This window comes from Proteus sp. Marseille-Q3619, from assembly GCF_965283115.1.
The window spans coordinates 1-922,746 of the sequence record NZ_CBDIMP010000001.1 but is presented as its reverse complement, the minus strand read 5'-3'; the positions used below and the strand labels follow the sequence as shown (position 1 = coordinate 922,746).

Annotated in this window: 826 protein-coding genes, 26 tRNA genes, 14 pseudogenes and 2 riboswitches (1 of these 868 only partly in view); of the genes and pseudogenes, 511 read left to right on the top strand and 355 right to left on the bottom strand. The window is 37.3% G+C overall.

Features of this window, described 5'->3' with window-relative positions:
• The 3 genes from ACWPWK_RS04330 to mltF form a co-directional block, all read right to left on the bottom strand.
• Positions 1–1,439, bottom strand: partial view of a fimbria/pilus outer membrane usher protein gene (locus ACWPWK_RS04330; RefSeq protein WP_109370974.1) — the 5' portion only. The gene continues 1,048 nt to the left of window position 1, outside the view; 1,439 of the gene's 2,487 nt are visible here — the first part of the coding sequence; it begins with the start codon at positions 1,437–1,439; the stop codon falls past the left edge of the window.
• Positions 1,440–1,617: 178 nt separating this feature from the next.
• Complete coding sequence (locus tag ACWPWK_RS04325; RefSeq protein WP_109370973.1) at positions 1,618–2,166, bottom strand: fimbrial protein; 549 nt, start codon at positions 2,164–2,166, stop codon at positions 1,618–1,620.
• An 810-nt stretch (positions 2,167–2,976) separates the two neighbouring features.
• A complete protein-coding gene (gene mltF, locus ACWPWK_RS04320) occupies positions 2,977–4,449 on the bottom strand; it encodes a membrane-bound lytic murein transglycosylase MltF (RefSeq protein ID WP_109370972.1) in 1,473 nt (490 codons plus the stop codon).
• Positions 4,450–4,713: 264 nt separating this feature from the next.
• Between mltF and purL the strand changes: the two genes are divergently transcribed.
• The 7 genes from purL (at position 4,714) to ACWPWK_RS04285 (ending at position 16,092) form a co-directional block, all read left to right on the top strand.
• Entirely contained in the window at positions 4,714–8,604 is a 3,891-nt protein-coding gene (purL, locus tag ACWPWK_RS04315) for a phosphoribosylformylglycinamidine synthase (protein WP_109370971.1), read from the top strand.
• Between the two features lie 690 nt (positions 8,605–9,294).
• A complete protein-coding gene (locus tag ACWPWK_RS04310) occupies positions 9,295–10,743 on the top strand; it encodes a sensor histidine kinase (protein WP_162558354.1) in 1,449 nt (482 codons plus the stop codon).
• Positions 10,743–11,786 (top strand): two-component system QseEF-associated lipoprotein QseG, encoded by a 1,044-nt coding sequence (qseG, locus tag ACWPWK_RS04305; RefSeq protein ID WP_244184988.1) that lies wholly within the window; start codon positions 10,743–10,745, stop codon positions 11,784–11,786. Before ACWPWK_RS04310 ends, qseG begins: the two co-directional genes overlap by 1 nt.
• A gap of 11 nt (positions 11,787–11,797) precedes the next feature.
• On the top strand, positions 11,798–13,135 hold the full coding sequence (gene glrR, locus ACWPWK_RS04300; protein WP_072063249.1) for a two-component system response regulator GlrR: 1,338 nt from the start codon (positions 11,798–11,800) through the stop codon (positions 13,133–13,135).
• Positions 13,136–13,208: 73 nt separating this feature from the next.
• On the top strand, positions 13,209–14,825 hold the full coding sequence (locus ACWPWK_RS04295) for an NAD+ synthase (RefSeq protein WP_109370970.1): 1,617 nt from the start codon (positions 13,209–13,211) through the stop codon (positions 14,823–14,825).
• 15 nt (positions 14,826–14,840) lie between these two features.
• Positions 14,841–15,179 (top strand): nitrogen regulatory protein P-II, encoded by a 339-nt coding sequence (gene glnB, locus ACWPWK_RS04290; protein ID WP_023581614.1) that lies wholly within the window; start codon positions 14,841–14,843, stop codon positions 15,177–15,179.
• 265 nt (positions 15,180–15,444) lie between these two features.
• Entirely contained in the window at positions 15,445–16,092 is a 648-nt protein-coding gene (locus tag ACWPWK_RS04285) for a hypothetical protein (protein ID WP_109370969.1), read from the top strand.
• 95 nt (positions 16,093–16,187) lie between these two features.
• On the opposite strand, the gene hmpA is transcribed toward ACWPWK_RS04285, so the two are convergent.
• Positions 16,188–17,387 carry an NO-inducible flavohemoprotein gene (gene hmpA / locus ACWPWK_RS04280; RefSeq protein ID WP_109370968.1) on the bottom strand — a complete coding sequence of 400 codons (1,200 nt, stop codon included), beginning with the start codon at positions 17,385–17,387 and terminating at the stop codon, positions 16,188–16,190.
• A 366-nt stretch (positions 17,388–17,753) separates the two neighbouring features.
• On the opposite strand from hmpA, the gene glyA reads away from it, so the two are divergent.
• Together glyA and ACWPWK_RS04270 are read left to right on the top strand one after the other, a co-directional pair.
• Positions 17,754–19,007: a serine hydroxymethyltransferase gene (gene glyA / locus ACWPWK_RS04275; protein ID WP_088495048.1), complete on the top strand. Its 1,254-nt coding sequence runs from the start codon at positions 17,754–17,756 to the stop codon at positions 19,005–19,007.
• Between the two features lie 92 nt (positions 19,008–19,099).
• Positions 19,100–20,254, top strand: coding sequence for a 3-phenylpropionate MFS transporter (locus ACWPWK_RS04270; protein ID WP_109370967.1), 1,155 nt, complete (start codon positions 19,100–19,102; stop codon positions 20,252–20,254).
• Positions 20,255–20,338: 84 nt separating this feature from the next.
• Here the strand turns inward: ACWPWK_RS04270 and suhB are convergent, their stop codons facing one another.
• Entirely contained in the window at positions 20,339–21,142 is an 804-nt protein-coding gene (suhB, locus tag ACWPWK_RS04265) for an inositol-1-monophosphatase (RefSeq protein WP_023581619.1), read from the bottom strand.
• A 124-nt stretch (positions 21,143–21,266) separates the two neighbouring features.
• Here suhB and trmJ point away from each other — a divergent pair, with 124 nt between their 5' ends.
• From trmJ to der, 22 genes are all read left to right on the top strand, one after another.
• Positions 21,267–21,995 carry a tRNA (cytosine(32)/uridine(32)-2'-O)-methyltransferase TrmJ gene (gene trmJ / locus ACWPWK_RS04260; RefSeq protein WP_109370966.1) on the top strand — a complete coding sequence of 243 codons (729 nt, stop codon included), beginning with the start codon at positions 21,267–21,269 and terminating at the stop codon, positions 21,993–21,995.
• Positions 21,996–22,126: 131 nt separating this feature from the next.
• Entirely contained in the window at positions 22,127–22,621 is a 495-nt protein-coding gene (iscR, locus tag ACWPWK_RS04255; RefSeq protein ID WP_006533450.1) for a Fe-S cluster assembly transcriptional regulator IscR, read from the top strand.
• 68 nt (positions 22,622–22,689) lie between these two features.
• Complete coding sequence (locus ACWPWK_RS04250) at positions 22,690–23,904, top strand: IscS subfamily cysteine desulfurase (RefSeq protein WP_100158398.1); 1,215 nt, start codon at positions 22,690–22,692, stop codon at positions 23,902–23,904.
• Between the two features lie 24 nt (positions 23,905–23,928).
• Positions 23,929–24,315, top strand: a complete 387-nt coding sequence (iscU, locus tag ACWPWK_RS04245; protein WP_006533447.1) for a Fe-S cluster assembly scaffold IscU — start codon at positions 23,929–23,931, stop codon at positions 24,313–24,315.
• Between the two features lie 89 nt (positions 24,316–24,404).
• Positions 24,405–24,728: an iron-sulfur cluster assembly protein IscA gene (iscA, locus tag ACWPWK_RS04240; RefSeq protein ID WP_006533446.1), complete on the top strand. Its 324-nt coding sequence runs from the start codon at positions 24,405–24,407 to the stop codon at positions 24,726–24,728.
• A 48-nt stretch (positions 24,729–24,776) separates the two neighbouring features.
• Entirely contained in the window at positions 24,777–25,298 is a 522-nt protein-coding gene (gene hscB, locus ACWPWK_RS04235) for a co-chaperone HscB (RefSeq protein ID WP_100158400.1), read from the top strand.
• A gap of 11 nt (positions 25,299–25,309) precedes the next feature.
• Entirely contained in the window at positions 25,310–27,160 is a 1,851-nt protein-coding gene (gene hscA, locus ACWPWK_RS04230) for a Fe-S protein assembly chaperone HscA (protein ID WP_109370965.1), read from the top strand.
• Between the two features lie 2 nt (positions 27,161–27,162).
• Positions 27,163–27,498: an ISC system 2Fe-2S type ferredoxin gene (fdx, locus tag ACWPWK_RS04225; protein WP_006533442.1), complete on the top strand. Its 336-nt coding sequence runs from the start codon at positions 27,163–27,165 to the stop codon at positions 27,496–27,498.
• Positions 27,499–27,513: 15 nt separating this feature from the next.
• Positions 27,514–27,708 (top strand): Fe-S cluster assembly protein IscX, encoded by a 195-nt coding sequence (iscX, locus tag ACWPWK_RS04220; protein WP_006533441.1) that lies wholly within the window; start codon positions 27,514–27,516, stop codon positions 27,706–27,708.
• Between the two features lie 280 nt (positions 27,709–27,988).
• Positions 27,989–29,284 (top strand): aminopeptidase PepB, encoded by a 1,296-nt coding sequence (gene pepB / locus ACWPWK_RS04215; RefSeq protein ID WP_109370964.1) that lies wholly within the window; start codon positions 27,989–27,991, stop codon positions 29,282–29,284.
• Positions 29,285–29,311: 27 nt separating this feature from the next.
• Positions 29,312–29,737 carry an enhanced serine sensitivity protein SseB C-terminal domain-containing protein gene (locus tag ACWPWK_RS04210; RefSeq protein WP_109370963.1) on the top strand — a complete coding sequence of 142 codons (426 nt, stop codon included), beginning with the start codon at positions 29,312–29,314 and terminating at the stop codon, positions 29,735–29,737.
• A gap of 294 nt (positions 29,738–30,031) precedes the next feature.
• Complete coding sequence (locus tag ACWPWK_RS04205) at positions 30,032–35,119, top strand: alpha-2-macroglobulin family protein (protein ID WP_454208383.1); 5,088 nt, start codon at positions 30,032–30,034, stop codon at positions 35,117–35,119.
• Positions 35,120–35,167: 48 nt separating this feature from the next.
• The gene (gene pbpC, locus ACWPWK_RS04200; protein ID WP_109370961.1) at positions 35,168–37,489 is read left to right on the top strand and encodes a peptidoglycan glycosyltransferase PbpC; all 2,322 of its coding nucleotides are present in this window, start codon (positions 35,168–35,170) and stop codon (positions 37,487–37,489) included.
• Positions 37,490–37,832: 343 nt separating this feature from the next.
• Positions 37,833–38,258: a nucleoside-diphosphate kinase gene (gene ndk, locus ACWPWK_RS04195; protein ID WP_023581630.1), complete on the top strand. Its 426-nt coding sequence runs from the start codon at positions 37,833–37,835 to the stop codon at positions 38,256–38,258.
• 155 nt (positions 38,259–38,413) lie between these two features.
• The gene (locus ACWPWK_RS04190) at positions 38,414–39,595 is read left to right on the top strand and encodes a bifunctional tRNA (adenosine(37)-C2)-methyltransferase TrmG/ribosomal RNA large subunit methyltransferase RlmN (protein ID WP_109370960.1); all 1,182 of its coding nucleotides are present in this window, start codon (positions 38,414–38,416) and stop codon (positions 39,593–39,595) included.
• 88 nt (positions 39,596–39,683) lie between these two features.
• Positions 39,684–40,118: a hypothetical protein gene (locus tag ACWPWK_RS04185; protein ID WP_109370959.1), complete on the top strand. Its 435-nt coding sequence runs from the start codon at positions 39,684–39,686 to the stop codon at positions 40,116–40,118.
• Positions 40,119–40,194: 76 nt separating this feature from the next.
• Positions 40,195–41,163 carry a cytoskeleton protein RodZ gene (gene rodZ, locus ACWPWK_RS04180; RefSeq protein WP_109370958.1) on the top strand — a complete coding sequence of 323 codons (969 nt, stop codon included), beginning with the start codon at positions 40,195–40,197 and terminating at the stop codon, positions 41,161–41,163.
• Between the two features lie 47 nt (positions 41,164–41,210).
• Positions 41,211–42,332 (top strand): flavodoxin-dependent (E)-4-hydroxy-3-methylbut-2-enyl-diphosphate synthase, encoded by a 1,122-nt coding sequence (gene ispG, locus ACWPWK_RS04175; protein ID WP_109370957.1) that lies wholly within the window; start codon positions 41,211–41,213, stop codon positions 42,330–42,332.
• 122 nt (positions 42,333–42,454) lie between these two features.
• Positions 42,455–43,738: a histidine--tRNA ligase gene (hisS, locus tag ACWPWK_RS04170; protein WP_036912557.1), complete on the top strand. Its 1,284-nt coding sequence runs from the start codon at positions 42,455–42,457 to the stop codon at positions 43,736–43,738.
• A gap of 10 nt (positions 43,739–43,748) precedes the next feature.
• Positions 43,749–44,369: a YfgM family protein gene (locus ACWPWK_RS04165; protein ID WP_109370956.1), complete on the top strand. Its 621-nt coding sequence runs from the start codon at positions 43,749–43,751 to the stop codon at positions 44,367–44,369.
• A gap of 14 nt (positions 44,370–44,383) precedes the next feature.
• Positions 44,384–45,556, top strand: a complete 1,173-nt coding sequence (gene bamB / locus ACWPWK_RS04160) for an outer membrane protein assembly factor BamB (RefSeq protein WP_109370955.1) — start codon at positions 44,384–44,386, stop codon at positions 45,554–45,556.
• 119 nt (positions 45,557–45,675) lie between these two features.
• Entirely contained in the window at positions 45,676–47,166 is a 1,491-nt protein-coding gene (gene der, locus ACWPWK_RS04155; protein WP_098942308.1) for a ribosome biogenesis GTPase Der, read from the top strand.
• A gap of 71 nt (positions 47,167–47,237) precedes the next feature.
• On the opposite strand, the gene ACWPWK_RS04150 is transcribed toward der, so the two are convergent.
• Positions 47,238–48,152 carry a Gfo/Idh/MocA family protein gene (locus ACWPWK_RS04150; protein ID WP_109370954.1) on the bottom strand — a complete coding sequence of 305 codons (915 nt, stop codon included), beginning with the start codon at positions 48,150–48,152 and terminating at the stop codon, positions 47,238–47,240.
• Positions 48,153–48,471: 319 nt separating this feature from the next.
• On the opposite strand from ACWPWK_RS04150, the gene ACWPWK_RS04145 reads away from it, so the two are divergent.
• Entirely contained in the window at positions 48,472–49,041 is a 570-nt protein-coding gene (locus tag ACWPWK_RS04145; protein WP_109370953.1) for a hypothetical protein, read from the top strand.
• Positions 49,042–49,147: 106 nt separating this feature from the next.
• Positions 49,148–49,495, top strand: coding sequence for a hypothetical protein (locus ACWPWK_RS04140; RefSeq protein WP_244184987.1), 348 nt, complete (start codon positions 49,148–49,150; stop codon positions 49,493–49,495).
• An 89-nt stretch (positions 49,496–49,584) separates the two neighbouring features.
• Here ACWPWK_RS04140 and hemF read toward each other — a convergent pair whose 3' ends face one another.
• The gene (gene hemF / locus ACWPWK_RS04135; RefSeq protein ID WP_109370952.1) at positions 49,585–50,493 is read right to left on the bottom strand and encodes an oxygen-dependent coproporphyrinogen oxidase; all 909 of its coding nucleotides are present in this window, start codon (positions 50,491–50,493) and stop codon (positions 49,585–49,587) included.
• Positions 50,494–50,626: 133 nt separating this feature from the next.
• Here hemF and ACWPWK_RS04130 point away from each other — a divergent pair, with 133 nt between their 5' ends.
• The 8 genes from ACWPWK_RS04130 (at position 50,627) to cysM (ending at position 58,158) form a co-directional block, all read left to right on the top strand.
• Positions 50,627–51,064 (top strand): GNAT family acetyltransferase, encoded by a 438-nt coding sequence (locus ACWPWK_RS04130; RefSeq protein WP_109371471.1) that lies wholly within the window; start codon positions 50,627–50,629, stop codon positions 51,062–51,064.
• Between the two features lie 337 nt (positions 51,065–51,401).
• Positions 51,402–51,998 (top strand): RpoE-regulated lipoprotein, encoded by a 597-nt coding sequence (locus ACWPWK_RS04125; RefSeq protein WP_244184986.1) that lies wholly within the window; start codon positions 51,402–51,404, stop codon positions 51,996–51,998.
• Positions 51,999–52,151: 153 nt separating this feature from the next.
• Positions 52,152–53,048 carry a Dyp-type peroxidase gene (locus tag ACWPWK_RS04120; RefSeq protein WP_109370951.1) on the top strand — a complete coding sequence of 299 codons (897 nt, stop codon included), beginning with the start codon at positions 52,152–52,154 and terminating at the stop codon, positions 53,046–53,048.
• Between the two features lie 236 nt (positions 53,049–53,284).
• On the top strand, positions 53,285–54,304 hold the full coding sequence (cysP, locus tag ACWPWK_RS04115; RefSeq protein WP_109370950.1) for a thiosulfate ABC transporter substrate-binding protein CysP: 1,020 nt from the start codon (positions 53,285–53,287) through the stop codon (positions 54,302–54,304).
• A complete protein-coding gene (gene cysT, locus ACWPWK_RS04110) occupies positions 54,304–55,137 on the top strand; it encodes a sulfate/thiosulfate ABC transporter permease CysT (RefSeq protein ID WP_072068681.1) in 834 nt (277 codons plus the stop codon). Before cysP ends, cysT begins: the two co-directional genes overlap by 1 nt.
• Complete coding sequence (gene cysW / locus ACWPWK_RS04105; protein ID WP_109370949.1) at positions 55,137–55,979, top strand: sulfate/thiosulfate ABC transporter permease CysW; 843 nt, start codon at positions 55,137–55,139, stop codon at positions 55,977–55,979. The genes cysT and cysW overlap by 1 nt, the downstream gene beginning before the upstream one ends.
• Before the next feature lie 32 nt (positions 55,980–56,011).
• Positions 56,012–57,100 (top strand): sulfate/thiosulfate ABC transporter ATP-binding protein CysA, encoded by a 1,089-nt coding sequence (gene cysA / locus ACWPWK_RS04100; protein WP_109370948.1) that lies wholly within the window; start codon positions 56,012–56,014, stop codon positions 57,098–57,100.
• Positions 57,101–57,273: 173 nt separating this feature from the next.
• Complete coding sequence (gene cysM, locus ACWPWK_RS04095) at positions 57,274–58,158, top strand: cysteine synthase CysM (protein WP_109370947.1); 885 nt, start codon at positions 57,274–57,276, stop codon at positions 58,156–58,158.
• 347 nt (positions 58,159–58,505) lie between these two features.
• On the opposite strand, the gene crr is transcribed toward cysM, so the two are convergent.
• The 4 genes from crr to cysK form a co-directional block, all read right to left on the bottom strand.
• The gene (gene crr / locus ACWPWK_RS04090; protein WP_036935451.1) at positions 58,506–59,015 is read right to left on the bottom strand and encodes a PTS glucose transporter subunit IIA; all 510 of its coding nucleotides are present in this window, start codon (positions 59,013–59,015) and stop codon (positions 58,506–58,508) included.
• 49 nt (positions 59,016–59,064) lie between these two features.
• The gene (gene ptsI, locus ACWPWK_RS04085; protein WP_109370946.1) at positions 59,065–60,792 is read right to left on the bottom strand and encodes a phosphoenolpyruvate-protein phosphotransferase PtsI; all 1,728 of its coding nucleotides are present in this window, start codon (positions 60,790–60,792) and stop codon (positions 59,065–59,067) included.
• A 137-nt stretch (positions 60,793–60,929) separates the two neighbouring features.
• The gene (gene ptsH, locus ACWPWK_RS04080; protein ID WP_006533407.1) at positions 60,930–61,187 is read right to left on the bottom strand and encodes a phosphocarrier protein Hpr; all 258 of its coding nucleotides are present in this window, start codon (positions 61,185–61,187) and stop codon (positions 60,930–60,932) included.
• Between the two features lie 330 nt (positions 61,188–61,517).
• Positions 61,518–62,471 carry a cysteine synthase A gene (cysK, locus tag ACWPWK_RS04075; protein ID WP_109370945.1) on the bottom strand — a complete coding sequence of 318 codons (954 nt, stop codon included), beginning with the start codon at positions 62,469–62,471 and terminating at the stop codon, positions 61,518–61,520.
• Positions 62,472–62,706: 235 nt separating this feature from the next.
• On the opposite strand from cysK, the gene ACWPWK_RS04070 reads away from it, so the two are divergent.
• Positions 62,707–63,237, top strand: a complete 531-nt coding sequence (locus ACWPWK_RS04070) for a hypothetical protein (protein ID WP_109371467.1) — start codon at positions 62,707–62,709, stop codon at positions 63,235–63,237.
• A 113-nt stretch (positions 63,238–63,350) separates the two neighbouring features.
• Here the strand turns inward: ACWPWK_RS04070 and cysZ are convergent, their stop codons facing one another.
• Complete coding sequence (cysZ, locus tag ACWPWK_RS04065) at positions 63,351–64,121, bottom strand: sulfate transporter CysZ (protein WP_109370944.1); 771 nt, start codon at positions 64,119–64,121, stop codon at positions 63,351–63,353.
• A 223-nt stretch (positions 64,122–64,344) separates the two neighbouring features.
• Between cysZ and zipA the strand changes: the two genes are divergently transcribed.
• The 4 genes from zipA (at position 64,345) to ACWPWK_RS04045 (ending at position 69,253) form a co-directional block, all read left to right on the top strand.
• Positions 64,345–65,373 carry a cell division protein ZipA gene (zipA, locus tag ACWPWK_RS04060; protein ID WP_109370943.1) on the top strand — a complete coding sequence of 343 codons (1,029 nt, stop codon included), beginning with the start codon at positions 64,345–64,347 and terminating at the stop codon, positions 65,371–65,373.
• A gap of 58 nt (positions 65,374–65,431) precedes the next feature.
• Positions 65,432–67,459 carry an NAD-dependent DNA ligase LigA gene (gene ligA / locus ACWPWK_RS04055; RefSeq protein ID WP_109370942.1) on the top strand — a complete coding sequence of 676 codons (2,028 nt, stop codon included), beginning with the start codon at positions 65,432–65,434 and terminating at the stop codon, positions 67,457–67,459.
• Positions 67,460–67,686: 227 nt separating this feature from the next.
• Positions 67,687–68,871 carry a NupC/NupG family nucleoside CNT transporter gene (locus tag ACWPWK_RS04050; protein WP_099073755.1) on the top strand — a complete coding sequence of 395 codons (1,185 nt, stop codon included), beginning with the start codon at positions 67,687–67,689 and terminating at the stop codon, positions 68,869–68,871.
• A gap of 166 nt (positions 68,872–69,037) precedes the next feature.
• On the top strand, positions 69,038–69,253 hold the full coding sequence (locus tag ACWPWK_RS04045) for a DUF3820 family protein (RefSeq protein WP_023581656.1): 216 nt from the start codon (positions 69,038–69,040) through the stop codon (positions 69,251–69,253).
• Positions 69,254–69,512: 259 nt separating this feature from the next.
• Here the strand turns inward: ACWPWK_RS04045 and ACWPWK_RS04040 are convergent.
• The 3 genes from ACWPWK_RS04040 to gltX all read right to left on the bottom strand — a co-directional run bounded on the left by ACWPWK_RS04040 (position 69,513) and on the right by gltX (position 71,267).
• Positions 69,513–69,588, bottom strand: a tRNA-Ala gene (locus tag ACWPWK_RS04040).
• 27 nt (positions 69,589–69,615) lie between these two features.
• Positions 69,616–69,691: transfer RNA gene (locus ACWPWK_RS04035), tRNA-Ala, on the bottom strand.
• A gap of 157 nt (positions 69,692–69,848) precedes the next feature.
• The gene (gene gltX / locus ACWPWK_RS04030; RefSeq protein ID WP_109370941.1) at positions 69,849–71,267 is read right to left on the bottom strand and encodes a glutamate--tRNA ligase; all 1,419 of its coding nucleotides are present in this window, start codon (positions 71,265–71,267) and stop codon (positions 69,849–69,851) included.
• Between the two features lie 321 nt (positions 71,268–71,588).
• Between gltX and ACWPWK_RS04025 the strand changes: the two genes are divergently transcribed.
• The 8 genes from ACWPWK_RS04025 to ACWPWK_RS03990 all read left to right on the top strand — a co-directional run bounded on the left by ACWPWK_RS04025 (position 71,589) and on the right by ACWPWK_RS03990 (position 74,782).
• Positions 71,589–71,664 (top strand) — tRNA-Val (locus tag ACWPWK_RS04025).
• Between the two features lie 39 nt (positions 71,665–71,703).
• A tRNA-Val gene (locus tag ACWPWK_RS04020) sits at positions 71,704–71,779 on the top strand.
• 43 nt (positions 71,780–71,822) lie between these two features.
• Positions 71,823–71,898, top strand: a tRNA-Val gene (locus tag ACWPWK_RS04015).
• 41 nt (positions 71,899–71,939) lie between these two features.
• Positions 71,940–72,015 (top strand) — tRNA-Lys (locus tag ACWPWK_RS04010).
• A 38-nt stretch (positions 72,016–72,053) separates the two neighbouring features.
• Positions 72,054–72,129, top strand: a tRNA-Lys gene (locus ACWPWK_RS04005).
• A 40-nt stretch (positions 72,130–72,169) separates the two neighbouring features.
• Positions 72,170–72,245: transfer RNA gene (locus tag ACWPWK_RS04000), tRNA-Lys, on the top strand.
• A gap of 14 nt (positions 72,246–72,259) precedes the next feature.
• A tRNA-Val gene (locus ACWPWK_RS03995) sits at positions 72,260–72,335 on the top strand.
• 2,144 nt (positions 72,336–74,479) lie between these two features.
• Complete coding sequence (locus ACWPWK_RS03990; RefSeq protein ID WP_109370940.1) at positions 74,480–74,782, top strand: helix-turn-helix domain-containing protein; 303 nt, start codon at positions 74,480–74,482, stop codon at positions 74,780–74,782.
• Between the two features lie 870 nt (positions 74,783–75,652).
• On the opposite strand, the gene phsC is transcribed toward ACWPWK_RS03990, so the two are convergent.
• The 4 genes and pseudogenes from phsC to ACWPWK_RS03970 all read right to left on the bottom strand — a co-directional run bounded on the left by phsC (position 75,653) and on the right by ACWPWK_RS03970 (position 80,994).
• Positions 75,653–76,432 (bottom strand): thiosulfate reductase cytochrome B subunit, encoded by a 780-nt coding sequence (gene phsC / locus ACWPWK_RS03985; RefSeq protein ID WP_109370939.1) that lies wholly within the window; start codon positions 76,430–76,432, stop codon positions 75,653–75,655.
• Positions 76,429–77,007: a 4Fe-4S dicluster domain-containing protein gene (locus ACWPWK_RS03980; RefSeq protein ID WP_023581663.1), complete on the bottom strand. Its 579-nt coding sequence runs from the start codon at positions 77,005–77,007 to the stop codon at positions 76,429–76,431. The genes phsC and ACWPWK_RS03980 overlap by 4 nt, the downstream gene beginning before the upstream one ends.
• Positions 77,008–77,021: 14 nt before the next feature.
• Positions 77,022–79,302 (bottom strand): annotated as a pseudogene (gene phsA, locus ACWPWK_RS03975) (thiosulfate reductase PhsA).
• A gap of 888 nt (positions 79,303–80,190) precedes the next feature.
• Positions 80,191–80,994, bottom strand: a complete 804-nt coding sequence (locus ACWPWK_RS03970; protein ID WP_109370938.1) for a sulfite exporter TauE/SafE family protein — start codon at positions 80,992–80,994, stop codon at positions 80,191–80,193.
• Positions 80,995–81,098: 104 nt separating this feature from the next.
• Here ACWPWK_RS03970 and ACWPWK_RS03965 point away from each other — a divergent pair, with 104 nt between their 5' ends.
• The 5 genes from ACWPWK_RS03965 to mlaA all read left to right on the top strand — a co-directional run bounded on the left by ACWPWK_RS03965 (position 81,099) and on the right by mlaA (position 83,990).
• Positions 81,099–81,875 carry an AraC family transcriptional regulator gene (locus tag ACWPWK_RS03965; RefSeq protein WP_109370937.1) on the top strand — a complete coding sequence of 259 codons (777 nt, stop codon included), beginning with the start codon at positions 81,099–81,101 and terminating at the stop codon, positions 81,873–81,875.
• Positions 81,876–82,071: 196 nt separating this feature from the next.
• Positions 82,072–82,146 (top strand) — tRNA-Arg (locus tag ACWPWK_RS03960).
• A 119-nt stretch (positions 82,147–82,265) separates the two neighbouring features.
• Positions 82,266–82,625 (top strand): fused DSP-PTPase phosphatase/NAD kinase-like protein, encoded by a 360-nt coding sequence (locus ACWPWK_RS03955; RefSeq protein ID WP_109370936.1) that lies wholly within the window; start codon positions 82,266–82,268, stop codon positions 82,623–82,625.
• Positions 82,626–82,813: 188 nt separating this feature from the next.
• Positions 82,814–83,044: a hypothetical protein gene (locus tag ACWPWK_RS03950; RefSeq protein WP_109370935.1), complete on the top strand. Its 231-nt coding sequence runs from the start codon at positions 82,814–82,816 to the stop codon at positions 83,042–83,044.
• A gap of 208 nt (positions 83,045–83,252) precedes the next feature.
• Positions 83,253–83,990, top strand: coding sequence for a phospholipid-binding lipoprotein MlaA (gene mlaA, locus ACWPWK_RS03945; protein ID WP_109370934.1), 738 nt, complete (start codon positions 83,253–83,255; stop codon positions 83,988–83,990).
• 78 nt (positions 83,991–84,068) lie between these two features.
• Here mlaA and fadL read toward each other — a convergent pair whose 3' ends face one another.
• A complete protein-coding gene (fadL, locus tag ACWPWK_RS03940) occupies positions 84,069–85,424 on the bottom strand; it encodes a long-chain fatty acid transporter FadL (protein ID WP_109370933.1) in 1,356 nt (451 codons plus the stop codon).
• Positions 85,425–85,769: 345 nt separating this feature from the next.
• Between fadL and ACWPWK_RS03935 the strand changes: the two genes are divergently transcribed.
• The 4 genes from ACWPWK_RS03935 to sixA all read left to right on the top strand — a co-directional run bounded on the left by ACWPWK_RS03935 (position 85,770) and on the right by sixA (position 90,622).
• A complete protein-coding gene (locus tag ACWPWK_RS03935) occupies positions 85,770–86,066 on the top strand; it encodes a YfcZ/YiiS family protein (protein WP_006533378.1) in 297 nt (98 codons plus the stop codon).
• Positions 86,067–86,300: 234 nt separating this feature from the next.
• Entirely contained in the window at positions 86,301–87,605 is a 1,305-nt protein-coding gene (gene fadI, locus ACWPWK_RS03930) for an acetyl-CoA C-acyltransferase FadI (RefSeq protein ID WP_109370932.1), read from the top strand.
• Complete coding sequence (gene fadJ, locus ACWPWK_RS03925) at positions 87,605–89,761, top strand: fatty acid oxidation complex subunit alpha FadJ (RefSeq protein ID WP_454208367.1); 2,157 nt, start codon at positions 87,605–87,607, stop codon at positions 89,759–89,761. The genes fadI and fadJ overlap by 1 nt, the downstream gene beginning before the upstream one ends.
• Positions 89,762–90,148: 387 nt before the next feature.
• Entirely contained in the window at positions 90,149–90,622 is a 474-nt protein-coding gene (gene sixA / locus ACWPWK_RS03920; protein ID WP_109370929.1) for a phosphohistidine phosphatase SixA, read from the top strand.
• 88 nt (positions 90,623–90,710) lie between these two features.
• Here sixA and smrB read toward each other — a convergent pair whose 3' ends face one another.
• Complete coding sequence (smrB, locus tag ACWPWK_RS03915; protein ID WP_109370928.1) at positions 90,711–91,253, bottom strand: endonuclease SmrB; 543 nt, start codon at positions 91,251–91,253, stop codon at positions 90,711–90,713.
• A 589-nt stretch (positions 91,254–91,842) separates the two neighbouring features.
• Between smrB and prmB the strand changes: the two genes are divergently transcribed.
• From prmB to ACWPWK_RS03880, 7 genes are all read left to right on the top strand, one after another.
• Positions 91,843–92,772, top strand: a complete 930-nt coding sequence (gene prmB, locus ACWPWK_RS03910) for a 50S ribosomal protein L3 N(5)-glutamine methyltransferase (protein ID WP_109370927.1) — start codon at positions 91,843–91,845, stop codon at positions 92,770–92,772.
• Positions 92,773–92,904: 132 nt separating this feature from the next.
• On the top strand, positions 92,905–93,990 hold the full coding sequence (gene aroC, locus ACWPWK_RS03905) for a chorismate synthase (RefSeq protein WP_109370926.1): 1,086 nt from the start codon (positions 92,905–92,907) through the stop codon (positions 93,988–93,990).
• 168 nt (positions 93,991–94,158) lie between these two features.
• Positions 94,159–94,959, top strand: coding sequence for a sulfite exporter TauE/SafE family protein (locus tag ACWPWK_RS03900; RefSeq protein ID WP_109370925.1), 801 nt, complete (start codon positions 94,159–94,161; stop codon positions 94,957–94,959).
• A 17-nt stretch (positions 94,960–94,976) separates the two neighbouring features.
• Positions 94,977–95,531, top strand: coding sequence for an elongation factor P hydroxylase (locus ACWPWK_RS03895; protein WP_088495095.1), 555 nt, complete (start codon positions 94,977–94,979; stop codon positions 95,529–95,531).
• Between the two features lie 154 nt (positions 95,532–95,685).
• Positions 95,686–95,958: a YfcL family protein gene (locus tag ACWPWK_RS03890; RefSeq protein ID WP_109370924.1), complete on the top strand. Its 273-nt coding sequence runs from the start codon at positions 95,686–95,688 to the stop codon at positions 95,956–95,958.
• Between the two features lie 328 nt (positions 95,959–96,286).
• Positions 96,287–97,183 (top strand): hypothetical protein, encoded by an 897-nt coding sequence (locus ACWPWK_RS03885; RefSeq protein ID WP_109370923.1) that lies wholly within the window; start codon positions 96,287–96,289, stop codon positions 97,181–97,183.
• A 109-nt stretch (positions 97,184–97,292) separates the two neighbouring features.
• Positions 97,293–97,841, top strand: a complete 549-nt coding sequence (locus tag ACWPWK_RS03880) for a GNAT family N-acetyltransferase (protein ID WP_109370922.1) — start codon at positions 97,293–97,295, stop codon at positions 97,839–97,841.
• A gap of 196 nt (positions 97,842–98,037) precedes the next feature.
• Here the strand turns inward: ACWPWK_RS03880 and mnmC are convergent, their stop codons facing one another.
• On the bottom strand, positions 98,038–100,086 hold the full coding sequence (mnmC, locus tag ACWPWK_RS03875) for a bifunctional tRNA (5-methylaminomethyl-2-thiouridine)(34)-methyltransferase MnmD/FAD-dependent 5-carboxymethylaminomethyl-2-thiouridine(34) oxidoreductase MnmC (RefSeq protein WP_109370921.1): 2,049 nt from the start codon (positions 100,084–100,086) through the stop codon (positions 98,038–98,040).
• 205 nt (positions 100,087–100,291) lie between these two features.
• On the opposite strand from mnmC, the gene fabB reads away from it, so the two are divergent.
• Entirely contained in the window at positions 100,292–101,503 is a 1,212-nt protein-coding gene (gene fabB / locus ACWPWK_RS03870) for a beta-ketoacyl-ACP synthase I (protein ID WP_109370920.1), read from the top strand.
• 564 nt (positions 101,504–102,067) lie between these two features.
• Here the strand turns inward: fabB and ACWPWK_RS03865 are convergent.
• The gene (locus ACWPWK_RS03865) at positions 102,068–102,988 is read right to left on the bottom strand and encodes a DMT family transporter (RefSeq protein ID WP_109370919.1); all 921 of its coding nucleotides are present in this window, start codon (positions 102,986–102,988) and stop codon (positions 102,068–102,070) included.
• A gap of 121 nt (positions 102,989–103,109) precedes the next feature.
• On the opposite strand from ACWPWK_RS03865, the gene ACWPWK_RS03860 reads away from it, so the two are divergent.
• The 11 genes from ACWPWK_RS03860 (at position 103,110) to ACWPWK_RS03810 (ending at position 113,842) form a co-directional block, all read left to right on the top strand.
• The gene (locus tag ACWPWK_RS03860) at positions 103,110–103,892 is read left to right on the top strand and encodes an AraC family transcriptional regulator (RefSeq protein ID WP_109370918.1); all 783 of its coding nucleotides are present in this window, start codon (positions 103,110–103,112) and stop codon (positions 103,890–103,892) included.
• A gap of 149 nt (positions 103,893–104,041) precedes the next feature.
• A complete protein-coding gene (pdxB, locus tag ACWPWK_RS03855; protein WP_109370917.1) occupies positions 104,042–105,184 on the top strand; it encodes a 4-phosphoerythronate dehydrogenase PdxB in 1,143 nt (380 codons plus the stop codon).
• 45 nt (positions 105,185–105,229) lie between these two features.
• Positions 105,230–106,240, top strand: a complete 1,011-nt coding sequence (locus ACWPWK_RS03850) for an aspartate-semialdehyde dehydrogenase (RefSeq protein ID WP_109370916.1) — start codon at positions 105,230–105,232, stop codon at positions 106,238–106,240.
• On the top strand, positions 106,240–107,124 hold the full coding sequence (gene truA, locus ACWPWK_RS03845; RefSeq protein ID WP_244184985.1) for a tRNA pseudouridine(38-40) synthase TruA: 885 nt from the start codon (positions 106,240–106,242) through the stop codon (positions 107,122–107,124). Before ACWPWK_RS03850 ends, truA begins: the two co-directional genes overlap by 1 nt.
• Before the next feature lie 24 nt (positions 107,125–107,148).
• A complete protein-coding gene (locus ACWPWK_RS03840) occupies positions 107,149–107,850 on the top strand; it encodes a DedA family protein (RefSeq protein WP_109370915.1) in 702 nt (233 codons plus the stop codon).
• Positions 107,851–108,019: 169 nt separating this feature from the next.
• On the top strand, positions 108,020–108,982 hold the full coding sequence (gene accD / locus ACWPWK_RS03835) for an acetyl-CoA carboxylase, carboxyltransferase subunit beta (protein ID WP_109370914.1): 963 nt from the start codon (positions 108,020–108,022) through the stop codon (positions 108,980–108,982).
• Positions 108,975–110,273 (top strand): bifunctional tetrahydrofolate synthase/dihydrofolate synthase, encoded by a 1,299-nt coding sequence (folC, locus tag ACWPWK_RS03830; RefSeq protein WP_109370913.1) that lies wholly within the window; start codon positions 108,975–108,977, stop codon positions 110,271–110,273. The genes accD and folC overlap by 8 nt, the downstream gene beginning before the upstream one ends.
• Positions 110,263–110,916 (top strand): cell division protein DedD, encoded by a 654-nt coding sequence (gene dedD, locus ACWPWK_RS03825; RefSeq protein ID WP_109370912.1) that lies wholly within the window; start codon positions 110,263–110,265, stop codon positions 110,914–110,916. Before folC ends, dedD begins: the two co-directional genes overlap by 11 nt.
• Positions 110,917–111,101: 185 nt before the next feature.
• Positions 111,102–111,593 carry a colicin V production protein gene (cvpA, locus tag ACWPWK_RS03820; protein ID WP_109370911.1) on the top strand — a complete coding sequence of 164 codons (492 nt, stop codon included), beginning with the start codon at positions 111,102–111,104 and terminating at the stop codon, positions 111,591–111,593.
• Positions 111,594–111,623: 30 nt separating this feature from the next.
• Positions 111,624–113,141, top strand: coding sequence for an amidophosphoribosyltransferase (gene purF / locus ACWPWK_RS03815; RefSeq protein ID WP_075670606.1), 1,518 nt, complete (start codon positions 111,624–111,626; stop codon positions 113,139–113,141).
• A gap of 119 nt (positions 113,142–113,260) precedes the next feature.
• Positions 113,261–113,842, top strand: coding sequence for a UbiX family flavin prenyltransferase (locus tag ACWPWK_RS03810; protein ID WP_109370910.1), 582 nt, complete (start codon positions 113,261–113,263; stop codon positions 113,840–113,842).
• Between the two features lie 631 nt (positions 113,843–114,473).
• Here ACWPWK_RS03810 and ACWPWK_RS03805 read toward each other — a convergent pair.
• Both ACWPWK_RS03805 and ACWPWK_RS03800 read right to left on the bottom strand, forming a co-directional pair.
• Positions 114,474–115,379, bottom strand: a complete 906-nt coding sequence (locus ACWPWK_RS03805) for a TIGR01777 family oxidoreductase (RefSeq protein WP_109374108.1) — start codon at positions 115,377–115,379, stop codon at positions 114,474–114,476.
• A 66-nt stretch (positions 115,380–115,445) separates the two neighbouring features.
• Entirely contained in the window at positions 115,446–116,060 is a 615-nt protein-coding gene (locus ACWPWK_RS03800; protein ID WP_109374109.1) for a glutathione binding-like protein, read from the bottom strand.
• A 198-nt stretch (positions 116,061–116,258) separates the two neighbouring features.
• On the opposite strand from ACWPWK_RS03800, the gene yfcD reads away from it, so the two are divergent.
• A complete protein-coding gene (gene yfcD / locus ACWPWK_RS03795; protein ID WP_099073791.1) occupies positions 116,259–116,801 on the top strand; it encodes an NUDIX hydrolase YfcD in 543 nt (180 codons plus the stop codon).
• Here the strand turns inward: yfcD and ACWPWK_RS03790 are convergent.
• The gene (locus ACWPWK_RS03790) at positions 116,798–117,844 is read right to left on the bottom strand and encodes a LacI family DNA-binding transcriptional regulator (RefSeq protein WP_109374110.1); all 1,047 of its coding nucleotides are present in this window, start codon (positions 117,842–117,844) and stop codon (positions 116,798–116,800) included. The two genes, yfcD and ACWPWK_RS03790, sit on opposite strands and share 4 nt — an antisense overlap.
• 227 nt (positions 117,845–118,071) lie before the next feature.
• On the opposite strand from ACWPWK_RS03790, the gene ACWPWK_RS03785 reads away from it, so the two are divergent.
• The 4 genes from ACWPWK_RS03785 (at position 118,072) to alr (ACWPWK_RS03770) (ending at position 121,515) form a co-directional block, all read left to right on the top strand.
• Entirely contained in the window at positions 118,072–118,515 is a 444-nt protein-coding gene (locus tag ACWPWK_RS03785; protein WP_109374111.1) for a PTS sugar transporter subunit IIA, read from the top strand.
• A 29-nt stretch (positions 118,516–118,544) separates the two neighbouring features.
• Positions 118,545–118,832 (top strand): PTS sugar transporter subunit IIB, encoded by a 288-nt coding sequence (locus tag ACWPWK_RS03780; RefSeq protein ID WP_069367973.1) that lies wholly within the window; start codon positions 118,545–118,547, stop codon positions 118,830–118,832.
• Between the two features lie 10 nt (positions 118,833–118,842).
• Positions 118,843–120,099 (top strand): PTS ascorbate transporter subunit IIC, encoded by a 1,257-nt coding sequence (locus ACWPWK_RS03775; RefSeq protein ID WP_109374112.1) that lies wholly within the window; start codon positions 118,843–118,845, stop codon positions 120,097–120,099.
• Positions 120,100–120,291: 192 nt separating this feature from the next.
• A complete protein-coding gene (gene alr / locus ACWPWK_RS03770; protein WP_109374113.1) occupies positions 120,292–121,515 on the top strand; it encodes an alanine racemase in 1,224 nt (407 codons plus the stop codon).
• A 72-nt stretch (positions 121,516–121,587) separates the two neighbouring features.
• Here alr (ACWPWK_RS03770) and ACWPWK_RS03765 read toward each other — a convergent pair whose 3' ends face one another.
• The 3 genes from ACWPWK_RS03765 to ackA form a co-directional block, all read right to left on the bottom strand.
• Positions 121,588–121,731, bottom strand: coding sequence for a Hok/Gef family protein (locus tag ACWPWK_RS03765; RefSeq protein ID WP_109374114.1), 144 nt, complete (start codon positions 121,729–121,731; stop codon positions 121,588–121,590).
• 399 nt (positions 121,732–122,130) lie between these two features.
• Positions 122,131–124,275, bottom strand: coding sequence for a phosphate acetyltransferase (pta, locus tag ACWPWK_RS03760; protein ID WP_109374115.1), 2,145 nt, complete (start codon positions 124,273–124,275; stop codon positions 122,131–122,133).
• Positions 124,276–124,352: 77 nt separating this feature from the next.
• Positions 124,353–125,555: an acetate kinase gene (ackA, locus tag ACWPWK_RS03755; protein WP_109374116.1), complete on the bottom strand. Its 1,203-nt coding sequence runs from the start codon at positions 125,553–125,555 to the stop codon at positions 124,353–124,355.
• A 392-nt stretch (positions 125,556–125,947) separates the two neighbouring features.
• Here ackA and yfbV point away from each other — a divergent pair, with 392 nt between their 5' ends.
• From yfbV to ACWPWK_RS03730, 5 genes are all read left to right on the top strand, one after another.
• The gene (yfbV, locus tag ACWPWK_RS03750; RefSeq protein ID WP_069367978.1) at positions 125,948–126,403 is read left to right on the top strand and encodes a terminus macrodomain insulation protein YfbV; all 456 of its coding nucleotides are present in this window, start codon (positions 125,948–125,950) and stop codon (positions 126,401–126,403) included.
• 139 nt (positions 126,404–126,542) lie between these two features.
• Entirely contained in the window at positions 126,543–127,037 is a 495-nt protein-coding gene (locus ACWPWK_RS03745) for a YfbU family protein (RefSeq protein WP_088495118.1), read from the top strand.
• Positions 127,038–127,090: 53 nt separating this feature from the next.
• Positions 127,091–127,753, top strand: a complete 663-nt coding sequence (locus tag ACWPWK_RS03740) for a sugar phosphatase (RefSeq protein ID WP_109374117.1) — start codon at positions 127,091–127,093, stop codon at positions 127,751–127,753.
• A 109-nt stretch (positions 127,754–127,862) separates the two neighbouring features.
• A complete protein-coding gene (locus tag ACWPWK_RS03735; RefSeq protein ID WP_109374118.1) occupies positions 127,863–129,692 on the top strand; it encodes an SLC13 family permease in 1,830 nt (609 codons plus the stop codon).
• A gap of 194 nt (positions 129,693–129,886) precedes the next feature.
• Positions 129,887–131,236: a hypothetical protein gene (locus ACWPWK_RS03730; RefSeq protein ID WP_109374119.1), complete on the top strand. Its 1,350-nt coding sequence runs from the start codon at positions 129,887–129,889 to the stop codon at positions 131,234–131,236.
• 103 nt (positions 131,237–131,339) lie between these two features.
• On the opposite strand, the gene yfbR is transcribed toward ACWPWK_RS03730, so the two are convergent.
• Both yfbR and ACWPWK_RS03720 read right to left on the bottom strand, forming a co-directional pair.
• Positions 131,340–131,921, bottom strand: coding sequence for a 5'-deoxynucleotidase (gene yfbR, locus ACWPWK_RS03725; protein WP_109374120.1), 582 nt, complete (start codon positions 131,919–131,921; stop codon positions 131,340–131,342).
• Positions 131,922–132,056: 135 nt separating this feature from the next.
• Complete coding sequence (locus tag ACWPWK_RS03720; RefSeq protein ID WP_109374121.1) at positions 132,057–133,271, bottom strand: pyridoxal phosphate-dependent aminotransferase; 1,215 nt, start codon at positions 133,269–133,271, stop codon at positions 132,057–132,059.
• Between the two features lie 860 nt (positions 133,272–134,131).
• On the opposite strand from ACWPWK_RS03720, the gene hexA reads away from it, so the two are divergent.
• From hexA to nuoN, 14 genes are all read left to right on the top strand, one after another.
• On the top strand, positions 134,132–135,049 hold the full coding sequence (gene hexA / locus ACWPWK_RS03715; protein WP_109374122.1) for a transcriptional regulator HexA: 918 nt from the start codon (positions 134,132–134,134) through the stop codon (positions 135,047–135,049).
• Between the two features lie 799 nt (positions 135,050–135,848).
• On the top strand, positions 135,849–136,301 hold the full coding sequence (locus tag ACWPWK_RS03710; RefSeq protein ID WP_036912633.1) for an NADH-quinone oxidoreductase subunit A: 453 nt from the start codon (positions 135,849–135,851) through the stop codon (positions 136,299–136,301).
• Positions 136,302–136,318: 17 nt separating this feature from the next.
• On the top strand, positions 136,319–136,993 hold the full coding sequence (locus ACWPWK_RS03705) for a NuoB/complex I 20 kDa subunit family protein (RefSeq protein WP_004243697.1): 675 nt from the start codon (positions 136,319–136,321) through the stop codon (positions 136,991–136,993).
• Between the two features lie 76 nt (positions 136,994–137,069).
• On the top strand, positions 137,070–138,866 hold the full coding sequence (nuoC, locus tag ACWPWK_RS03700; RefSeq protein ID WP_100158480.1) for an NADH-quinone oxidoreductase subunit C/D: 1,797 nt from the start codon (positions 137,070–137,072) through the stop codon (positions 138,864–138,866).
• A gap of 2 nt (positions 138,867–138,868) precedes the next feature.
• Positions 138,869–139,414 (top strand): NADH-quinone oxidoreductase subunit NuoE, encoded by a 546-nt coding sequence (gene nuoE / locus ACWPWK_RS03695; protein WP_006533305.1) that lies wholly within the window; start codon positions 138,869–138,871, stop codon positions 139,412–139,414.
• A complete protein-coding gene (nuoF, locus tag ACWPWK_RS03690) occupies positions 139,411–140,775 on the top strand; it encodes an NADH-quinone oxidoreductase subunit NuoF (RefSeq protein ID WP_023581728.1) in 1,365 nt (454 codons plus the stop codon). Before nuoE ends, nuoF begins: the two co-directional genes overlap by 4 nt.
• A 53-nt stretch (positions 140,776–140,828) precedes the next feature.
• Positions 140,829–143,561: an NADH-quinone oxidoreductase subunit NuoG gene (gene nuoG, locus ACWPWK_RS03685; RefSeq protein ID WP_109374123.1), complete on the top strand. Its 2,733-nt coding sequence runs from the start codon at positions 140,829–140,831 to the stop codon at positions 143,559–143,561.
• Positions 143,561–144,538, top strand: coding sequence for an NADH-quinone oxidoreductase subunit NuoH (gene nuoH, locus ACWPWK_RS03680; RefSeq protein ID WP_006533300.1), 978 nt, complete (start codon positions 143,561–143,563; stop codon positions 144,536–144,538). Before nuoG ends, nuoH begins: the two co-directional genes overlap by 1 nt.
• Positions 144,539–144,552: 14 nt before the next feature.
• Positions 144,553–145,095 (top strand): NADH-quinone oxidoreductase subunit NuoI, encoded by a 543-nt coding sequence (nuoI, locus tag ACWPWK_RS03675; protein ID WP_006533299.1) that lies wholly within the window; start codon positions 144,553–144,555, stop codon positions 145,093–145,095.
• 12 nt (positions 145,096–145,107) lie between these two features.
• Positions 145,108–145,641 (top strand): NADH-quinone oxidoreductase subunit J, encoded by a 534-nt coding sequence (nuoJ, locus tag ACWPWK_RS03670; RefSeq protein ID WP_109374124.1) that lies wholly within the window; start codon positions 145,108–145,110, stop codon positions 145,639–145,641.
• A complete protein-coding gene (nuoK, locus tag ACWPWK_RS03665; protein ID WP_023581731.1) occupies positions 145,638–145,940 on the top strand; it encodes an NADH-quinone oxidoreductase subunit NuoK in 303 nt (100 codons plus the stop codon). Before nuoJ ends, nuoK begins: the two co-directional genes overlap by 4 nt.
• Complete coding sequence (gene nuoL / locus ACWPWK_RS03660) at positions 145,937–147,772, top strand: NADH-quinone oxidoreductase subunit L (protein ID WP_109374125.1); 1,836 nt, start codon at positions 145,937–145,939, stop codon at positions 147,770–147,772. Before nuoK ends, nuoL begins: the two co-directional genes overlap by 4 nt.
• A gap of 19 nt (positions 147,773–147,791) precedes the next feature.
• Entirely contained in the window at positions 147,792–149,321 is a 1,530-nt protein-coding gene (nuoM, locus tag ACWPWK_RS03655; RefSeq protein WP_109374126.1) for an NADH-quinone oxidoreductase subunit M, read from the top strand.
• A gap of 6 nt (positions 149,322–149,327) precedes the next feature.
• Complete coding sequence (nuoN, locus tag ACWPWK_RS03650; RefSeq protein ID WP_109374127.1) at positions 149,328–150,797, top strand: NADH-quinone oxidoreductase subunit NuoN; 1,470 nt, start codon at positions 149,328–149,330, stop codon at positions 150,795–150,797.
• A 59-nt stretch (positions 150,798–150,856) separates the two neighbouring features.
• On the opposite strand, the gene ACWPWK_RS03645 is transcribed toward nuoN, so the two are convergent.
• From ACWPWK_RS03645 to ACWPWK_RS03635, 3 genes are all read right to left on the bottom strand, one after another.
• Positions 150,857–151,501: an alpha-xenorhabdolysin family binary toxin subunit B gene (locus ACWPWK_RS03645; protein ID WP_454209234.1), complete on the bottom strand. Its 645-nt coding sequence runs from the start codon at positions 151,499–151,501 to the stop codon at positions 150,857–150,859.
• Positions 151,502–151,577: 76 nt separating this feature from the next.
• Complete coding sequence (locus ACWPWK_RS03640; protein ID WP_454208348.1) at positions 151,578–151,901, bottom strand: hypothetical protein; 324 nt, start codon at positions 151,899–151,901, stop codon at positions 151,578–151,580.
• Positions 151,902–151,953: 52 nt separating this feature from the next.
• Complete coding sequence (locus ACWPWK_RS03635) at positions 151,954–153,129, bottom strand: alpha-xenorhabdolysin family binary toxin subunit A (RefSeq protein ID WP_454208346.1); 1,176 nt, start codon at positions 153,127–153,129, stop codon at positions 151,954–151,956.
• A gap of 210 nt (positions 153,130–153,339) precedes the next feature.
• On the opposite strand from ACWPWK_RS03635, the gene ACWPWK_RS03630 reads away from it, so the two are divergent.
• The 6 genes from ACWPWK_RS03630 to menE all read left to right on the top strand — a co-directional run bounded on the left by ACWPWK_RS03630 (position 153,340) and on the right by menE (position 160,706).
• The gene (locus tag ACWPWK_RS03630; RefSeq protein WP_109374130.1) at positions 153,340–154,671 is read left to right on the top strand and encodes an isochorismate synthase; all 1,332 of its coding nucleotides are present in this window, start codon (positions 153,340–153,342) and stop codon (positions 154,669–154,671) included.
• Between the two features lie 333 nt (positions 154,672–155,004).
• The gene (gene menD, locus ACWPWK_RS03625; protein ID WP_109374131.1) at positions 155,005–156,699 is read left to right on the top strand and encodes a 2-succinyl-5-enolpyruvyl-6-hydroxy-3-cyclohexene-1-carboxylic-acid synthase; all 1,695 of its coding nucleotides are present in this window, start codon (positions 155,005–155,007) and stop codon (positions 156,697–156,699) included.
• A complete protein-coding gene (menH, locus tag ACWPWK_RS03620) occupies positions 156,674–157,441 on the top strand; it encodes a 2-succinyl-6-hydroxy-2,4-cyclohexadiene-1-carboxylate synthase (RefSeq protein ID WP_109374132.1) in 768 nt (255 codons plus the stop codon). Before menD ends, menH begins: the two co-directional genes overlap by 26 nt.
• 12 nt (positions 157,442–157,453) lie before the next feature.
• Positions 157,454–158,311, top strand: a complete 858-nt coding sequence (menB, locus tag ACWPWK_RS03615; protein WP_109374133.1) for a 1,4-dihydroxy-2-naphthoyl-CoA synthase — start codon at positions 157,454–157,456, stop codon at positions 158,309–158,311.
• A complete protein-coding gene (gene menC, locus ACWPWK_RS03610; protein WP_109374134.1) occupies positions 158,311–159,282 on the top strand; it encodes an o-succinylbenzoate synthase in 972 nt (323 codons plus the stop codon). Before menB ends, menC begins: the two co-directional genes overlap by 1 nt.
• Complete coding sequence (gene menE, locus ACWPWK_RS03605) at positions 159,270–160,706, top strand: o-succinylbenzoate--CoA ligase (RefSeq protein ID WP_109374135.1); 1,437 nt, start codon at positions 159,270–159,272, stop codon at positions 160,704–160,706. Before menC ends, menE begins: the two co-directional genes overlap by 13 nt.
• 133 nt (positions 160,707–160,839) lie before the next feature.
• On the opposite strand, the gene ACWPWK_RS03600 is transcribed toward menE, so the two are convergent.
• A complete protein-coding gene (locus ACWPWK_RS03600) occupies positions 160,840–162,294 on the bottom strand; it encodes a catalase (RefSeq protein ID WP_109374136.1) in 1,455 nt (484 codons plus the stop codon).
• 283 nt (positions 162,295–162,577) lie between these two features.
• Here ACWPWK_RS03600 and ACWPWK_RS03595 point away from each other — a divergent pair, with 283 nt between their 5' ends.
• On the top strand, positions 162,578–163,120 hold the full coding sequence (locus ACWPWK_RS03595) for a YfaZ family outer membrane protein (protein ID WP_100158496.1): 543 nt from the start codon (positions 162,578–162,580) through the stop codon (positions 163,118–163,120).
• 85 nt (positions 163,121–163,205) lie between these two features.
• Here ACWPWK_RS03595 and tyrP read toward each other — a convergent pair whose 3' ends face one another.
• From tyrP to ubiG, 6 genes are all read right to left on the bottom strand, one after another.
• Positions 163,206–164,357: a tyrosine transporter TyrP gene (tyrP, locus tag ACWPWK_RS03590; protein WP_244185081.1), complete on the bottom strand. Its 1,152-nt coding sequence runs from the start codon at positions 164,355–164,357 to the stop codon at positions 163,206–163,208.
• 241 nt (positions 164,358–164,598) lie between these two features.
• The gene (locus ACWPWK_RS03585; RefSeq protein WP_109374138.1) at positions 164,599–164,832 is read right to left on the bottom strand and encodes a YgdI/YgdR family lipoprotein; all 234 of its coding nucleotides are present in this window, start codon (positions 164,830–164,832) and stop codon (positions 164,599–164,601) included.
• Between the two features lie 91 nt (positions 164,833–164,923).
• Positions 164,924–165,202: a class I ribonucleotide reductase maintenance protein YfaE gene (yfaE, locus tag ACWPWK_RS03580; protein WP_109374139.1), complete on the bottom strand. Its 279-nt coding sequence runs from the start codon at positions 165,200–165,202 to the stop codon at positions 164,924–164,926.
• 25 nt (positions 165,203–165,227) lie between these two features.
• Complete coding sequence (gene nrdB, locus ACWPWK_RS03575) at positions 165,228–166,358, bottom strand: class Ia ribonucleoside-diphosphate reductase subunit beta (RefSeq protein WP_109374140.1); 1,131 nt, start codon at positions 166,356–166,358, stop codon at positions 165,228–165,230.
• 11 nt (positions 166,359–166,369) lie between these two features.
• Positions 166,370–168,661: a class 1a ribonucleoside-diphosphate reductase subunit alpha gene (gene nrdA, locus ACWPWK_RS03570; RefSeq protein WP_109374141.1), complete on the bottom strand. Its 2,292-nt coding sequence runs from the start codon at positions 168,659–168,661 to the stop codon at positions 166,370–166,372.
• 348 nt (positions 168,662–169,009) lie between these two features.
• On the bottom strand, positions 169,010–169,747 hold the full coding sequence (gene ubiG, locus ACWPWK_RS03565; protein WP_109374142.1) for a bifunctional 2-polyprenyl-6-hydroxyphenol methylase/3-demethylubiquinol 3-O-methyltransferase UbiG: 738 nt from the start codon (positions 169,745–169,747) through the stop codon (positions 169,010–169,012).
• Positions 169,748–169,919: 172 nt separating this feature from the next.
• On the opposite strand from ubiG, the gene gyrA reads away from it, so the two are divergent.
• Both gyrA and rcsC read left to right on the top strand, forming a co-directional pair.
• Complete coding sequence (gene gyrA / locus ACWPWK_RS03560) at positions 169,920–172,547, top strand: DNA topoisomerase (ATP-hydrolyzing) subunit A (RefSeq protein ID WP_109374143.1); 2,628 nt, start codon at positions 169,920–169,922, stop codon at positions 172,545–172,547.
• Positions 172,548–172,740: 193 nt separating this feature from the next.
• Positions 172,741–175,575: a two-component system sensor histidine kinase RcsC gene (gene rcsC, locus ACWPWK_RS03555; RefSeq protein ID WP_109374144.1), complete on the top strand. Its 2,835-nt coding sequence runs from the start codon at positions 172,741–172,743 to the stop codon at positions 175,573–175,575.
• Positions 175,576–175,962: 387 nt separating this feature from the next.
• Here rcsC and rcsB read toward each other — a convergent pair whose 3' ends face one another.
• Both rcsB and rcsD read right to left on the bottom strand, forming a co-directional pair.
• Entirely contained in the window at positions 175,963–176,619 is a 657-nt protein-coding gene (rcsB, locus tag ACWPWK_RS03550; RefSeq protein WP_006533269.1) for a response regulator transcription factor RcsB, read from the bottom strand.
• A gap of 2 nt (positions 176,620–176,621) precedes the next feature.
• Entirely contained in the window at positions 176,622–179,330 is a 2,709-nt protein-coding gene (rcsD, locus tag ACWPWK_RS03545) for a phosphotransferase RcsD (RefSeq protein WP_109374145.1), read from the bottom strand.
• 202 nt (positions 179,331–179,532) lie between these two features.
• Between rcsD and ACWPWK_RS03540 the strand changes: the two genes are divergently transcribed.
• The 4 genes from ACWPWK_RS03540 to ACWPWK_RS03525 all read left to right on the top strand — a co-directional run bounded on the left by ACWPWK_RS03540 (position 179,533) and on the right by ACWPWK_RS03525 (position 180,163).
• Positions 179,533–179,620: transfer RNA gene (locus ACWPWK_RS03540), tRNA-Ser, on the top strand.
• Between the two features lie 6 nt (positions 179,621–179,626).
• A tRNA-Thr gene (locus tag ACWPWK_RS03535) sits at positions 179,627–179,702 on the top strand.
• Positions 179,703–179,993: 291 nt separating this feature from the next.
• Positions 179,994–180,081, top strand: a tRNA-Ser gene (locus tag ACWPWK_RS03530).
• A gap of 6 nt (positions 180,082–180,087) precedes the next feature.
• Positions 180,088–180,163: transfer RNA gene (locus ACWPWK_RS03525), tRNA-Thr, on the top strand.
• Positions 180,164–180,285: 122 nt separating this feature from the next.
• Here ACWPWK_RS03525 and ACWPWK_RS03520 read toward each other — a convergent pair.
• Entirely contained in the window at positions 180,286–181,023 is a 738-nt protein-coding gene (locus ACWPWK_RS03520) for a LexA family transcriptional regulator (protein ID WP_109374146.1), read from the bottom strand.
• A 238-nt stretch (positions 181,024–181,261) separates the two neighbouring features.
• Between ACWPWK_RS03520 and ACWPWK_RS03515 the strand changes: the two genes are divergently transcribed.
• The 18 genes and pseudogenes from ACWPWK_RS03515 (at position 181,262) to ACWPWK_RS03430 (ending at position 195,113) form a co-directional block, all read left to right on the top strand.
• Positions 181,262–182,077, top strand: a complete 816-nt coding sequence (locus ACWPWK_RS03515) for an antitermination protein Q (RefSeq protein ID WP_109374147.1) — start codon at positions 181,262–181,264, stop codon at positions 182,075–182,077.
• Between the two features lie 366 nt (positions 182,078–182,443).
• A complete protein-coding gene (locus ACWPWK_RS03510) occupies positions 182,444–182,752 on the top strand; it encodes a phage holin, lambda family (RefSeq protein WP_109373856.1) in 309 nt (102 codons plus the stop codon).
• Complete coding sequence (locus tag ACWPWK_RS03505; protein ID WP_109373855.1) at positions 182,745–183,149, top strand: structural protein; 405 nt, start codon at positions 182,745–182,747, stop codon at positions 183,147–183,149. Before ACWPWK_RS03510 ends, ACWPWK_RS03505 begins: the two co-directional genes overlap by 8 nt.
• Entirely contained in the window at positions 183,146–183,595 is a 450-nt protein-coding gene (locus ACWPWK_RS03500) for a lysis protein (RefSeq protein ID WP_109373854.1), read from the top strand. The genes ACWPWK_RS03505 and ACWPWK_RS03500 overlap by 4 nt, the downstream gene beginning before the upstream one ends.
• Positions 183,596–183,688: 93 nt before the next feature.
• Entirely contained in the window at positions 183,689–184,201 is a 513-nt protein-coding gene (locus ACWPWK_RS03495) for a phage gateway protein (RefSeq protein ID WP_109373853.1), read from the top strand.
• An 8-nt stretch (positions 184,202–184,209) separates the two neighbouring features.
• The gene (locus tag ACWPWK_RS03490) at positions 184,210–185,697 is read left to right on the top strand and encodes a DUF3383 domain-containing protein (RefSeq protein WP_109373852.1); all 1,488 of its coding nucleotides are present in this window, start codon (positions 184,210–184,212) and stop codon (positions 185,695–185,697) included.
• Between the two features lie 10 nt (positions 185,698–185,707).
• A complete protein-coding gene (locus tag ACWPWK_RS03485) occupies positions 185,708–186,160 on the top strand; it encodes a phage tail fiber protein (protein ID WP_109373851.1) in 453 nt (150 codons plus the stop codon).
• A gap of 63 nt (positions 186,161–186,223) precedes the next feature.
• Positions 186,224–186,682: a hypothetical protein gene (locus tag ACWPWK_RS03480; RefSeq protein ID WP_109373850.1), complete on the top strand. Its 459-nt coding sequence runs from the start codon at positions 186,224–186,226 to the stop codon at positions 186,680–186,682.
• 82 nt (positions 186,683–186,764) lie between these two features.
• Positions 186,765–189,068: a phage tail tape measure protein gene (locus ACWPWK_RS03475; RefSeq protein ID WP_109373849.1), complete on the top strand. Its 2,304-nt coding sequence runs from the start codon at positions 186,765–186,767 to the stop codon at positions 189,066–189,068.
• 2 nt (positions 189,069–189,070) lie between these two features.
• Entirely contained in the window at positions 189,071–189,559 is a 489-nt protein-coding gene (locus ACWPWK_RS03470) for a phage baseplate protein (protein ID WP_454208335.1), read from the top strand.
• 12 nt (positions 189,560–189,571) lie between these two features.
• Positions 189,572–189,892, top strand: a complete 321-nt coding sequence (locus ACWPWK_RS03465) for a phage baseplate plug family protein (RefSeq protein ID WP_109373847.1) — start codon at positions 189,572–189,574, stop codon at positions 189,890–189,892.
• On the top strand, positions 189,861–190,673 hold the full coding sequence (locus tag ACWPWK_RS03460; protein WP_109373846.1) for a baseplate hub protein: 813 nt from the start codon (positions 189,861–189,863) through the stop codon (positions 190,671–190,673). Before ACWPWK_RS03465 ends, ACWPWK_RS03460 begins: the two co-directional genes overlap by 32 nt.
• A 2-nt stretch (positions 190,674–190,675) precedes the next feature.
• Positions 190,676–191,368, top strand: coding sequence for a Gp138 family membrane-puncturing spike protein (locus tag ACWPWK_RS03455; protein WP_109373845.1), 693 nt, complete (start codon positions 190,676–190,678; stop codon positions 191,366–191,368).
• Positions 191,365–191,709, top strand: coding sequence for a hypothetical protein (locus ACWPWK_RS03450; protein ID WP_109373844.1), 345 nt, complete (start codon positions 191,365–191,367; stop codon positions 191,707–191,709). Before ACWPWK_RS03455 ends, ACWPWK_RS03450 begins: the two co-directional genes overlap by 4 nt.
• Positions 191,702–192,889 carry a baseplate J/gp47 family protein gene (locus ACWPWK_RS03445; protein ID WP_109373843.1) on the top strand — a complete coding sequence of 396 codons (1,188 nt, stop codon included), beginning with the start codon at positions 191,702–191,704 and terminating at the stop codon, positions 192,887–192,889. Before ACWPWK_RS03450 ends, ACWPWK_RS03445 begins: the two co-directional genes overlap by 8 nt.
• A complete protein-coding gene (locus ACWPWK_RS03440) occupies positions 192,886–193,542 on the top strand; it encodes a DUF2612 domain-containing protein (protein WP_109373842.1) in 657 nt (218 codons plus the stop codon). The genes ACWPWK_RS03445 and ACWPWK_RS03440 overlap by 4 nt, the downstream gene beginning before the upstream one ends.
• A gap of 5 nt (positions 193,543–193,547) precedes the next feature.
• Positions 193,548–193,919 (top strand): annotated as a pseudogene (locus tag ACWPWK_RS03435) (hypothetical protein); the annotation flags it as partial.
• Entirely contained in the window at positions 193,893–195,113 is a 1,221-nt protein-coding gene (locus tag ACWPWK_RS03430; protein WP_348271748.1) for a pyocin knob domain-containing protein, read from the top strand. The pseudogene ACWPWK_RS03435 and the gene ACWPWK_RS03430, both read left to right, overlap by 27 nt.
• Positions 195,114–195,437: 324 nt before the next feature.
• On the opposite strand, the gene ACWPWK_RS03425 is transcribed toward ACWPWK_RS03430, so the two are convergent.
• Positions 195,438–196,355 carry a helix-turn-helix domain-containing protein gene (locus ACWPWK_RS03425; RefSeq protein WP_109373841.1) on the bottom strand — a complete coding sequence of 306 codons (918 nt, stop codon included), beginning with the start codon at positions 196,353–196,355 and terminating at the stop codon, positions 195,438–195,440.
• 372 nt (positions 196,356–196,727) lie between these two features.
• On the bottom strand, positions 196,728–196,907 hold the full coding sequence (locus ACWPWK_RS03420; protein ID WP_036912664.1) for a GhoT/OrtT family toxin: 180 nt from the start codon (positions 196,905–196,907) through the stop codon (positions 196,728–196,730).
• Between the two features lie 699 nt (positions 196,908–197,606).
• On the opposite strand from ACWPWK_RS03420, the gene ACWPWK_RS03415 reads away from it, so the two are divergent.
• Complete coding sequence (locus tag ACWPWK_RS03415) at positions 197,607–198,149, top strand: DUF924 family protein (protein ID WP_109373840.1); 543 nt, start codon at positions 197,607–197,609, stop codon at positions 198,147–198,149.
• 72 nt (positions 198,150–198,221) lie between these two features.
• Here ACWPWK_RS03415 and ACWPWK_RS03410 read toward each other — a convergent pair whose 3' ends face one another.
• The 4 genes and pseudogenes from ACWPWK_RS03410 to ACWPWK_RS03395 all read right to left on the bottom strand — a co-directional run bounded on the left by ACWPWK_RS03410 (position 198,222) and on the right by ACWPWK_RS03395 (position 203,678).
• Positions 198,222–198,998 carry a dimethyl sulfoxide reductase anchor subunit family protein gene (locus ACWPWK_RS03410; RefSeq protein WP_109373839.1) on the bottom strand — a complete coding sequence of 259 codons (777 nt, stop codon included), beginning with the start codon at positions 198,996–198,998 and terminating at the stop codon, positions 198,222–198,224.
• 3 nt (positions 198,999–199,001) lie between these two features.
• Entirely contained in the window at positions 199,002–199,619 is a 618-nt protein-coding gene (locus ACWPWK_RS03405) for a DMSO/selenate family reductase complex B subunit (RefSeq protein WP_023581764.1), read from the bottom strand.
• An 11-nt stretch (positions 199,620–199,630) separates the two neighbouring features.
• Positions 199,631–202,063, bottom strand: a pseudogene (locus ACWPWK_RS03400) (DMSO/selenate family reductase complex A subunit).
• Positions 202,064–202,424: 361 nt separating this feature from the next.
• Positions 202,425–203,678 carry a mechanosensitive ion channel family protein gene (locus ACWPWK_RS03395; protein ID WP_109373838.1) on the bottom strand — a complete coding sequence of 418 codons (1,254 nt, stop codon included), beginning with the start codon at positions 203,676–203,678 and terminating at the stop codon, positions 202,425–202,427.
• A gap of 599 nt (positions 203,679–204,277) precedes the next feature.
• On the opposite strand from ACWPWK_RS03395, the gene ACWPWK_RS03390 reads away from it, so the two are divergent.
• Positions 204,278–205,900 carry a hypothetical protein gene (locus ACWPWK_RS03390; RefSeq protein WP_109373837.1) on the top strand — a complete coding sequence of 541 codons (1,623 nt, stop codon included), beginning with the start codon at positions 204,278–204,280 and terminating at the stop codon, positions 205,898–205,900.
• A 91-nt stretch (positions 205,901–205,991) separates the two neighbouring features.
• Here the strand turns inward: ACWPWK_RS03390 and ACWPWK_RS03385 are convergent, their stop codons facing one another.
• On the bottom strand, positions 205,992–206,570 hold the full coding sequence (locus ACWPWK_RS03385) for an HdeD family acid-resistance protein (RefSeq protein WP_109373836.1): 579 nt from the start codon (positions 206,568–206,570) through the stop codon (positions 205,992–205,994).
• Between the two features lie 192 nt (positions 206,571–206,762).
• Here ACWPWK_RS03385 and ACWPWK_RS03380 point away from each other — a divergent pair, with 192 nt between their 5' ends.
• A complete protein-coding gene (locus tag ACWPWK_RS03380; protein WP_109373835.1) occupies positions 206,763–207,617 on the top strand; it encodes a D-amino-acid transaminase in 855 nt (284 codons plus the stop codon).
• Positions 207,618–207,727: 110 nt separating this feature from the next.
• On the opposite strand, the gene ACWPWK_RS03375 is transcribed toward ACWPWK_RS03380, so the two are convergent.
• Positions 207,728–208,288 carry a helix-turn-helix domain-containing protein gene (locus ACWPWK_RS03375; RefSeq protein WP_109373834.1) on the bottom strand — a complete coding sequence of 187 codons (561 nt, stop codon included), beginning with the start codon at positions 208,286–208,288 and terminating at the stop codon, positions 207,728–207,730.
• Between the two features lie 85 nt (positions 208,289–208,373).
• On the opposite strand from ACWPWK_RS03375, the gene ACWPWK_RS03370 reads away from it, so the two are divergent.
• Together ACWPWK_RS03370 and ACWPWK_RS03365 are read left to right on the top strand one after the other, a co-directional pair.
• Complete coding sequence (locus tag ACWPWK_RS03370) at positions 208,374–209,036, top strand: AzlC family ABC transporter permease (RefSeq protein ID WP_109373833.1); 663 nt, start codon at positions 208,374–208,376, stop codon at positions 209,034–209,036.
• Complete coding sequence (locus ACWPWK_RS03365; protein WP_109373832.1) at positions 209,033–209,362, top strand: AzlD domain-containing protein; 330 nt, start codon at positions 209,033–209,035, stop codon at positions 209,360–209,362. The genes ACWPWK_RS03370 and ACWPWK_RS03365 overlap by 4 nt, the downstream gene beginning before the upstream one ends.
• Positions 209,363–209,447: 85 nt before the next feature.
• On the opposite strand, the gene ACWPWK_RS03360 is transcribed toward ACWPWK_RS03365, so the two are convergent.
• From ACWPWK_RS03360 to ACWPWK_RS03350, 3 genes are all read right to left on the bottom strand, one after another.
• Positions 209,448–210,851 carry an ATP-binding protein gene (locus ACWPWK_RS03360; RefSeq protein ID WP_109373831.1) on the bottom strand — a complete coding sequence of 468 codons (1,404 nt, stop codon included), beginning with the start codon at positions 210,849–210,851 and terminating at the stop codon, positions 209,448–209,450.
• Entirely contained in the window at positions 210,852–211,517 is a 666-nt protein-coding gene (locus ACWPWK_RS03355) for a response regulator (protein WP_109373830.1), read from the bottom strand.
• Positions 211,518–212,205: 688 nt separating this feature from the next.
• Complete coding sequence (locus ACWPWK_RS03350; RefSeq protein WP_109373829.1) at positions 212,206–212,937, bottom strand: hypothetical protein; 732 nt, start codon at positions 212,935–212,937, stop codon at positions 212,206–212,208.
• A 162-nt stretch (positions 212,938–213,099) separates the two neighbouring features.
• Here ACWPWK_RS03350 and ACWPWK_RS03345 point away from each other — a divergent pair, with 162 nt between their 5' ends.
• The 6 genes from ACWPWK_RS03345 (at position 213,100) to ACWPWK_RS03320 (ending at position 218,711) form a co-directional block, all read left to right on the top strand.
• Entirely contained in the window at positions 213,100–213,438 is a 339-nt protein-coding gene (locus ACWPWK_RS03345; RefSeq protein ID WP_109373828.1) for a DUF5713 family protein, read from the top strand.
• Between the two features lie 242 nt (positions 213,439–213,680).
• Positions 213,681–213,959 (top strand): DUF2798 domain-containing protein, encoded by a 279-nt coding sequence (locus tag ACWPWK_RS03340; RefSeq protein WP_109373827.1) that lies wholly within the window; start codon positions 213,681–213,683, stop codon positions 213,957–213,959.
• Positions 213,960–214,132: 173 nt separating this feature from the next.
• Positions 214,133–215,224 carry an NADH:flavin oxidoreductase/NADH oxidase gene (locus ACWPWK_RS03335; protein ID WP_109373826.1) on the top strand — a complete coding sequence of 364 codons (1,092 nt, stop codon included), beginning with the start codon at positions 214,133–214,135 and terminating at the stop codon, positions 215,222–215,224.
• Between the two features lie 255 nt (positions 215,225–215,479).
• Positions 215,480–216,109 carry a CatB-related O-acetyltransferase gene (locus tag ACWPWK_RS03330; protein WP_109373825.1) on the top strand — a complete coding sequence of 210 codons (630 nt, stop codon included), beginning with the start codon at positions 215,480–215,482 and terminating at the stop codon, positions 216,107–216,109.
• Between the two features lie 407 nt (positions 216,110–216,516).
• A complete protein-coding gene (locus ACWPWK_RS03325) occupies positions 216,517–218,259 on the top strand; it encodes a YadA-like family protein (protein ID WP_109373824.1) in 1,743 nt (580 codons plus the stop codon).
• A 134-nt stretch (positions 218,260–218,393) separates the two neighbouring features.
• Entirely contained in the window at positions 218,394–218,711 is a 318-nt protein-coding gene (locus ACWPWK_RS03320; RefSeq protein WP_109373823.1) for a hypothetical protein, read from the top strand.
• Positions 218,712–218,940: 229 nt separating this feature from the next.
• On the opposite strand, the gene ACWPWK_RS03315 is transcribed toward ACWPWK_RS03320, so the two are convergent.
• From ACWPWK_RS03315 to ttrS, 7 genes and pseudogenes are all read right to left on the bottom strand, one after another.
• Positions 218,941–219,351, bottom strand: coding sequence for an acyl-CoA thioesterase (locus ACWPWK_RS03315; RefSeq protein ID WP_023581781.1), 411 nt, complete (start codon positions 219,349–219,351; stop codon positions 218,941–218,943).
• A gap of 106 nt (positions 219,352–219,457) precedes the next feature.
• Positions 219,458–220,237, bottom strand: coding sequence for a PhzF family phenazine biosynthesis protein (locus ACWPWK_RS03310; protein WP_109373822.1), 780 nt, complete (start codon positions 220,235–220,237; stop codon positions 219,458–219,460).
• A gap of 163 nt (positions 220,238–220,400) precedes the next feature.
• Positions 220,401–221,936, bottom strand: coding sequence for a peptide MFS transporter (locus ACWPWK_RS03305; RefSeq protein WP_099075795.1), 1,536 nt, complete (start codon positions 221,934–221,936; stop codon positions 220,401–220,403).
• Between the two features lie 420 nt (positions 221,937–222,356).
• Positions 222,357–223,565: pseudogene (mdtG, locus tag ACWPWK_RS03300) on the bottom strand (multidrug efflux MFS transporter MdtG).
• A gap of 281 nt (positions 223,566–223,846) precedes the next feature.
• Positions 223,847–224,788: a Kdo(2)-lipid IV(A) acyltransferase gene (locus ACWPWK_RS03295; protein WP_109373820.1), complete on the bottom strand. Its 942-nt coding sequence runs from the start codon at positions 224,786–224,788 to the stop codon at positions 223,847–223,849.
• A 74-nt stretch (positions 224,789–224,862) separates the two neighbouring features.
• Positions 224,863–225,465 carry a tetrathionate respiration response regulator TtrR gene (gene ttrR / locus ACWPWK_RS03290; RefSeq protein ID WP_109373819.1) on the bottom strand — a complete coding sequence of 201 codons (603 nt, stop codon included), beginning with the start codon at positions 225,463–225,465 and terminating at the stop codon, positions 224,863–224,865.
• Positions 225,466–225,475: 10 nt separating this feature from the next.
• Positions 225,476–227,239 (bottom strand): tetrathionate respiration histidine kinase TtrS, encoded by a 1,764-nt coding sequence (gene ttrS, locus ACWPWK_RS03285; RefSeq protein ID WP_109373818.1) that lies wholly within the window; start codon positions 227,237–227,239, stop codon positions 225,476–225,478.
• Between the two features lie 177 nt (positions 227,240–227,416).
• Here ttrS and ttrB point away from each other — a divergent pair, with 177 nt between their 5' ends.
• The 3 genes from ttrB to ttrA are packed head-to-tail and all read left to right on the top strand — an operon-like array spanning position 227,417 to position 232,258.
• On the top strand, positions 227,417–228,160 hold the full coding sequence (ttrB, locus tag ACWPWK_RS03280; protein WP_072068548.1) for a tetrathionate reductase subunit TtrB: 744 nt from the start codon (positions 227,417–227,419) through the stop codon (positions 228,158–228,160).
• Positions 228,157–229,185, top strand: coding sequence for a tetrathionate reductase subunit TtrC (ttrC, locus tag ACWPWK_RS03275; protein WP_109373817.1), 1,029 nt, complete (start codon positions 228,157–228,159; stop codon positions 229,183–229,185). Before ttrB ends, ttrC begins: the two co-directional genes overlap by 4 nt.
• Positions 229,178–232,258 carry a tetrathionate reductase subunit TtrA gene (ttrA, locus tag ACWPWK_RS03270; protein WP_109373816.1) on the top strand — a complete coding sequence of 1,027 codons (3,081 nt, stop codon included), beginning with the start codon at positions 229,178–229,180 and terminating at the stop codon, positions 232,256–232,258. The genes ttrC and ttrA overlap by 8 nt, the downstream gene beginning before the upstream one ends.
• Before the next feature lie 268 nt (positions 232,259–232,526).
• Here the strand turns inward: ttrA and ACWPWK_RS03265 are convergent, their stop codons facing one another.
• The 6 genes from ACWPWK_RS03265 to ACWPWK_RS03240 all read right to left on the bottom strand — a co-directional run bounded on the left by ACWPWK_RS03265 (position 232,527) and on the right by ACWPWK_RS03240 (position 236,044).
• A complete protein-coding gene (locus tag ACWPWK_RS03265) occupies positions 232,527–233,129 on the bottom strand; it encodes a response regulator transcription factor (RefSeq protein ID WP_454208322.1) in 603 nt (200 codons plus the stop codon).
• Between the two features lie 294 nt (positions 233,130–233,423).
• Positions 233,424–233,678, bottom strand: coding sequence for a biofilm formation regulator BssS (bssS, locus tag ACWPWK_RS03260; RefSeq protein WP_064720401.1), 255 nt, complete (start codon positions 233,676–233,678; stop codon positions 233,424–233,426).
• Positions 233,679–233,889: 211 nt separating this feature from the next.
• Entirely contained in the window at positions 233,890–234,942 is a 1,053-nt protein-coding gene (gene pyrC / locus ACWPWK_RS03255) for a dihydroorotase (protein WP_109373814.1), read from the bottom strand.
• 198 nt (positions 234,943–235,140) lie between these two features.
• A tRNA-Asn gene (locus tag ACWPWK_RS03250) sits at positions 235,141–235,216 on the bottom strand.
• Between the two features lie 323 nt (positions 235,217–235,539).
• Positions 235,540–235,615: transfer RNA gene (locus ACWPWK_RS03245), tRNA-Asn, on the bottom strand.
• Positions 235,616–235,968: 353 nt separating this feature from the next.
• A tRNA-Asn gene (locus ACWPWK_RS03240) sits at positions 235,969–236,044 on the bottom strand.
• Between the two features lie 296 nt (positions 236,045–236,340).
• On the opposite strand from ACWPWK_RS03240, the gene ACWPWK_RS03235 reads away from it, so the two are divergent.
• Together ACWPWK_RS03235 and ACWPWK_RS03230 are read left to right on the top strand one after the other, a co-directional pair.
• A complete protein-coding gene (locus ACWPWK_RS03235; protein WP_232805435.1) occupies positions 236,341–237,282 on the top strand; it encodes an AraC family transcriptional regulator in 942 nt (313 codons plus the stop codon).
• Between the two features lie 89 nt (positions 237,283–237,371).
• The gene (locus tag ACWPWK_RS03230; RefSeq protein ID WP_072063129.1) at positions 237,372–237,965 is read left to right on the top strand and encodes an NAD(P)H-dependent oxidoreductase; all 594 of its coding nucleotides are present in this window, start codon (positions 237,372–237,374) and stop codon (positions 237,963–237,965) included.
• Between the two features lie 142 nt (positions 237,966–238,107).
• Here the strand turns inward: ACWPWK_RS03230 and ACWPWK_RS03225 are convergent.
• Together ACWPWK_RS03225 and ACWPWK_RS03220 are read right to left on the bottom strand one after the other, a co-directional pair.
• Positions 238,108–238,183: transfer RNA gene (locus ACWPWK_RS03225), tRNA-Asn, on the bottom strand.
• A 156-nt stretch (positions 238,184–238,339) separates the two neighbouring features.
• Complete coding sequence (locus ACWPWK_RS03220) at positions 238,340–238,846, bottom strand: YlaC family protein (protein WP_109373813.1); 507 nt, start codon at positions 238,844–238,846, stop codon at positions 238,340–238,342.
• A gap of 455 nt (positions 238,847–239,301) precedes the next feature.
• On the opposite strand from ACWPWK_RS03220, the gene cspE reads away from it, so the two are divergent.
• The 17 genes from cspE (at position 239,302) to flhA (ending at position 260,891) form a co-directional block, all read left to right on the top strand.
• Complete coding sequence (gene cspE / locus ACWPWK_RS03215; RefSeq protein ID WP_004243573.1) at positions 239,302–239,514, top strand: transcription antiterminator/RNA stability regulator CspE; 213 nt, start codon at positions 239,302–239,304, stop codon at positions 239,512–239,514.
• Positions 239,515–239,624: 110 nt separating this feature from the next.
• Positions 239,625–239,819 (top strand): protein DsrB, encoded by a 195-nt coding sequence (gene dsrB, locus ACWPWK_RS03210; RefSeq protein ID WP_099075784.1) that lies wholly within the window; start codon positions 239,625–239,627, stop codon positions 239,817–239,819.
• Positions 239,820–240,222: 403 nt separating this feature from the next.
• Positions 240,223–240,921, top strand: a complete 699-nt coding sequence (locus tag ACWPWK_RS03205) for an MgtC family protein (protein ID WP_109373812.1) — start codon at positions 240,223–240,225, stop codon at positions 240,919–240,921.
• A gap of 3,719 nt (positions 240,922–244,640) precedes the next feature.
• Positions 244,641–244,991 carry a flagellar transcriptional regulator FlhD gene (gene flhD, locus ACWPWK_RS03200; protein ID WP_072063484.1) on the top strand — a complete coding sequence of 117 codons (351 nt, stop codon included), beginning with the start codon at positions 244,641–244,643 and terminating at the stop codon, positions 244,989–244,991.
• A 2-nt stretch (positions 244,992–244,993) separates the two neighbouring features.
• Positions 244,994–245,575, top strand: coding sequence for a flagellar transcriptional regulator FlhC (flhC, locus tag ACWPWK_RS03195; RefSeq protein ID WP_006533207.1), 582 nt, complete (start codon positions 244,994–244,996; stop codon positions 245,573–245,575).
• Positions 245,576–245,709: 134 nt separating this feature from the next.
• The gene (gene motA, locus ACWPWK_RS03190; protein ID WP_036912690.1) at positions 245,710–246,603 is read left to right on the top strand and encodes a flagellar motor stator protein MotA; all 894 of its coding nucleotides are present in this window, start codon (positions 245,710–245,712) and stop codon (positions 246,601–246,603) included.
• Positions 246,604–246,605: 2 nt separating this feature from the next.
• The gene (gene motB, locus ACWPWK_RS03185) at positions 246,606–247,652 is read left to right on the top strand and encodes a flagellar motor protein MotB (RefSeq protein ID WP_109373811.1); all 1,047 of its coding nucleotides are present in this window, start codon (positions 246,606–246,608) and stop codon (positions 247,650–247,652) included.
• 35 nt (positions 247,653–247,687) lie between these two features.
• A complete protein-coding gene (cheA, locus tag ACWPWK_RS03180; protein ID WP_109373810.1) occupies positions 247,688–249,862 on the top strand; it encodes a chemotaxis protein CheA in 2,175 nt (724 codons plus the stop codon).
• Positions 249,863–249,883: 21 nt separating this feature from the next.
• The gene (gene cheW / locus ACWPWK_RS03175) at positions 249,884–250,384 is read left to right on the top strand and encodes a chemotaxis protein CheW (RefSeq protein ID WP_109373809.1); all 501 of its coding nucleotides are present in this window, start codon (positions 249,884–249,886) and stop codon (positions 250,382–250,384) included.
• 383 nt (positions 250,385–250,767) lie between these two features.
• The gene (locus ACWPWK_RS03170) at positions 250,768–252,474 is read left to right on the top strand and encodes a methyl-accepting chemotaxis protein (RefSeq protein WP_109373808.1); all 1,707 of its coding nucleotides are present in this window, start codon (positions 250,768–250,770) and stop codon (positions 252,472–252,474) included.
• Between the two features lie 59 nt (positions 252,475–252,533).
• Positions 252,534–254,180 carry a methyl-accepting chemotaxis protein gene (locus tag ACWPWK_RS03165; protein ID WP_109373807.1) on the top strand — a complete coding sequence of 549 codons (1,647 nt, stop codon included), beginning with the start codon at positions 252,534–252,536 and terminating at the stop codon, positions 254,178–254,180.
• A 6-nt stretch (positions 254,181–254,186) separates the two neighbouring features.
• Positions 254,187–255,077: a protein-glutamate O-methyltransferase CheR gene (gene cheR / locus ACWPWK_RS03160; RefSeq protein ID WP_109373806.1), complete on the top strand. Its 891-nt coding sequence runs from the start codon at positions 254,187–254,189 to the stop codon at positions 255,075–255,077.
• Positions 255,070–256,122 (top strand): protein-glutamate methylesterase/protein-glutamine glutaminase, encoded by a 1,053-nt coding sequence (locus ACWPWK_RS03155; protein WP_109373805.1) that lies wholly within the window; start codon positions 255,070–255,072, stop codon positions 256,120–256,122. The genes cheR and ACWPWK_RS03155 overlap by 8 nt, the downstream gene beginning before the upstream one ends.
• Before the next feature lie 59 nt (positions 256,123–256,181).
• Positions 256,182–256,571, top strand: coding sequence for a chemotaxis response regulator CheY (gene cheY / locus ACWPWK_RS03150; RefSeq protein WP_023581807.1), 390 nt, complete (start codon positions 256,182–256,184; stop codon positions 256,569–256,571).
• 9 nt (positions 256,572–256,580) lie between these two features.
• Positions 256,581–257,237: a protein phosphatase CheZ gene (gene cheZ, locus ACWPWK_RS03145; protein ID WP_109373804.1), complete on the top strand. Its 657-nt coding sequence runs from the start codon at positions 256,581–256,583 to the stop codon at positions 257,235–257,237.
• A gap of 422 nt (positions 257,238–257,659) precedes the next feature.
• The gene (flhB, locus tag ACWPWK_RS03140) at positions 257,660–258,808 is read left to right on the top strand and encodes a flagellar biosynthesis protein FlhB (RefSeq protein WP_109373803.1); all 1,149 of its coding nucleotides are present in this window, start codon (positions 257,660–257,662) and stop codon (positions 258,806–258,808) included.
• On the top strand, positions 258,801–260,891 hold the full coding sequence (gene flhA / locus ACWPWK_RS03135) for a flagellar biosynthesis protein FlhA (RefSeq protein WP_109373802.1): 2,091 nt from the start codon (positions 258,801–258,803) through the stop codon (positions 260,889–260,891). The genes flhB and flhA overlap by 8 nt, the downstream gene beginning before the upstream one ends.
• 322 nt (positions 260,892–261,213) lie before the next feature.
• Here flhA and ACWPWK_RS03130 read toward each other — a convergent pair whose 3' ends face one another.
• From ACWPWK_RS03130 to flgA, 3 genes are all read right to left on the bottom strand, one after another.
• A complete protein-coding gene (locus tag ACWPWK_RS03130; protein WP_109373857.1) occupies positions 261,214–261,654 on the bottom strand; it encodes a flagella synthesis protein FlgN in 441 nt (146 codons plus the stop codon).
• Between the two features lie 13 nt (positions 261,655–261,667).
• Positions 261,668–261,967, bottom strand: coding sequence for a flagellar biosynthesis anti-sigma factor FlgM (gene flgM / locus ACWPWK_RS03125; RefSeq protein WP_109373801.1), 300 nt, complete (start codon positions 261,965–261,967; stop codon positions 261,668–261,670).
• Between the two features lie 454 nt (positions 261,968–262,421).
• On the bottom strand, positions 262,422–263,078 hold the full coding sequence (gene flgA, locus ACWPWK_RS03120; protein WP_109373800.1) for a flagellar basal body P-ring formation chaperone FlgA: 657 nt from the start codon (positions 263,076–263,078) through the stop codon (positions 262,422–262,424).
• 209 nt (positions 263,079–263,287) lie between these two features.
• Here flgA and flgB point away from each other — a divergent pair, with 209 nt between their 5' ends.
• The 11 genes from flgB to flgL all read left to right on the top strand — a co-directional run bounded on the left by flgB (position 263,288) and on the right by flgL (position 273,436).
• Positions 263,288–263,698, top strand: a complete 411-nt coding sequence (flgB, locus tag ACWPWK_RS03115; protein WP_072068529.1) for a flagellar basal body rod protein FlgB — start codon at positions 263,288–263,290, stop codon at positions 263,696–263,698.
• 10 nt (positions 263,699–263,708) lie between these two features.
• Positions 263,709–264,113, top strand: coding sequence for a flagellar basal body rod protein FlgC (gene flgC, locus ACWPWK_RS03110; RefSeq protein WP_006533173.1), 405 nt, complete (start codon positions 263,709–263,711; stop codon positions 264,111–264,113).
• 12 nt (positions 264,114–264,125) lie between these two features.
• On the top strand, positions 264,126–264,956 hold the full coding sequence (locus ACWPWK_RS03105; protein WP_109373799.1) for a flagellar hook assembly protein FlgD: 831 nt from the start codon (positions 264,126–264,128) through the stop codon (positions 264,954–264,956).
• A 27-nt stretch (positions 264,957–264,983) separates the two neighbouring features.
• The gene (flgE, locus tag ACWPWK_RS03100; protein ID WP_109373798.1) at positions 264,984–266,210 is read left to right on the top strand and encodes a flagellar hook protein FlgE; all 1,227 of its coding nucleotides are present in this window, start codon (positions 264,984–264,986) and stop codon (positions 266,208–266,210) included.
• Positions 266,211–266,231: 21 nt separating this feature from the next.
• Positions 266,232–266,987 (top strand): flagellar basal body rod protein FlgF, encoded by a 756-nt coding sequence (locus ACWPWK_RS03095; RefSeq protein WP_109373797.1) that lies wholly within the window; start codon positions 266,232–266,234, stop codon positions 266,985–266,987.
• Between the two features lie 19 nt (positions 266,988–267,006).
• Positions 267,007–267,789 (top strand): flagellar basal-body rod protein FlgG, encoded by a 783-nt coding sequence (gene flgG / locus ACWPWK_RS03090; RefSeq protein ID WP_109373796.1) that lies wholly within the window; start codon positions 267,007–267,009, stop codon positions 267,787–267,789.
• A gap of 63 nt (positions 267,790–267,852) precedes the next feature.
• A complete protein-coding gene (locus ACWPWK_RS03085) occupies positions 267,853–268,596 on the top strand; it encodes a flagellar basal body L-ring protein FlgH (protein WP_023581820.1) in 744 nt (247 codons plus the stop codon).
• Between the two features lie 14 nt (positions 268,597–268,610).
• On the top strand, positions 268,611–269,717 hold the full coding sequence (locus ACWPWK_RS03080; RefSeq protein WP_099075765.1) for a flagellar basal body P-ring protein FlgI: 1,107 nt from the start codon (positions 268,611–268,613) through the stop codon (positions 269,715–269,717).
• Positions 269,717–270,703: a flagellar assembly peptidoglycan hydrolase FlgJ gene (gene flgJ, locus ACWPWK_RS03075; RefSeq protein ID WP_109373795.1), complete on the top strand. Its 987-nt coding sequence runs from the start codon at positions 269,717–269,719 to the stop codon at positions 270,701–270,703. Before ACWPWK_RS03080 ends, flgJ begins: the two co-directional genes overlap by 1 nt.
• Positions 270,704–270,820: 117 nt before the next feature.
• The gene (gene flgK / locus ACWPWK_RS03070) at positions 270,821–272,464 is read left to right on the top strand and encodes a flagellar hook-associated protein FlgK (RefSeq protein WP_109373794.1); all 1,644 of its coding nucleotides are present in this window, start codon (positions 270,821–270,823) and stop codon (positions 272,462–272,464) included.
• A gap of 27 nt (positions 272,465–272,491) precedes the next feature.
• Complete coding sequence (gene flgL / locus ACWPWK_RS03065) at positions 272,492–273,436, top strand: flagellar hook-associated protein FlgL (protein ID WP_109373793.1); 945 nt, start codon at positions 272,492–272,494, stop codon at positions 273,434–273,436.
• Positions 273,437–273,522: 86 nt separating this feature from the next.
• Here the strand turns inward: flgL and ACWPWK_RS03060 are convergent.
• The 15 genes and pseudogenes from ACWPWK_RS03060 to fliF all read right to left on the bottom strand — a co-directional run bounded on the left by ACWPWK_RS03060 (position 273,523) and on the right by fliF (position 285,316).
• Positions 273,523–273,848: pseudogene (locus ACWPWK_RS03060) on the bottom strand (hypothetical protein).
• Positions 273,836–274,102, bottom strand: a complete 267-nt coding sequence (locus ACWPWK_RS03055; protein ID WP_109373792.1) for a type II toxin-antitoxin system TacA family antitoxin — start codon at positions 274,100–274,102, stop codon at positions 273,836–273,838. The pseudogene ACWPWK_RS03060 and the gene ACWPWK_RS03055 overlap by 13 nt, the downstream one beginning before the upstream one ends.
• A 133-nt stretch (positions 274,103–274,235) precedes the next feature.
• Positions 274,236–275,018 carry a flagellar biosynthetic protein FliR gene (gene fliR / locus ACWPWK_RS03050; protein WP_098942426.1) on the bottom strand — a complete coding sequence of 261 codons (783 nt, stop codon included), beginning with the start codon at positions 275,016–275,018 and terminating at the stop codon, positions 274,236–274,238.
• A 5-nt stretch (positions 275,019–275,023) separates the two neighbouring features.
• Complete coding sequence (gene fliQ / locus ACWPWK_RS03045) at positions 275,024–275,293, bottom strand: flagellar biosynthesis protein FliQ (protein WP_069367481.1); 270 nt, start codon at positions 275,291–275,293, stop codon at positions 275,024–275,026.
• Between the two features lie 15 nt (positions 275,294–275,308).
• Positions 275,309–276,079: a flagellar type III secretion system pore protein FliP gene (fliP, locus tag ACWPWK_RS03040; protein WP_109373791.1), complete on the bottom strand. Its 771-nt coding sequence runs from the start codon at positions 276,077–276,079 to the stop codon at positions 275,309–275,311.
• A complete protein-coding gene (gene fliO, locus ACWPWK_RS03035) occupies positions 276,079–276,525 on the bottom strand; it encodes a flagellar biosynthetic protein FliO (RefSeq protein ID WP_109373790.1) in 447 nt (148 codons plus the stop codon). Before fliO ends, fliP begins: the two co-directional genes overlap by 1 nt.
• A 3-nt stretch (positions 276,526–276,528) precedes the next feature.
• Positions 276,529–276,939: a flagellar motor switch protein FliN gene (gene fliN / locus ACWPWK_RS03030; protein ID WP_006533153.1), complete on the bottom strand. Its 411-nt coding sequence runs from the start codon at positions 276,937–276,939 to the stop codon at positions 276,529–276,531.
• Positions 276,932–277,963: a flagellar motor switch protein FliM gene (gene fliM, locus ACWPWK_RS03025; RefSeq protein WP_109373789.1), complete on the bottom strand. Its 1,032-nt coding sequence runs from the start codon at positions 277,961–277,963 to the stop codon at positions 276,932–276,934. Before fliM ends, fliN begins: the two co-directional genes overlap by 8 nt.
• A gap of 5 nt (positions 277,964–277,968) precedes the next feature.
• Entirely contained in the window at positions 277,969–278,451 is a 483-nt protein-coding gene (gene fliL, locus ACWPWK_RS03020) for a flagellar basal body-associated protein FliL (RefSeq protein WP_109373788.1), read from the bottom strand.
• Positions 278,452–278,628: 177 nt separating this feature from the next.
• A complete protein-coding gene (locus tag ACWPWK_RS03015; protein ID WP_109373787.1) occupies positions 278,629–280,032 on the bottom strand; it encodes a flagellar hook-length control protein FliK in 1,404 nt (467 codons plus the stop codon).
• Positions 280,032–280,478, bottom strand: coding sequence for a flagellar export protein FliJ (fliJ, locus tag ACWPWK_RS03010; RefSeq protein WP_109373786.1), 447 nt, complete (start codon positions 280,476–280,478; stop codon positions 280,032–280,034). The genes ACWPWK_RS03015 and fliJ overlap by 1 nt, the downstream gene beginning before the upstream one ends.
• Before the next feature lie 36 nt (positions 280,479–280,514).
• Positions 280,515–281,882, bottom strand: a complete 1,368-nt coding sequence (gene fliI, locus ACWPWK_RS03005; RefSeq protein WP_088495230.1) for a flagellar protein export ATPase FliI — start codon at positions 281,880–281,882, stop codon at positions 280,515–280,517.
• Positions 281,882–282,601 carry a flagellar assembly protein FliH gene (fliH, locus tag ACWPWK_RS03000; protein WP_109373785.1) on the bottom strand — a complete coding sequence of 240 codons (720 nt, stop codon included), beginning with the start codon at positions 282,599–282,601 and terminating at the stop codon, positions 281,882–281,884. Before fliH ends, fliI begins: the two co-directional genes overlap by 1 nt.
• On the bottom strand, positions 282,594–283,592 hold the full coding sequence (fliG, locus tag ACWPWK_RS02995) for a flagellar motor switch protein FliG (RefSeq protein ID WP_109373784.1): 999 nt from the start codon (positions 283,590–283,592) through the stop codon (positions 282,594–282,596). Before fliG ends, fliH begins: the two co-directional genes overlap by 8 nt.
• Positions 283,589–285,316: a flagellar basal-body MS-ring/collar protein FliF gene (gene fliF, locus ACWPWK_RS02990; protein WP_109373783.1), complete on the bottom strand. Its 1,728-nt coding sequence runs from the start codon at positions 285,314–285,316 to the stop codon at positions 283,589–283,591. The genes fliG and fliF overlap by 4 nt, the downstream gene beginning before the upstream one ends.
• 276 nt (positions 285,317–285,592) lie before the next feature.
• On the opposite strand from fliF, the gene fliE reads away from it, so the two are divergent.
• The 7 genes from fliE to ACWPWK_RS02955 all read left to right on the top strand — a co-directional run bounded on the left by fliE (position 285,593) and on the right by ACWPWK_RS02955 (position 289,955).
• Complete coding sequence (gene fliE, locus ACWPWK_RS02985) at positions 285,593–285,904, top strand: flagellar hook-basal body complex protein FliE (protein ID WP_162558386.1); 312 nt, start codon at positions 285,593–285,595, stop codon at positions 285,902–285,904.
• Positions 285,905–286,265: 361 nt separating this feature from the next.
• A complete protein-coding gene (locus ACWPWK_RS02980; RefSeq protein WP_109373781.1) occupies positions 286,266–286,517 on the top strand; it encodes a hypothetical protein in 252 nt (83 codons plus the stop codon).
• 567 nt (positions 286,518–287,084) lie between these two features.
• Positions 287,085–287,357, top strand: a complete 273-nt coding sequence (locus ACWPWK_RS02975; RefSeq protein ID WP_109373780.1) for a hypothetical protein — start codon at positions 287,085–287,087, stop codon at positions 287,355–287,357.
• 169 nt (positions 287,358–287,526) lie between these two features.
• Entirely contained in the window at positions 287,527–287,865 is a 339-nt protein-coding gene (locus ACWPWK_RS02970) for a GlpM family protein (RefSeq protein ID WP_196564485.1), read from the top strand.
• A 54-nt stretch (positions 287,866–287,919) separates the two neighbouring features.
• A complete protein-coding gene (locus ACWPWK_RS02965; protein WP_109373778.1) occupies positions 287,920–288,150 on the top strand; it encodes a DUF6500 family protein in 231 nt (76 codons plus the stop codon).
• Between the two features lie 104 nt (positions 288,151–288,254).
• Positions 288,255–288,470 carry a hypothetical protein gene (locus ACWPWK_RS02960; RefSeq protein WP_023581839.1) on the top strand — a complete coding sequence of 72 codons (216 nt, stop codon included), beginning with the start codon at positions 288,255–288,257 and terminating at the stop codon, positions 288,468–288,470.
• Positions 288,471–288,821: 351 nt separating this feature from the next.
• Positions 288,822–289,955: a hypothetical protein gene (locus tag ACWPWK_RS02955; RefSeq protein WP_109373777.1), complete on the top strand. Its 1,134-nt coding sequence runs from the start codon at positions 288,822–288,824 to the stop codon at positions 289,953–289,955.
• Positions 289,956–290,094: 139 nt separating this feature from the next.
• On the opposite strand, the gene tnpA (ACWPWK_RS02950) is transcribed toward ACWPWK_RS02955, so the two are convergent.
• The gene (gene tnpA, locus ACWPWK_RS02950; RefSeq protein WP_109373776.1) at positions 290,095–290,553 is read right to left on the bottom strand and encodes an IS200/IS605 family transposase; all 459 of its coding nucleotides are present in this window, start codon (positions 290,551–290,553) and stop codon (positions 290,095–290,097) included.
• Positions 290,554–290,852: 299 nt separating this feature from the next.
• On the opposite strand from tnpA (ACWPWK_RS02950), the gene ACWPWK_RS02945 reads away from it, so the two are divergent.
• A complete protein-coding gene (locus ACWPWK_RS02945) occupies positions 290,853–291,134 on the top strand; it encodes a hypothetical protein (protein WP_109373775.1) in 282 nt (93 codons plus the stop codon).
• Positions 291,135–291,376: 242 nt separating this feature from the next.
• Complete coding sequence (locus ACWPWK_RS02940; protein ID WP_109373774.1) at positions 291,377–291,847, top strand: GNAT family N-acetyltransferase; 471 nt, start codon at positions 291,377–291,379, stop codon at positions 291,845–291,847.
• 136 nt (positions 291,848–291,983) lie between these two features.
• Here ACWPWK_RS02940 and fliT read toward each other — a convergent pair whose 3' ends face one another.
• The 3 genes from fliT to fliD are packed head-to-tail and all read right to left on the bottom strand — an operon-like array spanning position 291,984 to position 294,204.
• The gene (fliT, locus tag ACWPWK_RS02935) at positions 291,984–292,337 is read right to left on the bottom strand and encodes a flagellar protein FliT (protein WP_023581843.1); all 354 of its coding nucleotides are present in this window, start codon (positions 292,335–292,337) and stop codon (positions 291,984–291,986) included.
• Positions 292,338–292,355: 18 nt separating this feature from the next.
• Positions 292,356–292,754, bottom strand: coding sequence for a flagellar export chaperone FliS (fliS, locus tag ACWPWK_RS02930; protein WP_109373773.1), 399 nt, complete (start codon positions 292,752–292,754; stop codon positions 292,356–292,358).
• A 19-nt stretch (positions 292,755–292,773) separates the two neighbouring features.
• A complete protein-coding gene (gene fliD, locus ACWPWK_RS02925) occupies positions 292,774–294,204 on the bottom strand; it encodes a flagellar filament capping protein FliD (protein ID WP_109373772.1) in 1,431 nt (476 codons plus the stop codon).
• A gap of 387 nt (positions 294,205–294,591) precedes the next feature.
• On the opposite strand from fliD, the gene ACWPWK_RS02920 reads away from it, so the two are divergent.
• From ACWPWK_RS02920 to fliZ, 4 genes are all read left to right on the top strand, one after another.
• On the top strand, positions 294,592–295,737 hold the full coding sequence (locus ACWPWK_RS02920) for a FliC/FljB family flagellin (protein WP_454208298.1): 1,146 nt from the start codon (positions 294,592–294,594) through the stop codon (positions 295,735–295,737).
• A gap of 445 nt (positions 295,738–296,182) precedes the next feature.
• Positions 296,183–297,298, top strand: coding sequence for a FliC/FljB family flagellin (locus tag ACWPWK_RS02915; protein WP_109373770.1), 1,116 nt, complete (start codon positions 296,183–296,185; stop codon positions 297,296–297,298).
• Between the two features lie 439 nt (positions 297,299–297,737).
• Entirely contained in the window at positions 297,738–298,460 is a 723-nt protein-coding gene (locus ACWPWK_RS02910; RefSeq protein ID WP_036912728.1) for an RNA polymerase sigma factor FliA, read from the top strand.
• A 58-nt stretch (positions 298,461–298,518) separates the two neighbouring features.
• Positions 298,519–299,049 carry a flagella biosynthesis regulatory protein FliZ gene (gene fliZ, locus ACWPWK_RS02905; protein ID WP_196573827.1) on the top strand — a complete coding sequence of 177 codons (531 nt, stop codon included), beginning with the start codon at positions 298,519–298,521 and terminating at the stop codon, positions 299,047–299,049.
• A 435-nt stretch (positions 299,050–299,484) separates the two neighbouring features.
• On the opposite strand, the gene putA is transcribed toward fliZ, so the two are convergent.
• Entirely contained in the window at positions 299,485–303,453 is a 3,969-nt protein-coding gene (gene putA, locus ACWPWK_RS02900) for a trifunctional transcriptional regulator/proline dehydrogenase/L-glutamate gamma-semialdehyde dehydrogenase (RefSeq protein ID WP_109374191.1), read from the bottom strand.
• A 469-nt stretch (positions 303,454–303,922) separates the two neighbouring features.
• On the opposite strand from putA, the gene putP reads away from it, so the two are divergent.
• A complete protein-coding gene (gene putP / locus ACWPWK_RS02895; RefSeq protein WP_109374192.1) occupies positions 303,923–305,407 on the top strand; it encodes a sodium/proline symporter PutP in 1,485 nt (494 codons plus the stop codon).
• A 111-nt stretch (positions 305,408–305,518) separates the two neighbouring features.
• Here putP and ACWPWK_RS02890 read toward each other — a convergent pair whose 3' ends face one another.
• Positions 305,519–306,349 carry a hypothetical protein gene (locus tag ACWPWK_RS02890; RefSeq protein WP_109374193.1) on the bottom strand — a complete coding sequence of 277 codons (831 nt, stop codon included), beginning with the start codon at positions 306,347–306,349 and terminating at the stop codon, positions 305,519–305,521.
• A 226-nt stretch (positions 306,350–306,575) separates the two neighbouring features.
• A complete protein-coding gene (locus tag ACWPWK_RS02885) occupies positions 306,576–307,412 on the bottom strand; it encodes a hypothetical protein (protein ID WP_162558390.1) in 837 nt (278 codons plus the stop codon).
• Between the two features lie 259 nt (positions 307,413–307,671).
• Between ACWPWK_RS02885 and ACWPWK_RS02880 the strand changes: the two genes are divergently transcribed.
• The 6 genes from ACWPWK_RS02880 to ACWPWK_RS02855 all read left to right on the top strand — a co-directional run bounded on the left by ACWPWK_RS02880 (position 307,672) and on the right by ACWPWK_RS02855 (position 314,675).
• Positions 307,672–308,118 carry a DUF6386 family protein gene (locus ACWPWK_RS02880; protein ID WP_109374195.1) on the top strand — a complete coding sequence of 149 codons (447 nt, stop codon included), beginning with the start codon at positions 307,672–307,674 and terminating at the stop codon, positions 308,116–308,118.
• A gap of 624 nt (positions 308,119–308,742) precedes the next feature.
• Complete coding sequence (locus tag ACWPWK_RS02875) at positions 308,743–309,273, top strand: fimbrial protein (RefSeq protein WP_109374196.1); 531 nt, start codon at positions 308,743–308,745, stop codon at positions 309,271–309,273.
• Between the two features lie 63 nt (positions 309,274–309,336).
• Positions 309,337–310,062 carry a fimbrial biogenesis chaperone gene (locus ACWPWK_RS02870; protein ID WP_109374197.1) on the top strand — a complete coding sequence of 242 codons (726 nt, stop codon included), beginning with the start codon at positions 309,337–309,339 and terminating at the stop codon, positions 310,060–310,062.
• A 16-nt stretch (positions 310,063–310,078) separates the two neighbouring features.
• Complete coding sequence (locus tag ACWPWK_RS02865; RefSeq protein ID WP_109374198.1) at positions 310,079–312,607, top strand: fimbria/pilus outer membrane usher protein; 2,529 nt, start codon at positions 310,079–310,081, stop codon at positions 312,605–312,607.
• Positions 312,604–313,983 carry a fimbrial protein gene (locus ACWPWK_RS02860; RefSeq protein WP_244185082.1) on the top strand — a complete coding sequence of 460 codons (1,380 nt, stop codon included), beginning with the start codon at positions 312,604–312,606 and terminating at the stop codon, positions 313,981–313,983. The genes ACWPWK_RS02865 and ACWPWK_RS02860 overlap by 4 nt, the downstream gene beginning before the upstream one ends.
• Positions 313,984–313,985: 2 nt before the next feature.
• Positions 313,986–314,675 (top strand): fimbrial biogenesis chaperone, encoded by a 690-nt coding sequence (locus tag ACWPWK_RS02855; protein WP_109374199.1) that lies wholly within the window; start codon positions 313,986–313,988, stop codon positions 314,673–314,675.
• A 237-nt stretch (positions 314,676–314,912) separates the two neighbouring features.
• Here ACWPWK_RS02855 and ACWPWK_RS02850 read toward each other — a convergent pair.
• A tRNA-Lys gene (locus tag ACWPWK_RS02850) sits at positions 314,913–314,988 on the bottom strand.
• A 261-nt stretch (positions 314,989–315,249) separates the two neighbouring features.
• Between ACWPWK_RS02850 and cycA the strand changes: the two genes are divergently transcribed.
• From cycA to ACWPWK_RS02835, 3 genes are all read left to right on the top strand, one after another.
• Complete coding sequence (gene cycA / locus ACWPWK_RS02845; RefSeq protein ID WP_109374200.1) at positions 315,250–316,653, top strand: D-serine/D-alanine/glycine transporter; 1,404 nt, start codon at positions 315,250–315,252, stop codon at positions 316,651–316,653.
• A gap of 183 nt (positions 316,654–316,836) precedes the next feature.
• Positions 316,837–317,271, top strand: a complete 435-nt coding sequence (locus ACWPWK_RS02840) for a universal stress protein (protein ID WP_100160390.1) — start codon at positions 316,837–316,839, stop codon at positions 317,269–317,271.
• Positions 317,272–317,485: 214 nt separating this feature from the next.
• Positions 317,486–318,304: an MBL fold metallo-hydrolase gene (locus tag ACWPWK_RS02835; protein WP_109374201.1), complete on the top strand. Its 819-nt coding sequence runs from the start codon at positions 317,486–317,488 to the stop codon at positions 318,302–318,304.
• A 191-nt stretch (positions 318,305–318,495) separates the two neighbouring features.
• Here the strand turns inward: ACWPWK_RS02835 and ACWPWK_RS02830 are convergent, their stop codons facing one another.
• Positions 318,496–318,942 (bottom strand): universal stress protein, encoded by a 447-nt coding sequence (locus ACWPWK_RS02830; RefSeq protein ID WP_109374202.1) that lies wholly within the window; start codon positions 318,940–318,942, stop codon positions 318,496–318,498.
• Between the two features lie 235 nt (positions 318,943–319,177).
• Here ACWPWK_RS02830 and psiE point away from each other — a divergent pair, with 235 nt between their 5' ends.
• Complete coding sequence (psiE, locus tag ACWPWK_RS02825; RefSeq protein WP_023581865.1) at positions 319,178–319,591, top strand: phosphate-starvation-inducible protein PsiE; 414 nt, start codon at positions 319,178–319,180, stop codon at positions 319,589–319,591.
• Positions 319,592–319,737: 146 nt separating this feature from the next.
• Positions 319,738–320,553 (top strand): 23S rRNA (guanine(745)-N(1))-methyltransferase, encoded by an 816-nt coding sequence (gene rlmA / locus ACWPWK_RS02820; protein WP_109374203.1) that lies wholly within the window; start codon positions 319,738–319,740, stop codon positions 320,551–320,553.
• Positions 320,554–320,644: 91 nt separating this feature from the next.
• Here the strand turns inward: rlmA and mntP are convergent, their stop codons facing one another.
• From mntP to pabB, 4 genes are all read right to left on the bottom strand, one after another.
• Positions 320,645–321,232 (bottom strand): manganese efflux pump MntP, encoded by a 588-nt coding sequence (gene mntP / locus ACWPWK_RS02815; protein ID WP_109374204.1) that lies wholly within the window; start codon positions 321,230–321,232, stop codon positions 320,645–320,647.
• Between the two features lie 59 nt (positions 321,233–321,291).
• Positions 321,292–321,430: riboswitch (yybP-ykoY riboswitch) on the bottom strand.
• Positions 321,431–321,921: 491 nt separating this feature from the next.
• On the bottom strand, positions 321,922–323,283 hold the full coding sequence (locus ACWPWK_RS02810) for an L-serine ammonia-lyase (protein WP_109374205.1): 1,362 nt from the start codon (positions 323,281–323,283) through the stop codon (positions 321,922–321,924).
• Between the two features lie 184 nt (positions 323,284–323,467).
• The gene (locus ACWPWK_RS02805) at positions 323,468–324,031 is read right to left on the bottom strand and encodes a CoA pyrophosphatase (protein WP_109374206.1); all 564 of its coding nucleotides are present in this window, start codon (positions 324,029–324,031) and stop codon (positions 323,468–323,470) included.
• Positions 324,018–325,403, bottom strand: coding sequence for an aminodeoxychorismate synthase component 1 (gene pabB / locus ACWPWK_RS02800; RefSeq protein ID WP_109374207.1), 1,386 nt, complete (start codon positions 325,401–325,403; stop codon positions 324,018–324,020). The genes ACWPWK_RS02805 and pabB overlap by 14 nt, the downstream gene beginning before the upstream one ends.
• A 112-nt stretch (positions 325,404–325,515) precedes the next feature.
• On the opposite strand from pabB, the gene ACWPWK_RS02795 reads away from it, so the two are divergent.
• Together ACWPWK_RS02795 and yebF are read left to right on the top strand one after the other, a co-directional pair.
• A complete protein-coding gene (locus ACWPWK_RS02795) occupies positions 325,516–325,698 on the top strand; it encodes a YoaH family protein (RefSeq protein ID WP_109374208.1) in 183 nt (60 codons plus the stop codon).
• 96 nt (positions 325,699–325,794) lie between these two features.
• Positions 325,795–326,184: a protein YebF gene (gene yebF, locus ACWPWK_RS02790; protein ID WP_109374209.1), complete on the top strand. Its 390-nt coding sequence runs from the start codon at positions 325,795–325,797 to the stop codon at positions 326,182–326,184.
• A gap of 105 nt (positions 326,185–326,289) precedes the next feature.
• Here the strand turns inward: yebF and ACWPWK_RS02785 are convergent, their stop codons facing one another.
• Entirely contained in the window at positions 326,290–326,523 is a 234-nt protein-coding gene (locus tag ACWPWK_RS02785) for a DNA polymerase III subunit theta (RefSeq protein WP_100160381.1), read from the bottom strand.
• Between the two features lie 1,333 nt (positions 326,524–327,856).
• Here ACWPWK_RS02785 and ACWPWK_RS02780 point away from each other — a divergent pair.
• Entirely contained in the window at positions 327,857–329,329 is a 1,473-nt protein-coding gene (locus ACWPWK_RS02780) for an alanine/glycine:cation symporter family protein (protein WP_109374210.1), read from the top strand.
• Positions 329,330–329,428: 99 nt separating this feature from the next.
• Positions 329,429–330,268 (top strand): N-acetylmuramoyl-L-alanine amidase, encoded by an 840-nt coding sequence (locus ACWPWK_RS02775; RefSeq protein WP_109374211.1) that lies wholly within the window; start codon positions 329,429–329,431, stop codon positions 330,266–330,268.
• Between the two features lie 140 nt (positions 330,269–330,408).
• Here the strand turns inward: ACWPWK_RS02775 and brnQ are convergent, their stop codons facing one another.
• From brnQ to ACWPWK_RS02760, 3 genes are all read right to left on the bottom strand, one after another.
• Entirely contained in the window at positions 330,409–331,755 is a 1,347-nt protein-coding gene (brnQ, locus tag ACWPWK_RS02770) for a branched-chain amino acid transport system II carrier protein (RefSeq protein WP_109374212.1), read from the bottom strand.
• 302 nt (positions 331,756–332,057) lie between these two features.
• Positions 332,058–332,864, bottom strand: a complete 807-nt coding sequence (yidA, locus tag ACWPWK_RS02765) for a sugar-phosphatase (RefSeq protein WP_109374213.1) — start codon at positions 332,862–332,864, stop codon at positions 332,058–332,060.
• A 127-nt stretch (positions 332,865–332,991) separates the two neighbouring features.
• Positions 332,992–333,378 carry a helix-turn-helix domain-containing protein gene (locus tag ACWPWK_RS02760; protein ID WP_006533085.1) on the bottom strand — a complete coding sequence of 129 codons (387 nt, stop codon included), beginning with the start codon at positions 333,376–333,378 and terminating at the stop codon, positions 332,992–332,994.
• A 338-nt stretch (positions 333,379–333,716) separates the two neighbouring features.
• On the opposite strand from ACWPWK_RS02760, the gene mgrB reads away from it, so the two are divergent.
• Together mgrB and ACWPWK_RS02750 are read left to right on the top strand one after the other, a co-directional pair.
• Complete coding sequence (gene mgrB / locus ACWPWK_RS02755) at positions 333,717–333,893, top strand: PhoP/PhoQ regulator MgrB (protein ID WP_229096604.1); 177 nt, start codon at positions 333,717–333,719, stop codon at positions 333,891–333,893.
• A 149-nt stretch (positions 333,894–334,042) separates the two neighbouring features.
• Complete coding sequence (locus tag ACWPWK_RS02750; protein WP_109374214.1) at positions 334,043–335,425, top strand: amino acid permease; 1,383 nt, start codon at positions 334,043–334,045, stop codon at positions 335,423–335,425.
• A gap of 104 nt (positions 335,426–335,529) precedes the next feature.
• Here the strand turns inward: ACWPWK_RS02750 and pagP are convergent, their stop codons facing one another.
• Positions 335,530–336,165 carry a lipid IV(A) palmitoyltransferase PagP gene (pagP, locus tag ACWPWK_RS02745; protein WP_109374215.1) on the bottom strand — a complete coding sequence of 212 codons (636 nt, stop codon included), beginning with the start codon at positions 336,163–336,165 and terminating at the stop codon, positions 335,530–335,532.
• Between the two features lie 613 nt (positions 336,166–336,778).
• On the bottom strand, positions 336,779–337,423 hold the full coding sequence (locus tag ACWPWK_RS02740) for a hypothetical protein (RefSeq protein WP_109374216.1): 645 nt from the start codon (positions 337,421–337,423) through the stop codon (positions 336,779–336,781).
• A 316-nt stretch (positions 337,424–337,739) separates the two neighbouring features.
• Positions 337,740–337,828, top strand: a riboswitch (TPP riboswitch).
• Positions 337,829–337,879: 51 nt separating this feature from the next.
• On the opposite strand from ACWPWK_RS02740, the gene thiD reads away from it, so the two are divergent.
• Entirely contained in the window at positions 337,880–338,677 is a 798-nt protein-coding gene (gene thiD, locus ACWPWK_RS02735; RefSeq protein ID WP_109374217.1) for a bifunctional hydroxymethylpyrimidine kinase/phosphomethylpyrimidine kinase, read from the top strand.
• A gap of 51 nt (positions 338,678–338,728) precedes the next feature.
• Here thiD and fbaB read toward each other — a convergent pair whose 3' ends face one another.
• The 8 genes from fbaB to ACWPWK_RS02695 all read right to left on the bottom strand — a co-directional run bounded on the left by fbaB (position 338,729) and on the right by ACWPWK_RS02695 (position 352,084).
• Positions 338,729–339,778: a class I fructose-bisphosphate aldolase gene (gene fbaB, locus ACWPWK_RS02730; RefSeq protein WP_006533078.1), complete on the bottom strand. Its 1,050-nt coding sequence runs from the start codon at positions 339,776–339,778 to the stop codon at positions 338,729–338,731.
• Positions 339,779–339,827: 49 nt separating this feature from the next.
• Entirely contained in the window at positions 339,828–340,721 is an 894-nt protein-coding gene (gene yegS / locus ACWPWK_RS02725; protein WP_109374218.1) for a lipid kinase YegS, read from the bottom strand.
• Between the two features lie 298 nt (positions 340,722–341,019).
• Positions 341,020–342,399, bottom strand: a complete 1,380-nt coding sequence (gene trhP, locus ACWPWK_RS02720; protein WP_109374219.1) for a prephenate-dependent tRNA uridine(34) hydroxylase TrhP — start codon at positions 342,397–342,399, stop codon at positions 341,020–341,022.
• 119 nt (positions 342,400–342,518) lie between these two features.
• Entirely contained in the window at positions 342,519–343,226 is a 708-nt protein-coding gene (gene baeR, locus ACWPWK_RS02715; RefSeq protein WP_109374220.1) for an envelope stress response regulator BaeR, read from the bottom strand.
• 38 nt (positions 343,227–343,264) lie between these two features.
• A complete protein-coding gene (baeS, locus tag ACWPWK_RS02710; RefSeq protein WP_109374221.1) occupies positions 343,265–344,641 on the bottom strand; it encodes an envelope stress sensor histidine kinase BaeS in 1,377 nt (458 codons plus the stop codon).
• Positions 344,638–347,721, bottom strand: a complete 3,084-nt coding sequence (gene mdtC / locus ACWPWK_RS02705; RefSeq protein ID WP_109374222.1) for a multidrug efflux RND transporter permease subunit MdtC — start codon at positions 347,719–347,721, stop codon at positions 344,638–344,640. Before mdtC ends, baeS begins: the two co-directional genes overlap by 4 nt.
• The gene (locus ACWPWK_RS02700; protein ID WP_109374223.1) at positions 347,718–350,849 is read right to left on the bottom strand and encodes an MdtB/MuxB family multidrug efflux RND transporter permease subunit; all 3,132 of its coding nucleotides are present in this window, start codon (positions 350,847–350,849) and stop codon (positions 347,718–347,720) included. The genes mdtC and ACWPWK_RS02700 overlap by 4 nt, the downstream gene beginning before the upstream one ends.
• Positions 350,849–352,084 (bottom strand): MdtA/MuxA family multidrug efflux RND transporter periplasmic adaptor subunit, encoded by a 1,236-nt coding sequence (locus tag ACWPWK_RS02695; RefSeq protein ID WP_109374224.1) that lies wholly within the window; start codon positions 352,082–352,084, stop codon positions 350,849–350,851. Before ACWPWK_RS02695 ends, ACWPWK_RS02700 begins: the two co-directional genes overlap by 1 nt.
• 562 nt (positions 352,085–352,646) lie before the next feature.
• On the opposite strand from ACWPWK_RS02695, the gene dtpA reads away from it, so the two are divergent.
• Together dtpA and ACWPWK_RS02685 are read left to right on the top strand one after the other, a co-directional pair.
• Positions 352,647–354,113, top strand: coding sequence for a dipeptide/tripeptide permease DtpA (gene dtpA / locus ACWPWK_RS02690; RefSeq protein WP_109374225.1), 1,467 nt, complete (start codon positions 352,647–352,649; stop codon positions 354,111–354,113).
• Between the two features lie 172 nt (positions 354,114–354,285).
• Positions 354,286–354,918 (top strand): helix-turn-helix domain-containing protein, encoded by a 633-nt coding sequence (locus tag ACWPWK_RS02685; protein WP_109373668.1) that lies wholly within the window; start codon positions 354,286–354,288, stop codon positions 354,916–354,918.
• Positions 354,919–354,940: 22 nt separating this feature from the next.
• On the opposite strand, the gene ACWPWK_RS02680 is transcribed toward ACWPWK_RS02685, so the two are convergent.
• The gene (locus tag ACWPWK_RS02680) at positions 354,941–355,231 is read right to left on the bottom strand and encodes a hypothetical protein (RefSeq protein WP_244185070.1); all 291 of its coding nucleotides are present in this window, start codon (positions 355,229–355,231) and stop codon (positions 354,941–354,943) included.
• Positions 355,232–355,377: 146 nt separating this feature from the next.
• Positions 355,378–356,751, bottom strand: coding sequence for an MFS transporter (locus tag ACWPWK_RS02675; RefSeq protein WP_109373667.1), 1,374 nt, complete (start codon positions 356,749–356,751; stop codon positions 355,378–355,380).
• A gap of 772 nt (positions 356,752–357,523) precedes the next feature.
• Here ACWPWK_RS02675 and ACWPWK_RS02670 point away from each other — a divergent pair.
• A complete protein-coding gene (locus ACWPWK_RS02670) occupies positions 357,524–357,745 on the top strand; it encodes a hypothetical protein (RefSeq protein ID WP_109373666.1) in 222 nt (73 codons plus the stop codon).
• A gap of 73 nt (positions 357,746–357,818) precedes the next feature.
• Here ACWPWK_RS02670 and mgtE read toward each other — a convergent pair whose 3' ends face one another.
• From mgtE to purM, 6 genes are all read right to left on the bottom strand, one after another.
• Positions 357,819–359,282 carry a magnesium transporter gene (gene mgtE / locus ACWPWK_RS02665; protein WP_109373665.1) on the bottom strand — a complete coding sequence of 488 codons (1,464 nt, stop codon included), beginning with the start codon at positions 359,280–359,282 and terminating at the stop codon, positions 357,819–357,821.
• 232 nt (positions 359,283–359,514) lie between these two features.
• Positions 359,515–361,047: an exopolyphosphatase gene (gene ppx / locus ACWPWK_RS02660; RefSeq protein ID WP_109373664.1), complete on the bottom strand. Its 1,533-nt coding sequence runs from the start codon at positions 361,045–361,047 to the stop codon at positions 359,515–359,517.
• Positions 361,048–361,051: 4 nt separating this feature from the next.
• Positions 361,052–363,133 carry a polyphosphate kinase 1 gene (gene ppk1, locus ACWPWK_RS02655; protein ID WP_109373663.1) on the bottom strand — a complete coding sequence of 694 codons (2,082 nt, stop codon included), beginning with the start codon at positions 363,131–363,133 and terminating at the stop codon, positions 361,052–361,054.
• Between the two features lie 46 nt (positions 363,134–363,179).
• Complete coding sequence (gene speG, locus ACWPWK_RS02650) at positions 363,180–363,770, bottom strand: spermidine N1-acetyltransferase (protein WP_088495291.1); 591 nt, start codon at positions 363,768–363,770, stop codon at positions 363,180–363,182.
• Between the two features lie 106 nt (positions 363,771–363,876).
• Positions 363,877–364,506 (bottom strand): phosphoribosylglycinamide formyltransferase, encoded by a 630-nt coding sequence (gene purN, locus ACWPWK_RS02645; protein ID WP_109373662.1) that lies wholly within the window; start codon positions 364,504–364,506, stop codon positions 363,877–363,879.
• A gap of 13 nt (positions 364,507–364,519) precedes the next feature.
• Positions 364,520–365,560: a phosphoribosylformylglycinamidine cyclo-ligase gene (purM, locus tag ACWPWK_RS02640; RefSeq protein WP_109373661.1), complete on the bottom strand. Its 1,041-nt coding sequence runs from the start codon at positions 365,558–365,560 to the stop codon at positions 364,520–364,522.
• Between the two features lie 231 nt (positions 365,561–365,791).
• On the opposite strand from purM, the gene upp reads away from it, so the two are divergent.
• The 4 genes from upp to hda all read left to right on the top strand — a co-directional run bounded on the left by upp (position 365,792) and on the right by hda (position 370,250).
• Positions 365,792–366,418: a uracil phosphoribosyltransferase gene (upp, locus tag ACWPWK_RS02635; protein WP_023581896.1), complete on the top strand. Its 627-nt coding sequence runs from the start codon at positions 365,792–365,794 to the stop codon at positions 366,416–366,418.
• Positions 366,419–366,527: 109 nt separating this feature from the next.
• Positions 366,528–367,829 (top strand): uracil permease, encoded by a 1,302-nt coding sequence (gene uraA, locus ACWPWK_RS02630; RefSeq protein WP_109373660.1) that lies wholly within the window; start codon positions 366,528–366,530, stop codon positions 367,827–367,829.
• Positions 367,830–368,114: 285 nt separating this feature from the next.
• Complete coding sequence (locus ACWPWK_RS02625; protein WP_109373659.1) at positions 368,115–369,320, top strand: mechanosensitive ion channel family protein; 1,206 nt, start codon at positions 368,115–368,117, stop codon at positions 369,318–369,320.
• Positions 369,321–369,542: 222 nt separating this feature from the next.
• Positions 369,543–370,250, top strand: coding sequence for a DnaA inactivator Hda (gene hda, locus ACWPWK_RS02620; protein WP_006533048.1), 708 nt, complete (start codon positions 369,543–369,545; stop codon positions 370,248–370,250).
• A 218-nt stretch (positions 370,251–370,468) separates the two neighbouring features.
• Here hda and ACWPWK_RS02615 read toward each other — a convergent pair whose 3' ends face one another.
• The 3 genes from ACWPWK_RS02615 to bepA all read right to left on the bottom strand — a co-directional run bounded on the left by ACWPWK_RS02615 (position 370,469) and on the right by bepA (position 374,252).
• A complete protein-coding gene (locus ACWPWK_RS02615) occupies positions 370,469–371,719 on the bottom strand; it encodes an MFS transporter (protein ID WP_109373658.1) in 1,251 nt (416 codons plus the stop codon).
• A gap of 694 nt (positions 371,720–372,413) precedes the next feature.
• A complete protein-coding gene (gene arsC, locus ACWPWK_RS02610) occupies positions 372,414–372,770 on the bottom strand; it encodes an arsenate reductase (glutaredoxin) (protein WP_109373657.1) in 357 nt (118 codons plus the stop codon).
• Between the two features lie 9 nt (positions 372,771–372,779).
• Positions 372,780–374,252 carry a beta-barrel assembly-enhancing protease gene (gene bepA / locus ACWPWK_RS02605; protein WP_109373656.1) on the bottom strand — a complete coding sequence of 491 codons (1,473 nt, stop codon included), beginning with the start codon at positions 374,250–374,252 and terminating at the stop codon, positions 372,780–372,782.
• A 154-nt stretch (positions 374,253–374,406) separates the two neighbouring features.
• Here bepA and ACWPWK_RS02600 point away from each other — a divergent pair, with 154 nt between their 5' ends.
• Complete coding sequence (locus ACWPWK_RS02600) at positions 374,407–375,483, top strand: AI-2E family transporter (protein ID WP_109373655.1); 1,077 nt, start codon at positions 374,407–374,409, stop codon at positions 375,481–375,483.
• Between the two features lie 85 nt (positions 375,484–375,568).
• Here the strand turns inward: ACWPWK_RS02600 and bcp are convergent, their stop codons facing one another.
• Positions 375,569–376,039: a thioredoxin-dependent thiol peroxidase gene (bcp, locus tag ACWPWK_RS02595; RefSeq protein WP_088495299.1), complete on the bottom strand. Its 471-nt coding sequence runs from the start codon at positions 376,037–376,039 to the stop codon at positions 375,569–375,571.
• 18 nt (positions 376,040–376,057) lie between these two features.
• Positions 376,058–376,615: a glycine cleavage system transcriptional repressor gene (locus ACWPWK_RS02590; RefSeq protein WP_088495300.1), complete on the bottom strand. Its 558-nt coding sequence runs from the start codon at positions 376,613–376,615 to the stop codon at positions 376,058–376,060.
• Positions 376,616–376,830: 215 nt separating this feature from the next.
• Here ACWPWK_RS02590 and dapA point away from each other — a divergent pair, with 215 nt between their 5' ends.
• The 4 genes from dapA to purC all read left to right on the top strand — a co-directional run bounded on the left by dapA (position 376,831) and on the right by purC (position 380,864).
• Entirely contained in the window at positions 376,831–377,730 is a 900-nt protein-coding gene (dapA, locus tag ACWPWK_RS02585) for a 4-hydroxy-tetrahydrodipicolinate synthase (protein ID WP_109373654.1), read from the top strand.
• Positions 377,731–377,746: 16 nt separating this feature from the next.
• Positions 377,747–378,793, top strand: a complete 1,047-nt coding sequence (gene bamC / locus ACWPWK_RS02580) for an outer membrane protein assembly factor BamC (protein ID WP_109373653.1) — start codon at positions 377,747–377,749, stop codon at positions 378,791–378,793.
• Positions 378,794–379,041: 248 nt separating this feature from the next.
• The gene (locus tag ACWPWK_RS02575; protein WP_023581905.1) at positions 379,042–379,632 is read left to right on the top strand and encodes a phosphatase PAP2 family protein; all 591 of its coding nucleotides are present in this window, start codon (positions 379,042–379,044) and stop codon (positions 379,630–379,632) included.
• 518 nt (positions 379,633–380,150) lie between these two features.
• On the top strand, positions 380,151–380,864 hold the full coding sequence (gene purC / locus ACWPWK_RS02570; protein ID WP_088495303.1) for a phosphoribosylaminoimidazolesuccinocarboxamide synthase: 714 nt from the start codon (positions 380,151–380,153) through the stop codon (positions 380,862–380,864).
• Between the two features lie 165 nt (positions 380,865–381,029).
• Here purC and ACWPWK_RS02565 read toward each other — a convergent pair whose 3' ends face one another.
• Positions 381,030–381,641 carry a glutathione S-transferase family protein gene (locus ACWPWK_RS02565; protein WP_109373652.1) on the bottom strand — a complete coding sequence of 204 codons (612 nt, stop codon included), beginning with the start codon at positions 381,639–381,641 and terminating at the stop codon, positions 381,030–381,032.
• Positions 381,642–381,754: 113 nt separating this feature from the next.
• Complete coding sequence (locus tag ACWPWK_RS02560) at positions 381,755–382,453, bottom strand: helix-turn-helix transcriptional regulator (protein WP_109373651.1); 699 nt, start codon at positions 382,451–382,453, stop codon at positions 381,755–381,757.
• Positions 382,454–382,720: 267 nt separating this feature from the next.
• On the opposite strand from ACWPWK_RS02560, the gene ypfJ reads away from it, so the two are divergent.
• The 3 genes from ypfJ (at position 382,721) to ACWPWK_RS02545 (ending at position 386,170) form a co-directional block, all read left to right on the top strand.
• On the top strand, positions 382,721–383,605 hold the full coding sequence (gene ypfJ / locus ACWPWK_RS02555) for a KPN_02809 family neutral zinc metallopeptidase (RefSeq protein WP_109373650.1): 885 nt from the start codon (positions 382,721–382,723) through the stop codon (positions 383,603–383,605).
• Between the two features lie 61 nt (positions 383,606–383,666).
• Complete coding sequence (locus tag ACWPWK_RS02550) at positions 383,667–384,119, top strand: DUF441 domain-containing protein (protein ID WP_006533030.1); 453 nt, start codon at positions 383,667–383,669, stop codon at positions 384,117–384,119.
• Between the two features lie 2 nt (positions 384,120–384,121).
• Complete coding sequence (locus ACWPWK_RS02545; RefSeq protein WP_109373649.1) at positions 384,122–386,170, top strand: tRNA(Met) cytidine acetyltransferase TmcA; 2,049 nt, start codon at positions 384,122–384,124, stop codon at positions 386,168–386,170.
• Here the strand turns inward: ACWPWK_RS02545 and ACWPWK_RS02540 are convergent.
• Positions 386,133–386,342: a YpfN family protein gene (locus ACWPWK_RS02540; RefSeq protein ID WP_109373648.1), complete on the bottom strand. Its 210-nt coding sequence runs from the start codon at positions 386,340–386,342 to the stop codon at positions 386,133–386,135. The genes ACWPWK_RS02545 and ACWPWK_RS02540 overlap by 38 nt on opposite strands.
• A gap of 98 nt (positions 386,343–386,440) precedes the next feature.
• Between ACWPWK_RS02540 and ACWPWK_RS02535 the strand changes: the two genes are divergently transcribed.
• Positions 386,441–386,824, top strand: a complete 384-nt coding sequence (locus tag ACWPWK_RS02535; protein WP_109373647.1) for a DUF454 family protein — start codon at positions 386,441–386,443, stop codon at positions 386,822–386,824.
• Positions 386,825–386,826: 2 nt separating this feature from the next.
• Here ACWPWK_RS02535 and ACWPWK_RS02530 read toward each other — a convergent pair whose 3' ends face one another.
• From ACWPWK_RS02530 to ACWPWK_RS02520, 3 genes are read right to left on the bottom strand one after another with little or no spacing between them, the layout of a single operon-like run.
• Positions 386,827–387,495: a M15 family metallopeptidase gene (locus ACWPWK_RS02530; protein ID WP_109373646.1), complete on the bottom strand. Its 669-nt coding sequence runs from the start codon at positions 387,493–387,495 to the stop codon at positions 386,827–386,829.
• Positions 387,492–388,622 carry a succinyl-diaminopimelate desuccinylase gene (dapE, locus tag ACWPWK_RS02525; RefSeq protein WP_109373645.1) on the bottom strand — a complete coding sequence of 377 codons (1,131 nt, stop codon included), beginning with the start codon at positions 388,620–388,622 and terminating at the stop codon, positions 387,492–387,494. The genes ACWPWK_RS02530 and dapE overlap by 4 nt, the downstream gene beginning before the upstream one ends.
• 5 nt (positions 388,623–388,627) lie before the next feature.
• Complete coding sequence (locus ACWPWK_RS02520; protein WP_109373644.1) at positions 388,628–388,999, bottom strand: ArsC family reductase; 372 nt, start codon at positions 388,997–388,999, stop codon at positions 388,628–388,630.
• A 206-nt stretch (positions 389,000–389,205) separates the two neighbouring features.
• Here ACWPWK_RS02520 and ACWPWK_RS02515 point away from each other — a divergent pair, with 206 nt between their 5' ends.
• Positions 389,206–389,766, top strand: coding sequence for a hypothetical protein (locus tag ACWPWK_RS02515; protein ID WP_100160343.1), 561 nt, complete (start codon positions 389,206–389,208; stop codon positions 389,764–389,766).
• A 77-nt stretch (positions 389,767–389,843) separates the two neighbouring features.
• Here ACWPWK_RS02515 and ACWPWK_RS02510 read toward each other — a convergent pair whose 3' ends face one another.
• The gene (locus ACWPWK_RS02510) at positions 389,844–390,467 is read right to left on the bottom strand and encodes a response regulator (RefSeq protein WP_069368881.1); all 624 of its coding nucleotides are present in this window, start codon (positions 390,465–390,467) and stop codon (positions 389,844–389,846) included.
• 556 nt (positions 390,468–391,023) lie between these two features.
• Here ACWPWK_RS02510 and maeB point away from each other — a divergent pair.
• The 5 genes from maeB (at position 391,024) to ACWPWK_RS02485 (ending at position 399,825) form a co-directional block, all read left to right on the top strand.
• Entirely contained in the window at positions 391,024–393,306 is a 2,283-nt protein-coding gene (gene maeB / locus ACWPWK_RS02505) for an NADP-dependent oxaloacetate-decarboxylating malate dehydrogenase (protein ID WP_109373643.1), read from the top strand.
• A gap of 215 nt (positions 393,307–393,521) precedes the next feature.
• The gene (locus ACWPWK_RS02500) at positions 393,522–394,391 is read left to right on the top strand and encodes a ChaN family lipoprotein (RefSeq protein ID WP_109373642.1); all 870 of its coding nucleotides are present in this window, start codon (positions 393,522–393,524) and stop codon (positions 394,389–394,391) included.
• A gap of 45 nt (positions 394,392–394,436) precedes the next feature.
• Positions 394,437–395,219, top strand: coding sequence for an energy transducer TonB family protein (locus tag ACWPWK_RS02495; protein WP_232797462.1), 783 nt, complete (start codon positions 394,437–394,439; stop codon positions 395,217–395,219).
• A gap of 28 nt (positions 395,220–395,247) precedes the next feature.
• Complete coding sequence (locus ACWPWK_RS02490) at positions 395,248–397,416, top strand: S9 family peptidase (RefSeq protein WP_109373640.1); 2,169 nt, start codon at positions 395,248–395,250, stop codon at positions 397,414–397,416.
• 165 nt (positions 397,417–397,581) lie between these two features.
• A complete protein-coding gene (locus ACWPWK_RS02485; protein ID WP_109373639.1) occupies positions 397,582–399,825 on the top strand; it encodes a TonB-dependent receptor in 2,244 nt (747 codons plus the stop codon).
• A 105-nt stretch (positions 399,826–399,930) separates the two neighbouring features.
• On the opposite strand, the gene xseA is transcribed toward ACWPWK_RS02485, so the two are convergent.
• Positions 399,931–401,313: an exodeoxyribonuclease VII large subunit gene (gene xseA / locus ACWPWK_RS02480; protein ID WP_109373638.1), complete on the bottom strand. Its 1,383-nt coding sequence runs from the start codon at positions 401,311–401,313 to the stop codon at positions 399,931–399,933.
• Positions 401,314–401,482: 169 nt separating this feature from the next.
• Between xseA and guaB the strand changes: the two genes are divergently transcribed.
• The 3 genes from guaB to ACWPWK_RS02465 all read left to right on the top strand — a co-directional run bounded on the left by guaB (position 401,483) and on the right by ACWPWK_RS02465 (position 406,026).
• Complete coding sequence (gene guaB, locus ACWPWK_RS02475; RefSeq protein ID WP_109373637.1) at positions 401,483–402,949, top strand: IMP dehydrogenase; 1,467 nt, start codon at positions 401,483–401,485, stop codon at positions 402,947–402,949.
• An 84-nt stretch (positions 402,950–403,033) separates the two neighbouring features.
• Complete coding sequence (gene guaA / locus ACWPWK_RS02470; protein ID WP_100160335.1) at positions 403,034–404,611, top strand: glutamine-hydrolyzing GMP synthase; 1,578 nt, start codon at positions 403,034–403,036, stop codon at positions 404,609–404,611.
• 218 nt (positions 404,612–404,829) lie between these two features.
• Positions 404,830–406,026 carry a tyrosine-type recombinase/integrase gene (locus tag ACWPWK_RS02465; RefSeq protein ID WP_109373636.1) on the top strand — a complete coding sequence of 399 codons (1,197 nt, stop codon included), beginning with the start codon at positions 404,830–404,832 and terminating at the stop codon, positions 406,024–406,026.
• Positions 406,027–406,212: 186 nt separating this feature from the next.
• Here ACWPWK_RS02465 and ACWPWK_RS02460 read toward each other — a convergent pair whose 3' ends face one another.
• The 14 genes from ACWPWK_RS02460 to ACWPWK_RS02395 form a co-directional block, all read right to left on the bottom strand.
• Positions 406,213–406,410 (bottom strand): hypothetical protein, encoded by a 198-nt coding sequence (locus ACWPWK_RS02460; protein WP_036936127.1) that lies wholly within the window; start codon positions 406,408–406,410, stop codon positions 406,213–406,215.
• 2 nt (positions 406,411–406,412) lie between these two features.
• On the bottom strand, positions 406,413–407,054 hold the full coding sequence (locus ACWPWK_RS02455) for an MT-A70 family methyltransferase (protein ID WP_109373634.1): 642 nt from the start codon (positions 407,052–407,054) through the stop codon (positions 406,413–406,415).
• Positions 407,029–407,418, bottom strand: coding sequence for a phage protein NinX family protein (locus tag ACWPWK_RS02450; RefSeq protein WP_109373633.1), 390 nt, complete (start codon positions 407,416–407,418; stop codon positions 407,029–407,031). The genes ACWPWK_RS02455 and ACWPWK_RS02450 overlap by 26 nt, the downstream gene beginning before the upstream one ends.
• Positions 407,411–407,641, bottom strand: a complete 231-nt coding sequence (locus tag ACWPWK_RS02445; protein WP_109373632.1) for a hypothetical protein — start codon at positions 407,639–407,641, stop codon at positions 407,411–407,413. Before ACWPWK_RS02445 ends, ACWPWK_RS02450 begins: the two co-directional genes overlap by 8 nt.
• Before the next feature lie 164 nt (positions 407,642–407,805).
• Positions 407,806–408,201 carry a hypothetical protein gene (locus ACWPWK_RS02440; RefSeq protein WP_454208268.1) on the bottom strand — a complete coding sequence of 132 codons (396 nt, stop codon included), beginning with the start codon at positions 408,199–408,201 and terminating at the stop codon, positions 407,806–407,808.
• Positions 408,198–408,572, bottom strand: a complete 375-nt coding sequence (locus ACWPWK_RS02435) for a hypothetical protein (protein ID WP_454208266.1) — start codon at positions 408,570–408,572, stop codon at positions 408,198–408,200. The genes ACWPWK_RS02440 and ACWPWK_RS02435 overlap by 4 nt, the downstream gene beginning before the upstream one ends.
• 69 nt (positions 408,573–408,641) lie before the next feature.
• Complete coding sequence (locus ACWPWK_RS02430) at positions 408,642–408,899, bottom strand: helix-turn-helix transcriptional regulator (RefSeq protein ID WP_109373630.1); 258 nt, start codon at positions 408,897–408,899, stop codon at positions 408,642–408,644.
• 2 nt (positions 408,900–408,901) lie between these two features.
• The gene (locus ACWPWK_RS02425) at positions 408,902–409,984 is read right to left on the bottom strand and encodes a RecT family recombinase (protein WP_109373629.1); all 1,083 of its coding nucleotides are present in this window, start codon (positions 409,982–409,984) and stop codon (positions 408,902–408,904) included.
• A 45-nt stretch (positions 409,985–410,029) separates the two neighbouring features.
• Positions 410,030–411,754, bottom strand: coding sequence for a PD-(D/E)XK nuclease-like domain-containing protein (locus tag ACWPWK_RS02420; RefSeq protein ID WP_109373628.1), 1,725 nt, complete (start codon positions 411,752–411,754; stop codon positions 410,030–410,032).
• Positions 411,741–411,902, bottom strand: coding sequence for a hypothetical protein (locus ACWPWK_RS02415; RefSeq protein ID WP_004243375.1), 162 nt, complete (start codon positions 411,900–411,902; stop codon positions 411,741–411,743). Before ACWPWK_RS02415 ends, ACWPWK_RS02420 begins: the two co-directional genes overlap by 14 nt.
• A 220-nt stretch (positions 411,903–412,122) precedes the next feature.
• Positions 412,123–412,845 (bottom strand): ORF6N domain-containing protein, encoded by a 723-nt coding sequence (locus tag ACWPWK_RS02410; RefSeq protein WP_109373627.1) that lies wholly within the window; start codon positions 412,843–412,845, stop codon positions 412,123–412,125.
• Between the two features lie 22 nt (positions 412,846–412,867).
• Positions 412,868–412,978 carry an ash family protein gene (locus tag ACWPWK_RS02405; protein WP_109373626.1) on the bottom strand — a complete coding sequence of 37 codons (111 nt, stop codon included), beginning with the start codon at positions 412,976–412,978 and terminating at the stop codon, positions 412,868–412,870.
• Between the two features lie 239 nt (positions 412,979–413,217).
• A complete protein-coding gene (locus ACWPWK_RS02400) occupies positions 413,218–413,742 on the bottom strand; it encodes a hypothetical protein (RefSeq protein WP_109373625.1) in 525 nt (174 codons plus the stop codon).
• Positions 413,743–413,906: 164 nt separating this feature from the next.
• Positions 413,907–414,527: a helix-turn-helix domain-containing protein gene (locus ACWPWK_RS02395; protein ID WP_109373624.1), complete on the bottom strand. Its 621-nt coding sequence runs from the start codon at positions 414,525–414,527 to the stop codon at positions 413,907–413,909.
• A gap of 132 nt (positions 414,528–414,659) precedes the next feature.
• Between ACWPWK_RS02395 and ACWPWK_RS02390 the strand changes: the two genes are divergently transcribed.
• The 26 genes from ACWPWK_RS02390 to ACWPWK_RS02265 all read left to right on the top strand — a co-directional run bounded on the left by ACWPWK_RS02390 (position 414,660) and on the right by ACWPWK_RS02265 (position 436,567).
• The gene (locus tag ACWPWK_RS02390) at positions 414,660–414,881 is read left to right on the top strand and encodes a hypothetical protein (protein ID WP_244185069.1); all 222 of its coding nucleotides are present in this window, start codon (positions 414,660–414,662) and stop codon (positions 414,879–414,881) included.
• Positions 414,882–415,023: 142 nt separating this feature from the next.
• Entirely contained in the window at positions 415,024–415,227 is a 204-nt protein-coding gene (locus ACWPWK_RS02385; RefSeq protein WP_109373622.1) for a hypothetical protein, read from the top strand.
• A complete protein-coding gene (locus ACWPWK_RS02380; RefSeq protein WP_109373621.1) occupies positions 415,224–415,415 on the top strand; it encodes a hypothetical protein in 192 nt (63 codons plus the stop codon). The genes ACWPWK_RS02385 and ACWPWK_RS02380 overlap by 4 nt, the downstream gene beginning before the upstream one ends.
• 180 nt (positions 415,416–415,595) lie before the next feature.
• Positions 415,596–416,444 carry a DnaT-like ssDNA-binding domain-containing protein gene (locus tag ACWPWK_RS02375; RefSeq protein WP_244185068.1) on the top strand — a complete coding sequence of 283 codons (849 nt, stop codon included), beginning with the start codon at positions 415,596–415,598 and terminating at the stop codon, positions 416,442–416,444.
• The gene (locus tag ACWPWK_RS02370) at positions 416,413–416,895 is read left to right on the top strand and encodes a replication protein P (RefSeq protein WP_109373619.1); all 483 of its coding nucleotides are present in this window, start codon (positions 416,413–416,415) and stop codon (positions 416,893–416,895) included. The genes ACWPWK_RS02375 and ACWPWK_RS02370 overlap by 32 nt, the downstream gene beginning before the upstream one ends.
• Before the next feature lie 222 nt (positions 416,896–417,117).
• On the top strand, positions 417,118–417,531 hold the full coding sequence (locus ACWPWK_RS02365) for a hypothetical protein (RefSeq protein ID WP_109373618.1): 414 nt from the start codon (positions 417,118–417,120) through the stop codon (positions 417,529–417,531).
• Complete coding sequence (locus ACWPWK_RS02360) at positions 417,528–417,923, top strand: RusA family crossover junction endodeoxyribonuclease (protein WP_109373617.1); 396 nt, start codon at positions 417,528–417,530, stop codon at positions 417,921–417,923. The genes ACWPWK_RS02365 and ACWPWK_RS02360 overlap by 4 nt, the downstream gene beginning before the upstream one ends.
• A gap of 120 nt (positions 417,924–418,043) precedes the next feature.
• Positions 418,044–418,223, top strand: coding sequence for a hypothetical protein (locus tag ACWPWK_RS02355; protein ID WP_004250871.1), 180 nt, complete (start codon positions 418,044–418,046; stop codon positions 418,221–418,223).
• A 63-nt stretch (positions 418,224–418,286) separates the two neighbouring features.
• Positions 418,287–418,628, top strand: coding sequence for a hypothetical protein (locus tag ACWPWK_RS02350; RefSeq protein WP_109373615.1), 342 nt, complete (start codon positions 418,287–418,289; stop codon positions 418,626–418,628).
• 27 nt (positions 418,629–418,655) lie between these two features.
• On the top strand, positions 418,656–419,261 hold the full coding sequence (locus ACWPWK_RS02345; protein WP_109373614.1) for a hypothetical protein: 606 nt from the start codon (positions 418,656–418,658) through the stop codon (positions 419,259–419,261).
• Positions 419,262–419,319: 58 nt separating this feature from the next.
• Positions 419,320–419,889: a terminase small subunit gene (locus ACWPWK_RS02340; protein ID WP_036900160.1), complete on the top strand. Its 570-nt coding sequence runs from the start codon at positions 419,320–419,322 to the stop codon at positions 419,887–419,889.
• Positions 419,889–421,373 (top strand): terminase, encoded by a 1,485-nt coding sequence (locus tag ACWPWK_RS02335; protein ID WP_109373613.1) that lies wholly within the window; start codon positions 419,889–419,891, stop codon positions 421,371–421,373. Before ACWPWK_RS02340 ends, ACWPWK_RS02335 begins: the two co-directional genes overlap by 1 nt.
• Before the next feature lie 184 nt (positions 421,374–421,557).
• Positions 421,558–421,770 carry a hypothetical protein gene (locus tag ACWPWK_RS02330; protein ID WP_004243356.1) on the top strand — a complete coding sequence of 71 codons (213 nt, stop codon included), beginning with the start codon at positions 421,558–421,560 and terminating at the stop codon, positions 421,768–421,770.
• 9 nt (positions 421,771–421,779) lie between these two features.
• Entirely contained in the window at positions 421,780–423,444 is a 1,665-nt protein-coding gene (locus ACWPWK_RS02325; protein ID WP_109373612.1) for a portal protein, read from the top strand.
• The gene (locus tag ACWPWK_RS02320) at positions 423,441–423,755 is read left to right on the top strand and encodes a Bbp19 family protein (protein WP_071425339.1); all 315 of its coding nucleotides are present in this window, start codon (positions 423,441–423,443) and stop codon (positions 423,753–423,755) included. The genes ACWPWK_RS02325 and ACWPWK_RS02320 overlap by 4 nt, the downstream gene beginning before the upstream one ends.
• A gap of 29 nt (positions 423,756–423,784) precedes the next feature.
• Positions 423,785–424,462 (top strand): peptidase, encoded by a 678-nt coding sequence (locus tag ACWPWK_RS02315; protein WP_109373672.1) that lies wholly within the window; start codon positions 423,785–423,787, stop codon positions 424,460–424,462.
• 15 nt (positions 424,463–424,477) lie between these two features.
• Complete coding sequence (locus tag ACWPWK_RS02310) at positions 424,478–425,458, top strand: major capsid protein (RefSeq protein WP_109373611.1); 981 nt, start codon at positions 424,478–424,480, stop codon at positions 425,456–425,458.
• Positions 425,459–425,516: 58 nt separating this feature from the next.
• Complete coding sequence (locus ACWPWK_RS02305; protein ID WP_060555916.1) at positions 425,517–425,948, top strand: Bbp16 family capsid cement protein; 432 nt, start codon at positions 425,517–425,519, stop codon at positions 425,946–425,948.
• 8 nt (positions 425,949–425,956) lie between these two features.
• Positions 425,957–426,298 (top strand): hypothetical protein, encoded by a 342-nt coding sequence (locus tag ACWPWK_RS02300; RefSeq protein WP_020945807.1) that lies wholly within the window; start codon positions 425,957–425,959, stop codon positions 426,296–426,298.
• Positions 426,299–426,362: 64 nt separating this feature from the next.
• The gene (gene gp10 / locus ACWPWK_RS02295; protein ID WP_109373610.1) at positions 426,363–426,674 is read left to right on the top strand and encodes a capsid staple protein; all 312 of its coding nucleotides are present in this window, start codon (positions 426,363–426,365) and stop codon (positions 426,672–426,674) included.
• Positions 426,674–427,279 (top strand): hypothetical protein, encoded by a 606-nt coding sequence (locus ACWPWK_RS02290; RefSeq protein ID WP_109373609.1) that lies wholly within the window; start codon positions 426,674–426,676, stop codon positions 427,277–427,279. The genes gp10 and ACWPWK_RS02290 overlap by 1 nt, the downstream gene beginning before the upstream one ends.
• Positions 427,279–429,741, top strand: coding sequence for a hypothetical protein (locus ACWPWK_RS02285; RefSeq protein ID WP_109373608.1), 2,463 nt, complete (start codon positions 427,279–427,281; stop codon positions 429,739–429,741). Before ACWPWK_RS02290 ends, ACWPWK_RS02285 begins: the two co-directional genes overlap by 1 nt.
• A gap of 1 nt (position 429,742) precedes the next feature.
• The gene (locus ACWPWK_RS02280; RefSeq protein WP_244185067.1) at positions 429,743–430,213 is read left to right on the top strand and encodes a hypothetical protein; all 471 of its coding nucleotides are present in this window, start codon (positions 429,743–429,745) and stop codon (positions 430,211–430,213) included.
• Entirely contained in the window at positions 430,213–430,761 is a 549-nt protein-coding gene (locus ACWPWK_RS02275) for a hypothetical protein (protein ID WP_004243338.1), read from the top strand. The genes ACWPWK_RS02280 and ACWPWK_RS02275 overlap by 1 nt, the downstream gene beginning before the upstream one ends.
• Before the next feature lie 2 nt (positions 430,762–430,763).
• The gene (locus ACWPWK_RS02270; protein ID WP_109373606.1) at positions 430,764–433,619 is read left to right on the top strand and encodes a hypothetical protein; all 2,856 of its coding nucleotides are present in this window, start codon (positions 430,764–430,766) and stop codon (positions 433,617–433,619) included.
• Entirely contained in the window at positions 433,619–436,567 is a 2,949-nt protein-coding gene (locus ACWPWK_RS02265; RefSeq protein WP_109373605.1) for a hypothetical protein, read from the top strand. The genes ACWPWK_RS02270 and ACWPWK_RS02265 overlap by 1 nt, the downstream gene beginning before the upstream one ends.
• A gap of 30 nt (positions 436,568–436,597) precedes the next feature.
• Here ACWPWK_RS02265 and ACWPWK_RS02260 read toward each other — a convergent pair whose 3' ends face one another.
• Positions 436,598–437,089, bottom strand: coding sequence for a hypothetical protein (locus tag ACWPWK_RS02260; RefSeq protein WP_109373604.1), 492 nt, complete (start codon positions 437,087–437,089; stop codon positions 436,598–436,600).
• Between the two features lie 152 nt (positions 437,090–437,241).
• Positions 437,242–437,493 (bottom strand): hypothetical protein, encoded by a 252-nt coding sequence (locus ACWPWK_RS02255; protein WP_072068358.1) that lies wholly within the window; start codon positions 437,491–437,493, stop codon positions 437,242–437,244.
• Positions 437,494–437,666: 173 nt separating this feature from the next.
• Here ACWPWK_RS02255 and ACWPWK_RS02250 point away from each other — a divergent pair, with 173 nt between their 5' ends.
• Positions 437,667–440,174, top strand: a complete 2,508-nt coding sequence (locus ACWPWK_RS02250; protein ID WP_109373603.1) for a hypothetical protein — start codon at positions 437,667–437,669, stop codon at positions 440,172–440,174.
• A 26-nt stretch (positions 440,175–440,200) separates the two neighbouring features.
• Here ACWPWK_RS02250 and ACWPWK_RS02245 read toward each other — a convergent pair whose 3' ends face one another.
• Positions 440,201–441,283, bottom strand: coding sequence for an acyltransferase family protein (locus tag ACWPWK_RS02245; protein ID WP_109373602.1), 1,083 nt, complete (start codon positions 441,281–441,283; stop codon positions 440,201–440,203).
• Between the two features lie 184 nt (positions 441,284–441,467).
• On the opposite strand from ACWPWK_RS02245, the gene ACWPWK_RS02240 reads away from it, so the two are divergent.
• The 4 genes from ACWPWK_RS02240 to ACWPWK_RS02225 are packed head-to-tail and all read left to right on the top strand — an operon-like array spanning position 441,468 to position 442,949.
• Positions 441,468–441,839 (top strand): putative holin, encoded by a 372-nt coding sequence (locus ACWPWK_RS02240; RefSeq protein ID WP_020945795.1) that lies wholly within the window; start codon positions 441,468–441,470, stop codon positions 441,837–441,839.
• Positions 441,836–442,108: a phage holin family protein gene (locus ACWPWK_RS02235; RefSeq protein ID WP_004243326.1), complete on the top strand. Its 273-nt coding sequence runs from the start codon at positions 441,836–441,838 to the stop codon at positions 442,106–442,108. Before ACWPWK_RS02240 ends, ACWPWK_RS02235 begins: the two co-directional genes overlap by 4 nt.
• A 2-nt stretch (positions 442,109–442,110) precedes the next feature.
• The gene (locus ACWPWK_RS02230; RefSeq protein ID WP_036936219.1) at positions 442,111–442,455 is read left to right on the top strand and encodes a M15 family metallopeptidase; all 345 of its coding nucleotides are present in this window, start codon (positions 442,111–442,113) and stop codon (positions 442,453–442,455) included.
• The gene (locus tag ACWPWK_RS02225; RefSeq protein WP_109373601.1) at positions 442,455–442,949 is read left to right on the top strand and encodes a hypothetical protein; all 495 of its coding nucleotides are present in this window, start codon (positions 442,455–442,457) and stop codon (positions 442,947–442,949) included. The genes ACWPWK_RS02230 and ACWPWK_RS02225 overlap by 1 nt, the downstream gene beginning before the upstream one ends.
• Before the next feature lie 199 nt (positions 442,950–443,148).
• Here ACWPWK_RS02225 and ACWPWK_RS02220 read toward each other — a convergent pair whose 3' ends face one another.
• Positions 443,149–443,772, bottom strand: coding sequence for a DNA-binding protein (locus tag ACWPWK_RS02220; protein WP_109373600.1), 624 nt, complete (start codon positions 443,770–443,772; stop codon positions 443,149–443,151).
• A gap of 132 nt (positions 443,773–443,904) precedes the next feature.
• Between ACWPWK_RS02220 and ACWPWK_RS02215 the strand changes: the two genes are divergently transcribed.
• Positions 443,905–444,684, top strand: coding sequence for a nucleotidyltransferase domain-containing protein (locus tag ACWPWK_RS02215; RefSeq protein WP_109373599.1), 780 nt, complete (start codon positions 443,905–443,907; stop codon positions 444,682–444,684).
• Positions 444,668–445,720, top strand: coding sequence for a DNA polymerase beta superfamily protein (locus ACWPWK_RS02210; RefSeq protein ID WP_109373598.1), 1,053 nt, complete (start codon positions 444,668–444,670; stop codon positions 445,718–445,720). Before ACWPWK_RS02215 ends, ACWPWK_RS02210 begins: the two co-directional genes overlap by 17 nt.
• 128 nt (positions 445,721–445,848) lie before the next feature.
• Here the strand turns inward: ACWPWK_RS02210 and sra are convergent, their stop codons facing one another.
• On the bottom strand, positions 445,849–446,082 hold the full coding sequence (gene sra / locus ACWPWK_RS02205; RefSeq protein ID WP_109373597.1) for a stationary-phase-induced ribosome-associated protein: 234 nt from the start codon (positions 446,080–446,082) through the stop codon (positions 445,849–445,851).
• Positions 446,083–446,481: 399 nt separating this feature from the next.
• Positions 446,482–446,790 carry a divalent-cation tolerance protein CutA gene (gene cutA, locus ACWPWK_RS02200; RefSeq protein ID WP_109373596.1) on the bottom strand — a complete coding sequence of 103 codons (309 nt, stop codon included), beginning with the start codon at positions 446,788–446,790 and terminating at the stop codon, positions 446,482–446,484.
• Between the two features lie 370 nt (positions 446,791–447,160).
• Here cutA and ACWPWK_RS02195 point away from each other — a divergent pair, with 370 nt between their 5' ends.
• The 4 genes from ACWPWK_RS02195 (at position 447,161) to ACWPWK_RS02180 (ending at position 450,649) form a co-directional block, all read left to right on the top strand.
• Entirely contained in the window at positions 447,161–448,144 is a 984-nt protein-coding gene (locus ACWPWK_RS02195; RefSeq protein ID WP_099075600.1) for a sugar-binding transcriptional regulator, read from the top strand.
• A 252-nt stretch (positions 448,145–448,396) separates the two neighbouring features.
• The gene (gene modA, locus ACWPWK_RS02190) at positions 448,397–449,152 is read left to right on the top strand and encodes a molybdate ABC transporter substrate-binding protein (protein WP_109373595.1); all 756 of its coding nucleotides are present in this window, start codon (positions 448,397–448,399) and stop codon (positions 449,150–449,152) included.
• Positions 449,153–449,252: 100 nt separating this feature from the next.
• Positions 449,253–450,029 (top strand): ABC transporter permease, encoded by a 777-nt coding sequence (locus tag ACWPWK_RS02185; RefSeq protein ID WP_109373594.1) that lies wholly within the window; start codon positions 449,253–449,255, stop codon positions 450,027–450,029.
• A complete protein-coding gene (locus tag ACWPWK_RS02180; RefSeq protein WP_109373593.1) occupies positions 450,023–450,649 on the top strand; it encodes an ABC transporter ATP-binding protein in 627 nt (208 codons plus the stop codon). Before ACWPWK_RS02185 ends, ACWPWK_RS02180 begins: the two co-directional genes overlap by 7 nt.
• A 21-nt stretch (positions 450,650–450,670) precedes the next feature.
• On the opposite strand, the gene ACWPWK_RS02175 is transcribed toward ACWPWK_RS02180, so the two are convergent.
• Positions 450,671–451,363, bottom strand: a complete 693-nt coding sequence (locus ACWPWK_RS02175) for an XRE family transcriptional regulator (RefSeq protein WP_109373592.1) — start codon at positions 451,361–451,363, stop codon at positions 450,671–450,673.
• Positions 451,364–451,473: 110 nt separating this feature from the next.
• Positions 451,474–451,731, bottom strand: a complete 258-nt coding sequence (locus tag ACWPWK_RS02170; RefSeq protein ID WP_006532995.1) for a hypothetical protein — start codon at positions 451,729–451,731, stop codon at positions 451,474–451,476.
• Between the two features lie 643 nt (positions 451,732–452,374).
• Here ACWPWK_RS02170 and ACWPWK_RS02165 point away from each other — a divergent pair.
• From ACWPWK_RS02165 to ACWPWK_RS02155, 3 genes are all read left to right on the top strand, one after another.
• Positions 452,375–452,950: a YiiX/YebB-like N1pC/P60 family cysteine hydrolase gene (locus ACWPWK_RS02165; protein WP_244185065.1), complete on the top strand. Its 576-nt coding sequence runs from the start codon at positions 452,375–452,377 to the stop codon at positions 452,948–452,950.
• A 257-nt stretch (positions 452,951–453,207) separates the two neighbouring features.
• Complete coding sequence (locus ACWPWK_RS02160) at positions 453,208–453,912, top strand: RNA ligase family protein (protein ID WP_109373591.1); 705 nt, start codon at positions 453,208–453,210, stop codon at positions 453,910–453,912.
• Positions 453,909–455,045, top strand: a complete 1,137-nt coding sequence (locus ACWPWK_RS02155) for an AAA family ATPase (protein ID WP_109373590.1) — start codon at positions 453,909–453,911, stop codon at positions 455,043–455,045. The genes ACWPWK_RS02160 and ACWPWK_RS02155 overlap by 4 nt, the downstream gene beginning before the upstream one ends.
• Positions 455,046–455,171: 126 nt before the next feature.
• On the opposite strand, the gene ACWPWK_RS02150 is transcribed toward ACWPWK_RS02155, so the two are convergent.
• Positions 455,172–455,663: a DUF4822 domain-containing protein gene (locus tag ACWPWK_RS02150; protein ID WP_109373589.1), complete on the bottom strand. Its 492-nt coding sequence runs from the start codon at positions 455,661–455,663 to the stop codon at positions 455,172–455,174.
• Positions 455,664–456,692: 1,029 nt separating this feature from the next.
• On the opposite strand from ACWPWK_RS02150, the gene ACWPWK_RS02145 reads away from it, so the two are divergent.
• From ACWPWK_RS02145 to ACWPWK_RS02130, 4 genes are all read left to right on the top strand, one after another.
• Positions 456,693–457,913, top strand: coding sequence for a PfkB family carbohydrate kinase (locus ACWPWK_RS02145; RefSeq protein WP_109373588.1), 1,221 nt, complete (start codon positions 456,693–456,695; stop codon positions 457,911–457,913).
• 27 nt (positions 457,914–457,940) lie between these two features.
• Complete coding sequence (locus ACWPWK_RS02140; RefSeq protein ID WP_006532984.1) at positions 457,941–458,678, top strand: glutamine amidotransferase; 738 nt, start codon at positions 457,941–457,943, stop codon at positions 458,676–458,678.
• A 130-nt stretch (positions 458,679–458,808) separates the two neighbouring features.
• The gene (locus ACWPWK_RS02135) at positions 458,809–459,765 is read left to right on the top strand and encodes a DMT family transporter (protein ID WP_109373587.1); all 957 of its coding nucleotides are present in this window, start codon (positions 458,809–458,811) and stop codon (positions 459,763–459,765) included.
• Between the two features lie 10 nt (positions 459,766–459,775).
• Positions 459,776–460,807 (top strand): methylphosphonate esterase, encoded by a 1,032-nt coding sequence (locus ACWPWK_RS02130; protein WP_109373586.1) that lies wholly within the window; start codon positions 459,776–459,778, stop codon positions 460,805–460,807.
• Between the two features lie 109 nt (positions 460,808–460,916).
• Here the strand turns inward: ACWPWK_RS02130 and glpX are convergent, their stop codons facing one another.
• Entirely contained in the window at positions 460,917–461,897 is a 981-nt protein-coding gene (gene glpX, locus ACWPWK_RS02125) for a class II fructose-bisphosphatase (RefSeq protein WP_100160316.1), read from the bottom strand.
• A 206-nt stretch (positions 461,898–462,103) separates the two neighbouring features.
• Here glpX and ACWPWK_RS02120 point away from each other — a divergent pair, with 206 nt between their 5' ends.
• The 10 genes from ACWPWK_RS02120 (at position 462,104) to ACWPWK_RS02075 (ending at position 469,854) form a co-directional block, all read left to right on the top strand.
• On the top strand, positions 462,104–465,163 hold the full coding sequence (locus ACWPWK_RS02120; RefSeq protein WP_109373585.1) for a DUF2339 domain-containing protein: 3,060 nt from the start codon (positions 462,104–462,106) through the stop codon (positions 465,161–465,163).
• A 104-nt stretch (positions 465,164–465,267) separates the two neighbouring features.
• On the top strand, positions 465,268–465,672 hold the full coding sequence (locus ACWPWK_RS02115) for a GFA family protein (protein WP_109373584.1): 405 nt from the start codon (positions 465,268–465,270) through the stop codon (positions 465,670–465,672).
• A 216-nt stretch (positions 465,673–465,888) separates the two neighbouring features.
• Positions 465,889–466,548 carry a LuxR C-terminal-related transcriptional regulator gene (locus ACWPWK_RS02110; protein ID WP_109373583.1) on the top strand — a complete coding sequence of 220 codons (660 nt, stop codon included), beginning with the start codon at positions 465,889–465,891 and terminating at the stop codon, positions 466,546–466,548.
• On the top strand, positions 466,532–468,364 hold the full coding sequence (uvrC, locus tag ACWPWK_RS02105; protein ID WP_109373582.1) for an excinuclease ABC subunit UvrC: 1,833 nt from the start codon (positions 466,532–466,534) through the stop codon (positions 468,362–468,364). Before ACWPWK_RS02110 ends, uvrC begins: the two co-directional genes overlap by 17 nt.
• Before the next feature lie 55 nt (positions 468,365–468,419).
• The gene (pgsA, locus tag ACWPWK_RS02100; protein WP_075674025.1) at positions 468,420–468,968 is read left to right on the top strand and encodes a CDP-diacylglycerol--glycerol-3-phosphate 3-phosphatidyltransferase; all 549 of its coding nucleotides are present in this window, start codon (positions 468,420–468,422) and stop codon (positions 468,966–468,968) included.
• A 141-nt stretch (positions 468,969–469,109) separates the two neighbouring features.
• Positions 469,110–469,185 (top strand) — tRNA-Gly (locus ACWPWK_RS02095).
• Positions 469,186–469,210: 25 nt separating this feature from the next.
• Positions 469,211–469,284: transfer RNA gene (locus ACWPWK_RS02090), tRNA-Cys, on the top strand.
• A gap of 5 nt (positions 469,285–469,289) precedes the next feature.
• Positions 469,290–469,376: transfer RNA gene (locus ACWPWK_RS02085), tRNA-Leu, on the top strand.
• Between the two features lie 133 nt (positions 469,377–469,509).
• Positions 469,510–469,596 (top strand) — tRNA-Leu (locus tag ACWPWK_RS02080).
• Between the two features lie 171 nt (positions 469,597–469,767).
• Positions 469,768–469,854, top strand: a tRNA-Leu gene (locus ACWPWK_RS02075).
• 193 nt (positions 469,855–470,047) lie between these two features.
• On the opposite strand, the gene ACWPWK_RS02070 is transcribed toward ACWPWK_RS02075, so the two are convergent.
• From ACWPWK_RS02070 to copM, 4 genes are all read right to left on the bottom strand, one after another.
• The gene (locus tag ACWPWK_RS02070) at positions 470,048–471,079 is read right to left on the bottom strand and encodes a glycosyltransferase family 9 protein (RefSeq protein WP_167392497.1); all 1,032 of its coding nucleotides are present in this window, start codon (positions 471,077–471,079) and stop codon (positions 470,048–470,050) included.
• Positions 471,080–471,368: 289 nt separating this feature from the next.
• Positions 471,369–472,538, bottom strand: a complete 1,170-nt coding sequence (locus tag ACWPWK_RS02065) for an iron-containing alcohol dehydrogenase (RefSeq protein ID WP_109373581.1) — start codon at positions 472,536–472,538, stop codon at positions 471,369–471,371.
• 228 nt (positions 472,539–472,766) lie between these two features.
• Positions 472,767–473,678, bottom strand: a complete 912-nt coding sequence (locus ACWPWK_RS02060; protein WP_109373580.1) for an AraC family transcriptional regulator — start codon at positions 473,676–473,678, stop codon at positions 472,767–472,769.
• A 167-nt stretch (positions 473,679–473,845) separates the two neighbouring features.
• Positions 473,846–474,217 carry a CopM family metallochaperone gene (gene copM, locus ACWPWK_RS02055; protein WP_109373579.1) on the bottom strand — a complete coding sequence of 124 codons (372 nt, stop codon included), beginning with the start codon at positions 474,215–474,217 and terminating at the stop codon, positions 473,846–473,848.
• Between the two features lie 289 nt (positions 474,218–474,506).
• Here copM and ACWPWK_RS02050 point away from each other — a divergent pair, with 289 nt between their 5' ends.
• The 5 genes from ACWPWK_RS02050 (at position 474,507) to ACWPWK_RS02030 (ending at position 478,437) form a co-directional block, all read left to right on the top strand.
• On the top strand, positions 474,507–475,292 hold the full coding sequence (locus ACWPWK_RS02050; protein ID WP_244185064.1) for a class I SAM-dependent methyltransferase: 786 nt from the start codon (positions 474,507–474,509) through the stop codon (positions 475,290–475,292).
• A gap of 226 nt (positions 475,293–475,518) precedes the next feature.
• Positions 475,519–475,938: a hypothetical protein gene (locus tag ACWPWK_RS02045; protein ID WP_109373578.1), complete on the top strand. Its 420-nt coding sequence runs from the start codon at positions 475,519–475,521 to the stop codon at positions 475,936–475,938.
• Between the two features lie 460 nt (positions 475,939–476,398).
• Positions 476,399–477,628 (top strand): sugar transporter, encoded by a 1,230-nt coding sequence (locus ACWPWK_RS02040; RefSeq protein ID WP_109373577.1) that lies wholly within the window; start codon positions 476,399–476,401, stop codon positions 477,626–477,628.
• A 134-nt stretch (positions 477,629–477,762) separates the two neighbouring features.
• Complete coding sequence (locus ACWPWK_RS02035; RefSeq protein WP_109373576.1) at positions 477,763–478,095, top strand: SMR family transporter; 333 nt, start codon at positions 477,763–477,765, stop codon at positions 478,093–478,095.
• 33 nt (positions 478,096–478,128) lie between these two features.
• The gene (locus tag ACWPWK_RS02030; protein WP_109373575.1) at positions 478,129–478,437 is read left to right on the top strand and encodes a putative hemolysin; all 309 of its coding nucleotides are present in this window, start codon (positions 478,129–478,131) and stop codon (positions 478,435–478,437) included.
• An 85-nt stretch (positions 478,438–478,522) separates the two neighbouring features.
• Here the strand turns inward: ACWPWK_RS02030 and dsbB are convergent, their stop codons facing one another.
• Both dsbB and nhaB read right to left on the bottom strand, forming a co-directional pair.
• The gene (gene dsbB, locus ACWPWK_RS02025) at positions 478,523–479,047 is read right to left on the bottom strand and encodes a disulfide bond formation protein DsbB (protein WP_109373574.1); all 525 of its coding nucleotides are present in this window, start codon (positions 479,045–479,047) and stop codon (positions 478,523–478,525) included.
• A gap of 178 nt (positions 479,048–479,225) precedes the next feature.
• Complete coding sequence (gene nhaB, locus ACWPWK_RS02020) at positions 479,226–480,770, bottom strand: sodium/proton antiporter NhaB (protein ID WP_109373573.1); 1,545 nt, start codon at positions 480,768–480,770, stop codon at positions 479,226–479,228.
• 233 nt (positions 480,771–481,003) lie between these two features.
• Between nhaB and fadR the strand changes: the two genes are divergently transcribed.
• The 6 genes from fadR (at position 481,004) to ACWPWK_RS01990 (ending at position 489,190) form a co-directional block, all read left to right on the top strand.
• The gene (gene fadR, locus ACWPWK_RS02015) at positions 481,004–481,723 is read left to right on the top strand and encodes a fatty acid metabolism transcriptional regulator FadR (protein ID WP_109373572.1); all 720 of its coding nucleotides are present in this window, start codon (positions 481,004–481,006) and stop codon (positions 481,721–481,723) included.
• Positions 481,724–482,197: 474 nt separating this feature from the next.
• Positions 482,198–483,502 carry a D-amino acid dehydrogenase gene (locus tag ACWPWK_RS02010; RefSeq protein WP_109373571.1) on the top strand — a complete coding sequence of 435 codons (1,305 nt, stop codon included), beginning with the start codon at positions 482,198–482,200 and terminating at the stop codon, positions 483,500–483,502.
• Between the two features lie 13 nt (positions 483,503–483,515).
• Positions 483,516–484,628 carry an alanine racemase gene (gene alr, locus ACWPWK_RS02005; protein ID WP_109373570.1) on the top strand — a complete coding sequence of 371 codons (1,113 nt, stop codon included), beginning with the start codon at positions 483,516–483,518 and terminating at the stop codon, positions 484,626–484,628.
• 49 nt (positions 484,629–484,677) lie between these two features.
• Positions 484,678–486,981, top strand: a complete 2,304-nt coding sequence (gene hypF / locus ACWPWK_RS02000) for a carbamoyltransferase HypF (protein ID WP_109373569.1) — start codon at positions 484,678–484,680, stop codon at positions 486,979–486,981.
• 108 nt (positions 486,982–487,089) lie between these two features.
• Entirely contained in the window at positions 487,090–487,842 is a 753-nt protein-coding gene (locus ACWPWK_RS01995) for a MipA/OmpV family protein (RefSeq protein WP_109373568.1), read from the top strand.
• A 137-nt stretch (positions 487,843–487,979) separates the two neighbouring features.
• Positions 487,980–489,190 (top strand): IS3 family transposase gene (locus ACWPWK_RS01990; protein ID WP_454208151.1). Its coding sequence is split into 2 segments (ribosomal slippage): positions 487,980–488,322 and positions 488,322–489,190, totalling 1,212 coding nucleotides; the frame shifts between segments, so codons are not numbered across the junction.
• Positions 489,191–489,240: 50 nt separating this feature from the next.
• Here ACWPWK_RS01990 and ACWPWK_RS01985 read toward each other — a convergent pair.
• Both ACWPWK_RS01985 and gapA read right to left on the bottom strand, forming a co-directional pair.
• Complete coding sequence (locus ACWPWK_RS01985) at positions 489,241–490,125, bottom strand: D-hexose-6-phosphate mutarotase (RefSeq protein WP_109372086.1); 885 nt, start codon at positions 490,123–490,125, stop codon at positions 489,241–489,243.
• 140 nt (positions 490,126–490,265) lie between these two features.
• A complete protein-coding gene (gene gapA, locus ACWPWK_RS01980; RefSeq protein ID WP_109372088.1) occupies positions 490,266–491,261 on the bottom strand; it encodes a glyceraldehyde-3-phosphate dehydrogenase in 996 nt (331 codons plus the stop codon).
• 343 nt (positions 491,262–491,604) lie between these two features.
• Here gapA and msrB point away from each other — a divergent pair, with 343 nt between their 5' ends.
• Together msrB and ACWPWK_RS01970 are read left to right on the top strand one after the other, a co-directional pair.
• Complete coding sequence (gene msrB, locus ACWPWK_RS01975; protein WP_109372090.1) at positions 491,605–492,042, top strand: peptide-methionine (R)-S-oxide reductase MsrB; 438 nt, start codon at positions 491,605–491,607, stop codon at positions 492,040–492,042.
• Between the two features lie 81 nt (positions 492,043–492,123).
• A complete protein-coding gene (locus tag ACWPWK_RS01970; RefSeq protein ID WP_036912841.1) occupies positions 492,124–492,405 on the top strand; it encodes a YeaC family protein in 282 nt (93 codons plus the stop codon).
• A 106-nt stretch (positions 492,406–492,511) separates the two neighbouring features.
• On the opposite strand, the gene pncA is transcribed toward ACWPWK_RS01970, so the two are convergent.
• The 3 genes from pncA to sppA all read right to left on the bottom strand — a co-directional run bounded on the left by pncA (position 492,512) and on the right by sppA (position 496,302).
• Positions 492,512–493,156, bottom strand: a complete 645-nt coding sequence (pncA, locus tag ACWPWK_RS01965; protein WP_109372092.1) for a bifunctional nicotinamidase/pyrazinamidase — start codon at positions 493,154–493,156, stop codon at positions 492,512–492,514.
• Positions 493,157–493,178: 22 nt separating this feature from the next.
• The gene (ansA, locus tag ACWPWK_RS01960) at positions 493,179–494,201 is read right to left on the bottom strand and encodes an asparaginase (protein WP_109372094.1); all 1,023 of its coding nucleotides are present in this window, start codon (positions 494,199–494,201) and stop codon (positions 493,179–493,181) included.
• Between the two features lie 244 nt (positions 494,202–494,445).
• The gene (gene sppA / locus ACWPWK_RS01955; RefSeq protein WP_109372096.1) at positions 494,446–496,302 is read right to left on the bottom strand and encodes a signal peptide peptidase SppA; all 1,857 of its coding nucleotides are present in this window, start codon (positions 496,300–496,302) and stop codon (positions 494,446–494,448) included.
• A gap of 545 nt (positions 496,303–496,847) precedes the next feature.
• On the opposite strand from sppA, the gene ACWPWK_RS01950 reads away from it, so the two are divergent.
• The 3 genes from ACWPWK_RS01950 to ACWPWK_RS01940 are packed head-to-tail and all read left to right on the top strand — an operon-like array spanning position 496,848 to position 500,424.
• Positions 496,848–497,399, top strand: a complete 552-nt coding sequence (locus tag ACWPWK_RS01950; protein WP_088495359.1) for an NAD(P)H nitroreductase — start codon at positions 496,848–496,850, stop codon at positions 497,397–497,399.
• Positions 497,400–497,414: 15 nt separating this feature from the next.
• On the top strand, positions 497,415–498,458 hold the full coding sequence (gene selD / locus ACWPWK_RS01945) for a selenide, water dikinase SelD (RefSeq protein ID WP_109372098.1): 1,044 nt from the start codon (positions 497,415–497,417) through the stop codon (positions 498,456–498,458).
• A 4-nt stretch (positions 498,459–498,462) separates the two neighbouring features.
• Positions 498,463–500,424: a DNA topoisomerase III gene (locus tag ACWPWK_RS01940; protein WP_109372100.1), complete on the top strand. Its 1,962-nt coding sequence runs from the start codon at positions 498,463–498,465 to the stop codon at positions 500,422–500,424.
• 68 nt (positions 500,425–500,492) lie between these two features.
• On the opposite strand, the gene xthA is transcribed toward ACWPWK_RS01940, so the two are convergent.
• Positions 500,493–501,299: an exodeoxyribonuclease III gene (gene xthA / locus ACWPWK_RS01935; RefSeq protein WP_109372102.1), complete on the bottom strand. Its 807-nt coding sequence runs from the start codon at positions 501,297–501,299 to the stop codon at positions 500,493–500,495.
• A 448-nt stretch (positions 501,300–501,747) separates the two neighbouring features.
• On the opposite strand from xthA, the gene ACWPWK_RS01930 reads away from it, so the two are divergent.
• The gene (locus ACWPWK_RS01930) at positions 501,748–502,611 is read left to right on the top strand and encodes a helix-turn-helix domain-containing protein (protein ID WP_109372104.1); all 864 of its coding nucleotides are present in this window, start codon (positions 501,748–501,750) and stop codon (positions 502,609–502,611) included.
• Between the two features lie 32 nt (positions 502,612–502,643).
• On the opposite strand, the gene ACWPWK_RS01925 is transcribed toward ACWPWK_RS01930, so the two are convergent.
• The 3 genes from ACWPWK_RS01925 to ACWPWK_RS01915 all read right to left on the bottom strand — a co-directional run bounded on the left by ACWPWK_RS01925 (position 502,644) and on the right by ACWPWK_RS01915 (position 504,344).
• Positions 502,644–502,728, bottom strand: a tRNA-Tyr gene (locus tag ACWPWK_RS01925).
• A gap of 255 nt (positions 502,729–502,983) precedes the next feature.
• Positions 502,984–503,832: a formyltetrahydrofolate deformylase gene (gene purU, locus ACWPWK_RS01920; protein WP_069368973.1), complete on the bottom strand. Its 849-nt coding sequence runs from the start codon at positions 503,830–503,832 to the stop codon at positions 502,984–502,986.
• A 38-nt stretch (positions 503,833–503,870) separates the two neighbouring features.
• A complete protein-coding gene (locus ACWPWK_RS01915; RefSeq protein ID WP_109372106.1) occupies positions 503,871–504,344 on the bottom strand; it encodes a YchJ family protein in 474 nt (157 codons plus the stop codon).
• A gap of 149 nt (positions 504,345–504,493) precedes the next feature.
• Between ACWPWK_RS01915 and rssB the strand changes: the two genes are divergently transcribed.
• The 3 genes from rssB to ACWPWK_RS01900 all read left to right on the top strand — a co-directional run bounded on the left by rssB (position 504,494) and on the right by ACWPWK_RS01900 (position 507,875).
• Positions 504,494–505,513 (top strand): two-component system response regulator RssB, encoded by a 1,020-nt coding sequence (rssB, locus tag ACWPWK_RS01910; protein ID WP_109372108.1) that lies wholly within the window; start codon positions 504,494–504,496, stop codon positions 505,511–505,513.
• A gap of 179 nt (positions 505,514–505,692) precedes the next feature.
• Entirely contained in the window at positions 505,693–506,598 is a 906-nt protein-coding gene (gene galU / locus ACWPWK_RS01905; protein ID WP_109372110.1) for a UTP--glucose-1-phosphate uridylyltransferase GalU, read from the top strand.
• A 269-nt stretch (positions 506,599–506,867) separates the two neighbouring features.
• The gene (locus ACWPWK_RS01900; protein ID WP_109372112.1) at positions 506,868–507,875 is read left to right on the top strand and encodes an NAD-dependent epimerase; all 1,008 of its coding nucleotides are present in this window, start codon (positions 506,868–506,870) and stop codon (positions 507,873–507,875) included.
• A 231-nt stretch (positions 507,876–508,106) separates the two neighbouring features.
• Here the strand turns inward: ACWPWK_RS01900 and hns are convergent, their stop codons facing one another.
• Positions 508,107–508,511, bottom strand: coding sequence for a histone-like nucleoid-structuring protein H-NS (gene hns / locus ACWPWK_RS01895; protein ID WP_088495367.1), 405 nt, complete (start codon positions 508,509–508,511; stop codon positions 508,107–508,109).
• A gap of 508 nt (positions 508,512–509,019) precedes the next feature.
• Between hns and ACWPWK_RS01890 the strand changes: the two genes are divergently transcribed.
• Positions 509,020–509,616 carry a thymidine kinase gene (locus ACWPWK_RS01890; RefSeq protein ID WP_109372114.1) on the top strand — a complete coding sequence of 199 codons (597 nt, stop codon included), beginning with the start codon at positions 509,020–509,022 and terminating at the stop codon, positions 509,614–509,616.
• A 1,208-nt stretch (positions 509,617–510,824) separates the two neighbouring features.
• On the opposite strand, the gene adhE is transcribed toward ACWPWK_RS01890, so the two are convergent.
• Positions 510,825–513,491: a bifunctional acetaldehyde-CoA/alcohol dehydrogenase gene (adhE, locus tag ACWPWK_RS01885; RefSeq protein ID WP_109372116.1), complete on the bottom strand. Its 2,667-nt coding sequence runs from the start codon at positions 513,489–513,491 to the stop codon at positions 510,825–510,827.
• Positions 513,492–514,005: 514 nt separating this feature from the next.
• Here adhE and ACWPWK_RS01880 point away from each other — a divergent pair.
• Entirely contained in the window at positions 514,006–514,650 is a 645-nt protein-coding gene (locus ACWPWK_RS01880) for a YchE family NAAT transporter (protein ID WP_109372118.1), read from the top strand.
• A gap of 84 nt (positions 514,651–514,734) precedes the next feature.
• Here the strand turns inward: ACWPWK_RS01880 and ACWPWK_RS01875 are convergent, their stop codons facing one another.
• From ACWPWK_RS01875 to ACWPWK_RS01855, 5 genes are all read right to left on the bottom strand, one after another.
• On the bottom strand, positions 514,735–515,448 hold the full coding sequence (locus ACWPWK_RS01875; protein ID WP_109372120.1) for an ABC transporter ATP-binding protein: 714 nt from the start codon (positions 515,446–515,448) through the stop codon (positions 514,735–514,737).
• Positions 515,438–516,274 (bottom strand): ABC transporter ATP-binding protein, encoded by an 837-nt coding sequence (locus ACWPWK_RS01870; RefSeq protein ID WP_109372122.1) that lies wholly within the window; start codon positions 516,272–516,274, stop codon positions 515,438–515,440. Before ACWPWK_RS01870 ends, ACWPWK_RS01875 begins: the two co-directional genes overlap by 11 nt.
• Positions 516,267–517,097, bottom strand: a complete 831-nt coding sequence (locus ACWPWK_RS01865) for an ABC transporter permease (RefSeq protein ID WP_100160281.1) — start codon at positions 517,095–517,097, stop codon at positions 516,267–516,269. The genes ACWPWK_RS01870 and ACWPWK_RS01865 overlap by 8 nt, the downstream gene beginning before the upstream one ends.
• Positions 517,097–518,140 carry an ABC transporter permease gene (locus tag ACWPWK_RS01860; protein ID WP_109372124.1) on the bottom strand — a complete coding sequence of 348 codons (1,044 nt, stop codon included), beginning with the start codon at positions 518,138–518,140 and terminating at the stop codon, positions 517,097–517,099. Before ACWPWK_RS01860 ends, ACWPWK_RS01865 begins: the two co-directional genes overlap by 1 nt.
• 76 nt (positions 518,141–518,216) lie before the next feature.
• Positions 518,217–519,782 carry an ABC transporter substrate-binding protein gene (locus ACWPWK_RS01855; protein WP_109372126.1) on the bottom strand — a complete coding sequence of 522 codons (1,566 nt, stop codon included), beginning with the start codon at positions 519,780–519,782 and terminating at the stop codon, positions 518,217–518,219.
• Between the two features lie 328 nt (positions 519,783–520,110).
• On the opposite strand from ACWPWK_RS01855, the gene nirB reads away from it, so the two are divergent.
• The 9 genes from nirB (at position 520,111) to oppF (ending at position 532,522) form a co-directional block, all read left to right on the top strand.
• A complete protein-coding gene (nirB, locus tag ACWPWK_RS01850; RefSeq protein WP_109372128.1) occupies positions 520,111–522,657 on the top strand; it encodes a nitrite reductase large subunit NirB in 2,547 nt (848 codons plus the stop codon).
• Complete coding sequence (gene nirD / locus ACWPWK_RS01845) at positions 522,654–522,998, top strand: nitrite reductase small subunit NirD (RefSeq protein WP_109372130.1); 345 nt, start codon at positions 522,654–522,656, stop codon at positions 522,996–522,998. The genes nirB and nirD overlap by 4 nt, the downstream gene beginning before the upstream one ends.
• A 14-nt stretch (positions 522,999–523,012) precedes the next feature.
• On the top strand, positions 523,013–524,395 hold the full coding sequence (gene cysG, locus ACWPWK_RS01840) for a siroheme synthase CysG (RefSeq protein WP_109372132.1): 1,383 nt from the start codon (positions 523,013–523,015) through the stop codon (positions 524,393–524,395).
• Positions 524,396–525,047: 652 nt separating this feature from the next.
• On the top strand, positions 525,048–526,685 hold the full coding sequence (locus ACWPWK_RS01835) for an ABC transporter substrate-binding protein (RefSeq protein WP_109372135.1): 1,638 nt from the start codon (positions 525,048–525,050) through the stop codon (positions 526,683–526,685).
• 271 nt (positions 526,686–526,956) lie between these two features.
• Complete coding sequence (gene oppA, locus ACWPWK_RS01830; RefSeq protein ID WP_109372137.1) at positions 526,957–528,594, top strand: oligopeptide ABC transporter substrate-binding protein OppA; 1,638 nt, start codon at positions 526,957–526,959, stop codon at positions 528,592–528,594.
• Between the two features lie 79 nt (positions 528,595–528,673).
• Positions 528,674–529,594, top strand: coding sequence for an oligopeptide ABC transporter permease OppB (oppB, locus tag ACWPWK_RS01825; RefSeq protein WP_023581988.1), 921 nt, complete (start codon positions 528,674–528,676; stop codon positions 529,592–529,594).
• Positions 529,595–529,612: 18 nt separating this feature from the next.
• Positions 529,613–530,521: an oligopeptide ABC transporter permease OppC gene (gene oppC / locus ACWPWK_RS01820; RefSeq protein ID WP_100160272.1), complete on the top strand. Its 909-nt coding sequence runs from the start codon at positions 529,613–529,615 to the stop codon at positions 530,519–530,521.
• Positions 530,522–530,531: 10 nt separating this feature from the next.
• The gene (oppD, locus tag ACWPWK_RS01815; protein WP_109372139.1) at positions 530,532–531,518 is read left to right on the top strand and encodes an ABC transporter ATP-binding protein; all 987 of its coding nucleotides are present in this window, start codon (positions 530,532–530,534) and stop codon (positions 531,516–531,518) included.
• Positions 531,515–532,522, top strand: a complete 1,008-nt coding sequence (oppF, locus tag ACWPWK_RS01810; RefSeq protein ID WP_109372141.1) for a murein tripeptide/oligopeptide ABC transporter ATP binding protein OppF — start codon at positions 531,515–531,517, stop codon at positions 532,520–532,522. Before oppD ends, oppF begins: the two co-directional genes overlap by 4 nt.
• A gap of 98 nt (positions 532,523–532,620) precedes the next feature.
• Here oppF and ACWPWK_RS01805 read toward each other — a convergent pair whose 3' ends face one another.
• The gene (locus ACWPWK_RS01805; RefSeq protein WP_109372143.1) at positions 532,621–533,778 is read right to left on the bottom strand and encodes a pyridoxal phosphate-dependent aminotransferase; all 1,158 of its coding nucleotides are present in this window, start codon (positions 533,776–533,778) and stop codon (positions 532,621–532,623) included.
• Positions 533,779–534,049: 271 nt separating this feature from the next.
• On the opposite strand from ACWPWK_RS01805, the gene ACWPWK_RS01800 reads away from it, so the two are divergent.
• From ACWPWK_RS01800 to ACWPWK_RS01780, 5 genes are all read left to right on the top strand, one after another.
• Complete coding sequence (locus tag ACWPWK_RS01800) at positions 534,050–535,510, top strand: TrkH family potassium uptake protein (protein WP_109372145.1); 1,461 nt, start codon at positions 534,050–534,052, stop codon at positions 535,508–535,510.
• Between the two features lie 292 nt (positions 535,511–535,802).
• Complete coding sequence (codB, locus tag ACWPWK_RS01795) at positions 535,803–537,053, top strand: cytosine permease (protein WP_109372147.1); 1,251 nt, start codon at positions 535,803–535,805, stop codon at positions 537,051–537,053.
• Entirely contained in the window at positions 537,043–538,320 is a 1,278-nt protein-coding gene (locus ACWPWK_RS01790) for a cytosine deaminase (RefSeq protein WP_109372149.1), read from the top strand. Before codB ends, ACWPWK_RS01790 begins: the two co-directional genes overlap by 11 nt.
• 257 nt (positions 538,321–538,577) lie before the next feature.
• Positions 538,578–538,796 carry a hypothetical protein gene (locus tag ACWPWK_RS01785; protein WP_109372151.1) on the top strand — a complete coding sequence of 73 codons (219 nt, stop codon included), beginning with the start codon at positions 538,578–538,580 and terminating at the stop codon, positions 538,794–538,796.
• 2 nt (positions 538,797–538,798) lie between these two features.
• Positions 538,799–539,143, top strand: a complete 345-nt coding sequence (locus ACWPWK_RS01780; protein WP_109372153.1) for a low molecular weight protein tyrosine phosphatase family protein — start codon at positions 538,799–538,801, stop codon at positions 539,141–539,143.
• 117 nt (positions 539,144–539,260) lie between these two features.
• Here the strand turns inward: ACWPWK_RS01780 and ACWPWK_RS01775 are convergent, their stop codons facing one another.
• The 4 genes from ACWPWK_RS01775 to ACWPWK_RS01760 all read right to left on the bottom strand — a co-directional run bounded on the left by ACWPWK_RS01775 (position 539,261) and on the right by ACWPWK_RS01760 (position 542,454).
• A complete protein-coding gene (locus ACWPWK_RS01775; RefSeq protein WP_109372155.1) occupies positions 539,261–539,722 on the bottom strand; it encodes an HIT family protein in 462 nt (153 codons plus the stop codon).
• 65 nt (positions 539,723–539,787) lie between these two features.
• Positions 539,788–540,765 (bottom strand): porphobilinogen synthase, encoded by a 978-nt coding sequence (gene hemB, locus ACWPWK_RS01770; RefSeq protein ID WP_072064069.1) that lies wholly within the window; start codon positions 540,763–540,765, stop codon positions 539,788–539,790.
• 360 nt (positions 540,766–541,125) lie between these two features.
• Positions 541,126–541,488, bottom strand: a complete 363-nt coding sequence (locus ACWPWK_RS01765; RefSeq protein ID WP_023582004.1) for a hypothetical protein — start codon at positions 541,486–541,488, stop codon at positions 541,126–541,128.
• Positions 541,489–542,232: 744 nt separating this feature from the next.
• Positions 542,233–542,454 carry a DUF2594 family protein gene (locus tag ACWPWK_RS01760; protein WP_006536484.1) on the bottom strand — a complete coding sequence of 74 codons (222 nt, stop codon included), beginning with the start codon at positions 542,452–542,454 and terminating at the stop codon, positions 542,233–542,235.
• 271 nt (positions 542,455–542,725) lie between these two features.
• Here ACWPWK_RS01760 and ACWPWK_RS01755 point away from each other — a divergent pair, with 271 nt between their 5' ends.
• From ACWPWK_RS01755 to ACWPWK_RS01725, 7 genes are all read left to right on the top strand, one after another.
• On the top strand, positions 542,726–543,610 hold the full coding sequence (locus tag ACWPWK_RS01755; RefSeq protein WP_109372157.1) for an NAD(P)H-hydrate dehydratase: 885 nt from the start codon (positions 542,726–542,728) through the stop codon (positions 543,608–543,610).
• A gap of 142 nt (positions 543,611–543,752) precedes the next feature.
• On the top strand, positions 543,753–544,181 hold the full coding sequence (locus ACWPWK_RS01750; RefSeq protein ID WP_036912874.1) for a universal stress protein: 429 nt from the start codon (positions 543,753–543,755) through the stop codon (positions 544,179–544,181).
• A gap of 118 nt (positions 544,182–544,299) precedes the next feature.
• The gene (locus ACWPWK_RS01745; protein WP_072064066.1) at positions 544,300–544,638 is read left to right on the top strand and encodes a hypothetical protein; all 339 of its coding nucleotides are present in this window, start codon (positions 544,300–544,302) and stop codon (positions 544,636–544,638) included.
• 66 nt (positions 544,639–544,704) lie between these two features.
• The gene (locus ACWPWK_RS01740) at positions 544,705–545,142 is read left to right on the top strand and encodes a universal stress protein (protein WP_023582008.1); all 438 of its coding nucleotides are present in this window, start codon (positions 544,705–544,707) and stop codon (positions 545,140–545,142) included.
• A gap of 210 nt (positions 545,143–545,352) precedes the next feature.
• On the top strand, positions 545,353–545,766 hold the full coding sequence (locus tag ACWPWK_RS01735) for a hypothetical protein (RefSeq protein ID WP_109372159.1): 414 nt from the start codon (positions 545,353–545,355) through the stop codon (positions 545,764–545,766).
• A gap of 301 nt (positions 545,767–546,067) precedes the next feature.
• Positions 546,068–546,871, top strand: a complete 804-nt coding sequence (locus ACWPWK_RS01730; protein WP_109372161.1) for a threonine/serine exporter family protein — start codon at positions 546,068–546,070, stop codon at positions 546,869–546,871.
• Entirely contained in the window at positions 546,862–547,335 is a 474-nt protein-coding gene (locus ACWPWK_RS01725; protein ID WP_208623300.1) for a threonine/serine exporter, read from the top strand. The genes ACWPWK_RS01730 and ACWPWK_RS01725 overlap by 10 nt, the downstream gene beginning before the upstream one ends.
• Before the next feature lie 4 nt (positions 547,336–547,339).
• On the opposite strand, the gene ACWPWK_RS01720 is transcribed toward ACWPWK_RS01725, so the two are convergent.
• The gene (locus ACWPWK_RS01720; protein WP_064720096.1) at positions 547,340–547,522 is read right to left on the bottom strand and encodes a hypothetical protein; all 183 of its coding nucleotides are present in this window, start codon (positions 547,520–547,522) and stop codon (positions 547,340–547,342) included.
• A gap of 253 nt (positions 547,523–547,775) precedes the next feature.
• On the opposite strand from ACWPWK_RS01720, the gene ACWPWK_RS01715 reads away from it, so the two are divergent.
• Positions 547,776–548,759: an endonuclease gene (locus ACWPWK_RS01715; RefSeq protein WP_109372165.1), complete on the top strand. Its 984-nt coding sequence runs from the start codon at positions 547,776–547,778 to the stop codon at positions 548,757–548,759.
• Between the two features lie 15 nt (positions 548,760–548,774).
• Here ACWPWK_RS01715 and ACWPWK_RS01710 read toward each other — a convergent pair whose 3' ends face one another.
• Positions 548,775–549,218, bottom strand: coding sequence for a methyltransferase family protein (locus ACWPWK_RS01710; protein ID WP_109372167.1), 444 nt, complete (start codon positions 549,216–549,218; stop codon positions 548,775–548,777).
• A 352-nt stretch (positions 549,219–549,570) separates the two neighbouring features.
• Here ACWPWK_RS01710 and phoH point away from each other — a divergent pair, with 352 nt between their 5' ends.
• The 6 genes from phoH to ACWPWK_RS01680 all read left to right on the top strand — a co-directional run bounded on the left by phoH (position 549,571) and on the right by ACWPWK_RS01680 (position 556,474).
• Positions 549,571–550,356: a phosphate starvation-inducible protein PhoH gene (phoH, locus tag ACWPWK_RS01705; protein WP_109372169.1), complete on the top strand. Its 786-nt coding sequence runs from the start codon at positions 549,571–549,573 to the stop codon at positions 550,354–550,356.
• A 448-nt stretch (positions 550,357–550,804) separates the two neighbouring features.
• Positions 550,805–551,395 (top strand): fimbrial protein, encoded by a 591-nt coding sequence (locus ACWPWK_RS01700; protein ID WP_100160253.1) that lies wholly within the window; start codon positions 550,805–550,807, stop codon positions 551,393–551,395.
• Between the two features lie 50 nt (positions 551,396–551,445).
• A complete protein-coding gene (locus tag ACWPWK_RS01695) occupies positions 551,446–552,138 on the top strand; it encodes a fimbrial biogenesis chaperone (RefSeq protein WP_109372171.1) in 693 nt (230 codons plus the stop codon).
• A gap of 13 nt (positions 552,139–552,151) precedes the next feature.
• A complete protein-coding gene (locus ACWPWK_RS01690) occupies positions 552,152–554,665 on the top strand; it encodes a fimbria/pilus outer membrane usher protein (protein WP_244185008.1) in 2,514 nt (837 codons plus the stop codon).
• A gap of 11 nt (positions 554,666–554,676) precedes the next feature.
• Complete coding sequence (locus ACWPWK_RS01685; RefSeq protein ID WP_109372173.1) at positions 554,677–555,756, top strand: fimbrial protein; 1,080 nt, start codon at positions 554,677–554,679, stop codon at positions 555,754–555,756.
• A gap of 25 nt (positions 555,757–555,781) precedes the next feature.
• Entirely contained in the window at positions 555,782–556,474 is a 693-nt protein-coding gene (locus ACWPWK_RS01680; protein ID WP_109372175.1) for a fimbrial biogenesis chaperone, read from the top strand.
• 88 nt (positions 556,475–556,562) lie between these two features.
• On the opposite strand, the gene ACWPWK_RS01675 is transcribed toward ACWPWK_RS01680, so the two are convergent.
• The 5 genes from ACWPWK_RS01675 to ACWPWK_RS01655 form a co-directional block, all read right to left on the bottom strand.
• Positions 556,563–557,408 carry a siderophore-interacting protein gene (locus tag ACWPWK_RS01675; RefSeq protein WP_109372177.1) on the bottom strand — a complete coding sequence of 282 codons (846 nt, stop codon included), beginning with the start codon at positions 557,406–557,408 and terminating at the stop codon, positions 556,563–556,565.
• A gap of 391 nt (positions 557,409–557,799) precedes the next feature.
• Positions 557,800–558,183 (bottom strand): DUF805 domain-containing protein, encoded by a 384-nt coding sequence (locus ACWPWK_RS01670; RefSeq protein ID WP_109372178.1) that lies wholly within the window; start codon positions 558,181–558,183, stop codon positions 557,800–557,802.
• Positions 558,184–558,855: 672 nt separating this feature from the next.
• Positions 558,856–559,017: a DUF2474 domain-containing protein gene (locus ACWPWK_RS01665; RefSeq protein ID WP_109372179.1), complete on the bottom strand. Its 162-nt coding sequence runs from the start codon at positions 559,015–559,017 to the stop codon at positions 558,856–558,858.
• Positions 558,998–560,005, bottom strand: a complete 1,008-nt coding sequence (cydB, locus tag ACWPWK_RS01660; RefSeq protein WP_109372180.1) for a cytochrome d ubiquinol oxidase subunit II — start codon at positions 560,003–560,005, stop codon at positions 558,998–559,000. Before cydB ends, ACWPWK_RS01665 begins: the two co-directional genes overlap by 20 nt.
• The gene (locus ACWPWK_RS01655) at positions 559,995–561,329 is read right to left on the bottom strand and encodes a cytochrome ubiquinol oxidase subunit I (RefSeq protein WP_109372181.1); all 1,335 of its coding nucleotides are present in this window, start codon (positions 561,327–561,329) and stop codon (positions 559,995–559,997) included. The genes cydB and ACWPWK_RS01655 overlap by 11 nt, the downstream gene beginning before the upstream one ends.
• Before the next feature lie 136 nt (positions 561,330–561,465).
• On the opposite strand from ACWPWK_RS01655, the gene ACWPWK_RS01650 reads away from it, so the two are divergent.
• Together ACWPWK_RS01650 and ACWPWK_RS01645 are read left to right on the top strand one after the other, a co-directional pair.
• Positions 561,466–562,881: an aminotransferase-like domain-containing protein gene (locus ACWPWK_RS01650; protein ID WP_109372182.1), complete on the top strand. Its 1,416-nt coding sequence runs from the start codon at positions 561,466–561,468 to the stop codon at positions 562,879–562,881.
• Between the two features lie 114 nt (positions 562,882–562,995).
• Positions 562,996–563,565 carry a HutD/Ves family protein gene (locus ACWPWK_RS01645; protein WP_109372183.1) on the top strand — a complete coding sequence of 190 codons (570 nt, stop codon included), beginning with the start codon at positions 562,996–562,998 and terminating at the stop codon, positions 563,563–563,565.
• 56 nt (positions 563,566–563,621) lie between these two features.
• On the opposite strand, the gene ACWPWK_RS01640 is transcribed toward ACWPWK_RS01645, so the two are convergent.
• Positions 563,622–564,233, bottom strand: a complete 612-nt coding sequence (locus ACWPWK_RS01640; protein WP_109372185.1) for a LysE family translocator — start codon at positions 564,231–564,233, stop codon at positions 563,622–563,624.
• Positions 564,234–564,394: 161 nt separating this feature from the next.
• Between ACWPWK_RS01640 and ACWPWK_RS01635 the strand changes: the two genes are divergently transcribed.
• Complete coding sequence (locus tag ACWPWK_RS01635; protein WP_023582027.1) at positions 564,395–564,859, top strand: Lrp/AsnC family transcriptional regulator; 465 nt, start codon at positions 564,395–564,397, stop codon at positions 564,857–564,859.
• A 506-nt stretch (positions 564,860–565,365) separates the two neighbouring features.
• On the opposite strand, the gene bla is transcribed toward ACWPWK_RS01635, so the two are convergent.
• Positions 565,366–566,262, bottom strand: coding sequence for a class A beta-lactamase (gene bla / locus ACWPWK_RS01630; RefSeq protein WP_109372340.1), 897 nt, complete (start codon positions 566,260–566,262; stop codon positions 565,366–565,368).
• A 172-nt stretch (positions 566,263–566,434) separates the two neighbouring features.
• Here bla and ACWPWK_RS01625 point away from each other — a divergent pair, with 172 nt between their 5' ends.
• Positions 566,435–567,313: a LysR substrate-binding domain-containing protein gene (locus tag ACWPWK_RS01625; protein ID WP_109372187.1), complete on the top strand. Its 879-nt coding sequence runs from the start codon at positions 566,435–566,437 to the stop codon at positions 567,311–567,313.
• A gap of 69 nt (positions 567,314–567,382) precedes the next feature.
• On the opposite strand, the gene lhgO is transcribed toward ACWPWK_RS01625, so the two are convergent.
• The 10 genes from lhgO to ACWPWK_RS01575 all read right to left on the bottom strand — a co-directional run bounded on the left by lhgO (position 567,383) and on the right by ACWPWK_RS01575 (position 576,722).
• Positions 567,383–568,585, bottom strand: coding sequence for an L-2-hydroxyglutarate oxidase (gene lhgO / locus ACWPWK_RS01620; RefSeq protein ID WP_109372189.1), 1,203 nt, complete (start codon positions 568,583–568,585; stop codon positions 567,383–567,385).
• A gap of 15 nt (positions 568,586–568,600) precedes the next feature.
• Complete coding sequence (locus ACWPWK_RS01615; protein ID WP_109372191.1) at positions 568,601–569,314, bottom strand: FadR/GntR family transcriptional regulator; 714 nt, start codon at positions 569,312–569,314, stop codon at positions 568,601–568,603.
• Positions 569,315–571,282, bottom strand: coding sequence for a TRAP transporter permease (locus ACWPWK_RS01610; RefSeq protein ID WP_109372193.1), 1,968 nt, complete (start codon positions 571,280–571,282; stop codon positions 569,315–569,317). It abuts the gene before it with no gap.
• Between the two features lie 12 nt (positions 571,283–571,294).
• Positions 571,295–572,329 (bottom strand): TAXI family TRAP transporter solute-binding subunit, encoded by a 1,035-nt coding sequence (locus ACWPWK_RS01605; RefSeq protein ID WP_109372195.1) that lies wholly within the window; start codon positions 572,327–572,329, stop codon positions 571,295–571,297.
• Between the two features lie 387 nt (positions 572,330–572,716).
• Positions 572,717–573,229 carry a DedA family protein gene (locus ACWPWK_RS01600; RefSeq protein ID WP_109372197.1) on the bottom strand — a complete coding sequence of 171 codons (513 nt, stop codon included), beginning with the start codon at positions 573,227–573,229 and terminating at the stop codon, positions 572,717–572,719.
• Between the two features lie 78 nt (positions 573,230–573,307).
• Positions 573,308–574,108, bottom strand: coding sequence for an energy-coupling factor ABC transporter ATP-binding protein (locus ACWPWK_RS01595; protein WP_109372199.1), 801 nt, complete (start codon positions 574,106–574,108; stop codon positions 573,308–573,310).
• Positions 574,095–574,937: an energy-coupling factor ABC transporter ATP-binding protein gene (locus ACWPWK_RS01590; protein WP_109372200.1), complete on the bottom strand. Its 843-nt coding sequence runs from the start codon at positions 574,935–574,937 to the stop codon at positions 574,095–574,097. The genes ACWPWK_RS01595 and ACWPWK_RS01590 overlap by 14 nt, the downstream gene beginning before the upstream one ends.
• Positions 574,931–575,632, bottom strand: a complete 702-nt coding sequence (locus ACWPWK_RS01585) for an energy-coupling factor transporter transmembrane component T (protein ID WP_167392470.1) — start codon at positions 575,630–575,632, stop codon at positions 574,931–574,933. Before ACWPWK_RS01585 ends, ACWPWK_RS01590 begins: the two co-directional genes overlap by 7 nt.
• A 2-nt stretch (positions 575,633–575,634) precedes the next feature.
• Entirely contained in the window at positions 575,635–576,216 is a 582-nt protein-coding gene (locus ACWPWK_RS01580) for an ECF transporter S component (protein WP_109372201.1), read from the bottom strand.
• A 77-nt stretch (positions 576,217–576,293) separates the two neighbouring features.
• Positions 576,294–576,722, bottom strand: coding sequence for a PPC domain-containing DNA-binding protein (locus ACWPWK_RS01575; protein ID WP_109372202.1), 429 nt, complete (start codon positions 576,720–576,722; stop codon positions 576,294–576,296).
• A 558-nt stretch (positions 576,723–577,280) separates the two neighbouring features.
• Here ACWPWK_RS01575 and ACWPWK_RS01570 point away from each other — a divergent pair.
• Complete coding sequence (locus tag ACWPWK_RS01570; protein WP_109372203.1) at positions 577,281–578,354, top strand: hypothetical protein; 1,074 nt, start codon at positions 577,281–577,283, stop codon at positions 578,352–578,354.
• 225 nt (positions 578,355–578,579) lie between these two features.
• Here ACWPWK_RS01570 and alsS read toward each other — a convergent pair whose 3' ends face one another.
• Complete coding sequence (gene alsS, locus ACWPWK_RS01565) at positions 578,580–580,259, bottom strand: acetolactate synthase AlsS (RefSeq protein WP_109372204.1); 1,680 nt, start codon at positions 580,257–580,259, stop codon at positions 578,580–578,582.
• 68 nt (positions 580,260–580,327) lie between these two features.
• Positions 580,328–581,131: an acetolactate decarboxylase gene (gene budA, locus ACWPWK_RS01560; protein WP_416303203.1), complete on the bottom strand. Its 804-nt coding sequence runs from the start codon at positions 581,129–581,131 to the stop codon at positions 580,328–580,330.
• Between the two features lie 295 nt (positions 581,132–581,426).
• Between budA and ACWPWK_RS01555 the strand changes: the two genes are divergently transcribed.
• Positions 581,427–583,400, top strand: a complete 1,974-nt coding sequence (locus ACWPWK_RS01555; protein WP_109372206.1) for a pentapeptide repeat-containing protein — start codon at positions 581,427–581,429, stop codon at positions 583,398–583,400.
• Between the two features lie 91 nt (positions 583,401–583,491).
• On the opposite strand, the gene ychF is transcribed toward ACWPWK_RS01555, so the two are convergent.
• Entirely contained in the window at positions 583,492–584,583 is a 1,092-nt protein-coding gene (ychF, locus tag ACWPWK_RS01550) for a redox-regulated ATPase YchF (RefSeq protein ID WP_023582042.1), read from the bottom strand.
• 183 nt (positions 584,584–584,766) lie between these two features.
• A complete protein-coding gene (gene pth, locus ACWPWK_RS01545; protein WP_109372207.1) occupies positions 584,767–585,351 on the bottom strand; it encodes an aminoacyl-tRNA hydrolase in 585 nt (194 codons plus the stop codon).
• A 344-nt stretch (positions 585,352–585,695) separates the two neighbouring features.
• Here pth and ychH point away from each other — a divergent pair, with 344 nt between their 5' ends.
• Complete coding sequence (gene ychH / locus ACWPWK_RS01540; protein ID WP_072068239.1) at positions 585,696–585,974, top strand: stress-induced protein YchH; 279 nt, start codon at positions 585,696–585,698, stop codon at positions 585,972–585,974.
• Positions 585,975–586,212: 238 nt separating this feature from the next.
• Here ychH and prs read toward each other — a convergent pair whose 3' ends face one another.
• From prs to lolB, 3 genes are all read right to left on the bottom strand, one after another.
• Positions 586,213–587,160: a ribose-phosphate diphosphokinase gene (gene prs / locus ACWPWK_RS01535; RefSeq protein WP_036912921.1), complete on the bottom strand. Its 948-nt coding sequence runs from the start codon at positions 587,158–587,160 to the stop codon at positions 586,213–586,215.
• A gap of 87 nt (positions 587,161–587,247) precedes the next feature.
• Positions 587,248–588,123, bottom strand: a complete 876-nt coding sequence (gene ispE / locus ACWPWK_RS01530) for a 4-(cytidine 5'-diphospho)-2-C-methyl-D-erythritol kinase (RefSeq protein ID WP_109372208.1) — start codon at positions 588,121–588,123, stop codon at positions 587,248–587,250.
• On the bottom strand, positions 588,120–588,758 hold the full coding sequence (gene lolB, locus ACWPWK_RS01525; RefSeq protein WP_109372209.1) for a lipoprotein insertase outer membrane protein LolB: 639 nt from the start codon (positions 588,756–588,758) through the stop codon (positions 588,120–588,122). The genes ispE and lolB overlap by 4 nt, the downstream gene beginning before the upstream one ends.
• 240 nt (positions 588,759–588,998) lie before the next feature.
• Here lolB and hemA point away from each other — a divergent pair, with 240 nt between their 5' ends.
• The 6 genes from hemA to ACWPWK_RS01495 are packed head-to-tail and all read left to right on the top strand — an operon-like array spanning position 588,999 to position 594,857.
• Positions 588,999–590,261 carry a glutamyl-tRNA reductase gene (gene hemA / locus ACWPWK_RS01520; RefSeq protein ID WP_109372210.1) on the top strand — a complete coding sequence of 421 codons (1,263 nt, stop codon included), beginning with the start codon at positions 588,999–589,001 and terminating at the stop codon, positions 590,259–590,261.
• 28 nt (positions 590,262–590,289) lie between these two features.
• Entirely contained in the window at positions 590,290–591,372 is a 1,083-nt protein-coding gene (gene prfA, locus ACWPWK_RS01515) for a peptide chain release factor 1 (protein WP_109372211.1), read from the top strand.
• A complete protein-coding gene (prmC, locus tag ACWPWK_RS01510) occupies positions 591,372–592,220 on the top strand; it encodes a peptide chain release factor N(5)-glutamine methyltransferase (RefSeq protein ID WP_109372212.1) in 849 nt (282 codons plus the stop codon). The genes prfA and prmC overlap by 1 nt, the downstream gene beginning before the upstream one ends.
• Positions 592,204–593,013, top strand: coding sequence for an invasion regulator SirB1 (sirB1, locus tag ACWPWK_RS01505; protein WP_167392472.1), 810 nt, complete (start codon positions 592,204–592,206; stop codon positions 593,011–593,013). Before prmC ends, sirB1 begins: the two co-directional genes overlap by 17 nt.
• A gap of 57 nt (positions 593,014–593,070) precedes the next feature.
• The gene (gene kdsA, locus ACWPWK_RS01500; protein WP_109372214.1) at positions 593,071–593,925 is read left to right on the top strand and encodes a 3-deoxy-8-phosphooctulonate synthase; all 855 of its coding nucleotides are present in this window, start codon (positions 593,071–593,073) and stop codon (positions 593,923–593,925) included.
• Positions 593,926–593,933: 8 nt separating this feature from the next.
• Positions 593,934–594,857, top strand: coding sequence for a TIGR01212 family radical SAM protein (locus tag ACWPWK_RS01495; RefSeq protein WP_109372215.1), 924 nt, complete (start codon positions 593,934–593,936; stop codon positions 594,855–594,857).
• Between the two features lie 133 nt (positions 594,858–594,990).
• On the opposite strand, the gene dauA is transcribed toward ACWPWK_RS01495, so the two are convergent.
• Both dauA and ACWPWK_RS01485 read right to left on the bottom strand, forming a co-directional pair.
• The gene (dauA, locus tag ACWPWK_RS01490) at positions 594,991–596,691 is read right to left on the bottom strand and encodes a C4-dicarboxylic acid transporter DauA (protein ID WP_109372216.1); all 1,701 of its coding nucleotides are present in this window, start codon (positions 596,689–596,691) and stop codon (positions 594,991–594,993) included.
• 578 nt (positions 596,692–597,269) lie between these two features.
• Positions 597,270–597,357: transfer RNA gene (locus ACWPWK_RS01485), tRNA-Ser, on the bottom strand.
• Positions 597,358–597,674: 317 nt separating this feature from the next.
• Between ACWPWK_RS01485 and ghrA the strand changes: the two genes are divergently transcribed.
• From ghrA to ACWPWK_RS01465, 4 genes are all read left to right on the top strand, one after another.
• Positions 597,675–598,616, top strand: coding sequence for a glyoxylate/hydroxypyruvate reductase GhrA (ghrA, locus tag ACWPWK_RS01480; protein WP_109372217.1), 942 nt, complete (start codon positions 597,675–597,677; stop codon positions 598,614–598,616).
• A 197-nt stretch (positions 598,617–598,813) separates the two neighbouring features.
• Complete coding sequence (locus ACWPWK_RS01475) at positions 598,814–601,717, top strand: hypothetical protein (RefSeq protein ID WP_109372218.1); 2,904 nt, start codon at positions 598,814–598,816, stop codon at positions 601,715–601,717.
• A gap of 237 nt (positions 601,718–601,954) precedes the next feature.
• Positions 601,955–602,563 carry a 2OG-Fe(II) oxygenase gene (locus tag ACWPWK_RS01470; protein WP_109372219.1) on the top strand — a complete coding sequence of 203 codons (609 nt, stop codon included), beginning with the start codon at positions 601,955–601,957 and terminating at the stop codon, positions 602,561–602,563.
• 215 nt (positions 602,564–602,778) lie between these two features.
• Positions 602,779–603,351, top strand: coding sequence for a TorD/DmsD family molecular chaperone (locus ACWPWK_RS01465; protein WP_109372220.1), 573 nt, complete (start codon positions 602,779–602,781; stop codon positions 603,349–603,351).
• A 109-nt stretch (positions 603,352–603,460) separates the two neighbouring features.
• Here the strand turns inward: ACWPWK_RS01465 and ACWPWK_RS01460 are convergent, their stop codons facing one another.
• Together ACWPWK_RS01460 and mdtH are read right to left on the bottom strand one after the other, a co-directional pair.
• On the bottom strand, positions 603,461–604,015 hold the full coding sequence (locus ACWPWK_RS01460) for a lipoprotein (RefSeq protein ID WP_100160210.1): 555 nt from the start codon (positions 604,013–604,015) through the stop codon (positions 603,461–603,463).
• A gap of 42 nt (positions 604,016–604,057) precedes the next feature.
• Positions 604,058–605,260: a multidrug efflux MFS transporter MdtH gene (mdtH, locus tag ACWPWK_RS01455; RefSeq protein WP_109372221.1), complete on the bottom strand. Its 1,203-nt coding sequence runs from the start codon at positions 605,258–605,260 to the stop codon at positions 604,058–604,060.
• A 197-nt stretch (positions 605,261–605,457) separates the two neighbouring features.
• Between mdtH and rimJ the strand changes: the two genes are divergently transcribed.
• Complete coding sequence (rimJ, locus tag ACWPWK_RS01450; protein WP_109372222.1) at positions 605,458–606,039, top strand: ribosomal protein S5-alanine N-acetyltransferase; 582 nt, start codon at positions 605,458–605,460, stop codon at positions 606,037–606,039.
• A 95-nt stretch (positions 606,040–606,134) separates the two neighbouring features.
• Here the strand turns inward: rimJ and ACWPWK_RS01445 are convergent, their stop codons facing one another.
• Positions 606,135–606,782, bottom strand: a complete 648-nt coding sequence (locus ACWPWK_RS01445; RefSeq protein WP_109372223.1) for a GNAT family N-acetyltransferase — start codon at positions 606,780–606,782, stop codon at positions 606,135–606,137.
• Between the two features lie 104 nt (positions 606,783–606,886).
• Between ACWPWK_RS01445 and ACWPWK_RS01440 the strand changes: the two genes are divergently transcribed.
• The 3 genes from ACWPWK_RS01440 (at position 606,887) to ACWPWK_RS01430 (ending at position 610,459) form a co-directional block, all read left to right on the top strand.
• The gene (locus ACWPWK_RS01440) at positions 606,887–607,483 is read left to right on the top strand and encodes a TetR/AcrR family transcriptional regulator (protein ID WP_109372224.1); all 597 of its coding nucleotides are present in this window, start codon (positions 606,887–606,889) and stop codon (positions 607,481–607,483) included.
• 144 nt (positions 607,484–607,627) lie between these two features.
• Entirely contained in the window at positions 607,628–609,163 is a 1,536-nt protein-coding gene (gene murJ, locus ACWPWK_RS01435) for a murein biosynthesis integral membrane protein MurJ (protein ID WP_109372225.1), read from the top strand.
• Positions 609,164–610,186: 1,023 nt separating this feature from the next.
• Positions 610,187–610,459 (top strand): hypothetical protein, encoded by a 273-nt coding sequence (locus tag ACWPWK_RS01430; RefSeq protein ID WP_109372226.1) that lies wholly within the window; start codon positions 610,187–610,189, stop codon positions 610,457–610,459.
• A 143-nt stretch (positions 610,460–610,602) separates the two neighbouring features.
• On the opposite strand, the gene argS is transcribed toward ACWPWK_RS01430, so the two are convergent.
• Positions 610,603–612,333, bottom strand: a complete 1,731-nt coding sequence (gene argS / locus ACWPWK_RS01425) for an arginine--tRNA ligase (RefSeq protein WP_109372227.1) — start codon at positions 612,331–612,333, stop codon at positions 610,603–610,605.
• A gap of 172 nt (positions 612,334–612,505) precedes the next feature.
• On the opposite strand from argS, the gene ACWPWK_RS01420 reads away from it, so the two are divergent.
• Together ACWPWK_RS01420 and cutC are read left to right on the top strand one after the other, a co-directional pair.
• Positions 612,506–613,060, top strand: coding sequence for a VOC family protein (locus ACWPWK_RS01420; RefSeq protein WP_109372228.1), 555 nt, complete (start codon positions 612,506–612,508; stop codon positions 613,058–613,060).
• 154 nt (positions 613,061–613,214) lie between these two features.
• Entirely contained in the window at positions 613,215–613,967 is a 753-nt protein-coding gene (gene cutC / locus ACWPWK_RS01415; RefSeq protein WP_109372229.1) for a copper homeostasis protein CutC, read from the top strand.
• A gap of 50 nt (positions 613,968–614,017) precedes the next feature.
• Here the strand turns inward: cutC and ACWPWK_RS01410 are convergent, their stop codons facing one another.
• The 5 genes from ACWPWK_RS01410 to ACWPWK_RS01390 form a co-directional block, all read right to left on the bottom strand.
• On the bottom strand, positions 614,018–615,592 hold the full coding sequence (locus ACWPWK_RS01410; RefSeq protein WP_109372230.1) for an ATP-binding cassette domain-containing protein: 1,575 nt from the start codon (positions 615,590–615,592) through the stop codon (positions 614,018–614,020).
• 235 nt (positions 615,593–615,827) lie between these two features.
• On the bottom strand, positions 615,828–616,643 hold the full coding sequence (locus ACWPWK_RS01405; RefSeq protein WP_109372231.1) for a hypothetical protein: 816 nt from the start codon (positions 616,641–616,643) through the stop codon (positions 615,828–615,830).
• Between the two features lie 126 nt (positions 616,644–616,769).
• A complete protein-coding gene (gene cmoB / locus ACWPWK_RS01400; protein ID WP_109372232.1) occupies positions 616,770–617,744 on the bottom strand; it encodes a tRNA 5-methoxyuridine(34)/uridine 5-oxyacetic acid(34) synthase CmoB in 975 nt (324 codons plus the stop codon).
• Positions 617,744–618,496, bottom strand: a complete 753-nt coding sequence (cmoA, locus tag ACWPWK_RS01395) for a carboxy-S-adenosyl-L-methionine synthase CmoA (protein ID WP_109372342.1) — start codon at positions 618,494–618,496, stop codon at positions 617,744–617,746. Before cmoA ends, cmoB begins: the two co-directional genes overlap by 1 nt.
• Before the next feature lie 187 nt (positions 618,497–618,683).
• The gene (locus tag ACWPWK_RS01390) at positions 618,684–619,082 is read right to left on the bottom strand and encodes an MAPEG family protein (RefSeq protein WP_109372233.1); all 399 of its coding nucleotides are present in this window, start codon (positions 619,080–619,082) and stop codon (positions 618,684–618,686) included.
• Between the two features lie 266 nt (positions 619,083–619,348).
• On the opposite strand from ACWPWK_RS01390, the gene aspS reads away from it, so the two are divergent.
• From aspS to ruvB, 6 genes are all read left to right on the top strand, one after another.
• Positions 619,349–621,133 (top strand): aspartate--tRNA ligase, encoded by a 1,785-nt coding sequence (gene aspS, locus ACWPWK_RS01385; RefSeq protein ID WP_109372234.1) that lies wholly within the window; start codon positions 619,349–619,351, stop codon positions 621,131–621,133.
• 3 nt (positions 621,134–621,136) lie between these two features.
• Positions 621,137–621,571, top strand: coding sequence for a dihydroneopterin triphosphate diphosphatase (gene nudB / locus ACWPWK_RS01380; protein ID WP_162558360.1), 435 nt, complete (start codon positions 621,137–621,139; stop codon positions 621,569–621,571).
• Positions 621,572–621,598: 27 nt separating this feature from the next.
• Positions 621,599–622,354 carry a YebC/PmpR family DNA-binding transcriptional regulator gene (locus ACWPWK_RS01375; protein WP_023582074.1) on the top strand — a complete coding sequence of 252 codons (756 nt, stop codon included), beginning with the start codon at positions 621,599–621,601 and terminating at the stop codon, positions 622,352–622,354.
• Positions 622,355–622,478: 124 nt separating this feature from the next.
• Positions 622,479–623,000, top strand: a complete 522-nt coding sequence (gene ruvC / locus ACWPWK_RS01370; RefSeq protein WP_109372236.1) for a crossover junction endodeoxyribonuclease RuvC — start codon at positions 622,479–622,481, stop codon at positions 622,998–623,000.
• Between the two features lie 103 nt (positions 623,001–623,103).
• Entirely contained in the window at positions 623,104–623,724 is a 621-nt protein-coding gene (gene ruvA / locus ACWPWK_RS01365; protein WP_075671063.1) for a Holliday junction branch migration protein RuvA, read from the top strand.
• A gap of 12 nt (positions 623,725–623,736) precedes the next feature.
• A complete protein-coding gene (ruvB, locus tag ACWPWK_RS01360; RefSeq protein ID WP_099075472.1) occupies positions 623,737–624,744 on the top strand; it encodes a Holliday junction branch migration DNA helicase RuvB in 1,008 nt (335 codons plus the stop codon).
• 94 nt (positions 624,745–624,838) lie between these two features.
• On the opposite strand, the gene znuB is transcribed toward ruvB, so the two are convergent.
• Both znuB and znuC read right to left on the bottom strand, forming a co-directional pair.
• Positions 624,839–625,624 carry a zinc ABC transporter permease subunit ZnuB gene (znuB, locus tag ACWPWK_RS01355; protein WP_075671069.1) on the bottom strand — a complete coding sequence of 262 codons (786 nt, stop codon included), beginning with the start codon at positions 625,622–625,624 and terminating at the stop codon, positions 624,839–624,841.
• Positions 625,617–626,342, bottom strand: coding sequence for a zinc ABC transporter ATP-binding protein ZnuC (gene znuC, locus ACWPWK_RS01350; protein WP_109372237.1), 726 nt, complete (start codon positions 626,340–626,342; stop codon positions 625,617–625,619). The genes znuB and znuC overlap by 8 nt, the downstream gene beginning before the upstream one ends.
• A 74-nt stretch (positions 626,343–626,416) precedes the next feature.
• On the opposite strand from znuC, the gene znuA reads away from it, so the two are divergent.
• The 3 genes from znuA to lpxM all read left to right on the top strand — a co-directional run bounded on the left by znuA (position 626,417) and on the right by lpxM (position 629,779).
• Entirely contained in the window at positions 626,417–627,361 is a 945-nt protein-coding gene (gene znuA / locus ACWPWK_RS01345; RefSeq protein WP_109372238.1) for a zinc ABC transporter substrate-binding protein ZnuA, read from the top strand.
• A gap of 12 nt (positions 627,362–627,373) precedes the next feature.
• Complete coding sequence (gene mepM, locus ACWPWK_RS01340; RefSeq protein ID WP_109372239.1) at positions 627,374–628,699, top strand: murein DD-endopeptidase MepM; 1,326 nt, start codon at positions 627,374–627,376, stop codon at positions 628,697–628,699.
• A gap of 105 nt (positions 628,700–628,804) precedes the next feature.
• Positions 628,805–629,779, top strand: coding sequence for a lauroyl-Kdo(2)-lipid IV(A) myristoyltransferase (lpxM, locus tag ACWPWK_RS01335; protein WP_109372240.1), 975 nt, complete (start codon positions 628,805–628,807; stop codon positions 629,777–629,779).
• Positions 629,780–629,859: 80 nt separating this feature from the next.
• Here lpxM and pyk read toward each other — a convergent pair whose 3' ends face one another.
• A complete protein-coding gene (pyk, locus tag ACWPWK_RS01330; protein ID WP_109372241.1) occupies positions 629,860–631,302 on the bottom strand; it encodes a pyruvate kinase in 1,443 nt (480 codons plus the stop codon).
• A 231-nt stretch (positions 631,303–631,533) separates the two neighbouring features.
• Positions 631,534–632,376 carry a MurR/RpiR family transcriptional regulator gene (locus tag ACWPWK_RS01325; protein WP_099075468.1) on the bottom strand — a complete coding sequence of 281 codons (843 nt, stop codon included), beginning with the start codon at positions 632,374–632,376 and terminating at the stop codon, positions 631,534–631,536.
• A gap of 351 nt (positions 632,377–632,727) precedes the next feature.
• On the opposite strand from ACWPWK_RS01325, the gene zwf reads away from it, so the two are divergent.
• The 3 genes from zwf to mdtI all read left to right on the top strand — a co-directional run bounded on the left by zwf (position 632,728) and on the right by mdtI (position 635,546).
• Complete coding sequence (zwf, locus tag ACWPWK_RS01320; protein WP_088495462.1) at positions 632,728–634,203, top strand: glucose-6-phosphate dehydrogenase; 1,476 nt, start codon at positions 632,728–632,730, stop codon at positions 634,201–634,203.
• Positions 634,204–634,770: 567 nt separating this feature from the next.
• Positions 634,771–635,211: a multidrug/spermidine efflux SMR transporter subunit MdtJ gene (mdtJ, locus tag ACWPWK_RS01315; protein ID WP_075671146.1), complete on the top strand. Its 441-nt coding sequence runs from the start codon at positions 634,771–634,773 to the stop codon at positions 635,209–635,211.
• Positions 635,212–635,213: 2 nt separating this feature from the next.
• A complete protein-coding gene (gene mdtI / locus ACWPWK_RS01310; protein WP_109372242.1) occupies positions 635,214–635,546 on the top strand; it encodes a multidrug/spermidine efflux SMR transporter subunit MdtI in 333 nt (110 codons plus the stop codon).
• A 138-nt stretch (positions 635,547–635,684) separates the two neighbouring features.
• Here the strand turns inward: mdtI and ACWPWK_RS01305 are convergent, their stop codons facing one another.
• Positions 635,685–636,029 (bottom strand): RidA family protein, encoded by a 345-nt coding sequence (locus ACWPWK_RS01305; protein ID WP_109372243.1) that lies wholly within the window; start codon positions 636,027–636,029, stop codon positions 635,685–635,687.
• Positions 636,030–636,114: 85 nt separating this feature from the next.
• Here ACWPWK_RS01305 and ACWPWK_RS01300 point away from each other — a divergent pair, with 85 nt between their 5' ends.
• From ACWPWK_RS01300 to rnd, 5 genes are all read left to right on the top strand, one after another.
• Positions 636,115–638,058: an ATP-dependent DNA helicase gene (locus ACWPWK_RS01300; protein ID WP_109372244.1), complete on the top strand. Its 1,944-nt coding sequence runs from the start codon at positions 636,115–636,117 to the stop codon at positions 638,056–638,058.
• A gap of 92 nt (positions 638,059–638,150) precedes the next feature.
• The gene (gene tsaB / locus ACWPWK_RS01295; protein WP_109372245.1) at positions 638,151–638,852 is read left to right on the top strand and encodes a tRNA (adenosine(37)-N6)-threonylcarbamoyltransferase complex dimerization subunit type 1 TsaB; all 702 of its coding nucleotides are present in this window, start codon (positions 638,151–638,153) and stop codon (positions 638,850–638,852) included.
• 87 nt (positions 638,853–638,939) lie between these two features.
• A complete protein-coding gene (locus ACWPWK_RS01290; protein WP_109372246.1) occupies positions 638,940–639,536 on the top strand; it encodes a Slp family lipoprotein in 597 nt (198 codons plus the stop codon).
• Between the two features lie 301 nt (positions 639,537–639,837).
• On the top strand, positions 639,838–641,526 hold the full coding sequence (gene fadD / locus ACWPWK_RS01285; RefSeq protein WP_109372247.1) for a long-chain-fatty-acid--CoA ligase FadD: 1,689 nt from the start codon (positions 639,838–639,840) through the stop codon (positions 641,524–641,526).
• 98 nt (positions 641,527–641,624) lie between these two features.
• Positions 641,625–642,743, top strand: coding sequence for a ribonuclease D (gene rnd, locus ACWPWK_RS01280; RefSeq protein ID WP_109372248.1), 1,119 nt, complete (start codon positions 641,625–641,627; stop codon positions 642,741–642,743).
• Positions 642,744–643,099: 356 nt separating this feature from the next.
• Here rnd and minE read toward each other — a convergent pair whose 3' ends face one another.
• From minE to minC, 3 genes are read right to left on the bottom strand one after another with little or no spacing between them, the layout of a single operon-like run.
• A complete protein-coding gene (gene minE / locus ACWPWK_RS01275; protein WP_023582089.1) occupies positions 643,100–643,369 on the bottom strand; it encodes a cell division topological specificity factor MinE in 270 nt (89 codons plus the stop codon).
• A gap of 3 nt (positions 643,370–643,372) precedes the next feature.
• The gene (gene minD, locus ACWPWK_RS01270) at positions 643,373–644,185 is read right to left on the bottom strand and encodes a septum site-determining protein MinD (RefSeq protein WP_109372249.1); all 813 of its coding nucleotides are present in this window, start codon (positions 644,183–644,185) and stop codon (positions 643,373–643,375) included.
• Between the two features lie 22 nt (positions 644,186–644,207).
• Positions 644,208–644,909 (bottom strand): septum site-determining protein MinC, encoded by a 702-nt coding sequence (gene minC / locus ACWPWK_RS01265; protein ID WP_109372250.1) that lies wholly within the window; start codon positions 644,907–644,909, stop codon positions 644,208–644,210.
• A gap of 133 nt (positions 644,910–645,042) precedes the next feature.
• On the opposite strand from minC, the gene ACWPWK_RS01260 reads away from it, so the two are divergent.
• The 5 genes from ACWPWK_RS01260 (at position 645,043) to ACWPWK_RS01240 (ending at position 649,024) form a co-directional block, all read left to right on the top strand.
• Positions 645,043–645,330: a YcgL domain-containing protein gene (locus ACWPWK_RS01260; RefSeq protein WP_109372343.1), complete on the top strand. Its 288-nt coding sequence runs from the start codon at positions 645,043–645,045 to the stop codon at positions 645,328–645,330.
• A 24-nt stretch (positions 645,331–645,354) separates the two neighbouring features.
• Complete coding sequence (locus ACWPWK_RS01255) at positions 645,355–646,482, top strand: lytic murein transglycosylase (RefSeq protein ID WP_109372251.1); 1,128 nt, start codon at positions 645,355–645,357, stop codon at positions 646,480–646,482.
• 53 nt (positions 646,483–646,535) lie between these two features.
• Positions 646,536–647,192, top strand: a complete 657-nt coding sequence (locus ACWPWK_RS01250) for a fumarylacetoacetate hydrolase family protein (protein WP_100159367.1) — start codon at positions 646,536–646,538, stop codon at positions 647,190–647,192.
• Positions 647,193–647,228: 36 nt separating this feature from the next.
• The gene (locus tag ACWPWK_RS01245) at positions 647,229–647,672 is read left to right on the top strand and encodes a YcgN family cysteine cluster protein (protein WP_088495473.1); all 444 of its coding nucleotides are present in this window, start codon (positions 647,229–647,231) and stop codon (positions 647,670–647,672) included.
• A 620-nt stretch (positions 647,673–648,292) separates the two neighbouring features.
• Positions 648,293–649,024: a DNA/RNA non-specific endonuclease gene (locus ACWPWK_RS01240; protein WP_232797488.1), complete on the top strand. Its 732-nt coding sequence runs from the start codon at positions 648,293–648,295 to the stop codon at positions 649,022–649,024.
• Positions 649,025–649,107: 83 nt separating this feature from the next.
• Here the strand turns inward: ACWPWK_RS01240 and fetB are convergent, their stop codons facing one another.
• The 4 genes from fetB to ACWPWK_RS01220 form a co-directional block, all read right to left on the bottom strand.
• A complete protein-coding gene (fetB, locus tag ACWPWK_RS01235) occupies positions 649,108–649,881 on the bottom strand; it encodes an iron efflux ABC transporter permease subunit FetB (RefSeq protein WP_109372253.1) in 774 nt (257 codons plus the stop codon).
• 50 nt (positions 649,882–649,931) lie between these two features.
• On the bottom strand, positions 649,932–650,582 hold the full coding sequence (gene fetA / locus ACWPWK_RS01230; protein WP_109372254.1) for an iron efflux ABC transporter ATP-binding subunit FetA: 651 nt from the start codon (positions 650,580–650,582) through the stop codon (positions 649,932–649,934).
• A gap of 144 nt (positions 650,583–650,726) precedes the next feature.
• A complete protein-coding gene (locus ACWPWK_RS01225) occupies positions 650,727–651,647 on the bottom strand; it encodes an alpha/beta hydrolase family protein (RefSeq protein ID WP_109372255.1) in 921 nt (306 codons plus the stop codon).
• A gap of 182 nt (positions 651,648–651,829) precedes the next feature.
• A complete protein-coding gene (locus ACWPWK_RS01220; protein ID WP_109372256.1) occupies positions 651,830–652,744 on the bottom strand; it encodes a helix-turn-helix domain-containing protein in 915 nt (304 codons plus the stop codon).
• Between the two features lie 90 nt (positions 652,745–652,834).
• On the opposite strand from ACWPWK_RS01220, the gene ACWPWK_RS01215 reads away from it, so the two are divergent.
• The 3 genes from ACWPWK_RS01215 to ACWPWK_RS01205 all read left to right on the top strand — a co-directional run bounded on the left by ACWPWK_RS01215 (position 652,835) and on the right by ACWPWK_RS01205 (position 656,121).
• Positions 652,835–653,455: a TetR family transcriptional regulator gene (locus ACWPWK_RS01215; RefSeq protein ID WP_109372257.1), complete on the top strand. Its 621-nt coding sequence runs from the start codon at positions 652,835–652,837 to the stop codon at positions 653,453–653,455.
• Between the two features lie 66 nt (positions 653,456–653,521).
• A complete protein-coding gene (locus tag ACWPWK_RS01210; RefSeq protein WP_109372258.1) occupies positions 653,522–653,998 on the top strand; it encodes an NUDIX hydrolase in 477 nt (158 codons plus the stop codon).
• Between the two features lie 524 nt (positions 653,999–654,522).
• On the top strand, positions 654,523–656,121 hold the full coding sequence (locus ACWPWK_RS01205; RefSeq protein ID WP_109372259.1) for a methyl-accepting chemotaxis protein: 1,599 nt from the start codon (positions 654,523–654,525) through the stop codon (positions 656,119–656,121).
• An 89-nt stretch (positions 656,122–656,210) separates the two neighbouring features.
• On the opposite strand, the gene ACWPWK_RS01200 is transcribed toward ACWPWK_RS01205, so the two are convergent.
• Positions 656,211–657,209 (bottom strand): 2-hydroxyacid dehydrogenase, encoded by a 999-nt coding sequence (locus ACWPWK_RS01200; protein WP_109372260.1) that lies wholly within the window; start codon positions 657,207–657,209, stop codon positions 656,211–656,213.
• A gap of 149 nt (positions 657,210–657,358) precedes the next feature.
• On the opposite strand from ACWPWK_RS01200, the gene ACWPWK_RS01195 reads away from it, so the two are divergent.
• The 3 genes from ACWPWK_RS01195 to ACWPWK_RS01185 are packed head-to-tail and all read left to right on the top strand — an operon-like array spanning position 657,359 to position 660,541.
• The gene (locus ACWPWK_RS01195; RefSeq protein WP_109372261.1) at positions 657,359–659,995 is read left to right on the top strand and encodes a YdbH family protein; all 2,637 of its coding nucleotides are present in this window, start codon (positions 657,359–657,361) and stop codon (positions 659,993–659,995) included.
• On the top strand, positions 659,992–660,198 hold the full coding sequence (locus tag ACWPWK_RS01190; protein WP_100159376.1) for a YnbE family lipoprotein: 207 nt from the start codon (positions 659,992–659,994) through the stop codon (positions 660,196–660,198). Before ACWPWK_RS01195 ends, ACWPWK_RS01190 begins: the two co-directional genes overlap by 4 nt.
• A 10-nt stretch (positions 660,199–660,208) precedes the next feature.
• Positions 660,209–660,541 carry a YdbL family protein gene (locus ACWPWK_RS01185; protein WP_109372262.1) on the top strand — a complete coding sequence of 111 codons (333 nt, stop codon included), beginning with the start codon at positions 660,209–660,211 and terminating at the stop codon, positions 660,539–660,541.
• A gap of 99 nt (positions 660,542–660,640) precedes the next feature.
• Here ACWPWK_RS01185 and ACWPWK_RS01180 read toward each other — a convergent pair whose 3' ends face one another.
• The 9 genes and pseudogenes from ACWPWK_RS01180 to ACWPWK_RS01140 form a co-directional block, all read right to left on the bottom strand.
• Complete coding sequence (locus ACWPWK_RS01180) at positions 660,641–660,838, bottom strand: hypothetical protein (protein WP_454208189.1); 198 nt, start codon at positions 660,836–660,838, stop codon at positions 660,641–660,643.
• A gap of 101 nt (positions 660,839–660,939) precedes the next feature.
• Positions 660,940–661,203 (bottom strand): hypothetical protein, encoded by a 264-nt coding sequence (locus tag ACWPWK_RS01175; protein ID WP_454208187.1) that lies wholly within the window; start codon positions 661,201–661,203, stop codon positions 660,940–660,942.
• 32 nt (positions 661,204–661,235) lie between these two features.
• Positions 661,236–661,418, bottom strand: a complete 183-nt coding sequence (locus ACWPWK_RS01170) for a FimD/PapC C-terminal domain-containing protein (protein WP_454209233.1) — start codon at positions 661,416–661,418, stop codon at positions 661,236–661,238.
• 129 nt (positions 661,419–661,547) lie between these two features.
• Positions 661,548–663,381: pseudogene (locus ACWPWK_RS01165) on the bottom strand (fimbria/pilus outer membrane usher protein); the annotation flags it as partial.
• A gap of 264 nt (positions 663,382–663,645) precedes the next feature.
• Positions 663,646–663,786 carry a fimbrial biogenesis chaperone gene (locus ACWPWK_RS01160; protein WP_454209232.1) on the bottom strand — a complete coding sequence of 47 codons (141 nt, stop codon included), beginning with the start codon at positions 663,784–663,786 and terminating at the stop codon, positions 663,646–663,648.
• 75 nt (positions 663,787–663,861) lie between these two features.
• Positions 663,862–663,972, bottom strand: a pseudogene (locus ACWPWK_RS01155) (fimbrial biogenesis chaperone); the annotation flags it as partial.
• A complete protein-coding gene (locus ACWPWK_RS01150; protein ID WP_454208185.1) occupies positions 663,954–664,274 on the bottom strand; it encodes a fimbrial biogenesis chaperone in 321 nt (106 codons plus the stop codon). The gene ACWPWK_RS01150 and the pseudogene ACWPWK_RS01155, both read right to left, overlap by 19 nt.
• 93 nt (positions 664,275–664,367) lie before the next feature.
• Positions 664,368–664,913, bottom strand: coding sequence for a fimbrial protein (locus tag ACWPWK_RS01145; protein ID WP_454208183.1), 546 nt, complete (start codon positions 664,911–664,913; stop codon positions 664,368–664,370).
• A 350-nt stretch (positions 664,914–665,263) separates the two neighbouring features.
• Positions 665,264–665,887, bottom strand: coding sequence for an FMN-dependent NADH-azoreductase (locus tag ACWPWK_RS01140; RefSeq protein WP_109372267.1), 624 nt, complete (start codon positions 665,885–665,887; stop codon positions 665,264–665,266).
• 233 nt (positions 665,888–666,120) lie between these two features.
• Here ACWPWK_RS01140 and hrpA point away from each other — a divergent pair, with 233 nt between their 5' ends.
• Complete coding sequence (gene hrpA / locus ACWPWK_RS01135; RefSeq protein ID WP_109372268.1) at positions 666,121–670,017, top strand: ATP-dependent RNA helicase HrpA; 3,897 nt, start codon at positions 666,121–666,123, stop codon at positions 670,015–670,017.
• Positions 670,018–670,269: 252 nt separating this feature from the next.
• Here hrpA and ACWPWK_RS01130 read toward each other — a convergent pair whose 3' ends face one another.
• Both ACWPWK_RS01130 and ydgH read right to left on the bottom strand, forming a co-directional pair.
• Positions 670,270–671,664: a basic amino acid/polyamine antiporter gene (locus ACWPWK_RS01130; RefSeq protein ID WP_109372269.1), complete on the bottom strand. Its 1,395-nt coding sequence runs from the start codon at positions 671,662–671,664 to the stop codon at positions 670,270–670,272.
• A 263-nt stretch (positions 671,665–671,927) separates the two neighbouring features.
• Positions 671,928–672,881 (bottom strand): DUF1471 family protein YdgH, encoded by a 954-nt coding sequence (gene ydgH / locus ACWPWK_RS01125; RefSeq protein ID WP_100158325.1) that lies wholly within the window; start codon positions 672,879–672,881, stop codon positions 671,928–671,930.
• A gap of 386 nt (positions 672,882–673,267) precedes the next feature.
• Between ydgH and pntA the strand changes: the two genes are divergently transcribed.
• The gene (pntA, locus tag ACWPWK_RS01120; RefSeq protein ID WP_109372270.1) at positions 673,268–674,797 is read left to right on the top strand and encodes a Re/Si-specific NAD(P)(+) transhydrogenase subunit alpha; all 1,530 of its coding nucleotides are present in this window, start codon (positions 673,268–673,270) and stop codon (positions 674,795–674,797) included.
• Between the two features lie 11 nt (positions 674,798–674,808).
• Complete coding sequence (pntB, locus tag ACWPWK_RS01115) at positions 674,809–676,197, top strand: Re/Si-specific NAD(P)(+) transhydrogenase subunit beta (protein WP_109372271.1); 1,389 nt, start codon at positions 674,809–674,811, stop codon at positions 676,195–676,197.
• A gap of 72 nt (positions 676,198–676,269) precedes the next feature.
• Here the strand turns inward: pntB and uspE are convergent, their stop codons facing one another.
• The gene (uspE, locus tag ACWPWK_RS01110; protein ID WP_109372272.1) at positions 676,270–677,220 is read right to left on the bottom strand and encodes a universal stress protein UspE; all 951 of its coding nucleotides are present in this window, start codon (positions 677,218–677,220) and stop codon (positions 676,270–676,272) included.
• Positions 677,221–677,361: 141 nt separating this feature from the next.
• The gene (locus tag ACWPWK_RS01105) at positions 677,362–678,120 is read right to left on the bottom strand and encodes an FNR family transcription factor (RefSeq protein ID WP_036912995.1); all 759 of its coding nucleotides are present in this window, start codon (positions 678,118–678,120) and stop codon (positions 677,362–677,364) included.
• Between the two features lie 462 nt (positions 678,121–678,582).
• Here ACWPWK_RS01105 and ACWPWK_RS01100 point away from each other — a divergent pair, with 462 nt between their 5' ends.
• The 7 genes from ACWPWK_RS01100 (at position 678,583) to ACWPWK_RS01070 (ending at position 687,233) form a co-directional block, all read left to right on the top strand.
• A complete protein-coding gene (locus ACWPWK_RS01100) occupies positions 678,583–679,239 on the top strand; it encodes a hypothetical protein (RefSeq protein ID WP_244185010.1) in 657 nt (218 codons plus the stop codon).
• A gap of 14 nt (positions 679,240–679,253) precedes the next feature.
• Positions 679,254–680,138 (top strand): 4Fe-4S binding protein, encoded by an 885-nt coding sequence (locus ACWPWK_RS01095; RefSeq protein ID WP_109372273.1) that lies wholly within the window; start codon positions 679,254–679,256, stop codon positions 680,136–680,138.
• A 128-nt stretch (positions 680,139–680,266) separates the two neighbouring features.
• Complete coding sequence (locus ACWPWK_RS01090; RefSeq protein ID WP_109372274.1) at positions 680,267–681,292, top strand: NAD(P)H-quinone oxidoreductase; 1,026 nt, start codon at positions 680,267–680,269, stop codon at positions 681,290–681,292.
• Positions 681,293–681,807: 515 nt separating this feature from the next.
• A complete protein-coding gene (locus tag ACWPWK_RS01085) occupies positions 681,808–683,643 on the top strand; it encodes a tyrosine decarboxylase (protein WP_109372275.1) in 1,836 nt (611 codons plus the stop codon).
• A 420-nt stretch (positions 683,644–684,063) separates the two neighbouring features.
• Positions 684,064–684,915, top strand: a complete 852-nt coding sequence (locus ACWPWK_RS01080; RefSeq protein ID WP_109372276.1) for a PadR family transcriptional regulator — start codon at positions 684,064–684,066, stop codon at positions 684,913–684,915.
• Positions 684,908–685,063: a hypothetical protein gene (locus ACWPWK_RS01075; RefSeq protein WP_164996164.1), complete on the top strand. Its 156-nt coding sequence runs from the start codon at positions 684,908–684,910 to the stop codon at positions 685,061–685,063. The genes ACWPWK_RS01080 and ACWPWK_RS01075 overlap by 8 nt, the downstream gene beginning before the upstream one ends.
• Before the next feature lie 658 nt (positions 685,064–685,721).
• The gene (locus ACWPWK_RS01070) at positions 685,722–687,233 is read left to right on the top strand and encodes a carbohydrate porin (protein ID WP_109372277.1); all 1,512 of its coding nucleotides are present in this window, start codon (positions 685,722–685,724) and stop codon (positions 687,231–687,233) included.
• A gap of 124 nt (positions 687,234–687,357) precedes the next feature.
• Here ACWPWK_RS01070 and ACWPWK_RS01065 read toward each other — a convergent pair whose 3' ends face one another.
• Complete coding sequence (locus ACWPWK_RS01065) at positions 687,358–687,438, bottom strand: hypothetical protein (RefSeq protein WP_348272622.1); 81 nt, start codon at positions 687,436–687,438, stop codon at positions 687,358–687,360.
• A gap of 49 nt (positions 687,439–687,487) precedes the next feature.
• A complete protein-coding gene (locus ACWPWK_RS01060; RefSeq protein ID WP_244185011.1) occupies positions 687,488–687,709 on the bottom strand; it encodes a hypothetical protein in 222 nt (73 codons plus the stop codon).
• A 251-nt stretch (positions 687,710–687,960) separates the two neighbouring features.
• Here ACWPWK_RS01060 and ACWPWK_RS01055 point away from each other — a divergent pair, with 251 nt between their 5' ends.
• The 5 genes from ACWPWK_RS01055 to ACWPWK_RS01035 all read left to right on the top strand — a co-directional run bounded on the left by ACWPWK_RS01055 (position 687,961) and on the right by ACWPWK_RS01035 (position 692,928).
• Positions 687,961–688,617: a hypothetical protein gene (locus ACWPWK_RS01055; RefSeq protein ID WP_244185012.1), complete on the top strand. Its 657-nt coding sequence runs from the start codon at positions 687,961–687,963 to the stop codon at positions 688,615–688,617.
• Positions 688,618–688,911: 294 nt separating this feature from the next.
• Positions 688,912–689,475, top strand: a complete 564-nt coding sequence (ahpC, locus tag ACWPWK_RS01050) for an alkyl hydroperoxide reductase subunit C (RefSeq protein WP_006536680.1) — start codon at positions 688,912–688,914, stop codon at positions 689,473–689,475.
• 69 nt (positions 689,476–689,544) lie between these two features.
• Positions 689,545–691,110: an alkyl hydroperoxide reductase subunit F gene (gene ahpF, locus ACWPWK_RS01045; protein ID WP_109372278.1), complete on the top strand. Its 1,566-nt coding sequence runs from the start codon at positions 689,545–689,547 to the stop codon at positions 691,108–691,110.
• A gap of 164 nt (positions 691,111–691,274) precedes the next feature.
• Positions 691,275–692,267: an alpha/beta hydrolase family protein gene (locus ACWPWK_RS01040; protein WP_109372279.1), complete on the top strand. Its 993-nt coding sequence runs from the start codon at positions 691,275–691,277 to the stop codon at positions 692,265–692,267.
• Between the two features lie 181 nt (positions 692,268–692,448).
• Complete coding sequence (locus ACWPWK_RS01035; RefSeq protein WP_109372280.1) at positions 692,449–692,928, top strand: hypothetical protein; 480 nt, start codon at positions 692,449–692,451, stop codon at positions 692,926–692,928.
• A gap of 76 nt (positions 692,929–693,004) precedes the next feature.
• Here ACWPWK_RS01035 and ACWPWK_RS01030 read toward each other — a convergent pair whose 3' ends face one another.
• The 3 genes from ACWPWK_RS01030 to ACWPWK_RS01020 are packed head-to-tail and all read right to left on the bottom strand — an operon-like array spanning position 693,005 to position 697,477.
• A complete protein-coding gene (locus tag ACWPWK_RS01030) occupies positions 693,005–695,518 on the bottom strand; it encodes a PEP/pyruvate-binding domain-containing protein (protein WP_109372281.1) in 2,514 nt (837 codons plus the stop codon).
• Entirely contained in the window at positions 695,502–696,383 is an 882-nt protein-coding gene (locus ACWPWK_RS01025) for a phosphatase PAP2 family protein (protein WP_109372282.1), read from the bottom strand. The genes ACWPWK_RS01030 and ACWPWK_RS01025 overlap by 17 nt, the downstream gene beginning before the upstream one ends.
• The gene (locus tag ACWPWK_RS01020; protein ID WP_109372283.1) at positions 696,377–697,477 is read right to left on the bottom strand and encodes a lysophospholipid acyltransferase family protein; all 1,101 of its coding nucleotides are present in this window, start codon (positions 697,475–697,477) and stop codon (positions 696,377–696,379) included. The genes ACWPWK_RS01025 and ACWPWK_RS01020 overlap by 7 nt, the downstream gene beginning before the upstream one ends.
• A gap of 143 nt (positions 697,478–697,620) precedes the next feature.
• On the opposite strand from ACWPWK_RS01020, the gene ACWPWK_RS01015 reads away from it, so the two are divergent.
• The 4 genes from ACWPWK_RS01015 to ACWPWK_RS01000 all read left to right on the top strand — a co-directional run bounded on the left by ACWPWK_RS01015 (position 697,621) and on the right by ACWPWK_RS01000 (position 702,142).
• Complete coding sequence (locus ACWPWK_RS01015) at positions 697,621–698,106, top strand: GNAT family N-acetyltransferase (RefSeq protein ID WP_109372345.1); 486 nt, start codon at positions 697,621–697,623, stop codon at positions 698,104–698,106.
• A gap of 191 nt (positions 698,107–698,297) precedes the next feature.
• Complete coding sequence (locus ACWPWK_RS01010) at positions 698,298–699,206, top strand: AEC family transporter (protein WP_109372284.1); 909 nt, start codon at positions 698,298–698,300, stop codon at positions 699,204–699,206.
• Between the two features lie 577 nt (positions 699,207–699,783).
• The gene (locus ACWPWK_RS01005) at positions 699,784–700,626 is read left to right on the top strand and encodes a hypothetical protein (protein ID WP_454208174.1); all 843 of its coding nucleotides are present in this window, start codon (positions 699,784–699,786) and stop codon (positions 700,624–700,626) included.
• Positions 700,627–700,690: 64 nt separating this feature from the next.
• Complete coding sequence (locus ACWPWK_RS01000) at positions 700,691–702,142, top strand: AMP nucleosidase (RefSeq protein WP_109372286.1); 1,452 nt, start codon at positions 700,691–700,693, stop codon at positions 702,140–702,142.
• A gap of 87 nt (positions 702,143–702,229) precedes the next feature.
• On the opposite strand, the gene ACWPWK_RS00995 is transcribed toward ACWPWK_RS01000, so the two are convergent.
• Both ACWPWK_RS00995 and ACWPWK_RS00990 read right to left on the bottom strand, forming a co-directional pair.
• On the bottom strand, positions 702,230–703,222 hold the full coding sequence (locus tag ACWPWK_RS00995) for a tyrosine-type recombinase/integrase (RefSeq protein WP_109372287.1): 993 nt from the start codon (positions 703,220–703,222) through the stop codon (positions 702,230–702,232).
• A 343-nt stretch (positions 703,223–703,565) separates the two neighbouring features.
• The gene (locus ACWPWK_RS00990; protein WP_109372288.1) at positions 703,566–704,600 is read right to left on the bottom strand and encodes an isoaspartyl peptidase/L-asparaginase family protein; all 1,035 of its coding nucleotides are present in this window, start codon (positions 704,598–704,600) and stop codon (positions 703,566–703,568) included.
• A gap of 853 nt (positions 704,601–705,453) precedes the next feature.
• On the opposite strand from ACWPWK_RS00990, the gene ACWPWK_RS00985 reads away from it, so the two are divergent.
• From ACWPWK_RS00985 to ACWPWK_RS00965, 5 genes are all read left to right on the top strand, one after another.
• Positions 705,454–706,527, top strand: a complete 1,074-nt coding sequence (locus tag ACWPWK_RS00985; protein ID WP_109372289.1) for an HlyD family secretion protein — start codon at positions 705,454–705,456, stop codon at positions 706,525–706,527.
• A gap of 8 nt (positions 706,528–706,535) precedes the next feature.
• Positions 706,536–709,292, top strand: coding sequence for a ribosome-associated ATPase/putative transporter RbbA (gene rbbA, locus ACWPWK_RS00980; protein WP_196564148.1), 2,757 nt, complete (start codon positions 706,536–706,538; stop codon positions 709,290–709,292).
• Positions 709,293–710,420, top strand: coding sequence for an ABC transporter permease (locus ACWPWK_RS00975; protein ID WP_109372291.1), 1,128 nt, complete (start codon positions 709,293–709,295; stop codon positions 710,418–710,420).
• Between the two features lie 894 nt (positions 710,421–711,314).
• A complete protein-coding gene (locus tag ACWPWK_RS00970) occupies positions 711,315–712,619 on the top strand; it encodes an insecticidal delta-endotoxin Cry8Ea1 family protein (RefSeq protein WP_109372292.1) in 1,305 nt (434 codons plus the stop codon).
• Positions 712,620–712,630: 11 nt separating this feature from the next.
• A complete protein-coding gene (locus ACWPWK_RS00965) occupies positions 712,631–712,933 on the top strand; it encodes a hypothetical protein (RefSeq protein WP_100158295.1) in 303 nt (100 codons plus the stop codon).
• Between the two features lie 113 nt (positions 712,934–713,046).
• Here the strand turns inward: ACWPWK_RS00965 and kdpE are convergent, their stop codons facing one another.
• The 5 genes from kdpE to kdpA are packed head-to-tail and all read right to left on the bottom strand — an operon-like array spanning position 713,047 to position 720,828.
• Positions 713,047–713,730 carry a two-component system response regulator KdpE gene (gene kdpE / locus ACWPWK_RS00960; RefSeq protein WP_109372293.1) on the bottom strand — a complete coding sequence of 228 codons (684 nt, stop codon included), beginning with the start codon at positions 713,728–713,730 and terminating at the stop codon, positions 713,047–713,049.
• A complete protein-coding gene (gene kdpD, locus ACWPWK_RS00955; protein ID WP_109372294.1) occupies positions 713,727–716,447 on the bottom strand; it encodes a two-component system sensor histidine kinase KdpD in 2,721 nt (906 codons plus the stop codon). The genes kdpE and kdpD overlap by 4 nt, the downstream gene beginning before the upstream one ends.
• Position 716,448: 1 nt before the next feature.
• Positions 716,449–717,045 (bottom strand): potassium-transporting ATPase subunit KdpC, encoded by a 597-nt coding sequence (gene kdpC, locus ACWPWK_RS00950; protein ID WP_109372295.1) that lies wholly within the window; start codon positions 717,043–717,045, stop codon positions 716,449–716,451.
• 10 nt (positions 717,046–717,055) lie between these two features.
• Positions 717,056–719,113, bottom strand: a complete 2,058-nt coding sequence (gene kdpB, locus ACWPWK_RS00945; protein WP_109372296.1) for a potassium-transporting ATPase subunit KdpB — start codon at positions 719,111–719,113, stop codon at positions 717,056–717,058.
• 11 nt (positions 719,114–719,124) lie between these two features.
• Positions 719,125–720,828 carry a potassium-transporting ATPase subunit KdpA gene (gene kdpA / locus ACWPWK_RS00940; protein ID WP_109372297.1) on the bottom strand — a complete coding sequence of 568 codons (1,704 nt, stop codon included), beginning with the start codon at positions 720,826–720,828 and terminating at the stop codon, positions 719,125–719,127.
• A 410-nt stretch (positions 720,829–721,238) separates the two neighbouring features.
• On the opposite strand from kdpA, the gene ACWPWK_RS00935 reads away from it, so the two are divergent.
• Together ACWPWK_RS00935 and ACWPWK_RS00930 are read left to right on the top strand one after the other, a co-directional pair.
• The gene (locus ACWPWK_RS00935) at positions 721,239–721,826 is read left to right on the top strand and encodes a DarT ssDNA thymidine ADP-ribosyltransferase family protein (RefSeq protein WP_109372298.1); all 588 of its coding nucleotides are present in this window, start codon (positions 721,239–721,241) and stop codon (positions 721,824–721,826) included.
• Entirely contained in the window at positions 721,823–722,803 is a 981-nt protein-coding gene (locus tag ACWPWK_RS00930; protein WP_109372299.1) for a macro domain-containing protein, read from the top strand. Before ACWPWK_RS00935 ends, ACWPWK_RS00930 begins: the two co-directional genes overlap by 4 nt.
• A 54-nt stretch (positions 722,804–722,857) precedes the next feature.
• Here ACWPWK_RS00930 and dmsD read toward each other — a convergent pair whose 3' ends face one another.
• The 4 genes and pseudogenes from dmsD to dmsA all read right to left on the bottom strand — a co-directional run bounded on the left by dmsD (position 722,858) and on the right by dmsA (position 727,571).
• Positions 722,858–723,469: a Tat proofreading chaperone DmsD gene (gene dmsD, locus ACWPWK_RS00925; RefSeq protein ID WP_109372300.1), complete on the bottom strand. Its 612-nt coding sequence runs from the start codon at positions 723,467–723,469 to the stop codon at positions 722,858–722,860.
• Between the two features lie 175 nt (positions 723,470–723,644).
• Positions 723,645–724,502: a DmsC/YnfH family molybdoenzyme membrane anchor subunit gene (locus tag ACWPWK_RS00920; RefSeq protein ID WP_109372301.1), complete on the bottom strand. Its 858-nt coding sequence runs from the start codon at positions 724,500–724,502 to the stop codon at positions 723,645–723,647.
• 1 nt (position 724,503) lies between these two features.
• Positions 724,504–725,121: a DMSO/selenate family reductase complex B subunit gene (locus ACWPWK_RS00915; protein WP_023582154.1), complete on the bottom strand. Its 618-nt coding sequence runs from the start codon at positions 725,119–725,121 to the stop codon at positions 724,504–724,506.
• 11 nt (positions 725,122–725,132) lie between these two features.
• A pseudogene (dmsA, locus tag ACWPWK_RS00910) lies at positions 725,133–727,571 on the bottom strand (dimethylsulfoxide reductase subunit A).
• Positions 727,572–728,226: 655 nt separating this feature from the next.
• Between dmsA and ACWPWK_RS00905 the strand changes: the two are divergent.
• The 13 genes from ACWPWK_RS00905 (at position 728,227) to ACWPWK_RS00845 (ending at position 741,283) form a co-directional block, all read left to right on the top strand.
• Entirely contained in the window at positions 728,227–729,597 is a 1,371-nt protein-coding gene (locus ACWPWK_RS00905; RefSeq protein WP_102086687.1) for a sucrose-specific PTS transporter subunit IIBC, read from the top strand.
• Entirely contained in the window at positions 729,598–731,004 is a 1,407-nt protein-coding gene (locus ACWPWK_RS00900; RefSeq protein ID WP_109372302.1) for a sucrose-6-phosphate hydrolase, read from the top strand.
• A 63-nt stretch (positions 731,005–731,067) separates the two neighbouring features.
• Positions 731,068–732,078, top strand: coding sequence for a substrate-binding domain-containing protein (locus tag ACWPWK_RS00895; RefSeq protein WP_109372303.1), 1,011 nt, complete (start codon positions 731,068–731,070; stop codon positions 732,076–732,078).
• An 82-nt stretch (positions 732,079–732,160) separates the two neighbouring features.
• Positions 732,161–733,015 carry an AraC family transcriptional regulator gene (locus tag ACWPWK_RS00890; RefSeq protein WP_109372304.1) on the top strand — a complete coding sequence of 285 codons (855 nt, stop codon included), beginning with the start codon at positions 732,161–732,163 and terminating at the stop codon, positions 733,013–733,015.
• 98 nt (positions 733,016–733,113) lie between these two features.
• A complete protein-coding gene (locus ACWPWK_RS00885; protein ID WP_244185013.1) occupies positions 733,114–733,827 on the top strand; it encodes an AzlC family ABC transporter permease in 714 nt (237 codons plus the stop codon).
• Positions 733,824–734,138, top strand: a complete 315-nt coding sequence (locus ACWPWK_RS00880) for an AzlD domain-containing protein (RefSeq protein ID WP_075673103.1) — start codon at positions 733,824–733,826, stop codon at positions 734,136–734,138. Before ACWPWK_RS00885 ends, ACWPWK_RS00880 begins: the two co-directional genes overlap by 4 nt.
• A 313-nt stretch (positions 734,139–734,451) precedes the next feature.
• A complete protein-coding gene (locus tag ACWPWK_RS00875) occupies positions 734,452–735,696 on the top strand; it encodes a PfkB family carbohydrate kinase (protein ID WP_109372305.1) in 1,245 nt (414 codons plus the stop codon).
• On the top strand, positions 735,696–736,640 hold the full coding sequence (locus ACWPWK_RS00870; RefSeq protein ID WP_102086691.1) for a tripartite tricarboxylate transporter substrate binding protein: 945 nt from the start codon (positions 735,696–735,698) through the stop codon (positions 736,638–736,640). Before ACWPWK_RS00875 ends, ACWPWK_RS00870 begins: the two co-directional genes overlap by 1 nt.
• Positions 736,641–736,671: 31 nt before the next feature.
• Entirely contained in the window at positions 736,672–737,106 is a 435-nt protein-coding gene (locus ACWPWK_RS00865; RefSeq protein ID WP_109372306.1) for a tripartite tricarboxylate transporter TctB family protein, read from the top strand.
• 18 nt (positions 737,107–737,124) lie between these two features.
• Positions 737,125–738,615: a tripartite tricarboxylate transporter permease gene (locus ACWPWK_RS00860; RefSeq protein ID WP_109372307.1), complete on the top strand. Its 1,491-nt coding sequence runs from the start codon at positions 737,125–737,127 to the stop codon at positions 738,613–738,615.
• Between the two features lie 134 nt (positions 738,616–738,749).
• Positions 738,750–739,745, top strand: a complete 996-nt coding sequence (locus tag ACWPWK_RS00855; protein ID WP_109372308.1) for a dihydroxyacetone kinase subunit DhaK — start codon at positions 738,750–738,752, stop codon at positions 739,743–739,745.
• Between the two features lie 2 nt (positions 739,746–739,747).
• Positions 739,748–740,353, top strand: coding sequence for a dihydroxyacetone kinase subunit L (locus tag ACWPWK_RS00850; RefSeq protein ID WP_244185014.1), 606 nt, complete (start codon positions 739,748–739,750; stop codon positions 740,351–740,353).
• An 18-nt stretch (positions 740,354–740,371) separates the two neighbouring features.
• Positions 740,372–741,283: a dihydrodipicolinate synthase family protein gene (locus tag ACWPWK_RS00845; protein ID WP_109372309.1), complete on the top strand. Its 912-nt coding sequence runs from the start codon at positions 740,372–740,374 to the stop codon at positions 741,281–741,283.
• Positions 741,284–741,393: 110 nt separating this feature from the next.
• Here ACWPWK_RS00845 and ACWPWK_RS00840 read toward each other — a convergent pair whose 3' ends face one another.
• From ACWPWK_RS00840 to ACWPWK_RS00795, 10 genes and pseudogenes are all read right to left on the bottom strand, one after another.
• Entirely contained in the window at positions 741,394–742,362 is a 969-nt protein-coding gene (locus tag ACWPWK_RS00840; protein WP_109372310.1) for a threo-3-hydroxy-L-aspartate ammonia-lyase, read from the bottom strand.
• A gap of 4 nt (positions 742,363–742,366) precedes the next feature.
• A complete protein-coding gene (locus tag ACWPWK_RS00835) occupies positions 742,367–742,756 on the bottom strand; it encodes a RidA family protein (protein ID WP_109372311.1) in 390 nt (129 codons plus the stop codon).
• Positions 742,757–742,840: 84 nt separating this feature from the next.
• Positions 742,841–743,611, bottom strand: a complete 771-nt coding sequence (locus ACWPWK_RS00830; protein ID WP_162558361.1) for a hypothetical protein — start codon at positions 743,609–743,611, stop codon at positions 742,841–742,843.
• 195 nt (positions 743,612–743,806) lie between these two features.
• Positions 743,807–744,172, bottom strand: a pseudogene (gene tnpA / locus ACWPWK_RS00825) (IS200/IS605 family transposase); the annotation flags it as partial.
• Positions 744,173–744,221: 49 nt separating this feature from the next.
• Positions 744,222–746,672 (bottom strand): glycogen/starch/alpha-glucan family phosphorylase, encoded by a 2,451-nt coding sequence (gene glgP / locus ACWPWK_RS00820; RefSeq protein WP_109372313.1) that lies wholly within the window; start codon positions 746,670–746,672, stop codon positions 744,222–744,224.
• Positions 746,673–746,717: 45 nt separating this feature from the next.
• Positions 746,718–748,151 (bottom strand): glycogen synthase GlgA, encoded by a 1,434-nt coding sequence (gene glgA / locus ACWPWK_RS00815; protein ID WP_109372314.1) that lies wholly within the window; start codon positions 748,149–748,151, stop codon positions 746,718–746,720.
• A complete protein-coding gene (glgC, locus tag ACWPWK_RS00810) occupies positions 748,148–749,497 on the bottom strand; it encodes a glucose-1-phosphate adenylyltransferase (protein WP_109372315.1) in 1,350 nt (449 codons plus the stop codon). Before glgC ends, glgA begins: the two co-directional genes overlap by 4 nt.
• A gap of 21 nt (positions 749,498–749,518) precedes the next feature.
• The gene (glgX, locus tag ACWPWK_RS00805) at positions 749,519–751,588 is read right to left on the bottom strand and encodes a glycogen debranching protein GlgX (RefSeq protein ID WP_109372316.1); all 2,070 of its coding nucleotides are present in this window, start codon (positions 751,586–751,588) and stop codon (positions 749,519–749,521) included.
• 1 nt (position 751,589) lies between these two features.
• Positions 751,590–753,773 (bottom strand): 1,4-alpha-glucan branching protein GlgB, encoded by a 2,184-nt coding sequence (gene glgB, locus ACWPWK_RS00800; protein WP_109372317.1) that lies wholly within the window; start codon positions 753,771–753,773, stop codon positions 751,590–751,592.
• A gap of 364 nt (positions 753,774–754,137) precedes the next feature.
• Positions 754,138–755,019 (bottom strand): LysR substrate-binding domain-containing protein, encoded by an 882-nt coding sequence (locus tag ACWPWK_RS00795; protein ID WP_102086704.1) that lies wholly within the window; start codon positions 755,017–755,019, stop codon positions 754,138–754,140.
• A gap of 143 nt (positions 755,020–755,162) precedes the next feature.
• Between ACWPWK_RS00795 and ACWPWK_RS00790 the strand changes: the two genes are divergently transcribed.
• Both ACWPWK_RS00790 and ACWPWK_RS00785 read left to right on the top strand, forming a co-directional pair.
• On the top strand, positions 755,163–755,888 hold the full coding sequence (locus ACWPWK_RS00790; RefSeq protein WP_167392471.1) for a sulfite exporter TauE/SafE family protein: 726 nt from the start codon (positions 755,163–755,165) through the stop codon (positions 755,886–755,888).
• 124 nt (positions 755,889–756,012) lie between these two features.
• A complete protein-coding gene (locus ACWPWK_RS00785) occupies positions 756,013–756,612 on the top strand; it encodes a sugar O-acetyltransferase (RefSeq protein ID WP_109372319.1) in 600 nt (199 codons plus the stop codon).
• Between the two features lie 53 nt (positions 756,613–756,665).
• Here the strand turns inward: ACWPWK_RS00785 and ACWPWK_RS00780 are convergent, their stop codons facing one another.
• The gene (locus tag ACWPWK_RS00780) at positions 756,666–757,433 is read right to left on the bottom strand and encodes a GNAT family N-acetyltransferase (protein ID WP_109372320.1); all 768 of its coding nucleotides are present in this window, start codon (positions 757,431–757,433) and stop codon (positions 756,666–756,668) included.
• A gap of 896 nt (positions 757,434–758,329) precedes the next feature.
• Between ACWPWK_RS00780 and leuE (ACWPWK_RS00775) the strand changes: the two genes are divergently transcribed.
• Positions 758,330–758,977 carry a leucine efflux protein LeuE gene (gene leuE / locus ACWPWK_RS00775; RefSeq protein ID WP_109372321.1) on the top strand — a complete coding sequence of 216 codons (648 nt, stop codon included), beginning with the start codon at positions 758,330–758,332 and terminating at the stop codon, positions 758,975–758,977.
• Between the two features lie 67 nt (positions 758,978–759,044).
• Here the strand turns inward: leuE (ACWPWK_RS00775) and ACWPWK_RS00770 are convergent, their stop codons facing one another.
• Positions 759,045–760,064 carry a methyltransferase gene (locus ACWPWK_RS00770; protein WP_244185015.1) on the bottom strand — a complete coding sequence of 340 codons (1,020 nt, stop codon included), beginning with the start codon at positions 760,062–760,064 and terminating at the stop codon, positions 759,045–759,047.
• A 243-nt stretch (positions 760,065–760,307) separates the two neighbouring features.
• Between ACWPWK_RS00770 and ACWPWK_RS00765 the strand changes: the two genes are divergently transcribed.
• From ACWPWK_RS00765 to yqfB, 3 genes are all read left to right on the top strand, one after another.
• Entirely contained in the window at positions 760,308–760,916 is a 609-nt protein-coding gene (locus tag ACWPWK_RS00765; protein ID WP_109372322.1) for a DNA-3-methyladenine glycosylase family protein, read from the top strand.
• A gap of 77 nt (positions 760,917–760,993) precedes the next feature.
• Complete coding sequence (ada, locus tag ACWPWK_RS00760) at positions 760,994–761,842, top strand: bifunctional DNA-binding transcriptional regulator/O6-methylguanine-DNA methyltransferase Ada (protein WP_109372323.1); 849 nt, start codon at positions 760,994–760,996, stop codon at positions 761,840–761,842.
• A 61-nt stretch (positions 761,843–761,903) separates the two neighbouring features.
• The gene (gene yqfB / locus ACWPWK_RS00755; protein WP_109372324.1) at positions 761,904–762,224 is read left to right on the top strand and encodes a N(4)-acetylcytidine aminohydrolase; all 321 of its coding nucleotides are present in this window, start codon (positions 761,904–761,906) and stop codon (positions 762,222–762,224) included.
• Positions 762,225–762,283: 59 nt separating this feature from the next.
• On the opposite strand, the gene ACWPWK_RS00750 is transcribed toward yqfB, so the two are convergent.
• Positions 762,284–764,032: an ABC-F family ATP-binding cassette domain-containing protein gene (locus ACWPWK_RS00750; protein ID WP_109372325.1), complete on the bottom strand. Its 1,749-nt coding sequence runs from the start codon at positions 764,030–764,032 to the stop codon at positions 762,284–762,286.
• Between the two features lie 464 nt (positions 764,033–764,496).
• Here ACWPWK_RS00750 and ddlA point away from each other — a divergent pair, with 464 nt between their 5' ends.
• Positions 764,497–765,597 (top strand): D-alanine--D-alanine ligase, encoded by a 1,101-nt coding sequence (gene ddlA / locus ACWPWK_RS00745; RefSeq protein ID WP_109372326.1) that lies wholly within the window; start codon positions 764,497–764,499, stop codon positions 765,595–765,597.
• A 25-nt stretch (positions 765,598–765,622) separates the two neighbouring features.
• Positions 765,623–766,009, top strand: coding sequence for a VOC family protein (locus ACWPWK_RS00740; RefSeq protein ID WP_102086718.1), 387 nt, complete (start codon positions 765,623–765,625; stop codon positions 766,007–766,009).
• Positions 766,010–766,066: 57 nt separating this feature from the next.
• On the opposite strand, the pseudogene ACWPWK_RS00735 reads toward ACWPWK_RS00740, so the two are convergent.
• A pseudogene (locus ACWPWK_RS00735) lies at positions 766,067–766,633 on the bottom strand (DMT family transporter); the annotation flags it as partial.
• A gap of 62 nt (positions 766,634–766,695) precedes the next feature.
• Between ACWPWK_RS00735 and ACWPWK_RS00730 the strand changes: the two are divergent.
• Positions 766,696–766,962, top strand: coding sequence for a hypothetical protein (locus ACWPWK_RS00730; protein WP_162558358.1), 267 nt, complete (start codon positions 766,696–766,698; stop codon positions 766,960–766,962).
• Positions 766,963–767,019: 57 nt separating this feature from the next.
• Here ACWPWK_RS00730 and ACWPWK_RS00725 read toward each other — a convergent pair whose 3' ends face one another.
• A complete protein-coding gene (locus ACWPWK_RS00725; protein WP_109372329.1) occupies positions 767,020–768,108 on the bottom strand; it encodes an alpha/beta hydrolase family protein in 1,089 nt (362 codons plus the stop codon).
• A 551-nt stretch (positions 768,109–768,659) separates the two neighbouring features.
• Between ACWPWK_RS00725 and ACWPWK_RS00720 the strand changes: the two genes are divergently transcribed.
• The 4 genes from ACWPWK_RS00720 to ACWPWK_RS00705 all read left to right on the top strand — a co-directional run bounded on the left by ACWPWK_RS00720 (position 768,660) and on the right by ACWPWK_RS00705 (position 772,364).
• Entirely contained in the window at positions 768,660–769,037 is a 378-nt protein-coding gene (locus tag ACWPWK_RS00720) for a lysozyme inhibitor LprI family protein (protein WP_244185016.1), read from the top strand.
• Between the two features lie 208 nt (positions 769,038–769,245).
• Complete coding sequence (locus tag ACWPWK_RS00715) at positions 769,246–769,779, top strand: carbapenem self-resistance protein CarG family protein (protein ID WP_109372331.1); 534 nt, start codon at positions 769,246–769,248, stop codon at positions 769,777–769,779.
• A 217-nt stretch (positions 769,780–769,996) separates the two neighbouring features.
• Positions 769,997–770,797: a MetQ/NlpA family lipoprotein gene (locus tag ACWPWK_RS00710; RefSeq protein WP_109372332.1), complete on the top strand. Its 801-nt coding sequence runs from the start codon at positions 769,997–769,999 to the stop codon at positions 770,795–770,797.
• Positions 770,798–771,080: 283 nt separating this feature from the next.
• Complete coding sequence (locus ACWPWK_RS00705; RefSeq protein WP_109372333.1) at positions 771,081–772,364, top strand: cystathionine gamma-synthase family protein; 1,284 nt, start codon at positions 771,081–771,083, stop codon at positions 772,362–772,364.
• Positions 772,365–772,429: 65 nt separating this feature from the next.
• Here the strand turns inward: ACWPWK_RS00705 and ACWPWK_RS00700 are convergent, their stop codons facing one another.
• Positions 772,430–772,987 carry a GNAT family N-acetyltransferase gene (locus ACWPWK_RS00700; protein WP_109372334.1) on the bottom strand — a complete coding sequence of 186 codons (558 nt, stop codon included), beginning with the start codon at positions 772,985–772,987 and terminating at the stop codon, positions 772,430–772,432.
• 221 nt (positions 772,988–773,208) lie between these two features.
• Between ACWPWK_RS00700 and ACWPWK_RS00695 the strand changes: the two genes are divergently transcribed.
• The 3 genes from ACWPWK_RS00695 to nifJ all read left to right on the top strand — a co-directional run bounded on the left by ACWPWK_RS00695 (position 773,209) and on the right by nifJ (position 778,465).
• Positions 773,209–774,054 carry a helix-turn-helix domain-containing protein gene (locus tag ACWPWK_RS00695; RefSeq protein ID WP_109372335.1) on the top strand — a complete coding sequence of 282 codons (846 nt, stop codon included), beginning with the start codon at positions 773,209–773,211 and terminating at the stop codon, positions 774,052–774,054.
• Between the two features lie 131 nt (positions 774,055–774,185).
• On the top strand, positions 774,186–774,722 hold the full coding sequence (locus tag ACWPWK_RS00690) for a metallophosphoesterase (protein ID WP_109372336.1): 537 nt from the start codon (positions 774,186–774,188) through the stop codon (positions 774,720–774,722).
• Positions 774,723–774,910: 188 nt separating this feature from the next.
• Entirely contained in the window at positions 774,911–778,465 is a 3,555-nt protein-coding gene (gene nifJ, locus ACWPWK_RS00685) for a pyruvate:ferredoxin (flavodoxin) oxidoreductase (protein ID WP_109372337.1), read from the top strand.
• 76 nt (positions 778,466–778,541) lie between these two features.
• Here the strand turns inward: nifJ and ydeE are convergent, their stop codons facing one another.
• A complete protein-coding gene (gene ydeE, locus ACWPWK_RS00680; protein ID WP_109372338.1) occupies positions 778,542–779,729 on the bottom strand; it encodes an efflux MFS transporter YdeE in 1,188 nt (395 codons plus the stop codon).
• Positions 779,730–780,034: 305 nt separating this feature from the next.
• Between ydeE and accA the strand changes: the two genes are divergently transcribed.
• A complete protein-coding gene (accA, locus tag ACWPWK_RS00675; protein ID WP_100158242.1) occupies positions 780,035–780,997 on the top strand; it encodes an acetyl-CoA carboxylase carboxyl transferase subunit alpha in 963 nt (320 codons plus the stop codon).
• 78 nt (positions 780,998–781,075) lie between these two features.
• A pseudogene (locus tag ACWPWK_RS00670) lies at positions 781,076–781,696 on the top strand (LysR family transcriptional regulator); the annotation flags it as partial.
• Positions 781,697–781,725: 29 nt separating this feature from the next.
• Here ACWPWK_RS00670 and ACWPWK_RS00665 read toward each other — a convergent pair.
• A protein-coding gene (locus tag ACWPWK_RS00665; protein ID WP_454208151.1) for an IS3 family transposase occupies positions 781,726–782,936 on the bottom strand; the annotation gives its coding sequence in 2 pieces (ribosomal slippage) (positions 781,726–782,594 and positions 782,594–782,936; 1,212 coding nt in all).
• A 27-nt stretch (positions 782,937–782,963) separates the two neighbouring features.
• Between ACWPWK_RS00665 and ACWPWK_RS00660 the strand changes: the two genes are divergently transcribed.
• Positions 782,964–783,260: a substrate-binding domain-containing protein gene (locus ACWPWK_RS00660; protein WP_244185079.1), complete on the top strand. Its 297-nt coding sequence runs from the start codon at positions 782,964–782,966 to the stop codon at positions 783,258–783,260.
• Positions 783,261–783,263: 3 nt separating this feature from the next.
• Here the strand turns inward: ACWPWK_RS00660 and ACWPWK_RS00655 are convergent, their stop codons facing one another.
• Complete coding sequence (locus tag ACWPWK_RS00655; RefSeq protein ID WP_109374053.1) at positions 783,264–784,766, bottom strand: MFS transporter; 1,503 nt, start codon at positions 784,764–784,766, stop codon at positions 783,264–783,266.
• A 152-nt stretch (positions 784,767–784,918) separates the two neighbouring features.
• Between ACWPWK_RS00655 and ACWPWK_RS00650 the strand changes: the two genes are divergently transcribed.
• On the top strand, positions 784,919–785,515 hold the full coding sequence (locus tag ACWPWK_RS00650; protein ID WP_109374052.1) for a TetR/AcrR family transcriptional regulator: 597 nt from the start codon (positions 784,919–784,921) through the stop codon (positions 785,513–785,515).
• 46 nt (positions 785,516–785,561) lie between these two features.
• Here ACWPWK_RS00650 and ACWPWK_RS00645 read toward each other — a convergent pair whose 3' ends face one another.
• The 6 genes from ACWPWK_RS00645 to ACWPWK_RS00620 form a co-directional block, all read right to left on the bottom strand.
• On the bottom strand, positions 785,562–785,789 hold the full coding sequence (locus ACWPWK_RS00645; protein ID WP_109374051.1) for a hypothetical protein: 228 nt from the start codon (positions 785,787–785,789) through the stop codon (positions 785,562–785,564).
• 240 nt (positions 785,790–786,029) lie between these two features.
• On the bottom strand, positions 786,030–787,997 hold the full coding sequence (gene fhuB / locus ACWPWK_RS00640) for a Fe(3+)-hydroxamate ABC transporter permease FhuB (RefSeq protein WP_109374050.1): 1,968 nt from the start codon (positions 787,995–787,997) through the stop codon (positions 786,030–786,032).
• Positions 787,987–788,907 carry an iron-siderophore ABC transporter substrate-binding protein gene (locus ACWPWK_RS00635; protein ID WP_109374049.1) on the bottom strand — a complete coding sequence of 307 codons (921 nt, stop codon included), beginning with the start codon at positions 788,905–788,907 and terminating at the stop codon, positions 787,987–787,989. Before ACWPWK_RS00635 ends, fhuB begins: the two co-directional genes overlap by 11 nt.
• On the bottom strand, positions 788,898–789,680 hold the full coding sequence (locus ACWPWK_RS00630) for an ABC transporter ATP-binding protein (RefSeq protein ID WP_109374048.1): 783 nt from the start codon (positions 789,678–789,680) through the stop codon (positions 788,898–788,900). The genes ACWPWK_RS00635 and ACWPWK_RS00630 overlap by 10 nt, the downstream gene beginning before the upstream one ends.
• 74 nt (positions 789,681–789,754) lie before the next feature.
• Positions 789,755–791,839 (bottom strand): TonB-dependent siderophore receptor, encoded by a 2,085-nt coding sequence (locus ACWPWK_RS00625; protein ID WP_109374047.1) that lies wholly within the window; start codon positions 791,837–791,839, stop codon positions 789,755–789,757.
• A 111-nt stretch (positions 791,840–791,950) separates the two neighbouring features.
• Positions 791,951–792,217, bottom strand: coding sequence for a hypothetical protein (locus tag ACWPWK_RS00620; RefSeq protein ID WP_109374046.1), 267 nt, complete (start codon positions 792,215–792,217; stop codon positions 791,951–791,953).
• A 469-nt stretch (positions 792,218–792,686) separates the two neighbouring features.
• Between ACWPWK_RS00620 and ACWPWK_RS00615 the strand changes: the two genes are divergently transcribed.
• Both ACWPWK_RS00615 and ACWPWK_RS00610 read left to right on the top strand, forming a co-directional pair.
• Positions 792,687–793,532, top strand: coding sequence for a hypothetical protein (locus ACWPWK_RS00615; RefSeq protein ID WP_454208146.1), 846 nt, complete (start codon positions 792,687–792,689; stop codon positions 793,530–793,532).
• 221 nt (positions 793,533–793,753) lie between these two features.
• Entirely contained in the window at positions 793,754–795,325 is a 1,572-nt protein-coding gene (locus ACWPWK_RS00610; protein WP_454208144.1) for a hypothetical protein, read from the top strand.
• A gap of 88 nt (positions 795,326–795,413) precedes the next feature.
• Here the strand turns inward: ACWPWK_RS00610 and ACWPWK_RS00605 are convergent, their stop codons facing one another.
• The 7 genes from ACWPWK_RS00605 to ACWPWK_RS00575 all read right to left on the bottom strand — a co-directional run bounded on the left by ACWPWK_RS00605 (position 795,414) and on the right by ACWPWK_RS00575 (position 803,493).
• Positions 795,414–797,012: an ABC-F family ATPase gene (locus ACWPWK_RS00605; protein WP_151435120.1), complete on the bottom strand. Its 1,599-nt coding sequence runs from the start codon at positions 797,010–797,012 to the stop codon at positions 795,414–795,416.
• A 227-nt stretch (positions 797,013–797,239) separates the two neighbouring features.
• A complete protein-coding gene (locus ACWPWK_RS00600; protein ID WP_109374043.1) occupies positions 797,240–797,866 on the bottom strand; it encodes an NAD(P)H-binding protein in 627 nt (208 codons plus the stop codon).
• Positions 797,867–797,872: 6 nt separating this feature from the next.
• Positions 797,873–798,361: a heme utilization cystosolic carrier protein HutX gene (gene hutX / locus ACWPWK_RS00595; RefSeq protein ID WP_406588706.1), complete on the bottom strand. Its 489-nt coding sequence runs from the start codon at positions 798,359–798,361 to the stop codon at positions 797,873–797,875.
• A 42-nt stretch (positions 798,362–798,403) separates the two neighbouring features.
• Entirely contained in the window at positions 798,404–799,750 is a 1,347-nt protein-coding gene (gene hutW / locus ACWPWK_RS00590) for a heme anaerobic degradation radical SAM methyltransferase ChuW/HutW (RefSeq protein WP_109374041.1), read from the bottom strand.
• A 13-nt stretch (positions 799,751–799,763) separates the two neighbouring features.
• On the bottom strand, positions 799,764–800,642 hold the full coding sequence (locus tag ACWPWK_RS00585; RefSeq protein WP_196574343.1) for a heme/hemin ABC transporter substrate-binding protein: 879 nt from the start codon (positions 800,640–800,642) through the stop codon (positions 799,764–799,766).
• A gap of 2 nt (positions 800,643–800,644) precedes the next feature.
• Positions 800,645–802,783 (bottom strand): TonB-dependent receptor plug domain-containing protein, encoded by a 2,139-nt coding sequence (locus tag ACWPWK_RS00580; protein ID WP_109374039.1) that lies wholly within the window; start codon positions 802,781–802,783, stop codon positions 800,645–800,647.
• A 227-nt stretch (positions 802,784–803,010) separates the two neighbouring features.
• Entirely contained in the window at positions 803,011–803,493 is a 483-nt protein-coding gene (locus ACWPWK_RS00575) for a MarR family winged helix-turn-helix transcriptional regulator (protein WP_109374038.1), read from the bottom strand.
• A 99-nt stretch (positions 803,494–803,592) separates the two neighbouring features.
• Here ACWPWK_RS00575 and ACWPWK_RS00570 point away from each other — a divergent pair, with 99 nt between their 5' ends.
• The 4 genes from ACWPWK_RS00570 to ACWPWK_RS00555 all read left to right on the top strand — a co-directional run bounded on the left by ACWPWK_RS00570 (position 803,593) and on the right by ACWPWK_RS00555 (position 808,534).
• Positions 803,593–804,468: an EamA family transporter gene (locus ACWPWK_RS00570; RefSeq protein WP_109374037.1), complete on the top strand. Its 876-nt coding sequence runs from the start codon at positions 803,593–803,595 to the stop codon at positions 804,466–804,468.
• Positions 804,469–804,539: 71 nt separating this feature from the next.
• On the top strand, positions 804,540–804,995 hold the full coding sequence (locus ACWPWK_RS00565; RefSeq protein ID WP_109374036.1) for a YaiI/YqxD family protein: 456 nt from the start codon (positions 804,540–804,542) through the stop codon (positions 804,993–804,995).
• A 139-nt stretch (positions 804,996–805,134) separates the two neighbouring features.
• Positions 805,135–806,535, top strand: a complete 1,401-nt coding sequence (locus tag ACWPWK_RS00560; RefSeq protein ID WP_109374035.1) for an amidohydrolase — start codon at positions 805,135–805,137, stop codon at positions 806,533–806,535.
• Positions 806,536–806,887: 352 nt separating this feature from the next.
• On the top strand, positions 806,888–808,534 hold the full coding sequence (locus tag ACWPWK_RS00555) for a DUF4139 domain-containing protein (protein WP_162558389.1): 1,647 nt from the start codon (positions 806,888–806,890) through the stop codon (positions 808,532–808,534).
• 107 nt (positions 808,535–808,641) lie between these two features.
• Here the strand turns inward: ACWPWK_RS00555 and yidZ are convergent, their stop codons facing one another.
• Both yidZ and ACWPWK_RS00545 read right to left on the bottom strand, forming a co-directional pair.
• Positions 808,642–809,616 carry an HTH-type transcriptional regulator YidZ gene (gene yidZ / locus ACWPWK_RS00550; protein WP_167392499.1) on the bottom strand — a complete coding sequence of 325 codons (975 nt, stop codon included), beginning with the start codon at positions 809,614–809,616 and terminating at the stop codon, positions 808,642–808,644.
• Positions 809,609–810,781 carry an MFS transporter gene (locus ACWPWK_RS00545; RefSeq protein WP_109374032.1) on the bottom strand — a complete coding sequence of 391 codons (1,173 nt, stop codon included), beginning with the start codon at positions 810,779–810,781 and terminating at the stop codon, positions 809,609–809,611. The genes yidZ and ACWPWK_RS00545 overlap by 8 nt, the downstream gene beginning before the upstream one ends.
• 294 nt (positions 810,782–811,075) lie before the next feature.
• On the opposite strand from ACWPWK_RS00545, the gene ACWPWK_RS00540 reads away from it, so the two are divergent.
• Positions 811,076–811,819 (top strand): DUF4184 family protein, encoded by a 744-nt coding sequence (locus ACWPWK_RS00540; protein WP_109374031.1) that lies wholly within the window; start codon positions 811,076–811,078, stop codon positions 811,817–811,819.
• Positions 811,820–811,917: 98 nt separating this feature from the next.
• Here the strand turns inward: ACWPWK_RS00540 and mnmH are convergent, their stop codons facing one another.
• Positions 811,918–813,003 carry a tRNA 2-selenouridine(34) synthase MnmH gene (mnmH, locus tag ACWPWK_RS00535; RefSeq protein WP_109374030.1) on the bottom strand — a complete coding sequence of 362 codons (1,086 nt, stop codon included), beginning with the start codon at positions 813,001–813,003 and terminating at the stop codon, positions 811,918–811,920.
• Between the two features lie 85 nt (positions 813,004–813,088).
• Between mnmH and ACWPWK_RS00530 the strand changes: the two genes are divergently transcribed.
• From ACWPWK_RS00530 to ACWPWK_RS00515, 4 genes are all read left to right on the top strand, one after another.
• Positions 813,089–813,496, top strand: a complete 408-nt coding sequence (locus tag ACWPWK_RS00530) for a DUF6122 family protein (RefSeq protein WP_109374029.1) — start codon at positions 813,089–813,091, stop codon at positions 813,494–813,496.
• A gap of 126 nt (positions 813,497–813,622) precedes the next feature.
• Positions 813,623–814,975 (top strand): molecular chaperone, encoded by a 1,353-nt coding sequence (yegD, locus tag ACWPWK_RS00525; RefSeq protein ID WP_109374028.1) that lies wholly within the window; start codon positions 813,623–813,625, stop codon positions 814,973–814,975.
• Positions 814,976–815,115: 140 nt separating this feature from the next.
• The gene (locus ACWPWK_RS00520; protein WP_109374027.1) at positions 815,116–816,141 is read left to right on the top strand and encodes a threonine aldolase family protein; all 1,026 of its coding nucleotides are present in this window, start codon (positions 815,116–815,118) and stop codon (positions 816,139–816,141) included.
• A 160-nt stretch (positions 816,142–816,301) separates the two neighbouring features.
• Positions 816,302–816,565, top strand: a complete 264-nt coding sequence (locus tag ACWPWK_RS00515; RefSeq protein ID WP_040133167.1) for a DUF3811 domain-containing protein — start codon at positions 816,302–816,304, stop codon at positions 816,563–816,565.
• 126 nt (positions 816,566–816,691) lie between these two features.
• On the opposite strand, the gene xylB is transcribed toward ACWPWK_RS00515, so the two are convergent.
• The 4 genes from xylB to ACWPWK_RS00495 all read right to left on the bottom strand — a co-directional run bounded on the left by xylB (position 816,692) and on the right by ACWPWK_RS00495 (position 822,197).
• Entirely contained in the window at positions 816,692–818,146 is a 1,455-nt protein-coding gene (gene xylB, locus ACWPWK_RS00510; RefSeq protein WP_109374026.1) for a xylulokinase, read from the bottom strand.
• A 72-nt stretch (positions 818,147–818,218) separates the two neighbouring features.
• Positions 818,219–819,535, bottom strand: a complete 1,317-nt coding sequence (gene xylA, locus ACWPWK_RS00505; protein ID WP_109374025.1) for a xylose isomerase — start codon at positions 819,533–819,535, stop codon at positions 818,219–818,221.
• 10 nt (positions 819,536–819,545) lie between these two features.
• Positions 819,546–821,021: a Na+/H+ antiporter NhaC gene (gene nhaC / locus ACWPWK_RS00500; RefSeq protein WP_109374024.1), complete on the bottom strand. Its 1,476-nt coding sequence runs from the start codon at positions 821,019–821,021 to the stop codon at positions 819,546–819,548.
• A 6-nt stretch (positions 821,022–821,027) separates the two neighbouring features.
• On the bottom strand, positions 821,028–822,197 hold the full coding sequence (locus ACWPWK_RS00495; RefSeq protein WP_109374023.1) for a MalY/PatB family protein: 1,170 nt from the start codon (positions 822,195–822,197) through the stop codon (positions 821,028–821,030).
• A gap of 188 nt (positions 822,198–822,385) precedes the next feature.
• Here ACWPWK_RS00495 and ACWPWK_RS00490 point away from each other — a divergent pair, with 188 nt between their 5' ends.
• On the top strand, positions 822,386–823,552 hold the full coding sequence (locus ACWPWK_RS00490; RefSeq protein WP_040133172.1) for a XylR family transcriptional regulator: 1,167 nt from the start codon (positions 822,386–822,388) through the stop codon (positions 823,550–823,552).
• A 31-nt stretch (positions 823,553–823,583) separates the two neighbouring features.
• Here ACWPWK_RS00490 and ACWPWK_RS00485 read toward each other — a convergent pair whose 3' ends face one another.
• The 4 genes from ACWPWK_RS00485 to ACWPWK_RS00470 form a co-directional block, all read right to left on the bottom strand.
• Entirely contained in the window at positions 823,584–823,874 is a 291-nt protein-coding gene (locus ACWPWK_RS00485) for a VF530 family protein (RefSeq protein WP_040133173.1), read from the bottom strand.
• 159 nt (positions 823,875–824,033) lie between these two features.
• Positions 824,034–825,632, bottom strand: coding sequence for an MFS transporter (locus ACWPWK_RS00480; RefSeq protein WP_109374022.1), 1,599 nt, complete (start codon positions 825,630–825,632; stop codon positions 824,034–824,036).
• Positions 825,633–825,696: 64 nt separating this feature from the next.
• A complete protein-coding gene (locus tag ACWPWK_RS00475) occupies positions 825,697–827,565 on the bottom strand; it encodes an amidohydrolase (RefSeq protein WP_109374021.1) in 1,869 nt (622 codons plus the stop codon).
• A 277-nt stretch (positions 827,566–827,842) separates the two neighbouring features.
• Positions 827,843–828,523: a Crp/Fnr family transcriptional regulator gene (locus ACWPWK_RS00470; protein WP_109374020.1), complete on the bottom strand. Its 681-nt coding sequence runs from the start codon at positions 828,521–828,523 to the stop codon at positions 827,843–827,845.
• 136 nt (positions 828,524–828,659) lie between these two features.
• On the opposite strand from ACWPWK_RS00470, the gene add (ACWPWK_RS00465) reads away from it, so the two are divergent.
• Together add (ACWPWK_RS00465) and ACWPWK_RS00460 are read left to right on the top strand one after the other, a co-directional pair.
• Complete coding sequence (add, locus tag ACWPWK_RS00465) at positions 828,660–829,655, top strand: adenosine deaminase (protein WP_109374019.1); 996 nt, start codon at positions 828,660–828,662, stop codon at positions 829,653–829,655.
• A 514-nt stretch (positions 829,656–830,169) separates the two neighbouring features.
• Positions 830,170–831,291 carry a ribosomal protein uL16 3-hydroxylase gene (locus ACWPWK_RS00460; protein ID WP_109374018.1) on the top strand — a complete coding sequence of 374 codons (1,122 nt, stop codon included), beginning with the start codon at positions 830,170–830,172 and terminating at the stop codon, positions 831,289–831,291.
• Positions 831,292–831,472: 181 nt separating this feature from the next.
• Here the strand turns inward: ACWPWK_RS00460 and arsC (ACWPWK_RS00455) are convergent, their stop codons facing one another.
• From arsC (ACWPWK_RS00455) to ACWPWK_RS00445, 3 genes are all read right to left on the bottom strand, one after another.
• Positions 831,473–831,898 carry a glutaredoxin-dependent arsenate reductase gene (gene arsC, locus ACWPWK_RS00455; RefSeq protein ID WP_109374017.1) on the bottom strand — a complete coding sequence of 142 codons (426 nt, stop codon included), beginning with the start codon at positions 831,896–831,898 and terminating at the stop codon, positions 831,473–831,475.
• A 10-nt stretch (positions 831,899–831,908) separates the two neighbouring features.
• On the bottom strand, positions 831,909–833,198 hold the full coding sequence (locus tag ACWPWK_RS00450) for an arsenic transporter (protein ID WP_109374016.1): 1,290 nt from the start codon (positions 833,196–833,198) through the stop codon (positions 831,909–831,911).
• Positions 833,199–833,272: 74 nt separating this feature from the next.
• Positions 833,273–833,608, bottom strand: coding sequence for a metalloregulator ArsR/SmtB family transcription factor (locus tag ACWPWK_RS00445; protein ID WP_109374015.1), 336 nt, complete (start codon positions 833,606–833,608; stop codon positions 833,273–833,275).
• Between the two features lie 711 nt (positions 833,609–834,319).
• Here ACWPWK_RS00445 and ACWPWK_RS00440 point away from each other — a divergent pair.
• On the top strand, positions 834,320–834,613 hold the full coding sequence (locus tag ACWPWK_RS00440) for a hypothetical protein (RefSeq protein WP_109374013.1): 294 nt from the start codon (positions 834,320–834,322) through the stop codon (positions 834,611–834,613).
• Between the two features lie 101 nt (positions 834,614–834,714).
• On the opposite strand, the gene tehA is transcribed toward ACWPWK_RS00440, so the two are convergent.
• A complete protein-coding gene (gene tehA, locus ACWPWK_RS00435) occupies positions 834,715–835,692 on the bottom strand; it encodes a dicarboxylate transporter/tellurite-resistance protein TehA (RefSeq protein ID WP_244185077.1) in 978 nt (325 codons plus the stop codon).
• A 239-nt stretch (positions 835,693–835,931) separates the two neighbouring features.
• Here tehA and osmB point away from each other — a divergent pair, with 239 nt between their 5' ends.
• The 4 genes from osmB (at position 835,932) to ACWPWK_RS00415 (ending at position 837,906) form a co-directional block, all read left to right on the top strand.
• On the top strand, positions 835,932–836,153 hold the full coding sequence (osmB, locus tag ACWPWK_RS00430) for an osmotically-inducible lipoprotein OsmB (protein ID WP_109374011.1): 222 nt from the start codon (positions 835,932–835,934) through the stop codon (positions 836,151–836,153).
• A gap of 256 nt (positions 836,154–836,409) precedes the next feature.
• Entirely contained in the window at positions 836,410–837,159 is a 750-nt protein-coding gene (ydfG, locus tag ACWPWK_RS00425) for a bifunctional NADP-dependent 3-hydroxy acid dehydrogenase/3-hydroxypropionate dehydrogenase YdfG (RefSeq protein WP_109374010.1), read from the top strand.
• A 100-nt stretch (positions 837,160–837,259) separates the two neighbouring features.
• Positions 837,260–837,616, top strand: a complete 357-nt coding sequence (locus ACWPWK_RS00420) for a DUF1283 family protein (RefSeq protein ID WP_109374009.1) — start codon at positions 837,260–837,262, stop codon at positions 837,614–837,616.
• Positions 837,617–837,669: 53 nt separating this feature from the next.
• Positions 837,670–837,906 carry a DUF1161 domain-containing protein gene (locus ACWPWK_RS00415; protein ID WP_099075341.1) on the top strand — a complete coding sequence of 79 codons (237 nt, stop codon included), beginning with the start codon at positions 837,670–837,672 and terminating at the stop codon, positions 837,904–837,906.
• Between the two features lie 280 nt (positions 837,907–838,186).
• Here the strand turns inward: ACWPWK_RS00415 and bioD are convergent, their stop codons facing one another.
• The 3 genes from bioD to ACWPWK_RS00400 form a co-directional block, all read right to left on the bottom strand.
• A complete protein-coding gene (gene bioD, locus ACWPWK_RS00410; protein WP_072068031.1) occupies positions 838,187–838,858 on the bottom strand; it encodes a dethiobiotin synthase in 672 nt (223 codons plus the stop codon).
• A gap of 196 nt (positions 838,859–839,054) precedes the next feature.
• The gene (gene mlc / locus ACWPWK_RS00405; protein WP_109374008.1) at positions 839,055–840,266 is read right to left on the bottom strand and encodes a sugar metabolism global transcriptional regulator Mlc; all 1,212 of its coding nucleotides are present in this window, start codon (positions 840,264–840,266) and stop codon (positions 839,055–839,057) included.
• Between the two features lie 128 nt (positions 840,267–840,394).
• A complete protein-coding gene (locus tag ACWPWK_RS00400) occupies positions 840,395–841,309 on the bottom strand; it encodes a LysR family transcriptional regulator (protein ID WP_109374007.1) in 915 nt (304 codons plus the stop codon).
• A gap of 125 nt (positions 841,310–841,434) precedes the next feature.
• Between ACWPWK_RS00400 and ACWPWK_RS00395 the strand changes: the two genes are divergently transcribed.
• From ACWPWK_RS00395 to tus, 3 genes are all read left to right on the top strand, one after another.
• Entirely contained in the window at positions 841,435–842,718 is a 1,284-nt protein-coding gene (locus tag ACWPWK_RS00395) for an MFS transporter (RefSeq protein ID WP_109374006.1), read from the top strand.
• Positions 842,719–842,827: 109 nt separating this feature from the next.
• Entirely contained in the window at positions 842,828–842,998 is a 171-nt protein-coding gene (locus tag ACWPWK_RS00390) for a hypothetical protein (RefSeq protein WP_160230338.1), read from the top strand.
• 176 nt (positions 842,999–843,174) lie between these two features.
• Complete coding sequence (gene tus, locus ACWPWK_RS00385; protein ID WP_109374005.1) at positions 843,175–844,104, top strand: DNA replication terminus site-binding protein; 930 nt, start codon at positions 843,175–843,177, stop codon at positions 844,102–844,104.
• An 8-nt stretch (positions 844,105–844,112) separates the two neighbouring features.
• On the opposite strand, the gene ACWPWK_RS00380 is transcribed toward tus, so the two are convergent.
• Together ACWPWK_RS00380 and fumC are read right to left on the bottom strand one after the other, a co-directional pair.
• A complete protein-coding gene (locus tag ACWPWK_RS00380; protein WP_109374004.1) occupies positions 844,113–844,472 on the bottom strand; it encodes a hypothetical protein in 360 nt (119 codons plus the stop codon).
• 75 nt (positions 844,473–844,547) lie between these two features.
• Positions 844,548–845,945, bottom strand: coding sequence for a class II fumarate hydratase (fumC, locus tag ACWPWK_RS00375; protein ID WP_075673810.1), 1,398 nt, complete (start codon positions 845,943–845,945; stop codon positions 844,548–844,550).
• Positions 845,946–846,525: 580 nt separating this feature from the next.
• Here fumC and ACWPWK_RS00370 point away from each other — a divergent pair.
• The gene (locus ACWPWK_RS00370; protein WP_109374003.1) at positions 846,526–848,211 is read left to right on the top strand and encodes a YdgA family protein; all 1,686 of its coding nucleotides are present in this window, start codon (positions 846,526–846,528) and stop codon (positions 848,209–848,211) included.
• Between the two features lie 127 nt (positions 848,212–848,338).
• Here the strand turns inward: ACWPWK_RS00370 and ACWPWK_RS00365 are convergent, their stop codons facing one another.
• The gene (locus tag ACWPWK_RS00365) at positions 848,339–849,307 is read right to left on the bottom strand and encodes a vWA domain-containing protein (RefSeq protein ID WP_109374002.1); all 969 of its coding nucleotides are present in this window, start codon (positions 849,305–849,307) and stop codon (positions 848,339–848,341) included.
• A gap of 669 nt (positions 849,308–849,976) precedes the next feature.
• Between ACWPWK_RS00365 and add (ACWPWK_RS00360) the strand changes: the two genes are divergently transcribed.
• Together add (ACWPWK_RS00360) and ACWPWK_RS00355 are read left to right on the top strand one after the other, a co-directional pair.
• Entirely contained in the window at positions 849,977–850,978 is a 1,002-nt protein-coding gene (add, locus tag ACWPWK_RS00360) for an adenosine deaminase (RefSeq protein ID WP_109374001.1), read from the top strand.
• Positions 850,979–851,112: 134 nt separating this feature from the next.
• Positions 851,113–851,544 (top strand): hypothetical protein, encoded by a 432-nt coding sequence (locus tag ACWPWK_RS00355; RefSeq protein WP_109374000.1) that lies wholly within the window; start codon positions 851,113–851,115, stop codon positions 851,542–851,544.
• Positions 851,545–851,646: 102 nt separating this feature from the next.
• Here the strand turns inward: ACWPWK_RS00355 and ACWPWK_RS00350 are convergent, their stop codons facing one another.
• On the bottom strand, positions 851,647–852,636 hold the full coding sequence (locus ACWPWK_RS00350; protein ID WP_109373999.1) for a bile acid:sodium symporter family protein: 990 nt from the start codon (positions 852,634–852,636) through the stop codon (positions 851,647–851,649).
• A 22-nt stretch (positions 852,637–852,658) separates the two neighbouring features.
• On the bottom strand, positions 852,659–853,702 hold the full coding sequence (locus ACWPWK_RS00345) for an oxidoreductase (RefSeq protein WP_109373998.1): 1,044 nt from the start codon (positions 853,700–853,702) through the stop codon (positions 852,659–852,661).
• A gap of 131 nt (positions 853,703–853,833) precedes the next feature.
• Here ACWPWK_RS00345 and ACWPWK_RS00340 point away from each other — a divergent pair, with 131 nt between their 5' ends.
• From ACWPWK_RS00340 to ACWPWK_RS00295, 10 genes are all read left to right on the top strand, one after another.
• Entirely contained in the window at positions 853,834–854,301 is a 468-nt protein-coding gene (locus ACWPWK_RS00340; RefSeq protein ID WP_109373997.1) for a DUF2569 domain-containing protein, read from the top strand.
• A gap of 94 nt (positions 854,302–854,395) precedes the next feature.
• Positions 854,396–854,977, top strand: coding sequence for an electron transport complex subunit RsxA (gene rsxA / locus ACWPWK_RS00335; protein WP_006536930.1), 582 nt, complete (start codon positions 854,396–854,398; stop codon positions 854,975–854,977).
• On the top strand, positions 854,977–855,603 hold the full coding sequence (gene rsxB, locus ACWPWK_RS00330; RefSeq protein WP_109373996.1) for an electron transport complex subunit RsxB: 627 nt from the start codon (positions 854,977–854,979) through the stop codon (positions 855,601–855,603). The genes rsxA and rsxB overlap by 1 nt, the downstream gene beginning before the upstream one ends.
• The gene (rsxC, locus tag ACWPWK_RS00325; RefSeq protein WP_454208126.1) at positions 855,596–857,881 is read left to right on the top strand and encodes an electron transport complex subunit RsxC; all 2,286 of its coding nucleotides are present in this window, start codon (positions 855,596–855,598) and stop codon (positions 857,879–857,881) included. Before rsxB ends, rsxC begins: the two co-directional genes overlap by 8 nt.
• 6 nt (positions 857,882–857,887) lie before the next feature.
• The gene (gene rsxD, locus ACWPWK_RS00320) at positions 857,888–858,964 is read left to right on the top strand and encodes an electron transport complex subunit RsxD (protein ID WP_109372349.1); all 1,077 of its coding nucleotides are present in this window, start codon (positions 857,888–857,890) and stop codon (positions 858,962–858,964) included.
• A 15-nt stretch (positions 858,965–858,979) separates the two neighbouring features.
• A complete protein-coding gene (gene rsxG / locus ACWPWK_RS00315) occupies positions 858,980–859,606 on the top strand; it encodes an electron transport complex subunit RsxG (RefSeq protein WP_109372350.1) in 627 nt (208 codons plus the stop codon).
• 1 nt (position 859,607) lies between these two features.
• Complete coding sequence (locus ACWPWK_RS00310) at positions 859,608–860,312, top strand: electron transport complex subunit E (protein WP_109372351.1); 705 nt, start codon at positions 859,608–859,610, stop codon at positions 860,310–860,312.
• A gap of 12 nt (positions 860,313–860,324) precedes the next feature.
• Positions 860,325–860,963 (top strand): endonuclease III, encoded by a 639-nt coding sequence (gene nth, locus ACWPWK_RS00305; RefSeq protein ID WP_109372352.1) that lies wholly within the window; start codon positions 860,325–860,327, stop codon positions 860,961–860,963.
• 113 nt (positions 860,964–861,076) lie between these two features.
• Positions 861,077–863,023 (top strand): exoribonuclease II, encoded by a 1,947-nt coding sequence (locus ACWPWK_RS00300; protein WP_109372353.1) that lies wholly within the window; start codon positions 861,077–861,079, stop codon positions 863,021–863,023.
• A gap of 186 nt (positions 863,024–863,209) precedes the next feature.
• Positions 863,210–863,758: an RNA 2'-phosphotransferase gene (locus ACWPWK_RS00295; RefSeq protein WP_109372354.1), complete on the top strand. Its 549-nt coding sequence runs from the start codon at positions 863,210–863,212 to the stop codon at positions 863,756–863,758.
• Between the two features lie 72 nt (positions 863,759–863,830).
• On the opposite strand, the gene ACWPWK_RS00290 is transcribed toward ACWPWK_RS00295, so the two are convergent.
• From ACWPWK_RS00290 to pgpB, 6 genes are all read right to left on the bottom strand, one after another.
• Positions 863,831–864,241, bottom strand: coding sequence for a hypothetical protein (locus ACWPWK_RS00290; protein ID WP_160230333.1), 411 nt, complete (start codon positions 864,239–864,241; stop codon positions 863,831–863,833).
• A gap of 105 nt (positions 864,242–864,346) precedes the next feature.
• The gene (gene yciH, locus ACWPWK_RS00285) at positions 864,347–864,670 is read right to left on the bottom strand and encodes a stress response translation initiation inhibitor YciH (protein ID WP_006536941.1); all 324 of its coding nucleotides are present in this window, start codon (positions 864,668–864,670) and stop codon (positions 864,347–864,349) included.
• Complete coding sequence (gene pyrF / locus ACWPWK_RS00280; protein WP_109372356.1) at positions 864,671–865,405, bottom strand: orotidine-5'-phosphate decarboxylase; 735 nt, start codon at positions 865,403–865,405, stop codon at positions 864,671–864,673.
• A 45-nt stretch (positions 865,406–865,450) separates the two neighbouring features.
• On the bottom strand, positions 865,451–866,623 hold the full coding sequence (lapB, locus tag ACWPWK_RS00275) for a lipopolysaccharide assembly protein LapB (RefSeq protein WP_109372357.1): 1,173 nt from the start codon (positions 866,621–866,623) through the stop codon (positions 865,451–865,453).
• Between the two features lie 12 nt (positions 866,624–866,635).
• On the bottom strand, positions 866,636–866,893 hold the full coding sequence (locus ACWPWK_RS00270) for a LapA family protein (RefSeq protein ID WP_232797478.1): 258 nt from the start codon (positions 866,891–866,893) through the stop codon (positions 866,636–866,638).
• A 219-nt stretch (positions 866,894–867,112) separates the two neighbouring features.
• Entirely contained in the window at positions 867,113–867,832 is a 720-nt protein-coding gene (gene pgpB, locus ACWPWK_RS00265) for a phosphatidylglycerophosphatase B (RefSeq protein WP_109372359.1), read from the bottom strand.
• 265 nt (positions 867,833–868,097) lie between these two features.
• Between pgpB and ribA the strand changes: the two genes are divergently transcribed.
• Positions 868,098–868,697: a GTP cyclohydrolase II gene (gene ribA / locus ACWPWK_RS00260; RefSeq protein ID WP_109372360.1), complete on the top strand. Its 600-nt coding sequence runs from the start codon at positions 868,098–868,100 to the stop codon at positions 868,695–868,697.
• A 247-nt stretch (positions 868,698–868,944) separates the two neighbouring features.
• Positions 868,945–869,760 (top strand): MetQ/NlpA family lipoprotein, encoded by an 816-nt coding sequence (locus tag ACWPWK_RS00255; RefSeq protein ID WP_109372361.1) that lies wholly within the window; start codon positions 868,945–868,947, stop codon positions 869,758–869,760.
• Between the two features lie 83 nt (positions 869,761–869,843).
• Here ACWPWK_RS00255 and acnA read toward each other — a convergent pair whose 3' ends face one another.
• Positions 869,844–872,516: an aconitate hydratase AcnA gene (acnA, locus tag ACWPWK_RS00250; protein WP_109372362.1), complete on the bottom strand. Its 2,673-nt coding sequence runs from the start codon at positions 872,514–872,516 to the stop codon at positions 869,844–869,846.
• Between the two features lie 218 nt (positions 872,517–872,734).
• On the opposite strand from acnA, the gene ACWPWK_RS00245 reads away from it, so the two are divergent.
• Entirely contained in the window at positions 872,735–873,565 is an 831-nt protein-coding gene (locus ACWPWK_RS00245; RefSeq protein WP_109372363.1) for a hypothetical protein, read from the top strand.
• A 61-nt stretch (positions 873,566–873,626) separates the two neighbouring features.
• Here ACWPWK_RS00245 and cysB read toward each other — a convergent pair whose 3' ends face one another.
• Together cysB and topA are read right to left on the bottom strand one after the other, a co-directional pair.
• On the bottom strand, positions 873,627–874,601 hold the full coding sequence (cysB, locus tag ACWPWK_RS00240) for an HTH-type transcriptional regulator CysB (protein WP_109372364.1): 975 nt from the start codon (positions 874,599–874,601) through the stop codon (positions 873,627–873,629).
• 364 nt (positions 874,602–874,965) lie between these two features.
• Positions 874,966–877,563: a type I DNA topoisomerase gene (gene topA, locus ACWPWK_RS00235; protein ID WP_109372365.1), complete on the bottom strand. Its 2,598-nt coding sequence runs from the start codon at positions 877,561–877,563 to the stop codon at positions 874,966–874,968.
• A 307-nt stretch (positions 877,564–877,870) separates the two neighbouring features.
• Here topA and ACWPWK_RS00230 point away from each other — a divergent pair, with 307 nt between their 5' ends.
• On the top strand, positions 877,871–878,119 hold the full coding sequence (locus tag ACWPWK_RS00230; protein ID WP_069369238.1) for a YciN family protein: 249 nt from the start codon (positions 877,871–877,873) through the stop codon (positions 878,117–878,119).
• Positions 878,120–878,614: 495 nt separating this feature from the next.
• Here ACWPWK_RS00230 and sohB read toward each other — a convergent pair whose 3' ends face one another.
• A complete protein-coding gene (gene sohB / locus ACWPWK_RS00225) occupies positions 878,615–879,661 on the bottom strand; it encodes a protease SohB (RefSeq protein ID WP_109372366.1) in 1,047 nt (348 codons plus the stop codon).
• 213 nt (positions 879,662–879,874) lie between these two features.
• On the opposite strand from sohB, the gene ACWPWK_RS00220 reads away from it, so the two are divergent.
• Complete coding sequence (locus ACWPWK_RS00220) at positions 879,875–880,636, top strand: YciK family oxidoreductase (RefSeq protein WP_196573637.1); 762 nt, start codon at positions 879,875–879,877, stop codon at positions 880,634–880,636.
• Between the two features lie 25 nt (positions 880,637–880,661).
• Entirely contained in the window at positions 880,662–881,252 is a 591-nt protein-coding gene (gene cobO / locus ACWPWK_RS00215) for a cob(I)yrinic acid a,c-diamide adenosyltransferase (protein ID WP_109372368.1), read from the top strand.
• Positions 881,253–881,284: 32 nt separating this feature from the next.
• Here cobO and ACWPWK_RS00210 read toward each other — a convergent pair whose 3' ends face one another.
• From ACWPWK_RS00210 to rnm, 4 genes are all read right to left on the bottom strand, one after another.
• A complete protein-coding gene (locus ACWPWK_RS00210) occupies positions 881,285–882,196 on the bottom strand; it encodes a hypothetical protein (protein WP_244185017.1) in 912 nt (303 codons plus the stop codon).
• Positions 882,197–882,415: 219 nt separating this feature from the next.
• The gene (gene rluB, locus ACWPWK_RS00205) at positions 882,416–883,339 is read right to left on the bottom strand and encodes a 23S rRNA pseudouridine(2605) synthase RluB (protein WP_088495702.1); all 924 of its coding nucleotides are present in this window, start codon (positions 883,337–883,339) and stop codon (positions 882,416–882,418) included.
• Between the two features lie 420 nt (positions 883,340–883,759).
• On the bottom strand, positions 883,760–884,380 hold the full coding sequence (locus ACWPWK_RS00200) for an L-threonylcarbamoyladenylate synthase (RefSeq protein ID WP_023582284.1): 621 nt from the start codon (positions 884,378–884,380) through the stop codon (positions 883,760–883,762).
• Between the two features lie 24 nt (positions 884,381–884,404).
• A complete protein-coding gene (gene rnm, locus ACWPWK_RS00195) occupies positions 884,405–885,265 on the bottom strand; it encodes an RNase RNM (protein WP_160230331.1) in 861 nt (286 codons plus the stop codon).
• A 306-nt stretch (positions 885,266–885,571) separates the two neighbouring features.
• Here rnm and ACWPWK_RS00190 point away from each other — a divergent pair, with 306 nt between their 5' ends.
• The 6 genes and pseudogenes from ACWPWK_RS00190 to ACWPWK_RS00165 all read left to right on the top strand — a co-directional run bounded on the left by ACWPWK_RS00190 (position 885,572) and on the right by ACWPWK_RS00165 (position 892,725).
• Positions 885,572–887,149, top strand: a complete 1,578-nt coding sequence (locus ACWPWK_RS00190; protein ID WP_109372371.1) for an anthranilate synthase component 1 — start codon at positions 885,572–885,574, stop codon at positions 887,147–887,149.
• Positions 887,149–888,742 (top strand): annotated as a pseudogene (trpD, locus tag ACWPWK_RS00185) (bifunctional anthranilate synthase glutamate amidotransferase component TrpG/anthranilate phosphoribosyltransferase TrpD). Before ACWPWK_RS00190 ends, trpD begins: the two are co-directional and overlap by 1 nt.
• Positions 888,743–888,746: 4 nt before the next feature.
• The gene (gene trpCF, locus ACWPWK_RS00180) at positions 888,747–890,102 is read left to right on the top strand and encodes a bifunctional indole-3-glycerol-phosphate synthase TrpC/phosphoribosylanthranilate isomerase TrpF (protein ID WP_109372374.1); all 1,356 of its coding nucleotides are present in this window, start codon (positions 888,747–888,749) and stop codon (positions 890,100–890,102) included.
• A gap of 39 nt (positions 890,103–890,141) precedes the next feature.
• The gene (gene trpB / locus ACWPWK_RS00175) at positions 890,142–891,332 is read left to right on the top strand and encodes a tryptophan synthase subunit beta (protein WP_036937130.1); all 1,191 of its coding nucleotides are present in this window, start codon (positions 890,142–890,144) and stop codon (positions 891,330–891,332) included.
• A complete protein-coding gene (trpA, locus tag ACWPWK_RS00170) occupies positions 891,332–892,138 on the top strand; it encodes a tryptophan synthase subunit alpha (RefSeq protein ID WP_454208116.1) in 807 nt (268 codons plus the stop codon). Before trpB ends, trpA begins: the two co-directional genes overlap by 1 nt.
• A 274-nt stretch (positions 892,139–892,412) precedes the next feature.
• Positions 892,413–892,725 (top strand): annotated as a pseudogene (locus ACWPWK_RS00165) (BON domain-containing protein).
• Positions 892,726–893,397: 672 nt separating this feature from the next.
• Here ACWPWK_RS00165 and ompW read toward each other — a convergent pair.
• Positions 893,398–894,045: an outer membrane protein OmpW gene (ompW, locus tag ACWPWK_RS00160; RefSeq protein ID WP_109372377.1), complete on the bottom strand. Its 648-nt coding sequence runs from the start codon at positions 894,043–894,045 to the stop codon at positions 893,398–893,400.
• Between the two features lie 433 nt (positions 894,046–894,478).
• Here ompW and ACWPWK_RS00155 point away from each other — a divergent pair, with 433 nt between their 5' ends.
• Positions 894,479–895,249, top strand: a complete 771-nt coding sequence (locus tag ACWPWK_RS00155) for a YciC family protein (RefSeq protein ID WP_109372378.1) — start codon at positions 894,479–894,481, stop codon at positions 895,247–895,249.
• Positions 895,250–895,356: 107 nt separating this feature from the next.
• Here the strand turns inward: ACWPWK_RS00155 and ACWPWK_RS00150 are convergent, their stop codons facing one another.
• Positions 895,357–897,162 carry a SulP family inorganic anion transporter gene (locus ACWPWK_RS00150; protein ID WP_167392474.1) on the bottom strand — a complete coding sequence of 602 codons (1,806 nt, stop codon included), beginning with the start codon at positions 897,160–897,162 and terminating at the stop codon, positions 895,357–895,359.
• A gap of 309 nt (positions 897,163–897,471) precedes the next feature.
• On the opposite strand from ACWPWK_RS00150, the pseudogene ACWPWK_RS00145 reads away from it, so the two are divergent.
• Positions 897,472–898,020: pseudogene (locus ACWPWK_RS00145) on the top strand (septation protein A); the annotation flags it as partial.
• A 424-nt stretch (positions 898,021–898,444) separates the two neighbouring features.
• Positions 898,445–898,876, top strand: coding sequence for an acyl-CoA thioester hydrolase YciA (gene yciA / locus ACWPWK_RS00140; protein WP_006536988.1), 432 nt, complete (start codon positions 898,445–898,447; stop codon positions 898,874–898,876).
• A gap of 146 nt (positions 898,877–899,022) precedes the next feature.
• Here the strand turns inward: yciA and tonB are convergent, their stop codons facing one another.
• The gene (gene tonB, locus ACWPWK_RS00135; RefSeq protein WP_109372381.1) at positions 899,023–899,730 is read right to left on the bottom strand and encodes a TonB system transport protein TonB; all 708 of its coding nucleotides are present in this window, start codon (positions 899,728–899,730) and stop codon (positions 899,023–899,025) included.
• A gap of 112 nt (positions 899,731–899,842) precedes the next feature.
• A complete protein-coding gene (locus ACWPWK_RS00130; protein ID WP_036913581.1) occupies positions 899,843–900,025 on the bottom strand; it encodes a YciY family protein in 183 nt (60 codons plus the stop codon).
• A 305-nt stretch (positions 900,026–900,330) separates the two neighbouring features.
• On the opposite strand from ACWPWK_RS00130, the gene cls reads away from it, so the two are divergent.
• Positions 900,331–901,791, top strand: coding sequence for a cardiolipin synthase (cls, locus tag ACWPWK_RS00125; protein ID WP_109372382.1), 1,461 nt, complete (start codon positions 900,331–900,333; stop codon positions 901,789–901,791).
• Positions 901,792–901,886: 95 nt separating this feature from the next.
• Positions 901,887–902,216, top strand: coding sequence for an HI1450 family dsDNA-mimic protein (locus ACWPWK_RS00120; RefSeq protein ID WP_375165166.1), 330 nt, complete (start codon positions 901,887–901,889; stop codon positions 902,214–902,216).
• 347 nt (positions 902,217–902,563) lie between these two features.
• On the opposite strand, the gene ACWPWK_RS00115 is transcribed toward ACWPWK_RS00120, so the two are convergent.
• The 6 genes from ACWPWK_RS00115 to ACWPWK_RS00090 form a co-directional block, all read right to left on the bottom strand.
• On the bottom strand, positions 902,564–902,995 hold the full coding sequence (locus tag ACWPWK_RS00115; RefSeq protein WP_109372384.1) for a carboxymuconolactone decarboxylase family protein: 432 nt from the start codon (positions 902,993–902,995) through the stop codon (positions 902,564–902,566).
• Positions 902,996–903,181: 186 nt separating this feature from the next.
• Entirely contained in the window at positions 903,182–903,463 is a 282-nt protein-coding gene (locus ACWPWK_RS00110) for a putative periplasmic lipoprotein (protein ID WP_109372385.1), read from the bottom strand.
• A 169-nt stretch (positions 903,464–903,632) separates the two neighbouring features.
• Positions 903,633–904,088 carry a GNAT family N-acetyltransferase gene (locus tag ACWPWK_RS00105; RefSeq protein WP_109372386.1) on the bottom strand — a complete coding sequence of 152 codons (456 nt, stop codon included), beginning with the start codon at positions 904,086–904,088 and terminating at the stop codon, positions 903,633–903,635.
• A gap of 197 nt (positions 904,089–904,285) precedes the next feature.
• Positions 904,286–904,822 carry an Ail/Lom family outer membrane beta-barrel protein gene (locus ACWPWK_RS00100; protein ID WP_109372387.1) on the bottom strand — a complete coding sequence of 179 codons (537 nt, stop codon included), beginning with the start codon at positions 904,820–904,822 and terminating at the stop codon, positions 904,286–904,288.
• 483 nt (positions 904,823–905,305) lie between these two features.
• Positions 905,306–905,623, bottom strand: coding sequence for a hypothetical protein (locus ACWPWK_RS00095; protein WP_109372388.1), 318 nt, complete (start codon positions 905,621–905,623; stop codon positions 905,306–905,308).
• A 68-nt stretch (positions 905,624–905,691) separates the two neighbouring features.
• Positions 905,692–905,988 carry a putative quinol monooxygenase gene (locus ACWPWK_RS00090; protein ID WP_109372389.1) on the bottom strand — a complete coding sequence of 99 codons (297 nt, stop codon included), beginning with the start codon at positions 905,986–905,988 and terminating at the stop codon, positions 905,692–905,694.
• A 298-nt stretch (positions 905,989–906,286) separates the two neighbouring features.
• Here ACWPWK_RS00090 and leuE (ACWPWK_RS00085) point away from each other — a divergent pair, with 298 nt between their 5' ends.
• The 3 genes from leuE (ACWPWK_RS00085) to ttcA all read left to right on the top strand — a co-directional run bounded on the left by leuE (ACWPWK_RS00085) (position 906,287) and on the right by ttcA (position 908,995).
• On the top strand, positions 906,287–906,928 hold the full coding sequence (gene leuE, locus ACWPWK_RS00085; RefSeq protein WP_109372390.1) for a leucine efflux protein LeuE: 642 nt from the start codon (positions 906,287–906,289) through the stop codon (positions 906,926–906,928).
• A gap of 271 nt (positions 906,929–907,199) precedes the next feature.
• Positions 907,200–907,748, top strand: coding sequence for a 4Fe-4S dicluster domain-containing protein (locus tag ACWPWK_RS00080; RefSeq protein WP_109372391.1), 549 nt, complete (start codon positions 907,200–907,202; stop codon positions 907,746–907,748).
• Between the two features lie 323 nt (positions 907,749–908,071).
• Positions 908,072–908,995, top strand: a complete 924-nt coding sequence (gene ttcA, locus ACWPWK_RS00075) for a tRNA 2-thiocytidine(32) synthetase TtcA (protein WP_109372392.1) — start codon at positions 908,072–908,074, stop codon at positions 908,993–908,995.
• A 307-nt stretch (positions 908,996–909,302) separates the two neighbouring features.
• Here the strand turns inward: ttcA and zntB are convergent, their stop codons facing one another.
• The gene (gene zntB, locus ACWPWK_RS00070) at positions 909,303–910,286 is read right to left on the bottom strand and encodes a zinc transporter ZntB (protein WP_109372393.1); all 984 of its coding nucleotides are present in this window, start codon (positions 910,284–910,286) and stop codon (positions 909,303–909,305) included.
• A gap of 378 nt (positions 910,287–910,664) precedes the next feature.
• Between zntB and ACWPWK_RS00065 the strand changes: the two genes are divergently transcribed.
• The gene (locus ACWPWK_RS00065; protein ID WP_109372394.1) at positions 910,665–911,006 is read left to right on the top strand and encodes a DUF4377 domain-containing protein; all 342 of its coding nucleotides are present in this window, start codon (positions 910,665–910,667) and stop codon (positions 911,004–911,006) included.
• Between the two features lie 304 nt (positions 911,007–911,310).
• Positions 911,311–911,871 carry an Ail/Lom family outer membrane beta-barrel protein gene (locus ACWPWK_RS00060; protein ID WP_109372395.1) on the top strand — a complete coding sequence of 187 codons (561 nt, stop codon included), beginning with the start codon at positions 911,311–911,313 and terminating at the stop codon, positions 911,869–911,871.
• A gap of 565 nt (positions 911,872–912,436) precedes the next feature.
• Here the strand turns inward: ACWPWK_RS00060 and ACWPWK_RS00055 are convergent.
• Positions 912,437–914,056 (bottom strand): peptide ABC transporter substrate-binding protein, encoded by a 1,620-nt coding sequence (locus tag ACWPWK_RS00055; protein ID WP_109372396.1) that lies wholly within the window; start codon positions 914,054–914,056, stop codon positions 912,437–912,439.
• Between the two features lie 223 nt (positions 914,057–914,279).
• Here ACWPWK_RS00055 and tpx point away from each other — a divergent pair, with 223 nt between their 5' ends.
• Positions 914,280–914,783, top strand: a complete 504-nt coding sequence (tpx, locus tag ACWPWK_RS00050; protein WP_109372397.1) for a thiol peroxidase — start codon at positions 914,280–914,282, stop codon at positions 914,781–914,783.
• A 68-nt stretch (positions 914,784–914,851) separates the two neighbouring features.
• Here the strand turns inward: tpx and tyrR are convergent, their stop codons facing one another.
• The 8 genes from tyrR to pspA all read right to left on the bottom strand — a co-directional run bounded on the left by tyrR (position 914,852) and on the right by pspA (position 921,606).
• Positions 914,852–916,417, bottom strand: a complete 1,566-nt coding sequence (gene tyrR / locus ACWPWK_RS00045) for a transcriptional regulator TyrR (protein ID WP_109372398.1) — start codon at positions 916,415–916,417, stop codon at positions 914,852–914,854.
• Positions 916,418–916,570: 153 nt separating this feature from the next.
• Positions 916,571–916,990: a hypothetical protein gene (locus tag ACWPWK_RS00040; protein ID WP_244313560.1), complete on the bottom strand. Its 420-nt coding sequence runs from the start codon at positions 916,988–916,990 to the stop codon at positions 916,571–916,573.
• Between the two features lie 535 nt (positions 916,991–917,525).
• Positions 917,526–918,569 (bottom strand): YcjF family protein, encoded by a 1,044-nt coding sequence (locus tag ACWPWK_RS00035; protein WP_109372399.1) that lies wholly within the window; start codon positions 918,567–918,569, stop codon positions 917,526–917,528.
• On the bottom strand, positions 918,566–919,960 hold the full coding sequence (locus ACWPWK_RS00030; protein ID WP_109372400.1) for a YcjX family GTP-binding protein: 1,395 nt from the start codon (positions 919,958–919,960) through the stop codon (positions 918,566–918,568). Before ACWPWK_RS00030 ends, ACWPWK_RS00035 begins: the two co-directional genes overlap by 4 nt.
• Positions 919,941–920,195, bottom strand: coding sequence for a phage shock protein PspD (locus tag ACWPWK_RS00025; protein ID WP_109372401.1), 255 nt, complete (start codon positions 920,193–920,195; stop codon positions 919,941–919,943). Before ACWPWK_RS00025 ends, ACWPWK_RS00030 begins: the two co-directional genes overlap by 20 nt.
• 119 nt (positions 920,196–920,314) lie before the next feature.
• Positions 920,315–920,671 carry an envelope stress response membrane protein PspC gene (gene pspC / locus ACWPWK_RS00020; protein ID WP_109372402.1) on the bottom strand — a complete coding sequence of 119 codons (357 nt, stop codon included), beginning with the start codon at positions 920,669–920,671 and terminating at the stop codon, positions 920,315–920,317.
• Positions 920,668–920,901, bottom strand: a complete 234-nt coding sequence (pspB, locus tag ACWPWK_RS00015) for an envelope stress response membrane protein PspB (protein ID WP_023582319.1) — start codon at positions 920,899–920,901, stop codon at positions 920,668–920,670. The genes pspC and pspB overlap by 4 nt, the downstream gene beginning before the upstream one ends.
• A 36-nt stretch (positions 920,902–920,937) precedes the next feature.
• Complete coding sequence (gene pspA, locus ACWPWK_RS00010) at positions 920,938–921,606, bottom strand: phage shock protein PspA (RefSeq protein ID WP_109372403.1); 669 nt, start codon at positions 921,604–921,606, stop codon at positions 920,938–920,940.
• 214 nt (positions 921,607–921,820) lie between these two features.
• Here pspA and pspF point away from each other — a divergent pair.
• Positions 921,821–922,746 (top strand): phage shock protein operon transcriptional activator (gene pspF, locus ACWPWK_RS00005; protein ID WP_454208105.1); only part of this gene is annotated, 926 nt, incomplete at its 3' end.

Below are 922,746 nucleotides of genomic sequence, written 5' to 3'. Positions count from 1 at the left end.
TTAATATCGTTGTAACGCTCATCCATATATTGAGAGAAAGATCGGAATGTTTTCTCTGAAAAGCGATAACCCGCAAAAGTAATCGTACTATGGTACTCATCAAAGGTTTTAGCGTAGTTCAGTTTGAATGACATCCCATTGATATTTTCATTATCATAAGTTTTGCTATAAGACTGAGTAATATCACCTGAAAGCGTACCTAAACGCCCCATATCGTGACCTAAACCTAATGACCACGCATTGTAATCTTTAGCCGTCAACAAAACCCCACCATACAGCGACCATGTGTTGTTCATACCCCATGAAAAATCGCCTTGATAAAAAACAGGACCTTGCATTTTATGGTTGTTGAGCGATGACTGACCCATTGATGTGTTATAACGCACTGAGCCTGGGCGAGTCATATAAGGTAGATTGGCTGTTTGTACTTGGAATTCGCTTACTTTACCGTTTTGCTCTTCGACTCTGACATTTAATTGGCCTTGTACTGTATCTTGTAAATGTTTAATAGCAAAAGGGCCCGCAGGTACCGTAGTTTCATAAATTAGGCGACCGTTTTGCGTTACAGTCACTTTGGCATTAGTGTTTGCGATGCCATGAATTTCAGGTGCATAACCTTGCAAAGAAGGGGGTAACATTCTTTCATCACTTTGTATATTGGCACCTGTAAAACGAAAACTATCAAAAACTTGAGAGTTTAAATAAGTTTCACCAAGCGTTAATTTTGCAGCTAGGTTAGGTAATGGTTTATAGGCGTATATCTGATTCCAATCAAAGCTATTATTTGATGAATATTCAGATGAGTAGTTTCCTTGATATTCAGCACGTAGTCGCCATTCACCAAGGTTAATTCCAGCTTGCCCATATCCTGTTAATGAGTTGTTGTTATTGCCTTGATTTGGGCGAGTTGATGTACCTGTTAAGGTATAGTCAACTAATAACCCAGATACACCTGGGTCCCACAATTCAGGTGGTGTCCAATCCGCATCTTCATATTTCATTAGTGAGCGAGGCATAACAATATCGAGAATACCGCCATCATTTTTGATAGAGATACCTGGTAATTGACTAATATTGAAACAATCTGGTGAGATTTCTTCGATAAATTTTTGATTTTCTTCGTTAACTGTTAACTTTTTTAGAAGAGTAGGATCAATACAAGCGATGGAGTAATTGGGTTTCACTTCAACATAATTAATGTTTTGGCGAGGGAAGTCACGACCATTTATACGGATATCTAAGTAGTACATACCCGGAATAATGTAATTAGAGGTTGCAAAACGAGATAAATCGACATTATCTCTGTCTTCGGCATCTAGCATATGAATGTTAAATTCCACAGAATCATCAGGCTCGGCTTGAGCGAAAAACGCTAAGCACAATAGCAAAATGGCACAAATGTTTTTCCATATTGTGCTGTGAAAAAAAGAAATTAACATGAATAAACGCCTAATTATTAATAAAATAAAAAGTAATTAAATAATGAATATTTATTTTATTACTTTTTATTTTATTCTTATTAAATTGAAGTGTTTTATCAAATTTAACGCAGAGGAAGTCCCCTGCGTTAATGCAGTAATTAATTTATTATTTAATTAATTTAAATAAATAAAACGATTACTGATAATCAACTTGGAAGTTGATAACGGCTTGGAATTCACCTGGAGTTACAGTTGCGTCTGCTGATTCAGCTTGAACGTAAGCAACGAATGGGATCTTAGAAACACCATTAACTAATTGTACTGGTGTTGTTGCTGTGTTCCATTTTACTGATTTGCTGCCAGCATCCATTAAGCCGATACCTGCACCAGAAGCTGAGCCAGATACGAAAGATGCTAAGTCTTTATTTGTTGCATTAACAACACTTGGTGTATAGCTAACAGTAGCTGTTTTTGCTACGGTAGTATCACAGTCTTGTAATTCGATATCTTTTTTAACGTTACCTGCTTTCTGCATATTTGCTAATGCAGAAGTTGGGATTTCACTGAAATCAACAATAACAGGACTTGAAGAAGCTGCTAATCCACAAGCTGAATTAACAATTTCACCTTTTAATTGAATTTCGCCTTTAGTTGCGCCAACTTTTGGTGCAGAAGTTTCAGCAGTTGCAACAGAATTAATACCAAATACTAAAGCAGCAGCTAAAGCAATTTTACTCAGTTTCATTATAGATAATCCCTTGAAGATCGTGCGTATTATTATTTATAGAAAAATAATATTAGTGTCGGAATATAAAAATTGATTTGCATTATATTTCGAGTTGTTTCGAATAATGACTGGTTTATATGATATCAACAAAGGCATTCTATTTGATATAACATTTTGTTGATTTACTCAATTTTCATATTTAATCTTGCCTATTCCATATTAATAGAGTTTTATGTAGGTTTATTCTTTTTATTACTCAATTTATGGGTGAAAAAGTTTATCAGGCAGATAAATTTAATAGACAATGCAATTAACATTATTTTAACTTTACAAAAAGTAATGTTATTAACATTAGGTTAGAAAAATTAATAAAATCAATTATAGATTATCGCAATATATATAATTCAATAAGTTAGATGTTAATAATGACGCGTTTAGGTTAATTTTTATCGTGAAAAAAGTTTCTCCCAAAATAATAATCATAAAATGAATAATAACGTATGAGATAATTCCTACGTATTTAAGTTAATTTTTTCTTATATTTCACTTATTCTGATAGTCCTAAAATGACTAATTGGATCATTTTAAATACAATTTACTCATTAGGCGAGTGTTTTGGCTAATGAGTGTTACATTTTTTAACACATGAATTTTCCCTATTTTGGGTAAAAAATAGCATGACAAAATGTAACAATTTTTAATATTAAGAAAATATTAATTTAGGGATTGCTTTAATGGTTGGAGTGATTTTTGAATAGTAGAAATGAAATAAATAAGCCTCTATAAAAGAGGCTATGTTGTTTAATAGGCTGTTTTTAAGTACAAAAATTATTGATAAGCCATATCTTGAGTCAATGATAATGATGAGCTTTCTTGCTCTTCATCGTTATCATTCTCTTTATCTTTAGATAATATTTTATTTTTGCTCTCTTTGGCTTGAAGGTAACCGACAAGGCTAAGTTGATATCGTCGAATGTTTTCAACATAGCGATAAGCCTCATGGCCTCTGGCATAGCCATAAGGGAGGTCTGCATAATATTTCTTTTGGCTAAGTAGAGGTAATCTTGATTTTACATCTAGCCAACTATCAGGATCGGCATTTTGTTGCTCCGTAAGCCTTCTGGCATCAAGCATATGACCAAATCCCATATTATATGCTGCCAATGCAAACCAAATTTTTTCATCTTCTGGAATAGAATCCGGCAAGCGCGAAAGGAGATGTTTAAGATATTGTGCTCCTCCTCGAACACTCTCTTCGGGATCAAGCCTGTCAGTAACGCCCATACTTGATGCAGTAGGGCGAGTTAACATCATCAATCCTCTAACTCCAGTTGGTGATGTAGCATGAGGATCCCAATGTGATTCTTGCCATGCCATAGCTGCCAATAACCGCCAATCGAAAGTATCTGCATACTTTTCAAAAAGAGGCTGATAGTTTGGCAAAATAGAATCTATCGCTGTAATAAAAGAGATAGTATCGAAGTAATCAAATGTACCTACATGGCCAAAATATTTTTCTTCTAGTCTTGCTAACACATCTTCTTGAGATAATTGATTAAAGTAATCGAGCATCGCTGCATATAAGCTATTATCTTCACCATCAGGCAAATACCACGTTAGTGGACGGCTTTCAGTGACTTCAAACCCTACGGCAACATTAGGATGAATGCGTTGTTGTACTGCAACACTGATGGAATCTGCTAGAACATAGGTTATTTTACCTTCTGATAATGCTTCTAGCAGTTGCGAGGTCGTCTGATTATCTGATTCTTCCCATTCAAGCTCGGGGTATTGCGTCTCTTTTAATGTTCGCAATAAACTTGCATGAGCTGAGCCAGCAGTGACAACAAGTCGCCCATCTAACGAATCAAAACTACGTGGTCTTAATGTCCCTTTACGGTAAATAAGCTGTTGAGAAACTGAAAAATAAGCAGGGCCACTGCGTGTCGTATCTAATCTCTCTTTATTATAAAGTAATCCGGCGGCGATAAAGTCAGCTTTATTATTCTCCAGATCATCAAACATTTGGTTGATATTTGTCCGCATATTAACGACAAGTTTCACGCCTAGGTAATCTGCAAAGCGTTTCACTAATTCATAATCGAAACCTACGGGGTCCTTTTTATCGTTCATCGTTATCAATGGTGAAGGTATCGTACTAATTCTTAACTCACCACGAGATAAAATCTTATTTATCTGCGCTTTTTGCCTATCTGGCCATGTAATATTCAACGCGATAATAGCCGCTGAAAAGAGCGCTATGATAACGATAACGAAATAGTTTATCCTTATATTATTCAATAGGTTGGTTCTCGTTAACGTTGTTTATTGTTGTGTGTAAAATCGTCATTTTAACATGGATAAATTTCCAGTAATCGAGCATTTTGCTTAACATATTGGCAAGACGCAACTTGATTACACCAATTAATCATTAAAACACTCTAAGTTAAATGCCGTTATTTTGTTCACGCAAACGGTTTCGTCTGAGCGGTTATTCTATTATACTAGGCGCGTTTCCCCTGAATGATTGGTCAGGTTAGCTGCTAAAAGAGAGAACTCAATACTATGGAAATCCTGCGTGGCTCCCCCGCTTTATCCGCGTTTCGTATTAATAAATTACTCACTCTATGTCAGGAAAATGATCTTCCTGTACAAGGTATATACGCGGAATTTGTCCATTTCGCGAAAGTGGAAGGGCAGTTATCTGAAGATGATCAAACTAAATTACGTCAACTACTGCATTATGGACCTTCATTAACAGAACATGAGCCTGTTGGGGAAATGCGAGTTGTTACACCTCGCCCGGGAACAATTTCACCTTGGTCTTCTAAAGCGACAGATATTGCACATAACTGTGGTTTAGCCAAGGTTGTCCGAATTGAACGTGGTATCGCCTACTTTATTGAGTGCGGTACGATGACAGACAATCAGTGGCAACAGCTTTATGGTTTTATTCATGATCGAATGATGGAAACCATCTTCTTAAATTATCAAGATGTAAATGCACTTTTTGCCGAGCAAACGCCAGCACCACTAAAAACGATTGATGTGCTTGCAAAAGGCAAAGATGCACTAATAAAAGCGAATATCGAAATGGGATTAGCGCTGGCAGACGATGAAGTTGATTACTTAGTCGATGCTTTTAACCGCTTACAGCGTAATCCAACAGATGTTGAGCTTTATATGTTTGCACAAGCTAACTCTGAACACTGTCGCCACAAAATATTTAATGCTGATTGGATAATTGATGGTAAAGCTCAAGATAAATCATTATTTAAAATGATTAAAAATACGTTTGAGCAAACGCCTGATTATGTCATGTCAGCTTATAAAGATAATGCGGCAGTAATGGAAGGCTCTGTGGCGGGGCGTTTTTATCCTGATACAGAAAAAGGGCATTATCACTATCATCAAGAGCCTGTACATATCTTGATGAAAGTAGAAACACATAACCACCCAACAGCAATTTCACCATGGCCGGGGGCTGCAACGGGTTCAGGCGGTGAAATTCGAGATGAAGGCGCAACGGGACGCGGTGCAAAACCTAAAGCTGGTCTAGTTGGATTTTCGGTTTCTAACTTACGTATTCCGGGATTTGAACAGCCTTGGGAAGAAGATTTTGGCAAACCAGAGCGTATTGTTAATGCATTAGACATTATGACTGAAGGTCCACTAGGTGGTGCGGCATTTAATAATGAATTCGGTCGTCCGGCATTATTAGGTTATTTCAGAACCTATGAAGAACAAGTAAATAGCCACAATGGTGTTGAAATTCGCGGCTACCATAAACCCATCATGTTAGCAGGGGGTATTGGTAATATTCGTGAAGATCACGTACAAAAAGGCGAAATCACAGTTGGTGCTAAGTTAATTGTACTTGGTGGACCCTCTATGAACATCGGTCTTGGTGGTGGTGCCGCTTCTTCTATGACATCAGGTCAATCAGATGCTGATTTAGATTTCGCCTCTGTTCAGCGTGATAACCCAGAAATGGAACGCCGTTGCCAAGAAGTTATCGACCGTTGCTGGCAATTAGGTGACGATAACCCGATCTTATTTATTCATGACGTTGGTGCTGGTGGTCTTTCTAATGCAATGCCTGAATTAGTTAATGATGGCGGTCGTGGTGGTCGTTTTGAATTACGTGATGTTCTTAATGATGAACCGGGTATGAGCCCACTTGAGATCTGGTGTAATGAATCTCAAGAGCGTTATGTATTAGCGGTATCGCCTGAAAAAATGCCTCTTTTTGATGCGTTATGTCAGCGTGAAAGAGCACCTTATACTGTGATTGGTGAAGCAACGCAAGAGCGTGAATTAGTGCTCAATGATACACACTTTGATAATAAGCCGATTGATATGCCATTAGACATATTATTAGGTAAAGCACCTAAAATGTTGCGTGATGTAAAATCACTTAAAACAGAAGGTGAGTATCTCTCCCGTAAAGATATCGATTTAAAAGATGCCGTCTATCGTGTTCTTCATTTACCAGCCGTTGCTGAAAAAACCTTCTTAATTACCATTGGTGACCGTACCGTAACAGGAATGGTTGCGCGTGATCAAATGGTCGGGCCTTGGCAAATTCCGGTTGCCAATTGTGCTGTTACCACAGCAACATTAGATAGCTATTATGGCGAAGCTATGTCTATTGGTGAACGAGCACCTATCGCACTGTTAGATTTTGCTGCCTCTGCACGTATGGCTGTCGGTGAAGCACTAACAAATATGGCGGGTTGTGATGTAGAAGCGCTTAATCGCATTAAGCTTTCGGCTAACTGGATGTCAGCAGCAGGTCATCCGGGTGAAGATGCAGGTTTGTATGACGCAGTGAAAGCCATTGGTGAAGAGTTATGTCCAAAGCTAGGTATTACTATTCCTGTGGGCAAAGATTCGATGTCAATGAAGACGCGCTGGCAAGATAAAGATGGGAAAACCAAAGAGGTTACTTCTCCACTATCTTTAGTTATTACAGCATTCTCTCGTGTTGAAGATGTGCGTAAAACAGTGACGCCTGAATTATCAACACAAGCTGGAAACCGCTTGTATTTAATTGATTTGGGCAATGGTCATAATGCATTAGGTGCAACGGCACTAGCTCAAGTTTATCGCCAATTAGGTCAGAAAGCGGCTGATCTTCGTGATGTTGAACAGTTGAAACAGTTCTTCAATGTGATGCAACAATTGGTCAATGAAGGCAAATTGTTGGCCTATCACGATCGCTCTGATGGTGGGTTATTTGTCACTCTTGTAGAAATGGCATTTACAGGCCATTGTGGCTTACACGTTGATATCAGTGCTTATGATGAAGATATTTTAGCTGGACTCTTTAATGAAGAGCTCGGTGGTGTGATCCAAATTCGTGCTGAACATCAAGAAGTCGTCGAAGCATTATTTGCTGAATATGGTTTATCGGATTGTTTACATTATTTAGGTCAAGCAACAGAAAATGATGCCATTATTATCCAAAGTCGTGAAACGGAAGTTTACAACGAAAAACGCAGTACATTGCGTCTTTGGTGGGCAGAAACAACATGGCAAATGCAACGCTTACGTGATAATCCAGAGTGTGCGGATGAAGAGCATCAAGCAAAACAAGATCTCAACGATCCTGGGTTAAATGTGAAGTTAACCTTTGATCCAAATGAAGATATTGCTGCACCTTATATTGCAACAGGGAGCCGCCCTCGTATTGCGGTTTTAAGAGAGCAAGGTGTTAACTCTCATGTTGAAATGGCGGCTGCTTTTGACAGGGCTGGTTTTGATGCTATCGACGTTCATATGAGTGACTTACATTCATCACGACGTTCACTCAGTGATTTTGATGTGCTGGTGGCTTGTGGTGGATTCTCTTACGGTGACGTATTAGGTGCGGGGGAAGGCTGGGCGAAGTCCATCTTATTTAATTCTCGCTTACGTGATGAGTTTGCCCAATTCTTTGAACGCCAAGATACCTTATCCCTAGGGGTCTGTAATGGTTGCCAAATGATGTCGACATTATCAGAACTTATTCCAGGTGCAGATTTGTGGCCTCGTTTTGTTCGCAATCGTTCTGAGCGTTTTGAAGCGCGCTTTAGTTTAGTGAAAGTGACAGAAAGCCCATCATTATTACTACAAGGTATGGTGGGTTCACAAATGCCTATCGCAGTTTCTCATGGTGAGGGTTTTGCTGAATTCCGTAATGCTGAGCAACTAGCACAACTAGAAGCACAAAATTTAGTGGGATTACGTTTTGTGGATCACTACGGTAATCCTACAGAACAATATCCATTAAATCCTAATGGCTCTGTAAAAGGGATCACTGCTGTCACTACAAAAGATGGTCGCTCAACCATTATGATGCCTCACCCAGAACGAGTGTTTAGAACAGTCAGTAATTCTTGGCATCCAGATAATTGGGGTGAAGACAGCCCTTGGATGCGTTTATTCCGCAATGCAAGAAAACAATTTGATTAATCAAATGTAATATTATCTTAGAGATAAATACATAAGGCCTCTACATTGTTAGAGGCTTTATTTTATTGATAATAAAAGAATTATTTTTTGTTGTGTAAAAACGGAGACACTTACCAGTTTACTTGTCTCTTTTTAGCGACATTTAATTTATTGAAATATAAGTAATTATTAAATTTAGGGTAACTCTGTCTGGATATGGAGACAGCTTGGTTGTTTTATAACTAGATAAAAAAGAGTTATAAATAAAATATCAGAGAGGTATTTTTATTTTTTGTTTATTTTCAGTTTGTTAAAAGATTTCTTTAAAAGTTGGCACGCCTTGTGCATTATATAAATCAGTTGCTCATTCAACTTTTTATGTCGGTCCACAATATGGGTGGGAACATACCACATAAGCCAGGAATGACGCCAGAGTAAGGTGCCTACCGTCCAACATCATGATACTCGTCTTCGGACCTTATCAAACACAGGGCGACACGTGGAGTGAGGCACCACCTTCATTCTCTTTTAGAGAAAAAAGAGATGAAATATTGACGAGCGGAATATCTCAATAAGATATTCCGCTCTCCCACTTCTAGAGCCTGTCGCATTTCCTCGTTTGTGTTTGTTCTCTTACCTAATTTTCCCAATGTCGGACTTTTTTCTTGTTATCAAGTCATGTAGCATCGCATTACTCTAATAGGTGTTGAGATGATTTCATTGAAAAAGTGGCGTGTTTTCCCCCGTTCTTTAAGACAGCTCGTGATAATGGCATTTTGGATGGTGCTATTACCTTTACTTGTGCTTGCTTATCAGGCTTATCAAAGTCTCGATCAATTAAGTAATCAGGCGGCTATTACTAATAAAAATGCACTCGCAGATACTGAACGAAGTGAAGTAATGCGAAATCTTGCGATTGAAATGGAAGGAAACTATCGTCGATATTGTGTTTTAAGAGATAAAACTGATGATGATATGTATCAGCAACGCTACCAGCAATACACCAAACTCTTCTCAACATTACAGCAAACCATTATTCCTCTTTCGGCATCTAAAGAAGCCGATGTACTTAATACTTCACTTGAAAAACTAAAATCGATTCAATGTGAAAGTAGTGAACCCACAAAAGAGATGCAACAAGCTTTAGAGCAATTTTCTTATGCCAATAACCGTATAGTTGTATTAACTAAAGAGATTATTTTTAGCCGTGGTGAACAACTTCAAATGGCAATCGCTGAAAAAGGGCGCTATTTCGGTTGGCAAAGTCTTATCGTTTTTGTGTTCAGCTTGATCCTCATTGCGCTATTTACTCGAATGATTATTGGCCCTGTTAAAGGGATTGAGAAGATGATCAATCGATTAGGTGAAGGTCGAACACTGAGTAATAATCTAGATACTTTTCAAGGGCCACGAGAACTGCGTTCATTAGCACAACGTATTATTTGGTTAAGTGAGCGTTTAGCATGGCTTGAGTCACAACGACATGAATTTTTGCGTCATATCTCTCATGAGTTAAAAACACCGTTAGCCAGTATGCGAGAAGGTACGGAATTATTAGCTGATGAAGTTGCGGGTCCTTTAACTCTTGATCAAAAAGAAGTCGTTTCAATTCTCGATAATAGCAGTAAGCAGTTACAGTTATTAATTGAACAACTACTTGATTACAATCGCAAACTTTCTGAAGTTCCTCAACAAATCGAAGAAATTAACTTGACTGATTTAGTAAATGATGTGGTATTAGCCCACAGTTTACCCGCGAGAGCAAAAGATATTAAAACGATAATTTCACTTAATCTAACCACATGTCGAGCAGAAGCGACGTTATTATCGCGAGTTATCGACAATCTCTACTCGAATGCGGTGCACTATGGTGCTGAATCAGGTAATATCTGGATCTCTAGTTATCAAGTTGAACAGAAAATAGTTATTGATATAGCCAATAAAGGAACACCTATTCCTGAATCTGAACAAAAAATGATTTTTGAACCCTTTTTCCAAGGATCTTTGCTACGCAAAGGGGCTGTCAAAGGAAGTGGTTTAGGTTTAAGTATTGCTCATGACTGTATCAAAAGAATGGAAGGTGAACTAAGAGTTGTTCCTTCTGACTATGCCGATGTCTGTTTTCGTATTGAATTACCGCTACTTTCTGAGATTAAATAATGCAAATCAGGTCACAAAAACAAGCATCTCCTCATCATGAGTATAAAAAAATAAATAAGAAGATGCTTGGTATTGAATTGTTATCTATGGCCCCTGCATCAACTAGAAAAATTGCATTAAATTGGAAGCAGTGTTTCTTGTTTATTCTGTTTCCACTGGTTCTTTCAGGGTGTACACCAAAGTTGCTCACTGAGACACAAGAGCCTGAGCCAGAAATCCCCGTTGTTAAACAAAAAACGATTGATTATCGTTGGGCTGAATGTAAAACATTAAGCTCATTTTATGATGAAGGCATCAATAACGCGCTTTATTGGTTACGTGCCATTGAATGTACAAACCGCATAATGACGACCGAAGCACAACGCCAAGCCAGCAGTGTTGTCGTCACTGGTTGGGATGATGCATTTTATAAAAGTATTCTATTAGAGCGTGCTGGAATGACGATTGCCGATCGTCGAACACAATTAGTATTATTAGAAAGCTATCAATTACAATTTCCAAGTTCTATGCGAGTTCTATTATCGACATGGATTGAGAACCAAACGCTTATTCTCTCTTTAGCAGAAGAGAAGAGTCGTTATCGTCGTTTAATCACAGATACAGATAATAGAATTGATGCACTAAGAAAAGAGAATAATGCGTTACAGCATGAACTGAGTGTCACCCTGAAAAAGCTTGAAAGCCTTACCCAAATTGAACGGCAGTTATCGAATAGAAAACAGAGTGGCTCTGTTGATTCGCTATCGCAAAATGAAGATTTAGCTGAGAGCGTAACGGAAACAGAAAAAGTGAATGCAGAGAAACCTGCTGCTGAAAAACCAGCCGTTGAAAAAACGAATGAAAAACCCGTTTCGACGCAATCGATAACAGAGAAGTCAAAAGGTGAGGAAAAACAACCGTCTGCAACAGTGGTTAAACCAGAGCCTTCCAAACCAGAATCTACAAAAACCGAATCTACGAAAACTGAGGCGGTAAAACCAGAACCTGTCAAAACAGATACTGACACACAAGGCTCAAAACCGACTGAAGCAGGTTCTAAATAAGGAGAATGTGCATGGCTGGCCATAAATCAGCAAATCTTTTACTTGTCGATGACGATCCTGGGTTATTAAAGTTACTTGGTATGCGATTAACAAGTGAGGGTTTTCATATCTTCACCGCTGAAAGTGGACAAGAAGCACTAAAACTTCTCTTAAAAGAAAAAATAGACCTTGTTATTAGTGATCTCCGAATGGATGAAATGGATGGTATGGCGTTGTTTGCTGAAATACAACGTCAGCAGCCGGGCATGCCCGTTATCATTCTTACGGCTCATGGCTCTATTCCTGATGCAGTGGCCGCAACACAGCAAGGCGTATTTAGCTTTTTAACTAAACCCGTTGATAGAGACGCACTTTATAAAGCGATTGATGAAGCACTTGAGCTTGTGACTATTGTTTCAGATGAAGAGTGGTCAAAAGATATCGTGACACGTAGCCCGCAAATGCTACGTTTATTAGAGCAAGCAAAGCTAGTCGCCCAATCTGATGTCAGTGTACTTATCAATGGCCAAAGTGGTACGGGTAAAGAAGTCCTTGCTCAAGCTATCCATCGTGCAAGCCCTAGAGCGAAAAAACCTTTTATTGCCATTAACTGTGGTGCTTTACCTGAGCAACTTCTAGAGTCTGAATTATTTGGCCATGCGAAAGGCGCTTTTACAGGCGCGGTGAGTAGCCGTGAAGGTCTATTTCAGGCAGCTGAAGGCGGCACATTATTTTTAGATGAAATTGGCGATATGCCAATGGCATTGCAAGTTAAGTTATTACGTGTTTTACAAGAGCGAAAAGTTCGCCCATTAGGCAGTAATCGCGATATTGATATTGATGTACGAATTCTTTCTGCAACGCATCGTGATTTACCTAAAGCGATGGAACGTAATGAATTTCGAGAAGATCTGTTCTATCGTTTAAATGTGGTTAACTTACGTATTCCGACATTAAGTGAGAGAGCAGAAGATATTCCTGTTCTTGCTAATCACCTATTGAGAGAGTCTGCTAAACGCCATAAACCTTTTGTTCGAAGCTTTTCAACCGATGCGATGAAATGCTTAATGACAGCAAGTTGGCCAGGTAATGTGCGTCAATTGGTTAACGTTATTGAGCAATGTGTTGCGTTAACAACAGCACCCGTGATCAGTGAAGCGCTTGTAACACAGGCATTACAAGGTGAAAATACGGCATTGCCCACATTTGCAGAAGCGAGAGGGCATTTTGAAATGACCTATTTGAGAAAGCTTTTGCAAATGACAAAAGGCAATGTGACCCAAGCCGCACGTATGGCTGGGCGCAATCGAACTGAGTTTTATAAATTGTTATCTCGTCATGAGCTAGATGCGAATGATTTTAAAGAATAACCTTTTCAGATAACGAATATATTTTTAAACTAACTTTCCTTTTATGCGGAAGATAGCGGAGAGACTAATTTTTATGAGTCGTAAACTAAAACTCACCATGGCTCAACTTAATTGGGTTGTTGGCGATATTGAAGGTAACTGCGAACGCATGTTATCTACCGTAAAAGCACAAGAAGATACCGATTTGGTCATGTTTTCTGAGTTGGCTTTATGCGGTTACTCTCCTGAAGATCTGCTATTTCGTCCTGATTTCCAACAGCGTTGTGAAACACAACTTACACGTTTAGAACAAGCAAGTAAAAAAACGGCGATTGTTGTTGGACATCCTTGGTGGCAAAACGGCAAAATTTACAACGCACTTTCATTTTTCTATAAAGGTGAATTACAAGCGCGTTATTTCAAACAACAATTACCTAATTATGGTGTGTTTGATGAAAAGCGTTATTTCCAACAAGGAAATGAGCGCTGTGTAGTGCCATTTAAAGGTTATCACCTAGGTTTGTTAATTTGTGAAGATATCTGGATCAATGAACCTATCGATGCATTAAAACAAGCGGGTGCTGATCTTGTTCTATCTATTAATGCATCACCTTATAACCGTGAAAAACCCCATGTTCGTACACAGCTTATTAAAGAACATTGCCAAAGAACACACCTTCCCGTGATTTATCTTAACCAAATTGGTGGTCAAGATGAGTTGGTATTTGATGGTTGTTCAAAAGTATTTGATGAACGCGGTACTATTACGCATCGTTTAGCTGCATTTGATGAACAAACTACCATCGTTGAATTTGACGAATTGAATATTGTTCCGATGGCAGATCCTGCTCCGGAACTTTCACCTTTAGCGCAAGTTTATCAAGCGTTAGTGCTTGCAACGCGTGATTATGTGATTAAAAACGGCTTTAAAGGGGCAATTCTAGGATTATCTGGTGGTATTGACTCTGGATTAACGGTTGCTATCGCAGCTGATGCCTTAGGCAAAGAGAGTGTTCAGGCTGTTATGATGCCATTTCGTTATACATCAGAAATGAGTATTCATGATGCAAAAGAACAAGCGGATTTATTAGGTGTTGAGTTTGATACGGTTTCTATTGAACCCATGTTTGATGCTTTTATGGCTCAACTTGCGCCTATGTTTAAAGATACTGTTGCAGATACCACAGAAGAAAATCTACAAGCTCGTTGTCGTGCGGTTATTTTGATGGCAATGTCGAATAAACGTCGTCGTTTAGTGTTAACCACAAGTAATAAAAGTGAATCAGCAGTGGGATATTCTACATTGTATGGTGATATGGCGGGTGGTTTTGATGTACTAAAAGATGTACCTAAAACATTAGTTTTCGAGCTTTCTAAATATCGTAATACACTTTCACCTGCTATTCCTCAGCGTGTTATTGATAGACCACCATCAGCAGAACTTGCACCAGGGCAAACAGACCAAGATAATTTACCTCCTTATGACATTCTGGATGCTATTCTTGAAGGTTATGTTGAGCAAGATAAATCTGTATCTGATTTAGTTGCAGCAGGATTTGATGAAGCGACAGTCCGTAAAGTGATAAAATTAGTCGATATTAATGAATACAAGCGACGTCAAGCCCCTGTTGGGCCACGTATTACAAGTCGTAATTTTGGTAAAGATCGCAGATACCCAATTACAAGCGGTTTTGGTCGCCACAACTGGTAATAGCAGGATAATACGATGAAAAAAATTGAAGCGATAATTAAGCCGTTTAAATTAGATGATGTAAGAGAAGCGCTCGGCGAAGTGGGTATCACTGGAATGACTGTAACAGAAGTGAAAGGCTTTGGTCGCCAAAAAGGGCATACTGAGCTTTACCGCGGTGCTGAATACATGGTCGATTTTTTACCTAAAGTGAAGATTGAAATTGTTGTCTCTGATGAAATTGTTGAAACCTGTGTAGATACAATTATGACAACGGCACAAACAGGTAAAATTGGTGATGGTAAGATTTTTGTCTTTGATGTGAGTCGCGTTATTCGTATTCGTACTGGTGAACAAGACGAAGAGGCTATTTAGTTATTAATTAATTTAAGCCAAATAATTATATTTTTCATTTTTATTAAAACCCGATATTTTTTAATCAAGATATCGGGTTTTTTCTTTTTTTGTGCATAATTAATTTTTTAATGTTTTGCCTATAATGCTATTTATATCTTATACAAGTCTATTGATGCTCCTGAGCAATTTATTTTACTATTTTTTATAAACTTTAAGGCACAAAATGTTATTCAATAACTTTTAAGGAAAGTTATTATCATCAATATTAAAAAATCATTAAGGTATGGGCAAAATAGTGTTTAATTATTTATTAAAGCGTCTCGCTTTATTTTTATGTGCAGCAGTGTTAATCGCTATCACTACGGGATTTATTTTTCTTGATATTTTGGTTCTTGATAATGGTATTTCTGAAACGTCGGTAACTGAATTAGGTCAAGAAATTATCGTTGCCATTATCTGTTTATTCTTTTTTGTTAAAGCGTGCCAAGGAAGTGAACAACAGGGAGCATTCACGCTTATTCTGGGCTTTTTTCTATGTATTTTAATTCGTGAGTTAGATGGTGTATTTGATCAGATTGCACACGGCTCTTGGGTTTGGTTCGCTCTAACGGTAACGTTTATTTGTATTGCTATTGCAATTAGAGAAGGCAAGAGAACGTTAAAAGGCTTAATTCACTTTATTACTCATCCAAGCCATGGAATGTTAGTTGCTGGTCTATTATGTGTTTTACTGTTCTCTCGTTTATTTGGAATGGGAATACTTTGGCATAAATTATTGGGTGAGGATTATAACCGTGCTGTTAAAAACATGGTGGAAGAGGGCAGTGAATTATTTGGTTATACGCTCTGCTTAATTAGTGTTATTTGGTACGGTCTTTCTGCTAAAGATCATGTTATTCCTGCGGCGATTGAAAAAAAATATCGATCATAAAAAGGCAGTGAAATAGCTAATAAAAACGCCGATAAATATAACTCTATCAGCGTTTTTTTTATTCAATTTAAAATCGAACTTTAATGAAAGTATTTTTACTGTAAATCTTGTGTAATAACAGCATGAGGACCAAAACATTCATAATGAAGTTTTTCACTATTAATACCTAATTCAATAAGTTGCTTAGCAACAGATTGCATAAAAGGTAATGGACCACAAAAATAGAAATGCATATCAGGAATAGTTAACCAATCTTCAACTTGTTTTAATGTCATTAAGCCTTCGAATTGATAATCTTTATTTTGCACGTCTTCCGCTCGTGGCGTGCGATACCATATCGCTTGTTGATAATGTGAAAGTTGATTGCCGACTTGATTAACTTCATCTTTAAAAGCATGAACACCACCATGTTCAGCTGCATGTAACCAATTGATATTAGCTTTATGAGCTGAAAGTGTGTGTAACATAGATAGCATTGGCGTTAAACCCACACCTGCTGAAATTAAGGTTACAGGTGTTGTTGGTGACACATCTAAATAGAAATCGCCCCCTGGTGCGGCGACTTGTAAAGTATCACCTTCTTGAATATGGTCATGCAGAAAATTCGATAAAATACCTTTATCTTCGCGTTTTACTGCGATGCGATAGGTTTTATTATTTGAAGAGTGAGTTAATGAATATTGACGTATTTCTTGGTTTTCAAGATGTTCATCACGGATATAAATGCTTAAATATTGCCCTGCTTGATAAGGAGTAACCGCAAGTCCATCTTCAGGCTCTAATTCAAAACTGGTAATTACATCACTTTGTTTTACTTTATGTTTAACTTTAAAGTTTCGTAATCCTCTCCAACTTCCATTTGTTTGTTCTTTTTGTTGATAAATTTGTTCTTCGCGATTGATAAAGACATCAGCCAATATTTGATAAGCCGCCCCCCAAGCATCTAGCACTTCTTGCCCTGGATTAAACATCTCATCAATTGTTGCTAATAAATTTTCACCGACGATGGGATAGTGTTCAGGAAGAATATTTAAACTGGTGTGTTTTTGTGCAATTTTTTCAACGGCAGGCAAAATGGTGGCTAAATTTTCAATATTCGTTGCATAAGCGCATATCGCATTAAATAAAGCTTCACGTTGTGCACCACTGCTTTGATGGCTCATGGTGAAAATATCTTTTAATTCTGGGTGGCGAGAAAACATTCGATCATAAAAATGGGCAGTTAACGCAGGGCCTGTTTTAGCAATGAGGGGAATTGTTGATTTAATTGTCGCGATAGTTTGTGCATCTAACATAATTGCTCCTGAAAAATTTTCAGTTTATTGTGAATTTTTATAAATTGTATTTTATATGCAACTTATCTCTTTTTGAGTATTTTGTAAATCTCTGTTTTTATTTTTTAACAAAAAATCTCAATTCTTAGAGAATGATGCGGGGTGTTTGCAAAATAAGGCGAGATGCACCTCAAAAAGAGGAATAAGTACAGGATAAAATGAGGTTGTTAAAAAGTAATAATATGCTGTTATAGTTGGATGGCAAACGATTGCGTATTTTTTCATTAGGGGCTATCTCAATGAAGAAAAAGAGTTTACACTGTATGCCATTCTTTCTCCCGCATGGGAGTTTGTCTTTAGTGAAGTTAGCTGAGTCAGGAGATGTGAATGTTAAAACGTGAAATGAATATTGCTGATTACGATCCAGAATTATGGAATGCAATGGAAGGTGAAGTGACTCGTCAAGAAGAGCACATCGAACTTATTGCTTCTGAAAACTATACCAGCCCTCGTGTTATGCAGGCGCAGGGATCTCAGCTGACAAATAAATATGCTGAAGGCTATCCGGGTAAACGTTACTACGGTGGTTGTGAGTATGTGGATGTTGTAGAGCAACTGGCTATCGATCGTGCAAAAGCATTATTTGGTGCAGATTACGCTAACGTACAGCCTCACTCAGGCTCTCAAGCGAATGCCGCAGTCTATATGGCATTATTAAAACCAGGCGATACCGTTTTAGGTATGAACCTAGCGCAAGGTGGTCACTTAACTCATGGTTCACCAGTTAACTTTTCTGGTAAACTGTATAACATAGTACCTTATGGTATTGATGAATCAGGTAAAATTGATTACGAAGATATTGCTATTCAGGCTAAAAAACATCAACCAAAAATGATCATCGGTGGTTTCTCTGCTTATTCTGGTCTGGTTGATTGGGCTAAAATGCGTGAAATTGCAGATAGCATTGGTGCATTCTTATTTGTTGATATGGCACACGTAGCAGGTATGGTTGCTGCTGGTGTTTATCCTAACCCAGTCCCTCATGCACATGTTGTTACAACAACAACTCACAAAACCTTAGCAGGCCCACGCGGTGGTCTTATCCTTGCTAAAGGTGGCGACGAAGAGTTTTATAAAAAACTGAACTCTGCTGTATTCCCTGGCTCTCAAGGTGGCCCTTTAATGCATGTTATTGCAGGTAAAGCGGTAGCATTAAAAGAAGCTATGGAACCAGAATTTAAAGTTTATCAGCAACAAGTTGCTAAAAACTCGAAAGCAATGGTAGAAGTTTTCTTAGATCGCGGTTATAAAGTAGTGTCTGGCGGAACTGAAAACCACCTGTTTTTATTAGATTTAGTCGACAAAGATATTACAGGTAAAGATGCAGATGCTGCACTGGGTCGTGCAAATATCACTGTTAACAAAAACAGCGTACCAAATGATCCACGTAGTCCATTTGTAACTTCTGGTGTTCGTATCGGTTCTCCTGCGATTACGCGTCGTGGTTTTAAAGAGGCGGAAGCTCGTGAATTAGCCGGTTGGATGTGTGATGTCCTTGATAATATCAATGATGAAGCGAACATTGAGAAAGTGAAACAAAAAGTCTTGGATATCTGCGCTAAATTTCCAGTTTACGCATAAGTTTGTAACGATATAATAAAACCCGTTGTACAAGCCCGCTTCGAGAACTTGTTCTTGGCGGGTTTTTTTGCATCTTAAAAATGGGGGATTGGATGGTTATTCCATCAACATTGTGGCTTGCCTTAGATTATTTTACCTATTTCTTTTCATACGGCATCTTTTTACCTTTTTGGTCCATATGGCTAAAAGGAGAGGGTGTCGATCCGGCAATGATAGGTCTGTTATTAGGTGTAGGTTTAACCGCACGTTTTGTTGGTAGCCTAATTTTAACGCCTGCGGTAAAAGATCCGTCAAAACTTATCACTGCATTGAGATTATTTGCTTTTCTCTCATTACTTTTTACTGTTGCATTTATGATGGGTAGCCATTGGGCATGGTTATTCTTTGTGATGACAGGATTTAACGTTTTCTTTTCACCTATGGTGCCTTTAGGAGATTCTCTAGCAGGAACGTGGCAAAAACAGTTTCCTTTTGATTATGGAAAAATTCGCGTTTGGGGTTCAATCGCTTTTATTATTAGCTCATCATTGCTAGGTGTTTTAATTGATGCTTTTGGGCATCCCATTATTCTTTATGGATTGATTGCCAGTACTTTTGCACTATTCCTGACATCTATGCTCCGCCCTAAAGTTATGCCACAGGGTAAAGTGAAAAAAGCAGAACACAGCAATGTGTCCTTTATGAAACTCATTTCAGATGGGCCAGTTTGGCGTTTTCTGTTATGTGTCTCTTTACTGCAAGGCGCACACGCAGCGTATTATGGTTTTAGCGCGCTTTATTGGGAAAAAGCAGGGTATGACACCGCAACAATCGGCTATCTTTGGTCATTAGGTGTGGTTTCAGAGGTGGTTGTTTTTATGCTGAGCCATCGTTTATTCCGTCGTTGGAGCGCAAGAAATCTACTTTTACTTTCTGCTTTTGCTGGGCTTTTACGTTGGGGATTAATGGGGAGTTTCACCGCATTACCCGCGCTTATTGTTGTGCAAATCTTACATAGTGGTACGTTTACAGTATGCCATTTAGCCGCTATGCGCTTTATTAGTGCGCGTCAAGAGCATGAAATTATTCGCTTGCAAGCCGTTTATTCTGCTTTAGCAATGGGAGGAAGTATTGCGATTATGACGATAGTTTCAGGTTGGCTATATGAGAAACTGCCAAATCAAGAATCATTAATTTTCTGGTTAATGGCCGCATTAACTATTCCTGCGATGTTTATAAGACCTCAAGTTAAACCTCAAAATAGTTAACTTGTTCTACATAAGAAAAAGTGCAATAAAAAAGACCATAATATTATGGTCTTTTTCTTTTATATTTTATTCGTATCAACGAGATTAACGTTTTAATGCATCTGTTAATTCGCTACGAATTTCAGCTAATAATGCTCTGACAACACGAGGGTTACCTGCAACAATATTACCTGTTTGTAGGTAGCCATGGTTACCTGTAAAGTCAGAAACAATAGCACCTGCTTCACGAGCGATTAATTCGCCACCTAAGAAATCCCAAGGTTTTAAGCCAATCTCAAAGAAACCATCAACACGACCTGCGGCAACATAAGCTAAATCTAATGCTGCTGAACCTGTGCGACGGAAATCAGCACAAGGTACAAACAGTTTGCCTAACATGTTCATGTAAGCAGCTGAATGTTGCTTGCTTTTGAATGGAAAACCAGTCGCAAGAACAGCACCATCTAAATCGCGAGCATTAGATCCACGCAGACGATAACCATTTAATTGTGCGCCTTGACCACGAACGGCTGAGAATAATTCGTTACGCATAGGATCGTAAACAACAGCCACTTCAGTACGGCCTTTAATGCGTACAGCAATAGAAACAGAGAAGTGTGGAAGACGTTTAATGAAGTTAGTCGTGCCATCAAGTGGATCAATAACCCATTGTATGTCGTGATCTTCACCGAGTAACTCGCCACTTTCTTCCGTAATAATGGTGTGTTTTGGATAAGATTTACGGATGATTTCAATGATTGCTTGTTCTGCGTCACGGTCAACGTTAGTGACAAAATCATTGGTACCTTTCTGATTAGTCTCTACAGATTCAGGATTTTCGTAATTTTTGGCGATTAAATTACCAGCCTTACGTGCGGCACGTATGGCAATATTCAGCATCGGATGCATGGTTATCTTCCACAAGATGTTAAAGAACGGGGATAAAAAACGTGCCAGAGTATAACAGGCATTCGTGTTTCTGGCTACAATTGTGATAAAATAGATAGATCACAAAGCAATTAACAAGAAATCAATGTTAGAAAATATTCGCATCATCCTTGTAGAAACCTCGCATACAGGCAATATGGGCTCTACAGCTCGAGCTATGAAAACTATGGGATTAACCAATCTTTATTTTGTTAATCCAAAAGAAAAACCAGATTCGCATTCTATTGCCCTATCAGCGGGTGCAAGTGATGTTATTGGCAATGCACATATTGTTAATAGTATCGATGAAGCGATTGAAGGCTGTGGTTTAGTCATAGGAACAAGTGCCCGTAGCCGTACACTTTCTTGGCCAATGCTTGCACCGCGTGAATGTGGTGAGCGCTGTGTCATGGAAGCTAAAAATAAGCCTGTTGCTATTATTTTTGGCCGTGAACGCACAGGTTTAACCAATGAAGAATTACAAAAATGTGATTTTCATCTGTATGTTCCGACTAATCCAGAATATGGTTCTTTAAATTTAGCGATGGCTGTTCAGCTTGTTAGTTATGAAATTCGTATGGCAGCACTTGCCCAAGAAGAAAAACAAGAGGAAAATAACCCATCAGAGATTGATTATCCACCAGCTGATGATATAGAACGTTTTTACGTTCACTTAGAACAGGTGCTTAATGAATCTGGCTTTATTCGCCCTAAACATCCGGGACAAGTGATGAGCCGTTTACGTCGTCTATTTACGCGTGCGCGCCCAGAAACACAAGAGCTTCATATCTTACGTGGTATTCTGACGTCAGTTGAGAAATGGGCTAAGAAATAGAGGACAAAGTTGATTAACTTAAGTCAACTTTTGGCTGAGTATAATACTTGACTAAAACACTCGGATAAATAGTTGACTAAATTACTCGGGAATGACACAATTTGATTATTGTTCACCACGGAGTATTTGTTATGAGACTGACATCAAAAGGGCGTTACGCAGTTACTGCAATGCTTGATGTTGCATTGCATTCACAGCAAGGCCCTGTCCCCCTCGCTGATATTTCAGAGCGTCAAGGGATTTCCCTTTCTTATCTTGAGCAGCTTTTCTCACGTTTGCGCAAAAATGAATTAGTCGCAAGTGTTCGTGGTCCTGGTGGCGGCTATTTATTAGGCCGTGATGCAGGGCAAATTTTTGTTGCTCAAGTTATTTCTGCGGTTGATGAATCTGTCGATGCTACCCGTTGTCAGGGTAACAAAGAAGGTTGTCAAGGTGGCGATCGTTGCCTGACTCATACTTTGTGGCGTGATTTAAGTGATCGTATAACCAGTTTCCTAAGTAGTATCAGCCTTGAAGAGTTAGTCAATAACGAAGAGGTTATGGATGTCGCCGATCGTCAAGACAATGAAAAACGCCATGCTATCAATGGTCGTTTACAAGAAACCATTGTTAATATGCGAGTTTAACGGCGATCTCTAGGTAGGCAAAAACAAAATTATTAAAGAAGATCCGTCGTCTTTGGAGTTAGTGAGCAATGAAATTACCCATTTATCTAGATTATTCAGCAACCACTCCTGTTGATCCACGAGTTGCTGAAAAAATGATGCAATGCCTGACTATTGATGGCATTTTTGGTAACCCAGCCTCTCGTTCACACCGTTTTGGTTGGCAAGCAGAAGAAGCTATCGATATTGCACGTAATCAGATTGCTGATTTAATCGGTGCAGATCCTCGTGAAATCGTATTCACATCAGGCGCAACTGAAGCTGATAACCTCGCACTAAAAGGTGTTGCTAACTTTTACCAGAAAAAAGGTAAGCACATCATCACTTCAAAAACTGAACATAAAGCCATTTTAGACACTTGTCGTCAACTTGAGCGTGAAGGTTTTGAAGTTACTTATTTAGCACCAAAAAGTGATGGTCTGATTGACCTGAAAGAGCTTGAAGAAGCGATGCGTGAAGACACTATTTTAGTTTCTATCATGCATGTAAATAACGAAATTGGTGTTGTTCAAGATATTGCTGCTATCGGTGAATTATGCCGTAGCAAAGGTATTGTTTACCACGTAGATGCGACACAAAGCGTGGGTAAACTACCGATTGATCTCTCTAAGTTAAAAGTTGATTTACTTTCTCTTTCTGCGCATAAAGTTTACGGCCCTATGGGTATTGGTGCGCTTTATGTCCGTCGTAAACCACGCATTCGTTTAGAAGCTCAAATGCATGGTGGCGGACATGAGCGTGGTATGCGTTCAGGTACATTAGCCGTTCACCAAATTGTAGGTATGGGCGAAGCTTACCGTATTTTGAAAGAAGAAATGGCTGATGAAACTAAACGCTTAAACGAATTACGTTTACGTTTATGGAATGGCATTAAAGATATCGAAGAAGTTTATATCAACGGTTCTTTAGAACATACTGCGCCAAATATTCTTAATGTGAGCTTCAACTATGTTGAAGGCGAATCATTAATGATGGCACTGAAAGATCTTGCTGTATCTTCAGGCTCTGCCTGTACTTCAGCTAGTTTAGAACCTTCTTATGTACTGCGTGCTTTAGGTTTAACTGATGAACTTGCACACAGTTCTATTCGCTTCTCTCTGGGGCGTTTCACCACTGAAGAAGAAATAGATTATGCAATTGAACAAATCCACAGTGCTATTGGTCGCTTACGTGATCTTTCGCCACTTTGGGATATGCATAAACAAGGTGTTGATATCAACAGCATCGAATGGTCTCACCATTAATCAGACGTTTTCAGGAGTTAAATCATGGCTTACAGCGAAAAAGTAATTGATCATTATGAAAACCCTCGTAATGTGGGATCATTTGATAATAATGACCCTACTGTAGGGAGTGGTATGGTTGGCGCACCTGCTTGTGGTGACGTTATGAAACTGCAAATCAAAGTTGACGATAATGGCGTAATTGAAGATGCGCGTTTTAAAACTTATGGTTGTGGTTCAGCAATTGCATCAAGTTCACTGGTAACAGAATGGATGAAAGGCAAAACATTAGATGAAGCCGAATCTATTAAGAACACAGCAATTGCAGAAGAATTAGAATTACCACCAGTGAAAATTCACTGTTCAATTCTCGCAGAAGATGCAATAAAAGCAGCGATTGCAGACTATAAAAGCAAACGCCAAGGCAAGTAATTGTCTTTTATAATAAAAAAATAAAATATTGGCGGATGCTGAAACTTTTTTTCAGTATCCGCTTTCGTTCTTTATGAGTGAGGTGTGCCATGTCAATTTCCCTTACAGAATCCGCCGCTAATCGTGTTCGCTCTTTCCTATCTAATCGTGGAAAAGGTGAAGGTTTGCGTTTAGGCGTAAGAACATCCGGTTGTTCTGGAATGGCTTATGTTCTTGAGTTTGCTGATGTCATCAATGACGAAGATACTGTTTTTGAAGACAAAGGTGTGAAAGTTATCGTTGATGGTAAAAGCATGGTCTATTTAGATGGAACAGAGCTTGATTTCGTCAAAGAAGGATTAAACGAAGGCTTTAAATTTAACAACCCAAATGTATCGAATGAGTGTGGTTGTGGTGAGAGCTTCACTGTGTAATTTGTGTTAAAACACAGTATTAACGTTAATTAATCCAAGAGTAGATGTATGGACTATTTCACACTATTAGGCATGCCTAATCGTTTTGATATTGATAAACAGCAACTTGCTACACGTTATCAAGATATGCAGCGTCAATATCACCCAGATCGTTTTGCAGGTCAGTCTGAAAAAGAACAGGCTCAAGCAATCTCGCTTGCTTCAACCATCAATCAGGCTTATCAGACCTTAAAAAATCCACTTTCAAGAGCTGAATACATGCTCTCATTACACGGTATCGATATTGCTAATGAGCAACAAACGATGCACGATACTGCATTTTTAATGGAGCAACTCACATTACGTGAAGAGCTGGATAACATCGAACACAGTGCTGAAGCCGAAAGTTTGTTAGCCGATTTTTCTGCACGTTTAGAAAAAATGTACACAGTACGCCATGATGAAATGGTCAAAACGTTAGATAATCAAACTTGGGATATTGCTGCAGATAATGTGAGAAAATTGCGTTTTCTCGCAAAATTAAAAGAGCAAGTAGAGCAACTTGAAGAACGCTTGTTTGATGGTTTTTAAGGGAAACTGTTATGTCATTATTACAAATTAGTGAACCGGGTCAAACTCCTGCACCGCACCAGCGCCGGCTTGCAGCGGGTATTGATTTAGGTACGACACACTCATTAGTTGCCACTGTACGTAGTGGGCAAGCCGAAGCGCTTTCAGACAGCGAAGGTCGCTATTTATTGCCATCTGTTGTGCAGTATCAAGTTGATAATATCAATGTTGGTTGGAATGCTAAAAAAGAAGCAGAAAAAGATCCTGCTAACACGATAAGCTCAATAAAAAGAATGGTGGGTCGCTCACTGAGTGATGTGACAAGCCGTTATCCAAACCTTCCTTATCATTTTCATGAAAATGACAACGGTCTGCCATTAATTAAAACCGCAGCAGGTATTGTCGATCCTATCCAAGTCTCCTCTGACATCTTAAAAACATTATCAGAGCGCGCGATACAATCATTAGGTGGCGAACTTGATGGTGTTGTTGTTACTGTGCCTGCTTATTTTGATGATGCTCAACGTCAAGGCACAAAAGAAGCGGCTCGTCGTGCGGGTTTACATGTTCTACGTTTATTAAACGAACCAACAGCGGCAGCTATTGCTTATGGTCTAGATTCAGGAAAAGAAGGCACCATCGTTGTTTATGATTTAGGTGGTGGTACTTTTGATATCTCTGTTCTGCGTTTAACTAAAGGCGTTTTTGAAGTCTTAGCGACTGGCGGTGATACTGCGTTAGGTGGCGATGATTTTGATATGATGCTGGCAGACTGGATAAGAGAACGTGCTGGTTTTGGACATCAAAAAGATGCTGTATTACAACGTCAATTACTCGATGTTGCATCAGAAACCAAAATTGCATTGAGTGATAACGATGTTGCAGATATCAACATTAATGGATGGAAAGGTGAGATCACTCGTGCTGAGTTTGAATCATTAATTCAATCATTAGTGAAACGTACATTATTATCTGTTCGCCGCGCATTAAAAGACGCGGATGTTGAAATAGATGAAGTTCTAGAAGTGGTTATGGTTGGCGGTTCAACACGAGTGCCATTAGTTCGTCAAATGGTGGGTGATTATTTTAAACGAGAACCGTTAACCTCTATCGATCCAGATAAAGTGGTTGCCATTGGTGCTTCAATCCAAGCTGATATTTTGGTGGGTAATAAACCGGATAGCGAAATGCTATTGTTAGATGTTATTCCACTTTCTCTTGGTCTTGAAACAATGGGCGGATTAGTTGAAAAAGTGATCCCTCGCAATACCACTATTCCTGTTGCCCGAGCGCAAGAATTTACGACATTTAAAGATGGTCAAACGGCAATGAGTGTTCACGTTGTTCAAGGTGAACGTGAAATGGTGAGTGATTGTCGTTCTTTAGCTCGTTTCACATTACGTGGAATTCCTCCAATGGCTGCGGGTGGCGCACATATTCGTGTCACTTTCCAAGTTGATGCTGATGGTTTACTCAGTGTCAGTGCAATGGAAAAATCAACGGGTGTTGAAGCCTCAGTACAAGTCAAACCATCTTATGGTCTTAGTGATACTGAAATCGCTAAGATGATCCAATCTTCGATGGAAAATGCCCAAGAAGATTTACAAGCTCGTCGTCTAGCCGAGCAAAAAGTCGAAGCAGCTCGCGTGTTAGAAAGTTTAACTGCAGCATTAGAAGAAGATGCTCATCTGTTAAATGAAGATGAGAAAATGGCTATCGACAAAGTTGTAGATACCTTAATAGAGAGCGTTGAAGGAACAGATCCTGTTGCTATTGAAAACGCGATTAAACTACTGGATAAGCAAACTCAGGATTTTGCAGCGCGTCGTATGGATTCATCTATTCGACAAGCGTTGGCAGGTCATTCTGTGGATGAGATATAACTATGCCTAAAATTGTATTTTTACCCCATAGCACACTGTGCCCTGAAGGTGCTGTTGTTGACGCAACAGAAGGTGAGTCTATTCTAGATGTTGCATTACGCAACGGCATTGAGATTGAACATGCTTGTGAAATGTCTTGTGCATGTACAACTTGTCACTGTGTAGTGCGTGAAGGTTTTGATTCACTAGAAGAGAGCTCTGAGCTTGAAGACGACATGTTAGATAAAGCATGGGGTTTAGAGCCAGAAAGCCGCTTAAGTTGCCAAGCAAAAGTGACTGACGAAGATTTAGTTGTTGAGATCCCTAAATATTCGATTAATCACGCAAGAGAGCATTAATTTTAGGAGCCGAGCATGAAATGGAGTGACACGCGTGAAATAGGGGAAGCATTATTTGATCTTTACCCTGACACTGATCCTAAAACGGTACGCTTTACTGATATGCATCAGTGGATTTGTGATTTAGAAGATTTTGATGATGATCCACAGAAATCCAATGAAAAAATTCTTGAGGCTATTTTACTTGTTTGGCTTGATGAATTTGAATAATTGCTGACATCGTAAATTTAAAAGACTAGCTTATTGCTGGTCTTTTTGCATTATGGCCTTTTTCACTTTGCTTTATCAGTGATTTAAAAATAACCATAAAGAGGGAAGTATGGGGATTTTATTGTGCGATCTTCTTCGAGGAATATCATGTAAATACGTAAGATCACTGAATGATAATGGTGACCTCTTTGTTTTTGCAGTAAATTGATCACGCTAAACGGTAAATATCTGGTAGTCTGAATAGGTTAACTGCCACCAGTAATAATAAGTGAGACAATAAATGAATAAACAAATTATGCCTATCATGCTGTCAAATGAACCTGCTGCTGCATGTTGGGGTGAAAAAGCACTAATTAGCACTAGCGAAACCGGCATGACAATCCACTTAACGGAAGAAAACCGTTTAGGCGCTATTCAGCGTGGTGGACGTAAAGTTGATGGCCAAGGTATTCGTAATGTTGCACTTGTTGGCGAAGGCTGGGATTTAGAACGTAGTTGGGCTTTCTGGTTAGGTTTTAGAGCACCTAAAGGCGCTCGTTCAATCGAATGGCCACAATTAAAGGATGCAGATAAACACGAACTAGAATCACGTATTCGCATCGTTGATTGGGTTAGAGATACCATCAATACACCAGCTGAAGAATTAGGGCCTGAACAACTAGCACAACGCACAGTTGATCTGTTCTGTGGTCTTGATAAAGAAGATATTAGCTATAAGATCACCAAAGGTGTTGATCTGCGCGATCAAAACTATGCCGGTATTTATACAGTAGGACGAGGCTCTTCTCGTGATCCTGTCTATTTAGCATTAGATTTCAATCCAACAAAAGATAGCAATGCCCCTGTATTTGCTTGTTTAGTCGGTAAAGGTATTACTTTTGACTCAGGTGGTTATAGCATCAAACCTTCATCATCCATGAATTCAATGAAAGCCGATATGGGTGGTGCAGCAACCTTAGCAGGTGCTTTAGCATTAGCGGTTACTCGTGGTTTAAATAAACGCGTAAAACTACTGCTGTGTATCGCAGATAATATGGTCAGCGGTAATGCCTTTAAATTAGGTGATATTATTCGTTACCGTAATGGCAAATCAGTTGAAATCATGAATACAGATGCTGAAGGCCGTTTAGTTTTAGCTGATGGTTTAATTGATGCAAGTAATATTGCACCAGAGCTGATTATCGATGCAGCAACATTAACTGGTGCAGCTAAAGTTGCAGTAGGTAATGACTATCACTCTGTATTAAGTTTTGATGATAAATTAGCAGCAGAGCTACTGACTAGCGCTGAACAAGAAAATGAATTGTTCTGGCGTCTACCATTAGCGGATTTCCATCGTAGTCAATTACCTTCTAGCTTCGCTGATTTAAATAATATCGCAGCACCTTCCCATACTGCAGGTGCAAGTACTGCGGCTGCATTCTTATCGCACTTTGTCACTAACTACAAAAAAGGTTGGGTACATATCGACTGTTCAGCAACGTACAGAAAATCTTCTGTAGAGCAATGGGCGGCAGGTGCTACGGGCTACGGTGTACGTTCTATCGCGAATCTGTTATTAGCAAAAGCAAAATAATAAACGTTATTTGATTTGGAGTTTGTAATGGGTGTATCTGAACAATTTGAGGCACAAGAAATTGTTTCTGTTGAAGGTTCTTCTTTAAAGTTGAGTGTTCTAGAGCCACAACCTGAAAAATTAACAACCGCACTTAGCGAGTTTTTTGGTGAACATAAACCGATCCGCCGCGCCTTTATTGTTAATGCTCAGGAGCAAGATGATGAAGAGTCATTTTATCTTATTGGTTTAGAAATAACGGGTGAAGAAGATGTGATCATGCAGATACTCCCACAAGCGGCTGAATCGGCTTTTGAATATTTAGAAGAAGGACAATCTCTAGATTTTTGCTTTGTGAATAAAGATGAAAAAGGCGTGAGTCATTTTATGATCCACCATGTATCACCTTTTTATCAACGCAAACTAGGGGGATTCTTAAGAAAAGGCATCCCAATAGTTAATTTAGATAGTTAATACAGCCCGCTAAATTTAGGCGATATCTCATCAGGTATCGCTTTTTTTTATCTTATAATAGAAAATTGACTAAATTAGCAAATTGTTTGCATTTTTATATAACGCTTTGTTTTAGCTAGGCTTTATTTTTAAAGTAAAAATAAGACGACTTTGTGTTGTAATTTATTTCGTCTTACGCGGTAAAAGATAGCTTATTAAGTTATTCTTTATCTTATTAGTATAAAAAAATACATATATTATCTCTGCCTGCATAGAACATCGCATTATTCAGGGGTTGAATTAAAGGAAATGGATATGAACCAAAACCAATTTAGACAATATACAGAAAAGAGAGGCTATCGCTGGAGCTCTCTTGCTGTTGTATTGGCATCAGCATTGGCTCTTATAGGTTGTGATGATCAAACGGATGAAAACACATCATCTGCTGATAAGACGCAAAATACACAAGTGACAGAGCAAAAAGATACCGCTCAGAGCACATCAGGTATTGCAACTCAAACAAGCGAAAAACCAGCAGTTACAACAAAAACGAATAACGAAACTGCATTAAAAAGCAAAGAAGTCCGTGATGAGTTGGCAATGCGTTTTGCTGGAAAAGAAGTCACCGTATTAGATGCATCAGAATTACAGCGTGATGGTGCGAGCACAATGGTTGTGACTTTCTCTGTACCGCTTGATCCTGATCAAAAGTTTGATGATGTTATTCACCTTGTTGATACCAAAAAAGGGAAATTAGAAGGTGCGTGGGAGCTATCTGATAACCTAATGGAACTACGTTTCCGTCATTTACCACCATCAACAGAATTAAATTTAACCATTGATGAAAAAATAAAAGGTATTAATGAACGTACATTAACGACACCTTTTAGCCAGAAACTAACAACAGAAGAAATTTTCCCATCTGTTGGCTTTACCAGTAAAGGATCGTTACTGCCACTTGAAGCGGCTGAAGGTCTACCCATCATTGCGTTAAATGTGGGGCAAGTTGACGTAAACTTTTTCCGTGTTAAAGATGAGCAATTAGCCCAATTCTTAACGCAATGGGAAAGCCGTTCTAATATTAACTATTGGGAATCAGATGAGTTTTTATCTCAAGCTGATCTGGTTTATACCGGTCGCTTTGAATTAAACACAGAAACAAATACCCGTGAAAACGTGTTGTTACCGCTAAAATCAATAGATGCCCTGAAAAAAGAGGGGGCCTACATTGCGGTTATGCAACAAGCGGGTAAGTATTCTTATACGGTGCCAGCAACGGTATTCACATTTAGTGATATCGGACTGTCGATGCACAGTTATCTTGATACATTAGATATCTTTACCCAATCACTTAAAAATGGTTCTGCATTAGATAAAGTAGAAATTCGCCTATTAGATGAAAAAGGTGGATTGATTTCTAAAGCACAGACAGATAGCCAAGGGCATGCCACACTTGAGAAAAGTGATAAAGCACGTTTATTAATGGCTATTCGTGATGGGCAAACCAGTATGATTGACTTGCGTAAACCTGCGCTTGATCTGTCTGAATTTGATATTGGCGGCCCACAAGGTTATAGCAAACAGTTTTTTGCTTTCGGCCCACGTGATCTCTATCGTCCCGGTGAAACATTGATCGTTAACGCATTGCTACGTGACGGTGATGGTAATCCTATTAAAGAGCAACCTGTTAAAGTTGATCTGCTTAAAACAGACGGGCAAGTGTCTCGTAGTTTTGTTTGGCAACCTGAAAAGGGGCTTTATCAATTAAAATTAGTTATTCCTGCGGATGAAAATACTGGTACACGTACCTTACGTTTTGATGTAGGCGATGGTACACCTCGTTTCTATGAGTTTCAGGTCGAAGATTTTATGCCAGAACGTATGGCATTAGAAATCACTGGTAAGAAAGGTATTTTATTGAGTGGTAATGACGCTTATTTTGACATTAAGGGTCGCTATCTTTATGGCGCACCAGCTGCCGATAATCGCTTACAAGGGCAAGTCTTCTTAAAAGCCTCTCGTGAAGCTGTCAGTAAATTACCTGGATATGAATTTGGTACTGTAAAAGATGAAAACTTCAGCCGTCTACTGGATGAGTTTGAACTTAATTTAGACTCTGATGGTGAAGGTGAGTTAAGTGTTGATAGTGAACGCTACGCTGAGTTGAAATCACCTATCAATATCATTCTACAAGCAAGCTTACTTGAAGCGGGTGGACGTCCTGTTACTCGTCGTTATCAACAAGCAGTTTGGCCTGCCACTCATCTTGCGGGTATTCGTCCTGTCTTTCCTAAAAAAGAAGTCTACGATTATCGTACAGACAAATATAAATCAGGTTATAGCGTTGATGAAAACTCAATGGCTGAATTTGAAATTGTCTATACAGACCAAGACGGCAAAAAACTACCTGCTAATGATCTGAAAGTGAAGTTTATCTATGAACGCCATGATTATTACTGGCGTTGGTCTAGTTCGAATGGCTGGGAATCTGGCTATAACGAAAAAGATCTGCAAATGGATGAGCAAACAATTAAGATTGCGAAAGATGGCACCGCAAAAGTGGCATTCCCTGTTGAGTGGGGCTCTTATCGTATTGAAGTTGTTGATCCTAAAACAGAATTAGTTAGTAGCCTACGTTTCTGGGCAGGTTATTCTTGGATGGATAACTCTGGTGGAACAGGCGCGGTAAGACCAGACCAAGTTAAATTGAAACTGGATAAAGATGGTTATTTACCGGGCGAAAAAGTTAAGTTAAACATTGTTGCACCTCATCCGGGTAAAGGTTATGTGTTACTTGAATCAAGTAATGGACCTTTATGGTGGCAGGAAATTGATGTACCAGAAAAAGGGCTTGATGTTGAAGTGCCTATTAATAAAGAGTGGGCAAGACACGATCTCTATCTGACTTCTGTTGTTGTAAGACCAGGAGATACTTCAAAACAAGCGACAGTAAAACGTGCTGTGGGTATTTTGCATTTACCATTACAGGATAAAAACCGTCGGATTGATATTTCACTTGATGCACCTGAAAAAATTCGCCCTAACCAAGATTTAAAAATTCGTATTAAAGCGAATCCAGTTGCTGGTCAGCCATTACCTGAAAATATTAATGTATTAGTTTCTGCGGTTGATACTGGTGTATTGAATATCACAGAGTATAAAACCCCTGATCCTTACGATGCCTTCTTTGGTCGTAAACGTTATAGCATTGACCAATATGATGTTTACGGTCAATTAATTGAAGGGCAAGGTCGTTTAGCTAACTTGCGTTTTGGTGGTGATGGTGGTGAAGCCGCCGCATTATCTCGTGGTGGCAAAAAGCCATTAACTGATGTGCAAATCATTGCTCAACAAACAGCTCCTGTAAAATTAAATGCTCAAGGTGAGGGCGAAGTTTCTTTGCCTATTCCAGAGTTTAATGGTGAAGTTCGTTTAATGGCGCAAGCTTGGACTGCGGATAAATTTGGTAGTCAGGAAGGTAAAGTTGTTATTGCTGCACCTTTAGTGACTCAGCTTTCATTACCTCGCTTTATGGCTGGTGGTGATAATGCACTTTTATCGTTAGATTTAACCAATCTGACAGATGATGCACAATCTATTACCTTAAATTATACCGCTTCAGGTTTGGTGGGGTTAGGTGGCGCTGAAAGCAAAACTGTCTCGCTAACGAAAGGTGAACGTACTCAAATTCAAATCCCTGTAAAAGCGAAACATGGCTTTGGTCAGGGGGAATTTTCACTGTCTATTTATGGTATTAAAGTACCAGGTGAAGAGATTAAACCTTATCACAATACATGGAATATTGGTGTTCGCCCTGCATTCCCAGCAGAAACTATTCATTATGCAAGCACATTGCAAGATGGTGATACTTGGCGCTTACCATCAGAAATTTTAAGTCGTTTTAATAGCTCAACGCTTGAAGGTGAGTTATTACTAACAAGTCGTCCTCCGTTACAAGTGGCGCGTTATGTTAGAGAGCTATTTGCTTATCCTTATGGTTGCTTAGAACAAACAGTCAGCGGGCTTTATCCTTCACTGTATTCAACAGAAAAAGAGTTGAAACAGTTGGGAATTAAAACGCAAACTGATGCTGATAGAAAAGCGGCTATTGATAAAGGTATTGCTCATCTGCTGACGATGCAAAAGTCAGAAGGTGGATTCTCTTTATGGGATAAGGGAGGACGTGAAGAATATTGGTTAACCGCTTATGCGACTGACTTCTTATTCCGTGCGTCACAACAAGGTTATTCAGTTCCAGCTGATTCATTAAAACGTGCGAATGATCGTTTATTACGTTATTTACAAGATAAAAGCTTAGTTAACTATGAATATGCGGTTAATCAAGATGCAGCACGTTTCTCAGCAAGGGCTTATGCCGCGTTAGTATTAGCTAATCAGCAAAAAGCACCTTTAGGTGAATTACGTCGTCTCTATCTTGAGCGTAATCAAGCAGGAAGTGGTTTAGCCTTAGTTCAGTTAGGCATCGCATTAAAACTGATGGGGGATGGCAGCCGCGCTGAAAGCTTGATTGCTGAAGGTGTGACAACAACGCGTAAATATAATTATGGATTGGGCGACTACGGTAGCACCATTCGTGACCAAGCATTAATTATTGCATTGTTAAGTGAAAATAACCTTGAAACACAATCTCGTGATGCAAGTGTGATGACACTATCTGATAACTTAACAAGCCGTGAATGGTTCTCAACCCAAGAAAGTAACTCGTTATACCTTGCTGGGCGCTTCTTTATTAATATGGCAGAACAGCCTTGGGAAGTTGCTGTTAATCGTCAAGTTCCTGCAATCAGTAGCGATCGTGCAGTCAATGAGACATTAACATCAGCACAATTACAAGAAGGCTTAGAGCTAAATAATCGTGGTGGTGCTGCGATTTATTCTCGTATGAATATCGTGGGCTATCCTAAAGTGGCTCCTGCTCCTTATAGTAATATATTAAATATCCATCGCAGTTATTATGATTTGAAAGGAAATCGCGTTCATCCTAATCGCTTACAAAGTGGTGAAATGCTGGTGGTTAAACTGGAAGTTTCTGCTGATAGAGATGTACCTGATGCATTAGTTGTTGATTTATTACCAGCTGGTCTTGAAATCGAAAACCAAAACTTAGCATCAAGTAGTGCAAGCTTAAGTGATAGTGCTGCAGACTTGCAGGAATTTATCGATGATATGGGACAAGCGAATATCAAACATCTTGAGTATCGAGATGATCGCTTTGTTGCCGCTATCTCTGTTGATAAATATCGCCCAACGACATTGCTCTATTTAGCAAGAGCTGTAACACCAGGTAACTATCAAGTACCACCACCACAAGTTGAATCCATGTATGTGCCTTATTGGCGTGCAATAGGATCAACAGAAACCAAGATTGACGTTGTTCCTTAAATCTTGTAGCCCTTTCTTCGGAAAGGGCTTTTTCCTTTGAGTGATTGAATGAAACTAGGATATAAACGGCTTATTGCTGTTATCATTATTTTTTTGCTAACAACGCCAATTTTAGTCTGGATCGCAGATAAAATTTGGCCTCTCCCTGATCCTGAACCTCAAATTGCGACGATTGTTACAGCGCAAGATGGTACTCCTCTTTGGCGCTTTGCCGATAAAGAAGGGGTATGGCGTTATCATGTCAAACTCGCTGATGTCTCTCCTGAATATTTAGAAGCTTTAATCACTTATGAAGATCGCTGGTTTTATCAGCATCCTGGTGTTAACCCGATGGCGATATTACGTGCGGCGTGGCAAGACCTAAGTTCAGGAAGAATTGTGTCAGGTGGAAGCACGTTATCAATGCAAGTAGCTCGCCTTATTGATCCTCACTCCCGTACTTTAGGGGGGAAAATCAAACAGCTTTGGCGCACCTTGCAATTAGAGTGGTATTACTCAAAAGATGAAATTCTGGAAATTTACCTCAATAGAGCACCCTTTGGCGGTACGTTAGAGGGCATTGGAGCTGCAAGTTGGGCTTATTTAGGCAAATCACCCGCTGATTTATCTGCGGGAGAGGCGACATTAATGGCTGTATTGCCACAAGCACCAAGTCGTTTACGACCAGATAGATATCCTGAACGTGCTCAAGCTGCCAGAGATAAAGTATTAGATAGATTGGCTGAGTATCAAATATGGCCACAAGAAAAAGTTGATGAAATCAAAGAAGAGCAGGTTTTATTAGCGCCAAGGCAAACACCACAATTAGCACCACTGCTGGCTCGTCGTATGTATAACGAAAAGCGAGAGCCTGTTATTACCACCACGATTGATATCAATATTCAACGACAACTCGAAGATATTGCGAATCAATGGAAGTATCAATTAGCGGATAAAACATCCTTAGCCATTCTAGTTGTTGATCATACGGATATGAGTGTGAAAGGGTATGTTGGTTCTGCTGATTTTAATGACAATTCGCGCTTTGGCCACGTCGATATGATTAGCGCATGGCGTTCGCCAGGTTCAACATTAAAGCCATTTATTTATGCACTCGCATTAGATGAAGGGCTTATTCATGCAGAATCACTCTTACAAGATGTTCCTCGTCGATTTGATAATTATCGCCCTGGTAATTTTGACTCTGATTTTAATGGTGCGGTCAGTGCCAGTGAAGCACTAAGTCGTTCTTTGAATTTGCCAGCAGTACAACTTATCGAAGTGTATGGTGCAAAGAAATTTGCAGCGAAATTGCGTCATAACCATCTTGAAATGCGCTTTCCTTATGGTTCAGAGCCAAATTTAGCGCTGATCTTAGGAGGAACTGCAACACGAATGGATGAGCTTGTTTCCGCCTTCAGTGCATTAGCAAGGCAAGGAAAAACAGCACCGTTGCGTTTTAAGCCGGAACAAATAATAGAAAACCGAGTGTTGATGTCACAAGGTTCGGCATGGATTGTCAGACGCATATTAGCCGGAGAAGCCAGACCTCGCCCAGATAGTGCAATTTCACCCGTTGTTCCTTTAGCTTGGAAAACAGGGACAAGTTATGGCTATCGGGATGCGTGGTCTATCGGTGTGAATGCTCGCTACACCATTGGTGTTTGGGTGGGCAGACCTGATGGAACACCTGTTGCAGGGCAATTCGGCTTTGCAACGGCTGTCCCTATTATGAATCAGGTCAATAACTTATTAACTGGCTATTTCTATCAAAATAAACAAAGACCACCTACTGATTTACGTCCTAATAGTGTAACAGCAGCAACAATCTGTTGGCCGACAGGTAAGGCATTACCTAAAGAAGATAGTAACTGTCGAGTTAGTCGTCGAAGCTGGATCTTAGATAACACTATTCCGCCAACTTTATTGAATGATAGCCAAGAAGGTATTTTGGGGATCAACGAAAAAATTTGGTTAGATGATGAAGGTAAACGCACTGGGCCTAATTGTCCTAACGCAGAGTTAAAAGATATTGCTTTATGGCCGATAGCATTAGAAGCATGGTTACCTGAAAAAGAGCGCAGAGCAAAACGACTGCCACCGATTTCTGAAACTTGCCCACCAATTAAAGAAGATATTATTCCCTTGTTTATCTCGGGTATTCGTGCGGGTGATTTATTAAGGCCATTACCTGGTGAAACTAATCTCGAAATAACAGTTTCTACACAAGGAGGAAGTGGTATGCAATGGTGGTTTTTAAATGGTGAGCAAATAGGTAAAACAGAAAACGGAGAAACATTCTCTTATTTATTAGAGAAACGAGGTAAATATCAACTTTCTGTGCTTGATCTAAGTGGTCAAACGGATATGGTTAATTTTATATTTCGTTAAACTAAATCAATGGAATAAACGAGAACTGAGGGATTTTTCACTAAAATAGGTTTTTTAATAAAGATAATTAAACTATTTATCGAGTGTCATTTCGGTTCTTTTTTATTCTTATTTTCAAGTTTGAACATGGAATACGTCAAAAATGTGATTAGAACGATAATTTATAACTTTTTTGCCACAGTTTCTTAAAAAAAAGGATATTCAATCTGTGCAATTTATTTTTATCCTCCTATAATCGAGCCCTATTTTTTGCAGGGAATGCGGTTTTTGATTCGTTTTTCCATGATCTGCGATAAAAGAGATAACAAAAGTTATCATTAATAAAATAATTTAGAGGTAAGACATGGCTATTCAGCGCACATTTTCTATTATCAAACCAAACGCAGTGAAAAAAAATGTTATCGGCGCTATCTATCACCGTTTTGAAAGTGCAGGTTTTAGCATCATTGGCGCTAAAATGTTGCATTTAACGCGCGAACAAGCTGAAGGCTTTTATGAAGAACACAAAGGCCGCCCTTTCTTTGACGGTTTAGTTGAATTTATGACTTCTGGTCCAATCATGGTTCAAGTGTTAGAAGGTGAAAATGCGATTCAACGTCATCGTGATCTGATGGGCGCAACTAACCCAGACAACGCATTAGCGGGTACATTACGTGCTGATTACGCTGATAGCTTTACTGAAAATGCGGTACACGGTTCAGATTCAGAAGCTTCTGCTGCTCGTGAAATCGCATACTTCTTCACTGAAAACGAAGTTTGCGCGCGCTAATTTATTAGCATCTCTACGCGAAAAACAGTACAATGCGACGCCCTGTTTGATAATTAACAGGGCGTTTTTTATTATTGTTTATTATACAAATATATAAGTATCCCATTAGCATCAATGCTAATGCAGGCCGCATAGTGTAACAACGAGGCAATGTCATGACCCAATCTACCACTCCAGCGCCAAGCGCTTCTGTCGCTGTTTCTAAAGAAAATACTGTGAATCAAAAAACTAAAATTAATCTGTTAGATTTAAATCGTAAACAGATGCGTGAGCTTTTTGTCTCTATGGGCGAAAAACCTTTCCGTGCTGACCAAATTATGAAGTGGATGTACCACTACTGTTATGACGATTTCGATCAAATGACCGATATCAACAAGGTGTTACGCAATAAATTAAAAGAAATTGCTGAAATTAAAGCACCTGAAGTTTCTGAAGAACAACGTTCAACAGATGGCACGATTAAGTGGGCAATTAAAGTTGGCGATCAACAAGTAGAAACTGTGTACATTCCAGAAGATGATCGCGCAACATTATGTGTTTCTTCACAAGTGGGTTGTGCTTTAGAGTGCAAGTTCTGTTCAACTGCACAGCAAGGTTTTAACCGTAACTTGAAAGTGTCTGAAATTATTGGGCAAGTTTGGCGTGCAGCTAAAATTATTGGCTCATTAAAAGAGACAGGCCGTCGCCCTATTACTAATGTCGTGATGATGGGAATGGGTGAGCCATTACTAAATTTAAATAATGTTATTCCAGCGCTTGAAATCATGATGGATGATTTTGGTTTTGGTCTATCTAAACGTCGTGTTACTGTCTCTACATCAGGTGTTGTACCTGCATTAGATAAATTAGGTGATGCTGTGGACGTGGCTTTAGCTATTTCATTGCATGCACCAACTGATGAAATTCGTGATGAAATCGTTCCAATTAACAAGAAATACAATATTGAAATGTTTCTTGAAGGTGTTCGCCGTTATATTGCTAAATCAAACGCGAACCAAGGGCGAGTGACTATTGAATATGTCATGCTTGATCATATTAATGACAGCACCGAACAAGCTCACCAATTAGCTGAGCTTTTAAAAGACACGCCGTGTAAAATTAACTTAATTCCATGGAACCCGTTCCCAGGTGCACCATATGGACGTAGTTCTAATAGCCGTATTGACCGTTTCTCTAAAGTATTAATGGAATATGGCTTTACGACGATTGTACGTAAAACCCGTGGCGATGATATTGATGCGGCTTGTGGACAATTAGCTGGTGATGTTATTGACCGTACAAAGCGTACACTGAAAAAACGCCAACAAGGTGAACTAATTTCAGTAAAAGCAGTCTAATACAGTTGGATATCTCTTTCTTTGTGAAGTGTATTACATAATTACAATGTAGAGAGAACAAGGATGAATATATTTGAGGAATAAAACGATGATAAGGATATCATCAGTAGTTATAACTATTGGCTTGATGCTATTGACACTCGGTTGTCAATCATCAGCCAATCAAGAACGTGTTGCAGTGTCTACACGTTTACAATTAGGTGATGCTTATTTAGCTGAAAGACAATATCAAATAGCGCAATATCATTTCCAAAAAGTGTTATCAGTGATGCCAAATCATCCTGATGCGAATTTAGGAATGGCATTAACATCGCAGTTATTGGGAAATTCTATTCAAGCGTTAGATTATTACAAATTAGCGATGAACTCGAAGCCAGTAAATGTTAATGTATTAAGGCTTTATGGTAATTTCCTTTGTGAACAAAAACTATTAAACAATAATAGTGTGTTAATTGAGGATATACCGCCAGATTATTTGGTCTGCCAGCAAAGTGATAATAAAATATCAAAAAAATCGCGGTGATATACGTTAAGGTACTTTGTGCTTTTGCGAGTTCATCAATGTTAAACATCCAATAGCCACAGTGCCTAGATTGCTAATGAATACTGAAAACAAAACCGAAGAAGTGAAATTAACAGCAGGTCAACTTTTACGTCAGGCACGAGAAAAAGTAGGGCTAACACAACAAACTGTTGCTGATCGACTTTGTTTGAAGTTATCAACAGTGCGCGACATTGAAACAGATTCTGTTTCTTCTGATATTGCACCCACATTTTTACGCGGATATATGCGTTCTTATGCCAAGCTCGTTGGTGTTCCTGAAAAAGACATCCTTGGTTTTATCGACCAACAAGCGCCTGTTAAACAAATTAGAATGACAACCACACAAAATTACTCATTAGGCAAACGTCATAAAAAACGTGAAGGTTGGCTGATGAAAATCACTTGGGTGATTTTGATTGTTATGATTGCATTAGTAGGTGTTTGGTGGTGGCAAGGTCATCAGGCGGATCAACAAGAATTAGTCTCTATGGCATCTCAAGACGTAGGGCAAAATAGTACACAAGAAAACACCAACACGATAGATTCTCCTTTGGCAACCTTAGATAATATGTCAACATCTGAAGGTGATAATTTACAAGTATCTGCGCCGCCATTAGTTGATAATCAGGCTAATAATGTCGCTACATCACCAACGACTGAAACGACATCACCAGCACCAACAGAAGTGAGAACGGTTCCATTACCCGTCTCACCACTAACAACATCAACAACTTCTCGAGCAAATTCAACGCAAGAATCTACTTCATCGGAAGCACCTGCTATTGCGAATCAATTGGTTCTTATGTTTGATGGTGAATGTTGGTTAGAAGTTCGTAATGCTCAAAATAAAGTCTTATTTAATGGTATTAAGAAAGCGGGTGATCGTTTGGAATTTGATGGTGAGCAACCTTATAAACTAAAAATAGGCGCACCTTCTGTTACTCGCTTACAGTTTAATGGTGAATCTGTTGATTTAAGCCGTTTTACTGGAAAAATAGCGAAAATAACAGTACCGAGCGCTTAATCTGACTACACATTTGAGCAAGCATGGAAGCATGGGAGAATTAATCAATGCATAAAGAATCACCTATTATTCGTCGAAAATCGACACGAATTTATGTGGGCAATGTACCTGTTGGTGATGGCGCTCCTATCACGGTACAGTCGATGACAAATACACGAACAACAGACGTAGAAGCGACTGTTCGCCAGATAAAATCTCTGGAACGTGTAGGGGTGGATATTGTTCGTGTTTCTGTACCCACAATGGATGCTGCGGAAGCATTCAAATTAATTAAGCAACAAGTTAATGTGCCTTTAGTCGCTGATATTCATTTTGACTACCGTATCGCATTAAAAGTCGCTGAATATGGTGTTGATTGTTTACGTATCAATCCGGGTAATATTGGTAGTGAAGAACGCATTCGCCAAGTTGTTGATTGCGCCCGTCACAACAATATTCCTATTCGTATTGGCGTAAACGGCGGTTCACTTGAGAAAGATATTCAAGAGAAATACGGAGAGCCAACACCTGAAGCGTTAGTTGAATCGGCAATGCGCCATGTGGATATCCTTGATAAACTGAATTTTGAACAATTTAAAATCAGTGTAAAAGCTTCTGATGTTTTCCTTGCAGTTGATTCTTACCGTTTATTAGCGAAAAAAATTGATCAACCACTGCATCTTGGGATCACCGAAGCCGGTGGCGCAAGAGCGGGATCGGTTAAATCTGCGATTGGTCTTGGGATCTTATTATCAGAAGGTATCGGCGATACATTAAGGATCTCATTAGCTGCAGATCCAGTTGAAGAAGTTAAAGTCGGTTTTGATATTCTTAAATCCTTACGTATTCGTTCTCGTGGAATTAACTTTATCGCTTGCCCAACGTGTTCTCGTCAAGAATTTGATGTTATCGGAACAGTCAACGAATTAGAGCAACGTTTGGAAGATATCATCACACCTATGGATGTTTCTATTATTGGTTGTGTTGTTAATGGACCGGGTGAAGCTGAAGTTTCAACGTTAGGTGTAACTGGCGCTAAAACACGAAGTGGTTTTTATGAAGATGGCGTGAGACAAAAAGAGCGTCTTGATAACGTTAATATGATTGATTTATTAGAAGCAAAAATTCGTGCTAAAGCATCAATGCTTGATGACAGTATGCGCATAAACATAAATCAATTGGACAAATAATACTCAAAAAACTGGCTCATTAATCAATGAGCCAGTTTTACTATAGATTTCACATTGAATACTGATTGATTTCGCTTCTATAATCAGCCTAACAATCAATTAATAACTATTAGAGAAGAAAAGTGGCACAAAAAATCCAAGCCATTCGTGGTATGAACGACTATCTACCTGCTGACACTCGCGTATGGCAGAAAATTGAAAATACGCTAAAACAAATTTTAGCGGGTTACGGCTTTAGTGAAATCAGAACACCTATCGTAGAGCATACCCCTCTATTTCAGCGAGCAATTGGTGAAGTGACCGATGTTGTTGAAAAAGAAATGTATACTTTTACCGATCGTGGCGAAGATGCCCAAAGTCTGACATTACGCCCAGAAAACACAGCAGGTTGTGTTCGTGCGGGTATCGAGCATGGTTTGCTTTATAACCAAGAACAACGTTTATGGTATTTAGGACCAATGTTCCGTTATGAGCGCCCTCAAAAAGGTCGTTATCGTCAATTCCACCAGTTAGGTGCAGAGGTCTTTGGTCTACAAGGCCCAGATATTGATGCGGAATTAATTATGCTAACTGCGCGTTGGTGGAAAGCGTTAGGTATTGCAGAACACGTAACATTAGAACTTAACTCTATTGGTTCATTAGAAGCGCGTGCTAAATATCGTGAAGCGTTAGTTGCTTTCTTAGAGCAGCACGTAGATAAGTTAGATGAAGACTGCAAGCGTCGTATGTATTCTAACCCATTACGTGTTTTAGACTCAAAAAATCCAGAAATTCAGACTTTATTGAATGATGCGCCTGAACTTTTCGATTATCTTGATGACGAATCAAGAGCGCACTTTGATGGTCTTTGTGCTTTATTGGATGCTGTCGGTATTACATATCGTGTTAATCAGCGTTTAGTTCGTGGTTTAGACTATTATAACCGTACTGTTTTTGAGTGGGTAACTAGCGCATTAGGTTCACAGGGAACCGTGTGTGCGGGTGGCCGTTACGATGGCTTAGTGAAGCAACTTGGTGGGCACCCAACACCAGCAGTTGGTTTTGCTATGGGGATGGAGCGCATGATCTTATTAGTTCAAGCGGTTAACCCTGAATTTGTTGCAGATACTAATGTCGCTGATGTTTACCTTGCTTCATTTGGCGAAAAGAGTCAAAGCGCAGCATTAATGCTGGCTGAAGAAATTCGTGATCAATTACCAACATTACGTTTAATGACGAATCATGGTAATGGTAACTTTAAAAAGCAGCTAGGGCGTGCTGATAAACAAGGCGCTAAAATTGCTCTGATTTTAGGCGAAGATGAAATTAATGCCGGCACTGTTGCAGTGAAAGATTTGCGTTCAGGGGAACAAACAATCGTTGCTCGCAATGAGCTCGCTCAGCAATTGACTCTGTTATTAGGTTAAGGAGAGACTTGTGGAAGTTTATAGCACCGAAAACGAACAAGTTGATGCAATTAAACAGTTCTTTAAAAACTACGGTTTAACTATTGTTTTAGCCGCTGTTATTGGTTTTGGTGGTGTTTTTGGTTGGAAATATTGGCAATCACATCAAACAAATCGTCTGCAAGAAAGTGCAGGTGCTTTTGCAACAGTCAGCGAGGCACTTGCTAAGCCTACGCCTGAAAATATTGCATTAGCTGAAAAATTTGTTACTGAAACGAATGATATTTATGGCGCTTTAGCTTCATTAGAGCTAGCCCAAATCGCTATTGATGCTAATGATTTAGTCAGTGGTGAACGTCATCTAACGAATGCTGTGGCAAAAGTAAAAAATGACGCATTTGCAGATATGCTTAATCTTCGTTTAGCTCGTGTACAATTAGCATTAGATAAAACAGATGCTGCTTTAGTTTCGTTAGAGCAAGTGAAAGGCAAAGCATGGAATGGAATGAAAAATTATATCCGTGGTGATGTCTTAGCGAAAAAAGGCGATAACACAGGTGCTACAACCGCTTATCGTAGCGCATTAACTGATGAAAATGCGGGTGCTATTCGCTCACTGGTTGAACTTAAACTCAATAATTTATCCAATTAAAGGGATCTTCAGACATGCAACTGCGTAAAACTCTCCTGGTTGGTCTACTAGCATCTGCTTTGTTGGCAGGATGTTCTAGTGAACAGGATAATGTGACAATGTCTCCATTGCCTGAGGTGCAAAGCCAATTTACACCTAGAGCTGTTTGGGACAAATCAGTTGGAAATGGTATTGGTAAATACTATTCTCACTTGTCACCAACATGGGATGGCGCAGTTGTTTATGTCGCTGATCGCCATGGTTTAGTGAAAGCATTAGATGTAGAAACAGGTAAAGAGCTTTGGTCGCAAGATCTCTCTATTAAAACAGGTTTTCTTTCATCCAATGAGTCCGCATTACTTTCTGGTGGGCTAACAGTTTCAGGCACTCGCGTTTTTGTGGGAACTGAAAAAGCGAAAGTATACGCACTGAACACTGAAGATGGCTCCATTGATTGGGAAGCAGATGTCGCTGGCGAAGCCATTTCAAAACCTGTTGTTAGTGATGGTTTAGTACTTATTCATACCAGTAATGGTATGTTGCAAGGACTCGACTTGTTAAGTGGTGAGATTTCTTGGACTATTAACTTAGATACTCCATCATTATCTCTTCGTGGCGAGTCTGCACCTGCTGTTGCTTATGGCGCAGCTATTATTGGTGCAGATAATGGCCGTGTCAGTGCAGTTGTTCTTTCTCAAGGGCAGTTGATTTGGCAACAAAATATTTCACAAATTAAAGGCTCTACTGAAATTAGCCGATTAAATGATGTGGATATCACACCGATTATTGATGAAAATACTGTTTATGCAATGGCGTATAACGGTAATTTAGTTAGCCTTGATATGCGTTCTGGACAAATTCTTTGGAAACGTGAGTTAGGCTCAGTCAATGATATGGTGCTGTTGGGTGATAATCTTTACCTTGTTGACCAAAATGACAGAGTTTTATCTGTTCGTAAATCTGATGGTGTGACATTATGGACACAAGAAGATTTATTGCATCGCAATTTAACTGCTCCGGCTATTTTTGATGGTTATTTAGTGGTTGGTGATGCAGAAGGTTATCTCCATTGGATTGATACCAACACAGGTAAATTTATTGCGCAAAACCAAGTGAACAGTTCAGGCTTATTAAGTCGTCCTCAAGCGGTACAAGATAAACTGATGATCCAAGCTCGCGACGGTAAGCTTTATCTTTATAGTCGGTAATTAATTGCTGACAAATCTATTTATTTTACGGCTCCTTTAAAGGAGCCGTTTCGTCTTTTTAGTAATTACATGTAAAATACAATCAGGTTTGTGATTGTATTTTTATGAGGCATCAAAAAATGATACCCGTTATTGCCTTAGTAGGGCGCCCTAACGTGGGTAAATCCACGTTATTTAATCGACTAACACGCACAAGAGACGCATTAGTTGCCGATTTTCCAGGCCTCACCCGTGACCGTAAATATGGTCGAGCAGAGTTAGAAGGCGAAGAATTTATTATTATTGATACCGGTGGTATTGATGGTGCTGAAGAGGGTGTTGAAACCCATATGGCATCACAATCGCTACAGGCTATTCAAGAAGCCGATATCGTACTGTTTTTAGTTGATGCTCGTGCGGGCTTGATGCCAGCAGACCAAGGTATTGCAAAACACCTTCGTGGTGTTGAGAAAAAAACGTATTTAGTTGCGAATAAAACTGACGGTATCGATATTGATACTGCATTAGCTGATTTTTACTCTTTAGGATTAGGCGAAATCTTCCCAATTGCTGCATCTCATGGCCGTGGTGTTGCTCAATTGATTGAACAAGCACTCTTACCAATTACGGGTAAAGTGGTGGAAGAAGAGCTAGAGCTGACTGAAGAAGAAGAAAATGCGGCTTATTGGGCTGCATTAGAAGCAGAACAAGAAGCACAAGCGTTAGAAGAGGAAGAAGACGACTTTGACCCTTCTACATTACCGGTAAAATTAGCGATTGTTGGTCGTCCTAATGTCGGTAAATCAACATTGACAAACCGTATGCTTGGTGAAGATCGTGTGGTTGTTTACGATATGCCAGGTACAACCCGTGACAGTATCTATATCCCAATGGAACGTGATGAGAAAGAATATATCATCATCGATACAGCGGGTGTTCGTAAACGCGGTAAAGTAAAAGAAACAGTAGAAAAATTCTCTGTTATCAAAACATTACAAGCTATTGAAGACTCTAACGTTGCATTGTTGGTTATTGATGCTCGTGAAGGTATTTCTGACCAAGATCTTTCATTATTAGGTTATATCCTGAATGCAGGTCGTTCATTAGTCATTGCTGTTAATAAATGGGATGGCATGACACAAGACGATCGCGAGCAAGTAAAAGCCATGCTTGATCTTAAACTGGGCTTTGTTGACTTTGCGCGTGTTCACTTTATTTCTGCATTACATGGTAGTGGCGTGGGTAATCTTTTTGAATCAATTCAAGAGGCCTATGTCTGTGCAACGCGTCGCGTAGGAACTTCTATGCTAACTCGCATCATGAAGATGGCAGAAGATGATCATCAGCCACCAATTGTTCGTGGACGTCGTGTAAAAATGAAATATGCACATGCCGGTGGTTATAATCCACCTGTTGTAGTTATTCATGGTAATCAGGTCACTGATTTACCAGATAGCTATAAGCGCTATTTGATGAACTATTTCCGCCGTACTCTGCAAGTGATGGGTACGCCAATCCGTATTCAATTTAAAGAGGGTGAAAACCCTTATGCGGATAAGAAAAATAAATTAACACAATCTCAGTTGCGTAAACGTAAGCGTTTAATGTCACATTTGAAGAAATCGAAATAAGTTAATTTAACGTCAAAAAAATAAAAACTGAGTTCAATTTATAATGAACTCAGTTTTTTTATACCTAGAATTTATTGATTAGCTAGCATTTTTTCTATCATGAGTTGAGCAACAATGGCTTGCTCTCCACTTGTCGATGGCTCTGTATTATTCGTAACACATTCAATAAAGTGTTCCACCGCCCCAATAAAACCTCGTTGTAATAAAATGGGATCCCAATTTTCTGGATGTTTTTCAGTGAGCCTACTTCTGCTTTCACTGCGCCATAAATTCATATTTGTAATTTGATGGATTGCATCTTCATCAACAGCAATAATCTGCTCTTGCTGGCTTCCTGCTTTTCTGTGCATTGATGTTGTTATCCAGCAATCGTCGATTTTTAAATGGTGTTCAGCATAAAAAAGTGCATTTTCTTTTGTTTGGATAATACTACCACTTAATAATTTAGCGTTTGAACCTGCTAACCAAAGCGCCGTATCAACAACATGTAAATAGTCATCAAACAAGGTAAAACGTGTCTCTTTAGGGCCGACACTATCACATCGATGTTTATCAATTCTTAAAGAAGAAAGGTGGGTAATATTTTGTTTCAACTGATGATAAAAGGGGGCAAAGCGGCGATTAAAACCCACCATGAGTTTTTTATTTTTCTTGGCAGCAAGCTTAATAAGTGCCTCAGATTGGTGAATATGTTCTGTTAAGGGTTTATCAACATAAACATGTACACCTGCGTTTAATAAATAGTCTATAACTTCAAAATGACTTGAAGTTGCACTATGTACAAATATCGCATCACACTGTTGGGCTAAAGCACTTAAGCTAGTGAATAAAGGGATACGATAAGTGGCACAAATTATATTCCCTTTTTCCTGATTAGGTGAAAATGCGCCTATAAATTCCCACTTAGAAGCTTTACTTAAAATAGGTAGATAAACTTTTTGTGCAATTGATCCTAAACCGACCATACCAATACGCAGTTTTCCCATTATTCACCTTCTCATTTTTTCAATGTGTTATCAGTTTAAGACAATTAAAAAGTAGGTATGTTACTCATATTATCGTGCCATTCCACAAACAATAATTCAAAGCCAGCAATATGCTGAGAAAAAATTGACTATGTCTGTTCTAGCAATTGGTGCTGACCATACTATCCGTGATGCGCCTCAACTGACACTAGAAGGAAGAGCTTTACACTTATAAAGTGCTATCTTTGTTAATGTATTTCGGTAGTGTAATTTCTTAGAAATACTGATAAATTTCATCCACAATGTATTTGCGTCTTTCTTTTATTTTTAGGAAATTAATATGCTTAGAGTATTTGTTCTCTTTGTTCTTCTTGGGTATCAAAACATTGCATTAAGTAGTGATACATCAAATAATTTTTCTCTTGGACTCGTTTCTAATAAAGAAGAGGGGCTTTTTTTATACACCGATAAAGCCACACTTGCAGCTCAATCTGTTTATACATGTTTTAATGATGCTACTGATAAAAATAACAATCGTTGTTTATCATTAAAAGGTGATGACTTTATCCTTTCAGATAAACACAATGTGGTTTATGACTCTGTTGACGATAAAACAACTTACACATTTTTTTATAATAAAAAACTGACTCAACTTGCACATTTTATGGATGAGTTATCAATATCTGTTATTTATCCTAATAATCCTAAGCAAGAAAATATGGTTAAAATCACTGGTGCATTAAATCAAGCTGAAATTATCTTTAATACTAATAAAGTGAATATAACGAACTGCTACAGCTCTGAAGGGATCCATATTTTTAATAAAGACGATATAAATAAATATCACTTATATTATTATTTGGGATTTGATGTTATTTCAGATTGTCCCGATGCATTATTTGAAGAGTAAAAGCGCTCTCACTTCAATAAGATTAAACTTCATAAAAAATTAATTATTTCTTTAAAAAAATAGCTAAAATGCAATTGATTCCCATTCGTCTTAATGAGCTATTACTTTGAAAAAAACGATCATCATTGCATCAATTTTTACGCTTTCTGCTTGTGCAACACCTGAAAAATGGGAAGCAAAAACTACAAATCCATCACCGTTAGATATTGCTAAGAATATGTGTATGCAAGAAGCTAAAGCGCGATATCCCGCGAGATATGTGGCTTCAAGCCAGCCTTCTTTTGCTCCTATGAGTATAAATGGTAAAGATATTCCTAATTCAGGCGCAGGAGCATCTCTTCCTTCCGATGCTAATGAATGGGAACGTAAAGACTATTTCAATACCTGTATGAGAGCAGAAGGGTGGGAACACAAAAATAAAGTGACAGGTTTACTGGCTTTTTTGTTTAATTGATTTTAGGAAATATTTGTTATTAAACTTCTCGTTTGATTCGAGTAAAGCCACATTTTTAATGTGGCTTTACTCTCAATAAATTAAGTATTTTATACCCACTCTTTTTGGATCAAAAAGTCACTGTATAACTTTGCTTCTGGGGTATTCGGTTCGGGTGAGTAATTGTACTCAAAACGGACTAAGGGAGGCATCGACATTAAAATGGACTCTGTTCTTCCGCCGCTTTGCAAGCCAAATAATGTACCTCTATCCCACACTAAATTGAATTCAACATAGCGGCCACGGCGATAGAGTTGGAACTGGCGTTCACGCTCTCCCCAAGGCATTGATTTGCGCTTTTCAACAATAGGCAAATAGGCATCAAGATAACCAAGCCCAACCTGTTGGACAAATTCGAAACAATGGTCAAAATCTGGAGTATTTAAATCATCAAAGAAAAGGCCACCTACACCACGAGGTTCATTGCGGTGTTTAATATAAAAATAATCATCACACCATTTTTTATAACGAGAGTAATAATCTCCACTAAAAGGAGTACAAACCGATTTAGCTACTTTATGCCAATGAATAACATCTTCTTCAAACCCATAATAAGGTGTTAAGTCAAAGCCACCACCAAACCACCAAACAGGATCTTCTCCCTCTTTTTCAGCAATAAAAAAACGCACGTTAGCATGAGAAGTTGGAATATAAGGATTAAGAGGATGAATAACTAATGAAACACCCATGGCTTGAAAACGACGTCCTGCTAATTCAGGGCGATGTGCAGTGGCAGATTTCGGTAATGTGTCGCCATAAACATGCGAGAAATTGACGCCAGCTTGTTCAAAAAGAGCGCCATTGGTTAAAACGCGAGTACGACCACCACCTCCTTCTTTTCTTTCCCAGTTATCTTGCTGAAAAGTGGCTTTTTGGTCTATGTTTTCAAGAGAGCGACAAATCGTATCTTGTAGTGATAAGAAAAATTCTTTAACGCGATGAATATCAGGTAAATTCATAATAACCTACAATTTTTATCATATTTATTAAAAATAGAACTCCATATTGTCTATGTTCTCATTTTCAAGTTGATTCATAAACTAAACAAGCGATAATAAATTCAGATTTATGTGACCGATAATGGGCAAAACCATGGAAATACGTGTATTTCGCCAAGATGATTTTGAGGCAATTATTACACTTTGGGAGCGTTGCGATTTGATATCGCCTGATAACGATCCTGAAATTGATATTGAAAGAAAAATAAACCACTCACCAGATTTGTTTCTGATCGCCGAAGTCGCGGGTGAACTCGTGGGTAGTGTGATGGGGGGCTATGATGGTCATCGTGGTTCTTTATACTATTTAGGCGTTCATCCAGATTTTAGAGGAAGAGGCATTGCGAATGCATTGATCTCTCGGTTAGAGAAAAAGCTGATCGCGAAAGGGTGTCCTCAAATTACATTAGTTGTACCAGAAGAAAATGATGCAACAATTTGTATGTTTGAGAAGTTATTGTATGAAGATCAAAACCAAGAAAGCACAACTTATACTAAACGATTAATTGTTGATCAGGATTTTGATCTTTAATTGTGTTTAAAACCCCTGATATTTTTAGGGGTTATTTCTCTTCCCTTTCTATTTTATCTCTTTTTTCTTTGTTTCTATTCTTACATTTGTACTTCTTATTTTATGCGTAAAATCTGATATTGCCTTTTCTGTGGAACAAAATGTTATGTTGATGGTCGTAACTAGGCTTTCTTTTCATGTGGTTATCTAAGATCAAATCAGTAAATATTTTGTTATTCTGACTTATTGCGACAGTTTTAGCCTGATGATTGAGACGATACAAAGAGTAAGATAAGGTGTACTTAATAACCTCAATATCTATTTTAATGTGTGACGAAAAAGTTTAACGGAGAAATAAATGATGCCTAAGTTTTGGTTACCCTTGTGTTTGAGCACAAGTGTTTTGCTATTAAGTGGCTGTTCATCCATGGGAGGAATGTCTTTTTCTGCACTAAATCCGATGAATTGGTTTTCAAATGATACGTTAACAGTTTCTGCTAATGGATTAGGTAATATCACCAGCTCAACAAAAATAACAGAAAGTGAAATAAAAAATGCGCTAGGCGGTAGCTTCAATTATCGTGAAGGTATGGAGATGCAAGGTAGCGATATTACTGTTGTAGTCCAAGCACTTGAAGATAATAAAATCCAAGTGGCTTTCTATGGCAAAGAAAAAGGCACCGTTGAGAAAATAGAAGTCTTTGATGCTAAGGCAACAACAGATTGGGGAATAACGATAGGTACACCATTTAAAGATATCTATAAAAAAGCATTTGGTGTGTGCAGCAAAGGCCCTAAAGATGAAAAACAGAGAACTATTTTATGTCAATCCACAGAAGCTAAATCGGTGAGTTATGTCTTTAGTGGTCAATGGGATGGTCCTGATGGATTAATGCCACCTGATGAAGTTCTATCTAACTGGACATTAACGCAGATTATTTGGCAGAACAAATAGCCTTCACGCTATTCCTTATGCTATTCCTTATAAAACAAGGAAGATTTTATAATCAGACTGTCCGATTTTTGTTAAAAGGCAAATCTTCAGGAAAAAATATTCGATATAATTAACATCATTCTAGGTGTTTTGATTATTGATTAGGAAAGCAATATGTCTCATGCACAAAGTGGCATTTTAGTCGCACATAGTAAATTTGGTCTTTTTATCGAAGCAATGGTTGTCGGTGAATTAGAGGCTCTGCGTGAAGGATGTCAGAAATTCATGCAATCATTATCTGATTTACAAAAGCAATTTCCTGATGCATCACTAGGCGCAGTTGTTGCATTTGGTTCTGATCTCTGGAAAAAACTTTCCGATGAAAATAGCGCACCAGAGCTCAAACCTTTTCGCCCTCTAGGTAAAGGTTTAGCGCCTGCAACACAGCGTGATCTTCTTATTCATATCCAATCTATGCGTCATGATGTGAATTTCTCACTGGCACAAGCCGCAATTGCTGCTTTTGGTGACGCAATCAAAGTTGAAGAAGAAATTCATGGTTTCCGTTGGATAGAAGAGCGCGATTTAAGTGGTTTCATTGATGGCACAGAAAATCCACAGGATGATGAACGTTATGGTGTTGCACTAATTAATGACGGCATTGATGCTGGTGGTAGTTATGTTTTAGTGCAACGTTATGAGCATAACCTGAAAAAATGGGCTCGTTTTAGTGAATCAGACCAAGAAAAAATGATCGGTCGCACTAAAAAAGACAGTGTTGAACTTGATGAATCTGAGCGTAATGTGACATCTCACGTTTCTCGTGTTGTGATTGAAGAAGATGGTGAAGAGCTAGCGATTTTACGTCACAGCCTGCCTTACGGTACTGCAAGCGGTAAACATGGTTTATATTTCTTAGCTTACTGTGGTCGTTTATATAACATCGAGCAGCAACTATTGAGCATGTTTGGTGAATTAGACGGCAAACATGATGACCTATTACGTATGAGTAAACCTGTAACGGGAAGTTATTACTTCGCACCTTCTTATGAAGTATTAAAATCACTGTGATTATTATCTAGTGTTAAATACGCTTTATTAATGAAATGCCTGCTTTAAAAGCGGGCATTTTTGTCTGAATTTTTTTCATATAAAGAGTAATTGATGCAAATTTAATTAATTAGCCTGAGTTTTATTCATTTTTAATAGCTTATAGTTATATCAAATAACAAAAGCTAACTACACTGTTATAAATAAAGTCGATAGAGTAACCATTAGAATAAAACTTACAATGATGGGTACTTTTAATGAAGAAAAACACGATCAGAACCTTTGCATTACAAGCAACCGTAGCATTGTCTTTGGTGGTTAGTAGTTATGCAGGGGCGGCTCAATTACTTAATAGCTCTTACGATATCGCCAGAGAGTTATTCACACAGCTAAACAGCGATTTTAAAACACAATGGGATGCACAACATCCTGACGATAAAGTCACCATCAAACAATCACATGCAGGCTCTTCTAAGCAAGCACTTGCAATATTGCAAGGTTTACCTGCGGATGTAGTGACCTATAACCAAGTTACTGATGTGCAAATTTTGCATGATAAAGGCAAATTAATTCCTGCTAATTGGCAACAACGTCTTCCTAATAATAGTTCACCTTATTATTCGACCATGGCGTATTTAGTACGCAAAGGAAATCCAAAGAACATTACTTCATGGGAAGATTTAACGCGTGAAGATGTCAAAGTGGTTTTCCCTAATCCTAAAACATCGGGTAATGGCCGCTATACCTATTTAGCCGCGTGGGGAGCTTTTGAAAAAGCTTATGGTAACGATGAGAAAACACAAGAAGCGATGAAGAAATTCCTCAAGAATGTTGAGGTGTTTGATACAGGAGGCCGTGGTGCAACGACTTCTTTTATTGAACGTGGACTCGGAGATGTATTAATAAGCTTTGAATCTGAAGTTAATAATATTCGTCAACAATATGGTGAAGATGAATATCAAGTCATTGTACCACCTGTTGATATTTTAGCTGAATTTCCAGTCGCTTGGATTGATAAAAATGTTCAACGTAATGACAACGAAGCACTGGCAAAAGCCTATCTAAACTATTTATACAGCCCTAGAGCACAAGAGATCATCACGCAATTTAATTATCGCGTAAATGATAAAGCGGTCATGGCTGAAAAAACAGCACAGTTCCCCGCAACGTCACTATTTACGGTTGAAGAAGTATTTGGTGACTGGAATAACGTGATGAAAACACATTTCACGACAGATGGCATGCTTGACAAGTTATTAGCGCAAGGACGTCAATAATGTTTACCACAACCAGCAAACGGGTTTTACCGGGATTTGGATTAAGTTTAGGTGGAACACTGTTTTATACCTGCTTGATCTTGCTGTTACCAATGAGTGCGCTGGTTGTGCAACTTTCTGATATGAGTTGGGCCCAATATTGGGCAGTAATCACGCATCCACAAATTGTGGCCGCTTATAAAGTCACGCTATTAGCGGCGGCAGTTGCCAGCATTTTTAATGCTATTTTCGGTATGTTGCTTGCGTGGATCATTACTCGTTACCGTTTTCCAGGTAGACAACTACTTGATGGTTTAATGGATTTACCTTTCGCTTTACCTACGGCTGTTGCGGGCTTGACACTCGCAACGCTTTTTTCAACACAAGGCTGGTACGGTTTTGTATTGGATAAATTTGATATAAAAGTCATTAATACATGGATTGGTATTGCCGTTGCTATGGCTTTTACCAGTTTACCTTTTGTTGTAAGAACGGTTCAGCCAGTTCTTGAAGAGTTAGGCCCTGAGTATGAAGAAGCGGCTGAGACGCTAGGAGCGAGTCGTTGGCAGACTTTTCGTAAGGTTGTATTACCTGAATTATCACCGGCACTAATAGCGGGAACCGCGCTCTCTTTTACGCGCAGTTTAGGTGAGTTTGGCGCCGTTATTTTTATTGCTGGCAATATTGCATGGCAAACAGAAGTCGTTTCTTTGATGATTTTTATTCGATTGCAAGAGTTTGATTATCCTGCGGCAAGTGCCGTTGCTTCTGTAATTTTACTTGTTTCATTAGTCTTACTGTTTTCAATTAATGGATTACAAAGCCGATTTGGTCAACGGTTAAGGGGGCATTGATGTCAGATATTATGCAACAACGCTCGGTATATCGTCGCCAAATTGATTGGGTAAAGTGGGGGTTAATCTTTACTGGCGTTGTGTTATCCATTTTATTTTTAGTTGTGCCTATTGCGTGGATCTTTATGACCGCGTTTTCAAAAGGCGTTGAAATATTTACTGAGAATTTATTAGACAGCGATATGTTACATGCTGTCTGGTTAACGGTTCTCATCGCGATAATCACTGTACCTGTCAATATGTTGTTCGGTGTCAGTATGGCATGGCTTGTCACGCGCTTTCGTTTTCCGGGGCGCCAACTGTTAATGACGTTGATAGATATTCCATTTGCAGTATCTCCAGTGGTTGCTGGATTACTTTATCTGCTTTTTTACGGTAGCAATGGCTGGGCTGGGCAGTGGTTATCGCAATTTGATATCCAACTTATGTTCTCATGGCCGGGAATGGTATTAGTTACGGTGTTTGTCACTTGCCCTTTTGTAGTCAGAGAACTGGTACCAGTGATGATGAGCCAAGGTAGCCAAGAAGATGAAGCTGCCGTGTTATTAGGAGCGAGTGGGTGGAAGATGTTTTGGCGAGTGACGTTGCCTAATATTCGTTGGGCATTGCTCTATGGTGTTGTTTTAACGAATGCTAGAGCAATTGGTGAGTTTGGTGCGGTTTCTGTGGTGTCTGGTGCTATTCGTGGCGAAACCTATTCACTACCGTTACAAGTGGAATTACTTCATCAAGATTACAATACCGTTGGCGCATTTACGGCGGCTGCATTACTCGCCATGATGGCAATATTCACTTTAATGTTTAAAAGTGCATTGCAATGGCACTTAGCTCGTCAGCAATGACATCATTATTTACACAAAAGTAGAGGCAAAATATGAGTATTGAAATTAATAGTGTCACAAAATATTTTGATCGCACTGAAGTGTTGCATGATGTCAGTCTTGATGTGGCTTCAGGTGAAATGGTGGCGCTGTTAGGGCCTTCAGGATCGGGAAAAACGACACTTTTACGTATTATTGCAGGTCTTGAGCATCAAACCCAAGGAAGTATTCGTTTCGAAGGGCAGGATGTTAGCCGATTACATGCGAGAGATCGCAAAGTCGGTTTTGTTTTTCAGCATTATGCATTGTTTCGCCATATGACCGTATTTGAGAATATCGCTTTTGGTTTAACCGTATTGCCCCGCCGCGAGCGCCCTAGCAAAGACGCAATTCATAAAAAAGTTGAGCAGTTATTAGAGATGATCCAATTGCCTCATTTAGCTCAACGTTATCCAGCACAATTGTCAGGCGGACAGAAACAGCGTGTAGCCTTAGCAAGAGCATTGGCCGTTGAACCTCAAATTTTGTTATTAGATGAGCCTTTTGGTGCTTTAGATGCCAAGGTGAGAACCGAATTACGCCGTTGGTTACGTGAATTGCATGAAGAGCTTAAATTTACCAGTGTCTTCGTCACTCATGATCAACAAGAAGCGATGGAAGTGGCTGATCGCATTGTGATTATGGGAAATGGCAAAATAGAGCAAGTAGGGACACCACAAGAAGTGTGGCAATCACCAAAAAGTCGCTTTGTTTTAGAATTTTTAGGTGATGTGAACCACCTAAAAGGTAAAATTAATGGCGCTCAATTACAGATTGGGGGATATCACTTGCCATTATCTGTGACACCGCTTTATCAAGGTTCGGTAGATGTGTTCTTACGTCCGTGGGAAATTGCATTAAGTGTACATGCCAATAGTGTTTGCAGATTACCCGTTAAGGTTATTGAGGTATCACCCAAAGGGCATTATTGGCAGTTAATTTTACAGCCATTAGGTTGGAGTGAAACACCTATTACTGCAGTTTGGAATGATATTTCTTCGGCGCCAACAAAAGGAAATACCTATTATATGGGAGGTGCTCAAGCCCGTTTATATACGGGAGATACTCCCTTAAATACAGTATCGTTAGCTTATACCGCTTAATTTTATTAATAGCATAGCCTTTTATTATTTCTCACCCATGCTTATTTTTAGCGTGGGTGTTTTGGTTTTTACGAAAGTGTAGAGACTTATCGAATTACGTTAATGTTATTGCGTTAATAAGTTAAATGTGATTTCTTCATTAATACAGACAAACAAATGAGCAGGGACTTATTGTGGCAGGGTTAGAACAATTTATTGGTAATACACCATTAGTAAAACTACAACGACTTACACAAGAGGTAGACGCTGAAATCTGGGTTAAGCTTGAAGGCAATAATCCCGCAGGTTCAGTAAAAGACAGAGCTGCATTATCGATGATTGAACAAGCGGAATTACGCGGTGAAATAAAGCCGGGTGATACGTTGATTGAAGCAACCAGTGGTAATACGGGGATTGCCTTAGCGATGATTGCGGCGGTAAAAGGTTACCGTTTAAAGCTGCTAATGCCTGAGAATATGAGTAAAGAGCGTCAAGCATCAATGCAAGCTTATGGCGCAGAATTGATTTTAGTGAGTCGTGAAATCGGTATGGAAGGTGCACGAGATCTCGCACAACAAATGGAACAACAGGGTGAAGGTAAGGTATTAGACCAATTTAATAACCCCGATAATCCAAGAGCACATTTTATTTCAACAGGCCCTGAAATTTGGCAACAAACACAAGGTCGTATTACGCATTTTGTTTCAAGTATGGGAACAACGGGCACAATCACTGGTGTGGGAAGTTACTTAAAAACACAATCTAATAGTGTGCAAGTGATAGGCCTTCAGCCTGAAGAGAAAAGTCAAATTCCTGGTATTCGTCGTTGGTCACCTGCTTACTTACCGGGTATCTTTAAAAAAGAGTTGGTGGATAGTGTGATAGATATGTCACAAAAAGAAGCAGAATCAACGATGCGCCTTTTAGCTAGCCAAGAGGGTATCTTCTGTGGCGTAAGTTCTGGAGGGGCTGTTGCTGGCGCTCTGCGCGTTGCAAAAGAGAATCCTGGTGCGGTGATTGTTGCGATTGTGTGTGATAGAGGCGATCGTTATTTATCTACGGGCGTTTTCTCGTCATAATTCAAGTTGTAGCGTTGTTGACTGCGTTCACTCACCCTAGTCACATACTAATGTATACTCCTAGGGGCTTATTCACTTGTCGCCTAGCTACACCTTGAATTATTTAGAGCATTTTACTCGTTATACTTCAAGTTGTAGCGTTGTTGACTGCGTTCACTCACCCTAGTCACATACTAATGTATGCTCCTAGGGACTTATTCACTTGTCGCCTAGCTACACCTTGAATTATTTAGAGTAAGAACATCGTCGAATGAGTTAGCGTATTTTTGATCTTCGCTCTTGGATTTTTGAATATAAAAAACCGCCACATTATTGGTGGCGGTTTAAATAGAGAACATCACAGAAGATTATTTTTTAATCTGAATAATAACGGTTTCACCAACAGTAACTGGGCCTGTCATTTTGGTTAAACCTTGAATTTCATCCATATTAGAGATAACAACCGGAGTTAGAACTGATTTTGCTTTTTCTTCTAATACAGCTAAGTCAAATTCTAAAATCGTATCACCTACTTTTACTTGCTGACCTTCTTCAGCGATACGTTTAAACCCTTCACCTTTCAGTTCAACAGTGTCGATACCGAAGTGGACAAACAACTCGATACCGTTGTCAGACTCAATAGAGAAAGCATGGTTAGTCTCGAAAATTTTACCGATAGTACCATCGACTGGCGCAACAATTTTATTACCAGCAGGTTTGATAGCAATACCGTCACCTACGATTTTTTCAGCGAAAACAACATCAGGAACATCTTCGATATTGACGATTTCACCAGAAAGTGGTGCAACAATATCAATCGTGCCACTGCCTTTCTTTTCCTCTGAAACCAGTGATTTTAATTTATCAAACAGACCCATGAATCTTCTCCTAATTATTGTAGTTGGGACCGGGCTCTGGCTAATGCGATTAGCATAGTGTCTTTTCTTTAGTAAAAGTTTCTACTAAGTCCATCAATTCTTTTGCAGTTGGCTGAGCAAGTGCTTGCTCTGCTAGTGCTCTTGCATCATCGTAATTCGCATTACGGATCACTTTTTTGATGCGAGGAATTGAAATCGCACTCATACTAAACTCATCTAATCCCATGCCGAGAAGGAGCAATGTTGCTCGTTCATCTCCAGCAAGTTCACCACACATTCCAGTCCATTTACCTTCAGCATGTGATGCATCAATCACCTGTTTTATCAGGTTAAGTACTGCAGGTGACATTGGATTATATAGATGAGATATCAGCTCATTTCCACGGTCTACAGCCAGAGTATATTGTGTTAGATCGTTAGTCCCAATACTAAAAAAGTCAACTTCTTTTGCCATATGACGAGCCATCACTGCTGCGGCTGGGGTTTCTACCATCACACCGACTTCAATAGATTCATCAAAAGCTTTCTTTTCTTCACGAAGCTGGCTTTTCAGTATTTCAAGTTCTGCTTTCAATGCACGGATCTCTTCAACAGAGATAATCATTGGAAACATAATGCGTAGTTTACCAAAAGCAGATGCTCTTAAGATAGCACGTAATTGTGGATGAAGGATCTCTTTACGGTCAAGACAAATACGAATTGCACGCCAGCCTAAGAATGGGTTTTCTTCTTTTGGTAGGTTCATGTAAGGTAAGTCTTTATCGCCACCAATATCCATAGTACGAATAATGACCGCTGGGCTTCCTACAGCTTCGGCTACTGCTTTATAGGCTTGGAATTGCTCATCTTCTGTTGGTAAAGAGTCTCTATCCATAAATAAGAACTCTGTACGATACAGACCAACACCTTCAGCACCGTTACGTTCAGCACCAGCAACATCTCGAACTGTACCAATATTAGCGCAAACTTCGACTTGATGCCCATCAAGTGTAATAGCAGGTAAGTCTTTGAGTTTTGCTAATTCTTCTTTTTCGTGTAGATACTCTTCTTTGATGGCTTTTAATGCTTCGAGTTCCTCATCTGATGGGTTAATAATGATTTTGTTATTAATCGCATCAAGAACAAGATAATCGTCTTTTTTAATAGTTTGTGTCGCAGTAGATGTTCCCACGATAGCTGGAATTTCTAATGAACGAGCCATGATAGATGTGTGAGATGTTCTGCCACCTAAGTCAGTGATAAAGCCTAATACGTTGTCTAAGCTTAATTGTGCAGTTTCAGAAGGGGTAAGGTCAGTTGCAACTAAAATAACTTTTTCTGAGATAGCACTTAAATCGATAATTGGCATCTCTAAGATATTGCGCATTAAGCGTTTACCAATATCACGAACGTCAGCTGCACGTTCTTTTAGATATTCGTCATCTAACGCTTCTAATGCGGTTGCTTGATCTTCAATAACAGATTGAACCGCAGCTTCAGCGGTTTTTTTGTCACTTTTGATGAGAGTAACAATTTCTTGTTCTAACTCTTCATCTTCTAGCAACATGATATGGCCTTCAAAGATTTCGGCTTTATCCGCACCAAGGTTCTTTTCAGCACGCTCTTTAATAATTTCTAGTTGTTGTGCAGATTTGTTACGACCGTCTTTAAAGCGTTCGATTTGATTTTCAATTTCATCACTTTGGATCTTACGTTGGCTAATGATGATGGGTTCTTCTTTGAGGAGAAGGGTTTGACCAAATGCGATACCGGGTGACGCTAAAATTCCTGAAATCATAATTTATCCTACGACTTGCTGGTGATAATCTTAAAAGAATAGGATTGCAAAATACTGTTGTTTTAAAATCATCATTGAAATTAACTCCCCTGAATGGTTTCAGGGGAATAAATAGTGCGTTAATGCTTAATTGCGAATTACTCTAATTCCGCCATTAATTTTACCAATGCTTCAACAGCTTGTTTTTCATCTTCGCCTTCAGCAGAGATAGTTACAACAGTACCTTGGGTTAAGCCTAAAGTTTGTAATTTGAAAAGGCTCTTAGCGCTGGCAGATTTACCGCTAGAGATAAGCGTGATATCAGAAGAAAATGTTTTGGCTTCTTTTACAAATTGTGCCGCAGGACGAGTATGTAAGCCGTTTGGTGCTGTAATAGTAACTTCTTGCTGGTACATAGGATTTTTTCCTTTTATAACTCAATTGTTCACATTAAGTCAGGACTTAGTAAGTGTAGATGAATTTGTCCTGCTTTGCGTAGCAATATCAGATAATATTAAGCCGTAAAGCGTCATCTGATAAAAATAGTGTTCAGAAAGATAAAAGAGTTCGTTTTGTCATCTCGGTTATTTTCTGATTAATTTCGACCTTCGAAATAATTAATTGATTAAATACTAAACTCGAAGAAATAAATCACCTGTCTGGATAACAAACTTTGATCTCTACCACAAAAAAAGCACCATTGAGGTGCTTTTTTAATAAATATTTTACAATTGAGATGACGCGATTTAGCTGTCAGAAATGTCAGCAAAAAGTGGGGTGCTTAAATAACGTTCACCTGAAGAAGGTAAAATAACCACAATTTCTTTATTTGCAAATTCTGGTTCTTTTGCGAGTTTTACTGCTGCTGCAATAGCTGCACCTGAAGAAATGCCCGCAAGAATACCTTCTTTAGTCATCAGTTCACGAGCAGTATCAAAGGCTTCTTCGTTAGTGATTTGAATAACACGATCCAGTAACGATAAATCTAGGTTTTCAGGAATAAAGCCAGCTCCGATACCTTGGATTTTATGTGGACCTGGTTTTATTTCTTCACCTGCGAGAGCTTGAGTTATAACAGGGGAGCCTACTGGTTCAACAGCAACCATTGTTACCGCTTTACCTTGTGTCTTTTTCAAATAGCGACCAATACCCGTAATAGTACCACCAGTGCCGACGCCAGCAATAACAGCACCTACTTCACCATCAGTATCATTCCAGATTTCAGGGCCTGTGGTTTTTTCATGAATTTCAGGGTTAGCTGGATTACTAAATTGTTGTAGTAAAAGGTAACGCTTAGGATCGCTATCACGAATTTCATTGGCTTTATCAATGGCACCTTTCATGCCTTTTGCGCCTTCAGTCAGCACTAAATTAGCACCTAATGCTTTGAGTAATTTACGGCGTTCTACACTCATGGTATCTGGCATCGTCAGTGTTAATTTGTAGCCACGAGCTGCTGCAACATAAGCCAGAGCAATCCCAGTATTACCACTGGTAGGTTCTACAAGCTCAACACCTTCTTTAAGAATGCCTTTTTTTTCTGCATCCCAAATCATGTTGGCACCGATACGGCATTTTACACTGAAGCTTGGGTTACGAGATTCCACTTTAGCCAGAATGTTGCCATTTCCGAAATGTTTTAAGCGAATTAAGGGAGTGTGCCCAATAGTTTGCGAGTTGTCTTCGAAAATCTTGCTCATTTTTATCCTCGGTACATAATTTTTATAAGGTCAGATGAAATTACCATACGCCATCAAGCTAAAGATGGAAATAAGCTTTATGAATATACTTATAACTTTTTTCTCTTTTTATTCCAAAAGGTTCTAATCAAGAGTCAGTGAGACGATTCACAAATTAATAAATCAAGAGATGTACAGTATATTGATGGCTGATAATCTATTTTTAACCACATTTACTGCAAATACAGGGGTCATAATGGAAACCATTGAAGAGTTGATTAGTGCGCTTGAACTCGCCGTACCTGAATTAGATGCGCAAGCTTTGCGTGAAAATTTACCCGAGTCAGATGCTCAAGAAGATGTCCTTAATTGGCTATATGAATCACTCTCAGCTCAAGGATTAATGGACTATGTGGAGTGGACAGAATATTTCGGTGATATTCCTGATCTAAAATCGTTAGAGCACATCTCTTTGCCTGAATCGCCGAGTGCGTTGATTTTATCTCAAGTTGAAAATATTGACTGGGATGAGGTGAGTGTAGATCCTTATATGTTGCCTTATGAACTACCTTATTTGGAATATATTAACCACTTTTTGACAGAAAAAGGGTTACGATTGGTCGATATCACACCGTTTGAAAATGCTTATATTCTCTGTATTCGAGATGATGAAGAGATTATTGAAAAACTAGATGGCGCATTAAATATCTTTGAAATGGGTATTAATGAGCGTGAGCCGATGGATAGAGAAGAAACGAAAGATTATATTCGTTCATTAATTGAGTAGTCTGGTTAATAACAAAATAAGCCAAATCACATTTTAGAAAAACCATAAAATAAGACCCCGTCTAAGAATAAAACGGGGTCTTTTATATTTATCGATACGTCGCTAAATTAGGTTTACCACTGTCCATCTTGCACATGTTGTTTACGATAACGATCGCACCACATTGCTGTTGCACCACAGATCGCAACTGGCATGATGACTAAATTTAGAATAGGGATCATGGTAAAAATATTAATAATCATACCAAATTGAAGATTATTCCATTTATCCTGTTTAAGCGAAGATTTCATCTCTGCAAATGAAATTTTATGGTTATCAAATGGAAAGTCATTATATTGAATTGCCATCATCCAAGCACCAAAAGCAAACCATAAAACAGGCGCAACGGTTTGTCCGATAGCAGGAATAAAATAGAGCAATAACAAAACAATAGCGCGAGGTAAATAATAAGCTATTTTAGTTAACTCACGCTTTAAAATACGTGGAACATCTTTCAATATACCTGCAACACCCGTATCTGGTGGGGCAATACCAGTTATTTGGCCTTCTAATTTTTCAGCCAATAATCCATTAAACGGAGAAGCAATAATGTTGGCTAAGGTGCTAAAGAAATAAGTGAACACTAATAAGATAAAAATAACGGATAATGGCCAGATCAAATAACTCAACCACTGTAACCAATCAGGAATTTTTTCCATCATCCAATTGACCATGCCACCAATTTGACCATATAACCACCAAAAAGCGCTTCCGAGAATAATAATGTTGGCAAGTAAGGGTAAGATAACAAAACGCTTCAGCCCTTTGCGTGTAATTAAACGCCAACCAAGAGCAAAATAATGAAATCCATTTAAATTTTTATTCGTTTCTGTCAAATTTGTCATACTTCCTATTCTCTCCAGTGAGGGCAAGCTAGTATCATATAGGGAGATAATCAGCCTTACTAGTCATGAATTGTCTAAAAAACGCGCATAAGAGATTGATGTGTGTATCTTTGTGACAAGAAAATTAAGTATTGGCTTGCACTTATGAGCATTGGCAAATACTCTTAGTAAAAAGTAATATTTGCCAACGTGGCTATTAAACCTCAAGACAACAGAGATAGAAATGATGCAGCAAAATTTGCGTCTGATATTAATCGTTGTTGGTGCGATTTTAATCATAGCTTTGTTATTACACGGCTTATGGATTGGTCGAAAAGAGCGTTCTAAGCTTTTCCGTAATCGCCCAGTAAAACGTCAGAAACAGAATTATCAGTCAGATGAGAACGATGACGAACCACAATATGCTGAGGTTAGTCATCAGACATCAACTTTATCCTCTACTGAAAAGCGGGAGAGTGAGCCACCGATAAAATCGGAGCCTCTACATGAACCTGAAATTTCAGTGGTAGATAGAGATCCATTAATGTCTGAAAACCAAACAAAAGGGAATTCTCACGACACATCATTACAGCAAGAGCCAAGTCTTGGTGTTTTTGATGTTATTGAAAATGAGCCTGTACCGATTGTTAGGGATGAGCCAAAACAAGCTCCTATGGTTAATGTTGCGAGTGAAATAAAATCACACGTTAATACAGTAAGCCCATCAACGAGTTTTGAGCCTTCAATTTCAGAGACAACGGCTCATGTGACTCCTGTTGAAACTGAGGCTTCGCATCATGCTCCGGCTGAAGAGCCAAAAGTTGAATCTGCTCCGCAAGCAACAGAAGCAGAGAAAGAGCTGGTTATTGTTCTAAACGTAAGTGCACATCATGGTCAAATGCTGGATGGTGAAGTGTTGATGCAAAGTATCATTCAAGCTGGATTCCAGTTTGGTGAAATGAATATTTTCCATCGTCATCTCAATCCAACAGCCAATGGGCCTGTGTTGTTTAGTTTAGCGAATATGGTGAAACCAGGAACATTTAACATTGATACGATGGCTGAATTAACGACACCAGGTGTATCGATGTTTATGATGGTGCCATCTTATGGTGATGCTAATCAAAACTTTAAATTGATGTTACTTACGGCTCAACGTATAGCATCTGATGTAGGTGGTGTTGTGCTGGATGATGAACGCAAACTCTTAACACCACAAAAAATCGAGCTTTATAAATCTAGAATTCGTAGGACGCTGGATTTAAATCAATAGCTTTATATCTGTAAAAAAAGCCCCCGCTTGCGGGGGTTTTTCTTCTTTGGTGATAATCATGAATAAAAACACTCAACAAAAAATTGATAAACTTCGCGTTACTCTACGTCACCATGAATATCTCTATCATGTCATGGACGCACCTGAAATACCTGATGCTGAATACGATCGCTTAATGAATGAGCTAAAAGCATTAGAAGCTGAACACCCTGAATTAATTACCTCTGATTCGCCTACACAGCGAGTTGGTGCTTTACCTCTAACGGCATTTGAGCAAGTGAGACATGAAATTCCGATGCTCTCCTTAGATAATGCTTTTGATGAAACAAGCTATCTGGCTTTTGATAAGCGTTTACGTGATCGTTTAAAAAATAGTGAAGAGATCACTTTCTGTTGTGAATTAAAATTAGATGGATTGGCAGTGAGTTTACTTTATGAAAATGGAGTATTAGTACAAGCTGCAACGCGTGGTGATGGCACAACAGGGGAAAATATCACTGAGAATGTGAGAACAATCAAAGCCATTCCACTGCGTTTATATGGTGAAGATATTCCTGCTCGTATTGAAATTCGTGGCGAAGTCTTTATGAATGAAAAAGGCTTTGAATATTTAAACGAAGAAGCGCGCCGCACAGGCGGAAAAGTTTTTGCTAATCCTCGCAATGCCGCAGCTGGCTCATTAAGACAGCTTGATCCTCGTATTACAGCAAAACGTCCATTAACCTTTTTCTGTTATGGTGTCGGTGTACTTGAAGGTGGCGAATTACCTACAAGCCACTATGAGCGCCTACAACAATTTAAAAAGTGGGGATTGCCCGTTAGCGATGCTGTAAAACTTTGCACCGGCAGCAAAGCAGTACTTGATTTTTATCACCATGTAGAAGAAGTTCGCCCCAATTTAGGTTTTGATATTGATGGTGTTGTTATCAAAGTTGATGATATTGCATTGCAAGAGGAACTGGGTTTCGTATCAAGAGCACCACGTTGGGCTATTGCTTATAAATTCCAAGCTCAAGAGCAAATGACGATTATCAAAGATGTCGAATTCCAAGTAGGACGCACTGGAGCGATTACACCTGTTGCACGTTTAGAACCTGTTCAAGTTGCAGGTGTTGTTGTGAGTAATGCAACGTTACACAATGCTGATGAAATTGAACGCTTAGGAATACGCATTGGCGATACGGTCGTTATTCGTCGAGCTGGTGATGTTATTCCTCAGGTTGTCAGTGTGATTGAAGAAAAGCGCCCTGATGATGCTCAAGAGATTGTCTTTCCGACACATTGTCCTATTTGTGATTCTGATGTTGAGCGCATTGAAGGCGAAGCGGTTGCTCGTTGTACTGGCGGCTTAATTTGTGGAGCGCAACGTAAAGAAGCACTTAAACATTTTGTTTCACGTCGAGCTATGGATGTGGATGGAATGGGCGATAAAATTATCGACCAACTGGTTGAGAAAGAATATGTCAAGACACCAGCAGATCTCTTCCGTTTAGATGAAAAAATTCTATCTGGTTTAGAGAGAATGGGTGAAAAATCAGCTAAAAAATTGATCACTGCTTTAGATAAGGCTAAATCAACGACATTTGCACGTTTTATTTATGCACTTGGTATTCGAGAAGTTGGTGAAGCAACAGCAAGTGGATTGACAACACATTTCTCAACCCTTGATGAATTACGAAATGCAGATGTAGAAGCGCTAAAATTAGTCCCTGATGTGGGTGATGTCGTCGCTAAACATGTCGTTAATTTCTTCCAAGAGGAACACAATAAAACGGTTATAGATCAATTGATCAATGATGCCGGTATTACATGGCAAGCGCCTGTTATTGTGACTCATGAAGCGGGTGATAATCCTTTTGCTGGTAAAACCGTTGTGTTAACTGGGTCACTTTCACAGTTAACGCGTGATGAAGCAAAAGACAGATTAGTGGCGTTAGGCGCAAAAGTAAGCGGAAGTGTTTCTAAAAAAACTGACATGGTCATTGCGGGTGAAGCAGCAGGCTCTAAGTTAGTGAAAGCTAACGAATTAGGGATAACTGTTATCGATGAAGATGAAATGATACGATTACTTGATCAATCGAAATAATCATCCTAATATTTAATAAATGCTACTGGGAAACCTTCTCAGTGGCATTTTCACTTAAGCTAAATTTACATTTAATGTTTCTTAAGTAACTTTCAAAGTGTGATCAACCTATCTTATTTAATAAATAGTGTGTATGCGGTTTCATGAGATTGTGACAGTAGTCACATCGTAATGTTACGCGTTACATAAAATGCTCTACAAGATTTATTTTTATTTTTGGAGCATGCATGTCCTCTATCATTCACTTCGTTTTAGCACTCGCCGTTATTGGCGCATTAGCATTCGTTGCGAGTAACAACCGCAAAGGGATCCGTCTGCGTTATATCGTGCAGTTATTAGTTATTGAAATCGCATTAGCATGGTTCTTCCTCAACTCTGATGTTGGTGAAGGTTTTGTTCGTGGCTTCGCTGGATTATTTGATCACTTATTAGGCTATGCCGCACAGGGTACTGAGTTTGTATTCGGTGGCATGATGAAAGGTGGTTTAGCATTCTTCTTCTTGAATGTTTTATGTCCAATTATCTTTATTTCTGCATTAATTGGTATTCTTCAACATATCAAAGTATTACCTTTCGTGATCCGCATTATCGGTACTGTGCTTTCTAAAGTGAACGGTATGGGGAAACTGGAATCATTCAACGCGGTGAGCTCACTGGTTCTTGGTCAATCAGAGAACTTTATTGCCTATAAAGATGTATTAGGCAAAATGTCTCAGCGTCGTATGTACACTATGGCTGCAACAGCAATGTCGACAGTATCTATGTCAATTGTTGGTGCATACATGACAATGTTAGATCCAAAATACGTTGTTGCTGCACTGGTACTGAATATGTTCAGTACATTTATCGTTCTTTCTGTGATTAACCCATATTCTGTTGAAAATGAAGAAGATATTCAAATGGGTAGTCTGCATGAAGGCCAAAGCTTCTTTGAAATGTTAGGTGAATACATCTTAGCGGGTTTCAAAGTTGCATTAATCGTTGCTGCAATGTTGATTGGTTTCATTGCATTAATCGCTGCTGTGAATGCGATTTTCAGCATGATTTTTGGTATCAGCTTCCAAGATTGTTTAGGTTACGTTTTCTATCCATTAGCATGGGTAATTGGTGTGCCAGAACAAGATGCATTACGTGTTGGTAGTGTGATGGCAACAAAATTAGTGTCTAATGAATTCGTTGCAATGGGTAGCTTACAAGATATCGCTTCTGAGTTAACACCACGCTCTGTGGGGATCTTATCTGTATTCTTGGTCTCATTTGCTAACTTCTCTTCAATCGGGATTGTAGCAGGTGCGATTAAAGGTCTGAACGAAGTACAAGGCAACGTTGTTTCTCGTTTCGGTCTGAAATTACTGTTCGGCTCTACATTAGTAAGCTTCTTATCAGCAGCTATCGCAGGTCTGTTTGTTTAATCTCTGAAGATAAAACAGATAGCATGTGAATAAAATAACAATGTAAACAGCGTCACTTGTTAATCAAGTAACAGAAAATAAAGCAGTACCTTTGGGTACTGCTTTTTTTATCTTTAAATTGCCCTATAATCGGTTCTATTCCTTCAATGACAACGTGGTAGAAAACATGTTAGAGAAACAGCACCTTATCGATATAGCAAACACTCAAATGCCATTTGGTAAGTACAAAGGGCGTATGTTGGTTGATTTACCTGAAGAATATTTATTGTGGTTTGCAAAGAAAGGCGAGTTTCCTGAAGGTAAGCTTGGTCAACTTATGGAGATGACCTTAGCAATTAAAATTGAAGGTCTAGAAGGGTTATTAAAGCCATTAAAGCGGTGATGCTAATTATTGTTCATACCTGGTTTTTCAGGTGGTAATGCATTAATAATTTTTTGGCTTAATTCAATAAATAATGACAATACATTTTCTAATTCACTCTTTTTCATAAATATGCCACTCATGCATTATGTTAACTAAAGTTAATATGATCAGGCCATTCATTTTTTATGTTTGAATATGGGCATATCTGCGATATTAAAAAGTGGAGGGAGTAGAAAACAAAAAATCCCGAAGATTTCTCTTCAGGATCTTAAAATTCTGGTGGAGCTAAACGGGATCGAACCGTTGACCTCTTGCATGCCATGCAAGCGCTCTCCCAACTGAGCTATAACCCCACATATTGGATTGTTCTAGAAGTATATTGGTGGAGCTAAGCGGGATCGAACCGCTGACCTCTTGCATGCCATGCAAGCGCTCTCCCAACTGAGCTATAGCCCCAACATACTGGAACGGGCTTGATAATAGGCAACAAGCACAATACTGTCAATCAGTTAATCTCACATTATTTATTGATTGCTGAAAAAGAGTACAAAAAAAAGATACATTCCCCATTTTAGGAATGTATCTTTCTTAATAAGCAAGATTAACGTGGTAATTAAGCTTGGTTTTCTCTTTCAGTAATAAAGTCTAATGCTTTATTAATACGTGCAATGCTACGCGTTTTACCAATAGCGTGAACGGTAACATCTAAGCCAGGAGATTGGCCTGCACCTGTTACAGCAACTCGTAATGGCATACCCACTTTACCCATACCCACTTCTAATTCATCAGCAGTATCTTGAATGGCTTGGTGAACATTTTCAGCCGTCCACTCTGTAATTGCTGATAATTTATCGCGAACAACTTCTAGTGGTTGACGAGCTACTGGGCGTAAATGTTTTTTCGCGGCAGCTTCTTCAAAGGTTTCGAAATCAACATAGAAGTAATGGCAACTTTCAGCCATCTCTTTTAATGTTTTGCAACGTTCGCCTAATAATTTGATCAGCTCGACTAATGATGGACCATTGCTGGTATCAATATTTTGCTGTTTGATATGCCAATCTAAATGAACCGCAACTTTCTCTGCTGGCAATGTATTGATGTAGTGATGGTTTAACCAAAGTAGTTTATCAGTATTAAATGCGCTTGCTGATTTACTGATAGCTTCTAAAGTGAAGTGTTCAATCATTTCATCAATCGTAAAGATCTCTTGGTCACCGTGGGACCAGCCTAAACGTACTAAGTAGTTTAATAGTGCTTCTGGTAAATAACCGTCATCACGATATTGCATTACGCTGACTGCGTTATAACGTTTAGATAGTTTTTTACCATCATCACCTAAAATCATTGATACGTGAGCATATTCAGGTACAGGCGCACCTAATGCTTTGAGAATATTGATTTGGCGAGGTGTGTTATTGATATGATCTTCACCACGAATAACGTGAGTGATTTCCATATCCCAGTCATCAATAACAACACAGAAGTTATAAGTTGGAGAACCATCAGTACGACGAATAATCAGATCGTCAAGTTCTTGGTTACTAAATTCAATCGGGCCACGAATTTTGTCATCAAAAATAACAGAACCTTCTTGTGGGTTTAAGAAACGCACAACATGAGGCTCATCAGCGCTGTGATTATGGTTACCGCCACGGCAACAACCATCGTAACGAGGTTTTTCACCTTTCGCCATTTGATCTTCGCGTAGTTGTTCTAAACGCTCTTTAGAACAATAGCAACGGTATGCAGTACCCGCAGATAACATTTGATCAATCACTTGGTTATAGCGATCGAAGCGTTTAGTCTGATAATAAGGACCTTCATCCCAATTCAGATTTAACCAATTCATACCGTCCATGATTGCATCGATGGCTGGCTGTGTAGAGCGTTCTAAGTCGGTGTCTTCTATACGCAGTACAAATTCGCCCTTATTGTGACGGCTATATAACCAGGAATAAAGTGCGGTACGCGCACCACCAACATGTAGATAGCCAGTAGGACTTGGTGCAAAACGGGTTTTTATTTTACTCATTGGGATTGCCTTTGTACGTCTTACTTATATATAGATAAGTAATCGTGATTATCAAAAAAACGAAATGGTTGCCTTATTTTATCACTGGATGCTAATTCCTCAATGGCATTAAGCTTTTAACAGAGATAAATTTTTCAAATTGATGATTTTTTGTTTGACGAAGAGTATCCGTAGGATTACTTTGGTTAATTGCTGTGTCACTTATGGTGCTAAAAAAAGCATCTTGACTAAAAATAAAACGAACGATCATTTTCACGATAAAAAACTGATAAAAATCGTTGACTCATAGCGCAGTATCCCTATAATGCACCCCATCACGACGGGCGGTTAGCTCAGTTGGTAGAGCATCTCCCTTACAAGGAGGAGGTCGTTGGTTCGAGCCCAATACCGCCCACCATTATTTTCGTTGTGATAAGTTGTATGATTTAGTGTAGTTGGGCGGTTAGCTCAGTTGGTAGAGCATCTCCCTTACAAGGAGGAGGTCGTTGGTTCGAGCCCAATACCGCCCACCAATTACATTAAAGCGTGGTAGTGAGAATTTAGTCATCATGAAGTGGGCGGTTAGCTCAGTTGGTAGAGCATCTCCCTTACAAGGAGGAGGTCGTTGGTTCGAGCCCAATACCGCCCACCACTTCATCCGGTTATTTCGCGCAATATCACACATTTAGGTATGGGTCGTTAGCTCAGTCGGTAGAGCAGTTGACTTTTAATCAATTGGTCGGGCGTTCGAATCGCCCACGACCCACCATTCCTAAAAATACAACATAAAGTAGTGAACATTGTGACGGGTCGTTAGCTCAGTCGGTAGAGCAGTTGACTTTTAATCAATTGGTCGGGCGTTCGAATCGCCCACGACCCACCATTCACAAAGCTACTTACAGATTTACGCAAAATTATTAAATGGGTCGTTAGCTCAGTCGGTAGAGCAGTTGACTTTTAATCAATTGGTCGGGCGTTCGAATCGCCCACGACCCACCATTTAATAATAAAGCGGGCGGTTAGCTCAGTTGGTAGAGCATCTCCCTTACAAGGAGGAGGTCGTTGGTTCGAGCCCAATACCGCCCACCACTTCTTTATTCCTTCGTTATAATTTCTTCTTTGTCCTCCCTAGTACTTATCAAAAACAAGCAACAATAGTTATTTTGTTTTTAATACCTGTGTTATTGCAGTTTAGTTGTATTCTTTTAAGCCTTAATTGTTTTTTCTATATCTGCTGTTTTATCACCTTGCTCATGCATGCCCCGTTCATGGCTGCATATCCTTACCCACATGCTTTCCTAATCCTTGTATTGGCATATACCCTATACCCAAGGCAATACTTAGCGAAAAACGCCGTAAACCCTCGGCCAATACGGGCGGGGAGCAGTCACTCAGTTTCTTTATTACGCTTTTTTACATTCTGTCATGTCTTTATCATTTAAAGTGTAGGCGCTTAAAAAGAAAATCACTCTTCTATTGTTAAGTTAATCACTTTGGATGAGGGGGTGCTCAGTAGAAAGTATGTATTTATTTTTGAGCTGAAAATATTAAAAAAATTACTCTAACTGAAAAAGAAAGATCTACTCTATTTAGACGTAGATATAGGCATTTCCAGTTTATTAATAAAATTAAATAACCTTAGATGCGCTGTTATAAATTTTTTGAGCACTTTTTATGAGCGATATCTCTCATAAAATGAGTAAGTTAAAACATTTTAAATCAGCATTGAAAAATATGTGGTGCGCATTTTTTAAGAAAAAATTCAGAAGATTAAAAGATAAGAATAGGGTTTTATAGTTAATACTTCTTACTTTTTATAAATCATAGGATACTGCTAACAAGAAGAAAGATAAAATATAATGATGTTTTATCTTCTTTATTCTTCTTTTTTAAAGATATGATAGAGCGGGATATCTTGCTTAATTCTATGATTTAAAATAAATTAATTTCAAAATTTGATATCTATCAATTTTTTCATCATAATGAACTAGATAGTAAATGATATAAAGCAAAAAGCACTTGTTTCATCATTAATTGATTTGTCCTGAAGTGGTTAATTTCATTTTTTAAGAAAAATGGAGAAAATTGTGCATTTAGCAGGAATATAAATTATATAAAAATATTAATGTTTATTTTGCCCTAAGAATAACTCTTATATGGAATGAGTATAGTTACTTAGGACGTAAAAAGATTAATTTTTGTTTTTTTTAACAAAATTAGATCATGCTAAAGGCGATAATTAATAGTTCATTCCCTCGTTAATTTGGCTTAAGATGCGATGATTACATTATTTTTGTAATGTATCAAATACGCGTATTTGAGTGAAAAAGAAAGAATAGTATTTTATGCTCATAAAAAGAATAGTTTTTATGGTAATAAGTGTAGTATTCTAATAACTTACTGATAAAACAAAATATATTTATATTAACATTCACCTTTTTTCTATTTCATAAAGAAGGTTTTTAATCTAATTGAAAATTAAAATAAGTTATTCATTAATAAAAATTCAAAAAAAATGAGTAATTAAATCTATAATTTTTTATTCTAGAGTAATAAAGAATTGTAGGTTTTGTAATATATTTAGTTGAAAGAGTAAGGGTTTATGCTTATATAAATTAATTAACAAATGTTTAAAATGAGATTTATATCTATATTTCAATGCAATGCATGTAATTTATTGAAATTAAACTATAATATTGATTTTTTTGTAAACTCATCAGATTTCATTGATATTGCTTAAGTTATTTAATAAAAATAAGAAAATCGTTACCTTTATGAGGTTAATTTATTATTTTAAATAAATTAGACTGATATAAGTTGATTTATTTTTACACAATTCAAACAATCACACTTTAAATTAAGCTTGTAGTAGATAATAATTCTAATTAATGAGTAAAGTTTAAGGAAAAAAAAGCGTAATTTTATAAATAAAATATTTTAACTGCATGAAAATAAAGGGAATGTACCATTATCCTAGGTATTGTTTACTACTATGAGTAAATCATTGTACTTGTACTGTCTTTTTTTGACTAGTTGAAAGTGTTTAAATGCGTAGTATATTATTTACATATGATAAGTCATGTTATGAATTGTAATATTTCTTATCTACTAAAAATAATATTTTATTAAAACAAAAAGGTGTCCTCGATAGTATATATTTTTACATATTATTGCGCAGGAACACACCATTATAAAATTAGATATCAATCAAAGTGAAAAGCGAGAACAATATTATGAGTAGCAAGTATCCAGTCGCTTATGCAGTTGGACAAAAAATTAAGTCATTAAGAAAATCTCAAGGTTATACTGTATTTCAGTTAGCAAAAGAGATTGATATTAGTGAACAACAGTTATTTCGTTATGAGCGTGGTGTAAACCGTATTGATATTGATTGCTTAGTTAGAGTTCTTGAAGTACTAGGCGTTAATATTGGTAGCTTCTTTGAAGAAGTAACAGGTGGAATAGCTCAAGAAACTGAGCGTCATGAACAACATATTCCAGCTCATTTCGATAGCAAGGCTCTTTCTATCTTCTAATAATATTCTTAAATTAGAAAGTAACTCATTTTAGAATAACTAAATTGAGTAAGATAATTCTTATATGTAAGTGTTTCTCTCTGGTTAGTTAATAATAAGAATTTTCTTAATAGATGAAATAAAGCCTCTATATGAAACCAATGCCCTTATTAGGGCATTTTACGTATATAGAGAATGAGAATTTTTAATTTTCAAGAAAAAAGAATAATTTTATTACAAATGAACTGAGAGTTTCATACTTAGAGAAATATATTCTCGTATTTATTTGTATGAGAAAAAAACAGCTAATTAATACTTGTTTAGAATAAGCTTCCCATAAAATTACCTCTTATATTATCCACCACGATTTCACCTCCTGATAACATTTTTGAAGCTATTAAACGTATAACTTATGCCTTTTATACCAATAAATTTAAAAAGAATGAATTTTAATATGATAAAGACAAAATGTGTGCATTGGAGGGAATACGTTATTAGATCAAAATTTAAGTATTTATCATTAAATGACTATCTATGGATAATAGTAGTTAATATCACATTGGGATGGACTATTGTTGCCTCTTCGCTGTGAATATGAAGAGGCGGTAACAGTTAGTCTTTGAGAGGTTTAAGAATGTGTTTGAGTTGCTGATCGGTGAGGGTGATATTAAAAAATATATATAACGATACCCATCGCAAATGCAATGTATATCATTATATAAATATTTATATATCGAAAGGGGCGCCGACTATACACCGAATAACATGTAAATAAAATGATATATTTGCTAATAATAAAACTATAAAATTATTTCTGAATTAAGATCAAAAAAATGCCCGTTCAAACGGGCATTTTAGGAAATGAAACGTAACAGAAGGAATATTGAGAAATTAATGCTCTGTTTTTTCTGCTATGGAACCATGATCATCATGTTTCTGGTGACGGTGATGACCATCGATCATGCTACGGAATGTTTGAGTGAAAGTATCACCCAGTGTACATAAGTAGAAGTGTGCACAAATAAACATTAATGCCACTATTCCTAATACTAAGTGTGCTTTTAGCATCCAATAGCCATAACCGAGGACTTCAGGATATAAACATAATAAACCAGTAACAAGTAACAGTGGCACTAAGCCAAACATCACACCTAGGTAAGCGAGTTGCTGAAGTGGGTTAAATTTATCAGTTTCAGTTGCTGCGAAAGGATGTGGTTCGCCTTTCATTATACCGTAAAGATAAAAGCGAGCTTGTTTGATACAACGACCAATTAATCCGCTAAATCTTACTTTGTAATGCACACCGTTACTGGTTGTTAGATTGATAAAAATAAAACCAATCCAGAATGCGATAAGTACAAAACCACAGATCTTATGTAATAGCACCATTGAAGTGACATTTCCGATAGAGAAATGCCCTAAAAATCCGCTTAATAGTAATAGGATAAACAGTAAAGCATTACCCCAGTGCCAAAAACGAATTGCTTTAGAATATAAATAAACTCGCTCTTCTTCATAATGACCAGAGTGTTTTGGCGCAAGGGCATAGCGTAGTAAGCCATGAATAACTAATACTGCTATCATAGCAACGATTAATAAACCAGCTGCCATTAACCATACAGGCCAATAATCTGGCGTATAATGGAGTTCTGCTCCCCAGATACTAGTCATGCTTTATCTCCCTGATGGATTTCTTTACGACGGAATAAACTTGGTTTTCCGACATTATCTAATTGGTATTGATAAACGGATTTTTGTTTGATCCAAGCCTGAATTTCAGGTGAGTCGATGCGACCAAAAGCAAGTGCATCTGTTGGGCATACCGATACACATGCAGGTAATTCACCCTCAGCTAATCGAGTATCAGAACAGAAGTTGCATTTGTCTGCGATATGCGTCATTGGATTGATATAACGAACATGGTAAGGACAAGCACCAACACAGTAATCACAGCCGATACACAGCTCTTTTTTCACCTGAACGATACCATTCTCATCAATAAAAGAGGCACCAGTAGGACAAACAGAAACACAAGGTGCATCCTCACAATGCTGGCAAGAAACACGGAAAAATTGGTAATGTGGGTTACCTGCTTCGTCGTCATGAGGACCTTGAATTTGGACTTGAAGTCGGCTAAATCCTTCTGGAATGTCATTGATGACTTTACACGCAACAGTACAAGCTTGGCAGCCAATACAACGTTTCTCATCATGTAACATGACAAATTGTTTATCATTATTGTTCATCGTTATTTTTTTCCTTAAGCCCGACTAATTCTGACACCTGATGTATGCACATCAGTACCTGATACAGGACTAATTTCATGAGGTAATAAGTTGCCACAGTGAACGCCTGTTGTAGTCGCTGCTGTTTTCGCACCTGCTTTTGCACCTGATCCCATATAAACAAATACGGTGTCAGGGCGAATGCCTTCAGTGATCAAAGCATGTGCTTTTTCTTTGCCTATACTGTTTTCCAGAATGATTTCATCACCATGTTTAATTCCATGATTTTTAGCTGTTTCAGGGTGTAGCCAAACTGGGTTTTCCCACATTAATTCAGCTAATAATGGTACGTATTGTGTTGCACCATTAGTATGAACGGCGACTTTACCTTGGATAAAATAAAGCTCGTCTTTTTCTTTTAATGGGAAGTTGTGGAAGCGTGGAATACCATAGTTTTCTAAACGGCTTTCTAATTCTTCAGAGTAAATTTCAATTAAGCCACTTGGTGATTTAAATGAGAGGGATTTTTCCATCATATCATTGTCATCAACATGCTTAATCGCATCAGGATATTGTTCTACGAACGCTTTAACATAGGTAGGTTCACGTAATAGCAATGGAATACCATAAGATAAATAGCCTTTTTTATGGATTTCTTTATACAGTGCTTCATCGCCATTAACTTGATACAACTGACGAACGCCCATATTTTCCCAAGGAAAATATTGGCTTAGACCTAATTTTTTACCTAGTTCCATCCAAATTAACCAGCTTGGTTTTGTATCGCCAATAGGTTCAACAACTTGCTGGCGTAAGGGCATAAGCAGGATTTAGCCCTGAAACATCAGAAATCTCTTCATCACGCTCTAAATAAGTGGTTTCAGGTAACAGATAATCTGCATAAGCAGCACTTTCACTTAAATACACATCACAGCTAACAATTAAATCTAATTTCTGTGCTGCTTTTTCCAACTCTGGACGACAACTGACCGTTTGGAATGGATTATGACGAGACATAATCCATGCTCTTGTTTGATACGGCACACCTTCTAAAGTTGAATCAATAATGGACTGAACAATACCACCACCTTTATTGATGTATTTGAACTGAGGTGCTGTTGCATCAATGCGTTTTGCGGTAATTTCAGGCATACCTTTAACGCTTGGTTTCGCTAATTCAGGAGCAACATTAATGCCTGCTAATTTATTATATTTTGAAGCTGCTTTTTTCTGATACATACCGCCTTCACGTTCAATATTGCCGAGTAAGGCATTGAGGGTGAAGATCATTCTGCGCATATTGATTTCTTCTTTATTAAAGGTTGCGCGGTGACCAGGCATAATCAGTGCATGAGGTGCTTTTGCTGCTATTTCGCGTGTGATACGAACAATATCTTCAGCGGGAACATCAGAATGTGCTTGAGCCCATTCAGGTGTTGTATCTTGTAAAACGTCTTTTAATTGTGGAAAGCCAACGGTAAATTTCTCAATAAAATCTTTATCGTAAAGATCTTCTTTAATAAGAATATGGCTCATTGCCATTAAAACAGGTAAATCCCCGCCTGGGCGGATTGCGAACCACTCATCAGCTTTACTTGAAACGACAGATAAACGAGGATCAAAACTGACTAGTTTTGCACCACGCTCTTGGGCGCTCATTAGTTCGTGCGTTTCAGAGACTTCAATACCTTCATAAAGGTTATGACCGAAAGAGATAATATACTTAGAATTTGCTAAATCCATCGCAAGATCGCCACCCATCATCACTGATGCTGCAATGGCTTTACCCGCAGGGCAAGTCGATGCGTGTGTAAACGTGTTCGGTGAACCAAATGCGGCTGCCAAATGGAAAAGGTGAGAAGAGAGTGAACCTGATTTAGATGAAAAAGAGATACTTTCTGCACCATAATTTTGTTTTATGGTATTCATTTTTTCTGCAATTTCTTGATAAGCTTGTTCCCAGCTTATTACTTCCCATTCACCAGCACCTCTAGGGCCTTTGTGTTTCATGGGTTTGACAATCCGGTTTGGATCATTAACTAGGCTAACGCCACTTCCACCTCTTGCACAAACTCGGCTACTCTGGTGTTCCGCATTTCTATTTCCTTGGATAAAAACGGTCTTGTTGTTAACAACCTGAGCTTCTATTGGACAACGATAAGAACACATTTCACACAGGCTAGGTGTTAATTTTGACTGACCCTTAAGAGAATCTACTGGATTAAATGCAAGTGCACCCGGTGGCAAACTACTCACGGTACAACCCACACATCCTATTCCCATCCCCTTAATAAAAGAACGACGACTAATACTCATATAACCTCCAGTTTCTTCTTATAGCTAAATATTATATACAGACGGTTAAATAAATATTTGAAGGCGTCTCCATTTTATTAATCCATAAGTGATGACTTGGTTGTAAATAATAAATAATAGAGAATAAGACGTTAATAAATGTCACTAAATAATTTAACTAAAATAGACAAAATCAAATGATAATTATTTTCTTTCATTGGATACTATTATAAAAGTTTGGAGAAGAAATAGGAGATTTTAAGGGATATAACAGTTACAGATTGTTCTTTTAAATTCACTGGTTTATGGTATCAATCTATTTTATTAAAGTGTATTTAAAATATATGATTAATAATAATTAAAATTTGACAAAAAAGTCTATCGATATATAATAATTTATATATCGATGATTCGTTATATTGTAATTAATTTGTTATTTAAAAATGAGAATAAATAATATTTTTTATGTTGTTTAAATCCAGTTTCTTCTTAAATTATCTTCTTTTGAAAAACAGCTAACTTATTATTTTGATGATAAATACAAATAAAAAAGAAAAATAAATTGGTGATTAATGGTACAAAAAAGGCTCAGTAAAACGTGAACAGACTGGTGCTAAATACGAGACAATTTATAAATTATTGTTCATTATGTTTAAATATTAATTAATGATATTAATAGTTATGGAACTGTATCGTGATTGTCAAAAAGAGATATTTTTTGTTTTATGTGTCTTAATATCATTAATGCTAAGTGAAGGTGCGTAGGAAAAAGATAGGGTGAAATGTTAAAAAAATGGCGATTTTTTGAACGTTCAAAACCACCATTTGCCACTATTTTATGTGTAGCCATTATTGTTTTTTCGTTGTTTATTGCCTTCGTCTCTTCTATATAGAAATAGAAGAAAGGATTTAAAACAGCATGACAATTAAAACAAGACTCAGTAACAGAGGATAAACTCTTGCATGCCATTTGTCGGGAATACGAGATAAAAAGCGTTCAGAGATCTTCAAGCCAACCCAAGTGCTACAAATCAGAATAAGTGCAGCTTTTAGCCAAATATAACCAATAAAACCAGATTCACTATTTAAAGGTGACGTAAAAGAGAGGGCGACATAAGTGAATGTTGCAGTGAGTGCTAAAGGTAAGGTTAATGCATTGGCGATTGCTGCGGATTGTGCCATTGGTGTTCCTCTACGGCGCAATAAAGGTACTGTCATCACACTTCCACCAACCCCTAGAAAAGCGGCAATAATACCAATTACTGTGCCATTAATGCTTTCTTTTGCTTTGGTCACTTTTTTTGAGTTGTGAGTAGGAGCCATAAAACCAGGGCGAAAATAGCAGTCTAATATAGTGACAAAAAGATAACCAATAAAGATCCATTTGATCCACACACCTTTAACCGTTAAGGCGAGAAGAGCACCTAAGATCCCACCAAAAGCAATACCAATAAACAGAATGGACATGATATTCCAATCAAGCCTTTTTGCCTTATGGTGTTTAATGGTTGTGACTGTTGCAGAAAACAACATAATTAATGCAGAGGTAGCAACCGCGATTTGCATAGCATGTTCAGCAGGTAAACTGTCTATTCCCCAGAGTGTAAGAATCAGTGTATAGAGTAAGGGAACAGTGACAAAGCCACCGCCAAAGCCAAATAACCATGTTGTGATGCCTGAAATTAAACCAAAAGAAATCAGCCAGAGTGTCATTTCAAATCTCCTGTTGAGTCAGGAGATTAACAATATAGAATAAAATGATGGCTTACCCACGCGATAATGACAAGTTTATACGAATTTAGGACAATTTAAATATTATGCGTAATATCGATATCAACAGTGTGGATAACCTTCCTCGTGATATTTTAGCATTAGGCTCTGATTATCCTTATGACACATTACTTGAAGCTCACCATCATCGACGAGCTCAATTTTTATATGCCCCTAATGGGGTAATGAAAGTTAAAACAGAAGATGGTCAATGGATTGTATTACCTTACAGTGGCGTGTGGATCCCAGCAGAAAAGGTACATCAAGTGCTGATGTTGGGGAGTAGTACTTATAGTCTCTATATTGAGCCTAATAAAATTCCCCGTCACTCAGAATATTGTGAGGTTTTACAAGTTTCCCCTCTGCTTCATCAGCTATTACTTTCGGCCAATGAACTTCCTTTACTTTATGATTTAGGTGGACGAGATAGCGCATTATTGACTTTGCTTTGTCATGAATTAGCTCATGCTAAGCCATTGCCTTATTTTACACCATTACCGCAACATGCTTTATTAGATGAATTGTGTACTGAATTTATGTCACAACCTAATATTCGCACGACACCAGAAATGTGGGCTGAAAAATTAAATAAGAGCCTACGTACTTTTACCCGTCTTTTTCATAAAGAAACGGGTCTTTCTTTTCGAGACTGGCGTCAAAAAGCGTGTTTAATGTATGCGTTAACCGCTTTAAAGAGAGGTGATTCAGTTACTGAAGTTGCTTTAGAACTGGGTTATGAAAATCCGAGTGCCTTTAGTGCGATGTTTAATAAAGAGATGGGATATTCACCGAAATTGTTTTTAAAACAACTGAAAGAGTTTTAATAGAACAGACATATATAAGAACAAGCCATAATCATTGATGCTGATATTTATCAGATGGTTTTTAAGCCAAATTACATTGTTCAAAAAAGAAACAAAAAAATTCCTTCCAATATCAGTGCGTTAAAACTTGATTAATAGAGAGTGAGGGGGGTAAAATATAGCCCGTCCATAAGTTGTACTTAATTTTATTACGTATGTTCCCTTAGTTAAATGGATATAACAAGCCCCTCCTAAGGGCTAGTTACAGGTTCGATTCCTGTAGGGAACGCCATCTATTACCCATCCTGTAAATTTAGATATTATTCCTAGAGCTGTGTTTATCAGTTCACGCTATTATCACCCTTGTTTTACTTCTTCGTTCAATCACCAATAATAAATTTAGATTTTTATATGGACATAAAATCAATTAATGATATTCGATATCTGAAATTTTTATTTATTACTTATTTTTTTCTACTGGCGGGGTGTAACTCTAGGTCAATTGATATTCTTGTACCTCCTGAAAATTTCCATCAAGTTTCAGGAAAAGTTTATCGTTCAGGACAGCCAACACCGGGTGAAATGAAATGGTTAGAAGCCCAAGGCATCAAAACGATTATTAACTTACGCGAATATCATAGTGATGATGTAAAAGGTACACAATTAGAAACCTTCCAAGTAAAAATGAACGCTAATAGAATTACTGATAAGGACATTATTGAGGTATTGTGTAAAATAAATAGCACGTCTGATCCTGTATTTTTTGTTTAAAAAATAAATTACTGCTAGATTTTATTTAGTCTATTTATAAGGTTTATTTTTATGTCATATTATACAACGTTTCCAGCAATTATTATTACCATCACTTAGTGGTGGGAATTGATTGTATTTAAGAACTCTCCTGATGAGCGGTTTTTTTATTTAAATTCCTTATCTGGCTTAAAGATAAGGAGAGGAAAATGTTCACTACTGAAGAATTGGAACAACATACCCAATTGCTAACGCAATTAATAACCGATGCAAACCAAGCTGTTACTGACAAAAATCTTGAGTATTTAGTGAATTTTTATACTGAAAATGGCACGTTAGTGGTTAAAGATGATTTGCATATTTCTGGTAAGCTTTCACTAAAAAAGCATTTTTCATACCTAGATCCAGAAGAGCTATTAGCGATAAAAGAATATAATTAAATCACATCATGTATTTTTATATTAGCCTAATAATATTGGGCTAATATTTTAAATCCGCTCGATAAGGTAATCACAAAACCCGAATTATCTTATAAGATCAAAACCTAATAAAAGTACCACTTATCATGCATTGACAGTATTATGTCTAGAGTTTATGAATATGCGAACTATGATGCTGCTCATCATAAGATAATTAGCGGAGAACATTATGAAGTATCGCCTGTGCGGTGTTGCTCTTTCAGTCGCCTTACTTTCAGGATGTGCAAGTACCCCTAATAATGGGGAGGGGCGCTCTGACCCATTAGAAGGGTTTAACCGCCAGATGTTTGATTTTAACTACTATGTTTTAGACCCCTATATCTTACGTCCAGTTGCCGTTGTTTGGCGTGATTATGTGCCACCACCAGCAAGAAATGGCTTATCTAACTTTTTAGGTAATTTAGAAGAGCCTGCAAGTATGGTAAACAGCGTATTGCGTGGTGACTTTGAAAAGGGTGCAAAACATTTTGGTCGTTTCTGGATTAATACCGTTTTTGGTATGGGTGGTTTAATAGATGTTGCTGGCATGTCTAAAGAGACGATGGAAAAAGAAGTCCCAATGCGATTTGGTAGCACATTAGGGCATTATGGTATGGATTACGGCCCTTATGTTGTTGTACCGGGCTATGGTAGCTTTACTGTCCGTGAAGAAGGTGGTGATTGGGCTGATTTAACGTATCCTATGCTGAGCTATTTAACATTTTGGATGTCGGCGGGTAAATGGGCATTAGAAGGCATTGAAACACGAGCACAATTGCTCGACTCTGATGCAATTTTACAAAACTCGTCTGATCCTTATCTAATGATGCGTGAAGCCTATTTCCAAAGTAATGACTTCCAAGCGGGTACAGTAAAAGAAAACCCTAATGCGAAAGCTATCGAAGATGACTTAGATTCCATTGACTAACCTTTGTTGTTAGTTTTATGTATAAATGAAAAATGGTCTTAAAAAAGACCATTTTTTGTATAAAAAATACAGTGAAAATTAAAAACGGTAGTTAAAGTTCATACCGTATAACCATGCTTTACCTGATGATTCAAATTCATAAGCAGGCAATGGTAAATCTTCAGATAATTTCTCTTTGATTGTGACTTTTTTACCGTGCATATACGCTAAGCCCACGTCAACAGACATATCTTTATTAAATGCATAAGTTGTACCTGCACTTAACCAGAAGCGATCTTGGTCTGGAATGGAAATAGAACGTTTATCAGCAGGAACTGGGCTATCATCAAAGGCAATACCAGTACGGAATGTCCAGTTATCATCGTGATAATAGGTTGTACCTAAAGCCACACGCCATGCATCACGGAAGCCTTCTTCTTTCTTAAACAGTTGTTGACCATCACTCTTACGCGTTGCTCTTAACTCTTCGAACGCACTCCAACTGGTGTAAGCGAAGTTATAGTGAACAGCCCATTTTGGTGCGACGCGGTGGTAAGCTGCAAATTCCCAAATTTCAGGTAGGTTAAGATCAAGTTTGCCTTTAATGGTTTCACCGTTAGTGCCGACAATTCCCATTCCTTCGAGTTGTGGAATAGGGCGTAAATCACTTTGATATTCGCCGTCTTTAAATTTCACTTTTACTTTAGAGCGATAAGTGAAGCTAATGCGGTTACCTTCATCAAATTCGTATAATAGACCTGCGTTCCAGCCAAAGCCCCATGCATCACCTTTTAACTGAGCAAAGCGATCGCTAGGAGATAAACTTGATAAATAACTACCTAATTGTCCCATGCCAGGTTTTTGAGATAATGCACCACCTAACACTTTACCTGCTTCACCAACATGACGAGTAATTTCCGCATCAGCGTAAAGAGCATTTAACCCTAAACCTACGCTAAATTGGTTATTTACACGGTAACCTGCACTTAAGTTTAAGTTCATGGTTTTCAGATCAGTTTTACCGCCGATAAGTCCTGCAGGATAATCGTTAGGGAAATCTGTCGCTAAACCAAAGTTTGTTGTACCTGATGCGCCAATGGCCCATTTATCATTGATGGGGGCTACAAAGTGGATATTAGGTACTAATGCACTTGGTGCGATATCTTTTGCAGTGGTATCAGTACCTGTAAGAGGTGATTTACCTTTAACATCAACGCCTGGGTTAATAAGGATAGCACCGACAGAAAATTCGGGGCGATCAAACATAGTCAGTGCAGCTGGGTTTCGGCTACCTACGCTTGCGTCATCGGCAATAACGCCTTCTCCTGAAAATGCACGCCCTAGTGCTGAAGTTGAATATTCATTTAACTGAAAACCGGCAGCGCCTGCTTGAGAGGAGATTGCTCCTACAATGGCAGCTAGTGCTGTGCGAGTAAACAGGTTTTTACGGTTCATGACCTAAACCCTCATAATTTTTTTAAGTTAGTAACTTCTGATTAGAAGCGCTGGATTTTAGGTGCGGTTGTCGTTATGACAAATCAGACCAGTTGATTAAGTATAAAGTTGATTACCCTAAATGTTGCAAGTATGTTTTACAAATATTTCTATTTTGATTCAATAATTGGGATTTGGTTAACATATTTTTCACAAAATATCCCGATAAAGATGTTTTTGATTGTTAAATAAACAGAAAAATCAATTATTTTTGTAAAATTGTAATAAAATTTGAGCTAAAGCAGTTTATTTTATTTTTTTATGATTATGATAGATAATTAACATTTCTTTCGTTGGGAGACTAAAATGGCAGACGCAATTAATCGTTGTAGTGCAGAAGAAACCGCTGCTTGCTGTTGTGTAGATGTGGGTACTATTATTGACAATAAGAATTGCACAGCGTCATATCAGCATGTCTTCGCTGATAAAGTACAAGCGCAAGCAATGTTAGATCAACTCAGTGCAAAAGCACAATCTATCGCTTCAGAACCTTGCAAAATTAATCAACAATTTGCTGATGTTGATGGTGGTGTTCAACTAACCGCTGATTTTACATTCTCTTGTGAAGCAGAAAACCTAATTTTCCAGTTAGGATTACGTTAATCCTCTGAAATTAATAGATTTAAGGCTGTTGAAATTCAACAGCCTTTTTTATATCTCTCGATCACACCATTATCTTTTCTATCATTATTGTTAAGTTTCAGACATTTCATCGAAATATTGAGCGCTAACTCCCACTTCTCGTAAAATGACGTTTCTGAAAAGTGAAATTTTTGTTAACACTATTATCAGGTCAGACCTCTTTGGTGTTAGGAAATCATTTTGTCAGGAGCCGTTATGAAGTCATCAACGAACAGTGCTATGAAAGATCGCATCGCCATTGTCAGCGGGCTACGTTTACCTTTTGCTAAACAAGCGACTGCGTATCGAGGAATACCTGCGGTTGAATTAGGGCGTTCAGTGGTTCAAGAATTAGTGACTCGCAATGAAATTCCTCCCGAAATTATTGATCAACTTGTTTTCGGACAAGTGGTTCAAATGCCAGAAGCACCTAATATTGCTAGAGAAATTGTGCTCGGTGCAGGATTAAGTGTAAAAACTGATGCTTATAGTGTAACAAGAGCATGTGCAACAAGCTTTCAGGCGATTGCTAATGTTGCAGAAAGTATGATGGCAGGACATGTCTCTGTCGGTATTGCTGGTGGCGCAGATTCGTCTTCAGTTTTGCCTATCGGTGTTAGTAAAAAGCTTGCAGATGTTTTATTAAGTCTTAATAAGGCTAAATCATTAGGTCAACGATTAAGTTATTTAAGCCAATTACGATTTCGAGATTTGCTCCCTGTAGCGCCTGCCGTTGCTGAGTATTCAACAGGATTACGCATGGGAGACACCGCAGAGCAAATGGCAAAGACTTATCATATTTCTAGAGTTGCTCAAGATGAATTAGCACATCGTTCCCATCAATTAGCAACTAAAGCATGGGAGATGGGAAAACTAAATGATGAAGTGATGACCGCTTTTTTTCCGCCTTACAAAGAAGGTTTTCATCAAGATAATAATATCCGTAAAAACTCTGTTCTTGATTCTTACGCCAAACTAAAACCGGCATTTGATCGTCGACATGGTAGTGTCACCGCCGCAAACAGTACGCCATTAACGGATGGAGCAGCCGCGGTATTAATGATGAAAGAATCTGTTGCTAAAAGTCTTGGTTATCAACCTTTAGGTTATTTACGCAGTTATGCTTTTACAGCGACAGATGTCTGGAAAGATATGTTATTGGGGCCATCATATGCCACACCACTTGCGCTTTCTCGCGCAGGTCTTGCATTGAGTGATCTAACGTTAATTGATATGCATGAAGCTTTTGCCGCACAAACACTCAGTAATTTGACGCTGTTTGCCAGTGAACGGTTTGCTAAAGAGCAACTAGGATTATCCAAGGCGATTGGAGAAGTGGATATGGATAAATTTAATGTACTAGGCGGTTCTATTGCTTATGGACATCCCTTTGCTGCGACTGGCGCAAGAATGGTCACACAGACACTACATGAGCTTAAACGTCGAGGTGGAGGTTTTGGGTTAACCACTGCTTGTGCTGCGGGTGGATTGGGTGCGGCGATGATTTTGGAGGTGGAATAATGGAACAACAAACAACACTAGAAAAATCATCTGTTTTTCAGTTCTCAGTTCGTAATGACAAAGTGGGTGTTATCAGCATCGATGTTGTTGGTGAAAAAGTAAACACGCTAAAAGCAGAGTTTGTGCAGCAATTTCAAGATGTTTTAAGGCAAGCTCAGCAACATTCTGGTGTAAAAGGATTAATTATCACCTCAGGTAAAACAGACAGTTTTATTGCGGGTGCGGATATCTCCATGATTGCGGGTTGTAAAACTAAAGAAGAAGCGAGTGCATTAGCAAAAGCAGGACAGGATCTTTTTACTCAACTTGAAAACTACCCATTGCCCGTTGTGGCCGCTATCAATGGCGCATGCCTTGGCGGAGGGCTTGAATTGGCCTTAGCCTGTCATGGGAGAATTTGTTCTGATAATAGCAAAACGCGTTTAGGGCTTCCTGAAGTGCAACTTGGATTGCTGCCTGGCTCTGGTGGTACTCAACGCTTACCACGTCTTATTGGTGTGACATCTGCGTTAGATATGATCTTAACGGGGAGACAAGTTAATGCGAAGCGAGCCTTAAAATTAGGTCTTGTAAATGATGTTGTCTCACAAGATATTCTATTAGAAGTTGCTGCTAAATGGATTTTATTGGGTAAAAAAGAACAGAAAAAACATTCAGTGATGGATCGTTTCTGGGCTAATACAACGCTAGGTAGAAATATTCTTTTTGGGCAAGCGAAAAAACGTACATTAGCAAAGACAAAAGGCCACTATCCAGCAGCAGAGCGTATTCTTCATGTTATAGAACGTGGTCTTGAAAAAGATATTCAAGCAGGGTTTAAAGAAGAGGCAAATGCGTTTGGTGAACTTGCTATGACGCCAGTTTCATTTGCATTAAGACATCTCTTTTTTGCTTCTACGGCACTTAAGAATGAGACAGGATCATCCGAAAAACCAGATAATTTGCATCATATCGGTATTTTAGGTGGTGGATTAATGGGCGGTGGTATTGCCTTTGCCACGGCGACAAAAGGTAATTTGCCAGCAAGAATTAAAGATATCAGTGATAAGGGAATTGCTCAGGCACTTAATTATAGTTGGAAAGCGCTTTCAGCCAAAGTAAGTAAAAAAAGATTATCTGCACGCGAACGTCAGCGTCAAATGGGGCTACTCTCTGGCTCCTTGGATTACAGTGGTTTTCATCAATCAAATATTATTGTTGAAGCGGTTTTTGAAGATCTTGCTTTAAAACAGAAGATGGTCGCAGATATTGAAGGCGTGGGAAAAGGTAAAATTATTTTTGCTTCAAATACCTCTTCACTTCCTATTCATAAAATTGCAGAAACAGCAAAATACCCAGAAAAAGTGATCGGGCTTCACTATTTTAGTCCCGTAGAAAAAATGCCTTTGGTTGAAGTTATTCCACATGAAAACACAGATGAAAAAACGATTGCTACAACTGTCGCTTTTGCTAAAAAACAGGGCAAAGTTGCAATAGTTGTTGGTGATAAACCTGGATTCTACGTCAACCGTATCCTTGCTCCTTATATCAGCGAAGCATTGACATGCTTAGTACAGGGGGAGCCTATTGAGAATATTGATAAAGCACTTGTCCAGTTTGGTTTCCCTGTAGGGCCTATTCAGTTATTGGATGAAGTGGGTATTGATATTGGCACAAAAATAACACCAATATTAGTGAATGCATTTGGTGAAAGATTTGCCTCTCCTCCTGCTGTGGATGCCATTATTGCTGATGATAGAAAAGGTCGTAAAAATGGACGAGGTTTTTATCTTTATGCAAAACATGCATTACCTTTCTCATTCAGTAAAAATAAAAAACAACCTGATCCAGCCATATATCGACTATTACAAATTAAGCCTAAAAACCAACTATCTTCCTCTGAAATTACGGAACGCTGTTTATTATTGATGTTAAATGAAGCGGTTCGTTGTTTAGATGAGAATATTATAAAGCAACCACGAGATGGTGATATTGGTGCTGTATTTGGTATCGGTTTTCCTCCTTTTTTTGGTGGCCCATTCCGTTATATGGACAGTATGGGAACAACAAAGGTGGAAGAAAAACTTAACCAACTTGCCGATAAATATGGAGAAAAATATCGCCCTTGTGAGCGTTTAGTGGAAATGGCTAAACGAAATGAACGTTTTTACGATTAATATCATCTCTTTACCATTGTTTTTTCCTTTTGTGACATTTGTTTTGATTGAGGCGCTTAGGCGCCTTTTTTCTTGTACTTTTTGCGTCAGATTAATAATTGGTGAATTTTTAATGGAAAAAGAGGTCGAAAGTGTTAATTATAGCCAGATATGGCAAAATAGTTATTTGAAAATAAATTTAAAAACAAAGCTTTTTAAAATAAAATTCTGAAAATGATGTTAATTTGTAAACCAAGGGCATGATCTTAAAAAGATTAATAATGCTATTGCAATTAGGGTATTGACGATTTTATATGGGAACATATTGATTTAAACTGAATTAAATTAAGTATCTTACAAGTGTAAATACCAGTAATTACAAAAATAAAATAGGTTTAATAATTTACTATGCAAATTTTTATTATGCGCCACGGAGAAGCGGCGCTTGATGCTGCTAGCGATGCACTAAGACCACTGACTGAACGTGGGAAAAGTGAATCAATAAAAATGGCTGAATGGATGACAACGCAGGGACATACAATCGATTATGTTTTAGTTAGTCCTTATTTACGTGCTCAACAGACATTGAATGCCGTAAAAGCAGATTTAGCGCTTCCTAGTAAAATAGAAATAGATGATGGGCTTATCCCCGGTGGTAATCCTTCACATGTTGCACATTACTTACGTGCCTTGGGAGATACAGGATATAAAAATATTCTTGTTATTTCTCACTTACCTTTAGTTGGCTATGTTGTCGCTGAACTCTGCCCAGCTGTGTGTGCTCCTATGTTTTCAACATCAACCATTGCTTGTGTTGATTTTGACTTATCAAAAGGAGCAGGGGAGTTGCTATGGCAAGTGTCACCCTCAACATTGAAATGAAATTTAAATCAATTATCTAAGTAAGTAATTAACACCTTATTTCACCTGATAGGTGATTTAAGGGTTAATGCGATAGAATTTTTTGGGTTTAGCGGCGAGCGATATCGTCGTTTTCCACTAAGACTAATAATGCAGCATCGCCTCCCCATTCTTTTGGAGCTTGATGAAAAGCGATTACATCAGGGTGTTGTGCTAACCAAAGTGGCGTTTGTTGTTTTAAAATATGTTTGCCATGACCATGCATAATACAGGCACAATAAACATGCTCTCGTCTACATGCCGCAATTAATGCACCAATCTCTTGTTTTGCAATTAGTTGTGTTAATCCATGCAAATCTAGAAAAAACTCAGGTACATAATCACCACGACGTAGCTTTTTTAATTCATAAGCATTAGCGCCTTCTCTTAAATAGCGCATTGGGCCTTCTGTGGCTAAGTTAGGTTGAAATTCATCTGAAAAATAATAAGAGGCGTCAACTTGCTCTTGTTGTAAACGTTCAACAGCGTAGTGTGTCACTTTTTTACGTTTTGGTGAATGAAGTATTTTATCTTGAGCTAATTTCTTAGTGCCTTTTATCATCTCCTGAAATAACTCAATTTCAGAAGGTGGCAATGAAAATTTTTTATTCATTTTTTACGATTCTTCATAGTGTTACTGTCTTTATCAGGCAATAGTACATGAAATAGTGTTAGAGATAAAAAATATAGGCTATAAATTTAGCATAAAAAAAGGCAGGGAATTTACCCTGCCGAAATAGTCACATAGTTAGCAAATATAGGCTGGTTAACAAGTTGCTCTACTCATGATATCTGTGGAACATAAAACGTTGTTATATCTTCAGGTTGCGATAAAAAACGATAAATTGATATCAAAAATAGTCTTTAAAATTAGCTATTTGCTTTAAAATGACTGCATATCGAATGAAAAAATCCATAGGCGCATTTTAGTACACAGTTAATTCTTTCATGTACTAAGTATGGTTCAATTCCATTAACTTGCTAATAAAAGTTAAATTAAAAGTATAAAACACTAATCTTTATTTATGAGTAGATCGTAAATTTTGCTTTTGATTAGCTGATTGAAGTTTAAAACCATAGTAAGTCTATGGTTATGGCAAAGAGAATAATAGAGTAGTGATGTTTTTTTATGGTTTCCCGCTGATTTATCGCCATCTTCATGGCAAACTACAGACTTTCTATTTCTTCAGAGGACAACAGTTTTGGATATAACACTAAAAGAGGAAGCGGTTGCTGATCTAAGCACTATCCTAGATATGTTACGTTGGGCTATGAGTCAGTTTAATTCATCTGATATTTATTATGGTCATGGCACAGATAACGCATGGGATGAAGCATTACAGCTTGTATTACCAACCATTGCACTTCCTTTAGATATTCCAGATGCACTGTTATCAACCAAGTTAACAACTTCTGAAAAGATGGAAATCATTACGCTTATCGAAAGCCGAATTGAGCAAAAAATCCCAGTCCCTTATTTAACTCATAGCGCTTGGTTCTGTGGTCACGAATTTTATGTTGATGAACGTGTGCTTATCCCTCGCTCTCCTATTGGTGAATTAATCAATAACCATTTTGATGGTTTAATTCAGCAAGAGCCAACACGCATTCTCGACTTATGTACTGGAAGTGGCTGTATTGCGATTGCTTGTGCTCATGAGTTTGAAGATGCTGAAGTCGATGCGGTTGATATTTCTGAAGATGCTCTGGAAGTGGCTGAATTTAACATTGAAAATCATGGTTTAGTGCATCGTGTTTATCCAATGCAATCAGATCTATTTAACGCCATTGTTCCAACGCCTTACGATATTATTGTGACAAATCCTCCGTATGTCGACGTCGAAGATATGGGTGATTTACCTGATGAATACCAAGTTGAACCTGAATTAGCATTAGCTTCGGGTATTGATGGCCTAGATATTACGAGACAAATTTTACTGAAAGCCCCTGAATATCTGAGTGAGAATGGCATTTTAGTCTGTGAAGTGGGTAATAGTATGGTTCATCTTATTGAGCAATTCCCAGAAGTTCCATTTACATGGCTTGAGTTTGAAAATGGTGGACTCGGTGTCTTTATGCTGACTCGTGAACAGCTCGTCGAACATTCAGCGTGTTTTTCTAGAGTGTGCTGACTTTAAAATAAGCAGAAAAGATCAACACGCTCTACTGATAAACGTTGATGTAACAGCAATGAGACGGTAGATTGTTATTTATTGCAAATAACATATTGATAACATCACACAGTAAAAGATAGGAATAAAGGGATGGCAGGAAACAGTATCGGACAATTATTCAGAGTCACGACTTTTGGTGAGTCTCATGGTATTGCATTAGGTTGCATTGTTGATGGTGTACCTCCTGGATTGCTTTTAACAGAAGCTGACTTACAAGTTGATTTAGATAGACGTAGACCCGGAACATCACGTTATACCACTCAGCGCCGTGAACCCGACCAAGTGCGCATTTTATCAGGTGTATTTAATGGTGTTACAACAGGAACAAGCATTGGTTTACTGATTGAAAACACAGATCAACGTTCTCAAGATTACAGTGAAATCAAAGATGTTTTTCGTCCTGGTCATGCCGATTATACCTACGAGCAAAAATATGGTTTGCGTGATTATCGTGGCGGTGGGCGCTCTTCTGCACGAGAAACCGCAATGCGTGTTGCTGCTGGTGCAATCGCAAAAAAATACCTAAAAGAGAAAATGGGTATTGAAGTAAAAGGCTATCTTTCTCAGCTAGGCCCAATTACTTGTGATCTTGTTGATTGGTCTATCGTTGAAACCAATCCATTTTTCTGCCCAGATCCTTCTCGTTTAGAAGCACTTGATGAATATATGCGTGCGCTTAAAAAAGAAGGCAACTCGATTGGTGCAAAAGTGACGGTGGTTGCGGAGGGTGTGCCAGCAGGATTTGGAGAGCCAGTTTTTGACAGACTAGATGCAGACTTAGCACACGCATTAATGAGTATCAATGCTGTTAAAGGAATTGAAATTGGTGATGGTTTCGGTGTTGTGACATTAAAAGGCACTGAAAATAGAGATGAAATCACTAAGAATGGTTTCACTAGCAACCATGCAGGTGGCATTTTAGGTGGAATTAGCAGTGGTCAGCCAATTGTTGCTCATATCGCTTTAAAACCAACATCTAGCATTACTATTGCTGGTAAAACGATAAATCGTGATGGCGAAGAAGTCGATATGATAACCAAAGGTCGTCATGATCCTTGTGTGGGAATACGCGCTATTCCGATTGCAGAGGCAATGATGGCAATTGTGTTGCTCGATCATGCATTGCGCCAACGTGGTCAATGTGGTGACGTTGTACCTCCGTTAATGCAATGGTAATCATTCTACGTCAATAACGTAGTCGATAAACTGTTGTAAGTTTGATGTTAGCTTTAAAGGTGTGAGCGCCTAATTTTATTATGCTCAGATAGTGTTGCTGTGGCTTTTTTAAATAAATGAGATAAACACAGCAGCACGTCCTTCATTCCTAATAATTCGGATAGATAAATGGATTGGCTCTTTTCAGATGGCATCTACCTTCTTCTCTTCTTTGTTGCTTTAATCGCAGGTTTTATTGATTCGATTGCTGGTGGTGGTGGGTTAATCACTATTCCAGCTTTGTTATCAGCAGGGGTTCCGCCTGTTCAAGCTCTAGCAACGAATAAACTGCAATCGGTAGGTGGCTCGTTTTCAGCTACGCTCTATTTTATACGTCGAAAAGTTATTGATTTAAAAGCGCAGCGATTTGCAATTTTAATGACTTTTATTGGTGCGGTTTCTGGTGCCATGTTGGTGCAGTTTATTAATCCAGAAATCCTTAAACAAGCGCTTCCTATTCTTACCATAGCTATTGGTCTCTATTTTCTTCTTACTCCATCAATAGGCGCTCAAGACAGTAAACAACGTATTGGCTACTATACATTTGGTGCAGTGCTTGGTGGTGGTGTCGGTTTTTATGATGGTATTTTTGGACCAGGAACAGGCTCTTTTTTCGCTTTAGGTTATGTCATGTTACTTGGGTATAATCTCTCAAAAGCGACGGCTCATGCTAAGTTACTTAACTTCACCTCTAACTTTGGCTCTTTACTGTTTTTTATTATTGGTGGGCAGGTTATTTGGACTATTGGTTTAGTTATGCTTTGTGGGCAGTTTATTGGTGCTCGCTTAGGTGCAGGTTTAGTATTAACAAAAGGGCAAAAATTAATAAGACCTATGCTGGTCATTATCTCCTTTTTGATGAGCATCAAACTCATACATGACAATCATGGTGATACTATTGCACTTTGGTTTTCTGCACTTTTTAATTAGGAATAGATGGTTTTTAAATGTCAGCACATCATTATCAACAGTTAATTGATATCTTTAATCAATGTTTTAGCGAAAGTTTCCAAACCCGTTTAGTTAAAGGGGATGATGAGCCGATTTATTTGCCTGCAAATGAAGAGACACCTTATCACCAAATTATTTTTGCTCATGGTTTTTATGCTAGTGCATTACATGAAATATCACATTGGTGTATCGCCGGAGAGGCTCGTCGTCAACAAGTTGATTATGGTTACTGGTATTGCCCAGATGGACGAGATGAAACCACTCAAGGACAGTTTGAAGTTGTAGAAATCAAACCTCAAGCATTGGATTGGTTATTTTGCCAAGCTGCTGGTTATCCTTTTAATGTCAGTTGTGACAATTTAGAAGGTAACTTTGAACCTGATCGCTATGAATTTAGAAATAAAGTTAGAGAACAAGTACTCGCTTATTTACGAGATAAAAACACGCCACCTCGTGCACAGCTATTTATTAATGCGTTACATTTGTTTTACAATACCCCAGAGCTAACGGAAGAGATGTTTCCTTATCAGGAAAATCCTTTAGTTAATTAAGGATTGCGAGAATAACTATCGCCTATCCACTGTGAAGGTTTTACCCAATAGGGTGGAGTCTGAAGTAGTAAGGTTGCTAGAACATACGTATTTATGCTTTGCTAATACAAGGTAAATATAAAAAAGTAGCAACATTATATATTGAGGATAAATAATGCTTTCTGAGTATGAAGCGTACTTATTAGATAAAATTGATAGCCGTGTTGAACATGCCTCTGACGATGAGTTATTTGCAGGTGGGTATTTACAAGGCCATATTACACTGGCTATTGCTGAACTTGAGCAAGAAAATAACACACAGTTAGAAGCGTTAAGAACGCGTGTAGAAGAGAGCATTCAAAAGGCGATAAAAGCAGGCGAGCTTTCACCTCCAGATCAAGCGTTAGTTTTATCTACATGGCATGATTTAGTTAACTCAATTAATTAATTCGGCATGTCTACTAAGAGAACAACCGGCATAAATCGGTTGTTTTTTTCTTTCTTAAAATCTTATTAAGATCACAGCCTCTAAGTTATATTTAAGATATTTACTGTTGAATTAGATTGGTTTTTATACAAAAATTGATCCTTACTATTTATCAATTGTTTTTATTTGATTTTTCAAAGTCGATGTATCTCTCATTGATTAAGCATAATAGTGCTATCTTTTGTAACTCCTTGCCATTTCTGTAAAATTACTTTTAAATGTTTTTTAGGAATGTTTCTCGGGATGCAAATGATTTGCATAGAATATTTATGATAAGGATAACGATACGATGAAAAATTTCTTTAAAATAGGACTACTGACTAGCGCTGTTTTATTTTTATCTGCTTGTGATCAATTTGATTTAGATAATAAAAAAAATAAGTTTTATTACAGTAATCCAAGTGAAAAAGTCATTAGTTTTAGCGTCGATGATAAAGAATATCAGGTAGAGCCGGGTAAAAATGGCTACATAACGCTGTCACCTGGTGAGCATAATTTAAAAGATAGTGCCGGTAATGATGCTCGATTTATGGTTTATGATAATAATAATGGTGGCATATTAAATCCTGATAATTTTATGTATTACACCCTTTCTGAAGTTTATGCAGTAAAGGGAAAAACAGATCAATTTAAACCTGTCGATTACCCAGTTATTATTAATGGCTATGAATTTGAACTTCCAGTGCGTAGTACTAATGCCACATTAATTGATGGTAATGTTTTTCAGTGTACTTATGCCTTAGGCGAGCCATTTCCTAATGAAATTCGCACTCGCAATAAAAATAATGACGGTAGCATAAAAAACAAATGCTTTGATAAACCTGAATTTATTAAATATATTTCAGCGGAATACAGTAAAGATTTAGCTCCGTTTACTCAAGAAGATGAATATAACGATTCTGTTAATCTTGATTTAGACTATATGTTACCGACAGCAGAATTTACTGATCCTGATATTCAAGCTGAAGCAGAAGAGCTAGTTTCATTATTAAATCAAATTCAAGAAAGTGAAGATCCGAAGATCCATAACACATTAAAAGATAAACTTTATAAGGCGACACTCGCTGTCTCTAGCGCGTATGCTAATAGAGCCGTGAAAGACTCTGTAGAAGACAACAAGTATTATAATCAGTTTATGGAAGAGAGTGGTAAATTTCAATCTTATGGCATATTACCTAAAGATTAACGATTTAAAAAATAAGAAATTATTTTAGCTTTAACATAAGCCATCCAACGGGATGGCTTTTTAATAAATTAAGCATAAAAGTATAAAAACACCTGAGCTGGAAAAAGAGATGACAACAACACAAAACGAAATAAAAAATAACGATATTACTCTTCGCCCCACACAAATTGATGATGCAATTAAATTACCTGCTATCGAGCAATCAGCAGGGCAACTCTTTAGTACTTTAGAAGATTTAAGTTGGATAAGTGAGAGTGGCGTACAAAGTGTTGAAAAACATTTAGCCTTTATTAATCATAAAGGGCATTGGGTGGCTGTTAATAGTGAAAATGAACCAGTTGGTTTTATTATGACGATGCCATTACCTGAAAGTTTATTTATTCATGAGTTGTCAGTGAGTGAAGCTTGGCAAAATAGAGGTATTGGTAAATTACTTATTCAAAAAGTAAAAGATGAAGCAAAGGCACATCAATTTAGTGCCGTTACGTTGACGACATTTCGCCATGTTCCTTGGAATGCGCCGTATTATCAACGCTTAGGTTTTTCTATTTTGTCAGAAAGCGAAATTCCTCATTCTTTGCAAGAAATCTTAAATAATGAAGTTGAAAGCGGGGGTTTTGTAAAAGAAACGCGCTGTGCCATGAAATTTGAGGTTTAGTTTTTTTATACAAAGAAACGTTTTTTAGCTAATGGTATATAAGATAGAAAGGTGATATATTCGTCATTAAATGTAGCTACATTGTAGCTACATTTATGGCGTTTGGAGGTATGATATGAGTTATTTGGCTAAAATATTTTCTTTTATTATTAATAATCATTTCAATTAAGTGCTTCAATACTACTTATCACCTTGGCTATTTCACTTCAATCGGTTTTCCTCGTAGTAATGCTCTTACCCAAAAACGATTAGGGTGTAAGGCATTCAATACATCATCTTCAACCGGAAAAGGTTCATCAAAAATTTGACTTGCCAGAATTTCAGCTGATAAAGGCGCTGAACATAATCCGCGAGAGCCCAACGCACTGATAATATAAAGTTGATGATAAGCAGGAGCTAAAGCGGGTATTTGTCTTCTACGCTTAAATCTATCTAAGTGCGTGTATGCCACGCGCAATTTTTCGAAATCAGGTACTTCGCCTAATAACGGTAGGTGATCGCGAATAGTGCAACGAATCCCAATTCGCGCTTCATTTCGGCTAAAATCAACTTCTTTAACCCAAGGGGCTTTTGCTAAACACTGTATAAGATGAGCTTGGTTATTTTCTTGCTCTTGAGTCGAAATAGCTAAATCTAATCGATCGCGACGAAAGCTTGCTCCTACACAATGCAAATTATCTTGGTGATCAACAGGCGTAAAATAGCCATCATAACAAAGTACCGTTTTTAGTTTTGATAATGTCTTTGTTGTTGGAATATGGCTAACTTGACCTCTAACTGCGCTAATGGGTAATTTTGCACTTTGAGTAAAGTCTGTGATTCGGTGTCCATTTGCCAAAATAACGCAATCATATTGTGATTGAAATTGTGTCGCACTCACTCCATCGTGATGAACAATATCTAAGCACCAAGATGCTTTCTGCGCACTTATTTGAGTGACTTGATGATTAAATCGCAACGTTAAACCTAATTGTTCAGCGTATTTTAATGTATTGATCGTGAGCTCAGTCGGTGAAAGCCATCCCGCTTGTGGGTAAAACAATGCATCACAATTAACATCTACTCCGCTGAGTTTATTGATTTCATTTTCATCGAGATAACATGCTATTTGAGCAAAAGGTATAGAATTATCCATAATTCTCTGTGCTTTTTTACGAACTTTCTCGTTATAAATAATCTGTGCGACACCAGACCATTGATGTGAAAAAGGAATACCTGCTTTACTCAAATTGTCATAAGTGCGATGAGCAAATAGAAATGCGGTTGTGAAAAATTGTTCTAGTTCATCGGATTTGCCATTAAGTAAAGGATATAACACACCTTGTCGATTGCCTGAGGCATTAGTTGCAGGTTGTTTATCTTCACAATATAAGGTGACATTGGCGCCTCTTCTTAGGCACGAAAGTGCCGTAAATGTGCTGGCAATACCGCCACCTATAATTGCAATATTCTGTGCTTTGGTTGCACTTGGCCTTGCATAGTAAGGGAGAAACTCAGGGGATGGAGTATGTGGAAAAACACCTGTCAGCATCTCTCTTTTTTGACCAAATCCTTTGATTTTATTTATCTCAAAACCAGCACTTTGCAAACCTCGTTTGACGATCCCTGCGGCGGTGAATGTTGCAAATGTACCGTTTTCTCTCATTGAATCAGCCATCGATTGAAAGAGAGTTTCACTCCACATTTGTGGATTTTTAGAAGGAGCAAAACCGTCTAAGAACCATGCATCCACTTTGTTATGTAGCGCTTGGCGAGTTTGGGGTAACAAGGTGTTGATATCACCAAACCATAAATCCAATGTGATTGTTCCATCAGCAAGAATAATGCGGTGGCAACCTGCAATGGCTAATGGCCATTGAGAACAAAGCGCTTGTGAATATTTTTCGAGTTCAGGCCAATGGCGATGTGCGGCTCGTAAATCACTTTTAGTCAGAGGGAATTTTTCGAAACTTACATAATGAAGGCGTTTTAAACGAGAATTAGGAGACGTTTGTCTAAATTGCTCGAAAGCTTGCCATAGTGTTAAAAAATTAAGGCCAGTACCAAATCCTGTTTCTGCGATAACACATTCAGAGCGTACATGTGTACCAAAACGTGATGGAAAATGATTTCCATGTAAGAACACATGTCGAGTTTCTTCTAGACCGTCTTGGTTTGAAAAGTAAATATCGCCAAATTGTTCAGAGATAGGCGTACCAAGTTCATTCCAACTTAAAGACGCAGTATTTATCGGGCTATTATTCACGGAACTGCCTGTATTTCTCGAAAAAATTATCCAACATCTTAGCGCTGTTAGGTAGCTTGTGCCAGCCTTAAAGGGGAAAGCGTTTTATTAGGTTATCTGTATTTTTGTAAAAAAGATCCTGATCGGACTTGTTCGGCGTACAACTGTACGCTAAAGTGCTAGTCAGAAATCCCGCAGCTACAACTATTATTGTAAAGAGGTATGAATGAAGCGCGCAGTGATCACGGGTCTGGGTATTGTTTCGAGCATTGGTAATAACCAGAAAGAAGTGCTGGATTCTTTAAAGGAAGGTCGTTCCGGGATAACTTTCTCAGAAGAATTTAAAGAGATGGGGCTTCGTAGCCACATTTGGGGCAACGTTAAGCTTGATACTGAAGGTCTTATTGACCGTAAAATCCGCCGTTTTATGAGCGACGCATCGGTTTATGCCTATTTATCTATGCAAGAGGCGATAGCTGATTCAGGTCTGACAGAAGACCAAGTTTCTAATATTCGTTCTGGCTTAGTCGTTGGCTCTGGTGGAGGTTCTCCACGTAACCAAGTACAAGGTTCTGATGGCATGAGAGCTAAAGGCCTACGTGGCGTAGGTCCTTATATGGTAACTCGTGCAATGGCATCAGGTGTTTCAGCTTGTTTAGCAACACCTTTCAAAATTAAAGGCGTTAACTATTCAATCAGTTCTGCTTGTTCAACATCAGCACACTGTATTGGTCACGCTGTTGAGCTGATCCAATTAGGCAAACAAGATGTTGTATTTGCTGGTGGTGGTGAAGAATTAAGTTGGGAAATGACCTGCGAATTTGACGCCATGGGTGCACTTTCAACTAAATATAACGAAACCCCAACCAAAGCTTCTCGTACTTACGATAAAAATCGTGATGGTTTTGTTATCGCAGGCGGTGGCGGTATTGTGGTTGTTGAAGAATTAGAACACGCATTAGCGCGTGGTGCACACATCTATGGTGAAATCGTAGGTTATGGTGCAACATCTGACGGTGCAGACATGGTTGCTCCTTCAGGTGAAGGTGCTGTGCGTTGTATGCAAATGGCGATGCAAGGTATTGATAAAGTTGATTATATCAATACACACGGTACTTCAACGCCAGTTGGTGATCTAAAAGAGCTTGAAGCTATCACGGAAGTGTTTGGCTCGCATACTCCAGCTATCTCAGCAACAAAAGCAATGACTGGTCACTCATTAGGTGCTGCTGGTGTGCATGAAGCAATTTATAGCCTACTGATGTTAGAGCATGGATTTATTGCACCAAGCATCAATATCGAAGAATTAGACGATAAAGCAATGGGGATGAACATCATTACTCAACCAACAGAACAGAAGCTGGAGACTGTAATGTCAAATAGCTTTGGTTTTGGTGGTACAAATGCTTCATTAGTCATGAGCAAATATAAAAAATAGTTAGATATACTTATATTTACTTATTAAAAAAAGCAGACTTCATTTTAATGGAGTCTGCTTTTTTATTTGAAATTTATTATGAAAAATAATTTATTATTCTAATAAAGATATTTTTCGAATAAAAATCATTAAAAAAAGATTATATAAACAACGCTTAAAAATACCTTTCCTAATAGTTGCTCATTTTATTACTCCAATAAAATAGACAAATTTTGTTAATATATTGTTTATATTGAGAAAAATAAATTAGCTTCATTTTATTTCAATCGTTTAATTTAATTTGACCCAAAATTATTAAATATTTTGTTTTATATGGGGTTAGGAGAATGGAAAGGTTGAATAAGACAAAAAGAGCGCAAAAAAATTGATCTGGGTTATTTTATTACAAATAAGTAGAAGCTATTTAATATAAAAGTTGGTAATGTTTGCCACGGATACTTGTATTACTTTATATTTTATACTTTGATTTCTTGTGTCAGTTTTATTTATTAAACCTAACATATGAATGTGACCGGCTAAGAATTTAGCCGGCATTTTTTTTATTGTTGTCTTTTTGACATTGACTCACATCTCCTGATGACAATCTGCTTTTTTCTGAGCAGACTGACGTCGGAAATTCAGTGGTGTTCTAAGTTGTTGTACTAAGAGCACACCTAGTAACACAATACCACCACCCACTAAGTGATAACTATGCATTTCTTCACCGAGAAGCGCGATAGCAATCATTGCAGTAAATAATGGCATTAGGTTCATAAAAATAGAGGTCGTATTTGCACCTAATTTCATCACACCTAAAATCCACAGATAAGGTGCAAGAATAGAAGCTCCGATACCTGCAAAGATAACTAATCCAATATTATCTTTTGTTAACGCAACACTTTCGGCAAGAAAGAAGTTTGGCAATAATAACAGAACACCAAATCCAATTTGCACATAAAGTGATTGCCAGTTAGGTAGTGCAATTGACCATCGTTTTGTTAATACACCGTAAAGGGCGTATGACGCCGAAGCAATAAACATCATCAGCTCACCATAACCCAAACCTTGAGAAAGCAATTGAGAGGGTTCGCCACGGCTAATTAGCCAAACTAAGCCACTAATTGAAAGCACTGTGCCTAAAACAATACCTACCGTAGGTACAACACGTAAAACAAAAATGCTAATAATAACGGTTAATAATGGGATGAGAGAGTTCAGAATCCCCATAAATGTTGCGCTAACATAGTGTGCCGCATAATAAGCTAAACTTTGGTACATCACCATCCCTAATGCACCAAGAATAAATAATTTCCACCAATATTGTTTGACGGTTTTACGATGATGCCAAACTGGCATGACCAAAAAAGGTGTCATAATTAAAAAGGCGAGGAACCAACGATAAAAAGAGATTGCAGCAGGATCGATAACAGACGCGGCTGCTTTATTGACGACTGCATTAATGGACCAGATTAACACCGCTAAAAGCGGAAAAATTGCGTTTTTCATTGTTCTCACATCTATTTTTAAACCAGGTCGCTATTGTAAGTCTGTCTGATTAGATATATATAATGAAAACCAGACAATAGATAGGCCAATAAAGACAACATGACAAGAGATCAACATAAAGATGACAATTGAACAACAAAAAATGCAATGGTTATTGTCTGATCCAGATACAGTTCGATTTCGTGATGAGCAACTATTAGCTGAAACAGAGTTTGTTTATCATCAACATGATTTTGGTCAGTTACTTTATGTGATTTCTGGTGTCATGGATTTAGAAGCTGGAGGACAGCGGTTTTTAGCGCCACCAGAATTTAGTGTATGGATACCCAAAAATGTAGGGCATGCTAGTTACAATAAAAAAACACTCTCTTTTAAGGTGCTAGATATCGCGCCAAGTTGGTGTGATGGATTATTAGATAAACCTTGTTTGATTCAATTAAGTGCTATTTTTTCAACCATATTTTCCGACTTTTTTCATCGTGGTGTGTGTAAACCACAAACAGAAGAAGATTTTCGTTTAGCTCAAGTACTGATTGATCAACTTAAAGTTTCGCCAATACATCATACTTATTTACCGTCTTCTAAAGATAAATTACTTGCTCCCATACTTTCTGTATTAGAGCAGGATCCAGCGGATAATACCTCGTTAGAAGAATGGGCTAAAAAGCGTTATACCTCAGAAAGAACACTCTCTCGTCGTTGCCAACAAGAATTAGGCATGTCATTTAGTGAATGGCGTAAGCGCCTACGCTTTTTACATGCAATTTCTTTATTAGAACAAGGGAAAAGTGTGAATGAAATAGCATTTGATGTGGGATATAGCTCTTCATCCTCATTTATTGCGATGTTTCAACAATATGCTGGCACAACACCAGAACGTTTTCGTCGATTACCCAATTGTTAAGCCTTCTTTTCATATATTTACTTAAAATCTAGGCGGATTTTACTGTCAATAATAGGCTTTACTGTGAATAAGTGGCAAAATAGATCGCTTAATTTTGTTTTTCGATTGATTGTTTACACACATAAATACCAAATCAGTGAGATAACACCGTGAAAATTCTGGTTGATGAAAATATGCCTTATGCGGAACAACTTTTCCGCCAATTAGGTGAGGTAAAAGCTGTTTCTGGTCGCCCATTACCTACTGATGAGCTTAATGATTCTGATGCCTTAATGGTGAGATCAATTACTAAAGTCAATGAATCCTTATTATCAGGCAAGCCAGTAAAATTTGTTGGAACCGCGACTGCGGGTTTCGATCATGTAGATATTGCATGGTTAAAACAGCAACAAATTGGTTTTTCATCAGCCCCAGGTTGTAATGCTATCGCGGTTGTTGAATATGTATTTTCTGCTCTGATGATGTTAGCAGAGCAAGATAACTTTCAATTGACCGATAAAGTCGTTGGTATTGTTGGTGTGGGAAATGTGGGCGGTCGATTAGCAACACGCCTTCGCGCATTGGGTGTAAATGTTTTACTTTGCGATCCACCAAGAGCGGATAATGGTGATGATGAAGAGTTTCATCCCTTGGAAACATTGTTAGAAAAAGCAGATATTCTAACTTTCCATACACCTCTCAATAAATCAGGCTTATACAAAAGTTATCATTTAATTAATGAGAGCAACCTCGAAAAATTACCTGAAGGTCGTATTTTAATTAATGCGAGCCGTGGCGAGGTTGTTGATAATCAAGCATTATTGTCTGTACTTGAGAAAGGTAAATCCTTACGCGTTGTGTTGGATGTTTGGGAGCCAGAGCCAGATCTCTCTATTGAGTTATTAAATAAAGTTGATATCGCAACACCACATATTGCGGGTTACACCTTAGAAGGTAAGGCGCGTGGTACAACTCAAGTTTTTGAAGCTTATTGTGATTTTATTGGACAACCTCAAAAAGTTGAATTATCAACTCTGTTACCTGCACCTACTATTTCCACCATTTCAGTACAAGGTGAGTTAACACAAACACTTTTAAAACAACTTATTCATCTTGTTTATGATGTGCGTCGTGATGATGCTCCATTACGAAAAGTAGCAGGAATAAAAGGGGAGTTTGATAAATTACGCAAATTTTATCCTGTTCGTCGTGAGTGGTCTTCACTCCATGTCATTTGTGACAATCAAACTACGGTTGATATATTAAATGCAATTGGCTTTAGTGCTACATATAAAAGTACTACACACAAATAAAGCAAAATATTATTTTTAAAAATTTATGTTATTGGAGGATATCTTATGGGAGAAGGTTGGAATATTGCAGTTGTTGGTGCAACAGGCGCTGTCGGTGAAGCGATTTTAGAACTGCTACAAGAGCGTGAATTTCCCATTGGTGAATTAACGGCAATCGCAAGTGAAGATAGCATTGGAAAATCGGTGCGTGTAAACAGCAAAAGTGTTGCGGTTCAAGGTATTCACAATATCGAGTGGGCTGATATTCAATTAGCTTTCTTTGCCGCACCAACAGAAATCAGTGCGCAATATGCACAACAAGCGGCTGATGCTGGCTGTATTGTTATTGATTGTAGTGGCATTTTTGCAATGGATTGGGATATACCATTGGTTGTTCCTGGCGTGAACAGTGCAATGCTAGCGGAATACCGTACTCGTAATATTGTTTCAATAGCTGATAGCATGGTAAGCCAATTATTACGCGCCATTAACCCATTAACAGAATCTGCGGGTTTAACACGCCTTAGCGTGACAAACTTAATGTCTGTTTCTCGTTTTGGAAAACAAGCCGTAGATGAACTGGCAGGGCAAAGTGCCCGTTTACTTAACGGTATTCCTCCTGAATTAGGTCGTTTTAATAAGCAATTAGCATTTAATATTTTACCTTTAATGGTTGATGACGAAGGCTCTATACAAGAAGAGCGTCGCATGGTTGATCAAATTCGTAAAATTTTGCAAGACGAAGGTTTGCCTATTTCTATCACCACATTACAAGCACCCGTTTTTTATGGTAATGCGCAATCCGTGCAATTAGAAACATCTCGTCCAATGGGGAGTGATGAAGCGCGTGAGACATTACAAGAAAATGAAGATCTGAATATCAGTGATGAAAATGATTTTCCAACACAAGTGACTGATGCTTCAGGCAATGTGAGCTTGAATTTAGGTTGCTTCCGTAATGATTATGGTATGCCAGAAGCCTTACAATTTTGGTCAGTAGCAGATAACGTGCGCTTTGGCGGGGCATTAATGGCTGTTGAAGTAGCAGAGCAATTAATGCAGGAGCAGTTTTACTAATGAATGTGCAAGTGAGTGCTGAAGTGACAGAACAGCCCTTGACTGAGTCAGCGGTTGCCTCTGAAAGCACAACAATCAAAATTGCTTTAGGCGTTGAATATGATGGTAGTCGCTATTATGGCTGGCAACGCCAAAATGAAGTGCGTAGTGTACAAGAACGGCTAGAAAAAGCACTTTCACAAGTGGCTAATGAGCCTATATCGGTTTTTTGTGCTGGAAGGACAGATGCTGGTGTGCACGCAACGGGGCAAGTTGTCCATTTTGAAACAACGGCACATCGCAAAGATCCCGCTTGGACTATGGGAGTGAATACCCATTTGCCTGCGGATATTGCAGTACGTTGGGTAAAAACGGTTTCTGACGATTTTCATGCTCGCTTTAGTGCAACAGCAAGACGTTATCGCTATGTGATTTTTAATCATCGCTATCGTCCCGCTATCTTGTCATCAGGAGTGACACATTTTCATTATCCTTTAGACGCTGAACGCATGCATCAAGCAGCACAATGTCTACTGGGTGAAAATGATTTTACCTCTTTTAGAGCTGTCCAATGTCAATCTCGAACGCCATGGCGTAATGTTATGCATGTCAATGTTTCTCGATATGGTGACTATGTTGTCGTGGATATTAAAGCGAATGCGTTTGTTCATCATATGGTGAGAAATATTGTTGGCAGTCTTCTAGAAATAGGGTGTGGCAATCAGGATATTACTTGGATGGCTGAACTATTAGCCTTAAAAGACAGAACCAAAGCGGCTGCAACAGCCAAAGCAAATGGACTGTACTTGGTATCTGTGGATTATCCTGAGCAATTTGAATTACCAAAACCTGCAATGGGTCCACTATTTTTAGCGGATAACCCTATTGAGATATCTCAATCATAAAAACACCCAGTTTTCTGAGGATTTATGGAAATATTAACGCAATTTGTTGATTTAATTAAATTTCTAATTGATTTCATTTTACATATTGATGCACATTTAGCAGAGCTTGTCGCACAATATGGTACATGGGTTTATGCCATTTTGTTTCTTATTGTTTTCTGTGAAACAGGGTTGGTAGTAACGCCTTTCTTACCCGGAGACTCCTTATTATTCGTTGCTGGCGCTTTAGCTTCATTAGAAACTAATGATGTGAATGTTCATATTATTGTTTTACTGCTACTTTGTGCCGCCATTTTAGGTGATGCCGTTAACTATTCTATTGGACGACTTTTTGGTGAAAAACTGTTTAGTAAGCCTGATTCAAAGATTTTCCGTCGTGAATATCTAGATAAAACCCATGCTTTTTATGAAAAGCATGGTGGTAAAGCAATAATTTTGGCAAGATTCGTGCCGATTATCCGAACTTTTGCGCCATTCGTTGCAGGAATGGGTAAAATGTCATATCGTCACTTTGCCTTTTATAATGTTACTGGGGCAATTGCATGGGTACTGCTATTTACTTATGCAGGATACTTTTTTGGTGACTTAGATATAGTTCAAAAGAACTTAAAATTGCTAATTGTTGCCATTATTGTTATTTCTATTTTACCGGGCGTTATTGAGATCTTACGCCATCGTAGAGCGAGTGCAAAAGCAAAGAAAGAAAGTGATAACAAAGAGGTTTGAGCAGTTATCATCAGTTTTTGCCGTAGAATAGCCATAATAAAGAGATGCGCTGAAATTCAGTAAGCGGTATCATCATAAACTTTGCTAACCACACAGCCAGTGTATTGTGGTTGATACGCTAACAATAATTTTACTGGCGAAGGTCAGATTCAGACGAAAAGGTCCATTAATGAGCTGGATTGAAAAAATTCTAAACAAAAGCACTATCACAAGTTCACGTAAAGCCAATATCCCTGAAGGAGTTTGGACTAAATGTGACAGCTGTGGGCAGGTACTCTATCGCGCAGAATTAGAGCGCAATTTAGAGGTTTGCCCTAAATGTGATCACCATATGCGCATTTCAGCGCGCCGTCGCCTTGAGACTTTCCTTGATACAGGAAGTACAACAGAATTAGGTAGCGAATTAGAACCTAAAGATATTCTGAAATTCCGCGACTCTAAAAAATACAAAGACAGAATTAGCGCTGCTCAAAAGCAAACGCAAGAAAAAGACGCATTAATCGTGATGAAAGGAACGCTGAAAAAGATGCCAGTTGTTGCTGCATCCTTTGAATTTGCGTTTATGGGCGGTTCAATGGCTTCTGTTGTTGGGGCGCGTTTTGTTCGTGCGGTTGAACAAGCACTCGAAGATAACTGCCCATTAGTTTGCTTCTCTGCAAGTGGTGGCGCTCGTATGCAGGAAGCGCTGATGTCATTAATGCAAATGGCCAAAACCAGTGCAGCATTAGCAAAAATGCAAGAGCGTGGTTTACCTTATATTTCAGTTATGACTGACCCTACAATGGGTGGTGTTTCTGCAAGTTTAGCGATGTTAGGTGATATTAATGTTGCTGAACCTAAAGCATTGATTGGCTTTGCAGGTCCCCGCGTTATTGAACAAACAGTACGTGAAAAACTGCCTGCTGGTTTCCAACGTAGTGAGTTCCTGTTAGAAAAAGGGGCGATTGATATGATTATTCGTCGTCCTCAAATGCGTGATGAGCTGGCTGAATTACTGGCTAAGCTGACTCAATATGATTTAGTAGAAGATGAAGATGAAATCATCGGTGAAGAAATGATTGCTGATGAAATTGAATCTACAGACAACGAGCCAGAAATTAACATCGAAACGAATAAAAAAGAAGATGTCTAATATCATAACTGCTCCTAAAGCCACATCGCCTTTGTCGGTGTGGCTTTCTTATCTTGAACATTTACACTCTAGCGCCATTGATATGGGGTTAGAGCGAGTCGGCAAGGTAGGAAAAATATTAAACGTGTTACGTCCTGCGCCTAAGGTAATCACTGTCTCAGGCACAAATGGAAAAGGCACAACCTGTCATATGCTAGAGTCAATCTTGATAGCATCAGGATTGAAAGTCGGCGTTTATAGCTCCCCTCATCTTGTTCGTTATACAGAACGCGTTCGTATCCAAGGCAAAGAACTCTCCGAAAATGCTTTTTGTGATGTTTTTGCAGAAATTGAACAAGCTAGAGGCGATATCTCGCTCACTTTTTTTGAATATGGCACTCTGGCTGCGCTGAAGTTATTTCAACAAGCACAACTTGATGTTGTTATTCTTGAAGTAGGATTAGGCGGTCGGTTAGATGCTACAAATATCGTTGATGCCGATATTGCTGCTATCACAAGTATTGCCCTCGATCATACTGATTGGTTAGGCGCAGATAGAGAGCATATTGGTCACGAGAAAGCCGGTATTTTCCGAGCCAATCATTATGCTGTTGTGGGTGAGCCAGATATGCCTCATTCCATTGCACAAGTTGCCAATGAAAAACAAGCCAAGCTTTTCCGTCGTGGAACAGATTGGTCTTTTGTTATTGAAGGCGATCACTGGCAGTGGCGTTGTGCTGATTGTGAATTTGATGCGCTGCCAATCCCTAATATTCCGCTAGCCAATGCGGCGACAGCGATGGGGGTTATTCGTTGCTTGCTTAAATCTGATGACAAAGTCAGCCAAGCAATAACACAGCAAAGTATTGTCGACGGTATGTCTCGTGCACAATTACCAGGTCGTTTTCAGGTAATTTCTCAACATCCTTTGGTTATCTTTGATGTGGCACATAATCCTCATGCAGCAGGATATTTAGCGGAAAAGTTATCACAATTACCACAAAAATCTGATACTCAAGTGCGTATTGTTGTTGGTATGCTGGGTGATAAAGATATCGCAGGCACTTTAGCGTGCTTAACACCATTGGCTGATCATTGGTATGTAGCTCCACTTAATGAATTTCGTGGTGCTTCTGCGGATGTGTTAGCTCAACATCTCGAGAAACCAATGGTATTCGATAGTGTTGAAAATGCATGGCAACAAGCAATGTCCGATGCTGCTCCTAACGATATTGTTGTGGTTTGTGGCTCATTTCATACAGTCGCGCATGTGATGGAACTTTTGGAAAAGGAGAGTGTGGGTGGCAAGTAAATTTCAAAATCGCTTAGTCGGTGCCGTTGTATTGGTGGCAGTAGGGGTCATTTTTTTACCTGCACTGCTCGACGGCGATAAGAAATATAACGAAGACCAGTTCGCCTCTATTCCTTTAGTACCCAAACCAGGTGATGAGCAAGAAATAGAATCTATCGCCCCGATAGAGCAAACTTCAGTGCCTTCTACTCCATCAGAAGGCGCATCTGAAGGTATGCTTTCTGAAGCAGTGACAGGTGTCGAGCAACCTGCTGTTACAACACCTGAACCACCTGCTGTTGTACCTGTTACACCACCGGTACAACCACCACAACAGCCAACGCCTATACCAGAGCCTCAGGCTGTGGTTACGCCACCAGTACAACCACCAGCACCACCCGTACAAGAAACTCAGCCACCGAAAGGCGAGGCTTGGGTTGTTCAATTAGGTGCGTTGAAAAATGCGGCGAAGGTAGAAGAAATTATTGCGAAAATGCATTTCTCAGGTTATCCGGTATATACCGTACCCGCACGCCCTGTTGCTGGACAAGTGACTCGAATTTACATTGGTCCTAGTGCATCTAAGTCAGAATTACAGGCTATTTTGCCTCATTTAAAAGAGCTTACGGGCTTACAAGGTGAGGTAAGGGCATATAAGCCTTAATTTTTTCTAAACGAGTCATCAGATGAGTGATGTAACAAAGCGTTAACTTATTGCGGCGATTATGATTTTTCATATCGCCGTAAATTATTTTGAAATTAGCGAAAATTAGCATTACGCAAACGTTTTCGTTTTCTGTTAGAATGCTTCCGTATTAATGCGGAGCATCATTATTGGATAAAGAATTTATGGTCTGGATAGATTACGCCATCATTGCCATTATTGGTTTTTCCGCATTAGTCAGCCTGATCCGTGGCTTTGTTCGTGAAGCATTGTCACTCATCACCTGGGGTTGTGGTTTCTTTGTTGCTAGTCAGTTTTATCCTTATCTTGCCGTCTATTTTACCCGGTTTGAAGATGAGCTGGTTCGTAACGGGATTGCAATAGTTACGTTATTTATTGCGACACTGATTGTCGGTGCTGTTGTGAATTATGTGATTAGCTCTCTTGTTCAACGCACAGGGTTATCAGGTACAGATCGTGTCTTGGGGATCTGTTTCGGGGCTTTAAGAGGCGTGCTGATAGTTTCAGCATTACTTTTTGTTTTAGGCGCATTTACGCCTATGGCAGATAGCGCTGATTGGCAACGTTCTGAGCTTATTCCTCAATTCAACCATATTATTAGGTGGTTCTTTGACTACCTGCAAAATGCGTCAAGTTTCGTGTCGGAGAGAATATAACCTCTCCGTCTGGCTGATGAGGATCTATTCATGTGCGGTATTGTCGGTATCGCTGGAGCTAATCCAGTAAACCAATCAATTTATGATGCGTTAACGGTGTTACAACACCGAGGTCAAGATGCAGCAGGCATTGCAACAATAGACGGCAACAACGGTTTCCGTCTTCGCAAAGCGAACGGACTGGTTAAAGATGTGTTCGAAACTCGTCATATGTTGCGTTTAAAAGGTACTATCGGGATAGGGCATGTCCGTTATCCAACTGCGGGTAGTTCTAGTGCATCAGAAGCGCAGCCTTTTTATGTGAATTCACCTTTTGGTATTACGTTGGCGCACAATGGTAATTTAACCAATGCGCATTTATTACGTCGCCAATTATTTGAAACAGCACGTCGCCATATCAATACCACCTCTGATTCTGAAATCCTGCTCAATGTATTGGCATACGAATTAGACCGTTTTGACCATTTCCCGCTTGAGCCTGATAATATTTTTGCAGCCGTTGCGGCAATGCATAAAAAACTCCGCGGGGCTTATGCTTGTGTTGCTTTGATCATCGGTCATGGCTTACTGGCTTTTCGTGATCCCTTTGGTATTCGCCCTTTAGTATTGGGTAAACGTACCTTAGAAGATGGTCGCCATGAATACATGGTCGCATCTGAAAGTGTTGCGCTTGATACTTTAGGTTTTGAATTTTTACGCGATGTTGCACCGGGTGAAGCGGTTTATATCACAGAGCAAGGGCAACTCTTTACTCGCCAATGTGCTGAAAATCCGCAGTTAATGCCTTGTTTGTTTGAGTATGTTTACTTTGCTCGTCCTGATTCCTTTATCGATAAAATTTCGGTTTATAATGCGCGTTTACGTATGGGGCAGAAATTAGGCGCTAAAATTGCCAAAGAATGGGATGATTTACACATTGATGTTGTGATCCCAATCCCTGAAACATCTTGTGATATTGCCTTAGAAATTGCGCATATTCTCAATAAACCTTATCGCCAAGGCTTTGTAAAAAATCGCTATGTTGGTCGTACCTTTATTATGCCGGGTCAGCAAGAGCGTCGTAAGTCAGTTAGACGTAAACTGAATGCAAATCGCGCAGAGTTTCGTGATAAAAATGTTCTGTTGATTGATGACTCGATTGTCCGTGGCACAACGTCAGAGCAAATTGTCGAACTCGCAAGAGAAGCGGGTGCGAAGAAAGTCTATTTTGCCTCAGCAGCGCCAGAAGTTCGCTTCCCTAATGTGTATGGTATTGATATGCCAAATGCCAATGAGCTTATTGCTCATGGACGTGAAGTGGATGAAATTCGTAAATTAATTGGTGCTGATGGACTTATTTTCCAAGATCTCACTGATTTAATCGCCGCAGTACAAGAAGAGAATCCTGATATTAATCAGTTTGAATGTTCTGTATTTGACGGTGTTTATATTACGAAAGATATCGATCAAGATTACTTGGATTATTTAGAAAATCTACGTCGTGATGATGAACATAAAATTCGTGATCAGAATGAAATAGAAAATTTGGAAATCTATAACGAAGGCTGATTTTTCGGTAAGATACCTTCCTTATAAAGCGTCGATGCTAGTGTGTTCTGCATCGACGCTTGTTTTTTGAGGGTTAATCATCATAATGATTAACAAAGGTATATATTCTGAGGATTATAATGAAAAAGCTGATAGTTGGGCTAACAGGTGCCAGTGGTGCAATTTACGGCATACGTTTATTAGAGATACTAAAATCTGTGCCGTCAGTTGAAACACATTTAGTGATTAGCCAAGCTGCACGCCGTACGATTTCATTAGAAACTGATTATTCGCTAAAAGATATTCATGCTTTAGCGGATGTGATTTATGACGATCGCGATATTGGCGCATCTATCTCTTCAGGATCGTTTCGTGTCAATGGAATGGTCATATTACCCTGCTCAATTAAAAGCCTGTCAGGTATTGTTCATAGCTATGCAGATACCTTAGTCACTCGCGCTGCGGATGTGGTATTAAAAGAAGGGCGTAAGTTAGTATTATGTGTGCGTGAAACGCCACTGCATTTGGGTCATTTGCGATTAATGACACAGGCTGCTGAGTTAGGTGCAGTGATTATGCCACCAGTACCTGCCTTCTATTTTCAGCCTAAAACAATTGATGATATTGTTAATCAAACAGTAAATCGTGTACTTGATCAGTTTGAGATTGATTTACCTGATGATTTATTTCAAAGGTGGGAGGGCGATAAGCCCACTCGCTAAGTATACTCGTCATAATTCAAGTTGCAGCGTTACTCGTCATTCTTCAAGTTGCAGCGTTGTTGACTGCGTTTATTCGCACTAGTCACATACTGATGTATGCTCCTAGCGACTCATTCACTTGTCGCCTAGCTGCATCTTGAATTATTTAGAGTATTTACTCGCCATACTTCAAGGTATAGCGTTGTTGACTGCGTTTATTCGCACTAGTCACATACTATTGTATGCTCCTAGCGACTCATTCACTTGTCGCCTAGCTGCATCTTGAATTATTTAGAGTATTTACTCGCCATACTTCAAGGTATAGCGTTGTTGACTGCGTTTATTCGCACTAGTCACATACTATTGTATGCTCCTAGGCGTTTTTTCAAGGAATAGATTCACTTGTCGCCTAGCCGCATCTTGAATTATTTAGAGTATTTACTCGTCATACTTCAAGTTGTAGCGTTGTTGACTGCGTTTACTCGCGCTAGTCACATACTATTGTATGCTCCTAGGCGTTTTTTCAAGGAATAGATTCACTTGTCGCCTAGCTACACCTTGAATTATTTAGAGTATTTACTCGTCATACTTCAAGTTGTAGCGTTGTTGACTGCGTTTATTTGGTAGAATACCTAATCCGAATTAAAAGAGATTATTTTCCAGTGCTAATAATATCTTTTAATGCCTCTTCTAATTGTGGATAACGAAATTCAAAGCCTGCATTGAGTAATTTTTCAGGAATGGCTTGTTGTCCACCTAATACTAATGCCGCGCTTTCTCCCATCACTAGACGCAATACACTTTCGGGAACCATCATTAATGCTGGGCGATTAAAAGCTTTTCCTAATAGGCGAGTAAACTCTTTATTTTGTACTGGGTTAGGTGCTGTTAAGTTAAAAGCGCCTTTAGCATCTTGGGTCTTAAGCAAGAAAACAATCGCACTGACCATATCATCGATATGTATCCACGGCATATACTGTTTTCCGCTTCCTAATTTGCCACCTAATCCTAATTTGAAAGGTTTGCTCATTTTAGGCAGTGCGCCACCGAGAGTTGAAAGTACAATCCCTGTACGCAACAAGCAAACTCGTGTTAATGGTGTTTGAGCTTCAAGCGCAATACGTTCCCATTTTGCACAGAGTTCATGTGTAAACTCAGGATTTGCTGGCGTCTCTTCTGTAACTCGTGTATCACCTTGGTCGCCATAAAAACCTACTGCAGAGCCAGAAATGAAAACTGCTGGAGGAGAATCGCTAGCTTTAATCAAATCAACCAATTTCTGGGTTAAATGACAACGGCTATTAACCAGTTTTTGCTTTTGAGAGGGAGTCCAACGGTTATCAGCAATAGGTTCTCCAGCAAGATTAATAACGGCATCAAACTCATTAAGATTTTGTTTATCGTTGAGTTGAGTCCAGCAGGTGATTTCATTACAAAAATGCGAATAAACTTTTTGAGGCGAACGAGAAAGCACCGTAATATCATTATTGGCGAGCGCAAGCTCACAAACTAATGCTTTGCCAATTAATCCTGTACCACCTGTGATAAGTATTTTCATCACAATCCTCCTGATCTACTTGCTTGATAAAGAATAAATATCATCCTGATATATAAATTGCTTATATTAGCTAAAGAGTTTTTTCGTAGCTGGGCGTTGGTTAATGTTGTTTAGCCATTTATCAATTGCGGGATAATTTGCTAAATCAATATTGTGGTGATCGTGCAGACGAGCCCATGTATATGTGGCGATATCCGCAATGCTGTACTCTTTGCCCCCAAGGTAAGGTGACTGCGCTAACCTTTTCTCTAATACACTATATAAACGCTGTGTTTCTTCAGTATAACGTTTAATCGCATAAGGGACTTTTTCTGTGGCATAACGGGTGAAGTGATGATTTTGTCCCAACATTGGGCCAAATCCCCCCACTTGCCAAAACAGCCATTGTAGTTGTGTTGTTTTTTCTCGTAAATTTTGACTGAGCAATTTGCCACTTTTTTCAGCTAGATAGATAAGAATAGCACCTGATTCAAAAATAGAGATAGGCTCACCACCATCAATAGGTGAATTATCTACAATCGCGGGAATTTTATTATTGGGTGAAATTGCTAAAAACTCAGGTTTAAATTGATCGCCTTTACTAATATCGATGCGATGTAACTGATAAGGTATGCCAGTTTCTTCAAGAAAAAGCGTTATTTTTTGGCCATTTGGGGTATCTGCATAATATAAGTCAATCATTAAAAGCTCCAAAATAAAGTAGGCACTAAATAGACAATATAATCACAGTCTGCCTTTTAACATCATAAAAAGCAAAAAAGCGCAAGATGGATAAAACAAGTCACGTATGATTATTGTAGTGGTGAAAAATAGTGATTTTGGTATATTCAGGATAAAAATTACGATCGTTTAGTATCGGTTAAAAAAGGTTTGTTGAGGATGGAACAAGAAAAGACGGCATTGGTTGAATGGGTTGATATTGTTGATGATAAAAATGAAGTCGTTGCACAAGCAACACGTCAACAAATGCGAGCTGAAAATCTAAGACATAGAGCAACTTATATCGTTGTTCATGATGGAATGGGGAAAATCTTGGCGCAGCGTCGAACTGAAATAAAAGATTTTTATCCTGGTTGGTTAGATGCTACTGCGGGTGGTGTGGTTCAGCAAGGTGAGAATTTACTTGAAAGTGCGCGTCGTGAAGCAGAAGAAGAGTTAGGTATTGCTGGAGTCCCTTTTGCTGAGCATGGTCAATTTTATTATGATGATGAAAGTTGCCGTGTATGGGGAAGCTTGTTTAGCTGTGTTTCTCATGGACCCTTCGCACTGCAAGCAGAAGAAATTGAGGAAGTGTGTTGGTTAACTCCCTCTGAAATTACTGAGCGCTGTGATGAATTCACGCCTGATTCATTAAAAGCCCTCTCTCTTTGGTTAACACGTAACAACAGTACACGCCTAGAAAGTAGAGAAACTGTGGACTAAGGGGTGCTTTGCCCTAACTCAAATCGATAAGCATAGTTGATAACGGTATCTTCGAATATAGCGTTATCATCTTCGTCTCTTAAACGTTGTAAAAGTGCTATCAGATGTTTTCCTGCCTCTTTTCCCATTTTGTGATAATCAAAACGAATTGATGTGAGAGAAGGGGATATCTGATCACTATTTTCAGAGCCTTCTAAACAAGCGATAGCCAGATCTTGTGGGATCTTAATTAATCGACGTTGACACTCAAAAATCATACCTAGTGCAATACTCTCATGGCTACAAATGACCGCATCTAGTTCGGGTTGGCGCAATAAAATCTCTGTTAATGCTTGTCGACCGTATGCCATAGATGCGGGATCAGGTGTAGTGACACTTTGCTCAGCATTTAAATAATTTTTGAGTAACGCTCGTGACCAACCGGTTATTTGCTGGTGGTGCAGGCGTTGTCCTTGTAACGCACCAATATAGCCAATACAACGCTTTCCTCGGGTGACTAAATGGTTTGTTAAATCATATGCCGCTTGCTCATAAGAACAATCAATACTAATAGCGGCTTGTTCATCTGGTTGGCTGGCAACGCTGACAACAGGCACATTGGCATTACTGATATGCAAAAAATGAGTTGGGCTAAGCTGTGAACCAAAGACAACTAATGCGGCAGGATTACTTTGCAACAGCATATTAATCACATCACTGGCTTTGTGAGGTTGGTGCTCATAGCAACCCACTAAAATTTGATATTGATGGCGATTGAGTATTTGTTGTAAAGATTGCATAAAATCTGCACTGGCCCTATCTGTGAAGGAGGGCAACAGTACCGCAATAATATGACTTTGTGCTGAAGCTAAAGCACCTGCCGAGGCATTAGGAATATAGCCAAGTTCCTCTACTGCTTGATTAACTTTTTCTCGTAACTTATCAGAAACTAATTCAGGGGTTCGCAATGCACGAGAGACGGTCATCGATCCGACTCCTGCATGTTTAGCGACATCTTGTAATGTGACGCGACCTGTATTTCGGCGCTTACGTGTTTTGATCATTTGTTATTATGCTTGCCTAGCCTATTTTATTAACCGCAGATCCTACCTGAAATCTTCCTATTATGCTGAAACAATACAGTGTCAATTGTTGGCATTTTCTGCAATTAACATTTCATTAAAATGATAGCGCTATCACAATTACGAATGATCTATCTAGATAGCGCTACCATTAATGATTACTATCCTTAATAACGAAGCTCATAGAGAGTCTTATCGAGGTTGCAAGTATGCTTAAAACGTTATTAACGCCCGATGTGGTGCAAGTGGTTCCAAACGTTATCGATTGGAGAGATGCAGTCAAAGTGGCATGTCAGCCATTGATTGATAAAGGTTGTATTGAACCTCGTTATATCGATGCAATTTACAAATCACACGAAAAAATAGGGCCATATTATGTTTTAGGCCCCGGTATTGCGATGCCTCATGCTCGTCCTGAAGATGGTGTTAATCAACTTTCTCTTGCATTAACGATTGTTGAGCAAGGTGTTGAATTTGGTGCTGATGAAAACGATCCGGTGAAATTACTGATTGTTTTGGCTGCAACAGATAACGATAGTCATATTAATGCCATTGTGAAATTAGCCGAACTTTTTGATAACGATGCAGATATTCAAAAGCTATTTAATGCGAAAAGCAAAGCGGATGTATTAGCCGTTATCAACAATTATTAATGACGATTTAAATTACCGAGGGGAATATCATGAAAATTACTGTTGTGTGTGGAAATGGTTTAGGTAGTAGCTTAATGATGGAAATGAGCATCAAAAGTATCCTAAAAGATCTTTCTGTGAATGCAGAAGTCGATCATGTTGATCTGGGATCAGCAAAAGGTACTCCAAGTGATATCTATGTTGGCACCCGTGATATTGCAGAGCAACTCAATTCACAAGCGGTAAATGGAAAAGTTGTTTCACTGGATAACATGATTGATAAAGTGGCGATGAAAGAGAAGCTTTCAGTCGCATTACGTGAATTAGGCGCGTTATAAGGAGCCTATCATGGACTTTTTCCGCTTTCTAATGAGTGATGTGCTTTCAGAGCCTGCTATTTTAGTGGGTTTGATCGCATTGATTGGTTTAATTGCCCAAAAAAAACCAGTTACAGAATGTATTAAAGGCACCGTAAAAACCATTATGGGTTTTGTTATTTTAGGCGCAGGTGCAGGGTTAGTTATCAACTCACTGGGTGATTTCTCAACAATTTTCCAACATGCATTTGGTATTCAAGGCGTTGTGCCAAATAATGAGGCGATTGTCTCTATTGCACAAAAGAGCTTTGGTAAAGAGATGGCATTAATTATGTTTTTTGCCATGTTGATCAATATCTTAATTGCACGCTTAACGCCATGGAAATTTATTTTCTTAACCGGTCACCATACATTATTTATGTCGATGATGGTGGCGGTTATTTTGGCAACAGCAGGCTTAGAAGGCTCAGTATTAGTTGCGGTAGGTTCATTAGTTGTTGGGATTTCAATGGTGTTTTTCCCTGCCATTGCTCATCCTTATATGAAAAAAATTACCGGTTCTGATGATGTGGCATTAGGACACTTCTCGACTATCTCTTATGTTGTTGCTGGTTTTATCGGCAGTAAATTTGGTAATAAAGAGCATTCAACCGAAGAGATGAATGTGCCTAAAAGTTTACTATTTTTACGTGATACGCCTGTTGCCATCGCCTTTACAATGGGTATTATTTTTATCATTACCTGTTTATTTGCGGGCGATGCTTTCGTTCGTGAAGTCAGTGGTGGCAAAAACTGGTTTATGTTCTCATTGATGCAATCCATAACCTTTGCAGCAGGTGTTTATATTATTCTGCAAGGTGTACGTATGGTGATTGCTGAAATCGTTCCAGCATTTAAAGGTATTTCTGATAAGTTAGTCCCTAATGCAAAACCCGCTTTAGATTGTCCAGTGGTGTTCCCTTATGCTCCTAATGCGGTATTGGTCGGCTTTTTAAGTAGCTTTGCCGCTGGCGTTATCGGTATGTTCATTCTTTATGCCTTAGATTGGACGGTGATCATCCCAGGTGTTGTTCCTCACTTCTTTGTAGGTGCAACAGCGGGGGTCTTTGGTAATGCAACCGGTGGACGTCGTGGTGCTATTTTAGGTGCCTTTGCTCAAGGTTTATTAATTACCTTCTTACCTGTATTCCTCTTGCCTGTACTTGGCGATATCGGTATTGCTAACACTACATTTAGTGATGCAGACTTTGGTGTTATTGGTATTCTGTTAGGTATTATTGTTCGCTGATTGTTTTAAGAATTAAGATAGATAAACGCCTCATTGAAATTAATTCATTGGGGCGTTTTTTTATATGAATTAATATGTTTATTTTATGAATAATAATGCTATTATCCTGAGTGAATATTCACTGTGTGTATATTTTCGTACCTAATTAATTATAAAAATAGGTTTACATCACAATCACTAAGGAAAAAGAAGATGTCTTTTGGTATTCGATATCTTGCGTTGTTACCACTTTTTGTTATCACTGCTTGCCAACAACCGATTAATCACAATCCACCCGTGACTCAAACGGCGCAGGTTCAACCTGCAATCGTGAATAACTCATGGATTGAAATCTCACGTAGTGCGCTCGATTTTAATGTGAAGAAAGTACAATCACTTTTAGGTGATAAATCCTCTCTTTGTGCCGTTTTAAAAGGCGATGCATATGGTCATGATTTATCATTAGTCGCACCTGTTATGATTGAAAATAATGTGCAATGTATTGGCGTAACGAATAACCAAGAGCTAAAAGAAGTTCGTGATCTAGGATTCCAAGGTCGTTTAATGCGTGTACGTAATGCCACAGAGCAAGAGATGGCTCAGGCAACAAGCTATAACGTGGAGGAATTGATTGGTAATTTAGATATGGCTAGAAAATTAGATGCCATTGCTAAACAACAAAATAGAGTGATCCCTATTCATTTAGCTTTAAATTCAGGTGGAATGTCTCGTAATGGATTAGAAGTGAATAATAATGCAGGGCTTGAAGAGGCGAAGCAAATTGCTCAATTAGCTAACCTTAAAGTGGTTGGCATTATGTCTCACTATCCTGAAGAAGATGCTGATAAAGTAAGAGAAGATCTTGCTCGTTTTAAACAGCAATCACAAAAAGTATTGGATGTTACAGGACTAAATCGTAAAGATGTCACTCTGCATATGGCAAATACGTTCGCCACAATTACCGTACCTGAATCATGGCTAGATATGGTGCGTGTGGGCGGAATTTTCTATGGCGATACTATCGCAAGTACAGATTACAAACGTGTTATGACGTTTAAATCGAATATTGCTTCAATCAATTATTATCCTAAAGGTAATACTGTTGGTTATGACCGTACTTACACACTAAAACGTGACTCGGTATTAGCTAATATTCCTGTTGGTTATGCAGATGGCTATCGTCGAGTTTTTAGTAATGCTGGACATGCCTTAATTGGTGGCCAACGTGTGCCTGTTTTAGGTAAAACGTCAATGAATACGGTGATTGTTGATATTACAGATCTTAAAAATATCAAATCAGGGGATGAAGTCGTATTCTTTGGTAAGCAAGGCAATAGCGAAATTACGGCAGAAGAAGTTGAAGATATTAGTGGCGCACTGTTTACGGAAATGTCGATTTTATGGGGTGCAACCAATCAACGGGTATTAGTGGATTAAAGTAGGGTGCTTGTAACCACAAAACGCAACAACGTGTGATGAGAAATTGTGGGGGAAAGTTCCCCCACAAAGCTATTTATCGCAAGATAAAGTCGCTTGAACTACTGTGTGACCACTACGAATATTGAAAGAGCATAATCTTTCATGTCTAAGTAATGATAAACACAGTGCTGTCACACAGACAGCAATCAGCCCCATCAGGGCAAATTTAGCCATTTCTCTTGACACTCCTTTATAAAGGAGACAGAATCAAGTTGTCTGGTTTGAGACTGCCTCGGATTTTAATAAAATAGAATTCGGGGCTTTCGTCTTTTTGGCTCTCACTAATGCTTGAACCAAAATGATCCAAGCACCCACCTGCATACTAACAGAAACCTACCTCATTTCTATCTTTTTTTGAATAAAACAATATAAATAAACGATTGAAATCAATATGTTAGTTGTATTTGTATTGGGGAGGTATATGCGAGATTTTTCTTGACACTCCTTTATAAAGGAGACAGAATCGATGTTGACACTGCTTCGAATTTTAGTAAATTAAAAATCTGTAGAATAAAAAAACGCCAGATGAAATCAATCATCTGGCGTTTTTTTATTTGAAGCGAACTTCAGTAATTATGCGTTTTCTTGTTGGCTTGCTTGAATTGCTGTTAACGCAACGGTGTAGACGATATCGTCCACTAATGCACCACGAGAAAGGTCATTCACTGGTTTACGCATACCTTGTAACATTGGTCCGATTGAAACCAAGTCAGCTGAACGTTGTACTGCTTTATAAGTAGTGTTACCGGTGTTCAGATCAGGGAAGATAAATACAGTCGCTTTACCTGCAACAGGTGAATTTGGCGCTTTAGATTTAGCAACGTCAGCCATAACAGCCGCGTCGTATTGTAAAGGACCATCAATCATCAGATCAGGGCGTTTTTCTTGTGCTAAACGTGTCGCTTCACGAACTTTCTCTACATCGCTACCTGCACCAGAGTTACCAGTAGAATAAGAGATCATCGCAACGCGTGGGTCGATACCGAATGCAATTGCAGAATCTGCAGATTGAATTGCGATTTCAGCCAGTTGTTCTGCTGTTGGATCTGGGTTAATTGCACAGTCACCATAAACATAAACTTGTTCAGGTAACAGCATAAAGAACACAGAAGACACTAATGAGCTACCTGGTGCAGTTTTGATTAACTGTAATGGTGGGCGAATAGTGTTAGCGGTAGTATGAACAGCACCAGAAACTAGGCCATCTACTTCACCTTTTTCCAGCATTAATGTGCCAAGAACAACGTTATCTTCTAACTGTTCACGAGCAACAACCTCTGTCATACCTTTGCTTTTACGCAGTTCAACTAAGCGAGGCACATAGATTTCACGGACTTCTTTAGGATCGACTAACTCAATGCCTGTACCTAATTCAACACCTTGTGCAGTTGCTACACGACGAATTTCTTCAGGATCGCCTAACAGTACGCAAGTTGCGATACCACGTTCAGCACAAATTGCTGCTGCTTTGACAGTACGTGGCTCATCACCTTCAGGTAAAACGATACGTTTTTTCGCTTTACGTGCTAGTTCTGTTAACTGATAACGGAATGCTGGTGGTGATAGGCGGTTAGGGCGTTCAGAGTTCGCTGTCAGTGAATCAATCCATTGTGTATTGATATGTTGAGCAACGTAGTTCTGAATTTTTTCAATACGTTCATGGTCATCAGCAGGAACTTCTAAGCTAAAGCTTTGCAGATTTAAAGAGGTCTGCCAAGTGTTCGCACTAACCATAAAGATTGGTAAGCCAGTTTCAAATGCACGTTCACAAAGTTGTTTGATTGGTGCATCGATTTGGTAACCACCTGTTAGTAGGATTGCACCAATTTCAACGCCATTCATTGCTGCAAGGCATGCTGAAACTAATACATCAGGGCGATCCGCTGAAGTCACTAAAAGTGAACCAGGACGGAAATGCTCTAACATGTGTGGAATACTACGTGCACAGAAAGTAACAGACTTAATACGACGGGTTTCAATATCGCCTTTATTGACGATAGTCGCATTTAAGTGTTTTGCCATATCTGTTGCACGAGTGGCGATTAAATCGAAGTTCCATGGAATGCAACCCAGTAAAGGCAGTGGGCTATTTTTTTCGATGGTTTTTAAATCGACATTAGAGATAATCGCTTTACTTGAATCATCAAAGATTTCAGATAAGTCAGGGCGAGTACGGCCTTGATCATCAACAGGTGCATTTAGTTTGTTAACAATAACGCCTGTGATATTTTGGTTTTTTACACCGCCGAATTCAGCACGCGCAAATTCGATACGCTCTTTTAGCTGTTCAACAGTGTTGTTACCTAATGCAGTAACGAAAACAATTTCAGCACCTAATGTTTTTGCAATTTCATAGTTTAATGATTGTGCAAAAGGGTGCTTACGCATAGGTACCAGACCTTCGATGAGAATAACTTCTGCATCAGCGGTGTTTTCATGGTATCTAGCAACAATTTCTTCCATCAAAACATCTTTTTGGTTTGAGCTGAGTAGAGACTCAACATAATCCATGTTTAAAGGTTCTGATGATTGAATAGTGGAGTGAGAGCGGATAATCGCAGTTGTCTGATCTAACGCGCCTTTTACACGAGGTTGTGCAATTGGTTTGAACACGCTCAGGCTAACGCCTTTTTGTTCCATAGAACGGATAACACCCAAGCTGACGCTGGTTAAACCTACGCGTGTATCAGTTGGGACTAGCATAATTGTACGGGACACGGAAACCTCTTTAAATATCGGTTGCTCGTTATGTAAAACAGTACTGCCAGTATTACACTGGCAGTACATCAAAGAACTTAAGCGGTCAGGCGACTTGCGTCCTGAGCGATAACTAACTCTTCGTTAGTTGGGATAACAACAGCAAGACGGCTGTTATCGGTAGTGATAGTGCCTGATTTACCGAAACGTGCATCTAAGTTACGTTGATGATCAACTTCAAAACCTAACAGAGCCAGTTTTTTCAGTGATAATTCACGTACCATTGCTGCGTTTTCACCGATACCACCAGTAAAGATAATAGCATCTAAACGACCTTCCATCAGTGCACAGTAAGAACCGATGTATTTCGCTAAACGATGGCAGTAAACGTCCATTGCACGTTTAGCATCTGCTTTAGTGTCGTAGTTATCTTCAACATAACGGCAGTCACTAGTGACTTCTGTTAAACCTAATAGACCAGATTCTTTAGTCAGCAGTTTGTTGATGTCTTCAACGCTCATGCCTAAAGCATCATGTAAATGGAACACGATAGCAGGATCGATATCACCACTACGAGTACCCATGACTAAACCTTCTAATGGAGTCAGCCCCATAGAAGTATCAACACATTTACCATTAACGATAGCAGAAACAGAACCACCATTACCTAAATGGCAAGTGATTACGTTCAGTTCATCAACAGGTTTGTTTAACATTTTAGCGGCTTCACGAGAAACGAAGAAATGGCTAGTTCCGTGAGCACCATAACGACGGATGCTGTGATCTTTATATAAGCTGTATGGCAGAGCATACAAATAAGCTTCTTCTGGCATTGTTTGATGGAATGCAGTGTCAAATACAGCAACCATTTTTTCAATTAAATGAGGGAATGCCTTACGTGCTTCTTCAATACCAATAAGGTGAGCTGGGTTATGCAATGGTGCAAATGGGATTGCTGCTTCAATACCTTTGATAACGTCGTCAGTGATCACGACAGATTTAGTGAATTTCTCGCCACCATGAACAATACGGTGACCAATAGACGCGATTTGTGCAGAAAGTTCTGGTTTTTGAGCCAGAATAGTATTTACGATGAAGTTTAATGCTTCGCTATGAGCAGCGCCTGCGCCTAACGCAGCTTCGTGTTTTTGGCCATCCATTTTCCATTTCAGGCGGGCTTCAGGAAGGTTGAAGCATTCAGCCAAACCTGACAGGAATTCATCACCATTTTCTGGGTTGATAATTGCAAATTTAAGAGAAGAACTACCGCAGTTCAGTACCAGCACCAGCTTACTTGACATGGAATTACCTATTTATCTTGTTGTCGTAGTGTCTTTTATATTATAAAGACGGTGGTTAATAAAACGTCAATCATAAAAGCCTATCGCATTCCTATGATGACATTAATGACGCGCATCATGCTTAAAGTAAAAAACTTGATGCTAATTATAGTTGCCAATCATTAATTGGACGATTTTTATTCACCCATTAACTTTTCGCGTTAAAATCGGCGAAAAGGGTTGAAAATCACGCCGGCAAACAAAATATAGCGCTTTATTGCCACAAACCTTTAGAATGGGCACAGGATACAGAGTAAAGGCAACAAAGACAAAATATACTTAATTCTACTAAAAGATTTTTATTCTTTATAGATATTTTTTAAAAGTTACAAAAGAAATTGATTGAGGTCATTATGAGCGAACCGACAGTGACTCCCCCCGGCTTTTTTAAGAAGCTTCGTTTGGGTAACGAGTATTTAAAAACCTGGCCGGTTGAAAAGCAGTTAGCGCCTGTTTTCCCTGAAAATCGTATTGTCAAAGCCACGCGCTTTGGTATTCGCTATATGCCACCTATCGCCATTTTTACAATGACATGGCAAATCGCATTAGGCGGCAATTTAGGGCCAGCAATTACAACAGCGCTCTTTGCTTGTAGCTTGCCAATGCAAGGATTATGGTGGTTAGGCAAGCGTGCAGCAACGCCTCTTCCTGCTACGTTATTGCGCTGGTTTTATGAAATTCGTGAGAAATTTGAAGAAGCAGGTATCGCTTTAGCACCTGTTGAGCAAACACCGACTTACCTTTCTTTAGCCCATTTATTAAAACGTGCTTTTAAGCAACTGGATCGTTCTTTTCTTGATGATGTGTAGAACATTTGTTCTACCTTCTTCGTTTGTCATTATTGTCATCTGAATTACCCCGTTGAGATCAAAAAACGCGTAGTTAGCACTACTCAATACTTTTGATTAATGTCATGCTCTCCTCAATGATTTCTTTGGAGAATTAATGATGGAAATGACACACGCACAACGCTTGATCCTCTCTAATCAGTATAAAATGATGACTATGATGGATCCTGATAACGCTGAACGTTATCGTCGCTATCAGACAATTATTGAACGTGGTTATGGATTACAATTACGTGAACTTGATCGTGACTTCGATGAAATGTCAGAAGAGACTTGCCGTACCATTATTAACGTCATGGAAATGTACCATGCACTGCAAGTTTCTCGTGATAACTTAAAAGAACAAGAGATGCCAGATGCTCGACGTGTCGCATTTATAGGCTTTGATGCGGCGACAGAATCCCGCTATCTTAGCTATGTGCGTTTTATGGTGAATACAGAAGGGCGTTACACGCATTTCGATAGTGGCAGTCATGGTTTTAACTCTCAAACACCAATGTGGGAAAAATACCAAAGAATGCTTAATGTTTGGTTAGCATGCCCTCGCCAATATCACCTTAGCGCCGTTGAAATCCAGCAAATACTTAATGCGTAATTGCAGTACATAATGGTTAACGCATCACTATAAGGTAAAAGTAGGCATAAAATATGGCAATCACATGTAAAGGTTTTCTGTTTGATTTAGATGGAACATTAGTCGATTCATTACCCGTTGTTGAACATTGTTGGGCGTTATTTGGTGAGCGTGTCGGTGTATCAACACAAGAGATTAATGACTACATCCACGGAAAGCCTGCTATTGAGTCGATTCGCCATTTTATGCCTAATGCCACCGAACAAGAGATAACCGAGACATTTCGTTGGTTAGAGAAATTAGAATCAACACAAATAGAAGGTTTAGCCCCGCTTTCGGGGGCTATTGAGTTAATTAATCGCCTTAATGACTTAAATATTCCATGGGCGATTGTCACATCAGGTACGGTTCCGATCGCAACAACACGCCAATCTGTTACGGGTATTCCAGAACCTAAGCATTGGGTTACAGCGGAATGTATTAGTAAAGGTAAACCTAATCCTGAGCCTTATCTTTTAGGTGCCAAAAAATTGGGATTATTACCACAAGATTGTGTGGTTTTTGAAGATGCAGCTGCGGGGATCTACTCTGGTTTAGATGCGGGATGCCAAGTTGTTGCCGTTCATGCCCCTCTTTCTCTCCCTCGCCGTAATGAGATTCACTTAATTATTGATTCTTTAAATGATATTCAAATCGATAAGCAAGCTGAAAAAGTAATAATAACGCACAAAAGATAGTCTTTTCTTTGATCATATTAGAAGATTTATTGTTGTAAAAATGGTCTACTTATCAATGTAGTGAATTGATGTCTTAAACTGTTTTCACTTATTGCTGATCGAGGCCATTTTGAATAGCGAATTATTATGGGTTTTAAGCCTGCTATTGATAGCTATTGTCCTTTTTACGACCAACAAAATCCGCATGGATGTGGTCGCTTTACTTGTCATCATCGCATTCGTTCTTAGCGGTACACTCTCATTAAATGAAGCCACGGTAGGGTTTAGCGATCCTAACGTATTACTGATTGCTGCCCTTTTTGTTATTGGCGAAGGGTTAGTGAGAACCGGTGTGGCTTATCAAATGGGTGACTGGCTAGTTCGTGTCGCGGGTAGCAGTGAAGTTAAAATGCTTGTGCTATTAATGATATGCGTTGCAAGTTTAGGTGCTTTCATGAGTTCAACAGGTGTTGTTGCCATCTTTATTCCTGTTGTATTGAGTGTTGCTGCTCGAATGAAAACATCGCCAGGTCGTTTAATGATGCCGTTAGGCTTTGCTGGACTTATTAGTGGATTAATGACCTTAGTGGCAACACCACCTAATATGGTTGTTAACAGTGAATTAGTCAGAGAAGGTTTACCGAGTTTTCAGTTTTTCTCCATTACACCTATTGGTATCGCCGTATTATTCGCAGGCATTCTCTATATGCTGGTGGTACGTCGATGGCTAGGAAATAACGATAATGGTAAGCAAAAAGAAGCTTATCGTCGGACTTTCCGTGATCTTATTCGTGATTATCAGTTAGCTGGGCGTGCTCGTCGTTTAGCCATTCGTAAAGGTTCTCCGCTAGTCGGTCATTCTCTTGATGAATTACATTTACGTTCTCGTTATGGTGCAAACGTTGTCGGTATTGAACGCTGGAGGCGCTTTCGGCGTGTTATGGTTAGTGCAACCGGTGGCACTGAATTAAGAGAGCGTGATGTTTTATTGGTTGATATGTCAGCCAGTGATGTCGATTTACGTGAGTTTTGCCGTGAACAGCTATTAGAGCCAATGGTATTGCGAGGTGAATATTTTTCTGAACAATCTCGTGATGTAGGGCTTGCTGAAGTATCCATGAATCCTGATTCCGAATTATTAGGTAAATCATTAAGAGAAATTAAATTTCGTACCCGTTATGGACTAAACGTGGTTGCTATTCGTCGTGAAGGAAGTGCCTTACCGGGTAAAATTGTCGATGAGCCATTACGCCTTGGTGATGTGTTATTGGTGATTGGTGATTGGAAATTAATCCGTATTCTTTCGACGAAACCACGTAACTTTATCGTGTTAAATTTAGCAGCAGAAATTGAAACTGTTGCCCCTGCTTCATCTCAAGCTCCTCATGCACTGTTTTCGTTAGCATTAATGGTGGCGTTAATGGTGACGAATGAAGTGCCTAATTTTATTGCAGCCTTAATTGCTTGCTTGTTAATGGGTAAATTCCGCTGTATCGATATGGAAAGTGCTTATCGCTCTATTCATTGGCCAAGTATTATTTTAATTGTCGGTATGATGCCTTTTGCTGCCGCATTACAAAAAACAGGCGGTATAGAGCTTATTGTTAATGGTTTAATGGATGTTGCGGGTAGTGCTGGCCCTCAAGTGATGTTGGTGTGTTTATTTATACTTTGTGCATCAATTGGGTTGTTTATTTCCAATACGGCAACGGCGGTATTAATGGCACCAATTGCTATCGCTGCTGCGAATCAAATGAATGTGTCACCATTACCGTTTGCCATGGTGATTGGTGTTGCTGCATCCGCGGCATTTATGACGCCTGTTTCATCCCCTGTTAATACGCTTATTCTTGAACCCGGGGGATATAAGTTTGCCGATTTTATTAAGATTGGTGTGCCATTTACTATTATTGTGATGTTTATTAGTGTCTTCTTGATCCCGTTATTATTTCCATTCTAAATATTAATACTTTTGTTTTGCTGAAACGCTGTTTGTTAATTAATAAACAGCGTTTTTTATTTATTGAACGGTGGTTTTTTATTTGATGTATGTGCCATATCTATGGGTGTGTGTTTTTTGAAAATCTTTTTTAGAAAAAAAGTATAGTCATATTCTTGAGTTAATAAATAATTTTAATAAGAGAGAAATATATAATGCTTAATTCAATAGATGGCAGTGCACCTATTTCACATTCAAATAAAATTAATGAAGTTAATGGATCTGGTGAATTTAATGAAATTAATAATAGTATAAATGGCGTAGAAAATACTACGGAGGAATGTAAAGCTATTTTTAATAAGATTAAATCAGAAGAAATCAATAAAGTATTAATTAGTAAAATAAAAGAGTTAAAAATAGAAAAAAATATTCAAGGTAAATTAACAACAAGAGTGAATAATAAAAACCTTATTTTTCCGAATAAACCTAATGAAAATGAAACTCAAAGTGTTAGCAATGATTTAGCGCAGATAAGTCGGGCTATTACTGATAAGTCTGTTTTTTTTACTAAACCGATTAATAATCATGATGATACTAAACTTTTGGCTAGACAGGTATTATCAGATTATAATAATTTCACCTCATTAGCACCTGAGTTTCATAATAAATCATCAAAGGCAATGACTGATTTTTCTATTTTACTAGAATTACAAAATGCAGATGAGGCAATAATTTTTCATATATTAGAAAATAATGATAAGAATAGTTCTTCTTATGATGTAAAGCAGTATTTAAGGAAGAAATACAAAGAGTATATAGAAGCTAGAGAAAATAAACTAAATATCACAAATAGAGCGAAAAATATATTAAAAATAATGGAGTCAAATAAATTTGATAAAAAAATAGAAGATCTTTTTGAACTTGTTAATGATTTTAAAAATAAAAATATTGTTAGAAAAGAAAGTAATTTAAATATACATGATATCTTCCAAAATGTTGCTGAAAATTATATTAATTATGCTGAAATTCATATTAGTTTAGAGCAAGCCGAAAGCATTTTTGAACAAATGATAAAAGACACAGGATTAACTTTTGCCGCCTCATTAAACCCAGAACAGCGATTAGAGCAAGTTAATTTGGCAATTAACAAAACATTAAATGATAAGAAAAAAACTCAAATAAATAGAAATGATATAATAAGGCTTGCTATGGGGAAAGTAAAAAGTGTTAATAGAAGTAATGTATTTATTAGAGGTATGAAAGGAATAAGAAATTTAGTTATTGGTAAAGATAATAGCAAAATCGATAAACTAAATAAATTAACAGCAGGTTTGATCAACAGTTTTGAATCTAATACAGTAAGGATTTTAGCAGACAATATAAAGATAATGGAAAAGATAAATGAAGTGGCACCGGCACTGGTAAAGAAAATGGAACAGGAAAACAAAATAAAAAATGAAACAGAAATAGCAGATGGAACAGAAATAGCAGATGGAACAGAAACAGCAGATATGGATGATAAGAATATGTCTTCTGACGAAAACAAAGTTAATAATGAAGATTGATTCATATTATTAAATCAATAAAAATTAAAGTGCAGTTTCAATTTTTAAGGTGAGTGATTATTGTTAGCACTCACCTTTTTATAAAAATGGTTTACTTAATTGCTCACTCACTAATCTCATCCAGCGATAAACTAAACCCTGGTACAAACACCTTCATAAAATAGTCCATTTCTGGGCTATGCCTTTCTGCTAGGGTTTTTTCTAACCGATTTTTCGCTAAATTAAACTCACTATTGCCAGCGGCTAACTCTTCAAGACATTTTAAATAGGCACACAAGCTGTCTGCTTGTTTTACAATAAATGTTTCTTCCTCGCTATGTAATTGCTCATCAATAAGAGGGCGAAAGTCATCTTGTAATTCTTCGGGTAACATTTCAATTAGTTTTTGCTGCGCGTATTTTTCTATTTTTTTGTATTCATGAGCAATTTGAGGATTGTGATATTTAATAGGCGTTGGCATATCGCCAGTGATCACTTCGCTTGCATCATGATACATCGCTTGTAATGCAATTCGTTCGGCATTGATATTGCCATTAAATTTACGATTTTTAATCACCGCTAAGGCATGGGCAACAAAAGCCACTTGTAAACTGTGCTCAGAAACGTTTTCTTGGCGAATGTTACGCATTAAAGGCCAACGAGTAATGAGTTTTAAGCGAGAAAGGTGGGCAAAAAAGTAACTCATAATATCTCCCAATTGCGTGATTGAAGACATTATTGTGAGTGGATAATCAGTAGATGTAAACGGCAATAAAAAAAGAAAATAAAAAACGCAATATAACGGGCTGTTATACTGCGTTTTATTTTAATTTGATGCGTTTTATTGGTGATAACCCACAATAAAACGGCCAAATTTTTGAATTGCCATATCTAAATCATCTTCACGCGGAAGAGTCACAATACGGAAATGGTCTGGGTATGGCCAGTTAAAGGCAGTACCTTGTACTAATAGCACTTTTTCTTGCAACAATAAATCGAGGATCATTTTCTGATCGTCTTTAATACTGTAGCGATTTAAGTCAATCTTAGGGAACATATAAAGAGCACCCATTGGCTTAACGCAAGAAACACCAGGAATTTGATTGATCAGCTCCCAAGCTCGATTACGTTGTTCGTATAAGCGACCTCCCGGAAGGATAAATTCACTAATACTTTGATAACCACCTAATGCAGTTTGAATGGCGTGTTGCATCGGAACGTTAGCGCATAAACGCATAGACGCTAACATATTCAAGCCTTCAATATAGCTTTTAGCATGTTTTTTAGGGCCGTTTAATACCATCCAACCTTGACGGAAACCAGCAACACGATAGGTTTTTGATAAACCATTAAAAGTGACGGTTAATAAATCTGGTGCCATTGCGGCAATAGAGTAATGCTCTGCATCATCATAGAGAATTTTATCGTAGATCTCATCTGCAAAGATAATCAGATCATGCTGACGAGCTATTTCAACGATTTCCATCAGAATATCTTTGCTATATACCGCACCCGTTGGATTGTTTGGGTTGATAATAACAATGCCGCGGGTATTTTTTGTAATTTTACTGCGGATATCATCTAAATCAGGGAACCAACCTTGTTGCTCATCACACATATAGTGAACGGCATTTCCTCCCGAAAGAGAAACTGCTGCTGTCCATAATGGGTAATCAGGCGCAGGCACTAGCATTTCATCGCCATTATTCAATAAGGCTTGCATCGCCTGTACGATTAACTCGGAAACACCATTACCAATATAAATGTCTTCAACAGTGACATCACGCATATCACGAGCTTGATAATGCTGCATGATAGCTTTACGCGCCGAAAACAGACCTTTGGAGTCACTATAACCCTGAGAGCTTGGTAGATTGCGGATCACATCTACTAAAATTTCATCAGGTGCTTCAAAGCCAAAAGGTGCTGGGTTACCAATATTGAGTTTTAAAACTTTGTTACCTTCTTCTTCCAGACGTTTTGCTTCTTGCAAAACCGGACCTCTAATGTCGTAACAGACATGTTCGAGTTTGTTTGATTTTTTAATCTGATTCATAGCGCGTTTACCTAATAGGGTCTGACTCGTATCTTTATTGTGATTATGGCGACTTAGCGAAATTTATCGCCGATTGCTATTCATATAGAAAGATACAAATGAAAAGGCTGTCCCAGCAAATAACTGTTCTATCACTCTACTCTTACGTTACAAACTTTTGAAGATGCTAGGTAATTTTTGGTGTAAAAGGTCAGTTTATTCTTGGAATGTTATTTTGATGACTGATTATATTGCTTATATCAGATTTATGTTTCAGTTTTGAAAAATAATCTGGATTATTATTCTGTTGAAAGAGGGCTTTTTAGTGTGGTGATTAGAAAGAAGTTGATGTGATACACAGGTAGATGAAATGTTGCATAATCAATTATTGAATAATTTTATCGGATTTGTATTATCTGGCTTAATATATTAAATTTTCAAATAATATGGTTAAATCTATTTAATTCTATAGCAATCAATTAGTTTAAGTATAAATTAAATTTAAATCTTAAATTTAGTTTATAGGGGAAGATACTTAAATTCGAATGCATAGTTAAGATAATTTAAATTATTTTCAAAATGTTAAAATTTATGAATGAGAAAGCAATATAGTATGATCTAAGTCTAACTTGTGGTGACGGTATACAGTTCTTTCTTGTGAATGCTTGAAATGATAATAAAATTTAATTTGTTACAAAAAGATGCAATTCCTTTCCATCTAGGAGGTGTAAACGATAAGAAACAAATGTAAAGTATTCGGTATGTCTTTGCTCTCCTTTTCAGAGTAGAGTACTGTCTGAATCGGAAGTCTTTTTTAGACTTTTGATATAAAACACCAGGTATATGTAATTTAAAAATCAAAAATAAGTGAAGAATAAACAATGATTAATGCAAATCGTCCGATAATGAATCTCGACCTCGATCTGCTTAGAACGTTTGTAGCTGTAGCAGATTTGAACACTTTTGCAGCAGCCGCTGCTGCTGTATGTCGAACCCAATCTGCTGTGAGTCAGCAGATGCAACGTTTAGAGCAATTGGTAGGTAGAGAGCTTTTCGCCCGCCATGGTCGTAATAAACTTTTAACAGAGCATGGCCTACAACTGTTAGGTTATGCTCGTCAAATTCTGCGTGCGAATGATGATGCAACGGCATCATTAACGTATAGCGATGCAGAAGGGGAGCTACGTATTGGTGCTTCTGATGACTCTGTTGATACTTTATTACCGTTTTTATTAAACCGTATCGCATCAGTGTATCCACGTTTAGCTGTTGATGTTCGCATTAAGCGTTCTCAATATATTGAAACAATGCTAGATAATCATGAAATTGATTTAGCATTAACAACAGCACGTATTGGTCATCATCCTCGTACAGCGTTACGTACTGCACCAGTGCTATGGCATTGTGCGCCAGATTTTCAATTACAAATGAATGAGCCTATTCCTTTAGTTGTAATGGATGAAACGAACCCATTCCGTCAATTAGCGATAAACACGTTAGATGATGCTGGGATCCAATGGCGTATTGCTTATGAAGCAGCTTCTTTATCAGCTGTTCGTGCCGCAGTTAATGCAGAAGTGGGTATTACTGCACGTCCACTTGAAATGCAAAATGCCGATTTACGTATTTTAGGCGAAAGCGAAGGATTACCTCGTTTACCTGAAACACAGTATTGGTTGTATCGTAACTCTGATGAACAAAATGAAGCGGTGTTAACGGTATTCAATGCGATTGAAAACAAGAAAACACCTTATACCGTCACTGCATCTGAAGATATTAGCTCTACTGAACTTGAATAATCACATTAATAATTGTGTGAATTTTTAGCGTTAGAACACAAAAATTAAAGATTAAAAAAGAGTCAAATAAAACTGGATAGTGATGAATAGTGATAAACGGGAATAGATGCAATTAAGTGCGTTTATTTCCGTTTTTTTATTGCCATTTTTTGAAATAGTAACACCTTGTTAATAATTATGTTGTTTTATGTATTTATCTTTGTGACATTTCATTCCAAAACTACCTTAACTGTTTGTTAAAAAAATGTTTACCTTCCCCCTTGGTTAATCAGTTGTAGGATTTGTTAACAAATAAAAAGATTGTCTAGGTTTTAAGAGAATAAAAAAGTAAATCTAATCGGATATTTGACCTCCTCCACAATATTAGAAAGTTAATTTGTTAAAATTTGGATAAATTTTAAACTGATTAAGTATTTTTTCGACTATTTTGTGAGTTTGATCAAGAAAATAAGGCACATTTGCCTATATTGAGTCAGGTTTTTCCTGAGATACTGGTGTAGTAAAATCGAATTATCGGTTAGACTAAGCGTGTTAGCATAAAGTTTGTCGATTGACTGACACGTTTTAGCATTAGCCAGTAATTGAGTGTTAAAAATGAGTGTTAAATTTGTTAAATCGCGATGGAAAACTGAGGGATTTGTCGCAAAGTTTTCCAAAAAATAAGAAAGGTATAAATAGACTGTTATTATTTCTTTAATTAGCAAGTCTGTTTAATTCGCCTTTTTTTTCGTAATTAGAAATGTGGTGTAAACCGCCGGATAAGAGTTGGTTAATTGACACCACCTTTGATGAGTAAGCAATGAGTATGTCTACAACCACCGAAGTTATCGCCCATCATTGGGCATTTGCTGTCTTCCTCATAGGCGCATTGGGGTTATGTTCGCTCATGTTGTTGGGTGCCCGCTATTTAGGCGGACGCGCACAGGCAAGGGCAAAGCATGTTCCTTATGAATCTGGTCTTGATTCTGTTGGCAGCGCTCGTCTGCGCATGTCAGCTAAATTCTATTTAGTTGCCATGTTTTTCGTTATTTTCGATGTTGAAGCACTGTTTCTTTATGCCTGGGCTGTTTCCGTTCGTGAAGTTGGCTGGTTAGGCTTTATTGAAGCGTCAGTCTTCATCGCTATTTTATTAGCTGGATTATTCTATTTGGTTCGTATAGGCGCATTAGATTGGACGCCTGTTCGCTCTCGTCGTGAAACCGCGAGTAAAAGCCATGTTCGATTAACCAGCGGCAAACATCCGCAGCAGTAATAAGCGAGGCATTAGAAATGGATTATACGCTCACCCGCATAGATCCGAACGGTGAGAATGACCGTTATCCCCTGCAATCACAGGAAATTGTCAGTGACCCATTAGATGCTCACGTTCATCGCAGCGTGTATATGGGAAAACTGGAACATGCGTTGCATGATGTTGTGAACTGGGGACGGAAAAACTCTTTATGGCCATATAACTTTGGTCTTTCCTGTTGTTACGTTGAAATGGTGACGTCATTTACGGCTGTGCATGACGTGGCTCGTTTTGGTTCAGAAGTATTACGTGCATCACCTCGTCAAGCTGACTTTATGGTGGTTGCGGGTACTTGCTTTACTAAGATGGCACCCGTTATTCAACGTTTATACGATCAGATGTTAGAGCCTAAATGGGTTATCTCTATGGGGGCATGTGCAAACTCTGGTGGTATGTACGACATCTACTCAGTAGTGCAAGGTGTTGATAAGTTCATTCCAGTTGATGTGTATATTCCTGGCTGTCCACCACGCCCTGAAGCTTACATGCAAGCACTGATGTTATTACAAGAGTCCATTGGTAAAGAACGTCGCCCATTATCATGGGTTGTCGGCGACCAAGGTGTTTACCGTGCCAATATGCAATCAGAACGAGAAAGAAAACACGGTGAACGTATCGCAGTGAAAAACCTGCGTACTCCTGACGAAATTTAAAGGCTTTTGCCTAAGACGTAACCAGAGCAATGTGTTGCGATCATAGTAACCCTGATCAAAGTTGTGGTGAATAGAAATGACCGATCAGATAGCGCAAAAAGGCGCTCGGCCAGCGTGGGAAACGACCGATCATATTGATGATCAGGTGGTTAATGAACTGCGTCAGAAATTTGGGCCAGATGCGTTTACGTTCCAGCCTACTCGTACTGGCATGCCAGTTGTTTGGGTAAAACGGGAACAACTTATTGAGGTAATGCTATACCTCAAATCTTTACCAAAACCTTATGTCATGCTGTTTGATATGCATGGTTTTGATGAGCGTCTTCGTACGCATCGTCAAGGCTTGCCAGCAGCAGACTTTTCTGTTTTCTATCATCTGATATCAATCGATCGTAATAAAGATATCATGCTGAAAGTCGCATTAAGTGAAAATGATCTTAATGTTCCGACTATCACATCTATCTTTCCTAACTCGAATTGGTATGAGCGTGAAGTCTGGGATATGTTTGGGATTGTCTTTAATGGGCATCCAAATTTACGCCGTATTATGATGCTTCCTGATTGGGAAGGTCATCCGTTGCGTAAAGATTATCCTGCTCGTGCGACAGAGTTCGATCCTTATGTGCTGACAAAGCAGAAACAGGATCTGGAAATGGAATCGCTGACATTCAAACCTGAAGAGTGGGGGATGAAACGCGGTACTGAGAATGAGGACTTTATGTTCTTAAACCTCGGCCCTAACCATCCATCATCTCACGGTGCATTCCGTATTATTCTTCAGCTTGATGGCGAGGAGATCGTCGACTGTGTGCCTGACGTGGGTTATCACCACCGTGGTGCTGAAAAAATGGGTGAGCGCCAATCTTGGCACAGTTATATCCCATACACAGACCGAATTGAATACCTCGGCGGATGCGTTAACGAAATGCCTTATGTACTTGCAGTGGAAAAACTTGCCGGTATTGAAGTGCCTGAACGCGTTAAAGTCATTCGTGTCATGCTGTCTGAGCTATTTCGTATTAATAGCCACTTACTGTATATCAGTACCTTTATCCAAGACGTTGGTGCGATGACACCCGTGTTCTTTGCCTTTACTGACCGTCAAAAAGTTTACAACATCGTTGAAGCAATTACCGGATTCCGTATGCACCCTGCATGGTTCCGTATCGGTGGTGTTGCTCATGACTTACCTCGCGGTTGGGAACGCTTATTACGTGAATTCTTAGATTGGATGCCAAAACGTCTAGATTCTTACGTAAAAGCAGCACTGCAAAACAGTATCTTAAAAGGTCGTACTATTGGTGTTGCCTCATATAATACTAAAGAAGCATTAGATTGGGGTGTCACAGGTGCCGGTCTTCGTGCAACTGGGGTTGAGTTTGACGTGCGTAAATGGCGTCCATATTCAGGTTATGAAAACTTTGAATTTGAAATCCCTGTCGCAAGTAATGGTGACTGTTATGACCGCGTAATGCTGAAAGTAGAAGAACTACGCCAAAGCTTACGTATTCTGGAACAGTGCTATAAAAATATGCCAGAAGGGCCATTTAAAGCAGACCATCCACTGACAACGCCTCCACCAAAAGAGCGTACATTACAGCATATCGAAACCATGATTAACCACTTCTTACAGGTTTCATGGGGTCCTGTTATGCCTGCTAATGAATCATTCCAGATGGTTGAAGCCACGAAAGGGATCAACAGCTATTACTTAACCAGTGATGGCAGCACAATGAGCTACCGTACCCGTATTCGTACGCCAAGTTTTGCTCACTTGCAACAAATCCCAGCGGTTATCCGCGGTAGTCTGGTTTCTGACTTGATTGTGTATCTGGGAAGTATTGATTTTGTAATGTCGGATGTGGATCGTTAATCATGCAAAATGAATTAAACCAAAAAGATGATGCTGTGCAGATCGAAATCGTTGATGTAACACATTCAAAGAAAGCAACGTTTGTTTTAACTGAAGAAGAACGTGCTGAAATTGAACAAGAAAAACATCATTACGAAGATCCGCGTGCAGCCTCTATTGAAGCACTGAAAATTGTGCAAAAGAACCGCGGTTGGGTTGAAGACGGCGCAATTTATGCGATTGCGGATGTTCTTGGGATCCCTGCAAGCGATGTTGAAGGCGTTGCGACGTTCTATAGCCAAATTTTCCGTCAACCCGTTGGCCGTCACATCATTCGTTTTTGTGACAGCGTGGTTTGTCATATTACAGGTTATCAAGGCATTCAAGCAGCGATTGAAAAGCACCTTAATATCATTCCTGGTCAAACTACACCAGATGGTCGCTTTACGTTACTGCCAACCTGCTGTTTAGGTAATTGTGATAAAGGTCCTACTATGATGGTAGATGACGATACTCACAGCTTTGTTAAACCTGAAGAGATTGAAACGTTACTGGAGCAGTATCCATGACAGCAATTTCAGGAGCAAAACCGATTATTCGTAGCGCAGAAACGCACCCGCTAACGTGGCGCTTACGTGATGATCGTCAGCCTGTATGGTTGGATGAATACCGTGCTACAAACGGTTATAAAGCGGCAGAAAAAGCATTAAAAGGTATGTCACCGACTGAGGTGACCACTGAAGTTAAAGATGCTGGCCTAAAAGGTCGTGGTGGTGCTGGATTCTCAACAGGCTTGAAATGGAGCCTGATGCCAAAAGATGAAAGCATGAATATCCGTTACATCCTTTGTAACGCAGATGAAATGGAGCCGGGTACTTATAAAGACCGTCTCTTAATGGAAGAACTTCCACATCTGTTAATTGAAGGGATGATTATCGGCGCTCACGCACTAAAAGCTTACCGTGGCTATATTTTCCTTCGTGGCGAATATATCGAAGCGGCTAAGAATCTGCGCCATGCTATTGAAGAAGCAAAAGCAGCAGGCTTTCTGGGTAAAAACATCTTTGGTTCAGGCATTGATTTTGAACTGTTTGTTCACACGGGTGCAGGTCGTTACATCTGTGGTGAAGAGACAGCATTAATCAACTCATTAGAAGGTCGTCGTGCTAACCCGCGCTCTAAACCTCCATTCCCTGCAACATCAGGAGCATGGGGTAAACCAACTTGTGTCAATAACGTTGAAACACTGTGTAATGTGCCTGCGATTATTGAACATGGCAAAGATTGGTATATCGGCTTAAGTGAAGGTAAAAGCCCAGATGCGGGTACTAAATTAATGGGATTCTCAGGTCGTGTGAAATATCCGGGCTTATGGGAATTACCATTTGGTACAACAGCGCGCGAGATCCTTGAAGATTACGCAGGCGGTATGCGTGATGGTCTTAAGCTAAAAGCATGGCAACCGGGTGGTGCAGGTACTGACTTCTTAACAGAAGATCACCTCGATCTTCCAATGGATTTTGGCACGATTGCAAAAGCAGGTAGCCGTTTAGGTACAGCACTTGCAATGGCGGTAGATAATGAAATTAATATGGTTTCATTAACCCGTAACTTAGAAGAGTTCTTTGCTCGTGAATCTTGTGGCTGGTGTACACCTTGTCGTGATGGCTTGCCATGGAGTGTCGAAATCTTACGTGCGATAGAAAACGGTAAAGGTCGCCCTGGTGATATCGAAACCCTTGAACATTTATGTCGTTCTTTAAGTCCGGGACACACATTCTGTGCTCACGCACCGGGTGCAGTAGAACCTTTACAAAGCGCCATTAAATATTTCCGTGAAGAATTTGAGGCTGGCATTATTCAAGAAGATTATACCAATGCCAACTTGATCAGAGGTATTCAGCCTAACTTGCTGAAAAGCCGCTGGTAATTTTTCACGACACATTCTAGGTTTAACGCCTGCTGTGCAGGCCTTTGGGAAGCATGCTGACTATGGCTACGATTCATGTAGACGGCAAAGAATATGAAGTTAACGGGGCTGATAACCTGTTAGAAGCCTGTCTTAATTTAGGCTTAGATATTCCTTATTTTTGCTGGCATCCAGCGCTGGGAAGCGTTGGCGCTTGCCGCCAGTGTGCGGTTAAGCAGTATCAAAATGCTGAGGATACCCGCGGTCGTTTAGTGATGTCTTGTATGACACCTGCGACTGATGGCACGTTTATCTCTATCGATGACGAAGAAGCGAAGAAATTCCGCGAAAGCGTTGTTGAATGGTATATGACAAACCATCCTCATGACTGTCCAGTTTGTGAAGAAGGCGGTAACTGCCACCTTCAAGATATGACGGTAATGACAGGTCACACTATGCGTCGCTATCGCTTTACTAAGCGTACACATAGAAACCAAGACTTGGGACCGTTTATTTCTCACGAAATGAACCGTTGTATTGCTTGTTACCGCTGTGTTCGTTACTACAAAGATTATGCTGATGGTACTGATCTTGGTGTCTTTGGTGCACATAACAACGTATTTTTTGGACGCGTTGAAGATGGCACATTAGAGAGCGAATTCTCAGGTAACTTGGTTGAAATTTGTCCGACGGGTGTTTTCACCGATAAAACCCACTCATCTCGTTATAACCGCAAATGGGATATGCAGTTTGCACCAAGCATTTGTCAGGGTTGTAGCATGGGTTGTAACATCAGCCCTGGTGAACGTTACGGTGAATTACGTCGTATCGAAAACCGTTATAACGGGACTGTAAACCGCTATTTCCTTTGTGACCGTGGTCGTTTTGGCTATGGCTATGTGAATTTAGCAAGCAGACCTCGTCAGCCTAAAAAACGTTTAGGCAGTAACTGGTTAGAAATTAACGCTGTTCAAGCGACTCAAGCAGCTGCGGATATGCTGAAGAAAAGTCAGCGTATCGTGGGTATTGGTTCCCCGCGTGCAAGCATTGAAAGTAACTTCGCATTACGTGAAGTTGTTGGCGCTGAAAACTTCTATAGCGGTATCTCTGCATCAGAGCAAAAACGTCTGACCTTAATGTTAGATATTTTACAAAAAGGTGGCGTTCATACTCCATCTCTGCGTGAAATTGAAGATTACGATGCCGTTTTAGTGTTAGGTGAAGATTTAACACAAACTGGTGCTCGTATGGCATTGTCTGTACGCCAGGCCGTGAAAGGTAAAGCGCGTGAAATGGCGGCAGCTCAAAAAGTGGCTGACTGGCAAATTGCTGCGATTATGAATATTGGGCAACGTGCAAAATACCCACTGTTTGTCACTCATGTTGATGAAACTCGCCTCGATGATGTTGCTGCGTGGAGTTATCGTGCACCCGTTGTTGATCAAGCGCGTTTAGGCTTTGCGATTGCGAATAACATTAACGGTGATGCACCTGCTGTTGATGGCATTGATGAAGCACTGAATAAACACATCGAAATGGTTGTTCAAGCACTTTCTCAAGCCAAGAAACCATTAATTATCAGTGGTAGCCATGCGGGGAGCGAAGACGTTATCAAAGCAGCCGCTAACATTGCTTTTGCATTAAAAGCGAAAGGTAATGAAGTAGGGCTTTCTTTCGTTGCTGATGATGCAAACAGCATGGGTCTTGCCATGATGAATGCACAGCCACTTGATGACGCATTAAAAATGATGCGTAGTGGTCAAGCTAACACCGTTGTTGTCATGGAAAACGATTTATATCGTCATTTTGATGCCGACGTGATTGATGATGCGATTGCTAAAGTAGATAACTTAATTGTCATCGACCACCAGCAAACTGACATTATGGCGAAAGCACATCTTGTTCTCCCAGCTTCTTCATTCGCTGAAAGTGATGGAACAATGGTGAGTCAAGAAGGCAGAGCACAACGTTATTTCCAAGTTTTCGAACCTTCTTTCTATAACAAAGAAGTGGTGATGCATGAAAGCTGGCGTTGGTTGAGTGCGGTTGATTCACAATGGCATGAAAGAACACTGGATTGGACACAGTTAGACAATGTGATTGAACATTGTGCGACGAGTCTTCCTCAGTTTGCTGGCATTGTTGATGCGGCACCAAATGCGTCATTCCGTATTCGTGGACAAAAACTGGCTCGTGAACCACATCGTTATAGTGGTCGTACATCTATGCTGGCGAATGTGTCTGTTCATGAACAGCGTCAACCAAAAGATATCGACACCCCATTTGCGTTCTCAATGGAAGGTAATAACAGCCCAACAGCACCTCGTCAGCAAATTCCATTTGCATGGGCACCGGGTTGGAACTCACCTCAAGCATGGAATAAATTCCAAGCAGAAGTGGGTGGCAGCTTACGTTTTGGCGATCCGGGTGTGCGTTTAATTGAATGTGGTGATAATACACTTGGCTACTTCACTGATATTCCTGCGCCATTTAATGCACAGAAAAATCAATGGACTGTCGCACCTTGCTACCGTTTATTTGGTAGTGAAGAGTTATCACAACGCGCTGAAGTTATCCAATCTCGTATGGAAACCGCTTATTTAACATTGAGTGAATCTGATGCCCAAGCATTAGCGTTAACTCAAGGTCAGCAAGCGATGTTTACTTACGAAGGCCGTGAATTCACCTTACCTGTGAAAATCAGTGCTCACCTGACTCAAGGTCAAATTGGCTTGCCGTTAGGTATGGCAGGTATTTCTCCATCGCTGGTGGGTGTATCGGTTCGTCAACTGCGGGGTATTGCATAATGAGCTGGTTATCTCCTGAAGTTACAGAGATTTTACTCACCGTATTAAAAGCCGTTGTGATCTTGCTTGTCGTGGTCACTTGTGGTGCTTTTATGAGTATGGGGGAACGCCGTTTACTGGGTTTATTCCAAAACCGTTATGGGCCTAACCGTGTAGGTTATGCAGGTTCAGCACAGCTAATTGCGGATATGATTAAAATGTTCTTTAAAGAGGACTGGATCCCGAAATTTGCTGACCGCTTTATCTTCACCATTGCACCAGTGATTGCGTTTTCATCTTTACTGCTGTCATTTGCGATTGTACCTGTTAGCTCAACATGGGTTGTTGCTGACTTAAACATCGGTATTTTGTTCTTCTTGATGGTTGCAGGTATTGCGGTGTATGCCGTGTTATTTGCAGGATGGTCAAGTAATAACAAATATTCCCTGTTAGGTGCAATGCGTGCATCAGCACAAACCGTAAGTTATGAAGTGTTCTTAGGACTTTCAATCTTAGGTGTTGTTGCACAAGCTGGCTCTTTTAATCTGACTGACATCGTAAACTCACAAGCAAATATGTGGAATGTCATCCCACAATTCTTTGGCTTTATTACGTTTGCGATTGCTGGGGTTGCTGTTTGTCACCGTCATCCATTTGACCAACCAGAAGCTGAGCAAGAGCTGGCTGATGGTTATCACATTGAATATTCTGGTATGAAATTCGGTTTATTCTTTGTTGGTGAATATATCGGTATCGTTGCGGTATCGGGTCTTATCGTGACGTTATTCTTTGGTGGTTGGCAAGGGCCTTTCTTACCATCATTCATTTGGTTTGCACTGAAAACAGGGTTCTTTATGATGATGTTTATCCTTATCCGTGCATCGTTGCCGCGTCCGCGCTACGACCAAGTGATGTCTTTTGGTTGGAAAATTTGCTTACCGTTAACGCTTATTAATCTGCTGGTTACTGCTGCAGTGATACTTTACAACGCTCAATAAGGGGTGATTGAACCATGACTTTAAAAGAGTTATTGACTGGTTTCGGCACCCAGGTACGAAGCATTTGGATGATTGGCTTACATGCCTTCGCCAAACGCGAAACACAGATGTACCCGGAAGAACCTGTCAATGTTGCACCACGCTATCGTGGACGAATTGTGTTGACGCGTGATCCTGATGGTGAAGAACGCTGTGTTGCTTGTAACTTGTGTGCAGCAGTCTGTCCAGTTGGCTGTATTTCATTACAGAAAGCAGAACATGAAGATGGTCGTTGGTATCCGGAGTTTTTCCGTATCAACTTTTCTCGCTGTATTTTCTGCGGTTTATGTGAAGAAGCTTGCCCAACAACGGCGTTACAATTAACGCCTGATTTTGAAATGGGTGAGTTTAAGCGTCAGGATTTGGTTTATGAAAAAGACGATCTGTTGATTTCAGGGCCAGGCAAATATCCTGAATATAACTTTTACCGTAAAACAGGTATGGCGATTAACGGCAAAGATAAAGGTGATGCGGATGATGAAGCTAAACCTATTGATGTCAAAAGCCTGTTACCGTAAGGAGCGATATTCATGGAATTTGCATTTTACATCGCGGGGCTGATTGCCATCCTTGCAACATTGAGAGTGATCACTCATACCAATCCTGTACACGCCTTGTTGTACTTAGTGATTTCATTGATTGCGCTCTCTGTGGTTTTCTTCTCGTTAGGCGCCTATTTTGCTGGTGCATTAGAAATCATTGTTTACGCTGGCGCCATTATGGTGTTATTCGTTTTCGTGGTGATGATGCTCAACTTAGGTAAATCCGTTGTTGATCAAGAGAAAAAGTGGCTACAACCGAAGTTTTGGATTGGGCCTGCGCTTTTATCTCTGACGCTATTAGTCGTGTTAATTTACGCCATTAGTAGTGTCACTCACGGCGAAATTGCTGGAGAGGTTATTGGCGCGAAAGAGGTCGGTATTAGCTTATTTGGGCCTTATATTCTGGCTGTTGAGTTAGCATCTGTTCTCTTATTGTCTGGATTGATTGTTGCTTACCACATTGGTCGTGATAAGAGCCATGATGATCTCGTCGAAAACGAAAACGCAGGGGAGCAAAAATGATACCTCTTCAACATGGTTTGATCTTGGCTGCGGTACTGTTTGTGTTAGGTTTTACCTGCTTAGTACTTCGCCGCAACCTGTTGTTTATGTTGATCGGACTAGAAATTATGATTAATGCAGCTGCGCTGGCATTTGTTGTCGGTGGTAGCTTTTGGGGTCAAACGGATGGTCAGATAATGTATATTCTGGCAATCAGTTTGGCGGCGGCAGAGGCAAGTATTGGTCTGGCATTGTTGTTACAGCTTCATAGACATCGCCAAAACATCAATATTGATACAGTCAGTGAGATGCGCGGATGAATATACTCTATTTAACCATTCTGCTACCACTGCTGGGATTTTTACTGCTCGCTTTCTCGCGTGGTCGTTGGTCTGAAAACGTATCAGCATGGATTGGTACAGGTTCTGTTGGTCTATCTGCCCTTGTTGCACTTTGGGCAGGTATGGATTTCTTTGCTAATGGGCAAGAAACGTATGTTCTGACTTTATGGAACTGGATGTCAGCAGGGAATTTCAATATTCCGTTTACACTGGTTCTTGATGGTCTTTCATTAACCATGCTGGGTGTGATTACCGGTGTTGGCTTCCTTATTCATATGTATGCATCTTGGTATATGCGTGGCGAAGAAGGATATTCTCGCTTCTTTGCTTATACCAACTTATTTATCGCAAGTATGGTTGTCTTAGTACTGGCTGATAATATGATGCTGATGTATATGGGGTGGGAAGGGGTTGGTCTATGTAGTTACCTGTTAATTGGTTTCTATTATAGCAATCCTGCTAATGGTGCCGCTGCGATGAAAGCGTTTATCGTAACGCGTATCGGTGATGTGTTCTTAGCTATCGGTATGTTTATCCTATTTGACCAATTAGGTACATTGAGCTTCCGTGAAATGGCAGTACTGGCTCCTGAGCAATTAGCAGTAGGATCAAGCGTCATTAACTGGGCAATGTTAATGGTATTAGGCGGTGCAGTAGGTAAATCAGCACAGCTTCCATTACAAACATGGTTAGCGGATGCGATGGCAGGCCCTACACCAGTATCTGCATTAATCCACGCCGCAACGATGGTTACGGCAGGTGTATACTTGGTTGCACGTAGTAACGCGTTATTCTTAATGGCACCTGAAGTACTCGAATTAGTTGGTATTATTGGTGCAGTCACATTAGTGTTAGCGGGCTTTGCGGCTTTAGTACAAACCGATATCAAACGTATCCTTGCTTATTCAACCATGAGCCAAATTGGTTATATGTTCTTGGCTTTAGGCGCTCAAGCATGGGATGCGGCAATTTTCCACTTAATGACTCACGCTTTCTTTAAAGCATTACTGTTCTTATCTGCAGGCTCTGTGATTGTTGCCTGCCACCACGAACAGAATATCTTTAAGATGGGCGGATTACGTAAGAAGATCCCATTTGTTTACGCCTGTTTCCTAATTGGTGGTGGCGCATTAGCGGCATTACCACTGTTAACAGCAGGGTTCTTCAGTAAAGATGAAATCTTATGGGGTGCGTATTCAAACGGGCATTTTAACTTAATGCTTGCAGGTTTAGTTGGTGCGTTATTTACGTCACTTTATACCTTCCGTTTGATTTTCATCGTATTCCATGGTGAAACCAAAACCGAAGCACACCAAGTTAAAGGGTTTGCGCATACTTTCCCATTAGCGGTATTAGCACTGTTATCAACATTTATCGGTGCGTTAATTACTCAACCGTTAGGTGCTGTTTTCCCTGAAGGAAGCGCATCGCATGAGGGTAAATATGTATTAGAAGCACTTTCTGGTGTGGTAGCGATAGTAGGCGTTGCCATTGCAGCATGGTTATACCTGAAACAGCGTCAATGTGTTTCTAAGGTTGCTAATACTCGTACAGGTCGTTTCTTCTCAACATGGTGGTTCCATGCTTGGGGATTCGATGCGCTGTATGAAGTGCTGTTTGTCAAACCTTATAAAGGGGCGGCGTGGCTTATCCAAAATGATCCTGTTAACCAATTCTTTAATTTATTCGGTTGCCTGCTTAAAGGTACCAATAAAGGATTAAGTTTCAGTGAGAATGGATTGGCACGTTGGTATGCGGCTTCTCTCGGTTTAGGTGCAGTGCTGGTTATCGCTCTGCTGCTTCTGGTTTAATTAAGGGACACATTGCGCCATGTTATTACCCTGGCTAATACTTATTCCCTTCATCGGTGGTCTGCTAAGTTGGCAGGCTGAACGAATCGGCTCGCAAGTCCCTCGCTGGGTTGCGTTGCTGACGATGGGATTAACACTCGTTATTTCTGTGCAACTTTGGTTGCAAGGCGATTATCAACTACTTAGTGCTGATGGAGCACCACGTTGGACAGAGTTTTTCTTTGTGCCGTGGATCCCTGCTTTAGGGATTAATATCCAATTTGCACTTGATGGTATGTCATTGCTGATGACTGTATTAACTGCGATTTTAGGTATCTTAGCGGTACTTTCATCGTGGAATGAAAATCAGCCATCACAAGGTGCTTTCCATTTTAACCTGCTGTGGATTTTAGCCGGTGTGATGGGCGTATTTTTAGCGACAGACTTGTTCTTATTCTTCTTCTTCTGGGAAATGATGTTGATCCCAATGTATTTCCTGATTTCTTTATGGGGACACAAAGGAAGTAGTGATAAAGCACACGTCAGTGCGGCAACAAAATTCTTTATCTATACACAGGCAAGTGGCTTGTTAATGTTGCTGGCCATTATCGGTTTAGCGGTTGCTTTCTACCGTGAAACAGGTATTTGGACGTTTAATTACGATACCTTATTACAAGCACATACGGTATTAGGCTCTGAACTGCAATTTATTCTGATGTTAGGTTTCTTCGCTGCATTTGCAGTAAAAATGCCTATCGTACCTGTACATGGCTGGTTAGCGGATGCTCACGCAGAAGCACCAACAGCAGGCTCTGTTGACTTATCAGGTATTTTGCTAAAAACAGCGGCTTACGGTCTATTACGTTTTAACTTACCACTCTTCCCAGAAGCGTCAGCGTTACTGGCACCTGTGGCGATGTGGTTAGGTTTAATTACCGTATTCTATGCAGCACTGTTAGCCTTCCGTCAGACTGATATCAAACGTCTTGCGGCTTACAGTAGTATTTCTCACATGGGCTTTATCGTGATTGCGATTTATGCCGGCTCTGTATTGGCTTACCAAGGTGCGATTATTCAAATGATCACCAACGGTTTGTCAGCTGCGGGTTTATTTATCATGTGTGGCATGCTGTATGAGCGTTTAGGTACGCGTGATATGAACCAAATGGGTGGATTGTGGAAAAGCATCCGTTTCTTACCTGCGTTTTCACTGTTCTTTGCGGTTGCCTCTTTAGGTATGCCAGGAACAGGTAACTTCGTGGGTGAGTTTATGATCCTATTTGGTACTTATGGTAACTTTAAGCTGATCACTATTATTTCGGTCTTTGGTTTAGTCTTTGCTTCTGTCTACGCGCTGTGGATGATGCAACAGGCTTACTATGGTTCACCGAAAACAGCTGAAAGAACCTATAAAGGGTTAGATCTGAGAGAATTCTTTATCCTGATCACATTGGTTGTTTTACTGGTTATTTTGGGCTTCTTCCCACAACCTGTATTAGACACATCAATATCAGCGATGGAAAATCTCCAGACTTGGTATTCCGCTTCTATTTCAACAGTAAGGCCGTAATTCGCCATGACAATAACTCCTGAACAATTGATCGCAATGCTACCGCTATTGATCGTCGGATTGACGGTGGTGGTTGTGATGCTGTCCATTGCATGGCGACGCGATCATTTTACCATTGCCACTTTGACAGCTACGGGTTTCATCATTGCGCTGGGCTCGCTCTATTACGTTAATGCATTAGGCGTAGTGGACGTGACCACGCTTTATCACGTTGATGGATACTCAAGCTTCTTTACTGCACTAGTGATCCTTTCTGGTATTGGAACTATCGCTTTTGCTTATCCTTGGTTAGAAGGCTATCAAGATAACAAAGAAGAATTTTATCTGCTGATTGCGATTGCGGTAGTTGGAGGGATTTTACTCTCGTCTGCCCACCACTTTGCATCGATGTTTATTGGTATTGAATTACTGACATTACCGCTGTTTGGTCTTATCGGTTACGCATTCCAACAACGTCCATCACTGGAAGCAGGTATCAAATATATGCTGCTTTCTGCGGCAGCCTCTTCTTTCTTACTATTTGGTATGGCACTTCTCTATGCAGAAGCAGGGGATCTCTCCTTTGCTGCAATGGGACAAAGTTTAAGTGATAGCAATATCCATAAACCATTAGTACTTGCAGGTTTAGGTATGATGTTAGTGGGAATTGGATTTAAATTATCTTTATTCCCATTCCAATTGTGGACACCAGATGTTTACCAAGGTGCACCAGCACCCACTGGCGCGTTCTTAGCGACGGCAAGTAAGATTGGTATTTTTGCTGTTGTTATGCGTTTATTCCTTGATGCGCCAGCTGCGGATAGTGAAACCTTACGAATGATCTTAGGTTTCATGGCAATTGCCTCTATCTTGTTTGGTAACATCATGGCGTTAACGCAAAAGAGCGTAAAACGCTTATTGGGTTACTCTTCAGTATCACACCTTGGTTATCTACTAGTGGCATTAATTGTGCTGCAATATAGCCCTGTATTAGCACAAGAAACCGCTGAAATTTATTTGGCTGGTTACTTGTTTGCAAGTCTCGGGGCGTTTGGTGCTATTGCAGTAGCGTCAAGTCCTTATCGTGAAGGCGAAATGGATTCACTGGAAGATTATCGCGGATTATTCTGGCGCCGCCCTGTAGTTGCTGTGGTGATGTCACTGATGATGCTATCACTGGCAGGCGTACCAGTTACATTAGGCTTCATTGGTAAACTGTATGTCATCATTGCAGGTATTAGCTCAAGCTTGTGGTGGTTAACAGGCATGGTTGTGTTAGGTAGTGCAATTGGCTTATTCTACTACCTACGTGCTGCGGCTATTGTCTTTTTACGCAAACCAGACAATGACAACACCCCAGCTATTTCAACAACATCACAAAATATGGCAATATTTGTTGCGCTAATCTGTGCTGTTGTTGTGATTGCCTTAGGGGTATGGCCACAACCACTTATTGAATTAACGAATTTTGCGATTATTGCTCCAGCAATCAACTAATCGTAATAACGAATCGTTAAATAATAAAACGGCTCTTTTATAGAGCCGTTTTTTAATTATTATTGATAAATATTTATTTTGTCTGCACTCTCATAATATAAAGAGAAATCATCTAAAAATGAGAAGATAGGAATAATAATCTCTTCATTTAATAAGATGTTGTTTTCTAAAATTGATATTTTCAAGGCTATTTCCCGCCAACTTTCAGATAGAAATGTTAACTGTTTAATCAATATATGAAGAAAGTAATCAATATCCATAATATTATAATGATGTTTCATATTTAATAATATTTTTTGCTGCTTAGTTTTTAATTGATGAAGACTTTTTATTTGTGATAAATAAAGCGAAGTAAGTTGATGCCGAGTTTTAACAACTTTACTATAAGAAAAGCCAGTATCTAACGTGGAAAATAAATTATTCAGTATTTTTACCAATGAAGATAAAACGTTTTTTTCTTGTGTTTCAATATTAAGAACATCAATTTGTTGTTGCTGAGGAAGTTTGTTTTTAAAAAGATCGAAAAAATTTCTTTTATGTAAGATATCTTCACTATCACGTATAATATCTAACTCATTTTTTGTTTTTTCTGATGTACTTTCTAAGGTAATAATCTCTTCTGAACATATTTTAACATCATTTTCTTTATCATAGATAAAAGGCATTACTTTATTTGTGAGGAATTTATTTTTTAATTTATTGATTTATCAATTGAAAGTGAATGACCATGTTCATTTATCATTTTCTCTATTTCATCTATTTCATTTGAAAATATATTGATTATTTCTTTTCTTTTTTTTCTAATTTATTTTTTATTTCATTATCAAGATTTCCTGTTTTTATCTCATTGTCAATTTCATTTATTGTTTTAAAAATATCATTAAATAAACTTTGCCTTAATCTGCTTTTTAAACTAAGTGAAAAATAAATAATGCGTTCAATATTTTTATTGTTTGTTTCTAATAGATTATTGACTTCTCCCTCAAGTGTACTATCTAGATAACATTTACTATTACTTAAAGAGAGAATATTTCTGTGCGCATGAAATAATTGATTATGTTTAAAACATTCTTCTAAATTGACGGGTTTTTCATTATGATTCATAACAATATCCTTTTGTTAATCTTTAGATGAATAAAATGTAGAAAGAGCATCATCAAAAGAGAGTAAGATTTCCTTTGAGTAACCAATGACCATATACCAAGGTGATAATTTTTTCTAGGTAAATACTAAATTTAATCAGCTCTAATGCATTGTTAATTTTATTAAAATGCGTTATTGATGTTTCTATTTCTGTTAAGATGGCTTGCCATACATATTCAATATGTTCTAACGCCATATTTGCATCTTCAATAAATTGCTCTATTTCAGATAATTCAATATAAAATGTATTTAAATGCAAAGATAAACCTTCATAGATATCGATGTCAGCATTGATTTCTTTCACCTTTTGAATAAGTTCATTTTTCTTTTTACGTATGGCTTCGGCTTTTGCCCCGAATATTCCACCTGTGATAATAACACCAATAATGCCAATCGCGAGTCCCGTAAATGCAAGACCTATATAGTGTTTATATTCATCTTTGAGCATTTCTATTTCTTCAACGAGTAAATCTCGTTCTTCAATAAGTGAACGACTATTATCTGTATAAAACTCATTAATAAATCTTTTCTTGTTAAGAATGTCGTGATAAATAGAATGATGATTGACATTCTGGCTATCTTTGCCTCCCATTATTTTACTTCTAAAGGTAGATAAACTGTCTTTTATTTTTATGGTCTTATCACGTTCATTTTCAATATCCTCTTTCATACTTTCTAATATATGAATTAATTGTGTTGAAACTTCTTTATCTTGAGATGTGTATCGAATGTTTTTTAACTCTTGCTCAGAAATGTCATTAATAATAGTAGATATTTTTGCTAATAAAGGCATTTGACTAATAAATAAAATGACATTTTCACCTGTAGAAGTGATTTCTCTACCCATTATTTCTAAATCAATTGCTTGTTGCTTTATTGCATATTCAATTTGATTCCATTCAAATGCATGCTCCCGTATTTGAATGAATAGAGACAAAATATTATCAGGAGAGAGTTGTGATTCATTTATTTTACTATAATGAATAAATTTGATGACATCATCTATTTTGTAAGGAAGAGAAAGTGCTTTATTAACATAAGACTTTATTTTTATTAAATCATGAGATGTCACAATACCAGGTAGTCGTCCATCTTCAATATCTATACCTAATATTAATCCCAAAGCAACCTTAGGAATATCGGACGTCTCAATAATTTTATCGACGTGTTCAAAGGTGGTTGTATCCATATAACCTCACTTATGTATGAAAATTTTTATCTTTACCACTTTATCTAATGAAGATTTGTTGGTTATTTCAGAAGTGCGAGTTAATACTTCTACTTTGTAACATGAAAAATACAAAACTTTGATAAATGTCTAAGGTTATAATTAATCAGTCCTTTGATAATTCGTATAGAGACGTATAATCTCCTTTTTAATTAGTTGTGGGTATTTGGAGTGGAAAAGGTTAATCCTGTGTTTTCGACACTGTACGAAAAAGTTAAAAATATAAATCTGACAGCACAAGGTAATCTTTTACATTTGAAAGTCACCTTGCCAGCAGAGGTTTCATTTTCATTGCTCTCATGGCTTGCTGCGCAGTCGTATTATCCTCAATTTTATTGGCAGCATCGTGATGAACATGAAGAAGTGGCAGCCTGTGGACAATTACGCTGTTTCAATCATATTCAAGATGCACACCAATTTTTAGCTGTGCACCAATCGGATCCCTGTATTGATGATGTACGTATTTGGGGCTTAAATGCATGGGATACTATTATTCCTGGTCGTATTGATGAAAAAAATGGCGATGACGCCTACCTTTTTCTGCCACGGATTGAAATTCGACGCCACCAGCAACAGCTTTCTGTTCATCTAAATATGTTGAATGAAGGTGATAAACAAAGCACCTTAGATTTTCTGCAAACCTTAAATCAAGCGCTGGATATTGAGCCGCTTGCTGTTTCTGTGGTTTCGGTGAATCACTCCTTAACGCAAGCTCAGTGGGTCGATTATCTCACTCTTGCATTAGATGAAATACGTCAAAATCATTTTGAAAAAGTAGTACCTGCAAGAGCAACTTGCTTGACGTTGGATAATCCGCTAAAAGCAATTCAATTTATGAAAGCAAGTCGTGATGTTAATCATCACTGCTATCATTATATGTTGGCTTTTTCACCTTCTGATGCATTTATGGGGTCAACCCCAGAACGATTATATAAACGTGATGAGTTAATGCTGTATACCGAAGCGTTAGCAGGAACGGCTGCCAGCTCTGACAATGAACAGCAAGCGACAGAATTTGCAGATTGGCTGATGAATGACAAAAAAAATCAGCATGAAAATCTGGTGGTGGTCGATGATATTTGTCAGCGATTACAAGGAGGTGTTGAAGGTATTGATGTTTCAGCAGCGGATGTGATCCGACTCCGTAAAGTGCAACATCTTCGTCGTTATATACATGGGAAACTGATTGATTCTGATGATATTGACTGTTTAAAACGACTTCAACCTACTGCCGCAGTATGTGGCTTACCTCGTAGTATTGCTCGCGCTTTTATTCGTCAACATGAACCTTTTGAGCGTCGTTGGTATGCGGGTTCAGCAGGATATTTAGGATTACCACACACAGAATTTGCCGTAAGCCTACGTTGTGGTGAACTGCATGATGATACTCTGACACTTTATGCAGGTGCAGGTGTTGTTGCTGGTTCAGATCCGCTACAAGAATGGACTGAAATTGAGAATAAAGCTGCGGGTTTACGTACATTGCTAGAAAAAGAAAATTAATTTATTACAGATAATCTTAAATTTATTAAAACCATCAAAATTTGATGGTTTTATTTTAAGCGCATTTTTAGTGCTACTTTTCAATTAACTATTGCGATTTGTTAACTAATTGATGCTATTCTTTAAGCCACTTGTGCTATTTATTCTTATTCTTAACGATAAAAAGAGTTCATTGAAAATAGAGTGGATGATTAGCCTAAATAATGCACTCTTTGAGTGTTTCTTTAACGATTTATTTAACGAAAACGACTGTTCATTGAACTAGGCTAAAGAAAAGTATTTAGGAACAGATATTATAATAGCAATTGCAGGTTTTCGTTGTTGGGATGATCAATGTCTAATAGTTCGTTTAATCGCCAATGGGCTAAAGTTATACTCGAAGCTTTGACTCGTCATGGTTTACGCCATATCTGTATTGCACCCGGATCTCGTTCGACACCTTTAACACTTGCCGCAGCCGCAAATCATAAATTAACGTGTCATACACATTTTGATGAGCGTGGGTTGGGGCATTTAGCATTAGGGCTTGCAAAAGCATCGAAAGAACCTGTTGCTGTTATTGTGACATCGGGTACCGCGGTGGCTAACCTATATCCCGCTTTAATTGAAGCAGGATTAACGGGTGAGCGAGTGATCTTTTTAACCGCAGATAGACCGCCAGAATTAATTGATTGTGGTGCGAATCAAGCAATTCGTCAGCAAGGTATTTTTGCAACTCATCCTTCAAAAACACTCTCTTTACCACGACCGACAACTGATATTCCCGCAAGTTGGTTAGTTTCTACACTTGATAATGCGATGAATACATTGGTTCATGGCGCATTACACGTTAATTGCCCTTTTGCTGAACCGTTATATGGTGATGATGTTAAAACATCTACGCCGTGGACTGAGGCATTGGGCCATTGGTGGCAAAGTGATAAGCCGTGGTTACAAGAATCCCTTTTTACCTCTGTATCGACGCATCCTCAATGGGATGTTATACGTCAGAAAAAAGGGGTGGTTATCGCAGGACGTATTAGCCCAGAAGAAGGTGTCGAAGTTGCAAAATGGGCATCTCAATTAGGTTGGCCTTTATTGGGTGATGTTTTATCACAAACGGGGCAACCGTTGCCTTGTGCCGATTTATGGTTGAATAATCCACAGACAAAATCAGAATTAAATAAGGCTGAAATCGTTATTCAATTTGGTTCAAGTTTAACAGGTAAACGCTTATTACAATGGCAAGTAGGGTGCTCTCCAAAAACGTATTGGATCATTGATCCTATTCCGGGGCGCTTAGATCCTGGTCATCATCAAGGTGAGAAATTTACGTTATCACCGATGCAGTGGCTAACGGCACATTCTGCGGTTGATAATTCACCGTGGACTAATGCATTAACTAATATAGCCAAACAAACCTATCAAAAAGTTAGTGAAATAACCGATTATTTTGGTGAAGCACAGGTTGCGCACCAATTAGATAAATTACTTCCTAATGATGGACAATTATTTGTTGGCAATAGTCTGATAGTACGATTAATCGATGCATTTGCTCAGTTACCACAAGGTTATCCTGTGATGAGCAATCGAGGCGCAAGTGGTATTGATGGCTTAATTTCAACATCTGCGGGTGCTCATCGTGCAACAGAAAAGCCAACATTAACAATATTGGGTGATTTATCTGCACTGTATGATTTAAATAGTCTAGCGTTGCATCAACAAGTTTATGCGCCTAATGTTATTATCGTAGTCAATAATAACGGTGGGCAAATATTTTCAATGCTACCAACGCCAGAGGCAGAGCGAGAACGCTTTTACTGTATGCCTCATTCACTAAATTTCAAACACGCAGCTGCAATGTTTGGTTTGCATTATGTATCACCAACAAGTTGGGATGCACTGTTAACGACTGTTCAGAAATGCTGGGCAGGGGCGCCAATAACGACATTAATTGAATTAATTGTTGATGATACCGATGGTGCAAAAACATTAAATCAGCTGGTAAAACAGGTAACATCTCATGACTTTAGCATGTCAGCGATATAATACCCATAATGAAGGGCCTTGGTTAGTTTGGTTGCATGGGCTATTAGGTGAGGGTTGTGAATGGGAGCCTGTCATTCAAGCTTGCCATGAATATCCATCACTTGTGATTGATTTGCCTCGTCATGGTGGTTCTGCTTCTATCAGCGCGAAAAATTTTGTTGAAGTGAGTACGTTGCTGACAGATACACTAAAAGAGCAAGGTGTTGACCACTATTGGCTAATTGGTTATTCGTTAGGTGGCAGAATTTCGATGTATCATGCGTGTTTTGGTGATACTACGGGATTAATGGGGTTGATTGTAGAAGGCGGAAATCCAGGTTTATATGATGCAACAGAAAGACAAAATCGTATTGCACATGATAAACGCTGGGCTGAGCGTTTCCGTAATGAACCTATCAGTGACGTATTGACACAGTGGTATCAGCAACCCGTATTTGCCGATCTAAGTGATGAGAAACGCCAATTACTCGTTGAAAAACGTTGTCATAACGCTGGTTTTTGTATTGCAGAAAGTTTAGAAACGCTTTCTTTAGGTAATCAACCTTGGCTTGTCACAGAGTTGCAGCAACTCACATTGCCGTTTATTTGGCTTTGTGGTGAAAAAGATAATAAGTTTCAATCTATTGCGCAGCAGTATTCGCTGCCATTAACGACTATCCCGCAAGCTGGTCATAATGCCCATCAGGCACAGCCTGTTGCTTACGCTGCGGTGATAAATCATGTTTTATCCCTCTTTGGTTAAAGGAACCTAATTATGCTTTACCCGAGCGAAGAAAAATTATATGCACCGATTGAATGGCAGGATTGTTCTGAAGGTTTTGAAGATATCCTCTATCATAAATCAGTCGATGGCATTGCAAAAATTACGATTAACCGCCCGCAAGTGCGTAATGCTTTCCGTCCTTTGACAGTGAAAGAGATGATCCAAGCATTAGCGGATGCTCGTTATGATGACACCATTGGTACTATCATTTTAACGGGTGCTGGTGAAAAAGCGTTCTGTGCAGGTGGTGACCAAAAAATTCGCGGGGACTACGGCGGATACCGTGATGATAGCGGTACACATCACCTGAACGTGTTGGATTTCCAACGCCAAATCCGTACGTGTCCAAAACCTGTTGTGGCAATGGTCGCGGGTTATTCTATCGGTGGTGGCCATGTGCTTCATATGATGTGTGACTTAACCATTGCTGCTGAAAACGCGATTTTTGGTCAAACTGGTCCTAAAGTCGGTTCTTTCGATGGTGGCTGGGGTGCTTCTTATATGGCACGTATTGTAGGCCAAAAGAAAGCACGCGAAATTTGGTTCTTATGCCGTCAATATGATGCAAAAGAAGCATTAGAAATGGGATTAGTGAATACCGTTGTTCCTTATGCTGACCTTGAAAAAGAAACGGTGCGTTGGTGTCGTGAAATGCTGGAAAATAGCCCAATGGCATTACGTTGCTTAAAAGCTGCATTAAATGCAGATTGTGATGGTCAAGCGGGTCTTCAAGAATTAGCAGGTAATGCAACTATGCTGTTCTATATGACTGATGAAGGTCAAGAAGGCCGCAACGCCTTTAATGAAAAACGTCAACCTGATTTCTCTCGATTTAAACGTAACCCATAATGCGAAACGCCAAACTCTATTCATTCAGCCTTCCTGTTGATGCAGGCGTTGTACTGCGTTATCAAAGGCTAAAATCGCGTGATGGTTTTCTTGTCTGTTTAGAGCAAAATGGCAAACAAGGATGGGGTGAAATTTCACCTCTTCCTGAGTTTAGCCGTGAAACTTTAGAACAAGCCCAAGAAGCCGCACAATCTTGGTTAACGGCTTGGTGTGCGGGTGAAAACCCTGTTTATAGTGAACTACCAAGTGTCGCTTTTGGTATTAGCTGTGCATTAGCAGAGCTTGAAGGTACTTTGCCACAAGAAGCGAATTATCGTGCTGCACCTTTATGTAATGGCGATCCTGATGATTTGATTTTAAGCCTTAATGATATGGACGGTGAAAAAGTCGCTAAAATCAAAGTGGGTTTATATGAAGCTGTGCGTGATGGAATAGTCGTTAATTTGTTATTAGAAGCCATTCCAGACTTAAAATTAAGATTGGATGCAAACAGAAGTTGGACGCCAGCAAAAGCCGAAGGATTTGCGAAATATGTAAACCCTGCATGGCGAGATCGCATTGCATTCTTAGAAGAGCCATGTAAAACACCAGAAGAGTCACTCGCTTTTTCACAGGCAACAGGAATTAACATCGCTTGGGATGAAACTGTGCGTGATGAAGGTTTTGAAATCAAACCTCAAGCGGGTGTAACAACGATTGTTATCAAACCTACATTGGTGGGAAGCATTGAACGTTGCCAATCTTTTGTTGAACAAGCACATGCTTTAGGACTAGACGCCATTATCAGTTCAAGTATTGAAAGCAGCTTTGGGCTGACTCAATTGGCAAGAATTGCGCAGTGGTTAACGCCTAATAGCACTCCAGGGCTCGATACCGTTGATTTAATTAAACAACAACTTATTCGTCCTTGGCCAAATGTGGATATTCCACTTATCTCTCTTGAACAACTAGAGACAGTATGGCAACAGTAGTTCCATTTAAACAATGGCCGTGGCATCAATGGGCACAACTCTACCCAAATGAAACGGCCATCATTTCAGGTGTTTCACCTATTACATGGCAGCAACTCAGTTGTCATATTAATCACTTAGCTAACAATTTTGCTAAACAAGGTGTTGATACACAAAGCACAGTGCTGTTGCGTGGAAAAAATAACCTTAATCTTGTTTTTGCATTACTCGCTGTTTTTCAATGTGGAGCTAAGGTTTTACCTTTAAATCCACAAATTCCAAAGTCTTTACTTGATGATTTATTACCTCATTTACATATTGATTTTTATGCTGATCTGAGTGAATCAACGCTAGATCTGGATGCGGCTTTGCTTGATCTTAATGGTGTTGAGTTTAATAACGCACCACGTCAACATAAAAATGAAATAGAAGATGTACAGTGGGAGCCATCTCGCATGGCAACGCTTATTTTGACATCGGGTTCATCGGGTTTACCTAAAGCGGCTGTCCATACTTTTGATGCGCATCTTTGCAGTGCGGAAGGTGTTTTATCATTAATGCCCTTTGATAAAGGTGATAGCTGGTTGCTCTCTTTACCTTTGTTTCATGTATCAGGACAAGGCATTTTTTGGCGTTGGTTGTTACGTGGCGCAACGCTGGTGGTGCGTGAAATGCATCCTTTTATTGATGCATTACAAGGTTGTACTCATGCTTCTTTAGTCCCTACACAGCTTTGGCGTTTCTTACAAAATAAAGCGCAACAAGATAGGCAACACTCGATCAGCTTAAAATCTGTTTTATTAGGTGGCGCGATGATCCCCATTGAATTAACGCAAGAAGCAGAGCATTGCGGAATTCAATGCTGGTGTGGTTATGGCATGACCGAAATGGCATCCACTGTTTGCGCCAAACGCGCAGATGGTAAAGCGGGAGTAGGGCTACCATTAAAAGGCAAAGGTGTAAGACTAATCGATGATGAAATTCAGATTAAATCAGACAGTGTTGCTTTAGGTTATTGGTTTGATGGTAAATTAAAACCGTTATCACTCACTGCGGATGGCTGGTATTCAACACGAGATAAAGGTGACTTTATCGCTGATGAATGGTGTGTTTTAGGACGCTTGGATAATCTCTTTTTTAGTGCTGGCGAAGGTATTCAACCAGAAGATATAGAAAAAATTCTTAATACACATCCAAGTGTTAGTCAGTCTTTTGTTGTCCCTATTGATGATGCTGAATTTGGGCAACGTCCTGTCGCGGCTGTCGATGCTGATATTGAAATAATCAATCAATTACCACAATGGTATCACTCTCGATTAGCTGGATTTCAACGACCCGTTGCTTGCCTGCAACTCCCTGAAAGCCTAAAGAATGGCGGAATTAAAATTTCCCGTAAACAAGTGCAAGAGTGGGTGAAAGGGCAAATGGCTCTTAAGAAGATATAATTGTTATTTATTAATACTAAAGGCGAAGTCTTTAATTCATATAATTAACTATTTCTTTAATATAAAAATATGCCCCTAGCTTTTAACTAGGGGCATGAGTGCCGAGTTGCTCACAGGGCTTCTTATTATGCGGTTATTTAGCGTCTTTTTTTGCTAATGCTTTCATTGCTTTTTCAACACCAGCACCATATTCAGGATGGACTTTCTTAAATAGGGCAATTTGACGTTTTTGTGTATCTTTACTTGCTTGAATTAATTCGCCTGCGATGCGAGCAAACATACGTTGGTGCTCTTCATCACTCAGTAATTCATACAGTGCACGAGGTTGACTGAAGTAATCTTCATCTTCACGATGATTCCAGTGATCTGCCGCGCCTTCGATAGATAATGGTGGCTCTTTGAAATTAGGCTGTTCTTGGAACATACCGCCATTATTTGGCTCATAGGTAATACCGCTGCCACTATTACCATCAACACGCATTGCACCATCACGATGATAATTGTGGAATGGGCATTTAGGGGCATTAACAGGGATCTGATGATGGTTAACACCTAAACGATAGCGATGTGCATCACCATAAGAGAATAGGCGACCTTGTAACATTTTATCTGGTGAAAAACCAATACCAGGAACGATGTTGGCTGGGCTAAATGCTGCTTGCTCTACATCAGAGAAATAGTTTTCAGGATTACGGTTTAATTCAAAATAACCCACATCGATTAATGGATAATCCGCATGAGGCCAAACTTTAGTTAAATCAAAAGGATTATAAGGAACTTTTGAAGCTTCTTTCTCTGGCATTACTTGAATTTGTAAATTCCAACGTGGGAAATCACCGCGCTCAATAGCATCAAATAAATCACGTTGTGAGCTTTCTCTGTCTTGACCTACTAGCATTTGCGCTTCATCATCCATCAGATTTTTAATGCCTTGTTGGCAACGGAAATGAAACTTAACCCAAAAACGCTCGTTATCTTTATTAATAAAGCTATAAGTGTGACTACCAAAACCATGAATAAAGCGATAACTTTTTGGTAAACCGCGGTCGCTCATATCAATGGTCAACTGGTGTAATGCTTCAGGTAAATGAGAGAAAAAATCCCATTTGTAAGCTAAATTACGCAGATTAGTTTTAGGGTCACGTTTTACAACGTGGTTTAAGTCAGGGAATTTCAGGGCATCACGAAGATAGAAAACGGGCGTGTTATTACCCACCATATCCCAGTTACCTTCTTCGGTATAAAATTTTAACGCAAAGCCGCGAATATCACGTTCAGCGTCTGCTGCACCTCTTTCACCCGCAACAGTGGAAAAACGAGCAAACATGTCTGTTTTTTTGCCCACTTTAGAGAACATTTTAGCACGAGTATATTTCGTAATGTCGTGAGTCACTTTAAATGTACCAAAAGCACCAGAGCCTTTTGCGTGCATACGTCTTTCAGGAATAACTTCACGATCGAAGTGAGCAAGCTTTTCTAGAAACCAGACATCTTGAAGTAACATTGGGCCGCGAGGGCCTGCTGTCATCGAGTTATTATTGTCTACAACTGGCGCACCAGATGCCGTTGTTAGCTTTTTCTTTTCCATCACATATCTCCAGTTTATGAAATAATGAACGTTCTAAAAAATAGCATGTGTGAATAAAACGAAGCGAACAGCCTTATACTTATTATGGTTAATATTGACTGTAATTCCACTTTAGCAATAATAAACTCATTAATAAAACCAATTAGACCAATAACATTGATAGACGTAACTTATTTACATAGATTGAAAATTCTACAGATTAGCTTTCAATTTTAGCTAAAGTTGTTTAATAAATTTGTTGTATAATTATAAGTTAGGACAATTATTTGCTGGAGTAATAACAATGAAAAAATATTTATTGGTCGGCGCTGTAAGTGCGTTATTTATGGCTGGTAATGCAAATGCAGTATCAATGAATATTCAAGCGGGTAAGCATTACACTGATGTTCGTGCGGGTTTAGGTGATCCTAACGCAGGGCTATCTTTTAATGGTAACTGGGCACGAAGTGATCATGATGGTCAGACGGGTAGTCTAGGTGCAAAATTCGCATTACCATTAGGACCTTTCTCTGCGAGTGTTGGAGGTAAAGCACTCTACTTATCACCAAAAAATGGTGATGATGGTGCTGCACTAGCGGGTGGTGTAGGTTTAAACTGGAATGTATTCCCTTCATTGAATGTTTATGGTGAAGCTTATGCTTCTCCTGAAGGATTAACCTCTGGTAGCAAATCTTATTATGAAGCTGATGTGGGTGCTCAATTAACAGTATTTAAACCACTGCATGTTAATGCAGGTTACCGTGTAATTGAAATCGAAAACTCACATAATAGAAGTAATAATAAAATTGCTGATGGTTTCTATGTTGGCGCTGGTTTAAGCTTCTAATTTAGAAAAAGCAGATAAGATCAAATAAAAAGCAGGTGTTGAAAAATCAGCACCTGCTTTTTTTGTTGTTAGTATAAGTGAGTATTTAGCCGACTTGTGGTAATAAACCAAAAGTGATAGCGATTTGAATACCAATAACCACCAGACCACAAATAAACACAATACCTAATGCACCTTTCCCGCCTTTAACTTTGTATTTATCTGCACCGTTTTGTTCTTGTCTAACTTTCCATACTAATAAAGCAGGTAGAAGCAACGCTAAGATTGACAGGGCAATAGCGGCATAGGCTAATGCTTGTACAAAGTTAGGAAAATAAAGCGCGCATAGTAAAGGAGGCGCAAACGTTAATAGGCTTGATTGTATACGCCCAGTTGCACGATTACTGCGTTTGAATAGGTCAGCAAGATAATCAAATAGGCCTAATGCAACACCAAGGAACGAGGTAGCTAAAGCTAATGCAGCAAATAGGTTAACTGCAATATTCACGCGAGGTGTAGCAACAACATCACGGATAGCAGTAAGCAGACCATTTAATCCAGATTGTTGCGCCATAATTCCCATAAAAGTATTTGTTGGGATGGCACCTAAAGTGGCAATTTGCCATAAAATATAAGCAACAAGCGGAATAGCACTACCAATAATAAAGATAATACGTAGCTTTTTAATATCGCCGTTCATGTAACTTACAATACTTGGCACACTACCGTGGAAACCAAATGAGGTAAAAATAACAGGAATAGCAGAAAGAATAAGCCCATACGCCACAGGCATTGAGGTTAAGTTTACTGATTCAACGTGAGGTAACATCACAATCAGCATAAATATGAGGAAGAAAACTTTTGCGGTAAACAATAGGCGGTTAATCATATCAACCGATGTTGTACCAATTCCTACCACCGCTCCACCAATCACTGTAAAGATAATGATACCTTGTGTGACAGAAAGCTCATGACCAATCCAAGATGAGAGTGTGGATGAGAGTAGTTCACCTGCACCACTAATATAAGCAGTTGTTAGCGCATACATTAATAGTAATAGTGCAAGTCCTGTGATCACTTGACCACCAACACCAAGGTAGCGCTTTGCAATAGAGCCAAGACCAGTATGAGGATCATTGTATTGATAAACTTCCACCAGCAGTAACGCGGTATAGCTCATCAATAACCATAAGCCAACAAGCAATAGCATCATGGTGCTAAAACCAATACCCACGGCAGCCAGTGGCATTGCCAGCATACCTGCCCCAATTGTTGTTCCTGCAACAATAAAAACACTGCCTATAGTGCGATTCTTCACAAAATCCTCTGTTCTCTAAACTATTTTATTTATTTAAAAAGCAGGGTATAAGAATGGTAAATTTCTGTCAAATTTTAATTACGTATACTGTAATGATTAGTTTACAAAAAGGATTTTGTGAATAAAAAAACGCCAATTATAAATATGAATTGGCGCTTTAAGAGAGATATTTATAGGAGCGTTAATCGTCAAGCTCTACCATTCGTCTTATTTGATCACGATTAATTTGTTTAATTTGCCCTGTTTCTGAATCTTTGTAGGTAATTAATCCAGTTGCTTCATCTTCTTGGGGTTTATCTGTCGTTAAAATTGTTTCCCCATTAACTGTTTCTATTTTTTGTGGACTTGAACAGCCCGCGACGAGCAGAATTGATGTGGAAATAGCAACAGCGGAGAAAATAGAACTTAATTTCATAATACTTTTCCTTTTTTATCAATGTTATTTGTAACTTTAGTCAAAGATGAACAAGAGTGTTAGGAAAAAGCCAAAATTAAGATAATTCAAATTACTCAGAGCAAATTTCTATTTCGATATCACTAATGGGATGGCAACTACAGGGGAGTATTTCATCGGCTTGGATAAACGCTAAAGGCTCATTGCGATAACACACTTTGCCTTTCACTAAGCGTAGACGACAAGAGCCACAATAGCCTTCACGACATTGGTATTCGACTTGGACTTTCCCATGCTCTAATGCATCAAGCAAAGAAGGATGGGTGTCAGTATGAAATTCTAAAGGTGTTGAAAGACCCTGCTGATGCAGGGTCACTTTATGAGATGCCATAACGTATCGGTGTTATTTCTCAGTATTACAGTTCAAAGTTACTTAGGTCATCAGTATCAACTTGTGAATCGATTTGACCCACGAGGTAAGAACTGACTTCAACTTCTTGAGGTGCAACTTGAACGTTGTCAGACACTAACCATGCATTGATCCATGGAATAGGGTTAGAACGTGCTTTAAATGGTAATTTAAGACCCACTGCTTGCATGCGAATATTGGTGATATATTCAACATATTGGCAAAGGATATCTTTATTTAAACCAATCATAGAGCCTTCAGAGAACAGGTATTCCGCCCACTCTTTTTCTTGCTCTGCCGCTTCAACAAACAGGTCATAACACTCTTGCTCACATTCAGCCGCAATTTCTGCCATTTCAGGATCATCTTGACCTGAACGCAGTAAATTCAGCATGTGCTGTGTTCCTGTTAAATGCAAGGCTTCATCACGAGCAATTAATCGAATGATTTTAGCATTACCTTCCATTAATTCACGTTCCGCAAAGGCAAATGAACAGGCAAAGCTAACGTAGAAACGAATCGCTTCTAATGCATTGACGCTCATTAAGCACAGGTAAAGCTGTTTTTTCAGTTTACGCAGTGTAACGTGTACCATCTCGCCTTTGACTTCATGATCACCTTCACCAAACATATGGTAAAGATTAGTGAGTCTGATCAGTTCATCGTAGTAAGAAGAAATATCACGCGCACGTTTTAAAATTTCTTCATTTTCAACGATATCATCAAACACAACTGACGGATCGTTAACAATATTACGAATAATATGAGTATAAGAGCGTGAGTGGATGGTTTCAGAGAATGACCATGTTTCAACCCATGTCTCTAACTCTGGGATTGAGATTAAAGGTAAGAATGCCACGTTAGGGCTTCTTCCTTGAATCGAATCCAACAGCGTTTGATATTTTAAGTTACTAATAAAAATATGTTTTTCATGATCAGGTAACGCATTATAGTCAATACGATCACGAGAAACGTCCACTTCTTCTGGACGCCAGAAGAAGGAGAGCTGTTTTTCAATTAGCTTTTCAAAAATAGGATATTTTTGCTGATCATAACGCGCTACGTTAACAGGTTGCCCAAAAAACATGGGCTCCTGAAGTTGATCATTTTTAACTTGTGAAAAAGTAGTATAAGACATAGCTTCCTCAATTAAATTTTACACGCGCCGCCTTCACAATCTGAATCTTCCGTCTCAACGACTTCTTCCAGATCACCCTGAACATCGTCTGCACCGTCACGGGTATTGTGATAATAAAGTGTTTTCACACCATATTTGTAAGCGAGCAGCAAATCTTTCAGCAGTTGGTTCATTGGAACCTTACCGCTAGGGAAACGAGTAGGATCGTAGTTAGTGTTTGCAGAAATCGCTTGGTCAACGAATTTTTGCATAATACCGACTAACTGCAAGTAACCTTCAATACTTGGCATTTGCCACAGTAATTCATAAGCGCCTTTCAAACGCTCATACTCAGGAACCACTTGACGTAAAATACCGTCTTTAGAGGCTTTAATACTGATATAACCACGCGGTGGCTCGATACCATTTGTCGCATTCGAAATCTGTGAAGAGGTTTCTGATGGCATCAGCGCGGATAGTGTTGAGTTACGTAAACCGTACTCTTTAATGTCTTTGCGTAAGCCTTCCCAATCGTAATGCAGTGGTTCATTGGTCAGTACATCTAATGATTTTTTATAAGTATCAATAGGTAAAATACCTTCAGCGTAAGTAGTTTCATTAAACCATGGGCATGCGCCTTGTTCTTTCGCTAATTCATTAGATGCTTTTAATAAATAGTATTGAATAGCTTCAAATGCACGATGGGTTAAGTTATTTGCACTACCATCAGAGTAGCGGACACCGTGTTTTGCTAAATAATAAGCAAAGTTAATAACACCAATACCTAAAGTACGACGACCCATTGCCCCTTTTTGAGCTGCCAAGATTGGATAGTCTTGATAGTCTAACAATGCGTCAAGTGAACGAACGGCTAAACGAGCAAGTTCTTCTAAATCATCAAGATTTTCAATTGCACCTAAGTTAAATGCAGATAACGTACACAGTGCAATTTCACCATTAGGGTCTTTAATATCATTTAATGGTTTAGTTGGCAGTGCAATTTCTAAGCATAAGTTTGATTGGCGAATTGGTGCAACAGCCGGATCAAATGGGCTATGTGTATTACAATGGTCAACGTTCTGAATGTAAATGCGGCCAGTTGAGGCACGTTCTTGCATCATTAATGAGAATAACTCAACCGCTTTAACTTGTTTTTGGCGGATGCTTTTGTCTTTCTCATATTGTACATATAAGCGTTCAAATTCGTCTTGGTCTGCAAAGAATGCATCGTATAAACCAGGAACATCAGAAGGGCTGAATAAAGTAATATCCTGACCTTTGATTAAACGCTCATACATTAATTTGTTTAATTGCACGCCATAATCTAAATGACGAACACGGTTATCTTCAACACCACGGTTATTTTTCAGTACCAGCAGGCTTTCAACTTCTAAATGCCATAATGGGTAGAATAAGGTTGCCGCACCACCACGAACACCACCTTGTGAGCAAGATTTCACCGCAGTTTGGAAGTGTTTATAGAAAGGGATACAGCCTGTGTGGAACGCTTCACCATTACGAATAGCACTACCTAATGCACGAATACGACCTGCATTGATACCAATACCCGCACGTTGAGAAACGTATTTCACAATAGCACTTGATGTTGCATTGATAGAATCAAGGCTGTCGTCGCACTCAATTAAAACACAAGAGCTAAATTGACGAGTTGGTGTTCTTACACCCGCCATGATTGGTGTTGGTAATGAAATTTTAAAGGTTGAAATCGCATTATAGAAGCGTTCGATATAGTCCATACGTGTTGCTTGTGGATAACGAGAAAACAAGCAAGCAGCGACTAAAACGTATAAAAATTGCGCACTTTCGTAAATTTCACCTGTAATACGGTTTTGAACGAAGTATTTGCCTTCTAATTGTTTAACCGCAGCGTAGGAGAAATTCATATCACGTTGATGAACAATAAAGTTATTCATCTGTTCGAACTCTTCTTGCGTGTAATCTTCGAGAAGATGGCGATCGTATTTGCCTAAATCGACTAATTTTTTAACGTGATCATACAGAGCTGGTGGCTCAAATTGGCCATACGCTTTTTTACGTAAATTAAATACGGCAAGACGGGCAGCGAGATACTGATAATCAGGCGTTTCACCAGAGATTAAGTCTGCAGCAGCTTTTACCAGCGTTTCATGGATATCAGCAGTTTTGATACCATCATAAAACTGAATCTGAGAACGTAATTCAACTTGAGATACAGAGACATTTTCTAGACCTTCAGCGGCCCAGGCGATAACACGGTGAATTTTGTCTAAGTCAATGCGTTCTTTATGACCATCACGTTTTGTGACGAGCAGGCTGTGATTCATGAGCGATGCACCTTTCTTGCATTAGTGTTACCTGAAATTTTATACCGCAAAAAAACGCTCCCGATGACAATTTGTGTCAAGGAGTCTTGTGGTGTGAAATTTAAGGAAACACAATATATAGGGGTTGGTTCAAATGGTGATAACAAGATAAAGGTAATTGAGAGATTGATCAAGTGTACAAATCTGATAGTTTCTGTGGATAAATAGGGGATAAATTTTTTAATAACTGCCTGTACCCTGCATAAATACAGGCAGTAAGAAACACAAATTCAAGTGACAACGATGTAAAGTCAATTTTAAAAAATGTGATCGTTTGATGTTTTATTAAACCAAATCAAACTTTCAGTTTCATGAATTCGAGTTATGTGTCGATTGTGTGTGCACCATATAATTCACATCGACATTTGGCGCTAATCGGAATTTGTCAGTGATTGGGTTATAATGTAAACCAATCATATTTTTGCTACGTAAATCGGTTTCATCGACCCAACTAAGCAATTCTGATGGGCGAATAAACTTATTAGCATCATGTGTGCCTTTAGGTACCATATTCAGAATATACTCCGCACCTACTACCAGCATTAGCCACGCTTTTTTATTACGATTGATGGTTGAGAAGAAAACATGTCCACCAGGTTTTACCAGTTTTGCACAGGCTCTTACCACAGAAGATGGATCAGGAACGTGCTCTAACATCTCCATACAGGTAACGACGTCGTAAGTTTGTGGGTTGTCATTCGCGTGGTTTTCAACGGTATCTTGAATGTAAGTGACAGGAATACCCGATTCCAGTGAGTGTAAACGTGCAACTTGTAATGGCTCTGTACCCATATCAAGTCCAGTTACTTCAGCCCCAGCGCATGCCATACTTTCAGACAAAATACCGCCACCACAACCGACATCTAGGACTTTTTTTCCAAATAGGCCGTCTGCGCGTTCTTGAATATAGTTGAGTCTTAGTGGGTTGATGCGGTGTAATGGCTTAAATTCACCTTCAAGATCCCACCACCGTGATGCGACGCTTTCAAACTTGTCGATTTCATGCTGATCCACGTTAGCATGTAAAGAGGTTGTTTTATCATTCATCAGAAAGTATTACTCCTATTTTCATATTGCCATGATTCTACCAACGTTAGACGGTGAAATCGAAGAGAATAGCGAAAGGATCATTAATTTAGTCGTTTCCTTTTTCCAAAAATTGGCGATTTGTGGTATAGTTCTAAACCTTTGAATCCGTAGTATGAGGGACAGTGGCTCCATGAGCGACATTGCCAGAGAAATCACACCAGTTAATATCGAAGAAGAGCTGAAAAGCTCATATTTGGATTATGCGATGTCTGTTATTGTAGGACGCGCATTACCCGATGTTCGAGACGGACTGAAGCCAGTACACCGCCGAGTGCTTTTCGCGATGAATGTACTAGGAAACGATTGGAATAAACCTTATAAAAAATCAGCCCGTGTTGTTGGGGATGTTATCGGTAAATATCACCCGCACGGTGACAGTGCTGTTTATGAAACGATTGTTCGTTTAGCACAGCCTTTTTCTATGCGTTACATGTTGGTTGACGGGCAGGGTAACTTCGGGTCAGTTGATGGTGACTCGGCGGCTGCGATGCGTTATACCGAAGTTCGTATGGCGAAAATCGCCCATGAACTGCTGGCGGATTTGGAAAAAGAAACGGTTGATTTTGTTCCTAACTATGATGGAACAGAACATATTCCGGCAGTAATGCCAACCCGTATTCCAAACTTGTTAGTCAATGGTTCTTCAGGGATTGCGGTAGGGATGGCAACAAACATTCCTCCACATAACCTAGGCGAAGTTATCGATGGCTGTCTTGCTTACGTTGATAACGAAGACATCACGATTGAAGAGTTGATGGAACATATTACGGGGCCTGATTTCCCGACTGCCGCTATTATTAATGGTCGCAGAGGAATTTTAGATGCTTACCGTACTGGTCGCGGAAAAATTTATATCCGTGCTCAGGCTGATATCGAAACTGATGAGAAGACAGGCCGCGAAACTATTATCGTGACAGAAATTCCTTATCAGGTGAATAAAGCTCGCTTAATTGAAAAAATTGCAGAGCTTGTTAAAGATAAGCGTATTGAAGGTATTAGCGGCTTACGTGATGAGTCTGATAAAGACGGTATGCGTATTGTCGTTGAAATCAAACGTGATGCTGTGGGTGAAGTGGTATTAAATCACTTATTCTCACAAACACAAATGCAGGTTTCTTTTGGTATTAATATGGTTGCGCTTCACCAAGGCCAGCCAAAATTATTAAATTTAAAAGAAATTATCTCTGCCTTTATTCGTCATCGTCGTGAAGTTGTTACTCGTCGTACTATTTTCGAATTACGTAAAGCACGCGACCGCGCTCATATCTTAGAAGCACTGGCTGTTGCCTTGGCGAACATTGACCCAGTTATTGAAATGATCCGTCAAGCACCAAATCCAGCAGAAGCAAAAGCGGCGTTAATTGCACAACCTTGGGATTTAGGTAGCGTTTCTACCATGTTAGAGCGTGCTGGTGACAGCAATGTTGCTCGTCCTGAATGGTTAGAGCCACAATATGGTGTGCATGACGGTAAGTACTATCTAACAGAGCAACAAGCTCAGGCTATTTTGGATCTGCGTTTGCAGAAACTGACCGGCCTTGAACATGAAAAACTGTTAGATGAGTATCGTGAGTTATTACTCCAAATTGCTGAGCTATTGCATATCTTAAGAAGCCCAGAGCGTCTGATGGAAGTCATTCGTGAAGAGCTAAATGCGATTAAAGAGCAATATAACGATCCTCGTCGTACTGAGATCACTGAAAATACAGCAGATATTAATATCGAAGACTTGATCAATGAAGAAAATGTTGTTGTGACACTTTCTCATCAAGGTTACGTTAAATATCAGCCACTTACCGATTACGAAGCACAGCGTCGTGGTGGTAAAGGTAAATCAGCAGCAAGAATTAAAGAAGAAGACTTTATCGATCGTCTGTTGGTAGCTAACACCCATGACACCATTCTGTGCTTCTCAAGCCGTGGTCGTCTCTACTGGATGAAAGTTTACCAGTTACCAGAAGCAAGTCGCGGTGCTCGTGGTCGCCCAATTATCAACTTATTACCTCTTGAGCAAAATGAACGTATTACGGCTATTTTGCCAGTGAGAGAGTATGAAGAAGGTAAGTTTGTCTTTATGGCAACAGCAAGCGGCACCGTGAAGAAAACACCTCTGCAAGATTTCAGCCGTCCTCGTAGTGCAGGTATTATTGCCGTCAACTTAAATGAAGGTGATGAGTTAATCGGTGTTGATTTAACCGACAGCACTAACGAAGTTATGTTGTTCTCTGCGGATGGTAAAGTGGTTCGCTTTGCAGAAGATTGTGTTCGCCCAATGGGACGTACTGCAACTGGTGTTCGTGGTATGAAACTGAGCGATGACGATAAAGTGGTTTCACTTATCATCCCTCGTGGTGAAGGTGATATCTTAACCGTAACTGAAAATGGTTATGGTAAACGTACTGCTCAAAGCGAATACCCAACGAAGAATCGTGCAACACAAGGCGTTATCTCTATTAAAGTCAGTGAGCGTAACGGTAAAGTTGTTGGTGCAATTCAAGTTGAAGAAACTGACCAGATTATGATGATCACGAATGCGGGTACATTAGTTCGTACACGAGTTTCTGAAGTCAGCATTGTTGGACGTAATACACAAGGTGTTACCTTAATTCGTACAACCGAAGGTGAGTTGGTCGTTGGCTTGCAACGTGTTGAAGATGAAGATGATGCATTAGATGACGATGAAGTTAATGAAGTTATTAACGAAGAGTTATCAGAAGCACCTGATTCAGATTTAGCGGACGATGCAGACGAAGAATAATATTTATCATTATTGTGATGTATAAATAAAAGAAAGCAGGCATAATTGCCTGCTTTTTTTATATGGTAGGATCAGTTCATCATCAGAAAAAATTATCTTGATGATAAAGATCATATCATTCAGACATACAGTAACTTCTGCTAGAATAGAATAAGTTTCTTATGCGGTAGGCATTATTGATTAGGGTGGTTGTTTGAGATATCTCTCGTCCTTTAAAACATCGTTAAAAATTTCCCGCTACCTTTTTCGTGTATTAGGTATCATGTTGTGGGCGATGGGTGCATTGTTAACCATGTTTTACCTCATCAATATTTTCAATGACACAAAGTCAGATATTCGGCAAGAGTATAGTAATAACTACACCAATCTCCTTGGCTTCTTTAGGCAAACCTCTGGCACCATCCGTGATTTACAATACCTCGCAGAACGACATCAAGAACAGATCAATTTAAATCCGAGTATGAAAAATTCATTATTTTATGAAGGACCTTTTTCACTTCATAAACTTAATGACACTGCGGATTGTGAATTGTTTAAAGGGCAAACGAATAACTATTTTCGCTCATTTAACAGCATCTTATATTATTGGAAAGATAATACGCCCGCCCTGCAAGGAATAAACCAAGTCTTTATGGTTGGCTCCCATAGCATGTGTATGATTAACTTCCCTTTGCGCGCATCCCCTGTTGATACTGAAATGTTGAAAAAGATGGTTTACGAAAATACACGTAATTACATCAATCAACGCGCACAAGGTAAAGAGGTTAACCAATATTGGATAGTGCCAGATGCAAAAGGAGATAGCGGCATTTTATATGTTATGTCGCCAGTTTATGCCTCAGGTAAATTTATTGGCTTGATCGGTATTGAAAGGGCAATTCGCCTTGAATATTTTTCTCCCGCCAAAGACAGAGTGATTTCAATTCACCTTCTTAATAGTAGAAACACCACTGTTTTAAGCTATCCAGCAGAAAATAACTATCATGCCGTTAAACAAGTTCCTGATGTTAGTGCCCCTTATTTTGGTTTTGATGAAGACTTTAGTGACTTAGTTGCTAAGCGTAAATTATTGCCTTCATCTTTTAGTGTGGTGTATTCATTACCACTCAAACAAATTTTAAATGAATTTAAATTTACGATTTTTAATGCGCTGATCTTAAATATTATTTCAGCCATTATGATTTTTATCTTCGTATGGATCTTTGAGCGAAAAATATTCTCCCCAGCTGAAAACAATGCTTCTCGTCTAGAAGAACACGAGCAGTTTAACCATAAGATTGTGGCATCAGCGCCAGTCGGGATTAGTATTCTTAGAATACGTGATGGCATGATCATTTTAAGTAACGAACTCGCTCATAACTATTTTCGTTTACTTAGCCATAGCGATAAACAAAATATCCTCTCTATTATTGCTGAGAAAAGTAGCAATATGGTCGATGTAGTGACCAACAATCGTAATCATCTGCAAATCAGCTTTGTTAATTCACGTTATCAAAATGAAGATGTGGCTATCTGTGTTTTAGTGGATATCAGCGCACGGGTTAAAATGGAGCGCTCATTACAAAACATGGCGACAGCTGCGGAGCAAGCTAACCAAGCTAAATCGATGTTCTTGGCAACTGTCAGCCATGAATTACGAACGCCACTTTATGGCATTATTGGTAATTTAGAGTTATTACAATCTCTTACACAAAGCGATGATACTGCTCGATTATTAAAAACGATGGATAACTCCTCATCGTTATTACTAAAAATTATTAGTGATATCCTCGATTTCTCGAAAATTGAGTCTAAACAGTTAAAAATTGATATTAAGCCATTTAATTGTCGCCAAGTGCTCTCTTTTGTTATCTCTAACTATTTACCTTTGATTGCGAAAAAAGACTTGGCTATTTACTGTTTTATCGAACCTGATGTACCTAAAATTGTAAATAGTGATCCTGTTCGTGTGCAACAAGTTATCTCTAATTTATTGAATAACAGTATTAAATTCACTACGACAGGGTGTATTACCTTGCATCTTTATAAAGATGATTATTATCTCTATTTCGATATTCACGATACAGGGCGAGGGATCAGCGACAAAGCATTGCATGAGCTTTTTGAACCATTCTTCCAAGTATCTCAAAATACAGAAAGTGCATCAGAAGGGACAGGATTAGGTTTAGCTATTTGTGAAAAGCTAATTAACTTAATGGATGGGGATATCAGCGTTGTTTCCCAAGAAAATATTGGTAGCCGCTTTACAGTTCGTATACCTCTTTATGGTGCTTTAGAAGGAATTGAGCCTTCTTCTAAACAGAATATTTATAAAGAAAGTAATGTTCGCTGTTTTATTGATATTAAAAATCTCTATTTAGAAGGTTTTATTGGTCGATACCTTCGTTATTTTGGCTTGAGCTGTGAATTACTTACTGAAGAAGTGGTGTTATCTTCGACCGATTTTATTATCACAGATTACGATATACCAAGAAAAGATAACTGCCAATTTATTAGGATCAATGAGCATTATTTTGAGCCGTCGAAGAAAACAGCTGGAAACGTATGGGTCTGCGGTACTTATAAATTAAACGAGTTAACAAAAATAATACTGCAATTGCCACAAAATAAAGTGGAAGCAAATTGTGTGGATATGGTGGAGCAAGATACTGATTGTAGCTTACAAACCTTAACGATTCTTATTGTCGATGATCACCCAATAAACCGCTTATTGTTGACCGATCAACTGAAAAAAATCGGTTTTAATACAGTAACAGCAGAAGATGGTTGTGACGCATTAACGTATTTAGCTAAAAATCATGTTGATATCGTTCTGACGGATGTCAATATGCCAAACATGAATGGTTATCAGCTGGCAACACATATAAGAGAAATAGGCAGTAATATGCCTGTGATTGGTGTGACGGCGAATGCGATTGCAGAAGAGAAACAACGCTGTATTGATGCAGGAATGAATGATTGTGTATCTAAACCTGTTTCGCTCTCTATTTTAAGAGAAGTGCTGGTGAAGCATATACCTAAAGAATAATTCTAGATCGTGAACAATAAAGCGAGTTAAAAACCAAGGCTAATTTATTAGCCTTGGTTTTTTTAAGCCAAAATAAGGTAAAAATGACGTAATTACAAAGCATTTTGATAGATAAAATGAAGCAAAGTACAGCCATAATAAGACAAGCTGATTAAAAGGAGAGTGAGGGAGTCTCTGTAACAGCCTATAAGCGAAAAAACTAGTAAAGGTACGATATAAGCTATGCTGCTTATAAGGTGCTTCTGAACAGGAAATATTTGCAAGAAAAGAGAAAGGCAAACCCAAAGAAAATGAGGGATAAAGAGTAAAAATTAAAAAGCAGAGAAGCTCCCACAAAGGGATGAGCTTCCTGATTTTATCGGTGCGACTAGGGTAACTACGGTGAAATTAATCCGGGCCGTTAATTTCCTTATCAATAGTCACTGATGACAAGTAATTAAGTAATGCGATATCGTTATCGACACCTAATTTCATCATGGCTGATTTTTTCTGACTGCTGATCGTTTTAATACTACGATTAAGTTTTTTCGCGATTTCAGTCACAAGAAAGCCTTCAGCAAATAATCTCAGCACTTCACTTTCTTTTGGTGATAAACGTTTATCGCCATAACCATTTGCATTTACTTTTTCAAGTAGCTTCGCAACGCTTTCAGGCATAAATTTCTTGCCTTTTTGTAGTGCAGCCAATGCTTTTGGTAGATCAGTCGGAGCACCTTGCTTAAGCACAATACCTTCAATTTCAAGATCAAGAACTGCGCTCAAAATAGCTGGGTTGTTATTCATTGTGAGTACGATAATAGACAAATTAGGATAATGTCTTTTGATGTACTTAATGAGTGTAATACCATCACCATACTTATCGCCAGGCATAGACAAGTCAGTAATTAAAGCATCCACATTTAACTTAGGTAAGTTATTGATAAGTGAAGTCGAATCTTCAAATTCACCTACAACATTGACCCATTCAATTTGTTCTAAAGATTTACGAATACCGAATAAAACGATTGGGTGATCATCGGCAATAATAATATTAAGGTTATTCATGTTTAATTGTTACCTTGCTGCAGCAACTGTTGAATCCATTTATCCAGTTGAGTGATACGTTCTTTGATCTCTAATTCATTATGATTTTTTATGTCATGCTCTAAATATTCACAGCTTTCTCTGAGATATTCTAAATCTAACATGGCAAAAACCCCTTTTAGACGGTGAGCTGTCTGGGCTAGAGAATGAAAGTCTTTATTTGTTGCTTCTAAGTGTAGTTTTTCAACATCAATAGGAACAGTACTGATAAATAGTTCCTTATAATCACTACCATTCAACTTCTTCCTATAATTATTAAGAATTACTTCGTATTTATCAAGGTTATTATTTTCATCCCAAATACTCTCTTTAGTTGTATCTAGGGAAAATGACTCATTTTCTTCAATTAAATAAGTAATAGCCTCTATTAAAGGATCACCGAAGTTATAGTTACACTTTATTAAATCTTTTGATATTTTTTCAAATCCAACAATAGAACTCATTAATAATATTGTTGGAGATTCAGGGTTATCATTCGGTGTATCCTTAAGTATGATATCGTATTCAGGATAAAGATTCTCTCTATTTTTATCAAAGTATGTGGCGCCATATTTATCAAGCTGTTGACAGATAATTTTTTCTATTTCAGGATTTTTTATAGCGAGTTTTGCGTTTATTCCCTCTAATAATACGTTAAATGTTCGTTCTTCAGTATCTATATGCTGGTATGGGAGTGCAATTTGGAAATGAGAACCAATACTTTCTTGGCTCTTAATCGTTAATTCTCCTTGTATTTTGTTGCATAGCAAATGGCATAAATAAAAAATGATACCTGAATTAGAATAATATTTGTCTCCCATTGCTTGTCCTAAGAATGGGTATTTTATATTAGCAATATCTTGAGGTGTAAGCCCGCTTCCACTGTCAATAATATCTATAAGTATTTCTTCTTTATCTTTATTTTTAACTAAATTCAGATTAACGGTTATCTTTCCATAATTAGTCGTGCTAATGGCATAATTAATCAATGATAAAATAATCTTACTTAAAGCGGGACCATCGTTAATTAAAAGTAATCCAGGTCTTATATTATTGTGGAAATAAAGTGTTAGGCCTTTTCTTATCATAAAAGGTGATGCTGTTATCAGAATAGATTCAACTAATGTTGATAGTTCAAATTCATCCTTATGAATTTTCCATTCTTGGTTTTCTAACTTATTAATTAATGTAATGTTTTCTATCCATTCGGAAATGTAATTTGTTTTCTCTAATAATAAGCTAAGCAATTGTTGATGAGTGTCTTCGGGTAATAATTCTTTAAATTGATAAACCATCTCATTTATATCTTTGATAGGACGCATTAATTCTAATGACATATTAGATAAGATCTTGCGTCGTGCGATGGTATTTTTCTCATATTCTTGCTGTGCAAGTTGTAATTTTTTATTGATTAGCGCTTCGTTATCTTTATTCAGAAATATGAATAATGATGTATTGTCAATATTGTTATTATTACTTGTTCTTATTTCATAAATTTCGTTGTTGATAGCCGTTTGAATTAAGCCATTGTGCTCAACTGCCATTTGGCGGATCTTAGATAAATCGATATGAGGCAGTAATTTTTCCGCATGACTATTACTAATAATCTTATGGTTAGAGGAAAAATTATAGACTAGTAATCCTATCGGAAGGTTTGAAATGATGTCGTTTGTCATCTCTTCTTTGATCCGTAGATTACGAGTCATCGAGATATAAGGAAAAACGTACTTATTACGGATATAAATATGGCCAAAAACGGAGATAGAAATAAATATCAGCAGACTGATTAATAACCAAATATTTTTGTAGGCAATCTCTTTTATAATCGACTTCATAGGGTATTCATAAGAGAGTGAATATGGGATCCCAATAATCGGTTGAGAAAAAATCAGTGAAGAGCCATCGGTTGATATTTCAATGTTATTTTTGTCATAAACAGATTGCTGACCTGTCGGAAGTAATCTTAAGTAGTGTGGAGATAGCTCTGAAGGCAAGAAATTATTGATAGGCAGATCAAACGCCACTACGCTGGTTAGCTGACCCGGTACATTAAACATAATACGATAAGTATAGTAATAAATGTTTTCCGTAGACATTTTCCTAATAGGAGAAAGGCTCTCTTTTTCATCTAATGCAGTTGATTGCATCAATAACTCAGACCGTTTACTTTCAGCTGTTAATGTTAAATAGCTTTCTTTGTAACGGATCTCCGGTTTAAGCACAGAATGAGTTGTAATTAAGATAAGATCATTCCCTTTACCATTTAGATAATAAAGTGAACTGTAATCATTACGCACACCCCAAAGAATTTCGAGTGAATTTGCAAATCGTTGTGCTAACTGAAAGGTTTGCTCATTGGGTTTACCAAATATAATGGAATCTACGGTTTGGTCTCGTCCTTCAAGCCAAAATACATCAGAACGCAATTTTATTGGATTAAGTCGCAATACAGGAAACATCGAGGTATCGGTTATTTTATTTGATAACTGAAAAAGCTGATTAGAGTGGTAACGATAATCTTCAACCTGTCGAGAGAATTTGAGAGTTGTATTGTTGATAGCGTTTTTTTTGCTATCTAGCCAAGTGTCAAAATAACTGTAAGCGTAGAGAAAAAGCGATATGACCATAAAAAGAAGAAATAGGGCATATAGACGAGTTAGTGTATTTGGCTTGAGTTGGTTCAATGTACGCATTCAGTTTGCGAGCCTTTAAGAGACAATGTAATTAAAAATAGAAAATTGAATAAACAATCACCATTATTCAGCCATTATATTAACAGGTTATCCTTTTAAAAGGGATATTCGGATGAACTTTGAGCAAACAAACAAAAAAATCCAATTTTTTTACAATCGGAGCTAGACAGCGGGGTCAGAGATAGGCATAATTCCGCGCTATGGAAGGATGGCCGAGTGGCTGAAGGCAGCGGTCTTGAAAACCGCCGATGGGAAACCATCCTAGAGTTCGAATCTCTATCCTTCCGCCAGAATTAGCCGGCTTAGCTCAGTTGGTAGAGCAACTGACTTGTAATCAGTAGGTCACCAGTTCGACTCCGGTAGCCGGCACCATATAAGAACCCGTTATCTCGTAAGAGGTAGCGGTTTTTTTCTTATCTATAATTCTCTTTTTTTATTTTTCCTCTTATTTATTTTTATTTAAACCCTTACGGGGTACTCCGTTTATTTCTCAATATCACTCTGATTTTTTATCTTTAGTTATCAAAAATTAATCAATATATTAGTGAGTTAGCATTTTTTAAGCAGAAAGCGTTTGAAGATTGAGCAAACAGATAAAAAAGTCATTTTTTTTACAATCAGGACTAGACAGCGGGGTCAGAGATAGGCATAATTCCGCGCTATGGAAGGATGGCCGAGTGGCTGAAGGCAGCGGTCTTGAAAACCGCCGATGGGAAACCATCCTAGAGTTCGAATCTCTATCCTTCCGCCAGAATTAGCCGGCTTAGCTCAGTTGGTAGAGCAACTGACTTGTAATCAGTAGGTCACCAGTTCGACTCCGGTAGCCGGCACCATATAAGAACCCGTTATCTCGCAAGAGATAGCGGGTTTTTTCTTGGATCAATTTTAATATTGAAATGATATAGTAAAAAAACACCACATAAAAAGATGGTGGTGTTTTTGTGTATTATCGTGATCACCACCCCATCACAGACCAATTAAATACTCGTCCCAAAATTTTCACTTCTTCTAATGTCGAACGCTCATCTGGGTAATCAATAGTATTATAGCTACGGATGATAATGGTGTTATTGGGGAGTCGGTGTAAAATTTTAACTCTCAAAAGATCGCCTTGTTGAATAGCATAAATACCACCATCAACAATTTTTGTATGTCCTGTACTGATAGTGACAATCGAACCATCAGGAATAACTGGGGACATACTGTCACCATGAACTTTAAAAGCAACGGCATCACTAGGTTGAACGCCATAGCGATTAAATGTAGAACGAGAAAATCTCAATAATTCCACCTTTTGATTATCAGTGGTACAACTTCCGAAACCTGCAGCCAATTCAATAGTAGTATAGAAGGGGATCTCAACTTCATCTCGTTCTATCGGCGTATTATTATCCCAATCATCAACAGGTGTCATTTCATTTACTGAAACACCATCGTTTCTTTTTGCTCCTCGCCCATATTCTAACCATTCTGCTCGAACATCGAGCCATCGGCTTAATGCTAAGATATTTGTTGGATCAGGAATTGACTCATTGTTCAGCCATTTCCATACAGCTGGAGCACTGACTTTTATACCTTGCTCAGCGAGTGCATCTGTAATTCTTTTACCTAATCCACGTCCTGCAATCCCTGAATCTAAGCAAGCTTCTTGAAGCCTTTTTGTGAACTCCGTTTTATTATCATTTTTAATCATTGGTTAATTTCCTTTGCTACTTGACGTCACTTTAGTTAAAATATAGCATTAACTATTAGTTAATAAAAGTACGAAAAGTACAAAAAATTAACTAAATAAACCAATGCAAGAGTGGTAAGTAAAAATCACGTTGAGATAACGCCGTAAAATGCGGGTGATTTAGATGCATAAATGCCATGCCTTGTCGTGGTACATGGATGACCAATTAGTAGTGATAGGAAATCAAAAGGAGCATTAAATGAGACTAGCAGACTTACCTAAATATTTTTCACCAAAAAGCATTGTATTAAGTGATGTAAGAACAGTGAAGGCAGTAGATTCACTGTCAGTGACTGATGTGATGACATCAATTAGTTTAGTAACTCGAAAAGGGCGAATGGGCATAGAGTTATTTTTAGCTAAACATAGTATTAATCATCCCAGTGAAGCAATAGAAAGCCTTTATCAATATGCACTAACTCAGGCTTATCAATATAAAGCCATTGATAAACTTAATGAAGATGTGAAAGTTAATGTTTTACACATTATTGCTAATTATGCTTTCCAAGATTACGCAAGAAGTGCCGCAAGTAAGAAAGCGTGTCCTGATTGCAGTAATGGATTTATTGAAGTTGACGTTTTTACTACAAAAAGCTACACCTCAAAATCTGTTAAAGAGCTTGAGCGAAATTTTAAAAATGAGCTTAAAGTTAAACCCCAAAATAAAACTTCTTACCGTGAAGTAAGAGAAACAACTCGAGTGGTTTGCCCTACATGTAAGGGGAAAGCTGAAATTCGTTTAGCATGTCGTTGTCATGGACGTGGTCAAGTTTTAGATAAAAAAGAGAGTGAAAAGCAAGGTATGTCTGTTTTCAAACCTTGTAATCAATGTTCAGGACGCGGATATCCTCGTTTAAAATTCAGCGAAGTATTAGAGCAAGTACAAATGGTGGTGAGTGTTTCTAAAACTGTTGCGTACAGTAACTACAAGCCGTTATTTGAACATTTAGTTGAAGAATGCTTTAAAGAAGAGTCCTTATCAGAAAAAATTCTGCAAGAAGTGACCATTAGGTAATAATTTTCTCTATTTATTTATTTTTGTAGAAAATAGTTATTGATTTTTAGGAAAAATAAGCATACTATAACTCCACAGTGAGATATTTGTATCTAAAAACCTCACAACAGAATATAAAAAGCCCCACTTTTTGAAGTGGGGCTTTTTTGTATCTCTATTTTCTTAGCTAATATAAATTAACGATATCTGTTAAATTTTATTTTCAATGGAAGACCACAATGTGGTCTTTTTTATATCTGCCATTTATCTAATTAGATAAATAAAACATAAACATACTCATGTTAAAACAGTGCTTAAATTTAAGTGCTGTGGATGAGTATATTATTTATTACAGTTCCTCCTATTGGAGGTAAGCCATGAGAAACAATGAAAGAAAATCCAGATCTATGGGAACAGATATTTATTGCCCTTTCTTCAATGAAAGAGCAAGGAATATCAGCCTCTCTTGCTGGAGGAATGGCTATTCTTCGAGGTTTATATAACGGCGGAGGATGGAAAAAAACCTCTATAGATGGGCTGATGTGTGCAATGTTTGCTTGGTTTATTAAAGATATTCTAATTTTATTTAATATTAATCATGAGTTTGCTTACTTAGCCAGTGTGTTTATTGGTTATGTCGGAGTAGATTCCGTGAGTAAACTCCTTAAAGGAAGAGCAGGAGTTAAAAATGGCTAAAATAGCACGAGGTGAGCGTAATAATAACCCCGGTAATATCCGGCACGGTTCGAAATGGCAAGGATTATCCATAGAGCAAACCGATAAAGATTTTTGCCAATTTATTTCACCTGAATATGGAATACGAGCCATCTACAAATTATTACAAACGTACCAAAAAAAATATGGGTTAAATACCATTAAAACAATTATCAATCGTTATGCTCCACCTAACGAAAATAATACGGTAGGCTATATTAGTCGAGCATCAAAAGAAATTGGTATTGAGGCTGATAATCCAATTAATACACAATTAAAAAATGTCGCTATTCCTTTAGCAGTAGCGATTGTTAATATTGAACTTGGCTATCAACCTTATTCAGAAAAAGTTTTTGAAGATGCTTGGTTGTTATTATGAATTATTTATTAAAGATAATGGCAATAGTGATTTTATGCCTAGGTATAGGATCGATTTGGTTAATTGATAAAAATAAATCCTTGAAACAGGAATACAATAATATTAATCAATCTCTTATTCAACAGATTGCAGAGAATAAAGATTATCAATTAAGAATAAGTCAGCTTAATCAACTTGATAATCGTCATTTACAGGAACTTGTGCATGCAAAAAAAGAAATTGATCAGTTGCGTGATATTAGTGAACGTACTCCTGAGCGGGTGTATATCAAAGCAGAATGCCCCAAAATATCAGCCAATTCCACCGCCGGCTTGGTTGATGCAAGCACCGCCAGACCTACTGACACCGCTATCCGAAATTATTGGGTACTCAGAGAACGAATTGCGCAATCAGAACATATCATTTTAGGTTTACAAGATTATATTCGGCAAGAGTGTATTAATTAAAAATCACTTTAATTAATTTATAATCAATAAAAATTATTTATAAAATAGATTGAATTTTTATAAAGAAAAGGAGAGTTATATTAAGGAGGTGAAATGAAAGATAATGATATTAATATTGCCATTCGTGAACAACTATTAAAACAATTTAGATCAGCAAGTATTAATGTTGATGTTATTGCTGGTTATCAACCAGATAAAAAGCAAGATAATAATATTATTATGTTTTTTCCTATAAAGGAGGTTGGCCAAGGTTGGCAAAAAAGAAATTATAATATTCAAGGTAATAATGCAAACCATAAAGAACAACAACTGTTCGAATTAACATTTCAGGTTCAAGGTTTTATTAAACAACATCCAAATTTAACAGCAGGTGATTTAATTCGAATGACTCGGATGATTATTAATTCGTTGTCTTTTGTCGAATCAATGAGAAAAGAGGGAATAGGGATACAACGTGCGAGCGAAATTAGACGAGCGCCGATAATAAATGCTGGAAATAGCTATGAGCATAATCCTTCATTTGATTTTAATGTCACTTTTTCCAGTACGTTATCTTTAGACACTGCTGCAACAAATTTACTTATTTCTAACTTATATCGTATTTAAGGATAAATATGTCTATTAAACAAACGCGCTATATTGATATTGCGAGCGCGGTTATTGGTGCATCAGCCGCACCTATGCGCAAACTTACAGCTCGTATTTTCTCAACAAACCCTAAAATTCCAGCAGGGAAAGTACTTGAATTTGCTAGTGGGCAAGTGGATGAATTACTTGGTGCAGGATCACCAGAAGCGAAATTTGCTCGTCAATATTTTAGTTATGTTAGTCCCGCACCTATTAGTAAACCTAAAGAGCTACAAATTGCTTCTTTTGAACCCGTAGGTCGTGCTCCGACATTATTTGGTACACCAGCAGCAACTCTTGATAAATTAAAGTTAATTGAAGAGGGTGCATTTACTTTGACTATCGGTGATATCTCTAAAAATATTACTGATATTTCCCTAAAAGATGTTGAGTCTTACGCTGATGTTGCTTCTCTGATCCAAGCTAAATTAAACGCTGAAAGCGAACCTCAATTTGCCAATTGTTACGTCACTTTTAATGCACTTGATGGTGCTTTCTTGATGAGTGGTGGTGTACAAGAAAAAGCGAAGATCACCATAGATCACTCACCTTTAGCTGATGCTATGGGGTTAAGTGACGGAGATGCATCTGAGGGTAATGTGGCACAAACAGCGCTTCAAGCATTTATCGCTGCCGAAGCGATTTCTGATTCATTTGGTAGTGCGACATTCTTAACCGAGCTTTCAGTAGAGCAAAGTGTTGAGTTAGCAGAGTATATTGCGGGTGAAAATGTAAAATACCAGCTCTATTTATCAGTTCCAGATAAACAAGCCGAAATTTATAGTAAAGCATTAATCGGTACCGCATCAACGGGATTAAATTTAAAAACAGATGATGACTTTTTTGTTCAAGCTCTACCGATGGCAATTATGGCTGCAACAGATTTTGATCGCACAAATGCGACGACTAACTATATGTATCGTCAATTTGGTATCACTTTCCCATCTCAAGTTAAGACCGATATTGCGGCGGATCGATTAGATAAATTACGCGTGAACTATTACGGTGAAACAGCTGTTACTGGCACTGATATTAGCTTCTATCAACGTGGTTTTTTATGTGGAAATGCTTCTAATCCATTAGATATGAGTGTTCATACTAATGAGCAATGGCTAAAAGCCCATATCGCACAGCAATGGTTAAGCTTATTGCTTTCCACTCGTGGTATTCCAGCGAATAAAGATGGTGAAGCAAGAGCGATGATGGTTATTGCGGGTGCAGTTACGAAAGCATTAAATAATGGCACTATTCTTACGGGTAAAACGCTGGCTGAAGTACAAAAAATCGCAATTACAGATGCAGCAGGTGATGATTTAGCGTGGCACGATGTACAAAATAAAGGTTATTGGTATAACGCTGAAATCGTTGAAGAAACAGGTCCTTCTAATTTACCAGAATACATCATGAAATATGTATTAATTTACGGTAAAGGCGATTGGGTTCGTAAAGTTGAAGGCTCACACAATTTAGTTTAAGGAACAAACAATGAACGATATTTCAGCAACAGGTTTAAGTTTAATTATTCAGGCAAGTAACACATTTCCTGCAGGTATTCCTATTACCACATTTTCAGATGATGGTGATCCTTTAGATTTACCAGCAGTAGATATCACTCAAACCGCAGTAGATATTAATGGTAATTTAGTGAGTTGGTCAGCGCCTACACCTCAAACTGTGACGGTTAATGTATTAGCAGGTAGTGAAGAAGATGAAAACTTGGCTATTTTGCTTGATGCAAATACAGCAAGACGAGGACGTCGTCATGCAAGCGATATTATTACATTAGTGGCTTCTTATGGTGATGGTTCTATTACCACTGCTCGTAATGGTCGAATTACTAATGGTAGTCGTGGTAATTCAATTGCGAGTGCTGGGCGTCTCAAATCTAAGCAGTACACCTTTATTTTCCAAGATTTTGATCGTGTCAGAGCACGTTAATTTTTAGCGTTATTCTTATTCATCTAATGGCGGCTTCGGCCGCCTTTTTTATGGGATTTAATTATGTTAATTAAACCAAAAGAGATCACTGTTATTGATAGTGATCGTGAAGAACATACTTTTATTATTAGCCGATTACCTGCAACGATTGGACGAGAAATTCTCGCTAAATATCCTTTATCGAATGCACCTAAAATTGGTGATTATGAAGTCAGCAAAGAAGCCATGTTAAAAATGATGGCTTATGTGGCAGTTGAAAAAGAAGGGCAAGAGATTTATCTAAAAACCAGCACATTAATTGATAATCATGTGCCTGATGGGGAAGCCTTGATTCGTCTTGAACTCGAAATGCTGAAGTACAACACCAGTTTTTTCGGCAAAGACGGGAGCCTAAATTTCCTACAATACCTTCTAGGCAAGTTCAGCGGTTCTCTCCCGTCGATTATAAAAACGCTGATGGCTTCTTTGCAGTCATCATCTCCGCGGGTTTCGCCTCCTTCACAGAACTCAAAACAACTATAGATCTAGAGGAAGCCTTTGATCTGTGGGAGATCGCGATTACTAATCGTTATAACGAGGCGCTAGCGGCGTTAAAGGAGAGATAATGTCTCTATTACAGGTATTTTCTCAGGTACTGATGTTGGAGGCTGAAGTATCTGATAGTGCATTAGCAAATATTAGAAAATCAGCAGATGAAATTCTTGTTGAAATGAAAAATATTGAACAGGGGGTTTCAGGAGGTATTACTAGTTTCTATAACTTTGTTCAAGAAATTCACTTCAATCTTGGGGAATTACCCGAAGATCATGACATAAGTATTTCATTCAATAGTGATGAAATGACAAGTGCTTCTGTAACTATTGAAAACTCAATTCAAAGCATTGTTAAAAGCGCTCTAATGGGAACGCAAGAGTTTGATAAATTCTTGCAAGAAATCTTAGTGGGCATGCTGGGTTTATCACTGAATGAGCCAATAAATATTGATCTTAATATCAGTGAAACTCAAGATAAAATTAATTCAGTAACACAAAGTATTGATACCCTAAAAGATTCTATGTCGGTTTTAAATTACCAAAGAGAATTGATCAATAATAGTGGCGGTGATGAAGCGCATATTTTAGCAAACCTGAATACTGAATATGAGGCAATGGAGGCGCAATTATCTTCACTTAATGGTGAGTTGAATTCTTTAACCGAAACTGAAAAGAAAAATAAAGAAAGTAAAATTGTCATCGATGCACTGATTAAACAATTAGGTGCTGATTACGATACTTTTATTACTACAATGCAAACGCAAGGCATTGAGGCGGCAGTTAAAGAAGCAAAGGCCCAACGTCGATTAGGTGATAGTGTTGATGAAACAGGTAAAAGCTATCAGAAAACCACAGCGAAAATGAAGGACTATATTCTTAACGCCATTGGCGCTAAGGATATTACGGGGACTTTGCAAAAGGTTTTTTCTGCTTCATTAGATCGCGCCAAAGAAATAGAGTCGCTAGATAAACTGAGTGAAAAAATAGGTATCGCAGCTATCGATATCGATGCATTTTCAGGTGCTATGGCTGAAATTGGGGGCACAAAAGAGGCCGCTCAAGCTGATTTGACGGCAATGGCCAATGCATTTAATGATACAGAAGATCCTATCGAACAACTTTTAAAAACCGCAGATAAAGTCAAAGGAATGAGCTTTGATGATGCCCAAAAAGAGCTGGAAAAACTGGGTGTTGTCGATGAAAAAACCATTGAATTGATGATGAAGGGGCGCGAAGAATTAGAGCGCACAATGGGGGTTCAAAAACAATTTTCTGGTATTAATGATGAAAGTATCGAAAGTTCTATTCAGCTTAATGCAGTAATGAATAAGTTTGATCAATTAGCGGCACAATTAAAAAATAACTTTTTAGAGATAATTATTCCCGTTCTTGCAAAAGGAATAACGTGGTTTGATAAATTAGTTAATTTTTGTATTGAGAATAAAGACTTTGTTATCGGATTCTTTTCAGCTATTGGTAGTGCTGTTGCCATTTTTTATTTACCTGCAATGGTGTCTGCGGCAGTTGCTACACTTGCAACGGCACTCCCTATATTAGCTATTGCTGCTGTTATTGGCATCTTAGCGACGGCATTTAAACTCGTCTATGACGATATTATGAATTTTATTAATGGTAATGATTCAATGATAGGCAGTATTTTGGATCAATACCCCGCGCTTAAAGACGCAATTATGGTTGTATGGGCAGCATGGCAAACCTTTGTTGAATCGTTAAAAATTGCCTCAAGTGCTATTGCTGAATATTTTATTGCCGCTTGGAATTTTATATCTGAATCATTTAATCAATTTATTATGGTTCTTAAAGCGGGCATTAATAATATTATTGAATGGGGTCAATCGATTATTAGTGTCTTTGTTTTTGTTTCTGAGGCTATCGTCGGTGTATTTAGTTGGATGTGGGAATATATAGAGAAAATATTAGGTTGGGTTAATGAAGGTATTGATTCCATAAAAGGGATTTGGCAATCAGCAAAAAGCTTTTTAGGTATGGAAGATACAGAAAAAGAAATCACTGTTGTTCAAAAGGTGGAACGGAAATTATCTGATGAAGGCAGTCTCAATTACACCATTCCACAACCAAAGCCAGCAATACCCTATTATAATCCAGTACAAGATGTAAATGCGTTAAATAATGGATTAACACTGTCATCAACAAATCGTTTAAACCCGATGACCAGTCAAATGATCAGTAACCAATCAAGCGTTAAAAATGAAAGTAATGTTCAAATTGGTGAAATCAGAATTGAAACACAAGCCACTGATGGCCCAGGTGTTGCGAAAGTGATTAATGAAACACTGATAAATGAAGCGGCTAAAGAAATCTCAGAGCACCACTCTAGCGGAGGTAAGGTTTAATTATGATAACTGAAGTTAGAATTTTTGATTTAGAGTCATTCGCAACATTATTTGATAGCGTTAATCCGATGGAAGTTTCGATTACTGATAGTCATCAAGTCATTAAATTTGCGGTTGAAAATGGTGAAAATCGTAGCGACCACATCATTGTTGACCCTATTAGTATAAGTGTCGAATTACTATTAACGGGTGATATTGTGAATCGTTACTCTATTATCAAGCAGCTTTATGACGAACACACACTAGTGGGAATTCAAACTAGAGTCAAAACCTATCAACCGATGTTGTTAGAGAGCCTCAGTCATGATGAAGATCCCCAAAAAGTGAATGCCATCGAATTAAAACTCAAATTTATAGAATGGAAAACAATAGAGCCTGAATATAATAAAAAATCTTCTAAATCGACAAAAAAACCAAAGCAAACCTCAACAGTCAATCGTGGAAATGTCAAAAGTAAAAAATCAACACAAATAGGAAAAAAAGAAAAATAGGAGGTAGATAAAATGCAAACTATTCCATTACAAGCTATTCCTAATCAGCGATTTTCTGTCGAAATAGCTGGTGTTGATTGGATTTTTACGTTGAAGGTCGCTAATCAAACCATGTTTTGTGATATTGAGCGAGATGGTGAAGTGCTTATTACAGGTATTCGCTTGGTCGCTAATACACCTATTATTCCTTATTGTTATTTAAGACAAGGGATTAATTTAGTTTTTTTAACAGAAAATGATGCTTTACCGTGGTATGAGGAATTTACAAAAACACAATCATTAGTGTATTGGAGTAATGAAGATGGATCTTCGGCGAATAAGGGTGGGGATTGAGGTCGGCGAAAGGCTTCAATGGTATGAAGGATTGCGTATATCAGCAGGAGGAAAAAAATATGCAAATCCATTACAAAACGAATGTAAAATCGCTATTACAGGGCTTAATGCCGAGACAAGGGATTATTTGCTGACGGAAACCAGTCCTTATAATAAAAATAAGCAAGCTCGGCGGCTTTATTTAGAAGTTGGTCGAATTAACTCTGGTTTATTTTCGCTTTTTATTGGCGATATCGTCAGTGCAGAAATAGACTCTCCTCCGAATGTCACCGTAACGTTATCTGCAAAAACTAGCCATCATTGTTCTGGGAAAATTATTTCTTCTAGTGGTGGCGCAATTCAAAAATTGAGTGAAATCGCGTTAGTTATTGCTAATGATTGTGGCGTGAAATTGGATTTTCAGGCGACCGATAAAAATATTGCCAATTGGTATTATTGTGGCTCTGCATTACATCAAATAGAGCGTTTACAAGAGTCGGGAAATGTTAAAGCTTTTATTGATGATGATACGTTATTCGTAAAAGATGATGATAAAGCATTAAAAAGCCGATTTCGTATTTTGAATATGAATTCAGGCATGATTGGCATTCCTAAAGCCACGGAGAGTGGATTGACGGTAAGTTATCTTATCGATAGTACCTCTGAATTAGGTGGAATGCTTCGCCTTGATAGTAAACTAAATACCTCACTAAATGGCGATTACATTATTGAGCAGCTTGAATTTAAAGTTGCCTCTCATGATGCTGATTTTGCCTATACCGCAACATGTAAACGAGCTTAACTATGAGTAAACCCAATAATGATATTGCCAGTGTTGGTTCATTGGCAGGGGCTTTTTCGTCTGCATTTCGCCATTTAATGATGAATACAGATGATATGTTACCCGCAACTGTCATTAATTATGATGAAAAAACCAATCGAGCCATGATAAAGCCCTTGGTCATGATGTTGACTACGGATGATGAAAAAATCTCTCGAGCCCCTGTTGCTAACATTCCTGTGTTTCGATTTGGTGGCGGTGGATTTTTTATTAGAGCCCCCATTAAACCTGGTGATTTTGGCTGGTTAAAAGCCTGTGATCGTGATATTAGCCTTATTTTTCAACGTGGTGGTTTAGAAGATCAACCCAATACAACACGATTACATTCGTTTAGTGATGCTATGTTTTTTCCTGACACGATCAAAGGATGGGCTATTGATGGGAAGAACATTGATGCCTTAGTTATTCAGTCAATGGATGGTTCAGTCTGTTTCTCTCTTCATAACGATAAAGTTGTATTAGAAACCCCAAAATATGAGATCAACGCACCTGAAACGATATTTACTGGCAATGTTACTGTTAATGGTAATTACGCTGTAAATGGTAATAGTGATTCACAAGGTGGGCTGATGCGCCATAACGGAAAAGATATCGGCTCAACACATACTCATAGTGGGGTACAAGCAGGGAAAGACAATACAGGGAGTCCAATATGAGGACATTTTCAATAAACCAGCAGAATGATTTTGCGATAGGTGCTGATGGTAACCTTCAAATTTGTGACAACGATGATGCAGTAAAAAATCTTTGTCAGCATTTTATTAAGGCTGTCCGTGGTGAAATGCTACATAAAAAAGATAAAGGTATTCCTTATTGGTCAGCAACATTTAGCCGACAAGTTGATCTTCCTTTATTTGAAATGGCGTTTCGACAACGTATTGCTGAAATAGAGGAAGTTGTCTCTATCACTTATTTCCATGCTTTTCTAGAAGAAGGAACATTGAAATATCAGGCAGATATACGCACGATATATGGAGGATTTACATTGAATGGCTGACTATCGTTATATCAATAATAAAGGTGTGATTGTTCCTGATACATCAACATTACGAAATCGTGTAGAAGACGAATTTCGTGCTGTATTTGGTCAATCCATTAATTTATCGCCAGAAACTCCACAAGGAGTATTGGTGACTATGGAAATTGAAAATCGGGATGCGATTGTTCGTAATAATGCTGAACTGGCAAATCAAATAAATCCAGATATTGCTGGTGGTATTTTTCTCGATGCAATATGGGCATTAATGGGCGGCGAGCGTATTAATGCCACACATTCTTATTTAAGTGATGTCGAGTTTACGGGTATTCCCGGTACTATTATTCCTAAAGGTTCTCAGGCACTCACAATAATGGGGGCTGTTTTTGAAACGTTATCACCATTAATTATCGCTAATAATGGAAAAATTAAAGGCGATATGCGAGCCAAAGAATATGGTTCTATTAGTTGTGGTATTGGGCAATTAAATAAAGTGGCAAGTTCTGTATTGGGATGGGAAAAAGTGAATAACTTAACCCATGCAGTTGTTGGTCGTCATGCTGAGTCAGATATAAAGGCAAGGCGTCGGCGTAAACAAACACTCGCTAAAAATACAGTCAGCGTCGCAGAAGCAATTACTTCTTCGCTATATGAATTAGAGGGCGTTAATTCTCTTTCTTTTCGTGAAAATTTTAATGATAAAGCGTTAATTGTTGATGGTATTTCATTATTACCGCATAGCATTTACGTGTGTATAGAAGGTGGGGATAGCCATGAAATTGCTAAATCATTATTAAGAACAAAAACAATAGGTGCTGCATTTAATGGTGAGATTGAAATAAAGGTAATAGAGCCAGCAAGTGGTCAAGAATATCCTATTAAATTTTCACGACCGAAAGAAATACCGGTGTTTTGCCGTGTTTCTGTAAAAAAATCCAATATTGATGCACAAACCATTATTCCTAATGCTTTAGAGAAGTGGGTACAGGGTGAAATAGATGGAGACAACGGGCTGGTGGTCGGGCGAGAAGTTTCTCCTTTTGAAATTTCAGCGGCGGTTAATGCGGTGGAGCCTCATTTATTTGTCACTAAAGTGGAGCTTTCAACAGATGGAAAAAATTGGAATGTTGCATTAATTCCTATTGGTCTTAATCAAATTGCCCGATTACCAAAAGGGGCGGTACAAGTGGTGATCGTATGAATATTCAAGAATTTGATTTTCATTCTGATCTACTAAAAGCGATCCTCTGGCAATATGAAAATACAGATAAGCTAAAAGCATTAGCACATTTAAAAGCGGCTTACTTTAATCAATCTACGGTTTCATTTTGGCAAAACTGGTATCGAGATGTATTTAATATTGATACAGCTAACGATTTTGGTTTATCAGTATGGTCACGCATTTTAGATGTACCTTTAGGAATAGATATTCCTCCTAGTGATAAAAATAAAATAGGTCTTGGTTTTGGTAAAAATAAAGCCAATTTTAAGGCAAACTTTAGACGAAATGCGGATTACACTCTATCGCTGACTTTAGATCAAAAAAGAATGCTGGTGAGAATGCGTTATTTTAATCTCACTCAAAGTCCTACCGTGACCAATATTAATGAGTTTCTTAAACGTTTTTTCTGGCGTGAAGATAGCAAAGTCTTTGTGCTCGATCCTTTTGATATGACGTATATGTATTATGTTTTTAATTTTAATCCAGATGAACGTTTACGTCTTTTATTAGAAAACTTCGACTTAATGCCGCGTCCTTCTGGCGTGGGCGTCAAATATCGTATCGTAACCAAGAAGGCCTTTGGTTATGGTCAATATCGTAAAAACTTTCTGAAGAGTAATTTCGGAGAATAATTCTTATGACTAAAATATTTAAAACCCCCTTTGCAACACAAGGGGATAAAACAGTTGTGCCTGTTGAAATTCAATCTGATGGTTCTGTGTCTTATACACAAGGTTATGGTTACGATTATGAACGTGACCAAGTTACTGATCCCGCAGCAAAAGATATTGAACGTGAAAAAATGAATAGTTTATTTCACGATATCACTGAGTCTATTGGTGAAATGCAATTGCAGGGTTTTGCTAAGTGGTCGGAAGCAGGCAAACCTTATCCTATTCGTAGTGTGGTTTATCATAAAAATAAAGCTTGGCAGTCTAAAATTGAAAATAATAATGTTGAGCCAATTGCTGGTAATGCATGGATTGAATTAAAAGCGGATATTACAGCGAATGAAGTTGGCGCTTATTCTAAAGACGATGCGGACAAACGCTTTCAACCACTAGGTAAATATCAAGTTGAAGGTCATAGTTATTCTAAAGCCGAAACTGATACGAAATATCAACCGAAAGGGAATTATGCCCCTGCGGGAAATTATGCCACTAAGGGCGATAGCTATACCAAAGTAGAATCTGATGGTAAATATCAGCCAAAAGGAAGTTATCAACCGTCGGGCGATTATGCGACTAAAGGTGAAAGTTATACTAAAGCAGAATCTGATAGTAAATATCAGGGGAAAGGGAATTACCAAGTAGCGGGTTATAGTTACTCAAAATCTGAAGCGGATAATAAATATCAAGCGAAAGGCAATTATGTTACTGCGACACGTAAAGTTAATGATAAGCCATTGAGTGGCGATGTGACGGTAACATCGCAAGATATTTTTTCTAATCAGGCGATTTCAATTGGCGCTAATCAAAATTTAAATAACTATAAAACAGCGGGTATTTATTTTCAGCCAGCGAATGCAAATGCGACTACAAATTTAAATTACCCAGAAACCATGGCGGGTACATTAATTGTTTTAAAAAATGCTGGTATTACTCAACTTTATTATGTTTATAACACGAGCCGTATTTATTCTCGTAGCCAGTATGATAAAGGTAATTTTACACCATGGGCAAAAGAGTTTAATAGTCAAAATAAACCGACCGCAGCTGATGTGGGCGCATATTCCAAAGGTGAATCAGATGGAAAATATCAGCCGAAAGGGAATTATCTAGTATCGGGTTATAGTTATTCTAAGGGAGAATCGGATGGTAAATATCAGCCAAAAGGGAATTATTTAGTTTCTGGATATAGCTATTCCAAAGGTGAGTCTGATAGTAAATATCAACCGAAAGGGAACTATGCATTAGTAGGTAATAGCGGTTCTAAAAATACAGCTAAAAAAGATGTTAACGGATGGTTGAAATGCGGAGATACGGGAATCATTCAACAATGGGGTAAAGAAGAATGGTTTCATGATGGAAGATCGTGGGATTATAAATTCCCTATTCCTTTTCCTAATACAGTTTTCGTTATTGTTGTGACAAATAATAGTGGATGGGGAAGGTTAGGAACGAGCCGGCATACTAAAGAAGGGTTCACTTTGGAAGGTGATACTGAAAGTGCATATTTTTCCTATATAGCTATAGGATATTAAAATTTAAGTACCCAATCAAGAGTAAAAAAATCACCTCTGATTAATTTATAATGAATTATAAATAATATATAGCCAAGTTGTTTATTTCTTGAAATTAACACCGAAATGAGCAGAGGGCTGTGGCAAAGCATTCATTTCTTATTTTCAATAAATATCGCTACTGAGAAGTTTTTCACTTCAAATAATAAAATGAGAAACTTACTTATTTAGTTCAGAGTTATTTAATTTGACTATATTAAAAGTCGTGATAAAAACGATCCTGAAATAATTTTTTTATAAAAAAGCCACCTATATTATAGGTGGCTTATCAGCAATAAGATAAAACTACTCTTTTATTTTTCCTTTATCCTTATCATCTACTTCAATAGGAATATAATAATTAACATCTTTTAATAGTGATGCAGGTTTGTTTAAAAGAATTGAAATAGGATATTCATCTTTAAAAATATACTCTTCAATATCTGGAGCACCGTTCTTTCTTGGTATATTGAGTTTTCTAAGTAAAATACCATAGGTGTTATAGATGATATCTTTATAATCTAATTTTAATAATGCTTCAGGAATACTAAATTTTAAATATCTTGTGTTTTCTATCTGAGTTCGATGAGTCAATTGAGCATTATAAATTTCAGGCGTATTACCCATCATAGTTGAATATTTAACGGTTAATTCATCATTTTTCTTAGATAAAATATTATGTACCGCATAGACTTTATCATGTTTATAAAGTGCATTTTGAAAGAACACTTTCCAGTAATCTTCCCGCGCTTTTTCTGTACTAAAATTCCAATCAATCATATTCGCTTTATAGGTATGCTCTATACCGATCAGTGGAAGAGAGTCTATTGTGACAATTTCAATATCGAGGTTAAAACCACTAAATTTTCTTAACGGTAGTGTAAAGCCGTGAGCTTGCCAATTCTCTTTTCTACGATAATTATAAGGCGTTATATTAAACAGTTTTTTAAACGCTCTTGAGAATGTCTGCTGAGAATCAAAACGATATTTTAACGCAATATCAAGTAGTGGCGTTCTTTGTAAACGTAATTCGACTGCAGCACACGAAAGACGCCTTGCTCGAATATAAGAGGCTAATGTCAGACCTGTTTGTTCTTTAAACATACGTTGAAGATGCCATTTCGAATATCCTGATTTCTGTGAGACATTTTCGAGTTTGAGATCTTTTTCTAAATTCTCTTCAATCCAATAGATAATATCTGTAATGACATTTTCGCTAAACATATTTAGGCTCTGATTAATAATTTATTTTCGGTAATATAAAAAGAAAGGCATTTAACCAATTTACATTAGATACTGTAATGAAATTAAGTTTGATTGTAAATTTATAAAAACATTATAACTTATAAAGTGTATTTAAACGGGTATCTATATTTTTGAAAAATTGATTCAGCTTTAACTGATTGATATATATAGCGTAATTTGATGTCATTTAAGTTTTAAACCAACAATTAAATATTTTTTCTTTAATAAAATCTAAGCTAAATGTGTTATTTTTATAATTAAATTAATATAAGTAATTATCCGTAGAATAATAAATAGTTATTATTCTAATTTAATAGAATATAACTACATTATCCGTTTTGTTTTGGAAAATTAACTAAAAATAGAGAAGATAAGTGCCATAGGGAAGCTAAGAGGCCAAGTTAAGGCTATTAATAATGCACTTAAAAGGCGCATGGCTAGGCTAGGATCTTTGGTTAAAAAGAAAGTAATAATAAACGATATTACAGCCCCAATAAGGTAGCTTATTCCAATAATAGAGATAGCAGACATAACAGATCATTCAGTAAATAGACTGCAACAATTGTACTCCAAAATTGTTAAAGAAACAGAGGAATAGGGCAAACTTTTCAATAAATGTCATTACTAATGTGCAAATTTTAAACATTCATCTCATTTTTGATCTCCGATTTCTTTACGGTGTAGTCACACAAGATAATAACAAGGTTAAAGCCTAAAAATCAAAAAAATAAAATGTAGTAGATTGATTTAGCTTATTATTTGTAACAACCTTTATTGTTTTGAAAAGAGGGTTATTAAAAATAGAACAAAATGGTATCGATCTTTTTTAGTGGTTTTATTATAAAAATTAAAATTTTTAAATGCTGATTTTTAAGGCAGGATAGTGATGAAGAGATAAATTCAATGTTTGTAAAATGCACAGGTTAATTATATTACATCATGATATCGACAGAATGTAATAAATGGGATGAATGCCATTTTATACATACTTGTAGATAAATGAGCTTATGGATGGCGCGACTTAATGGATTTAAGCGTTAGCTAGGAAGCATTTAAAATCCCCTTTTAAGATTGAAAAGGGGATTTATTTTTATATCCTTTTCGGATAGGGGTTAATAGCCGTCACTATATTAAAATGGTAACTTACCAAAGTAGTAACCCGTCAATAACGTTTATTTTGATGAAAATAAACGCTGTTTTGATTAATAAATAACTAGCGTGGTAGTTTTTATGATCCCTTATCAATCAACTTTGACGTTTTGGTTTGAAGAATGCACACCAGAGCAATGGTTTAAAAAAGATATTCAGTTTGATAAAGAAATTAGCCGTAGATTTGGTGAATTATGTTTAAGTGCGAGTCGTGGCGAGCTGGCATCATGGAGAGAAACGATAGAAGGGCGCTTAGCTGAGATTATTATTCTTGATCAGTTCTCACGTAATATTTGGCGTGATACGCCAAAAGCTTTCGCCCAAGATAATATGGCATTAATCTTAGCGCAAGAAGCTACCCGGTTACCTGAATACCTGACTTTAACACCCGTTAAACGTAAGTTTATTATCATGCCATTTATGCATTCAGAATCACCCAAAATTCATCAAGATGCGGTTACCTTGTTTTCTCAGCTTAATGATGAAAATACATATCAATATGAACTGCGACATAAAGAAATTATTGATAAATATGGTCGTTATCCTCATCGTAATGAAATTTTAGGCAGAACATCTACACCCGAAGAATTAGATTTTTTACAGCAACCTGGCTCTTCATTCTAAAAAAATGCATACCTAAAAAGGTATGCATCTTCGTTTATTTCTCTTACGGATTACTTTGTAAGAAAATTAAGACTACATTGTAATATGCCATAAGTTATAGAAGGCAATACGACCTGATAACTCTGCAATAATAACTGCGGCTGCACAAGTTGCCAGCGTCATTTTTGATACTTGGGCTTTTACTGCAGTAAATCCTACGATAACCACACCTAATGCTAATACGGCTAATTGGAATCCCCAAAATAGAGATTGATCAGCGCTCAGTTCTGGACCTGTAAAGCCAAGGAAACTCACATAACCAGAGCGAGTAGCAAAAGTGATAATGGCACCGATAATAAAGGACAATGCGCCTAAACGTCTTGCACCTGTTGCCATTGCTAATACACCACCGCCAACTAATAGCGTCATCCAAAATTGCAATGTGGTGTAGTCTGTGTTCCAGTTAGCAATTGTAGGAATATGGTAAACTTGTGGAATTGACCAAACAAATGCTAGACCAAAAACAACGGTAAGTAGGTTACAAATTTCACGTAAGCCCTTCCATTTTTTCATCATAGTGAGTGCAACAGTTGCAAAAGCAAAACCTGTAAACACACCACTTAAAAACGCTTCATTACTCATTGGAGAACGGCCAACGCCTAAGAGCATATTGAAAAAACGCAGTGGCTGACCAACGTGTAATCCACCAATACCTAAGCCAACTAATGTTAAAATCAGGGCTAAAATATTAGCATTGCGTAGTTGGTTTTCATCAATTTGACCTAATTTTTTACTGATATAAGCAATAAGAAACAGGCCTGCTGCTGACGAACCTAAAACAGTAAAAAAGACTAGAGGAAGTTCATGCATGGTTTATACCTCCGCCGCATTTTGAACTGAGCCGGTTTTATCACCAGAAGGTTTCGCTTCTTTGTGAGCTTTGATCACGATATTTGGATTGGTCAAGCTAGGATCAGGCATTGGTGCAATACCACATTCAGTACCATGTTTTGCTCTGATCACTTCAATATCATCAAAATCAAGTGCACGTTGAGGACAAGACTCAACACAAACCGGTTTCATGCCTTGTGCTACACGTTCGTAGCAACCATCACACTTAGACATGAGTTTTTTCTTCTCATCGAATTGTGGTGCACCATAAGGGCAACGCAATTCGCAATAACGGCAACCAACACAAATATCTTGGTTAACAACCACTAAACCATCTTCTTCACGTTTATGCATAGCGCCAGTTGGACAACCTGCAACGCAAGTAGGGTTTGAACAATGGTTACAAGAAATGGATAAATAATAACTATAGATATTTTGTGTCCAGATCCCGTCTTGTTTTGCCCAGCTACCACCACCGTATTCATAAACACGGCGGAATTTAGGGCCTAAATCTAAATCTTTTTCATCCTTGCAACTGACTTGACAGGTTTTACAGCCAGTGCATTTAGTGGAGTCAAAATAAAAACCATATTGCTTCATGAGTTAACTCCTTATGCACGTTTCACTTCAACAAGGTTTGTATGTTGTGGATTTCCTTTAGCAAACGGCGATGGGTGCCAGCTTGTTAATGTATTAATACATCCACCTGTATCTACACCTGTTGTATCAAGTGAGCGCCATGCACCTTGCGGTACTGCAATCACACCAGGTAATACACGATCTGTAACTTTGACGAGAATATTTAAACGACCACGAGCATTATAAATCTCAGCAATATCGCCAGATTTTAATCCACGTTCAGCTGCATCAATTGGGTTTAACCAGAATTGATGAGGAATAGCTTCACGTAACATAGCAACGTTATAGTAGCTTGAGTGAACGTGCCCTTTATCGTGGAAACCCGTCATTTGCAGAGGGAATTTCTCTTTAAGCTCAACGTTTTCAACGCCTTCTTCATTTTTACAATATTCTGGAATTGCAGGAATACGATCGCCTTCTGGTAAAATCCAGCCATCGGTATCTTGCATAAGCTTTTCAGAATAAATTTCAATCTTACCTGACGCTGTTTTTAATGGATTCGCGATAGGATCTTGACGGAATGCTTCAAGTGCAACGTATTGATTACGGTTAGGTAATTTACGATCGATAATTCCTACATCATTAGTTTCTGCAAATGTAGGCAGTGCTGGATTTTTCTCACGCATTTGGTTATAGCAATATTCAATCCACTCTTCGTAAGTACGTCCTTCGGTGAATTGCTCTTTGGTGCCCATCTTTTCTGCAATATCAGTTAAGACATCATAGCAAGGGCGGTTTTCCCAAAGTGGCTTAATCGCATTTTGCAAACGGACGACATAGTGGTAAGCACCACTTGCGTAAGAGTTATTGATAAGATCGTTTGTCTCAACGGTTGTCACATCTGGCAGTAAGATATCAGCGTATTTTGCAGATGGTGTCATGTGGTTATCCCACACTAAAATAAACTCACATTTTGATTCATCTTGCAGTAAATCATGTGTTTTATTCAAGTCAGCGTGTTGGTTACCAATCACGTTACTGGAATAACACCACATAAATTTAATACCCGTATCGAGCTTATCTTTATTTCTGACACCCGCATTTTTGCTGGTAAGTTGCTCACCGCGAGCAATTGCTTCAGACCACATAAATGTTGGGATCAAGGTCTTAACTGGGTTAGGTAGAGCAAAACTTGCAACTGGATAAGCAACGTTACCACCCCAACAACCTGTATTTGTACCAGGGCGACCAATATGACCTGACATTAATGGTAGCATCATAATCGCACGACAGGCTTGTTCACCATTTGAAGTACGCTGAATACCCCAACCTTGAGAGATCCACGCAGCTCTTGCACCGCCAATTTCACGCGCTAATTGGATAATACGTGCAACAGAAATACCCGTTAATTTGCTTGCCCACTCTGGTGTTTTTGCAATGCCATCAGGGCCATTACCTAAAATGTAATCTTTATAAGAGCCATTTTCAGGTGCTGATGCAGGTAATGTTTGTTTATCCCAACCGACACAATATTCACGTAAGAAATCTTCATCGGTGAGGCCTTCTTGGATCATCACATAGCCTAATGCAGCGACTAACGCAGCATCAGTACCCGGATAAATAGGGATCCATTCTGCACCTAATGTTGTCACACTGTCAGTACGGCGAGGGTCAATAATGATAACTTTACTTTTGCTCTTATCTAACGCATTTAACGTTTCATAGAACTGACCACCACCAGACATACGTGTTTCAGCAAGGTTATGACCAAACATCACAACTAAATCTGAATTCTCAATTTCTGTTAACAGTGATTCCAGCATGTCGCCATAAACATAAGGCACAATACCGGTTAATTGAGAGTATGAATAAGTACCATAGTCACTTAAAAAACCACCAACAGTACTTAATAAGCGTTTACATGCCGTTCTACCATGTAAGTTTGCACCTGTAGAGCCTGTACCATATTAGTAATAAATAGACTCATTACCGTATTTTTCGATGGTATATTTTAATTTTTCCGCGATGATTGAAGTGGCTTCATCCCAAGAAATACGCTCAAATTTACCTTCACCACGCTTACCAACACGCTTCATTGGGTATTTTAAACGATCGGGATTATACGTTTTCCAACGTACAGAACGACCACGCAGACACGGACGAATTTGGTGAAGACCAAATGTTGAATCGTCATACATAGTTTCATTAGAAATACGACGAATAACGCCATCTTTCACATGAACTTTTAATGGACAACGGCTACCACAGTTCACTAAGCATGCACTGTATTTGATAGTTTCAGATGTCTCATCAGGACGAATACCCTGGGGAGTTTGAGCATTAGCAGCGAATGGTAATGAAACCGTTCCTGCAACAGCAGCAGCACCAGAAATAACAGCTGCAGACTGAATGAATCCACGCCGACTCATTTCAGTAATAGAAGTATTATTTTTAATTTTTGACATTGACATTACCCTAACATTTTTCACAACAAGTAAAGTTGTATATATATGTTAAGTTATAACCCTTCTACCTATAATGATTTATATCAATATAAAAAATGTTAATAACGTTATCTAAAAAAATAATTATTAAACAAATGGTTACATTTTTTGATAAATACCACTTTAGTGGTAAATAAAATATCAAATAAATAGGATTAAACAATCAATCGATGTATAAAAAGTAATATAGCGATTATTATTAATATATAGAAAAACAAGATTGTTAACATGATAACAAAATAAGAGATTAAAAATATTTGTTAATAAGAAAAGTAAAAAAGAAGAATAATTCTCCTTTTTTACTTTATACAAAAATGATTTATTACGGATTATTTTCGACAGGTAATCTGAGTGCTCTTACATCATTTCCGGTTGGAGATTGGTGAACTCTTAAGCCAAATTGAGGCAAAATAGCAAAGATATGATCAAAGATATCTGATTGAATCGCCTCGTATTGAACCCAAACGGTGGTGTTCGTAAAAGCGTAAATTTCAATGGGAAGCCCATCCGAGGTTGGGGCTAATTGTCTTACCATAATTGTCATTTGCTTATGAACATTAGGATGGTTTTTTAAATAAGCTTCAACATATGCACGGAAGGTTCCAATATTGGTCATGCCACGTTGATTTAATGGTGTTTGATATTCATTGCCCAAGGTTGCATTGAATTGATTAATTTCACTTTCCTTATTTTTTATATAAGGAGCCAACAAATGGGCCTTTTCTAGATCATCAAGTTGCTTTTTATCTAAAAAATGGATGCTGTTAATATCAAGAGCAAGACTTCGTTTAATACGACGTCCTCCTGATTTTGTCATTGCTTGCCAGTTTTTAAAGGAATCTGAAATTAGAGAATAAGTTGGAATAGTTGTAACTGTATTATCCCAATTACGCACTTTAACCGTTGTTAAACTAATATCAATGACGGCGCCATCAGCACCATATTTAGGCATTTCTAACCAGTCACCAAGGCTTATCATGTTGTTTGCAGATAATTGAATACCAGCGACTAATCCCATAATAGGATCTTTAAACACCAACATTAATACAGCCGTCATGGCGCCTAAACCACTGAGTAAAATAAGAGGTGATTTGCCAATAAGTAGGGAAATAATCATTATCCCAATCAGCACAGAGGCGGCGAGTTTTAAGCTTTGAAAAATACCTTTTAATGGTAATCGGCCAAATGAGGATGAATTTCTCATGATCTGCATACAGAGATCCATAATAGAGAAAAGCATTAACAAGCCAAAAATTAAGCACCACGCTTGGGCGCTGGTGGTGAGGATCTCTTGTGTTTTACCTGCTCCCATCCACACCAGCGCTTGGATATTAACAACAACGCCTTGGATTAAAAAAGCAAAACGACTAAATAGTTTATTTATTTCTAGAGAAAGTTGCCATTTCTGATCGTACTGACTTATGGCTTTGGAAATTTTAGGTAAGACCAACTTGTGCAAAATAAAATGAAGAATGATTGCGACAAGAAAAATAATGGCTAAAACGAGTAGGAGAGAAGCGACTTGGGCATACTCTTCATTGAATTGACGTATCCATGTAAGCAGTTGCTGCTGCATAAAATATCCTCATAGTTAATGTGGGTCGTATATTAAGAGTATAGAAACGAGAGCTTAGTTCAAGAAGGTGAATTTTTTGTTACGACAAATGTGAGGGTAAACGAGATGATAATTAAGCGTAGCAGAGTGAATAAAAGCCAGAAATAGTCTTTTGTGCGATGAGGGTGCTATTTCTGGCTTTATGCTGTATTTTATTTTAAATCAAATAATTACAGTAAACGAGTTGATGATAATTTTACAACAACTTGGTGCAGGTTAGTAATAAAAGAAGTCATTGATTTCATATTAAGTGTCCTATTAATAAAATGTGATTCATGTCACAAATATTTTCTAAGATTGATTTTAATCACATTTCCATAACAGTCAATAGCTTTATACAAAAATATTTTAAAATTTAAATTATTTTTTATTTTAAAGATGTTTTTTATCGATCAAGTAGAGGGTTTTCTATTGAAAACTTTCTTTATCTTATTGTTTATTTTCTCTTTTTTACTTTCATCTAACAACAATGCTTAGTTGACTTTTTTCTATTGTGATTTTCACTCAAATTTTTTGCTTTAAGCTAAAAATGGAATCGGAAAAAGAAAGGAAATCACTCAATGAATATCGAAACAAAAGAAGAACGTTTACAAAAAATTTTACAAGGTGAGAAAAGCGCAATAGCACTAACACCACCTGTTTATGGTGCCCATGCTCAAGCCGTTATTGATGCTGATGTGGATATTAAATTCAATCAGATAAAATCATCTCCTGATGAGCCTGATAACGAAGTAAAACTGAATCGAGTTATCAAATATGAAGTTAGTGTAACGGGGATTAATCTACGTTTAGCTGAATGGCGTACAAGTCCGAAAGGTATTTTAATTTTACCAAACAACAAAGATGTCTACATCACAATAGTGGATAACAGCAAAACAGAAATCTCTTTAACGGGTAATCGAAGTGGTGTGGCGTCATTACAATTGATCTTAAAAGATGAGGATAATGAGAATATTGTTTATTATGCAACACCAATACAAATTCGTGTTACCCCACCTAAAACCAATCCTAACACTGACTGTTCATCGAGTAATTGTGAACAATTTGATGACTTGTTGACAATACGTTCAGAATCTATGCAATGGCCAAGTCAGTGGGAGAGTGTTTCTAAAAGTTTTGTGGTACATCTTCAAGATAAAGAAGGTGAAGATGTTCAAAATAAAGAGGTTAAATTAACTTACGATGTAGAGAATAGTACATTGGCTGTTGAGCCAGAAATCTATAATTCTGATGGCGAGAAAATTAATATTAGCAAAACGAATAAATACGGTATTGCGAATTTTAAAGTCAAATTTAAAAAGAGTGAACCGAAACAAGTCGCTATATTTCATGCCGAAACTGAAAATAGTGAAGATCTAGATAAGCCAATTAAATCCAGAGATTATTATGTTGAAATGACAACGGAGAAATTACCTTCTCCTAAAGTGCCTGCAACATTAAATGGTATTCTCAGCTATCATAGTGAGAACTATTGCGTTAACGCTAATCTTATTTTAGGTCGTGATATTAGTGAAAGCACCCAAGTTGGATTTTATTTTAATGATCAACTTAAGATGTTGCCATGTACTGATAAATCAGCCGTTTCTGTGAGATTAGAGAACCAGTCATTAACAAATGGCATTCATTACATTTCTTTCTTCACTGTTGATATCTTCGATAATATCTGTTTTTCTCGACGTGAGCGTATTATTGTTGATAACTCTTTAACTGGGGAATGCAGTAAGCAAATTAAAAATATTGCACCCAAGCCTTGTATTAGTGTCACTATTCCTCAGATTTGTGATCGCTACTTTAATTCTGTCAATATTAGACTTGTTCCTTCTTTATGTTTACAAATTAAAAATCGTGTAGCGAAAATGAATATCCAAAAAATGGTTATCATTTTTAATGGTTATTCTAAGGTAAATAGCAGTGAAAGAACGTTGGTATATCGCTCAACATTAGAAATCTACGCTGATGATCCTCGCTTAGGTAATTTCTTACACGATACAACACCTAATAACGATCCTATTAATATGGTTGAAATCGTTGAGCCTGCATTAGAGAGTATTTTGGCTGATGCATTGCCTAATATTGAAGTAGGGCAACTCGGTATCCAAGTGATGGTATTTGAAAAAACAGGAAATTGTTACCTCTGTGGAGAAAATATGTACACGGTATCTCTGCGCTTACCTTGTGCTTAATACAAATCTATTCTGTTTCCTACTTAAGAGCCACCTTGTGTGGCTCTTTATCTATGTTTCATCAATAAGATTATTATCACTAAATAGTGAATTAGTGAGTCATTCGTTTTATCGCACTTATTATCGATAAAATGGTGATAGAGCTTAAAATAAGTTGTATACCAATTAACGCCATGACGAGTGCGACTGAGGTTTCAGGGCCAAAAGCAATTAAGAAATAGGCAATCACTAAATCTAAAAATCCAACCAAGATATTAAACCAGCCATAAAAATTATCTTTGATTTGTTTAAAGCCTATATTTAGACGCAGTATACCCGCAAAAATAAATAGGAAGCCGATAAAAAAGGCGAGACTAAGCATACCTTTTAGTGGATCAGTGATAAAAATATAGCCAAGCAGAAGATAAATAAAACCCGCTAATAACGTAATCAACATTGACCAACCAGAAGAAATTTGAGCATTAAAACCACCAATAATGCTGGATATCGCACAGGCAAAAAATACAACACCGAGTAATACACTGATAACAATGCCAGAAGAAAGAGGGTTAATTATACAGATAAAACCTGCAATAAAGCCCAATGTGGCAATAACAGTCATTAAAGTACATTGTTTTTTAACCAGTTTCTCTGTTAGCTGAGATAAATTATTTTTATTAATATCTAACATAGCCACCTCTTATCCTTATATTTGATACATAAGTTAAATTATAGCAATTTTTGCTTATATAACATGACTTAGTTACATAAAACTATAATTAAAAAGAGGTAGGGATGAGGGGAGCATCTTTAAAATAGAAAATTGAAGGAGTAAGGTAGTGAATTGAGATAACTTGTTAATAAAATTTATAACGGAGGTAAAATGTCTGATATCGTGTATTTAGACAGTCACTTTGTACCTAAAGAGCAGGCTAAAATATCTGTTTTTGACCGTGGTTTTTTATTTGCAGATGCCGTTTATGAAGTTACTGCTGTTATTGATGGTCAGCTCATTGACTTTAATGGGCATTTTCAACGCTTACAGCGTTCATGCAAAGAATTAGGTTTATCGCTTCCTATTACCAAAGAGTTGCTAGTTGATGTTCATCATGAACTTATCGAAAAGAATAATCTTCATGAAGGGCTTATTTATTTACAAATAACACGAGGTGCTGATTCCTCTCGTTTTTTTGATTTTCCATCTTCATCTGTTCCTTCCACAATAGTTGCTTTTGTACAACATTCAACAGTTGTTAATCATCCTAATGCAAAAAAAGGGATTTCAGTAATCAGTGTTGAAGATATTCGTTGGCAACGTTGCGATATTAAAACAGTGGCATTATTAGCGGCGTGTTTAGCAAAACACCATGCACATCAACAAGGTGCTGACGATGCTATTTTAATTAAAGATGGCTATATAACAGAAGGCAGTTCAAGTAACTTTTTTATTGTTAATCGTGATAATGAAATTATTACACGTCCGCTAAGTCAGGATATTTTGCCTGGTATTACACGCCAAGCGATTATTCAATTGGCGCAAGAAGAAGGGCTTAAAATAACAGAACGCCGATTTACACTTGATGAAGCGAAAAAAGCAAAAGAAGCTTTTATTAGCTCCGCGACTACATTAATTTGGCCAGTTATTTCAATCGACAATGAAGATATAAATCAGGGAGCCGTTGGGCATTTATCTCAACGATTACGAGATATTTACCTTGATAAAGCACTTAAAAAATAATTGTCTAGATAGACATTCTCTATCGAATTTATCGCACTGCTTTCAGATTTTTATTGCTATATAGCAGTGCGATAAATTTACCATTTACTATGTTAATTCGTTTTACTATGTTAATTATGATGCTCAATAATCATGACGGCAGTTGTATCTGGCTCTAAAGCTCGTAATACATGAGTGACGTCACCGGGATAGCAAATATAATCACCGGGTTGTAATTCTTGTTGATTATCTAAAGTACCTACCATTGCGCTTCCACTGATAATAATAATATGTTCAGTCACATTTTTACTGTGAGGATCAGAGACTCTATCTTTCCCAGGTTGTGCAATCACGGTGTATATATCGCGCTTTGCGCCTACAGGACAGGATGAAAGTAAAAAAGCATGATAGTACGCTTTTTCTGCGCTAATTTTAAAGCCATCACCTTTACGGATCACCTTAACTTCAGGTTGTGGTGCTGAAATAAGTTGAGAAAAAGGAATATTTAATGCAACACAAATTGCCCAAAGTGTTTCAATACTTGGATTTCCTTGTCCCGCTTCTAATTGAGATAATGTTGATTTTGCAACACCTGCTCGTCTTGCTATTTCAGCAAGTGAAAGACCTGCTTTTTTTCTTTCTCTAGCTAGTGCTTGAGAAATAATTTCAATAGGCGCACAAGGCGATGACATCATAGCTTCCTTCAAAAATCATCTTGCAAAAAAATAAATCGTTCAACATAATGAACGAATTGTTCGATAAAAAATACTACATTCTATGCAAATTAACAGTCGTCTTGATAATAACGTACTTAGAGATATTGTGCTTGTTTCATTAGCTGACGGTATTGTCGGTATCTCTTATGGTGCTTTAGCTCACACACAGGGTTTTGATTTTTGGGTGCCGTTGGTGTTATCCATTTTTGTTTTAGCGGGCGCTTCTGAATTTCTTTTTATTGGCGTTGTGGCGATGGGAGGAAGTGCAATATATGCGGCTCTTGCGGGATTAATGGTGAATGCACGACATATTCCTTTTAGCATGGCAGTAAAGGATTTACCGGGAAAAGGGCTTAAATCATTATTAGGTTTTCATATATTAAATGATGAGAGTGTTGTATTTGGTTTATCTCAACGTACCGCTGAACAAAATAAATTAGCATTTTGGGCTTGTGGGTTAGGAATTTTACTTGTTTGGCCTTTGGGAACCATGCTTGGTGTTTACTTGGGGTCATTTATCGTAGATATAAAGATGCTAGGGCTGGATGCGATGTTTCCAGCTATTATTCTCGCATTAAGTTTGCCAGCATTAAAAAATAAACTAACACGTCATGCTGCAATCATAGGGAGCATTATTGCACTCGTAACCACATTATTCCTTCCTGCTGGAATACCTGTTTTATTATCGCTATTAGGCGTACTGTTTGTGATAAGGAAAATATAATGTCCACAGCTTCTATTATTACAGGAATTATTATTCTTGCTGTTGGTACATACGCCATGCGTCTTTCTGGAATATTACTCAATAATAAAGCAGGTGTATCAGAGAGGGTTAAAGAGCTCCTCTCATTATCTGCGATTGTTATTTTGTTTTCGGTAGCGATGACATCGACATTTTTTGATGGTGACCAACTTGCTGATATTTCAAAAATTATTGGTGTTGGTGTTGCGGGAGTACTTACTTGGCAGAAAAAGCCCTTTATTATGATTGTGCTTAGTGCAGCAATAGTAACAGCAAGTCTACGTTGGTTAATTAATCTTTGGGGATAACACTCATTAGAGCCTCATCGCGATAAAATAAAAAGGAGGTATAATTACCTCCTTTATTCTGGAATATCGGTTATCTATCTATTTATTAATCGTTTTCTGATGATTTAGCTTCTAAAGGTAGAACAATAATAAAGCCAATTCCTTTATTATTCAGTCCTTCAGTAACAATTAGTGATGCTTGAATTTTATTAGCGAGATTTTGTGCAATAGATAGACCTAATCCGCTACCTGTTTCGTTAGAGCCAGGAACGCGATAAAAACGTGAAAATAGAACATTAATATGTTCTTTTGCGACACCAGGGCCATTATCACGCACGATAACATGTATCCCTTCGGCGTATCGATTCTCAATAGTTACCTCAACTTGGCTACCTTCAGGGCAATATTTAATGGCATTATCAAGCAGATTATTAAATATAGAGAGTAAAGCCTGTTTATCTGTTTTAAGTATTAAACTTTGGCCTTCATTAAGTGATAACTCAATATTTTTAGTAATCGCATAAGGAACGCGTTGCGCTATTGCATTTCCAATGACGTTATAGATATCAATAGATTCTATTTTTAATGGGAAATCGTCACATTCTAATCGTGCCAGATCTATTAATTGATGAGAAAGTGCTGCTGCTCTATCAAGAGATTGTTTCATATCATCAATAATTTCTTCACGCTCTTGCTGATCATCGACTAAAGAAAGCAGATGTAATTGAGCAATAACCGCAGCTATTGGTGTTCTTAATTCATGGGCGGCATCTGCCATAAATTGTTTTTCACGAATATTAGCAGCGTCAATTCTTGCCATTAATTGGTTTAGTTCTTTAAAGATAGGGCGAATTTCTTTAAATTGCTGACTGACATTAATAGGCGTTAAATTACGTGGTTTACGATTAGAAATAAGTTCTGCTGCTTGTCTTAAAGGGCGTAAACTAAAATAAGCAGTAATTAAGATTGCAAAAATAACAGTTGCGAGAATAAATAGAAAAGGAACAAAGGTGCCTTCAACAGGGTTACCAATAACATGGCCTCTGTCTTCAACAGATTCACCGATAAACACTTTTATTTTATGTTTTTCTCCCCAGCTAAAAGAGAGTATCCACTTTTCACCTGCGACAGACACTTTTTCTGATGCTAATGAAAGTACTCTTGTAGGGATAGGCAACTCAGGACGATTAGTATAAATCAGAGTATTATTTTCATCTAAGGCAATAAACCACGGTAAATATTGTAGTTCATCATCTTCACCATTAAGCATGGCGTCGATATACATGCCTTGTAAATTATGAGCGACTTCTTTGAGAACTTCAGGCTGGTCAGCAACAATCTCTAAGGTATTAGCAAAACCCTCAGCAATAATTTCTTGCTGTTTGTTATAAACTTTTTCGAACTCAGCAAGATAATCAAATTGTATCCAAGCTAACCAAACTCCCCAAAGCATAACGATGGAGATAATCTGAAGGACAATGGTGTAAATAAAGAAGGAGCGGATCTTCATTTAATTAGTTTCTTTTTTTAATAAATAACCTACGCCACGAACCGTGATAATACGTTCTTTGCCTATTTTTCTCCGTAAATTATGCATATGTACTTCAAGGGAATTGCTCTCAATTTTATCGTCTAAACCAAATAAACGCTGTTCCAACTCTGATTTACGCACCACATTGTCAGTATTACGCATTAATTCATATAATAGTTGGTATTCTTTACCTGATAATAAAAGCAATTCGTCATTTAAAGTGACTTGATGGTTTGCTGGATTAAGCTGTAAATCGCCAATAGACCATATTTGTGAAGAGAAACCGGCCATTCTACGACTAACCGCTTTTACGCGAGAAATAAGTTCAGGCATAGCAAAAGGCTTTGGTAAAAAATCATCTGCGCCTGAATCTAATGTTTGTACTAAATTATCAATTTGAGTGCGGGCAGTTAAAATAATAATCGGAATTTTCTCGCCACTTTTTCTAAGTGCAATCAGTTCATCTTGCCCATCACCATCAGGTAGACCTAAATCTAATAGCATTAAATCAAAAGGGCGTTGACTTAATTGAACACGAGCATCCGCAAGCAATCTGACCCAACATGGTTGAAAACCAGCAATTTCAAGCCCGCGACAAAGCGCTTTACCGAGTTGTAAATCGTCTTCAACTAATAAAATATTCATAATAATACCTACCTAAAATCGTCTTAAGAAAGTATAAGAGCCAAATAAAAATTGAGCAATATAATAAAATGTAAAGCAAGGTTTGATTAATGAACTCTTAATGTAAGATAAATTTTTATTTAATACGGTTTACTAAAAATAAATGACTAGAATTTTTAGGAATGGATTGAGATAAGTATGCTATTTATTTCATATTTATCACGTTAAGGCATTTAATGTTAAATTTAAAGATCTATTTTAGATAGAATTAGTATAATTAACCCAATGTGAATAATAAATACCTTGCTCTATTATGCTAAGGTAACTTAAATACTTTATTTAAGTTACTTTGGATTTTAAAGTGAAGATTATTAAAAATTAACATTAACTAAATAAGTTTTTATATTTAAAATAATATAAATATAAAATATCAATTTTATTGAATAATATAACTATTAAATTCATGTCTTATTCTTTTATTGAAAATGGATAACTGTTTTAATATATCCCTGTTGTGCAACATTTTTATTAGATTTAAATTATTTACTCTATTCATCTATACTCTTGCAGTAAAAATTAACTACTTGAAAGGAATTTATTTTTTAATAAAAGGAATTTACATGAAATTAGATGGTGTTATTTAGTATAAATTAAATCATTCTGTGTCAGAAATGCTCCCAACCCTCTGGGAGCATTTCACATGATGTTATCACTGACAAAGTGAGTTATCCCACAACATTAAGTTAAATGGTAAATTTAATGGCGCCACTAATTCATTCACCGTGGTTTGAAGCTCTGCTTTTACTTGAATCAGCCTCTGTTTATCTATATCAGGAATAAAGTTATCTTTTGCTGGTAAATCATCTAATGTGTACTCTTCCACCAAAACGCCATTAGCCCAACGCTGAAATAGCCAATAACTTTCTGGCATCAATGTATATTTTGTACCGTCAATAATTGTTGTTTTATCTTCCTGATAACGAAAGGAAATAAGCTGATTTGCAACGTTATCCCAAACCCAACCTTTGTATGTTCCATCCTCTAATCGATTTATCGACCAATGCATATCATCAGGTTGATAAAAATACAGCTCAGTTAATACAACATAAGGTGTGGTTTTTGTTGATAATGAGGCCTGAATAAGACCATCAGTAAAATAAGAAATATTAAGTGTTTTATTATCAATGTTCAGTTCAATACTGCAAGTATCCCAATGTGTTATTGTTAAACCTTCTTTAGTTGGTTTTTCTGGAATGGAAATCACGGCATCTGTTGCATCATCTTCTGCTGGTGGGTAGTAATGACCTGTAATATATTCACCGTTATTGTCATAGAAGTACCATGTCGCTAAAGGTGAGTTTTGAAAATATTTATTAATGATCAAAAAAGAGAGTAGTGCAATCGTCAAAAAAAGAAATATAAATCGTATTTTTTTAGCCATTTTAATTAATTGCCTATTTTCCGTTTGCTGGTCAGAATTCTATAAATTCATAGAAATAAAAGCGAGACATTTAATTAATAAACGTAATATACTTTCCCGTAATTAAGATAATAAGTGCACTTTAATGACCTTAAGACAAATACTTAGATAAGGATATTTTTCATGATTAAAAATAAAGTACTTGCAGCACATTATTTTTTAAAGGGAATGGACAATGATAATTATTATCCAACACACCTTGTAAAGAAAGGGCAAGATTTACTAAAAGCACTTTGTGTAAAAATAGAAGCGACTTCACCTAAAAATTTGGCAGAACTTTATATTTTAACGCAAGAAACAACAGATCAATTTAATGAGTTAGCTGAAGAGTTTTATGAAGAAAATAGCGAAATTGAAACAGTAGCAAGAGAGTGTATTGCTGAGGATTTTTGCGTTATCGCTGATGAATATGGTTTTGAAAATGCTGATATAGAAGAGTTAATTGCAACACGAGATTGGTAGGGAAAAGATGAGAAAACCGTATCGTGTTTTCTCATCTTTCACTAATCTTAATTTTATCAATTATCACCTAAATGATAATGAGAATAATTTAGTTGACAAAGAAATATTTATTAATAAACTAGCTCTCAGTTTGGTCAAAAAGACTCGTAAGCGTTTACGTTAATCAACGCATATAACTTTTTTAGCCTGTTGTATCGGCAGTTATGTGCTGTTGTACAATCGTATTATTGGAGTCTTTATCTATGTCTTTTCATGACAAAAATTACTTTTTAGGTATTCCTAAACTTCCTACTCGAGCAATGATTTTTCTTGTTCCCTTTTTCCTTTCTTTTATCATGTCAGGTATTGTTGCTTTTATTAGTACCGTCAAATCGTTAGGAATGGGAACGTACGTTATCTCCCCGTGGTTAACTTCTTGGGGGATCTCTTGGATGATTGCTTTTCCTACTGTTTTATTCGTCTTGCCGATCGCAAGACGCTTTTCACTGTTATTGGTGAAACCAGCCAAATCTAATGATTAATTAAAAAAGAGATCAGCAATTGATGCTGATCTCTTTGTTTTTCACAATGTGAAGTAAACCATCGCCTAAATGAATAAGATCCGATAGCCTTAAACTTGTATATTTAAATGGTATATCGAAAAGCGAAGATATTTTTCTTTGCATAAATTCTTATTGATAGCAGGAGGCTTTAAATGAGTTTGTTGTTCTCCCCTAAAAAACTAGGCCCCCATCAGTTAGATAACCGTATTATCGTTGCACCTATGTGCCAATATTCAGCACAAGAAGGTTACCCGACAGCATGGCACACGATGCATTACGGGCAGCTAGCATTATCAGGTGCTTCGCTAGTGATTGTTGAAGCAACAGCGGTTGAGCCTAGAGGTCGTATTAGTTATAAAGATTTAGGTATTTGGTCTGATCAACATGGCAGTGAATTAAAAAAGCTTGTTGATAATGTTAAGCAATATTCATCTGCAAAAATTGGTATACAGATTACACATGCAGGACGTAAAGCATCGACCGATTTACCTTGGAATGGCGGAGCGTCATTAGCGCCAGATTCTCCTAATGGATGGCAGAAAGTTGCACCTTCAGAAATTCCTTTTGGAAAGAATCATCAGCCTCATGCTCTGGCTATTGATGAAATTGAAGAAATAAAACAAGCTTTTGTTGATGCCGCGAGAAGAGCGGAGTCAGCAGGATTTGATGTAATTGAGATCCACGGTGCTCATGGATATTTATTGCATGAATTCTTATCTCCATTATCAAATCACAGAACGGATCAATACGGTGGCGATTTTAATAATCGTAGTCGGTCATTAGTGGATGTCTTTGTCGCTGTGAAAAATGCAGTTTCTGATAATGTTTGTGTTGGTGTCAGAATTTCTGCGACAGATTGGGTTGAAGGCGGTTGGGACTTAGAAAGTGCGATTGCGTTAACACAACATCTTGAAGAATTAGGTTGCCATTATATTCATGTTTCTTCTGGTGGATTATCAGAAAAACAAGAAATTAAACTAGGTCCTAATTATCAAGTACCATTTGCTCAAGCAATTTATAATGAAACGCAACTACCTGTTATTACTGTTGGTCTAATTACTGAGCCAGAACAAGCCGAAGCCATTTTACTTACAGAGCAGGCTGATTTTATCGCTTTAGGCCGAGGTATTCTTTATGATCCTCGTTGGCCTTGGCATGCGGCGGAAAAACTCAAACAAACCATAAAAGTGGCGCCTCAATATTTACGTTGTGCGCCTCATGGTAGCAAAGACTTTTTTAAATAGTGATACCAAGCCACGGGGAATAACAGTGTGTTATTCAGGGGAACCGTGGCTTTTTCTTTAATAACCGTTATGATGATGCGCATAAATAGCAAGCATAATTGAATTGCGTTGTAATAATTGGTCGTAAATAAGATGAAAAAAAATCCCTTATTGCTTCAACCAAGGATTGCTTAAGACGATGTGTTTTGAATGCGAACACATCATCAGAGAATTAAGCATTCTTTGATGACTCATTAATTTATTGCGAGTCATATTATGAAAAATAAACATTGGTCGCGTGTAGAATACCTACACGAAACGGTTAAAAATAAAAATATTATCATCAAAGGACAACACAGCTATTACAGTGATTGTTGGGATGAGGGTTTTGAAACCTCTGTTGTTCGCTATCTTTATGGTGATGAAGTTAGCCTGCAATGGGAACCATTGTGGGAAATTGATAAATTATATGTTGGCGATTATGTCTGTATTGGTGCGCAAGCCGTCATATTAATGGGAGGAAACCATACACATCGTATGGATTGGTTCTCTCTTTATCCTTTTATGGATAAAATTGAAGAGGCATATATTGGTAAAGGTGATACTCATATTCATGATGGTGCATGGATAGGAATGCGTGCAATGATAATGCCTGGTGTGACGGTTGGAGAAGGTGCTATTGTTGCGGCTAATAGCGTTGTTTCCAAAGATGTTGAACCTTATAGCATTGTTGGAGGAACACCCGCACGACATCTTAAATATCGTTTTGAGCCAAAGGTTATTGAGCAACTTTTATCTTTAAAAATTTACCAATGGTCAGAAAAGAAATTTGATGCTCTGAGGCCTTATTTATGCCAATCATCAATTGATAAATTATTAATTGCAGAAGCGAAATTTATTGAGTAAAGCAAAATCCCTAAACGTAACTATGTTTAGGGATTTTTACTTAGATACTATTTTAATATAAATTAATTATATCACTAAAAGATAAAAAATAACGTTGTTTTTTTATTTGATCTCTATCTCAAATTCCAGAATATTTTAATTTCATTAAAATACTTATTATTTTAATTTTTCATGTTTATTTTTATTTTTCATTATTTATGATTTTTCTTTAGTGATTGATTTTATTTTAAAAATAAAAATTAGTTATTTGTTTTTTTATTAAATTTAAAATTATCTAATGATGTTACTATTTATATTTAATAGAATCGTCAAGAGTTATTAAGTTATTTTATAAGATATATAATGTGTAAAAAATAAAATACATATTACTCTATATGTGAGTTTATTAATTTTGGAGTGATATAGGTATGGCTTGTAATATAAATTTTAAGATAAAACTATTAGTTATTATATTATTTTCATCTACTTCTTCCTATGCCAATAATACCACGTTATTAGGTGGAAATAGTAAAGCTGATGGTAATGAATCGACCGCGGTTGGATATAATACATGGGCACATTCAGATCAATCAACCGCAATTGGCGCTAATGCGGGAGCAGAAGGTAAAAATGCAACGGCAATAGGTCATAAAAGTACAGCAATAGGAGATAATGCGATGTCATTGGGAAGTGGTGCAATGGCAATCGGTGACGGTTCTCTTTCTATTGGCTCTCAAGCTTATAGTGAAAATAAAGATTCAATTAGTATAGGGAAAGGGGCAATAAATAATGCTGAAAATGGGGTTATTTTAGGTAGTGGCAGTCGCCTTTCTGATAATGCAGATAATTCAGTTATTATTGGTAGCAAATCTTCAGGATCAGCAAGTAATGCAATTATATTGGGCGATAACAGTAGTAATAATCGCAATAATACATTATCAATTGGCAGTGATAAAAATCAGCGACAAATTATTAATGTAGCAGCAGGTACAGAAGATAATGATGCTGTTAATGTTTCTCAATTAAGAAAAGAAAAAGATAATATTCTTATTGAAGCAGATAAACGTATTAATGACAATAATCAGAATATTTATAATAGAATTGAGCAAGAAAAAGATCGCATTCTTAAAGAGACAAATAATCAAATAAATGATAACAATAAAATAATAAAAGGCGATATTGCTAAAGCAAATGAGGAGGTACTAAAAAGAAGTGAAACAAAAGCAAATGAATTAGCCAATAGTGCAGAGAAGAAAGCAAATCAATATACTGATAGTAAAATAGAAAAACATCAAGAGAATACGATTAATTATATCAATGAAGTAAAAAACGAATTTCATATCTATAGTGAAAATAAATATGATGAAATAAAATCAGGCGTTGAAGATTATACTAATAATCGAGTGGATGAAATGAAAGGTAATATTGAGAAAAATACCAATGATAAAATTACCAAGTCTGAAAATAATATTAAAGAATATACCAATAATAGAATTGTTGAAGTTGAGAATAGTGGTAAAGAATACACTGATTTTAAAGTCAATGAACATCATGAAAAAACAGTAGACCATATCAAGAATACCCGAGATGAAATAACGTCATTGACAGAAGGGCGAGTTATAAAATCTGAAAAAAATGCCAATAATTATACTGATATAGAAATCAGTAAAATTTCCTCAGGTATTGAGGGTGCAATAAATAGAAATAACGAAAAAATTACAAAAGAGCGTGAAAAATATATCACTCAAAAAGGAAATGAATATATCAATATCACCAATACTGTTATCAATGAAAGAGATGAGTCCCTAAGAGAATACATTGATTCGTCAAAAAAAGACTCTATTTCTATTGCGAATGAATATACCAACAATAAGATTAAGAATATCTTTATTGATAATGATGTTGCGCTCAATAATATGGATAACAAAATAGATAAAGCTGACAAAAGGGCAAGTGCAGGTATTGCCTCTGTTGCGGCAATGGCCAATATTCCTTATGTGACTAATCATACTTTTAGTTTAGGAGTGGGTGTGGGTAATTATCGCGATGCTAATGCCCTTGCAACAGGTGCTCAGTATCAAATAACAGAAAGTGCCATTATTCGTGTCTCTGCTTCATGGAATACAGAAGATCGCGGTGTTGTCGGCGGAGGTGTTTCTTATGGTTGGTAAAGCACTTTTATATTGTGCTCAATAGAATGAAAAAATAGAGATAAGGCTGTTTCTTTTTTATCTATCTGCTGGCTTTTATGGCTTGGATTTGAATAATAAAGGTAACAGCCTTTGTTTTCTATAATGAGTAAATTATGATCTTTCTTCATTCGGGTGGTGGCGCTTTTGAAAAACAAACAAGAGTTAATCAGACCGCAACAGAAAAAGCACAAGAGATTGCTAAAAGTAAGATAAAACAAGTGGTACAACTTAGATCACTTGCAGACTTTCCTGTTGATATTAAACAGATTGGGGTGATATTACTGATTGAGCCCACTATTGAGTTAGCGCTTGAAGTGGGGCGACAGTATTCACAATCTGCGGATATTGTTATTGCTGAAAGTGCAACTGTAGGAAGGAAACTGACCATTTGTCAGATTGAATTTGCAGTAACAAAAATCTGTGTTCTCTGATTTTTGAACTTAATCAGTTATCCACATTAACTGTGGATAACTCTTGTCTTACATGTTAGTAATCTTATTATCTATTGATTTTATTGGATATTTTATATTGATTGAAAAATATCCATTTAAATTAATGTTCTTAATGCTTTGTTATTATTAAAATAATAAATCACATAATAAAATAATACAGTTTTTAATTAATAGAGATACAAAGTATGACAAATCTCTCTATAAGATGCTATTTATCGAATAATGGCGTTGGTTTACCGTCATGATCAACCGCAACGAAATTAAACTGACCATGGATAACTTCTTCACGGCCTTCTGCATACATATCTTCAAGAAAAATAGAAACATTTACCGTCAAACTTGTACGTCCAACACGAATAACTTCACCCACTAATTCAATAATCGTACCCGATGGAATAGGGTGGTTAAAATTTATTTTTTCAGTTGAAACCGTCACTAGGCGTTTACGGCTAAAGCGGGTGGCGGTAATAAATGAAACTTCATCCATCCAAGCTAATGCAGTACCACCAAAGAGTGTTGAGTGATGATTAGTCGTGGTGGGGAATATGACTTTAGATACACGAGTGACTGAATTTTTAATTTTATCTTGTAGCTCAGGAGATAAGTCAGAGATGGACATAACAATAAAGCCTTCTTCTTTTATACTGTAGGGAGAAATTCCTCACAGTATAAAATAGAGTAAATTGAAAGCAAAGTAGATGAATGGCTGATTATGCCGTCTGTAATTAAAAGGTTATTTCACCAGTTAAAAAGAGTGCAGCATCTCCTGTTAGTAAAACTCGATTATCTTTTAATTCACAATCGATATTTCCACCTCGTTTTGAAACTTGTCTTGCTTGTAACTGTGTTTTATTGAGTTTATTACCCCAAATTGGGGCTAATACACAATGCGATGTGCCTGTAACAGGATCTTCATTCACGCCTTTCACGGGTGCAAAGAAGCGAGAAATAAAGTCAAAAGGAGCATTACCTTTAGATGTGATAATAACGCCAGGTAAAGGCAACTGTGCGATTTGAGTGAAATCCGGTTGGTAGTTAATGACGGTTTCTGGATCAGATAAAAAGCAAACATAACGCTCGCGCGCTTGCCAAACTTCATCTATTTGTAATACTAATTTTTCTTCAAGCGCTGATTTTATATCGTTATTTAATGTCGCGGATATAGCTGGAAAATTAAGTGTAAAGAGAGAGCCTTGGCAAGAAATAGTGAGCTCACCTGAAAGAGATTGGAATTTAAAGAGCTTATTAGGAGACTGTTTTATCGTTTTTAGTACAAAAGCTGTGGCTAATGTTGCGTGTCCACAAAGAGGAACTTCAATTTTAGGTGTAAACCAACGAATATGATCACCAACTAAAAAAGCGGTTTCAGGTAAATTAATCTCACTAGCAAGTGTAATTAAGGTGTCATCAGGTAACCACTCGTCTAACAAAATGACAGCTGCGGGATTTCCTGAAAAAGGCAGAGAGGAAAAAGCATTAACATAATAAATAGGAAGAACTGTCATCGTATTACCTTAGTGATAAACTGCCAATGAATAGAAGGTAATGAGATTAAGTGTTTTAAATATTGGGTGCAATACTTAAAAACAGTGTTACAAATTGTAGGATATAAAAGCAAAAAGCCATGCCTAAGTAATTAGGCATGGCTTTAATAATTAACGCATTAGATTAAGCTTGTGCTTTCTCTTTGCTATCTGCACTTTGTAAAAGTTTACGAACTGGAATAATCAGTGCAGCAAGAACAACAGCACAAATAACCAGAGCGATAGAAACATGAGAGAAGAAATCAGGCATTACATCCAGTTTGTCTGGACGGATATTTCCACCCATTAAACCTGCTGCCAAATTACCTAATGCACTTGCACAGAACCATAATCCCATCACCTGACCGCGCATTTTAGCTGGCGCTAAAATAGTCATTGTGGCAAGCCCAATTGGGCTTAAGCATAATTCACCTAATGTCAGTAATAAGATACTGCCAATTAACCAAAGTGGTGAAACGCCTTGTCCTGTTGCAATAACGCTTTCAGATGCAAACATCATGACGGTAAAGCCACCCGCTGCAAATAAAATACCAATCACAAACTTAGTCATACTGCTTAAATTCATATTCTTACGTGCCATCATTGGCCATAACCAGCTAAATACAGGTGCAAGAATAATAATAAACAGGGCGTTAACAGACTGGAACCAAACTGCTGGGATCTCAAAACCCATAAAGTTTAAGTCAGTGTAGTCGTTGGCAAATAAGTTAAATGATGTTGGTTTTTGTTCGAATGCAGACCAGAAAAGGGCTGCTGAAACCAATAAGAGGAAACAAACAAATAAGCGAGAACGGTCACTACTACTTAATCCAGCAAATAGGAATAAATAGATAAAATAAGCGATAACACTACCTGAAATTACATAGACCATAAAGTTAGCCACAACAACTGGGTTAAAAGGAATAACACCAGAAATAATAAGACCAACAATTGCTATAAGAACGACAGATAACGCTAAGATCCATTGACCGACATTACGACGAACAACGGTTGGGCGATCCCAACTTGAATCTAAACCGACTTCGCTATCAAAGCGACGCATGGTAGGTACTGCGTAAAAGCGGAAAATCAGTAACGCAACAAGCATACCAATCCCACCGATACCGAAGCCCCAATGCCAGCCATAATCACGTACTAAGAAACCCGTGATGAGTGGTGCAATAAATGAGCCCATATTGATACCCATATAAAATAAGGAGAATCCACCATCACGGCGAGTATCATCCCTTTTATATAAGGTTCCTACCATCACAGTTACGCAGGTTTTAAATAGCCCTGTCCCCAATACAATCAGTAATAAACCGATAAAGAACAGATCTTGTGACCAAAACGCTGAAAGTGCGATGGATAGGTGCCCTAACGCAATAAAGATAGAGCCATACCATACAGCTAGGCGCTGGCCTAACCAGTTATCAGCCAGCCAACCTCCTGGTAGCGATGTTAAATAAACACCGCCTGCGAAAATACCCACAATAGCAGATGCCTGCTCTCTGGGGATTTCCATGCCACCCTCATAAACGGTTGCCGCCATAAATAGAATTAATAATGGGCGAATACCATAGAAAGAAAAGCGTTCCCACATTTCGGTGAAGAAAAGGGAGCTTAATGGATATGGGTGGCCAAAGAAAGTTCGGCTAGATTTTGAGTGAGTAGATTGCATCTTAAATTCCCAAAAAAAACCTCTACAGGTCGTTTGCAAGTAAAAAGAACAAAATATCAGCTAGTGGCGAAACAAAATTATTTCATTCTGTTATCAATATCCACTGCATTTAATTAATATATTTTTAACATACTTTTGTCAGAATTTAGTGACTAAAAGTATATTTAATACTTTATAAACCATTTTTTGGTGCAAAAGTCGATAAAAATCTCATTTTGCAATAGTTAACCTTGCAATTTTTTGAAAAAAGAGGACAAGAAGATTTTATAGGTCTTAACAAATAGGTGGCAAGAATATTCTTAATAAACAATAAATTACAAAAAATAGAATAAAAAAAATAACAATTAGGCCTTTAAATGTAAAAGTGTAATTTTTTGAAGAAAAAAAACTATTAACTAATCTAATTTGTAGATTTTTTGACTACTTTTCTTGTGGTGTTCTAAAGCTTAACCAAGAATAAATTAGATTAAAAAAGACAACGGCTGCGGTGAAATAAAAAACAGCTCTAAATCCATAGCTTGCAGCGACAAAAGCCCCCATTAACGGTCCTGTAACATTTCCAACATCTCTTAGTGCTTGGTTATAGCTGAAAATTCGACCCGCAATAACAGGGGTAATGTTATAAAGAATAAGCGTTTGTACCGCAGGTAACATGGCTGCGTTGACCGCCCCAAGTAAAAAACGTAGCGCGCCAAGCTCCCAATAACTACTGACTAGTGCCATTGGAATTAACATAAAAATAGAGAGTCCGAGGGTAAAAAGAAGGACTTTATCAGGACCAATTCGGTCACCTAATTTACCAAAACGAGGTGCGCTAATAAGTGCAGCAATACCGGGTACCGAGGCGACAACACCACTAATAAAGGCAAGGTTGCTAACTGAACCTGTTAATTCACGAATATAAAGTGTCAAAATAGGCGTAACAGAGCCCGTTGCTACTTGAATGATCATCGTAGTGAAAAATAGGCATACAACAAGTCTTTTATTTTTAAGTGATGAGAATACCTGTTTGGTGGTCAGTGCGTCTTTTTTAGAAACAGGTGTAAAGTTTTCACTTACAAAAAAAAGGGTGACTAAAAAGCAAATAAATAAAACGGCAGAAGTAATAAAGAATACAGGACGTAAACCATAGAGGTCGGCAAGCATACCGCCAATTAAAGGACCTATTAATGCGCCACTCACTGCGCCTGTTGAAAGTGTTCCTAATGCCCAGCCGCTTTTTTTAACTGGAACTTGAGTGGCAATTAACGCATTTGCATTCGGAACAAAGCCACCTAATATACCCAGCAAGGCTCGCAGTACTAATAATTGCCATATATTTTGAGCAAACCCAATTAATACCATCACAATCGCCATACCAAGGGCAGAACGTAGCAGCATTAATTTTCAGCCTTTTCTATCTGATAATTTTCCCCAAAAAGGTGCTGCAATGGCAGAAAAAAGGAAAGTAATACTAAATGCAACACCTGTCCAAAGGTTAAGCTCTTCGTGATCGGTTATACCCAATTCTTCTACATATAAAGGAAGAAAGGGCATGATCAAACTAAAACCGGCGCCAGTTAAAAAACAGCCAAACCAGACAATATAGAGATTACGTTTCCAAGAGTTATTTCGGGGCTTGAGATCCATGTTACTCCTTTAGCCGAGAACGAGAGAGTAAACCAAGAAAATAGACTGACAATAACCGTAGCGATGTTGAGCGTGGCAACAACAAGTCGGTTTTCTTATTTTATGATGAATAAGAATATAGCCATGATACAGAATAAGTGCGATAGGTCTTGCTCTTATAATGTGTTTTGCAGGAGTTTATAGCTTACACTGTTATTGATTTTATTATTGTTATTTCAGTGCATTATAATATAACAAAGTGGCTGTTTTATTTCAAAACAGCCACTTTGTCGTTAGTGTACTTAGTGTACTTTTTTTATTTCGTTATATAAAGAAGCGTCACCTTCTGGACGAGTTTTAAAGCGACGATGTAACCACATATATTGGTCTGGCGCGCGTAAAATCTCTTGTTCAACGACTTTATTCATCGCCTTCGCGCTATTTTCCTCATTATCAATAGGAAAATCAGCAACAGGTGGCGATATAATTAATTCATAACCCTTGCCTTCAGGTAAGCGTTTTGGGGTAAATGGAATTAATGCGGGCTTGCTCGTTTTTGCCAGAATATAAGTTCCCGTTGTTGTTGCCGCTTTATCAACTGCAAACAAAGGCACAAAAACACTTTTACGAGGACCATAATCATGGTCAGGTGCATACCAAATAATTTCACCTGCTTTTAAACTACGGATCATGCCTTTGACATCTTTTCTGTCAATCATAAATTTATTAGAACGTAATCGACCCCATGTTTGTAGCCAGTCCATAACGGGATTATCGTTAGGGCGGTAAACGCCGACTCCAGGGTTATAAATACCAAAAATCCTAGCACCAAGTTCAAGTGTTAGAAAATGGATGCCAATAAGTAAGATCCCTTGTCCTGAGTCTTTAACCTTTTGGATATTTTCAAGCCCGCTGACTTTAAACCAACGTTTGACACGCCATTCTGGCCAAAACCACGCCATACCTGTTTCGAATAATCCCATACCAACAGATTCAAAATTTTTATTAACTAAGGCTTCTCGCTCACTTTTCGGCATCTGTGGAAAACAGAGCTCAAGATTACGTTCCGCTATTTGGACGCGTTTTTTTAAAAAAACTTTCGAAAAACGGCCTAGGCGCGTACCTAGCCAATAAATGACAGGATAAGGAAGGAGAACCAGAATATAGAGTAATCCGATCCCGAACCAAGTCAGCCAATATTTAGGCTGCAAAAATGATTTTTTAAATGGAGGTGACTTTATCATAAGCCTATCTATTTACTATTTTTCCAATGAATATCTTATATTGTGACACTTTTTGGTGCAGATCAGAAATTTTGTCATAAATTAGGTGAAATTATTTCGATGCCTTGTAATGCCGTCACCAATTCGGCAATATTTTTAGCTGCCATTTTGTCCATCACTTTTGCTCGATGAACTTCGACAGTTCTTATTGAAACACAAGCAACTTCTGCAATTTCTCGGTTCATTAATCCTTGAATAACATAATAGGCAATATCTTTTTCTCTTGGGGTTAATGAAGCATAACGGCGACGAATATCATGTGCGGTAAAACGCGTATTGGTTTCAAGAAATGCTGCATCTAAAGCAGATAACAATGCATTGCTATCAACGGGTTTTTGTAGAAAGTCGATAGCTCCTTTTTTGATCTCTTCAACTGCCATGGGGATATCGCCATGACCAGTTAAAAAAATCACAGAAAGGGTGCTGTGCTTATCAATTAAATGCTGGTGGACTTGCCTGCCATCGGGTTTTGGCATTCTCATATCTAACAATACAACACCTTGCTGATAGAGATTGACATTGTTGATAAAGAACTCGCTATCATTCCAGACATGGGCTGAATAACCTAAGCTTTCTAATAAAAACTGACAAGCATCAGTGACAGCAAGATCATCATCAACAAGATGAATTATTGGCATTTTTTCTCCGTTATTTATTTTTGTTAGGGAAAATAAGTGTGATTTTTATTCCAACTTTATTTTGTTCATTCTTTTGGTTTTCAATATGAATATCAGCACCTTGAGAAAGCAATAAACGTTGGCAAATCACCAAACCTAACCCAAGTCCTTCCGTTTTTGTTGTTTGGAATGGGGAAAAGGGCTGTTCAAGTTGGCTGTGGCTCATTCCACCCGCATCATCTTCAATGACTATAAGTAACCTATCAGGAGCCTTATGGGTGCTAATTTTTAGTTCGTTAGCGCCAGCTTGGAGACTGTTGGTGATTAAATTCGATAAAATTTGCTCTAATAATGTTTCGGGTAAACACAGGGTATCATGTTCATCAATATGGGTGATCAGTGAAACCTGTGGGTATTTGTCTTCTACACGTAAAAGTTTCCAAATATGTTGGATACACTCTGCAATATTTTGATGAGAAAGCAAAATAGTATCAGTGTTAGGTGTTTGTTTTCCAACCCATAAACGCAGATTTCTAATGATATCAGCGCCGCGTTGCGCCTGCTTATCTATTTGTTGCAATGCAGGTAGCAATGGGTGCGATTCATTCTCTCTTTTGAGGCGAATAACGCTCCCTTGCGCATAGCTTTTAATAGCAGAAAGTGGCTGATTAAGCTCATGAGCAAATCCTGATGCCATTTCTCCCAATATATTTAAGCGTTGAGCGTGTTCTAACTCTTCTTTTTGCTGTCTTAATCGATTGTGAGCGTGTTCCAGTTGGCGACTACGACGCCTAACTAAATAGCTGATCCAGACTTGGTTTAGGATGAGAAAAAGGATAGCAGCCAATGAAAGACCAATAATAAATTGGTGCTGAATAGCCCAACTTTGCGCATCTTGCCAAAGCTGTCTTTGGCGAGGATGTTGGTTGACTTCCCTTAATAACTTTTCAACTTGTGTATGTGAAGCAGGGGCTCCCCATTTCATCGGTTTACTATCATCGGTGAGTAAAACGCGAGTGACTTTATCAACAAGTTCATCAGGTACAGTATCTAGTGCTGCGAATGACCAATTAGGGTAGAGCGGTGTACTGGTTAAACATGGCGTATTGGTTTGATAGGAAATCAAGGGGCGGTAATCACTTTTACGAATAAGCCCTTCGCTATCCATATTTTCCAGTAAACAGACGGGAATAATTGCTGCATTAATATCTTCATCTCGTAATAGATAAAGTAAAGCATCAGCCGGAAAACCCGTGAAACGCAATGTGAAATCTTTATCAGGATCAATACCGTCTTCTCGTAGCGCTTTGTAACCTAAAAGATAGCCGCCAAAGGCATCAGGGGCAATGGCGCCAACGCGTTTTCCGATTAATTCATGTGCAGAAGTAATCGGGCTATCGTTACGGACGAGAATTAGGCTCCCAATGACATTTCGTGTCGTGTTATCAGGCTCATAGCCAGAACGTAAAGAGAGCAACCAGCGTAATGGAAATGCATTATCTAATTGAATAAATTGCGCAGGATTTGTGAGTAAGAAATCAACACTTTTCTTCGCAACTGCTAATTTCATCTCCTCCAGATTTAATGGCATTAACACAAAATTTTCTGACGGAAATTGTTCATTTAATGTATCAACAAGTGGATGCCAGTGTCTTTGAGTGGACGCATCACCACGTAGTGCTAAAACACCGATTGTCCACTCTTTTGCTGTGGCTTGTAGAGGAAGTACAAAAAAGAGCAGTAATAACCCGATACTTACTGCGTTTCTTATCCCAATTGTCTGTTTTATCGTCATAAATATCTAATGTTAAATATTGTCTTGGATCAAGTTCGCACTTGGTATGTGGTAAACCACAATAGGTGTCATCTTCAGTAATTTTTACAATGCACTTATAACAAAACACATACTTTTTAATTTCTATTTCCTTCACTCATAGTGAGATTGTGTTATTGAGTGATGCTGGAGACAAATATGGATCTTGGAAAACGAAAATTTTTACAACAATTAGGGGTCCTTACTGCAGGTGCTTCACTGGTTCCTCTAGCTGAAGCCGGCATTAAATTATCACCTGAGCGTCGTGAGGGCTCGGAAGATAAACGCTACGGTATGCTGATTGATTTACGCCGTTGTGTAGGATGCCAGTCCTGTACTGTGAGCTGCAACATCGAAAATCAGACGCCTCAAGGACAATTTAGGACGACAGTAAACCAATATCAGGTTGCTATCAAGGGGCAAGAGGGGATAACCAACGTCTTACTGCCTAGATTGTGTAACCATTGTGATGAACCACCTTGTGTGCCAGTTTGTCCTGTTCAAGCGACTTTCCAACGTAAAGACGGCATTGTCGTCGTTGATAATGAACGTTGTGTCGGTTGTGCTTATTGTGTTCAAGCATGTCCTTATGACGCACGTTTTATTAATCACTCAACACAAACAGCAGATAAATGCACTTTCTGTGCACATCGCCTCGAAGTTGGATTATTGCCTGCGTGCGTTGAATCTTGTGTTGGCGGTGCTCGTATTATCGGCGATATGAAAGATCCTAATAGCACTATCAGCAAAATGCTACGTACACATGAAAAAGAGCTTAAAGTATTAAAACCAGAAAGCGGTACATTGCCACAAGTTTTCTATCTCGGCCTCGATGATGCATTTGTACAACCGTTAGCAGGTCAAGGACAACCCGCATTATGGCAGCAGGAGGTTCACTCATGATCCCGCAAATTTCTCAAATTCAAGAAGTCATCGCGATCCCTCAAGAATATTTTTGGTTACCTTGGGCTGTGCAATATTTCTTTTTTATCGGTATTGCTTGTAGTGCAACGCTTTATGCGTGCTGGCAGTGCTGGAAAGGCGGTGCAGGTAATCAACGTTTAGAAGCGGTTGCTGTCTTTATTGCGGTAACCGCTGGCATTACGGCACCTCTTGCTTTAACGGCAGATTTACACCAAACAGCACGCGTGTGGCATTTCTATGCTTATCCAACACCGTGGTCTTGGATGGCATGGGGATCACTATTACTGCCGTTGTTCTCAGTATTTAGCATGCTTTACTTTGCTGCGATGGTCGTTCGTTTAGTCTGGAAGCGTGAATACAAATTAACTCGTTGGGTAGCATTAGCTTGCTCATTAACTGCAATTGGTTTGCTGTTATATACAGGTCGCGAAGCCTCTATCTTAAAAGCAAGACCTGTGTTGTATACCTACTGGTTACCAATACTGTTGTTCTTTAGTGCAATGCAAGTACTACCGACATTACTCGCATTAGGCACACGTCGTGAACCTGTACATCAGCGTGAATTAGCGATGTGGTTTGTGAGTTCACTGATGTTATTAGCAGTATGTACGGGCTTTTGGGTTGCAGGCGATACGATTTCAGGTCAGGCAATTAGAGAACAATTAGTAATGGGAAGCCTTGGCTGGTGGAGTGCCATGGGCGTTATCGCTCTATGGAGTATCTCTGTTGCGATGGGACTTTTGATGGCAAAACAAGTACGTTCGGTTGCGTTTATTACCATCATGGCATTTGTATCAATGGGACTTGCGTGGGTATTACGTTGGTTGATGTTGATGGGTGCTCAATACATTCCAAAATATAACATAATTACAAACCCTTATGAGTTTACGCTAGGTAATGATGGATTGATGGCAATTGTTGGTACATTTGGATTGTGGATAGCGTTAACTATTTTATTTAGAGAAAGTATTCGTTGGGTTGTCAGGAGAGTGCAGCATGGCTAAGTTTACAAGACGTCAATGGCTTAAAGGTGGGTTAGTTATCGGTGGTATTGCCGCATTTGCTGCCAGCTACCGTGATGTTGCTAAACGTGCCATAGATGGTTTAGTTGATGGCACATCAGGTAAAGTGACACTTGATAGGATCAACGGAAACTCTTTATTACCCGAAGGTAAAGTTGTAAAAGACGCAAAATGGCAAGCGAATACAGAGCAATCTGTTTGTATGACGCAATGTTTTGGGTGCTGGACACAATGCGGCGTTCGTGCCCGTGTTGATAGAGCCAATAATAAAGTTTTACGTATTGCAGGTAATCCTTATCACCCACTTTCTCATGACCATCATTTTGGCTATAACATGCCAATTAAAGAAGCATTTGAAAAAATGGGTGGTGAAAGTGGTTTAGAAAACCGCTCTACTGCGTGTGCTCGTGGTGCAACCATGATGGAAAGCCTTGATAGCCCAACACGTATTCTTGAGCCGATGAAACGCGTGGGTAAGCGCGGTGAAGGTAAATGGAAACGCATTAGTTTTGAGCAGTTGATCCAAGAAATTGTTGAAGGTGGCGATCTCTTTGGTGAAGGCCATGTTGATGGTTTACGTACCATTCGTGATTTAGATACTTTAATCGATCCAAAGCAACCCGCTTTAGGCCCTAAAGCTAACCAATTATTAATGACAAATGCGGGTGATGATGGGCGAGATACGTTTATTCGTCGCTTTGCTCAAAACTCATTTGGTAGTAAAAACTTTGGTGCTCATGGCTCTTATTGTGGATTGGCGTACCGTGCTGGCTCTGGTGCGTTAATGAACGATTTAGATAAAAACGCCCACGTTAAGCCTGACTGGGATTACGTTGAATTTGCACTGTTTTTAGGAACATCTCCAGCACAATCAGGTAACCCATTTAAGCGTCAAGGTCGTCAGTTAGCTAACGCACGTATTCGTGATTCGTTTAACTATGTGGTTGTTGCTCCTGCTTTACCTTTAACAACAACATTAGCTAACGATCATGGACATTGGGTTCCAGTTCAACCGGGAACGGATGCCGCTTTAGTTATGGGGATGATCCGCTGGATCATTGAAAACAATCGTTACAATGCAGAATATCTGTCAGTACCAAGCGAAGTTTCAATGAAAAATGTGGGTGAGAAGAGCTGGACGAATGCGACCCACCTTGTGATCAGTGATGAAAAACATCCTTTGTCAGGACAAATGCTGACAACTGCACATTTTAATGATGTTGCAGAAGGGGAAGAGCAAACCTTGGTTTTATCACTTGAAGGTGAATTAGTTCCATCGACCCAAGTTAATAAAGCACAATTGTTTGCTACGCATACTGTGACATTAAAAACGGGTGCTACCGTTACGGTTAAATCAAGTTTCCAATTACTTGATGAAGCGGCTAAACGTATGACACTGGCAGAATATAGTGAGCGTTGTAAAGTACCAGAAACAACAATCGCTGCATTAGGTCGTGAATTTACCGCTTATGGCCGAAAAGCGGCGGTTATCTCTCATGGCGGTATGATGGGCGGTAATGGTTTCTATACTGCATGGAGCGTGATTATGCTTAATGCGCTAATAGGTAACTTAAACCTTAAAGGTGGAGTATCTGTTGGTGGCGGTAAGTTTAATGGTGCAACCGATGGGCCATGTTACAAAATGGATAGCTTTAAAGGTAAAGTTAAACCAAAAGGCATGGTGTTATCACGCAGCAAAGCAGCCTATGAGAAATCTGATGAATACCGTGAGCGTATAGAGAAAGGGGAATCCCCATATCCAGCAAAAGCACCTTGGTATCCGTTTGCTGCTGGACAATTAACTGAGCAGCTAGGCTCTGCATTAGCAGGTTATCCTTATTCATTAAAAGCATGGATAACGAATATGACCAACCCTATTTATGGGATTGCGGGTATTCGCCAAGTGATGGAAGAGCGCTTGAAAGATCCGAAGCACCTACCTTTGATTATTGGTATTGATGCTTTTATGAATGAAACAACAGCGTTGGCAGATTATATTGTTCCTGATACGCATAACTTTGAGAGTTGGGGATTTAGTGCGCCTTGGTCTGGTGTTCAAACTAAAGCAAGTACAGCACGCTGGCCGATTGTTGAACCTCGTGTTGCAAAAACAGCTGATGGTCAGCCAATTTCAATGGAAACATTCTGTATTGCTGTTGCAAAAGCCTTAGATTTACCAGGCTTCGGTGAGAAAGCAATCGAAGATATGGATGGTAACTTCTATCCAATCAATAGTGCAGAAGATTACTATTTACGCGTTGCCGCTAATATGGCGTTTATGGGGGAAAAACCTGTTGCCCCTGCAACCAATGAAGATATTTTATTAAGTGGTGTAGACCGTATTTTACCTGCGATAACATCAACATTAAAAAATGAAGAAGTTCTTCAAGTTGCGTATATCTATACACGAGGGGGTCGTTTTGCCCCTTATGACAAAGCGTGGAATGGTGAAGAAACGGGGCCTCAGTGGAAAAAACCATTACAAATCTGGAATGAAGAAGTGGCTAAAAACCATCATGCAATAACAGGTGAACGTTATAGTGGTTGCCCGACTTATTATCCACCACGTTTATCGGATGGTAGTGATATTCATCAGCATTATCCTGAAGAGCAGTGGCCATTAAAATTGATGTCCTTTAAGTCTCATGTGGTGAGTAGTTCAACAGGCATGATCCAGCGTTTAAGAATGGTAAAACCGAGTAACTTAGTCGCAATTAACCCTCAAGATGGTAAAAAATGGGGTGTTAATCATGGTGATAAAGTTCGCATTGTTACACCCGGTGGACAAGTGGAAGCTGAGATTAGTTTACTTGATGGCGTAATGCCGGGCGTTTTAGCGATTGAACATGGATATGGGCATCAAGAGTTAGGCTCTCGTCAGCATTATTTAGATGAACAACCATTACCGATGGATAAAGGCATTGGCAACGGTATCAACCTTAATGATTTAGGGTTTGCTGATCCAACACGTCAAATCACTAATACATGGTTAGATTGGGTATCTGGTGCATCTGTGCGTCAAGGTTTACCTGCTAAGATTGAGCGCATAGTTTAATTATCGATTTGGTATTTTAAATAATCACTTCACTCTTTATTAAAAGAAGAGTGAAGTGATTGAATAACAAATCAGTTTACTTTATCTTTTATAAGATAGAGCTATATCAGTTTAATTATTTTAATATCATATGTATCCTACATACATAGTATTATAATAAATTTAAGGTGGTCAGCACGCATATTAGCCACCTCATTTACAGGGAGTAATAATAGGAATTGGATTCCTTTTTTCTTCTGTTTATTTTTTTTATTGAAATGTAATAGGATTATTTCTCATATATGTATTTTAAAATATTATATATGAAAAATAATTCAATTCGATTTTTCACATTAATTTTTTCGGTAATATGCCTTTTGTGTGAATATACTGTACTACTACTAATGGTTAGTTTCTTAGCAATTTGATGATTAGGTATTTCATTCATCCAATAATTAATAATTTTTTGTTCTTGTGAACTAAAAATAGAACATAATGAATGTTTATAGGTCGGAAAGTAAACTTGGCATCGAGAAGTGAACAAAGATGTCTTTTCAAGCACCCAAGGAAGTATCTTCTTCTGAAGGATAAAACAGTTATTTGTCAATGCGATAGGTCTTTCTTTGTCTGGATAGTTAGCATCAATATAAAGATAAAGCCGACAGCTTCTTGTTGAAATAAAAAAAAGTTGCAAGTGCGGGCAATGTGCTACTTCTCGACAATATCTTGTGAGATCAATAAATATAATATCTGGCATTGAGTGATTAATATAATTATTGGCTTCTTGTATAGATGATGTGTCAATTATCTCATGTCTTACATTTCTCTTCGAAAAATAATGTTTTATACCATTACGAGTAAAAAAACATTCATCAATAATTAATACTTTCACAAATAACTTCCTTGTTTGTAGCTGTTTTAATTTATTAAAATAAAGATAACCTTATTTTATGTCAATTCGGCTTATATGTTATTTTTCTGAAGATATATCGAATAAAAAGGTTATGATTATTTTTTCATTAAATGAAAGTTGATTTATTAATATCGACAATTATTTGCATGCAGTAAGAGCTGGTTTATATATTGATATAAATAATATGTGATAGGGGATTGTAGAGAGATAAAATGAGAACAGGAGTACCAAGTACTCCTGTTTTACGTTCGCTAACTTTTCTAGATCTTTTTATTAATGTTTGGTGTTGTCTGAAACAGAATCTTCAGATGATTCAATTTTATCAATGCCAGCTTGAAGAATATGAATCAACTGCTTAGCTATGTCTGTTGTGAGCCAAAGTGTCTTATCTACAACTGCATTTTCTGGATGATGTTCGTTTTCAGGAAGATAATGTAAACGCAACATCATGGCATCGTAGATGTCAACGGTACTGATGTCCCAGCCTACAACAGGATGTGTCTGAATAACTTCATTTTTTCTACTCATAATACCTCCTAATCATACAACCGGTTTTGACTAAGAGAGAAGCTCCCACACAAAGTGGTTACTTTTCAGTATACGAGATTTATCGTGATTAAAAAGATAAATTTTGGTTATAACAAAAAAATGTGTACTGGCTCTGATAAAAGAGTAATGCACCATTAACAGTCGAACAAATGTTATATGGTGCATTTTAGATAAATATCAAGGGGGAGAATTAATCGACAGTGATATCCCAATGAATATTTTCATTCGCTAAGAAAGGAATAAGCGCTTCATTACCACAAAGGATTTGTGCTGGAGCCTCAACAGTTTTTTCAGTTAATGTGATTGTCCCTTCATTAACGGGTAAACCATAAAAACGTGGACCATTTAGAGAACAGAAGGCTTCAAAGTGTTGTAATGCATTGAGTTCTTTAAATACGGTTGCGTAGGCTGCCAGTGCGGTTGGTGCATTAAATACCCCGGCACAACCACAAGATGATTCTTTGCGGTGTTGTAAGTGAGGTGCTGAATCTGTACCTAAGAAAAAGCGAGAGTTTCCTGATGCAACTGCTTCTCTTAGTGCTTCTTGGTGAACGTTGCGTTTAAGAATAGGCAAGCAATATAGGTGAGGTTTAACACCGCCAACCAACATATGATTGCGGTTAAACATCAAATGTTGCGGAGTAATGGTAGCACCGAGAAATTCATTTCCTTCTAATACATACTGAGCGGCTTCTTTAGTTGTAATATGTTCAAAAACAATCTTTAGCTCAGGAAATTGCTTGCGTACAGGAGACATAACGCTATCGATGAAACGTGCTTCTCTATCAAAAATATCAATGCTTGAAGCAGTTACTTCGCCGTGGATCAGCAATGGCATACCGATTTTTTCCATCACACTTAAGATTGGATAAATCTTTGTGATATCGGATACACCATGACTTGAGTTAGTTGTTGCATTCGCAGGATAAAGTTTACAAGCAGTAAAAACACCTTGTAAGAAACCTTGCTCTACTTCTGAAGGCAATGTGCTATCTGTTAAATAGCAAGTCATTAACGGTTCGAAGTTATCGCTGGCAGGAATAGCCGCTTTGATGCGATCACGGTAAGTGCGAGCCGCTTCAATCGTTGTAACAGGTGGAACAAGGTTTGGCATGACAATAGCTCTGCCAAAATAGCGACTGGTATAAGGAACAACAGTTTTTAGCATGTCATCATCACGAAAGTGAACATGCCAATCATCAGGACGGCGAATAGTGAGGGTGATAGGTTGTGCAGTGGTCATATACCGGCTCCGTGTGTCTTAGGAAAATCGAAAGATCAAGGATTGGATTGGACTAGATAGTCAAGCCGGAAACGAATGCTAATACGAAAACGATTAAATAGCTACCATTTAATCGTATTTTTTTATTATGTTTTTGAAATTATGTAAGGTGAAACAGAGAATAAAATCAAGAGGTTACGAGGGTGACACAAAAAGAAATGGCTCCTCCAACTGGACTCGAACCAGTGACATACGGATTAACAGTCCGCCGTTCTACCGACTGAACTATGGAGGAACATCATTAAGTGGCGTGTATCATATAGTGGGTGATTTGATATGTCAAAGGACAATCGACGATATTTGTTTAAGTGCATAGATAAACAACATATTGTGTGTTTCTAAAACAGATAATCTAATAATGAGGTGGTGAACTCGTTTAAATGGCTATTTTTTTCACACTGAAGAATAAAAATAAAGATAAAAAATAAAGAGATAACGTATTTGAGACCATGTTGGGCTTTGAAAAATAAAATAGATAGAAAAATGAGAAAGGTATTGATAATAGAGAAGGTGGAAAGCAAAAAGCCCGCACTGTAATAGCGCGGGCTTTTCTAAATTTGGCTCCTCCAACTGGACTTGAACCAGTGACATACGGATTAACAGTCCGCCGTTCTACCGACTGAACTATGGAGGAAGCGAGTTCTCGTGAGAACGAGACGAATAATAGCGAGGGTGATGAACTTTGTAAAGTAAAAAAAGTGAAATAATAGTTTAAGTGGTTAAAAAATAACTAATTTATAGTTTTTAAATCAAATAAGGTGGTTTTACGTTTAAAAAACAGTCAATAGAACTATGTTGATTGAAATAGTTTTATAAAAAGGTGTTTTTTTATTGATGATTTTGAGTTAACACAGAACAGAAATAACAGATGCATAAGATGAATATGTAGAGGATACAAAGGAAATAAATAAGAAATAGAGGAATAAAAATCACTGATGAGTAGAAAGCAAAAAGCCCACACTGTGATAGCGTGGGCTTTTCTAAATTTGGCTCCTCCAACTGGACTTGAACCAGTGACATACGGATTAACAGTCCGCCGTTCTACCGACTGAACTATGGAGGAAGCGAGTTCTCGTGAGAACGAGGCGAATAATAGCTATCCTCGCTCACCTTGTAAAGTAAAAAAAGGAAAAAAATAACCGTTTGCTCAAGAGTGCATCAGATTGTTTCTTTTTTGACAAAAATGTATAAAAAATAAATGGTTATCAATAGAAATAATATTCGAAATTTCATTTCTACTCGCTGAAATGTGTCTTACATTGGAAAGAAAAGATAAAGCGTTTTTTTAAAAGAAAGTTTTTCATACTGTTTAGTTATACAATCTGACGAATTTAAAGACTAATTGAAGATCCCGAGACGATGGATACTACGAATTTATCAGTACCGATGGTATTAGAGTTTGAGCAATTTAAAAAAACACTTCTTCTATATACAAAAGATAAAGAAGGGGGATGGGATACCTCTGTTTCTGGTTTAGCGTTATGTCGGTATACTTCTATTACAGAGTCTGAAGGCTGGATGTATGAACCCAGTTTGGCTATTGCTGCACAAGGTGCAAAGCAAATAACGATAGGGCTAGAGACAAACTGTTATCGTCCTATGAATATGCTTTTAACATCATCAGATATACCTACTTTTGCTAAAGTCTGTGAAGCGTCAAAAGAAACGCCTTTTTTAGCAATGTTGCTAAAATTAGACCTCGCTCTATTACCTGAACTGCTAGCTGAAAATAAGTTTGAATTACTACAAGAAAATAACGAGATCAGCGCTCAACAAATTGTTCAAGCAACCGCGCCAATTTTACAAGCAGTAACAAGGCTTATAAAACTAATAGATACACCAGAAGATGCACCTTTTATTGCACCTTTGATCCAAAAAGAGATCCTTTATTACTTATTAAGATCGAATGATGGTGCGCGTCAGCAATTGTTAGCATCACAACATCCTCAGTGTCGGCAAATTAGTCATGCGCTTGATTGGATTAAACAACATTATCACGAAACAATTCGGATTGAAGATCTTACAACGTTAGTGGGTATGAGCACCTCATCATTTCATTTTCACTTTAAAAAACGAACTGGCATGACGCCGTTGCAATATCAAAAGTGGTTACGGCTGAATGAAGCAAGAAGGATCATGCTGATTGAAATGAGTGATGTTTCTAAAGCAGCATTTATCGTCGGTTATGAAAGCCCCTCACAATTTAGCCGTGAATATCATCGATTATTTGGTTTATCACCTTTAAAAGATATTCAACGATTAAAAGAATCAGAAACTGAAACGGTATCTTTGGATTATTAGGCAAGAATAATGGAGAAATGAGTTAAAGCAGTGATGAGTAATTGCGTTACAGTTTGCTTATTAAATATGTGTATACAAGGAGTTTAGAAGTGACTAACGTTTTTATTATTAATGCTGCAAAAGAGTTTGATGGTTCTGAAGGGAAACTCAACGATCATTTAACGCAAGTCGCCACAGATTTGTTGTCTTCGCATCAGATAAATGTGCAATCAACACGCATTGATGATGGTTATGATAATAACGAAGAAGTTGATAAATACTTATGGGCCGATGTCATTATTTATCAAATGCCAGCATGGTGGATGGAAGGCCCTTGGATCTTAAAAAAATACATTGATGATGTATTTAGTGCTGGGTACGGCAAAATGTATATTGATGATGGTCGTACACGAAAAGATCCTTCGAAAAAATATGGTTCGGGTGGATTATTACAAGGCAAAAAGTATCTTCTTTCTGTAACTTGGAATGCACCTTTTGAATCTTTTGAAGAACAAGAACAGTTCTTTGAAGGAAAAGGGATTGATGCTGTCTATTTTCCATTCCATAAAGCGAATCAATTTTTAGGTATGGAAGGATTAAAAACCTTCGGAATGTTTGATGTGGTGAAACAACCGCAAATTGAGCAAGATGTTGAAGCGTATAAAAAACACCTAAAACACGAAATTGTTGGAATAGCAGGTTAGGTCTTTATCGTACTAGATATAAATTAGCTATTTATTAATCAAGCAAGATAACGATACAGATTGGATTTAGGTAGCTGATTTAGATGATAAGAATGTAGAAAGCAAAAAGCCCGCACTGCAATAGCGCGGGCTTTTCTAAATTTGGCTCCTCCAACTGGACTTGAACCAGTGACATACGGATTAACAGTCCGCCGTTCTACCGACTGAACTATGGAGGAAGCGAGTTCTCGTGAGAACGAGGCGCATAATAACGATGATATATCAGAGTGTCAACGTTAAAAGTGGATTAAATATCTGTTTGGTTGGTTTATCAACAAAGTGGCTAAATAATAGAAGTTATTCTCCGTGTTTTTGTGTGTAACACGGAGGATCAATTAGGTTTGAGGGGATAATTGTGATGCTGAAATTGATTGTTGTACGGGATCAAATGCCATCAGGTACACATCGTAAAAATGAATTTCTTGTTTTTTACTAATAATCTCGCGAATGTCTTCTTTTATTTGTTTAGATATTGCAGGGTGCTGGTGAATTTCATTTATGGCTTCATCAGAGAGTTTTTCAAAGGTATACCATTCACCGTTATAGCAAACTCTCAAATCGAGAACACCAATATCTTCAAATTTATAGATAGGTTTTATATCAAATAACAAGATACCTGCCATAACTAAGAACATGACAGTAAAGAGAATGAGCGAGATAACACCAAAGTAAGGTGAATAAATTAATAACGCAGCGAGCAATATATAAGAGAGAACCATGCTGATACATAACCAGATATGGTTTTTTAAAAACTGACTATTAAAATGTGGTTTCCCGTCTCTTTTTTCTGCTGTATTGATCCGGTCTAAATCACGCTCTAAGATTTCTTTTAATACATTCATTGTAAACACCTTAAGAGATGAATGTTGCAAACTTGTTTCTTATTACTAGATTATCACGGGGACAAGATAAGCGGGTAGAACAGTTTTTTTAAATTCTGGTATTAACTGTTATTGTTAGACCATTAAGAATATTCTTAGTCATTGTTAATAATAGAGATAAAATATCAAATAAATTTTATGCACAGTGATAAAAATAGAGGAAGAATTGTATTTTTAATGTGCAATTCGCATTTTTTTAATCTTTAGACGCATAAAACTATTGCTATTAAACTTGTCTCATGCGTTAATGAGTAAGGCCTCAATACAGACCTGATTTATGATTGACATTCTAAGTTAATGAGTTTTAAACAGCATCGCTTTTTGACCGTTTTCTTCATGTGTGCCCATAAGTTATAGGTAGTTCAGGCCAGTAGATGCCGAGAAGGCAACGTTTTATTGATATATAGGAAAGTCACATGTCTGACAAAATGAAAGGTCAAGTTAAGTGGTTCAACGAGTCTAAAGGCTTTGGTTTTATTACTCCAGCAGACGGAAGCAAAGACGTATTCGTTCACTTTTCTGCCATTCAAGGTAACGGTTTCAAAACTCTGGCTGAAGGTCAGAACGTAGAATTCACAATTGAAAACGGTGCAAAAGGTCCAGCAGCTGCTAACGTAACAGCTCTGTAATTTAAAGCCTTTTAAAAATTTTCTTCAAGCCTGTCACCTTATGGTGGCAGGCTTTTTCTTTATGGGTAAAATAAAGAAAAAGAGAATGATAATATTTATCAGGAGAGAAAATGCAGGTTAATGATAACGTTGTTGTGAAAACTGATGGTATTGACGATCGTGAAGGAACTATCCTACTTATCGAAGAATTTAATGAAGGCATAATGTATTTAGTATCACTCCCTGAATATCCAAAAGGAATTTGGTTTTTTAATGAAAAAGAGGGCGGTGAAGGAACATTTGTTAGACCAATACAGCAAAAGTGACTGACGTTTAGGTACGGTTCATTTACATTTTCAAATCAGCTACTTATACTTTTGCCAAATTTTAGTTAGGAGAAAACATAGTGGAGACAGAAAGTTGTAGGTTAATGATAACCCCATTAACTGAGAATAATTTTATTCAAAATAATAGGTAAGCTGTTTTCTTCACTAAAACTGCTTACCATTTTGGTGGGCAGTGCATTGTAATATTCCTTTCTTATATATTCCTATTATGCACTTACCCAAATAATTTCCCTTATGCCGCTAACATAAGAAGGGTAACTTCATGTGCTACATTTTTTTCTCTTTATTTCCTCCACCTAAGGCGATGAATTAATTTCAACACTCTGAACTATCAGAGCAAAATTTTCATATCGATTTTAATCATCATGTAGAGGAAATAAACATGACGATGACGCCTTATATTTTAAATCTCATGATTGCAATGTGTCTTGGTGCTTTGATTGGTGCTGAACGTCAATGGCGACAAAGAATGGCCGGTTTAAGAACAAATGCTTTAGTTGCAACCGGTGCCGCTGTTTTTATTTTAAGTTCAATAGAAACTTCGCCAGATAGTCCCGGTCGGATCGCAGCTCAAGTTGTTTCAGGTATTGGATTTCTTGGTGCTGGTGTGATCATGCGTGAAGGAATGAATATACGTGGACTTAATACTGCCGCAACGCTTTGGTGTTCAGCAGGAATTGGCGTGTTATGTGGTCTAGGTTTATATCAATTGGCAACTATAGCAACACTTCTTATTCTTTGTGCGAATATCTTACTACGAGAAGCAGCTCAGCGGATAAACGCTCAGCCACAACATCAAGCAATAGATATAGAACAACGCTACTCAATACGAATTATTTGTCATGAAGAAGATGAAGTTTTAGTTAGAACACTCATTTTACAAGCAATAAATGGATTACATGTTCGATTACAGTCTTTAAGCAGTGCTGATACATTGATGCCTAGTCAGCTAGAAGTGTGTGCTGAATTGCTAGCAACACCTGCCGAGCAAAAAGAGATAGAAGCGATTGTTTGCAGAGTAAGTTTAGAAAAGAGTGTCAGTGCAATTAATTGGAAGATAGCGGCAGAGCATCCTGCTTGACGGATCTTTTTAAGATAATGTCTTTCTAATCGAGGTGCCCTATATTGAATATAGGGCGCTTTTTTGTCGTATAGAGACTAGATAGATATCAAATTACAAAATTATTTCAAAAAGGAATATGAATATTGATAAAAGTTATAAAGAATATAACTTTGTAATTTGTAAGTAATAGATCTGTCATATTTCAAGCTGTTGTGTAGCCGATAATGTTTATTCGCACCAGCCACATGTTTTGTCTGTTCTTAGTAAACCATTCATTTTTGCCTATCTAAGTCTCAAATTATTAAGAGCATCAACATAATACTTAATTCTAAAACTCGCTTCTCTGATGAGAATAATGAGATCTTAATCATGGACTACGTATTATTACTGATATATAGAAATAAAGTATTTTGTTCATGTAATTATTATTTTTTGTAACTATTACTTTATGGAATAAAAAATAGAAAAATGTGCTCAAAAAAAACTAATTAAAATACGCAATAGGGTGGGATATATTCATTTTCGTTTTAATAAAAACAAACATTTTTACCTAAATTGATTAATATACAATTATTTGTATTGTGGTTAACCCGTATATAATGAGTTATGAATGAAAAATGTTGAACAGAGTTTGGATGTATTTGACGTTATTTCTCATCTTTATTAATCGCTCTTTTTAGACTGATTTGATTTATCTCTGTTTATTTTGTTTTTAATAAACAGGAAAAACTAAAATCAAGTAAGCGATTGCTACCCATAGTTTGCTTATTAAATGAGGTACTTAGGAGTATTGTAGGACAAAAAATCGTTATTAAGGGGCTTAGCGCAGTATAGAATTTTGGGGAAAAAGCGGTGTTTTTCATTGATTATATTGGATTTTTTTTTAATACCTAAATTATACTCTCAAATTATTTCAATGTATTTGGCGAAAATTTTATCAATATTTTCTATTATATTTAATTTAAGTGTGATTTTTTGAGTAATATTTTTAATTTAATCAAATTAGACTTTCAAAAAATGAGGAAGAATTCAGGAAAACGGTGAGTTTAGACCGCTACAGTAAAGCTGATGAATTGCTGTGGTATGTTGTTTGTAATCACTAATCAATTATGAATGAAAATCTTTTGAAAAATTGTAGGATTTTTTGTAAAGGTCATGTAGAAAAATTGATACCAATAAGTAATCTTATAATAAGAGTAGAAAAACCACACCACTCTTTCCATTCAATAAAATAATAATTTCAAAATTATATTGTTTATAAATTTGTCAAGGACGTAAATCTTACTTATTACAGAAGGAGAATTATCTTAGTATGAAATAGATGCGTCATTAGTATTTGCTGTGAAAATATATATAAAGGATAATTGTGGCTCCGATCTTTTTCGATTTACCAAAAATGATAAAAAACTATAAGAGGAACACTAATTTAAAAAATTGCTGGTATAAAAGGGTGAACAATCATTTCATGTTTGCTTACTAAAAAACGATGTAACTCATTTCAACAGAACTGAAAGCAATACACAAAGTGTTTGCATTCACACCATGAATAATCTCAATTATTACTTTTGAAAAATACGGTTACAATATTTTTCAAAACCTTCATTTTCCAAAAATTTAGAACACATTTGAGATATAGAATACTAAGCTCTGTTATTGGTTTTTAAGACTAATCTAATAAATGAGATATAAGTCTTGATTATTTAGATACATCAATATTTTTATTAGGTTTTGATAGAGAGGAAAAGTCTTTTTAAACGTAAAATTACTCATAAAAAGGCTAATAAGATGAGTCAAATTAGTGGTTAGAATAGAGGAATATTTAGAGATATATTTTAGCGCTTTAAGTAAAGATATACCGATATTTGAATCTTTATACTCTCTAAGCCCATCAACATCAACTTTTGTTAAGTAATGGTGTTGTTACTAAGTCAGCACTTTTGGCTCTGTAATGTCTTGATACTTGTGCTAGCTAGGTTGAAAAAAGAGGCTAACCGCATGATAAGAGGGAAAGTGAAACAATGCTCATCATTGGTAAGAGTAAAACCAATTACTGCTAGGGGCTGTTTTGGGCTAAAAGGTAACATTTGATATTCTTTAGTTCACACTAATGCTAATAGAGTAATCAATAAGATGTTATTTTGATCATATTTGTTTTCCTGCCTTTACATTGAAAAAGTTGATGTGTACAAGTGTTAACTTCAGGTTGCCATATTTGCCATTACAGCCGTTTATTGTGCGGAGATAATGCTGATAACAGGAAAAAACAGAATTTATATTTTGCCTTATTATTTTATGAATTAATTACTTTGTATTGGAGATCTTGGGATCTTTTTTTTATGAAATTGAAATTTATATTTCAAAAAGTGTCTTTTTTTATAAAAAAAAGTGTGGTTATATAAGACATGATTTATAAGCCTGCTTTTTTTCTCTTATTTTTTTATTGGTTATTATATTTTTAATTAATTGTAGATTATTTTATTAATATATATCTATATTCAGTGAAAAATAAGAGAGTTTTAATTTGATTTTTTATATTAATAAATTATGACTTTATTTTATAAAAAAATGCTTGTTTTTTTAAATTTAACTTAAGTTAAATGTTGTATTATTTTTATATTCCATAATTAATTGATAATTAAATTACGGTTTTTTTTATTTAATTAAATAAAAAGTATTCTTTTGTTTTTATATTAAACTTGTGGCAATTTTAAATTTAAATTGTTCAAAAAATACACCGCAATTCATAAATAAAACTTACTTATATGTGGATATTATTTCTCTGTGACTAATTTACAGCCAATAAAACTCTTATTAAGAGTTCTGTAATTTAAGTGTTAAATAGTGCCTAATAATCATTAATTAAATTTTATTATTACGGTTGAAACTTTAATAATGTGGAAATAAATATTCAATGATTTAAGGGGGAAGATGCATAACTAAGAATTTAATTTTATATGACTTATCGTTCTGCTTAATAAATACATCAAATTATCACATTGATTTTAAAGGATAATTTAATTTGTAAAATAATAAAAAAATTTAGGATAACTATAAATAATTAGAATGGGTTGTTTTTTAAACAAATTGTAAATAAAAAGTGATCATTTCTGAAGGTTTACGTAAATGATGAAAAAAATAATATCTATAGAAATACTTATTAAATTTGGGGGGCTTGTTTAGATAAAGATGAGGAGGAGATATATCAATATATGTTACTGTGATCAAAAAAATCTACAATTGCGGATTTGTCAAATTTTTATGCTGTATTTTTAGGTTTATAAGTTTAATAGATCGTATAAAATAAAAAATTATCATTAATATTTTAATTTGGGTAGATTAGCTTATTAATTTACACCAAGTTTTATTACTTTTATCACTTGAATAGTTAATGAACTAATTCCATAATAATGATTATCTTTTTGTGATGTGACTCACATAGTATTTAAATTAGACTACTTTATCCGTTGAATAACTTAATCGTTAAGGAGTAAAGTTGTCGCGTTAGGATTATTCTTAACGAGCTATATTGGCGAGCATTTAAAGTTTACTTTTAATTTAAATGTTTTTTTCGCTACTTTTGAAAATGACCGTAACTAAGTAATACAAGGTAGTGTTACTACGTGTCATGTTCATAAAATGGGGCCTGGAAATTTAATATTACATTTATATTAATTTCCTCGGGATTTCTCATTAGAGAGATCCTCTTTGTTCAATATAATCGGACGGGATGTAAAGAGATGAGTACGGTTGAATTGCTTAAGCATATTTATGACATAAATTTATCGTATTTGCTTTTAGCGCAAAGGTTAATTAACCAAGAAAAGGCTTCCGCAATGTTTCGGCTTGGGATTAGTGATGCGATGGCGGATGCACTGGCAGAGCTTACATTGCCTCAATTGGTTAAGTTGGCTGAAACAAACCAACTAATCTGTAATTTCCGGTTTGAAGACAGCGAAACAATAGAACAACTCACTAAAGAATCTAGAGTGGATGATTTACAACAAATTCATACTGGTATTCTTCTTTCTTCTAACTTGTTTCGTCAGTTATCGGAACAAGATACTACTGCGACAAAGAAGCGGGCATAACAATGAGTGAGAAAAGTATCGTCCGAGAAGCGAAAGATATTCGCTTAGCAATGGAATTAATCACCTTGGGTGCCCGCTTGCAAATGCTTGAAAGTGAAACTCAATTAAGTCGGGGGCGTTTAATTAAATTATACAAAGAATTAAGAGGGAGCCCCCCTCCAAAAGGAATGCTGCCATTTTCAACGGATTGGTTTATGACATGGGAACAAAATATCCATTCCTCAATGTTTTATAACGCTTATCGCTTTTTATTAAAAAATGGCGGTTGTGTTGGTGTTGAGGCTGTTGTTAAAGCTTATCGTTTATACTTAGAACAATGTCCGCCTGTTAAAGATCAAGAACCTATTTTAGCACTAACAAGAGCATGGACATTAGTACGCTTTGTTGAAAGTGGCATGTTGCAACTTTCTGTTTGTACCAAATGTAATGGTTCATTTATTACACACGCACACCAACCAGCTAGCAATTATGTTTGTAGTCTTTGCCAGCCACCTTCTCGCGCAATAAAAAAACGTAAACTTTCCGCCAATCCTGCCGATATTAACTTACAACTGTTGGATGGTCTTGAACAGTTTGCAATGTGATTCGAGATTGAAAGTTAAATATCAGGTTATAGAGCTTAGTTATCTATAACCTGAGCCGTTTCCTCTTCCCCTCCTATCTCTTGCTGCTATGTTCGCCATTCTCTCTATAACGAAATTAGCTAAAGGGATATCGCGTGTTAGTACTCTTAGGATATATCGTGGTTATGAGCGCCGTCATCGGGGGATATCTTCTCGTCGGTGGTAGTTTAGGCGCATTGTACCAGCCAGCCGAATTTATAATCATCTTTGGTGCCGGTATCGGTGCTTTTATTGTAGGTAATAATGGTAGAGCAATTGTATCAACAATGAAGATCCTACCTAAATTACTTCGTAGTACAAATTACAATAAAGCGATGTACATGGATTTAATGGCACTCATGTTTCGTTTATTGTCAAAAGCTCGTCAAAACGGGATGTTGGCATTAGAGAGAGATATCGAAAACCCACAACAAAGTGATATTTTTTCTCAATATCCTCGCATTATGAAAGATGCTTATATGCTCAGTTTTATTACTGATTATATGCGTCTGATGGTGACAGGAAATATGAACCCTTATGAAATTGAATCTCTGATGGATGAAGAGATTGCAACTTTTGAGGAAGAGAGCGAAGTCCCTGCAACAGGTTTATCAGCGATGGGTGATTCACTACCTGCGTTTGGTATCGTTGCTGCGGTTATGGGTGTTGTTAATGCGTTAGGTGCTGCGGATAGACCTGCGGGTGAAATGGGCGTATTAATTGGACATGCAATGGTTGGTACTTTCTTAGGTATTTTATTAGCTTATGGCTTTATTTCACCATTAGCTTCTAGACTCAGACAGCGCTCTAGTCAGCAAATGAAAATGATGGAGTGCATCAAAACAACATTGTTATCTAGCATGAATGGATATGCGCCACAGATAGCGGTTGAATTTGGACGTAAAACCCTCTTTCTGGCAGACAGACCTTCTTTTATTGAATTGGAAGAACATGTACGTCAGGTACGGACACCTATGCAGGCAAATCCTGATGCAATGAAAGAAGAGTAATTATGAAGAGTAATTCACAGATCATTCGAGTTAAAAAGCGAGGGAGAAAGCAACACAATGCTCATGGTGGTGCATGGAAGATAGCTTATGCTGATTTTATGACCGCAATGATGGCTTTCTTTCTGGTAATGTGGTTACTTTCAATCTCTAGCCCACAAGAATTAACTCGTGTAGCCGAATATTTCCGCACGCCATTAAAAGTCGCTATTGAAAAAGGGCGATTTAGTGGGGATGCAACCAATCCTATTCCTGGAGGAGGGCGTGATCCTGTCTATAACGAAGGTGATATTTTGCCAAAAGGCCAGGAAGATAAACAGCTCAATGAAAAGCAACAATTTCGTCGTTTGAAAGACAGTTTAGAGCAAGTCATTTTAAATGATCCTCGGTTAAAAGATCTGAAACCTCATTTATTAATAGACATGATGGATGAAGGGTTACGAATTCAGATTATAGATAAAGAAAGCCGACCAATGTTTAGAGTTGGTAGTGCCACCGTTGAACCTTATATGAAGGATATTTTGACGGCAATAGCACCTATTTTAAATGACACGCCATACAAAATCAGTTTATCGGGTCATACCGATGATATTCCTTATGCAAGTGGCGCTTTTAAATATAGTAACTGGGAGCTATCGACAGATCGTGCGAATGCCTCTCGTCGAGAGTTAATTGGTGCAGGATTGAGTGAATGGAAAGTGCTACGTGTTGTTGGCATGGCCTCAACTGTTCATTTAGTCAAAGAGGATGGTTTTGCACCTGCTAACCGACGGATCAGTATTTTGGTCTTAACGAAGCAAGCAGAACAAAAAATTGTACAAGAAAATGAGCGGGTTGCACCGACAGTAACAGAGACTTCAGAAATTGAACCTCTACTTTCAGGGCAAGAAACCCCACAAGAAAAAGCAGGAAACACACAGACGGGTTCGTCTGTGTCTTCTGCATCTGAGCTTCCCGAATCAAAAAAGGAAAATGTTGAAACAGGAGTTTCTGGGGAAAGTTTGCCATCACAATCGACAAATATTACTACAAAGCAGGGAACTGCACCCTAATTTGTTAGTAATCGCGTAAAGGTGAATGAGTAACGATGGATATTACTGAGTTTTATCAAACATTTTTTGATGAAGCAGATGAGTTGTTAGCTGATATGGAACAGCATTTACTGTTACTTGATCCTGCAAATCCAGATCAAGAACAGATGAATGCGATTTTCCGTAGTGCACACTCCATAAAAGGAGGAGCTGCAACATTTGGCTTCGTTAAACTTCAACAGACCACTCATGTGCTTGAAAACTTGCTCGATAGTGCAAGACGTCATGAGATGGCGCTCACCGACGACATTATTAACCTGTTTCTGGAAGCGAAAGATATTATGCAACAGCAATTGGATGCACATAAAAACTCACAAGAACCTGATGAGGAAACATTTAACTATATTTGTGAGAAGTTGCGTCAGCTGGCTCTCGATGTAAAAGAAGAACAATCCGCTCCTCACGTTGAGGCTGTTGCTGGATCTGAAGCTTCAGACTCACAGGCCACAATGACTGAAACTCCTGTTTTGTCATCTGACGTTGAAAATGTGCAAAGTGAAGCCGTAGAAACTATGGTCGAAGTCGCATCGACGATGGCGGCTGATGGACATTATTATCATCATATTATTTTGTCTGATCTTAAAGAGACAGATATTGATTTAATGCTTGATGAATTAAAACATCTTGGTGAAGTTAGCCAAGTTGAAAAACAGCATCATGGTCTTGAAGCAATATTGAAAACCACTGCAACAGAAGAAGATATCAGCGCTGTACTTTGTTTTGTGATTGAACCTGAACAAATCTCGTTTAAAAAAGTGGCTGCTGCAGAAAAAGCACCAGAAAAAAACACAGTTACAGAAGAAAGTACAACATCAGTTGATGATGCTCATGTTGAAATCCAAGTTGAGCAACCAGCGCCTGTACAAAAAACCGTTGCTGAAGAAGTGACGCCATCGGTAGAACCTGCTAGAGCACCAGCAGCACCAGCGAAAAGACCTGTTGCAGCTGCTGCACCGAAAACAGAATCAAGCAGTATTCGTGTTGCCGTTGAAAAAGTTGACCAATTAATTAACTTAGTGGGTGAACTGGTTATCACTCAGTCAATGTTGGCACAGCACAGTGGTAGTCTTGAGCCAGCAATATATAGTGATTTACTAAGTTGTATTGCTCAGTTACAGCGTAATTCTCGTGATTTACAAGAATCTGTTATGTCAATTCGTATGATGCCGATGGAATATGTTTTCAGTCGCTTCCCTCGAGTTGTGCGTGATGTTGCAGGTAAAATGAATAAGAAAGTTGAGCTAAATATGATTGGTAGCTCAACAGAACTTGATAAAAGCTTAATTGAAAAAATTATCGATCCTTTAACTCACTTAGTACGTAACAGTCTTGATCACGGTATTGAAATGCCAGCCGATCGTGTTGCGGCAGGGAAACCGGAAGCGGGGCAATTAACCCTGTCTGCGGAACATCAAGGCGGTAATATTTGTATTGAAGTGACTGATGATGGTGCTGGATTAAACCGCGAACGTATTTTGAAAAAAGCGATTTCCTCTGGGCTTGCAGTTTCTGAAAATATGAGCAACGAAGAAGTTTCTATGCTGATTTTTGCACCAGGTTTCTCTACCGCAGAAGTAGTAACAGATGTTTCTGGTCGTGGTGTGGGTATGGATGTTGTAAAACGAAATATCCAAGAGATGGGTGGTCAAATTCAAATCAGTTTTGAAGTGGGTAAAGGAACGCGCATTCGTATTTTACTTCCACTGACATTAGCAATTTTAGATGGTATGTCCGTTAAAGTTCATGACGAAGTCTTTATTTTACCATTAGGAACGGTAGTCAGTTCTTTACAACCGGAAGAAGACGATATTTATCCATTGGCTGGCGATGAGAAATTATTGCAGGTCAGAGGGGAATATTTACCACTGATTGAACTGCATCGTACTTTTAATATTGAAGGCGCTCAAACTGATATTACCCAAGCAATTGCGGTTATTGTTCAGAGTGCCGGACGTCGTTATGCTTTATTGGTAGATCAATTAGTTGGCCAGCATCAAGTTGTTGTTAAAAATATAGAAAGCAATTACCGAAAAGTTCCTGGTATATCTGCTGCAACAATTATGGGCGACGGTAGTGTGGCTTTAATTCTTGATGTACCAGAATTGCAACGTTTAAGTCATACACAAATGACGAATAAGAAAAAGAATACAACTGCAAGCGCAGTCATTTAATAGTGAGGATAAAATAAGATTATGGCTTCGGAACATTTCGAGAAATTATCCGGTGAAACTGTTGGACAAGGATTTCTAATTTTTACGCTGGGCGATGAAGAATATGGAATTGATATTTTAAAGGTTCAAGAAATTCGCGGATATGACCAAGTTACACGTATTGCTAATTCACCTAGCTTTATTAAAGGCGTAACTAATTTACGGGGCGTTATTGTTCCGATAGTTGATCTGCGTATTAAATTTTCACAAGAAAGTATAACTTATAATGACAATACTGTTGTTATTGTGGTTAACTTATTAAATCGAATTGTAGGAATTGTTGTTGATGGCGTTTCTGATGTTCTTACGCTAAAACCAGAGCAGATCTGCCCCGCGCCAGAGTTTGCGGTCACAATGTCTACTGAGTATTTAACAGGTTTAGGTACTTTAGATGAAAGAATGCTTATTCTTGTGGATATTGAAAAATTACTCAACAGTGAAGAAATGGAATTAGTCGATAGCGCAACAATTCAAGCTAAATAAGTTTTTATTTTTTAAAAAATAATCTAAATACTGTTCCGGTAATTTTGCCGGAATAGCTATTTCTATCTTTTTTATTTTATTAGCGAGTGCTAAAGCATCAAATTAACTTTAAGTAAAATTAAAAGATAAAAAAGAACTAATAATTTTAGTTAAGTTCTATTTTATTATTTATTAACTTATAAGTAGCTATCACCTAGCTATAATATTTTTCTACTGACGGAAATAACTTTAAAGTTTTTTATACTTATAATTTTAATTAAAAACAGTATTACCACCGCTTTTTAATGGGGCAAAAACATGACTAAGACGAAATGAGACCTATAAAGTTTCTCTTAAGTCTGCCGATAACTTGCTCATTACCATTTATTATAAAAAGGGAAACTATGTTTAGCCGAATGAAAATAGTGACTGGATTATTATCCATTCTTCTGTTGTTTGGTGTTTTGCAATTTGTCTCAGGGGGTGTTTTTTACTCAAATATCGTTGAGACAAGGAATGACCTGAATAAAACACTAATAATACAGGATCAACGTGAGCGTCTAGATGAAAGCTGGGCTAACTTACTACAAGCGCGTAATAATATTAATCGTGCAGCGATTAGTTTTTTATTACAAGATAAAAATCTTAATGTAGATGATTCTCTGTCTGTTGACTATTTGACGGGGCTTGCTCGTAAAAATATGTCTCGTGCAGACGAGAAATTTAAAGAATTTGAAAAGAATATTACCGCTTATCAAGTTCACTCAGAAGATGATGTTCGTAGTTTAAAAGGACGTTTTATCGAATATTTCTCTGCATTAAACCAACTAGAAATTTTACTTCAAGATAGAAACTTAAAAGACTTTTTTGAGCAACCAACTACGGGTTATCAAGACGCTTTTTATAAAGAATATCTTGCATATGTCATGCGCAATGAGAAATTTAACGAAGAGTTAAATGTGGCACTAGAAGCCTCTCATCAACGTACTGTCATTACTATGGTTGTGTTAGCTATTATCGTTATCTCTGCATTAATTCTATGCTGGTTTGCATTACGTAATGCCTTAATTAGACCATTAAATTCACTTCTATTAAGTATTAAAACCTTCTCTGAAGGTGATTTACGTCCAAATATCGAAGTGAATGGTCGCAATGAAATGAGCTTGTTAGCAAATGGTTTAAAACATATGCAACAAGAGCTTATTCAAACTGTTCGTGGTGTCTATCAAAGTACGGAAAACATTTATAACAGTACAAGTGAAATTGCTGCTGGAAATAATGACTTATCTGCTCGTACAGAAGAGCAAGTGGCTTCGTTAGAAGAAACTGCTGCAAGTATGGAACAGTTAACGGCGACCGTGAAACAGAACGCGGACAATGCTCGCCAAGCAAGTAACCTTGCTAATGACGCCTCAGATATTGCCCGCCAAGGCGGAAAAGTTGTTGCTAATGTGGTGCAAACGATGCACGACATAGCCGGAAGTTCTCAGAAAATCACCGATATCACAGCTGTTATCGATGGCATTGCATTCCAGACCAATATTTTGGCACTGAATGCGGCTGTTGAAGCAGCAAGAGCTGGTGAGCATGGTCGCGGATTTGCGGTAGTTGCCGGTGAAGTTCGTAACCTTGCACAGAGAAGTGCAGAAGCTGCTAAAGAAATAAAAACACTGATTGAAGATTCTGTAAATCGTACTGAAACGGGTTCTGTACTCGTTGAAAGTGCGGGTGAGACGATGACGCGTATCGTGGATTCAGTAACGCGTGTTACTGACATCATGGGCGAAATCGCTTCTGCATCAGATGAGCAAAGCCGAGGTATTTCACAAGTTGGCCTTGCGGTTTCTGAAATGGATCGTGTCACTCAGCAAAACGCCTCTTTAGTAGAACAATCTGCAGCCGCTGCTGCTGGTCTTGAAGATCAAGCAGTTGCATTAACCCGCTTAGTTTCAATCTTCAAATTACCGGGTCAGGAAGAAAAAACGCTAGAAAGAAAGGAATCGGATGCAACCCCTGTAGTTAAAGCCGCTGCTCCACTTATAAAACCAGGAACCTCAGAAAAGAAAAAGAGCAGCAGTGTTGAAGATCCCGCTAACTGGGAAACTTTCTAACAACAACAAGTGGCTGACAAGCGGTGGCTTTTAACCACCGCTTTAAACGAGGTGAAGGCATGTTTAGGTTTCGCAAATTAAAGATATCCACCAGTCTCTATTTATTACTGATGATGTTTTGCGTTATGCAGGTGATTTCTAGTGGTATTTCGCTAGGGATCGTTCATTTGAATAACGAACAACTCACCAAAGTAGATATAGATACATCTAAGCGAGATGAATTAGGATTAAGTTGGGCATCTTTAATACAAACACGTAATGCGATTAATCGTGTAGCTATTGCAGTGAAAACTGAACAGTCAACGGATTATATTCAATCTATTGAATCAATTGCACTTTCACGTTTGGAAACGGCGAATACTCATTTTCAAAATTTCCTTGCTGAGATAAATAAAGAGGCAATCCCAACAGAAGAAAAAGAAATCGTTGAAGCTGTAAAAAACGATTATCACGTTTTATATGGTGCATTAACTGAATTACATAGCATGTTAAAAAACAATAACTTCCAAGGTTTTTTAGATCAACCAACGGAACGTTATCAAACAGCGATGGAAAATTCATTTAATACCTATATGAATTATGTTCAGAGCGAAATTACTGAATCTATAGAGCAAGGACATCGCTCTTATACTATCGCTATCTTGATGTTTATCGGTGCAATAGCGATGGTTATTGTTGTATCACTCGCCGCTCATCGCTGGCTAAGTTTTAATATCATTAAGCCTTTCGCAAGTTTAAGTCATTATTTTAATGATGTTGCTACCGGTAAATTAAATCGTGAAATTCTTGTCTTCACCGATGATGAAATAGGGGATGTGTTTAGACGACTACGAGATATGCGTGGTGAGCTCGCGCGTTCTATTCGTACCGTTCGTGATAACAGCCATGCTATGTATTCTGGTATTCAAGAAATTTCCAAAGGAAATACGGATTTATCCTCAAGAACTGAACAACAAGCTGCTTCGTTAGAAGAAACTGCGGCAAGCATGGAAGAGTTAACAGCAACGGTAAAACAAAATGCTGATAACGCTCTGCAAGCGAGTAAGCTCGCAGAATCTGCTTCTGAAACAGCCATACGTGGTGGTCAAATCACGCATAGTGTTGTTGAAACCATGGATGCGATTACACAAAGTTCTCAAAAGATAGGGGCTATTATCAGTGTGATTGATGGTATTGCGTTCCAAACCAATATATTAGCACTTAACGCGGCGGTTGAAGCTGCTCGCGCGGGTGAACAAGGACGTGGATTCTCTGTCGTTGCTGGAGAAGTTCGTAACCTTGCTCAACGTAGTGCTGATGCTGCAAAAGAAATTAAATTGTTGATTGATGAATCTGTTTTACGTGTCTCTCAAGGTTCTCAACTCGTTAATAATGCAGGGCAGACAATGGAGGAACTCGTCACATCAGTAAATAAAGTCACTGAGTTAATGGCAGAAATCGCCTCAGCTTCTGATGAACAAAGCCGAGGTATTCACCAAGTCGCTGATGCAGTCAGTCAGATGGATCAGGTGACACAGCAAAACGCTGCTTTGGTGGAGCAATCAGCATCTGCTGCCGCAGCATTAGAAGATCAGGCTAATAACCTTGTTAATGCTGTATCGGCATTCGAGTTGCCTGACACGGATGAGGATAATAATTCTTCATCCCTAGAAGGTAATGGGTTGAAAAAAGCAGATAAAAAATCATTTTTTAAAAAGACCCATTAAAAAACAATGAAACGTAATGTTACTGAAGTCTTATCAGATATCGCTGCTCAACCGTTGGATATTTTTACCCAACGGTTTATGTTGTCCGATGATCAGTTCCAATCTATATGCCAATTGATTTATCAAAAGGCAGGTATTGTGCTGACTAACAACAAAAGGGAGATGGTTTATAACCGTCTCACTAGGAGGTTACGTGAATTACGGATGAATAACTTTGGTGACTATCTTGCGTTTCTTAAAAGTGATGTACGCAACCCTGAATGGCAAGAGTTTGTAAATGCATTAACAACCAATCTCACCGCATTTTTCAGGGAAGCGCATCATTTTCCTATTTTGGCAAAACATGCCAGAAAAAGAGCAGGAGGCGTCTACCGAGTATGGTGTGCAGCTGCATCTACTGGAGAAGAACCTTATTCAATTGCGATGACTTTACGCGATGTTTTTGGAAATAACCCTTATAAAACCAAAATTATTGCCAGCGATATCGATACTAATGTGTTGGATAAAGCACGAAAAGGTGTTTACCGACAGGAAGAGCTTAAAACATTAAATAATGAATATTTGAAAAAATATTTTCTCAAAGGTGTCGGCGATTTTGAAGGATACGTGAAAATTAGACAGCAAATTAGCGAGATGGTCTCTTTTCAGTATTTGAATTTACTCGATAAGCAATGGGATTTAGAAGGCAGTTTTGATGCGATTTTTTGTCGTAATGTCATGATCTATTTTGACAAAGCGACACAACAAACCTTACTTAACCGCTTTACCTCATTACTTAAGCCAGACGGAATGCTGTTTGTTGGACATTCTGAAAATGTAAGCCAGCTTAGCAAGGATTTCTACTTGCATGGGCATACCGTTTACGGGCTGACACCAGCAAGGAGAGGTTATGAATAAAATAACGGTACTCTGTGTTGATGATTCGGCGCTAATGCGTCAAATCATGCGAGAAATCATCAACAGTCATAGCGATATGGAAGTTGTTGATTGTGCACCAGATCCTATAGTGGCTCGTGACTTAATAAAAAAGTACAACCCACAGGTATTAACGTTAGACGTTGAAATGCCACGTATGGATGGTATTGATTTCTTGGAAAAACTGATGCGATTAAGACCAATGCCTGTCGTTATGGTCTCATCATTAACAGCAAAAGGCTCAGAAGTGACGTTAAAAGCGTTAGAACTGGGCGCAGTTGATTTTGTGACTAAACCACAGCTTGGTTTGCGTGAAGGTATGATGGCTTATAGTGAACTGATTGCCGAGAAAATTCGTGCTGCTGCACAGGCACGAATTAATCGCCGAGAAGTACAAGCACCGCCTTCTAAATCATTGTCATTTACACCGATGATTTCGAGTGAAAAGTTGATTGCTGTAGGTGCATCAACTGGTGGCACAGAGGCTATTCGTAATTTTCTAGAACCATTACCTATTACCAGCCCTGCGATATTAATTACGCAACATATGCCCGCAGGGTTTACACACTCATTTGCAGAACGATTAAATCGTTTATGCCAAATTAGTGTAAAAGAAGCAGAAGACGGCGAACGTGTATTGCCTGGGCATGCTTATATTGCGCCAGGTGATTATCACATGGAGCTTCGTCGTAATGGTGCTAACTACCAGATCCACATTAATAAAGAGCCTGCGGTCAATCGTCATCGTCCTTCTGTCGATGTGCTATTTAGGTCTGTCGCAAAATATGCGGGACGTAATGCCATCGGTGTGATTTTAACCGGAATGGGAAGTGATGGTGCTGCTGGTTTATTAGAGATGCGTCGCGCTGGTAGTTATACCTTTGCACAAGATGAAGCGAGTTGTGTCGTCTTTGGTATGCCTCGTGCTGCGGTTGAATTAGGCGCAGTAGACGAAGTGAAAAGCATAAGCGCAATGAGTAAAGCCGTACTGATGAAAATCAGTAGCACGCAATCATTGCGTATCTGATTAAGTTCAGTTTAAAAAGCAACACAGTAATTTGCCGATATATTTTGAAGGAGTTTTCAATGGCAAGTAAGGATCTGAAATTTTTAGTGGTTGATGATTTTTCAACAATGCGCCGCATAGTTCGTAATTTGCTAAAGGAATTAGGATTTACGAATGTAGAAGAAGCAGAAGATGGTGCTGACGCGTTAGCTAAATTACGCAATTCGGCAATTGATTTTGTGATTACAGACTGGAACATGCCAAACATGGATGGTCTAGAGCTTCTTAAAAATATTCGTAGTGACGCGGGACTTGCAGCAACACCAGTATTGATGGTGACCGCTGAAGCTAAAAAAGAAAATATCATTGCAGCAGCGCAAGCTGGTGCAAGTGGATATGTTGTTAAACCTTTTACAGCAGCAATTCTTGAAGAAAAACTAAATAAAATTTTTGAAAAACTGGGCATCTAAGGAGTCGCAATGAGTGGGAATCCAATTATGCCGAAAGATAATATTGAAATGACATCTGATATTATCAGCCGGATCGGACAATTGACGCGGATGTTACGCGACAGTTTGCGAGAATTAGGATTGGATAAAGCAATAGCCGAAGCAGCAGAAGCCATCCCTGACGCTAGGGAACGACTGGACTATGTTGCTCAAATGACCGCTCAGGCAGCTGAGCGTACATTGAACTGTGTCGAAGCTGCGCAGCCTAAACAGGATGCGTTAAGTACCGATGCGACTAAGCTTACTGAACGTTGGGACCAATGGTTTGAACAGCCAGAAGAGCTGAAAGATGTACGCTCTCTTGTAACCGATACCCGCAATTATTTGCGGGATATCCCTGAGAGTACGGCTTTTACTAACAGTCAGTTATTGGAAATTATGATGGCACAGGATTTCCAAGATCTGACCGGCCAGGTAATTAAGCGCATGATGAGTGTCGTTCAAGAAATTGAAAAACAACTTGTGATGGTCTTAATGGAAAACCTGCCACCAGAGCAACTTGAAAAGTCTAATGTGAAGAAAGAGACTGACTCTTTATTAAATGGTCCACAGGTTAACAAAAACAACGCTGGTGTGATCAAAAATCAAGATCAAGTTGATGATTTACTGGAAAGTTTAGGTTTCTAACCTTCTAATGAGTTTTAGGGCGATAAGGACGTTGAGATATGCAGGACGCATTCGCTCTATGCTCAGCTCTTTTAGGATGATGTATTTTATGGATAAAAAAGTACGTAATAATGCTTTAATAGCCCACGCTATTGAAGAAAATGTAAGCCGCTTTTTCTAAGCGGCTTTTGATGTTGTCGATATAATAATCAAAAGTAAAATTACTCAATTTTACTATGAATTTTGCTGATTTCCTTATTATCAGCGTCAATATTGCTTATATCTCCATTTTTATCATTGGGTTGTTTTTCCAGTGCATGCCGTCATAGCCCAAAAAGCCCCGTAAATTTGCGATTGTTCAGCCCATCAATTTCCTCTGAATTTGTCATGCTTAGAGTCATTTCATTCATGCTTTTAATCTCAATATCTAAATCGGACAGACTGTGGCTGAAGATAGCGATCTCGAAAAAACAGAGGAACCCACACCCCATAAACGGGAAAAAGCCAAAAAGGATGGACAAATTGTCCGTTCTAAAGAGCTATCGTCCGTATTAATGATCTTGGGGGGCGTGAGTTTGCTGTGGATGAGTGGTGGATTTATCACTCGTGGGCTACATGCCATGTTAACAGAAGGATTTACGTTTAATCATCACCTTATTGGTAATGAGAATTTGTTGATCCCTCGATTTGGTAGCTTGATTAAACAAGCTGTTTTTGCGCTATCTCCCGTGTTTTTGGGATTAGTGCTTGTGGCAATTGGTGGCTCTGCCTTATTAGGCGGGATTAACTTTAGCAGTAAATCCATTAAGTTTGATCCAAAAAAATGGAACCCTATTTCTGGGTTAAAACGTATGTTTTCAATGAATGCGTTGGCTGAGTTATTTAAAGCGATACTGAAATCAACTTTTGTGGGGATCGCCGCAACCGTTTTTTTATGGCACAACTGGAACGATATTCTCCATCTGATCACACTGCCACCGCTTAGTGCGCTAGCCAATGCGATGCAACTGCTGATTTTTGCCGTTTATATCACGGTTTTTATGCTGATCCCGATGGTGGCTTTTGACATTATTTTCCAAATTCGTAGCCATTTGAAAAAGCTACGTATGACGCGCCAAGAAATTAAAGATGAATTTAAGCAACAAGAGGGTGATCCTCAACTTAAAGCGCGTATCCGTCAGCAACAACATGCGATGTCTCGTCGCCGAATGATGGCGGATGTACCGAAAGCAGACGTTATTGTTACGAACCCAACACACTATGCTGTTGCACTGCAATATAACGACAAAATGACGGCACCTAAAGTTTTAGCAAAAGGTGCAGGGGCTATTGCGTTAAAAATCAAAGAGATTGGTGCAGAAAATCGAATTCCGCTTCTAGAAGCGCCACCGCTTGCTAGGGCGTTATATCGTCACAGTGAAATAGGTCATGCAATACCTTCAACCCTTTATGCTGCGGTTGCCGAGGTGCTTGCATGGGTTTATCAACTGAAACGATGGAAAACCGAAGGTGGTTTAAAACCTAAACAACCTATGAACTTGCCAGTGCCTCCCGCACTGGACTTTGCTGGAGAAGATAATCGTCATGGCTAATTTGGCCTCATTACTCCGCTTGCCGGGAAATTGGAAAAGTTCTCAGTGGCAGATACTGGCAGGGCCAGTGCTTATCTTGTTGATACTGTCAATGATGGTATTGCCATTGCCACCTTTTCTATTGGATTTATTATTTACCTTTAACATCGCACTTTCCATCATGGTGCTGTTGGTCGCAATGTTCACTCGACGTACTTTGGACTTTGCTGCTTTCCCTACTATTTTGCTGTTTACTACGTTGTTACGTTTATCACTAAACGTAGCTTCAACACGTATCATCTTAATGGAAGGGCATACAGGGCCAGATGCTGCGGGACGCGTTGTTGAGGCCTTTGGCCATTTCCTTGTTGGCGGTAACTTTGCTATCGGTATTGTAGTCTTTATCATCCTTGTTTTGATTAACTTTATGGTTATCACTAAGGGTGCGGGACGTATTGCTGAAGTAGGTGCGCGTTTTGTGCTAGATGGAATGCCGGGTAAACAGATGGCAATCGATGCTGACCTGAATGCAGGCATTATCAACGAAGACGAAGCAAAAAAACGCCGTAAAGAAGTTTCATTGGAATCCGACTTTTACGGTTCAATGGATGGTGCGAGTAAGTTCGTTCGTGGTGATGCCATCGCAGGCTTAATGATCCTTGTGATTAACGTGGTGGGTGGTCTTATTGTCGGTGTCGCTCAACACGGGATGGCATTAAACGATGCGGCAACGACTTATACTCTTTTAACCATTGGTGATGGTCTGGTTGCTCAAATTCCTGCATTGATTATCTCAACAGCAGCGGGTGTTATCGTTACTCGTGTTGCCACAGATGAAGATGTTGGGCAACAGATGGTTACCCAACTGTTTGACAATCCTCGCGTTCTAATGTTAACCGCGGGTGTGCTAGGTCTGTTAGGTTTAGTGCCAGGAATGCCTAACTTTGTTTTCCTTTTCTTCACCGCAGCATTAGGTGGATTAGGTTGGTATATCTTACGTCGTAACGCTAATCCTGAAGTGCAACAACAAAAAGAGATGGAAGAAGTTGAAAAACAAAATCGTGTTGTTGAAGCTTCATGGGAAGATGTACAACTTGAAGATCCATTAGCGATGGAAGTAGGGTATCGCTTAATTCCAATGGTAGATAGTCGCCAAAATGGTGAGCTGTTAGGCCGAATTAGTGGTATTCGTAAAAAGTTTGCTCAGGAAACGGGATATCTTCCTCCTGTTGTTCATATCCGAGACAATATGGAATTAAGGCCTTCTTCTTATCGCATTCTAATGAAAGGGGTTGAAATTGGTCACGGTGAAGCGCATCCAGGTCGTTGGTTAGCAATCAATCCGGGTAATGCCGTTGGCTCTTTAGAGGGCGATATTACTCAAGAGCCTGCATTTGGTTTACCTGCTGTTTGGATTGATGACAGCTTAAGAGAGCAAGCTCAGGTTCAGGGCTATACCGTTGTTGCTGCAAGTACTGTTATTGCAACGCACTTTAACCATGTATTAACGAAATATGCATCGGAATTATTTGGTCGTCAAGAAGCACAAATGCTGTTTGATAGGGTGAGTAAAGAGCTCCCTAAAATGACAGAAAATATGATCCCAGATATGCTTTCACTCACTGTATTGCACAAAGTATTGCAAAACCTGCTGTCTGAACAAGTGCCTATTCGTGATATGAGAACCATATTAGAAGCCTTAGCAGAGCATGCACCAGATCAGAAAGATCCGGCTGAATTAACGGCGGTTGTCCGTGTTGCACTTCGCCGTGCGATTACACAACACTGGTTTGGCGATCAAGATGAAATCCAAGTCATTGGGTTAGATGCAAGCTTAGAGCGTATCCTTGTTCAAGCAATGCAAAGTGGCGGCGGTTTAGAGCCAGGATTAGCTGAAAATATTGAACAACAAGCAGCGGATGCGGTACGTCACCAAGAGATGTCTGGTGGAGCTCCTGTATTATTAGTCAATCATGCGTTACGTTCATTATTGTCACGTTTCTTACGCCGTAGCCTGCCACAATTAGCTGTATTGTCGAATATGGAAGTCAGTGAAGGTCGTCGTATTCGTATGACATCAATGATTGGTGGACAACCTCATTAATCATTCTCCCTAATATGTCATTATCTAAATTTAAGACCACTTTATTAAGTGGTCTTTTTTGTGTTTGTAATGGTTGATAAAACTGAAGAGTGCAAAGGGTTAGAACATGGTGTTAGCTTTTTCTTCACAGTAAAGGGAGAGAAGTCGGTGCATCAATAAATAGATAGCTTAGCGAAAAAAATGATGTGCCACGAAAGGATAATAGATAACAGTGCTAGTGTGATCTGCTGGCAGCTTAAAGTGAGTGGTGTTTTATTGGCAAAGCAAAACGCTATCAATATTGATAGCGTTTCGTGTGAATTCTGATAATTATCGAAAAAACCTAAACCTGAATTTTACGCCCAGCCAGTGTTGAACGCTGTGCTTGCCCATCAGAACCATAAAGGGTTGGGCTGTGGTTCTTCTGCAAAAAACGGATAGCATCACTATTACGAGAGATGTGTTGATCGAGTAGTAATCCGTTATGTTGATTTAGATATCTTAACTCCGCCGTGATGTCTATTATCTGTGTCCATAAATCAGATAAGAACGGCAACCCTGTATAAGGTTTTTCTACACCAGCTTGTTGGCTTAGCGTATGACGCTGTTGGTCTGTATGACCTAAAGCAGACAAGACAAAATTCTTCTGTTCAGTCACTTCGTGCAGGGCATTGATATCAATATTACCTGCGCATAATAACTGTTGTTCAGCACGTAAAATACCTGCAATGGTATTAAGCTGTGATAATTGAAGATCTAAAGTCTGGCGGAGTTCTTCCATCATAATCATTAAAATATTATTGAGTTATGCTTTCAGCAGCTTCACGGAAAAGAGCATCCGCAATTTTACCACTGTCCATGGTTAATGTTCCGTTGGCAATTGCTTCTTTCAAGCGAGCAACTTTCTCAACGTTAATGTCTTTATTTCCAGGTTGAACAAGTTTCTTCTGCGCTTCACTAAGTTTTACAGAAGTGTCGCCTGTTGCAGTTTTTTGTTCAGTTGTTCCCGATTTACGAGAGCCCTGAGTGATTTCACTCGGGTTGCGTTGTGTAATTGCGTTAATCGGAAGCAGTGGATTCGCGCGTTCAATACTCATAGGAAAATCCTTTGTTAGGCATCAATTAATAGTCAGATGAAGCCATTGTAAAACAACCTATGTGTTTTCGCCTATCATCTTGTTTCTTTATATCGGCTGTGAAATCAAAAACTTTAATCTTAGTCGATACTTTAAGCTGTAGCGTTGTTGGCTACACTCACTCGCTCTAGTCACACTACTCGTCATACTTCAAGCCGTAGCGTTGTTGACCGCATTCACTCACACTAGTCACATACTTATGTATGCTCCTAGCGATTCGTTCATTTGTCGCCTAGCTACAACTTGAATTATTTAGAGTATCTATATGCGATGTTTTAAATTATTGTCTAACTACAGCTTTAATTATTTAGAGTGAAAAATGTAGCGCAAGAGAGTTTACCTTGGCTTGCCATAACTGAAACGGGTAACAAGCAATTTAATATAGGCTTATTCTGCTTATCAGCTTTTTAATCCATTAAAGAGGGATGCGTACAGAGCCGTTTTCAAGTGCTTCGCCAGTGACAATTTGACCTGATTTAACTCTCACTCGAATGGTTTCGTTGGCAACCGCGTTGTTTACGGCTTTACCTTCATAACGGATCTGAAAGTGAGGGCCTTGTGCAAATACGGTGACGGTTTGTCCTGCCAAAATAGCCCAAGGGCGACGAACCATTGTGGAGGTTAAAGGTTTTCCTGCGGATATTTGTCGCATTGCGATCGCATTTTTAATTAATGCGGGATCACGTAATACATCATAAGGTAATTTTTCTAATTCGCCCGTTGCCATACTAATAGCAGAATTTTCAATAATATCATCACGATTGATGTCTTTTTTCGCGATTAAGTATTCACCATTAACGCTAACATCAATTTGAATAAAACGACGTTGTTTATCGCACTGAATTGGGATTGAAAGACGTCCCCAATTACGAGAGCCCGCATGACGTTGGATCTCTTGTGTTTGACAGATTGGCCATTTATCTTCGGGCGTTAAAACTGTCACAGTCACTTTATCGCCTGGTTGGTGAAGTGCGACAAAGAAATCTTGTAGTTCTTCAGGCAGTGATTTCGCGATACTCACATTCACCATAAAGAAAAAAGAAAACAGACCGATAAGAGTTCTAACTAACATAATTTGTATCACCTTACAGAGTTGATGCTAATTGTGCGTTTGTCATTATTTAGCAATAACAGTGTACATCGACTTTGCATGCCTTAAACGCATAAATAGCAATCCAATTTACGCCTATTCCTCCAATCATCTTTTTTTTGAGCGTTTATTCTGTCAACTGAAATTGTTTTATCAGCTGAGGTAAGTGGCTTAGCCACCAAGGATAGAAGATGCTCGATAAATTAGAAAATACGTTTCATTTTCAACAAGAAGCGCTCTCAATACGCAATAAACGCCAAGAAATTCTTGCTGCGAATATCGCAAACGCAGATACCCCAGGCTTTCAGGCTCGTGATATTGATTTTGCTTCTGAATTGAAGAAAACCATTGAAAACGGACGTACTGGTAGTCATGGCATGCAATTGGCGATGACATCAGAGCGCCATATCCCGATCAAACCCGGTTATCGCTTAGAAGCGGACTTACTCTATCGCGTGCCTCATCAAACTGCGATGGATGGTAATACCGTGGATATGGACATGGAACGTAGTAATTTTGCTGACAATAGCCTTAAGTATCAGGCTGATGTGACATTTATTAATTCACAAGTTAAAAGCATGATGTCTGTATTGCAACAGTAGGGTAAAGAGCATGTCTTTATTTAGTATTTTTGATATTTCAGGTTCAGCACTTTCAGCGCAATCTCAACGTTTAAACGTAAGCGCTAGCAATATGGCAAATGCCGACAGTGTTGCGGGCCCAGATGGTGAACCTTATCGTGCAAAACAGGTTGTTTTTCAGGTAAACGCACCTGCTGGTCAAGAAGTTGGTGGTGTTCGTGTCACTGAAGTGGTGGATGATCCTGCTCCATTTCGCATGGAATATCAGCCGGGACATCCTTTTGCCGATGAAAAAGGGTATGTACGTATGCCGAATGTTGATGTTGTGGGTGAAATGATTAATACCATTTCTGCTTCTAGAAGCTACCAAGCTAACGTCGAAGTGATGAACACGGCAAAATCGCTGATGCAAAAAACACTGATGATAGGTCAATAGGGAGAATAAATTGTGGGTATTTCCTCCTCAATGAATGAACCTTATGATAATACCATTATCGGGGATACACCTTCTTCATACCATACGAAAAAAAGTGGTAGTGAGGATATTAAAGGGAATTTCCTGACACTTCTCATCACGCAGATGAAAAATCAAGATCCAACAAACCCAATGCAAAATAATGAGTTAACTTCCCAGTTAGCTCAAATTTCAACCGTTGAAGGCATTGAAACACTGAATAAAACAGTGAATAACATTGTTGGACAGATTGATCAAAGTCAGGCGTTGCGCGCTTCTTCTCTCGTTGGCCGTGGTGTTATGGTCTCTGGGAATAAAATTGTTGTCTTTCAGCCAACCGACGGTAAAGGTGAAACTGAAAAGCCCGGTGATGGGGATGACACAATTCCAACACCTGATACTCAAAATGAAAAAACGCGCCAGCAAATGGGAATATATAAATCAGGTGATACTGACCCAACTGCGCCTAGCGATGAACACCTATTTTCAACACCTTTTGGTTTTGAATTACTCAGTCCAACCGATTCTCTTACGATAAACATCACTAATGCCAGTGGTGCTACCGTTCGTACAATCCAAATGGACAAAAAGATGCTACCGGATGTTTATAACTTCTCTTGGGATTGTACTGATGAAGATGACAATCCTGTTCCAACTGGCAGTTATAAATTTACCGTTAACGCCACGCTTAATGATGCTCAGGTCCCTGTTAAGACACTGAATTATGCGCTGGTGAATAGTGTGTCCATGGTGGATGGTGGTGCCCGCCTTGATGTTGGCTTAGGTAATACCGTTTCATTGGATGAAATTCGTCAGGTTCTTTAACTAACACATATTCAACTTGGAGGGCGCATGTCCTTTTCACAAGCAGTAAGTGGTTTAAACGCAGCAGCCGCTAACTTAGATTCTATCGGTAATAATATTTCTAACTCCGCAACCTATGGCTTCAAAGGTGCGACTGTCTCTTTTGCTGACGTTTTCGCCGGCTCTGGTGCAGGTCTGGGTGTTAAAGTGGCAGGCATTAGCCAAAACTTTAAAGACGGTAGTATCACAACCACTAACCGCCCAACAGACGTAGCGATTTCTGGCGGTGGTTTTTTCCGTATTGAAGATCAAAACGGTGGTGTTTTCTATTCACGTAATGGTGAATTCGGTAAAGATAAAAATGGTTTCCTGACTAATATGCAAGGTATGCGTGTAACAGGTTATCCAGTACAAGTTGTTGATGGTAAAAATGTTGTTCAAAAAGGGGCAACACCAACACCTATCGTTATTCCTACCGATATGATGAATGCCAGTGCAACCGATAAAATCAATATGGCGGTTAACCTGAACTCAGGTGAAGAAAAACCTGCTAAAACGACGTTCGATCCTAAAGATAGTGATACTTATAACTTTAGTACTAACGTGACAACCTACGATAGCTTAGGTAATGAACATAATCTGAACTTATTCTTTGTAAAGACAAATGACAATGAATGGAAAGTTTATGGTCAAGATACATCGACTAAGGCTGCTGGTGGTGCGCCAACACCTGCTCAAGATTTAGGTACTTTAAAATATACCAACGCGGGTGTGCTAGATAGTTATACAAAGACCGATATGAATATCGCCTCTTTGAATGGTTCTGCTGTAGGCAAAATTGAACTTGATTTCACCGGTAGTACTCAGCAAAAAGTATCAGAATCAAGTGTCTCTAAATTAGCGCAAAATGGTTACCAAGCGGGTGAATTCACTAACTTCCGTATTGAAGTTGATGGCTCCATTATGGCGACTTACTCAAACCAACAAAGCCAAGTTGTTGGTCAAATCGCACTAGCTAACTTTGCAAACCCAGGCGGTTTAAGCTCACAAGGCGACAATATGTGGTCTGAAACTAACGGTTCAGGTTCACCAATCGTCGGTGTAGCGGGCTCTGGTGTATTCGGCAAATTAACCAATAACGCATTAGAAGCGTCTAACGTGGATATGAGCCAAGAGTTAGTCAACATGATCGTTGCTCAACGTAACTATCAATCAAACGCACAAACCATCAAGACTCAGGATCAGATCCTGCAGACTCTGGTTAGCTTGCGCTAATAACGCAGGAAATAATCTGTTATGGATCATGTGATTTATACCGCGATGGGCGGCGCCAAACATTCGATGGAAAACCAAGCTGTCGTGGCGAACAACTTAGCAAACGCATCAACGCCGGGATTCAAAGCGCAGCTTAGTGCAATGCGAGCCGTACCTGTCAATGGCGATACCTTACCGACTCGTACATTAACGGTAGCCTCAACGCCAGGTAGCGATCAGAGTCAAGGAACGATGAACTATACCGGCAGATCAATGGACGTTGCTTTAAGTGATAACGGCTTTTTGGCCGTTCAACTTGAAGATGGCACAGAAGCGTATACCCGAAACGGGAATATCCAACGCAACGCTGATGGCATGTTAATGGTACAAGGGCGTTTGTTAATGGGCGATAACGGTGCGATTGAAGTGCCTGCTCAAGCAAACGTCAGTATTGCCAATAACGGTATTGTGACTGCGCATGTACCGACTGATCCACCGAAAATGTTGGGTCAAATTGGTCGTTTGAAAATGGTAAAACCAGAGCAAAACGATTTAGTTCGTGGCGATGATGGTTTATTCCATTTATCCCCTAAAGGGACTGCGCGTGCCGGTGAGGAATTACCTGCGGATGATAGCGTGAAGGTGTTAGCTGGTGTTTTAGAAGGCAGTAATGTTAATCCAGCAGAAGCCATGGTCGATATGATAGCAAACGCAAGACGTTTCGAAATGCAAATGAAGGTTATCCATAGCGCTGATGAAAACGCGCAAAAGGCTAACCAATTGCTATCACTGAGTTAAATAGTGTAAGGGGAAAACCATGATCCGTTCTTTATGGATTGCTAAAACTGGGTTGGATGCACAACAAACTAACATGGATGTGATTTCCAACAACCTCGCAAACGTCAGCACCAATGGCTTTAAACGCCAACGTGCGGTTTTCGAAGATTTACTGTATCAAACGATCCGCCAGCCGGGTGCAATGACATCAGAACAGACGAATGCACCGTCAGGTTTACAAATTGGTACAGGTGTTCGTCCTGTTGCTACTGAGCGTTTACATAGTCAAGGTAACTTGGCTCAAACAAACGGTACTCGTGATGTGGCGATTAAAGGACAAGGTTTTTTCCATGTTCAGTTACCTGATGGTACCGATGCTTATACTCGTGATGGTTCTTTTCAAATGGATCAAAATGGGCAATTAGTGACAACTAGCGGTTTCCAAGTTGTTCCAGCCATCATTTTGCCTGATACCGCCAAAAAAGTGATGATTGGTCGTGATGGTACTGTCAGTGTTGAAATTGAAGGCTCACCTGCACCACAACAAGTGGGTCAATTGACGCTAACAACCTTTATTAATGACAGCGGATTAGAAAGTGTTGGTGAAAACTTGTACTTAGAAACTGCAAGTTCTGGCGCACCTACTGAGAATGCCCCAGGTATCAACGGCGCAGGCTTGTTGTATCAGGGATATGTTGAAACCTCTAACGTTAACGTAGCTGAAGAGCTGGTCAATATGATCCAGACTCAACGTGCTTATGAAATTAACAGTAAAGCGATTTCAACATCTGATCAGATGTTACAGAAACTAACGCAACTCTAATTTCGTTTGTTCATTAGCCTGACAGGGGTTCCTGTCAGGCGTATTACTAAAAGAGTATCGAAGATGGATACAAAGGTCATTACTGACAATTCTGGGGCAAGAAAGCTTAGTGTCAGATGGCGTCGTCATCAACGTTTAGGTACCGCCCTGTTGGTACTGACACTGGCGGGATGCGCACATATACCTAAAAAACCGTTGGTAGAAGGTAACACAACGGCGGTTCCAACGGCACCAACAGCACCTGCACCTAATGGCTCTATTTTTCAGTCAGCTCAGCCTGTTTATTTTGGCTATCAACCTCTATTTGAAGACAGACGTCCTCGGAATATTGGCGATACGCTAACGATTACATTGCAAGAAAACGTGAGTGCAAGCAAAAACTCATCCGCAAATGCGAGCCGTAATGGCAAAGCAGGATTCCTTGCTTCGATCACGCCAAGATTTTTGGAAGGATTGTTTGGTAATAGCCGTGCTGATATGGGAATGGAAGGAAACAGTGACTTTGGCGGTAAAGGTGGCGCAAATGCGAACAATACCTTTAAAGGCACCATCACTGTTACCGTCGATCAGCTTCTTGCCAATGGAAACCTGCACGTTATCGGTGAAAAGCAAATTGCTATCAATCAAGGTACTGAATTTATCCGTTTTTCAGGTGTTGTGAACCCAAGAACAATCAGTGGTGCTAATACCGTAAATTCAACCCAAGTTGCTGATGCTCGTATTGAATATATCGGAGACGGTTATATCAATGAAGCACAGTCTATGGGATGGCTACAACGCTTCTTCTTAAATGTATCACCTTTTTAATGAGTAGGGTCCAGATGAAAAAAATAGCGATGAGCCTTTTCTTTATCGTGATGACATGTGTCGGTTTTTCCGCTCATGCCGAACGGATCAGAGATCTCACCTCTGTTGAAGGGGTAAGAGAAAATGCGCTGATTGGTTATGGTTTGGTTGTGGGATTAGATGGAACGGGTGACCAAACAATGCAAACCCCGTTTACCACGCAAAGTCTGAATAACATGCTCTCACAATTGGGGATCACAGTACCACCTGGCACCAATATGCAATTGAAAAACGTTGCAGCGGTAATGGTAACTGCAAAATTACCGCCTTTTGGTCGTACAGGGCAATCAATCGACGTCGTTGTTTCATCCTTAGGTAACGCCAAAAGCTTACGTGGTGGTACGTTGCTGATGACACCATTAAAAGGTGTCGATAATCAGATTTATGCTTTAGCACAAGGCAATATTGTTGTCGGGGGAGCAGGCGCATCTGCGGGTGGTAATAGCGTTAAAGTGAACCAGTTAGCGGGTGGACGCATTAGCAGCGGCGCTATCATTGAACGTGAACTGCCTTCGCAATTTGGTCAAACAGGTCTGCTGAACCTACAACTGAATGAAGAAAACTTCACTTTGGCACAACACATCTCTGATACCGTTAATAAATTACGCGGTGTAGGTACGGCTATTCCTTTAGATGCTCGTACAGTTCAATTGCGTGTTCCTATTGGTAAAAGTGAACAAGTGCGTTTTCTGGCTGAAGTTCAAAACCTTGAAATTAAACGTGTTGTTGCAGATGCGAAAGTGATTATTAATGCAAGAACAGGTTCTGTTGTTATGAATCGTGATGTGACATTAGGAAGCTGTGCTATTGCTCAAGGCAACCTTTCCGTTACGGTTGATAGCCAAGTTAATGTAAGCCAACCTAATACTCCGTTTGCAGGGGGTAGCACTGTTGTAACGCGTAATACTAGCGTAAATATGAGTGAACAAGGTGGCTCATTACAACAAGTGAATGCAAGCGCAAGCTTAAACGAAGTGATCCGCACATTAAATGCACTTGGTGCAACACCAACAGATTTAATGTCAATTTTGCAAGCAATGGAAAGCGCGGGTTGCTTACGTGCGAGACTGGAGATTATCTGATGAAAGATTTATCTCTGCTTTCTTCAATGCCGACGATGTCTGCGCCGGCATATGACAGTAATGCATTGAATAAACTTAAATATCAGGTTGGGCAAAATGCTGATCAGCAAGGGCTGCGCCAAGTGGCGCAGCAACTTGAAGGTGTTTTTGTTCAAATGATGTTAAAGAGCATGCGTGATGCTATTCCTCAAGAAAGCATGTTCAACTCAGAAAGTACCAAGATGTACACCTCTCTTTATGATCAACAAATCGCTCAAGACTTATCACAAAAAGGCTTGGGCTTTGCTGACATGATAGAAAAACAACTTTCTGCCAAAGTCACGCTAGACCCAAGTGAAATGGCGGGCAAAACACCTATGCCATTAGATGGTAGTGATATATTTCAATCCATGCCAACGCAAGCATTGGGGCAAATTTATCGTGCGATGCAGCCTTATCAAAATGCAGTTGAAAGCACGATTGGCAAGCTTAAGGGCTTATCTGAAAGCAGTGCTTCTTTTGCATCAAAACTGTTAGGGCCTGCAAAACAAGCCACAGAAGGTACTGGTGTACACCATCTTTTAGTTGTTGCTCAGGCTGCACTTGAATCAGGTTGGGGTAAGCGTGAAATTCTAACAGGTGACGGTAAACCGAGTTATAACCTGTTTGGTATTAAAGCAGGAAGTAGCTGGAAAGGGCCTGTTACGAATATCATGACAACTGAAGTGATCGATGGTAACTCGATTAAAATGCGTGACAATTTCCGTGTTTATGGCTCATATGTTGAAGCTATTCAAGATTACCTTAGATTGATCACTGAAAGTCCTCGTTACGCTAAAGTACCTCAAGCTCAAACTCCGGAACAAGCGGCTTACCGTATCCAAGAAGCAGGCTATGCTACCGATCCGGGTTATGCCAAAAAACTGGTTTCAATTATTGGCCAATTAAAAGGAAGTGGTGAGCAAGTTGCTAAAACTTATACTCACGATTTAAGCGACTTATTTTAATCATTTTCCCCTCAAGTTTAGAGGGGAAGAACCGATAATAAAGACCAGAGCATCCATTTAACTTGCCAGCTATGCTCCGTGCATACGGGTGATGACTAAACGTAAAAGGATAGACAAATGTCCAACAGTTTAATTAATACAGCGATGAGCGGACTTAATGCGGCACAAGCTGCGATGAGCACTGTGAGTAATAATATCGCTAACCAAAATGTGAAATGGTACAACCGTCAAATGACTGTTTTTAATGAAAACAGTGGCACAATGACCGGTAATGGTTATATCGGTAATGGTGTTAATGTTAGCCGTATTCATCGTGAGTATAACGAATTCCTTGCGGGTCAAATGAACCGTGCAATGGCAAAACAAAGTGCTTTAAACAGTTATACCCAAAATATCTCACAAATTAATGATTTGTTAGCAGATAAAGGGAATGATGTTTCGAGTGCAATTGACGAATTTTTTACAAGCTTACCTAACGTTACCAATAACGCAGAAGATAACCCTGCACGTACAACGGTGATTGGTAAAGCGGAAGCAATGGTGAATATGTTTGCTAAAGCAGACCAATCATTGCGCGATCTAGAAAAAGATATTAATAGTCAGGTCACTAACACCTCTAAAAATATCAATGAATATACAAAACAGATCGCAAAACTAAATAACGAAATCAGTCGTGCTAAAGGCTTTAATGGCGCTGAACCTAATGATTTATTAGACCAACGTGACCGTTTAGTTCAAGAGCTAAACACACTGGTTGATGTACAAGTGACTCAACAAGACGGTGGTTTTGTTAACGTCACATTTGCTAATGGTTTGCCATTAGTGTCTGGCACTCGCGCTTATGAAGTTTCTGCTATTCCATCTAATAAAAACAGCGAACGCCTTGTTATTGGTTATAGCAACGGTATTGATGAAGTTCGTGAAGTGGATGCAAAACGCATTAAAGGTGGCGAGCTTGGCGGTGCTTATCGTAGCCGTGAAGAAGTGTTAGATCCAAGCCGTAATCAATTAAACCAATTAGCGTTAGTGTTGGGTGATCAATTTAATAAACAACATGAGCAAGGTTTTGATTTAAATGGCGACAAAGGTGAAAAATTCTTCGACCTTGGTGGCGCTCATGTGATGACTAACGGTAAAAATAAAGGTAATGCAACCTTTGACGTCAAATACACCGACACCAAAGAAGTGAAAGCGGCTGACTATACAGTTAAATATGACGGCAGCAATTGGAATGTGACGGTAGAGCCTGGTGGTCGTAAAGTTGCAGCCACATTTGATGCAACAAAACAAGAACTGACTTTTGAAGGGATGAATATCAAAGTCAATGGTACAGCACAAAAAGACGATTCTATTGTCGTTCAATCCGTGGGTAACGTGATTGCAGGCATGAAAGTTGCGGTAACTGATCCTAGTAAGATTGCTGCTGCAGGTGCTGATAATACTGGCCCAAGCGATAACGAAAACATGAAAAAATTGTTTGAGTTACCTGACCAGAAAATTATTGATGGTAAAACAACGATTGCTGGTGGTTATGGCTCACTGATCAGTATGGTCGGTAATAAAGTAAATACCGCTCAAGTAGACTTTGATGCTCAGGTTTCTATTACTAAAAGTATTGTAGAACAGCAGCAGTCTGTTTCTGGTGTGAACTTGGATGAAGAGTACGGTGAAATGTATCGTATTCAAGAATATTACATGGCAAATGCGAAAGTTATTCAAACAGCGAACAGTATGTTTGATGCGATTATGCAAGTTCTCTAAGCCTTCATCAGAATAAGGAATAACACGGTGCGTTTAAGTTCAAATCAAATTTTTAGTCAGCGAGTGGACAATATCACCAGTTCGCAAAGCAAATGGATGACTGAAGGAAATAAAATCTCCAGTGGTCGTCGTGTTGAAAAACCATCAGATGATCCAATGGCGGCTTCTCAAGCGGTGATGGTTAAACAATCTGAATCGCGTAATCAGCAGTATGCGACAGCGCGTGGATTTGCAAAAAACAGTATGTCTTTGCAAATGAGCTTAGCAAGCCAAATGGTGAATATTACAACCAAAATTCAAGAAACACTGGTTGCAGCAGGTAATGATGCAACATTAAGTGATGAAGACCGTTCGTCTTTAGCTGAACAATTAGCTGGTTTAAAAGACCAGCTAGTGGGTATTGGTAATACAAAAGATGGTGTGGGGCGTTATATTTTTGCAGGCTTCCAATCAGACAAACCTCCTTTTGTAGCTGATGCAACAGGCAAAATCACCTATCAAGGCGGTGATAAGCAAATTACCCAAAAAGTAGATAGTAATATTGAAATGGTCACTAACTTTACAGGGATCGAAACATTACAATCTTCAGGTAGTAAAGGGACAGAGCCAGACATCTTTAATGCTCTTGATGATGCGATTACAGCATTGCGTGAACCTTTAACGGGTAAACCACAAGCTGATCGTGATGCTGCGTTAGACAAAATTGATGCTGCAAACCGTATTAACCGTGCGACGCTAAATAATATTTCAAGTGTGGAAGCGAAATTAGGCTTACAACTTCAAGAACTTGATAATTTGGATGATTTAGGTGCGGATACGTCTTTAAGAAATGCAAAACGTTTAAGCGAACTGCGTGATTTAGACTGGACACAAGCAATTTCAGATTATTACCAAGAAGAGTCTGTATTACAAGCTTCTTATAAAGTCTTTAACGACATGAAAGAGATGTCGATGTTTAAGATGTATCGCTAATTATTTAGTTCGGTTCTAAGACATTTTGATATCACCCCTGGTATTTATTTATCAGGGGTTTTTTTTATTGAATACAACAGATGAGTTCATTTCTTTAATGCTAGAAATAAAGTGTCTTTTTGTGTTGAAGAGGCTTTAAAACCATTATGAAGATAAAACTGTTTTGCATTTTCTGTAAGAGCATGAACCATAATCGCTTTAACGCCAATATTTTCAGCAACATGATAAAAGAATAATAGCCAACAACATAGTGGCTATTTTCTTTACAGACCATAAAAGTACGAGATACACCCAATAATTGGTTTTTGAAACCTCTTTGCTTTATCCAGTTATCTAATACAATTTCACTACTATAAAAATCAGCGACTTCATGTGAACTTGATAACGGCTCAGGCGCTGTTACTTTTCCCATAATGGTTTTCTCATTAATAACTTTTCAAGAGCAGGTTCAATATCAACCGGCGCATCAATAATTTCTATAAATTCCGCATATTGAGCATCATTTAAATTAAAGGTTCTACGGTCTAAAATGACATCCTCAGCAGCTTGACATGCTGTTTCAAGAATAAAGTCAGTACGAGATTTATGGAGAATTTCAGCGACAGTATCAATAAGAGCGCGTTGTGATTCTTTAGCGCGAATATTAAGTTGTACATCTGATTTCATATCACGCCTCCTTGTATAGCAAATGATATACAAGGGTTGTAGAATAAATGACCATTGATGGCTAGAGTGAAAACAGATTAATTTTAATGAGTGAGATGAAAAATAACTAATTAAAAGTTAATAATCCGAAATCTCAAGAAACCAACTGTTGCAATATCAATGTAATACGATTAAACGTATCGCTAAAGACACGCTCTGTAAACACAGGTAATGCAGGCATAATCATGGATAATGCTAACATACCGATAGTCAGCGTAAGAGGGAAACCAACCACAAAGACAGAAAGTTGTGGTGTCATTCGGTTTAGAATACCTAATGAAAGGTTGAGCACTAAAAGTAGAGTGATTAATGGCATGGCTAACATCATACCGTTAATAAAGATAGTACCACCACTTTGAACTAAAGTGAGAATACCTAATGAGTTAAACGTCTGATTTCCAATAGGAACAACATAGAACGTATCAACTAATATAGACAATAGCCATAAATGTCCATCAAATACCATAAATAATAGCATTGTTAGCATATTAAAAATACGTGCCAGAATAGGCATATTAGGGCCACCTGATGGATCGACGAAGGTGGCGAATGAAAGCCCCATCTGTAAACCAATCACTTCACCAGCATGACGAACAGAAGCGAACGCCAACTGCATTGATAACCCTAGAATTGTGCCAATTAGAATTTGTTGCAACAGTACCCAAAAGGCAATAAGCGAGAATAAAGGTACATTGCTTTGCGGTAAGCCTGGTGCAACTAATGCGGTAATTAAAAAGGCGAGCGCAATGCGAAATTTTTTAGGTGTCTGCTTTTCACTAAATAGCGGTGCAGTGCTAAAAAGGGCGAGTATACGCACAAATGGCCAGAAAAAATCACTAATGTAGCCGTTAAGCATTTCACTGGTCAGGGTTATCATTGCTATTAACCAATCATCCCAGGAATGCCAGTAAATAAGTTATGCATATAATCGACAAGTAAACTTAACATCCAAGGACCAGCAACTAAAATAGCAGCTAATACAGCAAGAATTTTTGGAATAAACGACAATGTCATTTCGTTTATCTGCGTTGCAGCTTGAAGCATACTGATCACAAGACCCGTCACTAGAGCGGACAATAAAAGAGGGCCAGCTAGTGATAAAGCGATTTTCATCGCTTCAGTACCTAGTGCTAAGACGGATTCTGGTGTCATGGGGTTACCTCTGCGCTAATTGAAAAAGCTTTGTGCAAGCGAGCCTAGTATTAATTGCCAACCATCTACTAAAACAAAAAGCATGAGTTTAAATGGCAATGAGACGGTGGCAGGTGGCACCATCATCATACCTAGCGCCATCAACACACTGGCAACAACTAAGTCGATAATAAGAAAAGGAATAAAAATCATAAAACCGATTTGGAAGGCGGTTTTTAGCTCACTCGTAATATAAGCAGGCACCAAAATACGCATTGGTACACTTTCGCGAGTTTCAAACGCAGGCGCATCGGCAAGACGAGCAAACAGAGCTAAGTCAGTTTCACGCGTTTGTTGCATCATAAACTGACGCAAAGGTTTAGAGCCATTCTCTAAGGCTTGCTCGAAGGTAATTTGATCTTCAGTAAATGGCATATAGGCATCTTGATAAATTTTATCAAAAACCGGTGCCATAATGAAAAAGGTCATAAATAACGCCAAACCAAGAACCACTTGGTTTGGTGGTGCAGAAGGTGTACCTAAAGCATTACGTAATAATCCAAGGACAATAATAATGCGGGTAAAACTTGTCATCATCAGCAAAACAGCAGGAATAAACCCCAACGCTGTAATGAAGATTAATGTTTGTACTGGTAATGACCAACTTTGACCACCACCCGGTAAAGGCTGTGTAATAACACTCGGAAATTGGGCAAACGCACTGGTAGGTAACAAGATTAAAACCAGCACACTAGCGAAGAGACGCCAACGCTTTAATGCGTTAAAAAAAGTGACACACTGATGCATTATGAGTTGCCTTTATCTCGCTTTAGCGTTTTTTGTAATATTTGAGTAAACAATGGCGATGTTGGTGATGAGTTCGCTTCCTGCGAGGCTTTATCAGGGACGGGTAATTTATGCAGCAGATTTACCTGCGATGCAGTTACACCTAATACGAGCCATTCCTGTTCTACTTCAACCACCACCACACGTTCTTTCGCACCTAATGAACAACTTGCTTTAACGCTAAGTTGTGCTGTCGTTCCTTTAAATGAACCACGGGCAAAGCCAAAACGGCGAAATAACCACATAGCAACAATAATAAGAACGATAATGCCTGCAAGTGCCGTGCTAACTTGAGCAAGGCTTTGACCTACAGGCAATGGTTGTGTAGGTGTTTGAACAGTTTGTGTTGTAGCGGGTGCGGTAGTATTTACCGCACCTTGGCTGGAAAAGGAAGGAAGCTGTTCCATAGATTAACGGCTCAGACGACGCATACGTTCTGATGGCGTAATGATATCGGTAATGCGAATACCGTATTTATCAGAAACAACTACAACTTCACCTTGAGCGATTAAATAGCCATTGATAAGAATATCAAGAGGCTCACCAGCTAAACCATCCAGTGAAACGACAGAACCTTGTGACAGGCTCAGTAATTTTTTAATGGTCATTTTGGTACGGCCTAACTCTACTGTTAATTTGACTGGAATATCCATAATCAAATTGATGTCAGATAGATGGTTCAGCGTATCGTCTTCAGGTAAAAGATGTTCAAATAGATCGGAACTATTATCCTGGCTTTTCCCAGTTTGCTGTTCCATTGCATCAGCCCACATATCCTCAGCCGATTGTGAATTATCAGTTGGGCGATTTGCATCACTCATTGGTTTGTTCCTCATCCAGAGCGTTTAAAACAGGGTTAATTAGGTGTTCAACACGAAGGGCATATTGCCCATTTACTGTACCGTATTGGCTTGTTAATACGGGCACACCATCAACATGTGCAATCAATCTTTCTGGTCTATCAATTGGGATAACATCCCCAGCTTTAAGTGTTAGCACTTTTGATAAACGCAGTGGGATGTCAGCAAAGTTTGCGACCAGTTCTAGCTCTGAATGCTGAACTTGGTTGACTAAACTATCTAACCAAACCCCATCTTCTTGACGAACATTTTCAATTGGTGGATTAATTAGTCGTTCACGTAATGGCTCAATCATGGCAAATGGAATACAAATACTAAATTCCCCAACCATTGAACCAATTTCCACCTGAAAAGGTGTTGTAACAACAATGTCATTCGGTGATGAGGTGATATTGGTAAATTTCACCTGCATTTCAGAACGAACATATTCCACCTGAATTTTGAATATGGAATCCCAAGCATCACGGTAGGCATCAAGTGCCAGTTTCAACATTTTGTTGATGATCCGCTGCTCTGTGTTGGTAAATTCACGTCCTTCCACAGGGATTGGAAAACGGCCATCACCACCAAACAGGTTATCTACCGCGATATAAACCAGATTGGGTTCAAAGGTAAATAATGCTGTTCCTCGTAAAGGCTTTAAATGCACCAAGTTAAGGTTTGTTGGCACAGGTAAGTTACGAGCAAAGTCGTGATAAGGGTGAATTTTAACGCCACCAACAGTAATGTCAGGACTCCGACGGAGCATGTTAAACAGCCCCATACGGAATTGACGTGCAAAGCGTTCGTTAATAATTTCTAACGACTGTAAACGTTCTCGAACCACACGACGTTGCGTGTTGGGGTCATAAGGCTGAATATCCGGTTCATTCGGATCCTTCGCTATCGCAGGTTCCCTGTTCGCGCTTTTTTTGGCGTCGTCACCTGATGTGTCATCATTCAGCAGAGCATCAATCTCTGCCTGTGAAAGGATATTATCGCTCATAATGATTATCGCAGAATAAACGTGGTAAACAGTACATCGGAGAGGATCTGTTCAGATTCTCCCGGTACGAGAGTCGGTCTCAGCGTTTCTTTTACATCCGTCATTAGCTGGAGTTTTCCATTGTCTGTCGCAAGCTTATTAGCCTGTTGACGAGAAAGCAGTAATAACAAGCGGCTACGAACCTCAGGTAAATAATCATGTAGACGTTTACGAGTTTCTTCATTATGTAATCTTAATGTGATCCCTATGTAGAGCACTCTGTCTAAGTGTTCTTCGTCATCAATTAAATTTACTGTAAAGGGTTCTAATGACATAAAAACGGGTGCTGGTATAACTTTTTCCTGATTTGTGCCCGCTGAACCTGATTTAGCATGCTTCAATGCCCACCAACTATATCCACCGAATGCCGCTGCAATAATGGCGATCACCAATAATACGATGATCAGAATTAAGCTATAGCTTTTACGTTCATTGCTGTAATTAGACATGGACAGTTAAATTCCTGTTTTGTAGTGGATACGTGTTCACTGTTGTGGACTTCCATATCCATCTAAATCAACCTTAATTATCCCGCTATTTCTGTTTTTTAATTGCAGAAACAGATAGGGAAAAAACCATTAACTCTTACGTTTATTGACATAGGGTGTCCTCCCAATACATTTGTATTAGGCAAAAATATCAACACCACCACGAGCAGATGCTAATTCTTGAGGCGTAAGGGTTATCTTTTGTAGTGCCGTTTCAGAGGCTAATTGCAGAGAATTACCCTCGCTTCCTTGATGATTATCGGCACCATCTCCACTAAATTGAGAGGAATCTGACATATTTTGTTGTTGCCAACTGTCATGAGTGTCGCTAGACACCTGACTCTGCGTGAGCTGGATCCCATTTTCAGAGAGAGCTTGACGCAATTGATGCATGGCATTTTCTAATACAGAACGAACTTGTCCGTTTTGTGAAGCAAGGTGCAACTGCGCTTGCCCATCTTCTATTTTCATGCGGATATGCAATGAACCTAGCTCTTCAGGGTGTAAACGTAGCTCTGCCTTTTGTAAGCCATTACGGCTAAACATCACAATTTGTTGATTTAGTTGCTGTTGCCACTCTGGTGTTCCCACTTGTGCATTTAATACCTGTGCTGCCATCGGTGAAAATTGCATTTGTGGTTGTGTTGAAGAGTGAGCATGACCCGTAATGCTTTGCGAAGCCAAAGAAGAAGAGGTAGAAAGGGTGTTGTGAAGATCGCTTTCTACAACACGATTACCTGTCACCATTTGCTGAGCAACATTGTCCGCTAATTTTGCATTTGCAACTTGCTTATCGCCGTTTAGCAATGCATTCACTTTTTCTGCTGTTGGCGTTAAAAGTGTCGCAATGCTATCTACTTTTTTCGCAGAAGGCTTTTCTGTTTGATTAGCAGCGACAAGCGTACTTTCTGTTGCTAATGTTGCCGTCTCTGGACGTAGCTGGGTTAACAAGGACTTTTCATCTGATTTTGATAGATTAAGCTTGTCGGTAAGGTTGAAGTCCGACATATCACCATCTTTTGAAATAGTGCGTGCTAACGAGGCTAAATCTTCACCACGTTTAACTGATTGAGGCTGTTGTAATGCTTGAGTCAGTTGCTCTGAGGGAAGGGTAAGCCGTTTTAATCCAGGTAGTCCTGCTAACTGAACGGGAAGTTCAGCGGCAAGTTCTTCTGCTGACATTAATAAAGAAGGGGTTTTATTTTCAACAATAGCCGCAAATTGTTCATTATCTGGCAAAGTCAGAGTCAATTGAGATTTTTCAAGAGATGACTCTTCTATCACATTGGGTTCTGTGGTGACAGACGCAAGATGACTACCGTCTTCTTTTGTTTTGTCTTCATCAGAGTGTGAATGTGCTTTGTTTTCTTTCGTTGAATGGTTTGTGATATTGGTTGTCTTTTTATCACTCTGTGTATTTTGGGGTTGAGAGCCCAAAAGCTGAGCAAATGTCGGGGCATTATCACCGGGCTGACTATTTGAAGCGGATGTCGTTCCCGAAGAGGCTGCAGCGACATCCATGGTCAGAAGCGTTATCTCCATCAAGTTGTTCTCCGTAAAGTACTACGCTGTGCGTACTCGTCCATTTGTTTCTGTTCAATACGATCAAGATGTCGCTTACGGCTATCTTCAGCACGTTGCTCCAAAGTCTCAAATGCATTGAGTCGTTGCTGTTTTTCTCTCCATTGTTCAGTTGCAAGATCGAGCTGCGTCTGCCAATGTTGAAGTTGTTGTTTATGTTGTTCGATAGTCAATTCGAGCGTTTTGAGAAATTGTTGGTAGTTTTGCCACGATGCTGACGACATCCCCCCCAAATTCAACGTTTCATTTAGACGTACACGGTATTCATCCTGATACCCAATCAACATATTGAGTTGCTGTTCCATTTGTTGATGACTCTGCCGGACCTGAGCCAGTTGAATAGCGGCTTGTTCAGCCGCTGTCTGTGCCAGTTCTCTCAGTGTCACTAAAGGTGACTGCTCCCGCATTGGAACCCTCTTTACTTTCTCTGATTATGTTCAGAATTAGTTTACTGTGATCAGTTGATTAAGTTGCTCACATGCACTTTGATAACTGCATTGCTCTTGGATATCTTGTTGTAAGAACTTCGCGAGGGACGGATAAAGTGCAATGGCTTTATCAAGCATAGGATCACTACCCGCAGCATAAGCACCTACGTTAATTAAATCGCGGTTACGTTGATAGCTAGACAAAAGCTGTTTAAATACTTGTACGCGACGATAATGTGTTTTATCAATCAGTGATGTCATTGCACGGCTAATAGAGGCTTCGATATCGATAGCAGGGTAGTGCCCAGATTCTGCAAGAGAACGCGAAAGCACAATGTGACCATCTAAAATCGCACGAGCAGAGTCTGCAATTGGATCTTGCTGATCATCGCCTTCAGTTAAAACAGTATAGAACGCCGTGATAGAACCACCACCATCAACGCCATTTCCCGCACGTTCGACTAGTGCAGGTAATTTAGCGAAGACAGAAGGTGGATACCCTTTGGTTGCAGGCGGTTCGCCTACAGCAAGAGCGATTTCACGTTGCGCCATACTGTAACGTGTGAGTGAATCCATAATCAGTAAGACATGTTTTCCGCGATCACGAAAATCTTCTGCAATACGCGTTGCATAAGAAGCACCTTGCATACGAAGAAGTGGTGATACGTCAGCAGGTGCTGCTACAACCACAGAGCGTGCTAAACCTTCAGTACCGAGAATATTTTCGATAAAGTCTTTAACTTCACGTCCACGTTCACCAATTAATCCAACAACAATGACATCAGCTTGGGTAAAACGCGCCATCATACCTAATAGCACACTTTTACCTACACCAGAGCCTGCAAAAAGCCCCATACGCTGACCACGACCCACGGTTAACAGTGAGTTGATTGCACGCACGCCTACATCCAGTACATCCGTAATAGGGGTACGTTGTAGTGGGTTGATAGGTGGAGTGATCAGTGGCGCACGATAACCTGTATCGGGTGGCGGTAAACCATCTAAAGGATAACCAGAGCCATCTAAAACACGCCCTAACAGCGCATCTCCAAGAGGCAATTGGCGACCTTCATTTTCACCACCCGGAGTGGCCTGTGCATAAACACGAGCACCCGGTGTTAATCCCTCGACTTCCTGTAAAGGCATTAACAACATTTGGCTACCATTGAACCCAACGACTTCACTTTCAACTTCTTCAACAGTTTTACCAATGGTACGTTCTATTAAACACGTAGAGCCAAGGGGCATAACAAGCCCCTTAGCTTCCATGACTAAACCTGTTGCTCTGGTTAAACGACCATATTGACGTACACGCGGAATTTTATTTAAACGTGCTTCTGCATCACTGAGTTTTTCTAACCAACGCCCCAATCTTGCTGTCATTACAACGCCTCCGGAGCAGCAAGACGACAAAGCTCATGCCAACGAGTTGCAATCGTGGCATCAAGATCGCCATCATTTGTCACAACACGGCATCCACCAACATGAATACTGTTATCGGCAACCACTTTCCAACCATGAGCAGAAAGTGAATCACCCAGCTCTTTTTCAATTTGTGGAATATGTTTTGGGTTAACTCTTAACTGTGGGTTATTTGAGAACATTTGTTCTTGTTGCAACATTAAGGTTATCTGCGCCAGTAATGCAGACCCATCACAAACAGCAGGCTGACCTAGAACTTCTTTTGCCGCTGTGAGGGCGATTTGCATTAAACGTGAAGCAATAACACTGTCTAATCCATTTAAAGAGTGCCTAAACTCAGCCAACAATCCTTGCCATTCATTAATTAATGGTGATTGTTGAGCAATGCCTTGGCGAATACCTTCTTCAATACCTGATTGTAATCCAGCCTGATAGCCTTCCTGATAACCCTGGTTTTTCCCTGCCTCAAAGCCTTCAGCGTGACCCAATTTTTGAGCCTTTTCTTTCATGTCATCAAGCATATTAATTTGCTCAAGGACTTTCTGTTGCTGAACGACTTCTTTTTCCTGTTTTTCGACTTCCTTTTCGTCTTCTGTCGTGTCCTCGACATTTAATGCCCAATCAGTGAGTTCTTTGGGAACCCAAGGCTTCCAGTTAGTATCAGTATGTTTATCAGACATAGGTATCGTCTCCTCCATGAAGAACAACCTCACCAGTCTCTGCTAATTTGCGTACCACAAGCAGAATTGCTTTCTGCTCTGCTTCCACTTGAGACATACGAACAGGGCCGCGAGAACTCAAGTCATCACGCATGATCTCAGCAGCACGTTGTGACATATTGGCAAGGAAGTGATCGCGCAGCTCTTGATCGCATCCTTTCAATGCCACAACCAAGGAGTCGGATTCCACTTCCTGTAGAATGCGCTGAATTGAACGGTTGTCGATATCGATAAGGTTTTCGAACAGGAACATTTCGTCGATAATTTTTTGTGCCAATTCGCCGTCGTAATCGCGAACCGCAGTAATGACATTCTCTTCTTGCTGGCTCTTCATCAAGTTGATGATTTCAGCAGCAGTACGAACACCACCCATTTTACTGCGTTTGAGGTTTTGACCATCAAGCAGGTTATTCAGTACTTCAGTTAACTCTGCTAATGCTGACGGCTGAACACCCCCAAATGTCGCGATACGAAGCATCACGTCATTACGCAGTTTCTCATCGAACAGTGCCAGAATATCTGCCGCTTGACCTCGTTTAAGGTGAACCAAGATGGTTGCGATAATCTGCGGATGTTCGTCGCGGATAATATCGGCAGCCATTTGTGGCTCCATAAAGTTAAGTGTTTCAATCCCTGTTGAAGTTTCTCGTGTTTCAGAGATCTCATCTAACAGGTTATTAGCGCGTTCTTCACCCAAGGCTTTAACAAGAACAGAGCGCAAGTAGTCATTTGCATTCACGTTCAATGCGGCATATTGAACCGCATCTTCTTCAAAGCTTGCCATAACATCAATTAATTGCTGATTTGAGATATGGCGCATTGATGACATTGCAATACTGAGTTGCTGAACTTCTCGTGTACTTAGATGTTTAAATACTTCCGCCGCTCGGTCTTCACCGAGAGTTAGTAACATAACGGCGCTTTTTTCGGTTCCAGTTAAGTTATTACTCATTGCTCTTTACTCATCCATTGACGAATTACCATTGCGACGACACGAGGATCTTTCTCTGCCATTTCACGGATACGTTGGCTCTGCAATTCGGCACTCACACGTTTACGTGCTTGTTTACGTCTTGCTTCGTCATCTAATTCTGCTTCATCAACATCATCTTTAACTTGTAGCTTGGTTTTCAGCACGGCTTTCTGTGCAGCAACTTCAGCTTCACGGCGTTTTTCAAGCTGTGGTTTCACCAGTTTGCGCCATAAGATCCATGCGATGATGACAAGTAATAACCAGCGACCTAAATCTAATGCTTTCGCAAGAATATCTGGGTTTTCCCATACAGGAACGGTGATCACTTTCTCTTCAATATCGTTAAACTGTGAGTTCACGACACTTAAAGAGTCACCACGCTCTTGGGAATAGCCCATCGCTTCACGAACAAGCCCTTCAATTTGCTGAATTTGCTCATCAGTTAGCGGAACAAGTTTAGTTTCAACAACAGGCTCTTCGCCTTCAGTGGCTTCTTTTTTATCTTCAACTGTTTTGTAGTTCACAATAACAGCGACAGAAAGACGCTCGACATTACCTACTGGACGCTTGATATGGCGAATTCGGCGATCAACTTCATAGTTGGTTGTTTCATCTAAACGGCTATTACTGTTTGGATTACGCGTTAATGTGCGATTTGTACCCGTTGCATTGGCGTCATCTGCTTTTTCACCTTCTTGCGCTTTTGGCGCTTCAATAGGTGCTTGTGGTGGAGCAACAGGTTGATTAGATAATGCACCAGGAACACCGCCAGCTAACATGCCACCGTTTTGCTCACTTTGGCTCAATTGTTTTGAACGCACTGCAGCTTGATTTGGTGGTTGGTTTGGTTTGTACTCTTCAGCAGTCTCTTCTGTATGAGAGAAATCAACTTGAGCAGTCACCTGTGCATGAACGTTTCCACGACCCACAATTGGGCCTAATAACGTTTCAATACGTTGCTGATAACGGCTTTCTAGCTCTTGAACATATTTCAGTTGGATAGAGTTAAGATCACGACCTAATGCATCAGGTTGTGTCAATAATTTGCCGCTTTGGTCGACGATGGTCACACTGCTATCAGGCATACCTGCAACACTGCTCGCAACGATATGCACGATGGCATTAATTTGACCTTCATCCAGCGCTCTACCCTGTAAAAGACCCACCGTAACGGATGCAGAAGGGGATTTCTGTTCACGAACAAAAAGAGATGGTTTTGGTAGTGCTAAATGAACTCGGGCATTTTGTACAGGACCTAATGTCTCGATAGTGCGAGCAAGCTCACCTTCAAGTGCACGTTGATAGTTAATCTGTTCACTAAATTGGCTGATCCCGAACTTTTCTTTATCTAACAGTTCAAAACCGGCAGCACCGCCTTTTGGAAGCCCCGCTTGCGCGAGTTTCAGGCGTAATTCATGAACCTGATTGTCAGGCACCATAATCGCTGCGCCATTTTGTGACAAGCGATAAGGTACATTCATCTGTGTTAACTGTGTGACAATTTCGCCACCGTCTTTATCGCTAAGATTACTATAAAGCACTTTATAATCAGGGCTTTGTAACCATAAAAATGCAGCAACAAAAATGGCAATAGCCGCCGAACCCGCAATAATGAGCGGAATTTTCGGATCGGCTTTTATCCGGTTAATAATGGCGTTAAAACCCTTATTCTGGTTCACAACGTCGGTTTTTTCGGCATTCATAGACAATCCTTGCCTTGTAGTTCGGGATGAATACTAAAAGCGTGGCGTAACAAAACAGACTCCCCTTACGCAAATAAATAAACCTACTCTCAGGTGTCTCATTATTGGCCTTTTGCGTTTCATTTAATGGCGTAATTAGCCCTTAACTTTTGCGTTAATTACTCGCTTTGGAATGAAGCCCCTGTGTTAGGGTATAACTCGGTAAGCGTGTTGGTTCACTTCCTTACTATGACATTGATTCAGTAATTGAATTAGATGATTAACGCAGAGGTTTATATGTCAATTCCAGCTATTGAAAGTGTTCTGGATAAAATGCAAATCCAGACTTTGCAAGCATCCAATATTGCGAAACCCCAGCCAGTACAAGCAGGATTTGCAACTCAGCTTGTTCAAGCCGTGGGTAAAATTAATGAAACTCGAATGAATGCAACCAACAAGGTTCAAGCGTTTACCTTAGGTACACCAGGTGTTGAATTAAACGATGTGATGGTGGATATGCAAAAATCCAGTATTTCATTACAAATGGGCATACAAGTACGTAATAAGTTAGTTGCCGCTTATCAAGAAATCATGTCGATGCAGGTGTAGTACCTTATCATTTGATAAAGGTGACTTTTCTTTTATATAACGTGATAAGAAACACCTAATCAAAATAGAGTGGGGCATCTTGCTCAATATCATTGAATAGATGATATAAGCTTTCGAATGTGATTAAACATTCGAATACTTATACTATTGTTTGCTATTTATGATAATGAGTGCCCCTTTGTGCAGATAGGATAGTCACATCATTTTATTGATGTGCGCTTTTGCACATCTATATCAAAGTAACTCACTCTTTTATCTCTTCTTATATTTCAAAAAAGATCAAAAGTAATGGTTAAATAAGTTACTTAACCTATTATTCGATAGAGTAGTAATGATATGAACAATATTGGAGAACGTTATTGTGGTTGAAGTTATTTTTTCTGTCCATCCAGAATCAAGTGCACCTAGAAATGTCAGTGGTCAAATATTAAGTAAAGAATATGGCTCGCTTTCAGATTTTGAATTGGCAAAAATAGATGAAATGATCTGTCTTCAACATGGTGAGGACGAAAAGGAGATTTCATTATGGAAAGTAAAAAATGTAAAACGAATTATACGAAAAAACAAAGACGTCTATATAGTTTCTTGCTTTTTCCATTTTGAGTTTAAATAAGTCTGAGACAGAACTCATTATTTTGAGTTCTGTGTCCAAATAAGATAAATGAGCTAATTTAAAAAGTAGAAACGTCATTGACAAAAATACGAATTAAATAACAAATCCATACTAGACCTTCCTTTTAGAGTCAGCCCTATTATCTTCTTAAACGAGATTTAAGGAGATAACTATGTGGAAATTACTAAGAGATAATTGGTTTATCTGTGCCTTGATGAAACCGTAATTGCCAATCACTATGATGGTTTTTTATCCAGACAGATGAGTGGTGAGTCTGCTTTATTTTTTTATTTGATAGCTGGTATAAGTTAACAGCATCACAGCATCACAGCATCACTTAGTTGTGAACCTTGATAATCTTCTTAATAAATCGCTATATTGCTATTGTCGTTTGTAAGATTGTTAATTGTATCTGTTTTATTAACGCAAACGTCAAAACGACAAAATTCCATAAAATCATCATGCAAAAGTTGAATAAGTACATCTGTATTTTTCGGTTGGTGCCCTTGTGAAGTATTTTCTTTTGTTGGAGGGCAAAACTGTACTGCTAATATTGGTGATAATGGATTGCTACTCTCTGAATTTCCTTTAGAAGAACTGACTGCGGGTACTCAATCAGTCATTGTCGTCGGTTGGCATGACGGTGAACGTAAACGTTTTTCGACTTATTACCAAGGGATTGATTTTGAAGGTAGTATTTATTGGATCACAAAAGATCCTCAAACAGGGAAAAAAACGAAGCATTATAGAACGAATACCTATAAAACAACCGAGTTAGGCGAGTTGGTTTTGCTGAGAACAGATGAACGTGAACAAGATATTTCTTGGCAAAAAGACTAATGTTTGCTCAAAGAAAATTTAATACGCTCCAAAGCTCAATAATTTTATTGGGCTTTTTCTAATGGTAAATATTTAATAACATTTTAAATAACTAAAAATAAAACCAGCTCACATACCAAGATGAATAGTTATGATAGTAGTAAGGTTTTTATAACTTAATGAAAAAATAATGGGATTACTGATTAAAGCACTGATAGGTGCGTTTGTAGTGGTATTAATCGCCGTTTTATCGAAATCTCGTCATTACTATATTGCGGGATTGGTTCCGTTATTTCCAACTTTTGCGCTTATTGCACATTATATTGTTGGCTCTGAACGTTCTATTGATGCGTTACGAACCACAATTATTTTTAGTTTATGGGCTGTTATTCCTTATATGATTTACCTTATTTCACTCTATGTGATGATCAACTATGTAAAACTATTTACAGCATTGGCTACGGCGGTTATTTGCTGGATTATCGCGGCTTGGTTGCTTATTCAGTTATGGAATAAACTTCATGGATAGAGTATTTACTCTTACCTATTTATTACTACGCCAAAAAATAAAGATAGAGAGAATATGAGAAAAGCACTACAACAAAAAATAATTCAAATATGTAATGACAAAATTTCAGCTAAAGGAGAGGGCGTGGGATTATCATTTTATGCTTTTTTTGCTAATAAAAATGACAACCCTGAATTAATTATGGAAGTTGCAACATGGTGGATAATGATACATAAATTTGATCACTTTGAAAAAGCAGTAAAAATAAAAAAATTAGTGCAATCAGAAATGGAAGATCACGGCTAATTTTCCTAGGATGAAGTTCATCTTTTTATAAAACGATTTTATTAAACTAAAAATTATTGATTATTATCACATTAAAGCCGGTCATAAACGGCTATGGTAATTACATGATTAATAACGTAAACGGTGATGATATGGAATATTGGTTTATTGCGTATAAAGTGCGTTCCAGAAATGGTGATACCTACGCCGGACATAAAATTGTAGAAACAGAGAGTGGGATCACACCCCATATTGCGTTAGAAAAAGCATGTCAGGAAGTTGCTGAAGGAGCACAAGCTGATATTCCTGCGGTGAGAGTAGTTGCTTTTAATCGTTTATAAGACATTCTACCTAATAGAAAATCCTACATTTAATTAATGTGGGATTTTTTTATCTAAATCTAAGAATTGGTTATTTAATGTACTTTATTTATAAACCGATTTAGTAATCGAAATAATAAAAAATAAGGTGTTCATTTATATAATTTAATTACATTGATCTGATAGCGCTTTTTTGTTTCTTTTACTTAAGTAAGATTCAATTATGTGATCTCAGCTCTACTAATTTATTTTTACTCATTGAATAAAAAAAGGCTTATGGTTAATGTGCATGTGGGCTAAGGAATAGCTCAATACAAGGAAATAAGAATCATTATTTTGATTTTTTAGTTATTAATAAAAGGAAATTTAATTATGACAGTATTAACCGTTTATTTATGTGGTACCGGATCTAACTCATTTGATAATAATAATCCGACCTTCTGGCAAGGCGAATTAGTCTCCACTTTAGCGCAAAACAACCAAGGAAGAGAGTTTGCACAGTGGTTTATTGTTGATGGCCCAGGTAGTGGTAATCTGCAAGAAGATGATTTATGGGTTGAAAGTCCTAATTACTCTGATATCAAGGGTTCGCTATTTGGTAGTGGTTGGGAAGAAAACGTGAAGCATGCACTTTGCTTAATGAAAGGTAACTTTGATTGGCAACGTGAAAAGTTAACCGAAGAGCAGTATAACCAACTGAAAAAAGCGGGCATTCCCATTGAAGATGTCAAAGTAACAGGCTCTTTTTTATGGCGTAAATATGACTATGGCGATCGTCAAGTCACTCAGCAACAACTTCAACAGCAAATTATTCGAATCTTCCGTAAAGATGGCATTATTCCAACACAAGTTAACTTAGTGGGTTGGAGTCGTGGTGGTATTACTTGCCATATGTTAGCGAATGCGATGTTGGCAGATCCTCAATTAAAAGATATTCCTGTGAATATTTTTGCTATTGATCCTGTTCCAGGGCCACTGAATTTCCAACCTGAAAAAGTCACGCTTGGTAAAAACGTTAAAGAATATGTCGGATTTTATGCAAGAGATGAACGCTCTAAAGGATTTACTTGCGTGATCCCAACCGTCGCTGCTGATACAAAAATGCATATTTTCCCTATTTCAGGACGCCATGCCACATTAGTGGGTAATGCTTCTATTGATGGTAGTGAAGGCGAAAATGCATTATATGCACCGGGTCTAGTGGTTCGCCACTTTGCAGAAGTCTGTTTAACTCGCTGGGGCTGTGATTTAGCAAATAAATTAGCCTTAACTGATACACAAATTACAGGCTATCACACCGATATTGCTAATGATGCAGATAAATATATAGCAATGCGTCGTAAAACCTATTCTATCCATGAAAGTACGGGTAAAGATGAACGTAAAGTTTCATTAGGTAAAGAGGGTAAAGCATTCTCTGAGATCCACGGTGGACAATATAATCCATCAGTAGGTTTAACCGCAGATTACTTATCTAATCAGCAACTCTATGATGTGATTAAATAAATTATTATTTATCAGATTATTATGAGCTAATAAATATCCTCCGGCATAGCCGGAGGTTTTTAATATGCGCCTATAAGGCTTTGTTACCTGCCGCGTCCTAACAGACGCATATAACGGCTCTGACATTTGCATCTATATGTTACTTACTGCCCGTAAACGGGCTACCTGGATATGGAATCGATAATTGCTCTCCCATTTTATCTTCTTCCAACTGATGTTTTATGTATTCCCGTATTCGCGAGGTATTCTTACCTACTGTATCCACATAAAAACCACGGCACCAAAACGCCCTGTTTCTATACTTGAATTTTAAATCGCCAAATTGTTCGTACAGCATCAGACTGCTCTTACCCTTTAGGTAACCCAAAAAACCCGAAACACTCAACTTTGGCGGTATTTCCAGAAGCATATGAATGTGATCTGGGCAACACTCCGCTTCCAGAATATTCACATTTTTCCATTCACATAATTTTCTGAGTATGCTACCTACTGCTCGGCGTTTCTCGCCGTAAAATGCCTGTCTTCGATATTTTGGTGCGAAAACCACATGATATTTACAGTTCCACCGTGTATGCGCTAAGCTCTTTTCGTCCTCCATTGGGACCCCCTTTTGATTTTTTGTTGAACTATTGCAGTTGCCAGACCGCAATATGTTTTAACAAATCAAAAGGGGTTTTATAACTGGCTTATAGCTGTAAGCTTTCCGGAACCCCCGGCCTAGCCGGGGGTTTTCTGTGCACAATAAGTCGCCCACAGTGAAGTGGGCGATTCTAATTTCAATCATTATCACATTATTTATCACAGTTTCTGACTAGGAAAATGAGGGGTGATTTAATATACTACCCTTTGAGAGCTAACAGAATTCCAATAGACATAGACAGACTGTAGGAGGTTTCTATGCCTGAGTTTACTGTTAGAGTTGAGTTATCTGATCCTGAAAATGCAGACTATGTGTTATTAACACAAAAGATGGTAAAAGAAGGATTTAAAAAAGAGATTGATGGATTCAAAGGTAAATATGTTCTGCCTCTTGCAGAGTTTAATTACCATACTGAAACTAAAGATCATAAAGAAGTTATCGAGTTGGCTTTTTCAATTGCAGAGAAAATAACCTTAAATCCTGCCATTTTAGTGACAGAAGTAAAAAATAGAGCGTGGAAAGGGTTAGAACGACTTTAAGATTATCTTTATAAAATAGATAAGCAAAGTAATAAAGGCTCGTGGGGAGTCTGAACGTATTGAGATTGATAGTTTTATCGTCTACTTTTCTATATTGAGTATCTATTCTTTTGCGTTTCTCACTATAAAAACGCACTATCAACATTATCATTTCATTATTTATATTAAACACAAATTTTGTCGATGATATCGCATTATCATTGATTGTTTTGTTATCACTTTTAAACCACGGGATAAAGCGTATGAATTGGATTTTAAAATCATTTTCACAACTCACCACAGAGGAGCTTTACGCTATTTTGGCATTAAGAAATCAGGTTTTTATTTGTGAACAGCAATGTGCTTATCAAGATCTGGATGGGTTAGATCAAAATACATTACATCTGTTTGCGAAAGGGGAAGAGGATCAGCAACTGATTGCTTATGCACGCTTATTACCGCAAGGTATCGCATTTAAAGAAGCCTCAATAGGGCGAGTGATTGTTGCTCAACATCAGCGAGGAAGTGGTATTGCTCATCAGTTAATAAAAGAGGCGATTGCAACTACGTGTCGTCAATTTAATACCCATACAATAAAAATAATGGCACAGACTTATTTAGTCTCATTTTATCAATCACATGGTTTTGTTATCGATTCAGAAACTTATCTTGAAGATAACATTCCACATATTGATATGGTGTTAGTGCAATCTGTACAATCTATGTCTATGTAATCAAAACCAAAAGAACAAAAATGGTAAATGTTGATTTTCACGTTACCGATAACAAATTAAGCTGAATAATAAGAGATGTTATTTTCTAAATAAAGACGCCATTAGCTAATAAAACCGCTTTTGGCGCAGAGGAGAGTTATTTCAGGTTGAGATCAGGATAATAACTATGTTCTGTAAACTGACCATAGCTATTTTGTACCCTCTGCTCTTGTTCAGTCTGTCTTATTAATATGCCAAGCTCATCTAGACGAGCCCGTAATAAATTTCGCGTCTCATTTTCGTTTTCTAAGATTTTCTTTAGCATATCTGTGAGGCGTTGTTGTAGTCTCAGCTCACCGTCAGCAGGTTTTATCATCTTAGTGATACTTTCTACGCTTTTTAAATAATCCATTTCCATTTCTATCAGCTTATCCCATTGCTGATCTTTGGCAAGCGTTAACATTTGCTCACTTGATTTTAAAACATGCTCGTAAGCCGCCATAATATCCATATTGTTATCCACTCTAATTTAATAAGAATTAATCTGTGTGCCGATTTGTTGCCAAGCATCAGAAATTTCAGTTAAGAGCTTGATGACTTCATGAATTTTTTCTGGATTATTTTTTAAGTTAGCATTGAGTAGCTGATTAACCATATAGTCATAAAGGAGCTCCAGATTTTCTGCAAGCTCGCCACCTTTTTCTTTATCCAAACCTTGCTTTAACCCGTTACCAATAATATTAATGGCTTTAGAAATATTTTCGCCTTTACCTACGATATTTCCTTGCTCCATTAATATTAATGCACGGCGAAGGGCGCTAAGCGCCCCATTAAATAGGATCTGGATCAGCTGGTAAGGCGTGGCATTTAAAATCTCGCTTTCAACGTCGATTTGAGCATACATTTTACTGGCTGATTGTTGATACATATTATCCTACTTTTAAAAATTACATTAATAAACGGCCGATTGATGCACTAGAGTTAGTCATGGAGTTCACCATTTTATCTAACTGTTGGAACTGATTTTTATAACGTTCCATCGTGGCGGCAATATTGCGTTGAGTGTTTTTAATTTGGTTATCTAACGTTTTTTTACGTTTTTTTACACCATCAGTGGCAATATCTAAGGTGCCATCTGTAGATTGCAGTGTTTTCTTTAGGTAATTATAGGTTTGAGTACCAAATCCTGTCTCTTTACCATCACCCATAAAAAACTCTTTGACGTTAGCTGGCTTTTCTTTTAACGCATCATCAAGTTTTTTATTGTCGATTTCTAATGTGCCATCGACTTTAAATTTAATACCCATTTTATTAAGGGTATCTAATTCAGATGTGCTTTGTGAGCTAGTAACAAAGCTTTTTAGCTCAGACATAATCATACGGCTGGTGCTATCACCTAATAAAACCCCGTTGTTTTTAGACGATTCTTCGCCTTTTTCAACTTGGGTGTATTTGGTTAAATCTTTATACGTTGTGCTCAGTTCGTTATAAGCATCAGTCCAGGCTTTAATCGCCTTTTTCATTGGTTCAATGTCACGCGCTACATTGATAATTTCAGGCTTATCGACACCATCTTTATTATTGTCAGTGGTTTTTTTCAGATTTAAAACGATCCCTTCAGGCGCATCTTTAATCTCATTAGTCTGACGTTCAATCGCAATTCCGTTAACGGTTAATTTCGCATTTTTAGCGTCAACAATTTGTCTCATGCCTGATGTATGTGATGCATCGTCTTTGGCCGTTGAATTCGACAGGAATTGATTTAACTTATCATCACCTTCAACGGTGATTTTCATTTCAGATTTAGTACCTTCTTTACGTGAAGTTAGCACTAAATAGCTAGTATTATCATCAGCTTTAACAATAGTCGCTGAAACATTACCTTCTTTTTTATTGATAGCATCACGTAATTCAAGAATTGAAGTTTGTTTATCTTCTAATTCGATACGTAATGGTTTTTCTTCGCCGGGTTGTGTAATAACTAATGTCCGTTTATTACCTTCACCTAAGGTTTCCCCAAGCGGTTTCTTTACATCACTGACTGCTGTAGATTTTAATGTTTGAGCTTGAGCTAATTGGGTAACAGAAACGGTGTAGTTACCGACACTTGCTTTACCATCAGTGGTAACTTTAAAAGCATCAAATTCATCTTCAACTTTAGTACCTACAATTTTGTCGAATTTTTTTAAATCTTCTGATGCTTTTTGTAATTTATCGAGCTGTCCGCGCATTTTACCGTAAGCAGTAATTTGAGCGTCATAGCTTTTCATCTGTTTATCAAGGGGTTCAAGGCGCTTATTTTCCGCCGCTTCTAATTGTGCCAATGTTTGACCTAGAGGCATCCCTGAGCCTACGCCTAGTGAAGCAATACCAGCCATACTGGTCTCCTTTCTGTGTTCGTAAAATGATCCTCAAAAAATGTTATCGGTAGAATCGGCGAAAAGTTTACGTCTATTTAGTATTTTTGATGAGTGAAACAGGCTGCCATATAGAAGCCTTTTATTGCCATTGATGACCAAAGTCGAATTTAGATGGGTTAAAAAAACGTTGAGACGAAAATTGATAAAAAATAAATAAAAAAATGATAATTTAATTTCTTTATTTATCATTAACTTGATATCGATTCTATAAAAAATCGCAGAAATTTTTGTAGGAAAAGTTAAAGGTTGTATGTGGAGTGCCGATAAACTTGTTGCCGGTGATTAACACCGAAAATGAATAGGCAAACTTTTATTTTATCGACTTGATTTTAAAGGAATCTAGCTATGGCACAAGTCATTAATACCAACTATCTGTCTCTGGTAACTCAAAACAACCTGAATAAATCTCAGGGAGCTTTAGGAAGTGCAATCGAGCGTCTGTCTTCTGGTTTACGTATCAACAGCGCGAAAGACGATGCAGCAGGTCAAGCGATTGCTAACCGTTTCACTTCAAACGTAAATGGTTTAACTCAAGCAGCACGTAATGCGAACGATGGTATCTCTATCGCTCAAACTACTGAAGGTGCTTTGAACGAAATCAACAACAACTTACAACGTATCCGTGAGTTAACAGTTCAAGCTAAAAACGGTTCTAACTCAGAATCAGATATCAAATCAATCCAAGAAGAAGTTGGTGAGCGTTTAAAAGAAATCGACCGTATTTCTGAACAAACTCAATTCAACGGCGTTAAAGTACTGAGCGGCGAAAAAGAAAAAATGACCGTTCACGTTGGTACTAACGACAAAGAAAAAATTGAATTTGATCTGAAAAAAGTTGACAGCAAAACGCTGAAAGTAGACTCATTAGAAGTCGGTGCAGAAATTTCAGGTATGTCTAAAGACAAATTTGATGCATTAATTGCTGGTTTAACAGACACTGATTTAGATACATTAAAAGTTGGTGCTGGTGATGCTCCTACATTAGCAGCTGGTGGTACAGCTAAAGTTACTGTAGATGGTAAAGAACATGATATGACTGTGACTAAATTAGCAGCAGATGCTGATGGTCAACAGTATATTCAAGGTACCGTTGATGGTAAAACAGTAACATTTAAAGCCACTGCAACAGGTGCTGGTGAAGCTGGTAAAATTTCTTATAACGTTGGCGAACAAGTTAAATCTTTAACAGCTGATGAATCAAAAAAAGCTGAGAAATTAGAAACTCAACTGAAAACGTTAGACGAAGCTATCAACACTGTTGATGGTATGCGTTCTTCTTTAGGTGCGATTCAAAACCGTTTTGAATCTACTATCAACAACCTGAACAACACTGTTAACAACTTATCTGCTGCACGTAGCCGTATCTTAGATGCTGACTATGCAACAGAAGTTTCTAACATGAGCCGTGGTCAAATCCTGCAACAAGCTGGTACTTCTGTACTTGCTCAAGCAAACCAAGTACCACAAACTGTTCTGTCTCTGTTACGTTAATTCGTACTCTGACACAAAAGATACCTTTCTATATCAAAGACCCTCATCTGAGGGTCTTTTTTTGTTTTTTACGTTAAAAAATATTCATACTTTTCTTCTAACACTAAGCAGGGGATATATACTGACCATAGTTCCATTGTCTTAGCAACTCACTTATTTATTGCCTAACTACATGTTGAATTATTTAGAATATAGGCTCTCAGTATTTTATATTTAACCCCACTCTTTTTTAGTTTTATTTTTTCTTTCGATCATTTCCTCTTTTTTTTGCAATCAATTATTCCTTACAAATTAACTAACTGGCTTTTATTGCTATTTTCTTGACGTCAAAAATCGTAAAACTCTCAAAATTGATGACGATAGTGTTTAGGCAACGTTATTACAGTGACGTAATAACAAACCTATTCATTAAAAACATTTTAAAATCAAGTTGAAGGAATATTGTATGGCACAAGTTATCAATACAAATTATCTGTCTTTAGTGACTCAAAATAATTTAAATAAATCTCAAGGCGCTTTAGGCACAGCAATTGAACGTTTGTCTTCTGGTTTACGCATTAATAGCGCAAAAGATGATGCGGCAGGTCAAGCGATTGCAAACCGTTTCACTTCAAATATTAACGGGTTAACACAAGCTTCTCGTAATGCCAATGACGGTATCTCTGTTGCTCAAACCACAGAAGGGGCATTGGATGAAATTACTAATAACTTACAGCGTATTCGTACATTAACTGTTCAAGCAAAAAATGGAACTAATTCAACGTCTGACATTTCTTCTATTCAAAATGAAGTTACTGAACGTTTAGCAGAAATTAATCGTATTTCTGAACAAACTCAGTTTAATGGCGTTCATGTATTGAGCGGTGATACCGAAATGACTATTCAAGTCGGTGCGAATGATAAAGAGGCGATCAAATTTAAATTAGATAAAATCGATAATGGCACTTTAGGTGTTGAAAACGATAAATTGTACACTGAATCAACCGTTAAAAAAGGGGTGACTGAAAAGGGAACTGCCGTGCCAACAGCTGATCTTGGTAAGGTGGTAACTGGTGCAACTAAAATGTCAGGTAGTATGACTTTATTTACCTATAAGGAAGACGGTAAAGAAATTAAAGGAAAATATATCTTTAATGATGGTACTAAAAACTATTTAGTTTCAGCATCAGATTTGGAACTGACTGGTGTAACAACAAAAGATGAATTGAATATCAAAGCGTCATCAAAAATAGCGGCTAACGAATTTACCGCCAATGCGGGTGTTGATGTTAAAGTATTAACAGTAAATGATGATGCGTTAAAAACATTAGATTCTGCAATTAGTAAAGTTGATGAAGGGCGTTCTAAATTAGGTGCAGTGCAAAATCGTTTTGAATCAACAGTGACTAACTTAAATAATACCGTCAATAATTTATCAGCTTCTCGTGGTCGTATTTTAGATGCAGATTATGCAACTGAAGTCTCTAATATGAGTCGTGGTCAAATACTGCAACAAGCGGGTACTTCTGTCCTTGCTCAAGCAAATCAAATTCCTCAAAACGTATTATCACTACTTCGTTAATTTCAATCTTAAATAATCCTCAAATCACACCCACTGCAATTTTTTCAGTGGGTGTTTTATCATCAAAACAATCGTTTTTTTAATTAATCATTCATGAGTATTTTAACTTACGCCCAAGAAGCTAAAATATCACAAAATAAAATACTATGATTTATATGTTATTTTTTTATGAACAGAATGCATATTCAATACGTCGATTTCTTTTAATGAGCTAAATTATCAATTTAATTAACGGTTTTTCTAAGGATTAGTCGGCGATCATTTAAGGTAAAGTAGTTCTCGTAATGCAATGACAAATTATTATCAATGAAAACCCAATTTTTACTGAAAATTTGGCATAGGTGAAAAAGAGGCGCTTTTGCTTCACTGTTCAGTCGATTGCTAAATTTATTTAGCCAGATAATGGTTTCCGGTCTTTTATCCAAAGGTGTCTTTTGTTGTGAGTGATTTGTATACCGCCGAAGGCGTGATGGACAAAAATAGCCTCTGGGAGCGATATGTCCCGTTGGTTCGCCATGAAGCATTACGATTACAGGTCAAGTTACCTGCGAGTGTTGAATTGGATGATCTTTTGCAAGCAGGTGGAATTGGGTTATTAAACGCTGTTGAGCGTTATGACTCAATGCAAGGCGCTGCCTTTACCACTTATGCTGTTCAACGTATCCGTGGCTCCATGTTAGATGAGCTACGCAGTCGAGATTGGGCGCCACGCAGTGTGCGTCGCAATGCAAGAGAAGTTACCCATTCTATTCATCAATTAGAGCAGGATCTAGGACGACCCCCATTAGAACAGGAAGTTGCTGATCATTTGCAGATTGAGTTAGCAGAATACCGGCAGATCCTATTGGATACGAATAACAGCCAATTGTTCTCTTATGACGAATGGCATGAAATTTACGGTGAAAGCTGTGAACCGTCTCAAGACGAAGATCATGATGACAATCCATTACAGATGTTATTAGAAAGTGATATTCGCCAAAGAGTCATAGACGCGATAGAATTGCTTCCCGAAAGGGAAAAAATGGTTCTTACTCTGTATTATCAGGAAGAACTTAATTTGAAAGAAATAGGCGCAGTGCTTAATGTCGGGGAATCCCGCGTGAGCCAGCTACACAGCCAAGCCATAAAAAGGCTGCGAGCACGCTTAAACCCAGAGAAATAGAAGTTTTGCTTATTTTTGTTTTTGTTTATTAAGACTACAACACAGGGCTTTATCTCTTATGTCTGTTTCAACACAAAAGAAACGGCCGCTAAGCCGTTACATTAAAGACTATAAACATAGCCAGACTCATTGTCTGCATTGCCACAAGGCGCTTGATCGGATCTCTCTCGTATTCAATCGCCAAGTCATCAATAAAGAAGCCATTTCTGAAATGACAGATTTAGTTGATGATGAAACGTGGGGATCGTTACAAGAGAAGTTTTCTGCGCTATGTCGTTTCTGTAGTGAGATTTACTGTAATAGTGAAACTGACTACTTTGACATTATGTCTTTTAAGCAGTATTTGTTTGAACAAACGGAGATGAGCCACAGTACTGTTCGTGAGTATGTGGTTCGTTTACGTCGGCTCGATGAATTACTGACTTCAACTAATTTTCCGCGTCAAGAATTTACGACAGAGAAAATTCAGTCAGACCTGAGTAAAAAGCTCACTCCCTCTGCATTTAGTAACTACAACATTGCGCTACGTAAGTATGAGCAATATCTCGATTGGTGCCAAGAGCCACCATCGATGAGTAGCAGTCACTAATTGCGCTCAAGAGAGACCTTAAAAGGAGTAGCCTAGCCTACTCCTTTTTCTTTTGTCGCTGATAATCACACTTTATTTACCTTTCTGCTTTTCCTCTTATCTTAAAAAAGTTTTTTGTTTATCCTTTAATAAGGATATTTGCACTAATAACCTATTTTTAGATAAAAAAAAGCGCCCACAGTGGGGCGCAAGTTTCAGGTATTCATAAAGATATAATTAAATCAACTTCTAGGTTGACTTGGGCGTAAGTATATTTACGAAAATAACTCGCCGCGAATAATAAATATAAAAAGAGTGAGAGTAGTCACAGCATTCAAAAAAATAATATTTTGGGCTATCTCTTTAGAAAAATGGAGTAACAAAAGAAAAAACCACCTTTAAGAAAACAAACTTTAAAGGTGGTCTCAAAGACAAGGAGAGAAAGAGATGGAGTAATTAACTAATTGTCATTAAGCTTGCATTACCTCCCGCAGCAGCGGTGTTAATACTCAATGCTCTTTCATGTAATAAACGCTCTAACAATAGACCTATCTCACCACGAGAAAATCCTTGAACAGAAATTATCGCACCTTTGCGTTGAGCAATTTTCTGGCAAGTTTCACGCAATTGATCACCATCACCATGGTAAATCACTGCATTTATTTTCAGTGACTCATCATTCCAATTTTCAGTCAGCGTAATGGCTTTTCTAACAATATCAGGCAATTCACGATATGTTTTTTGTGAAAATAGGCTATTAACGACAACGGCATGACAACCAGAAGCGAGAACAGCGGCAATTTGAGTGAATACATCTTGTTCGTTATCTGAAATACAAAGTACGTTACCACAAGGGACTAATTGATAAGTATTACGTTCACCTGTAGGGCCTGGTAATACGCGTAATGTTCCTGCTTGGGATGCAAGAGCATATTTTTCTAAAGCTTCATAATGTGATTTATCCGTTCTGCTTGATAGCCACTCCATATACTTATGATAAGTCTGTAATAACGAATTACGCATAGAAGTATCAAGAGGAAGTGTTTCATCTTGGCGTGCTAGTGTTTGCGCTGCGGCATTTTCAGGACGTTTAGATAACAAGCGATACAGATAAACAGGACCGCCTGCTTTTGGTCCTGTACCAGATAATCCTTCACCACCAAAAGGTTGAACACCCACAACTGCACCAACCATATTGCGGTTTACGTATAAATTTCCCACTTTGGCATTTGAGGCAACATAAGCAATTGTTTCATCAATACGCGTATGAACGCCCATTGTTAGCCCATACCCTGTTGCATTAATCTCTTCTAGTAATGCAGGTAAATCTTGGCTTGCATAACGTACAACATGTAACACAGGGCCAAAGATTTCTTTCTTCAATGAACTGACTTTATCTAATTCAATTAAAGTCGGTTGAACAAAGGTACTGTTATTCTCGATGTGTTTTGACAGACTATTGTGTGACGCTTGATAAATATCGAAGCCTGTTGTGCGCATTGATTGGATATGCTTCTCTATGCCTGATTTTGCTTCTTTATCGATAACAGGGCCAATATCTGTGGATAGCAAACTTGGATCACCGATTGTGGCTTGTGCCATCGCACCTTTAAGCATCTCGATAGTATGATCAGCCACTTCTTCTTGAATACATAATAGGCGTAAAGCAGAGCAACGCTGACCCGCGCTATCGTAAGCAGATGCCATAACATCAGTCACCACTTGCTCTGTTAATGCAGATGAATCAACAATCATAGCATTTAAGCCACCAGTTTCTGCCACTAAAGGTACAGGGTGACCTTCACTGTCTAATCGACCTGCTAAGGTCTTTTGTAAAATATGAGCCACATCTGTTGAACCTGTAAACATCACGCCACGAACACGCTCATCAGCCACTAAACGTGCACCAATGGTTTCTCCTTGTCCTGGTAGCAGTTGTAGTGCAAAAGAAGGGATACCTGCTTGATGGAAAAGTTCAACGGCTTTTGATGCAATTAAAGGTGTCTGCTCTGCGGGTTTTGCAAGAACGGTATTACCTGCTGCTAAAGCTGCCGCAATTTGTCCGCTGAATATCGCTAATGGGAAGTTCCAAGGGCTGATACAAACCACAGGCCCTAAAGGACGATGTGTGTTGTTATCAAAATCATGAGCGACTTGAGCCGCATAATAATAGAGAAAATCAATGGCTTCACGAACTTCAGCAATCGCATTGCTATAAGTTTTACCCGCTTCACGCACCAATATTCCCATAAGTGATCCCATTTGCTGCTCCATTAATTCCGCAGCACGGATCAAGAATGAAGCTCTTTGCGCTGGTGGTGTTGCAAACCAGATCTCACCGTTTTCTTGAGCAATGGTTAAGGCAAAATCTGCCTCGGCTTCTGTGGCTTCTCTTACTGTACCTACAATATCCGCATGATTGGCTGGGTTTAATACAGATTGAGGTTCTTGTCTTTTTTCTGAAGAATTAAACGTATCACCTAATAAAGGTTCGCAATGTATATTTTCGGTTGCTGATGTTAATAAGGCACTAGAAAGCGAAGCCAAGCGATGTTCGTTTGACATATCAATGCCCGGTGAGTTTTTGCGTTCATCACCATACAGTTTATTAGGAAGCGGAATTTTAGGATGAGAAAGCCCAATTTGGCCTTCTGTTTGAGCCATTCTATTCACTTCTTTGACCGGATCTGCCACCAATTCATCAAGAGAAATTGTGGTATCAGCAATTCGGTTTACAAATGAAGTATTCGCGCCATTCTCGAGTAAACGACGTACCAAATAAGCAAGTAATGTTTCATGAGTCCCTACTGGTGCATAAATACGACAAGGGCGACCTAATTTTCCGTCTGCTATTTTACCGACAACTTGAGCATAAAGGGGTTCACCCATACCGTGTAAACACTGGAACTCATATTGTCCAGGATAATAGTTTTGACCTGCTAAATGATAAATTGCTGACAGTGTGTGTGCATTATGTGTCGCGAATTGCGGATAAATAAAATTAGGTGATGCGAGTAGTTTTTTCGCACAGGCAAGATAAGAGACATCGGTATACACTTTGCGAGTATAGACTGGATAATCTTCAAGACCGTCAATTTGAGCGCGTTTTACTTCGCTATCCCAATAGGCGCCTTTTACTAAACGGATCATTAAGCGACGACGACTACGGCGTGCCAAATCAATCACATAATCAATAACTAATGGACAACGTTTTTGGTAAGCCTGAATAACAAAGCCAATACCATTCCAACCTGCTAATTCAGGTTCAAAACAGAGTTTTTCAAGTAAATCGAGTGAAATCTCAAGTCTATCTGCTTCTTCCGCATCAATATTAATACCAATATCGTATTGCTTTGCTTGTAATGTTAATGAGAGTAGGCGAGGGTAAAGCTCTGACATAACTCGCTCATATTGAGCACGGCTATAACGAGGATGTAATGCTGAAAGCTTGATAGATATTCCCGGGCCTTCATAAATACCTCTGCCATTAGAGGCTTTACCAATTGCGTGGATCGCTTGTTGATAAGAAACTAAATAATCCTGAGCATCTTTTTCTGTTAATGCTGCTTCCCCTAACATGTCATAAGAGTAGCTAAAGCCTTTTTCTTCAAGTTTACGCGCATTCGCGAGTGCTTGAGAAATAGTCTCACCGGTCACAAATTGCTCACCCATTAAACGCATCGCCATATCAACACCTTTACGGACTAATGGCTCGCCACTTTTGGTGAGAATGCGATTTAAAGAGTTAGACAGTTTTTCTTCATTATGTGTAGAAACTAATTTACCTGTGAATAATAAGCCCCATGTAGCCGCATTCACAAACATAGACTGACTTTGTCCTAAATGTGAACGCCAGTTTCCATGACTGATTTTATCGCGGATAAGTGCATCACGAGTGGCTTTATCTGGAATGCGCAATAAAGCTTCTGCTAAACACATAAGGGCAACACCTTCTTGTGAAGAAAGTGAGAATTCCTGCAATAGACCTTGAACTAACCCTGATCGTCCAATACCATTTTTCTGTTTACGTAATTTTTCGGCAATGGAATAGGCTAATTTATGCGTTGCTTGTGCCTCATTTTCAGGTAAGGTCGCTTGTTGTAATAGCATCGGTACTGCTTGTATTTCAGGGGTGCGATAGGCAGAAGTAATTGCTGAGCGTAAAACAGACTGTGGGTGAATATGTTCAGCAAATTCCAAGAAAGGCTGATAATGAGCGGTTGGTGTTTCAGTGCTTTCATCAATATCTTGCTCTGTAAATGTTGAGTTACCAAGATTAACCTGATCATTTTCAACTTGTTCTAGATAATTGAAAATAGCCTGTTTAATTAACCAATGCGATGTTCTATCTAGTTTCTGTGCAGCTTCTTTTAATCTATTGCGGGTTTCTTCATCAAGTCTAACACCCATTGTTGTGCTACTCATGCAGTGCTCCTCATATTCTATTTCTAATTCACAAGTACAGTTACCCGTTATTTTTATTAATATCATTCATGTTGCAACTTTGTGCAACATTGTTAACAATTTATTTATAAATAATGTGAAAGTAGTCAGGTTTTGTGGGTGATTAAAAGTGATCTAATTTATTTTCTCTATATATTTATATATAAATCAATAAATTATATTTATTTTGTTGATGTTTATATTTATAATACACCCTCGAATTAAGACAAATAGTGTGAAGTCATATACAAAATTTAAACATTTAGACGTTAATTTCTTGTTAAATGCAGTTAACCTATTCTAGGATTGATGTGAATGCTTTATCTGTTGCTGTAAGAAATTATTTTAATTAAAAACTGAAAAGATCATTAATGCGCAACGAAGTGCAACGTTCCTGTACAAGTCAAAAGCATACCGATGATCGGAAACAGATTTATGGAGAACTGCAATTATGGCTTTAACTTCGCCAATGCTAATTACATTTACGATCTATATCTTGGGTATGCTTTTTATTGGCTACCTTGCTTATCGTTCAACAAAAAACTTTGATGATTATATTCTTGGCGGTCGGCGATTAGGCAGTGTAGTCACTGCGTTGTCAGCGGGTGCTTCAGATATGAGTGGTTGGTTATTAATGGGATTACCTGGCGTGGTATTTTTCGCTGGTATTTCAGAAAGTTGGATAGCTATTGGACTCTGTTTAGGCGCGTGGCTAAACTGGCGTTTAGTTGCAGGGCGTTTACGTTTGCAAACTGAAAAAAATAATAATGCATTAACGTTGCCCGATTATTTGACATCGCGTTTTGATGATAAAAGCAAAATGCTACGTATCATTTCAGCGTTAGTTATTCTTACCTTCTTTACTATCTATTGTGCATCAGGCGTGGTTGCTGGTGGAATGCTGTTTGAATCTACGTTTCATATTCCTTATCACGAAGCGATGATTTATGGTGCGCTTGCAACTATCGCATATACCTTTTTAGGTGGCTTTCTTGCTGTAAGTTGGACAGATACCGTTCAAGCGACTTTAATGATCTTTGCTCTGATCCTAACACCTATTATTGTTATTTTCTCAGTGGGCGGCATTGATACTTCTGTTGCTATCATTAAAGCAAAAGATCCCTCTTATTTGGATATGTTCAAAGGGCTTGATTTTATTGCGATTGTTTCGTTATTAGCATGGGGATTAGGTTATTTTGGGCAACCTCATATTCTTGCACGTTTTATGGCGGCCGATTCTAATCAAACTATTCGTAAAGCACGTCGTATTGGTATGACGTGGATGATCCTCTGTTTAGGTGGCACGGTTGCGGTTGGATTCTTTGGTATTGCTTACTTTGAAATGAATCCAGCACAAGCGGGCGCTGTAACAGCTAAAAATGAACGTATTTTTATGGAGCTGGCTTCACTGCTCTTTAATCCATGGATTGCGGGTATTCTGTTGTCTGCAATTCTAGCTGCGGTAATGAGTACATTAAGCTGTCAATTATTAGTCTGTGCAAGTGCGTTAACTGAAGATTTATACAAGCCATTTATTCGTAAAAGTGCAAGCCAAAAAGAGTTAGTTTGGGTAGGGCGTGGCATGGTGTTATTAGTTGCGATAATCGCAATCTTCTTAGCGCGTGATCCAAACAATAAGGTGCTTGATTTAGTGAGTAACGCGTGGGCAGGTTTTGGTGCCGCTTTTGGTCCTGTGATCCTCATTTCTGTAATGTGGAAACGTATGACTCGTAATGGTGCATTTGCTGGAATGTTGATTGGTGCTTTAACCGTGTTAGTGTGGATGCAATATAAATGGTTTGGGTTATATGAAATAATTCCTGGTTTTATCTTCGCCTCTATCGCTATCGTTGTCATCAGTTTAATGGGTAAAGAGCCGAGTAAAGAAAACCAACAACGCTTTGATGAAGCTGAAACTCAATATCGTAATACATAATAAAATATAGAAAATTAGAACAATAAAAGGCCACTTTATTTAATAAGATGGCCTTTGTTATGTAAATTTATTATAAATTTAAAAGAGAGTATAATTTATAACACTAGTAACTTATTCATAATATTCAAATTTATTATATAAAATTGCTGTGCTGGTATCGATTATTTTGCCATCTTTTCTAACTTCACTTACCATATTCCATGTTAAGCAATTATTATATTTATCCCATTCTTGGCAAGTACTATCATACTCTCTTATATCGTCATACAAACTCGTAAATATTTGTATTTGATGTAAGATTTTACCATCTTCGCCATAATTAAATTCTAACATTACTTCATTATTATCAATTGCTTTTAAGAGGCGGCCTTTATTATCATAAGAATAATAAATTGTACTCCCTTGATTTTCAGCGCTAGATTCAATAATTGTTTCTGATGCAATCTTACTGTCATCATAAACAATTTTTGAAAAATCGGTTCCTATAAGTGTTCCATCTCCATCATAGAAATGAGAAGTTTTATTTATTAGCTGGTTTTGACTATTTTTACCATATATTTCATTAAGATAGAGAGTGTAGACTTTGTGTAAGCTCTTCAGCTGGTATTTATATTTGATATTATAAGGTGTTGACATTCTTACAAGATTTGTTTCAATTCGCTCATGAATATATTCTTGCGTAGAAGAATCAAATTTAGTGAGAGAGCCACATTCATCAAATTGTATTTCACCTTTATAGGCTTTAAATCGACCTTTTTCAGGTAATGTACTAGTGATAATGATGGATTTTATAGGCCCATAATAAAACTCTAACAGAGTGGGCATATTATTAGACTGGTTCACCTGTTTTTGTAGATCTTTACAAGATGTTGATGTCGCAAATGCTGGGAGTGAAATAAAAAGTGTGTATAGAGAAAAAATAAAAAGAAGTGATAATTTCATATAATGCGTCATCTTAAATTTTATTAAAAGAGAACATGTTATAAAGCATATTCATCATTAATTGATTTAAGTAGTTTTACATAAATTGTTTTTTAATGAAAGTATCAAGAATAAGTATCTAACCATAGATAAGAAGATATGTAATAAATATAAAAACCAGTCTATTTTTGATAGTCTGATTTTTATATTATTAACTTAAATTTGATACGAAAATATAATGTAAATATTATTCGTAGTAAATAAACTCGTTATGAAGCATGGCTTTACTGAAATTAATCACTTCATCATTAAATTTAATCGTACTTTCAAGTTCCTCTTTTGAACAATTAGCAAATTTGTCCCATTCAAGGCAAGTAGTGATAAAGGCTTTATCTTCTCCATTAACGCCTTTGATATAGTTTGATTGAGTAACGACTTTTCCTTTTGGATCATACTGATACTCTACGTTTATTTTACCGTCTTCTATTACGGATTGTAGTTTTCCTTGAGGATTATAGGTGTACTCTGTTGTGATAGTCTCAGTTGTAGGATCAGATGATTTACTTGTTTCTTTAATAATGCGCCCATCTTTATAGTCGAATTGGCTGGTGATTGTATCCAGTAAAGTGCCATCATCTGCATAATATTGAATTATTTTTTTGTTGAACCGATTCTGTCCATCTTTATGATAGGTTTCTTGCATATAGATAGAGTGTGAACCATAGCCATTTTTTATCTGAAATTGATATCGGATAACAGAAGGATTATTAGGCAATGTTCTTATTAAATTAGTTTCTACATTACCTTCAAAGTACTCTTGCATTGATGTGCTATCTTTCAATAACTTTCCACATTCATCAAAGTAAATTTCACCTTTTAGTGCTTTAAAACGCCCGTCATGGGGTATAGTGCTTGTCATCGTGACTGATTTAACAGGGCCGTTGTAAGAACTGAGCAATATAATGTTGCTATTGGCAATATTGGTTTGCTTTTCAATATCAGTACATTGAGTCGTCGCAGCGGTTGCTGGCAATGAGGATACCGCATAAAGGGAAAGGGAGATAAGGAGTTGTTGTAATTTCATAAGACCGTCCATGTATATTATATACTCGTCATACTTCAAGCTACAGCGTTGTTGCCTACGTTCATTCACACTAGTCACATACTTATGTATGCTCCTAGTGACTCATTCACTTGTCGCCTAGCTGTAACTTGAATTATTTAGAGTATAAGTAGTACATAAAATATAGGTCTAGTATAGATAAAATCCTATATAATTCAACGATACATAAAGGTAAGAAATATATTTTGGTACGATCAAAATTGTTTTTTGGGGCGTGAATATGTTAAACGCATTTTCTTTTATGACTGATACGGCAACTCTAGCCATTTTTGATTTAAAAGCGATCCGGCATAGAAAATCAGATACAGCAGATTGGTGGAGCATACCTGATGATGAGCTAGATGAAATGAACAAAGGTAATATCGCATTTATTGGTTTGGGTAATGATGGTTTCTACACTATTAATCTATGCGATAAAATTGAAGATCCAGATGTAAAAATAAACATACATTGTCCATCTGGTGAAATCTTTCTTGGTGCGGGAGAGGATACAACTGGCGGTAATTTAGAGCCAGATGATCCACAATATCGTGCAGGGGAAATTATTTTTCTTCCAGTAGGATATTATGACGTATCATTAAAAAAGGTAAACAGCCTACTTTTTATTTCTATCATTTACAGTAAAGTGAGAATAAATAAATTTGAGAATGTTTTACGTTTATATTAAAGGAGTATATAAATGATAACGTAATGGTAACAATTTGAAAATACTATTATTTTAAGCGCTATTCTTGTTTTTTTATTAATAAGTTAATAAATGTAGATTAAAAAAGTATGGTTATATTAAATACAATATAACGAATGTGGTGATTATAAATAAAGTTAATCAATTTACTAAATTTTAATTTATTAATATGGTTTAAATATCACTAAAAGAAAAAATAATATTTCAATAATAAAATAAAGAATGGGAAAGATTTTTTTAAATTTAATTAATCAATTTATTGTTCTTGTTTTATTAAAAATGACAAATGTCAATTTGAACTGGATTAATATAATTTTTAATATTAATCCTAATAAAATTAATAAATATCTTACCAAAAATACGTAATAGTCATATTTAGATTATAAGAATATACTTAAAATAGAAAAATGTATACGTATTAACCTCTATACTCGGTGAATTTAGTTGCATTTTATGAGTAAATAAGCTGATAATTATACATACTTAAATATTAGTACGTAATAAACATGAAATAAGGTTATTAATAAACTTATTTCGTGTTCGCCTTTTTATATTACCAATACAATAAACTAGTCTTATTTTGATATATTACCGGAGAGTTTTATTATGAATAAAATACTTCTTGCTACTGTTATAGCAGGTATTTTTTCTTCTACCGCTTTTGCAGCTTCTGATAATACCATTCGTTTCCAAGGTGAAGTTTCTGATGAAACTTGTACTGTAACTGTGAATGGTAATTCTGCACTTCCTGTTGTTTTATTACCTACTGTTCCTGTTACAGCATTAGACACAGCAGGTAAAACTGCAGGACAAACACCATTTACTATCGCAGTGAGTGGTTGTACTGGTTCTAAACCAACAGATACAAATATTAAAACCATTTTTATTGCTAATAATCTGACAACAGAAGGTCGTATTGGTAATACAGCAGCAAATAACAATGTTAGCTTAGAAATTATTGATCCTGCGAAAACAGGCACCAAAATTGATTTAACTGGTGTAGGTAACGAAGGTTTAGTATTAAAAGCAAACGAAAAAGCAGCATCTTATGATTATGCTGTACGTTATTATGCCGATGATGTTGCAACAGCAGGTAAAGTAGAAGGTAGTGTGCAGTACTCTATCTCTTATCAATAATGCTTATATGTCTCCTTTATATAAAGGAGACATTTTTCTATTTATATAAGAGGAAGATAAGTAATGAAAAAAATAATACTGCTAATTGTCGTATTTTTCTTAAGTTATAGCACAGCATCATATTCTAGTGTCACTATGCTAAAAACACGTATTGTTTATTCATCGGATTCACGCTTTGAAGTTTTAAAGTTTATGAATAACGATGAAATTCCCTACATTATGCAAATATGGGCGGATAAAAATAATCCTAATTCGACCCCGGATAATGCAGATGCGCCTTTTGTTATTCAGCCCCCCGTGTTTCGTATCGATCCTAAAACAGGGAGAGACGCACGATTAATTTATACTGGTGAAGGTTTGCCACAAGATAAAGAATCTATTTTCTATTTAAACGTAGCACAAATCCCACCTAAAGATTTGAATAAAGATATAAAAGAAGGAAATAGCTTTACGGTTATTGTGCATCATCGATTAAAAATATTTTATCGCCCAACAGCGATTGTCTCTCAGTTAAATAATATCGAGAAACAAATATCTTTCTCAAAAGAAAGTAATGGCAATATAAAAGTTAAAAATGATTCACCTTTCTTTGTGTCATTTGCACAACTTGAGGCCACTAATGCATCGGGACAAAAATTTATATTTAAATCAACTATGGTTTCTCCGTTATCAACGGAAGTATTAGTCGCTGAAAATGGCGGAAAGCTTTCATTTTCACCCGATAAAATAACCTATAAATACCTTAACGATCTAGGTGGACAAAACAGCGTGACAGATTTAATTCATTAATAAAAATGGCATTGAAATGAAAGTCATAGAAAAAAGTACAGCACAATTAAATAAGAGAATAAAAGTCGTACTCTTAATCGGCTCATTTTCTCTATTTATTCAATCAATGACTTCTGCATTTGCTGATGATTATGAATTTGATCCTTCTTTATTATTAGGTAACAAAAATAATATCAACATTAATCAGCTTCATGATAGTAATTATGTAGAGCCTGGTGATTATGATGTTGACATTTACATTAATAATCGTTTTTTTGAAAGAAAAACTGTGCGTTTTCAACTAAATGATAAAGGCAAAGTGACACCTTGTTTTAATCAACAACAAATTGATGAAATGGGGATCTTGCTGGAGAACGAGATCAGTCAAGATAATAGTCAATGTTTAGTATTAAACCAAATTAATACAAACATTGTAGATTCGTTTGATGCTTCTAACTTTAGAATAATGATTGCAGTGCCTCAAATCTTATTAAAACGAAGACCACAAGGCTATGTCAATGAAGACGATTTAGATGCGGGCAACACTATGTTGTTCACCAATTATTCGGGTAATTACTATAAGAATAAATCGAACGGACAAACTTCAGACTATGGTTTTGGTAGTGTCAATATGGGCGTAAATCTGGGAACTTGGCAATTTCGCCAACAAGCATCTTACTCTTATAATTCATCAAAATCGGGAAGTAATAGTGACTTTAATTGGATAAGAACTTATCTACAAAAACCATTACTGACATTAAAGTCAATGTTAGTTGTCGGCGATATTTATACAACAGGCGCACAATTTTCTAGTCTGGCATTTAAAGGTATTCAATTAATGTCTGATGAAAGAATGTTGCCAGATTCTCAAAAAGGTTATGCACCTATTATTCGTGGTATTGCGACGACTACCGCCCGTGTAGTGATAAAACAAAACGGCACTGAAATTTATCAAACAACGGTATCACCTGGACAATTTGAAATAAACGACCTTTATCCAACCAGTTATGAAGGGGATTTATTAGTCGAAATCAACGAAAGTAATGGCAAAGTTTCTTCTTTTACAGTGCCATTTACCGCATTACCTGAGTCAGTAAGGGCTGGTCGCTTTAAATATAACTTTACTGCGGGTGAAGTGAATAACTTTGGTTCAGAAAATAGTTATTTTTCAGATGTTGCTTTGCAATATGGTGTGAATAATACGGTAACGCTAAATACAGGGATGCGTGTAGGTCATCAATATCAGGCAGTATTTGTCGGCTCTGTTATTGCTACAAAATTAGGGGCGATAGGTTTTAATTCAGCCTTTTCAAATGCTGAAGTCGGCGGTAATAATTATCAAGGTGGACGATTAGGTATTAGTTATAGCCGTACTTTTAGCCCAACCAATACCGTTATTACACTCGCAGGTTATAAATATTCAACAGAGAATTTCCGCGAATATAATGATGTCTTGGGATTGAGAAAAAGTGTAAGCAATGATATGGAATGGAATTCCAACAGTTATAACCAAGAAAGCCAGTTTACACTGAGTGTTAATCAGTCTCTTGATAAGTGGGGGCAACTTTATATTTCAGGCTCTATCAGTAATTATTATGGTAATAAAGGACATGATGCCCAGTATCAAATCGGTTATTCCAATACCTATAAAGATATTGCTTATAGCCTCGCCTATAGCCGCCAAAAAACGGGGCAAATGACGGCAAATAATACTTTTACATCAATAACAACCGATCCGATATCGGAAGATATGGTGATGTTATCTGTTTCTATGCCATTAGGACGCTCTGATTATTCGCCAATGCTATCATTATCTTCTAGTCATTCTAGTGATGATTCAAGTTACCAAACGAATTTATCAGGACTTTTAGGGGAAGATAAAACACTTTCTTATAGTGTAAATGCAGATTACGACACACAAAATAGAGCGGTAGGCAGTGGTTTGCATTTAATTAAACAGCTTCCTTTTACTACGTTATCAGGCAGTATCTCTAATGGTAAACGTTACACTCAAGGTAGCGTGGGTATTCAAGGTGCGTTAGTTGCACACAGTGGCGGGGTAACATTAGGGCCTCGTATTAGTGATTCTTTTGCTTTAGTAGAAGCAAAAGGTGCAAGTGGTGCGAGGGTGAGTAATGGTATGGGGGCACGCATTGATCCTTTTGGTTACGCTATTGTGCCTTCCCTTGTTCCTTATCAATATAACAATGTTAGTTTGGATGGGAAAAATATTAGAAATAATAATATTGAGCTACTGGAAAACACTAAACAAATAGCACCGTATTCAGGTTCAAGTACCAAAATCGTTTTTAAAACCCAAGTCGGATATCCTGTATTGATTTCGGTTAAGCCTGAAAGTCCATTGGTATTAGGTGAAAATGTTTATGATAAAGATAGGCATATTGTTGGCATGGTGGGACAAAGTAACCAGATTTATGTCAGGGTTGAAAATAGAAAAGGGACACTGACCGTCGGTAAAGATGAAGATAGCTGCCAAATCGATTACTCAATACCAGAAGAAAAAGAAGCCGATAAACTCATTTTATTATCAGGTCAATGCTTATGAAATTAAATCGCTGTTTACTTTCTTGTCAGTTCTCTATTTTATTGGCGTTGATGCTATTTTCTTCTTTAGCTTCGGCAATATGTTATAAAATAACAATCACCACGACGAATCCCAATAGTGTACTTTATACCGAGCCTGGTAAAGGTTCAGCGAAAAATTGGCAAGGTGCACGGGATGATTCAGGATCAATGGGAAGTACCCCTAAAGTAATTAATGTTAATAACGATCAGTTTCAAATTCCAGGTACATTAGTGGCGAGTGGCTTTGTCTCTTTTTTTGAGGCGGGTTATGAAGTTTATGATCCTGAACAAATATTATTTCGTTGCACAGCTGATGAAGAGGGTAAATTAAGAGAGTTCTATTCAACGAATGGTGACTATAACTATGGTGGCAAAAATTTAGTTAATCCAGCTTTAGGATTACAAGAAACATATATTAGTCTCGCAAGAGGATTAGGTATCCGTATTAAAAATACTGTTACGGGTGAATATTATAGCCGCTATTGGAAATCGCGACCATTAACAAATTTAGAAAGAGATAGCCAAGGGTGGATCTTAGTAAAAGCAAAAGACTTCTCTAATATGGAAGTGGAGTTATTTAAGATTAACTATGAAAGAACAAGCGATATGCCACCCGCACAATCAAGTAGCGGACTAATTACATTTATTAACCAACCAGCAGGTTATATCGCTTTTCAAAGCTCTAACTTCTCTTATTTATTAAAAGATGGTACAGATCACGCTACAAATTATCATGGCTTTTATGCTTATTGGCCTGCTGCTGTAAATATGTCTCGTCGTATTTATATTCGTAATGTGTCCACTTGTTTTGTGCGAAATGTTACGCCTTATGTTTCATTCCCATTGGTCACTATTAATGAGTTAGCAAGTGGCAAAAAAGTGACTTTACCTATTACTATTGATTTTTATTGTCAATTAGCACCACCTGCGAACGATGGCATGAGTAATATTTCCAGCGGAACGGGAGCAGGGCAAACCGCAATGGGATTTTTACCTAGACCTACAAATGTTAACAAGGCAATTGAATTAGGATTAACAGTACCTAATGGTGCCGCAATTACTCATTTAGTGACAGACGGTTATGGTACTGACTCAAATATGGAAAAAGGGGTTGGTGTAAGAATATATCGCCCATCAGGTATGCCATTAAACTTGTTATCAACATTAGCTAATGAAGGGCAAGGTGAAGGTTATGGTTGGTATCCTATTTATGATGATGCTAGTTCAGTCTCATATAATAATGGTATTGCCGATTTAACTAAAACATTATATGCCTCATTAGAAGCGTTACCGAGAGAGAAAATAACTGCTGGTAAATTTAATGCGACATTACAAGTAATTATACAGGTGCAATAAATATGAAAAGGATCAGTATTTTTATTCTGTTACTGTGTTTTTCGTTTATCGCCAAAGCGAATTTAGCATTAGAGGGGTCAAGAGTGATCCTTTATCACTCAGACAAAGAAACATCCTTAAATATAAAGAATGATGGTGAGTTTCCTGTGGTGGTTCAAACATGGGTGGATGATGGCAATCCAGAAAATACTCCAGAAACCATAACTGATGTTTCCGCTTTATCATTACCGCCAGTATTACAATTAAAACCGAGTGAATCACAACGAGTACGAGTAATTAATAAATTTACCAATACAGATAAAGAGAAAGAGACACTTTACTGGCTTAATTTATATGAAATCATGCCTAAGCCTGCGAACAAAAAATATGATGAAGGTTTAATTAATGTCGTTGTCAGATTACAAGTAAAAGTATTCTATCGCCCTGATGATTTAATTATGGTGATTTCCGATGTCAGTAGCGCTCTTATTTTTATGAGATCAGATAAACAGTTAACAATTGAAAATCCGACACCTTTTTATGTCACTATTAAATCAGCATCTGGCGAAAATAATCCTAATATTCTCATTCCTATGATAGCGCCATTTTCAAAACAACAAGTTACATTAGAAAACAGTCAAATAAACCAAATTAGCTATATTCTGATTGATGATTTTGGTGGCGAATTTAAAGATAAAAAAGAGATAAAGTAGATTTTCTGGTGGTTTGTATTGGATTATGTAATTAAATTAGACTAATTGTTTGTTTTAATTAGTCTCATTAATTATAAAAATTGAATGAAATATAAGCCAATGTTATTTTTTTAATTACCGTATTATTTTGAGTTTCTAGATTAAGATAAATGCGCCATTTTGTCGCCACTTTCTTCCAGATACAAAAAAGCCACTTATTGCTAAGTGGCATAAATGTCTGATTTATCAGCTTAAATTTGGTGGGTCGTGGGAGGCTCGAACTCCCGACCAATTGATTAAGAGTCAACTGCTCTACCGACTGAGCTAACAACCCGATGCACTGATTATTCTCCTCTCAAATGCGATGGTCAAGTGCTTATTTTGATTTTTTTTTCAAATGGATAAAATATCGCCGATTAAATTAAAGAAAGGATCTTATCTGGTTATCAAAGCATCATTCATTTTACTAAAAGTGATCTTTTCATTACTTATACTGAGATTTGTGTCACAATAATTTCGCAAACATATTACCGCGTTAAAAAATAAAATAGCGGTAAAAACAACATCGAAAATATGAAAACACTTCAGGTATTGTATGGAAGATCAAACAGAAATTTCTCCTCCCGTTAGAGTGAAAAATGCTACTCTACAGCGCGGGCTAACAAATCGTCATATTCAATTAATTGCTATTGGTGGTGCTATCGGTACTGGTCTATTTATGGGATCAGGGAAAACCATTTCGTTAGCTGGACCATCAATTATTTTTGTTTATATGATAATTGGTTTTGTCTTGTTCTTTGTGATGAGAGCGATGGGCGAGCTGTTGTTATCAAATTTAGAATATAAGTCATTTAGTGATTTTGCTGGTGATTTATTAGGGCCGTGGGCTGGCTTTTTTGTTGGCTGGACATATTGGTTTTGCTGGGTCATTACGGGTATTGCCGATATCGTCGCTATAACGTCCTATATTAGTTATTGGGCTCCTAATTTTCCTGAATGGGGAACATCCTTTATTTGTGTGCTGACATTGCTTATTTTAAATTTAGCAACAGTCAAACTCTTCGGAGAAATGGAATTTTGGTTCTCCATGATAAAAATAACCGCAATTGTCTCTTTAATTATTGTTGGTATTGTTCTTATCAGTATTGGGTTTGAATCGCCAGCAGGACACACAGCAGCACTAGAGAATATTTGGAATGATGGGGGAATGTTCCCTAAGGGGTTAAGTGGATTTTTTGCTGGATTCCAAATTGCTATTTTTGCGTTTGTTGGGATTGAATTAGTCGGGACTGCGGCTGCAGAAACTCGTGATCCAGAAAAATCCTTGCCGAAAGCTATCAATGCTATTCCTATCCGTATTATTACTTTTTACGTACTAGCATTAGCAATTATCATGTCGGTAACTCCATGGCGTTCTATTTTGGCGGATAAAAGCCCATTTGTTGAGTTATTCGTTATGATAGGAATACCTGCAGCTGCAAGTTTAGTAAACTTCGTGGTATTAACGGCAGCAGCCTCTTCTGCAAATAGTGGGATATTTTCCACAAGCCGAATGTTATTCGGTTTATCTAAAGAAGGCGAAGCACCAAAACAGTTTAGCCAATTATCTAAACGTGCAGTACCTGCCAATGGACTGTTATTTACTAGCTTATGTTTGTCATGTGGAATTATATTAATCTACTTTATTCCTGATGTTATGCACGTATTTACCTTGGTAACAACAGTCTCTGCGTTATTATTTATGTTTATTTGGAGTATGATTTTATGCTCTTATTTGGCATATCGTAAAAAACGCCCACAATTGCATGAAAAGTCTATCTATAAAATGCCTTTGGGAATTATTATGTCGTGGCTGTGTCTTGCATTTTTTGCATTTATGACGTTGCTACTCGCTTTTGAACATGATACCCGCCAAGCATTAAGTGTGACTCCATTATGGTTTATTGCATTAGCAATTGGCTATCAGTACGTTAAAAAACGTAAACAAAAATGGCAATAGAAAAATAAATTACGCATTCTTTTTTTATTAAATGTATAGCCTTATCAATCGATGATAGGGCTATTTTTTTGATTAAAAATTAGGTGTTATTCAAGTGAGTTAATATATTTTTAGAATATGTTAACTATATCCAGCAATTTTTTTAAAATACACTATCCTACAATTAAAATAAAAGGAGACGGTATGTATAAGAATATTTTGGTTCCCATTGATATTGATGAAGATAACCTGATGAACAAAGCAATTCCGTTAGTGGAAAATATTGCAAAAAATGAAGATCCTTATGTTCACTTTTTGTATGTGTTACCTAAACTTCCACAATCTTCTTATTATCGACTTGTTATGAATGGCGATCAATTAGATCAAGGATGCTTAAAAACGTCAGCGGAAAAAGAGCTTAAAAAAATAATCGAACGTTTTGATTTACCTGATGACAGAATGCAAACTCACATTTGTATTGGTACACCACGAGATGCAATATTGCAGATTGCTGATGAGGTGAATGCGGATTTAATTGTGATTGGTTCGCATAATCCTGAAGATGACTCTTATCATATCGGTTCAACCGCCGCAGATATTACACGTTATGCAAAACGTTCTGTTATGGTAGTAAGATAATAGAGCCGTAAGATAACTCTAATGTGTTTATAAGTGAAAAATAAGAATATTTGCAGAGTTTAGTGATATCGCTGTTATGTTTTGTTCGCACGTAACAGCGATTATGCGATTAAAAAGGTAAAGCAATCGCACAAATCAGCAGCTTTTATATTTGGAACAAATTCTTTTTTTAATTACTATTACGTTATCTTCTGATAATAATTAAAAAATCCCTATGTTAACGATCACCGCATTACTAGAAAACAAATCGATTAATCCTGAACTTAACCATTATCCTGGTTTATCATTGTTGTTAGAAGATGATGAGTGCCAAGCTAAAATTCTCTTTGATACTGGAAAAGACCTTACCTTTATTTCAAATGCAAAAAAAATGGGTATTGATTTAACCACATTGAAAACGATTGTTGTGTCTCATGGGCATTATGATCATTTTGGTGGACTTACACATTTGCCAGTAGATTTTTTCACCCATAAACCACGAATTATCGCCCATCCTCATTTATTTTCTGTTCGTTATTCAGCCCTTTTTTTAGGTAATAAAAATATTAAATTTAAACGTTTAGCACCTTTATTTGATCGAGCAAAACTCGAAGCGCAGTTTTCTTTTGAATTAACACAAGCACCGTTAGTAATCGAAAAAAGTTTTATCTATTCGGGACAAGTGACTCAACGTCAAGTGAATAAACGCTATGGTGTTATTATTCATGAATCAGGTGAAGAAGATGATTATGTTCTTGATGATAGTTTTCTTGTTTGGCAAGGAAAAAAAGGCCTAGTGATTATCACTGGTTGTAGTCATTCTGGTATTGAATCCATCATTGGGCACGCGAAAAAAATAACTGGAAATAACCAAATTCAAGCGATTGTCGGGGGATTGCATTTACGTTGTGCAACACCATTTGCTTTACAGCGTGCTAAAAAAGCCATAGATGAAAATATTGATGTGTATGGATGCCATTGCACAGGGGGATTAGGGCGAAAATATCTTAATGCAAAAGATTTCAATGCAGGACAATCTTTATCTTTTGAGTAGTATTTAATGGAACGAAGTCTCTTAAAAGAGGCGAATTTTTTGTTTTTTTGGTCTGCATTCTAACAAAATAAGCTATTGAAACAAAAAAATTAAAGTGCATTTAGTGCTATTTATAATGAAGAGAATAGTAGAATAGTTATTGGCAATAAATGATCTAACTTTATTGCCAAAAGAAAAGTGTATTGGTGATTTTACTTGCGAATAACCATTACTGAACGCGACGTATTGTTTACAATATAATCCGCTGTCGAACCCAGTAAAATATTACGTTTATTGCGTGAACTTGAACCAATAATAATGGTATCTGCATCAATTTCATCTGCTAACTCTAGAATATTATAATTAGGCGTACCAATAACGGCATGGCATTGGTATTGCTCTTTGGGTAAGTTAAATTGTTGTTTTACGCATTGCTCTAATTTTTCAGTCAATAAAACTAAAGCTTGTTGCTTTTTCTCAATGACCGACGAGCTGTCACAATTAAGCCCATAAGCTTCTAAAGAGCGCAAATTAGGCATAACTGTAATGAAATGGAAATAATTTTCTGGTTTCCTAGCTAGGAAGTGAATATCTTCGATCATGCGCTGAATTCTGCTATCTTCTAATAAATCAATTGCAACGAGGTATTTGTTAGCCATAGTGTGCCTTTTCAATAAATTAGCCCTTAAATTAAGTATAAGTAAATCGGCTTACAAGTTGAAATTTAAAAGTAAATATTGCGATTATTGCATCATTATTCTTGGTTTTTTGGCTCTAAAAGATAAAAAAATGGTGTGGTGAATGCGTAAATCCATTAAAATTTAGTAAAATTGTCTAATAGATCTTTTATTATTTTTACACATCACGGAATGATCCCACTAGGTTATAGTTTATATGAGAAAATCAAGCGAAGACTTACTGAAATGTATTGCCACTATATTACAGTGGGTGCTTAATATTGGGTTACTTATTTTAGCGATTGTATTGGTCAGTTTTCTTATCAAAGAAACATATGTAATTGCTTCATTATTATTTAATTTAGGTGCAGAAGAGTCGTCTTATCAATTATTAGAAGGCATTTTGATCTACTTTCTTTATTTTGAGTTTATTGCACTTATTGTTAAGTATTTTTTATCTGGTGGGCATTTCCCTCTGAGATATTTTATTTATATTGGAATAACAGCAATAGTGCGTTTAATTATTGTTGAGCATAAAGACTCCGTTGATACGCTAATTCAATCAGGTGCAATATTGTTGTTAGTTATTGCGTTATTTATCGCTAACACTGAAAAACTAAAACGAACTTAATTCGCCTATAAGTTGTGCTTAGTAAGCTACTTAGCATAGAAAGCATGACTTAAGATTAAAAATAAAGAGTAAGGTTTTCCGCAAGATTGGGAGAGGTATGTTATTATCTCTCCCAATTCTATTCTGGGTTATACAAAAATATTACTATGTCTTATCAATGTCCATTATGTTATCAGGCGCTTTCTCTTCAAGCTCACAGTTGGGTCTGTGAAAATAATCATCAATTTGATTGTGCTAAAGAAGGGTATGTCAATTTGTTGCCAGTGCAATTTAAACGCTCAAAAGAGCCTGGTGATAGTGCTGAAATGATTAACGCACGCCGTGAGTTTTTAGATGCAGGTTTTTACCAGCCAATGCGAGATAAAGTGGCTGAGTTAATACAAACATTATTGCCTGAAGATAACAGTGTTGTATTGGATATTGGTTGTGGTGAAGGTTATTACACCAATCAATTTTATCAAAATCTAAAATTACATAATCCACAAGTTTATGGCTTAGATGTTTCTAAGGTTGCAATTAAATATGCAGCTAAACGCTATTCATCCATTCATTTTTGTGTAGCTTCAAGTCAACGTTTACCTTTTTGTGATGCTTCTTTAAATGCGGTTGTGCGTATTTACGCCCCTTGTAACAGTGATGAATTAGCAAGAGTCATTGTGCACAATGGTTATATTATTACTGTTACACCAGCTCCTCGTCACCTTTATCAGTTAAAAGCACTGATTTATTCAGAAGTACATCTTCACCCATTAAAAGAAGAACATTTTGATGGGTTTAATAAAGTGTCTGAACATCAAGTTGCTTATATGATGAATTTAAACGGTAAGCAGGCTTTTGATTTATTACAAATGACGCCGTTTGCATGGCGTGCAAGCGAAGAAGTAAAACAAACATTAGCGGAAAGTAAAAACTTTGAATGTGAAACAGACTTTTTAATTCGAGTCTATCAACGTCATGCTTAATAATGTGAAATAATAATATTTTATTAAGTTAATAAAAAAGCTTAGGTCGTGATATTTCAAACCTAAGCTTTTTAATATGCTTTATTAGTGATTATTTGGCGTACATAAATAATTCTAAGTGTTCGAATACAATATTAAAGCCGATAGCAATTAATACGATCCCGCCAATAATTTCTGCTTTTTTTCCAAGTACTGGGCCAATGTAGCGCCCAATTAGCATACCCAGCGTAGCCATGATCATGGTCATCATACCAATCGTCATTGCGGTATGAACAATATTGACTTGAAGAAACGCTAAACCGACACCAATTGCCATTGCATCAAGGCTTGTAGCAATACCTGTGGCGATTAAAGATAGTGAGCCGTGGCGTTGTGGGGCTTCTTCTTCACAAGGACAATCATCGCCACGTTTTAAGCTTTGGTAAATCATCCGGCTACCAAGAACAAACAGTAATCCAAAGGCAACCCAGTGATCCCATTGAATAATATATTGGCTAGTATATAAGCCTATCGCCCAACCAATAACGGGTGTGCTGGCTTCAATAATACCGAATATAAATCCAGTGCGGAGTGCTTCGCGAAAACGAGGTTTGTGTAATGTGGCTCCTTTACAGACAGCAACAGCAAATGCGTCCATAGAAAGGGCAAGGGCGAGAATGATAGTAGCGTAGAAACTCATAATAAAGCCTCGGTTGGGGTATTTCCATATACACACAATTGACCCCCAACCAAAGAAGTACAATTATGTGTCTATGGTCTTGCCAACCGTATTACGGCATCTGCACCACGCTAGATGAAAATAAGCGAGTATGTTGATACAGATTTCTTAAAATAATTATTCTTATTTTAAGACAGGCTACTCCCCAATGACTTGGTGCAGAAGATAACATATTATTTTCGAAAGGCAACATATTATTTATTATATTTCAAAGATGATATTGATAATAATTATCATTATTAAATCAGGTTGTTTTAAATATATTTTAAACGATCTTCAAATGTTAAAAAAATGATAAAATTCAATATGATGAATTATTAACCATATAATAAATGATGGGTTTTAATTATTTTTATAATAAGAAATTAATATTTTATAGAAATGAGTACACCTAAAAATTATAAGCTCTATTTCCTACAAAATTAAATAAATATTAAATGAGCCTATATTTAATAAGTATATTTAGTGCTGGAATTTAATATATAAAAATAAAAAGTTTTAAATTATAAAAAGATAGATTGCTTAATTTCAAATGTATATTTAATAATTATTTTCTTTAGTTATCTAAGGGTTAAGCGATGATTAAAAATAAAGTAGCTGAAATAAAAAAGCCATTCAAAATGAATGGCTTTTCGTCTAAATAGTGTTAATTAGTCACACTGTACTTTGATTGCAAGACCACCGCGTGATGTTTCGCGGTATTTAGCATTCATGTCTTTACCCGTTTCATACATGGTTTCAATGACTTTATCGAGAGAAACACGAGGTTCACTGGTACGACGAATTGCCATACGCGCGGCATTGACTGCTTTAACAGAAGCAATGGCATTACGTTCAATACAAGGAACTTGGACTTGGCCTGCAACTGGGTCACAAGTTAAACCAAGGTTGTGTTCCATACCGATTTCAGCAGCGATACAGACTTGTTCTGGACTTCCGCCTAATAATTCAGCAAGACCCGCAGCTGCCATTGAACAAGCTACGCCAACTTCGCCTTGGCAACCGACTTCAGCACCTGAAATAGAAGCATTCATTTTGTAAAGAATACCAATTGCACCGGATGCCAAGAAATAGCGTAAGTAGGTTTCTTGTGTAACAGGCTCTATGCAACGATCGTAGTAAGCCAATACAGCAGGAACGATACCACATGCACCATTTGTTGGTGCTGTAACAACGCGTCCACCTGCGGCGTTTTCTTCATTAACCGCCAGTGCAAACATATTGATCAGATCAACGACTTTCATTGGATCGTTTGACAGGCTGTTGCTTGATGTTAATAAGCGATTTAATGCGGCAGCACGACGAGGTACACGTAATGGTCCCGGTAATACGCCTTCTGTATTTAAACCGTGTTCAATGCACTCTTGCATTGTTTTATAAACATCAGCGAAATAAGCATTAATTTCTGCTTGAGTATGCAGATCTAGCTCATTTTTCATCATTAAGCTAGAAATGGATAAACCCGTTTCTTTACAGTGTTTTAATAACTCTTCTGCACTAGCATAAGGGTATGAAACAGGCTTGCTATTTAATGTTGATTTACCGAAGTTTTCTTCATCAACGATAAAACCGCCACCAATAGAATAATATGTTTTTCTATAGACTTCTTTGTCGCCAGCAAAAGCATGGATTGTCATACCATTTTCATGTAATGACAGGTTGTCGTTGCTAAAATGCATACTTTCTGCTGGGAAATCGACCACTTTTAAGCCGTTTGCTAATGAAAGCTTGCCAGTTTCTTCAACTTCACGAATAAAACCGGGAATGCTGTCAATATCGACAGTAGCTGGTGCATTACCTGCTAACCCCATAATAATTGCGATATCAGTATGGTGACCTTTGCCTGTCAAAGACAAGGAGCCGTAAACATCAACAGCTACACGAGTGACAGACGCAATCAATTCCTGGCTGACTAAATCATCGACAAATTCTTTACCCGCTTTCATTGGCCCTACGGTGTGAGAGCTAGATGGTCCGATGCCCACTTTAAACATGTCGAAAACGCTAATCACGTCAGACTCCTTAATAATAAGAGAGAGGGTTAAAAAGAATAAAATATAGTTATTTATAGTAAAGGGATCGTTTTTACGATTATATCGTCCCGTTAATGATGTAGTTTACAACATTTTTTTAAAATAGCTAAGTAGAGTTGTGAAGGCGGCGATAAAAAGCACAAGCTGAATATAAAATAGCGTGCTAAGTAATATGCAAAGCGAGTCTATGCAAAATAGCAGCGGTTAATCCCCAGACGAGATGTCCATTATAGGGATAAAAGTAGATACGATGATTTTCACCAGCACGATGAAAATCTAAAGGTTGATAATGTTGGGCATTAAGTACATGACTTAGTGGCATTTCAAAGATAGAGGCAACTTCCGCTGGATTATGGCGTAAAGGTAAACCCGCAGGAATAACACCCACAATAGGGGTAACTAAATATCCGCTAGAACTTTGCAAAGGGGCTAATTGACCAATAACGGATACGGCATGGGGTGGAATAGCCACTTCTTCATGCGCCTCCCTTAGTGCTGTTGCAATAAGGTTGCTATCTTCAGGATCGCGTTTACCGCCGGGTAAAGCGACTTGCCCTGCATGAGAGCGTAACGTTGATGCACGCTCAGTTAATAATAATGTTGGGTTAGGTTTATTGATAATCGGCAGCAGGACAGCTGCCGATTTTTGGGCATGAAGAGGCTGATTTACCTTGTCATCAGGTAATGTGAGTTGAAAACGATTGATAAAAGTATCAATGGGTGTCATCGATAGTAGACTCACTTAAAACAGTTAATATTTGCCCAAGTTTATCGAATGTTTCTTGGTACTCTTTTTCAGCAACGCTATCAGCAACAATACCACCACCTGCCCAACAGTAAATTTTATTTTTTTCAGTTAATAAAGTGCGAATGCTGATATTGGTGTCCATTGTGCCACAAAAACTGATATAACCAATTGCACCACAATATCCATGGCGACGATGAGGCTCTAATTCTTCAATGATCTCCATAGCTCTGATCTTCGGCGCTCCGGTAATTGAACCACCAGGGAAAGCCGCTCTTAATAGATCCGTTGCTTTTAAATGCTCAGGAAGCGCTGCGGTGATAGTACTGACTAAATGGTGTACTGCTGGGAAACGCTCGACAACAAACAATTCAGGAACCTTAACAGAACCTGTTACTGCAACTTTGCCAATATCATTACGCATCAAATCTACAATCATTAAGTTTTCAGCGCGATCTTTACGTGAATTTGCTAATAATTGAGCTTGTTCATCATCTTCTTTTGGCGATGCTTTACGAGGTAGTGTGCCTTTTATAGGACGTGTTTCAATTTTATTATCAACTAAATGAATAAAACGTTCAGGTGAAACACTAATCACAAAGTTATTTGGCAAACACATAAAAGAAGAAAAAGGTGCTTTATTAGCTTGATTCAATGTTAAGAATGCGTTCCACTCACTGCCTGTATAGCTTGCACAAAAACGTTGAGCTAAATTAACTTGATAGCAGTCACCCGAAAGTAAGTATTGATGAATTTTAGCAATTTTCTCGTTATATTCATCACTACTGATGTTTGATTGCCAATCTGTTGTTAAGGTGAATCGTGAATCAAGAGCTGTGGAAGTTTGGCTTTCTAACCACTGTGAGCGCTCATCAATATTGTGATAGCTAATTAAAGTGGCTTTTTTTAAATCGTGATCAACAATAAGTGCCCAATCATAAATACCAATTGCCATATCTGCGAAACTAAGTTCATTTTTCGCTATTTCAGGTAAATTTTCAAAACGACGACCTAAGTCATAACTCCAGATACCTAAAGCGCCACCCAAAAAAGGCAATGACTCACTTTGTTCTGGGTGAAAATCGAATTGTTCCAACGCAGATTGAATGAGAGTGAAGGGATCTTTTTTAGAACGTTTGACTGTGCCGTTTTTTTCTTTAATCGTTGTCGTTTGTTTGCGAGTTTCTAAAGTCACAGCAGGATCGGAGACAACAATATCAAAACGATTATGAGGATGTTCGGCAAAGCCAGAATGAAGTAAACTAGACCAAGGCAATGACGCAATAGGAGAAAATACCCGCAATGCTAGATCAGGGGTATAAGTTAGTTCGCGTTGTTGTAATTGCATATCCATCTTATGACCATGTAAACAAAGTGTGTTGTATTATTTGCACAATAAATTGTAATCAAAAAGATTACATTCATGTAAATACAAAATAGACGTTAATAAAGATAAGAGTAACATTATGTTTCTAGGAATGCCTACATTAACACATGAAGAGCAACAAAAAGCGGTAGAAAAAATCCAATCTCTTATGGCTGAGGGAATGAGCAGTGGAGAGGCTATCCAATTAGTAGCTCAAGAGTTAAGAGAGAAACACGCGACCCGTGAATCTGTTTCTATTGTATTTGATGATGAAAATGAATAAAACAATTTTTTAACAAATGTCACAATTGTGTTATTAACCATATGCTATGCTTAATGAAAACACATCCTGTTTTAAGGGATATTTTCGGGAGGTTATATGACATTAAGCAAGCTTGTGAGTCAAACAGGGATACTTGGAGCAGGTCTTTTACTTGCCGTTTCTTTTGGAGCATCTGCAGAAAGTATCGAAAATGTGAATAAAGATATTGTGCGCTCTGCACCATTTTCGAGTTGTGTTAATTTAGATAACAATCAACTTGTTACAAGAGTAAAAAATGATTATTTACAAAATCGTTTACCTCGCTGGCAAGATGATAAAAATGCATTAGGATCAAAACCTGTTGCAAGTATTAATGCTAATGAAGTTATCAAGATGGATAATAACTATCAGATGGTATTGAATGTAAGAGGGGCGAGAACAGACCTTCGTTACAATGTTCAAGTCAATTGTGATGACAATACTATTACTTATGTTTCCCCTAAGTAATAGATAGGTGATAGTGAGTTGTAGTTAATCGATTGAAAGAAAAAGAGATAAACCAAGGTTTATCTCTTTTTTTTTACCATTATCAAAATAACGGAGAGTGTTTGACTATTTTTTTACTGGTGGGTCATAAGGTAAACGAGAATAGTGCTGGCTTCTTGCACGATAAAATACCAGCCTTTCTTGAAAGAAGGCTTGAAAAGCTTGAGGTTGTTCTCTTAAAACAGCATCTGCTACAACAGGCATGTTATAGCGCTCTTTAAAAGCAACGCCTGAAGCGGCTAAACTTATATTTAGCTTATCTTTTTCTTCTTGTGTTAATTCTGAAAGGTTATAACTCATTATCTTTCCCTCTATAACAATATAAGTAAGGTAAAAGAGCGCGCTTATTAATGCAAGTAAATAAAGATATTAGTCATTAATGTGTAGTAAAAATGATGTGCTTTATTTGGGTCGATTTTTAATCAAGGTCATTAAATATAACAATAAAAATCTATTCTTCTTTAATTGTTATACCACTTTATGAGTAATTCAAATAAGGCTAATGATAAAATGAGTATTTTTAATCCTTATTAAATAGATTTTAAAATAGAGAAAAAGCAGTTTATCTCTGAAAAGAGTAAATAATATGAATGTTTAATTTGATTTAGATCAATGAAAAGAGTGATGGATTTTGCATTAAAAATAGGTAAATAATGTTAATTTATTAATGAGATATTTCATGTTTTTTTATTTTGTATTGTTTGACAATGAGTTATGATAAGGCACTGAAATATTGAGATAAAAAAATGCCCTGTTGGGGAAACAGGGCGAAAATTAATACAACACCAGGGAAAAACATAGTATAAATAAAATTAACCAAATGGTTAATAGGTAAACTTACGTGATTCTACATTTTTTTATTAATATAAAATAAACTTTAATTAATGTTCAAAAAAGAATAAGGTTATTAATGAATAGCTAGTGAATAAAAAAAGAGAAGAGAAAGCAATCAACAGTATTCATTAAAAATGAAAGATAACTAACCATGCTATAATTAATGCATTAGGAAAGTATGATAAAATAAAGATGTAAAGTTTATTTTTTATCTTATTTTAATATCTTATTAATATTAAAGCATTTTATTGACATGGCAATATAAAATATTTATTGTTAATTGTTATAAAAATCTTTATTTCTTAAATGTTAATTACTGAGATGTTAAATCTTACATTAAAAAAATCTTAATTAAACACTTTAATAGTTCATTTAAATCTTATTTTAGATAAATAGAAAAGATTATTAACTGATGTTTTTTTAATCTGTTTGTTCTTTTTTCTAAAATGACTGATTAACTTAATGACTAAAGTATTTGCTTTACTTTTCCGAGTTAATAAAATAAAGAAATAATTATTTATCCTAATGATATGTATGGTTTTTTTATTTTTCAATATTGTTCATTTTAGTTAACGATATAATTAAATTAAAATAATAATATGTAAAAAAATAAACAAAAAATATACATGTCACGCAATATTGTGTTACATTTAGTTCGCTTTTCACACAGTAATTTTTGATATTACTTTAAGACGGATTCGTATCAGTAATTGTCTCAATTACACGATATCTGCTTACTTTTTTATTTCAATAGCGATGTAAGGATAGGTTATATACGTTATTACATAAGGGGATTGATTTGACAGGGCTAATAAACTTTGCGAATAACATTTTATGGGGATATGCTCTTATCTACTTACTTCTTGGAGTAGGTATTTACTTTACTATCCGTACTGGATTTATACAAATCCGACATTTTAGTCATATGTTCTCTATTTTAAAAAATAGCCATAAGTCAGATAAATCAGGAATTTCTTCCTTTCAGGCATTATGCACTAGTCTAGCTGCGCGGGTAGGTACTGGAAATTTGACGGGAGTCGCGATTGCTTTAACTGCGGGTGGCCCTGGCGCTATTTTTTGGATGTGGGTAGTCGCTTTAATTGGTATGGCGACATCATTAATAGAAAGTACACTCGCACAACTTTATAAAACAAAAGATGATGATGGTAACTACCGTGGTGGTCCTGCTTATTATATGACAAAAGGACTGAAAATGCGCTGGATGGGTGTTCTCTTCGCCATTTTCTTAATTATCGCTTTTGGCTTAGTTTTTAATGCTGTTCAAGCGAATTCGATTGCTCAAGCTACAGCTTCTGCCTTTAATTTTGATCCACTTTACGTGGGGATCTTTTTAGTACTAACCAGCGGATTTATTATTTTTGGTGGCCTGCGTTGGATTGCTCGTGTTGCTGAATTAGTTGTTCCTGTCATGGCAACAGCTTATTTATTATTAGCATTTTGGGTTGTTGCAGATCATATTGAACGCTTACCCGAAGTTTTTATTTTAATTTTTAAAAGTGCCTTTGGATTACAAGAAGCGGCTGCTGGTGCCATTGCTTACGGTATTAGCCAAGCGATGACACAAGGTATTCAACGCGGTCTCTTTTCTAATGAAGCAGGTATGGGTTCTGCACCGAATGCTGCTGCTTCAGCAACACCTTATCCACCGCATCCTGCATCTCAAGGCTATATTCAAATGCTAGGTGTTTTCATGGATACCTTGGTTATTTGTAGTGCCACTGCGGTGATCATTTTATCATCAGGTGTACTAGACAGTTATCCAGAAGGTATTAACGGTATTCAATTAACACAATTGGCCTTGTCATCTAGTGTGGGTGGTTGGGGAAGTACTTTTATTGCAATTGCAATTTTCTTCTTTGCTTTTACCTCCATTATTGCCAATTATGCTTATGCTGAGAGTAATATGATTTTCCTTGGACGTAATCACACAACAGGGCTATTTCTTTTACGTTCAGCGGCTTTAGCTATGGTGATGTTTGGCGCTTTAGCGGATATGCCTCTTGTTTGGAAAATGGCCGATCTCTCAATGGGATTAATGGCAATGACTAATTTAATTGCAATCATCTTGCTTTCTGGTGTCGCCTTAAAATTAGTTAAAGATTATAACCAGCAACGACAAGCAGGTTTACTGCCTACATTTGATATTCGCCAATATCCAGAGTTACAAGATGACATTGAGGAAGGAATTTGGGATGAAAATATTGTTCCTGATGAACCTTTAGTTCGATGTGAAAAAGTGAGCAATAACTAAGGCACTAATAAAAAAGCGTCAAAACTCAGAACCTATATTCTTTAATATGGGTTTTTTTATTACAATTTAACTTTGGGAATAATCAATCAAGGATCAGAAATGAGGTCTAGTCGGTATTATATAGGATTACTTATTGCAATAAGCCTCTTAACCAGTTGTGCCAAACAACCAGTATTTATTGATAGAGGTGAATATATAGTTAAAGTTATTCCTAATAAGCAGGAAGCAAATGACTGTGTAAAATATCTGGTGATGCACTATACCGCGCTAGATGATGAACGCTCGCTTAAGGTTCTTACTGGGGGGCGAGTCAGTAGTCACTATTTGATCCCTACACATCCTTCATCTATTGATGGAAAGCCAGTGATTACTTCTTTAGTGGATGAAAGGCAAATTGCATGGCATGCGGGTATTAGTCAGTGGGGAGACGCAACTAGCCTAAATAATTGCTCTATTGGGATCGAGATAGTCAATCTGGGTTACCGTGATAATGGCAAGTTTAGGTATTGGTATTCTTATACAGCGGATCAAATCGTGACGATTTCAGCGGTAATGAAAGATATTATTGAACGTTATGATATCGAACCTCAAAACGTTTTGGGTCACAGTGATATTGCACCTCTCAGAAAAGTTGATCCGGGTCCTTTATTTCCTTGGGAAAGATTAGCCAGTCAAGGTATAGGTGCTTGGCCTGATAAGCAATTAGTGAAAACTTATTTAGCAGGTAGAGATCCTTCAGAGCCTGTTGATGTTGCGAACTTCCAAAAGTTATTACAGCAATATGGTTATCAAACACCAACGAATGGTGTGTTAGATAATAATGCACAAAAAGTAGTGAAGGCTTTTCAAATGCATTTTAGGTCGAGCAAAGCAGATGGTATTCCTGATGCTCAATCAGAGGCGATTTTAAAGGCATTGATTGAGAAATACCGAACTTAAAGTTTCCTGTGATGAGCTGTACTGAATAGATAGTAAAAATGCAGGTAATAGAAAAGCAAAAAGCGTCTCCAATATAAAATTTGGAAGACGCTTTTTTATCAACTTATAATCAGCATTACAAATTAGGTGATATATGCTGGTTATTTCGCTGTATTTTCTATTGGAAGACTTTCTTCTTTAAAATTTAAGCTAACAACTAGCGAGATTACAAATGCAATCGCACCTGGTAATACCCAACCTAAGCCATAATCAGACAGTGGGATATAGCTAAATAATTGCAGTAAATCAGCATTTAACCATTTCAATTGTTTCAACGTATCGAAAAGGCTCATCAAAACAATGATTGCAATTGTAAAGCGATAGGTAAAGCGAGGCGCTTTTAATTTATTACGAATAAATTGCAGTAATACCAATGTGACTGATGTTGGATAAATCATTAATAATGCAGGAATAGTCACTCGTAATAGTGTATCAAGACCAAACGTTGATACAACTGTGGTCATTAATGTAAATACCACAACCCAAAAGCGATAGCCTAAACGATGATGGAATGTCGCAAAGTAGTCTGCCGCAGCACTTGTTACACCGACAAGTGTTGTCATACTGGCTAATAAAACAATACCTCCCATCAACCAAGTACCCACAGAGCCAAATAACGCATCAACATAACGTGAGAAAATCTGGCCACCGTTAGTAGCATTGAGTGCTGGATCAGCAAAAACAGAAACAGAGTGGCTTGTTGCACCTAAGTAGAAAAGGCACAGATAAAGTGCTGCTAATAGTAAGACTGAAATCATGCCTGCTTTTATGGTAATAAAACCGATCTGGTGTGGTTCAGTAATGCCTTTGGTATATAAAGCACGAGCAACGATACCACCAAATGCCATAGCAGAGAGGACATCCATGGTTTGGTAACCATCAATAAAGCCAGAGAAGAAGCCATTTACCGCATAAAGGCCTGTTGGTTCACCAATTGGGGAAATCGGTTTAGCCACAACAGCAATGCCCACAACCACCAGCAGAATTAACAGTGCTGGTGTCATAAACTTACCAATGGCGCTTATCATTGTGCCTTGTTTGAGCATGAAAAACATACTTGTGATATTGAAAACAAGTGCGAAAGTAAGGTGTGTTGCCGTATTTTTCTCAATAAGCCCTAAAGGTAAGAAACCCATTTCATAAGCAGTATTGGTGACACGAGGCATCGCAAAAGTAGAACCTACGATAAGATACAGTGCTACCCAGAAAATCACAGCCACCCATGAAGGCAAATCGACAGAAAGGCGCTCTCCACGTCCACGAATTGCGACGATAACCAAGGTAAGAAAAGGGAGTAAGACACCTGTAACAAGGAAACCTAAAGATGTACTAAACCAGAGGCTTCCTGATTGGAAACCCGCCATAGGAGGGAAAATAATATTGCCAGCGCCAAGGAAGAGTGCGAAAACCATCATCCCAAGAACGAGCATGTCTTTTGTAGAAAGCATAACTAAAACTACCTGTCTGTGAAGAAAATATATTAATGATTTATATTTGTTATTCTATATCTAGCCTAATTAACAGCTTAATATGTTGTGAAAATGCAGTTTGAATAACGAAAAGTGAATTGATAGTAACAAATTCTGAAGGATATGTAAGAAGAAAGGCAGATTTAACGCTCATTTAACAGTAATTATAGAATAATAAAAGGCTATATTTTTGGTCGAAAAGCAGTGTGATCCTCTGCTAAGGATCACAATTGCTATATAATTTTGTAGACATTCGCGATAAAACACAAAAAAGATCGTGTTTAAATAAATTTATCGATAGCGGCTGCAACACCGTGCTCTTCATTAGAAAGTGTGACGAATTTAGCGACTTTCTTCACTTCTTCAGGCGCATTTCCCATCGCAACACCTAAACCTGCATATTTTAGCATTGCCAAATCATTACCTTGATCACCAATACACATGATTTTTTCTGGTGTAATTTTCAAATGTTCAGCAACTTTTTTAACCGCACTCCCTTTATTGACATTGGTATTTAATACTTCAATAAAATAAGGGGCACTACGTAATATGCTGTATTGTTCATAAATATTAGTAGGAAGATATTGAATAGCATTATCCAAAACGGCAGGTGCATCAACAATCATAAACTTACTAAAATACATATCAGTTTGCATTTCATTCAGTGGACGATAATAAAGCGGAGTCCAAGATAAAAAGGCTTCTTGGCAGGTGAAATGGCTAATATGACTGTTGGTAGTATAAATCTTATTATCGCTGATAACGTGAAAATGGACGCCAATCTCACGAGCAAGGTTTTCAAAATAGAGATAATCTTCAAAATTGAGCAGATCTTGAATAATCACTTCACCATTATCTGCTTGATGGATTTGGCTACCATTATTGCTGATGCAGTAACAATCAGAGGTATCAAGACCGAGTATTTTTAAATAGGGAGAGATGCCATTGAAGGAGCGTCCTGAAGCTAATACAATCTTAACTCCCGCCTCTTTTGCTCGCTGAACTGCTTGTTTTACTTCTGGCGTAATTTCGTGTTGTTTGTTAAGCAAGGTTCCATCTAAATCAATCGCGATAAGCTTAATACTCATTAGCATCCCCATATTAAATAAAAGCAATTATGATAAAGGAAGGGCGAAGCGGTCTATCATCACATAGCTTGAGTATTATTTATGTGACATTAAAGGCTATCTGTATAATGCCACATAAATGGAAGGGTTAATCACAACAAGGTGACTGTAAATGTAAAGGCTGTTTGGTTTCTAAAACGATCTCTTGATTTTGCCGGAAGTCGAAAGGCGTGATGCCATACTCTTTACGGAACATATAAGTAAAGTGAGATTGTGAACCAAAGCCAAAATCAAGGGCGATATCGAAGATAGAGCGCTCACTGGTACGTAATAAGTGAATAGCACCAGCTAATCTACGCTGACGGATATACTTTCCTAAAGAGGTGCCCGTGACTTCTTTAAAGATTTTCTGCATGTGCCAAAGAGAATACCCAGAATAAGCCGCCAACTCTTCAAGATGGATAACACGGCCTAAATGTTCCTCAATCCATTTACTTAGGGCGCAAACCAATGCGAGATGATTATCTTGTGGCATTACAGTTCCATTCTATCAATGAAGTTAAGGTAAAAATCAAAATTAACTCCCTAATCTTATACAAAAAATAGCAGACAGAGAAATCCATATTAATGGATAGCTATCTCTAATCGTTGGCAAAATGTGTACTTAAATAATATAAGGTCATTTTACATACAGTTTAGAGCGAAATAATGCAAATTATCTGAAGTCTGTCGAGGAAGCGTTTACCTTTCATAATGAAAGTTATGCTAAATTTACTCATAGAGATAATTGATTGCGAATTTTATAACAACAACCCCCTGTCTTGTTATCGTATTTAAGCGAATGCTTATAATGTGATAAGTCATACTAACAAAATGTATTTAAAGGATTTTAAATTGAACGCAAAGAAAATAATTATTAGCTTAATTATTGCATTAGTCATTACCTTTGGCCTCTATCTTGTGGCTTTAGATAATTTTTGCGATCGAGGAGAGGATTTCCAACAAGGTCTCTGTCGCTTTACCACATTATTCCCCTCTAAACATCACTAAAAGATAGCTTTTCTTATTATTTTTCGCCTAGCATAAAATGTATTTGTTATTCAAGTCAGAATAGTGTTTTAATGGTGGCTTGAAATAAACAAAATCGTAAATATTAGTTTACACGTTAAGTTGATAAAATAATAAAGAGAAGAGGATGTATGGCGAGAGAGTCGCAACAGACAGAACTTAAGCGCGGTCTGAAAAATCGACATATCCAGCTAATTGCGCTGGGTGGTGCTGTCGGCGCTGGTCTGTTTCTTGGTATAGCGCAAACTATTAATATGACAGGCCCATCAGTAATATTAGGATATGCTATTGGTGGTTTTATTGCGTTTATGATCATGCGCCAATTAGGCGAAATGGTTGCCGAAGAGCCTGTTGCGGGTTCGTTTAGTCACTTTGCTAATAAATATTGGAGCCCGTTTGCTGGCTTCTTATCTGGCTGGAACTATTGGGTGATGTTTATTCTTGTCGGTATGGCAGAATTAACAGCAGCAGGTAAATACATTAACTATTGGTTACCTGATATTCCTGTTTGGGTTTCCGTTGCTATCTTCTTTGTAGCAATCAACTTAATCAATTTGATCAACGTTAAGATGTATGGTGAAACAGAGTTCTGGTTTGCCATTATTAAAGTGTTGGCGATTGTTGGTATGATTTTATTTGGGAGCTACTTACTGGCAAGTGGTAATGGTGGCCCTCAAGCTTCGGTTAGCAATTTATGGGAGCTAGGCTTTTTCCCTCATGGCTTTACGGGCTTTATGTCTGCATTAGCCATTGTTATGTTCTCTTTTGGTGGACTTGAGCTGGTGGGGATCACCGCGGCTGAGGCGGAAAACCCAAAAGTGAGCATCCCAAAAGCGACTAACCAAGTTGTTTATCGTATTTTAATTTTCTATATCGGTTCGTTGTTAGTGTTACTTTCACTTTATCCTTGGACTCAAGTTGTGAAAGGTGAAAGCCCGTTCGTACTGATTTTCCATAACTTGGATAATTTCTTAATCGCGAATATTTTAAATGCCGTGGTATTAACTGCTGCACTGTCTGTTTATAACAGTGGTGTTTATTCTAATAGTCGTATGCTTTATGGCTTGGCAAAACAAGGTAATGCGCCACATGCGCTTTCTCGCATTAATAAACGTGGTGTACCGGTAGTGTCGTTACTATTGTCAGCAATTGCGACTTCATTAGGTATTTTAGTTAACTACTTATTACCTGATCAGGCACTAGAACTATTAATGGCGTTGGTTGTAACCACGCTAGTACTTAACTGGATAATGATCTGTTTAGCGAATTTAAAATTCAGAGCGGCAAAAACAAAAGAGGGTGTAGAGCCTTTCTTTAAAGCACTTTGGTATCCATATGGTAACTATATCTGCCTGGCTTTCTTATGCATGATTTTAGTGATTATCTTATTTATGCCACAAGTGAATATTTCGGTAATTTTAATGCCATTCTGGATTGCGTTCTTATGGGTTGGATTTAAGATTTCCCGTATGAAGAAAACACCTAATAGTACTCAAGTAAGCCAAGATATTTAAATGTTACTGACTTATTTGGATAATAAAAAACGCATCATTAAGATGCGTTTTTTTATGTTCTATTTTTATTATTTGCAATTATTTTGAACGGAAAAAATAAAAAATTACTGCCAACGTAACCAAGCAAATAACACGTTACCATTGTTATAAGTACCAGGCACATAAGTGGCTTGTAATGAAAGATGTCCGTAACCGACAGACACTAACGGTAACGGGAGTGGCATAGGAATATAGTTGTATTCATGGCGCGCTGTAATACTTAGTGTAAAACCTGCGCCCATACGAAACCCATCTTTATCACCAGGATACCACATTTTCTCAAAACCATAGCCCATAATAGGCTGTACACGGTTATTAGAGTCCATAAATGCCATCGCATAAAGAGAGTGCCAATCACCATCGTTGTCATAACGATATTTACCCATACCAAAGCCCCAAGGTGTTTCGTTATAGCGATCCGTTTTTTCTTTATCGTAAGTAAAACGATTATGCCAAGTCCATACAGGCAAATAGTAGTTATATTGGTCATTGTCCCAAGTTTGATTGACATTACGTTTGAATTTTCCCCAGTAGCTTTCTTCATTATTAGATTGAGATGGATTACTGGTGATTTGTTGGTTTTCTGTCGTAATAATCTGATGGGTAGTGGAATTATTTTCAGAAGCGAAAGCAGACGTTGTTAATGCAAGAGACAACAGCGTTGTGGCTAATACGCTAGGGTGAAAATAGGATGATGACATAATATAACTCCGAGTACGGCATAAACAGTGATTCTGGTGATGACAAATAAACATTACTAATAGTGTTATTTAATCGACAAGTATTTAAGATAAGAGGTATCTGAAACTTTACTTCTTAAATAAAATCTTAAGGGATAAGAATCGGTTATAAAGAAAATAAATAGATTTATTATATTTATGGATGTAATTTTTTCTGATATTAAATGCTGTTTATTTTTATAATAATGTATTGTTTTTAATGAAAAATTAAGTTTTTATTAGATTGCTAATAAATAGCTGATAAATAAGGTTAAAGAGAAATAATTTTAGGTTGATCATTTTCAACAGCAAAATTCCATAAAATAGCTATTTTTATGACTTAATGAAAATATTGAGATAAATTTAATATCAATAACATTAGGTTATAAAAAGAGATTAATTTCCAGCGGATAATAGAGTAACGAATAAGAAGAGTTAAATAAAAAAAAGAAAAAAACAGAGGTTGGTTTATAAAACGTTTAGTTTTAAGCGTTAACAACAGGAGTGCAGTTTGTTTTTTATACAGATAATCCTATGTTGAGAGAGTGCAAATTAAAGAATTGTTGCTTACACACTCTCAACGTGAAGAAAGCATTTATTGAGATAATTTTTCTTGGCTAATAACAAGGAGCCGGTGAGTATGAGTATCACGATCCTTACCCCAGCAGAAAGCGTCCCAGTTTTCATAAAGATCATCAGTATCTTTCACTACTGTTAGAGGGCGGTTTTCTTCTGTTCCATCTGAAATATAAACATTAAGGTGAGCAGTAAAAGCCCAATCAATCATTGTTTCCCAAAAACGCTTACCTGCACCGGTTTGCTCTTCATCAGAAACAACAATGTTGTATGTTTTAAGTAAATAACTAAAGAAGTGTCTAGGGAGATATCTTGTCGCAATATCATGTTCTTCAGAAACAGTTCGCCATACTTTAACTTGGGTACATGTTGTTTTACTAAATATAATGTCTTTGCGAAAAATAAGTTCTACAAGATAAACTGTTTCAGGTGCATTGGTAGTTGAAATTAAACGATATTGATTGCGTTTTAAAGATTTAACAAAACGATACCCATTAGGGATGCTATATTCTGGTAATACAAAGTCTTCCACACCTTTTTCAAGGAATTCTTTTGTATGATCAATATTTCTAGAGTGAATTTTCAACTTTACATTAAAATCTGCATCAGGAATAAGATAAAGCATTGATTGTCCATTATTCTGTTGCGATGGTTCATTTTTCATTTAGCCCCTCCGCATTGTGTGATTGTCCAGAAATGCATTATAAATACCTCATCTAGCAGATAATATATCGATTGTCGTTAAAATGAACAAAATAATTTATTTTATTCTTATTATTTAAATATATCTGCAATATATTCCTTAAATTGATGTGTCATGCAATAGAAGCCATCGGCTTAGTATTTATTATATACAACCTTAGCTGATTTATCTTACTGAATCACAAATCTCAACAATAGAGAATCTATAGATTGAGATGAGCTATCAAGCTAGCTTCTTTATCTTGAGCATGCGATACTCGTTATCGCCTGAATTTACAGGCTTTGGCTCGGGGCGCCTTATGGCTGAGATGAACCCGTATAACCTGATCTGGATAATGCCAGCGTAGGGAAGTCAAGGTAACTCTGCTGATTAACAGAGCCCGACTTTTCTGTAACTGGTGAAAGGAGGAGTTAATCAGTGAGATTCAATGCATTGTCTATCGCAGGCACCGATCCTAGTGGTGGTGCAGGTATTCAGGCCGATCTGAAAACATTTTCCGCACTGGGAGTATATGGCACAACCGTAATGACGGCACTGGTTGCCCAAAATACCTGTGGTGTCCGTAGTGTCTATGATTTATCCCCTGATTTTGTTGCAGCTCAATTAGATGCTGTCTTGTCTGATGTTCGAATTGATAGTGCCAAAATTGGCATGCTCTCTAATGCCTCAATTATTGATGTGGTTTGCGACAAGCTTCAGCAATATGCGATCCCTTTTGTTGTACTTGATACCGTGATGATTGCAAAAAGTGGTGATCCTCTATTACAGCCTGATGCGGTTAATAAAATGGTTACTCAGCTTTTGCCTCTGGTTGATTTGATCACGCCTAATTTACCTGAAGCGGCAGCGCTGCTAGGTTGTGAAGTTGCTCAAGATGAAATAATGATGAAGCAACAAGGCTATGCATTGCTAAAACAAGGATGCAAAGCCGTGTTGATGAAAGGCGGGCATTTAACCGAAAATGAAAGCCCTGATTGGTTGTTTACTCAAGAAGGTGAGTGGCGATTTACCTCAAAACGCGTTAATACAAAAAATACGCATGGGACAGGATGCACACTTTCAGCCGCTTTGGCCGCTATTCGTCCTCAAGTTTCTAACTGGCAAATTTGTGTTGAACAAGCAAAAGCCTATTTACAACAAGCATTAGAACATGCCGACAGTTTAGAGGTTGGACAAGGTTTTGGTCCTGTACACCATTTTCATCGCTGGTGGTGATGTAAAAAAGCCCCTACAAAAGGGGCTTTAGCGTGTCGCAGAATTGTTTTTTTAAGCAATAGTGACAGATTTATTTAGATAAACATCTTGTACTGCATTAATTAGCGCAACGCCATCTTTCATTGATTTTTTGAAGGCTTTACGACCTAAAATTAAACCCATACCACCCGCACGTTTATTGATAACCGCAGTGCGTACAGCATCTTCAAGGTCATTATTACCTGAAGCGCCACCAGAGTTAATTAACCCTGCACGACCCATATAGCAGTTTGCTAATTGATAACGAACTAAATCAATTGGGTTTTCAGTGGTGAGTTTGGTGTAAACACGCTCATCAGTATGACCAAAACCAATCGCTTTAAAGCCACCGTTATTTTCAGCCATTTTTTGTTTAACGATATCAGCACCAATTGTAGCGGCTAAATGGTTCGCTTGGCCTGTTAAGTCTGCACTTGCATGGTAATCAACACCGTCTTTTTTAAATGCAGGGTTACGTAAATAGGCCCACAATACGGTGACCATACCTAATTCATGAGCACGTTCAAAGGCCATTGAAATCTCTTCAATTTGGCGACGGCTTTCTTGTGAACCAAAGTAAATGGTCGCACCCACTGCAACAGCACCCATTTCAAATGCTTGTTCTACACTGGCATACAGTGTTTGGTCATATTGCGCTGGGTAGCTTAAGGTTTCATTGTGGTTTAACTTCACAAGGAAAGGAATTTTGTGTGCATAACGACGAGAAACAGAAGCAAGAACACCATAAGTAGAGGCAACACAGTTACAACCCGCTTCAATAGCCAACTCAACAATATTTTTGGGATCAAAATAGAGTGGGTTTGCGGCAAAAGAGGCCGCGGCAGAGTGCTCAACACCTTGGTCAACAGGTAGAATAGACAGATAGCCCGTTCCCGCTAAACGTCCGTGATTAAACAGGGTTTGCATTGAACGTAACACGCTATTAGGGCGATTGTTATCAATCATAACACGATCAACAAAGTCAGAACCTGGCAGGTAGAGATTTTCGCTTGGGATGGTTTGGCAACGATGTTCTAATAATGATTTTGCATCAGCACCTAACAAACTTACTATATCAGTCATTACATACTCCAGTTCATGATGAGATGAGAGTGATTGTCATTTATCTACACTAAGATAACAAGTCACATTGAGGCGGTAACCGGCAGTGGATCGCTTCAGGTAACACAATAAATTCAAATTTATTCCCTAAAAGTGGTTCTCCATCTAAATTAAATACCATTTCATGAGAAGCACTAATGTTTACCCAGCGACTGTCGCGCTCGATAATCTTGTCGTTTTTTTTACGATCAAACAGACTATTTAAAAGAGAAGGGAGTAATTCGTGTGCTTCAACAATGGTGATATTGAGTTTATTGTCGTTAATTAATGCTTCGGGGCAGAGTTGTTGTCCTCCTCCTGCTTGACGCCCATTACCAATACCTAAAATCAGTGATTCACCTTCCCAGTGAAAATTTTCAGCTTCAATTGTGCAATGATCCGCTTTTAAAGAGTCAATACTTAAAAGGCCATTAATAAAATAGGCGGCCCCACCTAATGCTGATTTTAAGGCTTCAGGGGTTTCTGTTGTGATTTTTGTTCCAAAGCCGCCAGATGCCATATTGATAAAATAGTGAGTCTTATTCACAGCGATAACATCAATTGGTACAGCGCGACCTTTAACGGCTAAATTAAGTGCATTTTCCATATCACGAGGGATTTGTGCGCTGGTCGCAAAATCATTTGCTGTGCCTAATGGAATAATACCTAGAGTGGGAGGAGATGAAGCTGAAAGATGAATTAATTCAGATGCAACACGATTAATTGTACCGTCACCACCAGCTGCAATAACGTTTTCAGCATTTATATCAATAGCTTCTTGTACAAAACGTCGCACATCACTCGATTCCCAAGTCACTCTCACTTGGAGATCAAAACCTTCATCACGTAATTGGTAAACGGCTTTTCTTAATGCGCTATTATTCGCGCTTTTTCCATTAATGATTAGCAAACTAATTTTACTCATTGATGAGTTCCTTTAATTGAATCACTCTTTTAAAGGTAATTGATATCGAGAAAATTACTATGTTTTTTACAAATGATAACGAAAAAAGGAGTGTGTTTTATACAAAAGGGGGATTGATAAGAAGGGGACAAAAAGAAAAGGCAAATCCAAGGGAGATTGGATTTGCCAAGGAGGTGGTTCCTAGTCTTACTGTATTCATTCTAGTTCTTTATTTTTCGGAACTGATGATACGGTAAACAAATCATTATTGATGTGATCTGTATTTGAAATTGACCACTTTAAATCAGATTATGACGCTTTACTTCACTTCTACCGCATCAATTTTATGTGGTTGACGTGTTGTTGTACCTTGTAGGTTGCGGATCAGCAGTGCAAAATCTAAATCAACATCTTCAGGAACAGATAAATAAACCATGTGACCATTACCTGGTGCAACATCCGTTGGTTGCTGTTTTTTGTTAAACAGCGCTTCTAGCGTAAATTGAATATTTCCAGTTGGTGTCATTAATTCTAGGCTATCCCCTAAAACAAATTTATTTTTAACATCAACTTCAGCTAAACCGTTTACGCGTTTACCTGTAAATTCACCGACAAATTGTTGAGTGTCAGAGACAGAATAACCATATTCATAAGTTTGGTACGCATCATGGGTATGACGACGTAAGAAACCTTCTGTATAACCGCGGTGTGCTAAGCCTTCTAATGTCGTTAGCAACGTTGGATCAAAAGGTTTACCTGCAACAGCATCATCAATTGCACGACGATACATTTGTGCAGTACGGGCACAGTAATAGAAGGATTTAGTACGACCTTCAATTTTCAGCGAATGTACGCCCATTTGAGTTAATTGCTCAACGTGTTCAATCGCGCGTAAGTCTTTAGAGTTCATGATATAAGTACCGTGTTCATCTTCAAACGCAGTCATATATTCACCAGGGCGTTTTGCTTCTTCGATTAAGTAAACTTTGTCTGTTGGCGCGCCAACACCTAAAGTAGGCTCAACGTTTTTAACTGGGATTGGCGTGTATTTTTCAACGATATTACCAACCTCGTCTTCTTTGCCTTCTTCGACTTTATATTCCCAACGGCAAGCATTAGTACATGTACCTTGGTTCGGGTCACGCTTATTGATGTAACCAGATAACAGGCAACGGCCTGAGTAAGCCATACATAATGCACCGTGAACGAAAACTTCTAATTCCATATCAGGAACTTGCTTACGAATTTCAGCAATTTCATCAATAGAGAGTTCACGAGAAAGGATCACGCGAGTTAATCCCATTTGACGCCAAAATTTTACGGTTGCCCAGTTAACGGCATTGGCTTGCACTGAAAGGTGGATATCCATTTCAGGGAAGGCTTCTCGTACCATCATGATCAAACCCGGATCAGACATAATCAGCGCATCAGGACCCATATCAATGACGGGTTTTAAGTCACGGATAAAGGTTTTTAATTTAGCATTATGAGGTGCGATATTAACCACAACATAGAAGCGCTTACCTAATTCGTGGGCTTCTTGAATACCTTTAGCAAGGTTTTCGTGGTTAAACTCATTATTACGCACACGTAAGCTATAACGTGGCTGACCTGCATAAACGGCGTCTGCGCCATAAGCAAATGCATAGCGCATATTTTTTAATGAGCCAGCAGGAGAGAGCAATTCGGGTGTAAACATGGTTAATTTCCTGGTTCTGATTTCAAGTCAGTCCCCCACACATTGGGTAGGGGTATATCATAAAGGGGGGGATTCTAGCGCTTAAGTGTAGCGAGGTTCAATGTATTCCTGAAAAAATATCATCGAAAACGGTAAGCTTGGGTTTCCCAACGATAACCTTGACCATAAATTGAGCGAATAAATTCAATTTGATCGTTAAGTTGCTCAAGTTTACGTCGCAAGTTTTTAATATGACTATCAATGGTTCTATCCGTCACAATGCGGTAATCATCATAAAGATGATCCATAAGCTGATCTCGCGTTAATATCTTGCCTGGTTGTGTGGCTAAGGCCTTTAATAGGCGAAATTCAGCGGTGGTTAAATCGAGAATTTTATTATTGTATTGAATTTGATAAGCCTGTTCATCAATCACAACTAACTTATCGCTCTGAACAATATCTTGAGGACGATAATAACGACGCAATAAGGTTTTGACTCTGGCGACCACTTCTCTTGGGCTATATGGTTTGCAAATATAATCATCAGCACCAATTTCAAGACCTAATAATCTATCGACTTCTTCTGTTTTGGCAGTGACCATAATAATGGGAATGTCGGAGAATTGGCGCAACTCTTTACAAATTGTGATGCCATCTTTTACAGGTAACATAAGGTCTAACAAAACTAAATCATAGTGCTGCTGTTTTACACAATGGCTGACTTCCGCGCCATCGGCTAACCAATGTGTTTGATAACCTGATGCTTGCAGATAATCAATGAGCAATTGTGCAAGTTTGGGTTCATCTTCAACAATTAGGATTGAATAGGGTGATTCAGTCGTTGTCATTTATCAGCTCAATAATTATTAGCGCAAAATGATAAGGCTTAATTATCATCAGAATATGCAGGTAATTCTATAAGGATTTTCATGCCACCTAAAGAGGAAGGCATGGCACTTATCTTACCATTATGAGCTTCAATAATATTTTCGCAAATCGCAAGCCCTAATCCAGATCCACCACTTGCTCGATTTCGTGAACTTTCAGCACGATAAAAACGCTGAAAAACCGCTTTATATTGCGATTCATCAAGCCCTGGTGCGCTATCTTCTAATGAAATTAGCACACTATTATGGCCTTTCTTGGTGCTGATATGCAATTGACCTCCAGAATAGGTATAACGCACGCTATTTTCTAGCAGATTGTGAAAAAGCTGGATAAGCCTATCTGGATCGGCTTGTACAATCAGCGACGATAAATCATCTAACTCGGTGAATAAGGCAATATCTTTGGTTTGGTAAGTGTGACGATAAGAGGCTACCGCTAATAAAATTACTTCATTAATATCAACAAAGTCTTTGCGATAGGTTAAAGAGCCTCTGTCTGATAATGAAAGCTGGTGGAGATCATTGACGAGTTTAGTCAGATTCGTCACTTCAAATAACAGAGAATTTAAGGTTTCGGCTGTGGGTTTTCTCACACCATCTTGTAATGCTTCAAGCTCACCTTTTAAGATAGCCAGTGGTGTTCGCAATTCATGAGAGATGTCGGCCATATAATCACGGCGAATTTGCTCATTTTTTTCTAATGTACTGGCAAGTTGGTTAAAGTCAGTGGCGAGTTGGCTGATTTCATCTTTACTAGTAGGATGAACCCGAACAGAGAAATCGCCCGCAGCCAGTTTATGGGTTGCTTCAACCAAACGCTTAACAGGGCGTATCATACTGCGAGAAAGAACCAATGTGATTAGCAGTGCAAACAGAACAGTTGCACCTGCAATGATCCAACTGGTACGCAGTTGTTGCTTATCAAAACTGATATCGGCTTCACTGCTGATTTTATCTGCGGCACTGACAATCACCCATCCAACAATTTCATCGTGAAAGGTAATAGGCTTTTTAAATGTCTCTGCGGGAAATTGATTGTCATGTCCAAATAAGCGCTTCATGTCTTTATCTACAATCCAAAACTGTGTACGCCAACCGCGAGGCGGAGGGCCATCACCACTTTGGCTTATCTGATCAATGGTTCTTAATATTTGATAGACAGAATGTTCATCTTTGTATAAAAAATGCCAATCACCAGCTAATTCATATTGTTCAGTTAAGGCTTCTGCTAGATGAGTTGCTCGCTGTTCACTGTTTTTCTTGATATAGCCAATAAAGCCTTGTTGAAAGCTACTACGAATACCAATATGCATAGCAAAGACAACCACCATGCACGTTGCGAAAATCACCAGAAACAGCTTGCTTCTCAATTTCATGCATTTGCCTCTTTTTTGCTGATACGTCGTTGTTGCCAACGTTCACGCAATCCATCAAAAAATAGATAAATAACAGGGGTGGTATAGAGCGTTAATAGCTGGCTCATTAATAAGCCACCGACGATGGTAATACCCAAAGGTTGTCTTAATTCTGCACCATCACCACTGCCTAACATTAACGGCAAAGCACCAAATAACGCCGCAAGTGTCGTCATAATAATAGGACGAAAACGCAATAAGCTGGCTTGAATAATCGCCTCTTTGGCAGGCAATTTACCTTCACGCTGTGCGGTAATTGCAAAATCTACCATGATAATGGCGTTTTTCTTCACAATACCAATAAGCAACATAATGCCGATAAGTGCAATTAGGCTAAAGGGGGTATCGAAAAGCTGTAACGCCAATAATGCACCTACGCCCGCAGACGGAAGGGTAGATAAAATGGTTAGTGGATGAATATAGCTTTCATACAGCACACCTAACACTAAATACACTGTGACTATTGCTGCCAAGATAAGAATAAGCTGTGACTTTATGGTTTCTTGGAAAACCTGTGCAGTGCCCGCAAATGTGCCTCTTACCGTATTGGGTACTCCCAATTCAGTCATTGTGCGTTCAATAGAATTAATGGCATCAGCTAACGTATAGCCTTCAGGTATATTAAAAGCAATAGTTGACGCGGCGGATAATCCTTGGTGATTCACACTTAATGGTGCGTTAGCAGGATACCAACTGGCGAATGCGGATAATGGAATACGTTCACCTTGTGAATTGACCACATACATTTTATCTAATGCAGAGACATCTTGGGTATATTGTTCAGAGACTTCCATCACCACTTTATACTGATTTAATGGCGCATAAATGGTGGAGATCTGGCGTTGACCAAAGGCATTGTTAAGCAGATTATTCGCATCACTGACATTAATACCTAATTGCGACATAGTATCGCGATCGTAAGTCAGAGCCATTTCAGCGCCTTTGTCTTCTTTATCTGAGTTAACATCCACAAGCTCAGGTAATTCGCCTAAGGCTTTACGTACAATAGGCTCCCATTTACGCAACTCGCTTAAATCATCTGCTAATAATGTAAATTGATAACTGGCATTGGCTTGACGCCCACCCGCTCTTACATCCTGTACGGGCATTAAAAAGAGGTTGGCACCGGGTTCATTAGCTAATTTTGTGCGTAAACGATTAATGACTTGATTCGCGCTGTCAGTTCTTTCTGACAACGGATTGAGGGAGATAAACATAAACCCACTGTTAATGCGACCGCCACCAGTAAAACCGGTCACGCTATCCACGTCTTTATCTGCATTAATTTCCTGCATAAAGCGAGCCATTTTTTCTTTCATCGACTGGAATGAAATACTCTGATCCGCTCGCACAAATCCCATTAATCGACCTGTATCTTGATCGGGGAAAAAGGTTTTGGGCGCGCTAATATATAAATAAACATTTAAACCCAAGGTTGCGAGAAAAATTGTCATAACCCAGCGCTTATGGCGCAATGCAGCTTGTAATGTGACGCTGTAACCTTGTTGAGCGCGGAAAAGTAACTTACCAAAACCTCGTAAATGCGACTGTGCTTTCGGTTTCATCCCTTTTAATAAATGTGCGCACATCATGGGGGTTAGCGTTAACGAAACAAACAAAGAGATAGCGATTGCTGTCGTTAACGTAATGGCAAATTCTTTAAATAATCGCCCAACAAGACCATCCATTAACAGTAATGGAATAAAAACGGCAACAAGAGAAATGCTCATCGAAAGTACGGTAAAACCCACTTCACTGACACCTTTTAGTGCGGCTTGTTTAGGCTTTAAACCATTTTCGATATGACGAGAGATGTTTTCAAGTACGACAATCGCATCATCAACCACAAAGCCTGTAGCAACCGTTAATGCCATTAATGAAAGGTTGTTTAAGCTAAAGCCACAGAGATACATTGCTGAAAAAGTACCAATTAATGAAACGGGTACAGCAACAGCAGGGATCAGAGTGGCGCGACCTGAGCGTAAAAATAAGAACACCACTAAAATGACTAACGCCACCGCAATGGCTAACGCACGTTCAACTTCAGCTAGGGATGCGCGAATAGTCGGTGTTCTATCTTGTGCAACTTTTAAATCAACACTGGCAGGAATAAGCTCACGCAATTCAGGAAGTTCATCACGAATACGATTAACGGTTTCAATGATATTTGCACCTGCTTCACGGCGAATAACCAACAAGATAGCAGGCTCACCGCCACTCATACCCGCAGCGCGTGCGTTTTGTACAGAATCAGTCACTTGTGCCACATCACTTAGACGCACAACTGCATCTTGATTGTAATGCACAATAATTGGGCGATATTCAGCGGCTTTGCTTAGCTCATCATTGGTTTGAATTTGCCAACGATTGTCATCATTATTCACAAAGCCTTGAGGTCGTCGGACATTAGCTTGGTTTATGGCTTTTCTGACATCATCAAGGCTTACGTTTTGATTGAACAATGCATCAGGATTAAGTGCGACACGAACCGCAGGTAGTGAACCGCCACCGACAGAGACTTCACTGACGCCTTCAATTTGTGAGATTTTTTGTGCCAATCGTGTTGATGCTAAATCGTAAAGCTCACCCGTGTTTTGTGTGTCAGAGGTGAGCGTTAAAATCATAATCGGTGCATCAGAAGGATTCGATTTATAATAACGTGGGCGGCTTGGCATCCCTGAAGGTAGCAAGCTTTGTGATGCATTTAATGCCGCCTGTACATCTCGTGCTGCCGTATTGATATCTTTATTTAAATCGAAAACCAGTGTGATATTGGTACTCCCTAGCGAACTGCTTGATGTCATCTCATCAATCCCCGCGATACGCCCTAAAGAGCGCTCAAGCGGCGTAGCAACCGAGGATGCCATCGTTTCAGGAGATGCCCCAGGCAATGAGGCATTGATATTAATAACGGGGTAATCCACCTGTGGCAAAGGCGCCACAGGAAGTAACATAAAGCCCAATACACCGCAAAGTGAAATCGCTAAACTGAGCAACGTGGTTGCTACAGGTCGTTGAATAAAGAGGGCGAAGAACTTCATGATACAGCCTCGTTATTATTTTCAACGTGTTTATTGCGGTTGATATAGAGCGATAATTTATCAAATAACAGATAAATTACAGGTGTCGTAAATAGGGTTAAGATCTGGCTCATAATTAAGCCACCAACCATACAAACCCCTAATGGCTGACGTAATTCTGCCCCTACACCCGTACTCAACATTAAAGGTAAAGCACCTAAAAGCGCCGCCATTGTGGTCATTAAGATTGGGCGGAAACGTAATAAACACGCTTGATAAATAGCTTCGTAAGGCGTTAAACCTTGTTCTCGTTCAGCGGCAAGGGCAAAGTCTATCATCATGATCGCATTTTTCTTTACGATCCCGATAAGCAAGATGATCCCAATAATCGCAATAATATCAAGCTCATTGCCTGCTGCCATTAAAGCAAGTAATGCCCCAACACCCGCTGTTGGCAGCGTAGATAAAATAGTAATAGGGTGAATAAAACTCTCATATAGCACGCCTAATACAATATACATTGCTACAATTGCCGCGATAATCAGCCACAAAGTACTCGAAAGCGCGCTTTCAAATGCCAGTGTCGCCCCTTGGAATTGGGTGGTAATATCTTTTGGCATAGAAATCTGCTCTTCAGCCAATTTCACTGCATTCACCGCTTCTTCAAGAGAGGATTGTTCAGCGACATTAAATGAGAATGTGGCTGAAGGAAATTGTTCTTGATGATTAATAGAGAGCGGTGCCAAGCGTTGCTCTACGGATGCAATAGATAATAAAGGTACCATCGCACCATCTTTACCCGTTAAATGCACGGCTGAAAGTGCCTGTAATCCATCTCCGCTGCGAATATCTTGTTCTAATACCACGCGATACTGATTTGCTTGAGTGTAGATAGTGGAAATTAAACGCTGACCAAACGCATTATAAAGTGCATTATCAATATCACTCATTGAAATACCTAAACGGCTTGCTGAGTCTCTATCCACTTTGATATACGCCATCATGCCGTTATCTTGCCAATCACTGCTAATATCAGTCAATTCAGGGCTATCTTTTAATGCTTGAGAGAGTTTTGGTACCCAAGAGGCCAATTCATCTAATGATGTTGCTTGTAGCGTAAATTGATACTGAGTACGAGAAACTTGCGTATCAATCGTTAAATCTTGAGTTGGTTGTAGATAGAGAGTCATTCCTGAAATAGAAGCAATACGCGCTTGTAAACGAGGAATAATCACATCTATTCGGTCTTCACGCTGATCAAGAGGCTTCAACGTAATTTGTAAACGACCGGTGTTTAAGGTTGCGTTGCTTCCATCAATACCCACGAAACTAGCAATATTATCAATAGCAGGATCATCAATTAATTTATCAACGACCTGTTGCTGTTTTTCTACCATTGCTTGGTAAGAAATAGATTGTGAGGTTTCAATGGTGCCTTGCAATAGCCCGTTATCTTGTAATGGGAAGAAGCCTTTAGGAATAAACATATATAGCAATACGGTTAGTACTAATGTGCTAAGTGCTACGCCAAGCGTTATCCATTGATGGTTTAAAACACGTTTGAGCCAAACTGCATACACTGCAATCATTTTTTCAAAGAAACGCTCGCACGCCATTTCAAAACGGTTGTGTTTGATTTCATTTTCAGGCTTTAGCAATCGAGCACACATCATTGGCGTTAATGTGAGCGAAACCACCGCAGAGATTAGAATGGCAACAGCAAGGGTGATTGCAAACTCTCTAAATAGACGACCAACAATATCTCCCATAAATAATAGGGGGATCAGTACGGCAATCAGCGAGAAAGTTAGTGAAATAATGGTAAAGCCAATCTCGCCAGCTCCTTTTAAAGCGGCTGTTAACGGTTTATCACCACGTTCGAGATAACGGGAAATATTTTCAATCACAACAATGGCATCATCGACAACAAAGCCTGTGGCAATGGTTAATGCCATTAAAGTGAGGTTGTTGACAGAGAATCCACAAAAATACATCACCGCAAACGTACCTACTAATGAAAGCGGTACGGCAATACTTGGGATTAAGGTTGCGACACCATTACGTAAAAAGAGATAAATGACCATTACCACAAGGGCGATAGCTAAACCAAGTTCAAACTGCACATCTTTAACTGAAGCGCGGATCGTTGTAGTTCTGTCTGTTAAGATCTCAACATTAACGGACTTTGGTAAATTAGAGACTAAATCAGGCAATAAATTACGAATATTATCAGTGGTATCAATAACGTTAACACCAGGTTGTCGTTGAACATTAATAATAATCGCTTGCTCATTATTCGCCCATGCCCCTAATTGATTGTTTTCAGGTGCTTGTTCAATAGTGGCAATATCAGATAAACGGATTGGTGCGTCATTTTTATAGGTAACGATTAATTGACGGTAATCTTCTAATGATTTCATCTGATCATTAGCAGATAACGTCACAGAGCGAGTTGGCCCATCAAGGCTCCCTTTCGCTGAGTTAACGTTCGCATTATTGATTGCTACACGAATTTTTTCGCTATCTAAACCGTAAGATGCTGCGGCTTGTGCATTGAGTTTGACTCTAACAGCAGGGCGTTGACCACCCGCTAGTGCCACCAAACCCACGCCATTAACTTGTGAGATTTTTTGCGAAATACGGGTTTCAACCATATCTTGCAACTGTGTCATTGGTAATGTTGAGCTAGTAACCGCCAAGGTTAAAATAGGCGGATCAGCCGGATTGACTTTGCTGTAAATCGGCGGATAAGGTAAATCGGATGGTAGCAGATTAGTCGCTGCATTTATCGCAGCTTGTACCTCTTGCTCTGCAACATCTAATGGTAATGTAAGTTGAAACATCAGTGTGATCACTGATGCACCACCAGAGCTTTGTGACGACATCTGTTTTAACCCAGACATCTGCCCAAATTGACGCTCTAATGGCGCGGTAACCGCGGATGTCATTACATCAGGGCTTGCACCGGGGTAGAGTGTAACAACTTGAATTGTTGGGTAATCGACTTCTGGCAAGGCAGACACTGGCAACATGCGATAGCCAACAATACCCGCTAACAGTATGGCAACCATAAATAAAGTTGTTGCAACAGGGCGCAGAATAAATAAGCGAGAAGGACCGCCACCTGTACCGTGTGTTTTTTCTGTCATTACGCTTTCTCCGCGACAACACGGTCATTTTCTTTATTTTTTGGTGCTGTTGGTGTCACGATATCGACTTTTGCACCTTGTGTTAATCTATCCACACCATCGGTTACAACACGTTGATTTGCTGATAAACCCGAAGCGATAACCACTTTTTCTGCATTCTGTAATACAACATCAACACGTAATTTGCTCACTTTATCTTCGCTATCAACAACCCAGACAAAGTGACCTTCATTCCCCATTTGCAATGCTGCATTAGGAATAACCACCGCCTTTTCTAATGTGGTGACGTAAAGGCGTACATTTACAAATTGATTAGGGAATAGAGTATTTTCTTGTTGAGGGAAACGGGCTTTTAACTTTATGGTGCCTGTCGCTGCATCAATTTGATTATCAACACTAAATAGTGTGCCTTGTGCTAATTCAAATTGATTATTTCTATCTAACGCCGTAACAGGCAAATCTGCATTGTTTTTACGTGCTTGAATAACATTCGCTAAATCTTGTTCTGGCAAAGTAAAAAGCACATCAACAGGGTCCATTTGATTGATAACAACGATAGGCGTGGATGAACCACCAGAAATATAGTTTCCTACATCAACTTGCTTTAAACCCACTCGGCCTGAAATAGGTGCCGTGATTTTGCTGTAGGTTAATTGCAGTTGTGCATTGCTGATAGTGGCTTCATCAATACGAATACTGGCTTCAGATTGTTTTACTAAAGCTTGCTGATTATCTAACTCTTGTTGTGAGACTAAGTTAGTTTTCGCTAATTTCTGATAACGCACTAAATCAAGGCGTGCATTTGCTAATGTGGCTTGATCTTTTGCTAGCTGTCCTTTGGCTTGGGCTAATTGTACTTCAAAAGGGCGCGAGTCAATTTCAGCTAAGAGATCGCCTTTTTGAACTTGTTGGCCTTCGGTGAAATGTAGCGCCATTAATTGACCTTCAACACGGCTAGTGACGGTCACGCTGTTAGTGGCTTTTACTGTACCTAAAGCAGATAAAAATTGAGGGATATCTTCTTGTGTTGATGTTGCAACTTGAACAGGCGGCAAAGGAGGACGACGAGATCCTGATGTACCTCGACTCTGGGTGTTTGTTGCTTGAGTCCCTTTATTTTCGGGCGACGCTGTTTTTGCTGCATTAAATTGCCAATAGGCGTAACCACCTGCGATTACGACGATTAAAGCGATAATGAGAGAAACTCTTTTTTTAGCATTTTTGTTTTTATTCATTACTTTTGTGATCTCACTGGCAACTAGCTAATCAGAAATACTGAAATGAAAATCTGGAATGGTGACATTCTACCTGTTTATTCACAGTTAAAAATGGAGGAAATATGGAAATTAAGTCAAGGAATGTGTTTTGTTGGCGTTATTTTAATCAGTTAAAACAAATTGCTACTGGCATTATTTTACCGTTGTTATTCTATAAGAACTAATTTAGCAAAATATAGGTAAACAGTAGCGTAGCTTAATTGTTTATATAGGGATAATTAAGTGAAAAATAAATTATTGATTATCAGTGAGTTATTTTGTTTGATGTTTTTTTAATCGCATAACTATTTTGTACAAATGCCTGTAACTATGATAAAACGCAATAGTTAGTTATAATTCTTAGATAATTATGCTTTCCAGTGATAGAATGCCAACCTTGTTTTTCTCTGCGTTGAACTCTTTTCAAAGAATAACAATCCAGTATGAAATTCACCGAGCTTTAACTCTGTCTTAAATAACGAAATTTTTGTAAAAAATTAGCCTAAATATAAAGGCGTAATAGAATAATTAGAGGTTTTTAGTGTCAACTGCAAACACACCTGACGATGGACAAAAACCGAGCCTGAATGCATTTAAACAGCCTCGCGCGTTTTATCTTATCTTCTCAATCGAGTTATGGGAACGTTTCGGCTATTACGGTCTTCAAGGGATCATGGCCGTTTACTTGGTTAAAATGCTGGGCATGGGTGAAGCGGAAGCTATCACTGTTTTTGCTGCATTTACCGCGTTGGTCTATGGTTTTGTTGCTATCGGTGGATGGCTTGGGGATAAAGTCCTTGGTACTAAAAGGGTTATTATTCTTGGTGCAATCGTACTGGCAATTGGTTATGCAATGGTGGCATTCTCTGATCACGATAAAGACGTGATTTATTGGGGACTTGCAACGATTGCAGTAGGTAATGGTTTATTTAAAGCTAACCCATCTTCATTATTAGCAACCTGTTATGAGAAAGATGATCCGCAATTAGACGGTGCATTTACCATGTACTACATGTCTATCAATGTGGGTTCTTTCTTCTCTATGTTAGCGACACCATGGTTGGCGGCTAATTATGGCTGGGATGTTGCATTTGCACTGAGTGTTGTGGGTATGCTGATCACACTAGCAAACTTTGTTGTTTGTCGTGGTTGGATAAAAGATAAAGGCTCTAGACCTGATTTTGAACCGCTTAACTATTCAAAATTATTATTAACGCTGGTGGGTATTGTTGCACTGGTCGCTGTATCCACTTGGTTGCTACATAATAATGAAGTGGCAAGTTGGTCTTTAGCAATCATCTCATTAGGTATCATCCTGATTTTTGCGCGTGAAACGTTCATGATGAAGGGTGCGGCTCGCCGTAAGATGATTGTTGCATTCTTGCTGATGGTTGAAGCGGTTGTATTCTTCGTTCTTTACGATCAAATGCCAACTTCTTTAAATTTCTTCGCGATCCATAACGTTGAGCACTCAATCTTAGGTTTCAGCGTTGAACCTGAACAATTCCAATCACTTAATCCATTCTGGATCATGTTAGCAAGCCCGCTACTAGCGGCTGTATATAACTTTATGGGTGATAAACTACCTATGCCATATAAATTCACTGTGGGTATGTTCTTGAGTGCGACCGCATTCTTAGTACTGCCATTAGGTGCTAGTATGGCAAATGAAGCAGGTATTGTATCTTCATGGTGGTTAGTCGCAAGTTATGGTTTCCAAAGTATTGGTGAGCTGATGATTTCTGGCCTAGGTCTTGCGATGGTTGCTCAACTTGTACCACAGCGTTTAATGGGCTTTATTATGGGCGCTTGGTTCTTAACTTCGGCAGCCGCTGCAATTATTGCAGGTAAAGTTGCGAGTTTAATGGCAGTACCAGAAGACGTACAAAGTGCTCATGCTTCATTAGAAATTTATAGCAGTGTCTTCTTACAAATTGGTATTGTAACAGGTGTTATCGCAGTTCTAATGCTGATCACCGCACCGATGCTAAGTAAAATGACACAGTAATTTGTGCTCTTAAAAATAAAGGATGCCATAAGGCATCCTTTTTTGTATCCGAATGAAAGCAAGTTCAATTTTTATCGTGTACCTTCTATTTTAAACAAATAAATGACTATTATTTGCACTTGTTCTTTACACTTTACTCATCATATAATAAATAAAGTGTAAAGGAGGCGTTATGAACAGCACAATGCAAAAAAGATCAACACAACAACTCTCAGTAGAGAGAGCCGCTGTTCTTAAAAGAATGGTTAATTTGACAAAAGAGTTAGTTGAAGCCTTAGCAGAGAAAAAAAAATTAACTCATGCTTTGGAGATGACTGATAATGAGTTAGCTAAGCTTATTTTTGAAACTCAACTTGAACGAGCCTGTGAAATATCACCGAGAGAACAACAAAAAATTGCTCGCTTAAATGAAGGCGCGATTAAATTTTCAGAACAACTAACAGCATTAGGTGGAACTTGCCGAACAAGCCAAGCGGCTGAAATTTTGGGTGTTAAACGTCAAACGATTAATAATCGTCTGAAAACCAATAAATTATTAGCGGTTAAAGTAGGCGGAGAATACCGATTACCACTATTTCAGTTTGATGGTAATCAATTAATTGATGGGTTAGAAGAAATTTTGGTGTTATTGGGTGATCTGAGTTCAACAGCAAAAGTGTCATTTTTAACAAACATGTATTTTTTTGATGATGATGATAAGAATCTGAATATTACTGAAATATTAAAAAAATACGGTCGTATGAGTGAACAAATGCAGGAAATAATTCATCAGACTAAACTTTTTGGCAAACATACTTCTTTTTGATAAACAGCTCAAGTCGAGCTGTTTACTCATCCGCATTAATATCAAATCGTAATGTTTCTGTAATGATCTCAATACCTGAAATATCATCATATTGCCAATTCTGAGGAAAATTTTCTTTTTTATCATCATGATAAATATCGAGAGAGCAGTGTGATATTTCTGCTAAAGGATTAATACGCTCTTTTCTAGCCCAAAACGCAGTACACATTCCCAAATAGTGTCTTGAAGGATAGGTTATACCATCATAATCAAGTTCAGGTGTATTGGCAGCCCAATCAACAATAGTTTGAGTAAAATTATAGCATTTACCCATAGTTTTATCCGCAGTGATATGAAGTATGCCCTGTAATTTTGACATATCAATGAGTTTTGTTTTTCGTGTGGTACTGAGTGTATATATTTGTGCTTTTTTTAAGTCGCTCAATCCAAGAATAAAAGTTTTGTTATTTTGATAAAGACCTAACTGATCACTTTATCAATCTGCAATGCAACATCTTTTTCTCTTGTGGTGGGTTTTACAGCCGTCCAACCTTTATAAGCTAAAGGTAAGAAAGCGACTGCAATAGCTAATAATGATACGCCTGCAACATAATATGCACCTGCCATTGCAGTTTTTTCTAACCATATTCCTGTTAACATTGGCGTTAATCCACCGAATAAGGCATAAGCCATATTGTAAGCAAAAGACAAACCAGAAAAACGAATTGATGGTGGAAATGCTCTTGTGCTAACAATAGGTGTAGTTGCAATCGCCCCAACAAAAAAGCCCATCAAACCATAGTTAAAAGCTAACTGAAAACCTGACATTGCTGCATCTAAACTGCCATAGAAATGGAATGCAGTCACAATCAAACCACCCCATGATAATGTCATTGACGCGCGTGTTCCTAATTTGTCACTAATCCAACCCCAGAATATGCAACCTAAGGTTAAGGTTAATGTTGCAACGCAGTTCGCTTCTAATGATGTCGTTCTATCAATTTTGTAGATCCCTTCAACAATGACACCGGGGGTCATCAAAATGGTGACAACAATAGCTGTTGATAAAGACCATGTTAATGCAGCAGTAATTAAGCACGCTTGCTTGTGATTTTTAATAACTGAAACCACAGGCATTTCTTGTGCTAAGGCTTTTTTTGCAGCCATCTCTTTAAAGATAGGTGTTTCTTGTAAGAAGCGACGTAAGTAGACAGAAATCAAACCGAATACGCCACCTAAAATAAACGGTATACGCCATGCAAAGTCATTTACTTCTTGGCTGGTATAGCTACGTTGAACGATAATTGCCACGATTGAACCTAATAAAATACCGCCTGTAATGCCTGAGGTTAATGTTCCTACACCTAAGCCATAACGTTGTTTTGGCGTGTGCTCTGCGATAAACACCCAAGCACCTGGCATTTCACCACCAATGGCCGCACCTTGCATAATGCGCATTAATAACAACAATAATGGTGCAGCAACACCAATACTGGCATAAGTTGGTAATAAACCAATAACTAATGTTGGTACAGCCATTAAGAAGATACTTAAGGTAAACATGCGTTTACGTCCAATAATATCTCCGTAGTGTGCCATAATAATGCCACCCAAAGGGCGAGCAAGGTAACCAGCAGCAAAAATACCTAATGTCTGCATTTGTGCAATAAAGGCGTTATCACCGGGAAAGAACAAGTGGCTCAATGTTTTCGTAAAGAACACGAAGATCACGAAATCATAGAACTCCAACGTTCCCCCTAGCGAGGATAAACCCAACGTTTTATAGTCGTTGCGGTTCAATGGTCTTGCCGTAGGTTGACTCAACGGCTGAGTGGAGTGTGATTGTGATGTCATAATTACAACCTATAATAATCATCGTGATAAAAAATAATGCGTAATAAGATCACAAGTAAATTCTTTGAAAATTAACGAATAAAATAGGGTGAAAATAAATAACATCGAATGGTTATTTATAGGCTATTTATGCGAGAAAGAATAATGTTGTGATGATGGTTTAAGTTATAACAGGAAGCTCTTAATAATGTAAATAGATGAAATCAAAACAACATTACTGGCTTAAAATCAATGCATTTTAGGTTTTTAGTTTCATTTAATAGATAAAGATCATTGTTAAATTCCGTTTAATTAAATTTCAACAATATATAATAAAATTATTATATAAATTTAAAATGAATAATATTTTAGTGTTTTTAAATAAAAAAGGTTTTGTGTTGAATATATTTATTCAAGTCTAAATAAACAAGTGAATAATAAATTAAGGTATGAGTTAATTTATTATTATTCTATAAATTAACTTATTATTAGATAATTAAGAAAGCTAATAGTATTAATAATGAAAGATATGATCTGATAGAAAATGAAATATTAGAATATTCTACTGTATGTTAAATGTCGATGCATTGGAATTCAATTTCAATAATATTTAATTTTTGGAATTAAAATCCAATGAAATTTATAATGATAATTTTATTTTTGTGTTTTTATGCAAATCGTGGCTTTGGTGCGCTTTTCCGTTAAGTTAAAAATAAAAACAAAAAGAGGCATCAAAAAAATTATTCTTGGTTATAATTACATCAGTAAGTCAAATTGAACTGTCGGAGGATTTATGGTCTCTATTTCAATGAGTGCTGTTCTCTTAGCTGCAATTATTTTGTTCGCATCACTTTCTATCGTTGCATTAGGTGGTGGTTTAGTACTAAAAGCCATGCTTAATGACTCCAATCAAAATGACAGTTATCTATTAAGTGCCTCTGTTAAAAAGACTTTTATTACTTCATTGGTTATTGCATTGTTGCTTGTCTATTATTACCTATCAACAACGGCTTAATATTTGTTTGATTGATATAAAAAAACGCCACTGCATTTTATTATCAGTGGCGTTAGTGTAATGAGAAGATGTCTTAAACTAAGAAGATAGTTGCTAAACCTAAGAAGATAAAGAAACCACCTGTATCCGTAATCGCGGTTATCATAACGCTTGAACCAATGGCAGGATCTTTACCAAATTTTATCATCGTCATTGGTATTAATACGCCCATAATGGCAGCCATTAACAGGTTGAGCACCATTGCCATTGTCATCACGGCACCCATTGCAAGGTCACCATAGAGAAGGAAGGTGACAATTCCCATGATCCCTCCCCACACAATACCATTGATAAAGGCAACACCAAGTTCTCTTAAAATTAAGAAAGAAAAGCTTCCGGTTTGAATCTGGTGTAGAGCTAATGCACGGACAATCATTGTGATGGTCTGATTACCTGTATTTCCCCCAATACCAGCAACAATTGGCATCAGTGTTGCTAAAGCGACTAATTGGGAAATGGTGTGTTCAAACACGCCAATAACACGAGAGGCAACGAAAGCAGTACATAAGTTGATAGCAAGCCAAGTCCAACGTGTTTTAACCGCTTGTCCGACTGGTGCAAAGACGTCTTCTTCTGGGCTCAAACCACCCATACGACGAAGATTGGTATCGCTCTCTTCATGCATGTTATCAACGATATCTTCAACAGTTAATCGCCCCATTAGAAGACCATTACTATCAACAACAGCCGCAGAAATTAAGTCGTAACGTTCGAACGCACCCGCCGCGTCTTCGCCTTTTTCCTCAGGCATAAAGCTCACGGTGTCTGTTTTCATTACATCAGAGACAAGCTTATCAGGAGATTGCGTTAAAACAGTGGTTAATGGAAGCTCGCCCAACAGATGATTTTTATTATCAATAACGAAGATTTTATCCGTTGCTTCAGGAATAGAGCCCCGTTGGCGTAGATAGCGCTGTACCGTTTTTAACGTAACATTACCTCGCACAGTGACGAACTCAAAATCCATCATCTGGCCGACGCTGTCTTTTGGATATTGAAGAACTTCTCTTATTCTATTACGCAGACTTGGTTCTAAATAGGTAAGAAGTCGACGCATCGTATCGCGAGGTAAGTGCTCTGCGATGTACGCTTGCTCATCCACATGTAATGTGGCGACCGATCGTAATAATTCACGGTCAGTCATATCTTTAATTAAGCTGTCCCAAACGGCGACAGAAGCTTCGACTAAAACAGCACCACGTTCATTATTATCAACCAAATGCCACAATGCGAGACGTTCGTCATAGGGAAGGGCTTCAAGAATATCTGCAATATCTGCCGCGTGTAGATCTTGTAGTAATTCTCTAACAGTGGTGATTTTTTCATGAAGTTCATGGTGGCTCAGCCTATCATTTTCACTTGCTTCACCTAAAACGGTTTCAACAAAATGATCATCTTCGAGAAAGATGCTCAAAATTTGCTGACGCAGGTGTGCCACTTTTTGTGAATACGGATTGATGGCAGCCGCAGTATCATTGTTGATAGCTGGTTGAGACATGTTATTCCTTTTTAATTCTTACGAGGGAGATAACCATTGACACTAATTATTCCATTTTAGGATGATTATCGGTCTTCTCCGTATAAAAAATATGAATCTTGAACAATATTGCGTTGGTGATGTTCATATTATCGTCACAAATCAAACCTATGTTGTTATGTGATAGTTGTTGTATGATAGATGCAACAAAAGACGCATTGACTAGCGTCTTTTTCTGTATAATATCATATTGTTAAGCAGATTCCTCTTTTATATCCAGTTTCCACCCCGGAACTGACTGCCAATGTTCTTGTTCTTTTTCTAAATCCAATTCCATCAATGTGTTATCAGAAAGATAATTTGCAGGAAAATAAAGTGTCCAATGATTTTCATCTGTAACTAAACGCAAAGATGCAGGTTTTGTCGTCGATTGTCGCTGATTATTAAGTAAAGTTGCTAATCTTAGTATTTGTACGAGTGGAAAATACTGTTTCTTTTTATAAAGATTAAATTTAGGCAACTCATCTAACTTGATCCCTTTCCGGTGATAGCGAACGAGAGTTGTTAATAACAGTTGTTGCTCTTGATTAAAGCCAGGTAAATCAGTATTTGAAAGAATATAAGCAGAATGGCGATGTAACCCACTTAAATTAATACTTAATCCCACTTCATGTAACATAACAGCCCAAACTAAAATAGCCTCTAAATCAGGGCGAACTAGCTTAGGATTTTGCTGTGCCCATTGAGCGTAAAGAGATTGCATAGTTTCAAGAACACGTTTTGCTTGTTCTCTATCGATATTATAGTGTTCTGCAAGGCTTTTAGCTGTGCGCTGGCGAATATCTTGATGGCGAAATCTACCTTCCATTTCATAAAGCACACCTTCACGTAATGCACCGTCAGATAGGTGTAGGGCTTTTAATCCTAATGAATCAAAAATACCGCATAAAATCGCCAAACCTGGTACAAAAACATGTTTACGTTCATCGGATAAACCTGGAAGGGCGATATCTCTAAATTTCTTAAATCGTAAAACTTGTTTAGTGAGCATTAGTAGGCGTTCTGGAGTAATAACACCGTCTTTTTCACCAAACTCAACTAAGATCTCATGAGCCGCTTTAATTGTTCCTGATGCCCCTAAAGCCACATCCCAGCCAGTCATTTTGTATTGCCATGCAATTTTTTCCATTTTACGCGCTGCTTTTTCTCGTGCTTTACGAAAAGCAGATTCGCTAATTTTTTGTTCTGGGAAAAATTGACGGCTAAAACTGACACAACCCATGCGTTGGCTTTCGATTAAAATTGGCTCAAAATTTTCACCAATAACCAATTCTGTTGAGCCACCACCGATATCGATAACGAGCTTTCGACCTTTTTCAGATTGAGTGTGCTCCACTCCCATAAAAATAAGTCGGGCTTCTTCATGCCCTGAAATAATTTCAATAGGATAAGGAATAACTTCTTTGGCTCGTTGAAGAAAGACTTTCGCATTAGTGGCGACACGCAAAGTGTGTGTTCCCACGACGGTGACATTTTCTGCGGGAAAACCCTGTAACCTTTCAGCAAAAAGGGAAAGGGCGGAGAGCCCACGTAACATAGCCTCTTCGCTTAATTCGTTATCATCATCAAGTCCATCAGCAAGATAAACTCGCTGTTTTAAACGACTTAAGACTTGTAATGCGCCATTAACAACACGCGCAATTATCATATGAAAACTATTAGAACCGAGGTCAATAGCCGCAATTTCTAAAGGACGTGGTGAAGAGTCATCTTGTAATAAAGGCATAAAATTACGCTCGTGAACCGGGTTGTTCTAACAATTTAATATACTCATAGACAGCAAGCTGGGAACGGATCTTACGTTTATTTCCACGAGGAACATAGCTATTTGTTAAATCTTTATCGATATAACGTGCTTTTACGGTGTCATTAAATTGAATATCCAGTATATCAAGAACGCGCTGTTTAAGTTGAGGATCAAGCAAAGCCACTGCAACTTCAATGCGATAATCAAGATTTCGCGTCATCCAATCGGCAGAGGAGAGAAAGATTTTTTCATCCCCTTTATTGGTGAAAACATAAACACGATCATGCTCTAAAAAGCGGTCAACAATACTGGTTACTTGAATGTTTTCACTAAATCCTGGCTGATTAGGCACTAAAGAACACATTCCTCGGACTAACAGCCGTACTTTTACGCCTGCTTCTGAAGCGTCATAAAGGCGATTAACTAATTCTTCATCAACTAAATTATTCACTTTTAATGTAATACCCGCAGGATGCCCTGCTTGTGCACTATGAATTTCATTGGTGATTAATTGATTTAAAAGGGTGCGCGAGTTTTGTGGCGAAACCATTAAATGCTCAAAGGTGACAGGGCGATAAGGGTTTTCAATAAAGCTAAAAACGCGACGTACTTCATTGGTAATTTCAGTGTTAGTCGTTAATAGTGAATAGTCAGTATAAAGACGCGCTGTTTTTTCGTTAAAGTTCCCCGTACCGATATGAGCATAGCGAATGATTTCACCATTTTCTAAACGTGAAATGATAAATAACTTCGCGTGAATTTTTAAACCCGGTGCAGAGAAAATAACGTGAACGCCCGCTTCAGTCAGGCGTTTTGCCCAGTGGATATTCGCTGCTTCATCAAAACGTGCTTGTAACTCAACAACCACTGTGACACGTTTGCCATTATGCGCAGCGTGGATCATCGAATCAATAATTCGAGAGTCTTTAGCAACACGGTAAATATTGATTTTGATTGAGATAACACTTGGGTCAAAAGAGGCTTGGCGCAACAATTCCAACACATGCTCAAAGGTATGATAAGGATAATAGAGCAAAACATCACGCTCACGTATCGCATCAAAGCCATTACGGAAGTTATCAAACCAAATATGGCGTAAACGTGGAATAGGTTTATTTAACAGAAATTTACTACCCTCATTTGGGAAGTTAATAAAATCTTTAAAATTATGATAACGACCACCAGCAATGACGGAGTCATTATTCGATAAACCTAATTTACTGCGCAGCAACGCCACCATTTCATCAGGCATATCGCGTTGATAAACAAAACGGACAGGCTCTGCGGTAAGACGTTGTTTTAATGTTGATGACATCATTTCAAGTAAACTTGATTCCATTTCTGTTGCAAGATCGTATTCTGCATCTCGCGTCATTTTCATGGAATAAGCACTTAATGAGTCATAATCAAAGAAGCCTTTAAACACCTCATCAAGACAGTAGCGTAAAATATTATCCAATAAAATCATGGATTTTTTCTTACTACGTCCTTGTTCTGTCGGCAGAATAACAAAACGAGGTACTTTATCTGACGGAATTTCTAACAGGGCATAATGAATAATTTGCCCTTGTACAATTTCAACCGCTAAATAGGTGTAGTCATCTTTAAGAAACTCAACCAAGTCTGTTTCAGGATTAATTAAAATAGGCGTGATGTGTTTTCTTAAATTTTGACGGAAATATTGGCGTAACCAGATTTGTTGATTAGGTGAGATTTGGCGTTCATTAATTAAAAAGATTTGGTTTCGCGCCATTTCAAGTAACAAATCATTATATAAAGCATCAAACTCTTGGTCGGCTTTAGCTACTTTTGATTGAATTTTCTTTATAAGATGGCGAGCATGGCTTGACGCGGAGCGTGAGCCACGTTCTTCATTAATCAAAATACGGCGTTTTACATCGGCAAAACGAACCTTGTAAAACTCATCAAGATTATTTGAATAGATCCCCAGAAACCTGACTCTTTCAATTAACGGGTTTCTTTTATCAGCCGCTTCTTGTAATACACGTTCATTAAATGCAAGCCAACTGATCTCTTTATCAATATAGAGTCGTTCCTGGGACATCTGAACTCCAACAAGGGTTAAAGTTAAAACTTAATATCTGAATAAATCAGACGTGTTGCTTAATAGTCGCACCCGGTTTAACAAAATTCTCGGGTTTCGCCTCTTTGGCTTTTTGTTCAAAATAAGGTGCTTGGAAAGTACACATTCTAATCGCAGAACGGTAGGCACCGTTAACAAAAAACTCATCTATTAAATCACCTTCTTTTTTAAAGCCAAGCTTTTCATAAATATGAATCGCTTTAGCATTCTCTTTATCGACGATTAAATAGAGTTTGTATAAATTAAGTACAGAAAATGCATAATCCATCGCAAGTTTCGCCGCGCGTGCAGCATATCCATGGCCTTGATGCGCAGGAGCAATGATAATTTGGAATTCAGCACGACGGTGAACATAATCAATTTCAACCAACTCGACAAGTCCAACTTTAGTGCCGTCACTTTCAGCAATAAAACGGCGTTCACTTTGGTCGTGAATATGTTTTTCATAAAGGTCGCTTAACTCGATAAAAGCCTCATAAGGCTCTTCAAACCAATAGCGCATAACGCTGGCGTTATTATCAAGTTGATGGACAAAAGAGAGATCTTCTCGTTCGAGAGGACGTAATTTTATAGGTGGAACTTTCTTACCACCGGACATAAGCACCTCGGTGAATGCATTGAATAAAAAGAGAAAAGGGTGACACAAAAAAAGTCACGTGGGCTACAGTGTAGCACAATGTGACTTTTTATCTTAAACGAAATAGTCAACCAAGGTTGTCGAAAAGCGCAATATCATCGAGAACGGCTTGATTATTCTGCATTTTTAATCGCTCGTCAGCTAACCAACCGATCGCTAGTGGATAAATACGATACTCTTCTGCTTGTATTCTTGTTTGTAATGATTGTTCAGTATCATCTGGTAAAACAGGAATGCGAGCTTGAATAATCATGGGACCACCATCAAGTTCTTCTGTAACAAAATGGACGGTAACGCCATGAAAAGAGTCTTTATTCGCTAAAACTTGGCGATGAGTGTGTAATCCGGGATATTTAGGAAGTAAAGAAGGATGAATATTTAATAATTTATGCTGATAATGAGTCACAAAATCAGGCGATAAAATACGCATAAAACCGGCTAAAACCACAATGTCGGGCTGATAAGCATCGATTTTTTCAATTAATGCTTTATCGTAATCAGCTCTGTCATTATATAGAGTTGGATCAACAAAATATGCTGGAATATCAGCAAGTTTTGCCCGTTCAAGACCATACGCATTAGCTTTATTACTTAAGACAGCAACCACATTACCCGTGATTTTATTTGCCCTACAGGCGTCAATAATCGCCTGTAGGTTGCTGCCGTTTCCTGAGATGAGGACGACAATATTTTTCATACACATGTTTTCATTAGTTAATAATAACTTGTGCTTCACCCGCAGCTTGTGGCGCAATTTCACCAATTAACCATGCGTTTTCACCACACTCAGCAAGATGTGCTAATGTTTTTTCAACGTCATTTGGGTTAACGGCAATTAACAATCCAACACCACAGTTAAAGGTACGATACATTTCATGTGTGCTGACTTGTCCCGCATCTTGTAACCATTTAAAAACCAGTGGCCATTCCCAGCTTTTACTATCAATACGCGCTTGCGTATTTTCAGGTAATACACGAGGAATATTTTCCCAGAATCCGCCACCTGTAATATGTGCCACAGCATGGATATCCACATTTTCAATTAATGAAAGTAGTGACTTTACATAAATACGAGTAGGGGCTAATAGGTGATCAGCTAATGATTTATTACCTAAGGATGTGCTTTCAGCTTGTGTATTGTTGACTTCAAGAATTTTTCTGACTAATGAATAACCATTAGAATGAGGACCACTTGATGCTAAAGCGATTAGAGCATCGCCAGTTTTAACTTTGCTACCATCGATAATTTCTGATTTTTCAACCACGCCGACACAAAAGCCTGCGATATCATAATCATTACCGTGATACATTCCTGGCATTTCAGCAGTTTCACCACCGACTAATGCACAACCAGATTGCTTACAACCTTCTGCAATACCTGTTACTACGCGTGCTGCGGTATCGACATCTAATTTTCCTGTGGCATAGTAGTCAAGGAAGAAAAGGGGTTCTGCACCTTGAACAATTAAATCGTTGACACACATTGCGACTAAATCAATCCCGATGTCATCATGGCGATTTAAATCCATCGCAAGGCGAAGTTTAGTTCCTACGCCATCTGTGCCTGAAACTAAAATAGGTTCACGGTATTTAGATGGAATTGCACAAAGTGCGCCAAAGCCACCTAAACCCCCCATAACTTCAGGACGGCGGGTTTCTTTTACTACACCTTTGATACGATCGACTAAAGCATTACCTGCATCAATATCGACACCGGCATCTTTATAGCTGAGAGAGGATTTGTTAGTCACGTAGAGCCCTCACGGCAAGTTGCTGTTAAGAAAAAATGTGTGCGAGCGCTATTCTAACAGGCAAAGCAAACGTTTGCGAGGATCTTCTTTGTAGGTCACAATTATTCATGTTGGTGTGGTTAAAAGCTGTGCGCTTGATCAATATCAATAGAAAAACGATGGAATATTGGCAAAAAAGCGGTATAATCTCGCGATTTTTTTGTCAGGCTGCGTCGTACATTAGGAGAAATTATGAAGATCGTTGAGGTAAAACACCCACTCATTCAACATAAATTGGGGCTGATGCGAGATCATGATATAAGCACTAAACGCTTTCGTGAACTGGCTTCAGAAGTTTCCAGTCTACTGACGTATGAAGCTACCGCCGATTTAGAAACAGAGACGGTAACAATAGAAGGTTGGTGTGGTTCGGTAGAGATAGAACAGATTAAAGGAAAAAAAATCACAGTAGTTCCTATCCTCCGTGCAGGTATCGGGATGATGGACGGAGTATTAGAAAATATTCCTAGTGCCCGAATCAGTGTAGTTGGCGTTTACCGCGATGAAGAAACATTAAAACCTGTCCCTTACTTCCAGAAATTAGCATCCAATATTGAAGAGCGTATGGCTCTTGTTGTTGACCCTATGTTAGCAACAGGCGGCTCTATGATTGCCACAATTGATTTATTAAAAAATGCGGGTTGTACTTCAATTAAAGTATTAGTACTGGTTGCTGCTCCAGAAGGTATTAAGGCATTAGAAGAAGCTCATCCAGATGTGGAATTATATACTGCATCTATTGATAGCCATCTTAATGAGCACGGGTACATCGTTCCAGGTCTTGGCGATGCTGGTGATAAGATATTTGGTACAAAATAATAATTAAGCCGACTTTGATAGTCGGCTTTTTTTTGAACCTAAATATCTTGTTCTATAGTTAGAAATATACAAACCAATTTCACATTCATATCAAAGAGAGGTCGTAAGCATGACTCGTCGTGCAATCGGGGTAGAAGAGCGCCCACCATTATTACAAACAATTCCGTTGAGTCTTCAACATCTGTTTGCAATGTTTGGCGCCACCGTACTTGTGCCAATTTTATTTAAAGTTAATCCGGCAACAATATTGTTATTTAACGGGATCGGAACCCTGCTTTATCTCTTTATTTGTAAAGGACGCATTCCTGCTTATTTAGGTTCAAGTTTTGCGTTTATCTCACCTGTACTTTTATTGTTACCTTTAGGGTATGAATTAGCACTTGGGGGATTCATCGTCTGTGGAGTGTTATTTTGTATCGTTGCAGGTATTGTCAAAATAGCAGGGCGAGGCTGGATTAATGTGATGTTTCCGCCTGCGGCAATGGGCGCAATCGTTGCCGTCATCGGACTTGAATTAGCAGGAACCGCTGCGGGAATGGCAGGATTATTACCAAGTGCAGATGCACCCGTTGATAGTCAGACACTGCTTATTTCTATGGTGACTCTAGGTGTGACTATCTTAGGCTCTGTGATGTTTAGAGGATTCCTTGCTATTATTCCTATTCTTATTGGGGTATTAGCAGGTTATGCACTCTCTTTCTTCTTGGGCGTTGTTGATATTACACCAATTAAAGAAGCTAACTGGTTTGCACTACCGACATTCTATTCACCGCGTTTTGAATGGAGTGCTATCTTTATTATTCTGCCTGCCGCATTAGTTGTTATTGCTGAGCACGTTGGACACCTTGTTGTTACAGCAAATATTGTACAACGCGATTTAATGAAAAACCCAGGTTTACATCGTTCTATGTTCGCAAACGGTTTCTCTACCATTATTTCGGGTTTCTTTGGTTCAACACCTAATACCACTTATGGTGAAAACATTGGTGTTATGGCTATCACTAAGGTTTACAGCTCATGGGTTATTGGTGGTGCGGCAATTCTCGCTATCTTATTATCTTGTGTCGGTAAACTGGCTGCGGCTATTGCTGCTGTACCTGTTCCTGTTATGGGTGGGGTTTCATTACTGCTTTACGGTGTCATTGGTGCATCAGGTATTCGTGTCTTGTTAGATTCAAAAGTGGATTACAACAAACCGCAAAACTTGATATTAACTGCCATTATTCTGATTGTCGGTGTGAGTGGTGCTTCCATTCAAATTGGTGCTGCTGAATTAAAAGGCATGGCATTAGCAACCATCGTGGGTATTGTTTTAAGCTTGATCTTTAAATTAGTGAGTGTTGTTCGCCCTGAAACAGAATTAGTGGATAACACCATTGAATCGGTTAGTGGTACAGCAAACAAAAAGTAATCGATTAAGTAAATCTAAAGCAATATGCTGAAATTAATAAAAAAGGTGGATGATCTCCACCTTTTTTATTGTGTTTTATTTTTATGTCATATTAAAAACTAAGATTTTTGATGTTTTAAGTATTAAAAACTTAGAAAAGCATGATTAATTCAATCATGATGTTTATTTAAATAAAATAAATGAGACAATGGGTGTCTGTTCTTATGCGAAATAGACATTTTATCTGCTATTTAAGTGATATTCGCTTTAAGGTTGGGGTGTTTCAAAAAAGGTATAACGTAATTTATGGAAAAGCTGATTGAAATTTATGATTTCATTACATCAAAGCAGATTTTTACCACAATATTTTTAGTTATTGTGTTGCTGGTGGTGTGGTTTCTCGCCAAAATGATTTTCCGCCGAATAGCAAAGCGTTTACTTTTTTTATTTACAGAGCTTTCAGATGAAGAAACCATAGAAGATATCGCTAAAAAGAGCGCATCTATTGTTGCAGTTACACTTGTTCTCTATATTAATCAGCTACTACCGTCTTTTTCAGCTGAAATGAATATTATTTTTGAGACGGTTGCTCGCGCCTTTATTATCATCAATATCGCCTCATTGCTTAATAACGCTCTTGATATCTTCAATATTAGGCACGCTAAAAAAGCGTGGCATCGGAATAATTCCATCAAAGGCTATATTGAAATTGCCAAAATTGTGGTCTGGATTATCTCTTTTATCCTGATCATTGCGTTATTTACTGAGCAATCACCACTTATTATTATCTCAAGCTTTGGTGCCATTGCTGCGGTGTTAATGTTTGTTTTTCAGCATACACTTATCTCTTTTGTTGCCAATATTCTTATCTCTAACGGAAAAGTATTAAAGCTTTATGATTGGATTGAATTACCCAGTAGTAATATCAGCGGTGAGGTTATTGATATCGCATTACATACGATCACTGTACGTAATTGGGATAATACAATTTCCCGTATTCCAACCAAAGACTTTTTGACCGAAAAATATACTAACTGGCAACCGATGTTTTCATCGGGAGGGCGTCGGATTAAACGTAGTTTTTATATTGACCAATCTTCGATTTCATTTGCAACGCAAGAGTTAGTATTAGAATTAAAAAATACAGCGCCGCTTCGTAAAAGCATAGAAACGATGCTTGAAGGAAAAGAAGAAGATATTGGCGATATTAATGAGTGGTTAGAAACAAAAGGAGTGACTAACTTACAGTTATTTCGTAAGTACATGCTAAATTGGATAAAAATGCGTGGTGATGTTCGACCTGATATGTATTTAGTGATCAGAACAATGCCACCTACACCAATGGGACTACCTGTAGAGTTATATTGTTTTACTCGAGCAACCACTTGGGTTGAATATGAAGAAACTCAATCTGAAATTTTTGAGTATATAAATGCATCAGCCAAATATTTTAAGCTCGACATTTATCAGCAACCTTCCGGTAATGATGTTGCGAAATTAAAATTCAGATAATAAAGTGAAACTAATTAATACGGAATGTTTTCTAATTTGGCTCTAAATAACTTGAAGTACAGTTAGGTAATCCTTTAATGAGGTGATAGTAGTATATAAAATAGGCTTATCCCAGTGTTCTTGCTGTTATCTTAATCAGTGCAATGTGCTTTTTTAATATTGGTTCTGACCTTGTGAGAATTTGTGTTAGAATCACCACGTTTATTAAACTATTCAGGTGAGGTGCTTCTGAATACGCCGTCACAGCTATCATTACCACTATCTCTGCCCGATGATGAGACATTCGATAGCTTTTATGCAGGGGAAAACGCGTCGTTAGTCGCGGCAATTCGAACCGCCATTCATCAATCTCATGGCAGTTATATCTATTTCTGGTCCCGTGACGGAGGTGGAAAGAGCCATCTATTACATGCCGCTTGTGCTGAACTTTCCTTAAAAGGTGATGCTGTTGGGTATGTTCCCCTTGATAAACGCGCCTACTTTGTTCCCGATGTTCTTGAAGGTATGGAACATTTATCCTTAGTTTGTATTGATAATGTTCAGTGTATTGCCGGTGATGAAGAGTGGGAACTCGCCTTATTTAATCTTTATAACCGTGTTTTAGAGCATGGGCGAACCTGTTTATTAATTACAGGGGATAGACCACCTCGCCAAATAGAGTTACAACTTCCTGATTTAGCATCTCGCCTTGATTGGGGGCAAATCTACCGTTTGCAACCTTTAAGTGACGAAGAAAAAATTCAAGCGCTGCAATTAAGAGCAAAACTTCGTGGGTTTGAATTACCTGAAGATGTGGGTCGTTTTGTATTAAAACGTTTAGATAGAAAAATGCGCACCTTATTTGAAATGCTCGATGAACTTGATCACGCTTCTATTGTTGCTCAACGTAAACTGACCATCCCATTTGTGAAAGATATACTCAAACTTTAAATAGCCTCACTCATCTCGTTAGGTGAGGCGAATAATCTCAATCCTACCTCTCTTTTTCAAATTCAATACCCATTGAAGGTAACAAATTTTTGTTATTTATTAAGGGGGAATTTTCTATTTTTGTCTTTTCTAATAAAAACACAAGATAAAAAAACCGCTTGTCTTTATACAAGGCAAGCGGCGAGAGACACAAACAATAAAGGAGGAGGGTTAAATAATTAGTTTGCTTCTACTACTTTGGCTTTCTTCTGAGGAACCAGTAAGAAAATCAGATAAAGTGCAGTGATTGCAACCGTGTAGCCAGTGAAGATTAACCAGAATGATTTCCAATCAACCGCACCATTGGTAGTATATAAATCAATGACCCAGCCACTTAACATTGCACCTAAATAAGTACCAAAACCGTTCACTAAGGTCATAAACATACCTTGTGCTGTTGAACGATATTGTAAAGGGATCTCTTTTTCTAAGAACAGTGAACCAGAGATATTAAAGAAGTCGAATGCACAACCATACACAATCATTGATAACAATAAGACGATTTGACCTAATGATGTGTAGTCACCGTAAGCAAAGAAGCCAAAACGTAAGATCCAAGCAACCATACTGAATAAAACGATAGTTTCAATTCTTACGCGTTTTAATAACAGAGGCAGAAACAGAATAAATACGACTTCTGAAATCTGTGAAATAGATAAGAACACAGAAGGATAACGTGCAAAGAATGAATCATCTGCATTTGGAGATTGTGCAATATCTTGTAGGAATGGCACACCAAAGGTATTGGTAATTTGCAGTACAGATCCTAACAGTGTTGCGAAGAATAAGAAAACAACGACATTTTTCTTTTTAAATACTTGCAAGATATTAGTGATACTAAATGCCACTTCTTCGGCTTTAGTTTCATTTTTGTCAGCTGCTTTAGTTGCAGGTAAGAACATTGCAAATACAGCTAAAACAATAGAAGCGATCGCTGCAACGAAGAGCTGGTGGTAGCTATTACCTAAACCTAAGAAGCTAATAACCCACATGGCTGCAATAAAACCAACAGTGCCGTAAACACGAATTTTAGGGAAATAGTTATTAGGCTCTAAATGTTTTTGTTCTAACAGTTCGAAAATGATGCTGTTTGCCATTGAGATACTTGGCATAAAGAACAATAAATGTAATAGAGTTGCAAAAAATAGCGTGGTTACTGTCGTCATTTGCGACATTAACACTAATGCTAATGCAGAAAAAATATGCAGGGTAATAAACACTAATTTGCGGTTGTTTATTTTATCTGCAATAAATCCCATGATGACGGGTGCGATAAGTGAGGCAAGTCCAAGAGCACTGAAAATAAGCCCAACATCACTACCTTTAAAATGCAGTTCTCCAAAGAGATACGAGGCAAATGTTACAAGCCAAGATCCCCATATAAAGAACTGGAGGAATGAGACAAGTTTTAATCTAAGTACGATATTCATCTGTTTTCCTATTAGCCTAGCAATCACCCGACACCAATAATGGCGATTGGTTAGTTTTAATTGCCCATAATGTTGGCTATAACGTTGTTTATTTCATATACATCTACAACTTCGTTTCACACTGATTAATTGTTATCAAGTTAAAAAAACAACAATAAAAGAAGAGATAGAGTAAATAACAAATTGAAAGTTTATTGCTGTGTTGCAGTATTGTTTTAAATACGTATTTTTTGTTAATTTCTTTCTTGGATGATAATGAAAAAATATTTTGGCGAGAATTTATTGTTTATCAATTCTGCTATCATATTTTCTGATATCCATGATATGTAGGAATGCATTTGTGTAAAGAGACTTGAGTCACAATATAAATGAAACGCATGATTATTTTTTTCTTATAATTGTGAGTTTATACGGTGCTGTGTGATCTAGATAGAAGTTTTCAAAAATGGCGATTTCTTACTCATAAAAAATATGAGGTTGAGATGAAAAATTTTGAAAGCATAAAGCGATTGGTTTTTTTCTATTGTGGAAATAAGAAACACTTTGCTAATTGTAATGTTTACAATTTAATAACATTTAATAATTTATTTATTAATTGAGAAAAGAGAGTAAACGGTTGCGGGATTAATAGTGAAGTAAATAGAGAGAAGCCCATATATGTAAGAACATAAATATGGGCTTTAAATTTTGAAGATTAAATAAACAGTTCTTTTACTTGCTCTGGTGGACGGCCTAAACGGGCTTTATTACCTACAACCACAATAGGGCGTTCAATAAGTTTAGGGTTTTCATGCATTGCTTGAATTAATGCATCTTGTGATGTTTCATCAGCCAGTTTTAGCGTTTTATAAATTTCTTCTTTTGTGCGCATTAACTCTCTTGCATCATTAAAACCTAATGCTTTGAGCAGTGTTTTAAGCTCCGTTACTGAAGGTGCTGTATCTAGATAGTGAATAACATTAGGCGTTATTTGCATTTCTTCGAGTAAATGTAATGTTTCACGGCTTTTTGAACAGCGTGGATTATGATAAATCGTCACTTTTTTAGTCATTGTTGTCCCTTATTTAAATTGGCTGTCTCTTTGCTGAATTTTTCTTAATTGGTCTATGCGAGCATCAAAGCGAGCCTGATCATTGCTACCCAGCTTAACTTGTCTGCTTGCATCACCTAAGTAACGGATCGCTGTTTCAAAGTCACCTCTGAGTGCTAAATCTTCCGCATAAGCAGCTAATTCATGGGCTCTATCACCTTGTTTGGCTGAATTTTCTGCCATTAATTGCCAGCCAATAGGATCGCTTGGGTTATCAAAGGTATAACGATAAAGTAGGCGATTAGCTTCGTTATATTGCTTATTATGCATATATGAGTTCGCTAAGTTGGCAATAAGGACATTGTTATTGGGCCTTTGCTTTAATGCGAGTTGTAATCTTGCAACCGCATCACCTGCACGGTTTTGTTCTAAATCGATATCTGTCATGGCATCAATAAGCCAAATATTGTTAGGTTCTTTTTCTAACATCGGAGTGAGCAATTTTCTTGCGTCATCAAATTTGCGATCACGAGAATAGATCAGTATTAGCGCATAATTTGCGGCTGACTTTTCAAGAGCAGTACCTTGCTTAAACTGATCAAGTATCGTTTGTAATGCATTCTCTGATGTTGGGTTTTTCGTCAGCATGGTTAATACACGCATTTTAGCAAACAGAAAATCAGCTGACTGTGGAACCTGCCGAGCAGGAAATTGACTGGCTCGGCTTCTTGCATCGGATAAACGGCTATCAGGTAAGGGGTGCGTTAATAACATTTCAGGCGGTTTAGAGCTATATCGTACTTGGTCAGCAAGAATTTGCATAAAGTCAGGCATTCCTTTGGGATCAAATCCTGCTCGATAGAGTGTCTGTATTCCGATACGGTCTGCTTCTTGCTCGTTCATTTGTGTAAATGTGATCATATTTTGCTGCATACCCGCCATACTTCCCGTAAAGGTTGCAAGACCTGCATTTGGGTTTGCCATAAATATCAAAATAGAACCTAATACACCTGCAAGAGCAAGAGGTGTTGTTTTTGCCTGATCTTCAAGCATTCTCGCTAGATGTCGTTGAGTAACGTGTGTGATTTCGTGAGCCATAACAGAAGCTAATTCGCTTTCTGTTTGGCTATATCGAAAGAGGGCAGAATGCAAAACAATGTTTCCCCCAAAATAAGCAAAGGCGTTAATATTGGGGTTGTTAACTAAGTAGAAGTGAAAAGGGGTTTTGACTGAGCTGGCGTTAGAAACCAGTTTTTGTCCCAAATTATTAATATAGTTAGAGAGTAATGGGTCAAAAACTAATGGTGCACTATTTCGAAGTTGGCGAGTATAGTAATCACCCATAGCAATTTCTTGATTGATGCTTAATGTTGAACCTGCGGTCGTTCCCATATCAGGTAAAGAGTCTTCAATATCAATCGCAGCATGCGCTGGCACTACTGATGTTGATAGCAACGCAGAAACAAGAAGCGCGACTAAGGGTTTTTTAAGTCTGAGTTTCATACAACTGTATCCTGATGGCTATCTTAACGAATAATTAATAATTAATGATGTATGATAGCAAAACCTAACGTAAAATCTGTCAAAAGATTATTGCTTATGTAAATGAATACATATAGCTCTATTGTTCTGATTATTATAAAGGATCTTTATTTTCATGCTGGACTTGCTTGTTCAATGGTACAAACGCCGATTTGCTGATCCACAAGTTATCGCCCTTGTGGTCATTTTGATTGCCGGCTTTTCAATTCTGTATTTTTTCAGTGGCATACTTGCTCCTTTATTGGTGGCAATTGTGCTTGCTTATCTTTTAGAGTGGCCAACTCATTTACTTGAGAAATTAGGATGTGCCCGTATATGGGCAGTATCGATAATTCTGACACTCTTTATCGGTATTAGTGCCATTGTTATTTTGATTTTAGCGCCAACGGTGTGGCAACAAGGGATGACACTGATTTCAGATATCCCAAATATGATCAATAAGTTCAATGCATTTGCACATGAATTACCCGATCGCTTCCCTGCATTAATGGATGCCGGCATCGTTGATATGATGGCAGAAAATTTACGCAGCAAGTTCTCAACGGTGGCTGAATCTGTATTAAAAGTATCTTTAGCTTCGTTAATCGGAATTATTACACTGTCGATTTATCTTATTCTTGTTCCTTTGATGACGTTCTTCTTACTTAAAGATAAGCAACAGATGCTTAATGCGGTTCGTCGTGTTTTGCCGAAAAACAGAATATTGGCAGCACAAGTTTGGATTGAAGTTAACCAGCAAATTACCAATTATATTCGCGGTAAAGTCACTGAAATGATAATTGTGGGTATTTTTACTTATTTTGTATTTGCTTTCTTTGACTTACGCTACTCTGTATTACTTGCTGTTATCGTCGGTGTTTCTGTTTTAGTTCCTTACGTTGGTGCTGTTTTAGCAACGATCCCAGTTATTGTGATTGCATTATCTCAGTGGGGATTAGGCTCTGATTTCTGGGCGTTATTTATCGCTTATCTTGTTGTTCAAGGATTAGATAGCAATTTATTAGTACCAATTCTGTATTCTGAAGCCGTAAATATGCACCCTTTAGTCATTATATTATCAGTGATTATATTCGGTGGAATGTGGGGATTTTGGGGCGTTTTCTTTGCTATTCCATTAGCAACGCTGATAAAAGCAGTATTGCATGCATTACCTGATGAAATTGCGAATGAGCAAAATATAAAGAAAAGCTAAGTACCTCATTGAATATATTAATAAAAAACAGATAAAAAAACAGACAGTGTAAGCTGTCTGTTATCTTATCAATTCGAAGTATTAATTATGGATGTTGAGCGAGATATTCGAGAACGACTTGATGGTGGTTACTGGTTTTAAAGTTATCAAATACGTGTTCGATAACACCATTTTTATCAATTAAGAATGTTGTACGATGAATACCATCGTAAGTTTTTCCCATAAATTGCTTTTCTCCCCAGATACCAAATTCTTCTGCGATCTTATGATCTTCATCTGAAAGCAACGTGAAATTTAACATCTCTTTTTCAGCGAAACGGGAAAGTTTTTCTGATTTATCTGTACTGATACCTAATACTTCAACTTTGGCTTTTTTTAGTGCATCCATTTCATCACGTAAGCCACAAGCTTGGGTTGTGCAACCAGGTGTCATTGCTTTAGGGTAAAAATAAACGAGCACACGTTGGCCAGCGAAATCAGATAAATTAATCGTTTCTCCATCTTGGTCGGGCAGACTGAATTGAGGCGCCTTTTCACCGGCTTTTAATGGGTTCATTAGGTCATTCTCCATTTTTTACTGTTTCATCATCAGACTATTTACGATACTTATTGTGCCTTGAGCGTTCAGCTCTGTACATAATTGATTAAATTTCTCATTAATAACAATACCATGATCATCTAATGGATTATGCGCCGTAATCTGTATTTCTAAACGGGCAGGTGAGCCATCTTCTGATGGATGTGTTTTAGATATTAATTCAGCAAGATTAAAATTATGTTGGCTAAATAGATTAGTAAAGCGTTCTACAATACCGGGCGCATCTTCAATATCAACTTTCGCTGCAATTGTTGAAGGATAGGTAATCGGTGCACCATTGGTAGTTCTTTTCATTACGGTCAATAAATCCAGTTCCGCACTTTTAATGGGCAACAACGCTTCTAACTGTGCAATAGCGTTCCAGCCACCTGAAAGTAGCATGATAAACGTAAACTCTTGACCAAACATCGCAAGTCGGCTGTCCTCGATATTACATCCGCATTGGCTGACTAATTGTGTAATGGTATCAACAATACCAGGACGGTCAGCACCTAATGCAGTAATGACGAGAAAATGTTTATCAGGTATGGGCAAAATAAGGTTCCTTTTGACTTTCAGTTTATTCTTAACAGGTAAACACAAATTTCGATTTCTGCCAAGATCCCTTGCTCACTATCTTCAATTATTATATCTCTTTAATTCATATCAAAGAATATTAGCAAATTTCATTAGAAACCTAGAGTTAAGTAGTTTTCAATAGAGCAATGAATGAGTACCATTGAGTATACGTCTATCTCGGAGCAATGATTATGGTGAATAACGAATTTAATTTTACAGGCAGTATGGTGGCATTGGTGACACCAATGGACGCAAAAGGCAACGTTGACCGGGTTAGTTTACGTAAATTAGTTGACTATCATGTTAATGCAGGCAGTGCTGCAATTGTTTCTGTCGGTACAACAGGAGAATCTGCAACATTAGGTCATGACGAGCATGTTGATGTCGTTTTAATGACATTAGATATGGCTGATGGGCGTATTCCTGTAATTGCGGGTACGGGCGCTAATGCAACATCTGAAGCAGTCTGGTTTACACAACAGTTTGAAAATAAAGGTATTGCAGGTTGTTTAAGTGTAACACCATATTATAATAAACCTTCACAAGAAGGGTTATATCAGCACTTTAAAGCGATTTCTGAAAGCACCGAGTTACCACAAATCTTGTATAATGTACCGGGTCGTACTGGATGCGATTTATTGCCTGTAACTGTTGCACGTTTAGCCAAGTTGGATAATATTGTGGCAATTAAAGAGGCGACAGGGAACTTAAGTCGTGTTAGTCAAATCCAAGAGTTGGTTAATGATGATAGTTTTATCTTATTAAGTGGTGATGACGCATCATCATTAGACTTTATGCAACTTGGCGGTCAGGGTGTTATTTCGGTTACTGCTAACGTTGCTGCGTCAGAGATGGTAGAATTATGTCGATTAGCAAATGCGGGTGAGTTTGCGAAAGCGCGTGAACTTAACCGACGTCTGATGGACTTACATCATCAGTTATTTGTTGAACCTAATCCAATCCCAGCTAAATGGGCGTGTCAACGTATTGGATTGATTGAAGACGCCACATTGCGCTTACCTATGACTCCGTTGACATCATCAGGTCAGCAAATTGTTGAGAAAGCGCTGTTAACAGCGGGAATACTGTAAAACTTAGGGAATTTTAATGGCAACACTATTGCATAAATCAAAGATTATGAAAGTCGCGGGTCTGTCGCTGGTGGTCTTACTGGCAGCCTGTTCAAGTGATCAGCGCTATAAACGTCAGGTCAGTGGTGATGAGTCTTATTTAGAGACAGCAGGGCTAAAGAATTTAGCGATTCCGGCGGGTATGGTGTTGCCTTTGCAAAATGGGGAATATGACATTCCAACCCCTAAAAGAACTGAACCTGTTGGTTTAGCGCTTGATATTCGTCCACCAACTCAAGCATTGAATCTATTAAGTGGTTCTCGTAGTGAAAATAATGCAGACAACAGCCGTTTGCTATTACCAAACTCACCTGAAAACACAACACTATATGAACAAGTTAGTTCTATCTTAAAAGAGAAAGGTATTGCGATTGTTAAAAGTGATGCTGGACAAAAAGAGCTCCATACTGATTGGATCACATGGTTACGTGCTGATGAAAACGTACCTTTCCAAACACGTCAGCGTTTAGTAATTGCTCAGTCAGGTAATGTTATTTCGTTAACAGTGACTAACGAAGGTTTACGCCAAGGCGAAACTGAAATGACTGATCCGGCTGAAGTGAAGCGTTATAATATTTTAATGCTTAACGAATTGGTTGATGGCTTAAACCGTATGCGTAATTTAAGCGAAAATACGGCAAGCAGCAACATACAAGGTATTATCGATGTCCAAAGCGGCAGTGATAATGCTGGCCTTCCAGTGATCATCGTTCGTGCACCATTTGATGTGGTTTGGGATAGATTACCTATTGCATTAGAAAGTGTTGGTATGAAGATGGGCGATCGCACACGTTCTAAAGGTTCAATTGAAGTAACCTATAAAGGAATGAGTAGTGCAAACTGGAGTGCGTTAGGTGTTGATAGACCAACTGTTGAAGAAGCGGATTATAAATTACAAGTCGGCGATTTAAATAACCGCAGTAGTTTACAATTTATCAGTGATAAGGGTAAACCATTAACACAATCACAAAATGATCAAATGGTTGCTGCACTGAAAGCTGCTTTCAGTAAGCCTGTAAAATAAGTATTCTTCTTTAAAAATATGAGAAGCCGCACAATATATGTTGTGCGGCTTTTTTATGATCTTAACTTAATTGTATTAATCTAAATTAAACATCATTAATTGAATGCTCTTTTAATGATAGGGTTTAATTTAAATTTATTAATAATATTAATCTTAATGCAATACGCTTAATTTTATGCAATATTGCGTCAATTCTTATTCTTAAATAAAAATAACAAAGCATTCTCTGACTATATGAAGGAGTATTTATGAGTGCAGGTGATATGATTATTCACTTGATATTAAGTGGGATACTTATTGTAGGTGTTTATCAATTTTATTTTTTTACTCAACGATATACATTGAGAGAAGTGAAAATTATTAATTCACCGATTGATGAAAAGATCCCTTTCTGGCCATGGTGGTCATGGATCTATAGCTTTTTATATTATCCTGCAATTTTATATCTTAATTGGATCATTCAAGACTCAAGACAATTTATTATGATTGTTTTTAGTTATATTGTTTTGTTAGTTATGCAAATGTTTTTCTTTGTTGTGTTCCCTGTTGCAACCCCAGCACATTGGCGTACCTTAAACCCAGGAAAAACAGCGTCAGAGAAATTTCTTAAGTTTGTTCAGTATTTTGATGATTCCTCAAACTGCTTCCCAAGTATGCACGTTTCCGTTGCAACACTCACAGCGTGTCTTGCTTATGCAACTTTAGGACCATGGGTTTTCTTATTCCCATTATTTATTGCATTATCTTGCATGTTTACAAAACAACATTACTTAATTGATTTACCTGCCGGCGCTTTATTAGGTTGGTTTGCTTATGAGATCTACTGTTTTATTATTTAATTAAGCATTATGTTATTACGAGATAACATGAATTTTTTTAATATAAAAATAGATAAGAGATAAATCATTAAAACTTGTTGATGCTAATATTGATAACCAGATTAATTTGCAATAAAAAGAAATTAATCTGGTTTTTTTATTATTGATTACTCAAAATAGATGTAATCTGAAACAGATCTAAGATTTATTAAGAATATCATCTGAAAATAGAAATAATAAGGTGATATAATCTATAATTATTCTGACTTTTTATATTTTATATATCCTAATTTTACTAAACCACTCTTTATATTGATTATGATAACTTTAGTTATTAGCGCAGTTATTCAATAGAATTAATTGAAATATGATTTCTAATTATGGTGTGGTTTTCAACAAAAAAACGTTGTGAGCAATGCGTTGTCGCTGAGATTTTTTAGTGATAGTACTCACGTTTTAAAAGCTTTTTTATCTAATCTAGAGTAGAGTATGGGAAGCAAATTTCTTGTTAAACCTATCACATCTTTGGAGTGTGTCAGATGCAGAAAAAAGCTGAGTTGTATCGTGGAAAAGCCAAAACGGTCTACGCCACTGAATCTTCTGATTTTCTTATCCTTGAATTCAGAAATGATACATCAGCGTTAGATGGCCAACGTATTGAACAGTTTGATCGTAAAGGAATGGTAAATAACAAATTTAACCATTTCATTATGAATAAACTGGAAGAAGCGGGTATCCCAACGCAGATGGAACGTTTGCTTTCTGATAATGAAGTGCTAGTAAAAAAACTCGATATGGTACCTGTTGAATGCGTTATCCGTAATCGTGCAGCGGGATCATTAGTCAAACGTTTAGGTATCGAAGAAGGTACACTTTTAAATCCACCAATCTTTGATTTATTCTTGAAAGATGATGCTCGTCATGATCCTATGGTCAATGAATCTTACTGTGAAACCTTTGGTTGGGTATCTAAAGAAAACCTCGCAGAAATGAAACGTTTGAGTTATAAAGCAAACGATGTCCTTAGCGAACTCTTTGATAAAGCAGGACTTATTTTAGTCGATTTTAAACTTGAGTTTGGTCTATTTCATGGCAAGGTTGTATTAGGAGATGAATTCTCTCCTGATGGAAGCCGTCTATGGGATAAAAACACCTTAGATAAAATGGATAAAGACCGTTTCCGTCAAAGCTTAGGCGGATTAATTGAAGCATACGAAGAAGTTGCACGTCGAATCGGTGTTTCTTTAGACTAAATACGCAAACGATTACGTCAAGTTAAACAAGATGTAATTAGAAAAGGTCAGCTTAAAAGCTGACCTTTTGTTTTAAATATCACGTTTTAAATGGAATGTATTAAAGAACATAATTAAGCAACTATGCAGATAGCTTGATTGAATTATGTTTAATAATAAGAAAATTTATCGTAATCCTAAGCTTTCTAATAATTGTTTAATCTCATTATTAAGCGCAAGGCTATCAATATATTGATTAATCAGAGGTGTAGGCTGGATAAGTGCATATTTGCACAAAAATATAAGGAAATAACCCACATAAATATCAGCGGCAGTCAGATTTTTACCACAAAGATAAGGTTTGGCGCTGGCTAAGCCCGTTTCTAAGCAATGAAAAGCGCGTTCAAAAGAACCAAAACCAGATGATTTTTGCTGTTCTTCATTAAGTTCAATACCAAGCTCTTTCACCGTAAATGCAGATTCAATAGGGCCTGCTGTAAAAAAGAACCAACGATAATAAGCAGCACGCTCAGGTGAATTAAGGGCAGGAGCAAATCCTTTTTCAATAAACTTATCTGCTAAATAAGCGCAAATTGCCGCTGTCTCTGTAACGACGATTTCGCCATCGACTAATGCAGGAACTTTTGCCATCGGATTAATAGCAAGATATTCAGGGGTACGCATTGGTTCGCCATATTCTAATTCAACACGCTGATAAGACACATCTAATATTTTTAAGAAAAGTTCAACGGTGTTACCGCGAGACATTGTATTAGTATAAAGAATAAGTTCACTCATAATGTTTCCTTACTGTGTTGATTAATATGATGTTGTTTAAACTGAAACAGCTAAGCTAATATAGCTAAACAAAGAACAGCAAACAGCAAGGAAGATATTACGCAAACCGTGTGTCAATTTTTGTCAGGAGCCTCTTTGAGGATCTCTTTTTTCCATCGAGAGAGTAAATAATTTTTAGGGTAAGGCAAATTATCACTTAATACTTCATAAGAGATAATTCTATCGAGCCTAAAATGGCGATAGCTTTGACGTAGTTCACACCATGCAGCAATCACTTGTGAATCTTGAAAGTAACCCACAGCAATAGGCCAAATAATTCGAGTGCTTAATTGCTTTTGAGCATCTTTATAATCTATTTTGGCTTTTTTTTCTTCGCGTAAACTAAAACGCATATCTTTAGCTATGGTATGATCAATTTCAATAATTCGGTTAGTGGGAACAAATAATGTATTTTGTTCAAGTAATGTTTGATGCTGTGTTGTGATCACAGTATTGATTTTATTAATTGCCCGTAACGCCGAGTGACTTAACTCTTTATCTGTATTACTTTCTACCCAACGTAAACCTAAAATAAGTGCTTCAAGTTCATTAATATCAAAGGTTAATGGCGGTAGGAGTAAACCTGATTTTAGCTGATAACCTATACCTGCTTCACCCGTAATTTCAGCGCCTTGATTACGTAAAGACTCAATATCACGATAAATAGATCTAACACTAATTTGTAATTTATCTGCTAATACCTCTGCCGTTATCGGATAGCGATTTTCTTTTAAAATCTGCAATAAAGTGAGTAAACGTTGAGTTCGAGTCATTAAATTATCTATTTATTAGTGAAGAAAAAATACAAAGGCAAGAAATAAGAATTCTATTATGAAATCGTTAAAAAAACAGTTTTAATTCCTTATGATGCTTATTTTTTCGTTGTGGCAACGGGTACTAGCTTACTCTGATAGTCTCTATTATCTTGCTCTTAAAAAATAGGGAATAGAGATTGCAATTATTTGTTATTATCTCAAATCAAGTGATAAATTTGTTCATAATAAAGCTAAAATCGTCTATTTAAAATGTGGGGATAAGTTATGCGTTGGAATGATCGCCGAAGAAGTGACAATGTTGAAGATAGAAGAGGGCAATCTTCTCCCGCATCAGGCGGTGGCAATCTCCCATTAGGATTAATTGCACTTTTGTTACGCACTAAATATGGGTTTGTGGTTATTATTGTTTTAGTGATAGCCAGTTTTATGGGATTTGACTTTAACTCATTAACGGGTGAAACCGACCAACCGCCACAACGCAACGAACAACAAAGTGCCCTTTATAATGAAGCCGCAGATTTTAGTAGCGTCGTTTTAGCCAGTACAGAAGATTTTTGGCAAACTATTTTTGCACAAGCAGGCAAACAATATAGCTATCCTAAACTTGTTTTATATACCAACAGCACCACAACGCAATGCGGTACAGGTACAAAAATAATGGGGCCTTTTTATTGTCCCGCGGATAGAAAGATTTATCTCGATCTCTCTTTTTATAATGAAATGAAACATAGCCTAGGTGGTGGCGGTGAATTTGCTCAAGGTTATGTGATTTCACATGAAGTAGGGCACCATGTTCAGCATTTATTAGGTATCACTGATCAAATGCGTGAAAAACAACAAATGGCGCGTTCAAAAGCAGAGGCAAATCGTTTATCTGTAAAATTAGAGTTGCAAGCAGACTGTTTTGCTGGAATGTGGGGACATTTTATTGCAGGTGAAGGTCGTATTGATGAAAGTGATTTATTAACTGCGATCAAAACGGCGCAAGCGATAGGTGATGACAAGTTACAGAAACAACAGCAAGGTTATGTAGTGCCCGATAGTTTTACACACGGCACAGCAGAACAACGCAAGACTTGGTTTATGAGAGGCTATAACAGTGGCAGTATTAAATCTTGCGATACATTTGCTTCTTCGTCTTTGAACTAATACCATTTGTCGATAAATAAAAGATAATTAACTCTATAAAGAGAAAGGCTTAGGAACAAACATGAGTAACGTTGATCCCTCACTATTAATTTTGCTGGTTCTCGCAGGACTTGGCATTATTAGTCATAATATGACTGTAACGTTAGCAATGCTTGCTTTGCTAGTGATTAAAATCACACCTCTAAATCAATATTTTCCTGTTGTTGAAAAATATGGCATGACTATCGGGATCTTAATTTTGACCATTGGGGTAATGACACCCATAGCAACAGGACGTATTTCAGGGCAAGAAGTTCTTAACTCATTTTTAAACTGGAAATCATTACTAGCAATTGCGATAGGAATCGCGGTTTCTTGGTTAGGCGCACGGGGCGTTTCTCTAATGAATAACCAGCCTTCAACGGTTGCTGGCTTATTAGTGGGAACAGTCATTGGTGTCGCACTTTTCCGAGGTGTGCCTGTTGGACCATTAATTGCAGCTGGTATTCTTTCATTGTTAATCGGTAAATCCTAGCTGTGCCATTGTCTCATTTACATCAATATCAGCAAAAATTAGCTCAATTAGGGCAACGCCAGTTACTGCTATTAGCGGGTGAACCAGCATGGCAAACGGCACAGATCCAGCAAATTACTCAATTATGCCAAGGTGATTGGGTCACTATTTCTTTCAATCAACCCCATGCTATTTTACCTGAACAAGCTATTCGCCTATTGGGGCGTGAGTTCCTACATGCGGTTTTTGATGCTAATGAAGGATTTAATACTGATGCTTTAGCCATGTTAACGGGCACATTAAAAGCAGGTAGTGTATTGATTTTGTGCTTGCCTGATATTGAACGTTGGGACAGTTATACCGATAACGATAGTCAGCGATGGAATGATGCTCAAGGTGTACTTTCAACACCAAATTTTATGGCATGGCTAAAAAACATCACTTTAGGTGATGACAAAGCAATTGTCTGGCAACAATCAACGCCATTTCAATTACCCAAATTGATTGAAAAGGCTAAACCTTGGGCACTTCCACAAGGTAAACCAACCGCAGAACAGCAAGTAATTTTAGATAATTTGCTATTATCGACATCGGGTATTTGGAGTGTTATTGCACCAAGAGGCAGAGGAAAGTCAGCGCTGGCGGGAATGTTTATCGAACAATATCAAGGAAATGTGCTGGTATGTGCACCTGCTAAAAATAGTACAGATGTTTTATCTTCACACACCAATAAAGCTATTTCATTTTACTCTCCTGATAATTTATTAGCGTTGTGTATAAATAACGAAATTCAAAGTGATTGGCTAATTATTGATGAGGCTGCTTCTTTGCCTATTGCACAACTAGAAGTGCTGTGTGGTTATTTCCCTAATGTCTTAATGACAACCACAGTACAAGGCTATGAAGGAACAGGGCGAGGTTTTATGCTGAAATTAGGAGACAACATTCCTAATTTGCATACCTATCAATTACAAACACCAATTCGTTGGGCTAAAGATTGTCCATTAGAAAATTGGCTTAATCAATTGTTATTGCTTGATGAGCTTGAGTCTGATTTTGAGCGTCAAAAACAAGGTGAAGTCGATATCCACCAGCTTCAAGGAAATTGGCATAACAATATTTCACAACTACATGATTTTTATCAGTTACTTACTAGTGCGCATTATCGAACAACGCCACTTGATCTACGGCGTTTACTTGATGGTCAAAAACAGCGTTATTGGTCAGCATCAATCAATAAAAAAATCGTGGGTGCTGTGTGGTGTATCGAAGAAGGAGGATTACCTTTCGAACTTGCTTATGATGTCTGGCTAGGTACTCGTAGGCCAAGAGGTAATTTGGTTGCTCAATCATTAGTAACTTATGGTTTAACACCCGATGCAATGTGTTTGAACTCATTGCGTATTAGCCGCATTGCTGTTTTACCTCAATATCGACGCCAAAAAATTGCCGCAACTTTAATTGCTAATATTGTAAAAGAGAGTCAAAAACAGGCTATTGATTATCTTTCGGTGAGCTTTGGTTATACCGAAGTGTTAGCACAGTTTTGGATGCAATGTGGCTTTCAAATAGTGCGCTTAGGAGTACATAAAGAGGCAAGTAGTGGATGCTACGCTGCAATGGCAATTTATCCACTAACAGAAAAAGGCGAACAGTTATTACGCTCGTCTTTACGTGCTTTTGCTTTGCAATATCCTCAGATAGAACAGCAAACCAAGCTCTGCTTAGCGGATAATTTAATACCAAATCATGTTGCTACATCACAAGACCGTTGGTTAGTGATGGCGGGTTTTGCATTTGCTCATCGTCCCGCACTTACTGTTTATGAGAGTGTTGCTAATTTTTTAGTAGGTTATGAGCAACACTATCCGTTATTAGTGGCTTTTTTTGTAGACAATAAGTCACTCGAGCAGTGTGTGGCTGAGTTTTCTTTATCAGGAAAAAAAGTCTTAACTAAGCAATTAAGAGAGCAATGTGCGCAATTAATGGCTGAAAAAGATCCTCAATTAACATCGCGTTATCAACAGTGGCTAGCTACTTATTCTCATCCTTCTTGTTTTGATTTTGTTTAGGCCAATCATCTTCATCATCCCATTTATCATTAAAATCACGATGTGGAGGCAACTTTCGCTTATTTTTAAGAAATTGCTTGGGATCGATTTTGTTCATATCTTTAATAGCGTTAATGATAATTCCTACTAAAAGAATTAAAATTACCCACCAATAGTCAGCAATCCAGTGCATAAATAAGCCTTATATTTTAAAATTGTTGTTGAGAATGAGGATCTTTTTTATTTACTCTATAAAATAACGCAATAAAGCATAGGTTGGAAAAGCACAGCATGAAACGGATATTATTGATTATAGCAGGTTGGTTATGTGTTGGATTAGCTACATTAGGTGTTATTTTGCCTGTGTTACCCACTACACCTTTCTTATTGCTTGCTGCATGGTGTTTTTCTCGTTCGTCGAAGCGCTTCCATTATTGGTTACTTTATCGCTCTTGGTTTGGTCCTTATTTACGATATTGGCAAACTTATCACGCTATGCCTAAAGGGGCGAAACCTAAAGCAATCTTAGTGATCTTAATTACCTTTGCGATTTCACTGTGGCTAGTGTCTATGCTTTGGGTCAGAATATTATTGCTGATAATCTTAGTGTGTTTGTTGATATTTATGTGGAGACTTCCTGTTAATGATCAACAAGAAGTCCCATGTGAAAAATAACGTTACTCAGGCAAAACAATGTAACGTGCAAATATTTCGTCAAGATTAGCTAACAGCCACTGTTTACCATAAATATTCTCTTCTTCTAACACAGATTTTAGAATATCAGGCGTATAAGCAAGAGAAGCTTCATGGGAAAGAGGCCAATAACTGATATGCCATGGCTCGTAAGCAATATCGCTCTCTTTATGAGTAAAAGGGCGATAAAAGTCATACGCTGACATATTCTCCGTTAACCATTCATTAAGCTCTGCAAAATAGCCACCATCTTCGTATTCCCAAGGTTCTAATTGTAATGATTGACCTTCAGGTAAACGAAAAGGATCGTAAATATCAATCTCAGTGCCCCAATGGTGGCGACTTGCACCGGGCAATGCTGACCATTTTAAAATAGCGATACAGCGCTCACCATCTGATAATGCATGAATATCTATTGGCTGGCTTTGTGCATCTAAAACAGGGCGAGTACCTTCAAACTTTCCATTCCATATAGCTAATTGGCGGTTAAAATCACGAAAAGAGCTGGCTGGCATTAATTTAAAGCCTGCTTTTGTGGCTTGTTGTTGTAATGCTAAAAAAGCCTTAGTGGCATTAAATTGCAAGCGATGCTGACCAGATAAAGTGACTAAATGATCAGTAGAACGGCCAGTTAGCATTAAAGGCGTTATCATAAAATAAGTTGCTCCATAACCCGCTGATAAATTCGGCTAAGCTGTTGTAAATCTGCCGCATTAACACACTCATTAACTTTATGAATTGTTGCATTAACAGGGCCTAATTCGACAACTTGCGCGCCCATTTGGGCAATAAATCGACCATCAGAAGTGCCTCCACTGGTGGAAAGCTCTGGCTCTAAATTGGTGTAATGCTTAACGGAGTAACGGACAGCTTCAAGTAATTTACCTTGGCCGGTAATAAAAGGCTGGCCAGATAAAGACCATTCCAACTGATAGCGAAGTTGATGCTTTTGTAGTAACGCTTCTGTACGTTGGCGAATTTCTTCATCTGTAATGGCAGTACTAAAGCGGAAATTAAATTGAATAAACAGCTCACCGGGGATCACATTATTGCTGCCTGTACCTGCATGGATATTGGCAATTTGCATTGTAGTTGCTGGGAAAAACTCGTTGCCTTCATCCCAAACAGTATTAACGAGCTCTTGGATAAAAGGGGAGGCAAGATGAATAGGATTTTCTGCAAGGTGAGGGTAAGCGACATGACCTTGCACACCTTGAATAATTAAATTTGCTGTTATTGAGCCTCGACGACCATTTTTTACCATATCGCCTAAATGATGTTGGCTTGAAGGCTCACCCACAAGGCAATAGTCGAGACGTTCGCCACGCGACATTAAAGATTGTACGACTTTAACCGTGCCGTCTGCGGCTTTGGCTTCTTCATCCGATGTAATTAAAAAGGCCAGTCGTCCACGGTGATCAGGATAAGAGCGAACAAAACGTTCAGCAGCGACAATCATGGCGGCAAGCGAGCCTTTCATATCCGCCGCACCGCGTCCATATAACATACCATCACGAATAGATGGTTCAAAAGGCGGGTTATCCCACAAATCAAGATCACCTGTTGGTACAACATCAGTATGACCAGCAAAGGCTAGTGTTTCGCCTTCACCACCACGACAAGCCCAGAGATTTTCAGTTTCACCAAAAGGCATTCTTTCAATCGTAAAACCAAGAGGGGCAAGCCTATCGATAATCAGTTGCTGACAACCTTGATCATCAGGGCTGATTGAGGGACGCGAAATCAGTTGTTGTGCAAGCTCAATAACAGGACAGGACATAAAAATTAGGCTCCTGTAAAGGACGAATAATCATTGACATCAAAACCAACAACAAAGCGGTTGTCTGATGACACAAGAATAGGGCGTTTAATGATCGCGGGTTTATCTAACATAAGTGAGATTGCAGAGGTAACATCAGTGATTGCGTTTTTTTCTTCATCAGATAATTGACGCCAAGTTGTTCCTCTTTTATTCACAAGTGTCTGCCAATCTAAATTTTCTGTAAAGGTGCGTAATAATGCTTCCGTCAAACCCTCTTTGCGGTAATCATGAAACGTGTAGGGAACATGATTATCATCTAGCCATTTACGTGCTTTTTTGATTGTATCGCAATTTTTTATGCCGTACATGGTATATGTCAGGTTTGTCGTGGACATGATATTTTCCTTATATGACAATACGTAATATTAGTATTGATGAGAATGAGTGTTATACAATTCCAAAATAACAGCTTTTGTTGTAGTGAAAAATCCTATTTACATTATAAAATATATCGGATATTAAACTGTCACGTTAGTGTAACGAATTGTGTAGCGTAGAGTAATACAAATACGAATAAAGATTTCCGTTGGTAAAAGAGAATATGAAAAGTATTTCACTGAGTCTTATATTGCTTTTACTTTCTTCTTTTAGCTGGGCAGATGAAGAAAATGACAGTCAAAAAGTTGATGAGTATAAAATAGCCTTAGAGGCTTTTTTTAACAGTGATTATTTATTGTGTTTGGGCGAAGGGAAATGGCCTGTGTACAGCAATGAAGATGATGCCCCTTGGGTGCTAGAAAGAATGCATGCATTAGTTGAGGCAGGATTGATTGAACAAACCGCAAATGGAGAAGAATGGGTGTTCAATCTCAGTGAAAAGGGGCGCAGAGCATGGCAACCTTATCAAGACTTCTGTTATGGTCACCTGTTCATTAGCCAAATTAAAGAGATCCAACCGATAGGATCAGGCAAAAGTAAAATTTATTTTTATTATGGTGTAAAAGGTATTCCTTCATGGGCAACCAATGAAGAAATACAATCCGCTTTTAGCGAACTTGATATTGTGATTAATGGAATAAATCGAGAGCTGTATCAGTTAAATATCGAAAAGTTACCAGATAACCATTTTAAAGTATTAAGTTATCCAGTTCCTATTGAGTAGAGATGATTTAATATAGCACTAAGCAGAATATTCAATAATAGCTCTGATTACCCCGACCCAGTGTCGGGGTAAAGCGTTTAGTACTGATGCTTAATAAGAATAAGACTGGCAGCTAAACGAGAAGTGACTTGCAGTTTCTTTAAAATATTACGAATGTGGACTTTCACTGTTTCTTCAGAAATAAATAAATTCTCAGCAATTTGTTTATTTTTCATTCCAGCAGACACTTCATGAAGAACATCTAACTCTCTTTTAGTCAATGCTGAAAGTGGATCAGAATAGTTTTGCCTAAGCTGAATATATTGCCACACTCGCTCACTATAAACAGGATGCCCAACAGCTGCTTTGCGTAGGCTAAGTAATAGCATGTCTAACTCACACTCTTTTAAAAGATAACCGTTTGCGCCAGCATCCAACGCAGCGTAAACATCATTACGTGAATCAGAAACGGATAAAACAAGAACATAAGATGTTAAACCAGAGCGACGAAGTGTTCGAATAATATCAATACCTGAACGCCCTTGTAGATTTAAATCCATCATAATTAAGTCTGGATTTAACTGTTTTGCAGCGGTTACAGCCTCTTGAGCATTGCCACTTTCGCTTACTACGACAAAGTCCTTGTCTTTTTCTAACAATAGCCGTAATCCATATCTCATGATAGGGTGATCATCCACTATCATAATTGAGTAGCTAGGCATAACCCCTCTCCCTAAAAAAAAATAATAATGTGCGTAATCTTTCCAATAGCAGAAAATAAAAAAGTAAATTCCAAATGAGGAATAAAAATTAGAATCAGACATCTTATTAAAACAATAAGAAAATAAAATTGACGGTTCGCAATATTACACCAATTATTGTTACGGGTAAAAAAGAAAATAACCAAAACGACTAACAAAAAATCTAATTCTATAAAATCTTTATAGTTACAATGAGTTGTGTGGAGATAAGACTATTAAAAAAATAATCAACAAGTGAAAATAGTTATTGTTTTTTTAAACAATATAAAAAAATTAATTATTTTAAATGTTAATTTAATATCTGGTAAATAATAAACAAATATTGTCTTTTTTCTGTTCGAGTTTATTACACTGGTGAAATTAAATAGTGTTAATAACATACCTACAACTAGGTATTAATTGTTTATAATAAATCTTGTTTACTAATTTGAAAAAAGTGTCGGAGCCGTCATGATTTAACGCTCCATTACCATTATACTAACGAAGCCCTTACCCTATTGATACAAAGGATATGAAGATGGAAGACAAATTAAAACAAAGCGCTCTAGATTTTCATGAATTTCCCGTACCTGGCAAAATCACAGTAACACCAACAAAACCACTCATAACCCAACGTGATTTAGCATTAGCTTACTCACCAGGCGTCGCCGCTCCTTGTTTAGAAATTGCAGCAAATCCTCTTGCTGCTTATCGCTACACAGCCAAAGGTAACCTTGTCGCGGTGATTTCAAATGGTACTGCGGTACTTGGACTTGGAAATATCGGTGCCTTAGCAGGTAAGCCTGTGATGGAAGGTAAAGGCGTTTTGTTTAAGAAGTTTTCTGGCGTTGATGTTTTTGACATTGAAGTTAATGAGACAGATCCTGACAAACTCGTTGACATTATCGCATCATTAGAGCCAACATTTGGTGGTATTAACCTCGAAGATATTAAAGCACCAGAGTGTTTCTATATTGAGAAAAAACTGCGTGAGAAAATGAACATTCCTGTATTCCATGATGATCAGCATGGTACAGCGATTATCTCTACAGCCGCAATTCTCAATGGTTTGCGTATTATTAAAAAAGAAATTAGTAAAGTAAAATTAGTGGTATCAGGAGCAGGTGCCGCGTCTATTGCTTGTATGAACTTATTAGTTGCTTTAGGGCTAACACGCGAAAACATCACTGTATGTGACTCTAAAGGGGTTATCTACCGTGGACGTGAAGCTAATATGGCAGAAACCAAAGCTGCTTATGCAATCGAAGATAACGGCACTCGTACATTAGATGACGTTATTAATAATGCTGATATTTTCTTAGGTTGCTCAGGGCCTGGCGTATTAACGCAAGAAATGGTCAAGAAAATGGCTCGCGATCCACTTATTCTCGCGCTTGCAAACCCAGAACCTGAAATTTTACCGCCGTTAGTAAAAGCTGTACGTTCAGATGCGATTATCTGTACAGGGCGTTCTGACTACCCAAATCAGGTTAATAACGTATTGTGTTTCCCATTCATCTTCCGTGGCGCATTAGACGTTGGTGCGACAGCAATTAATGAAGAGATGAAACTCGCTTGTGTTCATGCTATTGCAGAATTAGCACTCGCGGAACAAAACGAAGAAGTTGCTTCTGCCTATGGTGATCAGGAACTCTCTTTTGGCCCTGAATACATTATTCCGAAACCGTTTGATCCACGTTTGATTGTGAAAATTGCGCCAGCAGTTGCAAAAGCGGCGATGGATTCTGGTGTTGCAACACGTCCAATTGAAGATTTCTCTGCTTATATCGAACACCTTAATGAGTTTGTTTATAAAACGAACTTATTTATGAAACCTATTTTCTCGCAAGCGAAAAAAGAGAAAAAACGCATTGTGTTAGCAGAAGGGGAAGAAAACCGCGTACTACATGCAACGCAAGAATTGGTAACGTTAGGATTAGCCACTCCAATCTTAATTGGCCGTCCTAGTGTGATTGAAATGCGTATTCAGAAATTGGGTTTACACATTAAAGCTGGTAAAGACTTTGAAGTGGTGAATAATGAAAACGACCCACGTTTCAAAGAGTATTGGCAAGAATATCACCAAATCATGAAACGTCGCGGTGTATCACAAGAGCAAGCTCGCCGTGCAATGATTGGCAATCCAACACTTATTGGTGCCATTATGGTTCGCCGAGGTGAAGCAGATGGTCTGATTTGCGGTACTGTGGGTAGCTATTCTGAACATTTTGAAATCTACAAAAATGTGTTTGGCTTACGTGAAGGAATGGAAACCGCAGGGGCAATGAATGCTCTGCTATTGCCAAGTGGTAACACTTTTATTACAGATACTTACGTCAATGAAGACCCAACCGCAGAACAACTAGCTGATATTACGATTATGGCTGCTGATACTATTCGTCGCTTTGGTATCGAGCCAAAAGCAGCGCTGGTTTCTCGTTCAAGTTTCGGCTCATTTGATAGCCCATCTTCAATCAAACTCAGAAAAGCGTTAGAGATAATCAAGCAACGTGCACCTGAATTAGAGATTGATGGTGAAATGCATGCAGATGCAGCATTAGTAGAATCTATTCGCCGTGATGTGATGCCAGATAGTCCATTAAAAGGCGCTGCAAACCTATTAGTTATGCCAACAATGGAAGCCGCACGTATTAGCTATAACTTGCTGCGTGTGACAAGCTCTGATGGTGTGACAGTAGGACCAGTATTAATGGGTGTTGCTAAACCTGCCCACATCTTGACGCCAATTGCATCAGTACGTCGTATCGTGAATATGGTGGCATTAGCTGTTGTGGAAGCTCAAGCACAATCTCAAAATTAATTGTTACTAATTAAATAATTCCATTCATAAAGCGCTTTTTATTAAAGGAACCCCCGATAGTTGGACAACCGATTATCGGGGGTTTTTTATGCTCATCAAATCAGCACAAAGAATGTTAAATGCAAATTAATATAAGAATGATATTGATAATTATTAACAACAATATTAACCTATGCGTCTAACTAAAGTAGGTATATATAACTAATAGGATGATTATGTTTTTCTCAATATCAAAAAAGATCTTACTACTAGTTTCATTAATAAGTCTTTCAGCATGTCATTCAATAGAAAAACAACCTGTATCAACCGTAGATCTGGCAATTATTCAGTCAGCAAACATCATTGATACTCAGACTGGGCAATCCATCACAGCAGACACACTGTTAACACGATTAGCAAGTCAATCACATGTGATTATTGGTGAAAAACATGACAATGCTTATCATCATGATATTGAGTATTGGTTAATGACAGAGCTACCTAAAAAACGCCCTCAAGGAGCAGTTTTACTTGAGATGCTAACTCCAAGCCAGCAATCATTAGTGGATAACACAAAGAAACGTTATTCAGGCTCCGAATATCTACGAGATGAGCGACTAATGGCTGCATTAAAATGGAATTCAGGTTGGCCTTGGAAATGGTATGGCAATATAGTTAAAGCAGGGCTAAGCGCTGATTATCCTTTATTAGCGGCAAATATTGATCGCAGTGAAATATCTAGTGCGTATAAAAATCCTCCTATTATTGATGGTGTGCATTCAACTGATACCTCTGTTCGCCAACTTATTCAAAAAACAATTGAGCTTTCTCATGACGGTGAGCTTGATAAAACACAAGCAGAAAAAATGACGGTTATTCAGCAATTGCGTGATCGTGCAATGGCTAAAAGTTTATTAGATGCTCCGACACCCGCACTGTTAATTGCTGGCTCTTTTCATGCTACAAAAATAATGGGTGTACCTTTACACGTTGCTGATCTAGCACCGAATGAAAAAGTAACTGTGGTGATAATGACGGAAGAGGGAAGTGATGTGACTTCCGTTCATGCCGATTATCTTTGGATAACACCTGTCGCCTTACCTTAATTTATTGATAACACGAATATGCTTATTTCTTCTTGTATGGATCAAATGCCAAAATTTCAGCTTTGTAGTTCTAAAGCATTTATTTTGGCTCTCGGTGTACATGCTATTTTTGTCATGGCTTATTTTTATTTCAATAAAGAGAATACGGTACTTATACAAGAGCCAGAATTAGCTGTAATGATGAGCTTAAGCGAAAACGTACAAGCACTCAGTGATGAAAAACAGGTTGTAGGCGTCGATCAACAATTGGCGGTAGCAAGCCAAAAAAAGGTAGAGCAAGATATTGCTGAAAAACAGCCTGATCTAATTGTGAATGAAAATGCAGATATTTTGCTCGAAAAACCTAAAAAAAGAGTCAATGTAGAGCAAACAGCTAAAGTGACACCTATAACCTCTCCGGTAAAGCCCGCGCCTACTATTAGCGAAAATGTGTCTAGCCAATCAGCACCATCAAGCAGTCGCTCTGCGGCGAAACAGCAATCTAATGATGTTAGTGCAAATTATGATAGCGATTCAGATAGTACGGAAAGCGCATTAGCATTATGGCAAGCTAAAACAAAAGGGCATCTTAATCGCTATAAAGCCTATCCCGAAGAAGCCAAAAGTAAAGGTAGAACAGGGATTTCTAAAGTACGCTTTATTGTTGATGAACAAGGTTATGTCATATCGAGTGAATTAATTCTTAGTAGTGGCGTGCGTTCTTTAGACAGAGAAGCACAACGAGTACTCAAACGTGCAGAACCCTTACCAATACCGCCAATTGAGTTATTGTCGAAAGGTAAAATAATGGTTGAAATGCCAATTGAGTTTTCTACACTAACGTTCTAACGACAGGTCAAAAAGGAAATAAAACGTTATGCTAGTCGCAACAAAAAAACGGATGACGTTGCAATTAACGAGTGCGATCATGGCATTGTTAATTTCAGCAACACCTGCATTGGCTCAAAATCAGAAGGACTCCCTAGTGATGCCACCAAAAGCGAATAAAGTGCCTCATGTGATGACAGAACATGGAGACACGCGCACCGATAATTACTATTGGCTAAGAGATGATTCACGTAAAGATCCTAACGTGCTTGATTATCTGAATGCTGAAAATGCCTATACTGAATCAGTGATGAAAGAAGGCAAGGCGCTCGAAGAAACGCTCTTTAATGAAATGGTGAGCCGCATGGCTCAAAACGATGAATCAGTGCCTTATATTTATAATGGCTATACTTATCGGACTATTTATCAAGAAGGTAAAGATTTCCCTATTTATCAGCGTAAACCAGTAAATAGCGAAGGTGAATGGGAAGTTCTCGTTGATGGAAACGAACGTGCTAAAGGGCACGAATTCTATCAATTAGGTGATTTGACAATCAGCCCAGATAACAAACGTATCGCTATTGCAGAAGATAAAGAAGGGCGCAGAAACTATAATGTTGCCTATAAAGATTTATCGGATAATACATGGAAAGAGAATGTGTTAACCAATATCTCAGCAAATCTTGTGTGGGCAAATGACAGCAAAACACTATTTTATGTTGATAAAGATCCGCAAACCTTACTGCCTTATCAAATCTATCGCCATCAATATGGCACTGATCGTAAACAAGATGTCAAAATTTTCGAAGAAAACGACGATCGTTTTTATACATGGATGGGTAAAAGTAAATCTGAAGATTACATTCTTGTCTCTATTGAAAGCTCAACAACCTCAGAATCTCGTTTAATTGACGCGAATGCGCCAGAAAAACCAATGGTAATATTCTCTGCGCGTCAAGAAGGGCGTGAATATGATATCGACCATTTTAATGGCGAATTCTATATTCGTTCGAATCATGAGAGTGAATTGTTTGGTCTTTATAAAACGGCATCAATCGATAAGCCTTGGGAAACCGTCATTGCACCACAAAAAGAGGTCGATTTAGAAGGTTTTGATCTCTTTAATCGCTGGTTAGTTGTGGAAGAAAGAAAACAAGGACTAGTGTCATTACGTCAAATTGATTGGAAAACAGGTCAATCGACGAATGTGACCTTTGACGATCCTGTTTATATGGCATGGCTAGGTTTTAACCCTCAAGCAGATAGCGAAGAGCTTCGCTTTGGTTATACTTCTATGACAACGCCTTCTTCAACTTATCAATGGAATATGCAAACGCATCAAAAGCAATTGCTTAAACAGCAAGAAGTGAAAGGCTTTGAACGCAATTTATATGAAAGCGAGCGTATCTGGGTAAAAGCACAAGACGGTGTTGAAGTTCCCGTATCATTGGTTTATCGCAAAGACTTATTTAAGAAAGGTGAAAATCCTATCTTAATTTATGGCTATGGCTCTTACGGTAGCAGTATCGATCCTTCGTTTAGTTCACCTCGTTTAAGCTTATTAGACCGAGGCTTTGTGTATGCCATTGTGCATGTGCGTGGTGGCGGTGAATTAGGTAAACGCTGGTATAACCAAGGTAAAATGGAACATAAAGTTAATACTTTTACAGACTTTATTGATGCCACTAAATATCTAATTGCCAAAGGTTACGGAGCACCCAAACACGTTTACGCTATGGGTGGCAGTGCGGGCGGATTATTAATGGGCGCCGTTGTGAATATGGCACCTGAGTTATACCGCGGTGTTGTATCTCAAGTTCCATTTGTGGATGTTGTGACAACAATGCTTGATGCTTCAATTCCTTTAACAACAGGGGAATATGAAGAATGGGGAAATCCTGCTGATAAAGACGTTTATTTCCGCCTAAAATCGTATAGCCCATATGATAATGTGGTTGCCAAGGCATACCCTCATTTATTAGTCACAACAGGATTACATGATTCACAAGTGCAATATTGGGAGCCTGCAAAATGGGTTGCGAAATTGCGTGAATTAAAAACAGATAATAATCTGCTATTACTTGAAACTAATATGAGTGCAGGGCATGGTGGTAAATCAGGGCGTTTTAATCGCTTACGCGATACAGCCAAAGAATATGCTTTTATTCTGATGTTAGAACAGCCTGAAGTCTATTTTAAAGCTCAAAATATAAAATAGAATAATCAGTAATAGTAAATCAGTTTAATAAATTAGCCTGTCTCTCATTAAGGGAGACAGCGCTATTATTTAAAGCAAACATAACAATAATAATATTTTCTAGTTTAATGACTTTATATAAAGCAACGTGAGCCTATTTAAATAAAAATAAAGAATAGGTTTATTATGAAATTTACAAGGAAAATACTTAGCACTCTTATTTTATTTTCGGGTGTTAATCATCTTGCCATCGCATCTGAAACAGATAAAGCGATTCAATTTAGTAGCTTAAAAGTTTCATCAGCACAAAAAGAAACGCCTGAACAAAAAGCATTGGGAAAACCAGGTGCTTATAGCTCTATTGGTGAAATTAATAATCTTGAATCTGTTGAACAAACATTACGTTCAACGCCGGGAACATATACTCAAATGGATGTGAGTCAGCCGGGCATTGGTGTTAATATTCGCGGATTAAGTGGTTTTGGTCGCGTTAATATGATGGTTGATGGTGTCACTCAAACTATGTATAGCACATCACCTAGCCAATATGCGCATGGCGCGCAACCTTACAACCAATTTAATAGCATGATCGATCCGAATTTTATTATTCAAATCGATATTTCTCGTGGTCAACAAGACGGTGAAAATAGTATTAATGCCCTAGCAGGAAGTGCTAATTTTAAAACTATTGGTGTAGAAGATATTTTATTTCAAGGACACACTTGGGGTGTCAGAAGTAAAGCTGCTGGTGGCACAAATGGATTAGGTTATAACGGTATGGTTGCTGTTGCTGGGCAACGTTCATTATTTAATGATGATGGTAGCATTGGTGCAATGCTTGCATTAAGTGGGCATAAAATAGAATCGTCTTATAAAAATGGCGCGGGATTTAATAGTGAAGAATTTTCGACAAGCAAAGAATTCAATCAACGACCGCATTCAGAACTGACTAAAATTAATATTAAACCTAACGACTCTCATGAATTAGAATTAAGTGGTCGTTTTTATAACAATGATTTTAATCGACGAAAAATTGATGCAAAAGATTATTATGCGAAATATCGCTATACACCGCTAAACGATCTATTTGATAGCGAAATTTTGCTTAGCCACAGCCAAGCATCACAAAAATTTGCAGGTGATTCTCTTGTTAGTTTACGTGAAGCAAATGCAAAAAATATATCTGATTCACTAGTCGCTAAAAATACCAGCCGCTTTAATTACGATGAATTGGATATGGCATTAACACTGGGCACAAAATTAATGTCAACAGAATACAAACGCAGTGTTATTGCACCTTCTACTGATCCGTGGCAATCACAAAATATGGTTGAATATAATACGTTTGCACCGCAAGGAAAAAACGATTTAACCAGCTTCTTTTCACAAATGAAATTTGAATACGATATTTATACTCTCGACCTTAATTTAAATTATGTCGATTATCATATTAAAGGACGAAAACCCGCTTGTGATCCACGAGCCGCATGTTTCCCCGAAGGTGAAATGAACCTCAGTCGCCATGATAGAAATTGGGACCCAGGCATGTTGTTTTCTGCCGAAATTATTCCTGAATTTCAGCCTTTTGTAAGCTATGCACACACCATGAGGGCACCGACATCACAAGAGATCTTTTTTGCCAATGAAGGCGGTGCTTCAATGAACCCATTTTTAAAAAGCGAAAAGGCAGATACCGTGCAAATTGGTTTTAATAGCTATCACCCAGATTTAATGATGGAAGGCGATAGTTTACGATTTAAAGGATTGTGGTATCACACAAAAATCAAAGATTACATTTCCAGTGATTCTTATTTGGTATGTAAAGGTGGGGTGCGTTGTAAAAATGACGGTTCTTTAACTGGCGAGGATTACGCGGGGATAGAATACGATGGGAATATTTTCTTGTACACCAATAGCCTTGATCCTGTGACTTTACGTGGTTATGAGCTACAAGCAAATTATGATGCAGGAGTGTTTTATACTAACCTCTCATACAGTGACCAACGAACTTCACAGCCGACTTCGATTGCCAGTACAGACTTTGGGCAAACGCCCGCTTCTGAATTACCTAAATATTATGCCACTATTGATACAGGTGTTCGCTTCTTTGATGACCAGTCATTAGAACTAGGCACTGTGATCCAAATAACGGGAAAAGCACGTAAATCCTCACCAGAAGGGGTAGATTACGATACAGGTAAAGTGCCAATGGTGCAGCAAGATGATATCCCAACGGTTGTCGATGTTTATAGTAATTACAGAATTAATAAAAACATTTCTTTAAAATTTGCCGTGCATAATTTAATGAATAAAAATTATTCTAATGCGCTTGATAGAAGTAATTCAGCGCCGATTATGCAAGATCCGAGTGCAAATACACAAACTGCCCGTGGCAGAAGTTATCTTTTTGCAGGAGAAGTACGTTTTTAATGTAACGTAGTGATTATCTTAAAGTATAAATAATAAAAAACGGCATCAAAGGAAGATTGGTGCCGTTTTTTTGTATCACTGTTTCATTAAACAATAATATTTAAGTTAATCGTCACTTTTAGGTGCTGCTTTACGTTTAGCTCTTATCTTTTGTGTTTTAATCACTTCACTGGTGATCCAACCATCTTCAACGCGTGTTTTCAACGGATCACCCACTTTCACTTGTTTGGTATTTTTTAGCACTTCTCCAGACTCTGTTTCGCTAATACTGTAACCACGAGAAAGTGTTGCGAGAGGACTCACACTTTCCAATCGTGAACAGCTAATAGCGAATTGTTCACGTTGACGAGATAACTGTAGTGAAATACTTTCTCTCATACGGTAAATCAACTGCTGTTGTTGGCGAAGTAATGCTTGGATTTTTGAACTAGGTTCTTGGTAATTAAGGCGTTTTTTTAGTTGTGTTTGTTGATGTTGTTTGGTTTGCAATAGTCGCTGAAAACTAGTCACTAAACGCTGTTGTGTGGAAGCTAATACATTTTGCTGACGAGCAAGACGTAAATGAGGATGCTGTTGCTGCAAACGATGATGAAGCTGTGTTATTGCGCGTAATTTTTTTGCTAAATAGTAATCCATCGCCATTTCAAGGCGTTGTTGTTGCGATTGTAATTGGCGCAATAACTCAAGTTTGTTACGACTAATAAGCTCTGCCGCAGCAGAAGGGGTTGGTGCTCTAAGGTCGGCAATAAAATCAGCAATGGTCACATCGGTTTCATGACCAACAGCACTTACAATCGGAATTTCACTGGCAAAAATAGCACGAGCAACGCGTTCATCATTAAATGCCCAGAGATCTTCTAACGAACCGCCACCACGACCAACAATTAAAACATCACACTCTTTACGGCGGTTAGCAAGTTCGATGGCATGAACAATTTGCATAGGTGCTTCAGCACCTTGAACAGCGGTTGGGTAGATAAGCACTGGCAAAGAAGGATCACGACGACGAAGAATATTTAAGATGTCGTGTAGTGCTGCTCCTGTTGATGAAGTGATAACACCAATCTGTTTAGCGGGAGATGGCAGGGGTTTTTTATAAATTGCATCAAATAACCCTTCTGCACTGAGTTTTTGTTTTAATAGCTCAAATTGTTGTTGTAAGAGTCCGTCACCAGCAGGTTGCATACTCTCAACAATCAATTGGTAATCGCCTCGTGGCTCATACAATGTAATGGTTGCGCGAACTAAAACCTGCTGACCATGCTGAGGGCGAAAAGTAACTTTAGTATTTTGCCCACGGAACATCGCTGCTCTAATTTGGGCATTAGTATCCTTTAACGTAAAATACCAGTGACCAGAAGAGGGTTGAGTAAAATTGGAAATTTCAGCACTGATCCAAATGCGACCCATTTCCATTTCTAATAACTGGCGAACGGTCTTATTTAGACGGCTAACAGTAAAAATATTATTGTTTATCGGTAGTGTCATGTGAGCCAGATCAAATTTTAAAACAAAGACTTAATTGATTGATACTACCTAAGTTAGTGGCAGGATCAATAAAAATTTTGAAAAAAAGCTAGAAGCAACCGATTTCGGTGTGTATAATTCCGCGGCAATATTTTCTATTTCCTAAAAGCCGCCTTGGTGAGATATTGCTATGTTACGAATTAAAAAAGAAGCACTTACATTTGATGATGTTTTGTTAGTTCCTGCACACTCCACTGTTCTTCCTAATACTGCCGACTTGTCTACTCAACTGACTGAAACAATCCGCCTAAATGTTCCTATGCTTTCTGCTGCAATGGATACTGTGACTGAAGCGCCTTTAGCTATCGCATTAGCTCAAGAAGGTGGAATTGGTTTTATCCACAAAAACATGTCTATCGAACGCCAAGCTGAAGAAGTTCGTCGTGTGAAAAAACATGAAAGTGGTGTTGTCACTGATCCTATCACCGTAACACCAGAAACTTCTTTACGTGAAGTTCAAGCAATGACTGAACGCAATGGCTTTGCGGGTTACCCAGTTGTGACTAATGACAACGAATTAGTGGGTATTATTACGGGTCGTGATGTTCGTTTTGTTACTGATTTAGACCAACCAGTTACAGCGGTAATGACACCAAAAGAGCGCTTAGTGACAGTACAAGAAGGCGAAGCACGAGATGTTGTCATGCAAAGAATGCATGAAAAACGTGTAGAGAAAGCCTTAGTGGTTGATAACAACTTCCACCTGAAAGGTATGATCACTGTAAAAGACTTCAAAAAAGCAGAACGTAAACCAAACGCATGTAAAGATGAACACGGTCGTTTACGTGTAGGTGCTGCTGTTGGTGCAGGTGCAGGTAACGAAGAGCGTGTAGCAGCATTAGTTGCCGCTGGCGTTGACGTTTTACTTATTGACTCTTCTCACGGTCACTCTGAAGGCGTATTACAGCGCATTCGTGATACTCGTGCATTGTATCCAAATCTCCCTATCATTGGTGGCAACGTTGCAACCGCAGAAGGTGCTTTAGCACTGGCAGATGCAGGTGTAAGTGCGGTTAAAGTTGGTATTGGTCCTGGTTCAATTTGTACAACACGTATCGTAACTGGTGTTGGTGTACCACAAATTACCGCTATTGCAGATGCAGTTGAAGCACTGAAAGATCGTAACATTCCTGTTATTGCAGATGGTGGTATTCGTTTCTCTGGCGATATTGCAAAAGCATTAGCAGCAGGTGCAGCTTGCGTGATGGTTGGTTCAATGTTTGCAGGTACTGAAGAATCTCCGGGCGAAATCGAACTATTCCAAGGCCGTTCTTATAAATCCTATCGTGGCATGGGCTCATTAGGTGCGATGTCTAAAGGTTCATCAGATCGTTACTTCCAAACTGACAATGCAGCAGACAAATTAGTACCAGAAGGTATCGAAGGTCGTGTTGCTTATAAAGGTTTATTAAAAACTATCGTTCACCAACAAATGGGTGGTTTACGCTCATGCATGGGCTTAACAGGCTGCGCAACAATTAAAGAATTGAATACTAAAGCTGAATTTGTTCGTATCAGTGGTGCCGGTATTCAAGAAAGCCATGTCCATGATGTGACCATCACGAAAGAATCACCTAACTATCGCTTAGGTATGTAATTTATTCCGAGAAAGGCTTGTTTTGATTATAAATTAGCAAGCCTTTCAACTTTATGACTTTATCTGTTTTGGAATTCACCACAAATGACAGCAAATATCCATAATCATCGCATTCTTATCCTTGATTTCGGTTCACAGTATACGCAGCTTATTGCTCGTCGTATCCGTGAAATCGGCGTTTATTGTGAACTCTGGGCATGGGATGTTACAGAAGAACAAATTCGTGAATTTAATCCTAATGGTATTATTCTGTCTGGTGGCCCTGAAAGTACTACTGAAGACAACAGCCCTCGTGCGCCAGAATATGTATTTAATGCAGGCGTTCCTGTATTAGGAATTTGTTATGGTATGCAAACGATGTCAATGCAATTAGGTGGTGACGTCGAAGTTTCTGGTGAGCGTGAATTTGGTTATTCACAAGTTGAAATTCGTGAAACTTGTGCTCTGTTCAATGATATTCAAGATTCAGTTAGCGAAGATGGCAAACCACTATTAGATGTGTGGATGAGCCACGGCGACAAAGTTACTGCTATTCCATCAGACTTTGTAACAGTAGCCAGCACTGAAACTTGCCCATTTGCTATTATGGCGAATGAAGAGAAACGTTTTTATGGTGTTCAATTCCATCCAGAAGTTACACACACCCATCAAGGCTTAGCGATTTTAAAACGTTTCGTTTTAGATATCTGTGGTTGTGATGCTCTGTGGACTTCTGCTGCAATTATTGAAGACACTGTTGCTCGTTTAAAAGAGCAAATTGGTGATGATCACGTTATTTTAGCATTATCAGGTGGTGTTGATTCTTCAGTGACTGCATTATTGTTAAACCGTGCGATTGGTAAACGTTTAACATGTGTATTTGTTGATAACGGCTTATTGCGTCTGAATGAAGCAGAACAAGTCATGGAAATGTTTAAAGGCAAATTTGACCTAAATATTATCCATGTTGAAGCAGAAGAACGTTTCTTAACTGCGTTGAAGGGCGAAAACGATCCTGAGAAAAAGCGTAAAATCATTGGTCACACATTCATTGAAATATTTGATGAAGAAGCGGTTAAACAGCCACAAGTTAAATGGTTAGCGCAAGGTACTATTTACCCAGATGTGATTGAATCTGCCGCATCTGCAACAGGTAAAGCTCATGTGATTAAATCACACCATAATGTGGGTGGTTTACCTGATGATATGAAACTGGGTTTAGTTGAGCCATTAAAAGAACTATTCAAAGATGAAGTTCGTAAAATTGGTCTAGAGTTAGGCTTACCTTACGACATGCTTTATCGTCATCCATTCCCGGGTCCTGGTTTAGGGGTTCGTGTATTAGGTGAAATCAAAAAAGAGTATTGTGATTTACTGCGTCGTGCTGATGCTATCTTTATTGAAGAATTGCATAAAGCTGACTTATATAACAAAGTAAGCCAAGCATTTACCGTGTTCTTACCTGTTCGTTCAGTGGGCGTTATGGGGGACGGTCGTAAATATGACTGGGTTGTTTCATTACGTGCAGTTGAAACTGTGGACTTTATGACAGCACATTGGGCACATTTACCATATGACTTCTTAGGTCGTGTTTCTAACCGCATTATCAATGAAGTTAGTGGTATCTCTCGTGTTGTTTATGATATCAGCGGTAAACCACCAGCAACAATCGAGTGGGAATAAAATACCGTTTATCAGTAATCGTTGATAAAGGTTAAAAAATCAATAGCCATCAGTATGTTACTGGTGGCTTTTTTGTTTTCTATGGTTGGTAATGGTTGACAAGAACCTAAAAAAATGACGGTATATAAGGCGGTATCAAAATATAAATTATAAAATAGAGACACTGATACCGTCATAAATTTGCTGTCATTTGACGGTATTAGCATTGAGGTTATAGCATGCTGACCGATACAAAACTAAGAAGTTTAAAGCCACAAGACAAGCTTTATAAAGTGTCTGATCGAGATGGTTTATACGTTGCAGTGACAAAAAGTGGTGTTATTTCATTTAGATATGATTATCGTTTTAATGGAAGGAGAGAAACGGTTACTTTTGGTCGATACAGTGCTGACGGTATCACGCTTGCAGAAGCAAGAGCAGAATTAATTGAAGCCAAAAGGATGCTAAACATAGGTATGTCGCCAGCTTCAAAGAAGCGTGACGGTATTGAAAGTAAAAAGAATGCGACGGTATTTAACGAATATGTTCGTAGATACTTGGGTGACGCTCAATATGCTGATTCTACAAGGGCAATGAAAGAGGCAATAATAGAAAGGGAAATCGAGCCTATATTAGGTAAATTGCAGCTTTATGAGATAACAACGCCACTCTTAAGATCGCTATGTGAAAAGATAAAAGATAGAGGTGGTCGGTCTACCGCACTTCAGGTACGTGAAATTGTTGGCTCTGTATTCACCTATGCAATTGACCGAGGCTGTGAAGTAACTAATCCAGCAAGTTCTATAAAGGCATCTTCAATAGCTACGTTCGTTGATCGTGAACGTGCAATGTCACCGAAAGAAATCGGTATCTTATTTCGTGAACTAGAAAACTATAGTTGTTATCCAACCTTAAAATTGGCCGTTAAGTTTGTATTGCTAACGCTAGTAAGAAAGTCTGAGTTTATTCACGCTACATGGGATGAAATAGACTTTAAAAATAGGCAATGGGTGATCCCTAAAGGGCGAATGAAGGGGAGAAAAGAGCATGTTATTTATCTCTCTGACCAAGCAATGGATATCTTAACCGGTATGAAAGTTTGTGCGATGGGAAGCAATTACTTAATGCCTGGTCGATATGATATTAAAAAGCCACTTTCTAATGCTGCATTGAATAACGTGATTGATGGCACCGTAAAGCGAATTAATAGTAAAGGAATTGAGTTTGATCCACTAACTGTTCACGATTTACGACGCACAGCCAGCACGCTATTGCATGAAGCAGGTTATAACTCAGATTGGATAGAGAAATGCTTAGCGCACGTTCAAAATGGCGTTAGAGCCGTTTACAACAAGGCTGAATATGCTGAACAGCGCAGGAAGATGTTACAAGAGTGGGCAGATATGGTTGATGAATGGATAAAAGAGAAAGATTAACGCTCTGTCATTCTTCACCAAGTGTTTTATAAGCAAGTAGTGACGATAGATAAAGTGTACCAACGATAAGCCAGATTGTTGAGTAAAACAGTCTGGCTATCACATCTTTTACATTATCATTTTCATATTTTGACTCTGAAAATAGATACCCTGCAACCCAGAGATACAAAGCAAGTAAAATAATCATTAGCCGTTTTTCCTTTTGTACTGAGCATGATCATCACCACACTCTTTAGAACAGTAAGCGCTGTTCTCTGTTACAGGCTCTTCACGACACCAGATACAAAACCCCGTTAAGCTTTTTGCTGGTGGTTCTCTGTTTGCTAATGCGGTGTTGATTTGTAGGGCTGTTAAATCATTAGCATCATCTGCGATATCAGGCATATTTATTCCTTACAAATAAAATGAGAGTTGATAAGTTCGATACTGTTGTTAGAGCATTGATCACCCCATGCATCCCAACCTTGTGACATGTCACGAGCAAATAGCTCAATGCGATTTACATCACCGTACAATTGTTCAAGACGGTTTTTTACTTCCCATGGTTTTTCGCTATGTTCACCTAAACAACTAAATACGATTTGTTTAACGCTAGCATTAATGCGCTGTAATCCATTGCCTCGAGTAGCGATTAAAACATCTTCACTATTGGCTCTGGTGTAGTTCCCCCCATTCATTTTTGTTTCAGCATCTAATAGTTCAAACAGGTCGTAATAATCAAATAACTCACTGTTTTGAATAGCCTTATCAATTCGTTGCCATGCCAAATGGTTAAACTTAACCCATGTAAAAGCTTTCATTGTGCGGACTTTAAATCCCCATGCTTCGGCTAATTTAATAGCCTCGAGTACAAAATTACCTGTATACCACATGGCAAGAACTGCGTTATCAGATGCAATAGAATGGATAGGGATATGGGTTAAATTGAAGAGGGAAGTTGTTGGATAATGATTTTTAGCAGCACCGTTTGAAACTTTATTTTTGTAATCCCACGGAGGATCACTATAGATAAGGTCGTATTTTTTCATTCTCCGTATCCTTCATCATTAAGAATAATTCCATAGCTGCGCGATATGGGCTATCGTTTATAACTTGCGCTTTTTCTATAAACTCAATACCAGATGGACAAGGAAGTATATTCCACTCTCCATATCTAGCGCACCAGAAATTGCCATCACCAGCAAGTAAGCTAATTTTATTCTCAATAATAATCGGTATTGCGTCAGTAGGGTTATTGCAAGGGTCGAAAAAACGATAACCAAACGAGCCATCAACAAGGAATTGGATAATATCCATTGTTTGCTTAATTACATCGTATTGCGTTTCAGGTAAAACAAATTGCGCTACTAATAAATTAATCTCGAAATCAGATAGTTCGGTGTATTTATTCATTATATAACCCTGTTTGCTTGGCTAATAATTCAACATCATTGTGGAATGCAGTTAATCGATTAATTAATTCAGTATTTGGATTGTCAGTATTTAATAATTCTTTCCATAATGCAGTGCATCGAACTTGAAATTTATTTCCTATATCCTCATTTCTAAGTCTTATCATTCCAACATCTTGAGCATCCCAATTAATACGATTAAGTAATTGCTTTCGTTTATTCATATCTCATCACCTCGCCACAAAAAATTTCAACATTCCTCACTGACATTAAATATTCAGCACGTTTATTGCATTCCGATTGCGTATATATATCTTCCGTTACAGGCACAGCAGAACCCTGTATTAGCATGAGTAATACAGGGTTATGATATTTAGTTTATTTATAATTAAGAGGATTCATATCTATTGGCGATATCTTTAAGAGTATCACCACTATTTATTATATTAAGATGAGAATGCGTATCATCTGTACCACTTCCTAAGAAGTACTGAGTAATAAAGGTCTTATCACAAATAGCCATATCTTTATCATTAATATTTTCTTTATTCTTATTCATGCGAACTGCCATGCTAAAAAAAGCATTCATTACATGACTAATGTTTATAAGTGCATTTAAACAAGAAAATATATCTTCATATAATACTTCGCTGATATCTGTTGAGCCTATCAATATTCCATTTAAAATTTTATCACTTCTTTTTTGTACTAATATTGTTGTAGTTTCTTCATTTTCATCTATAAAGTTTATACAGTAGCATGATGAAAATTCATAAATAATCACATACTCTTTTTTTTGTTATTTTTCAAATAATCTAAGATTGAAGAAAATTCATCATGAATATCAATTACCTTATCTAACTCTTGTTTATATAGTTTTTTTATTGACTTTTCTTTAATTTTTATTAACTTTTTGCTTTTAATATCAGACTCTTTTTTTTGTTTTGTGTAAACCCATATCGTTGCAAACACACCAAGTGAGGATATAATATTAAGTAATGATGATAGTGATATAGATCCTTCTTTTTCTGATATTACTTCATATATCATGAGCAAAGAAATAACTAAAAAAAACACATGAAATATAAATCCAGATCTTAGAATGAATATAACTAAATTCTCTATTTTTTTTGATGAAACGCACTCTTTGGACATAACTCCACCCTAATTAATTAAAGCAGAAATCATACTCACATCCATGTGATTATTCCACCCCACAATACCCTAGCAATTACTCACAAACTGCCCAGCTTCATTACGCTTACGTTCGGTGTAACACTTAGGTGTTTCTCTTGATTGAGAACGTTTTTTCAACCATTCATCAACTTCTTCAGCTTCCCAAGCAACACACCGCACCGACAAATACATACGCTTTGGAAAATCACCTTTCTTCTCTAAGGTGCGAATAGTTGAGCGAGAAAGTCCTGTTAGCTTTAAAACAGCAGGCATACGGATAGGGTTGGTAGGTAATTTAATATTCATATTTAAACTCCTTGCGGAGCTGTATCGCTCCGCTTTAAATAGGAACACTGGTATTCAGGGCGCATATCATTAAGTGTGATAGAGAAAGATTCGTATAACTCATCACCAAGTTTTCTTTTGCTTGATTTAAGTAGCTTGTCTACTTTTTCAAATGCTTCGGTAGCTTCAGGTGAGCCAGATTCAGGAAGTGAGTTAATAGAAGCTTCTAGAGCATTACGTGCATCAATGCGGTGGTATGCCTGTACTGCTTTATTTTTTAATTCAGTAAATAGGTTGATCCCCATTTCATTTTTTAAGTTCTCAATTTCTGCACGAATATTTTTAGCTTCTTCGACAGTTTGAACATCATCAATAGCTAATCTAAATGCGTCAGCATCGAACTTAGGTATAAACTCACCTTGAGTTTCTTTTACCGGTTCAGTATTGATTGGCTGTTGCTGAGTGGTGATTTCATCAATGCTTACACGTTCTTTCGGTGGGGTGATGTCTTTAATCGGACGATCTTCAAGTTCTTCTGGCGTATACACACCCAAAATAACTTCCGGACAATAAAGACGTGCCCAGTATTTTACAGCGAGATACGCGATTTGTTGCTTAGGCATTGTTTTCCAAAGTGGTGAGTTTCTCGTTTGTACATCAGCAAGGTAAACAGGCTCACCCCATGTAATTTCTTCTTCACCTCTTAAAATTGCACCGACTTCAATAAATAAACCCGATTCATCACGTTTATCTTTCATGCCTACAATCTTTTCCCAGTCGCCACCGTATTTGTAATGAAATCGACCTACAACAGCATTTGAACTGGTAATAACTGCATTTACTAATTGGGCTTCATAACCAAGCACACCATTGATGACATGTGTTTTTTGACCGACAACGAAAGGATCCATTCCCCAGCGTGCAGACTGCATTGTGATAGCAAGACAATCAGATGGTTTACCTTGCAGATGTCTTGGCACCGTTGCTGTACCTGATGCCATTAGCTCAGCAAATTTGACAATGCGGTCTAATGATTCAGGATTAAAAAGTAATGATGTGTTATTCATTACTGATTGGTTTCTTTCGAGAGTTGCTACTTCTGACATAATATTTACTCCAAGCGTGCGCCTGATTGTTCAAGCGCAGTTTTATTAAGCGACTTCGTTTTGCAGTTCTTCTAACTTTCTCTGCTCAAAGTCAGTGATACCGATAGTGAGAGTAGTGGTGATAGGCGCTGACCAATATCCTGTATCCATAGCTTCACGGATATCACGCAGTGTCTTTTTGTACTCTGCACGACCTAATTCAAGTAATTCAGGAGAGGCTTCAATGATAGCGACCCAGTGGTAATGCTCGTCTTTGTTAACGAATATCCAGAAGAACTGGTCAAGCATTGCCACATCACAATACATAGCTGCACTGATGTGATAATCGCGATTAATGATTTCTCTGCGGATCATGGCTTCAATGGCATCTTGTTTAAATCGACCAAGTGCTACTGATTTGAGGTCAAAACCTAATCGGTTATTTTCTGTTTGAATTTCGATATCAGGACGAACACGAATTTCAAGGCCAGTATCTTCATCAATACCGTAGTAACTCACTTCTGATACGCGGTTAGGGTGGTTTAATAAACTGGATGCTTCTTTGTGGTTCATAACTGCGTTACGCATGTTATTTGCCATTTCGTAGTCAACGGTTTGAACATGAATTTTTGAATCGTCACTAAGCCATTGGCTAATGATTTCATCTTCAAATACAGCATCAGGGTTCACTTCTTTAATAACCTGCATGAGGTCATCTTTTTTGACGGGTTTTCTAAGTGGCTCAGGTTTATTTGTTTCTGCCAAATATAATTCAGGATTGATGTGGTGGTATATCTGCTCAAGCAATGCATCTGTATTACCTGAGGTTTTCAATGGTGTTGGCAAAGTATCGTTATAGGCTTTGATACAGGCTTTCATTGCTGCACCAGTAAATTTCCCATCTTCAGGGATGGTTTTAAATTCATCGGGCAACTGCATGTATATCTGACCTAGCTCTTCGGCTTTTCCGCTGGTGGAAAGTTGCGGTGTCAGAGTGGCATTATGTTCTTCAATAATTGCTTTTAACTCATCTTGTGAGATCTTCTTAGGCAACTTATTGTTGTATTCGTCAATCCATGACTTCATTGTTTCCGTTGTTGTAAAGGCACCTTCTGGAATAATTGGCTTAACACTGAATTCAGCATCAAACTTTTCAGGTTCCATTGTTAACGTGTGGAATGCGCTACCTAAGTCGAAACAACTCTTATTTTCACGCTCAATAACTTTTGTTACATGGCGTAATTCGTAATACATCAAACTAATACGAGCATCTTTTAGCATTGAACTACTGATACCGTTTGAACTGTGATACACCTCGTTAGGAATATCGGGATAACGACCAGGTTCAAAATAAGCAGGTTGGTCATTTTCTTCCTTTGGATTATCTTCCGCTTCCTTGTATTGACCGTTTTGGTTATCTTTGTTGGCGTGAAAAATCACCTCTTCCTGAGGTGCTTCCTTTTTTTCTACCTCAATTGAGGTGGTTTTTGGATTTATTAATGAGTTAAAGTGATTAACTCTATGACGAACGCTACGCATATCAGGGTTATCAATAAATGACATAATAGCGTTAACAATTTGCTCCTCACTGAGTTCACTGCTGATATTAGGAGCCAATGAAAGTGCAAGTAGCGTGATATTAATAAAGTGGTCATATTGCTTAAACTCTTCTTTTTCAATATCACCATTGATATGAGCTGTTAGCGCATCTACTTGTTCGCTATCAGTAATATCTTGGTTAAGTAAAAGAGCTTTTGCAATCAACACATTCAAGTGCTTAGTGTCTGACATTTTGTTTACCTACTAATTGTTCTGTTTGTAATGCGAGCTTTCTTACATAAGCCCACTCAATACCGGCTTTAAAATTGTCAAATGACTGTGACTCATTTAAGCCAGATAAGGTAAATACATGCTTACCGTCTTTGATATAAAAGATCATGACTAATCACCAAATTGGTTATGTCTGAGCGCATTAAAAAATCAGTCTCTTTTATCCATATTGTTAAAGAGCTATTAACCTAATTGGTTAATCTTTGTTTTTAATCATAACCACAAATTAACCAATGTCAACCGATAAAAATAAATAATTTACCAAAATGGATATGAATTTGTGAGCAAGGTCAAAAAGGCACCAGAATGAACTGGTGCCTAAGAAGGCATTAGAATCCTTTTAATCGATGCTCAATATATTGACTATGTAACTGTATATCTTTGATAGTTTGAGTCATTTCTAATAGTGATTCACGAACCCAACGTAATGTTCTTTCTGCTTCATCAACGTTGTGACCGTCTTTTTTTAGGTAGGTGAGAAGATTGTATAAAACATCTTCCTTTTGATTGTGCATAAAATCATCAAGTAATTCGATACGATTTTTGCGAGTGCGAGGAAAGCTATATTCTTTGGCAACTTGTCCCGCAGGGATAAATTCACCCTCATGGATGGTGCGTTGCAGTTGATCGACAAGTGCTAGTAATTCTTCTGTTGATGCGTTGTTTGGTAATGAGTTACCGATACGAGTATTAGGTTTATGTTTAGTGAAATAGTTATCTTCTAAAATTTCGAATACATCCCATGCACGATCGGTATCTAACATTTTAGCATGGCGTGCAGCACCACGTTCTGTCCATAGAATTAAGCTACGAGCTTGCTTTGCAACAGACCAACAATTAGTGGGTCTGTTTTTAAAATCCTTTAAAATAGAACCTGTGAGTTTAAAGAAATGTTTACCAGCAATAAATCGCTGGTTATTTCTTGAGTAGTTCATTTGGATGTTTTTGGTATCTGTTTCATAAACATTAGCCAATAATTCAGTAGTAATAACTGGCATATTGTTATGAACAATGGAGGGTAAATTAGATGGAGAAATACTTAAACTTGTCATGGAGATCACCTTTGTAGTTAGGTTAATCACCACAGCTGAGACCAATCAGACTGGTGGTGAACTGTACGGAGTTGGTCTTACCGGCTACAAAGGGAACCGGCGCACCGTGAGGTGCCTCCGCACAGCCCACCATTGAATAGGTGTAGCTGTATTTCGCATACAAAAAAACCGCTTGCGCGGTGTATGCGCCTTCGTAGTTATCAGGAGACCAATCCCGACATCAGATTTTGCTGATGTATAATCACTATGGCGCATAAATAAGGGAATGTAAATTACCAAAATGGTTAACTTGTGTAAAATGTTATTTTTATTATTAACCGTTATTGAATCAAGTTGAGGAGTAGGTGATAACGGAATAAATCTTTAGAGGTACTAAACTTTTCTATCCTTGTCATCAGGGGAATCTAATAAGTCATTTGGTATGATTAATTCAGCTACAATATCTTTGCTTGATATTTTCTCAGATAATAAAATATTATCAATCCATGAGTCTACATCGGTATTTAATGCCACTAAATTTGCCATTGCATTGATATCATTATTATAAATATTTTCTACAATTTGCCCTGAATTATAAAAAATATTGATATCATTAGATAGTGATACGCAATTTTGGAGAATTAAAACTAATACAGTTGCATTTTTGTTGTTTTTTATTGCTTGAGCTGTGGCAATAACTGATACATGAGAAAAAGTTTCAGCCATAGAATAACCACTATTTAATGATAAAACGGAAACTGCCGCACCGTAAGGTGTTAACTCATACCCAGATTTTTCTAAATAGAAGTTGATGGTTTTTAATGTTTCTAGTTGATGGTTTTGTTTTTTTTGCAGTGTTCTTTTCCAAATTATTAAAGAAATTATTATTGCAGTAATAATTATTAGAAAAATTTTCATATAAAAACCTACTAAATTAAGTTAATTCATTGGTAATGATTGATATGTAATTATTCATTTTTTTATGAAGAAAGCCCAGAATATCTGGGCGTTAGTTGATCATCACTGCATTCAACACACCAAGTTTCCTGCGCAAATATTACTTTCTTAGTAATTGCTCAGAGCTATTTATCCGGTGACTCAAGGTCTTTTGGATGGTGTTTATTGATAATAAACTCAATAAAATTTTCAATTGCTGATTGTTCGCTTGCAGGTAATCTAGCATATAACTTTCTATCGTAATTGATATCGCTTTTGTTATTTTTAGGAATTAGTAGTTCGTATGCTTGGCGATCCATTGCTTTGGCTATTGCATCGATGCTCTCAGCAGTTGCACTGGCTTCACAATTGATAATGCGATTTACGGTTGATTGAGCTAACCCGGAATCAATGGCGAGTTTCACTCTTGATTTGATACCGTCTTTTAGCATGAATGTCGTAATATTATCTGAAATTATTTTTCCAATTTCTGTTGGAATATATTCTTCATTTTCTGACTCAACGTGGCCGATTTTTAGATGGTCTACATCCATCCAATATTTAGATATTTTTGTTACGTATTCAATTTTACGTGACATTGGGTCAGTTAGTTCACGGTGACTTTTTAAATCTTTTGGCGATAGGTAACGAGAGATCATGCTTGGTGCTACTCCAAGAGCATCAGCCAGTAATTTTTGCTTACCTTCGTAATAACGCTCAATAATATAAATCAGATTATCTTTTCTAATTTCAGCAATGCTTTTCATTTCCAAGTCCTTTGGTGTCTATTCTTTATACAAATTTGATTAAGTTATGGTGTATTAAATAGATAAATAACCCTTTTGGTAAAGTACCAAATTGATTATCATCATAATCAGGTTAATCAATTAGGTGAATGTATGAAAGTTTTCGACTTTAAAAAATTTTGGAATGGCTTAACGATTAAGCAAAGAGAAGCGTTCTCTCAAAGAACGGGATATAGCCAACTGTATCTATCACATCAGCTACGCTATGCAAAACGCAAGCCCTCATTAAGTAAACTCAATAAGTTATATGATGTTTGTGTTGAGTTCGGTGCAGATGCAACCAGAGAGCAATTAATCAATTTCTTTATTCGATAATAATTAAAAGGCTGTCTATTGATAAGGATCACTTCGGTGGTCCTTAATTTTTTATTGATAACCAATAAGTCTTTTTGGGTTGATCTATTTTGAAATAATAGATAATCTTACTGCATACATAACTGTATATAGAGGTGTTTGTATGAAGATTATTAGTAGAAAGGAAGCAGCAACTAAAGGGTTGTCACGTTTTTATACTGGTAAAGTATGTGTTCATGGTCATCTTTCTGAGCGATTTACAAGCAATGGTGTTTGTGTCGAATGTGCGGCTAAACATGCAGATAACTACCGTAAGCAAGTTAATAGCATTCTTAAACAGGCTAGAGAGATGGGAGTCCAAGCATGAAAGCTCATATAGATGACAATGCGACAATAATTATTGAGCCGGAAACACCTGAAGAGGTGGCTCTGTTGAAGTTATGGCATCAACTTAACTATTCAGAAAACACAACTTATTGCGAGTTGATTAATAACAGTTACCTTGCATCAATTGATATATCTGGAATAAGCAACATTGAGATATCGGATAGGTGATTTATGTCAACATATAGATGGCTTAGGCTCTGGCATGACATGCCAAATGATCCAAAATGGAGAACTATTTCAAGAGCTTCAAAGCAACCAATCGCTTTAGTGCAAGCTGTTTATATTCATCTTCTTGTTGATGCGTCACAAAATGTCACGAAATGTCACGACGTGTCACAAAGGGGTCACGTGACAGTCACGATTGAAGATTTAGCAAGTGCACTTGATGTCGATGATGAGCAAATTGAAGCTGTGTTAAATGCCATGCAGGGGCGTGTTTTAGATGGTTCAAAAATTACAGGTTGGGAGAGCCGTCAACCAAAAAAGGAAGATTTAGGAAATTCAGAAACAGGAGCAAAATCAGCAACTCAGAGAAAAAGAGAACAACGAGAAAGAGAAAAAAGGCTAAAAGAGGAAGAGCAAAAGAAAGGTGACTGTCACGATAATGTCACGGAATGTCACGAAGAGTCACAACAAGATAAAGATAAAGATAAAGATATTAAAGATCCTCTCTGTAACGCGCGCGAAGGAAATTTGCCTGATGTGGATAATGCAATTTTAAATGACAGAGTTCCTGCTGGTGGTTTTAGCGTTGACGGTAAATTTGTGATGTTTGATGAATGGGAACCTGATTGCGATTTTTTACGTAAATCTGCTTTTTGGGGGCATGTACTAACAGAGTCAGTTAAACCAACTGAACTTGCCGAGTTTATTACATACTGGAAAGCTGAAGGGAAAGCTAAACATCACGAACAATGGGAAATGGCATTGGCAAAAAGTATTAAATTCCAACGTACTAAAGCGAATAACAGCAATACTGGAGTAAATAATAATGGCAAATCAGAATTTAAATTCGATCCAAACAGTGGCAAATCAAGAGCCGTACAACTCGTGGAACATAAGATCAGAGAAAAACATGGGCAAGAGTATCTCGACTCTTTGGCTACAAATGACGGAGTTCTATGGGGAGAAATGGACAAACAAGAACGGGACGGAACCCTCATTGATGTGGAAACGAGCACTCAGCGGATTGAATAGCGATCAATTCGATTTGATATTTAAATTCTGCATTGAGCGTTGTAGCAATGGTAATCCGTGGCCACCAGAGTTATCTGATGTCATTTCAATGCTTTCTGACAAGCTGGTAGACACTAATGCTTTTGGAATTCCATTTGATGAAATGCTGAGAGATTTCAATAAATACCTAGCAAGACGATGCAATTACCATAGTGCTGAGATGTACCCATTTAGACATCCGGTACAGTATTGGATCTTCACTGACCTTAGGCAAAAGGTATATGACCTTAGGCTGACAGAAGCGGAGGTTGAGAAGCGTTTAAATAAAATGATCCGTATGTGGTCTGAGCGAGTACAACGAGGAGAGGTAATACCTAAACCCACGTTAAGACTTGAAGATAAAACCAGACCGAGACCTGCATGGATGGATTTATTAGAAAATGCTGATAAACGTAAACATAAATCGGCATAAGGTTTATTGGATATCAAAATCCTTAGCGTAATAAACACTGGTGAGTTTTATTTGTTGTAGGTATGCGATTGGGTGTTTGAGTAGTGAAAACAGCGTATAGACGATTTGAGAGTGTTTTAAGTGGGTATGAGTTTAATTAAAAACTCTGTTTTTTTATACTTGAAAACATAACCAAATTGGATATATTAACCATAATGATTAATCTATTAAGGGTTATCGTATATGAAATTTATGCAGGATTTAGTTGTTGAAATATTACATGACAAGAAAAAACCGTTATCAGTTAACGAAATAACCGAGATTGCCTCAGAGCTTGATGGTAAGAAAAATCGCTCAACAACCAATTATGCGTTGATCAAGTTGGTTGAATGTGCGGTTGTTGAGCGCAAAGCGGTAGTCGAGATTGGTTATGTATACACGCTAGCGCCTGATTACATGGAGCGTCTACGTGATTTAGATATCAAAAAAGAATCATCACTGATGACCAAGAAGCCAGCAAAACTTACGGATAAGCATGTTATCTGTCAGAAAGGCTCACTAACCTACGTCAAAAAGAGCTTACCACCGTTACAGCATGGAAAGATTGCTGATATTCATAACCGTATGAACGCAATGCTGGTGGCGGTACGCGCATGAAACAGCAAATTTATTATATCAATCCTGTACCAAAGCCACGTATGACACAACGTGACGCATGGAAGAAAAGACCCGTTGTCATTAAGTACCACGCTTTTTGTGACGAGATGAGAGCTAACTGTTTTACGTTACCAGAAAGCGGTGCTCACCTAACGTTTGTTATCCCTATGCCTAAATCATGGAGCAAGAAGAAATGCATTGAGATGAATGGTAAACCCCACCAGCAACGTCCTGATGTTGATAACCTGATTAAAGCTGTTATGGACGCCATCTTTGATGAAGATTGCAGGGTGTGGAATATCAGCGCGTCAAAGCTTTGGGGTGAGCAGGGAAAGATAGGGGTAACGTTACCTGAAAATACAGAAAATCATGAAATTATTACCATTCGTTAAGTTAGTGACTGAGTTAATTAATCGTTGAATGAGTTTGGGAAGAAATTATGAGCCAAGAAATTGATGCTATTAGGCTTATTCAACAAATCAAACAATCGTGACATGTCACGAGAGGTAAATATGAAGATTGGCGATAAAGCTAAAATTAAACGTTTAAATCCAAGCAATGGAATATCTAAGTTTAGTGTGGGCGATGTGCTTACAGTGGATATTATCAACGAAGAACCATACAAATATTTCTGTATTGATAATGTTGATTATGGTGAATGGTTCAGCGAATCGGAGATAGAGGCATGCTAAAAACTTACTTAATATTCGCCGTGTTCTGGTGCGTGTTCTCTGTAGCTGTGGGGATGCTATTCAATGGCTAAATCACCCTCTGAACGTAAGGCATTACAACGTAGACGCCAAAAGGAACTTGGCGTAACGAAGATTGAATTGCTGGTGGATAATCAAGAGCTGGAGATGTTAGGGCGTAATTGTGTTCTGCGTATGCCTGGTCGTGAACCGTATGATGTTGTTGAATACATACAGATGCTTATTCGTAAAGATGATGCTGAGTATAAACGACAAGCTGAGGAGCTATCTAAGCGCAAGTGTGAGCGTTGTGGTGAGCAGTTACCCGTTCAGCAATGCTGTTTATCTGGTGATGCTAAGTGTTGGGTAACAAAGGGCTGGCGTGAAATGATGTTGAAGGTAGAATAATGAAAAAATAAATTATTTGGAGTAATTATGAGTTTTCACGCTGTTGATTGGTTTACAGTTGGAGGTAGTCTGGCGTCAGCTACAGCTATTTTTGTAAGTTTATGGACATTTAAAAAACAGAAAAAATCTGAAGAAGCTATGCTTTTAGAACAAAAAAATAGAGAAATACAAGCATTAAAAAAAGTATTTATAAGAGAATGTGAATTAAATAATTATGCTATACACAGAATGAAAGAATATGGTTCATTACTTGAAGAAAAAGCAAATCGGTTTAGGGTCGAGGTTAGTAACTTTAGATATCGAGGTGTTTTCCTTGATGAGAATAACCAAAGAATCGTTACTGGGGGACTTATTCCAAAGGTTTACAATAAAACTTTTTATTCTAATTTATTGACGGCTGCAAAATTAGATGATGCTCTTTTTTTGAAGCTTGAGTTAGCTTGTGATGCAGTATCAGAATTAGAACATATGGTTACAAGTATGATAGAGTACTCATTAAATGAAAAAGAAAATTTTTTATTAGATGGACTTGGTTCTTATATCACAAGTCATATTGATTATGAATATGATAAATTAAATGAATTATATCAATATTGTAGCGGTGTAAAGCTGGAAAATACGCGTTTAAGGTAATTTAGTATTTAATGATTTGAAGTTTAAGTTTTCGATAGTCATAATAACCAAAGAGGTGATGATTATGACTATCAAAAGACCAAGAAAGAAACCTGCACGACAGCCAACGCCTATCAACGACAAGATGGAGCGTTTCTGTCAGGAATATATCAAATCCCCCGATAATCAAACTGATGCTGCAATCTCTGCTGGATATGCGTCTGGCAGTGCTTGCAAACGCGCATCACAGCTAATGGCTGATCCCCGTATTCAAGAACGTATCGCTCAACTTATGCAACAGCGCAATAAGCGAACAAAAATGAGTGCTGACAATGTACTCAGGCGTTTGGTTGATATGCTTGATGCAGATATTGCCGATATTCTCAATGAGAAAGGCGATATTAAACCAATATCTGAATGGTCACCTATTTGGCGTAAAAGTGTTGCTGCATTCGATATCATCGATATTGACGGTGATACACGTATTAAAAAAGTAAAGTTACTGGATAAAATTAAGGTGCTTGAACTGATTGGTAAGCATGTTGATATCAATGCCTTTAGAGACAGAGTACAGGTCGATGTAAATGTATCATTGGCTGATAAGTTGGCATCTGCTCGTAAACGTGCTCAGCAAGGGAGCGTTGAGTAATGTCAGAAGCTTTACAGAAGTCACCAGAAGAACAACTCATTGAAGATATCGCATCATTTACGCATGATCCATTAGGTTATGCGTATTACGCATTTCCATGGGGTGAAGCTGGTGGAGAGCTTGAAGAATACAATGGCCCTCGTCAGTGGCAAGCCGAAGCATTAAATGAAATCGGTGAACATCTGCGTAATCCAAAGACACGCCACCAGCCATTGTTACTTGCTCGTGCTTCTGGTCACGGTATCGGTAAATCTGCATTTATTTCAATGATCATCAAGTGGGGTATGGATACCTGCGAAGATTGTAAGGTAGTCGTCACTGCTAACACCGAAAATCAGCTACGCACTAAAACGTGGCCAGAAATAGCGAAGTGGCAACGCCTATCACTAACTAATAATTGGTTTACTTGCACTAAGACAGCTATCTACTCAAACGATCCTAATCATGCTAATGCTTGGCGTGCTGATGCGGTACCGTGGTCAGAGAACAATACGGAGGCATTCGCAGGGCTTCACAACAAAGGCAAGCGTATTATCCTCGTGTTTGATGAAGCGTCTAACATTGCCGATCTGGTATGGGAAGTGGCAGAAGGGGCGTTAACGGATGAAGGTACCGAAATCATTTGGATAGCATTTGGTAACCCAACCCGTAATACAGGGCGCTTTCGTGAGTGCTTTCGTAAGTTTAAACATCGTTGGAACACCAAGCAGATTGATAGCCGTACCGTTGAAGGTAGCAACAAAGAGCAGATTAAAAATTGGGAAGAGGACTACGGCGAAGATAGCGACTTCTTTAAAGTCCGTGTTCGTGGTGTGTTCCCGTCAGCATCAGAGTTGCAGTTTATCCCAACAGGTTTAACGGATGAAGCCATGAAGCGCATTGTCACACAGGCAGAAGTTGCTCATGCGCCCGTAATTATTGGTGTTGACCCTGCCTATTCTGGTATTGATGATGCGGTGATTTATCTACGCCAAGGTTTATTCAGTAAGTGCTTGTGGACGGGCTTTAAAACAACTGACGATGTTGTTATGGCAAAGCGTATTGCTGACTTTGAAGATCAATACAAGGCTGACGCTGTTCATATCGACTTTGGCTATGGTACTGGTATTCACTCCATTGGAACAAGTTGGGGTCGTGTATGGCGTTTAGTTAAGTTTGGTGGTGCATCAACAGATCCACAAATGCTAAACAAACGCGGTGAAATGTATAACAGCGGTAAGACGTGGTTAAAAATAGGCGGTGCGCTTGACGATCAAGAAACCGCAGATGATTTATCATGTGCTGAATACAAAGTTCGTGTTATTGATGGCAAGATTGTACTAGAAGATAAAACAGAAATTAAAAAACGTCTTGGTCGTTCACCGGGTAAAGGTGATGCACTAGCACTTACATTTGCCTATCCAGTCACCAAAATAGATAGAAATTACTCCTCACCTCATTCTGGCGTTAATGTTAGCAATTCAGATTACGATCCATTCGCATAAAAAAAGCCCTCTGGAGTAGAGGGCAAACAGTCCTAAGGTAAAGCACGCTGTCGTGGTAACAATACCGAGAAAAAATGCAGTGGCATTGCATAACCAAAATGGTAGTTATAATTTTCAATATTGTCAAATAACATGTATTATTAATTTAATATGCAATATTGGTTAATTATAAAGGTGTGTCGATATGTGCAATCCATTTGGCAATACTCCAAAAATTACAACTCCTCCTGCTGTTCAGGCAGCACCTCAAGAACAAGATGCGGCAGTAACGGGTAGTCGTGATGATGAAATGCGTCGTCGCCGTGCAGCCGCAGGTCGTAAGTCTACGTTACTAACAGGTGCGCAGGGTGCGACAAGTTCAGCATCCACCAGCGGTAAAACCTTACTTGGTCAATAAGGGGTGACTATGTCAACGCCATTGAAACAACAGCTACTGCAACAATTTAATCAGTTGGAAACAGAGCGTAGCTCATTTGAACCGCATTGGCGTGAATTGTCAGATTTCACTCGTCCTCGTAGTACGCGCTTTACTGCATCTGAGGTTAATCGAGGTGATCGCCGTAATAGTAAGATCATTGACCCTACAGCGTCTTTAGCTTCATCGGTGCTTTCAAGTGGCATGATGTCAGGCATTACAAGTCCTGCTCGTCCTTGGTTTCGTTTAGCGACACCTGATCCTGATTTAATGGATTATGGCCCTGTAAAACTTTGGCTAGAAACCACCGAACAGCGTATGAACGAAGTGTTCAATCGTTCTAATCTCTATCAGTCATTACCGTTGATGTATGGTGATTTAGGTACTTTCGGCACTGCTGCAATGGCGGTTGTTGAAGATAGCCAGCGTATTATCCGTACCGTTCATTTCCCTCTTGGCAGTTACTACATTGCGAATAGCCCAAGCCTGAGTGTTGATGTTTGCTATCGTAAATTTACGATGACCGTTCGCCAGTTGGTGATGGAGTTCGGGCTTGATAGCGTCAGCGATACTGTTAAATCAATGTGGAATTCAAGCCAGTACAGCCAATGGGTTGAAGTGGTTCATGCCGTATATCCAAACCTTGAACGACAAACAGGAAAGTTAGAGGCGAAGCATAAGCCTTTTAAATCCGTTTATCTTGAAGTGGCGGGTGATCACGAGAAAGTGTTACGTGGATCTGGCTATGATGAATTTCCTATCATGGCGCCACGTTGGGAAGTGAATGGTGAAGATGTTTACGGTTCATCTTGCCCTGGTATGGTGGCGTTAGGTGGTACTAAAGCACTTCAATTAATGCAAAAACGTAAAGCGCAGATGATTGATAAGCTGACTAATCCGCCTTTACAAGTACCTGCATCATTAAAAAACCAACGGGTAAATACAATACCCGGAGGCATTAACTATCTTGATGAGGCAAATCCTACTAATAAAATTCAAACGATTTTTGATGTTCAACCCGTAGCATTGAAAGCACTACTTGAAGATGTTCAAGATACCCGCCAACTAATTGATACCGCTTACTTTGTCGATTTATTCCGCATGATGCAAATGGTGAATACGCGCTCTATGCCGATTGAAGCCGTTGTTGAAATGCGTGAAGAGAAGCTATTGCAATTAGGGCCTGTTCTGCAACGCCTTGATTCTGAGTTACTCGACAAGTTGATTAATCGCACTTTCTCAATATTGGTAAACAAAAATTTACTACCTGTTGCGCCTGATGAAATGCAGGGAATGGATCTAAAGGTTGAGTACATTTCTGTAATGGCTCAGGCACAGAAAGCAATTGGCGTTGGTAGTATCGAACGCTTTGCTGGCTTTGTTGGCAATCTGGCAAGAGTTAAACCAGAAGCCCTCGATAAGCTCAATGCTGATGATGCTATTGATAATTATGCGTCTGCTATTGGTGTCTCTCCAACAATCGTTGCAACCAATGAGCAAGTACAAGCCATACGTCAACAACGACAAGCACAGCAACAACAAATGGCACAGATGCAAATGGCGCAGTCTGCTATTGATGGTGCTAAAACGCTCAGTGATACCAATCTTGATAATGATAGTGCCTTGTCCGCTATGGCGGGTGGAGGTGCTCAATGACACATCCATTCGATGCGTATGAAGACGAGAGAATTGCTCGCACTGAATACGATATTCAACAAAAAAATAGGCAAGAGAAAGAAGAACAACAGCTAAAAGAGGTTATGTCCACAGAAGCTGGGCGTGCTGTTATTTGGCGTTTGATTTCTGACTCTGGCGTATTTCGTAGCTCTTTTTCTAATGATCCCTATGCAATGGCATTTAGAGAGGGCGAGCGTAACTATGGGTTAAAAGTTTTCAATCAATTACACCAAGTTTGCCCTGAGCTTTATGCGCAAATGGCAAATGAAGCAGTTACACCAAGCGTTTAACCAAGATTTAAAGAATGGGAGAAACAGTCATGAACTTATGGCAGAAATTAATCATGCGTCGCTTGTATAACGAGCAACACGGCGAGGGAGGTGAAGGCGGTGGCGGTACAGCAACGGAACCTACTCAAGAAACATCAGCAACAGATAAAAATGAGCCACCAGCAAACAGTGATGATCCTACTAAAAGCACTGAAAAAGAGAATGGTGGAGAGCAAGGCAAGCCGGCTGATAAGAAAAATGATGCCAATAAATCAGATGTAGGTGCGCCTGAAAAGTATGAATTTAAAGCACCAGAAGAAGGGCAAGAACTTGACAAAGGTGCATTAGAAGTCTTTGAGCCGATTGCTCGTGAGCTGAATTTAAACAACGAACAAGCGCAAAAACTGGTTGATGTTTATGGCTCTAAAATCATGCCAGCGATTAATAAGCAACTTGCTGAAGGTTGGCAAAAACAAACAGAGCAATGGGCTGAAACTGTTAAAGCAGATAAAGAGCTTGGTTCCGCTGAATCTATCGGTGCGGCACAAAAAGCAATGGATAAGTTCGGTTCACCTGAACTGAAACAGTATTTAGAAGAATCAGGACTAGGTAACCATCCTGAGCTTATTCGTATCTTTGCCGGTGTTGGCAAAGCAATGTCAGAGGACGGTCTTGTCACTGGCAACAGTAACGGCAGTAAAAGTGCTGCTGATGTTTTATTTGGATAATAAAGAGGAAATAACATGCCTGCTTTAACTCTCGCTGATTGGGCTAAACGACAAGGCCCTGACAGCAAGCAAGCGAAGATTGTTGAGCTGTTAAGTCAAACTAATGAAGTATTAGATGACATGGTTTTTGTTGAAGGCAACTTGCCAACAGGCCACCGTACAACCGTTCGTACTGGCTTACCAGCTGCAACATGGCGCTTGCTTAACTATGGTGTTCAGCCTAGTAAATCAACCACAGCACAAGTAACCGATACAACGGGTATGCTGGAAACTTACTCTGAAGTTGATAAAAAACTGGCTGATCTAAATGGTCAGAAAAATGAGTTTTTACTGTCAGAATCTCTTGCATTTATTGAATCAATGAATCAGGAAATGGCGGAAACTTTAATTTATGGTGATACCTCTGTACATCCTCAGCGGTTTACGGGGCTGTCCGCACGTTTCAACGATATGAAAGCGAAGAATGCGGTCAACATCATTGATGCTGGTGGTACTGGTAGTAACTTAACTTCTATTTGGTTAGTAGTATGGGGTGAAAATACGGTTCATGGTATTTTCCCTAAAGGTTCTAAAGTAGGTTTAGAACAAAACCATTTAGGTGAAGTGACGTTACAAGATGATAATGGTGGTAAATATCAGGGGTATCGCACCCATTTTAAATGGGAAAATGGACTAACGGTGCGTGACTGGCGCTATGTTGTCCGTATCGCCAATATTGATTTATCTAAAATTGGTAAAGATCCAGAAAAGACAGATGCCCTTGACCTTCCTGACTTATTGATCCAAGCAATTGAAAAAATTCCTAATTTATCATTAGGCCGTCCAGCTATTTATTGTAATCAACAAATCCGTAGCTGGATGCGTCGCCAAATTAAAAACAGTAAAAACGTCAATATTTCTATGGCAGAAGTGGCAGGTAAGAAAGTCGTCACATTTGATGAGATCCCTGTTCGCCGAGTTGACACCATTCTAACGACTGAAGATCAGGTGAAATAAGTTATTGCGGTGTCGTTTAACGGCTCCGCTAACTTTCATTTATTTGGAGATAGTCAAAATGATTTTAGATAAAGAAACGCTTTTTTCACTGGATCAGGCGGTTACTGCATCTGCTGTAAGTAAGCAAATTATCGACTTAACGCCAGTGCATGGTGCATTTCGTGATATCGGTATTGGTGAGCCATTAGAGCTGTTTGCACAAGTGACTGAACAGGCTAAAGCAGCAGGTGAAGCGACTGTTCAAATTAAGTTAGAAACCGCGACAGACGATAAATTCTCTGATGCTAAATCTATCTTTGAATCTGTTGCTATACCAATTGCCGATTTAAATGCAGGTAAACGTATTGTGGCGAAAGTGCCTCAGGGTGTTCTCAAGTATTTACGCCTGCAATACGTTGTTGCAGAAGGGCCATTAACAGCGGGTAAGTTCACTGCGGGTATCAACCTAACTGTTGATGCTCATCCTATTTACGATGCTGTAACTCAATAAGGTGTGACATGTCACGATATAAGGTTTTAAAAAAATCATTTATCGCTGGGCGTCTACTTGAAATCGGTGAAGAGGTTGAGTACGACGGTATAGCTGGCGATAACTTAGCGTTAATTGGTGGCGCTGATGCTCGACTTAATACTCATAGCGTGGCTGATGGGGCTGGTGATAATACTGGTGAAGGCATAAGTAATATTGCTGTAAGCGGTTCAGGTGTGGCGATTGATTCAAGCCTAGATGCGCTTCGTGAGCAATATACCCAGCTATTTGGTAAAGCACCTCATCACAATATGGGCGCAGATAAAATGCGCACCGCAATAGATGAAAAGCGGAAAGAACTTGGGGTTTGACCCCCGATGATAAAGGGGGCGAAAGCCCCTTTTTTTATTTTCTACTTGAGCCAAGAGATATCCAATGAAACTAACCAATCTAAAAACCAGCACCGAAACTTATGAAAATGCCAAAGGTGAAAAAGAAACTCGTGAAGAATATCCATACGGGCTACGTATTTCACTTGAAAACGACACAATAGAAAAATTAGGCGTTTCTATTCCTGATGTTGGTGAAAGTATTGAGCTGTCTGCTGTTGCCAAAATATTGTCTAAATCCATTAATGAACGTGAAGGTAAAAAGTCAGTATATGTAGAGTTACAAATAACCGATCTGGCTCTAGATGCCGGCGACACAAAATCAACGGCAGATGTTCTTTTTGATGGGGGTGAGTAATGGCCTCTGAAATTGAGATTTGTAATATTGCATTAAGTCGTATTGGTAATAGCCGTTCGATTAATAGTATGACCGAAGCCAGCAAAGAGGCTGTTCAATGCAATCTTCATTATGCGCAATGCCGTGATAGTGTGCTTGCTGATTTTCCTTGGAACTTTGCGACTAAAAAGGTGGCATTAGCCAATACAAATAATCCCCCACCTAATTGGGCCTATGCCTATCGCTATCCTAATGATTGCCTAAAAGCTATTGGCATTGTCGAACCTCATCAAAAGTACCGTAGACCAGATATGGCAATCCATTTTCATGTTGGTTCAGATGAAAACGGGACTGGTCGATTAATTTTTACTGATCACCCTAGTGCATGGCTTGAATATGTTGCACGTATTACTGACGTCAATATGTTTGATGCGTTATTTAAAGATGCGCTTGCATGGCGTTTAGCTGCTGAATTGGCTCGTCCATTGGCATCAAATGCGGGTATTGGTGGTGAGGCATTACAAATTTACCAAGGTGTTATTAAAAGTGCGGCCGCACATTCATTAAGTGAGTCAGCAGAGCCAACTGATTATATTGATGAATTCACACAAGCGAGGTTGTCATAATGCCATTTAGTCTTATTCAACCTAGTTTTTCAGGCGGTGAAATTGCACCAAGCCTATATGGGCGTGTTGATCTTGCGAAGTATTCAACTGCACTGCGCAAGTGCCATAACTTTATTGTTCGTCAATATGGTGGCGTTGAGAATAGACCAGGAACACGATTTATTGCTGAAATAAAGTATCAAAATAAGAAGTCTCGCCTTATTCCTTTCCAATTCAGCACCGTACAAACCTATGTGTTAGAGTTTGGTGATCGTTATATTCGTGTGTTCAAAGATGGTGGGCAGGTTCTCTATGCTGATGGTGAACATAAAGGCGAAGTGTTTGAATTAGCGACACCTTATAAAGAAGCTGATTTATTTGATTTGAAGTATACGCAATCAGCCGATGTTATGACGATTGTTCATACTGATTATCCACCAATGGAGTTACAGCGTTACGATCATGATGATTGGAAGTTAGTCTTCGTTGAAACAAAGAATGGCCCCTTTGAAGATATCAATACCGATAAGGCAATGAAAGTTTATGCCAGTGCAAGCACGGGGCAAATTACGTTAACGTCTACGCATGATATTTTTGGTACCGAGCAAATAGGTAAGCAGTTCTATTTAGAGCAACGTGATATTGATGCGGTTCCTGTATGGGAAACAGATAAAACAACCAACCTTAATGATCAACGCCGTGCTGACAGTAACTACTATCGTGCCAATAGTGGCGGTAAAACAGGAACACTAAGACCGTCTCATACTGAAGGAATGAGCTGGGATGGTTGGGGTGGTGATACAGGGATCCAGTGGGAATATCTGCATAGTGGTTTTGGTATCGTAAAAATTGAAACTGTAAGTGAAGATAGTAAAACAGCCACAGGAAAGGTGATCTCTTATATTCCATCCAATGCCGTTGGTGAAGATAATGCAAGCCATAAATGGGCGCGTGCAGTGTGGAATGATGTTGATGGTTATCCAAGCACCGTTGTTTATTATCAACAACGTTTATTCTTTGCTGGCTCTCTTGCCTACCCACAAACGATATGGGCCAGTCGTAGCGGTGACTATAAAGACTTTGGGCGCAACAATCCTATTCAAGATGATGATCGCATTATCTACACGTATGCAGGTCGTCAAGTTAATGAAATTCGCCATTTGATTGATGTCGGTTCGCTGGTGGCATTGACCTCAGGCGGTGAATATCAAATAACAGGCGATCAGAACAAAGTACTTACACCTTCCAGTTTTTCAATGTCATCACAAGGTGCTAACGGTTCAAGTGATTTACCGCCAATCTCTGTTGCGAACATTGCGCTTTATATACAAGAGAAAGGCAGTGCTGTGCGTGATTTATCGTATTCCTTTGATGTCGATGGGTATCAAGGCACTGACTTAACTATGTTGGCAAATCACCTATTTCAACGTCACCGTATTGTTGATTGGTCATTTACTACGGTTCCATATTCTATTGCATGGTGCATACGTGACGATGGGTTAATGCTGGCTTTAACCTATTTAAGAGAACAGCAAGTTTTTGCATGGGCGCCACAATCGACAGAAGGGAAATTTGAGTCAACGTGTTCAATCAGTGAAGGCAATGAAGACTCAGCTTATTTTATTGTTCAGCGTACAGTAAACGGCAAACAGGTTCGATATGTAGAACGATTGGCTAGCCGTTTATTTACTCGTACAGAAGATGCTTTCTTTGTGGATTCTGGCTTAAGTTATGACGGTAGAAATACTGATATATCACAAACAGCAACTATCACTGGTGGAGCGGGTGAGTGGAACTATCAAGAAAACTATCAATTAGTGATTTCAGGCAATCCGGTCTTTAGTGCTTCTGATATTGGTAGTGCCGTCAATATTCCTTATTTTGAAGATAATGAACATAAAGAGCTTCGCTGTAAGATTGTTCAATATGTATCTGCAAATCAAGTGGTTATTTCTGCTAATCGCAATATTCCACCAGCATTACAAAATACGCCCACTACTGAATGGAGCATTGCCCGCTATCGCTTTGCTGGTTTAAATCATCTTGAAGGTAAGACAGTTAATATTCTTTCCGATGCTAATGTTTCACCGCAGGCTATTGTCACCAATGGTGCAGTGGAAATTGATACGCCATCAGCCGTAGTACATATCGGATTACCTATTACCAGTGAATTAGAAACACTTGATATCCATATCAATGGGCAAGAAACGTTACTTGATAAGAAGAAGCTTATTAAGGTTGCAAGTTTAATTGTAAATAGTAGTCGGGGGATTTGGGCTGGTACTGAAAAAGAACGGCTATATGAGTATCCTCAACGTCAATTCGAGTTTTACGACAATCCTGTTGATGATGCCACAGGCATTGTTGAAATTAATTTAGATGCAGATTGGAGCAAAAACGGACGTGTCTTTATTAGACAGGTTGATCCTTTACCGTTAGCGGTGCTCTCTGTTATTCCGCGTATTGATGCTGGTGGTTTCTGATATGAAAAAACATCATGTACAAATTATTCCTGCTACTCATGAACATATTGTTCGTTTATTACCACATGTAAGACAAGCTGATGTTGATGAGTTCTACGCTATGTCAATGCAAACACCTGAACAGGTATTACGACATGGCTTATCTGTTTCTACTAAAGCCTATGCCGGCATTATTAATGATGAGGTGGTGACTATTTTTGGTGTTGCTTCTGGCTCATTACTTACTGGTTTAGGTGTTCCTTGGTTAGTGGGAACTGACTTATTAGAGCAACATCAGAAAACTTTTCTACGGCGCTGTAAACCCATCTTAAAACAGATGTTAGGGCAATACCAAACACTGATGAATTATGTCGATGAACGTAATCATATTGCTAAGGCGTGGCTCCATTGGTTGGGGTTTCAGATTGAAGAAGCAAAGCCAGCAGGTTTACTTCAGTTACCTTTCCATCGTTTTACATTGAGGGCTAAATAATGTGTGAACCAACAACATTAGCGGCTGCAGTGATTGGTACTTCTGCATTGCAAGCATACGGACAATATACCGATGGTAAATTTCAAGCATCAGTGGCTAATCAAAACGCCAAAATTAATGAAGATGCCGCACTTGATGCAATTAATAAAGGCAACGCTCAGGCACAAGAACAGCGTAGACGTACTCGCCAATTAGCCGGCACACAGGCGGCAACAATGTCAGCCAGTGGCATTGATTTAAGTACTGCGGGTGCTTTAGATATTTTGGGTGATACTGCCGCAATGGGTGAGCTTGATGCGTTAACTATGGTTAATAACGCTTCTCGTGAAGCGTATGGCTATCGTATGCAAGCTGAAAATGATCGCCTTAATGCAAAAATGGCAAGACGCTCAGGCAATATGGGTGCAATGACAACGTTATTAACAGCACCTATTCAAGCTTATGGCGCGTATCAGTTGGCTGGTGGTACATGGAGCCCGTTCGGTGGTGGTGGCTCAGGTGCTGCGAAAGCGGGTAAGACATTTGCTAAAGCACCAAAAGGATTTTAATCATGCCAAAGGTTCCTACATACGATAATAGAACGGTTATGCCTGAGCAGTTACCAAATAATGGGTTTTCTGTTCAATCATCACCTGATGCTTTTGGCGCTGGCATTGGTCGTGTTGGTGAGCAATATGTTGGTTTGTTTGCAGAAGCAAAACAAAGAGCCAATGTTGCACTGGCGCAAGATGCACTATTGCAACTCCAAGACCATGCAGATGATCTGTTTAATAATCCTCAAACGGGTCTATACACGAAGCAAGGTAAAAATGCAGTTGGTCAATCTGATGAAATAATTTTCAATATAGAATCAAAAGGGCAAGAGTTAATGTCACAATTGCCTGAAGGTTCACAAGAAGATTTTCTTAAACAATTTAATGTGATTAAAAGACAGTATGCTAATCAGACTAAATCTTATGAATTAAAAGAAGTTCAATCATTTGAAACTAGTCGGAATGATGGGATTGTCGCTGGCTATGCAAAAAATGCTTCTGATAGTTTCAATAATCCTCAAGCTTTTATTAGTTTTATGACATTGGGGCAACATAGTATTGTTGAATTCAATCGTGCTCGTGGTATTAGCGAGGAAGAAATTTCAGCAAAAGTAGATAATTTTAACAATCAAGTTGCTTGGACTGCTGCACAGAATGCAATGGCAACTGATGCTATGGGAACATTTAATGTAATAGGTGAACCATCAGATATTGGTGGTGTTATTCGTGTTCCAAGTAATACATCAAATAGTTCTTCTGATCCTGATGATAGAAATGGAAGAAATAATAATCCGGGTAATATCAGAGTTTCTGATAACAAATGGGAAGGGCAAATAGGAGATGATGGTGAATTTGTTCGTTTTGCCACACCAGAGCATGGTGTACGTGCTTTAGGTAAAAATCTACTTACTTATCGCAATAACGGTATTGTTACGATAAACCAGATAATTAGCCGTTATGCGCCAGAAAAAGATGGCAATAAAACAGATAAATATATTGCTTTCGTCTCAGATAAATTAGGTGTTGATCCGAATATACCGATTGATGTTAGCAATATCGAAACGTTGAAGAATATCACAACAGCTATTATGCAAATGGAAGGAAAGCATAGTGTTACAGACGATCAAGTAAACACAGGTCTTCAAGCTGCACTAGGGTTTACTAGGTTACCACAACCAGAGGCGTCACAATACCAAACGCAAAGTAGGCAAATTACTAATACTAATAGCCCATGGTGGAATCTACTAACACCTATGCAGCAATACCAAATCAGAAAACAAGGTGAAGCTGCGCAAAGTGAAAGAAGAAAGCAGTATTCTGATGAAATATCTTTAATTAATAAAAATATTTATGCTGCTACAGATGAAGGGTTGCAGCCTACAAATGTTCCTAGTGAAGCTGCTTATACCAGAGCGTATGGGGAATATAAGGGTCTTAAAGCCTATGCGGAAGTGCAAGAACAATTGAAATATGGAAGCATAATTGCTGCAGCAAGAGAGGTTAGCCCTGATAGCCGCTCTGATATTTTAGAACAGAATAGACCTAAAGACCCTAACGCTCCTAACTTTGCTGCTCAACAGCAGAGATATGAAAAGATGCGTATTAAGTTCAATGAGTTTGATAAAGCATGGGAGGCTAATCAAGGTGCTCAAATGGTTTCAAATGCAATTAATTATGGCATTCCACTTGATCCAAGTAGCAAAAGTAATAAAGCAGCCACCGATAGTTATTATGCATCTCATTTTGCTAACCTTAATTTAAGCAATGAAGAACAGGTAACAGGTGTTCTTAAGCTAGTTGGAAATACAGGGATTATTCCTACGCAATTATTATCCCATCTTAACGCTGCCGCTGTTACCCAAGATGCAAAAACAGTGTTGCCTGTCGCTGACTTTGTTAGTCGGTTATATGAAACAAACCCAACAGCAATAACAGGTATGTCAAAAGAAAAGCAGGCATTTTATTTACAAGTAAATCAACTTAGAAGCGTAGGTGTAGATGATACAAAATCTGTAGAACATGCTTATAACTTAACATATAAACAAACAGATGATGTAAAAGAGCAGTTATCAAAAGATCAATCTTCTACTGATTATAAAAATAATCGATTGATGTCAGCAAAAGGCTTTGTGAGTGATCTAGGGCAGATTTTTCGTATTGATCCATCTGCTACTGATAAGACTAATGAAGCAGCCTTATTTAGAAATGATTATGAATCTTTATATGACCTTAATTATCGAATTGCTGGTGGTAATGATGAAATCGCCAAAAAGATGACCGATCAGCAAATATCAAGAAAATGGTCTATCACTGAAATAAACGGCAAAGCAGAATTAATGAAATATGCCCCAGAAGCATTATATAAAGGAGGGCCTGATGGATGGCAAGCAAAACAATGGGAAGAGGAGAAATGGAAATTAAAATATGGTGAAGAGCGTAAAAGCAATCAAGATATAGGATTCAGAGTAAATAACACAACAGGAGGAATTGATACTTCAGAGAATAAACCTAAACCCATAGTTGATGGTGAAATTATCTTAGTTGTCGATCATCTCACACCTAGGAATGGTGATTACGCCATATTTATTTCCAAAGAAGATAAGAATGGAATACCAACTTTACAGCCTTATCATGATGAATCAGGTTCTAAAATAAGATATAAGCCTGAATTAGAGAGTTATAAGCCATATCAAGATTTACTTGCAGAAGCCGCTGAATATGAAATTAAGCAAGATGCTAAAGGTCAAGCAAGGAGAGCATTCTATGATCGTCATGATGAGTTTGATAAGCAGTATGAACAAGCTCATGAACAACGTATTGAAAGGCAGAAAGAGCAATTAAGTAGCTATTTTTCTTGGGGAGGTAATGAATAATGCCAATTTATCCAGAAACAGAAGGACCTGCTAATAACTTTACGCTTCCATATACTAAAGGCTGGGATACGCCGTATGAAGTTGGAATTAACCCAAAACCTCAAGAAGAAGGCCCGTCAGTGATGGGCGCTGCATTTAGGCAGTATAATATACTTTCAGGGTTATTTAATCCTGCGCCTGATTTTGAAAGAGAGGATGATTATAACCCTTACAATGATCCTAATGAGTTAGATGGTTACAGAATGTGGGCTACAAAATTCGCAGACTCACGTTCTCCTCAAGAAACCGCATGGATAAAACAACAAATAGATAATGAAAATCAGGATAGACAGCATTTAGCTGAATCAGGTTGGCAAGGTACTCTAGCTTCTTTCACTGCGGGGTTATTGGATCCTATAACACTAGGAAGCCTGTTGATTCCAGGTGCGCAAGGAGGGCTTATTGCAAAAGCATCTACTACCGCAGCAACGGTTGGTCTAAGCACTGCAGCTAGTGAGTTTATATTACATCAGCAACAATACACTAGAACATTTGAAGAAAGCGTAATACATACAACTGCAGGTGCTATTTTGGGCGGTATGGTTGGTAGTGCTGGTCACTTGATAAGCGCAGAGGTAAAAAAGAGAGCTACTAATGAAATTAGTAACTCATTGGCTCAATCGCTCTCTGGTGGTAGTGTTGGCGCTCAAAGGGTAGCAGAAACAACATTAGCTCAAGAAGCAATGAAAGGACCGAATTGGGCTAATTCTGTCATGAAAATGACACCGATCGGGCGTTTAATGGATTCACCAGCCGTTACCTCTCGTAGAACAGCTCAGTTATTAGCTGAAAATAATTTCACAACAGCAAAGAATCTTGAAGGAATTGCGACACCTACAGCTGTTGAAACTAAAATTAGAATGTGGTCACGTAATGAAGCTGCAGTCATTATAACTACCAATAGTGGCTATGCTAAATATCGTGCTGCTGGTGGAACAGGCAGACGTTTTAATTTTGCTGTTGAAGTGACAAAAGCAATGCGTAGAAATGATACAAGTGCAAACCCTGTTGTTCAGGAAACAGCTCGTGCACTGCGACCGGCTTTAGATAATGTGAGGGCTGAATTACAAGCTGTGGGTCTTTTACCAAGTGATTTAAAGCTTGTAGGTGGCATGAGCTACTTTCCTCGCTTGTATCGTGTAGGTGAAATACTTTCTAGACGAAGCGAATTTAAAAAAATATTAACGGACTACTGGTCAAGAAGCGAAAAGGCAGTTTTGGAAGACTTGGAAGTTGCTGCTGATGAAGTAATTAACAAAATTACTGGAGCCATGAGACCACAAGACTATGCCAATGCTTTTTCAGTTAAGCTACCTGGCTCAACTAAATCTCGAACTTTAGCGATACCTGATGAATTAATTGAAGAATTTTTGGAGAATGATGTCCGCTATGTTTTGCAACATCATATACGAGATGCAGCTCCTAATGTTGAGTTAACGCGTGCTTTTGGTGAATCTTCGATGGAGCGAACAATACGCAGCATCGAGGATGAATATGACGAACTCATGAAAGGCAATCCTTCGGTACTAAGAAAAGAACTTGAAACTAAATATGCTGATAAGAAAAATAACATGTCAGAAAAGGAGTATTTTAAATTTATTAATCAAGAGCTTGATGCAGCACAAAAAGAAGCTATTCAAGCGCTAGAAAAATCAGGTGAAATTAGACGCTTAAGTAAGTTGAAGCTACGTGATGTAGAAGACATCATGGCGATGAGAGATAGGGCTTTAGGTGTCTATAAACGTCCTGATAACCCTTCAAATGCATTTATTCGAGCTGGTAATGTTCTGCGTAATCTCAACTTCTTAACTATGCTTGGTGGAATGACTGTTTCAGCAATCCCTGATGTTGCTCGTGCCGTTATGGTCAATGGCTTTAGTAAAACATTTAACGTTTATGGTAAATGGTTATCTCGTAGTGATGTGTGGAAAGCTGGTAAGGAAGAGCTAAGAAAAATGGGCGTTGGTCTAGATGTATACTTATCAGACCGTAGTCGAGCAATAGCTGATTTGACAGATGGATATGCTCAACGTAGTGCCTTAGAGTCTGGTTTAGATTATATGACTGGTAAATTTGGAAATTTGACTCTAATGAATCAATGGAACTCTTTCCATAAGACAATAAATGGTATAAATACTGCGGATATTATTCTAGGGTCTCAGGCTTCTAATGCTAGGCTAGCCAAGCTAGGTATTGATGAAGGCATGCTGGGCCGTATTCAACAACAATTTGCTAAACATGGTGAAACAGTTGATGGACTGCGTATAGGTAATAGCAGTAAATGGGATGATCCTGTTGTTCGCGGTGCTTTTGAATCTGCCGTCATGAAAGACGTTAATAATACAGTTATAACTCCTGGTATTGGTGATACTCCATTATGGTCTAGTGGTCTGTTTGGAAAACATATATTCCAATTTAAATCGTTTATTTTTGGCTCATTTAATCGTGCAACAATAAGCGGAATACAGGCTGGAGATGCTCATTTTTATTACGGAATGGCTCTGCAAATTATGCTAGGTTCATTAACTTATGCGATTAAAAATACATTAGCTGGCAGGGATATCGATTGGTCACCCGAGAAACTTATTATTGAGGGTGTTGATCGCTCAGGTATATTAGGTCCATTAATGGAATTTAATAACATATTAGAGAAAGCCAGTGAAGGAACGGTTGGATTAGGTCCTATGATAGGAACAGGAACGCAATCACGCTATGCTAGTAGAGGCGTATTGAGTTCGATTGCTGGCCCTACATTTGGTACATTAGAAAACTTACGTGAGATATCGAGTGGCATTCTAAGTGGTAACTTTGATGATGGCCCGATCAGAGCAGCAAGACAAATAATACCAGGGCAGAATCTGCCTTACTTTGCTCCGATACTTAATAAAGTTGAAGAAAATCTGAAATAAATTTATTAGAAAGCCGATATGTATCGGCTTTTATATACAATTTAATGGGGATATACCAAATCCAAAAATAAGCGTTTCACCTGATTTATCATAATAATTAAGTATTATATTTTTATTTTTCTCTCTTGCGGTTATGAATGGATACAGTGTTGAGTCTGGAAATAGAGGTTCACCATTTAGTTTTTTACAATACATTTCACGTAATGAATCCTTCATTAAGGAAGGTTTGTTAGCGATAAACTCTAAAAAATTAGTTGTTTCATCATGAGTAAACATTTTTAGTTTAATATTTAATTCTATTTTAGAATCATCACTATAAGCGATGAAAACATCGTAATTGCTATTCGGTTTTTCATCTTCTGGAAGTGGTATTACATATTCCTTAAAGAAATTAGCATTTGAATCAGTTAGAAAGATGCTTTCATCCTTGTTTATCTGTTCCCAGCCCATGTTTACAAGTGGGTAGCTAATTGCGCCTAATGCAAATACAAGTGAGTAAATTAAAAATTTTTTTGTTTTCATTTAGATTGACCCATGTAGTTTTTACACCACAATGTTAACCCATTTTTACTCAAACTATTACCTTTCCAAAACTTGTTTTGTTTGTCACCATTATTGAATCAGGTTGAGGAGCAGATGAAGTAACAAATAGCACCGCATAAGCGGTGCATATCTCATTTTTTCAATTCATTTAAAATACATTCCACCAACGGTATTATATTTTTATTGCCTCTCATCTTTTGAACTATAAAGTTTCTCATTGCTATCAGTTCTACAAGCGGAGCTGATACATCATGACCATCTTCTCCCATCTTTGTTAAAAGTGCTTCAAGGTTTGATTTTGTAATTAACTTTTCAATCCCTTTATCGGTATTCACTACATCTGGATAGTTAGCTGGTGCAGGGTATTTATACTTCTTTTCCATGGCTAAAGTCCTCACTAATGAAAATAATTACGTAAACTATAATAATGTAAATGCATTAAAATGTTCATCCAAATGGTTAATTTAATTATCTATTTGATAACCATTATTGCAAATATGGATATATTTTATAGTTAAACGTATCATATCCTCATTAACACCAGAGGAGATGGGCAATGACTGTATCTACTGAACTAAGCCATGAAGAGTATGTAGGCAATGGCGTAACAACGGATTTTGATTTTCGATTCCGTATCTTTGAAAGCAGACACTTGATTGTTGTCGTTGCTGACAACGATGGTAATGAAACTACATTAAAGAATGGCACCGATTACACTATTGTTGGTGCAGGTTCTTATCATGGTGGTAAGGTGGTTTTAAATAAACCTTTAGCTCAAGGCTGGAAGATATTATTAGAACGTGATTTACCCGTTGTACAAGAAACTGACTTACGTAATCAGGGGAAATTCTTTGCTGAAGTACATGAAGATGCTTTTGATTATCTAACAATGTTAATTCAAAAAACATTGGGGTTTTTATCATTATGTCTGCGTAAGCCTACTTATCTATCAAACTATTATGATGCTAAAAAAGACAGGATTGAAAATTTAGGGGATCCTAAAAAAGAAGGTGATGCCACAAATAAAAAATATGTAGATGATATTGTGAGTGATTCTTATGGAAAGACTTTACGAGTACGGGATAAAACAATAAATACAATTCCTGATACAAAACAAAGATCAAATAAGATTTTAGCATTTGATGATAATGGTCAGCCAATTACTATTTTACCTGAGAGCGGCTCTGCCTCTGATGTATTAATTGAATTGGCAAAACCTACAGGTGCCAACTTAATTAACACTATTGACGGGCATACTGTACAAGAAAAAATAGATGATATTTTAAAAAACAATAAACTAACTGTGTTTAATACCCAAAAAGAAGCATTAATATTTGATGGAGAAGAAAATCAAATTCGTGTGATGGGCTGGAAAGAGTTTGGTGACACTGGATCTGGTATTTTTATTATTGATCCGCACCAAGAATATAACACACCAAATAGTATTGATAGATTCAAAAATGTAGTTACTGGTAAATATTGGCTTCGTATTTTAGATGACTCAACAGACTCGTATATTGGGCTAGAGAATATAGCAACTATCAAAGGATATGAAAAAAGAAATAACTCACCATGGAATCAATTAGCCCCATTAAATGTGCTTGGTGATTCTATAACCTATGGTTATTTTTCTAGCTATGATGGAGCGGGAAGAGAAGCAAAAACATACGGTGGAGGTCTATTTTATCATTCGTGGACAAGTTTATTTGCACGCATGTTTGCGGCAGATAATGGCACTAACAGCTATAAAGGTTTTATTCCATTGCCATTGGGCTACGGCGATGATTGGGATGTTTTCAAACTAGTTAGTAAGGTTGGTTTGTGGGAAGTAATGGACGATGGTCTATACGCGTCAAATACATACAGTGGATCCTGCTATCAAACAAAAGAACTAAATGCTGAGTTAGTTTATTCCATTCCATCCACGTTTGATGAGATTCAATTATTTTATTGTACTCAGCCAAATGGCGGAATTATGCAGGTATTAGTCAACGGTGAATTGTGGCACGAAATTAACACTTCATCTAATGTAGTAAAAAATCTAGTACTAAAGCGCAGAATATTATCTAACAAACAGGGAAACATGATCCTTACAATCAAGAAAATAGATAAAACATCAAACCCTATTGGTGTTTCTGGGATCGGTGTTGATAATGTTGTCACATTTACATCAACACATACACGTGGTGGTTCATTAAATCAATTCGCAACACCGGGTCGTACACTAATGAGTGTCAGTCAAGATGTGATAGCCGATGTTGCAAAGAATGCAAGTGGTCTTATTCTTGCTCTTGGTTTCAATGATAAGAACATTAGTTATAGTGGTGAGGGCAATATACCTAAACGTATAGAGTTCTCTCAACGCATAGATTGGTTGATTGAATACTGTAATGTTTATAACACTCCTTTGATTGTAGTTGACTTCACGTGGTCATTAGAGCCTTGGCGATTTACTCGACGAGAGTTGCGTCGTGCTGCTAGAGAAACCAAAGGTGTCTATATACCATTTCCCGATTTACTTATTAAAGGGAGGTTATCTACAGATGTGGAGCGCATGAATAACCTGCGTATGTTCTACGATGGTGCACATCCAAACAGAAACGGCCAGCAGTGGATCGCAGAGATGATCGCTAAATATCTAGGCTTATCTTGCACATCTAAGAAAGATGCGATATTGCATCATGATTACTGGATGCCACTCAATTTGTCTGATGAATGGATAAACATTAATACATCACAGAATTGGAATATTGCTTCGTATCGTATAAATGGTAGTGGAATCACTATAAAAGCATCAATAGGAAAAACGGATAACACCGAAATAGGTATGGGAGTTCATAGTATAACTTCAGATGGAAAATTGTGGTGCTATGGCTTGAATCCACCAATCATGATGGGAGTGTTTGCTAATACTAAAGGTTTTGAATATAACGATATTAGTGCAGTAGCTGAAACGAATGTAAAATTATCGTACGATACAAACTTAAAATTACTGAAATTTGTTAACAATAGTAAAGGTATTCAGGGTTCGTGTACATTCGAAATAACAAAGTATGATGCATGATAAAAAGAGGGGCTAAGCCCCTCAATTTAATTGCTAGTGTACTTTTTGCTAATTCTAATAAAAGGTTTTTCTATAATAATGTATGAGATAGATGCTATTGCTATAGCTCCTAGTGTAGCATTTATAAATTTTGGAAATCCAGTTAGATATAAATAAGCAGATAATGACGCAAGTAATATTGCTGAAAGTTGATGTGTCATATAAAGTGAGTAAGATATATCACCTAGAAAGTTTAGTGATTTAAAATTACCAACCCCAAATAATAACTCATAGATAACACAAAGAGTTAAAAGAAGGAAACAAATTCCACCCCATCTCATTATTCCATGCCCTGTAAATTCATTTTTTGAGAAACATAAAATGAATAGATAAAAAATACAACATATAAAAATTGGCTTTAAAAAAGATATATTTATTGTTTTTAGATTTTTTATATATTCATATATGTAAAAAGAAATAATTCCCAAGCAGAATTCTAATATCATGGGGGATGATATTAATGATAATGGTGCTGTTATTATTGTTGGGTAATCAAATTCTATTGTTTTATAAGCTATTAATGATATTTCACCTGTGTATACAATTCTTACTAAAGAAAAAAGTGAAACTATTAATAGACAACATACAACACCACGATATTTATGATTTACAATAATTGATAACATGAACAATAAATAAAAAAACAACTCAAATGTTAGCGTCCATGCAACCATTAATACATTTAATCCAAAAAATGGAGCATTGTAATTATATTGCAAATGTATTGGAATGAGAGATTTTATAATTGATTTTATATCACTATTGTAAATATATGATGCTATAAGAACACATACTATTAATAATGGATATATTCTAAAAAATCTTTTTAAGGAGAATTTAATCAGATTTTTTCTTCTTCCATAATCTTTTTTTGTAGAAAGAGTAATAACAAAACCACTTATCATAAAAAATAGATCAACACCAAATGAACCTGATGAAAATAGAATATTTCCTAGATTTTTTATGTCAAATTGATTGAATTCATTTAGAGTAAACCTATAGTGAAAAAGGACAACAGCTAATGCAGCTATTCCTCTTAGGTATTGTATTGTTTTTATTTCACCATTCATTTATTGGCATTCCATACGATTAATATTTATGATAAATACTTATAATGTGTCGCATATTGTATGATTATAATATATAAAGATCTAATTATATTGCTTAAGGTCTGTTTGGGTGTTTATTTGGTTTTTTGGTTATCTTTTGGTTGTGTAGTATCATGATTATTCATTAATCACTGGTACTACACTCATGCAAGAAGATGTCTACACAAAAGCTGGGATCGGCACAACTGCTTTTCTTGGTTACTTCGCAGGGCTTCCAGCAGAAGTTGTTATGGGTTCACTGTTGGGAGCCATCTTCTTTACCACTGCTGCTACTGAATATAGCTTTAAACGTAGATCGGTATTAGCTTTTCTAAGCTTCGTTTGTGGTCTTATATTCTTTAGCCCTGCAGCAACTATCTTTATTTCTGTTACTGGCCTTTTCGGTGTAAAACCTGAGCAATACGAAATCGAACATATCGATGCCGTAGGTGCTTTTGTTTCCGCCTTGCTCGTGGTTAAGTTAAGCGTAAAAGCATACGGAAGGGCTGATATACCGAAACAAGGAGGGCAACAATGAAATGCGAAACATTGCTCACTATTGTTAATGCCATCATCTGTACTGTCATATTTCTACGTGTGTTCTATTTTAAACGTGACGGCAGACAACACTGTAAAAAAGGTGGATGGTTAGCTTTCCTCATTCTTGCTTACTCTTCAAGCGTACCTATTCGCGCTTACTTCGATCCTAATTATCACGCTGATATCTACAACATCTTTGCCAATATTCTGATCTGCACAACGTTGCTAGTCAGTAAAGGCAATGTCATCAAGTTTATAAAGGGGTGAATATGTCATTAGTCGATAAACAAAATACGTTTACAGGTATGGTTGCAAAGCTGATCACCTTTGCTCAGCAGAAGGGATATAAATTGACGTTTGGCGAAGCTTATCGAACACCAGAACAAGCACAGCTTAATGCAAAGAAAGGATCGGGTATTAGCAACAGTCTACATACTCAACGTTTAGCAGTTGATTTCAACCTATTTGATGCTAACGGAAAATACCTTACAGCCACCAGCGACTATAAAGAACTTGGTGAATATTGGGAATCATTGGGGGGAAGTTGGGGCGGGCGTTTTAAAACTCGTCCTGACGGTAATCATTTTTCATTAGAGCACAATGGGGTTCGTTAATGAATAAAACTGTCATAGCGTTAATTGCTTTGGCTGTTTCCTTTACCGCTGGCTTTGTTGCTGGCGGTATTTATTTTGATAACCGAGCAATGAATAAACAGATTGCAGGTAATCAATTAGATGAAAAGGACGTGGCCACAAATATTGTTCTGCGTAAACAAGCAGACAATGAACAGCAGAATAGGTTGGAGATATATCATGACGCACAACAGCATGATACGATACGCACAGATGCTTTGCTTGATCGTGTTCTTAATCACTTTGACAGGGTGCAGCTCTCAACCGGTACCACGAAAACAGAAGTTGCAAGTACCGATAACACCAATACCTGCCGAATTGAGAAAGCCAAAGCCAGTGAACTTTCTCGACAACTACGAGAAACACTTGAACGATATGGGCGTGAAGCTCAGCGTGCAGATGAAAATACCAGAACACTCAACCTTTGTATTTCAGAGCTGGAAGCAAAGGAAAAACTCCTCAATTCTTACCGATGAAAAAGTAGACAGATTTTATAATGACGGTATCGGTGACGGTGTTATTGATATCTAATTTAAATATAATTTATATTTATCAGTAGGTTAAAGCACTAGAATATAATTGAGTGGGAATAAAATACCGTTTATCAGTAATCGTTGATAAAGGTTAAAAAACCAAGAGCCATCAGTATGTTACTGGTGGCTTTTTTGTATATATCTATTCACTAGTTGTAGGATTATTTTTATAAATAATAAATTCAATAAAGTTTTGAATTGATATTTGTTCACTTAAAGGTAATTTAGAATAGGCTTTTCTATCGTAATAAATAGCGCCTTTATCATTCTTAGGGATTAATAATTCGTAAGCCTGACGCCCCATTGCCTTAGCAATAGCATCAATGCTTTCAGCGGTGGCACTGGCTTCACAATTAATAATGCGGTTAACCGTTGATTGTGCAAGACCCGAATCAACAGAGAGTTTAACTCTTGATTTTATTCCATCGTTTAACATAAATGTTGTGATGTTATCTGAAAGTATTTGTCCAATCTCGGTCAGAATGTATTCTTCTTTTTCTGACTCCGCATGACCCTCTTTCAAATGGTCTATGTCCATCCAATATTTACTAATTTTAGTCACATATTCAATTTTTCGTGACATGTGAGCGGTAAGTTCGCGATGACTTTTTAAGTTTTTTAGTGATAGGTAACGGGAGATCATACTTGGGGCTACACCTAACGCATCAGCAAGTAATTTTTGTTTGCCGCTATAGTAACGTTCAATGATATAAATTAGATTATTTTTTCTGATTTCAGCAATGCTTTTAAATTTATTGTTATTCATAGAAAAATCCATTATTAATTACATTGAATTGATCACTTTTTTTTAACTTCGTTATTATTGTTTAATACTCGAATTATAAACAAGAGCATCTACATGATGTTGTAAATTAATAAAATAGGAGATAAGGACATCATGCATAATGAGATTTTAAAAAAACTCCCGCAGATAGAGCAAGAGTATCAAGTCAAACTACTCTATGTTGCTGAAAGTGGTAGTCGAGCTTGGGGATTTGCCTCAACAGATAGTGATTATGATGTGCGAGGTATTTTTATACGACCTCGCAATGCTTATCTTTCTATTGATAAACCTAAAGAAACCTTCGAATGGATAGAAAATAGTTGGTTTGATGTAGGCGCTTGGGATATTACCAAAGCTCTACACTTATTACGCAAATCGAATTGTATATTATTAGAGTGGCTCCAATCGCCAATAATTTATCAACAATATCCTAATGTTCAAAAAGAGTTATTTGAGCTTGCAGAACTCTATTATCAACCAAAAGTGATTGTTCATCATTACAGAGGAATTGCTAAAGTTGTGAGTGGATATTCTCCTGAAAATAACGCTAAAAATGAGATTAGTGCAGAGCCAATAAAATTAAAAAAATGGTTCTATATGTTACGCTCTCTTTTATCCGCTTATTGGACAGTGAAAACGAGTAGCATTCCGCCTATGGAATTGGATAAGCTGATAAAAATTTTAACTATCGAAGAACAGAAAGCCATCAAAGAACTAGTAGAATTTAAATCAGATAAAGATGAACATTTTACTTGGGTTCCAACAGATGCAATGCAACATCTGGTGATCTTTTTATGGCAAGAGACAAATGTTCAATTAACCAAGAGAACAGTACCCGATAATAATATTTTAAATAATTGGTTTAGGAAAAAATTAGATGAAACTGACTATTGAAGATATAAAACCTTACCTTTTATTTGAAAGTATTGCTGGAAGTCGTTCACATAATCTTGCAACGGAAACATCAGATACAGATATTAAAGGTGTCTTTTATCTCCCTAAAGATCTTTTTTATGGGTTGGAATACACACCACAAGTAAGTAATGAAACCAATGATATAGTCTATTATGAACTTGGACGATTTATAGAACTATTGTGTGCATCTAATCCTAATATTTTAGAGTTACTTAATTCACCCGAACAGATGGTTATTTATCGACATCCTTTAATGTCATTGATAAAACCAGAATGGTTTTTGTCTAAAACTTGTGTTCAAACATTTGTGCACTATGCACAAGGGCAGATTAAGAAAGCTCAGGGACTAAACAAAAAAATAGTAAATCCGGTTGAAAAAAAATTAAAAACTATTCTTGATTTTTGTTATGTCATTGAAGATGGAAAAACAACATTAATCAATACTTGGTTAGAAAATCGGCGTTGGAAACAAGAGAATGTTGGGTTAGCAAAACTTACTCATGCTCAAGATACTTATGCAATTTATTATGATGATAAAGTGCCTTATCAAGGAATAATAAAAAAAGAAAATGCTAATGATGTATTGCTAAGTAGTATTTCTAAAACAGCAAAACTAGAAGGTTATCTTAGCTTTAATAAAGAAGGCTATAGTACATATCGCAAGCAATATCATGAATATTGGCAGTGGGTTGAGCAACGTAATGATGTTCGTTACCAACAAAATATCGATCATGGCAGAAGTTATGATAGTAAGAATATGATGCATACCTTTAGATTACTCTATATTGCATTAGGGATTGCACAAGAAGGTAAAGTGAAGGTTTGGTGTGACAATAGAGATGAATTATTAGCAATTAAGGCAGGTCAGTTTAGTTATAATGAATTATTAGAGCGCAGTGAAATTCTTATTAAGACTATTAAGAGTGCATTTCAATTAAGCCTGTTGCCTGAAAAAATTGAGCCTTCAATTGCAGAAGTTGCTCTTATAAATATAAGAAAAGAGCTTTATAACTAATAGAAAAATAAACTAGCCTAGAAAACTAATATCCCTTACGTAATGTAAGGGATATGCTATTTTAAATATTTTAAGTATACAAACTAAATGCAAAAATATTTATTAAATAGCGTTGATATATAAAAATATTAATTAGTTGCAAGATACTCTGGGTAAGCATCTGTTAACTTCATATATATACGCTTGTGCTCTGCGTTCTTTCTAAAATCCTGTTTTAAACAGATTTTAGCTGTATTTTTTAACTCAGCAGGCATATTTTCTGCGTTTGCAGAGGCAATAATGGAAAAACGCACTTTCTTTTTAGACCGACTCAAATTATAAGGTAAACCTAAAATACGTCTTGCGACTCTGTTTGTTTTCACAACTTACTCCTTTTTGCATGTAATTTAGAGAAAGCCTATTTATTATAGCAGAGAATAAAAAGAATAAGATGTTGGTAACCTTATTAATTTAGCATTAAAGGCTATTTTGCTTATATTTTTCCTGTATTTTAAAAATACTCAGGTTAATAAAACAAATATTTTTATATTCGAAATGTAATTAACTATCTAGATTATCGTTCGCTGAAATTAAAATATTTACATTTATAAAGTACATTTAAAACACTTGTCATAATTAAAAATAAGAAATTTAGCTTAATATTAACATTGAGTTATTTGTCTCATAATTGAGATGATATAAGATGCTTTAATTTACAATTAATTATCATTTTTTTGAAAAAGAGATTAGAAAAGAGATCTCGTTAAAAATTTAACGTTATTTTAATTCAAGGAGGTATGGATCCAATTAAGATAACCTTTAAAACCATTTTCAATCGGTATTATAATTACTTCAGGAGTATCATAAGGATGTATTTCGATAAGAGTATCAATTAAGTTTTGCTGTTTACTTTTTTCGGATTTTATCATCATAAGTATTTCATTATCTTCAATAATTTCATTGTTCCAATGATAAATAGACTTTACGTGAGGTATTAAATTTACACAAGCAGCAAGTTTTGCATTGATGAGGTGGTGAGCAATTTCATTAGCAATTGTTTCATTTGGTGCGGTTGAGTATGCAATTATCATTGTTTTTCCTTTTAAAATTAATTCGATCTTTCATAGCAACAATAAGGTTTGGTGATTTTAATTTTATCAAAATAAAACTTTTTAAAACTTAAAGCTAATATTTTTATTTTTAGCGAAATAAAACAGTTTTTTCAAAAAAAACTTTCTCGATATGAAATGTTTACGGCATTATTAAGGGCTTTTTACGTATTATAAGGTTCTTGTAGTAAAGAAAAATATCAGGGTGCCGATATTATTATTAGATTAATGAAATGTATCTATTTGTGTTATAAGGCTTAATTTTGCTAAAGGCATTTTTACCTTCAATAATATCTCTAATATAAAATAAACTAATTAGTCATAAGATTTATAAAAATTTGTGGGGTTTAAAATGGATAATAATTCGCTAAAAAACGCGAGTTTATTTGATAATGATCCCGTTCTCTATGCTGCGTGGCTTTACTATCAAGACGGACTCAGTCAAAGTGAAGTTGCAAATATTATGGGTGTTTCTCGAGTTACCGTCGTGAAATATTTGCATCTAGCTAGAGAAAAAGGATTCGTAAATATTAACTTGGATTCATCAGTATTTTCTACGATTGATTATGCCATCAGAATAAAAGCAAAATTCGATCTTAATAATGTGCTTATTTTACCTGATGAAGAAAAGAATAAATCGCAACACACTTTAAATATGAATAGAGAAAGATTAGCGAAAGCAGGAGCGATGTATCTTTCTCAGATAATTAATGACGATGATATTTTAGGTGTTGCTTGGGGACGAACAATTTATAAATTGGGTAATTATCTTCCACCCAAGTCATTAAAAAATATCACAGTACTACAAATGATAGGTGCAGTAGCGCCACAGCCTGATTTTAAAACAACAGAAGCAGCCGCGTTAATCGCAAACAAGTTGTCAGGGTGCAGTATTAATTTGCATGTGCCTGCGGTGGTTTCTAGTGCACGTCTAGCAATGGAACTTCAAGCTGAACCTATTATTAGGCGTAATTTTTCAGCGCTAAATCAGTGTAATAAAGCCCTTTTTGTTGTGGGTAATACATTAGATGATAATCCTTTGGTTACAACGGGGGTTTTAACGAGCAGTGAGATGGCTCAATATCGTGATTTGGGTGCTGTTGGTGTAATTTGTGGACGTTTTTATGATGCGCAAGGCAATCCTCTGGTTTCTGATATTGATCTTAGGATAATGGGAATAAGCCTTGCTCAGTTAAGACAAATAACACAGAGACTTTTTATTGCTGGTGGTGTGGAAAATATTCAGGCAACAATAGGGGCGATAAAAGGAGGTTACGCCACTGATATTGTGATTGATGAAGTCACAGCGCTGGCATTATTAGAGCTAGATAATTAGTAATAAAATCCTCGTGAAAGCGAGGATTTGTTGGCAAACCACTATTTAAGCTCTACTTATTTCTGATACAAATAAAGTATTTGAAGCATTTGTTTTGATCAGTCTATTTTGTAAAGCTTACATATAAAGAAAAAGATAAAAATGATAAGTTGTTAACATTTTTATCTTTTTTTATATGAGTCTCTTGCCTTAAACACTCATATCATTCACTATATAAAAAATTATATAACGATAGTCGGGATCACCACTTTTATGAAATACCAATTTCTTGCTGGTTTAGGACTAGCATTAGGATTAATTTGCCATAATACATTTGCAGCCGAGCTTCATCTTTATGCAGGTGCTGGATTAAAACAACCGGTAGAGCAAGTTGTGAGTGTATTTGAAAAAGAGACAGGAAATAAAGTTACTATTGAATATGGCGGTTCAGGTCAAATACTAACACGCTTTAATTTAACTAAGCAGGGGGATTTATTTTTTCCCGGTTCACAAGATTACGTGGAAAAGTTAAATAAAGAAGGACAAGTAGTTAATCAATATTCTATTGTTCGCCATATTCCAGTTATTGCTGTGCGTAAAGATAAAGTGGGTGATATTAAAACACTAGAAGATCTTGCGAATAGTTCATTAAAACTAGGTATGGGTGATGCTAAAGCTATCGCATTAGGAAAAAGTGGCGAGCAACTTATTGATGCATCAGGTCAAGGCGATAAACTACGTGATAAAGTTGTTGTACGCACTGCAACCATTAAACAATTGCTTATGTATTTACTCAATGGGGAAGTGGATGCCGCCATTATTGGATATGCAGATGCAATGAAAAATCAAGATAAACTCGTTTTGCTTCCAGTTCCTGAAGGTAGCCCAGAAGAAGTGGCAACACTTGCTGTTTTAAAAACATCAGCAAATCCGAAAGAAGCACAATTACTTGCTGATTATTTTACTCGTGCTGAAGGGATAAAGGCTTTTACTGATTATGGTTTTCTTCCTGTAATTTCGAAACCATAGATTTTTTCTCACATAAATTGTGTTTTTTCGCCACCAACTCACTGGTGGCTTTTTTCATTATTACAGCAAAATAAATACCTATCTTAAAAAAGGAAATAACGTGTTTCGATGGGCATTAATTCCACTTTTTTTATTGTTATTTCTGATCTTAGGATCGCTAATTGCATTGATATGCCAACTTTCTTATGTTGAATTGAGGCAAGTTATTACCGATCCTGAATTCCATTTTGCTATTGGCATGTCGCTCAGTACAGCGTTAACTTCTTTATGTCTAGCATTTATCCTAGGTGTACCTGCTGCATGGGCAATGGCAAGAATTCCTTTTAAAGGACATCGTTTTATTGATGCGTTATTAGATTTGCCTTTGGTTACTCCTCCATTAGTTATCGGTATCGGATTATTATTATTGTTAGGAAATCAGGGCCCTTTAACAGACGTTTTTCCTGAGTTATCTCGCTCTCTTTTTTCACCATTGGGTATTATTATTGCTCAAACTTATGTCGCAAGCGCGATTATTATGAGAAATAGTCTCTCTGCTTTTAAGTCTGTCGATCCTGCTTATATTCAAACGGCACAAAATTTAGGATTAACGCCAACAAAAACATTTTTCTTGATTGAAATACCACTGTGTTGGCCAGCTTTAATGAGTGGAAGCATCATTGCATTTTCTAGAGCTTTAGGTGAATTTGGCGCAACGTTAATGTTAGCTGGTGCAACAAGGTTAAAAACAGAAACGTTGCCTATGGCAATTTATTTAAATATTGCCAGCGGAGACTTCACTCTGGCAATAGGTTGTGCGCTTGTTCTTATCGCTATCGCGATTACTTTATTATTTGCGTTACATCGTTTACAGCGAGAAAGGAAAAGATCATGCTAGAAATTCGTTCATTAACAACGGGTATATTAAAAGACATTTCGTTGGACGTAGAAAAAGGAACATGTTTAGGAATAAGTGGTACATCTGGAAGTGGTAAAACAACGCTTTTAAATGCGATTGCTGGATATACTTCATACACTGGTGATATCTACCTTGCAGATAAAAATATAAATGAACAGCCAGTATGGTTACACTCTTGTCGATATTTAAATCAACGGCTTTATTTATTTCCGTTTATGACTGTGACACAAAATTTATGGTTAGCACAATATGGCGCAAAACAGAAACGAAGCAAGGAGAGAGAAAAGGCGATATTAGAGCAAATGGGAATTGCACATCTCGCTACTCGTTATCCTCATCAAATTTCAGGAGGGGAGCAACAACGCGTTGCATTGGCAAGAGCGCTTATTAGCCAACCCAAACTGTTACTACTGGACGAACCTTTTTCGAGTTTGGATTGGGAAACACGTTATCAGCTTTGGGATTTAATTGATTCCTTAAAATCTAAGGAAATAACGATGATCATGGTTACTCATGAGCCTCGTGAAATCAGAGCGCTAGCAGATAAAACGGTTTTATTGTCTAAAGGACAGGTTGTTACTGAAAATTCTATACTATGAAATTGTTGCTTTGCTTATTGATTACCAAGCCATTACTGACCAATGGATAATACGCCCCATAATTTTTACAGAATCAGTTTCTGCTGATTCATCAGGAAATTCGTCTTTATTATAACTACGTATAATCAATTTACCGCCCGGTTGACGATAGAGTAGTTTTATTCTAAACAAGGCATCTTGTTCGATAGCATAAATGCCACCATCAACAATACGTGTGTTACCTGTATCGACAGTGACTGTTGAGCCATTAGGAATAACAGGTGACATACTATCGCCATAAACAGAAAAGCAAATAACGTTTTGAGAAGATGCGCCATAACGGCGTAATGTGCTTTTTGAAAATCTCAATTTATATCCATTATGATCTTCGTTAGTACAACAACCGTCACCCGCCGCGAGTTCAATACTTTTAAAATAGGGAATTTCCACTTCATCGGCACCTAAAGGGGTATTACTGTCCCATTCACTCACCGGTTGCCATTCATTCTCTGGTGGAATTTCAGAAGTCGCATTGGGTTGTTCTTCACCTTCGAGTAGCCAAGCCAAATCACAATTTAATGCTTTGGCTAATTCAGGTAAAAAACGGGGGCGTTTAGTTTTACCACTTTCTAGCTGTTCTATGGATTGCTGTGTCGTACTCGCTAAAGTAGCAAGTTCTGATTGTGTTAAACCTAACGCAATGCGTTTATCTTTGGTACGTTTCGCAATAGACATTAGTGACTCCTAATACGTGTCCTTACATATTCAAGTACAAAGAGTATATCGTAAAAAGAAAACAAATTAAATTGTATTTTATCTTAATTATAAAATTAGGAATAGATTAGTTACTTAATTTTGAAAACGTCGTCTGCACTATCTGGTGGGGTAAGGTAAGGGTTTTCATCAGTAACTTCAGGATCTCTCAAGACTTCTCCACAGAAAATAATAAGGTCAGGTCTTTTTTGTTTTAAGTAGTTAAGTCGTGTTGTGCATTCATCTTTAGTATAAATTGTTTCTGTAACAGGAACTGCATCACAAGAATCATTTCCACAAGGACTTACCAACAACACATAACCGACCAGCATGAGCTGTGAAGTAAACATAAAATATCCTTTTAACTATTCATGTTTGGTCATCAAAATCAGACCGCTAGATTACCTATTTGTTGATAAAAAAGCAGTTTCTATTTGTCTTAAATAGCATTAATGATGCAAAAAAGTGTATGTGATCACAATTTTTCTAGTGTTTATTTGTGTTTTTTTGCAATGTGTTATAAGCAAATGACCTAAATATTAGGCAATAATACGCTGTGATATATTGTGAAAACAAATAGAATTGTTTTTTAGTCTACTTAATTGTTGTAATATTGTTATTTGTAATATTAAATTGATATTTCTCATAAGATATTAGTTTAAATGATGCTTGTTAATTAGATAAATTAAGGCAAAAAGTATTATATTTAGTAAATATTAAAGTAGTTTCGACAATAGATAGAGAATAATTTTATTCTAATGTTATCGAAAAAATATTAATACTCAATATTATTAATATTTGCTCCTAATTATATTCTTAAAAAAAAAGCAAAAAGCAAAAAGCAAAAAGCAAAAAGCAAAAAGCAAAAAGCAAAAAGCAAAAAGCAAAAAGCAAAAAGCTAAAGTAGAGATGTTTTTTCTTTATTTATTGATTATAAAGGGTAAATATTGTAGAAAAAACAAAGGCACAAGAAATGATTAATGTTGATGGTAAATGGAAAGTTGCTTTCAAGTGATTGTTCGCATATTTAATATTGTAGCTTTATTCTTAGCGAGTGCATTTTATGCTCTCGCTTTGCCTCATGACTTAAAAAATGGTGATTTAGTCTTTCGGGGTGGGGATGAAGTTATTAGTGAGATAATTAAACAAGTTGATAAAAGTGGGTTTAGCCACGTAGGTATGCGGTGGATCTCTGATTACGGTGTTCAAGTGATCCATTCTACACCCAGTGAACATAGCAATATAAAAGATGGCGTTACTGTGGATAGTCTTGAATTTTTCATTAGTCGAGCAAAGCCGAATTCAGTTCGTTTTTACCAAGTGAAAGGAAGTGAAGAAGCTAGAAATATTGCGGTGCAAACTGTATTAGAACGAGTTGGTGAAAATTTTAGTATTTACCCAGGACAGGGTGTTTATTGCACTGAGCTAGTTGCTGCTGCATGGTTAAAAGCTGGGGTTTCTATTTCCACAGGTAGTCGAAAATTAGATATGCCATTTATTTCAGATAATCCACTTATTTTTCCTGAAAATCTGATTAACTCTGAAAATATTTTTCCATATCCACAGTGATATTTATCTTTAGTTATTTCAAGCGTAAGACTAATTAGAAAAAATACAAAGAAAAATGTGTATTAATTGTCTAGCTCTTTTGGAAAGTTATAGGTAATATCTGTCTAAATTTATTTTCCTCTCTCTTTTGATTATTTAGGTCGTTGTTATGTAATACACATTAAGGCACTGAAGGAATAGTGCAATACAGAAAAATTAACTTACTGAATTTCTTTTTAAATTTGGTAGGACTTCTGTTTCTTAATGAGTATTAAATAATGAATAATCAATCACAAAAATATGATAGAACCTATCACTATCCTTTTTCACCAGGCACAACAAACGACGATCGTATAAATGCACAATGGTGGCAGGATATTTGCCAGATAAAACAATTTATCCATACAGAAAAACTGGATGGAGAAAATAATTGCCTGAATAAAATGGGTGTTTTTGCACGCTCGCATGCAACCCCAACACAATCAGCGTGGACATCTCAATTGCGTCAACGTTGGCAATTGATGAAAAATGATTTAGGTGAGTTAGATATTTTCGGTGAGAATTTATATGCCATTCATTCTATTGAATATGCACACCTAGAAGAATATTTTTATGTGTTTGCGGTTCGTTATAAAGATAAATGGCTAAGTTGGGAAGAAGTGCAGTTTTATGCTTCTCTGTTTGATCTTCCTACTGTGCCAGAAATTAAGCTGCCTAAATGTCAGGATAAAACTGATTTTGAAAATATGATTGTTTCACAAGCGAAACAGGCAAGTTTCTTTCAATCACATGATGTTTTAACGCAAAAACCAAGCCCAATGGAAGGTATTGTTACACGAGATGCACAATCATTTTCTTTAGATGATTTTTCACATCGTGTTTTTAAATATGTTAGAAAAGATCACGTTAAAACAGATGTTCATTGGAAAAAAAATTGGCGACGAGCCTCTTTAATTTGGGAAAAAACACAGGAGTCTCAATGATGCTTCATAAGAAATTACACACTGAAATGTCATGGGAACATCTCTGTGGATTGTATGATGAAATTAGTGATATGGCTGGTGTTATGCAAGATCCTATTCATCATGCAGAAGGTGATGTGGCGATACATACACAAAGAGTAATCAATTCAGTTACATCATTGCCAGAATATGAGACTTTAACTGAAAGAGAACAGCAAATTTTATGGATCTCGGCACTACTTCATGATGTGGAAAAACGATCTACAACACGCGAAGAAGAGGGGCGTATTGTTTCACCGGGTCATGCACGTAAAGGGGAATTAACAACACGTCTTTTTCTGTATGAAAAAGTACCTTTAAGCTTTGCTGATAGAGAGCAGATCGCGGCTTTAGTTCGCTTTCATGGGCTGCCGTTGTGGGTGATGGATAAACCTGATCCTAAAAAAGCGCTGCTTGCTGCATCATTAAGAGTAGATTGCTATTTATTGGCATTATTAGCTAAAGCTGATGTTTTAGGGCGAGATTGTGAAGATAAACAAGCTCTTTTTGATAAAATTGCGTTATTTGCGCTTTATTGTGAAGAGCTAAATTGTTGGCGTAAGGTTGCTCCATTTCCTTCAGATGATGCTCGTTTTCACTATTTTTATACAGAAAATAGTACGGATTGCAATTATGAGCCTTACCCTGAAAAAGGAAGTGAAGTTACGGTGTTATGTGGATTACCAGGTATGGGAAAAGATACTTTTATTCGCCAACATTGTGCAGATCTTCTGATTGTGAGTTTAGATGATCTCCGTCGTCAGCATAATATTAAGCCTGATAACAGAGATGCTAATGGTTGGATAGTACAGCAAGCAAAAGAACAAGCCCGTCTTTATTTACGAGAGCATAAACCTTTTGTTTGGAATGCCACCAATATTACAAGAAAAATGCGAGATCAACTTATCTCTTTGTTTTATCGTTATAATGCGAAAATTAGATTAGTTTATATTGAAGTCCCTTATGCGCAGTGGCAGAGGCAAAATAATGCAAGAAACGAAGCCGTGCCAGTTAAAGTAATGGAACGCATGTTGAGTAAATTGGAAGTACCAACACCAGAAGAAGCGCATGAAGTGATTTATTGGATTGAAGGGCAATCTCAGACCATACTTTAATTATCCGATTATTTCGGCGAAATGATAAGTAGGTTATAAAGTAAAGTGAGGGTTACTTATTTTTATAAGTAACCCTTTTTTGCTTATTGAGTAGAATTAATTTGCAGGTAAAACAACGTACTAAATTTATTTTTTGACGTGATGGATAATATCGAAATAGGTATTACGATCATCAGCATTTGGATAAATACGATAGGTATATTCATCATTTTTAACCGTGATATTTTCTACATCTCGGGTGAATAATGTTTTACCCTCAGTATCTTTGGCAACTAAGGTACGTATTTTGCCATCATCTGACATTGACCAATCACCTTGCATTTTCTGTTTACCTTCCGGTGTAAACATAATAAAAGTGCCATTAGGGTAATACTCAGCAAGTCCAAAATAGTTGCTGACTTGAGGATTATCAGCCGCAGTTTTATTTCCTTTTTCATCGATAGCGTCAGTCGTTATCCAAACTTTTTCTATCATGACTTTCTCATAGTCATTCAGTTCTTTTTGAGTCTGAATAACTCCTTGAGTTTGAATATTGGCAGTTGATGTTGAACTCTCTGCGGCAAAAAGAGAAAAACTAGCGCTTAATAATGAGATTGCGATAAGTGATTTTATTTTCATTAATATATCCTTATTTTACGTTGTATTTCTTGTTTATGAACACTGATGTTTTTCCTGTTAGTAATAAAGTTAGGCATGAAACGAGGTAAATACCAGAAAAGAAGTATGTCAGAATGTTTCTGATGAAAAGGTTGTTTTACAAAAATAGCTAGAATTAAATCACTTTAACTGCATTATTTTCAGTATCAAGTATCAATAATTTTTGTTTTTAGGATTTATTATCCGATTAAAAGATGCTCAACAATATAAATAATTATTATAAACAATGGATAAAACGTATAGAAAGCCTTCCTTATTTACAAAACTAGATCAAAGCTTGACCAATCGATGTGCAATATAGACAAAGATAAATAGCCAGCTCTCTGTAAAAATGGTGCATAAAATGAAAGATTGAAATAAATAATCAATATTCTATTTATGAAAAGGGTGTTGTAAACGTATTGAATGATATCTCGATCACAAAAATGAAAAGGGAAAAATAGAAGATGTTTTAAGCATTACTTTTGCATTACTTAAGTGATTTATGTTCTTTGGTAAAAGGGTATCGTTTTTTTGGGTATTTAATGATTAGAATTTCTTTATGGTAAATGCGTTTTAAAAATACGCGATGATAAAAATAATTAATGCATTGCTCGATTCAATTAGATTGTATTTTATTTAAGCATTATTACGGATATTTTGCAGAAATATAAAATTATTTTTCTGTAATGCCTTATTTATAAAAGTGAATTTTATTTTTATATTTAATTTTTTAATTTTATCTCCCGTATAAAATTAAAAAATAATATTAAATTTATTTATGGTAAATAGATTGGAATAACGTTATATGTTGATTCGTTTTTTCTGAAAAAGAAATAAATTCCAAATTTATTTATTAACTAATCTTACGATTATCATTGTTTATTTCTGTTTCTTTTTGTTTTTTATTTTTGTATTTCTGCTTTTTTTTTTTAATAAATAACATATGATTGTAATCACAATCCCATAACAACTAATAAACTAAAGTTGTTGCCATAGAGGTAACATTAAATGAAAGCAGAACGTCATAAAAAAATAATTAATCTGATTAAAGGTAATGGTGCAGTAAAAGTTTCTGTTTTGGCCAAAGAACTTGATGTTACCAAAGAAACAATACGATCAGATTTAAATACACTAGCAGAAAAAGGAATTATAAAAAGATGCCATGGTGGTGCTTTTATAGAATTTGAGACATTAGATAAAGTGGCTAAGAAAGAAATTATACAATTTCTAGAATGTAATGATCAAATTGATAAAAACGATTTAGCAAACAAGACTGCAATAAATAAGGTGTGCGTACTGGGCTCATTTAATGTTGATATGATTAGTTATCTTCCTAGATTGCCAGAAGCCGGGGAATCCTTATTATCGAATAAATTTATCTTCTCACCAGGAGGTAAAGGCTGTAACCAAGCATTGGCGGCGAGTTATGCTGATGCACAGGTACATTTTATTACGAAGATAGGTACTGATCAATTTAGTGATTATGCAGTTAATTTTATATCGTCATCAAGAATAAAAACGTCAACGATATATCAAACTGAAAATTATCAAACAGGAACAGCGTCTATTTTTGTGTCGGAGGAGAGTGGAGAGAATATTATTTCTATTTACTCGGGCTCTAATATGGATATTTCTGCTGATGAAGTAAAAATACAGAAAGATAAAATTATTGACGCGGATATAATTTTAATTCAATTAGAAACGAATATTGAAGCATTAAAAGAAATTATTGCTATTGGAAACGAAAATAATATTCCTATTATTCTTAATCCAGCACCTTATAACAAAATAGTTAATGAATTACTTCCAATGATAGATGTTTTAACACCTAATGAAACGGAAGCAAGTTTATTATCTGGGATAGAAGTACTTGATTTAGAATCTGCAAAAAATGCTGCAGTTTCTATTTATCAGCAAGGCGTAAATAAGGTGGTTATTACGCTGGGTAGTAAAGGTTCGTTAGCTTATGACGGATATAAGTATATTTATTCGCCGGCATATCCGGCAGTTGTAAAAAATACAGCAGGGGCAGGTGATGCTTTTAATGGAGCACTCGCTGCCTCATTGGCAAAAGGAAAGCAGTTTTCTTATGCGTTACGCTATGCATCAGCTTTTTCATCATTAGCTGTTGAGACGAGTAATGCTTCAGAAATGCCTGAAGATATTAATGTCATGCATCGCATCAATCAAACAACATATTCACAGATTGTCACCCAATCCCCTGAATAAATAATCTTTTTTGAAAGAGGAATAAAAATGAAAATCTTATTTATTGGTGAGTCATGGCACATTCATATGATCCACTCCAAAGGCTACGACAGTTTCACTTCCAGCAAATATGAAGAAGGTTCAACGTTCTTATTAAGTTGCTTAAGAGAAAAGGGTGTTGAAGTTGATTATATGCCTGCTCATACCGTTCAGGTTGCATTCCCTCAAACGGCTGAAGCATTGGCTAAATACGATGTCATTGTTATTAGTGATATTGGTGCAAATACGTTCCTTCTGCAAAACGATACTTTCTATAACATGAAAGTTATCCCTAACGCATTAGGGTTAATTAAAGAGTTTGTGGTTAATGGCGGTGGCTTATTAATGATTGGTGGTTACTTGTCATTTATGGGTATTGAAGCTAAAGCAAACTACAAAAATACATTACTTGCAGAAGTTCTGCCTGTTGAAATGCTGGATGGCGACGATCGTGTTGAAGCGCCAGAAGGTGTGTTTGCAAGTGCGGTTAATGCAGAGCATGCATCAGTAAAAGGTTTTGGTGAATGGCCAATGTTCCTTGGCTATAACAAAGTTTCAGCTAAAGAGAATACAGAAACTGTATTAAATATTGGCGAAGATCCATTACTGGTATTTGGTCAGTTTGAAAAAGGAAAAACAGGCTGCTTTATGAGTGACTGTTCTCCTCACTGGGGAAGTAAAGAATTTTTAGCATGGCCGCATTATGCCGATATGTGGGTCAACATTCTTAAACAAATCGCTCGTTAATTTGAATTAAGAATAACTGTCATAAAAAGTAAAAAAGCGCAGAGTTGCCGCTCTGCGCTAATAAAAAACCGATTACTTGAAAAATAAAAAAAGAAATCACTCATAGCCAATAATCCAAAAGGAACATCTTATGAGTACAAAAAATTTATCAACACCATTGCTGATGTTAGCAACTGTGTTAGCAGGTATGCTATCACCAATGCAGTCTGCGGTGAATGGGCAGTTAGGGCATGTTTTAAAAGATGGTAACGCCAGTGCAGTTATCTCTTTTGCCAGTGGTTTAGTGGTGATGTTTTTTATCATTATGTCGAAAAAACAGTATCGCCAGCAATTTGCTTCAATCCCAAGTTTAATTAAAACGCGCAAAATTCCATTATGGAACTGGTTTGCGGGTCTTTGTGGTGCAATGGTTGTTTTCTCTGAAGGGGCTTCTGCGAGTGCATTAGGGATTGCAACATTCCAAACAGCATTAATTTCAGCACTTTTATTATCAGGCTTATTATGTGACCGCTTTGGTGTTGGTGTTGATGAGAAAAAATATTTTACACCATATCGTGTATTAGGCGCTGTGTTAGCTGTTGTTGCGACTTTATTTGTAGTTTCTCCGCAATGGCACTCAACCTCATTTATTTATTTAGCAATCTTACCTTTCCTTGCGGGTTTATTAGCCGGTTGGCAACCAGCAGGTAACTCTAAAGTTGCAGAAGCAACAGGTTCTATGATGGTGTCTATCACTTGGAACTTTATTGTTGGCTTCACTGTTTTAACGATTGCGCTTATTGTTCGTATGGCATTAGGTCATATCACTCTTGAATTACCAGGTACTTGGTGGATGTATTTAGGTGGTCCTTTAGGGCTTATGTCTATTGCATTAATGGCTATTTTAGTACGTGGTTTAGGCTTACTGATGTTAGGCGTTGCTTCAACAGCGGGTCAATTGTTAGGTTCTGTATTAATTGACTTATTATTACCTTCATTAGGCAATACCGTTTATTTAGTGACAATCATCGGTACATTATTTGCGTTAGTGGGTGCGATTGTAACTACAATTCCTGAATTCAAAGCCACTAAGTCAGCACAAGCGTAGGAGTATCGTAATGAAAGGTTATATTCAAACCGTAACTGGTCCCGTAAAAAAAGAAGATATGGGGTTAACATTGCCTCATGAACACCTCTTTAATGATCTATCAGGTGTTGTTGATGAGCCTTTTTATGAATTCTCGCATGTATTAGTTGATAAAAAAGTGAGTGCAGATATTCAGTGGGGACTTAAATACGATCCATATTGCTGTTGCGATAATATGGATAAGAAACCCATTGAAGATGTTATTTTTGAATTAAATAACTTCAAAGAGTTAGGTGGAAGAACCATTGTTGATGCAACAGGCTCTTCTTCAATTGGACGTGATATTCGAAAACTAAGACAAGTTGCAGAAATAACCGGTATTAACGTTGTCGCTTCTTCAGGGCTTTATATTGAAAAGTTTGAAGGACAACGATTGGCTGATGATATTGATGCAATGGCAAAAATCATTGATGATGAATTGAATGTAGGCATTGATGGCACTGATATTCGTGCAGGCATGATTGGTGAAATTGGTGTTTCTCCATTCTTTACAGATGGTGAGAAAAATAGCTTACGTGCAGCGGCTATTGCACAAAACAGTAACCCTTATGCGTCGATGAACATTCATATGCCAGGCTGGCAACGTCGTGGTGATGAAGTTTTAGATATTCTATTAACAGAAATGGGATGTAATCCCGCTAAGATTTCATTGGCACACTCTGATCCATCAGGTAAAGATATTGATTATCAATGCAAAATGTTAGATCGCGGTGTTTGGCTCGAATTTGATATGATTGGTCTGGATATCTCTTTCCCTAAAGAGGGCGCGGCACCAAGTGTTATGGATACCGTAGAAGCTGTCGCAACTTTAATTGAAAGAGGTTATGGTAGCCAAATCGTATTAAGCCATGATGTGTTTTTAAAACAGATGTGGGCAAAAAATGGGGGAAATGGTTGGGGGTTTGTTCCTAATGTATTTCTTTCATTATTGGCTCAACGTGGTATTGATAAATCTATTATCAAAAAATTATGTGTTGAGAATCCAGCCAATTTGTTGGCTTAAATCTCAAGTGAATAAATAACAATAAATATACCCCTTGAAGTAAATTTAGCGGCGCTTTAATAAAGTGCCGCTTTTTTATGTCTCAAAGAAAAGAAGACAAATTGAAGCATTAACGTAAATGGTAATTCTCAATATAACGTAATGAATGCGTTGAGCCATTAATTACTAAAGAGTGAGTTTGTAAATATTGCGCTTGCTGATTAACGCCAGATAAGAAATCGCCTTTGGTAATCGCTGTTGCTGCAAACATAACATCTTGGTTACGTACTAAGGTGTCTAATGATAATTTAATATTTACATCAGTACCCATTTTATGGCAACGAGCAATTTCAGAAACGGCATATTCTCTATTTTCTGCATTATTTCCTTTTGCAATATCGCGAGTAATTAAACGTGCTTGCATATCACCGCCTAATGCCTTAGCAATAGCCGCACTAATTACACCTTCAGGCGCTCCACCAATACCATACATAACATCAATACTGTTATTAGGCATTGTGGCATATAAAGAGGCTAAAACATCACCATCAGGTAGTGTAATAACATTAATACCTTTCGCGCGTAGATCGTTAATAATATCGTGGTGACGCGGTTTATCTAAAATAGCGAGAGTTAACTGCTCAATAGATTTATTTAATGTTTGTGCAATAGCATCAAGGTTATATTCAAGGCAATGGTTAAGATCAATCACACCAGCAGCTTGCTTACCCACAATTAATTTTTCCATATACATGTCGGGAGCTTGTAAAAAACTGCCTTCAAAGCCTGCGGCTAAAATGGCTAGGGAATTATTTTCACCCGTAGCTACCATGCGAGTACCGTCAATTGGATCAACCGCGATTTCTATTTTATCGCCTTTCCCATTACCTACTTTTTCGCCAATATAGAGCATAGGTGCTTCATCTATTTCACCTTCACCAATGACTATTTCACCATTGATATTCAGGTTATTCAAACGTTCACGCATAGCACTGACAGCAGCATCATCTGCTGCATTTTTATTTTGTTTTCCAATCCAAGGCATTGCTGCAATGGCTGCGGCTTCTGTTACAGAAGCGATAGCATTAGTTAATTCGTCATTTAATTTCATATTATGAGTGTGTTTTGCGATATAAATGGAAGATTAAGATAGGTTGCCGATCATACCTTTTTTTCGAAATTATGTGCTAGGTTTAAATCAAGAGTTCTCGAAATAGGTTATTTAGGAATAAACTAAGATAAATCTGTGAAAATTAAAGTATAACTAAGGTTAAGAAATTAAAAGCATGTGATGCTTAACGCAAAAGGATTAGGTTTATGGATGACTTTTTGGTGCTTATCGTTACAATATTTGTCGTGGTATCTTTGTATTGGCAATATCACGCTTATACAAATAGCAACTCATTGTTACATCGAATTAAACAGCTTGAAGAAAAACTTACTGAACAACAAGAGAAATTATTTAAGTTATTAAGTAAAGATAACGCTGCGGATATTCGCACAGAGCTTGACGCTCAGAAAAGCGAAGTTAAGGATTTCTCTCGTGATATAAAAAAAGAGCCTCAATCAACGATTTCAACTGCTTCAACTTATCAACCTAAAACAGTTGAACCTATTAACACAACAGAACATGTGAAAAATCAGGCGGAAAATAAAGACGCGCCTGTATCTCAATATGCACAAGAATCACAAGAAACAGCATTTAATAAAGTTTCTCCTAAAGCAGGAAATCCAATTGTTCAATCTTCTATGGTTAATAATATTAACCTTGAAAACAAACAACCTGATCAGCCAGAAATATCAACAGCCCCTACACCTAAAGGAGCTGAGCCTTATCAACCTAAGATAGCAACAAGTCGTTTTGCCCATCATTACCAACAAGAGGCAAAACAAACATCTGTTAAATCAACATCAGATCTGCTTGCAGAAAATAGAGCTAATATGGCAAGTGCAAGCCTTGCAGGATCTGAAACAGGTAATTTAGGAAATGCTACACCTCAAGCAAATAGACCTGCATCGCAATATAGACCTAATTTAAACCCTCGTCCAAAACGTCAACAAAAATCGATTTTGGGGCTTATTTGGAATTGGGTAGTAACAGGAAATCCGCTGGCTAAAATAGGGATGTTATTACTCTTTTTTGGTCTGTCTTATTTACTTAAATACAGTATTGAGAATGAGCTTATCTCAGCATCAACACGTTTAATGATGGCGGGAACAGGATGCTTAGCGTTATTAGGTATTGGCTGGTGGCTTAGAAAGAAAAACCTGATATATGCATTAATTTTGCAAGGTGGCGGCATTGGTGGGTTTTACATTACTATTTTTGCTGCGACTAAAATTTATGATTTTATTCCTATTAGCATTGCTCTCGCTATTATGGTGTTTATCTGTTTGGTTAGTGTAAGTTTGGCAGTTATTCATCGGGCTATTAGTTTAGCTATATTAGCTTCACTTGGTGGTTATTTAGCACCTGTATTATTGTCTACGGGTAGTGGCAATTATGTTGCATTGTTTAGCTATTATCTTATTCTTTCAATTGGTATCCTTATTATCAGCCATTGGCAAGTTTGGCGTTTATTAAATCTTATTGGTTTTGCATTTACTTTTGGTATTGCTTTTATATGGGCAATACCAAATTACACCCATGCTGATTATTTACCTTGCCAGCTATTTTTAATTGCAAATTGGTTGATTTTTGGTGTTGCAACGGAACTTTCAACATTAAAAAATAAACTGAAACTTAATATTCCTTTTGATGCCACATTACTATTTGGTACGCCATTAATTGGTTTTATCTTCCAACATCGATTAGCCTCTGAATGGCCATATGGTGTTGCTATTGCTTCATCACTTTATGGATTAGCTTATTTCGCACTAAGTTGGTTTGCACTTAAGCGTTATCGTGAAGAGGGAAAATTACTGGCAATTGCCTTCTTTATGCTCTCTGTCACCTTTGCTACTTTAGCCGTACCATTTGCATTCTCTGCTGAATGGACATCGATTGTATGGGCAATTGAAGGGGTAATGATCCTTGCATTTTCTGTTTTACAGCAGCAAAAGAAACCTGCGATTGCAGGGACTATTTTAGTTGCGGTTTCCTTTGTTTTATTATTTAACATGCCTGTTATTTCGCTAGGCGATTGGCTAATGCTTGTAACACAAGTCATCGTTGTATTTGCCGTCGCAGTACTGTGGTACCGAGCACAATTTATTAATCTTGATAATCGAACTATTGGATATGTAACACTATTTATTTCTGCTGTAAGTTGGGGATATAGCGTTTTACTTCTACAAGAATATGGCGAACATTGGCTTTCTCCAGAAGTAAAATCCATTACATTTGCTTTTATTCTTATTAGCTGTTGGGGCATGTTCTTTGCTGGGAAGAAAACCCAATTTTCTGAGTTGGCTAGTTGTTCTATTTTATTATGGCCGATGTCAGCGCTTATTATGTTGGTGTACATCTATCTTGCAGGCTCGTTAATTGATAATTGGTTAAGTGCGATTATTTGGATAGCAGTTTTTGCAAGTGGTTTTTACTTGCTTAAGGTCAATACGTTATTGCCGAAACAAAGGATCAATAAAGCATTGATCCACAGTATGCACCTTATCTTTATTGTTCTATTCTTATTTACTGAAATTATTTGGTTAATGGATGTTACGTACCTTTATGTGAGCTTACATTTTGCAAGCGTAATTTTTGTTATAAGTTTATTTATTGCAATAAGCTATATACTAGCAATGAAAGTTGATTGGATAAAAGAGTACCAAAATGCTTATTGGGTAGTCACTTTACCTGTTTTAGGTTTACTGGCACTTTCTTTAATCTTTGCAAACTTTAATGACGGCACTGAAAGTGGTATTAAATTTATTCCATTATTTAACTTAATGGATCTAATTGGAGTTATTGGAATATGGGTTGGCTATAAATTTATTTCAGTAATAAAACAGTCACCTAAATATCAATTATTATTGAAAAATAACTTACCTTTAGTTAATTACATTATTCCAGCTATGATTTTCTGGTGGGCAAACGGTATTTTATTAAGAGGACTAGTCTTTGCAACAGATATTGATTGGTCGAGTTATGCAATAATTAATTCCAAAGTTATCCAAACAGTATTAGCCATTATTTGGGCAATTACTGCGTTAGTGACTATGGTGATGGCGACACGTAAAAAGTCACGTTCACAATGGTTTATTGGTGGTGTACTGTTGGCTGTAGTTATCGCTAAGCTCTTCCTAATTGATACATCATTAAGCAGTGGATTGCTTAGAGCATTGGCCTTTATTGGTGTTGCAATACTGATTTTATTAATCGGGTATTTCTCACCATTGCCACCTAAAAAGCAAAGCGAAAATACAAAAATATAGACGTTTTTTATATGTGCGCTTTGTTGATTTTTGAGATTAAATCATGCATATAATCTTAAGTGATTAATGCATGATTTCATGATCTAAAGAAAAGGAGAGTATCAATGCATCAAGGTCAATGTTTATGTGGCAAGGTTAAGTTATCGACAGCGCAAGATATCTCTGCACTCAGTGTTTGTCATTGCAGTATGTGTTTGCGTTGGAATGGTGGCCCTGGTTTTTCAATTGATTGTAAATCAGATTTGAAGATTGAAGGTGAAGAAAATATAACACGTTATGATTCATCTTTATGGGGAGAACGAGCATTTTGTAAGCATTGTGGTTCTCATCTTTTTTATCATCTAAAAGAAACCCATACTTACTATGTATCTGCAGGATTATTCCCCGATGCAAAAGAAAGTAAACTGACAATGCAAATTTATATAGATAGCAAACCTAATTATTATAATTTTGTAGAAAACACACCCATGCTAACAGAACAAGATATTATGAATATGTTCAATAAATAACATTTCATTTATTAGTTTTTTATATTTTTTGATTTTTTAAAGACTCTTTTCTATATGAGTCTTTTTTATGATTTTATTTTATTTAATAAATATTAATGTAATATAAAGGAAGGGCGGGGTTGCTATTTTTCTATTATAGTATGATGTTTGTATTCACGCCTGTGAAGAATTGATTTAATATTCTTTGTTATGGTGTAATTTAAAAGGAAAGAGTTATTGATAAATACATTGATAATAAGTCGAGTTGAAATATTTAGCGTGGGAATAAAAACACTTCTTAGCCAGATTAAAAAAATTAATATCCGAAAGGTGGTGAATGATGAAAATGATGCATTTCGTTATTGCCGACAATTTTCGGTTAATCTTATTATTATTTATTCAGCACCTTCAGTCTCATTAGTTGATTCTATAAAAAGAATAAAGCGATCATCTTTATCAATTAAAATTATTGTTATTTCACCAAAAACAGATTCAATATTATCAATAACACTTCTTCAATTGGGTATTGAAGGTTTTATTATAGCTGATACTTCTTGTGAAAATATTCTGCAAGCTATCCGACAGGTTTGTATCGGTCAACGGTATATAAGCCAAGAGTTAGCGATGGAAATCGCACTAACAAAATTACAGCAAGAATTAAATCCTTTACATCATCTGTCTGAACGAGAATTGCAGATTATGTCGATGATCATTAGAGGGAAAAAAATCATACAAATCGCAAGTGAGTTGAATATTAATACAAAAACAGTAAATAGCTATCGTTACCGAATGTTTAGTAAACTTAAAATTTCAGGTGATGTAGAATTAACACATATAGCAATACGTTATGGGTTAATTGAGATAGAGAGTCATTTACAAAGTGGAAGACAAATTTGACGCCAAAGCATTCTTAAGCCGAGTCACAGATAAACCAGGTGTGTATCGGATGTATGATGCAACAGACACAGTAATCTATGTCGGCAAAGCTAAAGATCTGAAAAAAAGGCTTTCAAGCTATTTTCGTACACAGGTAAATAGCCGTAAAACCGAAGCTTTAGTGAAGTGCATCGCAAATATTGATGTCACGATCACCCATACAGAAACGGAAGCTTTATTGCTTGAGCACAGCTACATTCAGCGTTATCAACCTCGCTATAATGTGTTGTTGCGAGATGATAAATCCTATCCTTATATCTATTTAAGCGGTGATAAACACCCCAGACTTGCTAGCTACCGTGGCGCAAAACATGCGAAAGGGGAATATTTTGGACCTTTTCCTAACTCCTTTGCAGTAAGAGAAACCTTAGCATTAATGCAAAAATTGTTTCCTATTCGTCAATGCGAAGACAGTGTTTATCGCAATCGTTCAAGACCTTGTTTGCAATATCAAATTGGGCGTTGCCTTGCACCTTGCGTAAAAGGTTATGTTTCTGATGAAGAATATGCCCAACAAGTTAATTATGTGCGACTTTTTCTTTCAGGTGATGATACACAAGTTATTGATGGATTGGTTAAACGTATGGAAGGAGCTAGCCAAGAATTACGTTTTGAAGAGGCCGCTCGCATTCGTGATCAAATTCAAGCAGTAAGACAAGTAACAGAGAAACAGTTTGTTACCAATATTGGTGATGATCTTGATGTGATCAGTGTTGCTTTTAATGGTGCGATTGCTTGTGTTTATGTTCTCTTTTTCCGTCAAGGTAAAGTGTTAGGTAGTCGGAGTTATTTTCCTAAAGTTCCTGCAAATACCTCAATCGATGAAGTTGTTCAGACTTTTATTGGTCAATTTTATTTACAAGGCAGTGCAATTCGTACTTTACCAAGTGAAATTTTGCTCGATTTTGATTTAGAAGATAAAGCCATTCTTTCTGAATCTATATCTTCAATTGCAGGTCGAAAAATTCAAATTCAAACAAAACCGCGTGGTGATAGGGCGCGCTATTTGAAATTAGCTAGAACAAACGCAGCAACGGCATTGGCTTCAAAACAAGTCGAGCAATCAACAATTTCACAGCGTTATACCTCTTTGATGTCTCTTCTTGATATGAAAGAGATAAAACGAATGGAATGTTTTGATATTAGTCACACTATGGGAGAGCAAACTGTGGCTTCATGTGTAGTATTTGACATGAATGGCCCATTAAAATCTGAATATAGGCGCTATAATATTAGTGGTATTACTCCTGGTGATGATTATGCGGCGATGAATCAAGTGCTTACTCGACGTTATGGTAAATCATTAGAAGACAGTAAGGTTCCAGATGTTATCTTTATCGATGGTGGCAAAGGGCAATTAGCACAAGCAATAGAGGTATTTGATTCTCTTAATGTTGATTGGGACAAATCACACCCGAAATTAATTGGTGTCGCAAAAGGAAGTGATCGTAAAGCAGGGCTTGAAACTTTGTTTTTTGTGCCTGAAGGTGAAGGAATGGCGTTACCTTCTGATTCACCTGCGTTACATTTGATCCAACATATTCGTGATGAATCCCATCGTCATGCAATAACGGGACATCGTCAACGTAGAGCAAAAGTAAAAAATACCAGTTCGCTGGAGTCTATTGAAGGTGTAGGACCGAAACGTCGTCAAATGTTGTTGAAATATATGGGAGGGCTACAAGCTTTACGAGATGCAAGTGTTGAAGAAATTGCGAAAGTCCCCACAATTTCGACGGCATTAGCAGAAAAAATTTTTAATGCGTTGAAACACTAAGTGTATTGATGCACCATATTAATAACTCTCACTTTTCTAGGTCGTGTAGAACGCTATGCAACTAAATATCCCAACTTGGCTAACTCTATTTCGTGTCGCTCTAATCCCATTCTTTGTTTTGGTGTTTTATTTACCATTCAAAGATGCTCCATTAGTTTGCGCTATTATTTTTATGGTAGCAGCTGCAACAGACTGGTTTGATGGTTTTTTAGCACGTAGATGGAAACAAACTACCCGCTTCGGAGCTTTTCTTGACCCAGTAGCGGATAAAGTAATGGTTGCAACAGCACTTGTTTTAATTACTGAGTACTATCATGAGTGGTGGATAACCTTACCTGCAGCAACAATGATTGCTCGTGAAATTATTATTTCTTCATTAAGAGAATGGATGGCTGAATTAGGGAAACGTAACAGTGTTGCAGTTTCTTGGATAGGAAAAGTGAAGACGACCGCACAAATGGGATCGCTCGTTGTGTTATTATGGCGTCCTACTGTTGAAGCAGAATGGTTTGGATTCGCTTTATTATATATCGCAACAGTGCTGACTTTCTGGTCAATGTTTCAATATTTGAGCGCTGCGTGGTCAGATTTGCGCGAAGGTTGATCGAAATGACTGAAAATTCACCGAACAGTCAAAAAGATGCAAATATAGTGTTGACTAGATTCAGGAAATCAGTAGAATGCAACGCATCGAAAGGCACAACGGTTTACAGAAATAAATAAGTAAATCAGCAAGTTCGGTAATGCGGGAATAGCTCAGTTGGTAGAGCACAACCTTGCCAAGGTTGGGGTCGCGAGTTCGAGTCTCGTTTCCCGCTCCAATCTCTTATGAGATTGAGCAGTTGAGGCGCGTTGGCAGAGTGGTCATGCAGCGGATTGCAAATCCGTGTACCTCGGTTCGATTCCGGGACGCGCCTCCATTAATGCCCAGGTGGTGAAATCGGTAGACACAAGGGATTTAAAATCCCTCGGCTGTAAGGCTGTGCGGGTTCAAGTCCCGCCCTGGGCACCATCTCTTTAAGATAAAGAGTTTGGTGCAAAAAGAAAGTCCATTGTAAATGGCATTGAGAAGTAAATAAGTAATAAGTCGTCCATACCAGTATCTATCTTAGTAATAAGGATTTACGGGCGCACCACAGAATTTAGCCCAGGTGGTGAAATCGGTAGACACAAGGGATTTAAAATCCCTCGGCTGTAAGGCTGTGCGGGTTCAAGTCCCGCCCTGGGCACCATATAAATAGCGGACCTTAACTTAGGTCCGTTTTTTCTTCCTCTAGCAACAAGTTAGTGAGAGAAAAGCAAAAAACTAAAGTTAGCTGTTTTAGACGTAAATGCTTTAAATTTATTTGTTATCTATCTTGTTTGATAAACAAGTATTAAGCGTGACAAGTAAATACAATTTAGCCCAGGTGGTGAAATCGGTAGACACAAGGGATTTAAAATCCCTCGGCTGTAAGGCTGTGCGGGTTCAAGTCCCGCCCTGGGCACCATATAAAAAAGCGGACCTTAATAAGGTCCGTTTTTTTGATCATAAAAAGTAAAAATCAGATTGAATGTATTATCTTATTACTACTTAAATATGATTCTATCAACTCAATGGGGTGTAAAATAAAAAATCACCTTATCAAGTGTAGCAATTAAGGTGATTTATATTTAATGTTTTTTTGTATTAGTGTTTGGCAATTAACTCTTTGTATTTAAAGCAATGACTCGATCTCTTAGTGTAATAAAACGAGTCAATACATCGCCTACCGTAAGAAGTCCTACATTATCTTCAGGCGCCTTCAGTACTTCACTGGCAATATGCCATGGACCCCAAAAATCAGCATCACTATTACCAAACATCGCTACTGTCGGCACACCAACACCCACTGAAATATGTAATGCACCACCATCGCTGGTTAGCATCTGATCACATAAAGACATACCAGCCATTAATTCTCTAAGATTTTGCGTAGGTACTGGCGTAATAGGGATATCTTTGCACTGTTCAAGGATAAACTGTGCTTTTTCATCATCACCGGGGTGCTGTTTATTGTCGTTGCTTCCTGGCGACCAAAAGAGAAGAATGTGGCATTTTTCGCGTTGTGTTAATTGGTGTGCTAACTCGATAAATTTTTCTGCTTTCCAACGTTGTTGTGGTTTACGTGAACTGATTTGTAAGCCGTAAATAGGAACATTTTCAGTTATTTTAATGCGTTGACGAATTGCAGAGATCTCTTCATCTTTGACATACAATTTTAAAGGGCCGGCTTTTTTCTCTATTCCAAGAGGATGGGCTAGTTGACAGAATAACTCAGCGATATGACCTTTGTTAGACGGTGTTGGAATTGGATCTGTCACTGCTGAAGGCGCATCATTGCCAATAGCGATAATACGTTTAGCACCTGATAATTTTGCCCATTGCAATGCTCTTTTGGCCCAATGATCACGAGCAACAATTGCGATATCATAATGCTGGCGACGCATATCAAAAATAATTTTTAATCGGCTCAGAATAAGTTTTAGGGATGATTGTCCTGGTTTTTTATGGTGCAACTTACTGTAAATATGTACATTTCCGACGGAAGGGTTACCTTCTAGAATAGCTTGATTGTAAGAGTTTACTAGCAGATCTATTTTTGTATTATATTCATGGGCAAGAGAGTCAATTAATGGTGTTGTAAGTATTAAATCACCAATGTTATCTCTTTGTATTATTAATATTTTAGGCATAATTAGATTTATGTATATTCGAATAAGAGAAATTCATTGCTGATAAGTATGACTTCAGCAGTAATCATGTTGTATATTTATGATTATAAACGATTCGATATGTAGAGGCATCTTTATTAGGGAATTAATCTGCTTTTGGGATAGGGAATGAGAAGAAGATAAGCTCAAAGACTGTACTATTGATAATACGATGACTATTTTTTAGATAATCATCGTATTTATTATATGTCTTAATATGAAATTTATCTTTAGTAACTAATACTATGTTTATAATGCCATTTACGGGTAATTAAAAACACGCTTCCAAAATATCGAGTACATCTTTAGTGGTTAGCTTTTGATAGCCTCTACCAATAATTGTGGTTGATTGTGCAATCTCAGGAAGCATCTCTCTTGTTGCACCTAAGGCTTCTAATGATGTAATAATGCCACATTCCTTTGTGAAACGTTCTAGTGCATCAATACCTTCAAGGGCAATTTGATCTTGTGTTTTTCCTTCTGCGGAAATTCCCCATACTTGAGTTGCAAATCGTACAAATTTTTCAATACCAAACTTATAGATAAAACGATAATAAGGTAGAGAAATCGCTGCGAGTCCCATTCCATGTGCACAGTCTGTATAAGCCCCTAATTGGTGTTCAATCATATGAACTTGCCAATCTTGTGTTTTTGATAATCCTGTGAGGGTATTTAATGCAAGTGTTGCATTCCACATAAGATTACTTCTGGCTTCGTAATCTGTTGGATTTTTTAGTGCGATACGTAAATTATCAATCGAAGATTTTAATAAACTTTCAATTAAATAATCGGTTGTATTTGCACCTTCATCAGAAAAATATTGCTCCATCAAATGCGACATAGTGTCAAAAACACCACTTACCATCTGATACTGAGAAACAGAAAAAGTATATTCTGGGTTTAAAATCGAGAACTTAGGAAATACAGTTGCAGGAAATGCACGTCCAATTTTATATTTAGTCTCTTCATGGGTAATAACTGAACCACCATTCATTTCAGAGCCTGTGCCTACCATGGTAAGAATTGATGCGACAGGAACAATTTTATTTGTCACATCTTGGTATTCAATCCAGTATTTTTGGAAAGGATCTTCGTTTTCACAATAAGCCGAAATGGAAATACCTTTCGCACAATCAATAACGGAGCCACCACCGACCGCTAATATCAAACTGACATTGTGTTCGCGAACTAACTGAGCACCTTCCATCATTTTTTTATAAGTTGGGTTTGGCATAACGCCTGATAACTCAACAATGTTTTTACCTGCATGACGGAGTATGGTTATAACCTCATCATAGAGTCCATTTGATTTAATCGCGTTACGGCCATACATCAGCATAACTGTTTCGCCATAATGTGATAATTCATCATTTAATTTAGCAAGAGAATTCTTACCAAAATGAATGGTGGTTGGATTATAGTAAGAGAAATCGAGTTGCATTTTGATATCCTTTTGCCAGATTAAAGGCTATCTAATTGAAGTGTAATGTATTTTTTAACTTCAAATAAGATAGAGACAGATTAATTGTTGAGGGAAATGCTATCGCTTTCGCATTTAGAAATGAATGTCTGATCTTCTTAGTCTCTTGCCTATTTTTCCAAAAAACTAAAATGATGATTGTGAATAATATAAATTAGCTTAGAGAAAGAACAAGAGCGTTTATAATGGTTAAATATGATCCGTTTCTTTAAGCATCTTAATATCTGTTGCTGGTGGCGCTCCGAATAATCGACTATATTCACGGCTAAATTGAGAAGGGCTTTCATAACCAACTCGGAAAGTGGTTGTCGTTGCACCTAAATTTTCAGTTAACATTAACCGACGGGCTTCACTGAGTCGTAATTTTTTTTGGAATTGAAGCGGAGTCATTGATGTCATTGTTTTAAAATGAGTATAAAAAGCAGATTTGCTCATTCCAGAACATGAAGCCAATTCATTGATGTTTAATGATTTTATATAATTATTTTTTAACCAATCAATCGCTTTAGCTATTTGATGACTATGACTACCTGCTGTGACGATTTGATTCAATCGTTCACCTTGCTCTGTAATAAGTAGACGATAAAAAATCTCACGCTTTATACCTGGAGCAAGAATTTTAATACTATCAGACTCATCAAGAAGAGTGAGCAAGCGAATAAAGGCATTGACTAAAGGTTCTGATAATTTGCCAACAGCAATTCCTTTTTGAGCATTTAAATCTGAGTTAAATGTTAATTCACTATCAACGATGAGTTGCGATATTTCTTGCAGATCTAACTCCATAACTAGCCCTAAAAAAGGTTTCTCGTTGCTGGCTTTCATAATATTTGCCATAACTGGGAGTTCTATTGAAGAAATTAAAAAATGGTTGGCATCATAAATAAAGCTTTCTTCTCCTAAGATCACTCTCTTTTCACCTTGGGCAATTAAACATATTCCTGATTTGTGAGTATGGCTGGTAATTGGTGTAGGAGAAGTCCAGTGTGTCAGCGTTAATCCCGGAATTTGAGTTTCAAATTGATTAGTATCATGAGTCCATTTTTCAATCTGCATGGCTAGTTTTTGAGTTAATAACGCCATGTTTTCTAATTTATTCATATGGACTCCATACGGGATAAAGCGATTAATATTGTCGTCGTCGCAAAATTATAATGTATGAGATGAATATTAGAAAATTATTTGACTTATATTTAATAAGAAATCTGGAAAGTAAACATCAAAAATGAGATAGGCTGTGCCTAATAAATCACAGCCTTATGAATATATTATTTATTGGTTTTATTTTTTTCTAACCATTTTTGCATTTGTTCTATTTCAGGGCCTTGCGCATCAATAATAGCCTGAGCTAGTTTACGCATTTCAGGATCAGTACCGTATTTCAACTCAATCTTAGCCATATCAATAGCGCCTAAATGGTGGGCAATCATGCCATCAGCAAAAGCGACATCTGCATTATCGGTATTCATCCCTTTTGCCATATCGGCATGCATCTTATTCATGGAATCATTGAGTTCTTTTTGCATTGGTGAACTGTTATGAGGTGTATCCATATTCATGTTCATGTGTGTATTGTTTGCCATTGCACCAAAAGAGATAGCACTCATTAAAATAACAGCAGTAGGTAAAATCTTTTTCATAACAGTTTCCTTTAATTTATCGTGAAATTGTTATCACTCTAAAGATTCCCCCTAGGGGAAGGTCAATGTTGTTATTCAAAGTTTAATGTTCTTTACTTTTAATGACGTAATTACAAAAATAACCTTTTTAACTCATTTTATTTCAATTGGTTATATGCCTAAATTCAATTTTATATCTCTTTATACACTCGGAATTTCTTTATAAAAAATAGAAAAGTAATGATAACTATTCCCATTAAATGTATTTTATTATAAAGTTGTATTATTGATGCAACTTTAAGGTGGTTATATGGATAATCAAACTACAACACAGTCTATGTCTCAAGAGCACTCAAAAGCAGGGCATACCTTTTTAGCAAGCTTAGGGAAAACACGGTTAAGACCCGGCGGTGTAGAGGCATCTGATTGGTTGATTAATAACGCACATTTTACATCATCAAGCCATGTTCTTGAGATTGCTTGTAATATGGCGACAACTTCAATTGAAATTGCTAAGAAATATGGTTGCCATATTATTGCTGTCGATATGGATGATAATGCTTTAGCTCATGCACAGAATAATGTTGATAAAGCACAATTATCACATTTGATTCAATTAACCAAAGCCAATGCGTTATCTTTGCCTTTCGCTGATAATACGTTTGATATTGTTATAAATGAAGCAATGTTGACAATGTATGCAGATAAAGCCAAAACAAAGCTAGTAAAAGAGTATTACCGTGTTTTAAAACCCGGTGGTTTATTATTAACTCATGATATTATGAAGAAAAATGATGATGTTAATAGAGATAAGCTAATCGGTGTAGTGAAATCAAATGTAGCACCAATGTTTAAGCAAGAGTGGCATGACTTATTTATTAATATTGGTTTCTCAGAAGTAAAAATAAAATCTGGCAATATGAGTTTAATGTCACCTATTGGTTTAATTCGTGATGAAGGTTTATTTAGAACAGCGAAGATAATTAAAAATGGATTGGCAAATAAGCAAAATAGACCACGCTTCTTATCAATGTTTCGTTTTTTTAGAGAAAATCGGCATATTTTAAATTATATTGCGTGTTGCTCTAAAAAATAATTCTATCAAGAAAAGCTTATATATCATTTAATGGCACCTAAGTAAAACTAGGTGCTTATTTTTCTACTAATAAGAATAAATAGAACTGTATACCTCCGTAATAAAATGTAAAAAATAAAAAGAATCGTAATCCAGATTGAACCTGATTTATTTTAACTATATATATTAAAAATAAGCATTAAAAAATAAATATTAAAACAGATATGATTGATATGTGGAGTTTAATATGAAGCAGATACTTATTATTGCAGGAGGAATATTATCGCTGACTATTATGTTGGCTATTCTTGTCGCTATTCTCATTGTATCTGTCATTAAAGAAAATACCGCGGAATTTTGGAGTGAAAGCCGTGAATTGATTGAAAATTCGTCATCAACAGTACGTAAAACGCTTTCTACAGTAGAAGCAAAACGCGATACGCTTATGGCTATTTATCAATCTAAAGATAATAATGGAAGTTGTCAGCAGCTAGCTGAAAAACTAAATGATGTTGAAAAAGCACTTTCTAATGGAAATTTAACGCTATCACGACCAGCAAAAGAACAAATTTCAACTATCAAAAATGCTTTTGATGGTTCGACATCACCAACGAAAAATATTGCTTGTGAGCAAGCAATTCAAGTTATTACTGACTTGAGTCAGTAATCTTAATATCCTTTCTATTTTTATTTATCTTTTATCCAACAGTAAGATTATTTTCGGTTATTAAATTAGTATCTCTTAACTTAATTCAATGAATATGCGATATATTTTTCTTGAAAAGAGTATATTTTTACTCTTTACCATAAAGTAGCAATAGGGCATTTATATCTACAATCTTACTATTAAAAGATTATGTTAACGTTAAAAAGAAGTTGCCAAGGGGATTTAAAATCGCGATACGAATATGCTAAAATTGATAGCTGATTCGCTTTAGCAGTGAGATTTGGTGATAATTTGGTTTATTTTTTGTTTCTAACGAAATGTGTTTTTATTTTTAATACTATTTTTTATTTTCAATCTAATAAATCAATTTTGGCGCAAGTAAGAAAAGCAAATCAGACAAAAGCTTCTATCAAAAGCATGGCATATATTTCAATATAATTTAAGAAAATATCAATCAATTATGAATATCGCAGCATCAAACGTAAATGAAGTTAGCCGACAAACAGCGTGGATCAGGGTAATAATATTATCATTCGCGGCTTTCGTTTTTAATACAACAGAATTTGTTCCTGTTGCACTCTTAAGTGATATTTCTGAAAGCTTTGGTATGATCCCAGCTCAAACAGGTTTAATGATCACGATATATGCTTGGGTTGTTGCTTTAATGTCTCTGCCTTTAATGATAATGACAAGTAAAGTTGAGCGACGTAAGTTACTTATTATTTTATTTATACTCTTTATTTTAAGTCATATTTTATCTGGTGTGGCATGGGATTTTAAATCACTGATTGCAGGGCGTATTGGTGTCGCTTTTTCTCATGCAGTATTTTGGTCTATTACTGCATCACTAGCTATTAGAGTAGCACCTGCTGGTAAACGCGCTCAGGCATTAGGTTTATTAGCAACAGGAACAGCACTTGCAACAGTATTAGGTTTACCTATTGGTCGTGTTGTTGGACAGTGGTTAGGATGGCGTGCAACATTTATGGGCATTGGGATATTAGCCTTAATTACTATGTTTGCATTAATGCGCTATTTACCTTTATTACCAAGTGAGCATTCAGGATCACTAAAAAGTGTTCCTATGTTATTAAAGCGCGGCCCACTCATGGGGATCTTTCTATTAACAGTTATTGCCGTAACGGCGCATTTTACAGCGTATAGTTATATCGAGCCTTTTGTGGTTGATATTGCAAATCTGGATCAGAATTTTGCTACGTTGGTGTTATTGGTTTTTGGTGGAGCCGGTATCATTGGTAGCGTGTTATTTAGTCGTTATAGCACCAAAATGCCAACATCATTCTTATTTTCAGCCTTAATATTGCTTACTGTTTGTTTAAGCTTATTAATGATCAGTAGCCAGAATCTAACCGCATTTATTGTGCTGATTATATTTTGGGGTATTGGATTTATGTGTATTGGGCTAGGAATGCAGGTGAAAGTGATTGATTTAGCACCTGATGCAACAGATATCGCTATGTCTATTTATTCTGGTATTTTTAATATCGGTATTGGTGCTGGAGCATTGATTGGTAATCAGGTTATTTTACATGCTGGTATGACAAACATTGGCTATGCAGGAACAATATTAAGTATTATTGCAGCGGTTTGGTGTGGTTTTATCTTTAATCGTTATCGTGTTGCTATGGGCGGGGAACCCCGCCAAAAGAATCAACTTCATCAACACTAAATAAGTATTTCTACGATATAAAGGCACTTATTCAATAGGAAGAGTGCCTTTTTTATTTGTTGTAGATGAATATCCGTAATCTCGCTTGTGATAGAATTCACAAAATTGACTTTGTATAGGATTAAGGCGAAAAAATGAATGGATTAACTTACTTAATGTTGGCAATTATATCTGAAGTCATTGCGACAACAATGCTGAAAGCTTCTGATGGTTTTAGCCGATTATATCCATCTATTGTAGTCGTCATTGGTTACTGTCTTTCTTTTTGGGCACTTTCTCAAGTGGTAAAAGTTATGCCATTAGGTATTGCTTATGCAATATGGAGTGGATTAGGGATAGTTTTAGTCTCTGTTGCAGCAGTATTTCTTTATCAACAAAAACTCGATTTACCTGCCATTGTTGGTATGACTTTAATTATTGCTGGTGTTTTAGTTATAAATCTACTTTCAAAAAGTGCTTCACACTAATAGGAATAACTGGAATAAATTAGGGTGTCTTTGATGCAAAAGAAATTTAAAACAGCTTGTTATCTTATTATGTTGACTGGCTTTGCTTTTATTGCAGGATGCAGTAATTCAGCGCAGACACAATATTCACCTACACAAATGGTTAGTAAAAGTCGAACGATACCGACAACCAGCCTTGATATTCCCTTAGAAGAATCAGCCAAGGCAACCTGTGTCTTTTCAGGTGGTGTGCCTTCTTTAAACTATGAATTGCATGGTGGTCAGACGCCAGTGTGTCAATTTGCTAATGGTAAGCGTTGTAGTGAACAAGCTTTAATTGAAGGGGCTTGCATTCCAGGTTAAAGCTTATTTGGGGTTGAATGCTGAATCACCATTTATCTATTATAAAAATAGCCTTTAGTTTATTACTAAAGGCTATTTTCTTTTTTTATTCTTTTGTCTTAAAAGAACTTGTTATTTGGCTCATTAATACTAATAAACCTACAACAAAATAAGCAGAGAAAATAATAAGCATCCATTGTGGCATTTCTAAAGTTAAGAATTGCCATTGGCTGACAGAGCAATCACCGGTTGCTTGGAATACAGAAGGGAACCAATCTTGCAGGGCAAACCAAGAAGGTAAAGTGACAAAGAAATCACAGGTTGCAAAAGGTGATGGATTCAGAATAAGTTGTGTATGTTCCCAAGCTAGTTCAATTCCTCGGTATGCAGAATAAATCCATAAGAAACTACCTGCCATACGCATAAGAGCCATTTTAGGTGCAGATGCCCCAATCAATGCAGCAACTAAGATCCCTAACACCGCGATACGTTGATAGACGCACATTACGCAAGGCATTAATTCCATTCCGTACTGAAAATACAATGCAGCACCTTCAAGACCTATTGCTGTTAATGCGAGCAACAGCCATGAAAAACGGCTTTGTGACCAGTGACGAAGAGAAGTCAGCATAATAATATCCATTTAAATATTAAATAAAATAAGTGCCTATTCTGCCCAAAAATCAAGCGCAAAAAAAGTTAAAACCTGTTATTTCACAAATATTTACATTCAAGCTTATTTTGATGAAAAAAATAGGACTTTTATCAAATAAAAGTCCTATTTATGTGGTGTAACTGTGGATCTATTGTTATGGAATAGCAACTAAACCAATTTCATAAAACCAGTGTGTTGCAGGAACAAGCCAAAATTCAACAGCCAGTAAACCAAGCAATGTCATTACAATTGTATATGGCAGTGCCATTATCACCATACGGCCATATGATAAACGGATAAGTGGTGATAACGCTGATGTTAATAAGAACAGGAATGCGGCTTGACCATTTGGCGTCGCAACAGAAGGTAAGTTTGTACCTGTATTAATAGCAACACCAATATGCTCATATTGTGATTGGCTAATTAATCCATTTTGCAATGCTGTTAAAGCTTCACTGATATAAACCGTACCCACAAACACGTTATCTGAAATAGCAGATAGTAGACCATTAAAGAGGTAAAAAAGAGACAGTTGCGAGGATTCTGAAGCTTGAAGAACAAACTGAATAATAGGGCCAAATAATTGTTGATCAATAATAACAGCAACAATAGAGAAGAAAACAGTCAATAACGCAGTAAAAGGTAAGGCTTCTTCAAATGCTTTACCAAGAGCGTGTTCTTCTGTGATCCCACAAAATGCAGTGGCAAGAATAATAACAGATAAACCGATAATACCGACTTCTGCTAAATGGAGCGCTAAAGCAACAATCAACCAAATACCAATTAATGCTTGGATCATCAGTTGTGCTTTTTCTTGAGAAGTGCGTTTTTCACTGTTTTTCTTGTCGTATTCAGTGAGAACTTTACGAACTAAATCAGGTAATTCAGCACCATAACCAAAGAGCTTAAAGCGTTCTACAAGGTAGCACACTGCAAGGCCAGCAAAGAAAACAGGAATAGTGACAGGTGACATTCTGATAAAGAAGGTCACAAAATCCCACTCTAAATGTTTTGCAATAATAAGGTTTTGTGGTTCACCAACCATGGTCATTACGCCACCTAATGCAGTACCAACACCCGCATGCATCATTAAGCTACGTAAAAAAGCACGGAATTGTTCTAAAGTTTGTTTTTTTTCTGCGGTATCAATAAATCCATCATTATTTAATTCTGCACCTGATTGGTTAGAAGCGAAATTATGATAAATAGAATAGAAACCGAGAGAGACACTGATTACAACCGCGATAACGGTTAAAGCATCTAAAAAGGCAGATAAAAATGCACTTGCGAAGCAAAAGGCAATAGACAACATTCGTTTAGAGCGAATGGATAACAGCAGTTTAGTAAAAGCAAACAGTAATAATTGCTTCATAAAATAGATACCCGCAACCATAAAGACAAGAAGCAAAATCACTTCAAGGTTGTTGGCAATTTCATGACCAATCTGTTTGGGGCTAGTCATACCAATGATGACGGCCTCAATAGCAAGTAATCCTCCGGGTTGTAACGGGTAACACTTTAGCGCCATAGCCAGTGTAAAAATAAATTCTACAACTAATAGCCAACCAGCGACAAAAGGGTCAACAAAGAAAAAAATCAGTGGGTTGATAATTAAAAAAGTAAGAATAGCAAGCTTATACCAATCTGGGGAATTCCCCATAAAGTTCTTTAGTAGTGCTTGTCTTATACTCATATCCATTAGGTTTCTCATCCTCCAAATAGAGATTTTAAGCGCAATGATGCGCAATTTAACCATAGTACGCGCTAATCGCTGTGAAATTAAGCGCCTCAGTAATAATAAATTGATAAAGCTACATCAAGTTTTATGATGCCATTCACTAATTAATGATGGTTGAGCTATATCAAAATTACGCATTCTGATATTATCTTTTCCATTATTAGCAGAAAAATCGCTTCGGAAGAAATAAAAATATGGTTATTAAGGCTCAAAGCCCCGCAGGTTTTGCGGAAGAGTATATTGTTGAAAGCATCTGGAATAATCGTTTTCCTCCTGGATCTATTCTTCCAGCGGAACGTGAGCTCTCTGAATTAATCGGTGTTACAAGAACCACATTAAGAGAAGTGTTACAACGCCTTGCTCGTGATGGTTGGTTAACAATTCAACACGGAAAGCCAACGAAGGTAAACAATTTCTGGGAAACATCAGGCCTTAATATCCTTGAAACAGTCGCTCGTCTCGATCATGATCGAGTACCACAGTTAATAGATAACTTATTGGCCGTCAGAACCAATATCTCAGCTATTTTTATACGTACAGCATTTAGAAATAGCCCTGAAAAATGCATTGAAATTTTAAACCATGAGCTTACTACTGAAAATAGCGCTGATGAGTTTAGTGAACTGGATTACAACATTTTCCGTGGATTGGCATTTGCATCAGGTAACCCAATTTATGGTCTTATCTTAAACGGCTTAAAAGGGCTTTATACGCGTGTAGGTCGTTATTATTTCTCAAATATTCAAGCGAAAGAACTGGCATTAGCATTCTATAAAAAACTGGCTGCATTATGTGAGCAAAAAGATGTCGAGCATGTCATGGAATGTGTCCGTCAATATGGTAAAGATAGTGGTGTTATCTGGCAAAGTTTACAGTCACCATTACCAAGTGACCTAGAAGAAGTAAAACGCTAATTACGTTTGCTGCTTTATCACAATAGAAAAACCAGTATGCATGTAATTTGTGATACTGGTTTTTTTATGCTTTTTAAAAAGCCCAATGTGTCATTTTTTAGGCAATGCTTTAAATAGGTTATTTTTAGTAAAAAGAGTAACCAAAGCGAGTTAATTTAGGCATTATCATCTTAAAATAATCTAATTTTTAGATTTTAATAAAGCTCCGATTTTCTTTTCCTACACCTTAAACTCTCTTCAATTTAAAATGATTTACTAATCAATATTTTTATAATTTACAGTAAAAATAATATGTCATTGATTTTACTGGTTAATTAAATGGTTTTTTTGAAAATTATCTGTCGAATAACAATCAAATGTGACTTAACTCTAAAATCTATCTTTTTATTGGCTTAGATGATTATTCTATATTGGCTTTTTGTGTATGGAATATTATTCTTATGTTATATCAATGTAAATTATTGGAGTCTTGCCATGAAAGTGATCATCTTAGGTGGCGGCGTTATTGGTGTAACGAGTGCGTGGTATCTTGTGCAACAAGGCCATGAAGTCATTGTTGTTGATAGACAAAATAGTGCAGCTGAAGAGACGAGTGCAGGTAATGCAGGCCAAATATCTCCAGGATATGCAACGCCTTGGGGCGCGCCAGGTATTCCATTAAAAGCAGTTAAATGGATGTTTCAAAAGCACGCACCATTAGCGATTAAACCCGATGGCTCACTTTTCCAATTACGTTGGATGTGGCAAATGTTACGTAATTGTGATGCGTCACATTACACTATGAATAAAAGCCGCATGGTGCGTATTGCCGAATATAGCCGTGATTGCATTCGTCAGTTACGCCAAGACACTGGCATTGAATATGAAGGTCGCCAAGGCGGCACTCTGCAACTTTTCCGTGATCAAAAGCAATTTGATAATGCAGCCAATGATATTGCTGTATTAAAGCAAGAAGGCGTTGCTTATGAATTGTTAACTGCGGATCAACTAAAATTAGCCGAACCTGCACTTGAGCATGTTAGTCACAAATTGACAGGTGGTTTACGTTTACCAAATGATGAAACGGGTGATTGCCAAACTTTCACGAAAAGACTCGCTAAAATGGCAGAAGATGCAGGTGTTACGTTCTTGTTTAACAAAGAAATCAAACATTTGTTATTTGATGGTGATAAAGTAGCGGGCGTTCAATGTCATGATGGATTATTAACAGCCGATCACTATGTTGTTGCCATGGGCTCTTATTCAACAGAGTTTTTGAAAAATAAAGTCGCCATTCCAGTTTACCCTCTTAAAGGTTATTCACTTACGATGCCGATTATTGATGCTTCAAGAGCACCAACATCCACTATTTTAGATGAAACTTATAAAATCGCGGTAACTCGTTTTGATGAGCGAATTCGTGTTGGCGGAATGGCAGAAGTCGTTGGTTTTAATCTGGATATTTTAAAATCGCGCTGTGAAACATTAAAAATGGTTGTACAAGATCTCTATCAAGGAGGTGGTGATATTGAGAAAGCCACTTTTTGGACAGGTTTAAGACCTATGACACCTGATGGTACACCAATTGTAGGACCTACGGCTTATCGCAATTTATCATTAAATACAGGGCACGGCACATTAGGTTGGACAATGGCATGTGGCTCTGGACAATTATTGGCTGATTTAATTTCAGGGAATAAACCTGCTATTGCCGCGGATGATTTATCTGTGTTTCGGTATATCGATGGCTTTAATACTAAATTGCTCTTACCAGGGCAAAAACTTGATGCGGCTTATTAATTGAGGAAAAAACATGTCCAGACCCACAAAAGTAACCATTAACCTCGATGCATTAAGCCATAATCTATCTGTTATTAAAGAAAGAGTTAAGGGCAGCAAAGTGTGGTCTGTTGTAAAAGCAGATGCTTATGGACATGGATTATCCTGTGTTTGGCCAGCATTAAGTCATACTGACGGTTTTGCATTAATTGAGTTAGACAAAGCTATCATGTTAAGAGAGCAAGGATGGGTTGGCCCCATCCTTTTACTCGAAGGTTTTTTTAAACCAGAAGATGTCTATTTACTCGAGCGCTACTCACTTACCACCGCAGTGCATTCAGATTGGCAATTTGATGCCATAGAAAAAGCACAATTAGAAAGACCTATCAATATTTATCTTAAGCTTAATAGTGGAATGAATCGTTTAGGTTATCGTCCTGATGCTTATCAACAAGCGATTGATCGTGCGAAAAGTATCAAAAATATTGGTTCAATTATCCAAATGTCGCATTTTGCTAATGCAGATACTGGATTGAACATGAATGCACAAAAGGCCGCCATTAATCAGGCAATGGTAAATGAATTACCTCGGTGTTTGGCAAATTCAGCTGCAACGTTATTTGATCCTGAAACTTATCAAGATTGGGTACGCCCAGGTATTATTTTATATGGTGTTTCGCCTTCGGGTGTTTGGCAAGATATTGCTAATTTCGATTTACAACCCGTAATGACATTTAATAGTGAAATATTAGCCATTCAACAAGTCAAAAAAGGTGAGCAGATAGGTTATGGTAGCCGATATACCGCTGAGCGTGATATGCGTATCGGTGTTGTTGCCTGTGGTTATGCTGATGGTTATCCAAGACACGCACCAGACGGTACACCTGTTATTGTTAATGGACATAAAACACAATTGGTAGGACGCATCTCTATGGATATGCTAACCATTGATGTTACGGATTTTCCTGATGTCAATTACGGTAGTCCAGTTGAATTATGGGGGAAAGAACTTCCTGTTGATGATGTTGCAATGGCATGTGGCACTATTGGTTACGAATTACTGTGTGCAATAGCACCAAGAGTGACTGTTGAAGTGATGATAAATTTACCTAATTCCACTTTTTCTGATCTAAATGAAAGTTGTTGATAATCACTAAACTAGAATAAGATTAAATTTATTTTGATTTGGTGATCCTATGAGTAACGGCATTGCATTGCGTGTGAAAGGAAAGGTTCAAGGCGTTGGATTTCGCCCATTTGTTTGGCAATTAGCTCATCGTTTTGGTTTATTAGGGCAAGTGAGCAATGATAGTTTGGGGGTATTGGTACATTTAACACCTTCACCTAAAAATGCACTCTTTATAGAGGCATTAAAAGCAGAATGCCCACCATTAGCACGTATTGAACGTATAGAAGAATCACCTTATCAATGGGAACAGCTACCTACTGATTTTATTATTGTAAAAAGTGGTGGTGGCGAAATGGATACACAAGTTGTTCCTGATGCAACAACTTGCCAAGCTTGCATTGATGAATTGTTTGATCCACAAAATCGTCGTTATCATTATCCTTTTATTAACTGCACACATTGTGGCCCTCGTTTTACTATTATAAAAAAAATGCCTTATGACAGGCCTTTTACTTCTATGTCTGAATTTCCATTCTGCCCTGAATGTAAACATGAATATGAAGATCCCGCAGATAGACGGTTTCATGCTCAGCCTAATGCATGCCCTGTATGTGGGCCCCATATCTGGCTTGCAGATAATCAGGGTAAAGAGTTAGCAACGAAAGAGCTTGCATTAACCCAAGCTTGTGAAGCATTACTTGCTGGAAAAATTGTTGCAGTTAAAGGTATTGGTGGTTTTCATTTAGTGTGTGATGCACGTAATAATGAGAGCGTTGCATTATTACGCGAACGCAAGTACCGACCCGCAAAGCCATTAGCTGTGATGATCACAGGAATTGATCAAATTAAAGCAGATAAGCAAGATCTCGATTTTCTTCCAACAGCTATCCAAACATTGCAAAGCACCGCAGCCCCAATTGTATTAGTCCCTAAAACCGTTACATCTAAACTTGCAGAGCTTATTGCGCCAGGATTAACTGAAATCGGTGTTATGTTGCCAGCCAATCCACTGCAACATCTATTAGCGCGTGGTACGAACATTCCTCTTGTTATGACATCAGGAAATGCATCAGGCCATACACCAGCATTAAGTAATGAAGATGCCTTAATGCAATTGAAAGATATTGCAGATTTATTCTTAATGCATAATAGAGAAATTATACAAAGGGCGGATGATTCATTAGTTCGTATTGAGGGTAAACAGAGCGTCATGATCCGACGTTCTCGCGGATATGTACCTGATGCGATTTCATTACCTGAAGATTTTGAGGCGCAACCGTCAGTGCTTGCAATGGGGGGCGATCTCAAAAATGTATTTTGCTTATTACGTCAGCATCAAGCCATTATGGGGCCTCATTTAGGGGATCTTGATGATTTAAGCGTGCGACAACAGTTGGTAAAATCGTTGGCTCTCTTCCAACAAATTTATCGCTTCACCCCTAAAGCAATTGCAATAGATGCGCATCCTAACTACATCAGTCATCAGTTGGGTAAGCAGTTTGCTCAAGAGCAAAATATTCCTGTTATTGAAGTCTCACATCATCATGCACATATTGTATCTTGTCTTGCTGAATATGGTCATACACATCAACAAGGTGCTGTTATTGGTATTGCTCTTGATGGATTAGGTTTTGGACAAGACGGGACTTTATGGGGTGGAGAATGTTTGCTGGTGGATTATCAGAAATCAGAACGGATTGGTGGGCTTCCTGCGGTTGCTATGCCCGGAGGAAATCTTGCCTCTGTTCAACCTTGGCGAAACTGGTTCGCACATTTAGCTACTTTTTCTAAAGATTGGCAAGGTAGTGTTATCGCCAAAATGATACCTAGTAATGATTTGCAAATATTAAGTAAGGCAGTAGAACGTGGTTTAAATTCGCCTAAAGCCTCTTCTTGTGGTCGGTTTTTTGATGCAGTTTCAGCATCATTAGGATTAGCGCCTAAAGAAATAAGTTGGGAAGGTGAAGCTGCATGTTACTTACAAACGGCGGCATTACAGTGTCATCAAGACAAACAAGCAGAAATTATTAAGCAATATGGGCATTTGATGCCTGTAAAAAACAACTTGCTTGATCTATCTGTTTTTTGGATGCAATGGGAAGATGTTGATCTTAATGTCAGTGAAAAAGCGTGGTTATTTCATTATTTATTAGCTGAAAGTTTAAGCGAAATTGCATTGCAATGTGCGGATGAACATCAGATTGATACCATTGTACTTACGGGTGGTGTGTTAAATAACATGCTACTCAAACACCTGTTTAAGAAAAAATTAAACAATAAAAAAGTATTAACACCTATGATGTTACCTGCTGGTGATGGCGGTATTGCATTAGGGCAAGCATTGATTGCTACACATTTAATGCAAAAATAAAATAATTATAGGTAAAATAATGCCAGTTTTAGTTAGTTGTGACTGAAATAGGTTTTTGGTTGCTACTTTATTAATGATTAATGATTAATGACAATATGGAAAATCATCGTGAGTAATAAGAAGATTATCGTTTCTTTGGCCGTTATTGCAGGATTAAGCATGCCAGCAGCATTTGCTGGAGAATGGTCAATTGGTGGTTCAGTTTTAGCACAAGTCACTCCTTATAAAGGGGCTAAATCAAAAGATTATTTATTACCAGTACCGCAAGTTAATTACCAATCAGAGAATTTCTATTTCGCAACGTTAGCGGCGGGATATTACCTATGGAATACACCGAAAGATCAACTTTCTGTTGATTTACACTACTATCCTCAAGCCTTTAAACCAAGCGATAGTGACGATGAGCAAATGAAAAAACTGAATCGTCGCCGTGACACTATGATGGGTGGCTTTACTTATAAACACCACGAATCATGGGGTAGCTTAAGAGCGATCGTTTCTGCTGATATGCTAGGTAAAAGTAACGGTATTATTGCTGACGCTGCTTATTTATATCCTTTCGAATTTGGTAACTGGTCTTTACAACCAGGTGCGGGTGTTGTTTGGGAAAACAAAAAGCAAAACCGTTACGCTTATGGTATTACTCACGCAGAATCTCAACGTAGTGGTTTAGCAGAATATACGCCAAATGATAGTTGGAGACCGTATGTAGAGCTATCGGCGAACTATAAGTTTGCTGAAAACTGGAATTTCTTTGCGATGGGACGTGTTGACCATTTGCCAAGTGAAGTGAAAGACAGCCCAATGGTGAATAAATCTGTTACAGCGATTGTGTGGACAGGTGTGACTTACGCATTCTAATTAGCGAAAATCTAACTAGAATTTAGTAAGATTAGCCATAATAAAAAAGCTTCGATTCAAATTCGAAGCTTTTTTTATTATGGCTGACCCGTCCTGAATAAGGTTGACACTTTTCCAATCTGAAATTGGAGAGTGTAATGAAACCAATCACTAAACGAACTCAACGCGATTATTCTCTCGCTTTTAAATTACAGCTTGTTGACCAAGTTGAAAAAGGCGAAATAACCTATAAACAAGCCCAAGATCGCTATGGTATACAAGGATGCTCTACTGTTTTAGTTTGGCTTCGTAAGCATGGTAGGTTAGATTGGTCAAACGGTACCCCTGATACTTTTTATAGAGGTTCAGCTATGACCCAATCTTCTGAACAACAAACGCCGGAACAACGCATTAAGATCCTTGAAAAGGAACTTGAAGAGGCTCGGCTTAAATCCGATTTCTTCGAAGCAGTGGTTAAAGTCATGGATAGAGACTTTGGAGTTCGTTTGTCAAAAAAGCGCAAAGCCGAGTTATTAAAGAAAAAACGGTTAAAAACCTCACCGTAACAATTGCTTGCCGTTTTATGCAGATCAGCCGACAGGCTTATTACAAGAGACTGGATAGAACTGAGGAACGAAAGAAAGCCGATTCGGCCATCATTGATGTTGTTAAATCTGAACGAGTCTTACAACCTCGACTGGGTGGGCGTAAATTACATTTTATTTTAAAGCAAAAACAGATGGTTATTGGTCGTGATCGGCTATTTTCTTTATTGAAGGAACATCAGTTACTGGTGCCTAATAAACGGGCTTATCATCGAACAACCTTAAGCCATCATCGTTTTTATCGGCATCCAAATTTAATTAAGTCAGGGTTTATCCCCACACAACCAGAACAGCTTTGGGTAGCAGATATTACCTATTTATCGACGTATGAAGGTGATACTTATTTAAGTTTAATTACGGATGCGTATTCACGAAAAATCGTGGGATATCATTTAGATAACAATATGAAAACAAGTTCAGTGAAGAAATCGTTGGTTCAGGCGTTAAAAAAACGGACTTCGACAACTTCGTTAATCCATCATTCAGATCGAGGGATACAGTATTGTTCTTCGGAATATCAGGAGATACATAAAGAGCATAATATTCAATGTTCTATGACTGATGGGTATGATTGTTATCAAAATGCCTTAGCAGAACGAATTAATGGAATATTAAAAATGGAGTATCTACTGATAAAACCGAGTAATCTGGAACAAGCAAGAAAATTAGTAGAAGAATCAATCCAACTCTATAATGAAAAACGGCCACACTTATCGTTAAACTATAAAACGCCCGATGAAGTACATCGAGCGTTTTATGCCTGAAAAGTTGTCAACCTATATCAGGACTAGTCAGGCAAGATATCAGTAATACTTTATTTTTCGGCAATATTTTTACGAACACGAACTACCAGAGATAAGCGACCAGGATGAACGTTATCTGGTTTTAATGGTTGGTGGATACGAGCGGTTTCTACGCAAGCCATTTTACGATAGCCACCTGTGCTCATATCTTTCATTGAACTTGCGAGTTCTGCACCAGGGTTCCAACATACCACATCACTATGATGGTAATGATGAACCTCAATTGTGCGATCCCAACCATCATCATGAATAAGATTAAAATCGTCAGGCTCTGTATAAAGCCTGTCAGTGCGTCCATTGAAGCGTAATGAGGTTTCCTCAGTGTAAACCTCTTTATCTGCTACGGTGTCAATGTAGTGGCCTCCTAAGCCAGTTACAGAGACATTATCAATGTCACTCACATTAAAATAAGAGTGAAGGGCGGCTGTCGCTTCATAATCACCGTAAGATTCTAATTCAACCTCACAGGTTGCGCCTAATTTAAAGCGAGCAATAACCGTAAACTCATGAGGCCAATATTTTTGCGTCTGCTGGCTCTCTTTTAGTGTCATGGTAATGAGTACGCCATCCTCTTGCTCTGTGTGAGCACTAAATTCCCAAGGAAGAATTCGTGCAAATCCATGGCTTGGTGTACCCGCTGAAGCAAACCAAGGCCAGCAAATAGGAATACCACCACGAATCGCAACACCGGAAGTGAAGAGAGAAGCTTCGCTTACCCAAAATACAGGATGCTCTTGTGCGGGTTGCCAAGCAATTAAATGTGCGCCTTGAAGACTGATAGCTGCGCGTACTTTAGGATGTGAAATAACAAGGATAGGAAGTTCGCCTAATTGCCGACGACTTAAGTAAGGTGATATTTGTTCAATAATCGGCAAAGAAAAAATTTTCTCATTCATTATTTTATGACCTTATGTCACTGACTATTTCAATACAATAAACTGACTGACTATTTCAATACAATAAACTGACTGGCTAGAAAATAAAAGAGCCACCGAAAAGGTGGCTCTAAAAGAAATCGTGACTTTCTAAACTCTAATTATTTAGAGATATGAGAAATCAGATCCAGAACTTTGTTTGAATAACCAACTTCGTTATCGTACCAAGCAACTAATTTAACAAAGTTGTCGTTCAGTGCGATACCTGCTTTAGCATCAAATACTGAAGTCAGAACTTCACCGTTGAAGTCAGTTGAAACAACTGCATCTTCAGTGTAGCCCAGAACGCCTTTCAGTTCGCCTTCAGCTGCTGCTTTGATAGCGTCACAAATTTGAGCATAAGTTGCTGGTTTTTCCAGACGTGCAGTCAGGTCAACAACAGAAACGTTAGGAGTAGGAACACGGAAAGACATACCAGTCAGTTTGCCGTTCAGTTCAGGAATAACTTTACCTACAGCTTTAGCAGCACCAGTTGATGATGGGATGATGTTTTGAGAAGCACCACGACCACCACGCCAGTCTTTTGCAGATGGACCATCAACAGTACGTTGAGTTGCAGTTGTTGCGTGAACAGTAGTCATCAGACCTTCAACGATACCGAAGTTATCATTGATAACTTTAGCTAAAGGCGCTAAGCAGTTAGTCGTACAAGATGCGTTAGAAACGATATCTTGGCCTGCGTATGATTTATGGTTTACGCCCATTACGAACATTGGTGTGTTGTCTTTTGAAGGACCAGTCAGAACAACTTTTTTCGCACCAGCTTGGATGTGTTTACGAGCGGTTTCATCAGTTAAGAACAGACCAGTTGCTTCTGCAACAACGTCAGCACCGACTTCGTTCCATTTCAGATTTGCTGGATCTCTTTCTGAAGTTACGCGGATGGTTTTACCATTAACAACGAGGTGGCCATCTTTTACTTCAACAGTACCGTTGAAACGGCCATGAGTTGAATCGTATTTCAGCATGTATGCCATGTAGTCTGCGTCTAACAGATCGTTAATACCTACGATTTCGATATCTGAACGTTCTTGAGCAGCACGGAAAACGATGCGGCCGATACGACCAAAACCATTAATACCTACTTTGATAGTCATATGTATTCCACCAGCTTTAATTTAGTGAATTAAAAAGTTGCTTCTAAAGTTACCAAAACCGCGCCAATCGTCAAGCGGAATCGTGTCAATAATTGCAAAAAATCAATTAAAAAAACACTTTTCGCTTAAAGATTGGTCGTTTTAGCTAAATGTTACGCTGTGTATTATCGGGATCAACGCCGATAAATGAAGTTACCTTTGCTCCGTTATGTGAAATTCATCACATTTCAAAAACTAAAGATTACTCTTGATGATTTTAGACCATATTTTCCAGATTTGTTGTTAAATCTTTGTTATTATTCACTGTTGTTTTAAAAAGCATTTTTCTGGGCAAGAGGTCGATATGGCAGATAATGAAAAGAAAGTGAATATTTCAAGTAATAACAATCACCTTGATTTATCAACACTCAACGAAATGCAACGTTATGTGACGCAACAGCAAGGCACAGAACCGCCATTTAGTGGTAAATTATTACACAACCGTCAAACAGGGATTTATCACTGTTTATGTTGTTCTGCTCCTTTGTTTTATTCAGATACAAAATTTGATGCAGGATGTGGTTGGCCAAGCTTTTATCAACCTGTTAGTGATAATGCGATTCGCTATATTGATGATTTTTCTCATAATATGAAAAGAACTGAAATACGTTGCCAGCAATGTGATGCACATTTAGGGCATGTTTTTAATGATGGCCCAGCCCCAACAGGGGAGCGTTATTGTGTTAATTCAGCATCTCTTTCATTTACAAATAGTGAAACAGGCGAAAAACAAGCCGGTTAATCTTGTTAAATTAACAAAATAATAACAACTGAAAAAACGATTCAGCCATTTCAAGTGATTATTTAGCTTATGGAGCAATCAATGGAAGTTAATGAACTTATTTCGATGGTAACCCCTGAAATTTATCAGCGTATTTCAACCGCAGTTGAACTAGGTAAATGGCCTGATGGTGTTGCATTGACCGATGAGCAAAAAGAACATTGCATGCAGATTGTTTTATTATGGCAGGCGAAAAATAACCACACACCTGAGCATATGACAGTAGGCACTAATGGACAAATTACCATGAAGAGCAAACAAGAATTAAAAGCTCAGTTTCAATCTGAACGTTTAGCGACGTTAACGCCAATGGATGATGATTAAAACCTGTGTTGAATGGATAGAATAAATATAAAAAGGGGCTATTTATTAACCGAACAGGTTAAAATAGCCTCTTTTTCATTTTATAAAGATAAGGAAAATAACGAACCTATTGATTGTTACGATTAAGCCAATGTGCTGAATCAATTAACGCTGCGCCTTTTGCTCTCATTTCTTCTAATGCTTTTTCGCTATCGTCATCTTGAATATTGACACCGCGACAACCGTCTGTAATGACTGAAACCTGATATCCTAATAATAATGCATCTAGCACTGTGAATTTGACACAGTAATCCGTAGCAATTCCTAAAATATAAAGATGTTTTATATTTAATGTCTGCAAAAGTGTATGCAAACCTGTTTGGTATTCATGGTCGTTATCAAAAAAAGCACTATAACTATCAATAAGGTGATTTTGCCCTTTGTAAATAATATGATTAATCAGTGCTTGGTTTAATTCAGGATGAAATGCAGCGCCATAAGAATTTTGTACACAATGTACTGGCCACCAAACTTGTGGTAATCCATTAAGAGTACCGACCTCTCCCACAACTGTGCCTGAATTTTCAGCAAAGCTAAGATGATCGGCTGGATGCCAGTCTAAACTGGCGATAATAGGATTTTTAGATTGCTTGAAACTATGAATAAGTTGATTGGCTGTTTGTATAACTATGTCGCTTTCATTAACAGCTAATGCACCACCTGTACAAAAATCATTTTGTATATCAACCAATAACAGTGCAGAATTTTTCACCACTTTTACCTTTAGATTAAACTTAGTCGTTATCGTCTAATGTCATTTCACCGCGTAGGTTTTGCTGCATTAGTCGGCAGATTTCAGTGTAATTATATTGTTGGCTAAGGAGATAATGCAGTTTAGTTAATGTTGCTTCAAATGTCATATCAAAGCCACTGATCACTCCAACTTCCGCTAATGCTTGACCTGTTGCATAGCCTTCCATATTCACTCGACCAGAAATACATTGTGTAAGGTTGATAACAACAATACCACGCTCTGTTGCTTCACGTAGGGTAGAAAGTAAAGCAGGGTGTGAGGGTGCATTACCGACACCATAAGAGCGCAATATTAAGGCTTTCACAGGTTGCATCAGGATGTTTTTAACAACTTCATCGGAAAGGCCCGGATAAATTGTGACAACACCGATAGGTTGAGGCGTAATATTATGTGCAGTAAATTCACCATTTCCTTTAGGAAAGGAATTAATTTTAAATTGTTTAATATTAATGCCCGCTTCTAACAGTGGTGCGCTATTCGGCGACGCAAAGGCATTAAAGCCGTCGGCATGTGCTTTTACGGTGCGGTTTCCGCGATACAGGGTGTTATTAAAAAATAGAGCTACTTCATTAATTGGATGATGAGCAGCGAGATAAAGTGCATTTAATAGGTTTGTTTGTCCATCAGACCGTAAGGCTTCTAAAGGAATTTGAGAGCCAGTAACAATAATAGGCTTGCTAAGATTCTCAAACATAAAAGAGAGTGCAGAAGCAGTAAATGCCATGGTATCAGTACCATGAAGAATAACGAATCCATCATAGTTGTGATAATTTTCACTAATATCATCAGCGATGGATTGCCAATCTTCAGGGGTAATGTTTGAAGAGTCGATCAGTGGAAGGTGCTCTTTGATTGTGAAATCAGGCATTTCTTCGCGATGGAACTCTGGCATTTTGGCTAATTGACGTTGCAAATGCCCTGATACAGGAATATAGCCGTGTTCAGAATGTTGCATACCAATAGTACCACCCGTGTATACAACGTAGATCGATTTCTTTTGCATCAGACAAAACACTCTTATTAGGCTGTGAGAAATACCTGATTATAGGGAGTTTACAGAATAAAAAAAGGAAAGGATGCTAAAAAAAGAAAATAGAGATTAATGAATATCTGCTTTAAATCATTGTGTTAAAAATACTATTGATAAAAACGGGCAAAAAATATTCGTCAGTACATTATGCCAAATAAAGCCAGAAAAAAAGAGAAAAACACCTGCTCTGAAAGAGCAGGTGTTGAGACAAAAACGGCTATTGAATCTCACCACAAGATAAGCAATACGCATAACGGTTAAGCGGATCATTCATATTGCGATAAAACTCTGTTTGTGATTTTACTTCTCTTAAAACAGGGGCTGGTAAATAAGCTTGTAATGGATCAGGGATAATAGCTTTTGCATTATTTGATAAGCTCATGATTATTTGTTCAGAGAGACTTAATTCTGGCTTCATCCAATCAATAACAGGCTCTTTAATTTTTGCCATTTTAGCAACGGCATCAATGGCATCATCAAAATCACCAAACTCATCGACTAAACCCACATTTTTTGCATCTATTCCTACCCACACTCGACCTTGAGCAATACGATCAATTTGAGCTGGCGTTTTTTTACGAGATTCAGCCACTAAATTAAGAAATGTTTTATAACCACTTTCGATATTCAGTTGTAACAACTCGGCAAATTCTTCAGGCAACTTATTGGTGACAGATAATCCTGCTAAAGGTGATGTGGTGACACCATCGGTATAAACACCAATAGACTCTAGGCTGTTTTCAAAGGTATTAATAACACCGAAAATACCAATAGAGCCCGTTAATGTTGAAGGACTAGCAATAATCTTATTTGCAGGTGTGGAGATCCAATATCCTCCTGATGCTGCTAATCCTCCCATTGAAACAACCACATGTTTTTTCTGTTGTTTAAAGGCTTCAACTTCACTGCGAATTTGTTCTGATGCTGAAACGCTACCACCTGGGCTATTTACACGTAATACAAGTGCTCGAATATTAGGATCTAAACGGGCTTGGCGAATTTGATTTGCAATGGTGGAACCGCCTGCGGAGCCCGGAATGCTTTCACCATCAATAATGGCACCTTGAACAACGACTACGGCAATATTACCTTCATCATTTGCAGGTAATGATGAAGTTAATGTATCGGCATAATCATAAATACTGATATTGTTAAATTGCTTGTTCTCTTTATCCCACTGAAAGGTTTCTGTCATATCAGCTTCAAATTGAGAGTATGAGCTGACAGAATCCACTAATTTACGATTTAGCGCATAAGTTGCGTTATCCCCATCTGCATTGCGTAGCTGTGCAATCATCTCTTTTGCACCTGGGAAAACATCTTCTGTGGTAATGCTACGGTTTTCTGCCACTTGGGTTAAATAAGTAGACCACAGCGCATTAACTAAACGTAATGAAGCTTCTCGAGATTCCGCAGACATACCATTGCGCATTAACGGTTCAACCGCAGATTTATACGTTCCTACGCGGAAAATATGAGTACTTACTTTTAAATTTTCTAACAGTGTTTTGTAATAGAGATTTTGAAAGCCAAAACCATAAACACCCACTGCACCTTGAGGTGTGAGATAAATTTTATCTGCATAAGAAGCGAGATAATATTGCGGCTGACTGTAATAGCCACTCACTGCAAAAATCGGTTTGCCTGTTTTTTTAAATTCAGTAAGTGCCTTACCAATATAATTTAGCGAAGGCTGATCTGCGCCGGCAAATTCATCAAGTTTAAGCACCATACCTTTAATTTTCGGATCTTGAGAGGCTAGGCGTAGCGTATCGACGACTTCAAATAATGAATTTTCTTGGAGCTGGCTACCCGAAACGCCTAAAAGCTCACGCCCAACTTCCCCTAAAGGATTTTGGGTTGCAGTTTGGTCAACAATCACACCTTTAAGATCAACAAGAAGTGCGCCTTCATAATCCATTGGTTTTTGTGCTTCTTTGCTAATTAAGAAAATACCAATGACTACAAAGAGAAGGAAAAAGAAAATAACGTTTAAGATTAATTTTCTGATAAAGTTAATGGCTTGCCAACTGAATTTTAATATTGCGCCGATTAACTCCATAATTTTATTCATATTATCTCCACATCATGTAAAGCTAAAATTTAATCCTAAACAGTCATGCTAGAATTATTGGTAAGCAGGCTACATCTACATAATCTCATACTATTAAAACAAAAAATGTTGTTATCAATAGAGAGAATAGTAATAACAATAAAGGAATATTCTAATATAGCTCTTATTGAATGTCTGTCATTGATTTTTAGGAAACCACTAATGATAACTTTTTGCTTAAGATGTTATTAAGCAGACATTTATCTTACGTAAAAATAGTTAAATAAATTCACACAAAAAGGCATCAAAGTAATATAGAAAATCGTCAAATTAAAAAGAAAAATAGGATCAAAATCAGCTTAAATTAACTTAGTAAGCTAAGATTAATCATTTTATGAACAATAAATTACGATTAAATGACCACACACCTGATTTTTAGAAAAATTCCCGCCTAAATCTGCGGATGGTGGTAATATAACAGTTTGTTATACTGCGAATTGATAAGAACTGTCCATCCCCATAAGAATGGGATCTTGCTAAAATAAAATGCTGACAGGAGAATAAAAATGGATGCATTAACACTGCTTTTGAACCGCCGTTCAGCTTCCCGACTGACTACTCCAGCCCCCGATAATGAAGCCCTCAATACTATTTTACAAGCCGGTATGCGCGCGCCTGATCATGGTGCACTTAAGCCGTGGCATTTCGTTGTGATGCAAAATGAAGGCATTGAACGTTTTAGCCAATTACTACATAAAGCCGCGGTTGTGGGTAATTTAGGGCCAGAAGTTGAAGAAAAAGCAAAAAATGCACCTTTTCGTGCCCCATTGATCATCACGGTCATTGCGAAAGTGAAAGATCATCCTAAAGTTCCTGAATGGGAGCAAGTTGTTGCAGCCGGTTGTAGCGTACAAGCAATGCAAATGGCCGCTGTTGCTCAAGGATTTGGGGGGATTTGGCGTTCAGGCTCTTGGACTCATGATGCAGTTGTAAGAGAAGGACTTGGCTGTGGTGAACACGACCAGATTATTGGTTTCCTTTATTTAGGTACGCCAGCCCTGAAAGCGCCAATGACGGTTTCTCCTGCTGACTTAACTGATTTTGTGACTTATTTTTAAAAAGGATGGCATGTTATGTCTGAAGCAATTCGTTTAACACAATACAGTCATGGTGCAGGTTGTGGTTGTAAGATCTCGCCAAAAGTTTTAGAAACCATTTTACATAGCGAACAAGCTAAGTTTCATGATCCTCACTTACTTGTAGGTAATGAAACCAAAGATGATGCTGCTGTTTATGATTTAGGAAATGGTACAGGTATTATCAGTACTACTGATTTCTTTATGCCAATCGTTGATAATCCTTATGATTTTGGGCGTATCGCTGCAACGAATGCAATCAGTGATATTTTTGCAATGGGCGGAAAACCTATTATGGCAATCGCTATTTTAGGCTGGCCTATTAGTAAACTGGCACCTGAAATTGCACGTGAAGTGATTGAAGGTGGTCGAGCCGCTTGCCAAGAAGCAGGCATTTCACTGGCTGGTGGTCACTCAATTGATGCGCCAGAACCTATTTTTGGCCTTGCCGTAACAGGTGTCGTGCCTGTGAGCAAAGTGAAGAAAAACAGTGAAGCTAAAGCAGGATGTCAGCTCTTTTTAACTAAACCTTTGGGTATTGGTGTATTAACAACGGCTGAGAAAAAAGGTCTGCTAAAACCAGAACACCAAGGGTTAGCGACAGAAATTATGTGTCGTATGAATAAAGCCGGTTCTGATTTTTCTGATATCGAAGGCGTCACTGCAATGACGGACGTGACAGGATTCGGTTTATTAGGGCATTTAAGCGAAATTTGTGATGGTTCTGGTGTACAAGCCACCATTCACTTTTCACAAGTACCAAGATTGCCAGAAGTAGAGTCTTATATTGAACAAGGCTGTGTTCCTGGTGGTACAGGCCGTAACTTTGAAAGTTATGGTCATTTAATTGGTGAGATCACTGAAATGCAACGTAAATTACTCTGTGATCCGCAAACATCAGGTGGCTTATTATTAGCTGTATTACCTGAAGCTGTGGAACAGGTTAAAGAGGTCGCTGCTCGTTTTGATATTGAACTAACCTCTATCGGTGAGTTAACTGAGCCAGTGGCAGGAAAAGCGTTGATTGAAGTGACTAACTAACGTAATGAGATTATTTATTGCAGAAAAACCCAGCCTTGCTCGCGCTATTGCTGATGTATTGCCAAAGCCCCATAAACGGGGCGATGGCTTTATTCTTTGTGGTGATAACCAGTATGTGACGTGGTGTGTTGGTCACTTACTTGAACAAGCTGAGCCGGATGCATACGACCCGCGGTACGCCCGCTGGTCGTTAGATGATTTGCCCATTATTCCTGAAAAATGGCAACTTAAGCCCCGAGCTGATGTTAAAAAACAGTTAGAAACCATCAAAACACTACTTAAGCAGGCAAAAGAAGTGATCCACGCGGGTGACCCCGATCGTGAAGGTCAGCTCTTAGTAGATGAAGTACTTAACTATTTAAACATCAGTGAAGAGCAACGAAAACAGGCGCGTCGTTGCTTAATTAATGACTTAAACCCAGCGGCAGTGACGCGAGCTATTGATAAGCTACGTTATAACCATGAGTTTGTACCATTGTGCGTATCTGCTTTAGCGCGAGCAAGAGCAGATTGGCTTTATGGTATTAACATGACTCGAGCGTATACGCTATTAGGTCAGCGTAATGGTTATCAAGGTGTATTGTCAGTAGGGCGAGTACAAACGCCAGTATTAGGCTTAGTGGTTCGGCGTGATGAAGAAATTGAAAACTTCGTTCCTAAAGATTTTTTTGAAGTTAAAGCACATGTTGTAACACCTGCCGATGAACGCTTTACCGCGATTTGGCAACCAAGTGAACATTGTGAACCTTGGCAAGATGAAGAAGGGCGATTATTAAATCGTAAACTTGCAGAGCATGTTGTTGATAGAATTCAAGGCAAGCCAGCGAATGTTACGGATTACCAAGATAAACAAGAGTCTGAAATTGCCCCATTACCCTTTTCGCTTTCAGCGTTACAAATTGAAGCGGCAAAACGCTTTGGTTTAAGCGCGCAACAAGTCTTAGATACATGCCAGCGTCTGTATGAAACGCATAAATTAATTACTTATCCGCGTTCTGATAGCCGTTATCTTCCTGATGAACATTTTGCTGGCCGCCATGCTGTTATTAATGCGATCAGCACACATGACGCAAGCTTATTACCGCAAGATACTCTAGATATTGATAAAAAGAATCGTTGTTGGGATGATAAAAAAGTGGATGCTCACCATGCGATTATCCCAACAGCAAAAACGGGCAATATCTCATTAAGTGAAAATGAGAAAAATATTTATTATCTCGTGGCTCGCCAATATCTAATGCAATTTATGCCTGATGCTGTTTATCGTAAATGCGTTATTGAACTTGATATTGAGAATGGCAAGTTTATCGCTAAAGCGCGTTTTTTAGCGCAAGCAGGATGGCGAGTTTTATTAGGTGCGAAAGAGCAAGATGCTGAAAATGACGGCTCTGCATTACCAATAGTGGCTAAGGGTGATGAACTGCTGTGTGAAAAGGGAGAGATTGTTGAAAAGCAAACGCAGCCTCCAAGACCTTTTACTGATGCAACATTACTTTCAGCTATGACTGGAATTGCGCGCTTTGTTCAAGATAAAGAACTTAAGAAAATCCTAAGAGCAACGGATGGATTAGGCACTGAGGCGACAAGAGCGGGAATTATTGAGCTGTTATTTAAGCGTGGTTTTTTGCAAAAGAAAGGGCGAGCCATTAATTCAACCCCAGCGGGTAGAGCATTAATTCATGTATTGCCAGATATGGCAACTTTACCGGATATGACTGCACATTGGGAATCGATACTTACGCAAATTAGTGAGAAGCAATTTAAATATCAAGATTTTATGATGCCATTAAATAACACCTTGATAGAGTTGATTACTCAAGCGAAACGTCGTCCAAATATTCAAGCTTTCAGAAATCTTCCCGCACCCGCGCATAATAAAAAGCGCAAGACAGCAACTAAAGGAAGTAACAAAGCAAGCCCCGCGAAAAATAAAGTGCAGAGTAAAGAAACAACTACTGATAATTAAGTACAAATAAAAAAGCACTTCCTTTATTATTTAGGGAAGTGCTTTTACTGAATTAAGATTTTATCTGATTAGATTTTAAATTCAGCCCAAACTGGTGCGTGATCAGAGGGTTTTTCCATTCGACGGATCTCATAATCAATTCCTGTTGAAATACAATTATCCGCTAAGCAGCGACTTGCTAGAAGTAAGTCAATGCGTAAGCCTCGGTTATCATCAAACCCTTTTGAACGATAGTCAAACCACGAGAATTTATCATCAGCTTCAGGATGTTGTTGGCGGAATGTATCTGTTAATCCCCAACCCATTAAGGTTGCCAGCCATTCACGCTCTTCTGGTAGGAAAGAACATTTACCTGTTTTTAACCAACGTTTCATATTATTTTCGCCAATGCCAATATCTTTATCTGTTGGGCTAATATTTAAATCACCCATAATAAGTACTGGAGAGGTTGGTTTTAAGCTGGTGGTTAGGTAATTTTGCAGGTCAGCATAGAATTTTTCTTTTGCTGGAAATTTAGTTTCATGATCACGGCTTTCGCCTTGAGGGAAATAACCGTTCATAACTGTTAATAAACCCGCTGGTGTTTCGATATCTGCCATGATCATTCGACGTTGAGCATCATCGTCATCGCCAGGAAAGCCTTTACGTACTGCGACAGGTTTTTCTTTTGTGAGTAAGGCAACTCCATAATGCCCTTTTTGACCATGATAGAAAACATGATAACCCAAGGCACCCACCGTATCTAATGGAAACATATCATCATGAACTTTCGTTTCTTGAAGCCCAATAACATCTGGCTGATGTTTTTCTATGATAGCTTCAAGTTGGTGAGGACGAGCGCGTAAACCATTAATATTGAAAGAGACAAATTTCATGTGACTGTAACCATTTATATATTGAATAATAGGATGTCTTATACTAGCAGGATCATAAAATGAATGTAAGCAAATCACTGAAATGATGGCACAGCTTATCAAGAGAAAGATAAAATGAGATAAAAAATAAAGGCCATTAAATAAAGCGCGCTAATTTAATAAAAATAATTAATTGCATAACAAAAAATATTAATTAAACAAACTAGAAACATAAACTAATCTTTGATAGAAGAATATAAGTATTATTATTCTTTATATGTGAAGAATGATGACATAATAAAAATAATATTGTAGTTATAAATTGTATTCATTAAAAGGAGGTAAAAGAATATTTATATAAGACTACTTTTATATAAAATTAATTTTTAAATTAATTAATCACTATTTTATTTACATTAAATGAATCAATGAAATTATTTTATTCTACACAGCAAAGGAATGGTGAATTATGTTTTTTTCTCGTAAGTTAGAAGCCTTTATGGCCGTAGTCGAAAATGGCTCGTTAAGTAAAGCGGCGCGGGTGATGAATCGCACGACGCCTCCCGTCGCTAAATCTATCAAAGACTTTGAAGCCGTGTTAGGAAAGCGTTTATTTAAGCGAGAGAAGTTTGGCATGAGTTTAACCCAAGAGGGTCTTGAGCTTTATAATGATTTGAAATCGCTCTATCTTCAGGAAAAAGAGATAACTAAAAAACATATCTCGGGGATTATAAATAATAGCATTCATGTTTATTATGATTGGGGAAAAAGTCAGTATTTGACTCAGTTTTATCAAGCAGCAAATAAAAATTATTCCCATATAAATATAATGCGATTTTCAAGAGAAAACTTTGAAGAAATACCCGACTATGATGGTAATACATTAATATTAAGTTCTGATAAAATTATTAGTGAAAAATTTAGTCTTCTTCATAAAATAGAAAATAAACACTTGGGTATTTGTTGTCAAAAAACACTCGTGAATAATGTGAATAATAATATTGATAGGCTTTTAAGTGAAAATATTTGGTTATGTGATCCGGCATTATACAAAACAGCTAAGATAAAAAAACTAGAGAGTGAAATTGGGAATAGAGGAAAGGCAGTGTGTGTCAGAATAATGGATGATCTTAATTGCTGTTTACGTTTTATTCAAACGCATCATTCTCTTTTATTAACAGATGAAAACCCATTGAAAAGTGAGTATGAAGCAGATTTATGCTTTATACCATTAACTCAGCCTGAAATTCAGTATAGCTGTTATATCTATAAATCTAAGTATCATTCAAGTGTATTGAATCGATTTTTGGATTTAATTGATAAAATGGAATAAAAAGAATTTTTTGGGGTAAAGCTAAGAGGAGATGGTGGTGGGAGAAGGATTCGAACCTTCGAAGTCTGTGACGGCAGATTTACAGTCTGCTCCCTTTGGCCGCTTGGGTATCCCACCAACATTAAATTGTTTTGCTGTCCGTGACAGCGGGCGCAATAATACCAAATACCTGAGATCTGTAAAGCGCTATTTTACTAAAAATAGACTGACTGCTGTAAAATTGTGCGCATCGTTCAAGCTTTATGCGCTATCGTATTGATTTTAAGCAATATCATCTCTATTAATAAGAGATAAAAAATAAACCGCGATATGCAATATATCGCGGTTTACCTTCAGATAGTCACACTGTTTGCGTTATTAGTGACAGAAAACTTATAAAATGATTGTTCTGTTACCGTAAACGAAGACACGTTGTGAAAGTACCCAATATAAAGCATGGCTAAGAACATTCTTTTCAACATCTCGACCCGCTCTCATCATATCTTCAGCAGAAAACGTATGGTCAACATTAATCACATTTTGAGTGATGATTGGGCCTTCATCTAAATTATCATTTACGTAGTGTGCTGTTGCACCAATGATTTTCACACCGCGCTCATAAGCCTGATGGTAAGGGCGTGCACCAATAAAGGCAGGTAAGAAAGAGTGGTGAATATTGATAATTTGATTTGGGAAGTTTTGTACAAATGCAGGTGTTAATACACGCATGTATTTTGCGAGTACAACATAATCAGGTTTGTATTGATTAATTTGTGCAATTAACTTTTCATCATGTTGATCACGGGTTAAGCCTTCATGGCTAACAAGATGGAAAGGAATACCAAATTGTTCTACTAAATGTTTTAACGTATCGTGATTACCAATGACGGCGGCAATTTCTACATCCAAATCACCAAATGCACTTTTCATTAATAAGTCACCCAAGCAGTGTGCTTCTTTTGTCACCATAATGACAATGCGACGACGGCCTGCGGTATTTAATTCACGTTTTGAGCCTTGTGGTAAGGCATCATCTAAATCGGCAAGAAAGGTTTCATCATTAAAGATACCTTCAAGCTCGGTACGCATAAAAAAGCGACCTGTACGATGATCAACAAACTCACTATTTTGAACAATATTTAATTGATGTTTGTAGCAAATATTCGTGATTTTAGCGATAAGTCCTTTTGCATCAGGGCAAATAGTACGCAGTATTTTTTTTTGAGTATTTTGGTGTTGCATGTATGGATAAATCCTTTCTTTTACTTCTGTGTTTGCAGTTATTTGATGTTATTTTCACAACATTTTTTGTATTTACGTCCTGAACCACAGGGGCAGGGATCGTTTCGTCCCACTTTCGGTTTCACACCGTCAATATAAAACCAACAGTCATCTATTTTTAGAAAACGAGAGCGTTCATGTAAGTACTGTTTATCATCGGCATTTCTTTCAATAAAGCAAGCCGAGAATTCAACATATGCCTCATTTTTATTTGTGCTTGCTTGCGATGAGATAACATTGAGTCCAAGCCATTGTGTATTTGGAAAGCCAGAAACTAATTCATCATGCAAGGAGACAACACGGCAAGAGGGATGCCACGTCTTTATTAAGTAATCAGCATTATGTTTAACGAACGCACTATAACGCGAACGCATCAATGCTTCTGCTGTTGGGGCGTTTTTTTGACCTAAATGGTAAGGCTCACAGCAATTCGAGTAGAATAATTGGCTATTGCAGGGGCATAAACTTGACAAAATAATGTCCTAACTCACGTTATCAGTATGACGATTTCCCATAGATTGAAAAAAGTAATGATTGGGAATAATTAACGTCAATGTTGAACTAAACTAATAATGTAGCGCTAATTAATCAGCATGTGAAACGATAGTTATCGGAGTCACCAATGAACAAAGCCTTAGTGGGTAAAAAAATCTTAATAATTGATGATGAGGTCGTTTTTCGCACCATGTTGACGGAATATTTCTCACATGAGAAGGCTTGCGTTTATACAACAGATAACGGTAGCCAAGCATTATCTTTATTAGAAGGGGGATTGCTTCCTGATCTTATTTTATGTGATATCCGTATGCCAGTAATGAATGGCCCCACTTTTTTATGTCATCTTGAACAACGTAAATTGGCTATTCCTGTTATTGCTATTTCATGCACAGATAATATGGCTGAAGTAGATGATATGTTGCGTTTAGGGGCACAAGAGATTTTTCTTAAGCCAATAACACATCTTGAGAAATTAAAACAAAAAGTCATTGAAGTATTATGCCCTGGTTTTTTTGAATCAGTATTAATAGAAGGTATACATTTAGAACCACTTTGGAATAGCTTACGAAAAGATACCCACTATATTCAATCGTTCATAAAACAGATGCAACCACAGGTTAAGCAGATTGTTGCGGGATATTGTGTTAATTATCGTCAATTAAATGATATTGCTAAAATGGGTTTATTATTTGATATTGCGGCTTTATCCGAAGATCAAATTATCTTCTATTGTGTCGATATATCGAGAGATGATGAAAATGGGCTTTTGGTCGCTTTACTCTTACGGGTTGTTTTTAATGATGTATTAAAGTCATCAGAAAAAATACGATCTTTACCAAGTATGTATAATATGTTGAATAAACTAAATAAAATGCTTAATGAGATTGGGGTGAAAGGGCAATTCCCTATAACGCTAGGATATTATCATACGCAGAAAAAAAATATATTATTAGCCTCGGCGGGTTTAAAAGCTGAAATAAAAACAGAAAGTAAAAAATTTGAATTAAATAGCGGTGTTCCCTTAGGTACATTGCAACTTTTATATATTAATCAAGTAAAATGCGAGGGAACAAATTGGCAATGTAAAATTTGGGATAACACAAACCAGATTAAATTAATGTTTTCCCCTATCTATAAAAGTTAAATTTAGATTAAATAAAAACAGAATATCGTGCATATATTAAACATAAATGAAGAACTATCTCAATTAACGGGTAGGACTCTGTTTATCCTTAGATATTAGCTGGTATACTCTGGCGATTATTTTTAATTGTACCCATTCACATCTGAAAGTAGAACGGTACGAATTGCAGGAGAAGTATAATGTCATCAGCAGTGCGTAAAGTTAGAAAAGCGGTGATCCCTGTTGCTGGATTAGGAACACGAATGCTACCTGCAACCAAGGCAATTCCAAAAGAGATGTTGCCAGTGGTTGATAAGCCTCTTATTCAATATGTGGTGAATGAATGTATTGCCGCAGGTATTAATGAAATTGTACTTGTTACACATTCATCTAAAAATTCAATTGAAAACCATTTTGATACAAGTTTCGAATTAGAAGCAATTTTAGAAAAACGAGTAAAACGCCAGTTATTAGAAGAAGTACAAGGCATTTGCCCAAGCCATGTCACTATTATGCAAACTCGTCAGGGAATAGCGAAGGGATTAGGTCATGCCATTTTATGTGCTAAGCCATTAATTGGTGATGAACCTTTCGCTGTTATCCTGCCTGATGTTATTTTAGATAGATACAGTGCTGATTTAACGAAAGTTAACTTAAAAGAGATGCTTTCTCACTTTGAGCGTTCAGGCGCAAGTCAAATCCTTGTTGAGCCTGTTCCTGAAGATGAAGTCTCTAATTATGGTATTGTTGATTGCATGGGTGAAAACTTATGTCCAGGTGATAGCAAACCAATTACTCGTGTTGTTGAAAAACCTAAGAAAGAAGAAGCACCTTCGAATTTATCTATCGTAGGGCGTTATGTGTTATCTGAAAGTATTTGGCCACTATTAGCGAAAACAGCACCTGGTGCCGGAGATGAAATTCAGTTAACGGATGCGATTGCAATGCTGATTGAAAAAGAAGCTGTTGAAGCTTATCACCTACAAGGGAAAAGCCACGATTGTGGTAATAAATTAGGGTATATGAAAGCCTTCGTAGAGTACGGAATACAGCACGAAGAGTTCGGTGAAGACTTTGCACAATGGCTAAAATCATTAAAGATATAGTGAAATAAAGCCCATTAATAATCATTTATATGGTTAATCTCATTGTATAATTCCTATAAATGAATGATGCATAATAAGCTGATATTTTATGGGAAATGCTAGATAAAGTGATTGTAAGAGATTAAGGTATGGCTCAATGCATTTAGTATTGAGCCATGTTGATTTCTGTAATGTATGATGATGTTAAGCGTTATGATGTTTAATCTAGGTGATATTAAGCATGATAGCGTTGACATGAAAAATAAATTATTGGGTTATTGAGTAATAATATGAAAATATTGGTAACAGGTGCTGCGGGTTTTATTGGCTATCATATGAGCCAGCGTTTAATCGAGATGGGTTATCATGTTGTCGGAATAGATAACCTGAATGATTATTATGATGTGCGTTTAAAAGAAGCTCGATTAGCTAAATTACAACAGCTAGAAAAATTCCATTTTGAGAAACTTGATATAGTTGACTCAGCAAAAGTGGCTCAATTATTTGCATCACACCAATTTGACCGAGTTATTCATTTAGCTGCTCAACCAGGTGTTCGCTATTCAATTGAAAACCCAATGGCATATATTGATGCGAATATTGTTGGGCATATTAATATATTAGAAGGATGCCGCCATAATAAAGTCGGACATCTTATCTATTCCTCTTCAAGCTCTGTTTATGGTTTAAATCAGAAACAGCCTTTCTCAACAGAAGATAGTGTTGATCACCCTGTTTCATTATATGCGGCGACAAAGAAAGCCAATGAGTTAATGTCTCATAGCTATTCACATTTATATCAATTACCAACAACAGGATTGCGTTTCTTTACGGTATATGGTCCTTGGGGACGTCCTGATATGGCATTATTTAAATTCACCAAGGCAATGCTAGCTGGTGAACCTATTGATGTTTATAACAGTGGAAATATGACGCGTGATTTCACTTATGTCGATGATATCGTGGGATCTGTTGTTCGATTAGTTAATGTTGTACCAGAGGCAGATGAAAACTGGACAGTAGAGAAAGGTGAAACGTCTTCAAGTTCTGCACCTTATAAAATCTATAATGTGGGTAATGGGCAACCAACCAAATTGATGGCATTCATTGAAGCGATAGAAAAGTCATTAAATATTAAAGCTAAATTGAATTTAATGCCAATGCAAGATGGTGATGTGCTTTCTACTTGTGCTGATTGCCAAGACTTGTTTGAGACAATAGGTTTCTCGCCGAATACCGAAGTAGAATATGGCGTAAAACAGTTTGTTGATTGGTATTTAAGTTATTATAAAAATTAATAATATTAGTTTAATTGGATCAAAGAAAAAAGGAGCTATAAAAGCTCCTTTTTCATTATAAATAAAAATAAATAACGCAGTTATTACATTTTTTATTTTCGCTTACCTACATTTAATACAAACAACATCAGCACATATTAAAATTAAACGCTTGTTTAATTAAATGGGGTAAACAAGGAAATACCCTTTTAATTATTTAAAAGGGTATTTCAAATAGAGTATTGACTTAAATTACAGCAGGAAATCGTCTAATGATTTGCCTTCTTCATCAATAGCACGTTTGATTACTGCTGGTGTACGACCTTGACCTGTCCAAGTTTTAGTTTCACCATTTTCATCAACGTAAGAGTATTTAGCAGGGCGAGCTGCACGTTTAGCACGGCCTGTTTTATTAACAGCACTTGCTTCAAGTAAGTCTGTTGGATCAATACCGGCTTCTTCTAACATTTCACGGTATTTTTGTAATTTTTGAACACGTTCTTCTTCAGCTGCTTTTTCTAATGAGAATTCTTCACGACGCTCATTAACGACAACTTCGAGTTTCTCCAGCATTTCTTCTAAAGTTTCTAAAGAAGTTTCTCTTGCTTGTGCACGGAGAGTACGGATGTTATTTAATATTTTTAAAGATTCGCTCATTTTCCTGGTCTCAAATAAATGTTGTTGGCTGATGTAATACTAATAATAGATTGCTATTTAAATTTCTGCAATACCTAAATACAAACCTTACGTAAAATTTCTTTTTTTAAACTAATATCTCAACGAAAAAAATAATAAAAGTTGAGGCATCTTTAGTCAATAAAGGAAATATTAGTAAGGAAATGCATCTTTTAACTGATGATAGCGCTAATGCTAAAGAATAGAAAGCTTTGTTCATTTTTTTATAATAACGGACTTTTTTCTAAAAATGGAATCGGACTAACTTTCATACTTTAATAAAGGTATATCAAGGTGTGTTTTAATATGTTAAGTACTTATTAAAGCTATTTATTTTTTAAGCAAAAATTAGCATTAACAACGAAGTTCATCTTTCGGTAGTATATCTAGAATAGAAATAAAGGTAATAAATACTTGTTATGGATAACTTGTAGAATGTTTATGTTAGACTGTCGCTCGTGAAAATAAACACTATTTAAGGAGTGAGCTGATGGCTCAACTTTATTTTTATTATTCAGCCATGAATGCTGGAAAATCAACATCTTTATTGCAATCCTCTTATAACTATAATGAACGAGGAATGCGTACATTGATTTTCACTGCGGCTATTGATACACGCTTTGCAAAGGGGAAGATTAGCTCAAGAATAGGATTAAGTGCGGATGCATTACTCTTTAGTGATGATATGAATATTCGCGACGTTATTGTTGCTGAGCATAACAAACAACCTATTCACTGTGTATTGATTGATGAATGCCAATTTTTAAGTAAGGCACATGTCGAACAACTTTGCGAAATAACGGATATCTATGATATTCCCGTTCTCACTTATGGATTAAGAACGGATTTTAGAGGTGAGTTATTTACAGGTAGTGCTTATTTATTAGCATGGGCTGATAAACTGGTAGAACTTAAAACAGTATGTTACTGCGGCAGAAAGGCAAATAAAGTATTACGTTTAGATGATAAAGGAAATGTACTGAGTGATGGTGCTCAAGTTGAAATAGGTGGAAATGAAAAATATGTTTCAGTCTGCCGTAAGCATTATACGCAGGCAACGCTAAAAGGGTGTATTGAACAAGAGTAACCTTTTCAATTTCCCTCTTTTACTAATTTGTCAGAGTGAAAGAGGGAGATGAAATAAGAATTAAAATAAAGTGTTATATTACGTAATACTAAAAAATACTTATATATTTTTAATTTTTAGCCAATTTATTGGCTTTTTTTATATCAAATTGCGGAGAGTTTGATTTTCGTCTGTGACGAGATGTTATTTTTTGATGGGAAAATTTATTTATTTCATCAATTTCATTATCATTAATCAAAAAAGACATAATCAAATATACGTAAGGTGTTTGTTTTGTGATGTCGATATTGTTTTTTACAAATGATAAGAGAGATAGACATTTGATGCATTTATATTATTCATAGTTTAATAAAATTGAATAAAGATAGTCATGAAATACTGAAAAAATATTTCTTTTATCTATGGCTTGTATAATGAAACATTTATATCGGGTCTTATAGATGCTGATTATAGGATGCTTAATTTGTTATTGAATAAATAAAGCACTTCACTTTATGCCTGTCAATACGGATAAACAGGCTCCTTTTATACTCCTAAAGGAGTAATTTCTATATGGAAAGCACAAATAGCGACCTTTATTACGTTCGCAAGCTAGCAAGCCTCATTTCGATAATATTTTATTGAAATTATGTTTTTTATAAATCCAATGTGGCTATGGATATAAAATATTTATATTTCTATATTTTGATCACTAATTAATAATCAAAATGATGAAGTCTATTTATTTTTATCGGATAAGAAGAAAAGCACGATTGTAAATCGTAAAGCGAACACAATAGTTTCACATATCGTTATAGTCATTTTATGAAGAAAATAAGGTAAGAATGAAATAATTATACCAACTAATGAAAGAGGAAAAGAGTTTGATGCGTCTTGTAATCATCTATAAGGCATTTTTTATAATATGGTAATGCGATGGTATGACTTGAATGATAAGTTGTTCAGCGTCTTTTTTAGAGCTAATTATGAACGTGTAAAGGAAGACACTATTTTTATAGTAAAAACCAAACTTTTTAACTAGGTGTAAATACCTATAATTTATGACTGAATAGTGACTTCTCCCGCCTTATTCCTCAATCTCAGAAATCAGTAGCAAAATGCATATAAACAAATGATCAGCCATAAAAAAACCCAGCCATAGGACTGGGTTTCTATTTAAGAACAAATAACCGAAATATCGAGGATCACATTAACACAGTGTGTTTCGATTATTTTTTACTGCTTTTTTTAGCTGGTTTTGCTTCTTCTTTTACTTCAACAACTGGATGCTCATTAAATTCACGACCGTAATAAGAATCTAATAACAGTTGTTTCAGTTCAGAGATCAGTGGGTAACGTGGGTTAGCACCAGTACATTGATCATCAAACGCATCTTCAGATAATTTATCAACTCTTGCTAAGAAATCACTCTCTTGGACGCCAGCTTCACGAATAGAAGATGGAATGCCTAATGAAGATTTCATTTCTTCTAACCAAGCTAACAATTTTTCAATTTTAGCAGCAGTACGGTCACCCGGTGCTGAAAGTTCTAAGTGATCAGCAATTTCTGCATAACGACGACGTGCTTGAGGACGGTCGTATTGGCTAAATGCAGTTTGTTTTGTTGGGTTGTCATTAGCGTTATAACGAATAACGTTTGAAATTAATAACGCATTAGCTAAACCGTGAGGAATATGGAACTCAGAGCCTAATTTATGCGCCATTGAGTGACAAACACCCAAGAATGCGTTAGCAAAAGCAATACCTGCAATAGTTGCCGCATTATGAACACGCTCACGAGCAACAGGGTTTTTTGCGCCTTCATGATAACTTGCAGGCAGATATTCTTTCAGTAATTTTAATGCTTGCAGTGCTTGCCCATCAGAATATTCGTTCGCTAATACAGAAACATAGGCTTCTAATGCGTGAGTTACAGCGTCTAAACCACCAAATGCACACAGAGATTTAGGCATATTCATAACAAGGTTTGCATCAACGATAGCCATATCTGGGGTTAATGCATAGTCTGCTAATGGATATTTTTGGCCTGTTTCGTCATCAGTTACTACCGCAAATGGCGTTACTTCAGAGCCAGTACCTGATGTTGTTGTGATAGCAACCATTTGTGCTTTCACACCCATTTTCGGGAATTTGTAAATACGTTTACGGATATCCATAAAGCGTAATGCTAATTCTTCGAAATGAGTTTCAGGGTGTTCATACATAACCCACATGATTTTCGCCGCATCCATTGGTGAACCACCACCTAATGCGATGATCACATCAGGTTTAAAGCTGTTCATTTGTTCTGCGCCTTTACGCACAATACTTAATGTAGGATCGGCTTCAACTTCAAAGAATACTTCTGTTTCAACGCCAAATTTTTTCAGTACGCGAGTGACTTCATCAACATAACCATTGTTGAATAAGAAACTGTCGGTCACGATAAAGGCACGTTTTTTACCGTCAGTCGCAATCTCTTCTAGAGCGATAGGTAAACAACCACGGCGGAAGTAAATAGATTTTGGAAGTTTATGCCACAACATATTTTCTGCTCTTTTCGCCACGGTTTTAGTGTTGATAAGGTGTTTTGGCCCTACGTTTTCAGAAATGGAGTTACCACCCCATGAACCGCAACCTAATGTTAGAGAAGGAGCAAGCTTAAAGTTGTATAAGTCACCAATACCACCTTGAGATGCTGGAGTATTGATTAAAATACGAGATGTTTTCATTTTGTCGCCGAAGTAGGCAACATGTTCAGGACAGTTATCTTGGTCTGTATATAAGCAAGAAGTGTGACCGATACCACCCATCTCAACTAATTTTTCAGCTTTTAGCACCGCATCTTCAAACGATTGAGCATGATACATGGCTAATAGCGGAGATAATTTCTCGTGAGCAAAGGGTTCTGCTTCTGTTGTTTCTTTGACTTCACCAATTAAAATTTTGGTATTTACAGGTACTTCAATGCCAGCCATTTCAGCAATTTTTGTTGCAGGTTGACCCACAATAGCTGCGTTTAAGTTACCATCTTTTAAGATGATGTCTTGAACAGCTTTTAATTCTTTACCTGTCAGCATGTAACCGCCGTGAGTTGAGAAACGCTCACGAACTTGTTTGTAAATGCTGTCAACAACGATAACAGATTGCTCTGATGCACAAATTACGCCGTTATCGAAAGTTTTAGACATTAAGATTGAAGCCACTGCACGTTTGATATCAGCAGAATCATCAATAACCACTGGTGTATTACCTGCACCAACGCCGATAGCTGGTTTACCAGAACTATACGCTGCTTTAACCATGCCTGGACCACCTGTCGCTAAGATCAGGTTAATATCATCATGGTGCATTAACGCGTTAGATAGGGCAACAGAAGGCTCATCAATCCAACCAATAATATCTTTTGGTGCACCAGCAGCGATAGCTGCATTTAAGACGATTTCAGCTGCACGGTTTGTCGCTTCTTTTGCACGAGGGTGTGGAGAGAAGATAATACCATTACGTGTTTTTAAGCTAATTAATGCTTTAAAAATCGCAGTAGAAGTTGGGTTAGTTGTTGGTACGATACCACAGATGATCCCAATAGGTTCAGCAATGGTTATTGTGCCGTAAGTCAGATCTTCAGATAAGATACCGCAGGTTTTTTCGTCTTTATACGCATTGTAGATGTACTCAGAAGCAAAGTGGTTTTTAATCACTTTATCTTCAACGATACCCATACCAGACTCTTTAACAGCCAATTTTGCAAGAGGAATACGGGCATCAGCGGCAGCTAATGCAGCAGCACGGAAAATAGCATCAACTTGTTCTTGAGAGAAGTTAGCAAATTCACGTTGAGCTTTTTTTACACGAGCAACCAAATCATTGAGTTCAGTAACGTTAGTTACAGACATAAAGAGACTCCTGATAAAATGTTAAATTTTTTAAGCAAATTAGCCGTTATCGCCATAACTAATAAGAATAGCTTAGATAGATGATAATGTGCTTATTTCAGTAATAATTATAAGAGGGCATAATTTGCTTAAAAAACTTAAAAAAAACAATAATAAAGGTAAATATATTTTCGAAGTAACCCTCTTTCTTCGAATGGTAACAGCTTACCATCTTTCTAATTAATTAACGTGATGTATATCACAAAACTAGCAAGCTGACACCTTTCAGCAAGGCTATTTATGAGAATGATTCTTATATGAAATAAATATTCAACGATTTTTTTGTCGTATACTCTATTTCGATATAAAATTAAACCACTAGGTTTTGATCAGTTTACAAGAGAATATTTTAGGTAAAAACTTGTTAACTAATAGAATTAACTGGTTTATTGATTTAAAGTAACGCGCATTTTTTGGAGTTACTCTATCTTTTATAGAATAATTCGCATGTTTATTAGCCAAGAAGGGGCTTTTCATGGGGTCACTGCTGGATTTATCCGGTTATATTAAATTTTTTGTCGGTCTTTTTGCGATTGTAAACCCAATTGGTATTTTGCCTGTCTTTATCAGTATGACGAGTTATCAAACTGATGCAGGGCGTAACAAAACAAACTTAATTGCGAATGGCTCCGTTGCAATTATTTTAGTTTCTTCTCTGTTAATCGGTGATTCTATACTGAGTATTTTCGGTATTTCTATCGACTCGTTTCGTATAGCAGGGGGAATACTGATTGTTACTATTGCAATGACAATGATAAATGGGCGTTTAGGGGAAGATAAACAAAACAATCAAGAACGAAACGAATCCGCAGTACGTAATAGTGTTGCTGTTGTGCCTTTAGCATTACCATTAATGGCAGGGCCTGGAGCAATCAGTTCTTGTATTGTGTGGAGCTCTCGCTGGGAAGGCTTTACTAACTTTTTAGGATTAGCCGCAACCAGTATCTTTTTTGCATTCTGTTGTTGGTTACTTTTCCGTAGTGCAACATTATTAGTGAAATATTTAGGGCAAACAGGCATTAACGTGGTTACTCGTATAATGGGCTTATTATTAATGTCGTTAGGTATTGAATTTATTGTGACCGGATTACGTTCTATTTTCCCGGGCTTATTAGTGTAAACACAGCGCAGCGCTATTAAAAGAGCAGTATGAATCACTCAAATACTGCTCTGCTCCTTTCTTCACATCTGTTTTTCTTTTATTTCAATCAAGACGATGTATCCCTTTTGATAACGCTTCTCGATCATAATGTTGTGTTAACTCACCATTTTCCATGAGTGCGGCTCTATCAGACATATGAGCAATCACATCGGCATCATGGCTTACTAATAAATATGTCATATTATGCTCTTTTTTCAGTGTGTTAAGCAGATTTAAGATCTCGGCTTGTACTGACATATCTAGTGCTGAAGTTGGCTCGTCTAAAAGTAATAATTGAGGTTGTAATAAAAGGGCTCTCGCAATGGCGACACGTTGGCGCTGTCCACCAGAAAGTTGATGAGGATAACGACTTGTTACATCCGCAGGCAAACCAACTTGGGCTAATGCTTGCTCAATCGTATTTTTGTCAAAAGGAATGTGATGGATTTTTAAAGGCTCAGAAAACGCCCGTTCAATACGGTGTTGAGGGTGTAAAGAGGCGTAGGGATCTTGAAACACCATTTGTATATTACGGCGTAATGTCCCTTGAAAACGTTGTTGAGGTTTAATAGTTTGCTCTAAAAGCGATATATTACCTTGCCAATGGGGCAATAATCCAGCAATCACACGTAAAACAGTCGACTTTCCACAACCAGAACGACCTATTAAGCTAAAGGTTTCACCTTGTTGAACATGTAAATTAATTCCCTTTACAACGTGCTTTGCTTGTTTACCTTGCTCAAATTGAACATGTAAATCATGAATATCAATTAGCATGATGTATTCCCTTGAAATTAATCGTTCTATCTAATACAGGCAATTGAGTGCCATAAGTGCTTGCATTGGGTCTACATGTCCAAAGTGTACGTGTATAAGGATGCGTGGCGGTAGGTAAGTCTTTGGCATTAAGTTCATCGACTTGTTCGCCTTGGTACATCACCATGACACGTTCGCAATATTCGGCAACAAGGGGCAAATCATGGCTAATTAGCAATAAGCCCATATTACGTTGTTCACACTGTGTGGTGATTAGCTCAAGGATTTGATGACGAAGCTGAGCATCAAGTGCCGATGTCGGTTCATCGGCAATTAAAATAGTAGGGTTATTAATTAGCGCAATAGCTATCATTGCTCGTTGCCCCATACCACCTGATAATTCACCGGGATAGCGATAAATATTCTGTTCAGGTAAACCAACAGACAGCAGTGTATCGATGATAAGTTGGCGTCTATCTTGGCGCGAAAGTTTTTGATGCTGTTTTACGGTTTCTTCTACTTGTTGATAAATGGTTTTTACAGGATTTAAGGCGTAACGAGGATCTTGTAGTACCATTGAAATTGTATTACCTCGAATGTTATTCCATTGGCGAGACGAGAAATCCAATAGATTATTTCCTTGCAAGCTTAGTTTATCTGCGCTGACTTTTCCCGGCTGACGAACTAATCCCATTAATGCACGAGCGGTCATTGACTTGCCTGAGCCTGATTCGCCAACAACTGCCAAACGCTCTTGCCCTAAAGTGAAAGAGACATTATTGACCACTCTTGCCTTTGGGAAATCAATACAGAGGTTATTTACTTCAATTAATGGTGTTTTATTCATGGGTATCTCCCAATACATCGCGTAATCCATCACCCAATAAATTAAATGCCAGACTACTGATTAAAATTGCTGTACCCGGAATAGCGGCAACCCACCATTGATCAAAAATAACAGGCATGCCTTCTGCGATCATTGCCCCCCATTCCGCCATCGGTGGGCGAGCGCCTAATCCCAGAAAACCCAATCCTGCTGCCGCGAGGATAATCACCGCTAAATTCAGCGCTAAACGAACAATGGCTGAAGGTAAACACAGGGGTAAAATATGTCCCCATAACAGTCGGATACCCTTAATTCCCATCATTTCAGCCGCAGCAAGATAATCACTATTGCGTAAATGTTGAATTTCACTGCGCGATTGTCGCGCATAAGCTGGCCATGCAGTTAAAGCCAGTGCTAATGCACCATTGAGTAGGCCAGGGCCTAACATTGCGACAAAAGCGAAAGCGAGAATAAGAGAAGGCATTGACATCACAATATCGGTGAAGCGCATTAAAATACGTTCAGTCCAACCACCGTAATATCCAGATAAAATCCCAATCAATAATCCTAAAGGTAACGTAATTAGTGCCACCAGCCCCACTAAACCTAGCATGGGGCGAGTACCATAGATAAGGCGAGAAAGAATATCGCGCCCATAATTATCTGTGCCTAGCCAATGTTCAGCATTGGGCGCTAATAAACGTTGGGCTGCATGTTGCCAATTTGGATCATAAGGGGCTAACCAAGGTGCAAAAATAGCAATAATTAACAGTAAAATAAGCAACGATAAACCGATAAATGCGGAAGGCGAACGCGCTATTTTTCTTAAAAATGAGGATGACATTAGCGGAGCCTCGGATCAGTCAAACGAATAACGATATCGGTCACATTATTAATAAAGACAAAGCATAAACCGATAATTAAAGTACCGCCCATAATGGCTGTGGTATCACCCGCGAAAAGCGCTGTTGTGAGATATCGCCCAATTCCTGGCCAAGAAAAGACCGTTTCTGTCAATACGGCACCTTCTAACATGCCAGTGTAAGACAGGGCGATAATAGTCATTAAAACACCACGAATATTAGGCAGTACGTGATAAAAAAGAATACGCAACTCGCCAATGCCTTTTGCTCTTGCTAACGTGACATACTCTTTATTCATCTCGTTTAAGCAGGCTGAGCGAGTTAAGCGAGTGATAGAAGCAAGGGCAAAATACGCTAATAGAGAAACGGGTAAAATCAGGTGTGATAACGCATTAAAAAAAGCATCTTTATCGCCAGCTAATAATGTATCAATTAATGCAAAACCCGTTATGGGTTCAATGGTGAATTGATAGATATCGTCTAGTCGCCCGGGGCCAGCAGTCCATTGTAATGTGGCATAGAAGATCAATAACAAAATCAAACCTAGCCAGAAAATAGGGACTGAACTACCTAATAACGTCAGAATTCGTAAAATAAAATCGAGGGGAGTTCCCACAAATCGCGCACATAAAACGCCGAATAAAATACCGAGACTGGCGCCAATCAGTAATGCAACAGTTGCTAATTCCAATGTCGCGGGGAACGTCGCTAACAAATCATCAAGAACAGGCTGGCCTGTTGATGTCGCGGTACCTAAATGTCCTTGCAGCAGTGCTTCCACATAGTGAAAAAACTGCATGTAGATAGGTAAATCCAGCCCTAACTCATGTTTTACTTGGTTGTAGGTTTCGAGGCTTGCGTGATCACCAACAATTTGTAAAACAGGATCGACGGGGGAAAGTGCAGAAAGCGTAAAAGTGATGACAAGAAGCCCTAAAAGAGTCAGCACCAGTGTCAATATTCCTTGAGCAAAGGTAATTAACTGACCTTTTAGACGAAAAGGTAACGTCATAGCAGTATTCATACAGCAATAGCCTAGTGAAATGACAAAAAATAGACCATCCACAGTAACATGACTGTGGATGGTTTCAGAAAAAATATTACTTAGTTACTTTGTCATAATAGACCATATCTGCGTTTAGACCTTGCGCATAACCTTTGACGTTATCGCGCATGACGATTTGGTTTTTACCTTGATCGATAAACACATAAGGTGAGCTACGTTGTAACTCTTTTTGCATTTCAGTATAGAGCGATTGACGTTTTGTTTTATCCGCTTCATTAAGTGCTGCCAATGTTTGCTGACTTAATTCAGGAATTTTCCAGCCATTTAACCAAGCAACAGTGTTGGATTGCCCGTCATTATAAGCAAAGGCACTGGCATTTGAGTGAGCATCAAAATAATCAGGGATCCAAAAGCGGATCGCTGCTTGGTGTTGTTTAGCGCGCACACGACTATACACTTGGCTACCCGCAGCAGGTAATAAATCAACTTGTACACCTGCTTGAGCAAAACTGGCTTGAATGGATTGTGCCACAGTAATGTAAGGGACTTTATTTTCTACATCTAACGTAAAGCGTGCATTGGTGATGCCTGCCTTAGCTAAAATTGCTTTGGCTTTTTCTGGATCAAACGTAAATGGATTATCTTTTAATGCGCCCGGTAAACCCACAGGTAAAAAACTTTGGTGAATAAAATACTGACCACGCATTAAGTCTTCAGTAATACCTTTGTAGTCAATTAAATAGCGCGAAGCTTCCCAAAAAGCAGGGTTACTCAGTGCAGGATTTCCACTGGCAGTATTAAACGCCATATACACTTGTTCAGCAGAAGGGATATCTAAAATTTTGATCCCTGCTTTTCCTGCTAATGCAGCAGTCTGGTCTGTGCCTAATTCGCGTGCAATATCTGCATCGCCTTTTTCAATTAGTAAGCGACGAGATGCGGGATCAGGCACGTTTTTAATAATAATATTTGCCATTTTAGGCGCGCCAGTTGGTGAAAGTGGGTTAGCTTCTAACACAATGGCTTGACGCGGTTGATAAGCGCGCATTTTGTAAGCACCACTTCCTGCTGAATTCATTTTTAGCCAGCTATTACCAAAGTCATTATTTTTAACATGAGCAGAAACCAGCTTTTCATCAACAATAGAAGCAATCGGGGTTGAAAGGATATTTAGTACAACATCAGGGCTGACATCGGCAGTCCAACGTACTTCCAATTCGTTATCACTGATTTTTTTTAGTAACGAATTGATGTTATCTGTTTTCCAACCCAAGACATTTAGAATAAAGGCAGGTGATTTATTCATGGTGATCGCACGCTGATAAGAGAAGATAATATCTTCAGGACGCACAGCGTTGCCCGATGCAAATTTTGCGTTGGGTTTAATTTTAAATACGATTGTTTTTTGTTCAGGATTTGCTTGCCAACTTTCAACTAAAATGGGTTCATTAATTTCTGGATTATCACGATTAGGTTGAACAATACGTTGGTATAAACTCGGTACAGTCTGAATACTCGATAACTCATTACTTTCAGCAGGATCAAGGCTGACAATATCATCAAGCCCTTGTACCACAATTAAGGTATTAGCAGGTGTTGCTGCAAATGCCGGTACGGAAAGGGCACCCACAACGAATAATGATAATAATTTTGCTTTCATGAGACGCTCCCTGAAACGGTGTAGCTAAAGTCGTTATGTCAATAACTTATTAGTTATTACTTTGTGAAATTAACTTAGGCAAAACGTGACCAATGCGCAAAGTTTTAATTACGCTTACATATAACTCTTCGTTATAAGTGGCTAAAATTAATTATGGTAGAAGAATAATTAACCGCAAGAATAGGATGATGAAATACTCCTTTAGTAGTAACCCATTGACTATTAAGTTGTAGTAGCTGAATTGATTAAGCTGTATTTGATATTCATCAATATCCCTTATGAGTAGTTTCGTATTTTAGCCTTAGAAATCTTTAAATCTGAGGCAAAAATGAGCAAGAAAACACTCGCAATCATCGGTAATGGTATGGTGGGGCACCGTTATATCGAAGAGTTGATTGATAAAGGTGGCAATGAAGAATTTAATATTGTCGTCTTTTGTGAAGAACCTCGCGTTGCATATGATAGAGTCCATCTCTCCTCTTATTTCTCCCATCACACCGCAGAAGAACTCTCTTTAGTTAAACAAAGCTATTACGAAAAACACCAAATAGAAGTATTAATTGGTGAGCGTGTTATTACCATTAATCGTGATGAAAAAGTGGTTCACACTAATACAGGGCGTTGTGTTAGTTACGATAAGTTAGTGATGGCAACGGGCTCTTATCCATGGGTTCCTCCAATTAAGGGAAATAACTCATCAGATTGCTTTGTCTATCGGACTATTGAAGATTTAAATGCAATCGAATCTTGTGCACGTATTAGTCGTAAAGGGGCGGTGATTGGTGGAGGGCTTTTAGGTTTAGAAGCCGCTGGTGCGCTAAAAAGTTTGGGTATTGAAACTCACGTTATCGAGTTTGCACCAACATTAATGGCAGAACAGCTTGATTCATTAGGAGGAGAGCAGCTTAAGCGAAAAATAGAGCGTATGGGTGTAAAAGTGCATACGTCTAAAAATACACAAGAAATATTATCGACGGGAGAAAGCGCACGTAAGACACTGCAATTTGCAGATGGTACTTCTCTTGAAGTTGACTTTATTGTGTTCTCCACAGGTATTCGCCCAAAAGATAAATTAGCTCGCCAATGTGATTTAGATATCGCGCCAAGAGGCGGCATTGTTATTAATGATTATTGCCAAACAACCGATCCTGATATTTACGCTATTGGTGAATGTGCATCTTGGCAAAATAAAACGTTCGGCTTAGTTGCACCGGGCTACAAAATGGCGCAAGTAGCGGTTGATAATTTATTAGGTCATCACTCTGTATTCCAAGGCGCCGATTTAAGCGCAAAATTAAAACTTCTTGGTGTTGATGTGGGCGGTATCGGTGATGCTCACGGTCGTCAAGAAGGGTGTCGTAGTTATATTTATCTCGATGAAGGCAAAGAAATTTATAAACGCCTGATTGTCAGTGAAGATAACAAATACCTACTAGGCGCAGTATTAGTAGGCGATACCGAAGATTATGGCAATCTTTTACAACTATCACTGAACACCATTGAATTACCCGAGCATCCAGACTCCTTAATTTTACCTGCACATGCAGGAAGTAAGCCTGCAATAGGTGTAGATTCCTTGCCTGAAACTGCACAAATCTGCTCTTGTTTTGATGTGACAAAAGGCGACATTATTCAAGCAATTGAACGAGGATGTCATACAGTCGCTGCTATTAAGGCAGAAACCAAAGCGGGTACGGGATGTGGCGGTTGTATTCCATTGGTGACTCAAGTTTTAAATGCAGAATTAGCAAAACAAGGTATCGAAGTTAATCACCATCTTTGTGAGCATTTTCACTATTCTCGCCAAGAGCTTTATCATCTTATTCGCGTAGAAGGCCTGAAAAGTTTTGATGAACTATTGAAAAAACATGGTCAAGGTTATGGCTGTGAAGTATGTAAACCTACAGTGGGTTCATTACTTGCTTCATGTTGGAATGATTATATCTTGCGTGATGATTTAGTTTCTCTGCAAGATACTAATGATAACTTCCTCGCGAATATGCAAAAAGATGGGACTTATTCCATTATTCCTCGCTCTCCAGGTGGTGAAATTACACCCGCAGGCATTATTGCTATTGGGCAAATTGCTCAAGAATATAATCTATATACCAAAATTACTGGCTCGCAACGCATGGCGATGTTCGGTGCGCATAAACAGGATTTACCCGCTATTTGGGAAAAACTGATTGCTGCGGGTTTTGAAACAGGTCATGCCTATGCGAAAGCACTGCGCATGGTAAAAACGTGTGTGGGCAGCAGTTGGTGTCGTTTTGGCGTTGGTGATAGTGTCGGTTTGGGTGTCGCGTTAGAACATCGTTATAAAGGTATTAGAACACCTCATAAGATGAAATTTGGTGTCTCAGGTTGCACCCGTGAATGTTCTGAAGCGCAAGGAAAAGACGTTGGTATTATCGCCACAGATAAAGGTTGGAACCTCTATTTTGGTGGAAATGGCGGTATGAAGCCACGTCATGGTGATCTCTTTGCATCTGATCTCGATGAAGAAACTTTAGTACATTATATCGACCGCTTTATGATGTTTTATATTCGTACCGCCGATAAACTGCAACGCACTTCAGTGTGGTTAGATAATTTAGAAGGCGGTATTGAATATTTACGTGATGTCATTATTAACGACAAATTAGGCTTAAATGCACAGTTAGAAAAAGAACTGAAAGCCTTACAAGAACGTGTCGCTTGTGAATGGAAAGAAACAGTTGATTCTCCAAAAGCATTAAAACGTTTTGCCCACTTTATTAATAATCCAATGCCTGATCCGACTGTGCAAACGGTAAAAGAACGTTTTCAACACCGTCCCGCACGTTTACATGAACGTATTGATATCAAAATGGTCACTGAGGAGGCGCAATCATGAGCCAATGGATAGCTGTTTGCCAATTAGATGACATTACGCCAGGAACAGGTGTTTGTGCGCTGGTGGAACAAGATCACGTTGCCATATTTCGTCCTTATTCTGATGCACGTTTATATGCGTTAAGCAATATAGATCCCTTTGCACATTCGAGTGTTTTATCTCGAGGGCTGATCGCTGAACATGAAAATGAGTTGTATATCGTCAGTCCGCTGAAAAAACAGCATTTTCGTTTAACGGATGGTTTTTGCCTTGAAGATGAGCGTTTCTCGATCACCCATTTTGACGTCAAGGTTGAAGGCAATACTGTCAGCGTACGCGGCCGTAATGAATCATCTCAATAAACAGGGGAATGAATATGGATTACTTTCCAATATTCTGTCAGCTCAAAGATAAACCTTGTTTATTAGTGGGAGGGGGTGAGATTGCTGAACGTAAAGCCCGATTGCTTATGGAGGCGGGTGCTATTATTTCTGTTATCGCACCTTCGTTTACAGAGCAGTTTATGCAGTGGCATTCCGAGCAAAAACTAAACTGCATCACTGGTGTATTTACTGAGGATCATCTATCAAGTAAGTGGCTTGTTATTGCGGCAACAGATAGTGAGCAAGTGAATCAACAGGTTTTTCAATCCGCGACAGAGAAACAGATATTTTGTAATGTGGTAGATTCACCAGAACAAGCCAGCTTTATTATGCCTTCTGTTATCGATCGTTCTCCTATTGTGGTGGCTATTTCATCGGGCGGAAAAGCCCCTGTGCTAGCACGTATTTTGCGAGAAAAAATTGAGCAACTACTCCCAAATTATCTCGGTACATTAGCGAAACTTGCTGGAAAATTAAGAGAAGAAGTAAAACAACGTTTTTCATCCATAAGTGCAAGACGTTATTTCTGGGAGCAATTTTTTGCAGATAAATCATTACAAGCTGAAATAGAAGCACAAAGAGACGGTGGTATTGAGCAACGTATTAGCGCGCTATTATCTGAAAATCAGCAATCTCAAGGCAGTGTTGTTTTAGTCGGAGCAGGGCCGGGTGATGCTGGGCTAATGACTATTAAAGGGTTACAGCAGTGCCAGCAAGCTGATGTGGTGGTTTACGATAGATTAGTATCTGATGAGGTAATGGCATTAGTCCGCAGAGATGCACAGCGTATTTATGTTGGTAAGCAAGCGGGTTTTCATTGTGTTCCTCAAGATGAAATCAATCAAATTTTAATCAAAGAAGCCGCAGCAGGAAAACGGGTGGTGAGATTAAAAGGGGGCGATCCCTTTATTTTTGGTCGAGGTAGCGAAGAGCTAGAAGCCTTGATTGAACATCATATTCCCTTTTCAGTGATCCCCGGTATTACCGCTGCTTCAGGCTGCACAACATATGCGGGTATTCCTTTAACGCATCGAGATTATGCACAAAGTGTCCGCTTTATTACTGGGCATGGCAAAGGATTAAACGAGGCTGAATGGCAATGTATTGCACAAGAAAACCAAACGTTAGTCTTTTATATGGGATTAAGTAAAGCCCGTTATATTCAGCAAATGCTACTTAGCCAAAATATGCGTACAACCATGCCGATTGCGATTATTGAAAAGGGCACTTTAACCACACAAAAAGTGATTGTTGGTCAATTACGCCAACTGGCAGAGATGGCAGAAACAATGGAAAGCCCTGCACTGATTATTGTGGGAGAGGTTGTCACTCTGAATGAGAAGCTACAATGGTTTCAATCCAAATCGGCTAAATAGCTGAAAAGAATTGATGATATCATTTTTAAATTAAAAACCTCTTTAATATTCGATATGTATATTAAAGAGGTTTTTTTATCTAACACATAGAAATATAAATGAAAAATTGTTTAATTACATTTCAATTAAACATTTAGATTAAAATTTAAAAACAAATAATAAAATTGAATATTTAATAATCTATAAATATTTTTAGACTAGAATCGTTATTCAGTCTAAAGATGAATTTATTGTTATTTTTAATTAATTTCAAAGAGAAACTCTTTACAAATAAAGCATCATAAAGTTCTGCAAGTCGGATAAAACCCATCCTAATTATATTAATTTTGTGAGCTAAGTAGGTTTTCTATCTATAAAACTTGCATGATGTTAATTTAATGTTTATTTGTTGTTTTGCTTCTCTCGATATATATTTTTTATTTTCTCAGGATAGAACTCTAGAGGGCTCAATAAAGTTAAGTGATAAGAATACCGCATTAATTGACAAAATTTACGATAAGTGTAAAAAAGAAGAGTGTTGGTATCATTTTTATCTTATTAATATCTTTAAAACGTTTGAGAGCCACAAATATTACAATCAAAATTTAACAACGATACATATCGTTAATTGAGCGACCCCGCTATAAATTATTGTTTATTAGGAGAGGTACCCATGAAAAATAAAGTTACGTTAAAAACAGTGTTTCCACTCAGTATTATGTCACTTGTATTAACCTCCTTTTTTTCTCATGCGGTCACTCTTCCTGAAGGTACTATTCTGGCAAAACAACAGAATATTGTGATTAATAACGGTACTGAAGTTTCATCACTTGATCCGCACAAAGTAGAAGGCGCACCAGAAACTAATATTATTTTAAATTTATTAGAGGGGCTGACCTACGTTGGACCTAATGGTGAAAGTATGCCTGGTGTTGCACAACGCTGGGAAACTGATGATAACAAGGTGTGGACATTCTATTTGCGAGAAGACGCAAAGTGGAGTGATGGCACACCAGTTACAGCTGAAGACTTTGTTTATAGCTGGCGTCGAGTGGTAGATCCTAAAACAGGCTCGCCTTATGCCAGTTATCTCGAATATGCTTATGTTGAAAATGTTGCAGATATTCTTAGTGGCAAAAAATCCCCTGAAACATTAGGTGTGAAAGCGATAGACGCTCACACTTTGCAAGTCAATTTAACCAAGCCAATCCCTTATTTAGTCGATATGGTCAGCCATACTCCGTTAAAGCCAGTTAAAAAAGAGATTGTTGAAAAATATGGCGTGAATTGGACTCGTCCTGAAAATTTTGTCGGTAATGGTGCTTATGTTATTGAAAATTGGGTGGTGAATGAAAAGGTGACTTTAAAACGAAATCCACTTTATTGGGATAATAAAAACACCATTATTGAGCAAGCCACATTTTTACCAATTAGTTCAGAAACCAGTGATATAAATCGCTACCGTAGCGGTGAAATAGATATCACTAATAGCGCTATTCCTCCTGTTCTTTATAGAAAAATGAAGCAAGAGCAGCCAGAGAATTTACATGTCACACCATATTTATGTACTTTCTATTATGAATTAAATAATAAAAAAGCCCCTTTTGATGATCCTCGTGTTCGAGAAGCCGTGAAATTGACTCTTGATAGAGAAGTCATTGCTGAAAAAATAATGGGACAAGGACAAATACCAGCTTATTCTTTTACTCCCTCTTTTATCGGCAATGGTAATTTTAAACCGCCTAAATGGGCTTATTGGACACAACAGCAACGTAATGAAAGAGCGCGTGAATTATTAAAAGAAGCGGGGTTTGATGGTCAAAATCCTCTGACTTTTACCTTGCTCTACAATACGTCAGATCAAAATAAACAGCAGGCAATAGCGGCAGCATCAATGTGGAAAAAAAGTATTGGTGCCAATGTGACGTTGCAAAACCAAGAGTGGAAAACGGCATTAGAAAACCGTAACCAAGGAAATTACCAAGTCGCGAGAGCAACATGGTGTGCAGATTACAATGAACCTACCTCGTTTTTAAACTCGTTTCTTTCCACCAGTAGTCTGAATACCGTCTTTTATGAAAATAATGATTACGATGATACATTAAATAATGCCTCAATTGCTGTTGATAAAGGGGCTCGCCATCAACTCTATCAGCGCGCTGAAGCCTTGCTAGACAAGGACTCGGCGATAGTGCCTGTCTATTATCGTGTCAGTGTTAGATTAGTTAGTCCAAAAGTAGGTGGATTTACAGGCAAAGACCCCTTTGATTATACGGACTTAAAGCGCTATTTTATAAAGGCAGATAACTAAAACTGGTAAATTATCGATATTCTATAGTTATGTGTGATTTGAATTATTAAAAGTGACTTAAAAAGTAGTTAACTAATAAAAAGCTACACAAAAAAGATAGCGGCATAAAAAAATTATAATGCTATCAGGCAATTAAGCACTGATAGCAAATAAGCAAGATTGATTTATTTTTTGTAAAAACAATAAGTTGTGTAAACCGTTCTAAAACACAACTGAACATCACAGAATGGTTGTCTAACAACCAGCTCACTAACTGGGAGTATTTTATAAGATGAGTAATTTAACTAAAAAGAGTGCGTTGGCGATTGCAATAAGCGCAATCTTTGGATTGTCAGCGCTAACGGCTAATGCCGCTGTTGTTCCAGACGGGGTAAAATTAGCTGAAAAACAAGTACTCGTACGTAATAACGGCTCTGAACCACAATCACTTGATCCTCATAAAATCGAAGGTGTACCTGAGTCTGCATTAGCGCGTGATCTTTTCGAAGGCGTTACTATTGTTGGTCCAAATGGGGAAATTTTACCTGGCTCTGCAACCAGCTGGGAAAATAAAGATTTTACTGTTTGGACATTCAAAATTCGTGAAGGTGCTAAATGGTCAAATGGTGAACCTGTTACAGCACAAGATTTCGTTTATAGCTGGCAACGTTTAGCAGATCCTAATACTGCATCTCCTTATGAAAGCTATCTGCAATATGCGCATATCGTGAATATTGACGATATTATTGCAGGTAAGAAAAAAGCCACAGAATTAGGTGTTAAGGCATTAGATAACAACACATTAGAAATCACTTTATCTGAAGCAGTGCCTTATTTACCAAAATTATTAGCTCACTCCTCCATGTCGCCAGTTAACCAAAAAGTGATTGAAAAATTTGGTGAAAAATGGACACAACCTGCTAACTTCGTCGGTAACGGCGCTTATAATTTAAAAGACTGGACCGTCAACGAACGTATTGTTTTAGAACGTAGCCCAACTTATTGGGATAACAAAAATACTGTTATTGATAAAGTTACGTTCTTACCTATCTCATCAGAAGTCACTGACGTAAACCGTTATCGTGCGGGTGAAATCGACATGACATATAGCAATTTACCGATCGAACTTTTCCAAAAACTGAAAAAAGAGATCCCAGATGAATTGCGTATAAGCCCATATTTATGTACTTATTATTATGAAATTAATAATGAGAAAGCACCGTTTAATGATCCTCGTGTTCGTGAAGCGCTGAAACTGTCAATGGACAGAGATATCATTACTTATAAAGTGAAAAACCAAGGTGATATCCCTGCTTACGGCTTTACTCCGCCATTTACAGACGGAATTAAAGAGAGTAAACCAGAATGGTTTGCAACTTGGACACAAGAACAGCGCAATGAGAAAGCACGTCAATTGTTAGAAGAGGCGGGCTATAACAAAGCGAACCCACTGAAATTTAAACTTCTGTACAATACTTCAGATCTTCATAAAAAAGTGGCAATTGCTGCGTCTTCAATTTGGAAGAAAAACTTAGGTGCAGATGTGTCTCTTGAAAACCAAGAGTGGAAAACGTTCTTAGATACACGTCACCAAGGAACTTATGATGTTGCGCGTGCGGGCTGGTGTGCAGATTATAACGAACCTTCTTCATTCCTGAACATGATGCTGTCTTACAGCAGTAATAATACTGTTCACTATAAAAACACAGAGTTTGACGCATTGATCAAAGAATCTTTACGTGTGAAATCTGATGACGAACGTGCCGCTATTTATCAAAAAGCTGAAGGTGTATTAGATAAAGATTCGGCCATTGTTCCACTTTACTACTATGTAAACACCCGTTTAGTTAAACCTTATGTGGGTGGTTATTCAGGTAAAGATCCATTAGATAATTTACATACTAAAGATTTGTACATTATTGCTAAGTAATCGGGCGAGACCTTGTCTTTTTTAAGGCAAGGTCTTTTTATCGTCACGCCTGAATAGGTTTGTGTTATAGGAACGGGCAATGCTCAAATTTATTTTTCGTCGCTTTTTAGAAGCGATACCGACTCTATTTATTCTAATAACAATTTCGTTTTTTATGATGCGCTTAGCACCTGGTAGCCCTTTTACAGGGGAAAGGAAACTTCCACCAGAGGTCATGGCAAATATTGAAGCGAAATATCACTTAAATGATCCCATTTATAAACAATACTTCGATTATTTAATTCAATTGTCGAAAGGGGATTTAGGGCCTTCTTTTAAATATAAAGACTACAGTGTAAACACCTTAGTCGGTAAAGCATTCCCTGTTTCAGCTAAATTAGGGCTGTCGGCATTTATTTTTGCCGTGATTTTAGGTGTGGGGGCAGGCGTGATAGCCGCACTGAATCAAAACACCAAATGGGATTATACCGTCATGACTTTTGCCATGACGGGGGTTGTAATACCGAGCTTCGTTGTTGCACCACTGCTTGTACTTATTTTTGCCATTACCTTAAGGTGGCTACCAGCTGGTGGCTGGAATGGCGGTGCGGTGCAATATATGTTGCTACCAATGATTGCACTGTCGCTTTCTTATATTGCCAGTATCTCGCGTATTACCCGTAGTTCAATGATTGAAGTATTACACTCAAACTTTATCAGAACGGCAAAAGCGAAAGGCTTGCCGATGAAAAGAATTGTGCTGCGTCATGCTTTAAAACCTGCGTTGCTACCTGTTATCTCTTATATGGGGCCTGCATTCGTCGGTATTATTACGGGCTCAATGGTTATTGAAACCATCTTTGGATTGCCGGGTATCGGACAATTATTCGTTAATGGTGCTTTAAACCGAGATTACTCATTGGTATTAAGCTTAACCATTATCGTAGGTGCATTAACAATTTTCTTTAATGCGATTGTCGATATTTTATATGCCGTTATTGATCCGAAAATTCGTTACTAATAGATACTGGAGCGCGTTATGTTATCACTGAAGGAAAACAGCGAAGCTCTGGGGAATTTCTCGGAGCAGCTAGATATTGAAGGCCGTAGTTTATGGCAAGACGCTCGTCGTCGTTTTATGCACAATAAAGCGGCGATTACGAGCCTTATATTACTTTTCTTTATTTTATTATTTGTCATTTTTGCCCCAATGTTATCGCCTTTTGTCTATGACGATACCGATTGGGAGATGATGTCAATGGCACCTGATTTTGCCTCTTCTCACTATTTTGGTACTGATTCATCTGGGCGTGACTTATTAGTCCGTGTTGCGATTGGTGGACGTATTTCATTAATGGTCGGTATTGCGGCCGCTTTTGTTGCCGTTATTGTCGGTACGCTATATGGTGCAATGGCAGGCTATATAGGTGGACGTGTTGACTCTGTGATGATGCGTTTACTGGAAATCTTAAACTCATTCCCATTTATGTTCTTTGTTATCTTATTGGTGACATTCTTTGGTCAAAATATCTTACTGATTTTCGTTGCTATCGGGATGGTATCTTGGCTTGATATGGCGCGTATCGTAAGAGGACAAACCTTAAGTCTAAAACGTAAAGAGTTTATTGAAGCCGCATTAGTTTGTGGTGTGTCATCACGCAATATTGTGTTAAGACATATCGTACCTAACGTACTGGGTGTGGTCGTGGTTTATGCCTCTTTATTAGTACCTAGTATGATTTTATTTGAATCCTTCTTAAGCTTCTTAGGTTTAGGAACACAAGAACCATTAAGTAGTTGGGGAGCACTATTAAGTGATGGTGCAAACTCAATGGAAGTTTCTCCTTGGTTGTTACTTTTCCCGGCTTCGTTCTTAGTTGTCACACTGTTTTGCTTTAACTTTATCGGTGATGGCTTACGTGACGCATTAGACCCGAAAGATCGTTAAGGAGAACAAAATGACAAATACAACAAACAAGTCGTTATTAAGTGTTAAAGATCTCTGTGTGACTTTTGGTACACCGGATGGTGATGTTACCGCAGTTAATAAGCTTAACTTTGAATTATCCGCAGGTGAAACCCTCGGGATCGTTGGTGAATCTGGCTCAGGTAAATCCCAAACGGCATTCGCATTAATGGGATTATTAGCGAAAAATGGTCGCACAGCGGGTAGCGCAAACTTTAATGGTCGTGAGATCTTAAACCTTCGCCAAAGTGAATTAAATAAAATGCGCGCTGAAGAAATATCTATGATATTTCAAGATCCAATGACTTCATTAAATCCGTATATGAAAGTCGGTGCGCAGCTTATTGAAGTATTAATGTTGCATAAAGGCATGAGCAAAAATGATGCTTATGCGGAATCAGTACGCATGTTAGATGCAGTAAAAATGCCAGAAGCTCATAAACGAATGAGTATGTATCCTCATGAGTTTTCAGGCGGTATGCGCCAACGAGTCATGATTGCAATGGCATTGCTGTGTAAGCCTAAACTTTTAATTGCTGATGAACCGACAACCGCACTTGATGTGACGGTTCAAGCGCAAATCATGACCTTACTCAATGAGCTTAAGAATGATTTAAACACCGCGATTATTATGATCACTCATGACTTGGGGGTTGTTGCGGGTATCTGCGATAAAGTATTGGTGATGTATGCAGGACGTACCATGGAGTACGGTAAAGCGCGTGATATCTTCTATCAACCATCACATCCATATTCTATCGGATTGTTACAGGCTGTTCCTCGCTTAGACGGTGAAGATGAACGACTAGCAACCATTCCGGGAAATCCGCCTAATTTATTACGTTTACCAAAAGGCTGCCCATTCCAACCTCGTTGCCAGTATGCAACAGAGCAATGCTTAACGAGTGAACCTCAATTAGAGCAATTCGCACAAGGCCGACTACGTGCCTGTTTTAAAGCGGTGGAGGAATTGGTATGACTCAAGCCATGTTACAAGATAGAAAAGTTATTCTTGAAGTGAATGACTTAAAAGTTTATTTCGATGTTCAAGATAATAAACAGTGGTTTTGGAAAGCGAAAAAAAGCCTAAAAGCCGTTGATGGTGTCACACTACGCTTATATGAAGGTGAAACATTAGGGGTTGTTGGTGAATCTGGTTGTGGTAAATCGACTTTTGCTCGCGCCATTATTGGTTTAGTTAAAGCCTCTGGTGGTACAGTCTCTTGGTTAGGCAATAATTTATTGGGAATGGGAAATAAACAATGGCGCGATATTCGCCAAGATATCCAGATGATTTTCCAAGATCCGCTGGCTTCCTTAAACCCAAGAATGACCATTGGTGATATTATTGCGGAGCCGCTTAAAACCTATCACCCTAAAATGAAACAGGCTGAAGTTGTTGAAAAAGTGAAAGCAATGATGATGCGAGTCGGATTATTGCCAAACTTAATCAACCGTTACCCACATGAATTCTCAGGTGGACAATGCCAACGTATCGGTATTGCTCGCGCGTTAATTTTAGAACCTAAATTAGTGATTTGTGACGAACCCGTTTCAGCATTAGACGTATCAATTCAGGCTCAAGTGGTTAACTTGCTGAAAGATATTCAAAAAGAGATGGGATTATCTTTAATCTTTATTGCCCATGATCTAGCGGTGGTAAAACATATTTCAGATCGTGTATTGGTGATGTATTTAGGGCATGCAGTGGAGTTAGGAACGTATGATGAAGTTTATCATCATCCATTACACCCTTATACCAAAGCGTTGATGTCAGCGGTGCCTATTCCTGATCCTGATAAAGAGCGCAATAAGCATATCGATTTATTGGAAGGGGAATTGCCTTCTCCGATTAATCCACCATCAGGTTGTATATTCCGTACACGTTGCCCTATGGCAGATGAAGAATGTGCCAAAACACGCCCTTTATTAGAAGGGAGCTTCCGCCATGCAGTCTCTTGCTTAAAAGTCGATCCGCTTTAAGGCGATTGAATGATTAAGTAAAGTAGAAAAAATGCCCTTGAAGTTTTATTTTCAAGGGCATTCTATTTATTAATGGATCGAAAGATCACCAAATCAGATTAAATCCAACCTTTAGTTCTAAAGGCTTTTAATGTAGAAACAAAATAGCTCATCTCTTCTGGTGTGCCTAAAGTTAAACGGCTCCAACCCAAAGCAGGTGGAAACTCACGACCAACCATAATATTCGCTTCTTTCATTCTGTTTTGATAGGTTTTTACATCGCCTTTCACTTTATGGAATATAAAGTTCGCATAAGAAGGTGCATATTCAATATCCAGCTCTTTTAAGACATCAACAACCATTTGACGAGAAACATCAATCGATTTACGGCTATATTCCACATAAGCTTTATCTTTTAATGAGGCTAATGCAGCAACAGCACCCGCGGTGTTGGTATTATCAATGGAAACAAACACATCAACATCGGCAATAACCTCAGGTACAGCAACACCATAACCCACACGAAGCCCTGCTAATGCGTAAATTTTTGAGAAAGTACGTGCAACAATTAGGTTTTTATAACCCGCTTCAACTAATGCAATCGCACTGGTAAATTCAGGCGTTGAAGCAAATTCCGCATAAGCTTCATCAATAATAAAAAAGACATTTTCTTTGGCTGATTTTACCCAATTCGTCAATGCAGCCGTTGGCGTTAACATCGCTGTTGGGTTATTCGGATTGCATAAATACACCATGCTAATACCATCAAACTCTTGCGCTTTTTTCTGCATGGTTGCTAAATCAAACGCCAGTGTTTTATCAACGGGTACTTTAACGATTTTTACGCCTAAAGGTTCTGCATAAAGTTCGGCATAGTTAAATGTTGGATCAGGAACAATAAGTTGAACCGCTTTACCTTCTTTTTGTGCTTTATTTGCCACAAATTGTACGGCTGCTTGAATTGTCTCAGATGAGCCATTTCCCAAGGTGATGTGCTTATCTGAAAGTTTAAATTCTTTCCCTAATTCGCTAATTAATGCGCTACGCGCATCGTCTGGATATCTAAAGGCATTAGGTAAAGCATCAATAATAGCCTGTTTCGCTTTTTGCGACATACCAAGTGAATTTTCATTAAAATTTAGCAGTAACGGATTTTCTGCATTAAATACCAATTTATTTTTTAGTGTTTCATTGGCATAAGCAGAGCTAACAAATGAACTTAATGAAAGACCACCAATCACTAAGCTGGATGAAGTTAAAAATGACCGACGATTCATGTTATGTTTCCCAAGTGAATTATTCTATGTTTTATTAGTTCTTATAGATTACTAAAAAAAAGATAGAAGTAAATAATTATGTTGTATTTGTGATTATAAATTCACTTTTTGGGTTGGGGGGAAAAGTTCTGTCATTGAAAAAAAGAATGAGTAGGGAGTAAACTTGTCAGTTATCAATTTAAAATAAAAAGAAAAATTATTGATAATGATAAGCCATACTGAATTATGTCAATTTTGAACATTTAATGTAGCGGACTGGGCATCATCATTTATGCGTGTATCTAATCATTTTAAAATCATTGTGCATCTTTGTAGCTTTCTCATTGTTCTTTATAGCTTAACAATGATACCGCCTATGTTGGTTGCACTATATGAAAAAGAGCAAAGTCTATTTTCTTTTGCATTGTGTTTTTTTATCTTTTTTTGTGGAGGTTTATTTATTTGGCTGAAAACAAAAATAAAAGATATTCAGCTGAAAACACGAGATGGATTTATTATTATTGCCTTGTTTTGGTTGTTATTTTCTTTAATTAGCACATTACCTTTATGGCTGAATGAGCAACTTAATATGCGCTTTGTTGATGCGCTTTTTGAAGGAGTGTCAGGGATAACAACCACAGGCGCTTCTGTTTTTCACAATGTGACTGATTTACCTAAATCTATTCTTTACTATCGCGCACAGTTAAATTTTGTTGGAGGATTAGGTGTTATTGTACTGGCTGTTGCCGTTCTTCCCTTATTAGGCATTGGGGGCATGAAATTATATCAATCTGAAATGCCTGGGCCATTTAAAGAAGAAAAGTTAACGCCTCGCTTAGCAAGTACAGCTCGTAATTTATGGTTTACTTATATTCTGCTAGGTAGTTTATGTATTATCGCGTTTAAAATAGCAGGAATGTCTTTTTTTGATGCGCTTTGTCATGGTTTATCGACTGTGTCTTTAGGCGGATTTTCAACATATAGCGAAAGCATTGGCTATTTTAATAGCGTAAAAATTGAATTTGTTGCAGGACTATTTTCACTCCTTTCAGCAGTCAATTTTACCCTCTATTTTGCATCCTTAGCTAAATTTAGTTTACGACCATTATTAACCAATCCAGAGTTTCGTTTTTTTATTACAGTGGCATTGCTAGTTATCGGTTTGATCACATTTGAAACATGGCGCAGTAATATGTATTCATTCCCGGATGCTTTTATTCATTCTTTTTTTCTAACCAGTTCGATGATCACTGACAACGGGCTTGCAACAGCAGATTATGCTCAATGGCCACAACATATTATTGTTCTCTTACTATTTTCTAGTTTTTTTGGTGGTTGTGTTGGTTCGACGTGTGGTGGAATTAAAGCTATTCGATTTTTAATTCTCTATAAACAGAGTCGCCAAGAAATTCATCAATTAATTCATCCAAAATCAGTGAGTTCCGTTCGTGTCGGCGACAGTATTATAACTTCTCGACTCCTTAATTCCGTTTGGAGTTTCTTTTTTCTTTATACACTCTGCGCTTGTTTTTTTATTTGGTGTTTAAGCATGATGGGCTACGATTTAATTACAGCTTTTGCCACGGTGGCGGCATGTTTAAATAATATGGGATTGGGATTTGGTGAAACAGTTGCTGGTTTTGGTGAAATTACCGACAGTGCAAAATATTTAATGTGTCTTGCTATGTTACTTGGTCGATTAGAAATTTATACGCTACTTGTTTTATTATCTGCTTCCTTTTGGCGTAATTAAAATATGACTAAAATAAACGTTATGATTTAAAAATGAACATGGTTTAAAAGATGAAGAATATTATCATTAATTTCTCTAAAGAAATTCTTTCTTAAAAATCCATTCTATAAAATTAGATAACTTCAAATACAATAACGATTTTTCTCCTATTTTTGTGATGAACATCAACTCTCCTTAAATGAAGCGTTCCATTAATTATAATAAACAGACAACGAAAACGTTTGCATAATATTTTTATGTAGATAGAATTCGTCAGATTTTTTTGGCTAGGTGAAATGAATAGGAGGTTAAAGTGTCTCAGGACAACAATTATAGTCAGGGCCCTGTGCCCATATCCGCAAGAAAGGGTGGATTGGCGTTAACCTTTGTGATGTTGGGATTAACGTTTTTTTCAGCCAGTATGTGGACTGGCGGCGCTCTTGGTACTGGTCTTTCCTTCAATGATTTCTTCCTCGCAGTTCTAATTGGTAATCTTCTTCTTGGTATCTACACCGCATTTCTTGGTTTTATTGGTTCAAAAACAGGTCTTACTACTCATCTCCTCGCGCGTTACTCTTTCGGTATTAAAGGTTCTTGGCTTCCCTCATTTTTACTCGGTGGTACTCAAGTTGGTTGGTTTGGTGTGGGTGTGGCAATGTTTGCCATCCCGGTAGGAAAAGCCACTGGTATTGATATTAATCTCCTCATCGCCGTTTCCGGCATTTTAATGACCATCACTGTATTCTTCGGCATTTCCGCTCTCACCGTTCTCTCTATCATTGCTGTTCCAGCAATCGCTATCCTTGGCAGTTACTCTGTTTATCTTGCCATACATGATATGGGCGGGCTTTCAACGTTAATGGGTGTTAAGCCCGCTCAGCCATTAGATTTTAATTTAGCGCTGGCGATGGTTGTCGGATCGTTTATTAGTGCGGGAACGCTTACAGCTGACTTTGTCCGCTTTGGACGAAACCCTAAAGTTGCAGTGGTTGTCGCAATTGTTGCGTTCTTTTTAGGCAATACATTGATGTTTGTCTTTGGTGCAGCAGGTGCCGCTTCATTGGGAATGGCAGATATTTCTGATGTGATGATTGCGCAAGGATTATTACTTCCAGCGATTGTCGTATTAGGCTTAAATATTTGGACAACCAATGATAATGCGTTATATGCCTCTGGATTAGGATTTGCCAATATTACAGGCTTATCAAGCAAAAAGCTTTCAGTGATAAATGGCATTGTCGGTACACTGTGTGCATTATGGCTCTATAATAACTTTGTTGGCTGGTTAACCTTTTTATCTGCCGCAATTCCACCAGTAGGTGGTGTTATCATTGCAGATTATCTGATGAATAAAGATCGTTATAACACCTTCAATGCAGATAAAATGCAATCAGTTAACTGGGTCGCATTACTGGCTGTTGCAATTGGTATTGCCGCGGGGCACTGGTTACCAGGCATCGTACCTGTTAACGCAGTATTAGGTGGTGCAATTAGTTACGCTGTGTTAAATCCAATATTAAATCGTCGTACAGCTCGACAAGCGGAGATAAGTCATGCTGGGTAAGAATATCGAACAAATTAATCATGCTCGTCTCGTTGGAAAAGAGGGTTTGTGGCGCATTACGCTTAAAAACAATAAAATTGAAGCGATAGAGCCACAACCTGAAAATAACTTTCATCCTGAAGCATTAGATGCGCAAGGTGGTTTAGTTCACGCTCCTTTTGTTGAACCTCATATTCATTTAGATACAACACAAACAGCAGGACAACCGAATTGGAATCAATCGGGAACGTTATTTGAGGGTATCGAGCGTTGGGCTGAAAGAAAAGCGCTGTTAACTCATGATGATGTTAAACAACGTGCATGGCAAACGCTTCAATGGCAAATTGCTAATGGTATTCAACATGTTAGAACCCATGTTGATGTTTCGGATGCATCGCTGACAGCATTAAAAGCCATGCTGGAAGTGAAAGAAGAAATTAAACCTTGGATTGATTTGCAAATTGTTGCTTTTCCACAAGAAGGTATTTTGTCTTACCCTAATGGTGAAGCTTTATTAGAAGAAGCATTAAAATTAGGTGCTGATGTTGTCGGTGCTATTCCTCACTTTGAATTTACGCGTGAATATGGTGTTGAATCACTGCATAAAACCTTTGCATTAGCACAAAAATATGATCGCTTAATTGATGTTCATTGTGATGAAATTGATGATGAACAATCTCGCTTTGTTGAAACTGTTGCCGCTTTAGCACATAAAGAAAATATGGGCTCAAGAGTAACAGCAAGTCATACAACCGCAATGCATTCTTATAATGGGGCTTATACTTCGCGTTTATTCCGTTTATTAAGAATGTCTGGTATTAACTTTGTGGCGAATCCTTTAGTTAATATTCACTTGCAAGGTCGTTTTGATACTTATCCAAAGCGTCGCGGTATTACTCGTGTAAAAGAGATGCTAGAAAGTAATATTAATGTTTGCTTTGGTCATGATGATGTTTTTGATCCTTGGTATCCATTAGGCACAGCAAATATGCTTCAAGTCTTACATATGGGACTGCATGTTTGCCAATTAATGGGCTATGGTCAAATTGATAATGGGTTACAGTTAATTAGTCATAATAGTGCGAAAACATTGGCCTTAACGGACTACGGTGTTGAAATAGGAAATAGTGCAAACTTTATTATTTTGCCCGCAGATAATGGATTTGATGCCTTACGCCGTCAAGTACCTGTACGTTATTCAATTCGCCACGGTAAAGTGATTGCACAAACAGAGCCGGCGAAAACAGAAATTATGTTAGATAAGCCAACAGCGATTAATTATAAATAATCTAACAAGTTGGATTTTCGAATAACAGATAAAACGGATAAGTCGATTAATCACTTATCCGTTATTTTTTTATAAAGATTTAATACCTGTTTTCTTTTTATTTTGCTAAATATTTTGCTAGATAAATAAAAATTCGCTTATTCATATTTGTGTAAAAATAAACCATTGCAGATTTATTCGATTCAACTAGAATAACGCATGGTTAGATCCTCTCCGTATTACTGCGGCTGCTATCCCTTTAATCTGAGAGGTTTTTTATGTCTATACCAAGAGATCGTGGTTGGCGCCAATGTGTTAACCGCAAAAATAAACATCAAGAAATGGGTTGTTCTCGAGTGATGTTTAAACCAGAAAAAAAATGGTCTAATTTATATACTCGATCACTAAAAATGACCAGAGCTGCGCAACTTGGAATTGAATACCCAAGAATTTCTCGTAGTCAGCGTCGATTAAATGCGTTATCTGATAGTGAGTAATGATGAATATCTTATTTATTTGCAGTAAAAATCAATGGCGAAGCCCAACCGCAGAACTGTTGTTTGCAGATAGAGAAGGCATTAATACACTTTCGGCAGGTATGCGCAAAGATGCGCTATGTGTGGTTGATAATGAATTACTAAAATGGGCTGATTTAGTGCTTGTCATGGAATCTAAACATTTAAATCGATTATCTGCTCATTTTCCGACGACCATGCGCTATAAAAAAGCACATGTATTAGGAATACCTGATAATTATCGCTTTAACGATCCGGCATTAATTGAACTTCTCGAACAGAAAATTCAGCCTTATTTACCGATGGAAGCTCAACTTTCAACGAAATAATGCTTTTAATCTTGATAAAAAAACGCTCAGCTTAAAAATTAAGACTGGGCGTTTTTTATGCCTTGAATATTCTGTGTATAAGAAGAGTGAGTTTAAATTTCTATTTTCTTATATTTATCAGCTGTTTTTTCTAATCAGCGCAGCTAATTGAGCCAGTTCTTCATCACTCGCGCGTTCAAAATCATGCGATGAAAGATATCCAGGGTATTTCTCAAAGAAAATCTTTTGTTTATTTTCAATAGGCGCCCATTTTGTCATATCACCTGTGCCGTGCATCGGGCTAAGTTTACTATGAACATGATCAACCCCAAACCCTTCAAAAAACATTCCTGAGCGTGAAACATCGGGAAATGTTTTATCTAAGATTTTTGCTACTTTTTTTGTCGCGATAACCAATAATGCTAAAGCTTCATCGTTTAAATCAAACGCATAACTCGGGTAGTGCTTTTTGGGAATAACAACGGTAAAACCTTTGGTATTGGGAAAAATAGAGAGGAAAGCAAGATGATGATCATCCTCCCAAATTTTATGGCAAGGCGCTTTACCCGCAACGATTTGGCAGAAAATACAGTTATCCATAGTTGTAGCCTCATATCTATATTCTACATACTTCAACTTATTGAATTACTTAGCGTATAAGGTGATTAAAGTAGATTTCTTTCTGCTAAATCAAGTGCGAAGTAAGATAGAATTAAATCTGCACCTGCACGTTTAATTGAGCCTAAAGTCTCCATTACCACACGATCTTCATCGATTGCACCCGCTAATGCCGCAAATTTAATTTGCGCATATTCACCGCTGATTTGATAAGCTGCTAAAGGTAATAAAGTACGTTCACGCACATCGCGAATAATATCTAAATAAGCGCCTGCTGGTTTTACCATCAGCATATCAGCGCCTTCTTGCTCATCAATTAATGATTCACGGATCGCTTCACGGCGGTTCATTGGATTCATTTGATAAGTTTTACGATCACCAATTAAACGAGAGCCTGCTGCATCGCGGAAAGGACCATATAAGGCAGAAGCAAATTTAGTCGAGTAAGAAACAATACCTGTGTCGCTAAATCCTGCTTTATCAAGTGCGGCACGAATAGCAGCGACTTGGCCGTCCATTGCCGCTGATGGCGCGATAAAATCAGCACCCGCTTGTGCAGCAGCAACAGCTTGAAGCCCTAAATTATAGATAGTTTCATCATTATCAACATGTTCACCATGTAAAACACCACAGTGACCATGTGATGTGTATTCACAAAAACAGGTATCAGACATGACAATCATTTCTGGTACGGCATCTTTACAAATACGAGACATGCGAGAAACTAAACCGTCACTTTTCCAAGCATCACTTCCTGTTTCATCAAGGTGATGTGATACGCCAAAAGTCATAACAGTTTTAATGCCTGCTTTTGCAATGCGTTCAATTTCATAAGCAAGGCGTTTTTCAGGAATACGAACGACACCTGGCATGCTTTTTATCGGTTGGTAATCATCAAGCCCTTCTTCTACAAAGATAGGCAGAGCGAGATCATTTTTAGTCAGAGTTGTTTCTTGAAAGAGCGCGCGCAGGTTTTCTGACTGGCGTAGTCTTCTTAAACGCTGGATGGATTGTTCGTTGCTCACAATATCTCCTTTTTATGGCCAGTACTAACAAGTATTTACCGAGGTATTATAGACCTTAATATCCATAGATAGAATACTCGTCATATTTGAAGTTGTAGCGTTGTTGGCTACGTTCATTCGCACTAGTCACATACTTATGTATGCTCCTAGCGACTCATTCACTAGTCGCCTAGCTACATTTTGAATTATTTAGAGTATAGAAAGTTAGTTAAAGTTAGTTATAGAATAGAGGAATAGAGGAATAGAGGAATAGAGGAATAGAGGAATAGAGGAATAGAGGAATAGGTGAGGGGAAAATAAAAAAGAGCAGGATAATTTCTACTCTTTATATTGATTTTTACCCATTCTTTGATGAGAAGATTATTTTTTGGGCTCTTCTAATGCTGCAACCATTTGAATTTTACAAGCTGCAACAATTTGAGTTAAACCATCTTGGAACTCTGCGCGAGAACCAATTTCAGATTTGGCTTCACGTAAAGAATTAACAACCTCAATAGCACCTTCAGTGAATTGTGCTTCAGTTGCTTCCAGTTTTGCAAAATCAAATTTCTTTGCACTCAGAGAGGCCATTGCATCTTTAGCAATTTTCTCTGCTGGCTCTTTTGTATCATAAGCTTTAATTGAGATATCTTTAAAAGTATCGCAGTAATCATCAGCCATTTTTGTTGGGTTTGCAAAAGCAACAGCAGGTAATAATAGCAGAGATAAGAGAAGTGGTTTCATTTTAGCCTCATGTTTATTTTTTAGTACATATTTATTGAGTGTAACATATAAACAGGAGTGACGATAAATCAGAAAAAGTGTAAAAATATAAATAGTTAATATTTTTAATCCTATTGGTTTTAGCTGCTTTCGCTATAATTGTGTTTAGGGACAATAAGCTAGCAAATTTTGACTTAATAAAACTTTACAATTTACAATATATAAAATAACTCAAAATACAATAATATTAGGATTTATCTTTATTTACATTTTATACGATTAATTTTTATTTGTGTTAAAAGTAACAAAATGTGCGCTTTAAATATAAAAAACAGAATAAAAAAGTTAAGTGATTATCAGTTATCATTGAGATAATTTTAATACATTGTATTTAATAAGTTAATTTATGTTCGTGTTGGCAATGATGGCAAGATTTCTAATTCTATTATTTAATCCAAATAACATTAAAATTTTTAAACAAAAATAAGTTTTGATAGTGACTATTGGTTAAATACACCAAAAGAAAACAAACTCATTATCATTTGGATGATATGAAAATAATTTGAATAGAAATATTGAGGTGGGTAAAAGAAAAAAAAATCCCCTCTATAAAGATAGAGGGGTAGCTAAATGAATAAAGAATGGTTTATTTCGAGATTAAGTATATAGGAAATTTGAAATCAAAATTTGTTTATTTGTGCAGCACAAAAAGATTAGAAAATAGAATAAAAATATGTACGAGTACTCAATTCGAAAATAAATGTATTATTGACGATAGGCTGTCTTAATTTGGCTAATCGTATTACGGAATGTTTCTGCTTGTTTTTCATCATCAACTTCTGCAATAGCACGTTCAATGTTTAAAATAACACGTCCAGCATCTGCTTGACCTAATGCTTTTAACATATAGGTGACTAGTGTTTTTAAGCAAGCCACTTCTTCTGCCAATGTTTCTACATCTGCTTGTGTTTTAAACTTCTCGTTCATTATCTACGTTCCTTTGTCTTTAATTTATAAATCATATCAGGCTAGGTCATTAGAATAGCAAAGTCTCAGCAAGGTATGAATAGCGATAATGAAAGCATTTTATCATATTGAATTTGTTAGCATGATAAAAAGACAAAATAGCCAGTGATCCCATTTATTAGTCGAAATCAGGCTATACTTTGAACGTTATGCTTTTAACGTTAATACAAACAAAATGTGGTAGAGCAACCATTGCGAGTAATAAGAAAAATGCAGAAAAAGGGAAAATAATATGAATGAAGAACAATTATTACAGGCTATCACTCATTATCCCGCACTTTATCAGCGCAAATCAGGAAATACACATAAAGGAACATTCGGCACATTAGGCATTGTAGGCAGCTCAGAAGGAATGAGCGGTGCTATTGTGTTAGCAGGTAAAAGTGCATTGAAAGCAGGGTGTGGAAAGGTATTTCTTGGTTTTGCTCAATCACAACTTCCTATCCCTTTTATTGATAGTGCACCAGAGCTTATGCTTAAAACAGCACAAGCGTTGATAAATCAGCAAGATATTTCTGCTTGGGCGATTGGGTGTGGATTAGGATTATCTGCAAATTCTGAAGAAATCTTATCAATAGCTTTAGCTCAGCGTAATGAAAATAGACCTTATGTTTTTGATGCGGATGCATTAGTGTTAATGGCTAAGCTTAAATCAGAACTCTCACTTAATCAGCACTGTGTATTAACACCACACCCTAAAGAAGCGTCTATTTTGCTTAATTGCACGCTAAATGATATTCAAAATAATAGAGAAGAAGCGGCGAAAGAAATTGCGAAGATTTATCATTGCTGGGCAATTATCAAAGGTCAACATACCGTAGTGACTTCTCCGAAAGGGGAAATCACAATTAATACAACTGGTAATAGTGGATTATCAACCGCAGGGAGCGGTGATGTGCTAACAGGCATTATGGGAAGTTTTTTAGCACAAGGAATGACAATGGCGGATGCGGTGAGAAGTGCTGTTTGGATACATGGAATGTCGGCGGATATTTTAGTTAAAAAAGGTATTGGACCAATCGGATTAACTGCATCAGAATTGATTGATACTATCCGGAATATTCGCAATCAAATATGGACATTATCACAACAACATAATGCAAACTATTTTGAATAATCGCTTTTATTTTTTAGCTTAACGTATTAATAATTAAAGTAGGTTTATATTAAGATTAGGTTGTTTTTAGTTAATTCACTCACAGTAATCTTTGGGTTATTGCGATAGGATTAAGGCAAATGGAGAGTTAAGAGGAGTTATTATGTATAAAACGATTTTAGTGCCTATTGATATTGTGGAAGAAGAGTTAACCAGTAAAGCGGTACGACATGCTGTGTATTTAGCCAAAGAAACAGGAGCTAATTTACATTTAATTCATGTTCTTCCTATCTCTTCAGCAATCATTAATGCTTATTCATTGGGTTATCCAGAAATTAAAGATAAAGCGACAGTGAAAGCAGAGAATGATATGCAAATGTTGGTAGATTCGGTGGATTTGCCTGCTGAAAAGGTCGCTTATACGGTTACTTTTGGCTCACCTCGTGATGAAATTTTGGTCACAGCAAAAGATATTCAAGCAGACTTAATTGTGATTGGTTCACGTAGACCTAATATTAGTACTCATTTATTAGGCTCAACGGCAGCGGGTGTTGTTCGCTATGCTGAAATTTCAGTGTTAGTTGTTCGTTAATATATTACTAATATGCTATGAGCATCCCTCATAGCATATATTTTAGTTTTTTTGCGTAGCTTATCTTATTTATTCAATAAGCAGTTTATTGAATAAACAGTCTAGAAAGTGGATAAGAATGGAAAAATTTACCGAAGAACTTTTAAGGCTCGATCATTTTATTCTACGCATCTTACGCTATTATGTAATAGGCTCTATTTTCTTTTTCTTAGGATTATTACCCGGCGTATTAGGGTTTTATTTAATTGAAGGGCATACCTTTATGGAGTCTTCATTAAATGCAATCTCTATGTTAAGTGGTCAGCCAGTAGAGCCAGCACCTGCAACCCCAACAGGGCGCTTTTTTATTGCAATCTATGGTTTATTTCTTCAGTGTGTTTTTATTTTATCGATTGGGCTTGTAGTGACACCTTTTATTCATCGACAATTGCATAAATGGCATCTTGAGGAAGATTAAATAAGCAAGCTGTGGGTTTAACGCTACAATAATAAACAGACAATAATCTGATAATGAGGAGTTGCTATGTACAAGACAATTCTAGTACCTGTTGATATTTCAGAAGATGAGTTAACGACTAAAGCCTTACAACACGCTGTTTATATTGCTAAATTAGAAGGCGCAAAACTACATCTTTTCCATGCTATTCCTGATATTTCACGTTTCTCTATTAGTTATAGTTACCATTATGACATGCTCAGTTCTTTTGCAAATAAAGCACTTGAGCGTGTACAAGAACAACTGCAAGAATTAGCTAATGGTATTGATTTGCCAAATGAACAAGTTGAATTTTCAGCTGTATTTGGTTCTGCGAGAGATAAAGTTTTAGAGCTGGCTGAAAAAATTCATGCTGATTTGATTGTAATAGGCTCTCGTCGTCCAAGTATTTCAACACACCTATTAGGCTCAAATGCATCAGGTATTGTCGCTTATGCTAAACAATCCGTATTAGTTGTTCGCTAAAATCTTTATAAATATTAGAAAATAGTATGAAGCCCCTAGATATCTATTTAGGGGTTTTTTATTTTTGCATTTAAGCATTGCCATTTTAAATTGATTTGCGCTTGTGATTGCTTATTAATGCGGTTTTATTTTAAATACTCGGATCTTTATTGATTGAGAATGATAGTCATTCTAAATTGAGGTGATTATTATTAATTAGAGATGAGTATTATGTTGAATAATAAAAATTTTGTTGTTATGGATGTTGAACAATTTCCTGTTATTACGATGAAAATTTTTCCAGAAACATTGGAAGATGCAAATAACTGGACTGCAGAAATGGATGTTGTACTAAACGAAAAAAGAAAATTTGTCTTGGTTTACCCATCTATCAACAAAAAGGATAAAGAGCATAAAAAAGAAGATATGGAGGGGATGAAAGCGGTTAGGCGCTGGCTTAAAGAGGGGAAAACGCTTCTTAGTGAATATTGCGCTGGCATGATAATGACCGCCGATCCACAAAAAAATGATAAAGAGCAATTAGTACAACTCTCTTCTGTTATTTCTGCTGTTTATGGTGTTTCTGTATTTGTTGCAGAAACGCTGGATGGATCGTATATCCAAGCTGATGAATTAATGAAGTAATTAAATCTTATTAATTTCCTGCATTAAATTAGTTTATAAAGCACTTGTATGAGTGCTTTTTTATTAAAATAGCGATAGCTATTTGATGATGCGATTTAAAAACAAGAATGGGTATTTATCATTGTATTGTACTTTCCTATGCCAATATTTATGGCTATCCATCGATAAAATTGATCTACCTACAGCCTAAAATATTTTATTTGTTCATAATAGTATTGAAAGATAATAGAGCGAGAAACGAGCTATGCTGATAAACTTTATATTAGCAATGGCTCGTTTTTGATTAAAACTAAGGCATAGTATGGATAATGAGATAATGGCGGAGTGCACAGCCATTTCACAAGATAAACAGCGTGAAATTACCAAGTTATGTATTCAAACTGCGTTGTTGCTATTGCAACATGGCGCAGAAAGTATGCTGGTTGAACAGCTTTCAACCCGTCTAGGTTTAGCTTTAGGTGTACATCAAGTCGAAAGCGCAATTTCTGCTAATGCAGTTGTATTAACCACGATTGTTAACGGGCATTGCCAAACATCAACACGAAAGATAGTCGACCGTGGCATTAATATGCATGTTGTGACAGAAGTTCAGCATATTGTTATTTTGGTTGAACATCATCTTGCAGATATTCATGAAGCCAGAAAACGCTTTGAGCATATAAAACCATTACGTTATCCACGTTGGACAATTATTTTTATGGTTGCCTTATCTTGTGGTTGTTTCTCTAAATTAAATGGTGGTAATTGGGATGGCTTTTTAGTTTCTGCCATTGGTGGTGGTCTTGGTATGTTTGTACGCCAAGCATTAACACATCGCCAAATGAATCCATTAATTAATTTCTGTATTACGGCATTTGTAGCGACTTCAGTTTCAGGGCTATTATTAAAGCTCTCTTATTTTCAAACTACAGCGACTATTTCAATGGCTGCTAGCGTCTTATTGTTGGTTCCCGGATTTCCTTTAATTAATGCCGTTGCTGATATGTTTAAAGGGCATGTTAATACTGGCTTAGCGCGTTGGGCAATGGCAACAATGTTAACATTGGCAACCTGTCTAGGCGTTATTTTAGCCATGGCAGTATGGGGGTTAAGAGATTGGGCATAATAACGATAATTCTTACCCTGATTGAAGATATGATTTTAGCTGCTATTCCTGCGGTGGGTTTTGCAATGGTATTTAATGTACCTTCAAGGGCATTAAAATATTGCGCATTATTAGGCGCAATAGGCCACGGCTTTCGTACTATTTTAGTGATGAGTGGTATGAACATTGAGTGGGCAAGTTTTTGTGCTGCTATTTTAGTGGGGTGCATAGGTATTCAATGGTCACGCTGGTGGCTTGCACACCCTAAAGTCTTTACTGTTGCAGCGATTATTCCTATGTTCCCTGGAATAAATGCATATATAGCGATGATCTCAGTGGTGAAGTTAACGCAAATTGGTTATAGCGCGGAAATTTTTGAAGCTTTAGTTACTAATTTCCTTAAAGCTTCATTTATTGTCGGTGCGCTCTCTATCGGGCTATCCTTGCCGGGATTATGGTTGTATCGCAAGCGTCCGAGTGTATAAAAGCTTATACGGCGTGTTGTAGCGAATTTAATGTAATATCTAGCTCATTTTTGTCGGAAATAATAATTTGAATTCGTAATTTATTCTCAGATTCTAAACTGGCATGCGCTTTAACATCTTCGTTATTCGCATGCTTTTTTGTTATCTCGACTAATTCGTCCATCAAATTCAGCATATTCTCATTCATTTTTAAATTTCTCCAAATCATTGATGGAGTAAACCATAGCAAATCCCTTTTGCGTTAATGTCGAGAATAACGGCTTTTTCTATCACCATTCACGCTTATTGTTTTATTTTTTATACAAAAAATAGCAAGAAAGATTGCCCAAAATAAATCAAAAAAAGATAATATTAGGCAAAATAAAAATAAGATTATCAGTTGGTTATTAAAGATAATTCTTATTGGGTTTAATAAAATAAAGAGTAAGGCAGATACCACTTTGAGAAAAATATTACACTATACCGCGGTTGTGTTGGGTTTATTTGTTATTGGGCTAAATGTTCAAGCACAAGCCCCTGAAAATTTCACGAAAGCGAAAGAGATAGCAAAAGAACGTATTTATTATGATCAGAATCAAAAATCACAAGGAACGATTTATTGTGGTTGTGATTGGGAATGGGTAGGGAAATCGGGAGGTCGTGTTGATTTAGCCAGTTGTGGTTATCAAGTGAGAACACAGCAAACAAGAGCGGCTCGTATTGAGTGGGAACATATTGTTCCAGCATGGGTTTTTGGGCATCAACGTCAATGTTGGCAAAATGGAGGTCGAACTAACTGTGTGAAAAACGATCCTGTTTTTGGCAAAATCGAAGCCGATTTACATAACTTAGCGCCATCTATTGGTGAAGTTAACGGTGATCGTAGCAATTTTAGTTTTGGACAATTACCCGCTCAAGCACCTTATCAATATGGGCAATGTCGTAGTCGTGTTGACTTTGCTTCTCGCACTTTTGAACCTCGTAATGAAGTCAAAGGTCAAGTGGCAAGAGTTTATTTCTATTTACACGACCGTTATAACCTCTCAATGTCACGTCAGCAGCAACAGTTATTAATGGCTTGGGATAATGCGTATCCACCAACCGCATGGGAAAAAGAGCGTGATAGCCGTATTGCTCGTATTGTTGGATATCATAATCCTTTTGTAACGGGTGAAATGAAATGGCAATTAGGGCATAAAAATAGTGGTGCAGGATTATCTGCAACAAATAGTACGCCAGTGACTAGAGCCAAAGTGGAAACACCGAAACAAGCCAGTACACCACAATCGGGAGACATTAAGGGTAATGTAAATAGCAAGATCTACCATTTTGCACATTGCTCAGGTTATAAAACAATGTCAGATAAAAATGCGGTTTTATTTAAAACAGAAAGTGAGGCCATTAAGGCAGGTTACCGTTTAGCTAATAACTGTAAACAGCCTTAATCGTAATTATTTAGATTACATCCAACGACGAACGTGGCGACAATATTGTTGCCACGCTTGTGGAAATAATTCACTTAAGATTTTCTCTTCACGCACTATCGTATAGCGATCAGTAATAAAGTAAAACGCAATTGCCGCGCCCAAAAATCCCCAATTACCAAAAATAAAAAATAACCCAATACTAATATCTAAGAAACCGAGATACATAGGATTGCGACTTATTTTATAAGGGCCACTTATTACTAATTGTCGAGGGGTGTGATTGGGGTTAGGAGAGGTTTTTTGTTTAATAAAAAATGAGAGGCAATAAAAAAGCCAGATCCCTGAAGTCGTAATGGTGAGCAAACCGAGGTAAAAAAAGAAGCCCATTTTGAGAGAGCCAGAGTGAAGTTCAAAACCAATAAATGGAATTAGGTTAAGTAATAACCAATAAATAAAAGGTAATCGCAAGAAATTCATTTACTTCCCCCTAAAATAACACTTAATTGTTATTTTTATGTTAAGTCCATCTCGTTATAAATCATTTCAGTATTGAAAATATTTTTCTTTTGTCATTATACTGTCATAAAGCTTCGTTAATTTTCACTCTAACTCCATGATGGGGAATATGAATGACAGAAGCAATGGAAATATCTCGTTACTCACAGAAAACCGGCAACAACCGTTCATTGATGTTTAATGTTCAGGATTGTGACCGGTTTTTTTGTTTTTTGCGACTAAACAGGGTCTGAAGGGGACTCATCGGTAAGTGAATGGAATATAAACGGAGATGTCGATGACTTTTTGAAGACTAACAAGGATAAATTCCACTATGAGTAGACAAAAAGCAGCAACACGTTTACGCCGAGAAAATAAACGTACCTCACGTAAAGAGCAACGTAATGGGGCACATCGAGATAATGTTATGGTCTTACCAGGATTTGGGGATATCAATACAATTGGTATGGCCAGAGAAAAGCGTGATGAGAGGGTGTTATCTCCTCGCAACGAAGCACAACGCCAATATATAAATGCAATTAAACACCAGAATCTTATTTTTGCCACAGGGGAAGCGGGCTGTGGTAAAACCTTTCTCAGCGCTGCAATGGCTGCCGATGCCTTAATTAATAAAGAAATAGAACGTATCATTGTTACTCGACCTGTGTTGCAAGCTGATGAGGATCTTGGTTTCTTACCCGGTGATATCGCTGAAAAGTTTGCACCCTATTTTCGTCCTGTCTATGACGTATTAGTCAAACGTTTAGGTGCTTCATTTTTACAATACTGTTTAAGACCTGAAATCGGTAAAGTCGAAATTGCGCCTTTTGCTTATATGCGAGGCCGTACTTTTGAAAATGCATTTGTTATTTTAGATGAAGCGCAAAATGTGACGGTAAATCAAATGAAGTTATTTCTAACTCGTATGGGTGAAAATGTTACAGTGGTTGTCAATGGAGATATTACCCAGTGTGATTTACCCTCAAATGTAAATTCAGGATTAGCAGATGCTCTTATTCGATTTGAAGCCAATAATCGTGTAGGCGTGATTAAATTTATGCAAGAAGATTGTGTACGCTCTACATTATGCCAACATGTATTAGCTGCTTATAATGATTAAATAGAGCATGGGAATTTTTGTATACATTTAAAAAGGCTGCATACTAATGTGGCCTTTTTATTTGTTGATTTTTCTTGATGTGATTTATCTTTTTATTAATTGTGGAATATTTAATTTGAATAAAAAATTCCAAAATAAATAAATCCATGATTATTCTTTTTATGACTTGTTATTAATAAATTAATTGTTATTGTTCTTTTATTTATGATTTTTTAATTGGATAGTAATGCTAAATATTAATACATTTATATATTAACTAAATATAACGCTGGATTTAGTTTGACTTAAGTCACAGATTTAAAAAAGCGGATAAATTCATTTGTTGGTTTTTTAAATTATGACTAATATCAAATTGACTAGGGTCTCCTTTCATCACCTTTAGTTAATGATGGCAATAATAGAAGCTTATTTTTGCTAATTAAATATTTGTCTATTCTTGGGGTTATATATGCTTAAAAATAAACTCCCACTGTCATTATTATCAGTGGCTATATTGTCGACGTCGGCATTTGCTGCAACCAACAGCGCTGGTGGAATAATCTCTTTCTCTGGTGCTATTAGTGATACCACCTGTACAATTAATGGAGGAAACAGTGCGGACTTTTCTATTTTATTAGATCCTATTACCGTAACAGATGCTGGAACAACGGCGAGTACTGTTATTGCCAAAAACCAAAAAGAGTTTGCTTTGACATTCTCTGATTGTGCTCCTGCATCTACGCCAAGTGGAAGTAATTTAAAGATACATTTCTCATCTGCAAATACTATTTCCACCAGTGGATTATATTTAGTCAATGATACCGCGAATGAAAATGATCCATTAGTGGCAAAGAATGTTGGCTTTAGTTTATCAACACCTGCGGCGCCAACAGTTGCTATACCATTGAACGCAACTTTTGATACAGGTATTAAAGGCGACAAAACCGCCCCTGATTCAGATACTTTACGTTTAATTGCCAGTTACTATAAAACAAATGCGACAGCCGCTAAAACAGGGCCAGTACACTCTAACGTTATCTATACTGTTTCTTATTTATAATATAAAAAAACCAGACTCAATATTGGGTCTGGTTTTTTAGGATGTTTATAATGAAAAAGTTAATCGTTTTTTTAATGGCATTGATGTTACCAACGAGTGTATTTGCTAATATTATTATTAATGGTACACGGGTTATTTATTATGAAGGAACCGATAGTGTTAATCTTCAATTAACCAACAATGGTGATTTAGCTTCACTCGTGCAAAGTTGGATAGATGATGGTGATATAAACTCCACACCTGAAGATGCAAACTCTCCTTTTTATTTATACCCACCAATTGTAAAAATAGCAGGTAGGCAAGGACAAACATTAAGAATAAAAAATTCTAATGAAAAATTATCAGGAAATGTTGAACAAGTATACTATTTAAATATTCTCGACATTCCAGAAAATGCCGAAGCATTAAAAGGAAAAAGCTATTTGCAATTAGCGATGAAAACAAGAATTAAAGTTTTTTATCGTCCTAAAGATTTAACTGATAAGCCAGAACTTGTTAATGAGAAAATAACTTATCAATTAAATGGTGATAAAGTTTTAGTTAAAAATAACTCACAGTATCATTTCACGATAGCCTCGATTTCTACACAAGAGACACCCCGTGTTACGCTTGTCGATTCTGAGATGATCCCGCCGTTATCTTCTCGTGAGTTACCTTTAATTAATAAATTAAAAAGTAATTCCGCTGTTGTTATTTATGTTGATGATTTTGGTGTCTATAAATCACAGAATATTAAACTCTAATAGAGATAACATCGTGAATAATTCAAAATACCTCTCGGTTCTTATTTTTTTAGGAATACAAAATTATACTCAAAATCTGTATGCAGAGGGATTTGACACATCTTTATTAGTTGGAAAATCAAAGCATGGCGATATTTCACGATTTTATATTGATGATAAAGTACCTGAAGGAAAGCAACTTGTTGATGTGTATGTCAATCAGGTGTGGAAAGGGCAATTTGAAGTCAATGTGCTAGGGAATAATGCGGGGATTAGTTTTGAGTCGGATGATGTGAATAAGCTAGGTTTAAATTTATCTTTGTCGGCAAAGCAAAAAATAGCACAGCAAAAAACAATTTTATCCAATGAATTGGCGACGGGAGTTGCTTCAACATTAGATATTAATAGATTAAGGCTGGATATCACAGCACCTCAGATTTCTGTTAAACAATCAGAAGTGGGATATGTTGATCCCAGTTATTGGGAACAGGGTATTTCAGCTCTGATTTTGTCTTACAACTTAAATTACTATAATTACAAAGAAAAAAAAGGAAATAAAAGTAATAACGAGAGCTTTTTTGCCAATATTAATTCAGGAATTAACTTAGGGGCATGGCAGTTTAGAGACGAGTCTAACTATACTTATTATTCTCATGGTAAAAGCCAATGGAAAAATAATACTCGCTATATCTATAAAGCATTAAGCCAGATAACAGCAGGATTAACGATAGGTGATTTTTATACACCAGCCGCACTCTTTACCAGTATTTCATTTAGAGGCGCTTCATTGGCGACCGAAATGGGAATGCTACCTAATTCAAGTCAAGGGTTTGCACCTATTATTCGTGGTGTTGCACAAACAAACGCATTAGTGAGTGTTTATCAAAACGAAAACTTAGTTTTTCAGGAAAATGTGCCCCCTGGTGAATTTTCTTTTCGTGATATTCAGCCAACAGCTGGTGGTGGTGATCTGTTAGTGGTGGTTCAAGAAGCGGATGGCAGAAGAGAGTCATTTACTGTGCCATTTTCAGCCGTTCCCGATATGCTAAAAGAAGGTGTATATCGCTATAACGTGATGGTGGGGGAGTCACGTATTAATAATACTGATTATCGACCTAAATTTGCACAAGGTGAATTCCATTATGGTGTCAATAACCTTGTTACGCTTTATGCAGGGGGAATTGCCAGTGAAGACTATTATTCGGCATTGATTGGTAGCGGTTGGAATTTCAAATTTGGGGCGATTTCAGCCGATATAACTCATGCAAGTGCAGATCTACAAACAGGCAAAAAAACAGGGCAAAGTTTTCGTCTTGCATATAGCAAATATATGGATGCCACACTAACTAATTTAACACTGGCGGCTTATCGTTACTCTACCCGTGATTATTATAGCTTTGTGGACTCAATTTACTCTCATGATAATTACCAAGCTTGGAAAGATTATCAAAATGATCTTGCTCAACAGCAGGGAAATAATAATGCTGCATCTGATTTGGATCTCACAACATTTGATGCACTACGCGGCTCTAGAGCAAAAAATACGTTTACCATAAACCTTAATCAATATTTAGGCGGCCAGCGAGGTGTTATTTTCCTTTCAGGAACGCATCGAAATTATTGGAATACTGATGAGAGTAATCGAGAGTATCAACTAGGTTACTCAAATAACTATAAAGATATTGCTTATAATCTTTCGGTATCAAAATTAAGAAATTACGATAATAAAGAAGAAACTCGTTATTATTTAAATGTCAGTGTGCCCATTTCATTCTTTGATAAAAGAGCAAATATTAATACTTCGGTTTATGCCACTGATTCACGCTATCAGCAATCTACATTGAGTATGAGCGGAACAGCAGGTAAAGATGACTTGGTTAATTATACCTTAACAGGCTCTAATCAGACGGGTGGGAATAATTTAGTCGGTGCTAATGTGAGCTATCGCCATCCTTATAGCACTTTATCTGCCTCTTATACTGAAGCAAATAATTATCGTCAAGGTGGACTGGGAACCCGAGGAACTATTGTTGCTATACCTAGTCATATTGCATTTTCTGGGGATACTGGAAAAACTTATACTATTATTGAAGCGCCTATGGCGAATAATATGATGGTTAATGGGAATAAATCGACATTAACCAATAATCAAGGTGTTGTTTTAGTCGCGAATACGATCCCTTATCGAACGAATACTTATATATTAACAAATACAGAATACCCATCGAATGCAGAAGTTTTAGGAAATATAACGCATGTTACGCCTTATTTAGGTGCTGTTAATCATCTCACATTAACCACGGATCAGCGTAAAACGTTCATTATCAGAGCTTCTTTAGAAAATGATGAAAGCTTACCTTTTGGTACTGAAGTTTTAAATAATAAGAAACAGAGTATCGGTTATGTTGGGCAATCGAGTGTACTTTATTTAAAAAGTGATGCGTTACCTTCTTCTGTCTCAATTAAATTAAATGAGGCAGGAAAAACAGAGTGTGTGATTAATCATTTAGTTAATACGATGGATAAAAATAGTAATATCTGTCGATAAAGGAAAGTCTTATGAAATCATCTGCCTTTATATTTTTAATGCTATTAGGAACAATAAGCCATCAGGCAATCGCTAACTGTAAACCCGATAGCACTATTACTGCACCCAACGTTAATTTTGATTTATCTGCGGATTTAAATAGTACTTCAACAACGATCACAAAATCGAGTAGAACAACATTTCCAGGTACATATAAATGTACAGCAAGAGGATTATTATTTCCTAATACAGTGGGTATCGCCTCACCTTTTAATGATGGACGGACGGGAACAATTGGTTTTAATGGTGGTAAGCAGTTTGTTTCTATTACGTTAACGTCATTAGAAAAAGATAACGTAACGAATATTCCAGCGGGAACACATCCTGCTTCAGATTTAGATACTAACTTTACATTGAAATTTACGTTATTAAGTAGTAAACCTTCGACCAACTACACTGAAGTCAGTGGCAGTACAGCAATTGTTACACCCGTTATTTTAGCCTCTGATGCATCAAGTTTGGGGCTTGTTCAATGGTTATTGACTATTGTCACTAAATTAGTTCAATTTTTATTAACGTGGCAGTGGCCGGTTGATCAAAACGATATTTTCTTACAGCCGATGCAAATTACATATAATCCTGTAATGACAACATGTAATTTTTCTAATGCAGGTTTAATTGTTTCATTGCCGTTAATTAGCGTAAAAGATGCAAAAACGGTAGATAAAGCAGGATATACCCCTTTTACATTAAACTTTACTTGCCAAGATTTTTTGAGCGGTTCAAAAGCATCACGTAATATTAATATGTTTTTATCAAGCCAAAATTTATTGGCAACGGATAAAACCGTATTAACCAACACAACAACGCAAGGTGCGAATGGTGTCGGGTTCCGTGTCGTAAAAAGTGATAACACCGCAAGCCCGCTTATTTTATCTGACAATATTAATACACAAGGTAGTGCGACTAGTATTTTTAGTGTTAATCAAGGTGGCACCATATCCTCTGCATTTTCGATAAATATGGGCGCTTATTATTATCCTTATAATATTAATTCAGTAACTCAAGGAAAAATGACAAGTGCGGCAACACTTGTAATGTCTTACGATTAATAAGCCATAAAAAATGGAAGCGAAAATGAAAGGTGTTTTAATTCTATTATTCACGTTGATAACACATTTTACTCATGCAAGTGTGGTACTTGAGCGCACTCGTTTAATACTTTCTACCAATAAATCGATAATATCGTTGCAAGTTTTTAATCGAAGTGAACAGCCGACATTAATACAGAGTTGGGTAGATGAAGGGAATATTGCGTCCACACCAGAAACGACAACAGCACCTTTTATTGTTATTCCACCTATGGCAAAAATAACTGCAAATGGTGGATTACAATTAAAAATACAACAATTAGAAAACCGGTTACCCAAAGATAGAGAATCTATTTTTTATTTAAATGTATTAGATATTGCACCTAAACCAGAAAATAAAGAAAACCTCAGTACATTACAATTAGCATTGCAAACACGAATTAAACTTTTTTATCGTCCAGCACAACTTAAGTTAACCACCGAGGACGTTTTTAAAAAAATAGGGATAACTCATAATGGCGAATATTTAGAAATAAATAATCCTACAGCTTATTACTTTACAATTTCAAAGATTTATTTTGATGATAAAGAAGAGCTTTTAACAAATGCCATTATGGTTGCTCCTTTTGCAAAGCAGCACATTCAATATCAAAAGCAAGCTGATATGAACCAAGTAATTACTGTTATCTATATAGATGATGATGGAAATTATCAACAAGATAAGAAGAATATACATTAATTATATTTGAATAATAAGAAAGGCTGCATATTATTAAGGGAGTTAATATGCAGCCTGTACAGCCAACGCTTAGTCTTTAATTTATCGCTTAGCTTACGTCTTCGTTATCCATAACATGGTGACGTTCAGCGTGATAGCCTTCTTCGTCATAACCAAAACGCCAATAAGGAACGGCATAAATCAAGCTACGATCGTAACCATTATCACGACGAATATGGCGTCTTAATGCACGAATAATTTTGTCTTCACCTGCAATCCAAAATGCCACATTTTCAGCAGGTAATTCCCAAGACATAAATTCATTAATTAAGTTTTGAGTTTGTTCTTCAACAGAACCAATTAACCAGATTATCTCTAAGCCACTAGGACGTTTAATTTCTTGGCGATGCGTTTCGTCTTCTACTCGTATAACGACTTTCCCTTCAACATTAGGCTGCATGGCTTCAATTAAAGCCATTAAAGCAGGTAATGAACTTGGATCTGCTGCCATATAGTAATGTGACGCTGGTGCTAATAAAGGCTCAGGGCCACCTGGATTAGTGATCCCAATATAGTCGCCTTGCTTAGCATTTAGCGCAAAATGAATAGCAGGGCCTGCATCGTTATGTACTGCAAATTCAATATCTAACTCTTTTTGTTCAGGGCGAATAGCGCGAACACTATAAGTACGTACAATCGATCTTGGTTCGCCTTCAGGCCATTTAGGGCCTTTTTCAGAAAACCCTGGGACTGTTGGTTTAACTTGGCCTTCTAAAGGTAAGAATATTTTTAAATGTGCCCCCGCAGTATCTGTTGGGTAAGTATCTAAATCATCACTCGTAAAGGTGATACAACGCATTCCCGGTGTAACATCAGTAATGCGCTTTACTTGAACTAGGCGAGGAGGTGCTGGTTTATAAATACTCTTTTCTTGAGGTGTTTTTTTGTTACTCACGTTTTTTTACCTGACTCATTTAATTGTTTTATTGGCGTAGATATTATCATTTTCAATTAATAATGATAGTCATTATCAAAATTAACGTTGATTTAGTAAAGGAATGCGTGTTTTTTACTTATGTCTAGTGATTAGGTTCAAATTAACAATAAAGAAAAAAACTTAAAAATCAATGCAATAAGCTTAATGTAATAACTCTAAGGCATTAATTAAAAAGTCAGAGATAAATAAAAATACTAAATTACAATACGGAGGGAGGTGAATTGGTGTTCTTTTTTTAACGAAGGAATATTTTCAGATGGTTGTAACAAAGGTAGGAAAATCAATTAATACAGTGAGTAAACTTAATAAAGGTATACTCACTGTATTGTCATATTAATTCAGTACTAGATTAAGCTTTTGGATCTGGACCAAATCTGTTGTCACCTTTAGTACCTTCAAGGCACATAAAGACAAAAACAATTAATCCACCAACAGCAGGAATAAATGCAAGTAAGAACATCCAACCTGATTTATCTTGATCGTGGAAACGACGAATAGTCACTGCAAGGCTAGGCACGATGATAGCTAAAGAATAAATACCTATAATAATGCCTGCAATTGAACCCAGTGAACTCATTTCACCTGTATTCATATCTACTGATGAAATTAAAATAGCGTATAGAACAGCAATAATAATGGTATTTACTAGAGTAAACATCCAATATTCTTTTCTGCGAGCACGGCCTGAAAAGTTAGCGTAATTATTTTTAATGACTTCCAAATACCAATTCATGACTTCATCCTTAATTTAGTAGCAACAATACGTAAGCCTAGTGTAAGAGATCTTTCTTAGCAATTAAGATAAATCTAAATTATCAAAATATGTATTTTGAACAGACATTATCCATATCCACACTTTTAATAGGGTGTGGATTTAATTCTTGAGTTAATCATATGAGCATACCTGAATGACACATTTAGCGTGTCTCTATAGAATAATACAGATATGGATCCTCTAGGCGGCGATATCATAATTACTTTGGAAGCCTAATTCAACATTCATTCTATCTTATTTCTAGAGAAGAAGGCTTTTTATAGGATTATTTATATTTTTATTTATCGTAATACATGCATAAAAAAGATTTTATCTCTTATTGTTAATCAAAAATGATGTATTTAAAATGATTTTATCAAGGAGTTTGATTTAAATTTAGTTAATCATGGAAGAATAAAAATATTTGTTTTTGTATTTTCTTTTATAAAAAAATTATTTATATGAAATTAGCTGTTAAAAGAGCAATCTAATAAGAATAGGTTAAGTTTTAATGACATTAAACGGTAACCCACGATCTTAAATAAAGATAAAAGAGCTGAAGATAACTTCAGCTCTTTATTTACTTCATTTCTATTTTATAGCTTACCGTATTCGGCGCTAGTTAATTATATTGCTGTATGTACTTTGCCTTTACTTGACTTTCATTCCGGCTAACGTCATTAAAAAACGGAAGAGGGAAGACACAGCAAATAAGGCTAAAACACTACAAAACCAAATTGTAATCAACCATCCCCATTTTTTTAATAATGAGGGTTTACTTTGTATTTGTGGATCAGTGATAACCTTCTTCATAATTTGTTTTTCCTCTGAAAACGTAATAACTCCAGAATGTGTAAACGAGAATAATTGGAATAATAAACAATGCGCCAACTAGCATAAATCCTTGACTTTCTGGTGGTGCAGATGCTTCTACAAAACTAATTGCAGGTGGAATAATGTTAGGCCAAATGCTTATCCCTAATCCTGCAAAGCCTAAGAAAATTAAAGCTAGCGCACCAAAGAAAGGAAGGTAATGTCCTTGTTTTTTCACTGAGCGTAAAATTAACCAAGTGCTGTACAACACTAAAAGAGGAACAGGTAAAAAGAAGAACAGATTTGGTAATGTGAACCAACGTTCAGCAATTGCAGGTTGCGCTAATGGTGTCCATGCACTGACGGCTGCAATGACTGCAAGCATAATGAGTGTGAGAGGTTTAGCGACCTTATATAGACTCTGTTGTAAATGACCTTCGGTTTTCATAATCAGCCAGCCACATCCTAATAATGAATAGGCGATAACTAATCCAAATCCACAAAAGAGTGCAAAAGGGGATAACCAGTCAAAATAGCTACCCGCAAAGGTGCGATTAACAACCGGCAAACCTTGAACAACGCTACCCACGACAACACCTTGCATAAAGGTGGCTAAGATAGAGCCAAAGATAAATGCTTTATCCCAAAAGCCTTTATGACTGTCATCTGCTTTAAAACGAAATTCAAAAGCGACACCACGGAAAATTAATGCGACAAGCATTAAGGTTAAAGGCATTGCCAAGGCATCAAGAATAACCGAGTAAGCTAATGGGAAGGCACCAAATAATGAAGCTCCACCTAGGACTAACCATGTTTCGTTACCATCCCATACAGGGGCAACAGTATTCATCATTAAGTCACGATCTTGGTCACTTTTAATAAATGGATAAAGCATACCGATACCAAGATCGAAACCATCCATTACGATATACATTAAAGTACTAAATACGATAATGATGAACCAAATAACTGGTAAATCAATTCCCATGATGAACCTCCGGTGTACCTTTACGGATCAGTTTTAACATATAGGCATATCCAACACCGAATACAGAGCCATAAACAACTAAGAAGATCAGCAGGCTTATACTCATATGCATTTCACCATGTGCAGATACGGCATCTTGTGTTCGTTGTATGCCATAAACAACCCAAGGTTGACGTCCTACTTCTGTTGTAAACCAACCGGCAAGAATAGCGATAAGACCTGAAGGTGCCATTAAAAAAGTTAAGCGTAAGAAAGCTTTAGATTCATAAAGTTTCTTTTTATATCGCAGCCAAGTTCCCCATACACCCACTAAAATCATTAACATACCCAGACCAACCATAACGCGGAAAGACCAGAAAACGATAAGTGAGTTCGGTCGGTCTTCTTTAGGAAACTCTTTTAATGCTGGAATTTGTTTTTCTAAGCTGTGAGTTAAGATCATGCTGCCAAGATAAGGAATTTCTATCTTATATTTTGTTTCTTCAGCATCCATATCAGGCACGCCGAAGAGAATTAACGGTGTTGCTTCTCCTGGTTCATTTTCCCAGTGACCTTCAATTGCGGCAATTTTAGCGGGTTGATGTTTTAAGGTATTTAAACCATGGACATCGCCAATGAGTGCTTGAATTGGTGCTAAAATTAAGATCATCCATAAAGACATTGAAAGCATCTTTTTCATTGCAGATGTCTTATGACCTTTGAGCAGATGCCATGAAGCAGATGCAGCAATAAAGAAGGCAGAAGCGAGGAAAGCGGCAACACCCATATGAGCAAGGCGATAAGGGAATGATGGGTTAAAAATAACGGCTACCCAATCTACGGGAACGACTTGGTTATTTATAATTTCAAATCCTTGCGGTGTTTGCATCCAGCTATTTGAAGCCAAGATCCAAAACGTAGACATTAATGTACCTAATGCCACCATACAGGTTGCGAAAAAGTGAAGTTTTTCGCCTACTTTATTCCAGCCAAACAGCATCACACCTAAGAAACCGGCTTCTAAAAAGAATGCGGTAAGTACTTCATAAGTGAGTAGAGGGCCTGTAATTGAGCCAGCAAAATCAGAGAAAAAGCTCCAGTTGGTTCCAAATTGATAGGCCATAACCAAACCAGAGACAACGCCCATAGCAAAGTTGACAGCGAATATTTTTGACCAAAAATGGAATAGCGCTAAATAATCCTTATTGCGAGTTTTTAACCATAAACCTTCCAATACGGCTAAAAAGCTAGCCAGTCCGATAGTAATTGCAGGAAAGATAATATGGAAAGAAACTGTGAACGCAAACTGGATACGCGCCAAATCAAAGGCACTTAACCCAAGCATAAAAACCTCGTTTTATTGATATAAAAATGTAAATTGCAGGTAAAACGTGTGGATTAGTAGACCATATGACAGTAAGCTATAATAGTGACAATAAGTTTAAAAATGACTATAACAGTTTTGAGGTAAACAGTTTTATATGACTCGATATGAACAGCTTGCATCGCAAATACGCCAACAAATTGAAGATAATATCTGGCAATCTGGCGACCGTTTACCTTCATTGCGGGATACGGTGAAACAATCAGGTTTAAGTTTAATGACTGTTTTACAATCGTACCAGTTATTAGAAAGCCAAGGATGGATAACAGCGCGGCCACAATCAGGTTATTACGTTGCACATCGTAATAACCGTTTCGGTCAAGTAACCGCTAGCAAAGGGCTACACATGAGTGAAAATGTTGAAATTAGCACCTCTATTTTCAATGTACTTCAAGCATGTAAAGATCCTGAAATTATTCCTTTTGGTTCCGCTTTCCCCGATCCCAGCCTATTTATTCAGCCTAAATTAAGTAGCGCATTGGCTTCTGCTGCAAGGCATTTAGCGCCTCAGAGTTCAGTGATCAATCTACCACCGGGAAATGAAAAGTTACGCCGTAACATTGCACAACGCTATGCATTACAAGGAATTCATGTCTCTCCAGATGAAATTGTGATTACTGCTGGTGCAATGGAATCACTCAGTTTTAGTTTGCAAGCCGTTACCGAACCGGGTGACTGGGTCGTGATTGAATCACCTGCATTTTATGGTGCATTACAAGCCATTGAGCGTTTACGATTAAAAGCGATTGCCATTAGAACAGACCCAGTAACAGGAATTTGTTTAGATGAACTCGAAAAAGTGGTTGAGCAATACGATATTAAAGCCTGTTGGTTGATGAGTCATTGTCAAAATCCATTAGGTGGAACAATTCCTGATGAAAATAAAATAAAGCTGGTGGATATATTAGCGAAGAAACAGATAACGCTAATCGAAGACGATGTCTATGGCGAACTCTATAACAGCCAGAAAGCACCTATGCCAGTAAAAGGTTTTGATAAAACAAATAGCGTTTTACATTGCGCTTCTTTTTCTAAATGCCTTGCACCGGGATTTCGTGTGGGTTGGGTTGCAGCTGGAAAACATGCAACAAAAATACAGCAGTTGCAAATGATGAGTACAGTATCTGCGAGTATGCCAACACAACAAGCTATTGCCGATTATTTGTCACAAGGTGGCTATGATACGCATCTTCGCCGATTAAGATTATTATTAGAACAAAGGCGTTATCGTATGTTACAAGCGATACAAACGCATTTATCAGAAGATGTAAAAGTGAATATTCCATCAGGAGGATATTTTCTCTGGTTAGAATTTGAATCAACATTTGATGCGAATAAACTCTATCATTTTGCATTAGAGAGAGGTGTCAGTATTGCGCCAGGTTCAATGTTTTCCACCAGCTCTCAATTTAATCATGCATTTCGCTTAAACTCTTCTTTTCAATGGAATAGTCGTACTGAAAAAGGAATGGAAATTATTGGAGAAGGGTGCAGAAAATTACGACGTAAATAGCTGACGTCAGCGCACATTTTTAAAAGTTAACTATTGATTTATTGACGGTAATCTCCAATGATTGATCCTTAACCTCATTATCAGACTGATAGCCAGATATTGAAGGAGGATACAATGAAGCTACGTTGTTTTGATCAACAAGAGTTACCGTTTATATCATGGAATAATCAAAAAGGCACAACGCAAGAAATTGTGTGCTGGCCAGTTAATAATGATTTTTCATGGCGAGCGTGTTTAACCTCTATCGAAGAGAATAGCTCATTAGGACAGTTTCCTGACATTGAACGGCAAATAGTGCTATTAGAAGGTAATGGCATCAATTTAAATAGCCCTGGTTTTCTTAATCATTCCGTTACTGACTTTTATCAGCCTTTTGATTTTTCAGGTGATATTCCTGTTAAATCTGAACTTATTAAAGGCAGCGTAAAATGTCTAAATATTATGGTGCGTCGGACATGTTGGAAAGCAGAGACGACCTTAATAACACAACCGCTTATTTTACCTAGTTCTCATGCAGGATTAATTTATGTCACCCAAGGTGAATGGACGTTAATTGGCGCTACTTGTCAGAGTATATCAAAAGGACAGGGGGCTTGGTGGTTACCTGATATTCGAGAAGGTGAAATAAGACCGTTAACCGCGAATTGTCAATTATTATGGGCAGATATTCGACCACTTAAATAGAGGCATTCTTGTGGTCAAATTCTGATTAGAATAATAAATAGTGCTTAGGATTAAGGCTAATTTAAAGCCAGATTAATTGCCGCTAATGTGAGTAATCCACCCGCAATGCCATCGTTATAGCGGCGACGTTTTTCACTTAAACCGCCTTTTAAGCCAATATAGGCAAAAAATGTGCCGAGCAAACCATAAATAATTAAGCAAGTCGTGATAAATATCCCAGATAACAGCAATGATTGTGTTGCGATATCATTATGATTATCAATAAAGTTTGGTAAAATAGCGAGATAAACTAATAGCCCTTTAGGATTAAGAAAACTGGTTAAAAAACCTTTACGAAATAAGTGTGAGGTTTTTGAGGCATCGAGGGCTAATTGACCTTTTTTGCAGGCGGATATCAACATTTTGACTGCAAGATAACTGATATAAAACACACCAACCCATTTGAGTAAATGAAATAAAATGGGTGATGCTGACACTAAGGCGGCAAGCCCTAATGCGCTCAGTAATGCATGGGTTAAATAGCCTGATATAACGCCAGCGTTGGCAACCCATGCAGATTTCATACCGCCTGATAGTCCTTGAGATGAGATAAAAAGAATATCGGGCCCAGGTGTGCAGATAAGCGGTAGAACCGTTAGTGCGAATAATAATAAAGTGTTAAATTCCATCTTTTTACCTGATAGAGATAGTTTAAGAGAAATATCGTTTTTGCTGTGAAATTTAGCGGAAAGATTATATGATGTTTTCGAAAAAATCGGGTTGCTTTGTTGCTAACAAAAAGAATTAATTGGCAATAAAATTCCACAAATAGAATTAAGGTTAATCTTTGATGTCAATAAAATTAGATAAAATAGATAAACATATTTTGCAGGTGCTTCAGCGTGATGGCAAAATCCAGAACATTGAGCTGGCAAAAGAGGTTGGACTCTCACCTTCTCCTTGTCTTCGTCGCGTGCGTTTACTTGAAGAATCTGGTGTGATCACTCGTTATGTTGCTGTATTAGATGGTAGTAAGGTTGATGCAGGGTTATCTTTATTTGCAAGAATTTGGTTTAGAGCACAAGATGCTGAAACTATTGAAGAATTTGTAAAGGCTATCAAGGTATTACCTGAAGTGGTTGAGTGTCATTTAATGGCAGGCGAATGCGATGCGCTAATTCGAATTGTGACGAAAGATTTAGCAACGTATCGTCGCTTCCATGCCGATTATTTAACACAAATTCCAAGCATCCAAAGTATAAAAACAGAAGTACCAATGGAAACGGTAAAAGTGAGTTTTGCTTTGCCACTTTAATTTTCTAAACAGTTAGGTTTAGTTGATTTTAAATTATCACACGATATTCTTAGTCAAGAAAGCCTCTAGTTAAAGTTAACGGAGGCTTTTTTATAACTATAAGTTAAATTATCCAGCTTTTAATAAAACGATATATTTCTGGTGTATAAAGCAACATACAAATAAATAATGATGCACCAACAAAATAGATATCAAATGACCAAGTACATAAAGAGAAGATAATTAACATTAATATTGTAAGAATGACGATACAAAGTCTGATCTGTGTAAGAGTTATTTGACCCGCACACGATAATAACTCACCAATTAATTCAAAAAATCGGACATCTTACTTCCTTAAAATAAATCCATTTAATAGAGGTAAGTATATTAGGCTTATTTATTACAGTCTAATTTTTTATCCTTAAGTTATTTTACTTATATTGTTCCGTGTACTCTTGTAATAATAGAGCTAATAACTAGCTCTATTATATTTAATTTCCTATTTAGATTATCAATAAAGAAGTTTATTTTTTTTGAGATAAATTGGAAAATTCTTTTGTTACAATCTCTGTGGCTTTCACAATAATATCTTTACGGTATTTTGCATCTTGTTCTTGTTGTGTGAAATAGACCACTAAAATTAATGGCGCATGGTTTTTAGGCCAAATAACAGCGATATCATTAGTCGTACCATAATCACCACTGCCAGTTTTATCCCCAACAATCCAGTGTTTTGGTAAACCCGCTTTAATACTGTGATCACCTGTTGTATTGCCTTTTAACCAAGTAACAAGCTGTTGACGTTGAGATTGACCTAATGCGTCACCTAATGTCAATGCTTGAAGGCTTTTAGCCATAGCAATTGGAGAAGTCGTATCACGAGGATCACCATGAATTGCTGTATTTAATTCAGGCTCTTTACGATCTAGGCGATAAGTTACATCATTAATTGAACGTGCAAATTGAGTGACTTTGGCTGGACCGCCTAAATAATCTAAGATTTTATTCATTGCTGTATTATCGCTATATTGCAACGTAGCAGCACTTAATTGAGCTAAAGACATTCCTGTTACTAAATGTTTTTCTGTAATAGGGCTGTAAGCAACTAAGTCGGATTTTTTAATTGTAATATTCTTATCTAATAATCCCGCTTGTTTTTCGCTCTCTTTTAAAACTGCCGCAACAGCCATGACCTTACTTGTGCTTGCCATCGCAAAACGTTCTTCACCGCGGTATGTTATTTGTGAATTATCTTCCGTGTTGATTAAAGCAACACCTAAACGACCTTGGCTATATTTTTCAAGCGTACTTAATTGCTCTTCAATCGTATTATTGGTGTTAGCCCATAACATTGGAGATGCCAATAAAGATATTAATGAAACTGCAATCGTCGCTTTTTGGCGAAATGTTTTTTTAAACATAGTCATTGTTGCTCATATTAAGTTAATAAAGAAAATATCAATATAAATAGACAGTTATTGAGTAGATATAGAGCCGTTTATTTATGAGCTGCAATATCCTATTTAATTGATTTATTGACAATCGATAATAAATCACCTTAGCCTATAGAAAATCTAATGGCTAAAAATATTTATGCAAACTCATCTTCCCCTAAATGCATTACGTGCATTTGAAGCTTCAGCAAGGCACCTTAATTTCACCAAAGCGGCATTAGAGCTGTATGTCACTCAAGGTGCTGTTAGCCAACAAGTGAGAATGTTAGAAGAGCGACTTGGCGTTATTCTTTTTAAGCGTTTACCCCGTGGCTTAGAAATGACGGATGATGCCCAGATTTTATTTTCTGTGTTAACAACAGCTTTTAGTGATATTGAGCGTGTATTTAAGCAATTTGAACGTGGTGAATATCGCGATGTTGTTTCAATTGCGGCTGTTGGCACATTTGCTGTGGGATGGTTATTACCTAGATTGGCTGAATTTAGGCAGTTATATCCAAGAATAGAATTAAATTTAAGAACAAATAATAATGTGGTTAATTTGGCTACTGAAGGATTAGATTTTGCGATTCGATTTGGTGAAGGTTTATGGCCATTAACACATAATAAAGCGTTATTTTCTGCGCCATTAACGGTGTTATGTTCATCAGATACAGCGAAACGTTTACAACATCCGACAGATTTAATAAATGAAAACTTATATCGCTCTTATCGAGAAGATGAGTGGTTACAATGGTTTGAAAAAGCAGAAATGCCGCCGATAAAAATAACAGGCTCTATTTTTGACTCTTCACGCTTAATGATTGAAAGCGCAATTTATGAAGGGGGAGTTGCATTAGCACCAGCAAAAATGTTTTCAAGAGAAATTAAAAATGGTCAGTTAGTACAACCCTTTAAAATAGAAGTTGAATTGGGAAAATATTGGCTAACATATTTAAAATCAAAGCCAATGACAGCATCAATGGAAATATTTCAACAATGGCTAATAAATGAAGCGCTAAAAGAAATCAGTGAATGATGTAAAAATAAAAAAGCACTGATTAATCTCAGTGCCATTTGTTGTTTTTACTTGCATATATTTTTTCAATTACAAAGAAAAATGCTCTTTTACTATTTCTCTGCCTATTTCAATAGATGCGGTTGCAGCAGGTGATGGAGCATTACAAACATGCAGCGAGCGTTTGCCTTTTACAAAATGAAAATCATCTACTAATTTCCCTTCACGAGTTAACGCTTGGGCTCTAACACCCGCAGGACCTGGATGAATATCTGCTTCACGTAAATCAGGAATGAGTTTCTGTGCATTTGCAGTAAATAATTTACGTGAATATGAGCGGCGAAGCTCTGCCATTCCTTCACCTAAATAATTTCCAGCAATTTTCCAAAATCCTTTATAAGTCAGCACTTCAGTGAGATCTTTTAAGTTAATATCGCTTTTTTTATAGCCTTCGCGCTTAAATGCTAATACTGCGTTAGGTCCAACATCACGATGCCCGTTATACATGCGCGTAAAGTGTACACCTAAGAAGGGAAAATCAGGATTAGGAACAGGGTAGATAAGATGGTTTACTAAGTAGTTTTTATTAGCATTAAGCATAAAATATTCACCACGGAATGGGACTATTTTCATACCTGTGTCATAACCTGCCATTTTAGCAATACGATCACTAAATAAGCCGGCGCAATTAATCAACCATTTACCTGTAAATTGATTATTGGATGTTGTGACAGTAACAGTATCATCGGTTTCATTAATTGCTGTCACCGTTTGTCCAAATGCAAATTCACCGCCTCGTGATTGAATAATTTCAACGTGTTTCGCTGCAATTTCAGGGTAATTCACAATACCTGCATCAGGAACTAATAGAGCCGCGATACCATTGACATAAGGTTCTCTGACTTTAAGTTCAGACTCAGTCATTTTGATAACTTCAAGCCCGTTTTCAATGCCACGTTGATAGATATTTTCTAACGCTTTTAACTCTTTTTCATTGGTAGCAACAATAACTTTGCCACAACGATCATAATAGAGATTATGTTGTTGGCAAAACGCATATGTCGTAATGTTGCCTTGTTTTGCCAGCCTTGCTTTAAGGCTCCCTGGGGTGTAATAAATACCTGAATGAACAACATTACTGTTATGCCCACTTTGGTGAGCAGCAGGGCCTGACTCTTTATCAATCACTAGCAATTTCAGCTCAGGTTGACTCTCTTGTAGCGCACTTGCAACCCCTAATCCAACTAATCCCGCACCAATAATAATCACGTCATAAGCCATAATATTATCCATTTTATAAATTTTAAATTAACAGGGTTCTTGTTGTAATCGCTTTAATTTGCCACGTACATTGGTTAAATGAAGACGCATTCTATGGCTTGTTTCATCGTGATCTTGTTGGCGTATTGATTCAACAATTGCCTCATGTTCCGCAATCACTCGCTCAATTTCAGTATCTCGTCCTTTGTTTTTACTTAGCGAATACATTAATACGCCAAGGTAGAGTTCGTGTAAGTTATCTAAGATCTGGACAAAAAAAGAGTTATGAGAGGCAACCATAATAGAACGATGAAATTGATAGTCCTCTTTATGACCAATACTTTTGTTTTGTCTTGTTGCTAAAACAAAGGCATCGTGGGCGTTTTCGATAGCGCGTAATTCTTCTGGTGTTCGACGTAAAGCGGCAATAGCTGCCGCTTCATGTTCAATGACCTCACGCATTTCTAGCAGTGAATCTATCTCTTCAGGGCAAGCAATTTCCATTACCAATGGTTCATATTTACTGAGTATAGAATGGTCAATTACACGGCGACCACCCCCTTGGCGTGAAGTTACTATGCCACTGGCTTCTAAGACACCTAATGCTTCTCTGATGGGAACTCGACTGACGCCAAAGGCGTCAGCAAGTACATTTTCAGAGGGTAACTTTTCACCAATAGGGTAAGTCCCGTTACTAATATTTTGCTTTATCTGCTCAAGAATTTGATGCGACGCTTTTTGGCGTGAGATCTTTTGTATCATCTAGTTTTCTCCAGATGCATGCTCCATATTGGCTAACTGTTTTTTAGACCGTAATAAATGGAATGCACCCGTTAATAGGATCAAGGCGACACCTAAAAGGTCGGTATATAAGCCCGGTTTAATCATTAGAATTGCCGCTGCTGCAAATGCAATACGCTCAAACCATGTTGTTTTAATCATCCAGAAGTTTGCCGTTGCGATACTGAGTGCATAAATTCCGATTAATGCACTAATAATCATTAATCCAATTGAAAGTACACCTAAATTATCACCTTGCATCAGTAAAGCAGGGTTATAGACTAAAATAAACGGAATAATAAAACCGGGAAGTGCTAAACGAACCGCATCCCATGATGTTTGCATTGGATCAGCTCTAGCAATACTGGCCGCGGTATAACTCGCTAATGCTACGGGTGGTGTAATATTGGATAAAGCTCCGAACCAGAAAACAAAGAAGTGAGCCGCTAAAGGCATAACACCCGCTTTAATTAAGATAGGTGACACTGTAACGGCTACGACAATATATAACGCCGTTGAAGGTAAACCCATACTTAATACAATGCACACTAGCATAACGACTAATAAGATCATCCATAATGTGTTATCTGTCATTGAGACGATATTGAATGCCAATGTTGCACCGATACCTGTCATTGTTACAACACAGATGATGACACCGATTGCAGCACAAGCGACAGTCACTTGAACAGATCCACGAGCCGCTTCCGCTAAGGCGTCAGCTACTTTAGTTAATGTCATACGGACTGATTTATCAGGCGTTATCCAACTTGCGACAATAATGGTCAGAATACCTAAGAAGCCTGCATAAATAGGTGTTTTACCCACTAATAAGGTGCCAATAACAATAACTAAAGGTAGTAATAATAAACCCCGCGCTTTTAATACCGCTTTAACTTGTGGAATATTCTCTTTACTTAAACCTTTTAATCCTTGTTTTTTGGCTTCGATATCAATCGCCATAATTAAAGCTGCGTAATATAACAACGCTGGAATAATCGCTGCAATAACAATGGTGGTATAAGAAATACCTAAAAAGCCCGCCATAATAAATGCGGCGGCACCCATAATAGGTGGCATTATCATACCGCCTGTTGATGCTGTTGCTTCTACGGCACCCGCAAAGCGAGGCGTTAATCCAATGCTTTTCATTAAAGGAATGGTAAAAGTCCCCGTTGTTGCTACGTTGGCGACAGCACTTCCACTTAATGAACCTGTTAATGCAGATGAAATAACAGCGACTTGAGCAGGACCACCTCGGCGACGACCCGCAAGAGCAAGTGCTAAGTCATTAAACAGGGCTGTTGCGCCACTGACACTTAAGAACGATCCAAAAAGAATAAAGACAACAATCGCTGTCGAGGCTGTTGAAAGGGTGATCCCAAAAATACCTTCACTGGTCATAAATAAACGGTATAACAATCTTTCTACAGAAAATCCGGCATGACCGAAAATACCCATAAAATATTGACCAAATAAAGCATATATAATGGCAAAAGTTGCAAGCCCTGGAATGAAATACCCAGTGGTTCTTCTTGCTGCTTCAAACAGTACAATAATACCCAGTATTGCCATGACATAATCGGTAGTATTTGGAATACTTTTTCTTACAACATGAAGATCGACGTAATTAAAGAAAAAATATCCATAACTGATTAATGTTAAAGCAATAAAAAGATAATCCCACCCATTAAATTTAGGCGTTGAAAAACGCTTAGAGAATGGAAACAAAATAAAGCCTAAAATTAAAATACCACTAAGAAAAATAGTATTACGGTAAAATTCTTGAGTATTTGATAATGCGTTGGAATAAATAGCGTAAAGTGAAATTAAAATTGCAAGAGTCGTGGTAATTTTCAGGTAAATACCTGCAAGTTGGCGATTGCCGGAGCTTGCTTCTTTATCTAATGCAGGTGGCTCTACCGGAGTTAGGTGGTCATTGTTAGTCATAACTCACTCCTGTTATTTATTATTAGTCTGCGTTTGAGCTTCTGGTGGAATAAGATAATCAGGGATCTCTAATCCGATTTCTTTGTAGTAGCGGTAAGCCCCTAAATGTAATGGTACAGAAACACCTTTTAATGCATTTTCTGTGGTGATGTACTTGGCTGCGCTGTGAACTTGGTGAACCTCTGGAAGGTTCTCAAACATGGTTTTTGTCAACTCATAAACTAGATCATTATCAATGCTGGTTGTGGTCATTAAGATATTAGGTTGAGCAATCGTATTGACCATTTCAGTTTGACGAGGGTAGGTGTTGGCGGGGATTTCAAAACGAAACCATGAATTCGCTACATGATTGATATCATCAAGTTGCTTATCCGTGACTTCGAGTAATTTTGCACTGACACCACTTGCGTACATATCAGTTACCGCAGAAGCTGGCACCCCAGCAGGTAATGCACCACCATCAAGGCGGCCATCTCGCATGGCAGAAACGGTATCGCCATATCCAAGATATTCAGGTGTGATATCTTTTTTAGTTAAATTCACGCCTTGAAGAATAATAATCGTGGATTGTTCAGTGCCACTGGCTTGAGGGCCCACAGAAAAGCTAGTCGCGCGAATATCTTCTAATGTGCCCGTTTTTACTTTGTTATCCATTAAAACAAAGTGCTCAACATTAGGCCATAACATAGAAATTGAACGCAGATCTTTTTCTGGTTTGCCTTCAAAATTACGTACCCCTTCATAAGCCTCTACGGCTAAAAGGCTTTGTAAAATTGAAAGTTGAGCTTCATTTTTCTGCATTAAATAGATATTTTCTATCGATCCTGCTGAAGATTGTCCTGTTACTTGAACACCTCTGTCCTTAAGATGTGTACTCCATACGTTTGCTAAACCCACTCCCATCGGATAATACGTTCCTCCTGTTGAAGCGGTTGCTACAGAGAGAAATTGTTTATTCGCATTCTCTTTTTTGCCGATTACTGCTAATGAGACAACAGCAATAACAGCAACAATACCGATGGCAAGCTTTGTTTTTCTTATTCTCATGATGTTGTTCCTGTACATAAAAACGCAGGTGAATGTTTCACACTAACTTGTATACAACATGACAACTTTTATAGAAAACAAGAAAGTTAAAGAATTGTGAAGTGACGTAATGAAATTAAAACAAGAAAATAACAATTTGTGATCAACATAGTAATTATGCAATTTTTAATCATAATTATGGTGATAGTCATAAAACACAAAAGAAAATATCAATAACTTGCTAGGAAAACGATAAAATGAGCTAAAAAATAGCCTATTTATCGATAATAAAAAATAAAATGAAAAAAGAGAAGTTGGTAGAAATTTAAATAATTTTGCGAAAAAAAGTGAAAATAGATGAGTTTGAGAATTAAGAAAATAAGTAAAATTAAGGATTAATCAGTATTCTTATAATGCAATAGAGAGCACTCCTGTTGCAATTAGAATAAACATTGCAGACCACACCAATGCAGAAATAGCGCTAGTGATATAAATACCATAAGCAGGCAATTTTAATAAGCCTGCACTAAAGGGTGTTAAATAACGAAAGACAGCTAAGAATCGAGAAATAAACAAAATATAGTACGTTTTATTTTTTAATAACTGTTGAACTCGATTTATTTTTGATTGATAACGCTTAACCCACAATTTAAGACGAGGAAAACGATAAATTGAACACCCCAATTCATAGCTTAAAATTGAACCTAATAAGGCACCAAGACTGGTTGCTAACCAAAGAAATATCGGGGAGTAAAGTGGTAAACAGGCACCGAAAATAAAGATCAACATCAAAGATGCTGGCGGTAAAAATGAAGAAATACCGATGGTCGATTTTCCAGCCGTGATTAAGATAATAGATAAGAATAGGGTAATAGGAGATAAGTGACTCAATGAGTTTAATACCATGTGAAAGATTTCCATTTAATTATCTCCAGCAGCAAAATAAATGATAATAATAGAAATAAGTCTTAAGATTATTATGAGCTAATATTATGATTTCTATTTATTCTTAATTAACATTTTAGCCCATTCAACAGGGCTGTTTTTTATTGGTAATTTTAATTTCTGACTTAATGAGTATAACGTAGGTGCGGGTATATCTGAAAGGGATTGCAACGTTGAGCTCATTAATACATTTTCAGGAGCGCCATCAGCAATTAATTTTCCTGAGGATAAATGGATAACCCGCTGAAAATGACGTGCCGTAAAATCAAGATCATGGCTAATAGCAAGAACAGATGTACCTAATGTTTTTTGTACCTGAAGCCAGTTCTCAAAACATGTTAGCCAATGTGCATCGAAATCGCGAGTCGGTTCATCAAGTAGTAATATTTGGGGGGATAGAATACTCAAACTTGCAACGGCAACCATTCTACGTTGACCTGCGTGTAAATCTAAAGGATGAACATCAGCGACATTGCTTAAACCGCAAAGCATTAATGTTTCATCCAAACGTTTTTTAATCTCTTCTTTAGAAAACTTGCGTTGTTTCAAGCCAAAAGAAACTTCTTTTTCTACGGTGTTATGAAATATTTGTCGTTCAGGCTCTTGGAATAATACACCAATATATTGAGCACGTTGCTGTGCTTTCATTTGAGATAATAACTGATTATTGAGTTTTATCTCACCTTTATTAGGCGTTAACAACCCTGCAATTAAACGTAATAGTGTTGATTTACCCGCACCATTATCACCAACGAGTGTTATCCATTCACCTTGATTTAATGTTAAAGATAATTGAGAAATACACGGTGGAACATCTTCACTCCAACGATAAGTCACTTTATCAAGCTGTAACATAAAACTCCTTAAAAGCCTTAAGTAAAGCTTTATCGTTATTTACAATATTTTTTTTCCAATGATGGTTTTCGACTAACCAATTTAAAGCTAGCCATGCATCAGGAGCATTAATTGTTGTAAATAAGAAAGGAAATATATCTTCTAAAGCACCTGCTGCTTTTGTTTTTCCCGCTTCTAACAATAAAAATTGTTCACTAAGTGTTATTGCAGGCAATAAATTGCGTTCAAAAATAATCACACTGCATGTGTGCTCTTGTGCGTACCGTTTAATGCGTTGCTGTAATTGTTGTGTTGCATTTGGTGTTAAACGACTAAATGCTTCATCAAGCAATAATAATTTAGGGTGCATGGCAAGGGCGCTTGCAATGACAACACGCTGCGCTTCTCCGCCTGACAGTGTAGAAGGGTGGCGGAAACGAAGGCTGTCACATTGCGTTAATATCATTGCTTCTTTTACGCGAAATCGAACTTCATTATCACTTAACCCTAAATTTTCAGGGCCAAAAGCAATCTCTTGCTCTACTGTAAAAGCACAACCTGAAAGTTGTAATTGAGGAGATTGTTGAACGAGTTGTCTACCAGGGGCTAGTGACACTAATCGGCTTTTATCCAGAGCAATATTTTGTACAATTCCCAAGCCTTGCACTGAGCCTGTTAATAAATCGGGATGCCAACCTGCTAGTAGTTGGGCAAGAAGGCTTTTTCCACTGCCATTTCCTCCCAAAACAACAAGCCATTCTCCTTGCTTTAATTGTAGATCAATAGGGCCAATAATAGGTTGCTCATCGTCTTTAGGGGTAAAACTAAATTGCTGAAGATTTATTACCATAGCCAAATAGCTCCTTCAACAAAGATAAGCAGTAAAATAAAATAGCGTAACATCTCTTGTAGTGGTGTATCGACAGGAGGAGAAAGCGTGGTACGTTTTGCAATAATACGAAATCCTCGCATATCTAATGCAGCGCTACGAATAGTTAAATCACTTAATACATGGCTAATAAGTGGCAAGACAATAGCAGGCAACGTTATTAGACGTTGCCAGAATGAACCATCAAGAGGTACACCTCGTGCTAATTGTGCTTCTCTTATATTGTGTAACTGTTGGCGTAATTGTTCGACAAGTAACAAAGGCCCTGCTAATAAATAGGAAAGACTCATAGGTAGACGGCTAGCAAATAAGGCCCTAATAAATTGTTCGGTTGAAGTGTACTGCAACCACAATTGAGCACCGCTTATTATTGCTAATAATCTTAGCCATAGCGTTATTGCCATAGTTTGTTTACTGGTATCTAAAATGCCACCTGTTAACCAATAAGCAAGCCAACCGCTATGAACTAACCATAGGCCTATCGCCATAGGGATCATCAACCATGCAATAAGGCGCCAACGCCAGCGAGAGGCTTTCCAAAGTAATAAGCTAATAAAAGTACCACTGCTAATTATCAGCAGTGGTAAGCTTAATGATAAAAACAGCACACTGGCACTTAGCCAAAGCCATAATGCCAATGAGGTAAAGGGATGCATTATTAGCGAACCTTAGCCATTGCAGGAAAGTTGCGTTGTGTTTTTTGTGGTAATTGACGTACTAATAACCAAGCAATAATTGCTGATAATATTTTATCGGCGAGATTTGCACCTAAAACAGTAATTGCAACAGATTCAATAAGCCCTTCACCAACCGCATGAAAATAAGCGACAAAGAAATCTGCGCCACTGCCTGTGGCACCACCAAATAAATAAGTCCGAATTGGAACAGCGACAATCATTAACGCTAAAGTAATAATAATACCTGAGCCAATAACTCGAGTTAATGAACGAAAACCACCAGCACGCGCTAATAAACCTGCACTTAATCCTATCATCATGGCAACAGGTGCAAATGCAGCAGCCATTGGGCCACTAATTAATCCCCATAACAGGTTGGTTAATAATCCAGTAAATAATGCAACCCATGGACCACCTAATAAGGCACAGATAAGCGTACCGATGGAATCTAAAAAGATAGGAAGTTTGACCATTGAGGTGATTTGACCACCGATCATATTTATTGCAATAGAAACAACAATGAGCACAAGAGTACGGCTCGAAATTAGAGGAGTTGTAGACATAGTTTAAAAACCTTTACAAAGGATAGTGACTATTGGTTTTATTATTTTGCATCAATAACGCTCTTTTTATAAAAAGGCTATTTACGCGGTGTGATGACCAACTCCTTATAACCAGAGTGTTCACAAGGCTGACGGCTAAAAGTCACTTGCTCTAACTCACCAATAACGAGTTCTAGCGTTGTGCGCACTGTACAACCTGGCATCATATGTCCACCACACATTAATCCATTTTCATCTGAAACCGCTAAATGCAAATGTTCACCTTGGTCATCTAATGTTCCAATTAGTGAAACAATTTCAAATTTACCCGTAAGATAGCGATTTTCTTCACGTCCTGCAAAACGTAATACCACATCTGTTAAACTACCCACACAACCTGCAATAAATGCCGATTTCAGGTTTTGTTCTTTAATCATCTGTCGTAATGCCATAATCACATCCTCATTAGGGAGAAGGCGAAGAGCAATAAATCGAGCATGAGAAGAAGGAAGTGGTAATTGTGACATGATGATTCACCTTGTGATTAATTGCACTGTATTAGTGAGTTGGATGATTCTAAATGTTGTTATTATTAGGCTAGACAAGAGTAAATACAATTTATTCTGTTTATAAGATAAACAAGAGGATATAACCTAATTTATATTTAAACTCCATTTTACAATATTGATCTCTATAATCGCTATGGAATGCAACATCAGTACTACTAACTAAAGTAGTAGCATTCCAACTATTTGAAGACGAGGATCTTTCTGTAATATAGGGCGGTACCTGCAACTTCATTGGCATACATATCAAATTTGGCTCGGTGTGATTTCCAACATTTCATGTTTACTATTGTATTGTACGGAATTTTGTCAAGGCGGGTTTGCTGCCTGTGCTGTTGATAAGCTGATGGTTAGCGCGGTAACTATAAACAACAATGATTTTATAATATTTTTAAATCTTAATGTTGTTCCTTTTATTATAGCTTATTTGATTAATGATTTTTATAGTGTTTATGACATCAATATAAAACAGATTAAAACTATTTAATCCACTTTGATATAATCACATAGGGGAACATCATGGTTAATGTATTGCAATATTTAAAATCACATTTATCTAATAGAGCATTATCTGCGCCTGATTTGACACATAACAATCCATCTTTAAATAATATTTCTTTTTCACGTAACTTATTAAGTTGTGAAATAAAAAATACGGCCATCACATTGAGTAATAGAAATAAAGATTTTAAAAATAGAGAATTCAAAGATACTCAATTTGATTTTTCAGTTTCTAATCTAAGTAATGTTGATTTTACAAATACCAATCTCGATGGTGTCGAATTTAATTTTAAAGCTAAATCTTTTAATAAAATTGAAAGTGATTATCTCTTAAACGAAAAGTTAAGTGGTAATACATTATTTCATACATTAAATACAATAAATGATAAATACAAAAAAATAAAAATAAAACTTGTAAAACAGATTATAGAGTCAATAAATAATAGTGGTGAGATGAAATTAGAATCATTTCCTATTGATTCAATAATCGATAATATAACATCTAAGAAATATTATTTAGAAGATGGAGTCATTAAAGATTTTGCTAAAAAGTTATTAGATATTAAGTATTTAAGGGATGGGTTTAACATGTATTCTAATAAGCTCTCTTCTGGTGCTTTATCCTTTATTTTAGATCTAATCAGTGAACTTGATAATGAAAAAATCAAAGAATACATGGTGAGAAAAAATGGTTGTTTCATTAAATTGATGGCATTGACTGTTTATCATAATGACTTAGCTATTCAGGAAAAAGGGAGATCCTTATACAATAAGTATCTTGAAATAGAAGGAATAAAAGGCTTTGTTAAAAAAGAAAATTTTGGGAATAATAAAAAAGTTGACTGGAGCGATAAGAAAAATATCAATTATATTATTGTAAGTGGTAATAAAACGATAATGATTAGTCATGAAAATCTAATAAATATGTTATTTTCTGATGAGAAGGGGATGAATGCAAGTTGGAATAAATTTTCTCTTTATATCAAAGATAAAAGTAAACTTATTGAACAAACCAATTATTATGAATTATTTAACAAAGACTTTGAAATGTTTAAAGATAGTTATAATGCACTCCACACAAAGAGAAGTTAGATAAGTTATTGCCGTTATTAAACATAGGAATTAGATATAATATTTAATCGATATGTGACAATATATTGGACTCGATTTAAATAAGAAATATTTTTAAATTTAGAATATGGCTGGAAGCCAAATATGAGAAGTTTTCGTTAAAAAAACACAAAGCTCATTTGTAGTGGCTTTGTGTTTTGATTTAATTCTTATTGGGGGCTTCTTTGTGATTAGTTCCGTATCATGCTAAATAATCAAATTATAATCAATATGTTCCATTAATTTAGCGTTATCACTATAATCGACAGGAATAGCAAGAACAGCAGGGCCATCAACAGCCATTGCTTCATGTAATATTGAACGTAACTGAGATGCACATTCAACAGAAAACCCTTTAGCTCCGAAGGATTCCGCGTAACGTTTAAAATCAATTGCGCCAAATTTCACACCTGAATAACGACCATATTTTTCCTGCTCTTGCATCTCAACCATATTATAAGCGTTATCAACCCAGATTATATGCAAGATATTGGTGTTTAGACGAACCGCAGTTTCTAATTCCATGGATGATTGCATAAAGCCACCATCACCAGAAACAGAAATAATTTTGTCAGAAGGACGAACAAAAGAAGCACCAATACCCCACGGCAATGCAACACCCATAGTTTGTTGGCCATTAGAAATCAGCATTTGTCTTGCTCTAAAACTATAAAGATAACGAGCTAACCAGATATGAAAACTCCCCATATCAATACAGAGAGTGACATCGTTATCAATAATATCTTGCATCTCATGAATAATGGTTAAAGGGTGAATAGGACTACCTTGCCTAAAATAACTATTTTGTTGCAGCGTTTCTCTTTGCTGGCGAATTTTTTCTAAAACCTGACGAGTGTTATTTGAGAGTGTAATTTGAGATGTGGATTGTTTAGCGAAACGCTGAGTTAAATTATCGAGAGTTAATTTGATATTGCCGGTTAATTCTAAATCAGGGCAATAAGCTAGATCTATTTCAGCTGGAATTTCATCAATATGAATAATATTGGCATTATTGTGATTCCATAATGAAGGTTCATATTCGATTGGACTATAACCTAACGTAATGACTAAATCAGCATGGGAAAGTAATTCATCGCCTGGCTGATTATTAAATAAACCTATGCGACCAGCAAATAAAGGAAAATGGCGTTGAGCGATAGCGCCTGCTGATTGATAAGTTCCCACAATTGGGAGAGGGCAAATATCGAGTAGTTTTTGCAGTGATAATGCATTATCAGGATAACTCGCCTGCAAACCTAATAAAATGACAGGGTTTTTTGCCATTAATAATAAGGTAACCGCTTCTTTTATTGCATCATTGTTTGCTCCACCCAGATTAGATTTAGATTTAGGCACTAATATTGGGCTATCAACAGCATTATTTAAAATGTCCATTGGAAATGTTAAGAAAGCAGAGCCAGGTCTTCCTGATTCTGCATGACGAAACGCATTGACCATTGTTTCAGAGATTGATTTTGAGGAATCAATTTCAGCACAAAATTTAGTAATAGGATTAAACATGGTAACTGTATCCATACTCTGATGAACCAGTTTTAATCTATCCGCCGATTTTACTGAACCGCCTAATGCGACTAACGGATCACCTTCAGAAGTTGCCGTTGCAATGCCTGTTGCAAGATTAGAACATCCTGGCCCTGATGTAGCGATAGCGACTCCCGCTTTACCCGTTAAACGTCCAACTGCGGCTGCCATAAATGCCGCATTCGCTTCATGACGAACAACCACAGTTTCAATATTTGAATCAACAAGCGAATCGAATACACGATCGATTTTTGCACCCGGAATACCAAATACTTGTTTAATGCCATGTTGTTCTAATTGTTTGACGACTAAATCTGCACCACATTTCCAATGAGGAGTATTCATATAACCTTCTTTGATTTTGCAAGTGAATAAAAAAATTGTCTTGAGAATAAAGTGAAGTGTTTTTTGAATTAATTTTCGGCTTGTTCTATTGCATGATGGAGATCGTCTGGCATTAAGTTAGCTTGAAGGAAAGCGGATTGACTGGGTAACCCAATGGTAAGGCGGGAAATGATACTGATTTGTAATGTGCCCTTCTTTAAGTAGTAATCGAGAACGTGACCACCACCTTGGCGTTGTTGATTTATATAATGTTCATGAAAACCAGCAACATTTATTCCTTGAGTAAATTGTGGTGAACGAAAGCCTGCAATAATACCGGTTTCGTTATGAAACGTGAAAATAGGTTGATTTTTTATTGCCTCTAACATGGGAAGGTAAGGAGGCTCTTGGCGAGGAACAGTACGTGCTTTGACTAATTCAAATTCGCCTTCAATTTTAATTGCACAAAAAAGATTATCGGAAGGAACATACTGATTGATTGTATTATGTATTTCTTGTTGTGAGGCGCCGTAAGAAAACGAATGCTCAATATCAGAATTAAAAAAGGTCATCACAGCAAAAGGGGATTTTTGAGAGTCTAATGCTTTACGGGCACTACCATCAGAACGTAATTGGAAAACGTTGTTATCAAAAGCAACTAATTCACCATCAAGTTGATTAAAGGTGCCCAAACCAAAATCACCCTGTTTTAATAAATCAGCAATAGTCACATCACTATCATAAACGCCGGCAATTAAGCTGCTCATTAATGAATTCTGATAAATAGTACATTCGGGATGATTATTAATATAATTATTTAGATTTGTTATTATTTCTTGGTTACATTGACAACTATCGCTTTTATTGGGGGCTATATCGCTATTATCTCGCATATTATGGCTTAAATTATAATTCATAATACAACTGATCCTTATTTGATAAAGATGGTCATTAATTGACTATCAATTTAATTATTAGTCTCGTGAATAAAAAATTCAAATGTTTTTATTGTTATTAAAATACTAATGATAATTTACTATTTTTTAGATGTGTATGGTGATTATTTTATAAAGTTATTTGAATGGTTTCTTTTAAGTTATTTTGATGGTGGTTGCTTTATAAAAGTAGAAATCATAAATAGTTGTTATCGTCACTTACGATACATAATTAATTATATAGGCAACCATTATGAATATAGTATTTACATATCTAAAGGCTCATTTGGCTAATGATGCTGCAGCCGCTGTTGATGTGGCAGATTATCATCCTTCTTTTAAAAATTTGAGTTTTGCAAGAAAGATATTGGAAATAAAAAATAATAATAATAAATTAAATAATAGTTCTGTAAATAAAAAGAGTAAAGGTATTAAACCAAGTGTATATGAATTGCTTTCTAGAAGATTAAACGCAATTGAGCAAGAGAAAAAATGTAAAAGCAGTGGGTTGAATTTTGAAGAAGAATATAAAGCATTAAAAAAATTAGATGATATTAAAAATATAAATAATCCTAATAATAATGATCTTAGTAATAGAAGTTTAGAAGGTGGATATTTTAAAGATAGAGATCTAAAAAAAATAAAATTTAAAAATGTTTATTGTTACGATAGTATAAATTCAAAAGTGGATTTTTCAGGTTCTGATCTTGCCAATGTTGATTTTGGTCATAGATGTCTGGAGGGTTCAAAATTTATAAATAGTAATTTGAATGGAACTAAAATTAATATAAATAAAGCTGATTTTACAAATGCTAACCTTGACAATGCAATAATAGAAAATCATCCTTTTTTTAAATGTAAAATGAGAATTGATAAAGATCTAAATGAAAGTTTTAGTGAAAATACGATATTTAATACTATTAACACTATAGATGATAAATATGATAAAATAAAGATAAAGCTTATGGAGAATATAAAAAAAGAAATAGAAAGAGAAATAAAGTCGGAACGTACATATAAGATTAATATTGAATCATTTCCTTTGGATTCAATAGTTAATAATATCACATCTAAAAAATATTATATGAAAGATGAGGGGCTTAATAAATTTGCTAAATTTTTATTAGATTCTAATTATGTAAATGAAAAAGAAAAAATATTTAGCAATACGCTTTCTCAGGAATGCTTATCTTTTTGTTTAGATCTATTTTTAGAAGATTATAAAGAAGAACAAAGACATGATTTTATGATTAAGGATAATAAGGCTTTTATTAAATTAATGGCTATCTCTGTTTATCATGATGACCAAAATATTAAAGATAAAGCAAGAATGTTATATAATCAATACTTCTACTCAAATGAAGTTCAAGCGCATATTGAGAAAATAGCTTTCGATAATGATAAACCTAATCTCAATTGGGATGATAAAGATAAATTTAATTACATTCTTATTAATGATAATAAAGCCATGGTGATTAATCATAATAATTTTACAACTATGTTATTTTCTAACGATATAGAACCTGAGATGTCTTGGTCAAATTTTTCTCTTTATATAGATAATGAAAAGAAAGATGTTAATGAATCTGAACATCTCAGCCTATTCAATAACGATTTTATGGTGTTTAAAGATAGTTATAATAGATGTCTTAACAAACATAAAATTGAAAAGATTTTATCGTTATTTAATCTCGGTAATTATTATAATCGATTTTTCTTTATTTCTATGGGAAAACCTATGATATATAAAGATGAAGTATATGATGATAGAAAAAATAAAAATTTAGTTCCAATATTTGAAAAGTTGTTAGTTTTTTCAACTAAAGACCCTGGGGAAGTTTCACTTAAAAATGATCATTATCACAAAATCTGTGAGCACTTTGAATTGACATCATTGAGTGATAAAGAAAAGTCTCGATATTTATTGGGTCTTGCTGCTATATTTGTTTACTATTCTTTCAGTATGGCACACGGTTCAGTAGAGGAGTCAAAAAAAATATTAACATCATATGCTTATGCATTAATGAGTAAAGCAAGAGAATTAAATCCAAATTTAATGACAAATCAAAATAAATTGGATGAATGGAATTCGCTATTATTAGATAAATATGTATATAAAAATACATATTCCGCTACTGAATCCTTATTATTTTCAGATATTAATAAGTATGGAAAAGAATATTTCGGTGATGCTTTCAGTAGTATAATACCGTTACACTGGAATTGATTATTTAAAATAAAAGCATAAAAAACCCAAAAGCTGGAGATCAACTTTTGGGTTTTTATTTAAGAAAATGTCGCTTTTGTAATTAAGATACTTACACGTTAAACAAAAAGTTCATCACATCGCCGTCTTGAACAATATACTCTTTACCTTCTGCACGCATTTTACCAGCTTCTTTTGCGCCTTGCTCACCGCCATAAGTAATAAAATCGTTATAAGCGATAGTTTGAGCGCGGATAAAGCCTTTCTCAAAGTCAGTATGGATTTTACCTGCAGCTTGTGGTGCTGTTGCACCTACTGGGATTGTCCATGCGCGAACTTCTTTAACGCCCGCAGTGAAGTAAGTTTGTAAGTTCAGTAATGCGTAACCTGCACGGATAACACGGTTTAAACCTGGCTCTTCGATGCCTAAATCTTGCATAAACTCTTCACGCTCAGCATCTTCTAATTCAGCAATATCAGCCTCAATAGCGGCACAAACAGGAACAACCACAGAGCCTTCTGCTTCTGCGATTTTGCGAACGGTTTCAAGGTAAGGGTTATTTTCAAAACCATCTTCATTCACGTTTGCAATATACATTGTTGGTTTTAACGTTAAGAAGCTTAAATAACGAATAGTCGCTTTTTCTTCTTCAGTTAAATCTAAAGCACGTAACATGCCCGCGTTTTCTAAATGCGGTAAGCATTTTTCTAACACTTCCATTTCTGCTTTAGCAATTTTATCGCCACCTTTGGCTTTTTTCTGATTACGGTGCATTGCACGTTCACAGGTATCTAAGTCAGAAAGAGCTAATTCAGTATTGATAGTTTCGATATCTTCAGCAGGATCAACTTTGCCTGCAACGTGAATGATATTATCGTTTTCAAAACAACGAACCACATGGCCAATCGCTTCAGTTTCACGAATGTTAGTTAGGAATTGGTTACCTAAACCCTCGCCTTTAGATGCGCCTTTTACTAAACCCGCAATATCAACGAATTCCATTGTTGTAGGTAAAATACGCTGCGGCTTAACAATTTCAGCTAATTTATCTAAGCGAGGATCAGGCATTGGAACAACACCTGTGTTTGGCTCAATAGTACAGAATGGGAAGTTGGCTGCCTCAATACCTGCCTTAGTTAAGGCATTAAACAGTGTAGATTTTCCTACGTTAGGCAGACCGACGATACCACATTTAAATCCCATAAACGTTCACCTTGTCACATAAAAACAACAGGAGGGAGTATTCCTGTTGTGTGCTGTTAAAAAAATTTGGCGCTATTATAGAACAAATCCCTGTTTGATTAAATCATCAGGGATTAATCGCGCAAAAGAAGAGGGCATTTTACCCTCTGAATATTGAAATTGTTTAATCTATCAATGTAATGATTATGCTTTAAAGCTATGTAAGCGGTTTATTGCTTTCTCATAACCATCACGCATTAAAATATCTGTACACGAAAGTGCTTCATCAATAGCATCATCAATTAATTTTTGTTCACTTATTGGCGGTTTGCCTAATACAAAGCCAACCACTTTATTTTTATCACCCGGGTGACCAATGCCAATGCGTAAACGATAGAAATTTGGATTATTGCTAAACTTACTTTGAATATCTTTTAATCCGTTATGACCGCCATTACCACCACCTAACTTCATTTTGACAACACCAGGCGGTAAATCGAGTTCATCATGTGCAACTAAAATTTCATCAAGTTCAATGCGATAGAAATTTGCCATTGCTTGTACCGCTTTACCACTTAAATTCATAAAAGTGGTAGGCACTAATAATCGAACATCATTACCATTCAAATTAATACGCGCGGTATAACCAAAGAATTTACTCTCTTCTTTTAGAGATTGTTGATGACGTTGAGCCAATAAATCAACATACCAAGCACCCGCATTATGACGAGTCTGGGCATAATCTGCACCGGGGTTTGCTAACCCGACGATAAGTTTAATTTTACTCACAATAGCCTTTCACTGTTATCGTCTTAAAAGAAAGCCCATAGTTTACCTGTCTAAGCTCAGAAGCACAAAATAGATTACATAGAATGTTTTTTGAAATGATAAGCAGAGGAAATGTTAACTTTTTGATTTAACAAAAAGAGCGAATATAACAAAATCGGTGCTGTTTTATTCTTTTGAAAGAAAAAAACACATTTTTTGTTAAGAATTATCAATAAATTTCGGAGCGATGTGATCCCTTCGACAATAACTTCTTAGTATTTATGGCTATAATAACTGCAAAGAATAAAAGGTTATTCGATGTATTTTGTTGTTGAATCGTCTGACGACGCGCTTGGAGGTGCAACATGAAATATAAACATGCATTTGCAGTTGGTAATTTATGTATGGCTACGGGGATGGTTGTGATGCTCGGTAGTCTTGGTTATACGCTTCTTAGCCATATTTTCCCATTAGGGCTCCCTGAATTTCTAGCGGATATCTCTTTAATGGGGATCTTTATTGGTGCTCTAGTTTGGTTAGCAGGCGCCCGTATTGGTGGTAGAGAAACAATAGCAGAAAGATATTGGTGGTTACGTAACCATGATGAACGTTATCGTCGTCATGACAATCACCGTTATCCATAATGTTATTATCACAAATGAATATCAGAATAGATAAAAATAACAAGAAATTAAAAACTGATGTTAAGTGAATAATAGTTGCCATTATGCGTTGTAATACACACCTATAGACCCGTTTAATGATAACGGGTTTTTTGTTGCCTAAAATTATCTTAATCTAGAAAAAAACATCAAAAAACCCGCTATAACAAATGCTATAGCGGGTTTAGTTATCTCAAATTGCAATGAATGTTATAACAAATTAATGTTCAAACATTGCAGAGATTGACTCTTCATTGCTAATGCGACGAATTGCTTCAGCCAGCATGCCAGAAAGGGTCAATGAGCGGACTTTATTTAATGCTTTGATTTCTGCTGATAACGGAATTGTATCGCAGACAACCACTTCATCAATAACAGAGCTTTTGATGTTCTCAACAGCATTACCAGAGAAGATTGGGTGAGTTGCGTAAGCAAATACACGTTTAGCACCACGTTCTTTCAGCGCTTCAGCTGCTTTACACAATGTACCGCCTGTGTCGATCATATCGTCAACAAGGATACAGTCGCGGTTAGCAACGTCACCAATAATGTGCATAACTTGAGAAACGTTAGCGCGAGGGCGACGTTTATCAATGATAGCCATATCAGTGTCATTCAGAAGTTTAGCGATAGCACGAGCGCGAACAACACCGCCAATATCTGGAGAAACAACAATAGGGTTGTCCAAATCTTTTTGAAGCATATCTTCTAAAAGAATCGGGCTGCCGAAGACATTGTCAACCGGTACATCAAAGAACCCTTGGATTTGTTCTGCGTGTAAGTCACAGGTTAAAACACGGTCTACGCCTACACTAGATAAGAAATCCGCAACAACTTTTGCCGTAATAGGAACACGGGCTGAACGAACACGGCGATCCTGACGGGCATAACCGAAGTAAGGAATAACAGCAGTGATACGACCAGCGGAAGCTCGACGTAATGCGTCAACCATGACCACTAATTCCATTAAATTATCATTAGTAGGTGCGCAGGTTGATTGAATGATAAATACATCACCACCACGTACGTTTTCGTTGATTTGCACACTGACTTCACCGTCGCTAAAACGACCTACAGCCGCGTCTCCTAGGCTAGTGTAGAGTCGGTTGGCAACACGTTGAGCCAGTTCCGGGGTTGCGTTACCAGCAAAAAGCTTCATATCGGGCACGAGAAAAACCTCAGGCTTGCGTCCAGAGAGAGATATTGTTGACCTGTAAAGAACGTGTTTATGAACATAGGGTTTGTAAACATCATCTTACGGGTGCAATAACACAGGTATCCTTGAGCGGAATAAATGCAAAGGAGAAATGTTGACGCCTTGCGCTACAAATCCATGCACCCACTCAGGGGCGTTAATTAACACTTCACTGGCGGCAACTTGTGAGTCGAACTCGCCGAACACACAGGCACCTGTCCCAGTTAAGCGTGACGGTGCATATTCTAACAGCCACGAAAGCAGATATTCAACCTCACGAAAACGTTTTCTTGCGATCATTTCACAGTCATTTGCAAACGGAGCCTTTAATAATGCGCCAAGAGAGCGAATAGGAGAATTACGTTTTAATTCTGGATCTGTGAAGATTGTCGGTGTTGGAATGGAAATTCCGGGATGTGCGACTAAATACCATTGCTTTTTTGGCTCTGCGGGGGTCAAAATTTCACCAACGCCTTCGGCGAACGCTGCATGACCTTTTACAAAAACAGGGACGTCTGCACCTAGACTAACGCCTAATTCAGCTAACGTTTCATCACTTAAACCGGCTTGCCAATGGTAATTAAGTGCAATTAAGGTGGTTGCCGCGTTAGAGGAGCCTCCACCTAAACCACCTCCCATAGGCAGTTTTTTATCAACACTGATATCTGCACCGTGATATTGCAAAGCAATATTATGTTGCTGACAATAATCACGCAGTAATTTAGCGGCTTTAATAATTAAATTATCTTTATCTTCTACGCCATCAATCGGCGTCAAGATAGTTAACTGGGTATCATCACGAGGTGTAATGGTTAATGTATCGCCATAATCCAAAAACTGAAATAACGTTTGCAGATTGTGATAACCATCAGGGCGTTTCCCCGTAATGTAGAGAAAAAGATTTAATTTGGCAGGAGAAGGCCAACTTAGTGTCATTGCTGTATATCCCAGTTATCCATTTTTAATTTAATAGTGCGTTCACCTTGTTTTAGCTCAAGGCGTTGTGGCAGGTTGGGTGTGGTACTTGAATCATAAGCTTGGTAAGTCACAATCCAATCGCCTTCAGGTGCAGGTAATGTGACAGATTTTAATAAATGATTAGCATCTAACTCGAAATCAGTTGCATCACCTGGTAAACCCACAAGCCAAGCACGCAGATTTTTCAGTGGAATAACCATACCTGTAAGTTGGTAGATCATCTCAGCAGGGTTATCGCTATAATATTTTTTGCCTTTATTATCAGTAACTTCAATTACACCAGGCATAACATTTAAATCGAGTTCTGTTGTACCTAAAGGATTGGTTAACAATAAGCGATAACGCTCATCCGCTTTGTCTTGCCAATAGAATCGGGCATAGGTTTTATTAGTATCTTCAATATAGGCAAAAGCGCCTCGGGTTTCGTATTGTGAAATTTTCTTTAATGCTTGTTGGCGAGCTTGCCATTGCACATCATTATCAGATGCCGAACCTTGAGTCTTTATCTGATTTAGATTACAGGCACTCAGCAACAACGCCGTTAGCGGGATAAGGCGCAGGAGTTGTTTGGTTGAAAAAAAGCGTGAACGCATAGCTGAGACATTCCTTTAATTCGTTATTAGTTAAAAAAAAGAGTATCATAAACCTTATGATATAACGATATTTCGTTAAATTGTGTATAGAAATCTCCTATCACTCAAGTAAGCTCTTTTATTGAATCTGTTCATCAAGTAGAATGGCGGAAATGAAGAGTCCATACTAAATGCGCTGTTTTAGGTTTATACTAAGTCAAGTCGCGAGGCGGTATTTATTCATAACTCGATATAGTTGATATGACGTTATTAGCATTAGGTATTAATCATAAAACAGCCCCCGTTGCTTTACGCGAGAAAGTTTCTTTTTCTCCCGATACCATGGGTGATGCCTTAAATAACCTCTTACAGCAACCCGCTGTCAGAGGCGGTGTTGTGCTGTCTACTTGTAACCGTACTGAGCTTTATCTGAGTATGGAAGACAAAGAAAATAGCCATGAACAGCTTATTCGCTGGTTATGTCAATATCACCAAATAGAGCCAAATGAACTGAAAAGCAGTGTTTATTGGCATCAAGATAATCAAGCTGTCAGCCATTTAATGCGAGTGGCAAGTGGCTTAGATTCTCTAGTATTAGGTGAACCTCAAATATTAGGGCAAGTTAAAAAAGCCTTTGCCGATTCTCAAAGCTATCACTCACTCTCTTCAGAGCTGGAACGTTTGTTTCAGAAATCTTTTTCAGTTGCGAAAAGAGTGAGAACAGAGACACAAATTGGTGCCAATGCGGTTTCTGTCGCTTTTGCAGCTTGTACGCTCGCGCGTCAAATCTTTGAGTCGTTATCTTCTTTGACGATCTTATTAGTGGGCGCAGGCGAGACAATAGAGCTAGTCGCTCGTCATCTGCGTGAACATCAAGTCAAAAAAATCATTATTGCTAATCGAACAAAAGAGCGCGCTCAACGTTTAGCGAATGAAGTTGATGCCGAAGTGATTACATTATCAGAGATTGATGAATGTCTTTCACAAGCTGATATTGTCATTAGTTCTACGGCAAGCCCATTACCCATTATTGGTAAAGGAATGGTTGAAAGGGCGCTTAAAAAACGTCGTAATCAGCCAATGTTGCTGGTGGATATTGCAGTTCCTCGTGATATTGAACAAGATGTTGAAAAGCTAAATAACGTTTATCTTTATAGCGTTGATGATTTAGAAGCGATTATTCAACATAACCGAGAACAACGCCAAGCAGCTGCAATTCAAGCAGAACATATTGTCCAGCAAGAAAGTGGGCAATTTATGGATTGGCTACGGGCACAAGGTGCTGTGGGTGCGATTCGAGAATATCGAGACAGCGCTGAAATGTTACGTGCAGAAATGACAGAAAAAGCTATCACATTGATACAAAACGGAGCGGATGCAGAAAAAGTTATCCAACAGCTCTCTCATCAATTGATGAATCGCCTTATTCACACACCAACAAAATCTCTTCAACAGGCTGCCAGTGATGGTGATATTGAACGCCTGAATCTATTACGTGAAAGTTTGGGTATTACCCATAATTAACTTTGTCTAACAGGATCTTAATCTACGAATGAAGCCTTCTATTGTCGCTAAGTTGGAAGCTCTGCAAGAGCGTTATGAAGAAATTCAGGCACTTCTGTCAGAAGCTGATGTTATTGCCTCTCAGGAGCGTTTTCGTGCGCTTTCAAAAGAATACTCTCAATTAACTGACGTCACGGCTTGTTTTAGCCAATGGCGACAAGTGCAAGACGACATCGAAGCAGCAGAAATGATGCTTGATGATCCTGAAATGAAAGAGATGGCACAAGAAGAGCTGAAAGAAGCGCGAGCATTAAATGATGATTTAGAACAACAGTTACAAGTACTGTTGTTACCTAAAGATCCTGATGATGAATTTAACTGTTTCCTTGAAATTCGTGCAGGAACAGGCGGCGATGAAGCAGCATTATTTGCGGGTGATTTATTCCGTATGTATAGCCGTTATGCAGAATCACGTCGCTGGCGTATTGAAGTCATGAATGCTAACGAAGGTGAGCATGGTGGCTATAAAGAAGTCATTGCAAAAGTCGTGGGTGATGGCGCTTATGGTGTATTGAAATTTGAATCAGGCGGTCACCGCGTTCAACGTGTTCCTGAAACGGAATCTCAAGGTCGAATTCATACTTCTGCTTGTACGGTTGCCGTATTAGCTGAAGTGCCAGAAGCTGAATTACCTGAAATCAGCCCAAGTGACTTACGTATAGATACATTCCGTTCTTCAGGAGCGGGTGGTCAGCACGTTAACACCACTGATTCTGCTATCCGTATTACGCATATTCCAACAGGAATTGTGGTGGAATGTCAGGATGAACGTTCACAGCACAAAAATAAAGCTAAAGCGATGTCTGTATTAGGTGCACGTATTCGTGCGGCTGAAATGCAAAAACGCCAAGAAGCAGAAGCTTCTGAACGTCGTAACTTATTGGGTTCTGGTGACCGTTCTGACAGAATCAGAACGTACAACTTCCCGCAAGGTCGTGTAACTGATCACCGTATCAACCTCACATTTTATCGCTTAGATGAAGTGATGGAAGGAAAATTAGATCCATTAATTCAGCCTATCGTGACCGAATATCAAGCGGATCAGCTTTCTGCACTTTCTGAGTTGAATTAATGAATTATGAACAATGGCTGCGTGAAGCAGCCTTGCAATTAATTGAAAGTGACAGCCCTAAACGCGATGCTGAGATTTTACTTGGGTACGTAACACAACGTACCCGTACTTATTTAATTGCCTTTAATGAAACAGTACTTTCGTCAGACGAGTTAGCACAATTGTCACAATTACTTACTCGACGCATTAAAGGTGAGCCCATCGCGTATTTAGTGGGTGAAAGAGAGTTTTGGTCATTGCCGTTAAAAGTGTCACCCGCAACATTAATCCCCCGTCCTGATACCGAATGTCTTGTTGAAAAAGCGTTAGAAAAACTCCCATTGGAACCAACAAAAATTCTTGATTTAGGAACAGGAACAGGTGCTATTGCGCTCGCAATGGCATCTGAGCGCCCAGATTGTCATATTATTGGTGTGGATTTTCAAGCTGAAGCCGTGGCATTAGCGCAAGAGAATGCGACCAACTTAGCATTAACCAACACAGAATTTATGGAAAGTTGTTGGTTTAGTTCACTCTCTGGGTATCAATTTGGTATGATAATCAGTAATCCTCCTTACATAGATGAAAATGATGAGCATATTCATCAGGGGGATGTTCGTTTTGAACCTTTAACTGCATTAGTTGCTGGCAAAAATGGGTTTGCTGATATCGAAATTATCATTGAAACTGCTAGACAGTTTTTAACTGATAATGGATGGGTATTACTGGAACACGGCTGGCAACAAGGCGAAGGTGTACGCAATATTTTTATTGATAAGGGTTACTGCTGTGTGGAAACTTTCCGTGATTATGGCGGTAATGAGCGAGTGACAGTAGGTCGTTGGAATTATGATAGAAACCATAGCTGATTACGAATTTAATAAAGCCCCTTTAGTTAAGGGCATGATCCTTATCTCTCAGGCTATTCGACCTGATTTTCCAACCACTTCTGTTGGTTATCAACTGGCGCAGTTAGTTGAACAAGCAGAAGCTGAAATTCCTCAACAAGGAAATACTAAAGAGCAGATAGAAGCACTGCTAAAACTGTTTTATAAGCAGTGGCATTTTAGTGGTGCAAGTGGCAAATATTGCCTTTCTGATACTTTATGGTTAGATAAAGTATTAGCAACTCATGTTGGCTCTCCTGTTTCACTGGGTTCGATTCTTATTTATATCGCACAAGCGTTAAATTTACCGTTAGTGCCGGTTATCTTTCCTACACAACTTATTATCAGAATAGATATTCCTAATGAACAACCGCTATTTTTAAATCCAATAAATGGTGAATATCTATCGCAACATACCTTAGAAGTTTGGTTAAAAGGGAATGTAGGTGGCTCTTCTGTATTATTAGAGGCAGATTTAGAAGAATCAGAATATAGTTCTATTATTCGTAAACTTTTGGATACATTGAAAGTTTCTTTAATGGAAGAAAAGAATATGGAGCAAGCATTAAAAGCCAGTGAAACGGTATTAATGTTTGATCCTGAAGATCCTTACGAAATACGTGATCGCGGACTTATTTTTGCTCAGTTAGAGTGCAACCATGTGGCAATATCTGACCTAAACTATTTTGTTGAGCAATGCCCTGAAGATCCTATTTCAGAGATGATCAAAATCCAAATTCATTCGATAGAACAAAATCCTATTGTTCTCCATTAAAAATTTAAGAAGCGTACTTAATTAACACAGTACATTACAAACAGTATAGGGATAAATATGCAACATAAAGTGGTGAATATTGGTGATATCAAGGTAGCAAACGACCTGCCATTTGTGCTTTTTGGTGGCATGAATGTATTAGAATCGCGCGATTTAGCCATGCGCATTTGTGAGCATTACGTCACTGTCACTCAAAAACTGAATATTCCTTATGTATTCAAAGCCTCTTTTGATAAAGCAAACCGTTCTTCAATCCACTCTTACCGTGGTCCGGGCTTAGAAGAAGGGATGAAAATTTTCCAAGAGTTAAAAGAAACTTTTGGCGTTAAAATTATTACTGACGTTCATGAAGCGGCGCAAGCTCAGCCTGTATCAGAAGTTGTCGATGTTATTCAATTACCTGCATTTTTAGCTCGTCAAACTGATCTTGTTGAAGCGATGGCAAAAACGGGTGCTGTGATCAACGTGAAAAAACCTCAGTTTGTAAGCCCTGGTCAAATGGGGAATATCGTCGATAAATTTAAAGAAGGCGGCAACGACCAAGTTATTCTATGTGATCGCGGCAGTAACTTTGGCTACGATAACTTAGTGGTTGATATGTTAGGTTTCCACGTTATGATGCAGGCTTCTCAAGGCGCACCCGTTATTTTTGACGTAACACATTCACTGCAATGCCGTGACCCATTTGGCGCAGCATCAGGTGGACGCCGTGCACAAGTTGCAGAATTAGCTCGTGCAGGTATGGCGGTTGGTCTTGCAGGTCTATTCCTTGAAGCTCATCCAGATCCAGATAATGCTCGTTGTGATGGCCCATCAGCGTTACCACTGGCGAAATTAGAGCCTTTCCTAGCGCAAATTAAAGCGATTGATGAAGTGGTAAAAAGTTTCCCAGAGCTAGATACCAGCAAATAAAATGCATTATGCAACTTCATACGGTTGTTAATATGTTCGGCGCTGATCTTCAGCGCCGTTATCACGAAAAAATTCATAAAATTACCCTTCATGGCGGTTTCAACTGTCCTAATCGAGATGGCACATTGGGGCGGGGTGGCTGTACTTTTTGTAATGTCTCTTCTTTTGCTGATGAGCAAACACAATATCACTCCATTGAAGAACAAATTGCATTACAAGCTAAAAATATCAACCGTGCACACCGTTATCTTGCTTATTTTCAAGCCTATACCAGTACTTATGCTGAAGTAGAATACTTACGTACCTTATATGAAACCGCATTATTACAAGCGGATATGGTGGGGTTATGTGTGGGAACTCGACCAGATTGTGTCCCCGTTAGCGTATTAGATTTATTGCAGAGTTATCGCGATAAAGGCTATGAAGTATGGTTAGAACTCGGCTTACAAACGGCTCATGATAAAACATTAAAGCATATTAATCGTGGGCATGATTTTCAATGTTATCAAGCGACGACTCGCGAAGCTCGCCGTCGTGGTTTAAAAGTATGCACACATCTTATTGTTGGACTGCCACGAGAAGATCATCTGCTTAATATGCAAACATTAGAGCGTGTGGTTGAGACAGGCACTGATGGGCTTAAATTACATCCATTGCATATTGTTGAGGGAAGTACGATAGCTAAAGCGTGGAAAGCGGGGCGAATAAACGCATTAACACAAGAACAATATGTCTATACCGCGGGTGAGATGATCCGCCATACTCCTCCTGACATTATTTATCACCGCGTATGTGCCAGTGCCAGAAAACCCACTTTATTAGCCCCAGAATGGTGTGAAAATCATTGGCTGGGTATGAATGCACTTTATCAAGATTTATTAAAAAAGGGTGTGCAAGGAAGTGGAATAGGTAAAGCATTTATATCTTACTAAGTGAATTTTTGTATTAAGAGTAACGTTAATATTAATAATATCTCAAGTTAAACCTTTATTCTTAACTATAACTAAAAACGCCTTTAATCTTTATTTAATATTAATTAAAGGCGTTATTTTTTTAACTAAAAAACTACTGAATTAATTCCAAATCATCTAGTGCTTTTTGTAATGAAGGGTAGAAACTCAGTGTATCTTCAATTGGTATGACTCTTGCTCTAGCCAGAGTCTTTAATGGCTGGAAAGGTATATCACACACAATCACATGGGTATCATGTTTTACATCCGTAACGAAATGCTGGAACGCATGTAATCCCCCCGCATCTAATACAGGAACAGCATCCCATTGCATAATAACGGTTTTATAACCTTTACTACGTTCACGTAACTCATTAAAGATACGTTCAGCAGCGGCAAAGAATAATGGACCATTAACACGCACAACTAATAACTGTTTATCATCATCAGTATAAGGAGATTCTGTTATTTTGGTCATATTGGCAATACGACGCATAAATAACAGTGACGCCAACACAATACCGATAGTAATTGCAATTACCATATCAAAGAGAACGGTGAGAGATAAGCATAATACTAAGACAATAATATCGTCTTTAGGGGCATGTCGGATCAGATCAATTACTTTACGTGCTTCACTCATATTCCATGCAACAATTAACAGCAATGCTGACATTGCGGCTAAAGGTAAATAAGAAAGAAAAGGCGCTAATACAAGTAAAGTTAGCAACACCAACAATGAGTGAACAATAGCAGAAACGGGTGATGTTGCGCCCGCACGCACGTTAGCTGCTGAACGTGCAATAGCGGCAGTCGCTGTAATACCACCAAAGAAAGGTGCGACAATATTACCAATCCCTTGTCCCACTAATTCACCATTAGAGTGATGTTTTTTGCCTGTCATGCCATCAAGTACAACCGCACATAATAACGATTCAATTGCACCTAACATTGCCATTGAAAAGGCGGCGGGTAATAAAGCAGAGACAGTGCTCCAATTTAACTCAAGTGATGTACCGGAGCTTGGTAAATTCCAAGGTAAAACAAATTGGGGCAAAATAGGTGGAATACCTTGTCCTGTTGTACCATTAGGCAGCATATAGCTAAATTGCGAGCCAATTGTTGCAACGTCATGACCGAACATATTCACAATACCCATTACCGCAGTACCTGCGATTAAAGCAGGTAGGTGCCCAGGTAAACGTAAATTCAGCTTAGGCCAATAAATTAAAACAAACAGAGTTGTCAGACCAATAAGCGTATCACCAATATGAATAGTCGGTAATGCAGAGCCTAAAGCAATAACTTTATCGATATAGGTTTCTGGCACATGTGCTAATTCAAGACCAAAAAAGTCTTTTACTTGCATCGTGGCAATTGTAATAGCAATCCCTGAGGTAAATCCAAGTGTTACAGAAACAGGAATATACTCAATAAGCTTACCGAAGCGAGCTAATCCCATAACCACTAAGATCACGCCAGACATAAGCGTAGCAATTAATAAGCCACTCAAACCAAATTGTTGCGATACAGGATACAAGATCACAACAAATGCGGCAGTAGGCCCTGAAACGCTGTATCGAGAGCCACCAGAAACAGCAATAACTATACCGGCAATCGCTGCGGTATAAAGACCGTATTGCGGGGGAACACCGCTACCAATTGCCAATGCCATGGCTAAAGGTATCGCGATAATCCCGACGGTGATCCCTGCAATAATATCTTTTAATAAACGTGCAAAAGAGTAAGGCTCTTTTACACATGCATCAATAAATGCACTAAAGGGACGAACCCGGTTAACTTTATGAGTTTTCATTTAGGATCAAACCAAAATAAGAAGTCAGATGCCGAATAACGGCGATAAGGAAAAGAGAGGATATCGCTTTTATTCGCTGATAATAATGTGATACATCAAATTATTAATGCATATCTTAAAGCTTAGTAGAAATAAAATCAATTAAACTAATAAGTTAACCTAAATAGATAATGCAATGTATCTTATTGTATTTATTCTGTTGCTTGCTTGAAAATAAAGTTTAAATTTATTTTAAAATTATAAAAAGCGTTTTATTTTAGAATAAATGTCGTTTATAGATGGGATAATAAAAACCTTTTTATGTCATAAAAATCGGATAGACATAAATAACAACTAGATAAGTTGTTTTGTTTCATTAAAATTAATTATCAGAGATTGTTAAGTGATAAGAAATTATTAAATAAAACGATTAAGCAAAAAAGCAAAATAAAAAATGCTTGTATACTAACAATAATCTAATCAAAAAAAGAAGAGTGATGGATATAAATAACTCAGTGAAGAAAAACGAGACTAGAAATGTATATTTCTTGAACAAAAAAATAGAGCCTAGCTAAAAAACTAGGCTCTATCTTAGAATATGGCGGTGAGAGAGGGATTCGAACCCTCGATACGTTGCCGTATACACACTTTCCAGGCGTGCTCCTTCAGCCTCTCGGACATCTCACCGTATTGTTTGTTGGATATGTACTTAACATCTCTCAACGGGGCGCTACTATAGGGAAAAGGAGCATAAGCGTCAACAGCTAAATGCATTTTTCCTTTAACTTTTGTATCAAGCAGTCAAATAAAAAACAATATGCACAAATGCTAGACAAATTATGCAGTAAACCAATACGCGTATAGATTGGCGTATTGAAAAAAGAATGTAGATTTTCGTTAACTGGTTAACATTCTCAACATTTTTATTAACAACTTATTCAAAGAGACTTGAAATCAGAACGTAACCCTCGCACCCTATGATAAAAATGCTGGAGGAAGGCAAAATGAATATTATTTATTATCATCCTTTTTTTGACGCAGAAACATGGATCAACGGTATGAAGGCGCGTTTGCCTGATGCCAATATACGCATTTGGGAACCTAGCGATAATCAACCTGCTGATTACGCCATGGTTTGGCTTCCTCCTTATGAAATGCTTGCAAGTCGTAATCACCTTAAAGGTATTTTTGCGTTAGGAGCAGGTGTCGATGCTATTTTAAAACAAGAACAGCAAAAGCCCGGCACATTGCCAACAGGTGTTCCTGTTATGCGTTTAGAAGACACGGGTATGGGGCTTCAAATGCAAGAATATGCCATTGCTAAAGTGATGTATTACTTTCGCCGTATGGATGATTATAAACGTCAACAATCACAACGTTTATGGAAACAGCTTCCTGCACACTCTTATGATAATTTTGTGATTGGTGTTTTAGGGGCTGGCGCTTTAGGTGGAAGTGTCGCAAGTAAACTTGCCGAACTTGGCTTTAACGTTCGTTGCTGGAGTCGCAGTAAAAAACAAATTAAAAATGTTGAAAGTTTTTATGGTAAAGAGCAACTCAGTGATTTTCTAAGCGAGTGTAATTTACTGATTAACTTATTGCCTTATACACCAGAAACGCATGGCATCTTGAATTTTTCACTCTTTGAGCAACTTAAACCTTCTTCTTATTTAATAAATTTGGCGCGAGGTGCGCATTTAGTCGATCAAGATTTATTGGAAGCTATAGATCAAGGCTATATTGCTGATGCAACACTTGATGTTTTTGCGCAAGAGCCTTTAGCGGGAATGCACCCATTTTGGACGCACCCTCGTGTTTCTATTACGCCACATATTGCTGCTTTTACCATTCCGAATATTGCCATGGATACGATTGTTGAAAATATCCAACGAATTGAAAAAGGAGAAGCACCTTTGGGCGTGGTTGATATGAAGAGTGGTTACTAAGTCTATTTTATTTATATTTTAATTTTAGATAATAGGCGGCAAACTTTAGTTTGCTGCCTATTTTTTTGCCTGAGTTTTCAAAAAAGGTACTTTTTTTAATTTTTATATATTGTCATAAAAATCTGGTTGTAAAAAGATATCGTTTGCAGATTATCTTATTGATTATTGCTTCATGATTTGAAAACAATGAGGCATACATGACTAATAAAGTAGGGATGATTCCTAGTAAACTAACACATATAGGTGTTTTTGATGGAAAAAAAGAAAAATATCCAGTAGAAGGGCTGGCTAATAGTAATAACATTTATCATAAAAACAATGATAAACAGAAAGAAGAAAAAAAATTTAGCCTAAATAATGCGAATAACTATGTATACTTAGGATCAACAAATACACCTTCACTTAATAATATGGGGATCACACTTTCAGATGATGGCTCCTTGACCTTAATTAAAGGTAAAACACATGACTTATTTACGGGGATATATCAAAAACACTTTAAAGGAGGATTTAAATATAATCTTTTTAATATAGAGTCCCAAGATGGTGACAATATGAAGTTTAAAGAACTTTATGTTGATCATAATGGTTTTTTGATTGGAAATAAATGTAACAATATAGATAATAGTAGTGATCTCTATAAAATTAAATTTAACAAAGTAGAAGAAGAATATAGTTTAAATAATACCTCATCAAATGCTATTAGTAGTAACTTTTCTGTTGAATATGAAAAATATATAGTTGATGATAATCTAAATCAAGATTTATCAAACATTAATAATGTTGTGGAATTAAAAGAAAATAATATAATTAAAATTAATCGTGAAGGATTAGATTTAACCATTAAGCTTAAAGATAATGCGCTTTATGCTCAAGGACTACCTAATAAAATTTCTTCTGGAGATCAAGTTGATGGAGTTGATGGTGCTTCCATAGAAATGGAAGAGTATAAAATAAAAATTCCATTAAAAAATACAGATAAAATATTAGCAATCAAACCAATATTAAATCAAGTACAACTCGTTGTAGACAAAGGAAATAAAATAAAAATATATTACCTTGATCCTTTGAATATTTTTGCGATTAAAGATTATCAATATGAAGTTACTCGTTTAAAGCAAGAACCTCCTTTATCTTTTTACTCAGTGATAGGTGAAAATAATTATAAAAATTATCATTCAGGACAACCATTCTCTACTCAAACAGTTGGCAATTTTAGTAGTAGAAATATCCCTTTTTTCTCTTCTTTTATTGATAATGCTCGATTAAATATTAATAAAGCTAAAGAGCAATATGCATTAAAAGAATATAAGGCAATGGTGAAAAATATTGCAAAAGCTGTTGATCCTGGATTTAGAGGATTATTTTGTAATATAAAGCAACTTATTAACTCTTCGACTTCTGTATATAACAGCAAGCCGATGGCATTATATGGTATTAAAGAAAATATAGGGAAAAGCTATGATGTGTTAAATCGTGCTGTTAAAGGTGTAAAAAATAGTACAACACAAGGTGAGGTGATTTATTCGTTGGTTAATTCGCTAAAAGATAAAGAAAATATTACCATTAATCACCATAATGATATTCGAGCCTTCTTCGGTATTAATGCTTTTCAACTACCAAATAATATAGGGGTTAACGCCTTTTTATTAGCTTCTTATGTAAAATCGCACTCTATCACATTATCAAAAAGTGAAGATAATAAGATTACTTTCTCTTTTATTAATAATAATAAGAATCTTTTGGTTGCGGGTTTATCAGCGGGGATTGGTGGATATGAAAAAAGATGGGATTTAGGAAATGTTGACTATGGTTTTGTTACTCCTGTCATGGCAAGTGCTTTATTAGGTGCCACTTATGCTAAAAAATCTAATTTCTCATTTAGCCTTGATATTAATGATATCCCAAATTTTATTAATCAAGGATTAAATCAAAATGAAAATGAATTAATCAATAATTCTACCCTTGAAATTGATCACAATATAAGTCTTTCGTTAGGAACTGAGGTAAGAAGTGAAGCCAGTTTTGATGTCGATGTAATGATTAATCCCAATATGGAACTCACCGTACCCAGAAATGCTATTGGTATAAACTTTATTTTAAATTTATTAAAATTAAATTTAAATATTAATAAATTTATCGACTATGGTAAAACAGATGTGACAAAAAAAACAAAAAGGCTTGATCTCAATTTATTAGAACTTGGTGTTGATATTTATCGTGATTTGAAATTTATGCCTTCTACGAGCAATTCTGATAATGTTATTCAGTGGTATCCATTAACGTCTGTAAAAGATTTCGAATTAATGGTGAAAAAAAGAATAAATAGCTTATTAAGTTTTACACTTTTTAAAAGTGAGAAATTAATAAGCGCAGAAAAATTGGATCAAGATAAAAAAGATATAAAAGGCATTTATAAAAGAGTATTAAAAATAAATAGATTATTAGAAAAATATCCAGAGAAATATCATCTTTCTAATAGTATATCTAAATTAGATAGCATCTATTTAAATTTATCATCAGATAAAAAGGCAATAAATAAATTAAAAAATAGTATTAATAAAAATTTAATGACTACTCCATTTCAAAGCAAAGAAGATATTTTTCAGGAGAAAATAACAAAAGAAAATAGACAATATAACATTGATCGTTTTTTATCCTCATTAAAGGAAAGAAAAGAGACATTGTCTTCTCAAACAAAAGATAATATGAATGAAAAATTTAAGCCTTATTTTACAGCAAATTATCAGCTAAATAGACAGGGGCGCTCACTGCGTTCTGATTTACAAAATGAAATAAATAAATTTGTTGAAGAGAGTAAAAATTCTGAACAGATTGATTTAAATAAGATCAAAGAAAAGCTGGATGATTTATATACTAAATATAAACAGCAGTTTGCCCATGTTGAATATCAAATTGCTTCTACAGATCTTATGTCTGTTAGTGAACTTTCGTACAAAAAGAAGACATTACCGACAGGATTTGTGCGATTAGGAAATAAAAAAGCGATTATACATACTCAAGTTAAAGGGAATATTAATTATATTTATAATGAAGGTGAAGGGAGTGTGGATAAAATATCGACAAATTATTATTACTAAACAAATCATTCATTTTGCTTATTGTTAATGTGATGCAACTTATAAAATGACCCTTGTAAAAATGAGGCTTTTAAAAGCATCAGTAGTGTTAAATCTTGTTTGATCTTTTATTTTTGATTTTTATAAGATTTATCTCTAATTAATTGATGTTATCGAAAAGATAAGTTTATTAAATTGTAATTTTACTTAACTTGGTGATATAAAGTAGTTTCCCATGTTTATCAGACAATATACTTAATGAATATAGCAGAACTTCTTGAGCAAATAGCAGAGAAAGGATGGTGTGTATGGGATGATTTCCTCACACCAGAGGCTGTTCAACAATTGCGCGCTTGTTTTGATGGTAATGCACAACAAGCGCGTATTGGTCGTCATGAGAATCGACTTGCAGAAACAACAATTCGAAGTGATAAAATACGTTGGCTAGAACCTGAAATGGGAACACCCGTTCAGCATTACTTAATGCAAATGGAGTCTATTCAGCGTGCCGTTAATCGAGAATTCTATTTAGGTCTTTTTGAATACGAAGCACATTTTGCCTGTTATGAGAAAGGTGCATTTTATAAAAAACATCTTGATGCATTTAAAGAAAATGTCACTCGCCGTTTAACTACAGTGTTGTATCTTAATGAAGCTTGGACAAAAGAAGATAGTGGTGAATTAGTGATTTACGATCTTGAAGATAAAGAACTGGCGACTGTGGCACCAAAGGGTGGGCGTTTGGTTGTTTTTCTTTCGGAGCAATTTCCTCATGAAGTCCTTCCTACTAATAAAGAGAGAGTCAGTATTGCTGGTTGGTTTAGAGTAAACGGTGTGCGAGACAACTTTTTAGATATCGCCAGCTAATTAATTGGCAAAATAATTGCTGTTGAAAAATAGCATGGGATTAGGCGCGTTTCTTATATTAAGTAAAAGACTTAATAATAAGAGCGCGCTTTTTCTGTTTTAAGTGATTAGAGATAGTAAGATTAATATTAACAATAAAAGAGACATGACGAAAAAAGTTGATTTTCTTACCATTAAAAGCACAATAACGCGAAACTTTATGGGGTAAAAATAGAATGAATGAATTTTCGATTGTTTGTCGTCTTTTAGGCACATTATTTCAACGTGAACCCAATGATCCTATCTTAGCGCCAATTATAAAAATGATTGGCGAAGGGAAACTGAGCCAGTTATGGCCATTAGAGCAAGATGAGCTATTTAACACCTTAAAAAATAGTGTTAAAGATTTGGCTATTGTTGAAGCTGATTATCAATCTCTTTTTGGTGGTGATGCGCCAGCGGTATCTATTTATGCCCATGATTATGAAGAAATTAAAGAAGACGATATTCGTCAATTCCTAGTCACAAGAGGGATGCCTGTTACTGACAATGCAACAGACAGTTTTGGTTCTTTATTACTTGCTGCTTCATGGCTTGAAGATAATTCTGCGCAAGATGAAGTATTAGCACAAATACAATTATTTGATGAATATCTGCTGCCTTGGGCTGGAACATTTTTAGGTAAGGTTGAAGCTCATGCAACCAGTGGCTTTTATCGTACACTAGCAGGTGTTGCGCGTGGTGCATTATCAGCGTTACGCGAAGAACTCTCTGATAATGAAGAGAGCGATGAGGCAGAAGCAGAGTAATATAAATATTTCTTTGTAAAAGCATTTTATTATTCATAAAAAAGGCAAACCATTAGGTTTGCCTTTCTCATTAATGACGATAAATATTTTTAATCAACCCGCGTAACTATTAGAGTTGGATCACAAATTTACCTGGTTTAACTTCAATTCCTTTAGCCAGTTTAAACGCGGCTGCTTCAGCACTGTTTTTTTCCGGATTAAGAACATAAACAGGTTGATTATCAAAGTAAGTTGCGATGGTTGTCTCTAAATAAGGTTTTAATGCTACAACCACTGCATCCATTTTTTCTGGAGAGACTTTGTAACTATCAATAGCCATTGATTTTATGTATATCGCTCCTTTATCAGCTTGATAAGAAGGTTGGCCTGATAACGTAAGCTCAACTTTAGCGTTTGTCTTGCCAAAGAATGAATTAATTGTTAGGTCGGTTGTACCAGAAAGACTAATTTTACCCGGCTCAGTACGACCAATTTGAATGGAAAGATTGCTCAATTTAATATCAGCGGATACAACTTCATCTTCACCAATATGTTTCTGGAGATTTATTTTTTGGCTGATATAGTCATTAATAAGATTTTCACTTACATCAAATTGCTTGAGCTGATCACACCCTGTGACTAAGCTTGTTAATACTAATATAGCTGTTAGAAAAATTGCTTTCATAAACACTCCTTGATCATTGATAACTAAGAGTTTACCCGATCTTTAGGGAGTAAGCATGGCTGTTTCTATTTTTTTACGATTAAATTGGCGATGTAACGCATAAAGTGTTATTAAACCTACGGTTCCTAGTAAGAACCAAGGCAATTCAGGCATATCAAATTGATTACCTAAATCATACATCCATCCACCACCGGTATATCCAATTGCACCACCAAATGCTAAGCCTAATCGGCTAAAGCCCATATAACTACCACGAGCGCGAGGATCTGCAAGTGATGCACTTAATGTTTCGCGAGCAGGCTCTGCGGTAATAGTACCAAGATAGAACAGTCCAATAATCAAGAAAATGCTTTGTAATGAATGGATCATACCAACAGGGAACATGCTGATGCTCATTAAAAATAAGCCCGCCATTAAACGTTGTTCTAATTTAAAGCGTTTCTCACTCCATCGCGCAATAGGATAAAGCAACGTTAAAGAAAGCAGGGCTTCAATGGCATACATCCATTTTACGGCAGTTGGCGTACCCGCAATATCATTGACGATAATAGGAAACATCAACATGACTTGAACGGATAATACAAAATAACCCGTCAACGTTAAGACATAACTGACAAAGCGTTTATCAAGAAATACGCGTTTTAACCCTTCTTTAATTGGTGTTCGGGTTGTGGATATACGGTAAGCGGGTAATAACCAAGCATTAAATAAGGCGGCGATAACAAAAACACCAGCACCGACCCAGCAGACTAAATGAAAATCATACTGTAATAACCAGCTACCAATGAGTGCACCAATAACGGCACCGGCGCTATCTTGCATTAATAATAAAGAGTAAAAACGACCGCGTTCATAAGGACGGGTTAATTTGATAACTAGCGCTGTGCGAGGTGGATCAAATAAAGTCCCACCTAATGCAGATAAAATGCAAGATAACCAAAGTATCCAAGGTTGATCTGCCATTGCCATTAAAGCAAAACCTGAAGCTCGTAATAACATGCCCGTTATTATCATTGGTTTTGCACCAAAACGGTCTGCAATAGCACCACCAAAAATACCAAGGCCTTGTTGTACTAATTGTCTAAGCCCTAAAGCAAAGCCGACAATAACACCAGCCCAACCTAATTGTTCGACGAAACGAATAGAAATAAGCGGAAAAACGACGAAAAAACCTAAGACAACTAACATATTGTCAATTAGGAGGAAGTATTTACCCAAAGTACGGGCTTGTGTTACCAGCGCCATTACTCACCATCAATAAGCAAATAATTTAAATAAAATAAGGGGGGAATGAAATAATTTATTTCTTCGACTATTCTGTCTCTAAATGTGCATAATTCCTAGTAAATTAAAGATGATATTTTTTTATTAAGGTTAGTGGCAGAATAAGAAGAGTTGCTTCAGAATTAGACTTATTTATATCAAAGGATAATGAGATCGTAATGTTTGGTTATCGTGGCGGAATTCCTAAAATTCGTTTTGAAACACAAAGAATGGTAATTCGTTTAGCATATGAGAGAGATGCTGAAAGACTGGCCGATTATTATACATTAAATCGTCGCTTTTTAATTCCGTGGGAACCCGTAAGAGATAAAACACATTACCTACCCTCTGGTTGGGAACACCGCTTACAATATATGAACGAACTGCACCGACAAGAAAGTGCTTTTCATTTTCTGTTATTAACACAAAATGAAGATGAAATTATTGGTGTTGCTAATTACAGCAATGTTATGCGCGGCGCTTTTAATGCCTGTTTTCTGGGGTATTCAGTGGGTGAAAAATGGCAAGGTCAGGGCTATATGTCGGAAGCCTTAACGGAAACACTTCGTTATATGCAACGACAGCAAGGGATGCATCGTATTATGGCGAATTATATGCCTCATAATTTACGCAGTGGAAACCTATTAGCTAAACATGGTTTTGAACGGGAAGGCTACGCTAAAAACTATCTACAAATTAATCAAGAGTGGCGAGATCACGTATTAACTGCATTAACAACGCGAACTTATTTTAAACGTTAATATTGGTCATCATGGAAGAAAAGCACTGTTTATAATTATATTAAAAATGCCTTATTTCAGTGCTTTTAGCCACTCTTTAATGATAATAGAGATATTTAATAGGTCATTAAGTCGGTTTTTTTCAACATATAGTACCAATGTTGAATATGGAAAATAGACTGTGTTAAGCGTGATGATTCCTCTTTTTCAATATAAAACCCATTCTTTTGATACAAATAAAGTGCACCTTGATGATGAATATCGACATACAGTGATAAAAACGCTTTTCTCAGAATATCTTTACTATATTGGGTTATCCAATCAAGTATAGCGTAAGCAATACCATGTCCTTGATATGATGATAAAACGGCAATATGTGCCAAATAAGCCTCATTTTCATTTGGCATATAATCAAATAAAGAAAAGAAAATCTTTTGCTTAATATAATGAGCGATACCAAAACGCCAATAATCCAAGAAAGGTGTTTTAGTAAAGGGATTTGAAATAAAGTCGTTTTCTTTTATCACTAAGCAAAATGTTGCAATTATCTTTCCATCATCAGTGACAACAAATTGTTGGCTATTTTTTTTACATGCTAATGAATTCCAAATAGCCTCTAATTGCCGACGTTGGTTAGGATTAGTGCTATCAATATTAAATGCGTTCAATTTAAAACGAAATGCTTGTGTAAATAATTGAATAATTTCAGGAATATCTGAAGGTTCTGCCACACGAAGCTGATAGTGTTCATTAAGTAATTGCATGATATCGTTACTCTGCAATAATAGGGTTAACTTTTTAGACTGTTTGGTCTAGTTGATTATAGACTAATCAGTCTAATTTATTTTGTCCAGAGATTTTTAATGTTATGAACAAGACTGTTACTGAAAAACAAAAAGCGAAAATGAAGCATATTATTGATGCTGCAATACGTTGCTTTGCTGTAAAAGGTTTTCACTCCACATCAACAGCAGAAATCTGTCATGAAGCAGGTATGAGTCCTGGGAATGTATTTCATTACTTTCCGAATAAGAATTCGATTATTGAGGCGATTGCATTAGAAGATGCACAACTGTTTGACGATATCTTTTGTCGCTATGAAGCCGAAGAAGAGTGTATTCAAGCAATCATCGATTTAATGAAGGAAATTATAGCGCTTTATAATCACCCCGAATATGCGCGCATTAGTATTGAAATTTTTGCTGAAGCATCGCGTAATGCGAGCATTCACGAGATTTTTATTGAAAATGAAAGAAACAACAAACAGCGTTTGATTACGATGCTGAAAAACGGTATTAAAAAAGGGCAGATAGACTCAACACTTGAGCCAGAGGAAATTGCAACATGGCTGTTAGTCATCGCAGATGGCTCTATGGGAAGAAATATTATCGATCCTGAATTTAATGAGGGTGAGGATCACGTTATGTTGGAATCGATGTTGAGAAAAATGCTTACAAAGCCATAAATAGCTATTTTTTAATCGCTTGGATTAGTCGAAGATAAGCAGAGTCAGCATATTCTTAGCTAATTGAAGATTGATTTTTCGATGTTAGAGACGGAGTATAGTCCCTTTCTTTTTATTCCATTCAACAAAAATTAGAATGACTTTATGAATTTACTTAAATCACTTGCTGCGGTGAGTTCTATGACCTTATTTTCACGGGTACTGGGATTTATTCGTGATGCAATTATTGCGCGTATTTTTGGCGCAGGTATGGCAACAGATGCCTTTTTTGTTGCTTTTAAATTGCCAAACTTATTGCGGCGTATTTTTGCAGAAGGGGCATTTTCTCAAGCATTTGTTCCGATCTTGGCAGAATATAAAAATCAGCAAGGTGAGGAGGCAACGCGTACCTTTATTGCTTACGTTTCGGGTATGCTGACGCTTATTTTAGCCGTGGTCACCGTGATTGGTATTATTGCTGCGCCTTGGGTGATTTATGTTACAGCACCGGGTTTTAGTAGTTCACCTGATAAATTTCAATTAACGACCGATTTATTACGGATCACCTTTCCTTATATTTTTCTTATTTCACTGGCTTCATTGACGGGCTCTATTTTAAATACTTGGAATCGTTTTTCAGTACCCGCTTTTGCACCAACGCTACTCAATGTCAGCATGATCTTTTTTGCTTTAGTGGTCGCACCTTATTGTAATCCTCCTATTATGGCATTGGCGTGGGCGGTTGTTGCTGGGGGAATATTACAACTGGGTTATCAATTACCGCATTTGAAAAAAATCGGTATGCTTGTTTTGCCGCGTATTTCATTTAAAAATAGCGGTGTTTGGCGTGTGATGAAACTGATGGGGCCTGCTATTTTAGGGGTTTCGGTTAGCCAAATATCGTTAATTATCAATACTATTTTTGCTTCCTTCTTAGTCTCTGGTTCAGTTTCTTGGATGTATTACGCAGATCGTTTGATGGAACTACCGACCGGGGTATTAGGCGTTGCATTAGGTACAATCTTACTTCCTTCATTATCTAAGAGTTTTGCCAGTGGTAATACTGAAGAATATAGAAAATTAATGGATTGGGGATTAAGACTGTGCTTCTTATTAGCACTGCCTTGTACTATTGGTTTAGCGGTATTATCTGGGCCTTTAACCGCGTCTTTATTCCAGTATGGTAATTTCAATGCTCATGATGCACTAATGACACAACAAGCGCTAATCGCTTACTGTGTTGGGTTAATGGGACTGATTATCATAAAAATCTTAGCACCAGGTTTTTATTCTCGTCAGGATATTAAAACACCAGTAAAAATTGCGATTGCGACATTAATTCTCACACAATTAATGAACCTTGCATTCATTGGTAGCTTGAAACATGTGGGGCTTGCACTTTCAATAGGTATTGCGGCTTGTTTTAATGCCTCTATGTTGTTTTGGCAGATCCGTAAGAAAAATATCTATCAACCTTTGGCTGGCTGGCCAGTGTTCTTATTAAAACTTGTTATTGCGCTTGCCGTAATGGGGGCTGTATTAGTTGGAATGTTGTGGATCATGCCAAGTTGGGATACCGGCAATATGCTAATGCGCATCTTACGCTTGTTGTTAGTTGTAGTAGCTGGAGCAGGAAGTTATTTTGTTGCGCTGTATGCACTAGGGTTTAGACCTCGCCATTTCTCACTACGTGCTTTATAACTGATAACATGGACTCCTCGCTTTTGTATAAAAGCGAGGAGTTGCAAAATTAACAATATTTTTATCAATGTAATTCTCTTCATTTAGATCCTTTCTCTATTTTTAGACTATTTATAATGCTATATAGATCACACTTCTCGCATTTAGTTACGCGGATCTGGCTACCCTTAGAAAGAAAAAAGAGTGAGAAAAAAAGCAAAAATCTTTTTTCTCACTCTTTTTTTATTAAATTTTTTTTCCAATTTCTAAATGATTTATACAGTTTTTCGGCATCTGAAAGTATTTTTTAATCGTTATTGATAAGTTTATCTAAACGTTAATCATATCGAATATCTTTAGACAATTTGTTTACTAACAGTGGGATTCTACATAAAGTAAAAAAATAGACACTATATTCTAAGCACTTACGGTTTGACGAATTATCTTTTTTTAGATAAACTCTCTTATGTCGAATAGGTTTAAAAATTGACACATCTGTTAAATATTTCTTACTTAATGATGAGATATTGCAAATATTTCAAAATATTGCAGTATATTTTAAAACATTTAATTTTTTTGATTTAAGACATATTATTATTTCTTTATTCAGGTAGATTAACCGTGACTGTAAAGTTATTTGCTTGTTATCGTTCAGTACTACTGAAAGTGATCATATCTATTTTGTCTGCGCTTCAAATAGGTAACACGATTGCTGGGGATAAGCAGTAAACAATAAGTCGCGTGAATAATGAAATTAATGCTAAATCTATTATTAATAGATAATTAGATTACTGAAAATTCAGTATGGTACACTAATTATTATTTTCATTTATCCGCCGTTGTTTTCTGTTTTTCCCTCTCTTTTCTATACCTTCTCAATATTTCTTATTTTTTTATTAATAGCTCAATAACTCAAATATTTCTCTATTTATTCGTTATACTCAAAGCAGTTATAAATCATTAGGTATTTCTAGTTTAAAGACCACTAAATAATCACTGCGTGATTTTTGGTAAAAATAAAAATAAGAGTGTCAAGGAGCTACTATGAAAAAAGCAATTATCATTTCTGTATCATTAGCTACGTTATTTCTTGCAGGTTGTACTGCTGACGGAAAAATTAATACCTCAAGACTCACTCCAGTTAACTGTATTGGCGTATTCGACAAAACTAATGAGAAGCTTGCTTTCACCGCTAAAGACGTCAATGACCGCTTATATAGCCCTAGTAAGCCAATAGACAGTGTCGATGGTTGGATTGAGGCAAAAGATATTAGAGGGCTATTGTGTCAGGATGTTATAACTGCTAACGAAGATTAATGATTAAATAGCATTGGAAGTTTATTAAGCCATTGTTTGTAGTGTTTTTTAGCTATCTTGAATTAAAATTTAACGCATAATAAAAAAACCGATGGTTAATACCATCGGTTTTTTTATCACTACTATTTGAAAATAGAGATGAATTACATTCTATCTACTGTTTCAATACCTAAAGTATCCAAACCTTGTTTTAAGGTTCTTGCGGTTAAACGAGCTAGTTTTAGACGACTTTGGCGAGTGTTTTCATCTTCAGCAGATAAGATAGGGCAGTTTTCATAAAAGCCAGAGAAAGCTTGTGCCAGATCGTAAAGATAAGAACACATAACGTGAGGTGTTCCTTCACGAGAAACTTGCATAATCGTCTCATCAAACTGGACTAAACGTAATGCAAGCTGTCTTTCATGAGATTGGGTTAGTGCGATAGGTTGAGTTAACGCATTTTCATCAATTTCTGCACGTTTGAAGATTGAAGCAACACGAGTATAAGCATATTGCATATAAGGTGCTGTGTTACCTTCAAAACTTAACATCAGATCCCAATCAAAGATGTAATCTGTAGTACGGTTTTTAGATAAATCAGCGTATTTAACAGCACCAATGCCCACAACGCGAGCAACGTTATTTAATTCGTCTTTATCCATATCTGGATTTTTTTCAGCGATTAATGCGCGGGCTCTTTCTTGAGCTTCGTCCAGCAAGTCGGTTAAACGAATAGTGCCACCAGAACGAGTTTTAAACGGACGACCATCTTTACCTAACATCATACCGAACATATGGTGTTCGAGTGACATTGAATCAGGGATGTAGCCTGCTTTACGAACGATTGTCCAAGCTTGCATTAAATGCTGGTGCTGACGAGAGTCGATATAATAAAGCACACGGTCAGCATGTAATGTTTCGTGACGGTATTTTGCACAAGCAATATCTGTCGTTGTATATAGGTAGCCACCGTCTTTTTTCTGAACGATAACACCCATAGGTTCGCCTTCCTTGTTTTTATATTCATCAAGGAAAACAACCGTTGCGCCTTCACTTTCTACTGCAAGACCTTTTGCTTTTAAATCGGCAACAATACCTGCCAACATTGGGTTATAAAGACTTTCACCCATAATGTCGTCTTCGGTTAATGTGACGTTAAGGCGTTGATAAGTCACTTGGTTTTGTTGCATGGTGATATCAACTAATTTACGCCACATTGTACGGCAGTATTCATCACCACTTTGTAATTTCACAACGTAATTACGGGCACGCTCTGCGAATACTTCATCTTCATCATAGTGTTTTTTCGCTTCACGATAGAACTCTTCGAGATCAGATAACGCCATATCTGCCGCATTTTCATTCTGTTTTTTCTCTAAATACGCAATCAACATACCAAATTGCGTACCCCAATCACCAAGGTGATTAGCACGAATAACATTATGACCTAAGAAAGATAAAGTACGCGCACTTGCATCACCAATAATGGTTGAGCGTAAGTGACCAACGTGCATCTGTTTTGCAACGTTCGGAGATGAATAGTCGATAACAATAGTTTGAGGTTCAACAGGTGTTACGTTTAGATGTTCATCTGCTAATGCGTCTTCAGCTTGCTTTGCAACCCATTGTGGAGATAAAAAGATATTGATAAAACCTGGACCTGCGATTTCAACTTTATCTGCAACATCTGTAATATCGAGCTTTTCTAGGATCTTTTCTGCGAGTTGTCGGGGTGGGATCCCCATTTTTTTTGCAGCTCCCATGACACCATTTGCCTGATAGTCACCAAATTGTACTTTGGCTGACTGACGGACAAGAGGTTCGCTATCAGCGGGTGCGCCAGCAGCACACATTGCCACACTGATTTTTTCTGAAAGAAAAGCCTGAATATTCACCGGGTTACCTTAAATTATTGAGAAAATAAAACCTGACGACAAAAGTCTGACAGGTTTCTTATAAAGAATTAGGATTAACCTTGAATTTATAACATATTCCGGCTAGAACATGCTACCATCTAGGTCTTATCTTTAAGGTTTTTTCTCTGTTTTTTCATTAAGGTTATTCAAAATGGTGTTATTTTCTTCAATTCCTCAATTAAATGATTTAACTCACGAGCTTTCTTTGTTTGAAGAAAATATGACACTATTTGCCGATAGTTTGGGCATAGATTTATCCATCTATCACACTGATCACGTATCGTTACGTTGTCACGATTTAGCATTAGCGGAGCAGTGGCGAACGGGATTAAGCCAGTGTGGAAAGTGTATTTCTGATAATGTGATTAATGGGCGCCCAATATATCTATTTCAATTAGAAATACCGCTAACTATTCTAAATCAATCTGTTTCGATTGTTGAATTGCCTTTTCCCACGAATAAAAAATATGAATACCAAGGTTGGGAGCATATTGAGCAAGTGATCTCCGTTGCCCCCGCTTTTTTAGTGGATAAAGTGATGTCTTTTTTACCCCAAACGTTACCTGAGAGTGTTAGCTTAAAAATCAGCGAACCTAAAGGTGAGAAAGAACGTTTACCCAATCCAACGGTGGCTATTTCTAATGGAAAAGTCACAGTGAAGTATCATCCTTATTCGTTACTTGAAATCGTTGAAAGTGAGTGTTGATCGACACTTTCAGAAAATAGTTTGCTTGTGTCAGCACAAAATTCTGATGGCAGAATTGAATGAATTACAAGATTCGACAACTATTGTTAGTAATCGCTAAGAAATGATATTTATTTTCTGATTACTTTCTTTATTAAGGATGGAGAGGGATGATATGGCTACATTGGAGATTTGTTGTTTTGGCGCTGAATGTGCGTTGGTAGCAGAACGAGCAGGCGCAGACAGAATAGAGCTGTGCACGAGTCCAGCAGAAGGTGGTATTACACCAAGCTTTGGAATGCTACGACAAGTCAGGGATCTGGTTCGTATTCCCGTTCATCCTATCGTTCGCCCGCGTGGTGGTGATTTTTGTTATACACAAGCTGATTTTTCAGCAATGAAAAATGATATTAGTTTGATCCGTGATATGGGATTTTCAGGTGCCGTTGTTGGTCTTTTAAATGAAGAAGGGCATATTGATTTGCCTAAAATGGAAATTTTAATGGAGCTTGCAGGTCCATTAGCCATTACTTTTCATCGTGCTTTTGATATGTGTATTAATCCATTATTAGCGTTAGAACAACTAACTCAGCTAGGTGTTGCTCGTATTTTAACCTCAGGACAGCAGGCGAATGCAGAATTAGGTTTGCCATTATTACGCACGTTAAATGAAAAAACACAAGGCCCTATAATTATGGCGGGCGCTGGTGTAAGACTCAGCAATATCCAAAAATTCCTAGATGCAGGATTGAAAGAAATTCATAGCTCAGCAGGAAAAGTGGCACCTTCAACCATGATTTATCGAAAAGCGGGTGTAACTATGAGCTCTGATAGTGAGGTTGATGAGTTTACGCATTACTGTGTGGATGAAGATACAGTTGAAGCGATGAAAGATATTATGAGTATTTATGCGCCATTAGCATCTTGATTGATACGGATTAAATATTTTAAAACAGCGCCTTTCATGGCGCAGTTTTTTTATATAAGTTCGCCTAATAACAGCGTATGTGTAATACCACAGCGTTCAACAAAGGCTTCATCATGCGAAACCAGTAACAATGTGCCTTGATATTCAACAAGTAGATTTTCCAATAGTTGCCTGGATTCGATATCAAGGTGATTATCTGGCTCATCAAGTAATAATACTGCTGGTGGTTTTGGGCTGTGTGTTAAAGCCAATAACGTTGCTTTTAATTGCTCGCCACCACTGAGTTTTTCAAGTGGTAGTAAAGATTTATCACCTCTAATTCTCAACATTCCAAGACGCGTTCGCCATTGCTCGACAGAAATCGCGGATTGATATTGGTGTAGTGCTTGTGCAACTGGCAATGTTTTATCAAGTAAAGCAAGATGTTGGTCAAGGTAACAATAGTCTTTGTTGAGACGAAACTCACCAGAAAGTGGTACAAATTGCTCGATCAAGCATTTTAGTAATGTTGATTTTCCACAGCCATTTTTACCTTTAATATGCCAATGTTCATTGCCGTAAGCTGAAAATGAAATAGGGTGCTGATAACCATATGGAAGTTGAAGATTATTAACAAATACTTTTAAACGATGGCCATCACTTTGATAATTCAATACCATTTTTTGCTGATGAACATGTGCTTTTTCCTCATCGATACCTTGCTTTTGAGATTGCATATCATCAATTACGCGTTGATGCCGTTTTGCTACGGCAGATTGGCGTTGTTCTGCTCTGTTTTTTTGCATATCCAGTAAAAGTAGGCACTGAGAGCCACTTTGCCTAATTGATTCACCTTGTCGTTTCCGTTGCGCTGTTTTTTGTAATGTTGCTTGTTGCTGGCGTTTCTCATTTTTTATTTGGCTGTTTAGTCGATCACTTGCGGCTTCCAATGATGTTATTTCCGCACTTTTTTGTGCCTCATATAATGTATAATTTCCACCATATTCAGATAAGCCTTTCTCACTTAATTCAATAATAGTATCGGCATACGAGAGCAGGTTTCGATTGTGGCTAACAATAAGAGAGCCCGCTTTATGCTGAGCTAATTGTTTTATTAGCCATTGTTGTCCTTGATAATCAAGGTGGTTATCTGGCTCATCTAACAGCAGAAAACTCTCTTCACATAAAAAAGCGCGACAAAGTGCTAAACGTGTTTGTTCTCCACCACTTAGATGCGCAATAGGGGTATCTAACGCGACTGGAAGTTGTGCCGAATCTAATAAATTCTGCCACATGACAGGGAGTTGCCATTTGCCATCGAGTAACTCAATATCTTCTAATGTGGCAATACCGGCATCAACACGTTGGAATGCTTGATAAATTTCATGAATATCTAACGCTTGAGCAAGTGTATCACCCTGTAATCGCGTTAATTGATCAACGTGAACAAAAGGCATATTCCAATTAATTTGACCTGAAGTCGGTAATATTTTTTGTGCTAATAATCTTAATAGTACAGACTTTCCTTTACCGTTATGGCCAATTAATGCATTTTGCTGACAAGTCAGTGAGCGAGTTAATGGTGGAAAAAGAGCTTGTTGATTAAATTCGATAGTAAGTTGTGAAAAATGACAGGCTATTGTCATCATCGACCTCCTAAGAGAAATAGGTGGCAGACAGCCGAGATCTTTTTTCTAGATGCGACGAAATAAATTATTGTCTGCCAGTAACAGAAAATGAATACCGAAAAGGTATTTGAAATAATTTTCTGGCAGAATTTAGTTCATCGTAGGGAAGTGCCTTCTTAAAAAGAGAAATAATTGGAGTGATAACGCGCGTATTTAAACATGAATAAAGATAAACAACAAGCGCCGAATAAGGTTATCTTTGTGTGGTTCTTATTTTATGTGCTTTTATTCTAAACATTATACGTTTATAAATCGATGATATATTAATATAGGCAATGCAAGCTAAAGGAATACCGTAGAATAATGTGCCGTAAGCCATACCAATATGTGGAACATTAAAATAATCGCTGTGCTGTGGAATTAAATAGAGATAGTTAATTTCATTTAAATATTGGGGCGTTAATCCACCGTAAGGGACTAGAAACTTAAAAATCATGACAGAAAAAAGGCACAGCATAAAATTTAAAACTAATAGTGCAGAATAGAATAAATTCTTTCCCATTTCTTCTTTAGTTTTCACTTGATAACCACTGATAATTCGATTAGCAACAATTACAGCATAAAGCCAAATAATCAGGTTTTCATCACCCATAATCATACTATTGATAATAAGAGCGAATATCCCATAAAAAGGAATAAGAGCAAAAACAAGCTTAGTACGAGCAAATGCAGCCATAAAAACACCTGAATGCACGAGAATAAATTCAAATAAAAATAAAACGGTTAGATTATAAATTGTTTGAACTGAGAAATGTTCAGGAAACCACCAAACGGTAATAATAAAAGCGATATATAAAAGCTGTGTGGCATAGTCAAATAATGAAAAAAAGAGTTGTACCCCTTGTTGTAATGGCGTTAGTGGAGGGCGTTTTGCTGATGTGGTTTCTATAAAGGACGAAAAAATAGGATCATCATATTGCTGACGCTTATTTTTTTGCAAAAGAGCGTGTTGTTTTTTTTGTGTTATTTCCTTTTGGGTAGCAACTTTGCTCTTTGGTGTCTTTGCCATAATTTTCTTTAATCGTTCATCTGCAAATAAGGGGCGTATAAAGTGTCTTTAATAAAAAACAAGATGAATATTATGAAAGAAAGGGATATTTAATAACTTGATACCCCTTTAAATTTAGATAAAAAATTAAGGCTTAGTGGCAATTAATATGGCACGTTTTGGTGCGGGATAACCTTCAACAGTTTTTGTTTTATCATCAGCATCTAAAAAAGCATCTAATGAATCTGTTACCATCCAATCTGTTTTACGTTGCTCATCAAGTGATGTCGTATTTTCATCAACAATACGCACATCTTTAAAACCACATTTTTCTAGCCAAACCTTTAGCATTTTTGCAGATGGAATAAAGTACACGTTACGCATTTGTGCATAACGCTCACCAGGGATCAGGCATTGAAATTCATCACCATCAACAACAAGGCTTTCTAACACTAATTCGCCACCAGAAACTAATTGGTTTTTTAATTGCCATAAATGATCAAGTGGTGAACGGCGATGATAAAGTACACCCATTGAGAATACAGTATCGAAGGCATTTAATTCTGGCATTTGCTCAATACCAACAGGAATTAAATGTGCGCGTTGGTCATTACCTAATAATTTTCTGACAGCTTCAAATTGGCATAAGAAAAGTTGAGTAGGATCGATCCCTACAACAAATTCTGCGCCTTCACCTAACATCCGCCACATATGATAGCCACTGCCACAACCAACATCTAATACTAAACGGCCTTCAAGCGGTGAAAGATGGGGTAAAACACGATCCCATTTCCAATCAGAGCGCCATTCTGTATCGATATTGACGCCATAAAGTGAAAATGGACCTTTACGCCACGGCATTAAATTTTTTAAAACATTACTTAATCCTAGTTGCTCGCCAGCACTTAATGCTGGAGTGTGTTGAGCTATCACACCATTTTTCAAATCAATCTCAGTAGGCGTAATTTCTGGCAAACCATCGAGCATTCTTTCCCAAGAAGAAAAGTGACCGTGTAACGCATTTGATCGCCATTCTGATAATTGAGCCGGTAATGTATCTAACCAATGAAATAAGCGCTCATCTTGCGCAATAAGTTGATAAAACGAGCCAAAATTAATCATTAATTATTGCCTTTAATCGCTAAAAGAGAGCCGAAATTAAAACATTGGAACCAAACTTCTGCATGTGGAAAACCTGCATTATGTAAGCGAGCTTTATGCGTTTCAACAGAATCGGTCAGCATAACATTTTCTAACATGCTACGTTTTTGGCTAATTTCTAATTCGCTGTAACCGTTAGCACGTTTGAAATCATGGTGCATATTAAACAACAACTCACCAATTTCTTTATCTTCAAAACTGAATTTTTCAGAAAGCACTAACACGCCACCGGGATTAAGACCTTGGTAAATTCGGTTTAATAATATTTGGCGATCGTTCGGCGCTAAGAATTGTAAGGTGAAATTAAGCACTACCATTGAGGCATTATTAATTTCGATATCAAGAATATCACCTTCAATAATATCAACGGGTGTATCTGCTTTATAGGCATCAATATGGCGCTGACAGCGTTCTATCATGGCAGGTGAATTATCAACACCAATAATTTTACAGCCAGCAGCATCAATATTACGACGCATGGAAAGGGTTGCTGCACCTAAAGAACAGCCTAAATCATAGACTTGGCTGTTGGGCGTAACAAAGCGACCTGCAAGCATACCAATCATGGAGATGATATTAGAATAACCTGGTACTGAGCGTTTTATCATATCAGGAAACACTTCAGCGACTTTTTCATCAAAGCGCCAGTCACCAAGGTTAGCAATAGGTGTCGCAAATAAGCTGTCTTGTTGTGATGATTTTGAATTCGACATAACTAAAATAGATTTAAGGAATAAAAGAAGCAAGCATTCTACCAGAAGCGACGGTGCTCACAAAGTTGCATTATTTAGAAAGAAATTGGAAAAAATAAATAAACCTTTTTGATACCTTGCCGTTATTAGACACAACAGCAAGGATGTCGGTTTTGATCATGGATGATCATGTTATTCCCGCGAGGACTTAGTAATAAAAGGAAAAGATTTGTATCCAAGGAAGGAAATAAATATTAGCAATGATCATCAATGCCATCGATAAATAAGTGGCTGCCATACCTGAACGGCGCCAGCGAAGTTCACGGTGTTTTAATCCATAAGAGTGTAAAAAGCGACCTGCGATTAAAATTGAGCCACAGATGTGCACCATCCAAACAAAAGCACCATTCATTTCCATGACCAGTAATAAGATCATGGAAATCGGAATATATTCTACCGCATTGCCGTGAACACGGATGGCTGTTTGTAATTCATAAAAGCCACCATCGCCATAAGCAACCCGATATTGTGTTCTGAGTTTTACGACATTGAGGGACAATTTAATCAATAATAGTGCGCCCAGTACGATGTAAAGCGAGCTAACCATCTTTTCTCCATTGCCAAAGCCAAAAAACGGCGAATTTAATGATAAACCTCAAAGCGACTTCTGTCGCTATAAATAATTATTATTAATTAATTGTTTGGGGATTAGCAAATCCTTGAAAAGATGTATCATATAAACTAGGTCTATACTCTTATCTCCAGGAAGAATTTTCGTTATAATGTCTGCCTTTTTTTTGACACTACTCGAAAAAGACTATTGCCAAAATTTCCGCAGCAGAAAGCACAACAAGCTGAGTAAAAGGATATTGTATGCGTACTAATTATTGTGGGCAGTTGAATAGCGCCCATGTGGGCCAAAAAGTGACTCTTTGTGGTTGGGTTAACCGTCGCCGTGACTTAGGTGGACTTATCTTTATTGATATGCGAGATCGCGAAGGTATTGTTCAAGTCTTCTTTGACCCAGAGCAGAAAGAGGCATTTTCTCAGGCTTCAGAACTGCGTAATGAATTTTGTATTCAAGTCACAGGAACAGTACGCGCTCGTCCTGATAGCCAAGTTAATAAAAATATGGCAACAGGTGAAATTGAGTTAGCGGCAGAATCTCTGTCTATTTTTAACCGTTCAGAGCCATTACCGTTAGATAGCAATCAAACAAATACCGAAGAGCGTCGTTTAACATATCGTTATTTAGACCTGCGTCGCCCTGAAATGTCAGATCGCTTAAAAACCCGTGCTAAAATCACAAGCTTTGTTCGCCGTTTTATGGATGGTGAAGGTTTCCTTGATGTTGAAACCCCTATGCTGACTAAAGCGACACCTGAAGGTGCGCGTGACTATTTAGTGCCAAGTCGTGTACATAAAGGTAAATTCTACGCATTACCACAATCACCACAGCTTTTTAAACAGCTGTTAATGATGTCTGGCTTTGATCGTTACTATCAAATCGTAAAATGCTTCCGCGATGAAGACTTACGTGCTGACCGTCAGCCTGAATTTACCCAGATCGATGTTGAAACCTCTTTCATGAGTGCAGATCAAGTGCGCGAAGTGATGGAGCGTATGATCCATGCATTATGGTTAGATATTCTTAATGTCGATTTAGGTGCGTTCCCAGTAATGACTTTTGCTGAAGCAATGCGTCGTTATGGTTCAGACAAACCAGATTTACGTAACCCAATGGAACTTAAAGACATCGCTGATTTAGTCAAAGATGTTGAGTTTAGCGTATTTGCACAAGCTGCCAACGATGAAAAATGTCGTGTTATCGCATTGCGTGTACCGGGTGGTGCAGCATTAACCCGTAAAAATATTGACGAATATACACAGTTTGTTGGTATTTACGGCGCTAAAGGTCTTGCGTGGATGAAAGTCAACGAAAGCGCGAAAGGCATTGAAGGTGTACAAAGCCCTATCGCTAAATTCCTGACTAACGATGTTGTTAATGCTATTTTGGAAACAACAGGCGCAACAGATGGCGATTTAATCTTCTTTGGCGCGGGTCGTAAAGGCACAATGAGTGATGCGATGGGCGCTCTGCGTCTAAAAGTCGGTCGTGATCTTGAACTGACTGATTTAAATGCATGGAAACCATTGTGGGTCATCGACTTCCCAATGTTTGAAGAAGATGAAGAAACCGGTAGCTTAAGTGCGATGCACCATCCATTTACTTCACCAAAAGACTTATCACCAGCTGAATTGACTGCACATCCAGTAGGTGCTGTGGCAAATGCTTATGATATGGTGATTAATGGTTATGAAGTGGGTGGCGGTTCAGTGCGTATTCACCGTAATGAAATGCAGCAAGCGGTATTTAGCATTTTAGGTATTACACCGAATGAGCAACAAGAGAAATTTGGTTTCTTATTAGATGCACTTAAATTTGGTACTCCACCACATGCAGGTTTAGCATTTGGTTTAGACCGTTTAGTGATGTTGTTAACAGGTACTGATAACATCCGTGATGTTATTGCTTTCCCTAAAACAACAGCCGCTGCGTGTTTAATGACTAATGCACCAAGCTTTGCTAATGAAGATTCTTTAAAAGAGTTAGCGATTGCCGTCACTCAAAAAGAAGTTAGCGAAGATAAAGAGTAAATGATGAAATATAAGCGCCCGATATCCGTTTTAGTTGTTATTTATGCAAAAAAGACCAAACGGGTGCTTATGCTAAAGCGTCGAGATGATCCTGATTTCTGGCAATCTGTGACTGGCAGTTTAGAAGAGGGTGAAACGCCTTTTCAAACAGCGTTGCGCGAAGTGCAAGAAGAAGTTGGAATTGATATCATAAAAGAAAATCTTGAGCTGGTGGATTGCCATCGCTCAATTCTTTTTGAAATTTTTGCACATTTTCGGCATCGTTATGCACCAGATGTTACTCACTGTCAGGAACATTGGTTTACGTTAGCACTGCCCGCAGAGCGAGATATTGTGCTAACTGAGCATTCGCAATACCAATGGTTAGACGCGTCACTGGCGGCAAAATTAACAAAATCCACCAGTAATCAGCAAGCGATTGAAGAATTTGTTATTTAATGATTAGACCACGTTTGGAGATATTTCATGGCAGGTCATAGTAAATGGGCCAATACAAAACACCGTAAAGCAGCGCAAGATGCGAAACGCGGTAAAATTTTCACTAAAATCATCCGTGAACTAGTTACAGCAGCACGTTTAGGTGGTGGTGATCCTGCAACTAACCCGCGTTTACGTGCGGCAGTTGATAAAGCATTATCGAACAACATGACTCGTGACACCTTAAATCGTGCAATTGCACGTGGTGTGGGTAATGATGAAAACGATAATATGGAAACCATCATTTATGAAGGCTATGGCCCAGCAGGCACTGCTGTGATGGTTGAATGCTTAAGTGATAATCGTAACCGTACTGTTTCCGATGTTCGCCATGCATTTACCAAAACAGGTGGTAACTTAGGAACTGATGGTTCTGTATCTTATCTGTTTACCAAAAAAGGTGTAATTTCATACGCACCAGGTGTTGATGAAGATGCCGTTATGGAAGCTGCGTTAGAAGCAGGTGCTGACGACGTTGAAACCTTTGATGATGGCGCTATTGATGTTTACACCACACCAGAATCTTTTGGTGAAGTAAAAGATGCAATGGATGCAGCAGGTTTTGTTGCTGAATCAGCAGAAGTTTCAATGATCCCATCGACTAAAGCTGAATTAGATATTGAAACAGCACCAAAGTTAATGCGTCTTATCGATATGTTAGAAGACAGTGATGACGTGCAAGAAGTATATCACAACGGTGATATCTCAGACGAAGTTGCAAAACAACTGGAAGATATCCTGTAATCGTTCTAACGATTATCGAAAATAACGGTGTTTAACGCTGTTATTAAAAGTGCGAAGAGAAGAGCAGAGCAGATTTTTTTGCTCTTTTCTCTCGCCATCGACCATATCGGCAACAGGAATTGATATGGCTATCATTCTAGGTATAGACCCTGGTTCGCGTGTTACAGGCTATGGCGTAATTCGACAGCAAGGGCGTCAACTTATCTATTTGGGAAGCGGTTGTATTCGTACACAAGTTCTCGATCTCCCCAATCGACTTAAGCGCATTTATGCTGGTGTTAGCGAAATTATTACTCAATTTTCGCCGGATGTGTTTGCCGTTGAACAAGTGTTTATGGCTAAAAATGCTGACTCTGCATTAAAACTGGGGCAAGCGCGAGGTGTTGCAATACTCGCAGCAGTAAACAATGATTTACCTGTTTTTGAATATGCAGCTCGCCAAGTTAAACAAACCGTTGTGGGTACGGGTGCCGCTGAAAAAAGCCAAGTACAACATATGGTGCGCTCAATACTAAAACTATCTGCGGCACCGCAATCAGATGCTGCTGATGCCTTGGCGATTGCTATCACGCATTGTCATTTTAACCAAAATTTATTACGTGTGGGCGATCCTCGATTAGTGTTAACGCGAGGTCGGTTAAGATAAGTTGTTATCTTGGTAAATGTCTTTGGTTTTTTACAGGCTGGATATACGTCCAGCTTTTTTTATGTTATAAACTTGACGTAATTATATTTGCGGAGGCGTTAGGGTGATAGGTCGTATCAGAGGAATTATTCTTGAAAAACAGCCACCAGTGGTGCTGATCGAGGCAGGTAATGGTGTGGGTTATGAAATCAATATGCCAATGACCTGTTTTTATGAATTGCCTGATATTGGTCAAGAAGCCATTATCTACACGCAATTTATCGTACGTGAAGATGCTCAATTACTTTATGGTTTTAACCAAAAACAAGAGCGCGCACTCTTTCGTGAATTAATTAAAGTGAATGGTGTAGGGCCTAAACTCGCATTAGCCATTCTATCTGGCATGTCTGCTCGCCAATTTGTCACCGCGATTGAAAATGAATCTATCACTTCACTAGTGAAATTACCGGGTGTAGGTAAGAAAACAGCTGAGCGTTTAGTTGTTGAAATGAAAGATCGCTTTAAAGGTCTTAATGGTGACTTATTCGAAAATAGTGATATCGAATTACCAGAAAGTACTTCACCTAAAGCACCAAAAGCGGCAGATATTGAAGCCGAAGCCTCTGCCGCATTAATCGCATTAGGCTATAAACCACAAGAAGCTGCAAAAATGATCAGCAAAGTGGCAAAACTGGGTACAGATAGCGAGACGCTTATCAAAGAAGCGTTGCGCGCGGCTATTTAGGAGTAACACATTGTGATTGAAGCAGATCGCCTGATTTCAGCAGAAATTCAACAACCTGAAGAAGAAATTATTGATAGGGCGATACGTCCTAAATCTCTTGCCGAATATGTTGGGCAACCGCAAGTTCGTGAACAAATGGAGATTTTTATTCAGGCGGCTAAATTGCGTCATGATGCGCTCGATCATTTGCTTATCTTTGGACCTCCTGGATTAGGTAAAACCACATTGGCAAATATCATTGCTAATGAAATGGGGGTTAATTTACGCACGACATCAGGTCCTGTGCTTGAAAAAGCGGGTGATCTAGCTGCAATGCTAACTAATCTTGAGCCTCACGACGTATTATTCATTGATGAAATTCATCGTCTTTCACCCGTTGTTGAAGAAATTCTTTATCCAGCAATGGAAGATTATCAACTTGATATCATGATTGGTGAAGGACCTGCGGCTCGTTCAATTAAAATTGACCTACCTCCATTTACTTTAGTGGGTGCAACAACAAGAGCGGGCTCTTTAACATCTCCATTGCGTGACCGTTTTGGTATTGTTCAGCGTCTTGAGTTTTATAATGTTGACGATCTTCAACACATTGTTTCTCGTAGTGCCAGTTTTATGGGACTAGAGATGACAGATGAAGGTGCTCGTCAAATTGCTATGCGTTCGCGAGGCACACCGCGTATTACTAACCGATTATTACGTCGTGTAAGAGACTTTGCCCAAGTAAAGGGCAATGGTGCCATTGATGAAGAGATTGCTTCTAAAGCGCTTGATATGTTGAATGTGGATGCGGCAGGCTTTGATTATTTAGATCGTAAACTCCTTTTTGCCATCATTGATAAATTTATGGGTGGCCCCGTAGGATTAGATAACCTTGCGGCAGCTATTGGTGAAGAGCGTGAAACTATAGAAGATGTATTAGAGCCTTATTTGATTCAGCAAGGTTTTATTCAGCGCACACCACGAGGCCGTGTTGCCACTAATCATGCCTACCGTCATTTTAATCGAATTATGGAAGATTAATTTCTTATCATCATTAGAAAATAGATAAAAAATACCCCTCGGTGAAATAATTAACAACGAGGGGTATTTTTTTATCCAAACTTAATTTGTTATTTTACTGTTTAGTAGGTGCAAATAAACTCAAGATAAATAGGCAACTCGCTGCTAAAACTACAGACGGGCCAGCTGGAGTATCATAGAAAGCTGAGAAGGTTAAACCGCCTGTAATGGCTAACATACCAACCGCGATTGCAATCAGAGCCATTTGTTCTGGAGAACGAGCAAAACGACGTGCCGTTGCGGCAGGGATAATCAGTAAAGAGGTAATGATCAGCGCACCGACAAACTTCATAGCTAAACCAATGGTTAACGCGGTGATCATCATTAGCTTTAAGCGTTCTCGCTGAATATTCACACCATCAACAAATGCCATATCTTGATTAATTGTCATGGAAAGCAGTGGGCGCCATGATCGAATAATCACAAATAAAACAATCACAACACCAATAAAAATGCTGATAACGTCTTGATAGTTTACAGACAGCAAATCACCAAACAGATAAGCCATTAAATCAACACGCACATTCGACATTAAACTAACAACCACAAGCCCTAAAGAGAGCGCACTGTGTGCCATGATCCCTAAAAGAGTATCAACAGAAAGCTGAGGTTTTAATTCTAACCAGACCAACAAAATAGCGAGGAGAAGCGTGACTGCAATAACAGCATAAAAAGGCTCGATGTTAAACAGCAAACCAAAAGCAACACCAAGTAGTGAGGCGTGAGCTAAAGTATCACCAAAATAAGACATACGACGCCAAACGACAAAAGAGCCCAAAGGGCCCGCCGCCATTGCTAAGAGCATACCGGCAATCCAACCCGGTAACAGCAACTCAATCATGACGACACTCCTTACTATGCTGGTGATGATGACGATAAATACCAAGTTGCTCAGCACCACGGCTTCCAAACATGGCAATAAATTCAGGGTGAGAAGAAACAACGTCAGGTGTACCTGAACAGCAAATATGACCATTTAAACAGAGGACTTCGTCTGTTTTTGCCATCACAAGATGAAGATCATGAGAAACCATCAATATGGCACAACCTAATTCATGACGAAGCTGATTAATTAAATCATAAAGTGCTAATTGACCATTAACATCAACACCTTGAGTGGGTTCATCTAAAACTAAAAGTTGGGGCTGATTAAGCAACGCTCTTGCTAACAATACACGTTGAGACTCACCACCAGAAAGTTTCTGCATAGGTTGATCGATTAATTTAGCCGCATTAACGCGTTCTAAAGCAGGGAGAATATCTTTATCATGAACACCCGGTTTTAGTGTCATAAACCGTTTAACGGTGAGTGGCATTGTGGGATCAAGATAAAGTTTTTGTGGGACATAGCCCACTCGTAGCGCGTTTTGACGCTCAACTTTTCCTGAGGTTGGATTTAATAAACCAAGAACTAAACGGATAACCGTAGATTTACCTGCACCATTAGGGCCAAGTAAAGTAAGAATACGGCCTGCTTTTAGATCAAAAGAGATATTTTTTAAAATTTCTCTTTCACCAAAAGAAACACAAACCGATTTTAAACAAATCAAGTCAGACATAAAATTAGCACTTGCAGAATCATTGAAACGTTATAATATAACATTTCCAATGATGATTCACGAGAATTCTTCCTATGTTACATAAAAACAACAAATTTGCGCATCGTTTTTTATTGAAATCATTTTTAGCGACAGCGATGATAAGCTCATTCAGTGCTTCAGTGCAGGCTGATGTTGTCGTTTCCATCAGACCATTAGGATTTATTGCTGCAGCTATCGCTGATGGAGTAACACCAACGGAGGTTTTATTACCAGATGGGGCATCTCCACACGATTATGCATTAAAACCCTCTGATTTGAAAAAAATTACTTCCGCAGACCTGATGGTATGGGTGGGGCCTGATATGGAAGTGTTTTTAGATAAGCCATTAAACAGACTTACTGACAATCATAAGTTGGCTTTAGCGGAAACTGACGAAATAAAGTCGCTTTTATTGAAAGATGATGATGACAATGTGCATAAACATGAGGAAAATCACGAACATCATTCTCACGGTGATTATAATATGCACATCTGGTTATCACCAGAAATTGCGTTGTTGTCTGCAAAACAGATCCACCAAAGGTTAATTACACTCTATCCAGATAAAAAAGAACTTCTGGACGTAAACCTAGGTAAATTCAGCGAACAACTCAAGCAAACTGATAAGAATCTTGTTAATATTCTGTCGCCTGTGAGAAATAAGGGTTATTTTGTCTTTCATGATGCTTATGGCTACTTCGAAAAACATTATAATTTAAAGCCGTTAGGTCATTTTACGATCAACCCTGAAATACAGCCAGGTGCGCAGAAATTACATCAAATACGAACACAGTTGGTTGAGCAAAAAGCAACCTGCATTTTTGCTGAGCCACAATTTAGGCCGACAGTAATAGAAACAGTGGCGAAAGGCACTGGGGTTAAAATGGGTGTATTAGACCCCCTAGGAAGTGGGATTGCTCTAACTCAAGAGAGCTATGTAAAATTCCTTACCCAACTAGCTAACCAATATGCGAGCTGCCTGAATGAAACACAATAAGGAATTAAGAGCGTGCAGCAGAAGAAATCCATTGCACAGGTATATTTAAGTTTACCACTCCCACATAAGATCATGCTTGGTTCGTTAACTGCAGCAACCTTGGCCGTCGCAATTTGGCGGCCTGTGGTACTTCAAAATGAGCAAAGCCGAGAAGTTCCAGTCAGCATTCAAATGCCTCTTGCCAATCAAGGCGAAAATACCGATGACATTATCACTGATAGTAGCGATCAGCTTACCAATGAAGGATTAGTTGATACTGATGATGGCACTGATACAAGCACTGCGGTTGCGCAAGTTCCCCATACTTATATTGTTTCTAGTGGCGATTCATTAAGTTCAATTCTGACTCAGTTTGGTATTGATTCTGCGGATATCGCGACTATCTCTAATCAAAATAAAGATCTTAGAAACCTCAAAATAGGGCAACCTATTAGCTGGGAACTTGATGATAATGGATTGCTTCAAGAATTAAGCTGGGGTGTTTCCCGCCGCGAAACTCGCGTTTATACCCGTACCGAAACGGGTTTTAAAGAAACAAAAGAGTTTCAAAAAGGTGAATGGAAGAACAGTGTAACCACGGGTGTTATTCGTGGGAGTTTTTCTGTCAGTGCAACAAATGCAGGTTTAACCAATGCTGAAGCACGCGCCGTTACCAAAGCATTACAGTGGCAAGTGGACTTTAAAAAATTACAAAGTGGTGACCAATTTGCGGCACTATTTTCTCGTGAAGTGCTTGATGGGCGTACCGAGCAAAGTGAGCTAGTTGGTGTCCGTTTACGTAGTGCGGGTAAAGATTATTATGCATTCCTTGCTGAAGATGGTCGTTTCTACGATAGCCAAGCGGGTGGATTAGAACGCGGATTTATGCGTTTCCCAACTGTGAAGCAATTTAGAGTTTCCTCTCAATTTAACCCTCGTCGTATTAACCCTGTTACGGGGCGTTTAGCTGCACATAAAGGTGTTGATTTTGCGATGCCAGTAGGTACTCCAGTATTAGCAACAGGAGATGGTGAAGTTATTGTGGCTAAATACAGTGGTGCCGCAGGTAACTTTATCGCTATTCGTCATGGTAGCCAATACACAACACGTTATATGCACTTACGTCAATTATTGGTAAAACCAGGACAGCGTGTTAAGCGTGGCGATAGAATTGCGTTATCAGGAAATACAGGGCGTTCTACGGGACCTCATTTACACTATGAAATGTGGATCAACCAACAAGCAGTCAATCCATTAACGGCAACATTGCCTCGCGCTGACGGTTTAACAGGTAAAGATAAACAAGAATATCTTGCTAAAGTAAAAGAGATTAAACCTCAGTTAGTGCTAGCCGATTGACAATAAACACGATTTTAAAGACATAAAAGCGGATGATTGATATCATCCGTTTTTGTTTTAATGTTTTTTACGCCTATTAGGGGTATCAATTCAGAGAATTATCTGATGAATAAAGAAAAAGATACAGATAGCAAAGCGGGTTATGTGCCCACTTTTCACCGTGCATATTTGCATCCTCGTCATTGGGGAACTTGGCTAGGTGCAGGTGTATTAAGTGCATTGGCTTATATGCCAATAAAATGGCGTGATCCCTTTCTTGCTTCTATTGGCCGTTTTGTTGGACGTAAAGCGAAAAGCGCAAGACGTCGTGCAGATATCAACTTGAGATACTGTTTTCCAACATGGAATAAAACGCAACGTGAAAATGTACTCGACAGTATGTTTGAAACTGCCCCCCAATCCTTTGTGATGTTAGCAGAGCTTTGTTTAAGAGGCCCTGAGCGTATATTAAAACGCACATCTTGGCAGGGGCTAGAAATTATTGAGCGTTTTAAAGCACAAGGCCGTAATGTCATTTTTATGGTGCCTCATGGCTGGGCAGTTGATATCCCTGCAATGCTATTAGCATCAACAGGTCAGAAGATGGCCGCGATGTTTCACCACCAAAAAGATCCTGTTGCTGATTATTTATGGAATAAAGCACGTCATCATTTTGATGGTCGGTTACATTCACGCGAAGCAGGTATTAAGCCTTTTATTTCTTCTGTGCGACAAGGTTACTGGGGCTATTATCTGCCCGATCAAGATCACGGTGCAGAACATAGCCAATTTGTCGATTTTTTTGGTACTTATAAAGCGACATTACCTGCGATTGGGCGGTTAATGAAAGTATGCCGAGCAGCTATCGTACCGTTGTTCCCAGTGTATTGTCATAAAACACATCAGCTTAGTATTATTGTTCGTGAACCAATGGATGATATTGAAGATAAAGATGATGCGTACATTGCACGCAGAATGAATGAAGAGTTAGAAGCACTAGTGACACCAACGCCAGAGCAATATACGTGGATCTTAAAATTACTGAAGACACGTAAAGAGGGTGAAATAGAGCCTTACGCTCGTGAGAATATCCTAGACTAGTTCTTGCACAAAAAATAACCAAATAAAAAATGGGCGCTAAATTCAGCGCCCGTTTTGTTATTAATATTTAAGACTCTGAGTTATTCAACAGTTAGAATACGGCATGTATTGGTGCTACCGACTGTGCCCATTTGGTCACCTTGAGTGACTAGCACTAAATCACCTGAAACTAAGAAACCTTTATCACGCAAACGACCAATTGCTTCATTAACAGCGGCAATACCGTCAGTGTGAGTACTGCAATAAACAGGGGTTACGCCACGATAAAGTGCAGTCTGATTCAATGTTTTCTCATGACGAGACATTGAGAAAATAGGTAAGCCTGTACTGATACGAGACATCATGCGTGCAGTACGACCTGATTCAGTCATCGCAATAATCGCATTAACGCCTTTCATATGGTTAGCTGCATACATTGTAGACATTGCAATGGCTTCTTCCACTGTATCAAACACCATATCTAAACGGTGCTTAGAAACATTGGCAGCTGGCATTTTCTCAGCACCTAAGCAGACTTGCGCCATTGAAGCGACTGTTTCTGCTGGATATTGTCCAGCAGCTGTTTCTGCTGAAAGCATAACAGCATCAGTACCATCTAATACGGCGTTAGCAACGTCCATTACTTCGGCACGAGTTGGCATTGGATTTGTTATCATGGACTCCATCATTTGAGTCGCAGTGATAACGACACGATTAAGCTGACGAGCACGACGAATTAATTTTTTCTGTACGCCAACCAACTCAGGATCACCAATTTCAACGCCTAAATCGCCACGAGCAACCATCACCACATCCGAAGCTAGGATGATTTCATCAATGATTTCATCATTAGCAACCGCTTCAGCTCGTTCTACTTTTGAAACGATTTGGCATTCACAGCCAGCATCACGGGCTAAACGGCGGGCAAGGTTAAGATCTTCGCCAGTTCTTGGGAATGAAACGGCAAGGTAATCAACACCGATTTTTGCAGCAGTGATGATATCTTGCTTATCTTTTTCTGTTAACGCATCAGCGGAGAGACCACCACCCAGTTTGTTAATCCCTTTATTGTTAGATAAAGGACCGCCCACAGTCACTTCAGTAAAGACTTTTAAACCATCCACTTTAAGGACTTTTAACTGAACGCGACCATCATCAAGAAGTAAAATATCGCCTGGAACCACATCGGCTGGTAAGCCTTTATAATCAATACCCACTTGATTTTGATTGCCTTCGCCTTTTTCTAGCGCCGCGTCAAGCAAGAATTTATCACCGACATTTAGGAAAACTTTTCCGTCTTTAAAGGTAGATACACGGATTTTAGGGCCTTGTAAATCCCCGAGAATAGCAACATGGCGACCTAATCTTGCTGCAATTTCACGCGTGCGATTAGCACGAGCAAGATGATCTTCCGCAGAACCATGAGAGAAATTTAATCGAACAACATTCGCGCCAGCAATAATAATTTTTTCTAAGTTATTATCACGATCTGTTGCTGGGCCTAAGGTGGTAACAATTTTTGTTCTTCTGAGCCGTCTGGACATGTATTACTCCGTTGACCTTGAACGAAAGGTGTTGGCAATTGGATAAAACAGAAATCAGACTGTGTTTTACCCAATATGTTAAGTGAAACGCTTCAAGCTAATTGCAACATACACTACTGTTTTCATTATATGCGAGAGTTAGCTCGCAGATATGCTACCATTTTTCAAAAACTTATCTAGTCAGGGGCACAATTGGAAGTGTGACAATACTAACAGAATAATTAAAAACGGTTACTTATCAAACCGTGAATCACGTAAAGCTTCTTTGACGCGCTTCAAGTTATCTCTGAATTTTGGTCCTCGGCGTAAAATAAATCCTGTTGCAAGAACATCAATAATAGTGAGTTGTGCAAGGCGGGAGATCATTGGCATGTAAATATCAGTATCTTCAGGCACATCAAGCAAGATGGGAAGGGTTGCTTCAGAGGCTAAAAGAGAGCCCGGAGTTGTAATAGCAATAACCGCTGCATCGTTTTCGCGTGCGATTTTGGCAATTTCAACTAAATTTTTAGTACGTCCTGTATGTGAAATAATAACGACCACGTCACCATCAGTACTATTTATGCAACTCATACGTTGCATAACAACATCATCAAAATAAGTGACAGGAATATTAAAACGAGAAAACTTATTCATGGCATCGTGAGCAACGGCTGCTGATGCACCTAAACCAAAAAAAGAGATTTTTTTAGCTTGCGTCAAAATATCAACTGCACGATTGATCGCTGCGATATCAATATTGTTTTTAACGTTTTCAAGTCCTGCCATTGCGGATTCAAAAATTTTATTGGTATAAGAAGAGACAGTATCGGAATCATCAATATTACGATTTACATAAGGCGTACCGTTGGCAATGCTTTGTGCTAATTGTAATTTGAAATCAGGAAATCCTTTTGTTGCCATACGTCGGCAAAATCGATTAACAGTCGGCTCACTGACATCCGCCGTTTTAGCCATTAAGGCAATGCTTGAATGAATAACTGTTTGTGGCGCAGTTAAAACAGCTTCTGCGACTTTTTTTTCTGATTTGCTCAAGATGTCCAGATTAGACTGAACCCTTTCCAATATATTCATTAAATATACAGATCCTTGGCTTTGCCAATTTCAATAAAAGGAGAAATCTATAACGGTTTTATGAAAATATACTACGCAAAGAACAAGGCTTGCAGTGTAAACCATCGGTAAACAGGGCTTTTTTCGTTAAAGTATGACGTGTGTCTAACTTTCAAAGCTGAAAACAAGAAACAAAACTGTTGTAAAGTTACAAGAAAGGATAAAACGCTAGGCATAAAATGAAGCATTACAATATGTGTGGTAAGTTAAAGACTAATATGTGCAAGTGTATTTACTGAATACATCCAAAAGAGTACATTAATACAAAATTCTGTAACAAAATTACAAAATCTCATCATGAGGAGACGTTCTATGGCAGCGATATCGACTGCTCAGGCCTGTGATCTGGTTATCTTCGGTACGAAAGGGGATCTAGCACGCCGTAAGCTCATTCCATCATTATATCAGTTGGAGAAAGCAGGATATATTCACCCTGACTCTCGCATTATTGGTGTCGGTCGTGCTGATTGGGATGTTGAGGCATATAAAAATGTCGCTCATGAAGCGTTAAAAACCTTTTTGAAAGAAGAAATTAACCCTGAAATTTGGCAGCGTTTAAGTGATCGCTTAGATTTTTGTAATCTTGATGTTAATGAAACCGACCATTTCATTGAGTTATCAAAGCATCTAAAACAAGATAAATTACCCGCTATCTATTATTTTGCTATGCCTCCAAGTACCTTTAGCGCGATGTGTCAAGGACTAGGTCATGCCAAATTAAATAAAGAGCCTAATCGTGTCGTAATGGAAAAACCATTAGGGACAGATTTAGCGTCTTCTGTTTCTATTAACGATAGCGTGGCGAAATACTTTAAAGAGACTCAAATTTATCGTATTGACCACTATTTAGGTAAAGAAACCGTTTTAAACCTATTAGCATTGCGCTTTGCAAACTCACTGTTTGTTAACAACTGGGACAATAAAACGATTGATCATGTCCAAATTACGGTTGCAGAAGAAGTGGGCATTGAAGGGCGTTGGGGATACTTCGATCAAGCAGGTCAAATGCGAGATATGGTGCAAAATCACCTATTACAAATCCTGACTATGATTGCAATGTCACCGCCAGCTGACTTAACAGCTGACAGTATTCGTCAAGAAAAAGTGAAAGTTTTACGTTCACTGCGTCGTATTGATAACACAAATATTCGTGAAAAAACAGTTCGTGGACAATATACGGGTGGTTTTGTACAAGGTAAAAAAGTACCTGGTTATCTTGATGAAGAAGGTGCCAATAAAACCAGCAATACAGAAACATTTGTGGCAATCCGCGCTGATATCGATAACTGGCGTTGGGCCGGTGTTCCGTTCTATTTAAGAACAGGTAAACGCCTACCAAGTAAATGTTCAGAAGTTGTGGTTTATTTTAAAAAGCCTGCGCTGAATATTTTCAGTGAGACTTATCAAGAGTTACCACAAAATAAGCTGACTATCCGTTTACAGCCAGATGAAGGTATCGATATTGAAGTGCTAAACAAAGCACCCGGTCTTGATCATAAACACCGTTTACAAACAACTAAGCTGGACTTGAGTTTCTCTGAAACCTTCAACCAAACGCATTTAGCGGATGCTTATGAGCGTTTATTGTTAGAAGCCATGCGTGGCATTCAAGCGCTATTCGTGCGTCGTGATGAAGTGGAAGAAGCATGGAAATGGGTTGATTCAATTATCAATGCATGGGAATGCGATAATGAGCTACCTAAACCCTATCAAGCTGGTACATGGGGGCCTGTTGCATCTGTTGCAATGATCACCCGTGATGGTCGTTCTTGGAATGAAATTGAATAATCAATAACGTCTTTATTGTTTATTCGACGATTAAGATACCCAGCTTTGCTGGGTATTTTTTACCTCTAAGCATAGATACAGCACTTTAGATGAATAAAACCGCTGAAGGATCGTAAAACTACTGATTAACTATGCAATCTAATTTAAGTTGGAAACTAAAACTTAAACAAAACCAACCAATTAACTAAAAAATTTTCCTCAAAAGCATTGCTTTAAATAATTTGGCGTGATAGAAATATCATGTAACATTTAACCATCTTATATGAGGGTTCGGAGTATATCGTGCGGATGGTCTGTGCGATGAAAGAATAAATAATCATGACTAGCGCCAAAAGCGTCAAAGTTAAACGTTCTACCTATAAGTTATTCCTTTCTGCTATTTTATCCAGCGAACACTACTGGTGTGGCGCATTATAGAAATCTCTCATCTTAATCCCTGAGTTATCAGGAAATGACGTTGCCTTAACGTTCGGCTACTGTTGCCGCCAGAAAGACTATCTACATATTCTCTATCTTCTGCGCAAGAAACGTTTCGGCGTATTTCAAATGTGTATGAGAGATGAAAAAATGATTTATTGGATATTTTTAGCATTAGCTATTGTTTGTGAAGTTATCGGTACTTTATCGATGAAGTACGCCAGTGTAAGCGGTGGTTACACAGGTATGATAGTGATGTGGTTAATGATTGCCACTTCCTATATCTTTTTAGCCATAGCCGTTAAAAAAGTGGCATTAGGTGTAGCATATGCACTGTGGGAAGGTATTGGAATTGTCATTATTACGACATTCAGCGTTCTGTGGTTTGGTGAATCACTTTCACCATTAAAATTAGGTGGTCTAGCAATGTTAATTGCAGGGATCACGCTTATAAAATCAGGTACTAAAAAATCGGCTGTTGCTAAGAAAACAACAGAATCGGTAAAAAGTATTGCCGGTAAAGCCAAGCACGTTGCCAGTGCTGTAAAAGGAGCGAATAAGCCAATTCCTGCCAATATCAAGGAGGCTTAATTATGTTAGCTCAATTTGAATGGTGGCATGGTGCGTTTCTGATACTTGCCGTAGTGCTCGAGATTGTCGCGAATATATTCTTAAAAATGTCTAACGGTTTTAGCCGAATGGGATTAGGAATATTATCACTGTTTTGTGTATTAGGTGCCTTTAGTGCACTGGCAATTGCAGTCAAAGGGATAGAGCTTTCTGTTGCTTATGCACTTTGGGGAGCATTCGGAATTATTGCAACCATTGCCGCGGGTTGGATCTTATTTAATCAACGACTCAATTATAAAGGATGGGGTGGAATTATATTATTACTGGTTGGTATGGTAATGATTAAATTTGCCTAAATCTAATTAACTTAATAAATGAGATATTGATAAAACAAAAAATCTAATTATTACAGCAAATAAGTGACATTAAAAAGCTGAGTTCTTATGAATTCAGCTTTTTTATATAAACGTAACAGGTTAATAAATAATACCTATTTACATAGCCGCAATAATCTTAATTTCAACTTTATATTCAGGGTGCATTAATTGTGCTTGTACAGTACAACGCACTGGTGCGCTACCTTTGGCAACCCATGCATCCCACGCTTGATTCATTCCTGCAAAATCCTCTTTATTAGCTAAAAAAATTGTTGCATCAAGAATTTTAGTTTTATCAGAACCTACACGTTGTAACAAAACGTCAATTGCCGCTAATGTGTTTGCTGTTTGTTCAATAATATCGCCCGATAAATTTTCTGGCACCGCAGTGTAATAAATTGTGTCGTTATGAATAACAGCTTCAGACCAGCGATCTTCAGGGTCGATACGTTTAATTGTCATTATGAGTTCTCCTTTGTATTAACGGCATAGGTGGTACTTTTGGTTATCCACTGGCATAATTTACGTCTTATTTTATAAAAAGAGTATGCCTGTGTCAGACGATTTTGCAGAAAACGGGATTTTAACCCGAACTATTCCAGGATTTCATCCCCGTGAAGCTCAACGACAAATGGCGAAATCAATAGAGGAAACTATTGATAAGCAAGGTGTACTTATCGCTGAAGCGGGTACAGGGACAGGAAAAACGTATGCTTATCTTGTGCCCGCGTTGCGTTCGGGTAAAAAAACGATTATCTCAACAGGCTCTAAAGCCTTGCAAGATCAATTATATAGTCGAGATTTACCCACGATCATTGAAGCGATTAATTATGATGGTAATACGGCGTTATTAAAAGGGCGTTCTAACTATCTTTGCTTGGAAAGGCTTGATCAGCAAATGCTGAGTGGTGGTGATCTCGAAGCCGAAGTTTTGTCTGATGTAATGTATGTGCGTCAATGGTCAACGCAGACAGAAGATGGTGATGTGAGCCGTTGTCATAGCGTGGCTGAAGACAGTCGTGTTTGGCCTTTAGTCACAAGTACTAACGATAACTGTTTAGGCAGTGATTGCCCTCGCTATAAAGAGTGTTATGTTTTAAGTGCACGTAAAAAAGCAATGGATGCGGATATTGTGGTGGTTAATCACCATTTATTTATGGCGGATACTGTCGTTAAAGATACTGGTTTTGGTGAGCTAATTCCGGAAGCTGAAATTATGATCTTTGATGAAGCCCATCAAATTCCAGATATCGCTAGCCACTATTTTGGTCAACAACTTACCAGTAGACAGCTTTTTGATCTCGCTAGAGACATGACAGTTGCTTATCGCACAGAAGTCCGTGATCAAGTTCAGTTGCAAAAAAGCGCTGATAGATTAACGCAAATGGTGATGGATTTTCGCTTAGCGTTAGGTGATACGGGGTATCGTGGAAATTTACGTGAGCTATTGCAAGGTGGTGAAACAAAACGTTTTCTTACGTTACTGGATGATGCCTTAGAACTGAGTTATGACGTAATGAAACTTTCGTTAGGGCGAAGCCAATTACTTGATAGTGCTTTTGAACGCGCCACCGTTTATCGCAATCGCTTAAAACGCCTGATTGATACCACAATTCCGGGTTATAGCTACTGGTTTGAAAGTTATGGTCGCCATTTTTTACTGGCCATTACGCCACTCTCTGTGGCCGATAAATTTCGTGAGCTTATCAAATCACATAAAAGTAGTTGGGTGTTTACCTCTGCAACACTTTCTGTAAATGAACAGATGTCTTATTACACAGACAGGCTCGGTTTAGAAAATGCGACAACACTGATTTTAAACAGTCCGTTTGATTATCAACATCAGACACTACTCTGTGTACCTCGTTATTTGCCACCATTAAATCAATCTTATACGGCGAAACGTTTAGCCGCTATGCTCACGCCTGTTATTTTAAAAAACCAAGGTCGCTGTTTTTTCCTCTGTACTTCACATGCCATGATGCGTGGACTTGCCGAAGAATTCAAAGCTAGTTTGCCATTACCCGTATTGATGCAAGGTGAGATGAGTAAAACGCAATTACTGCAAAAATTTATCTCATCAGGAAATGCGCTTTTAGTGGCGACTCAAAGTTTTTGGGAAGGTGTTGATGTGCGTGGAGATACATTGTCTTGTGTGATTATTGATAAATTACCCTTTACAGCACCTGATGATCCTTTATTAAGAGCACGTATTGAAGATTGTGAGTTGCGGGGCGGAGATGCCTTTAAAGATGTCCAAATTCCTGATGCTGTTATTAGTTTAAAACAAGGTGTCGGGCGATTAATTCGTGATGTACACGATTATGGTGCAATTATAGTTTGTGATGATAGATTGGTTTCTCGTGCATATGGCGAGGTTTTTTTAAGTAGTCTGCCACCATCACCACGAACGCGTTCACTCGAAAAAACAATGAAATTTTTGAGCCAACGCGCACAGCAGAATGAAATACAAGAAATATCGGATTCATAATAGCGATCGCACAGAATGTGTGTTTATTCTGTTGAACACTATTATGATATTATTATTCCTCTTTTAATTATCGAATTTGCCGGAGTTATGGCGTGTCACTGCGAATTTTAGCAATTGATACTGCAACAGAATCTTGTTCAGTTGCAGTTTGGAATGAAGGCGTTGTTGCTTCACGTTTTGAAATCTCACCTCGTGAACATACACAAAAGATTTTACCTATGGTGAAAAGCGCCTTAGAAGAAGCAAACATCACATTGCAATCATTAGATGCACTTGCTTTTGGACGAGGCCCAGGGAGCTTTACTGGCGTTCGTATTGGTGTTGGTGTTGCACAAGGTATTGCGTTAGGTGCTGAGTTGCCCATGATTGGTATTTCATCACTTGCCACAATGGCTGAAGGTGTCTTTAGAACAACGGGTATTAAACAAGTTCTCGTGGCAATTGATGCGCGTATGGGTGAAATCTATTGCGCTCAATATCAGCGTAATGATGCAGGTGCTTGGGTGGGGGAAGACACTGAAGCGGTGATGAAACCTGAGCAGTTTATTGAAGCATTACAATCAACAACAGGAACATGGGCAATGGCAGGTACAGGCTGGCAAGCTTATCCTGATTTAAAAAAAGCGTTGTCTTTCACTGTTGTTGAAACTGAGATTACATTACCTGCCGCACAAGATATGTTACCCCTTGCTGTAACCGCTTGGCATGAAGGTAAAGCAACCAAAGTTGAAGACGCTGAGCCTGTGTATTTACGTAATGAAGTGACGTGGAAAAAATTGCCCGGTCGTGAATAGATTTGTGAGCATCTATTAGAAATCGAAGAGTAAAGCTATAATAGTACTATAGAGTAACGTCAATAATGACTTGCAATGAGGTGGTTTATGAACAGACAATTAAACTACCGTTTGGTAAGCAAAGCGCTATTTCTATCTGGTGCTTTGTTTCTGGCGGGATGCGTCTCTATACCTGAATCAATAAAAGGTACATCAGCAACGCCTGTTACTGATTTAAATGGAGTTTTTGTTGCACCTGAACTTTATATTGGCCAAGAAGGGCGTTTTGGTGGACGTGTGATTGATGTTAAAAATCTTCAATCATCAACACGGCTAGAAATTGCTGTTATGCCTCTTTCTCAATATGATGCTGCGCCCGAATTGCAACAGCCTTCTATTGGTCGTCTCTATGCGAATGTTATGCATTTCTTAGATCCTACCGATTATAAAAATCAGTATGTAACAGTAGTTGGTACTATTAAAGGTGTTGAAACTGGCAAAGTCGGTGAAGCGAGTTATCCATTTTTACGTATTGATGTGACGGGCATGAAACGTTGGACGCTGACACAACAAGTCATTATGCCAGCACCTGTTATGACATGGGGATATTATGGAGATGGCCCATATTGGGGTTATCATTATGGATATGGCGGTTACGGTGGATATCCATATGGAACAGGTCAGGTTGTGCCCGTTTTAGAATAAAAAATGGGTATTAGATTCCATGACAAAATAATATTTCATCTCCATTTGTGTGAAACGGTGTATAATCAATATCTATAATATATTAGGTAACTATCTAATAGAGTTATTAAAGTTGAATAAAAATAAAAGAGAGGGCGGTTTTGACCGCCTTCTTTTTTGTTAATCTAAAAATAAAATATTTAGTGACACACTTCGCATCTTCACAACAGAAAATTGTTTGTGCTGGTAGGATGAGTTAATACTTTGTTAAAAATGAAACATAATATTAACCCGAGAAGTGCGATTAATCAGGAGTACTACTTTGGAAAAAGTCTGGCTTAAACGTTATCCGGCAGATGTTCCGGCTGAAATTGACCCGGACCGTTTTGCATCCCTTGCTGAGATGCTTGAAAACGCTGTCGCAAATTACGCAGATCAACCCGCCTTTATCAATATGGGCGAGGTCATGACTTATCGCAAACTTGAAGAGCGTAGCCGTGCTTTTGCAGCATACCTGCAAAACGGCTTAGGATTAAAAAAAGGTGATCGTGTTGCCTTAATGATGCCCAATTTACTGCAATATCCTATCGCGCTTTTCGGTATTCTTCGTGCAGGCATGGTTGTCGTAAACGTAAACCCACTTTACACACCAAGAGAACTTGAACATCAATTAAATGACAGTGGTGCAAATGCCATTGTAATAGTCTCTAACTTTGCGCATACGCTCGAAAAAATCGTATTTAATACCAGTATTAAACACGTTATTTTAACCCGAATGGGTGATCAGCTATCTCGTCCTAAAGCAACATTAGTCGACTTTGTTGTTAAATATATCAAACGATTAGTGCCTAAATATAACTTGCCTGATGCCATTTCATTCCGTAGAGCAATGCATTTTGGTTATCGTATGCAATATATCAAACCTGAAATTACAGGAAGTGACCTAGCTTTCTTGCAATACACAGGGGGAACAACAGGTATTGCTAAAGGTGCTATGTTAACGCACCGCAATATGTTGGCAAATCTTGAGCAAGCAAAAGCGGCTTATGTACCTGCACTAAATGTAGGTAAAGAGCTGGTGGTTACAGCGTTACCGCTATATCACGTTTTTGCTTTAACCGTAAACTGTCTGCTCTTTATTGAAATTGGTGGTAAAAATTTACTTATTACCAACCCTCGTGATGTGAAAGGCACAATTAAAGAGCTAGGACGTTACCCTGTCACGGCAATTACTGGCGTAAATACTTTATTTAATGCTTGGTTACAAAATCCAGAATTCCGTCAGCTTGATTTTTCCAAACTAAACCTCTCTGTTGGCGGTGGTATGCCTGTTCAAAGTAGTGTTGCTAAAGAGTGGGAAGAGTTAACGGGTAAACATTTGTTAGAAGGTTATGGCTTGACTGAATGTTCTCCTTTAGTCACAGGTAACCCTTATAATTTGAAAAAATACAGTGGTAGTATTGGATTACCTGTACCTTCAACGGATGTGAAGTTTATGGATGATGAAGGTAACGAAGTTGACCGCACTGTAGGCGGTGAAATGTGGGTTCGTGGCCCTCAAGTAATGAAAGGTTATTGGAATCGTCCTGATGCAACGGATGAAGTTTTACATGATGGTTGGGTTGCAACTGGTGATATTGCTACAATGGATGACGAAGGCTTTATTCGTATCATTGATCGCAAAAAAGATATGATCTTAGTTTCAGGCTTTAATGTATACCCTAATGAAGTCGAAGAAGTTGTCACGGCGCATCCTAAGGTTTTAGAATCAGCTGCAATTGGCGTACCGAGTAAAAACTCAGGTGAAGCAGTTAAAGTTTTCATTGTGAAAAAAGATCCATCATTAACAGAAGATGAGATAAAAACACACTGTCGTCGTTACCTAACAGGTTATAAAGTACCTAAAATTATTGAGTTCCGCGATGAATTACCAAAATCAAATGTTGGTAAAATTTTACGCAGAGAGTTAAGAAATGAAGAAAAAGAGTTGAAAACCTCAACTGAATCTTGATACAACACTCAATAACCTTTTTCAATTTCGCCGGTTTATACCGGCGTTTTTGTGATTACATAAAAAGTCATTAGACATAAAAATAAGAGAAACCTGTTTTGAATTATCAATTGATTACGACAGACACTGCATTAGATACCGCCTGTAAAGCCGCTTCTGAGGCTTCACAAATAGCTTTAGATACAGAGTTTGTCCGCATACGAACCTATTACCCACATCTTGGTTTGATCCAGATGTATGACGGTAAGCAGATCTCTCTTATTGATCCGTTAGCAATTAAGGATTGGGCTCCTTTTGTTGAGCTACTAACAAACTCAGACATTATGAAGTTTCTCCATGCGGGAAGTGAAGATCTCGAAGTCTTTTCTCACCAGTTTGGCTGTGTTCCAACACCTATGATTGACACTCAAGTTGTTGCTGCATTCTTAGGTCATCCCATTTCTTGTGGTTTTGCGACATTAGTCGAGAAATACGAAAATGTTGCACTCGATAAAAGTGAATCTCGAACAGATTGGCTAGCGCGACCTTTAACTGAAAAACAGTGCCAATATGCCAGTGGTGATGTTTTCTATTTGCTACCTTTAGCTGAAAAATTAATTAAAGAAGCTGAAGAAGCAGGCTATATGGATGCCATTGCAGATGAATGCAACATGATTGCAGAACGTCGACAAGAAACGGTTGTACCAGAGCTTGCTTATCGTGATATTAGCAATGCATGGCAATTAAAAGGCCAACAGCTAGCATGCTTACAAATGCTTGCTCAGTGGCGTTTAAATCAAGCTAAATCTCGTGATATGGCATTAAACTTCGTTGTAAGAGAAGAACATTTATGGTCTGTTGCTCGTTATTTTCCTTCATCACTAGCAGAATTAGATGCGTTATCGCTTTCTGGTCAAGAAATTCGTTGTCATGGTCGTCGCTTATTAGATTTTGTTGCTAAGGCAAAAGAAATTAAAGATGAAGATTGCCCAGAGCCTATTGGCAATTTAATTGAACAACCAAATTATAAAAAAGCGTTTAAAGCAATCAAATCGGTTATTCAAGAAATTAGTGAAGATAAGCGTTATAACCCTGAATTATTAGCCTCAAGAAGACAAATAAATCAATTATTGAGTGTTCATTGGAAAATAAAAGAAGGGCAACCTGAGCTCACTTCGCGCTGGCGTAAAGCCTTATTAGAAGAAAAAGTCACTGAAATTTTGGCACAATATTCCTAAATTTGTTAACGGCTTATTTTCTAATAGCAAATACCTGAAATGAAGTCGGTATCATTAGTTCAACAAATAGGAGTCTCTTTTGAGGCTCTTATTTTTTGCGCACAAAAAAACCGCCTATAAAAAATAGGTGATACGGATTAATAAGCTAAATAAACAGGACGTAAAATAAACGTTATAACGGAATAAAAAAACTCCTTTGACTTATCACCAATGATCAAAATAGCAACGAGATATAGCGCTATTTGCGCATTCAGGTGTATTCAATTTGTATATAATTAAACACAGAGCCAATCAAATTAATTATAGTTCATGGCTGGCTCTGTGAATAATGACTTATATAAAGCGTAAAATATGATTTACTTTGTAGGTTCTTCACTCTCAGGTAAAGTCACATTTAGCTCTAATACAGAGATATCATCACCTTTTTGTTCAAATTGAACTGAAAGCATCTCTGGATCTATCTGCACATATTTGCAGATGACACCTAATAAATCTCTTTTCATATCAGGTAAATAAGCTGGCTCGCTATCACCACGGCGGCGTTCTGCTACGATAATTTGTAGACGCTCCTTGGCAATATTAGCTGTCGACTTTTTACGCGACAGGAAAAAATCTAGTAAAGCCATCTTTTACCCCCCAAAAAGGCGTTTCAGAAAGCCTTTTTTCTCTTCTTCAATAAAACGGAATGGATGTTCTTCACCTAACAAACGATTTACTGTATCTGAATAGGCTTTACCCGCATCAGACTCGCTATCTAAAATAACAGGTTCACCTTGGTTAGATGAACGTAAAACAGATTGATCTTCTGGAATAACACCCAAGAGTGGAATGCATAGAATTTCAAGGACATCTTCCATACTTAACATATCACCACGGTTAACACGACCGGGGTTATAACGTGTTAATAGCAGATGTTCTTTAATTGGTTCTTCACCACGTTCAGCACGACGTGATTTCGAGGCAAGAATGCCTAAAATACGGTCGGAGTCACGTACTGATGACACTTCAGGGTTTGTGGTGATAACAGCTTCATCTGCGAAATAAAGAGCCATCAAAGCGCCACTTTCGATACCCGCAGGTGAGTCACAGATAATAAAATCAAAACCCATTTCATCAAGTTCATCTAATACTTGTTCGACACCATCACGAGTGAGCGCGTCTTTATCTCTTGTTTGTGAAGCAGGGAGAATAAATAGATTTTCTGTACGCTTATCTTTAATCAATGCTTGATTTAAAGAAGCATCACCCTGAATAACATTAACAAAATCATAAACAACTCTACGTTCACAACCCATGATAAGGTCTAGATTACGCAACCCAATGTCAAAGTCGATAACAACCGTCTTATGACCTTTTTGAGCGAGGCCGGTAGAAATGGCCGCGCTGGAAGTTGTTTTACCAACCCCACCTTTACCTGACGTAACAACAATAATGCGTGCCATGGAGTGATTCCTTGTCGATGCTCTAAATTAAGTTCTCGATTGTTAATTCATTCTCTTGCAAACTCAGTTGTACTGATTTACCAACAAAGTCTGTAGGAATTTGGTCGCTTAGCCAATATTGACCAGCAATAGAAACAAGTTCAGCAGACAGATGTGTACAAAAAATATGACTCTCTTGATCACCCGATGCTCCTGCAAGCACACGTCCACGCAACACACCGTAGACATGAACATTACCATCAGCAATTAATTCAGCGCCTGCACTTACATTACTGATAACGACTAAATCGCTATTTTGAGCATAAATACGCTGACCTGAACGCACAGGTGTATGGATGATTTTTGTTTTTTGACGAACAACTGTCGGTGCTTCATTCGTTTTATCGTTATTTGCCTGAGTGCTTGGCTTAACTATTTTACCTTCATTTAAGATAGGTAACTGTGCGGCAATTATCGCTTCTTTCTGTTGAGCGTTTGAACTACCACTAATTCCCACGACTCGTAAGCCAGCATCTTCTACAATTCGCCTCAGTTTTTTAAAATCAATATTTTCATCTGCTAAAGCAGAGACATTGATAACCACAGGTGCGTTTTTCAGAAATTGAGGCGCTTGTGCAATTTTTTCTGAAATAGCCTGACGAATAACTTTCGGTGTTCCATCGTTTAAATGGAGTACTGAAAGGGTAAAATTACTGCCTTTTAACTCAATGGGCGTGTTTGACATCTATCTGACTCAGTAAATTTTTTATAATCTGGCACAAAAAACCAGAGACGATATTACGAAAGTATATAAGCATGTTATATTTACTAAAATATTCAGGCAAGTCGCTTATTTTAATAATTAGAGTTTAATGAAAATGATTTGTGCAATTTACCGTAGTATCAAACGTGATCAAACTTATTTATACATCGAAAAAAAGGATGATTTCTCTCGAATTCCGGACGAATTATTACAAAGTTTTGGCGAACCACAGTTTTCAATGTTGCTTAATCTCGCGGATAGACAGCGTTTAGCGCATGCTGACATTGAAAAAGTCAAAAAAGCATTAGTTGAGCAGGGTTTTTACTTACAAGTTCCACCCCCTGTCGAAAGTATGTTAAATGCTTATTTAGATGAATTAAAAAAATCAGAAAAAACTGAATAAATCATCGAGATAAAAGGAGCATAAATGTTCAAATATTCATTCATCGCTGTGATTGTTTCCGGTTTAATGTTATCTGCGTGTACTCATAGCCAACAAAAATTGGCTGAAAGGCAAATTACTGCACCAGAGGAAAAGGCAGTTGAAACACAAAAAATGCCTCGATGGAAACAAGTGAATGTTGCATCGTTAGAACAAGCGTTTCCTAAAGAAACTCGCACTTCTGCACAATTTCCTGCTTATGTTGAAGCGTTAAAATTGAAAGCAGCTCAATTGGGATATAAACAAGAAACAATAGATTTTGCTTTTTCAGAAGCACATTTTATTGAACGAGTGATTAAATCAGACCGTAATCAACCGGAAAAGAAAATCACACTCGATGTTTATTTACCGCGCATTGTCACCAATGGGCGTTTAAACCAAGGGGCTAAACTTTATCAAGAGAATCAAGATACCCTAGAACAAATCAGCAAAAAATATGGTGTGCCTGCAAACTATATTGTTGCGTTATGGGGACTTGAGAGTGGCTTTGGTAAGGTGCAAGGCAAAGAAGATGTTGTCTCTGCACTTGCAACGCTTGCGTTTGAAGGCCGTCGAGAAGAACTTTTTGCTCGTCAATTGATGGCAGCATTAGAAATTATTGAAGAAGGACATATCCCTCAAGGACAGCGTCTCAAAGGCTCTTGGGCGGGTGCTATGGGGCAAACTCAGTTTATGCCATCTTCCTTCCTAACTTATGCCGCAGATGGCAATGGTGATGGAAAAATCGATATTTGGAATACTCAAGAAGACGCATTTGCTTCGGCTGCTAACTATTTAGCGACTGAAGGTTGGAAAAGTGGACTTCCTTGGGGAGAACAGGTTACTTTATCGGTAGATTTTAACCAACAGCTTGAAGGAATTAAGACCGAACAGAAAAAAACGGTCGCTCAATGGAAAGCGTTGGGTGTTCAATTACCTGTAAATAGCCAATTGAACGATGCTATGACTGTATGGTTAATCATTCCTGATGATGATTTGCACAGAAGCTATTTAGTAACACAGAACTTCCGTACGATTATGCATTGGAACAGCTCTTACTTTTTTGCCCTCAGCATTGTCACAATGGCTGATGGCGTTGCTAATAAAATAAATTCACTACCTAACGCGAGCTAATCGCGTTTTTATAGTGAAATAAAACACAGCAATTTACCTAAAAGGAACACATTATGTATCAACATCGTGATTGGGAAGGTGCGTTACTTGATTTTCCTGTCAATAAAGTGATTTGCGTTGGCAGTAACTATGCAAATCACATTAAAGAGATGGGATCCGTTCGCTCAGAAGAGCCTGTGATTTTTATCAAACCAGAAACAGCAATGTGTGATATTCGCCAACCTATTGCTATCCCAAAAGATATGGGAGCGGTTCATCACGAAATTGAATTAGCGGTACTTATCGGTCAGCCACTTAAGCAAGCTAATGAAGATAGGGTTGATCGTGCAATTGCGGGTTTCGGTCTTGGTCTTGATCTCACATTACGTGACTTACAAGGTAAATTGAAAAAAGCAGGGCAACCATGGGAAAAAAGTAAAGCATTTGATGGCTCTGCACCATTATCAGGTTTTATTCCTGTCAATTCATTTGGCGACCCGCAAAATGCGGATTTAATGTTACGTGTTAATGACGAGATTCGTCAGCAGGGTAACAGTCGTGATATGCTAACCCCTGTTTTACCCCTTATCAGCTATATGTCTCGCTTTTTTACCCTACGTCCTGGTGATGTGATTTTAACGGGGACACCTGAAGGTGTTGGTCCTCTAGAATCAGGCGATATGTTGGTATTAAGTGTTAATGAACATCAGCTGACAACGCGGGTTATTTAATTCGTATTAGATGAGCAATAAGGTAATAACGTAGAGATGACACAGGCTTTTTGGCAGACTAAAACATTAGATGAAATGAGTGATGATGAGTGGGAATCGCTCTGTGACGGATGTGGACAGTGTTGTTTACACAAGTTAATGGATGACGATACTGATGAGATATATTTTACCAATGTCGCTTGTAATCAGCTAAATATTAAAACTTGCCAATGCAGCAATTACGAAGATCGTTTCCGTTATGAGCCAGATTGTATCAAGCTTACACGGTATAATTTACCAACATTTGAGTGGCTACCAATGACATGTGCGTATCGCCTGTTAGCAGAGGGTAAGACGTTACAAAGTTGGCATCCACTTATTGCAGGTAATAAAGCAAAAATGCACCAAGGCAATATTTCCGTAAGATATATTGCGGTGCCAGAAACGGAAGTTGAAGATTGGGAAGATCATATTCTTAATCGTCCGAAAGGGCGTGGTTAATTACTTCTTTTCATTAAAAAGCGCCTTTATAGGCGCTTTTTGTTAAGGGAGCTAAGTAATGACAATAGATATTGCTGGGTCAGCTATACCGATTGACATGATGTCAATGATAAAAAATTCCTGATTTGATGCCAATAAGAGAAAAAATATTCATCAAATAATCTTTTTAAGAAAATTTATTGACGAGATGGGAAATATAGTCCATGATTACTCTCATGGTGGGAAATTTGAATTTCACCAACTAAATGAATAAATGCCTCGCTTATGCGGGGCTTTTTGCATTCTAGTGCTGTGAAAATTCCCGCCATATTTTATAGCAAAATTCTGAGTCGTATTCAGTCATTGAAAAGCACATTAATATTAAAATGATGCGTTTTTCTTTATCGTTTATTACCAGAATTCACTAAAAGAGAAGAATGGATTTTCTCTTATCTAAAACATTAAAACTCGCTTAGGCGAGTTTTTTTGTTTCTTCATTTTATAAAAAGGAATTTTATATGAAACGTATTACCCCGATTATTTTATCGCTTCTTATGGTTTCAACTAGCTATGCCAATTCAGAGACGATGGTAGGGCCTGATCTTGAAACACAACCATCTGCCGTTGCGCGTGATACTTCAATGCGTGCAATGAATGATGAAAACTGTGGTATTGGTTGTCCATTAGGAGGCAGTGAAACCACAATTCAACGTGATGTTTATACATTAAATAATAATAGCGAAACCAAGTTTGCGGACTGGGTTGCTTATTTAGTGACTAAAGACAGTATTGGTAGTGGTAAAGCACGTAACTGGAAAAAAGACCCAGCTTTAGGTAATGATGAAACCTTATCGCCAACGGATTACAAAAATGCCAATGCCACATTAAAAGTTGACCGTGGTCATCAGGCGCCTTTAGCTTCATTGGCTGCGTTGCCTGGTTGGAATGCACTTAACTATCTTTCGAATATCACACCACAAAAAGCAGATTTAAACCAAGGTGCGTGGGTGCGATTAGAAGATCAAGAGCGTAATTTGGCAAAAGAAGGTCATAAAGTCTTTACAGTTACTGGTCCTATCTACGAAAGAGATATGGGTAAATTGCCAAGTACAGATAAAGATCACACAATTCCAAGTGCTTATTTTAAAGTGGTTTTTCTAAATGATTCACCTGAAAACTCCTCTTATGCAGCGTTTATTATGGATCAACAAACACCGAAAAAAGCAAATTTCTGTGAATTCCAAGTAACTGCGGCAGAAGTGGAAGCACGTACAGGTCTAACACTCTGGAGTCAATTACCTGAAAGCGCTCAAGGTGTGAAATCTCAATCTGGTGAGTTAGTCAAAAAAATGGGATGTACGGTATTAAAATAAGATTTTAAACCGATTTCTTAGTAAGTAATAAAAAAGGTCACTCAATTGAGTGACCTTTATCAATATAGTTAAATGGCTATAATTTAGCGGTTTTCAAGATTAATAAGCTGGTGGCGCTGATTAAAAAACTTCTTATAGGTTAAATAGCAAGCAATAATGGTTGAAATACTGGCTGTTGCCATCAACATAAAAGTCACCATAATTTGATATTTAACAGCTTGTAATGGATCAACACCGGCAAAAATAAGCCCTGACATCATACCTGGTAAACTTACAATACCCACAGTTTTTGCTGCATCAACGGTCGGGATCAATGAAGATTTAATGCTATCTCGAATAATACTCATTGAGGCTAATTTAGGTGTCGCACCAAGGCTTAACATCTCTTGCAATTGCTGTTGTTGATTTTGAAAACGTTGACCCAAATTATTGTAACAAAGCCCTGTTGCTATCATCGCATTACCCGCAATCATCCCCGTAATAGGAATAATTTGAATTGGTGTAAAAGCAATAGAACTGGTGAGCAATAAAATAGTTAAAGTTAATAGTGCCCCAGTTGTAATAGCAGTAAATGAGATCAGAAAAATATCTTTAACGTATTTACTTCGCTTTTTGGCATTATGAGCTGCGTTATAGCAGATAAATAACACCATTAAGAAGGTGAGAATAAAATGGTCAACATGGAAAATATAGGTCAAGACATAGCCAACAATTAATAGTTGAATAATGGCTCTTGCTGTACTCCAAATAATATCTTTTTCTAAAGCTAGTTTTTCTTTACGACTAATAAAAATAGCCACGAGAACTAATAAAAGCGAGAAAATTAGAGATTCATTGCTTATCGTATGTTCGTTCATAATATTATGTTCGCTCATAACAAAAGGGTGACTGAGAAAGAAATAAAAAATCAGGCATCATTGTGAGAAGGTAATAAGATCACATCATCAGCGTGTTTTATTTCATTTTGATCGTGAGTAACCCACAACACAGCAAGATTTTGATCTTTAACGTAGTGGTGAATAACATCATTCACTTTTGTTTTATTATCTTCATCTAATGCACTTGTTATCTCATCAAGTAATAAGATTTTTGGCATAAATTGCAGATTTCTTATCAGTGAAATACGCTGCTTTTCACCGCCCGAAAGTTCATTAATTCCTTTTTTCATAATGGATTCAGGTAAACAAAAATAATCCAAATCATGTGCTAGTTTCTTATCATCCACTGAGAGTTTTCGTAAGAAATAAGGAAATTTAAGGTTATCGTAAACAGTTTCACCAAATAACATAGGCGTTTGAGTGCAATAAGAAACTTGTTGACGATATTCTTCGGGTGACAACGTTAAATAGTCTTTATTTTCAAAGAAAATTGAACCCTTGGTAGGTGATAATAGAGAAGCGACAATCTTGAGTAAGGTACTTTTACCACAACCTGAAGGGCCTGTGATAAGTTTAAATTCAGAGGGTTGAAGTTCAAAATTGATATCATCGAGGATAGTTTTGTTATCGACTCGATAACTTATTTTATCAAGACGTAAAAGTGCAGTCGTGCTTTCCATTCTTATCCCAAACTTAAAAGAGAGAATAATAATTATTATACAGAATTAACGATATAAAGATCCTGCTTTAAATCAGTTAGTAAGCAAATTTGTTACTATTGAAGTATAGGATAATAAGAATGCGAGCCAATAAAAAAGATAAAATTATTTTGTATATTGAGAGTACCACTGCTGTATATCGCTGATTATTTCATTCGTTAAACGCTCGCCTTGTTCATTATAAAACCCATGATCTAGCTTATTGTATTTTATAAATTTCACATTAGGCTGATTGATATCTTGGCTTAATTGATGAAATGCATCGACATTTACATTAGTGTCATTAAGTGTCTGAATAATTAATACAGGGGTGTGTTGATTACTTTTAATGACTTTGAGTAAATCGATAGTAAAAAATTGTTGCCACCATATTTTACTGTGTTCGCTTATAAATTGTTCATCATCTATTTGATTATTTTTTATTGCGTCAGCAAATTGCTGAAAGCCATTTAGAGCATCTTCAACGTGTTCTTTCGGTGTGGTATGACGGATATTATAAAGAACATCATCAAGAAAAAAACGCCCCCCGCCATTTAACGCAATAGCTGCTTTAATATCATTGCGCTTAGTTACCACTAAATGCACCATCGTGGCGCCTTCACTTCCACCAATTAAAATAATATTTGGATACTGTGAGGATAATTTATCTAACACAGCCTCATAATCTTCGATTCGTTGCTTGGGATTATCATGACGCTTATAGCTTTTAGGGCAATCAACACGTTCGCCATCATATTGTGAATAAGGTAATAGGGCTGTAATACCGTATTTTTCTACCATGAGAACATCACTATTTGGTAACCACTGACCAAAGGTTTCTTGGATAAACATGTTATTTTTAATGCTGTTACAGTCAGAGCCTTGCATTAATACTAATAGAGTTTGGTTTTTTTCAGCTCGTTTATCCAAGTAATAGCTAATTTCACTACCATCTTTCCGTGGGAGTAGATGTGTCGATATTTCTGCATAACTTGCAAAAGAAGGAAGCAAAAAAGTAGAGAGTAAAAATAGAAGTGAAATGCGCATAATCACCTTATTTGTTTTTGTAGGGAGGTAATACGAAATTTTATTTTAATAATAAGTAAACAGCTAATTTAGTGAATTATTGTACAGAAACAAGTGATGAAAAATTTATCGCACAGATAGCCACTATGAAATTAATCTGCTATTAATAAAATAGCCTGAAAATTCAAGCTATTTGAGGACCATCAATGGATAGGAACGAAATAATCAATCTCTAAGGTTTTTGGTAACTCCATTAAATCAACATCAGTTTCTATACTGACATACCTTTCAATATCAGCGCCTAAGCGACGACATAAACCTAACGCAGGTAGCGTATAAAAATAAATTTTCATCGCAAACTGCTTATATTCTTCTAATGTTCCCTTAAATTGAAATCGGACATAACGTCCTCCTTCTATCACTCTTTTTCTAAAACCACTGGTTTTTGTAAAATGATCTAAGTTATTCAAGCCAATTTCATAGTCAATTTGGATTTTATTTTTACGTAAAGTATTGGGTTGGTATGAGATAAGCACCGTACTTTCCGTAAAATTTTTATCAGTATACAGTAAAAAATCATTCCAAAATTGATGACGAATATCTTCATGTAATTTGCCAATATCTTCTATAGAGCAAAAATATTGATATTGCATGCCGTAAACATAACTGTCTGGTAATTCCATAATTTTAGGAATAGGCAAATCAATAACATCAAAATTAATGGGAGGCTGGAAATTATTACCACAAAGGTTATCAAGTTTACGATATTCCGTTGGTGTAACACCAAATGTTGCTTTAAAGCGACGAGTAAATGACTGTTGAGAATCAAACTGATAACGCAATGCAACAGTGAGAATAGGTAATTTTGTTAACCGCAACTCCGTTGCGGCTTTTGTTAAACGTCTTCCTCGAATATAAGAAGCAAGCGTTAAACCCGTTGCTTGTTTAAATACACGTTGTAAGTGCCACTTTGTGTAACCTGATTTAATTGCCACATCATCAAGTAACAACGGTTTTTCCAGATTCACCTCAATCCAGAGAAGGAGTTCTTTGATAATTTCTATATTAAATGAGGATAAGGTATTGGAGGGGATAAGCCCATTGTACTGAGATGACATGATGATTTCCTGAAAATATTTTGTTCAGTTTACACGAAACTGATACCCATATATTATTACATACTTATGGTATGTTTTAAGGGTTTTATCATGAAAATAAAATCACGGCAACAAGAGAATTCAGAGCAAACGCGTTCTGCGTTACGTGAAGCTGCACAAGAACTATTTATAAATCAGAACTATTGTGATGTTTCTGTTGATGAAATATCACGTCACGCAAGAGTAACGAAAGGGGCGTTTTATCACCACTTTAGTAATAAGAAAGCCCTATTAAAAGAGTGCTATCTTTTTCAGGTTGATAAAGTTGTTGAAAAACTGGTTCAAATTCCTACCTATGATGATCAATGGCAAGAGTTAGAGGCTATTTTTAGTTTCTGTGTTGATCATATTTATCAACATAAAGATAAGCTTATTCCCCTACAAGAAATAATTTCCGTTCTAGGTTGGAAGGAATGGGATGAAATTGATTCACAAATTCTTATTCCTCGAATAAAAAAATGTGTAGATACGCTTTATGATAAACAAGAAATTTGTACCTATTCTCCTGATATTGTCGTTAATTTAATTTATGGATTTGTTACGCATATTGCGATTAATTTAAAAAATGAAACTACATTACCTGAAAATGCTTGTAAGGACTTTAAAACGATATTTTCTGATTTTTTAATGGGAATGAAACAATCTTCAATAAATGTGAAAAACCATAAATAGCACAAAAATAATGATAGGTGTGATGTACATTGGGTAAAAATAAATAGAGCAAAGGATCAGAATATTATGACAATAGAAGTGCCTAAGAGTCATTTCACCGCAACGGGCCTTGTATTCAATGAACAGGGCAAATTCCTTCTCCATTTACACTCTAAAATAGGTTGTTGGTTACCACCTGGTGGTCATATAGAAGAAAATGAAGAGCCGCAAGATGCAGTATTAAGAGAAATAGAAGAAGAAACAGGCTTACTGTGTGAGTGTCTTTGCTATCAACCTGAATTTAGCCTTAACCTCAATAACAATGATGTTATTGAGCTTGTAAAACCTCTCGCCATTTTAAAAGAACCCATCCACGATAAAAAACAAGGATTTCATTATCACATTGATATGATTTACCTTTGCAAGCCGCTAAAAAATAGCCGATTAACAAATAATTCTTTCCAATGGCTTTCTTTGAAAGAAGTTAGAAAAATAGAAACCCCATTGAATGTGATAAGACTTATTGAACTAACTGAAAAACTATTAATAGAAAAAATTATTTAAATTTCTTAATAAAGCTAAATTACTCATAATAAATAAATAAAAAATAAAAGCAGTTTTTAGAAACTGCTTTATTTTTATTGGAAATAAAACACTTTTAAAACTCACTATAAATTAATCTCAGAATTAAATTAATTAATGTTAATAGGTAAATATACCTATTAAAACTTAATATGAAAATACATAAATAAAATCAAAAAAACTAAAATATAATTAATAAATTATCTTTTTCTGAGTAAAATAACCTTCATTGCGAGATATTATATAATTAATTTGTATCTGGATGGATAAAACAATCGTTTATTTCATAAATGAGAAATGGTTTTCACTGTACTCTAAAGTTTTCTCTCATTATTACCGACATTATAAACAAAGGTAGATCCTACGTGCCTTTATATTCTAATGAATAAATCTTAGCCTTATTTTATTGACACTAGGGAATATGCTCTTTACCAGAAAAAGAGTGCATTCTGATATCTTACAAATGTACAGATAAAAAACTCTGTATATTTTGATGGAATATGACCATGTTTAAAAATATCAGTATAGAAAAGACCGTTAAGGTCATGCTGGCCATTTTGTTTGCGTTGATTATGAGCATTATTTATTTTAGTTATGATGCATCCACTCGATCCTACAATAATTTCGTTTCATCAAATAGCCTCAGTCAGCAAATGTTACTTATGGGCAAAGCGCGATATCAAATGGCTGTGATCAGGGCAAATATTAATGGGTTAGATGGACAATTACGCGTTAATGAAAAACCCTCAGCAAAATACTTTCACCAAACCGCAGAGTATATTGAAATAACGCGTGAAGAGATCCATCGTTGGTCAGATACGGAAAAGCTCACCCAAGAAGGGCGAGCATTAGCCGATGATATGACAAAGCGTTTTGATGAACTGCTGGATATCTTCACTGGCGCACTAGATAAACTGCGTAAAGGTGAGCTAACAACACACTCTGCCAGTGTTAAAATGGATGAGCTAAATGATATTACTATGCAATATTATGCTGTCGCTAATGGCATTGAGAATAGCTATATCGATATTGCAAAAACATCCCAAGAACGCTTGATGTTGGTGTCGATTTCTATTGGCACTGTCGTTATTCTCTTATTTATCTTTATATTACGTTGGTTCTCTCATACGTTTATTGGCAATATCAAAATCTTAATCAACATCTTTAGTAAGATGAGCCAAGGCGATTTAAGTATGCGTGTAGAGAATCATGGTACTAATGAATTTGGTCAGTTATTCAATGAAATGAATAAGATGAAAAATTCATTAAGCCATATGATCGCATCTGTCAAAAATGCAGTGAATACCATCAGTGTAAGTGCAAGTGAAATTGCGACAGGAAATACTGATTTATCTTCCCGTACTGAGGAGCAGGCTAGTGCATTACAAGAAACTGTTGCGAGCATGGAGCAAATTAAAACAACAGTTGAGAAAAATGCGGATAACTCGCGTGAAGCTAGCAAATTAGCACTAACAGCAACGGCATCTGCTCAAAATGGCGAAAATGTGATGGATAGCGTGGTAGAGACCATGTCTTCAATCTCTGAAAGTGCGAAAAAAATTGCAGATATCAATGACATTATTAACAGCATAGCCAATCAAACGAATATTTTGTCACTGAATGCGGCAGTTGAAGCAGCAAGAGCAGGTGAGCAAGGTAGAGGATTTACCGTTGTTGCGTCTGAAGTGCGCAGTTTAGCTAGCCGCAGTGCCGAAGCTGCAAAAGAGATCAATGATTTGATTACGCACTCTGTTAATAAAGTGCATGTTGGTTCGCAACAGGTTGCTCAAGCTGGACGTTCAATGTCAGAGATCGTTACAACCATTAACCAGGTAAATGACTTTATGCAACAGATTGCCCTTGCTTCTAATGAACAAAGCATGGGTATTAACCAAATCGCGTTGGCTGTCAGTGAAATGGATACCGTTACTCAGCAAAATGCAGCATTGGTTGAAGAATCAGCAGCTATCACAGCAAATATGGATGATGAAGCTCATCAATTAGCTAAATTGGTTTCACAATTTACAGTAGATGAAGAGAGCGAAATCCTTTCACGTTTTGATTCAACACAATCAACAGAAGTTATCGATACTCAAGAAAAATAAGTGTCGTATCGGTGATAAATAAAATAAGCCCCCTTGGCTAATCTATGGCTAAGAGGGCTTTTTATTACATTTATTCTTAATGCTTAGAATTAAGCTTTGATCTGATTAACGCACTCATTACCTGAAGCAATCTCTTTAATATTGTGCAGAGTTGTTTCACTAATACTGATTAAGGCTTCTTCTGTTAAAAATGCTTGATGTCCAGTAAATAACACGTTATGGCAAGAAGAAAGACGACGGAAAATATCATCCTGAATAACGTCATTTGATTTATCTTCAAAGAAAAGATCGCGTTCATTTTCATAAACGTCCATTCCCAGTGCACCAATTTTTCCTTGTTTCAATGCATTAATCGCAGCCGCAGAGTCAATCAATGCACCACGACTGGTGTTAATAATCATCACACCATCTTTCATCTGTGAAAAAGCAGTTTCATTTAATAGATGATGATTATCTGCGGTTAATGGGCAATGTAATGAAATTACATGGGAGTTTGCGTAAATCGTCGCCAAATCAACATATTCGGCACCTAAATCAAGTACGGCTTGATTTGGATAAGGATCATAAGCAAGTAGCTTCATGCCAAAGCCTTTTAATATGCGTAATGTCGCTAATCCTATTTTACCTGTACCAATAATACCGGCAGTACGATTATGCATATTAAAGCCAGTTAAGCCTTCTAATGAGAAGTTAGCATCACGAGTACGTTGATAAGCCCTGTGTATACGACGATTAAGTGACAGCATCATACCAACAGCATGTTCTGCAATAGCCTCTGGTGAGTAAGCAGGAACACGGACAACAGTTATACCTAATTCAGCGGCGGCTTCTAAGTCAACATTATTAAAACCCGCGCAGCGTAATGCGAGAATGCGTATATTAAGGCTAGCAAGTTCTTGTAAAACCGCACGATTTGCATCGTCATTGACGAAAATACAGACAGCATCAGCGCCAACGGCATTTTTTGCAGTTTGTTCTGTTAAATTAAAATCGAAATATTCAATATCATAATGATATCCATTATGTTGATTGACCCATTCCATGTGCTTACGATCATAATGTTTAGTACTATAGGAAACGATTTTCATCCAGTCTTCTCTACTCTCGATTAAATTTTTATTCAGAGGCTGGAAAAACAAGAATTATCCAGCCCCAATATGAAAGAAATTAATACTATCATTATAAACAATTTAACGAGGTAAGTGGATGATTCAGGTTTGTTTAAAAGGAATATAATGTGTTGTTAAGAAAAACAATCAAATGGACAGGGACGATACTACTAGGCACTGGTCTAATAGGCACTGCTTTATGGGTGTCTATTCCTCGTTGGTTACCTGTTGTTGCTCATTATTACTTACCTGAAGGTGTAACTCTTTCTTTATCACAGCCCAAATTACAGCGTATGGGTGTTTCAATTGAAAACATCGTATTTAAGACAGAGAGCTGCACTTTAGCTAATCTTGATAACTTTGTTTTCTCTTATCAAAAAGAACAGATTGATAAACTGCGATTTAATAGCCAGCAACTTGCCATTGATGAACAATGTTTTTCAATGATGCCTGTAAGTAAGCAAGAAGAAACTGCAACCGTTCCTCTTGAGATAAATTCACTACTAACTTCAATACCTCATTTATTTGTCAGCATCGAAAATGTACTCTTAAAAGAAAATGCACGTTATCAAGGTTCTTTGCAATTAAGAACACAAAATAATGGAAGATTAATGACTTACCAAGGAGAAAATGTACAACTTGGTATTTTTATTAGAGATAACCAATGGCTTGATATTAAACGGTTCAAAGTGAATTTGCCTGATGACAATAACATTGAACTTGCTGCTGAAATAGCGCTTCCTCTTGATGTTGCTTCATTACCAGAAAAAGGAACCATTGATGCGACACTATTGACGTCTCACTACGCTTACCCATTGGTTGTTATTCTTGAATGGGTAGGAAAATCTGGCACGATTTCGCTTGCTGAACAAGGTGGTGGCCATGCATTGGCTTTATTACCTTGGAAAGTGACACCTGAAAATATAGTGATTGAACAAGGTCGTTGGGAATGGTTTGGATTGGATCAACCTTTGCGAGGCGGTGTAAATATTAATATCGCTCAATGGCAAAAAGGATTGACGGATTTAAGACTAACTGCACGATTAAACGTGATGACAGAAGGCAAAGCGGGAAAAGGGAATTTAGTCATATCGATCCCTGAAACCGCAGTAAATTGGTTAGATGCACAAATCCCTATTCAAATCACTGGTATTGTTAATAAAGAATTAATGCAAGCCAGTGCGCAATTACCTGTTAAAGTCACTGGCATGTTGACCGATCCTACTGTTGAATTTCAATCTGGCTCTTTGTTTCGTTTTAAAGGACCACTTACTGAAACGCTTACCATCACAGATGCTCGTTTACCTTTAGCCGGAACCACACTTTCATCAAATGGTTTTAATGGTCGTTTAAATGCGATAGTTGTTGCCCAAGATAGTATTTGGGGGGATTACCGTATTCATTTTCAAGGTAAGGCGATTGATTTTTTACCTGACAATGGGACTTGGCAATGGCGCTATTGGGGAGAAGGGGATTTATTGCCTTTAAAAGCACGTTGGGATATCGCAGGAACAGGGTACTGGGCTGATAAAGTGGTTAGTTTTGAGAAACTCAATACAGGTTTTGATGTTTTAAAATATCAACATACTACGATGACTGCACCTCGATTATCTTTAGAAAGTCCGTTTCGTTGGGTAAGAGATGATAAAAAGCCTTTATTTAATGGAAAACTAAAGTTAACGAGTCAACGTATTGATTTCTCTGCTGGTGGTTTTTTAGATAAGGCCGATTTTATTGCCACAGTCAATGGTGATTCGCCTTTTAATTTTAATGTAAAAGGCGAATTAAGTGCTAAACCCAATATAGGACCTATTGCAATAAATACGCGTTGGGATGGCGCAAGATTAAGAGGTCAAATGCGTTGGCCTTCACAACCTATTAATGTTTTTCAATCGCTCTTGCCAGAAGATTTAGGGATCACTCTTGATAAAGGTGAACTCTACACACAAGCAGACTTTTCTATTGCACCAGAACAAGGATTAGTAGCAGGAGGGCATCTTGTTGTTAAACAAGGTGGAATGTGGCTTAAAGATGGTGTTTTAGAAGGTTTAGATTTTATTTTGCCTTGGCGTTTAAATGGCGACGAATGGCAATTAGGTGTTAAACAGCCTGTCCAGTTACGGATAAAGCGTGTTAATAATCTTTTTGACATGACGGATATTACGGCTGATCTTCAAGGTTTTTACCCTGCAACAGAAAATAAACCGTTAGTTCTATCTAATGTGAATGTAGCTATGCTTGATGGAACCATTTCATTGGCAAAACTCACAATTCCACAACATGATGCAGCGATTATTTCTCTTGATAACATTCAATTAAGTCATCTTTTTACTTTGTTAAAAGTGACGCAGTTTGCGGCATCAGGTAAAGTTAGTGGTGAATTCCCGTTTTTTATTAATAATAACCAATGGATTATTAAAGATGGTTGGCTGGCTAATTCATCTTATTTAACGTTAAGACTTGATAAGGATTTTGTGGATTCTATTGATGAAAATAATATGTCTGCGGGCGTTGCTATGGCATGGTTGCGCTATTTAGAGATCAGTCGTTCTTGGACTCGCGTTAATTTAAGTAATTTGGGTGAGTTGGTATTAGAAGCAGAAATCAATGGAACGAATCCTCTAGAAGATAAACGTCGACAAGTTAATTTAAATTATCGACATGAAGAAAATGTCTTCCAATTATGGCGAAGTTTACGATTTGGTTCACAATTGGAAGAGTGGTTAGAAAAGAGCTTATCAGATTTAGGGAGTGAGTCAGAGTGAAACCATTATTCTTAAGAAAACTATTCTTACTAACAGCTTTGATGATGGGAATATCAGCATTAACAGGATGTATTCGGTTAGAAGTCGCCACACCGGATAAGCCCATTAACATTAATATGAATGTAAAAATTGAACATGAAATTAATGTAAAAATAGATCGCCAAGTAGAAGATCTGTTAAAAAATAACAGCGCCATTTTTTAAAGGATAAATGATGAATTATAAAAAATATCTCTTAAGTTTTGCGCTAATGATAGCTTTAGGTAGTGCAAATGCCATAGCATTAACGCTTGATGAAGCAAGATCTCAAGGATTGGTAGGAGAAACCTTTAGTGGTTATATTGAGCTTGTGCAAACTAATAACAAGCAAGCTCAGCAACTTGCAGATGAAATAAATCAAGCAAGAAAAGCAAAATATGCTGAAATTGCTAAGACTAATCAAGTGACACCAGAATCTGTTGCTCGCCTAGCGGGTGAAAAATTAGTGGCAAGAGCTAACGAAGGTGAATTTGTTAAAGGGATCAATGGGAAATGGGTAAAGAAGTAGCTTAACCTTAAGTAGATACTTAACTCCATTTTAGTTATTGTAAAAGCACGATTTATTATCATTATTTATCGTGCTTTTGTTTTTGCTTTTTATTATTAATTAATCATACTCATTAAAAAAAACAATATCATCATTTATTGTCATAATAAAATGAATGTTTGATTCTATATAGCCCGATGCTGGTGGCATATTATCCTTTTTTACATAGTTAACTAAAAAATAAAACTCAGCCTCTCCATCAATCAGTTCTTCAGTAAATTCACTCTCTTTATTGAGATTTATAGGTCTTTCTTCCACATTGTACAATAATTGAAAAGCAATATTACTGCTTGCATTATTGTCATTAATCGTATTTTTTAAGTAACCAGTTATATGATCAATACTGGTATTTTCAATTTTTAAGCGAACATCCCATAACTTTTAGAACAATCTTTGATAGAAATAAGAATAATATGAGGATCTGTGTTTGCTAACTCACCCGCTTCATACGATAAAAAGTCATTTCCGTTAATAGAAAATCTATCACTTGTATTTTCATAAATATAACCCATATCACAGCTTAGTGGAATATCGTGATCACCACGTCTTGGTATTGATGAAAATGAGAATGATGAATAGAGTAAAATTATAATTAAATAAACGAAATGTTTTTTATTTCTCATATTTAGTACTTTTGTTTTTGAATTAAAGACAATTAATTTCTTTTTTTATCAGGTTTTTTTTTTTCATCGGAACTCAAATTATAATTAAATTGACATTGTTTATCTTCTCCCCATTTTACTCTGATTAATCCATTATCAGGAATGGCAGAAAGAAAAATAATATTATTTTCTGTCACTAATCCTTGTGAGATAATATTATTCTCTTTATCTAGCACGGTAACTTTTGACGCAAAAGGAAGGGGAGTTATTGACTTAAAAAGAATACGATAGCCAATTTTTATTGGAAAAGTAATTTTAGGTATTGCGCCTAATGTAGGAATAATATTTTTATTATAATATTCAGTCTCAGCGGATTGAGGAAGTGTTGTAGCATTGAGTTTAATATTATTTATTCGATAGGGCGTAATATTATTTAAAATTAAGTTACCAAAGATATCTGTTTCTAAATTGGGCGAAAATGATGTTTTAATACCAGTAATGCCTTGTGTGTTCACTAATGCAAAGGTCTTACTTAAACGGGGGTTAGTGTAATTCCTTCTGAATGAAGTAATAATGCACCATTAACTGAAAGATTGTAATTGTAATTATTTTCTGATTTGTTTCCAGAGAAAAGGTAAGATTGATAATTATTTTGATAGCGAGCATGAACAGAAAATTGATCAAATTTTCTTTTAGGATGATGTGTATGCTGATAGCTTACTGAATATCCTAAATTATTATTCAGTAATGTACCACCAATGTTTGTATTGTTTGAATAACGTTATTTACTTGATAATTTGTTTGATTATTCATCCAATGATGATGTGCATTACTTCCTATCGGGATCTGAAAGTTAAATGAAAAATAATGATCTGAAAAAATTTTTTCTTTTTTAAAATCATATTTTAAATTATAGTTTATTTTATTTATTGAAGATGAAAATGATGTTCCTATTTCATATGTTTTAGATGAGTTATCATATAATTTATCATTGTAGTGTAATGATATATAACCTATTTTATTAATATTTTTAGATAAAGAGAATGAGTGTTCTTTTTTTATCCTATTTTCTAATAAAAAACTATCTAAATAATGATAAAAGGATACTCTAGAAGTAAAGTAAGTTTGTGTTATTGGCATGTTTTTTTGATAACGAAATTGATATTTAATTTTATCGTTGTTATTTTTCTCATAATTAATGTCTGTCGCTAAACCGCCTAATATACCTAAGTCTAAAGATAGCCCTAATAAATAGTTATGTCTGTTATCTCGTTTTTTTATGGCACTGTAAGATGTGATTTTTTGACTAAGCCCATATGAAAACTCACCTAAAAAGAAAAGAGGTTTTTTATTATTCGGATAGTTAGTTAATGTACCCGATATAATATTATATTGATAATTTCCTTTATTTAATTGATTCGGTAATGATGTAAAGTAGTGTGTCGAAACTTTTACTCTTCCATCTGTTTCTTTGATTTCCAAAGTGAGTTTTTCACTTCCTATTGAAGGTAATGAATTTAAAAGAAAAGGGCCGGGCGGAACCGTTGTTTCATAGATGATTTTATCATCTTGTTTTATGATAACGTTAGCGTGAGTATCTGCAATACCTTCAATAACAGGTCTATTAGCGTAAAGTGTATTATTTGCAATTAAATTATTGGATATTAATTGAAAGCCAACTATTTTATCATTTGATAATATTCGTGTTGTGGGTGAAAACTTACCTCCATAAAAAAGAGAAGAAAAAGAATTAATTTGTCGATATGCATAAATTGATGAAAGCTTAGATTGATGGCTATCTTTCCTCCAATTAAATCCACTTTGGCTACGTACACGCCAAGCACCTATATTAATACCTGAGTGCAAATTAAGTTTTTGCTCAGGTGATTTTTTCTGATGATATTTAATCCAATAGGAATATTGAGTAAATAATGCGGTAATTCCGTCATCCCAGTCTTGTTCATTGATTACATAGTCTGTTTTTTTTATTAATGCTTTTTGTGGAATGTTCAAGTTTAACTTTTGGTTGGAAAACTGGTACTTAAAATCAATCGAATAATCGCTTAAAATTATTGGGTCTGGGTTTTCTTTATTGATGGTGTAAAAATCGGTATCAATACCAAGAGATATTAAATCCTTAACAGAAAGAGAGGGCGTTAATTTATTTTCTACATCTTTATAATAGAGAAGTTTTACCATTTTTTTCTATTATTAATATGAATAATAGAATGATAGAACCCTTCAGGCTTTTTATTTTCAAGAAGTAGCTTAATAGTCTCATCATTAATATTAGAAAAGGAATTAGAATAAAGAGAGAGGAAATTATTCTGGCAATAGCATCTTTGGTGCAAATAATCATAAAAATAAAGAAAATGACCTCCTTTTTTTTATACTTAATCTTCATTTATTATGGCCTTATTTGTTGCATTTATTTCCACACCATATTGGTCAATTGTTTTCCATTTAATTAGCCCATCTTTTTTGATTATTTTTTGTATTATATTTTTTAAATGGTGGTATAGTTTTACTTTTTTCAATCAATACAACACTTTCAGAATTGACATTAAGTAAAGTAATAAAATAAGGCGTAGGATTGTTGACAATAAATTCATTATTTTTATTTTTTAGAAACTCGATCTTTTTATAAGCATCTTTTACACCTTTTTCTATTGATATAGGTCTATATATTAAGTTATAAACGGAATTCATTGATATATGTAATAAATTTTTATTTTCATCTGAATTAGATAGCAATGGTATTCTTTTAATGTTTATTCTATACAGTGTTTCTCGGTCTTTTTTTCTATTTCATCTGTTTTGAAAATTTTTAAAGAATAGTTTTCATCCTTCTCTATTTTAAAGAGTGGGGGAGTGATCATAAAAGGTAATTCAGTCTCATTACTTTCATCATAATGTGAAATCCAGCTTTGTATAAAATAGTCATTAGTCGTGTTATTTTTTATTTCAATAATCTCCTGGTTTTTGCTTTCAATAAAAATAAATTTATCCTTATTTATTTCTATGGAAGCGTAACTATAAGTAGAGAGGATTATAAATAGAGATAGTATGGCGGTTTTTATTTTTCTAATCATTTTCTATTGTTGTACGGTAAAGTTATATTATTATTTATAAATAAGGGATGTTAAAACAAAGCTGGAATACCAGCTTTGTTGATTTTTAAGATCTTAATCTACAGCAACATCACTATAAATAACATCAAATGATAAGCTAGATCTTACTAAACCCGGGGTAGCATTTAATCCATTTTGTTTCATATAATTAACTTCAAATAAAAAATCTGCAGTCTTAGTATCTTTATCAATATTTAAATTAAATGCTTTCGGTTTTTCATTTAATTCAATAATATTTTTATCCGCATCAAAAATGGCAATATCAACATTGCTGCCATTGTCTGCTTGATTTTTTAATAATTTTTTTGTTTGTTTTGGAATTTTTAACTGAATATTAGCAAGATCCTCATTACAATTGGAAAATTGAATGGCAAGCGGTTGGGCATCTGTTTTTGCTATATGGTCATCGCCAAAATGATTTGCTTGAACTGGCGGTAATTCAACAGGTTGTATATCTTGTAATTGACAAGTGGGATTTGCTGTAACAGAACCATTAATCGTAATTGTGCCTACATTTTTCTCTGTATATTCAACCGCATTTGATTGAGCTGATAAAAAAGTTGTAGATAGAATGAGTATTGAGAGTAAATTTTTTTTCATTTCAAATTCCATTTATTGGATTAATAAAACTATTTAATTGTTTCTATATTCATTGAAACAATTAAATGTTATTAATTTCCTTTTTATAAATCAAATTGATTTTTAATTAATATATTTATCATTAATATGAATAAAAAAATAAATAATAAAAAATGGCTATAAAAATAATTTTTATTTAGCTATTGATTCGAAAGTTTGATTAATCTTGGTGTTTTTCTCTATCAAGGTGTTTTAATTATAAATTAATAGCGTGTTTTTTATAAAAGAGGAATTGATACGAAAATAATACTGGTAAATATAGATATAAAAAAAGCACCTAGTTAGGTGCTTTTATAAAAAGATAAAATTAATTATTTTGCGGTAATATTTTTTGTACTAATTACAGTATCTATTTCTTTTTGTGCTTGTAGATGAGATTGCTGTGCGTACTCTTCACCAAAGGCTGTACCTTCAGCCATAATAAATTGTACATCATTGATACCGATAAAAGCTAAAAACTGTGTAAGGAATGGAACAATCAAATCAGAAGGCTTATCTTTATGAACACCACCACGACTTGTTAATACAACAGCCTGTTTGTTTTCGAGTAAACCAACAGCCCCCGCTTCTGTATAAGTAAATGTTTCGCCTGCACGAGCAATAAAATCGATATAATGTTTTAATTGCGCTGAAATTGAGAAGTTATACATTGGTGCAGCAATCACAATCATATCGTGTGCTTTTAATTCATTAATCAGTTCATCTGATAAAGCTCTAGCTGATTTTTGCTCATCAGAGAGTATGGAAACATCTTTGCCAAAGGCAAATAAGGTGGCTTGATCTAAAGCAGGTACAGGATCTTTAGCGAGATCACGTACAGTAATCAGGTCATCTTTATGGTTTTTTTGCCAATTTTCAATTAAGTAATCGGTCATTTTATTACTGTGTGAATAGCTATCTAAAATGCTGGATTTCAGTACAAGGATCTTTTTCATTATTTTCTCGTGGTCTATAAAATGTTCTATTTATTTAAATTTATTAGTTAATAGTAGTTTACCCAATCTTTAAAATATCACATCACAATCCTTTGAATATGCTATTCAAAATTATTGATTATATGAAATCATATACTAAGAAATTTAATCAAGCCTTTATGTGCAAATAGCCTGTTGTGATATTATGAACTCAATAGTTTTGATTAGAATAACCTCAAAAAGGATAATAAAAGGTGACATTATCATCTGCCACGCTCTATCAAGAAATAGAGCAATTATCGTTGCGGGAGCAGCAGCGATTAAGAAAACGTCTACGTGGCGTCGCTAAAATTAATAATGAAGAGTCTAAACAAGTGGTATTAAGTGCAATTAAAGAAGATATTAATACGGCACAACAGATGATAATTCGCCGTCGTGCTAATTGTCCTGAAATTACTTACCCAGAAAACCTGCCTGTTAGTCAAAAGAAAGATGCCATTTATAATGCAATAAGAGATAACCAAGTTGTTATTATTGCTGGGGAAACTGGCTCTGGCAAAACAACACAGATCCCTAAAATTTGTCTTGAATTAGGACGAGGGATCAAGGGGTTTATTGGACATACTCAGCCTCGTCGTTTAGCTGCACGTTCAGTAGCTGAACGTATCGCTCATGAATTAAAAAGTACGTTAGGCGGATCTGTAGGTTATAAGGTTCGCTTTAGTGATCATGTTGGTGATAATACCCTCGTTAAGCTAATGACAGATGGTATTTTATTGGCTGAATTACAGCAAGATAAGCTGTTACTACAATATGACACTATCATTATTGATGAAGCCCATGAACGTAGTTTAAATATCGATTTTATTCTTGGCTATTTAAAGCAGTTATTACCTAAGCGCCCTGATTTAAAAGTCATTATTACTTCTGCAACCATCGATCCTGAACGTTTTTCCAAGCATTTCAATCAAGCACCGATTATTGAAGTATCTGGCCGAACTTATCCTGTTGAAGTGAGATATCGTCCTATTGGTGGTGACGAACTTGATAGTGATAAGGATATGACCGATGGCATTGTTGATGCTATTGACGAATTAAGCAGAGAAAGTGCGGGTGATATTCTTATTTTTATGAGCGGTGAGCGAGAAATTCGTGACACTGCTGATGCGCTGAATAAATTACAACTTCGCCATACTGAAGTATTACCTTTATTTGCCCGTTTATCTAACAGTGAACAAAACCGAATTTTTCATCCTCATAATGGCAGGCGCATTATTTTAGCCACTAACGTTGCCGAAACTTCATTAACTGTGCCGGGTATTAAGTACGTTATTGATACCGGTTTTGCGCGTGTTAGTCGTTATAGTTATCGCACTAAAGTACAACGACTTCCAATAGAGCCTATTTCTCAAGCTTCAGCAAATCAGAGAAAAGGGCGTTGTGGTCGTGTTTCTGATGGTATTTGTATTCGTCTTTATTCAGAAGATGATTTTATTTCTCGTTCTGAATTTACGGATCCTGAAATATTAAGAACTAACCTTGCATCTGTTATTTTGCAAATGACGTCGATAGGGTTAGGTGATATTAGTGCTTTCCCATTTGTACAGCCACCTGATAAACGCAATATTCAGGATGGTGTTCGTTTATTAGAAGAACTAGGCGCGTTACAAGACGAAACCGACCACAATGGTGCTTATCGTTTAACCCCAATGGGGAAACAACTTGCACAACTTCCTATTGATCCTCGTTTGGCGAGAATGGTACTTGAGGCACGTAAATATGGTGCAGTAAAAGAGTTGATGGTTATTACATCCGCACTTTCAATTCAAGATCCGCGTGAAAGACCGATGGATAAACAGCAAGCTTCTGATGAAAAACATCGACGCTTCCAAGATAAAGATTCTGATTTCTTGTCTTTTTTAAATATGTGGGATTATTTAAAAACTCAACAAAAAGAGTTGAGCCATTCCCAATTTAGAAAGCTATGTCGCCAAGAATTTTTAAATTTTATGCGTGTTCGAGAATGGCAAGATGTCTATACGCAATTGCGACAAGTTGTTAAAGAATTAGGTTTTCCTGTTAATAGCGAACCCGCTGATTTTAGAAGTATTCACGTTGCTCTACTCAGTGGCTTGTTGTCACATATTGGTCAAAAAGATGCCGATAAACAAGAATTTACGGGTGCGAGAAATGCTCGTTTTTCTATTTATCCTGGCTCTGGTTTATTTAAAAAACCACCAAAATGGACAATGGTGGCAGAGTTAGTCGAGACGTCTCGTTTATGGGGACGAATCGCGGCGCGCGTTGAACCTGAATGGATTGAACCTATAGCCGAACATTTAGTGAAACATCACTATAGCGAACCACATTGGTCAAAAGCGCAAGGCGCTGTAATGGCTAATGAAAAAGTTACGTTATATGGTTTACCTATTGTTTCCTCTCGACCTATTAATTATAGCCAAATTGATCCGTTATTATGCCGTGAGCTTTTTATTCGTCATGCGTTAGTAGAAGGTGATTGGCAAACTCGTCATGTATTTTTCCGTGAAAATTTAAAATTACGGACTGAAGTGGAAGAGTTAGAGCATAAATCTCGTCGTCGAGATATTCTTGTCGATGATGAAACAATGTTTACTTTCTATGATCAACGAATACCACAATATGTTGTTTCGTCACGTCATTTTGATAAGTGGTGGAAAGAGGCACAAAAGGCATCACCTGATCTGCTTAACTTTGAAAAAAGTATGCTTATCAAAGATGATGCCAAACGTGTTAGCGCACTAGATTATCCAAATTATTGGCATCAAGATAATTTAAAATTACGCTTAACTTATCAATTTGAACCGGGTACAGCGGCTGATGGTGTCACTGTTCATATTCCATTACCGATTTTAAATCAGGTAAAAGATGAAGGTTTTGATTGGCAAATTCCAGGTATTCGCCATGAATTGATAGTGGCCTTAATTAAGTCATTACCAAAGCCTATCCGTCGTAATTTTGTACCAGCACCTAATTATGCTTCTGCTTTTTTAGAACGTGTCCCTCAAGTTGAAGGCGGCTTACTCGATAAACTCGAAAACGAATTACGCCGAATGACAGGAGTGACCGTTGATAGAGAGAGTTGGCAACTTGACCAAGTTGCTGATCACTTAAAAATGACATTCCGTGTTGTTGGCGATAAAAATAAAACGCTGGCAGAAAGTAAAGATCTCAATAAATTAAAAGAGAACTTAAAGGAAAAAGTGCAAGAAACATTATCAGCAGTAGCGGATGATGGTATCGAACAACAAGATTTACATATTTGGAGTTTTGGTGATTTGCCTCAGCGTTATGAGCAAAAACGGGGTGGCTATTCAGTGAAAGCTTATCCAGCACTCGTTGATGAAAAAAACAGTGTGGGTATTAAGCTTTTTGAAACAGAATCTGAGCAGCAAGCTTCAATGTGGGAGGGAGTAAGACGACTATTATTATTAAATATTCCGTCACCGATAAAATACCTACATGAGAAATTACCAAATAAAGCAAAACTTGGTCTTTACTTTAACCCTTATGGCAAAGTGTTAGATCTCATTGATGATTGTATTGCTTGTGGTGTTGATAAATTAATGGCGTCTTATGGTGGTTTAATTTGGCAAGAAGATGAGTATCAAAAACTGCAAGAATATGTCAGAGCTGAACTAAACGATGCTGTGGTTGAAATAGCAAAACAAGTTGAATCTATTTTGACTCAAGTTTTTGCCATCAATAAACGTTTAAAAGGGCGGGTGGATATTAGCGTTGCTTTTGCATTGTCTGATATTAAAGCTCAACTTGGTCAGTTAGTTTTCCCTGGTTTTGTTACCTCTCATGGATGGAAACGTCTTGCGGATATTCCTCGTTATTTGAGTGCAATTGAAAAACGAATGGAAAAACTGGCCATTGATCCTAATCGCGATCGCGCTCAAATGAGCCGAGTTGAAAATGTTATTCAACAGTGGCAACAGTGGTTAGGTAAGCTAACAGAGAAACAAAAGCAGCAAGAGGAAGTGCAAAATATTCGTTGGATGATAGAGGAACTGAGAGTAAGCCTGTTCGCTCAACAGATAGGTACACCGTATCCAATATCAGATAAACGTATATTGCAGGCGATGGAACAAGTTAGTTTTAACTAATTTAATAGTGACATGATCAGACCCACAAGAACTCATGCTTCTTGTGGGTTTTTTATTGCCTAACTAATAAATAGCTAGCTATTTATTAGTTACAACATGCAATGTATTTCTTAATTTATAAATACCTAACCATCGATGTTAAAAAAACAGCTTAGCAGGGGATTTTTTTTGATTTAAGTGAAATAAATTTTTGGAGAGAAGTAAGGGAAAGGTAAGAGAGGCACTGTTTTTCGAGTACCTCTCAGATTGTCTTTAGTAAATAGTTAAGTAGCCTAATGCCGGAATAGCGCCGAATAAGACCAGTGCTAACAGAATTCGCTCACTTATATGCAATGGTTTTTTATCTTTATACTGCTTGCGTGTATATAAAAACATTAGGATACCCGGTGCATACAGAACGACAGAGAGTAATAAATTAATAACACCTGATGCATAAAGTAGCCATAAACCGTAAAGACTTGCAGGTATGGCTATTAATAATAAAGCACGACTACTGCGTGCAATTGCCACTTTAAATAAAAATGCCCCAACGAGAAAGTAAGGAACAAGGATCATCTCTGATGCAATGGTCAATAATGTATTGTAGTTACTTCCCGTCAACCAAATTAAAACTAGAGAGAATTGGACTGCACAATTGGTAAACCATAATGAAGATGAAGGCGCATCATTTTTATTCTGCTTCCCTAATTGTTTAGGGAAAGAGTGATGTAGTGCGGCAATATAAGGTACTTCTGCTGCCATAATTGTCCAACTTAAATAAGCACCACATACAGAGAGAATAAGACCCGCTGCAATAATTATCTCGCCTATGTTACCAATAAGCTGAACAAGTAACGGCGCCATTGACGGGTTTTTCATTGCCGCCAATTCTGCTTGGCTAACTAAACCTTGCGATAATAAAGTGACAAGAATATAGATAACTAATGCGATGACAACGGCGAGTACTGTTGCTAAACCAACATCACGACGATTTTTAGCTCTTGCGGAAACTACGACCGCACCTTCAATACCAATAAATACCCACAGTGTAATCAACATGGTATTTTTGACTTGATCCCAAACAGGGACACCCAGATTTACACCTTTAAAATCAAGGGTAAATATATCCATATTGAAAGCTAATAGGGCGACAATAACAAATAACCCTAAAGGAAGGAGTTTTGCCATTGTCGCCATTAAATTAATGCTGGCTGCAGTTTGAACACCACGTAATACAAGAAAATGGACAACCCAAAGCAAGATTGACTCTCCAATTAATGCTTGCCATGTATTCCCATCACCAAAAATAACGTTCTCTGGTGTATCTGTAAAAAAACTAAAGGCAGCAAAAACAATAACAAGATAAGAAACGTTAGCAACAACAGCGCAGACCCAATAACCCCATGCTGAACAAAAACCAATAAATTCACCAAACCCTTCTTTCGCATAGGTAAAAATGCCACCATCAAGATCAGGTCGAAGGCGCGAGAGGAGTAATAAAGATGTAGCAAGAAAGAGGATACCAATGCCAGTTATCACCCAGCCAATAATCAATGCGGCAGGGCTGGCAACTTCGGCCATATTTTGAGGCAAACTGAATACACCTGCACCAACCATTGAGCTTAATACTAACGCGGTGAGTGATATTAAGCCAAGTTTCTTATTCAAGGATAATTACCTACGTGATTAAAATTGTAAATAAATAGCGTATTTTCTTGTTTTTTGGTCAGTAAATAGAATAAATATGAATATCTCAAATTTAAATAAAGATAAAAACACTAAAAAACAGCGAGATTTTACGGAGAGTTGACTTGGTTGTCTATGCATTAAATCATAAAAATTATGCACTTTTACAAAATGAGGTTGGTTTTGATGATATTTTGAGTAAAAAAAACCTCGCATCAGCAAGGCTTTTTAACTAGGAAGTTTTATTACTTGAATAGGTCAGCGGTAATAGTGACTGTACCACCATCACTTTGCCATTCATTTGTAATATGGTAATACTTGGCACCTTTTGCAGCTGCACGTTTAGCAACCTGATAAGAAATCTCTGGTGAGTTTACAAAGTATCCGCTAAATGTAATGGTATCAAATGGGTCCATTAATGCAGCAGCAGCTTTATTGACTTCTTGGATTTCAGTACCATCAGGTAATGTGACAGTGTAACGACCACTAGCACCCGAAGTTTGTGTATCAGCAAATGTTCCTACACTTCTATCAAAATCAGTGTTTGATGCAAGACCTGGTTTCTCAACTTTATTGGCAGCGGCTCCGCCTTCTGCTATAAGTGCGCGACCTGCATCTGAGTCATAAGGAACGACGGCCTCTGGTGCTTGAATTGCACGTTTTGGCGCATCTTTTTTGTAGATATAAGCTGTTACTTCTTGGTTACCACCATCATTTGTTGATACGTTACGTACAATAAAGAATGATGCAGCACCTTTTTTAGCTGCCGCTTTTGCAATTGCATCGTTAATATCAGGGGTTGTAGGGTAGTAACCGCGGATAGAAACTGTATCAAATGGTTGTAGCAGAATTGCTTCAGGTTTTGGTAGTTCTTTCACGCCATGAAAGACGCGATAGCTTTCTTGATCTGCTTTGGGTGCATCTTTATGGTATAGATCAGCAGTAACACTCATGTTGCCGCTATCACTAATATCATCTAGGCCTTGAATATAGAAACTATCAGCACCGACTTTATCCGCACGACGAGATACCGCATCAGCGGCTTCATAAATAGCGTTAAAACGACCGATAACTGTAATTCTTTCAAATGGTTTTAGTTCTGCAGCTTGTTCGGGTGTTAATTCCTGAGCAGCCTGCGCAACAGTGATATTAGTTAAAGACAACATCGCTGCTGCGATGACTGAGGTTTTCAGCTTCATACAAAATCCTTCCGCCTTGCGCAATTAATATTGGTCATGTGCTGAACGTCGTGGTTTATCACATAGGGATTAATTATTACATGTAATAATAGCATTTGTCGCATTATTTTATTTAGCGAATCACCACAGAGTCAAATGACCAGTATATGTTACCAGATATTTACCTGAATATAGTGAATAATTCATAAATATGCCTTTTCGACTAAAATGATCTAATTAAGTTCAATTTTAGCTTTACACAGATATAGATTATTGGTTTTATTTTCAGTAGGTTATTAGAACTCCGATTAATGGTATGCATATTATTATTTTTAACATTTTTTTTGCATGAATGTGAAGTTAACGGAGAAGTTTTAACAGAACTCTATGGATAAGAAGGGAAAATTATGCGAATTGGTATACCCAAAGAGCGACTTTCTAATGAAACAAGGGTTGCAGCTACACCAGCTACAGTGACTCAACTCATAAAATTAGGATTTACAGTCGCAGTTGAAAATGGCGCAGGTATTGCCTCAAGCTTTGAAGATAAAGCTTATCAGGACGCCGGTGCCGAGATCCTCGCTCTTCAAGATGTTTGGGAATCAGACATTATTTTGAAGGTAAATGCACCACTGGATAATGAAATTACATTGCTACAAGATGGCGCGACACTGGTAAGTTTTATTTGGCCAGCTCAAAATGCGGCATTACTCGAAAAGTTAGCTGAAAAGAATATTAACGTGATGGCAATGGATAGTGTGCCACGTATTTCTCGTGCACAATCTCTTGATGCGTTAAGTTCAATGGCAAATATTGCAGGCTACCGTGCTGTTGTAGAAGCTGCCCATGAATTCGGAAGATTCTTTACTGGACAAATTACCGCCGCAGGTAAAGTGCCACCAGCTAAAGTGATGGTTATTGGTGCTGGAGTTGCAGGTCTTGCTGCGATTGGTGCCGCAGGAAGTCTTGGTGCAATTGTTCGCGCATTTGATACTCGCCCTGAAGTTAAAGAGCAAGTTCAAAGCATGGGTGCTGAATTCCTTGAGCTTGATTTTAAAGAGGAAGCGGGTAGTGGTGATGGCTATGCTAAGGTGATGTCAAAAGCATTTATTGATGCTGAAATGGCATTATTTGCAGAACAAGCAAAAGATGTTGATATCATCATTACAACGGCATTAATTCCAGGAAAACCCGCTCCTCGTTTAATTACGAAAGAGATGGTCGATTCAATGAAGCCAGGAAGTGTTGTAGTCGACCTTGCGGCTCAAAATGGTGGCAACTGCGAATATACCGTGCCTAATAAAGTCTTTACGACAGAACATGGTGTAAAAATCATTGGTTACACTGATTTAGCTGCTCGTTTACCAGCACAGTCATCTCAACTTTATGGTACTAACTTAGTTAATCTATTGAAGTTATTGTGTAAAGAAAAAGACGGTAATATCAATATTGATTTTGATGATGTTGTCATCCGTGGTGTGACTGTAATTCGTGCGGGTGAAGTAACATGGCCAGCTCCACCAATTCAAGTTTCAGCACAACCTAAAGTTGCTCCTGCCGCAAAACCACAAGAAAAACCCGTTGCTAAACCAGTTTCACCTTGGAAGAAATACAGTTTATTAGCGATAGCCTTTTTATTGTTTGCATGGCTTGCAAATGTTGCACCGAAAGAGTTTTTATCTCACTTTACGGTATTCGCACTTTCTTGTGTTGTAGGTTATTACGTTGTTTGGAATGTAAGTCATTCATTGCACACGCCATTAATGTCAGTGACAAATGCAATTTCAGGCATTATCGTCGTTGGTGCTTTACTCCAAATTGGTAGTGGTGGCTGGGTTAGCCTATTTTCGTTTATCGCAATATTGATTGCGAGTATTAATATTTTTGGTGGATTTACTGTTACTCAACGTATGTTGAAAATGTTCCGTAAAGGATAAGGGAGACAATTATGTCCAGCGGAGTTGTTACAGCGGCATATATTGTCGCCGCAATATTATTTATTTTCAGCCTTGCCGGCTTATCAAAGCATGAAACCTCTAAACAAGGTAACTACTTTGGTATTGCAGGGATGGCAATTGCATTGTTCGCAACCATTTTCGGGCCTTATGCTGGCAATGTGGGTTGGATCATTATTGCAATGGTAATCGGTGCCGTTATTGGTATTCGTTTAGCTAAAAAAGTCGAAATGACTCAAATGCCAGAATTGGTCGCAATCTTACACAGCTTTGTAGGTTTAGCGGCAGTTTTAGTGGGCTTTAACAGTTATCTTGACCACAATACAGCAATGGATCCTGTCATGGTGAATATCCACCTAACAGAAGTCTTTTTAGGGATCTTCATTGGTGCTGTTACATTTACGGGTTCGATTGTCGCTTATGGTAAATTAAGTGGGAAAATGTCATCTAAACCGATGATGTTACCTAATCGTCATAAATTAAATCTTGCAGCTTTAGTGGTTTCTTTTTTATTGATGGTTTGGTTTGTTAAAACTGACAGTGTTGGTTTACAAGTTTTCTTAATCATCATAATGACTGTGATTGCCTTGGCATTTGGTTGGCATTTAGTTGCGTCAATTGGTGGTGCGGATATGCCAGTTGTTGTTTCGATGCTGAACTCTTACTCAGGATGGGCAGCAGCAGCAGCAGGCTTTATGTTAAGCAATGACTTGTTAATTGTAACGGGTGCATTAGTGGGTTCTTCAGGTGCTATCCTTTCTTATATTATGTGTAAGGCGATGAATCGCTCTTTTATTAGCGTAATAGCGGGCGGATTTGGTACTGATGGCTCAGCGTCAACAGAAGAAGGCGAAATGGGTGAGTACCGCGAAACAACCGCAGAAGAAGTGGCTGATATGCTGAAAAACTCAACCTCAGTTATTATCACTCCAGGTTATGGATTAGCGGTTGCTCAAGCACAATACCCTGTTCATGATATTACTGAAAAATTACGCCAGCGTGGTGTGAAAGTGCGTTTTGGTATTCACCCAGTAGCAGGGCGTTTACCGGGTCACATGAATGTGTTGTTAGCAGAGGCTAAAGTGCCTTATGACGTTGTATTAGAAATGGATGAAATCAATGATGATTTCTCCGACACTGATACAGTCTTGGTTATTGGCGCTAACGATACAGTAAACCCAGCGGCACAAGATGATCCAAATAGCCCAATTGCAGGTATGCCAGTATTAGAAGTGTGGAAAGCGCAAAATGTTATTGTGTTTAAACGTTCAATGAATACCGGTTATGCAGGGGTTCAGAATCCACTATTCTTTAAAGAGAATACACAGATGTTGTTTGGCGATGCTAAAGCCAGTGTGGATGCAATTTTAAAAGCACTGTAATAGATACAGATAGCGAATAGCAAAAAGCCAGTCAAAATTTTGACTGGCTTTTTTATTTAGTATACAGAGAGTTTAATCGTGATCACTATCAACAGTAATAGGGCAGGTAAAACCATCAGGTTTGATAGCCAATAAATCACATTTGATATGATCAATCAGTTGCTCCGCAGTATTTCCTAAAAATGCGGCTGAAAGCCCCGTCCTTCCTAAAATACCCAAAACAACAATGCCAGCATTTAACTCTTCACAAACTTGAGGGATCACTTGTTCTGGCAATCCTTCTTTAACATGTGTTTTCTCTTCGGGAATGCTGAATTTCTGGCGAAGTTCCTTCATCGCAATAAGGTGTTGACCACGTAGTGCATTGTTATAAAGATTAGGATCAAAATCAGGTAGCTCAATCGCAATATTAATCGGCGCAACGGGATAGGCGCTAAGTAAATGAACATCAGGATCTTTTTGTATGCGATGAGATAAGTCGGTTGTTAGCTCAATCAGTTTCAGATTAAGGGCATCATGATAAGATTCTTCATTCGATAAATTTGCAGCGACAACGATAGTACCGTATTCAGGCCACTCTTTATCTTTGACCATCCAAACAGGGCAAGGACATTTTCTAAGCAATTGCCAATCCAGAGGCGTAAAAATGAGTGAACCTAATTTATCATGTTGGTGAGCCATTTTTATGAGTAAGTCATGTTGATGTGCAACAACTTCTTCAATAATGGCTTCATAGGGGCGATTATGCCAAATGACTTTTATATCAATCTCTATACCCGCTTCAAGGTAATAGCGTGCTTGTTGTTTGATCCAAGCTGCCTTTTGGCTGATAACACCTTTACGCATTGCATTACGTTCATCGGGAGATAAAAGGGTTGTCATGTCATAAGAGAGATCATAAACAGGTAGAAAAGCTTTTATCCGCCCACCATTACGCTGAACGATATAGACAGCACGGCGAAGTGCTGGTTGGTCATCTTGGTTAGGATCAATGACAACGAGAAGGTTTTGATATTTTTCCATTGTAATATCCTCTTTAGGGCTGGATTTATCCATCTACAATTTAAAGATAACCCAAGAAGATAAAATGCAATAGTACAAAATAGAAAACGGGGCACAAATTTGTGTGCCCCGTTATAAAATTAGCGTGTGAAATGTAACAGATTAAACTTCAACTGATGAAGGAAGTTTTCCTGCAAGTTCACTTAACAGTGTACTATCTTCGATAGTAATGTATTTGCCTTTAACGCTTAACATGCCACTTTTCTGGAAGCGACCCAGTAAGCGACTAATTGTTTCGACAGTTAAACCTAAGTAATTACCGATATCACCACGAGTCATGGTTAAACGGAATTCACGAGGAGAAAAACCACGCTGTGCGAAACGGCGTGAGAGGTTATAAATAAAAGCAGCCAGACGTTCTTCTGCATTCTTTTTCGATAGCAGTAAGATCATTTCTTGGTCACCTTTGATTTCACCACTCATTAGGCGCATCATTTGTTGACGTAAGTTAGGCATTTTGCCTGACAGGTCATCCAAAGTTTCGAATGGAATTTCACAGACCATAGATGTTTCTAAAGCTTGTGCGAAACTTGGATGTTCAGTATTAATAATGGCGTCAAAGCCAACCAAATCACCAGCAAGATGAAATCCTGTTATTTGCTCGTCGCCTTCTTCCGTGATGGTATAACTTTTAATTGTACCGGAACGTATGGCATAAAGTGATTTCAGCTCATCACCTGCTTTAAACAAGGTTTGACCTTTCTGGATGGGCTTTTTACGCTCGATAATATTATCGAGTTGATCAAGCTCATGCTCGTTTAAAGTAAACGGGATGCAGAGCTGGCTAATACTGCAATCCTGACAATGGATTGCACAACCGCCAGATTGGATTCGGCGAACGACGCGTTTTTCTGGGATCATAAGCTTGCTCATTACAAATAAAAATATTGATATGCGTCAATTTTAACACATATTGCAGTAATTAGTAAGGGGAATAACGGTACGTGTGGAAATAATTCTGAATGTAACAAAACATGTATCTTGATAAAAACAATGTTTTGCTTAAAGGTCTATTTAGAACAATTTGCGCTAACCCTATACTCAATTGGTATATTATTCGATTTTCTAACGAAGTCATAGTGCTATTACTAAATTATCCTTGTCAAAAGCCAAAAATGAAGAGGCGCTTCAATATTTTCTACCTTTATATTGACATTTTATTTACGTCTCTACCTTAAATTCGTATTTTTTATGCATAACTCTTTATTTTTATAACAAAAAATTAGGTAAAGTTAACTAGATGTATTTTTGATGCAACTTAATGCTACCTTGAATTAGCTTTTCCTTATAAAAAGTGGGGGATATGCAAAGAAGTGCGGAATATTGAAACATTCTGTTACCTCTTTAGTGGTATTGATATACATCAATGAGGGTTTACCACTTTATCTTAGTGCGCTATGTCTTTATGTTGTAGTTGTTTTGATAAAAGGGCATATGAATAAAACCATACTGGCAATTATTGGTTTGTTTGGCATCATCGATATATTTTGTATGGCATCACTGTATTACAACACCTCAATGCTGACATGGATGCACGCAAATACCTATTTTATGTTTATAGGTACATTATTTGCAGCAGGCTCAGTTATTGCACTATCAATAACTGCATTTCGTGTTAAAGCATTTGTGAATGATGAGTTAGCAAAAAGGATTGTAATAGGTGCATTAGTAATTGTTTTCCTTTCTGTAACATTACGTATGACGATACAGCCGTTCTATCTGGAATGGATGTCAGCAGTCATTTCAACAAATGATGGAATAACGTTCCCTCACACGCTTATCATTGCGTATAATGAAACATTCGGATTAAGAATATCTGCATGGCTTATGTCAGTTCTTGGTATTTTAATGATGGGATACAGTGTATGGAAATATCGTAATGCTGTATTTACTTCAGGATTGCGTATGGTGTTAGCAAGTAGCGCAATAATACTGATTGCAGAAATTCTTAATCGTTTTGCATTTTTTATTGTTAAGTAGTGGAGTAGTGATGTATGAGGCGTTTTATTAAGGTAGATCTTCCTCCTGAACCGATTATTAATGATAAATGTGTTAGAAAACGCCTCAAACAAAGCCTATGTGATAGTTGTTCCAAAGTTTGCCCTGTGGGCGCAATCACTTTTGCTCACTTAGATGTAAAAATAGACAATGAACTCTGTTTTCAATGTGGTAATTGTCTATTTACCTGTCCCGTTGACGCGATAGAAAATATCGCGCCTCACGAAAGAACACACCAAGATAATTACCTTGTTGTTAATCATGATGAACCGTTAGCAAGTACAGAAGAATTATTAGTGTGGCATCGCCAATATCAAATTAGAGGAATGAAGATAGCACAGCCTTTAGTGGATAAATGGCTTCCTGTTTTAGCAAACTTAAATCTTCAACTAAAAACATTACAAGAGCCTATTTGGCAATTAATTATCACAGAGCCTACTGATATTGATAGCGGACGTCGTTTTATGCTTTTTCGTCAAAAATTAGATGAAAAGCCGCTCAATAAAAATCAAGTAAGAACAGGATTAAATGCAAGAAAACAACTTTATCCTGAAGATAGTTGGTTCCAGATTCAGTTAGACAAAGACAGCTGTATTCTTTGCTCTGCCTGCGCCAAAGTGTGTGATGAAGGTGCGATTAAACTTGAAAACAATATATTCATGCTTGATGAAAAGCGTTGTACGGGTTGCATGAATTGTGAAGTGGTTTGTTTTCCTAAATCTATCCATGTTAATGAACAAGTTGCTAAAAATAACGAACCAACACACTACCATTATTATAATGCCCACTGTGAAAAATGTCGTTTAGCCTTCTTATCTTGGACTCCAGAAGCAAAATTGTGCCCGATTTGCATACAACATCAGAAGCAAGGTTGGTTATAATCTCTCTCAAATAAACTTAAGTTATTTATTGCTTAATAAGCTCACACCCTTATTGAGGTAAGATGTAATATATTGATTTTATTTGTTTATTATTGAATTTTGAGAGTGAAAAAATAAAATGGGAGCATATGATGAAAACAACTGTTTTACCTGCGGATATGTTAGAAATTGCCATTACAGAGCCAGGTGGTATTGATAAATTACAACCCCAACTATCACCGATACCGTCACTTCCTCCACATTATCTTTTGATCAAAGTTGCAGCTTCTGGTGTAAATCGCCCTGATATTTTTCAACGTCAAGGTAGTTATCCTCCACCAGCAGATGCTTCACCTATTCCAGGTCTTGAAGTTGCTGGAGAGGTTGTCGCATTAGGGGAAAACTGCACTAAATGGCAGTTGGGCGATAGAGTCTGTGCTTTAGTTGCTGGTGGTGGTTACGCTCAATATTGTATTGCGCATGAAGATATCGCATTACCGTCAATGAATTTAACAGACATTGAAGCAGCAGCATTGCCTGAGAATTTATTTACTGTCTGGGCTAATTTATTTCAGTTAGGAAAACTAAAACAAGGTGAATCTGTTCTTATTCATGGTGGAACATCGGGAATAGGATCAACTGCCATCATGCTTGCTCACACAATAGGTGCGACAGTTTATACAACAGTTGGCTCTGAAGAAAAATCTGCCACAGCCCGCGCGCTCGGCGCTGATTATGTCATCAATTACAAACAGGCCGATTTTGCTAAAGAAATTCCTATTTTAACTGAAGGGAAAGGCGTTGATGTTATTCTTGATATTATTGGTGGGGATTACGTAGAAAAAAATTATCAAGTTGCCAGCAAGTTTGGGCGCGTTATACAAGTGGGCATGATGAAAGGAATGCCTAAAAATTTAAATATGATGCCAATGATGATTAAGCGTTTAATTCATACTGGTTCAACGATGCGATCTCGCTCAATAGAAGAGAAGGCACAAATAGCGCAAGAATTAAAACAGCAAGTGTGGCCACTTATTGCTGAAGGAAAAATTAAACCAATCATTAATGCTATTTTTCCATTAAAAGAAGTGGGTAAAGCACATGAGTTAATGGAGTCTGGTGATTTAATTGGTAAGGTGATGCTTGAAATCTTATCTTATAACGGAAAAGAGTAAAAATAAGAGTGCTTAAAACGTATTTGATATAAGAGTAAGCATTTTTTTACTTTCTAAAAAGCGAATATTCCGAAAAACACATGTTAAATATTTCATGTGTTTTTTTATGTATTGAAGAAAAAGTGAATAACATTTAAATAAATAAATTCTTATTTTAGATAAGTAATTTAATATCTATTCTTTTTAATAGACACTAAGCAATAGAAATATTCGTTAATTCTAATTAAGGCGGATTTAAATGTTGACCTTATCAAAAATAATATCACATTTACAGAAATATAACTTAAATCAAAATTGATAGTGAATTTAGGAAACTAACAAATAAAGCTAAATCATTTATCATTAAAGTATCTTTTGCTTAAATCAAATTAGAAAAATATTAACTGATATCAATAAAATAAAGAAGATTCTTACTCATCATGTAGTATATCATTTGAATAAAGATTAATTATTGACGATTAATAAACACAAATCTCATTAAAACAGATAATAAAAATTTATATATAGGTGCGATGATGGCAAATTACAAACAAACCTGTCTGAGTGCTACAGAACGTGTATACCATACCCGAACCATTGAAACTCTTACATGTTATCATCGAGAGATGGCAAAAATACTAATGAATAGTGAGTATTCTTTTCCTAAAGCAAATAAAATGAAAAGAAATAATAGCGAGAGTTTAGACGCTAAAATAAAAAGTAACACTATTGAAAAAAAAGCAGTAGATAATGCTTATGAACGTATTTTAGAAACTTTAAAACAGCAAAATAATTATAATCAATCTGACATTGAACCTTATTTTTCCCATCATCATTCACAAGTGATGCAATTGGCGAAATTTGGTTATCTTTCTGCATTAGCATACAACTCAGATAATGTTTTTAATAACCATTCCCCCTTACTAAAAGAACAAGAAAAGAAAATTACAGATGATCTCTGTAAATTAATCGGTTTCTCATCAGAAGATGCATTTGGTCATATCACAACAAGCCACACTCTTGCTTGCTATGAAATATTATGGGCACTTAGAAATTTAAAAACATTACCAATGGCAATTGCTCGTCATCCAAAATCACGAGATTTGGTTGCAGATAAAAAAGCCTTTGAGTTATTCAATATGTCTGTCACAGATATTTTAGCAATAAGCGAACAACTCAATGAGCGTGGGATTTTTGATGATGTTAGTCATTTAACATGCCGAGGAACGGGCATGACAAAAACAATGCATTTAGGAAAACTGCTTGTTCCTGTTTCCCGTTTCGAATTTTGGAAAAAAGCAATGGATATACTTGGGTTGGGATATGACAACCTTATTGCATTGCCTATTGATGAAACATTTAAAACCGATATTGAAAAAACACGCAGTATTGTTTTTCGCCTGATTGAACAAGGTGAGCCTATTCTTGGTGTTATAGGAATATTAGGCGCACCGTCTTATGGTTGTGTTGATAAGTTAAAACCACTTTTTGAGCTAAGAAAAGAGTGTGAGGAAAAATACAATAATTCATTTTATATCCATATTGATGCATCGCAATTTGGCTATATGAAAAGCTTATTTCTTGATGATAATTATGAAATTATCCCTTATCAGATTTTGTGTGGAAAATTAAAGAAAGAAGCCCCATTACTTGAATTAACATCTGAAATATATGAAAGCATCACACAACTTTCTCTCGCTGACTCTGTCTCTTTTGAACCGTTTCAAGCTGGATTTTCACCATATCCTACGGGTATAGTCTGTATTAAAGATGCGCGTATTAGTCGTTTTTTAACAAATCCCCCTAGATTATGTCCAGAGCAAGCAGATGACGTTCCTGAAATTGATGGTATTCAATCTGCACCAGCAGTGGCGTCTATGTGGAGTGTGCATCAACTCTATCCTTTTACTTCATCTGGATATGGGAAATATGCACAAATTCAATGGGAAACGCGGGTCAAACTTGAGCAGTTTTTTAATCAAGCCGCAGCTTTCGAAAAAGAAGGTGAGCGCTATTATATTCGTATTTTATCTGCATCTGACTTTAATAAACTAAATTTTGCGATTGTAAAGAAAGGAAATAAGGACTTAGAAACGCAAAATGATCTTAATAAAACAATCTATGAAAACTTGGTTATAAAAAGTCATCATAAACAAGATTTAAGTTTATTAACGCTTTGCGCCCGTAATAGTGATGATGCACCAGCGCAGTTTTGTTCTGAGTGTGGTTTTGATAGCAATGAGTGGGAAACCATCAAACACTTAAATTTGTTGCAGCTTACTATAAAAAGTACTGAAATTTGTGATGAACAACAAATTGAAGCTGGATATCAATATATTAAGAAAGTGGTTTTATCTGCATTAGACCAGTAGCGATATCTCTTTTTTATATTTTCTACAATTAAAATAAATTTTGTTAAAAAGCGAAGTAGTGGGTTGTTACTCATTATCTTCGCTTTTTTAAATGGATTAAAGGTGACGGTGTCACTAGTTGTATTGTAAATATGTTCTGTTTTTTGTGAGCATCTAAAGCTAAATGTGTCTATTTTTTATTCATCATTGTTAATTATCTTCTTTTATTTTTATTGATAGCACGTAAAAGCAAGATAGAGAATGATAATCATTCATAATTAAGACTATGTTTGAAAAATATAATCATAGATAAATCATATTGTTAATAAGAAAGATAATTTAGATGTGTATTTAGATATATCTAAAACTTGATCATTTAGATATATCGGATTATATTACACTCTATGAATTCGATATATCTAAAACAATGAGGGAATATTTATGATGATTCGAGCATTAAACTCACTTTATCAACAGCGTGCTGAAAATGGCGGACATGGTCACGGAAAAGGGTGTTGTGGAGGTAAAGGCAAACATAGCCAGCACCAAGAAAATCATAGCGAGCATTGCTGTCATGGTGAACATGGTCATGGACACGAAGGTCGTGGCGAATGCCGTCATGGTGAACATGGTCATGGACACGAAGGTCGTGGTGAATGCCGTCATGGTGAACACGGTCATGGACACGAAAGTCGTGGTGAGTGTTGTCATGGTGAGCATGGTTCTGAAGGGCATGGAAAACAACATGGTCGTGGATGCGGTGGCAGAGGTAAAGGCCAAGGTCGCCAGTTAAAACGTATGTTTGATCATGGTGATTTGCGCGTTCTGCTACTTAGCATGATCTCGAAAAAACCAAGCCATGGTTATGAAATTATTAGAGAAATAGATGAGGCATCTTCAGGATTATATGTACCTAGCCCAGGTGTTATTTATCCAACGCTAACACTACTTGAAGAGCAAGAGCTATTAGTTGCGACGATTGCTGAAAAAGGCCGTAAAAACTACAGCATTACACCCGAAGGCACTGCATTTTTAGCAGAACATCAGGATATAGATGCCAATATTCAAAAGAAACTGGCTTATGCGAGAGATTTATCTCAAAACACGGGTGGTGTTTCTGAGGAAATTGAATCTGCTGTTGGTAAATTAAAAGCAGTTTTACGCCATAAATTAGTATTAAAAGAGCTCTCTGTGGAAAGAGCAGGACGTATTGCTTCTATTCTTAATGAAGCAGTTGAGAAAATTGAAGCTATCAATGAGGCATTGATCTCAGAGGAAAGGGAAGATGAATAAAACAGATACTCAGCTACAAAATTCAAGAAGAAATAATGAAATAGACAAAGATGATTTGGAAAACAATCCAGCAGTAAAAGAACAAATTTGCCCTAAAATGCCAGTTTCTTATTTTCGTAGAGCGTTACGTAAACCTGGCAGAATATGATAATGATGGACGGAGGTTATAATGATATGACCTCTGTTATTTTCCCTTCAATCAAGCTACTCCTACCCACTTGTTATCATTATAAATGGTTTCTAAATATCAAAGCCCCCTAATTCCTGATAAAACTCTCTTTATCTTCTATCGCTATCTAAGTTAATCCTTAACTTCATTTATTTGTAAACCATCATTTTTTGATGAGGATTACATCGTTTTTCTTAGGTTATTGTACTAACCTCAAAAAAATCACAAATGATTGTGGAAATGTTCCACATTAACTATTATTTTATTTAGCTAGTGAACCCATTATAAAATTTGAAAACTTAAACCAGAGATATGCTTGAAACAATAAATTAAATACTGAATCAAAATAATAAGCGTTTGTAAGTACTTAAACGAGAATAAGTACCTTAGTTCAAACGTAGCCTTACTTATGATGTAGGACGCTAGTCAGCATAAATAATGGCAAAGTGATGAGGTATCGGTTTATTTCTTGTTAAGAATAGAAATAATGATGCGAATAACCGATTGATATTTATAAAAATATTATCGAATAAAAATAACAATACGCTCACCAGATAGAACAATCAATCAACTAAATTGATTGTTATGTATTTGCCGTACCTGTTAAACCAACATTTGCTAATTTAGGAATATTCGAATGAAAGTAAAAGCATTATCTGTTGTGATAAGTTTAATACTCGCTACACCATTATGTGCAAATGCACAAACTGATATAAGTGCTATTGAAGCAAGATTAAATGCACTTGAACAACGTGCAACTGCTGCTGAAGCTAGAGCCGCTGCCGCAGAACAAAAAGCAGCTCGCCTTGAGCAATTAATTAATTCCAACAGCCTATCTAAAACGGATCATGTAAAAACCGTCGGCATGGAGCAACGCGTTGCTATATTAGAAAAGCAATCTGATGAAGCTCAAGCAAAAGTAAACATTGCTCAAACTCAGCTTAATGAAATCCAACAAAAACAATCTGCTCAGCTTGCTAGTACGAAAAATAAAGAAGGTACGGGCTTTTTCTCTACCAATACAAATTGGGGTGATCTCAAATTGTATGGTGACGTTGAATATAATATCGATGCGGCAAGTAAAAAAGGGCAACTAACCTCGATGAGAATGATGCCCGGTAATCAAAAAGACTTTGATGATAATGAAAAATGGTCACTTAACGGGCGTATTTTAATTGGTGTGGATGGTGAACGAGAATTAAAAAACGGCAATTATGCTGGTTTTCGTGCTCAGCCTATGGCTGACATGACAGGTAAAATGAATCTAGATGATGCTGTTTTCTACTTTGGTCAACGCGATAAATGGCAATATAAAATTGGTCGTTATGAAGCTTACGACATGTTCCCTCTAAACCAAGATACATTTGTTGAATATTCAGGTAATACAGCAAATGATTTATATGGTGATGGTTTTGGCTATATCTATATGATGAAAGAAGGGCGAGGTCGTAGTAGTGACGGTGGTAGTATGATGGTTAACACACACTATAACGACTGGTATTTTGAGCTAAATGCTTTAGTTGAAGATGGAACTTCTGTTTTTAAAGACAATGAATATCATGGACGTAAACTTGATAATCGCAAAAATGTTATTTATATGCGTCCTGTTGTTGCATGGCAGAAAGATAATTTAACTATTGCAGGAGCAATAGATGCAAATGTGATAAACAAAGCCTATGGCTATGATGATGAAAATGGAAAATTCCAAGATCAATCGCGACGTACAGGTTATGGCTTAACTGTAAAATGGGACACTTTAGCTAATGATCCTATTAACGGTATTGTTGCAAATTTAAGTGCTGCTTATCTCGACGCTAAAGATGAAAATGATTTTTCTATTGGTAGTAATGTGTTGTGGCGTAAATTTCAACTTGGTTATATTTATGCTCATAATGATATTAAAACTTACTATCACAAAAACGGGAATAGCAGTGGTCAAAATGACACCTATTTAACGCTCAATCCTGGTAAGTACAATATCAACACTGTATTTGCTTCTTATGAACTGCCTAATATTTTAACTATGGATAATTTTAAAACCTATTTAGGTGCTTATTATTCACGTATAGATGGTAAAGACGACATTAATGTAAATAGCAGTGATAAAGATCGTTACGGTGCCCGTATTCGCTTTAAGTATCTATTTTAATTTTATTTTTAGTACTTCTTGTTAGGGATTGATTTTATATAAAGACTTCAAGATACAGCGTATTGTTGGCTAATTGAGGTCTTTATATTTTTATATAGTTTGCTCAGTGTTGGGACATAAAACATCAGATACCCGATAAGAAAAAAGCCTTAACTAACTTTTCAGCTGACCACTCTTTAATGTCTGAAACTTGCCCATCACCAATTTCAACTAAACGTAATTCTCCTACTGCATTTTTGACTACATCAATGGAATTATAGCTGTTGATATTCGTCTTTATTTAGCATCCATCCACGCCAAATAACAGGAGAGTCTGATTTAAAAGGATGTGAAAACTTATATTTACCCAATGCCATATCTTCTGATGAGAGTAACAAACAATGAATATTTAGCATTTGGGCGCAATGATATTCTTGTTCAAAAGCCTCATCGGGTTTTCCTGTTTTCGAATAGTCATCGGGGTAAATTATTTGCATAAGAAATTCCTTTTAATTAAATAGGTTTGTGAAGAACATCCTAACGCTTTATTTAACGACTTGAACCTTTTTCCTATCAATTACATGTTCTCTTTTCTAAGTTGTGAGATCTCTCGATTTTTTGATCTTTTTCGACTAGGTATCTGATTTTGCTCGTGCCATTGTTTTATTTCCTGCCATAATCGATTTAATGTTTACAGACACTTAACTAGCGTATTAAGTGCAAATGATATTTATTAGGAAATCATTCAATGCCTTTTTATATACAAAACAGTAATTCAAATAGTGACAAAACCGATAAGAAAAATAGAACCAAACCACTATTAATCGGCTTAGCCTTAATTCCTTCATTTGTGTTTGCTAATGATCTTTCTCAATTACCGCAAAAAGAACGTGTCGCTTACTTTACGCAAGCGCAGCAAGCGGGGATCACCGGTGTTGCAATTAAAACAAAGCCTGTCCTAGCAAGACCAGCCAAAGAAGGTGAGATCATCACAACGATAATTAAAGGTGAAGGGGTTGAAACAGTTTCAGAACCTGCAAAAGAGGGAGATTGGGTAGTACAAAATATTTGCCCAGAAACAGGTAATGAGGAAATCCTGGTAAGGAAAAACAAATTTATTCAGCGTTATAGCGAAACAGATAAAAATAAGATCAAAATCAATATAACGTCTTATCCTGATAACTATCAGCCTTTTATCCCCAAAGGTATCGAAATGAATTATTTCATTGTACCTGAATCTACACCAGCGTTTGCGATGAAGGCTCCTTGGGGAGAATTACAACGTTTTCAATCGGGCGATGCTATTGTGCAATCCACAACAGATAGCCAAGATGTTTATCGTATTCAAAAGGCGGCATTTGAATGTACTTATACTATTCTTAAACCTGCCAAATTAGCGCAATAATATTGAATCTATCTATGCTGGATTGAATATTAACTTTATAATTCATGGCGTTATAATTATACCCTTATCGAAGATAAGGATATTAAATAGAGAGTAGGTTAAGAAAGTAGGTTAATAAAAGGTAGACGTAATTGGCTTGTTGTCCATTTGCTTTAATAGCTACATTTCGTTAACCTATCTCTATCAATTTCTTCAACTCATTAGGTGAAACCTATTGAACTGATAGCAGGAATGTATTAGCTATTCTCAAATGGAATAGGTACATTAGTCCCATACCAAACAGGAGGAAATACAATGTCTTTAATTAATACCCCAATCAAACCATTCAAAAACATGGCATTTAAAGACGGTCAATTCGTAGAAGTGACTGAAAAGGACGTCGAAGGCAAATGGAGCGTTTTTTTCTTTTACCCTGCAGACTTCACTTTTGTGTGCCCAACTGAATTAGGTGACTTAGCTGATCATTATGCTGAGTTCCAAAAAATGGGCGTAGAAATTTACTCAGTTTCTACTGACACACATTTTACCCATAAAGCATGGCATAGTAGCTCAGAAACTATCGGTAAAATCAAATATGGCATGATTGGCGATCCAACTGGCGCATTAACTCGTAACTTCGAAAATATGCGTGAGAACGAAGGTCTTGCAGACCGTGGTACTTTCGTTGTTGATCCACAAGGTATCATCCAAGCAATTGAAATCACAGCAGAAGGTATTGGCCGTGATGCATCAGACCTGCTGCGTAAAGTTAAAGCTGCTCAGTATGTAGCTAGCCACCCAGGCGAAGTTTGCCCAGCAAAATGGAAAGAAGGTGATGCAACTTTAGCTCCATCACTGGATTTAGTTGGCAAAATCTAAATAAGAATTAAGCCACTAAAAAGTTATTTATCGGGTGTTTCGGCACCCGATTTTATTGAGGGTGCAAAAATGTTAGATAATAATTTAAAAGCTCAATTGAAAGCTTATTTAGAACGATTAACCCAGCCAGTTGAATTAGTAGCAACATTAGACGACAGTAAACATTCTGCTGATATCCAAGCGCTATTAAAAGAAATCGAACCATTATCCGATAAAGTCACTTATCGTGAAGATAATAATGCAAATGTACGTAAACCATCTTTTCTTATTACCAACCCTGGGAAAGAAACTGGTGTTCGTTTTGCAGGTTCACCATTAGGCCATGAATTTACTTCATTAGTTTTAGCATTACTGCAAACTGGTGGACACCCATCAAAAGAAGCACAAGAATTACTTGAACAAATTCGTCAGTTAGACGGTGAGTTTCATTTCGAAACCTATTATTCGCTCTCTTGTCATAACTGCCCTGATGTTGTTCAGGCATTAAACTTAATGGCGATTTTAAATCCGAAGATCACACATACTGCGATTGACGGAGGCATGTTCCAAAATGAAATTCAGGAACGTAATATCATGGGCGTTCCTGCTGTATTCTTAAATGGTAACGAGTTTGGTCAAGGCCGTATGACCTTAGCTGAAATCGTTAACAAAGTAGACAGCAATGCAGAAAAACGTACTGCAGAATTGTTGAATCAAAAAGCTGCATTTGATGTATTAATTGTGGGTAGTGGTCCTGCGGGTGCATCTGCAGCTGTTTATTCCGCTCGTAAAGGTTTAAATACAGGCCTTATTGGCGAACGTTTTGGTGGTCAAGTTCTTGATACTGTTGATATTGAAAACTACATCTCAGTACCAAAAACTGAAGGTGCAAAACTTGCAGGTGCATTAAAAGCTCACGTTGATGATTACCAAGTGGATGTGATTGATAGCCAAACTGTTAGTCGCTTAATTCCGGGTGCATCAGAAGGGGAATTACATCAAATTGAAACAGCATCAGGTGCAATTTTAAAAACCCGTAGCCTAATTATTGCAACAGGTGCTCGCTGGAGAAATATGAATGTTCCCGGTGAAAATGAATACCGTACTCGTGGTGTAACTTATTGCCCACATTGTGATGGCCCACTGTTTAAAGGCAAAAGAGTTGCTGTTATTGGTGGTGGTAACTCAGGTGTTGAAGCTGCAATTGACTTAGCTGGCTTAGTTGAACACGTAACAGTATTAGAATTTGCTCCAGAAATGAGAGCAGATGCGGTATTACAGAAAAAATTACGTAGCTTAAGCAATGTAGAAGTTATCTTAAATGCGCAAACTACAGAAGTATATGGTGATGGCACTAAGTTAACCGGTCTAAAATATAAAGATCGTACTAATGATTCTATGCATGATATTGCATTAGCAGGTATTTTCGTTCAAATCGGTTTATTACCTAATACACAGTGGTTAGAAGGTACTGTTGAGCGTAATAAGATGGGTGAAATTGTTGTTGATGCTCGTGGCGAAACTAATATCAAAGGTGTGTTTGCAGCAGGTGACTGTACAACCGTACCTTATAAGCAAATCATCATTGCCGCTGGTGAAGGTGCAAAAGCCTCACTTAGCGCATTTGATTACTTGATCCGCACGACTACAAAATAAGTAAATCAACGTTAAAAAATTTAATTATTTTATATCGTTTAAAGCATCTCAATCGAGATGCTTTTTTCTGCATTAATTTCCACTTACCTTAAAAATCTTATTCATAAACCCCAAACAACCTATGCTATTATCACGCAAAATTAATAATCTATAGGGAAGTTGATATGAATATAAATAAAATATGTTTTAGACAAATTGTTCCTGCGCTATTTTTTTCCCTGCTATGTGCTAGTTCTTTTTCTGTCAACGCAGATATTGAAGTGCGTGATGAAACTTTATATGAAGCGCATCAACGCTTTAAAACAGAAATTATAAACGACAGTTTTGATAATATTGATCCGCCTTGGGAAGCACCACCAGAAATATTTAATGTGATTAAATATTCGGCAAAACCAGGAGATATGTATGCCTATTTAACACCACCTCCAGCAAATAAAAAAATGAAATTACCTGCTGTAATTTGGTTAAATGGAGGCTACGGCGGAATTGGTGGTGATGATTATTTTTGGCAACCTAAACCAGTTGATAATGACCAAACAGGTGCAACTTTTCGTGATCCCAATATGGTGTTGATGATCCCATCTTTCCGAGGTGAAAATACTAACCCTGGTCGTTATGAAATGTTTTATGGCGAATTAGAAGATTTAGAATCAGCGAGAGAATATTTAGCCTCACTGCCTTATATTGACTCTAAACGTATCTATGTCGTTGGACATAGTACGGGAGGAACTAGAGCATTATTAGCGAGTGAATATAGTGACAAATTTAGAGCCATTTTCTCCTTGGGCGGAATACCTGATCTTAAATTAAGAGCTGAAGGTGATATGATAGTTGAATTGCCTTTTGATAGAAATAACGAAGAAGAGTTTAATGTTCGCTCTGTATATCGCTATATTAAATCAATAAAAACACCAACTTTCTATTTTGAAGGACGTGATTATTTTTGGAATGAGTTTAATGAACTACGAGCGGTTGCAATGGTGCATAATATTCCATTAAAAATATATAATATTAAAAATGGTGACCATTTCAATATCATTGCGCCTGTCAGTAAATTAATTAAAGATAAAATCTTGTTAGATACTGATACAACTAAAGAAAGCAATATTCGATTCACAAATGAAGAGATTAAGTGGATCAATAAGCAGGTTAGATGATTATTGATAATTTAATTTTTCTTTCAAGTGGAATGTTTTAATTTTTAATAATAATATCCGCTCTTTTATTTAATCGATAAAAGAGCAGTATTTTTTAAACTAATACATTATTTTGATAAAGATATTAAGTGTATTATGATTAAACGGATTAAATTATCATTTAAAAATGAAGGGATTTATTATGCAAGCTAAACTTGCTTATCAATGGAAACAACAAAGACGTGGGAGACTCTCTTTTTTAGGTTTAGAAATTGCTTGGACAATTTTCTTTTCTATTGCAGAAAACTTAGCTGATCGATGGTATATAGAACTTTACCCCGAAAAAATGGAGTCAATTACCGAAAGTTATTTTTACTATCAATTTTCTTTTACACCATATGGCCTAATAGAAATGGTGTTTTTAATAGTACAAGTCTACATATTTACACTTATTTTATCTCAACGAATAAGAGATATAGGTATAGGCTATCCTATTATTATTTCACTTATTTTAACGGCTAGTCCTATTTTATTAACACCATATTTATTATTTAATGCACCATCTATGTTAATGGTGTTGCTTTCTATATTATTAATCGCTGGGTTGGTTGCTTTATTTGCACCATCAGCTTATAAAGTCGATATTGATACTAATAAAGACGCCAAAGAGAGTAAAAAATAAAATAATCAGTTAAAAGACAGATTGATAGTATGAAGAATAGAAAAAGCATCTGAAAGATGCTTTTTCTGCTTAATAATTAAGATAAGATTTCTATAATACCTTTTTGTCCATCAACCTTTACTTTTTGCCCATTTTTTAAAATATTTAAGATATTGCGAACACCCATTACTGCGGGTAATCCCAATTCTCTAGCAGTAACCGCACCATGAGATAATGGCCCACCACTTTCTGTAATAATGCCAGATGCACGGTAAAAAAGTGCTGTCCAAGCAGGGTTAGTTGTTCTTGCAACTAAAATGGCATTCTGCGGAAATTCGGCAAAATTCTCTGGGCCATAAACAAGATAAACTTCACCTTCAACAATACCTGCACTACCAGCTAGTCCCTTTAATTGATGCTCATTTGTATTTAGTGCATTACAACTATCTTCACCATAGATCCATTGTGGTGTGACTGATTTTGCTTTTAGATATCCCGCCTTATTTTGGTATATATGATGACGTAACTGATTCCACTCAGTAGGATTATCTGCAAGAATTGCATCAGCTAAAGGTTTTTCATTAGCAAAATAAATATCCATTGGGCAATCTAAGACGCTACGAATAACCAATCGCTCTCCTAATGCTTTTAATCCGCGACGCATAGGTAAAGCTAATCGAGTTGTTTGATAATGTTCTAAGTCATCAAGTGCAGTATAAACACGAGCTAATCGAATAATCTCTTGTAAGAAAAAGCGCAACTCTTCTGGTGCATCAGAGATAATTGAAAATTCCGTTTCTGACTGCAGAATTTTTTTACCTAATGGATCATCGGTTTGTTTATCATCTGCTAAGTCTGCCATTGCTTTAATTTGAGTTAATACAATATGTGGGGCATCTAACCAAGTAGGATGATATGCATCAAAATCTAATTCTCTATGGCCATGATTAGCTAAGAATAAGGTAAATTGCTGGTGGAAATGAGGATCACATACCTCAATTTCTTGCATAATGCTTTCAGGAACAATGGATGTTATAAGTTTGAGAAGTTGAGGGTGCTGACGCACATAGCGAGAAAGAGTCCAAAGTTCCGCATTCACTTGCCCAGTTTTAGTTTCAGACATAGCAATTAAATTATCGAATGCTGTATGTGCATATTTTTCTTCTTTAAAGAAGAGTTTTAGCAATGCCATTAATGCGGAATAGAGTGAGCGCTGAGTTAAGGATATGGCAATATTAGGTAAAAAGTAATCAGCACCTAACTTATTAATTCTTTGCACATAATCCCATAATTGAGGCAAGCTTTTATCCTGTAATGGTTCATTCATCAATGCGCCAATAGAGATTAAATATTTATCTAAGTCACGCATCCAAGTAATAGGCAATTCCTGCACCCAACTGAATTTTTGTGCAATTTCAGGCAAAGATTTTAATAGGGTAGGTAAATCATTCATCATCGAAGTAGGGAGACGATTACTATACAAGGAAACCGCATTTTGGTTGCCATAAATATAATAATCTTGCATCCCGAACCATTTACCATTAAATGAAGGGAGCCCCATAAGATTAAGGCTAAAATTTAATGATGAGTGAAAACCAGCTTCACACATATCCCATGTTAATGGCGTGATAGGATTAGGGAACCTTTCTGCCGATTCTTCTCTTGTCCAAATAGGGGCGATTTGTGTCACATTGCGTGATTGTAAAAGCCACAATTTTCCATCATGAAATGCCCATTCTATATCTTGTGGAAAATCAAAATATCTTTCCGCTGAAATAGCAAGCTCCGCAACTTGTTTGCATTGTTCTGCTGTCAATGAAGACATGGATTGTTGGGCAGAAGCAAGAGGTAAGATTTTAGTGCCATTATCAACCATAACGATGGCATTTATTTTTTGAGCTATTGTTTCTTGTTTTAACGCGAAACTTTTTCTATCAATAAGAAATTCGTCCACAGGATCTTCACCTGCAACGACGGTTTCACCTAATCCAAATGCTGCATTAATTAATACAGTTGACAGAGAGCCTTGAACCGGATCAACAGAAAAAGCGACTCCTGCTGCTTCATTTTCTTGGACGTTAATCATTCTTTGTAACACAACAGCCATCGATGCTTGAGTATGGGGTAAATTTAAATGCTGACGATAGAGCATAACGTGTGTGTGCCATAAAGATGCATAGCATTGGCGAATAGCATCTAATAAATTAGGCAGTGTTTTAACACCTAATACAGTATCGTGTTGCCCTGCAAAAGCGGCTCCTGGCATATCTTCTAATGTTCCTGAAGATCTTACGGCCAAAGCGGTATTATTTAATTGGAGCTCATTTAATCTTGAACTTAAAGAATGAATTAAGTCCTCTGGCATAGATGCTTGTAAAATTAAATGGCGAATATTTTTACTAACGGCTTCAATTTCTTGTTTTTTTTCTGATAATAAGCAATTAATTTCAGATAGTAATGGCGTGATAAATAACTGATAAGCTTGGCAAGATAGAATTAAACCATCAGGAACAGGCAGTGACTGAATTGTTTTTGCTAAACTCGCGCCTTTACCTCCACTAATAGATACTTCAGAAGCAATAGGCTCGTTAATTTTATAAATGAGTTCCATATTCGACCTTATTATTTTTACAAGTGATGTAAAGCACTAATAATGCAAGTAATGTACCGACAACAACATCAATGCCGTAGTGGTAATGTAAATAGACAGTTGCCAAAATAAGTCCTATTAAGATAGGAGATAAACAATACGCTATTTTTCGATAACCTGAAAAATAGAAAAAACCAACAATATAAAGCGTGATCCCTGTATGCAATGAAGGAAAAACATCCATTCCTGTAATCCCTTTGTCAACAAGATCAGTTAGAAATAATGTCATTGCACCAGGGTAAACTGGATAGTTAAAGTCAGAAGGAAAAGCAGAGTAAGGACCTGCTGCAGGGATAGAGAAGTAACCAATAAAGCCCCAAAAATACATTAGCATTAAGCCGAAAAAATAGTTTTTAGCCAGTGTATTATTTCGGCTAAAAAAGAAGAAAAGGGCACTACCAATAATCAAAAAGTAGAAACTAAAATAGCAAAAAGAAAGAAATTCACTTAGCCAGCCAGACTGTAAAGAAATTGCCCATTCGGGCAAACTTTTTCCAAACCATAGGAATTTGTCTAGATTATATAAAATATCATCAAAACTCCATTGGTATAAACCATAGCGAATCGATTTAAATAGAGGGAAAATAGTCCAACAAACAATTAGTTGTAATAAACCAAACCAATAGAATCTAGAATGAGAGGTTGCTTTTTGTGTTTTGTATCCAACAAAAATGAGCAATACCCATAAAAAGAAGCCTAAAAATATGGGGAACAACATTTCTGTCGCATTAGTTAACCAACTTCCATAAGTTCCCAAAGCCCAAATAATAAATAATTGTAGAGAAAATAAATGGTTAAAAAGCATCCTGGCTTTTGTAGTTAACATATTTGAGCGCCTTTCTTCCTTATTAAGATAAAACCGAATAGTGCACTGGCTAAACTTATACCAATAAATATGGGGAAATAGAATAGGAGCATGACTAAGATGGGAGTCCAAATTGCAGTTGCTATTGCACCACCTAATATTTTGAAAAAGCTAATGGTATTACGAGCATCAGCAAAATGAGACGCAATAAGTGATGATAGTAATATTGGAAATAAAATATACATAAATAAAAATGAAATATAACGCCAAGTTAAAATAGAAGATTTCTCTATATTTTGATTATTTTGATCGGCTTGATATGGGTTATTTTGATAATCTATAAAGGATCCTGAGTAAGAATATCCCTCTTTATTTTTAATAAAAGCATGCTTTGATGCTTTTTCAAAAATATCAACGGTAGGACAGTTAACAGAAACTTTATTTAATGAAATAGAAATCTCATTATGAATATTTTGCTCCCATTCCCTAATCGATAAATTGTTTTGTTGTGATGTTATACTTATGGTCTCACCAATATAAACCTCAACGTTTGAACTGAATTTATCGGGGGCTATATAAAATAATCCCATAGGAATAATATCAAATACCACTCCCTCACTGATTAATGTTCTGATAATTCTGGCAGCCCCTCTTTGATAGGGTAATGGCTGAAAACCCCACTCACTACTACCTTCTGGAAATAAAAGTAAATCTCCACCTGCTTTTATATGTGCAATCGCGGCCTCTGAAGGACTTGAAAAAGTATTTTTATTTATACCCAAACGCTGTCTATCTTTTTTTCTAACTACCGGAATACCCGTAAAAAATAGTCTCATTAACCGACTATTTAATAATTGTATTGATGCTAAAGCTTGAGCTTCGGGAAATGCTTTTAATGCCACATAACCATCAAATGCACTGTTCCGATGACTACATAGAATTAACTTTGGATGTGTATTTTCAGCTTGAGATCTACTAGGGTAAATAAGTGAAATTTTGGAAAAGTAGATTTCTCTAATTGCACTCGAGATGAATCGATAATAAAAAGGAAGTGGAGAACCAGCAACAAAAGAGGAGGTTTTTCTTAATGATGAAGGCAATGTTGAATTAGGCATAAGATTTCCTTACATTATTCCTTCTTCAAAAACATATCACGCCCTTAAAAAAAGTAACACTAAAAAATTAAAATTTAAAAAGCATTACTAGAATAAATTGCTTCACTAATTTGAGGCGGTTAATTCTGATGAATAAGATGGAAATGAGTATGATTCAACTTAGACTCGCTGAACCACAAGAAGCTAGAAGGTTATGGTATTTACGAAATCAAGCGTTGCGATTTGGTTGTGAGAATGTTTATCCATCAGAGATTTTAGCCGCTTGGACTCCTGATAAAATGCCTGAAGGATATCGGCAGGCTATTATTGAAAATCCATTTTATGTGATTGATTATCAAGAATACAATATTCCTGTTGCTTCAGGTTTTTTAGATGTTAAAACTGGTTTTGCTGAGGCCATTTTTACATTACCTGAATACATGGGAAAAGGATTTGCAGGACTAATTTTAAAACAGCTGAAACATGAGGCAATTAAGAGAGGTCAATCCAAGTTGTTTTTAGATGCCACACCTAATGCAGTATTATTTTATTTAAAACAGGGTTTTAAAGTATTAGAAGAACGTGATTACTATTCTGATTTAGCAAAAGCAAATTTACCTTGTTACCGCATGTGCATTGATTTAGATTAGCTGTTTGTATTTTAATCATCTTTAAAGGATGGTTTTTATAATAGACTAATAATAAAAAAGCTATTCTTAAAATGCGGTATAAATTTATTTTTATCATTTTTTGAATTAGCTTTTATATTAATTATATAAAATGGTAATCCACATGATGTTACGATATTGTAAAGTATAACGATATCTCTAGGATAAATATTATGCAAAATGTGTTATTAACGTTATGGCCGCTATTTGCGTTAATTGCGCTAGGTGCAATTTTAAGAAGAAATAAAACTTTTGAGCCTGCATTTTGGGTGGGAGCTGAAAAACTTAACTATTTTTTACTTTTTCCTGCTTTGTTGATCAATAGCTTGGCAAATGCTCCTTTATCCGATCCTCAATTATCTCACCTCGCTGGGGCTATTTTTTCTGTAGTCATTATTGTCACTATTTTGTGTGTTATTTTGAAAAAGATAACAGGTTGGTCTGCTGGGCGCTTTGGTGCGATCGTTCAAGGTAATATTAGATTTAACACTTATTTAGGTTTAGCAATTGTCGCTGATTTATTTGGTATTGAAGGATTAGGAATAGCCGCCTTGATATTAGCAACACTGGTTCCTCTATCAAATGTCACTTCGGTTCTTTGTTTAACCGCTGGGCAAAATGTGACATTGCGTCAACTAATATTACCTATCATAAAAAACCCTTTAATTATCTCTTGTGTTATTGGGATCATAATAAATCTATCAGGAGTTGGGCTTCCTTTTGGTAGCGATCAGTTTTTGAAGTTATTAGCTGCAACCAGTTTACCTTTGGGGCTTATTTGTATAGGGGCAGCATTACATCTTTCGACGCTAAAAGCTGAAAGTAAAATGATTGGAGTAAATACGATTACTCGTTTGCTTATTGTGCCGATAGTAGCATATAGCGTTGCTTACTTTTTAGATTTATCTCCGTTAGTCATGATGCTTTTGGTTATCTTCTTTTCGATACCAACGGCACCCACTTCTTATATTTTAACCAGACAATTAGGCGGGGATTCTGAACTTATGGCGGGGATCATTACTTCTCAAACAATGTTTGCTGCGATTACATTACCTATTATATTAAGCTTTTTATCATCTTGATTTCTAAAAGCATGTATTTATATGAAAATATTCATTAAAAATAAAGTCGTTTCTTTATATTAAAAATTTATTTTCTTTCTTATATTTACTCTTTATTGATTTTTTATGGATGGAGTAAATAATTATGATTATAAATGTTTCAAATGCAAAAATAAGCCAAGAAAAGCTAACTAAACTAGAGGATACTCATAAACCATCTGATGCAATGAGTATTTGGGAAAAAATAAAAGATTGGCTAGGGTTGAGTAATGAAAAAAAGCACTTACACTTATACGTGATATCTATTTTGATAAAGATATATCTATTATAGATAAAAATAAGTATTTTTTTGAATTGCGTAACTTAGCTGATGGGCAATATAAAAACAACTTTAAACTTAATGTAGTTGATGATCATATCGTTTATAAAATTAATTTTCAAGATAGCTCCATAGCTACTGAATTCGACATCAAACCTTTTTTCGAGAATATAGAAAATAAATTGAATCTTAATTTGAAAAATTATGGAAATGAAGACTTGGAAAGCTTCATTAATAACTATTCGAAGTTATCAGCCATAAAAAATGATAATGTAAATTATGAAGAAAAATTTATCGCTTTTAGAGCGATTCTTATGGAATGCATTGATAATAAAAATAAAAGTGATCGATTTTATATTGATGAGTTTAATAAAAAAATCATTTGGAGAGAAATTAGAATATTTAAACAACAATAGAAAAACTTATTCTGTTGAATTAGATAGTGCTAAATTAATTTCTAATTTGACTGATGCAGTGTGTGTCTCAAAAAATGATAATTATAACAAATTGATAAATATAGTGAAAATGGACATACCAAGATACTCATTAAAATATAATAATGAGAATATAACCAGTATTACGTCATTAGATAAAAAATTAGAAAATTTAAATATAGATGACAAGATGTTTATTTTTGAATTATTGAATCAGGGTGTTTTCCAAATAATAAAAAATAGTTTCGAAAAATATGACCCTATCGCGACTATGTATTCACCGATTAATGGACGTATGAATGTAGATATAGAAAGTAATGACAATAAATATACTATCACTGTGAAATATAGTAATGATATTACAGAGGAAAATATTGAGGAGATAAATTCATTATCTAGCTATATTATCAATAGCTTTGATAGAGACACTATGGACTTATACGCTGAAAATTTTACAGAGGGAAAATTAACCAAAGAAAAAATGGATAAGGCATTAGGTCAATACTCTAATGAATTAAACAAAAGAATGGATGATTGTATTGGGGATAAATTTAATTATGAACAAAAAAGGTTTAATTTATTAACAGAATGTATAAATCTTCAATTTGAATTCAATCCTAATGCAGTAAAAAAACTGACCGTTATTCCTGAAAAAAGTAAAATTGAATATGACTTGTTAAAATCTTAATTGGGCTAAACAGAGCTTCTTGCTATTATGTAGACAAACCAATAATAAACAAGAGGCTCTTTTTATGCCACAACCTCATAACCTAGAAATTCAAAGAATTATTAATGAGTTAAAACAACAATATCAAAATGCTGTTGATGCATTACGCAATGCTATTATTGATTATGTTCAAGATGGAAAATTACCAGATATAAAACAAAGAGCTGAAGGGATATTTGCTTACCCTCAATTAACTGTACATTGGTATGGTGAAGTTAAAACAGAAGATAAAACGAGAGCTTATGGGCGTTTATCTCGGTCGGGTACTTATTCAACAACGATTACTAATCCAGCTTTATTTGAAAATTATTTATCAGAACAACTGCAACTTATTACTGATGCCTATCATGCCACTTTTGAAGTAACTGCTTCAAAACAAGAAATTCCTTATCCTTTTGTGATTGATGGTACAGGCATTGGTTTTGATAGAAAAATGAGTGCCTCTTTAGCAAAATATTTTCCAACAACTGACTTGTCTAAAATCGGTGATGAAATTACCGACGGCTTAATTTGTGATAGGGAAGTGTTGCCACTTTCTCATTTTGATGCATTGCGTACTGATTTTTCACTGGCGCGTTTAAAACATTATACAGGTACATTACCTGAAGACGTTCAGCCCTATATTTTATACACAAATTATAATCGTTATGTTGATGAGTTTGTTCGTTGGGCTTGCGAACAAGTTGCAGATAAGAATAGCGCATATTGCGCACTTTCTTGTGCGGGATTTCAGCAAATTACGGCGGAAACCGTTGATCCTGAAAAGTTAATTTCTGATTTAACTTGGAAGAAATATCAAATGCCTGCCTATCATTTAATTGCTAAAGAAGGTCCCGGAATAACATTAGTGAATATTGGCGTTGGCCCTTCAAATGCGAAAACAATTTGCGATCACTTAGCGGTTTTACGCCCTCATGTTTGGTTAATGATTGGTCATTGTGGCGGGCTACGTGAAAGCCAACAACTTGGTGATTATGTTTTGGCTCATGCATATTTACGTGATGATCATATTTTAGATGACGTTTTACCTCCTGATATTCCTATCCCCAATATTGCGGAAGTACAACGTGCACTTTATGATGTGACGAAAATGATTAGTGGTAAACCAGGGCATGAAATAAAACAGAGATTAAGAACGGGAACTGTTGTTACAACGGATGATCGCAACTGGGAATTACGTTTTTCCGTTTCAGCAAGAAGATTTAATTTAAGTCGCGCTGTCGCTGTTGATATGGAAAGTGCCACAATTGCTGCACAAGGTTATCGTTTTCGCGTTCCTTATGGCACTTTATTGTGTGTATCAGATAAACCATTACATGGTGAAATTAAATTACCCGGTCAGGCTAATCATTTTTATGAAGGTGCAGTATCAGAACATCTACAAATTGGTATTCAAGCGATTGAGCTATTAAAAGAAGAAGAAGATAAACTGCATTCTCGCAAGTTAAGAACGTTTAACGAACCACCTTTCAGATAAACTGTAACAAAACAGAATGTTTGAAAAATAAGCTTAATTTAAATACCCAATTTAATTTATTAAATTGGGTATTTTTCAGAATAAAAACTAAAAACGTAAATGTCGAGCTGCTTTTCTTAGTCGATCATCTCCGCGTCTATCATAACGCTGAGTTGTCATAATACTGGCATGTCCCATTGCATCTTTTACGGTGACGATATCTTCACCATTATCAAGCATTGCAGAAGCAAACGTTCTTCTCAAATCATGAGGAGCAAATTTATCAATACCACTTTCTTGTTGGCGTATTTCTAAAATATAGTAAATGGCTTGGTCGGTTATTCGCTCATTAGTAACATCATCGAACCGACGAATTCGAGTGAAAAGGGCACCATTTTGAGTACCTCTTATTTCATCGATCCATAATTGAACGCGATCCCAAGTATCATCAGGCATATAAGACATGCGTTCTTTATTACCTTTACCTCTGACAATAAAGGCTTGATCACGAAACTGAATATGTTCGTAATTTAGAGCCACAATTTCTGAGCGACGTAATCCACAACCTAATAGCACGCCTAATATTGCGGCATCTCTTAAACCTTTCGATGAATTGTCTTTTTCACAACTTCTAAATAAAGCACGAATTTCACTGCTAGTTAGTGCACGCCCTTTGGGTAACCGACTTCCTCTTACCGATTTAACTTGGCGGATATGCTGATAACTTTCAGTATCCATTTGTTTCATTGCCCAAGCTTCTAAAGCAACACCTTTTAAGGCAGCAAGATAAGTATTGATAGTGGCGGGGGCTTTATTGGCATCAGACAACATATCAATAATTGCTTGAATATGATGACGACGAAGTGCTCCCCATTGGCAATTTTTAAGAGAAGAAAAACCGATCATCTTGGCAACAATTGTTAGAAACGATCCCATTGTTTGACGACTGCGTTTTGAACCTAAACTCATTAAATATGCCATTGCAGGATTAGTATGAGCAGGCGAGGTGAATGTTGCATTCAGATCCAATATTGCTTGTTTTTCAGACAACACTAGCGATGTTTCAGGTGTTAAATCCTGATCGTCGTGGTGAAATTCCACAGTGATTTCCTTATTAAATCAACATAACCATGATGAATATTCTAACAGATCCAAAAAAGAAAAAAGCTACTTTTTCAAAGGATCATTTTAATAAGTAGAATCGATCTTGTATGTTTTACCATCGTATCGTTTATTAAGTAAGCTTTTTAAGGGTGAATAATAATCGGAACGCGTTAATGATAAAGATAACGTTAAATAGATTTAAGATAGAATGCAGGAAATAAGGGGGGAATAGGCTTATATTATGGGTTTCGTACCCAATATTTTTATCTTTTTTCTTTTTAGAAAAGGAGAAGATCAAACATAAATATTGGGTACGAAATAGAAAAATAATCGTTTAAATTTACTCTTTATAAATGGCGACAACTGGCTTTCCATCATTACCAATTGTGCCACGATACATACCTTCAGAATTAAAACTCATTGTATAGTTGCCTGATTTATCTAATACGATAACACCACCACTTCCATTAATCGCTTTAACTTCATCAAGTGCATTTTGAGCTGCTTCTTCTAAAGGTAAGTTTTTATATTTAACTTGGGCCGCAATATTAAATGCCGTTAATGTTCTGATAAACATTTCACCAGATCCTGTTGCAGATACAGCAACGGTTTCATTATCAGCATAATTACCCGCACCTATAATTGGGGAATCACCAACTCGACCATAGCGCTTATTTGTCATTCCTCCCGTAGAAGTTCCTGCCGCCAAGTTGCCATGTTGGTCAAGAGCGACTGCACCCACGGTGCCATATTTATAATCGTACATCATAGGATCAACAAAAAGAGCAGCTGTTTTACCATCATGGTCTAAAACGACTTGTTCTTTTTCTATTGCTTTTTGAAGTTGTTGCCAACGATGTTCAGTTCTAAAATAGGAAGGATCAACAATTGTAAGTCCTTGTTCTTTAGCAAAAAGATCAGCACCATTAGAAACCATCATAACATGTGGACTTTTTTCCATCACTGCAATGGCTGCGTTAATTGGATTTTTAACCGTAGTTACACCCGCAACAGCGCCAGCTTTACGGGTTTTACCATCCATAATAGAAGCATCAAGTTCATTACGACCATCATGGGTAAAAACGGCACCTTTCCCTGCATTAAATAATGGGGAATCTTCCATCACATTAATGGATTTTTGAACAGCTTCTATGCTGGTACCTCCACTATTTAAAACAGCATATCCAGCATTTAATGCCTCGGTTAGTTTTTCTTTATATTCTTTTTCTTGTTCTGGTGTGATGGTGTCTTTAGTAATTGTTCCTGCACCACCATGAATTACAAGGCGAATAGGGGTATCAGTATTTGCGAAAACAGAGGTAGCAAACAGTGTGCAAAGTGTTATTGTAGCGAGTTTATACTTAATATTATTCATATAACCCTTCTTGTTTTTAATTAAAATTGACATGGTATCATCATATGGATTTTACGATCTTGATCTTAAATTCTAATTAACTACATCAAAGAACTTTGATAATTAACTGCAATAATCACTATATAAAAAGTTTAAAGTGTAAGTGGTCTGAACACTCAACTTTCTTTTTAATTTATCGATCTTCATCATGTAATAGACGGTTGTTATTATTGTTCTTATTTCTTTTAAATAGATAAATCAAAGTGTTGCGTATTTTTAATGTTTCTTGATTAAATGAAGGGAATAAATATAAAACGTAGCTAATAGTGTTTTTTAAAAACAAAAATAATAATGCTATTTTTATTTTTTGTTTTTATTTTATATGATGAAATTTAAAATATAAAATTTATTAAATAATATAAAAAATACAATTTTTATCATTTTAAATTAGGTAATAATTCAGTTATGAATTGAAATTTCATCAAAAGGTTAAGTGTTACTTTAATATTGATTAATATTTGATAACATTTTGTTATTATTTCATTTGTATTTTAATGTAACGAAAACTGGCTTTCTATATACAATTTGTGTGTTTCCTCGAATAATCAAAAATAGATGGTAGATTATGTGATAAAAGTACTACATTAATTTGGAGTAAGGTTCTATTATAATGACATAACATTTATAATTCATAAGGTTAGCTTTTAATATTTTATTTTTTATAGTGAGTGCGTTAGCTTTATCAATACAAATGAACTATTTTTAAATATAAATAAAAATTAATACATTTTATTATTTAACTATTTTCTTACATACGGCGGATAAACATATTTTTGGTATTCTTTTATGGCTAAAGGAAGGTTAAATAATTTATATGAAAAATCAAAAAAAGAGTCGTTTTTTTATTTATAGCATCATTCTTGCCGCGGTTGTTGCTGTGGGAATTTTTTGGTGGAAATCTCAAGCACCAACACTTCCTTCAGGATTTGCTCAAAGTAATGGGAGAATAGAAGCAACAGAAATCGATATTTCAACAAAGAGTCCGGGAAGAATAGACTCTATTTTAGTTCAAGAAGGTGATTTTGTTAAAGCGGGTGAAGTGTTAGCAAACATGGACACTCGAACACTTAAAGAACAACTTCATGAAGTTCAAGCTCAATTAAACCAAGCAAAAAGCAGTGTGGTCACTGCACAATCTGCATTATCACAACGTAAAAGTGAACAACTTGCAGCTCAGGCAGTTGTTCGTCAACGTATTGCGGAGCTTGATGCTGCACAAAAAAGACTTAATCGTTCTCGTGCATTAGTAAAAACTAATGCTATTTCTATTCAACAATTAGATGATGATATTGCAAGAACAGAAGGAGCAAGAGCGGCGGTTGAAGCAGCTAAAGCTCAAGAAACCGCAACCATTGCTGCAATAGAATCGGCAAAAGCGGGGATCATTCAAGCTAATACAAAAGTGGATGCTGCAACGGCAACCGAAAGACGCATCTTAGCAGAATTGGATGACAGTATTTTAAAAGCACCGCGTAATGGTCGTGTTCAGTATCGTGTCGCAGAGCCTGGTGAAGTTTTAGGCGCTGGTGGTCGTGTATTAAATATGGTCGATTTAAGTGATGTTTATATGACGTTCTTTTTACCAACAGAAGCTGCTGGTAAAGCTGCATTAGGAAGTGAAGTTCACATTATTTTAGATGCGGCACCTCATATCGTTATTCCTGCAAAAACAACCTACGTTGCTAGTGTCGCTCAATTTACACCAAAAACTGTTGAAACTGATAATGAACGATTAAAACTCATGTTTCGTGTAAGAGCGCGTATTGCACCTGAATTACTTGAAAAACATCTTGAATATGTCAAAACAGGATTACCGGGTCGTGCTTATATTAGATTAGATAATAACCAATCTTGGCCAACTGATTTAGAGGTGAAATTACCGCAATGAGTCAAACAATGAGAACGCAAAGTCATTCTCATATCATTGAATTGACTCATGTATCCCAACATTATGGCGATACCAAAGCGCTTGATGATGTGACATTGGCTATTCCTGCTGGAAAAATGGTCGGGCTAATTGGCCCAGATGGTGTAGGGAAATCGAGCTTGATCTCTCTTATTGCAGGTGCGAGAGAAATTCAAACAGGGCAAATAATTGTTTTAAACGGTGATATGAATGATGTTGAACACCGAAGAGCTGTTTGTCCTCGTATTGCTTATATGCCTCAAGGATTAGGTAAAAATCTTTATCACACACTTTCTGTTTTTGAAAATGTGGATTTTTTTGGTCGTTTATTTGGTCAATCAAAACAAGAGCGGGCAGAACGCATAAATGATTTACTTGAAAGTACGGGTTTAGCCCCATTCCGTGATAGACCCGCGGGTAAACTTTCTGGAGGAATGAAACAAAAACTGGGTTTATGTTGTGCGCTTATTCACGATCCAGAGTTACTTATTCTCGATGAACCCACTACTGGTGTTGACCCGTTATCCCGCGCGCAATTTTGGGAATTAATTAATCGTATACGTAAGCGTCAAAAAAATATGAGCGTATTAGTTGCGACTGCTTATATGGAAGAAGCTGAGCGTTTTGATTGGTTGGTTGCTATGGATGCTGGAAAAATATTAGCAACAGGTCATGCCGATGAATTAAAAGCCCAAACTCATACTGATGAACTAGAAGCTGCTTTTATCGAGTTATTGCCAGAAGAAAAAAAGAAAGATCACCAAAAAGTGATTATCCCCCCAAGAGATAAAAGTGACGATGATACTATCGCCATTGAAGCACAAGATTTAACCATGCGTTTTGGGCAATTTGTTGCAGTAGACCATGTGAGCTTTCGTATTCCTAAAGGAGAAATTTTTGGATTCTTAGGATCGAATGGTTGTGGTAAATCAACTACTATGAAAATGCTGACAGGTTTACTCGAAGCGAGTGAAGGGCGAGCTTGGTTATTTGGTCAAGAAGTTGATCCTAAAGATATCGAAACTCGTCGTCGTGTTGGCTATATGTCTCAGGCATTTTCACTTTATAGCGAATTGACTGTACGACAAAACCTTGAATTACACGCTAAGCTTTTCCATATTCCAGAAGAGGAAATTCCTCAACGTGTAAAGGAAATGAGTGAGCGTTTTAATTTAACGGATGTTGAAGAAATGATGCCCGATGGTTTGCCATTGGGTATTCGTCAGCGTTTGTCGCTCGCAGTCGCTGTTATCCATAAACCTGAAATGTTGATATTAGATGAACCAACTTCAGGGGTTGATCCCATTGCGCGAGATATGTTCTGGAATTTGATGGTTGACCTATCAAGACGTGACGGTGTCACTATTTTTATCTCAACTCACTTTATGAATGAAGCGGCACGTTGTGATCGAATGTCACTGATGCATGCTGGTAAAGTATTAGTCACAGATACCCCTGCAAATTTAGTTAAAAATAGCCAATTTGATACGCTTGAAGAAGTCTTTATTGATTACCTTAAAAAGGCATCAGGTGAACAAGAAGCACCTGAACTTGATGAAAAAAGCCTACAACTTCCAGCATCTAGTCATGAAAGTGCAGAAAAAGCGTTAAAGCAACGATTTAGCTTACGGCGTTTATTTAGTTATAGTATTCGTGAAGGTATGGAATTACGCCGAGATCCGGTACGCCTTACTTTAGCGCTATTAGGTACGGTGATCTTGATGTTTATTATGGGTTACGGTATTAGTTTAGATGTTGAAAATCTACGCTTTGGTATTATGGATAGAGATAAAACAGGGTTAAGTCAGGCATATAGCCAAAACCTTTCAGGCTCTCGTTATTTTATTGAAAAGGCACCTATCACCGATTATGACCAGTTGGAAAAGCGGTTGCGTAGTGGTGATATTACGGTTGCGATTGAAATTCCACCTAACTTTGCGCGGGATGTTGCTAAAGGTCACACTGTAAAAATAGGTGTCTGGATTGATGGTGCAATGCCTAACCGGGCTGAAACTGTTCGAGGTTATATTCAGGCAATGCATTTAACATGGATGCTTGATATGGCTATGCGTCAACCCACTAATGTGGTTGATAAATTGTCACCTATTAATATAGAAACCCGCTATCGTTATAATCCAGATGTAAAAAGTTTACCCGCCATTGTACCTGCAGTTATTCCTCTTTTATTAATGATGATCCCCGCAATGTTAAGTGCGTTAAGCGTCGTTCGTGAAAAAGAGCTGGGTTCTATTATCAACCTTTATGTTACACCTGTCACCAAAGCAGAGTTTCTGTTAGGTAAGCAATTTCCTTATATCTTATTGGGTATGTTTAACTTTTTTATGCTCTGTGCGCTTTCGGTCTTTGTGTTTGGGGTGAGTTTTAAAGGGAGTATGTTAACGCTTTCTTTAGGCGCATTGCTCTATATCACTATAGCCACTGGAATGGGATTACTCATCTCTTGCTTTATGAATAGTCAGATTGCCGCTATTTTTGGTACTTCAATTATTACCTTAATTCCAGCAACGCAATTTTCAGGAATGATTGATCCTGTTTCGTCACTGGAAGGTATAGGTAAATGGATAGGGCATATTTATCCTACATCTCACTTTTTAACTATCACAAGAGGGACATTCTCTAAGGGATTAAACCTTTTTGATTTACCTTGGTCTTTTATTCCTTTGCTTATCACTATCCCCATTGTTATTGGGTTGAGTGTCTTTTTCTTGAAAAAGCAGGAGGCTTAAATGTGGCAAACAATCCAAAATGTGTTTAATTTAGGTGTAAAAGAGCTACGTAGTTTATCTCGTGATAAAGCTATGCTAGCGTTAATTGTGTTTGCTTTTACTGTATCAATTTACTCATCAGCGACTGTTACACCTGGCTCGTTACATCACGCACCGATAGCCGTAGCTGATCAGGATAAATCACAGTTATCTGCACGTATTGTAAATAGTTTTTATATGCCTTATTTCTTACCTCCTGCCGATATTACTCCTGAACAAATTGATGGTTTTTTAGATAGAGGAACTTATACCTTTGCACTTGATATTCCGCCTAATTTTCAGCGTGATCTCTTAGCGGGTCGAAAACCTGAAATACAAGTTAATATTGATGCAACGAGAATGAGCCAAGCCTTCTTAGGTAATAGCTATATTCAAAGTATTGTAATGGGTGAAGCAAAAACTTTTTTGGCGAAAAATAGAACCAACGATCCACTGCCTGTTGATTTGGAAGTTAGAATGAGTTTTAACCCGAATCTGACACAATCTTGGTTTGGTTCTGTTATGGCAATTATCAATAATATCACTATGTTAGCGATAGTATTAACAGGAGCAGCATTAATAAGAGAACGAGAGCATGGCACTATTGAGCACTTATTGGTTATGCCTGTAACTCCCTTTGAAATAATGCTTTCTAAGATATGGTCAATGGGATTGGTTGTATTATTGGCATCAGCCATGTCGTTAGTATTAGTCGTGAAATCTTTACTTCATGTGCCTATTGAAGGTTCTATTTTATTGTTTATGTGTGGTGTTGCTTTAAGCTTATTTGCGACAACCTCGATAGGCATTTTTTTAGGAACAATGGCTCGTTCAATGCCTCAATTTGGTTTATTGATGATTATGGTATTGTTGCCATTAATTATGTTATCAGGAGGGATGACATCACGAGAAAGTATGCCTCAGTTTGTACAGGATGTAATGCAAACAATGCCAACTACACACTTTGTTAGCTTAGCTCAGGCTATTTTATATCGTGGTGCTGACTTCTCGATTGTGTGGCCACAATTCATTATCTTAATTGTTATTGGCTCTGTGTTTTTTTCATTAGCATTATTACGTTTTAGAAAAACCATTTCGGCAATGGCTTAATAAATTTAAATATTAATCGATAAATTAACCTATTTTCTTCTATTATTAAATATAGAAGGGAATAGGTTTTTTATTAATTTAATTATTTAATGTTGGTGTTTTTATTTAACGATGAGATTTCATAAATAATATTCACGAAGGTAAATAATCTATTTAAGGAAAGGCGTTAAATAAAATTCATTAACAAAGGATTTTATCCATTAATTGAATAACATAGTTTATATATTTTTATTGATTGAGTTAAATTTATTTTTAATAAGGCTAATTTTATGAGAATAATAAAGATATTAAAAAAAGTAATAGTAGAAAGGAAATTTAATAAAGAATAAAAAATTGGCATAGATATAATGGATGTTAAACCAATTAGAGATAATTTGTTATTTTGGCATCAACGTTTTTTAGATAATAAAACTGGTTTAACAATAGATAGAAGTAAACAGCATTTTGTTTTTAATCCTGATGGTGTTTTATTAAATATAGACATAAAGTCGGATATACACGCTTAGAATCACAACCTAATGGTAATGCAACAACTAAAGGTCAATCTGTGATACTCAAAGAGAACAGTAAAATGATGGTGGGTTTTTGGCTAACCAACAGCGTCCCTGATGACACCTTAATGCTAAGAGACTGCCTAAACGAACCATAGACTATTTTTAGGAATAGTCACTGAAACATAAGATAATAATAGAAATAACTTGCGAAACTTTGCCTTGCGTTAGATTTATTACATTTCCCTTTGAAAAGTTATGTACATCCGCACTATAAAAGATAAGATTTTCTTATTGGTTTTTAATTTATTAGTTTCTGGCAAGGGTGGAAACTAATCGAGAGAAAACACATTAAATCACTCATTCTGTTTTTTTATCATTGCTATAACTTAAGAGGTTAAATATGTCATCTACACTTAAGCTTAATGATGGTTTATCTGATATCGGTGCGATAATACATTATGGTATCAGTCAGATCCCAGTGGTCGGAGGTGTGCTAAGCACCATTTTGGGCCTTTTATGGCCAACAGATAAGGAAGATATATGGAGCACGATTAAACAGGAAGTACAAAGCCTTATTAATGAAGATATTCAAGAGGACGACTGGAATCGCCTTGTGGCCGCAGTAAATGAGCTTCAGGATAAAGTATCATTTATCAATGACCAGTTAATTAATGCTCAGTATGATACTGCTGGCCCTGAACTGATGACAGTGGTTGTAGATATAATTGGAATTGAAGAAAACTTCAAAATAAAAGGGACTAATTTCAAATATGCATTTGCTCCACTTTTTGTCGCCGCTATGAATTTAAAAATTGCCTTATATCTTGAAGGGATTAAATACTCTAATGAATTAGGATTAAGTCAAGATCAAGTTAATCAATTAAAGTCATTGCTTCAATCTGATGTTCAAAGCTCCAAGAGTTATTTATCTCCAATAAATTCGGCAATAGGCAGTACTTATCTTAACAACATACAGACCTACTTTAGTGTTAAGTTATATTATGAAACAAGCGTGTCTTTATTTAATGAATTATGGTCAGGGGATTATGAAGACTATAATGCGCCTGCACCGCTGGAAAATTACTACGTTCCAGTCATGGCAGCTGGATCTTTCTATAAGCTTATAAGCCTAGACGGGCAAAATTTCTCAGTGCCTATGGCATTTGCTGAAGTAGCTGATAACTCAATGATGCCTTCTACAAACATCCAGGGATCTTTATATCAGGACCCGACATCTTATCCAGATGGCTATATTAATTTTATCGATGTTTATACAGACCTGTCAGTGTCACATCGAACTACTGGGTTAATGTTTACCTGTAGTGGGTCTGATGAACAATATGAAATGGGTATGACGCCAAATAACAATTACTCATTTAATGTTGGACAAAACAAAATGAGTATTAATGTTGATGGTGGTGAGTTTATTAATCAGGTGTCCGTGAGAGCGGAATCTTTTGTTTCACAAATTGAGTTTACCACTAATCTTAATAATACAATGGTAGCAGGTCAGCATCCTGATGATGACTCTATACAAGAAGTCACTTTAGTCAGCCCATTTTCAATTAACTCCATGTATGTGGTCTCTGATGTTGCAGGATATATACAATCATCTGGCCATCAAATGTGCGGGATAGCGATTTCAGCAATATATAATAATGAACTTGCGATGCAATATGTCAGTAGTCTATATAAAAACAGTTAAGGATACGCGTTATGTCGACTAATTATGTTATTCAACCTTTGGAAACAGTTACAGTATGGGACGATGCTGAGCCTATCATTCCAACAGTTACTAAAAGTGTAATTGTTACTAATAATGGCGAAACGAAATTAGAAGTTGTGAATTACTGGGCACCACCATCACATGTTTTTTATCCCGATACCACATATTGGGTTGAACCCAATGACACGATTATGGTTCAAGCACCCGAACGATCATTTTACTACTACAGAGTTAATGTAACTAACTCGGATGATACCAAAGTGGGTGCGGCTATCGTTGAAATTTTAGATTAGCATTTACTTGATGGTCAGGTGAGATCTTACGTGAGTTAGGTATGTATATATTGTATAAACAAGAAAATTGATTAATTGATAGATTAACCTTAATTTTTTCTAATAACCTTTAGTTAAGGCATAAATCGATAGCCGATCCCCGTTTCTGTCATTAAATGCACTGGACATGCGGGATCGGTTTCTAGTTTTTGGCGTAAATGTCCCATATAAATGCGCAAATAGTGACTGTGTTCAACGAAATTAGGTCCCCAAACATGTTGCATTAAATGCCGTTGAGTAAGTACTTTACCGCTGTTATTAACCAATTCGCTTAGCAAACGAAACTCTGTTGGTGTTAAATGAACGGGTTCATTTTGACGAGTAACAATACGATTAACCCAATCAATTGTAATATCGCCAAACGTAAATTGTGTGCTCTGTGTTTCTTGTTTAACAAAACGGCGTAGTGATGCTCTGACTCTGGCTAGTAGTTCACTGATGCCAAAGGGTTTAGTCAGATAGTCGTCCGCTCCTGCATCAAGCGCTTTCACTTTCTCTTGTTCCGAATCTCGCGCTGAAAGTACGATAACGGGTGTACTACTCCATTGGCGAAAGTCTTGAATAAAACACAGCCCATCTTTATCAGGTAAACCCAGATCAAGAATAACTAAATCAGGTTTTCTTGATGCGGCTTCAATTAACCCACGTTGACATTCATTGGCTTCATAAACACGAAATCCTTCGTTCTCTAAAGCCAGCCGAACAAAGCGTAAGATCTCTTTTTCATCTTCAATAATTAAAATGTTATATGGAGTCACTGTTTTATTTCAATCTCATCAATATCAGGGAGTGGTTTTAAAGGTAAAACAAAGTGGAAACTTGCTCCACCTTTTTTATGGTTTTCAGACAAATTAAGGTTTTCAGCCCAGATTTCACCTTCATGTAAGCGAATAATCGCGCTACATATTGCTAGACCTAATCCAACACCAGGAATTGCGGATTCTTTTACTGCGCGTGAAAATTTATTAAAAATAAGTTGTAGTTGGTCAGTTGGAATACCATCGCCTTCATCCCACACTTCAACATGAATTTTAGAAGCTTCAATATAGGCTCTTACTCCAATTTTTGTGCTTGATGTTGTATATTTCACTGCATTTTCAAGTAAGTTCGTGATAACTCGTTCAATTAAATTACCATCGCAATAGAGCAATAAATCAGCGGAAATATCAATTTCTAATGGATGTTTATCAAGTAAATAAGAGAGAGAACGAATGGCACTTCCTGTAATTTCTTGCAACGAATTCCATTGTAAATTCACTTGAATGCCGCCAGATTGAATACGTGCCATATCAAGTAAATTATTGACCAAGCGTGAGGTGGTAAGGATCTGTTGTCGAATTTGGCTAACTTGTTCTGTATGAGATGAACCTTCAGCGCTTAAATCGAGAAGTAAAATCTCTGATTGTCCAAAAAGAACAGTAAGCGGTGTTTTTAAATCATGAGAAAGCGCAGCCAATAATGCATTTCTTAATTGTTCTCGTTCGATGTTAATTCGAGATTGTTCTGCAATTTCAGCCTGTTGTAATCGCTCGAGTGCATTAGCAATCAAACCATTAAAAGTTTGCAATAGCTGCTGTTGTTCAGGGATCAGCAGTTGGCGAAGATTATTCGGTTCAATCGCTAAAATAGCTAAAACTTGTTGAGATGCCGTAATCGGATGCAATTGATAAGGCACACTTGGTAGAGTATCTGTGCCTGCACCAGCAATTTGGTCTTTATCACAGCACCAACGTGCAATTGCATTATCAATAGGCAAATGCCCCATACCTTGCGCATAAAAAGGTGTTAATTCACCTTGTTTGTTGGGAAGCAATAAGCAAACTTTGGCATCAAACGCACTTGATAAAAAATGGTAACTGGTACGAACAACGTCTTGTAACGTTACCGCTCGACCCAGTTCTCTTGTCATTTCAAATAAGTGGCGAGTGCGTTGTTCTCGATAACGGGCGACACGAGTTTGATAACGCATACCCGCAGTTAAATTACCGACCACTAATCCTACAATAAGCATGACGGTGAAAGTGATCAAATACTGCATGTCGAGTACAGCGAGCGAAAAGTGGGGCTGTACAAAAAATAAGTCAAAACTAATGACATTGATTAATGCTGCAAAAATAGAAGGGCGACGACCAAAAAAGAGTGCAATTAATACAACACCCAATAAATAGAGTGTCACTAAATTGGCTTTATCAAGTGCTAATAGAAATGTGCGAGAGAATAAGGTGATCGCTAAACATAATCCAATCGCTGTTAAATAGCCTTTTATTTCTTGTCGCCATTTATCGTTTTGCAGTGGTGCTGTTTTGGTTTTATAACGAATGTCCTCATCATTGAGAGCAACACTAATAACATGGAGATCAGGTGCATAACGTGCTAATTTTTCTGCAAAACGCATCCGTATCCAGCGTTTTAACCATTGCCATTTTTGGTAAGCACGTTGACCAATAATCACTTTTCCAAGATTATGCTCTCTGGCGTAGCGGATCACCGCTTTTTCAGCTTGGTTATCAGAAAGGATCGCGGTTCTTGCACCTAGATGTTGTGCCAGTTTTAGCGAGTGCAAAATAGCTCGGCGTTTATGCTCTCCAATTTGATGAAGTTTAGGGGTTTCAACATAAATAGCATGCCATTGGCAACCAAAGGCGGCAGCATAACGCGCTGCCGTGCGAACTAATTTGTCGTTACCGCCATGAGCACCAAGGCATACCATCAGACTATCTGTGGTGTGCCAAACAGGAGCTGTTCCTTGGCTATCTCGAAACTCTTTAACTTGTGTATCAACTCTATCTGCCATACGGCGTAAAGCTAATTCTCGTAGTGCGATTAAATTACCTTTACGAAAAAAGTGTTCGATGGCACGTTCTGCTTGTCCAGCTAGATATACTTTGCCTTCATGCAAACGTTGTTGTAGATCATCAGGCGGTAAATCCACCATAACCACTTCATCAGCACTATCAAAAATATAGTCAGGGATCGTCTCTTGGACACGAATTCCTGTAATACTTCCCACGATATCATTAAGACTTTCAATGTGTTGCACATTTATTGTGGCAAGTACATCAATACCTGCATCCAACAGCTCTTCCACATCTTGCCAACGCTTAGGATGCCGGCATTTATGAGGGTTACTAAATGCCAGCTCATCCATTAAGATCACCGCTGGGTGTCTGGCTAATGCGGCATCTAAATCAAATGCGACAAGCTTTCTACCATGATGATGAATACGTTGTGGCGGCAATAAAGGTAATCCGTGAAGTAATGCCGCCGTTTCTTGTCTTTGGTGTGTTTCGACAACACCAGCAAGCACATCAATACCTTGCTGGTGGAGGCGCTGAGCTTCTTGCAGCATGGTGTAAGTTTTCCCTACGCCTGCACAAGCCCCAAAAAATATTTTTAGTCGTCCACGAGTTGTTGTTCGCGTTGATGCGAGTAAATCATCGGGTGAGGGACGTTGCCATTGTTGGTCATGTTCCATTTTATTGAACACTCACTCTTTTGTGTTTTTCGGCACTTAATCTATCAAGTGCCTGATTAAGCTTAAAGACATTAATCACGGGCTCACCTAAAAATGAGATTAATGGTGTTATCGTATTCTCTTTTATTAATTGCTTAATTTCATCTTTAGTGAGTTGACGCGAGTGTGCAATATTTTCAACTTGGTAATAGGCCGCTTGTAATGAAATATGAGGATCAAGTCCACTCCCTGATGCGGTCACTAAATCAACAGGAACAGCCTGATCATTATCAACCGCTTTTTGCCACATTTGAACGCGTTTCGTGACTTCATTAAGCAATAATGGATTTGAAGATGCTAATTGGCTAGCGCCTGATGCCATGCTGTTATAGGGCATTTCTGCTGTTATTGATGGACGACTTTTAAAATAATCATCTCGCGTAAATTGTTGCCCAATCAGTTCAGAGCCAATAAGTTTATTATCTTGATAGATCCGCGAGCCATTCGCTTGCCATGGAAAAATAAGGTTAGCTAATCCTGTAACAAGCAAAGGATAAGCCAGCCCAGTTATTAGTGTGAGTAATAATAACATTACTAATGATGATCGAAATAGATGCATAGAGAACTCCTTAAAACCCGATAAACGCTAAGAGCATATCGATGATTTTAATACCAATAAAAGGGACTAATAATCCGCTGATCCCGTATAAAGAGAGATTTCGGCGCAATAATGAATGCGCTGAAACAGGGCGATAATGCACACCTTTAAGGGCAAGAGGGATCAAGAAGACAATAATTAAGGCATTAAAAATAACCGCAGATAACATTGCAGATGCTGGTGAATGTAAATTCATGACATTAAGCATGTTGAGCTGTGGATAGGTGACAGCGAAAGCCGCAGGAATAATGGCGAAGTATTTAGCGATATCGTTAGAAATACTAAATGTCGTTAAAGCACCTCGTGTCATTAGCATTTGTTTACCAATATGCACAACTTCGATTAATTTTGTTGGATTAGAGTCTAAATCGACCATATTTCCCGCTTCTTTGGCAGCTTGAGTGCCTGAATTCATGGCAACAGCGACATCCGCTTGCGCTAAGGCTGGGGCATCATTAGTACCGTCACCCGTCATTGCGACTAATCGACCTTCTGATTGATATTGGCGAATTAATGCCAGTTTTGCTTCAGGTGTTGCTTCAGCCAGAAAATCATCAACACCAGATTCTGCTGCGATAGCCGCCGCTGTAAGATGATTATCACCAGTGATCATGACGGTTTTTATACCCATTTGGCGAAGTTGAGCAAAGCGCTCTTTAATTCCACCTTTCACAATATCTTTAAGCTCAACAACACCTAAGATTTTCTGATTTTCAACCACCACCAGCGGTGTTCCTCCGGATCTCGCTACTTGCTCAACTATCGCGGTGACTTCATCAGGAAAATGGCCGTGACTGACTTCAATATGGCGACGAATAGCATCAACGGAACCTTTGCGGATCAAGCGCTCACCTAAATTGACACCACTCATTCTTGTCATTGCAGAGAAGGGAATAAAAGAAGCTCCAATTGACGCTAAATCACGTTCGCGCAAATTAAAACGCTGTTTAGCGAGGATCACAATACTTCTGCCTTCGGGTGTTTCATCTGCAAGCGAGCTTAATTGCGCTGCATCAGCAAGTTGTTTTTCGCTAATACCCGAAAGAGGAATAAAACGAGACGCTTGACGGTTACCAAGTGTAATCGTGCCTGTTTTATCAAGAAGTAAAACATCAACATCACCGGCGGCTTCAACAGCACGCCCACTGGTTGCAATCACATTGGCATCTAACATACGGCTCATTCCCGCCACACCAATTGATGAAAGCAAGCCGCCAATCGTTGTGGGAATAAGACACACCAACAAAGCAATTAAAGTGACAACAGAGATAACCTCACCATGACCTTGAAACTCGACAGCAAACACACTAAATGGATAGAGTGTTATACAAGCCAATAAGAAAATCAGCGTCAGTGCAGTTAATAAGATGGTCAAAGCAACTTCATTCGGCGTCTTTCTACGCTTTGCACCTTCTACCATTCCAATCATGCGGTCGAGAAATGAATTACCTGCCTCAGCAGTGCAGCGAATAATCAGCCAATCTGACAATACTCGAGTGCCACCAGTCACAGAAGAAAAATCACCACCTGATTCACGAATAACAGGTGCTGATTCACCCGTGATCGCACTTTCATCAACAGAAGCACCACCTTCAATGACTTCACCATCACAAGGAATAGTTTCGCCCGCGTTGACTAAAACGATATCACCTTTATGCAATGAGAAAGAGTCAACGGTTTCTTTCGAGGCATTAATGTCTGCATGATGTAAACGTATCGCTTTTGATTGTTGTTTAGCACCACGTAAGCTAGCAGCTTGTGCTTTGCTTCGACTTTCTGCTAATGATTCAGCGAAATTGGCAAATAGCAATGTCACCCATAACCAAAACATGACTTGTGAAGTAAAGTGATTATCATCAGGAAGATAACCTAACAGCGAAGCAATCCAAATTCCGGTAGTTAAGAGCGCACCAATATAAACAATAAACATAATGGGGTTATGCCATTGCGCTTGAGGCGTACATTTTTTTATCGCATCAAAGAAAGCCGATATCACGGTTTTTCTGTCAAATAGTTGAGTTTTTTTCATGATACGTTTCCTTATTTAGCCCAGAACAGCTGTAAGTGTTCTGCAATAGGGCCAAGTGCTAATGCCGGAACAAAAGTCAAAGCGCCGATCATTAATACAGTGAGGATCAATAACAAAATAAATAGCGGTGAAGTGGTAGAGAGTGTTGCCAAGCTTTCTGGCTGACGCTTTTTCACGGCTAAACTACCTGCGATAGCTAAAACAGGTAACATGACACCAAAGCGACCAATTAACATGGAAAGCCCTAATAATAGATTGTAAAAAGGTGAGGTGGCATTAAGTCCGGCAAAAGCACTACCGTTATTATTAGCAGCAGAAGTAAAGGCATATAATACTTCACTAAAGCCATGAGGACCTGGATTTAAAATGGCTTCACGACCAACATCAGTAAATAAGGCGAGGGTTGTACCTAATAAAACAATGGCAGGAGAAATTAAAATAGCAACCGCTACCCATTTCATTTCGGCAACACCAATCTTTTTACCAAGGTATTCAGGTGCTCTACCAACCATTAATCCAGCGATAAAGACAGCTAATAAAACATAGAGGATCATGCCGTAAAATCCTGATCCTACACCACCAAATACCACTTCTCCTGTTTGCATTAACCACATTGGCACCATGCCACCTAAAGCGGTTAATGAGTCATGCATGGCATTAACTGCACCACAAGATGCTGCTGTTGTGACAGCAACAAAAATAGCACTACCTATTATGCCAAAGCGCGTTTCTTTGCCTTCCATATTCAGTGAGCTATCTGTACCAGCAAAGATAAATTCTGGATTTCCTTGCCATTCAGCCCAAGTGACCACAATAACAGCAACAATAAAAATTAACGTCATAGCCCAAAGTAAGGTATGACCTTGGCGTTGTGCTCCACTTAAACGACCAAAGGCAAAACATAAGGCAGTAGGAATAAGAAATATGGCAAGTATCTGCAAGAAGTTACTTAATGATGTTGGATTTTCGTAAGGATGGGCAGAGTTTGCCGCAAAATAGCCACCGCCATTTGTTCCTAATAATTTAATGGCTTCTTGAGAAGCAACTGGCCCCATAGGTAACCATTGTTGTTGACCATCAAGACCTTGGCTTAATACCGCTGGGTGAAAGTTTTGTATTACCCCTTGGCTGACAAATAACAGTGACCAAACAATTGATAAAGGAAGTAGGACATATAATGTAATGCGCCCAATATCGACCCATGCATTCCCTAATGAGGTACAAGAGGACTGTGTTAGCGCTCTAATTAAAACAAAAGCGACAGCAATGCCCGTTGTTGCAGATAAGAAGTTTTGCACAGCAAGCCCTGTCATTTGGCTTAAATAACTCACTGCGGTTTCACCACTGTAAGCTTGCCAATTAGTATTAGTGATAAAGCTAATTGTGGTATTTAACGCTAAATCCCAATTCATATTAGATGCAAATTGAGGATTTAAAGGTAAATAGCCTTGGTTAAGCAGTATGACAAATAATAGAATTGCGCCCATTAAGTTAAAAATAAGTAGGGCAAGCATATAGTGATACCAGCTCATCGGCTGGATTGTTTTTCCTGCGGGCTTAAAACCACAACAACGCCAAATAACATGTTCGGTTTGAGTAACCCAATGAGGTAAGTCACCTTCGATAAGGCGAGCTAAATAATGCCCAAGCATTTTCCCTATCACTAATAATGTGATCAGAAAAATAGCAAGATATATCAACATCGTTGTTGCCATTTTTAAAATGCCTCTGCGTTAAATAACACATAGATAAGATAAGCAGTGAGCAAAACAACTAACGTCACAGCACCGAATATCAGCATCAGAACAATCCTTTTACTATTTAGATTGAGTGAGCGTACTGAATGGGCTGTAAAGATGTTGATAAAAGAGCAGTGATAAGTGTAAAAAAAGTATAAAAATGGGGGGGCATAACAATGATATAAGAAAGAAATTATTACAAATAAACTTTGATAATTCATTTAATATAAAATAATGGATAATTAACAACTTGAATTAATATAAATGTAATTAGATTAATTAATATGACAATATTATTTTTATAATGCATTGTTTCGCCCTCGACTTTATTTTCAATAAAATAAAGAATTATTTAAGTTCATTATTCCATTATATAAAGAGTTATTATGTCTGAAAATACTTCTATTCGCGACAAAGCCTTGCTTTACCATTTGACATGTCTAGATAATTTACCAAATATCCTAGAAACAGGATTGCGCTCAAGAGCTTCACTGCGTGATGGTTTTATTGATGTAGCTGATGGCAATATAATACAAGGTAGAGAGGCAAAAACACTTGAACAAATGGTGCCATTCCACTTTTTTGCTGGTAATCCATTTGATGGTCGCGTATTGGTTGACAATAAACATCTTGATTTTTGCGTTATAACTGTTCACCGTAATTTAGCTAAAAATAATAATTGGAAAATAATTCCGGCACATCCTTTAGCGTCAGAGGGAGTGGATATAATGAGCTATGATGAAGGTATGGAAGCCATAAATTGGGAGTTATTAGATAAAAGAGATTATAAAGATACAACGTGTAAACTTGTTTGTATGGCTGAGTGTCTTTCCCCTGACACTGTTCTTGCAAGTTCTTTTTTCAATATTTATGTAAAAGATGCTATTATGGAAGGTGTTGTGAGAGACTTGTTGAGAAAAAATAAGTTAAATATACATGTCAATATTATGGAACATTTCTGCGTAAAAAAATGATTATATATTCTTCTGGTGATATTTTTGAATCGAATACAACCGCATTAGTTAATGCGGTTAACTGCCAAGGTGTAATGGGTAAAGGCATTGCCTATCAATTCAAAGAAAAATTCCCGAAAAATTTTATAAATTATAAAACCGCTTGTGATGAAAATAGATTTAAGATTGGCAATATTCTTATTACTAGTGAAAAAGGAAAATTAATTGTTAATTTTCCTACAAAAGACGAATGGCGCAAAAAATCACAATATGAATATATCGAAAAAGGGCTGTTAACTTTAAAAGAAGAAATAATAAAAAGAGAAATTAATTCAATAGCATTACCACCATTAGGTTGTGGCAATGGCGGATTGGATTGGAATAGAGTAGAAGAACTCATTATAAATATATTTTCAGATTTAGAAAATGTTGATATTTTATTATATGCACCAATAACAAAAAATATAGGTTCTAAAGATAAAACTCTATTAAATATAGAACATTTAATTGTACTCTATGCTATGTCTCATCTTAAAGATAAAAAAAGATATAGCTTAAATACATTATTTTATTTATGTCAAAAACTATCGGGTTATAACTCTTTTAATTTTAGTGTTGTTTACGGTAGAGCTTATTCAAATGCTCTTGATGTTATTACAAATGATCTTAGAAATTTAAAAGAAAAACAAGGTGTTAATTTTGATTCTTTTATAGATAATTATATTAATACTCATATATCAAAAAAAATGGAAAATGAGTTTAAAAAAGCAGTTCCAAAACTCAAAACTTATATTGAATTACTTAATGAGTTAGATGGAAAAGATGAGTTTTCAGAACTAATTAATATAGTTGAAATTATTTCTAATAAAGATATTTTTACTTCCATTCTTTTGGAAAATAACGACGTTAAAAAAATGATAATCGAAAAAATGATTAATATAGGGTTTATCCAAGAGAATATATTAGGTCAATATGAATTTAACTATAATTTGAAGTAATATTATAAAAAAACCAGCCATTAAGGCTGGTCTATTAATAACGTTATTTTGTCACTAACAAAACAATTGCTTTTCAGCAGGGCTGACATTTAACAAAGATTGCCAGTTTTTTAATGTTAATGTCGCCAGCATGGCTAAACCTTCATAATATGGGAATGCGCCTTGCAGAGATAACTTCTCTAAATAACGATAAGCCCATGGCAGAAGGTGTTCTGCTAATAGCTCATTTAGTTTTTCAGGGCGAGTTTCTGCAATCCATGCCACCATCATCACCATTAAACCAAAATGATCTTCCGGCTCGTTTTGAGTTAACGCAATATCAATGCCATTTTCTAGCATCCATTCACGTAGATCTAATGTTGAATTACCGAATAATACATTTTCATGATCAAGGTAAACAGAGCCCCAAGGTGGCGCCGGCAGTGCGTAAGGGCCAACAAATAAACGTTGATATGCCTGTGCTAAAGTTTCTTCCGCTAATGCCGTTTGTGAAAGAAGGCTAGCAATGCGTTGCTTTTCTTCATCACTGCCATAAGGCCATTCTTCAACCCACTTTTGACTAGACAGCAGCTCGACAATGTCACTTTTCTCAGTAGGTGCATAATAAAAAGCCGCGCCTAAAATACGGGCCGTAAGAGAAATATCAGTAATAAGTTGTTGTTCCATAATATTTTTATAATCCGCTTAGATTTATTGTCTATACTATATGCGATTTTCTATCTAAACATAATGACGAAGATTAAAAAAGAGCGATACCGTAATATAAAAGGAAAACCGCCATAACAGATAAAAAGAGTGTGCTTTTTAACTATTACAGCGGTTTAGCAGGGTGAGAAATTAATTAACCCACTACTGCCATGCCGACAGTCATATGTAAACCATAGAACACACCGCGTCCTATAAACTCACCAGCAAACACTAAAATAAAGCCCAATGCTAACAAAGCAATCGAAGGGTTATTTTTACGTAACAGTGGGGCAATCCAACAACTCAAGCCTAAGACTAAAGCCACTAATTTAATACCCATCAAAGCACCATAGTTAGGGACTAAATCCACCGCTTTTTGCACAGAGGTTTGAATAGAACCTAATTCAAAACCTTGTGATGTTGCCACAATAGCACTCACAAGAATGGCGATAACACTGAGTAATGGCAATGCACTGACACAGTTTAGATTAAAACCTGCAATACGCATTAAGAGTGCCGCTAAAATAGGGCCACCGATAAAGGCTGTTAGCACAAAATTAAATGTGGTATAGCTGTTATACCAAGTCGGAACAGTATCAATTTGGTATACACGAGAGATAGCCGTAATAAATAATGCAGCTAATACCATAACCAGTGCGACCCATAATTTGCCTAATACAGCAGGCATTTTATTAAATACAGCCAGTAACCAGTAAATACCACCCAGTGCAAAGAAAATAGAACCGCTAGCAATTTCATTACTTAATGATGAGTGACCCAAACGAAGTAATGAGTTAAATGCGCGTAATGGGGTTCCCATATGCATCATGGATAATAAGAAGCCAATACCCATTAATGCCCAGAGTCCAAACATGCTGTAATGCACTTTTTGGTTCATTTCTGCGGAAAGCTTACCCGAAAGGATAGCGCACCCCATAATAATAAAGGCACCCGCAACACTTTGGCCGATAACAGTAAAAAACATTAGTGGCCATTCATGCAATCCCACCATCTTACACCTCCTCTGGGTTTGCCAGATGACCAGTGGTATCACCCACAGGACGGCTATTGGCATTTAATTTAAGGACAATATTTGGTTTGGTGTATTTTGCTGAAGGAAGTGGTGCAATTTCAGCTAAATCACCATATTTAGCGCGTAACTCTTCAATAGGTGCCATATCTAATGCACGCAGTGGACAAGATTCGACACAAATAGGTTTTTTGCCTTCAGCTACACGTTCATAGCAACCATCACATTTGGTCATATGACCTTTGACTTCATCAAATTGCGGTGCGCCGTAAGGGCAAGCCATATGACAATAACGACAACCGATACAAATATCTTCATTAACAACAACAAAGCCGTCTTCACGTTTATGCATCGCGCCACTTGGGCAAACTTTGGCACAAGCTGGATCGTCACAGTGGTTACACGAAATAGATAGGTAATAAGCAAACACGTTTTGTGTATAAACGCCATCTTGTTCAGTCCAATCACCACCCGCATATTCATAAATACGGCGGAAATTCACTTCAGGGGATAAATTTTTAAAATCCTTGCACGCCAGTTCACAGGTTTTGCAGCCGGTGCAACGACTTGAATCAATATAAAAACCATATTGCGTTGACATAACCAGACTCCTTACGCCTTGACGACTTCAACAAGATTACTGTGAGAAGGATTACCCTTAGCGAGAGGTGAAGGGCGTTGTGTCGTTAACACGTTAATACTACCTGCGTGATCAATTCGATTACTGTCTGGGTTATACCAAGCACCTTCGCTTAAGCCGACCACGCCCGGTAAAATACGAGGTGTGACTTTCGCATTGATCCGAACTTCACCACGATCGTTATAAATACGCACTAAATCACCGTGTTTGATACCGCGTTTAGTAGCATCAACAGGGTTGATCCATATTTCTTGAGGGCAAGCTGCCTTTAAGACATCAACGTTGCCATACGTTGAGTGGGTGCGTGATTTATAGTGGAATCCTGTCATTTGTAATGGATATTTTTCCATTGCTGGATCGCCATAGCTTTCAAAGCCAGCAGAGTAGATAGGCAGTGGATCAATTACATCGTCAGACGCGAGTTCCTATGTTGCTTTAATGTCGGCAAGTTGGGAAGAATAAATCTCAATTTTACCTGATGGCGTTGTTAATGGGTTGTTTTCAGGATCTTCACGGAATTTGCGATAAGCAACGTGATGACCTTCAGGATCGCGTTTTTTGAAGATACCTTGAGCACGGAATTCTTCAAAAGTCGGCAGTTCAGGTAAGTTTTGACGAGATTGCTCATAAAGGTGACGTAGCCACTCTTCTTGTGTTCGGTTTTCAGTGAATTTTTCACCCACACCCATGCGTTTTGCAATTTCGCTTGTCATTTCATAGATATTACGGCTTTCAAAGCGAGGTTTGATTGCCTGATCAGCGAAAATGACATAAGCCATATTACCTGCTGATGCATCCATACAGAAATCCATTTGTTCTGATGCTGTGCAATCAGGAAGTAGAATGTCGGCATATTTAGCAGATGCTGTCATATGGTTATCGATCACCACAATCATTTCGCATTTTTTATCGTCTTGCAAAATGTCATGAGTACGATTGATTTCAGAATGTTGGTTTACTAAGCAGTTGCCCGCGTAGTTCCATACCATTTTGATTGGTACATCAAGTTTGTCTTTACCACGAACACCGTCACGGGTTGCCGTCATTTCTGGACCACGTAAAATGGCATCCGTCCACATAAACATAGAAATGCTGGTGGTAACAGGGTTAGTAAAGGTTGGCATACGAACAAAAGGAATACTGTAAGAGCCTTCACGAGCGCCAGTATTACCGCCGTTAATTCCCACATTACCCGTTAAAATAGAGAGCATTGCGATAGCACGAGAAGCAAGCTCACCGTTAGAACGACGTTGAGGACCCCAGCCTTGTGTAATATAAGCAGGTTTTGCTGTTGCGATTTCACGGGCTAATTTAACAATGCGTGAAGCAGGAATACCAGTGATCTGCGCCGCCCACTCAGGCGTTTTTGGCTGACCATCTGCACCATTACCTAAAATATAGGCTTTATAGTGGCCATTTTTTGGCGCACCCTCTGGCATAGTGGTTTCATCGTAACCAACACAATATTTATCTAAGAAAGGCTTATCAACTAAGTCTTCTTTGATCATGACGTAGGCTAATGCATTAACTAATGCAGCATCTGTTCCCGGACGAATTGGGATCCATTCATCTTCACGACCAGCACCCGTATCGGTATAGCGTGGATCGATGATAATCATTCGTGCATCAGATTTTTCACGAGCTTGTTCAACGTAATAGGTGACACCGCCACCACTCATACGGGTTTCACCTGGATTATTACCGAACATCACGACAAGTTTAGTGTTTTCAATATCTGAAGGGCTATTACCATCTGCCCAACCACCATAAGTATAATTTAAGCCCGCTGCGATTTGCGCCGTACTATAGTCACCATAATGATTCAGATAACCGCCACAACAATTCATTAAACGTGCAATTAATGTTGCACCTGGTGGCCAAGACTTCGTCATGGTGCCACCTAATGTTCCTGTGCCGTAGTTTAGATAAATAGATTCATTACCATAATCTTTGATTAAACGTTTCATGGTATCTGAAATAGTATCAAACGCTTCATCCCATGAAATACGTTCAAATTTACCTTCACCACGTTTACCTACACGTTTCATTGGATAACGTAAACGGTCTGGGTTGTAAACACGGCGACGCATAGAACGACCACGTAAACAGGCACGAACTTGATGTAATTCTTCGTAGACATCATTGCCTGTGTTGTCGGTTTCAACGTATTTAATTTCACCATCAACCACATGCATACGTAATGGGCAACGACTACCGCAGTTTACAGTACATGCGCTCCACACGACTTTTTCGCTATTAGTTGTTGGTTTTGTTTCCGAGGCAATGGCTTGATGAAAGGGGAGTGATAATCCACCTGCGGTTATCGCTAAACCACCCGCTGCACCTGTTTTTACAAAACGACGGCGAGATAAGGGAGTGGAAAGTAACGCCATCTCTTTGATGTTTTTCATACATTACTCACTTGATTATTAAAATTTTAAGAAAAAACAGCAGCTAATAAGCTTATAAAGAAATAATTATTGTTATTGTTGTTAAAAAATAAGCACTTTAACGTAGGCAATAAAACCCAACTGTTAATGTGGATACTACGTATTTCCTGAAAGTTGTAGTTGCTTTACATCAAAGAAAAGTGATTTATTACAAGCGTTACAAGTTTTTAAGGTTATCTTAAGTTTTTGTATTGGTTATATTTAATCATTTGATTAACAACCATTATATAAATAAATATATAACGATTAATTAAGTGTTTGGATGTTATCAGTAACATTTATTAAGCCTGCTTACTTGTTTATATCTATATGATTTTGTTAATTCAATGGTCATTTTTATTCATACTTAATTATCTAATAACCAATTAACCTATTTAGCTAAACAAAAATTAAAATCAGTTTAGCTTTTCGTTGTTTTTAATTATTTAAAAGAGTCAAAATGTGATTAATAAACGTGCTTTTTTGTAATTAAGATCACAATTAAGAGACCTTTACCTGAGTTTTTATTGCTATCTTGAATTGATTTTTATTTAATCCAATTAGCTAGCTAAACCGGTTTAGTTTTCAATTAAACTAAATACTCGCTACATAAATAAAAAAGAATGAAGAGGCTATGATGAATATTGAAAAAGTTGCTCACCAGCTTGTACCTTTATTAGGTGGTGCTGAAAATATCGCAAGTGCAGCACATTGCGCTACGCGCTTAAGACTTGTTCTTGTTGATGACTCAAAAGCAGATAAAGAGGCAATAAATAAATTAGAGGGTGTAAAAGGGTGTTTTAGTAACGCTGGGCAAATTCAGGTCATTTTCGGCACAGGGTTAGTTAATAAAGTACATGCTGCATTTATTGCTGCCGCAGGTATTGGTGAATCTAGTAAATCTGAGGCTGCAAATATTGCAGCTAAAAAGCTCAATCCATTTCAACGAATAGCTAGACTGCTTTCTAATATATTTGTCCCTATTATTCCTGCCATTGTAGCGTCAGGCTTATTAATGGGATTGCTGGGATTAATGAAAACTAACCAGTGGGTAAGTCCCGATAATGCACTCTATATCATGCTTGATATGTGTAGCTCCGCGGCTTTTATTATTTTGCCCATTCTTATTGGTTTTACTGCCGCAAAAGAATTTGGCGGAAATCCTTATCTTGGCGCGACATTAGGCGGAATTTTAACGCATCCAGCCTTAACTAACGCGTGGGGGGTTGCGGCTGGATTTAATACCATGAATTTTTTTGGGTTAGAAGTCGCCATGATTGGCTATCAAGGAACTGTTTTCCCAGTATTACTGGCTGTTTGGTTTATGAGTGTACTGGAAAAACAATTACGTAAAGTTGTTCCTAATGCACTTGATTTAATTATCACGCCATTTTTAACCGTTATTATTTCAGGCTTTGTTGCATTATTAGTGATTGGACCTGTCGGTCGTCTTTTAGGTGATGGTATTTCATTAATACTAAGTACGTTAATTACGCAGGCAGGTTGGATTGCAGGGCTTATTTTTGGTGGTCTTTATTCTGTTATTGTTATTACAGGAATACACCATAGTTTCCATGCAGTAGAAGCTGGATTATTAGGGAATCCGAATATTGGCGTAAATTTCTTATTACCTATTTGGGCGATGGCTAATATTGCACAAGGAGGAGCCTGTATTGCTGTTTGGTTTAAAACCAACGATGCGAAAATTAAAGCCATTACGATCCCATCGGGTTTCTCCGCGATGTTAGGTATTACAGAGGCGGCAATTTTCGGGATTAATTTGCGTTATGGCAAACCTTTTATTGCTGCACTAATTGGAGGTGCTGCTGGAGGCGCTTGGGTTGTTGGCTCTCACGTTTATATGACCGCGGTTGGTCTTACCGCTATTCCGGGTATTGCGATTGTACAAGCGGGTTCAATTATTAATTATGTTATTGGTTTAGTGATCGCATTCTTAACAGCTTTTGTTCTTTCTCTTTTACTGAAATATAAAGTGGAGTCTGCATAAATGACAAAAAGCGAAGGATTATCTGCAATTTTACAAGCGGTTATGCGTAATAGCGCTAAAGCTGCAAAAGATAAATACTATCCGCGTTGGCATTTAGCGCCAATAACTGGGTTATTAAATGATCCCAATGGGTTTTGTTTTGATGGTAAGTATTATCATCTTTTCTATCAGTGGGATCCTTTGTCTTGTGAGCATAAAAATAAATGTTGGGGGCATTGGCGTTCAAAGGATCTTATCACTTGGCAACATCAGCCCATCGCTTTACTTCCTGATGAGTTTTATGACAAAGACGGTTGCTATTCTGGCAGTGCAGTGATCCACCAAGGGCAATTAACACTCTGCTATACCGGAAATGTAAAATTTGATGATGGCTCCCGCACTGCATGGCAGTGTTTAGCAGTTGAAAATCAGCGGGGTGGTTTTGATAAGTTAGGGCCTGTTTTAGGGCTTCCTGAAGGTTATAGCGGACATGTTCGTGATCCTAAAATTTGGCAACACAACGATAAATGGTACATGGTATTAGGGGCGCAAACGTTAGATAAACAGGGTAAGGTTTTACTCTATCGTGCATCTCACTTATATCAATGGCAATTAATAGGCGAGTTAGCAGGAAGTCATTTAGGTGGATTAGATGATGCGGGTTATATGTGGGAATGCCCTGATCTTTTTGAACTTAGTGGACACTTTATTTTATTAACCTGTCCTCAAGGAATAAAAAAAGAGCAATATCGATTTTTAAATTCGCACTCTAGTGCTTATTTAATGGGCAGTTTTGATTATTCAACATTGCAGTTTCAACATGGTGATTTAATCGAACTTGATGCAGGTTTTGAGTTTTATGCGCCTCAAACCACACAAGTTAATGGTAGGCGTTTATTATTTGGTTGGATGGGGGTTCCTGATGGAGAGGAAATGTATCAACCGACCATTGCTAATGGCTGGATACATCAAATGACCTGTCCTCGTGAATTACAAATAAGAGAAGGGCAACTTTATCAGCAACCCGTAAAAGAATTACAGCAACTCAGACAAAATGTACAATATTGGCAAGGCATTGCAGATGATGCGCCTGAAATTAACGGGTTTTGTGTTGAATTAGAGGTGGAACTAATAGACTCTCTCTTAATTCAATTCTCTGATTCACTTGAATTAACCATTGAGAATAATCAAGCAATATTAAAACGTCGTAGTGTTAAAAATGGTGAATGGCAATCACGTTTCTGGTCTGGTGATATAAAACATCTTCAAATATTATGTGACAGTTCGAGCGTGGAAATTTTCTTTAATCATGGTTTGGGTGTGATGAGTAGTCGTTTTTTTCCTTCAGCAAAAAAGATCATTAATTTCTCGGGTAAAAACACAATAAAGCTAACAACTTGGCAATTAAATGATGCATTGTTTAGTTAAATAAGATTAGATAAACAATAAATTAATTTAAATTTAGTAAATGCAGCCTTAAGTAAAATAACAGTGAAAAAACAAAAGCGTACGACTATTACAGATATTGCAAAACTAGCAGGCGTATCAAAAACAACAGCTAGTTTGGTATTGAATGGCCGAGGTAAAGAGATGCGTGTTGCTGATGACACCATTGCACGTATTACCTCTATTGCCCAAAAATATCAGTATCAACCTAACATTCATGCTCGCTCTTTACGTGATAATCGCAGTTATGCATTGGGATTGGTTATTCCTGATATTACTAACTACGGATTTGCTTCAGTGGCTTATGAGCTAGAAATATTATGTAGAGAAGCGGGTATTCAGCTACTTATTTCCTGTACGGATGAAAATGCGGCTCAAGAGACTCTCGCAATAGAACATTTGTTATCACGACAAATCGATGGTTTGATTGTGGCTTCTTGTTTACAAAATGATTTTGAATATCAGCGCTTAAGTAAACAAATTCCCGTTGTGTTATTTGACCGTTATTTTGACGGTACAACATTACCTTTTGTTGTCACAGATTCAACTACCACGACACAACAACTTATTGCAGAGATTGCTTCAACAAATGGCATTGATGAATTTTACTTTTTAGGTGGACAATCAACGATTTCACCTACAAAAGATCGCCTTTTAGGTTTTACGCAAGGGCTTTCTCAAGCCAAGATTAATTTAAAAACAGAGTGGATCATTCACGGGCACTATCATCCAAGTTCAGGCTATGAAATGTTCGGCTCTTTATGTGCGTCTTTAGGTCGGCCACCTAAGTTTGTTTTTACTTCAGCCTGCGGTTTGCTGGAGGGGGTATTACGGTATTTAAGCCAAAATAAAATCATGCAAGATGATGTTTATTTAGCTGGTTTTGATGATCACTATCTTTATGATTCATTATCGATACCAATAGATACTATTGCACAAAATAATCCTGAATTAGCCTCACACTGCTTTCGACTCATTATGGAATTAATTAACCAAGCAAATTTAGAAACTCACCAAATTTTTGTTCCAGCAAAAATTCATCAGCGACATGAGTAAGATTGAGCAATTTCATGCAATCATCAGTATAGTGTTTATGATACAAGCTGATGATTTTTACTGTTGATGGGATCAATATTCGATGCGACAAGAGCAGGCTAAACTTATTCACCTTCCTGAGCTTAATAGCCTTGCTTATCTGCAAGCTGAATATTTGCATCAGACTTTTTCACGTCATACCCATGAGGGCTTCTGTATTGGTGTGATTGATGATGGCGCACAACAGTTTTATCGCACAGGAAGAGAACATATCGCCCCCAAAGGCGATATCATCATTGTTAATGCCGATGAAATTCACACAGGCTCCTCTGCGGTTGAATCAGGTTGGGCTTATCAAGCTATTTATCCCACGCCAGAATACCTGCAAACATTAACGCGTGATCTACAACAAGAGCAGGGTGCAACGCCTTGGTTTCCTGATGCCGTTATTCACGATCCTGGTTTAAGCCAGCAACTTTTATTGCTTTTTTCATTACTGGAACAACCCAATAATTATCTTTTAAAAGAGTCGCTATTACTTTCGACAATGGCAATGTTGATTTTGCGTTATAGCAAAAAAAGAACTCAAGAAAAACCATTAAGCGCTATAGGGCAACGGTTACAGTGGGTGAGTGAATTAATGAATGATACACCTGAAAATGAATTTTCACTTAATACCTTAGCAGAGATGGTAAATTTAAGCCCTTGGCATTTTCTACGCCAATTTAAAAAAGAGATTGGTATGACTCCTCATGCTTGGCTTATTCAAGCCCGTATTCGTAAAGCAAGACAGTTACTCTCTTTAGGCCACACACTTACCGATGTAACACAACGTTGTGGTTTTTCAGATCAAAGCCATTTCCATCGTCATTTTAAAAATGCCATTGGTGTTACACCAGGTAATTATTTAAAAGGGCTCCGATTATCTTCCTCTTTAAAGTCCCCTTTGTTGTCGTAAAAAACAAACAAAATAGCAATTTTATACAATCCTATTTACTTTTACGGACTGATAATCATTCTCTATAGAATTAATGTATTAGAAGTGAAGACAGGTAAATGGAAAAAATCAAAAATAATAATGAAGATAGGCAAGTAATGCGTGCTTTTGGCCTTGGTGCTTTGCATGTTTTGCCTTTATGCCTTGCGGTTATTCCTTGGGGAATATTAGCGGGATCAATGGCCGTTGATGCAGGATTAACCTTTGCACAAAGTGTCGGAATGTCTGCAATTATATTTGCAGGGGCGGCGCAATTGGTGACATTAGGATTAGTGGCTTCTGGTGCGGGAATGCTGACCATTATTTTTTCTGTCTTTTTTATTACAGCTCAGCATCTTTTATACGGACTAACCTTACGTTCTCATGTTGCCCATTTAAAATGGTATCAACGTATTACAATAGGTTTTTTATTAACGGATGAACTTTTTGCTGTTTCAGCACAACCTAAAGTAAAACTCACACCCGCTTATATGATAGGTGCGGGATTATGTTTTTATTTAGCGTGGGTTGCCGTTAGTATTGTTGGCATTATTATGGCAAGCCAAGTTTCTGATTTATCTCGTTATCATCTTGATTTTTCTATTGTTGCCACGTTATTGGCAATTGTTATTCCGTTAATAAAAACATTTAGTACATTAGTAGGTGTTATTGTCTCTTTTTGCCTATCTATTATTTTCAGCTGGTTGAATATAGAAGGTGGCGTAGTGATTGGTGGATTAACAGGCATGTTTATTGCTGTTTGTGTTGCTAGAGCCAGAGGAGAACAAAAATGACATGGTCGTTATTATTAATTTTGGCACTCGTCATTTTTATGCTGCGTTATTTCTTTCTTGAACCGGCGATCCCCGTCAAATTACCGTCTGTGATCAGACAGGCATTAGGATATTCTGCACCTTGTTTATTAACTGCAATTTGTGCACCCATTGTGCTGTTAGAAAAAGGTGAATTTAAAGGTATTCTAGATAATCCTTATCTTTGGGGAACCTTATTATGTGTAGGATTAGCGCTTAAAATACGTAATACCTTAGTGGTCGTATTGCTGACATTAGTGGGCTTTTATCTGCTTAATGCCTTGTTAAACTAAATACCAAGGTGATTTTATTTAACATGATATTTACATTTTAAAACTATCACACCTGTAATAATCTAAGTTATTATTTTATCAGCCGTTCTTGAACGGCTGATTCTACCTCTCTTTTCTAAATCTCCATTCATTATTCGACTCGTTTCACCTCTCATTTTTAACGTATGCCAATTGATGTTGTGTTAAAAAAATGTGATCTAAATTGCTTTGATTTGGTTTTGCTTCTGTTTTTGGTTTTTTGTTTTGAATACCATCGCAGAATCACTGACCTAATCTCCTTATTCTCGTTATCAATGATACGGAGGCACTTTATATGTTTTCAGAAGAACGGCGACAGGAAATTTACACCATCATCAGAGAACAAAAGAAAGTTAAAGTGGCTCAACTTGCGGAAAAATTCAGTGTCACATTGGAAACTATTCGCAGTGATTTGAAATACCTCGAAGGAGAAGGGTTGATCAAACGTTGTCATGGTGGCGCCATACTAGGGAAACAAGAAATTAAAAAAATAAGTAAATTTAGTGATAGTTTTGATATTTCATGTTTATTGCACGATTTATTAATCGTGAGAGAACGTAAAGATAGAAAGCCAGAAGGCAAAGTCTGTGTGCTTGGGTCATTTGTGGTAGATATTATTGCCAATGTCGATTCTTTTCCAAAAGTCGGAGAGTTAATTAACTCTAAAAGCAATTCGATAGGCCCTGGTGGTAAAGGAACAAATCAGGCAATGGCCGCCAGTTTTTCTGATGCGAAAGTGCATTTGATAACGAAAGTTGGTGAAGATCATTTTAGTAAATATGCATATAAATATTTACAAGAAAGTGGAATTGATTCTTTTACTATTTTTCAAACAGAAATAGAGCCGACAGGCAGTTCAATTAGTTATTTAGCAGATAAAACACAAAACAATATTACAGCGACTTATTTAGGAGCGAACAATACATTCTCTGAGCAAGAGATTGATATTTCTTTGCCTTATGTAAGTGAGGCAGATGTGTTATTGCTCCAAGGTGAAATTAATATAGAAGCCAATATTAAAGCAGCGATGTTTGCAAAGTCTGTTAATAAAATTATCGTGCTTAATGTTGCACCTTATAGCGAAGATTTAAAACAACTTTATGCCACTCTTGATTTTATTACGTTAAATGCAAATCAGGCATCACACTGGGCTGACATTGAAATAAACGATATTAATGACGCCACACAAGCGATTAACGTTATTTCAGGTGATGAAAATAAGAAAGTCATTATCTATATGGATGAGCTTGGTGTGGTCTATTTTGACGGACGCGCCACTTTTCATATTCCCCCTATGCCATCGTTACGAGTGGATACGATGGCAGCCACGGATGCTTTTAATGGCGCATTTGCTTCAAAAATAGCGGCAGGAGGCACAATGCATGAGAGTGTATTATTTGCCAGTGCTTTCCTCTCTGCATTTATAGAACAAAAAGGCGTAACAGCAATGCCTGTACTTTCTCAAGTTCAGGCTCGCCTTAAATCAAGGCTCGAAGATATTCGACCACAAATAATCTGCAATGAGAAAAGGTGCATATAATGAAAAAAACACTTCTGGCATTTACCCTATGCAGTTCCATTTTTACACTTCCTGCTTTTGCTCAATATCCAGAAAAGCCGATTACTATTATTGTTCCTTGGGCTGCTGGCGGTAATACTGATACTGTTGCACGCCTAGCGGCTAAAGGGTTACAAGAAGAATTAGGCGTGACCGTTAATGTGGTAAATAAAACTGGAGGTAGTGGTGTTGTAGGTCATGATGCCATTAAAAATGCAAAACCCGATGGTTACACATTAGGTATTGCAACGGTTGAAATTACCATGATGCATCATCAAGGCATGACAAATTTAACTTACCAAGATTACACACCGATTACACGTCTTGCCGTTATTTATGGTGGATTACAGGTTGGGAAATCTTCACCATTTAAAAATGCACAGGAAATTATTGATTACGCAAAAGCAAATCCGGGTAAATTAAAAGCATCTGGCAGTGGTTTAAATTCAATCTGGCATCTCAATACTATTGGTATGTTGCGTGCCGCAGGATTGCCTGATAACGCCATTCGCTTTATCCCATCTCAAGGTGCAAGTGCTGCATTACAAGAGCTTGCTTCTGGTGGTGTTGATATTGTGACCTCTTCATTAGGTGAGGCGGATAGTATGGTAAAAGCAGGATTAGTAAAGCACATGGCAATTATGTCAAATGAGAAATCGGCTTTTTATCCTGATGTACCATTATTTAAAGAAGCCACACCTTATAACTGGGATTTACAAGCATGGAATATGCTAGTTGCGCCAAAAGGGTTAGATAAAGAAGTGCAAGATAAACTCACGGCTGCAATGAAAAAAGTGTATGCATCTGGTGAATTAGCCGAGTTTGCAAATAAACAAGGATTTGAAGTGATCGAGCTATATGGAGATGATGCCACTCAATTTATGGCTAATGAAGATAAAAAGTTTGGTGAAATTATAAAGAAATAACTGAGGAAACGGCTGAACAACAGCCGTTTTTATGCCTATGCTAAATCGTCATATTCTATCGCTAATATTTTGCTGCTTTGGTTTATTTCTTATTGTTTATAGTGCGTATTCATTAGGTGATTTTAGTGAATATGGCGCCGCTTTTATGCCTTCTATTATTGGCGGCGGCATGATTATATTTTCATTAATAGATATATTTTCACGTAATCAAGAAAGTGATATTCCATTAATTTCATGGCGTGAAATAAAATTCGTTTTATTAATTATTGGTATTATTCTTTTTTATGTTTTTGCATCAGATTATCTAGGTTTTATTTTAACGGGGTTAATTATTACAGCACCGTTAATGATGAAATATGCAACAACAAAACCGATATACAGTTTTATTATTTCAGCCAGTGTGGTGTTAGGTGTGTATTACTTATTTACCGCTGTACTGTTAGTACCGCTACCTCAGCTATTTTAATAAATAGAGAACAACAGTATGGATATATTAATTAGCGCACTTGCTTATATTGATTACACAACAATACTTGTCGTTATTGGTGCTTGTTTATTTGGCTTATTCGTTGGTGCCATTCCCGGATTAACATCAACAATGGCTATCGCATTAATGGTACCATTTACTTTTTTTCTTGATCCGATTCCTGCATTAGCCTTAATGATTTCTGTCGGCGCGTCTTCTATATTTGCGGGTGATATTCCAGGTGCTTTATTAAATATCCCGGGTACGCCTGCATCAGCGGCTTATACCAATGATGCACACAGCTTAGTTAAAGAAGGTAAAACCAACCGCGTATTAGGTATGTCGTTAACAAGCTCTGTGATTGGTGGCGTTATTGGTACAATTATATTGGCGTCAACAGCGCCAGTTTTAGCTGAGTTTGCTTTAAAATTTAGTTCTTATGAATATATGTGGCTGTCTTTAATTGGGCTTAGCTGTGCAACTATTGTTTCAGGTTCACATATTAGAAAAAGCTTATTAGCACTGTTCTTTGGTATTGCATTATCCACCATTGGTTATGATGAATTTACAGGGCAAGCACGCTTTACTTTCGGTGAAGTCTCTTTAATGCAAGGTGTAAGTTTTATTCCAGCAATGATAGGATTATTTGCAATTTCTGGTGCAATTAAATATTACGTTGAGCGTTGGAAAGAAAAGCAAATCACGCTAAGTGAAGTGAATGCTGAAAATAACTCTTACAATATTTTTAAAGGGGTTGGCGGTGTTGTTCGCCAGCGTAAAGGCGGCATTTTTCGTAGCGGAATAATAGGAACATTAATTGGAGCTTTACCTGGTGCGGGTGCCGATATTGCGGCATGGATCTCTTATGCCGTTTCAAAGAAACTCTCTAAAAACCCAGAAAAATATGGTCATGGTTCTGAAGAAGGTATTGTTGATGCTTCAGCAAGTAATAATGCAAGTTTAGCGGGAAGTTGGATCCCATCTTTAGTATTTGGCATTCCGGGCGATTCAGCTGCTGCAATTATTATCGGTGTCTTGTATATGAAAGATATGCAACCGGGACCAACACTGTTTTTATTCAACCCTGATAAATTGTATGCTGTCTTTATTATTTTCTTTATTGCTAATTTAATTTTATTACCGATTGCTTTTATTGTTGTCAATTTATTGAAGAAGATTGTTGCTATTGATAATGCAATTATTTATCCAGCAATTATCTTATTTAGTCTCGTAGGCTCTTACGCAATTACTAATACGATGTCTTCTATTGTTGTTATGTTAGTAATGGGTGTTATCGGCTATTTCCTTCAAGAACGAAAATTCCCAATATCACCCATTATTTTGGGCATGATCTTAGGGCCCATGTTAGAAAAGAATTTACTTTCATCATTAATGAAGTCAGATGGTGATTTTATTAATTTTATTAATAGACCTATTTCGATGGTATTAGCCAGTGTGTTTTTATTCATTGTTATTATGCAAGTTAGAGGTGCGTTTAAAGCTAAATAAAGTCTCGTTTATTTATAAAAAATTATTTAAATAGAGATGCTTTTTAAGTATCAGGGAAAACTCATCTTAAATAAACGAAATGTTTTTTTAAGATGATAAAAATCAGCAGATAAATAAAAATATCGGGTGATCACATGAAAAAAATATTAAATAAGCCAGAAAATTATGTCGATGAAACATTAGCGGGCTTATGCCTTGCTCATGGTGATATTTATCGTCAACCACAGCCAAGATTGATTACTCGTTCGAAAAAAGCAAATAAGCCCAAAGTGGGTATTGTAACGGGTGGCGGATCGGGTCACTTACCTGTATTTACAGGGTATGTCGGTGAGGGCTTATTAGATGCAGCCGCCGTAGGTGATGTTTTTGCTTCACCTTCAGCTGATTTAATGGCAGATGCCATTCGTGAAGCAAACAGTGGCTTAGGTGTATTGTTACTTTATGGCAATTATGGTGGCGATATCATGAATTTTGATATGGCGACTGAAACTGTCGATTTTGAAGATGATATTCGTTGTACAACCGTTTTAGCTGCTGACGATGTGGCTTCAGCAAAACCAGAAGAAGCGCACAAACGCCGTGGTGTTGCTGGAATGATCTATGGTTTTAAAATGGCGGGCGCCAAAGCCGAAGAAGGAGCAACACTTGATGAAGTCACGCGTGTTGCTCAAAAAACCATGGAAAATACTCGAACCATTGGTTGTGCGCTGACATCTTGTACCTTACCCGCAGTAGGACATCCTACTTTTGAAATTGGCGAAGATGAAATGGAAATGGGGATGGGTATTCACGGTGAACCGGGAATTTGGCGTGATAAATTACGCAACGCAGATGATATTGCACAAGAGATGTTTGAGCGCTTACAGACAGAATTATCATTAAAAACAGGAGATAAAGTCTCTGTATTAGTTAACTCTTTAGGCGCAACACCATTAGAAGAGCTTTATATTCTATACAACAAAATTACACAGCTGATTGATAAAACGGGTGCAACAATTGTACATCCGTTAGTCGGACGCTATGCCACATCCATGGAAATGACTGGTGCAAGTTTAACATTGTGTAAATTGGATGATGAGCTAGAAGCTTTGATGAATGCACCAGCTCATTGTGCATTCTGGAGGGTATAGCGATGAATATTACGCTTGATATGCTCAAACAAGCGGTGATCCGTATCGCTATTGCTTGCGAGCAATCTCAATCAATGCTGTGTGAAGCAGATAGTCGTCTAGGTGATGGGGATTTAGGGATCACCATGCAAAAAGGCTGGCGAAAAATTGCAGATGATTCACAAGATTGGCCTGAAGATCTAAGCAAAGCACTTTTCCAATGCAGTAAATCATTACAAAAAGCCTGTGCTTCTTCTTTTGGTACATTGCAAGCAACCGCTTTTATGGCAATGGCAAAATACTGCAAAGAAAATCAACTTCAAGAAATATCGTCCTCCGACATTTCACCACTATTAACTATTGCATACCAAAGCATGATGGCAAGGGGAAAAGGGGAATTAGGGCAAAAATCCGTACTCGATATTCTTTACCATTTATCTGAAGCGCTAAAACCAACTTTAGCTATCGATAATTTAAAAGCAGCAGCCTTACAAAGCGTCGATAGTACGCTTAATGAATTTCGCCAAAAACCTAATTTATTAGGTCGAGCCCGTATGTTTCCAGAAAAATCTATTGGTTTAGATGATCCGGGTATGTTGGCAATTAAAGTTATTGTTGAAGCAATCTGATTTAATAAAGGTCTTTATATGAAAAAATTATTTGGCGTTACAGTGGCAATGGTTACTCCGTTTGATTCGAACGATCAAGTAGATATTAAAGCGTTATCTGCATTAACTGAAATGCTAGTAACCAAGGGCGTTGATTGCCTTTATCCTTGTGGTACAACGGGTGAGATGTTGCGTTTATCTGCATTAGAACGTAAGAATGTTGCGAAAACCGTTGTTGAAACAGCGAATAAGCGTTTACCGGTCTTTATTCATGTTGGTGCAATGACATTAACTGAAACCATTGAATTAGCCAAACACGCAGTTGAAATTGGTGCCGATGGTATTGGTGTGGTAACACCACAATTTTTTGGTGCGACAGACAGAGAATTAGAGAACTATTTTGTGACAGTGGCAAATAGCGTACCAGATAATTTCCCTGTTTATTTGTATAATATTCCACAATGTGCCGCAAATAACATCAAGCCTGAATTAGCGGCAAAAGTACAACAACAGTGTAAAAATGTAATTGGTATTAAATACAGTTTTGCTGATAACAATACAACATTAAGCTACCTTACAGTTGCTGAGGGTTTTTCCGTCCTTCATGGCTACGATAAATTATTCCTAGGTTTATTAGATGCGGGCTGTGACGGTACGGTTTCTGGTTGTGCTTGCGTATTCCCTGAGCCTTTTGTGAATATGTATAAAGCTTATATCGCAGGTCATTACCAAGAAGCGAAACAGTGGCAACAATTTTGTGTGAAATTTAGTGATGCACTTAAGTCTGGTGCGAATATGGCAATATTTAAATCGGCATTAACCATGCGTGGTTTAGAAGGTGGTCATATGCGTTTGCCACAACTCGATTTATTGCCTGAAGAAAATCAACAATTAAAAGAAAATCTGACTCAATTATGTAAAGAAGCAGGTATCACTTTTTCACTTAATTAAAAATGGTTAAACAAACGCCCCTGTTATTTTAGTTGATTGGTTGTATGTTGGTTCTTTTAAGCAGTATAGGTTTTTCTATACTGCTTTTTTCCATATTAGAACATGCAAGTTCATTGCGCTAAAAATCGACCATATTGCGCGATATCGACATTACCACCGCTGATAATAATACCAATCTTCTTGCCTTTTAATTTATCACCAAATTGACGAGCGGCCGCTAAACTTAAACAACCTGTAGGCTCTACAATTATTTTCATTCGCTGAGCATAAAACTGCATAGCCGAAATTAATTCTTCATCTGTCGCCGTTAAAATATCGTTCACATGGTTACGAATAATCTCAAAAGTATAATTGCCTAGGTGCTGTGTTTGTGCGCCGTCTGCAATTGTTTTCGGTGTATCAATATGAATGATTTCGCCTTTGCGTAATGATTGTTGTCCGTCATTTCCAGCTAAAGGCTCAACGCCAAATATTTTACAATCTGGGGAGAGGGCTTTGGTTGATAATAAAGAGCCAGAAAGTAAACCACCACCACCTAATGGAACAAATAGCATATCTAATTGACCAACTTCATCAAACAGCTCTTTTGCAGCAGTGCCTTGCCCAGCAATAATATGAGGATGATCGTAAGGTGGAATTAATGTTAAACCTTCTTTTTGTGCTAGCTGTTGTCCAATTTTTTCACGATCTTCTGTATAGCGGTTATAGGTGATCATTCGACCACCATAGCCTTTTGTTGCTTCCATTTTTGCCTTTGGTGCATCTTCAGGCATGATAATTGTTGCAGGAATACCTAATAGCTTTGCCGATAAAGCTATAGCTTGAGCATGATTGCCTGATGAGAAAGTCACGACACCATTTTTACGTTGTTGTGCGGTAAATTGAGATAACGCATTCATCGCCCCCCGAAATTTAAATGCGCCCATTCGCTGAAAATTTTCACATTTAAAATAAAATTGTGCCCCTGTTAGCTCATTAATAGTGCGAGAGGTTAAAACAGGCGTTTTATTAAGATAGGGCAGAATACGTTGATGAGCTTCAGCAACATCTTTATAAGTGGGAGCAGGTAACTTATTCATAAGATTATTCCTTGATAACAACGGCTTCAATTTCGATTTTGCTCCCGAAATGGAGCTCTTTTACACCTGCCACTAATCTTGCTGGTCTATGTTCACCAATCCATTTTGCATATAACTCATTAACGATAGGCCATTCATTAATATCTGTCACATAGACTTTAACTTGAGCAATATCGGTTTTCTTTGCATTAATTCCGAGAAGACAAGCAGCTAAATTTTCAAGGACTTGTGTGATTTGTTCTTCAACAGGTTTGTCTGCTAAAGGTTTACCTTGTTTATCTAAGGGTAATAACCCTGAAACAAACGACATATTGTTTGCAGTAACGATATGAGAGTAATGCCCACTAGGTGAAGAGAGTGCTTCAATATTTTGTTGTATAAGATGTGAGGCCATTGTGTTTTCCTATTTCACTTAAAGTAGATAAAATGTACACCTTGTTGTACATAATGTCTAGTGTTAGATAAATAGTTTACTTTCTCACAAAAAAATAAGAGTATATGTAGAATAAAGGGATGTTAATCTATCTTTAGGAGTAACCAAATTTCGTTCAGCGATTTCTTTAACGGCATCTTTTATTTTAGAAAAATCAACTTCATTTTTATTTTCTGATAAAAAATTGTAAATATATTCAGCCATTAAACAATAAGTTTCATATTTTGAATATGAATCATTAGAAATTCCTAATTCATCTATTGCTTTTTCGACGCCAGGGATATCTTGTAAGTGTTGGATTATCGTACTTTGAGCCGCTTTAATATCTAAATTTAAATTAAATTTTTTAGATGTTAAAATAAATATAATTTCTTTAAGTTTTTTATCTATATTAAGTTCTTTATTTGCACTAGCATCTTTATTCAAATTTAAATTGTCAATTTTTCGATTAATTATTGAAGAAGGAAATATTCTCCTTTCATTCTCCCACCAACTTAAAATAGCATTATCTGCTTTAGCATAAGCTTCATTTAATAATCTTATTGATTTTTCTTTGTTTTTTATATTAATCTTGCAAGAGGATATTTCTTCATGGCTATAAAGAACTCGTATTTTTGATATTAATTCTTTGCTGATATTTGCAATATTTACACTAGTTTTTTTCCCATTATAACCACCAGAGATGTCTTTTAATGGTGTGTTTTTAATATCATCAATATTATCTAAAAGTTTCAAATAGTTTTTTAAATTTTCGTTATTAAAAACAGGGTTTGTATTTTGAACTTTATTTTCAAATTTATTTAAAATATTTATCATAAAAACTCCTTTTGTCATTAAAAGAAATTTTGACAGGATAAATAATAAAATCTTTCATAAATAAAACCAATGAATCTAATCATAACCACCCGTAAAACGGGTGGTTTGCTCTTGCCCTATAAGGGCTTGTTACCGACTGCACCTAGATGACGCTGCTTTCTCTTCGTTCAAGCTTAGTGTCTTTGCTACTTTGGCCTACCCCTTGAAGGGGGCTCTACTTAATTTATCTGAGATTAAATCCGACTTTTCTTGCTCTCTGATATACTTTTGTATTGTCGCTTCATTTAGCCCTACCGTACTGACATAGAACCCTTCTGCCCAAAACTTTCTGTTGCCAAATTTATATTTTAAATTGGCATGTCTATCAAAGATCATTAGTGAGCTTTTACCTTTCAAGTATCCCACGAAGCTTGAAACACCTATCTTTGGTGGAATGCTCACTAACATATGAACATGATCTGGCATGAGATGTCCTTCGATTATTTCTACTCCTTTGTACTTACAAAGGTCTCTGAGGATCTCACCTATACTTGAACGAATATTATTAAAAAGCAAAAACCGCGCAATAAAGCGCGGTTACTGTTCTGTCCTTAGAAGTTTAGCTTAGTTTTTACAATGTAATCGCAGAAGCTTTCCAAATTCGTTGCATATATTCTGTTACGGCACGATCCGCAGAAAAATAACCCATTTGGCAGATATTTAATGCAGATTTTCTCAACCAAGCATCTTCATCTTGATAGAGAACATCAACACTATCTTGAGTATCAACATAACTACGATAATCAGCTAATACTTGATAATGATCGCCAAATTCAATTAAGCTATCGAAAATTGATTTGTACTTATCAGGATCCGTTGGATTAAAGAAACCATTAGCGATTTGATTAAGCACAGTGTGTAACTCAATATCTTCATCGTAATAACGACGAGGGGAATAACGCTGTCTTAATTCCGCCACTTCTTGTGCATTGTGACCAAAGATAAACATATTATCGAAACCAACATGTTCACCAATTTCAATATTCGCGCCATCAAGTGTACCGATGGTCAATGCACCATTTAGGGCAAATTTCATATTTCCTGTACCAGAAGCTTCTGTTCCTGCTAATGATATTTGCTCAGATAAATCTGCCGCAGGGATAATATGTTGCGCTAAACTTACGCCGTAATTAGGAATAAAGATCACTTTTAGTTTATCTTTAATACGCTCGTCATTATTAATCTTACTTGCAATATCGTTGATAAGATTGATAATTTTCTTTGCATTATAATAGGCTGAAGCAGCCTTACCGCCAAAAATAAATACGCGAGGTACCCAATTTTTCTCTGGATTTTCTAAAATGCGATTATAACGAGTGATAATACCTAACACATTGAGAAGTTGACGTTTATATTCATGAATACGTTTGATTTGTACATCAAACAGTGCATCAGGATTAATATCAATCTTTAAATCTTCCTTAATGATCTGAGCAAGATTTTGTTTATTGATACGTTTTGAATCTTTTAATTGGTGCAAGAAATTTTTATCTTTTACCAATGACATTAACTCACCCAATTGCTCTAAATTAGTTCGCCAGTTTGTACCAATATGACTATCAATTGCTTTAGAGAGAGAAGGGTTTGCTAATGCCAACCAACGACGTGGTGTGATCCCATTGGTAATATTGCAGAATTTCTTAGGATAGAACATCGCAAAATCAGCAAATAAAGATTGCACCATTAATTGGCTATGAAGTTCAGAAACACCATTAACCTGATGACTAATAATAACCGCTAACCATGCCATACGAACATTACGGCCATTCTCTTCATCAATAATAGAAACACGACGCAATAAATCGTTATCGTTAGGGAATTGAGCTCTAACTTGTTTCAAGAATTTATCATTGATTTGGAAAATGATTTGTAAATGGCGAGGAAGCGAACGACCTAGCATGTCAACAGGCCAAGTCTCTAATGCTTCACCCATTAATGTATGGTTGGTGTATGAGAATATATGAATAGTTTGTTCCCATGCCTCATCCCAGCTAAATCCATGATTATCAATCAGCTGACGCATTAACTCAGGAATAGCAAGAACAGGGTGAGTATCATTAAGATGAATTGCAATAAAATCTTTTAAATTATCAAAGCGTTGATGCAGATGATAATGACGTTGCAAAATATCTTGAACAGAAGCACTCACTAAGAAATATTCTTGCTGTAAACGCAACATTTTACCTGACATTGTTGAATCATCAGGATAGAGAATACGAGAGATATTTTCAGAGCGATCTTTTGCTTCTGTTGCTTCTAGATATTCACCTTTATTAAATTTACCTAAGTTAAACGCAACATTTGATTTGGCTGACCACAAACGAATGGTGTCTGTCGCTTGGGTGTTATAACCAGGAACAATAGAATCATAAGGTTGTGCCATAACATTAAAGGTATCAACCCAATAACTTTTCTCACCTTCTTGTTGTAAACGTCCGCCAAAATCCACTTCAAATTGCAGATCATGACGAGGGAATTCCCAAGGATTACCTTTTTCAAGCCAGTTATCCGCAACTTCATGTTGTTCGCCATTTTTAATTTGTTGGCGGAACATTCCGTATTCATAACGAATACCATAACCTGTAACGGGATAACCTAGTGTGGCACAAGAATCAAGGAAGCATGCAGCCAATCGACCTAGCCCCCCATTACCTAAACCTGGATCGGGCTCGAGTTCGATTTGTTTTTCAAGATCAAGACCTAACTCTTTTAATGCCTCTTTGACTTCGTGATAAACACCTAAAGAGAGCATGGCGTTTGTCAAAAAACGCCCCATGAGAAACTCCATCGAAATGTAATAAACTTGTTTTACTTTTGGTGAAAGCTCCGCTTTGGTTGATTTTAACCAACGCTCGACTAAACGGTCTCTAATAGCGTAAGAGGTTGCATTTAACCAATCTGTTGGTGTTGCATATTTTGGCGACGTACCAACGATAAACATAAGTTTATAAACAATGGAACGCTTTAATGATTCAATATCCTTATCGGGTGATAAATAATCAAATTCACATAAATTTTTCATTATAAATCTCTTTTTGTTATCCACTGGTTCAAATAGACTTCATGTCTATAAATTTTGATACAGTGTCGCATACGTTTTTGCCGCGGTTTCCCAACTAAAAATAGTTTGATTCATGCCATCAGTTTGAGCTTGTTGCCACTGTTTAGGCATACCCCATAAGGTAAAGGCTCGGTTTATAGCTTGACGCAGAGAGTCAGGAGTCGCTTCATAGAAAACAAAACCCGTCGCTTGGTGATGCGCTAAATTTTCTAATGAACAATCATTAACCGTGTCGGCTAATCCACCTGTGTGTCTTACTAAAGGTAAGGCTCCATATTTCAAACCATATAACTGAGTTAACCCACAAGGTTCAAAACGACTAGGCACCATAATCACATCAGCACCTGCGACAACTTGGTGTGAAAAACTCTCGTCATAGCCAATATGTACCACTACATTTTGCGGATACTGTTGTTGTGCATGTAAAAATGCCGCTTCAAGGTGACTATCGCCAGTACCTAATAAAATAAACTGACCGCCTTGTTCAACGATATCAGGGAGCGTTTCAATCACTAAATCGAGCCCTTTTTGCGAAGTTAAACGACTGACAGCTGCAAAAAGTAGGGCGCTATTGTTAACAGATAAACCACATTTTTTCTGTAATGCGGTTTTGTTTTCTAAACGCTTATTCAGGTTTTTAACATCGTAACGACGCGTAATTAAGCTGTCTGTCGCAGGGTCCCAAACGGCCTCATCAATACCATTTAAGATGCCACTTAATCGCTGTTCATAAGCGCGTTGGCGTAATAATCCCTCTAAACCGTAACCAAACTCGTGAGTGGTTATCTCTTTGGCATAAGTTGGGCTGACTGTCGTAATGTGGTTAGCATAAAAAAGACCTGCTTTTAGGAATGAAATTTGCCCGTAATATTCCAGTCCATTAATTGAAAAACTGTAATCAGGTAATTCAAGCTGATGCAGATGATAGGGTGAAAACTCGCCTTTATAAGCCAGATTATGAACAGTAAAAACAGATTTTGCGGAGTAATGTTTAACCGCGAGATAAGCACAAGCTAGTCCTGCATGCCAATCATGAGCATGAACAACATCCGCTCGCCATAAGGGATCTAATCCCGCTGATAGTTCACTTGCCACCCAACCTAATAGGGCAAAACGAAAAACATTATCACCATAAGGATGTTGATGTTGATCGTGATAAGGACTACCTGTACGTTGATAAAGATGAGGTGCATCAATAAGATAAATATCAACACCGTGGTATTGTCCGTAAAGCAGAGAAACATTACCTGCAAACGTATCGATATTAGTCACTAATTTGAGATCGGGAATATTATCTTTGATAGCAGGAAATGCGGGAATAACCACCCGCGCATCTAAGCCTATTTTTTTCTGAGCTAAAGGCAAAGAGCCCATAACATCAGCTAATCCCCCTGTTTTTAGCAGAGGGAATAATTCAGAACAACAGTGAAGGACATTCACGAAAATGCCTCCTCATTTTGAGGTTTTTGTTCTGCACTTGTTTCAGTTGGATTTTCTTTTTCTTTACGCGCTAGTTGCTCAAGCATTTCTCTTGTTACAAGCACGATGCCTTCTTCAGTGCGGTGGAAACGCGCAGCATCTTCTTCTGCATTCATCCCAATCACTGTGCCTTCTGGAATTGTACAGCTACGTTCAATAATACAGCGTTTTAAGTAGCAATGATGGCTCACCGTCACATCAGGTAAAATCACAGAATCTTCAATATGGCAGAAAGATTCAACACGAACTAATGGGAATAGAATAGATGAATAGAGCGTTGAACCATTGATAATACAGCCGTCAGCAATCAGCGAGTTCATCATTTGTCCATGTTCACCATGATTATCTTGAACAAACTTGGCTGGCGGTAAAGGTGTCATAAAGGTACGGATTGGCCAATCTTTCGCATACATATCAAGCTCTGGTGTTACAGAGGCTAAGTCGAGATTAGCTGCCCAATATGCTTCAATAGTACCTACATCGCGCCAGTATGGTGGTACTGAAGGATCTGAGCTGACACAAGAGAGTTCAAATGGGTGGGCAAGAACATCACCACGTTCTGTGATCTTAGGAATGATATCTTGGCCAAAGTCATGATGTGAATTTGGATCGCGGCTATCTTCTTCCAATAAATCAAAGAGATAATCTCTATCTACCACATAAATGCCCATACTTGCTAATGAGTGATCTGGATCATCAGGAATACAAGGCGGGTTTGATGGTTTTTCTAAGAAATTGAGCACTCTACGATTTTCATCGATATCCATAATACCAAATTGGAATGCATCTTCTTTAGGAACACGAATACAAGCTACGGTGAATTTTGATTTGTTTTCAACGTGATCAAGTAATAAACGCGCATAGTTCATTTTATAAATATGGTCGCCAGCTAAAATCACGACATATTTTGCTTTGTAGCTACGAAGAATATCGAGGTTTTGATAGATAGCATCAGCTGTACCCATATACCAATGTTCGGTATTACGACGTTGCTGAGCGGGTAATAAATCAACGAACTCATTCATATCTTCGTTAAAGAATGACCAACCACGCTGAATATGTTGAACCAAAGAGTGCGATTGATATTGGGTGATTACACCAATACGGCGAATTCCTGAGTTAAGGCAGTTTGACAGCGTAAAGTCGATAATTCGAAATTTCCCACCAAAGAAAACCGCCGGTTTTGCACGTTTTGAAGTCAATGCTTTTAAGCGTGTACCACGACCTCCCGCTAAAACGAGTGCAATTGCCTCTTTAGGAAGTTGTTGTGCCAACATTAATTTTTGGCCTTGTTCTGTTGTTATCATAGTTATAGCACTCCAATCAAATTACTTAACTTGGGAGGAAATAATGGGTAATTTTTCAGTAGAAGACTGAGTATAAAAAACGCTATTTCGCCAAAGGGTGATACTGTTAGGTTGTATTTCACAATGCTGAGATTGTGTCGGGTGACAATCAGGCCAGCTAACCGTATCAAGCAAGCAGGACCAAGACCCTTCAGGTAAAGAAAAAACAGCGTTGTTTCTTAATGGGTTAAACATTAAGATCCATTGTTGCGCTAAAAGAAGTTGTAATGGTGAGGGTGGAAGTTGTTGCCATTCTTCATGACTCATAGGCTGAGCATTCTGATTTAACCAAACCACGTTTTGGCTATCTTCTTCCCACCACTTAAGCGAACTTAAAGGTGTAATTTGGTGACGTAATTCAATAAGGTGGCGAATGTAATCAGTTAAGTCATAAGGTTGTTGAAACCATTTGATCCAACTGACTTTATTATCCTGACAATAAGCGTTGTTATTACCATATTGCGTATTACCCACTTCATCACCGGCGAGTAAATGAGGTGTTCCTCTAGAAAGCAGTAAGGTTGCAAGCATATTCCGAGTTGCAAGCAATCTGTGTTGACTTATTTTTTCGTTGACTATCAAACCTTCTTCACCAAAATTCACACTGTAATTGGTGTTATGTCCATCTAGGTTTGATTCTCCATTCTCCTCGTTATGTTTGTTCTGATAACTTACTAAATCCCGTAGTGTAAAGCCGTCGTGGCTAGTTATCATATTGACGCTAGAATAGGGAGGTCTGCCATTTTTGTGATACAGCTTTGCAGAGCCCGTAATATTGTCTGCAAATGTCGCAATAGCCACATCACGCCATAACCAAAAACGACGAATAACATCGCGATAGCCATCATTCCATTCTGTAAATGGAACAGGGAAATTACCGACTTGATAACCATCAGAGCCTAAGTCCCAAGGCTCTGCGATAAGTTTGATACGGGACAGCAATGGATCTTGTCGTATCGCTGTCAGTAGTGGTGATTGAGTATCAAAATAAGGAACTCGACCAAGACTTGTCGCTAAATCAAAACGAAAACCATCGATATGAAATTCTGTCACCCAATAACGCAGGCAATCCATAACCCACTGCACTGTTTCAGGGCGACTTAAATTTAGAGTATTGCCACAGCCAGTCCAATTTTGTGCTTTATTTTCGTCGTTTAGCCAATAATAGCTTTGATTATCAATACCGCGCTGCGAAACAATATAACCTTCATATTGATCACTTAATTCTGCTGTGTGGTTGAATACCACATCTAAAATCACTTCAATATTGGCTTTGTGTAAACACCTTACTGCTTCTCGGAATTCATCCATAATATTCCGACCTGTGTTGGAATAATATTGTGTCGATAAAGCAAAGGGCGCTAATACGTTATAACCCCAATAATTTTTTAATCCGATTTTATGAAGATGTGGCTCTGTTAAATGGTATTGAACGGGTAACAGTTCTAATGCCGTAATGCCTAATTTTTGCAAATGTGCAATAAAGGCAGGATGCCCTAATGCTGCATAAGTGCCCGCAATTTTCTCTGGTATTTCAGGATGAAGTTTTGTCAGTCCTTTTACATGTCCTTCGTAAATAATGGTTTCTGACCACGGCGTATTTAAACGCTGATACGTGCCTTTTTCTTTATAAGAATGGCAAAAACAACCGCTATCATCTGTGATAACTGCTTTAGGTGTAATCGCACTATCATCATGCTCTAATGCATTAAAAACAGGGGAGGTGTAAGGTAATGTATTATCAACAATACCTGTCACCTGTTTTGCATAGGGATCTAATAATAGTTGCTGAGGTTGATAGAACAATCCTTGCTCTGGGTTCCATTCGCCCTCTACACGATAACCATAATGTAAACCTGGCCCTGCACCGGGCAAATATCCATGCCAAATTGCGCCCGTTTTACCCGGTAATGGGTAGCGGATCTCTTTGCCTGCTTTATCAAACAGGCAAAGAATGACTTTAGTGGCATTTTCACTAAAGAGTGTAAAGTTTACTCCATAGCCATCATAATGACTGCCCATGGGAAAAGGGCGACCATAATCTAAAGACATATTAATCCTTCAATCTTAAATATAGCGTCGCAAGTGGAGGCAGTGACAACGACAAGGAGTGAGGCTTGCCATTAAATGTACTTGCGGTTGTTTCTATTTCACCTAAATTTCCTACATTACTGCCGTTATAAAACTCAGAATCACTGTTGAGAATTTCCTGATAAGTACCTGCTTTATTTACACCGACAACATAATTGTGATGAACAACAGGCGTGAAATTACTGATAATAATAATTTCATTGCCTTGCGCATCTTTACGGCAAAAAGCAAAGACAGAGTTATCGTGATCATCAACGGTAAGCCATTCAAAGCCTTCGTGTTCAAAATCACATTCATAAAGCGGAGCATTAGCTTGATAGGAAAGATTCAAATCACGTACAAAGTGTTGAACACCTTGATGTGGGTTATTTGGCTCTTCGAGAAGATGCCAATCTAAGCTGCTGTCGTGGTTCCATTCACGCCATTGTGCAAACTCACATCCCATAAATAGCAGTTTTTTGCCGGGATAAGCCCACATAAAGCCGAGATATGCACGTAAATTGGCAAATTTTTGCCAATCATCGCCCACCATGCGGCCAATCAACGAACCTTTACCATGCACAAATTCATCATGAGAAAGAGGCAGAACAAAGTTTTCGTTATAGGCATAGAGCATGCCAAAGGTCATTTGATTGTGGTGAAATTTACGGTAGATAGGATCACGTTGCATATAAGCTAACGTGTCATGCATCCAACCCATATTCCATTTGTAATTAAAACCTAAGCCACCATCATCAGGCGGTAAGGTAACACCTGGAAAATCAGTAGATTCTTCTGCAATTGTGACAGTAGCGGGGCAAGTTGTGCCCAGTAATTTATTGGTATGGCGAATAAAATCAATGGCTTCTAAATTCTCACGTCCACCGTGTTTATTGGGTATCCATTCGCCTTCTTTTCGGCTGTAATCACGATAAAGCATGGAGGCAACAGCATCGAAACGGAAACCATCTAGTGCAAAATGCTCATGCCAATACAATAAATTACCAGAAAGGTAATTCAGCACTTCATTGCGCCCATAGTTATAAATCAAAGTATTCCAATCGGGATGAAAGCCTTCACGTCTATCCGCATATTCATAGAGTGATGTGCCATCAAAATTACGTAAACCGTAATCATCTTCAGGGAAATGACCAGGAACCCAATCTAAAATAACGTTAATTTCTGCTTGATGTGCTACTTCAATAAAGTCACGGAAATCCATTGGGGAGCCAAAGCGACGAGTTGGTGAATATAACCCTAATGGTTGATATCCCCATGAGCCATCAAAAGGATGCTCATTAATAGGGAGCAACTCAATATGAGTAAAACCCATCTCTTTAACATATGGAATTAACTGTTCAGCTAATTCTCGATAGCTTAACCAGCTTTGATCGTCAGTATGTCTGCGCCATGAACCTAAATGAACTTCATAAATAGAGATAGGTGCATTACGCTGATTCGCTTGCTGACGCGATAATGGCATTGGTTTGATTGGTGGTAATGTATTGATAATTGATGCGGTTTCAGGGCGTATTTGTGTTTCAAAAGCATAAGGATCGGCTTTTAATCGACGTTCACCATTCGCATCAAGAATAGAATATTTATAACAATCACCTAGATGAGCTTGTGGAAGGAAGAGCTCCCATATTCCACTTTCACGGCGTAATCGCATTGGAAAACGACGTTCATCCCAGAATGAGAAATCGCCTACAACACTTACGCTTTTTGCGTTGGGCGCCCATACTGCAAAAGTAATACCATCGATATCACCCAGTTTTGTAGGGTGTGCGCCTAAACATTGGTAAGGGCGGGAGTGATGGCCTTGCGCTAAAAACCAAATATCCATTTCTTGCAATAAAATGCCAAATTGATAGGGATCATCAACGACACCTTGTGCATTTTCCCACGTTACATCTAAACAGTAACTAAAACGGCGTTTACGTCGGGGGATAGCACCACAGAAAAAACCACTAGGGTGTTTACGCTCTAGTGTTGCTACTTTTCGGCCATTTTTTCTATCGATGACACTGACTGCAACTGCATCTGGTAAAAAAGCACGAACCTCTAAACCTGCCGATGTTTCATGCATACCAAGAAGTGCAAAAGGATCAGATTCATACCCATTAATTAGTTTTTCTATTGCTTTTTTTGTCACAGCTACAGACATCTCATCGTCCTTCGTTGCTAGCAAATAAATTAATAAATTTTATATATAGATATCAGCATAGAACGTTAATTTAAGTTAAACAATAAGTGTTTATAACAGATTATTTAAAATCAAAATAATTTAAATAAGTTAATTTACTTATTTTTTGATCTTAATAAATTGAATTTAAATGAGTTTAATAATATAGTAGAGAAAGATCGCGAATTATAAAAACAGCACGATTAGCGTTTTTACCTATTCACAAAAAGAAGATAATCATTAGATGTTTTTAATGAAATGGCTGTAAATTAGTTTTAAAAAGTATAATAAATAGGATTGAAATTGCTATTTCCATGAAAAAAAATCACTTATTTAATTAGTAAAATTAACTTTTTTGTTGGGTGAGCCATTGTTCAAAATCAAGATGTGTTTTGGTTTTTTGTACACCTAATGGTGTTAAAGCGTAGTAGCTTATCGGTACAATTTGGATATTTGGAAATAACACTTTTAAAGTACCGCTATTTATTTCATTCGACAAAATCGAAACAGGGCCAATGCCGAGGCCTAATCCTTCAATAATGGCTTGAAGAGAAATATGAAAGTGATCAAAGCGATAGTGACGTGAGAATGAACGCTGAGTATTAAGATGAGTCGCCATTAACCATTGTTGCCAATGACCTGGGCGGGTAAGTGTATCAATAACGGGGCAGTCAAAAACATCTTCAAATCTAGTGACGTTGTAACGTTTTAAGAATTTTTCAGAAGCAATTAAACAATGTTTATCCTCTAAAAAAACAACGGATGAATACTCTTGTTGCTGAGGTTGAGGGCGAATAATCAGATCATCATGACTAATCAAATGAAATCGCTCGCTATTTGCAGAAGCAACTTGGATATTTGCATTAGGATATTGAAGATAAAAATCCTCCATTCGCGGAATAAGCCATTTTAAACAAAGTGTTGTAGGAACACTGATATTTAAAATATCATTTTTTCCACCATTACCATAACGAAAACCAATATCATTTAATTTATCAAAAACGTCACTTAACTCTTGCGCTAGCGTCAATGCATAAGGAGTGGGTACGCGGCGTAAACCTTGTTTATTGAATAAGGTGACACCAAACCATTTTTCTATAACTTGGATATGACGACTGATCGCACCATGAGTGACACATAATGTCTGTGCGGCTTCAGTATAACTTTGACTATGGCAAGCGACTAAGAAAGCACGCAATGAAGGTAATGGAGGAAGGTTTCTCATCATAATTTTCTCATTATAGTTTATTCATCATAAATAAAGCGGCTTTCTGATTAAAACTCACAATACCGTGACATTTTATCACAGGTAAAAATAAAGAAGACGGGTATGATAAAGCGTCTTTAACTTATTGAACTTAAAGGATGATAATGAGTTTTATCGCGGTTATTTTATTGGCAGTATTGTCTGGTGTAATCAGTGGCGTTGTAGGAACGGGCTCTTCTATTTTATTAATTCCCGCTTTGACTTATGTATTTGGTGCTAAGGAAGCCGTACCGATTATGGCATTAGCGTCAGTGATGGGAAATTTATCACGTATTTATTTATGGCGTCACAGTATTCGCTTTAAACCACTATTTTATTATCTATTACCCAGTATTCCAGCCGTTATTCTTGGTGCTAATACATTATGGATAATGTCTGAAAAATGGCTAAATATTGGTATGGGAATATTTTTTATATTGATGATCCCCGTGATCCACTTATTACGCAAACATCAAGTCAAAATGAAAACTTACCAAGTTATTATTGCAGGTGCAGTTATCGGCTATTTAACAGGGATTGTGTTTTCCACAGGACCATTAACTATTCCCATATTCTCTGCATATGGTCTGACATTAGGACCATTACTTGCAACTGAAGCAGCTGCCTCATTTGTTATTTATCTCACTAAAGCCCTGACATTTAGCCAACTAGGTGCAGTTAATAGCTTTATCTTTATTAGTGGAGTGTTAGTAGGTTGTGGCTTAACCGTAGGAAATTACTTTGGTAAAAAACTGGTATTAAAACTGACACCAAAACTTTTTCAATGGCTATTAGATGCCATGCTAATTTTTGCTGGTGGCTCACTGCTATTTAATGGCATTTATTCTTAATAAAATGTAAGCCGCACTTAATGGGCTAAAAAAACACCGCTAATTTAAGTTAATTAACGCTAGAATAAGAAAATCAATATTGACGTTTATCTAAACTGTTTTATTTCAAATTCGGAGTATCACAATGACGGAATACGAAAAAATGGTATCAGGTCATCTTTACCATGCTAGTAAAGATGACAGTTTAGAACCACTTAGAGTAAAAGCGCGTGAAATTATTTATGATTTTAATATGACGCGTCCTTCTGACGTTGAAAAGAGAAAGACATATTTAAAACAGCTTTTAGGAAAAACGGGCAATAATTTTACTATTGAGCCACCATTTCATTGTGACTATGGTCAGTTAATTGAAATTGGTGAGTCATTTTACGCTAATTTTAATCTAACGATATTAGATTGTGCTCCAGTAAAAATTGGACACAATGTGATGTGTGCGCCAAATGTCAGTATTTTAACTGCAACTCATCCGATTGATCCTGAAATACGCAGCAGTGAATTAGAATATGCATTACCGATTACTATCGGTAATTCAGTATGGTTAGGTGCAGGGTGTATTATCTTACCTGGTGTGGCTATTGGTGATAATTGCGTTATAGGTGCCGGCAGTGTAGTCACAAAATCTATTCCGGCTAATTGCGTTGCTGTTGGAAATCCTTGTCGAGTGATAAGACAAATTAGCGATAAAGATAAACAAGATGCTGAGAAAAGGCTTAGTCTTTATTAATATTTAAAAAATAGGCTCAACAAACATGATTGAGCCTATTCATATAGCTGCTTTTATTCTTTAATAAAACTAAGATAGTTAAAGAGCGATTTAAAACCAAACTTACGGTATAGCGCTAAACCATCGGCTGATGCATCTAAGAAGCAACGTTCAACGCCTTGCTCACGGCAAAACTCTAAAACATGCTTAATCAAATGTGTCGCATAACCATTACCTTGATAGGCAATATCTGTCCCAATATCATCAAAACGCGCTAATTTATTGTGTATTGTTAACGTTAATGAAGAGACTGGCTGACCATCAACTAATAACGCGTAATGGAAAATAGCTGCGCCATTATCTAATGCTTTCTGATGATAGCGAATATATTCATTAACAATCGTATCATCACTATCATTCCCCACTGGAAACGCCGTTTTTAATGGGTGCGCCCACTGTTCAAGGTTGTGATTGGTTAAAATGATATCACAAGGATTATTTCTATAAGATGGGAATACCGCTTCCGATAATGTTAAATACATTGCGGTTGTCATACCATCACCGGTATAACCTGCATTTTTTATTATTTCTTCAAATTCAGACAACAATGACTCGGGTAATACCAAAATATGATTTTTTTTCTGCGAAGTAAAAAGAGTGCTGGCTTGCTGGAATGAACTTTCTGTTGCGCCTTGGCGCAAATAAATAAAGTTAAAAATGGCTGCATCCATTGGTGTCATAAAGCAGTGAGTATGATCACCAATACGAATATTATTTTCACAAATTTCTGACCAAAAGGCTTTTTCTACTATTTTAAATTCTTTATACAGTTGTGCATCCATAATGGTTCTCTAGCTGAATCGTGATACGCGATAAGGCGTTAATAGAGGTTCCGCTTTTTCGTAAATAAGTTCTTGTGCAACTAATCCACATGATAAAGGTGACAATGTCACGGTAGCGTGCATAGTAACAAGATATAATCTCTGATAAGGAGATATTTCTTCCAATAATTGGCATTTCATCTTTAGGCATAGGCCTTTCACCGACAGCAACCTGTTTTATTGTTAGTTTACCTGTTTGTGTAAAATTATCATAAAAAGTCGCTCATGCGTGGCATGCAATACGCTCAGGGTGATGTACATCACTATTATCAATGTAATCTTCAGCTGCAATAATCTCATTTTGAGCAAAGCGGCGTAACTCCATCTCTGGTGTGAAGATAAATGCAAGATAAAGGTAAAAATAAAAAAACAACCTAGAATAATGGTTTTGGCAAATATAATCTTTTTTATTCCCTCGCTTTTCGTGCTAATTAATTCACTCAATATCAATAAAAACACTTATTTTTCATAAAATTAATGAGTAAAGCTATTTTAATGTTAAAAATAGAATACCGCCTAAGATCACAAAAAGAATAATGCATCATAACACAAATCAAACAATAGGGTATTGCATCTAAATTTAAATCAATATGTAGTTTATAATTCCATATATGTGACTTTAATTAGACACTAAGTCTGTATAAATTTTAATTTCAGCATCATACTATAACGCACATTCAAACTGGTTTTTTAATCTAAAATTAGTTATAAAAAGAGACTTACAAGCTGCTTTTTACACAAAAGCAGAGTAATTAACTTATCTTTAGATGGTATAAAGATTATTGTTTTACAAAAAAAATATTGTAGATATGATAGCTCACATATTCAGCATGTTATTTTTTTAAAAAAGGCGTCGTATGTTAGAAAGTATCGGTATTTCAAATATTTGGACATACCTTTTAGGCGTTATTTTTATTACTTTAGTACCAGGTCCAAACTCGATTTTCGTCCTTACTTCCAGTGCGAAGCATGGCGTAAAAGGGGGGTATAAAGCCGCTCTTGGTGTTTTTACGGGTGATGCATTATTAATCTTTTTGGCATTTTTGGGGGTTGCTTCATTAGTCAAGACTTCACCCGTCTTCTTTATTGTCATTAAATATGCTGGTGCACTTTATTTAACCTATTTAGGGTTAAAAACGTTATATGCAACGTTCCAAAAGAAAAAAGAGACGCCAGAGCAAGTGTCTGAAGTTACTGTAAAAGCAAAAGATGGTCTTTATGTTAAGGCGTTATTTTTGAGTATGCTTAACCCAAAAATGATCATTTTTTATGTTTCTTTCTTTATTCAGTTTATCGATCCTAAGTATGAAAATGCAGGTGTTCCATTCTTTGTACTAGGTGTGATTTTAGAAACATGCAGTATGCTTTATTTATCAGTTCTTATATTTGGCGGTGTTGCTATTACTAATAAAGTAAAACATAACAAACGGTTAGCTTCATTATCAAATAGTTGTATTGGTGCCGTATTCTTACTTTTTGGTGCAAAACTGGCATTAACTGCATAATTTTATTTAAAAAGCCACTTCTTAAAGTGGCTTTTTTTTAATACAAACAAATGACCATCTCAATAGATTATTTAATAACAACCTCTAATATTGAGTTATATGTTTCTGTCTTTATCACTTTATTTATTTTTAAATCTGCTTTATCCAATAAAGCTATAAATTCATCTTCTGTACGCTCACCTGATTCTGGGAATGCACTCATGCAAAGAATATCCATATATTTAGCGACATCAGGTATATTCTTCTTAAAAATAACAGGTTCAATAATAAGTACTTTTGAATCTTTCTTCATAGCTTTACGGAAGTTTTTAAATATTTTAATAACACTATCATTATCCCAATCATGGATAATATATTTAATTAAATAGATATCAGATTCAGGATAATCTCCAAATAGATCACCAGGTATTAATTTCCATCGACTATCATCACCTAATTCAACTAATTTGGTTCTTTCTAACACATGCTGGCGATCAAACAACTGTCCTTTTAACGTCGGATTATTCTTTAAGACTTCTAATAATAATCCACCTAATCCTCCAGCAATGTCTGTCACTATTTTATTCTCTGGAAAATTATAATGCTTAATAATAAAATAATTTTCTATTTTTGATAGTGAGCTCATACCCGCTTGAAAATCATGATCTTTTCTTACATTATCTTGCCAGTATTGATAAAAAGACATGCCATATAGATTTTCAAAAGCGGGATTACCTTGAACAGACTCAATGACATCACCTACTGGGCGCCATAACGTTTCATTTGTTAACATTAGCACGGCATCACGTAAGCTATATTTATGATCGCTTAATAAAAACTGTCCTCCTGGAGCAAGAGAATAGCGAGAACCTTCCGATTCATAAAATATACTTTCAGATGCTAACATTCTTAATATTCTATTTAGAACATAGGGGATTGAATTCGTTTTTTTTGCAAGTTCATTTATATCTTTAGGTCCTTCTTTTAATAAATCAGCAATTTTTAATTTAGCTGCAACTCTTAAAGCTGCTGGTATAGTAAAGCACATGGATTTTTTCATTAATTCTAATGCTGCTGACTTATTATTTAAATCTAAACTATTGCTCATGATATTAATCCCCATTATATATAATACATATTGGTTTATAAAATAAGTATTTAGAATGAAGTATAGAATGTTTTTTTAGTTTAGATAAATTTATAAATATTTAATTTCATCGTTTTTAATTGTGATTTTTTATATAATTATTATTAATTACATGAAAATAAAAAAGCAAGAAACGGGGTGTGTGATACCTTAAGCTTCAAGTTATACTGTCATTTATCTAGTATATTTTGATATGAGATAGCTATGTATTTTCAGTATGGCGAGAAAGAGATAAATACTTTAAAAAATCGTGATAAGCGTTTAGCCGCGCTTATTGAAAGAATAGGGGATATTAAACGGCCTCTTACTCCTGATTTATTTACAGCATTAGTTAAAAATATTATTGAACAACAAATCTCAGTTTCTGCTGCCGAAACCGTTAATCTGCGATTACTCAAATTATGTGAGGGGATTTACACACCAGAACGTATTGCAAAATTATCAGAACAAGAGATACAGCAGTGTGGAATAACTATGCGCAAAGCTAGTTATATTATCGGTATTGCTGACGCCGTTATTTCAGAAAGATTAGATTTAAATAAAATTCCTGAGATGACAGATAAAGAGGTTATCGATACGTTAATTCAATTAAAAGGTATTGGGGTTTGGACTGCAGAAATGCTATTAATCTCTTCACTTAATCGGCCAGATATTTTAAGTTGGGGAGATTTAGCTATTCAACGTGGAATTATGCGTCTTTATCGCCATAAAACATTGAATAAAGTACGCTTTGCACGTTATCGAAAACGCTATTCACCCTATGGTTCTACGGCATCGCTTTATCTATGGGCATTATCTAAAGAGCCAGAGTAATTGAGCAACAAACGGAGTTCTTTATTCATTATGTTTGTCAATAATAGCCATAATCCCGCATTTAAAGGACTACCATAATGGAAAGTAAACATAATCAACTTATTGAGCGAGCCTGCCGTTTTATTGAAGAAAATAACGGTGACGTGTCGCTTACCTGTATTGCAGAGCATGTTATGGCAAGCCCATATCATTTCCATCGCTTATTTAAATCAACGATGGGGATCACACCAAAAGATTATGCTAATGCTTATCGTCAAAAATTAATAAAAAAAGCGTTAGTTCAAGATGGCAGTATTACAGATGCGATTTATCAATCAGGCTTCAATGCGAATAGCCGTTTCTATGAAAATGCAACAGCGATATTAGGAATGACGCCAACAAATTGGCGTACAGGTGGTAAGAATATTGCTATCTTTTTTGCTATCGCTCAATGCTCTTTGGGAAATATTCTTGTGGCACAAAGTGAAAAGGGGATTTGTGCCATTATGTTGGGGGATGATGCAGAGCTGTTATTAGAAGATTTGCAAAAACAATTCCCTTTGGCTGAATTAATTGGTGCCAATGAAGAGTTTGAGCAAGTCATTGCACAAGTAATCGGCTTTATTGAATTACCCAAACAACCCTTATCTTTACCTCTTGATATCCAAGGTACGGTATTTCAGCAAAAAGTTTGGCAGGCATTATTAGATATCCCTTTTGGTAGCACGATGACTTACCAAGAAATCGCCGACAAAATTGGAGCACCTAAGGCATATCGCGCTGTCGCTAATGCTTGCGCAGCTAATAAGCTAGCAGTTGCTATTCCATGTCATCGTGTTATTCGACAAAATGGTGAATTATCTGGTTATCGTTGGGGCATTGAACGTAAGGCTAAGTTGCTTCAGACGGAGGTTTTAAATAATACCCTTGAGGGTAAAAAAGAATAAAAAGTAGTTATTGCATGATAAAATAATCAGCAATTTATCAATAAATTTATGAGTCAATATTATGTCGGCAATACCAACAGAAATTACTTTTTTTGAACGTTTGATCCCTTCCATTCTTGAAGAAAAAAAAATGATTACTATCAGAGATGAAAGTGAAAGTAATTACAAACCAGGAAGCATTGTTGAATTATTTGCTAATGAACATCGTACTCATTATGGAAAATTGAAAATCATAGCGGTATCACCTTTACGTTATGATGATATCAATGAGTATCACGCACAACAGGAAGGCATGACACTTCCCGTGTTGAAAGCGCTTATCAAAGATATTTATCCGACAACGAAATCTTTATATCTTATTGAATATCAATTAGTAAAATAAGAATAAATAAAAAAGGATCACAGCGTGATCCTTTTAACTTAAACAAAATCTTATCTATTTTATATCAATTTGAGTGCTTGCTTTAGCTGGTTAATCTCTAATTTCCATTGTGCTTGCAAAGCAGGTTTTTGATGGTTAATTTTACGTGCTAAATCGGCCTCTAATTTCTCTTCTAGCTCAATTAACTTAAAGAGTTTTTCATCATCATCATGATGTGAAACTACTGGAACTGATGAGATATTCTGCAAATTATTGAGTTTATCCACTAGCAGAGTTTCTGGCATTTCTTCTTCGGAGATAAGCTGATAAATCGCTTCAATATCATGGTGTTCTGTTAAAACATCATTATGAATATACCAAAAACGATTACAGCTACTTTCAATCAATTCTCTATCATGGCTAACTAATAAAACACCACCAGGAAATTGGTTAATTTGTTCAGCTAATGCCTTTTTGCCTTCCATATCAATATGGTTTGTTGGCTCATCCAACATTAATAAAGAATAGTTTGCTAAACTCAGGCCAACAAACAATAAACGCGCTCGTTCACCACCACTTAATGTACTCACTTTCTGCCCGTGGCGCGTATAAACAAAGCCAGCACTAATAAGCGCCATTTTTCTCTGTTCATCCGTTATTGGTGCAAAAGGTTTTAACGCATCAGAAAGGGTATCATTATCAACTAATTGAGCAATTTTTTGATCGTAATAACCCAATTCAACTCGGGGATGCAGCTTTATTGCATTTTGTTCACTTATCTCAACTAAACTAAGTGACCAAATCATCTTTAATAATGATGATTTACCTGTTCCATTAGCCCCAATTATTGCTACTCGATCACCACTTTTTATACGCTGATTTTCAACAGTATATAAAACGGGTGTATTTTCAGCAGGAATAACAGCAAGTTGATTTAATTCGCAGAGCCTATCAGCACGTAATGCCGTACCAGAAAACTGTAATACCCACTGATTTTCAGACGCCACTTCAGTTTGCTCATCTTTTAAACGAACAATATGCTTTTCCATCTGTTTAGCTTTACGAGATAAATTCTCGTTATCATAAACGTGTCCCCATATTGCGAGTTGTTTCGCACTTTGGGCTATTCTATCTATTTCTTTTTGCTGTGCATCATAGCGATGTTGTGCACTGATATCTTGCTCTTCTTGTGCAACTCGAGCTTGAGAGCAGGGTAACCGAAATATAGATAGCGACTTATCACGAATAATCCATGTACAATTTGTTACGTTGTCTAATAACGTATTATCATGTGAAACCAGAATGAAGCTACCACGCCACTGTTTTAAAAATGTTTCCAACCATAAAATAGTGGGTAAATCGAGGTGGTTACTTGGTTCATCAAGTAATAATAAATCAGGCTCAATAATTAACGCTCTCGCTAATAATAAACGAGTGTGTTGACCACCACTTAATTGCGAGACAAGGAGATCTTTTTCGTGAAGTTTAAATCCCATTTCACTTAGCAATAATTCAGCTCGCCAGCCTTCAGATGAACTGTATTCTTCAGGTAATTTATGAAGTACAGCATCCATTAAAGTCATTGACTGTAATTCAGTGGGTAAGTGTTGTTCTATATACGCCATAACCGTTTGATTAGCGACAGAAATAACACCCGAACTTGGTGATAATTGATGTGAAAGTAATTTTAATAAAGTACTTTTCCCACAACCGTTATAACCAATTAAACCAATCTTCTCACCTTTAATCAGTGCTAAAGAAATATCATTTAATAATAAACCGTGATTATTATGGAAAGACAGATTTTGTGTAGATAATAATGTGCTCATAGCTTACTCATTCTTTAGGCGTAAAAACGCCTTGGGCAATATCAAGCGATAACCCTGTAAGCTGAGGAGAGGTAATAGTTAACGTCGCTCAGGCAGGTTAACGCAGTAAATTACTGTGAAAGCCTGAGCTGTGGCGATTACCAAAGAAGTGTGAGTATTCAATAAGATCACACAAAAACATAATTAGCCTCCTTCTCTAAGTTTAAAAGTTAATCGGTAGTGTGATTCTATCAAGATAGGGTTACGACATACAATCTTATAAAAGAGGTAAAAGGTGTTATTTTGTGTGTTACCGCTAAGGAAACTCTATAACTTGAAATAGTGATGTTTTAACACTCTAAATCATAGAATTTCATCATTTTATCGTAATTTTTCGCAGATAAGAACTATCCACCTACATTGGGGGTTTTTATCATGATATATTGCTACCTATTCGCTATAGCTGTCCTATAAAAGGTTAGAAAATGAGTAAATTAAGAGTCGCTATTATTTTTGGTGGTAAATCCACAGAACATCAGGTTTCATTACAGTCAGCAAAAAACATTATTAATGAATTAGATCGAACGAAATTCGACCTTTGCTTAATCGGTATTAATGAACAAGGTCAGTGGCATGAATATTCAGAAACTGATTATTTACTAAATAGCGATAATCCTAAAACTATTTCATTAAGCAAACCTTTAAGAGCGGTTGCTATTATTCCTGGTAGTGTAAAAAACCAATTTATTTCACTTGAAGATGGCCAGGCACTACCTCAAATTGATGTTGTATTCCCAATTGTCCATGGTGCGTACGGTGAAGATGGGACGCTCCAAGGCTTATTACACATGATTGATATGCCTTATGTAGGACCAAATATCATGAGTTCAGCAGCTTGTATGGACAAAGATATTACTAAACGCCTACTTGATGGTGCCGGATTAGCGGTTGCGCCATTTATTACTATTATGGCGCATCAAATTAATGATATTCCTTACAATGAAATGGTTCGTCAATTAGGACTTCCTTTATTTATTAAGCCTGCAAACCTAGGTTCTTCTGTAGGAATTAGCAAAGTTAATAATGAAGAAGAATTCAACGCTGCATTAGCAATGGCTTTTGAATACGATCTTAAAGTGATTGTTGAAAGTGCTATTGTAGGTCGTGAAATAGAGTGTGCTGTTTTAGGTAATGAAGATCCAGAAGTTAGCCCTTGTGGTGAAATTGTATTAAACGATGCTTTCTATGCCTATAACACAAAATATATCGATGAAGACGGTGCTAAAGTCGTTGTCCCAGCGGTAATGGAAGAAAATACGAGTGTGAATATTCGCCAAGTTGCATTAAAAGCATACCGTGTTCTTAATTGCTTAGGTATGGCTCGTGTAGATGTGTTCTTAACGCAAGATAATCGTGTTGTGATCAATGAAATAAACACACTACCTGGTTTTACCAATATTAGTATGTATCCCAAATTATGGCAGAGTGCAGGTTTAGGCTATCAATCATTAATTACTAAATTAATTGAGTTAGCACTAGATCACCATAGAAAAACAGCTGTTTTAAAAACGAAGTGTGAACTTTAATTGATGTATAAAAAGTGAGAGCTTGATGAAAATTACACACCTTGATCATTTGGTATTAACGGTTGCTGATATTCAGATGACCTGTGATTTTTATCACCGCGTATTAGGCTTTAACGTTATTACGTTTAAAGAAGGACGCAAAGCACTCACTTTTGGTTCTCAAAAAATAAATCTTCATCAATTAGGAAAGGAATTTCTTCCCAAAGCAGCAAAACCAACCGCAGGTTCGGCTGATTTGTGTTTTTTAACACAAACACCGTTATCAGAGATTATTGAGCATTTAAATCAGCAAGGTGTAGAGATAGAAGAAGGGCCAGTTCCTAGAACGGGTGCAACTGGCGCTATTATGTCGGTTTATTTACGTGATCCTGATAATAACTTGCTTGAAGTTGCCAATTTAATTGAAGAATAAAACACGTTAAATAACCCTATTTAGCGTGTTTTTTTAGTTTCTTAAAGCAAGCTTTAATTAAGCATATTTTCTTGAGCCAGCGACACAAAAAATAACACCAATGGTGACTAACAACATCAATAAATTGACAGATTCATGAAGTAATACAGCGGCTAAACCTAAGCCAAAGAATGGTTGTAATAATTGAAGTTGTCCTACTGCCGCGATCCCACCTTGTGATAATCCTTTGTACCAAAATATAAAGCCAATCAACATACTAAAAAGCGAGACATAGCCTAAGCCTACCCATGCTGAAACACTAATTGTAGCGAGCTCTTCAGGCATAAGAATAAAGCTAAGAATAAGCATTGGAGGTAAAGATACAATTAATGCCCAACATATAACCTGCCATCCGCCTAATGCTTTCGTTAAACTCGCACCTTCGGCATAACCTAAACCACAAACAATTACTGACGCTATCATTAATAAATCTGCACTGATTGATGATACTCCACCTTGAGAAAGGGCATAGCCCATCACCAACAAACTACCAATAATAGAAAAAAGCCAAAAAATAGGGCGCGGCTTTTCACCACCACGTATTACCGCAAAAATTGCCGTAGATAATGGTAATAAAGCTAAAAAACAAGGTTGTTGATAAATTAGAGCGTTTATTACGCAAAGATGCACAGCAGCGATAAAAAATAGTGAGTGAGATATTTGAAGGACTTTCTTATATTCATCATCCAACTTCTTATTTTTTATGGATCCCTTTACCTGAAGAAGTGAGAGCCGATAAAATTGTTGCTTCATTACATCAATTACAAATATCTGTTGCAACCGCTGAACCTTATGCCACAACGACCAATATTCCTCATGCAATTCGTATTGCACTAGCTTCAATTGATATTAATTTATTGCGTGATGCATTAATAAAAATCAGAGAAATCATTGAGTATCAAATTGATTTATAATATATTTTTACACTTTAATGCCAAAGGAAAAACTCTCATTTAGGCGTTATTTACATTTTATTTTAAATTTGTATTCCTATTTTCACATTTAAAATCAATGAAATCAGAAGATATTGTCGTCTCTTCAGTGATCCACGATGTTAAGTAATTTAAAGCATCTGGGGAATAACTATCTTGTCCTTGATAAATGAAAAGCATCTGCTTCCACCAAGGCCATTGATTATCTAACTGGTAATTAAAGAAAGGCGCTTTTAATAAACCATGAGAAGCATTGGGGAATAGGGTGACTGTTTTATCTACATGATTTCCTAATAGTGTTCTATATAAACATGCGTTTTTTGGAGCATCGACATTAAGATCTAACTCACCAAACATAGCCAGTACCCGCCCATTCATGTGCGGTAAATCTTGAGATGAATCACTTAAATAGTTTTGAACAACAAAATAGAAACGATCGTCAGACATATCTCTTTGCGCTGAAATATCATGGTTACCATTAATGCCAAACACACGATCATTTTGTTGCAGTTGCTCTGAGACTCTTCGAGCAATTTCATTATCATCAATATTGTCGGCTTTTAAACGTACTTGCTGATAATAAACGCCTTGAGCTCGCCAATTCACAGCTCCACCAATAATAACGGAAAAATCAGGTTTAGATTGCGTCGCTGCAATAGGGATAACCCATCCAGCCTGTGAAAATCCTAAATAACCAACTTTAATATCTGTATGAGTAAATTTTTTTTGAAGAATTTTTAATGCTATTTGTGCTTCATCTGCTCTATCTTGCATAGATTGAAACAACCAATTTCCTTGGCTCTCTCCTACACCGGCTTTATCCCATGTATACACACCAATGCCAGAATCCAGTAAGCTATTAATTAATGGCAAATATCCACTATTTGAAAAGCGATCTTGAGCACCATCACCATGAACAAAAATAGCAACTGCTTTTATATTATTCTGATTAGGTAAAATTAATGTTCCAGATAAAGTATCTGTTTTAGAAGTAAAATTAATCGGTGTTATCGCTAAGGCATGATCATCCAATTCAAAATCAGAATACTGGCCACGACTAATGATAATCACAAAAAGAAGTACAATAAATCCTAAATAAAACCAAATTGATTTGAAACATTTTTTCATATCTTGAAAAATCCACTATGGGTGTAGACCCGTGAGTAATATAAATAAATCATTTATGTCTCTATTTTATATAATATGTACCAATTAGACTAGTTAGTCTAATTAATTGAATTAATTTTATTAAAATTTGCTTAAATAGGAACTGGTAAGATGAGTTACTTATTAAAGTAAAATTGATTAGATATTTTCAATAAACGTGATTCAATACAAAAAAACAAATAATAGAATATAACTACTATTTTACTTAGTTTTTTTTACAAATGACATTTATTGTTAAAGAAAAAAGATATTGAGTTATCATTTTTTTAAATTTTTATTAAATAGATATTCTCTCTAAACAAAATATCAGTATAATTACTCAAGGTTAAATATTGTTGTCTAAATTGGATTATCTAAAATAGAGTATTTTTTCGTTATCTTCACGTAATTGTCATATAAGAAATATTGCTAAAATGATAAATAGCTTACTTTGTTTTTATCTTTTAAATTAAGTAGTAAAGGAATGAAGTGAATATCTTTAGCGATATTTTTAATCAAAAATGGACGGTGTGATGAAAAAACTTATCCTATTCGGTACAATATCTGGCGGTATACTATTTTGGTCTATACATTTACAAGCAGATAATTTTGATTGTCGAAATGCGGCGACTCAGACTGAAATTAATCAATGTGTATATCAAGATTTTCAGCAAAAAGATGAAGAACTTAACCATATTTATCAACAATATTATGCTAAATTAGACGGTGTTCGAAAAGATCAGCTTAAACAAGCCCAGTTGGTTTGGATTAATTTTAGAGACCTCTCTTGCCAATATGAAGCTGACTATTATCAAGGTGGCAGTTTAGCACCAATGGTATATAGCAGTTGTTTAAAAGATAAAACAAAAGAAAGAATTAGCGATCTTAAAAATTATATTGCTCTATATTAAAGAAAAATGTTTAATCTAAGAAAAATATAACCACTAAAAATATATTCTTTTTATAATAGTCAAATAAGTATAGTGGTTATCATGAAAATAATTTATAAATGATATAAATGTAAATTTTGTATTATTTTGAAACATAAAACCCCTTGACTAATCACTGTTACAAAGTAGTCTGATGTGCAAGTAATAAGCAAAAAAAGAAGTGAATTCAATGAATAATATATTAAAACTTGGACTAGGATTACTTTTTTTATCGTTGCCATTTGCTTCAACAGCAGCAGATATTAAACTCAAATATGGAGTAAATCTTATCGATTTTAATGGTGATGGTGTTCCTGATGTTGTCGTTAAATCTAGACGAGCATTAAATGATTCAACCTCTGTTGATCTGGCAACGGTTTATATCAAAGGAAGTGATCAAAAGGTTTATATTGTTCCGTCCATATATGCTAATGCTTTGAGTCTTTTTAGCAATAAGATTAAAGGTACAGATATCACCATCTCTGATTTCAAATTTATTGAGAAAAAAAATCACGTTGTATTGTTAAGTGCTGAAAAAGTAGGAAACAACCTACAAAAAGCCACGCCAATCCGCTTTTCAAGTTATTCTATTTTAGAAAATAAAAAAGGTGATGAAATTCAATTTAAATGGCAATTTAATAGCTATTGTGTAACTGAATCATCTTATCTTAGCGTAGAAGATGCATATTCTGATAATTGTATAAACAAAATTATTAATGAATAAATCTACAATTAAATAACAAACACATCATATTATGATGTGTTATTTTTTTATTTTATAAAACAACGCATTGTGTAAATATAAATAATATTCCTTTCTTTATATGCATTGGGTACTTGTATCATTTCTCGTTCCTTGTTATTAATCTACTGTTAGGATATTTCTTAATCAAAATGATTTTTATGGCGCTGTTTTATCAAAGTCTGTTTAAGAGGGAGATATGAAGGAAATTATTACAGGTTTACTTCTAGCCTCAATATCACTATTTACTGTATCTTGTTCACAAGAAGATACACATAAAGTAAAAGTGGCAATTAATACAGGGCCTGATCAAGTGATTTGGGATGAAGTAATTCGTTTAGCGAAATTAACTGAAGGGTTAGATGTTGAGATTGTTGCTTTTAATGATTATGTTCAGCCTAATAAGGCATTGAACAATAAAGAAGTTGATGCGAATGTATTTCAATCAATTCCTTATCTTCAAGCTCAAATAAAAGAACATGGTTACCAATTTCATATTGCCAGCAAAACGTATATCTTTCCTTTAGCCGCATACTCTAAAAAAATTAGCGATATAAATGAATTAAAGTCTGGTGATGTCGTTGCAATTTCAAATGAAGTCAGCATGAAAGGGCGTGCCCTTTTATTACTCGCAGAAAACAATCTCATTACTCTTAATGATGATGTTGGTTTCACGCCAACAGTAGATGACATTATCTATAACGCAAAAGAAATCACTTTTGTTGAAGTCGACACACCTAAGCTGACTGAAGCATTAAATGATCCAAATATCACAATGGCTATAATCAACAATAATTTTTCATCTCAAGTTGGGCTCATTGCGACTCGTGATGGGCTGATCTTAGAAACTAAAAACTCACCTTATGCTAATGTTGTTGTTACGCGTGAAGATAACAAAAATGATGAAAATATAAAAAAACTGGTTTCAGTTCTGCATTCAAGACAAATCGAGTTAAAATTCAAAGAAATGTATAAAGGTGATGCGGTAAGAGCTTGGTAACCACCCTTAACTTAAAGGTAAAAAGAGGCGCTCATTCTTTTTATCTTTAAGTTTATCCTACTGTTTTTTCCTTCTTTTTAACTAGAATAATCAACTTTTATCTAGTCAAATTACCTTGATTAAATACCACTCAACAAATAGAACCTTTTATTTAACGTTATTTTTATGTTTAAACGCGTTATGTTTATATAACTACTGGTTTTTATTCTATATAAAACATTCTAACAACATGAATTTTTTTCAGTATGATAAAGATCCTTCATTAAACATAAGAAATAAAAAAATGACTGACTCTCAACTGAAAAAACAATATATCGGCAAGCATAAACTATCACCAGAAACACTAATGATGAGTTATGGCTATGATCCATTACTCTCTGAAGGCTCAGTTAAACCACCTGTATTTTTAACATCCACCTTTATTTTTAAAAGTGCTGAAGAGGGTAAAGCTTTTTTTGATACCGTAAGTGGTAGAAAACCTTTACCAGAAGGTGAAAAAGCCGGTTTAGTTTATTCTCGCTTTAATCAACCTAATAGTGAAATTGTTGAAGACAGACTGGCGGTTTATGAAAATACGCAATCCTGTGTATTATTTTCATCAGGAATGTCCGCAATTACCACAACATTAATGGCATTAACGCAGCCCGGTGATGTTATTTTACATTCACAGCCACTTTATGGCGGAACTGAAACGTTAATTGCCAAAACACTTGCTAAATTTGGGATCCAAGCCACACCATTTACTGATGGGCTAAACCGTTCACTTATTCAAGAACAAGCAGATAAAGCCTGTCAAAAAGGGCGTGTGTCCGTTATTTTTGCAGAAACTCCTGCAAACCCAACTAATTCATTAGTCGATATTGAAGCATTAAAAAACGTTGCTGACCAATTAGAAAAAGCGCAAGGCTATCGTCCTATTATTGTCTGTGATAACACATTACTTGGCCCTGTATATCAACATCCAATAGAACAAGGTGCTGATATCTCAGTCTATTCTTTAACTAAATATGTTGGTGGGCATTCAGATCTAGTCGCTGGTGCCGCAATGGGCTCTCGTGAACTTATTAATCAAATCAGATTATTAAGAGGAGCAATAGGGACACAACTGGATCCGCATTCTTGCTGGATGCTAGGCCGTTCTTTAGAAACGTTACAAATTAGAATGGAAAAAGCCAATCAGAATGCATTATTAGTTGCAGAGTTTCTGCGTGATCATGAAAAAGTAAAAACAATTCATTATTTACCTTTTGCTGATAAAAATTCTATTGAAGCCCAGGTTTTTGCTAAACAATGTACAGGTGCGGGATCAACTTTCTCATTTGATATTTTAGGTGGAGAAAGTGAAGCTTTCCGTTTTCTTAATGCAATGAAAATTTTTAAACTTGCAGTAAGTCTGGGGGGAACGGAATCTCTAGCATGTCATCCTGGTTCAACAACGCATTCGGGTGTGCCAATAACATTACGACATAGCATTGGCATTCAAGACACCACTATTCGTTTATCTATTGGGATAGAAAATCCACAAGATTTAATTGCTGATTTATCCCAAGCATTAGCAAATGCTTAATTAAATTGCCCTGTCAATATTAAAAAACACCAGATAATGTGAATTTCACACTCTGGTGTTTTGTTTTAATAGACCTGTTTTTGGATTTCAATCCACTCATCTTTAGTTAAGCGGCAAATATTTTCAATTTTCACTTCATCTAAAAATTCTGCGTACTGTTCTTCAATGACGTGATGAAATTTAAATCCACATTTTTCTTGTGCTTTTTGTGATTTCTCATTATCAGCGAAATAGCCACACCATAAATTATCTAATTCCAGTGTTTCAAAGCTATACCGACTGATTTCTTTTACGGCTTCTGGTATTAAACCTTTGCCCCAAAATGGAACACCAATCCAATAAGAAACTTCAGCATCATTATCCCCAATCGGGAAATTACTCTCATTTGCGAAAGATAATCCAACTAAGCCGATGACAAGATCATCATCAATTAACGTAACGGCATAAACATCATCACGCATAAATATAGTGCGAATAATTTCGGCACTTTCTTCAACACTTCTATGCACTGGCCAACCTGCAATTGGGCCAACGCGTTCATCTTTTGCATATTGATACAAACTTGACGCATCAGAAAGTTTCCATGGTCGTAATATAAGTCTCTCTGTTTTTAATATTTTCATTTCAATAACTTCTCTTAGTTTTTAAATATTCTGCAAATTATCTTACGTCTTTAAGATGTATGTATTCTAAAGAAAACAACTAAAAAACCGAATGTCATAAAAGAGGTAAAATCGGTACTTTTGACAACTAAATGAGAGGGGATACTTGTTATTACATTCAATATCGTCAAATATAAAAACATAAAGTGGGTTAAGTCAGGAGCAAAAGAGGTAATGGATTTATGCTGAACCAAGTATTGTCACAACTTAATACTTCACCGCAATATGCCATTATGGGTGAAAGTAATATGATGAATGAAATAGGTTATCCTTTACCATTATCCTATATCGTAGTCATGATTTGCTTAGAAGGGAGGGCGGTAATCAATATTAGTTTTCAAAAACAGGTGATCAAAGCGAATGATATTCTTATCTTAGGCGATGATATGATGGCAGTTTTGAGTCAAAAATCAGCGAATTTTCGCTTATTCTATTGTTTTCTCGATAAATCTTTTGCTTCAGAAATTGCTTATTCTCTTTCTAATACTTTATTTGCTTTTCTCCATGACAACCCTATTTGCCACCCACATAAAGAACAATATGAAGCCTTAAATAGATGGATTCAACAACTAATACATATAGATAACAGTTATTCTGAACACAGAAAATTAATGTTAAAAAACCACTTACAAAATCTATTTTTTGCTATTACTGAATCAATACCCGCTCATTTCTCTATCGCCAAAAAAGAATTTACTCGTAAAGAAAAGCTCTGTTGGCAGTTTTGGGAATTGATTGGCAAGCATTGTTTAGCACATAGAGAGGTGGCTTTTTATGCAAATCAGCTTAACATTACACCGTTCTATTTATCTCAAATAACAAAGCAATTCTTTAATGATGCGCCTAAGACTTTGATTAATCGTCAAGTTATCCTTGAAATAAAGGCGTTATTAATGCACACTTCGCTGTCGGTAAATGAATTATCAGTGAAGCTCCATTTTGATGATCCCTCTTATTTATGCCGATACTTTAAAAGAGAAACGGGTAATTCTTTATCTGGTTACCGTAAACAACACCAACGACAATAAAACTAATGATATTGTATTTATTGTTCTATTTTAACTAAAGGAGGCAATTATGTTGAAAAAATATCACTATACAGACCGAGGGAAACTATTTTCTTTAGGTTAAGATTTTTATTACTTATTAAGAATTTACTATGATTTATTTTACTTCTGATACACATTTTTGCCATTCAAATATCCTCAATCTTTGTGATCGTCCATTCAATAGTGTTAGCCATATGAATGATACTTTAATTCATAATTGGAACGCTTACGTCTCCGATAATGATGAAATCTACATTTTAGGTGATTTTCTTTATCGAGGAACAGGGCGAGATGCCAATCAAATCTTGCGCCGATTAAAAGGTAAAAAGTACCTTATCCGTGGAAATCATGACAAGTTTCTAGGCGATCCAGAATTTGATGCATCTGCATTTGAATGGGTAAAAGATTACTTTGAATTGGATTATAAAAAACGAAAAATTGTGATGTTTCATTATCCTATATTGGAATGGGCTGGTTTTTTTCGTGATTCAATTCACTTATATGGTCATGTACACAATTCACAAAAAGATCCAATTCAACGTAAACGTTTAGATATTTTAGGAAAAAATGCAATTAATGTTGGTGTTGATGTCAACGATTTTTTCCCTATTAGCATTGAAACCATACTAAAAAGAACATCGAAATAATCTTATAAAGATATAACTATTATTTAATTCATTGTTAAATAACAATTTTATTTATTTGTCAATGTTGACTAAAATCATCTAATTGGCAAATAAATCGCTCTTGAGCCACAAATACGATAATTCCTTGTAATTAATTTCTGCTAATTTCAAAAGCATAAGAAAAAAGATCAACAACAAAGGTAATTATTGTGAGTCATAAACTGCACCCTTATATCACAACAGATGCTAACCAAGCTGTTGCTTCTATCGCTTATCGCTTAAATGAAGTTATTGCTATTTATCCCATAACACCTAGCTCGACGATGGCAGAATATGCTGATCGTTGGGCAGTTGCTCACCAGCCCAATCTTTGGGGGGATATACCTCGATTAATGGAAATGCAATCCGAAGGCGGTGCGATAGCAACGGTTCATGGTGCATTACAAACAGGTGCGTTAGCCACCACATTTACCTCATCGCAGGGATTATTATTAATGATCCCATCACTTTATAAAATAGCAGGGGAATTAACGCCTTTTGTATTACATGTCGCTGCACGTACTGTCGCAACACATGCGTTGTCTATTTTTGGTGATCATTCGGATGTAATGGCAATACGACAAACGGGCTGTGCGCTACTTTGTGCCAATAGTGTGCAAGAAGCGCAAGACTTTGCGGTGATAGCGCAGATAGCAACGCTCAATAGCCGTATTCCATTTGTTCATTTTTTTGATGGATTTAGAACATCACATGAAATGAATAAAATAATGTCTATTTCTGATGATGAACTCAAACAGCTTATTCCATACTCTGCGATTGAAGCTCATCGGCAACGTGCATTATCGCCAGAATCGCCTGTGATAAGAGGAACTTCCGCCAATCCTGATACTTATTTTCAAGCTAGAGAAGCCTCGAATCCTTGGTATAACAGTGGTTATCAACATGTTGAAGAGGCAATGAATTTATTTGCCAAAGTGACTGGGCGTATTTATCAGCCATTTGAATACTATGGACATCCTCAAGCTACACGAATTATTGTTCTAATGGGTTCAGCCGCAGGTCCTTGTAAAGAAGTTATTGATATGCTCAATACGCAAGGCGAGAAACTCGGCTTACTTTGCGTACACCTTTATCGCCCATTTTCGGCGCGTCATTTTCTTGATGCTATTCCAAATTCAGTTGAGTCTATTGCTGTTCTTGATAGAACTAAAGAGCCAGGCGCACAGGCTGAACCTCTCTATCTTGATGTTATTACGGCATTTGCCGAAGCCTATCATCAAGGTGAACGTGAAATATTGCCTCTGACTATTTCTGGTCGTTATGGATTATCTTCAAAAGAATTCGATCCAGATTGTGTTATGGCTGTGTTTAAAGAATTACAGCAATCTAAACCTAAACGTCGGTTCACTGTTGGTATCTATGATGATGTAACACATTTATCAATTATGCCTATGGATGCCAAATTACCTGAACATCATAAAATTAGCGCACTCTTTTATGGATTAGGTAGTGATGGTTCTGTTTCTGCGACTAAGAATAATATTAATATTATTGGTAACAACACACCGTTATATGCCCAAGGCTATTTTGTTTATGACTCAAAAAAAGCAGGTGGATTAACTGTTTCTCATTTAAGGATCAGTCAAACGCCGATTAACTCAACTTACCTCATTAAACAGGCTGATTTTATTGGTTGTCACCAATGGCAGTTTATTGATAAATACCAAATTGTTGAGAAATTAAAAGTAGGGGGCACACTTCTATTAAATACCCCTTATTCAGCGACAACCGTTTGGGCTAAATTACCTCAAGAAGTTCAAGCGCTACTTATTGAAAAAGAAGCGCGCATCTATGTTATTAATGCTTATAAGATTGCGCGTGGGTGCCAATTAGGCGCACGAATTAATACCATAATGCAAACAGCATTTTTCCACTTAACATCACTTTTCCCTGCCGAAAAGATAAATGATTATCTGCATCAGACAATTATTAAAAGTTATCAAAATAAAGGCGAAGCATTGGTTAATGCGAACTTAATGGCGATTTCACAAACATTGTCTGCGTTAGAGCGCATTCCTGTGGGAGCTGTATTAACCGAAAGCCCTTATAAATCCCCGATTGTTGCTGATAATGCACCTGATTTTGTCAAAACAGTCACAGCCATGATGATAGCAGGGCTTGGTGATAGTTTACCTGTTTCGGCATTTCCACCTGATGGCACATGGCCAACTGGCACAACACAATGGGAAAAACGTAATATTGCTGAATTTATTCCTGTCTGGAAACCGTCATTATGTACACAGTGCAATTATTGCGTTGCCGCTTGTCCTCATGCTGCCATTCGCGCAAAAGTGACCAAGCCTAGCCTGTTAGAAAATGCGCCAATAACCCTTGAAAAACTTCCTGTAAAATCTCGTGAAATGAAAGGGTTAGACTATATTCTACAAGTTGCACCTGAAGATTGTACTGGCTGTAACTTATGCTATGAAGTTTGCCCAGCCAAAGACAGACAAGATCCAAACATCAGGGCGATCAATATGATTGAAAAGCTTGGTGTATTAGAACAAGAAAAACAAAACTTCAATTTCTTCAATCAATTACCTGATTTACATCCTTCTGAATTAGAAAAAATAGATATCAGAACATCACAATTAATTACGCCACTATTTGAATATTCAGGTGCATGTTCTGGCTGTGGTGAAACCGCCTATATTAAATTATTAACTCAGCTTTATGGCGATGAATTATTAATTGCAAATGCCACAGGGTGTTCATCTATTTACGGTGGTAATCTCCCAACCACACCCTATACCACAAACAGAGAAGGTAGAGGTCCCGCTTGGGCTAACTCTTTGTTTGAAGATAATGCCGAATTTGGTCTAGGTTTTCGTCTCACCTTAGATCAGCATAAAAAACGTGTTGAGCGCTTATTAAATCGATTTGCGACAGAAATACCCGCTTCGCTTTATCAAACGTTGACTGATACGAATAATTCTAATCAGGATAAACGCAATGGAATTAATGAGCTATCCACCTTATTAGGTCACAGTAGTGATCCACTAGCCAAAGAGTTACTTCATGATGCGCACTATTTAATGCAAAAGTCTGTATGGATGGTTGGCGGTGACGGTTGGGCTTATGATATTGGTTTTGGCGGACTTGATCATGTATTGAGTAGCGGTGAAAACGTTAATGTACTGGTGTTAGATACACAATGTTATTCCAATACTGGTGGACAACAATCTAAAGCAACTCCAATGGGCGCTATTACTAAATTTGGTGAGGATGGAAAAAACAAAGCTCGCAAAGATTTGGGTATCACCATGATGATGTATGGCAACATTTATGTTGCTCAAATCGCTATTGGTGCTCAAATGAACCAAACTATTAAAGCCATTCAAGAAGCGGAGGCCTATCAAGGACCTTCACTGATTATTGCTTATAGTCCTTGTGAAGAGCATGGTTATGACTTGGCCTTTAGCTATGAACAAATGAAGCAACTGACTGCATCAGGCTTCTGGCCTCTCTATCGATTTGATCCTCGCCGTGAACAAGAGGGCAAAAATCCGTTAATGTTAGATTCAAGAGCTCCTAACCAAGTCGCTTCTGCGGTGTTAAATAAAGAGCAACGTTTTAGTCGACTATTTAAAATCTATCCTGATAAAGCAATGGCATTAGCGAATCAAGCACAACGTAATATTGAGAAGAAATATGCTTTACTTAATCTATTGGCAGAAAAAAGCATAAAGTCAGCGACTGAATAAACTATAAATCCTGCTCGGCTAAAAATCATAACCACTCGTAAGATGGGTGGTTATGATTTTATTAATACCCAATATATTAAACAGATATCATTTTATTTCGGCTGGCATTCATACCTTGGATCATACAAAACCAAGCCAATGCAGAAACCACCATTAAAATAGCGAATAAAGAGGCGGGTGGAAATTCAGTTAAAATAAAACCACTGGCAAGTGGATTAAGCGCCGCACCTAACCAACCGAGTGACTGAGCAGAGAAATAACTTGCTTTCATTCCTAACGGTGCAATGTTATCAATCATCATATACTCGCCTGGTGCATAAATTAATTCACCAAAGGTAAACACAGCGATAGCTAGTGCCCAAAAGATTAAATTGTCACCGGCAAACATAAAGCCAAGTAAGCCTGTCATAAAAAATAACGTACCTAATGTCATTAATTTACGTAGCCTTTCTGCGGTAACATGTTTACCCACAATATATTGCAAAGAGACTACAATGGCAGCGTTTACAGGTAATACCACGGCGATAACGGACTCTGCTAATTTTGCATCGTAAACCACTAAAATATATTGCGAAATACATGAGGCAAAAGAGCCAAACGTTAATGTACCGAAAAAAGTTGAGAGCACAAACCAACTTAATGCTCTATCTTTTAGCATTATTTTCGGATCCCATTTCACACTATTTTCTTCATCTGTATTCACCGCTTTTGAGCGTTGAACAAAAACTTGGATCATAAATAGTGGAAATGTTGCCGAAATAGCCGCAAGCCAGAAAGGTAATTGTGTTCCATACATTAATAATAAGGTGCCAATAGGGGGGCCCACCGTCCATCCCATATTGATAAAGGTATAGTTTAGAGAGAATATTTTAGGTTTTGCTGAAACCGATAAGGTTTCGGCAAAATACGCTTTTAATACGGTTGAAAACACTAAATAAGAGCAGTTAATCACAGAGAAAAAGATAACGACTAAAATAGTGCTATGAACAAGAGGGATTGCAGCAAATCCAAAAATAAACGTTAGAATTGCAAGGATCATATAACGTTTTTTCTCAAATTTATCAGCAAGCATGCCAAAGCCAAGGCTGAAGAAAATCCCCGTTGTTAATGCAATAGACATGGCAATACCAATATCATCGACGGGTAATTGATACTCCCGCGACAAATAGATAGCCATAAACGGTAATGTTGCACCTCTTCCTATTGTAAGAAGAAGTGATGAAAATAGCAGTGCAGCTGTTGAGCGTGTTTTTTTTGAAAACATATTATCTTTATTCTAATTATTTGTATTTTATGGAGTGTTTTATAATTCGTACGATTTTTTACGGGTGAAAAAAAGAACAAATTCGCACTGTATATTAATACATAACTTAGTAATCACTGTATAGCTTAAAGTCAGAAAAAAAGCTCTTTTTGATCTTATCTTTTTTCTTGCTGATCTTGTTGTAATGTTCAATTATCCCATTTTTGATAATAGTGTTTATCAAATTCCAATCTATTAACACATTGTTATTTTTTCTAAACTGAGCCAATCATTGTTTTATTTACTGCATTAAATCTGAGGTCGTTATGTCTTTTATTCATCTTGAATTTGAAAAACCTATTGTTGAATTAGACGAAAAAATTGATGCATTGCTCACCTTTAAGCAATCTCAAGATGAACCAACAGGTATTAATTTAGATGAAGAAATCGCACGTTTAAGGCAAAAAAGCCTTTCGCTGACAAAATCTATTTTTACTGATTTAGGTGCTTGGGAAATTGTGCAACTCGCTCGTCACCCAATGCGTCCATATACCCTTGACTATATTAAAGCGGTTTTTACTGATTTTCAGGAGTTGGCGGGTGATAGAGCTTATGCCGATGATAAAGCGATTGTTGCGGGTTTAGCGCGTTTAGACAAAATGCCAGTCATGGTGATTGGGCAGCAAAAAGGGCGTGATACAAAAGAGAAAATTCTTCGCAATTTTGGTATGCCATCACCAGAAGGTTATAGAAAAGCATTACGTTTAATGAAAATGGCGGAGCGCTTTCATCTACCCGTAATTATTTTTATTGATTCTGCGGGAGCGTACCCTGGTGTTGGTGCTGAAGAGCGCGGACAAGCTGAAGCTATCGCACGTAATATTCTTGAAATGTCACGATTAAAAACACCTATTATTTGCACTATTACTGGTGAAGGATTTTCTGGAGGTGCGCTAGCTATTGGTGTTGGTGATAAAGTTAATATGCTGCAATACAGTACTTATGCGGCAATTTCACCAGAAGGCTGTGCATCTATTCTGTGGAAAAGTTCTGATAAAGCGCCAATTGCGGCAGAAACCATGGGAATGACAGCACCTAAATTACAATCATTAGGTATTATCGACGCCATTATTCCAGAGCCATTAGGTGGAGCTCATCGAGATCATCAACAAGCTGCCGAATTTCTTAAACAACAGTTATTAACTGACTTAGCCTTATTAAAAAGCTATTCAACCGAAGAACTTTTAGATAAACGCTATCAAAAACTCATGTCTCATGGTTACTGTTAATTATTAACGAGTGAAAAGAAAATGAATGATACACTGCCTATATTGAGTAATAGAAATACAGTAGGCAGTGAATTATTTATGCAAATCGATCTTAATTTATTACGTATTTTTTCTGCCGTAGCAGAGCAAGGGCAATTTGCAGCAGCAGCTCGGCTATTATCTATGCCTACCTCAAATATCAGTCGTGCAATTAAACAGCTTGAACAGCAACTCAATTGTAAACTTATTGATAGAACAACTCGAAAAATGCGCCTTACTGAACAAGGCAAAATACTCTATCAGCAAGGAATAAAAACCTTAACTGAATTAGATAATGTTGTAAGCAATATCACTAGTGATGGACCATTAACGGGTACTTTCCGTTTAACTATTCCGAGTGAATATGGCAGTGAGCTACTTGGTGATATTTTGGCTGATTTTGCTGCACTTCATCCTAATTTACTTATTCAATGTGATACCCAACTAATGCCAAGAAATATCATCGATGATGATATTGATTTACTGTTAACTTTTCATCGTGGAAATTTAGCGGATAGTAGCTATCACTCACGCTTAATTAAATCATGGCGCAGTATTGTTGTGGCATCTAATGAATTATTAGAAAAAACAGGAATACCCACACATATTGAACAATTAAGCAAAATGCCTTGTATTTCTAGCTTAAGCGCACTAGAAGGGCAACCTTGGATATTTATGGATGACTAGTCCTGATATAGGTTGACAACTTTTCAGGCATAAAACGCTCGATGTACTTCATCGGGCGTTTTATAGTTTAACGATAAGTGTGGCCGTTTTTCATTATAGAGTTGGATTGATTCTTCTACTAATTTTCTTGCTTGTTCCAGATTACTCGGTTTTATCAGTAGATACTCCATTTTTAATATTCCATTAATTCGTTCTGCTAAGGCATTTTGATAACAATCATACCCATCAGTCATAGAACATTGAATATTATGCTCTTTATGTATCTCCTGATATTCCGAAGAACAATACTGTATCCCTCGATCTGAATGATGGATTAACGAAGTTGTCGAAGTCCGTTTTTTTAACGCCTGAACCAACGATTTCTTCACTGAACTTGTTTTCATATTGTTATCTAAATGATATCCCACGATTTTTCGTGAATACGCATCCGTAATTAAACTTAAATAAGTATCACCTTCATACGTCGATAAATAGGTAATATCTGCTACCCAAAGCTGTTCTGGTTGTGTGGGGATAAACCCTGACTTAATTAAATTTGGATGCCGATAAAAACGATGATGGCTTAAGGTTGTTCGATGATAAGCCCGTTTATTAGGCACCAGTAACTGATGTTCCTTCAATAAAGAAAATAGCCGATCACGACCAATAACCATCTGTTTTTGCTTTAAAATAAAATGTAATTTACGCCCACCCAGTCGAGGTTGTAAGACTCGTTCAGATTTAACAACATCAATGATGGCCGAATCGGCTTTCTTTCGTTCCTCAGTTCTATCCAGTCTCTTGTAATAAGCCTGTCGGCTGATCTGCATAAAACGGCAAGCAATTGTTACGGTGAGGTTTTTAACCGTTTTTTCTTTAATAACTCGGCTTTGCGCTTTTTTGACAAACGAACTCCAAAGTCTCTATCCATGACTTTAACCACTGCTTCGAAGAAATCGGATTTAAGCCGAGCCTCTTCAAGTTCCTTTTCAAGGATCTTAATGCGTTGTTCCGGCGTTTGTTGTTCAGAAGATTGGGTCATAGCTGAACCTCTATAAAAAGTATCAGGGGTACCGTTTGACCAATCTAACCTACCATGCTTACGAAGCCAAACTAAAACAGTAGAGCATCCTTGTATACCATAGCGATCTTGGGCTTGTTTATAGGTTATTTCGCCTTTTTCAACTTGGTCAACAAGCTGTAATTTAAAAGCGAGAGAATAATCGCGTTGAGTTCGTTTAGTGATTGGTTTCATTACACTCTCCAATTTCAGATTGGAAAAGTGTCAACCTTATTCAGGACGGGTCAGGATGAAGATAAAAAGCCAATCAGAGTAACCATTAATAGTAATTATCGAGTAAACAGTGCCATATTAGCAAAATCAGCAGTATTAAAAGGATTGGGATTTGCTATTTTAGCTGAGCATTGCTGCCTTGATATGATTAAAGAAGGGAAGTTACGAGCTATCGAGTTTCCTCAACAACCCGCAACGATTAACTTAGTGGCAATATATGCAACTCGTAGCACACTCTCACGTAATATAGAGTCTTTTCTAGAATTTTTATCTCAGCGTTTATAAACATTAATCTGTGGTTTGTTGAGTAAGTGCCTTATGTTTTGCTTTAACAGGAAAGAGCACAATAAATAAAGTCACAAAACATGAGATCCCCGCAGTCGCAATTGCATAAGCAAACCCCGAATTAAATGCCTCTGGTAACAAAGTGATAAACCCTTTGTCTAAACCATTTGTCGTATTTTCAGTCACCAAACTAACAATATCGATATAATTTACAGATATTCCCAATACTTGGCTTTGGATCACCATATAATGAATTGCTTGTTGCACCATCAATGTACCTAATAAAGCAATTCCCATTGTCATACCTGTTTGTCTTAATGCATTCATGGTTGCAGACGCCATACCAGAGCGAGATGGTGACACACTTTTCATCACTAAAGCACCTATTGCGGGTGTTGCTAATCCCATTCCAGCACCTAATACAAACAGATAGCTTCCTGTTATTCCATAGTGGCTATTTGTTGCTAATGTCGCTAATAAACAAGAAGAAATAGCGATTAATAAGAAACCACAGATCATAAGTTTTCTAACAGAGAAATAAGAAGATAACCGTCCAAAAGACATAGAAAATAGTGCCATTGCAATAAATTCTGGTGCCATTCTCCAACCCGCTTCTAATGCACTCCAACCTTGTGCTTTTTGCAAAAAGAATGCGATAAAAAATACATTACTGTATGTAGCAAAACCCAAGGTAAAAGAAGAAAGGTTATATTGAAAGAACGTGCGATCTTTAAATAAAGCCAGTGGTAATAAAGGACGCTCCACACGTTTTTCTATCATTAAGAAAAGGGCAAGAAATATAATCCCCACAATCAGTGTTGATACTGTTCTATAATGTGACCAGCCCACAGAGCCAGCTTCAATCAAACCATAAGTCAGTGATCCTAATCCCAACATACTGGTTAATTGACCAAAGGGATCTAAAGCAACATTATCAGGATCAGCACTTTCACTTAATCCATACCAACCTAATAAAACGGTAATAATGCCAATAGGAATATTAATAAGAAATATGCTCGCCCAACCACTAGCATGAACTAAAACACCCCCTAAAATAGGACCAATAATTAACGATAATGCACTGACTGAAGACCAAATACCGATAATGCGAACCCGTTCAATATCAATAGGAAAAGCATGAGTAATTAAAGACAATGCACCCGGAATAAGTGCAGCCGCGGCAATGCCTTGAATAATACGTCCAAGAATTAATATTTCATGTTGCGGTGCAATCGCACAAATTACTGAACCTAACGTGAAAATAATCACGCCCCATAGCCATACCTTTTTTCGCCCAAAGCGATCGCTCAAAGGACCTGATGACAAAATACAGGCTGACAAACAAAGCGCATAAGCATCAACAATCCACTGCAAGGTTGCCATATCAGCATGTATATCATTTTGAATAGTTGGCAGAGCTACATTCACGATACTAATATCGAGAGTTGCCATAAAAGTACCTAAACAAATGGCACAGATAAGTGACAGTCGTTTTAAATAAGTCATAAGCTTTATTGCCTTAATGATGAATAATAATGGCATAATAATACTCGACCGACCGTCGGTCAATTTATATTGATAATGAGTTTCATTTGTCATCATTGTGACTCGCTTTAATATAGAGTACTCTTTACAAGCGACTTTGAGGGAGATAAGCAATGTCATTAGAAGAACAAATAACTGATAAACCAAGAACAAAACCCGCAGAGGTTCGTTTAGAAGAGTTAATGAATGCGGCAGAAGCGTTATTTCTTGATAAAGGTTTTGATGCCACAACCGTTAGCGATATTGTAAAAAAAGCAGGGGTAGCAAAAGGAACGTATTATCACTATTTTTCTGCCAAAACAGACGTTCTTGATGCGCTCAGAACACGTTATATGGATTGGTATTTAAATAAAATAGATAACGCCATGGATGCCTGCTCACAACAAGATCATCGTGAGAAATTAAAACAGTGGTGTGAAATCAGCGTTATTGCTTATGTTGAGAAACAAAAATTACACGACATGCTTTTTCATCAAGTATTTCATCAAAGCAGCAATATTCATGAAAATAGAGCATTACAGCAAATTCAAACGCTGTTAATTTCAGGTACAGAAAATAAAACTTGGCATGTTACACAACCGGAATTAACCAGTACATTGATTTATCATGGTATGCATGCTGCTGTTGATAATTTAGGTCATAGCGAAGAATATACCGCAAAAACATTAGGTAATATGCTATATCAGCAATTTACTCAATTACTAAAATAAAATCATAGAATAGGGATTATTTTCAATATCCCTATTCTAAACAACTTTAATTATTTGTTTTAACTAATAGTTTAAATATATTATTATTACAATGTGAATTACTTTGATGAGGAGGAACTTTCCCCTCATGTGCATTTAGTGCTATTTCATAACCGCATGTTTTACATCTATAAATACCTGAATATTCAACAAATGATGATGTTTTGAACTCAACATCAAAATCTGATGAATTCGATGCTTGTTGCAAATTTCCAGTATAATAATACTGTGCCATATTAAATTTCCTTATATTAAAAACGAATCTTGAGTATATATTTAAATATTTATTTATAAAGACGAACAGCTCACAATAAAATCTAATTAATCAATAGTACCTAAAATTTAATAAATATTAATAATAATGAGTAGCCTATTGGTATTAATAATCACAACAGTAAGATTTAAGCACAATCAATAATAATTAAAGCCTAAGAATATCAGCAAGATTAATGTTGATATCTTAGGCTTTTTTCGATCAGCGACTACGATTTAACAGCATTAAACAAAGGAAATAGCTACCACCTAAAATCGCTACTAAAGTTCCTGCGGCAATTTGTGCAGGATAAATCAATACTTGCCCAAGCCAATCAGCCCAAACCATTAAAGTCGCACCGATTAATCCCGAAAGAATTAATTGTGATTTTATTTTTTGAGCGCCAATTAATACCGCCATATGAGGGGCGACTAAGCCAATAAAGGCGATAGGGCCAACGGTTGACGTAACTAATGCACATAACAGAGAAACAATAATCAGTAAAATAATACTTGCTTGCGCTGTATGTAATCCTCGCGCTAAAGCAAAGTTTCGACCAATTGATATTAATGCCAACCATCGAGTGAGTAATAAAACAACGCCCACAATAAAGATGATAGCTAATGCAAAATAAATAGCTTGTTGCCCTGTTACACGATAAGTCGAGCCTGATAACCACAATAATATTTTATAGCTACTTAACGAACCTTTCGCTAAGAAAAACTGAATAAAAGCCTCTAAACTCGCAGTTAATGCAATACCCGTTAAGATTAAACTGGCAGGGGCATATTGGTGCCTTTTACCCAACACTAATAAGATAATCATAACAACGCCGCTTCCTAATAACGCAGTTCCCCATTGTGATGTTTGTAAAGTGCTTCCCAGAATTAAGCTAGAAAATACCAAAGCGAAGGTTGCACCTGATGAAACACCTAAAATATCTGGGCTGGCTAACGGGTTATAAATTAAACGTTGTAAAATAACGCCAGCAATAGCCAGTGCAACACCAGCAAAGAGTGCTGTTAATAGACGAGGAAAACGCAAAGCCCATTGATAAACGGAAGGTATTTCCCATAGCCATTGGCGCTCATTAATATGAATAAACAGGGTAAGCGCTAATCCAAGTATTAATAATGCCGTTATTCCTATGACCGTATAATTCGATATTCTTTTAGTTTGAGAAATAATTGAAATAGAAAGCTGATCTTGAGCTCGCATTTTCTTACGACTAAACCAAATTAATGCTGGCGCCCCAATAGCCGCTGCCGTAACACCACTAGGAATAACTGTATTGAGCCACTGACCAACCCATATCGCAAGACTATCGGTAATTAACAGCAAACATATTCCCATTAATCCACTTGCAATGAGTTCTTGGCTAGCCGTTCTAGATCCTAATGTTCTAACTATATTAGGTGCAAGTAATCCGATAAAACTAATTACACCAACAGCCGTAATAGAAACAGAAACTAACCAAGTACTTAATATAATAAAAAAGGCAAATGCAGGTAAAACAGAAAGCCCACGAGCCGCCGCACCTTCATGCCCTAAACGTAATAAAGTGAGAATACGAGGTGCAAAGATAAAAATAAGTAAAACAGGTGTTATTCGTGGTAATAACCAATAAACTTTATCCCAGCCATCTTGTGCTAAATCACCAGCTCCCCACATGAATATATTTTGAGCAAATTGTGAGTTTAATGTCACTAATGCCGTTGCAATAGCGCCTAATAAAATATTGACCACCATACCTGAAACAACTAAAGGTAAGCCGGTCATATTGCGAATACCTGCAATAATAATCACCAGAGAAAAGGCTAATAAAGCGCCAATTGTTGCAGCTACTGCACTGTAATCTGTAACCCAGCCAGTGAACCAAATATTAACGATCACTAAGGCTAGCCAAGCACCTGATGAAGTTCCTAAGGTTAAAGGGGAAGTTAAATTATTTTGCGTTAATTGCTGCATTAAACTGCCAACAACACCAAATAACCCGCCAATAACAACGGTCATAGCTAAACGTGGTAATTGTGCATGCAAGAAAAAAACATCAGCAAAAGGAATTGTTGTGGCTGAATTAGCCAATAAATACAATTGATGAGATAAAGAAAGAGAATTATCAATTTGTAAGTTGGTAATGCTTAATAAGATAATTACCAAAAAATAGAAAGTAGGTTGCTTAATTTTCATTACTAGGTGCCATATCTAATAAGCTTTCAGTAATGGCTTGCGCCATTAATGTCAATGATGTCATTCCTCCATAATTCCAGACAGGTTTGACTGAATGAAAATGCCCATTTTGCACAAATGGCATGGCTTTCCATAATACTGATTTTTGCAGTTTACTTTCATCAGGAAAAGGCAACATATAAAGGACATAACCATGTTTAATCTGTTGCAATACATTCATTCTTCGTTGATCAATACCCCAAGGTTGTGGCGGTAATGATATTGCCGATTTCAGCCCCAGCTTATTTATCACATATTCGGTTGTTGAATTTTCAGTATATAAAAAGATGGAGGTGAGCGTAGAAAAACGGATCACTTCTACTTCAGGTAATGTGATAAATGCCTGCTGTAACTTTGCTTTAAATTGCGCAAAAGTAGCGTCCATTTCAGCTAACTTTTGTTGTGCGAGAGCTTCTTTTCCCAAAAGCGAAGCAAGGGTATTAAAATGCGCCAGAGCGACTTGTGCCGCATTATCTTGGCGAGAAAAATTAGGTAAATAAACCACAGGAGCAATGGTTTCTAATACAGGTAATAAATCTTGTTGTGAGCTTGATGCTAAAATAAGGTCAGGTTTTAACGTCGCTATTTTTTCTAAATTAGGCTCTGCTCGCATACCAACTTCTTCAATAGAATTCGGTGCAATAGGGTGAGCAACCCATTGGTTATAACCTGCAATTTCAGTTGCCCCTACGGGGTTCACTTCAAGTGTTAATATTTGTTCAAGTAAATCCCAGTCTAAAACAATAATGCGTTGCGGTGTGTTAGAAGCCTTTTCATTATTATGTTGCGCCGCATTTACTGTGGGGGTAATTAATAAAATAACTAAACAAAAGGACAGTAAATTAACTATTGTTTGTAATATTACACGCATACCACCGCCACTTTATGTTGTTGTGAGCCTTTATTATCAGGGTGTTCAATCAGCTTAATGGGTGTTTCATAAAGCGAGGAGAGTCGCTCATCATCAAAAAGTAATGAGACCTCACCTTCAAACGCAATTTTCCCTTTTTTAAGTGCGATGATATGAGTGGCATAACGCAAGGCAAGGTTAAGATCATGCAAAATAACAATAATACCAACGTGCTGAGTTTGATTTAACTCACTCAACAATTCCATTAATTGGTATTGATGATGTATGTCTAATGCCGAGGTTGGTTCATCTAATATCAAGATCGGTGATTGTTGAGCGAGTAACATTGCAACCCAAGCCCGTTGACGCTCACCACCTGATAAATCATCTGCAAGCGTGTCAGCGAAAGGAAGTACTCCCGCTTTTTCCATCGCCATTGTGATAATTTCATCATCTTTTTTATTCCAACGGCCTAATGTTCCACGCCAAGGAAAGCGTCCTAAACACACTAATTCTCTGACAGTTAATCCAGCAGACGCGGGAAGTTTTTGGGGAAGAAACGCGATTTGTTTAGCCAAATCACGAGGCTTATATTGTGAGATATTACGGTTATTTAGTGTGAGACATCCACTATCAGGGATTTGCTGACCCGATAACAAACTGACGAGTGTCGATTTACCTGAGCCATTATGGCCAAGCACAATGGTTAATCCTGAATCTGAAATACGCAGTGAGGGTATTGATAGAATAGTGCGTCCACCGCGATCCATTTGAATATTTGAGAGTTCAAACATGGTCACTCATTTATAAAATCATATTCCGCCTTTTATTGCATGGTTAACAATAAAAAGCGGAATAAAAAAGAAAATTACCAGCGATATTTAGCGTTTAATAAAACAGAACGAGATTGCCCGTAATAGCAGTAATAATCACAGCCAGAGAGATATTCTTTATCAAGAATATTGTTGATATTTAACTGTAATTGCCACTGTTTATTGAAATTATAGGTTGCTGCCATATCCCATAATGTTGCACTTGGTACCGTTAAATCACTGCTCTTAGGATTATCTTTAGATTTACCTAAATAACGAACACCTGTTCCCAAGGTTAAATCTTGAGTTCCTGTTATTGGGATAGTGTAACTGCCCCAAGCTGACGCGGTGTGTTTAGGAATTAAACCTGCTTGTTGTTTACCTCTATTACCCGTGTCATCTGTTTGCATATCGGTATAGGTGTAATTGGCTTTTAACGCTAAACGTTCCGTTAATTGCATTTCACTTGTTACTTCAATACCTTTTGAAGTCACTTTACCTGTTTGTGTTGAAACAAATGTCGTTGGGTTTGCAACAAGCGCATTTTTCTGAGTGATATCAAACCAAGCAATATTAAAGTAGCCATCCATAAAATCAGGTGTATATTTCACACCTGCTTCAATTTGATCACCTTTTAACGGTTTATACAGATCCTTTGTTGCTGGATCGATAGTGCTCATTACCTCAAAGGACTCGGAATAACTGACATAAGGCGATAATCCATTATCCGCTAAATACATTAATCCTGCATTCAGGCTAAATTCGCTATCAGTACGAGATTTATCCTCATTTTTTACTTTTGCTGTATTTTCTGTTTTTACCCAATCTTGGCGTACACCAGCAACGGCAACCCAGCGACTATCAAATTTGGTTTGATATTGTGAATAAAGGCTATATTGGGTTTTATCAATAGTTCGATTAACGTTATCTGCTGGATTGAGTGGGGTATAGTTTCCGTAAATAGGGTTCCAAGGATTAATGGTGCCAAAACTATAATTATCTTGTTCATCACCTTTAGTTTGGTGATATTGCAATTCTGCGCCTGCTAATAATGTGTGCTCAAAGTTATCCGTATCCCATTCACCGACCACATTATTATCAAAGGTAATACTTTGATTTTTACCATCACGGAAAACAACACCGCGATTCAATTCTGTTGCTGTTATATCTGAATTAGGAAATGCATAAACGCTACGTAAAAGCAGATCGTTATAACCATAATTTAAACGTTGAGAAAAACGCCAAACATCATTGATATTACTCTCTAATAAATAACCAGCTGAAATTTGGGTTCGTTTATATTTATCGTATCCTGGTTCACCTAAGTTGGTAGTAGGCTTTATTTTACCAAAAGGAGATGAAATTAATGTACCGGCAGCAGGGAAGAAAGGATTAGTTGGCGTACCGTCATCATGCAAATAGGTTGCCATAAAGGTTAATGATGTATCATCAGTCAGGTTGATCGCGACACTTGGCGCAAGGTAAATACGCTCATTATCAGTGTGAGATAATTCTCCATCTGATTTTTTCATTAATCCAACAAGACGATAGCGCACACGTTTATCATCGGTAGCACTTGAAACATCAAAACCTAAACCACGTTGGTCATTATTTCCGACCTCAAGAAATACTTCATTTTGAGGTTTAAAACTAGGCTTCTTTTGTACCACGTTAACCGCACCACCTGGTGTCGATTCACCAAATAATACCGCCGATGCGCCTTTTACCACTTCGATTTGTTCAAAACCATAAGGCTCTAATAACCATGTATAATAACCATCACGGAAAAGGCGGCTACCATCTAAATAGGTTGCTGCTTCAAAGCCACGAACACGAAGCCAATCTGTGTCGTTATCCGCACCATAAGGTTGAGAGACAACACCAGATGTATAACGCAATGCTTCATCTAATTTTTGTGGAGCATGTGTTTCTAGATCTTGTTGAGAAATAACAGAAACCGATTTAGGTGTTTCTTGCAAACGTGTATTTACTTTTAGTGCTTGAGCGCTCACAACAAGCTTCTCAACGTGTTCTGTTTTTGCTGTTTCTTCAGCAAAAGCCTGTGTAGTCAAAATAAAAGGAAGGGTGGCAGAACAAATTAATGCCACAGGTTTCAATTTAAATGCATAAAAATCAATCACAATAAGTCACCGAATAATAATCATTACTATTACCGCTATTATTCATGTAATCGATACTAAGGTAAATTAATTTATGCAAAAATGTCTATAAATGATAATTTTTCGGGTTAATTAACTGCTTATGTCAATCCAAGCAAGGCGTCCACCGACAGAAGTGCTGCGATGTCGTGCATGGTGGCTTAAGCATAAAGTTCGCATTCCTGCTAATTGCTGTGAATACCAAGCTCCTCCTCGCATTAAAGAGCGTTGGCCATAATTTCGTAAATAAACCTGATCGTGATCTTGCTGATTTATTGCTGGATATAATCCTAATGCTTTAAATAACGTGGGTACATCAAGATTATCAGCGGCCATTATTGCGTTAAAATCACCATCCATTAATCCAGCAGGATAACCATTATCTGAGGGTGCGCCGTTATAGTGTTTTATTGAAGTTGATAAATTAGATTAATTTTATATTACACGATTTATTACTCAGGATTATTATGATTCGCGTATATATAAATAAATGTGATATTGATAAAAATAAAATAGATAAAATTCCTACTAAAAAAATGGATATGACATCTCATTGAAAAATAAATAATTTTTTCAGTAAAGACAAAGAATAGACAGTTTTAAAATTAATGCGTGCATATATTACAATCAAAAAACAGCCATTATATAAAATAGAAATAAAGTTATAGATGAGAATACTTAAATTGTATTATTGATACAATGGCATATGTTCTACATTATAAAAAGAAAAGTATTTTTTATTAAAATAATCAAGACATTTATTTACATTAAGTAATTTTATTATTATTTTTTATTATCTTACTTTAAATTTTTTCAAACTAGGCGAAATATGAATAGCATAACCATAGGAAATAGTAAACTAACATCAGCTCAGATTAATAGCGTTTTATCTGGAGAAAAAGTCAATAAAGTCATGACTATCTGGGATAAGATAAAAGATTTTTTCCATATTAGCGATAAAAAGCAAGTCATGACATTACTTTATGATGTTTATTATAACCCTAAAGTTTCATTTTTAGATAAAATAGGTAAATTTCAAGAACTAAGGAATTTATCACTAAGTGATTATAAAGATACATTTAACATTAAAATAGATAATAATGTTTTTTATTTTGAGATCAATTTTATTCAGGATGGTACACATATATTTAAAATTGGTTGCTCAAAAGAACAAAATGAGAATATTATTAATAATCAAAGCATTAAATCATTGTTTAATCAATTACCCCAAGATGATATTAATCATATAGTATCAATAGTAGTAGATAAAGTAGATAAAATAAATAAAATGGAAAATAAAAACACGGAAGAAAAAATAGAATTAATAAGAAGCAGTTTATCATTATTATTGAATGATGATAATTATAGAGATAACGAACTAGATTCTTTAAAAAAAGGAAAATCAAAACTAAATGAGGTTGCATCAAAAAAAAATTGTAGTGGAATGACAAAAAAATATGTGATGGATAAAATATGGGAAATAATAAAAGAAAATAGTAATGAAGAATATAATGATTCTTATACCAGTTTATTACTAAACAATATTTTTAACGATAAATTTTATTCAACCTATAATATAATACATAGTTATCTGGGATTGAAAGAAATTCTCAATAAAGACAGAAAAATATTAGATATAGAGTTTACACCAGAAAAAGTAACTTTTTTCTTCTAGATGAAAATAATAATAAAATCATATCCAATGAACATTCAAATATAACAAAGGAATTTAATTTAGAGTTTGCAGCATTTGAATACATTATAAATAATGAAAACTTATACAATAATGCAACCTTAAAGGAAGACAAAGAAAATTTAAATAATTTTTTATCTACTTACGATACATTAAGTGAAAAATTAAATGAAAAAGATAAAGGCGACCTTTTTATTAACACATTGAATTTAAAGGCGGAAAAAATAACATTAGGTGGAAAATTAGATTTAATTAAATCGATATCTAAACAATATAATAATAGTAATATAGATAAAAAACTGGACATTAAAATAACTCAAGAAAAACAAATAAAATTTAAGATTAAAACTAGTGAAAAGGGGAAAGAAAATGTATTAAAACTTACCATCCCTTATGATGATAATAATTTAGGTTTGCTTAATATAAATAACTTTAACAATAGCGACTTTTCCACTGAAAACAAAATAAATATATTAGCAAATTTAGATAAGTATAATAAAAACTCAACCATATTAAAAATCTTTTATTATCATAATTCTGAAAAACCTTCAGAGTTAAAGGAAGAATATGGAAAAGAATATGGAGAAAAATTTGAAAGAAGAAAATTTGAAAAAGAATTTCGCGAAATAATCGAGCCTTTATTGATGGATGAAAAAAAGACAAATATTTTTGAAATTAGTACCGAAGAAAAAAATATAATAGAAAACTTACCTAAAAGTATCGGCATTTATAGTGTCGAACAAATAAACGGAGTATTTAAATATTATAACGATATATTATTTATAAAAAGATTAGACTTACAAGACATTGATAATAGCAATGAATATATAATAAATTCAAAAATCGATAATTTAATTTTAAATGGCAATAACAAGAAAGAAACTATTAGCAAAGAGTTTTCCGATGTGCTAAATAAAACAGTTGTAGAAAACATCGCCGAAAAATTAAAAAAAATAGAAATAGAGTCTAAAAAAAATAAAATAAATATTTTATCTTCCAATAAAATTGACACAGAAAATCTTAACAAAGAAAAATATCTCGACACCTTATTTTCTGGAAAGTTTAATGAAATTATAGAAACATACTATAAAGATGGAAAATTTAAGAATATAACTGATTTATTGGAAATTAAAGTAGATAAAAAAAGTGAAAAACATGAAGAGATAATTAAAATTAGAGTATCAGAAGAACATGCACAAACCTCTCTAATTAATGCAATTCAAGAATATGTAAAATCCCCCGCAAGCTTTCTAGCAAATAAACTCAGCGATTCAATAAAAAAAGTAAATTCAATATTAAATTTAGCAGTTATAGACCACTCTTTATTGATCGAAATTAATGATAAAATATCAGATTTAAATGAACTCATTGATAGAACATCAGATGGAAAAGATTTAGATATTATTAAAGGTTTATTGCTAACGTATGAAAATACAAGAGAAAAAATTAGGAAAAACCAAAATATAAACAAATTTGCAAAGCAAGAAAAAGATACTAATGGGTCTATAATCAATGATAGTGCGTTAAATGTAGCATTATTAAGCAATATAAATATGTTGGATATTTTATTATCAGATAAAAAAATAAATTTAAACTATAAAAAGGATAAAAAAGAGAATGATAAGTTTGTCAAAGAAAAACAAATCAGTGAAGATTTATTATTTGAAACTCCTCTATTATACAGTGGCTTGGAAATAATGATAAAAATAAATAGAAAAATAAAAAATAAACCTGAGGTGGAAATTTCAGGAAACTATAATCAAATAAGACTATAAAAACATTTATCAAAATCTAAAAAGGCTTAGTAAATATACTAAGCCTTTTTCATTTATGTTATCTACTATTTAATAAATAGGGCCGCGATTAAGCCTCAACACCTTTTTTCGCTAAGAACTCATCATAAGTTCCTTGGAAATTAGTCACTTTTTCAGGTGTAATTTCAATAATACGATTTGCCAGTGAACTGACAAATTCACGGTCATGAGAGACGAAAATCAATGTACCTTGATAAAGTTCTAATGCCATATTCAATGATTCGATAGATTCCATATCTAAGTGGTTGGTTGGTTCATCCATAATCAAAATGTTTGGTTTTTGCATCATCAGCTTACCAAATAACATTCTACCTTTTTCACCACCAGATAAAACTTGAACTGATTTTTTCAAATCATCTTGAGAGAACAGTAAACGACCTAATACGCTGCGTACAGATTGCTCATCGTCTTCTGGTTTCATCCATAAACTCATCCAATCAAACACAGTCATATTGACTTCAAAATCAGTTGCGTGATCTTGTGCATAATAGCCAATGTTTGAGTTTTCAGACCATTTTAAACGACCTGTATCAGGTGTTAATTCACCGACTAATGTTTTGATCATTGTCGATTTACCCACACCGTTATTACCTAAAATGGCCACTTTTTCGCCCACTTCAAGCATCATATTGACGTTTTTAAACAGCGGGGCATTATCATCATAGCCTTTAGAGATATTTTCCACTTCAAGCGCATTACGGAATAATTTTTTCTCTTGTTCAAAACGAATGAATGGGTTTTGACGGCTAGACGCTTTCACTTCTGCTAATTGAATTTTCTCAATTTGTTTTGCACGAGAGGTTGCTTGACGTGATTTAGATGCATTAGCACTAAAACGACTCACGAAAGATTGTAATTCACTAATCTGTGCTTTTTTCTTCGCATTATCCGCTAATAAACGCTCACGAGCTTGGGTTGCAGCAAACATATATTCATCATAGTTACCCGGATGAACAGCAAGCGCACCATAGTCTAAGTCTGCCATGTGCGTACAGACCATATTTAGGAAGTGGCGATCATGGGAAATAATGATCATGGTACTGTTACGTTCATTTAGCGTTTGCTCAAGCCAACGAATGGTATCAATATCCAAGTTGTTCGTCGGTTCATCCAGTAACAAAATATCAGGATCAGCAAACAGGGCTTGTGCAAGTAACACACGCAATTTCCAACCGGGAGCCACTTCACTCATAGGACCATTGTGTTGTTCTAATGGAATACCTACGTTTAGCAATAATTCGCCAGCACGAGATTCAACGGTATAACCGTCCATTTCACCAAATTTCACTTCAAGATCGGCAACGCGTAAGCCGTCTTCTTCGCTCATTTCAGGTAAATTATAGATGCGTTCACGCTCTTGCTTCACTTCCCAAAGTTCAGTGTGCCCCATAATCACCGTATCAAGCACAGTAAACTCTTCATAAGCAAACTGGTCTTGTTTTAGTTTACCAAGGCGTTCATTAGGATCGAGAAATACGTTGCCGCTACTTGGCACTAAATCGCCACCTAAAATTTTCATAAAGGTTGATTTACCGCTACCGTTGGCTCCGATTAAACCATAGCGATTTCCGCCACCGAATTTGACAGAAATGTTTTCAAACAGAGGCTTTGAGCCAAACTGCATAGTGATATTATTGCTGATTAACAAGACGAATACTCATTATTAGTGAATGACAAAAGGTAATGGGGCGGCATTATGCCACAAGTTACCCCTATTAAGACAGTAAAGTGACGAATGACTATAAAGGAATTTTTGTTGTGAGAGAAAAACACATCATAATGTGAGTTATTGCCCACGAGAAAAATAAGAAAAAAGAGATAACACAAAAGTGCTATCTCCAAAAATAATAGAGTAGATATTAATACATAACGTGCTTATTTAGAAGGCACTAAGCCAGGTTCAACTACGGCATAGACTTGATCGTCTAAAAGGTCAGCGTCTAGAAGTTGAGTCACTAAGCGTGCAACATCTCGGCGATTAACTAAACCATGAGTTTCTTCGTATTGATAAAGCTGAGCCTTACCCGTTTCTTCACCATTCAGTAATCCACCGGGTCTGACAATCGCATAATCAAAACGACTGGTTTGCAACCACACTTCAGCCAATGATTTTTCTCTCACAGCTTGACCAAACGCGGCTTTTGCTCTGTCAGATAACGCGACCCAACTATCGCCACAACCTAACGAAGAAACCATTAACATACGCTGAAAACCCATTTTCTCCGCAGTATCAATTACGGTTCGATGAGCTAAATAATCATTTTCACCGCCCATTGTGGAAATGATGTCTGCTTCTTTTCCTGCCAATGTTAAAACAGCTTCAACAGCCTTAGCATCAATCGCATCGCCGATAACTGTTTTGATCCCTTTTTCTTCTAACCGATTAGCTGCCTCTTCGGAACGAACTAAAGCCACAATAGGGCGTCGTTGTGTAACGCCAATATCTGCAATATGTGCGCCAACACCTTTACCGCCAGCGCCAAAAATAACCCATGTTTTCACGCGCAATTATTCCTTATTTAATTGTTGTGCTAATTGACGGAAGGCTGATAATTGCTCTGGTAACAATTGACGATGTTCGTTTCTACCAAGGAAAATCTTAAACATTGCAACGCCTTTATGATTGAAAAATAAGATAGAGGCGGTATCCATACCCATAAATTTACGCTCGATCATCGCAATATATTGGCAATTTTCGGCTTTAATATGACCTGTCATTCCTTTTTTACCACGTAAGTTAAAATAGCCATGACGATGAAAACCACTTGGTAATTCACCGCTAAACTCTAAAATAACATCTTGAGTATGCACAAGCGTGGTGACATTACCCCATTTCATGACGTTATCCCACACTATATCGAATTGCTCCCCCCCCATTAATGAGCGTGATGGTAAATGTCTTACAACGTCTAATAACGTTGTATTAAATTGCGTCGCAATAGTTTCCAATGTGCCATCAGGCTCTGTCATTAAAAATTGTTGTAACTCTGTATTCATGATGTTGTTTCCATCTTTTCATTAATAGTAAGGGTAATGAGATTAACGAGGAGTATTTAACTGCAAAATTAATTGCTGTAAGGAAGTCAGCAAATTACTTGCCCAAAACCGACCTTCATTGGTCAGTTTCATGCAAAGAAAATCATCTTCAACAAGACCTGCTTGATACCATTGATTTAATAAAGGGGAGAGCTGAGTCGCTTGCGAACTTAATTTGGCTAAATCAACACGACCACATTCAATGCCCGCTTGTAGTTCATGACGCCAACGAAAACCGCTGTCTGTTGTACGGCTCATCATCATCAACGGTTTTTGGTTATCCGTGATTTTTTGATAATAATTATCGAGTGAGCGTTCAATCATCCAAGAATAACCATTAACTGAACCACCAGCCCCAGAGCCAAAGGCAAGACAATCCGCGCCTTGCTTAATTAATAAATTATAGAGATTGCGCTCACGAGTTGTTCTAGCCCAATGACTATTACTGATCTGACGCCAACCCACGTTATCCATAAAATCACAACCTTGAAGATAAAGCGCTCTCCTTTCTATCGGTGTTGGTACTGTCACACGTTGATTTTCGACAGCTTTACCTAATGGTGTATTTGGCAATAAATTCAAGGCATATAAATCGACACCATCTAAGCCAATATCATGGGCAATAGTCAGATCCTCTTGCCAATTCAGCGCATTTTGTCCCGGTAATCCAAATAACAGATCACACACCACAGCAGCTCTATCTCGTAAACAGAGTCCTTTCATAAACTTAGCGGCTTCTTCACCGGTTGATGTCCTTGCCATTCGTTTACGTATTTTACTGTTAAAGGTTTGAATACCAATAGAAAAGCGATTTGCACCTGCATCTAAACAAGCATCAATTCGATTATCATCAAAATTTAAAACGCGACCTTCAATCGTAATTTCGCAATCTGGTGCTAAAGGGAGTGATTGGCGTAAATGTGTGATCACACGATAGAGATCTTTTGCTGATAATGCAGAAGGGGTTCCACCACCAAAGTAAACTGCATGAATTGGTGCTGACTGATAAAGTAAGCTATCTGATTCAGCCGATATCTCACGCAGTAATGCGTCGGTATAACGCGTACAGGCTGCTTCGTGATAGTTATTTTGATAGAAACCACAAAATGTACAATGCGTTGCACAAAAAGGGATATGAATATACAACAAACGTTTACACGCAGGCGTTTTACTGTTTAACAGTGTTTGCCATGTAGATTGTTGATCTTCTTTCGCAATAGGTACAGAGCCTCGCCACGGCATTGTGGCATGTCTATCACGAAAAGGGCTATCACCTTCAAGTGCAAAATGGGGAGTAAGATCGATTTCAGTCGAAAATTGCGTGCTATGTGTTGCGACTAACTCTTTCATTATTAAATCATTCCTACTTATTATCATTAACAGGATCAGCGGGATAAAACTGTTGATGCAATAACTCCACGGCATCCACAATACGAGGTCCCATTCCCAAAATAAGGGATTGATCAATTTCAATAATGCGTTGGTTTTTCCATGCTTGTGTCATTGAGACACCGGGAACGGACGCTAATCCTTCAGAGGCTCTTATACCGCCAGTATGGTTTTGTTGGCTTTGTGTGGTTATCACGATAACTTCTGGATCAGCCGCGATAATGGCTTCTGCGCTATAGATACGATAATTTTCGTGAGTGGCGATATTATCGCCACCTGATAATGCCAAAATGGCATCTGCAACACTGTTTTTTCCTGCAACTTGAGGAATTCCCCCTCCTGGTGAAAGAAAGAACAATACTTTTACTTTGCGCTTAATGTGATTATTTTTAGCTGTGATCGTCGCTAAACGAGATTGCAGTGAACTAATCAAAGTTTCTGCTTCTGTCTGTTTATCTAATGAAACCGCTAAGGTACGAATATTTTTAAGCATTAATTCAAACGTAGCGGGTGTTCTTGGTAAAGAAATAACCTTTACATTATGTTGTGCGAGTTGGCGTAATACCATTTTAGGTTCAGCATCATCCCAAGTCACAAAAGTAGAAGGGCGTAATGACAGAATGCCTTCTGTACTTAGCTGTTTCCAATATCCGATATGAGGCAATGCTTGCGTTTGTTCAGGATAAGACGTTGTTTCATCAACACCGACAACCTTATTGCCAGCACCTATGGCATAAACCAATTCCGTTATAGAGCCTCCAGCAATAACCCAACGTTCATTATTTTTGTTTTCTTTTGCCATTAAGTTAAAAGGCAACAATAACAAACTAAGTGCGATTACTATTTTTTTCATAATTAAAATGCCCATGCCAGACCAACTGCAGCATTAATTCCCGCGGCAGGAATAGATTCATGAGCCGTTTGATAATGCTTATTTAAAATATTATTTAAATCGAAGTTAATACGGTATTGATCGTTATGACCAAATTCCGTACTCAATGAAAGATTAACCGTCGTCCAACCTGCATAGTGCTGTTTATTTTCGGGGTTACTATGATCTTTCGCTTTTGTTGCTGCTCTTAAATATAAGTCCGACATTAGATTCATATTATTGAGCAGTAATAAATGCTTAGCACCAATACGAGAAGTTAATGTAGGTTCACCGGTATCCCATGTTTTCAATGTTGAACCAATAAATTGACGACGCATCACATTGGCAGAAACATAAGGAGTAATTGACCAACCTTGGTATTGAGCCATCACTTCCATACCATAAGTTTTGGCGCGATCGATATTGTCGTAATAGAAATAATTTGCTCGGCCAGTTTTACTATTTCCTTCGCAAATACGTTCTCCTGCACAAGCAATAGATGTGATGTAATCTTTGGCTTCAGAATAATAAATCGCGCTATCGATGTACCAATTATTCCCTTTATAACGCGCACCAAATTCCACATTATTAGAATGTTCAGCTTCAAGATCGCGATTACCGTAAGTCACCGCACCGCCAGCAGTTGTGTTCATAAATTGCTGAACAAGTGTCGGGAAAACATAACCTTGTGCAAACGCGAGACGTAATTCTGTATCTTTAAATCCAGAATAACGCAAATGAGATGACACAATAAAAGCGTTATCTTTCACAGAATCATAAGCTAATGTCTTATAACTTGTTCCGGTTTTATTATGGTGAATAGTTTCAGCACCATCTTGTAATTCTGATCCCAACCAATATTGTCTGGCGCCCATAGTCCATGACCAATCATCTGTTATTTTCCAATCATTTTGGGCAAAAACAGAGATATTGGTTTGTTTACTGCGGTTATGCAAAAGAGATTGTTTTTCATAATTAACAGCGGGTGGAAACCCCGTTGTACTATTTGAAGAAGTCTGCCCTGCGGACGTTTGTTTTACTTTATCTTGTTGATATTGAGCCCCTAAAATTAACTCATTATTTGCAGGTAAAGTAAAATTAGCCTGCATAGTCATTCCATAAGTATTTTGAGTGTCTTCAGACTGAGTTCGGTTTTTAACGGTTAAATTACCAATCATTGGGCTACCCGTTGGGGTAACAACACCAACGCGGTTTTCAAATTTTCTCTCTATACGTTGTGTATAGGCATCAATATGAAGTTTTTTGAAATAATCTGTATTAGCATCATAGTCATAAAATAAACCAACTTTTTCACGCTCAAGTTTAGGCACTTTAACGCTAAACTCTTGATATTTTCCTTCATCAGCATAATAAGATTGTGTTGATAAATTATAACGATCGAGCGAAAGACCAAACTTATGTTTATCCACTTTATAACCTAACCATGCACCTTGACCGTTATTTCTAAAATGCGTATTAGGTAAACGCCCATCAGGAGTATATCTATCACCATGATCGGCATAACTTCCATTAAGGCGATATTCAAAATCACCGACAGTACCTGAAATTAATGCAGACTCTCGCCATCCCATCGTTGCTGAGTCATAAACGACTTTGACATTTCCCCCAAAAGGCTTATCGCCACCTTTTTGAGTAATTAAATTCACCACACCGCCAATAGCTTGTGAGCCATAAAGCACAGAATAGGGACCTTTAACCACTTCAATACGCTCTAGTGCAGATTCATCAATTAAAATACCAGCACCAAAGTTTTGACCACCTCGTTGATAGGTCACTTCTTGTCCATCAACCAATAAAAGTACACGCGATGATGCTTCTCCACGAATACGGATCTGTTTACGACCAGCAAGGCTATTATCCGTAACTTCAACACCAGGAATATCACGTAATTGGTCAGCAATAGAAGATGAATTTGATTGGCTTAATGTTTCTTTATCAATAACTTGAATAGTAGCAGGGCTGTTCCATAAAGAAGCTGCGCTACGTGTTGTTGTCACAACAAGTGTTTCTTCTTTAGGTAAGGCATTATCAGCAATAGCATATTGAGAGAGTGAGAGTGTTAAAGCGGACAACACGAAGCAAGATTTAAATTGAATGCACATAGCTGCAGACCTTAATGAGATCAGTAATTATTATCATTCGCTTTATAATTTAAGTTTTGGTATTCATCAACCTAAAAATGGCAAATAGAATACATCTTTGATTTAGATCAAGGTAAAAATGTGATTTCATGCACAATGGATGCTTAAATAAACAAAAATGGCATAAAAAGAAGGGTTTTTAAGCAAATAAAGAAAAGGGGATAAAGTTAATGATAGAAAATAAAACTCTATTCTAACGAATTAAGAAAAACTTTAAGTAATTGATTTAATTTTTGTTGCTCTTGTTGTGATAAACCAGAGACTAAACGTTTTTGGTTCTCAGCGTGTGCTTCTATTACTTGATTGATTAGTTCCAGACCTTCAGGTGTTAGCGAAACTAAAAAACTGCGACCATCTTCTGGATTAACTTTACGAATAACCCAACCTGCTTTTTCTAATTGATCAATCCGATTTGTCATCGTGCCTGATGTAACCATCAGGGTTGATAGCATTTCACCTGGAGAAAGGGTGTAAGGATCGCCTGCACGACGTAGTGTAGCAAGAACATCAAAACTTGATGTATTTAAGCCAAATTGAGAGAAAACTTTCTCCATTTCGCGTGAAAGATGCAAAGTAACATTCCCCAATCGTCCAATTAATCCCATCGGGCTAATATCAAGATCAGGGCGCTCACGCTGCCATTGCTTAGTAATTTTATCGATTCTATCCATGCATTTATCATGTCAATTATTTATCTTGACGTCAAGGTATTATCAATTTATCTTGACCTCAAGATAAATTAGTCTGGTAACAACTAAACGAGTGATTTTATGAATCGATACACAACATTACTATTAACGGCATTGGCTCCCATTGTATGGGGGAGCACTTATATTGTGACAACGGAAATGTTGCCAGCTAATGTGCCCATGACATTAGCTGCATTGCGGGCATTACCAGCAGGAATTTTATTATTAATTATCATGAGACAACTGCCACAAGGTATATGGTGGCTACGTGTCATTATTTTGGGTGTTTTAAACTTCTCACTGTTCTGGTGGTTATTATTTATTTCAGCCTATCGTTTACCCGGTGGCGTTGCTGCAACAGTAGGGGCAGTGCAGCCTTTAATTGTCTTATTTTTATCTCGTTGGCTATTACAAACGCGCCTATCATGGTTATCTATTTCAGCCGCATTAGGAGGTATTTTTGGTGTAGCAATACTCATTCTGACACCAAATGCAGCACTTGATCCTATCGGAATAATTGCAGGATTAGGGGGCGCATTTTCTATGGCAACAGGTACTGTATTAAGTCGTCGTTGGCAACCGCCAGTTACACCTTTAACTTTTACAGCTTGGCAATTAACCGCAGGTGGTGCTGTATTATTACCCTTTGCCTTATTATTTGAACCCACATTACCTTCATTAACAGGTATTAACCTTTTAGGTTTGGCTTATTTAACCTTAATTGGTGGAGCATTAACCTATATTTTCTGGTTTAGAGGGCTAGCATTATTAGGCCCAAGCTCTGTGGCTTCATTAGGTTTTTTAAGTCCGCTAAGCGCGGTTATTTTAGGTTGGGCATTACTAGGACAACAATTAACGAGTTTACAAATACTGGGGATGATCGTGATATTACTCAGTATCTGGGCTAATCAACGGTCAGAAAAACGAGAAAGAATAAAACTTCAATCACTTAGTTAGTATTAATGTGTTATTTTAAACACCATAAATATAGACTATTTAATACCAAAAATAACAAAGAGAGTGTTGTTATGCCTATATGGGTTGATGCTGATGCATGTCCAAAAGTAATCAAAGAAGTGTTATATCGTGCAGCAGATAGAGAAAAAGTGATTATTACGTTTGTTGCTAATCAACGATTAATTGTACCTGCATCGCCTTTCTTACGTACATTACAAGTTTCGGCTGGGTTTGATGTTGCTGATAACGAAATTGTTCGCCGCACCAATAAAGATGATTTGATTATTACCGCTGATATTCCATTAGCTGCCGAAGTCATAGAAAAGGGCGCAGTAGCATTGAATCCAAGAGGTGAACGTTATACTGAAGCAACTATTCGTGAACGTTTAAATATACGTGATTTTATGGATACGATGAGAGCAAGCGGCATTCAAACTGGAGGACCCGCAAGTTTAAGTCAGCGTGACCGCCAACTTTTTGCGAATGAATTAGATAAGTGGCTTTTACAACAAAAAAAGCGCGCTTAATTTAAATCAGTAAACAAATGCGATAATAACTTCAATTAATTATTTATTCGGTGATCTCATTCACTTTCAATTGATATCAAAAACCAATGAATTTATTTATAATCTTAGGGAAATTTTCCCATCAAGACGAGAGGTAATGATGTCATTTTCTAAATCTATGCTTGCTTTGGCTGTAATGGCGGTCTCCTTTTCTAGTTACGCGGCAAAACAGGCTGATTTGATGATAGTTGACGGCACTGTTCTGACTATGGATCAGCAAAATAAAATCATTGAACAGGGTACTGTTGTCGTAAAAGAAAATAAAATTATTGCCGTTGGTGGCCCTGAGCTTTCTAAAGAGTATCAAGCTAATAAAGTATTAGATGTTGATGGTGATATTGTGATGCCGGGTTTAATTAATACCCATACTCATGGTTCGATGACGGTATTTCGTTCATTAGCCGATGATGTGCCAGACAGACTTCACCGTTATATTTTCCCACTTGAAAGCAAAATGGTTTCTCGAGAAATGGTCAGAGTAGGTGCTGATCTTGCAAATATCGAAATGGTAAAAGGTGGCGTAACAACTTACGTTGATATGTATTATTTCGAAGATGAAGTAGCCAAGACTGTTGATAAAATGGGTAATCGTGCAGTATTAGGAGAGTCTGTTATTAATTTCCCTGTTGCCGATGCAAAAACACCAGAAGAGGGTATTCAATACGCAGTGAACTTTATTAAAGAATATAAAGATCACCCTCGTATTATCCCAGCATTTGCACCACATGCTCCTTACACAAATACCACAGAAAACCTTCAGAAAATTGCTAAGTTATCAATAGAACTTGATGTTCCTGTTATGATCCATTTAGCTGAAACAGATCGTGAACAAGAAGAAATCGCTAAACGTACTGGCGGTAAAAGCCCAGTTCAATATATGGCAGATATCGGAGCGTTAAATAATAAAGTTATCGCGGCTCACGCAATTATGGTCGATGATAAAGATATTGATTTACTGAAAAAATATGATGTTGGTGTCGCTCATAATATCAGTGCAAATACTAAATCAGCGAAAGGTGTGGCGCCTGTCGTCGCGATGCTAGAAAAAGGTGTTCGTGTAGGTTTAGGGACTGATGGTCCAATGTCAAGTAACACACTAACGACGATGAATGAGCTAAATCTTGTGGGTAAAATCCATAAGTTAGAGAATAAAGATCGTGCTGCTATGCCACCATTAACCGTTGTAGAGCTGGCAACAATGGGGTCGGCGAAAGTATTGCATATGGAAGATAAATTGGGATCTTTAGAATCAGGTAAACTTGCTGATATTATCGTTGTTGATACTAAATCACCTAACATGGTACCAATGTATAGCCCTTATGCAGCATTAGTTTATGGTGCAAATGGAAGTAATGTTCGTCATACCATTGTTGATGGAAAAATCTTAATGGAAGATCGCCAATTATTAACAGTTGATGAAAAAGCCATTATTAAAGAAGCGCAAGATTTCTCTGATAAAGTGCGTAAAACTGTTATCGACAGCGGTGAAGTTGTTAAATAAAAATCGATAGCAATATTTTTATCCTAGGCAGTTTGTTTTTAAACTGCCTTTTTCATTGTTTATTACTGAAATTTTTCTCTTATTCTTATCTAAACAAGACTAGATAAAGCTAATAAAAGCTAAATATTTCCCCATCATTAAGATAATCCTTATTATTTAAATATTCATTTAATTAAAAATACTAATATACTGTTTTATCTATTCTTTTCACCTTCACGCTATTAGATCTTTAAGTTTATTCTGTTATCTAATTTATTAGAGATGCAATACTATCTAAATATACTTGTACAACAGTACACCTCTATTTTTCCGTTCTTACTAATACTGCTCATCAACTATGGATAGAATGAAAATGATGATTAAACCCAACAAACTAACACTATCGCTTATTACGTTATCTATTATTAGTTCAACCAGTATTTTTGCTAATGAAATCAACTCGGTAGATCACACAAAACCGCTTAATTATGATATAAAACTCAATCAAGCAACTATTTTTCTACGGGGTGCTGAACTCGATAATAACGTAACTCTCAATTTACCCGCTGGGCAGAGTGAAGTTGTTTTATCTAATATTGCAAACAATATTGATCCTAAAAGCTTGTCAATTAGCATTGATAATGACGATGTGATTATTAACACCATTAACGTTAAAAAAATTCCTATTGCCCCTAGTTATCCCTCTGCAATTGCAGTATTGATGGAAAAACAGAAAGATATCAATAAGAAAATTGAAGTATTAAACATCAATATTAATGTGGGTGATGAGCAAATTGCATTACTTAAAGATCAATCATTTTTTGGCTATGGCGAAACTCAGTCATTAGAACACTCATCACAAAAGTTTGATTTTATTAGCCAAAAAATGACATCTATACTTAATCAACAAAAAGCTGCTCGAGAAGAGATAGCTGAACTCACTGAGAAATTAGAAGAATTAAACCGACAATTAGAAATTGATATGCCAATTATTGCAAAAGAGAAAACACAAATTGTTTTATCTTTAGGCACATCAAAAAACCTAACCAGTAAAATGCGTATTTCTTATATAACACCAGATGCGGGATGGTCACCCGCTTATGATATTCGAAGCCAAGGAATGGATAAGCCGATATTACTTACCTACAAGGCGGATGTTATTCAAAATACAGGCCTAAATTGGGATAAAGTCAAACTGGTTTTAACATCAACTAACCCATCACTTAATATCACTGCGCCAACATTATCACCTTGGTATTTATCTCTTTATAATAACACTGCGAAATTCAGAAATTCTAATATGGATATGAAGATGGCAATGCCAGCTCCCGTGTCAGAGGCAATGAATGAAGCACCAAGAGAGCAATTAAGTAAAGGTGTAACTCGTTACGTAACAACCAATAATAATGGTATTAATTTAAGCCATGCTATCGCGTTACCTTACACCTTAAAAAATAGCACAGAGCCTAATACATTAGTGATTAATCAAAAAGAAGTTGTTGCAGATTATCGCTATTTAACAACGCCAAAATTAGTTGAAGAAGTTTATTTACAAGCTGAAGTGAAAGATTGGGAAAATTTAAATTTACTCAATGGTCGTGCGAATATCTATTATATGAATAGCTTTGTTGGTAATAGTTATATTAATACTAACGAATTAACAGAGTTACTTAGCATTCCATTTGGAATAGATAAAAACATTCAAATTAGCCGTATTAACAATGAGAAGATAAGAAAAGAGCCTATCTTTATTGGTACAACGATTGAACAAAAAGAGAGTTATACCATTAAAGTAAGAAACACTTACAATTCTCCTGTAAAAGTAACTATTTACGATCAGCTACCACTGAGTCAGGAAAACAATATCAATGTAGCAGATGCGGTTTATAAAGATGGCGTACTTGATAAAGATACTGGCGAAATTAAATGGAATATCACATTAGGTGCAAAAGAGGAAAAATCATTACCTCTGAATTACACCCTTTCTTATCCTAAAAATAGACAAATTATGGGGTTATGATTTTTCTCATCTAAATTTAAAAAGTAAAATAGAAGAAATAGAAGAAATAGAAGAAATAGAAGAGGGTGCATTTGCACCTTTTTCTATTTTAAATAGCAGTAAAACTTTTAATGAGTATTTTTCTGCATAAACTGATTAACACTATTTTTGATAGTTTCTCTTAACCACAGCACTTTAGAATTATACGCATGGCGTTTATGCCATAGTAAAATAAATGAAATATCAAGTTGTTCAGAAACACTATGTGGTAGAGGGATAGGCAATGTTACTAAATTAGGTAAAACTCGTGAGATATAATGGACACAATATCCAGGCAAACAAGTAATGAGTTCATGATTAGGTTGAGAAATCGTAAATAAAGTTTGCTCAAATGACGTGTAAGTTATCGCTATATTACGTAAACGCCCATGCTCTGCCAATATATCATCTAGTGCCCAATGAGCACGTTTATCATATTCTGTTGAAATGTGAGAATAGTGCAAAAATGTCTCTAAATTCCAGGGTTCATTTAATAAAGGATGATCTTTTCGAACATAAACCAATGGTGTATCACGAAAAAGCTCTTCACAATCGATGACTTCAGGTAATAAATGTAACGCCTCTTTAGAGCCTGAATAATATTCACGACCTAAAAAAGCAATATCAGCATCACCATCAATAATGCTTGATAGCGAGTTATATTCCCAATTTCGTATTTGCACCATTGATTGAGGATAATAATTCAATATTTCCAAAGGAAATTGATTAAGTAGTACCTGATGTAAAGGAGATTCTAATATTAAACTGAAATGAACACCTTTAGGCGTTTCGCTATTTTGCTTGCTCGCGATATGGTTACCAATATTAATAAAATCAGAAAGAGACTCTTCAATACTTAATGTCAAAGGTGTTGGAATTAATCCTTGAGGGCTACGAACGAAAAGGGGATCATCAAACCAAATCCGTAATTTAGCCAATGTTTTACTTACTGCTGAAGGCGAAATAGACAACCATTTTGCAGTTAATGTAACACTGCGCTCTTGTAAAAGAATTTGAAAAATAACTAATAAATTCAAATCTATTCGATGTAATGGCTTATGCATCACAATTCACCTTTTGTTGTTGTCCAGAAGAACGAAAGAGATGCAAAAAGGTAAAACCAATAAGGCAACTAGCAGACAATATAACCATCAGCATATTAATTGCAGATATTCCCAACCATCCCATAGTCCAGATATAGAGAGATGCAAAACTCAATTGCGAAATCCCTAAAATCGAACTGGCAAGCCCTGCACGCTGACTAAATGGAGAGAGCGCTTGGCTCATTATAATACCAAATAACAACGCAAACCCCGCACCACATAATGAAAATGAAGTAAAGAACCAACGAGGATCACTGTTTTTTCCAATAAAAAGAAAAATAACTGCACCTAAAAAGCTCGATAAGCCAGTATATAAAATGGTTTCATAACGAAGTTTTGTTAAAATTTTAGGCATCATAAACGACGTTGCCATACTGACCATTGAAAGCAATGTAATTGCTGTTGAATACTGCCCAGTGGTGTAATGCATTTGTTGCATAATCACGATTGGAGAGATATTAACATAAGTCAGGATCACGCTCATTCCCAAGCACGAAATAAGCAAACGACTTAAAAAGAAACTATTTAAGAAAGACTCACCAGTGATTGTGTTATTTTTATTTTTAGCCCACTGTTTTGGTTTAGTTTCTTTTATTCCAAAGAAACAATAAATAAAGATTAATAGCGCATAGATTGCCATAGCATAAAACATCACTGGCCATTTAAATTTTAATAAGATCAGAAAACCTAAAACAGGGGCTAATACTGGAATAATACAAGTAATACCATTTATCATAGAAAGGACTTTAGCGCGTTGTTTTTCAGCTAATGTATCTCGTAATATCGCAAAAGTAACAACGTAACAAAACCCAGCCCCAATACCTTGGAAAAAACGTGCAATCAAAAAATTATTTTCCGTTACAGAAATTCCCGCATTAAATGATGCCAATAAGAAAATAACTGTTCCAAGCAATACAATGGGCTTACGCCCTAAATTATCACTACACCATCCTGCAACTAACATGGATGAAACCATACCCATTAAATAAATTGAAAAAGCTTGATGTAATGTCGCTTCTGATGCGTCTAAATCATTCGCTATTGCCGTTAAACCTGTTAAATGTAAATCCACACCAAGAGGGTAAATCAGCACTAAACAAAAGCTAAAAAGGATATATTTTGTCATCCTGCCACCTCAATTATTCTGATGAAGAGGCATTCTAGTCGTCAAAGAAACTGAAACCTAATGACAAAAAAGCAATCTCTAATTTCCATTTTGGAAATAATATATTTATCTTATTATCAAAGTTTAGGATCATTACAGCATTAATGCTCTCACCATTAGTGGCGTTTTTGTATTAACCACCATGAATTACTTTAATCTTAATAATCGTTGTGATATCAGATAAAGTTTAGCTAATCTGCTGATATACTCGCACTAAATTTCGACACTATTTTTCCATTTTATAGAGATACACCTATGCCGTGGACTTTTTCACATCCTGCTATTGTTTTCCCTTTAAAACAGTCCCGAATAGGTAAATATCTCAATTTACCCGCACTCGTTGTAGGAAGCACCTCACCCGATTTACTTTATTCTTTTGGTTTATATCAATCAGCCACAACGGCACATGATTTATTAGGCTGGTTTTATACTGCATTTCCTTTTTGTTTACTGGTCTTTACTCTAAATTATTTACTGCGAGCTCCATTAAAGTGCGTATCACCAGTTCCTTTATATGAGCCGATAAAACCTAATATTCGGGCATTAAGTCTATTTGTTTTATCCCTGTATATTGGCGCGGTAACACATATTGTGTGGGATTCTTTTACCCACGAAACAGGAACCGCTGTCAGGCTTTTTTCTGTACTACAAGCACAATTATTACAAGGAATGACAGATAGCCAAGAGATTGCTATTTATAAATTATTACAACATTTAGGCTCTTTATTAGGGCTTCTTTATTTATGTTGGAAATACATTCAATATCAGCACAAACAAGACTACCCAACACAAAAAGAAAACCGCACTAAGTTATATCGCTTAATTGGAATTGGCTTTCTATCTGGATTATGTACTTTGCCTTTAGTTTTACAACTCTCAAATAAGGGGCAGGGAATTAACATTAATCGGTTTATTTTTCTTGAGCTTTCTTTGGCCGTTCCTTTTTTCTTTGGTTTAATGATTATCTTAGGAATAAGGTTATATTGTACTAAGAAATAGGTAATACCGCTGGTTATTGCTAAAAAAAGCCCCGTAACATAAATTTACGGGGCTTTTCTTTGGTATACGCATTTAATACAAGAAATCTTAGCTATCTACTAATTTTTAAACCACTGCATGACTTCTTCATAACTTCCTTGGTAAATAATTTTATCTTCCTTTTTACTTAATTGATAACGATACATAGGATCGTAATACTCTTTAAGTAAAGGGGTTAACCAAGAAAAATGCGCTTCTGTATTACCACTCATTTTTTGTGTTTCTAATGCTTTATCAAGTAATTGAGTTAATTCAGAGGCTCTTTGAGAGCCTAATCGACGACGTATTGCAAATAGCCCATGATGTAAATAATCACTATAAGCTTGCCAGCCTTCATTTTCGCCATAAACATCTAAAAAATCGTGTGTCATACGATCAAAATATTCTGCTTTCAAACGTTCTATGCGTCGTTCAAAGGGATCATCAACAACAACTATTGAAGCCTCAACCATTTTTGCTCGTAAACATTCAGGTAATCCATTGGCGCCAATAGCACGACCTTCATCCTCTAGTACCCATCGTGTATATTTCGGTGCTTTCTGCAACATTTCAACACCAAGATGGTTTTCAAATGTGGCTTGAGGAAATTGTTCTTCTACAGTGCGGCCAAAAGATGAACCTCGATGGTGTGCAATACCTTCAAGGTCAATACCCTCAGGTAATGAACGCACTAAAGTCGTTTTTCCATTACCGGTACATCCACCAATTAAGATAATAGGCCGTTGAACCAATTCATTGGTCATTTCAATAACAGTCTGTCTTAACGCCTTATATCCACCTTCTATTAATGGATAATCTATACCTATTTCTTTAAGCCATTGCTGAACTATATGAGAACGCATTCCTCCTCGAGCACAGCAAATATAACCATTGGGAAATTGCTCACAAGCTTCACGCCAAGCTGCAATACGGTTGTTACGAATTTCACCACTCACCAATTGATGCCCTAAATCAACCGCTTTTTGTGAACCTTGCTGTTTATAACAAGTCCCCACAGCAGCACGTTCTTCATCATTCATTAAAGGCAAATTGATAGCATTAGGGATCGAGCCTTGATTAAATTCAATAGGCGCACGCACATCAATAATAGGTGTGTTATTAGCAAGAATATGTCGAATATTTTGAGCAGAAAACGCTGATTCCATAATAAAAATTGTTATATCTAGTCTGGCTGAAAGATTGACTACTATACTCTTAAGAGCATGTGATGGATACTGTTACGAGGTTTATGTGATATTTGAGATTTTTAGAACGCTTTTACATTACAGCTTGCACTTTTTAGCCCCTATTTTATTAGGCTATCTTTTCTGGCGTAAGAATTGGAAGATAGCCTCACTTCTTATGATAGGAACAATGGCTATTGATATTGACCATTTGTTAGCAACACCTATTTTTGATCCCAACCGTTGTAGCGTGGGTTTTCACCCATTACATACCAGTTGGGCAGCTTTAATTTACTTAGGCATATGGTTTTTACCCTCATGGAAATTAAAAGCCATTGCGGTAGGGTGTTTATTTCATTTATTTACCGACTCGGTTGACTGTTATTTAGGTGGATTAAAACCCAATTTAACAATAACGATGAGTTGTGATAAAAATTACTTTATATCCGATCTAAATAGCAACTCTATTATCTAAGCCTCTAATATGCTGAATAATTTCACTTATTTTCTCTCTTTCAAGCCACATAATCTGATGGTAATTACAAAAAGCTTGATGTAGAGTGCTCAGTCTTTTTTTAATGAAGTCTATTGGGGAGGCTAAATGTTTATTGGCTTTGACTACGGAACATCGAATTGTTCTGTTGCAATGATGAAAGAGGGAAAACCCACTCTTTTGCCTTTAGAAGGTAATGATGTGTATATTCCATCAACCCTTTGTGCGCCAACCCGTGAATCCGTTTCTGAGCACTTATTTCGCCATTTAAATATTAAACCGTCCAGTGAAGTTGGCGAACAATTACTGAGAAAATCGATCGCGTTTAATCGAGAAGAAGATATTGAATTAGTTCCTGAAGATATTCTTTTCGGACAATCTGCATTAAGTTTATACCTACGTGATCCTCGTGATGTCTATTACGTTAAATCACCTAAATCCTTTTTAGGTGCTTCAGGCCTACATGAGATACAAATTAGCTTCTTTGAAGATTTAGTTTGCGCCATGATGGCAAATATTAAGCACCAAGCAGAAAAAAGCACACAAGAAGCGATCACAGATACCGTTATTGGCAAACCTATTAACTTTAATGGGTTAGGTGGCGATGCTTCAAATAGGCAAGCTGAAAGCATTCTTATCCGTGCCGCTAAAAGAGCTGGCTTTAAGAATATTATGTTTGAATTTGAACCTGTTGCTGCCGGACTTGAATATGAGTCGACGTTAACTAAAGACCAAACTGTATTAGTCGTTGATATTGGTGGTGGTACAACTGACTGCTCATTAATTCAAATGGGGCCAAGTTATCAAGGTAAAACCGACCGTTCAAACACATTACTTGCGCATAGTGGACAACGTGTTGGTGGTAATGATCTTGATATTTACCTTGCTTTTAAACAGCTTATGCCATTATTTGGTATGACAGGGTTAACGTCTTCAGGTATTAAATTACCTCTGAAACAGTTCTGGGATCCTATTGCGATTAATAATGTAGAAGCTCAAAAAGATTTTTATTCTCGTCAAAACCTTGCTGTATTAAATCAGTTAAGACGGGACGCAAAAGAGCCTGAAAAAATAACACGCCTTATTGAAGTCTATAATGAAACCTTGGGTTACAGCATTGTTCGACGTGCTGAAGAAGCCAAAATTGCCTTATCAGATTCTCCTGAATATATTGCCAATATCGCGTTATTAAGTGAAACCTTAGAATTAACGATTGAACGTGATCAAATGGTTGAATCTATTGAATCACCAAAAAGCAAAATGATTGAATTGGTTAATGATGCGGTAAAACAAGGGGGAATAAAACCGGACGCTATCTTTATGACTGGAGGTTCGGCTCGTTCGCCTATTTTATGCCAAGCAATAGAACAACAGTTACCCAATGTTCCTATTGTTAAAGGTAATGATTTTGGCTCTGTCACCGCAGGATTAGCACGTTGGGGCGAGGTTTGCTTTAAATAATTAATATCAAATAATCGGTTTTAAATAACTGACTTTTTCAATATATTAAAGCGCTTTACATTCAATCTTTGTATTGATTAGATGTAAGGCGTTTTTCTTTATAAAACACGATAAAAACACAACATTCGATAGGAGAACACATGTACCGCTTCCAAAATGATTATAATGAAATTGCACATCCTGCGGTCATGAAAGCAATCACTGATACAATAGGGCAACGCTATGATGGATATGGTATGGATAAGCTTTGTCATCAAGCTGCTCAATCAATAAAACAGCGTATTCAACAATCTGGTGCAGATATTCACTTTTTTAATGGTGGCACCATTACTAATTTAACCGCTATCTCTCATTTTTTACGTCCACACCAAGCTGTTATTTCTGTTAGTACTGGGCATATCGCTACACATGAAACAGGTGCTATTGAAGCAACGGGGCACAAAGTTATCACCACTTTTTCAGCAGATGGTAAATTAACGCCCGCATTGTTAAAACCTATTCTCGCTGAACATAACGATGAACACTGGGTTCAACCTAAGCTTGTTTATATTACGAATGCCACCGAAATTGGTACGGTTTATCGCAAAGCGGAGTTGCAAGCACTGCGTGATTTCTGTAACGAGCATAACTTATGGTTATATCTTGATGGTGCTCGTTTGGCAGCAGGATTAATGTCTGCACAAAGCGATCTGACTATCGAAGATATCGCTAGCTTAACCGATGCTTTTTATATTGGCGGCACTAAAATTGGTGCAATGTCAGCTGAAACGCTAGTGATTTGTCACCCAGCACTAAAATCTGATTTTCGTTTTAGCTTAAAACAAAAGGGTGGATTACAAGCGAAAGGTTGGTTATTAGGCGCACAATTTGAAGCTTTATTTAAAGATGATCTCTATTTCAAATTAGGTAAACACCTTAATGAAATGGCATCACAATTAACTGAGTTCTTTACTGCACAAGGTTTTGAATTTTTAGCGCCACCAGAATCTAACCAAATTTTTGTTATTTTACCAAACACGATTGCAGAAAAATTAACACAGCAGTTTGTTTTTCATCGTGTTTTACTTGAAGACCCTAATTTGAGTTGTTTACGTCTTTGTACTTCTTGGGCAACAACACAACAAGATATTGATGAATTCAAAGTGACCTTTTTGAAATTAATTTAATTATTTAAGTTAGTTATTAAACTTCATCCATTACGCGCTTTTTTAAGGCGTAATGGATCTTCAATAAAATAGCGATCTAAATTTAAGAATATAGTGATGATGCAATAACGGGATAATGCTATATTAAAGACTCCTCACTCAACATAAGTAGGGTAATAGAATGAAGAAACTGACACTCCAAGAAATGACAGATGCCCAACAAATGCGAGTAAGAACCCGAATAGGTCAAGAGAGAAAGAAATTAGGGCGTGAATTAACGAATGCTGAAATGAACAAAGTCAAAGACTCCATTATTACCGAAATCTCCCTCGAAGTTGAAAAAGCCACCAAAAAAGCACAAGCCCTCAAGAAAAAACAAAAACTAGCCCCGAGTGATGAAACCTACAGTTGGTCAGCCAAAAACCACAGTCGGGGATATCGTTAATTTTTTGCCTTGCTAGTAAGTTCGATTACTAGCAAGAAGTTACCTTAAATACAGTAGAGCACAAAAAATAACGCCAACCTTTAAAAGGTTAGCGCTATTTTTTACCCTGATATTGACGCAATATTGTTATATTTCCATCGTCTCTATTAATGAATATAACTTTTTAAATGCATGATATTTTTTATCGTATATTTTATGTTTTTCTAAATTTGGTGTATGACGTTTTTTAAGCTTAGGTTGAGAAAGAATAACTTGTGATGAATGTGTGGGATTTACCGCAAATTGAGCCAATCTTGCTGCACCAAGAGCCGGGCCAACATCACCGCCTTGGCGATAATCAAGTGTTTTTCCTGTAATATCAGCAAGCAGTTGTCGCCAATATTCACTTCTGGCTCCACCACCAATTAATGTAATATTATCAGCTGATTGACCTGCATTTTCAGCAACTTCAATACCTTGCCGTAACGCAAAACTCACTCCTTCTAGAACCGCTTGGCATAAATCAGCTCGTTGATGCTCATGGGTTAATCCCCAAAAGATACCTTTCGCATTAGGGTTGTTATAAGGTGTCCGTTCACCTGAAAGATAAGGTAAAAAAAGTAGAGGGCTATCAGCAAAAGTAGCGTGTTCAACTTCTTCAAACATCGCATTCACACTCTCAATACCTGTTAGTTGACACACCCAATCAAGACATGATGCAGCACTCAGCATCACCGACATTAAATGCCAAGTATTAGGTAATGCATGACAAAAACTGTGTACGGCATTATCACTATTTTGGAGAAACTGTTCACTCACCACAAAATAAACACCCGACGTACCTAAAGAAAGCATTGCCTGACCTGGTTGATAAACACCCACGCCAATTGCACCTGCTGCATTATCGCCGCCACCAGCAATAATAGGTACTTGTTTCATCTGCCATTTTTTAGCGATATCAGCCAATAGATAGCCCGTTATTTGATTACCTTCAAACAACGTGGGCATTTGACGACGCGTTAATCCTGTTGCCTTTAAAAGCTCATCACTCCAATCTCGCTTTTGCATATCTAACCAAAGCGTACCAGCTGAATCTGACATATCACTGGCGAAATTACCGCTCATCTTCCAACGTAAAAAATCTTTAGGTAATAAAACATGTGCAATGCGTTGAAAGATTTCAGGCTCATGTGCAGCAACCCATTGTAGTTTTGGCGCAGTAAAGCCGGGCATAACTAAGTTACCCGTGATTTTTTTAAACTGAGGATATTGCGCCTCAAGCATTTGGCACTGTTTAAAACTGCGTCCATCGTTCCATAATATTGCAGGACGTAAAACCGCTTGCTGATCATCAAGCAAAACGGCGCCATGCATCTGTCCGCTTAATCCAATCGCCTCAATTTGATCCATTGGAAAATGACATCCAAGCTGAAGGATAGCTTCTTCTGTCGCTTGCCACCATTGTAGTGGATCTTGTTCTGACCATTGAGGGTGAGGGCGTGAAATTGCTAAAGGAACTGAATAGCTAGTGACAACGTCACCTTGTTCATTCATTATGATCGCTTTAACGCTTGATGTGCCTAAATCTAGCCCTAAATACATGAAGTTACCTCATGACCTGTATCTAATTAATAAACACAGCGGAAAACCCGCTGTGTTATTACATTGATGCTATTAACCAAAAATATAGCGATTCACTAAGCTTTCGAGCATTTCTTGGCGTCCACTTTGCAACTGTGGCGCTAGGGTATTGCTTTGTGCATATTTTGCCACATCTTCAAGGCTTAATTTACCTTGTAAGATATTTTGACCAAACTCCGCACTCCAACCTGAATAGCGCTGTGCAGTGAATTTATCAAGTCCACCATCTTGGATCATTCTTGCCGCAATGCGTAACGCCATTGCCATCGTGTCCATTCCTGAAATATGCCCATAGAAAAGGTCATATTTATCATTACTTTGACGACGAACTTTAGCATCAAAGTTTAAACCACCCGTTGTAAAGCCACCTGATTTAAGAATTTCATACATCACGAGTGCATTTTCTTCTACACTATTTGGGAATTGGTCTGTATCCCAACCTAATTGTGGATCGCCACGGTTAGCATCGACTGAGCCTAAAATTCCTAGCGCAATGGCAGTGGCAATTTCATGGTGGAAGCTATGTCCCGCCAATGTAGCGTGGTTTGCTTCAATGTTTACTTTGACTTCTTTTTCAAGGCCAAACTGTTTTAAGAAACCATAAACAGTCGCAGTATCGTAATCATACTGATGTTTTGTCGGCTCTTGTGGTTTTGGTTCAATCAATAATGTGCCTTGGAAACCAATTTTATGTTTGTGTTCAACAACCATCTGCATAAAACGGCCAATTTGCTCTCTTTCTTGGCGTAAATCCGTGTTTAATAGCGTTTCGTAGCCTTCGCGTCCGCCCCATAATACATAGTTTTCGCCACCCAGTGTTTTTGTCGCTTCCATCGCTTCACAGACTTGTGTCGCTGCCCATGCAAAAACGTCAGGATCTGGGTTAGTTGCCGCACCTGCACCATAACGAGGATTAGTGAAGCAGTTTGCCGTTCCCCATAATAACTTAACGTTGGTTTCTTCTTGTTTTCTCGCTAATACATCGGTGATTGCCGCCATATTAGAGATATATTCATTGATGTTATTACCTTCAGAAATAACATCGACATCATGAAAACAGTAGAAAGGAACATTGAGCTTATGAAAGAACTCAAAGGCAACATCGGCTTTGCGTTTTGCTTGCTCTAAGGCTTCACCCGGCGTTTGCCACGGTCTATCAAAAGTACCGATACCGAACATATCAGAACCATTCCAGCAGAAGTTATGCCAATAACAAGCCGCAAATCTTAGGTGATCTTCCATTCGCTTACCTAAAATAATCTCATCAGGATTATAGTAACGAAACGCTAATGGGTTATCGCTTGTTGTGCCTTCATATTGAATTTGTTCAATTTTATCAAAGTAAGACATGGAACCGTCCTTATTTAGTATCAAGTTGTAATTCTGAATGTGATTCAAGCTCAGCAGTCATTTCTTCCTGCTCTTCTGGTGTTAATTTGGCAATGCCAAAGCCCGTGAAACCCCACAACATGGCAAAGAAGATGCCACTCCAGCACAATACGGCCCAAGGTAAGTAATTTAAGGTTGCAACACCTAACGTACCTGCCATATAAGCCCCTGCGGCTGTCCACGGTAAAATAGGTTCAAAGATAGTGGCGGAGTCTTCGACAGTACGAGCGAGGTTTTTAGGGTGTAATCCTCGTTCGATATAGGCACCGCGTAACATTTCGATAGGAATAAGGATTGAGATTTGTCCATTACAGGTCACGCCAATCATGGTTAGCCCGCAAGCAATTGTGGCTAAGATCATTGAACCTGTTGAGTGAACCATTTTTAACAATGCATGGACAATTACTTCTAATGCGCCACTTAACGATAAAGTACCGGCAAAAGAGAGGGCGCAGAAACAGATAAGCAAGGTGCTCATCATTGAGTTCATGCCACCACGATTTAATAAATTACCTAATAATTCAGGGACTTCTTTACCTTGGATCATAGAGACATTAAAGCCATCAACGGCACTTTTTACGATGTCATGTAAGCCAAAACCTTGAATAAGATAAGCGTTAAACATCGCAATAGCGGCAGAAGCTAACATCACAGGGATAGTCGGTTTTTTCGTTACTGAACCATATAAAATCACTAAGACAGGAATGAGAAGGATTAGATTGAAGTTATAAACATTCTCAAGACCATTTGTAATTAATGTCACTTTTTCTGGCACACCTTGACCAGCTAAATCGCCATTCATGCCATAAACGGTCATCACAATCGCCGTTAAAATCAGAGAAGGCAGTGTGGTGTAAAGTAAGTGCCAGATATGCTGATAAAGGTCGATTCTAGCTGCCATAGCTGCAAGGTTAGTATCACCTGATAATGGCGAAAGTTTGTCACCAAAATAGGCGCCGGCAACTACCGCACCTGCGGTTGCGGCAAGGTTAGCATCCATACCTACAGCTACGCCCATAAAAGCAACGCCGATGGTTCCCGCAGAGCCCCATGAAGTTCCCGTACAGACTGATACTAATGATGTGACCAATAATGCCGTAACGTACAGCATTTCTGGGCTGATCATTTTTAAGCCATAATAGATCATCAGTGGAATGGTGCCACCAATCATCCATGTGCCTATTAATAAGCCCACGCTGATTAAAATTAACAATGCGGGCATGGTTTTAGCAATTTTTTGTGAGATTGCCGTTAAGATCTCGTCATAGCGATATCCTAATCGTTTTACTAATAGCGCTGCTACAACTGTAGATAGCACCATTAAAGGCTCTGGTGGTAAATCAAAAGCAGCGTAGCCTCCACCTAATAGCACCACCATGGTGAATATAGGAAAGAGTGATTCGAGTAATGTAGGTGTTCTCGGGCTGTTTATCGTTTGCGTTTTCATTGTAATTTATTCCAAACTGGCGTGAGGTAAGGTACGAATAAGCCGAGTGAAAACGGTTTCTAATATTGAACGAGGTGTCGCGATATTAATGCGGAAAAAACCATCCCCAACCGCACCAAAACCACGCCCCCAACTCATTTCCACTTCAGCTAATGAAACAAACCAATGTTTTAGTTGTTCTTCAGATAACTGCATCTTTTGGTAGTTGATCCATAGCATGTAGGTGCCATGACTTTGAGTGATAACCCAATTAGGAAAGTAACGTTCACATTGTTCTTTTACCCAACGACGGTTATCAGCAAGGTACATTTTTAATTCACCAACCCACTGTTGGCCTTGTAAGGTATAGGCTTGTAAAAAAGCGGGTACTGAAAAATAGCCAGGATTATGAATACCCGCAGCAATTAAGCATTGCTTGAATTTTTCACGATATTCAGGATTGGCAATAACAATATTGGCAACTTCAAGGCCAGCTAAATTGAATGTTTTAGCGGGAGAAGTGCAAATAAAGGAGTGTTGTTCTACATATGTATTTACTGATGAAATAGGGTGATAAGTTGCGTCATCAAAAATAAAATCTGCATGCACATCATCAGAAATAATAAAAACCTGATATTTTTGCGCAAGTTCCGCTATTTTTAATAAGTCACTTTTTTGCCATACCGTTCCTGTTGGGTTATGTGGCGATAGCAAAATAAAGCAGACAGACTGTTTAAACTTACTTTCCAAGTCATCAAAATCAATTTCATAATAGCCGTCACGATAAATCAACGGACTTTCTAATAGTTCACGTTGATTGACACAAACGGCATTGCTAATAGGATGATAAGCTGGTGACAGCGTCGTGACTTTATCGCCCATTTGCGTAAAGTTTTGAATATAAAGCGAAACCGCTTGAATAATACGAGGACAAAACACAATCGTCTCAGAGGCAACAACCCACTGATATTGCGTTTTAAACCAATTGGCAGCAACATTATTCCAATCATGGCTCAGGTCGGTATAGCCATAAATGCCTTTAAGATTAAATTGAGTGAGTTCATTAATAATAAAATCAGGCGCAGGAATATCCATATCTGCAACAGATAACGGGATAACATTGGCGTTACTATTACACCATTTTGCACTATAGGTATTTTGCCTAGAAATTAATTTATTAAAGTTATTCTGATACATGAGAAATCTTCTCGGCAATCGGGTTTAAAAACAAAATACTCGTTGTTATTAACATTGGTTATTCCTATTTTTTACTTTGCTATTACGAAATTTGGCTTGTGTGATAGTAGTCACATAGCGATGAAAGCAAGTTCTAGCAAAATTAAAGCTGTGGTTTAATGCCTGGCTGGGTAATTAGGTAGAGTAAAATGAAAAAAGATAAATACTTTCGTATTGTGCTGTTATTCAACGCTAATAAAGTGTATGACCGACAAGTGGTTGAGGGTGTTGGAGAATATCTTCAAGCATCACAGTGTCATTGGGATGTATTTATTGAAGAGGATTTTCGTACTCGGCTTGATAATATAAACCGTTGGGTCTGTGATGGTATTATTGCTGATTTTGATGATCCCATTATTACAAAACATTTAAGCCAATTACCATTAGCGGTTATTGGTGTGGGTGGTTCTTATCATCAAGAAGAAAATTATCCATCTGTACCTTATATCGCCACAGATAATTATGAATTAGTCCAGCAAGCCTTTTTACATTTAAAGCAAAAAGGGCTTAAACACTTTGCTTTTTATGGTTTACCAGCCAAAGATCACCCTCATTGGTCTAATGAACGAGAGCATGCATTTCGTCAATTAGTTACCAGTGAAAAATATCCAGGCATTGTTTATAACGGCATGGATATTACCCAAGAAAATTGGCAACATGCGCAAAACCGTTTATCCGATTGGATACAAACATTACCCCCACAAACAGGGATTATTGCAGTCACCGATGCAAGAGCGCGTCATTTACTGCAAGTCTGCGATAATTTAAATATTAATGTGCCTGAAGAAATAAGCATTATCGGTATTGATGACGAAGATATGACTCGTTATTTATCGCGCATTGCACTTTCATCTGTTGTACAAGGCTCACGGCAAATGGGATATTTAGCAGCAAAGCTTTTACATCAAACATTAGAAGGGCACTCAACAGATAAACAGCAAAGAATATTAGTACCCCCTGTTAAAATTGTTGAGCGTCGTTCAACAGATTTCCATTCATTTAACGATCCTACCGTTGTACAGGCTATGCATTATATTTATTACAATGCTTGCAAGGGGATAAAAACGGAGCAAGTTTTAGATGCGGTTAATATGTCTCGTTCTAATTTAGAACAACGCTTTAAAAAAGAGATCGGCAAGACAATTCATACGGTTATTTATGAAGAAAAGCTCAAACGGGCTCAAAATTTATTAGCCACCACAACACTTGCGATACAAGAAATATCCGTGATGTGTGGCTATCCATCCTTGCAATATTTTTACTCTATCTTTAAAAAAGAATTTGGTATGACGCCGAAAGAGTTTAGGGATGAGTGAGATAATCATGGCAAAAGGGAAATAAAAACGCCTATCTCTTCCTACTATTCGCCCACGGATCACAGTCTGGGTGATCGATAACTTCAATCACATCATCAATATCTGCTTCAAGAGAATCAAGATATAGCGCTTCCACTTCTGCTCGCGCCCAAGGTGTTCTGCGCAAAAATTTTAAACTCGATTTCACGCTAGGATCACTTCTAAAGCAGTTAATTTTGATGAGTTGCCCTAATTTAGCCCAACCATATTTTGCTACTAGTGCATTTACTTGCATTTCAAGAGTGATGCCATGTAGCGGATCTTTAGAAATATGTCCTGTCATGATTTTCTCAAATACGTTTTAGTTATTTCAAAGGTAAGAAGCGGTGCAGAGTACAAGAAAGTAGAGTGAGAGGCAATGAAAGGATAAAACACATAAAACCGCCCATACACCTTATTGACCGAAATAAAAATAAATAAGGTGTATGAGCGATTGATGTAATTATTTTTTGGGTGAAAAAGCAGAGAAAGAGTGTGTCACTTTTTTAGCGCTAATTATTTTATCTAATTGTTGTTGCAACTGTTTATCATCCATTGTCGCGCGATCATGTTGACGAAGATGCTCAGCCCAAGAAGCCACCATAAAAGTTTCCATATAAGTTTGAGCGTTATTCTCCGTAATCGCATCAGATGAAACAAATAATCCCCATGAATAACCACCATCTCTTAAACGAACCGTTTTTAGTCGATTCATTAAACTGAGAAATTGCTCACGGTGAATTGCTTCAATTTGATAATTGACGGTAATTAACACAGGGCTTTTATCTGTTGTGATCTCAATAAGTCCATCATCAAGAATAAAGTGTTCTGAATGCTGTAAGTTGATGTTGTCGTGTTCTAATTTGACACGCAAAACACATAACCAAACTAAAATAATCCCAACCATTGCACACAGCAACGCGATCGTCACTGAAGTATGTGAAGCGATTTGTCCCCAAACAAGAGATCCTAACGCCATAGAGCCTGAAAACACTGTTAAATAGAGTGCAAGACCTCTCGCACGAACCCAATTAGGTAATGCTGTTTGTGCAGAGACCATTAATGTGGAAAGGGTGATTATCCAACTAAATCCTGCAAGCATACTGGCGAAAATAGCGAGATATTTTGAAGTTGCACTGGCAAAAATAAATAACACCAAAGCTGTACCTATGGTGCCAAAAGCAATGAGTGTGCTGGTGCTAAATTTTTCACGTAATGTTGATAAGCTAAATGCGCCAACGACAGCACCAATACCAATGCTAGTCGTTAATAAACCGTATAATGTCGCATCACCTTGTAATGAGACACGAGCCACTAGTGGTAACATTGCCCAATAGGCACTTGCAAAAATAAAAAAGCTGGCTGCTCTTATAATCGTTTTTATCAACGCGGGGCTATAACGCGCATAACGTAAACCAGAGATCATTGCTGCCACAACAGATTCAGCAGGGAGTTTCTCTTCTTCTTTTTTCTCACCTTCCCACCACCAGACAGCAAGGATAATGGCGATAAAGCTCAAGGCATTAAGTAAAAATGGAAGATAAAGACCGACTTGAGAAATCAAAATACCTGCAAGTGCGGGGCCTATTGCACGGCTGATATTAATTCCCATACTGTTTAAGGCAATACCTGATTTTAATTCATGAGGCTCAACAATACTTGGCACAATAGCTTGCCATGCAGGGCCTAAAAACGCCGCACCAGAACCCAAAACAAAAGTAATTAATAATAACCAGCCAATACTGATAACATTGAAATAAACCAAAACCGCCAATAAAGTGGCAGCACAGAGCATTAAGATATTGACGAAAATAAGCAGTTTTCGTTTATCGAAAATATCAGCAATGGCTCCAGCTGGAAGTGCTAATAAGAAAACAGGTAATGTCGTCATGGCTTGAATAGCGGCAATCATAACGGGGTCAGGGCTTAGGTTTGTCATCAACCAACCAGCACCCACATCATTCATCCAAGTACCAATATTAGAAAATAGCGTTGCCATCCATAATACGAAAAAAATACGATTACGTAAGGGCGACCATGCAGAGGCGCGTTGCGTTGCCATCGTCTTATCTCTCTTTGTTTGAAATGGCCAGTAAATAAATTACCGACCATCGTTATCATAAAAATTAGAATGCAAAACAAGAACAGCCTAAAGCACCCCAAAATGCATTATCATCTGAAATAGGAATGGATGATTGGCGAGCGATATCATGTTGATGCCCATGAACATGGCAGGCACCACAGCATTGATGTAACTGATTTAATACCGCTGTTTTTGTCTCTTGTTGTAAGTAAGAATAATGACCTGGCACTTTGATCACAGGCGACCAATTTGGTAATACGGGAATAGACGGCGGTGTTAATGATGAAAAATCACCATTTGCATACACAATTTTTCCATCCACTACCGTTAAAAGTGATTCAATTGCTTTGATCTCGTTTTCTGGCACTCGAAAATAATCAGCAGAAAGGGCGATAAAATCGGCAAGTTGACCTGCTTTAATTTGACCTTTTTTACCTTGTTCATTGGAGAACCATGAACTCCCCATCGTCCATAACATAAGCGCTGTATCTCTGTCTAAACGATTATCGCCGTCATACATTTGCAGACCACCCACAGTACGCCCCGAAACTAACCAATAAAGCGCTGTCCACGGATTGTAACTAGCTACACGGGTTGCATCTGTACCTAATCCCACAGGCACTTCTGCATTTAGCATTTTGGCGATAGGCGGTGTTTGTTTCAGTGCTTTTGTGCCATAACGTTGTGCAAAATATTCGCCTTGGAATGCCATACGATGTTGAATTGCTAATCCACCGCCAAGCGCTTTAACGCGTTCAATATTTTTCTCACTGATGGTTTCAGCATGATCGAAAAACCAATGTAATCCATCGAAAGGAATGTCTTTATTTACTTTTTCAAAGACATCTAACATACGACTAATAGATTCGTTATAAGTGGCATGTAAACGAAATGGCCAGCGATGTTCGACTAAATGACGGATCACTTTTTCTAATTCAGCTTCCATATTTTCAGGAAGATCAGGTCTTGGCTGTAAGAAATCCTCAAAATCAGCCGCAGAAAAAACCAACATTTCACCAGCACCGTTATGGCGATAAAAATCACTGCCATCACCAGGTGATACCATTGATGTCCATTGTTGGAAATCTTCAAATTCTTGTTTTGGTCTTTGGGTAAATAAATTATAAGCAATACGAATAGTTAATTGATTATTCTTGGCAAGCTCATCAACGACTTGATAATCTTCAGGATAATTTTGAAAACCACCACCCGCATCAATAGCGCTAGTGATACCAAGACGATTCAATTCTCTCATAAATTGACGAGTTGAATTCACTTGATATTCAAGAGGTAATTTAGGGCCTTTTGCTAATGCAGAATAGAGCAACATAGCGTTGGGTTTTGCTATCAACAATCCGGTAGGGTTGCCATGTTCATCACGCTGAATTTCGCCTCCCGGTGGGTTTGGTGTCTCTTTGGTATAACCAATCGCACGTAAAGCGGCTTTGTTTAGCAATGCACTGTCATAGAGGTGTAATACAAAAACTGGCGTATCAGGAGAAACCGCATTTATTTCATCTAGCGTTGGCATACGACGCTCTGCAAATTGAAATTCGCTCCAACCACCAACAACACGTACCCATTTCGGTGACAGTGTCACTTGTGCTTGTGCCTTTAACATATCAAGGGCAATAGAAAGCGAAGGTACGCCTTCCCACCGTAATTCAAGGTTATAATTTAATCCACCACGAATAAGGTGAAGATGTGAGTCATTAAGCCCAGGAATAATAATGTGTTTTTTTAGATTAATGATTTTTGTTTCTGCATTTTGAAACTGCATCGCTTCATCATTTGAGCCAATAAAAAGAAATTTACCTTGATAAACTGCTATCGCTTGAGCGATAGGATTTTCTCTATCAAGAGTATGGATCTCACCATTGATAAATATTTCAGTCGCGAAAGTTTTATTCATGATTTTTGATTTCCTATTTAAAAGGAATTAACCCTTTATTAAATAAAAGGCGTGAGCGTACCGCGCTTTATTAGCAATACAGATAACTATTTCTTTTCAAAATGAATTAAAGATAAGAAAACAAGTTTTTTATGTTTATTCCAGCAGGTTTATTAAATTGTAGCTTAAGTTTATTTCATTACCATTTAAAACATTTGCTTTAAGGGATCAAAAAAAATGAACAAGATAAAGATGAGGTAATTAATTGATATTTAATTGAATATCTATTATTTAAAACTTATTCATTTGAATTATCAATGTAGGATAAGCATTCACAATTTAATACCGTTATCGATTTGTTCTTTAATGTAATCGCTTTAATACTCACTAAATGTGCTAAAGCGCGGTTTAATTGTCTGGTTGAGATCCCAAGCATTGCCGCTAATGGATCTCTTTTTTCTAATTGAAAAGAGAGTCCTTCTTGCTGAGTTTTAAAAAATAAATATCGGCGTAATTTAAATTCTGAAGAATAGGGGGATTGAGAGTGTTTTAACGATGATTGATAAAGTTTTTGGCTTAATTGTTGGCAAATAAAGGTCAAAAAATTTGCATCTTGTAATGCTTTTTGTCTGACAATAGAAAGCGGTAACGCTAATAAATAAGAAGGTACTAAGGCTTGTACAGTACTAAACACCATTTCATCTTTGGCTGAGAAAAGCTCTAAATCGCCAATAACACAGAAAGCTTGTTCAAAAGAAAAAACCACATGCTCACCATTTATTTCGTAGCGTTCAATCTGTAATTTTCCTTCCACTAAGCAGTATAAATGTGTTGCTTGGCTATTTTGCGTTATTAAGTATTCTCCTCTTTTCACTTCCATTAATCGCATAGAAGATAACAATGCATTAGATAAATAAGTATCGAGTTGATGCATTAAAATAAAAGCGTTACGTTTTTGTTCATCATTAACTATTTTCACTTTTATTTTCCTTTCGTAATTAAGATCCAATTTATTATCGAAAATAGCATACTTTTCAAAAAATGACATATGTCCTTTTTTAGGCTGGTGGAGATTATTACTATCATGATATTCCTAATATTTAGAGTCTATATTGATGACATTTAATCCTAGTTTATTACCTAAAGTTGAGCTTCATGTGCATTTAGATACCTGTTTAAGCTATTTTTATATTAAACAGCTAGATCCAACAATAAGCATTGACGAGTTTAATCAGCAATTTGTTGCTCATAAACCCTGTTTTGATTTGGGCGATTTTTTAAGTAAAGTCATACCACAAATTGATATTTTGCAGACAAAATCTGCAATTACACTGGCTGTTGACGATCTGTTTTATCAGTTGAAAGCAGACAATGTTATTTACGCTGAGATACGTTTTGCCCCGTTATTACACACAAAACAAGGCTTAACAGATAAAGAAGTCGTTGAAGTTGTTATTTCTGCAATGAATGAAGCCTCTCAAAAATATGATATTAAAGCTAGATTAATTTTATGCACACTACGTCATTTTAGTGTATTAGAGAGTCAGGAAACCGCTAAATTGGTTGTGGAATACCTTCATAAAGGCGTGGTTGCCCTTGATTTAGCCGCTGACGAAGCACGTTTCCCTTTAGATAATCATATTGCTGCTTTTGATTATGTTAAAAAAGCAGGAGGTAATTTAATTGCTCATGCAGGGGAAGCGAAAGGCGCTGAAAGCGTTACTGAAACATTGGATAAGCTGCAAGTTACTCGAATTGGTCATGGTGTAAGAAGTATTGAAGATAGTGAAGTAATTAACAGGCTTAGATCTCAGAATATATTATTAGAAGTTTGTCCAAGCTGTAATATTATCTGCAATATATATGAGCAAATAGACCAACACCCAGTTAATCAGCTAAAAAAGCAGGGTGTTAAATTAAATATTAATACCGATGCGCGAACGGTTGCCAATACTTCATTAAATAAAGAGTATCAGTTATTGTATGATGTTTTTGGTTGGAGCGAAAAAGACTTTCAGCAATGTAATATCGATGCTCTTAATGCCAGTTTTATTTCCAATAACGTTCGTGAAAAACTAATGGATAAGCTAAACGACTTTTACGCAAAATAGCAATTCACGCATCATAATCATAAGAAAGAACACTTTTATTTTTAAGGTGTTCTTTCTATTACAAGGGTGGTTAATAAGACATCAAGGATACAGGGAAGTCACCATCAGCTAAAAAGGCTATAAAATATTTGCTCAGTATTTTAATGTAAAAAGGTAAGGAGAAGGTTTGATACGAAATTGGCCATTATGTGGGGGTATTAATAAGGTTCACAAAGTCTGAGTTTATACATTGAATTCAATTTAACATAATATACATTATGCGAACCTAAGTATCTAAATACGGATAGGCACTGAAATCTCTGTTTTTGGCTGGTTGATTAATGTTGGTTGATTCTTAACTTAACGCTTATTTGCCAATGCTTTTTCTAGATCTTGAATATAGGCTTTTTGTCTTTTCTTCAAAGCCACAAACATTCCCCTGACAGTTATTAACTACCATTTGACGACAAACAAAAATATCACAATGTATTACTTCTATAATTACCAGCTTATTCATTGATACAGATGTGGTCACATGGTTAACAAACTGAATCTTAACTGGCCTGAATTTTTAGAAAAATACTGGCAAAAAAAACCTGTTGTACTGAAAAACGCATTTCCTGATTTTGTTGATCCTATCACACCAGATGAACTGGCTGGTCTTGCAATGGAACCAGAAATCGACAGCCGCCTTGTCAGCCTCACTGGCAACAAATGGGAAGCAAGTCACGGTCCGTTTGAAGACTTCAGCGAATTAGGCGAAGAAGGATGGTCACTGCTAGTTCAAGCTGTCAACCATTGGCATATGCCGGCAGCTGAACTGGTAAAACCGTTTCGAGTGTTACCTGAATGGCGTCTTGACGACCTGATGATCTCCTATTCAGTGCCGGGAGGTGGTGTCGGACCACATATTGATAACTATGATGTTTTTATCATTCAAGGAATGGGACGTCGTCGCTGGCGTGTGGGTGATGCCCTGCCAATGCGCCAGTTCTGCCCTCATCCCGCATTACTGCATGTTGATCCGTTTGAGCCAATTATTGATGTGGAAATGGCACCGGGAGATATTTTATATATCCCGCCTGGATTCCCTCACGATGGCTTCACCTTTGAAGATACCCTGAATTATTCTGTCGGCTTTCGTGGACCAAATGGCCGTGATTTGCTGAGTAGCTTTGCAGACTATGCACTAGAACAAGATCTGGGTGGGATCAATTATGGCGATCCAAACCTGACAGTACGCGACAATGCAGGAATAATGGAAGCTCATGAAGTTGAACACCTGCGCGCCATGATGATTGAGATGATCAACAAGCCCGGTGATTTTGAACAGTGGTTAGGCCGTTTTGCAACTACACCGCGTCATGAGCTAGATATTGCACCTTCAGAACCACCTTATCAGCCAGAAGAAATACTGAATGCGTTGAATGACGGTGAAAAACTGATCCGACTAAGCGGACTGCGCGTCCTACGCATCGGAGAAAGTTTCTTTGTGAATACAGAAGCTTGGGCTACCAAAGAAACGAAGGGAGCAGATGCATTATGCCAGTTTACAGAAGTTGGAGCAGATCAACTTGGTGAAGCATTGAAGAACCCAGCCTTTGTTGCGGAATTAACCGAATTTATCAATCAAGGATATTGGTACTTCGAAGAATAAGCGATATTTGCTGAATATGATAAAACACCTGCTTGCGGGTGTTTTATTTTGTCGTTTCCGCCCTCCTTCTTTCTCAAGTCAGATGGTGTTGTCTTCTTAACTACAAACTACAACAAAAAAACCTCGTCTTAACGAGGCTTCTATTACTGTAAAATACCGTAAAAATAGTTAATAGATTCTTTTATATCAGCCTATTCCCTTTTTCATCGACAACATTTTGTCCATCTTCTTTTGAAAAGGCACCTTTCTGTGCTTTTGGAAGAATATCTAAAACGACTTCTGAAGGACGGCATAACCGAGTTCCTAATGGTGTCACAACAATAGGTCTATTGATTAATATTGGATATTGCAGCATATAATCAATAAGTTGCTCATCAGTAGCATCAATATGACCAAGACCTAATTTATCATAAGGTTCAACATTCTTTCGTAATAAAACTCTAACCGAAATATTCATATCAGCAATGAGTTTTTCTAAAATCTGTTTAGATGGTGGAGTGTCTAAATAATGGATAATTTCAGGCTCTATTCCACTATTTCGGATCATTTCAAGCGTATTGCGAGAAGTACCACAATTTGGATTATGATAGATTGTAATATGGCTCATAATGTCACCATCAATTTATTAACGTAAGTCTAAGTACTAAAGCAATTAATGTTACTGTCAGCACTGGAATAGTCATAATAATGCCCGTTTTGAAATAATATCCCCATGTAATAGTCATATTTTTTTGTGATAATACATGTAGCCACAATAAAGTTGCTAAACTTCCTATTGGTGTAATTTTTGGACCGAGATCGGCACCAATGACATTGGCATAAATCATCGCCTCTTTAATTAAACCCGTCGCATTACTACCTTCAATAGATAAAGCACCTACAAGAACAGTTGGCATATTGTTCATAATTGAAGATAAAAATGCGGTAATAAACCCCGTTCCTAATGTCGCTTCCCATATTCCTTTTTCTGCCAATGTGTTAAGTACTTCTGATAGATAATGAGTCAAACCCGCATTGCGTAATCCATAAACAACAAGGTACATACCTAATGAAAAAATAACGATTTGCCAAGGTGCTCCTCGTAAAACTTTTCGAGTATTAATCGTCTTTCCTTGTGCCGCGACAAACCACAAAATTACGGCGCCAACAGCTGCAATGGCACTAATCGGAATACCCAACGGTTCCAGTATGAAAAAACCAAGCAATAAAAGAAGCAATACCAACCAACCTGCTTTGAATGTTTTCACATCTTTAATCGCTGTCGCAGGCATCGCTAATTTAGAGGTGTCATATTGCTGAGGAATATCTTTGCGGAAAAACCAATGCAACATAATTAATGTCGCGATAATAGCGGCAATATCAACCGGAACCATCACTGAGGCATATTCCGTAAATCCGATATTAAAGAAATCAGCAGAGACGATATTGACTAAATTTGAAACAATTAAAGGCAAACTTGCGGTATCTGCAATAAATCCTGCCGCCATAACAAAAGCCAATGTTGTGCCTTTACTAAATCCAAGAGCGAGCAACATTGCAATCACAATGGGTGTTAAAATAAGTGCAGCGCCATCGTTAGCAAACAGTGCAGCAACGGATGCACCTAGCAGGATAATATAGCTAAATAAAAGACGACCTTTACCACCGCCCCATTTTGCAACATGAAGTGCTGCCCATTCAAAAAAGCCACTTTCATCTAAAATCAGACTGATAATAATAACAGCAACAAATGTGGCAGTTGCATTCCAGACGATATTCCAAACCACAGGAATATCTTGAAGATGAATGACACCTAACAGTAGCGCAACTAGTGCACCCGCGGTTGCACTCCAGCCGATACCTAAACCTTTAGGTTGCCAAATAACAAAAGTGATTGTTAAGACAAATATTAATACTGCAATAAACATAAAAACCTCTTTCAGAAGACTTATCTTCTAGCTTTTCATATCTGTTTTTTCGTATATATAAAATTAAAAAAATTTTATTCAGAGCAGCAACTAACCGCTCCTTTCTTTTCAATAGTTCGAAGCAAATCTGCTATTTTATTTTTCTCTGTCGCGTAGGTGATTTCAATAATATTTTTCACCCACGGTAATAATGTGGGAGATAAACGATAATGAACCCATTTCCCATGTTTAGAATCAAGCAATATCCCACTTTCCCGCAACATAGCTAGGTGGCGAGAAGTCTTCGGCTGGGATAAGTTTAGGGCTGTATAGATGTCACAAACACACAACTCGCCAGATGCTTTAAGTAGCAACACAATATCTAGCCTTGTTTGATCACTTAATACCTTAAATAATTGCAATGGTTCCACATTTGCTCCTCTCTTTAGATTAGCTAAATTACACTTACAATATATATCTGTCAAATCATATATGTTTTAATGATTACTTTTGCAATCACCTTTCCACACAGAAGCATACCCTGTTGACTTAATAACCAATGGGGTGAGAATGCACTAATACTTTAATTTATAGCTGTATCTGTATCCCCTTACTTCCATTCGCTAAAAAATGCAGCGACGACATATTTCTTCATTATTTTTCAAAGCACATTTTCGATGAGTATATTAATGGCGGAGGAGCCAAAGGTGGCGGTGTATTATATATAATGGTGTTAATTCCATTGATCATACCGTTAGCAATAGGATATTTTATCTATCAAATTAAAAAGCATAGAAAAAAACAAAGTTAATGAGGTTTCTTTTCATCGCTGTTAGTGAATAATTGGGAATTTCTTCGCTTTTCAAAACAGGATGATCAACGTTTAGATGCCTTATTTAATAATCATCTCGAATTATCCTCAAAGGTGATTATTATTCGCGATATTTCTTTATGTGTGGATGTATGTAATAAAAAAATCATAAGCAAATAATCAATTAATAACTTTGCCCTCTTTATATATTAATTTAGCCATCTTACCCATATATGTATTTATCTATTTTTATTTATCGATATAATAGCTTATCTTTATAAAAAATATCATAACTCATTGTGTGCTTTATATTTGACAAGGAAAATAAATAATGAAAAATAATATGATGTCTTTTACTTCGGCATTATGTTGGCTAAGTTTTTGGTTCGGTGCCGTTCTTGTTGGTGCATCATGGTTATATGCAAGGTTACAAGAAAAGGTATTTCTAACTGGATTAGATAAAGGATTTTTAGAGTTAACATCACCAGATAGCACTGTCGCATTAATGTTATCGATTGGTATTATGATGGTTGCTTTAGGTTTGATTTATGTTCCTTTATATTACTCAGCCATGTTTATTGGTAATACCGTGGCTATTTTAAGTAGAAAGCCTATTAGAATTTAATTCTACCTATTAAAGTATTTTAATATTTTATTGAATTATCTTTCGTCTTAAAATAACAAGAGCCTAAAGGATCTTGTTTAGGCTCTCTTTTTCTATGGTTATTAAAATACTTTAGATGGACAACATAATTTTTTTAGCCCTCTAAAAACCCATAATAATGAATGCCAAATCAGTAGTAAGATAATTAAATTAGCAAAGATAAATAGTGCCGTTGATAATAACTGCATAAAATGGCTATTAGATGCCATACTCATATTTAATGATGCTTTTGCTAACGCAGAGACACCAAAGGAAAAACTCCAAAATGGTAATGAAAATGACTGTTTAACAAACCAAGGGATTAATCTCACCATAAATAAAAGTTGTAATAGGCCATAGCCTAATAACATTTTAGCGAAGAAGTCGATATGATTATCATTGATAGCCAAATATGCACTACAGGCAACTAAAGCAGGAGCTAATTGAATACCAAATGAGAGCCGTAACTTTTCATCCATTAACCCTTCACTACGTATTCTTTTTAAAATAGCAGGTTCTAAACTTAACCAAGAAAATACGCCAGCGCCAAAAAATAAAATACCCAAATCATTAAATCCAAATGCACCACATGCCATAGCACAGATAAAGTTATTCGCCACTGTAGGTAAATATAATACAGGTGTGGTTGCCATTTTAGGATATTCACCCTTCCATTGATAACCAATCAGCCAACTGGAATACGCTAACTGAGCAATCGCACCGAGGCTAAATAATACAAGAGAAAATAACGGTGAATAAGGACTTAAACCTATCGATACTAAGACTGTTGTTGCGGGAAATAAACTGGTAAATCCACTGGCAACGGGATGTTTAACTTCATCAAGAATACGTTGTCGATGGAATAACCATTTGCCCAATAAAAATAACGTCAGTGTTAACCAGACCAAACAACCCACACTAATAAATATTTCACCAATATAAGCTGGATAGTTATGCTCTTTAGCCGCATAGCGCCATGCCATACCCGTACCTATCATCCCCAGTACTACACCAAAATAGCCCGATGCAAATTGTGAAGAGAGTATCTTAAATTTATTCATTAATATCATGCTGTTATCTTAACTCATATAAATGACATAGTGCATTGATGCTTTTCTTCTGAACATAGAATAATAATATAGATAATAAAAATTATTTTGATAAAGCGCATTTAAAATATAAGTTATGAATTATGACTCACTTTAAGAGTTTTCTCCCCTTATGTTCCCGAATATTCTGATGCTCGTATAAATACGATAAAGATATCTTTATATTGTCCTTTATTTCGGAGTTTATAAAAATGAATATCACGTTAAAAAAGGTTGGAACACTGTGTGTCGCTTCTGTTCTGCTTTTTTCACTTGCGGGTTGTTCTAGCATGACAAAACGCGACCGTAATACAGCAATTGGAGCTGGTGCAGGTGCTATCGGTGGTGCTATTTTAACTGATGGTAGCGCATTGGGTACTATTGGTGGCGGCGTCTTGGGTGGTGTTATTGGTCATCAAGTTGGTAAAAAATAACTGATATTGTCTTATTCAGCTAGGCTGGGTTTGTTGCTCAATAAGCCCAGTCTCAGCATTGTTAAATTGCTATATCTAATCTCTCTTATCTTACAGTTGAAAACAAAAATCTTACTTATTATTAAAGATAAAAATCTTTCATATAAGAAAAGGATCTTGTTTTTAGCCTGATTTATCACAAACCCTACTTTTAAACTTGACTCTTTCTAGTGATAGCCTTTTACTTTCAATTATTATAACTATCGAGGGTAATTAAATGATTATTTTTATCACGGGTGCTTCTGCTGGTTTTGGTGAAGCCATTGCTCGTCATTTTATCAGCCACGGACACAAAGTTATTGGTACAGCCCGTCGTTTGGATAAACTGAATAACTTGCATAAAGAGCTAGGTGAACAATTTTATCCATTGCAGTTAGATGTGACAGATAAAAAAGCAGTCAGTGAGATTTACACCCAATTACCTGAAAAATGGCGCGAAATTGATGTGTTAGTCAATAATGCAGGATTAGCCCTAGGTTTAAATACCGCGGATAAAGCCAACCTTGATGACTGGGATACGATGATCGAGACAAATAATAAAGGTCTGGTTCATGTCACCCGCGCTATTCTTCCTTTTATGGTAGAAAGAAACAAAGGTCATGTTATTAATATCAGCTCAACTGCCGCATCTTGGCCTTATATGGGCGGTAATGTTTATGGCGCCACTAAAGCATTTGTTAAACAATTTAGTTTAGGATTACGTGCTGATCTCCAAGGTAAAAAAGTCCGTGTGACCGATATTGAACCAGGACTTGTTGGTGGTACAGAGTTCTCATTAGTTCGTTTTAAAGGTGATAGTAATAAAGTTGAGCAAACTTATGCTAATGCAAATGCGTTAACACCTGAAGATGTGGCAGAAGCGGTATATTGGACAGCAACATTGCCTGCTCATGTGAATATCAATACCCTAGAAATGATGCCTGTTAGCCAATCATTTGCAGGCTTAAGTGTTCATCGTCAAAGCTAAACGCACTGAAAACTCATATTTTATTAAAGCATCAGCTATAATTATTAAGATATAATAGTCATTGACAGTAATAGCGACATAACTTTAGAGGATAGCAACCATGATCAACACACTCACTAAGAAACAAGTTATCAGAACAATGGTGTTCTCCTTATTTCTTGGTTTATCAGTGTCTTCTTTTTCTTCTGTTGCCGCTTCCACTAATGTAACCATTAATGGTGATGGCTATGATAATGTCTTAGATAAAGAACAAGCTCGACAAATGAAAGAGGATTGGGATCAAAAGCGTGAGCTACGAACCCAAGTCAATCAGCGAGAAAGAATTGAATTTAATAAAGTAGATAAAGCCATTGATGAGCGGGATGCTTGTCTGAAAAGTGCAAACGTCTACGCTTATTGGGAGCCTGAAACTCGTCGTTGTTTAGACAGTAATACGGGGCGCCCTGTTAACCCATAAGAAAATCGTGTAAAACAGTGATGTTTTGCTTTGTAAAACAAGGAGTGATTGAAATGAAAAAATATGTATTTGCAGTAATGGCCACACTGGTTGCATTTGCACCTTTAGCCGCGAATGCGGGTTGTGATGAAGTCGTTGAGTCTATTCAACAAAAAATCGTTAATAATGGTGTGCCAGCCGCTAACTTTACTTTAACTGTCGTTGAAAACGACCAAGTTGCACAAACAGAAGGTAAAGTTGTTGGAACTTGCGAAAATGACAGCAAGAAAATCATCTATACTCGTCATTAATCTATAAGTTGATAAAATCTTGTGATTAAAAAAGGGCGCAATGTTAGCGCCCTTTTCCTTTCCACTGTTTATCAATGACTACGCTTCTGATTTATCTGATCCGCTCTATCTTATTTAGTCTTAATTTTATGTGCTATTTTTATCATTAGTTATGTTTGCAACTAAATCAGAAAAAACAAAAACACCCAATGAATTTACTCATCAGGCATTTAAAAGTAACAAGTTTGGTATCGTTTAAAAACAGATAGCAATCCACTTCGTTACTTATTTATATTCTCTCTTAAGCAGGTACAGCGATTTCCAACTGACTTAAATCGAGGTAACAAGAGAGATCACGTTCTTCAGGACGTAATAAATACGGGATTTCACCAATCAGTGGTGCAGGAATATGCTGAGACAGCCTTTCCACAATTTTCGCGTAATAAGGTAATCCTGGATTTATTCTGTTTGCAACCCAACCTACTAATTTCAAACCATCATTGATAATAGATTGCGCTGTTAATATTGAGTGATTGACACAGCCTGGTTGAATACCAACAACCAAAACAACTGGGATTTGTTCTTTCACCACCCAATCAGAATAAAAAGTATTATCATCAAGCAGATAACGCCAACCACCATTACCTTCGATAACAACACACTCTGCTTTTTTACTTAAATTGTCGAGCTCATTTGAAATTTTATTAAAATCGATTTCATTTTCGCTAACATAACAATTATCAAGCAAAATAGGATTAATTTCGTCGTAGCGAACTTCAACTGGTGATGAATTATGAATAATCATAGCGTCACGATTACGTTCACCATCAGCCGTTTCATGTAATTCTGTTGCAATAGGCTTATAACCTACTGCCGTTGACCCGCCACGATTTAATGACTGAAGAAGTGCTCGGGTTACAACAGTTTTACCCACGTTGGTATCTGTCCCCGTAACAAAAAAGCGTGTTAACATATAATTTACTTCCGTTATGACAGATAAATCAGGTTCATAAAAAATGACAGAGATTAGAGTTTAGGGTAACACTGTTTCTGGTGGCTTGAGGTAGCTCAATTTTTTAGTTAATTGCTCAAAAATAGAGAATTCGTTAATGATCAATTGACGCATTTACGCATACAAAACAGTTTTATTACGTTTTATTTAGCTTAATTTAGCCTTGCATCAATTCAATTAACAAAGAACCGTTGTACAGCGCTTCTTTCACTAAAGATGCAGCTGGCAATGTACCTTTATTTCTTAACTCTGTTTCTTCAATAATGAGTGACTTTGCATAACGAGGCATGACGTGATCTTGAATATGATTCAGCATCAAAGGAAAGAGCACTGATTTAGCGCGACATAGCGGCGAACCAATTAATATTTTTTGCGGATTAAAGATATTGATCATAACAGCCAAAATAAAACCTAATCGCTGAGCGACTAAATTTACAATTTCAAGCGCGGATTTATCGCCAACTAATATCGCATCACACAATGTCTCAACAGTTATAGGATATTTGTTTAGCAACGAAGTGGGATCTTCTTGAGCTAATAATTGGGCTTTCTTAATTAATTGAGGAATAGCAATTTCTGTTTCTAAACACCCTTTTGCCCCGCAATAACAGCTATTTTGAGAATCGATAACTTTAGTATGTCCAATTTCGACGGCGCTATGGCTGTTAGAATGTAATGTTTTTCCATTGTTTATTACGCCAGCACCAACAATATCATCGATAACAATTTGTAGAACGTCTGAATTGTTTTTTGCCGCACCGTATAAAGATTCGGCCATTGTCCATGCAGTTACGCTATGTTGTAAAAATACAGAAACACCTGTTTTTTCATGGATTTTATCGGCAAGTGGAATGTCTTTAATATCATAATAAGGTGAGCTATAAATAACGCCACTAATAGGATCAACAATGGCATTCATTGTAATGCTAATTGCCGTCAATCTTTCAACATGAGATTGATAACGCTCGAAGAATTTATCAATTGCAACTAAAAAGTGATTAAGAAAATCATCGCTGTATTCTTTGGGGAAATCGAATGTATCTTCAGTAACTAGTTTGCTATCTAATTCTCTTAAACTAAAAAGTAAACTGCCTTTATTGACGCGAATACAGAGAAATTGCCAGCCTTGGCTTTCTAATTTTAATCCGACAGCAGGCCTGCCTCGAAATCCCACATCTGGGAATTCCGTTTCATGAATAAGATGCGCTTCAACTAATTCTCGCGTGATCTTAGTAATGCTTGCTGGCGCAAGCTCTGCCTTTTTCGACAATGAAATACGAGAAATGGGACCATGTTCATCAATCAAGCGAAAGACTGTGCCAAGATTAAATTGTTTTACGTGATCGATATGGCTAGGTTGGTTCCCCATTGAATGCATCCTTAATTAAAGAGCCATAATTAATTCGAGGCTCCAAATAATTCATTACCGATTATGTCGTCAATTTGTAATAATTGTACAATACTTACATAAAAAGCGTGATCAAAAACACAGATAAATCAAGATTTTTGGTGATCTAAGATATTTTTCAACAGCAATTGCGTTAATCGATTCGCCGCAGCAGGAATAGTTCGTTTATTATGTGAAACTAACCAAACTTCAGAGAACGCTTGAGAATTTGCAAAGTGTAGATAGTGCACTCCATCAACTTTCATTCGCGTAAATGATTTTGTCACAATAGAAATACCAAGTCCTGCTGCAACTAGCCCTAAAATTGTCATGGCTTCACCCGCTTCTTGTGCAATAGTTGGCGTAATTCCTGACAGACTAAGCAACTGAATAATCTCATCATAAAGTGCCGTACCAACATCTCTCTCAAAGAAAACAAAAGGATATTGCCCAATATCTTGAATATTGACCCCCGTTTCTTTGTAAGCAAGCAGTGGATGCCCTTCATAAACCGCTAAAATAAAAGGCTCACGAAACAATAGCTGGTGGTGCAAATTTTCGGGTAATGTTGTGTTTCGCATGATCCCTAGATCAATACGCCCCGTTAGTAACGGCGATATCTGTTGTTTTGTATTCATTTGATGCATATGAATACCGACTTCTGGATAGTTTTCTCTAAACTGTCGCAAACTCAAGGTGACTAAATGCATAAAAGGCGTTGTTGAGGTAAAACCAATTGAAATTTCACCTAATTCACCTTTTTCCATTCTAGCGGCACGCATTGCAGCTGCGTTGACCTGCGCCATAATTTGATACGACTCTTTTAAAAACATTTGTCCTGCGGGTGTTAATGAAACAGAACGGTTTGTTCGCTCTAAAAGTCTAGCGCCTATTTCGCTTTCAAGTGCTTGTATTTGTTGGCTTAAAGGAGGTTGAGAAATATTCAATCTTTCTGCTGCTTTACCAAAGTGAAGCTCTTCTGCAACAGCAATAAAGTAACGTAAATGTCTAAGTTCAATATTCATATTTCTCTCATGTCGTCATTGATACTTTAAAAGTATTATTTCTAATGATTAATATATTAGACAAAAAAATCAAATATTTCTAACATTGACATAAATCAAATTTAAGTAATGGAAGTTTAATCAATATGGATACTCACGAAATAGACAGTAAAGGTATGAGCTTAGGCACTGATATTTCAGACAATACATCAAGTATAGAAAAGCCTGCTCAACACCAATCTAACCCTAAACACTATATTCAACGTGATGATGCACTGTATATAAAAGTGACAGTGTCATTTTTTATGGTCGGTTTAGCGACATTCGCCTTACTCTATTTTGTGCAACCTATATTACCAGTGTTATCTAACGAATTTTCCGTCAGCCCAGCAACCAGTAGTTTAGCGCTCTCACTTTCAACCGCTTTAATGGCATGTGGATTATTAATCACAGGCCCACTTTCAGACGCCTTTGGTCGTAAAAATGTCATGGTTATCGCACTGTTTTGCGCTGCATTTTTTACATTATTAAGTGCGACAATGAATAGCTGGACAGGTATTTTAATTACGCGAGCTTTAGTTGGACTTTCATTAAGTGGCGTTGCAGCAGTAGCAATGACGTATTTAAGTGAAGAAATTCACCCTGCTTATCTCGCATTATCAATGGGTTTATATATTAGCGGAAATTCTATTGGAGGAATGAGCGGACGCGTTATTACAGGGGTACTAAGTGATTATTATTCTTGGCGTTTATCCGTTGTTATTCTCGGTATTTTTGCCCTTTTTGCTGCAATTACTTTCTGGAAGATATTACCAGCTTCACAGCACTTTAGACCGACAGCATTAAAACCTCGCAATCTTCTTATAACGACTAAATTGCATTTTAGAGATAAAGGGCTGCCTTTGTTATTTATTGAAGGTGGTTTATTAATGGGAGGTTTTGTTACTTTATTTAACTATATTGGCTATCGTTTATTAGACGCACCCTATTCATTAAGTCAAACTACTGTGGGTCTGATTTCTATCGTCTATTTAAGTGGTACTTATAGCGCATCCAAAGCTGGCTTATTAACCACTAAATACGGTTTAGGCAAAGTCTTTATTGCTGGAATTTCAATGATGTTAATTGGCATATTGATTACTTTGATTGAATCACTGCCCGTTATCTTTATTGGGATGCTTATCTTAACGACAGGTTTCTTTGCTGCACATGCAGTCGCAAGTAGTTGGGTTGGTCGTCGCGCTAAACGAGGAAGAGCCCAAGCCTCTTCACTTTATCTTTTTACTTACTATGCGGGATCTAGCCTTGCAGGCACAGTGGGCGGATTATTCTGGGTGAGTTTTGGCTGGCTTGGTGTAGGGTTATTTATTGCCCTTTTAATGTTAACAGCCTTATTAATAGCATTACACTTAAACAAAGTTGCCCAATAATTTATTGATAATTAACAAAGTGCAAAAGCAGGTTAACGCGGTTTAATGTTGTCGATTTTGCACTCCCTTCTTAAGGTATAAACTTATTCTTTAAGAAGGAATTACGATTATGGCTATTATAAAACTATCTATTACCCTGCTATTTCTCTTTTTTACATCTCTTACAAATGCATTTACAGAACAGTGCCCATCAACAAAACCAGATTGCAGTGTTATTGATGGAACGTTAATACAGTCGAATGAAAAACAAACTAATTTTGATTCAAAAACCATCAAATAATCCCTTTTTAGGAAAAATATCATCCAAATATGCCCTTTTTACGATACACTGTATAAATAAACAGTATATCGTGTTTTTGGAATTTATCGCTGTTAGGCGATGTACTTTTCACTGAAGCTAATGTATTGTTTTAAACAAAGGTCAATTGTATGTTGTAACTAAATAAGGATGTTAAGATGAATCGATATGATTTAATTGAGCAATTCAATCTCTGTTTTCAGCAATTAGAAATTGAAATTAAAAAGCTAACTGATGTGTTGAAAAATTTAACTTTATTACCATCAGCAGTATTTGAATTACCTGAAGTGAGTAAAGAAGAGGAACATGATGAGGTTGTTCGCGTTACGGTGTCACCTTGTTATAATGAGGAAGCTAGAGATCTCACTTTAAAGCTAATGGCGAATCTTTTTATTTATGACAATGCACCGCACATCAGTAGTAAGCGTGCTATTCGTTTACCCGGAGTGCTTTGCTTTAGTACAGATAATCAAACATTTAAGTCTGTAAAAAAACAAGTTGAGCAAATTAATTTATTAAAAAAACAGCTTTCCGATATTGTTACTAAAGAGTCTGGTATATCGAAGGAAGAGCGTTTTGATTTCGTCCATAATCAACTAAAAGGCTTAATTACGCTCAATGCTTATCGTACCCTCACTCTATTGTCTGATCCAGATACAGTGCGTTTTGGTTGGGCGAATAAAAATATTATTAAGAATTTAACGCGTAACGATGTTTTGACTCAATTAGAAAAAAGTCGCGAAGCCAATCGAGCAGTCCCTCCTTATACCAGTGAACAATGGGCTGAACGTCTGGATAAAGAGATCATCACTCTTTCTCAATTACCTGAAAATACAAAATTAAAAATAAAGCGTCCTGTCAAAGTGCAACCTATTGCGCGTGTTTGGTATTCAGAACTTCAAAAACAAGTGCAATATGCGTGTCCTTTGCCTTTATTAGCTTTCTATATTGATAAAGAGAGCGACTTTAAACCCGTTATTGGCGAACTTCCTGATTATGATGCCGATAACATTCAAATTCGCCATCGCCCTAAAGCTAAAAAGCTGCAATTAATTATTCCAAGAATGCATTTGTATATTGAAAAATAGAGAATATCTTATTTTTCAATAAGTTTAATTGAGCTTCCTTGAAGGATTTGCTGAAGATAATCATTAAGCTGAACAAAATGATTGTCTTCAATATCTAAATGGATTGTTATCACCACATTGTTTTTTAATGCAAGGATAATATTTTTTCGATCAAGGGTAATTTTTTCGAGCGTATTAATGGCTTCAATATCAGATAAATGGGTCATTAAACCAATTGAGTTATCTATATCTTCATCTTCTTCATCAAATCTTGAAAGAATAATGAAATGATCAGGAGATACAGCATCATCCCCTATTCCGATAATGGTGACATCATCTTCGACATAGCAATTCACTTCTGTCGCAGTAAACGTAATTTCTTCAGTCATTATTTTTCCTATAAGATCTAAAAATCCCGCCATCATAGCGGGATTTAATATCGGTTAAATAAGTGTATCTAACACTTATTTTTTCATGCTACCAACCATATCTTCTGGACGAACCCAGCTATCGAATTCTTCCGATGTCAGATAGTTCAGTTTCAATGCAGATTCTTTTAGCGTTAAGCCTTCTTTATGCGCTTTCTTAGCAATTTCAGCGGCTTTGTCGTAACCGATATGAGTATTTAACGCAGTAACTAGCATCAATGATTCATGCAGTAGTTTATTAATACGTTCACGGTTTGGCTCAATACCAATTGCACAGTGCTCATTGAAACTACGCATACCATCAGCCAATAAACGGACTGATTGTAAGAAGTTATCAATGATCATTGGGCGATAAACGTTCAGTTCAAAGTTACCTGATGCGCCACCAATATTAATAGCAACGTCATTACCCATAACTTGAGCACATAACATTGTTAATGCTTCACATTGTGTTGGGTTAACTTTACCTGGCATGATTGAACTACCTGGTTCGTTTTCTGGGATAGCGATTTCGCCAATACCACAACGAGGACCAGAAGCTAACCAACGCACGTCATTAGCAATCTTCATTAATGATGCAGCTAAACCTTTCAATGCACCGTGTGAATGAACTAATGCATCACAAGTTGCTAATGCTTCAAATTTATTAGGAGCCGTTACAAAAGGCTGACCAGATAATTCAGCGATACGCTTAGCAACGCGAACAGCATATTCTGGATGGGTATTTAACCCCGTACCCACTGCTGTACCACCGAGCGCTAATTCACAAACATGAGGAACGGAATCATCGATATGTTTGATGCTGTGCTCAAGCATAGCAGCCCAACCAGAGATCTCTTGACCTAATGTCAGTGGTGTCGCATCTTGCAGGTGAGTACGACCAATTTTAACGATGTCATGGAAAGCTTCTGCTTTCTCTTTGAATACTTTCAGCAGTGATTTTAATTCTGGCAGTAAATCCTGACGTAATGCAATAACAGCAGCGACATGCATGGCAGTTGGGAACACATCATTTGAACTTTGACTTTTGTTAACATCATCATTCGGATGGATTTTGCGTTCCATGCCACGGATACCACCAAGTATCTCACTACCACGGTTAGCTAACACTTCATTCATATTCATGTTTGATTGAGTGCCAGAACCGGTCTGCCAGATTGCTAATGGGAATTCAGTTGGGTGTTTACCTGCAAGCACTTCATCTGCAGCGGCGATAATTGCATCAGCGCGCTCTTTTGGTAATAAACCTAAATCCATGTTAACACCAGCGGCTGCTTTCTTCGTGATAGCAAGCGCATGGATAAGTGCAACAGGCATTTTTTCAACTGAAATACGGAAGTGTTCAAGAGAACGCTGCGTTTGAGCTCCCCATAACTGGTCAGCAGGTACTTCGATTTGCCCCATTGAGTCTTTTTCAATGCGAGTGGCTGCCATTTCAATCTCCTTAAGTACACAGAATAATTGATTAATTCCGAATCACTTTCTAGTAAATAACTCGGATACCAGTATCATGCCATAAACAGAATAATAAATATGAGAGCTAAAGCGAGCTTATGAAATTTATAACAGAATGAAATCTGTTGATTTTTTTAGAAAAATACGGTTAGCGACCTTATTTCGTTGCCAACATTATTATTTAAGCTTTCATATTTATATCCATACTTATTATGAGCCTTTATTATTCATCATAAATAGAATTACATCACAATTAAATATTGTCTAAATCGAAAAAAGAGTAAAAAAAGACGTTTTTAATGCTTATTTTATTTACCTTATAAATCATATTCATTTTGCTTTAAACTCATTATGTTAGCGAGTAACTAAGTAAGTTCTGATTGCGATTTTATTCCACTAAATCTATATTTACGGTTAATATAGATGGCGATGTACATATGTGGATTATCTATATTTAAATTTAGTAAAATTTATCACCAATTTATCGGGTTGTTTAAGGGTTACAAAACAGCCTTTATAACGTACATCGCCGGATGTACACAGAGGATGGACTAGAATTATGAAGAAATCGCTTGTCGCTGTTGGTGTTATCGTCGCACTGGGTGTTGTTTGGACTGGTGCGTCGTGGTACATGGGCAGCAAAATTGAAAGTCGCTTACAGGAAGAAACGAAACTAGCTAATGTCCAATTAGCGCAACTTGCTAAAAATGCACAATTTGGCGCTGATGTTAAACTTGAAATTCGTGACTATAAGAAAGGGGTTTTTACCTCTAATGCAGACTTTGCTGTCGTGATTTCAAAAGATGCTAGTGATGCAGACCAAGAGAAAAAAGTAGAAGAAGTTATCTTCACTACCGATATTGATCATGGTCCATTCCCTCTTTCTGATCTGGCTAAGTTTAATTTAGCACCCAAATTAGCAGCAATGAATAATACGTTGGTCAACAATGATACAACGAAAGAATTATTCAAACTGACTAAAGAGAAATCTATTTTTGATATCCATACTTCTTTAGCATTCGATGGTGGAGTTTCAGGTGAAGCGAAACTAAATCCTATCGATTTTACTGAAAATGGTGACACCGTTAAAACGACGCCTCTAACGGTTGAATTCTCATCAGATAAAGATGCAACAAACTTCACAACCAAAGTTAAAGGTGACCAAGTTGTTGTGACTAAAGAAGGTGAAGAAACTTTCACAATTAAAAATATCGCGGGTTCTGTTGCAGGAACAAAAGTTAATAACGATCAATACTTATTTAATGAGCAGTTATTAAGTTTTGCTGAAATTGCACATACCAGTAAAGACAAAGCGTCTGATTTCTCGCTGAAAGATTTTTCTCTGACAACAAAAAGTGATATCAAAGATAAGCTCTTTAACATCTCTCAAACTTATTACTTTAAGTCACTAAATGTTGCAGGACTCGAATTTGGTGCAGGTAAATTTGGCTATTCAATTGATAAAGCTGATCCAGATGCTATGTTGTTATTAACCAAAGTTTATAACAACTCATTGTTACCGTGGAATAAAAATCATTTCGACAGTTCAGAAATAGTTGAACAAGCCGTTCGTGATGTTCTGGAAAAAGGCTTAGTTTTCCGTATCGATGAAGCCTCTTTAACAAATAAAAGCGGTGCAAGTAAGTTAGCCTTTAACTTAGACTTAAATGCTTTTAACGTTAAAGTATTAGAAAGCCAAGAGAAATCACCAGCAGAGTTATTTAACTATCTGTTTAAAAACATTGATTTCAATGTTGATTTATCTCTTCCAATGTTAGCTGAATTCCGTAACACCACTCAATATCTTGATGCGGCTCGTTACCAAGAAACCGCATTAACAGATGAAGATAAAAAAGAGATTGAAGCAACAACAGCGGCTGATATTGAACAGTTAAAAACTGAGCTACAACAAAATATCAACCAAATTTCTCAAGACGAGAAAGATGCATTACCTCTGATGTTACTGGCTCAAGATGGTAACGCATTAAACATGAAACTGAACTATGCTGCTGATAAATTTACCATGAATGGTAAAACTTATACTTTTGATGAATTTATGGAAGTGACCCAAGCTCCTCAAATGTTAGGTTTAGCAGCAATGTTATTCGGTATGGGCGCATCATCTTATGATTACGATGATTCTGATTATTCAGAAGAAGGTTATCAAGAAGAAATCACTGAAGATCCAGCTATTATCGAAGAACAAGAAATCTTAATTCCTGAGCAACCAGCACAAGCTCAATAATTAACTTTTTGTTAGAACGGTACGTTGTTAAAACAATCATCTGTTAAAACAAGAATCTGGTAAAAAATAAATAAACACCCCATTTGTGAATAACATAATGGGGTGTTTTTTTCGCATCGTATTTTAATTAACAATCGCGATCTTTAACCAGAATATGGTGATTATTCCATTCCTCTTTGCAACAAGAATCAATAGCTTTATTAACTATTCCAGCAAGCGTATTTACTGTTGACATAATAGACGTGAATTGTGCGCAGACTTGACTACAGCTAGATGTTTTTTCATTCGGCTTAGGAATGTTCGGTAGTGTCAAACTATCACAGAGAATTTCTTGTAATACTAAAGAGAAATTCGCAATGCCTGTGGTGTAAATATACGAGCGTCCCCCTGTTTGCTCCGCTAAACGTATATACTCTTTTGTTACGCGATCTCTATCAGCCACACTTGGGAAACGATCGAGGTTCGTTGCACTATCGTCTGGCGTTCCTTGGTAGGTATATACTTTGACTTTTTCTTGTTGGGCAACAGCAATCGCTTCGTCATTTTTTATCTTTGCCGCGTTGGTCAATATACCTCCGCCACCTTCCATACCTTCATCACCCAAAACAAAAATAGCACGACGAGCACCATCACGCCAATCAAAATGCTTACTTAAATCAATCACTGCACGACATAAATCTTCTTTATTACCCGCATGATCACGCCCATCAGCCTCTTTAAAAGGCTTTCTTGCCTGTAAGCGACTTTCAGGTACGCCTAGCGCTTTTAAATAGTCACTAGCTGATTGATCAAATTTAGTATCATCCCATGTACCTTCAATACCTAAAAAAGTCACCCGAAGTTTTGATGGGCAATTTTCCAGTGCTTTTTGTATTGCAATATCAATATCTTTACTTAAATCTGACGACTCATCAGACATAGAACCACTGGTATCAATCACGACAACTAAATCTAACGCAATCGTACCATCACCCGTAACGACTTGTGAGCCATAAGTAAGATTATTTGCGGATGAAGGCGGAAGTATTTTAGACATTAATTGGTGTTGTATATTATTATTTTTCTTTTCGAAACTAAAATCAGAATTCTCATTCATATTTATATGCCTTAATTTAAAATAATTAGGTTTCTATTAAAAAATCATTGTGGAAATAATTACATTCAGTTGAATATATTTATTTAACAGCAATCTATTATGGCGTTAATTCCCTATTCTTTATCCCTTATTTAATAAAAGAGATATTCTATTTTTTAGTTCTATTTTATTTATATAAATAAATTCAAGAAAAAACAAACTTTGTTATTTTTATAAAAATAATCTTTTCATTCTTTATTCAATTGCTTTAACCCGTGACAAACAAGCCACCTATTAAAGAAAACCATAACAAAATGATATCTCAGTTATTTTTTTACTGATTTTCCCCTTCAAAACCTATCAAAATAACTGATAAGACATTTCAATTATAATGATAAATATTTTTAAACTTAATTTTTAATGTATCAATTAACCTGATAATACACGTCAATTACATTGAATATTGTAGCTAATAAATAAACATGTCTTTTTCCCATTTTTTATTTTTTAACTTAAAATCGAGAAAAAACTGCATTTTCAGTTTTAAAAATAGCCAATTTAAGTTTATTTGTTAGTGAATAAAATAAAAATCAGTCATAATTATCTGCAACTCATTTATATTTACCCGATTATAAGAAAATCACTATAAACGATAGATTTTCATTATTTCTATTAAAAGGAAAATAACGCGTGATTGACACACAGTTGCCTTTAACCGATTTACATCGCCATTTAGATGGTAATATCCGCCCTCAAACTATTTTAGAGTTAGCAAAACAACATAATATTGCGCTACCAGCTTATGAATTAGAAGCATTGCGCCCTCATGTACAAATTACAAAAAATGAGCCAAGCCTTGTTAGCTTTTTACAAAAATTAGATTGGGGGGTGGCGGTTTTAGCTGATTTAGACGCATGTCATCGTGTTGCTTATGAAAACGTAGTAGATGTGGTTAATGCTGGTATCGATTACGCTGAGCTGCGATTCTCACCCTATTATATGGCAATGAAACATCAATTACCGGTTGAAGGTGTCGTGGAAGCCATTGTTGATGGTGTACAAAGCGCACGACAATCACACGATGTAGATATTCGTCTAATCGGTATTTTAAGCCGTACCTTTGGTGAAAACGCCTGCCAACAAGAATTAAATGGCTTACTAAAACATCAAGATAAAATTACAGCGCTTGATTTAGCGGGTGATGAATTAGGTTTTCCTGGTCATTTATTCCAACCTCATTTTAATCGTGCTCGTGATACTGGCTGGAATATTACGGTTCATGCTGGTGAAGCGGCGGGTGCAGAAAGTATCTGGCATGCCATTAAAGAATTGGGTGCAAGTCGTATTGGTCATGGTGTTAAAGCGATTGAAGATCCACGCTTAATGGATTACCTTGCCGAGCACCAAATTGGTATTGAGTCTTGCTTAACGTCAAATATTCAAACCAGTACTATCAATTCATTAGCAGAGCATCCTTTAAAAATATTTTTAGAGCATGGCATTATTGCCTCTCTTAATACCGATGATCCTGCGGTTGAGGGTATTGAGCTAAAACACGAATATACCGTTGCGGCGCCTGCTGCTGGATTAACGCCAGAGCAAATCCGCCAAACACAGATTAATGGCTTAAGAATGGCATTTATTAGCCAAGCAGAACGTGACGCATTAATTAAAAAAGTAAGCTCACGTTAATATTTGATCGCTTTTTGATTAAAACCACCTGTTTATCAGGTGGTTTTTTATATTTATTGAAAATGGATGGAATGATTAATGGCTCTTAGGCTAGAATTAATTTTCAAGGGGCTATTAATCATTAAGGAAAAGCTATGTGGAATATTCATCCGACAAGAGGTCAATATAAATTATTAGCACAATATCTATCACCAATTGATGCTTCTATTGAAGCAGGTTTTCTTCAATCAGAAGGTATTGATGCGATCCTTTTAGATGAAAATATTGTTTGGAATAACCAAGTGTATGCTCAAGCGACTGGGGGGGTAAAATTACTCGTTAACTATAAAGAATTTGAGCAAGCACAGGCAATGCTTAATGAACTTTACCAAGGCAAATATAATATCAACGATCAGTTAGAACCCATCGATTGTGAATTAAAGGTTGATGTGAAAAATAATAAATCCGACTATTTAAATATGGGGTTTGTATTTTTAGTCTTTTTTACACTGGGTTTAGCCCTTCCGTTTAAATCAAAATATCAATCGCTATCAGACAAAAAAGATAATAAAGAAAAAACACAATAAATAAAAAAAGCACCGATTAATTGTTAAATCGATGCCGTTTTTCCTAATGAACCCAATAATCAATATTCACTTAACGTTATTGTATCCACCAGCTTAAATTCATTATTTTTTCTCTGCTCTTTTACTTTGATTGGCATAGCGCTGCGCTAACACAGCACAAACCATTAATTGGATCTGATGGAAGATCATTAATGGCAATAACATTACCCCAACAGTTGCTGCTGGAAATAACACATTCGCCATAGGTACACCATTTGCTAAGCTCTTTTTAGATCCACAAAAAACAATAGTGATTTCATCTTCTTTATTAAATCCAAGCAATCTTGCACTGTACACGTTCACAAAAATAACAATCGCTAACAGAATACAACTCACTCCCGCAATCGTTAATAGTGACCAACCGTCAATTTTATGCCAGATCCCTTCAACAACCGCCTCACTAAATGCCACATAAACCACCAGCAAAATAGAAGAACGATCCGTTCTATTCACTAATTTCTTATGCTTATCAACCCAACGACCAATTAAAGGGCGTGATAAGTGACCAATAATAAAAGGCACCATCAATTGCAGTAAGATCGATTGAATCGCCCCAGTAGTATCAAAATCATTCGCAGAGCCTTGCGTTTGCATTAAAAAACCGACTAATACGGGTGAAAGAAAAACACCCAGAATACTAGATGCAGATGCACTACAAATAGCAGCTGCGACATTTCCCCCTGCCACAGAAGTAAAGGCAATGGCAGATTGAACCGTCGCTGGTAATGCACAAAGATATAAAAAACCCATATAGACAGTGGGTGACATCCATTCAGGCACAATAACTTGTAAACCCAGCCCTAGAATTGGGAAAAGAATAAAAGTGCTAGCAAACACGGTAAGATGTAAACGCCAATGTCCAAGTCCTGCTAATATCGCCTCTCTAGAAAGCTTCGCACCATGCAAGAAGAACAGCAGTGCTATCGCACCGGTCGTAAGATATTGGAACAAGACTTTAATATCACCTTGTGCGGGTAGTAGCGTTGCTAGCGTCACCACACAAATCATTATCATGAGAAAAGGATCGAGTTTTAATTTTTGCCACCAAGACATTAGATTTAGCACTCCCTTTGGCTTATAGCGTAATAGTTTGTTTTAAACGATTAGAAATTTCGCCAGCTTCAATCAAACGCATAATGGCTGTTGCTTGTATTGGCGTAACAGGGTTTTCTTCACCCAATGTAATTGCACGATAAATTTGTTGGTAATAAGCTGGGTAATCACCAGAGAGTGTTGCCAGTGTTGTTGTCTCTAACTCTCCAGAATCTGACAGTGTTGTTAATTCACCATCACTATTATCCATTCCCCAATTATATGTTTGGTTAGGAAGACAACCTGCTTTTAAGGCATCTTCTTGGGTATCTAAACCATACTTAACATAACTTCCTTTTGTCCCATGAATAGCAAAAATAGGTGTTGGAGACGCAACTAACATAGAAGCATGAAGAACAACTCTAAGATTTTCATATTCTAGTAATGCATGAAAGTAATCGGCATTTTTTGCATTAGGGCGTAACTGAGCAATATCAGCAGTAATCGCTTTAGGTTCACCAAATAGACAAATCGCTTGGTCAAGAACATGAGGAGCGAGATCGTACCAAAGCTCGCCTCCAATTCCGGCATCTTCTCGCCAACGTTGACGTACAGTTGGGCGAAAACGATCAAAATGTGCTTCATATGCACTAACTTCACCAAGTGTTTTATCAGCTAAAAGCTTTTTAACGGTTAAAAAGCCTGAATCCCAACGACGATTATGAAAGACGGAAAGAAGTTTACCAGCATCTGTTGCTTGCTGAGTTAATTTTTCAGCTTCTTCCAGTGTCAGTGTAAACGGTTTATCAACAATAACATGTTTACCTTTTGCCAGAGCCTGTGAAGCCAGCGAATAGTGAGTATTATTTGGCGTTGGAATAATGATTAAGTCTATTGAGGGATCATTAATAAGTGCTTGAGGATCTGCATAAACCGTAATATGAGGAAAATCTTGTTTAACTTTATTTTCATCAGAGCTTGAAATTGCACTAAGATTTAAGCCTTCGGTTGTTGTTATTAGCGGAGCATGAAAGGTTTTACTTGCATAGCCATATCCGATAATTCCAACATTGAGTTTAATTGTCATCACCCTATCCTATTTTTATATGTTTTTTTATTAACAAAAATCACTTTCACTTTTGTAGCTAAATAAATAATAACAAAGTTTGTGATAATATCTCGTTTAGTTCTGTACACATAGGTAGGAATAATTAATTAATGAAATTTGATCTCAAAGCAAACACATCGAATAACCATTCAGGCAAAGCGCCGATTACAGGATGGTTGCTTGCGCCATTGGCGTATATGATTTTGTCGATTATTGGCTCTGGATTGATGTCAGTTCTCTATATTATTAAATATTTTTCAGATTTTTCGATCCTCCACCAGCTTCCTTTTCATTTGATCTCTAGTTGGTATCTTTCTGCATTAACAACATGGGTGATGTTTGCCTTTACGTTATATCTGTTAAGACAATTTTTTTATCGCGCTCAAAATTTTCCACGACTATTTATTTTGTGGTTACTGATTAACTTACTCTTAGCCATTAAAAGCTTTGGTTTTGCTCCTGTTGACGATCAAACAGCGTTAAAATCCCTTCTATGGTCGGTCTTCTCGACAGTCTGTTTTGTGCCTTATATCAAGTATGCTAAGCGTGTTCGTGAAACTTTCACACAACTTCGATAACTTCACACCTTTACCCTTGATATTATATACGCTTGTTTAGCCTCTTTATTTCTGGAGGCTTTTTGTTTCTCTGTTTAACAATTTTGGCATAACAATGACTGATTACTTGCTTCTATTCGTCGGCACCGTATTGGTGAATAACTTTGTACTCGTCAAGTTCCTGGGTTTATGCCCATTTATGGGTGTATCAAAAAAATTAGAAACCGCGATTGGTATGGGATTTGCGACGACCTTTGTTATGACGCTCGCCTCGATTAGTTCTTGGCTGATGGATAATTTTATTTTAGTCCCTTTGGACTTACTTTATTTACGCACACTGAGCTTTATCTTAGTTATTGCAGTAGTTGTACAATTCACTGAAATGGTCGTAAGAAAAACAAGCCCGACACTCTATCGTTTGTTAGGGATCTTCTTACCTTTAATTACCACAAACTGTGCCGTCTTAGGTGTTGCGTTATTAAATATCAATCAAGCCCACACCTTTATGCAATCTGCCGTTTATGGTTTTGGTGCAGCCGTCGGTTTCTCTCTTGTAATGGTATTATTTGCCGCCATTAGAGAACGATTAGCGGTCGCCAATGTACCCGCGCCATTTAAAGGTGCTTCAATCGGTTTAATTACCGCAGGTTTAATGTCTCTTGCCTTTATGGGTTTTAGTGGTTTGGTGAAACTGTAATGAATTCTTTATGGATAGCAATTGGCGTACTGGGTGCGCTAGGTCTTATCTTTGGGCTAATTTTGGGCTATTCCGCACGTCGTTTTAAAGTGGAAGAAGATCCTATTGTCGAAAAAATTGACGCGATATTACCACAAAGCCAATGCGGACAATGTGGTCATCCTGGTTGTCGTCCTTATGCCGATGCAGTCGCAAACAATGGTGAAATGATTAACCGTTGTGCACCGGGTGGCGAACAAGTGATGTTAAAAATCGCTGAGTTGATGGGTGTTGATCCTCAACCGCTTGATGGTGACGAAGAAGCGTTAAATCCAATTAGAAAAGTCGCCTTAATCGATGAAGATAATTGCATAGGATGTACTAAGTGTATTCAAGCATGCCCTGTTGATGCCATTGTGGGCGCAACACGAGCTATGCACACCGTTATTGAAGACTTATGTACGGGCTGTGACTTATGTGTTCCACCTTGCCCTACTGATTGTATAACCTTGGTTCCTGTCAAAGTCACAACCTCGAACTGGAAATGGGATTTAAACACAATCCCTGTTAAAAACATTCCAGCAGAGCCTGAAGAAACACCTGAAGATGAACCGTCATTAAAGGCGGAGGATAGCGCTCATGTTTAATCTCTTTTCGTTATTTAAAAAAGATAAAATCTGGGATTTTAAAGGCGGTATTCATCCTCCTGAAATGAAATTACAGTCAAGTCGTACACCCATGCGTATAGCGCAATTACCTGATGAAGTCATTATTCCTATTCATCAGCATTTAGGTGTACCAGGTCAACTTTGTGTCAGCGTAGGTGAGCATGTATTAAAAGGCCAACCCTTAACAAAAGGAGTTGGCAGAACATTACCTGTACATGCATCTATCTCTGGTACCGTTACGGCAATAGAGCCTTTTCCAAGTGCTCACCCTTCTGGCTTACCTGAAATTGCAGTAAGGATCCAATCTGATGATAAAGATGAATGGAGAGAGAAATCACCTATCATTAATTACCAGTTAGAAAGCAGAGAAACATTACTTAGCCGTATTCATGAAGCTGGTATTGCAGGATTAGGCGGTGCGGGATTCCCAACGGCATCAAAATTAAAAGGTGGTGGCGATCTCGTTAAAACACTGATCATCAATGCAGCAGAATGTGAACCTTATATCACCGCTGACGATCGCTTAATGCAAGAACACGCTGATGAAGTGATTGCCGGATGTCAGGTATTAATTCACCTTCTCTCTCCTGATGAAGTGTTAATTGGTATTGAAGATAACAAGCCTGAAGCCATTGAGGCATTAAAACAGGCATTAAACGCGATGCCCGATGAAAAACGTATTTTCATTCGTGTTATCCCAACAAAATACCCATCAGGTGGTGCTAAACAACTTACCAAGATCTTAACGGGTAAAGAAGTTCCATCTGGAGGTCGTTCATCTGACATTGGCGTTTTGATGCAAAACGTAGGTACTGTTGTCGCGATAAAACGCGCAATTATCGATGATGAACCTTTAATTGAGCGTGTCGTCACCGTTACAGGTAATGGCGCCAAAACACCGGGTAACTTCTGGGCACGTTTAGGTACACCGATTTACTCGTTATTAAAACAAGCGGGCTTTGTAGCAGGCTCTGAACAAATGGTGATTATGGGTGGGCCATTAATGGGCTTTACCTTACCAGACTTAAATGCCCCTGTTGTTAAGATAACGAACTGCCTACTTATCCCTTCAGTTGAAGAGATGGATACAGATAACCTTGAAGAAGCCTGTATCCGTTGTGGCCATTGTGTTGATGCTTGCCCTAGTGGTTTATTACCTCAACAACTTTACTGGTTTAGTAAAGGTAAAGAGCATGAGAAGGCACAACAACATAATTTATTTGATTGTATTGAGTGTGGTGCATGTGCGTTTGTTTGCCCAAGTAATATTCCACTAGTTCAATACTACCGCCAAGAAAAAGCAGAAATACGTGAAATTAATGCGGAAGCAAAACGCGCAGCTGAAGCCAAAGCACGTTTTGAAGCGAAAAAAATACGTATGGAGCGAGAAAAACTTGAACGTGAAGCAAGACATCAACGTGCCGCAGTTAAACTTGACGATGAAGAGCACAGTGAAGTTCAATCCGCACTTTCTCGCGTAAAAGCGAAACAAAGTATCGGCAAAATTATTTCTGTTAAAGCAGGTGAAGAGCCAGATAATGCAGCGGCTATTGCCGCACGTAAAAAACGTAAAGAAGAAGTCAGAGCAAGACAGGCTGCTAAATTAGCACAGCAAAAAGCACTAAAAGCGTCAAGTGAGAATACAGCGAGTGAGAGCGAAGATGCTGATCCGCGCAAAGCCGCTGTCGCTGCCGCATTGGCTCGTGTTAAAGCTAAGAAAGCTCAACAAGCTGCTGAAGCCATATCAACTGTAGAAACCCCAGTTGAAAATATCGAAACTGAAGAAGTCGATCCGCGCAAAGCCGCTGTCGCTGCCGCACTGGCTCGTGTTAAAGCTAAGAAAGCTCAACAAGCTGCTGAAGCCATATCAACCGTAGAAACCCCAGTTGAAAACATCGAGGCTGAAGAAGTTGATCCGCGCAAAGCCGCTGTCGCTGCCGCATTGGCTCGTGTTAAAGCTAAGAAAGCTCAACAAGCTGCTGAAGCCATATCAACCGTAGAAACCCCAGTTGAAAATATCGAAACTGAAGAAGTCGATCCGCGCAAAGCCGCTGTTGCTGCCGCACTGGCTCGTGTTAAAGCTAAGAAAGCTCAACAAGCTTCTCAATCATCAACCGTAGAAGCACCTGTTCAAAGTGCTGAAGCGGAAGATGTCGATCCGCGTAAGGCTGCTGTCGCTGCCGCAATTGCCAGAGTAAAAGCCAAAAAAGAAGCCGAACAACGTCGAGCTAATAAAGAAGAAGTTACCTTGGATTAATCACAGATGAAATTCAGACCAATACAAAATAACAATAGTAAATTAAAAATTGCGAGTTCACCTTTTACGCATAATCAACAGTCCACCAGCCAAGTTATGCTATGGGTAACATTAGCGGCACTTCCTGGGATCTTAAGCCAGATCTATTTCTTTGGCTTAGGAACCATTTACCAAATTGTGATAGCTATTATCGTGGCGCTTGTTACTGAAGCACTTTGCGTAAAGCTCAAAAAAGAAGATTCCTTACTTTATCTGAAAGACAATTCAGCGCTGTTGACTGGTGTATTGCTCGCCATTAGTATTCCGCCTTTAGCACCATGGTGGATCATTGTTTTAGGTACTTTTGTTGCTATTGTTATCGCAAAACATATTTATGGTGGCTTAGGACAAAATCCATTTAATCCCGCAATGGTGGGTTATGTGGTTTTGCTGATCTCATTCCCAGTACAAATGACATCTTGGATGCCTCCCGTTGAATTACAGGCTGTCTCTTACAATGTCATGGATAGTTTAAGCATCTTCTTTACAGGGCATACCTCTTCTGGCTTAACGCTTGAAGATTTAAGACGTTCTGTCGATGGCATTACACAAGCAACACCTCTTGATAGCTTTAAAACAGGTTTATTAACTCACCCAATTAATGAAGTCTTAGCGACACCTATTTTACAAGGTGAATTTGCAGGCATTGGCTGGCAATGGGTGAATGTAGCTTATTTAGTTGGCGGATTAATCCTGCTTTATAAACGCATTATTAGCTGGCATATCCCTGTTGCGATGATTTCTGTATTAGCACTATGTTCGGTTATTAGCTGGGGTATTGATCCTACGCGTTATTCACAACCGCTATTACAGCTCTTCTCAGGTGCAACAATGTTAGGAGCCTTCTTTATTGCGACCGATCCGGTTAGCGCCTCAACAACCCCTAAGGGGCGTTTAATTTATGCGGGCATGATTGGTTTATTAGTTTGGATTATCCGTGTCTATGGCGGATACCCAGATGCAGTCGCCTTCTCTGTATTGCTTGCCAATATTGCCGTACCGCTCATTGATAGCTATACACGCCCTCGTGTTTACGGACATTAATCCAAGGAGAAAATGATGATCGAAATCTTAAAACGTCATGGGTTAACATTAGCTATCTTTGCTGCCTGTACGACAGGTTTAACTGCGGTGGTTTATCACTTAACCGCAGACACCATTGCAGAACAAGTCGCTTTAGAGAAACAAAAATTATTAGATCAGGTGATCCCACAATCAATGTATAACAACGATCTCTCTAAAGATTGTTATCTACTCACGGCACCTGAATTAGGGAATACAAAACCACATAAGCTTTATGTTGCCCGTTTAGACGGCAAACCTGTTGCAGCCGCATTAGAATCTACCGCTCCTGATGGATATTCAGGCGCAATTGAGCTTCTTGTAGGCGCCGACTTTAAAGCAAATGTCCTTGGTGTACGTGTTACTGCTCATAATGAAACGCCAGGGTTAGGGGATAAAATTGAAACACGTATTTCTGATTGGATCACGACATTGAGCAATAGATTCATTTCCAGTGAAAACGATCCGCACTGGGCAGTAAAAAAAGATGGTGGCGATTTTGATCAATTCACGGGCGCGACGATCACCCCTCGCGCCGTTGTTAACTCATCAAAGCGCACTGCTTGGCTAATACAATCTTTACCAGAGAAGTTGGATACACTTCCTGTCTGTGAGGCGAATTAAGATGAACTCTATCAAAACGCTATTTTCACAAGGGTTATGGACCAATAACTCAGCTTTAGTTCAACTACTGGGTTTATGTCCTTTACTTGCTGTTTCTTCTACTGCCACTAACGCATTAGGCTTGGGGCTTGCAACAACATTAGTGCTCTTTTGTACTAATGTGGCGGTTTCAAGTTTACGTCGTTGGGTTCCTTCTGAAATTCGAATCCCAATTTATGTTATGATAATTGCGTCTGTCGTCAGTGCTGTGCAATTACTAATCAATGCGTATGCCTACGGCTTATATCAATCTTTAGGGATCTTCATTCCATTGATCGTTACTAACTGTATTGTTATTGGTCGTGCTGAAGCTTTTGCCGCTAAAAATGAAGTCTTTCCTTCCGCTATTGATGGTTTAGCGATGGGATTAGGCGCAACAGCAGCACTCTTTGTTTTAGGTGCAATGCGTGAAATTTTAGGTAACGGCACATTATTTGATGGTGCAGATTTACTATTAGGTGAATGGGCACAAGTATTAAGAGTTGAGATAGTACATTTAGACTCACCCTTCTTACTCGCCATTTTACCACCCGGTGCTTTTATCGGCTTAGGCTTTATGTTAGCAGCAAAATACCTTATCGATGAAAGACAGAAAAAGCGCAGCACTTCGACAACGAAAACTTACGAAAAAGAACAAGGCTGTGGTAGTCATATCGTCAAAAATTAATTTGTGAGCATAATGAATCAAGCAAAACGTATTGAAATTCTAACTCGGTTGCGTGATGACAATCCGCAACCTACGACAGAGCTAAAATTTGACTCTCCGTTTGAACTATTGATCTCCGTGTTACTCTCTGCACAAGCAACCGATGTGAGTGTAAATAAAGCAACAGCCAAGCTTTACCCCGTTGCCAATACACCACAGGCAATACTGAATTTAGGCGTTGATGGTCTTAAGAAATACATTAAAACCATCGGCCTCTATAATACTAAAGCTGAAAATGTGATTAAGACGTGTCAAATCTTAGTTGATAAACATAACAGTGAAGTACCTGAAAACAGAGAAGCCCTAGAAGCCTTACCTGGTGTCGGTCGTAAAACCGCCAATGTCGTTTTAAACACGGCATTTGGCTGGCCAACAATCGCTGTCGATACACATATCTTTAGAGTGAGTAATCGGACAGGTTTTGCCCCAGGTAAAAATGTCAATGAAGTCGAACAAAAACTGTTAAAAGTTGTTCCGGCAGAATTTAAGGTTGATTGTCACCATTGGCTTATTCTTCATGGTCGTTATACCTGCATTGCACGAAAACCACGGTGTGGCTCTTGTATTATCGAAGATCTTTGTGAATTTAAAGAAAAAACAGATCCCGAGTGAAAATTTGTCGATTTGTCTGTTTTTATGATGCGATATTACTTGCGTCACTACACACAATCGAATAAAACTATTGCCCACTTTTATTATTAAAACTGCCGACTTTCCGGAAAAATATGTTTCAAGACAATCCGCTGCTTGCACAGCTAAAACAGCAACTCCATGCCCAAACACCGCGCGTGGAAGGCCTTGTAAAGGGAACAGATAAAGGCTTTGGCTTCCTTGAAGTTGATGGTCAGAAAAGCTATTTTATTCCCCCTCCGCAAATGAAAAAAGTGATGCACGGCGACAGAGTTATTGCTGCCGTTCATACAAACGGCGATAAAGAATCGGTTGAACCCGAAGAATTGGTTGAACCTTTCTTAACGCGTTTTGTTGGTCGTATTCAGAAAAAAGAAGGTGATAACCGTCTGTGGATAGTACCCGATCACCCTCTCTTAAAAGATGCTATTCCTTGCCGTCCTGCTCAAGGCTTAACACATAGCTTTGTTGATCAAGATTGGGCTGTTGCCGTAATGCGTCGTCACCCACTTAATAAAGGTGATAAAGGTTTTCAGGCTGAAATTACAGACTATATTACCGATAAAGACGATCACTTTGCGCCTTGGTGGGTAACCTTAATGCGTCATCAGCTTGAACGTGATGCGCCTGAAATGGGTGACGAAGCGCTCACATTACATGATACTTTACCTCGTGAAGATCTGACTTCTCTCTCCTTTGTCACTATTGATAGTGCATCAACAGAAGATATGGATGACGCCCTCTTTATTCGTAAAGAAGAGAACGGTCAACTCACACTCTTTATCGCTATTGCGGATCCAACCGCTTATATTCTGCCTAATAGTGAATTAGATAAAATTGCCGCACAACGTGCACTAACTAACTATCTGCCAGGCTTTAATATCCCAATGTTGCCTCGCGAACTGTCAGACAATGTTTGCTCATTACGTCCTAATGAGAAACGTCCTGCATTAGTTTGCCAAGTGAGTATTACCGAAGATGGCTCATTGCTTGAAGATATTCACTTCTATTCTGCGTGGGTAGAATCAAAAGCTAAGCTAGTTTATGACCATATTTCAGATTGGTTAGAAGGTGAAAACACCCAATGGCAACCTGAAAATGAGATTGTTCATGAACAAGTGATGTTATTAAAAGAAATGTGTGAAAAACGTCATGAATGGCGTGAAAAACATGCTCTGGTCTTTAAAGAACGCCCTGATTACCGTTTTATTCTTGATGAAGGCGGCAATGTTTTAGATATCGTTGCAGAAAAACGCCGTATCGCAAACCGTATTGTTGAAGAAGCGATGATCACCGCCAATATCTGTGCAGCAAAAGTACTAGCGAAAAACTTAGGTTTTGGCGTTTACAACGTTCATACAGGCTTTGATCCACTTTATATCGATCAAGTTGTGCAGACATTAAAAGATAACGGTATTGAAACTACATCTGAAAGTTTATTAACGCTTGAAGGTTTCTGCCAATTGCGTCGTGAGCTTGATAATCAGCCAAATCAATTCCTTGATAGCCGTATTCGCCGCTTCCAAAACTTTGCTGAAATCAAAGCTGAGCCAGGTCCTCACTTTGGTTTAGGATTAGAAGCTTACGCAACATGGACTTCACCAATTCGTAAGTACAGTGATATTTTAAATCACCGTTTGCTCAAAGCGATTATCAGCAAAGAAAGTGCTGAAAAACCACAAGAAGAAGATGGTATTCGTATTGCAGAGCGTCGCCGCGCTAATCGTATGGCCGAACGCGATGTGGGTGATTGGTTATATGCGCGTTTCTTAAAACCTTTTGCTGGCACTGAAACACCATTTAATGCCGAAATTATCGATATTACTCGTGGTGGTGTTCGTGTTCGTCTAGTTGAAAATGGTGCTGTTGCCTTTATTCCTGCACCATTCTTACATGCTGTACGTGATGAAATTCAATGTAGCCAAGAAACAGGCACCGTCATTGTGAAAGGTGAAACTGCTTATAAGCTCAATGATATCATTCCTGTACGCATTGAAGATGTGAAGCTGGAAACACGCAATATCGTTGCTCGCCCTATCTAATAGGACTTAAATCGGTATACAATGAGGCTGATAGTTCACTTAGAACTATCGGCTTTTTTTATATCTCTAATTTAGAGTCAAACTAGTGATAAAAAAAGAACATTAAAAAGAACGGAAATGCTTTTATGATGCATTGGTATTTTCTCTTGCATCATAAATTTAATAATTAATAAATGGATTAAATCAATGAAAGACAAAATACAAATTAGTCGTTTTTTAAGCTATATCTTACGTCATGCCCCTGAAAGTATCGGTTTAACATTGGATAAGCAAGGATGGGGAGAAATATCAAAATTAATCCCATTAGCACAAAAAAATGGTACACCGCTAACCCTTGAATTAATTAAAGACGTTGTAGAAACCAATGATAAAAAGCGTTTTGCTATTTCAGAAGATGGGCTTTTTATTCGCGCAGTGCAAGGTCATTCACTTAAAACCACCGTTGGTTATCAACCAATAAAGCCACCAACAATACTCTATCACGGCACGGCAACTCGCTTTATCGATAGTATTTTTGATCAAGGTTTAATTCCTAATGGTCGTCAATATGTTCATCTTTCACAGGAATATAAAACAGCTGTGAATGTTGGCAATCGTCATGGAAAAGCAGTCGTTTTAACCGTTGATAGTGAAAACATGTTTAGTGATGGATTTGAATTTTATCACGCAGATAATGGTGTTTGGCTAACACTTGCTGTGCCTGTGAAGTATCTAAAAATCAACGAGAAAAAATAGAATGAAATGCAAAAAAATAGGTGACATTGTCACCTATAATCATATTTATGGATTTCGCTGTTTTCTTAATAATTAATCAGGGTGACCAGTGATCGTGATTTTAGTGCCTTTCTTATCTTCTTCTAACACAAACTCCGTAAAACCACCTGAAAACTGTTGCTCTATCATTAATTTCTTTAGATTTTCCCATTTATAATCAACAGAAACACCGTCTTTTGTATATTCTTTTTGGATGTTATTGTTCACTTTAATGGTTTTTACAAGATAATCTTCATCGTGTTCATTGACATATTTTTTATATGCATCTGCAATTGAAAGCCCAGCATAAACACAATGTGTTATTGCGCCATTCTCATAAACTTCATCCATGGTCTGTTCTGGTGAAGAACAATATTTGTTATGAACAATTATTTTATCCGCAGTCGTTTCTGCAAAAAGCGCAGAAGAATATAATAGTGCAACAATCATCAAGTACGCTTTCATAAAATACCTTTTAAAAGACATCTATTAGTGACAATAAAAAATGCGCTAATCTCAATAGAAAATTAGCGCATTATCATTCATTTCATTGCTATCTAGCTAGTTAAATCAGCCACCAGCAAGTTTAACCTTCATTCCTTTGGCTTCTAATAGCGATTTAATTAAATCACGTTTATCACCTTGGATCTCAATTAAACCGTCTTTGACACTCCCACCGCAGCCACATTTTTTCTTCAGTTCAGCCGCAAGTTTCGCTAACTCTGCATCATCCAGATCAATACCTGAAACAACGCATACACCTTTACCTTTACGTCCGCTAGTTTGTCTCTGAATACGCACAATACCATCACCAGCAGGACGTACTGGCTTTTGTTCTTCTTCTTTTATGCGACCCGTATCTGTGGAATAAACCAAACGAGAGTTATTATCCATTTACATACCTTGTATAGAACGATTAATTTGTTGCAATGTTTCATGAGGGTTATCGCTACGAGTAATAGGACGACCAATCACCATATAATCAACGCCTGCCGCAATGGCTTGCTCTGGTGTCATTACACGACGCTGATCGCCGATATCACTTCCTGCTGGACGAATACCCGGAGTAACTAATAAGAAATCATCACCACAAACTTGTTTAAAACGTGTTGCTTCATGTGCAGAGCAGACAACACCATCAAGACCACAAGATTTTGTCAGTAACGCTAAACGTTCTGCTTGTTCTGCGGGCGTCAATGTTATTCCCAATTCAATTAAATCAGATTGATCCATACTGGTAAGTACAGTCACTGCAGTTAAAAGTGGCGCGTCTTTACCAAAGGTAGCAAGACTCTCTTTGGCAGCACGCATCATACGACCGCCACCACTCGCGTGTACATTAACCATCCATACACCTAAATCAGCAGCGGCTGCAACGGCTCTTGCAACAGTATTGGGAATATCATGGAATTTTAAATCGAGGAAAATATCAAACCCTTCTTTTTGTAATTGAGTCACAAACTGAGGTCCAAAACGGGTAAACATCTCCTTACCAATTTTTAAACGACAAGATGAGGGATCGATACGCTGTGCAAAATCTAATGCACTTTTTTGGTCTTCATAGTCTAGTGCCACAATAACGGGCGCGCAGGTAAGCTCGGGCGATTTCTTATCACAATGAAATGACATTTTAGGGCCTTTATTTATAGAGAGACTATTAAAAAAGTGACATCGTCACTGACCATCTAAACCGCGAATAGGTTTAACGGTATCCCATGAACGACAGGATGGACAATGCCAATATAATGCATGAGAGGTAAAACCACATTTATGGCAACGATAATCTGGTTTCGTGCGAATTTGTTCACCAACCATATAGCGCAATAAGATAAGGCTCTCTTTGGCGCGTCCTTCTTCTGCTTCTGCTAAATGGTAACGCATTAAACGATAGAACAAGCGCATGGTTGGATGACGCTCTAATTGACGATTAATGTATAACTGAGCTGCTTCAATACCTTCTTTAGCTTCAATAATGTCAGCAAGGTAAAGCTCCGCAATCGCACCACAATTACTATCCACACATTGACGTAAATAAGTTTCCCAACGAGCATTATCGTCGCCTTGAGCTTGGAAACATTCAAAAAGCATAGGTAAGGTTTCACTGACCATCTCTTTATCTTGCTCAATAACTTTCATTAAAACATCGATAGCTTTTTGTTTATCATCACGAGCAATATAGATACGACCATACATAATTGAAACACGAGCACAAAGCGGGTCTGTTTGCCCTGCTTTTTGTAAGAAATTGAGCGCGCTCTCAAGATTATCGCTACTCATTTCTTGTAACGCCAATTCACAATAGAAATGGGCGATCTGCTCTTTAAGCTCGCGTTGTCCCAATTTTACTAATTTTTCAGCCGTTTCAATGGCTTTTCCCCAATCACTGGTTAATTGGTAAATAGCTAACAGCGATTGCAACGCACTTTGGCGAAATTCATGCTCATCAATAAGTTGCTGAAACATATTTTCAGCGCGATCGTAAACACCCGCAGCCACATAGTCACGGCCTAACTGTTGAACAGCAAGTAGGCGTTGCTCAAAGGAAAGTGCAGCACTTTCCATTAGCGATTGGTGGATACGAATAGCGCGCTCGACTTCGCCACGAGAGCGAAAAAGATTACCTAAAGTAAGATGAGCTTCAAAAGCAGAGCTATCTTCTTTAAGCATTTCGAGGAAAAGATCAACTGCTTTATCTTGTTGATCAGAAAGTAAGAAGTTAACACCCGCCACATACTCACGTGACAGGCGATCGGCGTTCTGCTGTTTGTCCTGTTGGGCGCCACGACGCCCCATATACCAGCCGTAAGCCGCAGCGACAGGTAATAACAGAAACAGCAATTCTAGCATCAGCTATCGTCCTTATTTCGTAGCAGAAGCAACCGTTGGGCGACTTTCTTGGTTTTCTTGTTTTGTTTGGGCGCTTTCAAGACGTTTAATTTTACGTTTTGCTCGACCTAGTGATAAGCGTACACGTAGATAAAAAACACCACTTACAATCCAGCCAAGTACAAAACCCATACCAAACAGGGTAGCTAACAAGGTAGAAATACGATATTCACCTTGAGCGATAAGATAATTGAATGTGACTACCTGATCGTTATTTGTGCCTAAAGTCATGGCAATCACCACGATGGCAAGAACAAGAATAACCAAAATAAAAAGTAGGACTTTTTTCACATTATTTCCTTTTTTATTCTCTTTTCTTTAGTAGACAGATAAAGGTAGCATTTTCACTGCGCACAAAGAAAGTCATTTCTTAGAATCATCTGATTTTCGTATATTTTTTCATATAAATACTGAAAAAGACATTCTATATCTCAAAAATAAGGGCTATTGTCAGGGTTTGAGTAATAAACGCCGCTCAATCACCTTAAATGCACACCAAACCAGCACGGTGCTGATAAGAATACCGACAATCACATCAGATGCCCAGTGCATTCCTAATACAATACGCCCTACCGTGACATCAATTCCCCATAATAACCCGAGTGACGCTAAAAAATAATGACGGCGCAACATAAAAAGGACAAAAACAAATAATGCGAGTGTCGCTGAAAATAAACTATGACCAGACGGAAAAGCATAACCTGTTTCAGTTTTCCAATATTTAAGTTGCCATTCAGGGACCACAGGTGAGTTGGCTAATCCATTTTGGAGTAATTGTTCTCGCTCAGGTCTTGATACTTGATAAAAAGCTTCAGAGCTAATGTGCAAATTTTCACTAACCCAAACAACATAAGGGCGAGGCTCTTTTACTGCATTTTTAACCGCGACCTTAATTAATTGCCCAATAGATAATGTTGCAATAATTATCACGGCTAATTGAATGAAACGGTTACGTTTTAATTTCAACACCATAAAAAGCAATGCTAACAAAACAATAATAGTCACAGCGCTCCAAGGTTTTGCTGCACTATCAGCTATCCATAATGTGCTTATCCCGCCTAAAGGGTGATCAGTAGGTTGCCACTTCCAACCCAATATCAACACAGCACTTGGTATGATTAAGAGCAACATACTACCTAACAGAATCAACTTTGTTACTTGCTTATTCAATATATTGCCTCTTCTTAAATACAAATGTTCTCATCCATTTACAGCTAAAGATTATCAGTATAAACGATGCAAGTTTAGCAATAAATCATTATGCACTCGGCATCAAAATCTGATAATTTGTTGAAGTGTGATTTAATAAGTGTGTGTTATTCATTTCCTTACCTATGAGGCCTGGAAATATTTCAGTGTATTATTTCTCTTTGTTCTCGTTATAAAGTGTATAATCTTGGACGAGAGTATCACCTGAAATTATGAGTCAAAAATAATGAAATTAAGACGTATCGCAGAAGCAAAACTACCGACGCCTTTTGGCGAGTTTTTAATGGTCGGTTTTGAAGAAATCGCAACAGGAAAAGATCATGTCGCTCTAGTTTATGGCGATATTTCAGGCTCAGAGCCCGTATTATCTCGTATTCATTCAGAGTGCCTAACGGGCGATGCCCTATTTAGTTTACGTTGTGATTGTGGTTTCCAACTTGAAGCAGCACTTTCACAAATAAGTAAAGTAGGTCGTGGCGTATTACTTTATCATCGCCAAGAAGGCAGAAATATTGGATTGCTAAATAAAATACGAGCCTATGCATTACAAGATAAAGGTTTAGATACCGTTGAAGCGAACCTTGAGTTAGGTTTTAAAGCTGACGAACGCGATTTTACCCTTTGTGCTGACATGTATAACCTCTTAGGTGTTCATGAAGTTCGGTTATTAACCAATAATCCGAAGAAAATTGAAATCATGAAAGCCGCAGGAATTAATGTTATCGAGCGAGTTCCTTTGATTGTCGGGCGTAATCCAAGTAATGCACATTATCTTGATACTAAAGCCGATAAAATGGGCCATCTTTTATTTAAGAAAGCGCAATAATAAAGTAACAACACAACATTAATTATTTTCAAATCCGAGCCTGAGTTGCTCGGATTTTTTATTTATTCTTTTTATTTTATTACCTTGTAAATTTATTCTTTATCTATTTTTCTTCTCTTACATCTTATTTTTATGTCTTTTTTATCATTAAATTATATCATGTAAAAATTTGTCATATGCGATTTTATTGACTATCTATCTGATTCTAAGTTATTTATTAATAAATAAATTTTGATAGGAATGCATTATGCCATTACATTTTTCTGGTAGGGTTTTCGGCGCGCTTTTATTAGCAGGAACATTATTGACTGGTTGTGATAATAGCGATAAAAACAGCTATTCAATCAAGGTTGGTGTGATTAATGGTGCTGAACAAGATGTGGCTGAAATTGCCAAAAAAGTCGCAAAAGAAAAATATGGCTTAGAGGTTGAATTGGTAAGTTTCAGCGGTTCTTTATTGCCTAATGATCCCACTGCAAATAAAGAACTTGATGCCAATGTTTTTCAACATCGCCCTTTTCTTGCCCAAGATAATCAATCTCGTGGTTACAATTTAGTGGCTGTTGGTAATACCTTTGTTTTTCCTATGGCGGGCTATTCAACTAAAATCAAACACCCTTCGGAGTTAAAATCAGGCGATACCATTGCAGTTCCTAACGATCCCACCAATTTAGGTCGAGCATTACTGTTACTAGATAAAGAAAAGCTTATTACGCTAAAACCAAACAGTGGTTTATTGCCTACGGCTATCGACATTATTGATAATCCACTTAAGCTTAAAATTATGGAGCTAGAAGGTGCGCAATTACCACGGGTTTTAAACGATCCCAAAGTAACTGTCGCTATTATCAGTACAACTTATATCCAGCAAATTAATTTATCACCGACCAAAGACAGTATTTTTATTGAAGATAAAAACTCTCCTTACACCAATATTATTGTGACAAGGGAAGAGAACAAAGATGCTGATAATGTACGTGATTTTATCAAAGCATATCAATCTCCCGAAGTTGCCACGGCTGCCGAAACCATTTTTAACGGTGGTGCAATTCAGGGCTGGTGATTGTTATTACAAAAAGAAAAGATAAAAAAATGCCCCATTATTTTTATAATGGGGCATTGTTATTAACTACGTTACAAAACTAATTAAAGCATATTACGAATAACATAATGCAATATGCCACCATGTTGGAAATAGGCTAATTCAGTTTGAGTATCAATACGACAACGCGCCATAATAGTTTCAGTACGATTATCTGCGAAAGTAATATTAACCGCGACATCTTGGCTCGGTATTAATGCATTAAGCCCTGTGATCTCAATTTTCTCATCACCTTTTAAGCCCAATGTTTGACGAGATACCCCTTTAGGAAACTCTAAAGGTAAAACTCCCATACCGATTAAGTTAGAACGGTGAATACGCTCAAAAGAGCCTGCAATCACCACACGTACACCTAATAGACGTGTTCCTTTTGCCGCCCAGTCACGGCTAGAGCCTGAACCATATTCACTACCAGCAATAATTGCCAACGGCGTATTTTCTTGCTGATAACGCATTGAAGCATCATAAATAGCCAATATTTCACCAGTTGGAATATGCTTGGTAAAACCACCTTCGATTCCCGGCACCATTTCGTTACGAATACGAATATTGGCAAATGTGCCTCGCATCATGACTTCATGATTGCCACGTCTTGAACCATAAGAGTTAAAATCTTTCGGCTCGACACCATGTTCACGCAGATAACGCCCTGCGGGACTATCCGCCTTAATATTACCTGCGGGTGAAATATGATCCGTTGTCACCGAATCACCTAAAATAGCCAAAATACTGGCTTGATGAATGTCTTTAATCGGAGCCGGTGTTTTTGACATACCTTCAAAGAAAGGAGGATGTCGAATATAGGTAGAGTCTGGTTGCCAATCATAGACGGGTGTATCTTGTGTTTGCAATGATTTCCATGTTTTATCACCTTCAAACACGGCGGAGTACTCTTTATGAAACATCTCTGTTTTAACTTTCTCAACAGCATCTGCAATAGCTTTACTGTCAGGCCAAATATCTTTTAAATAAACGGGAGCACCCTGTTTATCTTTACCTAATGGCTCTTTAGTAAGATCAATATTCATATTTCCTGATAAAGCATAAGCAACCACTAAAGGCGGCGATGCTAACCAGTTGGTTTTCACTAAGGGATGAATTCGACCTTCAAAGTTACGGTTACCAGATAATACAGCCGCAATAGTTAAGTCATTATCTTTAATCGCACTTTCAATCGGTGCTAATAAAGGCCCGGAGTTGCCAATACATGTTGTGCAACCATATCCCACAAGATTAAACCCTAACTCATCAAGATAAGGCGTTAATCCTGCTAGATTAAGATAATCCGTGACGACTTTAGATCCAGGAGCCAAAGAAGACTTAACCCAAGGCTTACGCTGTAATCCTTTTTCTACCGCATTTTTAGCGAGTAATCCTGCTGCCATTAAGACATTAGGGTTTGATGTGTTGGTACATGATGTGATCGCCGCAATAACGACGGCACCATCGGTTAACTCAAATGCAGGATAATCATCAATTTTTACTTGAGGAAACTGCGTCAGTGGTTTCTTATTGGTTTCAAGATCTACAGCTGCTTTAAATGCCCTAGGTACACTCGGCAGATTAACTCTATCTTGAGGGCGTTTAGGCCCTGCAAGACTCGCTTCAACGGTTCCCATATCTAACGATAATGTTGACGTAAAGATAGGTTCATCACCTGTATGTCGCCATAGACCTTGCTCTTTGCTATAAGCTTCAACAAGTGCAATTTCTTGTTCTTCACGCCCTGTTAAACGCAAATAATCAAGGGTGATCTCATCTATTGGGAAGAATCCACAGGTCGCGCCATACTCTGGCGACATATTCGCTATTGTTGCACGATCAGCTAAAGGTAATGACGCTAAACCATCACCATAAAACTCCACAAATTTACCCACAACACCATGAGCACGTAACATCTGTGTGACAGTTAATACCAGATCAGTTGCCGTGATCCCTTCACGTAATCTTCCTGTCAATTTAAAGCCAACAACATCTGGAATTAGCATGGAGATAGGTTGTCCTAACATTGCGGCTTCTGCTTCAATGCCTCCTACACCCCAACCTAAAACACCAAGACCATTTATCATTGTGGTGTGAGAATCTGTGCCCACTAAAGTATCAGGATAAGCCACATGACGCCCATTTTGCACCTCAGACCAAATAGCTTTACCTAAGTACTCCAAGTTTACCTGATGGCAAATTCCTGTACCTGGCGGCACGACACGAAAGCGTTCAAAGGATTGCTGCCCCCAACGTAAAAAAAGGTAGCGTTCATAGTTACGCTCCATTTCAATTTCCACGTTTTCAGCAAACGCATTTTTACTGGCATATTCATCAACCATAACAGAGTGGTCAATAACCAAATCTACGGGTGATAATGGATTAACTTTATCCACTTGCCCGCCCAAAGATTTCACAGCTTCACGCATAGCCGCTAAATCAACAACTGCAGGCACACCTGTAAAATCTTGCATAAGTACCCTTGCAGGTCGATATGCAATTTCTCGTGATGCATGTGCTGTTTTTTGCCACTCAACGAGTGCCTTAATATCCTCGTCAACAACAGTATCATTGTCGAGATAACGCACTAAATTTTCTAGTAACACCTTCAGAGACTTAGGAAGACGGGTAATATCGCCTAATTGGCGGGCGACTTCTGAAAGACGGTAGTACTCGTATTCTTGAGATCCGACTAAGAGCGTGGAATGGCTCTCTTTTTTCAAACGTAACGACATAGCTCCTCCTTCTTATTTTTATACTGACAGCATGTTTAAACCATCAAAATAGGTAAGGTTATTTATTAAACATATCATATAACGCCGAATTTCGCTTAAAGACCACACAATTTGTTAACGTAATGTTATGGGTGTCATAGTGTTAATAAATTTTAATCTCAGGATTTTCGCTTAATTAGGATTTAATGGTGGAGGTATGACTACGTAAGGATACTTTTATGAGTAATAAACAATCTGATTTACTTAAAAATATTATGAATGCGGATCGCTATTTTGCAGAACCTATTACACCTCCTTTTCCGCAAACCTTATCGATGAATGCATTACATTCTCAAAATATAAAAGATACCGAAGGCTTAGTGCAATTTATCATCGCGTCACCAAAACCTTTTGAGCCTTCCGAAATAGAAAAAATGTCACAACTTAAAAATATTCAAATTGGACTCATTTCTATTATGGCAAACCATCTTGCCGCATTAAAAAAAGAGGATAATGAAGCCTATTATCGCCCCGAGCATTGGTTAGATACGCTCAACCATTTACCTCTTCTAGGGCACAATAAAATAGAAACAAAAAAACTTCATAAGCAAACCTTTGATTTTTCTGTTGCTCAAGCGTTTATTCAATTATTACTAGGAGCGGCAATCAATGCCACCTCTCCTGCACTTGGAGAATTTATTGATTTTTTACGTACCCAAGGACAAAAAATAGAAGTCGGCTTACGAAACTCATTAGACAGCTATCAAACGATAACTATTGCGGGGATCACGGAGATACTCAATCATAATAATCATCTTATTTTTGTTCCAAAGCTGAAAATTTTGAGCCTACGTTTTTCTTATCAATCAGCAAAAATGCTACTCGCCAGCTGTATCGGTCGTAAATTTACCCTCTCTTTAGAGTACACCACAATTACCTCTGTATTTGATGCTAGTGCACTTGATGATCCACTGATTAACCAGCAGTTTTATGATTTTTTAAACAAGTATCGTCAGCTAAGCATTGCAAAATCAGATGCTTTTTTTAGTGGGGATTTTTATTTGAAATGAGTAATAACAGAAATTAGATTTATGAACACGCTTGAAGGCGGGAATGACCCGCCTTTCAGTATTACACTAATGGTAATTCGATATCTTTAAATAACTCTTCAATCTCTTCGTTAGTTCGCAACGCAACAGCTTGCTCAATCAAATTACGCGTAAGATGGGGAGCAAAACGCCACATAAAATCATACATATAGCCACGTAAGAAACCACTACGGCGAAACGCAATTTTAGTGGTGCTATAACTAAACTTATCACGCATATCAATGGCAACTAAATCGCTATCGAGTACAGGATCAAATGCCATGCTGGCAATCACACCAATACCTAAATGCAGTCTCACATAAGTTTTAATAACATCCGCATCGGTTGCAGTGAAAACAATTTTAGGTTTCAACCCTACTTTACCGAAGGCATCATCAAGATCTGAACGCCCAGTGAACCCCTGGGTATAAGTGACAATATCGTAGTTTGCGAGCTCTTTAAGCGTCACTTCTCGTTTTTGTGCCAGTGGATGATCTTTAGAAACCACCACAATGCGGTTCCAACGATAACAAGGTAGCATCACTAAATCGTTATAAAGATGCAGTGATTCTGTCGCTATTGCAAAATCACTTTTACCTCTGCATACATCTTCAGCAATTTGCGTTGGTGAACCTTGGTTCATATGTAATGAAACATCCGGATAACGCTCAATAAAACCTTTTATTACTGGAGGTAATACATAACGAGCTTGCGTATGCGTTGTTGCAATCGATAGTGAGCCTCTATCTGGATAAGTGTGCTCACCCGCCGCTGATCGAATAGCTTCTGTTTTTGACAAAATCTCTCTAGACAGCCTTACAATTTCTTCACCTGCTGGTGTCACATGCGTTAGATGCTTGCCACTGCGAGAAAATATTTGTATACCTAACTCATCTTCTAACATGCGAATTTGTTTACTTATTCCCGGTTGAGATGTATACAAACGCTCTGCCGTGGTCGAAACATTTAAATCGTTATTCACCACTTCAACGATATAACGCAACTGTTGTAATTTCATGGAGAGGCTATCCCTTCAACAAAAGACTTATTATTCCGTTATTCTATTTATATTCATATAACTAAAAAGAATAATAAAGATGTAATATATAACCACTATATCACTTATTTCATTTCGGTCTAACGTAATTAATAGTGTTATTTAGGTTTTGTTATATCGAATAGTTATAAGCTATAAATAAGCATAAAAAAAGCCGACCTTATCTATCAGCTTCTATTTCATAATATTAGTGCCACTAAATTATTTAATCACACTACATACCATTCTTGCACCGTCGTCACCAAGAGCTTGGATCATCAGTGTTAATACAAAAAAGCGACTAACTCTCATTAGTCGCTTTTTTATTTATCACGTAATGCCAATGTTATTTGGTTTTTTCAACCCATTTGCCATCGACATAAAACGCAGACCAACCTGTTGCCTTGCCATCTTTCTCTGAAGAAACATATTGCTGTTTTGTTTTACGACTAAAACGCACAATAGTTGGGTTTCCTTCAGGATCAGCTACCGGAGCTTCTGCTAAATAGCGCATTTTCTCTGCTAAACGGTCTTTAAAGCGAACCAGTTCTTCTACTTTTGGCGCACGCGTTTCTCTTGATTTAGGGAACGTGTTTGCGGCCAAGAAGACACCAGCAGCACCGTCTCGTAAGACAAAGTAAGCATCTGATTTTTCGCATAGCAATTCAGGAAGTGGAACAGGATCTTCCTTCGGTGGTGCAATTTCACCGCTTTTTAAGATTTTACGGGTATTTTTACAATCATCATTAGTACAACCCATGTATTTACCAAAACGCCCCATTTTCAGGTGCATTTCAGAACCACATTTATCGCACTCAATAACTGGACCTTCATAACCTTTTAAGCGGAATTCACCTTCTTCAACTTCATAACCATCACATGCAGGGTTATTACCACAAACATGTAATTTACGATGAGTATCAATCAGGTAACTGTCCATTGCAGTACCACATTTCGGGCAACGGCGACGTGCACGTAATGCATTAGTTTCTGCATCTTCCCCTTCAAGAATATTTAATAATTCATCTTCAGGGATAAGGTTGATGGTTTGCTTACAACGCTCTTTTGGTGGTAAAGCATAGCCCGAACACCCTAAGAATACGCCTGTTGTCGCCGTTCTAATTCCCATATGGCGAGAACAAGTTGGACATTCAATCGACGTGATCACCATTGGATTTGGTCGCATTCCACCTTCTTCAGGATCTTTTTCAGCGACATCTAATTGCTGACTAAAATCGGTGAAGAATGCATCTAATACCTCTTTCCAATTTTCTTCATTATTAGCAACATGGTCGAGGTGATCTTCCATTTGCGCAGTAAAATCGTAATTCATTAAATCGCTAAAATTCTCTTCTAAGCGATCCGTTACAATTTCACCCATTTTTTCTGCATAAAAACGACGGTTTTCAACTTTCACATAACCACGATCTTGAATAGTGGAAATGATAGAAGCATACGTTGAAGGGCGACCAATACCGCGCTTTTCTAACTCTTTAACTAAAGTCGCTTCGCTAAAACGTGCTGGTGGCTTAGTAAAGTGCTGAGTAGGTTCTAATTCAGCTAAAGCCAGTTTTGCCCCTACATCAACTGCAGGTAAGGTTTTGTCTTCATCTTTGTTACGCATCGCTGGCATGACTTTCGTCCAACCGGCAAAACGTAAAGTACGACCTTTAGCTCGTAGTTTATAATCACCTGATTCAACTGTTAATGTGGTTGAATCGTATTTTGCTGGTGTCATTTGACAAGCAACAAATTGATTCCAAATCAGTTGATATAAACGTTTGGCATCGTTATCCATATCTTTTAAAGATTCTGCGATAACGTTGATATCTGAAGGACGAATAGCTTCGTGCGCTTCTTGAGAATTTTCTTTGCTCGAATAAACATTTGGCTCTTTCGGCAAATATTTAGCGCCAAAATTCTCATTGATATAATCACGTGCCATTTGAATTGCATCCTGACTTAAGTTAGTTGAGTCAGTACGCATATAGGTTATATAACCAGCTTCATAAAGGCGCTGAGCTAGCATCATCGTCTTTTTCACACCAAAGCTTAAACGCGTACTTGCCGCTTGCTGTAAGGTTGATGTGATAAGTGGTGCGCTTGGTTTGCTTGATGTTGGTCTATCTTCACGATCTTTTACCGTGAAAGTTGCATTTTGTAATGCTTTAACCGCCACCTGTGTTTCATCGGATGAAACAGGGTTGAAGGCTTTATCATTATAATGCGTGACTTCCATACGCAACGGTTGCTCGTCAGGCGTTAACAATGACGCGTGCAATTGCCAATATTCTTCAGGAACAAAGGCTTTAATTTCACGCTCACGTTCAACTAAAAGACGCACAGCAACAGATTGCACTCGACCCGCAGATAATCCACGAGCAACTTTTTTCCAAAGTAAAGGTGAAACCATATAACCCACAACACGATCCATAAAGCGACGAGCTTGTTGTGCGTTAACGCGATCTATATTTAACTCACCCGGAGTTTGGAAAGCTTGTGTAATGGCATTTTTAGTGATTTCGTTAAAAACCACTCGACTAAATCGTTCATCATCACCGCCGATAACTTCGCGTAAATGCCACGCAATAGCTTCTCCTTCGCGGTCAAGGTCCGTTGCGAGATAGACATGATCAGCTTTCTCAGCCAATGCTTTTAGTTCAGCCACGACTTTTTCTTTGCCGGGTAGAATTTGATAGTTCGCATTCCATCCATTATAGGGATCAATTCCCATACGGCTGACTAAGGCTGATTTCTCATCCTTTTTAACTTTTTTCACGCCTTTCGTGGCGGATGAGTTTTCGCTCTTCTGGCTGCCAGAACCACTCTTTGGCAAATCACGAATGTGACCCACGCTAGATTTAACTACGTAGTCATTGCCAAGATATTTATTGATCGTTTTGGCTTTAGCCGGGGACTCCACGATAACAAGAGCTTTACCCATAATTACCTTTACCTAATTAAACTTTGTTATGACGGTATCGTTTAATACCTTCAACTAAAAAAATGTTTAAAATCTCTTTTTTATATTGCGTTAGTTTTGCAATATATCAACCTGTTTTTATTCAAAGCTTTTGTTTAAGCTCAAAACTCATAACTTTTTTTGAGGTATTTTAATCACCTCACTACTTTGACCGAGTACAGGTAAATCATTGTTTGCTACATATAGAGTAGCTAAGCTTTTAAAAATGCCACACTCTACCTGATAAAAAGTGAGGCGCAACAAATTATTTTTCTAAGGAGCACATATTATGTCAACACAAACTACACCGATTACAACAGAGATGCTACTTGAAAAAGCGAATAAAATCATATGTGAACATGAAGATTATTTACAAGGTATGCGTGCTGATTCGGTTGAACAGAAAGGTAATGTCCTCGTATTTAAAGGCGAATTTTTTTTAGATGAACAAGGTTTACCTACTGCAAAAAGCACAGCAGCATTCAACATGTTCAAGCATTTAGCTCATGTGTTATCTGATAAATACCATTTAGAATAAGTCATCTTCGTGATTATTTTTATTTAATCACTGAAGTAAATTAATTTACTCTTTATCGATAACAAAAAAGAGACTTTGCTTGCCAGTTATTGCATTCACTCAGGTGCCAATAACTGGCATAATCAAACAAAAATAAAGAATAATAATTCAGTTTGATTATAATGCAGATTTTCTGTCACATCTCAACTCAAGACTACATTTACCTATCAATACAATCAGTAATATCAATTATTTTTATTTTCTATTTACAGCTATATTGAAGCCTCCTAGAAAGAGGAAATATTTACCCTGTTGTTGTTATAAGCAATATCAATTATTTCTTTGATTGCCAGTGAAATTTTCACTGGCTTTTTTTTGTTTTATCAAAATAAAAGCTTTTTAAAATAGAAAGTTAGAATATTTATTAAGAAGGCTGAGAAATAGTGACTGGATTAAGGAAGGATGATATCAGCGATAATCCATATCACTGATATCATTTATTGCGTACTTATTGGCTTATAGCAGCGGTTTTTTACTTCTTTGTACCCAACGCATCATCAGTTTATCAATACTTTCCATTGCACCACCTGTAACTCGCTCAACCATTTTCTTTTTGGTAACATATTGGACAGAAAGAACTTCAAAGTCATTAATATGATTGATCAACCAATCATCACTGACACCAACTTCATCAATTAAGCCTCTGTTTAGTGCTTCTGAACCGTACCAATACTCACCCGTTGCAACGCTATCGATATCAAGTTGAGGGCGATATTTATGCACAAATGATTTAAACAATAGATGCGTTTCATTTAAATCTTGTTTAAATTTCTGACGACCTTCTTCAGTATTTTCGCCTAACAAGGTCAATGTACGTTTATATTCGCCAGCGGTATGCAACTCAACATCAATATCGTTTTTCTTGAGCAAACGGTGAATGTTAGGGATCTGAGCCACAACACCAATCGAACCAATAATCGCAAATGGTGCAGCAACAATTTTATCTGCCACACATGCCATCATATATCCCCCGCTAGCAGCCACTTTATCGACAACCGCAGTCAGTTTAATACCCTTTTCTTTTAAGCGTGTTAATTGAGCTGCGGCTAATCCATATCCGTGAACCATACCGCCCGGGCTTTCTAAGCGCAGTAATACTTCATCACCTGCTTGTGCAACAGAAAGAATGGCGCTGATTTCTTCACGTAATGCACCCACTTCATGTGCATCCATGCTACCGTTAAAATCAAGCACATATAAACAAGGTTTTACAACGCCTTTTTTACCTTCTTTTGCATTGTTTTTACTCTGTTTATTCTCTTTTTTTTGCTGCTTTTTAAACGCTTTATACCAGACTTTTAATTCAGCATCGTCCATTTTTGCTTGTTGCATAACGCGCTGTTTTTCTTCGTAAGCTTCAGCAAGATCTGTGACTCTTAACGTCCCTTTACGATTTTGCTTTTTATTTCCAATTACAACGAAAAACAACACGATAGCGATAATCGCCACAACAACAGTGACAATTTCTGCTAAAAACAGCCCATATTGCAAAATATACTCCACAAAGACCTCTTTTTAAGGTTAATAACACTGACTAAAACCAATATGCCTAGTTTAACGAAATTCTGCTTTAGCGCCAGCAACAAAGGCATGATTATGTTTAATACCATAAAGAAAATAGCCATAAATTGTAAACAAAAAGTCAGACTAAACTGGTCGCTAGGCAAATAAGACGTTACACTTTATTTACTTTTTACTAGACAGGATATCAATATGTTGCAATATCAACCCGATCATAGCGTGCTAAAAGATAAAATTATTCTAGTAACGGGTGCTGGTGATGGCATAGGAAAAGAAGCCGCACTAACTTATGCGCAATATGGCGCAACACTTATCTTATTAGGCCGTACTTTATCAAAACTTGAAGATGTTCAAGAAAAAATAATCACATCAGGTGGCCAACAGCCCATGTTATATCCACTTGATCTACTTACAGCGACAGAGAACGATTTTCAGCAATTTGCTGATACTCTCGTTAAACGCTTCCCTCATCTTGATGGTGTATTACAAAATGCTGGTTTATTAGGTGTTGTTGAACCTATCATTAATCAACCGAGTAATCTTTGGCATGACGTTATGCAAGTCAACGTTAATGCGACATTTATGCTCACAAAAGCACTACTACCATTGATGCTCAAAGCGCCTCATGCAAGCCTTATCCTCACCACATCTAGTGTAGGTCGCCAAGGTCGTTATGGTTGGGGAGCCTATTCTGTCTCTAAATTCGCAACAGAAGGCTTTATGCAAGTACTTAATGAAGAATATAACGAAAGTACTTTGCGTATTAACTGCATTAATCCTGGTGGCACTCGTACCGCAATGCGAGCAAGTGCATTTCCAGATGAAGATGCACAGAAATTAAAAACACCTCACGATTTGATGCCGTTATATCTCTACCTTATGAGTGATGACAGTATTGAGGTGAAAGGACAATCTTTAGATGCACAACCTGGCCGTAAAGCAGGTCCCGCTGAATAACATAATTTAAGTTTAAGGTAGCAAAATGAATGATGCACAACACCAAAAACGCCAACAACGTTTAAAAGAGAAAGTAGATACTCGAATTGAGCAAGCTCAACACGAGCAAGGTATTTTGATAATTTTTACTGGCAATGGTAAAGGCAAAACAACAGCGGCGATGGGAACCGCAACGCGTGCTGTTGGTCATCAAAAAAAAGTCGGTGTTGTGCAGTTTATAAAAGGGACATGGGAAAACGGTGAACGAAATCTATTAGAACAATTCGGTGTACCATTTTATGTAATGGAAACGGGATTTACTTGGGAAACACAAGATAAAACGGCAGATACCGCTGCCTGTTTGAATACTTGGCAATATGCACTGAAACTACTTAACGATCCAGAGTACGATCTGGTCATTCTTGATGAAATTACCTATATGATTAGCTTTAACTATTTACCATTAGATGAAGTTATTTCAGCTATTAGCTCTCGCCCACCTCACCAAAATGTCATTATCACAGGAAGAGGCTGCCATCGAAAATTAATTGAGTTAGCCGATACGGTGACAGAAATGCGTCCTATCAAACATGCTTTTGACAGCGGAATAAAAGCGCAAAAAGGTATAGATTGGTAACCTATAATGATTATCATAAAATGAATATTTTCTTAAATAAGAATTGGCTCGCCTAAAATGCCAGCACCAAATATTCTCCCACTTTTTTTCATAAATTCAAAATAGGCATCTCTATCTACAAAAATATTATTTTGTATTTGTTGATTGTAAATCATTGCCATTCTTACTAAATATTTATGATATTCATCATAAAATATTTGTTTTTCTTTAGGATCTCTTGACGCTAAATATTTCTTCATTATTTCATAAATACTATTTGCTTCTTTGGTTAATTTTTCATTACTAAATTTAACATTATATTCTAGTGGAGTTAAATTATCTGTTCGTGTGTTCCCTCCATCTATCCAATTAAACTTATCTATTGCTAAATATTCAGTTAACAAATCACGTTCAGAATAAAAGTGAATACCATAAGGATATTTAGCGATATATTGATAAAAATCCTCTCTTGAAAAACATTTTGTCAATACATTCACTTTTTCATTATCGTCCCAATCAGATAAGTAAGTAGGTAATGATTCATCTAATGGAATATCACAATTAAAAATATTATTATCAATAAAAAGAGAGTCAGAGCTATTAATGGCGCCACGTACAAGTATGCCGTTAATCCATACTGTGCGCTCATCTATATGAAGATCATCAAGTGTATCATCTGGTTTAAATACCGAAGTGAAACTATAATATATTTCTCTATTCGGATTAATTATTCCGCCTCGATTGCCTGGATAAATCATAAATTCACTCTGTTCACCATGACTATCGACTAACAAATGTTTTCCGTTATTAAGTTTTATTTTTTTAACTTCACCTTTACCCATTACGAAATAAGAATTATCAACTTTAAACTCTAAAGGTTCTAATCGATTATTGCTGATATAAAAAATACCGTTCTGCTTTTCTCGTTTTGCGGGGTTGTCGCACCCTACTATCAGAAAAGTCATATATAACACTGTTGTTAAATAAAAATAACGATACATATTATTTTGAATACCTTATCGTTAAATAAAAAATTATTAATATTTCTACCGTAATAATGTAATTATCATAGATATATTTATTATAAAAATAAAGCCATCAAAAAAAGAAGCACTCATAAAAACATGAGCGCTTCTTTTTAAAAATGAAAATTTAATTTGAAATAATAAATAATTATTCGCTAATTACTTTTTATTTCCTGCCGATTGGCGACGACTTGATGCTCTTTTAGCTGGTGATGTTGAAGTGCGAGCAGATACTTTCGTATGACGCTTAACTGCACGACGGATCTGATTCGCTTTGATACGACGTTGATCTTTTTCTACTGCAACTTTTGTTACTGTTTCGTCGTTTAATTCAACTAACTGACGTAAATAGTTGATTTGATCTAATCCAAGTTCAACCCAACCACCACGCGGTAAACCTTTTGGTAAATCGATGTCACCGTAACGAACACGAATAAGACGGCTGACTTGGACACCAACAGCTTCCCACATACGGCGAACTTCACGATTACGCCCTTCAGTAAGTGAAACGTTGTACCATTGGTTAATCCCTTCACCACCACGATAAGAAACAGAGCGGAATGAAGCAGGACCATCTTCTAATTGTACACCACGCGTTAATTGACGAATTTTCGCATCATCAATTTCACCAAAAACACGGACAGCGTATTCACGCTCAACTTCACGGCTAGGATGCATTAAACGGTTGGCTAATTCACCATCAGTTGTAAATAACAGTAATCCACTGGTATTCACATCAAGACGGCCTACGGCAATCCAGCGAGCACTGTTAAGGCGAGGAAGACGTTGGAAAACGGTTGGACGACCTTGCGGATCACTGCGAGTACACAGTTCACCTTCAGGTTTGTAATAAGCAAGCACACGGCAAACATCTTTTTGTGCTTCACGAATATTTAGAATACGGCCATCTAAGCGGATTTTTGCTGTAGTGGTGACATCAATACGATCACCTAATTTCGCTTTTGTACCATCAATGCTGATACGCCCTTCTTGAAGATAGCCTTCAATTTCACGGCGAGAACCGTGACCAGAACGAGCAAGGATTTTTTGTAATTTTTCAGTGCGTTGCGATTTATCGCTCATGAAACAACCTCATGTGTCGCCTTCACAGGCGTCATAAAAATAGAATTAATTTTTAAAAATCAATTAAATAAAAATAACCCATGTTTATTAAAATAAGAAATAAACACAGGTTTATTGATTCAATAGTGAACAATGTTGATGATTTTTCACATCAACATTGTGATAAATAGTGGCGATAAAACGACGTTGGCAAAACCTTAACGATAGCTTAGCCGTTTGTTCGCAGATCAAGTTATAGTGTTTAACGTTTAAAATATGCGTTGATATAACCGATTTTAAAAACAAACACCGTGATTTTTATCGCAATGTATAAATTTAACACAAGCGATAAATCCCTTCACCTTTTATCTCTTTATCTCGTAATAAATTTCTTCACTATCGAGTCATTGGCTCCCAATTCAGTTTAATCAGCTAAATGACTTACTGAAATGGCGTAATATCACCCGTACCTTCACGCACGATAACTGGGGTATCTTCTGTTAAATCAATTACCGTTGTCGGTTTTTGTCCTAAATAACCACCATGGATCACCAAATCAACTTGTTTGCTTAATAAATCTTCGATTTCTTCCGGATCAGATTCAGCAAAATCGTTGCCTGGTAAAATCAGGCTTGTTGACATTAATGGCTCACCAATATTTTCTAACAATGCCAGTGCAATAGGGTTAGAAGGAACACGCAAACCTATGGTTTTACGTTTATCATTCATCAAACGTTTTGGTACATCTTTAGTTGCTTTTAAGATAAAGGTGTAATTACCTGGGGTGTTATTTTTTATTAAACGAAACACCACATTATCAACATAAGCGTAATTGGCGATTTCTGATAAATCACGGCACATCAGTGTGAAATTGTGGTTTTTATCTAATTGGCGAATACGACAAATTCGCGTCATTGCATCTTTGTTTTCTAAACAACAGCCAATAGCATAGCCAGAGTCTGTTGGATAAATCACCACACCACCTTTGCGTAAAATATCAGCACTTTGTTCAATTAAACGAGCCTGCGGATTATCTGGGTGAATATAAAAAAGTTGGCTCATACATCCCTCAATGAATTTCTAATGTTACTCTTGCCATAGCGACCAAACGGGTTCTACACCACTGGGTAACCATAAATTACGCCCCAATTCTATCCACGAGCAAGGGCGATGAAAATCAGAACCTAACGAAGCTTTTAGCCCATAAAGTTGCGCTAATGCTGCGTGTTGTTCCCGTTCTTGTGGTGGTTGTTGGCATTGTGCCACTTCGATTGCATTACCACCAAGCTGTTTAAAATAAAGCGTTAAGCGTTTTAACCACTTAGAGGATAGACCATATCGTCCCGGATGCGCTAATACTGCAACGCCACCAGCCTCATGAATCGCTGTGACAGCGTCACCTATTGAACACCACTGTGGGGGGACATAACCCGTTTTACCTTTCGCTAAATAACGCTTAAATACTTTATTAACCGAGGCAACATGCCCTTCATTCACGAGAAAACGGGCAAAGTGTCCTCTTGTAACTTGTCCACCATGTGCTAAGGCTTTTGCCCCTTCAAATGCATTTGAAATACCTGCTTTTTCTAATCGTTCACCTATCATTATCGCGCGTGTTTCACGACATTGGCTTTGTGACGAAAGGAGTGCTTTCATTGCATTATGGTTGATATCAATATTCAATCCAACAATATGGATTTCTATATTCTCCCATAAAGTCGATATTTCGACACCTGATATCAGGGTAAGAGGTAGATTTTTTTCTGCAATATAATCATTAGCAGGAGTAATCGCCGCTGTTGTATCGTGATCTGTAATCGCTAAGACATTAATTTGACGCTCTATCGCTCTCTCAACCAATTCTTTTGGTGAAAGCTCGCCATCTGACGCGGTAGTGTGGCTGTGCAAATCATAAATCACTCTTAAATCAGATAGCACTTCTGTCATCGCTTCTCCCTTTTCATCTTAGCAAGGTAATAATTTTTAAAGAGTATGCCATAAAGTACTTGACGAACCCAATGCAATCCAGTTTACTAGTACACAACACGAGCTAGTCTATTAACTTATTATCTGTCGTTAGCTGTAAGGAGATCTTATGAATATTAATCAACGTCTTATCGCTCTTTGGTGGCGCAATACTCTTTTATGGGCGGTTTGATCTCCTGCTTAACGTCAGTGATATCTAAAACCCGCCTACGCGGGTTTTTTTATGCATTAAAAACAGTTAGTAAAAAATAATATAGAGCGATAATAATGAATACATCACTTGCATTCTCATTTAATACCAAGGCAACGCCACTGCCTTACCATAGTGAACCGGCTTTACTTTTCAATACATTATGTGAAAACAAACATCACACATTATTGTTAGAATCTGCACAAGTTGACACTAAAGCAAACTTAAAAAGTTTGTTAATTGTTGATAGCGCATTGCGTATCAGCGCAGTAAAAAATCAAGTCACTATTGATGCATTAAGCGTTAATGGACAAGCTTTATTACCCGCATTAAAAATCGCACTAAAAGAAAAAGCGGTCTTAATACAAGAGAGCGATAAACAGTGTGTTTTTACTTTTTCAGCACCTGCACAAGATATTGATGAAGAAAGCAAATTAAAATCAGCCAGCGTATTTGATGCCTTACGCTTCTTCCTTGCTAATAAAGACACTAAAGATGCTAATGCTATTTTTGTCGGCGGTTTATTTGCTTATGATTTAGTCAGTGGATTTGAACCCATTCCTGAATTAGACACCGTTTTTTCATGCCCTGACTACTGCTTTTATTTAGCAGAACAGTTAATCGTGATCGACCATCAGAATAAAGATAGTCAGTTAATTTCTATTACTTTTACTGATGATAAAACAGAGTGTCAACGCCTCACTTTACGCCAATCTGAGTTAATTTCACTGGCTAAACAACCTTTAAAACATCCTATTCGCCGCGCTTTAACAGCAGCAGAATCAACAATACAAGGCAATATGGATGATAAAGGTTATGGCGATATCGTTGAGGCAATGAAAACCTATATTCGTCGTGGTGATATTTTCCAAGTTGTTCCATCACGTCGCTTTCAAGTTGCTTGCCCTTCACCACTTGCCGCTTATCAAGTGTTGAAAGAGAAAAATCCAAGCCCTTATTTATTCTATATGCAAGATGCTTTGTTCACGGTATTTGGAGCATCACCAGAAAGTGCATTGAAATATCAAACAAGCGACCGCCAAATTGAAATCTATCCCATTGCAGGAACTCGCCCAAGAGGACGCAACGCAGATGGTTCAATCAATGCAGATTTAGACAGCCGAATTGAATTTGAAATGCGCACTGATACGAAAGAGCTTTCTGAACATTTAATGTTAGTTGATTTGGCACGTAATGATTTAGCGCGTATTTGCCAAGCAGGTAGCCGTTATGTCGCTGAATTAACAAAAGTTGATCGTTATGCTTTTGTGATGCATTTAGTATCGAGAGTAGTCGGTAAATTGCGTGATGATTTAGATATTTTCCATGCGTATCAAGCCTGTATGAATATGGGAACACTATCTGGGGCGCCGAAAGTCAGTGCCATGCAATTGATTGCTCGTTATGAAAAAACGAAACGTGGCAGTTATGGTGGCGCTATTGGCTATTTTACTGGTGCGGGAGATTTTGATACTTGCATAGTTATTCGCTCCGCTTATGTTGAAAATAATATTGCAACTATTCAAGTTGGTGCTGGAATTGTGCTCGATTCAGATCCAAAAATGGAAGCAGAAGAGACACGCAATAAATCACAAGCTGTTATCAATGCCATTTTACAAGCTCACACCAATACTCAAATGCAGGAGGCTTGCTAATGGCGACTATCTTACTGCTCGATAATATCGACTCATTTACTTATAACCTTGTCGATCAATTACGTAGCCTTGGCAATAACGTTGTGATTTATCGCAATAGCGTCACAGCAGATGTTATTGAACAAAAATTACATGAGCTCGATAACCCGATTTTACTGTTATCGCCGGGGCCAGGAGCACCTTCACAAGCAGGTTGCATGCCTGAACTGTTAAAACGTGTATTAGGCACATTGCCTGTAATTGGTATTTGCTTAGGTCATCAAGCCATTATTGAGGCTTACGGTGGCAAAGTTTCTTCATGTGGAGAGATCTTACATGGCAAAGCGACATTAGCTGAACACGATAACAGCGAAATGCTTGTGAATTTACCTAACCCTTTACCCGTAGCTCGTTATCATTCACTTTCAGGAGAACAAGTTCCAGAACAACTCATTATTAATGCTTGGTGCGATAACACTGTTATGGCGGTGCGTCACCGTCAACATAAAACCTGTGGTTTTCAGTTTCACCCAGAATCAATTTTAACCACAAAAGGCGCACAACTTTTAGAACAAACAATCGCATGGGCATTAACTCCTAAAGGAGACGCATAAAATGGAAACTATCTTCAACAAATTATTTAGCGCACAACAATTGACGTTAGAAGAAAGCCAAACACTGTTTAGCGCCATTATTCGCGGTGAGTTAACAGAATCACAATTAGCGGCAGTATTAATCAGCATGAAAATGCGCGGTGAACATCCTCAAGAAATCGCAGGAGCAGCACGCGCATTACTCGAAAATGCACTGCCATTTCCTCGTCCTGATTATACCTTTTGCGATATCGTAGGCACTGGCGGTGATGGTGCAAATAGTATCAATATTTCAACAGCAAGCGCCTTTGTTGCGGCTGAAGTAGGTATCAAAGTTGCGAAACACGGTAATCGTAGCGTATCCAGCCGCTCTGGATCTTCCGACTTATTAGCCGCATTTGGTATCCCTTTAGACAGAAGTGCTGATGATGCGCGCCAATTACTGGATGAAGTGGGTTTATGCTTTTTATTTGCACCTCAGTATCACAGTGGTTTTCGTTTTGCGGCTCCCGTTCGCCAACAATTGAAAACACGCACGTTATTTAATGTATTAGGTCCATTGATCAACCCAGCACGTCCGCCATTAGCATTAATTGGTGTGTATAGCCCAGAGTTATTGATGCCTATCGCAGATACATTGAAAGTTTTAGGTTATGAGCGTGCTGCTGTTGTTCATAGTGGTGGAATGGATGAAGTTTCACTACATGCACCTACTCAAGTCGCTGAATTACACAATGGTGAAATTACACGTTATCAACTGACACCTAGTGATTTTGGTCTTCGCCCTTGTGCCATTACTGATTTAGAAGGTGGTACACCTGAAGTCAACCGTCAATTATTGGCAGATTTACTACAAGGTGAAGGGAAAAGAGCACATACCGAATCTGTTGCAGCTAATGTCGCTTTATTAATGCGTTTACATGGGCAAGAAGATTTAAAAATGAATACTGAAGTTGCTATGCACGCCATTTATAGCGGTAAAGCAATAAATCGTGTAACTGCGTTAGCAACGAGAGGATAAGAGCATGACTGTATTAAACGCCATTGTAAAAAATAAAGCTGAATATCTAATTGCACGTAAAGCAAGCCAACCATTATCAGAATTTGTGCACCAAATAGAGCCATCAACACGCTCGTTTTATCAGGCATTAACTCAGCCCAATACTGTTTTTATTTTAGAGTGTAAAAAAGCATCACCCTCAAAAGGTCTAATTCGTGCTGATTTTGATCCCGCTACGATTGCAAAAATTTATCAGCCTTATGCTGCTGCAATTTCGGTATTAACGGATGAGAAATATTTTCAAGGGAGCTTTGATTATTTACGTCAAGTTAGCCAAGCCGTGCATCAACCCGTTTTGTGCAAAGATTTTATTATTGATGAATACCAAATCTATTTAGCTCGTTTTTATCAAGCAGATGCCATTTTATTAATGCTTTCTGTCTTAAATGATGAGCAATATCGTGCACTATCAGCCGTTGCTCATCAATTAAACATGGGCGTATTAACGGAAGTAAGCACTGAAGAAGAGCGTCAACGTGCCATTAATCTCAATGCCAAAGTTATCGGTATTAACAATCGTGATTTGCGTGATCTCTCTATCGATTTAGCTCGTACCCAGCAGTTAAGCCAAGGATTGCCTAAAGATGCAATCGTGATCAGTGAGTCAGGTATTCACACCCATCAGCAAGTTCAAGAGTTAAGCCAATATGCTAATGGGTTTCTAGTTGGTAGCGCCTTAATGTCACAAGAAAATATTGACCAAGCAGTGAGAGCGCTCGTTTTGGGAAAGCATAAAGTGTGCGGGTTAACTCGCACACAAGATGTAAAAGCGGTTTATCAAGCTGGTGCTTATTATGCAGGGTTGATTTTTGCAGAAAAATCCCCTCGCAAAGTGACATTGTCACAAGCACAAGAGTTGATAGCGCAAGCTCCCTTAGCCTTTGTGGGGGTTTTTCAAAACCAACCCATTACGCTTATTTGTGACTATGCTGAAAAACTTAATTTATCTGCCATTCAATTACACGGACAAGAAGATGCTCAGTTTATTGAGCAACTTAGACAACGAATTCAACCTAGCTGTGAGATTTGGCAAGCAATAAATATGGCAATTCACGCAGATATTTCTCCTGTTTCACACGTTAATAAATATGTACTTGATAACGGCACTGGTGGCACAGGAACAACGTTTAATTGGCAAAAAATTCCTAATACATTACGTGAAAAAGCGTTACTTGCAGGTGGTCTTAACAGTGAAAACTGTTTGGATGCAGTTAAAACAGGCTGTATCGGGCTTGATTTTAACTCCGGAGTAGAATCGGCTCCCGGCATAAAAGATGCGCAACGTCTGAACCAAGTATTTGCACAATTACAGCTAAACTAAATTTCACAAAAATAAAATTTCAAACAGGATGACATCACAATGAGAAAACTTAACCCCTACTTTGGCGAATTTGGTGGCCAATATGTACCTGAAATCTTAATTCCTGCATTGGATCAACTCGAACAAGCTTTTATTGATGCGCAAAACGATCCCTCTTTTCAGCAAGAATTCCAAGATTTATTAAAAAATTATGCAGGCAGACCAACGGCACTAACCCTTTGTCGTAATTTAACAGAAGGCACGCGAACTCGTTTATATCTAAAGCGTGAAGATTTACTGCATGGTGGCGCCCATAAAACTAACCAAGTATTAGGTCAAGCCTTGTTAGCAAAACGTATGGGTAAAACCGAAATTATTGCAGAAACAGGTGCGGGTCAACACGGTGTTGCAACAGCTTTAGCCTGCGCACTACTTAATATGAAATGTCGTATCTATATGGGGGCTAAAGACGTCGAACGTCAATCGCCTAACGTATTTCGTATGCGCTTAATGGGTGCCGAAGTGATCCCCGTTCACAGTGGTTCATCTACCTTAAAAGATGCGTGTAATGAGGCATTACGTGACTGGTCTGGTTGTTACGATCGCGCACATTACTTATTAGGAACGGCGGCAGGCCCTCATCCTTATCCAACCATTGTCCGTGAGTTTCAACGCATGATTGGTGATGAAGCCAAAGCACAAATTCTAGAGCGTGAAGGTCGTCTACCTGATGCTGCTATCGCTTGTATTGGCGGTGGTTCTAATGCTATCGGTTTATTTGCATCCTTTATCCCAGAAACTTCGGTGCAACTAATTGGTGTTGAACCTGCGGGTAAAGGTATTGAAACGGGTGAACACGGCGCACCACTGAAGCATGGAAAATTAGGGATCTATTTTGGTATGAAGTCCCCAATTATGCAGACTGATGAAGGACAAATTGAAGAGTCATATTCAATTTCAGCAGGTCTTGATTTCCCATCTGTCGGGCCTCAACACGCACACTTAAATAGCATTGGTCGTGCTGATTATGTTTCTGTTACCGATGATGAAGCCATAGAAGCATTTAAAGCACTTTCTCGCCGTGAAGGGATTATTCCAGCCTTAGAATCTTCTCATGCATTGGCTTATGCACTGAAATTAATTGCACAAAATCCTGACAAAGAGCAGCTATTAATTGTGAACTTATCAGGCCGTGGTGATAAAGATATTTTTACTGTAAACGATATTTTAGCAGCGAGAGGAGAAATCTAATGAGCCGTTATCAAGTATGCTTTGAAGCATTAGCACAAAAACAGCAAGGCGCATTCGTTCCTTTTGTCACATTAGGTGATCCTTCTCCTGAGCTGTCATTACAAATTATTGATGCGTTAATTGAAGGTGGCGCAGATGCATTAGAGATTGGTATTCCCTTCTCCGATCCTCTTGCAGATGGTCCTACAATCCAAGGGGCTAATTTACGTGCGCTTAATGTCGGTGTAACGCCAACAGATTGCTTTGCGCTCTTAACTAAAATTCGTGCAAAACATCCTAATATTCCTATTGGCCTATTAGTTTATGCCAACCCTGTTTTTAGTAATGGCATTGATAATTTTTATAGTAAATGTGAGCAAGCAGGCGTGGATTCTGTCTTGATTGGTGATGTACCTTTACGTGAATCAAAAGAGTTCCGTGAAGCAGCACAACGCGCAAATATCAGTCCTATTTTTATTTGTCCACCTAATGCTGATGATGAACTTTTACAAGAGTTGGCAGCATCAGGTAAAGGCTATACCTATTTATTATCAAGAGCAGGTGTAACGGGTACAGATAAACGTGCAGAACAATCGCTAACACATCTTACTGACAAACTAAAAACCTATAATGCCCCTCCCGCATTGCGGGGTTTTGGCATTTCTGAGCCTAAGCAAGTTAAAGAAGCGATTGCCAATGGTGCCAAAGGCGCAATTTCAGGCTCGGCAGTGGTTCAAATTATTGAGAAAAATCTTCATCAACCCGATGTGATGTTAAAAGCACTGACGACATTTGTGAAAGAGATGAAGGCAGCTACCCTCGCCTAATTGCTTTAAATACGCTTAGTGAGATCCGCTTTAGAGAAATAATTTGCTATTTTTCTAAGCGGATTACTCTTAATTTATTATCTATTCAATCCCACTCATTGACTGCTGAAACCGCGATAAACCGCGTTATCATTCCCTCGTTCATATTCTTAATCAAATAATTTTTTTATCTAAAATTGGGCGAAATTTTATTTTTTGGTCATACTTTATAAGGTACTTTATATTTTCTTTTCGGAAATACTCAATCAATAATGTAATTACAAGGAGTTTGATGATGAAACTATGGGCAAAAATCTCCGCTGTTATGGCAGCATTACTGATGGCATTAACTTTATCTGCATGTTCTCCAACCGCAACATCAGAGGGTACTGGGGGTATTTTGATGACTCCGTGATCACCACTAAAGTGAAAACAGCGCTAATTGGTGAAAAAATCTTAATTCAACACAAATCAGCGTTGAAACATTTAAAGGTAAAGTTCAACTAAGTGGTTTCGTCTCTTCTCAAGCAGATGCCAATCGTGCCATTGAAACAACACGTAAAGTAACTGGTGTAAAAGGGGTTATAAACTCAATGGTTATTCGCTGATCCGCTTTTATTCTCGTCTTCCTTTAGCCCTAATTTTCTAGACCACTTCGGTGGTCTTTTTTTGTCCAAGATTTTTGTCTTAATCATTTAATCTTTCATAAAGTAGATCAATTTTTGCAAAAAAAACAAATAAGCTAAAAAGTGTCTATTTTTACTCCACGCTAGAATTAGCTCATAAAAAGAACAAATAAGAAATATTACTAATCATTTTGAGATTATAAGTTAACCACCTTATTATCCTGAATATCTCCTCTGTTGATATCATTTTATTCTTTTTCTATTTTCTTCTATCTATTGATAGATAAAGCCGTTTTACTAAATCCAAATATAAAGATGTATTTTAAATACATCTATAAAATACACTCTTTTACTTATTAAAATGCCAGCAACTCTTAATAAATAAAACTACACTTTTTTATTTTGATAATATCAATAAATAAAAGATGTATATTAAATACACTTTAATGAATGTTAAAATGCTAAATGTCTTATTTCAGATGTATATTTACCTATTTAATGTTGCTTTTAATAACTCATAATTCAGGTATTAATAATAAAAAAAGAAGCTGTATATAATCTAGAAATGAAAGATTTTTAGTAAATCAAAAGATAAAAAAAGCGAAGGTAATCTTCGCTTTTTCATTATGAGATATTCTTTTAAAGAAAGAATAATTAGAAACGGTAACCCACACCAAACATAAATACAAATGGGTCTAAACGTGTTTTAACGTCAAAATCTTTGTCCGCAACAGTGCTATTAAATCTTGCTTTTGTTTCGATGTTCATCCACCAAACAGAAGCATTCAACATCCAGTTTTTATCAAGGTTATAATCTAAACCTGCCTGTGCCGCAAAGCCCCATGAATCCTTAAGATCAAGACCATTTAAGCCTAAGCCATCTACAGCAGGGTTATTATTAAATTTCTCATCAAAGAAAGTGGTAAAGTTAAGACCTGCACCTAAATAAGGACGTAATTTATCTTCACCATTACCGAAGTAATATTGTGCCATTAATGTTGGTGGTAAATGTTTAACTTTTGCAATTTCACCTACACCCGTCAATGATACTTTATGTTCAAAAGGCGTTGCTGCTAATAACTCAACCCCGATATTATCAGTGATCATATACCCGAAAGTTAAACCTAATTGGGTATTATTATTTACTTCAAAATGGTCGCCACCTAATATTGCATCAGAACCCGCATTAGGACGAACTGTTGCAGTACCCGCACGGAATAAAAAATCACCTGCTTGGTGAGCAAAAGAAATAGAAGGCGCAAGAGTTGCAGCCGCTAAAATAAGCGCAGAAAGTTTTTTCATTATTTAACCCATTCCTGTAATAAGTAAAATCTCCGCTAAAAATATAACCATTTATTGATAATTATGATCTAATGCCGATCACAACTTTGGAATTATTTTTGCAGAAAGTGTTATTTCTCTTTTTATTATTTATCAATACTATTATTTATAATTGATCCGCATCAAATTACCCATTAATACCATTTTTTCTTATAATTAAATTTATTATTACTGTTATTTTTTGAATAAAAAATATCCTTAAAAGACATATTTAAAAATAAAGTTATTATTGTGTTAATATAATGTTTATTTTATTTTCGGTGATGAGGGTGTTCTGATTATCAACATCAAGAAACAATCCAAATAAGAGAAGTAAGAGAAAATATCCCTTTTTGTTGTTGTAAAAGGTACAATAGCGCGCATTGACACAGTCTATTTTTATAGGAGCAGTTTCATGCCTACCACGGCACGCACAATCTACCGAGACAGTCTTAATTTTTATAAGAATGAACGACGTAGCATTGTTACTCTTTCCGCTATTCTTGCTATTATTTTAGCGTTCATTCATGTCTTCATTGGCCCTAATCCTCAAGAATACCAATTGATGATTGAATTTGTGGCTAATTTTAAAAATACACAGCTTTCTTCTGCCTCTCCTGCTGAGTTAGAAGCAATGTCAAACAGTGTCGTGGGTATTGCCAAAAAAGTGTTATCACTGTATGCATTTGAAACATTACAGCAAAGCATCTTGGTTCTAACCTTATTGATGTTCGCCATGGCAATTTCCACAGGTCATAACGTCACCTTAGGTCAAACATTTAATGCAGCCCTACCTCGCTTACCTAAAATGTTCCTATTGATTGTACTGTGCTCTATTTTGATTAGCGCCGGTTTTATGGTGATGATTATTCCTGGCATCATTTTATTAATTGGTTTTGCATTAGCCCCCGTTGTTTTAGTACGTCAACAAAATATGGGAAGTGCAATACGTTTGGGTTGGAAGGTTGGATTTAGTGAATCGGCTGCGCTGATCCCTGCTTTAGGTATTTGGATCTTATTGCAGTTCGGCATTGGTTTTGTGAGTAATCTTACAATTCAACTACCTGATGTTATCCATAACTTCTTATTCTACTTCCTAAAAAATATGGCTTCGGCTTGGATGATTATTTATCTGTTCCGTTTGTTTATGTTGGTTGAAAACAAATACACAACGCAACAGCGTTAATCTATTCAAAGCGTTATCATTACCTATAAAAAATCCCGTGTATAAGCTAATCACTTATCACGGGATTTTGTTATTGATTATGTACCAATAAAGTTTAACCAGTACACTTAGAGAGTAGATGTATGACTCGTTGTTGGCGCATCTACTGTATTCTCATCATTATTTTCAGCGTCTTGTTTTAGTGCCTCTTTTCTTGCTTCTTTCTGTTTTTCTTTGATCTGCTGTCGGCTTTGATACAAGCGGATCACAAAATAGAGATCTGGGGCAATAATCAAATCATCTTCATTGAGCGAAATTTTATTCCGTTCTATCCAACGATTTAACTCCGTTCTGCGCCCCGCTAGAACCAATTTAACGCCTTTTATTCGTAATTCTCTTATTAGCTCATCAATGGCAGCAAATACGCTGACATCATCATAAGTAAAGCTTACAGCAGCATCTACCGCTAACCATGCCGGTCTTTGAGGTGCGCTATCAACCAGTTGTAGTACTCGTTTTTTAAAATAACCCACATTAAAATAAGTCAGTGGTGAATTAAAACGGTACATCATTAAACCATCAATAGGCTCAATGCCATTATCCTTATTCATTGAATGAACCATTCCTTGTTCATCAACACCCAACAACTGATCGCTAGGTCGAAAAACAATACGTAAGAATTGTAATAGACCTAATAAAACCGCAAAACCAATACCATTAATCAGACCTGTCAATAACACAGCTAATAATGTAAATGATGCCAATGTAAATGCTTGTTTATTACGCTTACGATAAGACCAAATATGACGAATACTAAGCAGTGACCAAGAAGAAACTATCAACACTATCCCTAACGAAGACAGTGGAATATAAGCAAGAAAATCGGTCATAAATAACAACACGAGCAAAATCATCAATGCGGCAATAATAGAAACTAACTGCGTTTTCCCCCCAACGGAGTCATTGACCGCTGTACGGCTACTTGCCGCACTTACAGCGAACCCTTGAGACAATGCGGCGGCAATATTGGCAATACCTAATGCTTTTAATTCTTGGTCTGCATCGACATCATAACCATTTTTGCTGGCAAAACTGCGGGCTGTCATCATAAAACTCACAAAACTAATGACAGCCAAGTTTATGGATGGAACTAATAATTCTCGTAATACACCAGGATGAAATCCACTCATCGAGACTACTGGCAGAAATAGATCAACATTTCCAGCCTCTTTATTCACAATAGCAATACCATAGCTTGCTAAATCAAATTGCCAGCTAAGATAAGTCATCACAACCATGGCAATTAATGGCGCAGGCCATCGGCTCCGAAAATAGCGAATACCCAATAATAAGGCGAGTGTTATCGCTGACATCAATAACGTAGGTAAATGTGCATCCATTAATCGAAATGGGACTTCAATGAGTTTTTCAATTAAGTGGTCTGGGGAAGTATCAAAACCAAATACTTTACTAATTTGCCCAACCATAATGGTGATCGCAACACCATTTAAAAGCCCTTGAAGAATGGGGCGAGAAAGAAAATCAGTAAAAGCCCCTAATCTAAAATGGCTGGCTAAAATACACCAAAACCCCGTCATCGCTGTCATGATAATCGCAAGTTGCCATCGAGTATTTTCATCACCAGCAGATAGTGGAATGACTACCGCAGCAATAACGGCACACGTTGCTGCATCAGGCCCCGTAATTAATTGTCGAGAAGTACCAAATAATGCATAAATAATCATGGGGAAAATACAGGCATATAATCCAACAATAGCATTAATGCCTAATAATTCGGTATACGCAATGGCAACAGGTAGTGCGACGGCAGCCACTGAAAGCCCTGCTTTTAAATCATAGCCAAAATATTCACGCTTATAGTTAAATAATAAGCCTAATCCTGGCATCCATTTTATTATTCTTTTTCCGTTCATTGATTTCCTCTTATCAGAAATACTTTTTTATTTATGCATTCATCAAAAAGTGGCGGGTGATAATGATGAGTTAATGAATCATATACTAGTGTAATATTTAAATCCTCTTTCATAACTCAAGCTTGAGTTTTAATTTTACATAAATGCAATTACATTGATTTTTCATTGAGTTATTTCAGACAAAACTCGCATTTTTTGTATAAATTAACACTCTGTCGTTAAAGATATGCAATTGTTTACCCATTTTCTATCGCTTTGCATTAGAATAGCCAAGTTTATGAATTTAATTACCATAGGTTCCTATCTGTTATGAAAAATGGCTGGCTTAAGCAATTACTTGATTTTGCTCCACTATTAGTTTTTTTTATCTTCTATAAATGGCAAGATATTTTCTATGCTTCAGGTGCATTAATTATCGCGACGTGGATCTCAGTCGGTTTAACATGGCTTATTTTCCATAAAGTAGAGAAAGCGCCGCTCATTACCGCTGTGGTTGTCACTATTTTTGGTTCATTAACCCTATTTTTCCATTCTGCTGATTTTATTAAATGGAAAGTGACGGCTATTTATGCCATTTTTGCTATCGTTTTAATTGGTATGCAGTTATTTACGCCAAAAACGTTAATGGAAAGAATGTTAGGCAAAGAGCTCGCTATGCCGCCTGCAAATTGGAAGAAACTCAATATTGCATGGGTGGTTTTCTTTTTTGCTTGTGCTCTTGGTAATATTTATGTGGCATTTTCTTTGGCAGAAGAGACTTGGGTTAATTTTAAAGTCTTTGGCTTAACTATTTTAACCTTTATCTTTACTATCGCCAGTGTGGTTTATATCTGGAATAACCGTTTACCAGAAGAACAAACTGAAAATGAAGCTACAGAAAATAGTGAACACGAATTATCAGATAATATGACAAAGCAAGCATCTAAATCGACATCACACGATGCCCATTCAAAATCTGAATAATTATTTTTATTTTATTGGGAGATATGTGCTCTAAATAATTTAAGTTGTAGCTATTAGAGTATAGCCTGTAGATACTCTAAATAATTTAAGATGCAGCCAACAACGCTACGGCTTGAAGTATGACGAGCCCCTTACTCTAGATAATTCGAGGTGTAGCTAGGCGACAAGTGAATGAGACGCTAGGAGCATACAAAAGTATGTGACTAGTGCGAATGAACGAAGTCAACAACGCTACAACTTGAAGTATGAGGAGTAAACTTGATATATACGAGTAAATATCTCCTTGGTTTCAACATTATTTTACAGATACTTTATTTCCATGACTGAACAACAATCTTTGCCTAATGGTGAGCTCGTTTTACGCACCCTTGCCATGCCTGCTGATACTAACGCTAATGGTGATATTTTCGGTGGCTGGTTAATGTCTCAAATGGACATCGGTGGTGCAATTTTAGCAAAAGAAATTGCGTTAGGTCGTGTCGTTACTGTAAGTGTAACAGGCATTACCTTTCTTAAACCTGTTGCTGTTGGTGATGTCGTTTGTTGCTATGCGCGTTGCTTAAAAACAGGTAACTCTTCAATTACTGTTAATATTGAAGTATGGGTTAAAAAAGTCGCCACAGAACCTGTCGGCCAACGCTATCGTGCAACAGAGGCTGTGTTTACCTACGTTGCCGTTGACGAGAACAATTCTGCCCGTCGCTTACCTGAGGGTAAAGCTCACTTCACGCTAACAAGTACTATGGAATAAAACGCCATTACGACAATTCGATTACGACGCTAATAGCGTGAAAGCATTAAAAATTGAATACTAAAAAAGGCACTTATTAAAGTGCCTTTTATTTATCTGGTATCAAATAGTGATATCGCTTTGTTTAACGGCTAACTTTATAAAAATTAGCTTGCTGATACCCCTGTCATTTTGAACTCAATGAGAACCACTTTTCCTTTATAAGGAATTTTTTCATAACGCCATTGACGCATCGCTCTTTTAACATCTCTTTCAAATACATTCTTAGGATCAGCAGAAAGTATTTCTACATTATCTACTCGCCCATCAGCATCAACATCAAAACGTACTTTTATAGATCCTTCAATACCCACGGCTTTTGCTCTCTGAGGATATTCAGGTAAACCTTGGCGTACTGCATTGGGTACTTTGCCTTCACCACTGCTTGCCACTGCAACCGGTTTTTCATCGCCTTTATCACTTGGCTTTGCCGTCGGGTTAAGATTTTTGAGATCATTACCTTTATTAACAACTAAAGGTTGTGGTCGCTCAACAGGCGGTTTCGGTTTATCCACAGGTTTAGGCTTAGGTTTTGGTTCTGGTTTTTTCTCTATTGGTTTTTCGATAATAGGTTTTACATCAGGAATAGGTTCTGGCTCGGGTTCTGGCTCAACAACTGGCTCAGGTTCTGGAGGAGTGACTTCTTCAACCACAGGCTCTGGTTCGCCTGCAGGCTCATCTGCTGCAAATGCCAACATCTGTATAGAGATAGGCTCAGGTGTAACTGGCTTATCTTCGACAACATATAACATCGCAGCCGCAACAAGTGAGGCATGTAGACAAAGTGATATGAGTACCCAAAGCTTCCAACGCATAACTGATCTTATTTCACCTAAAGAAAAAATATGCCCCTAGTTTAAATGCAAATAGCAATCATATTCAATAACGTTTAACAAAATGATTGATATTAACTGTTAAAAAGTGAAATTATGAGTTCCATTCTATGTGTTGTACAAATAAAAGTGCTCTATGTTTTCTAGAAGTATCAAGTTTACGCAGTTTATAAATTCGGAAATTACGACGAGATTGCCCTTCTAACCATCGACGTCGTTTACGTATAGCTTGTCTCATCATCCGCCAACGAGCTACTTCAGTCCTACTGTGTCTCATGCTATCAGCACCTATTTTTTCGAATAAGTGGACTATTATAAGACGTTCATTTTGTGATCCAAGGGGTGATTTATGATTTGCTTGAATTTCATCCATTATTTAAGCATTTCTCACAAAGAAAAAATGAATAAAGAGTTGTATCTTATTGCTTATTTGATGCTTATCTCTTAAGAAAGAGATTTGACAGAGATAATAATCCTGATTTAATAGCAACATTCGGCAAATAACAAAAATAATGAACTATTTTTAGTAAATTGCCTTCAGCTTATCCATGCAATTCATTTTCAACGGAAAATAGCTCTACTATGACAACATTTTATACTGTATTAAGTTGGCTAACCTTTTTCTTCTATTGGCTATTAATTGCGGGGGTCACATTTCGTGTCCTAATGCATCGACGACCAGTTACATCAACAATGACATGGTTATTGATCATCTATATTCTGCCATTAGTCGGGGTTATTGCGTATTTTGCTTTTGGTGAATTACACCTAGGAAAACGACGCGTTGAACATGCTAAACAGATGTGGCCTTCTGTTGTTGCGTGGCTTGAAGACTTGAGGAAATGTAAGCATATTTTTGCTACAAGTACGAGCGATATTGCGACTCCTCTTTTCCAATTAACCGCTAAACGCCAAGGTATTAAAGGTGTTAAAGGTAACAAAATTGAACTTTTAACCACCTGTGAAGATTCACTAAATTCAATTACACGCGATATTAATAACGCTCGTGATAACATTGAAATGGTCTTCTATATTTGGCAATCAGGTGGTTTAGTCGATGAAGTAACCGACGCCTTAATCAGAGCCGCTAAACGCGGTGTAAAATGTCGAGTTATGGTTGACTCAGCTGGAAGCTGGAACTTCTTTCGTACCAAAGGTCCAGACGCAATGAGAGCCGCGGGTATTGAATTTGTTGAATCACTGCATGTTAATTTATTCCGTTTCTTCTTGCGCCGCATGGATTTGCGTCAACATCGAAAAATCGTATTGATCGATAATTATATTTCCTACACAGGGAGTATGAATATGGTCGATCCTCGTTATTTCAAACAAGATTCCGGTGTCGGTCAATGGATTGATATTATGGTAAGAATGGAAGGTCCCGTTTCTACCACATTAGGGATGATTTATGCCTTTGACTGGGAAATGGAAACAGGTGAACGCCATTTACCACCTCCTCCTGATGACAATATTATGCCTTGTGAGCAAGAAAGTGGTCATACAACACAAGTTATCGCATCAGGCCCTGGCTTTCCTGACGAGCTTATTCAACAATCCTTAATTACAGCCATTTATTCCGCAAGAAAAGAATTAGTGCTCACAACACCTTATTTTGTACCTAGCGATGATCTTGCCCATGCAATCTCAACCGCGGCGATGCGAGGTGTTAATGTGAGTATTATTGTTCCTCGCAGTAATGACTCTTTCCTAGTACGTTGGGCAAGCCGTTCATTCTTTACAGAAATGCTGGAATCTGGTGTAAAAATATTCCAATTTGAAGATGGTTTATTACATACAAAAAGCGTGATGGTTGATGGACAACTTAGTATGGTAGGTTCAGTTAACCTTGATATGCGTAGCTTATGGTTAAACTTTGAAATCACTGTTGTCATTGATGATGAAGGCTTCGGAAGTGATTTAAGCATTGTGCAATATGATTATATTGCTCGCTCTACAGAATTGACACTAGACGAATGGGAAAAGCGCCCTTTCTTAAATCGTGTATTAGAGCGCATCTGCTATTTCTTTAGCCCTCTGTTATAATCAAGAAGGTAATAAAAATAGGCAATAGAATATTTTGCTAAATGAGCAAAAATGCTATACAAACAACGCGATAATTATTGGAATAATAGACAGGCATTACCATGAATGAACCAACCTTAATCAGTGAAGACGATGCTTTAGAACAAGCTTATGATCTATTTTTAGCTCAAGCAGCTGATAATTTAGATGTTGCAGACCAATTACTCTTTAACCTGCAATTTGAAGAAAGAGGCGCAGCTGAAGTGGTTCCATTAGGTAATGATTGGCAATTTATTGTTGGCCAACCTGTCACATCAGCCCGTTTTAGCGAAGTGATTATTGGCCTTGCTCCAGATGATGATTCCGATATTGATGATATTTTTGGTCGAGTCCTGATTAGTCGCGATCCATTACAACCTATGTTCCATATTATTTGGAAATCATAATCACTTAATCTTCACCTGCTTATATTTTAGCAGGTGATTTTTTATTTCAGAGAGAAATAAAATGAGTGAAAGTCACTTTATTATTGATACTATTTTTACCTTAGCTTTCTTGGGTGCCTTTTACTGGTATATCTGCGTAGCTATTATTATCGTCATGCTCTATGCCACAATAAAAACAAAAAAAACGTTATTTCGTATCTTATTTATACTCATTGCTTTATTTTTTGCTTATTTACCTTTCATGCAATACCTCTGGTAAAAATTAAGCAAATAAAATCAAAAGCGCCCTATCAGCGCTTTTCTCTTGATCATTATTTGGGGCATATGATTTGCGTAGATAATACTAATTACTGACGCAAACTCACAGCGATACGATTAAAGGCATTCATTAATCCAATTGCCAATGTCAGATCACTCATTTCTGTATCTGTAAAATACGCTTTAACCTGCTGATAAATATTATCATCCGTACTTTTTGCTGAAATATTACTGACCACCTCTGCCCATAGCAATGCAGCTCGCTCTTTATCAGTAAAACGTTCACTCACTTGCCAACCATTTAGTGCATCTAACTTATTTTGAGCAACACCATGATTACGCAACGAATTATTGTGCATCTCTAAACAAAAAGCACAGCCATTGATTTGAGACACTCTTAAATAAACAAGCTCGATCAACGTTATATCCAGTGAACTACCTTCTAGTGCAGTTTTACATTGAATTAAGCCAGCATAAGCTTTAGGACTGAGTTTTGGGTAAGATAAGCGAAGCTTTGACATAATTTCCTCTCGATTCACAATAAAGATAAACCCACAACTAACTGTATATAAAAACAGTAATAATATATTCAATTTATAGCGATGGGTTTATCAATTTTGTGGTATTTGCGTTTAGAGGCGATGATCTTCAGTATAAGTAACTTAATTTACGACTTATTCTTTATTAGTTATTACGCGTAATATCTGTTACTCAAAGCATTTAGATGGATGAGCAATAGTTAAAAACATTGTGCCCTCTCTTGTAAGTGTACTGTCTTGTTTTATTGGTGGTGATTTGACCATTCTATCTATTTCAGTTGAAGAAAATTTATTACTTGCTTCATTATAAAAACACAAACATTGATCTTTACTCACATTACTATAGACACTTAATGTATCCATACAATATTCAATAAATTTATTTTCTCTTGATTCAGAGCAAGCGGGTAGTAAAAATAAAGATAAAATAACAATTAAGGCTTTTTTCATAACTATTCCAATGTTGTGTTAGATCTATTTAATTATGAAAAAATTATTTCATTAAAGCAGAAGGTTTATCACGATATAAATCAAACTTGGGTGAATAATTATTATTTGCACAAGATAAAAAGAGAACTTTCACTTTTCTCCTTATTTTTTATCTTTAATATTCCTTTATTTAGTATTTATACTTATTTTTATTTAATCTTAAATGTAACAATGGAAAAGGATTGCCTTGTCCATCTAATTCTGAACGCCCTATTTGCTCAAATCCAATATAAAGATAAAAGCCAATTGCCTGAGGATTTTGCTCATTTACATCTAACTCATCAATATGCAATGTATTTATCGCGAAAGTTGTAAGTAATTTACCACAACCATGCCCTCTAGAATTCGCATCGACAAAAAGCATTTCTAACTTATTTTCTGCTGTGCCTAAGATCCCATGAATAACATTATTATTGTCTATCGCGATATAGGTATTAAGCATAGGAAAATACTGTTCTACAATATCTTTTTTAAGCGAGAAGATAATATCTTCAGATAGAAATGTATGCGTAGCTCTAACTGAAGATTCCCAAACTGCTATCATTTCATCATAGTGTGAAGATTCTGCTTTTATTACAGTTAACATAATTCTCTCTCCATAAAATATGGCATCTTAAAGATCCTTTATTGACAGTCAAGTGACCCGAATAAAAAACACACATTTAGTGTATATTAAATGAGTTTTGATAAGTTAATATCCTACATATAGTGATGCATTTACATTTGTATTCACAAAAAGGCCACATAACGTGACCTTTTAAAAAATTATTTATTAGCTTAAAATTAGAAGCGGTAACCAACACCTAATACCCAAGTACCAAATTTTGCATTATCTAATTTAGAATATTCATAAGATGCATCAATTGCTACGTTTGGGATTGGATTAATTTGTAAGCCTACCCCATAAGCCATAGACGTTTTGCTGTATTCGTCATTAACATAATAATATTTATCTTCTTGGCTAACGTGACCAAGCCCAATTAAACCATATGCACTAAAGTAATCATTAAAACGATAGCTAGGCCCAGCCGTTAATGAAACATAATCAATTTCAGTTGAACCAATTTTTCCCCAGCGGCTATAATAATTATAAGTCAATTTTGTGTACGTCAGTGATCCAATAAAACCCCAATCATTATCAAACTCGTGATTGTATTTAAAGTTAATTCCTTTAGGTTTATCATCGATTTTATAATCACCCACTTTAATTGAGCTCTGAGCATAACCTACGGATAAAGTATTATCTAATGCTGCTTGTGCATTAAAAGAAAGTGTAGAAATAGCTAACAGTGAAGTAGAAAGAAATAAATTACGACTCATCTTTATTCTCTATATAAAAAAGGATAGACAAATGGAACTAAATTAGAATTTAGCTCTCTTATTAAATTGAGTGCAATACTCAATAAAAATTATTGATAAATAATACGTTATTTATAATATTTTATAAAGAAAATCTTATGATTAGAGCTACAATTAAAACACCATTCGCCTCAACAATAAACTTACCTTATTTTTTGCTATTATTAATGGAATATTAAGATCATAACGTTATGAAAAAGACTAATTTTGATTTATCATTAACTTCAATCGCAGTTTAAATATGATTTAAACCACGATTGATATTCTATTTTTAGAGATAACAAAAATAAAAAACACTCGCTAAGTGAAATTAATTTACTTTAACCTCTGGAGCATTGATTAATATTTAATTAAAAGCTTAAAGTGGTATTTAAAATAAATTATTTTATTAATTTTAATAGGTATAAAAAAGCCATTTATAAAGTAGCTTTTTTATACGACTAATCATACATTATTAGCAAGTTGCATTTTTAACCAAAAACTTTGCTGGCATAAATTAAAAAATTCTTTTCTACAAGGAGAAATCGGTTTGTTATTCGACTCTACAATTTCCCAAGTTATCCAATGTTCTGGACATTGAGCGTCATTATCATAGTGTTCTGTTTCTATCTCTTCTGTGCATTTCAAGATGACACCATCAGAAAATAACCAAGTATGAGTTGCCCTGGTTATTTCTGTTAAGTTATCCAAAAAATTCTGAGTACTTAAAATTTGATAGCTATCTTCTTGGTTTACAATTTGAGATATATACTTCGCTAACATCACCTTCTCTCTTGCCTTACTTCTTATTATTTAGTGTACCCATTATAAATGAGTCTAGTTTTATTACTTTATTTTTCATCAAAAGCATCCGCCATAAGTAAAAATTTAGGCTCAGCTTTTTTATATGCATTAATCATAGGGACTAATCGCTGAAAATGTTCACTAGCACAATGCACATCAAGCGCAGTATGATCTGGCCATTGTTCAATAAAGACAAAGTGACCAGGATCTTTCTCATCAACATATAAATTGTAGCTAATACACAGAGGCTCTTTCTTAGTCGCCTCAACAAGTTCGCGATAAAGAGGTAAAACAATTTCTATCGCTTCTGTTTTAATAAAATCTTCAGCAATTACTTTTAACATCACATTTCCCTTACCGTAATTGATCAATACAAAATACTGTATAAAAACACAGATAAATATAATCGAGTTAACTTAAGAGATCTACTCTCTTTACATAAGAAAATGGCATCTTTTTTAAATGCTAACAATAGAGTGTAATCCATTGAAGTGATAACAGAGTGCTGTTTCAAACAGAAAGCAGTAAGCATCAAACATTTATCTTCTATATGAGTGAAAATATGCATTTAAATAATGCGGATTCTCTTTATATAATAGCAATTCATTAAGTAATACAGAGAAAGTAGGATTGGGGGTTAACGTGTGGCTTGAACAATTTGGTGTACTCAATATCTGGACATACCTCGCAGGCATGTTTTTTATTATCCTCGTTCCTGGCCCTAATACACTCTATGTGCTAAAAACAAGCGCATCAGGTGGCGTCAGTGATGGTTATCGTGCTGCATTTGGTGTCTTTTTAGGTGATGCCATTTTGATTTTTCTCGCCTTTATTGGTGTCGCATCTGTTATAAAAGCCTCTCCAGTACTCTTTACTATTGTCCGTTTTTTAGGTGCTTTTTATCTCCTGTATTTAGGAATAAAGATTATCCATGCGACTTTTTTCTCCAAAAAAGTACATTCAGAACAAACAACAACGGTACAGAAACACGTTTTCAGAAAAGCGCTTACATTAAGTATGACCAATCCTAAGGCGATCCTATTTTATATTTCATTTTTTGTTCAGTTTATCGATTTTAATTATGCACATACCGGATTATCTTATTTAATTCTCGCTTCCATGCTTGAAGCGTTTAGTTTTATCTATCTCTCTTTTCTAATATTTGGTGGTGTAGCCCTTGCTCGTTTCTTTGGCTCACGTAAAAATATCGCAAAACTGGGTAATGGTGTTATCGGGCTTTTCTTTATGGGATTCGCAACTAAATTAGCAACATTATCATCATAGTTTTTAATAACAGATATCCATTAAAGAAATGGCAATCGAAATAAGATTGCCGTTTTTTCATCTACGATTATTTACGTATATTATAAAGTCTTATTCCTATCATTTTATTAAATACTATTCATTCTCATTTGATTTTAAGTTTAAAAACCCCTTTTTTATTTAGTTGTTATTATTTGACCTTATTTATTAGAGATAATCTTGATTAATATTACTAAAATAAATCATCAAACATTATATTATAAGTTATATAACCCTATAAATAGGTATTGAGATGAATAGCCAAATTGTTATTGACTCTAAAAAATGTATTGGCTGTAAAACATGTGAAGTTGTTTGTTCAGTCGGTCATACATCAGAAAAGGATGGAAATGATTTTCTCAATAAAAAGAATTTTCATCCAAGGATCCGCATTATTAAATTAATGCATCAATTTACAGCTTCTGTTTGCCATCAATGTGAAGATGCACCCTGTGCCCAAGCTTGTCAGACAAAAGCATTAGTGCGTGGTGAAAATTTTGTCGAAACACACCCTGAAAATTGCATTGGATGTAGAGCTTGTCTTTTAGCTTGCCCATTTGGCGCCATTGAACTTGAGAAAAAGGCGCATTCGGTACCTACTTATTGTTTAGATCTTGGTCAACAATTTCAAATTGATATCGTTAAATGTGATTTATGTAATCATAGAGAACAAGGCCCTGCTTGTGTTGAGTTTTGTCCTCAAGATGCCTTAATTTTTGTCTCTGATAATGAATTGTCACAATTGACTGCTGAACGTAGAAAAAACTCTATTTTACGTGAACTACCAACGATACCTTATTAAAGTCTATACCTATTAATAATCACCACGTGATACAAAAAGTTTATAGCCTTATTCAGTTTATATAAGGCTATTACTTCTTACTTTTTACCGCCTTGAAATCGCTTAACTGTAGTTATCTATATCGAAACCACCCTACCATCTGGTATCATTGACGACTTATCAATTTTCTTGCCATAAATAACTTTGTTTTTCACACAACTTATTACTTGACCCTATAAGATATTTTATATATTTATCATATTGTTAAGGCATCAATCCAGCGAAGAACAAAGCCTTGGTTAGCAAGTTACAGAATAATCAGCAACGATATAGAACCGTAAAAAATGAGCATCCCAAAAGAGCAGTATAATTTCAACAAACTACAAAAACGCTTACGCCGTGATGTTGGGCAAGCTATCGCTGACTTTAATATGATTGAAGACGGCGACAAAATCATGGTCTGCCTCTCTGGTGGTAAAGATAGCTACACGCTACTTTCTATCTTAATGAATCTGCAAAAAAGTGCGCCAATTAATTTTTCACTTGTTGCAGTCAATTTAGACCAAAAACAACCCGGATTCCCTGAGCATATTTTACCTGAGTATTTAAATGAACTTGGTGTGGAATATAAAATTGTTGAAGAGAATACCTATGGGATCGTTAAAGATATTATTCCTGAAGGTAAAACAACCTGCTCTTTATGCTCACGTTTACGTCGTGGTATTTTATATCGCACAGCGACAGAACTTGGTGCAACTAAAATTGCTTTAGGCCACCATCGTGATGATATTTTAGAAACATTATTCTTAAATATGTTTTATGGTGGAAAACTTAAAGGTATGCCACCTAAATTAATGAGTGACGATGGCAAACAAATCGTTATTCGCCCTCTTGCTTACGCTCGTGAAAAAGATATTGAGCGTTTTGCACAAGCAAAGCAGTTTCCAATTATCCCTTGCAATCTTTGTGGCTCACAACCGAACCTCCAACGTCAGGTTATTAAAGAGATGCTAAGAGATTGGGACAAGCGTTACCCTGGTCGTATTGAAACCATGTTTAGAGCAACACAAAATATTGTCCCATCACACTTATGTGATACTCAATTATTTGATTTTGTGAATATCAAGCATGGTGATGAAGTCATTAATGGTGGCGACTTAGCTTTTGATAAAGACGATATTCCAGCCATTCCAGTGATGTTCCAAGAAGAAGATGATGAACGCCCTGACTTTAGCAAAAACAAACTCGATATTGTTGAAGTGAAATAATGCACTCCCTCCTAAGCCTTGCATTCAGGGCTTAGGATTTTTATGACTAAATAATCGCCAATAATAAATTTAAGCAAAAAAAAACCGATGTTAATAAACATCGGTGTAATAATGGTCAATTATTCTGTATTAAGAACTCAATATGAGAAAAACTACAATTATGGAGCACAACGTTCATCGCTCAACGTTGTATTCACCTGCGAGAGTTATAATGCCAGATGTTCTATTTTAAAAAATTGATATATCTCAAACAGGGTTAGAGAATTCTTTTTTAAATCCATTTAGTTACGATTAATTTGCTGAAATTTTACAACCATCTACTACGCTTTAACCACCAAGTAACAATCACAATCAAAACAAAGAGAGATAAACAAAAAATGGTAAAACCATAAGGAAATTCATTTCCAGGTATGCCACCTAAATTGACACCAAATAGCCCTGTTAGAAACGTTGTGGGTAAAAATAACATCGCCATTAGAGACATAGTATAAGTACGTCTATTCATCGCATCTGCCATCATTGATGTTATTTCATCTGCAATCACCGCAGTACGGGAAATACTACTGTCCAAATCTTCTAAACGTCGAGAAAGTCTTTCTGAGATTTCTAACATCGTGACTCTATCGCTATCACTCATCCACGGTAATTTTTCAATAGAGAGTCTTGAAAATACATCTCGTTGAGGTGCCATATAACGACGTAAAACAATTAACTGCTTTCTTAATAATGCAAGTTCACCTCTTGCTGGTATTTGTTGATCGAGGATCATATCTTCCAATTCAATTAATTGGTCATGAAGCGTCTCAACAAATTCGCCTATTTCATCAGTCACTGCATCAGCCATTGTAATTAGCCAATCACCGCTATTTTCAGGACCATTACCAAGTTCTAATGTATGAATAACAGAATCTACAGAATTGACTCGGCGGTGGCGACTTGAAACAATTGTTTGGCTGTTAATATAAATTCTAAAAGCGACAAGCTCATCGGGCCGATCATTAGGATTATTATTAATTGTTTGCAAATTGATGACGATACCTTCACCAATGCGTTGTGCTTTTGGTCTGACGTTCTCTGCAAGTAATATATCTTTAGCAATAGGTGGAAGTAATTCTGTCTCTTGTATCCATTGAGCACTTTGTGGCTTGCGGTAATCTAAGTGCACCCAATATGGATTTTCATTTGTTGCAACCGTCTCGGCCGTGATTTCTGCTGCTCCTCCATGCCCATTAAGTTGTGCTGTATAAATAGCATCTGAATCTTGTATAACAGAGTCATTAATTGTTTTCACTTAGCTTCCTCCATAACTTTTACTTTAAAAGTAATACTTGAATTAAATACTCAACTGTCAAATATGATTAATCTACCTTCATTTTATAACGCTATGTTTTGAACCATTATTCTATACTTTTTTTCTAGTTAACTGTATATCAGCACTATTTTTGTTTCATTTATCTAAAATATCTAATTATCTTTATTACTTTAGGATTATTACACTAAATTAAATACTGATAGTTGCGTTAGTATATTAATACTTAGAACAACAGCAGGTAACTTATTTTATTTTCAGGAAAAAAGTTACCTACTGTAATTTATAATAACTATCTAACTGGTGTATACTAAATATTCTTTAATGCATTTGTTGCACCCTAAAAATAAGGTCATCAATATGAAAAAATTTATCGCTATTCCTTTATTTTTGCTTTTGGCTGGATGCAATGATGCAACTTCAACTGAAAGTGCAAATACAACATCATCTACGGGAACAACAAAAACGCTTCTAGTGGACTCACAACTGTATGATTGTGTGGGTGTCGCGCCAATGAAGTGTATGAAGGTGAAAGAGCTGCCTTCTGGAGAATGGTCCCTGTTCTATCAAAATATTGACGGTTTTGAATATAAAGCAGGCACTGAATACACATTAAAAGTTAATGTTACAGATATTCCTAACCCACCAGCAGATGCATCAAGTGTGAAATATACACTGATTGAAGTTGTAGATAAAAAGTAGAACATCGTACTAAAATCTGGCTCACAATAGGTATTAAAGCTTATTGTGAGTATTTTACCTATTACGCTCAATTTCTACTCCCTTCTATTTAAGTAATTTCTCATCATTTCATTGCACCATCATTAAAATAATTAATAAATCTTATGCTATTTAATAATTAGCTATTTATAATAGTTTGATTTTTTATTGAGTTTAAAAATAAGCACTCAAACTTTTTTTAAGAGTAATTTCAATCAATTAATATTGAAATCGACATTTATTTTACTAAAAATGGTGTTCTACACATCAACATAGAAACTCCATAATGAATAAATTAGTCCTTATTTTAATTAGTTTAGCTTTATCTTATTCCTCTACATTACATGCCTATGATAAGACGCACACCCTCTCTGGTGGCTATATTTATGGCAAAATAAAAGGTGACATAGCAAAAGGTGAAATAATCAGTTATCGTTATGAAACAGAAAATGCTTGGGGAATATTAATTTCTCTACTACGTTTAAATGCCAACCATAAAGAACATTTTATTGATCCTCGTTTTACCATACCTTCAACAATAAAATACCGAACTAAAACCACAGGACTATTAATCGGCCCAACTTATAGAATAACACCTGAAATTTCTGTTTATGCTCAAATGGGGCCTAATAAATTAAAGCATCAGGAAGATAAATATCATCCTAAAATAAATACAACAGATTCCCATGTAATTAATACAACAAGTGTAATTGGTCAAATTGGCATCGATTATAATCCTGTTAAGGATATCTCATTTAGCTTGGGCTATCTTTATTCTGATTCCACAGCTAATAAACGTCATATTGAATTAAATGCCTTACAACTCTCTTTGGGATATCGTTTTTAAATCGTGTTGACAATCTGTAGTGTCATTTAACACTTACAAAAAGAAAAACAGATATATTCATTTATAAAACCATCAAACACCATAACAAAAGCATTAATTGTTGTTATAATTAAGAATTTATAACTACAAATAAACAAAAATACGATATTTAACATCAAGCGAATTGCACAATTAGTCAAAACAATGTCGCAAAAATGTATTAACATCCTACTTGCAATGTTTATTCCTTTTGAGTCTCCTTCTGTTTTCATAACAGAGGGATTTTTTTGTTATAAATATTTTATTAATCACTGTAACAGTTAGATACAATAAAAGGCGTGCAAAGAAAGTATTAACAATATAATTTATATTTAGATAATAAGTTACCCTGCTTTATTTTGCTACGCCCCTTTCTAAAAGGGGTTATTTTTTCTTTTTTTATTACTTATCCATTATCTATTTTCAGCAAAAATCTTATATGGATTAAGTAAAAATACCTTTTTCATCTCTATCGTTTTATTTTTTCTATAAAAAAACACTCAATTAAATTGAGTGTTTTCTGTTTATGTTAAAATAAAGAATTGAATCAATGTTTCAATATATAAAGTGTATGGCTATAAGCAACATCTTCTGGGTTCTCAATGGGATAACCTTTTAACCACGGTTTTATCAAGCGTCCATTTGTGTATTGATAAATAGGTGCGATTGGTGCATCTTCAGCAATTATTTGCTCAGCACGGTTATACAGACTGTTTCTTTCGTTTGTATCAATAGTCATACCAGACAATGTTAATATTTCATCATATTGCTTATTCTGGTATTTAGGGATATTACCAGCGTGTTTAGAGCCTAATAAGCTTAAAAAAGTAGAAGGCTCGTTATAATCGCCAACCCATGATGCTCTTATAACATCAAAATCCCCAGAATTTCGGCTATCAATATATGTTTTCCATTCCTGATTACGTAATTCGACTTTCACGCCTAACTTTTTCTTCCACATAGAAGCAACTGCAATAGCAATTTTCTGATGATTCTCTGAATTATTGTATAGCAATGAGAGTGTTAATGGATTATGAGGGCCATATCCCGCAGCCGCTAATAAGATCTTAGCTTGACTATCTAATTCATCTTGATTGTATTCATCATAAATTGTAGGTTCTGGGGTAAAGCCCGCCGTTACATCAGGTGTAAAACGGTTTGCTGATTTCTCCCCTGTTCCTAATACTTTATCAGTGATAATTTTTCTATCTATTGCCATCGCTAACGCTTTACGTACACGAATATCTTTTGTTGGCCCCGATTGGGTATTAAAAGCATAATAATAAGTTCCTAACTGGTCAGGAATATAAACCTCATTAGGAATATCTTTCATTAATTTATGATATAAATTTTTCGGGAATGACTCTGTAATATCAATATCACCCGCTAAATAACGCTTAGTCGCATGTGATTCATGATTAATCGGCACAAAAGTGACTTTGGTTAATACTGTATTTTTATGATCCCAATAATAAGGATTTGGCGTTAATACGATCTTCTCATTAACGACTCTATCTTTTAAAACAAAAGCTCCATTTCCGACTAAATTGCCAACCTTAACCCATTCAGTGCCATATTTTTCAATGCTATGATGAGGTACAGGATATAACGAAAAATTAGTCGTTAAACTTGGAAAATATGAGACTGGTCGTTCTAATGTCACTTTTAGCGTGTTTTCGTCAAGTGCTTCCACGCCTAATGATGTCGGTTTTAATTTTCCATCAATAATCTTTTGTGCATTTTCAATAGATGCAAGTGATGCATACCATGCAAAAGGTGAAAGATTCTTAGGGTCAACTAACCTTTGCCAGCTATAGACAAAATCTGTTGCGGTTACCTTCTCACCATTAGACCATTTGGCATTATCGCGTAAAGTGAAGATCCACACACGATTATCTTCTGTACGCCAACTTTGAGCAACACCCGGAATGGGACGACCATGCTCATCTTCTATCGTCAACCCTTCAAATAAATCACGTTGCACTTGAGCTTCTGTTAATCCTACTGCATTAATAGGATCAAGTGATGCTGGCTCATCTTTTAAATGTCGAACTACTTCTTGCTTTTTATCGAGTATCGTTCCTGCGGGGACTACTGCCGCATTTATCTGCGATATGAGTAATCCTTGAACGACAAGTGCACATGAGATGACGAATATTTTGCGCATGTCTGTTTCGTCCTGTAATCTGTATGAGAATAAACTGCACAATTATAAGAGCCTGATAAAAAGGCACAATCACTGATTACAAATATTTTATAAATTTTTATGTTTTTAGTGATGACTATGCCAATAGTGGCAAATTTTAATAATGGTTAAGCATTAACGAGAATTATCGTTAATACTGAGTATTAATAACAGTTAGTCTGACAACTAATAAAGGAGAACAACAATGGCACATCAAGTTACTTTACAAGGAAATGCAGTGGCACTATCGGGTAATTTCCCAGCAGTAGGTCAAAAAGCTGCGGATTTCTCTCTTGTTGGTAAAGATCTTAATGATGTTTCTTTAGCGAATTTTGCAGGTAAACGTAAAGTTCTAAACATTTTTCCAAGTGTAGATACTGGTGTTTGTGCTGCAAGTGTTCGCCAATTTAACAAAGTTGCAAATGAATTGAATAACACGGTTGTTTTATGTATTTCAGCTGATTTACCTTTTGCTCAAGCGCGTTTTTGTGGCGCGGAAGGCTTAGATAACGTTGTGACATTATCTACAATGCGTGGTGCTGAATTTAAAGAAAACTACGGTGTTGCAATTACATCAGGTCCATTAGCTGGCTTAACAAGCCGAGCAGTGATTGTTTTAGATGAAAATAACATGGTTATCTACACCCAGTTGGTTGATGAAATTACAACTGAACCCAATTATGATGATGCGTTAAAAGCACTGAAATAATACTGATAAAAAAATAGACGAGTATTATGCTCGTCTATTTTTATTATGCACAAAATCTTACTACTCAATTATTCTTCAGACTTATCACTCTTTTTATTCGTAAGATTATATTCTCTTAGCTTATTCGCAATAGCGGTATGAGAAATACCTAAGCGTTTCGCTAATTTACGTGTACTTGGATAATCACGGTATAAACGCGTTAAAATCGAAGCTTCAAAGCGTTTTGTCATTTCATCTAACGAGCCTTCTAATAGATTCTCATCAAATAATGTTTCATCCATGTGCTCAGGTAACGTAATATCTTGAACACGCAATGTATTTCCGACTAACTGTGCCATTGCTTGATAAACAGTATTCCGTAATTGGCGAATATTACCTGGCCAAGAATATTGCATTAAATAATTTGAGAAATCAGTAGAAATGGACGGGACACCCACCTTTTGTTCTTGGCAGTACTGATTAATAAAATGAGTTGCCAACGGAATGATATCGTCCTTTCTTTCCCTTAATGGCGGTAATGTTAATGTTAATACGTTCAAGCGATAATAGAGATCTTCTCTAAATAATCCCTTTTGTACTAATTCCCACAAATTTTTCTGAGTAGCACAAATAATGCGCACATCTACATTCACTTCTTCTTCTTCACCCACTCGACGGAACGTTCCATCATTTAAAAAGCGTAGAAGTTTGATCTGCATCTGCGGTGACATTTCACCGATTTCATCAAGTAAAACAGTACCGCCATTAGCTTGCTCAAAAAAGCCCTTTTTTCCTTCAATGGCATTAGGATAAGCACCAGCTGCATAGCCAAATAACTCACTTTCAACAACATCATCAGGCATTGAAGCGCAATTTAAGCCAAGAAATGGATATCTTAAACGGCTACTTAGTAAATGGCAGGCTTTTGCTAATAAATCTTTTCCTGTACCTGTTTCACCCACTAATAACAATGGATCATTCATTATTGCCATTTTCTTTGCACGAGTAATAAGCTGCTTCATTTTAGGTGTTACGGCAATAATTTGGTCAAACCCACTTTGATCGTTAGTCACTAATCTAGGGTAATTATAAATAATTTCATTATATTTCAGTAAAACAAAAGCCCCAACGCAATGATTATATTGGTTATCGTCTGTCAGTTTAATTGGGACTATTTCCATTTCAAAATTCTGTTTTTTCACAGTAATAGGCACCTTTTGAATAAAGTGCTCTTTTTGTTCTAAAAAACGATGAATATTAAAATTTGGGATAAATTGGTTAAATGTTTTCTCAGCGTGATCATCTGGAGATAAACCAAAAAGCTGTCTTGTCGCAGGATTAAGTAATTTGACCTTACCCTTGGTATCAATAGAAAAAACAGGTACAGGAACAGATTCTAATAATGTCCAAATTGCACGATGTTCTTGCTCTGATGGCATAAATGCAACAGTACGTACATCAATAACACCATTTATTCGACGTATCTCCGCCATAAGAGGCTGAAATATATTAAAATCTATCTGTGAGAAATTCAGGTAAATAAGACCAATTGGGAATATTTCAATTCCACGCAAATCAATATTTTTTAATACGAGCAGATCTAATAATTCACGGGTTAACCCGATGCGATCTTCACAAGTGACCTCTAAACGCATTATAAACCTTCTTAATACTGAGTGACCCTGAACTAATTCTAGATATTATACATAAATATCAACGAAATAAAGAGGATTGTCAGCAAAGGTTGACACCACTAGCATTTATTTTTACACAACTAAATCAATCTCCTAATTTTTAAGCAAGATTATTTATGCTTTAAAAAAACCGAATAACGAAAATGAAGAGGTTTTTATTATTTTTTTTAGTTCAAAATCGATAAGATATTCCACGTCCTTTACCAAAGGGCTTAATTCTCGACGGATCACCTTTTTGATAGTTTTACATCCATTATCAAAACAAAAGAGGAGATACTCTAATGCGTTTATTGCCTTTTCTTTCTTATCCGACTCAGTCAGATATTCAAAAAATTGGGATATCTCTTTTATTTGAAATGACTTAGGTTGCTTTTGATATTGTCTTTTTTTAATCTCACTGATCGTTTCATCAAGAATAGGGATTAAAATACTTAATTGGTTGTCAATGTTTGAAACATTAAACTCTGAACTCAGGTAGAGTTGACGTCTTGATTTAGAGAGTTTTTTTATTACTGAAATTTGTATTTCTTTCATTTTTTAACCTTCTTAGAATAATTATTTATTAACTATTTTCTATTTTTTATAAATAAAAAACCGTCTCTGTTTATTAAATAACGAATAACTTACAAATTAGATGTTTGAAAATATATTAATAGAATAGGTCTGCGATACATTCTTGCGGTAACATTTAACGCTATTTATTAAACCAAACTCAAGACTATTTTCTTTCAAAAAAGGAATATTTTGATTAAAATTACAAATATTTCACTAGAGGAAAACATATTAATCTTTATATACAAATAGTTACAACCATCTCAAATTTTGTAAAAATTGACTCTTTTTAAAATTTTTTATCACGATAGTTCCCATTTAAAACAATAACATTATTAGTAATAAAATTATAAAAATACTTTATAGCATTTGATGACTTATTTTAAAATAATATTTTATCATCTTTCTTATTAGGGCTATTTTATATAAATAACACTTTGCCAATCTTTATACAAAAAAACCGCGGAATGACTTCTGCGGTTTTTATTTAAAATTATTAAAAGGTGAAAATAATAATTTATTCTTTTTTCTTACTACCAATAGTATTTTTTAATTTTCCAATTAGCTCTTTTCTAAAATCGCCTAGCTTAGGTTTATTATCGTCAATCCAAGGTAAAGGACGGCATAATTCCATTGCTTTTATTCCTAAACGCGCTGTTAATAAACCTGCGCCAATACCTTGAGCGGCTCTTGTTGATAATCGTGCTGCAAGATCTTGTGAAAGCCAGTCCATTCCAACTTCTCTAACCAGTTCTGTCGCACCCGCAAATGCGATATTGACTAGAACAAGGCGAAAGAGTTTTAGACGACTATAGTAACCTAATTCGATACCGTAAATTTCTGCAATACGATTAATTAAACGAATATTACGCCAACCAATAAAAGCCATATCAACCATTGCCAGCGGACTGACAGCAATCATTAAGGTTGACTCTGCTGCAGAACGACTAATTTCAGCTCTAGCTTGTTTATCCAAAATAGGTTGAACAAGTTGACTATAAAGTTCTAATACTTCCTTGTCGTTATGGGTGTCGTGTAATGCACTTTGCCAACGAATTAATGCAGGGTGTTGTGAGCTAATACCCGCTTGTTTAGCGAGTTTTTCACAAAATGGCCGACCATTCCCCATCGCATGGCTATAAAGTAACTCTTTTGCTTTATCTCTTTCATCTGCCCGTTGACGTAAACGATAAATACGGCGCCACTCTGTTATCACTGATCCAATCCCAGCAACAACAATTAACCCACCCGCACTGGCTGCACCCAACGCAATCCAGTCAGAATTTGCCCATGAGTCATAAATCCACTGTCCCGTTTGGGCAATAACACTGATCCCTAAAATGGTACTTGCAATCGTTAATAAACGTTTCCAGAGACTTTTTTTCGGTTTTAAAATTGATTGAACATCACCTTCTAATTGCCCTTCATTCTCTTCATCCAATTGTGGATCAATAGGCAAAAATTGCTCATTTTCATTAAAGCCAACACCTTTTTTCAAGGTGATTTCTTCTTGAAGTATCGGTTCTTTAAAATCAATTCGTGATTTTAATGGCTCCGTCATTTTAATTTATCCCCTAACAAAAACTCCATTGCACTATCCATACGAATATGAGGAACCGCACTATCTCTTGATATTTGTTGCGGCCTAAAAGATTCGAAACTAAACCCTTGTTTTTCCCAAAATGTTTTTTCAGGTAATCGCTTAGGAACCTCACCGGGAAAATATACTAATGGTGTGTTATCGCTTAAACGAAAACCTTTTAAGGCTGGTATTTTTTCGCCATGATGATCAACAATCCCACTTTCAGTTGCCGCAATAGAAGCTAGTCCCATGCAATCTATACTGATCCCCTCAAAAATAGCATTTTGTTTAGCGTCTTGAATAAGCTGTTGAAGCAATGACACTAAGTTTTCGTGTTGATCAACCGTGATATGGTCGGCTTTTGTGGCTGCAAACAGAAGTTTATCGATACAAGGTGAAAATAAGCGTCTAAGTAAAGTTCTTTTTCCATAATGAAAACTGCGCATTAATTGTGTTAATGCTTGGCGCATATCATTAAAAACATCTGCACCTTGATTTAAAGGTTGTAGGCAATCAACCAAAACAATCTGTCTATCAAATCCTTGGAAATGATCACGATAAAAACCTTTTACAACATGCTGTCCATAATATTCATAACGCTGTTTTAGCATACCAATATTAGTGCGTTTATCTGCATTCTTTAATTTAGCAATATCATATTGTTGCAAATCAGCCCAAGGAAAAAACTGCAAAACAGGTGCTCCTGCTAATTCACCAGGTAATACAAAACGTCCAGGTTGAATAAAGTGAAGCCCTTCTTCCTTGCACGATAATAAATAGTCTGTGTAAGCGGAGGCTATATCAGCTAATAACGTTTCATCAGCTGGCGCAAAAGGATCACATTTTTTAAGGAGTAATTGCCAATGCTGTTCTGGTGATGTTCTTTGGCGATTGACCTTATTCATTTGCTCTGACCATTCAAAATAGTCTTGCTCAAGCATAGGTAAATCTAATAGCCATTCGCCGGGGTAATCAACAATTTCTAAATAAAGAGAAGATGTTTCTTTTATAAAACGTGTTAAAGATTCATTCGAGCGATAACGTAGTTGTAAACGAATTTCGCTGACCCCTTTTGTAGGAACGGGCCAACTTGGCGGTGTATGATAAAGAGATTCCATTCCCTCATCATAAGTAAAACGAGGAATATTTAAATTATGTTGAGGAATGCGTTTTACACCTAGTAGTTGTTTATTTCGTGCAGCCGAAAATAGTGGTAAACGCGCGCCTGTATGCACATTAATAAGTTGATTAACTAAAGAGGTAATAAATGCTGTTTTACCACTTCGACTTAATCCAGTTACGGCCAAACGAAGATGTCTATCAACACCACGATTAATAAAAGCTGTAAGTTCATTTTGTAGGCGTTTCATGTTTCTCCCAAGACATTTGACGCGATAGCTTATTAAAACCTGCTTTGATAATAGGTTCAGCTATCAATAGAACCAGCCAACGTAACGGTTTGCTACTTACTCGTTTTAATATACCGCCTGTGATTGCGGCTGGCCCAAATAAAGTGAATAACATTAACCCAAATGTTAACCCTTTTTTGGCTAATTGGGCGAGTTTATTTGTTTTTAAAGAAACGAATACTTGATTGAAATTCACAATAGGCTCCTCAATCAGAAATTTTATTCTCTCACAATACAAGCGTTGAAAAAGATAAACGGGCTGAAAGAAAGACGCTCCTAAAATGGAGCGTCTTATCAGATTAAATGGCAAAAATATTACAAATCTCGAAAACGTTTATTTAACTGATAAGTAGAAGAAGTAATATAACGTTCCATTTGTTGTAAACGTTTTTCACCTTGCATCAATTGATTATCTACCCCGCTTAAAATGTCTTTTAAGCTCTCTTGCTGATTTTCACCTTGCTGGTAATTAGCAGGAGCTGGCTCCATGAAGAAACTTAAAACAAAATAAGCAACAATAGTTAAACCGAAAAAACCAGCAAACAGCGCAATCACCGCAATAACCCTGATAAGCAAAACAGGAATATTAAAATAATGGGCAAGCCCAGCACATACACCACGGATCATGCCCTCTTGTGGCAAGCGATACAATTGTTTGCTTTGCATCGTCATTGTGATTGCCTCCAGTTAGGATGTTCTGCATCAAGTATTTGTTCTAACGTCTTAATGCGTTCCTGCATTTGCTGAGCTTTATCCACCAGCGCGCTCAGTCGCTGCATTTCTTGATGGGTTAACTGAACATTACCTCCACCTTTCTGACTGTTGTAGTGCAACCACAACCAAATAGGGAGAATAAATAAAACGAAAATTGTCAGTGGTATTCCCAGAAATATATAGCCCATTACATATCCTTTATAAGATGGTTATTACGCTTGCTGTTACTCTTTATTGATATTGATTTTAGCTTTTAATGCCGCTAATTGCGCGCTAATTTCATCATCAGCTTTTAATTCAGCAAACTGTTGCTCTAAAGATTTTTCCTTTCCTAAACCATAACTTTGAGCTTCACCTTCCATATGGTCAATACGGCGTTCAAATTGTTCAAAACGCGCCATTGCTGCATCCATTTTACCACTGTCTAATTGGCGACGAACTTGGCGAGATGAATTTGCTGCTTGATGACGCACAACTAAAGACTGCTGTTTTGCGCGTGTTTCAGTTAGCTTGTTTTCTAATTCGCTAATTTCGCCTTTTAAACGAGTTAGCGTTTCATCAATAATAATCAGTTCGTGTTTCAATGTGTCATTAACTGATGCTACACGTTGTTTTTCGATTAATGCTGCACGAGCTAAATCTTCCTTTTCCTTGATAAGAGCTAACTCTGCTTTATCTTGCCAATCTTTCATCTGTTTTTCAGCTTGTTCGATACGGCGCTCTAATCCTTTCTTTTCAGCTAAAGTGCGTGCAGAAGTTGTACGGATCTCAACTAACATATCTTCCATTTCTTGGATCATTAGGCGGATCATTTTTTCAGGATCTTCCGCTTTATCTAATAAAGAAGCGATATTGGCATTAATAATGTCAGCAAAACGTGAAAATATACCCATGATGTTATCCTTAATAGCTATGCTAATTAGTGACGTTAAATTATTTCAGTAATGGCGCACTGTCGTAACGCCGGCATACTTTAGTTAATACAATTTGCGTGCCAACTTTTAAAATTCACTTAAGCTATTAATAATAGGTAATTTATATTGTTCGCCTATTTTTCGAACACCTGATAGACTGGTAAAAAATACCTCTATATGGTGAATTTAACCAATGAATGAGAATTTAGAGACAATAATCGGCGTTGATAGTCAATTTATTGATGTATTAGAACAAACCTCAGCACTTGCTCAATTAAAAAAGCCTGTATTAATTATTGGTGAACGAGGTACAGGCAAAGAGTTGATCGCTCATCGATTACACTATCTTGCTCCTTGGTGGCAAGGACCTTTTATTTCAATCAACTGTTCTGCGCTCAATGACAATTTACTTGATTCTGAGCTTTTTGGTCATGAAGCAGGCGCTTTTACTGGTGCTAGAAATCGCCATCAAGGGCGTTTTGAACGTGCGGATGGAGGTTCTCTTTTTCTTGATGAACTGGCGACTGCTCCCATGCTTGTGCAAGAAAAGCTTCTGCGCGTCATTGAGTATGGTCATTTAGAGCGCGTTGGGGGAAGTCAATCTCTGCATGTGGATGTTAGGCTTATTTGCGCGACAAATGCAGATTTACCCGCAATGGCGGAAGAAGGTAAATTTCGTGCCGATTTACTCGATAGATTGGCGTTTGATGTTATTAGACTCCCGCCATTAAGAGAGCGACGTGCAGATATTATGTTGCTTGCTGAAAACTTCGCTATCTCAATGTGCCAAGAGTTAGGTTTACCTTTTTTTCCTGGTTTTAGTGATAGTGCGCGCCAAGTGCTTTTAGATTATTCATGGCCAGGTAATATTCGTGAGCTAAAAAATGTTGTTGAACGCTCAGTTTATCGTCATGGAACCTGCGACAACGTACTCACTAATATTATTATTGATCCCTTTGCTGGCCTTCAGTCGCCAAAAACCCCCACATTAAAAAAATCACCAAAAGAAAATTTTTCACTACCCATATTACCGTTGGATTTACGCCAGTGGCAAAATGATGTAGAAAAAAAATTAGTAAATAGTGCATTAAAAGAGAGCTTATATAACCAGAAAGAGGC

What these genes read in the sequence shown, in the direction of transcription:
- ACWPWK_RS04325 (WP_109370973.1), bottom strand. Translation starts at nt 2,166, where the DNA reads ATGAAACTGAGTAAAATTGCTTTAGCTGCTGCTTTAGTATTTGGTATT.
- purL (WP_109370971.1), top strand. Translation starts at nt 4,714, where the DNA reads ATGGAAATCCTGCGTGGCTCCCCCGCTTTATCCGCGTTTCGTATTAAT.
- ACWPWK_RS04310 (WP_162558354.1), top strand. Translation starts at nt 9,295, where the DNA reads ATGATTTCATTGAAAAAGTGGCGTGTTTTCCCCCGTTCTTTAAGACAG.
- qseG (WP_244184988.1), top strand. Translation starts at nt 10,743, where the DNA reads ATGCAAATCAGGTCACAAAAACAAGCATCTCCTCATCATGAGTATAAA.
- glrR (WP_072063249.1), top strand. Translation starts at nt 11,798, where the DNA reads ATGGCTGGCCATAAATCAGCAAATCTTTTACTTGTCGATGACGATCCT.
- ACWPWK_RS04295 (WP_109370970.1), top strand. Translation starts at nt 13,209, where the DNA reads ATGAGTCGTAAACTAAAACTCACCATGGCTCAACTTAATTGGGTTGTT.
- glnB (WP_023581614.1), top strand. Translation starts at nt 14,841, where the DNA reads ATGAAAAAAATTGAAGCGATAATTAAGCCGTTTAAATTAGATGATGTA.
- ACWPWK_RS04285 (WP_109370969.1), top strand. Translation starts at nt 15,445, where the DNA reads ATGGGCAAAATAGTGTTTAATTATTTATTAAAGCGTCTCGCTTTATTT.
- hmpA (WP_109370968.1), bottom strand. Translation starts at nt 17,387, where the DNA reads ATGTTAGATGCACAAACTATCGCGACAATTAAATCAACAATTCCCCTC.
- glyA (WP_088495048.1), top strand. Translation starts at nt 17,754, where the DNA reads ATGTTAAAACGTGAAATGAATATTGCTGATTACGATCCAGAATTATGG.
- ACWPWK_RS04270 (WP_109370967.1), top strand. Translation starts at nt 19,100, where the DNA reads ATGGTTATTCCATCAACATTGTGGCTTGCCTTAGATTATTTTACCTAT.
- suhB (WP_023581619.1), bottom strand. Translation starts at nt 21,142, where the DNA reads ATGCATCCGATGCTGAATATTGCCATACGTGCCGCACGTAAGGCTGGT.
- trmJ (WP_109370966.1), top strand. Translation starts at nt 21,267, where the DNA reads ATGTTAGAAAATATTCGCATCATCCTTGTAGAAACCTCGCATACAGGC.
- iscR (WP_006533450.1), top strand. Translation starts at nt 22,127, where the DNA reads ATGAGACTGACATCAAAAGGGCGTTACGCAGTTACTGCAATGCTTGAT.
- ACWPWK_RS04250 (WP_100158398.1), top strand. Translation starts at nt 22,690, where the DNA reads ATGAAATTACCCATTTATCTAGATTATTCAGCAACCACTCCTGTTGAT.
- iscU (WP_006533447.1), top strand. Translation starts at nt 23,929, where the DNA reads ATGGCTTACAGCGAAAAAGTAATTGATCATTATGAAAACCCTCGTAAT.
- iscA (WP_006533446.1), top strand. Translation starts at nt 24,405, where the DNA reads ATGTCAATTTCCCTTACAGAATCCGCCGCTAATCGTGTTCGCTCTTTC.
- hscB (WP_100158400.1), top strand. Translation starts at nt 24,777, where the DNA reads ATGGACTATTTCACACTATTAGGCATGCCTAATCGTTTTGATATTGAT.
- hscA (WP_109370965.1), top strand. Translation starts at nt 25,310, where the DNA reads ATGTCATTATTACAAATTAGTGAACCGGGTCAAACTCCTGCACCGCAC.
- fdx (WP_006533442.1), top strand. Translation starts at nt 27,163, where the DNA reads ATGCCTAAAATTGTATTTTTACCCCATAGCACACTGTGCCCTGAAGGT.
- iscX (WP_006533441.1), top strand. Translation starts at nt 27,514, where the DNA reads ATGAAATGGAGTGACACGCGTGAAATAGGGGAAGCATTATTTGATCTT.
- pepB (WP_109370964.1), top strand. Translation starts at nt 27,989, where the DNA reads ATGAATAAACAAATTATGCCTATCATGCTGTCAAATGAACCTGCTGCT.
- ACWPWK_RS04210 (WP_109370963.1), top strand. Translation starts at nt 29,312, where the DNA reads ATGGGTGTATCTGAACAATTTGAGGCACAAGAAATTGTTTCTGTTGAA.
- ACWPWK_RS04205 (WP_454208383.1), top strand. Translation starts at nt 30,032, where the DNA reads ATGAACCAAAACCAATTTAGACAATATACAGAAAAGAGAGGCTATCGC.
- pbpC (WP_109370961.1), top strand. Translation starts at nt 35,168, where the DNA reads ATGAAACTAGGATATAAACGGCTTATTGCTGTTATCATTATTTTTTTG.
- ndk (WP_023581630.1), top strand. Translation starts at nt 37,833, where the DNA reads ATGGCTATTCAGCGCACATTTTCTATTATCAAACCAAACGCAGTGAAA.
- ACWPWK_RS04190 (WP_109370960.1), top strand. Translation starts at nt 38,414, where the DNA reads ATGACCCAATCTACCACTCCAGCGCCAAGCGCTTCTGTCGCTGTTTCT.
- ACWPWK_RS04185 (WP_109370959.1), top strand. Translation starts at nt 39,684, where the DNA reads ATGATAAGGATATCATCAGTAGTTATAACTATTGGCTTGATGCTATTG.
- rodZ (WP_109370958.1), top strand. Translation starts at nt 40,195, where the DNA reads ATGAATACTGAAAACAAAACCGAAGAAGTGAAATTAACAGCAGGTCAA.
- ispG (WP_109370957.1), top strand. Translation starts at nt 41,211, where the DNA reads ATGCATAAAGAATCACCTATTATTCGTCGAAAATCGACACGAATTTAT.
- bamB (WP_109370955.1), top strand. Translation starts at nt 44,384, where the DNA reads ATGCAACTGCGTAAAACTCTCCTGGTTGGTCTACTAGCATCTGCTTTG.
- der (WP_098942308.1), top strand. Translation starts at nt 45,676, where the DNA reads ATGATACCCGTTATTGCCTTAGTAGGGCGCCCTAACGTGGGTAAATCC.
- ACWPWK_RS04150 (WP_109370954.1), bottom strand. Translation starts at nt 48,152, where the DNA reads ATGGGAAAACTGCGTATTGGTATGGTCGGTTTAGGATCAATTGCACAA.
- ACWPWK_RS04145 (WP_109370953.1), top strand. Translation starts at nt 48,472, where the DNA reads ATGCTTAGAGTATTTGTTCTCTTTGTTCTTCTTGGGTATCAAAACATT.
- hemF (WP_109370952.1), bottom strand. Translation starts at nt 50,493, where the DNA reads ATGAATTTACCTGATATTCATCGCGTTAAAGAATTTTTCTTATCACTA.
- ACWPWK_RS04130 (WP_109371471.1), top strand. Translation starts at nt 50,627, where the DNA reads ATGGAAATACGTGTATTTCGCCAAGATGATTTTGAGGCAATTATTACA.
- ACWPWK_RS04125 (WP_244184986.1), top strand. Translation starts at nt 51,402, where the DNA reads ATGATGCCTAAGTTTTGGTTACCCTTGTGTTTGAGCACAAGTGTTTTG.
- ACWPWK_RS04120 (WP_109370951.1), top strand. Translation starts at nt 52,152, where the DNA reads ATGTCTCATGCACAAAGTGGCATTTTAGTCGCACATAGTAAATTTGGT.
- cysP (WP_109370950.1), top strand. Translation starts at nt 53,285, where the DNA reads ATGAAGAAAAACACGATCAGAACCTTTGCATTACAAGCAACCGTAGCA.
- cysT (WP_072068681.1), top strand. Translation starts at nt 54,304, where the DNA reads ATGTTTACCACAACCAGCAAACGGGTTTTACCGGGATTTGGATTAAGT.
- cysW (WP_109370949.1), top strand. Translation starts at nt 55,137, where the DNA reads ATGTCAGATATTATGCAACAACGCTCGGTATATCGTCGCCAAATTGAT.
- cysA (WP_109370948.1), top strand. Translation starts at nt 56,012, where the DNA reads ATGAGTATTGAAATTAATAGTGTCACAAAATATTTTGATCGCACTGAA.
- crr (WP_036935451.1), bottom strand. Translation starts at nt 59,015, where the DNA reads ATGGGTCTGTTTGATAAATTAAAATCACTGGTTTCAGAGGAAAAGAAA.
- ptsI (WP_109370946.1), bottom strand. Translation starts at nt 60,792, where the DNA reads ATGATTTCAGGAATTTTAGCGTCACCCGGTATCGCATTTGGTCAAACC.
- ptsH (WP_006533407.1), bottom strand. Translation starts at nt 61,187, where the DNA reads ATGTACCAGCAAGAAGTTACTATTACAGCACCAAACGGCTTACATACT.
- cysK (WP_109370945.1), bottom strand. Translation starts at nt 62,471, where the DNA reads ATGAGCAAGATTTTCGAAGACAACTCGCAAACTATTGGGCACACTCCC.
- ACWPWK_RS04070 (WP_109371467.1), top strand. Translation starts at nt 62,707, where the DNA reads ATGGAAACCATTGAAGAGTTGATTAGTGCGCTTGAACTCGCCGTACCT.
- cysZ (WP_109370944.1), bottom strand. Translation starts at nt 64,121, where the DNA reads ATGACAAATTTGACAGAAACGAATAAAAATTTAAATGGATTTCATTAT.
- zipA (WP_109370943.1), top strand. Translation starts at nt 64,345, where the DNA reads ATGATGCAGCAAAATTTGCGTCTGATATTAATCGTTGTTGGTGCGATT.
- ligA (WP_109370942.1), top strand. Translation starts at nt 65,432, where the DNA reads ATGAATAAAAACACTCAACAAAAAATTGATAAACTTCGCGTTACTCTA.
- ACWPWK_RS04050 (WP_099073755.1), top strand. Translation starts at nt 67,687, where the DNA reads ATGTCCTCTATCATTCACTTCGTTTTAGCACTCGCCGTTATTGGCGCA.
- ACWPWK_RS04045 (WP_023581656.1), top strand. Translation starts at nt 69,038, where the DNA reads ATGTTAGAGAAACAGCACCTTATCGATATAGCAAACACTCAAATGCCA.
- gltX (WP_109370941.1), bottom strand. Translation starts at nt 71,267, where the DNA reads ATGAGTAAAATAAAAACCCGTTTTGCACCAAGTCCTACTGGCTATCTA.
- ACWPWK_RS03990 (WP_109370940.1), top strand. Translation starts at nt 74,480, where the DNA reads ATGAGTAGCAAGTATCCAGTCGCTTATGCAGTTGGACAAAAAATTAAG.
- phsC (WP_109370939.1), bottom strand. Translation starts at nt 76,432, where the DNA reads ATGACTAGTATCTGGGGAGCAGAACTCCATTATACGCCAGATTATTGG.
- ACWPWK_RS03980 (WP_023581663.1), bottom strand. Translation starts at nt 77,007, where the DNA reads ATGAACAATAATGATAAACAATTTGTCATGTTACATGATGAGAAACGT.
- ACWPWK_RS03970 (WP_109370938.1), bottom strand. Translation starts at nt 80,994, where the DNA reads ATGACACTCTGGCTGATTTCTTTTGGTTTAATTTCAGGCATCACAACA.
- ACWPWK_RS03965 (WP_109370937.1), top strand. Translation starts at nt 81,099, where the DNA reads ATGCGTAATATCGATATCAACAGTGTGGATAACCTTCCTCGTGATATT.
- ACWPWK_RS03955 (WP_109370936.1), top strand. Translation starts at nt 82,266, where the DNA reads ATGGACATAAAATCAATTAATGATATTCGATATCTGAAATTTTTATTT.
- ACWPWK_RS03950 (WP_109370935.1), top strand. Translation starts at nt 82,814, where the DNA reads ATGTTCACTACTGAAGAATTGGAACAACATACCCAATTGCTAACGCAA.
- mlaA (WP_109370934.1), top strand. Translation starts at nt 83,253, where the DNA reads ATGAAGTATCGCCTGTGCGGTGTTGCTCTTTCAGTCGCCTTACTTTCA.
- fadL (WP_109370933.1), bottom strand. Translation starts at nt 85,424, where the DNA reads ATGAACCGTAAAAACCTGTTTACTCGCACAGCACTAGCTGCCATTGTA.
- ACWPWK_RS03935 (WP_006533378.1), top strand. Translation starts at nt 85,770, where the DNA reads ATGGCAGACGCAATTAATCGTTGTAGTGCAGAAGAAACCGCTGCTTGC.
- fadI (WP_109370932.1), top strand. Translation starts at nt 86,301, where the DNA reads ATGAAGTCATCAACGAACAGTGCTATGAAAGATCGCATCGCCATTGTC.
- fadJ (WP_454208367.1), top strand. Translation starts at nt 87,605, where the DNA reads ATGGAACAACAAACAACACTAGAAAAATCATCTGTTTTTCAGTTCTCA.
- sixA (WP_109370929.1), top strand. Translation starts at nt 90,149, where the DNA reads ATGCAAATTTTTATTATGCGCCACGGAGAAGCGGCGCTTGATGCTGCT.
- smrB (WP_109370928.1), bottom strand. Translation starts at nt 91,253, where the DNA reads ATGAATAAAAAATTTTCATTGCCACCTTCTGAAATTGAGTTATTTCAG.
- aroC (WP_109370926.1), top strand. Translation starts at nt 92,905, where the DNA reads ATGGCAGGAAACAGTATCGGACAATTATTCAGAGTCACGACTTTTGGT.
- ACWPWK_RS03900 (WP_109370925.1), top strand. Translation starts at nt 94,159, where the DNA reads ATGGATTGGCTCTTTTCAGATGGCATCTACCTTCTTCTCTTCTTTGTT.
- ACWPWK_RS03895 (WP_088495095.1), top strand. Translation starts at nt 94,977, where the DNA reads ATGTCAGCACATCATTATCAACAGTTAATTGATATCTTTAATCAATGT.
- ACWPWK_RS03890 (WP_109370924.1), top strand. Translation starts at nt 95,686, where the DNA reads ATGCTTTCTGAGTATGAAGCGTACTTATTAGATAAAATTGATAGCCGT.
- ACWPWK_RS03885 (WP_109370923.1), top strand. Translation starts at nt 96,287, where the DNA reads ATGAAAAATTTCTTTAAAATAGGACTACTGACTAGCGCTGTTTTATTT.
- ACWPWK_RS03880 (WP_109370922.1), top strand. Translation starts at nt 97,293, where the DNA reads ATGACAACAACACAAAACGAAATAAAAAATAACGATATTACTCTTCGC.
- fabB (WP_109370920.1), top strand. Translation starts at nt 100,292, where the DNA reads ATGAAGCGCGCAGTGATCACGGGTCTGGGTATTGTTTCGAGCATTGGT.
- ACWPWK_RS03865 (WP_109370919.1), bottom strand. Translation starts at nt 102,988, where the DNA reads ATGAAAAACGCAATTTTTCCGCTTTTAGCGGTGTTAATCTGGTCCATT.
- ACWPWK_RS03860 (WP_109370918.1), top strand. Translation starts at nt 103,110, where the DNA reads ATGACAATTGAACAACAAAAAATGCAATGGTTATTGTCTGATCCAGAT.
- ACWPWK_RS03850 (WP_109370916.1), top strand. Translation starts at nt 105,230, where the DNA reads ATGGGAGAAGGTTGGAATATTGCAGTTGTTGGTGCAACAGGCGCTGTC.
- truA (WP_244184985.1), top strand. Translation starts at nt 106,240, where the DNA reads ATGAATGTGCAAGTGAGTGCTGAAGTGACAGAACAGCCCTTGACTGAG.
- ACWPWK_RS03840 (WP_109370915.1), top strand. Translation starts at nt 107,149, where the DNA reads ATGGAAATATTAACGCAATTTGTTGATTTAATTAAATTTCTAATTGAT.
- accD (WP_109370914.1), top strand. Translation starts at nt 108,020, where the DNA reads ATGAGCTGGATTGAAAAAATTCTAAACAAAAGCACTATCACAAGTTCA.
- folC (WP_109370913.1), top strand. Translation starts at nt 108,975, where the DNA reads ATGTCTAATATCATAACTGCTCCTAAAGCCACATCGCCTTTGTCGGTG.
- cvpA (WP_109370911.1), top strand. Translation starts at nt 111,102, where the DNA reads ATGGTCTGGATAGATTACGCCATCATTGCCATTATTGGTTTTTCCGCA.
- purF (WP_075670606.1), top strand. Translation starts at nt 111,624, where the DNA reads ATGTGCGGTATTGTCGGTATCGCTGGAGCTAATCCAGTAAACCAATCA.
- ACWPWK_RS03810 (WP_109370910.1), top strand. Translation starts at nt 113,261, where the DNA reads ATGAAAAAGCTGATAGTTGGGCTAACAGGTGCCAGTGGTGCAATTTAC.
- ACWPWK_RS03805 (WP_109374108.1), bottom strand. Translation starts at nt 115,379, where the DNA reads ATGAAAATACTTATCACAGGTGGTACAGGATTAATTGGCAAAGCATTA.
- ACWPWK_RS03800 (WP_109374109.1), bottom strand. Translation starts at nt 116,060, where the DNA reads ATGATTGACTTATATTATGCAGATACCCCAAATGGCCAAAAAATAACG.
- yfcD (WP_099073791.1), top strand. Translation starts at nt 116,259, where the DNA reads ATGGAACAAGAAAAGACGGCATTGGTTGAATGGGTTGATATTGTTGAT.
- ACWPWK_RS03790 (WP_109374110.1), bottom strand. Translation starts at nt 117,844, where the DNA reads ATGATCAAAACACGTAAGCGCCGAAATACAGGTCGCGTCACATTACAA.
- ACWPWK_RS03785 (WP_109374111.1), top strand. Translation starts at nt 118,072, where the DNA reads ATGCTTAAAACGTTATTAACGCCCGATGTGGTGCAAGTGGTTCCAAAC.
- ACWPWK_RS03780 (WP_069367973.1), top strand. Translation starts at nt 118,545, where the DNA reads ATGAAAATTACTGTTGTGTGTGGAAATGGTTTAGGTAGTAGCTTAATG.
- ACWPWK_RS03775 (WP_109374112.1), top strand. Translation starts at nt 118,843, where the DNA reads ATGGACTTTTTCCGCTTTCTAATGAGTGATGTGCTTTCAGAGCCTGCT.
- alr (WP_109374113.1), top strand. Translation starts at nt 120,292, where the DNA reads ATGTCTTTTGGTATTCGATATCTTGCGTTGTTACCACTTTTTGTTATC.
- ACWPWK_RS03765 (WP_109374114.1), bottom strand. Translation starts at nt 121,731, where the DNA reads ATGGCTAAATTTGCCCTGATGGGGCTGATTGCTGTCTGTGTGACAGCA.
- ackA (WP_109374116.1), bottom strand. Translation starts at nt 125,555, where the DNA reads ATGTCAAGTAAGCTGGTGCTGGTACTGAACTGCGGTAGTTCTTCTCTT.
- yfbV (WP_069367978.1), top strand. Translation starts at nt 125,948, where the DNA reads ATGAGCGAACCGACAGTGACTCCCCCCGGCTTTTTTAAGAAGCTTCGT.
- ACWPWK_RS03745 (WP_088495118.1), top strand. Translation starts at nt 126,543, where the DNA reads ATGGAAATGACACACGCACAACGCTTGATCCTCTCTAATCAGTATAAA.
- ACWPWK_RS03740 (WP_109374117.1), top strand. Translation starts at nt 127,091, where the DNA reads ATGGCAATCACATGTAAAGGTTTTCTGTTTGATTTAGATGGAACATTA.
- ACWPWK_RS03730 (WP_109374119.1), top strand. Translation starts at nt 129,887, where the DNA reads ATGCTTAATTCAATAGATGGCAGTGCACCTATTTCACATTCAAATAAA.
- yfbR (WP_109374120.1), bottom strand. Translation starts at nt 131,921, where the DNA reads ATGAGTTACTTTTTTGCCCACCTTTCTCGCTTAAAACTCATTACTCGT.
- ACWPWK_RS03720 (WP_109374121.1), bottom strand. Translation starts at nt 133,271, where the DNA reads ATGAATCAGATTAAAAAATCAAACAAACTCGAACATGTCTGTTACGAC.
- hexA (WP_109374122.1), top strand. Translation starts at nt 134,132, where the DNA reads ATGATTAATGCAAATCGTCCGATAATGAATCTCGACCTCGATCTGCTT.
- ACWPWK_RS03710 (WP_036912633.1), top strand. Translation starts at nt 135,849, where the DNA reads ATGAGTATGTCTACAACCACCGAAGTTATCGCCCATCATTGGGCATTT.
- ACWPWK_RS03705 (WP_004243697.1), top strand. Translation starts at nt 136,319, where the DNA reads ATGGATTATACGCTCACCCGCATAGATCCGAACGGTGAGAATGACCGT.
- nuoC (WP_100158480.1), top strand. Translation starts at nt 137,070, where the DNA reads ATGACCGATCAGATAGCGCAAAAAGGCGCTCGGCCAGCGTGGGAAACG.
- nuoE (WP_006533305.1), top strand. Translation starts at nt 138,869, where the DNA reads ATGCAAAATGAATTAAACCAAAAAGATGATGCTGTGCAGATCGAAATC.
- nuoF (WP_023581728.1), top strand. Translation starts at nt 139,411, where the DNA reads ATGACAGCAATTTCAGGAGCAAAACCGATTATTCGTAGCGCAGAAACG.
- nuoG (WP_109374123.1), top strand. Translation starts at nt 140,829, where the DNA reads ATGCTGACTATGGCTACGATTCATGTAGACGGCAAAGAATATGAAGTT.
- nuoH (WP_006533300.1), top strand. Translation starts at nt 143,561, where the DNA reads ATGAGCTGGTTATCTCCTGAAGTTACAGAGATTTTACTCACCGTATTA.
- nuoI (WP_006533299.1), top strand. Translation starts at nt 144,553, where the DNA reads ATGACTTTAAAAGAGTTATTGACTGGTTTCGGCACCCAGGTACGAAGC.
- nuoJ (WP_109374124.1), top strand. Translation starts at nt 145,108, where the DNA reads ATGGAATTTGCATTTTACATCGCGGGGCTGATTGCCATCCTTGCAACA.
- nuoK (WP_023581731.1), top strand. Translation starts at nt 145,638, where the DNA reads ATGATACCTCTTCAACATGGTTTGATCTTGGCTGCGGTACTGTTTGTG.
- nuoL (WP_109374125.1), top strand. Translation starts at nt 145,937, where the DNA reads ATGAATATACTCTATTTAACCATTCTGCTACCACTGCTGGGATTTTTA.
- nuoM (WP_109374126.1), top strand. Translation starts at nt 147,792, where the DNA reads ATGTTATTACCCTGGCTAATACTTATTCCCTTCATCGGTGGTCTGCTA.
- nuoN (WP_109374127.1), top strand. Translation starts at nt 149,328, where the DNA reads ATGACAATAACTCCTGAACAATTGATCGCAATGCTACCGCTATTGATC.
- ACWPWK_RS03640 (WP_454208348.1), bottom strand. Translation starts at nt 151,901, where the DNA reads ATGAATCATAATGAAAAACCCGTCAATTTAGAAGAATGTTTTAAACAT.
- ACWPWK_RS03635 (WP_454208346.1), bottom strand. Translation starts at nt 153,129, where the DNA reads ATGGATACAACCACCTTTGAACACGTCGATAAAATTATTGAGACGTCC.
- menD (WP_109374131.1), top strand. Translation starts at nt 155,005, where the DNA reads ATGTCTAATAGTTCGTTTAATCGCCAATGGGCTAAAGTTATACTCGAA.
- menH (WP_109374132.1), top strand. Translation starts at nt 156,674, where the DNA reads ATGACTTTAGCATGTCAGCGATATAATACCCATAATGAAGGGCCTTGG.
- menB (WP_109374133.1), top strand. Translation starts at nt 157,454, where the DNA reads ATGCTTTACCCGAGCGAAGAAAAATTATATGCACCGATTGAATGGCAG.
- menC (WP_109374134.1), top strand. Translation starts at nt 158,311, where the DNA reads ATGCGAAACGCCAAACTCTATTCATTCAGCCTTCCTGTTGATGCAGGC.
- menE (WP_109374135.1), top strand. Translation starts at nt 159,270, where the DNA reads ATGGCAACAGTAGTTCCATTTAAACAATGGCCGTGGCATCAATGGGCA.
- ACWPWK_RS03600 (WP_109374136.1), bottom strand. Translation starts at nt 162,294, where the DNA reads ATGGAAAAGAAAAAGCTAACAACGGCATCTGGTGCGCCAGTTGTAGAC.
- ACWPWK_RS03595 (WP_100158496.1), top strand. Translation starts at nt 162,578, where the DNA reads ATGAAAAAATATTTATTGGTCGGCGCTGTAAGTGCGTTATTTATGGCT.
- tyrP (WP_244185081.1), bottom strand. Translation starts at nt 164,357, where the DNA reads ATGCTGGCAATGCCACTGGCTGCCGTGGGTATTGGTTTTAGCACCATG.
- ACWPWK_RS03585 (WP_109374138.1), bottom strand. Translation starts at nt 164,832, where the DNA reads ATGAAATTAAGTTCTATTTTCTCCGCTGTTGCTATTTCCACATCAATT.
- yfaE (WP_109374139.1), bottom strand. Translation starts at nt 165,202, where the DNA reads ATGGCATCTCATAAAGTGACCCTGCATCAGCAGGGTCTTTCAACACCT.
- nrdB (WP_109374140.1), bottom strand. Translation starts at nt 166,358, where the DNA reads ATGTCTTATACTACTTTTTCACAAGTTAAAAATGATCAACTTCAGGAG.
- nrdA (WP_109374141.1), bottom strand. Translation starts at nt 168,661, where the DNA reads ATGAATCACAGCCTGCTCGTCACAAAACGTGATGGTCATAAAGAACGC.
- ubiG (WP_109374142.1), bottom strand. Translation starts at nt 169,747, where the DNA reads ATGAATGATAAAACAACCTCTTTACATGCTAACGTGGATCAGCATGAA.
- gyrA (WP_109374143.1), top strand. Translation starts at nt 169,920, where the DNA reads ATGAGCGACATTGCCAGAGAAATCACACCAGTTAATATCGAAGAAGAG.
- rcsB (WP_006533269.1), bottom strand. Translation starts at nt 176,619, where the DNA reads ATGAATAACCTTAATATTATTATTGCCGATGATCACCCAATCGTTTTA.
- rcsD (WP_109374145.1), bottom strand. Translation starts at nt 179,330, where the DNA reads ATGCGTACATTGAACCAACTCAAGCCAAATACACTAACTCGTCTATAT.
- ACWPWK_RS03520 (WP_109374146.1), bottom strand. Translation starts at nt 181,023, where the DNA reads ATGATTAAAAATGATAATAAAACGGAGTTCACAAAAAGGCTTCAAGAA.
- ACWPWK_RS03515 (WP_109374147.1), top strand. Translation starts at nt 181,262, where the DNA reads ATGAGACTAGCAGACTTACCTAAATATTTTTCACCAAAAAGCATTGTA.
- ACWPWK_RS03510 (WP_109373856.1), top strand. Translation starts at nt 182,444, where the DNA reads ATGAAAGAAAATCCAGATCTATGGGAACAGATATTTATTGCCCTTTCT.
- ACWPWK_RS03505 (WP_109373855.1), top strand. Translation starts at nt 182,745, where the DNA reads ATGGCTAAAATAGCACGAGGTGAGCGTAATAATAACCCCGGTAATATC.
- ACWPWK_RS03500 (WP_109373854.1), top strand. Translation starts at nt 183,146, where the DNA reads ATGAATTATTTATTAAAGATAATGGCAATAGTGATTTTATGCCTAGGT.
- ACWPWK_RS03495 (WP_109373853.1), top strand. Translation starts at nt 183,689, where the DNA reads ATGAAAGATAATGATATTAATATTGCCATTCGTGAACAACTATTAAAA.
- ACWPWK_RS03490 (WP_109373852.1), top strand. Translation starts at nt 184,210, where the DNA reads ATGTCTATTAAACAAACGCGCTATATTGATATTGCGAGCGCGGTTATT.
- ACWPWK_RS03485 (WP_109373851.1), top strand. Translation starts at nt 185,708, where the DNA reads ATGAACGATATTTCAGCAACAGGTTTAAGTTTAATTATTCAGGCAAGT.
- ACWPWK_RS03480 (WP_109373850.1), top strand. Translation starts at nt 186,224, where the DNA reads ATGTTAATTAAACCAAAAGAGATCACTGTTATTGATAGTGATCGTGAA.
- ACWPWK_RS03475 (WP_109373849.1), top strand. Translation starts at nt 186,765, where the DNA reads ATGTCTCTATTACAGGTATTTTCTCAGGTACTGATGTTGGAGGCTGAA.
- ACWPWK_RS03470 (WP_454208335.1), top strand. Translation starts at nt 189,071, where the DNA reads ATGATAACTGAAGTTAGAATTTTTGATTTAGAGTCATTCGCAACATTA.
- ACWPWK_RS03465 (WP_109373847.1), top strand. Translation starts at nt 189,572, where the DNA reads ATGCAAACTATTCCATTACAAGCTATTCCTAATCAGCGATTTTCTGTC.
- ACWPWK_RS03460 (WP_109373846.1), top strand. Translation starts at nt 189,861, where the DNA reads ATGGATCTTCGGCGAATAAGGGTGGGGATTGAGGTCGGCGAAAGGCTT.
- ACWPWK_RS03455 (WP_109373845.1), top strand. Translation starts at nt 190,676, where the DNA reads ATGAGTAAACCCAATAATGATATTGCCAGTGTTGGTTCATTGGCAGGG.
- ACWPWK_RS03450 (WP_109373844.1), top strand. Translation starts at nt 191,365, where the DNA reads ATGAGGACATTTTCAATAAACCAGCAGAATGATTTTGCGATAGGTGCT.
- ACWPWK_RS03445 (WP_109373843.1), top strand. Translation starts at nt 191,702, where the DNA reads ATGGCTGACTATCGTTATATCAATAATAAAGGTGTGATTGTTCCTGAT.
- ACWPWK_RS03440 (WP_109373842.1), top strand. Translation starts at nt 192,886, where the DNA reads ATGAATATTCAAGAATTTGATTTTCATTCTGATCTACTAAAAGCGATC.
- ACWPWK_RS03425 (WP_109373841.1), bottom strand. Translation starts at nt 196,355, where the DNA reads ATGTTTAGCGAAAATGTCATTACAGATATTATCTATTGGATTGAAGAG.
- ACWPWK_RS03420 (WP_036912664.1), bottom strand. Translation starts at nt 196,907, where the DNA reads ATGTCTGCTATCTCTATTATTGGAATAAGCTACCTTATTGGGGCTGTA.
- ACWPWK_RS03415 (WP_109373840.1), top strand. Translation starts at nt 197,607, where the DNA reads ATGATCCCTTATCAATCAACTTTGACGTTTTGGTTTGAAGAATGCACA.
- ACWPWK_RS03410 (WP_109373839.1), bottom strand. Translation starts at nt 198,998, where the DNA reads ATGCATGAACTTCCTCTAGTCTTTTTTACTGTTTTAGGTTCGTCAGCA.
- ACWPWK_RS03405 (WP_023581764.1), bottom strand. Translation starts at nt 199,619, where the DNA reads ATGAAGCAATATGGTTTTTATTTTGACTCCACTAAATGCACTGGCTGT.
- ACWPWK_RS03395 (WP_109373838.1), bottom strand. Translation starts at nt 203,678, where the DNA reads ATGCAGCAGCAACTGCTTACATGGATACGTCAATTCAATGAAGAGTAT.
- ACWPWK_RS03390 (WP_109373837.1), top strand. Translation starts at nt 204,278, where the DNA reads ATGAATATCGAAACAAAAGAAGAACGTTTACAAAAAATTTTACAAGGT.
- ACWPWK_RS03385 (WP_109373836.1), bottom strand. Translation starts at nt 206,570, where the DNA reads ATGTTAGATATTAATAAAAATAATTTATCTCAGCTAACAGAGAAACTG.
- ACWPWK_RS03380 (WP_109373835.1), top strand. Translation starts at nt 206,763, where the DNA reads ATGTCTGATATCGTGTATTTAGACAGTCACTTTGTACCTAAAGAGCAG.
- ACWPWK_RS03375 (WP_109373834.1), bottom strand. Translation starts at nt 208,288, where the DNA reads ATGTCATCGCCTTGTGCGCCTATTGAAATTATTTCTCAAGCACTAGCT.
- ACWPWK_RS03370 (WP_109373833.1), top strand. Translation starts at nt 208,374, where the DNA reads ATGCAAATTAACAGTCGTCTTGATAATAACGTACTTAGAGATATTGTG.
- ACWPWK_RS03360 (WP_109373831.1), bottom strand. Translation starts at nt 210,851, where the DNA reads ATGAAGATCCGCTCCTTCTTTATTTACACCATTGTCCTTCAGATTATC.
- ACWPWK_RS03355 (WP_109373830.1), bottom strand. Translation starts at nt 211,517, where the DNA reads ATGAATATTTTATTAGTTGAAGACGATTTACAACTCGGTAAAGCGCTT.
- ACWPWK_RS03350 (WP_109373829.1), bottom strand. Translation starts at nt 212,937, where the DNA reads ATGGCTAAAAAAATACGATTTATATTTCTTTTTTTGACGATTGCACTA.
- ACWPWK_RS03345 (WP_109373828.1), top strand. Translation starts at nt 213,100, where the DNA reads ATGATTAAAAATAAAGTACTTGCAGCACATTATTTTTTAAAGGGAATG.
- ACWPWK_RS03340 (WP_109373827.1), top strand. Translation starts at nt 213,681, where the DNA reads ATGTCTTTTCATGACAAAAATTACTTTTTAGGTATTCCTAAACTTCCT.
- ACWPWK_RS03335 (WP_109373826.1), top strand. Translation starts at nt 214,133, where the DNA reads ATGAGTTTGTTGTTCTCCCCTAAAAAACTAGGCCCCCATCAGTTAGAT.
- ACWPWK_RS03330 (WP_109373825.1), top strand. Translation starts at nt 215,480, where the DNA reads ATGAAAAATAAACATTGGTCGCGTGTAGAATACCTACACGAAACGGTT.
- ACWPWK_RS03325 (WP_109373824.1), top strand. Translation starts at nt 216,517, where the DNA reads ATGGCTTGTAATATAAATTTTAAGATAAAACTATTAGTTATTATATTA.
- ACWPWK_RS03320 (WP_109373823.1), top strand. Translation starts at nt 218,394, where the DNA reads ATGATCTTTCTTCATTCGGGTGGTGGCGCTTTTGAAAAACAAACAAGA.
- ACWPWK_RS03315 (WP_023581781.1), bottom strand. Translation starts at nt 219,351, where the DNA reads ATGTCCATCTCTGACTTATCTCCTGAGCTACAAGATAAAATTAAAAAT.
- ACWPWK_RS03310 (WP_109373822.1), bottom strand. Translation starts at nt 220,237, where the DNA reads ATGACAGTTCTTCCTATTTATTATGTTAATGCTTTTTCCTCTCTGCCT.
- ACWPWK_RS03305 (WP_099075795.1), bottom strand. Translation starts at nt 221,936, where the DNA reads ATGCAATCTACTCACTCAAAATCTAGCCGAACTTTCTTTGGCCACCCA.
- ACWPWK_RS03295 (WP_109373820.1), bottom strand. Translation starts at nt 224,788, where the DNA reads ATGATAAAGTCACCTCCATTTAAAAAATCATTTTTGCAGCCTAAATAT.
- ttrR (WP_109373819.1), bottom strand. Translation starts at nt 225,465, where the DNA reads ATGCCAATAATTCATCTTGTTGATGATGATCTTGCTGTCACTGATGCT.
- ttrS (WP_109373818.1), bottom strand. Translation starts at nt 227,239, where the DNA reads ATGACGATAAAACAGACAATTGGGATAAGAAACGCAGTAAGTATCGGG.
- ttrB (WP_072068548.1), top strand. Translation starts at nt 227,417, where the DNA reads ATGGATCTTGGAAAACGAAAATTTTTACAACAATTAGGGGTCCTTACT.
- ttrC (WP_109373817.1), top strand. Translation starts at nt 228,157, where the DNA reads ATGATCCCGCAAATTTCTCAAATTCAAGAAGTCATCGCGATCCCTCAA.
- ttrA (WP_109373816.1), top strand. Translation starts at nt 229,178, where the DNA reads ATGGCTAAGTTTACAAGACGTCAATGGCTTAAAGGTGGGTTAGTTATC.
- bssS (WP_064720401.1), bottom strand. Translation starts at nt 233,678, where the DNA reads ATGAGTAGAAAAAATGAAGTTATTCAGACACATCCTGTTGTAGGCTGG.
- pyrC (WP_109373814.1), bottom strand. Translation starts at nt 234,942, where the DNA reads ATGACCACTGCACAACCTATCACCCTCACTATTCGCCGTCCTGATGAT.
- ACWPWK_RS03235 (WP_232805435.1), top strand. Translation starts at nt 236,341, where the DNA reads ATGGATACTACGAATTTATCAGTACCGATGGTATTAGAGTTTGAGCAA.
- ACWPWK_RS03220 (WP_109373813.1), bottom strand. Translation starts at nt 238,846, where the DNA reads ATGAATGTATTAAAAGAAATCTTAGAGCGTGATTTAGACCGGATCAAT.
- cspE (WP_004243573.1), top strand. Translation starts at nt 239,302, where the DNA reads ATGTCTGACAAAATGAAAGGTCAAGTTAAGTGGTTCAACGAGTCTAAA.
- dsrB (WP_099075784.1), top strand. Translation starts at nt 239,625, where the DNA reads ATGCAGGTTAATGATAACGTTGTTGTGAAAACTGATGGTATTGACGAT.
- ACWPWK_RS03205 (WP_109373812.1), top strand. Translation starts at nt 240,223, where the DNA reads ATGACGATGACGCCTTATATTTTAAATCTCATGATTGCAATGTGTCTT.
- flhD (WP_072063484.1), top strand. Translation starts at nt 244,641, where the DNA reads ATGAGTACGGTTGAATTGCTTAAGCATATTTATGACATAAATTTATCG.
- flhC (WP_006533207.1), top strand. Translation starts at nt 244,994, where the DNA reads ATGAGTGAGAAAAGTATCGTCCGAGAAGCGAAAGATATTCGCTTAGCA.
- motB (WP_109373811.1), top strand. Translation starts at nt 246,606, where the DNA reads ATGAAGAGTAATTCACAGATCATTCGAGTTAAAAAGCGAGGGAGAAAG.
- cheA (WP_109373810.1), top strand. Translation starts at nt 247,688, where the DNA reads ATGGATATTACTGAGTTTTATCAAACATTTTTTGATGAAGCAGATGAG.
- cheW (WP_109373809.1), top strand. Translation starts at nt 249,884, where the DNA reads ATGGCTTCGGAACATTTCGAGAAATTATCCGGTGAAACTGTTGGACAA.
- ACWPWK_RS03170 (WP_109373808.1), top strand. Translation starts at nt 250,768, where the DNA reads ATGTTTAGCCGAATGAAAATAGTGACTGGATTATTATCCATTCTTCTG.
- ACWPWK_RS03165 (WP_109373807.1), top strand. Translation starts at nt 252,534, where the DNA reads ATGTTTAGGTTTCGCAAATTAAAGATATCCACCAGTCTCTATTTATTA.
- cheR (WP_109373806.1), top strand. Translation starts at nt 254,187, where the DNA reads ATGAAACGTAATGTTACTGAAGTCTTATCAGATATCGCTGCTCAACCG.
- ACWPWK_RS03155 (WP_109373805.1), top strand. Translation starts at nt 255,070, where the DNA reads ATGAATAAAATAACGGTACTCTGTGTTGATGATTCGGCGCTAATGCGT.
- cheY (WP_023581807.1), top strand. Translation starts at nt 256,182, where the DNA reads ATGGCAAGTAAGGATCTGAAATTTTTAGTGGTTGATGATTTTTCAACA.
- cheZ (WP_109373804.1), top strand. Translation starts at nt 256,581, where the DNA reads ATGAGTGGGAATCCAATTATGCCGAAAGATAATATTGAAATGACATCT.
- flhA (WP_109373802.1), top strand. Translation starts at nt 258,801, where the DNA reads ATGGCTAATTTGGCCTCATTACTCCGCTTGCCGGGAAATTGGAAAAGT.
- ACWPWK_RS03130 (WP_109373857.1), bottom strand. Translation starts at nt 261,654, where the DNA reads ATGATGGAAGAACTCCGCCAGACTTTAGATCTTCAATTATCACAGCTT.
- flgM (WP_109373801.1), bottom strand. Translation starts at nt 261,967, where the DNA reads ATGAGTATTGAACGCGCGAATCCACTGCTTCCGATTAACGCAATTACA.
- flgA (WP_109373800.1), bottom strand. Translation starts at nt 263,078, where the DNA reads ATGTTAGTTAGAACTCTTATCGGTCTGTTTTCTTTTTTCTTTATGGTG.
- flgB (WP_072068529.1), top strand. Translation starts at nt 263,288, where the DNA reads ATGCTCGATAAATTAGAAAATACGTTTCATTTTCAACAAGAAGCGCTC.
- flgC (WP_006533173.1), top strand. Translation starts at nt 263,709, where the DNA reads ATGTCTTTATTTAGTATTTTTGATATTTCAGGTTCAGCACTTTCAGCG.
- flgE (WP_109373798.1), top strand. Translation starts at nt 264,984, where the DNA reads ATGTCCTTTTCACAAGCAGTAAGTGGTTTAAACGCAGCAGCCGCTAAC.
- ACWPWK_RS03095 (WP_109373797.1), top strand. Translation starts at nt 266,232, where the DNA reads ATGGATCATGTGATTTATACCGCGATGGGCGGCGCCAAACATTCGATG.
- flgG (WP_109373796.1), top strand. Translation starts at nt 267,007, where the DNA reads ATGATCCGTTCTTTATGGATTGCTAAAACTGGGTTGGATGCACAACAA.
- ACWPWK_RS03085 (WP_023581820.1), top strand. Translation starts at nt 267,853, where the DNA reads ATGGATACAAAGGTCATTACTGACAATTCTGGGGCAAGAAAGCTTAGT.
- ACWPWK_RS03080 (WP_099075765.1), top strand. Translation starts at nt 268,611, where the DNA reads ATGAAAAAAATAGCGATGAGCCTTTTCTTTATCGTGATGACATGTGTC.
- flgJ (WP_109373795.1), top strand. Translation starts at nt 269,717, where the DNA reads ATGAAAGATTTATCTCTGCTTTCTTCAATGCCGACGATGTCTGCGCCG.
- flgK (WP_109373794.1), top strand. Translation starts at nt 270,821, where the DNA reads ATGTCCAACAGTTTAATTAATACAGCGATGAGCGGACTTAATGCGGCA.
- ACWPWK_RS03055 (WP_109373792.1), bottom strand. Translation starts at nt 274,102, where the DNA reads ATGAAATCAGATGTACAACTTAATATTCGCGCTAAAGAATCACAACGC.
- fliR (WP_098942426.1), bottom strand. Translation starts at nt 275,018, where the DNA reads ATGATAACCCTGACCAGTGAAATGCTTAACGGCTACATTAGTGATTTT.
- fliQ (WP_069367481.1), bottom strand. Translation starts at nt 275,293, where the DNA reads ATGACACCAGAATCCGTCTTAGCACTAGGTACTGAAGCGATGAAAATC.
- fliP (WP_109373791.1), bottom strand. Translation starts at nt 276,079, where the DNA reads ATGCATCAGTGTGTCACTTTTTTTAACGCATTAAAGCGTTGGCGTCTC.
- fliO (WP_109373790.1), bottom strand. Translation starts at nt 276,525, where the DNA reads ATGGAACAGCTTCCTTCCTTTTCCAGCCAAGGTGCGGTAAATACTACC.
- fliN (WP_006533153.1), bottom strand. Translation starts at nt 276,939, where the DNA reads ATGAGTGATGCAAATCGCCCAACTGATAATTCACAATCGGCTGAGGAT.
- fliM (WP_109373789.1), bottom strand. Translation starts at nt 277,963, where the DNA reads ATGAGCGATAATATCCTTTCACAGGCAGAGATTGATGCTCTGCTGAAT.
- fliL (WP_109373788.1), bottom strand. Translation starts at nt 278,451, where the DNA reads ATGTCTAATTACAGCAATGAACGTAAAAGCTATAGCTTAATTCTGATC.
- ACWPWK_RS03015 (WP_109373787.1), bottom strand. Translation starts at nt 280,032, where the DNA reads ATGGAGATAACGCTTCTGACCATGGATGTCGCTGCAGCCTCTTCGGGA.
- fliJ (WP_109373786.1), bottom strand. Translation starts at nt 280,478, where the DNA reads ATGCGGGAGCAGTCACCTTTAGTGACACTGAGAGAACTGGCACAGACA.
- fliI (WP_088495230.1), bottom strand. Translation starts at nt 281,882, where the DNA reads ATGACAGCAAGATTGGGGCGTTGGTTAGAAAAACTCAGTGATGCAGAA.
- fliH (WP_109373785.1), bottom strand. Translation starts at nt 282,601, where the DNA reads ATGTCTGATAAACATACTGATACTAACTGGAAGCCTTGGGTTCCCAAA.
- fliG (WP_109373784.1), bottom strand. Translation starts at nt 283,592, where the DNA reads ATGAGTAATAACTTAACTGGAACCGAAAAAAGCGCCGTTATGTTACTA.
- fliF (WP_109373783.1), bottom strand. Translation starts at nt 285,316, where the DNA reads ATGAATGCCGAAAAAACCGACGTTGTGAACCAGAATAAGGGTTTTAAC.
- fliE (WP_162558386.1), top strand. Translation starts at nt 285,593, where the DNA reads ATGTCAATTCCAGCTATTGAAAGTGTTCTGGATAAAATGCAAATCCAG.
- ACWPWK_RS02970 (WP_196564485.1), top strand. Translation starts at nt 287,527, where the DNA reads ATGGGATTACTGATTAAAGCACTGATAGGTGCGTTTGTAGTGGTATTA.
- ACWPWK_RS02965 (WP_109373778.1), top strand. Translation starts at nt 287,920, where the DNA reads ATGAGAAAAGCACTACAACAAAAAATAATTCAAATATGTAATGACAAA.
- ACWPWK_RS02960 (WP_023581839.1), top strand. Translation starts at nt 288,255, where the DNA reads ATGATTAATAACGTAAACGGTGATGATATGGAATATTGGTTTATTGCG.
- ACWPWK_RS02955 (WP_109373777.1), top strand. Translation starts at nt 288,822, where the DNA reads ATGACAGTATTAACCGTTTATTTATGTGGTACCGGATCTAACTCATTT.
- tnpA (WP_109373776.1), bottom strand. Translation starts at nt 290,553, where the DNA reads ATGGAGGACGAAAAGAGCTTAGCGCATACACGGTGGAACTGTAAATAT.
- ACWPWK_RS02945 (WP_109373775.1), top strand. Translation starts at nt 290,853, where the DNA reads ATGCCTGAGTTTACTGTTAGAGTTGAGTTATCTGATCCTGAAAATGCA.
- ACWPWK_RS02940 (WP_109373774.1), top strand. Translation starts at nt 291,377, where the DNA reads ATGAATTGGATTTTAAAATCATTTTCACAACTCACCACAGAGGAGCTT.
- fliT (WP_023581843.1), bottom strand. Translation starts at nt 292,337, where the DNA reads ATGGATATTATGGCGGCTTACGAGCATGTTTTAAAATCAAGTGAGCAA.
- fliS (WP_109373773.1), bottom strand. Translation starts at nt 292,754, where the DNA reads ATGTATCAACAATCAGCCAGTAAAATGTATGCTCAAATCGACGTTGAA.
- fliD (WP_109373772.1), bottom strand. Translation starts at nt 294,204, where the DNA reads ATGGCTGGTATTGCTTCACTAGGCGTAGGCTCAGGGATGCCTCTAGGT.
- ACWPWK_RS02920 (WP_454208298.1), top strand. Translation starts at nt 294,592, where the DNA reads ATGGCACAAGTCATTAATACCAACTATCTGTCTCTGGTAACTCAAAAC.
- ACWPWK_RS02915 (WP_109373770.1), top strand. Translation starts at nt 296,183, where the DNA reads ATGGCACAAGTTATCAATACAAATTATCTGTCTTTAGTGACTCAAAAT.
- fliZ (WP_196573827.1), top strand. Translation starts at nt 298,519, where the DNA reads ATGTCTGTTTCAACACAAAAGAAACGGCCGCTAAGCCGTTACATTAAA.
- putA (WP_109374191.1), bottom strand. Translation starts at nt 303,453, where the DNA reads ATGAGTAGCACAACAATGGGTGTTAGACTTGATGAAGAAACCCGCAAT.
- putP (WP_109374192.1), top strand. Translation starts at nt 303,923, where the DNA reads ATGGCTTTAACTTCGCCAATGCTAATTACATTTACGATCTATATCTTG.
- ACWPWK_RS02890 (WP_109374193.1), bottom strand. Translation starts at nt 306,349, where the DNA reads ATGAAATTATCACTTCTTTTTATTTTTTCTCTATACACACTTTTTATT.
- ACWPWK_RS02885 (WP_162558390.1), bottom strand. Translation starts at nt 307,412, where the DNA reads ATGAAATTACAACAACTCCTTATCTCCCTTTCCCTTTATGCGGTATCC.
- ACWPWK_RS02880 (WP_109374195.1), top strand. Translation starts at nt 307,672, where the DNA reads ATGTTAAACGCATTTTCTTTTATGACTGATACGGCAACTCTAGCCATT.
- ACWPWK_RS02875 (WP_109374196.1), top strand. Translation starts at nt 308,743, where the DNA reads ATGAATAAAATACTTCTTGCTACTGTTATAGCAGGTATTTTTTCTTCT.
- ACWPWK_RS02870 (WP_109374197.1), top strand. Translation starts at nt 309,337, where the DNA reads ATGAAAAAAATAATACTGCTAATTGTCGTATTTTTCTTAAGTTATAGC.
- ACWPWK_RS02865 (WP_109374198.1), top strand. Translation starts at nt 310,079, where the DNA reads ATGAAAGTCATAGAAAAAAGTACAGCACAATTAAATAAGAGAATAAAA.
- ACWPWK_RS02860 (WP_244185082.1), top strand. Translation starts at nt 312,604, where the DNA reads ATGAAATTAAATCGCTGTTTACTTTCTTGTCAGTTCTCTATTTTATTG.
- ACWPWK_RS02855 (WP_109374199.1), top strand. Translation starts at nt 313,986, where the DNA reads ATGAAAAGGATCAGTATTTTTATTCTGTTACTGTGTTTTTCGTTTATC.
- cycA (WP_109374200.1), top strand. Translation starts at nt 315,250, where the DNA reads ATGGAAGATCAAACAGAAATTTCTCCTCCCGTTAGAGTGAAAAATGCT.
- ACWPWK_RS02840 (WP_100160390.1), top strand. Translation starts at nt 316,837, where the DNA reads ATGTATAAGAATATTTTGGTTCCCATTGATATTGATGAAGATAACCTG.
- ACWPWK_RS02835 (WP_109374201.1), top strand. Translation starts at nt 317,486, where the DNA reads ATGTTAACGATCACCGCATTACTAGAAAACAAATCGATTAATCCTGAA.
- ACWPWK_RS02830 (WP_109374202.1), bottom strand. Translation starts at nt 318,942, where the DNA reads ATGGCTAACAAATACCTCGTTGCAATTGATTTATTAGAAGATAGCAGA.
- psiE (WP_023581865.1), top strand. Translation starts at nt 319,178, where the DNA reads ATGAGAAAATCAAGCGAAGACTTACTGAAATGTATTGCCACTATATTA.
- rlmA (WP_109374203.1), top strand. Translation starts at nt 319,738, where the DNA reads ATGTCTTATCAATGTCCATTATGTTATCAGGCGCTTTCTCTTCAAGCT.
- mntP (WP_109374204.1), bottom strand. Translation starts at nt 321,232, where the DNA reads ATGAGTTTCTACGCTACTATCATTCTCGCCCTTGCCCTTTCTATGGAC.
- ACWPWK_RS02805 (WP_109374206.1), bottom strand. Translation starts at nt 324,031, where the DNA reads ATGACACCCATTGATACTTTTATCAATCGTTTTCAACTCACATTACCT.
- pabB (WP_109374207.1), bottom strand. Translation starts at nt 325,403, where the DNA reads ATGGATATGCAATTACAACAACGCGAACTAACTTATACCCCTGATCTA.
- ACWPWK_RS02795 (WP_109374208.1), top strand. Translation starts at nt 325,516, where the DNA reads ATGTTTCTAGGAATGCCTACATTAACACATGAAGAGCAACAAAAAGCG.
- yebF (WP_109374209.1), top strand. Translation starts at nt 325,795, where the DNA reads ATGACATTAAGCAAGCTTGTGAGTCAAACAGGGATACTTGGAGCAGGT.
- ACWPWK_RS02785 (WP_100160381.1), bottom strand. Translation starts at nt 326,523, where the DNA reads ATGAGTTATAACCTTTCAGAATTAACACAAGAAGAAAAAGATAAGCTA.
- ACWPWK_RS02775 (WP_109374211.1), top strand. Translation starts at nt 329,429, where the DNA reads ATGAGGTCTAGTCGGTATTATATAGGATTACTTATTGCAATAAGCCTC.
- brnQ (WP_109374212.1), bottom strand. Translation starts at nt 331,755, where the DNA reads ATGCTTTCTACAAAAGACATGCTCGTTCTTGGGATGATGGTTTTCGCA.
- yidA (WP_109374213.1), bottom strand. Translation starts at nt 332,864, where the DNA reads ATGAGTATTAAGCTTATCGCGATTGATTTAGATGGAACCTTGCTTAAC.
- ACWPWK_RS02760 (WP_006533085.1), bottom strand. Translation starts at nt 333,378, where the DNA reads ATGCCACAAGATAATCATCTCGCATTGGTTTGCGCCCTAAGTAAATGG.
- mgrB (WP_229096604.1), top strand. Translation starts at nt 333,717, where the DNA reads ATGTATTTAAAGGATTTTAAATTGAACGCAAAGAAAATAATTATTAGC.
- ACWPWK_RS02750 (WP_109374214.1), top strand. Translation starts at nt 334,043, where the DNA reads ATGGCGAGAGAGTCGCAACAGACAGAACTTAAGCGCGGTCTGAAAAAT.
- pagP (WP_109374215.1), bottom strand. Translation starts at nt 336,165, where the DNA reads ATGTCATCATCCTATTTTCACCCTAGCGTATTAGCCACAACGCTGTTG.
- ACWPWK_RS02740 (WP_109374216.1), bottom strand. Translation starts at nt 337,423, where the DNA reads ATGAAAAATGAACCATCGCAACAGAATAATGGACAATCAATGCTTTAT.
- fbaB (WP_006533078.1), bottom strand. Translation starts at nt 339,778, where the DNA reads ATGACTGATATAGTAAGTTTGTTAGGTGCTGATGCAAAATCATTATTA.
- yegS (WP_109374218.1), bottom strand. Translation starts at nt 340,721, where the DNA reads ATGAGTAAAATTAGTTTGCTAATCATTAATGGAAAAAGCGCGAATAAT.
- trhP (WP_109374219.1), bottom strand. Translation starts at nt 342,399, where the DNA reads ATGTTTACACCCGAATTGCTCTCTCCTGCTGGCTCATTAAAAAATATG.
- baeR (WP_109374220.1), bottom strand. Translation starts at nt 343,226, where the DNA reads ATGACAACGACTGAATCACCCTATTCAATCCTAATTGTTGAAGATGAA.
- baeS (WP_109374221.1), bottom strand. Translation starts at nt 344,641, where the DNA reads ATGAAATTGAGAAGCAAGCTGTTTCTGGTGATTTTCGCAACGTGCATG.
- mdtC (WP_109374222.1), bottom strand. Translation starts at nt 347,721, where the DNA reads ATGAAGTTCTTCGCCCTCTTTATTCAACGACCTGTAGCAACCACGTTG.
- ACWPWK_RS02700 (WP_109374223.1), bottom strand. Translation starts at nt 350,849, where the DNA reads ATGACAGAAAAAACACACGGTACAGGTGGCGGTCCTTCTCGCTTATTT.
- ACWPWK_RS02695 (WP_109374224.1), bottom strand. Translation starts at nt 352,084, where the DNA reads ATGAATAAAAACAAAAATGCTAAAAAAAGAGTTTCTCTCATTATCGCT.
- ACWPWK_RS02685 (WP_109373668.1), top strand. Translation starts at nt 354,286, where the DNA reads ATGAACAGCACAATGCAAAAAAGATCAACACAACAACTCTCAGTAGAG.
- ACWPWK_RS02680 (WP_244185070.1), bottom strand. Translation starts at nt 355,231, where the DNA reads ATGGGTAAATGCTATAATTTTACTCAAACTATTGTTGATTGGGCTGCC.
- ACWPWK_RS02675 (WP_109373667.1), bottom strand. Translation starts at nt 356,751, where the DNA reads ATGACATCACAATCACACTCCACTCAGCCGTTGAGTCAACCTACGGCA.
- ACWPWK_RS02670 (WP_109373666.1), top strand. Translation starts at nt 357,524, where the DNA reads ATGGTCTCTATTTCAATGAGTGCTGTTCTCTTAGCTGCAATTATTTTG.
- mgtE (WP_109373665.1), bottom strand. Translation starts at nt 359,282, where the DNA reads ATGTCTCAACCAGCTATCAACAATGATACTGCGGCTGCCATCAATCCG.
- ppx (WP_109373664.1), bottom strand. Translation starts at nt 361,047, where the DNA reads ATGCCTTTATTACAAGATGACTCTTCACCACGTCCTTTAGAAATTGCG.
- ppk1 (WP_109373663.1), bottom strand. Translation starts at nt 363,133, where the DNA reads ATGTCCCAGGAACGACTCTATATTGATAAAGAGATCAGTTGGCTTGCA.
- speG (WP_088495291.1), bottom strand. Translation starts at nt 363,770, where the DNA reads ATGTCCGGTGGTAAGAAAGTTCCACCTATAAAATTACGTCCTCTCGAA.
- purN (WP_109373662.1), bottom strand. Translation starts at nt 364,506, where the DNA reads ATGAAAAATATTGTCGTCCTCATCTCAGGAAACGGCAGCAACCTACAG.
- upp (WP_023581896.1), top strand. Translation starts at nt 365,792, where the DNA reads ATGAAGATCGTTGAGGTAAAACACCCACTCATTCAACATAAATTGGGG.
- uraA (WP_109373660.1), top strand. Translation starts at nt 366,528, where the DNA reads ATGACTCGTCGTGCAATCGGGGTAGAAGAGCGCCCACCATTATTACAA.
- ACWPWK_RS02625 (WP_109373659.1), top strand. Translation starts at nt 368,115, where the DNA reads ATGGAAAAGCTGATTGAAATTTATGATTTCATTACATCAAAGCAGATT.
- ACWPWK_RS02615 (WP_109373658.1), bottom strand. Translation starts at nt 371,719, where the DNA reads ATGAATATCGTACTTAGATTAAAACTTGTCTCATTCCTCCAGTTCTTT.
- arsC (WP_109373657.1), bottom strand. Translation starts at nt 372,770, where the DNA reads ATGACTAAAAAAGTGACGATTTATCATAATCCACGCTGTTCAAAAAGC.
- bepA (WP_109373656.1), bottom strand. Translation starts at nt 374,252, where the DNA reads ATGAAACTCAGACTTAAAAAACCCTTAGTCGCGCTTCTTGTTTCTGCG.
- ACWPWK_RS02600 (WP_109373655.1), top strand. Translation starts at nt 374,407, where the DNA reads ATGCTGGACTTGCTTGTTCAATGGTACAAACGCCGATTTGCTGATCCA.
- bcp (WP_088495299.1), bottom strand. Translation starts at nt 376,039, where the DNA reads ATGAACCCATTAAAAGCCGGTGAAAAGGCGCCTCAATTCAGTCTGCCC.
- dapA (WP_109373654.1), top strand. Translation starts at nt 376,831, where the DNA reads ATGGTGAATAACGAATTTAATTTTACAGGCAGTATGGTGGCATTGGTG.
- bamC (WP_109373653.1), top strand. Translation starts at nt 377,747, where the DNA reads ATGGCAACACTATTGCATAAATCAAAGATTATGAAAGTCGCGGGTCTG.
- ACWPWK_RS02575 (WP_023581905.1), top strand. Translation starts at nt 379,042, where the DNA reads ATGAGTGCAGGTGATATGATTATTCACTTGATATTAAGTGGGATACTT.
- purC (WP_088495303.1), top strand. Translation starts at nt 380,151, where the DNA reads ATGCAGAAAAAAGCTGAGTTGTATCGTGGAAAAGCCAAAACGGTCTAC.
- ACWPWK_RS02565 (WP_109373652.1), bottom strand. Translation starts at nt 381,641, where the DNA reads ATGAGTGAACTTATTCTTTATACTAATACAATGTCTCGCGGTAACACC.
- ACWPWK_RS02560 (WP_109373651.1), bottom strand. Translation starts at nt 382,453, where the DNA reads ATGACTCGAACTCAACGTTTACTCACTTTATTGCAGATTTTAAAAGAA.
- ypfJ (WP_109373650.1), top strand. Translation starts at nt 382,721, where the DNA reads ATGCGTTGGAATGATCGCCGAAGAAGTGACAATGTTGAAGATAGAAGA.
- ACWPWK_RS02550 (WP_006533030.1), top strand. Translation starts at nt 383,667, where the DNA reads ATGAGTAACGTTGATCCCTCACTATTAATTTTGCTGGTTCTCGCAGGA.
- ACWPWK_RS02540 (WP_109373648.1), bottom strand. Translation starts at nt 386,342, where the DNA reads ATGCACTGGATTGCTGACTATTGGTGGGTAATTTTAATTCTTTTAGTA.
- ACWPWK_RS02535 (WP_109373647.1), top strand. Translation starts at nt 386,441, where the DNA reads ATGAAACGGATATTATTGATTATAGCAGGTTGGTTATGTGTTGGATTA.
- ACWPWK_RS02530 (WP_109373646.1), bottom strand. Translation starts at nt 387,495, where the DNA reads ATGATAACGCCTTTAATGCTAACTGGCCGTTCTACTGATCATTTAGTC.
- dapE (WP_109373645.1), bottom strand. Translation starts at nt 388,622, where the DNA reads ATGTCCTGTCCTGTTATTGAGCTTGCACAACAACTGATTTCGCGTCCC.
- ACWPWK_RS02520 (WP_109373644.1), bottom strand. Translation starts at nt 388,999, where the DNA reads ATGTCCACGACAAACCTGACATATACCATGTACGGCATAAAAAATTGC.
- ACWPWK_RS02515 (WP_100160343.1), top strand. Translation starts at nt 389,206, where the DNA reads ATGAAAAGTATTTCACTGAGTCTTATATTGCTTTTACTTTCTTCTTTT.
- ACWPWK_RS02510 (WP_069368881.1), bottom strand. Translation starts at nt 390,467, where the DNA reads ATGCCTAGCTACTCAATTATGATAGTGGATGATCACCCTATCATGAGA.
- maeB (WP_109373643.1), top strand. Translation starts at nt 391,024, where the DNA reads ATGGAAGACAAATTAAAACAAAGCGCTCTAGATTTTCATGAATTTCCC.
- ACWPWK_RS02500 (WP_109373642.1), top strand. Translation starts at nt 393,522, where the DNA reads ATGTTTTTCTCAATATCAAAAAAGATCTTACTACTAGTTTCATTAATA.
- ACWPWK_RS02495 (WP_232797462.1), top strand. Translation starts at nt 394,437, where the DNA reads ATGCCAAAATTTCAGCTTTGTAGTTCTAAAGCATTTATTTTGGCTCTC.
- ACWPWK_RS02490 (WP_109373640.1), top strand. Translation starts at nt 395,248, where the DNA reads ATGCTAGTCGCAACAAAAAAACGGATGACGTTGCAATTAACGAGTGCG.
- ACWPWK_RS02485 (WP_109373639.1), top strand. Translation starts at nt 397,582, where the DNA reads ATGAAATTTACAAGGAAAATACTTAGCACTCTTATTTTATTTTCGGGT.
- xseA (WP_109373638.1), bottom strand. Translation starts at nt 401,313, where the DNA reads ATGACACTACCGATAAACAATAATATTTTTACTGTTAGCCGTCTAAAT.
- guaB (WP_109373637.1), top strand. Translation starts at nt 401,483, where the DNA reads ATGTTACGAATTAAAAAAGAAGCACTTACATTTGATGATGTTTTGTTA.
- guaA (WP_100160335.1), top strand. Translation starts at nt 403,034, where the DNA reads ATGACAGCAAATATCCATAATCATCGCATTCTTATCCTTGATTTCGGT.
- ACWPWK_RS02465 (WP_109373636.1), top strand. Translation starts at nt 404,830, where the DNA reads ATGCTGACCGATACAAAACTAAGAAGTTTAAAGCCACAAGACAAGCTT.
- ACWPWK_RS02460 (WP_036936127.1), bottom strand. Translation starts at nt 406,410, where the DNA reads ATGCCTGATATCGCAGATGATGCTAATGATTTAACAGCCCTACAAATC.
- ACWPWK_RS02455 (WP_109373634.1), bottom strand. Translation starts at nt 407,054, where the DNA reads ATGAAAAAATACGACCTTATCTATAGTGATCCTCCGTGGGATTACAAA.
- ACWPWK_RS02450 (WP_109373633.1), bottom strand. Translation starts at nt 407,418, where the DNA reads ATGAATAAATACACCGAACTATCTGATTTCGAGATTAATTTATTAGTA.
- ACWPWK_RS02445 (WP_109373632.1), bottom strand. Translation starts at nt 407,641, where the DNA reads ATGAATAAACGAAAGCAATTACTTAATCGTATTAATTGGGATGCTCAA.
- ACWPWK_RS02435 (WP_454208266.1), bottom strand. Translation starts at nt 408,572, where the DNA reads ATGTCCAAAGAGTGCGTTTCATCAAAAAAAATAGAGAATTTAGTTATA.
- ACWPWK_RS02430 (WP_109373630.1), bottom strand. Translation starts at nt 408,899, where the DNA reads ATGAATATTAAATTACCTACCAACCCTATCCGTATGCCTGCTGTTTTA.
- ACWPWK_RS02425 (WP_109373629.1), bottom strand. Translation starts at nt 409,984, where the DNA reads ATGTCAGAAGTAGCAACTCTCGAAAGAAACCAATCAGTAATGAATAAC.
- ACWPWK_RS02420 (WP_109373628.1), bottom strand. Translation starts at nt 411,754, where the DNA reads ATGTCAGACACTAAGCACTTGAATGTGTTGATTGCAAAAGCTCTTTTA.
- ACWPWK_RS02415 (WP_004243375.1), bottom strand. Translation starts at nt 411,902, where the DNA reads ATGATCTTTTATATCAAAGACGGTAAGCATGTATTTACCTTATCTGGC.
- ACWPWK_RS02410 (WP_109373627.1), bottom strand. Translation starts at nt 412,845, where the DNA reads ATGACAAGTTTAAGTATTTCTCCATCTAATTTACCCTCCATTGTTCAT.
- ACWPWK_RS02405 (WP_109373626.1), bottom strand. Translation starts at nt 412,978, where the DNA reads ATGGTGGGCTGTGCGGAGGCACCTCACGGTGCGCCGGTTCCCTTTGTA.
- ACWPWK_RS02400 (WP_109373625.1), bottom strand. Translation starts at nt 413,742, where the DNA reads ATGAAAATTTTTCTAATAATTATTACTGCAATAATAATTTCTTTAATA.
- ACWPWK_RS02395 (WP_109373624.1), bottom strand. Translation starts at nt 414,527, where the DNA reads ATGAAAAGCATTGCTGAAATTAGAAAAGATAATCTGATTTATATTATT.
- ACWPWK_RS02390 (WP_244185069.1), top strand. Translation starts at nt 414,660, where the DNA reads ATGAAAGTTTTCGACTTTAAAAAATTTTGGAATGGCTTAACGATTAAG.
- ACWPWK_RS02385 (WP_109373622.1), top strand. Translation starts at nt 415,024, where the DNA reads ATGAAGATTATTAGTAGAAAGGAAGCAGCAACTAAAGGGTTGTCACGT.
- ACWPWK_RS02380 (WP_109373621.1), top strand. Translation starts at nt 415,224, where the DNA reads ATGAAAGCTCATATAGATGACAATGCGACAATAATTATTGAGCCGGAA.
- ACWPWK_RS02370 (WP_109373619.1), top strand. Translation starts at nt 416,413, where the DNA reads ATGTGGAAACGAGCACTCAGCGGATTGAATAGCGATCAATTCGATTTG.
- ACWPWK_RS02365 (WP_109373618.1), top strand. Translation starts at nt 417,118, where the DNA reads ATGAAATTTATGCAGGATTTAGTTGTTGAAATATTACATGACAAGAAA.
- ACWPWK_RS02360 (WP_109373617.1), top strand. Translation starts at nt 417,528, where the DNA reads ATGAAACAGCAAATTTATTATATCAATCCTGTACCAAAGCCACGTATG.
- ACWPWK_RS02355 (WP_004250871.1), top strand. Translation starts at nt 418,044, where the DNA reads ATGAAGATTGGCGATAAAGCTAAAATTAAACGTTTAAATCCAAGCAAT.
- ACWPWK_RS02350 (WP_109373615.1), top strand. Translation starts at nt 418,287, where the DNA reads ATGGCTAAATCACCCTCTGAACGTAAGGCATTACAACGTAGACGCCAA.
- ACWPWK_RS02345 (WP_109373614.1), top strand. Translation starts at nt 418,656, where the DNA reads ATGAGTTTTCACGCTGTTGATTGGTTTACAGTTGGAGGTAGTCTGGCG.
- ACWPWK_RS02340 (WP_036900160.1), top strand. Translation starts at nt 419,320, where the DNA reads ATGATTATGACTATCAAAAGACCAAGAAAGAAACCTGCACGACAGCCA.
- ACWPWK_RS02335 (WP_109373613.1), top strand. Translation starts at nt 419,889, where the DNA reads ATGTCAGAAGCTTTACAGAAGTCACCAGAAGAACAACTCATTGAAGAT.
- ACWPWK_RS02330 (WP_004243356.1), top strand. Translation starts at nt 421,558, where the DNA reads ATGTGCAATCCATTTGGCAATACTCCAAAAATTACAACTCCTCCTGCT.
- ACWPWK_RS02325 (WP_109373612.1), top strand. Translation starts at nt 421,780, where the DNA reads ATGTCAACGCCATTGAAACAACAGCTACTGCAACAATTTAATCAGTTG.
- ACWPWK_RS02320 (WP_071425339.1), top strand. Translation starts at nt 423,441, where the DNA reads ATGACACATCCATTCGATGCGTATGAAGACGAGAGAATTGCTCGCACT.
- ACWPWK_RS02315 (WP_109373672.1), top strand. Translation starts at nt 423,785, where the DNA reads ATGAACTTATGGCAGAAATTAATCATGCGTCGCTTGTATAACGAGCAA.
- ACWPWK_RS02310 (WP_109373611.1), top strand. Translation starts at nt 424,478, where the DNA reads ATGCCTGCTTTAACTCTCGCTGATTGGGCTAAACGACAAGGCCCTGAC.
- ACWPWK_RS02305 (WP_060555916.1), top strand. Translation starts at nt 425,517, where the DNA reads ATGATTTTAGATAAAGAAACGCTTTTTTCACTGGATCAGGCGGTTACT.
- ACWPWK_RS02300 (WP_020945807.1), top strand. Translation starts at nt 425,957, where the DNA reads ATGTCACGATATAAGGTTTTAAAAAAATCATTTATCGCTGGGCGTCTA.
- gp10 (WP_109373610.1), top strand. Translation starts at nt 426,363, where the DNA reads ATGAAACTAACCAATCTAAAAACCAGCACCGAAACTTATGAAAATGCC.
- ACWPWK_RS02290 (WP_109373609.1), top strand. Translation starts at nt 426,674, where the DNA reads ATGGCCTCTGAAATTGAGATTTGTAATATTGCATTAAGTCGTATTGGT.
- ACWPWK_RS02285 (WP_109373608.1), top strand. Translation starts at nt 427,279, where the DNA reads ATGCCATTTAGTCTTATTCAACCTAGTTTTTCAGGCGGTGAAATTGCA.
- ACWPWK_RS02280 (WP_244185067.1), top strand. Translation starts at nt 429,743, where the DNA reads ATGAAAAAACATCATGTACAAATTATTCCTGCTACTCATGAACATATT.
- ACWPWK_RS02275 (WP_004243338.1), top strand. Translation starts at nt 430,213, where the DNA reads ATGTGTGAACCAACAACATTAGCGGCTGCAGTGATTGGTACTTCTGCA.
- ACWPWK_RS02270 (WP_109373606.1), top strand. Translation starts at nt 430,764, where the DNA reads ATGCCAAAGGTTCCTACATACGATAATAGAACGGTTATGCCTGAGCAG.
- ACWPWK_RS02265 (WP_109373605.1), top strand. Translation starts at nt 433,619, where the DNA reads ATGCCAATTTATCCAGAAACAGAAGGACCTGCTAATAACTTTACGCTT.
- ACWPWK_RS02260 (WP_109373604.1), bottom strand. Translation starts at nt 437,089, where the DNA reads ATGAAAACAAAAAAATTTTTAATTTACTCACTTGTATTTGCATTAGGC.
- ACWPWK_RS02255 (WP_072068358.1), bottom strand. Translation starts at nt 437,493, where the DNA reads ATGGAAAAGAAGTATAAATACCCTGCACCAGCTAACTATCCAGATGTA.
- ACWPWK_RS02250 (WP_109373603.1), top strand. Translation starts at nt 437,667, where the DNA reads ATGACTGTATCTACTGAACTAAGCCATGAAGAGTATGTAGGCAATGGC.
- ACWPWK_RS02245 (WP_109373602.1), bottom strand. Translation starts at nt 441,283, where the DNA reads ATGAATGGTGAAATAAAAACAATACAATACCTAAGAGGAATAGCTGCA.
- ACWPWK_RS02240 (WP_020945795.1), top strand. Translation starts at nt 441,468, where the DNA reads ATGCAAGAAGATGTCTACACAAAAGCTGGGATCGGCACAACTGCTTTT.
- ACWPWK_RS02235 (WP_004243326.1), top strand. Translation starts at nt 441,836, where the DNA reads ATGAAATGCGAAACATTGCTCACTATTGTTAATGCCATCATCTGTACT.
- ACWPWK_RS02230 (WP_036936219.1), top strand. Translation starts at nt 442,111, where the DNA reads ATGTCATTAGTCGATAAACAAAATACGTTTACAGGTATGGTTGCAAAG.
- ACWPWK_RS02225 (WP_109373601.1), top strand. Translation starts at nt 442,455, where the DNA reads ATGAATAAAACTGTCATAGCGTTAATTGCTTTGGCTGTTTCCTTTACC.
- ACWPWK_RS02220 (WP_109373600.1), bottom strand. Translation starts at nt 443,772, where the DNA reads ATGAATAACAATAAATTTAAAAGCATTGCTGAAATCAGAAAAAATAAT.
- ACWPWK_RS02215 (WP_109373599.1), top strand. Translation starts at nt 443,905, where the DNA reads ATGCATAATGAGATTTTAAAAAAACTCCCGCAGATAGAGCAAGAGTAT.
- ACWPWK_RS02210 (WP_109373598.1), top strand. Translation starts at nt 444,668, where the DNA reads ATGAAACTGACTATTGAAGATATAAAACCTTACCTTTTATTTGAAAGT.
- cutA (WP_109373596.1), bottom strand. Translation starts at nt 446,790, where the DNA reads ATGATAATTGCATACTCAACCGCACCAAATGAAACAATTGCTAATGAA.
- ACWPWK_RS02195 (WP_099075600.1), top strand. Translation starts at nt 447,161, where the DNA reads ATGGATAATAATTCGCTAAAAAACGCGAGTTTATTTGATAATGATCCC.
- modA (WP_109373595.1), top strand. Translation starts at nt 448,397, where the DNA reads ATGAAATACCAATTTCTTGCTGGTTTAGGACTAGCATTAGGATTAATT.
- ACWPWK_RS02180 (WP_109373593.1), top strand. Translation starts at nt 450,023, where the DNA reads ATGCTAGAAATTCGTTCATTAACAACGGGTATATTAAAAGACATTTCG.
- ACWPWK_RS02175 (WP_109373592.1), bottom strand. Translation starts at nt 451,363, where the DNA reads ATGTCTATTGCGAAACGTACCAAAGATAAACGCATTGCGTTAGGTTTA.
- ACWPWK_RS02170 (WP_006532995.1), bottom strand. Translation starts at nt 451,731, where the DNA reads ATGTTTACTTCACAGCTCATGCTGGTCGGTTATGTGTTGTTGGTAAGT.
- ACWPWK_RS02165 (WP_244185065.1), top strand. Translation starts at nt 452,375, where the DNA reads ATGGAAAGTTGCTTTCAAGTGATTGTTCGCATATTTAATATTGTAGCT.
- ACWPWK_RS02160 (WP_109373591.1), top strand. Translation starts at nt 453,208, where the DNA reads ATGAATAATCAATCACAAAAATATGATAGAACCTATCACTATCCTTTT.
- ACWPWK_RS02155 (WP_109373590.1), top strand. Translation starts at nt 453,909, where the DNA reads ATGATGCTTCATAAGAAATTACACACTGAAATGTCATGGGAACATCTC.
- ACWPWK_RS02150 (WP_109373589.1), bottom strand. Translation starts at nt 455,663, where the DNA reads ATGAAAATAAAATCACTTATCGCAATCTCATTATTAAGCGCTAGTTTT.
- ACWPWK_RS02145 (WP_109373588.1), top strand. Translation starts at nt 456,693, where the DNA reads ATGAAAGCAGAACGTCATAAAAAAATAATTAATCTGATTAAAGGTAAT.
- ACWPWK_RS02140 (WP_006532984.1), top strand. Translation starts at nt 457,941, where the DNA reads ATGAAAATCTTATTTATTGGTGAGTCATGGCACATTCATATGATCCAC.
- ACWPWK_RS02135 (WP_109373587.1), top strand. Translation starts at nt 458,809, where the DNA reads ATGAGTACAAAAAATTTATCAACACCATTGCTGATGTTAGCAACTGTG.
- ACWPWK_RS02130 (WP_109373586.1), top strand. Translation starts at nt 459,776, where the DNA reads ATGAAAGGTTATATTCAAACCGTAACTGGTCCCGTAAAAAAAGAAGAT.
- glpX (WP_100160316.1), bottom strand. Translation starts at nt 461,897, where the DNA reads ATGAAATTAAATGACGAATTAACTAATGCTATCGCTTCTGTAACAGAA.
- ACWPWK_RS02120 (WP_109373585.1), top strand. Translation starts at nt 462,104, where the DNA reads ATGGATGACTTTTTGGTGCTTATCGTTACAATATTTGTCGTGGTATCT.
- ACWPWK_RS02115 (WP_109373584.1), top strand. Translation starts at nt 465,268, where the DNA reads ATGCATCAAGGTCAATGTTTATGTGGCAAGGTTAAGTTATCGACAGCG.
- pgsA (WP_075674025.1), top strand. Translation starts at nt 468,420, where the DNA reads ATGCAACTAAATATCCCAACTTGGCTAACTCTATTTCGTGTCGCTCTA.
- ACWPWK_RS02070 (WP_167392497.1), bottom strand. Translation starts at nt 471,079, where the DNA reads ATGCCTAAAATATTAATAATACAAAGAGATAACATTGGTGATTTAATA.
- ACWPWK_RS02065 (WP_109373581.1), bottom strand. Translation starts at nt 472,538, where the DNA reads ATGCAACTCGATTTCTCTTACTATAATCCAACCACCATTCATTTTGGT.
- ACWPWK_RS02060 (WP_109373580.1), bottom strand. Translation starts at nt 473,678, where the DNA reads ATGAATAAATTAGAAAACATGGCGTTATTAACTCAAAAACTAGCCATG.
- copM (WP_109373579.1), bottom strand. Translation starts at nt 474,217, where the DNA reads ATGAAAAAGATTTTACCTACTGCTGTTATTTTAATGAGTGCTATCTCT.
- ACWPWK_RS02050 (WP_244185064.1), top strand. Translation starts at nt 474,507, where the DNA reads ATGGATAATCAAACTACAACACAGTCTATGTCTCAAGAGCACTCAAAA.
- ACWPWK_RS02045 (WP_109373578.1), top strand. Translation starts at nt 475,519, where the DNA reads ATGAAGCAGATACTTATTATTGCAGGAGGAATATTATCGCTGACTATT.
- ACWPWK_RS02040 (WP_109373577.1), top strand. Translation starts at nt 476,399, where the DNA reads ATGAATATCGCAGCATCAAACGTAAATGAAGTTAGCCGACAAACAGCG.
- ACWPWK_RS02035 (WP_109373576.1), top strand. Translation starts at nt 477,763, where the DNA reads ATGAATGGATTAACTTACTTAATGTTGGCAATTATATCTGAAGTCATT.
- ACWPWK_RS02030 (WP_109373575.1), top strand. Translation starts at nt 478,129, where the DNA reads ATGCAAAAGAAATTTAAAACAGCTTGTTATCTTATTATGTTGACTGGC.
- dsbB (WP_109373574.1), bottom strand. Translation starts at nt 479,047, where the DNA reads ATGCTGACTTCTCTTCGTCACTGGTCACAAAGCCGTTTTTCATGGCTG.
- nhaB (WP_109373573.1), bottom strand. Translation starts at nt 480,770, where the DNA reads ATGGATATGAGTATAAGACAAGCACTACTAAAGAACTTTATGGGGAAT.
- fadR (WP_109373572.1), top strand. Translation starts at nt 481,004, where the DNA reads ATGGTTATTAAGGCTCAAAGCCCCGCAGGTTTTGCGGAAGAGTATATT.
- ACWPWK_RS02010 (WP_109373571.1), top strand. Translation starts at nt 482,198, where the DNA reads ATGAAAGTGATCATCTTAGGTGGCGGCGTTATTGGTGTAACGAGTGCG.
- alr (WP_109373570.1), top strand. Translation starts at nt 483,516, where the DNA reads ATGTCCAGACCCACAAAAGTAACCATTAACCTCGATGCATTAAGCCAT.
- hypF (WP_109373569.1), top strand. Translation starts at nt 484,678, where the DNA reads ATGAGTAACGGCATTGCATTGCGTGTGAAAGGAAAGGTTCAAGGCGTT.
- ACWPWK_RS01985 (WP_109372086.1), bottom strand. Translation starts at nt 490,125, where the DNA reads ATGAATGAGAAAATTTTTTCTTTGCCGATTATTGAACAAATATCACCT.
- gapA (WP_109372088.1), bottom strand. Translation starts at nt 491,261, where the DNA reads ATGACTATCAAAGTAGGTATTAATGGTTTTGGTCGTATCGGCCGCATC.
- msrB (WP_109372090.1), top strand. Translation starts at nt 491,605, where the DNA reads ATGGCAGATAATGAAAAGAAAGTGAATATTTCAAGTAATAACAATCAC.
- ACWPWK_RS01970 (WP_036912841.1), top strand. Translation starts at nt 492,124, where the DNA reads ATGGAAGTTAATGAACTTATTTCGATGGTAACCCCTGAAATTTATCAG.
- ansA (WP_109372094.1), bottom strand. Translation starts at nt 494,201, where the DNA reads ATGCAAAAGAAATCGATCTACGTTGTATACACGGGTGGTACTATTGGT.
- sppA (WP_109372096.1), bottom strand. Translation starts at nt 496,302, where the DNA reads ATGAATAAAATTATGGAGTTAATCGGCGCAATATTAAAATTCAGTTGG.
- ACWPWK_RS01950 (WP_088495359.1), top strand. Translation starts at nt 496,848, where the DNA reads ATGGATGCATTAACACTGCTTTTGAACCGCCGTTCAGCTTCCCGACTG.
- selD (WP_109372098.1), top strand. Translation starts at nt 497,415, where the DNA reads ATGTCTGAAGCAATTCGTTTAACACAATACAGTCATGGTGCAGGTTGT.
- ACWPWK_RS01940 (WP_109372100.1), top strand. Translation starts at nt 498,463, where the DNA reads ATGAGATTATTTATTGCAGAAAAACCCAGCCTTGCTCGCGCTATTGCT.
- xthA (WP_109372102.1), bottom strand. Translation starts at nt 501,299, where the DNA reads ATGAAATTTGTCTCTTTCAATATTAATGGTTTACGCGCTCGTCCTCAC.
- ACWPWK_RS01930 (WP_109372104.1), top strand. Translation starts at nt 501,748, where the DNA reads ATGTTTTTTTCTCGTAAGTTAGAAGCCTTTATGGCCGTAGTCGAAAAT.
- purU (WP_069368973.1), bottom strand. Translation starts at nt 503,832, where the DNA reads ATGCAACACCAAAATACTCAAAAAAAAATACTGCGTACTATTTGCCCT.
- rssB (WP_109372108.1), top strand. Translation starts at nt 504,494, where the DNA reads ATGAACAAAGCCTTAGTGGGTAAAAAAATCTTAATAATTGATGATGAG.
- galU (WP_109372110.1), top strand. Translation starts at nt 505,693, where the DNA reads ATGTCATCAGCAGTGCGTAAAGTTAGAAAAGCGGTGATCCCTGTTGCT.
- ACWPWK_RS01900 (WP_109372112.1), top strand. Translation starts at nt 506,868, where the DNA reads ATGAAAATATTGGTAACAGGTGCTGCGGGTTTTATTGGCTATCATATG.
- hns (WP_088495367.1), bottom strand. Translation starts at nt 508,511, where the DNA reads ATGAGCGAATCTTTAAAAATATTAAATAACATCCGTACTCTCCGTGCA.
- ACWPWK_RS01890 (WP_109372114.1), top strand. Translation starts at nt 509,020, where the DNA reads ATGGCTCAACTTTATTTTTATTATTCAGCCATGAATGCTGGAAAATCA.
- adhE (WP_109372116.1), bottom strand. Translation starts at nt 513,491, where the DNA reads ATGTCTGTAACTAACGTTACTGAACTCAATGATTTGGTTGCTCGTGTA.
- ACWPWK_RS01880 (WP_109372118.1), top strand. Translation starts at nt 514,006, where the DNA reads ATGGGGTCACTGCTGGATTTATCCGGTTATATTAAATTTTTTGTCGGT.
- ACWPWK_RS01875 (WP_109372120.1), bottom strand. Translation starts at nt 515,448, where the DNA reads ATGCTAATTGATATTCATGATTTACATGTTCAATTTGAGCAAGGTAAA.
- ACWPWK_RS01870 (WP_109372122.1), bottom strand. Translation starts at nt 516,274, where the DNA reads ATGAATAAAACACCATTAATTGAAGTAAATAACCTCTGTATTGATTTC.
- ACWPWK_RS01865 (WP_100160281.1), bottom strand. Translation starts at nt 517,097, where the DNA reads ATGTCATCCTCATTTTTAAGAAAAATAGCGCGTTCGCCTTCCGCATTT.
- ACWPWK_RS01860 (WP_109372124.1), bottom strand. Translation starts at nt 518,140, where the DNA reads ATGAATACTGCTATGACGTTACCTTTTCGTCTAAAAGGTCAGTTAATT.
- ACWPWK_RS01855 (WP_109372126.1), bottom strand. Translation starts at nt 519,782, where the DNA reads ATGAAAGCAAAATTATTATCATTATTCGTTGTGGGTGCCCTTTCCGTA.
- nirB (WP_109372128.1), top strand. Translation starts at nt 520,111, where the DNA reads ATGAGCAAGAAAACACTCGCAATCATCGGTAATGGTATGGTGGGGCAC.
- nirD (WP_109372130.1), top strand. Translation starts at nt 522,654, where the DNA reads ATGAGCCAATGGATAGCTGTTTGCCAATTAGATGACATTACGCCAGGA.
- cysG (WP_109372132.1), top strand. Translation starts at nt 523,013, where the DNA reads ATGGATTACTTTCCAATATTCTGTCAGCTCAAAGATAAACCTTGTTTA.
- ACWPWK_RS01835 (WP_109372135.1), top strand. Translation starts at nt 525,048, where the DNA reads ATGAAAAATAAAGTTACGTTAAAAACAGTGTTTCCACTCAGTATTATG.
- oppA (WP_109372137.1), top strand. Translation starts at nt 526,957, where the DNA reads ATGAGTAATTTAACTAAAAAGAGTGCGTTGGCGATTGCAATAAGCGCA.
- oppB (WP_023581988.1), top strand. Translation starts at nt 528,674, where the DNA reads ATGCTCAAATTTATTTTTCGTCGCTTTTTAGAAGCGATACCGACTCTA.
- oppC (WP_100160272.1), top strand. Translation starts at nt 529,613, where the DNA reads ATGTTATCACTGAAGGAAAACAGCGAAGCTCTGGGGAATTTCTCGGAG.
- oppD (WP_109372139.1), top strand. Translation starts at nt 530,532, where the DNA reads ATGACAAATACAACAAACAAGTCGTTATTAAGTGTTAAAGATCTCTGT.
- oppF (WP_109372141.1), top strand. Translation starts at nt 531,515, where the DNA reads ATGACTCAAGCCATGTTACAAGATAGAAAAGTTATTCTTGAAGTGAAT.
- ACWPWK_RS01805 (WP_109372143.1), bottom strand. Translation starts at nt 533,778, where the DNA reads ATGAATCGTCGGTCATTTTTAACTTCATCCAGCTTAGTGATTGGTGGT.
- ACWPWK_RS01800 (WP_109372145.1), top strand. Translation starts at nt 534,050, where the DNA reads ATGCGTGTATCTAATCATTTTAAAATCATTGTGCATCTTTGTAGCTTT.
- ACWPWK_RS01790 (WP_109372149.1), top strand. Translation starts at nt 537,043, where the DNA reads ATGCTGGGTAAGAATATCGAACAAATTAATCATGCTCGTCTCGTTGGA.
- ACWPWK_RS01785 (WP_109372151.1), top strand. Translation starts at nt 538,578, where the DNA reads ATGTCTATACCAAGAGATCGTGGTTGGCGCCAATGTGTTAACCGCAAA.
- ACWPWK_RS01780 (WP_109372153.1), top strand. Translation starts at nt 538,799, where the DNA reads ATGAATATCTTATTTATTTGCAGTAAAAATCAATGGCGAAGCCCAACC.
- ACWPWK_RS01775 (WP_109372155.1), bottom strand. Translation starts at nt 539,722, where the DNA reads ATGGATAACTGTATTTTCTGCCAAATCGTTGCGGGTAAAGCGCCTTGC.
- ACWPWK_RS01765 (WP_023582004.1), bottom strand. Translation starts at nt 541,488, where the DNA reads ATGAAACCACTTCTCTTATCTCTGCTATTATTACCTGCTGTTGCTTTT.
- ACWPWK_RS01760 (WP_006536484.1), bottom strand. Translation starts at nt 542,454, where the DNA reads ATGAACGAGAAGTTTAAAACACAAGCAGATGTAGAAACATTGGCAGAA.
- ACWPWK_RS01755 (WP_109372157.1), top strand. Translation starts at nt 542,726, where the DNA reads ATGAATGAAGAACAATTATTACAGGCTATCACTCATTATCCCGCACTT.
- ACWPWK_RS01750 (WP_036912874.1), top strand. Translation starts at nt 543,753, where the DNA reads ATGTATAAAACGATTTTAGTGCCTATTGATATTGTGGAAGAAGAGTTA.
- ACWPWK_RS01745 (WP_072064066.1), top strand. Translation starts at nt 544,300, where the DNA reads ATGGAAAAATTTACCGAAGAACTTTTAAGGCTCGATCATTTTATTCTA.
- ACWPWK_RS01740 (WP_023582008.1), top strand. Translation starts at nt 544,705, where the DNA reads ATGTACAAGACAATTCTAGTACCTGTTGATATTTCAGAAGATGAGTTA.
- ACWPWK_RS01735 (WP_109372159.1), top strand. Translation starts at nt 545,353, where the DNA reads ATGTTGAATAATAAAAATTTTGTTGTTATGGATGTTGAACAATTTCCT.
- ACWPWK_RS01730 (WP_109372161.1), top strand. Translation starts at nt 546,068, where the DNA reads ATGGATAATGAGATAATGGCGGAGTGCACAGCCATTTCACAAGATAAA.
- ACWPWK_RS01720 (WP_064720096.1), bottom strand. Translation starts at nt 547,522, where the DNA reads ATGAATGAGAATATGCTGAATTTGATGGACGAATTAGTCGAGATAACA.
- ACWPWK_RS01710 (WP_109372167.1), bottom strand. Translation starts at nt 549,218, where the DNA reads ATGAATTTCTTGCGATTACCTTTTATTTATTGGTTATTACTTAACCTA.
- phoH (WP_109372169.1), top strand. Translation starts at nt 549,571, where the DNA reads ATGAGTAGACAAAAAGCAGCAACACGTTTACGCCGAGAAAATAAACGT.
- ACWPWK_RS01700 (WP_100160253.1), top strand. Translation starts at nt 550,805, where the DNA reads ATGCTTAAAAATAAACTCCCACTGTCATTATTATCAGTGGCTATATTG.
- ACWPWK_RS01695 (WP_109372171.1), top strand. Translation starts at nt 551,446, where the DNA reads ATGAAAAAGTTAATCGTTTTTTTAATGGCATTGATGTTACCAACGAGT.
- ACWPWK_RS01685 (WP_109372173.1), top strand. Translation starts at nt 554,677, where the DNA reads ATGAAATCATCTGCCTTTATATTTTTAATGCTATTAGGAACAATAAGC.
- ACWPWK_RS01680 (WP_109372175.1), top strand. Translation starts at nt 555,782, where the DNA reads ATGAAAGGTGTTTTAATTCTATTATTCACGTTGATAACACATTTTACT.
- ACWPWK_RS01670 (WP_109372178.1), bottom strand. Translation starts at nt 558,183, where the DNA reads ATGAATTGGTATTTGGAAGTCATTAAAAATAATTACGCTAACTTTTCA.
- ACWPWK_RS01665 (WP_109372179.1), bottom strand. Translation starts at nt 559,017, where the DNA reads ATGAAGAAGGTTATCACTGATCCACAAATACAAAGTAAACCCTCATTA.
- cydB (WP_109372180.1), bottom strand. Translation starts at nt 560,005, where the DNA reads ATGGGAATTGATTTACCAGTTATTTGGTTCATCATTATCGTATTTAGT.
- ACWPWK_RS01655 (WP_109372181.1), bottom strand. Translation starts at nt 561,329, where the DNA reads ATGCTTGGGTTAAGTGCCTTTGATTTGGCGCGTATCCAGTTTGCGTTC.
- ACWPWK_RS01650 (WP_109372182.1), top strand. Translation starts at nt 561,466, where the DNA reads ATGACTCGATATGAACAGCTTGCATCGCAAATACGCCAACAAATTGAA.
- ACWPWK_RS01645 (WP_109372183.1), top strand. Translation starts at nt 562,996, where the DNA reads ATGAAGCTACGTTGTTTTGATCAACAAGAGTTACCGTTTATATCATGG.
- ACWPWK_RS01640 (WP_109372185.1), bottom strand. Translation starts at nt 564,233, where the DNA reads ATGGAATTTAACACTTTATTATTATTCGCACTAACGGTTCTACCGCTT.
- ACWPWK_RS01635 (WP_023582027.1), top strand. Translation starts at nt 564,395, where the DNA reads ATGTCAATAAAATTAGATAAAATAGATAAACATATTTTGCAGGTGCTT.
- bla (WP_109372340.1), bottom strand. Translation starts at nt 566,262, where the DNA reads ATGTTTAAAAAAACATTTCGCCAAAAAGCGACGATTGCAGTTTCATTA.
- ACWPWK_RS01625 (WP_109372187.1), top strand. Translation starts at nt 566,435, where the DNA reads ATGCAAACTCATCTTCCCCTAAATGCATTACGTGCATTTGAAGCTTCA.
- lhgO (WP_109372189.1), bottom strand. Translation starts at nt 568,585, where the DNA reads ATGGATAATATTATGGCTTATGACGTGATTATTATTGGTGCGGGATTA.
- ACWPWK_RS01615 (WP_109372191.1), bottom strand. Translation starts at nt 569,314, where the DNA reads ATGATACAAAAGATCTCACGCCAAAAAGCGTCGCATCAAATTCTTGAG.
- ACWPWK_RS01610 (WP_109372193.1), bottom strand. Translation starts at nt 571,282, where the DNA reads ATGACTAACAATGACCACCTAACTCCGGTAGAGCCACCTGCATTAGAT.
- ACWPWK_RS01605 (WP_109372195.1), bottom strand. Translation starts at nt 572,329, where the DNA reads ATGAGAATAAGAAAAACAAAGCTTGCCATCGGTATTGTTGCTGTTATT.
- ACWPWK_RS01600 (WP_109372197.1), bottom strand. Translation starts at nt 573,229, where the DNA reads ATGGAAATCTTTCACATGGTATTAAACTCATTGAGTCACTTATCTCCT.
- ACWPWK_RS01595 (WP_109372199.1), bottom strand. Translation starts at nt 574,108, where the DNA reads ATGTTACAGCTTGATAAAGTGACTTATCGTTGGAGTGAAGATGTTCCA.
- ACWPWK_RS01590 (WP_109372200.1), bottom strand. Translation starts at nt 574,937, where the DNA reads ATGGTAATAAATCTTCAGCAATTTAGTTTTACCCCTAAAGACGATGAG.
- ACWPWK_RS01585 (WP_167392470.1), bottom strand. Translation starts at nt 575,632, where the DNA reads ATGCATCCCTTTACCTCATTGGCATTATGGCTTTGGCTAAGTGCCAGT.
- ACWPWK_RS01580 (WP_109372201.1), bottom strand. Translation starts at nt 576,216, where the DNA reads ATGTCTACAACTCCTCTAATTTCGAGCCGTACTCTTGTGCTCATTGTT.
- ACWPWK_RS01575 (WP_109372202.1), bottom strand. Translation starts at nt 576,722, where the DNA reads ATGTCACAATTACCACTTCCTTCTTCTCATGCTCGATTTATTGCTCTT.
- ACWPWK_RS01570 (WP_109372203.1), top strand. Translation starts at nt 577,281, where the DNA reads ATGGTTAATGTATTGCAATATTTAAAATCACATTTATCTAATAGAGCA.
- alsS (WP_109372204.1), bottom strand. Translation starts at nt 580,259, where the DNA reads ATGAATACTCCTCATTGGAAATGTGGTGCAGATTTAGTCGTCAAACAA.
- budA (WP_416303203.1), bottom strand. Translation starts at nt 581,131, where the DNA reads ATGCGAGATAATAGCGATATAGCCCCCAATAAAAGCGATAGTTGTCAA.
- ACWPWK_RS01555 (WP_109372206.1), top strand. Translation starts at nt 581,427, where the DNA reads ATGAATATAGTATTTACATATCTAAAGGCTCATTTGGCTAATGATGCT.
- ychF (WP_023582042.1), bottom strand. Translation starts at nt 584,583, where the DNA reads ATGGGATTTAAATGTGGTATCGTCGGTCTGCCTAACGTAGGAAAATCT.
- ychH (WP_072068239.1), top strand. Translation starts at nt 585,696, where the DNA reads ATGAAATATAAACATGCATTTGCAGTTGGTAATTTATGTATGGCTACG.
- ispE (WP_109372208.1), bottom strand. Translation starts at nt 588,123, where the DNA reads ATGACACTAAGTTGGCCTTCTCCTGCCAAATTAAATCTTTTTCTCTAC.
- lolB (WP_109372209.1), bottom strand. Translation starts at nt 588,758, where the DNA reads ATGCGTTCACGCTTTTTTTCAACCAAACAACTCCTGCGCCTTATCCCG.
- hemA (WP_109372210.1), top strand. Translation starts at nt 588,999, where the DNA reads ATGACGTTATTAGCATTAGGTATTAATCATAAAACAGCCCCCGTTGCT.
- prfA (WP_109372211.1), top strand. Translation starts at nt 590,290, where the DNA reads ATGAAGCCTTCTATTGTCGCTAAGTTGGAAGCTCTGCAAGAGCGTTAT.
- prmC (WP_109372212.1), top strand. Translation starts at nt 591,372, where the DNA reads ATGAATTATGAACAATGGCTGCGTGAAGCAGCCTTGCAATTAATTGAA.
- kdsA (WP_109372214.1), top strand. Translation starts at nt 593,071, where the DNA reads ATGCAACATAAAGTGGTGAATATTGGTGATATCAAGGTAGCAAACGAC.
- ACWPWK_RS01495 (WP_109372215.1), top strand. Translation starts at nt 593,934, where the DNA reads ATGCAACTTCATACGGTTGTTAATATGTTCGGCGCTGATCTTCAGCGC.
- dauA (WP_109372216.1), bottom strand. Translation starts at nt 596,691, where the DNA reads ATGAAAACTCATAAAGTTAACCGGGTTCGTCCCTTTAGTGCATTTATT.
- ghrA (WP_109372217.1), top strand. Translation starts at nt 597,675, where the DNA reads ATGAATATTATTTATTATCATCCTTTTTTTGACGCAGAAACATGGATC.
- ACWPWK_RS01475 (WP_109372218.1), top strand. Translation starts at nt 598,814, where the DNA reads ATGACTAATAAAGTAGGGATGATTCCTAGTAAACTAACACATATAGGT.
- ACWPWK_RS01470 (WP_109372219.1), top strand. Translation starts at nt 601,955, where the DNA reads ATGAATATAGCAGAACTTCTTGAGCAAATAGCAGAGAAAGGATGGTGT.
- ACWPWK_RS01465 (WP_109372220.1), top strand. Translation starts at nt 602,779, where the DNA reads ATGAATGAATTTTCGATTGTTTGTCGTCTTTTAGGCACATTATTTCAA.
- ACWPWK_RS01460 (WP_100160210.1), bottom strand. Translation starts at nt 604,015, where the DNA reads ATGAAAGCAATTTTTCTAACAGCTATATTAGTATTAACAAGCTTAGTC.
- mdtH (WP_109372221.1), bottom strand. Translation starts at nt 605,260, where the DNA reads ATGGCGCTGGTAACACAAGCCCGTACTTTGGGTAAATACTTCCTCCTA.
- rimJ (WP_109372222.1), top strand. Translation starts at nt 605,458, where the DNA reads ATGTTTGGTTATCGTGGCGGAATTCCTAAAATTCGTTTTGAAACACAA.
- ACWPWK_RS01445 (WP_109372223.1), bottom strand. Translation starts at nt 606,782, where the DNA reads ATGCAATTACTTAATGAACACTATCAGCTTCGTGTGGCAGAACCTTCA.
- ACWPWK_RS01440 (WP_109372224.1), top strand. Translation starts at nt 606,887, where the DNA reads ATGAACAAGACTGTTACTGAAAAACAAAAAGCGAAAATGAAGCATATT.
- murJ (WP_109372225.1), top strand. Translation starts at nt 607,628, where the DNA reads ATGAATTTACTTAAATCACTTGCTGCGGTGAGTTCTATGACCTTATTT.
- ACWPWK_RS01430 (WP_109372226.1), top strand. Translation starts at nt 610,187, where the DNA reads ATGAAAAAAGCAATTATCATTTCTGTATCATTAGCTACGTTATTTCTT.
- ACWPWK_RS01420 (WP_109372228.1), top strand. Translation starts at nt 612,506, where the DNA reads ATGGTGTTATTTTCTTCAATTCCTCAATTAAATGATTTAACTCACGAG.
- cutC (WP_109372229.1), top strand. Translation starts at nt 613,215, where the DNA reads ATGGCTACATTGGAGATTTGTTGTTTTGGCGCTGAATGTGCGTTGGTA.
- ACWPWK_RS01410 (WP_109372230.1), bottom strand. Translation starts at nt 615,592, where the DNA reads ATGACAATAGCCTGTCATTTTTCACAACTTACTATCGAATTTAATCAA.
- ACWPWK_RS01405 (WP_109372231.1), bottom strand. Translation starts at nt 616,643, where the DNA reads ATGGCAAAGACACCAAAGAGCAAAGTTGCTACCCAAAAGGAAATAACA.
- cmoB (WP_109372232.1), bottom strand. Translation starts at nt 617,744, where the DNA reads ATGATTAATTTTGGCTCGTTTTATCAACTTATTGCGCAAGATGAGCGC.
- cmoA (WP_109372342.1), bottom strand. Translation starts at nt 618,496, where the DNA reads ATGTCGAATTCAAAATCATCACAACAAGACAGCTTATTTGCGACACCT.
- ACWPWK_RS01390 (WP_109372233.1), bottom strand. Translation starts at nt 619,082, where the DNA reads ATGGTTAGCTCGCTTTACATCGTACTGGGCGCACTATTATTGATTAAA.
- aspS (WP_109372234.1), top strand. Translation starts at nt 619,349, where the DNA reads ATGCGTACTAATTATTGTGGGCAGTTGAATAGCGCCCATGTGGGCCAA.
- nudB (WP_162558360.1), top strand. Translation starts at nt 621,137, where the DNA reads ATGAAATATAAGCGCCCGATATCCGTTTTAGTTGTTATTTATGCAAAA.
- ACWPWK_RS01375 (WP_023582074.1), top strand. Translation starts at nt 621,599, where the DNA reads ATGGCAGGTCATAGTAAATGGGCCAATACAAAACACCGTAAAGCAGCG.
- ruvC (WP_109372236.1), top strand. Translation starts at nt 622,479, where the DNA reads ATGGCTATCATTCTAGGTATAGACCCTGGTTCGCGTGTTACAGGCTAT.
- znuB (WP_075671069.1), bottom strand. Translation starts at nt 625,624, where the DNA reads ATGATTGAGTTGCTGTTACCGGGTTGGATTGCCGGTATGCTCTTAGCA.
- znuC (WP_109372237.1), bottom strand. Translation starts at nt 626,342, where the DNA reads ATGTCTGACTTGATTTGTTTAAAATCGGTTTGTGTTTCTTTTGGTGAA.
- znuA (WP_109372238.1), top strand. Translation starts at nt 626,417, where the DNA reads ATGTTACATAAAAACAACAAATTTGCGCATCGTTTTTTATTGAAATCA.
- lpxM (WP_109372240.1), top strand. Translation starts at nt 628,805, where the DNA reads ATGAATAAAGAAAAAGATACAGATAGCAAAGCGGGTTATGTGCCCACT.
- pyk (WP_109372241.1), bottom strand. Translation starts at nt 631,302, where the DNA reads ATGTCCAGACGGCTCAGAAGAACAAAAATTGTTACCACCTTAGGCCCA.
- ACWPWK_RS01325 (WP_099075468.1), bottom strand. Translation starts at nt 632,376, where the DNA reads ATGAATATATTGGAAAGGGTTCAGTCTAATCTGGACATCTTGAGCAAA.
- zwf (WP_088495462.1), top strand. Translation starts at nt 632,728, where the DNA reads ATGGCAGCGATATCGACTGCTCAGGCCTGTGATCTGGTTATCTTCGGT.
- mdtJ (WP_075671146.1), top strand. Translation starts at nt 634,771, where the DNA reads ATGATTTATTGGATATTTTTAGCATTAGCTATTGTTTGTGAAGTTATC.
- mdtI (WP_109372242.1), top strand. Translation starts at nt 635,214, where the DNA reads ATGTTAGCTCAATTTGAATGGTGGCATGGTGCGTTTCTGATACTTGCC.
- ACWPWK_RS01305 (WP_109372243.1), bottom strand. Translation starts at nt 636,029, where the DNA reads ATGACAATTAAACGTATCGACCCTGAAGATCGCTGGTCTGAAGCTGTT.
- ACWPWK_RS01300 (WP_109372244.1), top strand. Translation starts at nt 636,115, where the DNA reads ATGCCTGTGTCAGACGATTTTGCAGAAAACGGGATTTTAACCCGAACT.
- ACWPWK_RS01290 (WP_109372246.1), top strand. Translation starts at nt 638,940, where the DNA reads ATGAACAGACAATTAAACTACCGTTTGGTAAGCAAAGCGCTATTTCTA.
- minE (WP_023582089.1), bottom strand. Translation starts at nt 643,369, where the DNA reads ATGGCTTTACTAGATTTTTTCCTGTCGCGTAAAAAGTCGACAGCTAAT.
- minD (WP_109372249.1), bottom strand. Translation starts at nt 644,185, where the DNA reads ATGGCACGCATTATTGTTGTTACGTCAGGTAAAGGTGGGGTTGGTAAA.
- minC (WP_109372250.1), bottom strand. Translation starts at nt 644,909, where the DNA reads ATGTCAAACACGCCCATTGAGTTAAAAGGCAGTAATTTTACCCTTTCA.
- ACWPWK_RS01260 (WP_109372343.1), top strand. Translation starts at nt 645,043, where the DNA reads ATGATTTGTGCAATTTACCGTAGTATCAAACGTGATCAAACTTATTTA.
- ACWPWK_RS01255 (WP_109372251.1), top strand. Translation starts at nt 645,355, where the DNA reads ATGTTCAAATATTCATTCATCGCTGTGATTGTTTCCGGTTTAATGTTA.
- ACWPWK_RS01250 (WP_100159367.1), top strand. Translation starts at nt 646,536, where the DNA reads ATGTATCAACATCGTGATTGGGAAGGTGCGTTACTTGATTTTCCTGTC.
- ACWPWK_RS01245 (WP_088495473.1), top strand. Translation starts at nt 647,229, where the DNA reads ATGACACAGGCTTTTTGGCAGACTAAAACATTAGATGAAATGAGTGAT.
- ACWPWK_RS01240 (WP_232797488.1), top strand. Translation starts at nt 648,293, where the DNA reads ATGCGTGCAATGAATGATGAAAACTGTGGTATTGGTTGTCCATTAGGA.
- fetB (WP_109372253.1), bottom strand. Translation starts at nt 649,881, where the DNA reads ATGAACGAACATACGATAAGCAATGAATCTCTAATTTTCTCGCTTTTA.
- fetA (WP_109372254.1), bottom strand. Translation starts at nt 650,582, where the DNA reads ATGGAAAGCACGACTGCACTTTTACGTCTTGATAAAATAAGTTATCGA.
- ACWPWK_RS01225 (WP_109372255.1), bottom strand. Translation starts at nt 651,647, where the DNA reads ATGCGCATTTCACTTCTATTTTTACTCTCTACTTTTTTGCTTCCTTCT.
- ACWPWK_RS01220 (WP_109372256.1), bottom strand. Translation starts at nt 652,744, where the DNA reads ATGTCATCTCAGTACAATGGGCTTATCCCCTCCAATACCTTATCCTCA.
- ACWPWK_RS01215 (WP_109372257.1), top strand. Translation starts at nt 652,835, where the DNA reads ATGAAAATAAAATCACGGCAACAAGAGAATTCAGAGCAAACGCGTTCT.
- ACWPWK_RS01210 (WP_109372258.1), top strand. Translation starts at nt 653,522, where the DNA reads ATGACAATAGAAGTGCCTAAGAGTCATTTCACCGCAACGGGCCTTGTA.
- ACWPWK_RS01205 (WP_109372259.1), top strand. Translation starts at nt 654,523, where the DNA reads ATGTTTAAAAATATCAGTATAGAAAAGACCGTTAAGGTCATGCTGGCC.
- ACWPWK_RS01200 (WP_109372260.1), bottom strand. Translation starts at nt 657,209, where the DNA reads ATGAAAATCGTTTCCTATAGTACTAAACATTATGATCGTAAGCACATG.
- ACWPWK_RS01185 (WP_109372262.1), top strand. Translation starts at nt 660,209, where the DNA reads ATGAATTATAAAAAATATCTCTTAAGTTTTGCGCTAATGATAGCTTTA.
- ACWPWK_RS01175 (WP_454208187.1), bottom strand. Translation starts at nt 661,203, where the DNA reads ATGAGAAATAAAAAACATTTCGTTTATTTAATTATAATTTTACTCTAT.
- ACWPWK_RS01150 (WP_454208185.1), bottom strand. Translation starts at nt 664,274, where the DNA reads ATGATTAGAAAAATAAAAACCGCCATACTATCTCTATTTATAATCCTC.
- ACWPWK_RS01145 (WP_454208183.1), bottom strand. Translation starts at nt 664,913, where the DNA reads ATGAAAAAAAATTTACTCTCAATACTCATTCTATCTACAACTTTTTTA.
- ACWPWK_RS01140 (WP_109372267.1), bottom strand. Translation starts at nt 665,887, where the DNA reads ATGAAAAAGATCCTTGTACTGAAATCCAGCATTTTAGATAGCTATTCA.
- ydgH (WP_100158325.1), bottom strand. Translation starts at nt 672,881, where the DNA reads ATGAAGCTGAAAACCTCAGTCATCGCAGCAGCGATGTTGTCTTTAACT.
- pntA (WP_109372270.1), top strand. Translation starts at nt 673,268, where the DNA reads ATGCGAATTGGTATACCCAAAGAGCGACTTTCTAATGAAACAAGGGTT.
- pntB (WP_109372271.1), top strand. Translation starts at nt 674,809, where the DNA reads ATGTCCAGCGGAGTTGTTACAGCGGCATATATTGTCGCCGCAATATTA.
- uspE (WP_109372272.1), bottom strand. Translation starts at nt 677,220, where the DNA reads ATGGAAAAATATCAAAACCTTCTCGTTGTCATTGATCCTAACCAAGAT.
- ACWPWK_RS01105 (WP_036912995.1), bottom strand. Translation starts at nt 678,120, where the DNA reads ATGATCCCAGAAAAACGCGTCGTTCGCCGAATCCAATCTGGCGGTTGT.
- ACWPWK_RS01095 (WP_109372273.1), top strand. Translation starts at nt 679,254, where the DNA reads ATGAGGCGTTTTATTAAGGTAGATCTTCCTCCTGAACCGATTATTAAT.
- ACWPWK_RS01090 (WP_109372274.1), top strand. Translation starts at nt 680,267, where the DNA reads ATGATGAAAACAACTGTTTTACCTGCGGATATGTTAGAAATTGCCATT.
- ACWPWK_RS01085 (WP_109372275.1), top strand. Translation starts at nt 681,808, where the DNA reads ATGGCAAATTACAAACAAACCTGTCTGAGTGCTACAGAACGTGTATAC.
- ACWPWK_RS01080 (WP_109372276.1), top strand. Translation starts at nt 684,064, where the DNA reads ATGATGATTCGAGCATTAAACTCACTTTATCAACAGCGTGCTGAAAAT.
- ACWPWK_RS01075 (WP_164996164.1), top strand. Translation starts at nt 684,908, where the DNA reads ATGAATAAAACAGATACTCAGCTACAAAATTCAAGAAGAAATAATGAA.
- ACWPWK_RS01070 (WP_109372277.1), top strand. Translation starts at nt 685,722, where the DNA reads ATGAAAGTAAAAGCATTATCTGTTGTGATAAGTTTAATACTCGCTACA.
- ACWPWK_RS01060 (WP_244185011.1), bottom strand. Translation starts at nt 687,709, where the DNA reads ATGCAAATAATTTACCCCGATGACTATTCGAAAACAGGAAAACCCGAT.
- ACWPWK_RS01055 (WP_244185012.1), top strand. Translation starts at nt 687,961, where the DNA reads ATGCCTTTTTATATACAAAACAGTAATTCAAATAGTGACAAAACCGAT.
- ahpC (WP_006536680.1), top strand. Translation starts at nt 688,912, where the DNA reads ATGTCTTTAATTAATACCCCAATCAAACCATTCAAAAACATGGCATTT.
- ahpF (WP_109372278.1), top strand. Translation starts at nt 689,545, where the DNA reads ATGTTAGATAATAATTTAAAAGCTCAATTGAAAGCTTATTTAGAACGA.
- ACWPWK_RS01040 (WP_109372279.1), top strand. Translation starts at nt 691,275, where the DNA reads ATGAATATAAATAAAATATGTTTTAGACAAATTGTTCCTGCGCTATTT.
- ACWPWK_RS01035 (WP_109372280.1), top strand. Translation starts at nt 692,449, where the DNA reads ATGCAAGCTAAACTTGCTTATCAATGGAAACAACAAAGACGTGGGAGA.
- ACWPWK_RS01030 (WP_109372281.1), bottom strand. Translation starts at nt 695,518, where the DNA reads ATGGAACTCATTTATAAAATTAACGAGCCTATTGCTTCTGAAGTATCT.
- ACWPWK_RS01025 (WP_109372282.1), bottom strand. Translation starts at nt 696,383, where the DNA reads ATGTTAACTACAAAAGCCAGGATGCTTTTTAACCATTTATTTTCTCTA.
- ACWPWK_RS01020 (WP_109372283.1), bottom strand. Translation starts at nt 697,477, where the DNA reads ATGCCTAATTCAACATTGCCTTCATCATTAAGAAAAACCTCCTCTTTT.
- ACWPWK_RS01015 (WP_109372345.1), top strand. Translation starts at nt 697,621, where the DNA reads ATGAGTATGATTCAACTTAGACTCGCTGAACCACAAGAAGCTAGAAGG.
- ACWPWK_RS01010 (WP_109372284.1), top strand. Translation starts at nt 698,298, where the DNA reads ATGCAAAATGTGTTATTAACGTTATGGCCGCTATTTGCGTTAATTGCG.
- ACWPWK_RS01005 (WP_454208174.1), top strand. Translation starts at nt 699,784, where the DNA reads ATGAAGAAAAATTTATCGCTTTTAGAGCGATTCTTATGGAATGCATTG.
- ACWPWK_RS01000 (WP_109372286.1), top strand. Translation starts at nt 700,691, where the DNA reads ATGCCACAACCTCATAACCTAGAAATTCAAAGAATTATTAATGAGTTA.
- ACWPWK_RS00990 (WP_109372288.1), bottom strand. Translation starts at nt 704,600, where the DNA reads ATGAATAATATTAAGTATAAACTCGCTACAATAACACTTTGCACACTG.
- ACWPWK_RS00985 (WP_109372289.1), top strand. Translation starts at nt 705,454, where the DNA reads ATGAAAAATCAAAAAAAGAGTCGTTTTTTTATTTATAGCATCATTCTT.
- rbbA (WP_196564148.1), top strand. Translation starts at nt 706,536, where the DNA reads ATGAGAACGCAAAGTCATTCTCATATCATTGAATTGACTCATGTATCC.
- ACWPWK_RS00975 (WP_109372291.1), top strand. Translation starts at nt 709,293, where the DNA reads ATGTGGCAAACAATCCAAAATGTGTTTAATTTAGGTGTAAAAGAGCTA.
- ACWPWK_RS00970 (WP_109372292.1), top strand. Translation starts at nt 711,315, where the DNA reads ATGTCATCTACACTTAAGCTTAATGATGGTTTATCTGATATCGGTGCG.
- ACWPWK_RS00965 (WP_100158295.1), top strand. Translation starts at nt 712,631, where the DNA reads ATGTCGACTAATTATGTTATTCAACCTTTGGAAACAGTTACAGTATGG.
- kdpD (WP_109372294.1), bottom strand. Translation starts at nt 716,447, where the DNA reads ATGGAACATGACCAACAATGGCAACGTCCCTCACCCGATGATTTACTC.
- kdpC (WP_109372295.1), bottom strand. Translation starts at nt 717,045, where the DNA reads ATGCATCTATTTCGATCATCATTAGTAATGTTATTATTACTCACACTA.
- kdpB (WP_109372296.1), bottom strand. Translation starts at nt 719,113, where the DNA reads ATGAAAAAAACTCAACTATTTGACAGAAAAACCGTGATATCGGCTTTC.
- kdpA (WP_109372297.1), bottom strand. Translation starts at nt 720,828, where the DNA reads ATGGCAACAACGATGTTGATATATCTTGCTATTTTTCTGATCACATTA.
- ACWPWK_RS00935 (WP_109372298.1), top strand. Translation starts at nt 721,239, where the DNA reads ATGTCTGAAAATACTTCTATTCGCGACAAAGCCTTGCTTTACCATTTG.
- ACWPWK_RS00930 (WP_109372299.1), top strand. Translation starts at nt 721,823, where the DNA reads ATGATTATATATTCTTCTGGTGATATTTTTGAATCGAATACAACCGCA.
- dmsD (WP_109372300.1), bottom strand. Translation starts at nt 723,469, where the DNA reads ATGGAACAACAACTTATTACTGATATTTCTCTTACGGCCCGTATTTTA.
- ACWPWK_RS00920 (WP_109372301.1), bottom strand. Translation starts at nt 724,502, where the DNA reads ATGGTGGGATTGCATGAATGGCCACTAATGTTTTTTACTGTTATCGGC.
- ACWPWK_RS00915 (WP_023582154.1), bottom strand. Translation starts at nt 725,121, where the DNA reads ATGTCAACGCAATATGGTTTTTATATTGATTCAAGTCGTTGCACCGGC.
- ACWPWK_RS00905 (WP_102086687.1), top strand. Translation starts at nt 728,227, where the DNA reads ATGAATATTGAAAAAGTTGCTCACCAGCTTGTACCTTTATTAGGTGGT.
- ACWPWK_RS00900 (WP_109372302.1), top strand. Translation starts at nt 729,598, where the DNA reads ATGACAAAAAGCGAAGGATTATCTGCAATTTTACAAGCGGTTATGCGT.
- ACWPWK_RS00890 (WP_109372304.1), top strand. Translation starts at nt 732,161, where the DNA reads ATGCGACAAGAGCAGGCTAAACTTATTCACCTTCCTGAGCTTAATAGC.
- ACWPWK_RS00885 (WP_244185013.1), top strand. Translation starts at nt 733,114, where the DNA reads ATGGAAAAAATCAAAAATAATAATGAAGATAGGCAAGTAATGCGTGCT.
- ACWPWK_RS00880 (WP_075673103.1), top strand. Translation starts at nt 733,824, where the DNA reads ATGACATGGTCGTTATTATTAATTTTGGCACTCGTCATTTTTATGCTG.
- ACWPWK_RS00875 (WP_109372305.1), top strand. Translation starts at nt 734,452, where the DNA reads ATGTTTTCAGAAGAACGGCGACAGGAAATTTACACCATCATCAGAGAA.
- ACWPWK_RS00870 (WP_102086691.1), top strand. Translation starts at nt 735,696, where the DNA reads ATGAAAAAAACACTTCTGGCATTTACCCTATGCAGTTCCATTTTTACA.
- ACWPWK_RS00865 (WP_109372306.1), top strand. Translation starts at nt 736,672, where the DNA reads ATGCCTATGCTAAATCGTCATATTCTATCGCTAATATTTTGCTGCTTT.
- ACWPWK_RS00860 (WP_109372307.1), top strand. Translation starts at nt 737,125, where the DNA reads ATGGATATATTAATTAGCGCACTTGCTTATATTGATTACACAACAATA.
- ACWPWK_RS00855 (WP_109372308.1), top strand. Translation starts at nt 738,750, where the DNA reads ATGAAAAAAATATTAAATAAGCCAGAAAATTATGTCGATGAAACATTA.
- ACWPWK_RS00850 (WP_244185014.1), top strand. Translation starts at nt 739,748, where the DNA reads ATGAATATTACGCTTGATATGCTCAAACAAGCGGTGATCCGTATCGCT.
- ACWPWK_RS00845 (WP_109372309.1), top strand. Translation starts at nt 740,372, where the DNA reads ATGAAAAAATTATTTGGCGTTACAGTGGCAATGGTTACTCCGTTTGAT.
- ACWPWK_RS00840 (WP_109372310.1), bottom strand. Translation starts at nt 742,362, where the DNA reads ATGAATAAGTTACCTGCTCCCACTTATAAAGATGTTGCTGAAGCTCAT.
- ACWPWK_RS00835 (WP_109372311.1), bottom strand. Translation starts at nt 742,756, where the DNA reads ATGGCCTCACATCTTATACAACAAAATATTGAAGCACTCTCTTCACCT.
- ACWPWK_RS00830 (WP_162558361.1), bottom strand. Translation starts at nt 743,611, where the DNA reads ATGATAAATATTTTAAATAAATTTGAAAATAAAGTTCAAAATACAAAC.
- glgP (WP_109372313.1), bottom strand. Translation starts at nt 746,672, where the DNA reads ATGAAAAATTTATGTGAATTTGATTATTTATCACCCGATAAGGATATT.
- glgC (WP_109372315.1), bottom strand. Translation starts at nt 749,497, where the DNA reads ATGATAACAACAGAACAAGGCCAAAAATTAATGTTGGCACAACAACTT.
- glgX (WP_109372316.1), bottom strand. Translation starts at nt 751,588, where the DNA reads ATGTCTTTAGATTATGGTCGCCCTTTTCCCATGGGCAGTCATTATGAT.
- glgB (WP_109372317.1), bottom strand. Translation starts at nt 753,773, where the DNA reads ATGTCTGTAGCTGTGACAAAAAAAGCAATAGAAAAACTAATTAATGGG.
- ACWPWK_RS00795 (WP_102086704.1), bottom strand. Translation starts at nt 755,019, where the DNA reads ATGATGAGAAACCTTCCTCCATTACCTTCATTGCGTGCTTTCTTAGTC.
- ACWPWK_RS00790 (WP_167392471.1), top strand. Translation starts at nt 755,163, where the DNA reads ATGAGTTTTATCGCGGTTATTTTATTGGCAGTATTGTCTGGTGTAATC.
- ACWPWK_RS00785 (WP_109372319.1), top strand. Translation starts at nt 756,013, where the DNA reads ATGACGGAATACGAAAAAATGGTATCAGGTCATCTTTACCATGCTAGT.
- ACWPWK_RS00780 (WP_109372320.1), bottom strand. Translation starts at nt 757,433, where the DNA reads ATGGATGCACAACTGTATAAAGAATTTAAAATAGTAGAAAAAGCCTTT.
- leuE (WP_109372321.1), top strand. Translation starts at nt 758,330, where the DNA reads ATGTTAGAAAGTATCGGTATTTCAAATATTTGGACATACCTTTTAGGC.
- ACWPWK_RS00770 (WP_244185015.1), bottom strand. Translation starts at nt 760,064, where the DNA reads ATGAGCAATAGTTTAGATTTAAATAATAAGTCAGCAGCATTAGAATTA.
- ACWPWK_RS00765 (WP_109372322.1), top strand. Translation starts at nt 760,308, where the DNA reads ATGTATTTTCAGTATGGCGAGAAAGAGATAAATACTTTAAAAAATCGT.
- ada (WP_109372323.1), top strand. Translation starts at nt 760,994, where the DNA reads ATGGAAAGTAAACATAATCAACTTATTGAGCGAGCCTGCCGTTTTATT.
- yqfB (WP_109372324.1), top strand. Translation starts at nt 761,904, where the DNA reads ATGTCGGCAATACCAACAGAAATTACTTTTTTTGAACGTTTGATCCCT.
- ACWPWK_RS00750 (WP_109372325.1), bottom strand. Translation starts at nt 764,032, where the DNA reads ATGAGCACATTATTATCTACACAAAATCTGTCTTTCCATAATAATCAC.
- ddlA (WP_109372326.1), top strand. Translation starts at nt 764,497, where the DNA reads ATGAGTAAATTAAGAGTCGCTATTATTTTTGGTGGTAAATCCACAGAA.
- ACWPWK_RS00740 (WP_102086718.1), top strand. Translation starts at nt 765,623, where the DNA reads ATGAAAATTACACACCTTGATCATTTGGTATTAACGGTTGCTGATATT.
- ACWPWK_RS00725 (WP_109372329.1), bottom strand. Translation starts at nt 768,108, where the DNA reads ATGAAAAAATGTTTCAAATCAATTTGGTTTTATTTAGGATTTATTGTA.
- ACWPWK_RS00720 (WP_244185016.1), top strand. Translation starts at nt 768,660, where the DNA reads ATGAAAAAACTTATCCTATTCGGTACAATATCTGGCGGTATACTATTT.
- ACWPWK_RS00715 (WP_109372331.1), top strand. Translation starts at nt 769,246, where the DNA reads ATGAATAATATATTAAAACTTGGACTAGGATTACTTTTTTTATCGTTG.
- ACWPWK_RS00710 (WP_109372332.1), top strand. Translation starts at nt 769,997, where the DNA reads ATGAAGGAAATTATTACAGGTTTACTTCTAGCCTCAATATCACTATTT.
- ACWPWK_RS00705 (WP_109372333.1), top strand. Translation starts at nt 771,081, where the DNA reads ATGACTGACTCTCAACTGAAAAAACAATATATCGGCAAGCATAAACTA.
- ACWPWK_RS00700 (WP_109372334.1), bottom strand. Translation starts at nt 772,987, where the DNA reads ATGAAAATATTAAAAACAGAGAGACTTATATTACGACCATGGAAACTT.
- ACWPWK_RS00695 (WP_109372335.1), top strand. Translation starts at nt 773,209, where the DNA reads ATGCTGAACCAAGTATTGTCACAACTTAATACTTCACCGCAATATGCC.
- ACWPWK_RS00690 (WP_109372336.1), top strand. Translation starts at nt 774,186, where the DNA reads ATGATTTATTTTACTTCTGATACACATTTTTGCCATTCAAATATCCTC.
- ydeE (WP_109372338.1), bottom strand. Translation starts at nt 779,729, where the DNA reads ATGTTTTCAAAAAAAACACGCTCAACAGCTGCACTGCTATTTTCATCA.
- accA (WP_100158242.1), top strand. Translation starts at nt 780,035, where the DNA reads ATGTCTTTTATTCATCTTGAATTTGAAAAACCTATTGTTGAATTAGAC.
- ACWPWK_RS00655 (WP_109374053.1), bottom strand. Translation starts at nt 784,766, where the DNA reads ATGACTTATTTAAAACGACTGTCACTTATCTGTGCCATTTGTTTAGGT.
- ACWPWK_RS00650 (WP_109374052.1), top strand. Translation starts at nt 784,919, where the DNA reads ATGTCATTAGAAGAACAAATAACTGATAAACCAAGAACAAAACCCGCA.
- ACWPWK_RS00645 (WP_109374051.1), bottom strand. Translation starts at nt 785,789, where the DNA reads ATGGCACAGTATTATTATACTGGAAATTTGCAACAAGCATCGAATTCA.
- fhuB (WP_109374050.1), bottom strand. Translation starts at nt 787,997, where the DNA reads ATGAAAATTAAGCAACCTACTTTCTATTTTTTGGTAATTATCTTATTA.
- ACWPWK_RS00635 (WP_109374049.1), bottom strand. Translation starts at nt 788,907, where the DNA reads ATGCGTGTAATATTACAAACAATAGTTAATTTACTGTCCTTTTGTTTA.
- ACWPWK_RS00630 (WP_109374048.1), bottom strand. Translation starts at nt 789,680, where the DNA reads ATGTTTGAACTCTCAAATATTCAAATGGATCGCGGTGGACGCACTATT.
- ACWPWK_RS00620 (WP_109374046.1), bottom strand. Translation starts at nt 792,217, where the DNA reads ATGGATGGTGATTTTAACGCAATAATGGCCGCTGATAATCTTGATGTA.
- ACWPWK_RS00615 (WP_454208146.1), top strand. Translation starts at nt 792,687, where the DNA reads ATGAATAGCATAACCATAGGAAATAGTAAACTAACATCAGCTCAGATT.
- hutX (WP_406588706.1), bottom strand. Translation starts at nt 798,361, where the DNA reads ATGAATACAGAGTTACAACAATTTTTAATGACAGAGCCTGATGGCACA.
- hutW (WP_109374041.1), bottom strand. Translation starts at nt 799,750, where the DNA reads ATGAAAGAGTTAGTCGCAACACATAGCACGCAATTTTCGACTGAAATC.
- ACWPWK_RS00585 (WP_196574343.1), bottom strand. Translation starts at nt 800,642, where the DNA reads ATGAAAAAAATAGTAATCGCACTTAGTTTGTTATTGTTGCCTTTTAAC.
- ACWPWK_RS00580 (WP_109374039.1), bottom strand. Translation starts at nt 802,783, where the DNA reads ATGTGCATTCAATTTAAATCTTGCTTCGTGTTGTCCGCTTTAACACTC.
- ACWPWK_RS00575 (WP_109374038.1), bottom strand. Translation starts at nt 803,493, where the DNA reads ATGGATAGAATCGATAAAATTACTAAGCAATGGCAGCGTGAGCGCCCT.
- ACWPWK_RS00570 (WP_109374037.1), top strand. Translation starts at nt 803,593, where the DNA reads ATGAATCGATACACAACATTACTATTAACGGCATTGGCTCCCATTGTA.
- ACWPWK_RS00565 (WP_109374036.1), top strand. Translation starts at nt 804,540, where the DNA reads ATGCCTATATGGGTTGATGCTGATGCATGTCCAAAAGTAATCAAAGAA.
- ACWPWK_RS00560 (WP_109374035.1), top strand. Translation starts at nt 805,135, where the DNA reads ATGTCATTTTCTAAATCTATGCTTGCTTTGGCTGTAATGGCGGTCTCC.
- ACWPWK_RS00555 (WP_162558389.1), top strand. Translation starts at nt 806,888, where the DNA reads ATGATGATTAAACCCAACAAACTAACACTATCGCTTATTACGTTATCT.
- yidZ (WP_167392499.1), bottom strand. Translation starts at nt 809,616, where the DNA reads ATGCATAAGCCATTACATCGAATAGATTTGAATTTATTAGTTATTTTT.
- ACWPWK_RS00545 (WP_109374032.1), bottom strand. Translation starts at nt 810,781, where the DNA reads ATGACAAAATATATCCTTTTTAGCTTTTGTTTAGTGCTGATTTACCCT.
- ACWPWK_RS00540 (WP_109374031.1), top strand. Translation starts at nt 811,076, where the DNA reads ATGCCGTGGACTTTTTCACATCCTGCTATTGTTTTCCCTTTAAAACAG.
- mnmH (WP_109374030.1), bottom strand. Translation starts at nt 813,003, where the DNA reads ATGGAATCAGCGTTTTCTGCTCAAAATATTCGACATATTCTTGCTAAT.
- yegD (WP_109374028.1), top strand. Translation starts at nt 813,623, where the DNA reads ATGTTTATTGGCTTTGACTACGGAACATCGAATTGTTCTGTTGCAATG.
- ACWPWK_RS00520 (WP_109374027.1), top strand. Translation starts at nt 815,116, where the DNA reads ATGTACCGCTTCCAAAATGATTATAATGAAATTGCACATCCTGCGGTC.
- ACWPWK_RS00515 (WP_040133167.1), top strand. Translation starts at nt 816,302, where the DNA reads ATGAAGAAACTGACACTCCAAGAAATGACAGATGCCCAACAAATGCGA.
- xylB (WP_109374026.1), bottom strand. Translation starts at nt 818,146, where the DNA reads ATGTATTTAGGGCTAGATTTAGGCACATCAAGCGTTAAAGCGATCATA.
- xylA (WP_109374025.1), bottom strand. Translation starts at nt 819,535, where the DNA reads ATGTCTTACTTTGATAAAATTGAACAAATTCAATATGAAGGCACAACA.
- nhaC (WP_109374024.1), bottom strand. Translation starts at nt 821,021, where the DNA reads ATGAAAACGCAAACGATAAACAGCCCGAGAACACCTACATTACTCGAA.
- ACWPWK_RS00495 (WP_109374023.1), bottom strand. Translation starts at nt 822,197, where the DNA reads ATGTATCAGAATAACTTTAATAAATTAATTTCTAGGCAAAATACCTAT.
- ACWPWK_RS00490 (WP_040133172.1), top strand. Translation starts at nt 822,386, where the DNA reads ATGAAAAAAGATAAATACTTTCGTATTGTGCTGTTATTCAACGCTAAT.
- ACWPWK_RS00485 (WP_040133173.1), bottom strand. Translation starts at nt 823,874, where the DNA reads ATGACAGGACATATTTCTAAAGATCCGCTACATGGCATCACTCTTGAA.
- ACWPWK_RS00480 (WP_109374022.1), bottom strand. Translation starts at nt 825,632, where the DNA reads ATGGCAACGCAACGCGCCTCTGCATGGTCGCCCTTACGTAATCGTATT.
- ACWPWK_RS00475 (WP_109374021.1), bottom strand. Translation starts at nt 827,565, where the DNA reads ATGAATAAAACTTTCGCGACTGAAATATTTATCAATGGTGAGATCCAT.
- add (WP_109374019.1), top strand. Translation starts at nt 828,660, where the DNA reads ATGACATTTAATCCTAGTTTATTACCTAAAGTTGAGCTTCATGTGCAT.
- ACWPWK_RS00460 (WP_109374018.1), top strand. Translation starts at nt 830,170, where the DNA reads ATGGTTAACAAACTGAATCTTAACTGGCCTGAATTTTTAGAAAAATAC.
- arsC (WP_109374017.1), bottom strand. Translation starts at nt 831,898, where the DNA reads ATGAGCCATATTACAATCTATCATAATCCAAATTGTGGTACTTCTCGC.
- ACWPWK_RS00450 (WP_109374016.1), bottom strand. Translation starts at nt 833,198, where the DNA reads ATGTTTATTGCAGTATTAATATTTGTCTTAACAATCACTTTTGTTATT.
- ACWPWK_RS00440 (WP_109374013.1), top strand. Translation starts at nt 834,320, where the DNA reads ATGAAAAATAATATGATGTCTTTTACTTCGGCATTATGTTGGCTAAGT.
- tehA (WP_244185077.1), bottom strand. Translation starts at nt 835,692, where the DNA reads ATGAATAAATTTAAGATACTCTCTTCACAATTTGCATCGGGCTATTTT.
- osmB (WP_109374011.1), top strand. Translation starts at nt 835,932, where the DNA reads ATGAATATCACGTTAAAAAAGGTTGGAACACTGTGTGTCGCTTCTGTT.
- ydfG (WP_109374010.1), top strand. Translation starts at nt 836,410, where the DNA reads ATGATTATTTTTATCACGGGTGCTTCTGCTGGTTTTGGTGAAGCCATT.
- ACWPWK_RS00420 (WP_109374009.1), top strand. Translation starts at nt 837,260, where the DNA reads ATGATCAACACACTCACTAAGAAACAAGTTATCAGAACAATGGTGTTC.
- ACWPWK_RS00415 (WP_099075341.1), top strand. Translation starts at nt 837,670, where the DNA reads ATGAAAAAATATGTATTTGCAGTAATGGCCACACTGGTTGCATTTGCA.
- bioD (WP_072068031.1), bottom strand. Translation starts at nt 838,858, where the DNA reads ATGTTAACACGCTTTTTTGTTACGGGGACAGATACCAACGTGGGTAAA.
- mlc (WP_109374008.1), bottom strand. Translation starts at nt 840,266, where the DNA reads ATGGGGAACCAACCTAGCCATATCGATCACGTAAAACAATTTAATCTT.
- ACWPWK_RS00400 (WP_109374007.1), bottom strand. Translation starts at nt 841,309, where the DNA reads ATGAATATTGAACTTAGACATTTACGTTACTTTATTGCTGTTGCAGAA.
- ACWPWK_RS00395 (WP_109374006.1), top strand. Translation starts at nt 841,435, where the DNA reads ATGGATACTCACGAAATAGACAGTAAAGGTATGAGCTTAGGCACTGAT.
- ACWPWK_RS00390 (WP_160230338.1), top strand. Translation starts at nt 842,828, where the DNA reads ATGGCTATTATAAAACTATCTATTACCCTGCTATTTCTCTTTTTTACA.
- tus (WP_109374005.1), top strand. Translation starts at nt 843,175, where the DNA reads ATGAATCGATATGATTTAATTGAGCAATTCAATCTCTGTTTTCAGCAA.
- ACWPWK_RS00380 (WP_109374004.1), bottom strand. Translation starts at nt 844,472, where the DNA reads ATGACTGAAGAAATTACGTTTACTGCGACAGAAGTGAATTGCTATGTC.
- fumC (WP_075673810.1), bottom strand. Translation starts at nt 845,945, where the DNA reads ATGGCAGCCACTCGCATTGAAAAAGACTCAATGGGGCAAATCGAAGTA.
- ACWPWK_RS00370 (WP_109374003.1), top strand. Translation starts at nt 846,526, where the DNA reads ATGAAGAAATCGCTTGTCGCTGTTGGTGTTATCGTCGCACTGGGTGTT.
- ACWPWK_RS00365 (WP_109374002.1), bottom strand. Translation starts at nt 849,307, where the DNA reads ATGAATGAGAATTCTGATTTTAGTTTCGAAAAGAAAAATAATAATATA.
- ACWPWK_RS00355 (WP_109374000.1), top strand. Translation starts at nt 851,113, where the DNA reads ATGTGGAATATTCATCCGACAAGAGGTCAATATAAATTATTAGCACAA.
- ACWPWK_RS00350 (WP_109373999.1), bottom strand. Translation starts at nt 852,636, where the DNA reads ATGTCTTGGTGGCAAAAATTAAAACTCGATCCTTTTCTCATGATAATG.
- ACWPWK_RS00345 (WP_109373998.1), bottom strand. Translation starts at nt 853,702, where the DNA reads ATGACAATTAAACTCAATGTTGGAATTATCGGATATGGCTATGCAAGT.
- ACWPWK_RS00340 (WP_109373997.1), top strand. Translation starts at nt 853,834, where the DNA reads ATGAAATTTGATCTCAAAGCAAACACATCGAATAACCATTCAGGCAAA.
- rsxA (WP_006536930.1), top strand. Translation starts at nt 854,396, where the DNA reads ATGACTGATTACTTGCTTCTATTCGTCGGCACCGTATTGGTGAATAAC.
- rsxB (WP_109373996.1), top strand. Translation starts at nt 854,977, where the DNA reads ATGAATTCTTTATGGATAGCAATTGGCGTACTGGGTGCGCTAGGTCTT.
- rsxC (WP_454208126.1), top strand. Translation starts at nt 855,596, where the DNA reads ATGTTTAATCTCTTTTCGTTATTTAAAAAAGATAAAATCTGGGATTTT.
- rsxD (WP_109372349.1), top strand. Translation starts at nt 857,888, where the DNA reads ATGAAATTCAGACCAATACAAAATAACAATAGTAAATTAAAAATTGCG.
- rsxG (WP_109372350.1), top strand. Translation starts at nt 858,980, where the DNA reads ATGATCGAAATCTTAAAACGTCATGGGTTAACATTAGCTATCTTTGCT.
- ACWPWK_RS00310 (WP_109372351.1), top strand. Translation starts at nt 859,608, where the DNA reads ATGAACTCTATCAAAACGCTATTTTCACAAGGGTTATGGACCAATAAC.
- nth (WP_109372352.1), top strand. Translation starts at nt 860,325, where the DNA reads ATGAATCAAGCAAAACGTATTGAAATTCTAACTCGGTTGCGTGATGAC.
- ACWPWK_RS00300 (WP_109372353.1), top strand. Translation starts at nt 861,077, where the DNA reads ATGTTTCAAGACAATCCGCTGCTTGCACAGCTAAAACAGCAACTCCAT.
- ACWPWK_RS00295 (WP_109372354.1), top strand. Translation starts at nt 863,210, where the DNA reads ATGAAAGACAAAATACAAATTAGTCGTTTTTTAAGCTATATCTTACGT.
- ACWPWK_RS00290 (WP_160230333.1), bottom strand. Translation starts at nt 864,241, where the DNA reads ATGAAAGCGTACTTGATGATTGTTGCACTATTATATTCTTCTGCGCTT.
- yciH (WP_006536941.1), bottom strand. Translation starts at nt 864,670, where the DNA reads ATGGATAATAACTCTCGTTTGGTTTATTCCACAGATACGGGTCGCATA.
- pyrF (WP_109372356.1), bottom strand. Translation starts at nt 865,405, where the DNA reads ATGTCATTTCATTGTGATAAGAAATCGCCCGAGCTTACCTGCGCGCCC.
- lapB (WP_109372357.1), bottom strand. Translation starts at nt 866,623, where the DNA reads ATGCTAGAATTGCTGTTTCTGTTATTACCTGTCGCTGCGGCTTACGGC.
- ACWPWK_RS00270 (WP_232797478.1), bottom strand. Translation starts at nt 866,893, where the DNA reads ATGACTTTAGGCACAAATAACGATCAGGTAGTCACATTCAATTATCTT.
- ribA (WP_109372360.1), top strand. Translation starts at nt 868,098, where the DNA reads ATGAAATTAAGACGTATCGCAGAAGCAAAACTACCGACGCCTTTTGGC.
- ACWPWK_RS00255 (WP_109372361.1), top strand. Translation starts at nt 868,945, where the DNA reads ATGCCATTACATTTTTCTGGTAGGGTTTTCGGCGCGCTTTTATTAGCA.
- acnA (WP_109372362.1), bottom strand. Translation starts at nt 872,516, where the DNA reads ATGTCGTTACGTTTGAAAAAAGAGAGCCATTCCACGCTCTTAGTCGGA.
- ACWPWK_RS00245 (WP_109372363.1), top strand. Translation starts at nt 872,735, where the DNA reads ATGAGTAATAAACAATCTGATTTACTTAAAAATATTATGAATGCGGAT.
- cysB (WP_109372364.1), bottom strand. Translation starts at nt 874,601, where the DNA reads ATGAAATTACAACAGTTGCGTTATATCGTTGAAGTGGTGAATAACGAT.
- topA (WP_109372365.1), bottom strand. Translation starts at nt 877,563, where the DNA reads ATGGGTAAAGCTCTTGTTATCGTGGAGTCCCCGGCTAAAGCCAAAACG.
- ACWPWK_RS00230 (WP_069369238.1), top strand. Translation starts at nt 877,871, where the DNA reads ATGTCAACACAAACTACACCGATTACAACAGAGATGCTACTTGAAAAA.
- cobO (WP_109372368.1), top strand. Translation starts at nt 880,662, where the DNA reads ATGAATGATGCACAACACCAAAAACGCCAACAACGTTTAAAAGAGAAA.
- ACWPWK_RS00210 (WP_244185017.1), bottom strand. Translation starts at nt 882,196, where the DNA reads ATGACTTTTCTGATAGTAGGGTGCGACAACCCCGCAAAACGAGAAAAG.
- rluB (WP_088495702.1), bottom strand. Translation starts at nt 883,339, where the DNA reads ATGAGCGATAAATCGCAACGCACTGAAAAATTACAAAAAATCCTTGCT.
- ACWPWK_RS00200 (WP_023582284.1), bottom strand. Translation starts at nt 884,380, where the DNA reads ATGAGCCAACTTTTTTATATTCACCCAGATAATCCGCAGGCTCGTTTA.
- rnm (WP_160230331.1), bottom strand. Translation starts at nt 885,265, where the DNA reads ATGACAGAAGTGCTATCTGATTTAAGAGTGATTTATGATTTGCACAGC.
- ACWPWK_RS00190 (WP_109372371.1), top strand. Translation starts at nt 885,572, where the DNA reads ATGAATACATCACTTGCATTCTCATTTAATACCAAGGCAACGCCACTG.
- trpCF (WP_109372374.1), top strand. Translation starts at nt 888,747, where the DNA reads ATGACTGTATTAAACGCCATTGTAAAAAATAAAGCTGAATATCTAATT.
- trpB (WP_036937130.1), top strand. Translation starts at nt 890,142, where the DNA reads ATGAGAAAACTTAACCCCTACTTTGGCGAATTTGGTGGCCAATATGTA.
- trpA (WP_454208116.1), top strand. Translation starts at nt 891,332, where the DNA reads ATGAGCCGTTATCAAGTATGCTTTGAAGCATTAGCACAAAAACAGCAA.
- ompW (WP_109372377.1), bottom strand. Translation starts at nt 894,045, where the DNA reads ATGAAAAAACTTTCTGCGCTTATTTTAGCGGCTGCAACTCTTGCGCCT.
- ACWPWK_RS00155 (WP_109372378.1), top strand. Translation starts at nt 894,479, where the DNA reads ATGCCTACCACGGCACGCACAATCTACCGAGACAGTCTTAATTTTTAT.
- ACWPWK_RS00150 (WP_167392474.1), bottom strand. Translation starts at nt 897,162, where the DNA reads ATGAACGGAAAAAGAATAATAAAATGGATGCCAGGATTAGGCTTATTA.
- yciA (WP_006536988.1), top strand. Translation starts at nt 898,445, where the DNA reads ATGACTGAACAACAATCTTTGCCTAATGGTGAGCTCGTTTTACGCACC.
- tonB (WP_109372381.1), bottom strand. Translation starts at nt 899,730, where the DNA reads ATGCGTTGGAAGCTTTGGGTACTCATATCACTTTGTCTACATGCCTCA.
- ACWPWK_RS00130 (WP_036913581.1), bottom strand. Translation starts at nt 900,025, where the DNA reads ATGAGACACAGTAGGACTGAAGTAGCTCGTTGGCGGATGATGAGACAA.
- cls (WP_109372382.1), top strand. Translation starts at nt 900,331, where the DNA reads ATGACAACATTTTATACTGTATTAAGTTGGCTAACCTTTTTCTTCTAT.
- ACWPWK_RS00115 (WP_109372384.1), bottom strand. Translation starts at nt 902,995, where the DNA reads ATGTCAAAGCTTCGCTTATCTTACCCAAAACTCAGTCCTAAAGCTTAT.
- ACWPWK_RS00110 (WP_109372385.1), bottom strand. Translation starts at nt 903,463, where the DNA reads ATGAAAAAAGCCTTAATTGTTATTTTATCTTTATTTTTACTACCCGCT.
- ACWPWK_RS00105 (WP_109372386.1), bottom strand. Translation starts at nt 904,088, where the DNA reads ATGTTAACTGTAATAAAAGCAGAATCTTCACACTATGATGAAATGATA.
- ACWPWK_RS00100 (WP_109372387.1), bottom strand. Translation starts at nt 904,822, where the DNA reads ATGAGTCGTAATTTATTTCTTTCTACTTCACTGTTAGCTATTTCTACA.
- ACWPWK_RS00095 (WP_109372388.1), bottom strand. Translation starts at nt 905,623, where the DNA reads ATGTTAGCGAAGTATATATCTCAAATTGTAAACCAAGAAGATAGCTAT.
- ACWPWK_RS00090 (WP_109372389.1), bottom strand. Translation starts at nt 905,988, where the DNA reads ATGTTAAAAGTAATTGCTGAAGATTTTATTAAAACAGAAGCGATAGAA.
- ACWPWK_RS00080 (WP_109372391.1), top strand. Translation starts at nt 907,200, where the DNA reads ATGAATAGCCAAATTGTTATTGACTCTAAAAAATGTATTGGCTGTAAA.
- ttcA (WP_109372392.1), top strand. Translation starts at nt 908,072, where the DNA reads ATGAGCATCCCAAAAGAGCAGTATAATTTCAACAAACTACAAAAACGC.
- ACWPWK_RS00065 (WP_109372394.1), top strand. Translation starts at nt 910,665, where the DNA reads ATGAAAAAATTTATCGCTATTCCTTTATTTTTGCTTTTGGCTGGATGC.
- ACWPWK_RS00060 (WP_109372395.1), top strand. Translation starts at nt 911,311, where the DNA reads ATGAATAAATTAGTCCTTATTTTAATTAGTTTAGCTTTATCTTATTCC.
- ACWPWK_RS00055 (WP_109372396.1), bottom strand. Translation starts at nt 914,056, where the DNA reads ATGCGCAAAATATTCGTCATCTCATGTGCACTTGTCGTTCAAGGATTA.
- tpx (WP_109372397.1), top strand. Translation starts at nt 914,280, where the DNA reads ATGGCACATCAAGTTACTTTACAAGGAAATGCAGTGGCACTATCGGGT.
- tyrR (WP_109372398.1), bottom strand. Translation starts at nt 916,417, where the DNA reads ATGCGTTTAGAGGTCACTTGTGAAGATCGCATCGGGTTAACCCGTGAA.
- ACWPWK_RS00040 (WP_244313560.1), bottom strand. Translation starts at nt 916,990, where the DNA reads ATGAAAGAAATACAAATTTCAGTAATAAAAAAACTCTCTAAATCAAGA.
- ACWPWK_RS00035 (WP_109372399.1), bottom strand. Translation starts at nt 918,569, where the DNA reads ATGACGGAGCCATTAAAATCACGAATTGATTTTAAAGAACCGATACTT.
- ACWPWK_RS00030 (WP_109372400.1), bottom strand. Translation starts at nt 919,960, where the DNA reads ATGAAACGCCTACAAAATGAACTTACAGCTTTTATTAATCGTGGTGTT.
- pspC (WP_109372402.1), bottom strand. Translation starts at nt 920,671, where the DNA reads ATGACGATGCAAAGCAAACAATTGTATCGCTTGCCACAAGAGGGCATG.
- pspB (WP_023582319.1), bottom strand. Translation starts at nt 920,901, where the DNA reads ATGGGCTATATATTTCTGGGAATACCACTGACAATTTTCGTTTTATTT.
- pspA (WP_109372403.1), bottom strand. Translation starts at nt 921,606, where the DNA reads ATGGGTATATTTTCACGTTTTGCTGACATTATTAATGCCAATATCGCT.